This is a genomic window from Furfurilactobacillus rossiae (assembly GCF_013394005.1).
In the GTDB taxonomy this organism is placed as follows: domain Bacteria; phylum Bacillota; class Bacilli; order Lactobacillales; family Lactobacillaceae; genus Furfurilactobacillus; species Furfurilactobacillus rossiae.
On sequence record NZ_CP040586.1, the window covers coordinates 2,016,661 to 2,762,250 of the forward strand.

A 745,590-nucleotide genomic window follows, 5' to 3' on the forward strand; every position below is an offset into this window, starting at 1 on the left:
CATCTCTTCCATGAGGGCTGATCCCAATCCCTCATTCCAATACGACTTCAGGATGGCTACTCCGATTTCGCCAACCGTTTCATTTTTAGCAATGATACTAGCAACACCAATTAGCTGACCGCCATAATCCGCTACCATCAGATGATTTTGTGGTGAACTGATCATCACCCGTATTTGAGCGGCTTCCTCTTTGACAGACAAATGTGCCAAAGCAGGATCAGCAGTGAATGTGGTAGATTCCTTTTTTAAATCTTCCAATAAGGTTAGCAGATCTGCTGCATCATTTTCAGTAACAGGCCGAATGTCTACAGTTGGTTCACTCATCGTATTGTGCCTCCAATTTATCAGTCATTTTTTGATAGTGTTCACCTTGTGGGTCAAACGTTAGGGTGCGTCGATCAATATTACTTTCATCACGGTGCAAATGAATCGTTAACCGTTCGGCCGGCAACTCACCCTTAACAAACTGTGACCACTCAACAACACTGACACCTTGTCCGTTAAAATATTCATCGAGGCCCAAATCATCACCACCGCCATTTTCCAGTCGGTATACGTCCATGTGATACAGTGGCAAACGGCCTTCTTTATACTCACGAATGATGGTAAACGTAGGGCTTTTAACATACCTGTGAATGCCCAAACCGGCTGCCAAGCCCTTAGTCAGGGTCGTCTTACCAGCACCAAGATCGCCATCCAGTAAAATAACATCGCCCGCAGACACCAGCTCTGCAAGATGTCGCCCAATAGCCTGTGTTTCTTCGTCAGTCTTCGTGGTGATTGAAAACATGTGTGATTCACTCCTCAAACGTACTTAACGCGTCATTCTTTGAATAAAAATCGCCATCCCAAAGCAAGTGGAATCGCGATTAATTGTGACCTTATCTAACTACTTAACGGATTGTGCAGCAGTGATGATAGCAACTTTATAAACATCCTCTTCGTTACAGCCACGAGAAAGATCGGATACTGGTTTGTTCAATCCTTGTAAGATTGGGCCGATTGCTTCAAAGCCACCAAAGCGTTGGGCAATCTTGTAGCCAATATTACCAGATTGTAGTTCAGGAAAGACAAACACATTCGCGTGACCAGCAACCTTTGAGCCAGGTGCTTTGGCTGCTCCAACCGTTGGTACAAACGCAGCGTCGAATTGTAATTCACCATCCAATGCCAAATCAGGTGCCTGTTCATTGGCCAACTTAGTAGCCTCTTGAACCTTAGTCACCATGTCGCCCTTAGCAGAGCCCTTGGTTGAGAAGCTCAACATAGCAACCTTTGGATCAATATCAAAAACCTTCGCCGTGTGGGCTGATTCAATGGCAACTTCGGCCATGCCAGCAGCATCTAATTCAATGTTAATGGCACAATCGGCAAAGACATAACGTTCGTCACCCTTTTGCATCACAAACGCACCGGAGATTCGTTTGACACCTGGCTTAGTTTTAATAATTTGAAGTGCCGGGCGAACTGTATCACCAGTTGGGTGAACGGCACCGGAAACCATGCCATCAGCTTGATCCATGTAAACCAGCATTGTGCCGAAGTAGTTAACGTCTTTTAACCAGTCCGCCAACTGTTCACGCGTATTTTTGCCGGCACGACGGTCAGCGAGAGCATCAAGCATGTCCTTTTTCTTATCTTCAGGATATGTTTCTGGATCAATCAATAATACGCCGCTGGCATCCAAGTTGTTGTCAGCTGCAGTCTTTTCGATATCAGCCTCGTGTCCTAAAATAATTGGCTTTACCAAGCCATCCTTGGCCAATCGAATCGCAGCACCCAAGATTCGCGGGTCCTGACCTTCTGGAAAGACAATGGTTTTGTCTTGGCCACCAATTTTATCCTTTAAACTATCAAATAAATCCATGCGTGATTCCTCCAATAATTTAGTCTAATTACCCATTTTTTAAATCCGCCATCGAAACTGAGGCAGGTAGTTGCCAATTAATGGGATTCTCCCCCATCGCAACCAACGCCTCATTCGTTTTCGAAAACGGTTTGGAACCAAAAAAGCCACGATATGCAGAGAGCGGACTCGGATGTGCTGATTGCAACACAATGTTAGTATGCGTATCAATCAGCTTAATCTTATCACGAGCAGCACGACCCCAAAGAATGAAGACAACCGGTGTCTCACGTTCTGACAATCGTTTGATGGCCGTATCGGTCAGGCGCTCCCAGCCTTTTCCAGCATGAGAGAATGCCCTGCCATCCCGAACCGTCAGAACGGAGTTGAGTAGCAGCACGCCCTGTTGAGCCCATGATTTTAGAAAACCATGATTCACTGGGGCAATCCCCAGGTCATCCTGCAATTCCTTATAAATATTTTGAAGCGATGGTGGCACTTGTACACCTGGCATCACGGCAAAACTCAGACCAAATGCCTGATGCGGTCCGTGATACGGATCCTGTCCTAAAATAACCACTTTAACATCTTGAAACGGCGTCCATTCGAAAGCCGTGAAGATGTGGTTCATATCAGGATAAATCGTTTGCGTGCGGTATTCCTGCTTCAAAAAATTGTGTAACTCTTGGTAGTAAGCCTGTTCAAATTCAGGCTGCAAAATATCCCACCAGTCATTATGAATAAACGGTTTCATTCCCAGCACCTCAACGTTTATTGTAGCAGACCTCTAGCGTAAAATACATTATCAACTAACTGTCTTCACCAATCTAAAAGATAGTCGAGAGAAACAACGAGTTTCCCACGGTTCAGAGCGTGGACCGTGTTACAATCAAACGTAGACAACAGTTTACTAAATCACTCGTCCTTATAATGGAGACTAATCATGCGTCAGTTATACATTAGACAAACCCCGGGCGTTTTAAACGGTGTCCGCCCTGTATTAGACGTTCATCGACAAACACTCTACCTAATTACTGGTCAATTTGGCTGGTCACGGGCACAATTAATTGCTTCTTCTGCCTCAGGTGAAGTTCTGGCGGAAGCAAAACAACTCTCTTTAGGTATTATGCCAAAGTTTGCCATCTACTTTAATGGTAAAGAAGTTGGCTCCGTCCGACGCACATTTGGTTTTTGGCGTGAGATTATTTATATTCATGGTCTTAACTGGGTCGTTATGGGCAACCTCATGTCTGGAAAATACAAAATCTACCATGGAACCCATATTATCGCCAACATGCGCCCAGTTGACGGTGCGGACGGTGGCTATGATCAACTCAGCGTGGCTAACCATTCCGCCGAACCTGTCTGCTTGCTAATTGCGGCAATCATGGATCGTTGGTCCAAACAAAATGGGCGGCGGCGCCTCGTTCATAATCAGGCTCTTCGTTTGGGGCAAGAACCAAAAACTCTTGGACCCGAATATCGAGAAAAGGAATAAATTAGTAAAGAAATTCGCTGTGATTATCGTTATTTGACGAGTCACGGCGTTTTTACGTGCGACAAATGCCGTTATATCAACGTTTCAAGGAATAGTTACATGTTTGTAATCAGGCCCATTGCCGTCACTTCGGCAACCCTTCAATAATTTTCGAGTTATAAACATTATCATGTTACAAAATATTTCAAAAGCATCTTTATGTGACAAAACACTCTGATTTTGTAATGTCTACGGTATTTCGTTGTTATTTACACCATGTATAGTAGGCATCGTTGTTTGGAAGAGAACAACACCCCAGCCACGAATCCTCGTGAGGGGTTGCCAAGCGCGTCGCCAATTAAGATGCGACGCCATACACAATATAGGAGTGAAAATTTCTACATGAAGATCAAACAAATTTTGTTAACTACTTTAAGCGCCGGTGCTTTATTAGCCGCCGGAACTGTTGCCGCAAACGCAGACTCAAACGTTACTGTTAAGAGCGGAGACACTGTTTCCGCATTGGCACATGCCAACAACACAAGCATTGATGCAATCATCAACGCTAACCAGTTGCAAAACCAGGGAGACTTAATCTACGTTGGTCAAAACTTGATTATCCCTGACGGCACTTCCAACACTACAACAACTACGACAACACAAACTGCAGCCCCTGTTCAACAAGCTGCCCCAGTTGCACAAACGCAAACTGTTGCTAAGACACAAGCTCCAGTAGCCCAAACAACTACGCAAGCTACTCCTGCACAACAGACTGCCCCTGTTCAACAAGCTTCAACTACACAAAACACACAGGCTGCCTCAACTTCAACAGCTTCATCATCTGACGAAGCTGCCATGGCTTATATCGCTGCCGGTGAATCTGGTGGTAGTTACAGCGCCCGTAACGGTCAGTACATTGGTAAATACCAATTGAGTGCTGACAAGTTGAACGGTGACTACTCTGCTGCTAACCAAGAACGTGTTGCATCAGCTTACGCTGTTTCACGTTACGGTTCATGGTCAGCTGCTGCTGCCCACTGGGCTGCATACCGCGGTTGGTAATCAACTGTTAATCTAACAATTATGCTCTGACTTAAGACCCATCTTCGGATGGGTCTTTTTTTGTGACCTCTTTTAAACTCCTAAAAGTACACAAAAAAAGATCCTGCAATTAGCGCAGAATCGTTTTCTCTTACTTATTCTGTTCATTATTCACTGTCTCTTCTGTCGTTACGCCGACCAGAAACGCCGTTCCCTGGGGACCGGATTCAACCCGCCAAAAACGCGGTTTTCATCCTTGATTATGAGCCGAAAAACACGTCTCATAAGTCATCCCGCCACACTAAGCGGCCAAATTCCTGCCGCCAAGTGTGGCCGACACGGAACTATGTTTCTGGTCAGCTGCACTCCTATAGCTAACGATATTTGACTAGCGGCCGGCAGTCGCAATTGACGCGAGCCAAATACACCAGACACTCTACAGTAGCTGAAGGGCGTCAACAGTGATACCGAGCAGTGTAGGTAACGTTAATTCGAGCGGTTTACTCGAATTTAGGTTACGGACGGTCGCAAAGACTCGGCTTTTCACGAGGCTTGGCGACGAGGTGAAAAACTCCGAATTTTAGGAGGCTTGAACCGGTCCCACGGCGAGCGTGTCACTGTTGACAACCGTAAACGGCAGTAAAGACCCTACAAAAGTAATTATCGTCGACGCGACAATGCGCGATCGATATCGCGTTGTTGATCGCGTTTTTTCAGTGTCTCCCTTTTGTCATAAGAATGCTTCCCTTGTGCCACACCAATCAACACCTTCGCAAAACCATGTTTGATGTAGACCTTCAATGGCACAATGGTCATCCCTTTTTGAGATACTGCCGACTGTAACTTGCTAATTTCTTTTTGATGCAATAACAGCTTTCGTGTACGTAACGGATCGTGGTTAAAACGATTTCCCTGCGTAAACTCGGCAATATTGACATTCATGAGGTAAGCTTCCCCATCTTTAATCGATACAAACCCGTCACCGATCGTGATTCGAGCCGCCCGAACGGATTTAATTTCCGTACCGGTCAGTGAAATACCAGCTTCATATGTGTCGAGAATCGAATATTCATGACGCGCCTTACGATTATTTGCCAGCGCGTCGTTGCCAGTTTGTTTTCGTTTGGCCATGTTCACGCCTGCCTTTCGTTCAGCATTTTGGTCTTAAACTTACTTTTTCCGGTCACCGTGAAAATTGGTCTTACCACTGCGACCAGCCTTATTGCGATTACTTTGATAGTGGTTAAACTTTTTACCACCATTTTTCTCATCACGTTTGGCATTGTTATGGAAGTTGCGATTACCACGGTTACCGTTTCCACGACGGCCACCATTGCCATGATTATCATGGGCAACACGAATGTCTGTCGTTGGCGCAGTCCGTGGATCCACAATGGTAAAGTCCACTGCGGCAGCATCCTTATCGACCTTCTCCAAATGAACCCTGATTGGCTGGCCAATTTGGAAGATGTGATGATGCCGTTCACCGATCAATGCTAAATGGCTTTCATCGTAATCGTAAAAGTCATCCTTCATGTTAGAAATGTGAATAAGTCCTTCAACCGTGTTTGGTAATTCCACAAACATCCCAAACTTCAAAACGGAACTGACAACGGCATCAAAGTCTTCACCAACGTGATCAGCCATGTATTCGGCTTTCTTCATGTCGTCGGTAGCTCGCTCAGTATCGATTGAACGACGCTCGCGTTCAGAGGTATCTTGAGCAATCTGCGGTAGCTTATCTGCGTATTTTGCCTTAGCAGCATTACTATCACCGTTTGCTGCATACCAGCGAATCATCCGGTGAACCATGTCATCTGGATAACGTCGGATTGGTGACGTGAAATGCGTGTAGTATTCAGCGCCAAGACCAAAGTGTCCTAGTGGTTGATCTGAATATTTCGCCTGTTTCATAGAACGAAGCATCATGGTCTGAACCATCTGCTCTTCAGGTGTTCCAGCAACTTCCTTTAACACGGACTGTAACATCTTCGGTTTCAGGTTGTTTGGATCACCCTTGGCATTAATGCCAAAGACATTCAACAAGTCAAAGAAACTCTTTACCCGATCACCATCTGGCGTTTCATGGACACGGTATAAGAACGGTACGTGCATCCGGTCATAATGTTCAGCGACGGTTTCATTAGCAGCCAGCATAAAGGATTCAATCATCCGTTCTGCCAAACCACGTTCACGTAGCTCGATATCGGTTGGATGCCCTTCAGCGTCAACAATGATCTTTGCTTCTGGAGCATCGAAGTCAATTGCACCACGTTGGTGGCGTTTCTTAACCAGGATCTTGTGTAGTTCTGCCATCGTTTCAAACATACCAACAAGGCTGTCATAACGTTCCATGGTTTTGGCATCATGGGCTTCCAAAATCTTATTAACACCCTTATAAGTCATTCGCGCATGACTCTTCATCAAGCTAGGATAAATCTTATGACTAACGACCTTACCAGTGCCATCAATTTCCATGTCACAGGTCATTGATAAACGTTCAACACCCTCGTTCAGTGAACAAATGCCGTTTGATAAACGTTTGGGCAGCATCGGAATAACGCGGTCGGTCAAATAAACAGAAGTTCCACGTTTGTAGGCTTCTTTATCAAGCGCAGAACCTTCCTTCACGTAGTAACTAACGTCGGCAATGGATACGCCCAAATGATAATTACCATTAGGCAACTTCCACGCAACGACCGCGTCATCCAAGTCCTTACTTTCAATACTATCGATGGTAACTAACGGTTGATCGGTAATGTCAACTCGACCAGCCTTGTCAGCTTCCTGCACCGTATCAGGAATGGCATTTGCTTCATCCAGTACCTCCTGCGGAAATTCGGAAGGCACATCATGAGCGTAAACGATTTGCAGAATGTCGATACCCGGTTCGTCAGCGTTCCCAATCACCTTCGTGGCCACACCACTTAGCAACTGTGGATTGAGATCTGTTGGATAACCGGTAACATCGGCCGTGACAACTTCTCCATCCACTGGATGAATGCCGCCGTCGAGCACATCAAACGTATAACTGCCGAGTTTTTTGTCTTTAAGGAGCACTTCACCAATAACACTAGGTAACTTGGCGTCACGTTTGGACCTAAACTCACCAACGATTTGTGTGTAGTGACGCTCAGTTACTTTTGTTACTTCACCTTCAGGCCCCCGATCAGACCCCGGTTTAGACGGTCGTAAAATCTTCATCTCAACCATGTCACCCGTCATTGCGTGTTTGGTATGATCTGGATTGATGTAAGCATCTGGTTGTTCGTCATCATATGCGACGAAACCAAACCCCTTGTCGTTCCCATGGAAAGTTCCTGATAACCCAGCTGCCACTTTAACAATGGCCCACTTACCTGTGTCCGTAACGGCCACTTTGCCGGCACGTTCCAACCCAGCAAGTGCCTGCACGCTCAACGTGAACTCCGCTTCTGGTTGTTTAAGTGCAGTGCCGATTTCGGCCGCTGTAAACGACCCCTCCTGATTGGCGTTTAAAAACGTCAAAATTTGTTGTTGTAAATTGCTTTCTGTCATAATTACCTCATTTTTACTTTCGCGTTAGGTTAAAACAGTCGTTCAAGAAATTCCTCAACGTCTGTTTGCAATTGGTGATGCGCGTTATTTACTGTTAAAACATGGCCTGCGTTCGGATACAGCTTAAACGTGACATCTTTATTTAAACTCTCCATTCGTTCATTAAAAGCCGCCCCACTGCCAGGATCAATCATTTGATCCGCATCACCCTGGGCGATAAAGAATGGCTTATTAATCATTTGTAAATTGGCTGCCACTTGTGTTTGGACAAAGTCTTCAATGTCGCTCAACTGTTCTGGATTGTGCTGAGCTAACCAGTCGAGACTTTGTTGCTTTTCATCCGCCGACATTTGTGTGCGTGAATAAATTTTGTTGCTCAAACTTAAAAAGCTTTGCGGCACGTTCGTTTGGCCCACCCGAATAACTGGCGATGCAAACGTCCCACCGCCGACTAACGTGCTGTCAACTTCCAATAAGCGCGTTGCAAACAGACCGCCCATGGATAGACCAAAGACTGCAATTTGTTGATAGCCATGTGCTTTTAGAAAAGTCACTGCATCTTGGGCGTTCTTCAGCCAAGCGGCCACACCGCCCCTTGTAATAATATCTCTGGGCTCCATGGTGCCATGACCAGCAAACATTGGGGCATATACTGTATAACCATCACGCGCCAATCCGCGCCCAATCATCCCCATGTCATTGCTACTGCCAGAATATGCATGCAGTAACAAGACTGCGTTTGCACCCGCCTCAATAAAAAGTGGTTCTGGTTGACGAAAATGAATTGTCATTCTTTCCATCCTTTCATTGAAAAATTGTATGAAAAAAAGCCGGGACTAAGCCCAGCTTTGTCATACATCAATGAAGATGGCATGAGGCCATCACCAATTTGTAAACGTTAGTCGTCAAAAAACAAGCCTACTTATGCGAGGACAAGTACACTAACGCCAAGGCAATAGCAAAGAACAAAATGCCAAGGATTACTGTAACCCGTTGCATAAAGCCTTCAAAGCCCCGTGACTTTTGTTGAGCAAATAAGTCGTTTGCACCGCCGCCAGACAAGGCACCTAATGCATCATCTGTTTTCGTGGGTTGCATCATGACTGCAATAACGATTAAGATTGCGATCACAATCAGTGCAGTTAACAAAAAATTATACAAAGTGGTTCCTCCCATTCAAACTTCGCGGTATGTCTCAACTAATTTAACATAAAATGGTGGGGATTGCTAGTGCGAGCATACTACTAGGCGCATGCAAACAGGTAATCCTTCAGTCTTCACCGCGCACACTAACTTGCTCTGCCATCCCCGCAATTCGTTCACGAATAAAGGCCCGATTATCGTGTTGTGTTTCCACAATCAGGGTATCACCAGCACGCAAAATCGTATCACCGTGCGGAATAATCTGCCGTTCGCCACGATGAACACCAATCAATAGAGCATTGGCTGGCCATCTAAATTCCCGAACTTGATGGCCAACTAAAAATGAACCATCGAACACGGGCACTTCAATTCGATCCGTAAACCCTGCAGCGCGCTCTGCCGTTGGTGACAACATTCGTCCCAATAAGGATTCGTAAATTGGCGCGCCACCACACACATCTACTGTAATATAGGCAACTAGACAAACCACGGCTAATGGCATTAGGTGTTGTAATGACCCGACCATTTCCGTAATCAACAGAATCGCCGTAAACGGTGCTTTTCCGATTCCGGCAAAATACCCTGCCATCGCAAAAATAACTAAGTTGACCACATAAATACTCGGCAGCAATCCCATCATGACCATCGCACGGCCATAGATTGCACCAATGACAGCACCTAACGTTAAAATCGGTAAGAAAATGCCGCCGGGTAATCCAGAACCATACGCCACCATCGAGAATACGAACCGCACAACAAACAGCCCGATGAGCACCCAGATTCCTGGATGAATGTGCGCCAAATCCAAAATAACACTATTACCGCCACCCAAACTGGATGTCCACCACCAACCAACAGGAACGGTGAGTAACAGTGCCACGACGCCGTCTAAATAACGCGGCAGTCTTAACTTAGCGTACCAACTTGGCAAACGCAGCAGGACGGTTTGATACAACCGCCCTAACAATCCCAAAATAATGCCCAGTACAATCAAATGACCGTAATCACGTAATGGTAATCCGCTGGAATACGGAATATGTAAGACCGGCGTTTGCCCGAAGAACCCCAGCGACACGAAGTTTGCGACGACAGCACTGGTCAACGATGTCAGCCAAACTAACGGTGAAAAGTTATGATAAATTTCTTCCAAAACAAATAGTGTGCTGGCAATCGGTGCATTGAATGCTGCTGACAACCCTGCTGCTGCGCCACTAGCGATTGCAACCCGGCGATTAGTTCCTTGATGACCACGAAGTGTGGCATAACCTTGCCCCACAGCAGCCCCAAGTTGAATCGAAGGACCTTCCCGACCCAACATCAGACCAGAACCAATCGCTGCAATACCGCCAACAAACTTTTTCCAGAGTGTTGGCCACCATGGCTCGTCGAATTCCCCAGCTAATTGACCTTCAACTTGAGGAATCCCTGACCCACTAATTTGTGGACTGGTCTTAACCAGCAGCCCCACTAAAATGCCCAAAACAACCATGCCAAAAAGCCACGGTACAATTAACCAAGGTTGGTGATGCATCGCTACATAGCCAGTTTTGACCAGATTAAGACCATGTTCAATCGCCAGGCGAAACAAACTAACGATAAGACCCGTCATTAATCCAACCGCTAACCCTGTGATGACAGTTCCAACCCGCGTTAGATCGAGCGAAAGTCGACGTTTACTTTTTTTCTTCAAATGATCATCTCTCTTTTTAGGACAGTTTTTATAGGAACGTTCGATTATACTCATTCACAAAATATTCAATAATCAACCGGACAGGCTGATCATCAATTACATTTAACTGCTCAGGTAAAAGCAACTGTGTCTTCTTTAAATTATAGTAATCAGTCAATACTTTCGTGAGATTCAAACTATGGCGCAATAAAAAGTGACGGTCAATTAAGCCGCGCACCATCACGCGATCTTGCAATAATAAAACATCCCACTGATACGTGCGAAAGAGACCACGTTTTACACCGGTCTCGAAATAAATAATTGCTTGCTGCTGTTGCTGATTAAGTGCATCTTGCAAATTTCGATAGTCTGAATCGTTGGCTGATTTCAGATCACTCAAGAATTCATCAGAAATTGTTCGCGAAATTGTCAAAGATTGATCGAATAGCATTTGAAACTGACGAAAAAAGTTTGCCACATCCCCATTAAGCTGAGGAATGTCAAGATCCTCTATGTAGTCTAAGTACAGCTTAACAACGGCGTGCACGATGTCTTCTTTCGAGCTGAAGTATTTATAAGCCGTTCTTCGCGAAACACCCATTACTTTAATCAGGTCATTCATTGTTAGCTGATTAAAGCCTTCCCGCATGAAAACAACGGCCATGCGTTCTAATAGCGCGTGCCGTTTTGCCACCTCATGTTGTGTTGCCATTTAGCTCCCCCGTTTCATTGTTGCCAAAAACATTCAAATTTAGTATAGGTGAACAAAGTAAACACATTAAGGACTTCATGTATATTTCAGTTTTTCTTTTAAATCTTTAGAAATTCATAATCTATCAAAACTTGGCGACAAAAAAACTCCCCACTTCGAAAAGTGAGGAATTTTATTATCATAACAACCTGTTTCAAGACGAAATTACTTGTTGATGATGGCGTTACGAGCTTGTTCACTCAAGTTGTAGAATGAGTGGATGCCCTTGTATTCAGCGGTTGTGCCTAATTGGTCTTCAATCCGCATCAACTGGTTGTACTTAGCGATCCGTTCAGTCCGGCTCATTGAACCAGTCTTGATTTGGCCGGCGTTTGTAGCAACAACCAAGTCAGCAATCGTTGTGTCTTCGGTTTCACCAGAACGGTGAGAAACGATGGCAGTGTAGCCAGCTTCTTTAGCCATTTCGATAGCTTCAACAGTTTCAGTCAAAGTACCGATTTGGTTCAACTTGATCAAGATAGCGTTAGCAACGCCCATCTTGATACCCTTAGCCAAGTAGTCAGTGTTAGTAACAAACAGGTCGTCACCGACAAGTTGTACTTTCTTACCTAACTTAGCAGTTAAAGTTGCCCAGTCATCCCAAGTGTTTTCATCCAGAGGATCTTCGATGGAAACGATTGGGTACTTGTCAACGATACCTTCAAGTAAGTCAGTGAATTCTTCGGCAGTGTAACTCTTACCGTCACCAACTAAGTCATACTTCTTAGTGTCGGTGTTGTAGAATTCTGATGCAGCACAGTCAAAGGCAATTGAAATGTCCTTACCAGGTACATAACCAGCCTTGGTAATAGCTTCAACCAGAATTTCAAATGGTTCTTCATTGTTCTTCAAGTCAGGTGCAAAACCACCTTCGTCACCAACGGCAGTGGAGTAACCACGGTCGTTTAAGATGCTCTTCAAAGCGTGGAATGTTTCTGAGCCATAACGAACGGCTTCTTTAATTGTTGGCGCACCAACAGGCATAATCATGAATTCTTGGAAGTCAACCTTGTTGTTGGCATGCTTCCCACCGTTGATAACGTTCATCATTGGTGTTGGCAGAACGTGCGCATTGAAACCACCTAAGTAGTTGTAAAGTGGAACTTCAAGTTCGTCAGCAGCTGCACGGGCAGCGGCTAATGAAACACCTAAGATGGCGTTCGCGCCTAATTTACCCTTGTTTGGTGTACCATCAAGCTTGATCATTGCTTGGTCGATAGCAACTTGGTCAGTAACATCGTAACCAACAATTTCCTTAGCGATGATGTTATTTACATTATCAACCGCTTTAGTAACACCCTTACCTTGGAACCGGCTCTTGTCGCCGTCACGTAATTCAACAGCTTCGTGTTCACCAGTTGAGGCACCTGAAGGAACGATTCCACGGCCCATTGCACCACTTTCTGTGTACAATTCAACTTCAACAGTTGGGTTACCGCGTGAATCTAAAACTTCGCGTGCATAAATATCTGTAATAATAGACATCTTATTCTCTCCTTATATGGGTAAATGTAGTCGCAATGACTTCCCTACTATTATATGTGTTACGCGTTTCACTATCAAGATTATGAGCAATTATTTTCCGGGATCATTGCTAATAAGTTCCAGAAACGATTCAGGTTGAAGACTCGCATTGCCGACCAAAACCCCATCGACATCCTGTTTCTGCATGATCGTGTTTATATTTGCAGGCTTAACAGAACCGCCATATAATACCCGCACTTCATCAGCAATTTCATCATCGTAAACGTCTGCGACCGTTTGACGAATCAGATAACAGCCTTCCTCAATTTGATCTGGTGATGCAGGTGTGCCAACACCAATCGCCCAGCTTGGCTCATACGCAATAATCGCAGTTCTTGCCTGCTCCTCATCAACACCCTTTAACGCTTCGATCACCTGAGCCACAACCCAGTGAACAGCATCATTAGATTCTCGCTGTCCCATCGTTTCATCACAACAGATGATTGGCCGCATATGGTTCCGAAAAACGGCCTGAACTTTTAAATTAATCATCTCATCGGTTTCACGGAAAATCTTCCGACGCTCCGAATGTCCCAAAATAACAAAATCAACGCCAGCTTTGCTTAACGCATATGGACTGGTTTCACCGGTAAACGGACCGTTATCCTCAAAGTAACAATTTTCTGCGCCAACTTCTAAAGGCATGTCGCGAGTCTGATCAACCATTTGCTCTAAAAACAAAGCAGGTGCACAAATAGCTGTTTCTAACTGCATCGCATTAGGTAAATTGCCTCTAATTCCATTTACAAACGATTCTACTGAGTCCGCAGTCTTATTCATCTTCCAATTTCCAACAATCATTGGAATCCGCATGGGTTAGCCCCCTCTTCATAATGGGTTTTGGCATTACTCTTTTAATCTGTCAAAGCACTCGTTGCCAAGCGAGTGCTCACAACTCTTTCTCCTACACATGCATTGTAGTGAAATCAGTCCTAAAAAGCTAGTTTCACCTTGCCTTGCTAAGCAGTAACAGGTCGTTGCGATGACCGAAGACGCCGTTTCTTGGGGAACGTTTCAGCCCGCTGAAGTACACGGTCTTCAACTCGATTCTGAACCGAAAACCACGTTTCAGAACTCGTCCCACAATACTAAATGGCAAAACTCGCCATCAAGTATTGTCGACACGAAACTCTGTCTTCAGTCATCTCCACTCACATATATGTTAACGATAGTGTAGACAAATTAATTAATCCGATTTCAAATCTTCTTCTAAACTAGATTTTTTGGGCTGATTCAAGGTTATATGAATATGAACTGGATGGCGTCAGCATTGAAATGTAGTCGTGAAAGTGACGTTAATCCGGTGTATTTCCGGATTTAGGTCACAGACGGGCTTGAACCGGTCTCACGACGAAGTTTCGATGTTGACAACCGCAAGCGTCCTTAACCACTCAAAACGCAAAAACGCCCGCCAACCTGTTAAGAAGCAGATTGAAGGACGTTAAGTAGAACGATATTAAACTAAATTACTTGTCACTGATTGCTGCAATCCCAGGTAAAGTCTTACCTTCAAGGTATTCAAGGGAAGCACCACCACCAGTAGAGATGTGGGTCAATTTGTCAGCAACACCCAATTGTTGAACAGCAGCTGTTGAGTCACCACCACCAACAATTGTCGTAGCATCCAAGTCACCTAAGAACTTACCAACAGCCAAGGTACCCTTAGCAAAGTTTGGCATTTCGAAGACACCCATTGGTCCGTTCCAAACAACGGTCTTAGCATCACGCAAAGTGTTTTCAAATAATTCAACAGACTTTGGACCGATGTCAAGAGCCATGTAACCATCAGGAATTGAACCATCAACAGTTTCTGCAGGTGAATCATTCTTGAATTCCTTAGCAACAACAGAGTCGATTGGCAATACAAGCTTATCGCCAGCCTTTTCAATGATTGCTTTGGCTGTGTCGATCTTGTCCTTTTCAAGCAATGAGTTACCAACTGAAAGGCCTTGGGCAGCGAAGAAGGTGTAAGCCATCCCACCACCAACGATAACCTTGTCAGCTTTGCTCAACAAGTTGTCGATGACGCCGATCTTGTCAGAAACCTTAGCACCACCCAAGATAGCAACAAATGGGTGAACAGGGTTATCAACAGCGTTACCTAAGAACTTGATTTCTTTTTCCATTAAGAAACCAGCAGCAACTGACTTGCCGGCCGCCTTCATGGCAGTTGCGATACCAACGTTTGAGGCATGCTCACGGTGAGCAGTACCAAAGGCATCGTTAACGAAAACGTCGCCAAGTGAAGCCCAGTATTGACCCAATTCAGGGTTGTTACCGGATTCCTTCTTGCCATCCAAATCTTCAAAACGAGTGTTTTCGAATAACAGAACTTCGCCGTCTTTCAAGTTGTTGATGGCGTCTTCAAGTTGTGGACCACGGGTAGTAGGTACAAACGTTACAGGTTTGCCCAATAAGTTACTCAAACGTTCTGCAACAGGACGCATGGATAATTCCTTTTTGTCCTCTTCAGTCTTAACACGACCTAAGTGACTGAATAAGATGGCACGACCACCGTGATCCAGAACATAGTTAATCGTAGGTAATGCAGCCACGATTCGGTTGTCGTTACCAATCACGCCGTTTTTAATCGGCACATTAAAGTCAACACGCATTAAAACTTTTTTTCCAGTTAAATCTAAATCAGAAACAGTTAATTTAGCCAAGGTAGTTTCCTCCCAACGATTTTTGCGTACGCATATATTTTAACGATTTTTAATGGTAAAAGCCACTCACAGCCCAATTTTCTGAAAACAAACACGACTATTTGTGAATCATTCCACTAAATCATTCAAAGAAAAAGGCGGGCGGAGTCTTCCTCCTCCCGCCTTTGCCACATCTAATCAAAAACGTAATGATTTAAATTAAGCTTCCAAAGTGGCGAACTTCAACAACGTACGGATCATGTTGCAAGTGAAGCCCCATTCGTTGTCGTACCAAGCAACAGTCTTAACTAATTGGCTGTCACCGGCAGTTGTAACTTCCGTTTGAGTTGGGTCAAATACGGAACCATGTGAATCGTCGATGATATCGCTTGAAACGATTTCGTCGTCGTTGTAACCAAAGGCTTCGTTGCCTTCAGTGTGCTTCTTGATAGCTGCGTTAACTTCGTCAGCAGTAACTTTCTTGTCCAGAACAGTTACTAATTCAGTTAATGAACCGTCAACAACAGCAACACGTTGTGCGTGTCCTTGTAACTTACCGTTCAATTCTGGGATAACCAAGCCAAGGGCCTTAGCAGCACCAGTTGAGTGAGGAATCGTGTTAACAGAAGCAGTACGGTTGTTACGAGGCTTTGAACCACGAGGGCCATCAAGGATTGATTGAGTTGATGTGAAGGCGTGAACCGTCGTCATCGTACCAACCTTGATACCGAATTCTTCGTTCATGAAGTAAGCCAGTGGTGCAAGACAGTTAGTCGTGCATGAACCAGCGGAAACGATCTTGTCATCGTTGCTCAAAACGTCCAAGTTAACACCAGGAACAACAGTTGTGATCTTACCAGCAGGTGCTGAGATCAGAACACGCTTTGCGCCGGCATCCAAGTGGGCTTGTGACTTTTCTGCTGAAGTGTAGAAACCAGTACATTCAAGCACGTAGTCAACACCATCGTTCTTAACCCAAGGAATGTTCTTTGCATCGCGTTCTGCGTATACAGGGATTTCCTTACCGTCAACGACAATGCCCTTGTCCGTTGAACTAACTTCACCAGGGAACTTGCCGTGAGTGGAGTCATACTTGAGTAAGTAAGCCAACATTGAAGGTGTAGTCAAATCATTGATTGCAACAACTTCGATGTCGCTAGTGTTCAATTCGTGGATCCGCTTTAAAGCTAAACGACCGATACGGCCAAATCCGTTGATACCAATTTTAACAGTCATTGGTGAACTTCCTCCCTTAAGGAAAATATATGTTTAACACAGATGTAATTATATGACAATCGGCCAAAACCTGCAAACGTTAGACTTGTTTTCACAAGTGCTTTCATTCGTTTACATTTGATTGTTTCATAAGCGTGACGCGCCTTAGCAGAATATTCTTCCGTTTGCTAAAAGTTCAAATTCTTACCAAACTCTAAGCGTATTTGTGTGCCATCTTGGCGGCCACTGCAGCAGCAATCGCGCCAATGATGTCGTCAATAAAAGTATTGACCTGATCAGTCTTCTCTTCATCCAGCCGTTTGATAACGCCTTCCTTGACCTTATCCACATAACCATAGTTGGTCACACCGATGGTGCCATAAATGTTGGCAATGTTGAGCGCCAGTCCTTTATCGACACCAAACACGCCGGCATCATTTCTGATAATCGATTCCAGCGGCTCCTTCAGTTGATTTTCAGTTGCCAACCGATCCAACTCAAGCGCCACCATCACGTTGTTCATCACTTCGCGTTTGTGGAGCACATCTTCTGTTTCCGTTTCAAACTCACTGAGCGGAACATCTGGTAAATATTCGCGTTGCATGTCCTGCGTAATTGCAGCAATCTCTTTGTAGGTAATATTTTTGGCTGCTAACTGGTCAGTCACCAACTTATAAGCAGCCTGATCTGGGTATTTAAATGATGAGTTATTCATATTTTTATTGTCATTCCTTCCGTAAATCTAAATATGCTGACCGATCAGCTCAGTGAGATGATGGCGATCCCCTGCACACTTACTCTAGCGTACACACATTACCCATAAAAAGCATGTTAGACGGGTTGAAGTTTACCAATTGCAAGCAAAAAAGCGGAACAGGTTTCGATCCGCTCATTTTCGCCTAGTATATTAATTTGGACTAATCACTGGAACATTATTCCCCCATCAACTGCTAAGGATTGTCCAGTAATATAGTTGGCCTGATCAGATACTAAGAAGGATACATAGTTTGCAATATCCTCAGGTTCCTCACCACGACCAAGTAAAATTGAATCGACAAACTTTTGCCGTGTCTCTCCAATAGCCGCACCAGTACGCTCTGCAAAACGCGCATCAATTTCATCCCACATCGGTGTGAGAACAATACCAGGATTGTATGCGTTAACCCTAATCTTATCTGGACCAAGTTCTTTTGCTGCTGCCTGAACTAATCCGCGTGTGGCAAACTTTGTTGAAGAGTACAGGCCCAGCATTTCAAAGCCCTGCATTCCAGCAATTGATGAAGCTAAGATAATGGATCCGCCAGCATCACCATTCTTACGCAATGCCTTTGGTGCCGTTTGTAGAGCCCATACTTGGGATTTGAGGTTGATGTTTAAAATATTGTCAACCTGTTCTTCTGGGGTATCTTCAATGGTGTCCACCCAATCAATCCCAGCGTTAGCAACAAAAGAATCGAGGCGTCCATACTTGTCCAGAGCAAATTGAACTAAATCTGTATTGGTTTTCTTGAATTGAACGTCGCCAGCAAATGCTGAGGCTTCGCCACCGTTAGCTTTGATTTTATCAACAACGGAAGCTAATTTTGACTCAGTTCGACCATTGACAACAACAGCCAATCCATCCTGTGCTAATCGCAAAGCAATTCCGGCGCCAATACCCTGACCGCCACCAGTAACAATTGCAACTTTCTTACTCATAAAAAATACCCCATTTTCTGATTTGTCTTAAGTGACTGAGACACTTTTATTGTAAGCGCCGCCATAACAACTGTCTATTACTTTCGTTTTACACTCACCAGGTAAACTAAAATGAGATTGGAACACAACATTTCAACTTGAATCCTAGTGAAACAGCAACAAGCAATTCTTCTTCAAACGTCAAAGTTTGTGCAGGTGAAAAATTGTCGCAATCGTGAGACATAAAAAATTGTCCCTCTAACAAAAAATGCGATGCTCATGGGATCACCCCATAAACGTCACATTTGTATTATCTGAGAAAGTCAAACCTTGTTAGATTCAGCTTTTAGTCATGCTCAAAATTTTGTGCTTTCACGTTGAACCAACCGCGTACCCAAAACAATCTTCTTAGCTATCGGATGATCGCCTTTAGTAATTTCCTGAGCTAACTGAATTGCCGCTTCACCCATGTGATTAGTCGCGACGTGCACCGCAGTTAATCCTGGAATCGCATAACTGGCGATTGACGTGTCATCAAACGTAACCAGTTGAACACGATCAGGCACGCTTATGTTAGCTTCGTTCAACGCTTTCAACGCTCCAACTGCCATGGCATCATTCGTAATGATAAACCCGTCCGGCAATTGGTCCTGTAAGTCACCAATCAAAGCTTTCATCTGTTGGTAACCCGATTGACGCGAATAATCGCCTTGTGTAACAAACGCCTCATTGTAATCCTGACCCATTGCCATCTGAAAAGGCCTTTTTCGTGGATCCTCAATGACTCGCTGACGATCCGTGGTCATCTCTGTGCCGCAAATCATCCCAATATGGCAAACACCGACGTCAGTTAAGTGATGAACCGCATCGCTTATTGCATATTGAAAATCCGTAACAACCGAATCATAACCTAATCCCATTGCATCGAAATCCACAAATACAATTCGATCCGTAATGCCCGTTAATTTAAGAATTTCAGCTTGAGAATATTTTCCCAGTGCAATGATCACGGATGTATCGTCGTGAATCTGATCCAAGGAACCAGCAAAGACCGTTTGAACGCGAAAACCTGCTGTCATTGCCGCATGCTCAATACTGATGCGAATTGACATATAGTAAAGATCTTCCATTTCCTGCATCTGGGAATACCATTCAACCACCGTGATTTGTTTGACCACGCTAGTTTGATGATTCCGTTTGCGTTTGGAATAATTCAGCGCCTCGGCAGCCTCAAAAATCCGTTGCCGCGTTTCTTTGCTAACCGCCATCGTCGCATCATAGTTCAGCACACGAGAAACAGTCGCAAGTGAAACATTTGCCCGTGTTGCAATATCTTTCAGCGTTGCCACTGTCTCTCACCTTCCCACACATTCAAGATATTATTCGATTGCTTTAATAAACCGAGCTTGTGCTTCACGACCAGCAGCATCCCACTTGAACACGCCAGCATCCTCCAAAACGCGACCAAAGACTTTACCAATCGCATCGTCGACTACTTGTTCAACATTATCACTTGTAATGGTGTTGTTTTGTTTGAGCTCTTCCGCCCAAGTGCGGTGATATTCAGCCATATCGTTTGGCTGATCCAACAAGAATTTTTGAACTTCTTGCATTTCGGTCTTCAAACGAGCAGGCAAAATCGCACGGCCCATAACTTCGATTAAACCAATGTTTTCCTTCTTAATGTGCTGAACATCCTTGTGCGGATGGAAAATGCCATCCGGATAATCGGCGGAAGTTTGATTATCCCGCAACACAATATCGAGAACAAATTGATCCCCATTGCGATAAGCAATTGGCGTAACCGTATGATGACGGGTCTCACCATCATATGCTTTTACAGAAACGGCTGGATCGTCATAGTGATTCCAAACTTCACGGATATGTTCGGCAGCATCGGCGACGTTCTGCTGGTTAGCGCCGGTCAAACGAATTGTCGACATCGCCCATTTCACAACACCACATTTAACGTCTGGATAATCAGCTAATTTAAACGTTGAAGCAATCGGTGCCTTCATCATTGGGAAGTTGTGCCGCCCACCTTGATAATGTTCATGGCTCAACATAGAGCCACCCACGATCGGTAAATCAGCGTTGCTACCAACGAAATACTGTGGAAATTGCGTAATAATCTCAAACAAATTAGTAAATGTTTGCCGATTAATTTTCATCGGGACATGTTGTTGATCGAGGAAAATCGCATGCTCGCCAAAGTATGCATATGGCGAGTACTGGAAGCCCCATGGACGACCGCCAACCGTTAATCGAATGACCCGGTGATTACTTCGCGCAGGATAACCAAGGCAACCTAGGTAGCCTTCATTTTCTAAACATAACTGACAAAGTGGATAGCCACTCGCTGCTGTGTGGGCAGCTGCCGCAATCGCTTTCGGATCCTTTTCCGGTTTGGACAGGTTGATTGTGATTTCCAAGTCGCCAAACGTTGTCGCTGAATTAAAGACAATATTCTTTGCGATTGCCTTTGTCTTGATATAGTTATTGGCTTTACTCAAACCGTAAAAATATTTTGTTGCTGCTTCAGGGCTGGTCTGATAATCTTCCCAGAAACGTTCATTCACTTTACTTGGCCGCGGTGTCGTCAAGTCCATCAACTGCGCATCCAATAGTTCGCGGGCTGTTTGATTATCTTCGATTTTACCGTTTTCCACGGCGGCATTAACCAGCGCCTCACTGATAGCTTCAACACCATCGCCTTCTAAGGCAACAGCCATTTCATCACCAATTAAGGCAAAAATTCGATTTCTCAAATAAACCCGATCCAACGGTTCCGCCGCACCATTCTGCACGGCTAAGCTAATTAAATTCTCTACTGCATCTTCTACCATTAGTGTCACTCCTACGTTTATGCCGTAACTTCGTGAGTCCCATCGGCAATTTCAGCCACGTAAAAGTCTGCTGCATAACCAAAGCGCTTCAGGTACGTGTCGCCAACAACTTCCTTAACGTGATCAACTTGGTCGCGACTAACGATCGCAATTGCACAACCGCCGAAGCCACCGCCAATGATCCGTGCACCAAGAACACCGTCTTGTGCCCAAGCAGTATCAACCAACGTGTCGAGTTCTGGGACACTCACCTCATAATCATACTGCAATGAAATGTGTGATGCGCTAACAAGGTGACCAAACGTCTTTAAATCATGATCATCCAATGCTTGTTTGGCATCAATTGTTCGCTGATTTTCAAACACAGCGTGGCGCGCACGACGAATCAAGGTGGCATCGTTAATTAAGTAAGTTGCTTGGTCGAATTGTTCTTTGGTCAAGTCACCCAATGTCTTAACGTTGACCCCTTGTTGAATGCGGCGTAATGCTTCTTCACACTGTGAGCGACGTTCATTGTACTTCGAACTAGCTAAGTCATGAGACTTGTTACTGTTCATAATCAAAACGACATTGTCACCTAAATCAACTGGATAATACTCATATTTCATGGTGTTAACGTCTAGGAACATGGCTTGATCTTTTTTACCCATGCCAATCGCAAATTGGTCCATGATACCGGAATTCAAGCCAATATAGTCATTTTCAACTTGTTGACCGGCGTAAACTAAGTCCATCTGTTCAACGTCGAGGTTGTAAAGTTTCTTGGCAATGACACCAACCAATAATTCCAAAGATGCTGAGGATGACAAACCAGAGCCGTCAGGCAAGTTACCATGAACGTATAAATCGAAGCCATGGTCAAACTTAGCACCCTTCTTGGCTAGTTCATAAAGCATTCCCTTAGGATAGTTTCCCCAACCAAAACCCTTGTTGAAGGATAAGTCATTTACATCAAAAGTAAGCACGCCATCCTTGGGTAAGTTACCTGAGTACAAACGAACCGTGGTATCCGTCCGTGGTGAAGCAGCGCCGTATGTTCCCAATGTAATCGCACATGGAAATACGTGACCACCATTGTAATCAGTGTGTTCACCGATCAGGTTGATCCGGCCAGGTGAGAAGAAAACAGACTGTGGTGCGACATCAAAAGCATCTTGATATTCTTGTTTAATACTTGCTGCATCCATAATGTATAAACCACCTTTTAACATTTTTTATTGCTGCATTTTAATTACTTAATCTTGGCGATATCTTCTGAATCCGCACCAAGCTTCTTTTCCAATTCCTTAACAACTTCAGCATGTTTAGCTTCGGTCAAGGTAACTTTTGTTAAGTAAACAACAGCGGCAATGACAAGCATCACCATTGGTGCGTAGAAAATATAAGTCTTGAAATGAAGCATTTCGGTAGCCGTAATGCTACTTGGTTTAGCATTACCAATCATCCCCGCGTGAACCGCAGCAAGACCAACAATACCGTTAGCAAATGCACCAGCCAATTTGTCTAACAATGGACGAACCGCTAAAGTAACCGATTCGTTACGGGTTCCTAAACGCAATTGACCATATTCAACACAATCAGTAATTGTCATTAAAGCAGCTAAGAAAATCATTGGGTAAGGGAAGAAAATCAGCGAAATAGCGAGCAATACTAAGAAAAGATTAGTGCCGGCAAACATGAAGACAACGTAGCCAACTAACATGAGGCAAATACCGCCAACATAAATTGCCTTCCGTTTAATCAGTGATTCCAGGAATGGAAACAGGATAACTGAGATGATCCCTAAGATGGCAGTTACTAAACCTTCTAGTGAGAATAATCCAGCCTTTCCCATAACGTACTTGAAGTAGTACAAGAATAATGAACTAGTGATAACGTAACCAAATGCTAGCATAAAGTAAGACAATGCTAACCACATCAATTGGTCATTCTTGAATAACACTTTAAAGATTCCAACAATTCCAACCTTTTCAGTATTTTCACGAATGATGTTATCTTCTTCTTTAGTTCCCAAAGCGGTTGCTAATGCGCCTAAGAATGAAACAGCACCAATCAAAACGGCGAAGCCAACCCAACCAATTTGGGTTTGTTGACCTCTTGCGCCACCGAACCAACCAGATACCAAAGTGACTGTTGGCATAATAACCAAAGCGACACCTTGTGCACCTAAAGTAGAACCGAAACGGGCAATCGTCCCAAAACGAGCACGTTTACCAGAATCAACAGTTAAGGCAGGTAACATTGACCAGAAGGAAATATCTTTAAACGAATAGAAGATATCCAATATCACGAACGCTATTCCAAAGAGAATCAGATATAACGTTGGCTTGTTAACAGTCAAACCGCCAAAATCCGTAAAGATCAAGATAAGCATCAAAGAACTAACAGTCGCACCAATCATTAACCAAGGTTTAAATTTGCCCCATTTAGTGCGCGTGTTATCAACCATCCCACCAATAAGCGGATCAAATGCAATTTCGATAATCCGAATGACCATCATGGTAAGAGTAACAGCACTGATCATCTTGGCATCATTTGCATGATTACCTGAACTAAATAATTGACTAGTAACGAAAATAACAAAATAAGTGCTAAGTGTTGCATAGAATGCGTCGTGACCGAACGCCCCAAGCGCATAGGATAAATATTGTTTAACTTGATTCATTTTCAAGTTCTCCTTTTTCCATTCGACTAATTTAACGTTCGTTTGTCGAATTAGTTATAGCGACGCTCAATGACTTTTTCGAGAATGGCATTACGTTGCTTTTCTTTTGCCATGTCGAATGATGTTTCTTCCAAACCGTTGAAATCTTGCACGAGTAAAACGGATTCAAGGTATAACGTCAATTGACGTTTGATGTACAACTTGTTTTCCTCGCCCTCGCGTTGAGCATTACCGCCCAGCACTGCACGTGCAAACTTATCAGGGTCAATTTTGATTTTCTGATTCTTATCAGCCATCTTGCTAACCTCCAAATAAAATAGTTATGTAAGCGATTTCAAAGTCGATAATAACAGTTTTACTAAAAGTTTCAACAATGTGATTTTGTATACAAATGCTATGCAACCGGTTGTTTTGCCTGCCCAATCAGTTTCATAGCTTATAAATATTTTTACTAAACTTTTTTAGTCTCTTTTTTCAACTGACAAACAAAACGTCCGCTTGATATCAGCTACTGCTGAACATCAAACGGACGTCATTTAACCTAATTAAACTATTTCATTTCCCGATATTGGTAACTGATGCTATACGTCTGTGGCGCATTTGCTGGTAACACAACATCGCCAAAACCATCGTGATGAATGGCATCTGGTAGCCATTGTGCTTCCATCGCCAAGGCCGTATAAGGATGGCTGGCCTGATAAGCCTCATCCTTATCATAAGCTAATGGGTCAGCAGTAAAAATCACCAAGCCATTCCGGCTAGAATACAGGTCCACAGCGCGGCCACTAGCTGGGTCACTAACCGTTGCAATCGGCGTATGTTCATCCCCATTGACACGGTATGCATCATCGAATTCCTTGCCACCGTTTTCTTCTTTCAACTGAGCCAAATGATCCGTCACAGTCCCCGTCTTACTGAAATCATAGGCTGTACCAGTAGCATCACTGAGTTCACCAGTAGGAACCTTTTCGCTGTTCAACAAAACACGTTGCTTGCCGTTAATGTGCAACTGTTGCGTCGTCAATGCTTCGTTATCCGTCACATTAAAGTATGTGTGTAACGTGGGGTTAAACAGTGTCTTGGCTGTTGCTGTACCCGTGATTGACCACGTTGCTCGGTTGGCATTCGTCAAACTATAGGTCACAAGAACATCCATGTCACCAGGAAAATTATCTTCACTACCCTGAACGCTAATCCCTAATGTAACGGAAACAGTGTCGCTCGTCTCTTGGTGGCCAACAACCCGCCAAACACGGTCAGAAAAGCCATGTAGGCCACCGTGTAACGTGTTTTTGTTTTCGTTCTGATCACTGTGATAACTCGTCCCATCAATGTCGTAAGTCGCTTGGCCGATTCGACCAGCTACCCGACCAACTGTCTTACAAACATAAAACGGTGTGGCTTCGTAATCCTTGAGTTGATCGTAGCTGATCAACAAATTCTTACGATTGTTGCCATCGGGCACGTCAAATCCTTGCCACGTTGCTCCTAGCGTCAATACACGTAATGATACTTGATTATCATTACTTAAAATTAATTGGTCGACTGACCGACCATCACTCAATTTACCAAACGGTTGCTGACTAAAATTCATAAAGGATGCCTCCACAATTTTTACTAAACTTTACTAGAGCCATTATAGATTTTGATGGAAGCGGTTTCAAGGACATTTAACTAACTCCTTCTTTCAAACAACCGCCTCGACAGAAAAACATTTCAAAAACTAGCCATATTAGCATCTAGCTTTTGAAATGTTTTTTATTGACCAATCGTTTCACAGAACTCGAACGTAGAAGCGAAGTACGGGAATTAAAGCCGAAGAACGTAACAATAAATCGCTCCCTAGACGAGTGCATATTGATTTTCCAACTACAGCCGACAATCAACATGCACATAACCATCAGCAATTAACGAACGAGTTTGTCCCAAATCACAACCTGGTCTTGAGCTAACGACTTCGGCACGTCAATAATTCGCTGATTTGAACTCCCACGAAATTGCAACGTTAAGTCCTTCTGTGACTCAAGGAACCGCCCATCAACCAAAATGTCAATCAACGACAATAACTCAAGCTTGTCATCAGAGTCCTTCAGCAATTCGTTCCATTTGTAACCAGTCCATGACCAAATATCCTTATCGTGGCCAAACTCCCGACGAATTCGTTTGCACAGCTGAATGCAAACATGTGTGTTGAGAAAGGGTTCACCACCCAGTAGTGTCAAACCTTGGACATAATCCTGACTCAAATCCGTGATAATTTGGTCCTCTAGATCTTGTGTATACGGATGCCCATAATGAAAGTTCTGTGCAGCCACATTGTAACAACCCGGACAATGAAATAAGCAGCCGCTAACGTATAAGCTGCAACGCACCCCTTCCCCGTCAACAAAATTAAACGGTTTGTAGTCCGCCACATAATCTAGACTGTGCTCACTGGCGAGCCATTCTTTGGGTGTCGGATTGTTTGGTCCTTTCGTACGCTGCTGCATGTTTAATCATCTCCGAAGTCATGTTTTTCTTTCGTGACGTAATCTCAATGTGACGACCGTGAACCATTGGGCGTTGCTGTGGGTTGCCCAAATAACCACACGTCCTTTTGACCACGTCACAATATTGTGGATCGTGATTTCCACATTGTGGGCACTCAAAACCCTTGGCTGTCGCCTTGAATTCGCCCTTGAAACCACACTTGAAACACTGGTCAATAGACGTGTTAGTGCCTAGATAGCCGACGTGATCATAGGCCCAGTCCCAAACGGCCTCGAGGGCTTTAGGATTTTGCTTCAAGTTCGGGTACTCACAGTAATGAATAAAACCGCCTGACGCATATTTAGGAAAGACTTCTTCAAACGTCAGTTTTTCAAACGGTGACGGGTGTTTACGAACATCATAGTGAAAACTATTCGTGTAATACTCTTTGTCAGTCACGTCAGCCACCCGACCAAATTTCTCAATGTCATCCTTGGCAAACGTGTCGGTCAGCGATTCAGCCGGGGTGGAATACAGACTATAGTGATACCCGCTTTCCTTTGCCCATTGATTACACTTTTCACGCAGTGCGGCCACAATCTTTTCAGCAAAATCGTGCGCTTCAGGATTCTGTTCCCATTTAGGTCCATAGAAGGTCGTGCATACTTCATAGATACCGATGTAACCAAGTGAAATTGTCGCCCGTTCATTCTTGAACAACTCATCAACGTCGTCATCCACTTTAAGTCGTTTGCCAAACGCACCATACATATAGAGTAACGGTGCGTTCTCCGGCCTAGCTTCTTTCGTTCGCTCAATTCGGTAAGCCAGTGCCGTATGACAAACGGCCATGCGTTCTTCAAAAATATCCCAAAACAGCTTTTTGTCGCCGTGTGCTGACAACGCAATCCGTGGCAAGTTGACAGTCACCACGCCTAAGTTCATGCGGCCAGAGTTAACCTCCACGCCGTTTTCATCTTTCCATCCTTGGAGAAAAGAACGACACCCCATTGGCGTCTTAAAACTGCCAGTGAGCGCTTTGATTTTGTCATACATCAAGAGATCTGGATACATTCGTTTGGTTGAACACTCAATCGCTAATTGCTTAATATCATAATTAGGATCTTGTGGATTCAAGTTGAGCCCGCGTTTAACGGTAAAAATCAGTTTCGGAAAAATTGCGGTCCGGTGTTCTTTACCCAGACCTTTAATCCGAATCTGTAAAATAGCCCGTTGAATTTCGCGCTCGATCCAGCTAGTTCCCAATCCAAAGTTCACCGTTGTAAATGGCGTCTGCCCTTGTGACGAATACAACGTGTTAATTTCGTACTCCAAGGCCTGCATAGCATCGTAAATATCTTTTTGCGTCTTTTGACGCGCGTAATCCTCACGTTTATCTTCGGCGACCCACTGTTCAGCATCTGCCATGTGCTTGTCGTAATTCAGTTGCGCGTAAGGCGCCAGTAGCTGATCGACCCGGTTTGCCGAACACCCACCATACTGAAGTGACGCAACGTTGGCAATGATTTGTGACATTTGAGCGGTCGCTGTTTGAATGGAATGTGGCGATGAAACCCACGCGTTACCAATTTTAAAACCATGTGCCAGCATTTCATCAAAGTCGATTAGGCAACAATTTGTTTCAGGTGTGACTGGTGAATAGTCAAGATCGTGCCAGTGAATGTCACCGCGCAAATGAGCCTTAGCCACAATATCTGGTAGCATTTTTAAACCAATAGCTCGACTCGCCGCACCAGCCTCAAGGTCACGCTGCGTGTTAAAAACATGACTGTCCTTATTCGCGTTTTCATGAACCACGTCCGCATCCCGACTAAACAACCTTTGAATACGAGCCTCAACACTTGTCGCCGCCGCGAATTGATCCTGATCATGCTTAAAATAGGCCTCATAGGCATCAGCGGCTTTCATTTGATCGTGCTTCAATAAGCTATTATGTAAAACCCGATGAATTTCCGCCGTTGGAATAATCTCTAAATCGTGCAGTGCATTCACGAGATCATGTTCAATTTCGTTAATTAAATCTTCGTCATTGACCAATTTGTGGAGGACAAACACAATCTTATAGGGGTAGAATTGAGTCACAGCCCCGCCGCGTTTTTGAACTGGCAATAATTTTAAAATTGCCAAGGGATTCGTAATTTGAACATTCTCCATTCGCTCACAACCTTTTATTGATGATAGTTTTATAATACTGGTTACGAGCTTTAAATCAATATGTAGTATGTGGATATCCTGTGGATAACTATATATAGTGTGCAATTAAATGATTCAAAGACAAAATTGCCTAGATAACGAAATGACAACCTGTTGTGTAGCACAACAGGTTGTCATTTTTTCGCTTTATCGTTTGTTTATTGCGTTTGTGTTACAAAATCCCACCACAACACCTTTAAAATTCTTCGTAAACCGTGGGATCCTGATTGAATGTCCGCCCATCAGGCTTAGTGAGTTGATTTATAGCAGTGATGTCCGCCTGGTCTAAATCAATTGCATCCAAATTCAGGTTTGCCCGTTGACGATCAACGTGTGCTGCCTTAGGTAACGGCACAACATTTAATGATTGTTCCCAGCGTAAAATCACTTGACCAACGCCACACTGATGTTTATCAGCAATTTGTTGCAAAACTGGATCTTTCAACATCGCCGAGGCACGCCCTAGTGGACTCCACGCTTCCGTGATGATGCCATTTACGTAGTCATACCGACGTTGCGCTTCTTGATTAAAGTACGGATGAAGTTCGATCTGATTGACTACCGGCTGAATTCCCGTTTCATTTCGCAAACGATCAATGTATTCGCCAGTGAAATTTGAAACACCGATGTACTTAACATACCCACGACGTTGCGCTTCTATCAGAGACGTCCAAGCTTCCACATACAAATTCTGTTTAGGATTGGGCCAGTGTAATAGAAATAAATCAAAGTAATCTAAGCCACTTCGATACAGGGATTCTTGAACGGCACTAATCGCATCGTCATGATGATAGTCACGGCCGGGCAACTTTGAACTCACAATCAACTGATCACGATCGACATCGCTGGCCTTAATGGCGGCACCCACTGCACCTTCATTTTCATAGCTAATAGCCGTATCGATTAGGCGGTATCCTGTATTAATGGCTTGTTTAATCGTGTTCATACCAGTCTCGCCCGTCAGCTGATACGTACCAAAACCGACTTTAGGTAATTCAAATTTTGTTTGACCCATCTGTGCACCTCTTCTTAGTTTTCACATTCAAACAAGATTATCATAAACCGGATTGCCTACGACCTGTCAAGTCGGCTGAATCCAGCGAAACTCATTGCTAACACAATCTGGAATTAGTAGAATCAAGTTATTAAACTATTATTATGAACACGAGGCTTCTAGTATGGAAATGAAATATGGTCGTAATTCTTTCTTCGATGGTGGTTTACTCGCCTACATCGGTTGGTCAATTTTAGGTTTTCTCGTCACTTTTTTCACCTTAGGCATTTGCTATCCATGGTCGATTACGATGCTCTACGGTTGGCGAATCAATCATACGGTCATTGATGGTCATCGAATGCAATTTACCGGTTCCGCCGTTGGTTTATTTGGAAACTGGATTAAGTGGCTGTTGCTGTCAATTATTACGCTAGGCATTTATAGCTTCTGGGTTCGCATCAAACTAAATGACTGGAAAGCCAAAAATACGCGTTTCATCAACTAGGCCGACTATGCATTTAACGCATGGTCCAAAATTGTATTAATCGTAATAATGATCAAGTAGGCAATTGCCAATTTTGAACTAAACCTTTGGGCGACCAAAACACCTGTGCCGCCAAATAAAACACATTCGGCGATTATTCGACGACTTTCTGTCAGACGTTTGGGAGAAGCTGGCGCCATATACTGCGTCCAAAAAATGACGGCAACAATGGGAATTAAAATGCCAATCACCACTTTACTCACTAAATTGCCTCTGAAACCGCTCCAAACAATCAATAGCAATGTGGCCTGTTCGAATACAAAACGAACACCATCGTTTGCCAGTTTAAGCATTTCCCTCACCTGCCCTTTTCAAGGTTCTTTGAAGCGTAGTTAAGGGTTCGCCATTCATCACCTGTGACTGCAGAGTGTTGGTGATTTTTGCCAACCGCGCAAACAATTCGGCCTTTTCTTTAAAAGATTGTTTTTGTCCGGCAATAAATGAAAGTGTGTCATCGTAGCATGCCGTTGTCACCGGCGTTTTGAAAAGGACCATTATTTGTTTAATCGTCTTAACGTCAACGTCGGCTTTACGAAGATTAATAATCATTTTGACGACATCTAAATCAGTCTGAGCATACTCACGATACCCACTTCCACGGCGAAGTGGTTGAAACAGTTCGGCCCAGTCATAATATCTTAGCGTTTCAACAGTGCAGCCTGCTAACTTAGCAAATTGAGCAATATTCATCTGCTTTCCCTTTCGATTCATCAGCACTAACATTGCGCTCAATATAACATTAGTGTACAGACAAGGGTCAAGCAATTTACGTCAACATTTTTTAGATATTTAACAACAGAAAGCGTTAAAAACATAATTATGAAATTTGATAGTCTTTTCAATGAGCTTACTGACATCAATGCACACTGTCGTTTATAGGGCAGACAAACTGACAAATAGTTGGCCATTCATAAGCAGCTAACTTTCCTTTCAACCGGGAACCAACCAATTCCATTGAAAATCGGTTAAATAGACTTGTGTTTCCGAACCGTTTTCGCTAATATAGTAGGGTACCTGTTTGGTATAAACGGTTTGCGCTTGTAGTGTAATGGATCGCACGTAAGATTCCGGTTCTTGAGATGAGGGTTCGATTCCCCCCAAGCGCATCGGAAGCTTTAATAGAATAAACACAATTAACCGACATTTCAGACTCATTGAAATGTCGGTTTTTGTTTTTAATTTTTTTATGTAGTCCATCTATCACAGTTGCAAAGATAAAAGGCGTAACTGCCTTGAAAACCAGCTAACAAATATTTGTAAACTATGTAATGCATTTTTCTATCTCGACGCTTAATTCCGAGATGTCCTTTTGATCAATCATGACGCTTCTTTGACATCAAAACTTGCTCGAATTATTACTTTAGGTCATATTAGTATTAGATTTATGTGAACATAGGAGCACACCAAAACGCCTTAACCTTTTAAGGAGATTCATAATGAAAAAAACATTGACCTTCAGTATTGTGGTATTAAGTGCACTTATTCTAGCCGGCTGTAGTAATAACACAACTAGCCATCGTACGAATTCTGTTCGCACAAATTCAAGTGCAAAACAAAGTAATAGGGCCGGTTCAGAAAAAGTCTCAAATTCAAATAGCTCGTCTGCTTCCGTTTCCGCAACATCTAATAATTCCAGCTCAAGTAATCAAAACGCCAGCGTAGACTCGAGTATGGAATTAGCTGCTAAACTCAGTGACAATGAGTGGTACGTTCTTGCCTATATTCAGGACTGGAATTATTCATCAAACGATAGTATCAGTGCGACCAATTTAGCGTCGTTTAGTTTAGATACTGACCCTGAAAATCATCAACAAATGCTCTCACAAGGAACAGTAGATTCTAGTTGCAAGTTAATTTCTGTTAATGCTAATTCGGTTACGATTGCACCATCCTCAGGTGAAGGCGCAAGTAGCACCTTTACCAACGAAACTCATTCCAAAAAGGCTCTAGCTGAAGAATGGATTCATTCACAATCGGACATAGATGCACTCGCCCACTTAACTGCTGGTGCTGAAAATCTTGGCGCTCAAGACGCAAAGGAAGAATCCGAACAGGAAAGTAATAGCTCCAGTGAGGATAGCAATAGTCAGAACAGTGACTCCGATAATCAACAGGATAGCACCACTGATTCTAATGACAACGATAACCAGTCCAGCGATAACGACACCAACGATGATCAAGATGATACAGAATCAAACAATCAATCCGATGATAACAACTCGGTCGATACAAATGACGATCACACCCAGGATGACGACTAATCGTTAAACCCATTAAGTTTCTGATTACGATACTTTCTAGTGAATATCTATATTTTTAACTCACAGGCACATAATTACCCCTTCTCAAAAACGCATGCTAAACTCGTACTCATACTTAGCAAACACAAGGAGGAATAACTATGATTACAATTTTCCATAACGAACTTGGCCATCACAGCATTCACTTCCCTAAAGGTAAATACATCACATTTAACCTGATTCACCCGGCTCCAACTGCCGCTTACCGCATTGAAATTCTGGACACTAACTTGGATGGCGTTAAACGCCTGCAATTGCGGTTCAGCCATCTCGGTCAGATTTTCAAACTGCGCGACCAACAACTTAGTTTCCAACTCATCTAGTTGACTCACTCCCCCCTCAATGAGGCATCTAGATGTTGTGGCTCCATAAAATGGGCTTTCACAGCCATTTTATGGAGCCTTTTCTTTGCTCTGACACGGTTTTACCGTTGAAATTCAAAAATTATAGCAAATCGTTTTCATTCATTTTCACAACTTTCATATACAATATATAGATTTTTCAAAAAAGTTTTCACATCATCTTGTGTCCACCACAAAATAGCTCTCAACGCCGCCATTACGGTCTCAAATCACCACGTACCGGTAACCCATGCTACATACAATAAGCGTTTAACAGGCATTTTGTTTTCCACGGTCTGGGTGCTAACATATCTATCAGTGCGTTGCGGGCCTGAATCTTTTACTTCTACCGGGCCACAAATACAAATCATAGAATGGAGATCTTTTCATGCGTCACGTTACCAATTATTTTAAGTTTCTCGGCCACCAGTTAACTGGCTGGCACAAGGCTTCATACTGGCTCTTCGGTTTTTCGTTAGGTGCCCAAGTGATGACCTTAGTTTCAAACCCCTTCAGTTTGGTTAGTCTGATCACGTTCATCGGGACGACACTTGGGGTACTTTGTATCTTAGCCATCAACCAAGCTAAGAGTGTTAATGGTTTGCTTGGTGTATTATCAGCACTTTGCTTTATTTATGTTGGTTTTTCTGCCAAAAACTACCTGTCCATCGGTGAACAGATTGTTTACATGGCCACACTTGACCTGCCAGTTTTGCTAAGCCCAAGCTGGAACAAAAACATGGTCAGCAAAATTCGTTCATTTACATGGCGCAGTACCACAGTTGCTATTATTGCTACATTAGTTGTTTACGGGATCTCCGGTTACGTCATTGGCGCAGTTACCAACGACCCTCGTCCCTGGATTGATGCCATTTCATTCAGTATCTCCGCTTGTGCCGGTGTCATCTGCTTCATGCGGTTCAAACAACAATACATTTGGTGGGTTGCGTCTGGTTTAGCCCAAATGGTTTTGTGGGCCGTTTCCTTCCGTCAAGGTGACGCTACGTTAGCCATGTTTGTTAACAGTTCTGTCTACTTGATGAATGACTTCTTAGCTTTCACTATCTCCCCTTGGTACAACAAAAAGAACCAAGCTGCTGAAGCTAAGAAAGAAACAGCCTACTTCGAACAAATGGAAGCTGTTCACCAGAATTAGTTTTCGTATCAACACATAGATAGAGCAACGCACAGCTAAATTTATCGAACGAACCCCGGCAATTTTGAAGTTGTCGGGGTTTTCTCGTGCCATTTACGGCTATTTCTATAGATTTGGGCATAAGACTTCAGTTTTAATTTGGTGAAATTGCCGCGAGTGTGAAACAAAGCACTGTCCTTTGTTCATCTAACTAAAAAAATACGACGTTCATGAGAAAGCCCCATAAACGTCGCATTTGAATTATCTGAGAAAGCCGGTCGCCCTCTCCTAATATCAATTCTATTTCTCCGTTAAATTAACGGTCATCATCCGTTTGACTGGTGCTTTGCTGCTTAAGGCCACTTCCTGTCCGTCACAGTAAACTGTCACCTGATCACCCTCAATCAGGCTAAAGTGCGCTTGATTACGTGTGATGTGCATTTCAAACTGACTGCCACGATAACGAATCTTGAACGTCAATGCTGACCACTGAACCGGTAAGTGTGGATGAAACTCCAAGCCACGGTCAGCGCGAATCATGCCGGCTACGCCTAACGTCATTTCCATCCAACTAGCACCCATGTTGCCAACATGCACGCCGTCTTGGGAATTGCCCTGACTATTGTTTAAATCAGTTAGGATTGATTCGGCAATATAACGGTACGCTTTGTGATGCGCTAAAATTCGATGAGCCAGAATACTAAAGATTGGTCGCGATAACGATGAATCGTGTGTCGTTAATGGCTCATAGTAATCAAAATCACGTTTGAGCTGTTCAATATCTTGATCAGCCGGGAACAATAAGTCACTCATCAGTGTATCAGCTTGCTTGTTGACTTGATGGCGATACAAACGCATTGGGTGGTAATGAAGTAACAATGGGTAATTATCCCGCGGCGTCTGGTCAAATGGCCAAATCTCTATGTTAAAGGCACCATCATCCTGCATCTTAACACCGAGTTCTTTATCAAACGGCAGGTACATGCTATCTGCAATGTGTGTAAAGGACTGTAATTCCTTTTCGGTCACCCCAAGCTCTTCTAACTTGCTTGGATGACTCTTCTTAAGCTGTTTAGCATAGCTAACGGCTAAACGTAAATTGTGTTGAGCCATCCGGTTGGTGTAATAATTATTATTCACCATTGCCGAATATTCATCGGGTCCAGTCACTTTATTAATCACAAACTTACCGCCCTGAGGCCCATCAATACCGAAACTGCCGAAGCGCTGCCAGAAGCGCGCCGTCTCCAAGATCAGTTCAAATCCCATTTTTACCAAGAAATCCTGATCATCTGTGACCTGCACGTATTCAGCGACCGCATACGCAATATCCGCGTTAATATGCACAGCCGCCAGACCAGCAGGAAAGTAGGGCGACGCTTCCATCCCATTGATTGTTCGCCAAGCAAACATTGCCCCGCCGTCCAAGCCAAAGTCTCGAGCCTGACGCCGTGCCTCGTCCAACGTATGGTAACGATACGTTAGCAACGCCCGGGCCATTTGCGGGTCTGTATAAATGAAGGCCGGTAGCATAAACATTTCGGTATCCCAGAAATAATGCCCTTCATAACCTGCCCCGGTGAGTCCTTTGGCCGGAATGCTGGTCTTCCCATCGTGACCAGCAGACTGATGCAGATGGAAGAGATTAAAGCGAATCCCCTTTTGCGTCTCTGGGTCACCATCAATCCGAATATCCGAATTGTGCCAAAACTCCTGCATCTTGTGGGCAGATTCTGTAAACAAGGTTGAAAACGAATGATGTTCCAGATGTGCGTTTGCGTTTTTCAAGTATTGCGTGTGGTTCATCGCGACATCCATTAGGCTGTGAATCCGCCCAACGGAATAACCGAAGTCAAAGGATTCTGCCAACCCTTGTTGGAGGTCAAGATCCATTACATACTTGGGCATACCGTCCGAACGGTCAAACTTAACCAAGGAGTCTTCGCCCAAATAACGCCACATAAGGACTAGCCCCAATTGACTCCGTTGTGTCGTGATCTGCATGGCCGGAAAGTCCGCATTCAAAAACTGCCGATCCAAAATGTTATTTCGCGACACCGCACGAATATCGCCGTCCCTGGTAAATACCTGGTCAATATAGGGGTGCTGTTTGTACAGCTTTACCGCCCCGCTAAAGTTAATCGGCCGAATGGTGTAGCTGACACAGTAAATGCCATCATCAGCCTGTGACGCAAACGTCGATAAGGATAACTGGAGTATTTTTCCAGAAGGTGTGGTTATCTCAAACAATTCATTGAGTAACCCCGTTTCCATATCAAGGTTTTTATCCACAACTCGAGTGGCAAATGTCGTTTGATCCGATCGTTCTCCATCAACCTCAATGACGAGGTATCGTGGGTCAGGTAACTGAGCGATGGTTTGGTTATTTTCCGGGTAACCCGCGTATGATTCCCCATATGTAATGTGGCTCAAATCATAAAAGCCATTCACAAATAAGCCAGGCATCCCTTCATCTAATCGCAGGTTCCCCTGTAATGGATTGCTGGCACGCACGCCTAGATGTCCGTTTGCCAACGCGTAGATGGTCTCTAAGAATGAAGCATTACGGTTCGTTAAATCCTGTAAGTGAAGTTGAAACGACTGTTTTTGCTCACTTATTGCCATATGAATTACATCTCCAACAAATCAGCGTTATCATCGTGTTTATCATAGTGCAACCGCTTCAATATGCGCAAGATTTTACCTTTAAACTATTGAATAGTGCTGCCGAAGCACTAATCACTGCCGGTTGTCACCGTTGATACGCTTGCCGTGAGACCGGTTCAAGCCTTAAAACCGCAGTCTTTCACCTCGCTGGGAAGCCTCGCAAGATCACGAGTCTTCCCAACCGTCCGTGCTGTAAATTCGACAGAATCATTCGAATTAACACCACCTTCACGACTCGGTATCAACGGTGACGCTCTCACATGCATGTAATAGCAGATTCAATTGCGACCCATTTTCTTATTTTTAGCTTTAAATTTAGCTAAATTTAGTACAACATGAGTGAAGCCGGTCGAGGGCAGAATTGCAGGACGGGCTTGGAAACGTGGTCTTCGGTTCCAAGCCGAGGTTGAAGACCCTCAGGGTTTGAGGGCTGAGATCGGTCCCATGGTATGACGTCCTCGACCTGCAAAACGAAATCAATCCACTCAAATTTTGAGGAATTGATTTTACTGCCATAATTTCAGACGCATCGTCAATTAGATGAGTCCTTGACAATTCATCTAATTGGTATTTAGATAGAAAAGCGTTTTAATATTAAGTTAGAACAAGTCTAAGGAAGGAGTTGTCTATGGCACAGGTTATTGATGAAGCAGCGGTAAAAGTATTAAAGGACAAACATCTGCGGGTTACCCCGCAACGGCAGATTGTGCTCCATTACCTCATGACACACCACAATCATCCTGACGTTGGCACCATGTTTGACGAACTGAAACCCGTTCACCAAGGACTAAGCTTGGCAACGATTTACAATACGTTAAATACGTTAGTCGAAACAGGGATTGTGATTGAGCTAGAAAACGGTGATGCCGGAACACACTATGACTACTTTGGCCGGCCACATTTTCACGCCGTTTGTCAGAACTGTGGGAAGATTACGGACATCTTTTATGATGATTTCGCTAATCTGGAAAGCGCTGCGGTTAAACAGTCTGGTTACATGATTACCGAAGATCACATCGAACTCTATGGTTATTGTCCAGATTGCCAACGCAAACTGGGACTAACACCAGATGTAAAATAAATCAGATATAAATAAAAAATCGTCGCTCACAATTAATGTGAACGACGATTTTTCTTACTCCTACTTCGTTGGTGCCTGTTTACCACGCGGTAAGGTAAACGTTAATGCCAAACCTAAGATTCCGATAATCAGAAATGTTAAGAACGTCATCTGATAGCCAGTCAGTGTGGCCTGATGCAAACCTTGAGCAGCCTTATGCGCATCTGTCACCCGCGTCAAAATAATCGTGGCGGCAGCAACCCCTGCCGATCCCAGAATCTGACGAGCAGTCGTTGTCACAGCTGTTCCGTGAGAAATCAGTTTATCCGGCAATGAGTTTGCCCCCAATGTAACGGCTGGCATCATAACAAATGCATTCCCACCTTCAGTCACAATTGAAGCCAAAATCAAGCTAAACACGTTTAAATGACGTGCAAAGATAGTCAGGTAACCAAACCCGAGCACAATCAAAATCATCCCCGTAAGGACAACATTTCGTGGTCCAACGCGATCCATCAAATGACCGGATAGTGGGTTCAACAGACTGAGACCCACGGCCGCTGGAACCAGCGACAAACCAGAAAATAGTGCTGAAAGACCAAGCACGTTTTGATAATACAACGGTAGCACAATCGTGGTCACAATCAGTGCAATGTAAGAAGCTCCCGTTAGCAACACACCAGTCGTGAACAAACGGCTGTGGAAGACTCGTAATTCCAATAACGGCTGGTCACGGTGCAACTGACGATAACAAAAGCCAATCAACGCCAGAATACTGATAATTAGCAACGCTGTCAGCCACCAATTAGCACCCTTTACCCCAATTTGATTGAGGACGTATAAGACACCGATGAATCCCAGTGAATAAATAATCGATAGCCAGTCCATTGTCGATCGATTGACTGGCATAACATCTTTAATCGTCCAGAAAGACAGAATAAACACAGCGGTAACCAGCACGAAGAACAACACAAACAGACCACGCCAACTGGCAAACGACAGGACAATCCCAGAAACGATTGGCCCGGTTGCTAAGGCAGATCCCATGATTAGTCCTGCCGTGCCCATCGTTGCTCCCCGATGATCTTCAGGCGTAATTGTCAGCAGCACCGTCTGAAACGATGGAAAGATGATGCCAACGCCAAGTGCCTCAATCAAACGACCAATTAGCAATACTGGGTAATTCGTCGCCGTCATACACAGCAATGTCCCAAACGCAAACATGGCGGTCACCCAACGAAATAACGTTGTGAATTTAACGTTATTCAGTAACCACGGGCTCACGGGAATCATGACACTCATCACCAACATAAAACCAGTCGTCATCCACTGCACTTGCGGTGCTCCGATATTAAACGTGCGCATTAAGGTCGGATATGCAGTCGATAAGGACGATTGACTAATGGACATACTAAATGTGCCCGTTAGTAACGTAATGATGAACCATAATCGATTATAAATGTGCCCCCTATTGTCGACACTCGCTGTTGCCTCTTTCTCACTCATACAATGCACTTCTCTCTATGTGTTCGCCGACTCACATAAAAACGGCGTCTGAATTATTCAAGACGCCGCTCATATTAGCCAACGATTAATTTAATTTTGGTTCGTTCGGTTGTTAACATCATCCATGCTTAACAAATGGAACGTTTGTGGGTGGTCTGGATCATAAGCTTCAATCTGGGCCATCATCCCTGTATCCTCGTGTTCCAAAATGTGGCAATGATACATGAAGACCCCAGGCACATCAAACATAACCCGAATTCTAACAGTCTCACCGGCATTAACACCGACAACATCCTTGTAGCCGTGTTCATTTGGATAAGGTGCCTTACCATTCCGTGACAGGACTAAGAAGTGACAGCCATGCATGTGGAACGGATGAATCATGCCACTACCCATGTCATTTGTATTAGTCACATCCCAGTCGACGACATCACCCAACTTCTGTTTGCGGTCAATTCGTTGCATATCAAACAGCTTACCGTCAAGGCGAACTTCGTCGTCCATGCCTGACATAACTGTCTTTTCAACGGGCAAACCTGGCGTTGGTTCCCAATCGGCCAAATCAACCAAGTGATCTGGCAACTGCGTGCTATCTGGTTCAAACTTGCCAATTTCAAACGTCATCAACGGCACATCGTCAGACATCAATTGAACTCTGTCACCTGGTTTGTGATCACCGAAGTCAACGATAACTTCTGCCCGTTCAGCACAGGTCAACATCAACTTAGTCAACTTAACTGGTGCTGGCAAAATGCCACCATCAGAGCCAACCTGAGTGAATTCGTGATCATCACTGAAGTGCAAACGGTATTCACGCCGGTCAGCACCGTTCAAAATTCGTAACCGAACCCGTTGCGTCGTGACCTTAAAGACACCATTAACGGTGCCGTTAACTAACGGCGTGTCACCTAACGTACCGTCCACGTCATAATCGGCATCATAATCCAATTGATTGTCGTGATAACTACGATCTTGCAAGATAACTGGAATGTCATCAACGCCATAATTGCGTGGGAATGGTAGTTTACTCTCTACGTCGTCAGTCACAACAACTGCCGCTGCCAAGCCGTTCCAGACCTGACGAGCAGTGTTCGGACATGGGTGCGGGTGAATCCAGTCCGTTTGGGCCGGTTGATTCAAGGTGAAGTCAATGTCACGAGATTCACCAGGATAAATTGGCGCATGTGGTCCACCGTCTGTGACAGGGCCAGGCACGTTGAGACCATGCCAGTGCAATGTCGTCACTTCAGGTAATTCATTGACGATATGCACGTGATAATGGACACCATCCTTCAACACGACCGTTTGGCCCAGCAAGGATGCATTGTAGCCCCACGTCTTCGTCTTAGCACCGGGTAAAATTTGTGTTTCACCAGCTTGCGCGCGAATGGTGTACCAAACATCATTGCCATCCACTTTGTCCGGTTTTAATACACTCGGAATTGTTAAGGGCTTCTCCGGCACATCCGGTACCTTCAACGGCACATAACCCCCGTCATGCAAATCATAAACAGGTTCATCGTAAAAATAATCGTTGTAAACCTTCTGTTCACTCATGCGAACGCCTCCTATAAATATGTATCATGGTTTTGACTTGCGAAAAGCACACCAGCAATCAATGATGGCTTGCAATAACATCCCCACTGCCATCACTTCCATTGCTAGCATGTTCTTGTTAGCAAATACTAAATAAAACAGAAACGCATACAAAATCACGAAAAAGATCGTGATGGGTTTAGAACCAGTTCCCATAATTCCACCTCCCGAGTACATTGTATTCATTCTAAGTTAAAATGTCATCGCAGAAGGCTGAAAAATTTCAATTTAATTTGGATTACAGATCTAAATCACTTAATCTAAACTCATCGCTTTCCTGGTCTGTCGTCGGAATTGACTGATCAATCACATATTTGTTTTTCTCCAAAAAAGCGCGAACTTTGAAGCTGGAAGCCAATTTAAAACAGGTCTCAGCATTTTTGACATCAATGCCCGTTAACTCAGTTATATGCATCAGTCGATTTCTAAGAGTATTAGGATGAACAAAGAGTGACTTAGCCGTTTGCGTCAAATTGCATGTAGACTCGAGATATACATCTAAGGTTTTGACAAGTTCCGTATGATTCTGTTTATCGTAAACCATGAGCGCCCTTAAAGCCGGATTAATAAAAAACGGTAAAATTTCAATATGATGTACTCGCGCTAACACAAGATCAAAAAATTCGTCTTCGCAAAAAACAACTGTTTCTTCATGATCCCGCAATTTCGAAGTTCGTGTGCAAACCATATTGGCTGCAATGGTGTCCTCCGGTCTAGTGTAATAGTTCGATACAATGAATCGACAACCAGCCTGTTCGGCCACTTTTGTCAATTTATTTTTAAACGAGTCACAGTTATAGGCCTGTAAACCAATGGAGATAAGTGCTAAACACTGATGATGAAAAATTGTAAACAAACATTGTTTAAACAATGGTGTCATCAAATATTTTAACCGTTCCTTAAGTGCGGTCGCTGATTGCCCAGATTCAGGTTCACAACGAATTAATACCATCGCATCTGGCAAGGTTACGTGCTGCTTCGCAAACTGGGCTGGAAATAAACTGCGCTGTTGCTCCGTTAATAACATTGTCAGTAGTTCATCTCGTGGCGAAGACGCTGATAAGGTGACATGTTGTTTAATCATCACTTGGCCTAACACTTCCGCCAGCATCGGCAACATTGTAACTACTTTCGCGTTTAGCGGTGTTTGAACCGTAGCCATAGCAAGATAGCCTAAGGACTGCTCATGATTAGTAATCGATGTTACTAAAACTGGTATTGTTTGTGCAGCAGTAGCTAACCGTCGTAAATGAATCTTCAATCCATAGCTATTAGCCAAATCACGTTGTTGAAATAACCATGATTCGCCATGGATGGGTTTAAATGCACTTTCAAGAGTAGTTGTCATTGACTCATCAGTTGCTATCGTTGAAATAATTTTGCCACTTAAGTCAAATAAAATTAATGGATTTTCCAGCATTTCACTAATTTGACGAATGCAGGTACCAAAATCATCATTTATGGCGTTAATGGCCTGTTTACTAACATTGTGCTGGACAACTGTTTTTAGCATTAATAAATCCGCAATATCGTTAAACAACTGTAGAATGTCCTTATCGTCAACAGCTTGATTTGAACTACGGCGATGGTTGATCTGTCCCAAGACAAAGTCGTCTAGCCTTATAGTTAAAGTCCCGTCGTCATTTTTTACAACACCTAACGTGCCATATTCGTTAGCTTTAACAGAAGCATTAAGCAATTTCACATTCTCAATGCTCTTGTCACTAATTTCTTGCGATACATCAACACTAAGCTCCCAATTCGTAGCGATATGTTTAAGCAATTCTTTTAATTTCATCGTTTCATCCTTTCAATGATCTCTTCAGGGACGACGTGTTTAACGTATTAAAGTCACAAATGATAGCACTTTCATACTTAATCGTACCTAATGTAAGCGCTACCGTAAAGACGTAAAAAGTCATGTAGGATATTGTGTATTTCCTGTAATCATTTAATCTTGTTGATTAAAGCCTAAAAAATTCTGTAAGCTTTTACGGGCAAAGTTATGTTCATTATGAATAACGCCTTGGCTTGAACTGGTAATCAATAAACAATCTGGCATTCATCGTAGCCATCCGGTAGATGAAATTTATCCCATTCAGCCGGTATAGTTAAGGTATCGGCTTGACAAGCGTACAGGCCCAGTCTCTCCGTAAGCATCGAACTGAATGATTGTCCTTTAATGAAATACTTAAAATGTCGTTTGATAAAATTAAAAAACAACAAATGGTTGTCGAGTTTTTAAGCTCAGCAACCATTTGTTTTAAATTGTTTAATTTATCTGAAAGACCGCAGACTAAAGAAAGTCAGTCAACGTCTTGGCGTCATAGCGGTCAGTGTGAAGAATATCCTTGCTCTTATCAGCTTTACCGACAGCAACAGCCATTACCGGAACGAAACGCTTTGGGTCTAACCCGACAGCCGGAATGATCTTTTCGAAATCATATCCAGACCAAGCATTAGCGTCATAGCCATGTGCCCGAGCAATTAACAATAGCTGCATACCCACAACAGAGCCATCAATAGTTGCATCTAAGGTCAGAAAATCACGAGATGCATTTTCATAGAGTGGTAGGAAGGTTCCTAAAATCTGGTCCAAACGTGCTTTATCAATTTTGCCGTCTTTATAAACTTTTGTCCAAACGTCACGATAAACTTCGTGTGACTGCGTGTCACCTGCAATAAAAATAATTGCAGATGAAGAATCAATTTGAGGATAGTTAAATTTCATGGCAGCGGATTTTAACTTTTCTTTTGCTTCCGGCGTGTCAATGACCACAAAATGCCATGATTGCAGATTACATGCCGATGGTGCTGAAGTGGCCTCTGAAATCATTTTTTGCAATTCATCACGTGAAATTTTTACCGATGGATCAAAGTTACGAACTGAATGACGATCGAACATAACATTCGAGAAATCATTGTTAACCAATTTTTTTGTCTCTGTTGCTTCTGACATCATCATTGCCTCTTTCGTTTATAATGTTCGTGCCCAACTAACTAATTAAATAGTAATGGTATCGCTTTCATTTAGCAACCTAAAGCCTAAATCATGTAAGCCGTTGCAGCTGGGTTGATGACACCACGATCATAGTGGCCTGTAATCAAGTATGGCGCCATCTTGTCAGCATCAACTGACTCTAGCTTCAAGGTGTTGTACATGGTCGATGTAGCAAAGTGGAACCATGCAGCACCAAGTGGCTTAAGCACTGGTAATTCGCCAAATGGATCGTCATCAGTGGAGTCAACCTTAATGGACAGGCTCCCTGGTTCAACCCTGTCAGCCAAGTTGCGCATTTGTGTCGAAACTAACTCAACGTTTGTAAAGTGATTTGTCCCATCTTCATGTTGATCCAAGTCGTAGTTAAAGAAGAATGAGCTCATTTCAGCCTCTTTGTTCAGTGCCAATTGACCCGCAAATTGTTTCATGATAGAAGGGTCATTTAATTCACCTGCTGTCCAAGAAAGGTCTAATAGACGTTTGCCATGACGATCAACAACTGCACTGGCAGAATTGTCGTTGCGTCGTAATTCAATATTGTCAGCTAACTTCTTTGGAATGCCGGCACCTTCACGGCCGGCAGTCAGACCAGCCTCAGCACCAGGGCCATGTAGTAATAATTCAAGTGGATAAGCGCCCATCATCTTACCTTGATAACTAACAAGAACAAATAAACTCTGTTCCAAATAGGGTGCACCGAATGTTGGTTTACCCATGTGAACAACGTAACCACAAACAACTGGTGCCATCAATTGCAGTGGTGCAGGAATCAATTTCTTTAAGATTGCCTCGTCAGTTGCATATGCAAACCCAATCCCCTCTTGATCATTCATACTTGGTGACTTCAAAAAGTTTTTTACGTCTTCTTCACTTGCAACAAAACTAGCCATAATTAATCTTCCTTTCATTAACAAAAGTCATTTTAAACAGGTACTTTACGATTACATAATGCCATCCATGACATGAACATCAGGTGCACCGTTGTTAACAATGCGGTTTACCCGGTCGGAAATCAGTGGGTTGTATTCTGGGTGAGTCAAAATGTAGAAGTCGTTGTTTTCAAGTGCCTTAAAGACTGTGTCAGCGATAGTGTCAATTGGCTTACCATTTGTAATTACATACTTGGCAAATTGTTGACCTTTCATGTAAGCTTCACTTGAGTAGTAAGGGTCAGATGGATCACTGTATTGTGCTGGACGGTGATTTTCAGTGTGATAAAGGTCCGTTTGAACAAATCCCGGACACATAACGTGCATTTCAATGTCGGCGTTAATGCGTTGAAGATCATAAGCAGTTGCCTCTGTCATCCCTACAGCGGCAAACTTGCTGGCGTGGTAAGAAGGCATCCCTGGTGTGTCAACGAGTCCGGCAATGGAAGCAACGTTCAGAATGGCAGCGTGTGTCTTTTGCTTCAACATAATTGGAATAATCCGCTTCATTGCATAAACTTGGCTCATCACGTTGATATGCATGATCCATTCCCAATCACGGGTCGGTAACTCCCACATCCGTCCTGGCAATGCGATACCGGCGTTATTGATTAATAAATCAATTTGATTAAACTTAGCCATCGTTTGATCAACTGCATCGTTAACAGCATCCTCTTTGGTGATATCCGCGGTAATCATAATGGCGTCAGCACCAGCATCCGTGACATTCTTGTATGTTTCCTTTAATGCTGGCTCATCGATATCAACTATTGCCAACTTCATGCCCCGACGAGCACCCTCTTCAGCAATAACCTGGCCAAACCCGTGTGCGGCACCAGTAATAAACATAACCTTATCCTTAAAATCCTTCATAACACTGCTCCTCCTAAACGTTTTCACGACGCTCTAGAAATCGTTATTGTTGTGCTTATGAACGTTATGAGTACGTTTTAATATAATAATTTTTGTGAGCTTATTACCAAAAAATCCCCTGGAGATATTCAAACGTTATGTAACTAACTCTTGAATACACCTATATGTTAGCGCTTACACTAAACTTCAATAAGGGACAATCCATACAATAATCTGTAGATAGGACTGTACCTTTTTCACATTGTCGGAATAAAGAGCTGATAATCAAGGAATTATCAACTGTTGAGTAGGAAAACAAAATTAGCTTTATGAGAGTTTGTCGAGTTTCTTCTTTATCAACTGAATAAACTAAAGTATGTCAGTGATGATGCTAATACCCGTTTTCTGCTTCATAGTCGTAACGCGCTTTGACACCCCAGAGACCTGTTCGGCAACAAACCCAATTTTTTCTATTACATTATCGCAAACGCGCTCTCACCCACCGAAGTCTGTGCATAACCCGTTTTCCTGCTTCATAGTCATAACGCGCTTCGACACCCCAGAGACCTGTTCGGCAACAAACCCAATTTTTTCTATTACATTGTCGCAAACGCGCTCTCACCCACTGAAGTCTGTACATAACCCAAATACGCCGCCATAAAGACAAAGTTCGTCTTCATGACGGCGTATTTACGTTATTGCTCGACTTCAAACCGTGGGTGATCACACTCTAAAATAAAAAAACCGCAACCCCATCATTTTCATGACGAGATTGCGGGACTAAATGCTTTTTGATGTACTGAATTAGAGACGATCAGAAAAGCCTACCAACCGAAATTACTTAGCCTTTGGAGCTGCTTCGATCGTGTCAGTCTTACCAGCAGCCCAACGTTGGATTGCGGCAATTTCTTTTTCACGGCGAATACGACGTTGACGTTTAGCAACGGGACGTTGGCCGGCGAATGAGTTCAATGGTTTCTTTTCTGCCATGATGCTTCTCCTCTCAATACTGTGTTTAATAACACGTAATACTATACCAGCTTTAGACAACGTGAGCAAGCCCGGTTTAGTCATCAATGTAATAACCGCACCACAAACGGCCATAATAATTATTTTATTTTGGTCACGACCTCGTTCACACGCTACCGTTTTAACCGGACGTATTACTCTTCCACAGCCGTTGAAGCCGTGACCTGCTTAAAATTTTCTGGCTCCGTTTTTGCAACGTCTTGATGCTTCAAACCGATACCAGTCAAGCCACTTAATATAGAAAATACTGGTGACAATAAGCTAAATAATGCGAATGGTAAGTATTGCATCGTTGGAACACCAAGCGTGTTGGCTGCGAACACGCCGGCAACCCCCCACGGAATCAGGTAGTTAATAACCGTTCCGCCATCTTCAAGTGCCCGTCCTAATGCGACAGGAGCTAATCCGGATTCGTCAAATGTTTTCTTGAATGCCTTACCTGGAAGGATAACGGATAAGAATTGTTCACCGATGAAGATGTTAACGCCAATACTTGAGAGAACGACCGCAATGATCCGTTTGCCATCGGAGTTTAAATGCTTCGCAAACGGCGTCATCACAGCGTCAATCAGTCCAAACTGCATCAACAAACCACCAAGTGATAAGGTCAACACGATCAGTGAGACCGTTCCCATCATGCTTGCAATACCGCCACGTGATAATAATAAATCAACTTCTTTATTACCGGTGTGAGAAACAAATCCTGCTTCAATGATGCTAGCAATTTTGGTTAACTTAGTGCCTGGATGCTCAATCAGTAACATCACCAGCGAAACACCGATGTTTAAAAACAGGGTTGGAATCGCTGGCACTCGCCGCCATGCGCAAATGAACATGCACGCAATCGGCACAATCGCCCATGCTGAAATACTAAAATTGTTGTCTAAAATGTTGATGACATGATTGATGCTCGCTAAACTAGCACCCTTTTCGCCGCTGCCCATAATGGCAAATACAACTAACGCAATAATAAATGCGGGAATGGTGGACCACATCAAGTTCATAATGTGTTTGAATAGATCTGCATCAACAACCGCTGCAGTTAAGTTGGTTGATTCGGATAACGGTGACGATTTATCACCAAAAACTGCGCCGGAGATAATCGCGCCGGCCACTAAAGCTGGGTTAACGTGCATCGTAACGCCCATCCCGAAGAACGCAATGCCGACTGTAGAAATAACAGTAAAAGCACTACCGACGGCGCTACCAACCAGTGCGCAGACGACAAATACGGAAGGAACGAACCACTGAACACTGATTAAATGAAAACCGAAAACCATCAAGGATGGAATGATGCCAGCAGCAATCCATGTACTAATTAACGCACCAACCAGAATGAAAATGAAAATTGGGACAATCCCGGTTTCAATCCCATCCTTGATTCCTTCGTTAATTAACGACCATGGCAAACGGTGAGCAACACCCCATGCCATCAATAATCCCATAACTAACATAACGGGAACTTGGGGCGACAAACCAAATTTAATCACGCCAAATCCCATAATTAACAACATGCCTAGTAAGACAATTAGTGCTTCGTTACGACCAACTTTAAATGTTTGTTTTTCCATGTGAATACCTCATTTTTTGAATGTCCAAATTGTTGTAAACGTTGAGTGTCATTCATTGAGGTTCTATATCGAGGATTGCCCCCACAATTTTCTGTCATTTTCCATTGGCCCCCTTTTCTCTCTTTTTAATGCCGGACTGCGGCACCATTCTCCTAAATGTGCACCTAACTTCTGAATCCAAAGTTATGCAACACTCTAAATACAAAAAATCGTCCCTGCTATGCAATTATGCATAACAGGGACGATTAGTTTACCGTGGTACCACCCAGCTTAATAAAATGAGCCTAACGCCCATTATATTCACTCTCGCTGGGATAACGGTCCAACGGTGCCCGGTCATTTTCGTTTTCAGGTACTTCGATGAGATGATCCTGATCGGTTCGCAGCAACCACCGACTTCCTGACACACAGATCATTCACTACTAGGTTTGAAAACAATGATTAAATGTTGATTAGAAATATACTAGCATTTTAATCGTTTGTCAAATGATTTTCCTGATTTATTCTTCACAACCATGCGCCAATTGCAAACAGGGCAGTGTACCCAATGTAAAACAAAGATGTACTTTTAATCACTTTCATGTACGTTTTCTGCTTGTCTTGAACTGCGTAGAACGGTTTAATTCCTTGCCACATAATCGGCAGCAACACCACGCTTAGCACAGTGATCCACGGTGCCAGTCCCAAAACCAAGTTTACAATTGGCCATAAGCTGCCAACAATCAAGAAAACTTGCATCACTTGGACGGCCCGTTTGCGGCCAATGAAAAAAGCCAGTGTATGACGATTGTTTTTGATATCCTCGTCAAGATCCGCCGTGTTATTTCCTAATTGAACAGTAAAGAACAACAACGTAATTGGTAGACATAATGCAAACGTCGTACCCGCCACGCCCCATGTAAACGGACGCTGGCCGTAAATGCTGATGTAAACACAGACGAGTTCAATTAAATATGTAATGGAAAAAGCAACCACAGTTTCACAAATCGGCATGGCATTTAATGGATAGGGTCCCGCGGTGTAGAAAATACCGATTAGGTAACCAATAACCCCAAACAATAATACCGGCCATCCAGTACGCATGACTAAAACCACGCCAGGGATTGCAGAAATAATGTACAAGGTAACCGCTAGCCACCACACGCCACGCTTAGGCAAATGCAACCGGCCAATTGGATTTGTATGTGCAGCGTATCCTTCACGATCCGCGGCATGTACATAGTCATAGTAATTATCGGATACGTTAACTGCCAGGTCAAAAATGAACACATCCGCCAAACACAAAATAACGTTAAGCCAATTCACCACGCCATAACGATATTGAGCAATGGCAGAACCCAAAATGAACCACATAATATTTAACGGTGCGATATAAATCTCACTTAGCGTGACAAATACCGGCCACGTTAACCATTTTTTATTCATCTCTAACTCTCCTAACCCCTTGATACTCTAAGGCTATCACATTGCACACAACTTTTTATCACATTTTTTCAAACAATCGCACCATTTTGTTTGACCTTTTTTGACCTTTGGGTTAAACTACAATTACGTTGATTAGCAGAGCACCATTACAAGTGCTAAATAACAACGCAAATTACAAGGAGGCCTCAATTATGGCTTTGATTCCAACTGTTATTGAACAGTCCAGCCGTGGCGAACGTGCCTACGACATTTACTCACGACTATTAAAAGACCGGATCATTATGGTTTCCGGACCAATCGAAGATGACATGGCCAACGCCATCATCGCTCAATTGCTCTTCTTGGATGCCCAAGATTCTGATAAAGATATTTACATGTACATTAACTCACCCGGTGGTGTTATCACTTCCGGAATGGCAATCTACGACACCATGAACTTTGTTAAGTCTGATGTTCAAACGATTGTCATGGGAATGGCTGCTTCAATGGCTTCCATTCTGGCAACTTCTGGTGCTAAGGGCAAACGTTTTGCCTTACCACACTCAGAAATCTTGATTCACCAACCTTCTGGTGGTGCTCAAGGTCAACAAACTGAAATCGAAATCGTGGCTGAAGAAATTCTGAAGACACGGAAGATGATTAACAACTTGCTGGCTGAAAAGACTGGTCAAGACATTGAAACTATCAACAAGGATACTGAACGGGATAACTACATGACCGCTGAGCAAGCCTTAGATTATGGTTTGATTGACCACATTATGACTAACTCCAGCGAAATGCAAAAGTAGTCACAACAAGCAAAGACCTTCGTCAAATGACGAGGGTCTTTTTTTGCGTTTACAGTAAACAAAGAGGCCACAGTTAGTTGTTCATTAGCCATTTTAAGCTGTCCTGACGATGGCATTCGGGTGCATCTGTATGACCATCCATCATCAGGTTTTAGTTGAGCTCTTCTAATCGGCCATTGTTCAGTTGGTAGTGACGATCATACTTTGACAATAATTCGTGTGGAATATGATGGTCTACCTCGATCACTGTCAAATTAGTCAACGACAACAGTGTGTCATGAATCTGTCTTACCGTTGCTGAATCAAGGGAAGCTGTCCCCTCATCAATCAACAACACTTGTCGTTTAAATAACAATGCCCGCGCAATTTCAATGCGCTTTAACTGACCGCCTGAAAGATTTTTACCATCTTCGGCTATTTGCTGATTCAGCTTGGATTCTTTGATGACGTCACTGAGTCCAGCCTGTCTGACGGCTACTAAAATCGCACCCTCAGAAAATGGCATCCCTAAAGTCAGGTTATATCGGACAGTCTCGGCAAAGATAATCGGTATTTGTGAGACCTTGCTAAATAGATTTTCTACCTGAGCATCGTCATATTCCTGACCATTGAGTAACAGCTGTCCGTTTGTAACTGGCAACTCCTTTAACATAATCGACAGCAATGTTGATTTGCCCACCCCAGATGGGCCTTGAATCAACACTTTTTCGCCCTTCTGAACTCGCAAGTTAACGACATTTAAAATATCGCGATGTTCACGTTTAAAGCTGATATTTGTCAATCTCAATTCCTGAAACTGTGCCGATTTCATGGGCAACTCCGCTGTTACGCCTTCTTTGGAAATACTTCGACGCAACTGTTGGCGAATAGCCTTGGTACTGCCAATCTGGTTAATACAAGTCAGCATTTGATTGACGCTGTTTAAAATCATGTTGGTTGAATATTGGACTGCAACAAATTCCGGTAACGTTAACATTCCCGAAATAGTCAGGTAGATACCGATGGCAATCGGCGTTTCTGAAAATAGATAAAACAAATACATTAGCAGACTGTTGGCCAGTGCAATTCGATTCTTAAGCGCAGCATTCGCCTCTTCAACACTGCCGACATCCCTGAGTAGCTTAGTTCTGTAACCAGCCGCAGCATGATAGCGACGAATGGTCATTGCCCCATGTAATAGGTCCTTTACGCGTGTTGCCAACTGTGCATTTTTTTGTGACCAAACGGTTGCTTTAGTCGTCGTCCCTTTACTTGCCAAACGCTGAAAGACCGTTGGCACCAACATGAACGCTAAGAAAATCCCGGTTAGTCGAAAACTATTGTGTAACGCATATCCCATGGTAACCAAAATGGTCGTGCCGTATCCTAATAATCGAAACACGTTGCGCCAATAATTATCCTCGAGTAGCTTCAAATCATTCATTAAAAATGATAGACCATTTGCTTCGAAATCCTGCTGGCTGGGATCATCTCGCTCGACCTTTGCTTCTACATAACGGGTTTTTAGACGTAAATTGATAAACGCCACATTTTTATTGACTACCCAGCTTTGCTGGTATGACAAAAGCGAAAAGAATAAATATCCGCCTAGAACGATCGCCAGATAAATCCCAACGCCGGCCAAGTCACGCGTAGTAATCAGTTTAAAAATATAGGCATAGGTAGCCGTGTTAAAAGGAACTTCTAAGCCATTGATCAGCGCCACAACAATAGCGATGCTGAACCAACCGCGATGAATTATTTTGGTCATGCAATCTCCCCCATTCGCTCTTTATTAAAGCGAACCTATCACTGCTTGGGAGGCTACAACAACACCTTATTGTTAATATTTGCGTATATGCAAATTTATTTCTACCCACTAACCAGACTGTTTCTTTCGGCCTGAATTAGTTATTCTGAACCGCCTTCATTAGCATGCGTTGGATTCTTTCAAACGGCACGTCTGCCTCAGTGTACACACCTTGCCGCAAGTTGTCCGTGTGCAGTTTGATCGTCGAAAAAATAATGTTTCTAAGTAGTGAAATATCCACTTGCCGCAATGTTTTGTCAGCCAGCCCTTTAAATAACAACTGCTGTACGGCACTTTGATGAACGATGACATTAATTTGCTCACCAGCCTGCTCGTCAAAGACGTAATCCTCTTTTAACTTTTGAATGATCGTCATACTTTTAGGATAGGTCAAACCATAGTGAAACAGTTGCTCAAGATACTGTTTCATTGCTGTTTCAAACGACAGTGAACGCAAATCTTCCCCGCTGTCCTGAGCATACAAACGCTTCAATTCACGGACATATAGTGTAAGTAACAGTGCCTCACGATTCTTGAAATAAACGTAGATACTAGACTGGGAAATGCCAACTTGCTTAGCAATTTTTGTAGTTGAAACTGCACCGACACTATCGGTAATAATCAGATCGCCAGCAACATCAAGAATGCGATTATATTTTTGGTCGTCTTTTTTCTTCATCCTTCTGATCCCATTTCTTTAAAAGTAATTTATTTTAGTTTACCACTTGATACCGATAAGTCTATCGGTTATAATCTTTACCGATAGAGCTATCATTTATAAAACAAACTTTATCAAATAAATGAAATTTAAAAAGAAGGCACTTATTATGAAAGTTTTTGTTACAGGTGGTAATGGCTTCATTGGTCAGGTTGTTGTTAAAACCCTAATTAAACATGGTCATGAGGTTCTTGCACTGGCTCATTCAGATCATTCGGCTCAACAATTAACTCAGGCAGGCGCCACACCCGTTAAAGGCTCACTGAACGATTTAGATACCTTATCAACGGCCGCAAAGAGCAGTGATGGTGTTATTCACCTCGCTTTTACTAATGATTTTAACCATTATGATGAAGCCGTCGCTAAAGACATGGCTGCTGTCAAAGCGCTTGGCGATGCTTTAGCCAACACCGACAAGCCACTAGTTAATACATCTGGGACCTTAATGGCGGTTGGCATGGGACGCACTGCTACCGAACAGGACCATATGGCACACCCCGTTGGTCGAGCAGCTTCCGAAGCACTGGCGCTCAGTTATGCACAACAGGGCGTTCGCGCCAGCGTTGTTCGTTTAGCACCCACGGTTCATGACGTTCAGCGTCAAGGATTTGGTAGCATTCTGGCTCAAATGGCGGTTAATCAAGGTAAGATTGGCTACGTCGGTGATGGCGCCAATGTTTGGCCATCCGTTCATCGTAACGATGCAGCACAGCTGTTCGTGGCCGCATTAGAAAACGGCGAGGCCGGCGCGACCTATAACGCGGTTGCCGAAGAAGGTGTTCCTGTAAAGACCATTGTTGAAACAATTGGCAACACGTTGCGTGTGCCGGTAGAACACTTTGATGAAGAGACTGCTAAGGCCTACTTTGGCTGGTTTGAACCTACCGTTGTCGGCAGTAATCCCACCAGCAGCACGTGGACTCAAGCGGCGTTGGACTGGCATCCGCGCGAAACAGGTTTGCTTGACGATTTAAAGACATGTTTGAGCAACCCCGCCAATGTCGCCGCACTGCAACAGCCACGCAATTAACTCGAGCATAAATAAAATGACCGGTTTCCCAGTTAAAGGAAATCGGTCATTTTATTTATGCTCACATCAAACTACAAACACGACAACTACGCTGAAATAATGTCATCCTCACGCAGTTTATCAGCGAATTCATTGATTTTCCGCAAACGGTGATTAACGCCAGACTTGGAAATTGGTCCTCCCGGAATCAGGTCACCTAGTTCCTTCAAACTCACTTCACGATTGGCCAATCTAGTCTCGGCCATGGCCTGAAGCTTAGCTGGTAACTGACCTAATCCAACACGCGATTTGATGTACTCGATGTTATCAATTTGGCGAGAACTGGCAGATGCGACTTTCTCCATGTTCGCCGTCTCACAGTTAACAAGCCGATTGACTGAATTACGCATGTCACGCATAATGCGCACATCTTCAAACTTTAGCATGGCATTAGTCGCTCCAATTAAGGTGAGAAAATCAGAAATTTTCTCGCCTTCCTTAAGATAAGTAATGTAGCCACTTCGACGATTGGTCATTCGGGCGTTCAAGTCATACTGATTCATTAACTCACAAATCTGTTGATTCTGTTCTTCATACAAAGAATAAACCTCGAGATGATAACGACTGGTGTCCGGGTTATTAACCGAACCACCTGCCAAAAATGCGCCTCTTAAATACGAGCGAACTTCGCTATCTTCGGTAAGCACATTTTGTGGCACCACCTCTTCGATTCCCATGTCACCTAACACATGAAGATCGTTTAAAACTTGTTGCGTACCGGTCTTTAGCCGCACGACATACATGTTGTTTTTCTTAAGTTTGACGTTTTTACGAACAATCAGTTCTGCTTCCAAACGGTAAAACTGCTTTAATAATGCATAAATTCGTCGAGCAATCGCCGGATTTTCCGTTTGCACGTTTAACACAAACGCGTGGTTAACAATGCTGACCGCGCCGTTCATGCGAATCAAGGCCATTAATTCAGCCTTACCATTCGCCGCGTGCACCTTTAATCCAGTCAGCTCTTTTTTTACGTCACTGGCATAGGACATCGTGCTGCCTCCTTTTTTATCACCTTATCAATCAAGGCAGTTATTGAATATGTTTATGTGCAAGCAACTTCATCAGCTCGGCAACCACTTTGGTCCCGTCATGAAAAGCACCGGCATCCCGTAACTGTAGTAAATTGGCTCGAATTGAGCGGACACCCATCCTGGTCAATGCGTCGGTATCAGATGTCACTTGTGTTGACACCTCGTTCCAGCGTTTCCAATCCATGTAATCCTCTGGAACCCGTTCGGTATTCACAAGGACTGTATCCACGAAATTGGCGCCCAAATGCTTGTTTAATACCTGAACATGATCAGCATCAGTAAAGTGATCCGTTTCACCCTTCTGCGTCATAATGTTACAAATATACACAACTTCCGCAGGAGTATGCATAATTGCCTCGCCCACGTTTGACACCATCAGGTTTGGCAAAATGCTTGTAAATAGACTACCAGGTCCCAACACGATCAAATCGGCGCCTAAAATGGCATCGATTACGGCTGGCATGGCCTTAGCAATCTCATCGTCAGAATCTGGCTGTGGTGTGACCCACACCCGTTTAATCTGTTTGTGGGCAGCCGTGATTTCAGCCTCACCGGCGAGTTGCGTGCCATCGGTAAACTCAGCGTGAAGCACCAACGGTTCATTGGCAACTGGATAAACATGCCCATCTACATGCATCATTTCGGACAGTTCCTGAACAGCGCCAAACACGCCATGCTCCATTTCAGTAAGCGCCGCGATAATTAAATTACCAATCGCATGACCGGAGAAGAAGTTATCGTTAGCTTCAAACCGATACTGAAAAACCTTCAATTCCAATGGTGACAGCCGCGACAAGGCGGCCATGACATTACGAATATCACCAGGTGGCACAACGTTAATATAGTTCCGAATGATTCCCGAAGAACCACCGTCATCTGCGACCGTCACAACGGCAGTTACATCGACGTCCTGCTTATGCAGGGAATTAAGGACAACGGGCAAACCCGTGCCTCCGCCAATGACAACTACGCGTGGCCGCCGCTTCTCCATGATTTCTCTCATGAGCGGTTAACCGTTTCCTTTCGTTTCTCCACGTCACGATGACTGACATGGACGCGATAGTCCTGACTTAAATCTTTGCCTAGTCGCTCTGTGATAGCGACTGACCGATGTTGCCCACCAGTACAACCAATTGCAACGGTCAAACTGGTTTTGCCCTCTTTTTGATAGCCAGGCAAGGTCAGTTTTAAAAGCTCTAAAAACTGCTTGTAAAAGGATTCCGTGGCGGGCTGTTTCATTACGTAATCATACACAGCAGGGTCACGGCCAGTCAGTGATTTTAATTCAGGCACATAATATGGATTTGGTAAAAATCGAACGTCCATCACGATGTCCGCATCAATCGGCAAACCATATTTGTACCCAAATGACAAAATTTCAACATGAAATTCCGACTGTTTATCTTGATTTTCAAATTGTTCAAAAATATCTTCGCGTAGCTGACGTGGCGTCAAATGATCCGTGTTGATGACCAAGTCTGCCCGTTCCTTCATTTCCGACAGCAAGCTTCGCTCCTGATGAATACCATCTAAAACTCGGCCATCCATGGCTAATGGATGTGCCCTCCGAGTTTCCTTGTACCGTGCCACTAATTCGGCATCAGACGCATCGAGAAATAATACCGATGTATCTACCGTGCCAGTGCTTAAGGAAATTGCAATCATTTCCTGTAGGTCATCAAAAAATTCACGTGAACGTAAATCTACGACAAGCGCAACTTTTTTAACATTTCCTGACTGCCTAACCAACTGCCAAAACTTTGGCAATAGTTTGGGTGGCATGTTATCCATAACAAAGTAGCCCAAGTCCTCAAAGCTTTGCATGGCAACCGTTTTGCCAGCACCACTCATCCCTGTAATAATAACCAATTTCAGTTGTTGTGCCACTTCTTTGCCCCCTTACGTCGCCGCTTATTGCTTTTCTTTGCTCAGCTGACGACGTCACTTGTAACAGTATAACATACCGGGTGTGTCTTTTTATTCATCTGCATCTACTTTAGTTACTATTGGCTTTTTTTGTGACTGTTGTGACTGTTGTGACTGTCGATGCCAACGCCAACTAGCTACTGCTGCCGTCATTGGCACCGTAATGAGAACACCGATAAACGATAACAACACCATTAACAATTCCGCAACAAACACCTTGTCATTAAAAACCTCACCAATTGAATAGCGAAGACCGACGAACCATATGAACAACGATAAGAAACCACCAAAAAAGCCGAAGAACAAAGTATTAAACGTGGTCCCAATAATCTGTTTACCGACGTTCAAACCATCGCCAAACAAACGTTTTCCGGTTATTGTAGGCTGTTGCATTTCAATCTCCGATAGACCTGATGAAATGGCCATAGCTGCCTCAGCAATGGCACCTAATGTGCTTAACACAACGGTGCATATTTCGACCTTCAAAAAAGAAATGCCAATATACAGCGACATGCCTTCCAAGTCTTCACTGTCCTCATCCCCGAATCCAGCGACCTGCGCCCAGTGCTCCACAGGCACAATAAACAACAAAAGTAACAACATCACGATAACGGAAGCGTAAAAAGCTGTCGTCGTACTGTTGTCATCATCATTCCCAAAGAAAATCGTCACAGCCAATATAATCGTCCCAGCAACTAATGTGACAGGCAGTGGCGGCAAGTGAAACTGAACTAACACGATGGTTAAAAACAACAACGCAAAGTTAACACCGAGACTGACAAACGCAATTGCCCCCTGTTTACCACCCACAGCCCACATGGCTAAGAAAAGCAACAATGCCAACACACTAAAGGTTGTCATCTGTCATCACCTTCTTCTTCATCAATCGGCTTGCAACGAAACTGGCCACTGGAATGGCTAATACAATTCCTAGACCACTGATTAAACTTTGAATAACCCCCATCGACATATTCATCATGTAAGTATATCCCCAGTTATTACCATTCTTTAAGTACAAGAGTGTCAACGGAAAGGTATCGGCTACAAAGATAAGGAACAGCACGTTGATCAAAGGTCCCATAATGGAGCGACCAACGTTTCGTCCTGATAAAAATAGCTGGTTTCTACTAACATCTGGACGTTCAGCTTGCAGTTCAAACAGTGTTGCCACGATATCTGTTGACTCATCCATCACCGCCCCTAAAGACCCAATCAGTGTCTCTGCTAAAAACAAGGGTCGCGGCAATGTGGTCACATACTGAAGCCCTTCATAGTGCATACCCCGTTCATGGGTAAGCGCGAACACAATCAGGCTGATTAAAATTGCTAACGCCGTCCCGGATAATGTCGCCGTTAGCGTAATGACCGTTTGTCGACTCCAACCTAAAACCAGCCACAGCGTTAAAGCTGCAAAAACAACACTAATTAGACTAAAAATGACAAACACATTGCCATTTTTTAAACTCAAATCGATGTTGATTGCTAAGAAGAACAGCACTGCATTTAGTCCAACGGATAACAATGCCATAAAACCGGCCGAGCGCATAAAGATAAACAGCAAACTGATTACAATCCAGGTCAGTAAAGCGACAACGGTATCTCGCTTTGGTCCTTTAATATTCGACTGTTGACCTCGAGTTAGTTTTGAAATGAATACCTGATTGCCCACGCGATAGGGTTGATCCATTGCCCCGGAACGACTGTATGTATTGCTTAAAGTAATCTTTTGTCCCTTGTGAATTGTGTTAATCAAAACTGCATTGATCCGCTGATGGACTGTTGCATCTTGATTTTCAAACTCATCTTGTTGTTTGACAGGGCGTTCATTACGTACATTAGTAATTTTAGCGATTGGTCGTTGATAAATTGGGGCATCGTAAGCAACGCCTAGTACCAACAGTCCGCCAAACAAGACACAAACTAGGGTTACCCACCAGTTTGCAGAGTGTTTTGGTTTAACATTCATGTGACGATTTCCCCGCTTTCAAAAATAAACGCAAGCACCCTAACCCAACTCGTTTTTTCATAAATCTACGTTTCATTCTACCACCCGCACTAACACGTCTTTCAAAACGTAACTAAAACTAAACTTGCCAACGATTTTTTAACAGTAATTAATAATTGTGAGCAATTTTGTGTCTAAAACGAAAAACTGTCTTGATCGATTGACCAAAACAGTTCCATTGTTGTTTTAAATAGATGGCTAAATTGTGAATCAATATTAAATAACATTGTCCGTGAAGATGGATTAAACCGCTCTTTGCGGACTAATAAGTGCCATTTATGTGATCGCCTAACTAGGTCAGCGGGAGGGCGCCAACATTGATACCGAGCCGTGAAAGTGTTGTTAATTCGAATGCACTTCTCGAATTTACAACACGGACGGTCACGGGGACTCGGAATTTCACGAGGCTCTGTGACGAGGTGAAAGACCGTGAACTTCGGGCTTGAACCGGTCCCACGGCGAGCGTGTCAATGTTGGCAACCGAAAGCGGCATTTTCACCACGCCCACAACCTCCTCTGAGGTTAAATCAATTACATGACATCAATAGAATCATCGTTTTTATAATGCCGTTTCAACCAGTAATAAAGTGGAATTCCTAGTCCAATAATAACCAGTGACGTTGCCGCCCCAACAAAATCGAAGAACAGTTCACTGATAACCACAAAACTAGTTCCGATGATGGCAATAATTGGAACTACTGGATACCCCGGCGTGCTGAACCCAGCCGGTTTGCCACCATTGCGATGACGCAAGATAAAGACACCAACAAACGCAGCAATATAAAAACTGTACATCGCAAAAATACAGAGCTCAGATAGTCGATCAGTATCAACAGTCAGGATCATTAAACTAGTCAATGCCAGTAAAATCGTTGTTGCAACGACCGGCGTTTGTGTGTGACGGTTCAGGCTACTAATTTGTTTGGCAAACGGCAAATGGCGTTTAGCGGCCATCGCATAATAAATCCGTGGAAAGGACATCATTTTACCATTCAACGCACCAATAATTGAGATCATTATCCCAATATTAACGAGTCGTCCACCGAATGCCCCAAACGCATTTAAGGCAAAGTAGGCCGTCGCGTTCTGGCCGAGTTCATTAATTTTAGCTGCACTTAAAGACCGAAAAATACCAAATGTTACCCCGAGGTATAACACAATAACAATGGTAATTCCCAAAATGATGGCTAACGGTAACAACTTTTCGGGCCGTTTGATTTCGCCACCTAGATTAGTCACCAGAATCCAGCCATCATAGGCAAAGATGGTACCTAACACAGCAACGCCAAAGTTACCAACACTCTGGTGAATACTCGTTACCGTCTCACCGAAGCCAGCCTCACGACCAAAGAAGAGCCCGAAAATTACGATTGCCGCAATCGGCAATAGCTTACAAATGGTTGTCACAATCGCAAAGGCGGCACCATAGCGATTTTCCAACATATTCAGCATCGCGATCAGAATAATGGTGCCAATCGCAATTGGTGCCTTCCAAACCGACCCGAGACCAAAGAAGTTAGTGACCAACAAGCCTAAATACCCAGCGATCGAGCCGACAATTGCTGGTGCATAAACGATAACCTGCATCCAGCCTGACATGAAGCCCCAGAATTCACCATAAATATGGGTCATATATTGGTAAAGACCCCCAGTATGCGGAATTTGAGAACCAATTTCAGATAACGTCAGCCCGTCGGCTAGGGTAATTAGTCCCCCTAGCAGCCAAGCCAACATCGCTAAGTTGGTAGAACCAGTCATTTGTAAAACAGATGCTTGCTTAAAAAATATCCCGGAACCAATGACTGTACCGATTACAATCGCTAGTGCAGACCACAGTCCTAGAGAACGTTTCAATTCAACGTGACTCTCTTGCATTGCCTAAACTCACTTTCCTGAATCATCTTTAACAAAATCTTTTGCATGATTGTGTTTAATCTCATAGTAATAAACTGGAATACCAACGACAACCATTCCCAAAGAGAATAAGACACCCGTGAAATCCGAGAAAACTTCACTGATGAGTACAAACAGCGAACCACCAATCGCTACAATCGGGGTTAACGGAAACAGTGGCATCGAAAATGGCCGTTCCTTATGCTGACGACGCAATTTAAATGATCCCAAAAACGCCATGACGTAGAAACAATAAACCGTAAAAATACATAGTTCTGATAGCCGATCTGCGTTTGCAAATAACACCATCAACGCGGCAATTAATAACACTGCAATGGTCGAAAAGATTGGCGTCCTTGTTTTAGGGCTTAAATAGCCCAGCACACGGCTAAATGGCAACTCCCGATCACGTGCCATCGCGTACATAATGCGTGGGAAAGTCATGATTTTGCCGTTGATACAACCGATAATCGAAATAATGACACCGATACTCAACAGCTTACCGCCAATTGCGCCAAAGTCTTTTGTAGCAAGAAACGGAATTGCCCCCGTTCCCAGTCGATGAATCGTTGACGCCGGCAAACTTGCAAAAACACCGTAGGCTACCAATAAATAAATAACCATAACGATACTAATCCCACCGATAATTGCGCGGGGCAATAATTTTTGCGGTTCTTTTATTTCATCGCCCAAATTAGCAACCAGAATCCATCCGTCAAACGCAAATAACGTCGCCAAAATGGCAACACCAAAGTTGCTGCCATGCTGAGTAGCGGTCGACACACTGTTGCCCAGCGCATTGCCATCACCGAAGAATAATCCGAACACAATGATTGCAACGATTGGCAACAATTTACAAATCGTCGTTATAATTGCAAACATTGCACCATATCGATTAGAAAATAAATTGAGTCCACCAACCGCTACTAGTGTACCAAGCGAGACGGCCAATCCCCACCCACCTGACAGGTGAAAAAAGTCAGTCATTAAAATACCTAAGTATGCCGCAAGCGCCGCAATAATTGCTGGACCGTAAATAATAATCTGCATCCAACCAGATAGAAAGCCCCACAGACGGCCATACATTCGTTCCATATAAACATACAAACCGCCAGTATGTGGCATTTGGGAGGCAATTTCAGCAATGGTCAGCCCGGCTGTTAATGTCAGAACCCCACCTGCTAGCCACGCAAACAATGCACCCGTGGTAGAGCCAGCGTCATCAAGTACTGCCGCTTGTCTCACGAATACGCCGGCGCCGATAATAGTCCCGATCACTAAGGACAGAGCTGACCAAATACCTAAGGAACGATTCAGTTCTACCACTGGTGTTTTTTGTTTCATGTCGTCACATTCTTTCTCGCACTCATATTTATTAGATAAGTTTGTGCTAGTTTACCAAATTTTAATCTTGTAGGCCAACCTTAAGCAGAACTTCAATCTCAAAACGGTCGTGTTAAAACAAAAAAAGGCTGATCAAAACGCCTAAAGATTAGGATTTGATCAGCCATATTATTAAATTATTAAAAATTGTAGCGTTGTTATTTTGCCTGTTCAGCAACCTCTTCAGTACGTTTGGTATCTCGTTCCAACACTGGTTTCAGGTACTGACCAGTGTAGCTTTCCTTAACTTCAGCAAGCTCTTCCGGTGTCCCAGTCGCAATGATTTGGCCACCACCGGCACCGCCTTCTGGGCCAAGGTCAATTAAATGATCGGCAGTTTTAATCACATCCAAATTATGTTCAATGATCAAAACCGTGTTGCCATGATCAACCAGTCGCTGCAAGACAACCATCAACCGTTTGATGTCATCAGAATGCAACCCTGTTGTTGGTTCATCTAAGATGTAGAAATTACGCCCATTGGCCTTCTTGTGTAGTTCAGAAGCTAACTTCATTCGCTGAGCTTCACCACCTGAAAGTGTGGTTGCTGACTGACCCAAATGAACATATCCCAGACCGACATCAACAATTGTTTGTAGCTTACGCGTAATCTTAGGAATCGCAGCGAAAAAGTCCAAGGCTTCGGAAACCGTCATGTTCAGAACGTCTGAAATATTCTTACCCTTGTACGTCACTTCAAGTGTTTCTGAATTGTAACGGGAACCATGACAAACTTCACAAGGCACATAGACATCTGGCAGAAAGTTCATCTCAATCTTTAAGATTCCGTCACCATGACAGGCCTCACAGCGACCACCTTTAGTGTTGAATGAGAACCGGCCCTTTTGATATCCACGTAATTTAGCTTCATTCGTTTGAGCAAACAAATCACGAATGTCATCAAACACACCCGTATAAGTAGCGGGGTTTGAACGCGGTGTCCGTCCGATCGGTGACTGATCGATATCCACAATCTTTTCAATGTTGTTCACGCCGGCAATACTCTTGTACTTACCAGGTTTGGCGGAATTGTGATTGAGCTTTTGAGCCAGTACCTTTTCAAGAATACTGTTAACCAATGTGGATTTACCGGATCCTGACACACCAGTCACGACTGTTAACTCACCTAGTGGGAAACGTACATCAACATTCTGTAAATTGTTTTCTGCGGCCCCCTTTAATACGATGGCCTTACCATTCCCCTTACGTCGCTTAAGCGGCACCGGAATGAAGTCTTTCCCAGCTAAATACCGACCAGTTAATGACTTAGTACTGCGCTCAACCTGTTTAGGCGTTCCAGCGGCCATAACCTGGCCACCATTTTCGCCAGCACCAGGGCCAATATCAATTAAGTAGTCGGCCGCCCGCATTGTATCCTCATCATGTTCAACCACAATCAGGGTATTGCCCAAATCTCGCATCTTCTTGAGTGAACTGATCAAACGATCGTTATCACGTTGATGTAACCCAATGGAGGGTTCGTCAAGAATATACAGTACACCCGACAGATTCGAACCGATTTGGGTAGCTAAACGAATTCGCTGCGCCTCACCACCAGACAACGTTCTGGCGGATCGACTCAGTGTAAGATAACCCACGCCGACACTCGTCAAAAATGATAACCGATCGCGAATTTCCTTAACGATTGGTTCCGCAATCACTTTGTTTTGCTCACCCAAAGTTAAGCCCTGGAAGAATGGCAACTCATCATCAATCGCCATTTCAGAAACTTCACCAATATGCCTCCCGTTAATTTTAACGGATAGTGCCTGGCGATTTAGCCGATACCCGTGACAGGTCTGACATGTCAGTTCAGTCATATACTGACGCATTTGATCACGTGTAAAGTCAGAATTAGTTTCCTTGTAGCGACGTGACACATTGTTCATGACACCTTCAAAATCGGCATCGACATCACGAACACCACCAAAGTCATTTTCATAGTGAAAATGGAACTTTTTGCTTGATCCATGAAGGACCATATCGCGTTGCTTCTTAGGTAACTTGTTAAATGGTGTATCCATATCAATCTTGTTTTGTTTAGCAAACTGTTCCAGCATGCTTGGATAATACATGGAACTAATCGGATTCCATGGTTCCAAAGCACCCTCACGAAGTGTCTTACTGGGGTCTGGAACGACAAGATCTTCATCAACTTCCAGTTTGACTCCTAATCCTTCACAATCGGGGCAAGCGCCAAGTGGTGCATTAAACGAAAACAGCCGTGGTTCCAATTCGCCGACCGTAAACCCACAAATGGGACATGAATAATGTTCTGAGAACTGCATCGGTTCACCATCAATGATGTCGGCAGTCGCATACCCATCACTCAAACGAAGGGCAGCTTCAAATGAGTCAAACAAACGACTCCGACTATCACCGTCTGGATGTACAATTACCCGGTCAATGACAATATTGATACTGTGATATTTGTTTTTATCTAGTTCAGGTACCTCATCGATATCATAAGTTTCGCCATCTACTTGAACACGCACAAATCCTTCACGTTTAATCTTGGCAAAGATTTTCGCATGTTGCCCTTTCTTTCGACGCACAATCGGTGACAATACTTGAAGTCGCGTCCGTTCAGGCAGTGCCAGAACCTCATCAACCATCTGCTCAACAGATTGGCTGGTAATAACTGTGCCGTCGTTTGGACAGATTGGTGTTCCAACCCGTGCCCATAGTAACCGCAAATAATCATTGATTTCCGTAACAGTCCCAACAGTCGACCGCGGATTTTTACTGGTTGTCTTCTGATCAATAGAAATCGCCGGGCTCAGACCGTCAATTGAGTCCACATCCGGTTTATCCATCTGTCCAAGAAATTGACGCGCATATGCGGACAAACTTTCGACATACCGTCGCTGTCCCTCCGCATATAACGTATCAAACGCAAGCGAGCTTTTTCCTGAACCAGATAACCCCGTAATGACTACTAGTTTGTCACGTGGAATCGTGACATCAATATTCTTTAAATTATGGGCACGTGCCCCATGTATTACAATTTTGTCGTTATTTGCCATTGGTTACCTTTGCCACCCTTTACTGTTTGGCTTTTAATTCCATGATTGTATCACGCAACGTTGCCGCTTCTTCGAAGTCCAATTTCTTGGCGGCTTCTTGCATTTGCTTGTTCAAACCAGCCAACATTGCGTTCTGATCGGATTTTGACAGATTATCAAAGTCTTCCTCATTAAGTGTTGATTCTTTCTGACCATCACCAGTTGGCGCTGTTACCGTGATGTTATCACGAATTGGCTTAACGATAGTTGTCGGCGTAATGTGATGTTCTTCGTTATATTTTTCCTGAATCTCACGGCGACGTTTGGTCTCATCGATGGCCGCCTGCATAGAACCTGTAATGGTATCCGCATACATAATAACCGCCCCGTGTGAATTACGGGCAGCACGACCAATCGTTTGAATCAATGACCGTTCATTTCTTAGGAATCCTTCTTTATCAGCATCCAAGATTGCAACTAAGGACACCTCAGGCACATCAATTCCTTCACGGAGAAGGTTGATGCCGACCAACACGTCAAATTTGCCCAAACGTAAATCACGGATAATTTGCGTTCGTTCCAAAGTTTTAATGTCACTGTGTAGGTAACGAACCCGGATACCCAGATCTTTCAGGTAATCCGTCAAATCTTCCGCCATTTTCTTGGTCATCGTCGTGACAAACGTCCGCTCATGGGCCTCAATCCGCTTATTGATCTGACCAACGAGATCATCAATTTGACCCATAATTGGTCGAACTTCAATCGTTGGATCGAGTAAACCCGTCGGCCGAATAATCTGTTGAACCACTGTGTCCGTTTGTTCATGCTCGTAGTCACCAGGTGTTGCGGACATGTAAACGACTTGGTTAATGTGCTTTTCAAACTCGTTAATTTTTAGTGGCCGATTATCCAGTGCACTTGGCAAACGGAAGCCATAATCAACCAGCATCTGCTTTCTAGAACGGTCACCTTTATACATACCACGCACTTGTGGCATCGTAACGTGACTTTCATCCACGACTAGTAAAAAGTCTTTCGGGAAGAAGTCTAGAAGCGTAAACGGCGGTTCACCGGGTTTCCGGCCATCCATATGACGGGAATAGTTTTCAATCCCACTCGTATAGCCCATTTCACGCATCATTTCCATGTCGTAAGTTGTCCGTTGCTGTAAACGTTGTGCTTCCAGCAACTTGCCTTGATCCTTCAACACCTTTAGCCGATCTTCCAACTCGTCACCGATCGTCGTAATGGCATGATCCATGATGGCGTCATTAGTCATGAAATGCGTGGCTGGGAAAATTGTGACGTGATCACGATCACCAACTACCTCACCAGTCAGTGCATCGACCTCTCGCATCCGATCAATTTCATCACCGAAAAACTCGATTCGTAGCGCATGTTGATCTTCAGATGCTGGGAACACTTCAACAACATCCCCGTGCACTCGAAAACGGCCACGTTGGAAATCAATATCATTACGCTCAAACTGAATGTCAACCAACTTGCGCATGAAATCATTACGTTCGATTGTCTGACCGACCCGCAAGGAAATGACATGGTCTTTATACTGGTGTGGATCACCTAAACCAAAGATTGATGACACCGAAGCCACGACAATCGTATCATTCCGTTCCAAAAGCGAACTAGTAGCCGCATTACGCAATTTATCAATTTCATCATTGATTGATGAATCTTTTTCAATGTACGTATCAGATGAGGGAACATAGGCTTCCGGTTGGTAATAATCATAGTAGGAAACAAAATATTCAACGGCATTGTTAGGGAAAAACTCCTTAAACTCACCATAGAGCTGTCCTGCCAATGTTTTGTTGTGTGATAGAACCAGTGTCGGTTTGTTAACGTTAGCAATCACATTACTGATTGTGAATGTTTTACCGGTTCCCGTAGCACCCATCAAAATCTGCGCTTTTTTACCGTCTTCAATCCCATCTGTCAACGCTTTGATGGCCTCCGGTTGATCACCAGTTGGCTTATACTTTGAGACTAAATCAAACTTTCGATCTGCTTGACGTTCAATCATGCCAGACGTTACCTCCCCTAGTTCATTTACATGGTCTAATTATTGTGATGGTAAGTGATAAACCATCATCAACACGATTTAAAAAACAGGTTCATGACTGCACTGGTCGGCTCGATTCGCTTGGGTAATTCATTGCGACCATATTGCTGTTCTGAACCCGTCAACTTAGCGTAACTATTCTAGCATACCGAACATACTTTCGCACGAGATATGCACACTTTCGGTTAAAAATATGCATTCACTCACTACAAAAAACGTGTGCACGGTAACGGAATCTCTCATCCCGTCAATCGTGCACACGTTCTTTTTATTCATTGTCGAAATTTGTATCAAGCAAAAACTAATCAGCAACAAAAGCATTGATGTCGTCAGCAAACTTCTTTAATTTGGCGTTTGCTTCATCCAAAGTGGTACCGTTTGTACCGATATAGAACTTGATCTTTGGTTCAGTTCCTGAAGGACGAACAGCAATCCATGTACCATCCGTTAACCAGTACTTCAACACTTCAGCATGTGGCAGGTCCAGTTGTTCAACATGACCATCTGTAAAGGTCTTTGTACCCTTAGCAATGTCATCAACAGCAGTCACATCGTAACCAGCGAAGCTCTTTGGAGCAGCCTGACGGAACTTCTGAATGATTGCTTCGATCTTCTTTGGCCCTTCAATACCTTCAAAGGTTTGTTGAATCGTTTGTTCACGGAAGTAACCATATTGCTTGTACAAGCCTTCCAAGCCATCGTATAACGTCTTTCCTTGTTTACGATAGTACGCAGCAATTTCAGCCAGCAACGTTAAGGCTTGAATAGCATCCTTATCACGAACAAATGGCTTAATCAGATACCCGTAGCTCTCTTCAAAACCAAACATAAACGTGTGGCTGTTTGTATCCTGGAAGTTTTGGATCTGTTCAGCGATAAACTTGAAACCAGTCAGCACATTGATCATGCCAACGTGGTAGCTTTCGGCAATCTTGGTGGCAAACTCAGTTGAGACGATAGACTTAACAGCCACCGCATTAGCAGGCAATGTACCGGCATTTTTGTTTGCTTCCAAAATATAATGCAACATCAATGCGGCGATTTGGTTACCAGTCAATAATTGGTAGTCACCATTTGGCAAACGCACTGCGGTTCCCAAACGATCAGCATCTGGATCTGTTGCAATCAACACGTCCGCATTCTTTTCTTTACCCAATTTAATTGCTAAATCGAAAGCTTCAGAAAATTCTGGGTTAGGGAACTTAACCGTTGGAAAATCGCCGTCTGGTTCAGCTTGTTCTGGTACCGTGATGAAGTTTTTAAAACCAGCATTGCGTAATGCACGTTCACCAGGCATTCGTCCAGTACCGTGAAGTGGCGTGAAGACAAAGGTCATGTCCTTACCTTCTTCAGCGGCCAAATCGTGATCCACTGTGACAGTAGCGACGTTATCCAAGTACGCCTTATCCACGTCTTCACCGATAATCGTTTCCAACCCGTTAGCCTTTAATTCAGCTTCATCGGCAGTTTGGATAGCAAATAGATCAGTGACCTTACGAATGTAACTCGTAATTAAATCAGAATCCTTCGGTGGCATTTGCGCACCATCTTCACCGTAAATCTTGTAACCGTTGAACTGCTTTGGGTTATGACTTGCGGTAATCATGATGCCGGCAAACGTCTTTAAATGACGAACCGTAAAGGACAATTCTGGTGTTGGCCGTAAACCTTCGAACACAAAACTCTTGATGCCATGTTGGCCTAAAACCTTCGCGGCCTCGTGGGCAAACTCAGTTGAATGATGACGAGAATCAAAACTAATGGCAACACCACGTTGTTTCACGTCATCGCCCAAAGTATCCATATATGTAGCTAAACCTTCTGTGGCCTGGCGCACCGTATAGATGTTCATCCGGTTGATCCCAGGTTCCATGACACCACGCATCCCCGCAGTACCAAAACTCATTGGTTGATAGAAAGCATCTTCCAATGCCTCATCATTACCCTTTAACGCTGCTAATTCTTTCTTCAAACCCGTTTCCAGGTTTTCTTGATTATCCCAAACCTGGTAAGTATCTTTCCAATCCACAGTTGCATCTCCATTCATCTAGACCAAAGTCACAAATATACGTTAAGTATACCGCATTCATATTGTTTGCGTCGCCCGTTCATCGGGCTTTATCAATCAAAACAAATAAAAAAAGCGTGCCTTACACAAAAAATTGCAATTTTGCAACCTTCTGTATGCAGCACGCTCCGATTATTCACTTAAAATCAAATATTTAATTAACCGCAGCCTTAGCCTTTAAATCCTCCAAATATTGGAAAACCTGTTGGCCAGCAATACCGCCGTCACCGACAGCAGTGGTAATCTGGCGTAAGTCCTTTTCGCGAACATCGCCAATAGCAAATACACCAGGGACACTGGTCCGCATCTTGTCATCAGTTGGAATCCAACCAACTTCGTTTGTAACGCCAAGACCAGCGAATGGTTCTGTCATCGGCACATTACCGACATAAATGAAGACACCATCGGCAGCCATTGTGCTGGTTTCACCGGTTTGGTTGTTCTTTAATTCAACACCAGTGACTTTCATGTCGTCGCCAACAATTTTAGTTACTTCTGTGTTCCAAACAAAGTCCATCTTCTCGTTAGCAAACGCGCGATCCTGAGCCACTTTCTGGGCACGTAACTGATCGCGACGATGAACAACAGTCACCTTATCGGCCAATTGAGTCAGGTAAATGCCCTCTTCAATGGCACTATCCCCACCGCCAACAACAACGACGTGTTTATTGCGGAAGAAAGCACCATCACATACAGCACAGTAGGAAACACCACGGCCTGAAAATTCAGTTTCCCCCGGCACACCAAGCTTGCGATACTGAGAACCTGTCCCAATAACAACCGCCTTAGCAGTGTATTCATCAGTGTCTGTAGTCACAGTTTTAGTATCGCCATTGTCGACAATCTTTTCCACAGCACCATAACCATACTCAGCACCAAACTGCGTGGCACCTTCATACATGGCGCTAGCTAAATCAGGTCCTTGAATAGATTTAAAACCCGGATAGTTTTCAATTGCGGCAGTATTGTTCATTTGACCGCCATAAATTCCGCGATCCAATAGCAACACTGACAAGTTTGCCCGTGAAGCATACAGTGCTGCAGTCATCCCACCGGGGCCAGCACCGATCACAATCACATCATAGTTTGTTGCCATATCGACTTTCCTCCTACTGCCTAACATTTTTCAATGCTCACAGTCTACTATCTTTTCGTAAGTAATACAAGCTTTTTGCTTATACCCCCTGAGGTAAAAACGTGCTGACCCGATTAATCCGGCGTCAGCACGTTTCTGCATTCATTATTTTGTATTAGCTTTAATTTCGTCAGCCAATTGAAGCACGTAGTCGCGAAGTTCGTCCTTCACGTCCGGGTGACGCAAACCAAATTCAATGTTTGTCTTGATCAAACCAAACTTGTAACCAACATCATAACGGTCACCTTTAAATTCGTGAGCGTAAACATGTTGCTTCTTGTTCAGCAGGTCAATGGCATCTGTTAATTGAAGTTCATCGCCTTTGCCATAAGGTGTTTGTTCCAAAGCTTCAAAAATTTCAGGTGTCAATAAGTAACGACCAATGATGGCCAAGTCAGAAGGAGCGTCTTCAGGTTTAGGCTTTTCAACAAAGCTCTTAACCTGATACAAACCATCAGAAACTTCCTTGGCTGGGTTGATCACACCATACTTGTTCGTTTCTTCATGAGGAACACGCATAACGGCAAGGGTTGAATCACCTGTTTCTTCATAACGGTTAATCAGTTGCTTCGTTAAAGTAACTTTATCTTCCATCAAGTCATCACCAAGTAAAACAACAAATGGTTCATCACCGATAAAGTCTTTTGCAGTTAATACAGCGTCACCTAAACCACGCATGTGGCTTTGGCGGATGAAGTAAAGGTTGCTGTCGTTACTTGATTGGACGGCATGCAACATAGCGTCCTTACCCTTACTTGCCAAATCAGCTTCCAATTCAGGGGCTGAATCAAAGTGGTCTTCAATAGAACGTTTGCCACGTCCTGTTACGACACAGATTTCCTCGATGCCGGCCTTGTGGGCTTCTTCAACAATAAATTGAATCGTTGGTTTATCAACGATCGGCAACATTTCTTTGGCGATTGCCTTAGTTTCTGGTAAAAAACGCGTGCCATAACCCGCTGCAGGGATAATGGCCTTTCTAACTTTTTGCATAACAACAAATTCCTTTCGTTTTTCCCACGATAACGTGGTCTACTTTACCCCAGCCACAACCAACTTGTTAGCCAATTTCAGCGCGACCTTCACGTTGCATCAATCCGGTAATGACTGAGCGAACTTCGGCCCCGTTGTACAGGACGTCATAAATGGCGTCAGTGATTGGCATATCAACATGGCGTTTAATGGCTAGTTCGTGGGCCGCCTTTGTGGTAGCCACACCTTCAATTACCATACCCATGGTATCAATGACTTCTTGTAACGATTTGCCTTGACCCAGTTCATTTCCCGCACGCCAATTGCGTGAATTTGAACTTGTCGCCGTTACAATTAAATCACCAACACCAGAAAGGCCGATAAACGTTAACGGATTAGCACCAAACGATTGACCTAATCGACTTATTTCAGCTAAGCCACGGGTCATTAATGCAGCCTTCGCATTATCGCCATATCCCAGTCCATGTAAAGCACCGGCACCAATAGCAATAATGTTCTTTAAGGCGGCACCAAATTCAGCACCAATCACATCCGTATTAGTATAAACCCTAAAATATGAGTTCATAAAGAGTTTTTGTACTTTTCTCGCCGCATCCTCATTTAATGATGCGGCTGTTATCAACGTAATATCCTTTTTCGCAACATCTTCGGCATGGCTAGGACCGGACAGCACAACAACCGCGTCTCGGTTGGCAGATGGAATCTCTTCCGTTAACATTTCTGAGACCCGTTTATATGTTTCTTGTTCCAATCCCTTGATTGCGTGCACAATCGTTACTTTTTGATGATTAGTAATTAATAATTTAGCAGCCTGAGCGCTGACCTCACGAATTGCCTTCGTTGGTACAACAAACAAGACAACCGACGCGTCCTTGATTGCTTCAGCCATATCATCAGTTACCACCAGGTTATGTTGGTATTCAAAGCCTGGCATATAGGCCTGGTTTGTGTGGTGTTGATTCATTTCTTCCACCTGGCTGGCTTTATGGGACCACAGAGCAACTGTTTGACCATTTTCCGTCAATAAGTTTGCCAGCACACTGCCCCAAGATCCAGCGCCCAGCACTGCAATTTTTGTTGTCATTAGTTTCTCCTCAATTTATTGCGAACGTGAGTTATTTCTTTGTAACCGTCATTCCTGATAAATAAGATGGTACATTATGCTGTCGACGCCGAATAATCAACCACACCCAGGCACCAATAAACAAAACAACGGACAACCATTGTGACACTCGCGCCGGGCCTAACATCAAGCTATCGGTTCGCATGCCTTCCACGAAAAAACGACCAAACGCATACCATGCTACATAAATAAAGAACACCTCGCCACGCAAATACAGCCCCTTAATATGACGCGTGGCTAACAAAAAGACAAAGCCAGCGATGTCCCATACGGATTCATACAAAAATGTAGGCGTACGATAAACGCCACCAATGTCCATCTGCGTAATGATAAACTGTGGCAAATGCAAGGCCTGTAAATGTGCCAATGTGGTTATTTTACCAAAAGCTTCTTGGTTCATAAAGTTCCCCCATCGACCAATCCCTTGCGCCATAATCACGGTCGGTGCTAACACGTCCAGAAACAGAAATGTCGGAATTTTACGCCAGCGGGTAAATAGAATAACCACAATAATGGCACCAATTAGTGAACCATAGATCGCGATCCCACCATCCCAGATGGCAATAATCTGATCTAAATGATGTTGATAATAGGACCATTGAAAGACCACATAATAGATACGCGCAGAAATCAGCGCAACTGGTAGTGCCCAGAGTAAAAAGTCATATAGATCATCGGGATTAATCTGACGTCTGCGGGCTTCACGAATGGACAACCATAACGCAATGAAAACGCCGGTGGTAATAATGACGCCATACCAATGAACCTCAATGGGTCCTAAATGCAGTGCGATTGGGTTCAACGCCCCAACAAGTGAAGTAAACGCCATTCTTTAATCCTTACCCTTAGTGGCCGATGCACTATCATCGGTCGTCTTTGCTTCATTTGCTGCCTCAGCAGCTTCATCACGTTTAGAGTTTTCCTGAATCAAACTATTTAAATTATCGTCGAATGTCTTTGTTGCATCATACCCCATGGATCGAGCACGGAAGTTCATCGCGGCAGATTCAATAATGATGGCTAAGTTACGACCTGTCTTAACGGGAATTGAAATCATCGGTACTTGAACGTCGAAAATTTGGCGCTCATCATCGGCGTTGCCCAGACGATCAAATTGAGCATCAGGGGTCCAGTTTTGCAAGTGGACAATCAGTTGAATCTTGGCCTGACTTCTGACTGCGCCAGCACCAAACAGATTCATCACGTCGATAATACCAATCCCACGGATTTCCATTAGGTGGTTTAAAATCTTTGGCGCCTCACCAACTAATGTTTGTTCATCCTGTTGATAAACATCCACCCGATCATCAGCAATCAGTCGGTGTCCACGACGAATAAGTTCCAGGGCTGTTTCAGATTTACCAACACCTGAGTCACCAGTAATAAGAACCCCAAGTCCATAAATATCAACTAACACACCATGAATCGATTGCCGCTTGGCCAATACGCCGCTTAAGTAAATCGACATATTTGAAAGAATTCGCGATGACGTTTGTTTGGACCCCAACACAGGAATATGTTGTTCCGTTGCCGCCTGAATTAACTCTGCCGGCGGTTCAATTCCGGTTGACACAACAAAACAAGGCGTTTGGGGATCTGCCATTTTCCGCATAATCATGAGTAGCTCCTCATGACTCATCTTTTTAGAAAATGATGTTTCTGTGATCCCCAGTAACTGAATGCGTTCCGGTGGATAATAGTTAAAATAACCGGTCATTTCCAGACCCGGACGAGAAATGTCCGGTGTCGTAATGCGGCGATGGTCCAGATACTCTTCACCATAATAAACGGTTAACCTGGTATTCTTTACCAGCTCCCGTATCGTTACACTATCTGCCACGAATACTCCTCCTTAAATATGTCTCTACGTTGTTGCTCGAACCTTCCCGAGCTTCGGCATCACTCTAAACGTGCACCTTACTTCTGAATCCTGTGCATAAGCTACAAGCCAAAGCATTCGGGAAATCACCGAATCATTCGCCTTGTTTCTTATTGCTCGGATTCAACCCGAAGTAAGGTATCACTCTTTCAAACGTGCACCTGTCGCTCAAGGTCCTGTGCACAACCCAAAGCTGCCATCCTACAAGCAAGGTGCGCTTGCACGCTGTCACCTTTACGTTGTTGCTCGAACCTTCCCGAGCTTCGGCATCACTCTTCTATCATCACTCTTTACTAAAGTACCCAGAAATAACAGCGTTACAGATGGACATAATAATCGCTGCCAACATTGCCATGCCGAAGTTGGCAATGTGGAAATTCTGCGCGCCAACGAAGAAACTTGTCAGTTCCAACATCAGTGCATTTATGACAATTGAAAACAGCCCTAATGTTAAAAACGTTATTGGTAATGATAATACCACCAAGATTGGCTTAATGGCTGCATTCAAAATTGCCAACACCAAACTGGCAACCAAGGCGTACCATACGCTGGAAACCGCAAAACTATTACGGAAAAATCCAGCAATCGCCATAAATAATAGTGCATCGACAATAATCCGTTGCCAAAACTTCATATTTACTGTTTATCCCCTTTATTTTCATGCACGTCACGTTCTTCGGCATGGATTTGTTTTCGCGCTCGTGATCGAGAGGATTGTGAGGCACTCTGACCACTAAATAAGTCACCAAACAAGTTGAAAAATGATGCATCCCTCTGCTGACGGTCATTTGGTAAAAACCACAGTAAAACACCGTACAGAACCACCGCCAACAACGATATCAACCAGTGAGGCGGAATCGCAATAGCCAAAATAATATATGCTATTCGCAAAATTGTTGGATTAATATGCAAGTACTCACCAATACCACCGAATACGCCACCAATCCAACGGTCCGTTGCTGACTTTGTCAATTTTCGTTTGCTCAAGCAGGTTTACCTCGCTTTCTGTTGTGTTAACTGAATGTCCTAATTTTATCGCAAACGACGTACCGTGACCAATTTTTCAAAAGCCTTTAATAAACACTAAAACAGCTTCCCCCTCATTATCGTTTCTTCACGTTCTTTAAAACACGCGAATTCACTCAAAAGTGACAAGCTGCCCTTAATCGATTCATTAATGGTTCAACTATTTATTTTCTGTTCCAGAATCGATATTTCGTGGATTTAATTCAACAATTTTACCCGTCTGAAGATAAACGATCCATTCACAAATATTGGTCACGTAATCGCCAATCCGCTTTAAGAACTGTGCTACAGATAAGTAGTCTGTACTGCCAATTACGACCTCGGGATCTTGCCGCATCTGATCGATACTTTCCATATAAATTAACTGATAATAGTCCGCAGCCTGTGCATCCACTGCAGCAATCTTGCGGGCACGACCATCATCATCTTTGACGTAGGCGTCTAGTACATCTGCGACCATCTGTTGAACAATGGCGCCCATCTCTGAAATATGTTGTTCTGTCGAGGCCACCCGCTTGTTCCCTTTGACTCGAATCGTTGAGTGGGCGATACTGCGTGCGTAGTCTCCCATTCGTTCCAAATCAGAAACAGCCTTCAAAATTGTCACGATTTCCCTTAAGTCGGTTGTCACCGGCTGGTACAAAGCAATCATTTCAAATGACTTCTTTTCCAGTGCAACTTCACGATCATTGATTAGATGATCATCGTCAATCACTGATTGAGCAAGCGTTCGGTCATGATTGACAAACGAAGTCACGGCCTTCCCAATCGCCTCAGAAACAAGCATGCCCATTTCTGTAAAACTAGTATCCAAATCATTCAGTTCATCATCAAACAACCGTCGCATAATGCCAGCTCCTTTTCAATGTTTGCTACAGCGGTTTCGGTTAGCCGAAACGACCGGAAATATAATCTTGTGTTTGCTGTTTCTGAGGATCCATAAACATTTTCTTAGTATCACTTACTTCAATCAGCTCACCTTGAAGAAAAAATGCAGTACGGTCTGCGATTCTGGAGGCCTGCTGAAGATTATGTGTCACCGTAATCACAGTGTAATCATACCGTAATTGCAACAGAGTTTCTTCAATCACGTGACTAGAAACTGGGTCAAGAGCACTGGTCGGCTCATCTAGCAATAAAACCTCTGGTGAAACAGCCAGGACTCTTGCGATACAAACACGTTGCTGTTGTCCACCGGATAATGCCAATGCATTTTTATGCAAATCATCCTTCACTTCATCCCAAATGGCTGCCTGACGTAAACTACGTTCGACCGCTTCATCAAGGACTTGTTTATCACGCACGCCTGCCAATCGCAAGCCATAAATCACATTCTCATAAATGGAAAACGGAAATGGATTAGGCTGTTGAAAAACCATGCCGACCTCCTTGCGAAGAGCCACGATATCTGTATCCGGCGCATAAACATTTTGATTTTTAAACATCACGTTACCCGTAATGGTTACGTCATCAATCAAATCGTTCATTCGATTTAAGCAACGAAGAAAAGTTGATTTACCACAACCTGAGGGACCAATTAGCGCAGTAATCCCTTTTTCTTGGAAATCGAGGTTGATTCCTTTTAATGCTTCTTTTTTTCCGTAAAACAAATGTAAGTTATCCGTAGACATTATCGGTAGTGCCATGACATTAAGCCTCCCCCATTTTAACCAAAGTTACCTGAAATATAGTCATTTGTGATTGCGACTTTGGGACGGGTAAAAATTTTGCGGGCTTCGTCGTATTCAAGCACCTTACCGAGGTGAAAGAAAGCGGTATAGTCGCTAATTCGCGCGGCCTGTTGCATATTGTGTGTCACAATAATGATGGTATATTTTTCTTTGAGTTGTAACAACGTATCCTCAATCTGTGAGGTAGCAACGGGATCTAATGCGCTTGCTGGTTCATCCAGCAACAGAATGTCTGGCTCCATCGCGATTGCGCGCGCAATACATAATCGTTGTTGCTGCCCACCTGATAAAGCAAGCGCACTTTGATGAAGTTCATCTTTGACTTGATCCCACATAGCAGCTTGACGTAACGATGTTTCTACAATTTCATCAAGACGCTGCTTGTTCCTGACACCGCGTTGTTTCAAAGCAAAGGTAATATTGTCGTAAATGGATTTGGCAAACGGATTTGGTCGTTGAAACACCATGCCGATGTGACGACGCATTTCATAAACGTCAATTTGATTACTATTAATGTCCAAATCACGATAACGAATTTCGCCCTCTACTTTTGCGATACCGTCATTCATACGGTTAAGCGAGCGTAAAAAAGTGGATTTGCCAGACCCGGACGCACCAATAAGGGCAGTGATTTTGTACCGTTCGAATTGCAGATCACCCTCTGTTAAAGCCTCATTATCGCCATAAAAAACATGCAAATCATGGGTGGATAACGCAATTTCGTGCGTGGTTTCATCAAAATGATAAATATTACGTAATGGCGCATCTACTGGTGTCGTGCTTTTTTCACTCATACTCATGACTCCCTTCCTGCATGGCTTAGTTGGTGGCGGACGTTAATCGATGGTACAAGCGACGACCGAGCCAGCGTGCCAAGAAGTTAAATAACAGTACTGCCAGAACCAGAACTGCAGAGGACCCAGCGGAGACAGCACTTGCATCCGGCATAATGCCTTCCGAATTAATTTTCCAAATGTGGACTGCTAGCGTTTCAGCTGGACGCATCGGATTTAACGGACTCGAAATATTGAACGGATTCCAGTCGCCAAAGTTTAGTGCTGGTGCCGATTGCCCTGATGTGTAAATTAAAGCCGCCGCTTCACCGAATACACGGCCAGCACTGAGAATAACACCAGTCAGGATGCTGGGAACTGCCGCGGGCAAAATAACGTGGGTAACCGTCTCCCAACGTGACAGGCCCAGTGCCAATCCAGCTTCCCGTTGAAGATTAGGAATGGCAGCTAACGAACCTTCAATGCTTCGGGTCAGCAACGGAAGGTTGAAAAACGTCAACGCCAAGGCGCCTGATAAAATTGAAAAACCCATTTTCATGTGAACAACGAAGAGTAAGAACCCAAACAGACCAACTACTACTGATGGTAAAGAACTTAGAATTTCAATAGCGGTTCGAATGATTGTTGTCAGCCAATTTTGTTTAGCATACTCGTTAAGGTAAATGCCGGCCCCAAGTGCGATTGGAAACGAAATTAGCATAGCCAAAAGCAATAAATAGAATGAATTAAACAATTGAATGCCAATCCCTCCACCAGCCGTAAAGGCTTTAGCTGGTGTCGTCAAAAATTGCCACGTCAGTTTGGGAAAACCTGAAATCAGAATATAACCAAGTAGAAAAGCCAGAATTAAGATGACCGAACCCGCAATGGCGTAAAACACTGCCGTTGCAATTTTATCTGCCGTTTTTGCATTCATTAGCGGAGTTCCCCTTTCCGTCCAATAATCCGAATGATGACGTTAAAGAACAAAGACATAATCAATAGAACTAGTGCTAATGACCACAAAGCGTTGTTTTGCAAACTTCCCATAACCGTATTGCCGATTCCCTCCGTCAGCACGGAAGTCAACGTGGAGGATGGGGAAACTAAGTTATGCGGCAGCAATGTCGCGTTACCGACTACCATCTGAACAGCAAGGGCCTCACCAAACGCCCGGGCCATCCCAAAAACAATCGCTGTTAAAATACCAGGTGTAGCTGCACGGAGAACTACCTTATGAATTGTTTGCCAGCGAGTAGCGCCTAGTGCCAAAGAAGCTTCCCTGTAGTAGCGCGGCACCGATTTGAGTGTATCAGCCGTCATCGAGGTAACAGTAGGCAGAATCATTACGAATAGAACAAAAGTGCCAGACAGAATTCCAAAGCCACTACCACCGAACACGTGGCGAACAAATGGGACAACGACCGATAACCCAATAAACCCGTAAACAACTGACGGGATTCCCACCAGCAGTTCGGTAACAGGTTGCAAAATCTTGGCACCGTTGCGCGGCGCAATTTCGTTCATAAACACGGCCGTTCCAATCGCAAATGGTGTCGCTACTAGCGCCGATAACAACGTAATTAAAAACGACCCGACAATCATTGGTAATGCGCCGACCTCAGGCTTTCCATTAGCGCCTTTGACAGACGGGTCCCACGTTTTACCGCTTAAAAAATCCCATACACTAATATGGTTTTGAAAGAATGTTGCTAATCCCTTAGCCGCCACAAACCAAAAGATGGCAATCACGACCACCAAAATTAAAATTAAAGCTAGGAAACTGATAAAGCGACCTCGTCGTTCACTGCGTGTCGCCTGCGATGTTTGTTGCAACTTCTCTTTTATCTTATCCATGCCGTTTGCTCTCCTTCATTCCAAACTAACGAACCACCGTAACCCGACCCTTTACATCTCGTTCTACATGCATTTGAGAAATACTGATATAACCTAGCTGTCGTACTAATGTTGACTGAATTTTTGGTGATTCAATGTAGTTTAAAAATGATTTTGCGACGCCTTTAGGACGACCATTCGTATACATATGCTCATATGACCAAACTTGCCACTTGTTAGACGTGACGTTTTGATTTGTCGGCGCCACACCGTTAATTGCCACCTTTTGAACTGTTTTATTAGCGTAGGAAAACGCGACATAACTAATGGCCCCAGGTGTCGTACTGACAATGGATCTCACCATACCAGATGAATCCTGCTCTTGTGCTGTCTTCACGCGATGACCGCGTAACGCCCATTTTTCAAACGTTGCCCGTGTACCAGAGCCCTGGGCTCGATTCACAATTGTAATTGGAACGTTTTTGCCACCAAGTTCTCGCCAGTTTGTATACGTACCATCGAAAACTTTTTGTAATTGAGCTGTTGTTAGCGTTTTTAGTCCAACTTCCTTATTGATAATCGGAACAATTCCAACAACGGCAACCCGATGGTCGACTAAATTATGTGAATGAATGCCTGACTGTTCTTCGGCGAAAACATCTGAGTTACCAATTGCGACAGCTCCCTCCTGGATTTGGCTCAATCCGGTTCCTGAACCACCACCTTGGACATTAATAAAAACACCGAGATGATCACCACTAAATTGTTCACCAGCTGCTTCAACCAGTGGTTGCAAAGCAGTGGATCCCACTGTTGTAATTGAACCGCCTGCGGAAGAACGGTTACGTGTTTGGTAACCCAGTCCCAATAGTCCGCCAATGGCAATCAAGAACAAGGCCACACCTGCAATGCGTCGTTTGTTCATGTTGTTCCTCCTAAAATGCCGAACTTCGGCATCACTCTTTTAAAACGTGCACCTGTTGCCCAGAAGCCTGCGCATAACGCTTTTGCATATACCCAGTGTATCGAATTGATGTAAAGGACTCTTGGTCAGCATGTAAAGGTTGTGTAAAGACGTTTACAAAAACAGCGTTTGCCCCAGCACCAGTCTTTTTCAATGACTGTATGCTAGCGCAAACGCTGTTTTCAAATGATTATTTAATGTTAGTTATTTAGGAAAACTAATTGTCATAGTCGTTCCGACATCCAGCTGACTTTTAACGCTCACTTCACCTTTTAATAGAGTCGTCAGCTCCTGGACAATCGCCAATCCCAGACCAGTACCTGGAATACGTTGTTTTGTCCGAGATGGATCACCCCGGTAAAAGCGTTCAAAAATTCGGTTTTGCTGATCTTCCGCAATACCATAACCCGTGTCCTGAATACTGAGCTGCCACCCATGCTGAGAGGTTGCGGTAAACATAATGTGAATATCACCACCAGAACGATTGTATTTAACTGCATTAGAAATCAAATTCTTAATGATTTGTTCTAACTTGGTAACGTCAGTCTCCACCATTGCTTTTTCCGGAACCTGATTAGTGACCCTTAAGGCACTTCGCTGAATAGACTGAGCCTGTAATGTTAGTTGTCGATCAACTAGCTTACGCAAATCAACTTTAGTTAGCGTGGCGGTTTGGCTCACAGGATTTTGCAAACGTGATACAGATAAAACATCTTCGATTAGGTCCATCAATTGATGGGCTTGTTCATCAATGATTTTAAGAAACTCATCCCGCTTTTCCGGATCATCTTTAGCTCCCGCCAACAATGTTTCCGTAAAACCGGCAATGGCTGTTAACGGCGTTTTTAACTCATGTGACGCATTGGAAACAAAGTCTAACTGCATCTGCTCGATTTGAGTAACTTCCGTAAGGTCGTACAGCAAAACGAGCACTTGCTGATGGTTTGGCCGCGGTTCCGTATAGATGGTTGAAACTTCAAGTGTTCTAGGTGATGTCGGCAAGTGTAACGTCAATGTTTGCCTTATATTATTGTGATCACGCATCGTCGTTTCAATTTGAGTCATTAAGTCATACTGCCGCACATCTGCCGTATACAAATGTGCTTGCGGGTCTGTATTGATTTCTAACAACTGCGCTGCCATTGGATTCAATAATTGTGTCATCCGGTGACGGTCGATCACAATGACGCCCACTGGTAGATACTCAAGTAAATTATCAAGCTCATTTTCCTGGCGTTGAAAAACGTGACTCTGATGGCGTAATTCGTCAGCGGCCATGTTGATTGCCTGGGCCAAATCAGCATAAGCATGGTTGTCCGGTAAAATAATCCGTCGTGCATCCTTTGGGGAACTCAACCGTAAGACCTGCGTTGTTAAATCACTGACCACGCGCTGCTGATTAGCAATTAACCATGCAATAATCAATGTTTCCAAAGCCATCGCAGCAAAAACAGTGACCACGACAACCATTTTTAAACGTGATTCTGATACGTGACCAATAACGCTAATCAGCAAAAACAGTAGTCCTAAATTGACGACACCTGCAATAAATATTAAACGTCTGCCTAAAGTTCTCATACGCTATTCACCAAATTGATAGCCGAAGCCACGAACGGTTTTTAAATACTGTGGATGTTTGGGATCGGGTTCAATCTTTTCCCGTAGATGACTAACATGCATGTCAACCATGCGACTATCACCTGCATAGTTGAATCCCCAAACACCATTCAACAACGTGTCACGATCCAGCACTCTCCCCTGGCGTTCAGCAAAATAATCTAACAGTTCAAATTCCTTGGGCGTCAATGCAATCGGTTTATCATCCCGTTTGACCTGCAAACGGTCTTCATCAATAGTTAACGCGCCAACTTGAACCAGTCGATCAGGTTCTTTCTGAGTGACCGCTGTTCGCTCACTACGGCGGGTGACCGCCTTAATACGCGCCAACACTTCGCGTGGTGAAAATGGCTTGGTAATATAATCATCCGCACCAATTTCGAGGCCAAACACCCGGTCAAATTCTTCACCCTTGGCCGTGACAATAATAATCGGTGTTTGAATACCATCTCGACGAACCTGTTTTGTCACTTCAATACCATCTAATTCTGGCAACATTAAATCTAGTAGCACACAAAAGTAACCACCTTCGCGAATCTTTGCTAAGGCTTTAGGACCATCTGTGGCAATCTCAACCGCATATCCTGCTTGTTCGAGATTGTACTGTAGCAACGTTACAATACTCGGTTCATCATCGACCACCAGAACTCGTTTCATGGTTGTTTCCTCTCCAAATTTTCAATGTCTGCGTCAAATGTCAGGTGCAGTATATCATATTAAACTTTGAAGTCGTCTCACAAACACGACGTTTGACAGGCATCACAACAAACGTGTTTGAAATGTGCCTAATCAGGATTTTTCTGTTTCAAATTCCATTGTAAATAAGCATCAATAAACGGATCAAGATCGCCATCGAGCACTGCTTGCGCGTTACCCGTTTCATAATCTGTTCGGTGATCCTTCACCATCGTGTAAGGCTGGAAAACGTAAGAGCGAATTTGCGATCCCCAGCCAATCTCAAGTTGGGTTCCTTCCAGTATTGCCTTTTCCTCGGCCTTCTTTTGCTCCTCACGTTCATACAGCTTGGCCTTCAGCATGGACATCGCAGTCGCTTTGTTTTGGAACTGTGACCGCTGCGCCTGTGAGGAAACAACAATCCCCGTTGGAATATGGATCAAACGCACGGCTGACGACGTCTTATTAATGTGCTGACCACCAGCGCCACTTGAACGGAAAACCTCCATCTTGATGTCGTCAGGACTCAGATCAACTTGAACCGAATCATCCAATTCTGGCATAACGTCAACACTAACAAACGAGGTGTGTCGCCGACCAGCGGAATCAAACGGTGAGATTCGCACAAATCGGTGAACGCCTTTTTCACTCCGCAAATAACCATATGCATTTGTGCCACTAATAAGCAACGTTGCGCTATTTAAGCCGGCAGTGTCACCGGCTTGGTAGTCAACGATGTCAACTTTGAATTGGTGTTGTTCAGCCCACCGTGTGTACATCCGCATGAGGTTTTGACCCCAATCTTGCGATTCCGTACCACCAGCACCAGGATGAATTTCTAAAATGGCATTATTACCGTCGTAAGGCTGGTCCAATAGCTGTGTCAGCCGGTATGACTGTAACTTTTTGGCGGTGTTGGTCATTTCTTCATCTAACTGAGCAGCCATTTCAGGATCATCGTCTTCTTCCAGTAACTCAATCGTCACCGCAAGGTCCTCCACGGCCTGGTCAAGCTCCATAAATGTGTCGTGCTTTGCCTTCAGCGCGTTATTGTCATCAATAACTTGTTGAGCAGCCACGTTATCATCCCAAAAGTGTGGTTCAGCCATTCGTGCCTCGTTTTCAGCAATGCTTTGGTTCAAGGCATCGAGGTCAAAGTGACCCCCTAAAGTTCGTGATTTGTTGTTGCATATCGGCCAAGCGTTGGCGTGCATCTGCTAATTCCATATGCTCACTCCTTATCTTTGTTTAATTAACAATGAAGGACTGTCATACCTGTAAACAAGGTGAGACAGTCCTTCTAAGTGTTGGTACTTATTACCGTTCCATATTTTGACGAATTTCACTCTTCATGAACAGACGGGTTGCATCGTATTCAATATCGGAAATCATTTCTTCAAACATGGTAAACGCATTACTTTGATATTCAATCAACGGGTTCAACTGACCATAACCACGCAACTGAATGGACTGACGTAGTTGATCCAACGTATCGATGTGATCTGTCCAATGAGAGTCCACACAACGCAACACAACCACCTTTTCAAATTCAAGCATTTGACTAGGGTCATAAAGTTGCTTTTGTTTATCCTTGTACACAGTTTCAGCCTGATCCATCAGATACGACTTGATTTCTTCAGCAGACTTGCCTTTTAAATCATCCTCTGAAATCGCATCGTCATTAACCATTGCTGAACGGGCAAAGTCAACAATACTGTCAAGTTCCCACTTCTTTTGGTCACCATTAGTATGCATATCAACAATCCGGTTAACTGTCCGTTGAATCATCGGCATGATTACCCACTTAAGGTCATCCGGCTCGTTGATAACTAACTGCCGTTGCTTATAAATAACTTCACGTTGCTCACGCATAACATCATCATATTGCAGGACATTTTTACGTGAGTCGTAGTTATTCCCTTCAACACGTTTCTGGGCTGATTCGACCTGACGTGTAATGAGTCGACTCTTAATTACCGCATCGTCATCTTCCACGTTCATCCGTTGCAAGATAGCCTTAACTCGATCTGAACCAAACCGTAGCATTAAGTCATCTTCCAATGACAAATAGAATTGTGAAAAACCAGGGTCACCTTGACGACCGGAACGGCCACGAAGCTGATTATCAATCCGTCGTGACTCATGTCGTTCAGTCCCAATAACGGCTAATCCGCCAACTTCTTTAACACCAGGTCCGAGCTTGATATCCGTCCCACGACCAGCCATGTTAGTGGCAATCGTAACGGCACCCTTTTGACCGGCATTCATGATGATTTCGGCCTCACGCGCGTGATTTTTGGCATTCAAAACATTATGAGGAATGCCCAGCTGATCTAATTGATGTGACAAGTATTCAGAGGTTTCAACGGCCACCGTCCCAATTAACATGGGTTGACCCTTTTTGTGAAGTTTAACGATTTCGTTAATAACCGCGTTAAACTTGCTCTTCAAGCTTGGGTACAGTAAATCAGGCTCATCCTTACGAATAACCGGCCGGTTGGTTGGAATTGAAATAACTTCCATGTTGTAAATCTCACGGAATTCTTCCTGTTCCGTCTTGGCTGTCCCAGTCATCCCAGAAAGTTTGTTATACATCCGGAATAAGTTCTGGTACGTGATGTTGGCCATTGTCTTGGTTTCTTCTTGAATGTCCACATGTTCTTTAGCTTCCAGAGCCTGATGCAAACCATCTGAGAAACGACGGCCTTCCATAATTCGACCAGTAAATGAATCCACGATTTGAACTTCACCGTCTTGAACCACATAGTCCTTGTTATTAAACATAATGTAGTTAGCACGTAAAGCTTGATCCAAATGGTGAGTTAAAGCTGTGTTTTCAGTGTCATAAAGGTTGTCCAAGCCGAAGTATTCTTCTGCTTTACGATTCCCTTCATCCGTTAACGAAACCGTCTTGGATTCCAGGTCAACCTTATAATCACTCTTTTCACGTAGCGTTTTGGCAAACCGATCAGCACGTTCGTACAAATTCGTATTACCAGCTGAACCACCTGAAATAATCAGCGGTGTCCGTGACTCATCGATCAAAATGGAGTCAACTTCATCAATAATGGCGAAGTTCAAGCCACGTTGTACTTGGTCCTCTTTGTAAACAACCATGTTGTCACGCAAATAATCGAACCCAATTTCACCATTGGTTGAATAGGTAATATCAGCATTGTAGGCTTCCCGCTTTTCTTCAGCTGACTTCTCAGAGCCGTTAATCCCAACACTCAGACCAAGCCAGTTATACAGTTCACCCATTTCAGTAGCATCACGCTCTGACAGGTATTCGTTAACCGTAACAACGTGAACACCATCACCGGTCAACGCGTTAAGGTAAACAGGCATGGTCGCCGTCAACGTCTTCCCTTCACCGGTTTTCATTTCAGCAATATCCCCATTATGGAGCACGATGCCCCCCATAATTTGAACGCGAAATGGGAACAAACCTAAAACACGTTTGGCCCCTTCACGTGCTACCGCAAATGCTTCAGGTAATAAGTCATCAAGACTTTCACCCTTTTTGTAGCGTTCTTTAAATTCAGGCGTCTTAGCCTGTAAATCTTCATCACTTAATTTTGCGTATTCATCTTCGTAAGCCATCACCTTATCGGCTGTGTGGCCTAAACGCGTAACTTTCCGGGCATCAGATTCAACCCAGCGTTTTAATACATTTGGCATGTTGTAACTTTATCCTTCCCTAAAAACGCGTTAAACGTTGCAACTAGTGCAGTCTATCAGGTATTCATTCTATCATTTAAGTTTCTCATTGCAAACACATTCAGCTTAAACCAATCAGAAAAAAACCAAACAAAACCCACCGTTGCGGACACTGTCCATAACGGTGGGTAAGGTAAAACAAAATTAAATTATTCGATGATTGTGACGGTACTAGTCGTTTGAACCAGCCTGAAGTAAACCATAGCGACCGTCATTACGACGATAAACAACATTTACTTCATCCGTCTCTGCGTCCTGGTAAATGAAGAAGTCGTGTCCCAACAGATCCATCTGAAGAATTGCTTCTTCATTGTCCATTGGTTTCAACTGCAAACTCTTGGTCCGCACAACATCAAACCGAGTTTCTGGCTGGGTCGGTGTTGCTTCTTCATCTGGACGGAAGTCTAAGCCTTTGTAGCCCTTTTCACGGGACTTCCGGTTAACCTTTGTCTTGTACTTCCGAATTTGACGTTCCAGTCGATCTGACATGGTATCAATACTCTTGTACAAGTCATCAGAAGTTTCCTCTGCCCGTAATGTTAAGTAAGGCAATGGAATGGTGACTTCCGCTTTAGCGGTCTTGTTGGGATAAACGCGCAAGTTTGCATGCGCAATAGCGCTAACATTTGGCTCTAAGTAACGGCCAATTTTAGTCACCTTTTTATCTACGTAGTCCCTGAGTGCATCGGTTACAGAGATGTTTTCTCCACGAGTTTGTACATCTAACATAAAACTTCGCTCCCTTCCGAACTAAGTTCCCGCTATGCGGGGGCTTTTAGATTCACATGTGGACGACGCCATCCAAACATGAATTGATTTCGATAGAACCACTCTATCTCTATCTGTAGTTTCATTATAACCAACCCGCTCCAAACTCTCAACGGATATCCCTCTTAAAGACTGTTATCTTGCTAATGTAAGCCCTATCAGCGAAGTGGCTTCAACCGTTTGCAACGCCTGTGCTGCAAAGTGTAGCGTTCGGCCAGTCGTATAGACATCATCGAAGATTAAAATTTTATTGCCTCGTAATTTTTCTACATAGTTAGGATCAATTACGAACGGTTGAGTACGAGTCATCCGGTCTTTTCGTCCTTGCTTAGATTGCTGCTGTTTGTCGCGCGTAACTACTTTTAAGGCAGGACAAACAACTGGATGATGGCGATTCTCCACAATCAATTGCAATAACTCGGCTGATTGATTAAACCCGCGGTGGTCAAACGTTGTGTCTGACACTGGTACTGGTATCACAACATCCACTTGAGCCGCATCAACAGCCAGTTGTACTGCATGTTGGAAAACCTTTGCCAATCTCAAATCACCATTGAATTTATACTGATGCATGTAATCATGCATGGTCGGAGTGTATTGAAATAAACCACGGTTTTTGATCTTTAATGTATTCGGCATTAAGTGCCAACGTTGGCAATCCTGACAAATCTCCTGATTTGCCTGATTTCGACCACATTGAGGACACGCTTTTGATTCGTTAATGACAGTAAAAGCGGCCTTACAGGTCTCACAAATCGTATCAGCCGTCACTTTTCGCCAACTTAATATCTCACGAATGGTCAAGGTCCTGGGTAACCTCTTTTGACACATCAGGCATGACGCCATTCGGGTAACCGCCTTCCCTTTTGGTTCACAACTTGAATCTGACGGATTGCCCGGCGCAGCGTAAGCGTTGTTTGTTCAATCCAATAAATAACTTTCCCGTCCGGTGCCGCTGCGTTTCTGCCCGCACGACCGGCGATTTGCACTAGCGCTGCCGTGGAAAAAACCGCGTCGTCAGCGCCTAGCACCAACACATCAATGTCCGGAAACGTCACTCCCCGTTCCAAAATGGTGGTCGTTACTAAAAAATCCACTTTCTTTTGACGCATTGCAGCCACCTTCTCAACCCGTTCTCCATCTGCCGCATGAACAGTGACAAACGACGCCTTGGGTGCAAAGCGTCTGATCGCCGCGGCAACATCTGGCAATTGTGCCACATGCGGGACAAAAAGCAAAAAGCGTTTGTGCTGACGCAAGCGGGCTGTAATGGCAACTTGCAGAGCTGTCGGTAAGCGTCCACGACGTAATTTTTCACGCCAGTGCCACGCTCCTCGACACTGGATTTCAGGCAGCAGATGACCATGAAATCGTAACGGCAAGTAACTCATCGTTAATTGCCGCCTAGTCACTGCGTGCATCAGTTCAGTCCCCGGTGTGGCGGTTACGTATAGGCAAGCACCATTAGGTTTAATGGCTTGATCAACGGCAAACATTAATTGCTTGTTTTGTGCAAACGGAAAGGCATCAACTTCATCAACCACCAAAATATCAAAAGCATGATAAAATCGAAGCAGTTGATGCGTCGTACACACGGTAAACTGGCAGTATCGATAAGGTTCCGTTTGCTGACCATGGAGCAAAACCATCGACGTGTTTGTAAACGCTTGTTGAAAACGTGGAAACAATTCAATACACACGTCTACTCGCGGTGAGGCAACTGCTACCCGATCACCACGTTTGAGCGCATCTGCCAATCCCAAAAACAGCATCTCAGTTTTGCCCGCCCCCGTAACCGCCCATAACAAATGGCGCTGGCGTTTGACGAAGACACTCTGAACATCCTGCGCACAAATTTGTTGTAATCGCGTCAGTGATCCCGCCCACGTCAGTGTGTTCCTTTGTGGCGGAAATGCATTGGGCTCAGGAATTGTCAGTAACGACTGACGACTCGTAATTCGTCCCAGTGCCAAGCAATCTGGACAATAGTAGCCGCCTGCTGGCAATGCCACATGAGCTTTTTCAAGTTGCTGATGGCATCGTTCACAACGAACCCACCGGCCACTGATCGTCATTGCAGGTCGCGACACGATTCGCGGATCTGTTGGTTCAAAAGTCGGCGGCAATTGTGCGGCCGTTAATTGACGACCAAATAATTCTTCATTCATCGTTCATCCCCGCTTTTTAAGCATTATCTCGTTCATAACCTTACATACGTATTTTTAAACAGATTTATTTGTTGGAGGACAAAAATGTCAGAATTTCCTTTTCTTTCCCTTGCCACCGCTCACGAAGCTGAACAAACCATTAAAAAATCGCGCTTTATCGGTTATGCGGCGCCAATCACAACCGAAACAGATGCAACAAACATTCTGGATCAAGTCCAAGCCCAACACGCTAAGGCTAATCACGCTGCCTACGCCTACGTGGCCGGTGACCACGATGAATTAACTCGCCAAAGTGACGCTGGTGAACCTGTCGGGACGGCCGGATCACCAATTCTAAATGTCATCCAGCAACAGCATCTGCACAACGTTATTATTGTGGTTACCCGATTCTTCGGCGGCATCAAGCTGGGTGCTGGCGGCCTCATTCGTGCGTATGGCAGTTCCGCCAGTTTGGCTATTCAAAATGCGCCAATCGTCGAGCGAAAAGCTTTAACACGATATGAGATTACTTTGGACTACAAACAGGCTGAACCGCTAAATGCTTGGTTGACTGATCGTGTCGACCAAATTGTTGGGACCGACTACGGTGTCGCTGTCACAGTTACAATTCTTGTTGGTGCTGATGATATTCAATTTGCTACTGAACTAACTAGCAAAACGAACGGTCAAGCACAACTCAAGAAAATCAACGAAGAATTCGCAGAAGTTCCTTATGCTGTGTCAAAATAATGCCCGTAAGGCCTCGATTAAAATACATTTAACGACCAAAAACGTTCTCACTTTGCAATCTATGCAGAGTAAGAACGTTTTTAATCTCTAAAAATATACTTTTTAATTCGCTTTTCTAAGCGCCCTTGTGCATGTTGCCATTCACATCACGACTGACATGCATGCTCGTCAGTGGAATGTAGCCAAGCTTTTTAACAAGGTGCTTTTGAATAGCATTGCTCGTCATAAATTTAATAAAGGTCTTTGTGGCGAGGCTAGCCTTACCTTTGGTGTACATGTGTTCATAGGACCAGATCTTCCAGTGGTTATCAGCAACATTCGCATCCGTTGGCTTAACGTGGTCGATACTGAGTGCTTGCATGTCCGGCTTAATGTATGAAAAAGCAAGATAACTAATGGCACCAGGTGTCGTTTTAACAATCTTTTGAACAGTCCCATTAGAGTCTTGTTCTTGACTTTGAGCAGCCTGTTGGCCATCGAGCCCGAATTTTTCAAAAGTTGCACGGGTACCTGATCCCTTAGCACGATTAATAATGACAATTTTTTCGTCCTTACCACCAACTGCTTTCCAGTTGTCGATCTTGCCAGTGAAAATATCCTTCAACTGTTGTTTGGTCACGTTCTTCACATTCGTATCAGGATTTACCACAGGTGCCATCCCGACCACGGCCACACGATGATCGACCATCCCAGCGGTGTTAAGGCCCTTTTGTTCTTCAGCAAACAAATCAGAGTTACCAATGTTAACGGCGCCCTTGGATACCTGACCTAATCCGGCACCGGAACCGCCGCCTTGGACATTAATGGTGACACCTGAATGATCATCCTGAAATGTTTGTCCCGCCTGTTCTACTAAAGGCTGGAGTGCAGTAGATCCAACCGCGACAACCTTGCCGGAAATCTTCTTATCAGCACTCGCAACGTTTGTATGCTTAGCCGACTGACAGCCTGCCAAGGTAAATACCAAGCTCAATCCTAGGACGCTCACTAAAGCTGCTTTTTTCATAATCTAACCCCCACATTTTTTGAGTAACAACCTGCCTTACCCGTTGAACTAAGCATAGCGAATCAACGTAAAAGCCTCATGTTTGTGTTGTATAGGTTGTGTAAAGCTTGCGTAACGTACCTCGACACATGTGCCAATGAAAAAAGATCCTATTCAAATTTCGAATAAGATCTTCACAAAACAAAATTTAGTTAATTACTGTTTCAAATGGTAGTTATACGTGGAGACAATGATGTTTTCACGCGAATTCAGCACTGAGCGCAAACGTAAACTCGTTTGGTTATGCAGAATGTTTTGCCACGGTCGTTTAGGCACGAACTGTGGTACCAATACCGTAGTACTGTAATTTCGTTCGGCCGCCCGTTTGGCAATAACATCACAGAACCTTAGCACAGGCCCAGAAACAGAACGGTAGGATGAATGAATATCCACAAACCGGACATTCGGGAAGTCACGCTTAAATTCAGTAACCGTCTCACGTTCCTTACCCGGGTTCTGGTCAAACGAAACGTGCATCGCAATGACATAATCTCCGATGGACTCAGCGTAATCAATCGCGCTCTTAGTCACCCGCGTGACGTTTGAAACCAGCACGATGACAGTCGCCCCGTCATAGTGGTGTGGCTTCGTCTCAACGTTAGCCGCAACGCGCAATTGTTCTGCAACAGTCATGTAATGTGAATGAATCTTGTGGAACATCCACATTAACAACGCCATCACGATTGGGTAAGGCCAAACGTTACTAAACCGAGTAACAAACAGGAAGATGGCAATGGCAGCTGAGATAAAGGCACCAACAAAGTTGATAAATGCTTTCCCTTGCCAGAAACCTTCACGCTCACGCCGCCAATGAATAATCATCCCTGATTGTGATAGGGCAAACGGCACGAACACACCAACCGCATACAGTGGAATCAATAGCGTTGTTTGCGCATGGAAAATCACAATTAGTGCAATGGCACCCGCTGCTAACGTGATAATCCCGTTTGAATAACCCAACCGATCACCGCGGTCCATGTAAGCATGGGGCAAGTTTTTATCCTTAGCCAAGTTAAAGGCTAAGATTGGGAAGGCGGAAAAACCAGTATTGGCCGCAACCGCCAAAATCATGGCCGTGGACGTTTGGAACAGGTAATACAGTAACCCATGACCGAAGACAGTAACGCCAATCTGAGATAACACCGTTTGAGTCGCCATTGGCTTAATCCCCAACCAGTAGTTGATGAACGTGATGCCGCCAAAGAAGAACGCCAAAATTGTAGCCATGATAGCCAGTGTTCCAGCAGCATTCTTTGTTTTCGGTTTCTTGAAGTTTGGCACCGCATTACTGATGGCTTCAACACCAGTTAACGATGATGACCCAGAACTAAAGGCCTTGATGAACAGTAATACCGTCATCCCTTTAACCGGCGCCCCCACAGCAGCCGTAGCGTGATAAACAATGCGACCTGTAGCAATATTAAAAATCCCCACAGAGATCATTAACAGAATCATCACGACGAAGAAATACACCGGCACGGTCAGGAAATTTGCTGACTCGCTCATCCCACGCAGATTGAGCGCCATAACAAACAACACAATTACAATGGAAATCCCAACTTGATGATTGTACAAGGCTGGAATTGCCGACGTAATCGCTTCAGTCCCTGACGTCACAGAAACTGCCACGGTTAGCATATAGTCAACCAGTAATGACCCACCAGCAACTAATCCAGCAGGACGGCCCCAGTTTTTAGTGGCAACCACGTACGCCCCACCACCAGAAGGATAGGCATGAATAATCTGTTGATACGATAACGTAATCGCCAACAGTAAGATGAGCACAATCCCTGCAATTGGCAGGGAGAACCAGATTGCTGCAGCGGATAATGTTACCAACACCGTGGTAATCTGTTCAGTCCCATACGCCACTGAGGAAAGTGCATCTGATGAAAGCAAGGCCAATGCCTTAAATTTAGTCAGCGATTGTCCGCCTTCATCTAAAGTTTTTAGCGGCTTACCAATTAATAGTCGCTTCAAATAGCGCCACATATTGAAACTCCTTTTAAATGGACAGCTAATGGCAGAACACCGCTAGCTGTCACTCATTATATCGGCTATTTTATAAAAATAGACTTATCATTTATTTAAACGGTCAGCCAATTAACTCAATTGGTTGGCTAAAAACGGCAAAAAAGCCACAACTTGCTTGCGGCTTTCAAGCTCAATCATCTTACACCAGATTGACACAAACACCAAGCTCATATGAAAGTTTGATGAGCAAACGGATAAATGGTTTTCAACCCAGCGCACGCAACACATTATAACCACTTTGATGACTGATTCAAGTCAACCGGGTCGTGTCTTTCAAAACTTTTCTAAGTGGAGTTTTCATCAACAAATTAGCAGTATAATAAACATAAATTTTCAGTTCAACTTTAAGGAAAACCTCATGAAAATAACAATTCGCAACGTTAGACCATCTGATCTGAGTAACATTGTGGCATTCGCCGCGGCAGATCGTGATGATCAATTCAAATACTTTGCAAATAATAATCCCGACTTCACCTTTGTAGCCGTTGATGAAAACGATCATCCCCTTGGTTTTATCACGAGTTGGAAAAACCAAGTGCATCCTCATCACCAAAACATCCGCATTGTGTTGAGTCCACGGTCAATTCCCGCCGACGAGGTTCTTTCTGGTCTAGTATCCAGAGAACAAGCACGGCTTGATGAATTAAGCATTACGTTACCGTTAATTGTCATGTATTGGGAACCTCAAACACGAAAAACTGCCTATTTTGAAAAACAGGGATATCACATCTTCCGTAAAACATGGATGCCTGATTTGTTGCTCGATAAAGTTCCATTAGCAGATACTGCACTCCCTGATAACGTGACCACGTTACGTGAGGTCTGGCAACGACCGACGATGAAGCGCAGTGCACTCACTTTATTGCGCGAACAGTATGAGCGGGTTCACCAAGACAATCCCGCTGCTCACCTAAGCATTGAAAATTGGGCTCGAAACGTGGATGGTGAACTGCCCTATCTTGACTGGTCATTGGCAACACTTGTTGATGGTGAATTTAAAGCCTTGAGTTTCGTTTTTCCTGGTGATGCTGAATCATCCTTGGATGTTGGTTGGCTCACGGATGTCGATGACGATGCACACCATGTTATCGACCTTCTGAAGATTCAACTCCAATTGTTCAAACGAACCCAACTCGTTTCGATTTTTGGAGAATTGGATTCAACCGATCCCGTCGCTATGAAGGTCAAACAATCTTTCTCATGGGAACCGGCGCCGGCTTGGATCAGTTTAATCAAATAGCATCTCAACGATGCAATCGTCGCTGCAATATTTAGTATTACAGTTGATGCCATTTACGTTTGTTTATCGATCTCAACATGCAACTTTTAAATGTGCGAATCACTTGCTGAGGTTAGTGAAGTCAGCCAAAGACAGAGTTTCGTGATAATAATTCTTAGTAGCGATATTTATGCACTTAGAATTGTAGGATGAGCTTGGAAACGTGCACTTCGGTTCCAAGTCGAGGTTAAAGACACGCGGCGTTTGCGGGGCTGAGACCGGTCCCATGAAACGGCGTCTTTGGCTGACGCAACGCTAGTGCAACAGCAGTCATTGTTAATATTTGCTGCAAAACAAAAAGTCAGAATCTACGGAAGTATCGCGTAGGTTCTGACTTTTAAGTTTGCTGTTAACAATCAGCATTGATGTTCAATTAAGCTACATCATACCGCCCATTTGAGCAGCTTGTGCAGCGGCAGCAGCATCGCCACCACCATTATCTTGCTTTGGTTCTTCAGCAACAACGGCTTCAGTCGTCAACAATAATGATGAAACAGAGGCAGCGTTTTGCAAAGCAGAACGGGTAACTTTGGTTGGGTCAACGATTCCGGCATCAACCATGTCAACCCATTCGTCAGTTGCAGCATTGTAACCAATACCTGGCTTTTGTGACTTCAACTTTTCAACGATAACGGAACCTTCACGGCCTGCGTTTTCGGCGATTTGACGAACAGGTTCTTCAAGGGCACGACGAACGATGTTAACACCCGTTTGGACGTCTCCTTCTTCTTTCAGGTCGGCCACAGCACCGATAGCGTTAACCAATGCAGTACCACCACCTGATACAAAGCCTTCTTCAACAGCGGCACGCGTTGCGTTCAAGGCATCTTCAATCCGGTAACGGCGTTCTTTCAATTCGGTTTCAGTAGCAGCACCGACGTTAATCCGTGCAACACCGCCTGATAACTTAGCCAAACGTTCTTGCAACTTTTCCTTGTCGAAGTCAGAAGTTGTTGCTTCTAATTCAGACTTGATGTTTGCAACACGTTCGTCAACAGCAGCCTTGTCGCCAGCACCTTCAACAATGGTTGTGTTGTCCTTAGTGATCGTGATCTTACCAGCTTGACCCAACTGATCAACAGTTGTGTCCTTCAGGTTCAGACCAAGGTCATCAGTGATAACAGTACCACCTGTCAAAGCAGCAATATCTTCAAGTTGTGCCTTACGACGGTCACCAAAACCAGGTGCCTTAACAGCAACAACATTGAATGTCCCACGCATCTTGTTCAAAACAAGCGTTGGTAAAGCTTCACCAGTAATATCATCAGCAATGATAAGTAATGCACGGCCTTGTTCAACAACAGATTGCAACAATGGCAAAATGTCTTGAATGTTGGCAATCTTCTTATCTGTAATCAAGATGTAAGGGTTGTCCAAGTCAGCTTCCATCTTGTCATTGTCAGTAACCATGTATTGACTCATGTATCCACGGTCAAACTGCATCCCTTCAACGACATCAGAAGTTGTTTCAATTCCCTTGGATTCTTCAATGGTAATAACACCATCGTTACCAACCTTTTCCATAGCGTCAGCAATTAACTTACCAACTTCTGGATCAGCGGCTGAAATTGACGCAATTTGTGCAATATCAGACTTAGTCTTAACATCGTGGCTCATCTTGTGCAAAGCATCGACAGCGGCAGACGTTGCTTTTTCAATCCCAGTCCGGATACCAACAGGGTTAGCACCAGCGGTAACGTTCTTCATCCCTTCGTTAACGATGGATTGGGTTAAAACAGTAGCAGTCGTTGTGCCATCACCAGCGATGTCGTTGGTCTTGGAAGCAACTTCAGCAACTAGCTTAGCACCCATATTTTCAAAGTGGTCTGACAATTCAACCGCTTTGGCAATTGTGACACCATCGTTAGTGATGGTAGGTGAACCATAACTTTGTTCCAAAACAACGTTGCGGCCTTTAGGTCCAAGGGTCGTTTTAACTGTGTTTGCTAATTTATCAACACCGGCAAGCATTGCGCTGCGGGCATCTTCAGAAAACTTTAAATCTTTAGCCATTGTGAATTTCCACCTCAACTGTAATTTATTGTGATTTTCTTTTATTGTTCAAACGTACTGTAAACTTTAACTAGTCCACAACTGCGACAATGTCTTTTTCATGGAGAACGAGGTAATCATTGCCCTCGTACGATACTGCTGTGCCGGCGTACTTATCAAACATAACGGTGTCGCCTTCCTTAACAGATGGTGCAACCTTTGTACCATTGTCTAAGACGCGGCCTTCACCAACTGAGATAACCTTCCCAGTGGTTGGCTTTTCTTGAGCGTTGCTGGCAAGCACAATGCCGCCAACAGTTTGTTCTTCTTCTTCAGCAGCCTGTAAAATAACGCGATCTCCTAATGGTTTTAACACGTTAATCCCTCCAATAATTTCGTTGAAATTGAATGCTTTTAGCACTCTTACACGTTAAGTGCTAACAACATGCTCTATAATAACCATGCCCGTTTATGAATGCAAGTGTTTTGGTCAAACTTAGTCAAAAAGTTTGTCAGCTGTCTTAGAAACCGCATCACAAAAGGCGTTTGGAGAATCAGTCAAACCATTTTTGTCTGACTAACACCCAAACGCCTATTCAAGAAGCAATAATTCAGTTTTCTAATTAATCCTGAGACTTTTCGTTCCCGCCTAACAACTCACCATAATTATCAATAAAATAAATTAAGGTTTGAAGCTCATTGGTCAAATCAACATTTTGAACCCGAATGGTATCAGGAACAGACAACCGTCGTGGCGTAAAGTTCAAGATTCCACGTACATCGGCCTTTGCCAGTTCATCAGTGACCTCTTGCGCCGTGTTTTCTGGCACCGTAATAATTGCAATGGCGATCTGTTGATCACGCAATTGTTTACCCATTTCTGACAACGGATAAATCGGGACACCACTTTGAACCGTGTTGACGATATTGTCATTAACATCAAACGCAGCACTGATTCGAACATTACTGTTTTGATGAAAATTAAAGTTGAGCAACGCATGCCCAAGATTACCAACCCCGACCAATGCGACATTAGTCAATTGATCCTGATTGAGAATCTTTTTAAAGAATTCGATCAGTTTAGGCACATCGTACCCATAACCACGTTTGCCCAATGCGCCAAAGTAAGAGAAATCACGGCGAATCGTCGCTGAATCGACTTTAACAGCCTCAGACAGCTCAGTGGACGAAACGCGCGTTTTATCCGCATCCAGTAAAATATTTAAGTAACGGTAATAAATCGGCAGCCTTTTTGCTGTCGCGCGTGGAATTCGTTGTTCAGCCACAGCGGTTCACTCCTTTTAATCCTACATTTGTTTGTGAAAATAAACTATACGTAAATTATAGCATAAGGACGGTTATTGTGAAGCATATTTCATACCAGTCTTCGGGCATTTCACAAACTGGCAAGGGCATTTCGTAAAATGCCGGGGTAAAACTAGCAACTACAGAAGCTTTTATACCTGTTTCAAAAAAGGTAAAACAGGCGGTCTTGTTAGCTTAATCACAACGACGAAAATATCATTCTTCACAATCTGTGGCACTTCTGACCATTTCAAATGTGTGTTTTCTGCTCACTGCCAGCTCAACATAGTGTCGCCGCACCGAACATGCTAAAATAGTGTTTAACTAATTCAAATGAAGGAGTACGCATATGTTAGTTCTTCAGGTTCAACAGGTCGCCCGCCGTTTTGGTGCGGACACATTGTTTGAACATGTTTCCATGACAATTGAAGACCACGGCCGCGTGGGGCTGGTTGGTCGAAATGGCGCCGGCAAGTCCACCTTGCTTAAGATTATCGCTGGTATTAATGATCCCGACGAAGGTACGATATCGGTTGCCAAAGGCATGACCATCGGATATTTGCCACAAGATGCCGGACTCGATTCAGACAACACTGTGTGGGATGAAATGCTGACGGTTTTTGCCACCCAGCAGCAACAAGAACGACAACTGCGCGAATTGGAACAGCAAATTGCCGATCCCACTGCTGATCATCAAAGTGACGCTTACAAACGTTTGCTAAATGCTTACGACCAAACGCAACACGATTTTGAGGCAAACAACGGTTACGGCTACCAAGCCTCAATTCGCGGCGTTTTACACGCTTTTCACTTTGATGAATCCACTTTTCAACGCAATGTCATGAGCTTTTCGGGTGGTCAAAAAACACAACTTGCACTCGCAAAGTACTTGCTACAACAGCCCGATTTACTCATTTTGGATGAACCTACTAACCACCTGGATATTGAAACATTATCATGGTTGGAAGACTACTTGAAAGGTTATCCTGGTGCTGTCTTGATTGTTTCACATGATCGTTACTTTCTCGATCACGTGGTGCAGGATGTGTTTGACATGAATCAGCACACCCTGACCCACTACCACGGCAATTACTCCGCCTACTTAACGCAAAAGGCCGAACGAATCAAAACCGAACAACGGGCGTTTGAAAAACAACAAACACAAATCAATGCGCTTGAGGATTTCGTCAATCGCAACATTGTTCGCGCCTCCACCACTAAACGGGCTCAGTCACGGCGCAAGCAATTGGAGAAGATGGACCGTTTGGAAGCGCCTAAAGATGATGATCAATCCATCCGGATTCGTTTCACACCTGATAGCGAAAGTGGCAAGGAAGTCCTCAATGTCGACAACGTCAGCATTGGCTATGAATCCGATCATCCACTGGCAACTAACGTAAACTTTCACGTTGTCAAACAGCATGTTGTGGGCATTATCGGACCAAACGGGGTTGGAAAATCAACCCTCCTAAAATCAATTCTTCATCAGCTCCCCTTGTTGGCGGGCACGGTTAAGATTGGTGGCAGTGTTACGATTGGCTACTATGATCAGGAACAGGCTGTGCTTCATGATGAGAAAACTGTTTTAAACGAAGTATGGGACGAGCATCCGACTATGCCTGAACGGGATGTGCGCACCCTACTCGGCAGTTTTCTCTTTACTGGTGATGACGTTGCTAAGCCCGTTCATAATTTAAGCGGCGGCGAACGTGCCCGTTTGTCACTAACTAAATTGTCGCTTGATCATGACAACTTTTTAATTCTTGATGAACCGACTAACCATTTAGATATCGATTCACGAGAAGTACTGGAAGAAGCGCTTAACAATTTCATGGGAACCGTTTTATTCGTTTCTCATGACCGTTATTTCATCAACCAAGTCGCCACAGAAATCGTTGAATTGTCTGCCTCAGGTACACAGTGGTTTGAAGGCGATTACGATGATTATCAGGCCGAACTCGCTAAGCGGTCAGCGTCTGTTGATGTCGAGCATCATGAGACTGAATCTAATGGCTCAGCAACTGCCAGTGTATCAAATTATGCCGCTAATAAAGCTGAACAACGCGAGCAAAGAAAGTTGCAACGCGCTGTCGATGAGTTGGAAGCACAAATTGACGACCTTGACCAACAAAGTCATACAATTACTGGGGCGATGCAGGCGCCTGAAAATGCCAGTGACATCGGCAAGTTAACGGACCTGCAACATCAGTTGGACAATCTAGATGCTCAAAGCGACAGCCTGTCAGAAAAGTGGGCAGCAGCTGGTGAGGCGTTGGAAGCCTATAATAATGATCACCACCTACAGTGACTTTAAATATGCAATTGAAAACGGGATCACATCTAACCGGCCATTAGCCGCATTGATGTGATCCCGTTTTCAGTTGTACCTATATTTGCACTTTATGCTTCAACGCCAGTTAGCCAAGGAAACTCCAAGCTCGGATCTGCATTGAGACTCATATCAGCACGATCGCCTTTAGCATAAGCAATATGCGCAGCCGCCCCAATCATTGCCGCGTTATCACCACATAATGCCAGTGGTGCAGCGACAAGCTTCGTTTGTGGTGCAAAGCGTGCCATCTTGGCCTTCAAAGCGTCTCGAAGACCATGATTTGCCGCAACACCGCCAGCCAACACAAGCTGTTTAACTTGGTATCGTTCTAGAGCAGATAATACCTTAGTGACCAAAACGTCCACCACGCTAGCCTGAAAGCTTGCAGCTAAGTCTGCACGATCCAACTGTTCGCCACGCTGGTCTGCATTATGAACCGTATTAATAAACGCACTCTTAAGGCCACTAAAGCTAAAATCGTAGTTAGCTTCGTGGATCATCGCCCGTGGAAAATTAAACGTATCGTGGCCTTCGTGGGCTAGCCGATCAATTTCCTTACCCGCAGGATAGGGAATTCCCAGCACGCGGCCCACCTTATCAAAGGCTTCACCAGCAGCATCATCACGAGTGTCGCCAATAATTTCGAATTCCCCCGCTGCCTTCATCAACACGATCTGCGTATGACCGCCAGACACTAATAACCCGAGCGATGGAAACGTCAAGGGTTCAACGTAACGGGCCGCGTAAATGTGACCCGCCATATGGTTAACGGGCACTAACGGTAAATGATGTGCGAAGGCAAACGTCTTAGCAGCAGTCACACCAATTAGTAACGATCCGACTAAACCTGGTCCGTAGGTAACGGCAACAGCCGTTAATTCTTCAGGCGTTACATCTGCTTCTGTCAAAGCCTTGCGAATGCCAATGGTAATTTCCTCGATATGATGGCGACTGGCCACTTCCGGCACGACACCACCAAATCGTTGGTGACTCTTAATCTGTGTTGCGACAAAGTTACTTAAAATGTGCTCGCCATTTTCTACAACAGCAACACTCGTTTCATCACAACTTGTTTCAAAGGCTAAAATCAATTCCCGTGCTTCTGTCACTGTTTTCTCCTTTTTGGCTCGGACCTTCCCGAGCTTCGGCATCACTCTTCTTAAACGTGCACCTGACTTCTGAATCCTGTGCATAAGCTACAACCCAAAGCATTCGGAAAACCACCGAATACCCCGTGTTGTTTCTTATTGCTCGGATTCAACCGAAGTTAGGCATCACTCTTTTAAAACGTGCACCTGTCGCTCAAGGCCCTGTGCACAACCCAAAGCTGTCATCCCACAAGCAAAGCACGCTTGCATGCTGCCACCTTTACGTTGTTGCTCGGACCTTCCCGAGCTTCGGCATCACTCTATCTTTTTTTGCATAATCCAGGCATCTTCGACGGGACGGTCGTAATAGTCAGGACGGCGCATCAGTTTATGAAAGTCGAGGCTCTCATACAAACCCAACGCAGCCTCGTTATGAACCCGAACTTCTAAGGTCACCACTGTTCCCGCTTCATATCGTTTCAACCAAGTCGTCAATAATTGCTTACCAAGACCATGACCTTGCCATGATCCTACGATACCCAAATTAGTTAGTTCCAATTGATCGATGACCTTGGTTCCGCTAAGAAAGCCCACAGGCTGGCCCGCTACTCGAATTAACCAGTATACACTGGTCGGTGCCTGCATATTCTCTTCAATCACTGGTTCAGACCACGGCGCACCAGTTGGATACGCTTCCTCACCTAATGCTTCAATCAAAGCAGCTCCACGTTGCGGACTTGACGGATGAAACGGTTCACAGATAACTTGTTTATCCATTATTGGTCTCACTTGTTGTGGCCTTGATTAAAGGAACCATCATATCAACGGCATCTTCATGATCGCCGAAATAATAGCCTCGTTTAATTCCCGTTTGACGGAAACCAAGCTTATGATACAAATTTTGCGCCCGCTTATTACTGATCCGAACCTCCAAGGTAACCTGGCGCATCCCCATATGTCGCGCCTTTCGAATCAAGGCACGCATTAAGAATTCGCCAAGCCCATCACCCTGCCAATCTGGTAATACGGCAATATTTGTGATATGCGCATCCTTCCGCTGGATATCAAACGAACACCCAGCAAATGCAATCAACTGATCATTCTTACGAATTACCAAGTATAGCCGATCCTGTTTTCGTTTAAGCTCGTTTGCAAACGCTTGTGCATCCCAAGGTGTCTTGCCATCATAAACTGCTCGTTCAACGCCTACAATTTCCGGAACATCTGGAAATTGTGCCCGACCCAAAAAGTACTGAGTATCGCGAATCATCAACCGATGATTCTTGATGTCCAGATCTTCAGCCTGCTGTTGCCGAACCTCACTGGCAAAGTGACGCCGGTACCATTTTTGAAATGCCTGCTTATACTTCTTCAACATAATTTTTGTGGTCTTCTCCTGGATGAGCTGCTGCCCACTGAGCTTCAGCAGGCGACAGACGTAAATATTGGGGCACGAAAGAGTCAATATCATCAATAGCTTTAAGTGGTGCACCTAATTGCCCGAGCACACCAGCATCAGGTAAATTAGCGTTGCCTTCAGTAAACGTAGCTGGAACATCAAGTGCATCTGCTAAAGCATCGTGATAACGCGTCAACTCACCAATTAACGTTACGGGATGACCAGCTGCATTCAATTGCGCGGTCCAATCCGGGATGTTAGTGTGTTGGTCTGCGATAACAGGGACGGGTTGGCCATCTTTAATTTGATACAAACCAGCATACAGTTGCGTGTTGCGTGCATCAAAAATAGGACTGACAAACGTTCCTTCCGTTTGAACACTGCCTGCCAACACAGCTAAACTTGACACCCCAACCAACTGAATGTGCAGTGTAGCCGCCAGTGTCTTCGCTGTTGTCACAGCAATCCGTAACCCAGTATAAGAACCAGGACCCTGGGCAACAACTACGCGGTCTAAGTCCTCCGGTTGCCACTGCTGGTCGGCCATCAATTCAGTAATGGTCGGCATCAGTTGGACACTGTGATCCAATTGCGTAGCGGTTGTTTTTTTAGCAATAACTTTTTGATCAACCAATAGTGCAACACTCATTGGCTGGTTTGATGTATCTAGCGCGAGAACCTTCATGTAAATCCTGACTTTCCGTTCAGTGTTCTATAGACAGCAATAATATTAACACATCTAACATGGGCGCGTGAACTTCCCGATATGTCACAATCTTTCCACAAACAACAGCTTGTTACCTGTGCTTCTCTTAATATGCCTAAAACTAGGGACAAATGACGCACAGCCTATGTGTTTCTACGTGCTTAGTCACATTACTATTTTTTTAGTTGACCACGAAAAAAACTTCGTTGCACAAACGAAGTTTTTTAACGTAAATCAATTTAACAATAAATCAAAGCAGACTAACGATCTTCATAACCGTTTGGATGACTCTGTGTCCAAGCCCAGGCAGTCTTAATAATGTCATGAACATCATCATATTGCGGCTTCCATCCAAGGATATTACGAGCATCTTCCGATTCAGCAACTAGTGAATCAGGATCTCCAGGGCGCCGTGGTGCGATTTTAGCTGGAATTTCTTTTCCAGTCACTTCGCGGGCTGCTTCAACCATTTGTTTAACAGAAAAACCAGTAGATGAGCCCAAGTTAAACGCACGACTCTCATTGCCTTCATCCAGGTATTTCAATGCCAAAATATGAGCATCAGCTAAGTCCAGAATATGAACATAGTCACGTACATTAGTACCATCTGGCGTATCATAATCGTCACCGTACATATCAATATGATCACGTTCACCAAGTGCCGTTTGCAAAATAATTGGAATTAAATGTGTTTCTGGGTGGTGATCTTCACCGATGGAACCATCAGCCTTAGCACCAGCCGCATTAAAGTAACGAAGTGCAACCCATTTAATGCCGTAAGCAACGTCACACCAATGAATCATGTGTTCCATGATCAGCTTACTTTCACCATAAGGGTTAATTGGCTTTTTCTGATCATCTTCATGAATCGGAATCCGTTCAGGAACACCATATGTAGCAGCAGTCGATGAGAAGATCATCCGTTTGCAACCCTGCTCATGCATCACTTCCAACAACGTAATCATGCCATAAACATTGTTGTCAAAGTACTTTAATGGGTCTTTCATGGACTCTGGCACAATGGAAAATGCGTCCATGTGGATAACACCATCAATGTTTTCTTTTTCGAAAACGTTGGTCAGAAACTCACGGTCACGGGTATCGCCTTGATAAAAGCGCGCCTTTTCATTAATAGCAGCGCGATGACCAGTAGATAAATTATCTACAACAACCACGTCGTAACCTTTTTCAATTAAACGATCCACCATGTGTGAACCGACGTAACCGGCACCACCGGCAACTAAAATTGACATTTTATTTTCCTCCAAATCGTTAACATCGGTACTATCATAGCATAACCTGATTAACCACAACAGCACTGGTCAGCACAGATGCATTAATCCACCGTTGTTGCGGATAATGGCCGCCATGTCAGCGTTGCTTCAGCATATCGCTCATCATTGCCCATAATATGGTGATGGGTAGTCGCCGTACCATCTTCATTATTAACCGGCGCAGTCACTTCACTCTTCACCACGTGTCCATAACGAACTTCATTTTCAAAGCGAATCGCCAGATGGCACAATTCGTGATGAATCAAAAATTCTTCATCTAAGGCATCCATCATCCAATCAAAATAATGTGAGTTGTTTACATGATGATTTGAATCTAAGTCAAAATAACGCACTCGATACGTCTTGGTTGCCGCGACATCTGACTCTTCAAAACTAGCCGGTCGTGATAAGCGAGGAATCCGTTTGACCACCTCAGAATGGTAAGGGGCCACAGCATCATCTGGGATGGCCACCATTTTACGAGCTGCCAGATCCATCACCACACAGATTGTATCTACATGAACCAGCTCGTTGCCCTGATCATCTTCTAAAAAGAATTGGCGATAGGCAAAATAACGATTATTAGAGGTCGCTTCAGTTACCAAACGTACCTTTTCGTGATCGCGAGGCAACCGCTTAATATCTATTTCGTACTGGGCAATGACCCAACCGTAGCCCTTTGAAAGCATATAATCCGTGCCAACGCCAAAGCTATCAGCTTGGTCATATGAAGTTAACACTAGCATGTTGATTAACATGCCTAACGTTACCTTACCCGTTAAATCTGTTTCGTAATACTGAATTTTATGTTCTTCATCATACCGGTTCTGTTGCGTCATTTAATTGTCCTCGTTCAAGTGATGGTAAGTTGCATAAACCTCTTGCTTGCGTAACTGACGGGCTTTGGCGACAGCTTTAATTGCATCATTAGGCTTCTCACCTCTAGCAATCAACGTCTTAACGTGCTCTTCAACCGGCTGACTCAACAGTGGATCCTGCTCTTCAACGGGCGGATTAGTGTTGCCACCAATTAGAATGACAAACTCACCGCGCGGCGGGTTTGTGGCTAACCAATCTAAAACTTCGCTAGCAGTCCCACGAATAAACTCTTCAAACTTTTTAGTTAATTCGCGGCAAAGCACCAATTGTCGGTCCGGACCGACCGCGTTTGCGATCGCAGTTACCGTCTTCACTAATCGGTGCGGTGCCTCGTATACAATCACGGTTTCCGGATGTTTAGCCAGCTCAGCCAGCTCAGTCTTTTGTTCTTTTGTCTTGCGGTCTAAAAAGCCGTAAAAATAAAACGGTTGTGGTACTAAACCGCTCGCAATTAGTGCTGTTAGGCCAGCATTGGCTCCTGGTAGTGGCACTACTGGCAATTGGGCAGCCACAGCAGCAGCAACTAATTCCGTGCCTGGGTCGCTGATTGATGGCATCCCCGCGTCGCTCACCTGGGCTATATTTACACCAGCGCGAAGTTTATCCAGTAATTCCGGAATTCGCTCTTGCGTATTGTGCTCATGAAAACTAATTTGTTTTGTCTCAATATCAAAGTTGTTTAATAATTTCTGCGTGTTGCGCGTGTCCTCAGCCGCAATCAAGTCGACCTGTTTTAGCGTTGCAACCGCCCGGTACGTCATGTCCTGCAAATTACCAATCGGTGTTGGTACTAAAAACAGCGTACCGGATTCATGTGGCGCAAAGCTGCGCTGACTTGTTGCTACCATGACTGTGTCCACTCCTAACTTGCTTTAATCGTTCGATCCCGTTCTCCGTAAATGACGTCTAAACAAAATGCACAGGAGTCATTTTCTTCTCTACGTTGACCATAAAACTCACGGCAAACGTGAAAACCGGTCTCGTACAATCGTTCTAAATTCTGTAGTGATTTAGACAATCGTTGCTGTGCTTCTGTCGTATCCGTATCGGTACCGAGCAGTTCACGTAAATGCTGGTTTTCGACAGTTAATTCAGCATTCTCTTCTGACAATGCCGTAACCTGCTTTTTTAATGCGGCCAACTGATCCAAAATTCCTGTCGTCTGATCTTGCAAGTGCTCAAAATCGTCGAGCATTGTTTGTCGTTTATCCACGATTACACCTCCATCAGTGTCATCATTGCATCGTTTCAAAACTGGCAATCATCATTTAGAAAGAACGTTAAATGCCTTCAACGTCAATGATTCGGCCACATTTTGAAAACTAACGTTGCGTTCGAGCAACTGCTTTGATTGTAACCCTAAATCTGTAACGTCGACGAGTTGCTTTTTAGAATAACGCGTCGTTAATTCCTGTAAATCCTTGCGATGGCTCGGAAAACTCATGACAAATTTTTCCTGATCAATATTTTCTAATAGCATGTCTCGAAATCCAGCCAAAATAATGTCCAAGACAATTCGCTGATGTGGACGATCCTTTGCCAAAGGTACAAGTGTCGTTCCCACCGTGACAAACGCACTCATGTCAGGCTTCAGCAGCTGACTCTCCCACTGCCACACAGCAGCTGCGGTTTGACCCAGCCAGTCATCGACTAACCACTCAGCCGCTTGATCAGGACTATTAGTCAGCCGGCTGGTCAATGCTAATAGGTGCTTTCCGACGCCGGCTGATTCGAGCTGAGACTGAAGTTCATTGACCGCTAATGGTTGCATCTCCATCTCCTGAGTCCGTGAAATGACAGTCGGTAAAAGCAAATTGGGATTGGTCGTCAGCAACAAGGCAGTAATGTTCCCACTAGGTTCTTCAAGGAACTTTAGCAAGCTGTTGGCTGCGCTGGCAGTCATTGTTTCAGCTCCGGCAATGATGAAAACTTTTTTATTACCTTCCATCCCACTTTTGGAAAACTCAGATTTCAGCAAACGAACTTGATCAACTTTAATCGAGTTACCTTCTGGTTCAACAATCAATACATCTGGGTGCTCACGTTGACTGATTCGCTGACATTCCTCACATTTGCCACAAGGCTGACCATCTTGCAGGTTAATACAAAAAAGGCGCATCGCAATCCACATTGCGAGCTCCTCCTTGCCACTGCCGTTTGGTCCGGCAAATAAGTACGCATGGGCCAGTTCATTTTTTTTAATTACATTTTTAAAATGCTGAACCAGCACAGGTTGGCGCTGTTCAGCAATTGTTAAAACATCATTATTTGTTGGCATATTTCCTCGTTAGCAGTGCGGTTAACGACTAAAACTGTTGAAATGCCTCAACTGGCAGTACAAAACAAGTTGCTCCACCAACTGTGACTTCAACTGGATATGAAGCAGTCTGATCCATTGAAACATCCATATTAACTGGCGGTGTCATGAATTGATCCCGAGTATGTGATGTCTCCTTAATGAGATCCATAACTTCCTGAACGCGGTCATCTTCGATCCCAATCAAGAACGTGGTATTTCCCGAACGTAAGAAGCCACCCGTCGTTGACAATTTTGTGGCTCTAATATTTTGTTCGATAAACTGATTACTCAGCCGATTACTATCCTTATCTTGAACAATAGCAATAATCATTTTCATATGCGTAATTCCTCCTGTGAAAAAAGCTCGCGACCGCGATAACGGGGCTCCGTACCATTAAAATAAATTCGGGAACCGTTGAGCAATCACCTTTTTCGTGTCGGTAATCACTTTTTCCAGCGGTTGGTTCGCGTCAATTAGTGTAATGCGTTGTGGTTCGTCTTGCAACAATTTAAGGTAAGCGTGCCGTACACGACGGTGAAATGACAGTTCTTCATTATCCAAACGATTGATTTCATCTGACCGATATTCATGAATTCGTGTTAATCCTACCTCCGATGGCACATCAAAGTAGATTGTTAGGTCTGGTGTAAGTCCCTTCGTAGCAAAAAGATTCATTTCTGCTACAGCAGCCTCACCAATTTCACGGCCAGCGCCTTGGTACGCAATTGAGCTATCAACATATCGATCAGAGAAGACAACTTTGCCTGCATCTAAGGCTGGCAACACCGTTTGGACCAAATGCTGGCGTCGTGCCGCTGCGAACAGTAAAGCTTCTGTCCGCGCATCCATCTCCGTGTTGGCCTTATCCATGATAATCGCACGAATTGCTTCTGAAATCTTATTACCACCCGGCTCACGTGTTGTCAGCAATTTCTCCCCTAGTTGCAATGAATAATCATCGATCAGCGCATTCAGAACACTGGTTTTTCCTGCCCCATCGGGCCCCTCAAAAGTTATAAATGCGCCTGTTTTCACTATTCCAAACTCCCTTATCGTCAATACGTTCATTGTACTTTAGAATAGGGGTCGCTGTCTAACGTAATTACACGGTAGCCGGCAATTCCAATTTGGTTCCGACTGTTAAATGACTTTGAGGCACGTGGTGGTTAACCTTTGCCAATGAGTCTATCGGCAACTTCAAGGCCTTCTCAATCCGATGTAGTGTGTCTCCTGGCTGCACGGTATAATGCGCCATTTGTGGTAACCATAGCCATTGACCTGGATAGATCCACCAACGAATCGGTGTTTGGCTGGCCTGACTGATTTGGCCCATCGAAATACCACTGGCCATGCTAATTCGCCACCAGCTGTCACCCGGTTGAATCACATACCGCCGCAGAGCGTTTTGTTGACAAGGTTGACTAATGCTGTTCGCCGTTTCATTTGAGTTAGGGTCCGCTACTGTTGGATGTTGATCAATGCCTGATTTCCCCTGATCCCATCGGGTTAAATTATTAGCCCGAATGATTTGCATTAGTTCATCCGCATAAGCGGGATCAGTAGCGTAACCATCGCTTTGCAATTTCTGAGCGGCTTGCCATGCATCTCGCTCACCTAAAACATTGTGATACCGACTATTCACGCTCAAAAATTGACCGTGATCCGCAATGCTTTCAACAAACGACGGATAAGCTCGGAAATCTGCCCAGACAGACAATGAATATCCGTTGACAACTTCGCGTGTTGGCATGCGAACCGTTGCCCCGTCAGCATTAGTTCCTTTAATGCCAAACAAATTATGAGCATTGGTGGCTAACTGAGACGTCCCCCAGCCACTTTCCAAAATAGCTTGGGCACCAGTCACCGAGGGCAAAATTCCATAATGATCCCAGTTCTGTTGTGCACCTGACTCCACTTGCATCAAAAAATCTGTTTTACTCATTGCCTTTCCAGTGTCGCATAACCCCAGCACGAGGCCAATTACCGATATTGCTATTGCTAAACGTTTCATTCGAAACTCCTCCGTCTTTTGTGATCTACCTGTTACATACGCAAAAGACTGGAGAAATTAACGCCATCAAAAAACGTTTGCTGGGGTTCAATGTACAATTCTCCAGCAAACGTTTTTCAATTATTGTGTCTAGATGCTAATCGTAATTAATTATCAATCACTGAGGCCTGCAATCGGCCCCGAACTTTCCGTTCTCGTGCCTCACGGAATAACAACATATATTTTTGTCGCGCCAATGCAGTTTGTGCCGAAAGTTCACGGCCGTTGCCTTCATCTACGACTGCTGTTTGCGTCTCTACAGCTCGGTCCCAACTACGTTTTGCTCGATCAATATCATCCAACAGCGCTTCATTATATTGCCCACGCAAGCGTGGACGACGACTAAATAACATTTTGACCTCCCACATCGCTCACGCTGATACAATTTCCATTCACATAAGAGTAGTACCAGCGTCTATCGTCTACATTTCAGTCCGGCCCTCAACAGCTTTAAGTAAGGTTACCTCATCAGCGTAATCAATGTCAGATCCTACTGATAGACCATGAGCTAACCGAGTCACCTTGATGCCCGCTGGCTTAATCAACCGTGATAGGTACATAGCAGTAGCTTCCCCTTCAGGCGTGGCATTTGTTGCCACAATGACTTCTTTCACTTCATCGTGCTCCTGAAGCCGTTTGACCAAGCTGGTGATGTTAATATCTTCAGGACCTTTACCTTCGATTGGTGACAAGACGCCGTGCAAAACATGGTATAAACCATGATATTCACGCATTGATTCCATCGACATAATATCTTTAGGCTCTTCAACCACTAGAATCGTGCTTTGATCACGCGATTTATCAGAACAAATCGCGCACGGATCTTCTTCAGTGATATTGCCACAAATTGAACAGAAGTGTAAGTCACGTTTGGCCGAAATCAAGGACTTAGCAAAACCAGTCACGTCATCACCATCCATATCAATTGTATAAAAGGCTAGCCGTGTGGCAGTTTTTGCACCAATACCCGGTAACTTCATGTAACTTTCAATTAATTGCGCAATTGGTTCTGGATAATCCATTGTCTACCTCGTTTGTACTTACATCCCCAGACCACGGCTGTATTTGCCCATGGTACTGTCCGTTGCAGTGTCAATTTGTGTCATTGCATCATTAACCGCCGCCAAAACCATGTCAGCCAGCATGTCGGGATCATCTGGATCAATCGCATCAGGATTAACGACCAAATCAGTCATCTTGTGGTCTCCTGTAAATGTGGCCTTCACCATATCATCTGGCGCAGAACCAGTGAAAGTTTGTGCTTCCAGTTTCTCTTGGTCTGCCTTCATCTGCTTTTGCATCTTTTGTGCCTGACGCATAATATTTTGCATATTGCCACCCATCATAATCTTCATTCCTCCAAAATTAAGTTATTCATATTTGGTCATCAACTGACCGTTTAATCGTTTTTGATAGTCACGTTATCAGCGCCAAACAGCTGTTGCGCTTTTGTTACCAACTCATTCTCCGGCTCACTGATACCAGCGTCCTCCGATGGCGAGTCAAGCGGGGCTGACGCCGGCTCATCTGAAACCGGCTGTTGCTGCCGAGTAGCAGTAGTCCCGGTCGGGGTCGTCCCCCCCGTTAATTCTTCTTTATGATCCGTCAAAAAGTCCTTACGAATCTGTGGCCACTGATCCTCTGGAACAAACCAAACATCGGTTGTATCGCCAGTCAATCGGTTAAGATTGTTCTCCAATGCTGTTCGCAAACCATCATCAGTGGCTGCCTTATCAAAGAAGAAGGCGTAGCTAAATGAAACAATTACACCTTCATTACTAGCAGCGACAGGCTTTGAAACATGCATCATCGCTTTTTGCGTCACAGGCAGCGTGTCCAATAAGTCGTCCCATACGTCACGCATCGCATCTAAATCATGCTTTGTAGCGGCTCGCAACACTGGATAAATTTTTGCCAAGTTAACGTTGGCACTTGCATGGCTAGCAGTCGCAGTCGTCGTTTTGGCCCGTGCCGGCTTTCCTGTCCGCGTGCCTGTGGTTGATGCTGGCTGATTCGTTGGCGCTGGCGTCGCGCTAGTTGTCGAGGTCGTTTGAGTACCTTGAACACTATGAGACGAAGCTTCTACAGTAGGTGCTGGCTGTTGCGGTTGGGTCGTCGCTGCGCTTAAGCGGCTGACCGTTTGCTTCAACTGTTGAATTTGCGTCTCCAGTTCAGCAACTTCAGACGCATTAGAAGCGCTCCCTGATGTAGGGGCCTTAGTTGTGCCCACATTCGGATATATCTGTGCTAGCTTAACCGTCAACACTTCCAAATAGACATCGGGATGCGTTGTAAATCGCAGCTGTGCAGCTACCTCATTTAAAGCATTGATCATTTGGTAAAAAACGTCAGGATCTGTGTTCTTACTCAATTGTTGAAAAACATCACCGGTGGTATCGCTACCCGTTACCATATCAGGCGCTTCTTTATAAAGAAGCAGGTCACGAACATAACTGATTACGTCCTCCACAAAACGACCGGCATCTTTACCATCGTCTAGGACCTTTTGGAGGGCCGCTAACCCAGCCGTCGTTTCATGAGCAACGACCTGTTTGACATAGTCAGCCAATAAACTTTCGGTCACACTTCCCGTGACTAACAAAGCATTGTCCAATGTTACTTCATTATCACCGAAAGAAATCGTTTGATCCAGAATACTCAAGGCATCACGCATTCCGCCTTCTGCCGCATTAGCAATGACCTTTAAAGCTGGTTCCTCAAAATCAACTTGCTTTTGCTTCAAGATGTAAACCATTCGGTCAAAACTTTCTTGAGCCGTAATTCGTTTGAAATCAAAACGCTGTGTCCGTGAAATAATGGTCGCCGGAATTTTATGCGGTTCCGTGGTGGCCAAAATAAAGATCACATTGGCCGGCGGTTCTTCCAAAGTCTTCAATAAAGCATTAAAGGCACCGGTTGATAACATATGCACTTCATCAATAATGTAAATTTTATAAGTGGCCTGTGTCGGCGCGTACTTGGCTTTATCACGAATGTCACGAATTTCTTCAACACCGTTGTTAGAAGCAGCATCAATTTCAATGACATCGTTTAGCTGACCGGCCGTGATTGCCTTGCAAATATCACAATTATTGCACGGCTCGCCATCCTTCTGATTTGGACAATTAATAGCCTTGGCAAAAATCTTCGCCGCTGATGTCTTACCGGTCCCACGTGGTCCACAAAAAAGGTAAGCATGACTCGTCTGCTGGGTCACAATAGCATTTTTTAATGTTTGCGTAATGACGGTCTGACCAACAATTTCATCAAACCGTTGCGGCCGCCATACCCGATAAAGGGCTTGATAGCTCATGTTAAACTCCTCATATGGATGTTCCTTATCGTGCGAAGGATCCGCACTTCGTTAGCATTCCTCTAAATCAGTATAAAGGTTTTAGACCCGAAAGATAACACCAGTACTTCCAAATCTCAACTTGTATTTAAAAATAAATAAAAAGCGCTCAACCAGTTGTTAAAGCCATTGGTCAAACGCCGTTAATTTCAATAAAACATGAAGCACAAACCGTCGCGGACTTAGTGCTGCTACCTTCCGATCCTGACACAATTCGTGAGGACGACCTTGCCTCATGGCCTTTCGGCAATTAATAATACTACGCTATTTACGTCATAAAAGCTAGTGTTTTGCTTGTCATTTTGTTCGTTGTGAACCCGGTTTTTTTGCACCACGTCCTCGACGGATTGCCCGAAAGAAATTCTGCATAAGTGCGCTGGCTTGATCTGCCATGAGTCCCTCATGAACAATAACTCGATGATTAAAACGTGGGTCTTCCAGCAATTGGTATAAAGAACGCACTGTACCAGCCTTAGGGTCTCGGGCACCAAAATAGACTTCAGGAATCCGAGCGTTGATAATGGCACCACTACACATGGGACATGGCTCGATGGTGACAAACAACTGACAATCTTCTAGTCGCCAGGTGTTAAGTGTATGATTAGCTTCACTGATCGCCATGATCTCCGCATGCAACGTTGCATCTTGTGCATGCTCACGCAGATTATAGCCACGACCCACAATTTTCCCCTGGTGCATGACGACTGCACCGATCGGCACTTCACCAACACTGCCGGCGATCCGTGCTTGCTTCAAAGCCTCGCTCATCCCTGCTTCAGCAATGGTCGGCGTTATATTTTCGTTCATCTCAGCCATTAGCCTGATCACTCGCAATTGATTCCAAGATATAGTAGCCCTTATCTTTTTTGATGATTTCACAATTACCAAAAATTGTCTGCATTAGTTTTTTTGCAGAGGGTGCGCCTTGTTTTTTTTGTAAAACAACGGTTAAACGTCCCTTGGGCAGCAGATGCGTTTGAGCGCCTGAAATCATGCCATCAACAACGGCCTTGCCTGCACGAACAGGTGGGTTGGTAACGATGGCTGCATATTTATTAGTCACCTTCTCGTATTGATTGGACGTATAGATGGTTGCGTTATGAATTTGATTTTGTTCTGCATTCCTCCTGGCTAAGGCTAGTGCCCGCTCATTTACGTCGACTAACTCGACGGCACGATCAGGGTTGTCCAAAGCAATTGCAAGACCAATAGGACCGTACCCGCAACCCATATCTAAAATTGAACCTGACGGAATGTCGTTTAAGTTTACCGCATCCAGTAAAACCCGTGAACCGTAGTCAACAGTGCGTTTTGAGAAGACACCGTTGTCCGTAGTAAACATTATTTCATGACCTAATAGACGAAAATTCCACGTCGCTTCGTCGTGTACAACGTCCGGATTTGGCGTATAATAATGGTTGTTCATCATTTAAGTTAACCTCGTTTCTGTTTTCATCATAGTGGAATCGCGGATAAAAGTAACGAAAAAAATTCGAAATTTTATAAACCCTTTGAGGACACCATATCTTGTGGATGCATTGTATAAATGCCACAAAATATGGTATTTTTTTGTTGCATTTCAATCTCCAGCCACTATACTTAGGTCATCAGCAAAACCAGTTTTTAAGTTCAAATGTGCAGAGAGAGGAAGTGGCCATTATGGCTAAAGTTGTTGTATTTACAAAGGATAATTGCATTCAGTGCAAGATGACAAAGCGTTTTTTGAGCGCACATAACGTTGATTTTGAGGAACGTAATATTAATCAGCATCCAGAACTGATCGACTACTTAAAGGGTCGCGGTTTTCAAGCAATGCCGGTCGTTGATGCAGATGGTGTCGATGCAGTGTCTGGTTTCCGTCCAGATGTTCTGGCAAAGCTGGCTTAATTTTCCATCATTCGATCAATGAACACGGCTCGGGCGTACGCGGAGCGTTGGCGTGCGTCTTTTCTTTTATCAAAAATCAATCAGGGAGTGACAGAAAAATGGCATTAAAAGATTTAAAGGACGTCACGTATTACGACTTGAACAATGAGATTAACATTCCTGTTAACGGGCAAATTCCGTTAAATAAAGATAAGGAAGCCCTCGCCGCTTTCCTAACAGAAAATGTTGAACCCAACACTGTGAAATTTGGCTCACTTCGCGAACGTTTTGATTACCTGCTTGATAACAATTACATCGAACGTGACTTTTTTGAAAAGTATGATTTTTCTTTTGTGGAAAAACTATACGACTATTTGAACGCACAAGATTTTCACTTCAAGACATTCATGGCAGCCTACAAATTTTATGCCCAGTACACACTCCGAACAAACGATAATCAGCAATATTTAGAAAGTTTTATCGACCGCGTTGCAATGAATGCATTGTTCTTCGCAGACGGCGACGAACAACTAGCTATGGATCTAGCCGACGAAATCGTCCACCAACGTTACCAACCAGCCACACCTAGTTTCTTAAACGCTGGCCGAGCTCGTCGTGGTGAATTGGTATCTTGCTTTGTCCTCCAAATGACAGATGACATGAACGCCATTGGTCGCGGTATAAACTCTGCTCTGCAACTGTCACGTATTGGTGGTGGGGTCGGCATTAACCTGTCAAACTTGCGTGAAGCAGGCGCACCAATCAAAGGTATCGCCAATGCCGCATCTGGTGTTGTTCCTGTTATGAAATTGCTTGAGGACTCTTTCTCCTACTCTAATCAATTAGGTCAACGTCAAGGCGCCGGTGTGGTTTACCTATCCGTTTTCCATCCAGATATCATCGGCTTCCTCGGTGCCAAAAAAGAAGCTGCCGACGAAAAGGTACGGGTTAAAACACTCTCGCTTGGTGTTACCGTACCAGATAAGTTTTACCAATTAGTAGCTGCTGACGAAGACATGTACCTATTTTCGCCACAAAGTGTTGAAAAAGAATACGGCAAACCATTTTCATATGTTGACATCACTAAAGAGTATGACAATTTAGTCGCCAACCCGAACATCGCCAAAAAGAAAATTCGCGCACGAACACTAGAAACTGAAATCAGCAAACTTCAGCAGGAATCCGGTTACCCTTACGTCGTTAACATTGACACGGCTAACTTGCATAATCCAATTGCTGGTAAAATCATCATGAGTAACCTTTGCTCAGAAATTTTACAAGTCATGACTCCTTCTAAAATCAATAACAAGCAAGAATACGACGTTCTTGGTAAGGACGTCAGTTGTAACCTTGGCTCAACAAACATTGTTAACTTAATGGCCTCCCCTGACTTCGGCCACTCCGTTGAGGCAATGGTTCGCGCCCTCACTTACGTCACGGACCACAGTAATATCGATGTTGTGCCTAGTGTTCAGTACGGTAACCAACAAAGCCATGCAATCGGTTTAGGTGCCATGGGCTTGCACGCCTACTTTGCAAAGAACCACATGCACTATGGTGACGAAGACTCCCTTGACTTCACGAAGGTTTACTTCATGTTGCTGAATTACTGGTCACTTAAAGCATCAAACGAAATTGCTCGTGAACGCCATGAAACGTTTGCTGGATTCGACAAATCCGATTACGCCAATGGTACCTACTTCGACAAGTACGTGACGAAGGATTGGGGTCCCAGTCGAGACAAAGTAGCTGACCAGTTTAAGGGAATCTTTATCCCCACTAAGGATGACTGGGCGGCATTAAAAGCGGACGTTATGAAAGATGGCTTGTATCACCAAAACCGGATGGCCATCGCGCCAAATGGTTCCATTTCCTACATTAATGACACAACTGCTAGTTTGAATCCAATCGTTAACCGGATCGAAGAACGTCAAGAGAAAAAGATCGGTAAAATCTACTATCCGGCTCCATATTTATCCAATGACACCCTGCCATACTATCAGTCAGCTTATGACACAGACATGCGTAAAGTAATCGACATTTATGCCACCGCGCAAGAACACATCGATCAAGGAATGGCCTTAACTCTGTTTATGCGCTCAACGATGCCTGAAGGCCTCTATGAATGGAAAAATGGTCGCACTGACAAGATGACCACCCGTGATCTTAACATTCTGCGTAACTATGCTTGGAAAAAGGGTTGTAAGTCTGTCTACTACGTTCGTACCTTCACCGATAACAACGGTGAAGTCGGCGCAAACGAATGTGAAAGTTGCAGTATCTAGTAAGGTGAGCGTGACCAGACCGAGGTTGAATCCGAGCAACAACAAGAGATTAGTATTGTACAAGCGGTCTTTGCTTGTACGGTACTAGTCTCAGGTTGTGCACAGGATTCAGGTCTGGGAGCGCGTTATCGCTATATAAAAGGTATGCGATAGATTCTTGAGAATATATTTTTCCAAAATTCGCTAATGACAAACACCCTTTCTCGTTCTACGATAATCATAATTAACTGATAGCATTCAGAAACACCAGACACAGGAGGACAATATGGAAAACGGCAATTATAAAGCCATTAACTGGAATCAAGTTTCAGATGAAATTGATAAAGCAACTTGGGAGAAACTAACTGAGCAGTTCTGGCTCGACACGCGAATTCCTGTTTCAAACGACATGGATGACTGGCGCACCTTGGATGACGATCACAAATGGGTAGTCGGTCACGTTTTCGGTGGTCTAACCTTGCTGGACACGCTTCAATCACAAGACGGCATGGCTGCACTACGTCGCGACGTTCGGACGCAACATGAAACGGCCGTTTTGAACAACATCCAGTTCATGGAATCTGTTCACGCCAAAAGTTATTCGACCATTTTTGAAACGTTGAACACGCCCGATGAAATCGACGAGATTTTCGACTGGAGCGATTCTGAAGATCTACTACAGAATAAGGCCAAACGAATTTATACGTTGTACCACGACGATGAGAACCCACTCAAAAAGAAGATCTCCAGTGTCTTCCTCGAAACATTCCTGTTTTACTCTGGTTTTTACACACCACTTTATTACTTAGGGCATAACAAGCTAAACAACGTTGCTGAGATTATCAAACTGATTTTACGTGATGAATCTGTCCATGGTACTTACATTGGCTACAAGTTCCAACTAGGAATGAAGGAATTAACAGAAAACGAGCAGCAGTCCTTAAAGGATTGGATGTATGACTTCCTTTATTATCTTTACGACAATGAAGAAAAATACACGCACCTTGTTTACGACCGTGTCGGCTGGTCGGACGATGTTTTGAAGTTCATTCGTTACAACGCCAACAAAGCACTGATGAACTTGGGTCAAGAACCCCTCTTCCCAGATACTGCTGAGGACGTTAATCCAGTCGTTATGAACGGAATTTCGACATCTACTTCTAACCACGACTTCTTTAGCCAAGTCGGAAATGGTTACCTACTAGGAAACGTAGAAGCTATGAACGACTCAGACTATGATATTGGTGGTAAGAAGAAAAATTAGTCTCTTATAGTAATACGTGCAGTAAAATAAAAATCATCCTAATTCGAGGGATGGTTTTTTATTTTTGTTCTCATTGCAATCAAACTCGTTTTGGAAATTTGATCCGCCAATTAATCTAATAAACTGCAAATGAGTCATCATTTCGCTTATGGTATACTGGGCACAAGTTAGTATTATGAAACATCGCTTAGTTTGGAGATCGTAATTATGACAAAAATCAATTCACTTTGTGTCTTTTGTGGCTCATTACCAGGCAACCACCCTGAATATTCAGTGCAAGCTGCACTCTTAGGTGGCTATCTGGCCGACCATCATATTCGCCTAATTTACGGTGGTTCCTCTGATGGTTTAATGGGCACAGTAGCAAACGCGACAATCGATGCTGGCGGTCAAGTAACTGGCATTATGCCTCGTTTCCTTAAACGAATCAGTACTGAAAGTAACAACTTAACGGATCTAGTAGAAGTCAGCACCATGGACGAACGTAAAGAAAAAATGCTTGCTATGTCTGATGCATTTATTGTGTTGCCTGGTGGCTTTGGCACCTTCGAAGAACTGGGCACAATGTTGTCTTGGAGCAAAATTGACATTCACACAAAACCCATCGCCCTCTTCAACATTGACCATTTTTACGACTCTTTGTGGCAATGGTTTGTCGACGCAGCGGAATCTGAATTTTTACCACTTAGTGACTTAAAGCTAATGGTTAACGCTAGTTCCATTGATCAAATTTTTGACTACTTTGCGACATTTAAACATGTGACAGCGATGCCACACGCTTAAGGCGACATTTTTGCACAAACAAAGAGGCTACTCAAACTGACAGAAAATTTCTGTCAGTTTGAGTAGCCTCTTTCATTCTATCCGTTTAAATAAAGCCTTTTCTTTAAACGAGCGTCTTATACAAATTTAAAATCGAACGAAATGACGTAACTTTATGGACTAACTTTTAGCATGAAAAATCAGCAATCGCTTCTCTTTCTTGTTTGTCACTCGTTTGGCATTCACAACCATCGTTATTTGCAACATAGTGAAGACCAGTGAATTCCGTCGGCGATAAGCAATATACTTTCCATGCCAACTAGTCACATATTTTTCTTTGTAGTTTCTGAGCCCCTGAAACCCATAAAAACGATAGCCATATTCATAAATTAAATGTGCAATTCGTTCTTCAATAAAACTGAACCGGGAGACACCCACATTTGAAAGTGGCGCCATCCCCATATTAAAGTCCTCAAAACCAGCCTCGGCATTGTGTTGCAACAAATGGATAAACATAACGTCCATCGTTCCAGATGGTGCATTCTTGCCATAACGCATCAGATCAATTGAAGAAATGCCTGAATGTGTGGGCATGTTCGTCGTAAAGGCGAGAATTTTACCTTCCGCGGAACGCATCACATAAATAGATGATTGATCTAAATAGTAATCGTCAAAGAAGCCGAGCGAAAAACCACTTTCGTTTTGACCATCTAGCCACTCATCAGAAATGACTCGCAGTTCGTGTAACGTATCAGCATCAAACGGCGGTTTAAGTTCTTCAAACGTAATCCCGACGCGATCAAACTTACTCATCAGATTGCGATCAGACTTTCGTTTTTTACCCTGCATGCTAAATGAAGGTAGGTTAACGAAACCCTCCTCACCGAACTTGAAAAAGTCATATCCTTTTTCATGAAGACTCATCGTTAAATCTTCATCGATCTCGTAAAACACGATGGAATAGCCTTCTTTGTCGGCGACGTCCATAAAGTTATCAATGGCGGCATCACGATATTGTTGATCACCCACCGGTTCACCCATGACGATTAAACGATCAGCCTTCTTTTGATACATGAAAAACATTTTATCTTCACCATCAACGGTGTAAAAATAAAGAAGTTTGTCACGCAAGTAAGCCAAATGACTGACTTCGTTTCCGCCATAAGTGTCAATAACATGAGCGACACGACCCTCATCGAACGGTACCTTAAAGATTGTCGACTTCCCATTATGCATATACCAGTAGACAATCGCCAATACCACCAACGCAATCGCAATCGCAATTAAACCGCTTAGCCAAACACGCTCGGTCGGAAACAATGCCGCTCTCGGCACATGATGCATCCGCTGATAATTAGGCGTATTGTACACGCCAACAATAATATACGTTACAAAAATACCAACAAAGCTGCTGCCATCAAACAACATGGCACCCCATGAATACTCAAAGTGCTCACGATAAAACTCTTTATGAGACAACCATAGGGCCGCCAGCACTAAGACAAGGAAAACACTCATCTTGATAGACGGGTCCTTCCACATTGTGTTCAGCGCAGCCATAATCAACACAACTGTCGTTGGCCAAAACGCACGCTTAACACGCGAATTAACCCCACGTGCCAAACCAATCAATAAGAAACCCATGATGATGTTGATGGCCTGGTTAGCAAAATAAACAACGTATCCATACAAAGCGCCATAGACTTTGTTGTATTCCTGCAAGTGTGGAAAAGTTGAAACAAGGATAATCATGACACCAGAAAACCACAGGAAAACAGTTAAAAATACGTGCGCAATGCGCTGAAACAGCTGCATCGGTAGCCCTTCAAAGGCGTGGTTGATCTTGCTACCGGTATCTTGAATGAAGAATAAAACACCGACTAAGAATGGCAAAATATAATAAAAGATTCGGTAGAACAATAACCAAACTAGTGCATCGGCCTTACCTACACCAATAAAACCAAGCCCCGTTAGCATAAACGTATCAAACGACCCCAAACCACCGGGGATCATGGAAACAACCCCAGCAACTGAGGCAACAGCAAACATTGGTAAAACAGCTGCAAAATCAACTTTGACACCCATTAATGCACCAATAAAAATAAAGAACAAGGCACAAAACAACCATTCAAAACTAGAACCGGCCATTAATGAGAGTTGCCGTTTAAGTGTTAAGTCATTAAAAAACTCTGAATCCGTGAAGTGGGTAACTAACATCACCGTTGGAAAATATAGTGCGCCGCCGACCATCCAAATCCAATAACGAGCAAACACGCCGCCAATATGCAATACAAAAATTTGAAAGAGAGCAATCCAACAAAGCAGAGATAGACCGGTGACAAGGAATAATGCAATTTTTGAAATTGCAAACAGAATCTGTTTGCGAGTAGCACCTTTACTGTAGAAATTTGCCCGCAAGCTTGCCCCGAGTAAGCCACCAAATCCAGCAATATTAGTGAATGTATTGACCGTCCATCCAGAACGAATAACATACCCTTTTTTAAACTTGCCAGGTAAAAATTTAACAATATTAAAATCGTAATTCAGCATTGGAGTAACCGCAATAAAGCCTACGACTAACATCAGTAACAGACTAGTTGGCGTTTGCTGCGAGAATGTTTCTGCCACTTCTTGCCCACTGATTTGTTGAATGTCTCGTCCCACTTCATGAATCACATACAGAAGCACTGAGAATACAAACAGCAATCTTAGCAGCGTCATGTGGCGATTAATCGCCGCCCACATTTTTCGTAAAGTTTTCATGCCTTACTCCCCTCGAATAAAATCTTCTCTAGTTTACCATGTCAAACGTCAAGTAACGGTGGATTTAGACTTTTTTAAGAGTAGTTTGATGCTCACAAGTCAATCTTGGCCACCATTAGTAGGATATTTGTTTATCATAGTCAACAATTCAATAAAAGTATTGTCTTCATTAGATAATTTATATAATATAAATAAATCAATAGCTTTCAGGAGGAATTATGCAAATATTTTTAATGCTGGTCATCGCAGGAGCGTTCGGTTATGGAACCTACCGACTCTATCGTAAGAAAAGCCTCAAACAATTAGTGAGATGGCCGCTTATACTACTGACCGGTTTTTTGTCACTAATATTTTTAGCCAGCGCATTTACTGGCAATTCGACAAAGTCATCCACTAACAATGCATCAACAAGGAGCAGTGTTCATGCTCATATCAGGCATCACAAAAAAGAAGCTCACAAGTCTTCAAGCAGCTCAGATGACTCATCATCCATAAGTGAATCTCAAAGCATCGCAGATAGCGAATCTCAAAGTACGTCAGAAAGCGAATCAATTTCTGAAAGTCAAAGCAACTCAATTTCTGAAAGCCAGAGCAATTCCATATCTGAAAGCCAGTCTGTTTCTGCCAGTGAAAGTAGTTCTGTCAGTGTAAGCCAATCCATCACAAGTTCTGTAGCAACGTCGATAAGTGCTTCGCAGGCTGCAGATCAATCAAGGTCAGCCGCTGAAGCTGCCGCTGCTGCTCAAAGTTCTCAGCAAACATCTACTGTAGACTCTGCTCAAGGACCTGTGATTGGTGACTCGCGTAGCCATATTTACCATTTGCCTGGACAAAGAACTTATCACATCAGTCCTGCTAACGCAGTTACCTTTAACTCAGAACAAGATGCTGTAAACGCAGGTTATCGAAAATCACTAAGATAGGGTCTTGTTAAATATTGGGAGAAAGAATTGTATGCTTAATTATTTTAAAGTCTCCTACCGCATCTCAGAAAAGTCATCGTTCAAAGTTGATCATAATGTTAAAAAGAACATATTCATATCATAAATAGAACATATTCATATCATAAATAGTAAATTTTTTTGCAATTGCCTTATCGTATTTGTTTGTTCAAAGGACAATAAAAGCGCTGATCCCAGAGGATCAGCGCTTTTATTCAATACACAATGCATTTAATTACTTAACAGTAACTGATGCACCAGCATCTTCAAGCTTAGCCTTCAAGTCGTTGGCGTCGTCTTCTGACAAGCCTTCCTTGACGTTCTTAGGAGCTGCGTCAACTAAGTCCTTAGCATCCTTCAAACCTAAGCCAGTAGCTTCACGAACGGCCTTGATGACCTTGATCTTTGATTGGCCAGCTGAGGTCAATTCAACATCAAATTCAGTCTTGGCTGCGGCGTCACCACCAGCAGCACCGGCAGCAGCAACTGGAGCAGCTGCACTAACACCGAATTCGTCTTCGATTGCTTTAACCAAGTCGTTTAATTCAACGATGGTTGCGTCTTTTAATTGATCAACAATGCTTTGAGTATCTAAAGCCATGATTGTTTTCCTCCAAATATTGGTTTTGCTGGTATTCCAGCGAATTAGTTTTACGAGTTAAGCTACATCTAACATCACAAACGCACCAACAGATGCGTCGTCAACATTAAGCAGCAGGTTCGTCATCCTTGTTGTCAGCAACTTGCTTAACAGCAAATGCAAAGCTGCGAATTGGTGATTGCAATTCGGAAGCAAGCATTGAAAGCAAGTCTTCGCGACTTGGTAACGTTGCGTAAGTGTTGATTTCATCAACAGAAGCAACCTTACCTTCCATCATGCCACCCTTGATTTCAAGGACATCATGATCCTTGGCAAACTTGGCCAAGATTCGTGCTGGGGCGATTGAATCATCACCATTACCGAAAGCCACGGCGGTAGGTCCAACGAATGTATCGTCAAGACCATCAATACCGGCTTTTTCAGCAGCGCGAACTAGAACTTTGTTTTTGATAACTTCCATGGCAACGTCTGAGTCACGTAGTTGCTTACGCAAATCCGTAACTTCTTCAACCGTTAAACCACGGTAGTCAACAATAACAACTGATTTAGCAGCAGACAACTTCTTAGCGACGTCATCAACTACAACAGCTTTTGCTGCAATCGTTTCTTTACTCACGTTTTACACCTCCATGATTGATTTTTTACCCAAAAAAATCCCGTTGTCCTAAGACAACGGGTTCAAAGTCATTCATCACGAATTGCTTTGCCTCGGCAGGATATTAAGATAGCTGAATTAACAACTATCACCTGAGTCTTAGGTAAAATTAATTTACTTAAACACTATAGCAAAGCAGTGGTGCTTCGTCAATGTTTGATTTAGAAGCTTGCCAAATCGACAGCAACTGATGGGCCAAACGTTGAAGCTACTGATAAGTGTTGAACGTATGTGCCACGAACAGCGGCAGGACGTGCACGAACAATAACATCTTCGATAGCTTTAAAGTTACCGACCAATTGGTCAGCACTAAAGGATACCTTACCAATTTGAACGTGAACGTTTCCGTCACGGTCAGTCCGGTAAGTAACTTGACCACCCTTAGCATCCTTAACGGCTTGCGCAACGTTCATCGTTACGGTACCCGTCTTAGGGTTAGGCATCAAGCCTTTAGGTCCTAATTGACGGCCCAAACGACCTACTTTAGCCATCATGTCTGGTGTTGCGATTGCAACATCAAAGTCCAACCAGCCATCAGAGATCTTTTGAACTAAATCGTCGTCACCGACTTCATCAGCACCTGCATCTTTAGCAGCTTGTGCTTGGTCACCACGAGCAAAAACAATTACTCGTTGTGTCTTACCAGTTCCGTTAGGCAAAACCATTGCCCCACGTAACTGTTGGTCTGCTTGCTTGGTGTCCAGGTTAAGCTTGAAAGCAATCTCAACCGTTGCATCGAACTTTGCAAAGTCGATGTCTTTTACCAAGGCAACCGCGTCTTCTACGCTGTAAGCTTTAGTCTTATCAACTTGCTTAAGCGCATCTTGGTACTTCTTGCCCTTTTTGGCCATTGTGTTTTCCTCCTAGCAAATGTGGTATGGCGATGTATCACAGGATGAAACCAGACTATCATATGATAGCCACGCGCATCCCGTGGACATCTTCCACCTGATACATTCAGCTTTCACTGAGTATCCGTACTTGTCCGTTGTTTAGGCTTAGCCTTCTACAGTAAAGCCCATGCTCCGAGCAGTACCTTCAACCATGCGCATTGCGGCTTCAACGTCGGCAGCGTTTAGATCTTGCATCTTAGTTGTGGCAATTTCCTTAACTTGATCCTTGGTTACCGTAGCAACCTTTTTCGTGTTAGGTTCGCCAGAACCGTGTTCAACACCAGCAGCCTTCTTCAATAGAACAGAAGCTGGCGGGGTCTTTGTAACGAAGTCGAATGAACGATCCTCATATACAGTGATGACAACTGGAATCAACAAACCTGCTTGATCAGCAGTGCGGGCATTGAAGTCCTTTGTGAATCCCATGATGTTAATCCCTGCTTGACCTAAAGCAGGACCAACCGGCGGAGCAGGTGTTGCTTTACCGGCAGGAATTTGTAACTTAACAACATTAGCCACTTTTTTAGCCATGTCTAATTCCTCCTTGAGTGTGGTAGTTGATGGCGCGTTAGAATTACGCCTCCCACGATATGCTTAAACGCATACCGTAGTAGTTTACCATGATGGCAAACAGCTGACAAGTCTTACTGAATCTTTTCAACCTGATTGAATTCCAATTCGGCAGAAGTTTCGCGACCAAACATCGTTACATTAACTTTCAACTTTTGTTTTTCGTTATCTACTTCGGTAACCTTCCCGACCATGTCAGAAAAGGCACCATCAGTAATTCGAACGGATTCGCCAACTTCGAGTTCAAAGTCAGCCTTAGCCTTCTTGTCTTCGCCCAAACGGTGAAGAATCAAATCAACTTCGTCAGGCAACAATGGCGTTGGTTTAGAACCACCACCATGTGAGCCCACGAACCCAGTAACGTTCGGGGTGTTACGCACGATGTACCAAGCCTGATCAGTCATGATCATTTCAACAAGCACGTAGCCTGGAAAGTCGTTTTCGATGACAGTCTTTGCCTTGCCATCCTTTACTTGTTGCGTTTCTTCTTCTGGTACAACCACCCGGAAGATGTAATCAGACATCCCCATGGATTGCGCACGTGATTCCAAGTTATCCCGTACTTTGTTCTCATAACCTGAATATGTGTGTAATACGTACCAAAGTTTTTCAGCCGTTTCAGCCATGTTTAAATCCTCCATTTTTTAAAACAGTGCAAAATAAAAAAACTTCGACTTAGCCGACGAAGTTTTTTGATTAAATGCATTATAACAAAGATTTCACTGTCTTGCTACTGTCAATCATTGTGTTACCAGTAGCCACAAACGTTCGCGCTAGGCTAACCAAGTAATCAGAGCCTGTACACCCCAGTCAATAAGTGCAAAAAATAGCGCAAACGCCACGGAAACAGAAATAACAATAGATGAATCTCGTCGATTTTCGCGAGCCGTTGGCCAGCGAACAATCTTCAACTCAGCAAATACGCTCTTTAAAAAACGCCACAAATGCATGATTCAGCCTCCTTATTTTGTTTCTTGGTGCAGTGTGTATTGTCCACAGTGTTTACAAAACTTGTTTACCTCTAGTCGTTTCGTCCGACTAGGGTTTGCTGTGATGGTATAGTTACGTGATCCGCATACTGAACATGCCAGTGCGACTTTTTTTGTGGCCATTACTGGCACCTCCGAAATTTCTTAACAACTACGATTTCACGACTATTGACCAACGACACATCATCAATATCTCTAAGCGTGCCTGAGCCAATAAACAGCTAACAGATTATCACGTCCTCCCCAACGTGTCAATTGCCACTACTGGCTAAAAGCACTGTCACCGCCTTTCCGTGACATCGATTGGCAGCATTACGCACCTTTGTGTACGAACACTGAAAGTGAACTGCTATGTGCTCGATTGTCAGCCCGATGCTTAAACCCCACCAAACCTGCTGCTCGAATTCTGAGAACTGATCGCACAAATAAACGAGCCGATCTTGCAATTCCAAGCGGGTCAGTCCATCCGGTTCAATGCTAGACAAGTTGCAAACATGACTATCTGCCGATTGAACCTCTATTGACTCACTAACCTCCTCGTGGAGTCGTTTCTGTGCCTGTTGCCGACGACGCAAATCGAAGCCGCGGTTGCGCACATTCAGTCGGTAATACGTTGCAAACTCACCAACAGTCCGACCACGATACCGTTCTAGTGTTGTCATTAACACCATCCGACACTCCTGATGCCAATCATCCCGTTCTAACAAACGGCCTTTGAAGTTTAGCTCGCGAAACCACTTGTTAACCAATGGCAGATAACGTTGAAAAAGACTGTCAAATGCCAGTTCGTCGCCTGCAACGGCTGCTGTAATGACGACATCTTCTTCCTCACGACTCCAATAATTCATTATGACCCCCACTTTCCTGCTTGATTACATAATGGTCCAGACCATTTTGCTTAGCAGAGCTACCTTAAGGCCACAACAGTCAATCAGCAACCAAACGAACGTTCGAAAAAGGTCACTTTGTTGTCAATTATTATGATATTCATTTGTTTGACTATAAATAAATGGCTACTTTTAAAATTTTACCAGTACAAGCACCGAATGTAAGCGATTATTACGCCAAACTAAACCACAGAATCTAATAAATTGTTCGTTAGTGATGTAGGTACGAAAAAAGAGCCATTTTAAACGGCTCTTTTGCATAAAAAAATTGAGATTATAAAAATTATTTTTCTAAATAATCGAGTTTATAACGGGTGACGAGAGTTGAATCCAGCGTATATCAATAAAGAAGCTGCTACCGAAGCATTCAAACTTTGCACATGACCGACCATTGGAATGGTCAGCATTTCGTCAACTGTCTTCTTCAATAGCGCCGAAATTCCCTTACCTTCGTTACCTATAACCAAAGCAGTTGGGCCAGTTGCGTCCCACTGCCGGAAGTCCTTGCCTTTCATGTCAGTGCCGAAAATCCACAAGCCACGATCCTTCAACTCTTTAACAGTAGCTACTAGATTGGTCACCCGAGCAACTGGCACATGTTCAATGGCTCCTGTAGACGTTTTCGCCACAACTGATGTTAGTCCGACAGCACGACGTTTGGGGATAATAATACCATGAACACCCGCTGCATCGGCAGTCCGTAAAATCGAGCCCAGGTTATGTGGATCTTCAATAGAATCCAAAATCAAGAAAAACGGTGCTTCCTGAGCTTGCTCGGCCTTAGCAAATAAATCATCAACACTGGCGTAGGCAAACGGTGGAATGGCAAGGACAACCCCCTGGTGGTTTTGACCATTTGTCATAAAGTCGAGTTTCTTCTTGGGAACGGTACTCATCACAAGATGTCGCCCTGTCGCCAGCGATTCAATATTACGAATTGCATCCGCACGCAACCCCTCTTGAATAAAGACTTTATTAATTTGTTGATCAGAAGCCAAAGCCGCCTCGACTGGGTGTCGGCCGATAATAAAGTCCGTCGACGAATCATCATTTTGATCGAGCTTTTGTGTCGCCTTAACGTCACGTTTGTTATGTTCATTATTTTTGCGGCGTTGAGGACGCGACTTGTGATCTTTAAACCGATCATTGCGTTGAACGTTTCGTTGCTGTTTTTCTGCCATATTCCTATCCTTCCGTTCTTCCCGACTCAACTTGATCAATGCACCACTGAGCTAACCAATCCGTGCGTTCCTGCTGAGCAGTGAGCTTAAGATAGCCAAAGATAGCTTCAAAACCAGTCGAAATTCGATACGTCACAATATTAGTATTCTTTGCACTGTGATGAGTGGTCGCGTTACGACCATGCTTAAACATTGTCGTTTCCTCTTCCGTTAATATCTCATCCAGTTGCATCAATTTGATCAATGCGGCTTGTGCCTTGGCCGAAACAAAGTGCGTTGCATGATGATGTAACTTTGTCGGCACCGTGTAACCTTGCTCAATCAAGTGTTGACGAATGTATACTTCATACACTGCATCACCTAAATAAGCTAATGTCATTCCATTTAATTCTCGATAATTAACTGCTTCAGTCATTTGTTTCCTTCCGCCAACGTGTTCCTTGGGGAGTATCCTCAAGAATAATGCCGCGTGCTTTTAGTTCATCACGGATGTCATCACTACGCTGGAAGTCCTTATTTTTTCGTGCGGCTAAACGTTCGTCAATCAATGCCTGAATTTCCTCATCGGCAGTATCTGCATCCGTAAGTTCAATCCCGAACACTGATAGTAGCGTCGACAATAACGTTTTAAGGTTAACGAGTGTCTTTTTAGCAACGGTACTTTCATTAAGGTAAACGTTGATTAACTTGGCTAATTCATACACGGCCGCGATTCCGTTTTGAACGTTAAAATCGTCGTCCATTGCGGTTTCAAAAGCAACTTGCTGTTGTTTAGCTTGTGCCTCAATCGATTCATCTTGACCATCTTTGGCATCGCTCATTCGATAATTTAAATTATTAAATGTCGTTTGCAAACGAGCCAAGTTATTCTTGGCATCTTGTAAGTTACCGCTGGTGTATTGGATTGGTCGCCGATACTGAGTTGTCGCCATAAAGAATCGAACGGCCTGCGGATCTTCACGTTGATTCATTTCATGTAAGGTCACAAAGTTTCCCAGTGACTTACTCATTTTTTCGTTTTCATCACCAACAGTCACAAATCCATTGTGCATCCAGTAACGGGCAAACTTTTTTCCAGTGTGTGCCTCGCTTTGAGCAATTTCATTGGTGTGATGGGGAAAAATTAAATCCTGGCCACCGCCATGAATATCAAACGTATCACCCAAATACTTGGTCGACATTACTGAACACTCAATATGCCAGCCTGGTCGCCCCAGGCCCCATGGTGACTGCCATGAAATTTCGCCTGGCTTAGCTGCCTTCCATAATGCAAAATCAATTGGATCTTCTTTTTTTGCATTATCACCGTCGTCAACACGGTCACTAGCGCCGTTCTCCAAATCATCTAACGATTCGTGAACGAGTTGCGTGTAGTTAGGAAACTTACGTGCTCGATAATACACATCACCAGCAGACTCGTAAGCAAACCCCTTATCTACCAGGTCTGCGACAAAATCGACAATGTCTGAAATGTTTTCTGTCGCCCGTGGATTAACAGTTGCCCGCTCAACGTTCAACGGCTTTGTGTCCTCAAAATAAGCATTGATGAAACGATTACCCAATTCTGGCACGGTAATGCCCTCTTTAGCCGCTTCATTAATCATCTTATCGTCCACATCCGTGAAGTTCGAGACATATTTCACTTGGTAACCCTTGTATTCAAAATACCGCCGAATGGTATCAAACGCTACAACCGAGCGTGCATTACCGATATGAATGTAGTTATACACGGTTGGGCCACAAACGTACATGTTGACCTGGCCTTTATGCAACGGAATAAAGTCTTCTTTTTGCCGCGTAAGTGTATTAAAAATCTGAATCACGGTAACGCTCCCCTTCTCGAAAGATTAAGTTATAGTGATTTTACCATAGTTTAGGTTGTTAACGCGATTACCGTAATTCACTGTGGTTAGCGTTTAATCTGTCCGTTCCGCTGACTGGAGACGCCGTTCCTTGGGGACCGGTCTCAGCCTTCTGAAAATCGAAGTCTTCTACCTCGATTATGAGCTGAAAACCACATCTCATAACTCGTCCCACACCACTAAATGGCCAACCCCATGCCATTAAGTGGTGTTGACACGGAACTATGTCTCCAGTCATCTTCACTCATATAACAGCATCACGTCAGCACTCATTTCAAAGCTATGCAAATCAACCAAGAAACACCGCATTCTGGCAATCACTATGAATATTAGTCGGAGGGCGTCAACAGTGGAACCAAGCCGTGAAAGTGGTGTAAATTCGAGCGCTTTTTCTCGAATTTACACCACGGACTGGCGTCAAGACTCGGGGTTCCACGAGGCTTGACGGCGAGGTGAAAGACGGTGTGCTTCCGGCTTGAACCGGTCCCACGGCGGCGTTCCACTGTTGACAACCGTAGGCGAAGGAAAACACAAAAAAATGCCACCATACGGCAAAATGCACGTATGATGGCATATTTGAATTAAAGTGTTTCGATTGTGGCTTGAATATTCCGTAACGTTGCTTTGCGGCCCAACAATTCCATTGATTCAGGTAATTGTGGTCCGTGCATTTCATGCGTAGCGGCAATTCGAAGTGGCATGTAAAGTGCGCGCCCACGAATTTTGGTATCTTTTTGAATTGACTTAATCGTCTTTTGAATTTGGTAAGCATCAAAGACTGGCAATTTTTCTGCTCGGTTAACAAATTCTGTCAACACCGTCTTCGCCGTTTCGGCTGCCAATTCAGCTTTGGCTTCATCATTAATTTGAGCAGGTTCTTGGAAGAACACGTCTTTACTCATTTCAACAATTTGAGCGGTGTATGACATTTGTTGTTTGTACAGGCTAACCAGCTTACGTACCCATTCCAAATGTAATTGGTTAGGATCCTTTTCAACTAACCCAGCGTTGATCAGTTCTTTCAAACTGCTGTCGAAAATCTCGTCTTCTGGAGCTGCCTTCACGTACTGGTTGTTGATCCATTCCAACTTCTTACCATCAAACTTGGCTGGTGACTTGGACAACCGTTTTTCGTCAAACATCTTAATCAGATCTTGACGAGAGAAGATTTCATCCTCACCAACTGGTGACCATCCCAATAAGGTGATGAAGTTCAACATGGCGTCTGGTAAGTAGCCAAGCTCACGGTATTGTTCAATAAATTGAAGCACCGTTTCATCACGTTTGGACAGTTTCTTACCTGTTTCGGTGTTGATAATCAAAGTCATGTGACCAAAAATTGGTGCTTCCCAGCCAAAGGCTTCATAAATCATCAATTGCTTAGGCGTATTGGCGATATGGTCATCCCCACGCAAGACGTGACTGATTTCCATCATGTGGTCGTCGACAACAACAGCGAAGTTGTAAGTTGGCATGCCATCACGTTTTTGAATGACCCAGTCGCCACCGATGGTATCTGAGTTAATCGAAATCTTGCCCTTAACAATATCATCCCAACCGTACTCGCGGTTCTTAGGAACACGGAAACGAACAACAGGTTCTAAGCCAGCCGCTTCAGCTTTTGCCTGAGCAGCCTTGATTTCATCGTCACTCATGCCTTCATATTCGTACACATAGTGAGGTGCTTCTTTGTTAGCCTTTTGTTTTTCACGGTCAGCAGTTAGTTCAGCTTCCGTTCGGTAAGACTTGTAGGCCAAGCCACGATCCAATAAATCTTGAATCAGCTTAACATAGATATCCTTCCGCTCGGATTGACGATATGGACCGAAATCCCCGGGCTTGTCGGGACCTTCATCCCAGTCAATTCCCAACCATTTTAGATTGTCCAACTGACTTTTTTCACCGTCAGCCACGTTCCGTTTGGTATCCGTATCTTCAATCCGAATCACAAACGTTCCTTTATTGTGCCGTGCAAATAAATAATTAAATAGCGCGGTACGGGCATTACCAATGTGCAAATGTCCAGTTGGTGACGGTGCGTAACGCACCCGAATTTTGTTCTTGGCCAAAATCAGCGCCTCTTTCTATATAAAAAATTGATGTGTCTTAGGTCAATGTTACCGTTTTAGCATCAAACTTTCAAATTCTTTCATTTTATGATGCTTCGTGGAAACCTGTCTTCCCATATTTCGTTTGTCAAACTAAAAAAGTGACCCCACGTTGTTAAACGTTTAGTCACTTTCCTTTTCACAGTCTAATTAACTGACAATCAGTATACCTAGTTTTTCCGTTTCTTAGCTGTTCTATGATTCTTTTTGGCAGGTGTCTTAGTGTCGCGAACCGTCCGATCAACGGTGTTGTCAACAGCACTGGAACTTGCCGGAGCTTTTGCAGAATTACTTGCGGCAGTCTGCGATTGTGTAGAACTGCTCTCGCTGGTTGCCTGATTATTGCCACTTGTCGCTTTATCACTAATACCACGCGTCGAATGCGTTGGTTTTGCAAAAATCATTCGACCAGCATCTGTTTGCAAGGCACTCGTTACAGTCACATCAATGTGGTCGTTAATAAAGTAACGTCCATCTTCGACAACGACCATCGTGCCGTCATCCAGATACGCAACCCCTTGTTGGCGCTCAGTCCCATTTTTAACCACCATAACGTTTAGCAGTTCACCCGGAATTACCCGTGGCTTAAGCGACTTAGCTAAGGCATTAATATTCATAATCTGAACATTTTGGAACTGACTGACCTTATTTAGGTTGTAGTCATTGGTAACAACAACTGCCTGTAACTGCTTAGCCAGTTCAATCAGCTTATCGTCCACTTCAGGAATATCTTCAAAGTCACCTTCGTACATTTCAATCGGCATGAGTTTTTCACTTTGCAATTTATTCAAAATGTCCAAGCCTCGACGTCCACGCACACGCTTGATGCTGTCACTAGAATCAGCAATGTATTGCAATTCATGCAGTACAAAGTTCGGGACTAGTAACGTGCCTTCAAGGAATCCGGTCTTAATGATGTCGTAAATCCGGCCATCAATCAGGATGTTGGTGTCCAAAATTTTATAGTGGTGGAAATTGGGTTCACTTTCGTCCAAAATTTCACCAGTATCCGATGTGCGTTTATTACGACGAAAACCGAGTGCGAATAATCGCCGCCATTCATCCGTTCGTGTAGTCCCAATTCGAAAACCGAGGTAGCCCATTAACAGCATTAAGACAACCGGAATCAAGGTGTTGGTGACAAACCAGCTGGTCCGGAAGAACACCGTCGAAATCAGGATGGCAAATACCAAGCCGACGATAATGCCTAAACTACCAAACAGAATGTAAATCGGACTTTGCTTAGCCAGATACTTTTCTAAGCGATTAACAAGTTTTTCAAGGTACCCGACCAACAAGAACGAAAGAAAATACAGAATAATTGCACCAAGTACGGCGTTGGTCAAAAAGTTATTGATAATGTGATTTTGGGCAAGACCAGTGACTTCCCACAGAACTGGGAAAAATCTGAAGCCTAAGCCGACACCACCAATCACAAATAACAATTGAATCACGAGTCTTTTCGTCATTTTCATCTATCTTCACCTCCTTTCAATGTCGTTATTAAATCCATAAGAGTTCTTGTAATGTTAAGCCAAGGCTAGTTTTAGTGCTTGACTGATCGTTGTCACACCAATCACTTCAATATCAGTTGGCGGTGTCCATCCCTGAAGATTATTCTTTGGTATATAAATTCGTTTGAACCCCAGCTTCTGTGCCTCAGCAACCCGCTGTTCAATCCGGTTAACACGCCGAATTTCACCGGTCAGGCCAACTTCACCTACGAAACTATCACTTGGATTTGTCTCCTTATCACGATAACTTGACGCGATCGCCACAGCAATTGCCAGGTCAATGGCCGGCTCATCGAGCTTCACACCACCAGCCGCTTTTAAATAAGCGTCTTGATTTTGCAACATCAAGTTAGCCCGTTTTTCCAAAACAGCCATAATTAGCGATACCCGATTACGATCCAATCCCTGAGCAGTCCGTTGTGCATTCCCAAAAACTGAGGGTGTAACCAATGCCTGAACTTCCACCAAGATTGGCCTGGTTCCTTCCATCGATACCACGATAGATGAACCAGTAGCACCTGTAAGTCGTTCTTCTAAGAAGATTTCAGACGGGTTAGCCACCTCTCGCAAGCCGTCTTCGCGCATCTCAAAAATTCCTAGTTCATTAGTTGAACCAAACCGATTTTTTACAGCTCGCAGAATCCGGTACGTGTGATGCAAATCGCCTTCAAAGTACAGAACGGTATCCACCATGTGTTCCAAAATCTTTGGTCCCGCGATAGCGCCACCCTTAGTGACATGGCCCACGATAAAAATCGTAATCCGATTTGTTTTCGCAATTTGCATTAACTCGGCCGTCACTTCACGAATCTGAGAAACTGATCCGACTGCTGAGGTAATATCTGGTTCCTGCATGGTTTGGACCGAATCAATGATGACAAATTCTGGATTTAATGTTGTGATTTGTTCACGAATATTACTCATGTCTGTCTCTGGATAGAGATAAAAATCGTCGCCGCCAACACCGAGTCGATCAGCACGCATCTTAATCTGGGTGGCACTTTCTTCACCAGACACGTAAAGGACACGTCCCTTACTGCCCAGCTGACCAGAAACCTGCGTCAATAACGTTGATTTACCAATGCCAGGATCACCACCAATCAAAACTAGTGAGCCAGGCACCACACCACCGCCAAGAACACGGTTAAATTCCTTTAAACTGGTTTTGACACGAGGAACCTCCTCAAGGCTAACATCCTTGATTAATTCGGCCTTAGCTGTTTCGCCGCCAAGACTTACCCGCGACTTACGATTGGGAACTTCATCAGCGATTTTCTCTTCAACCAATGTATTCCATTCACCACAGTTTGGGCAGCGACCCAAATATCGTGGTGAATTATATCCACAGTTTTGACAAACAAATTGTGTTTTAGTTTTTGCCACCTTATGCTCCTTTTACTCTTCGCCGTTGGTCAATCACAGTGATGTTTGACCAATATTAACCAAACGATGTTCACAGTCTAACATACGTTTTTTCAGCTGTCATTGTTTGCCCAGCACTTGATAATTTCTTAATTTATTCGCCTGGCCACGTTAATGATTATTAGCTTACTGGCCAGATGAACCAAATCCACCGTCGCGTTCTGTATCTGGTGTTGTTTCATTGTCAACGGTCAGATAATTCACAAAGATGCCTTGAGCGATGCGATCACCCTTTTTAATTTGAACATCACGTAGACCGTAATTAACCAACTGAACAAAGATCTCGCCATCATTGCTATCGTTTGAATAGTAATCCGCATCAATGACACCAATCCCGTTTGGTAAAATAAGACGGCGTTTTAGCGGTCCAGATGAGCGATTGACCAACATCAATACTTCGTTATAGCGCATATAAGCCTTCACGCCAGTGGGCACTAAATAGGGCTTCAATTCTTTATCAGCGGCTTGCATTAATGGGTCACTTACCGTTTCCTTATGCCGCAAGTGCCACAGTACTTTCAAAAAGTTACGCCGCCAAATGGATGGTAACGTAAAGTCCTCTGACGCTGCTAGGTCGTAACCAGCCGCATATTTTGTTTGTCGTTCCGGCAACGTTACTTTCGTGCCGACCAACCGTTTAACTACTTCAAAACCACGGTCTCTTGCCATTATTCATCACTCGCTTTCTTCGACTTGACCAAGCTTCCGAACACAAATGTTCAAAACTTGGCACCATGTTACCTATTATAATGGAAGCGTGTGCACATTAATAGCATTCGAAACTGACAGTTAGTTTGGACCCACCCTCACTTGAATTATGATAGGATATTAAGGGAACACAGCAACCGTAATGAAAGGAACGCTAATGGATTTTCAACGCGAAGGACAACGTCTTTTTTTAACCGACCAAGACCAGCTCCAGGCCGAAATCACATTTCCAGTCGTGAATGATCAAACTTGGTTAATGGAACATATTTGGGTCAGTGACCGTCCCAATAAGCGGTTAGTGGCACGGTCACTATTCGATGCTGTCATTGAATTAGCGGACGCCGCCCACGTCGACCTTCTCCCGTTAGATCCATTTGCCCGCCACATTTTTGCTACGGATCCAGCTGTTAAAAAATACCAACATCATTGAGGAGTAAATTACATCATGGCAATGACACAAGACGAATTGAAGCAACAAGTTGGCCAACGCGCCGTCGACTTTATCGAAGACGGCATGGTTGTCGGTTTAGGAACTGGTTCAACCGTAAAATACATGGTTGATGCACTTGGCAAACGTGTGAAAGAAGAAGGTCTAAACGTTGTTGGCGTGCCAACATCTGACCGCACTCGGGAACAAGCCCGTTCCCTTGGTATCCCCGTTAAGGGCATTGATGACGTTGACCACATTGACCTAACCATCGACGGTGCCGACGAAATAAGTGATGACTTTCAGGGAATCAAGGGTGGTGGCGCTGCGCACCTTTGGGAAAAGATCGTGGCCACTAACTCCACAAAAAATATGTGGATTGTTGACGAAAGTAAACTTTCGCATCAGCTTGGTAGCTTCCCCTTACCGCTTGAAGTCATTCCTTATGGTTCTTCACAAGTTGTTAAAAAATTGGCGGCCAAGGGTTACAAACCAGAAGTCCGGATGCGCGATGGTCAGCACGTTTTAACCGATTCCAAGAACTATGTTGTTGACCTTCACCTTGGTGAAATCGATCATCCTCACGAACTAGCTAACGAGCTAATTCAAATGGTTGGTGTGGTTGAGCAAGGATTGTTTTTGGATACGGTTAACACCGTTATTGTTGGTCGCCCGGACGGCCCTGAAGTGCTTCAAGCTCGCTAGTTTACTAACAAGCGGTCAAACAGCATTCTAATCACACAAAAGCAAAAAAACGACGTTCATGGATTTTTCCATGAACGTCGTTTTTGTTTTGCCTAAGAAAGCTGGGCCTTGTTATGCCCGCTTCACCTTATATCAATTGGTTAATCCTCAACGCCTCGAGAATTACTGAGAAATTTAACTTGTTTTAACTTCGGTGCCAACCAAACATACAAGTATTCAGCACCCTGCAACCAGGCATACGCTAACAGAACAGCACCAATCGTATCGGTTGCATAATGTGCCTGCAAGTAAACTCGACTAAACATAACTAGCAATACCCAAAGGCACAAGATCGTTTGAATCAATAATCTTTGCAAGTTGTTTTGCATCAGTGGCAAAACAACTAAAAATAAAATTGCGGCAACCATGAACGTGCCCAAAACGTGCCCTGATGGGAAGCTGTAGCCGTCATCACTAGCCATGTGCCCTACTGGACGTTGACGCGCAACAATTTTCTTGATAATGGTACCAAGAACATTGCCACCAAAGCCGTACCCTATTGCCCACAACGCAGGAATTTTGTATTTAAATCCCCAAAGTAACCCGGCAATAATTATCATATATAGTAAATCCAACGTTGGACTTGCTAGCGTAGTAATGAGTTTAAAAACGCCAGTTAGCGCTGTACTATCATGATGAACGTGCGAAATGAGTTCAGAATCAATCAGTGATAAAATTTGGGACTGACGCATTGCGGCAATCGCCAGGAATAAAAATAAGACGGTCGTGACAGCTAAAATTGCACCGCGACCACGTTCCTTTTCAATAAGCATGTGTACCTCCACCCGTCACTCAGGGTATGTATTCGGTCATTAATAACCATCGACAAAGTATAGCACATAAAAATTGCTCTTTTATAAGTTGCTTAATGGTTTTAATCACCCTTAAGCACTTAACCTTTTCTTAATACTTTTAGTCAAAATTAAACAATTTTAAATGGCATCGCTTACAGAACATGATAACAAGGCGTTTGTTATCCTTTCGTGCTAAAGTAATAGCACAGAGGGGTGCTCAAAAGGTAGCACCTAATCAAAGGAGAGCCTTCATGACACAAGTAATTATTATGTTGGCCGTGGGTTTAATTGCCGGTATTGCCGGTGCAATCCTTGGCCTCGGTGGTGGTATTATCATCACCCCTGTACTTACATTGGCAATGGGGATTAACATCAAGTATGCGATTGGTGCCAGTATCATTGCCGTTATCGCGACCAGTTCTGGCGCCACCATTGCCTATTTACGTGATAACGTATTGAACTTACGAGTGGCAATGTTTTTGGAAATTTTTACAACTATTGGTGCCATCCTCGGGGCCATCTTGAATGGTATTTTGAGCCCTGTTGTCTTGTACTTAATTTTTGGATTGTTATTAATTTACTCCGGCTACAACATGATTCGTAAACTGCGGGCTGGCAGTGAGATTCTTCAGCGTGTGCACCCGGATCCAATCGCCGAAAAACTCGAATTAAACAGTAGTTATTATGATAAAGCGGCTGACAAAACGGTAGATTACCAAGTTGAGCATGTGCCTGCTGGGGCCACTGTGATGTTTGGCGCCGGGATTGCCAGCGGTTTGCTGGGTATTGGATCAGGTGCCTTTAAGGTGATGGCCTTGGACACCTTCATGAAGATGCCGCTCAAGCCGTCTACTTCTACGAGTAACCTTATGATGGGTGTTACCGCGGCAGCTTCAGCCACCGTATATTTCTTCAACGGCTCTATTCAACCCCTAATCGCCGTTCCACTGGCGCTAGGTATCTTGGTTGGCGCAACAATGGGATCACGAATCATGCAGATTTTGCCATCACGATGGATTCGCATCATTTTCGTTCCGATTATCTTCTACATTGGTCTCCAAATGTTTCTTAAAGGATTCGGGGTGAACATTTAATGGACAATAAAGACACAAAAAACGCAGAAGAGGAAAAGATTTCTAAAGAAATGGCCCAAGTTGAGATTATGATTGGTCAAATCCTTAGAATAGGAGTTATTATTTCTGCAGTTATCATGCTAATTGGTTTTATTGCTTATGGAATTCAGGGCTCGACTGGTTTACCCAGTCACGGTGCCGTGACGATCACTGCAATTGCCACCGGATTATTGTCATTTAAATCTGGTTCTGTCATGATGCTCGGATTATTCTGTCTGATACTGACCCCTGTATTACGTGTTGTTGTTTCAATTTACGCGTTTTACGTGGAAAAAGATTCCCTGTACGTTTGGATTACCTCTGCCGTGCTCGTGATTCTGTTATTCGCTTTATTTATCGGACACAGCTAACTCGGAGGCTTACATGGATAACAATAATAACGATTCGCGAATGAGTCGAGCGGATCGCCGCACTCAGGGCAATCACTTTACTAATGACGCACCTGCTGGTGATGGCGCAATAAGCAGTGGTCCCAAACGTCCACAGCGACCGCACAAACACCCGATCCGAAACACTTTTTTTGCCATTATTGGTATTATCTTAATTATCGGCGGTGGTTTCGGTTACAAGATGTACAGTAATATCAAACATACCAGTAATGAAATGTTTGATTCTGTCAGTGGCGCAAAAGCGCGAAACGTTAGTAAGTTAATCAAGCAAGGTAAGCCAATTTCCATTCTGTTGATGGGTACTGACGTTGGTGCCCTCGGCCGTGACTCAAAGACTTGGGCTGGCGGACGGACGGACTCGATGATGCTGGTTACAGTCAACCCTAAGACGAAGACAACAACCATGGTCAGCATCCCTCGTGACTCACTGGTTTCCATCACCGGACACGAAGAGGAATTTCCAACAAAGATAAACGCTGCCTACTACTTTGGTCAAACAAAGGCGGCTATCTCAACGACTTCCCGTATGTTTAATGTGCCAATTGACTACTACGCCCTGTTAAACATGGGTGGCCTGGAAAAAGTTATCAATAAAGTCGGCGGTATCGACATTGTGCCACCTTTGACCTTCACGTATGAGAATCAACACTTTACAAAGGGTAAAAAGATGCATGTTAACGGTGCACAAGCGTTGAAATTCACGCGGATGCGTTATCAAGACCCTGAGAGTGACTATGGTCGTACCCTTCGTCAACGAATCGTCATCACTGCCCTCTTAAAAAAGAGTAGTAACTTGACCAACCTGTTAAATCAAGATTTTCTGGATTCCATTGCCAGCCAGTCACGCACTGATTTCACATTCGGTGACATGTTAACTCTAGCTAACACTTACCGGGCCGCAACCAAGCACATTGTTTCTGACCACGTTCAAGGTGCCAGTGACGAGATTGCTGGTCAAAGCTTCGAAGTTTTGCCAACGACTGAAAAACAGCGTGTTACCAACAAGTTGCGCAAACAACTTGGTCTGTCCAAAGCAACCACCGGTAAACGTTTTGCCAACACGGTACCAGAAGCGCTCAGTGTCTACGAACCACCAATTGGCTATGGCGAAACAGCCGATACGAAGTCAACTTGGGGCGCCGATACCAATACCGCTTCCGAATACAGTAAGGCATACAGTAGTGACTCCAGTGCTGCTGATCTCGATCCTAACTATGGTGCTGATAATACGGACTCCACTAGTCAAACAACGGGTGCCAATGCGACAGGCTCTGATGCCGATCAAACTGGCGGTTACACCGGTTATGGCTACTAGAATTTAATGCAACTAAAAAGGAGTTAATCAGGCTCGGCACTTTAAGTGCATTAGCCTGATTAACTTCTTTTATTTTGTTTTTAAAGTGTGCCGTAATCGATACGTTATTCGAACAAGTAATTCAGACAGTAAGAACCCCAGCGCTATCATCCCTGCGATCGCAATAACCTGACCTAAGTAATCTAACGCAATGGTGCCATGACCGGTAACAAGGTTACGAATAACTTGATAGGCCTGCCCACCAGGCACCAATGGCACCAAACTAGGAATATTAAATAAAATTACTGGCATGTGTTTGACGCGAGCCGCCCAGTTACTTAAAACGCCGATTAGTAAACCAGCCGTCAGCATGCCAATTGCCATTTGTGCTAACGGAATCTGCGCGCCAGATCTTAAAACAATTAGTTCATACACTGCCCATCCCGCCGCACCAATCCAGCCGGCAACATTTAGAGCATGACGAGGAATATTCAGAATAATGCCAAAACCGACTGTCGCGGCATAGGCGAGAATCCCTTCAATTATGATATGTATCATTAACAGAATCTCCTAATTGGAAAGTGTTACGTTGCTTGCATTTTTCACCACAGACTTACCATAATCGCGATACCTAGACCAATCGCACATACTGATAAGACGGCCTCAACTGCCCGGGCTGGACCACTTAAATAATTACCCGACATCGTGTCACGAAACGCGTTCATAATAGGCACACCAGGGACTAACGGCATCAATGCACCGATAATGACCGCATCGCCAGCAGCATGCGTAAAGCCAAGCCAACGAATGCCCACATAGGCCACGAAGCCAATTACCAGTGAAGCCAGAAATTCGCTCAAGAAGCGGACACGCAATTCATGATTCACATAGTAGAAAACAGCATACCCGCCCCCACCAGCCAACATTGCAAACAGTAATTTAACAGGCGCATCAATACCAGTGAAGGCCACCATGAGTGTCATACTGACAACGATTGCGGCCAATTCCTGTAACCAAAACGGAAATGTGGGCACGGCGACTTCAATTTGGCGTAATTGTTGATAAAATGTGGGTAAATCAATTTCGTCGCTGGCAAACTGACGTGACAACGTGTTAACCTGGGCCACTTTTTCAAGGTCGATCGTTCGGCTGTGAATCGGTCGCACCTGTGTTGACTCACCGTCTGGTAAGGACATGGTTATGCCGGTCAGCAACACAAAGATGTTTGCATACCGATAACCAGCGTTGTCCGCAATTCGCTGCATTGTATCTTCAACACGTGCAATTTCAGACCCGTTTGCTAGCAATATTTGGCCAGCCAACAACGCTGTATCCATAACTAATTGTGCTTCGTCCACCCATGATCACTTCCTTAACAAATTTTAGAACCTTAAAACATATCATACAAAAAAACGACAGCCGCATCTCGTAAGAGATACAGATGTCGTTTTTCATTCACATCAAAGCGTTAACCCTAGGAGTTAACACCATTATTTGAATTATTAATTAGTTTTTAACAACGTTAGCAGCTTGTGGGCCACGGTCGCTTTCTTCAACGTCGAAGCTAACAGATTGGCCTTCTTCAAGCGTCTTGAAGCCGTCACCTTGGATAGCTGAGAAGTGAACGAATACATCGTCACCACTTTCGCGAGTAATGAAACCAAAGCCTTTGTCGGCGTTAAACCATTTAACAGTACCTTGTTCTGACATGTTAATGAGTCCTCCTGTTGCGTTTGCACGCAGTCTAAGTGTTTTATGTAAATTGGAACTGGTGCAAATGGGGACTGGTAACACCAAAACATGAACCGACCTGACCATCATTCCCTTACCAAAGTACAGTAGTCATTGTATCATATAGACTGCTTTCTTTACCATATTTTATAAACAGAAACACAAAATAACAGACAACTTTTTTGCAAAAAGTCACGCTATCCCCTGTCCCCAGCCCTCTCAGCATCGGCTTTTCACCAAAAGTGCTAGAATAGTTAGTGAACAAACATATGGAGGCTCTCAACATGGCAGAAAACTTAGTCCCTGTTGACGAACTCGATGAATCCGCACAAACAACGGCCCTAACCGATTTCGCCAACTTTTACATCACGCTTTGGCGGCGGAACAACTTGGAATTGATTACACAGTACGACCAACAACACGGGTATATTCAAGACATCAACCGTGAATTAGCAACAAATCGTTCTTTTACACCGGAACGTGAACGCGATACCAGTATTCAATTCAGCAAGAACGATTATATTCGTCTACTTGATGAAATCGGTGTCAAGTTCCATTCCACCGGTAATCCGGAAACTGACTGGTCAACATGGTATGATCAACACTTTGCAGCATTATCTAAATCATAACCCGCATACTTAACAGACAATGGCTCATTTCACTACAAGACATAGTGAAATGAGCCATTGTTGTATCTAAATTTATTTACACTTTATCCTTGTCAACAAACAGCGCGTCAGTCTCACCGTGGTGGACTTCAGGCTGAATGGTTACGTGACAAATGTGATACCGCTCGGTCAACATACTGGAAATCTGGGCAACGGTCTTTTCCACCTCACTCAGTTTGACATCCTTCATATTGACATGTGCTGAAAAGACGATCTTATTTTCATCAATGAGCCACGCGTGAATATGGTGAACCCGTAGCACTCCTGGAATTTCAACAATATCTGCAGCGATTTGATCATAATCTAATTTTGGTGCAGTCTGCATCAAAATTTGAACTGTTTCGTGAATCACCGGCCAGGTTTCATAAATAATGTAAAACGACACCAATAACGTTAATAGCGGGTCAACCCACGTAATATCAAAGAGCACAATTAAGATTCCACCGATGATAACGGCAACAGACGACAATGCATCTGCAAGAACATGCAAATATGTCGCCTTAATATTCAAACTATCCTTTGAACCATGGTGCATCAGCACCGCTGACAATAAATTAGCGGCCAACCCGATAACAGCGACGATCAACATAATATCGCCATTAATTGGTTCTGGCTTGGCAAAACGCCGTGCGGCTTCAACCATTAAAACAATTGAAACACCAATCAGAAAAAGTCCGTTAACGAACGCCGCCAAAATTTCCGCACGTCTGTATCCAAAAGTCCGCTGCCGGTTTTGTGGTTTGCCGCTAATTCGTTGAGCAACGTACCCCAATACGATTGATAGTGAATCCCCGAGGTTATGAAACGCGTCTGACAATAAGGCCAGTGAACCTGATAACAGTCCCCCAACAATTTCTGCCGCGGTAATGAGTAAATTTAGCACTGTCACAAATAAAAATCGCATGCCGGTCATTTGTTCTTCTTGATGATCCATTTACTCATCCCCGTTTCTTTCGCATTCTAGTGGTCGCTGTTTGCTCATTTAAACCGTCTTGTTAACTGAAAAACATTTAGTCATATTATCGCACATCAAGGATAGAAGGGCTACCTGCCCTTAACCTAGACGCCAGTCGCTAATCTGTCACGTGATTTCCAGGGTGAATTTGTACCGTAAACGTCCGATCCACGTCAGCAAACAAACGATATGGTGGCTGAACATCCGCTCCCCAACTATCAATACCGCCAACGCCACGAACCGCTCCATAAACCGACAAAACGGTTCGTCTTGCTAATGGCAGCTCTTCGATGTGCGTTGCGGCCTCAATCTCCATTGCAGTGTATGGTAAACAACTGAACGCAAACGGCTGATCATTCATCTCCACGCTGAGTGAAAATGGCTGTGCATCAACATCGGCATTGTTCAATGTTCGTTGACGGGTCACGGTTAACCATCGTGTTTGCATATGCATGCCCATTTCCTGAGGCACTAAGTACGGTGTCACTGGTAAACCGGCCACATAATACTGTCCCCGACTGCCACCAGCCATGCGGTCCGGGTAAGTTTCGCCGGACAAACCGTCATATTCAAATCCAGTAGCGACAGTCGGCATGATCAATTGAACGCCGAACGCGGGCAGCTCAGGAAGCGCCTCGTTCCCCCGCAGATGGCTCGTGAGTGTCACCTTACCATTGGCAACGATTTGATAATGCATTGTCACCTTTGTTGCTGGCGTTGTGGCTGTTTGAAAATCAAATGTAATGTCAACCCGGTCGGCCATTTCATCGTTTGAAAATTGATTGTTTTGCGGTGCAATTGGTAGCCCCAAGTCCTCACCATCGACTTGCACATCAATGGCCTGACATCGTGTGAAGCAATCCGCACCTAACCACATTGCGGATTCTTCTGAGAAATGATTGCCCCGGTCATTATCAGTTGTTGCCCGCCAAAAAATGGGCCGAATTGGCCGATATAACCACTCCTTGCCGTGACTGACGATTGATTCCAAGCCACCCTTTTCATAACTAAACAAATAATGGACATCATCCGTTGCCACACCTAGCGTGCCATCTCCAAAAATCACGTGAAGCTTAGTTGTCGTATTGGCCATAGTAATAGCGCACCTCCTGCATTGCTGGCTTTGCCTGTCTATTTGCGAACATTAATCCGTCCCCAGAAAATTCACCATCCGTATGACGATCATCAAAATCGCCACCGTAACGCAATACCTGGCGGCCGGTAACTTCATCCGTGACCCACAGTGCCTGATCGATAAAGTCCCAAATAAAACCGCCTTGATAGGACGGAAAATCATCTAGTAATGCCATGTATTCGCCCAAACCACCCAGTGAATTGCCCATGTCATGCATATACTCACAATCTAAAAATGGCTTCATTGGCTGATTACTTAAATACGTGCGAATCTCAGCTGGCGAAGCGTACATTCGACTCTCCACATCAGAAATACTAGTTTCATATTTACGATTGCGGACAACCCCTTCATAATGCGTCAACCGCGACGAATCCATCGTCTTGTAATAAGTGTTCATCGCTTCAATATCGTCGCCGGCGTACGATTCATTACCAAGCGACCAGAATAAGATAGCAGGATGATTTTTAAACGTTTCATAATTGCTACGTGCCCGATCTAAAACGGCTTCGCGCCATTGTGGCAACGAGCCGGGCACATTGTCGGAAGGTTCGACGGCCCCCATCTTTTGCCATGTTCCGTGAGTTTCCAAATTATTTTCGGCCATCATGTACACGCCGGCCTGATCACACATGTAGTACCAGGGAATTTGATCCGGATAATGACAAGTACGGACAGCGTTGATATGGTTTTCAGCAAATGTTTGTAAATCTGCCTTCATGTCAGCCATTGAAACGGTTCGGCCAGTAGCGGCATCCCATTCATGGCGGTTGACACCATTAATAATCAGTCGTTTGCCATTCAGATAGATAACTTGGTTGCGCAACTCCAGCCTTCGAAAACCGATATCATAAGGAACCACTTCAATTGGGTCGGCATCCGCATCTGTAATTGTCACGGTTAAATGATACAAATCTGGATTATGATGCGTCCACAACATGACGTTCTCAAACGGCAGGTGACCAAAACTAATTTGTTTAGCTACGGGCCGTTTTTCATCCACAATGAGTTTGTCGGCTTTATCGAACACCGTTAAATGAACTCGCGCTTTGCTTTCCAGGTCCCCAGTCAGTTTCAAGGTCACATTAAGTTCGCCACTGTCTAAGTCCTCATTAACCACTGGTCGAATGTGCATATCGGCAACGTGAACAGTCGGCAATCCGACTAGCCTAACACTGCGAAAAATACCAGAAAAGCGGAACATATCCTGGTCTTCTAAAAACGATGCCGTACTCCGTTTGAACACTTCCACCGCAAGCACATTTTCACCGTCAACCAAGGCGTCAGTTAAATCAAACTCTGAACGCGAGAAGCTATCTTCAGCATAACCAAGAAAATGACCGTTCAGCCAAACATACATGGCTTCTTCGACGCCATCAAACTGAACGATCACCCGTTGATTTCTCAGGCCGGGAGCCAAACGAAAATGCCTAATGTATGCGCCGACAGAGTTGTCTGGTGCCTCGCTAAACATACCTTCGCCTGTCTGATCAGATCCCATTGTGTAAGCTGGTCGACGATAAATTTTACCTTCCCATGGATACAAGGTATTGATGTACTGAATCTGCGCATAATTGCTCAATTCAATATGTCCCGGCACATGAATCGTCCCAAAATCACTGGTATCGTAGTTGGGTTCATAAAAGCCAATCGGTCGATGTTGCGGACGGTCTGCGAACTTAAACTGCCACTGACCATCCAAGCTTTGTGCAAAACTACTGCTCTTTGAACGCGCCTCATCGGCATCACGATACCAATAGTGATCACTGTGGGCGGGTAATTGTCCGACACGAAAAACTTGTGGATCATCCAACCATTTAATGTCTGCCTGCATGTTCATCCTCCTGTGATAGCGTTTTCATAATAATGTTTATTTTACCGCATTTATTGAAACGGGGGAAATCCGTGCTGTTTTATTCACCCATACCACCTTGTCACAAACGCGTTCTCAGTCCACGAACTTTTTTAGGCTATGTAGTCAAAACGTGCCACTGACGCCTAGAAGTCTGTGCATAAACCTAAAACGACGAGTGCAAAGGAAAATTCACCTTCACACTCGTCGTTTATGTTATAGCTCGACTTGTCGCGGGCTTTGTAATCACTCCAAATAAAAAAAGCACTCCAGATCCCCTAAACTGGAGTGCCCGTGATGAGCAGTTGATTACACCATGAAAAACTTGGGTTGATTTTCATGAAACACATTGTTTTAAATACGATCACTAACCATCCCGAAAGGATGATTCTCGAGCGCATAATGCGCAGTTTAGCGAACCTTTTTAATCAAAAAAGTTTTCCAAAAAACACTCACAACATGAAGCAGTGGCCCAGCCGTAAAGATCGGTCACTTCTTAGGGATTTTTGGGTAATCAACCATTCACCTCACCACAAACCAAGCTTAGCATGACTAGGAGCCTGCAACAAGCAAAGTCCCCTAGATTCAAGCTTTTTTCTGGAGTTCGAACCGGGTCTTGCCATCTCGCAAACGGGCCACAAGTTCATATTGTGGGTCTGGATCAAACAAACCTAAGCTGACGATTTGGCTGCCGTCTTCATCCGTACCGACGCCTTCCAGCCGATTCATCATGACATCTTTTAACAAATGAATAACTTCCCGGTGCTTTTGCATCCGTTTGGTGGCGGCGACCAACGTAAAGCCCTCATCCATATACGCCTTGATTGCACGAACCTTAAACGCAGTATCGTACGTATATTTACGATTTCCTTCATCCTGATTAACAACGTGAATATAGCCTTTATCCGTCCAGTAACGTAGCTGAGCGGTTGAAACATCTGTCGCGCGCGAGAGGTCACCGATACCAATCAATATATCATCACTATTAATAATGCTTCTCAGCCATTCAGGTGAACCCTCAGTTTGGGGTGTTCTTTCCATATAATTAAACCTCTTATTTCTTGAAACCGTTATCACAAAATCTAACGTTGATGTTATGTTTACTGGAACAATTATATATTTTAAAATAACTTTGTCAACTTACTTGACATGATTATCTTAAAGCATTATATTAACTCTCGTACTTTTTTAAGCAAACTAATTAATCAAACGAAAGAAGGACTCCTTATGTCAGAAGCTGTCGACACAAATGGCAAACCTTATAACCGTGGACTGATGGTTATGGTTTTGCTGATTGGTACGTTCTGTACCGTTTTGAACCAGACGATTTTGACGACCGCTTTCCCTACATTAATGAAAGCCTTCGATATTTCGACCTCTACGGTTCAATGGTTAACCACTGGATTTTTAATGGTTAACGGGATCATGATTCCCATTTCTGCTTACTTATCCAACCGATTCAATTCAAAATGGCTCTATATTGGTGCCATGATGATTTTTGAAATCGGCACGATTATGGCCTACATCGCACCTAATTACGGCACCTTACTTGCCGGACGTTTAGTTCAGGCGATTGGTGTTGGGGTTACCATGCCATTATTGCAAACATTAATGTTGACGATTTTTCCAGCCAGTTCTCGTGGCGCTGCCATGGGACTAGCCGGTATCGTTATCGGTGTTGCACCTGCTATTGGACCAACACTTTCTGGGTGGGTCATTGATAAGTTCCAGTGGCGCGACTTGTTTGGCATGATCATTCCAATCGTTGCTCTGGTTATCATCTTAGCGTTCTTCTTTATGAAGTCCGTTATTGAAACCTCTAAACCGAAACTTGATTGGCTATCAGCTAGTTTATCTACCATTGGTTTTGGTTCCCTGCTTTACGGATTCTCCTCCGTCGGTGATGATGGCTGGACATCCACTAAGGTGCTGTCATTCCTCGCAGTCGGTGTTGTTGTCATTGCACTATTCATTTGGCGCCAACTCACTATGAAGAACCCATTCTTACAATTGCGTGTTTTCAAGTCCTTTGAATTCACCATTGCCGCAATTTTGAGTTCCGTTGTTACAATTGCAATGACTGGTGTTGAGCTGGTTCTGCCACTTTACCTGCAAATTGTTCATGGTATGAGTGCTTTCCATTCTGGATTAACACTCCTGCCTGGGGCCTTAATGATGGCTGTTATGAGTCCGATTACTGGTCAAACATTTGACCGGATCGGTGCTCGCCGGATGGCTGTTGCTGGGATGTTCCTTTTAACAGCCGGCACCTTGCCGTTTGTCATGATTACCAAGAGTACACCTGTCATTTATGTTACCTTCTTATATGCAGTCCGGATGTTTGGGATTTCAATGGTTATGATGCCTGTAACAACTGCTGGTATGAACGCCCTGTCCTTTGACATGATCTCCCATGGGACTGCCGTTAACAACACAACGCGTCAGGTTGCCACTTCAATTGGTTCAGCAATCTTAGTTTCCGTTTTGTCAAACGTTACGAAGAACGCTATGCCAGCACATCACGTGTTGACACAAACACCATTAGCATATAAGGTTCGGGCCATCAACGCCACAATGAGTGGTTATCATGCAACATTCTGGGTTGCTGTCGGCTTCTGTATCGTTGGTTTCCTGTTAGCCTTCTTCTTAAAGGGTGCTAATCACTCTAATGCTACCGTTACCAGCGATGATCTAAAAGCTGCTTCAGAACCCGCTAATAATGGAGGTGAAGCCTAATGATTCTAGCTACACTTGTCATTGGTGCCATTGCCCTGTTCATTTGCTTCGTCTACATTAATAACCGGACTTGGCAAATCATCGGTACCTTACTATCAATCATCGTGTTATGTGGCTCACTTTTTATGATCGCAGCCAACGACCACAGTCACTTTGGGATGCATAAAGTCACCACAACGACGACTAAACAGATTTATTCTGCTAGTGGTAGTAACGCTAACGGTGTCAATATGGTCCTCTACCAAAACGTTGGGACTAAAGGCACTGAAAACGTTCAAATTTACGCGACCAAGGCTAACCAAAAGAAGCCCGGTCACACACAGGCCGATGAATTTACTACTAACACAATTAAAAAAGCTAGCGGTAATACGGCAACATTAAAAACATCAGAAACACGCTGGGAATATAAGAGCCACACCGCTAAAGTTTGGTTCGGTATTGCCAAAGAAAACCATAAACTGACAAAACGGACGAATACGTTCTATCTGCCAAGTTCATGGTTGCATCTCTCAACCAGCCAAGCAAAGAAGTTGCAAGGCCAGATGGCAAAGATGCAAACACCTCAGGCCAAGGCTCAAATGAAACAACAAGCTGAAGCCTACGTCAAAGCAAAGATGCAAGCTGCCGTTGCTAAGGATCCCAAGCTTGCAACGGATCAAGCGGCTCAAGCAAAATTGACTAAACAATACACGGCTGAATTTCAATCTCAGTTGATTAAAAAAGCAGTAGCATCAGTTAAGTGATTTTTTGAGAGTAAGTAACTGATATGTATCTAAAACGACTCACGTCCAAACTGGCGTGAGTCGTTTTAGTTGTCATTCATAAAGCAGGATGAGCTTTGAACAACCAACTATATTATCGTGCGGAAACATTCTCGTTAAGTGTATGCAGCCGTGTATTAATTAAGCTGGCATACGTATCAACGACCGTTTCAGGTGTGAAACCAAAGTGCTTGATAACTTCACTCCCCTTGCCGCTTAGACCAAATGTATCGATACCAATCACCTTGCCGTCTAACCCGACATATTTACCCCAATCACTCGTGCTCCCCATCTCGATAGACACGCGATTGCGAACGTCACGCGGCAAAACTTCATCCTTATAGTCTTGCGGTTGAGCATCGAACAAATCCATACTTGGCATCGATACCACGGAAACATCCTCACTACGTTCCCACAGTTTCTGCTGTGCAGTCAAGGCTAGTTGAACTTCTGAACCACTGGCAATTAAAATACCATCTGGTTTGAGGCCTTTTTGTGCGGAAATAACGTAAGCCCCCCGACTTACACCTTCCGGATGTGCTTTGGCGCCTGTCAAAACTGGTAAAGTTTGCCGTGTCATGATCAACACGGTTGGATGATCATGTGCTCCCATCGCTTGTTGCCAAGCAGCAATTGTTTCGTTTGCATCAGCTGGACGAATAACAGATAGCCCTGGCATAGCCCTCATGCTGGCCAGTTGTTCAATCGGTTCATGGGTTGGGCCGTCCTCGCCAACTGCTACAGAATCATGGGTGAATACATACGTAACGGGTAGCTTCTGTAAGGCAGCCAACCGCATGGCACCACGCATATAATCTGAAAAGACCATGAACGTGCTGCCGTATACACGTGAACCACCATGCAGGGCAATGCCGTTCATCGCACAGCCTTCAGCGAACTCACGGACACCAAACCACAAATTCCGGTTAACCGCGCTGTCCACGTCAAAACGCCCATTATCCTTAATGTTCGTTTTGTTTGAAGAGAAGAGGTCGGCTGAACCGCCCCATAGTGAGTGTTCCCGTTTACTCAATGTTTGCAAAACCTTAGCGCTAGTCAAACGGGTGGCTTCGGCATCACCAAGCTCATACTGGTCAGTTAAGTCACTTAAGTCCACACTCTTCATTTGACGAACATCATCTGCAAAGTAAGCTGCAAGCTCAGGATACTGAGTCGCATAACTTTCCATCATGTGATTCCAGTCTTCTTCTGCTTTATGCCCACGGCGTTGAATTGTCCGGTAAAAACGATCATACACTTCGCCAGGAACGTAAAACGGTGCATAAGGCCATTGATAATTTTCCTTGGCAACACGCAAATCTGCCGCACTTAATGGCGCGCCGTGAACTGCATGGGTGCCTTGCTTTGGTGCACCATAGCCAATCGTCGTTTTGACCTCAATAATTGTTGGCTTAGTTTGATCCATCTGCGCGGTTTTAATTGCTTTATCGATGCTGTTCAAATCATTACCGTCGTCAACCCGCCGATAGGACCAACCATAGCTTTCAAACCGTTCCTGAATGTTCTCAGCAAACGCATTGCTCAGTGGACCATCCAAAGACACGTCATTAGAATCATAGAGTACAATCAGTTTACCTAATCTTAAACGACCAGCTAAACTAGCAGCTTCATGGGAAATACCTTCCATGAGATCCCCGTCGCCAACGAGCGTGTATGTATAATGATCAACCACTTTAAATCCGGGGCGGTTATACATTGCGCCTAAATGTCGCTCTGCCATCGCCATCCCAACGGACATTCCTAAGCCTTGGCCTAGTGGGCCAGTTGTGGCTTCAACGCCATCGGTCCAGCCATATTCTGGATGTCCAGGTGTCTTGCTACCCATTTGACGAAAATGCTTAAGGTCTGTGATAGAAACTTGGTAACCGCTCAAATGCAGCAGACTGTATAGCATCGCCGATCCATGACCAGCTGATAGCACAAAGCGATCACGGTTAAACCAATGTGAATCTTTAGGGTTAACCGTCATATTTCGAGTCCACAGTGCATATGCCATCGGAGCTGCGCCCATTGGCAAACCAGGATGGCCAGATTGTGCCTTATCGATTGCATCTAAGCTTAACGTCCGCACACTATTTACTGCTAATTGGTCGATTGAATCAAACATATTTATCATCCTTTTTCATAACTGTTTAATAGACACGTCTGTTTTTCTCTCTTTGGTCTATGTTTGTCACAATACCGATTTCAATTTTAAACGGCAAGAATAAAATGATGATAAAAGTGGCATTTTGATTAAAATACGGTTAATTAGTTACTTGAAAATAATTGATTATCCCAGAAATAATAGGGATTTAAACGATTGGTCTAGATTTTGACATTCGTTTGCATTTTTTAATTATTTTATTGCTTTTCAAGCTCATAAAGTTGCTTAAATTAGTCCTTTTATATAAATTGGTATAGCCGATATGGTCGAAAGCTTTCAGCTTCAATACCTTTGCTTTCATTTTTGGACCTATTTTTGAACAATTCCTTTCATACAAAATAAAAAGCATCCCCCAATTTGAAGGATGCTTTTAGTGCCTAAAGTAAATGCATACAAGTGTATCTCTGTAACCTGATAATCGCTATAGCTTCTGATTTTCATTTTTTTGCTGCGCTTCGATTTCTTGACGATTCTTCTTCGTCAAGAAATAAAACGGAACAGCGACTAATAACGCACCAAGACCCCAAAATAGGTTAATCGGTTTAGCCTGTGCCAGTAACCAGCATGAAACTAAAATCGCAATAACCGGAATCACTGGACCAAACGGTACTTTAAAGGAACGCGGTTGATCTGGTCGAGTCCTCCTGAACACTAGGACAGCAATGATTGTTGGCACATACTGAGCAAACCGTGACACAACAGAAATAGCAGCTAATGTGCTGAATGTTCCTGTCAATGCAAGCGGCAACGCTAAAGCAACTGAAATAATCACGGCTACATAGGGCACACCGCGATGATTAACGCGGCCGACAATCTTTGGCATGACCCCATTATCAGCCATTGCTTGCCCACTACGAGGAACGGTAAAGGACTGGGCAACGGAAATTCCTGTGATAGAAATAATCGTACCCGCACCGATAATGTACTTCCCGACTGGCCCAATAATCTGAGTTAACGCCTCCTGCATCGGCGCCGTCGTTGTTGCTAACTTAGTCCCTAAGACTCCGATTGACACCGTTTGAATGAGAAAGTACAACAGAGCCACTATCCCCATTACCGTGATAATTGCACGCGGGACATCGTGTTGGGGATTTTTCATATCCTCAGCGGCAATCACAATGGCCTCAAAACCTGTAAAGGCGTAAAACATGACGATTGCTGCCTGACCGAATGAGCCTGCTACATAATGGCCGTGTGGGAAAAACGGTGTGAAATTGCCAGCATGAAGGAAGAATAACCCAATGGCAACAAACAATACCAGCGGAATAATTTTTGCGACAGTGACCACATTATTTAGCCATTTCGTCACACTAACACCAAGAATGTTAATCACACCTAACCCGACCAGCAACACCGTAATAATCGTGGCATGCCAAACGGGCTTAGCCAATACAGGCCAAAACGCGCCCAGAGCAGTCGCCAGCCCAGCAGCCATCGTAGCCCACGCAATAATACTAATGACCCAAATAATGAAGCCAACTTCATAGCCAACAAAATCACCAAACGCTGCCTTGGCATAGACGTAGGGTCCACCATTCTGTTTGAATAAACTGGCATCCTCGGCAAAACACAATGCAATACTAACAACCAAAAACATGTCGAAGACAAACACTAGCAGACTAGCCGGCCCAATGAGTTTCATCGCCGTATTAGGCAACAAAAAAATACCTGACCCGACAATGGCGTTGATCCCGAATAAAACAATACTTAAAAAGCCAAAACGACCTTTCATTCACCACTACCTCCTTACGTCAATCAACTAAATATGTAAAAAAGATTAATGCTTATTATAGTACATTCAATACGTACCGTATTGTCCGCTTTAATAAACACCACTTTTTTTATCGACAACACTAATTAATGTACGCCCTTCGAGCTACTGTAAAGCAACGATGAATTTAGGATTTTTAGGCAAAAAAACACCCACAATGAAGTGGGTGTTTGATTATCAAAAATAATTTTCGGCGTCAGCCGGGGTTGTCTACCACCAACCCTGTGACTGCCAAGCGGCTTGGGCGCCAGCCCATGAACCGTATCGTGAAACTGCGTATTGTGTTGCAACAGCTTCTTGGTGTTGTGGTGATAAGTCGCCACCTAATTTGTCCATACTCAATTGGTATTTACCGTAGTATTGACCGTTTTGAGCAGTGTATGAACCACCTGATTCACGGGCAGCAATCCATGCTTGAGCTGATGAGTCACCAGTAGAAGCGGCAGGTGCTGCTGCTTGTTGTTGAACAGGAGCAGCTTGTTGCGCAGGCTGAGCCTGAACAGTTTGCTGTTGTGCAGGTTGTGCTGCTTGTTGTACTGGAGCAGCTTGTTGTGTCTGCTGTGCAGGAGCGGCCTGTTGTGCAGGTTGTGCTGCTTGAGTACTTTGTGTACCGTTAGCACCAGGAATATCTAATGATTGGTCAACAAAGATTAAGTTACCACCGTTTTGTAAGTGGTTAGCGTTAACAATTGCATCAACAGTAGTGTTGTTAGCAGTAGCTAATTTTGAAACAGTGTCACCGCTCTTAACAGTAACAGTGGTGTCGGCATTTGCAACAACAGTACCAATTGAAAGTAACGCACCGGCACTAACAGTAGAAAGCATTAATTGTTTGATCTTCATATAGTAAGTTTCACTCCTAATTTTGTATGGTGAGCTCTTTTTCACTCACGCTGGCTAATAGATAAATCTTACGCGATGATTCGCTTGTGTTGTTTATTAACAACTCAACGATGACTACTATACAGCGTGTAAATAACAGAGAAATACCGTCAGCATTACAAATTTAGGCGTTTTTGTCATAAAACTCGAAATCTGAAATATATTGTAATATTTAAGAATGTTTCTTATTGAGCCATAAAACCGCTTATTTGCAATCCAGCCGTCTCAATCAAACGGACAGTTTGCGCCTAAACAGCCGTGTGTTTGCGAAAAACGAGGTCGGTAAGTCCTAGACAGAGAGCAAGCAAAATCCCCATCAAAACGAAGGTTCCATCTCCCAGCCAGTCAATAACGAATCCAAAAATAAAGTTTCCTAGTGGATGCATGAAGTCTACAGAGATAAACCAAATACCAAACACACGGCCCAAATAAGCCACATCAGTTACATTTTGCACTAGCGTAAACAAACCTACCCCAATTCTTGAGATCAAAAATCCATACAATGCCGTCATCGCCAGCAACACCGGATATGGTCGCCAAAAACCAGCAATCAGCATCACGATGGCCAGTAGATAAATGTCGCGCTCAATCTGAGGTAATGCGCGGGCGCTGCGAGCTCGCACCAAGCTCAGGCCGCCTAGTCCCTCCAATGGCCATTACAGCCATCAAATAACTATAAAGATGCTCATTGCCACCAAAGTAATGTTTCACATCATATGGAAGCAACAAATTGAAGGCTGCATAAAAAATGTTCACGACACTGTCGATGACAACCATTTTGACCAGCACAGGCTTACCCATGACATACTTAAAACCGTCTTGTAGACTAGTCCAAATCGATAGCCGACCACTCTTACTGGGTTGATACCGATACCGGATCCCCAGCAGCAACGCAATCGACAATAGGAATGAAAAAGCATTAATTATTAGAAATTCTCGAAAGTTAATCCATGAAACAGCGAGTAGCGCGCCGCCAAGCAGTGGTGCAAAAATGTCTGCCAAACTAAGTGACGTATTTGAAATGGCATTAAATCGTTGTAACGCCGAATCCTGAATAAGTTCCGGCACCATTGCCTTCGCGGCAGGAAAGTTGAAACCCAATCCAATATCTAAAATAGCCGTTAATAAAACCAGCTGATAGAAGATTGGATGGTTGACATCTACAATCAGAGCCATTAACAAACAAGCAACAAAACTAATAATATCTGACCATAACATGACTCGTTTACGATTCACACTATCGACAAGTGGTCCTGCCAGCACATCGGCAGCAACCAATACGAGGCCACCGATTCCCTGAACAACCCCTAAGATAGATGCCGTTCCAGTTGCTTTCACAATGAACCAGTTCAAGCCAAAAATATAAAGTGCGTCACCCAGCCGTGAAATAAACGGGCTTAAGAAAAGTGGCCAACTAAATTTATGTTTCTGATTAAGTGGTGCGTTTTGTGCCATCGATTCTCTCCCCCGTTTCACAGAATGTCAATCCATCATAACAGATTGCTTCTATAAATAGATAATTATTTCAATAATGGTGCTAAATTTCGTTATTGCCAATCTTTCTGCAAAGAAAAACATCCCAGTCCTTATCGACTAGGATGTTAACCGTATTTTGATTAAAGATGTAATGAGATAGAATATACCGTTACGCTGACCAGAAACGCCGATCCGTGAGGACCAGTCTCAGCCTCTCATGTCATCGAAAGTTTGTCCACTATATCAGCTGGAGGCGGCAACAGTGATACCGAGTCGTGAAGGTGCTGTTAATTCGAGTGGTCCTATCGAATTTACAGCACGGACGTTCGCAGAGACTCAGCTTTTACGAGGCTCTGCGGCGAGGTGAAAGACCGTGAACTTCGGGCTTGAACCGGTCCCACGACGAGCGTGTCACTGTTGCCAACCGTAAGCGCAACGTTAGATTCAGATGCTTAGTACTGACGCAAATAAACGGCATCGATAGCGTGATGCTGACGCTTGTGCAGGATAACATTGGCGCGATTACGAGTAGGTAAGATATATTCGTTTAAATTACGCAAGTCCACAGCATCCCACACCTGACGCGCATACAAAAACGCATCTTCACGGGACCCCGTGGCCAGTTCATGATAATAATTCGTCTTATCGTTGAACGCTGAATCCAGCAAGATGCTGAACCGTTCCAAGAACCAGTGTTCAATTAACTTGGGCTCAGCATCGACGTAAATCGAGAAGTCAAAGAAATCACTAACGAAAATTTCTGCCTGTGAGGGTAACTGCAGAACATTGATTCCTTCAACAATTAAGATATCTGGTTGATCAATCTCATCGTATTCATCAGGAATCACATCATACACTTGATGTGAATACCGTGGTGCTTTGACGTTTGGTCGTGATTGTTTCACGTCGTTTAAAAATTGAATTAATCGCGGCATATCATAGCTGTCTGGAAAGCCCTTATCGTCAATAATGCCCTTTTCTTCCAGCACATTATTGGGATATAAAAAACCATCCGTGGTGATTTGCTGAACCTTCAATTGTGCATACAAATGTTTCAACATCAACGCTAACAAACGTGCTGTAGTTGACTTCCCCACTGCCACAGATCCTGCAATACCAATCAAAAATGGCACATGTCGACGTGGCACTTTCAAAAAGTCACTGCGCGCATTATTGGCCAACTGAAATTCATGGTATTTAAGGAGAATATAGTGCACCAACGGCATGTAAATTTCCTTTACATCCGCTAATGAAATTCGGTCATTAAGAGACCGAATCTGATCTAAATCTGCTTCTGTTAATGGAACTGCCTCTGCATCAAATAAATCCCGCCACCGGTCACGCTCAAAACGATCATAGTTGCCTAATTTGTCTGCCATAACTCATCCACCGTGTTTTCTTGAAAAATCCCTTAAAGTATAGCATAGCTCAATCTTTGATACCGGAATTGAACACAAATACTCCGAGATTTCAGCGAAAACGTTACTATTGCACTTTCATTAACTATTCCCGCACATATAAATTCGAATCCACGTGATCCATCAATGGTGTCAATTCACCGTTTGCCAAAATTGTAAGCTGGTGCATCGCACGTGAACAAATCGTGTACAACAACTGCCGTTCACTTTCATCGTGATAAACTGCTTTCGAAGCATCCCAAACGATGATGGCATCGAATTCAAGTCCCTTAGCCAAGTACGCCGGAATAATCAATGTACCTGGCACTAACCGCTGATTTTCAGTCCGAATTAATGTGGCATGGACACCATCAGCTTTGAGGCGATCAGCCACAGTCTCACACTCAGCCAGTGTTTTGCCGATGATAGCAGTCGTTTCATCTGCCTTATCATTGACCGCTAGTTGTTGTTCCAAACGTTGATACAAGGCTTCTCTGTCATTGGCGACTAATACGGCTGGCTTGTCGCCATTACGATCAAAGGCTGTAATTTGTTCACCATCAACCAAAAGGTCCTTCGTAAAGTCAGTGATTTGTTGTGTGGATCGATACGATTTTGTTAGTTGAACTACCCGCGTTTTTTCCGGATCAAACATCGTAGACAGTTCGCCCAGAAGCGTCCGACTATTTTCTTGCGTAAAGATTGCCTGGTTTAAGTCACCAAGCAAAGTGAACCGTGCACGAGGAAAACTAAACTTTAAAAAGGCCAATTGAAAGGCAGAATAATCTTGAACTTCATCGATAAAGACGAAACGGATTTCCTTTTCACCTTTTTTACCTGTCATTAAATCATACAAGTAAAGGTAAGCTGACGTATCCGCCAATGACAAGCGGTGATCACGATAACCATTCAATGTTGCGTCAACACCGGCCTGCCACTGTTCCGTAGTCACATCGTGTTTGCTAAGCTCAATCAGATTAGGCACATGCCGTAAGAAATGAGCATACTGAGCATTAATGTTTAAGTAACGGCTACGGACGATGGCAAGCTGAACTGGCTTGTAGGCTTGCATCACGATCTGACGAGCCAGGAAACGATACTCCTTATCTTGACTGTCAAACTCACGCGGTTGATCGCCAAACATCGTGTCAACCTGCTCTTTAGTTAAGTTTTGAACGGTTTCTTCAACCCACTTATCGTGCAAAGAAGAACTGATGCGCCGGTTCAACATCTTAATCAACTCTTCCCGCGTTGCAGATAAGCGATTACCTAAATGATAGTTTTCATTAAATGAATAGTAAATTTCGGCAATCTTTTCCTTACTAATAAATACTTGATCCTGAAACTTAATGTCCCGGAACCGCATGTCAGCCTGCTCAAGGTGGTTGGCATAGCGCGTAATCACGTCAAAGTATGCCAAACTGCCTTTCAACGCATTGACCGTCTTAAATTTAGTATCAGTGGTTGCGTCAAAACGTTGTTGCAATGTTTCAACCTGAATTTTTGGTAAACGCCGGTTAGTGTATTGCAGATAAGTCATCTGCACCATGTTTTGTTCGCCCAATTCAGGCAACACCTGATTAATATAGTCGTTAAAAAGTTGGTTTGGTGAGAACAAGACCACTTGTCCAGACGTTAAATTGCCGCGGTATCGATACAATAGCCATGCCACTCGTTGTAAAACAGCAGCCGTTTTACCGGACCCAGCGGCCCCCTGAACAAATAACAAGTCAGATTGAGTATCCCGAATAATTTGGTTTTGTTCCTTCTGAATGGTGGTGACAATGCTTTTCATCTTAGTGTTGGATGAGTTGCCCAATGCTTCCATAAGCATTTGATCGCCGACTACTTCATCTGTATCAAAGACAGTGAGGATAACACCATCTTTGATTTGGAATTGACGTTTTAACTTAACATCAACGGTTTGCGGCCCATCCGGCGTTTGATACGTAATGTCGCCAAGACCACCGTCATAATAGATAGAAGAAATTGGTGCCCGCCAGTCATAAACCAAGAAATGATCTGGTGAGTCGGCAAACGAACCCAACCCGATATAAATTGTCTCAGGACCGCGAGTACCATCTTCCTGAAAATCAATGCGGGCAAAATATGGGGTGCGTTCCAATTTTTGTAACACATCAAGTCGTTGAGTAGCGTGTTGCCAGCTGTTTTGCCGTTCATCAAGCATTTGTTGCTGTGCACGCAACGACATGGCAGTGTCGGTCATCCCTTCGTAACTACCGGTATTGAGGTGAACTTCACCAAACGCCCGCTCAATTTCCTTTGTATCACGCGAGGCAGTTTGAATATCCTGTTTGGCCACAACTTCAGCCTGTTTGACTTTTTTAACGACAGCATCTAAATGTTTTTGCTCTTGCTGCTTTACTGTTTCCGTCAACTGGTTTGCCCCCGTTTTTTGGCCGTTATTATGCGACCATTCTCATCAATAAACTCAAAAATTGTACTAAATATTATAGCGCATTTTCACAGTTGGTGACAAATTCTACTCACCATTCGAGTCATAAAACGACTAATTTCTAGCAAACCTGTATTACATCTGAGTACAAATTCGCTTACTGCCGTTACGCTGATTTGAAACGCCGTTCCCTGGGACCAGGTTCAACTCGCACAAACCGCGATTTTCACCTTTGATTATGAGCCGAAAAACGCGTCTCATAAGTCATCCTGTAACACTAAACGGCCCACCCCGCCGCTAAGTGTTACCGACACGGAACTCTGTTTCCAATCAGCTCCACTCCCGCAGTACCTACAGTAGCCCGTGAAACTTTGCGTAAACTACTACGCACTCAGTCAGATGTCTGAAACTTTGGATAAACTGATACGCATTCGATTAGACGTTTGAAACTTGCCACTCTGTCAGCTGGAGGGCGTCAACAGTGATACCGAGCCGTGAAAGTGGTGCTAATTCGGGATGGTTTAACCGAATTTACACCACGGACGGTCGCAAAGACTCCGATTTTCAGGAGGCTTGGCGGCGAGGTGAAAGACCGTGAACTTCAGGCTTGAACCGGTCCCACGGCGAGCGTGTCAATGTTGACAACCGTAAGTGAAGTAAACAGACCTAACTCATAAGTTTTCTCAAAGCTGAGTGATTAGTTTCGCTATTCACCGTTCAGTTGCTTACACTGTAGGTAAAAATGGGAGGTCGCCTATGGATCAGTTGATTCACATCTTGAGCCATTTACAGGATTATATTCTGCCCTTGTTCTCGTGGATGGGCAACTGGAGCTACGTGACCTTATTTCTGTTGATTTTTGCTGAAACTGGTCTGGTTGTTTTTCCATGGTTGCCAGGTGAATCATTGATTTTTGTGACGAGTGCTATCGCGGCGGCCACCCAATCCAGCTTGGACATCAAAGTGCTAGTCCCCATCTTCTTCTTTGCTGCGGTTCTCGGTGATACTTTGAACTTTCGAATCGGCATGTGGTTAATGCACTTTAAGTTTATTAATCGCCGCCTTCATGGTGGTTTAAAACGCGGCGAAGCATTTTTCAAACGTTATGGTGGCCGAGCAGTGATCTTTGGTCGGTTTGTGCCACTGATTCGAACCTTCGTCCCGCTTTTGGCTGGCACGACGAAAATGAGTGAACGTCGTTTTGCCGTCCTCAATGTTATTGGTGTCGCACTGTGGGTCACAGTCGGTAGCGTTTTGGGTTACTACTTCGGCCGTTTGCCATTCGTAAAATCACACTTTGCCCTCATTTTCCTCGGCGTGGCAGTGATTGGTATCTTGCCAGGATTCGTTGTCGGCGCAACGCGCTACCTCCGCCGCCACAGTAATCATTTTTATGAACCATAACGTGGTCTCATCCCAAACGTTGGTATGCTATGATAGAACCATCATAAATTGTGGAGGTTCTCATGTCATTTAACGTTTACATGGTTCGTCATGGTCAAACTTATTTAAACTTGTATCACCGGATGCAAGGCTGGTCAGACGCACCGCTTACTGAAAAAGGCCAGAATGACGGCAAGCATGCCGGTCAGTTACTGAGCCATGTTAAGTTTGACGCTGCGTACTCTAGTGATCTTGCTCGGGCACAAACTACAGGACGGTTGATTCTTGCCGAAAACCCTAGCACCCTCACCGAACCAGTCGCCCGCAAAGAATTCCGTGAAGAATTCTTCGGTTATTGGGAAGGTTATGACGACATGTTAATGTGGCATCAGATTGGCTCGCCTAAGGGTGGCGATACGTATAATGAACTGGTTGAAAAGTTTGGCTTGCAGGAAACAACAGATTTAGTAGCCAATGCGGATCAGTATCACGACGCCGAAACGTACGCGCAATTGTGGGAGCGAATCCAAGCTGGAATGCAGCTGTTACGGGATAACGCCAAGGACGGCGATAACATTTTGCTAGTCACCCACGGCACGTACCTGCGCCACATCATGGATCATTACTCTGACACAATTGGTGCCTTCCCCGGCCCACGAAATGGTAGTGTTACTAAACTAGTTGTAGACAATGATAGTGTGAAAGTACTGTATACCGATCGATTAGATAATATTGAATAGGTTTAATATAAAAAGCACGATCAACGAAATTTCGTTGATCGTGCTTTTTCGATACGGCTAATATGCAATTATTTGCCTAATAATTCCTTTAATTCCGCAATCCGTTTGTCCAACACGGCAAACGCATCGTCCAGGTACTGTCGAGAGGTGACGTCCACCCCTGCTTGCTTGATCAGCTCAATTGGCGCTTGCGAACCACCGGCTTTGAGGAATGTCTTGTATTGTTCTAATGCACCAGGAACTTTGCGATAGATGCGATCGGCGAGTATCGTCGAAATCGCCATTGAAGTCGCGTACTGGTAAACATAGTAGTTCATGTAAAAATGTGGAATCCCTGCCCACGATGGACTCATTTTACTTGTTGTGGAAAGAGCTGGGCCATTGTATTGACGATCCAATTTGCCATACAATTCGCCTAATCTGTCAGCAGTCAGCGGTTCACCGTCTTCAACAGTTTCGTAACACTGGTGTTCAAATTCGGCATACATAGCTTGCGTGTTAACCGTACCAATAAACGTTTCAATTGAAGTCTGCAATAAGTAGGCTTTCATTGCTTTATTGTCTGCATACTTGTCTAACATATAAGCCATCAGCAGATTTTCATTAGTTGTTGATGCAATTTCGGCTGTAAAAATAGGATAATCTGTATTCTGCACTGCTTGAGATTGGTCTGTAAGGTATGATTGCATAGCGTGGCCTGACTCATGTGCCAGTGTAGTTAAGCCATCATAATTATCTGACCAGTTTAATAACACATATGGGTGAACTCCATACACATCAATCTGGTAGCCGCCAGAATATTTCCCGATATTTTCAGCAGCGTCAATCCATCCCTCGCTAAATTCGTGTTTTAAACCCGTTACATAATCATCACCGAGTATCTTCAAGGCATCCAAAACAATCGACTTAGATTCTGAAAAAGTAAACTTTAACTTGGGCCCTCCTACCAGCGGTACCCGAGTATCGTAACCATACATTTGATTCAAACCCATGACATCTTTGCGTAATTGCATATAACGATGCTGACCGTCCAAATGATTGTGAACGGTTGTCACCAATGTGTCATAAACGCTTTCTGGAATTTCATTTTGGAATAATTCACCTTCACGCGCTGTTTTAAAGTTATGCAATCGGTTTTTGACGACCACCCCATTCATATGTGCCGTCAACGTTGCAGCAAAGGTATGTTGTAAGGTTTTATAAGCGGTTTTGAAATTTTCCGATACCTGTTTACGCAATTCCCTATTTGTCGAATTCATGTATTCTGAATATCTAGCAGGCGTTAACTCAGCTATGTCGCCATTCTCGTCTTTCACTTCACCAAACTTAATATCCGCATCATTTAAATTAGAATATATATTTTCTGAGCTATTGAAGACACTGTTACTTTTAGCGAGAATTTTTTCTTGTTCTGTAGGTAGAATGTGATCACGATTTCGTAAAAAATTGACTTCAATATAACGTTTATATTCTTCTAATCTAGGCTCATCGGATAGTAATTTTTTAAATTCGGCTGACGTGATGCGAGTTACCTCAACATTTAGAAATGCTGTGGCTGCACCGAATGCACTAAAAAGTCCCTGTCCTTCTGTCAACAGCTTGGTTCCCTGTGGATTCGTTGTATCGCTATGGTCACGAGTCATACAGTAAACATAGAGCCTTTTTAGTTCGTTATCTAGTGCAACGCCATCGCTAAAGGTTTTATACAAGCTTTCTGCCGAATCCGTCACATGCCCTTCATGTTTCCCAAAACTCTTTAACTTTTCCTTGAAGGCGGCCGCAGCCTGTTCAAACGCCTCGTCACTCGGATATAAATCTTTCAAATTCCATTTCAATTCATCAGGCACTTCAGCCCGTGTTGCTAATTTTTCTGTCATTTTTATGTATCCCCTTTGCCTTGTATGTTTGTATCCTATCAGCTAGACAAAAGGTGTTGGTGATTTTTTTCATAAGTGAAAAAAATACCAGTTCAAAGTTACTGAACTGGCATTTCAATTAACGATAAGGTTACTTTTCAAGTACTTCTTTTAATTCTGCAATCCGCTTGTCCAACACGGCAAAAGCATCGTCCAGGTACTGTCGAGAGGTGACGTCCACCCCTGCTTGCTTGATCAACTCAATTGGCGCTTGTGAGCCACCGGCTTTGAGAAATGTCTTGTATTGGTCCAACGCACCAGGCACCTTGCGGTAAATTCGGTCCGCAATGGTCGTAGAGATGGCCATCGATGTCGCATATTGGTAAACATAGTAGTTGTAATAGAAGTGTGGCACGCCAGCCCAACTACTGTTGTTTTTATCCGGCAAAGTGACCGCTGGACCATTATATTGAGCTACCAAATCGCCATACATAGTTCCCAAATAATCTGCAGTCAACGTTTCGTCATCTTCCACTTTTTCATAAGCATTATGTTCAAATTCCGCAAACAACGTCTGCAAGTTGACCGTCCCAATAAAGTTCTGAATGGATTGCTGCAATAAATAAGCCTTCACTTCTTTATTATCGGCATACTTTTCTAACATGTAGTCCAACAGCAAGTTTTCATTCGTCGTTGACGCAATTTCGGCCGTAAAAATTGGATAGTCGGCATCTTGCGGCGCCTGCGTGGCATTTGTAAAGTACGACTGCATTGCGTGTCCTGATTCATGGGCCAGCGTAGTCAAGCCATAATAATTGTCAGACCAATTCAATAGAATGTACGGGTGAACACCATACACATCGTTTTCATAACCGCCAGAACGTTTGCCAACATTTTCAGCCGCATCGATCCAACCACCACTGAACTCGGCTTTCAAACCAGCGACATAGTCATCCCCGAGAACTTTCAACGCATCTAAAACAATTGCCTTTGATTCATCAAACGTAAATTTCAGCTTAGGATCACCCAACAATGGTGCAGACCGATCATACGTATACATTGGCTTCAATCCCAAAACATCCTGCCGCAGTTGCATATAGTCGTGTTCACCCTGTAAGTGATCATGCACCGTCTGCACTAAAGTATCGTAAACACTTTCTGGAATTTCATTACTGTACAATTCACCTTCGCGGGCCGTCGCAAAATGATGTGCCTGATTTCGCAGAACCGTCCCTTCTATGTGCGTCGATAACGTCGTAGCAAACGTATGTTGTAAGGCATCGTAGGCCTTTTTAATCAATTGACTGGTTCGTTTACGTAAGTCACGATTGGTAGACTGCATGAACACACTGATCTTGGCATCCGTCAATTCAACCATCTCGCCATTTTCATCCTCAATTTCGCCATACTTCATGTCGCCATCGTGTAGCATTGAAAAAATATTCTCGGCACCCTCAAATACTTTGTCGCTTTTAGCCAGTAGCTGTTCTTCAGCCAACGGCAAAATGTGCCCCTGATTTCGCAGAAAGTTAAGCTCCAAATAGCGCCGATAGTCTTTCAAACGTGGTTCATCTTGCAAAAATTGTGCAAAGGTTGCTTTAGGAAGAGCCGTAATTTCAGTGTGTAAAAAACTAATTGTACTTTGCGTTTGCGCGAACAGTGACTGCGCCTGACCAGCCAGTTTCGTTCCAACCGGGTCCGTGGTGTCACTGTCATTTCTGGCACTGGCGTAAAAGTAAATCCGGTCCAACATACCGGAAAGTTTCACCGCGTCAACGACCACTGCGTATAGTTTCTTTGCACTATCCGTGACATGACCTTCATACTGACCAAATTCACCTAACTGATTTTTGTAAGCCACCACGGCGTCATCAAATGCGTCATCACTTGGATATAAATCCTTCAAATTCCATTTCAATTCATCCGGGACTTCCGCCCGGGTTGCTAACTTTTTTGCCATATATAGATCCCCCTAATATGGTTATTAGTATAACAGTTTTTCACATTTTTCTTTAATCATTTTATTATTTGTTTTACAACTTAACGATTGTTATCAAATGGTAATCGTTTCATTCGAATGATTGTGGTATTAATGGAATAAGTCAATAAATTAGGAGTTCACCATGAAAACGGTCATTAACGACACCACAATTCATTACGAAGTGAATGGTTCCGGCACTCCGATGCTGATTATTCACGGACTGGCGCAAAATATTGCTAGTATGCAGATTCCGCTCATGCCTGTGCTGGCAGCGGCTAACATCCAACAAATATACGTCGAACTGCCTGGCATGGGCGAATCCTCTGCCAACATAGGTGTCGGTAGCAGTGATGCTATTTTGGCATTATTAGAAACTTTCGTTAATCAAATCATCGGTGATCAACCGTTTTATGTTGTTGGTCACTCTTACGGCGGATATCTTGCCTTGGGATTGATCCATGACTGGCCCACCCGCATCCTCGGCGCCTTTCTCACTTGCCCTGTAACCATTGCGGATGCACCGGATCGCCATGTCGCTCATCATTACGTTGCCGTTCAAACGGACTTCCCAGTGAAATATAATCAAGACGCGTTTGCTGCATTTAAGGACATGAACGTTAACCTAAACGCTGATGCCTGGAACGCCTATCAACAACAAGTACTGCCGGGTCTGCAACAAGCTAATCACGATTTTATCGCTTTGCTACGGAAACATTATCAATTTTCGTTTGAAAGTAGCCTTATGCAAACGCCGTTTAAAGGTCCGGTAACATTGTTGCTAGGCCGCCAGGATAGCACGGTCGGGTTCCAAGATCAGCTACCCTTACTCAACAGTTTTTCTCGTTTAACCGTCGGCCTTATTGATCACGCCGGTCATAATTTGCTTCAGGATCAACCACGATTGTTTGACGACTACTGGCGTCACTTTCTTACTTCCATTAATGAATCCGCATTTAAAACTAATCGAGAATAAAATGATGCAAAAAAATTAGCAGTGACGTTTTATCCACGTCGCTGCTAATTTATTTTTATCGATTTTGTTCAGTTGTATAGCGTGGTGCACTGAGCAGTGGCTGCCCACCAACGGATTTACGTTGGCCTGCTTGTGACAAAGCGGATTCTAACGCTGCCAGCTTAGGATCGCGGTGGACATGCGTTAGGTCTTCTGTAGGAGCTTCTTCGCTCCCTTGCACAAAGCGACGTGCAACATTATTAATGCTCGATGTTAATTGCTTAACATCACCATCGCGACGAGATGGTTCAAACGTCACGAGGTCACGTACCATTTTGCCCAGCAACTCATCGTTATCAATGTGTTGCGCCAAGTAAGAAATTACATCATTCATCTGTTTGCACCTCACTTATCAACTAGAATGTGACAAACATCATAAAGCTAACTTGCGCTGATGTCAACGGGTTAACTTATTAAAAATAAGTTATGAATTCAAGCTCAATTGTCCGCCAACTATCATAAAAGTTGAATGCCAGCTTTTTAGTGTCTCACTGCCGTTACGCGTAACTGAAACGCCATTCCCTGGGACCGGGTTCAACCCGCACGAACCACGGTTTTCACCCTCGATTATGAGCTGAAAACCACATCTCATAAGTCGTCCTGCAACACTAAGCGGCTAAGTTCCCGCCGCCAAGTGTTGCCGACACGGAACTCTGTTTCAATTCCACTCCACTCTCTAATGTAAAATTCTCCAGTAGCGACGGCAATCAGGTCTCTTTGAAATTCACCAAATTAAATGCAATGTTGCCAACCACTCCTAATATTAGCTGGAGGGCGACAACAGTGATACCGAGTCGTGAAAGTAACGTTAATTCGGTGGTTTATCCGAATTTAGGTTACGGACGATCGCGGAGACTCGGATTTTCACGAGGCTTTGCGGCGAGGTGAAAGACGGTGCACCTTCCGGCTTGAACCGGTCCCACGACGAGTGTGTCACTGTTGACAACCGCAAGCGGAATCACACCTATCTATTTGAACAAAATCTAAGCGAACCCAAACCAGTTTATCCAACTTCAACGGGCTTTTCGATTATGCGAATAATCTGGTCAAACGCCTGCTCAGTTTCCGGAATTGGCAGCCCGAAGAAATCGTGAACCATATAAGGATACTTAAAGAAATTCAAGTGAATGCCGGCTGCCTTCGCCTTATCACGGAACTTAACAGCATCCGGATACAGAATTTCTCGGGTCCCAACGAATAGTGCGATGTGACCAAGGTTACTGATATCACCATACAAAGGACTGACACGCCAATCCGTGGTGTCCGTATTTCTGGCATAATAATGCCCCATCATCACTTGTAGCGAATAGCGATCCAAGATTGGATCCGCGGCCTCATAGTGACCGATTTCTTCGTTTGTTAACCCTACATCTAGCACCGGCGATAAGGCAATGATATCCTTCGGCTGTGGCAAATCAACCGTCTTTAAATATTCGGCTAACGTTAGCGCGAGACCGCCGCCAGCAGAATTCCCGAGTAAAATGATTTTATCGGGCGCCGTCGTCTCAAGCACTTGACGGTAAACCTTTTCCAACATGTTCAACACGTCTTTAAAATCATGCGCCGGTGCTAGCGGATAAATTGGCATTAACACCGTGGCAGAAATCGTGTCCGCCAGTTTGCGTGCCAAACGGACCTGCATCCCCAGCGGCTGATTCCAGAAGCAACCACCATGCAGGTAAATTACCGTGTACCGTTGATCGCCATATTTGCCGTGTAACTCATAGGTATTATCGTAACTGGTTGGGACCTGAACGTCATATTGACGTGACAATCGCGCGTCCATCGTCCATGGCTGTTCATTTTTGTGCAAATAATAGTCGTAAGTTACGAGGTTTTCCATATGTTTGTATGGACTGAACATTCGTTTAGGCTGTAATCGCAAGAGATTTTCCAACACCTTGCTACTAACGCTCCGTTTTTCAACATACTTAGCCTGCACAGTTACAGCTGCAGCACCCACTAAGCCTGCCGTTGCTAGAATATGTTTCATTTTCATCACGTGTAACCTCCATCGTGTCATTGCCAAACTGCGGCATCACTCTTTTACAATCTTACAACGAAAATGCAGATTTTGCCCCCAAAACGTCATATCCACTTTAAATTAGTCATTAATAAATTTGTTACTAAATTTTGAGGTAGCGTTAAGGTCCCGCCGTTATTCTATTAAACATAGACAACAACAAGTTGCCTATCACCCCTAATAGTACTCAAACAGTACAACTCCTGAATCAAATACCCCGTTGAAACGTCCACCTGTTATGGCTAGCAGAGTGGACGTTTCTTTATTTTCACAAATTCTATTGCACAAAAAACGCATCATTTCCGTAACATAACACCAAGCAATGACGCGTTTAGCTTAACTTACAAAGTTGAAAGTGTTCATTTACTTTTAATAACAATGATTCCACCAACTTAATCAAGTCCTGAGCGCTTGAACTGTATGAGCCGGAGGGCGTCAAAATTGAATGTAAGCCGTGGAGGTGTAGTTGATCTGGCGGTTTGTGCCGGATTTACTACACAGGACGGGCGTAAAGACTCGGATTTTCACGAGGCTTGACGGCGAGGTGAAAGACTTCGAGTTTCAGAAGGCTTGAACCGGTCCCACGGCGGCATTCAATTTTGACAACCGCAGGCAAAAGTCAACACGTGCGACCATGCCACGTTTGCAAAACAAAAAAGTGTCATTACCTAGGCTGTGAAAACAAGGTAATGACACTTTTTAAATTGAAGTCTTAGAGCACATCAAGACCAGCCTTTTCGGCCCGTTCTTGATACATCGCAACTTCATCTTCAGCCGCACGAACAAAGTGGTGTGGGGCGATTTCAACCATTGTTCGTGGTTTATCGTCGCCTTCCATCGTTGGCTCGTACGGAATCTGCTTCCGTGCTCGCTCAACTTCTGGATCAGGAACTGGCACTGCTGATAACAAACTCGTTGTATAGTCATGCAAGGGTTTTGTATAAACTTCATCAGCAGGTCCAATTTCCAACATCCGACCATAGTGCATAACACCAATCCGGTCAGAAATATATTTCACCATTGATAAGTCATGGGCAATGAACAGGTACGTTAAATTGTTCTTGATTTGCAATTCCTTCATCAAGTTAACAACTTGCGCCTGAATCGACACATCCAATGCAGAGATGGGTTCATCAGCGATGATGAACTTCGGATCAACGGCTAACGCACGGGCAATCCCGATTCGTTGACGCTGACCACCTGAAAATTCATGCGGATACCGGCTCGAATGATCTTTGTTCAAACCAACTGTTTCCAGTAAATTTTCAACCATGTCCGTTCGTTCCTGATCATTCTTCGCCAAGTGATGGATGTCGATGCCTTCAGCAACAATATCCTTGACCTTCATCCGAGGATTCAGGGAAGCATAAGGATCCTGGAAAATCATCTGCATTTCTTTACGAAATTCCAACTGGTCTTTACGACCTTTGATTTTTGCAACATCCTTACCGTTGAATAAGACTTCACCGGCAGTTGGTTCGTATAAATGAATGATAGCGCGCCCTGTTGTCGTTTTACCAGAACCAGACTCACCAACTAAGCCAAACGTCTCGCCTTCGTAAATGTCGAAGGAGACGTCGTCGACAGCGCGAACTTCGTCGTTTTTGCCAACATTGAAATACTGTTTCAAGTTTTTAACTTCCAGAATCTTTTTACGATCTGTGTAATCCATGTGCGTCTCCTTTCTCTATTCGCGATCTGAGTCGTCTAAGTTATCAGCCGTGTTCAACGGTGTCGCTGGGCGAACCAGTTCACCATCATCCGTGTGCATCTTAGCCCATTGTGCTTGCCGTTTGGCAATTGCCTCAGGTGGTGTCACCTTTTCGGCGCGGGGATCTAATAACCACGTCGCAGCATAGTGAGTGTCTGAAACCTTAAAGAACGGTGGTTCCTGCTCAGCATCAATCTTCAATGCGTAAGGGTTACGGGCCGCAAACGCATCACCCTTTGGTGGATCCAACAAGTCTGGCGGTGTTCCTGGAATAGCAGACAATTCACCGCTTTGAGTATCCAAGGTTGGCATGGAGTTCAGTAACCCCCATGTATATGGATGTTGTGGATTGTAGAAGATTTCATCCACAGTTCCGTATTCAACAATCTTACCAGCATACATAACGGCAATTCGGTCAGCCATACCGGCAACTACACCAAGGTCATGCGTGATAAAGATAATTGAAGTTTCGATCTTTTCTTGCAATTCTTTCATTAACTTCAGAATTTGAGCTTGAATGGTCACATCCAACGCGGTGGTTGGTTCATCGGCAATCAACACTTCTGGGTAACAAATCAGCGCAATCGCAATCACGATACGTTGACGCATCCCACCTGAAAATTGGTGCGGATAGTCATTGATGCGGTGTTCAGCATCCGTAATGCCGACCAACTTTAACATTTCCAAAGCTTGGGCCATGGCCTGCTTTTTTGAAACATGGTTATGAATAATCAATGGTTCAGCAATCTGACGGCCAATCTTCATCGTTGGATCCAACGAAGTCATTGGGTCCTGGAAGATCATCGCGATATCCTTACCACGAATCTGTTGCATTTCTTTTTCGGACTTCTTCAACACGTCCTCGCCGTGAAACATAATCTGACCGCCAGCAATTTCGGCGTTGTCAGCATTAAGTCCCATTAACGAACGCGTTGTAACAGACTTACCAGAACCTGATTCACCAACGATGGCCAACGTTTCACCCTTTTTCAAATGGAATGAAACGTCGCGAATCGCCTTAACCTTGCCCGCATAGGTATCAAAGTTAATCTTCAGGTTTTTGACTTCAATTAAGTTTTCTGTGTCATTATTTTCCACGATTAACGTCACCTACTCTCTTGAACGTGGGTCAAAGGCATCCCGCAAGCCATCGGCAAACAGGTTGAAACAAATCATGATAACCATCAGGACAACGGCTGGGTACCACATCTGGAATGGCAAGAACTGGAAGTTCTTTTGTCCATCTGAGATCAATGTCCCCAGTGAAGCAGTTGGTGGCTGAATCCCGATCCCGATATATGATAGGAAGGCTTCGAAGAAGATGGCACTTGGAATCGTAAACATCGTTTGAATGATGATCACTGAGCTCATGTTTGGAATTAAGTGTTTCCACGCGATCTTCCATGAACTTTCACCCAACGTCCGTGCCGCCAAGATATATTCTTGGCTCTTCAACGTCAGCGACTCGGCACGAATTAAACGGGCCATCGTCGTCCAACTGGAGATGGCAATCGCTAATGAAATAGACAGTAGCGAACCACGCATCACAACTAACAGTAAAATCATGTAAACCAAGTTAGGAACGGAGGACAAAATTTCAATGATCCGTTGCATGATCATATCCGTTCTGCCTCCACGCCATCCCGAGATCAGGCCATACCCGACCCCGACGGTCAAATCTAGCAGCGTCGCAATCAAGGCAACGGCTAGTGACACCCGGGTACCTGCAATAATCCGTGATAAGAGATCACGACCTAAATAGTCAGTCCCTAAAATCCAGTACTTACCTGACGGAACGTGTTGCTGTTGATAAGCATCAACACGGCCACCGTCCACAGCCTTTGTCCCATCCAGTCCAGGAATGTGAACACCCGGAATTTTTGGTGGCAAGTTCGTGTAGGCAGGCTGTGCGTTGTTTGGTTGGTGTGGTGAAATCAGCGAACCAGCCAGTGAAAGCACCAGAATCGCTAATAAAATCCACATCGAGATGAACGCAATTTTATTTTTCTTTAATCGACGCCATGCATCCTGTGTGAAGGTCAGCGAAGGCGCAGCAATTTTTTCATTATCAAGATGTTCTTCTTTACCAAGTGGTTCGAAGGCATCGTTTGAAACATTCGCGTTTTCAGCCATTAGCTTTGACCTCCTTGCAGACGGATCCGTGGGTCAACGATTCCGTAAACGATATCGGTAATCAATAAGACAACCACGAGCAGTACTGAGTACATCATCGTAATCCCCATGATAGTTGGGTAGTCATTAGTCGTAATCGACTTAACGAATTGTTCCCCAATCCCAGGCACGGCGAAGATGTTTTCAACAACCAGTGAACCGGTCATCAAGTTAACCGTCAGTGGTCCAATCAACGTAATCAGTGGAATCAAGGAGTTCCGCAAAGCATGGTGATAAACCACGCCAGTACTGGTCAGCCCCTTGGCCTTCGCTAATTCAATGTAGTCAGAACTCATGACGTCAACCATTTCGGTTCGGATAAACCGCGCCGTCGTGGCAAACGGAGAACCCGCCAGCGCGATGGTCGGGAGAATCGTATACGAGAAGTTCCCCCAGCCGGCAACCGGAAAGGCACCAGCCTTCAAACCAATGTAGTACTGCAACAGGATGGCAAGCACGAAACTTGGAATCGAGATCATTAAGATAGAAATAATCGTCATCGTGCCGTCGACCCAAGTGTTCCGACGAATTGCCGCAATCCCACCAACGATGATACCTAAAAGCACCCCAACGATCATCGCTTGAATCCCAAGCTGGAATGATGCAGGCATCCGGGTTGCCAAAAGGTATGATACCGGTTGGTTATCAAACTGGAATGACAAACCGAAGTTACCACGAACCATGCCGGCCAGGTAAATTAGGTATTGCTGCCACACGGGCTTATCCAACCCATACGTGTGGTAAATCATTTGAATCTGTGAATGCGAGAGTTTTGACTCGTTGCTTAACGGTGTCCCTGGCAACAGCTTCATCATAAAGAACGTGATGGTCGCAATCAGGAATAACGTTAGAATGAGGTAAAACAGTCGTTTGAGCAGGTATTTTGCCATAAACTTACTTCCTCACAATCTAAACCAGACAAGTAATAAGTGCGAGATTTCCGTTGAATAATGAGAATTCGCTGAAAATCATTAATGTTCATCTTAAAGCAAAACGTGGGGATAAACCAGAATGAAATGGTTTTTCCTCACGTTTCCCTCTAAATTTAATCCGTTACATTAACGTGACTACTTAACTTCAACGTTCTTGTAGTTGAAGTTAACACCAGCTGAGTTGTAAATTACACCCTTAACGTAACTCTTTTGAAGCATAGGACCGGAACCAGAAGCAGTGCCCCAGTACAATGGCACAATTCCAACATCCTTCGTCAGGATCTTTTCAGCGTTAACTAAGTCGTCATAACGTTTTTGCTTGTCATTAGCGTCTTTATTAGCTGAATTCTTGATCAGAGTGTCGTATTCGGAATTCTTCCATTTACCATTATTTTGTGAGTTATCTGATGTGAACAATGATGAGTACGTGTACGGATCGTTGTAATCAGCACCCCAAAGTGTGATAACGGCATCAAAGTCCCCGTTAGAAGACTTGGTTAGACGGTTCTTGAATGGTACGTTTTGAAGAGAAACCTTAACCCCGGGCAACTTTTCAAATTGTGATTGTAAGAATTCTGAGTTTTGCTTAGTACCTGACGTATCGTCAGCAAGCAAGGTGAAGTTCAAGCTAGAAATACCGGCTTCCTTCTCCCCTTCCTTCAACAACTGCTTAGCCTTAGCCAAGTTGTGATCAGTTGTATCAGCAACCTTAGAATCGTTAGCAAAGTCAGCACCTGTCTTAGGGTTCTTTGTTAACTTCGTTGGAATTAAACCAGTTGCGGCTTTTGAACCATCTTCCAGAACATTGTTAACCAATTGCTTGCGATCCAGTGCTAAGGATAATGCTTGACGAATCTTTTGGTTCTTGAATGCAGGTACCTTTTCTTCGTTCAATTCCAGATATGCAGAAGTTGAACCCTGGAAGTACGTGTAGTCTTTATTGTTCTTGTAGTTGGCCACTTGTGAACCTTGTAACTGAGTTCGGTCAATCTTACCGGAGTTGTAGAGGTTAAGTGCAGTGTTGCCTTCCTTAACCACTTGGAAGTTGATGGTGTTCGTCTTAACAGCACTCTTATCCCAGTAACTGTTGTTCTTAACCCACTTCCACTTGGTGTTAGTGCCAGTCCAGCCTTCAACCTTGAAAGGTCCGTTGTAAACTTGCTTGTTAGCCGACATCCCGTACTTAGAACCGTACTTATCAACAACCTTCTGATCTTGTGGGAAGAAGATTGGGAAACCAAGCAATAACTTGAAGTAAGGAATTGGCTTTTCAAGTGTAACTTCCAACTTGTAGTCGCCGACTGCCTTAACACCAAGCGACTTCACGTCAGCTTTCTTATTTTGAATGGCATCTGCGTTCTTCACACCATCAAACAAGTATGCGTATTGTGATGCCGTCTTTGGATCGTTTGTGCGCCGCCATGAATAAACGAAATCTTTAGCAGTGACTTTGTCACCATTTGACCATTTTGTGTTCTTACGCAAGTTAAAGGTCCAGTGTAAACCATCTTTTGATTCAGTCGTCTTTGTTGCCAACGCATTTTCAGGCTTAGAGTCTTTACCAATTCGGTAAATCCCTTCCTGTGTGTTTGACAAGGCTGTCAAAGATGAATTATCCGTAACCTTTGATGTATCCAAACCTGGCATTTCAGCAGTAGTAGACAGGTTCAATACACCCTTGTGTGAAGAAGCACCACTTTTGTTGCCACACGCTGCCAATGTTAAGGCAGAAATGGCCGCGACAGCACCAAGTGCTAATACTCTTCGCAACTTCATATCGCCAACTCCTTTTTAATTTGTTACCCCGGTAACAATTTGTGACCTTCCGCAATAAAATATCTATTCGAAAAGTATGTGTCAAATGATAAATGAGAATTCAATGAATGTCAACGCAGCTTTTCCCATTTGTTGCTTAGAATTTTTAGGTAAACAAAAAAGGTCGGCCTAAAGCCCACCTTGTTAGTATTTGTTAACCATTATTACAATTATGTGTCGAATCATTTTATTTATCTAGACCATTTAGCAGCTAATACGAATTATACATTTAGACAGCATATCCTCATTTTTCTCACGATTATTTCAATTGCAATACTGACGGTTTTAGCCTATTCAGTCATGTCTGCAAATATTTCTGCTACCTCATAAAGAATGTCATTTCCAACATGAGCTATTTTACGCACCGAGCGAATTTCTAAATCAATCGTCGTAATTTGATCCGTCATAATGACTCCCGTTACTTTAGAGACCCGCTTTCCCAATCGAACATGCAGCGGATAGCCTTTATCATGAGATGTTATTGGAAAAATACTCGCAAATCCACTGACCTGCTGACTGGCTCTATTAGTCCAAACGAGTGCAGGGCGATAACCTTTTTGTTCGTGCCCAAGCGAAGGACTGAAATCAACTAAAATAATGTCTCCTCGATCAAATGTCTTAAAAGGCATTTCTCTTTCCCCCCGAAAAAATAATAATTCATTAGTAGCTATCTACCAGAGTTCACGCCCCTTCGGCTCTCCCAAGTCAGCCACGCGATTTTCATCTTGCAAATACTTTTCATAATCAAAATTAGCAAATCGACTCATTATTTTTGATTCGCTCTTAGTTTTCATAATTACCAATTTTCCCTGTTCAACATCCATTGATACTTCAGCATCATCAAGATTAGTAATGCCAATTTCTGACAAAATCGCCTTTGGAATTCGAATGCCTTGAGAATTACCCCACTTCGATATCTTTGCGTTTTGCATGTCAGCACCTCCGTTTTAACTCGCCTAAACGCGAATACATTTTTATGTAGTATATACTCATGTATATACTGTCGTCAAAAAAACAATCCCGACATTTTAAAATGTCGGGATTGTTTAGAAATACATTACTTTACATAAGCGTACTTGTAGTTCCAGTTAATACCAGCTGAATTGTAGATAATCCCTTTGACGTATGGACGTTGCAAGAATGGACCAGAGCCAGAGAAAGAACCAGTGTACAATGGCAGAACACCATAATCCTTAACCAGCGTTTGATCAGCGGTTACTAAGTTCTTGAACCGTGCTTCCTTGTTCAACGCATTCTTGCCAGCGGAGTCTTTAACATTCTGGTCATAAGTGGCATTCTTCCACAAACCATCGTTGTAAGTCCCGTCCGATGTGAACAGAGCAAACGTGTATGGATCACTGTAATCAGCACCCCAAAGCGTGACAACAGCCTGGAAGTTGTGGGCAGCTGAACGGGTTAAACGCGTCTTATAAGGCACGTTTTGAACCGTTACCTTAACACCTGGTAACTTCTGGAATTCGGACTGTAAGAATTCAGCATTCTTCTTACCAGTGTCAGTGTCATCAGCCATCAACGTGAATTTCAAATCGGAAATGCCGGCTTCTTGTTCCCCTTGCTTAAGCAATTGCTTAGCTTTAGTCAGGTTCTGCGTCAAAGCGCCCTTAACTGCGGCTTCTTTGGCAAAGTCCTCGCCAGTCTTTGGATCCTTGGCCAATTTGGAAGGTGTAAACGTTGTTGCAGGTTTGGAACCGTCTTGCAAAATGTTGTTAGTCAATTGTGACCGGCTAACCGCGTATGATAATGCAGCCCGGATCTTTTGGTTCTTGAACGCTGGCACCTTTTCTTCATTCAATTCAAGATAAGCAGCCGATGAACCGGGACGATAAATGTAATTCTTGTTGTTCTTATATTGAGCAACTTGGTCCCCGCTCAACTGAGTCAGGTCAGCCTTCTTAGAATTGTACATATTTAGTTGCGTACTGCTTTCCTTAACAACCTGGAAATTGATCTTGTTTAACTTAACGTTCTTTTTATCCCAGTATGTGTTGTTTTTGGCCCAGTCCCACTTTGCATTGGTTCCTTTGTATCCTTGAACCTTAAATGGTCCGTTGTAAACCTGGGTGGCAGATGTTTGCCCATACTTCTTGCCGTACTTATCAACGGCCTTTTTATCTTGTGGGAAGAAGCTTGGGAAACCAAGTAACAGTTTGAAATATGGAATTGGTTTAGACAACGTAACGGACAGCTTGTACTTGCCATCAGCCTTAATTCCTAGGGCACTGGGTTTCATCTTGCCACTTTGAACGGCATCCGCGTTCTTCACGCCTTCAAACAGATACGCATATTGTGATCCTGTCTTTGGACTGTTTGTGCGTTGCCAGGAATAAACGAAATCTTGAGCAGTAACCGGATCCCCGTTTGACCACTTCGTTCCGTGACGCAAGTCAAATGTCCAGTGAAGCCCATCTTTCGATTCCGTCGTTTTCGTTGCCAACTCATTTTGTGGCTTAGCATCCTTACCAATTCGGTAAATTCCTGAAAATGTGTTCGATAACGCCGTCATTGAAACATCATCTGTCGCAATCGAAGGATCTAGTGTCGGCATTTCGGCAGTTTCCATTAAATTTAACTCGCCCTTATGCCCTGACGCACCCTTGTTACCACACGCAGCTAACGTTAATACGGATAACGTCGCTGTTGCACCCATTGCTAAAATTTTACGAACCTTCATTCAACCACACTCCTTGTGGAATTCACCTTATTGTGGTGATGCATTCCAAGCTATGTACTTTTCGCGGCAACTTATGTTTTGAAAAGTTGTGATGATAATAGATTAAAATAAGATTAAAGCCAACGAGTTTTGCTAATTTTATTTTAATTAATTTCAAAACGGTATAAGTTGCTTATGCACTGTATTAGTCCATTCACAGCAGATGTTTTAGCATGAAATATTTCGTGTATAGAACAATTGGTCTGAATTTTGTCAGTTCCGTTGAAGGTCTGTCATGCTCATGGGACCATTGATTTCAGATATTTTCCGCTAATCCAACTGGCTTCAACGTTCATTCCTAAAACGGATTGCCCTTCACCTCTCGCAAACACCGAACCGGCCAGCGTAACGTGCGAAATGGTATAATTAAGTCATTACAAGTCTCGGCTTAGAAAAGAGGACACACATTTGGACGAAACTGCAATTGCACCAAAAGAAGTTATTATTGCCGGTCTCAACACCGGTGCTGGCAACTTTGAATATTCCATGGAAGAACTTGCCAACCTAGTTGCCGCCAATAATATGATTGTTAAGGAAGAAGTTCGTCAAAAACTTGAACGGCCGCATCCAGGCACTTACTTTGGTAAGGGAAAAATTACCGAACTGGCTGAGATTGTCGCCAGTGAAAACGTGGATACCATCGTGACAAATGACGAGCTTACCGCTTCACAGATTCGTAACATTGAATCTGCTACCAAAGCAAGTGTACTGGACAGAACTGCTTTGATCCTGGATATCTTTGCCAACCGTGCTCAGACACGGGAAGCTAAGTTACAGGTCCAAATTGCTCAACTCCAGTATCAGCTACCACGGTTGCATACCAGTGTTAACCAACGTTTGGACCAACAAACTGGTGCCGGCGGTGGTGGCGGATTCACTAACCGTGGTGCTGGTGAAACACAACAAGAAATGGATCGCCGAACCATCAACAATCAGATCAAGCATCTGAAGGGCGAGCTAACAGACATCACCAAAGCTGCCGACACACAACGTACGCAACGGGAAAAGAACGGTCTCCCTACCGTGGCATTAGTCGGTTATACAAACGCTGGTAAGTCAACCACTATGAACGGCCTTGTTCGCAAATACGGCTTAAACGAAGACAAGCAAGTGTTTGAAAAGAACATGCTGTTTGCAACGCTTGATACCAGTGTTCGACAGATCAACCTGCCGGATCAAAAGCAGTTCTTACTTTCGGACACTGTTGGTTTTGTCAGCAAGCTGCCTCACGGATTAGTCGAAGCATTCCGTTCTACGCTGGCCGAAGCTGCTAACGCCGATTTACTCATTCAGGTCGTAGATTATAGTGACCCGAACAGTGAAAAAATGATGGAAACCACTAATGAGGCACTTAAGGCAATTGGCGTCACTGATATTCCAATGATTGTTGCATTCAACAAAGCCGACAAGACGGAGGCTAAGTACCCGTCACGCGAGGGCATGCAACTCGTTTACTCGGCCCGCGACGACGCTTCATTGGACGAATTGATTACGATGATTCGGGAACAAGTCTTTAAGAACTATCAAACGGTCACGTTGCTGATTCCGTTTGATCAGGGCAATATTTTGAACTTCCTGAATGAAAAAGCACATATTTTGGAAACTGAATATGTTGCCGAAGGTACTAAAATAACCGTCGAGCTGACGGATGAATCAGCGCAACGGTTTGAAAAGTATCGGGTAAACTAATTAAAGCACCAATGAAAACTGCTTTTTCTCTCTTATTCGACCATATCGAATTAAAGGGAAAAAGCTTTTTTATTATTGACCAGTGGATAAACGTCTAAAAAAACTCTTTTTAACACGACTTGAAGGGTAATAAATTCCCTCTTATTCACAGTAACCGACTTATTCTTTGACCTCTAGCAATTGTTTATACAAAGCAAACAAAACAACGTAGTCAAGTGTATTACCTTATCCCATTGTCAGTATAATAAACATGTGTTTCACATCACTAGGATCATATTTCAGAATATGCTCATAAACCAATCGTAATAGTTCCTCATCCCCGCTAACGTTTAGAATTCGGTAAACAGACAATGCATTTTCGCATTGCTGTTTACCTTTTTCTTTTTCACCAGTCACAATATCATACCAACCATGCATAAATAGATTTTGGACTGCAAAACGCACGTCAGAATCATCTTTGTCATGTACAAGATTATCCATAATTTTAAGCACTTCAGCTGCCTCGGTATAATGTTGTTTCCCTATTAAAGCTGAAAATGCATCAAAACATAAATTAAAGCGTGTGTGCTGATCGTCAGCCAACCATTTGTACCAATCCGCTCGATACATTGCCCGTTTGAATAAACGAAATAAATCTGAGGCATCTAGAAAAGAAACCGAAAATATCAGCAAATATATTTCGAATTCACCCCACTGTTCAACACTAGTCAGGTACTTCGTCACTGGTAGTATATCTGACGCCGTTTTGTCCAACCTAAAATGTAGTAAATCCACACTACTATTTATAATCGCCATGACCAGCGAATTCATCTGAGTCGGTTGATCGCTAAAAACCTTTGTAAACTCTTTTTGATAGTTCTCAACTTCCTGCACACCTTTTGGTGGATCGGCCTTATTAACAAGTTCTAGAATTTTCTGCATGGGCAATACTAACTTCCAACTCGGTGACGCATGATCGCTGTTACCAAATAATGGCATCGGGGAAACCGCATACCGGTTCGTTTGCCAATAGAAGAATTCACTAGTCGTCACGTGAATTTGATCCAGAAGATGTAAGAAACGGTCGACACTAAGCATACTAGTGCCATTTTCAAACTTCGAAATCACGGCCACACTAACCTGCTCATCAGCAATCTCTTTAAGCGTTAAGCCTTTACTTTTACGTAACGCTCGAAATGTCTCTCCCAACGCCGGCATTGTACACACCCCCCTAGTCAAAGATCTTTGAATAAATTATCGCTGATGTTTTGTCCTGCATGCTATCATAAATTTTACGATAGAAACGCGAATCTTCAGTTAAATGCAGTGTCTTGCAAAGTTGCAGCACAGTTTTGCACTTATCTTTGCCGACATCTTCTTGTCCCGTCAAGTAAAGATACCACCCGTGTAAAAACAAACTCAGGATTGCAAATTGTGCTTCTACATCATTGTCCTTGCTCATCAAATCATCGAATTTCTCCAACACAAATTTTGCGTCATCAAAAGTCCTATGTGCAACCATAGTCGAAAAGAGCGTAAAACAGACGGAATATCCTAAGTGTCGTAAATCAGTCAAACGAACATAAAAATTGGCTTGCTTCATAAAACGGGAAAACAGCATCATTGAATCTTCGACGTCCATGTAAATTGACGTGGTAATGAAAAGTAATAATTCAAATGCTGTCCATGCTGATACACCGCCTAAATAATCAATAATTGGGAACATTTCTTGATGTGTCGAGACGTGATCTCTCATCTTAGACCGATGCATCTTCAGCGCTGCTTTTGCTAGGGACAATTTCAAACGATTAGCCAAACAAGAATTTTTCTTTAATTCCTGCTCTGTCAATTTGATGAAGGTTTGAAAACTTAAAATCTTTTGTGCCGTACTTTGACTGTCATCACCAGAAATTTGAAATATGTCGTTGAACGGATCCAAAACATCAAAGATTTCAGGCAGTGGCATGCCGTCGTCTGAAATCTCAAGTCCTGCTCTTTGAGCTCGCTCATCTGATTCCCGATAACGATAGAAAAAGTCTGTCGTTGTGACATTGATTTGTTGTAGTAAATGTAAAAAGCGGTCCACGCCCAGCATCGTTTGATCATTCTCAAACTTCGAAATCACCGCCATACTGATTTCGTCATCCGAAACTTCCTTAAGTGTTAGATTCTTACTTTTACGTAGTTCATGAAACGTTTGTCCTAACGATTGCATATTGACCTCTCCTAAGAAATAACGGTGCCGTAATGAAAATCGTGATCATTTGGTGCACTCACGATTTCTGCCGTAAAATCGTCATAAATCCTAAACATACGATCTTCTTTACATAACCTCATCATGGTGGTGGCATCGTTCATCTTGGACTTGCCCAGTGCCTTGTCATCAACACGATATTTGAGCCAACCTTCGCACCACAATATCGTCATCGCAAAATTAGCAGTCAAATCACGACCATCGCGCTTTTTATGTAAAGCTTTCATCTTCGATAAAGTTTCATTGGCTAACGCAAACTGATCCAACGACATAAAATATGAAAAACTACTGACTAAAAATCCGCGATGCATGCCCGCGACATACATAATCGACTCATTCGCCGTCAGTTTACGTTCAGCAATATTAGTAAATAATTCAACATCGGCCAATGGCATGGCGGTCAAAAAGGATTCGAGGACTAAAATTTCATAAATGCCCCAGTCGTCAACCTGCTTTAAATATTCCACAGCATGATCCGAACTGTGCTCAATGCTTTTCCCGGTATGATTGGCCAGCATCATTCGACCATAGTCATATCCCAACACATTATTAACCGTTGGGGATTTTTTTGCGTTTTCTTTCAATACATCGAGCCGCGCGTAAAGTTTTTTCCACTGATGTCGTATCGCCAAACCCGAACTAATCAGGAAAATGTTCGTTAAATCTGTTAGTGCGTTTGCAGCACCCATTTCACGCCATTCCACTGGCATCGGAGAGTTCAGATAACGATCATGCTGCAGGAAGAAATACTCATCAGCAGTCACATTCATTTTCTTAAGCAAATGCATCAGTCGATCGACACTGATTTTCGATTGGCCCTGTTCAAACTTTGAGAGAAAACTGACACTCGCCTGTTCATCTGCAAGTTCTTTTAACGTTAATCCTTTACCCACACGCAACTGATGAAACGTTTCGCCATACGATGCCATGTCATTCCCCTTTCTAGGCCATTAATCGTGAATGATAAAGTAAATGATCATCCTTCGTTTGCCAAATCCGATCACTAAAAGCAGCGTACAAACGCCACAGGCTTTCCTCTTCGCACAATCGCATAATTGTCAGTGCATCCTTCATCTGTGACTGACCCCGTTCCTCACTGTCGCGGCGATAGGTCAGCCATCCCTGACACCACAGAATTAACATTCCGAAATCGCCAGTACTTTGTTGTGGTGATTGTTCTTTGTGCAGACTGTGCATCTGACCAAGCAATTCTTCCGCTATATCGAAATGAGTGCGATTCATAAAAAAGCAAAAACTAGTGACCAAAAAGCCACGGTGCATCCCTGCAATCTCGCTAAGTGGAGCCTGTGAAACCAACTTATGCTTGGCGGACAGGGCTAGTTGTTGTGCGTCAGGCACGCTCATCCCCTGCAGAAAAACGTTAAACACGATCAACTCGTAAATACTCCACTCATCAATTTGTTGTAAGTAAGTGATTGCCCGTTGAACAAACGGATAAGGTTCGGCCTGCTGGTGTTGTGCTAGAAGCAGTTGCGCAAAATCAAAGTTTAGCCAATGACCCATTGTCGGTGTTGAGGAGGCCTGTTCGGCCAAGTGCTGATGCCACCGTGCTAATTTTTCCCATTGCCCGCGATTTGATAATCCGGCGGTGTAATAAAAACTGCTGCCTAATGCTGCCACAGCGTTTGGCACACTCATTTCGGACCATACTTTGGGTACTTGGAGCTCGGTATAACCATCATGTTGGGCAAAGAAATATTCATCAGCAGTCACATTCATCTTATCCAGTAGATGCATCAATCGGTCTACACTAATTTTCGATTGATCCGTTTCAAACTTAGACAAGAAACCAACACTCACCTGTTCGTCGGCCAGTTCCTTTAAAGTCATATTCTTACCGATTCGTAGCTGCCGAAACGTTGCCCCATATGTGGCCATGCAAACTGATCCCCCATTCTGAAAATCACTCGTTGATTAAGTATAGCGCAGAATGTTGTCAATTGTTAGAAAGCGGTGAGAATGCACTAAATTATCTCATAAAAAAATAAGTCAAAAGCACTGTATCAGTGGTTTTGACTTATCGGCATATTTTATCCAGCTCAACTTTTTAGCACCAGCTTACTGTGCAAGCGGGACAAATAATCAATTAAGCACACTTACAAACATTGAACAAAATGTTTAATCGGCTCTCTGTTTTTTTAATACTTCATTTACAAGTCCAAGTTCATTATCCTCTCAGCAATGTTCTGAGAACTCGAAAAAATTCTTAGTACCACAACACGTGCACTTTTTTCCTGAATTTCATAAAGTACAATATTTTTGCCTATCGTCATTAAGTAAAACTCTGAAGCTATCGGAAATCCCTGTTTTCGTGCATTTTTACCCATTCTTGGAAACGAAGCTAAATTATTTATACCATTTAGCAATGTTAAAATCCTTTTTCTGGCAATTACATCCCCAAAGGATTCACGTTTCTGCACAGTTATAAGCTTTAAACTGTGTTCTGCACCCTCTGCAATCTCCAGATCATAGCTCATTCCCCTAAAATTTCCTTTCGAACATCCGAAAACTTATGGGTTTTCTCTTTTTTTGCATTCTCAATTTCTTTGGTCAATTCCTCAGCAATTGACCACTTCTCATACTTTTCATAATCTTCTAAATCAAGCAGAACATATTTACCATAACCATTTTTTGTCAAAATAACAGGGCTGTCTGGTCCCACTTGATTCAACACTTTGTTGTAGGTACGCAATTCTGAAACAGGTCGAATATTTAGATTTTTTTGCGGATTAACCATCACCATCACCTCTCAGCATTAGTATACATATTTTCGTACAAATTTGCAGCAAACCGACCTCACAAAAACTTTCAATCACTAGCCATTATCTCGAAAAGTTAAATCTTCGGCACTTGCATCTGTCCCAAACTGTTCAAAAATGTTTTTCGGCACGTTGACGCCAATTGCATGTGCCGCAGTGATGCCAAATTCACGAGGGAAGAACGCAGTGGAAGTCACAATACCATTATCCGATACAACTGGTTTACGCACCAAATTACGTTTGGGAATGAAACGCTCCTCTTCGTATGCACTTTCGAATAGTCCCGCCACAAACTTGGTGTCGTCCAATAACCCAGCTTTTGCCAGTAGAATGGGTGAAGCCGAAATTGCCGCGATAACTGGTCGTGGCCGCGTTTTAAAACGACTGAGAAAGGCAATGTTCCTTTGATCAGGTAAAACGGTATGATAATTCGCGATTCCTGGCATAACGAGCATCTGGTAGGCCTGAATATTCTGAACATCTTCAAATGTCATTTGTGGCATTACATCGAACCCATCTTCAGTTTGATATGGCTTGTGCTCAGAGGCTACAACATCAATTTGCCAATCTGTTTGACTCCAGGCAAGAATCGAAGTTAACGGACTAATTTCATACATCGAAAAGCCATCATAAATCATCACTAGAATTTTATTCATCGTTATCCCTCCCCGGCAGTAACTTACTCATTTATCATTTTAAACAGCACATATTGCGGGCCAATCTTGCCAACACGCTGAATGCCCGTATCCTGAAAGCCCGTCTTCTGATACAGGTGTTGTGCAGGTATATTACGGTAGTTCACGGCCAAAATAATACGAGTCACATACGGAAAATGAGCTTTAACAAATGCCGGTACCAACTTCATCGCGGCGAACGAAATACCTTGTCCCCTGAAGCGTTCGTCAATCGACAAGGCACGCAATAACACATCCGAGTCAGCACGGCCACCAATTTCCAATGGGCCTTGGTGCAAATGAAGGCAAAAGAAGCCGGCTAACTGGTCATCATTCATAATCATCACTGGCACCTGATCATGATCACGCTTTGCTTTTTCAATCACAGACTGTGGCGAACCTGTGAAGGTTAAATCACTCAATTGATAGTTCTCCACCAACTGTTGACACTGGATCGTATCAACGTATTGTTTTAATTCAATATTCATATAGACCATCTCCAGATCAGGCCACTGTCCCATTGGCCTCATAAAAGTCTCGAATCTGCTCATCTAACCATGCCGATAGCCTTGGCGTAGTCAAACTTTCAAAGCGCAGTTTATAGGCCAATGAAACACACAGGTTAATTAATTTGTTTTTTTGATCAAACTGTAGCGACTGGTCAGCGGTTAAGGCAATAACGCCCCTGACACCTCGCAACCAGTTGAGTAGCTGACTTTCCGTTATGCGATCCTGCGCCAGTAACGCAACAAGACAGTTGTCCAAGCGACTGCCTTCACCTGCCGTAAAACCGTTAGGCAACATGATGCCATGAGAAATACCAGCCAACGCTTGTGGAATAAGCCGCGTCGGAAACTTTGGATGATAACAAACGTAATACAACAGGTCACCATCATGGCCAAATGCATGCGCCCAACCATGCTCGGTCAACCCACGCAAATCTTTTTCTAATTGCAAATACTGCGTTGCGTCTTCAAAAAGATGGGTTCGCATATTTGCTGTCAAGAAGGGCGCCCGTGCATCTCTGGCGACCAAAGACGTCAACAGCAGCGCCGCAAACGTTCTGGTATAAATTGCATCGTTTTGACGTTCATGAATCCCACTGAACAATAAATTCCGTTGCTGAACTTGTCTTAATAACCAGACCGCCCGTTCATTTGAAATCGTGCCGTCGTCAATCCACTGTGCAAACGAACTGTAAATCAGTTGGTCGCGCAATACTGAATTAAGATTGCCGATGTTATCCAGCATCGCTGCTAACAAAGAATCATTAACCGTAGGCGGATTCTCTTTTCGTAACCGCGTTAGTTTTCGTTCTAGTTTCTCATCAGTCAATGTGAGCACCCTCCTTCTTCCCTTAATTTTCTTAATCTTACTCGTTGTCCTAAAAGCTTTGATAACAAAAAGACCTGCAATTTATGCAGATCTTCGTTTACAGCTTTTTCACCGTGTAATACTCACTGGCATCACTTGAATAATCCAGCTTACCGACCTCATTTTAGATGGGATTTCAGTGCTTGATGATTAAATATTTCCAAATGGATTTTATGATTGTCTGTTTCACAATTGAAAAAAGATCTACAAGCTTCACAGATTTTTTCAAAATTATTTTTACAAAAATTTTATTAACTCATTAGAAAATGTATTTGTCACGAGGGTAAAATAAGATTATCTATTCAACCTCAAGGATTAGTAATAGTTATGACAATTATGTATTTACATAACTATTTCCGCTCATATCGTCGAATAGTTCTTATTCACGAAAGCGTTATACTAAATCCTCATCCATTCTGGTTTAAAAATTCCTTTTCCATCCAACGATTCATTGATGGTAACTCTCCACCAACAATTGATAACTGCTCTTTTTCATTAATCACTTTAAAATTTGACAAAACATTCATAAGTAGGCCTCCAAACATTCACAACGGTAACACCTTTACAAAGGGTTCAATCGTAGCAAAAACATTTTTGCAAAAAGATTATATTCTTTAAAAAAATAAAGTAAGTATCCTATCCCTGCTCCCAAGCTTGTAATAGCTTTTGTCCTCGAACTTCACCGCCACCAAAGATTCTTTCCTGTTATCCCGCACACAGACCCTTAAACATACAAATATCAAGATTTGCTGCATTTAATTTATTCATACTGAGTCCTCCTAAAAGCACTAATTGTGTACAGCTTTAAACAGCATTTAATGAATATCCATGTCACAAATCACGATGTGGATTGGTTACTAATCATTCGCCACGGGAAACCCGTCAAGCCTAGCTTGTTTGTAAATATGCTCACCAGCTCCACCATAAACTTTTGATTGATCATTCTTAGAAATAGTTGGAAATACACTAATCTTATTCATAGAAGCACGCTCCTTTAAATAAAAATAAATTCTCACAAAACCATAGACATAAGCAAAGATCTTCAAGTATTAGATTAAAAACGCCGGCGTTGTCTTTCCTCTAATATAATTATTAATATAGTCTCATCATTTTATAATGTCAAAGCTTTTTTATTTTTCTATAACCTTTTTCTTTTCGGCCCATGATTCAAGCATTTAATAATTCGGCGTAATATCCATTTTTACCTCTCAGAGACTGATGCGTTCCATTTTCTATAATTTTTCCATTCTTCATGACTACTATTTGTTCAACCCTTTCAGCAATCGCCAATCTATGAGCTACGAAAATAATTGTTTTATCCTCTAAATTCAAAAGATTCGAAATAACTTTTTTTTCAGTAATTACGTCAAGATTGCTCGTTGATTCATCTAGAATCATAATTGGCGAATCGGCAAGGACCGCTCTTGCAATAGCAATTCTTTGTCGTTGCCCTCCAGACAGTCCTCCACCATCTGAGGTAATCTCAGTTTTTATCTTCAAAGGCATTTTCTCAATATCCTCATATATATCTGCTGTTTTTAAAGCCCGTATCACCGTCTCACTTGTTATTGAGTCTGTCGAATGCCCCAACATCAAGTTGTCTTCAATAGATCCTGTAAAAATATACGGATCTTGTGGTAAATAGTTTACTGTTGCTCTTAACGCCTTTTTACTAATATCCTTTAAATCTTTTTTTCCTAAAAAAACTTGTCCTGTTTCTGGTTCGTAAAATCTTGTAAGAAGCTTTACCAAAGTTGATTTTCCAGAACCGCTTACACCAACCAAAGCAACCTTGCTCCCAGCCGGAATTACTAAACTGATGTCATCTAATGCATAACTCATTAATCCATACCGAAATCTAACATGGCTCAAAAAGATGTCGCTTAACTCCAACTTTTTCACATTGGTCTGAAAAGCGCTTTGTTTCTTGAATTCTGATTTCACTAAGTACACTTCGTTTAGGCGATTGTTTGCTACTCTAGCCGTTTGAAGTTTTGTCTGTAAATTAATAATAGATTCCAACGGTGCTGTAAAGTAAATTAACAATGCATTAAACGTAATTAACGAACCTATTGACATATTTCCTCTCATCACTAAAATCGATCCAAACCACAAAACACAAACGCTTAATAAAAGTTGCAAACAAGACTTTAAACTATTCTGAATAAAGGTCGTTACTTGATAAGAAAATGTTTGGTTTAACAATTTCGTAAACTCGTGTTTTATTTTAGAAAAGGAAGCACCTTCGCTGTTTAAGGATTTAATTGTTTCAATGCCATCCAAATCCTCAATAATCGATGAACTCAGCATTGAATTTGACTGCATTCTTTCATTATTCAGGTGGTTAAAGCATCTAACGAATCCAAAAACAATAAGCATATAAAAGGGAATAGCAACCATCGATATCAAAAACAATTTAATGTTTTGAAAAATTAAAACACTGCCCATTACAACAACGATACCAACATCCAAAATGACTGTCGTTATTGTATTTGCTAAAGCGTCAATAATTTGATTAGCATCTGTAAAGCGAGACACAATTTCACCAATTCTTCTTGTCGCAAAAAAGTTCATTGGTAATTCAAATAGATGTTGTATATATTTCAAAATTATGTCCGTGGAAAGCCTTTTACTCATCAGAGCCATTAAATAATTTTGTAGAAATGATAACAATTGCTGAACTACATAGGCAACTATCAAGCCCATTGAAATAATTTCAAGCAAAGTAAGTTGTTTTCTCGGAATTAATTTATCAATTAAAAATTGTAGGTAATATGATCCGAGAATACTAACTGAAGTAACTAATAGTGAATATAAAATAATTTGTGAAACTAAAATATGTTGTCTGTTTAAGATTGGAACTAGTTCCCATAGTGTATGCTTTTTGTCTCGAATAATTTCATAATCACCACTTTGTTCGAAGAAAACACTGTATCCATCCCACTCTTTTGCAAACTGTTCCTTTCTCATTTTAATCATACCAACAGACGGATTGGGATCACCCACAATCACTTGATTTCCGGAAACCCCAAAAACTGTATAAAAATGTTGAAGGTTTTCATGAACGTTCACATGCGCAATAAATGGATATGGAACATCACTCATATCAAACAATGACATATCTGCTTGTACTGCCGTTGTATTTAGACCGAAGCACCCTGCTGCTGTCGTAATTCCCAGCAAACTTGTACCTTCCATACTAGTCTTAGCCAGATCTCTTAAGTGGGCTATTGAAACATACGATTTAAAATATTTCAATATCATTGAAAGGGCAGCAACACCACAGTCACGTTCGTCTACTTGTGCCACATAAAACTTTTTGTCTTTTAAAAGATCAAGCATGCATTAATACCCCTTTTTCCTAAAAAAAAGCCAGCCCAATCAATTATGATTGAACTGACGTTTAAATAACTATTGTAATCTCAGCAACAGCAAAATAATCACAGCTGATTATTCATTATTTAGGATTTGACGTAGTTGCCCCGAGTTCAGCGTACTGGGTGTTACTGTGTGCGGGATCGTCGGTAAAGTTCTTAATCCGATGGTTAACTGGCGTCCAGTTCAAGCTTTCACTTTCAGGAACGTAGGCAGCTTGCTGGTTCATATATTCTTGCCAATCGTTAAACTGTGTCTTCCGGTATGAATCATTAAATGCTTTCTGATTATTCATATCTTTAATCAATTGCGTGTTCTTCTTGGAAACAAAATGTCCCATATTAAACGGCGCATCCGCAGTGTACATTGTCGGTGTTGGTTCAGTACCAGTTGACCAAGCGGCCTCAAAGAAATCAACATTTTTTGGTGGTTTTGGTGCCTGAACAGCATCGTAAAATGAATTCATTTCCATTGTCTTGCCACCGGTCAATTGTACATCGAGTCCAATTTTATGCCATTGCTGTAGATAATTCTGAATTTCCTGTTCATGCGTTGAACTACTCTTCATAGCAGCAAAATGAAGAACTAACTTCTTGCCGTCAGGTGTTTGACGCCACTTTCCCTTTTTCTTATATCCAGCATCATCAAGGAGTTTATTTGCTTTCTTGATGTTCAATGGGAAGCCCTTAGCCTTTTTATCGTGATATTGACTAAAGCCGGTTGGAATCAAAGTTGTAGCACGCTGACCAAGGCCATTTCCAAATTTCTTTTCAACTGCGTCCACATTCATAGCATAACCAATGGCTTGACGTAAACTCTTGTTAGCAACTTTTGAGTCTTTGTCCATAACGTTCATGCCAGTCTTTGAATCCATGTGGCCAACCATAAATCCTAGGTAACCATAACCAAGTTGTGGTGTCCCAACATTCGTGTAGTCACTCAATTTTTTGACATTTGGATATTGGGAAGCAGCAATTCCTTGGATACCTACAGTAAAGTCGTACTTATGTGACTTGAATGCGGAACCAGCTGCACTGCTAGATACAACATTAATCGTAACGGCCTTAGCATTTGCTTTCTTACCCCAGTAGTAAGGATTGCGAACCCAAGACGTAGATTCTCCAGCCACTAATTTTTTAAGTTTAAAAGGTCCGTAGAATAAAGGATCCTTACGTGTCTCTGGTGCTGATGCCAAATTCTTAATAGGGACATTCTTGATGTGTTCATATGGTTCAGCAGATTCCCATACGAATCCATTACCTGAATGTTTCATTGCGGGATTAACTGCAAGGTAGTGAATAACAACCTTCTTACCTTTTTCACCATTAGGCATTTCAATCCCTGAAATAGTCGAAGCTTTGCCTTCGTGATACTCTTTCAGGCCTTTGATTTCCTCAAGATTTGAAGAAAATTGTTGCGAAGTTGAATCTTTGTTGGCTAAAACTTCATAAGCATATTCAACGTCTTTAGCAGTTACTTGTGCACCATTAGACCATTTAAGATCTTTGCGTAAAGTAATTGTGAGCGTCTTCGCGGACTTATCCATCTTAATATTTGCTGGGCCACCATTTACATAGTTGTAGTTCTTATCAACGTTAAACAAACCTTGGTTACCAGGTCCAAAGACATCTTGGTCTTCAGCATTAGATTGCATGGCTGGATCCGTAATTCCCTTAAATGGGGCGTCGTTAACTTCAGCTAATTTTAATGTAGCGTTTTTATCAATCTTACCAGTGGCGCTATAAGATTTAGGCATCTTAACTGCTGTCTTTGGCTGTGAACTGCTACCTCCATTTGAACAAGCTGCTAATGTTACAACAGATAGAACCGCGGCCCCTGCTAGCGCAATTTTAGACTTTCTCATAGACTCATCCTCCAAAAAATGCAAATCCCTTATGATTTTATAGGCACTTAATAACAACAAAATTAATTGTACCCTTAAATGAGAAATTGTAAAGATATTAATTAAAATAATCTCATTTTAGCCTTTAATCATCACTTAATCTTTGCGATGCATCAGATGCACGCCGAATCACTTGCCCGACATAGCTGATGGAAATCGTTAGAATAATGATTTCAGCGGCTGCAATTAGCCATGTCCACCAATACTGTGTAATATTATTAGGATCATTTGCGTTTGAAATCATCGTCCCAAGAGATGGTGTTCCGTTTGGTAACCCAAAACCTAAGAAACTCAATGTCGTTTCAACACCAATGTTTTCAGCAAAGGAAAGCATAGTATCCACAATAATCAATGACGAAATGTTAGGCATTATTTCTCGGAAAATAATTTTAAAAGTGCTCGTACCAGAAGTTTTAGAAGCGGATACATAATCTTTTTTTGACTCAGACATGGTTCTTGCACGAATCAAACGTGCAGTTCCTAGCCAATAAAATACACTTAAAATCAATGTTAACGTAATTGCATTGTAGCTAGGGATTATCGTAACTACGACAATGATAAATAACAAAATTGGTAGCATCATCATAAAGTCATAGAATCTCATCATGATGTTGTCCACAATTCCACCGAAATAGCCTGAAACTAGTCCAAATACAATACCAAATGTAGAAGAAATAACGGTTAGTCCAATGGCGATACCAATGGAGTTTTTAGAACCCATGATTAATTCCTTAGCAATCGACCGACCACCTTGGTCAGTTCCCAAAATGAATTGGGAAAAAGGTTTGTCATACGAATCCATAATGTTCGTTGACATTGCTTGACTTTGATTAATAAATAAAGAGGCAATCATAACAAATAAAATGAACGCCACGATAATAATTGCCGCAGTTAAAGCAACTTTGTCGGCTTTAAATTCGTTCCAAACAATTCGCAAAGATGAAGGTGCGGCTTCTTGTTCGGCTTCCTTGGAAAGTTTTTCTAAGTCTGCTTTATCAATTGATGATTGATTGTCCAGCTGGTTTTGTGACATTTTGCTCCTCCTCTCTTACTGAACCCTGACGCGAGGATCTACTGCTGTCAAAATAATGTCGGACAACAGCGTACCCAAAAGGTTCAACAGTCCATATAACAATACTAAAGCGGTAATGACCGTATAATCACGATATGAAATAGAGTTCAGGAAGAGAAGTCCCATACCTGGATATGAAAAAACCATTTCAGTAACCACTGAGCCACCTAAGAGACCTGTGATTGAGTATCCGGCGAAAGCCGCAATAGGAAGTAACGAGTTTCTTAGAATATGGTGTCGAAATACATCGGTTGTTGGCACACCTTTTGAACGAGCTGTGCGAACATAATCGGAGTGCTTCGCATCAATAACCTCTGACCTCAAATATTGAACAATATTCACAGTACCCGTTAATGACGCAATAAGACCTGGAAGTAAGATATGTTGTAAACGAGAGAAGACAGTCCCCATTGTTCCACTAGCTGTTGCACTCACAGAACCAGTAGTTGGGAACCAGCCCAACACATACCCAAAAATCCATAGTGAAATTAATAAGATAACAAATGATGGAATTGCCATAGTCACAAACGTATAGACACGGATAATATTGTCACCTAGTTTATTTTGATGGCGGCCAGCATAGAGACCCATTGGAACAGCAATTGCATATGTTAAGACCATTGTAAAAAGTGCTAACCATACCGTGTTAATCGCGCGTTCACCAATAATTCTGGTAACGGGTTCTTGATACTGGAAACTAGTCCCAAGATTCCCATGAAACAAGTGAACAACCCAATTCCAATATTGTTGATACCAAGGATTATATAGCCCAGCTTGTACTTTTAATTGATGTATTTGTGCAGCACTCGTATGTGGGCCAATACTGCCTGTAAATGGATCTCCAGGCATCGCCTTTGCCAGTAAAAACACTAATACACTTAATATAATGACTTCAGGAATCATAATAAGGACACGACGCAAAATTGTTTTCCACATATTATTTGTCCTCCTTATCAATTTCATCTGCCGGTAAGGCAACTTTATGAGTAGCCGTAACATCAACTAATGGCAAAACTTTGCCATCTTTATCATAGTATCGGGACTGATTTTCTTGAAATTCTCGTTCAACCGCTTCACGATGCGCTCTGGCTTCTGCACGACCTTCAACGCTGGTTTCCGGAATCGCAGAGAGTAATCGTTTCGTGTAAATGTGCATTGGGTGATTATAAATATCATCACGTGTCCCAATTTCAACCAATCGGCCACGATGCATAATCGCAATATTGTCACACATGTGGCGAACAACACCAAGATCGTGAGAGATAAATAAGTAGGAAATTCCAAAATCACGCTGAATTCGTTTCATAAAGTTTAGAACTTGCGCCTGAACAGATAAATCAAGCGCTGATACTGGTTCATCGGCCACAATCAGCTTAGGATTAGTGGCAACTGCTCGTGCTACACCAATACGTTGTCTTTGACCACCCGAAAATTGGTGGGGATATTTGTATAATGCGTCAGCGTCCAAACCGACGATATCTAATAATTGCAAAACCCTTAACTTTTCTTGATTTTTATCAAGGTGTTCAAAGTTCCGTATTGGTTCAGCGATAATGTCTTCGATTCGTTTACGTGGATTCAAACTTGAAAGTGAATCCTGAAAAATCATCTGCACATCTTGGTTGTAATCTAATTCCCGACGATTGCTGGATTTGGTAATATCCTTTCCTTTGTATAGAATCTGCCCCTTTGTTGGCTTCTCCAACCCAACAATGGACTTACCAGTCGTTGACTTGCCCGACCCCGACTCCCCAACGAGCCCGTATGTTTCACCGGCTTCAATATCTAAACTAATTCCGTCCACAGCCAGCACTTCATCAGTAACTCGGTTCCAAAACCCAGAACGGATTGGGTAATGAACTTCTAGGTCTTTAACTTCAATTAAACTCATTTACTCTCCCCCATTCTAAGCTTCGTCTTGGAACTTAAAGTCTTTGTAGCAGGTGCAGCGAACGCGGTGTCCCGGTTCAACTTCATGCATCGTTGGGTGCGCTTCATGTTCGCTTGCGGGAACCCATGGAATCCGTGGGGCAAACTTACAACCATCTTGAGGCATCTTCTGTAATGAAGGAACAGAACCTTCAATGACATACAGATCGTCATTTTCACTGTCTTTTTGAGGCATTGAACGTAGCAATGAACGCGTGTAAGGATGTAGCGGATTGTCAAAAATCTGTTTGGCAGAACCCTTTTCAACCACTTGTCCGGCATACATAACCGCAACTTCATCAGCCGTCTCAGCGACAACACCCAAATCATGCGTGATCAAAATGATCCCGGCATGGTTTTCTTTTTGAATATCTTTAAGCAAGTCCAAGATTTGAGCTTGGATGGTAACGTCCAAGGCGGTGGTTGGTTCATCAGCAATCATCAGGTCTGGTTTGCAGGCAATCGCGATGGCGATAACCACACGTTGACGCATCCCACCAGATAATTCATGTGGAAATTGACGAATAACCCGTTCTGGATGAGGAATCCCAACTTGGTTAACCAACTCAAGCACACGGGCCTTCTTTTCAGCCTCAGTCATCTTGGTGTGGTAATCCAAGCCTTCTTGAATTTGATCACCAATTCGTTTCAGTGGGTTTAACGCTGATAACGGGTCCTGGAAAATCATGCCAATTTTGGCACCGCGAATCTCGTTCATCTGGTCTTCATTGAGCGTTAACAGGTCTTGACCCTCAAACTCAATTTTGCCACCAATTTTGGTTTCAGCAGGATCATGCAGGCCCATGATCGTCGTTGCTAAGGTACTTTTACCACATCCGGACTCCCCCACAATGGCAACAATTTCATCATTGTGGATATCTAAAGAGACGTCAGATACAGCCGGGTAGTATTTACCCTGAATTTTAAAAGCTGTACTGACGTCTTCGATTTTTAGAAAATGGTTCTCTTCATCTGCCATGCTACTCCCTCATTTCTTCAACCGCATTCAAGTGCATCAAACATTGCCCGTTATGTATGATGAACACAGTCTTATTCATAAGATTAAAAAGTCATTAGACAGAGTATAACTAATCAAATTCTAATTTACAAGCAGAAATGCATCCCCATTTATTCGCACATCATTAGTAACTAATGGTAAGGAATGCTGATAAACAATGTAGGAGCTTTTCATCGTTGATATGACAGCATTTTATAAGAATTAAAAATCGCTCACTAATTGACTTTTCGACAATCAGTGAGCGATTCAAGTTAAATTTTTTTAATCTTGCAGTATTGGTCAGTTTTCATCAAACCCACATTTTTCTTTTCACCAACGCTTGTATTGATTTCTTCCCCGTTGATGGCGGCTCAGCTCATCAATTTCCAGTTCAGACCAAACACCGCCATTACTGATTAGCTGCATATCTCTCATTTCATCATTCCGCATAAACGTCATCCTTCTTTCAATTGCATTACTATTTGTGTTTAAGTAATTTGTATAACATTATTATAGTGCGTAACAAAGTAATTGCAAGTGGTAACTCAAAAAAATACGGACATTTTTTAATGTCCGCATCCATTTCGTCTATTTTAAAATCTGTCAAAACTGCCAATGCGCCGTTCTTTCTGCATTGCGTGGCGAAAAACGACTAAACCCAGAGCAAACCAGATGACGTTTATGCCAAAATAAATCCCAATTAGATTAAGCGATACTGATTGTCCAAGGAACAAGTGCCTCGTAATTTCAATGCCAGCACCAAACGGCAATAACAACTGGGCACCAAAGTAATTCGGCATCGCAACGTTTGCCACGAATAATATTGCTGACTGAAGAATACTGCTCCAATTACCCACTCGCTTAAATCTCAACGAACCGGCTCCAAATAGCAGCCCAATCCCTAACATGCCGACGTTTGAAATAATGGCGATGACAAATACGAGAACGTCAGCCTTAATTAATTGCAGGACTGGAACAGAAATAACAAATGCTGTGATCACACTCAAAATAAGTAAGTACACAAAGTAATAAATATCAGTGACCCAGCTGCGAACTAGTGCAATGAACCACAACGCAAAGCGAGATTGAATCTCCGTTTCTAGAATACCCGTTCGTGCTCCTGTCTCAATAAACAGCGTCGACTCGTCCATTGCCACCACGCCCATATTCCAAAACATAAAGCCAATTAGGATCATGACAACTCCAAGATTTGTGTGATAAAAAGCGTCCATGCCTTTGACTGCCCCAAAGATCACTACCGCTAAATATGCAAAAGTATAAAGAATAAACTCACTCACAGTCGATGATAAGTATTTGATGTCCGTCTTCATTTGCATCGTTACTTCAACCCAGATCATGGTCCCCAATTCACGTGCGCTCATCGAATCACCGCCTTTTGATAAAGCTGTTCATACATTTGCCGCAATTCCGCTTCCGACAAACTGTGATTAACTGTTTTAATCACAGTCCCCTCATTCACGAATATATACTGTGTGGTCACTTCACTCATTAGTACTGGATCATGGGAAGACAGAATAATCGTATGCTGCGACTTTTTAGCAACAGAGTCGACCAGCTTCATTAAATCGACTTGTGCAGACATATCCAGACCATTTGAAGGTTCGTCCAACAATAACATCGGTGTATCAAACGAAATGGCGACGAGTAATGTCGCCTTTTTCTTTTGACCAGTCGACATTTGATCAAACTCTTTATTCATCAGACTTTCTGCATCGAACAGCTTGGCATTGGCCAGCATTCTGGCCTGTGTATCTCTAAATGGTACACATTGAATAGCACTGAAATAACGTAGATTTTCCAATGGCGTTAATTTATTTCGTAATCCACGATCACCAGCCGGAATATACAGTGAATTGCGCTGAGCCCACTTTTCATAGTGTGAATCATCCTGATTATCAAGTCTCAGTTGTCCACCATTGATGGTCGTAATCCCACTGAGCAACCGCATTAAGGTTGATTTGCCTGCTCCATTTGGTCCAATCAAGCCAATGACATTGCCAGTATCCAACGGCAATGAAAAAGACACCCCATGTAGAACCTCCGTACGGCCATAATCTTTGCGAACCTGATCTAATTGAATCTCCATCCCCGTCACTCCCTTAAGTAAAAATAATATGTACGAATTCTAAAGATTAATTTTCAATTAGAATAGCACTTTTTCCACAAAAGAAATATTTTTTAACTTTTTCTACTTCAACTGTTTACGGTTCAAATCTTTTTTTGGCGAGAGAACAGACTGAACGAAGTGGTAGGCGGTCAGCATTGATACCGAGCCGTGAAGGTGTTGTTAATTCGAATGGTTTTCTCGAATTTACAACACGGACGGTCGACAAGACTCGCGGTCTTCACGAGGCTCGTCGGCGAGGTGAGAGACTCCCGAACTTGGGAGGCTGGAACCGGTCCCACGGCGAGCGTGTCAATGCTGACCACCGGAAGCAATGAGCACAAAAAACCATCAATCACTGTCATAGAACAGTTGATTGATGGCAAAAATGATATTTGAACCGAATTAAGCTAAACGACGGTCGATGTAATTGGCCAAAACAGACAATCCGTAACATACGATAAAGTACATCACAGCAAGTGCTAAGAACATTGGAATAATGTAGTTGGCATTCTGTCCGTAAATAATTTGAGCGTGGTACGTCAAATCTGGTAACACAATGATCGTTGCCAGCGACGTATCCTTGATCAGTGAAATAAACTGACTAACCAACGCAGGAATCATCTTTTTGTAGGCTTGCGGCAGAATAATCTGGAACATGGCCTGCCAGTACGTCAATCCGTTTGCCCGAGCACCTTCCATCTGACCATTTGGAACCGCCTGAATCCCGGATCGAATGATTTCGGCCAACATGGTGGATTCGAAAATGGTCATCGCTAAGATCGTCGCTGGAATAATTTCAGGTTTGAACCCGAAGTTTGGCAACCCGAAGTAAGTGAAGAAGATGATCAGCAGCAGTGGTAAGTTCCGAATAAGGTCGATGATAAAACCGACAATCGCAGAAACATACTTAATTTTTGTGTATCGAATAATTCCTAAAAATGAACCGAGAATAAAGCTTAAAATCACGGATGCAACGGACACTTCAACAGTAATCCACAGCCCTTCGAGGAGGTAACGGAGGTTGATCCATGAATAGGCATCAATAAATGATTTCATCTGTTAACTCCCCTTTCTACGCTAAGCGTTTCTCTAGATAACGCATGTAGTAACTGATTGGCATGGTGATAATCAGGTACAACACCCCGACAACCATATAACTGTTAATCGTATCAAACGTGATGGATGCAATGTTGTTGGCTTGATACATTAAATCAAACCCGGCAACGAAGGCCAACACGGATGAGTTCTTAACCAAGTTAACGAACTGGTTACCAAGTGGTGGAATAACCAAACGGAATGCTTGTGGCAAGATGACGTTTGACATAGCCTGCCAGAACGTCAATCCGTTCGCCCGAGCACCTTCCATTTGGCCTGGGTCAACAGACTGAATCCCCGAACGCACCGTTTCAGCGATGAATGCCGATGTATAAATTGTTAACCCAATCGTCCCAGCAGTAAAGCCGTTAACTTTAACGACATACATTGGAATGACAAGGTAGAAGAAACTTGTAATAACCAGTAATGGAATGTTCCGGAAAATTTCGATATAGATCCGGGCGATTGTGCGTGCCACTTTGCTTTCCGTAACTTCCATGATGGCAAATAATGAACCGATAATCAGACTGAAAATTAACGCCAGGACACTGGATAATAGCGTCCAACCCAGACCGGTCAACAGCTCTTGCCAATGATCAGATAAAATAGTAATCATTATCGCTCCAGCTCCTTGTAGTTAAATCCAGGCACGTTACCGAACCATTTTTTAATTAATTGATTATATTCGCCGTCAGCTTCCATTTCCTTGATAGCCTTGTTGACCTCGTTAGTAAATGGCTTTTGACCTTTATTAACGGCAACCCCATAAGGCTCTCTGGTGAATGTCCCGCCAACAACTTTAAAGCCAGGGTTTTGAACGGCCATCCCATAAAGGATCCCGTTATCAGTAGTTAAAGCAACCCCTTGACCAGCTTTCAGAGACGTCAATGCTTGGGCATAATCTTGAAGTTCCAAGACACGAGCCTTAGGCGCAAACTTCTTAATGTTTTGAACTGAGTTCGCACCGACAACCCCCAGAACGGTTGTCCCAGATTTGTTTAAATCACTGACGTTTTTGATTTTACTGCCGTTTGGAACCAGTAGCGACTGACCGGCATCAAAGTACGAATTCGAGAAGCCAACAACTTTTTCACGTTGTGGCGTAATCGTCATCGTGGCGATAATGGCATCAATATTCCCATTCTTCAACAATGGAATCCGTGACTGTGACGTCACTTGAATAAACTTAGCTTTCCCCTTTTTGCCGAGGATGTGCCGGGTAATGTGCTTAGCCATGTCCACATCAAACCCTTTGATTTGATTATCACGAACATCCATCAAACCAAACAGCTTGGTGTCGGCCTTAACACCCCATGTAATTGTGTTTGCCTTGCGATCATTTTGCAGAACGTCTTGTTGTGACAGTGATTTTCCACAACCACTCAATGTCAGCATCAACGCGCCCAACGCCACTAATAAGGTCGCAAGTCTGAATTGTTTCTTCATGACAGTGCCTCCATAATTGTGTGCCAGAGACTCGGAATGCGGGCCCCGGCAACACTTTCTAAACGTGCACCCAACTCCTGAATCCTGTGCACAACCCGAAAGCTGAAACCGCCCTAGCAAAGACCGCTAGTTCAATTTCACCATTCACGTTGTTGCTCGGATTCACCCGGAATTGGGCAACACTCTTTCCAAATTAGTGGTTAATGATCTTGCTCAGGAACTGACGGGCACGTTCCTCTTTTGGATGATCGAAGAATTCCTTCGTTGCATCATCTTCAAGAATTTGACCGTCCGCCATAAAGATAACCCGGTTAGCAACTTCACGGGCAAAGCCCATTTCGTGAGTCACAACCAGCATTGTCATGCTTGAGTCGTTTGCAATTGTCTTCATAACACCCAGCACATCGTCAATCATTTCTGGATCCAACGCAGATGTTGGCTCGTCAAAAATCAGCGCCTTTGGCTGCATGGCTAATGAACGCGCAATGGCCACACGCTGTGCCTGCCCACCAGAAATTTCGGATGGCATGTTGTTAGCCTTGTCTGCCAAACCAACTTGGTCTAACAGTTGCATGGCTAGCTTCTTATTTTCATCTTCTTTTCTATGTAGCACGATTCGAGGTGCCAACATGATGTTTTCCAGCACAGACTTGTTTTCATACAAGTTAAAGTGCTGGAAAACCATTCCAACATTCTTCCGAATCCGGTTCATATCCGTCTTCGGATTAGCCAAATCCTGCCCATTAACAATTAACTGGCCGCTCTGGATCCGCTCCAAACCATTAATTGTTCGGGATAGTGTACTCTTCCCTGATCCTGACGGTCCGATGAGCACAACCGTTTCTCCTGCTTCCATCGTTAAATTAATGTCTTTTAACGCATGAAAGTCACCGTAATACTTCTGTACGTCGTGAAATTCAATCATTGACATAATCGGTTCCTCACCCTCAAATAATCTCAACCTAAACTGTTGAATTACAAGTTGTGTAATTCTCAAGGTCATTAACTAAGTTTAGACCCTAATAAGAGGGCGTGTCAAAGCTACTGTGCTCCGACACGCCCGTTTTCACGATATTTTCTTATTGATAATCTAATCTCTCAAAATTATCGATTTTCTCGACGATTTTGAGGCGTTTTATTTGACAAACTGTTGTTAACTGAATCTAAATTTTCAGCGGACTTTGCAAAAGACCGCATTGGGTCCTCGGTAGACGTCTGACTTTCAGAAAAGGCAGACGAATTCTGACTCGTCGCATTGGAAGCCGAATTCTTTTCACTGAAAGCAACCTCAACTTTGACCGTGTACGGCAAACGTCTCTCGATGACGCCGGAACGCCCAGCTGATTTAGCTACCCCACCTTGCAAAACAGCGGTGGCTAAAAATAGTTTGAACTGCTCATGTGCTTGCTTAATGTCCGACAAGCCGACCCGTGTTACCCGACCGACTGGCAGTGCCGTCATCTGATTCATCCCCGCATAGACTACAAAATGACCGTCCTGTTCTCGCAGATCAAAATAAGGTAACGGTGTCCCTTCACCAATCGCAAACACTGGCTTATTGGTCTCTTTAGCTTGGTTCAAAACTTCTTGGTCACTATGGCCTTCATAATCTTGAGGTAACAGATTAGCCGCCTGTAACTGTGCGGCAATCTGAGCCAAGTTCTTATGATTGGTACCATTCAGCTCAACTTTAGCAGGAATCACTTGTTTTTCATCATACAGCCCCGTCGCGGGCGCAAAATGATCATACCGATCATGCTCATTGAAACGACTTTCCTGTTCTTTTAAACGTTCATCGCCCAACAAGGCAGCAATCTTTTCGGACGGGTCGAGTACAAACCGACGTTTGAGAAAATAAAAGAAAAAGTTAACCAGTGTAAAGTACATCAGGGCAAAGAAGACCAAGATGAGCAAAGCGCCACGCAGGTAACCCTGGTTTTGAATAAACCGAATCCCAATGTAGAGCAAATACCAATCGCCAAAAAAGCCCAAGATGGTGTAAATGCGTCCCTTTAACGTTGTGTTGACATTAAAATAACCAAGAAAATGGTTTGCCATGTCGAGCAAACTAAGCATGTTGTCACCTACTTACTTATTCATGAGAGTTACTGAGTCAAAAATAACCTTTTATTGACTGCTTGATGTAGTTGTCGCGGTAGACGAGCCTGTATTAGCACCCGTATTGCCCGTTGCAGCACTATTGTTGTTCGTAGAATTGGCTGTCGTAGAAGAACTAGCTGCACTGGATTCAGTGGCCGATGAGCTACTTTGACGGGTTGTGGTACCAACATCATTGCTGTCAGCCGTGCTATTGCTCTTCGTCGTTGTGCTTGGCGTCGACTCATCAGTGGTTTGGCTGCTAGAGCTTTCGTCAGTAGTGCTGTCAGTCTTGGAACTTTCACTATTTGAACTTGAATTATTATCTTTTTTAGAATCATCCGACGATTGAACCGAACTGCCAGATGAATTAGTTACCGTTCTTGTGACCGGCGCCCCTTCAGACGTGTTCGTCACTTTGTTAACCACAATATTAGTTGCGGACAGCGCCAAAATAATCGACACAACAGCAACGGGGGTCACAAACGGCGGAATTCGATGATCCATAGCTAACTCCTTATTTATAAAAGCTTAGTCATTAAAACGAAATCTTTTGTTCATTGGCTGCTAGACCAATTCAACCATATAGTATAGACAAAACCCGTCAGCGTTAAACGTCGGCGGGTTCGATTTACATGGAACTTAAGATTTTCGTTTTGTTTGATTTGGACCAATGTCATTCTGCACCAGCAGCGACACAGTCCGCACACAGGCCATACATTTCAAAACGATGGCCTTCAATTTGTGCGCCTGGCAACTGGTTGGCAAAAAAGTCCATTGGACACATGGTCAATTCGGTCACTTTTCCACAATTACGACAGATAAAGTGATGATGGTGCATATTGGCAAAGTCACACTGGAACTTAATACGCGCTTGGTCACCGTTCACCTGTTGCTCAACCAAGCCGAGGTCTTCAAACTCCTTGACGTTCCGATAAATGGTCGCATGACTCATTCCTGGATAAAAGTCCCGCATATAGGCATCCAAACTCGTCACATCCGTATAATGATCTGGACGTTGGCACAAAAACGATAACATCGTTCGCCGTTGTTTAGTGATTTTCAGATGATGTTTCTGCAAAACTTCAACCGCGGTATTCACATCTTCTGCCATGGTAAGACCTCCAGTACATTGATAACAGTTTTAATCTGTATTGTTATTAAAAAGTAACGATTACTATTAAGTAGTGTAACAGAAAATCCTGCAAAACAGTAGTTTCTAGTTCAAGATTTCAGTGACCAAGGTATCGATCTTTTTCTTTGTTGAATCCAGGTCATCATTTACAATGACATGTGCTACATTCTTTAATTCCGCCGGCAAGGTCAGATCACGCCGATACTCTGGACTATCCAGCCGTTCCTGTAGCATCACCGTGTCATCCCCACGTTTGGTCATTCGATCAATCAAATCTTCATTCTGACTAACAGTTAAGAAAATAATGACCGCTTCATCACCGAGTTCTTTTGCATAAGTGATGGCACCCTTCGTATCTAAGACGATCGTGATGTAAGGATTTTTCTCAAACCCAGCATCGATCCCCTCATGGGAAGAGCCGTAGCGGTAACCTGAATAAGCAACTTGCTCTAAATAATGGTTCTTATCAAACGATGTATCATCTTCAAAATAATAATCGACACCGTTCATTTCGCCCTTTCGGGGTGGGCGCGTTGTATGTGTGATTACCTTAGGCATATGATAATAATCACGCAAATAATCACTGACGGTGGTTTTGCCAGTGCCGGTTGCTCCGGTAATGACAAAGACACGTTTCTTCATGGTTTTCCTCCGTTCAATTTCTCACAGATGTTAAGTTTACACCATCAGCGCAGAGTTTAAAAACGCTCCATAATCGAAACATTAGGTTCATCCGTCGTTTTTGCTTTAAAAATTAACGGTTGACGACGTCTAAAAAAATCGTTATAGTTATGGTCATCAAATGAGAATATTTCTCATACTTCAAGGAGAACGTTTATGACACAATCACTAACTCACAACACATACGCATTCGCGTTTAGTCTGTTTGGCTAGTGCTTGCATCGACTGTTGGATGCAAGCACGGTAAACTTCCGGTTTGCATCCATTCGGCTAACGTTTATTTAAAATGAACTCATACCGTTTGGATGATTGTACCACCTTCGTCCAAACGGTTTTTTTGTGGCAATCTATTTGAGATTGGCATTAATCAACTGGTGTTTTCGGCGAGGGGCTGAAAATACCAGTTTTTTATTAAAAAGGAGAACCGCCATGTCCATATTAGACAAAATGTTAAAGAAAGAATCACTGGATAACTATATTGATGCTGACAGCCGGCTAATCAAATCAATGTCCGCTTGGGATCTTGTTGCACTCGGAATTGGTGCCGTAATTGGTACCGGGATCTTCATTCTGCCTGGAACAGTCGCCGCAACTAAATCCGGCCCGGCCATTATTTTATCTTTCGTGGTCGCCGCCATCGTTTGTGGCCTAGCCGCCATGTGTTACGCTGAATTTTCATCCGCCCTGCCAATCGCTGGCTCGGCCTATTCTTACGGTAATGTGGTCTATGGTCAGTTCATTGGTTGGATTCTCGGCTGGGCGTTAGTTCTAGAATACATGCTGTCTGTGGCTGCCGTGTCCACAGGCTGGGCCGCCTACTTCAACTCGTTGATTTCAGGTTTTGGCATCCACATGCCAACCGCATTGTCCGGTGCGTTTGATCCGGCCCACGGCACTTACATTAACCTTGTCGCCGTCCTCATTGTTCTGTTCGTTGCCTGGCTGCTCAGCAATGGTATGAAAACGTCGACACGCGTTCAAAACATTATGGTTGCCGTTAAAATTGTCATCATCCTAATCTTCGTACTAGTTGGTCTATTCTATGTAAAACCGGCCAACTGGCACCCATTCTTTCCATATAAAGGTGGCGTGCTTGCCGGTGCTTCAGCTGTATTCTTCGCTTTCTTAGGTTTTGACGTGGTCGCTGCATCCGCTGCCGAAGTTAAGAATCCCAAACGAAATATGCCAATCGGTATTATTGGCACGTTAATTGTCGCTTCTATTCTATATATTGCTGTCTCCGTTGTTTTAACTGGTCTAGTTTCTTACAAACGTTTAAACGTTGCTGACCCAGTTGCGTTTGCTCTGCAACAAGTTGGGCAAAACTGGGGTGCTGCCCTCGTTTCAATAGGTGCGCTTGCCGGTATGTTCACGATGATGCTAGCCATGATCTACTCTTCTTCACGGCTCGTTTACTCCATTGGTCGTGATGGCCTTCTGCCCAAATGGCTGGGCAACGTTAACAAAAAAAGTGGTAATCCAACTGCTAGTTTGACAACGGTCACCGTGCTTATCGCAATCATGGCTGGTTTAGTACCACTAGAACAGCTGACAAACTTGGTTAATATCGGAACGCTGATTGCTTTCACCTTTGTCTCATTCGGCGTCATCCCACTTCGTCGCCGAAAGGATATCAATCACACAGACGGCTTCCGTGTCCCTTGGTATCCGGTCTTACCGATTATTTCCGGCTTGGCCTGCATGTTGTTGCTTTTCCGGTTGCCACTGGAAACTTGGGTTGCTTCCTTGATCTGGTTTGCGTTCGGGATGCTCATTTACTTCAGCTACGGGATTCGTCACAGCAAATTAGTGAACAAATAACATAGTCTCAACAGCTTAATGCCGTTACACTGACCGGAAACGCCGTTCCATGAGGACCGGTCTCAACCCGCACAAGTCACGGTTTTCGTCCTTGATTATGAGCCGAAATCCACGTCTCATAAGTCATCCCGCAACACTAAGCGGCCAAATTCTCGCCGCCAAGTGTTGCCCACACGGAACTCTGTTTCCCGTCAGCTCCACTACTTTCACAAATCAGTAAACCATTGTAAACACCGTTTGCCCTTGAATGATATCTTCTTAAACTGGCTGCTATGTGAGCTGGAGGGTGGCAACATTGATACCGAGCCGTGAAGGTAACGTTAATTCGGTGGGTTTCCGAATTTAGGTTACGGACGGTCGCAGGGACTCGCGGTCTTCACGAGGCTTTGCGACGAGGTGCAAGACCATGAACTTCGGGCTTGAGCCGGTCCCACGGCGAGTGTGTCAATGTTGACAACCGTAAGCGCCAGCCATCATCCAAATGTATTCGCCGGTGATAATCAAGCCAGCAAATTACAAAATAAATAAACGACAATTTTTTTATTTATAAAAGCTGATGTAAAGCCATTTAACAAACATTTTTCACATTATTCTGTCATCAATTGGAACGCAGACTTCACCATAGAAGCCTGCGTTTTTGTTTGTCAAAAAACAAATGAAAGCAAATTTAATGACTGTGTTCTCATCAATATCACTTTGTCCCCTCATTTGAAGCGTTCTAAGTTGCTCACTATACTAGCATTACAAAAAAAGTTGATTATTTTGCGCCTCAATTACGTAGTGACACTAATTGGTGGTTCAAAATAGTGATTTCTAATGGTTAAAGAACCATCACAGCAAATCAAACGGAGGATGTATCGATCATGCATAAGGTAACTCTATTCTTCTTTTCAACCCTCGCAGTGCTAACGCTTAGCACTGCCACAGCAAGTGCGGATCGTGGGGCAGACAACAGCCATGGCCCAGGCACTGCCGCAAATAACATCACTAATGTCACGACTGTTGGTCAAGGATTTATTGCTGATGGCATCAGTAATGCTTCGGCCCACTCAACCGCACAATTCGAAGTTAAGCCTGGCGATTTAACGCTTGACCATGTGCCTAACCTAAATTTGTCAACCGCCAAAGTCGCAGACATTATCAATGGTGATGTCACTGTCAACTACACCGATAACACCGTGAACAGTGCCAATAATTTTGATGGTAACAACAACGGTAAACTTGACATTGCCGACTATACTGGCTCAAATAATGGCTGGAAGTTGATGACCTCACTGGGGCAATTCAAAAACACTAAAAGTTCCGACACCATTGCCAATGCAAAACTGGCACTGAATGCAACTAGTTCAAAGGGCGATAGCGACGTTGCCAAACCAGATGCGGTCACACTGACTGCTTCCTCAGCAAATGATAACGGCACTGGCACTCAAGAAACCGCCATTTGGACAGCAGCCAAGAACACTGGTCAGGGATTCAATGAAGCCCTTTACGCAGATACCAAGAGCGCTAGCCTCACCATTAGCAAGCAAACCAATGTTGCAACAGGTGTTTATCAAGGCACTTTATACTGGAATTTGGTTAACGTACCTACTGCCAACGCGCCAAAAGCCTAACCATTCATTTACACTACCTCTTAAACAACTCACCGTGCCCGTTTTGTCCACAGACAAAACGGGTTTCAGTGCAATGCCAACTATATTAAAGGAGTGTTTGTATGTCCGGTTTATCCTCCAATCGAACACATTATTTCGGATTATTACTTGCTTCATTATTCACCGTTCTCATACTATCGCTGCCGTCAGTCAATGCAGCATCTAACAGCAATGGCGCCGGTTTTACCATCCGTGCAGAAATTCCAGACAACCAACTCGACAAAAGTGTCAGCTACTTCGATCTAAAGGTTCACCCATCATTAGAGCAACGGTTGACACTAATTGTCGCTAACACTTCATCGCAAGCACGCACATTAAGTGTCACACCTACAAATGCGTGGACAGGCGATAACGGTCAGATCAGCTACAGTCCTAATAAGAATCGGCAACCCACAGGACATAATAATTTTACGGATTTAATCAGCACTGGTGTCAATGTGGAACTTCACGCACACGAAGCCAAACCAGTAACATTTGTCCTTAAAACACCGGCAAAACAGCTTAAGGGTCAAATCGTCGGCGCCTTTTACGTAACGGACAAGCATGCGCAACACCCATCCAGTGGTAAAAACTTTCGCATTAATAACCGTTACGCCATGACGCTAGGCGTTAATTTGCAACAAACGGACTCGCTGTCACTAGCCCCAGATTTAAAGTTGATCCAAATCAAAACAAGCACAAACCATTATCAATCACAGGTGACCGCCAATGTAGCTAATACGCAGCCAGTTATGTTTGGTGAAATGACTGTCACAGGAAAGGTGTATCGCCGTGGTAATTCGCATTTACTATACGAAACCACAAAGAAACATTATGCAATGGCACCGCTAACAAGTTTTAATTTTGGTGTCCCGGTTACAAAACACCGGTTAAAACCAGGTCACTACACGTTTAAGCTCACCGCTAAATCAGGCAAACACATTTGGCATTTAAGCCGCCACTTCACAGTTACCCGCCAGACAGCGCATCAAGTCAATCAGCATGTGACCGTTCAACACAACTGGACTTGGCTATACATTTTGCTTGGCGTACTGGGCGCGCTCATTCTCATAATTGTTGGCTATCTTGTGGGCAGTCGTCGCCACCCGAAAAAGTAAGGATAAGGACTGTAAATTAACATGAAGTTTAAACGTGTGTGGTTAAGTATCATCATGTTCATATTGGTGTCACTATTGTTCCCCTTTACTGGTCACGCAGACGACAACGTTGTCCCCAAGAGTGCCCCCAGCGCGGATCCATTTTCAGTTGGTAGATTTGTGCTTGTCGGTGGTTTCACGCAACAACCCCTCAGTCTGAACACCGTTTCAGACAAAGACTATCAACTTTCGTTTACAGCCATTAAGTCTCTTTTTGATCCTTGGACCGATAACATAACAGCATCTTGGTATATTAGTGAAGACGGAAAAAACTGGAAAAAAGCACAGGAAGATGGCAACGCGTTGTCAGGCAGCCTTAAAACTCAGCAACACGTTGATCACGTGTCTACATTTTATTATCAAATTTCAGTGACAATTCACGGATTTTTAGCTAATCCGATCTATTGGTCCAAAGTTGCCAAGGTAACAATTTCCCCGCAGGACGTGCATGCTACTGCTTTATCTATTGCCGGCGAAAGCGATACCCTCCCAAACGGTAATTCAGAAAACATTCTGGCAACGCTAACGCCAGCTAATGCAACGGATTCAATCAAATGGTCTGTTGATAATTCACAGTTAGCCACCATCGACGCCACGACTGGTAAGCTAACCGCAACCTCAGATTTGAATCAATATGGCAAGGTAACGGTTACCGCCACCACTTCAAACGGCATTACCGCTAGCACCGTTGTTTACATCGGAGCGTTGCAGGACAAACTTGTTAATGAAGGATCAGACGCTTCTTTCATCATCAAAGGATTTCCTAAATCGGCCTATGTCGTCGGATGGCATCAAATACCGCCTCATGGATCCGACAAGCCCATCACTAACGGACCAAACGCAAGTATTTCAGCATCTCCAGATGGCATGCAAAATGGTATGTTGACGGTCAAAAACACTAGCGCTGCACAGACTCAAACACAGTATTACGCAGTTATCGGGTTCAGTGGAGCTGACCAGCAAACGAATACAAATAAAGCACGTCTGTTTGTGAATCCCGGTGGTCAATTAACGCTAGATGCTATCCCCAACTTTACGTTCAGTAAGACTGATAGCACACCACTCACCGTAAATAACATTGCTCAAGGCGTGACACTAGGATCAGTTAGTAACGTCTCCCAAGGGACATCGTTAACTTATGATGGCAATAATCAACAATTACTATCCATTTATGATCCGCGGGTCCACAGTACTGGTTGGTCGCTCACAGCCGCGATGGCTACTTTTGCAAACACGGCTACACGTCAACCAATCGGCAACAAAGGTGGTATTAGTCTGAATTTGATTAATGACCAAAATAAATCTTTGGCTATTTTAAAGGATGATGACCAACCAGTTTCAGTCATTAATGCCACAACACCGAACACAAACGTTCACAGTTCTTTATCTGGTAGTACACTCACAATTGACCCTACCCACGCGGCTGACAGCGGTCATTATTCTGCCACCATTTCTTGGACACTAGCGGATGTTCCGAAGGCGAATGCTGCTAAATAAATAGTGCCTCGCAAAAAAACAGGCTTGTGGAAAAAAATCCACAAGCCTGTTTCACTTACTTTCTAAACATCTTAAATTGCAAGAACAAATCATTATACGTACCTGTTTCCTTAACACCAAGGTCTTGGTATACCTGTGTATCTTTGATGACACTAGCACTTGGATAAAACTCCTTGTCCTGACGAACATCCGCAGGCAATAACTGTTCCGCTGGTGCATTAGGTGTTGAGTAGCCCACGTACTCTGCATTCTGTTTAGCGTTTTCTGGACGGTTCATAAAATTAATGAAAGCGTAAGCGGCCTTCAAATGTTTGGCCGTCTTCGGAATAACCAGGTTATCGATCCACAGATTGGTACTTGGCTTCGGAATGACGTAATGAAGATGACTATTATTACTGATCATCTCGGCCGCATTGCCAGAATATGTTACGGCAACTGCTGACTCATTTTGCTCCATGTACATCATGATTTCATCATCGAGCACAGCCTTAACATTGGGCGTTAGCTTCGTGAGCTTCTGCTCCGCTTCGTCCAGCTGGGCTTGATCATGCGTATTAGCTGAGTGTCCTTGTGACATCAGTGACAGTCCTAAAATATCACGGGAAGAATCGACTAACATGATGTTGTCCTTAAACTGTGGCTTCCATAAATCGTCCCAGGTCGTCAATTCACCCTTTTTGACAAACTTATCATTGTAAACAATCCCCAGTGTACCCCAGAAATAAGGCACTGAATATTCATTATGAGGATCAAAAGACAGGTTTTTAAACTGCGTCGAAATGTTGTTCATACCCGTTAATCGGTTCTTGTCCAATGGCCTGAGTAAATGATCAGCCTTCATTCGCTGAACCATGTACTCGCTTGGAACCGTCAGATCATATGACGTGCCACCCTGTTTGATTTTTGTGTACATGGATTCATTACTATCAAATGTTTGGTAGGAAACATGATAACCTGTTTCGTGCTCAAACTTCGTTATCAACGCTGGATCGATGTAATCCCCCCAGTTGTATAAGTTTAGCACGTTGTTGCCAGAACCAACGACCCCTTCAACACGCTGTAAATGATGCGCAGTCAGACCAAGTCCCAAACTGACCGCTAAGATAACAACAACCAAACTAACTAATCGCTTCATTTGATCACCGCCTCAACTTGTTGACGGTTCTTGGTTTTGCGGCCCTGATTGTACTGTTCCAGGAAATAGTACCCCGCAATCAGTAGCAGTGAAACTAGGAACCACAGCGCTGACAATGCGTTGATTTCCAGATCGACCCCTTGCCGAGCACGTGAGTAAATTTCCACAGACAACGTTGAGAAACCATTTCCAGTGACAAAGAACGTAACCGCGAAGTCATCCAGCGAATACGTTACAGCCATGAAGAAACCGGAAAAGATACCAGGCATGATTGCTGGCAAAATCACCCGCGTCAACGTTTGCCAAGGATTAGCACCCAGATCAGCCGCGGCATCGATCATAGACGCATTCATTTCATTCAGCTTGGGCAAAACCAACAACACAACGATTGGAATCGAAAAGGCAATATGACTCAGCAACACTGAGATAAAACCCAATCGCAACCCTAACATCGTGAAGAAAATCAGGAAACTGGCCCCGATAATAACGTCAGGCGAAACCATCAGAATGTTATTCAATGAAAGGACAGTCTGGCGGATCGCACGGTGGCGCGTTTCATACACACGCAGCGCACCAGCCGTACCGATGATTGTCGCAAACAGTGAAGACAGCAACGCTACAATCAGTGTGTCTAACACAATTTGAATCAACCGTGGGTCATGGAACAACGTTTGGTAATGGTCAAACGTAAAGCCATGAAAATTGCTCATCGTATTGCCTTTACTAAAGGAATACATGACTAAAAATAAAATTGGCGCATATAAAATGATAAATACAATGATGAGGTAGGCTTTGGACCAGCCAGACAGTTTACTTTGCATGACGTGTCCTCCCCTTCTTTTTGCGTTCGCCGGTTAGCAACATCGTAATCACCATTGCCACAATCAAGATGACCCCGATTGTCGAACCCATTCCCCAGTTCTGTGTCACCAGGAAATGTTGTTCAATGGCGGTCCCCAGGGTAATGACTCGGTTACCACCGATTAGGCGCGTAATCATGAAGAGTGATAACGATGGAATGAAAACGGACTGAACCCCGGATTTCACCCCATCCAGCGTTAATGGAAAGATTACCCGGCTGAACGTTTGCCAGCCACTGGCACCCAAGTCCCGACTAGCGTTGACATAGGACGGGCTCAATTCCGCAATGGCATTATAAATGGGCAGAATCATAAACGGAATCTCAATATAGGTTGCGACAAATAGAAAACTCGCATCGGTAAACAGCAGTTGTTTAGGTCCGATACCGATAAATGTCAAAAAGCTGTCCACTGAGCCACTACGTGATAGTAACCCAATAAAGGCATACGTCTTTAACAGTAAGTTAATCCACGTCGGCAAAATAATTAGCAGTAACCATAATTGCTTATGCTTTAATTGATTCAACAGATACGCCGTTGGATAACTGATCAGTAGCGTAATCGCCGTAATCAAAAACGCATACCAGACAGAATTAAACGTCATCTTCAGATAAACACCTGAATGAAAATACGTCGCGTAGTTGCTTAGGGTGAAGTGCCCCGCAATATTAAAAAATGATTGATAAACAATCAGTACGACTGGTGCAATGACAAACAGTGCAATCCACAAGCCGTACGGAATGTAGTAGAACAGTTTGCCTTGTTTCACCGATCAGATTCCTCCCCTTCATACGTTTCCAAACGGGCATCAAAATCTTCCTCAGATTCGTTAAACCGCATCACATGGATATCCTCAGGATCGAAGAACACACCAACCTGAGCACCCACTTCTGTGCGATGAATGGAGCGAATCCGCCAACTATTACCAGTATCGTCGTGACCCGTGATTTCAAAGAACACACCACGGAACAATTGTGTATCCACTGTCATTGTCAGTGACCCCTTGGCCACCGTTGTGATATCCAAGTCTTCTGGCCGGATAACCACTTCAACCGGTTCGTTTGGTCGCATCCCAGCGTCCACACACTTAAATTCATGCCCAGCAAACGAAACCAGGTAATCAGCAACCATATGGCCACGCACAATATTACTTTCACCAATAAAATCAGCCACAAAATGGTTGATCGGTTCGTCATAAATATCGACCGGTGAGCCAGTTTGCAACACTTGTCCCGCATTCATGACGAAAATTTCATCACTCATGGCTAGTGCTTCTTCCTGATCATGAGTCACAAAAATAAACGTAATCCCTAATCGTTGCTGCAATGCTCTCAATTCGTACTGCATTTCCTTACGCAGCTTCATATCCAAAGCGGATAACGGTTCATCCAGTAGCAATACGTCCGGCTCATTTACAATGGCCCGGGCAATCGCAACCCGTTGTTGTTGACCGCCAGAAATTTCATTAATTTCGCGGTCCTCATAACCGGACAATTGGACCATCTTTAACGCATCTAAAACGCGAGTGCGAATGTCTTTCTTGCTGACCTTCCGTAACGTCAATGGAAACGCAACGTTGTCAAACACATTCATATGTGGAAACAACGCGTAATCCTGAAAGACCGTATTTACCTTCCGTTTGTTGGCTGGCACATTATTAATCCGTTTGCCGTCAAACATCACGTCGCCCTCAGAGGCATCCGTGAATCCTGCAATAATACGTAAAATTGTGGTCTTCCCACATCCAGACGGGCCCAACAAAGTGTAGAACTTACCCTGTTCTATTTGAAAGTTGATACCCTTGAGCACCTCGGTCTCACCGTAACGCTTTACGATGTCCTTAAACTCAATAATGGTTTTCGCCAATCTAACGTCCCTCCATCACCATTAAATCTGCATTCTCATGCGGTTTACATTGGTTTCAATAGTAACCGAAATAACACCAAATAACTAGCAAATTTACCTAGCTTGTGGAAGTGTCACTTGGTTGTAATAAACTACCTATTTTTATTGCGTTCGTTAGGACCGCTTACAATCGTTTCCTCGTTTGGTGGATAAAAGTCCGCTAACGGTTGGCTGCTTTTGAAACCTCCCGTGGGACCGGTTCGAGCCTGAAAACCACAGTCTTTCAGGCCTGAACCGGTCCCACGGAGAGCGTGTCACTGTTGACAACCGTAAGCGAAGACGAAAGCACAAATGCAAACTCCAAGCGACACAAAAAAAAGTGCAACAACGATTCGTAACCGTTATTGCACTTTATAAATCTGCTATTACTTGATCGTCACGTCACGGAAGAACAATCCCGTTCCGTTTGGATCAATGGCTAGTCCCTTAACACTCGGACGTTGCATATAAACGTAGGCACCTTGGAAAACCGGCGCAGTGAACGCGTCCTTCTTAACAATCTGATATTCAGCATCCTTCAAGGCCGCCCAACGCTTGGTTGGGTTTGTCGCATACGTCGAGTTGGCGTCTGCGACATCCTTCAGATACGTTGGATTCTTGTAGTCCGTATTCAAGTGGTAAGCTCCACCATCCGTGATAAATTGATAAGGATCTTGGTAATCAGGACTCCAAATACCGTAGACAATATCAAACTGATAATTGTGACCAAAATTCAAGCGTTGTTTCAATGGTACTTCGCGGACGGAAATCTTCAGCCCCGGCAAGTTCTTTTGATAAGAGCTTTGCATGAACTCAGCGACAGCTTTCGCTTCTGGCGTATCTGCCGATAAGAATTCCAGCGTCAGGCTCTTTTTGCCTAGTTCCTTTAGCCCTTCTTTGAATTCCTTCTGTGCATAGGCACGGTCATACGGAACTAAATTGCCGCTGTACTTGCGGAAATCTTCACCGGTGACCGAGTTTTTAACAAAGTTAGCTGGCACAATCCCGTTCAGTGGTGTTGACCCATCCTGTAAAACATTCTTTGTTAACTGTGTCTTATTGAAACCAGTAGCTAGGGCACGGCGAATGTGAACATTGCCCGTCGCTTCCCGCTTAGTATTGAAGTTTAAGTAGCCAATTGCTGGAATCTTACGAACATGGTAGCCGCCACGACCTTTATACTGCTTAACATATTCATTGTCCAAGTCGATAAAGTCCAACTTACCGGACTGATATAAGTTTGCCGCGGTACTTTCCGACTTAACAGTAGTCAGCGAAATTTTATTAATGTGAACCGACTTAGCGTCCCAGTACTTCGTGTTCTTCACGAAGGCCCACTTATCGTTTGTTCCTGTCCACTCAGTTACCTTAAATGGACCATTGTAAATGGCATGAGCGGCGCTCGTACCGTAGGCCTGTCCTTGCTTCTTAACATAGGCTTCGTCTTGAGGCGCATATGGGGCGGTGGCCAACAATTCGTTCAAGTAAGTGATTGGATTGGCTAATGTAACTTGTAGCGTCGTCTTGTTTAAGGCTTTTACGCCTAAATCAGTGATTGGTTTCTTACCCAAACGGACATCCTGACCATTCTGCAATGGGTCAATATTTTGCGAATTTGGAGAGCCCGTCGTCGGATCAGCAAGCTTCCGCCATGCGTAGACGTAGTTTTGTGCTGTTACAGGATCGCCGTTTGTCCATTTATTTGTCTGCAGTTTAAATGTATATACCTTTTGATCTTTGGACACGGTGACGGACTTTGCTCCAGCCAATACAGGCTTGCCCTTTTGATTGAGCCTATAGAGCCCCTCAATTGCGTTTTGGATGGCTTCACCAGAACTAATGTCGGAGTAACGGCTACTGTTCAACGTCGCTAAGGCGTCAACGGTACCTACGCGAAAATTATTTTTATTAGCGGTGGTCTTTTTATTACCACAGGCAGCTAACGTAATGGCCGTAACTGTCGCAATCGAAACTAACGCAACCGTTCGAAGATAATGTTTAAGGTGTTTCACTTTTATCGCCCCGTTTAATTTAAATTTGACTCCCAATGTATGCTTACTTATTCCATAGCCCGCAAATCCAACATCGCACGTTTGCCACCAACCTTAGCTTATTGACAAAAAAGCGGACCTAACCAACATTGTGGTCAGGTCCGCTGTTATCATCAAAGATTATCGATAACTAGACTTGTTGACTAACCACACGTTGATCCACGACAAAACAAACACACTGTTCTTGTGTGCAACAAACGTGTTCGACTGTTTTTGTCGTGAATGACATGTGATAGCCTCCATCCGTTATTCCTTCTTGATAAACTTACTGAAAATAAGTAGCCTTGTCAACTAAACTTTCTCTTCTAAAGTTTCTCATTTTGCTGCCATTATCGCATGAAAGAAAGCGGTATAATTATTTTTAAATTGTGTTTGAGTTTGCAAATCAAGTGATGCACTCTAAATCGGTTTGCAGACATAAAGGAGTTTATTATGAAAAATAATCAGTTTGCTCGTCTGGATACCGATTTAACAACGGCAATCAGTGAAATGCAGACAATCAACTTTTACGATGCCAGCGTTGCTAACGCCACAAATGGTGTCTTCACATACCGCTTGTTACTGCGCAAAGCCTTTTTGGACGCCACCACTGGTAGTAATTTTGACATCAAACTGGCTAACTACTTAGCGACCCCAGAGACTAACCTAGCCGACTGGTTGGATTTAGAACAACCTGTGACTGCGCCAATTTTCTATCGCGTGGCCTTGCAATTGTTAGACTTCCTGGAAACCGTCGACTACGACTTAACCGATCCATTGGCTGCCATGGCTAAGATTCAACTGCCGGTTTACCACACAGACCATGACGAATGGTCTAAGGATGATGTGTTGGCTGCGTGGTACCTGTTATTAACCACACATACTAAAAACGGGCAAACATATTTAGACAAACTGGCCGTCAATGGCTACTTCACTAGTTTATACGCCCTCCCTGCCAGCAAAAAGCCGTTATTCTTTAACGGGAAAGCACAGCCAGTGTTTGATCAAAACAATCTGATTCGTGAAGTGGTCTATGTCGAAAGTGATGTCGATTCCGATCATGACGGCAAGCTCGATTTATTAAAGGCAGAGATTATCCGGCCACGGGAAACAAACGACGGTTTAAAAGTTCCAGCGCTCTATACGTCGAGCCCCTATAATCAAGGAATTAACGACGAAGCCGGCGAGGCACAAACGCACAGTGTCAACGTGCCATTAACAGCCAAAGAACCCAATCATACTAGCTATGCTGACATTGAATACCACGAAACTGACCAAACTTTGCCGGACAAACGCACCATTGCCGGGGAGACGACAACAACCGAAGAAACATTTGGTCGCGAAGCAAGTTACACATTAAACGACTACTTCCTGGCCCGTGGCTTTGCAGCTGTATACGCGGCGGGCATTGGCACAGTCGATTCCGATGGCGTTCAAACATGTGGTTCCGTTGAACAAACAAAATCGACTGTTGCCATCATCGAGTGGCTTAACGGATCACGGCGCGCCTTCACCAACCGTACTGATAATATTGCCATTAAGGCTTGGTGGTGCAATGGCAATATTGCCATGACAGGTCGCTCCTACCTGGGCACACTAGCTACTGCGGCTGCTACGACTGGTGTCGACGGTCTGAAGACCATTATCTCAGAAGCTGCCATTTCCTCTTGGTACGACTATTATCGTGACAACGGGTTGGTGATTGCTCCAGGTGGCTTCCCTGGTGAGGATGCGGACGTTCTGGCCGTTGAAACATTCAGTCGAATGATGAAACCCGCTGATTACCATGGCATCAAACCATTCTTCGATGCACAAATGAAGTTAATGCAAGAACAAATGGACCGTGAGAGCGGCAATTACAATACATTCTGGGATGAACGAAACTATCGCAAAAACATTAAAAACATTAAAGCCGATATCGTAATGGTTCACGGTTTAAACGACTGGAACGTTAAACCACGCAACGTGGAACGTTTGTGGGACGGATTACGTGACTTACCCGTCACCAAAAAAATTATTCTTCACCAAGGTCAGCACATTTATATCAACGCTTTCCGGTCAATCGACTATACCGACATGATGAATCTTTGGCTCAGTCATGAACTCTACGACGTTGATAACGGCGCTAAGGAACAATTACCAAATGTCGTTATTCAAGACAATGTCACGCCAGAAACCTGGACGGCATACAAAGACTGGTCAGAACCGACGCTGCCAAAAACACGTTACTATTTTGCAAACGATGAACTGGTTGCGACACCTGCTAATCACGGGGCCAAATCGTTTAGCGATCAGCTTCCCGAAGAAACGTTTGACCGATACGCTGCGCATAATGATGTTTGGGAACAAGAACTCTTAACTGCTGATAAAAATGCCTTGAGTAATAATCGACTATTGATGAAATCTGCTCAGTTCGATGATACGAAAATCATTGATGGTAAAGTTATCGTCCACGCCGCAGTCGCTGTTAACCAACCGTTAGGCATGCTGAGTTTTCAGTTGGTTGACTACGGCGAAGCCAAACGCTTCAATGTTTCGCCAACGACGATTGATGCCCACGGTCTGGACCTGGGCTACCACTGGCGTGAAGATAGTTTGCGAGAATTCATGTTGGCCAGTCACAAGACTGCATTTAAGATGATTACCAAGGGCCACATTAACCTGCAAAACCGTGAGCATCCTTGGCAAAACGATGAACTAAAGCCAAATCAATTCTACGAGGTCAGCGTTGAACTCCAGCCAACGTTCCATCGACTGTTAGCCGGTCATCAACTGGGATTGGTTGTTTATGCAACCGACTTTGGGATGACGGTGCGCGGCAATCAAGATTTGCAATACTCCATTAGTTTGGATCACAGTTTTGTGGATGTTCCGTTCAAGGACTAATTCGGTACGGTGTTGTGATTGCGTTGCGCGGGCTGGCAACGCCGTTCCATGGGACCGGTCTCAGCCCCTCAAACCCTGAGTCTTCAACCTCGATTCAGAGCCGCATAACCCGCTCGTCTCTGAAGTCGTCCCGTCATACTAGCTGGTTTCCGCCAGCAAGTATGACTTTCACGGAACTCTGTCACCAGACCACTTCACTCATTTCAGTGGCCTGTGGACAAAAAGCATTCGCAAAAAATAAACGCTACTACAAAATAAAATACATTATCAAAACGATCACACCTGAAGTAAAAATCTTCAAGTGTGATTGTTTTTTCTCTTATATGAATCTAACGCCCATGTTACTGCCGCCGCAATTTAAAACTAGATCATCGGAGTCAGCCCAAGTCGCTTCAAGTCCACTGTTTTCACTTTTGTTTTTCGCAACAATAACCATGCAAAGATAAAGAATGCCGCCGTAATAATCATCAAAGGTAGCACTGACATCTCCAGTTGCATGCCCTGACTGGGACCTGCTATGCCCGGAAAGTCTTGTAACGCATGCGTTACGATGACAAACCAGAGATTTCCTGTTCTCAGGTATATTGCCGCAAGAAGGGCGCCTATAGCTGTCGCAGAAAGCATTTGCTCTGATGTTGCCAGCAATGATTGTTGCGTTAAATTGAAAAGGTGCGTCGAACCAAATAATATACTGCTAACCATTACGCCAAAAAAGATTTGATGTTTTCCAGAAAAAGCCCTGATGGCTAACGGCAATATCATACCGCGAAAAACATATTCTTCAGTGAGGCCGACAAACATCGCTAAAACAAAGGCTCTTAAGATGGCAGTGACACGACCATCTCTGATTGCAATAACGATCACCATGATTGCCAGCAAAGCGCGAAAAATGCCATACCAGTTGATCCACATTAATTTATGCGGCGAAAGAGTCGATGTCAATCCAATCGGTTGATTTATCCACCCTAGATTCAGTAGCAACGGACCAGCTAAAAGGATGACTTCCCACATCGTTTCTCCCATAATCGAGTGTGGGCTTGCCGCAAATTTTGAAATTCCCAACACCAACCAAAGAACTAAAACTGGCGCCAACAATTGAACCCATTTATTTTTGAGCATTGTAAACATCTCCTCACTAAACGCTATTTTCTTATCGTGAGATTAGTTTATGATTGGACACTAAAAAATCCCAGTAATTAATGTTCATTACTGGGCTAAGAATCCTAGACACCCGCTATATCAGCGTTTATCAGGATCAATGGATATTCTTTAATTGGTTTAACGCGATGCTCTGGAGGAAGTTTGACGACGATGACTCGCCGTTATTGCAATCGCAAACGCGCCAATCGTTATCACGACTAAAAGCGATCCAAGCAAAAAGAACGTTTTCGTTCCCACCGAATCATGTGTAATTGCACTCAGTACCTTAATGCCATATGGCGCGAGCAAGGCGCCTGAATTAGTGCCAACCAGCAATACAGCGGCAGTCAACGTTTCGGAGTTTGGCGATGCAATTGTTTTCGAATCATCATTACCGCCCCCTCGGGTTAAAACAGTGCTCAAACGGACATTTGATCCCTCCAGTAATTTCTCAGTTGACTCTTTTATTTAGCGTGTACGATATATAGATCCGCATGAAAATCGAAAGTTCGGTCACGATTATCACCGCGTTCTGCGAATAACTCTGGAATAAAAATCCCGGCATTCATCAATTGACGACCTGAAAATTCGCCATCAACACCATCGACAGTGTACAGAAAATCGGGATTCAGTCCGGCAAATTTCAAACGACGATAGGCTGGGTTAGGCTCGGCCAAAACTTGATAACGCCCTGCAATAGCTGTTTTTTGATCGTCACTGACGACCATCCAAGATGTCACGTTACCATCGCCATCATACGGACTCTGTAAACGGATGAACGTGCCCTGCTGGAATAGTGGCCGGTATTGTTTATAAAACTTGATCTGATCAACCACAGTTGTCTTTTCGGCCGGACTCATTTTACTAATATCCAGTTCATAGCCAAGTACACCAAAGTAAGCGACAGCAGCCCTGGTTGCTAGTGAGGTCACGCGGCGATCCTGATGGTTTGGTACAGCAGAAACGTGGGCTCCCATTGTACTCAACGGATAGATCATTGAAGTACCCCACTGAATTTTGAGTCGTTCAATAGCATCCGTATCATCACTGGTCCACGTTTGCGGCGCATAGTACAACATGCCAGCGTCAAAACGGCCACCACCAGACGAACATGATTCAAACAGAACATCAGGAAATGCGGACGTCAACCGTTCATACAATTGGTAAACTCCCAAAATGTAGCGGTGTGGGAGTTCTTCTTGTTGATCCGCTGACAGTGCCAAACTAAACATTTCAGTAATGTGGCGGTTCATATCCCACTTAATATAGTCAAGGTGTGTTTCACGAATTGCCGCCGCCATTTGGTCAAACAGATAATCAATTACCTCCTGACGGGAGAAGTCCAGCACAAACTGGTTTCGGGCCGGTGTCATTCGCCGATCTGGTACATGAATGGCCCAATCTGGATGAGCCGCATATAGTTTACTTTCCTTAGAAATCATTTCTGGTTCAAACCATAGGCCAAATTGAAGGCCCAAATCGTGAATTTTATTGGCTAACCCACTCAATCCGTTTGGCAACTTGGCTAAGTTGACCTGCCAATCTCCCAACGAGCTATTATCATCATTACGTTTGCCAAACCAACCGTCATCGAGCACAAACAGTTCAATCCCCAGCGACTTCGCTGATTTCGCAATAGCTAATAGTTTTTGCTCATTGAAATCGAAATAGGTTGCCTCCCAATTGTTAATGAGAATTGGCCGTGGTTCTTTGACCCACCGTTTTGAGATCAAATGGTTGGTTAAGAAGCGTTGAAATTGATGACTCATGCCGTTAAAACCGTCACTCGCAAACGTCATCATTACCTCAGGCGTTTGAAATTGCGTATGTGCTTTGAGTTGCCAGCCGAATTCAAACGGATTAATACCCATCGTCATCCGCGTGACGTTATAGGAATCGACTTCGACCTGCGCCAGGAAGTTGCCGCTATACACCAAGTTAAAACCATAAACGTCGCCGTTTTGATCCGTAGTCTGTTTACGGGCAAGTGCTAAAAATGGACTCTGTTGCGCACTGCTGGCATCGCGTGTACTGCTGATTGCTTGCACACCACGCGTCAATGGACGCCGGTACAGATGCCGCTCACGTGCCCACGCACCAGACAGTTGAATCATGTCATACTGATCATCAGAGAAATCGACGCTCGCACTCAATGCAGCGTTGAGTTTAATCTTCGTTTCCCCTTTGTTTTCAAACTTCGTGCTGCGAACAATCACGTCTTCGTCTTCGAATACACTGTAATTTAAGGTCAGCTGCAGGCCGCTTTGTTTTTCAAGCAAATGAATGCGTAGAGTTTGAACGTGTTTGTCGTCCGCATCTGCACTGGCAGAGGGCAATGCACCGAGCTTTGGTTTGCCATCAACAATTTCATAATTCTGATAAACAAATTCAGAAATCCGCGCACCATTATCATAAGTGACCTGATACGCAGGATAACGAAAGTCCCCATGACCATAACTTGGATATTCTTGCTTAATCATACTCATGGTCACTTCAGGTTGTTCCGCCGTTAACGTTGGGGTGATGGAACGGAATTCTCGGTGCCGAAAATCAGCCGTATTGACCTTGTCACCGAGCCGTGGGCCATAATAATATTGACCTATTTCACCGTTTTCAAGCACACCCATCAAATAACTGGTATGCGCTGTTTGTAAATTAAAATCATTTCCTGTCACTGAGATACTCATGGGACAACCTCCTATAAACTTGACTTATTAACAAATTAACAGTCTCATGCCTCAATTTTACACGTTTTGTAATCGCTTACAAAATCGTTTTTTATTATTAGCCTACTATTCCATCATCCCATCGTGGTTGCCGAATGATCAGGTTTGTAGTTTGCGTCAATAATCGATTGTTCACTGCGTTGGTTTCCTTATTTAAGGCTAAAAAAATAGACATCGCAAGGATGTCTATTCCGTTCGTAAAATCACTTTATATCTAGCTAAGATCTCACAATTACGCTTTAATTGGCTGCTGAATAGTGTTTCGCTTAGACTTACGCAGTAAAAATAGTCCTGTCAGTAAGTAAACCAACGCTAATCCAACGCCAGTCAGTGACACCTGTGGGCTTTGGAGACCACCACTACCATAAGAACTGAGAAAATCGTTTAACCCATGCAATAGAATTGGAAACACAAGACTACCGGTTCTCAAATACAATGCAGACAGTAAAATTCCAATTGAAAATGCCGATAACATCTGAAAGCCTGTAATCAACAGCGCCTGATGCAGTAAATTCACCCCGTGTGCCACGCCAAATAATGCACTAGAGACAAGTATACCAACCCATAGTTGATTCTGGACCGAACCCAGCTTGCTGGCAAGCGGCAAGATGACGCCACGGAAAGCGAATTCTTCTGTAATACCCACAAATACCAATACCACACATGATAACCAGAAGTTCCCTTTGCCACCAAAGACAACGGCGATCGCCAGTAATAAAACAACAAGACTCGTCCAATTAATTGGCAGTAACCGCCAAGAACGTTCTGTTGGCCTTAAGAAGATCGGAACATGTAGCCAAAAATGGTTGAGTAGCCACACACTTGTGAACATCACGACTTCAAAAATTACGATAAAACTAATGGTGGAACCCGTTGACCTTTGAATCCAGCCAAATAATAAGGCAACAATAATAACAACAACCCAAGGCACCAACACTTTAAACCATTTGTTTTGCGACATTGACTCCATCCCCTAATAACTGTGATTAGCTAAAATCATAACAGTTTTTATATAAAAGCAGTGAATGATAAGTCCTCGGCTTAATCCGTTTCATACTTGGTTAAACCCTGGGCAACTGCTTTAGCAGATAAGGTGGTCGCTAACTGCTGCCACTCATCCATTGATAAGTAGGCGCCATCAACATTGATGGCATGCCCATTAGTAATTGTAGGAATCATTTCAGGATACAGGTCAATCATGTTGGCCATGTCATCCTTTGATAACTTCATTAAGTTTTGATAGTACTCGGTTTCTAATACATACTTATTCGTTGTTCGCCATTTATCGCCTGGCAACTCGCCTTCACCCGTATGTCGTGCATTACGAATTTGATACCATAATCGACCGTGTTTCGGCATCACGCCCACCTCGATTGTTAAAGCATTTCACCCTAAAACGGGAGTATTCCGCTAGGACCAATTAACTTGCCATCCCAATCGGAATCCTTGTGTTGATCAATCTTTTGAATTAAATCAACGGCAGTTGCGACTGGTGCTCCCTTTCGTGCCGGGTTGCTGGCAATTGGACCGGGAGTCACCGCACGGAAATGAACATTACCTCGCAGTTCATTTTGAAGTAGCACGGTCATCGCGTTAACGCCCATTCGAGAAATTCGTTGACCCAGTCCAGTCGTGGGCGTGCTGGCAGCAAAGTTAGCAAATGTAGCTAATTCATCCGACATGCTAATTACCATGCCATCATTAGCAGCCTCCAGCCACGGCAACATCTGCTGAGTGACCAAGTAAGTCCCCAACACGTTTACATCAAATGTTTGATGAAGGCTTTCCGAATCTTCATGACTGGCCTGGATATCGTGATCGTCAAACACCCCAGCGTTGTTGATCAACAAATCCAGTTTGCCAAACTGCTCACCAATCCACTGACCGGCCTGCATCACACTGCCATGATCCATTAAATCAATCTGTAATAATCGCGCTTGACCACCATTGTCACGTAACTCATCGACAACATCCAAGCCACGATTCAAATCTCGGGTGCCAACGAGCACTAGGTCACCGTCTTCAACATATTTTTGTGCCAGTGCTAGCCCAATGCCACGGGTCGCACCAGTAATTAATACACTTTTACTCATTTAAGTTTGCTCCCAATCATTTTCACTTTGTTATCCAGAACCGACCTTGTTATGTCACTACCCAACAAATGCGGCCCACACAACCAGTACAAGTTCCAGCAAGCCACGTAGAACGTGTGACCGCCAGTTAATCGTGTCATGTTGTTTACGGTCAATCAGATAATATACGGCTGATACCACTACACAGCCCACAAACAATAGTGCCGCGCCTAATAGCCGATTGTCGCTAAATAAAACCTGACAAAGTATAAAAATACCGCCGACAAGCAGCCATAATTGATACTCACGCGCAGGCCGGGTCTTTTTACGTTGCGCCGCGATAATAATCCAAATACCGTATATTGCCACAGCAAATGTTGTGATGAAGCTCAAAACTTTCATTAACATGTTTTATCCTCATTCATTATGTGCTAATCACACTGTTATTTGTCAGATAGTAAGGTGGAACGATAACGCTCAACAGTCGCTAATCGTAGCCCCTGATTCTTAGCCAATAACCAACTGCGAACATTCCCCAACGACTGTTTGCTAACCGTCGTTGCCGTAGCAAAATGCGGCAGTGCTAACGCATTCAGACCATCCCCAGGATAACCGAGTTTGCTAACTAAAATTTCTTGATAATCCATTGTGCTGGGATGCGCATTGATGTAATCCACCGCCTGGTTATAGGCCCTCATGAAGCCTTGCACGGCCGCAGCATGATTCTTCAACATGCTGTTGCCAAACACAATTCCGGTATTAGCTTGATTGGCCGTCGTTTGGGCTAGTGTTCGCGCTCCCTGGCGCCGCAATAAGCTTGCGTTAGGATCCGTCAAACTAACAGCACTCGCAGTATGATTATTAGCGGCGCTCATCAGTTCGGTTTCACTAGCCGTCGTTTTCAACGTAACGTTTTTGTCCGTTAACTTTGCATCTTCAATAAGCAAATCAGTAGCGTATGCCTGCGTTGAATTCGCCAGTGTACCAACCGTTTTATTCTTTAACTGTTTCAGCTTAGTTACGTTATCATCCGTCGTCATCAGCGCAGTATAATTCGTGGCGTTGCCTACCACTTGGCTCGTTGGGTGCGTGCCACTCGTCATCATTAGCTCAGGCAAGCCACTAATGGCGCCTTCAAACTGATGCGTACTGATACCACTGACGCGATCGTCAGCCGCCGCAACATTAGTTAAAGTCACACGCAATTTAGCTTGCGTGAAGTAACCGCGCTCTTCCGCCACATATAGCGGTAAAGCGTCCACCGACTGACCAACAGCAAAATTAATGTTGGTTGGTTTTGTTGCTGGGGCACTGACCCTTTGTGTTGAACGACCACATGCCGAAACGATTACCAATAACGTAGCCAAAGCTGCTAGAGTGACCGTGGTCAGCAACAATCTATGTCGACGCTTAGACATGGTCATCACGATCCTCGGATGCGGCGTTTGATTGCACGCTAGTATCGCTTGTAGCTGCGGACTCACTAGAAGCGACGGTTGATGACTGTGGATAGAACACTTCAACTTGTGCCGCGCTTGTGACAGATTGTGGATAAAAGACCTCTACTGAAGCCTGTGAAGAAGCCGCCGAAGCGCTGACCGTTTGTTCACTTTTATCGCCACTATCGCTACTCTCAGTGTTCGCGGCTGGGCGCCCATCTGCGACTGGATATTTTGTTTGACCATCCTTAGCCGGCAGCAACGACAACAAGAGTAAAATCAAACTACCAACAGAACCTGCCAAGTATAAGAACACCCACCAAGCACTTAATTCTTGATCATGTAGGCGTCGGGCAGTTAGTGAAACGATTGGAAATACAATCAAAAAACCGACTATCAATCCAACCGGAATGATGAAAAGGCCCAATCCGTTCAACACGCTTGGATCAAACGTTGGCGATTGCAGACTTGGATTCAATTGTAGTGTATTCCCACGGTTCATTAATAATGAAACAAAAATACGTACAACGACAATTAAAAAGATAGTCAGCGAAAGCAACGCTCCCGCGAACAAACTGAAAATGCTCCAGGTCACCCTCGCCCATAAATAGTTGCCTCGTGATACCGTGTCGCGAAAATTAAACATATTTCGCCATGTGTACCCAAAAGCATTACTCAAAATGCCACTTACATGACCGCGATGGTTAACCTCTAAACTTGCTGGCCCATTATCGACGCTCATCATGTTGTACCATGGCGCACGTGGGTCTTTTTCAACTTCTGGTAATGCATGCAAAACAATCATGTGCACACCAGGAACCAGCATCAGCCACTGATAGTGACCAGACAAACTTAAACTATGTAACCGCCGAACCGACATACTTAGATATTGTAAAAACTGAGCCAGAAAGAAGAAGTTTTCCAACCAGTGGGCCGGAAGCGCAATTCCGTCACTCAATCCCGTTGCACCTGATAGAATCGTACTAACCACGATACTCGCAATCACCATGCCAATAATGGCGGCCCAGAAATCACGTCGCCGCGTCTTACCGCGATAATTAAAAATTTGTTGCCAACTGGCAATATAGTTTGCCCAAATATTCATGTCAGTTTATCCTCTCTCTTAACCGTGCACTTACTTAGTCATTTGTAAGTCCACTCTCTTAATAAACATTTGCCTATTGCCTTAACGTTCATAAAACACGAAACCACCGGTATTACCCTTAATTTTAACCAATAATAGGTCTGTTTGCACAAATATTCGCCGATTTCGGGACCATTTATTAGTAAATTGATGAACACCATCAGAAACGTGATAAACTAGTGACATTACATGAAGGAGGCTGACCCCATGAAACAAGGAACCACCATCATGACACTCGACAACGGGTATCACTTATGGACTAACACTCAAGGCACGGGCGACATTCACTTACTATGTCTGCACGGTGGCCCTGGTGGCACACACGAATACTGGGAAAACTTTGCTGAAGAACTTGGCAAACAAGGCTTGAACGTGACCGTTCACATGTACGATCAACTGGGTTCATTTTACTCAGACCAACCCGATTACTCAGACAAGGCAACTGCTGACAAGTACCTCACTTATGAATACTTCTTGGATGAAGTTGAAGAAGTTCGCCAAAAGCTTGGCATCGACAACTTCTACCTTATCGGTCAAAGCTGGGGCGGCTTGTTAGTTCAAGAATACGCTGCTAAATACGGCGACCATTTGAAAGGCGCGATTGTTTCATCAATGGTCGATGAAATTGATGAATACGTCACCCACATTAACAAGGTTCGTGAAGAGGCATTACCTGCCGAAGAAGTTAAGTTTATGCAGTCTTGCGAAGCTAAAAATGACTATGACAACGACCGTTACCAAGCTGATGTTGATGTCTTAAACCGTGGCTATGTTGACCGCAAACAGCCACCGGCAATCGCTCATTTAATTTCAACGATGGCAACACCCGTTTACAACGCTTTCCAAGGTGACAACGAATTCGTTATTACCGGTAAGTTGAAAGACTGGCACTTCCGTGATCACCTTAAGGACATCAAGGTTCCAACGCTATTAACGTTTGGTGAGCACGAAACTATGCCATTAGACACAGCGCGGACCATGCAAAAGCTGATCCCTCACGCTCGTCTTGAAACAACACCAGATGGTGGTCACCACCACATGATCGATAACGCGCCCGTTTACTTCGATCACTTGGCCAAGTTCATCAAAGATGTTGAAAGCGGCAACTTTAACGACTAATTTTTAAATTCAATAGTCACAAATAAGCAGGCGGCAAATCCCTTATATCAGGGACTTGTCGCCTGTTTGCTTGTCTAAATTTAATTGTGTATTTTCATCGTTGACCGTGAACATAGGAGTCTGTTTAGATGATAGACCGTAGTCGTTGACTCACGCTTGCGGTTGTCCAAATTGAATACCGCCGTGGGACCAGTTCACGCCTCCTAAAGTTCGGAGTCGTTCACTTCGCCGTGAAGCCGAAAACCACGTCTTCACGACCGTCCCGTGCTGTAAATTGGGCTTGAAAACGCCCAATTAACACCACCTTCACGGCTTGCATTCAATTTTGACGCCCTCCAGCTTACACTGATTTTAAATATTGAACACTCAATCTAACCATTACACTAGTCAATGATTTGGCAGTTAAGTGAAGGCGACCAGCAACAGAGTTCCGTGTCAACACAACTTAATGGCATGGTTTTCGCCATTTAGTTGTGTGGGACGAGCTTTGAGACCTTTTGGGCTCAAAGTCGATGTTGAAGACCGCGATTTTCAGCGGGCTGAAACGTTCCCCACGGAACGGCGTTGTTGGGTGCCGCAACGGAATATACCACACATGTTTTAGGCAGCTGATTGTACGCAAACTTTTAAAAGTGTTTTAACCACTGGTTGAATGATCGCCACAATTACTAATGAAGACGGGGCTTGTTTTCGAATTTGTTCAAAGTCATTTGCTGTGTACACGTTTCCTCAATGAAATGACGATCGTGATCAATCAAAACCATCGTGGGGCGCACCTGCTGAATCAAGGTTTGCAACTGTTCGCGAGCATCAATATCCAAATAGTTGGTCGGCTCATCCCAGATCAATATTCCATGTGGTTCACTCAAGCTCACCGCCAAGGCGGCTTTCTTCATTTCGCCCATGCTCCATTCGCTGGTCGGCGCTTTTAACCTTGGGCGCGAAACGCCTAACTGATGCATTAAATTCCAAACGGTCGTTTCATCATGATGGTCACGCCATCGGTCAAACGAACCGTCCATGATAAAATCAGTAAACTGCTGGGACAGGTAACCGATGTCTTGAGGCAAATCATTCATCAAATAGCCGTCGTAAGCCAATTTTTCTTGCCCTCGTAGCAAGTTCAGAAAACTAGTTTTACCCACACCGTTTGGGCCAATGATTGCCAGGCGGTCACCTCTGTGAAAATCCAATGAAACGGGTTGAAACAGTGGATCATTGCGCCGTTTGACACTGAAGTCTCGCAGACTAAGCAATAGCTGTCCGCCAGCGGTTTGCTGGACGTTGGTTCGCAATCTATTCACCTGATCGACATCGTTCATTAAGCCTTTCCGTTGTTCAATCGCGGCATCTGTTCGGTGTTCAAACACCTTCGCGCGAGACATCAATTTCTTAGCCATTCGTCGACTAGAAGCGTCATTTGACTCACGTTCACGCTTTTCAGCCCACTCGCGTTGAATATTGGCACGGCTCGACAATTGCTTGATACGATGCTGCAAATGCTCGTTTTGCGTGGTCGCCGCATTGTCACGGCGCTCTTTATCAACCTGCCAGTTTTCGACATTGCCCGCTACTAAATCCACAGAGCTCCGATTTAACGACATAACGTGGTCCACGAACAGATTCAAAAAACTCTCATCATGACTGACGCAGATGAAACCCTGTTTTTGTCTCAGATAAGTGCCGACGACCTGACGACCTTCAATATCCAAGTGATTCGTTGGTTCATCAATTAACGGAAAGTCGTTTTCGTTAACGAATCCGCGTGCTAGCAAGACCCGCGTTTGTTCGCCGCCGCTAAGTGTGTCAAACAGACGTTGTTCATAGCTTTCATCTAGTCCAATCCGATCCAACTCCAAACTGGCTTGCCACTCTTCGGCACCAGTTGATGTCATGATTGCCATGACTGTTTGCGACCGATTAATCGCTGCATCGGGAAAATAATTGAACGTCACCGGCCTTTTAATCAATCCATGACCGGACAACTGACCTCGCAATAAATTCATGAAGGTCGTTTTGCCACGACCATTACGGCCAATCAAACCTAATCGCCAAGTTGTATCGAGATTGAGCGATAACTTATCAAATACCGGTGCATCAGCGCCAGGATACCGGAACGTTAATTGGTCAATTTGAATGGTACTCATTCGACCACCTGCTTTTATATCTATTTAGTTTTGTTTTAGATAGTGCGGTTGAATGCACACTATCTTCGAAGGATTAACGCGTGAATATTACCAAACGCGCTTCCACGAAATAAAGTTATTCATTATTAAAATACCAATATTATCACCGTGCTTATATTCTCATTACTTTTTAATTTACCATACATCCCGTACAGAGTGGTAACATTAAACAAGTTATTCAAATGCTGTAGGAGGTATTATATGCTTGCCATTACGATTGCCATCGCTATTGGAATCGCTTTGCCGATGGAAACCGCCATTAATTCACGTTTACAAGGGACACTTAAATCACCCTACTTTGCTTCATTGATGTCATTTTTCATGGGAACCGTCCTTTTAACTGCACTTTTGCTTGCGACTGGACGCAGTTTATTAATTCCCGGAACTTTCTTTACTAGCCATCCCTGGTGGATCTGGCTTGGTGGTGTGCTCGCCGTTGTCTACCTCACTGGGAACATTTTGTTGTTTCCTAAACTAGGTGGTATTCAAACAGTTTTAATGCCCATTTTAGGGGAAATCCTAATGGGTTTGCTAATTGATAACTTTGGTTGGTTTGCCAGTGCTCAACACTCAATCACCTGGTTGCGTGCTTTCGGCGCAATCCTAATGATTGTCGGTATCGTTTTTGCGGTCGTCCTACCAGAACGCGCTCGTAAAAATACGTTTCAAGGTTCTGCGGAAGCTACTGAAACTCATCACGTCCCCCACCGTGGTTTTTGGCAATTGTTGGGTATCTTGTTTGGTGCGTTTGCCGCGGGACAAACTGCGATTAACGGTCACTTGGGGCACTTATTGAAATCGCCTATTCAAGGTGCCTACGTCAGTTTTCTGGTTGGTACCCTCATTTTATTAATTGTGGTGCTGATTCAAAATCACGGTTTACGGTTCCCAGTCGGTGCCATCTCACACAATCCATGGTGGATCTGGTTCGGCGGCTTCATTGGTGCCTTGTTTGTGCTTGGTAATGTTTATCTAGTGCCCATCATCGGAACTGGCTTAACCGTTGTGATCGTGCTTTTTGGTCAGATTATCGGAGGCCTCATTGTCGATCAGTTCGGCTGGTTCGGTGCCAAACGAAATCCTATCGTTCCCCTTAAGATCATTGGCCTGCTGATTATGATTGTTGGTGTATTGTTGATCAAACTGTTCTAAACATAACTTGTAGCGAATAAATCTTTTTTCAAAAATCGTTGACAATGTTCGACTAAGATATCATAATAAACACATTAAAATTTGATGAATAAAACACGCGTTGAAAAGAAAAGTAACCTGCGAAAAGATCATTAAGCGAGCGCCGATTGGTGAAAGGGCGTCGATCAACCACAAGTGAACATCATCTTTGAGCGTTGACTACGACAACAGTAGTCAATGGGTGCTCCCATTACAGAGCTAGAGTATCTGGCGGTAGGCCACGTACTTGAAGAGGCAGGCTCTCGTGAGAGGTCTGTGAACAAAGGTGGTAACACGTGCAAACGTCCTTAGCTGAAGTAATTCGGCTAAGGACGTTTTTTTATCAAAAAAATAGTTTCTCGATGACGTAAATGAAAAGAGGCAATTATATGGAATTACAGGAACACAAATTAACCAAACGTGAATATGCGTTAGTCAGTTCAATGCTGTTCGCACTCTTCTTTGGTGCCGGTAACCTTATCTTTCCGTTGCACCTGGGTCAATTATCTGGCGCCCACTGGCTCAGTGCAGCATTAGGCTTTCTGGTAACTGCGGTATTGCTGCCCTTACTTTCTGTGCTAGCAATTAGTATCACCCGTGCCGGCGGTGTTTACGACGTAGGCCGCCCACTTGGGGTCTGGTTTGCCCTCACCTTTATGGTGTTGATTCACGGTACTATCGGACCGCTGTTTGGTACTCCCCGGACAGCGACCGTTTCATACACTGTCGGTGTCGCTCCGTTAGTGCCTGCACATTTTCAAACCTTAGGACTCGTCATTTTCTCCGCCGTGTTCTTCGGTTTAGCCTACTTCTTTTCTGTTGAACAAAGTAAAATCGTCGCCAATATCGGTAAATTGCTAAACCCAATTTTTCTAATTTTGCTAGCACTGGTCTTCTTCCTCGCCTTTTTGAAACCACTTGGCAATCCTGTCCATCAGGCCGTCACAACAGCCTACCAGCATGATGCCTTTTTCAACGGTTTCCTTCAGGGATATAACACGATGGACGCCTTGGCGGGGCTTGCCTTCGGGGTAACCGTCGTCACTGCAATTCGCTCCCTTGGCAAACGAAATCCTAACGCCATCGCATTAGTTACGGCCCGTGCTGGTTTCTTCTCAATGGGTTTCGAAGCCATCATTTACTTATTACTAATCGTGATTGGTGCCATGTCACTGGGTCAATTCAAACTAGCCGCTAATGGTGGGGTTACGTTTGATCAGCTGGTCAACCACTATCTCGGTGTCGCCGGCCAAGCTATTTTAGCCGTTCTGATCACGGTTACTTGTCTCACGACCGCCATCGGCTTAGTTGCTGCGTTTGCCCAAGATTTCCACAAACATTTCCCAAGCATCAGCTACCGCGTTTGGTTACGGTTCACAACCATCGCATCCTTCTTAACGGCTAACATCGGCCTTAACCTAATCATTTCATGGTCCACGCCAATGTTGATGTTCTTATACCCGCTTGCGATGGTACTGATTCTGTTATCCATCACTTCACCCCTATTCAAACGAGATCCAGTCGTGTACGCTTTCGTCGTGCTGTTCACTTGTGTTCCCGCTGTTTTCGACATGATTGCCGCCTTTCCACCAGTCGTTAGCCAAAGTGCATTTGGTAAAGCCATGACCAGTTTTCAAATGAGCTACCTGCCATTCGCCAAGTACGGTATGGACTGGGTCGTCCCCGCTTTGGTTGGTGCCGTTATCGGCCTGACTTGGCATTTCGTTAAACTTGCTCGGGAGCACACCACGGCCTCGGTTTCAGACAACTAAAAATTGCTGCCAGTCATCTAATTAAAAACGTGATTTGCACGTTGATAACAATGTTGCTAACCTAAATCAGAATAAACAAGCAGGCGATAAATCCCAATATAACGGGATTTATCGCCTGCTTTTTCTCATAAACATGTAAGAGAAACAATGAACTAGTTTTGGTATTCTTAAAAGCGTGGTCGACTCGATTCATCGAGAATCTGGATGAAAGGGGGATGCAACCATGCTTCAATTATTTTTAGCACCACTGATTGTGGGCATGCTTTTAAAGATGTTTGACCACTGGTTGGATGATCGCCACAATCGGCCGTAGTTGACCATAATTCAACCTAAAGTGTCCCGTCTAATTACATATTATTCGAAAAAAGACCCCTTACTAGTCACACCTAGTAAGGGGTCGGATGCTTCCATGCTTCGCTTCGACAATAATATACCACATAGTTGCTACATCGACAAACGATAAGCAGACCTTTTTATCCTACTCACCTTGCCAGTTAACAGCACAACGAAACCGGAAAACTCCTTCATTTATAAATAACATTTAATGGACTTCATTCAACCGTTCGTCCAGCATTCTAGCCAATCTTTGCAACTGTTTATAACTGACCTGAAAGAAATCTGGGTTTCCGGACGCCAGTGCAGTAATCGTATACGGCGGCAAATTCAGCATTTTATTCAAATCAGCCGGCGTTAATCGCAAAGACAGCATATCATGCGTAATCCGTCTTTGAATCATTCTCATCGCCATGGAAGTACCCAAACTGCCTCCGAAGATATTTAATACCCGCACCATTTTAATCCGAGCGAAAAGGCGATCTAATTTCATGACATTCACCTGATTATACTTTTTGCCGCCATTATACACGCAAACAACAAGAGTCAATGCCATCATCAACTCATAATCACCGAGTAACGACAACTTTTCCCATCATGTGACCTGATTCTACTAACGTATGAGCCTGACGTAATGTTGCTGCATCAAATGGTGATAACTGTTTGGTCAACGTGCTTTTCAACGTCCCATCATCAAACATTTTTGCGGCTCGTTCTAAAATATCATGTTGTGTTTGCATATCTGCGGTGTGGAAAAATGATTTTGTGTACATCCACTCCCATGCAAAGTGGCCCCGTTTTTGAGTCAGGCGTTTGAGATCCACTGGCCGATGATTTTCAGTAATTGAGGCAATCCAGCCGCTAGGTTCAATCAGTTCAGCCATTTCACTCCAATGAGCGTCCAGATTATTCAGTTCCAAAATATAATCTACGTAGTGATATCCCAAATTGCGCACTTGCTTAACCAGATCTTCACGGTGATTAACTGTTTCGTCCGCGCCGTGAGCTAGCGTCCAGTCAATTGTTTCTGGCCTCGAAGCGGTCGCAATCACGTGCAAACCGGCCCAATGTGCGAGTTGGGTCGCAATGGACCCAACCCCACCGGCACCATTGATAATCAATAAATTGCGCTTCGCATTGTTTTCTTTGTCATCCGGGTCAATTGGCAATTGTTCAAACAGTGCTTCCCACGCAGCCAGCGTCGTTAACGGCATTGCCGCTGCTTCTGCATCACCTAAATGCTGTGGTGCGTGACCAACAATGCGTTCGTCCACGAGCTGGTAATCACTATCGCTACCCGCCCGTTTAAACGAACCTGCGTAATAAACCCGGTCACCGACATTAAACAACTGTACCTGTCCACCTACGGCAACGACCTCGCCAACTGCATCCCAGCCAATTACACGGGGCTGACTCAAGTGGCCACGACCGCCACGACGCACGCCAATGTCTACTGGATTAACCGAGACCGCGCTAACATGAACTAATAAATCGTGACCCTTGGCAACAGGAACTGCTTCTGTAAAGTCTTGTAAGCTGTGCTCATCTGTAATTGGCAAATGATCAGTAAAACCGATCGCATTCATTGTTTTAGCCATTTTGATAACTCCCTCTCCCTATGACAACTGCTCTAACAACAACTCCATTCTAATATCGACAAAAAACGCTACAATCGTGAAATTTTAATCACCTAGTTACAAATTTTTCACTAGTAACCCCAGTTGACGATGATTTGTTGTTAATTTTAACGTGACTGCTGTATTCTGACACTAATACATACTTTAGTGATAGGAATTTATCGACTTGGAGGTAGTTATGGTACGTCACACTTACGATTGTCAGGATGGCTGTCCAGTTGAAAGCACGCTACAGATTATTTCGGGTAAATGGAAAAGTGTTATTTTATTTCACCTTATCAAAAACGGCACCGAACGCTTTGGGGACCTGCAGCGTCAAATGAAAGACTGCTCTCATCGAATGCTGGCACTGCAATTAAAAGAACTTGAAAACGATGGCGTACTGGTTAAAACCATCTACCCCGTCATGCCACCCAAGACCGAATATCGGCTAACTTCATTCGGTGAAACCCTCGTTCCTGTAATTATCGCCATGGAAAAATGGGGTCGCTACTATAACGCCACCCATCATGAGGAAGAGTCGTCACAGGCTTAGGCTTAGGTTTAGTTTTAATTTATAGAAATCACGTAAAAATGCCACTAACTAAAGTGGCATTTTTGCATATCATCACCTTAACGGGATTTGAGCAAACACATCATTCATCTTTGTCGGCGTAAAATTAAGTATTTTATAATCTGCAATACCTTGCCTAAAGAATGGATCCTCATGGTAAATGTTTTCTAAATCTTTCAAATCGGCTACATTAGCTAAAATGACGCCACCATTGCGTGGATCTTTTCGTCCTGAAAAAATAAAATTCCCCAGTTTATAATTACGATCCAAATACTGATTATGTAAAGGTAAAGCTGCTTCAACAACACTTATTGGCTTCTTATAAGTCAATTCCATAAAAAACATGACCATCATCTCCTGTTATACTTTTAATAATTCAAACAATGATTTTCACATAACATGTTATGTGAGCTTAATAAGTATTGTCCAGAGGTAGGTTAATGTCAATGGAAAAAACAAACAAGCGCGAAAAACAAAAAGCCGCTACGAAGATTGCATTGTTCAAGGCAGCTACGGCTTTAATTAAGAAAAATGGTTTCGATAAAGCTTCAGTTCGCGATATTGCGAATGCAGCTGACGTCACAACAGGGGCATTCTATGTCCATTTCCGATCTAAGGAAGACATCGTATCACAGGTCTTTTATGAGAATCTAAACGACTATATCATGCATAGCATTAGTAGCCTCGACCAGGAACGCATTGATCCTGCAGATCATTTAATCGCAATCTTAATTGCGGAATTTAAATTTGCTAATACTATTGGCGTCGAGTTAACGACACTAGCCTACATCACTAATTTCACGGCCAACATGACTATTCCAGGCAGCCATTTTGAAAAAAGACGGTTTGTTACATCAATTCAACAGGATATTGAGCAACTAGAAGGACAGAAAAGATTGTTAATCCAACCGGCAAATGAAGTGCTGTTTGATCTATCTTCAATGATTCGTGGCATTATGGCCACATGGTGTTTTGCAAACGGTGATTTTGATATCGTCGACCATGGCACAATAACTATCAATCGTCTGATTAAAACACTAATTCGAAAATAACACCTGATTTTTAGTCAGTTCTCCTAGATTACGGTGAACATTGCAAAAATAAGGCAAGACACTAACTCTCACAGTGTCTTGCCTTATTTTATAGTTGATAGTTAAAAGCACTAAAATATCCGGAAACACAATTATTAAATGGATCTTGCGACTACATCAGCTGCAGGGCGTCAACAGTGATACCGAGCCGTGAAAGTAACGTTAATTCGGTGGTTCTCCGAATTTAGGTTACGGACGGTCGAAAAACCTCGCGGGCTTCACGAGGCTTTTCGGCGAGGTGAAAGACTCCGAACTTTGGAGGCTCGAACCGGTCCCACGGTGAGCGTGTCACTGTTGACAACCGGAAGCTTTAGCCAACGATTATTCATACTGAAACCTCCCAAAAATTTGTTTACTGGGCAGCCTCACTTGCGTCAGCTTCGTATTCCTGAATAACGTTAAGGAATGCATCCCCGTACTTATCCAGTTTGTTCTGACCAACACCCTTAATTGACAACATATCCAACGTGCCTTGCGGTAATTCTTCACAAAAGGCTTGCAATGTTTTGTCTGAAAAGATGACATATGGTGGCACATGCTGTTGTTCGGCAAAATTCAAACGTAGTTGACGTAACGATTCGAACAAACCGTCGTCCACTGACACCGTTCGTTTGGCCTTCACTGCGCCACGACGAAGGACTTTTGCCTTCCCCTTCAAGACACTGCCACCCATTTCACTCACATGTAGCGTTGGATACTCACCACCAACTTGTTGCAGATAGCCGCTGCTGGTCAGGAAGTCAATTAAATCTGTAACTTCCTTCTGTGACCGCCCTTTCATCAATCCATAAGTCGACAATTGGTCAAAGTGTTCATCACGAATTCGTTTGACATGCGAACCAGTCAATACTTGCGCAATCAGTGACTTGCCATAACGTTGCCGCATTCGCAAAACACAGGATAAGACCTTTTGGGCGTCGACTGTCACGTTGACCTGATCCCGTTCATCCAAACAATTACCACAGTGACCACACGCCGGTGAAGATTCACCAAAATACTTCAAAATAAATTGTTGCAAACAGCCCTCGGTATTCGCATACTTGGACATTTCCTGTAGTTTCAAATATTCGCGCGTCTTAAATGCTGGTTCCATCTCCGACTGATCGATGAAAAAGTGCTGAATCTGTAAATCTGACGGTTGGTACATCAAAATTGCTTCGCTGGGCAGGCCATCACGACCTGCACGGCCAGCTTCTTGGTAATAGGCTTCAAGATTGCCGGGAACTTGATAATGAATGACGAAGCGCACATTACTTTTATCAATCCCCATCCCAAATGCGTTTGTCGCAACCATTACCTGAACGCGATCGTACAAAAAGTCTTCCTGATTCTTATTTCGCACATCTTCGCTGAGACCGGCGTGATACATTTCAGCCTTAATGCCCTTTTTCTGCAATAATCCCGTTAAGCGTTCAACTTCTTTACGGGTGCTTGCATAAATGATCCCAGCCGCGTTGGCGTTTACCTTAAGGTACTCTAATAAAAAGGCTTCTTTATTCTGGTTTTTAACGACCTGAAAAGACAAATTGTCCCGCGCAAATCCAGTACTGACCTCATTAGCAGGATCAATATTGAGTCGTTGCATAATATCACTAGCAACCTTGCTCGTCGCCGTCGCAGTCAATGCCACTACTACCGGATGAGATGGAAATTGGTGCACCGTCTTCATCAAGTTCAGATAACTGGGCCGAAAATCGTGCCCCCACTGCGAAATACAATGAGCCTCGTCAATCGCCAGTTGAGAGATGTTTAAGTCACTCAGCTCGCTCAAAAAACGTTCATCATCCAACCGTTCGGGCGCCAAATAAATCAGTTTGACCTGATCCATTGCGGCCTGTTGCAAACGATGTTCAATCTCTTGGTAATCCAATGTACTGTTGATAAATGTGGCGGCAATCCCATTTTCAGATAATGCGTCAACCTGATCTTTCATCAGTGAAATCAAGGGCGACACCACCACCGTCAAACCTGGTAGCATTAAGGCCGGAATCTGATAACACAAAGACTTTCCGCCACCCGTTGGCATAACAGCAAGGACGTTTTCGTGATTCATAATTTTATTAATGATTTCATCTTGGCCTGGACGAAAACTATCATAGCCAAATTTGTCCTTTAGTACTTTAAGTGCTGTTTCAGTCATGTGCTCCTCATTTCTTAGTGACTGGGTAACCTGCTGCCTGCCAAGCAAGGGTGCCGCCGTTGACGTTAACACCAGTAATGCCATGTTGTTTCATTTGTTCAATGGCTAGCGATGACCGCCGTCCCGAGCGGCAAATCACCGTGTACGTTGATGTATTCGATAGGTTTGATAACCACTGTTCAATCGTACTTAATGGCAGGTTCGTTGTTTGTTCAACGTGGCCTTCCGCATATTCATCAGGTTCTCGAACATCGATTAAGTGTTCAACATTCGGTAACATTTCGTGCAACGTTTGAACCGTTATTTCAATCATATTTATCCTCTTGTAATGGCAATTTTAACCATTAGTGCGTTATCAATTATACAGGCTTAGTCGCAAACTACAATAACATACGCGTTTTACCGCTGGAAGTAACGTCGCAGATACTAAAAAAGGTGACAATCCACAATCGGATTCTCACCTCTCTTAATAAGCTATTACAGATTATCCCCTGGTTCAAACGTAACCGGTGACAACTCCAATGCCTCTTTAACCAAATGATCCATTAACGTCTTTGTTCGTTTGGTAATTTCAGCAGCAGTGACGTCGTTTTGTTTCGTAAGGTAGCGTGTTGTGTCACTTTGCGATGACGCCTCGGCATCCGCCGCAATCACGCGCGAACGAGCGTAAGCCTGGCAAGCGTCACGGTACTCGTTAACCTCAACAATAAAGTCGTGGTAGTGTGGTTCAACTAACACACCGAGCGATTTGTATAACCAGTAAGCGTTATCCAGTGAAACGGCCTCAGTGGTGTTCTTGTAGTTGGCCGGCGTGTCATTGATGTTCGTAAAGAATGGCACGTATGGACTGTACGCAAAGAAGCCCATCGCCATCCATTCCACAGCAGCATGCGCGGCGTCGACGTTTGGCCGAATCTGTAAGATGTGTGAAATCTGGTTACGATCCAATGCGATTGAACGGAATGTTTTCTTTTGAGCAGGTGTGCCATCGCCAAACGGATCAAACGGTGTTTCCTGATAGTGAGACGTGAGGAAATACTCAACGTCTTCCACCGCTAGTTTGCGGTTAGCATGTTGAATAAACGGAATCTGTTGACTGGTGGGTTCTTGTTCCAAATCCGGTGTAAATAATTTTTCACCATACCAAGCGCGCGGTGTATTGTAATGTGCGTCACTTTCAGTGTGGGTTCCAAAAATCTCACGGAAATTAAACGTGTCTGGTGTTGGGTTCAACTGATTATCGGTCACAAACTCCTGTAAGTCTTTAGCCCACATAAAGTTGTCAGTGTCATTGAAATCAATTGTTTGAATGTTGATTTGGTTTGGTGCAACGGCATAAGCATCGTCTGGCAAACGAACGGCTGCCCAGTGATGACCACCAGCCGTTTCCATGTACCACACTTCATCCTTATCAGAAAAAGCGATCCCGTTACTTTCACCGGTCCCGTAATCTTCGATGAAATCGCCGAGACGTTGAACCCCTTCACGCGCAGAATTGATGTATGGCAACACTAATGTCACCATCGCTTCTTCATCAACACCGTCGTGAACCAAAGGATCGAAACCAAGCACCCGTGGATTAGTAAACGTGGTTTCAGTGGCACTCATCGCCACGTTTTTTTCGTTAATTCCAGCCTCTTCATACAAACCTTCATCTGTTGGCACACTGGGCTCAGCCGTATACCGTAATGCGTCAGCTGGCAAGTCAATTTTAACCCCAGTAGTAACGGATGTGTACGTGTCCGGTTGACCGTGACGAGCCGCATGAACGATGAACTTCTTGGGTCCGATGGCACCATAGCCGTCTTCGTTCCGTGCAATGATTGTCGAGCCGTCCATGGTTGCTTTCTTACCAACTAAAATGGCCGTGCATGAAGAATGATTCGTTTTCATCAAAAAGCCTTCTTTATTTATATTGTAATTCCAGTGTATAAGTCTGATGGATAAATTCCTAGTCCTTGGCGGCAATTAAAAGTGTTGTGTGTACATTCGCGTTTCGATGATTTCACCACATAATGGTTGTAATTGTTCCCGCTCACTAACTTGCGCTTCAAACGTCATGTCCTCAACATAAACAGTTTTGTTAAGCTGCTTCGATAATGCTAATGGCAGCTCTCTGCCACCAATTTTGCACCGTAAATACGTTGCATTAGTATCCAATTTGAACCCGTTGTGTTGATAAAAACGGTTAGCCGGCACATCCTCTTGCGTCCACAGTTCGCAGTAATGAATATCTTGATCCAGCAGTCGTTTGCGCATTGCTTGCCATAAGTCCTTGGCAACACCTTGTCGACGATATTCCGGCAAAACCGCCAAATTCCAAATCATTGCCCCGGATTCTTGTTTGTCCGTCATGCTCTGACTGTTTAATTCCGCATCAATCAGGCCCACAATTTTATTTTCTTGAACAACTATTAATTCAACACTTGGTCGCGCAAACGTTTGCCGGTGCTGTTGGACGTCTTGGAAATAACTGGAATCCATGAAGGATAATACACGGCATTGAAGCCACGACTGCTCGTCTGTAGAATGGTAATCGCGAATTTGCATGAGAAAATCCTTTTTAAATCGTATTTTGGAACTGAAAACTAGATGACCAATTTAATCTCGTCCATTGTGATTGGCCGACTGTTGCTGCAATTTAGTCAGCTTGGCTTTGTTGTTTACTTTTATATAGTCGAAACGCGTTCACACCCCCACGCGCCTGTGCATAACCAAAATGAGGCACAGCACAAGCAAAGTTCGCTTGCACTGTGCCTCATTTCCGTTATTGCTCGGCTCGCAACCAGGGGTGTTCACGCTCTTTAAATTACCAAATGTGCACTCTCTTGTCCGGTGCCAACCACATACCGTCGCCTTCCTTGACATCGAAAGCGGTGTAGAAGTCATCCAGGTTCTGTGCCTGAACATTGGCACGCAACTTATGTGGCGCGTGGACGTCGATGCTCAACAACATTTGTTCATATTCTTGGCTGGCCTTCATGCACCAAACCTTAGCCCAGTTGGTGAAGAATTCCTTGCCAGAGAAACTGTCATCTTCCTTAGCCGCTTCCAACGCACAGCTCAGGCCACCTTGGTCCGCAACGTTTTCAGAAACAACCAATTTACCGTTAACTTTTTGACCTGCAAAATCAAGACCGTTAAATTCGTCGATCATCGCTTGCGTCAAGCCTTGGAAGTGCTTCAAATCGGCTTCGGTCCACCAATTGTGCATGTTCCCGTACTCGTCGAATTGAGCACCATTATTGTCAAAGGCATGTGAAATTTCATGTGCCATAACAGCACCGATCCCACCAAAGTTTTCCGAACTCGTTTGCTTCAAGCTGTAGAATGGCGCTTGCAGGATGGCGGCTGGGAACACGATGATGTTGTTCGATGGGTCGTAATAGGCGTTAACCATTGCTGGATCCATGTAGTTCCACATAGTCCGGTCAACTGGCTTATCGATGTCATCAAAGTTAGCCTGAGCCGCAATCTTTGCAAAGTTCAATGCATTGCTGAATAAGGAGCCACCGTCTGCTTCAGTCTTGACCACAAACTGTGCAAACACTGGATCGATTTTATCAGGAAAACCAACGTTTGGAATCAACGTATTCAGCTTCAAAATAGCCTTGTCACGCGTATCTTTGCTCAACCAGTCGTTGCTAGCCAAACGGTTTTTATAGACGTCAATCATCCGGTGAACCATGTCCATGACATCATTCTTCGCCTTAGTACCGAAATACTTACGAGCGTAATAATCACCAACGACCATGTTGAATTGACTGTAGGCTAAGCGGTAAGCACCCTTTTGTTTGTCAGGTGCTTCCTTAGTTCCCGTCAGCGCACGGTTGTATTCACCGGCAATTACCCGAGCATCGTTGGTTAAGTAGCCAGCCCAGTTGCGGACCACCTTAACTAAGTACCAGCTCTTTACTTCATCAAAATTATCAGCTGTTACAAGACTGTCAAACGCTTCATAGAACTTAGGATCAGCAACGATAACGCGGTTAACCCGGTTATCAAGTGCTTCATCCACGTAAGCCTTTAAGTCCAGCACAGAACTGTGTTTGCCAAACTCTGATAAGTCTTGTGGGTTATACAGCTTTGGATAATCAGCCTTTTCTTCGCTACTCTTTTCGTGTTTAGCGAATTTTGCATCCAAAGCAACGGCCTGATCCAACGTTGTTTTGATCTCGTTATCACTAAAACCGGTAGCCTTGAACAGTTTTGTCATCATTCCACGGAACGCTGCCGTCAATTTAGGCGCAGCTTCATTGCCCTCCGCATAATAGGTTGTATCTGGCAGGATCAAACTTGGTGCGTCAACGTTTACAACACGATGTTTGGTATCCTTCATGTCAGGTTCAACGTCGATTGGAATTAAGGCGCCACTTCCCTGCTTAATGAAAGTCACTAACTGCTTTTGTAAGTCTTCAAAACTAGTTAAATCCTGAACCTGTTTTACCAGTGGCTTTAATGGCTCGAAACCAGCCTTGTCACGGGCTGCATAATCACTGGCTTGATGATAGAAAGCGATGAAGTTAGCCAGTAAAACGTTGTTTGGTTCAACTTTGCCATCCAACATGTCGCCAAAGTCATTCATCAATGTCTTTTCAATGTTTTCAACTAAGTCCGCAAAACCACCAGTAGTGGGTTTGTCAGCTGGAATTTTGGCCGTCTTTAGCCAGTCACCGTTAACGCCTAAATACAAATCATCTTTAACATCTGCAGTACCCTCGTCTGAGCTTGTGGCACCGCCGACTAATGCTGCAATGTGATTATTAACTGTCATATATACTGCCTCGTTTTCAAATCTATTTTTATTATCGTTCAAACACCAATACTATCTCACCGTTGCCAACGTAAAATCAACAACGACGGCCTACCAAATGTGAACTCGTTTTTCGGGTGCCAACCACATCCCGTCACCCTCGTGAACATCAAACGTGGTGTAGAAATCGTCGATATTTTGAGCCTGAACGTTGGCACGTAGTTTGGATGGTGCGTGAACGTCAGTGGCCATAACCCAGTGTAAAAATTCCGTACTAGACTTTTCTCGCCAAATTTTTGCCCAATTTTCAAAGAAATCTTTTGATGAAAAATCACTTTCTTGCTTAGCTGCCTCTAAAGCACAACTCAATCCACCGCCGTCTGCAACATTTTCTGTAACAGTCAACTTACCATTAACTGTTTTACCCACAAATTCAATGCCGTCGAATTCTTGTGCCATTGATTGAGTTAAGTCTTTAAACCGTTTTAAATCGGCCTCAGTCCACCAATTATTTAAATTGCCATGCTCATCAAAGCTTGCGCCGTTATTATCAAATGCGTGAGAAATTTCATGCGCCATCACAGCCCCGATGCCGGCGTAATTTTCGGAACTTGTCTGTTTCAAACTGTAAAATGGCGCTTGTAATATTGCTGCTGGAAAGAAAATACTGTTTTTCATTGGCGTGTAAAATGCATTTACTTCAGCTGGATTAATATCTTCCCATTCTGACCGATCAACGTTGCTTCCAATCAAGTCAAATTGATGTTGATTTTCAATTTCCGAGAATCGCAACTCATTGCTGAAAAAGGAACCGCCCTCGGCAGCCGTTTGAACAACAAATTTTGTATAAATTGGACTGATTTGATTCGGAAAACCAACATTCGGTACCAAAGAATCAAGTTTTAAAATAGCTTTTTCTCGAGTTTCTTCTCCAAGCCATTTATTTTTTGAAAGCCGATCCTTGTATACATTGATCATTCGATGAACCATCTTTAGTACATCTGCTTTCGCAGCTGATCCAAAATACTTTCGTCCGTAGTAATCTCCGACTACCATCGAAAAACGTTTATACGCTTTTCTAAACGCTGCCTTCTCAGCTGTCGGGGCTTCTTCCTGACCATAAAGAGCACGCTTATATGTACCACCAACCACTCTCGACTGATCTGAAAGATAGCCGCTCCAATTGTATAAAGCACTTACTAACAACCAACTTTTGATTTCATCGAAACTATCTTCCGTGACAATTTCATCTAACGCATTATAATATTGCGGATCGATATCAATAATCTTCACCGACTGATTGCCAATTGCCGTTTTCACAAACTTTTTTAAATCTAAGATTTGACTATGTGTGCCAAATGTTTCAAAATTCTCTGGATTATAATAACTTGGTACATCAGCCTTTTGCTCACTAGTTTTACTGTGCTGAGCAATTTTCTTATCAAAGGAAATCGCCTGATCAAGAATTGACTCAACCCTTTGGTCCTCAAAATCGGCTAATTTAAATAAGCTTGTCATCGTTTGTCGAAGCACCGACAGTAACTTTTTACCATCTTTATTTTCTGCCTTGTAATAGTCGACATCTGGCAAAAATGTATCAGGCGCGCCAACTGCTAAAACATAATGTTTCGTATCTTTCATATCAGGGATTGTTCCCATTGGACAAGGAATGTTAATATTCCTTTTACTCAAAGTGAATAAATCATTCTGTAAATCTTTAAAATCTGACAAACTCTCGATTTCTTTCAGCAAGGGCTTAATTGGCTTCATTCCGTCAGCATCACGGTGTTTTAAGTCATTCGCCAATTGGTAGTATTTGACGAAGTTTGCTAATAACACATTATCTGGCTCAACTTTTCCGTCCACCATTGCTTCAAAGTCATGCATTAGTGTCTTTTCAACACCAATATCCAAATCTGTGAATCCGCCGGCTGTCGATCTATCAGCTGGTATTTTTGCTGTCTTCAGCCATTCTCCATTAACACTTAGGTATAGATCGTCCTTAACTGACGCAGTACCTTCAGTTGCACTGCTGGCCCCACCAACTAAAGCCGCGTTCAAATTATGTTTTAAACTCATAAAACATCTCCAATTCTTTCTCTAACATTAGAAAATGGTTAAAACTCTCATTTAGTATAGCAATTCTCTCACCTAAACAAAAGGGATTCAGGAAACTCAGCTGTAAATGTTTGTAATCTTTGTTTATTGTCGCTACACTGCTGTTATTGAAATTATTTCAGTTACAATTTAAGGAGGATTCTTATGAGTTCTGTATTTCTAGTTGGTGCACACGGTCATATTGGTCAACAGATTGTTGCTGACTTAGCTGATAAAGGTGTCACAGTCTTTGCTGGCATTCGTGACCTTGCACAGGCTGACGTATTCCCAGACAGTCCGTTTGTCCACCCAACTGAGTTTGACCTCAACGCTCTACCAGATAAAATGGCTGACCAGTTTAAGGCCACTGGCGCGGACACCATCGTCTTCTCCGCAGGTTCAGGCGGCAAGACTGGTGACGATCAAACCTTAATTGTTGACCTAGACGGTGCCGTTAAAACCATGGAAGGCGCTGAACAGGCTGGCATCAAACGTTATATCATGGTCAGCTCCATCTTCAGCAATCACCGTGAAGCGTGGGACGCAAGTGGCATCAAGCCTTACATGATTGCCAAACGTTACGCGGACGAAATGCTGAAACAAACTAGTCTCGACTACACCATCATTCGCCCTGGATATTTAACTAATGACGCCGGTACTGGTGAAATCACCATTAACCCAGCTGACGAAAAAGGCGTTAAGATTCCGCGCGCCGACGTCGCCGCAACCATTACTGAGTTGATCGATGCACCTGATACAATTCGCCAATCCTACACGATTGGCTCCGGTGACACACCGATTGACCAAGCATTCTAAAAACATTCACATGAGATAACAAAACGACGCGTTGACCCCTTATTAGAGTTGGCGCGTCGTTTTGTGGCTACTGCACCATACGTTCAAGCAAGATATTTTTTAACCGCTTGACGTCGACTGTTGGCAACATCTTGATAGCCTAATTCTTCGAACATCGAAATTCGGTGTTCGATTTTTTGTTTATTTTGACCGATATCTGTTCCCGCACGAATGGCGATTAATTCCAGGAAGATTTCTGCATCAATCTGAAACGACAGACTGTGCGCGGCTTTTCCGTAAAACAAGGACTGGGTCGCATACTGCTTCGATAACCGGTCATCCCCATGATCAAGCGCAATTTCCATTAGATTGTGAAAGAACAGCGCCACTTTAATCTTAAAATCGTGGAAGTGAACACGGCGTCCCTTCGTTACAAACTGATGGGCCAACATTTTGGCAACGTCATATTGGGCCAGAAAAATTGAGTTTGCCAGCAACCGAATTTCGTATTCGTGCCAATTTTGACATCCGAGTAAGTAATCAAAAATTGGTTGATAATCGTTTAAATTCACTGTCTGTGGGTGCAGTTCGAAGTTAACCAGCCCCAGCATATTTAATCGCTTCATACGTAAACGCAGATCGGACTTAGCCACATCATCCGTAAACACCTCGGTGAGGTAACGTTCCAACTCAGGCAACTTCTGTTCCGTCGATAAATGATTCGTGTGCTGAATGTAGGCCCTTCCTAGTTCGTCGGAAACGGCGCCAATCTCCGTTTGAAACTCGGTCAACGTGATATTTAAGCGCCGAAGTAGGCGCAACATTGTATCGTATGCTGGGTAATAATCACCATGTTCCAATTCAGATAGATGAGAACGTGACATAATACCTTTTGCCGCTTCTCTTTGGGTCAGATTCTTATCGATACGTAACTGACGAAGCACTTCACCGACTGTCATTGCGTGGCCTCCTTCATCCCTAACTAACACTTCAAATTATACGCAATGTCGAAATCAGAGACAAAAAATCTTCAATTTCTTCCCGCCGGCTACACTGAGAATTATTAATTCAAGGAGGCGAACGGAAATCATGAAGTCTTTAATTCAAACGGAAACAAGCACTCAGACGCATCATTTTAGTTGGCCGTTGTTAAGCAGTGCCATCATTTCTAAGCTCGGCAGTATTCTTTATACATTTGCGCTAAATTGGTATCTAATCAAGCTCACCGGCAACGCGAGTGCCCTCGGCACAATCAACGCTGTCGCTGGGGTAGCAATGGTGGCAGGAAACCTTTTTTCCGGTCCTGTCGTCGATCGACACAATCGCCAGCGTTTATTGATCTGCTCAGACTTGCTCTCGGCGGTGGCCTGCATCACGGTTGCCCTGTTTATCAATACTCAACGACCACAAATTGTCCTTCTCACTGTCATGTCGGGCATTTTGGCCTTCGTTTTCGCATTTAATTCGCCATCCGTTAAGGCCATCACCCCAGAAATTATTGATAAAGATCACCTACCGCGGTTTAACGCGACCACAAACAGTACGTCTTACTTAATTAAACTCGTTGGGCCAGCCTTAGGCGGTCTGCTAATCGGTTTTAGTTTCATGAACCTCCGCGCCTTTATGTGGCTAAATGGTTGGTCATTTGTGTTCGCGGCAGTACTGGATGCAACATTGAGATACCGGTTTGCCCCAAATCACGAAAAACAAAATTTCATTAACAGTTTGATCACCGGTTTCACCTACCTTAGGCAAACGCCGGCATTGCTGGATATCATAATTATCTGTGCATGGGTCAACTTCTTCTATGCCGGCCTAGATATTCTCCTGCCTTACCTGATTCATCATGTCTATCAACTACCTGCGATCAATTACAGCTGGCTTTTATTTGCCCAGGCGGCCGGTGGTATTTTATGCGGTTTGTGGGTCGGTAAACGAAATCGTGAAGCTAACTTGCGGCAAATGTTTGCCGACCTCGTTGGTGGCAGTGCGATTCTCGGACTTGCTGGATTTTGGACCAATTATTGGTTCCTGTTAGTGATCACATTTGTCTGTGAATTCATCATGGCCCGGTTCAACATCAATTTTTTTGCTTTTGTTCAAACGCATACTAACCGTGAATTTCTTGGTCGTGTTTTCAGCGCTGTCTTTTTAACCGTTTCATGTTTAGCACCACTTGGGAGTTTTCTCTTCGGTCGGATTATTAATCAAATCGGTAATTTCACTTTTTTACTTATCAGTTTAAGCACGATTGTTACGGCACTCATAACGCACTTATTTTTTAGAGAGAAGGAAACAAAATGAATGAAAATTATATACAAGGTTTACGTCAAATCATCGGCCATCAGCCACTTATCCTAGTCTTTGCTGGTGGCATCCTCAGAAATACTGACGGGCCCATCTTATTGCAGCAACGATCAGACTCACAGTTGTGGGGTTTCCCCGGCGGCATGCTTCAGTACGGCGAGTCGACTCGCCACGCTGTCATTCGGGAAATTCAAGAAGAAACGGGGCTCCTAACTAAAGTAACGCGACTGTTAGGCACCACTTCCGATTTCATTGCTCACTATCCCAATGGTGACGTTGCGCAAACAGTTGGCATCATTTTCGAAATGCAGCTAGTATCCGGTCAGCTTAATGCAGACAACGATGAGACCAGCTCATTACGTTGGTTTTCGCTAAAAGATCATCCCCAATTGTTCAACAATCAAGCTAAAATGATTTGGAAACATCTTCAACAATCCGACATTCCGTTTTATGATTAACCTGATTGGTCGACCCATTAAATTTTCCACATTAATTGAACGAAACAGGAGTGTTCGACATGGCAAATTATATTAAAGAGATTCGCTCGCTTACCGGTCATCGCCCATTAATTTTGAATTCTTCAACTGGGTGTTTACTAAACGATCAACAACAAATTTTACTCCAAGAACGCGCAGATACTGGTGGCTGGTGTCTACCAGGCGGTTACTTGGAATTCGGCGAGTCATACAAGGAAGCAATGGTGCGTGAATTTAAAGAAGACACTGGGCTATCGGTTACAGTGAACCAAACACTCGGTGTCTTCGATAAATATTTCTATACCTACCCTAACGGCGATGAAACGCAAATCATTTCTACTTTGTTTGTTGTTAAAGAGGCTGGTGGTCGCCTGTTGGATCAGGTAACCAACGAAACTACCGCGGTGCGCTTCTTCGATTTGGATAGCGCACCAGCATTGTTTTTCAAGCAAAGTCAGGACATGCTCGACTGCCTAAAACAGTGGGTTGCCAAACAATAATTAGCCTTTGTTAGCTTTAAGTACATCGAAATCAGCATTCAGTAAGGTTCGCAACGCTTGCTCCCCATCAGCACCCAACAATTCAATATACTGATCATTCAAAGTCGACCACATTTGCTTCAAGTCCGTTTGCAAATTCAGGCCGGCTTTCTGCTAGCCGCAATAATCATATCAATGACGGCACTCAAAGGCGTCGTAACAGGATCAATCGTTTTAGCAGCCACTCGTTGTGCATATGTCGTAATCGTGACAAAACCCATGGTCAAAATAACATCAGGATCCATCTCACGCAGTTCGCCGTCTTCAACACCCTGCTTTAGCTCTTTGAAGATCTGGTTAAAGTTTAGTTCGGCGTCTTCCTTTGATAGATCTAACGTTGCGAGCACAGGCGACGCATTAAATTGTTGAATAAGTGCCATGTCATCAGGATCTTCGATAGCAAACTGATAAAGTGCCCGCGCAAACAGCGTTAGGTTTTCAATAGCACTGCCCTTTGGTGAATAATGCGTCATTAAATAATCACCAATGAGCTGTTTACGACTTAAAAAGGTTTGCTTGACGATATCTGCCTTGTCCTTAAAGTAGATATAAATATTAGATTGCGAAATGCCTGCCGCTTTCGCTACTTTGGTTAGGGTCACGCCGCTAATACCCTCTGAAATAATCATTTTTGTTGTCACGTCAAGGATATGTTGCCGACGATTTTCATCTTTTTCTCTCATGTTGCCACTATAAAAGAATTTAGATTCCTGGTCAAGATAAAAAGTCTTTTTAAACAAATGATTGACAAAGAATAAAAATTCTCTTATATTAAAACACGTTCAATTGAATCCAGTTACTCATTTATTTTTTTGTTCAATAAAAGAATTTATATTCCTTAAAGGAGATTATTAACATGACTAAACCCGTTGTGATCATTACTGGTGCATCCTCAGGAATGGGTGAATCGGCGGCCAAACAATTTTCTGAAGCTGGTTATAACGTTTACGCCGGCGCTCGCCGCATTGAAAAAATGGCGCACTTGTCCAAATTAGGTATCCACACCCTTCGTTTGGACGTCACTGATCCCCAATCTAACCAGGCCTTTGTCGATCAGGTACTAAAAGACGCTGGCCGGATTGACATCCTAATTAATAACGCTGGCTATGGCTCTTTTGGCGCGCTGGAAGACGTCTCCCCCGAAGAAGCCAAGCAACAATTCGATGTGAATGTTTTTGGGGCCATGAACCTAACCCAACTGGTATTGCCAACGATGCGGGCTCAACATTCTGGCCGGATCATCAACAACTCCTCCATTGTTGGTCAAATTTATGCACCACTTGGCGGCTGGTACTTTGCTTCCAAACACGCTTTTGAGGCACTCAGTGATTCACTTCGTTTGGAGGTCAAACAGTTCGGCATCGACGTTGTCATCACTGAACCCGGCGGTACCAATACTAACTGGCTAAAAATTTCCGCGGACCACCTCATCGCGGCTACACCTGCCAACTCAGCGTATCGCAAGATGGTCGATGCTTTTACCAGTGCAACACCATCTGGTCTAGAAACGGCAGATCAAATCGGCGCTTTAATGCTCAAGGTTGCTCAAATCAAGCATCCTAAAACGCGTTATCAAGCCACAATGCACGACAAGTGGATGGTCATTGCCGCTCGCAAACTTTCCTACCGAATGTTTGACCGCATGGTAAGTGGCGGTCTATAAAACAGGTCTCAAAATGTTGATATTAAAAGATTTATAACTTAATCAAGGCACCATAAAACCCTAACGAAAACGGCACGGAAACCTCATCAAAATTGAGCCATAAAAAAGAGCAGTCGTCTCATCTTTTGGTAAGGTGACGATTGCTCATTTGTCGTTTCCACCACCGCTTTTGCGGATCGGCAGGAGATGTCATTGCCATGATGCTCTCTTAACATTGCAGTTATATCATGTCCGCTAAAAGTTTAGACCCAAAAGCCCATTTACAGTGAAACGGGACGGCCACATATCGTGACTGCCCCGTTTTTTACTCGCTTTATATTTTATAATTTATAAGTCCAAATTATCATGATTTTTCCTCCGCAACCGCAATGTACGCGTCGAATGAATTTAATACCGATTCTCCATCGTAAACGTGACCAAGTTTGCATTAGCCGCATTACGAAAACCAACTGCGGTATAAAACCCAACAGTCTTCGGCTCGTTTTCAGTCAACAAATGAACCTGACCGATATTCTTCAGTCGCTTCATCGCTGTCATCATCAACTGTCGGCCGATCCCCTGTCGTTGGTATTCGGGCAGTATCAAAATATCTTGAATAAAGGCAATCGACACCTCATCAGTCACATAGCGTAGCAACCCCACGAGCTTTTCGTTATCAAACGCCGCAATGTTGACTGAATGCGCAATCGCAGTCATCAATGCTTGCGGGTTTTGCGTATAAGCAATCCATCCGTTCGCTTTGTACAATGTTACAACAGCCTGTTTGTCCATCGTCGAAACGGTTTTAATATTAATCATTTAATTGTCCTCCACTTTGCTTAACATCTCAGCAAAGTGCAGTCTTACGTTTGTCACACCCCATAGATGGTAACCTCCAGATTTCATTTTGATTTCATTATCGGGCAATCATTTTATGCATGTCCACTAATTTAATGGGTCATGTAATGCTAGTAATGTCGCTAATCCCATACGTAGCGCCGTTTGTCGAGCCGAACGGCCCCAATCACGTTTATCATAGGCATCTGTGTGCGCTAAAGAATCAGCCGTAAAGAAAAACTGACCAAAATCGACACCGCGAAACTGGGCGCAAGCGGCCAACGCAGCACATTCCATTTCCACCGTTTGGTAACCTGCGGCGCGATATTGATCAACCAACTTTTCAGTTTCCCGGAAATAACCGTCTGTCGTCCATGTGTTCACGCGGGTAATCGTCTCATGGTGCTGACTGATAGTTGTCTCAATCGCCTGCCGCATTACCGGATTCAATGTTACCGTCGTTTCTGCCGGCAGATAATGGTAGGAAGTACCTTCATCGCGCAACGCATTCATCGGCAACAAGAAGGCGCCCTCAGCGTGATCGGTCAGCACACCACAGCTGCCCATACTGATAATTTGTTTAACACCGTGCCCAATCAAATAATCCAAAATCTGCGTCGCAGCGGGAGCTCCAAGTGGCGCCTGCATCACTGTCAACAGTTGACCCTCAACCTCAATGCGTAAAATCGGAAATTCTCTGGTAATACAGCTAAACGTCCCCACCTCAACCGCATGATATGGTTATAAAAACGTTACCAAGTCTGCGGTTTCGACAAATGCAAATAGACACTTCGTTTCCGCAATGATTTCGGGGTCTTCATGCGGATCGGTGACGCCCACCTGGTTTGTGTCAAAGTTAAATAATGGTGATTCTGTCATCCGTCCTCATCCCCTCATCAAATTTCAATGTTAAGATTACACTTAACTTGATTATTCGTCTACCCCCGTTGCAACCTTTTGATTGCAAGTTTGCAAACGGTCAGTAAACTAAAGACAGAGTGTAGAAATTCAGCAAGCACTCGCCAATCGGAGATTTGAAGAGAGACGGAGGTACGACATGGATTATCGAATTGCGGTGTTATCAGACAGTCATGGCAATGCATCAGCTTTGCGCGCTGCCCTCAGCGACGCGAAAAAGCATGGTGTCGATGAAGTATGGTCACTGGGTGATATTGCGCTTGGCGGCGCGACATCAGCGGAATGCTATGACTTATTGGAACAAGTTGGCGCCACCCAATACCTCATGGGCAACTGGGAAAGTGACTACAACTTTATCATGGGCAAACCGAAAAAAGGTGTGAACTTTGACGATCCCACTGATGTTTACTTCACCATTTTGGCCCAGTATGAGCACGCTCGTTACACACCTCAACGAGAAGCCCAATTAAGAAACCTGCCCATGACCGGCCGAAAAGTTATTGATAATCTTGTTTTCACGATGTCACATAATCTTCCGACTAAGAATCATGGTCACTCGCTATTTCCTACTGAGACCCAAACAAACTTCGACGTTCTCACCGAAAATAACCACGACGCGGATGTGGCCCTTTACGCGCACACGCATACACCCGTTTGGCGATATACATCAAATGGCCAGATGGTGTTGAATCCCGGTTCCATCGGTCAAATCTGGTTTACCCGCGATAAACTGTTAGCTAATCGTGCCGCCAGTTACCTATTGCTCACAATTTCAGAAAAAGGCATTGAAGATGTTGATTTCCGTCGCGTCCCGTATGACATGGACGGCGAACTGCAACGTGCTAAAGACCTACATTTTCCATATATCGATTTATATCAGAAACTGATGTTCACCGGACATGCCTCAACTCATGATGCCGCTACCTTAACTAAGGTCAACGCGAAACATCATTATCGTGAACAAGCCATCGATTTTCTAAACAGTTTACCGATTCCTGAAAGACAGAACAATGCTGATGATATGCCAGGTAAAGGTGACCATTAAACAGATTTAAAACTTTTTTTGATGAAAGGCGGCCACAATTATGAACGATGAAGAACTAATTCAACTTGGCTTATCCGGCAAAGCACCGTTAAAAGTAATTCTGGGCGGTTGGACCGAATCGAACACAGATGGTCAAAAGGTCGGCGTGGTCGGTTTGCTTTATGTCACAACAGACGTTCAACAAGCTCAACAGCAGCTCACTCGCCTTCGCAAACAGAAACCGGATCATTACTATATGGTTTACAGTGTGCCCTATGATACTGATTTATCGACCCTATCCCACTGGCCAACGCTCGAAATTGATCCAGAAGATCTCACTTAGATTGGGCTACAGAGTGCGTTTCATAATCAGATCCCGCTGGACGGAGGAACCAAGTTGGAATACATGGTCGCCGACTGGTTGGAACCCGATTTTATGATAGAACTTGCGAGCCGCGTCATTGTGTTCCCAAACGCCCAGCCAGATTGCCCTTTTGTGCAAGTCTTCCGCATTGGCAATCGCTTGATTGAATAGTTGCGTGCCCAATCCTTTGCGCTTGAACGACGGCAAAATGTAAATCCGCTGTATTTCTAACGCATCCGACCCCATCTTCTCCGTTTGTGCCTCGCCAACATTTAATTTGAGATAACCCGCAACTGCCTGATTCACTTTAATAAAGTAGAACCACGATTCCGGATTATTGATTTCTGTCAACAATTGATCAACTGAGTAAGCGCGGTCAAGATAGTCTTGTAAATCGGTCGTGCTGTTTTCAGAGCCAAATGTATCTTGAAACGTTGCACAACTGACCTCACGTAGCGTTGTTACGTCTTGTGGTGTGACTGCTGTTATTTGTACTGTCATAAATCCTCCATGATTGTTAATAATCTCGTGGGACGCCTGCTTTTACTGACTTCCAGTCTTCGTTAACGTTAATGGTCATCCGTTCTAAAAAGGCCGCCAACTGTTGTGCTTCTTCTCTTGAAAATCCTTGCAGCGCCTTGTCAGTCGAATACGCATTTTCACGTTTGAGTCGTGGATAAATGGCCGTTCCTTTGGCCGTTGGGTAAAGCTCATAGTTTTTAAGGTTCGTTTCGCTGTGTTGACGTGTAATAAAACCGTTATTAACCAGCTTTTTTATCGCCTGTGACACCGTCGTGCGATCCACCATTACGAGTTCCGCCAACCTCCCCTGAATGATGCCGGGATTTTCGCAGATTCTCACAAGATACAAATACTGGCCTTTGGTAAGGTCGATGTTCTGGAAATCAATATTAGAGATCGCATCTAATGCACGTGAAATTTTACCGATTGAACGTAATACATCTTCCATATTTCTCTCCTGTTGACTAGTTTGTTATAAAGATTATACAGTATTTTGTTGTGATTAAAACAAAATACTGTATATTATTTCTTTTTTGCTGCCTTATAATAAAAAATATGGTGGACAGACACATCCAGATTGGAGCAATTAAATGTCACTATCAGAATCAACACAACAGTTAATCACTCATTTTTGCCAAACATACTGTCCTAATGAGACTGAAATTGTCCTAACCGGATCAACTGCCCGTGGTGAAATGAGTGCAAACAGCGACGTTGACCTGCTTGTGTTTAACCAAAATCACGACGAAACACAAATTGATGTCCTGTTTCAAAATCGCCTTTTTCAAGTTAGCTACCTCAAGAAAGTCGACTCATCGCTATCAATCCAATCACCAGATGAAGCATTTGATAACCGCTACTGGCTCGAAAATGTCATTGTTTGCGATAAAAATCTTCGTCTCAACAATTATCAAGAATCGGTTAACAAACGAATTAATCAATTTACCAAGAACGATTATTCGCATGCATTTATAAATACCGACCGTCGCTTACTCAATGTTTTAGCACAGCAACCTGCAAGGTCTTTTTCGGCGTATCAAACCGAATTATGGTTAGTTGGGCAATTAAATATGCAGTTTGCATTCATTAATGGCCATAAACTAGGTAACCAGGCCGTCTTTGACACAGCCACGCATAATCCTGTACTGAATCAGTTAAACCAACTGCTTGGCGCTACTGCCGAAAGATGTTCTAGCCAGCCAATAATCGACGATTTTCAAACGTTACAACACGCTTGCGAGCCAAGATTGGTACAACCATACAACACCAAGACTCAGTTAACACTGTTAGCTGGAAAATTACATCGTTATGAAATCCAGCAAAATTACGCACTGATGCGTTACACGATGTGTGGCGAGATTTTATTTCTCTTTTTTGATTGCTTAAAAGAAGGTCAAACGCTCGATGTCTTTTTAAATCAATTTTCTCAACCAAATTTAACGCTGCTCAATCGAAATCATTTTCAAGCACCTACCAGTGAGCAACTACAAACTTTTAGCAAAGAATACGCTGCAGCACTCACATCACTTCTTTAACAATCTTCCAAAGCAAACAACCGGTCAGTTAGCTCAAATATTCGAGCCAACTGACCAGTTGTTTTATGCACTTTAATTAGTTGAATCAGTCAATGCATGCGGCTTACCCTCTACCTTAAAAGTATCGATAACACTGGCTCGCTCACGCATGCGTGAATCAAACGCCTTTAGCTGTAGCAAAGTTTCAAAACTGTAATTCAATCTGTGAAGCCAGTTTGTCATCACAAATAAATATGGGTCGACTAACGAAAAGTCATTCCCCATTAGCCATTGTCGACCATCCTCAAAGGTGGTTTCGACAAACTGTAATCGTGGTAAGACACGTTGCCAAACCAACGCTTTACTTTCTGCCGTATTCGGTAGCCAATTTCCAGTACGAAACGGGGAAATAAAGTTTTTATGCAATTCAATGGCAAGATAATTCAGCCACTGTCGTTGTTGCCAGTATTGCTTCGAATCATAGTCCGCAATTAGCCGGTGCTCGTGACTAGCAAGATACTCCAAAATAACGGCACATTCTGTTAATCGAGTTCCATCATTCAACTCTAAAACAGGTACATACGATTTCGGGTTAACATCGTTATAATCACCTTTTGACCACGTTTTTTGATCCAAATTAACGCGTCTTAATTCAAAATCCAGCTTCAATTCTCGTAATAAAATATGTGGCGCCATGGAACTTGCTCCAGCAGCATAGAATAATTGCATCATCATTCGCCCTTTCTGTTTCAATTAGTTCGATAATTATCGAACTAATATCCAAAAAATAAAAACGGTAACTACGAAACATCAAAAAAGTGCGGTAAATATTGTTCAAATGTCGTTTCGTTAATGGACAACATCTTTGTTTGTCCAACTTTGCGTGTATTAGTCAAACCGGCCTTTCGTAATGCCTTAAAATGGTAAGACACCGTTGATTTAGCAAGGTTCAGTTGTTCACCAACCTCACCACACGTCATCTCATGACCGTTTTCATGAAGAATCCGGAGAATGCTAATGCGGTGAGGGTCACTCAGCACTTTGAAGATTGTTGCTAGTTTGTCGTCAATTGCTTGTTGTTCGATATTCATAGAACAAAGATACAGCCAAAACAAATTTATTTCAACTAATGATACCGCTATCCCAAAAGACTTTTCTGTTATTGAGAATCAGCTTATTCTATCATTAGGATAGATCAAAAAGGGAGATGTAGACCATGCTAAAACTTTTGCAATATCTCGTATACCCTAAAGAATCCTCACAGACACAAACGCTAAACAATCGCCTATTAAACGGACTATTGTGGGCCGCGGTGTTAAGCCTTCCCTTCACACTAGTCAGTTTGGCGTTAGATTGGCCGGCTGGTAGTCTCAGCCACGGCACTAGTCTCTTAGCTCTGTTAACCATTTTAATCTATACGTTTGGCGGGGGTTCAATTGGAAAACTCATTCGTAGCCAAGATCCAAATGGCACGCTTAAAAATCAAAACACGACACGACGCTGGCTTATTCTCAGGTCGGCGTTTGCCGGGATTGATTTAGCCATCTTCTTTTTCTTATTCACTCTAATTTTCAATCCAATAACTGGCGACACCAGCGTTAGTCGCTTACCCTTCAACGCACTAATAGATTTAGGTACGGGCCTAGCGTTTGCGCTCTTGGCGTATGCTGTTTCCGCATCTATTGCGAGTGACAAACGCCGTCATAATTAAACCTTTACTACTAAATAAGGCATAGAAAACGTTCAATTGTCCGTTTTCTATGCCTTATTTATTGAACGATACAATCACAATTGATTCCAAACAATATCGTCAACACTCGTATACCCACTGTCATCATTAATGCGACTACGCACCTCAGCCATCGTTTCCATCGTTATTAACACTCATCGCGTTAATCTGCCTATAATTTTTCATTTTAATCACCCAACACCATATCTACCGTACGATTAAAAAAACTTAAAATTTAAACTTGTTTCACACTCTATTTTACAATTTTCTAAAAAATCAATCTGTCGGTTTGCAATTACGTGGCAGGCGCTTCTCATAGTGTGACCACGCCGACCAGATTTTGACGATGTGCTCACGTTTACTGACCGTATATACAACACGATGCTGATTATTTATACGACAAGAATAAATTTTTCTGTTGTGAGGAACCATTAATTCCCAACCGTTGAGTTCACGACTATACGGGTTTTCTTTCAAGATTTTAACAATAGCCATGTAGTTTGCAAACAGACCAGCTGCAATAAGCAATGGTTCATCATCATTTTTAACTTTCTTATGAGGAATAACAGTAAATGCCTTCACGGTTAGTAAGCGTTCTTGGGATCAAAATCACTTGGCCCTTCATGATCCATTCTGTCTTTGACAACATCTAAAACACCATTTTCTTTCAGGAAAGCCAACTCTCTGTCTTTCTCGTACTCTTCATACTGAGCCTTGCTAATGATTACCGCACCATTGTTATGAACATGGTTCTTTGACTGGAGCGTTATTTCAACAGGCTGATTGTGAGCAACGACATCATTGACGACCGTGTAAAGCTCTTTGCGTAATTTAGTTGGTGTGTATGTTTTCATTTTTCCACACTCCTCGAATTAATAATAGCACTTTAACGTACGCTATGACGTACGTCAATTTATTTGAATTTTAAATCGTCACTAACTACTCAGAATACCAGTACTTAACTGAGTATTGGTTCTGAAAAAAAGCGCCACATCGCACTCCTTGTGTATGTGACGACTTATTTATTTTACTTTTCTCGGGCCCAAACACCTCAATGAACTCGACTGCCTGGTATTGACTAAAAGTCTGATGACCGATCAACATTCAAGCGTATTTTATTTATCCATTTCTGTTCTAATCTCATCAACAGTGGGCTCAAATAACTCGTCAAGCGTACTATCTAACGCAATGGCAAGCTTTGCACAAAGCAACAAGCTTGGATTGTAATCCCCTTTTTCAATAGCAATGAGTGTTTGTCGCACAATTCCAACTTTGAACGCCAATCCCTTTTGCGTAAGTCCCTGGGCTGTTCGCAACGCTTTGACATTATTCATGAATCTTGACCCGGCCAACAACGTACATTAGTAAGCCAAACAATATTGATTCAATAAGTACCATTAAAATGACTTTACCAATCGGATCAGCAGGAGCAGTAAATGACAGGGAATTGAGGAAAATCATCCAGGCTGTCATAAAAACAAAAAAATACACAGCCTGTCCTAAAGTCCGTAATTGTAAATGATGAATAACTTGCTTTTTATTAAGATCATTGATCACCTCAGATGTAACACTTTCCGCATGCCAAAACCGAATAATATAAATAAGTGAATTTAACATCATTAGCACAGTTATTAGAATTGTCCCACGCGAGACTAATCCATTATCAAAATAAATATCCATGACCAAACTAACCGCCATAATTACCGCAGTTAGATAAAACGACAGTATATATAAACCAGCTAGTCGCTTATTAATATCGGTCATTTGTCGCTCATCTCTCGGTGTTAAGTACCCAACAAACATTCTTTTAATCATATTGACGCCCTCTCTCAATGTAAAATATATCTTACATAGCAATATACGCCTTGTAGACCGAAATGTAAAATATATATTACTTATCCGTTTTGAGTACACTAATTTTAGCAATAAATAAAACATAGCAAACGGACAACTGGTGAACGTTTGCTATGCCTTATTTAGAAAATACGACTCAGCATAAATTGTGACTATCTTTGTTCATCAACATTATACGATCGTCGAAATTATATTTGTTTTGAAAATGAATATAAATTAACTTTTTCGCATTTATAATAATTTGGAATTGTACGACTTTTAACTAAGAATCATGTTTAGCAGCTCACTGATAAAACATTGAAGTTAATCCAAACAAAGTTAATCCAATCAACAAAATCACAAAGTATCCAACATACATTTTTTCATGTCTATTTAACTTATTTTTTGCTTGATAGGCGTTCTGCATGCAGTATAAAAAAACGAGTAAAAAACTGTAACCTGCCAAGCCAAACAACGTATAAGCTGTAATCGTACTTTTGAGCACTTCATTCATTTTTGAGATAAAAGGTAGAATTCCAACTACAAATAAAGCGACAATTGTTGGAACGATGGATATTGTCTTTTTCATCTTAATATCACCTTTGTTCTATAGCCAACGTCAATTTGCACCAATAACTTTAACACTATGATTCGATAACCATATTTTATCTTACACATTTATATCTGTCATTTATCTAGACTTTAAAACTATCATTTCAGCATAACCGCAACGAAAGTTTTCAAAGTCAGACAAAAAAGTCGCTAACCACAATTTACACGTGATTAGCGACTTCATTTTATTTAACTTCAATCTCAAACATCCCAATCAACTGAGCGGCCTGATACTGGCTCACAACCAGTCCGCTAGCTAAGTTGGCGCTCATACTCAACGTGTCAAACTCCGCCTCATGCCAGTCGAAGCCCTTCAACCGTGTTTCGACAAAGTCCGCCCCAGTTAGTCGTGAGCCATCGAACTTAACGGTTTTCTTAGCTCGGACGGCCTGAAACGCACTTTCTAACAGATCGCAATTTAAAAATTTACTGTTTTCCACGCGCATTTCGCTGAAGTTTGCGTATGTTAGTTTGCAGGCATCAAATGTCGCATTCTTCATCACGGATTCGCTAAAGTCACTGCCAGCTAACTGCAAACTCTTCAGGTTGCAATCGAACCAACTCGTCTCACGCCAAGTCGCATTTAAAAACTGACTGTGCGTCCAGGTTACGCGGCTAAAATCGCCGTTATCAAAGTTTGTTTGATCAAACGTGCAGTGGTCAAAGCTCGCATCCATCAGTCGAATCGGCGCATTGGAAACTGTGAAATGACACTTCACATAATGGTGATCTGGTTCTACATCGTCCAACGACAATGTTTGGCCCTCGACTATATTTATGTCTGTCATTTCTGTCTCCTATCTACTTATCTGACTTCCGTAAACTCAGCTTTTCAACGTTCAGTACTTCATCAATCCAGTCGTCGTAAAAGCCTTCCTCATGACTAACCATAATCAGATTGCCCCGGAACTTGTTCAGGGCATCAGCCAAGGCATGCTTGGTTTCATCATCCAAATGGTTGGTCGGTTCATCCATGATTAGGAAGTTTGATGGCGTCAATTCCATGACAGCCAACTTGACCTTCGTTTGTTCACCACCAGAAAGCAGGTTCATCGGCTTCATGACGTTAGCTGCGTTAATCCCAGCCGCACCAAGTTTAGTCCGAATCGTTTTCGGCAGCATCGTCGGGAATTCATCCTGAATGATTTGCAAAGGTGTCTTGCTATCGTCGTCCCACACCAGATCCTGGCTAAAATAGTTCACCTTGGCAGATGGTGAGAACTCGGCTTCACCAGACAATGGTTTTAGCTGACCAAGAATGGACTTGATCAAAGTCGATTTACCGACCCCATTGAACCCGGCAAACGCAATCTTCTGACCAGTACCCAACGTAAACGTCACAGGTGCTAACAGTGGATGCTCATACCCAACAGAGATTTTACGAACCACCAATGCGTTTTGCGAACCTGTGTCCAAATATGGAAAGTCAAATCGTGCCTGCAATGCATCTGACGGTGGATCGATCCGATCCATATGTTTCAGCATCTTCTCACGCGATTTGGCCAAGTTAGAGTGTGAACCAGCCTTAAACTTAGAAATCAGCTTTTCGTTCTTTTCAATCACGACACGCTGTTTCTCGTAAGCCTTTTCTTGCGCCTCACGCTTCTCTTCCTTCTGCTTCATGGCTTTTTTGAAACTACCACGATACTTTGTGATCTGACCAAACGAAACGTCACAGATGGCGTTTGTCACAGCTTCCAAGAAGTCATAGTCATGTGAAATGACCATCGCGGCACCTTCAAAGCCATTCAGATAATCTTCCAACCACTGAATGTGCGACACATCCAAGTAGTTAGTCGGTTCATCCAACAGAATGACATCGGGATTTTCCAGCAACAACTTAGCCAAAATAATCTTTGACCGTTGCCCACCAGACATTTCTGAAACCACGTGGTCCTTGCCGATTTCGTTCAGCCCTAAACCACTGATGACCCGTTCAATTTCAGTTTCAACTTCGTAAAAATTACGTGCTGCCAGTTCGTCTTGAATTCGCCCAGCCTTTTCCAGCAACTTGTCATCCATGGATTCCGCATAATCTGCGTAGTACTTCTGCATTTGCTCATCCATGGCGTACAAATCAGCATAAGCCGTATGCAAAAATTGAATCAGCGTCATCCCTTCTGGAATGTCAGCGTACTGATCCAAGTAACCAATACGAATATTTTTTTGCCACTTAATGCTACCTTCGACAGGTAATACCGTACCCGTTAAAATCTTAATCAATGTTGATTTACCGGCACCATTCTGCCCGACAATCCCGAGATGTTCACCTTTCTCTAATTGAAAGCTGGCATCTTCATATAGGTTTTTATCGGCGAAGCTCATCGATAAACCAGATACTTCTAACAAACTCATTTCGTTACTCTCTTTTTCCCTTAGTCGTGCTGTGTCCGATAGAAAACCGGCATGTCCAAAATGTCCATCCCGGCCCTTTAAATTGCGCTTTTAATTTCATCTAGCAACCGTTTGACACAGTCTTCTTCATATATACAGTATTTAATAATATAACACACTCGTGAGGGCTTTTACCAACGTGGCGTATGCTACAATCGACATAGAATAATTATTGGGAGGCTTCCGCCATGAATGTGCGCACCATCAGTCAGTATCAAATTAACGTTAGCGATCCACAACGTGCTTGGCGTTTTTATCACGAGGTCTTCGACATGCCTGATGATGTCCTACCTGACGGCACTGAAACGGTCACGGTAGCTGGCAAACCACTGACTTTCATTACTGTACCCAAACATGAAGCCCACAAGGATGTTGCCCAGCCAGATTTCATTCTTCACGCCCATGACCGGATCAAGGATGTTGTCAGTCACTTACAAAATTACTGGGTACCCATTATCGCTGGACCGACACCGAATCGCGATCTTCAAGCCATTTATATTAACGATTTTGAAGGCAATTTAATCGAAATTTTGGAGCGCGCCAAGTAGAATTGAGTTAGTAAAGTTGCTGTTCATTGTTCGTCACTCGCGATAAGGAGGAACGTATTTATGAAACCAGTTAAACACGATTACCATCGTTTGTTCAAACCACGCCGCTTCGGTTGGGGATATGATTTCAATACCCGCAGTAAGGGTGGTCGTATGCTAGCTCGTGCAACCACAATTGCTTTTGTACTTTACATGGCCATTAGCATTCGCCACGGTAAGTGGGCTGAAGATCACCAAAAGTAAGTTTGACTGATAGCTGTTATGTTAATCGTCATCGTCAGACCGACAGCTTTGATTCGTGTTTGAATGTTATTACGATTCCTAAAGTAATCCTTTGTGGTAAAATATGTGTGTAGAAAAAAGGCTACCGGTGCTGGTACACCGATAGCCCCTCAGTTGCCGCTTTAAGAGCGGTGGCCCGTTTTCGAAGTTTAATTCAAATAGCACAAATTAAGCCCTGTCTGACTGGTCAAAGTTTCCGAGGGCTTTTTTTTGCGCCATCATTACATAAGTAACGCAATGATTTGGATAATCAAGCCTATCAGCAGTACCACAAACGTAGCAGCTGCTAACATCAGCGTCAATGTATCCTTTTGATGCATAACCATTTTCTTTCCGAGTAGAATTTCGTATGCTAGGTCAGCCATAGAGCATCACCTCAAATCTGAAAACAAACCGCCTCTCTTTTAAACCTCAACTAAGTTTAATTAGTACCGGACCGCTAATGGAGTTGCGACAGTTTTTGTCTATTAATATCTTTGCATTTGCACGTTTAAACGCATTTCGACTAATAAGCGGTTCAAATAAAACATTCTTTAAAATGGTCTACTCAAATGGCTCATTATCCGCTTAACACCTAATCGAATCGCTTTTCTTCTCTGTTTACAAAAAAGCATCAAGACTAAAATGTCTTGATGCTTTTACTATATAAGGAGAGTGAAGGATTTGAACCCCCGCGCCACGAGTGACCTAACATTCAAAAGAACATTTCTCTTCAACCAGACTTGAGTAACTCTCCACAACAGTTAATAACTTATCACAATATTATTATTGTTGCAAAACTTTTTAGCATATAATGGTAAAGTAAATGAACATATAAAGAACCACGGGGGATTACAATGCAGTTCAAACAGGTATCAGCAGATGAATTCATGAAATTTGAGGCAAAGCATCCACAGGGAACTTTTTATCAAACAAAGTATCAAGCGGAAGTTTTGTCTGAGCGAGGCGCGGAAACTGGTTTTGTGGGCGTTACAAACGATGATGGCACGCTCATCGCTGCGGCAATGTACAGTCAACGAAAATTACGCGTAGGCTACTTATTCGAAGTAACCGCTGGCCCATTAATGGATTATGATGACAAAGCGTTAGTTAGCTTCTTTGCCGATCAAATGACTGCGTACTGTAAGGCAAAAAAGGGACTTTTGCTGCGCTGGCTACCCAGAGAATTTGTTAAGCAATTCGCCGATGATGGTCATGTCGTTAAGCAGATGCATGAAAACACGGTGCCAGACTTAAAAGCAGCCGGCTTCTCTTACACGCCGGTTACACCAGTCGGAGACGATGGTCACTTTTCTAAAATCTCGCTGGGCTACCAATTCATTAAACCGCTTAGCGACCTTACGGAAGAAACGTTACGCAAGTCATACCGCAAGCCCGTTAAATCAGCTTTAAAGAAGGCTCCTGCATATGGTGTCAAACTTCGTCAGATTGGTTATGACGAACTTGGTCAATTTCAAAAGTACACGACGGCAACTGCCAAACGACGTGGATTTAAGGACAAGCCGCTAGATTTCTATCAAAAATGTTATAAGACATATGGTGACAACATTAAATTCATCTTTGCCGAACTAAATTTGCCTGACTTCATTCGGGAACAGCAAGACACCATTCGGAAGATCCATGAAAATATTGCCAAGGAAGACGCGGCCCTCGTTGAGTACCCTGACAGTAAGTCGCATAAAACTAAAAAAGCTCAGTTTGAAAAACAAATCGCACCACATGAAAAACACATCAAAATTGCCGAGGACTTACGTGCGCAATATGGTGACGTTGCGGTACCCGCAGGCGCAATGTTTATCATCCAACCTCAAGAAATTGCGTATGACTTTAGCTTTACCAATGAAGATTTCAAGATTTTCTTAGCACCCTATGTGATTCAAGATCACATGTTGACCCTGGGTGTGCAAAAACACATCACAAACTATAATTTCTACAACGTTACCGGTACCTTCGACGGTCACGATGGCGTTCTGCGTTTCAAACAAGGATTTGACGGGTCAACCTTTGAAACAGTCGGCGTTTTTGAGCGACCTGTTCGACCAGTGTTATATAAGTGCATCACTACCCTGCAACACGTTCTTGGTCGAGACTAATACCGCAAAATAAAAAGTCACCAATCACAATTAATTTCGCAAGTATCTTAGCGAAACACTGTGACTGGTGGCTTTTTTGCATTATTTTGTTTCATTTGCAGCGTCAGAGTTGTCGTCATCCGGCGCATCATCCGCCAACTCTTCCGCCTTTGGGGCCCGCACTTTAACAGGGTGTTCCAAATCATTATCCCACCACTGTGCGGCGCCATCTGGTGACACGACGAGTTGCAGGGTGCTACCTGCTGGGTATTCGTAGATGCCAAACACCGCTGGTTGCATCTGTAAAATCAGGTTGAAATCAATCGGTGTCATCTCCGTACTCAACGGATCTGTGTCATTCTCCGCAAAGAATCGCCAGCCGTTATCCGCATCTGCGACAGCGTCTTCACGAATCGCATACTTCAGCGGTCCCTTGCCCTGTAAAATCGTGTTGGATACCAAGCTGGCACCTGCGTTTTTCAATGGTTTCGCAACAATATCATGTTCATTATCTGCCACGTGACTTCCCCCTAAAAATGCGTTTCGACATTACTCTTTCCACCAGTATACGCATTCCACAAGCAAAGTTACAGTGACTTTCAAATGACAGTTTAGTGACCCTTAACGACAGCCACGTCATCACCAGCGTCGACATTCTTCACAGCATCTACCTGAACGTCGTCAACGTGATCCATATTGGTCACGACGACCATTGTCGTAGCGTGTTTGCCAGCATCCCGAATGGCTTGAATATCTGCGTCCAAGACAGGCTGTCCCGCTGTTAATTCATCACCGACCGTTGCCAACACTTCAAATGGTTTGCCATCCAGTTCAACGGTGTTGATGCCTACGTGAACCAGAATCTCCAGACCGCTAGCCGTCGTAACACCAAACGCATGCTTAGTTGGGAAGACCATCGTCAGTTTGCCAGCCACCGGACTAACAATTGTGTTTGCACTTGGCTCAACGGCGTACCCGTCACCCAGTACCTTGCCAGCAAACGTATCATCCGCCACATCGCTCAATTTGACCAACCGGCCCGTCGCAACTGCCGCAAACGTTGTCGTGGTCGTCTCTGCGTCATCCGTTGGTGTAAACACATCGACAGCGTTACCGGCGGTCTCATCCACACCGGCCGTCGCAACCGCTGGCACTTCACCGCGATAGATGGATTCCAGCGCGTCTTCAACAAACTGAACCTCAGTGCCGACGATAATCTGCACATTGTGTTTGTCCAACACATTAACCGCTGGCACCCCAGCAGCTTTAATCGCCGGCTGATCAATCTTGCCAGTGTCGTTTAACTTCCAGCGTAACCGCGTCGTACAATTACCCATCTGTTGAATATTATCTTTACCGCCAACAGCTGCCCAGATGCGGCGGCCTTGACGTAAGTACTTATCGTCTGTGGCACCAGCAACATCAGCTGTGTCATCATCAGCCAACGCAACGTCGTCTTCACGGCCTGGCGTCTTTAAATCAAAGCGTTTAATCGCAAAATCAAAACCAAAGTAGTAAATGCCGGCCATCACAATGCCTTGGACCAGCAACATCAATGGCAGATGCGCTAGCGGCATCCGTGTGCTCAACAAGAAATCCACGAATCCTGCGCTAAAGGAAAAGCCAGCGGTCCAGTGCATTGCCGCCGCAAACGCCAAGGATAGCCCGGTGAAAATAGCGTGCAGCACATACAGCGGCCAAGCGACAAACATAAACGAAAATTCTAATGGTTCACTGACACCAGTGAAGAAGGAAGCAAACGCCCCCGCCAACATCAACGAACCAGTCTTCTTTTTGTTCTGTGGTTTAGCATTCCGATAAATTGCGTAAGCACCGGCTGGCAGGCCGAACATCATGACAGGGAAGAACCCTGCCATGTACATTCCGGTTACCCCTTTAACACCAGTACCTGCGAGCCACTTACCCATGTCGTTGATACCAGCAACGTTAAACCAGAATACAGCGTTCAGCGCATGGTGTAGCCCCGTTGGAATCAGTAACCGATTGAAGAAACCATACAATCCGGCACCGACCCAGCCAAGCTTAGCAATCGATGTCCCAAACAACACGAGTGCGCCATAAACGGCTGGCCATACAAACAGCATCACCAGCGTCACAACCAGCATTGTTACGGCAGCCAGAATCGGAACACACCGTTTGCCTGAGAAGAAGGATAAGGCCATTTGCAACTTAGTTTCATGGAACCGATTATAAAGTGCAGCGGCGATTAGTCCTGCAATAATTCCAATCAACACATTATTGTGAATTGCTGTAAACGCTGGATTTACAGCGCCCACCTTCATGTGTAGTAATGTCGCCAATTGTGTTGGGTTTAACATATAATCTGGCACAATGTAGGCGACCAATCCAGCCACTGCGGCCGCGCCATCTTGTCGTTCCGACATGCCTAGCGCCAGACCAATCGCAAACAGCAACGCCAAATTATCCAAAATTGCGGTTCCACCGTTAACCAAGAACACACCGACAGTTGTTTTACCGCCGATCCAGTTCCCAATCCCAATCAATAGCGCCGCAGCGGGCAGCGTGGCGACCGGCAACATCAATGACCGACCAATTCGCTGAAAGTAATCCTTCATGTTCATCGCACTCCCATATCAATTCTGTATATCTGTTTTATACCAATGTGAATAGTTTACATTTACAGAATTGATATGCAAACGTTCAAGCGCCTGCATTGACCTATACCATTCTTCAAACTTCAACTGTACCAATTGTTTTCAACAACGAAAACTTTTTCAACTTTTTCTTTCAATCCAATTTTGCTTTCATTCCTTCAAGACAGCATACCAATTACGCTTTTCACGTTACTACAATCACTTTTTCAATTTTCATCGACAACTCTAATCAACCAGTGTCCGCCAGTCACGCGCGTAAATGAATCCCATCGCTTTTTCACCGGTGTGGACCCCAATCAATGGCCCAATAATACTACTTTCAAACGTCACTTCGGGGAACTCATCTTTAGCCGTTGTCAGCCACTGTGCCTTCAGTTCAGGATTATTCGCATCCACGATGCTGACACGCATTGGATAGCCTGCATCAGCCACGATTTGCTTAAAATTCGTCCGAATCGTCTGAAAGGCACGCTTCATTTGCCGTTCGCGGCCGGTCGCCACAATCTTACCTTCTGGTGTGAAGGCCAGCATCGGTTTGATCTGCAACATGGTTCCAATCAGCGACTGCCCGTTGGAAATTCGCCCAGTGCGCATCAAGTGGCGCATGTCGTTCACCACAAACATCACCTTTGTCGTTTCACGTAACTTTGCCAGCCGTGAAAAGATCTGAGAGACGCTAAGCCCTTTTTCAGCCAATGCAGCAGCCAGTAGCACCTGATTCCCGGCGCCGGAGCAGGCGATCCGTGAATCCCACACATGCACATCAATGTTTTTAACTGTTGGCGCATACGCCTCTACATTTGAGATAAAGCCCGAGATACCGCTGGATAGACCAACGATAATGGCCGTGTCATAACCGTCAGCCACCACTTGATCCAGCACACGCTGAACTTCACCATTCGAAGCCTGTGACGTCGTCGGTGTGACATGTTCCGTTTTCAACATCGCATAGAACTTGGCCGAATCCAGATCCACGTTTTCGTGATAAACATGGTTACCAAACAACACTGGGTCATTAATAACATAAATGTGATAACGGTCGAGATCGGTCTGACTGATATAAGCCGAACTATCCGTTAGAACTGCAATTTTCATTGTTTCTCCCAACTTTGCACGAAGTATTATCTTTAGTATACTGCAATTCAGTTTTTCAAGTCTTCCAAGTAGTTGTCAGGTGTTAATTCAATTTCACGCCAATCACTGCTACCAACACGCCGCAGATAAGCGAAAGCAAACCGTACCAAACGGCCAGTTTCAAACGCTGGTCGTGAGCTAACAAGACAATTTCATTAGCCATCGTCGAAAACGTGGTGAAGCCGCCAAGCACCCCAGCACCAACAAGAACCTTTATGCCAGTGCTTAAACCACCGCTCATCACCCAGCCCAACATGAAACTGCCACTGACATTGATGATAAATGTCGGCCACGGAAATCGTGAGGGCACGCGACCGCTGTGTTCCAGGCGCCAGTGTGAAATTAGTTGGGACAGTTGCATGACAAGATATCGCCCTGTCGCACCAATCGCCGCACCGCCACCAGCCAGTGCTACTAAAATCCAGCTAAACATTATCATCACCGTCCATTCGGTCGCCTAGCAATCGATCTGCCAGGCGCTGACCACTCCACGCGGCGAACACTCCGCCACCAATGGAAAGGAGGACATAAACAATCGGGATCATCATCTGACCAGCGTCGAGCAGTTTCACGATTTCCAACGAAAAACTCGAAAACGTCGTAAAGGCACCAATCATGCCAGTCCCGAGCCCTAAGATAATCTGGCTAGGCAACGCAAACCGGTTTGCCACCCAAAAGTTGATCATGGCGAGCAAGAATGCCCCGACAATGTTGATACAAATGGTGGTGCCGAACCAATTCGTTGAAAACGGCCACCACAGTTCTAGCATTTCGCGTAAGGCGCCACCAATAAACGCAAATCCGGCAACTGCTAGGATTCGTTTGTACATATCGCACTCATTCCTTTAATTCGAATATCATTTCAGATTACTGATATCTAAGTATTTTAGCAAGCCCATATACACAAGAAAAAGTATAAAAACTCAGTACAAGATTGTTGAAAAATGGCATACAATTGGCATACAATAATTTCACCACATGAAGGAAGGTGTATGCAATGAGCGTAGCAACCAAAGAAGTTAAGGTCCAAGCTAGAGTTGTTCCGTCCGTTCGTGACAAAGCTAATGCTGTATTACAGGCCAGAGGAATTACAATGTCACAATTCATTCGGACTATGGTTACCAGTGTTGCAGAGGGGCAGTTGCCAGAAGATTTCGGTATTCCAAATAAACAAGTGATGAGCTCCTTGTTAGAAATGGCCGATGATTTGAATGGAAGCAAACCACTTCCAGTTGCACATTCACGCCAAGAATTGGAGCGTGAATTAAACGATGAGTGATGTCATTCGAACTTCTCATTTCAAATCGCAATTTAAAAAAGTTAAAAAAGATCCTCGGTGGCGTCCTATATTTCAACAACCACTGAGGATCGTGCCAAGTGAGAATCGATCACCTTGGCAATACATATTGGATTGTTTTTCGACGATGCTCCAATATCCGCTTATTTTTACTCCCACTCCATAACCTTATCTACTGAACAACGTCAAATTATTAAACACCGTCTAAATTTACAGTTATCGCATGATATTGAAATCAAAGGCCTCGATCTACACTTTGATGGACACAATGGCGATCACTTACTGATTTACGCGCGTTCGCAGAATGTTACATTTCTAATTGATATTGGGACTCATAGCACACTATTTTAGTTTTGAATCTATTTTTAACTTCTGTATGTCAAATGAACGACCGTAAATAGCGATGCCAAGTATAGTCTTAGAGCCCTTAAAATTGCTCGCAAATTCGAGACTCTGTCTTTTGTCGAGCCATTAACTACCATAATCGGTGAAAATCATGGTTTTACAGAAGGCTGGAACTCTATTAATACGAAGAATTACCTTCTACAGTCTTGGGCAATTAGCCAATTTACAAATAACATAACTGTCGCCGATGTAATTAAGGAAGACGTTAAAAAATATCACATAGAAATTAATCTCACTGACTTAATTGATGGCCAGTGACTTGAATCGGAACACTAATTGACTCGTTTATCTTTCAGCATGTAATAAACATTTCGACTATCATTTACGTATGTTAAGGCAGTACCCATTTTTCGGGTATTGCCTTTTTTTCCATTTTTTAAAGGAACAGTCGCAAAAACGTTTAGTGGCGGGCGTTTTAAGACGAGATAAAGGAGTTGAATGCTAGTGTTTCACATGCTACGATACAAATGAAAAATTCAGTACACTTTGACTTGTCACCTGAATTTCGAACATTTTTAGACACATTGAATTCCAGAGATCGAATGGAAATTTTATCGAAAATCACGCAAATTGAAAGCATCGGTCTGCAGGTGTCGATTTCGAAGAAATGGGTTAAAAAAATTGGACAGAATTTATATGAAATTCGAATCAGGACTAAGTTTAATTCACAACGGGCACTCTATTTTTACCTCACCAAATCTCAATACATTATTGTAAGTGGTTTTACCAAGAAAACTCAAAAAACACCACGTCGAGAAATAAAACGGGCAAAAAGTATCCGCAACAGCTATACGAAAGGAAAAGATTAAAATGGAGCTCAAGTCAATTGATTCTCTTATTGATGAGGATTTGAAAGAACCTGCAAAAAAAAGACTATTTGAAGAGGCTCAAAAGCGTAACAATGCTGCCGTTGAAATCTATGACTTACGGAACCAAATGAGATTAAGCCGCCGCCAACTTGCTAAAAAATCTGGCGTTTCTAAAAAGGTCATTATTCAAATCGAACAAGGTCAAATGATTCCTAGTGACGAAAGTATGGAAATCATGGAACAAGTTCTGCGAAGCCTTGGTAAAAACAGCAATTCGCCCCTCGCCTATCAAAAATGAGAACTTTTCTCAAAAAACTTATTGACACAGTTTTACTGTTCCTCTACACTAATTTCATAAAGACAGCTTAAGAAAAGGAGTTAGTTGCGATGAGTCAAAACGTTAAGAACCAATTGAATACTTGGCAAAGCCGGTAATCAGATTGCTTAACCACCATCTTGCATGGATGCAATCTGAAGTCAGATCACTTCGATTGTATCTGTGCCGACTAACTTTGATGTGAATTCATCACCGAGAGCGCACGGATTTTATAAAACCTGTGCGGGCTCGGTGTTTTTATTTTTTAGGGCAGCTCGCAATTATTGCGAACTGCCCTTTTTGTATCCGAGCGTGAACAATTTCGGGGTTGAAGTCTAACATCTTTCACATCAAAGTCAGTCACTATCTAGCTAGCACCACATTCTGTTTGAAAAGGGAGTTATTTCTATGAAACGCATGTATGGTCTCATTGCCATTATTCTAGTTTTTCTCGGTGTCGCCTACTTCCAGGAAAGTAAAGAACAAGCGGCCCAACAAAAAGTACCCACAGTCGGGGTATTACAGTTACTTACCCACCCTGCGCTGGACGCCATCAATCACGGAATTGATGATAGCTTAAAGGCTCACGGGTACATCCCCGGCAAAACGATTCACATCGACTTTCAAAATGCCGAGGGTGATCAAAGTAACCTGCAATCCATGAGCGCCCGGTTTGTTCACGAACACGTCAACGCCGCGGTTGGGATCGCGACTCCTTCTGCACAGGCCTTGGCCAATGCCACTAAGAAGACGCCAATTGTCTTGGGTGCCGTTACCGATCCTAAGGGGGCTAAGTTGGTTGCCAACAATAAGCGCCCCGGTGGCAACATCACTGGTGTCTCGGATCAAGCTCCACTGAAACAACAACTCGGTTTGATCAAAAAACTGACACAAAACTTGAAAACACTTGGCATTATCTATACTTCCAGCGATGATTCAGCCACCGCGCAGTACAAGCAGTTTAAAGCACTGTGCAAAAAGGAGAACATCACGCTCAAGGTGTACTCCATCTCTAACACCAATGATTTAAACCAAGTCTCACAGACCATGGCCGGCCAGGTTGATGCCGTTTATGTTCCAACCGACAACACGATTGCCAGCGCCATGCAAACACTGGTTGCCAACACCAATGCGAAGAAGATTCCGGTCTTCCCAGCGGCTGACACGATGGTTAAACAAGGTGGCCTTGCTACTTACGCCATTAACCAATACAAGTTAGGCCGTTTGACTGGTGACATGACTGCATCAATTCTGAAACATAAGTCAAAGCCAGCGACGACGCCAATCAAGTACGTCCGTCACGGCGACTTAACCATCAACCTTAAAACAGCCAAGCAATTGGGCATCACCATTCCAAAGTCCTACATCAAAGAAGCACAACAGAAAGGGGAACTATTCAAATGAGTTTAATCACATCAGCTATCGGACAGGGCCTACTATGGGCCGTCCTGGGGCTTGGCCTCTTTCTTACCTTTAGAATTCTCGACTTCCCTGATATGACCGTTGAAGGCACCTTTCCACTAGGCGCCGCAACAGCCGTCGCCCTTATCTACCGTGGCATGAATCCCCTGTTGGCGACCCTTTGTACGTTTCTAGTTGGGATGGTCGCCGGTTTAATTACGGGATTACTTTACACAAAGGGCCGCATTCCGATTTTGTTAGCCGGGATTTTGGTCATGACGGCCGCCTATTCCGTTAACCTGCGGATTATGGGCCGCGCCAACCTCAGTTTGCTCGGTAAGTCCTCCCTATTTAAAAACGACTTTTTAGCTTCACTACCACAATATTTCGACAGTGTCTTCGTCGGTTTAGTGGTCATCATCGTTGTCACTCTGCTCCTTGTCTTCTTCCTGAACACTAACCTTGGTCAAGCGTTCATCGCGACCGGTGACAATCCGACCATGGCACGGTCCATCGGGATCAAAACAGACCGCATGACGATTATGGGATTGATGATTTCAAACGGCATGATTGCGATGGGCGGCGCCTTAGTTGCCCAAAACAATGGGTACGCAGACGTTAACATGGGCATCGGGATCATCGTTATCGCATTAGCTTCCATCATTATTGGTGAAGTAGCGTTCGGTGACCTTTCCCTCACACAACGTTTGGTCGCGGTCACACTAGGCAGTATCCTCTACCGCTTCGTGTTACTGATCGTCCTCCAGTTAAACTTCTCGGCCAACGACCTCAACTTGCTATCCGCCATTATCTTGGCCATTTGCCTGTTGTTGCCACGGTTCCGCAAGTTCTTCCACTTTGACCGCCTGATTGAAAGGAGTGTTCGCGATGAACGCAACAACTAATGAAACTGCTAATGAAACGATGAACGCTGATACAGCAACCAAAACACCACTATTGGAATTAAAAGACGTCTCCACAGTGGTTAACGCACACACTGCTAACGAAACGAAGATTTTAAACGGCCTGAACCTGACCGTTTACCCCGGCGATTTCATTACCGTCTTGGGCTCTAACGGGGCCGGTAAATCCACCCTATTCAACGTTATCGGCGGCAATTTGAACGCTGACGAAGGTGATGTCTTACTGCATGGCAAGTCAATCAAACGTGAGAGTGAAGAACAACGCACGCGTTTTCTAGCACGGGTGTTCCAGGACCCTAAACTAGGGACCGCACCGCGGATGACCGTCGCCGAAAACCTTCTGTTAGCTAGCAAACGTGGGCAACGCCGTGGACTCGTGCCACGAGGCTTGCGCAAGCATCTCGATGAATACAAAACCATGGCTTCAACCATGAATAACAATCTGGAAAATCGTTTGAACACAGCAACTGGCAGCCTTTCTGGTGGACAACGGCAGGCGCTTAGCTTCTTGATGGCCGTTGAGAGTAAACCGGAACTACTGTTGCTGGATGAACATACCGCAGCACTGGACCCCAAAACGTCCCAACAACTCATGACGGCGACTAACGATAGAATTGCCGCCGATCACCTCACCTGCCTGATGATCACCCACCGGTTGGAGGACGCCTTGAAATACGGTGACCGTCTGATCGTTCTGAACGCCGGTAAGATTACGTTTGACGTTCGTGGCGAGGAAAAGAAACAGCTTACGCGGGAACAGTTATTCAACTTTTTTGAGGATTTATAAAACATCACAAATAAAAGCTACGATGAAAGTGAAAAATTTCATCGTAGCTTTTTTGAACATTGAATGCCTAGTGCTTATCGTCTGGTGTAAATTCGTGTATCCTAGAAGCAAGTTATCACACGAATTTCGCTGATTAATCTGCGAGAATTAAACTAAGGAGCTGAACAAATGCAACCACTTGTCACCATCATCGTGCCCGTTTATAAAGCGGTCGATTACCTCGATCGCTGTGTTGCCAGTCTGTGCAGGCAAACATACGAAAACATGGAAATTTTGCTGGTCGATGATGCATCCCCCGATGAATCTGGCACTTACGCTGACTTTTGGGCTTCCGCCGATGGCCGCGTGCGTGCACTTCACCAGCCGGAAAATCAGGGTGTGTCAGCAGCCCGCAACCGTGGCTTAGACGAGGCCAATGGTGATTACGTCTGTTTCGTTGACAGTGATGATTGGTGTGAACCCGATTATATCAGTCACTTTGTTACTAATATGACTGAGCAAAAAGCGGAATTGGCATGTTGTGGGTACTTTGCCGACGGCGGTTTGATCAAAGCCACCGTCAACAAACCACTGTCTCGTCACCTCACCCAAGGCGAAATGTTGCAAGACATCATCAAACCGGGTGGCGACATTCGTGGCTTTCTGTGGAACAAGTGCTATTCCATGGCAATCATTCGCGAACGCCAATTGCGTTTTGACACTGAACTCTCCGTTATGGAGGATCAGTTATTCAACGTGACTTACATTCGTGATGCCAACGTCTTCTGGTACGATGCGTACCAAACGTACCATTACGTCACCCACGGTACCAGCGCTAGTCACAACCTGTCTGCCAAGACGTTCGCCTCCGAAATGGCCGCACTAGATAAAATTAGCGATGTGATTCAGGAATCAGATTTACGTTTGTCACTACAAAAGTTGTTGGCATCGAACCGAACTTCGTTGAACGACGCATTTAAGAATAAAGAATAACCTGTAAATAGAACATGCCACCTAACCGTTCTGACAACATGATGTCGGCTGGTTAGGTGGCATATTATTTTTTACGAACTCTATGTTAATAAATCATATCAAATCTAGTAATTGTAACGTTCATACAATTTTGTTGCACTGAATCGTTTCAAAAAATTTTATTGCTACAGGAACTTGTCAGTTCTTAGACTTGCCATGTTTGAACCGTCGTGACGCCCCAACAACTGCGCTCAATCCAATCATTCCCAACAGACTCTCGCCAATCAAAGTGGCAGTTGAGGCATCACGCTCACCAGTTCTCGGCAAGGTTGTCTTGAGCGCACGTTGTGGTTGTCGGTTCTTTTGAGGCTGTGTTGCGGCAACCGCATCAATCGTAACGTCATGGGACAATTGCACTTTTTGAGTTGGGACCAACCAATTAATGTTTTGCGTAACGATTGGACCAAATACTGGTGACACATTGCCCTGCGCATTTGGAACTAGTTTAGGTTCAGTAGTCAGTTGTTGAGGTGTTTCATTAACTGGCACTGATGGTTCCTGTTCGACAGTGGGTGTCGATACAACTGGTGTATTAGGCGTCACATTATTCTTCTTCGGGACCGTTGGCGTCGGCGTGTTTCCCGGAGTCTCATCTGGTTGTGGAACAGGATTCGGTTCGTCTGGAGGTGTGACGGGTGGGACAACCTGTGGTTTAGCGGGATTTTTCGCATAGACCACGTTGTAAATTAAATCCTGACTGTTGTTATCAACGCTCTGCGCACTTGTTTGATTCAAATCAGAATTTGGCGCAGTTGTACTAATAACGTGATAGCCGGCTACTGTGGGATTTGAAACTTCTTCAAAGCTAGCAGTTCCTGTTTGCCAACCGTCTCCTACTGGTTTTCCCGTGCCCGGATCAATTTTAGCATCGGCTGCAGATTTTGTTGTTGAATAATAAATTGCATCCGTCTTTGTCGCTGAATCGTAAACTGTTAGGAAATTGAGTGGCGTTGCTTTTTTCTGCGCTGCAACTACATTTCCTTGCAGGTCAACATAGTTAATGGTTTCATCGACTGTTTTACGGGCACTGATCGCATAGTTCGAAGAATAAACATAGGTCACCACTGCAAGCTTTCCATACGTAGGATTATTCAGGAAAATCGTCTTTTCCCAACCACGCCAATCTAATGCAGTATAAGACTGATAACTTTCGTCGCCTGCCTTAAAATGGAAGACTTGTGTCGTTGTTGGCGTTTTTGCATATTGATGATCATCCGTTATCGTCACATCAATATCCCCAGCATCCGTTAATTGAACGAACTTGGCGGTAACGCCATCATCATAGTCCATTGTTCCTGTCCAGCCTTTGCCAAACAACGTTAACTGACCTGTCTGATTTGTCGGCAATTTTGTTTGATCAAGCGTGTACCCGCTAATCGTGGCTGGCGTATCCGTATATGTTTGCCAAGCCAGTCCTTGGGATGTGACTGCCGGTTTAATGGCCGTTCCAGTTTCGTCAACAAAGTTTGTTGTCGCCGTAACTAATTTTGGCACCCACGTATAATGATCTGCCTCAGAGTAGGTACCGTCAGCCCGCCACCGAGCCATATACGTCGTGTAATTCATTTTGTTAAAGTAACTGACGCCGTAGTCTTGGTTTGCGTATTCGAATCCGTATTTTTTTGAAATGACGCGCTGACCCAAACTTAGCGTATAGGTTTCAACAGGCGTGTACGTTTTCGGCATTAATTCATGAATATAGACCGTTCCATCCCCATTACGATTGGTTGATGTCACAATCAAGCCACCATCATTAATCGCAATCTGATCAAACGTATAATGTGTCGGGTCAGGATCTAGCCAAGTGTAAGAACTAAAATAGGCAGGATCAGTGTATTTTGTTATTGTGTCTGCCGCAGTTGATGCTGGCGTCGCCGTAGCATCCACGCGCGTAATTTCTTGTGGTTGTGAAGTTTGGTGATACACATTGGCAGCCGATGATTTTGCCTGTGTTACAACATGATCATCAACGTCGCCAAGATTGGTAACGTTAACTTGTTTGTTAGGATTAGAGGTAGGCGCTACGTTAGCTACACTATCAGTGCTGTCAGCCGTCGACGCAACGCTTACAGCCGCTTTGTCAACTGACGCAGTAGCACTTCGATCATTATTATCATAATTAGACGAAACAAAGCTGGCCACAGATTCAGTCGTTGTATTATTGCTTGCCTGCGTCTTAGGTGCCGAAGAATTACTTGTCAGTAACGTATCAGTTGCGGCGCTACTTGTTAATGGAGCCACATTCGATGCAGCGGATGTGGCCTGACTTGTCGCACTCAATGTCACCTGAGAGTCGGCTAATGATGCTACATTTCCACTACTAACTTCCTGTGTGACCACGCTTGGCACTTCGTCCGCTTTTGCAATAGCAGTTCCCGTTCCAATAACTGCTAGTACTGTCGCCGCCAATGTAGTCCATTGTTTGCCATCTTTGTACATTTTGAAGTGTGTTTTAGTTTCCAAAATAATACCCCCTCATTTTTCAAAAATTGAGTCACTAGATCATGTGCAGTAATATTTTTTCTATCGTTTATTCAGACTCATCGTTGCTGTAATAATGGGTTGAATTAACAATCGTACTTGTAAACGTTGTAAAGTCGTTATGTAGCTGTTTGACACCAACCATCCCCATTGTTTTAATGACATCGCGGGCAACAAACTGAGTGTGATCGTTGACACGTTGCATTAAGTGCTCACCTTTACTCGTCAAATGAATGTAATGCCGACGTCGATCATCACAGTCCGCAACAACTTCAACTAGCCCTTTAGATAACATGCCGGTAACTTGGGTTGAAATTGCCCCTTTGGTGATGTGATTACGTTCAGCCAAATCAGACATTGTTTGTCGCTGACCATTCGAGATTTGAGCCAATAATGAAATACTGCCCCAGTCTTCACCGAATTCTTGAACTGACTCTTTTAGCATCTGTTCAATCGCCCGGAAATTTGTTTGATAATCGTCAGCCAATATCTTAGCAACTCGATCCACTTCTTCCGGCTTTGCCTTCATAGCCCCATCTCCCCAAAGAATATTCCGGAAAATAAATAGCTTTATAAAATCATTAAAATTAGTAATATTAGTGACTTTATGGGTCTTAAATGCCTGACATGACTGGTTTCCTATTAATTCGAAATAGTTTTAGTCTTTCCATTTTTAAATATGTAATTTTCAAAAGCATTGCTCGTCTTTAAATTTAGAAATTAAAAAACGTCATCACATGATGTGACAACGCTTATTAGACCTATACCTTTTGTATAAACACTGTTTTATGTCTTTATATTTCGCAAAGTGATACAATGTACACAATTTAGTAAATCATTATTTTATATGTCATGATTTTTACTAAGAGTCGTGACATTAGTGATAAAAAGCCCGTCAATATTAGGAATCGACACAAAAAGACCGCCAAGAAAAGTTATTTTTTCTTGGCGGTCTTTTAACATTGTTTAGTTATGTTTCAACAAAACATACATATTTCACTTTAACGAATTAACCAGATTCCCCACGCCACATCAACAATCGCAATGACAACAGCAATAGCTAACATAGTTGGCAGGCCCAGGATTAATGACAATAGCAATAAAATCACATCAATTGTCATGATCACGACGAAAGCGGCAGTGGTCAGTCCTTTACGTTGACGCTTGGGTTGGCCCGTCATTTGGGCTGACAAACGCAGATCCTCAGGCATTTTTTCTTCCGATGTGGATGTTTCTGGCGTGTAATCGAAGTGTTCCAACGGATCTTTATCCATAACGGTCACCCTCTTATTTTTGATGCTGTCAGTTTAACCCGAAAACAAAAAAATAAGATGAATCGCGTCCCATTTCACGCATTTTACGCTCTTGTTAACGTGTTGGTAAGTTAAGATAACACGTTTAAATCTCCGTACAAAACTACGCTTCTTCGCCCCACCACAGTTTGACCAACGCTTGCGTGCCGTCGTTACCCAGATGTTGGTCATCAACCAACTGTTCGTAAAGCTGTTTGGCCGCATCAGTTGCTGGCAGGTTCAAGTGCATTTTATCGGCTTCATCCAGCGCAATTCTCAAATCTTTTAAAAAGTGTTTCGCAAAGAAACCAGGCGTGTAGTCATGCTTGAAAATCCGCGGGACATACGTGTCCATCGACCAATTATCCGCACCACCCGCACTCAAGGTTGCCAACACGTCCGGTAAGTTTAGCCCTGCCGCCTTGGCGTAAACTAGCATTTCGGTCAATCCTGTCATTGTGCCCGCAATCATAATCTGGTTGGCCATTTTAGCATGTTGACCAGCGCCCGCCTCGCCAAACCGGTGGACAGACTTACCAACCTGGTTAAACAACGGTAGTACTTTATCAAACGTGGCTTGATCACCACCCACCATAATTGTCAGAGTGGCATTCTGCGCGCCAATATCACCACCAGAAACAGGCGCATCCAGTGCTGTTACATGGTGCGCTGGCGCTGACTCCGCGATACGTTTGGCAAGGGTCGATGTACTCGTCGTCATATCCACAACAATACTGCCAGGTTTAACACCTGCAAAAATCACGTCATCGTCAAAATAAATGGTCTCAACATCTTGTGGGTACCCCACCATGCTAAAAATCACGTCACTTTGTTCGGCAACTGCTTTCGGATTGGACGCCCATGTTGCACCCTTTGCGACCAATTTGTCAGTCTTAGACTTTGTTCGGTTGTAAACCGTTAGCGTATTGCCAGCATCCAGCAGGTGCTCTGCAATCGCGCCGCCCATAACACCTGTCCCAATAAACCCAATTTTCATATTCGTCCTCCTCACATCGTTCGTTTACAGACACAGTATACGTCCTCAAGTCGGGGGTAGGTCAATCAACAGCGTGCGGCTTTTTTCAAAAGAAAAACAACCTACTTCATTTAGTAGATTGCTTATCAAAAATGCTTAACTTCAAACGAATACTTATTTCAACTTGCGTGGAATCAGATTCCGAACGCCACCCTCCGGCACCTTCATATCGCCATAATAACGTGGAATCAAATGAATATGCGCGTGAAACACCGTTTGCCCGGCATCTGCCCCTAGGTTCATCCCAATGTTATAAGCATCGGGTTGGTAACGTTCGTCCAAAATCTGCTTCATTTGAACAACAAGGTCATCGATGGCGTTTTTCTCATCCTTAGTCAATCCCCACCAATTCTCTACGTGGCGACGTGGCACAATCAAAGTGTGACCCGGATTAACCGGTTTGATATCCCAAAACGCTTTAGCGAAGTCGTTTTGCAGAATAATATCCTTATCCGCTTTTTCGCAAAACGGACAACCAGGTAACGTTTCAAACTTTGTTTCCAAAGTGTTCCCCTCCCGTAATGTTTTTTTCATCGTGTGTTTAGGCAACGTGCTTACGGCTCAAACGACGAGCACGGCGGCGACGGTGATTGCTGACCAACAACAGAACCCACAAAATCCCGCTGATAATGATGATAATCGTCGTCCACAGTTGATAACCTTTCACGTGCTCAGCAAAATATTCTAACGTATCGTCGTGGCAATTAGCACTAGCTTGGGTCAACACCTGACTACTAATCAAGTTGACGACAGCATCACTAGCAGCAGTTCCGGCTAATCCAATTGACGACGCTTGCTGATTCACATCATCGCGAACTGCACTTCGCATAGCTGCCGTGTTGAAATCCAAACTTTCACCAGCATACGTTTCCCGTGTACCAGTCTTTAATGTGGCTTTTATCAAATCGTCTGTTGCTAAACTCGTTGGCAAGTTTTTAGCTTGCAATTGACTGGCTATTTCTGCATGCACCCGACTGATGACGGTTGGTGTTTGAATTGCCCCTTCCATAAAGGTGCCGCTTAACACGGTCAAACGGACGATCAGGGCTAACACAAAGATGAGGCCAACCAAAAAGCTCAGGAATCCATGGGGCTTTTTTTGCTTAGTAAATCCCTGTGATACTGGTTGTTGTGGTGATTGCGGTATCGAGCCACGTTGCTTGGCATCATACCGTTGCGTGCGACTCATTGGTTGTTCTTGATTGTTATTTTTCATATTGCTAGTTTAGCACATTCTGCTGAAAATGCCCTTTTCGCAAACGTTAAGAATCGCATAAGGACGGCATTATAAATTTAAAATTATCATATAAGAAAATTTTCAACAGTCCGTTTGAAACCCCCGCTATACTTTAAAGCAATTAGAGAGAGTACTACGAAAGAGGGAATTCATATGCATGAATACAAAACAAATCGGGCATTCCGAACGCTCGTTAACGTTGGCATCATCGATCAAATTGGTAGTGGTTTATACAGCATCGTCTTTTTAATCTACGCCGCCTCGCTACCATTCAAAACACTGGCGGTTTCTGTAGCCTCCATTGCGTGGGTCATACCCGCCTTAGCAAACATCTTTACCGGATATTTAGCCGACCGAACGTTTAATAAACGACACGCAATGTGGTTCTCGTATTTTGTTCAAACCATCTTATTTCTGATCATCGCATCACTGATTGGGCGTTCAACCAAAGAAGGTATTTTCTTCTTTATCATGGCATTGGATATCATAGCCCGCCTACTTGGTGATTACGGCAATAGTTTATCCACGCCACTTATGAAGCACATCGTCGCGCCAGAACACATGAATGAAGCCACTTCAATCGGCACCGCCATTGGTAGTTTGGTTCAGATTGGGGCCTCAGCGCTAGGTGCCACACTAATCGTCGCACTTCACCATCAGTACGATCTGTTCGCCTTACTTGACGCACTCACATTCTTAGTTGCCGGCGTAATCTTCTTTATCGCTCGTCATCAATATGATCAAGCCGAATCTGACGTTCATAAATCTGTTCTGACCGCTAAAGCGTCTCGCTTGGCAGAAAGCAGTGAAGCAAAAGAAGGCTTTGGCACTAGTTTCAAATTGGCAATGCAAGAATTTACGCAAAACCCTTTCTTATTATTTATGATTGTTGCAGGGTTGGCCGTCAACCTACTGGGAACCGCCATCGATCCATTATCAAACTTGATTTTTCTCCACATGAGCAGCTTTTGGTTTATCAACTACGGTTACACCATCGCCCTGCTCGACATCGTCTTTTCCGTTGGTTCTATTGCGGGGGCAGTGTTCGTTAATGACATGCTTAAAAACACGTCAATGGTCACCCTCCTGGCAGCCTCAATGGGACTGTTAGTACTAGTTGCGATTGACATGTTGACCCTCCACAACCTATGGATTCTGCTGGTCCTTTTCTTCGGCACAGCTTACTTACTAGGCAAAATCAATCCACGCTTCAACGCAGTCATTATTAACACTGTGCCAGATGATCACCTGGCAGCTACCGGTGGCGTCATAAGCACTGTCATGATGATTGGTGCCCCCGTTGGTCAATTTGTCTTCCTGACATTAGCAAATGTTATCAGCATTCCTGTATCCCTCATTATTTATGGCATTAGCTCACTGGTTGTTACCATTCTGATCTTAGTCCGTGGCGCTGGTCGTTTGACTAAAAACGATCCCACGACTGCTCGGTACAATGAAGCTCATGTTTAATTTTTCATACTAGGCAACCACGGTGCAACAGGATTATGAATCTGACTTCAAACAACTTTCGCGAACGTCGCAGCTACGCTCAAATATCTTCGCGTGAAACATGCGCATATGCTAGACAAGGAAGTCAACATTGATACCGAGCCGTGAAGGTTACGTTAATTCGGTGCTTTACCCGAATTTAGGTTACGGACGGTCGCAAGTACAACAACCATCAAATTTTCAAACCCGAAACACTTGACCTTTAACCGTAGCGCTTCTATAGTGAATGCTAATTCAATAAAATAACTAACTTGATGAATAACATTAGAAAAGGAGTGGCTGCATGTACACCGTTCAAGAAGTCGCCAAAAAGCTCGGCATGACGACCTATTCAATTCGTTACTACGATGATCATGGCTTGTTGCCTTTTGTTAAACGTGATGAAAACAACAATCGGCTGTTTGACGAGGATGCCATTGAATGGGTCAACTTAGTCCGTTGCTTCCGCTCGACAGGCATGCCGATTGCCGAAGTACACCATTACATCGATCTGATGTTGGCTGGCGATGAGACAATTCCTGAGCGTTATCAAATGATGTTAACGCAGCAGGTTCGTGCCCAAGAACAGTTAGCTGACAAGCAGCGTCAGCTTGCGAAAATCAACACTAAGGTTTCCCATTACGCCAAACTAATGAATAACGATGCTCCCGATGATTACGTTCCTAATCAAGCACAACCTGATGATAATCAGGTTTCTGTGAGCTAAATTAAAGATTAAGTGCCGCACTTTTACGTGCCGTACTTAATCTTTTTTATTATTTCTGATAATTTTTCTGTTATAGTTCATCCCCTGTCACACTTGCTTTCATCCTTATTTTCAATATTCACATAACAAAAAAGTGATAAAAACCATTTGACAGTTATAATAGTTTTGCTTATATTAATCATTAGAGAAACAAATAACATTACACAATTCCATTACTGATTAAGCAAAATTGTGAGACATATACGACCCTAATGTCGTTTGCAAAACACACTCACAATTTCCACACGAGGAGGACCGCACATGCTACACATTTACACGATTGGTTCATCAACTTCATGCCGCCGGGCCGTTAAGTGGCTCAAGGATAAAAAGGTTCCTTTCCAAGAACATCCTATCGACACAACAGATAACTTATCCGTCAAGACCCGTGAAAAACTTTCGACAAGCACGGTTAAACAATTCTTGGCCGCTAGTGAAAATGGTTGCGATGAATTATTAGCCCCTCGCTCATTAACCATGCAGGAATTATCCAAAGTGATGGATCTGACTAGTTTAGGCTTAACGGAAATGATCAACGTCATCGCCCAACATCCAAAGATGCTCCGCTGGCCGATTGCGTTTGACGACCACCGTCAAATCTTACAAGTCGGCTTCAACGATGACGAATTTGGCACATTTATCCCACGTAAACTTAGAAAAATGGAACTTAATAATATCCTCTCCCGTTTGAACGGGTAAGAGAAAAGGAAAGTCGCATTAATTGTGGCTTTCCTTTTTTATTTGCGAATAAGCACAATAAGACATGTGTTATCTTTGCGCTGTGAAAACGTTTCATTAACGGTCAACCCTAGGTATGTAAGCAAGGAGTCTAATAAATGTCCTTACAACAAAAAGCAAAACACATGTCAACACGTCATTATAAATTGTACAAGTCTGGCAAGTTTTGGATCACTGCCAGTGTTGCAGTATTTGCCATCGAAGCTGGCGGCTTAACACAGGCCGATGCAGCGACCACAGTTGCCGCTTCGACAATTGAAATTGCACGATTGGCAACTCAGCCTGCTCCTGACCAATCCTCAACAGCTACTTTGACGACACCAAATCAACAGCAGAGTAGCCAATCACCTCAAAACTCACAGGTGAATAGTCAAACAAGCATGACTACGGCCAGCACAACTACTAGCCAAGCAAAGTCTGGGGCAACTGAATCTTCAGCCACTTCAACAAGTTTGATTACCTCATCAGCCGCCTCTGAGAAAACATCCGCTATCATCTCTGATGAGGCCAAAACACCTGCCATTTCGCCCATTAATAGTGAAGAAACAGGGGCATCGTCTGTTACGGCCACTTCTGAAAACAGTCAGTCATCTTCAACACAAGCAACAAGTGTCACCAGTGCTGCCGAATCAAGTGACACCAATGAATCCACGTCAGTCTCAAATCGAAATGCAACGCTGATGGCGGCTAGCATTCCCGTAACAACAAACGCCCAAATCATGACGACCACAGCAACGATAACCGCTGATTCTACTCATGCGGATTCAGATGTCGTTGACATTGAAGACGCTCAGCTAAAGCAGGCCATGTTGAACGCTTTTCAAGTAACCTCAGGTGAATTAACTTATGGTGACGTGCGCCACATTACGTTTGTCCACAGTAAAAATGAAATTACAATTCTCCTGATACCGACAACTACTGTGAATCCAATCACAAGTTTAAAAGGACTTGAAGTATTACGCGAATTGCCAGAAGGCTGGGGTGTTCAACTGTCGGTGTACCTTAAGCCCGGAGTTTCTTTGGTACCGCTCACAGGACTCCACATGACCTCGGCTTTTGACATTCAACAAGATGGGGCCGGTAATTGGACTGACGCTGATATTGCGGCTTTGAACTCGCTGACGTTTGGGGGACTTGACTATTACTGGGGTATCGAATTCGCTGGGAAAACAACCATGACGAATACCACCGGCTTGCGTGATGACCAAATCCTAAAATTAGATCCAATGTTTACCAAAGCTTCACAGGCAAATCCAGACGGCCTGTTTCTGTCCCTATCTAATCAGCGTCTTTCAGATTTTTCTTACTTTGCCAAATTTTCAAACGTTCGTATTTTTTCAGTGAATAATTATCGTGTCTATACCGATCCAATTCATATCGCTCAAACTGGTGACGACATCAATATCGTGAGCCAGACCATTGGTATCGATGGCAGACCCATTTTAACTGGCTACAAAACTTATAATAGCGATACCCCCATTGTGACGATTGATGGCGATCATTACGTTATCAGTGGCTCAAAACAGTATGCCAACATTGGTTACATCATTATTTCCAATCAGTACGGTGTCAGTGGCTACCCAATGTACACAGCCGTGGAGTACGCCAATGGTAACACCCTGCTTCAAACGGGCATGGAATATTATCGAACGACATGGGGCAACGTCAGCGTTAATTACGTTGATGAAGACGGCAATGTTCTCGCAGACGCACAACACGTTAACGGTGATGTCGGCCGGGCTTATGCCACTACGCCTAAACCAGTAGCTGGCTATAGTGTTAGCCGCATTGACGGCAATGCTAACGGAACCTTTACCACCGAATCACAAACGGTCACGTATGTTTACACCAAAGATATCGTTAAGGGTGCTGATGTTCTGGTCACTTATGTGGACCAGCACGGCAATGAAATTGCCCCATCTGAAAAGTTAACGGGAAATATCGGGGACTCCTTTACGTCGTCGGTTAAGCCCGTTGATGGTTACACATTTGACCACGTTGAAGGTAATGAAACCGGCGTATTTACGGATGAAGATCAAACCATCACGTATGTTTATACCAAAGACGCCGTTCGCGGCGGCGATGTTATCGTTAAGTACGTTGATATAGACGGCAATGAAATCGCCCCAACACAAACGCTATCTGGCAATGTTGGTGACACTTACGAAACGGCCATTAAGCATCTAGATGGCTACACGTTATCAACAATTGACGGTAACGCAAACGGCACATTTACGAATACAGACCAAACAATCACGTACATTTATGTGAAAGAAGATGGGCAAAATCCATCTGACAACAATAATGACGGTGATGGGAATCCAGACGTTGAAGTACCAGATTCCTCAAATGACAACAATAGCGATAACCCAACGATCTCTGAAGTACCAGATTATTCAAGCGATGTGCTTGGCGGCGAAACTGCAAAGTCAGTGACATCGAGCAATTCAACTAGCTTACTCCAGACCTCTGTTAGTTCTTCCTCCGCTACATCTAACTTGTTAAGCTTTGTTTCTTCTCAAAGTCAGCAGTTACCACAATCGGAAACAGCTAACAATGCAAGTCAGACAGCCGATAACCGCAGGCAAGAATTGCCGAATACAGGCATGCACGAGACTCATTTGGCAGCGATGGTAGGTGCCATACTGCTAGGTTTGCTGGGAACAATTCCTTTTTCTAGCAAACATAAACACGATTAATATCCCCAATTGATTGCAAAGCGAACACCCCAGAAGTGAGTTATCAAGACTCATTTCCGGGGTGTTCGCTTTAGTTTCAATTAAGTTATGCCTTATGCATCTTGGCGTGTGGCCGCAATGTCAACTTCACGGATATTAACTTCTTGCGGCATGTCGTACATAAACTTCACAGTTTCAGCGACACGAACGGGATCAAGGGTGATACCACCCATCGTTTCCTTCCAGCTTTCGTAATCTGACAACGCAGACTTGCTGGTCACATGCGTCAACAATTCCGTTTCAGCAGCGCCGGGCGCAACCATCATGACACGCACGTTTTCGGCTGCACTTTCTTCCCGAATGGTTTCTGACAAGCCGTGAACGCCAAACTTGCTGGCAACATACGCCGCATGATTAACGAACGTTTTTTTACCAGCCAACGATGACATGTTCAGAATCGTTCCATGATGACGTTCACGCATATCATTTAAAACAATTTGAGTGCCATTCAGCACGCCCATCACATTGGTATCCAACATCGTTTGCCATTCTTTACGGTCTTGGTTTTGAACGTTGCCAAGCAACATCAATCCGGCATTGTTGACCAACAGGTCGGTCTTGCCGTACTTGTCTTCGGCCTTACGAATGGCTTTTTCAAACTGATCGTAGTCCGTTACGTCGACCGTGTCGATCATGACATTATCCATGTCCTTAGCAACTTCAGCCAATTTTTCTTCGCGACGGCCCAATAGCAACATTGGATAGCCATCGGCAGCAAACTGTTTGGCAATCTCCTCACCAAAGCCAGAACTTGCACCAGTAATAACAACTAATGATTTCATTTTTAATAATCCTCCAAAATTCCTTTTATCAACGTTTGCAAGTATAATGGGCACATTGACAAAAAGGAAGTACGCACCTTAACGTAACTATGAATTGGAAGGATCAACTTAATTATGCAATCACGTCCCACTACGACTCATCCCCGTTACAGAAACGAATTCGACGCCACGATGCAATTGATTCAGGGAAAATGGAAGATTATGATCATGTATGAAATTGCAGAAACGGGTACCAGCCGGTTCGCCGACTTACAGCATCACATTCGCGAAGTTTCCCACAAGACCCTCACGAATCAGTTAAAGGCACTCGCTGATGACGGTCTTATTGAACGCCACGATTTTCAAACAGCCCAGCCACATGTGGAATATACATTAACCGCCAAGGGCCAATCAATCATTCCATTGCTGGACGCCATTTGCGACTGGGGCGACACTCACATCGATCACGCGCAGATCGAACGCTCACTGTGTGACGAATAATCGCTAACGCGGATAATTCGTTTGCGGTGTAAATCGTGCTTGCCACAGGAAGTCCGTAACCGCGCGATCCACATGGGGATTTTGATGAAGCAGGTAATGAATGACGCTAATCCCGCCAACCAAAGTTTCACTTTGATAACCATCTACCCGTCCGGCCAACATTTCACCCAGTTTGTGGTCGCCCTTAACGGAAACGCCCAAATCACCACCGGTGCCAAACAAATCACCGGCAATATTTAACACTTGGATGTGCCGCGGAAAACGATCCGCGGCTTTTTGTTCTGCTTTACTAAACGTCGTCGCAATATTGACGAACTTAGCGGTATCAGGATAATCTTCACGTTTGTCTGCCGCTTTGCCGGTCAAATATTGATAAACAATGTTTGCCCCAGATGAATGACCGACCATGTTGACAGTACTTATATGTTCACGTTGCTTCAGCATTTTCATCACACCAGTTAGCTGCCGTGCCTCACGTGACGCGTGGTGGTTATCCGCAAAGAGCACAAGAATCAGTGGATTCCGTTTACCCAGTGGTCCACGTTTATCAATGGTCGCTTTACCACTCTTAGCGACGTGAATCGTCCACACTGCCTGACCAATATCATAACGTTCAAGGCGCGCATTCATTGGTCCAAACGTCAGCCAGTTACTGTAATCGCCAGAGACAAAAAGCGTCGGTGTCTTACTGTAAGAAACCTGAACATGACCCAGTTGCTTTTGTTCACTCGCTTCCCAGCCCATGACGATGCCAGCTAGTACTAGCACTGCGCACAAAATACCGATCAGCCAGCGAATAAACCGATCCTGTTTGGCTGGCCGCTGCGGCACTGCATGTTTTTGTTCACCCATCGGAAACATTCCCCCATTTAATGGCGTAATTATACCGCACCAACTAAACGAAACTATGAACTGTCGCGGGTGCGCTGCGAATCATTGGTGAAAATTAATATTTTGATTGTTAGTCAGATTATTTTCACTTTAGTGATGCTAGTCAAACATGATAGTTCAGTCGTTGAATGCCGCTTGCGGTTGTCGACCGTGACACGCCGTCGTGGGACCGGTTCAAGCCCGCAGTTCTCGGTCTTTCACGGCTTTGTATCACTGTCGACGCCCTCCAGCTCAGCTCATATAGTAGTCAAGTAGTGTACCCACGCTAATCTGAGTTCATTTCTAACAAATTGACGAGTTTAATGACCTGTCCGACATCAAAATGAACACAATAATCTACAGTAGTGAAGCTGGCGCAAAACAGAGTTCCGTGTCGGTAATACTTGGCGGCCAGGGTTTAGGCCGCCTAGTATTACCGGACGAGTTCAGAGACGAGTGGTTTGTTCGGCTCTGAATCGAGGTAGAAGACTCTGGGCTTCAGGAGGCTGAGACCGGTCCCATGGAACGGCGTTTTGCGCCAGCGTAACGGCATCATAACTAGCAAACCGCTGTTGAAACGAAAAATTGACCTACTCCTTTAAATTAAGGAATAGGTCAATTTTTTCACTCTGAAATGAGATCATAACGCGAAAGCACTACATTTCGGCAATCTTTGAATCGAGGTACCGGCTCAACTTTTCTTTAGGATAATAACCGGACACCTTTTCGACAGCCTTACCGTTCTTGAAAATCACTAAGCTTGGCACGCTCATGACTTTGTACTTTTCCGCAATTGCTTGGTGGTCATCAACATCTAACCGCAAAAAGTTAACCTTGCCATCATAATCGTCTTCTAACTGGCTCAATACTGGCTCTAACATTTTGCAGGGACCACACCATGGTGCCCAAACGTCTAACACGGACAGCCCGCTAGTCGTTGCCGTATCAATTTCCGTTTGCGTTGTTACATTTTGTGCCATGACTTGCCTCCGTAAAAATTCATGAGGCTAGTATACGCAATCGGACCATCCGTTTGCAACTGTCACTGGTTGATTGCACCAACGTTACTTTTTAATAAACCTGACGCCACATCAACTGATTGTGTTTGACTCCATCAATCGTTTTAGTTCCGGCCAACTGCATCGTGATCTGCAATTCGTGGTTGAAGTGCTGCATGACGGAACGAACCCCGGCGACGCCACCAAGATTTAAGCCGTAGAATAACGGGCGAGCAAACGCCACGAGGTCAGCCCCGCTTGCCAGCGCCTTAAAAGCGTGCTCACCGCGACGAATACCAGAGTCAAAAAGAATCGGCACCTCATGGTTAACGGCTTTAGCGATGGCCGGCAACACATCGAAGGATGCTGGACCACCATCCAATTGACGGCCTCCGTGATTGGAAACCCAAATCCCTTTAGCACCAGCGCCGATGGCCAACATGGCATCATCCGGTGACTGAATACCTTTAACAATGACCGGTAATTTTGTATAGCTGGCGATGGCATCAATGTCGGCTAAACTCAGTGTCCGTTTGGCCTTAGCATAAATTTCCATGATGTTTAACCCTTCGCCGCTGTTGTCACTGGCAGAGTAGTCTGCCAAATTCACCATGGGTAACGGGAACGAGAAACCCGTCTTCACATCGGCTTCACGATAACCGCCAAGTGATGCATCAGCTGTTAAAATAATTGCTTTGACACCTGATGCAACTGCCTGATCTAAAATCCAGTGGTTAAAACCATTATCATTACTCATGTATAACTGGAAGAATTGCGGACCACCATGACCAGCCTTAGCAATATCTGCCACCCGCTCATTTGCGTAAGTCGAAATCGACATGATGCTGCCTTCATCAGCCATCGCCTCAGCGGTTTCTGACTCACCGTTAATGTGCAGTAATCCATGTGCAGCGGCTGGCGCATCAATCATTGGCGTATTAAGTTCCATGTCCCACAGCTTGGTATGCAAGTCTGGATTTTCAAGATTGCGAAGTACCCTGGGGACAATCTGGGCGTGGTCAAACGCCGCGGTGTTTTCACGCATCGTCCACTCTGTTTCTGCCCCACCCTGAATGTAGCCAAACGCACCGGGTTCCATGCGTGCCTTTACCAGTGGTTCCAAACTCGCTAAATCATTGATTTCAAGTTCCTTTTCGTCCGTGCTTGCCTGATATTCAGCCATCGTTTTATCCTCCTGACCGTGCTAACCATCATAATTTTCAACATAGTAATGGTAAAACAAAAGGCCATTCACACGGGTGAACAGCCATTTCAAAATCAAATTTATTATTCAGTTTTTCACTCATCGTTTGTTCGGTTAATAGCCTATCCAAAACGTTAGCTGTCGCGCCGCGTTTGCCGAGACAAACGGCGTGATCGTCGTACGTAATGAATGATTAAAGTGATCACAACGGCAATCAGGATAATGAGACCAAACAGCGTTGAAGAAATTTCGATGTTAATGGCCGGAATGGAGATGAATAGCTTAATCGCAATCAACGCAATCAGCACATAAGCCATCGTTTCTAGCTCGGGAATCTTGCGCATCAAGTTCATAATCACTTCAGCAATGCCTCGCATACACAGGATCCCAATTAAACCACCAATTAAAACGATGACAGGATTGTTTGAAACTGCAAGCGACGCAAGCACTGAATCAATCGAGAAGACAATGTCCATGATCTCGATCTGGATGACAACTGACCAGAATACAGAAATATGACCGATGCGCCGCGGTTTAGCGGACGTTGCGTCAGCATTTGCGGATTGGCCAACTGGATGTCGTTTCCGTTTGGTAATCAAGTGATGGAAATAGCGGTAGACCAGATAACATAGGTACACCGCCCCTGCCACCTTGATGATCCAAAACTTGATCAGATACGTCCCAACACCAATAATCAAAAATCGAAATAGATAAGCACCCCAAATTCCATAAAATAACGATTTTTCACGTTCTTTTAGGTTACTCAACGAGGTCGTTTGAGCCGCCAAAACAACAGCATTATCAACTGACAGTAAACACTCAATTAAAACTAATGAACCAATGATCAACCAGTCATTACTACTGGTCAATACCGCCGCCCAGTTATGGCCGTCGAAAAACGGTCCGTATAGTTGGCTTAATAGGTGTAACAACGATAAAGTCCTTCTTTCTTGCTCATAGGAGCGCTGCCGCTATCCAAATCTGCAAAAAGCCTCTGGCAACGGTGCATTAATTGTGACGCGTTTATCACTAAAAGGCAATATCAAACTTAATTTAACCGCGTGCAAAAGCATCCGTTGGTATGAAAAGCTTTCGGCATTCGGTTGATACAACGGATCACCAATAATTGGATGCCCATTACCGGCTAAATGAACCCGCAACTGGTGCGTCCGTCCCGTTTTGAGTGTTAATGACACTAGACTCGCCGTTGACGTAGTATCGAGCACTTCATATTGCGTTAGTGCACTCTGGGCATTTTCTCCATTAATCATTCGTTTGCGCCGGTCTTCAGGATTACGGCCAATCGCATCGGTAAACTCCCCAGTCGCTTGTTCGAAATGACCACTCACCCACGCCTGATAAGTCCGCTGAATGTGCTTATCGCTGATCTGCCGGTCTAGAATCGGGACAACTAATGGCGTTTTAGCCACAATCATCGCGCCGCTCGTCGCCATATCCAAACGGTGAACCATCCAGGGTTGCACCTGTTGAGGCGCCAACTGTGTCGTCAAAAAATTCATCACAGTCCCTGCCTCATCCGTACGATTTGGGTGACTTTTTACACCGCTTGGCTTATTGATTACTAATAATTGATCATTTTCAAACAGAATTGGCAACGTCAGGTGATCATCGGGAAGGTACGTTTGGACCGGTGTTTGCAACTCGTCGGCGCGGACTGTGAGTGTGACCACATCACCAGTGACAACGTGTGTATTGTAGGGACGATAGCTGTTATTAATGCGCACATCTTCGCGCACTCGCAGATAATGTTGCAACCGTTTAGGAATTAACCACAAACGGAGCAACTCACGAATATTCAATCCTGCTTCTTGATCGGTCACAACTAGTTGCGTTATCCATTCATTTTGATTCACCGTTGCCAACAGAAGCACCCTCCTTCTTCAACATTAACTTTCCTGCTGCACCATTAATTGTCAGTCAAATCAATTGTCTGCCGTTATGCTGACCGAAAACGCCGTTCCATGGGACCGGTCTCAGCCTCCTGAAACCCGGAGTCTTTAACCTTGATTATGAGCCGAAGTACACGTCTCATAAGTCATCCCGCAACACTAAGCGGCCAAATTCTCGCCGCCAAGTGTTGCCGACATGGAACTCTGTCTCTGGTCAGCTCCACTACTGTCACAAATAAAGTAATTACTTACACACCCCATGGAGATTTGCGACGTGGAATATGAAACTTGCTACTATATTAGCCGGAGGGCGTCGACATTGATACTGAGCCGTGAAGGTGGTGTTAATTCGGGATGGTGTTACCGAATTTACACCACGGACGGTCGCTAAGACTCGCGGTTCTCACGAGGCTTGGCGGCGAGGTGAAAGACTCCGAACTTGGGTGGCTTGAACCGGTCCCACGGCGAGCGTGTCAATGTCGACAACCGTAGGCGACATTCGATTAATTTTACTAATATCCGATGTTAATAAACCGTTCTTTTAGTCTAACCCAGTTGGAAACAAACCGAGCGTTTAATTTCACTTACTTTTTGTAAGTTTTCGAGTATAAATCTGTGCATTTTTCAAATAGCAGTCTTAACATTCTAAATGAGCACAAGATATTTAATGAATTGGAGATGCACGTTATGGCAAAAATGATTGCTGGGCAAGCATTAGTAAAGGTATTGGAAGACTGGGGTGTTGACCACGTTTACGGAATCCCTGGTGGTTCTATCAACCATACAGTCGAAGGCCTATACCTTGAAAAAGATAAAGTACAGTACATTCAGGTTCGCCATGAAGAAGTCGGCGCCATGGCTGCGGCCGCTGATGCTAAGTTCACCGGCAAGATTGGGGTCGCCTTTGGCTCTGCGGGTCCTGGTGCAACCCACCTCTTCAACGGACTATACGATGCCAAGATGGATCACGTACCTGTTTTGGCCCTCGTTGGGCAAGTTGGTCAACCTGTCATGAACACCAACTACTTCCAAGAAATGGATGAAGACCCAATGTTTGCGGATGTTGCTGTCTTCAACCGCACAGTTACTACAGCAGAACAACTGCCTTATGTTGTAAATCAAGCGATTCGTGAGGCTTACCGAAACAAGGGTGTTGCGGTTGTAACGATTCCTGAGGACTTATCTGCCAAGGAAATCGACTACGAAGCGGTTAAGACACCAGTAACAGTATCTAACACGTATAAACAAGTGATTGATCCAAAGGCTGTGAATGACACTTTGGCGATGATCAAAGATGCCAAACACCCTCTGCTTTACATTGGGACAGGTTTAAAGGGCGCTCGTAAAGAATTGGATGCCGTTTCTGAACGCTTTAATATTCCTGTCATTTCCACTGTACCGGCAACTGGTGTAATGGAAACGGATCACAAGAACTATCTGGGTACTAACGGTCGTTTGGGTGGCAAACCCGGATTTGAAGCCATGCAACACGCTGATTTGGTTCTCTTCATTGGTTCCGAATATCCGTTTGCACGCTTCTGGCCGAAGGACGTCAAAATTGTCCAAGTCAACGATAATTCGTTTGATATTGGGAAAGTTGTTCCAATCGACTACGCTGTGATTGCGGATGGCAAGACCTATCTGCAAGCGCTACTCGACACTGGTGAATCACTGCCTGAAACAGACTGGATCAAGGAAAACCGCATCAACCGTCAAAACTGGTTGAAGTGGTTGGACGATCGCGCCAATGATGACAGCAAGGGTCTTGAACCCGAAGCCGTTATGCGTAAAACACGCGAACTCGCTGGGCCAAACGACACGTATGGTGTTGATACTGGGAATGTTTCTGAATTTGCCGTTCGTGGCGTCAAGATGACAGAAAATCAGAAGTTTGCTATTTCTGGACTGTTTGCCACAATGGGCTATGGCATTCCTGCCGGTTTGGCCGGTGCCTTAAGTGTTCCGGATGGACAAGCATGGAGTTTTTCTGGTGACGGTGGCTTCTCAATGGTCGTTCAAGACCTGATCACTGAAGCCCGTTACGAATTGCCAGTCATCAACATCGTCTTCTCGAACCAGCGTTTCGGATTCATCTGGTATGAACAACAAGAAACTAAGCAACACTTCTACGGTGTCGACTTAACCGATGCTGATTGGGCTAAGGTTGCTGAGGGACTGGGCGCTGTGGGCATGACAGCCACTAATCTTAAGGAACTAGATGCCGCATTTGACCAAATCAAACAATTGAAGGCCGCTGGCAACAAGAAACCAATCGTCCTCAATGCTGTAATCGATCCAAAAGATCCCGTAGCCGCAGCATTTATGCCACTTGATCCAAAGCAATTCGGTCAAGACACAGTTGATGAATTCGCCAAGCACTACGGTATCGACACGAAGGCACAACCTTCTCTCGGTGAGTTACTGCGCGGTGAATAAACCTAGTTTAAAATTTCAATGATAATAATCGTCACGATGTTCGTTGAGACTTGCGAACATCGTGACGTTTTTTAGTATCATTCCTAATTTTCGCGCATTTGTCCTAGAAGCCCTCTTTTATCAATGAAAATCAGAAATTCAGCCCATAAATTCGCGGTTTTGGCCCCACCAGCAAACACAAAATGTTATAGTTAACTGGATATCTTTTTGAGGTGAGTGCATGAGTTACACGATTCACACAATCGAATCTGCCGATTATCAGGCCGCCGCTGAACTTTTAAAGGCGGCTTTTGCATCGTCAAAAAAGACGATCGACTTTGATGACCAGTTAGCCACGCTCCGTTTGGAACGCACTTATCTGCCCACATTTGAGCTTGTCAGCAAAGATGCGTATGACAACATTGTCGGGTATGGCACGATTTCAGATGCCTATATTCAGGGCCAACCAACCGCCAAATTAGCCATTCTGAACCCATTGGGCGTGCTACCTGACTTTCAGAAACAAGGCATCGGCCGACAACTGGTTGATGAGCTTGAACATCGCGCGTTTGTCCGCGGTTACCAAGCAATTCTGACTACAGACTGCCCAGACTACTTTGCCCTTTTTGGCTATGATTTAGCCGACCATTTCGACATTCGTGACGCTCAAACAGCAGCAAGCAAACTGAGTCTTCGCGAGTTGCGGCCTGGAGCGTTGCGGCATACAGCCGGCCTACTGATGTACTCACCGGCTCTCAACCATAAAACTGTTGATGACAAAAACATCGATACTGTTGAATAAAATGATTAATAAAGTAGGGAGTTTTGAACATGGCAAAAGTGACAGTTGAAGAAGTAGCAGACCATTTAAGACAGACCATGGGCCATGTCGCCACCAATGAGAATACGTTATTGCGGACACGAGCGGCTGCCCACATTGGTGCTTACCAGCTAAGCCTGACTCAATTACAAATTCTGCAATTTTTACTTCAGAGTGATGAGGCCGTCACTAACAGCATCTTGGCTGACCACTTTGCCATCTCAAAACCCGCTGTTACAAAAGCGCTCCGTAAGCTCAACAAAGAATTGTTAGTTGATACTAAAGTTAGTGAAACAGATCGTCGGGTCACGACATTAGCGCTCACAGGTGATGGCGTTACCTTAGCTCGTGAATACCAGGAGATTGACCGTGAAATTAATGAAACATACCTTGGCATTGCACAAAAATTCAGCAAGGGAGATCGCAAAACAATCCTCAAATTTCTCGAAACTGTTGAAGGTAGTTTAAACCAGGGACAACCTTTCTAAATCATTGCTCATTCTGATTGAATTCGTCACAAACATTGCTGTCAAACATAAAACATTCAAAAAGATTGCTTAAACAATTCGTTTAGGTAATCTTTTTTGCGGACTCATTATTAAATTGTTCATCTTTTCCCCATCCGTTATGACCAGAATTGTGTTTTTAAGCCCCACTGTCGGCCGATAAAAGATAAAACTTGCCACTATGTGTGATGGATGATGTCATCGCCACTCATTCGAATCTCAATTGTATACAAGCCAGCCCCATGCAATCTATAAGTTTTGGGAATCGAACGTCTAACACAGACTTTATTAGAAAAAGATGATAAAATAAGAATTTGATTAGATATTCTTTTTAAATTCGAGGGCATAACATGCGGTTAATTCAAGCGTTCCTATCATTTTGGCGCAACTATACTAATTTCCGTGGTCGGGCAACGCGGATAGAGTTCTGGGGCTGGCAATTTTGGCAAGTTATTTTTATGCTGCTCTTTTTGATTCCAACGACTTATTCTATCCGCGACTTCTTATCTTCAATCGATGCTAAGCAAAACGGTTTATCATTTGGATTATTAGTAACCGTAGCAACTTCATCCTTGCCACTCCTCCTACTGCTAATTGGCTATGCTGTCATCGCTTTAATTCCTTCTTTAGCCTTATTTGTACGTCGCCTACACGATGCCAATCGCTCTGCAGGTTGGCTGGTTTTAAATGTCGGTGTAGATATCGCTTTGTTAATTACTTACACGATCACGCGTAGCCTGAATGCCGACATGGCACTCATTTTTGCGAGTGCTACGGCGACGATTTTTGTTCTACTTAGTACCGGCTTCATTTACTTGTTACTACTGCCAAGTGAAACAAAGCATAATCGGTTCTTCCCTACCAGCGTCACGCCGCCCACCGCAACACTATCGTTATAAAGGAACTCGTTTGACCGTGCTGTCATTAATTTTATTAAGGTTCATCACGTTCGTGTTTGGACTGTCATACGACCCGCTCACCCGTGGTACAATTTAGAGCAGAGTTTAGCTTGAATTTTCTGGAGGTGGCGATAATGTGGCGCCAATATCTTGAACCAATTCACGTGGCAGTCATTTTGTTCCCACTTTTAGCGATTGCCATGGCCGTACCGCTATTTGCTTACCACTATCATCGTTATGGCGCGATTTCACGTTGGCAGGTCTTTGTAAATTATAGTTTCTATTTTTATTTACTGTGCGCCTACTTTCTCATTATTTTGCCGTTACCATCGCGGGCTTCTGTGGCCGCATTAACGACACCAACACACAACTTTCATCCCCTACTGGTGTACTATACTTTTAAAGCCACCGGGTTCAGCCTTCATAACGCCGCAACTTGGATTCCAACGTTACACACAGCAGGATTTCAACAGCCTTTTTTCAATCTCATGCTGACCATTCCGTTTGGCTTTTATCTCCACTACTATTTCAAACGCGGTTTCTTCACAACCATTATCTTGTCATTTTGTTTAAGCCTGTTCTTTGAAGTCACTCAACTAACTGGTTTGTACGGCTTGTACGTTCGTCCCTACCGTCTATTTGACGTTGACGATTTACTCCTTAATACGACCGGTGGTTTCATTGGCTGGCTGGGTGCCCCATTGTTTTCTTGGTTACTGCCTAGTAAGGAGCGAATTGAAACAGCAAATGCCAAACGTGCGCATCAGGTTGGTTTGTTACGAAGGTTCACAGCTTTCGTCATCGACATGCTGTTCGTCGGTACATTCACCGGCATTTTCATGATTGGTGGCCTCGCCTTTGATCACGATCCAAACATGTGGCTGTTGCTAGTATTGGGGTTGTTGCTCTTTGTGTTCATTCCACAGGGGCTTTTCAAGGGTACTACAATTGGCCTGCGCGCTGTCTACCTGCAAGTTAAGGCAACCAACTGGCGCACCGCATCATGGTTACAGGTGATCATTCGAAATTTGGTTATTTATATTCCGCTTATCTTAATTGGCCTTGGTCTACAGCATATTTTTAATATTCACGGTCAATTAACGTCGTTTGGACTAATTGGTACGTTTACAGTATTGATGATCCTCATCTTCATGGTGGATATCGTTCTTGCAGCACTAATGCCAACGTATCCACTATTATTCGAGCGTCTGAGTCACACGACAACCATATCTTCGTTTGTTACTGATGAGCAACCAACTGCTCCCGTCCGCAAACAATCGACACCTAGTTCACTAAAGAAGAACTACACAACTCGTTCTGAACGCCATCAATCACGTTAAGGAGTTTCCATGTTTTCATTATCGCAAGTGACTAATTTTCTAATTTTCTTTCCAGCACTTATTTTTATTATGGCCGTAACCTTGGCTATCTTTGGTTATCGTCATGATCCCCGACGTCTCTTGAATTCTTGGTATCTCGTCGTCGGAGCCGTTATTTTACTGGGCATGCCAATTATTTTATTGGCATCACTGTCAGACACTCACCATATTGGCTGGCGGATTCTCAGTGGACTCGCTTTCTTGGCCCTCACGCTTGGTTTATTTGATTGGATCATGTTGATCAACTGGCATTTTCGACCATTACGACGTCATTTTCGCGCGTTAACCATTTTTGCGATCATCCTTGGACTTGCGCTGGCTGTCCTCCCTTTTATTCCAGCTCACGTCTGGCCTACCGACTTACTGACACCAATGAAGTACGTCAACACGGCACTCACCCTGTTGGGTGCTTACATGTGTATTACGATTGCTGACTTCCTCGTGGCCACTTGGACTTACCCGCGTCAGACAAAACTACACGGTGAACATTACGTGATCGTCCTTGGCAGTGGATTACATCACGGCGATCAACTGTCTAAACTATTAAAATCACGTGTGGACACGGCGATGCGCGTCGGCAGTATTGCCAAAGACGAGACTGGTGACTGGCCAATTTTGATCATGTCCGGCGGTCAAGGCGCTGATGAATCCGTCAGTGAATCCTCGGCCATGGCTGCCTACGCGAAGGAAAACGGTTATCCCGCCGCGGCTATCCGTTTGGAAGAAAAATCAACCAGTACGTTTGAAAACTTTCAATATTCACTCGATGTCATTCATGAGCCACACCCAACAATCGAATTCGTGACCAATAATTTTCATGTCTTTCGTGCCTCAGTGTTCGCTGCAATGCTCAAGTTAAACAGTCGTGGCATTGCTGCGCCAACACGGTCACATTACTATCATCGCGGTCTCATTCGAGAATATGCAGCCCTGACGTGGTTACACAAAACACGCCATCTATTAGCGCTGATTCTGATTATCGTTCTAACAATTGCGATTCCATGGTTCTATGGATAATGGGACTATAAATGATTTTATTCTGAATTTTTGAGGCAAATTATGCTGACACCAATTGAAATCAATAACAACTTTGAGTGGGTCGATGTCCAGGATGAGACAGCTGCTGAGCACCGGCGCCTCATTCAGAGTTACAAGCTAACCGAAGAAATGTACGGGTACGCAACCGACCCTAGTGAACGCGCCCGCATCGAATTTGACAAGGAAGCAGGCATTTCACTGATGATTTTTAATGTCATCACTGATTTGCCTGATGATTCCCCTGAAGCAGCTACGGCGCCAATTGGTTTTCTATTTAAAGGCAAACGGGTGTATACGTTTACCAGCGGTACCACGAACTATGTGCATAATCTGGTTATCAATTCCAACTCAGCGTTAAAACTGCCACCCATCGAACAGCAACAACCAATCGATGCCATTTTAGGGTTGATGTACAAATTGACAACGACTTATTTGGACAAAATCAATCGGATTGATCGGCGGCGGGCAGAAATTCAACGGAGTTTGAAAACCAATCCTGAACACAGTGCCATTAACGAACTCATGGACCTTGAGACAAGTTTGGTTTACTATCTGACTGCGTTAAAAACCAACACAGACATGCTTAAGGATCTGCAACGGACCCCAGTCGTACCGGTCAATGCAGATCAAAAGGAACATATTACGGATATACTAGTTGAATCTCAACAAGGACTAGAAATGGCACAAATGGCTTCCGATGTGGTTGAACGTGTGTCAAACGCCTATTCAAACCTTATTGATAACAGTCTGAACAACACGATGAAATTTTTGACAGCTTACTCCATCATCATGACTGTGCCGACCATCGTTTCTGGTTTCTTTGGTGAAAATGTTGCGTTGCCGTTTGAACACAATCCCTATGGCTGGCAAATCACCATTCTGATCATGATTGCGCTTGGCGCCGTTGTTTATCTCATTTTGAGACACTACCGTTTTTTTGACCGGTAGATGATACTTTTCGTCGCCACAATAAAGAAGGAGCTGTGACACAAGTCTGGTTTGAGAACGAGCATTAACGTAAAACTGACCTATTCCCGAACTTGGGGAATGGGTCAGTTTTGGGTTAAGCGGCATTCTCAGGACTTTGGAGCGCGATATTACTCATATTATTCGTCCCCAATAAACTTATGTCACAACCTCTTTTTTATATTATTAAATTAATTATTTCTGAACGACAATCTACTTACCATCACACTATCGTACCGATGTCGCTTGCAGTTCATCAGCCACATCGTAAAAGACTGGTTTCTGCCACGCCAACATGTCATCAGTTAGCTGCAGCTTTACAATGCTTTCTCGATTATATGGTTCAAAGTAGTACGTGCGACTCTCGCAAACTGCTGCTGCACGATAGACAGAATACGTTTGCTGATGGTCTGTGTTTCTCGGTACCGCGACACCATCCAATAAGTGCCAACTACTGATAATGGCGTCGTCTTCATTAAATGGTTGATTGGCTCGCTCCTTGAAGTAAGCCGCACGAATAAAGCGTGACGAAGGACTGTATGAACCAGGTGGAATGGACTTACCCGATAAGTTACCGGTAGTGACCTTGGCGGTGTTTAACGGTACCTGCCCCGCCAGAAATTCGGGGGTAAATTCCATGTAGTCAGTTAATCGGTCAATCTGCTTTTCGAAATTGGGTACGTTTGTCAAAATTCCCAGTGGGTCATCGACAATGCGCATTGGCATAATCGTCGGCTCAATCGCTACCATTCGTCCAGTGCGGTCAGCCACTGCAAAATGCAGTTCCGACTGGCCATACTTGCGGTCACTGTATGTGTCAGCCATAAGCTCGACCTCGTCAATATGCGCTTCAATTTCCGCCACAGACCGAAAGTTACCCAGCAGCCAGAAGGCAAACTCATAAGGCGCCAGTTGTACTTTGTCAGCACGTCGCTCAACAGCCCGTTTGGAACCATTGGCAAACGTCAATTTCTGCGCTGTCAGTCCCCATTCATTCACCCCATCTGACATATCGATGCGATGCGACAATTGAAAGGCGCTGCCGACAATCGCATACTGATTTTTATGCACACGATGGTCAAAATCGCTTTGCCACTCGTAATTCCGGGGCACAAAAGCTGGTCTTACATCAAGCGTCGGCCAATCCATCGTCCGTGATAGGACGTGCGTACCATCACAGGCAATTTGAAAAATACTGGTACACATATAAAGTTAAACCTCCAGCTTACTAGTTTGACGTCGATTACGGCTCAGATGCAAGTACGCAATAAAGTGAAACGCAATGCCTGCCAACAGCAAAAGTCCGCCAACCCAATTGGACCAAATTGAGGTGACAATCGCTAGTCCATACAATGCGATTGACCGTAAAGGATCCATTTTAATACCGCGATCAAACACAAAGTGGTTCTTGTCCATCATTTGTTGATGGGTGTACAGATAGCGATACATCAAGTAGTAAACGGAGGAGATGAATAACGCCACTGCTGAATAAATCATAAACGACACGCGGATGTCCGCAGTATTTCGTTCTGCAATGGCTGTTGCTACCAGGCTCATTGGATAATCCAACAATGTGACACTAAACATTGATAACAAATTAATCAGGTTCAAATTTCGATCAATCACTTTCAAGCTTGCGAAGTAATCGTGGTGAAAGAGCCATAACGTCCCAACATAAAAATAGGAAACTGCATACGCCAAAAATTCAGGCCATTGCTTGGCAATTGCCGCTGCTAAATGACCCTGATGATAGTCTGGAACATGAAATTCCAATACAAGAATCGTAATCAAAATGGCGAAAACACCATCACTAAATGCTTCCAAACGTGCTTTAGACATCATCGATCAATTCGCCCCGTTTTCTGATTTTACAACATAATGGACACGATTATCTTCTGTCCTGCGAGCGTACAAACGTTGCGTATGATCTTCATCAAAATAGCCAAGATCAAGCATTGTGTTCCCGTCAATCGTGGCTTGACCATGATACGCATCCAGCAAAAAGCCACGAATATTGAACGCTTCCGCCATCAAGGCATCCGTGCGTTCAACAGAAGCAGCTAGAGTGTAACCCTCATCCAACATCAGTTTGATACCAGACACTTTCAAAAACGTGTCATAGCCATACAAGCGCGATGTATTACCATCTTCACGCTCTTTAGGCTTAATGTATCCCTTTGATTCCCAATAACGAAGTTGACGAGTCGAAACATCTGTCATTTTACTAATCTGGCCAATACCGAAAATCAAATTCGCCGTGCCAAAAATTTTACCATTACTGGTGTCGCGCAAACTTGTTCGCGCCATCCACCCACCTCCTGGTTAATGCGTGTTGCCAAAATTTATTATGGCGTCCGCAGCGACATTACTGTCTTATTCTTCCGGATATAATTCCTTAGTCATCTTACGGTGCCAGATGTTAGCTTCCAAAAATGGTTGACCGTAAGCTTCAAAACTCTGTTTAGCATAAAAACTGATGGCCGTTTCCTGTGCTTCTAGATATAACGTCTTGAAACCATTTTCCTTGGCATCAGCAGTAATCTGATTAATCAGCGCGACGGCGTAACCACGATGCCGTGCCCAATCAATGGTTGCAACCCGTTGAATCTGAAGTAGATCATCATCTAAGGCTTTGACCCGCGCCGTCACGACCGGTGTGCCATGATCGTAACCAACATAATGCGTGGCGTCTTCGTCATGACCGTCCAACTCTAATTCCTTATCAATGCCTTGTTCGTCGACAAAAACGGCTAAACGGACGGACACAGCATCTTCGTAAACTTTGCCATCTGTTCCCTTTAGCTGTTCAATATCAAGTTCTGGCTTTTCTTCTTTCTTCTTACCCCAGTGAAATAAATTCATTAATTGCTCCTTAGTTATTCTTTTATTTATATTGATGTCGTGGCTGCTACATAGCCAAAACGTGTCACTGTCGCCCAGAAGGCTGTGCATAACCCGAAGCTGACGAAAACCAAGCAAAGACCGCTTGATTCTCGGCTGCTTCATAGCCATAACGCGCTCTCAGCCCTAAAGCCTGTGCACAACCGAAACTGACGATTGCGCAGGCAAAAAACGCCTGCACACTCGCCACTTCCTGTTGTTGCTCGGCTTCAAACCCGAGCTGATCACGCTCACTTCTCGTTATACCCCAACACTGTAATCTTCTGATCATCGAGGGCGAGGCGGGTCACACTGCCGTTTTCTGGACGGACGCTGAGATCGTACTTGCCGCCACCGTAACGTTCCATCAGACTGAGCAACGTATTGCCGTGACTGATAACGAGTACATTGTCGCCATCGGAGAGATCGTCGTTTTCACGAATCAAATCGAAACCACGATCGATTCGCTGCCAGTATTCGTCGTTACTTTCGGCATCATGAAACGGATCTGCCTCTTTCATGAGGTCCTTCGCCTTGGCAATCGAATATTTTTCTTCGATTTCTTTAAACCCATTTAATCCATGTGGACGGCCGACTTGGTCCCACACATAATTCATGTTTTCGCCTTCAAACGAACCATAGAACTGTTCGCGGAAAAATGGACTGCTAATCGGCTGTTTGACATTTGAAACATTATTTTCAGTCAAGATTGTTGCCGCCGTTTGTTGCGCCCGTGTTGTGTCAGAACAATAGGCCGCAGCAAACGACACATTAGCTAGCCGTTCACCCGCTGACTTGGCGTCTGCTAGACCCTTGTCGGTCAACGGTGAATTGCTCCACCCTTGCAGTTTGTTATAAATATTAAAATAAGTTTGTCCATGACGGACTAAATACAGTGTCACTGATGCCATGTTAATAACCCCCAAATTTTAATGTTTTCTAGACTCTATTATACACGACGGTACCGTTGTTAAGTAAAATTGACGGGCTTCTTTGCGGAACGTAAACATTCTTTAGCCGGTTAAAGTTTGCGTAAGGTCAATTTGCCAATAGTGAACAGCCATTGGCTGACGTGGTAAACTATGTCATATGCTTTTTGACGAGTAAATTTAAAAAGAGGACTTTGATTCATGCGTAAGCTGCAAGCAAAACTTAACACCCGAATCGGTTTGTTCTGGCTTCTGGTCTTTGTCTTTTGGGCCAAAACAATGTTGGCATACGCGATCGATTTTCACATTTCCATTAGTGATCCCGTTCAAGCCTTTATTGTCGCCATCAATCCGATTGGAACCAGCCTTCTATTATTCGGCCTCGGTTTCTATGCACGGCGGGCGCGGTTCTTTTATCCAATCTTGACGTTAACCTACATTTTAAATACTGTCTTACTTTATCTAAACGTGATTTACTTCCGTGAATTCACCGATTACATGACAGTTTCGACAATGACCGGTTACGATAAAGTCAATCAAGGCTTATCAGGCAGTTCGCTCGCCCTGACCATGCCCCATGATGTCCTTTATTGGCTGGACTTAGTCATTTTAATTCTGCTGTTTGCCTTTCGTTGGTTGAAGTTTGACAAACTAGCACTGCCGAAAAAGACCGGCTTCGCCGTGACTTCGTTTGCTCTTATGTTTATTACATTCAACTTATCTGTCGCTGAAATGGACCGTTCTCAATTAATGACGCGGACGTTTGACCGGACATATGTGGTTAAGTACCTCGGACTAGACTTTTTCACCGCTTACGATGGTGCTAGTGAATGGCACACATCCTCAATGCGGGCCGCGGCCACCAAGTCAGAACTAAAGGATGTCACTGACTTTACGCAGAAACATTATGCCGCGCCAAATAAAACGATGTTTGGTGCCGCTAAGGGCCGCAACGTGATTGTGATTCACCTTGAAAGTTTCCAACAATTTTCGATTGACCAAAAAGTTAATGGTAAGGAAGTCACACCTTTTTTAAACAGCATTTATCACTCTAAGGACACCTATGCGTTTGATAATTTCTTTCATCAAGTGGGTCAAGGGAAAACGTCTGACGCAGAAAACATGCTAGAAGCTGGTACGTACGGTTTGCCACAAGGATCGTTGTTTGCTCAACTGGGCAGCGACGAAACTTTCCAAGCCGCACCAGCGATTCTCGAACAGTCACCCGAAAAGTACACCACTGCCGTTTTCCATGGTAACGTGCCAACATTCTGGAACCGAAATAACGTATATCCAAATTTGGGCTATCAATACTTCTTCTCACAACCGTATTACAATCACAGCGGTGATCGTTCCATGGGTTATGGGTTGAAGGACAAACTGTTATTTGACGACTCTGTGAAGTACCTTCAACATCTGCAACAGCCGTTTTATGTTAAATATCTGACCGTTACGAACCACTTTCCGTTCGAATTAAACAAAGAGGATCAAGATCCAAACTTCAAAACGACTGATACCGATGACTCCGCGGTTAATAACTACTTTGTCACGAACCACTACTTGGACCAATCCGTTGAGGAACTGTTCAACTTCCTGAAGTCCTCGGGACTGTATAACAAGTCAATGATCGTCATCTATGGGGATCATTACGGGATTTCCAATTCAGAAAACAAGAATCTCGCCAGTGTCCTTGGGAAGGATCCAGACAACTGGACCAATTTTGACAACGCCCAACTACAACGTGTGCCATTTATGGTTCATATTCCGGGCAATGGTCATGGTAAGATCGAGCATCAATATGGTGGTGAAATTGACGTTGAACCAACACTGCTCCACTTATTGGGCATCAACTCCAAAAAGTACGTTCAGTTTGGTACCGACCTCTTCTCCAAACACCATGATCAAGTCGTGGCTTTCCGTAACCAAGACTTTGTGACGCCGACTTACACGTCTCTTTCCGGCACCATTTACAACAACAAAACTGGTCAACCTGCTAACCTAACAGCTGCACAGAAGAAACACACAGACGCCGAGCAGGCCAAGGTGACCAAGGAACTAAGCCTGTCTGATTCATTGAATCAAAAGAACCTATTACGATTCTACAAACCAGATGGTTTTACCCCAGTTGATCCTAGTAAATATAAGTACACGAAGGGGTTACAGAAAGCCGAGCAGATCGAACGCGATCGCGGTGTCGGTAGCACCTCGCTGTACAGTCAAAATGGCAATAAATCAATCGAAGGGTTATACCACACGGATGCCCCTGAGGTTGATGACAAGGGTCGTTGATCCATTTCAATACCATAAAAATACCCATCGCAAACGGAAATCATCCATTGCGATGGGCATTTGTTTACCTCTAAATTGTCGGCGACATAACGTTCTTGATGACAACCGTTACGCTGACCGAAAACGCCGTTCCGTGGGGACCGGTCTCAGCCTCCTTAAACCCGGAGTCTTTAACCTTGATTATGAGCCGAAGCCCACGTCTCATAAGTCATCCCGCAACACTAAGCGGCCAAACCCCTGCCGCCAAGTGTTGCCGACACGGAACTATGTCTTCGGTCATCTTCACTCATGTAGTAGATTATTAATCAACAGCCCATTTACTGTTAGATAATGATTTCCGGTTATGTCAGCTGGAGGGCGCCAACATTGACACCGAGCCGTGAAGGTAACTTAAATTCGGTGGTTTGCCCGAATTTAGGTTACGGACGGTCGGAAAGACTCGCGGTCCTCACGAGGCTTTAGGGCGAGGTGAAAGACCGTGAACTTCGGGTTTGAACCGGTCCCACGGCGAGCGTGTCAAGGTTGGCAACCGCAAGCGACGTCCAGCAATGACTCACATCAACCTAAATCGGTAACTAACGGGTCGGAAACGTTTGAAGGGCAACCGAACCGCCGAAAAACAACCCATTCCCAGTAAACTCTGGGAAATTCCGTTTGGCATTGCGGCCCCGCTCACCTGTCAGTAATAAAATGGTGATGGCAATAAAGATAATGGCTAGGATAACAGTCATCCACCAGTCAAACATCCCCGGTTTCCCCATTGTCTGGGTGCCACTACTCATAAACGCAAAGCTATCAACGCTAAAATGGAACAACATCGGCCACCACAAAGCACGTGTGTACAAATACAAAGCGGCTAACAAACAACCGATACTGGCTGCCGACAGCGCCTGTTCAAATGTAGCTGACCAGCTTTGCCCCTGAAGTGCGTTTGGCAAATGAAATAAGCCAAACAAAATACTGGTAACGGCCACAGACCAACCAAACTGATGACGTGAAAACTCAAACGCACGCATCATGAGACTAAGCGTAGCAAAGCGAAGTAGCCATTCTTCCGCGACCCCAGGTTCCACACCGTTTAACATCATCTCGAAGGTCGGTGACTTCATGTGAAAGTCGAATTTCCACAGCGTTCTAAACGATGTTCCTGCATCAAAACTATTAAAAATGACGTAGCCAACACAAAATAATGCCAGTAAAACGATGATCCACCACTGCGCCGTTCTGGAAAACCCAAATCGTGGCAGACGGAATCCCCAAACTTTCATTGCAAAGCCCGTAATAACCACAAAACTAAAAGCACCGACAAAACCAGTGGTTGCCAAGTCTTTTACTACTGGCGCCAATGACTTTTCAAACGCCATGACCGCAATTTCTGGCGCAGCCACGATGACCTCAAACCCAACTGAGAAGAGGACCACAATCCGGCCAACCAATGATTCAATGCGGCCGTATGCAAACACACCGATAGGAATATAAACCAGCAATGACATGATAAAGACTACGATTGCAGCAGCATTAGCGTTAACGTGCAACCGCTTCACACAGATGCCCGCCAATACCATAAGTACCAATGAAACTGTAACCGTCTGAACAAATACTTGACCATAGTGATTGAAACGATACAGAAAACGTTTAAACCAATGACGATTTGCTAATGTTTCCTCGCTTGGAGCCAACAAAATCAATCCTAATAAATTTAATGCCAGCATCACATCCAGTAACACCGCCACCGTAGTTCGATTTTGATGGAGCACGACACACCTCACAATCAAAATAAGCTCTTGAATGATTACCTGCACGAAAAACCAGCGTCGCAATCCTATGTTTGTCGTTAATCCCTGTCTCGCCATATCAGCTCACCTCCGCGTTCAGCAATTTAGTGTTATTCGATGACCGAAGTTTTCCATCATTTATTAAAGTTTTATCGGTCACTTTAATTTCACTGGAATTCTCTTATGATTTTATAATCATATCACTAAAAACATATCAACGTGTTGATGTGAGGCAATCATAATAAGTGATTAAAACCGTGATGATGAGAAGGAATCAATCTACTTTTTTGTGGAACGCATTATTTACCGCCAACAGTTGAAAACAACCGGTCATCTCACAATCCTGTTATGACAGAAGTCAACATTTAAACGATGTGCAAGCTTGCAACTATGTGAGCTGGAGGGCGCCAACATTGACACCGAGCCGTGAAGGTAACTTAAATTCGGTGGTTTGCCCGAATTTAGGTTACGGACGGTCGGAAAGACTCGCGGTCTTCACGAGGCTTTACGGCGAGGTGAAAGACCGTGAACTTCGGGCTTGAACCGGTCCCACGGCGAGTGTGTCAATGTTGGCAACCATAAGCGGTCAGATAATCACCATTTTCCGGCGCACAAAAAAACACCAACACGCTATGAATATCCGCATTGATGTCTTTTTTATTCGAAGGTCGGTAAGGATGCGCCAAGTTGTTCAATTAACTTGATTGCATCATCGATTTTTTCAATTGAAATGGTGTCGCCTAAACTTTCAACTGATTCACGAATTGACTTTTCAATCTTGTGATGCAAACGAACACCCTTATTGGTTAAGAAAACCAATTTGGTCCGGCGATCATCGGCTGTCGTTTTCATTTCAACCTGATCATCCTTTAATAGCTTACCAATTTGCGTCGACACAACACTCATTGAAAATGGCGTTTCCTTGGTAAGCTGCGAAACGGTGATCCCTTTGTTTGCAGCGATTCGTCTCAACAAAACGGCTGTTTGTAAATTAAGACCGAAATGATTAACAAAATTAATTGCCGCACGATTAGCAACATAAACTTCGTTAACGTAGTGATCACACAATACTGCAACCATTGCATCAACATTTTCCTGATTATTCATTGGTTCGGACATTACGAGAACCCCTTTTCTCAAAAATTACTGTAATAAACCCAGTTGTCTTTGATCCACTTATAGCTTTGCCCAAGTGATTAAAGTTAAACTTATGAAATGAATTGTACTTAATTGTAGTTGAGAAACCTAAAAAATACCATAAACTTATTAATATTATACCCATTTAACCAAATTTATTGCATAAAAAGAGGAACAATAATGCCTAAACTTGGCGTTATCGTCCCTTCTTCAACTAAAATAAATTCATTTTACGTTAATTTGCTCATGATGCTCTGACCACGGATAGGCCTTAACGACACCAACAACTTTGCTCTTAGGTACAAATCCATAGTACCGACTGTCGTTTGACACAGCGCGATTATCCCCGAGAACAAAATAACTATCCTTGGGAACTTTAGTGACGCCAGCATTACGCGTCCAGTTTTCATCATAGCTAAGTGTTTTTAGATTAAAGCCTTTGTAGTCGTTACCGTTATGTGGTAAAGCCGTTAGTGTACCAGCCTGTTGTTGCTTTTTAGTGATATAGCTCTGGGAAACAAACTTCCCGTTCACGTATAACTTCCCATCAGCGTGATAATCAATCGTATCCCCAGGCATTCCAATAATCCGCTTAACATACATAACTTTAGTATCAGTCGCCTGTGGGTCCACACCGTAAGCCTTAAACACGATGACCCGATCATGCTTTAATGGCGCCTGCTTAAAGGCCCACACCCGCTCGTCATTCTGAAGGTTAGGCAACATTGAGGGCCCATCGACACGTACGTGCGCAATCAGCAGCCATTTAACTAACATTGCAATGGCAAAACCAATTAAAATTGGCCACACCCAACTCATAACTTTTTTAATGTGAAGCACATCCTTTCACAGGGCTTTTACTATAGATTAAAAAGACATTAGTAGATATTATTATAGCCGTTTTTTGACCGACATAAAGTGATAAAAACAATAATTGTTAAAATATCGTTTTTATCGACTATTCGTTGGGTAAATGAACCGACGTACTGTGCACTGGACCACGATGGTGTGGATCGATAGCAAATGAAGCGGCGTGGACAGCCGTAGCCGCTTCACCAAATCCCGTCGCAATTAAGGCCACTTTACCATCGTAGCTGGCCGTATCACCAGCGGCGTAGATGCCGTCAACACTAGTTTTCATGCTACCATCGACAGCCACTTGTTGCCTGTTTTGATCAAACTGCAGGTCCCAGTTTTCAAACACACTGTGATCTGAGATAAAGCCATAATTCACAACCAGATCATCCACAGTAACCGTTCGATGATTGTCTGTTTTCATTTCTTTTAAGTCAACTGTCACCTGCTTGCTATTTGCCGTCAGTCCACTCACGAGATAAGGCGTAACTGTTTCAACACTGGATTCATTTAGCCTAGTCACACTGTGTGGCAAGGCCCGAAATGAATCACGTCGGTGCATCAAATACACATGATGAGCTACCGGTTCTAACATCAATGCAATATCAATGGCCGCATCTCCACCACCGGCAATCATCACGTCATGATCCTTAAATTGAGCGACCTTCGGCACAAAGTACCAAAGATTACGCCCCTCAAAAGCCTCTGCGTTATCCACAGCCAGTTTGCGCGGCGTAAAAGCGCCATTACCTGTAGTCACTAAAACGGCCTTAGAATGCGTCACATCCTTGTTGGTCGTGATCGTGAAATCACCCAGTTGACCACTCACGTTCGTCACTGTTGTTTCCGTCTTTATCGTAACAGGAAATTCACTCGTTTGTGCCACTAATCTGTCGACTAATTCTTGGGCGGTTACGTGGCTAAAACCGGCCACATCCAAAATCCGTTTTTCCGGGTACAACGTGGTTAATTGGCCACCAACCTGGGGCAAGCTTTCAACAACTTGCGTTTTTAACTCCTGCAAACCTGCGTAAAAAGCGGCAAATAAGCCCACGGGACCACCGCCAATAATTGTTAAATCATACATTGCTTCATCCATTATTAAATCCTGTCATTCCTCTTCAAAAGTGGGTAATTTTAGCTGATGTTGTTGTTCAAACAAACGGCCAATGCGCAACAATGCCAATTCATCACCTTTACGAGCGGTGAACTGAATGCCGATTGGTAATCCTGCGTCAGTCACAAATGTTGGCAAACTGATAGCCGGTTGTCCTGTTAAATTAGCCTGTTGTGTAAATGGCGACAATGTCAGCGCCTGTTCAAAATAATCCCACAACAGTTGCAAACGCTCAGATGATTTCATCCGCATCACATGATCGATCTGGGCATCTATATCTGGATCCACCAAGGGATTGTCCAAACGTGGTGCCGGGTAAGCAGTCGTTGGGGTGAGATACAGATCATACGTATCCAAAAAGTCATTCATCTGTGCACTGGCTTGATCCCATAGACCCATTGCCTGACTATACTGTGCGCCAGTGACACCTAGCCCTGCCTGATAGATCAGCCACGTCAACCGTTCCATATCGTCTGGCCCAACCGAACGTCCTAAGGCCTGATTAACAGAATCAAACATTGCGGCGGTTTCAGCACCGTTCATCATGTAGTAAGACCGCATGAGTGCCGCACCATCCAATGGATTGCTCTTTTCGACCACTTCGTAGCCCTGTTCCCGTAAGAATGTCACAGCGTCTTCAACCGCCTGCACAGCCGCCTTAGAAACAGGCGTGCCAACGGGTGATTTTGTACTGTAAGCAATTCTCAGATGAGCTGGCTGATCCCAGAGTTGCGCAGCGAACCCTTGTAGGTTAACCGGCGTACTAAATGGTGCCTCCGGTTGGTACGTTTGCAACCAGTCTAATAGGGCAGCCGTATCACGAATTGAATGCGTCAACGCAAAGTTAATGGACGCGCCGGCCCAGCCACGCCAGCCATCAGGACCGACAGGCACTCGCCCACGTGTGGGTTTCAATCCAATCAAGCCAGAAAACGAGGCTGGAATGCGGATTGATCCACCACCATCATTACCAGCTGCTAGTGGCACATACCCGGCTGCAACACTTGTCGCTGCGCCACCAGATGAACCACCAGGATAATAGTCGCGATCCCACGCATTTCGCGTTTTACCATACAGCACCGGATCAGTAATGTTTTTGAAGCCAAACTCTGGCGCATTCGTTTGACCGATTATAATAAAACCGGCATCCTGCAATGCGGCAACAAAGTTATCTGTTTTGCCCGCAATCTCCTCTTTGAATAGGCGTGCACTCAGCGTGGCTGGCTCGCCTTTTAAATTTTGTCCGAGATCCTTCAGCAACAATGGTACGCCTAAAAAGGGCTGACCGAGATCCTGCAACTGGCGGGCCTCCGACAGCGCTTTTTCACGGCGCGTGTGAACGACTGCATTCAAGTCATCGTTGGTCGCTTCGATCCGTGCAAAAGCTGCTTCGACCAAGGCCTCACTGGTCACTTCGCCATCGCGAACCCGACGTGCTAATTCCAATGCATCTGCCATGACAATTCGCCTCCAAACGTTTGTTGATTGTTAGCTAAATTATACCGCATTCCATGTTTTGCATGCGATTTTTGAGTGACACATTGAGGATGTCTTAATATGTGGTGAGGTACTTTATCGTGCTTGGCCTGCGCTTACGGTTGGCAACAGTGACACGCTCGCCGTGGGACCGGATCGAGCACGAAGTTCACGGTCTCTCACCTCGTCGCATAGCCCCGTGAAAAACCGGGTCTCTGCGACCGTCCGTGATGTAAATTCGGAAAAACCATCGAATTAACATCACCATCACGGCTCGGTATCACTGTTACCGTCCTCCAGCTCATATCCTAACAAAATACAGACGCACATCAGTTAACAACAACTGATACTAGTCTGCACAGTCATGACATAAATAAAAATAAGGCCAAATGACACGTTTAATATGCATCATTTAACCTTATTTTTATTAATAGCGACAACAATTGTTATCACTCGGCACGCTTACCTATGTAAGCAACCACGTTGAAAAACTAGTTTTCGCCTTCCAACTTCTTTGCATCTGCATCAATCGTGGCAAAACCAGATTCTTTTGATTCTGACTTTGGGTTCTTAGCACGATCTTCTTCGGCCTTTTCGATCAAAGCCTTACGTTCTTCCTTACTCAATTTAGCCATGATATTCGCCTCTTTTAAATGGAAAAGAAACGGGCGCCATTAAGTCCCACGCATTGTGGGGACGGCTCGTTGGTTTCATTGTAGCGCTTTTATCAGATTTTGGTAAACTTTGTTTTATTCAAAATCACCGTTCGGTTCGTTTCAGTTCAAGCTGTAGCTCACCCGTCGTCTCGCGACCCAACATGAAGCCCTGCCCCTTCAAGAGCATGACGCTCTGAACATTGGCTGATTGCACGGTTGCAATAACCTTTTGAAGATTGAGCTCATCAAATGCAAACGACAGCATATGACTCAGCACTTCACTCATGACACCCTGACGCTGAGCAGACGGCAATAGTTCAAACGTAATTGCTGCGTTTTTGCGATCCACTGTAAAAGAATCGAACCCAAACGTCCCTAAAAATTCACCCGTCCGCTTGTCACCAATGCCCCATACCAACGCGTCATTGTTCATAATCTTGCTCATGACACGGTTAACGTGAGCAGCCGTGTCCATGATGGTTGCATCAACATCTCGATTGACCAGCCTTGCTATATTAGAATCATGCCGCAATTCAAAGACTTCCTTCACCTTGAATGTGGTTAGCCAGTCTAACTCATAATGTTTGGTCATGATTGGATGATACTTTTCAAAAATCATGGTTCGCCTTCTTTCTCATGACGCTATTATACAAATTTAGGCTAGTAAAGTCAGAATTAAGGGTTGCTTTACTTTTTATTGCGGGGTCGCATGGTATAATTCTGCTAAGAAATGTGAGGGGAAACATCATGTTAGTCGCGTACAAAAAGTTTTGGCAACAATCATTTCATATTAAGGGTGTTGCGACCCGGGCCGAATTTTGGTGGGCCTTTCTGGTTAACTTCTTTTTTGAAATCCTGTTTCAGGCCATGCAATATCTGCGAGCCTTTGATTTCAATGACCATCCGTCAGCCCGGGTGGGGACTGGAAATCCTCACCTTACCCACTGGCTGTTTGCCGGTGGTGAGAACAGTGTATTCGCCAATACGTTTGTCATTCTTGCCATTATTTTCATGTTGGCAACGCTCATCCCCAAATTCACCATTGCGGTTCGTCGCTCCCACGACTTCAATTGGTCAGCACATTGGTTGATTGGCCTGTGGATAGTCCGTTTGCTACTCTTCTTAACTACCATGTACGAATTGATCTTGTTAGTCGTGAACTACCAGAATGGTCACGTGAACGCTGCCATGGCCAATTTTGAGTGGGGATTTCTGGCATTACTGATATTCTTCATCCTCGAACTCATTGAATGGAGATTGCTAGCCAAGAAGTCCAAACGACCTAACCGTTACTTAGCTGACCCAACGCCTACGACTAATCCCAACGATGATGGTGGCGACTCAAAGACGGTTAACAGTGAAACTGAAAGCACAACTATAACAAACGAAACAACGGGCAAATAAGCCCTTTAGTCCGCCGTTTGGCATGCCAACTTAAATTAACGGTATAAAGAGACCACAATTCTGAAACAAATCGGAATTGTGGTCTTTAAATTATTCAGCTTGTTTACCCGCAGTGTCATCGCGTTAATCGCTACGATCACTGTACTCAAGGACATCAATACTGGCAGGCTTGTTAAACATTTCAATTTGCTGCAAATTATCTAAGGCGAAGATCAAAACATACCGGTATGTTTTAGAAGTAACCCCACAGAAAAATAACAACACTTAAATATGATGGTCACCGCTAACCGTTGTGCTGGTAATAATAATCAACAAAACGGCTTCACAGTGAATAAAAAATCCCCTCACGGGTGACACACGGGTGACAGATGAACTATCATAACTCATCTATCACTCGTGAGGTGATTATTGCCAGAATATGAGATTTATTTTTTATAGACCATGTACTCAAATAACTACATCTTCGTGTGGATTTAAATATCCCTAACTTCAAGCCCAGTGTGATGCCTTATCTACCTTATTTCATTTCGGCTGTCTTTAGTAAATCGTCACGGTGTCCCATCGTAGCGAGCTTACTTAATGCTGCTGATGGCGTGTGGTCAAAAGCCTTTGATCCATTCATTTCGGTACCCCAAACACCAGATGAAAATGGCGTTTTGTAATTGCCCTTAGACATGTTTTTGATAGTAACCGTATATTTGCCATCGTTTTCTTTAACAGTCGCCTTTAGGAACTTTGAAGTCTTTTTGTATTTCAGCTTACCGTCATTTGCTTTGACTGACTTCACAGTGCTTGCGTCCGGAGCCGCAAACAATCCGATTTTATTCGTAATATTTATACTCTTACCATCTTTAAAGTCTGCCTTACTTAATTTGGTTCCATCTGCTGACATTGGGGCAAAATACCAACCCTTTGATCCAGATGCGGCGTGCATAAAGGCAAAATGCAAGTATGTTGAGTCTCCTTTCAACATAGAGACCTTGAATGACACAGACTTACCAGGCAAGGTTGCTCCAACAACCTTCTTGTCCTTACTATTATAGCTTCCAACGATGGCACCGGACGTCTTACTCATATCGTTTCTTTTCATTTCAAACGTCGTGGCATGTGTCGCATCAGCTTTGACATTTGTAGTACCGACAGTTGCTAAAGTCATTGGTAGCACTGCTAAAATTAGGCCCGTTGCAATCTTGTTTTTCATAATAAAAATATCTCCTTGCCTATTAATTATATTTAAATACTTTCAAAACTACTGATAGAAATACAATAGTATTCTCTACCTTCCAACCAAATTATCTTTTTCGAAAATTAGGAATATTTAATTACAATTATTTAATCCCCCCTTGAGTACATATGAGTATTCGCAGCGACTAAGTCCTATAAACGCAATCACCAAATTGATGAGACATTCACGACTTAGGGGCTCATTAAGACCCATAGCATCCCTCCCAAGTGATAAAAGCATATTAGTGAACCTGATTGATATTAAATCCACTAACATTTTTTGGCAAAGAAATGTACTCGATATTCACCTATTTGAACGAATTACACCGAGTCCAAGATTTAGAGACATTGGTTACACAAGGAAAAACTCATAATTCCATGAGGATGACAGAAAAAGAAGCATTTAGTCTCATAAAAAGACCACAATTCTGAAACAAATCGGAATTGTGGTCTTTAAATTATTCAGCTTGTTTATTTACCCGCAGTGTCATCGCGTTAATCGCTACGATCACTGTACTTAGAGACATCAACACTGCCCCGAGCATTGGGCTCAAGATAAAGCCCAACGGTGCCAGGACCCCTGCTGCCAATGGGATGGCTAAAATATTATAACCAGCCCCCCACCAGAGGTTCTCTGTCATCTTACCAGTTGTCTTACGAGCTAAATTCAAGAATTCAACAACATCGTTAGGGTCGCTGCGAACCAACACAACGTCGGCCGAATCAATCGCCACATCTGTGCCCGAGCCAATCGCCACACCAATATCTGCACGCGCTAAACTCGGCGCGTCGTTAACCCCATCACCAATCATCATGACGGAACCATTTTCCTGATACTGACGAACAATTTTCTCCTTATCCTCTGGCATCAATTGCGCTCGCACTTCGTCGATGACCAATTGTTTGGCAACCACTTGAGCCGTTTGTTCGTTATCACCCGTTAACATAACGGGCACGATGTGTTGCTTTTTTAACATACTGATCATGTGTTTGGCAGCTGGTTTAATTTCATCCCCCTGCGCCACAAAACCAGTTAATCGATCATCTACAAGCAAATAACTAACAGAATTGCCTGAACTAGCAAGTTCATCAAACTGCTGGTGGTCGTAAGCTATTCCCTGCTGGTTCAGATATGTGGCCGAGACAATGTCCATCTTATGACCATCTGCCCGGCCCTGCACGCCGACACCGGTAATCTGAGCAATGTCACTCACTTTTACCGCTGTAATTTGGCGGTGTTTGGCCGCGTTCAAAATACCAACTGCTAATGGATGGCTAGACCCATTTTCCAGACCAGCCAACTGGGCCAATACCGCATCATCGCTCACGCCATCAATTAAACTGCCAACAGCATGCACCTCAAAGTTTCCTTCAGTTAGAGTCCCCGTCTTATCCATCAAGGCGTACTTCAATGTCTTGACGCGTTCCATTGCATCACGATTACGGATCAACAAACCATTACGGGCAGCAATAGAAGTGCTTCGGGCAACGACCAGCGGAATTGCTAAACCAAGCGCATGCGGGCAGGCAATCACGAGCACCGTCACTGCCACGGATAGTGCCAGCGCCAAATTACCGATGAATAGCCATGTCACAAAGGCTACAATGGCGACCAATAATGCTGCGTAAAACAGCGTTCCAGCAACTTTATCAGCCATGTTTTCCTGTTCTGACTTCGACTGTTGCGCATTGGCCACCAAATCCATAACTTGCGCTAAATAACCTGAATCGCCGGTTCCGGTAATCGTCATTTCAAACGTGCCATCACCGTTGACTGAACCGCCAATAACTTTATCATCGGCCTTCTTCTCAATCCGTTTGGCCTCACCCGTAACCATGGCTTCGTTAACACTAGTGGTTCCACTTACCAACACACCGTCAGCCGGAATCTGTTCACCCGCTCTTACTGACACATGATCACCCACGGCCAATTCGTTGACTTGAACATCCTGTGTCTGTCCATTGACGATCTTGTGTGCAGTGTTCGGTAAGAGTTTGGCCAGTGAGTCAACCGCTGAACCGGCATTCATCACTGCGTTCATTTCAATCCAGTGACCTAGTAGCATGATGTCGATCAACGTTGCCAATTCCCAAAAGAAATTCATCACCATAGGCTTCACGTCGAACACATTGTTCGCGATTGTGGCATAAATACTGTAAATGTACGCAACAGAAATACCCATAGCAATCAGCGCCATCATCGCTGGCTTGCGCGTTTTCAATTCGTCAACGGCTCCGGAAAAGAATGGTGCCCCACCATAGAAGAACAAAATGGTCCCGATTAACGCCACCACCCAGTCAGAACCTGGAAACGACAACTGGAACGGCAACCGTGCGCCCATCATTGGCGTTAATAAAATGATCGGAATCGTTAAAACTAAGGACACCCAAAACTTCCGTTTGAGATTACCCATGTGCATCATGCCATGACCAGCCATCTGCATATCATCCTGATTCATTTCGTCGTGCTTCATTTCATGATCCATCGACATGTTGTTCATCATGTACCTCCCTTGACGCTTTTGATTTTACGTTTACATTTGTAATCGATAGGTACAGTTTACAATCGTAAACGAAAATCGTCAAGTCATAAGTTTCATAATTTCATGAAAAAAGGAACTGGTTGGCTATTACACCAAACAGTTCCTTTTCGTAAAAAAATTTAATTAAGCTTCCTGCTTCATGGCATCGCAGCCATCTGGCAAACAATCACATGCCACCGTCTCCGGCGCCGTCTTAGCTTTTTCCGCCAATTGAGCTTGCAGGTCAGCAATGTTTGCCTTGCTGAGCGTCAGATCATCAATCAAGTCAGCTAACGTTTGACCGACTTTCATCTGACACAGGTGGCCAAACAAAGCGCGTGTTGCACTATCCATGGCATCTTGTTCAGCAATCAACGGCGTATAAATGAACGCGTTACCGTCTTTTCTCGTTGTGAGCGCCTGCTTCTTAACCAAACGCCCCAGTAGTGTCTTAACTGTGGCTGACTTCCAGCCCATCTTGTCAGCTAAAATTTCGGTAATCTGGCGGCTGTTCGATTCACCTAACGTCCACACAATTCGCATTACTTCCCATTCCGCATCGCTAATTTCAAGTTTTACTGTGGCTTCCATGTTGATAACCACCTTTCGTCATCTTTAACTAGTTCCGATGAGTAAAGTTTACACTTGTAATCGTGTTTTTTCAACGATGTTGTTTTGTTGGTATGAACACATGGGTTTTAATTTTATGATGAATTAAATTCACTTTAGATTGAAAAAGTTGAGTTTTATTTATTCAATGACATCCTTTATACTTGGCAACAAGTAAAAGAGAGGGAGCGACAGTTATGAGTGAATTATTTGCAGATCGTGCCGCCATTGGCACAGAAAGTCGTTTGGCACAGTTATTTGGTGGGCAGTTAGGTCCAGACGGAATTAAATTTTCCGCTGGCAATCCCAACCCTGACCTGTTTCCAACCGCACAAATGCAAAACGCCTTTAACACCGCCATCGATACTGCGGGTAACCACTTATTTGAGTATCAAGAGGTCGCTGGCCCCGTTCACCTTCGTCAACAACTGGCCAATCGCGTTCACCAAACGGCTGGTATCAATGCCACGGCTGATAATGTATTGGTCACCCAAGGCGGCCAACAGGCCATTGATTTAGTAGCCAAGTTGCTGCTCGACACTGGTGATGAAGTCGCTGTCGAAACACCTACTTATGTTGGTGCCCTTGCTTCGTTTGATCAATATGGTCCTACTTACTTAGATGTGCCAATGGAAGACGACGGTATGGATGTTGATGCACTCGCCTCATTGTTGAAAACCCATCCCAATATCAAACTGGTCTACACAGTGCCGGATTTTCATAATCCCACCGGTGTTACGATGTCCGTTGCCAAACGGAAGCGGTTGGTTGAACTAGCTGAAGAATATCACTTCTACATTCTTGAAGATACACCATACCGCGATTTGCGGTACCACGGTCACTCATTGCCGGCTATTAAATCCTTTGACCGCCATGGTCGTGTTATTTTCATCAGCAGCTTCTCAAAAATTTTAATGCCAGGTTTGCGTACCGGTTGGGTGGTCGCGGATGAAATGGTCATCAATAAACTGCGTCAACTGAAAGAAACCAGTGATCTTGAATCACCAGCCATTATGTTGCATGCTGTGTCTGCCTTTTTGGATAACAACGACTTAAACCAACATGTGGCTAACATGCTGACTACCTATCGCAATCGACTAGATGCGATGCTTAACGCACTGACCGAATTCATGCCAGACACAGTTAAATTCACACGCCCTGATGGTGGTTTCTTCGTTTGGCTGACACTGCCAGAAAATGTCGACACACAAGCATTGTTACAGGATGTTGTGATGCCGCAAGCACATATCAGTTACGTTCCCGGTCAAGTCTTCTTCGCTCATCAAAACGTACACAATGGCCTGCGGTTGAACTTTTCCGGTGTTGATGAACAACAAATCACTGCTGGCATTCAACGACTGGCAACTGCACTGACTGAAAATACTGTCAAAGTGCAGTAAGTTTTTCCGCCCTCTCTTTGAATCATTCAAAAAACAGCGTCCAGATTATCAACTTTTTGATAGTCTGGACGCTACTTTTTGTACATAATATTCGTCCGTTACGCCGACCTGCGACGCCGTTTCCGTGAGGACCGGTCTCAACCCGCAAAAGCCGCGGTTTTCAACCTCGATTCTGAGCCACAGTACGTCTCAGAAGTCGTCCCACAATACTAAATGGCCAAGCCCCCGCCATTAAGTATTGTCGACACCGAAACTCTGTCGCCGGTCAGCTCCACTACATAACCAAAGCCCGCTCTAAAGATTTTTAACTATCTCACATATGGGAACAACTCTAGCGTTGTGAAAAATCACAGGAATTTCCACATCTAGACAGCATTACCAGAAACTAGACAATGTCTGAACGTGGTGTTGTCTGTTTTAGTGGTGACGTGGTGATCACTGCTATGTGAGCGAAAGGGCGGCAACATTGACACCAAGCCGTGCATGTGATGTTAATCTGAGTGATTTTGCTCAGATTTACATCACGGACGGACGTCAAGACTCGCGGGCTTCACGAGGCTCGACGGCGAGGTGAAAGACTTCGGTTTTTAGAAGGCTTAAACCGGTCCCACGGCGGCGTGTCAATGTTGCCAACCGGCAGCGAAAGCTGTCACGACAGCCACAATCTACCGTTGCTCACGTGCCAAAGCCAACTGAGCAATTTTTTTGATCAAGTCAACCGGCAGCGGTTTGTCTAGTGGCAGTTGAATAGCACCCTTGCTAGTATGAAAATCACTTAACTCCGTTTGCATCAACGCAATCGGTTCCGCGCCAGGATACAAACCGGTATGGTGCTTCATATTCGCAAAGTGAATAATGTTACGTTGACCATAAAATGTTGGCATACCGTACGAGATTTTCTCTTGTGCATTAGGCAACTCTGCCTTCAACAATACGTATAATTCGTTCAATCGCGCCTGCCGTTCTGCTGGCTGATCCGCGATATATTGTTCGATCACCGTCATCTTTTCCTCGATTCCATGCCTAGGCATTAACGATGTCCGCTTTTAATCCGGCTAACTGACTTGCTGGTCGTTTCTTACCACGACGAGCCCGCAATGCAGAAAGGATCGACACAGTGTCCACGACTTCCTGCAACAAGGCACCAATTAATGCGGGCACAACTCCAGTAGCCGCAATCAACATCAGGCCGACACAAACGAAAATCCCGATCAGCACGGATTCTTTGGCAATTCGCATAGTATCCGCGGCAATGATACGGGCACTCACTACACGACTCAAATCATCCTTCACGATAACAGCATCAGCGGACTCGCTAGCCGCAGTCGACCCGTGGGCTCCCATTGCAATGCCGACATCAGCGGTTGCCAGCGATGGTGCGTCGTTCACGCCATCCCCGACCATAATGACTGGTCGTAAATTTTTCGGCACTTGTTTGAGCGCAGCAATCTTATCCGCTGGCAATAACTCAGCGTGAACGTCATCAACGCCAGCCTGCTTTGCAATGGTCATGGCGCCTTGTCGTTGATCACCCGTCAACATCATAATATGATCCACACCCAAGCGACGCAAGCAATTCATGGTTGCCGGCGCTTCGTCTCGCATGGTATCCATAAACGTAATGGCACCCAAATATTTACCATCGCATGAGACATATACGGCAGTTTGCTGCTGTGGCGATAACTTTTCTTCGGTCACAAAGCTAAGTTTGCCGACCTTAATAAGATGATCATCAACCTGTGCGCTCACGCCGTTTGCTGTAGATTCCGCCACATCGCTAACGGGTACCAAATGTTGTGCACCAACATGTTCAACCAATGATCGGGCCAGAATGTGGCTCGAGCCCTGTTCTACACTAGCCGCTAACTGCAACAACTGATCATTTGTAGTTGCGCCTTCCGGTATCACTTGATCAACGCTTAGAACACCATTCGTGATCGTCCCAGTTTTATCAAACGAAATACTACGCGCATCAGCTAGTTTTTCAAGAGTTGTCCCAGTTTTAACGATGATCCCGTTGCGTGATGCCCGTGACATCCCAGAAATTAGCGCAGTCGGTGCCGCCAAAATCAATGGACATGGCGACGCAACTACTAACACTTGCGCAAAACGAACTGGGTCTTTAGAAATGAACCAGGCAATTCCTGCAATCACATAAGCAATCAATGTAAATGGCACAGCGTAGCGATCCGCCATGCGCACGAAATGCGCCGGCCGTGCTTCCGCTTCACGAACTAATTGAATAATCTTTTGGTATTGGCTATCAGCCGCCAGTTTGTCAACCTGAACCGTGATGGTTTGATCTCCATTCACTGCACCAGACATCACTTCATCTCCAACGCCCTTTTCAACTGGCCGTGCTTCACCGGTCAAAGAAGATTCGTCAAACGTGGACGTCCCAATAACGACATGTGCGTCAGCCCCAACCATTTCGCCGGGCTTGATTAGCAAGCGATCGCCAACCTTTAATGAATCAACGTCGACATCAGTGATGGTGTCATCTGTCACGCGGTGCGCAACTTCGGGTGTTTTATCCAGTAATGCCTGCAACTCACTGTTCGCACGCCGTGATGCAAAATCTTCCAACGCATCACCGCCAGTTAGCATAACTAAAACAACCAACGCGGCCCAGTACTCACCAACAGCAAGTGTGGCAACCACCGCTGTAATTGCAAGGAGGTCGACGCCATATTTACCACTGCGTAGCGTTCGAATCATCCCCATCAACATTCCAAACGCCATTACCGCCCCTACGATTGTAATCAACCACTGAGCAGCAAGCGCTTGATGTGCGATAAATTGCAACACTAATGCAATGACGGCGACCGAAATGATCAAACTCAGTTTTTGCCGGTTTTTCATGGGTATCCTCTCCTTAGTTGTGTGGTGATTGTTAATTTCATTATATTAGAATCATTCTAAATAATCAATAAATAGCCTGTTTTTGTACTCTATTTATTCATAAAATATTTCAACCTCAAATTGGTCTCAATAATTATTAAGAATACGGTTATTTCGACACTGTTGTTTTCAAAAAGAAGCGCAAGAGTGTGCCAAATGCAACTTGTTAACAGCTATGCTACAAGACAGGGGAACAGGTCCCTGTCTTATACGGCGATAATTATCTGCAACATAATAATTATCAAGCAATCATTAATAAGAGACAATTTAAATGCTTATACCGAGACAATCACTCAACAATATAAAAATCGCTTAAAACCAATCGTGACGCCACTTACTTTTTCTCTATCTTCGCCGTCATTTACTTGTTATTTATGCGTAAATGGGCTATAAATGTTGTAACGCACAAAATTAAATTAACGGGTGGAATAAAATGACTCCTATGAAGGAAGACTACCTAAAAATGATTTTTGAATTAGGTGGCGTTTCTGGAAAAGTTTCAAATAAACAATTATCGTTGAGTCTCGACATTGCGGCGGCGTCAGTTACTGAAATGATCAATAAATTAGTGGAAGAACGGTTGGTGTCACACACACCTTATGCTGGGATCTCACTAACTAAGTCTGGTCGTAAGGCAGCTGAGGAACTGGTTCGTAAACACCGTTTATGGGAGTGTTTCCTATTTCAAAAATTAGGCTACACTTTGGCAACAGTGCATCAAGAGGCGGAAAAACTGGAACACAGCTCAAGTGATCATATGATTGATGCACTTGATGCCTTTCTAGATCACCCTGGTCACTGTCCACATGGCGGTGCCATTCCTGATCAGGCTGGTAACTACGAAGTCGGCAGCCGGACAACGCTGGACGAAGTTGCAGATGGCACAAAGATTCGTTTGGCACGGTTCGTGGATAACCACGACTTGCTGGACTACTTGGAAAGCCTCAACTTCTCTATCGAACAAACGTACACGATCAAAAGTCATGCACCGTTTGAAGGCCCGTTGACGTTAGCGAAAGCCGATGGTTCTACTGTTGATGTCAGTTTTAAGGCCGCCAACAATATTTTCGTTGATAAATTATAATTGAATAGTTTTCCAAAAAGGCGATTTCAGCACGCAAAAACGTGGTGAAATCGCCTTTTGAGTTTTGTTTAAAATAAACCGCTACTTAAAATAATAAATAGACCAATGATGATGAACAGACATGGAATCAACCATGTACCAAACCGTTCAATGCCATGAGCGATAGCCTTCGTTTGAACCAAACGGTTACTTAACCATAGCCAAAAAGCCGTCATCACAATAAAGACGAAAACAATTGTGACCATTCGCCACAACGGTTGATGTACAAAAAACGGGATGTAGACGCTTAGATTGTCCCCACCATCACCGACGGTCACACTCCAAACCAATGCCACGGAGAGTTTGCCAGATATTGCGGAAACAGTACTGGCTTCCTCCGCCGTGGCTTCGGTTACGGCTTGTGGCCGTTTGACCCATTTCCAAAGATTGACAACCCCAACAGTCAACGGTAGCAGTCCCAATAAACCGACCCACTTTGTTGGGACTGTCATGAAACCTAAACTAAGTAGCCAACTGGCCGCAACCAGTGACAGAATCCCGGCATACTGACCAACAATGACGATCGTCCGGTCACGGACCGTGCGCACGATTCCCCAAAACAACATTAACAGAATTAAATCATCTGTATTCGTGACCAAAAAAGCCACGACTGCTGACCATATCAACGCCATGCTCATCACATCCGTTTCCGGTCAGCACGGCGTTCGTCACGTCGCGCATGTCGCTTAATCGTTGCCCAGAAGGCCGGTGAACGACGTCCCAAAGTTAAGGTATAACTCAGGCTGGAACTAGCAGACAAGGCCCATAGAACCCACCAACCACCGCCGTGAATTCGTCGAAGTGGAAATAGTTCCTCGATGACGCCCTGAAAAGCTTCCTTAGACACCGCCACAATGGCAAGTTCCTCGTGTTTCAGAATCGCTTCAGCAACCACTTGAATCGCTAAAATCAACGCCCACCCGATGAGGTAGTGAAGCCCACCACGTACTTCCACGCGATCTTCTAAATTTGACTTTTTTATCGGACGAATCGTGGCAAATTGGCCTTGATACACACCTATTACGGTACCAAGTATCAACATCCCCAACGCGATGATAACGTTGACGCCGCTATATTTAAACGTCACGCCAAACATAATTAATGAAAAAATCGGAATTAACCAGTATCGCCAGCGTTTAGGGCGTTCAAACCCAAACTGACCACGGATAAAATAAATTAATAATAGTAAACTCAAAATCACTGTCATCATGATGAATGTCCCACCTTGTCAATTGCCTCTCCATTATTATGGTTTTCGACAAGCGCGTCCATCTTTTTTATTGGCTATGATTATTTTGTTATTTTGTCACAGCGTCATTTTCTAGTTACGTTATTTAGTGTGTTCAAACCACTGAATGGCTTCATTGGCGACTCGCGTGGGTTGTTCTCGTTGGAGAAAGTGTCCTGCTTGCGGCCACAATTCCTGTTTGAATGGGCCATCCATAAACGATGCCATTGAACTAGCTTGGTGATAATCAGTGCAACCATCGGCCCGACCGATTATGTTTAACGTTGGCACTGCAATTCGATCATTTCGTTGTACCCGTTCAGCTAACGGTGCGTAATTCCCATCCGTCGGTGCATACCCCCAGCGAGACCGATACATATCGAGCGTCACCGCTGCCCAATCTGGATTGGCAAATGTTTCTTCAAAATCAGCGTGATCCGCATCAGTTAGTTCATATTGTGGACTCCACGATTGCCACATGTGTTCGGCAAATGTTAATGGATGATTGCACACGTAACGCTCACCCTGTTCCGTTGTCATGAACCACTGATACCAGAAATTTTGAATTTGATCTAGGGATAGGTTTCCAAACGTTTGCCACCCCTCTGCGAGGACTACACTACTGCGAACAATGGCCGTCCCCCATAGGTTGCTCATCATTAACGCTGTAAACGCGCCCCAGTCTTGACCAATCAACCGCACTTGCCCCAATTGCAGTACATCGATCAAATCCTTAATATCTTGAGCCAATGCGAAAAAGCTACCGGTCCGGCGCGTTTGTTCATGTCGAAAGCAAGTGTGGCCAAATCCCCGCAGTGACGGAACAAACGTCTTGTAACCTGCTTGATGTAATATCGGCAGCATTGCATCCCAAGTGTGCCAACTATCCGGCCAGCCGTGGAGTAATATCAATGGCTGGCCATCACTAGGACCACTGATGTTAACGGCCATGTGCAGATTTTGTGTATCAATTATTTTTTCCATTCTAAATTGCCTCCAACTTGTGCAACGTTCTCTTTTTATTTAGTATAAGAACAAATTAGTGTTCATAAAAATTGAACTTTTTAAACTAAACTATTGAAAATATTGAATCACATTAAAAGGACAAAAAAGTGATAGTTCTCTTTCATGTCACCGCTGGAGGCAATACTTATGGATATTCAGTACTTTCGAACATTTAAAATCATTTTGGCGACCGGAAGTTATTCGGCTGCCGCTACCGAACTTAATTACACGCAATCAACAATTACTGCGCAAATGAAACGACTGGCGAGTGTCATCGGCGAACCCCCCTTTCTTTTTCGTGGTAAGACACTACGTTTATCCCCAGCTGGCAAACGACTGGTTCCCCTTGCTGACGCTATTTTAGCGAGCTATCAACAAGTCACCGACTTGGCAACACCACATCAACTGAGTAGCTCACTGCGTTTGTCGGTCCCGGAATCGTTAATGTTGTACGGTTTGAATCCGATCCTGCAAAGTTTTGCCGCACACAATCCCCTCGTTGATCTCACCATTAACAATGCAACCTGTGTTCAAAACCGCAAACTGTTACTATCCGACCAGGCCGACGTTGCCCTAATGCTGTGGCCATTATTTAAGCCAGATCCACAATTATCAGTCATCGACTTAGGCGAACAACGCTGTTCGCTCGTTGCGGCCAGAGATGCGCCGACCACACTGGAAGCTATATTGGCACAACCGCAAGCTCACTTCGTTATCAATGAAAAACAGTGTGGCTACCGACGGGCGTTTGAACAGTATCGCCGTCAACAATATTCCGAGACACATATTCAAACGATGGAAGTCTGGAGTTTGGCAGCCATCAAGCAAACCGTAAGCGCTGGTCTGGGCTTCAGTTTTCTACCAGATTTCGTAATCCAGGACGAATTAGCAAATGGACTGCTAAAACGTTTAACTCCGAACATTCCCACGAAACTACACATTCAGCTATTGTTCCGTAAAAATTGGCACCCTGCCACTGTTGAGCAAATGGTTCAGACCATCAAAAGCCAGCTACCAACCGCTATCCCTGCTACTGATATTGATTAACCTTGTCACTGGTCTATTCGCATTTGGCCTGGACTAACTTAATAAGAAAATGAGAAATGAACGGTAGGACTTGAGTAAGGGCTTTCATTCGTCTATTATTGAGAGTGTAAATAGACACTTTCACAGTGTTAAATCTTATTTTTCGGGGGTTACAAGATGGCTACAAAGAAAATGATTCTTGATTTGGACACTGGTGTTGACGATGCCCTGGCTATTGCTTATGCGGTTGCTTCACCAGAAGTTGATCTGATTGGGATCGTTTCATCATACGGAAACGTACTGGTTGATAAATCAGCTGAAAATTCACTGGACCTATTGGAATTATTGGGTGCCACTGATGTGCCTGTCTTCTTGGGTGAATCACACTCAAGCACCACGGATCACTTTGACGTGATGGAAATCAGTCAAAAGATTCACGGTGTCAACGGAATCGGTGAAGTTAAGGTGCCAAAGGCCAAACGTGCCGTTGAATCTGAAGGCGCGGTTGATTTCATCATCGATGCTGCTCATAAATACGGTGACAACTTAATTTTGGTTCCAACTGGCCCACAAACCAACTTGGATGCAGCCATCACTAAAGACCCTGAAATCGCTAAGTTAATTGGTAACATGACCTTTATGGGTGGTGCTTTGACGGTTCCTGGTAACGTTACAGCCTTCACAGAAGCTAACATTAACCAAGATTCAGCCGCTGCCGACCGTGTCTTCCGTTCACCATTGAAGTCAACCATGGTTGGCTTAGATGTTACCCTGCGGACGCTGTTAACAAAGAAGGAAACACAACAATGGCGTGACTTAGGTACGGTTGCTGGTGAAAAGTATGCCGACATCACCGACTACTACATCGACGCCTACTACAACTTGGACATCGACAAAAACGGTTGTGCCATTCATGACCCATTGGCCGTTGGTGTTGCCATCGATCCTAGCTATGCTAAGTTGATCGATTTGAACATGAAAGTTACCCATGATGACCCAGCTAACCCTGCCGATGTTGGCCGTACAATCGGTGACACTGCACGTTTGAACGACCCAACAACCAACATGAAGGTTGCTGTGGATGTCGACAAGGACCGTTACCTCGCCCACTTCATGGACTTGTTAACCAACTTGTTCGCCAAACACTAAAATTAACTAACATCGCCTTGTGCGATATTAAATATCCGAAACGACTCCCCCTCAATTGGCGGAGTCGTTTTGTCTCACACATCTTCCTGTGAACCTGTAGCTTTAAACAGATCACTGCCCTTACGCCGATTGGAATCGCCGTTCCATGGGACCAGGTTCAACCTGCAAAACCAGCAGTTTTCACCTTCGATTCTGAGCCACAGTTCGTCTCAGAAGTCGTCCCACAACACTAAGCGGCCCAGTTCATGCCGCTAAGTGTTGTCGACACGGAACTCTGTTTTCAATCAGCTTCACTCCACTAGTGAAGCGCTAAAATACCAATGAAATAATGCGTACAAAACATCGTTTGAGAGTAAATGCTGTTCATGCGGAAATTTCGATCACGTTAGACATAGGCGTTAATATTGATACCGAGCCGTGAAAGTAACGTTAATTCGGGAGTGTGCCCGAATTTAGGTTGCGGACGGTCCCACGGCGGAGCGTATCAATATCGACAACCGTTCACACTATCTCGTAGACGGCCGATTCTGAACAAAACTTTTGGCGTGATCAAACGGGATAGCGTAAAATAAAAGTATTAATTTTATCAATACAGGAGAGGTATCATGACACATAAAATTTTAAGTGCCCTCAGTTACCTAAGCATTCTATTTCTACCCGTTTTATTTCCACTAGTCGTTTGGATTGCAGCCGCTGGACAACGCGATGTAACAACACATGCCGCACGTGCCTTCTGGACACAGTTATTGCCAACATTGATGGCTTTCGGAATTTTCTTCTTCGTGGCTGTTTACGGACTAACCATCGGACCAAACGCTGGGATGGGTTGGTTAACACTCCTTTTTATCGGAGCATTTGGTCTTGCGTCATTAGTATTGTGGTTTTATAACATCGTCATGGGCATTCGTGTCCTGCTCGACTAGACTGTTCATCCACGATTGAGGACTAAACTTTTATCCGAGAGGCTAACCATATGAAATCAAGTTCAAGCACAAATACCCGCAACCTTGTGTTGGCTGCGTTGTTTATTGCGATTATCATTGTTCAGGTTTTGGTACCCTTTTTAGGTTACATTCCCTTGGGACTCACTGCACTGGGCATTCAAATTTCAATCATTCAATTTACCGTCGCGATTGCCGCAATTGTCATGGGCCCATGGTGGGGCGGCCTTATCGGTGGCGTCTGGGGTCTAGCGTCACTCATTCAGGCTTGGACGACAGTCTACAACCTTGGTGCCTTCCTATTTCGTAATCCTGTCACCGCGATTTTGCCACGAGTAATGATTGGAATCGTCGTTGGGTACATTTTTCAAGAATTGGCGGTCAAACGACAACATCGTGGTTGGGCATTAACTTTGTCAGGCTTCATGGCTTCATTTACCAATACGGCGTTAGTTGTTATTTTCTCATGGATTACCATCGTAATGTTCCACATCTACTTTCCTGGTATTCCGCACAGTGGCACCTTCACGTGGATTTTATTATCACTGGTTGGCGTCAATGGAATTGCGGAAATGATTGCCGGCATCATTATTGTGCCAATCATCGGTGGAGCCATTTTAGCCGTTCGCCGCTCACGCTAATTAAGAGCTACGTTTGTTTGCTGACTAAACTTAAGCGTATTTTTAAACGTCGGTCGCTGACTTCTCACTAAGGTTTCATTTGAAATATGAACCGGTTTCAGCTAAGATAATTGCGTAATAACATTATATCTGGGGTGCCATTTGGCTGAGATAAAACCCATTGAACCTGATCCGGTTAATACCGGCGAAGGGAGATACGTAACCGGAATCCGTGTAAAAACGGGTTATTTTCAATACGGAAATACGACCTCTCACATCAGGCTCGACGATTGTGAGAGGTCTTTTTTTGCAATCATCGGGTTATTTTGCGGGCAAGCAGCATCCTCAACACGGAGGGAAAGGCAATGCAACAAAAAGCAGCACATTCTAACCGGTGGCATTTACGCGATGTCATTTTGATCACCATTACATCCATTTTTATGGGGATTATTTTCTTTGTCACAGGCTTTCTGTACAACGGACTGACACTAGCCCTAACGCCACTTGGTATGGCGCCGTTTGCAAACGACATTCTGTTGGGCCTGTGGACGATGGCCGGTCCGCTGGCAGCATTCATGTTGCAAAAGGTTGGTGCAGCAACGATTGGCGAGCTTCTCGCCTCAGCCGTTGAAGCCATTATCGGGGGTCAATGGGGCCCAAGTACACTGATTTCTGGTTTTGTTCAAGGTTTCGGGTCGGAACTTGGATTTACGTTCACCCTGTACCGCCGTTATGACATGGCGAGTTTATCGCTATCTGCCCTGACGACCGCGATCGTGACGTTTGCTTGGGACTTGGTCCGTTCCGGTTACGCCGCTTATCACCCGTGGATGATTGTCGCCTTGTTCATCACCCGCTTCATTTCCATGTGGGTCTTCGGCGCCCTGCTGGTTTCTGCAGTCACAAAGTTGCTTGACCGGTCACATTTATTGGACCGTCGTCACGCTTAATAAGCACCGCTAATTCTTAAGAAAAAGAGCTTGTCTGCATGTCAAAGATTAATTTGAACGATGTTACATTTCACTATGAACCCACATTACCGCCTGTCATCGAGCACCAAAACTTAGCGTTTGATGGCGGTACCTTTAACCTGTTGACGGGGCCGTCTGGCACTGGGAAATCCACGCTGCTCAAACTGATTGCCGGATTATATCCCGCATTTATGGGCGAAGCGACCGGAACTATCACGGTTAATGATCAGCCGGTAGTAGATTTGCCAGCTTCCAAACGTGCTCAACTCGTAGCGATGATGTTTCAAAATCCCAGTCAACAATTTGCGATGGAAACGCCACGCAATGAGTTAATTTTTACACTCGAGAATTTGCAAGTTCCCGCTGATAAAATGGACGCTCAGGTTAATGACGCACTGGATTTTGCTGGCGTCACGGATTTCGCTGACCGAAAGTTCACCTCATTATCCGGTGGAGAGCAACAAAAGGTCTCCCTAGCTGTGATTGTTGCGCTGAACGCTGAGGTCATCTTACTAGATGAGCCGTTTGCTAACATTGACCCAGATGCCCGTTTATTTCTGTTAACGCAACTGACCACATTAGTGAAAAAATACCACAAAACAATCATTGTCGCAGATCACGATTTATCCGATTATGAACCACTCATTGATCAACTGTATATTTTTGACGGTGAACGTCACCAAGTCCATCAAGCTGACTCCGGTGAGGCACAGACAAGATTCGCCGCTTTTGAACAACGCCAACATCAGCCTGCGCCCATTGCCCTACCAGCCGCTGAACTATCGCCTGAGTTCACACTAGATGGCTTCACAGTGGGCCACCAAGCACCACTCATTAACGATGCCAGCCTGAACATCCCCCAAGGCAAATTCGTTGTGCTCACTGGCGCAAACGGCACGGGCAAGTCAACACTGTTTGATGCACTGGTAAAATTGCAAACTTACACCGGTTCTCTCCAATGGCAAGGACAGGAAATCAGCAAATTGCGCGCTCGAAAATACGCACAATACGTTGCCCTCGTCTTTCAACAAGCCGCAAGTCAGTTTCTAACCATTACTGTAGCGGAAGAAATTGCGCTCAGCCTTAAATATCAGCAAACCGCAGCTTGGACGCAAAATCGTATTAACGCGACATTGGCTTCACTAGATTTATCTGGTCGCGATGATCAGGTCGTGTACTCATTAAGCGAAGGGCAAAAGAAAAAATTACAGGTCTTACTGATGTTGATTATGGATGTCCCCACACTGTTGTTAGATGAACCGCTGACTGGGCTAGACTTGGTTTCCGCTCACACCATCCTTAAACTATTACGCCATGCTGTAACGGAAGAGCATCATACAGTGTTGATGATTACACATCAACTCACTGATGTCAGTCAATATGCAGACTATCATCTTCATCTGAACAACCATCAACTTAGTTACGAGGCACGCCTATGAATCCAACAATTTTATTATGTCTTGTACTCTTTGTCGGTGTAGAAATCTCCTTCACTTCAGTCATTTGGGCAAACGTCGTTATCATCGCTATTTCTGTTTTGGTCATGTTGTGGCATCGTGCACCGCTTCTCTCTTATGTTCGATTGCTGCTTGTTCCCTTAATTCCAGCAGTCGGCATCTGGTTCTCCATCCGGTACTTTTCAACGGTTCAGAGCGTCCATTTTGCCTGGGTAATGGCAACGCGGATTTATGCGTATGCTTTTCTTGGCGGATTATTCACCCTCTCCACAACAACAGAAAAGACGCTAGCCTCACTTGAGCAAAACGCACACATTCCCACAACGTTTGTCTATGGCATGCTTGGTGCCTTTAACTTTGTGCCAAAGATTCGCAGTGAAGTTAAAATCATCCGTGCCAGCGCACAAATGCGTGGCATCGATCTTCACTTCTGGTCACCACAGTTGCTTTTCAAGTCAATCGTCGCCGCTCTTAACTGGTCGGAGAATCTCGCTGAAGCCATGACGTCACACGGTTTTACCGAGAATGCCCCACGCACACACCGGACCGTTATTCGGATTCCCTGGTGGAATTATGTCGTAACGGTGATTAGTATTGTTGGGTTACAGGCAATTTTATTCAGTCCGCTTAAATAGCATAATCGCTACGAGAAAAGACCACTAAAATCAGTGGTCTTTTCTCATACTTTCGATGTCAATTAGCATAAAATGACATAGATAAAGAAAAGGGAGATTATGAAAAAATTTGATTACGACACACTCAATAACCTCGTTTTAACCCCTGAAATGGTCAATAAAATGAATCAAATTTATGAGCTTCGTGGTCAAATGGCCAACCTTCGTTTAAAGAATCCGGCTGTCCTGACAAGAATGACCAAGGTTGCGAAGATTGAAAGTACGGATGCTTCCAATCGAATTGAAGGCATTTACACCAGTCAAACACGTCTTAAAAAAATAGTATCCCAAACAACGACGCCACAAAATCGATCTGAAGCTGAGATTTCAGGCTATCGAGATGTTTTAAATCTCATTCACACCAATTTTCGAGAAATCAATCTCACTACTTCAAATATCCTTACACTTCATAAACACCTTTTTCGCTTCACTGAAGATTCATGGAGCGGTCATTTCAAAGATATTAATAATCAAGTTCTTGAAACCACTGAAAATGGCGAGACCACTGTCCGTTTCAATCCACCAGCCGCGCATTTGACCCCAAATTTAGTTGATGAATTATGTCAACAATTTTCAGAGGCGGTCGACCGAAGCAAATTGCCCGTCCTATTACTTTGCGCCGCATTTACATTTGATTTCGTGACCATTCATCCATTTCGAGACGGTAATGGTCGAATGTCTCGCCTACTGATGCTATTAACGTTATCGCGAGCTGGTTTTACAGTCGGCCAATTCATCAGTTTGGAAAAATTAATTGAAGAACAAAAAGACGCTTGCTACGCTATCTTGCAAGAGAGGACCGTTGGTTGGTCGGAGAATAGCAATAATTATGGTCCCTTTATCAATTTTTTCCTGAGTGTTGTTCTCCAGACATATCGAGATTTTCACGATCGGCTAACGCCCTTACCAACTGACTTCGAAAAAATCACACCTAAACGCGATTCACGTTCAACCACTAAGCCCAAACGCCTCACGCCACAATTACTAGTGATGAATGCTCTTCAAGAAGCACTCATCCCCATTAACAAGCAGCAAATTATGAATGCAGTCCCTCAATACAGTCAGAAAACGATTGAACGTACACTGAGGCAACTCGTTGATGCTCACTCGGTTAAAATGTCTGGTCGATCCCGTGGGACTAAGTATCAGTTAGCTTAAATGCCTTACTACTTTGAAAACAAAGTGGCCTTTTTCTATGTAAAAAGAGCACCATGAACACCAACTCTCGCTGATGTTCATGGTGCTCAATTTTCGTGAAACCTCACTGTCTTTCAAACTAACAATAAATTTTTGACCGTATCAATAGGCCAGAATAAGAATCGAAAAACAGACGATAATCACAATCTCTCCCAAGAATTCTGCTGTAATCAACGCTTCTGGTTCAATAAAGATACTCTCGGTGGTTATAGTACTTGCAGCTTTACGTAACCTTGTTCTGTTTATCCAGCTGATTACAAAATACGCGATTAGTAATAGATTAATTGATAATCCCCACACCACAAGTACAGACATCGGCGCGTCAAGCAAAAGGAAGCCAACTGCCACTGACAAAACAAGCAAAATCCTTAAAACCTTTGCCAGTCTACTAAACATTGAAAACACTGGTCGAGGAGCAAGCGTCTTTATTTTCTTGTAGTATTCTCGCACAGTTTGTTTTTGAGCTTTGTGTTTACGATTGTGCTGACTGATCAAATGTTGGTCGATGGCTACCCAAAGAAACAGATAGAGTGCCACCACTAGAGCATTAATCACGAGAAAATTAAAATATTCGATTTTATCCCTCTTTTTCTGCGGACATTTTATCTTTTTAAGCCTAAGTTCGTTTAATTCAGGAAATCGACAACTTGGAGTGCAATCAACACTAATGGGGGAAGCAAAAAAAAGATATAAAAGATCATCTCGATCAAAATTTGCTCTGGCTTGACTGTGAAGAAAAAAGTTTTGGAAGCGTTGTTTTCGTGTTGTCTAATGTATTTCACCGCGTGCAAACGATACCCACAATAGATGAGCAAGAAAGCAAACAGGAAAAACACGTCACCAAAAGTGAGCATTGCACGGCCCAGACCCCAAGCAACATTGGTAATCATTAAAATCCAATTGATAGCAATAAAGGCTATGCCGGCAACACCACAAAATACGAAAATAAAGCGTAACCATCTTGAGGTTTTGTCTGGAAGTTTCCTTTTTAGCAACCTGTAATATGCATACGTCGTTTGCCGTTTTAGTCCATGAGTTTCCTCATTTTTTTTGCGCTTTCTTTGTTCTATCAGCTGAGATACCACTAAAGTTAGAATTACGGCCATTTGTATGACAGCTAAAACCATGTGTCAAGACTCCTTCTATCCCACTGCGCAAATGCTTACAAATCGAAAATCAGGGAATCGCTGATTTGAATGATAACTAACGTTTTAACCCGGCCTTGACGTTTTCACGGTTGCCGCGTTAATACGGAATACTCATAAAAAGCAGAAAGATGTCGATGCCCAACGATATTGCTGCCAAAACCGGTAAAATCAATACCCAACCTTTAGAAATCAATTGAGCCGTTTGAGGAACGAATATATCTGGCTCACCACTATGTTGACGATTATATTCCACTTTTGCACGGACGCTTTCCATCTGTATCATCCATTCACAAATGGCGCCAAACATCATTGATACATCAATAATTAACAAACATATTCCAAACCAAAATGGAGAACTGAAGAGAAATGTTGCTGAAATCAATGCAAGTATAAGCACTATAAATATCGATATTAAAAAATAGACAGGCATTTTTTTAACATTAGTGAATATTTTAGATATCGCTTGTCGATCATATTTTTTGTAACTCAATGCGGATGTTAGGTTTTGCATCTTTGCAAATCGAGCAAATTCTATTCTTGTCTTTCGACGGTTCACATAAAAAATAGCATTCCATGTAATAGCAAATGCCATTGCTAATATAAAAAGACTTAAGTATATGTATATCATTAAGATCACTTCCAAATCAAAAGTATGAATGTCGTTAATGACGATTCATCATTTAAACCCAGCACGTACTTTTCAACGGTTAGGCCATGGATTAACTGAAAAAGTATCGCCAACAACCAAATAAAACTGCTAGCCACAAAACATAGAAAACTAATTTGAGCGAGATAAACCTTCCAGTCAATCGATATTCTTTTTCTTCATTTTTTGTATTAAGCTGTTTTACCTTGTAATGAAATTGATACTGATTTGCAAAATAGATACTCAGCATAGTCAATACAGCTATTACGTTTACAGACTGAAGAAAATTGATTAAAAATTGAACGTCAACAAAAGAATTGAAAAAAACAAGCCACACTGAAACCACGAAGCTAATTAAAACTAGAACTACAGACATTGCCGCCAAAATTGCTAGCCTTTTTGATGACCTTGAATCTCTACCTAGTTTTCTCCTGTACGCATTAACCTTTACATTGTAAATTCTCTTTTCATGAAGGAAATTAGCTATTCTATGATTTTCAAGAACTACTTCCAACATGTAGAACGTTAGAAGAAATATCATTAGTAAAATTAAAAACATCATATTAGAAGTTATCATCTAGTTTCAGGCCCTTTCAATCAGCTTCCAAGCGACATTAATAGCAAATCTTGATACTACGTCTGACTTTAAATCCAAAAACTATAATCATCACATTCATGTACTTCAAATGGCAAGATCATCAAGACTTGGCATAGACCCAAGAAGAAAAGTAAATCAATTTGCGAAATCAATGTAAAGTAAAACTAAATCTATTCCAAACAAGAGCCCAGAAAGTCCGGAAAAAATTAAAACCCACCCTCGCTCAATCAGCACATTGGGTTTGCCGACAAATATTGCCTTCTCCTTTGGATGTTCCTGATTGTATTTGATCTTGGCATGTAAACCAGCAAGGTGCAATTTCCAAGCAATAAATGATGTAATTACTATCAGTAAATCAACAATGAGTAGGAGCAAAAAGTATATGTTGGGCGCCTGCCAAAAAAATACAGTTATTATCAGCAAAGTGACAATACTAACGACCAACAGCAAGTAACTTCTAGCAAGTATTTTTTGTGCTTTATTGAAGGTCTTATCAGTAACCGCCTTGTCATATTCAAAGTATGTCAAATCCGACTTCAATTCATTCTCTTGAGAAAAAGAAGCAAAGTCCTTTTTCGTTTTTTTATGATCCAATCTAAAAACAACAAGCCAAATTATTGCTAGGATCATAGAAAACACAAACAAAACTAGATAAAGAAGCATATATCCTCCTAGTAGCAAGAAAAGATGAACAAATCACTTTGTCCATCTCTTTCACTAATGCAATTCTGTTTTAAACAATTATTATGCACTCGCTAAAGCCATCAAAGACCCCATTGCTTTGAGTAACAGTGCGCCAATTTCTGGCGCACTACCAATCAGTATCCCTAACGCGACTGTGCCAATTAATGGCAAATTCCAGTTCTTTTCTTCTAATTCATCGGTTGCATTATTATACGTCACAACCTCCGGCGTTGGAACAGCGACATCAATTGGATGGAAACTAATTGATACCAATACTTCAAAGTCCACCGTAACTTCGTGACCATCTGTATCCTGCTTGGCTTAATTATAAATATCTTAGATTATTGCTAATTAAAACTGATGTGTACACACGAATTAACCTACCAATATCTTGTCGATTCTCCGGGCCTTGTCCATACGTACTCTCTTTTTTGAATGCGAATTTGTTTCGGCGGCATTGTCAAACTGACCGTCAACATAACGATTGCGACAATCACACCATAGATCAATGTGGCAACACTCAGCGCGTAAGGCGTCAGCAACGTACAAGCAGCTATTTGACCGCCTAAGACTCCAATTTGAAGCAGCGTTCGCCAGTCCTTATACCATTTTTTGGTTCTTACCGGCGTCACAATAATTTTTGTCTGAAAGAAAAATTGCGTGTCATGCACGTGATTAATACATAGATCGCATACAAAATAAACAATGGTCAATGTGCAAAAAATCACCGCTACTGCTTGAAAGGCAGTATTTAATCTTGTGACTATTGAAATTGCTAAAAGAGTGATTGGTAACCATAATAAATTTGCTATATACCGGTCTCCAAAACCGCTTGTTGCATAACCATAATACATATAATAATTTCTGGGTGGCAAAATCAACTTATTGCTGTGTACAATCCTTCCAGAAAGGGGTAAGCGAGAACTACAAGCTGGGAATAATAAATACAAAAAATCACTAAAGATACTGACGGCCACGGTTGAACCATCATCCAGATTAAGAACATTCCAAAATCCGAAAAAACGTTGGCCAATGACGGTCCGTATCACATAATCAACATCCAGTTCGTGGTCTCGTATTTTTGCCTTTGTAAACATCCGTTTCTCCATTCCGTTTGCAAAACTTTGTTGAAGCAAATGAGCATCACCATCACGTATGTAATGATAATGCTCATAAAGGCATTTATATATTATTTATGCAACTCTTGCCGCTGACTAATCCGCTAATTCTTACGTATTACTAACTGAGTCTAGTACGATTCACCGGTATAATCTTGCATCAATGATTTGAATTCGTCATCTGATGTATCGAACTTCCACTTATGGTTAACTTTTGTCATTTTGATATCTGAATCATCCGCTTGGCGAATTGGCAACTTAGTTAATAACTCAGGAAATTTTTCATAAACTGCATTTTTTGCGCCAGTCTCTACGTCATCTGGTGAAAGACTTTCGCTATCATCTGCTTCGTCATCGTCCTCATTGCTTTGATCAACTGCATCCTGAGCTGAGCTCTGAACGTTATCAATAACCTCAGACAAAGATGTCAACTTAAGCACGATTGGCGTCACTGTAATCTCCGCACTATTTGGCGTGACTGACTTAATAGCATAAACGGCACGAGCTTTTTTACCATTCACATCTTGAATGTCACTAATCATTTTATTTGACGCATCATCCGCAATTGGGGCATCGAAGGCATCTTCAAGATACTTTCGGGTAGCACTTTGATACTGTTGCTTGTCAGTTTTTGCATTATTAGCAACTAACTTATCATAGTATAAATTCTTTTTATTTAAGAATACTTCTGATATATAAGCCTGTAAAGCTTTTTTGGGCTCAGCCGTCTTATCCTTATACTTCTTCGGCGACATGGCAAGTTTGGTCGTTGACTCCTCTTTGCCGCTATCGGTCGTTGGTGTTAACTCAAGTGTGTATTTCTTACTCTTGTCAACATTAAACACGATATAACCCGTTGTTGTTGCACCATGATGCAACTTTTCAGTACTAATTGTTTCAAAAGAGTCGCCATCGCCAGAACTGGTAACCATTGTGGGCTTAACCTTGTTCTTTTTTGAATCCCGCAAAGCAAAGTCTTCATCACCCATCAACGTTTGCGCTTTGCCATTATTTTTCACCTTTAGCTTCAAAGCGAGATAGGCATGTCCCTTAGTCGGCGCTGAAACGTCACTCGGACGAACATAGGTACCCGATTGAATTGTTACCTCATCACCATGTGATGGTGAACTCTGACCTGATTTCGTTGAGCAAGCCGTTAAGAGTGCTGCCAGCAACACTGCTGGAACAATCAGTAACTGTTTGTGTGTCATAATATTTCCTCCTATTGTGGTATGTGCGAAATCTCTGCTAATATTGTTCAAAATTGACCAATATTATTGGCTTAACGAATCCTTTCTTCTTTGCGTGTCAAAATACCCTCTGCAAATACGATATGTACGAAAGCCAAGTATTATTGTCCGAAAATAAGCAAGATAAACAGTATTATCAGTTTATCGAATTTCCACTTAAGGTACAACATAAATTTTATCGTTAAATTAGATAAATTGTATGCCCAACTTATTGCAACGCGACATACGCACGACATACAGAGGCACAATAAATTAATCAAACCAGATTACACGTCAGGAAAATATTCAAAAGCTAGAAATTTAAATCTATCACGCATCTTAGACTACAAATAAAGATCCTGACCATACGCCATAATTTCACGTAATCAGGATCTTGTTAATTTCAGAAAAGCGTATCTATTCACTTAAAATATCGATTTAAAAACGCTTCTACATGCTGTTGATAAACCGCCGGATCATGTTTAAACGACGCTGCGTGTTTAGCACCCTTAACGACCCACAATTCCTTTGGACCGGCGGCAGCCTTGTAGTTTTGGTAGACCATTCTCGTTGGCACAAATGTATCTTTGCTACCATGAATGAATAGCATCGGTCGCTGATTGCGTTTGACGGCGTTCACTGAACTGGCTTCCGAGTAATTATATCCGGCGCGCACCTGACTGATTGCACTCACGATAGGCACCAGCGGCCATGACGGGATGCCGTACATCGACTTCGCCTGATAGTTAATTTCATCCTTCACGGAAGTGTAACCACAGTCTTCGATATAGGCCTTTACCTGCTTAGGCACGTCGTGTTCGCCACTGACCATCATGGTTGTCGCACCGCCCATAGAAACACCGTCCATCAGTATCTGGCTGTCTTGTCCGTTCTTTTCAATAACTAAATTAATCCACTTCAAATAATCTTTTCGATCCAGCCAACCGTAGCCAATGTATTTACCCTGTGATTGTCCAGCGGCCCGATCATCAGGAATTAAGACATTGAAGCCGAGGTCGTGAAACATCGTCCCATAGGCAGACATCTTTTCTTTGTTGCCACCGAATCCGTGGGCAATAACTACCGTTTTGTTGGTCTTCTGAGCCGCCGGTAAGTAGTTAGCGACTAATTTAAGGTTGCCTGGTTGACCAGTGATGGTCCACCGCTGTTTCTTCTGTTGACGGAACCACTGATCTTTTTGATACAGTGGTTCCGTCTTTTTCATGGGCGCATTATTGATAAAGGCCTTGTGACTGCGCACTTCGGCGACTTGAAAGAAGTATGAGCCAGCGCCAAGTAACCCACCAACAAGCAATAAAACGACTACGATTAGTGTGATCCACAACGCTCGGTGATGTTTTTTAACTGGCTGACCGCTATGACGCATCTGATGTTTAGTCATTAGTTAACCCCCTGCTCTAATTGTCTAACTTTAACACGATTCCCCACCTGACACAACGGGCGTTTGTGCACCAGGACTGGTATAATAGCGGTAACATTGTTGGTAAACGGAGGGATTTCATGAAGTACAAACAGAACTGGAATTTGGAAAACATTTTCCCTGGTGGCTACGATTCACCGCAGGCAAACGCACGTTTAAAGGAATTAAACCAAGATCTTGGCACGCTGGCAACTGAATTGGCCGCCCTTGACCTTGCAAAGGATGTACCAGCATACCACGGTCTGTCCGATTATTTGAAGCACCGGGAGACAGATATCAACGGTTTAATGGAACTCAACGTGTTCTGGACCGCCCACCAGTCCGCGGATTTCAACAATACCGCGATTGGTCCCAAATTGGCACAAGTCAGCGAAGCATTCAGTACGTTTAAGGATCTGGAAATTTCGTTTGGTAAAAAATTGGCCGAGATTAATGACGATGACTTTAAGACACTGATTGCTCTGCCAGACTTCAAGGAGATTGCCTTTAACCTCACCGAGGACCGCAAGTTAGCAGCTGAACAACTGGACGAAAAATCCGAAAGTATTATTAATAAACTGGCAATCGATGGTTTTACTGGTTGGAGCACACATTACGACACCATCGCCTCACAAATCAGCGTACCGTACACCGATGACAATGGTAAAACGCAGACCCTTTCAGCAGGCCAAGCGCTAAATCAGCTGACTGGTGCGCCGGACAACAACACACGTAAGAACATCATGTCTGCTTATGAAAAGGCGTGGGGCAGCCAAGAAGCCGTTGTCGGCGACACCTTGAACCATTTAGCTGGCTTCCGTTTGCAAAACTACAAGCTGCACGGTACCGATGATTTCTTGAAACACCCATTGGAATTGAACCGCATGAGCCGCCAAACATTGAAGGCAATGTGGAATGTTGTTGAAGCTAACAAGGGCATGTTCATCCCCTACATGGATCGTAAGGCAGCCTTGCTGGGCAAACAAACGTATGATTGGCAGGATCAAACCGCACCAATCATGGTCGACGGTTATGAAAGCAAAGCGATTGACTACGATCATGCGGCTGACTTCATCGTCGCTAACTTCCGAAAGTTCAGCCCTAAGATGGCGGATCTTGCCCAAACCGCGTTTGACAACCAATGGATTGAAGTCGAAGACCGCCCTGGCAAACAACCTGGTGGCTACATGGAAGAAATCCCTGAACGCCAAGAATCACGCATTTTCTTAACCTACACTGGCACACCCGATGATGCTTCATCGGTCGCCCACGAAATTGGCCACGCTTTCCATTACAGTGTCGTCAAAGACCTGCCAGAAATGCGCCGCAGTTACGCAATGAACGTTGCCGAAACGGCTTCAACGTTCGCTGAACTGGTTGTGGCCGACGCTAACGTTAAATCTGCCACCAGTGTTGGTGAAAAGATCAACCTGTTAGACACCAAAATGAATAATCCTGTCGCTATGTTCATGAACATCCGCGCCCGCTACCTGTTTGAAACAAACTTCTATAAGGAACGGTTAAACGGACAAGTGACCCCTGAACGGATGGATGCTTTGATGTTAGCCGCTCAAAAGTGGGCCTTCTCCAACCATCTTGGCACTTACCACCCACACTTCTGGGCCAGCAAGTTGCATTTCTACATCGACGAAATACCGTTCTACAACTTCCCTTACACGTTCGGTTACCTCTTCAGTCTTGGTATTTACGCGAAGGCTCAGGCAAGCGGTGGAAACTTTGAGGACCAGTACATCGCCCTCTTACGTGACACGGCCAACATGTCGACGGAAGACCTCGCTAAGAAGCACCTCGGTGTTGATCTTACCAAGCCGGACTTCTGGCAGTCGGGAGCGGATCTGGTTAAGAAAGACATTGACGAGTTCCTCAAACTCTCCGATGATTTGGTTCACTAAATTCAAACAGTTTTATATGCCGTTACGATGTGCTGAGACGCCGTTCCATGTGGACCGGTCTCAACCCCGCTGGGTTTTCGACCTCGATTCTGAGCCACAAACCGTCTCAGAACTCGTCCCACAGTACTAAATGGCCAAAATCTCGCCATTAAGTACTGTTTACACGGAACTCTGTCTCCGCCCATCTCCACTTAAATAACAAGGATTATTGCAAACTGCTATATAAGCCCTTATTAGTCATCTGATTTAAAATACTGGTGACACTGCAATCTTAGCTGAAGTGCGTCAACAGTGATACCGAGCCGTGAAGGTAACGTTAATTCGGTGGTTTGTCCGAATTTAGGTTACGGACGGTCGCCAAGACTCGGATTCTCACGAGGCTTGACGGCGAGGTGAAAGACCGTGAACTTGCGGGCTTGAACCGGTCCCACGGCGAGCGTGTCACTGTTGACAACCGTAAGCGGAATTTCAATTCAAAATCCACATGACTCAAGGAGGTTATCATGTCAGTCACTGCGTTTTCGTTTCCATCCACAGACCGCCGGCACGAACTGGAAGCCCGCATCTGGACGCCAGATGATCGGCAGCCCGTCGGCACCATTCAGATCGTGCACGGTATGGCAGAGCACATCGACCGCTACCAACCGTTTGCGGAATTTCTCAATGCTCACGGTTGGGTCGTGGCTGGCGATAACCATCTGGGTCATGGTCATTCGGTCGGCCATTCACCACTCGGATATTTTGGCAAACAACAGCCGATTGAACATCTCATTAATGATGAGTTTACCCTGACTAAACGACTGCGTCACGACTATCCTGGTCTCCCGCACGTTATCATCGGCCATTCCATGGGTGCCATGATGGTTCAATTATTCTTAACACAATATGGTAGCTGGGTAGACGCAGCCGTTGTGATTGGCTCGGCCGTTGCCCATCCGATTCTAGCCGTCATCAGACCCATAGTGGCCGTTCTCAACAACTTTGCGCCCCGCCAACCTAATCACACGTTGGACAGACTGGCCTTCGGTGCTTATGCCAAACGGTTTCCTGAGGATTCACCCTTTCAGTGGCTGTCGGAAAATCCTGTCAACGTTCATCGTTACAACAATGATCCATTGTCCGGTTTCACCTTCACCAATAACGGCTTCTCCGTGCTGTTTCGAATGACAACTTTGTCAACCAAACGGCAATGGCATCAGGGCATCCCCAAACAACTGCCAATTCTATTCACCAGTGGTAAAGAAGATCCCGTTGGTGGCTTCAGTTTGGGACCACGCCGTCATGTCCGTTCGCTAAAACGAGCTGGTTTTACCGACGTGACACTCAAATTATGGCCGCACATGCGTCACGAAATTCTCAACGAACGCGACCATGAGCGGGTCTATGCGGTACTATTAAAGTGGATCGAAGATCATACAATCTCTGTAGAAAGGAAGTGAGAATATGTTCCCTGAACGTTTACGTGCTATCCGCCGTGGTCGTCACATCACACTGGACCAGTTGGCGGACGCACTGAGTCAGAACCTCTCACCAAACGAAAAGCCGAACACTGCTTCACAAATTGGTAACTGGGAGCGTGGCATTCGGACCCCTTCCTACATTGAAGTGCGCAAACTTTCCGAATTCTTTGACGTCTCGCTGGATTACCTGACTGGAAAAACGGAACTGGATGAATATGATTTAGGCCGCTTATTTCTCTCCGGCAAACGGCTGACGTTTAACGGTGAAACACTTAGCAGCCAAGACCGTTATGAAGTGTACCAATTGATTGAAGGCTATCTTCACGGTCGGCAAACACGCCGTCCAGATGTCCCAATTGATCACCAAGAAGAACTTGATCTTGGTTATGACGACGAAAAAGAATAGAAAGGCAACCGCGTATGAATCCAAAACAACTTCGCAAACTTAAGCGCCAGGTTCAACAGCAACCCAAACGTAAAGCAGCTCCTTCAACGGATGCAAATGGCTTACGACCCGACGCTGGTGCGCACAACGATTATATTGTCGAAATGAACCAATTTCGGGACCAATTTAACGGTTTGGGTGAAGCTGTCTTTCTGATTAATCAGGTGTTGGAAGCTGACCGGTTGTTGTCGCGCGGACTGTTACCGCAGCCGCTTCCAGAACTATTGTTGCCAGACAATTTCCAGGACACCGTTTATCAGCATGTCCTGAAGCAATATCCGATTGGTGACAAACGTGGCGACAAGGTGTGGAATGCATTTTCCAACGCCCTGCCACGTTTGGACGCTGCCCTTCGGAACTTCCGCGACTACCTCGAAGATACGTATGGCATGTGGGCTTACATCTCCGCCCCGTTTGTTAACGACCTGAGTCAATACCTCGATGGTCGCCCAACGCTTGAACTCATGGCCGGTAACGGCTATATCTCAAAGGGATTGCGGGACAAGCAACCTTCACAACAGATTTTCACTACCGACTCCAAGGACTGGACGAAAGAAAACGAAACCGGTAAGCACCCCGTGACCGAGATTGAACAACTCGATGCCCTCAGTGCCATCGAAAAGTACGGTGACCAAGTCGGTGCCATTGTCATGTCCTGGTCCCCAGATGGACAAGATATCGACTGGCAAGTCCTTCAGAAAATTCGTCAGCTGAAAAAACAACCTGAGTTCATTGTCATTGGCGAACAAAATGGTGCCACCGACTCCAAGACATTTTGGCAAAACGCTGATCTGACGGAAAGTGAACCTTTGAATCGCAATTTTAGCCGATTCGACCTCATTCACGATCGGGTATACATCGTCAAATAAGCCATTAAACGAGGTATTTATGAGTAAAACATTACGTGACGCATTGTCCTTTTTGGCTGGTGGTATTTTCCTGTTAGCCTTTGGCATCTGGGATAAGCAATTAGCCAGTGGTGCGTTTGGGTTCGTGTTATTGCTGATTGGTCTGTATAATCTGTACAACTATTGGCATGACAAACAAAACGAAAATAAGTAGCTAAATAATCAGCAGAACTCATTCAAAATTGATATGAGTTCTGCTGATTATTTTTGTTGTCGAGTGTCTGTTTATTGTATTTCACTACTATAAAATCGAAAAAATCCTCTATTGAAAAATAAAGCTTAGTTCGTTTGCGTATGTTGGAAGTAATGACATGTTTAAAACGGAGAATTGCCTGTGAAAAAACAAAAACATACTAAACTATTTAACAGAATAAGAAGAATGACAACTAAAGACAATATTAGAAACAATCATTTCTTTAACCGGGGGTATACTCGTTGATGAATTGGTTTTTAAACATTTTAACGTAGGACACACTTTTGATCTGCTGAATATCCTTTTGCGTCCATTAGTTTCATTAGTTACCATCGTCGGTATCATGATTGCTCTCACCCAACTCAACATCACAAAAAGTTCGTACCAAGACTCACTCAAAAATTCCCAACTAATGCTTAAAGATAAAGAAAACGTGTATACATTGGAAGCCTCGAAATACTACAATCAAGAGCTAAGAGATAGTCTCCTATTTACAATTTCACGATACAAAAGAATTCTCAAAGAATTGCAGTATGATGATGCGAGAGTTAGCGACTCCAAACAGGCGATACGGGAATTTGCAAGTATTAATTCAAATATGAATCTAACGCTTCTCAAGATGAATCACTTTGCATTTTACTTTAAAGCGAATATGATTAATAAGGATTATGTACGAACCGAATGTACTGTAACGTTAACAACATTTTACCAGCTACCAGACATTGAAAAGGTGCTCATTGCTTACAGCGAAAAGACAGGACTAAAAGAATTTAGGCATATACTAACTGATTAGGAATGGTGAACGTGGAGGTCACGATTATGACTCATCAAGAAGAACAAAAACAACTCGATATTAAGAGAATCCTTGAATCTCCAACTGCGCCAAAAGAGTTTAAAGAACAGCTCATAAAACGTGGATTAGACGGCACACTTAAATATTATCAAGAGGAAAATTGGCGACAATTCGAAACAGCTGACATTTTCTCAAATCGCAATGGACGCATTGACGCGTTAATTCATGCACTTAATCGATCCTCTAAATAGTCATTCTTAAATCAAACTCATTAAACCGACCGATGTTTTAAAAACAGTCGAATACTTCCAGAAAATCAAAGACGATGTCAGAAATTGAAGTTAATCACCTTCAATTTCTGACATCGTCTTTTTCGATCATGATTTCTAACTTTTTAACTAATTTTGACGGTACTTTCGGACGCCAATAAAGATAAAGCCGCTTACCATCAAACTAATTCCCGCAATCGCCATCAACATTGAGTCTCGCTCACCAGTGTGTGGTAATGTCACTAGTTTGTCAGTTTCAGAAGCCGATTGAGACTTTTGAACTAGCTGAGTCACTTTAGTTACTGCGTGAACAACAGCTGGTGCAGTCTTTTGCGGCGTTATCGTCTCCGGCATCGCTACTTTAATCGGTGTTGCCACTGACTGTGGTGCACTTGGTTGTTGCGGTTCTGCTGGCTTCGGCTTTTCAGTCGGTACAGCAACTGGTACATAGGTCACCTCAACTTGTGCTGGCTTCCCGGGTATCGTCACCACGGTCACTACTGGCGTATAACCAGGCACTTGTGGCAACTCACTGACTGGAATGTTTTGACCTGGTACCCCTGTAATCTGTTTCACTGGTACATTCGGAAGCGTGTGTCCATGCTGATCAACTGGCACTACAGTCACGTTCTCAACGTAGTAGTAATTGACCGCATCATTCGTCACACCGTAAGTCCCACTGGCATTACTTGGTGTCGCAACCAACGTGTAACCCGCCACATTAGCTGGTACAGCTTGATAACTACTACCAAACGGACCACTTAACGTCACCGAACTCGTAATCGGTGTCGTCGTCCCTTGCAAGTAGTAGTTCACCACGACCGTTTCAGTCTGCGGTGTATACACGACGTTCACATTACCCGGTTTATCCGGCACATTTGGTGTCTTCGTAACGGTGTAACCAGGAATAGTCGGTAGCCCACCATGTGGCGATACCGGTTCACCCGGCGTCCCCGTGCCTGTCGGCGGTGTGACGCCCGTAATTGGCGTACCCGCTGGGGTAACAGGCACGGTCTTGTAATCCACGGTGTAGTAGTAATCCACGGTTGCCCCACTTGCCGCATACGTACCACTGGCATTAGTTGGGGTTGCCTCTAAGGTATAACCAGTTACGGTTGCGGCCTGACTAGTATAACTGCCGCCAACATTTCCATTGAGGGTTTTACTGTCGGTAATCTTAGTCGTGGTCCCTTTCACGTAGTAGTTAACCGTTACGGAACTCGCCACTGCATTTGCTTTGTAGTAGAAAATCACATTTTGGGGTGTGCTCTCATAGGTACCGGAAACTGTCTTATCACTAGTTAACGTATAGCCGCTGATCGTTGGCGCGGTCTCAGAATACTTATCGCCCACGGAACCCGTGGCAGACTGTTTCAACGTGCTTGATCCTGGTACAACCGTTGTCGTGCCTTCAAGATAATACTTAATTGCGATTCCAGACTTGAAGTTGAGGTCCAAAGTTAGACTAGAAGCCGCCTTTTTATCATCCTCGTTGTTTAAAACATCTCCATCAGTCTGCGGATCATCCGTAATAAAGGACAGTGGCAAGGCCCTATTCACGGTGCCCGCCTTCGCATCCGTCTTCAACTTCACCACAATCGATCCGTCAGCCTTAACCGTGATCGAATCAAACCCATCAGGCAAGTCAACTTGCGTACTGGTAAAGGTACGGTCACTCCCATTGGCAAACGTCTTTAACTGATCAACCGTAATGCCTTGATTGTTGCCTTCCTGGACCTGCGTTTTAATGTCAGCAGTTGTGATTGTAAACGACTGAGTCTTGTTGCCCAAGACATCCGCCAAGTTAACTGTTTGTTTCACGGTTTGCCGATTGGCCAATTGTTTGTTGATGGTCAGATGCATGAGGTCCCCATACTGATCTTTCAAGCTGGTGACCTTTCCCAGCTCATCACTCGTCCAGTTGGGATCAAATCCATTCCCATACAACTGTTGTTGCAGGTCATGTTGTTTTGCCGGGTCGGTTGGGTCATACGTCAATTGCTGGGTCTTGGTGTCGTACGTCCAACCATTATCATTCAATGTCTTAGCGTTGGCAGCGTACCAACCGTCCCAATCAAAGATAGCCGAACCCACATTTGTTGCCGGATCAACCTTTGTCTGATCACTGACGGAAGTGGACTGAGCTTTACTCAAGTCAATCACCACCTGCGCATTGCCGCTTTTATCGTAACCTGCGACTGCTGTTACACCGGTCTTGTCATTTTCAACGTTGCTGGCAACGTATTGTACCGTTGTCGTGGTATTCAAAGGTGTCCCTAAATAAGCATCTGGTGCTTGCGTATCATCCGGTGTCTTATTGTCTGCTTTCAATGGGTTCGGTGTGGTCCCTTGGAAGTTTAAACCATCAGTATTTGTCTTTTGAGTAGCGTTGTAAACGCTGCTGACACCGTCTTTTCCAGTCTTAGTATCCGGACTAAAGACAACCCCTTTATGATTCAAATCACTCAAGGCAACTAATGTCTCAGAAATATAGTCTGGTTCAACTGTCGTATTACCCTTGCCGACTTCCGCGGTAGCCGTCATCGTCTTCGTATTGTTAGTTTCAACCAACATATTCAAATTCGTTGCATGTGCCGTTGACGTTGGATCACTGGTTGGCGTCATGTCAGTTGTGGCACTGCCATCGTTATCCACTTCAATACTATTCTGCATGACCGTCTGAAGCCCAGTCTCACTGACGTTCACGGAACCATCCTTGGCATAAGTAATGACCACCGTTGAATTCTTGTACCCCGGTTTCAACTGGTCATTTGGGGTTTCTTGGTTATCAATAGTCACCGTATCGCCAGCAGTCATAACACCAGTATAGTTAGATGCGGATTGCTTGCCATTAATGTCAATTATTGTGTACGTCAGCTTACCCGCGGCATCAATCTGAATCGCTGCCGTGGACTTACCTAGCAACGTAATTGTCTGTGAAACCGTGTTGTAGTCCTTGCCGTACACCGCATTCGGCTTCACTTGCAGGAAGCTTTGATTGCCACCAGCAATCCCATTACCAAAGAAGCCCGCATAGGTCTGGTCAGGTACAACCCGATTCGTCGTATTGTCTGTCGTGTCTTTCACACCGTTGTAGTCAGTCTTTGCGACTCGTTGAACGAGTGTGATCTCACTGACATAGGATTTACGGTAATCCCAACCGGCCTGATAAACATTACCGGCACTGGTGCCGTCTTTAGTCGTCTGATTACCTGCAACAGCAGTCGTAATCACACTTTGTGCATCGCGGATAAACTGGTAACTAAAGGAACCATCACCATTATCAATGACGACTAACTTCGTAAACTTTGATGCATCCTTGGCATTATTATTGATCTGCATACTTGGATAGGTGACTAAAACACCATTACCTAAGGCGTTAGCACCGGTTAGGTTAGTCGTATAATCAACTTTGCCACTACTGTCCTGACCAATGGCAGCCATTGATCCGCCGTCATTAGCGACTTGATTACCGGTCCGGGCATCATCGATTTCGATCTGAACGCTGGTAATCTGTCCCAAATCTGGCGCTTTGGGATTGGCATTTCGTTTAATGGTAATTACCGCATTGGTTGCATCGGCATTACTGTAATGAACTGTCCAAACGGTTGAACCATCCGGATTCGTCGTTGTTAAGACCGGCGTTAATTTGTCGGTCACGGTACTGGTATTTTCATAACGATACGTATCGCTAGTGGGATCGCCTACCGGACTCTCACCAGCTTTAACAATTGGATGTAAGGCTTTTTGCACGGCCGCGTAACCGGCTTCATAAGCTGGAATGGCAACGGCTTCTTCATGCACATACGCATAGTTGACCGTATCTTGAATGACCTTTTGCGCGTTGTTGATTTCACTACTGTCCGTGATACTGCTGCCCAAATCATCACTACTGATCGTGCTTGTCGCATCGACAGCATTTTTTAACAAGGTCGAAGTTGAGACCGGTTTAGTCGTCGCCTGTCCATCTTTGTCTGTGGCTGGCACATCCGTCTCAGAATACGGAATGATATTGCCATCTTTATCAACACCATTGGTCATATCAGCATTCAAGGTAAAGCTTCGCCCATTAGTCCCTGCAATTAGCCCAGCATCTTTTTGACTTTGAGCAGTTTGGATATCCCACGGAATTGGCTTGCCTGCATGTGCATTACCACTTTGGATGACATGTTCGTCGGCTTCTTCAAGCGCCTTGGCGACCATGTTAGTTGGTTTTCCATTTTTATCTAGTAATGGATTACCCTGCTTGTCTAAGAAGAAACTCTTATAGAGAATACTAAAGACTTTGTAGTAAACATATGAGTTCTCTTGGTAGTACGCATACTGTGTATCTGATAGCATTCCGTGATTTGTAGCTGTTGGTAAAATCTGCGACTCCTCAGATAGATCCCCAGTTTCGCCTTTGTTAATCAGCAATTGGACATCACTTAAGAAATCCATCTTCGCTTGATTGGCTGTATCCCAGGCCACTTGATACATATCATTTTGAGCAGCCGTCGCAATCCAGTCCGCATTGGTATCGCTATAACCCTGCGACTGAAAGTCCGTCCCAACGATGGCAGGTTTTGAAGTTCCACCTTCTGTGTTGATGCCATTAGACGCCGTGTTGTACGTGTAGTTCTTACCCGTTAAGACCGAATAAATTGCCAAGTCTAAGGGAGACCACACACCATCACTAGTGCCTACATTTGAAGAATTAACCGGAACGTTACCATTCCCATACTTAAGGAAATCGTAGTCCCTCCCATTTTTGGTTTCAAATCCGGATAAATATGCCTTAGCAGCTTGATAGGAAAATAGATATATTTTAAATTGGTCATCTGTTCCTGCGTATAATTGTGGAACCAAACTCTTTCGTGCTGAATAAACGCTAGACGAATAATCCAAAGCTATCTTTTGTCCATTCAGTGCATCTTGCGTAGCTTGACTAAAAGCCTTATTAACAATATTTTGCCATTCATCATAATATGCTGTGACAACTTCAATAGCCAATGACTTTTCCAAAGTTGTTAAATTATCAAAACTAGGTGTGCTTCCCGAAACAGATGTCGCAAAATTACTATCTGTTTCAAAGACCTTCAGTACATTAGCAAACGTTATAAAACTTGCTTGATTAATGTATGATTTTTCAGCAGTCCCTCCTGGAAGAGTATTCCAGATAACATCTAATCCAACCGGTGCGGTCTTCTGAGCAACAACACCTCTTGCGGCTGCCCCTGCTTCGTCCAACAAAACAGCCCCATTAAAACCACTATCTGCAGTGTTATATCCAATTGCTTTTTCTAGTGTGAGTCCCGCGTCAGTATTACCTGTAAACCACGAAATTGCTGTGGCCTGACCAGCTTCATATGCTTTAATCAAATTAGGATCACTGGAAACGTTTGTTGAAAAACTGTTTAACAGTTTAACTAAGCTTACGAAACGATCTGTAATGTTACCTGATGAGTCCAAAGTGTCATCATTATATCCTTGAGTACCATAAGACAAGCTATCATCCGTATTATCTCGACTCTTTACTAGCCACAAGTAGTACGCTTCACTTGTTAGACTTCCCCTTACGAAGTTTCCTATCGTATCCAGATAGCCCTGCTGTGCCGTGTCATTACTAAGTTTGAGATCCGCATTATTCGAGGCAATATACATATATGCAGTGCTACTAGATATTTGTTTCCAAGTCAACCTGCTTACAATCGCGCTGACCCAATCATTAATGACCGTCTTGACCTGCGAATCCGCGGCATCCTTTTCTTCTACGCTTGCCGAATGCTGAAAAACACTCAATTCAGAATCAAAATTCGGAACTCCAGTTTTTGTCCCAATCCAGTCAGAGAGTGCTCCATCCTGTGTGAATGCCGCACCACTCCAAAATCCAAACTTCAACCCTGAAATTGCAGTTTCTGCTCCTTGCTCATAATTAAGTACGTCTTCTATTACTGAATCGTTTACCGTTATTTGAGCCTTTTTTGTGCCAGCGCCTCGAATTGTTTTCTTAGCTTGTTGAATATCATCGCCAGAGGCTCCCGCTGGCAAATCAACAATCAGTGTTCCATCTGTAGAGATGCTGACTTTTGTGCCTTTAACAAACTTAGTTGGATCAATCTGCCCCAGTGTTTGTAGTGTCTTAACGGCTGGTGCAACTGTCAAAGCTTGGTTGGCCGTTGAAGCTGCTTTGGTTGTGACACTGGCGGGTGTAACAGCAGATAGTTGTGTGACTGATTGACTAGTCGAAGTGCTGGTTGAATCAGTCTTTTTTGTTTGTGCAGAATCCGTTGATGCGGTTGTTTGACTTGCCTGTACGTTACTTTGAACTGTCTCTGATTGTGGGATTGCTGATGAAACGTCTGACGTTTTAGGAGCTGAACTAGCCACTATCAATGGAGCAGCGGTTAGTGACGTGGCATCAGTCTTGGATGCACTCGGCTGTTGGCTACCTGATTGAATACTACTTGCAGTCACAGACTTCGTTTCAGTAGAAGTTGAGGTGGAATCAGTAGTTGAGGAAACAGCATTAGTTGTGTCAGACTTCGATGCAGAATTGGCACTCGTCGCTGAATTGTCAGCGGTTTCATTTTTGACAGTCTTAACCGCTGTGCTGGTGTCCGATTGTGCCTTTGAACTAGTAGCAGTGGACGTCACTTTACTTGGCGCCGTTGATGAACTGGCCGAAGCAGCGGATTGATTGCTGTTCGAAGCCGTCGAGGAACTCGCCAATGCCGCACTTGTTTGGTTAGTCGATGAAGTTGCATCTGAGCTAGATTCAGCAGCGGTTGTTTCAGCTGTCGCTATGCTTGTTTGTGACACAGTTGTAGCCGTGCCAAGACTCAACCCAACAATAGCCGCAAATAACCAAACCTTGCCGGCTTTATACATCTTATAGTGAGGCACTTCACTCATATGTAAAAATTTACTTTGTTTCATATTTCTCTCCTGCCGTCAAAACTGCTTATTTTGCTGTTTCACTGTGACGTTCTGTATCCGAGGTTGAGCTTGCCGCATTGTCAATGAGTTGCGCAACCAACTTCGTGAGCGACAATTTGTGCGTCGTTTTGAGTTCTTCAATCTGTGCCCATTCAGTTGGCGTAATGGTGATATTGAGTCGTTTGTTTTCAGCTTTAATCATTGGAATGACCTCTTTGTTTGTAGTTTACAAAAATAAATTACCATCAGAATAATTAAGTGTAACATTATTAAATTAACCATAATTCTTTTTGGAAACGAAAACAATAGGCACAGCGGACTTCCGTTGCGTTATTTTGCTAAAATAAACTCAAAATGTTTATCCACTTCAATTTGTAATAGTGAAACACCTTTTATCCTCATAATCCTCATCAGGTGGCCCAGATTATGGTATTCTTTTGATAATTAGTTTTTGTAGAAGAGAGGTAGTCTGCTTGATTAACGGCAGCATTATGCGTGATGCACGTAAACGTCAGCATTTGTCTCAAGCTGGGCTGGCAAAGGGAATTACAACTCAAGCAACAATTAGTAAACTTGAAAATGACAGTGTCGCTCCCAACAGTGAAATTATGACAAAGCTCGTTCACCGATTACATCTGTCCATGGACGACATTATAATTGAAGACGAGCAGACACCGGAACAGATATTAAAGCAGGCCGATCAATGGGCAGAGGTTTTTGATTATCAAGAAACTATTGACCTGCTGAATCGCGTTGATCGTGACTCATTTTTTACTGATGAAGATAAGTTACACTATAGTTTCTTGAAAATTAACGCCACGATGTGGTTAACTCACGATTTCGACGCTAGTATTTTTGACTTTAATCGAGTCCTAGATGAAGTCACAAACAAAAAACAGAATATTTATGCGTTACTAGCGGTCTGTCAGCTTGGCACCGCCTACCTTTCTAAAGAACAGCCAAAGCAGGCGGCTTATTATTTTGATCAAGTGGCATCTTTACTCGACGGAATAGATACAGAGAAATATCTTTACTGGACATTATTTATACTAGATAATCTCTCAAACTTTTGGTCGAAACAAAAACAGTTTGATAAAAGCAATGTTTATGCAAACCGTGGTCTAACATTGGCAAAGAAATATCGAACAATTTTATTTATGGAAACACTTAGTTTCACTCTTGGAGAAAACATCGCAGTCGTAAAGGGATGGGATAACAAAGAAGCACGCCAACATCTAATTCAAGGTTGGTCATTTGCTTGTTTTCTTGATGATCAAGTTGTCCTCACTATTATGGAGAAAGTAATGCGAGAACATCACGTTACTGGTGACTGGTAGCTTCCTATAGTACAGTTTGATTTGCGTAAACGAATTTAATGATAGATAAAACGGCGTTACGATTTTGCATATCAGAAATGCAAAGTCGTAACGCCGTTCGTTTAGTCTATATTCGGTTCTAGAAATCTAAAGTTGTGCATTAATTTTAGTTAGTAGCTCCGCTAATAGTTGCTGCTCCCCGGGGGTTAACGACCCAATTGTCCGGTCAGCTACCCCTGCTTCAAATTGATGAATGGTTGGATATAGTGCTGTGGCCTTCTCTGTTGGAAATAACCGCCGAACTTTTTTGTTAACCGCGTCCGGCCGTTTCTCAACGTAACCTTCCACAATTAACTTTTGAACGGCTCGAAAACTAGTCGTGCGGTCCACTGCCATATCAGCTGCCAAAGCATCAAAAAAGAGCCCCGGCCGTTCACAAATCCGCAGTAGATATTGAAAACGATTATTGTTCAGCCCTTGAGATGCGAATTCGTGATTGGCACTCGCCGTAGCACGCCGTGAAAAGGTACCAATTTGTCTTAATTCATCAATCATTTTTAAACTCCTTGTTGCATTTGCAATAAAATAAAACTATACTAAATGCCATTAATAACGAAAGAAGTAACACTATGTGGCAATTAAAACGGTTCTCCGAGCTCACTCCAAATGAATTATACGACATCTTCTATGCACGAATCCAGACCTTTGTGGTCGATCAAAACCGAATTTATCAAGAAGTTGATGAACATGACAAGGCAGCACTACATTTAATGGATTACGAAAATGGTCGTCTTGTTGCATACGCACGAATTTTCACAGAAGAAAAGCACGTGACGTTTGGCCGCGTGCTGTCGATTCCTGAAGTTCGTGGACAAGGTTACGGACGGTTGCTACTCGAACAGATCATGCAAGTATTGAATGATCACTTCAGCGATCTCCCCGTCGAAATTGAAGCCCAAGAACAGGTTCAGGGTTTATATACAAAATTTGATTTTCACGCTGTGGGCGATGTGTTCTTATTCAACCACACACCACACATCAAGATGGTTCACGAACCATTGGCAACTACTCATGCAACTCAATTGGCTGCCCATCAGGGTCGTGAATAAACGTCATTGCCTTCCCAGTGAACTCGTCATGACGAATCGGTTCAGACTTTACACCCAGTTCAGCTAACTCAATCACCGTTTGCGACACATCCTTCACCATAAAGGCAATGTGGCGTAAACCAAGCGCCTCTGGATACGTTAACCGTGCCGGACTGTTTGGACGCACAAAGAGTTCCAACTGAACGTTGCCAGCACAAAGCATGATCACGGTATCATGTTTAATTGGACGGTCATATTCACTGACCATCTGAAAACCAAGCTTCGTGATGTAAAAATCCTTGGCCTTCGTGTAGTTTGAAACGACGATTGCGATGTGATGCAATGTGCTTAATTCCATGTGTGCCCTCCTCTGTGTGCGGCTTAGCGATTACTTGTGCTCAGGTCGCACTCCTTACCTATTAGTGTAGCATACTCGCCAACTTCTCCCTTTTTGAATGCTTAACTCAAGCACTCAAAAAATGGGCAAAAAAAAGCTTCTATCATAAATGATAGAAGTTAGTTTGGCGTGTCTGGTATACCTCCCAGACTTGAGGGGTTCTTCAATCACGAAGAACTGAGTACCGGCACCCAATTAGTAGTCGGTGGGTGGGCCGCCGTGTTCCACAACACGAACGATCAAGCACTCCTTATACGAAGGAAAAACGTGCCCCCGGCTTCGATAGCCACTAGCCTCCGCAGAGGAACGACATTACTGCCGTCTGGCTGATCTCGACTCATCGCATGTAAATACACTAACATCTTATTGAGATGAATGCAAATGTGAGGGACGCAGAAGTCAGAATTTTATGGCTGAAAGTACATATTTAATATCTGTGTGGATTGAGGCTGGCTCATTGAGCTAGCAGCATGTCCGTTACGCCGACCGGCAACGCCGTTCCGTGAGAACCGTTTCAGCCTGCTGAAAATCGCAGTCTTCAACTCGACTTCGAGCCAAAATACGTCTCGAAGCTCGTCCCACACACCTTGATGGGCTAAGACCGCGCCCATTGAGGTGTGTCGACACGGAACTCTGTCGCCGGTCGACTCCACTCATCTAAAAAGTGAGTAGGTGTGTTGATACCAGCAGTCATTATGGCCTGCTGTTAACGTAAAAAACGAGCAGTCGTCGTATACTTTGGGAAGTTGACGAGTGCTCGTTAACGCAACACACCACCGCTTTTGCGGATCGGTAGGATGTCATCTCCAGTGGCATCCTTTTTACGTTGTCATTATAACATGTTCATCCTAAAAAGAGTCAGTACAATTGGATGATTCATGTAAAAACAAATCGTTCAATCGACTGATATAACAACATTTATAGATGCTATCATCTTACTGACTTTCTCATGAAAGCGGCATGGAAACCTCATCTAAATCGAGGGAACCGTCGTGCCTGATTTGCTATAATTTTTGTTACCGAGAAGTGAAGACGGTTTTGAGAGTGCTCACGAAGCGCGGGAGAAAGCGAGCAATAACGTAAACAGACAGACGTGAAGGTGAACTTTGCCTTTACGTCTGTCTGTTTGGGTTATGCACAGCTTTCTGTGCGTCAGTGACACGTTTGGTGATCTTTTTGTCCGAAAGAAGATGGTGCTAATGGGGTAAGAATTTTTTACCGTATTGCCGCAGAATCTGATGGAAAGGAGTTACCTCGTGTCCGTAAAGGATGCACTGCAGCTAGTGTTGGAGTTTGCCATGTTCGTTGTGGCCCTCCTTGCACTGGTCGTTCAGTTAATAGCGGTCATTATGGCCTGCTGTTAACGTAAAAAACGAGCAGTCGTCGTATACTTTGGGAAGTTGACGAGTGCTCGTTTATCGTTCACACCACCGCTTTTGCGGATCGGTAGGATGCCATCACCAGTGGCATCCTTTTTACGTTGTCATTATAACATGTTCATCCTAAAAAGAGTCAGTACAATTGGATGATTCATGTAAAAACAAATCGTTCAATCGACTGATATAACAACATTTATAGATGCTATCATCTTACTGACTTTCTCATGAAAGCGGCATGGAAACCTCATCTAAATCGAGGGAACCGTCTCGCTTGGTTTGCTATAATTTTTGTTACCGAGAAGTGAAGACGGTGGTGACTCTGGCGTATTTATACGTCTGAAAGAAGATGGTGCTAATGGGGTAAGAATTTTTTACCGTATTGCCGCAGAATCTGATGGAAAGGAGTTACCTCGTGTCCGTAAAGGATGCACTGCAGCTAGTGTTGGAGTTTGCCATGTTCGTTGTGGCCCTCCTTGCACTGGTCGTTCAGTTAATAGCAGTCATTATGGATTGCTGTTAACGTAAAAGCGAGCAGTCGTCTCAACTTTGGACAGTTGACGATTGCTCGTTGATCGTTCACACCACCGCTTTTGCGGATCGGTAGGATGCCATCACTAGTGGCATCCTTTTTTACGTTGTCATTATAACATGTTCATCCTAAAAAGGGTCAGTACAAGTGGATGATTCATGTGACAATAAATCATTCACTTGGTCGTTCAGTTAATAGCAGTCATTAAGGCCTGCTGTTAACGTAAAAAAACGAGCAGTCGTCTCAACTTTGGACAGTTGACGATTGCTCGTTGATCATCTAGCGCCACCGCTTTTGCGGATCGGTAGGATGCCATCACCAGTGGCATCCTTTTTACGTTGTCATTATAACACCTCCGTTTAGCAAGATGTCCAACAAAGTTTGCCCACGACGTACCCTCTTTGCTTGGCATTCTAGTCGTTTGCAAGTATAGTAAGACTACTATGACAAACTTCCTGACTTCCACCCGCCTGGCGTGGGTACTTGAATTTATTTTCCATCCACTATCCTTTTTAGTGCCATGGACCAACCAATTTAATTACTGGGGCTATGTGGTGTTATTTACTGTCCTCTTTTTAGAAAGTGCCTACCTGTTATTCTCATTCTTACCAGCGCAGTCGCTGCTGTTTGTCGCCGGAGCAATCTCTGCGAACCGGTCTTCGGTACTCAACATCTACCTCTTGTTGATTGGTTTTGTGGTGATGACACTGGTCGGATCGACCATCAAATACCACACCGGTATTCGCATGAAAGCGCGCGCCGACGCACATATTCAACAAAAGCGCGATGAGGGTAAGTCGCCAAGTAAGACCATGAAGCGACTGTCTCAATCCGAGGTCTACTTTGAGAAGTACGGTGGTAGCTTCCTAATCATTGCACGGTTTGTTCCTATCGTCGGACTTTTCATGCCACTCATTGCCGGTGAAACCAAGATGGATCAACGCCAATTTCATCTATTTAACACAATTGGCGTCGTGGCTTGGATCTTGATCGCCACACTAGCGGGATTTTTCTTTGGCAAAACACAGTTTGTCAAAAACTACTTTACGTTTATCTGCATTGGTATTGCGTTGCTGCCGATTATCCTTCACGAAGTCGTTCGGTTTGTGCGTGAATGGGTCGATGCGATTCGTGACCTTAATTGAGATATTTACTACCTTCACGGACGGCCAATGAACTCATCTTGGATTGATGGTCAGCTATAAATTGACGTACCCAACCCGGATTAGTTTTACTGTAATCACGTAACGACCAGCCAATCGCTTTTTGAATAAAAAATTCGTCGGTCGCTAAATCGGCCAGCATCATCTCACTTAAATACGCTTCATCCGTTAACGTTTTAAAGCCTAACTGCAAGGTAATGCCCACCCGGCGTTGCCAGAAGTCAGGCTTTTCTTTATACCATGAACCAACTTCTGCTAACCAGTCTGGATGACGTTTGACAACGCGGCCAATTACGCCACGAATAGCGTCGACACTATCCCACCAAGGTTTAACCGTAATATAGTCACTCAGCCACGCTAACTCATCCTGTGTCAGCCGAGTGACGTTATGCTGCATCATATCAATGGCAGCATATTGATACTCACGCTCTGGCAGCGCGTATAGTGTCGCAAACTGCCGTCTCAATGCCGATAACGTTAACTGCTTACTATCAACAAGCAGGCTGTGTTCCTGTTGCCTACGTTCTGGTGACTTAACCCCAGCAAACAAAAATTTGTTCTTCATGTATGCGGCCATCCCCTCAGCCGTCTCGGGATCACCCTTTAAAAAAGCTGTTATCATTTTTCAAGCCCACCTTATGTAAACGGCGGGTATCGGTGAAAGACCACTTTTCACTAATACTCGCCGCAATTGAAACCTTTATTTAATTGTGAAAACTAATCCTCGGCTTCTTTTTCAGCATCAGCCGTTTCTAGTTTTTCAACCTGTTCACGAAGCCAGTCAGTAATCTTGGCACTCACGGAATCTGGATCGTCCAAAAACGCCTGAACAGAACTGGCCATATCAATTCGCATCTTGGACACATTGATGGCTGGCGAATCGAAAATCATATACAGATTTACTTCACGTTCATCGTCAGGATCAAGCATCTTATCAATCTCATTCGCATAGGCAAACGGCAAATTGATCAATGAACTTTCTAAACGAACATTCATTTCAACATCGTGGAAGCCGGTGATATCAACCCGTGTTTGAATTAACTTACCAGTTGCGAGTTGTTTCTGTGCAAAGGCAATGCTGTCAGCCATGACGCCTTCTGGATCATCATTCAGTTTGTCAAACGTGGTTGTGGATGAGGTTGCCACATACGTTTCATCTTGCAATGCCTGTAAAAAATCGGCAACTTTTTCTTCCATGGTTATTTTCTCCCGTTCGCTTGTTTATTTGCTTTGCGCTCGACCCAAATGCGGTTGTTTTCCTCGTAGTTGCGACGGAATCGTGCGCCCGCCACAAAGGCTTCGAAGTTGGTAATTAAACCAATTACCGCAAACAGATCGATCATCACGTTTATGAAAACCACCCCGTGGCCCGTAAACGTCTGTACCACCGCTAAGAGTAGCACAGCTGTCAAAATAATCAGAACGAAAGACTGCGGATATACTGAAAACCGCCAGTTAAGTGCAAACATAATGACAGGGATAGCGACGAAGACTAACATGATGCCTTCGTTTGCCAGAAAATGTGGCCACTGCTGGCTCGCACTCTTGCCAAAGCCAAAGTAGACCCCCGCATTCACAATCGTGTAGAAAATCCAGGAAGCAATCGTCAAGCTGACGACACGTACATCTCTCATCTAGACAAAAACCTTTCTATGCCAACAAATCGACCAATTGTTCTTTCGAAATGCCGACGAAGTATTTTGCCAGGTCCACGTCTGCCAAAGCAGATGCTAAATCGTCACGGTCATACTTCACGCCCGTCAGTTTGTCAGCCAGTGCAGAAACATCTTCTGGTCCGAAGAAATCCCCGTAGAACTTGATGTTGTTGATCTTACCATCATCAACGTTCAAACGTGCATCAATCGTCCCGTAATCAAAGTGCTGACGCTTCTTTACCGTAAATTCTGGTGACTTACCGTAAACCCAGTCCCAATTATTGTAATATTGTTCGTACAACTTGTCGATTTCTTTCTGATCATCATCAGTAACCTTGACTTCACGGTCCTTGATGTCAGCGAGGTCGTCAACGTTAAACAATTCTTTCAATAAAATATCACGGAACGTTGGGACATCAATATCTTGATACTCTTTGTCCAAGTATGGACGTAAATTGGTAACCCGTGAACGAACGGACTTGATCCCCTTTGAAGCAATCTTATCTTCTGGCACATTAAGTGCATGCGTCACAACATCAAGATCCACGTTAAGCATCAACGTACCATGTGAGAATGTCTTCCCATTACGGGTGTACATCGCGTTCCCAGAAAACTTCTTGCCATCAACGAGAATGTCGTTACGACCAGAAACTTCAGCGGTTGTCGCACCCATTTTGTGTAAGGCATCTACGATTGGCTTTGTGAAAGATTTGAAATCACCAAATTCTTCACTGTTTGAGTCCACCACGAAGCTGAAACATAAATTACCTAAATCCTGATAAACGGCACCGCCACCAGACAGCCGACGGGTTACCCGAATGTTGTGCTCTTGAACGTACTTCTGGTTAATTTCTTCCTGAGTGTTTTGATTACGACCAACGATGATACATGGTTCCTCATAGTAGAATAGTAATAACGGTTCATCAAACTTCTTGTTGTTCATCAAATATTGCTCGGTGGCTAAGTTCTCGCCAATGTTGTGCGATTTCATCGAAACATAGTACATAACGTTAAATCCCCCTAAGCATCTTTTTTATTGGTGATTCACCCAGTACAGCGGTTTGTATCAACTTATAAATAGATGAATCACGCTTTCACCAATGATGTTAGCACTTTCTGAAAGCGGACACAATCGTTAATTTGACAGTGTTTCGTTTTGTGATTTCACAAACTTTCTGAATGTTGAATATTACCTTTCATTTGACCAGGTCATTAATTATTGGCAACCAAATAAGTTTACATTTAGTGCCCATAAATTAGTAAATCGCTTACATTATGACTGATAAAAGGTATAATAAAGATAAGGCAAAAGCAGTAGAGTTCCTGATTGATAGAAAGGTGGCACACAGCGATGTTACAGCAATACAAAAATATTCTTGCCCCAGTTGATGGTTCGAAAGCCACTGAACCAGTTCTGGAAAAGGCAATTGAGGTTGCCAAACGCAACGATACGCACCTAGACATCCTGAACGTTTTGGAGGTTAACCAATTCTCGGACAGTTATGGTGGCGCTGTAAGTGGCGATGTCATCTACCGGTTGGTTGAAGACGTTCAAAACCGTTTGGAATCTTTGAAACAACAGGCTGAAAAAGCTGGTGTTAAAGATGTCGACATCCATGTTCGTTTTGGTAATCCAAAACCTGTTATTTCGCGTGAATTCCCTCACGACCATGGTAGCGAATTGATCGTCATGGGCACGACCGGCTTGAACGCTGTTGAACGGTTGATGGTTGGTTCTGTTACCAACTATGTCAGCCGCAACGCAGATGTTGATGTACTGATTGTTAAGGTTAACCAGAAGTAAGATAATTAAATTATGATTTTATAAAAAGAGCAGGTGTTCTCAAGTGAGAACTAATCTGCTCTTTTTGTATTTTCGATAAATTAATCGTAATACATAGTCTTTTGACAATTTTTGAACAATAAGCCCTTCTGCACAAGAATATGGGTAGAAGTCTGTATTACCCTATTTTTGAAATTGTTTCTACTGAAAAAGGCAACTAAAACTAAAGAGACTGAAAAAAGAGAAAACTGCTACAGTAGCGTTGTGGAGCCAGTGAGGGACAGAGTTTCGTGAGAGCAATACTTTGTGGATGGTTTTTATCCACTTAGTATTGCAGGACTACTTTTGAGACGTTTTGTGGCTCAAAATCGAGGTTGAAGACGCCGGTTTTAAGGAGGCTGAGACCGGTCCCACGAAACGGCGTCCCTCGTTGGCGCAACAATGCGGCTCCTAGCAATAAAGCATTGGTATACCCGTTTTAAGCTCCCTTTTAGTTTCGCTTAAGTCCCCTTTATGCAAGCAGGTCTATCGTAATCAACAATGTTCAAGCAATTATTAATCACACGTTCTTGTTTGAAACTAAACGATAGGAAGTGACCTTATGCGCAAGTTTGTTAAACGATGGAACTGGTGGTTAGTCGCCATTCTTGTCCTCGCTGCCGGACTCTACGGTTGGAATATCTGGGAGGCCGGCCAGGCCAACGATTTTTACACGGCCGCAATCGTCAGCATGACAAAGAGCTGGAAGGCCTTTTGGTATGCCAGCTTTGATCCGGCTAGTTTTATTACGGTGGATAAACCACCGGTTGCACTCTGGTTCATGGCAATCAGTGCCAAAATATTCGGCGTTCACGGCTGGAGTGTCGTGCTACCGTCCGTCCTGTTTGGAATTGGCTCGGTCGGTCTGATCTACGCCATGGTTAAACCTTACTTTGGGCGTTTGGCAGGTAATTTAGCAGCACTTTTCATGACGATCACACCAATTGTCGTGGCCGATTCGCGGACCAACAACATGGATGCGACGTTAGTCTTCTTCCTATTACTCGCAGGTTTCCTTCTACAACGTGCCGTTGCCAAACGGAAAACGTGGCTCGTAATCCTTTCATTTGCACTTATTGGCGTTGCCTTCAACGTCAAAATGTTGCAGGCGTTTATGCTACTACCCGCGATGTATTTCTTCTACTGGATTGCCAGTACGGTTGGCTGGAAGAAAAAAATAGTCCATCTGGTGATGGCAACGATTGCCTTAGCAGTCTTCACGTTAGCCTGGCCAGTCGCCGTTGACTCAACCAACAAGAGTAGCCGACCCTACATTGGCAGTTCATCAACGAACTCCGTTTTAAACTTAGCCTTTGGTTACAACGGTTCACAACGTTTGCTCGGTCAATCGACCGGAACCGGTAGTCGCTTCCCAGGCATAGGCAGTAGCAGTAAAGGCAAATCTGGTCAGGCGCCAACGGGTACTATGGGCAAAACGGGCACCCCACCCTCAGGATCAAAGACCGGCACTAAAGGCGTGGCGCCAACGGGTAAAAAGTCTGGTGGTCAGATGCCTGGTGGTTCCAAAGGCGGCGCGCCAACTGGCATGACTGGTGGCAAACAAGGAACCGGTGCTGGCGCAGGTGGTGGTGGCGGTGCCTTCAACATCGGTAGCGCAGGCCCATTCCGTTTGTTCCAGCAAGCACTTGGCGGTCAGGTCAGTTGGTTCTTCCCGCTAGCACTTACCGGCTTAGTCGGCGCTTACCTATATGAAGCCGACCGTAAGAAACGCTGGTGGCAAACAACGCGTAATCAACAACAGCTCTGGTACTGGGCTGGTTGGCTCGTACCAGTTGCCGGATTCTTCAGTATCGCTAGTTTCTTCCACCCCTACTACATGATTATGCTCGCACCACCACTTGCCGTTCTGGGTGGAATCGGCATTGCCACGTTTGTAAAATCCGTCAGAGAAGGGCGTCAGCCTTGGCAGCGATACATCTTCGCCTTCGGACTACTCGCCACAGCAGCACTGCAAGCATGGTACGTTTACAGTTACTATCCGTGGTTAAGCTGGCTTATTGCTGGCGGATCTGTCATTACAGCAGCGTTGATTGCTTTCGTATTCACGAGCTGGCGTAAGGTCGCCGTTACCAGTACGTTTGCGATTGCCTTGCTGTCACTGGCGCCAGGATTCTGGTCATTAACACCAACTATTGCTGGTGAATCGGCTGCCATTCCAACAGCTGGCCCCGACTTATTGACGAGTGGTGGTAACAGCGGTGGTATGGGTAACGAATCCGCAAATACCAAACTGATTAAGTATCTCGAAAAACACAATGGCAACGCCAAATATCTGTTTGCCACAATGGATTCAGGTACAGCCGCGCCCTATATTATCAAAACCGGTAAGTCAGTGATGACGATTGGTGGTTTCAACGGTACCGATAATGCAATCTCGCTTGCCAAGTTTAAACAACTAGTCAAGGCCGGTCAGGTCAAATACTTCTACGTCTCCGGCAAGAGTACTAGTGGTAGCATCGTGAACTGGGTTAAGAAACACGGTACCAAGATAAGCGCCAAAACTTACGGCGGTACAAGTGCTAGTTCCATGATGGGTGCCACAAGCACATCAGAAGGCAAAACAATCAGCAGCGCCAGCAAAAAGACGACTAAGCCAACGGGCAGTACTCAAGGTGGCCAACCTGGTGGTCAAATGCCATCTGGCATGAAGAAACCATCAGGAACAAAGAAACCTGGTAGTGCTCAAAAACCATCAGCCACAAAGAAAACGTCTGGAACGGCCAAGAAAATGGCCAAACCGTCGCAAAAACCGTCCAGCAAAACTGGTTCGTCCAAACAGGGTCAGCCAAGTACTGGTGGCATGGGTGGCAACGGCGGTACGTTGTACAAACTGAACTAAGGAGGATGACAACCATGACGAATACTTCAAATCAACTTATTTCTATTGTGATGCCCGTTTTCAACGAAGAAGCGCTCATTATGAAGACGATTCGAACCGTTCAAGGGTTTGTCAGCCAACAACCTGAACGCTACGAAATTATTTTTGTTGATGACGGTTCAAATGACACAACAACGGATAAAATTCGTAAGGCAATCGCCTTCCATCCAGAGATGCGGCTTGTCCGTTTCTCCCGTAACTTTGGTCATCAGCTAGCGATTACAGCAGGTATTCGCTACGCTACTGGTCAGGCCGTCGTGGTCATGGATGCAGACTTGCAGGACCCACCGGCTGTTATTGCCGACATGGTGTCAGCCTGGCATCAAGGGGCTGATGTAGTATATGGCAAACGGCAACAACGCGATGGTGAATCCTGGTTCAAGAAAGTCTCGGCTAAAGCCTTCTATCGCATTCTACACAGCATCACAAACGTTGACATTCCAGTTGACACCGGTGACTTCCGTTTGATGGATCGCAAAGTGGTCAACGTCCTCGAACGCATGAATGAGGATGAACCCTTCGTTCGCGGCATGGTCAGTTGGGTCGGTTTCAAACAAACCGCGGTGGAATACGAACGCCAACCACGCACAGAAGGTGTCTCCAAATACCCGCTTCGCAAGATGATTCGCTTAGCGATGGATGGTATCACATCGTTTTCAAATCTACCCTTGAAGTTTGCAAATTGGACAGGCGGAGTTCTATGTGCGGCTGCTGTCCTCACCTTAATTGCAGCTATCTGGACAGGTTTTACCGGAACGACACTCCTGTTGGCGGTCGACCTGCTGATAGGTGGCCTACTGCTGCTCAGTATCGGCATTCTGGGGCAATATCTCGGCCGCGTGTTCAATCAGTCACGTGAACGTCCTTTGTACGTTGTGGCAGAAACGATGGGTTTTCCCAGCGGTGCTAACAATCAACACAGTGTGGCCCGGACAATCCCAGTTAGTCAGGTCCAAAAGATCAGAAAACAATCCTAACTAAATGATACAAATAAGGGTTCCAAACATCATTAGCAAGTGCTAACGGTGTTTGGAACCCTTTTGAGATTGAATTTTACTTTATTGAGAGGAGTGCGGGCGGCTTCGGCATCACTCTCTCTAAAACGTGCACCTGCCGCCCAGAATCCTGTGCATAACACGTAAGCCAATGCATTCGGAAACCCACCGAATGTCTCGTCTTACCCGTTATTGCTCGGTTTCTCCCGGGCTTCGGCATCACTCTCTCTAAAACGTGCACCTGTCGCCCAGAACCCTGTGCATAACACGTAAGCCAAGTCATTCGCAAGCCCACCGAATGTCTCGTCTTACCCGTTATTGCTCGGTTTCTCCCGGGCTTCGGCATCACTCTGTTATTCTTCTCCCAGTGTTTGCCAGTCTTCGGCCCAGACGAGGCCCATGACTTTTTCGCCAGTATGGACACCGATGGAAGGCCCAATATGAGCAACCTCAAACTGAGGATCTTTGCCACCGTCCGTTTTCAGGTTCTCACTGGTTAAATCACTCATCCAAGTGGCACTGGCATCGGGGTTGTTCCCGTCAATCACGCCAACACGCACCGGATAATCTTCATCGCCCAATGACGCTTCAAAATCACGCTTAACTTTCTGGAAGGCACGTTTGGCCGTTCGTTCCTTCGTTAAGGCCACAATTTTAGCATCTTCAAACGTCAGAATCGGTTTGATCCGCAATAAGTTCCCCACGAAAGCGGAACTGTTCGTAATCCGACCCGTCCGTAACAAGTGACTTAAATCGTCCACCACAAAGTACACATGGGTCGTCTCACGTAAATGTTCAAGCACTGGCAAAATTTCAGCAGCATTCTTGCCAGCCTTAGCCATCTTAGCAGCCAGTAAGGCCAAACAAGCTTCACCTTCACTAGCCATTCGCGAATCAAACGGATAGACTTTGATACCTTTGACAGTTGGTGCATAGGCTTCAAGGTTTTGTAGGAACGTCGTGATACCACTCGACAAGTGAATACAAATCACTTCGTCATAACCTTCTTTAATTAGTTCATCAAACTGCTCCTGCATTTGCATCATTGTCACTTGGGCAGTAGATGGCATCGCCTTTTCTTCGCGCATTCGTTTGTAAAACTGTTCACTGGTAATATCAACATTTTCTAAGTAGGTTTGGGTGCCAAAAATCACCGTAATTGGCACCACTCGGATACCAGCGGCCTTCGCTACTTCAGGATCTAAGTAACTGGCGCTGTCCGTGATCACAGCTGTTTTCATCCCGCTGCCTCGCTTCATTTTTATTGATTGCCACTAAATTTCTCGCAACCATTTGTGTACATTCATCATACCTGACTTGTGACCATTTTTCGAGCGAGCAATCACTTTAGTCGTCAATATCGTTCACGTATTGAACGCCAGCAGGCAATGTCGATGACCGCCCAACGATTGCTGGATAAATTGGCATGGTCGGAAAATCCTTTAAGCTAATCCATTCAAACGTGTGACAACCGATGGTAAAACGTCCGTTTGGCAAGTTTCCTAATTGTGGACTGTCGAGTAAATGAACGAAATTGACCTGTTGCCGGACATCTTTTGACGTACCAAACTGATGCTCCATCACCCATAACAGACGTTTTGGCCTCACATCGATATGCAGCTCTTCCCGATATTCGCGCTCAATCGCCGAAACAGAGGACTCACCAAACTTAACTTTGCCGCCAACTAACGCAAAATACGGCTGACCATCGTCATCAATACTACAATGAAACAACGCTTTGTCCCCTCGGACTAACAGTCCACTCGCGCGCACGTTAAACGTTCGTTTACTACGCCTAAACAACAGATCGTCAGCTTCTTCGGTCATTTAAATTCGCCGTCCGGGTTCTCTAAATAAGTAAGTTCAGACACACTCCGTTTTTCAAAAACATTCAACAGTTTGTCCATGCCATCCGCAATTTCATGCTGAAACATTTCGTCACGGCGCATCCAGCAAACCTTTCCTTCATCAGATGATCGTAGCTCACCTGAATACGAATCCGTTCTGAATAGGGCGACAACATAACGTCCATGTTCAGTCATAAATTCTTTAATCCCACAAAAAACGGGATTATGAATGTCGAGGCCTGTTTCTTCCTTTACTTCTCGAATCGCAGAATCTACAAAACTTTCGCCGGCTTTCACATGACCACCCGGAAATGTGTAACCAGGCCAATCAGGATTTTTGCGATCCTCAACCAAAATCTGGTTGGTTTCGTTATCTGACACCAATACCATGTTAGTCAATTCAACTTCTTCGGTCTTCGCCATGTTACCCTCCTCGTTTGTCTGTGCGTTTTTGACAGCGTGGCTATATTATCTTGCTAATACAGTGGTTTTGCAATCATGAAATTTTGCGAATGAACGTTCTTTTTATCTTCTGCTTTGGTTATAAACACTAAAGCTCCATCAGATTTTTTAAGATTCAAAAACAGAAATGTAGCGGAGTGGAAGGGAGCTAAAACTGAAAGGAAGCCGTGAAGGTGCTGTTAATGAGACGGTTTGAGTCGAATTTACTGCACAGGACTGTCGTGAAGACGTGCCCCTTCGGCTTCACGGCGAGGTGAGAAACTCGCATCTCAGGGGTTCGAACCGGTCCCACGGCTGGAGTTCAGTTTTGGCAATCGAAGACGTCATTCATCCACCATTCTGCGATTGAAAACAAAAAAACAGGGTTCACGCAATCCAAACGGACTGTGTGAACCCTATTCATTTATTGGGGCACCCTGATCCATCTACAACCAGAATCTATGCGACAGTTACCCCAGAAATTAAACAAAATGCCATCTCAAAATTGGACGAATTGGACGCTGAAATTGTCAAATCCAGCCCAAATGATTACCAGCCCAAATTCAAGTAAAGCTAGTAAAGCTCGTTTCACACAAAAAAAACAGGGTTTGCATTGCTCCGAGTGGAGTACGCAAACCCTGTTATATCAATGTTTAGACTACTTAATGTCTTTCCATTGCCATGCATTAACTTCTGGTAAATCAGTACCTTCATCACGGATGTACTGGTTGTGTTTAGCAACCATGTCGTCCATGTGTTGACTGAATTCGCCGGCCTTTTCAGCAAAACTAGTTGCATTGATGGCATCCTTAGCCAAGTGGAAACGGTCCAATTCGTTCAAGACACGCATGTCAAATGGTGTAGTGATGTCCCCATTTTCACGGTAACCGTGGAAGTGGATGTTGTGGTTATGACGGTCGTAAACCAAACCACGCAATGTGTTTTCGAAGCCATGGAAAGCAAAGATAACAGGCTTGTCAGTCGTGAAGTAACTGTCGAATTCTTCGTCAGTCAAACCACGGTTGTCTTGGTCGTCACCCTTCTTACGTAGCTTCAATAGGTCAACAACGTTGATGAAGCGAATCTTCAAGTCAGGGAAGCTGTCGTGCAATAAGGTAATTGCAGCTAAACTTTCCATTGTTGGTTCAGTACCAGCTGCTGCAAAGACAACATCTGGTTCTGCACCATCATCGTTAGAAGCCCAAGGAATGATACCTAAACCGTTGTTAACAAGTTCCGTAGCTTCGTCAATGGAGAACCACTGAGTCCGTGGGTGCTTGGAAGCAACAATCAAGTTGATAACTTCGCGACTTTGCAAAGCCTTGTTCATAACAGCTAATAATGAGTTAGCGTCAGCTGGCAAGTATTCGTTAACCAGTTCGTGACCCTTTTCAGCCATATGACCAATCATACCAGGATCTTGGTGAGTGTAACCATTGTGGTCTTGTTGGAACACAGTGGAAGTGTTGATGATGTTCAATGATGGGTAGTCATGACGCCAGTTTTGTTCTTGCGCCTTACGTAACCACTTGTAGTGTTGAGTCAACATTGAGTCAATAACACGCGTGAATGATTCGTATGAAGCGAAGAAGCCGTGACGACCAGTCAGAACGTAACCTTCAAGCCAACCTTCAGCTTGGTGTTCTGACAATTGTGAGTCAATAACTTGACCAGAATGTGCGACATTTTCGTCGTTTGGTTCGTGAATGTCTTCCATCCATTGACGCTTGGAAGCATCCCATAGACCCCACAAACGGTTTGATTGAGTTTCATCAGGACCAGTGATCCGGAAGCTCGTTGGGTTTTCCTTCATGATGTCACCAGCAAAGTGTGACATAACTTCCATGTCCATCCGTTGCTTGGAGTTATCCTTCAAGTCACTTTCAGGAACGGCAAACTTACGAACATCATCCATCTTCAATGGTTCTGGGTGAATCCCACCGTTAGTGATAGGGTTCATAGCCATACGTTTGTCACCCTTAGGTTCAACTTCTGACAATACTTCTTTAGGAGTACCGTCTTCGTTAAATAATTCTTCAGGCTTGTATGACTTCATCCAGTCAACCAACATGTCTTTGTGTTCCATGTGGTTTGCGTCCACCGGAATTGGAACCTGGTGAGCACGGAATGAGTTTTCAATTGGGTCGCCGTTCAAGTCCTTCTTAGGACCAGTCCAACCTTTAGGTGCACGAAGCACGATCAATGGCCATACAGGTAATGAATCGTCGTTGTTGTCACGGGCATTCTTTTGAATGGCCTTGATTTCTTCAACAGATGCATCGATGGCCTTAGCCATGTCTTGATGAGCCTTCTTGTGGTCTGAACCATCAGTTTCAACGAAACGAGGGTTCCAGCCCATACCTTGATAGTACTTAGTCAAGTCAGCATCGCTCATCCGTGAAAGGATAGTTGGGTTAGAAATCTTAAACCCGTTAACTTGAATAATTGGTAATACAGCACCGTCGTGGATTGGGTTGATGAACTTGCTTGAGAACCATGAAGCAGCCAATGGGCCAGTTTCTGATTCCCCGTCACCAATTTCAACAGCAGCAATAACGTCAGGGTTATCTAAGATAGCACCAACACCGTGTGAAAGAGAGTAACCAAGTTCTCCACCTTCGTGGATAGAACCTGGTGTTTCAGGAGCAGCATGTGAAGCAACCCCACCTGGGAATGAGAATTGCTTGAACAAGCGTTGCATACCTTGTTCGTCACGTGTGATACGTGGGTAACGTTCAGTGTATGAACCGTCAAGGTAAGCGTTTGAAACCATAACTTGACCACCGTGACCTGAACCTTCGATATAGAACATGTTCAAGTCATACTTCAAGATGGCACGGTTTAAATGTGCGTAAATGAAGTTTTGTGGAACGATTGTGCCCCAGTGACCGATTGGCTTAACTTTAACGTCTTCTGCCGTCAAGTCGCCCTTCAATAATGGGTTGTCCTTTAAGAACAACTGACCAACTGAAAGGTAGTTAGCCGCACGCCAGTAAGCGTCAACTTTGTCTAAGTATTCTTGTGAGTCGTAATCAACTGCCATGAATATTTACACTCCTTCGAGATAATTTTTAATAACACGAAATTTGCTGTGAAATCCACCGACTTTTTTACCGGTCAATTTACAGTTACTATAATAGACGCTTTTAAATAAAAGTCAACCTTTTAGAAAATTGGTACGACCCAATTACCGTGATCGAATGTTTCTATTGGTTAGTTTGCCTTTATTTGCATATCAAAAAGCGGCATTATAGGGATCGGTTCCTCGCTAATCCGCCCCAATGCTAACAAATTAAGCCTTAAATTGAACCTAAAAAACACTGAGAACTTAATATTCTTAGTGTTTTCTAATAACTCGTATTTAATTTAGTCTGCATCCAAATCCACAAAGTTGTTGTATTTCATATACTTGTAGTGAATTCGCATGTTTGACACTTCAAATGGGGTCCCATCATCCAAGAAAAAAATCCCGCTCATCACACCGACTGGTTCAGTTGGCTTCAGCGATAGCAATTCCTGATCCTTGTCGTCCGAAGGCTCGGCTTCAACGGTCATGAATGATTTGGTGACTGAGACGTGTTTGTTGTCTTCCAAATAATTAAAAATCGAACCTGATACAACCGTTGTTGACAGTTCTGGCATTATCTTAATTGGAATAAACCCTGTCTCAATCATCACTGGTTGTTGATCAAGTGATCGCAGACGTTTAATTTGATACACAAAATCATCGGCGTTCAAGAATAGATCCTGCTGTAATTCTGGTGTTGCCGGAATCACTTGAAAGTCGAGTAACTTAATGCTCGGCTTCTTGCCATCCACTCTCATTGAATCCGTAACCCCAAGATTCCGTCCTTCGTAACTGAAAACAGCCTGATTTTTAATGTACAATGGGTTCACAAACGTACCAGACCCACGCTTTTTAAAAATAATTCCCTGTTGCGCCAGTACATTAAGTGCTCGCTTAACAGATGAACGGCTCACCTCGTATGATTCACTCAAACTCCGCTCGTCAGGCAGCCGTTTATCTGGAAACTGATTATCGTTAATGCGACGTTTTAAGTCTTGCATTACATTTTTATAAACTAAGTCTGCCATCTCGACGCAAGGTTCCTTTCTCTTGTATACTACTCATTGAGAGTATACCAGAAAAATATTGGTCCGGCCAATTGTGTTTTAGGTTCGTACCAATTTTTAATCTCTTGGAGGTCCAATTTAATGGCTAAGAAAAAAAGAATTCAGAAAACCCTCGTCGAAAAAATCTTAGATAAGGCGAAGATTCCATACAAACAAATAGAGTTTGCCACCCACCAAGCTGGAGACGTTGCTCAACTGGATGTTGATCACGAAGATTATGATGAGCACAATATCTATAAAACACTGGTTCTAACCGGCAACGTGACTGGTTCACTGGTCGGTGTTGTTCCGCTTGACACCCACCTGAGTTATAAAAAGTTGGCGGCAGCTTCTGGTAACAAAAAAGTTGGCATGGTGCCATTGAAAGACTTGCTAAACACCACTGGATATGAACATGGCGCTAATACGCCAATCGGTATCTGGGAAAAATACCAATATCCCATTTACTTCGACACGGTTGCACAAGAGCAAGGTGAAATCGTCGTTTCATCAGGAAAAATTGGCCGTTCTGTTCAGGTCGATGCTACGGCTGTCGCAGAATTAGTTCACGGTACATTTACCGATTTAGAGGAAGAATAGGAATAACTTAATGTCATTTAGCACGTTAGGTCAGCAGATTTTAATCAGTCTGCTGACCATCTTCTTTTACGGGTTAGCACTACCGCTTTTGTTTAGTTGGGTGCTAACACTGATCAATCGAAATACCAAACAACAGCTCGCCACTTACTATGGTATGAACGCTCAAGTCTACCTAGGATTCCTTGGTATCATCGTTCACGAGTCTAGCCATTTAATCATGGCATTATTATTTGGTCATAAAATTACTGGTTTGAGGCTGATTAAATTTGCCCATCCGGACAGACAAGCCACTGATCCAGAAGCGTTAACCCTCGGCTATGTCAATCACCGCTGGAACAGTGGCAACAGTTACCAAACGATGGGAAACTTTTTTATCGGCTTTGCACCAATTATCGGCGTCAGTGCCGTTATTTTCGGACTCACCGCTTGGCTATGGCCAACGATGTTCCACAACTGGGTAATGTTTGCAATGCACCCCAGTCTTAACAATCTGTTTCAACCGGCAACAGCCGATGGTAATCTATTAGTCAACGCGGGACGTTGGCTAATCTGGGCAGTATTAGTAACGAATCTTAGCGTTGGTGGGTTTGATCTCAGCAGTGCTGACTTACGAAATTCCGGTGCAGGCGTCTCGTCCTACATCGTGCTCCTCGGCTTAATTGGCTTAAGTGCAGGCGTCTTAACCAGCACATTTACAGAGTGGTCTCGTGCCCACCTGGTGCCCGTCTTCTTTGCACTTAGTCTGGTTGTTGTGCTTTCAGCAGTCGTAAATTTAGTAACTCGTTGGTTAACTAAAGATAAATAAAATGATTCTTCTACCAAAACTAAAAACACGCTGATTTCCAGAAAATGGAAATCAGCGTGTTTTTAGTCTCTGGTCAGTTACACTTCAAAAGGTTAGGCTTCGCCGTTCCACTCTTGTTTGAATTCACGTAAAAAATCAAGCATCACCCGTTGGCGTTGTTCTGCCATTTTTCTTGCGGTAACCGTATTCATCTGGTCTTTAATAAGCAACAACTTTTCATAGAAGTGGTTAATCGTGGTGCCATCCGCTTTGCGGTATTCTGCCTTGGTCATATCGTGACGAGGTTCAATCTCCGGATCATACAGTACCCGGTCATGATGTCCACCATAGGTCAATGTCCGAGCAATCCCAATCGCACCAATGGCATCCATGCGATCGGCATCTTGAACAATTTGACCAGCCGGACTCAGCGCCTGATGTTGCCCAAGATTTTTGCTGAATGACATGTGATCAATAATTGCAAAAATAGCCGCTACATTGTCCTCATTCACATCCCAGCTTGAAAGTTGTTCTTTCAACGCCGCGTGGGCGGCCTCAGGATCTTCAACAAGCTTATCATCAATAACATCGTGCAAATAGGCCGCTGCTAAAACAATAAAACGTTGTCCTGTTTGTTCGATTAATTCAATTCGATCCGCTAACTTTGCGACCCGTTCTAAATGGAAAAAATCATGTCCCGAACGATCGCTACCAAGTTGCTGACGTGCGTAAGACTCAATTTTATCCAATTGTGTTTGCTCTGCTGGGGTCAGTCCCTCTGCCATACTGTCGCCTACTTTTCGCGAATAAAATCGCGTAATTTTTTGATGGTGCCACGCGAAAAATTCAACTCGTCACCGTTACTCATCGTAACATGCCCCAACGTAAAGTTGACGGTCTGAATATGTTCTGTATTCAGAATATAACTTTGAAAGCCATTAAAAAAATTGTCTGCTGTCAGATGACTAGCTAATTCATGAATACTGCCATTCACCTCGTAACGGTTATTTGTCGTGACGACCGTAACTTTTTTCAACCGACGCACCTTTTCAATATATAACAGATCATCTTGGCGCAACCGAATTAAAAAACCACCGTTCTTGATTTCTAAATAAGCCGGCTGGTTCGGATGGACCTGATTCAAATGATCCTGAATCGTCACTAAAATTTGGCGAAGCTGAGGTTTAAACTTCTCAGCATCAAACATAAATTCCTTGGAAAGAAATCCTGTAGGCATGGTCATCGACGTGATTGTTTCAAACGCACGATCCTCACGAATAGAGACATAGACAATATAGCCTAAGGGGTCCACCTCGCGAATTCGTCGAGCCAGTTCAATACCATCAACCGCCGCATTAAGCTGAATGTCCAAGAAATAAATGTTTGGGCCCGGATGGTCAGTGGACATGACCCAGTCAAGTAAACAGTCGAAATAATATAAATTAACTTGCTTTGCGAACGGTCTGATTCCGATATTCATTCGGAGTCAGGCCGTTTAGTGTTTCTTGCGGACGACCATTGTTATACCAGTCGATCCCAGCGTCGACTAAGGCGACAAGTTCTTTGAACGTGCCGGCCGGTCGTAGATCAAACCATTCATCTTTGATATGACTCCAAAAGGTTTCCATGGCGCCATTATCAATAGGTTTACCACCACGAGACATACTGTGTGTGATGTGATGTTGACGTAATTCTAAGTCATAGATTCGAGCTGTATACGCAGAACCACGGTCAGTATGTAACAGTGGTTCTGCGTCTGGGCAAGTTTCTAAGGCCCGGTGTAATGTGATAGTCACAGCCGCCGCTGTTTCTGTGTCACTAAGATTATAGGCAATGATTGAATGGTCATAGAGGTCTTTAATGGCACTTAGTTTCACTTTGTTAAGGGTATCTATGCCGTACTGTAATTCAGTGCAGTCGGTAACCCATCGTTGGTTTGGTTCGTTAGCGGAAAACTTACGGTCAAGGATGTTTGCGGTAATGACTTCAGCTTTCTGGGACTTACGGTCAACCTTCGCTTTACGAATTGAAGCGGTCATGCCGTGAGCATCCATCAAGCGATACACACGCTTGCGATTAACGTGAAACTCAGTTTCACGGTTAATCAGCCGTGTCATTCGTTGTGAGCCATAGATGCCATAGTCACGAGCTTCACGTTCTTCAATGAACTGCCAAATGACTTCATTATCAAGCTCACGTTGATTAGGCTTTCGGTGTGTCCATTTGTAATAGGCGGCGCGCTTGATACCTGTAAGGGCACAAAGCTGTTCGATGACATAAGGTTTGTGCGTTCGTGGATTAGTTTGTTCAGACAATTCCTGAATCGCCTGATAACGTTCGATTCGGGTTACTGGGTGTAACCAATCTATTGATTCCTCCTTTGAATCTCCCGTAATTTTTTTGCCAAATCTTCACGTGTTTCTAAGAAGTCATTGCGCTCTTCCAGCTCTTTGATGCGCAACTCTAAACGCTCTTTTTCGCTTAGCTCCTCAGGTTCACGATTTAGTCGCTTTCCACGACGATCCTGAAGCGCATTAATCCCATCCTTCTCGTATTTACGTACCCATGTGTAAACCTGTTGATAGGACACGTTAAAATGATTGGCAGTTGTGTGATAATCCTTCTCATGAGCGAGGGCATATTGTGCGATTTCAATACGTTCTTGATAGCTGGTGGTTCGACCTTGTTTCATATGGGTTGTTTGTCCTTTACTAGTGGCTTTGATTTCCTTGCCATTAGTATACTGATTTACCCACCTTCGTAAAACAGAAGTAGAACTAATCTGATACTTTTTAACGATATCTAGTTGAGACAGTCCATTGACTAAGCGATCATGAACTGCGGCATTCTTTGTATCTTGCGAATACCGTTTCCATTCATGACTTGGTTCAAGCGCTTTAAAATCTTCTAATTGTTCAAGGTCAAGCCACTTTTTAAGTGTTACAAATGCGATTCCAAAGTCCTTGGTGAATGCCCTCATGCTTTTGCCTGAGTGTTTGAACTGATAAAGAGTGTCTAGCTTTTGTTCAAGACTATACGAACGTCCTTGTTTTTCCATACAAAAATCCCCTTAGAAATAGATAGACGATTTATTATTTCGTCTGTCTACTCTAAGGGGACAATAACACAGCCAATGTTGCTAACACTTTTTCCGGTCGCCCTTCACTTTCAATCGGAATGTCCATATTTAATTCTTTAAGTTCGTTTTCAAGGCAAGTTGTCAGCCATAGTCGTTCCTTTAAATTATCTTCACAAACGTAAAGAATCATGACGATTTCTCCTTTGTTTACCTTGTTTACATCCCAACAATCGTGCTTACGTTTATCGGGCCTCGTTATTTTTTACGTTGCCAATAAACTCTTAAATCAATATACGTTGTATCGCCACCAACTTGTCTTCATTTTATCAACTGAAAACTATTCATCATTCTAAAAAAGCGAACATTAGTTCAAAAACGTCTAAACTATCGTTGCTCATATCATTTGCCGATACGATTACTGGCCTACTGCGGACCAATGACCTCTAACGCTCTGATCACATCGTCAAGTAAACTTTGTTACTACGATTCTAACGAAAAAGCGTCGCCGCCGAACCGGCACTTGAAGGTAGCTCCTAAAAGACTACTTCCACACGGTCGTGACAACGCAAATAAATTTTCTGATTTGTCATGCTAAATGCTGTCCCGCAATTGATTGTAATGCACCCGCCCGCTCAAATGCGCACGGCAAACCCATTTTAATCAATTTGCGTCCCAAATTATCAGCAGACTGTCAGTTGTTCGTCAATTTAATTAATGAATTTGTATCACACGTCTTTTATTTAAGCTGAGACGGCCGATATTCTGACTATTTTGTCATCTGCAAAATTTTAAAATTGACACCCCCAGAATAGCACTCTACACTGACAGCGACAGGATATTTAACCTGCAAATTGACAAGTCTTCCAACTGCAATTTCATCTGCCTAAAGGGGGCATTGAACCATGCAATTATCCCCAGTAATTCACGTATCTCATCTTCAAAAACGATTTGGTAAATTTCAAGCATTACACGATGTCTCGTTTGACGTACAACCTGGTGAAGTATTTGGGTTTATTGGTCCAAACGGAGCCGGAAAATCAACAACAATTCGCACATTACTTGGTCTATTAAGAGCAACAGGTGGTACGGCCACCATTTTTGGGAAGGACGTTTTTCGCGACGCGGTCAGTATTCATAAAAATATCGCCTATGTTCCTGGCGACGTTTATTTGTGGCCTAATCTTACAGGCGGCGAAATTATCGACCTATTTCTCCGGCTCAGTCGCCAGCAACATTCTAAACGAACGGATGATTTAATTAAGGCGTTTGGACTCGATATCGGTAAGAAAGCACGCACCTATTCCAAGGGGAATCGGCAGAAAGTTGCCCTGATTGCTGCCTTATCGCAAAGGGCCGATTTATATATCTTCGACGAGCCAACATCTGGCCTCGACCCGCTCAATGAGCAGGTTTTCCAGGACGAAGTAAAAGCCTTAAAGGCGGCTGGCAAAGCAATTTTGCTATCTAGCCATATTTTGTCGGAAGTTGAACAAATGTGTGATCGTATTGGTATCATCCGTGAAGGTCAAATTATTGAAACAGGTACGCTCACGGAAATGCAACACTTGACCCGCACGCAGATTTCAGTGACTACTAAAACGCCATTGACCGACTTAAGCAATCAACCTGGTGTTCATCAACTCAAACAAACTAATCCAACTACTGCAATTTTTGCGGCCGATTCAGACGCCATGACTGCAATTACTCAATACTTAGCCGATCATCAAATTCTAGCGTTACGAAGCACCCCGCCAACTTTAGAGGATCTATTTTTACGCTATTATGGTCGTGAAAATGAGCAGCCTGTGAACTCAACGACGGGAGATGGTCCTGATGCCTAAGCAACCGTTCTTTCAAGCAGGCCAAATCTTACGAATCAATCTTCAGCGCGATTGGCTTAAGTTGTTGATTTGGCTGATTGCGCTAGGAGGTTTATTCGCAAGTATTGCAGCCAAGTTCAATAACCTATACGGAAGCAAAATCGCCATTGAAAAAATTACTGCCACGTTAAACACACCGGCAATGATTTCACTTTTTGGGCGTCTCCCCCATGGCCCGTACAGTTCCGCTGATGTCTTTGCCGGCGAGATGACGGTTTTTATGGCCATTTTCGGAGTCATTATGAACTATTCATTAGCCATTGCACTGACACGTGGTGACGAAGATAGCGGTGTGACGGAACTGGTATCAGCGCGCTACGTCGGCCCTTATGCCACTATGATGGCAGCAATTAGTGAATTAGTGGTTGCAAACGGCCTGTTAGCGCTACTTTACGCAGGCGGCCTGCAAATTGCTGGTTTAAATGGCACTAATACGGGTGGCAACCTTGTTCTTGGTGTCAGCCTTGGACTCAGTGGTCTGATGTTTGGTCTGCTTGCTATCGTTTGTGCACAACTAACATCTAGTAGCCGTGCTGCAACAAGTCTTGCTTACCTACTCTTTGGCATTGTCTACCTTGGGCGCATGTTAACCGATGTTTCACATCCCCGCTACACATGGCTTTCTCCACTTGGTTGGGTAGAAAAGTTGCAAACGTACCGCAACAACAATTGGCTTCCGGCCATGTTAATGCTGCTCACTATCGTTGTTTTCATGGTTCTCGCAATCATGCTTCGAGCGCGCCGGGATCTTAACGCAGGTATTTTGGCCACCCGGCCTGGTCGGAGGCATGCCAGCCCTTTTCTTCGCGGGCCAATTTCACTAGTGGGCCGGTTGGAGCGCAATACTATCCTAGCTTGGGTAATCGGTCTCTTTATTTTTGGCGCGATGTACGGTTCCGTTTTTAACACCGTCGCTGACATTCTCAAGTCGAATCCAATTACGGTAAAACTGTTAGCTGATCCTCATACTGCCGCGTTAGCCACTACTCAAGTTTTAAAATCATTTATTGCCCTGCTAATGATCATTTTCACTGTTTGTGCAATCATTCCCGGTCTACAAATTATTTATCGAATCGCCACGGATGAGCAACGGGGAATGCTTGAAATGCTGCATGCCCGGCCCGTTTCCCGTCTCCGGCTTAGCGTGGTTCTCAGTCTTTGGGGCATCGTCATCAGTTTATTAGCGCTTGTGGCAGCTGTCGGTGGTTTGGCCGTTGCAGCGAACATGGTGTTAGACCACCCCTTGGCTAACAAACTATTTATTCATGGCTTGCTCGCCAACATCTCGCCGCTACTCATTTTCTTAGGTGCCGGTGCGTTACTCGTTGGTTGGCTGCCTAAACTACGCAGTCTTGTTTGGCTCTACCTTGGTGCAACCTTTGTGATGAACTACTTCGGTCGCTTATTTGATTTACCTGAGTGGGCAACCAAATTGTCACCATTTGGATTCATTGGTCATGTGCCCGCTTCGTCGCTGAACTGGTCTGTATTCTGGTGGCAAACTGGGATAGCCGCGGTTTTATTTGTTGTTGGACTGATCGGATATCAGTTGCGTGATCTGAACAGTGCCAACTAACTATAAAAAGTTAAAAGCTGCAACTCATTGTTAATAAACCTTCAACTCTATGTTGAACACAAAAACGCTTCATCCCGTCGTCACAACAAAATGACGGGATGAAGCGTTTTAGACTAGCACAATGTCCATATATCTATCGTTAATCAATACCTAGTCAACAATTATTCTTGTGGCAATTGATAGGTCAAATATTGATCGAGAAATTGCTTAACATGCTGTTGATAGGCTGCCGGATTAATCCAAAAGCTTTCAGCGTGCGTTGCATCCTTCACGACCCATTTTTCCTTTGGTCCCTGAGTCGCATCGTAATTAGCCGCCAGCATTTCAGCAGGAACGAAAATATCTTTTTCACCATGAATGAAGAAAATTGGCCGGCGATTACGTTTGAGTTGCTCAGCCGATGAAACCTGCGTCAGGCTAAACCCTTGTTTGCGCTGATTAATCGCGTTCACCGCTGGCAAAAACGGGTATTTTGGTAAATGGAAATTTCGTTTGAGCAAGTACACCAACTCGTCATCAATGCTGGAATAGCCACAATCCGCAATGATACAACGCACTTGCTCTGGGAGGACTTCCCCACTCATCATCTCAACCGTGGCACCGCCCATTGATACACCAAATAAGACGATCCGCGCATCCTGACCAGTGTCTTCGATAACGCGCTGAATCCAATCCAAATAATCCAAGCGGTCCAGCCAGCCAAACGTAATGTAGCGACCAGCAGACCGGCCATGCGCCCGATCATCAGGCAATAATACGTTATAACCTAACTCGTGAAACATTTTCGCGTAGTTGGCCATCGTCTCGCCGTTGCCCTTGTAACCGTGTGAAATGATCACCGTGTCCGTCGTTTGTACATCTGCTGCTAAATAAGTAGCTGCCAATTTATGCGCGGCATCATCCTCGTGCAAATGCCAAACCTGCGTTGGCTGATTACGTAACCAGTCAACATAACCGTAGTAGGCATCCGCGTATTTCTGTTTCTCTTTCGAAGTTTCAGGAACCTTGTTTACGCGGTTGAAGGCATACCGATACAGTTGTTCTGAAATGCCGGCAACACCCGTTGCAATCACAAATGGCGCTGCCAAACTAACCATTGTTCTCTTTTTCACTGTCAATCTCCAATCCCTGAACGCAGCACCATTGTCGTTTGCACACTACTTTGACGAATGCTTGTGCCTGCCGAGCCAGCAGTAACTGATTAATACGGCCAGTACACAGGTAATCACACTACTAAGCCAGCTTGCCAATACCTGATTCCAAGTGCTCCAATAGCCCGCGCTCACTAAACTAAATACTGATATTAATTGCAATTGTTGCGACCAGTCAAACATTAACCGTCCAACAGCAATAAAAATAGTTAACCCAAATGTCGCTGCTAGTGTCCACCACATTGTCGCCATACGGCTTACCTTATAAATACCAATGACCTCATAGATCACCTGGCCACTTAATATCAGTGGGAACAGACCTAACTGCATTCGCCAGTACTGGCGCCACGGGAAGACAATGTTATGTCCTAAAAATAATGTTCCAGTAGTTAGTAATATCACCTGATTAACGACCATCAGTGCTATATCAACACAAAGCGTCATTAAAAAGAGGTTTTGCCAGCGTTGTTTGCCCGTCACATTGCCATTTTTCTTTTTTGCCATGCTAATTAAAATGCCGGATACAACCCATGATAAAAAGAACACAAAAACACGTGTTTGCGCTAATATTGGCACAACTGTTGCGAACTCAACGCCGTGTAATGACGCGAGCCAACCGGTGAGCCCAAGTGGCAATAGGATGTCACAAACGCATAGTAGCCAAACTAAACGATTGCGTTTTAATTGCTTCATCACAGTGGTCATTGTTGTCACAATCTGCCTCCGGCCCTTTTACTAACAATTTATCAGTAAATGGCGTATAATTTTTTGTTGGACTTTAATCATTTTGAATGATTGGTTCAATCTATTTTAGCGCTAACGCACCTGACTGTGCCAACTTCACAATTGACTGAGGCAGTCACTGTCCTCGTTAGCGTCACTTATCTATTTCATTGTCAAAACGATTTTTATGACTGTTTACATAAACGTTGTTCACAAGGAGGCTTTTTCGTGTCCAATTCATCATCCGAATTTAAAGTGGTCGATGCCAATGGCAAACCCTATAACCGTTTGCTTCTCATCATCACAATGCTTATCGGGACGTTTAGCACATTTATCGTGCAGACGACCCTTACCACCGCATTTCCAACTCTAATGCGCACGTTCAATATCGATGCCGATTCCGTTCAATGGTTGACCACTGGATTCATGCTAGCGATGGGCATCACCATCCCTATTTCCGCATTTCTGTTGCAACGTTACAGTTCCAAGGCACTGTACTTAACCGCGATGGCCATTTTCTTTGTCGGTACCTTTATTTGTATGATTGCGCCAACATTTGGCGTGCTTCTAGCCGGCCGTTTGATTGAAGCCGTTGCCGTTGGTATCACCGCGCCAACGTTTCAAACAACAATGCTGACAATCTTCCCGCCTGAACGTCGTGGGTCGGCCATGGGCTTAGCCGGAATTGTTATCGGATTAGCGCCTGCCATCGGACCTACCCTGTCTGGGTGGTTATTGCTCAATTACTCTTGGCGAGCATTGTTCGTCGTCATTTTGCCATTCCCAGTCATCGTCTTCACCCTTGCTATCTTCACCATGCGTAAGATTTTTCCAACAAAGAAAACCAGTGCGGATTGGGTGTCAGTCGCACTGTCCACAATCGGTTTTGGGAGCATGCTTTACGCATTCAGTAGTGTCGGATCCAGCTCGTGGACGGCGCCGAAAGTGTACATCACCTTAATTATCGGCTTTATTTTCGTTGGCTTATTCATTTGGCGGTCACTGACGATCGAAAATCCGCTACTGCAATTACGGGTGTTCAAATCACCAATTTACACCCTGTCCGTCATTGAAGTAGCCGTTGTTAACATGGCCATGATGGGCGCCGAAATGGTGGTGCCGCTCTATATTCAAACAGTTCGCGGTGAATCAGCCTTTCACTCTGGATTGATTCTGTTGCCCGGAGCGTTAATGATGGGTATCATGAGTCCCATTACCGGTCGCATATTCGACCGCATTGGAGCCCGCCGTTTGGCAATCACCGGGATGTTCTTACTGACGATTGGAACAGCATTCTTCGTCACATTGACGGAAACAACCCCGATCATCTTCGTTACCATCCTGTACACCATCCGAATGTTTGGGATCTCAATGGTCATGATGCCAGTGACGACAACCGGGATGAACGCCCTACCGTTAAGCCTCATGAGTCACGGAACCTCTGTTAACAACACTGGACGTCAGGTCTTCTCGTCAATGGGAACGGCCATCCTCATTTCTGTATTAACAAACGTGACCAACTCTAATATGCCAGCTAAATCGTTGCTGCACAGTACACCACTCACCTACGGTACACACGCATTATCCGCAACGCTGGCAGGTTATCATGCAGCCTTCCTCACTGCAACGATCTTTGCATTAATTGGTCTCGTGCTAGCCTTCCGCATCAAACCGGGTAACTTAAGGAGGCGTGGATAATGGTCATTATCGTATTAATTATTGCAACACTTGGGTTATTTTGGGCCGTCGTGCTTCTCAATGGTCATCAATTACGCCGCTGGCTAATTGGCGGTTTTCTGATTTTATTCTTGGGCATGATTGGTTTACTGATAGCAAACGACAATTTTCAGTACGGCATGGTAAAGACTCATCAACGAACGACATCAACGTTGGTCTCCAGTATTCCGAACCAACCCGCTAGTGTGCCTAATGTCCTTCTCTATCAGCCATTAGGAAATGGCACAGAAAAGGTCTATCTGTACCGGACCAACACGTCGCAAGCCAAACCGCAGGCAGTGCCAACTAAGCATGTCAGTTCCAAACTAAAAATAGCGACGAGCGATCAAGCAACTTTAACCGTAACCACCTCTCGTTGGCAATATCGTAACGATTGGCAACATGCGCTGTTTGCATTTTCTGGCGAACAAAACCGTGTTGCCCACCGTGATTACACGTTCCGTTTGCCACAAACGTGGTTAAGTCTTAGCACCACTGAGGCCAAACAACTTGCCAAGATTATGAAATCACCTGTCCGACAACAAGCGATTAAAACAAAGGTTACTGAGCAGGTAGCTAAGGCAGTTAAACAAGATCCTAAAATGTCGGCTTCACAACGTTCTGCATTAATTCAGAAAACGACAATCGTCGTGCTTAAAGCACAACTAAAATAAAAATCATTTAAAAAGAGTGGCGGCTTAGCCTAACTAACGGATTGATAAACTGTTAGTTACGTTAAGTTGCCACTCTTTTCTTATTCTTTTTGGAATCTCTGCGATAAGTTCTGCTGGAAACGACTACAACGTTCCCATAGCCGCTAGTTCCACCAAGTTTTGATCCGGATCACGAACATACAACGATGTCATCGTCCCCCTTGCACCATGGCGAACCACAGGGCCAGTTTCGATAATTAAATGTTGCTGATCTGCCCATGTGACTAAGGTCTTCGGTGTCTTATCCGTCATGAGACAAAAATCACTGCTACCAAACGTCGGGTGCGCAGCTACCGGCAAATGAGGGTGCGCTTGTATCTGGAGATTAATTTTCTGATTTGAAGACAGTCGAATCGCTGTCCGACCGTCTTCAAATTGTTCGGTGGTCAATCCTAACCGATCCCGATAAAATTTCACGCTCCGATCAATACTGGCCACCGTAAGGACAAAATGATCAATTTCAAACGCACTCATTTTTTATCAGCTTTCTTACGGCTACCAGCACTCTTTTTAGTGTTGGAAATATTATCTTTCTTATTGCCAATTTTTCCTTTAGCCCGCAACTGATCAAGATGTTCATACAAAATGCCTTCACGAACCCCATTTTCTGAGAAAATGACGCGGCCGGCATCCAAGAATCGCATAATTGTGACAATTGGCGTAATCCCTGCTGCAATAATATCCGCGCGATCTTTTGAGAGACCAGGAATAGCCTTTCGCTCCGCCAAATTATGTTCAATAATTTCCGCATAAACATTGTCAACTTCGGAAACACTCATGCGAAAACCGTGAATATCCTCAAAATCAGCCACATTCTTTTGCTTTCGCCGAATCTTTGCCAAAGTTCGGTTTGACCCGCCCAATGCGACGAGGGGCAAATTCTGCCCCCGTTGAAGCCACCACAGTCCATTAAACAATCGCTGAACAGCCGTTGACAGTCTAAATAAGTCAACTGCGGCGAGCTGATCCAAGCCGTGCTTTAAAAAGGTTTCTGACAAGTTAACTGATCCGAAAGGCAAACTCACTAAATTTTGTTCTCGTCCATTTTGAACCAAAACCAATTCACAAGAAGCCCCACCAGTATCCATAATGACGCAGTTAGTCACGGGTAACGTATTGATCACCCCTAGGTAGTCATAATGGGCCTCTTCCGTGCCAGAAATCACTTCAATGTTTAATCCATGAACCTCTGAGCGAACCCGATCTAAAAACACTTTCTGGTTGGATGCATTCCGGACTGCCGCCGTTGCCACAGCTTTTAACGTGAGGTTTGGGAGTTGTGAATACTCTTCATAAAAGCCCTTCAGTGCTTCAATAGTTCGATCCATGGGGGCTTGTTGTAATGCGCCAGACTGCCCCATGTCTTCTGACAAACGGACAAACTGTTTGCTCATTTGGCTACGTTTAAAACTACCATCGTCGTTGATTTCCGTAACTGTCATGCGACACGAATTGGAGCCTAGATCAATGACCGCAAAATTTTCCACAATTACCCTCCTTGTCAAACTCGTTCAACGTTTAATCTCAAACTACTCGTCATCAGAATCATCGTCATCTGTGGTGGTTTCATCCAATGGTCGCATCAGCGGCACGAATGGCGTCTGCGGTTGACTGGTTGCTAACTTAGCATCTGCCTGTGATTTGCGAGCAGCCTCTTTGATTAAGCTATCTTGAACATCTAATGGTGCTAAGCCACGTCGATCCACCTTTTGCCACGTACCATCTGCATGCAACACACGCGTTTTGACATTATCATGCCACATTTGATCATAAATGTGACCCACCCGTTCTTTAATGTCATCCTGGAGGATGGGGAAGAGTAGTTCTACCCGACGGCTAATATTACGTGTCATCAGATCAGCTGATGATAAGTACAATTGATGCTCGCCATTCGCATAAAAGTCATAGATACGGCTGTGTTCCAGTAAGCGGCCAACGATAGAATGAACGGTAATGTTATCAGATACACCAGGCACACCAACTTTTAAACATACAATGCCGCGGACAATCAGGCTTATCTTAACGCCAGCGGCCGAGGCGTCATACAATTTCTCAATCATGCCCTTGTCGGACAGTGAATTCATCTTCATCTTGATGGCCGCCGGTAAACCAGCCTTAGCGTTAGCAATTTCATCATCAATGCGATCATACAAAAAGCCACGTAACGTCGTCGGCGCAATGGCCACCCGTTCAAAATGATCAGGCTCACTAAAACCGGACAACATGTTAAAAATATTTGAAGCGTCAATGCCCATCAATGGATCCGCTGTAAACAGCCCCATGTCAGTATACAAGTGCGCCGTCACATCGTTGTAGTTCCCCGTCGCCATGTGCATGTATCGTTTGATGCCATCGGGTTCCTGACGAACGACTAACAGTAACTTGCAGTGCGTCTTTAAACCAACTAGTCCATAAATAACATGACAACCTTCGCGTTCGAGCATTTGCGCCCACTTCACGTTATTTTCTTCATCGAACCGTGCTTTCAATTCCACAAGCACGGTAACTTGTTTCCCATTACGTGCGGCCTGCGCCAAGTACTTAATGATTGGTGATTGTGAAGAAACCCGGTACAGCGTCATTTTAATGGCTAGCGTGTCTGGATCCGTCGCCGCTTCATGCACAAACTTTACGACTGGATCGAAACTATCATACGGATGTTGAACGAAGATATCGCGTTTTTTAATTTCGTCAAACAAGTTATCCTGTCGCAACGCTGGTTGAATATAACCGGTGAACGACGGATACATCAATTCACTGTGCCCTTTCACCTGCTTAACTAGCTTGCTCAAGAAACGTAGATCGATGGGACCTTTAATGTCATAAACGTCCTTTTCTCGCGTCTGCAAATCGTGAATCAGTTGTTTTCTCAACTGTTTGGACATGTCAGCTTCGATTTCCAAACGCATAACTTGTGTATGATCACGGACAGCTAGTTCATGTTCAACTTCCTTTAGCAAGTCGCTGGCATCTTCTTCGGTTACGTCAAAGTCCATATCTCGAATAACTCGGTACGCACGAGCTTCTTTCACTTTAAAGCCAGAAAATAGTTCACCTAAAAAGTGCTTGATGACTTCTTCTAACAAGATAAACTCATTCGTGCCAGGCAAACTGACCACTCGGTTAAATGTATCCGGTACCTGAATCGTCGCAAAACGATGTTCCTTTTTGCCGCTTTCTTCATCTTTAGTGTTCTTAACCAACCGTAAGGCAATGTTTAAGGTATTGTTGCTAATAAACGGAAATGGTCGAGAAACATCCACTGCCATTGGCGTCAGCACTGGGTACAACACTTCACGGAAATACTGCGTCAAGAAACTGACTTGAGCAGAATTCAACTCGTCATACTGACGCAAATGAATGCCAATTGTTTCCATCTGGGGCACGATCGAACGATTTAACGTACTGTATTGTTTCTCAACCAATTGGTGAACCTTTTCACTGATTGCTTCCAGCTGTTCACTAGGTTGCATCCCCGACACATCTGGTTTGGTGTAATTAACATCCTCCATCTTACGCAGTGAGGCTACACGAACCATGAAAAACTCATCCAGGTTACTTTGAGTAATCCCAATAAACCGCGCTCGTTCCAGTAACGGATTGTTTTTATCACGCGCCTCTTCCAATACACGGTCGTCGAAGTCAACCCAACTTAGCTCACGGTTGACATATAAACTTGGATCTGAAAAATCCATCCTTATCCCTCCTGTTGGTTCGACTCTCATACATGCTTGCTTATTTGATTCACACTAAACGCCTGTCGTTTCATCGCTATTAACCAACACCAGTAATCTACACTAAAATCGACCAGTTCTTCTCAAAATCGGCGTCATGCCGTAAACCTCTTCAAAGAATTTACGTTTGCCATTGAAAGTCCAAGTCTCCAACTCAATGTCATCATTAGCGGTGGCATGGATGATAATTTCTGGCTTCTTGATGGAAACGCTGATTTTAGAAATCTTATGCAGGCGACTGTCATCTAGCGCATCTGCCAAACGTAAAATAGCCGCCAACTTAACCATCACTAACCGATTATCCATTGTGATGTTAAAACGGCTCAAATCAGCCGATACCGTTTCAGAACTGTGATACCGGGCAATGGCTGCCACCTCGACCTGTTCATCAGCGCGCAAGCCCAACATTTCGGAGTGATTGATAATGTACTCGGAATGAAAAGCATGTTGCGTACTGTCAATGAATAGACCACTGTCTTGCAAAATAGCGGCCAACTGAAGTAACAGGCGCTCACGGGAACCCAACCCATGAATCTTTTTCAAGCGGTCAAACAACTGAGTTGCAAATAACACGACAGACTGTTGGTGCCGCTCGTCGACGTGAAATCTACGAGCCAACTCATAAGCGGCCCCCAACATAACCTGACTAACTGCATCGGTATTCCGCGGGTGTTTCTTCCGACTCATTTCTTCATCTACGACACAGCCATCGATCACTTTAAAGTCAGTTAAGTGAATAGACTTTGTGTGCAAATGATTGAAGACCTCATCCAGTAATAGAAAGAGTGGTAACACCTCATTAACTTGATCAGCCGGCAGATTGTTTTGATTCAACATGTCCTGTGGTGTCATTTGTACAACTGACTGGAATTGTTTATCAAAATCTTTGCGACTTAACTGAACGTACCGTTTTCCCTTAGGGATGAGATTCTCCAACAAATTCAGCTTGGAACCCATCAAAATCACCTTATCAAACGGCTCATCGGGTAAGTACTGATAGAGACTCACTAGCTTTGAATGCAAATAATCGCTAAGAACTTCCTGATAGGATTCCACTTTATGCTCCAAATTTTGCAACTGGGTCGCAACTTGAAGCGGACCTAGGAACAACTCCCGGGTTAGCGTTAAATGTCCATCAACAAACATCATGAAATGCACCATACTGGCACCAACCTGCATCAACACGGTTCGACCACTAATGAGCTCGTTGAAATTTGGCAACAACTGCGCTGCTTCATAAGAAAACAGCGATTCCTCATTGACCGTCATAAAATGCAAGGTCACGCCCGTCATGATGTAGATGTGATCACGAATGTAATCAATGTTCTCCGCTCTGGTAATTGTATGTGAGGCCACCAGGCGATAATCCGTCACGTTATAGTCCTTCAGCAACTGTAAGAAACGCTGAAGAATCGTAACAACTTCGTCAGACCGTTCCGGGTCAATTCGTTTCCCCGCAAACAAATCGTTGCCTAGATGAATGGGTGCACTGACCCGCTCAATGACTGCCTGTCTCTTAACATCAACAATAATTAGCTGCATGTCCTGCGCGCTAATCACCATTGCGCCATATAAACTTCCTTTGGCCATGACATCCCCCTCTTGCTTATTTCACGCTTTTTTGTCCGTTTGCAAATGATTCAAAATTTCGTGTAACTGTTGCTTTTGCTCGTCGGTAACGGTTGGATATTCTGGCTTTAAGGCCGCCAATCTAGTCGTTAAAATATCCGAAACAACCATCCGTGAATTCCATTTAGAATCTGATGGAATGATGTACCACGGATTTTCCTTTGTAGCCGTGTGATTCAGCATATCTTCATAGGCTTTCTGGTAATCATCCCAAAAGGCACGTTCTTTAATGTCAGCTGCGGAAAATTTCCAGTTCTTATCAGGCACTTCAATGCGTTTTTCAAACCGACGCTTCTGTTCATCGCGCGAGTAATGAAGGAAAAATTTCACCATGATGAAACCATTGTGTTTTAAATATTCTTCATAGTGTGTGATGTCACGAAAACGTTGATTAAAAAAGTCGTCCGTGACGTCGCTAAGCTGATTAATACCAGGCAAATGCTGGCCCAACAGAATTTCCGGATGAACCCGGCTAATCAACACATCTTCATACTGAGAGCGATTGAAAATTTGAATACTGCCGCGACGTGGGAGTGCAGAAGAAATTCGCCATAGATAATCGTGGGCCAACTCATTACTTGTTGGTTGCTTGAAGCTCACAACTGATGTGCCTTCTGGATCTAGACCGCTCATCACGTGACGAATCATGCTGTCCTTGCCGGCTGCATCCATCCCCTGTAACAGCACGACTACACCATAGCTAGACTGTGCATATAAACGAGATTGAAGATCTGCCAGCTTAGTAATGTTATCAGCCAGCTGAGCCTTGATTTTATCCTTATCCGGTACCGGGCTTGGCAAACTGGTTGCTTGATTCTTTAAATGAAGCCGTTCGCTACCATCAAAACGATATTCACTTTCATAATTCATCCTACCCACTCCCAACTTTCTTGCTAAAATTCTGGGCAATTCTCTTGCTAACTTTATTTTACTGGCTTCCCTAACAAAGTTAAATCAAATTAAGCAAAAACACGCCCCTTTTTGGAAATTGACGAAAAACTTGTTCTCGATTGAACAAACTATGCTACCGTTATGATGTAAGTTTGTTTGATTCGTTAGTGTTCGTTTTCCTTACGAATTAGACTGAAAACACGGTGGCATCGTCCACAAATACGGAGGGTTATCATGATTAAAATGGTTGCTTTGGACTTAGACGGCACTCTACTGACGAGTGACAAAAAAATCAGTCCACGTAATGAAAAGATTCTAAAACAACTCCATCAACAAGGCATCAAAGTGGTGCTCTGCACTGGCAGACCAATCAATGCTATTTGGAAATACATTGAACAGTTGGGACTTACTAATGAAGACGACTACACCATCACATTTAATGGCGCATTAGTCATTCAAAATGTCGGTCACCAAAAGCTCTTTCAACAAGGCATTAGAAAGGAAGATTTATCCTTACTCCACGAATATTGTAATGAACACCACTATCCACTCGACGTCTTGGACTTTGAACAAGTTTGGCCACTGGCTGACTTGCCTGACTCCTATTACGAAAAAATGCTCAACGCCGGGTTAACCTTTACTCACCGCGATTTCAAAGACTTACCAGAGGGTGACTACAGCAAGGCTGTCATGTCCTACGACGCAGACGTACTGGATGATGCCGTTGCGAACCTCACACCGGCAATGAATGCTAAATATCACGCAGTTCGCTCACAACCAAAAATTCTTGAATTTTTGGATAAAGACATGGACAAACACGTTGGTCTTAGCGCACTGCTAAAGCACTACAACATGACGTTTGATAACCTGATGTCATTCGGCGACGCTGAAAACGATCTAGGTATGTTGAAGGCGGCCAAAGTTGGCGTAGTTATGGATAATGGCAAACCCGAAATCAAAGCGGCGGGAACCGACGTTACGGGTAACAACGATGACGACGGGGTCGCTCAATTTTTAGAAAAGTTTGCCTTCTAAAATTGCTTGAGCCATCTCCTCGTACACTTAACATACGTAAAAAAATTGGCTATGTTCGTTTGAATTGAACATAACCAATTTTTAATAGGCTGTCACATATCTTTATCTAAAAACATAGGAGGTTTATATGAAAGTATTACTTGGGTTAAAAGGCAGCACGGATCCCGCACAATACCGCAACCGGCTCCAGTATCATCCCGATGTGTTCGAATTTTATTTAGATCAGCATGACTTGACCCCAGAAGGCCGCGCTCATTTGCAGGATGCCATTGATGACGCAAAGGCTGTCACGTCACGGATTGTGATGCACCAACCGATGCGATATGGCAAATGGTTCAACGAAATGGTCACGCCGAAAAAAGAAATGCCGGACTTATACCACTTTCTGCGGTACAGTTCCGACACATTGCTAGATTTAGCCGTTAAAAACGACATTCAGTTATTACTGCACGGTTCTTATTCACGGCAAACGCAGCATTTCATCGACCTGTATCCCAATTTTGAAACAGCTCAACATGTTGTCTTCGAACGTTTGGATGAATACGCCAAACAAGGCGGCAATCACATCATGTTCGAAAACTCTATCTCGCCACTATTTTTCTATGGTGATCCTCACATGGATCAAGTTATTTTCGATCGTAACTACAGGTTGGCGTTTGATACCAGCCATTGTTTCATCAAGAATCACGGCAGCAATGCCGTGTTAGCGGCATCCCTAGCGAAACTGGGTAATCATGTCGTTCACTACCACCTCGTCGATTCAATGGGCCTAACGCACGATAGCCTAACGCTTGGGCTTGGCCGCATTGACTGGGCTCGCGTATTGCCTTTGCTGAATCCTAAAGCATCCAGCATTTTCGAAATTAACCTGGCAGATCCTACCAAGGCTACCGAAATGCTCAACTCATACGACTACCTAAAGCAAATTGCAGCGAATTTAGAGTAGCATCGAAAACATTGCAAACGCATTATTCGCAAAGTGTAAGCCAATGTCGAAGCGGATATCTTTCGTTTGCACATAAGTTGTCGCCAAGATAGCGCCCATAACGAAGTATACCCAAGCATCTGGTGTCCACAAATTTGTATGCAGTTGGGCAAACAGCAGGCCATTCACGATGATTCCTAGAACTTTCACCCACCGTTTGTTCAACTTCATGAAGAAGTAATTAAAGAACAGGCCACGGAAAATGAGTTCTTCCAAGATTGGTGCGCCAAACACACCAAAGTACAAGGTTAGCCACGGCGTTGTCTTAAACATTTGTTCAATGGCCTTCTGATTCTCCGACGACTTGCTGTGAATCAGTCCTTCTGCCACGATCAACGCAATCAGTGCGATCACCATCAAACAAAGCACCAGCCATTTGTGACGACGGGTAGGTTGTTGATCAAAATAACGCGGTTCACGGTTAGCTAATCCATTTTTATAGGCTCTCCATAACGCCCAGAACACTAGAACACTTAATATTGTGGTAATTACGCCCAACGTGATTTGAGCAGTTACACTCGTCAATTTTAGCACGCTGGGTAGTTGTGAAGGCGTTGCCGCCACTTGTTCAAGCAGGAACAGGCCAAACATTGCGCCGGCTCCCATTAGATATCTTCTGATACGGTCTGCTGTCATTTATCGTCACCACTTTTAATCCATTTATTAGGCATATCATAGGCAGTATGTTGCGATGAGTGCAAGGAAAACTGCCTTGACTAATTTTTATATTAGCAAACGTAAACACGCTGGCCTCTCAAAAAACTGAGAAGTCAGCGTGTTTTTTATCATACTGTTTGAAGTTGTACAAACTTTACTACCGCCTGCGGTTGTCAATATTGAAACGCTACCGTGGGATTGATTCGAGCCTGTTGAACCACAGTCTCTCATTTCGCCATGAAGCCGCAACCCACGTCTTCATGACCGTCCGTGCTGTAAATTCGGGAAAACGCCGAATCAACAGCACCTTCACAACTTGGTTTCAATATTGACGCCCTTCGGCTAATCTTCACTAGAAAGGCCATCTACGAATTTTTTTATATTCAATTAGCCGTTTTCTCTTACGTTGTATAACGCTAACTGGCTTACACTATCGCCGGATTGCTGTGCCTCCGTCAATGCCGTTCTCAACAAACGCGTCGGAACGTACGACGATGACGTCGTTGGCTCATAATCGATTTTATAAGCCTTAGCAGTTCCTGAGGACGTTACGGGAGCGACCCAAATACGATAATGACTTCCTGCGCGTAAGCCATCAAAACGAACCATATTTTGTTCTGATGTACCAGACAATGCTGCACTAGACAATCTTAAGGTGATCGGGGCTGACCATCCTGCCGGTGCCTGTCCACTTGCTAAGCCAGACGGCAAGTCAGTCGGCGTTTTTGTCAGCGTGTAGTTGCTAACTGTTTCTGTGCTGATCTTTTTGGCAGGTGCTTTTTTAGGTGTCGTTTTTTTAGTTGAACTCTGTGAAGCCGATTTTGATGAATCTTTCTTGGATGTTGCCTTTGTTGAACTTGACTGCACTTGGCTAGTGGCTGGCCTCGACTCTGCCACCGGTTTAACGGTCAGAGCGCCGACACCAATTGCTGCCAAAGCAACGATTAAAATATAGATATAATTGCGGGGCCGCATAAAAACCTCCTCAGGGGGTTGCTGCTTAAGAACAGAACAATAACTTTAATGCATAATTATCGCCTCAAACGGAAACGGTGTCAAATTTGCACAGTTTGCGCGCAATTTTGCCAAATTCAGAAAATACGGTCAATTGAGTGCGTCAGTAATCTTCGCATTAGTATCAAACTGATATTTTAGACCACTTACTATCGCGACTGGAATACCTGCATCACGCTGTCCCATCTCCAATCCAGCTGCAGCAGCAACCATATCACACAATGTTTCTACGGCGGGTTTTGTTAACATATCTTTGGGACTCGTGGTTTCTCTTAACGGTTTTAATCCATAAACACCAATAGCGATTTGTGTTGCACCCTTTTTGTCAGGTCGTCCATCGCTATCCGTAATGACAACAGAAACGGGCACACCAAACGCCGTCGTGAGTGTCAATGCAATTTTTTGCGCGGAAATATCAGGAAATTCCGGTAGCAAGATGGCCTTTTCATCATCAATTTTATCTACACCTGCACTGGTTAAAAACAATCCGTTGGGTATTTGACCACCAATAAAATTATTTGTCACAGTTAATCGTTCAGCGGTTGTGTCACCCGTTTCGTTTATCATAAGTTGGATTAAGCGAGCATCTTTACGTGGAATCCGTTGATGAATCTTCTGTGCGTCAATCAAGGGCGCAACATTTTTTAACATGATCTCTCTATTTTCAGTAATCGATACAATTTTAGAAGCAACGCAGAAGACGTCATGCTGTTTAACAATAATTTGGTTTTCATGGACTGCTTTTACAATGAGCCGACCAATATTATCTTCGACTCGAACTTGACCTATATCTTTTAAACCAATTACTTCCACCACATTACCGTCCTCCTCAGGCTGTGTTCATTCAATTTCAATATTAAAAAATTCATTGAAAAGACGATAACTAATAAAAGAGAGCAACTAAATTATTTAGCATGTGCAGCGCGATGCTAAATTTAACATTCTTAGTTGTCACATATGTCGTGGCAAAAAGCATCCCCATTACGGTGTAGACCCACATCCCTGGTGAAAACAGTGACGTGTGAACACTGGCAAAAAATAAGCCGTTGGTAATAATGCCTAAACCTCTTATCCATGGGTTGTCCATTCCTTTGAAAAAGAACACAAAAAATAGTCGTCGAAAAAGCAGCTCCTCAATTATTGGTGCTAAAACGACTACACCGTATATATTGAGAATTGGAAATTCCGTAATAGCCTTAACAACCATTTTCTGGTTTTCTGATTCAGGTGTCTTTATAAAATGTTGTACGATAATGAATACGATCAAGATCAGGACCATTATCCCAAACATCAACCATTTATGATTGCGAGTAGGTTGACGTTCAATATATGCATTACCGTAATATCGTCGTGCATCGTCGATCGTATACAATTCCAGCCAAACAAATAAAATTGAAGTAATCGTCACCAAAACAATAAACAGCCATTGGTAATCTCTAGATTCCGATACACCTATTAATTCAGGCATGTGTACTGGAAGCTGTGACGTTTGATACAAAAATAGCATCACCCAAATGGTGATAATACCAATGACATAACGACTAATTCTTGCTTTCATAAATAACACCTGCCTTATATCATCATTTATAATCTTTTTAATTATTTTACAACGAATGCAGTGTTTACACATGAAATGGCACTCAATGAAGTTTGAACAGGATTCTTTGTAGATGATAAAGGTGAAAGTACGAAATCGTTTATTTAATATTGTTGCTGTACTGATCATTACCCTCAGACTAATGAAAGCCTCTGTTTGCTTAAATTTTGCACTTAAGTCCACATGTACATCGCAATCTGAGCTGAAGGGCGTCAAACATGAATGCAAGTCGTGAACGTGGCGTTAATCAGGCGGCTTTTATGCCGGATTTACGCCACAGGACGGTCGTGAAGACGCGAACTTCGGCTTCACGACGAGGTGAAAGACGGTGAACCTCCGGCTTGAACCGGTCCCACGGCGGCGTTCATGTTTGACAACCGCAAACGTCAGCTTAACCATTAACTGACCCCCTGCATTAACAAAATGAGTACAGCAAAAAGTCGCTACCAATCTTTCATCGGTAACGACTTTTTCAAACTTCATTTATTTCAAAGAATACTGAATCTTAGTAAGCACCGCGAGTCTTAGTTTCAACACCCTTACCGTCGTAATCCTCTTCCAAGATTTCCTTCAATTCAGAAATCAGAGGTTCCTTAGGGTTGGCAGTTGTACATTGATCTTCGTAAGCCAATTCTGCTAATTTGTCGACAGTTGCATCGAAATGCTTCTTGTCCACGCCGTTAGCCTTCAAGCTCAATTCAACACCGACACTGTGTGCCAAGTCGATAAATGCTTGAACCAAAGCTTCAACTAATTCTTCAGTTGTGTCACCCTTCAAACCAAGGTAACGAGCAGCTTCAGCGTAGTCTTCGTCAGCACGGTAGTATTCGTACTTAGGCCACATAGCCAACTTAGTAGGCATCTGGGCGTTGTAACGAATCGTGTGTGGCAAAGTGATGGCGATACATAGACCATGAGCTAAGCCGAATTCCCCACCAAGTTTGTGGGCAACAGAGTGGTTAACACCCAAGAATGCGTTGGCAAAGGCCATACCAGCTAAGGTTGAAGCATTGTGCATTTCTTCCTTGGCGTGAGCGTCACCGTTGTATGAAGCGGTCAAGTTGTTGTAAACCAACTTCAATGCTTGTAATGACCATGGCTTTGTGTAGTCTGAGGCCAAGCTTGAAACGTATGATTCAATGGCGTGACAGAAGACATCCAACCCAGAGTAAGCAATCGTCCGCTTTGGCACAGTCATGATGAACTGAGGGTCCACAATGGCAACATCTGGTGTCAAAGCGTAGTCAGCCAATGGGTACTTAACGTGAGTCTTGGAGTCAGTAATAACAGCGAATGGTGTTACTTCTGAACCAGTACCTGAAGTTGTTGGGATAGCAACGAACTTAGCCTTGTTAGGCTTTTCAAACGTGTATGTCCGCTTACGGATATCCAAGTACTTCTGCTTAGCACCGAAGAAGTCTGCATCTGGATGCTCGTAGAACATCCACATGTTCTTAGCGGCATCAAGTGGCGAACCACCACCGATGGCGACAATCGTGTCAGGCTTGAATTCGTTCATCAAACGAACACCGCGGTCAACCGTGTCTGTTGATGGGTCTGGTTCAACCTGGTCAAAGACTTCGATTTGAATACTTGCGGCATTTGGACGTTTGCGAAGACGATCGCGGACGATGTCAACGTAGCCGTTCTTAACCATTGAAGGTGAAGCAACAACGAAGACTTTTTCGACACCTTCCATATCAGTTAAGTAACGAACAGAGTTCTTTTCAAAGTAAACTTTACTTGGAATCTTAATCCATTGCATGTTATTTCTCCGTTTGGCAATCGTTTTAACGTTGATTAAATCAAATGATGAAACGTTGTGCGAAACGGCGTTCTTACCCCATGAACCAGTTCCTAAGGTCAAGGAAGGAATCATGTTGTTGTAGATGTTACCAATCCCACCAACGGCGGAAGGTGTGTTAATCAAGACACGGCTAGCCTTCATGCGAATACCGAATTCGTTCATCAAATCTTGATCTTCACTTTGGAGACCGGCTGTATGGCCAAGACCACCAAAGTCTAGTAATTCTTCACAAGTCTTCAAAGCTGCTTCACGTGTTGCTGCCTTGTAAACGGACAGAACTGGTGATAATTTTTCAGCTGACAATGGGTAATCAGGACCAACACCATCGATTTCAGCTAACAGCACTTTAGTGTCTTCTGGGACTTTGATACCAGCTAACTTAGCAATTTCGAATGCTGACTTACCAGCGATAGGTCCTTTAACACCGTGCGTAACTGGGTTAAACATTGCATCGGCCAACTTCTTCTGGTCAGCTTTCTTGATTACAACTGAGCCCAAACGTTTGAATTCAGCCATTACATCATCGTAAATGTCAGCATCGATAACAGCTGAGTTTTCAGAAGCACAAACCATCCCGTTATCAAACGTCTTAGATAAAGTAATGTCGTTAACGGCACGTTTGATGTTAGCAGACTTTTCAACGTAGACAGGACCGTTACCAGGTCCAACACCTAAGGCAGGCTTACCAGTTGAGTAAGCAGCCTTAACCATGCCAGGACCACCAGTAGCTAACGTTGAGGCAATGCCATCGTTGTTAATCAACAGGTTCGTTGCTTCAATAGATGGTGTTTCGATCCATTGGATCATGCCCTCAGGGGCACCAGCGGCAATCGCAGCATCGCGGACAACCTTACCAGCTGCCACACAAGATTTTTGTGCTTGTGGGTGGAAAGCAAAGATGATTGGGTTCCGTGTCTTAACGGCAATTTCTGCTTTGAAGACAACCGTTGAAGTTGGGTTAGTAACTGGTGTGATACCAGCAATAACACCAAGTGGTTCAGCAACTTCAGTGATTTCTTCAACATCATCTTCACGGATGATGCCAACAGTCTTGTCATCCTTGATCTTGTGCCAAATATTTTCTGAGGCAAAAATGTTTTTAATTGCTTTATCTTCAACAACACCACGGCCTGTTTCTTCAACAGCTAGCTTAGCTAGTTCCATGTGTTGGTCCAAGGCAGCCATGGCCATTTCGTGCACGATGTGGTCAATGCGTTTTTGGTCAAAGTCGTCCATTTTGGCTAATGCTTCATGGCCTTTGTCGACTAACTTCTGAATCGTTTCTGCGATATCAGTTGTGTCTTTTTCAGCCTTCTTATCAGTTTTAACAACCATTGTTTGATTTCCTCCATCAATTTAAAGGTTATTGTTACCTCTTTCACAATTAGTATCATATCACCATGTAAAAACTTTGCAAGTCCTTTTGCTCACAAATTAACAAATAAAATTATGGTAAGCGTTTACATCTTTATTATCAAGGGATTTAGTCCCGTAACATTTTTTCTAATAGCACTTTTTTAAATTTTAAAAGCCATTGTGAATATTTAAACTAGTTATCAAATTCATGTGCGGTACTGCGCTAACTTACATAAATATTGCCGCAGTAGTCGTAAAACATAAATAGTCGCCGTAAAAATCTTAACGATCTTTACGGCGACTATTTATCTCATAACGAATACGATTTACTTCTGAACGGGGCTAGCAAAACAAGGTTCACATTTTAAACTAATATTCTGATGATTCATCTGGTGTCGGCACATCCATCCCTCGATCTACCTTAGAACGACCAGTTGCGTAATCAAACTGAAAATCAGGCTGCACGTTGAAAATGTAAACATTAAAATTCAAACTGCCATCCGTTGAAATCGCCTGTAAATGGACGCCATTAGCCATCTCGTTATCTCCTTGAAAAATGGCCTGGGCCTGATAAATAACCTTCTTATTATCACGCAGTGCGTTGCGCACCTTGCTTTCGTAAATCGTTTGTAGCGTTTGATTGCTAAAAGCCGTTTGGGTGAACAAGTTCTTTGGATTGTTCTGATCGCCCGATTCATTGTTTGGACTGTACTCGCCATCCTGATCGATTCCGCCTGATAGTGAATAGGCAATCAAATGACCGCGATTAATAATGGCTTGACCGTTGACCATCTTTTGATGCCAGCCTGAGGGTTGGACATATTGTCGAACCCTCAGCGAATCGTTAGCCACGTTGCGGGACTCTAAATAGGCTGTGTTAGCCGTTGACGTCCGGTTTTCATTATCCAGTGCACTGTAAATCACATGATTACGTTGCCAATCATTCTTGTTTAGCGTACTGCGATTATGGTTGACTGCAACCACCGCAGGTTTACCCGACGCATAAGTTAGCTTCGCTAAAGCAGCAGCATCCGTAGCTTGAGTACTTCCCTGCTCGGATGTTTGTTCATGACTGGATTGAGTCGTCTGTTGTTGACTTTGATTGACTGGCCCGCTGGCCTGACGACTCAACGTAAACGCCCCAAAGACAATTGCGACAACTACAGCCGCTACTACAGCATATATTACATTCTGGCGATTTCGCATGTTTTCTCCCCGTCTAGTTTAGTTATCTTTGTATTTTATTCTACCTAATAAATGGAATTGACGGGATACATTGTGCAAAAAAGTCTGAAACATAACTGCCCACCTCTTGTTTTCACAAAATGTCAGCAGGTAGTTTCAGCAAGCAGTTTCAGCAAGCAATTTTTCTTCAGCCACAAAAGGTCTTGCAGATGAAAAATTGCTCTAAACGCGAGACATCACACTGACTTTTGCTCATCCAACACAAATAAAACGTTCATGGGAAATCACCCACAAACGCGTTATTTGTGTTACCTGAGAAAACCGAAACGTGTTATGTCCCGCTCTCCTATTTCTGTTCAACTGGCTTGGGCTTCACGATCTCTTTCGTGAGTGCCAGTAACTTCTCTGACTTCATCTTATCTAATACTGCATTAACTGCGATCTTCATCATTTGATCATTCAAATTGGTCGCCGCGTCCGTGCTCAGCGTGCCCTGCAGACCGGCCAGCATAAGGTCAATAAACGTATCATATGCGCGCTTTGGGAATAAGCTTGTAGTAACTTGATCCATCCCCTGGCGAATTGTATCCATCGAATACGTTGGTTTTAGCAAACCTATCAACAAAATATCTGCCACCTGCATCACCTGATACTTCTTCTTGACCGGTGCCAAAATAATGTTGTGTTTAACGTAATTATTGATCATTGCCGGTGTCACCGAATCAACATCCAGTGGCCCCAAGGTGTCATTAACATAAGCGACAACTTGATCCATATAGAGATCAAACTTTGGTAGCTCATCCCACTTAGGTAGTTTAACCTCCGCAAGGTGTTGTTCCCACTTGTGATAGTCATTAAAAGAATCAGCCATGCTCATTGTCCTCCTTAGACACTTTGACTAGTTATGCTCTAAGGATAGAATAACAGCTTCATCTAGTTTTGTAAACTAGATGAAGCTGTTATTTGACTATATTATGGTTCATTCACATCACGAAAGGCAATGTTGATATTGCTAGTTGCTTCAAGTTCATCATAATAAGCAGCCATTGTCGCGTCATAATACGGTGTTACCCACAGTGTTGCAATTCCGAGTGAAATCCCGCATAACAGCCACCAGCCAATAAAGCTTAATTGCATAACAAAGTATTCCCACTTATGTCCGATCATCAACTGACGGCTGAGTGCCAAACTCGTCCAGACCCCCGACCAGATGGACGCTTGTGGATCACTATCGTGTAAATCTTTATAAACATAAACTGATTGTGAAAACATCAAGGCAAAAATAAATCCTGGAATGATTACTAACACAAATCCGATTCCGATTATAAAACTTGCAATTATCCCCATTGCCAGCAAGCCAAAGATAGCTGCTGAGCCGATAACCCGAAAAGCATCAGTCCCGGGATTTACCGTCCGTTTGGGATTACGAATCCAGTCTAAGAACGTATAAGTGACGCCAAGATTAATGCCCCACGCCAGCACACTCAAAATAAATGGCCAAAATGACATATGAACATTCATGTTTGTCATATCAGCATAAAAGTTGGCCTGATGCGTCTGATACGAGCTACTAAACCATGACAAAATCAGTGGAATAATTACCAGCAGAATTGCCCGTCCCCAGTGTCCACGCAACAAGTCCTTTGCATCTTGTTTTAACTCAGCTCTTGTTTTCATTAAAAAAGTACCCCTTTCAAATGACACTGTTGGCATGACGCCAACAAAGTCCCTGAAATAAAGGTACTTGAAAAGTTGCTTAAACACAAATTGTTTGTCGCTATTATTATTTTTATGCGTTTAAGCATGTTATGCAAACTGTTCACGATTTTCAGCAGCCAGTGCAACATAGTAGCCTGTCACTGTTAATTGATAATACGGTGCTAACCAAATGAAACCAACCCCCAAGGTAACAATACTCAACAGAAACCATCCGAGAAAACTCAACTTCAGTTTGAATAGCTCCCATTTATGACCAATCATCATCGACTCACTTAGAGACACGCTGTTGATTACTCCTGACCAGACGTTCATGTTCGGATCTGCTTCGTGTTGATCCTTATAAATATAAACTGACTGCGAAAACATGAGCCAAAAGATAACGCCAGGGACGATTAAGAGACTGCCGATCAAGATAACAAAACTCATAAACAGTGCCTGCACTAATAACGCTAACATTGTATTTATGGATAATCCAAATACGTGAGCTGGTAGTGACTGGTTGATTACATCCTTATCTCTTACCCAATCTAATAGTGTATACATGACCCCGATCGATAACGCTACCGAAACAATGGTAAATGACAAACTGGGCTTATCAACAAAGAAACTATTGCTTGGCCATTTGAAGTTACCATACAGATAACCCCATGAGATCAATCCCAAAATCACTGGCACAATCGTCAGTTTAATTGCACGTTGCCAGTTACCACGCAACGTCTGACGTGCATTTTTCTTCAATTCAGAATTGGTAAGCATGACGATTCCCCCGTTCTGATAGTAAACTTAGCAATACATTATTTTTCTATAATATATTCTTAACCAATCCAAAATAAAAGCAAAACGTCTTGCATAATAGCAACGTTTTGCTTTTATCTTTTTAGCTATACCAATTAGTTAACTTCTCAATTAATCGTTACCCTCAATCAACGTATCCAACACTCGATTAATATCGTCAAACTGATAGCCCTTACCATATAAAGTTCGCTTAGTCCGATTCAATCGTTCCCGATCATCATAGCGACGATTCCGCTGCCAGACCTTCTTAGCTTCATGGGTCAATAAGTCCGTTTCTGTATCTTCGTCACGTGTGAGTTCAATTTGATTCATCACTTGATCAATGGTTTCGCGTTGAAAACCTTTAGTCATCAGTCCTTGAATAACCTTTTGCTTTTGCGTCGAAAACGGCTTTCGAGCGTAATGTTTTGCTAGCTTTTCAGCTACAGCCACGCCATTTTCGACCAATTCGTCGTCCTTAAATTCAACCAATGCGTTATCAATCAGATTTTCGCCGATCCCCTTTTGACGCAAATGTTGACGAATAACGATTGGCCCCTTGTCCGATGTATTGCGCATTGTGCGAACATAAGCACTTGCGTAAGCTTGATCATCCAGAAGATTGAACTCTCGTAACCGCTCCAATGTGGATTCAATGACATCATCATCAATTTCCAGCGTTTTAAGCTTGTCCGTAACTTCTTTTTCAGAGCGCAACTGACCGGATAAGTAGTCTAGCGCTCGATTATAAGCTTTAGCGACATCATCTGCTGCAATAATTTCCGTTTGTAAGTCTTTATCGATGACCATTCCCTTAAAAATTCGGTATTTGATCATGACTGACTCACTGATAGGAAAAGCATATTTACCGTCTAAATAAACGTTGTAACGACCAGCACGTTTCTGCGCTTCAATCATCGTAACTTCGTTTTTAGTCCGACTGGTTCGCGAACTATGCTCAGTCGGCGCCTTCTTGTATTTAGCCAAGAGGTCGGCCGCAATGTCAGCGCCGTTAGTTGAACTCGTATGTGGTTTGGAACGTTTTGATTTTGGTACACCAACATCGCCAATTAAAATTGGTTTATTTTCGTGATCGCTCATTGTGGCCTCCTTGTTTACCAAATTTGATCAAACTTTTTTCTATTATTCACTCCGCAGTATTGGTACTTAACCGTGATACTTCCCGATTCCACCACCACGCAATCCCCAGTAAAAACAAAGCAATGAGAACCATGACGATATCTTGCCAATCACGACAAACCCAAATAACCGCACCAGCAAACATAGCCGCGCACGTTGCGTTGCCGAACAACAAGCGCCAATGTTCGTTTGCACGATGAGAACCATAAGTGGCTAACATCATCGCAGAACCACCTAAGAAAAACCACAGCCCAATCGTCATTAGTAGTGCAAATTGCCAGCCAATCAACTCGTGCTTTAAGTATAACGTCACGACAGCGGCGATTAAATCTAAACCGACAAATACAAAATAGTGAATATTAATGAGCGCAATGCCTGCCGTCCGTTTGTGCCGGTCAATGCCTTGCTGGTAAATCGTAAAGTAGATCCAAAATAGTGACACAATTATGAGGAAAAACGGAATCGACAACCAGTCAAAATGGTGAACATTGACAACTTCCGTAACTGCGATAATTGCTTCACCAAACAGTAGCAGCGTAAACAACGAATACCGTTCCGTCAGATGTTCAAACATCGCTGGAAAGGCGGTCAATCTGCCTTTCATAAAGATTGGCGCAATGTTGGCATAAATCATCGACAAAATATAAACAACCTCACGAACACTGTAGGGCGCCCACGGAATAATCGTAATGGCACCGATGACACTAGTGATAATCAAAATACGCGCCAGGCCGTAAGCCACCTTCAGTTGTCGTGGATCCGTTAAATGACGACTGCGTAATAAGTACTGAACTGCAATGCTAAACAGTAGCAGTGAGGTTGCCCCGGGAAAAGCAATCTGCGTGGATGCAAAATTCGGTGTCAGCGACTGTGACAATACAATCACGATAAACATGTCAAACAGCATGAACACGCTGTGTTGAATGTTCTCTTGAAAAAAACGGTTAACCAACACCGTTTGATACGTCCACACCGTCCAAAACATAAACACCATGACAGCAAATTCGACCAAATACAGTGCAGGAATGATGTCATGGTGTACTAAATGTAGAACCGTCGTGATGCGACTAATCGCATAGGCAAAAATCAAATCGTAAAACAGCTCGATATTACTTACTTCTGAATGTTGACGCAATTCTCTCATGAACTACACCTACTTTTGCGGCTGAACAGCAGATGATTCGCCCATAACTTTCTCTTCGTAAGCAATAACATGAGCAGGATACTCGGGAAAGTCAAAACCAAGTTGATCTGCAACAATTCGCGCTGTTTCAATGAACAGTTGGCTGGCAGTTTGCAACGATTGCCATGTTGCCGCCGTGCTATCCAAACGATATGTTCCAATCAGCTTATCGTAGTCCTCTGTCGGTAATTTATCCTTTAGTCGACTGTCATTCTTACCAACACTGATCTGAAAGTTAGTGTTAACGCCCACTGACCATTCCAACATCTTTAAGAGTTCTGCACGGACTGGCGTTTCCATATATTGGTTGGCATACAACAGCTCACCACGTTTGAGTCCCTTCATGACGTACAAGCTGACCCAGAAAAACTCATTTACACAATTTTGATAGTCCTCTTCCGTTGGTTGAGCAATGTGAAAGTCCCAGTCAGAAGTCTCAGATTGCGCCTGAACCGGATGATCCTTGTCAAAAATCACGGTATTCAAGTGCTCAGCCGCTAAATAAGCTTCCATGTCCCCGACACAAGCAATCTTGAGATCTAGACGATTGCCGTCCGTAAACTGCATTAAATATGGATACCATGGCTGCATCGTGCCACTAAACAGCGCGCCCGTTGGCTTTTGCATCATCAATCGCTCGCCAAACACATTTAGCCAGTCATCATTTTGCCGAAACGGTGTCGGGTCCTTTACAAAATAAGTAATATCAAAGTCTGCAAACTGATCCTGGTGGGCCGCCGGATTGTTACGTGAACCCTCCATGCCAATCGCCCGAATATTATCGTCCTTCTCGGCAACGGACTGAATCAATGTCATCATTTCTTGTGCGCTACGCTGTGTCATGATGTTCCTCCTTACAACCCCAAACTCACGGTTACTCTTATGAGCAATTATAGCGCAGGTTTTGACGCAGGTCTTTGATTAGCCCTAGTTAAACATACGCAAAAAAGTACGTTTGAAACGAAAAAAGATGATTTTATCAGCAGGAAATGTGCTGGTAAAACCATCTGATAAACCATTACCTAGAAAGCATGTTTAAACTAGTTAATTTCAATATTGTGATTACGTTCTTCATTGGCATCCGTCTTAGGCAACTTGATGGTCAATACACCGCCATCGTAATGCGCTTCAATGTTGTCACGATCAACGTTTGGCAAATAGAACGAACGATTTACATTACTGTAACTACGTTCATGGCGAAGTACACGCCCATCATCATCTTTGTCCTCACGGTCGTTTTCATGTTCAGCTTGAATGGTCAACGTATCATTGTTGTATTGCAAGTTAATGCCGTCTTTTTTAAAACCAGGCAACTCGGCACTTACTTCGAAATCCTTGTCATGTTCAACCACATCGGCGCGCATTGAGCCACCGTGACGTGTCATGTCAAACATGTTGCGTGGGAAACCAAAGAAAAAGTCGTCCTGAGGGTCGTTAAAATCATCATTTCTTAAATCGTAACGCATATCAAAAGCCTTCCTTTTCAATAGTCTTAAATGGTTATTCCCATCTACACAGATTATATTAGTCAGTATTGGTCAAACTTTCAAGTGGTTTGACTTATTATTTCAAATTATTGCCGTCCGTGTACAGGCCAGTTCGTTTGCTTGATGCGGTCGCGTTTCGCAGACCGAAAACGCCGTCCCATGAGGAACCGTTTCAGCCTCCTGAGAACCGGAGTCTTCAACCTCGATTCTGAGCCTCAGCCCGTCTCAGAACTCGTTCCACACTACTAAATGGTCAAAGTACGCCCATTAAGTAGTGTCGACATGGGACTCTGTTTCCAGTCTGCTCCACTCGGCTACACAGCGGTTTTCACTGTACTGTTGTGTCTTGCTAACAAATTTTGAAACAATAAAAGACCGCGAACTTTTTATGAATTCGCGGCCTTACTTTCTATACTGTTTAGTAGGTTTCATCTTCAACCAAACCACCGTTTGGCTTCAACTCATTTACGCCCAATTCTTTACCCAAAACAAGTAATGCGTCTTCACGCGTCTTGATTTGATCCATATCCCAAATTGCGGAATGAATGGATGAATCATCGTAATCAAATTGTTCAAAGTAAATATATGGGTCTGAGTTACGGTCTTCTGAAGCTGCGATAATCTTAGTCGAGAAGCCATGCGCCCAATCCCGATCGTCTAATTTCGGAAAGTCCTTTACTGAAATAAAGCCCTTGTCTGCAATAATATCTAGGGCTTTCTTAACGTCGGCATCGTCATATTCAATGTTGGCATCATTATATTGTCCGTTCTCGTCTGCCATCATCAGCATCTCCTCTTTATTTATAAATCCAGCATAGCACTGTGTTTTTTAAATGGTAAGCGAATTCACTCTTTTATGCTGGCCATCCTAATATCTGTCGTTCCAGCAAATAGAGGCGCCGTTTCATGGGACCGGTCTCAGCCCGAAAGGCACGGTCTTCGACCTCGACTTGAAGCCTAACCCCGTCTTCAAGCTCGTCCCGCACTCACTAAGCGGCTCAACCCTTGCCGCTAAGTGGTGCCTTCACGAAATTCTGTCTCCATTTGCCTCCGCTATGTAATGTTTGGTTTCTTTCAACATTTAGATAAAAGTCTAAGCTTATAATTGTCGGTTGCTCGTTACTATAGAAGCGAGAGGGTGTCAACATTGAAACCAAGTCGTGAAAGTAACGTTAATTCGGTGATTTGACCGAATTTAGGTTACGGACGGTCGGAAAGACTCGCGGTCTTCACGAGGCTTTACGGCGAGGTGAAAGACCACGCTTTTCAGGGGGCTTGAGCCGGTCCCACGACGGAGTTTCAATGTTGGCGGCCGTAAGCGACAGCATAAATGACTAAACATAGAAGACAAAACGTATTAGAGCAGTGTTTAAGGTCAATAATGACAACTTAATCGTTACTTATTTGCGAATAAGCGCGTAAAGTGTTTTGTTCTCTATAGCTGGCGCGTTATAATTGTGGCAGACTTTTGAAACAAGAAATGGGGAATATTCCGTTGGATAGTGGTGAAATAATTAGCAACTTAGTCATTATGCTAATTACTTTTGTATTTGCTACCTTTTTCGTGGCGGCTGAATTTGCGCTGGTGCAAACGCGGCCAAGTGTTCTGGAAGAAGAACAGGACAAGCGCGAAAAGACGTCAAAGAAGATCGATGTGGCCACCAGAATGGTCCACAACTTAAATGAATATTTATCAACAACACAGGTTGGTACCACGCTGTGTGGGATCATCCTTGGTTGGATCGGTGAAGAAACAGTAACAACGATGTTGGTTGACCTGTTTGGTATCGTTAACCTCAATTTCAACACAACCTTGGCACATGCTATCGGTTCTGTTGTTGGGATTATCTTGCTAACTTACTTTGAAGTGGTTATCACCGAAATCGTACCAAAGAACATCGCGATTGACCGGCCATTCCAAGTTTTGATGTTGGTTGTTACGCCTTTGCGTTATTTCCATGTCGCTTTCTACCCATTTGTTTGGTTATTAAACACTTCGGCAAACGGCATCGTGAAAATGATGGGGATGAAACCTGCTTCTGAAAGTGACGAAGCCTTCAGTCAGGCTGAAATCCTGAATTTGTCACGAAACGCCGTCTCAGGTGGTGAGCTGGATCAAGAAGATTACGTGTTCATGCAGCGAGCGTTTGAAATGAACGATAAAGTTGCCCGTGACATCATGATTGACCGCACACAGTTGGAAGTCGTTGACGTCACTGACACCGTTAAAGATGCCTTGCAGGTCTACCTGACTGAACAATTCAGTCGCCTTCCTGTCGTTGCTGACGGTGACAAAGATAAAATTCTGGGTTACGTCTTTAACTATGACTTGATTCGTCAAAGTCAGGTCGATGATTCCATCAGTGTTGCGAAAGTGTTGCGGAATATCATCACGGTTCCTGAAACCATGCCAATCCAAGATGTTTTGAAACAAATGATCAACAAGCAAACGCCAATCGTTGTGGTTGTTGATGAATATGGTGGTACTTCTGGGATCGTTACGGATAAGGATATCTACGAAGAACTATTTGGCACTGTTCATGACGAGATCGACGATGTTTCCGACGAATATATCTTCAAGCAAGACGATGGCTCTTACCATGTTTCCGGGAAGATGACGTTGTATGACTTTGAACGTTACTTCCAAACGGATATCAAGAAGTTTGAAGAGTCAGAAGTGGTTACGCTGACGGGTTACATCATTGAAGCAGACCCTGATATCAAGGCTGGCGACAGTTATCAAATTGGTGACTTCCAGTTTACCGCTCTTGATTACGAAAACGCCTATATTAACTGGTTTGAAGTGATTCGTAAGCCCGTTGAAAATGATGAAACAAATAGTGATTCCGAAGCACAAGATACAAATGAAGACTAATTCTTTAAAGTAAAAGACCAATCAAACGTCTGCAAATGACGTTTGCCTGGTCTTTTTTGCATCCAATTTATTTCAAAATCCGTTTCAACATGGCATCGCCGATATGTAAATCTTCGCTATGATAATGCTGTGCACGAATTCGAACCGGATCACCACCATGATAATATTCATACATTAACTGCCGTTGACCAAAACTTTCCCCACTAACATCCCAGCTCAGGTTAAGTAACTTAGCACGATACTCGGCCGACATTAATGTGCTACTCATCATTTCATCCAACACGTGTCCTAACTTTCCATCAAAATCACGGCCGTCCGGCACACCCATCATTGATCCTGCACCAAGTTTTTGAATTGTTGTTAACGCTAATTCGTACATTTTCGGCAACTGAGCACGAATCGCAAGCAACGGTTGCAAGTTTGGGCCAAATACACCTCTGTCATCCATTGAACCGGTTAGTTCTGAATTAACCAACGCGCCGCGAACTAACTCCAAATTAGCCGTTAGGTTGCCCAACATTTCCTGAACGTTTAAATATTTGTCAACACCAAGACGCTGTGCTAGTTCAATGGCCAGGCTCGTCACAAATTCAAGTTTGACCGACCCTCGCGCCTGGTCCTGTAATGTTGTGTGCTGAAATAAGCCACTTTCTGTAAAGAATTGATTTGATTTTTCTACATCCTGAAAAACAAACACATCTGACCAAGGAATAAAGACATCTTCAGATATGATGTAAGCATCAATTTCATCAAAAGCATTACTCAATGGATAGTCAAACTCACTATGATCTGGTCGATTAAAAGGCTTTCTGCAAATAATAGATAATCCATCAGAATTGATTGGCAACCAAAACGCCAGTGCATAATCCTCATCTCCCGGCGCTAACGTTGGTGTGTTAAAGATTAGCAGTTCGTTAGATAGCGGTGCTAAGGTGTTTACCATCTTAGCGCCACTAACGTAAATGCCTTCATTAGTAACTTTGCTGGCTTTCATTCCTGTAGCGCCCTTTGTGACTTCATGCAGTTCTTTTGAACGATCTATCTGCGGGTTTTGCAACGCATGAGATACAAATACATCAGACTGTTTGATCCTGGCACAGTACGAATCAGCATTGGATGAAAAGTTGGCGTATTTATTGCATCCCAAAAACTTTGTGTGCGCAGCAAAAGCTGGTATTCCGGAATCAATAAAATCTGGTGTCCGACCCAACATGCCATATGATTGGATCGCAATGTCTTGATATACGCACCGTTTGGCCGTCAGATCCTGAATCGTATGCGGTGTTTTAAAGACAACGTCGTATTGTTGCCCATCTTCCGCATACATATGCGTCTCTGGATGTGTTTGCTGTAAGCGATAATAAGCATTCACATATGATAACGTCTTAATAAAAATAGGCTCCTTAGACGGGCTATCCAGTTTTTTACCGTTTAAATAGACTGACCGACCATCATCTAAATCTGATGCTAACAACATTGAAAACTCCCCCAGTTTCAATTTTTCTGTGTTCATGCATATGTTTCTGCTATTTGTTCCTTACACGATAGTCCAGTTCAGCCAACTGACCGGCACGTGATACGTTCACTAATTCAAAGGTTTTTGCCTGCTCACCCGGTTGCCAAAGCTTTGGACCAGCACCAAGAAACGTAGGTGCAACAAACAATCTTAGATCATCGATAAGTTCGGCCTGAATTAAGGCACCGACAATCTCACCGCCACCCACAATCCAGATTGCCTTTCCTGATTTTTGACGCAATTGGTCAACGAGTGTCACAACATCTCCCTGATAAGGCTGCACGCCGTCTGCTGCGGCAATATCATGATGAGTGAGAACAATACTGATAAGATTCTTGTAGGGGTATGTATCCGAATGATCAATCACATAGTCATATGTAGTCCGGCCCATGATTAAGGTGTCAATTTCACCCATCAAACGGTCATAACCGGCATCCCCGTCAACAGCCGTATTTGTTAACCATTCTAGTCTCCCATCAAGACTAGTAGCAACGTACAAAATTACAGGTCTCATTTTTCTTGAACCTCCTGCAAGTCTGACGCAGTGATACCGAACATCTTCATCAAGAACTTTGGCACACCATCTTCATCGACGGGAACAGTTGTTGTCGCCGCCTGATCAATCACTACTTGTGGAGAATCAGCCATCGCAACGCTGGTCTGCGCCTCGCTAAACATCGGCGCATCATTGAGCCCATTACCGAACACAATAGTATGCGCAGCGTCGATACGTAACTGTTGTTGCACTGACCTGAGCGCAGTTGCCTTACTGACACCCTTGGGAATTAACTCGATGTTCCACGGATTTGATGCTGACAATGAGAATAAACCAGTCTCGGCAAACGCCTGACGCGCTAACGCCAGCTTGTTGTGGTCGTGTGACACTGCTAGGCCGTTTGTAATTGTATCAGCAATCGTTTTTACATCGGCGATATCGTTCAAGTAAATCGTACCCGTGTCAACGCCGCGGCGTAAGAATCGCATGTGCTCAATCGCCTCGTGTTCAGTAGATGTGTGAAAAGTATCCTTCAAGTTGAACAAACGGAGCGTTAACCCGTAGCGCTCACAAATTTCATACGCAGCGATGGCGGCATCCGAACCAAGCAGCGTTTGATGAATCTGCTTACCTTGCGCAATTACGGCGCCATTAGAACAAATGACGTTCATGTCTGGACTCAGCTGATTGCCAATCGACCGCGCCAATGCAAGCAATCGTCCACTAGCAATATATGTTTCGTGACCATCCGCACGAAGTTTGGCAAACACCGCCTTCGTCAGGGGTGACACAATTTGGCTCTTCGGAATTAACGTGCCATCAATATCTGTAACAATTAAATAATGTGTCATTAACAATTCCTCCGTTAACACCATTTTACGCCTGTTCATGATGCGTCTGGAAGCCAGATTGCGAATCGTCAAGACTGGTTTCAAAAAAATCCTTGCTGTACACTCAACTTAAATCAAAAACGAGGAGCACCTGAGCATGACGACATTAAACATTCGCTACATATCTATTGAAGGAAATACTCGCAGTTTCGTCAGTCACCTTGCTGAACATGCTGACAAAAAGCATGAAGAAAATGCTGACAAACCCACACTGAAGGTTGAAGAAATCTCTGAACAATCAGATTTTATCGATGAAACCGAGCCCTACTTTGCGTTTGTCCCAACCTATCTAGACGGCGGCAACGGCATCGACAACGGCGTTAAAGAGCTAATGACAAATGTCCTTGGTGAATACATTGCCTATCATGATAACCGCAAGCAATGTTTAGGCGTGATTGGTTCTGGTAACCGTAATTTCAACGAACAATATTGTTTAACAGCACGTCGCTATGCCGACAAATATGGCTTCCCGTTTTTAGCCGATTATGAGTTGCGCGGAACGACCCGCGACGTCACCCGCATTTATGATTTAATCGTTAAAACGGCCATTCAAGCAGCCAAATAAAAACATCCTGAACAATGGGCACTTTCTCATGTGCCACACTGTTCAGGATATTTTTCATTTAACGAATCATTATTTCGAAATTTTAGCTTGTTGTTTAACCCGTTCTGAGTGTGCACGCCAATAAACGGCAACCAACGCAATCATCTGTACGCCACCAACCGCCATGAATAAAACGGGGAATGTTGCATAATCTAGCATAAAGCCACCAAATAGCGGACCCAATGCACGGCCAAATGCAATCGCCATGTTTGCAAAGCCCTGATAGCGGCCGGCTTCACTAGCAGGCGCTTTAACTGCAATCCAAGCCGGCAAGGCCGGATGACCAATCATTTCACCAAACGTAAGCACGATCATAGTGATCACAAACATTGCGTAGGTCCGGGCAAAAATTAGCATAAAGAATGACGCTGCGAATAGGGTGATCCCAACAACAATGACGTTTTCAATCTTAAATCGCTCACTCCAGCGCGTAATTACTGGCTGTAACAACACGATAATGACCCCGTTCAAGGTCCACAACAGACTATAATTCAACACAGGAATGCCTAAATTGGTCATGTGAACCGAAATCACACTTTCCCATTGTGAGTATGCCAGGTTAATCGCCAACAACAACACTAAAATCAAGGTAATCAAAACAGTTGGCCGTGAACGCTTTGATGTGACATTGGTCTTAGTATCCTTAGATTGTGACGTTGACCTGTTCGTTTGTGTTTGCGGTTTAACATTAAAGTGTAAGGCCACGACAAGTGTCAACGCTGCGTAACAAATGGCAGCAATGATGAAAACTGTCGTAATACCAAACTTAATGGCATAGCCGACAATCAACGTCCCAATCACAACACCGATATTCATTGACACGTAAAGCATGTTAAACACATGCCGTGTCGAGGTAGACTTCACCCACGTGGCCAGTGAATTCAAAATGGTCATGTTGACGCCGTCGCCGAACCCGACGACTAGCAACAAAATGCCATATATCGGCCAACCATGCCAGAATATCAAGGCGACCACAGCTAAAGTAGCCAATGCTGCTGACAGTACTCCCGTTTGATATGGTTTCCAGTGATCAAATAAATAACCGCCGACTGAATCACCGACAATCATCATCAAGGACATACCTAATAACACCAGTCCCGATAAAGTAAGTGATTCATGAAGATAATTATGTAGATAAATCGTCGTCAGTGGCCATAAGAAACTCGCCCCGCTGTTATTCAACATGGATGCTACAAACAACCAGCTAAATTTAACTTCTGAACGTTGGGATGACAGAAAAATCCACTCCTTTGAGTTCGTTTGTCCTACTTACTTCATTCTATCACGACGCCTATATTAGGTCGCCTATGAACGGCTAATTGATATTTCTTCACAAGAATAGTTATGTAAGTTGCTTACTTTAAATTCGTATATTGCCGTTTTATAAAGTTCGTTTCGTTTACGTTTAAATTAAAAACATGTAAAAAATTTACAAATGCTCATTTATTCACTTTAAATTCAACCGTTTGCCTGCTATGATGTAAACGTAAACAAATAAGGACACATAAAGGAGATTGCTTCATGAAAGCTGCTGTTGTTAGAGAACCAGTCGACGGATTTGTTGACGTTAAAGATGTTACATTACGTGATTTAAAACCTGGTGAAGCTTTAGTAGATGTTGAATACTGCGGCCTTTGTCACACTGACCTTCACGTTGCTGCCGGTGACTTTGGTGAAAAGCCTGGCCGGATTATCGGTCATGAAGGTGTTGGGATCGTTTCTAAGGTTGCTGATGGCGTTGATGCCGTTAAAGTTGGCGACCGTGTATCTATCGCTTGGTTCTTCAAGGGCTGTGGCCACTGTGAATACTGTCTAACTGGCCGTGAAACACTTTGCCGTAACGTTGAAAACTCTGGCTTCACCGTTGACGGTGCGATGGCTGAACAAGTTATCGTTGACGCTAACTACGCCGTTAAGGTTCCAGATGGCTTGGACCCTGTTGAAGCAACTTCCTTAACTTGTGCCGGTGTTACGATGTACAAAGCAATCAAAGTTGCTGATGTAAAGCCTGGCCAATGGGTATCTGTTGTTGGTGCCGGTGGTTTAGGTAACTTGGCTATCCAATACGCTAAACACGTATTTGGTGCCCACGTCGTTGCCGTTGATGGTAACCCTGACAAATTGCAAGCTGCTAAAGATGCCGGTGCTGACTTGCTGATCAACCGTCACGATGGTGATGTTGACAAGCAAATCCAAGAAAAGGTTGGCGGTGTTCACGCTGCCTTGGTTACTGCTGTTACTACTGCAGCCTTCGACCAAGCCGTTGACTCACTCCGTCCTGATGGTAAATTAGTTGCCGTTGCCTTACCACAAGGTGACATGAAGTTGAACATTGCTAAGACGGTTCTTGATGGTATCGTCGTTGCTGGTTCATTGGTTGGTACTCGCCAAGACTTGGCCGAAACATTCCAGTTCGGTGCTGAAGGTTTGGTTCACCCAATCGTTAAGACTCGTAAATTATCAGAAATTAACGACATGATCCAAGAATTAATGGACAACAAGGTTGTTGGCCGTAACGTCGTTGACTTCGTTCATAACAAGTAACCAGTGCGAACAACCGCGGTAGGAAGCGAGCACTAATAGAAAATCGGTTGTTGGCGCATTTTGCCAATGATCGATTTTTGATTAGGCACAGCTTGCTGCGGTGGCGAACGCGACGATGCTAAACCAGTGCGGACAAACCACATTCAGGAAACACAAACAAGATTTTAAAAAATCATATACATCCTTCCTTACAGACAATTCAGGAATATCCCCTTCCAATAAGTGTATTAGTTCGAATTCTCTTTTATGTACATATTTATGTACATAAAAGAGACATGAGTTATAAATACGTCTAAACTATCTAAAGGGGGTCTGTTTCATGACAGTAAATATCTCTGCAACTAGTGTCAGCGATTTTCGAAAAAACTTTAAATCATATGCTGATGACGTTAGTGATCTTAATGAACCGCTGATTATAACGCGCCCTAAGCAAAAGAATGTCATTTTAATCAGCGAACAAGAATATAATTCCCTAAAAGAAACAAACTATTTATTAGCAACATCTGCTAATCGAAAAGCGCTTCAAACTTCTCTAAATCAAATTGATCGCGGTCAAGGACACATTCTGACACCTGAGGAATGGGAGAACCTCCAAAATGATTAAGTTCAATATTGTTTTCTCCCCAATAGCTTGGAATGAATACGTCGCATGGCAACAAGAAGACAAAAAGACACTAAAACGAATCAATAAGCTTATCAATGATATTCAACGTCGGCCTTTTGCTGGTTTGGGAAAACCTGAACCGCTAACATATGAATTATCAGAAACATGGTCGCGGCGAATTGACAAAGAAAATCAAATTGTCTATAGCGTGACCGATACGGCCATAACCATCTTCCAGCTTAAATATCATTACTGATCGTTTAAAATTAACCTATCTTGGCAAAAAATGTGCTACGCCTATCTCGAACATCGTTATAAAAATAGCAATCATCATTGCAGGTGGGAAAACCGTTAATGTAAGTACTAACCCTGTTACTTTAATGGCGATATCAATAATCACAGCCCGGTCCGATAACGTATACAGCAGTCCAAGCGACAGATCGTCGTTTGCCACATTCACTGAATGTGAGATTGCCATGTTACTGAAGGTCACAGCAAGAACGACCACGCCGTAGAATGCTTGCGCCGTGGGATTATCAAAATTGTCCGCGACTAAACTGGTCGTGTATGGAAATAAAGAAGCAAAAAACAACATTAGTAGCGTGTAAATAACCGTTTGAGCATTGATCAATTTTACTTGTTGCCAATTATTGTGATGGGTCATCCACATGAGGCCAATCCAAAAGAATGATAAAGCATAGGCAAAAAAGTTAATGCGTAAGTCCCACAAGCCAGCAGGTGTCACACTTGCTGGCTTTTTTAATTCCAGTACTAGAATGGTCATCACAATTGCAAGAACCGCGTCCGTAAATGCAGCCAATCTATCTTTATCCATAAATACCTCCTACATGGTTGCCTTAAACTGTACTTTAAGGTGTATTGTGCGTTTGTAAATGACCAGCAAAACCGTTTGCTAGAAAGGAAACTCAAACTATATTATGAATCAACAATCCATTATCCTCTATTTCACTAGTTCCGGTACCACCCGTCCAGCGGCAAACAATATTGCGCAGTTGACTGGTGCGAAAGCATTCGCCGTCCAGTCAACACCACCGTATCCCCAAGGATACGATGCCGTTGTTGAAGTTGGCAAACATGAACTGGACGCCCAAATCCATCCCCAGCTAGATTTAACTACTCTTCCAGATATTACATCTTTTAAGAACATTTTTATCGGCTTTCCAACATGGTGGCAACAACCACCAATGATTATCCATTCTTTATTTGATCAGTTGGATTTTAAAAATAAAACTATCATTCCCTTTACTACAAGCATGAGTACGCCTATCACCGACTCAATGCCATATTTGCAAAAAATGGCTGCATCCTTTAGTGGCATCACCGTCGTTGATGGTATTCGCTACACAAATGACAAGGCACTTAGAGACTATCTAAAACAACACGAATTACTTTAATTAACACTAATCGTTCTTTCAAACGGAGGTAAGACAATGAACTTATTAATTTTAGCTGCCAATGGACAGATTGCCAGAATCGTTGAGCATCGTATTTTGACTGAGCCAACCTTTAAAGATATCAATCTGACACTTGGCTTACGCAATGTCAGTCGTTTAAACACTTTATCAAATAATCCGCGAGTTCGGTTAATTGAAGTTAATCTTGATGATACTGATGAAGTGAAAAGTGCCATGGCTAATCAGGACATAGTGTTCTCTGCCGTTGTTGACCACGATAAAAACAATCGACCCACAAAGAACATTATCGCTGCTGCCAAAAAAACGGGCACGAAACGAATTATTTCGACCAGTCTATTGGGCCTGTACAACGAAGTTCCCGGTGAGTTTGGTCAGTGGAATCAACAAATGGTTGCCAGCGGTTTAGTCACGGCAATTAACGCTGACAAACTGTTATCAGAATCAGGCATTACTTACACAACGCTTCGTTTGCCTTGGCTAAACGACCGTGATGAGGTTAATTATCACATTACAACGCGTCATGAACCTTACGTCGGTGTTTCCGGTTCGCGCCAAAGCATCGCTGATGTCGTGTTGAAAATTGTTGCCGATCCCACTTTTGCAGCAAATGATAGCATTGGAATTGCTGATCCAGCCACTCAAGGTGAAAATCGGCCTGTTTACTAAAATAAACATCAAATGAAAATACGGATTGGTTAGCCGTCAAAACGAGGCTAGCCAATCCGTATTTTTGTATCCACACTCTAGATATTAATGAGCTGCTACATATTCATCCAATTCTTTCAGGTAAAGCGCCTTTTGTTCTTTGCTAATCCATGAGCTTTCAAACGAATTCTTAGCCAATTGAACGACCTGTTCCTTCGTTAAATCAAATTTGCTGGCAATTGCATAATAGTTATCGGCAATATACCCACCAAAATAGGCTGGGTCATCCGAGTGAATGGAAACTTTGACACCTTTTGCCAATAATTCAAGTACTTCCTTGCCCTTCATTTCTGGGGAGATAAAGGCATTGGACAGTGGACAAGAGGTCAGCCCAATATTTTGTTTCTTTACAAAGTCGACTAAATCCGGATCCTCAACAATATTCGTGCCGTGGTCTAAACGTTCGACACCAATGATTTCAAGTGCCTGTCGAATATGCTCGATAGAATCCTTTTGATCAATATCCGCGTGAGCAGTTAAATGCAGACCAGCGGCAGCCGCATCAGCGAACTGACGTGCAAACTTAAGGGGCGGATTGTTGTGTTCGTCAGAATCCAAACCGACACCCACCAACTGATCCTTGTACGACAATGCTTCAATCAAAGTCTGTCGAGCAGATTCACTAGTAAAGTCACGCAAGAAACACATGATCAGTGCTGCATCAATATTCAATGCCCGAGCATCAACGATTGCACGATGCAGTCCGTGAAGCACCGTTTCAAACGCAATCCCACGACTTGTATGAGCCTGTGGGTCGAAGAACATTTCCACGTGCCGAACGTTATTAGCGACAGCTCGTTGCAAATATGCAAAAGCTAGGTCATAGAAGTCTTGTTCTTTTTGTAAGACATTCATTGCTGGATAATACACGGTCAAAAACGAGGCCAAATCGTCATAATCATACGTTTTTTGAACTTCTTCCACGGTCTGTTGACCGATATCGATATGATTTCTTTGTGCCAATTTCAACTTCAAATCTGGTTCCAGTGTTCCTTCAATATGTACATGTAGTTCCGCTTTGGGTAAACCACTAGTAAATTCACGGGTAATTGGCATTGCTTGAAATCCTCCTCAAGAATAAGTTCGCGTAATGGTAATGTTAATTATCATATCACAATTTTTTGTCGTGTAAATACCGTAAAATACGAACTATATCATAAAGATAATTATAAGTGTGCATATTTTAAACTAATATTGTTGATTCTTTGTTTGCATATTCTTAAATCATCTCTGAAAATTTCACCTGTATTATTTCACTACCTTTTTACTTCATTACCATACTTATGACATAATAACAGGAACAAATAAATGCCGTCATTACGCGGTTGCGCCCATTAGGTGCTACCCAGTTTCACCAAATCATGCGACACTTTGCTCATTAAGAAAGGAGCACCTTATGGAATTAGCCACTGCATTAAAAGCTGCTCGCCAACGAGCCAATTTATCACAGCAGGCCGTTGCCGATGAGCTTCATATTTCACGTCAATCCATTTCGAAATGGGAAACTGGCAAAACGTTGCCGGATATCGAAAATCTAATTCGGTTAAGCACTCTTTTCGATTTGTCTTTGGACGATTTAATTAAGGGAGATACCACTATGATGACAAAAATTTCGCATGATTCTAAAGTATTTATGATTGTAAAAATAGTGCTAGCAACAATTATCCTGACAATCATCTTTGCATTAACCGTCGCTTTCTCACTCACTCAATTTACGCCTGGAACTGTTCATCCTATTTTAGCCTATGTCCCAGCCTTATTGAGTTTTTTCGTGCCTGTCGGTTCACTTCTTTATATGCTCATTAATATTCGTAAACAGCCCAGTCGCGGTATGAAAGTAGCTCTTATTTTAGCTTTGGCCGGTGTACTTTGCTTATTTGTCTTACGAGTATTGGCCTACTTTTTTCAATTACCGTACGTGATGTCCATCGGTTAAATTTACCTGAACCTTCATTTGATAATCTGGTCTATAATTACCGTAATTGAAACTAACATCGTAATCGTTATCAAACGAAGGAGACGCGTGCTTATGAAAAAGTTGCTATTCATCCTCAGTTTAGGATTTAACGTTTTATTGGTCTTTCAAATGAACTTAGCGCACCAACGGCTTGAAGCATTCCGGCAACAACAGGCCGAGACTGACAGACGAAACGGATTGTCAAACTCGCAAACAAAGGATGGCGAGTAACATGCACGTTTCAGACGATATGATTCGACCTGAATTACAACGGTTTGGCCGCATTGCCCGTCGAGCAGTACCTTATTTGACGCCAACTAAAATTCACGTTATCAATGCCCTTGCAGGCGCACAACGCGGCATTGGTCGCAAATCACTCAATTATGAACAGCACTTTATCGATCGTCCAGATGGTAGCCAACTACGACTCTGTGTGTATACATCGTTGAATCGACCACACAATGTTCCCGGCATTCTCTATTTGCACGGCGGTGGTTACGTTATGGAACGACCCGAAACAGAGGCGTTTGCCATTCAACGGTTTATCAGTGCTACAAACGCAGTCATTGTTGCACCGGATTATCGCTTGGCAAGTGAAGCACCTTATCCGGCCGCTCTAAATGATGCCTACCTTGCCTTAAAATGGTTGCAACAGCACGGTGCTGAGTATGGTATGCGTGACAATCAAATTATGGTAGCTGGGGCTAGCGCCGGTGGTGGCCTGACTGCCGCGTTGACATTGTATAACCGCGATCATGGTAATGTTGGGATTGCCTTTCAAGTGCCACTGTATCCCATGCTTGATGACCGCATGGTAACAGAGTCGTCGCAAAACAACGATGCGCCCGTTTGGAACACATTGTCTAACAAACTGGCCTGGCAGATGTACTTGGCCAATCAGTTCGCACCAAACGAAGTTCCGATCTATGCTGCACCCAGTCGGGCAACTGATTTTCACGACCTGCCTGCTACGTGCACGTTCATCGGCGATGTTGAACCATTTTATGATGAGACAATGCAGTACATACAGAAACTTAAGGATAGCGGTGTCCCAACCTTTAGTAAGGTAATGAAAGGCTGTTTCCACGGTTTTGATATGGTTTGTCCAAACTCGGCATCGGCCCAAGAAGCGGTTCATTTCTTAACTGAAACACTGCAATACGCCACAACTCACTTTTTCCAAAAACAACCTGAATAAAAACGAGTAAACCTCGTGCAATTACTGTTGTTTCAAACAGTGTTGCACGAGGTTTACTCGTTTAATGACTATTTAATTTATTACGCTGGTTCATTCATTGGCGCTTCATCAATAACAGGCGCATTTTGAACCCAGTCATGCGGACGACAATTAACGATCCAGTTCACACCATATTCATCAGTGAACTCGCCTCGTTTGCCGCCAAAATAAGCGTTCGTATATGGTTCAGTCACACGTACTCGACCAGAGTTGGCCACATGCTCGAAGAATTTCTGAGCCTTAACAACGTCTGCGTTATCATCTGCGTTAAATTCCAGTAAAATCGCAATGTTTGTCGCATGTTGTGGCTGGTTCATGAAGTCGTCTGCACATAAAATTTCTGAGCCCATGACTTCAAAGCCACCATGCATCGTTGAGTTATTTAAATCAGTATCAATTAAATCTAAATCCCGCGCTGCGTTCTTTGTTACCGGAATGCGGAATAGATGGTCTGCGCCAAAAACTTCATGGTAATAGGCCATCGCTTCTTTAGCGTTGGGGAAGTGGATATATGGATGTAGTGAAGATGCGATAATCGGTCCCCCATTTCAAATGTAAGGACAGTATAGTGAACAATTCCGCCGCTGTCAATTTGACAAAACGATTATTTATGTTACACACCAAGGTCAACAACATTAAATAAGTATGCTAAAGTGAATATATAAAACACGTTATAAACGTTGATTTATCAAGTGATAACAACGATTCATACCATTATTACATAGATTTTAAGTCACGAAACTTAGGGGACGATTTGATGAAAGTACTTGGTATCTTGGGCTCACATAAACAGCATGGTGTGACCGCCAAGTTGCTCGCCACAACTTTGGCCGCGGTACCCGATTCTACTGAAACGGAAACAATTTATTTGGAGAACTATGATATTCACCCAGATATTAAGGGCCAATCCAATCCGGTTCTGGATGAACTCACTGAGAAATTGCTGGCTAGTGACGTCTGGGTGTTTGCCGCACCAACTTTTTGGGGCGGTTTATCCGGTGTGACAAAGAACTTTTTGGACTGTTTACGTTGGCGTTTGGTTCGCATCGATCATGTCGGTGATGCCCACCCTGCCCGCTTCAAGAACAAACACTACCTATCAATCACTGACTGCTACATCAGCCCAATCAACAACTTTTTCACTGGTATTACTGACGAAACGTTCAAACAGATTGACCGCGTCATGTCTGCCGCCGGGGTGATTAAAATTCATGAAATCGTCTGCCCTAATACATTTAAAAACGGCGACCACATTCCCGAAAGCAAACTTCAACTCTGCCGCAAATGGGGCGCCCGTCTACCACAAAAATCGAAACGAGATGATAATACAATGAAGCGCTACGTTGAACTTTTCTGCATGATTGCCGTGATGTCCTTAATTACGATGGGCATTCAACGTGCTCTCAACGGTGTCCTCACGCAAACTAACTTCTGGATCAACTGGGGGACATTTGTCGTTATTTTCTTCGTTTTGCTAGCCATCATTCTCCACACGGTCACTTTTTTGGTTCACCGCCGGCTGTAAAAATTACAGGTATTTTTATAAACGTTCAGTTAGGGCGTTGTCTTCAAATTATTGAGGACAGCGCCCTAACTGAACGTTTTTTTACTATTTATGAAATTTTGAGTTCTCAAAGTATTGCCATATTCTGAACCACAATCAGCTGAATCTGCGGAAACATTCTCACGTTAACTCATCAATTAATTAAAATTGATAGGACAAATTAACACAGGTGTCTCATTCTTGTGTACAGTGTTCGGCAAGGATGATATACTGTGTCGGTTGCATAAATGAGCACTTAATAAACGTCCGTTTAGGCGCGGATTACATATCAAAAAATGTTGCCCAGGCCAGCTTTTAAAATTGGTCATCGGCATATACCTTGAGGAGGCCTTAACATGCTCGCCAACCTGGCGTCACCACAAAAAAGTGCGGTGCCAATGGTGTTTGAACGCCATGAACAAAAATATGTCATGGATCAGTCCACCTATCAACAATTACTTAAAAAATTAGGCAATCAAATTCGCATGGATCAATATGGTAAACAGACGATTTCTTCCCTGTATTACGATACCGAAGATTACATGTTTGCCCGTCGTCAGCTCGACAACAGTAAGTACCGTGAGAAATTACGTTTGCGTGCTTATGGCGACCCTGTTGATCATCATCAACCTGCCTTTGTGGAATTAAAGAAAAAAGTCAATGGTGTCACTTACAAACGGCGCGTTACCCTGCCTTATAATCAGGCTCATCGCTATCTTGCCAGTCGCAGCGGTAGTATCAGTCGCAATGACGATATGAACGCACGCGAAATTGACCGTTTTACGCACTCCCATGAATTATCACGACAAACAGCAGTTATTTATGAACGCACAGCGTACAGTACGGCTGACGGTCTGCGACTGACGTTTGATGAAAATATTCGTTGGCGCTCCCGCAATGTCAATCTGATTAACCACAATCAGGGCATCCCTTTGCTGGCCTCAGGCATGGTCGTCATGGAAATTAAACTACCACGTGCACTGCCCTTTGAGTGGAGTCAATTATTCGCCTCCCTCAAACTTTATCCACAACCATTTTCAAAATACGGCCTGATCTATAAATACGGCATTCAGGGAGGGCAACAATGCTTATCAGTTATTTAGGACCCAAACACCACCTCGTGACGTTTGAACAGATTTTCATCACGACATTAGTCACATTGATTCTTGGTCTTATCGTCGCCTTTGTTTATATGTACCGGAATCACTATTCCAAACACTTTATTTTCTCGATTGCGTTACTGCCGATTCTAGTCCAATCCATCATCATGATTGTTCACGGCAATCTGGGCGCCGGGATTACTGTAGCTGGGGCCTTCAGCTTGGTTCGTTTCCGATCGGCACCGGGTAATGCTCGGGAAATGGTCACCATTTTCTTTGCCATGACGATTGGGTTGGCAACAGGCCGTGGTTACCTGCTTTATGCGACTTTTTTCACCATCGTCGTCAGCTTAGCGATGTTGTTGTATACGATGCTCGACTTTGGCGCCAGCAATCAAAACGAACGGTTAATGAAAATTACCGTGCCGGAAAATCTCGATTACGAGCATGAATTCGACGCCATCTTTGACCGTTATGCGAAAGAAGTCACCCTCGATAATGTTCGAACGACTAATTTGGGGAGTCTGTTTGAACTACAATATCGACTCGTGCTTAAGAAACCAGATCAACAAAAAGCCTTTATCGACGCCTTACGGGAACGCAACGGCAATCTTGAGATTTCCATGCGGACAGACGTCACCAGTAACAATTCGCTTTAACATTTAGGTTAGGAACCACCGTTTCAAGAGGAAGTACCAAGGAGAACAGTTATGAAAAAAGCACTATCACGGGATTACATTGTCACGGAAGCCTACCACGTTGCTGAACAGGACAGCCTCCAAAAACTATCTCTGCGCGGCATGGCCCGTCATTTAGGTGTGCAACCGCAAACGTTATACCATTACTTTCCAAGTCTGGATGATTTAAAAGCCGGTGTTGCGGATTACGGCCGTCAGCTCGTTGAACATGAGCTCTACACTAAGCTCGTCCCTGTTTCTGGCAAGGATGCACTTAAGGTTTTCGCCATCACACTATTTTCGTTTGCCCAGGATCACCCATCCTTCCAGGAAATGTTAACGACGGAACATCACGGCTTTCGTTCGCCACTCAAACTCGAAGACGCACCAGCTGGCGCAATCGTAAATATCCTGCGCGATATTTTGACACCAATGGTTGCTGACGAGCAGGAACGTGAGCGAATGATGCGGTTCTTTTTGAGTACCCTGTTTGGATACGCCAAACTATCATTTAACGGTTTCTTCCCACAAAGTGTTAACGCAGAAGCAGACCTGAGTGACCTTATTGATATGGTCACTCAGGTCATCCCCAATGGATCGAAATAAATCACGGAGGGTTTTGAACCATGTCTAAAAAAAGCCGCCCACGCGTGGCGCTCATCAGTTTAGTCGGTCTCATTCTAGTCTTGCTGGTGGGTACGTTTACGTGGCTGCATTTTAATTCCACGCGTCAGTTACCGCTGGGTTCACGGCAAAAAGTCGAGCGCTTGCCGCGTGTCAAAATCAAGGGTGCTGTCTCACAAACAGTCGATAAGAACCCCACCGTCCGTTTTTCTTTTAAAGATCGTAAAACGGGTGTTCAAGAAGACGGCTACGCCACCATGAAGTGGCAGGGTCAAAGTTCGCGCCGTTATCCACAGAAAAACTGGAAAATTAAGTTTTATAAAGATAAGTCACTGAAACACAAACTAAAGTGGCGGGCCGCACCGGGGTGGAAAAAGCACAGCAGCTACGTGTTAAAGGCCAACTATATTGACGCCACGCAATCGCGTAACGTCGTTAACTCACAGTTATGGTCAGACATGGTTGCCACCCGGTCTGGTGCTCCAAAACAGTTAGCTGACTCACAAAATAACGGTGCCATCAGTGGCTTCCCTATTGAAATGAAAGTTAACGGTGACCGCTGGGGCCTCTATACACTTAACACGCCTAAAGATGCCAAGCTGTGGGGGCTAGATAAACATGACCCTACCAACATCGCCATCAGCAGTAATGAGTGGGGTAAAGCCGACATGTTTTGGTCCGACAAGGTTCGTTACAACGCGACCGGTTGGACCCCTGATGTGCCTGATTCATTAACTCGTCAGCAAAAGCAAGACTTTGAACGGTTGGTTCACTTCGTCAATACCAGTGATACGCAAACGTTTAGACAACATGCTCCTGAATATTTAGACGTTAATTCCGTCATTGATATGTATTTGTTTGCCAACCTTATTCACGATCAGGACGGCCTTGGACGCAACCTTGAACTGCTCACTTATAACGGCCAGATTTGGCATGCCACCATGTACGACCTCGATTCCACTTGGGGTCTGTACGAAAATGGTCGCCACATTTATCCGTCGGGTGAATCTGTATCCCATAACTATCCGAACCACGGCGATCTCAAAACGGCAGAAGGTAATCGCCTGCTACAACAAGTCGCCCAAGCCTATCCGGAACGCGTTCAGTCGCGTTGGCGTCAGTTACGCAAATCCACACTGACACCAACTAAGGTTAATAATGAATTCACAACGTTCATGACCACAGTTGGTGACCCTAATTATCAGGATAATTTCCAGCGTAATCCTGGGATTCCATCTAAAAAGATCACGAGTTTGATGCAAATTCGCAGTTCAGTAAATCGTCAGTTTAAGGACTGCGACGCACTTTTCAACGACTATACGAGTAACGTCAAACGACTGAACTTCAATTACGTCGCTCCAACGCCGACTGAATCCGAAAAAGCCAGTTCTCGTGCAAAGGCTAGTTCGGCGAAGGCTCAGTCCGAAAACAGCCGCAATGACGATAGTAGTGACGTCAAACTCCCATAGCTAACTCTGCCTGCCTAAGGTGTAAACTATTGTTGAATGAAGTGCTGATTGAATCACTATTTATCGGCATCGTTAAACATGCGGAAGAAGGCACTATTATGCAGTATCAAGGCGCACAATTGGCACATTATGTAGATCGACCCAGTCGCTTTACGTGCAGAGTCGAACGAAACGGCGAAACCATTGAAACTCATTTAAAAAATACCGGTCGCGGTGCTGATCTGCTGATTCCCGGCGCAACTGTTTCAATCGTGCCAGCTAAGAATCCTGAACGAAAAACGCACTGGGATATGGTCTCTGTCATCAAACGCACTGACCATGGTGACTTCTGGGTCAATGTAGATAGTGCCATGCCAAATAAGGTAACTAAGGAAGCGGTAGACGCTGGTCTACTCACCTTCCCTGATTTACCCGGCACAATTACAGAATTTCGTCCTGAAGTGCCGTTTGGCGATTCCCGTGTCGACTTTAAAGGTAAGACGAGTACGGGACAAGAGTTCTTTGTTGAGACTAAGGGCGCAACGTTAGAAAGCCACGGTATCGTCGGCTTTCCGGACGCACCAACGATTCGGGCAGTGAAACACGTTTATAATCTTGAACATGCGATTGACGAAGGCTACATGGCCTATCTTTTCTTCGTCATCCAAATTGATAACATTGACGTGCTCACCCTCAATCATCACATGGCGCCCAAACTTACAGCTGCTATTAAGGCGGCTGTACCGCACGGGGTTAAAATTGCCGCCTACTGTTCAAAAGTTGATGAAAACGGCATGACATTGCACCGACCGGCTGAGTTTCGGATTGATGAACCATTTATTGATCCGCAGGTGGAGATGGGTTTGATTAAATAGACATGAAATAACGCAATCACAAATTAGTGACTGCGTTATTTTTGAACTTTCAGAGCGATTTCATCATTTGCTCGCTATCGACGTCTCTGAATCAAGATTTTTAATTAGCGCAAACTTTCGATCACCAGACATCACGGTAATGAATCCAATGATGCAGAATGCCACAAATATTAGGCTATTTGCCGTCCAATTAATCGTTGAATCCGGCTTGCTCCCAACACCACTAACCAGTGTCACGAAAAAGTCCCATGAAAAATGAAACAGCATCGAATTTAACAAATTACCAGATTTTATATATATTGCACCTAAAATCATACCAAGCCCAATTGTTTGAAGTACTTGGGCTAAAGTACTGTCAAGAGACTGATTATGCAGATTCCCTAAGTGGTACATTCCAAACAAAAGACTGCTAATTGACAACGCCCAGATTGCGCGAAATCGTATTGATCCGGACATATGTTGACCAATGTATGTCAACACCATACCACGCCAAATAAATTCTTCGGGAATTGCCGCAATCAATCCGACTGTCAGAGCTTCCCATGCTCTCGTTGGGTGGTGTAATGCTATCATTAACACCGAAAAAAAGATAATAACGGTCGCCAGAACGATAAGTTTACCAATATTTTCTCGTTTAGACCGTGCAATCATTATATTTGCCTTCAGCAATTTTAGATTCAGCACGAACGCGATAAGAAATTCCAAACCCTTATAAATAACATTTTCAATCCAGAAATGGTGTGTGAATATCATGCCAAACAACGGGCTAGCAATGGCCTCATCGAACAATTCAATAATCAAAATTGTCACAATCATGCGAAGCCAAATGTGATCTTTTAATGCTTGCTTACTTGCTAGTAAAATTTTCTCCATACTGTATCGCCCTGCTTTACATTTAATGGTGATTGTCTTAGAAGTTGGCTTCGCATTGATATAATTTTTATTCCACCAAACAATATATAATCGCCTAGAGCTACCTTACACAAGCTTCGGAATAAAATAAACTTCAACGATGTCTAAGTATCTTAGCACATTTCGAAAGCGCATTAGATCAACAAATGACATGGTTGTTTTTTCGAGCAAAATGAATTTCTTTTAACTCGTCTATTAAATTTTGGATCATAATAATGACCCCCATTTTAACTTAAAAACTGAATTTTTAGCGCAAAAGACCAATAAGCCTAATACTGTAGATTCCAAAACTCAGATCCGCCACAGACAATATAGCGATACAGCCATTCTGCAAACGTTAAATTAAAGTATTCACTGCCCCACTCTGCTGGATAACTCAGATAATGTTGCCCGGCTTTTAGTCTATCAATATTAATGTTAATTAAGCCGATGTCTGTAAGATGGATAACGCCAACAAGTTCGCCTTTGTTCCTGCCCGTGAGTCCCGTTTTTTTCATCAATGAATAGTTCTCGACGATTTCTTGGCAGTTGAGCACATGGGCCCATGTTAATGGACCATATTCCGTTTGCATGTTAAAAAGGTCCAGCCCATTTGTGGCTGACAAAAAATCAATAAGGTCGCCTGGAAGATCAAACTGCCGCAAACTCTGGATATCTTCTTTCGTGGCTCCGGGCCACATTTTAAAACGACAAGCTATTGGTGCTCCTCCTAATGTAGGTACCAAATAGGCGTCCTTGGTATTATTTGTCAACACATTAATCGTGTTGATAACATTTGTCACAGTTTGATCCATTCAAACACCTCAAAATTTAATCTCTGGATTACCGATAATGCTTAATTTATGCAACACATTGTAAAAATTCTAAAATTGCTCAATGCCATCATGGCCCTTATGCGGCTTTTGATAGTATGTATTATCATACAACAACATTTTTTCAGTTTAGCGTTATCGTCCAGTACTTTTGCATCATCTGGCCACTCGCTCGTCGTTAAATATGCGCCATTAACATTTTTAATGATGCCTTGATTAACCGTCGGGAATCACTTCTGATGGAATTCCAACCATTTTGCTGGCACCAATATTTGTTAGCGACCATCCTGAACCCTTGTTAATGCCGTCATGAAACGAATCTCTGATTAAGTAGTATAAAAGACTGCGTTTATGTATTTCAAAAATTCCATTTTTGCCTGCACTCACATTATGAGTATTCTAGCAAAATCAAACTAGGCAACAGAAAAAACAAACAAATAATAAACATCACTATAATATGTTACCCAGTGATTTACATAAAGATCCACTTTAAAGCCCACGTAAAAACGAAAAAACACGTATAATTAAACCTGTAACTCGCAGGATTTAATCGGAGGAAATATGGCAACCCAACTTGATTCAACTTTACTCAAACAGGTGGCTGATGCCTTACCAGACATTCGGTCACGGCAGATTACTGCCACGCTTAACCTATTGAATGATGGCAACACAATTCCGTTTGTCTCACGGTACCGGAAGGAAATGACCGGCAGTCTTGATGAAGTGCAGATTCGCACCGTTCAAGATACTTGGAACCATTTCGAAAAACTGGCTAACCGGAAAACGGAAGTCATCAATAGTATCACTGAACAAAAATCCATGACACCGAAGTTGCAGCAACAAATCACCGCTGCGACAACAGTTCAGGAAGTTGAAGATCTATATCTACCCTACAAACAAAAACGACGTACCAAGGCTACTATCGCTAAAGAAGCCGGTTTAATGCCGTTTGCCAAATGGCTACTCGGCTTTCATAAAGAAGCTGTTGAAACGGAAGCAACTAAATATATCAACCCAGATAAGGATCTCCTTGATGTTGAAGCTGTTCTTGCCGGGGGTCACGAAATCCTGGCGGAAGCCTTTAGCGAGGAAGCCTCATTCCGTGAATTTATCCGTGACTATACGCGTAGTCATGCAAAATTAACGACAACGGTTAAGTCAAAGGGTAAAGAAGCCGATGAAGACGGCGTTTATCAACAATACTATGAATTCGAACAATCCTTCACGAAGATGGCAGCGTACCAAACTTTAGCCATTAATCGTGGTGAAAAAGCTGGTGTGCTACGTGTGAGTCTCGACGTTGATACTGACGCCATCATGAACTTCTTCCACTTTCGGACTGTCGGCCATCGACAAGGCCCGGCAGTTGCGGTGATTGAAGATGCTTACGCGGATACTTACAAACGGTTTATTGGTCCTGCCATTGAACGTGAGCTGCGTAATGAATTGACTGATGCGGCTAACGAACACGCTATCAAAGTGTTTGGTACCAATCTGTATCACTTGTTGATGCAGGCACCAATGAAAGGTAAGATTGTGCTCGGTTTTGACCCTGCCTACCGGACTGGTTGTAAGCTCGCCGTCATGGACGCTAATGGGAAGTACCTCGACAAGCTCGTCATCTACCCACATAAACCTGCTCCTGCCAACAAACGTGCAGCCGCCGCTGGTGAATTCCATGATTTTCTTGAAAAATATCAAGTGGAAATGATTGCCATTGGTAACGGTACGGCCTCACGTGAATCAGAAATCTTTGTCAGCGATGTGTTAAAGGGCATCAAACGCGATGTCGAATACGTCATCGTCAACGAAGCTGGGGCCTCCGTTTATTCTGCCAGCCAAGCTGCTCGTGATGAATTTCCTGACCTACACGTTGAGCAACGAAGTGCCATCAGCATTGGCCGTCGTTTGCAAGATCCGTTGGCTGAACTGGTTAAAATTGACCCGCAAAGTGTTGGTGTTGGTCAGTATCAACACGATGTTCCTAACAAAGAACTGTCTGCTCAACTTGACACTGTCGTCGAAACGGCCGTTAACCAAGTCGGCGTTAACCTCAATACCGCTAGTTCAGAATTACTGGAACACATTTCTGGTCTGAACAAAACGATTGCCAACAACGTGGTCGCCTACCGTAATGAAAATGGGCGCTACACGGATCGTCGTCAGTTGAAGAAGGTGCCTCGTCTTGGACCTAAAGCCTATGAACAGGCCGTTGGTTTCCTGCGCATCATCGGTGGTAAGAATCCTCTGGATAACACAGACGTCCATCCGGAAAGTTACCCTGTCGCTAACGAGATCCTGACACTGACCAATACAGATGTTGATAGCCTGGGCTCCGATGAATTCAAACAGGCTACCGCTAAGCTCGACAAACATGCCATTGCCGCAGAAACCGGTGCTGGTCTAGAAACAGTCACCGATATTCTCGACAGTTTGGCTAAGCCAGGTCGTGACCTGCGTGACGATATGCCTGCCCCACTGTTACGTCATGACGTGCTGACCATCGAAGACTTGAAACCTGGCATGGAACTTCAGGGCACCGTCCGCAACGTCATCGATTTCGGTGCGTTTGTCGATGTTGGTGTGAAGCACGACGGCCTCGTCCACATTTCCAAACTGACGAAACGCTTCGTCAAGAATCCGGCCGAAATCGTCTCCGTCGGTGATATTGTCACCGTTTGGGTCGACTCTGTTGATTTGAATCGGCAACGAATTCAGTTAACGATGCTGAAGCCAAATGAAGAATAGAAGCTAGAAAGGAACCATCAACAGGCTCAGAAAAGCTGTTGATGGTCCCTTTTACGTTAAATGGCGTAATTACTCAGACAGGCATCGGCTTTTGTTACGCCAATGCTCGCCGATTGGCTAGATAAACCAGTACAATCAATGGTAGCGTCAACACCATAACTGGATAGAGCCATTTCCACGGCAAAAAAGCCGTGATTAATCCCGCTAGCATCGGTCCGCCTGACATACCTAGGTCCACACCGATATAGAATGTACTATTCGCTAATCCGCGATCCGAGGCCGGCACCAGCGTCAACGCTTTAGCCTGACAAATTGAAAACATCAGACCATATCCACCAGCAAATCCAAATGTCCCAAGAAACAACATAAATAAATTATTTAAATCGGTCAGCCCGATTAATCCCAGCAAATTCAGTCCTAAACACAGCCAAATAAACCTTTTAAACGGCACGTGATCAAACGCATCACGCAACACCATTCGCATAACTAACAAAATAACGGCGTATGTCGGAAAGAAAAGTCCGGCTGGTACCGCAAAATGGCGATGGGCAATGTAGCTCACAATGTAAGTTTCTGTTGCGAAGTACGGCAACGAAAACAACATTAGAATTACCATCACGGGTACAGCTTTAGGTTGAACGAACTGCATTTTCTTCTTAGTTGGCGTGGTCGTTTGCTTCGTTGGGCTTGGAAGGCCTCGATTGCCTACAAACTGAATGACGAACAACATTAAAACGCTAAACACTGATGCCAACCAGAAAACACTTTGGTAACTATAGTGTTGATATAAATAAACACTAATCGCGGGTCCAATAGCCATCCCCAAAGCACTAGCTAATCCATAAATACCCATTCCAGAACCAATCCGGTCCGCTGGCAGTAGGTCCGCCATCCATGTGGCCATGCATACTGAACATAATGTATAGCCAAGACCATTAATCACTCGAAAAACCATGATCAACGCCACATTAGTAGTAAACGTATAACCTAAACTCGCCAATAAAATGAAGACGCCACCAGCTAAAGTTAAGTAATACTTAGAAACACGATCAGTTAAATTGCCCGCTAGTGGCCGTAATACTAGTGCTGTTAGGTTCATTGCCCCGGCAATCACGCCAGCCAAAATGCTGTTAGCCCCAACATTAGATGCAAAACCAGCAATAATCGGGTTAATCAACATTGGACTCATTAAATAAAAAAAGCTAGCCGCTAAAACTAATTTCACATCTTTTGTATATAGACGCGTTTTCACGCTAAATCATTCCCTTTCCAAGTTGGCATTAGCTCGACGCGCTAATGTTAAAAAACATTGTCGTTCTTCCGGTGTAAACCCAGCAAATAGTTCCTCGCTTGTTTGCCACCCATGTTTATCTAGCTGAGCATATTTAGATGATCCAAGTGGCGTTACCTGCACTAGTTTTGATCGACCATCATTAGGATTGGGTTCCAAAGTGACAATTCCCAAGGTCACCATATGTTTCACAATCACCCGTGCAGTTTGATGCTTAATTCCTTGATAATCTTTGAACATTGCGATTGTCTGATTAGGATTTTCTGCAAAATACTTCAACGCATCACCTTGACCCAGAGTTAAATTCAAATCCTGGATATGTAAATTTCGACGTTGTTTAATTCGCCGGGCCAACTGTAACAGTTGCCGTGAAATCATTTCATCTTCATTCATAAGATCACCTCATGGACGAATTGTACAGCATACTGTATATTTTCGTAAGCACTAATTTATTTTCAAAAAAATTAACTAAGATCATTTTTCGCTAACAATTACTAATACTGCGAAAAAAGCCATCGACTTCTGAAAGTGGTCAAAAACATACTATGATTTACCTATAAAACAAATAGGACTGCCAATGCTCAAAATGAGCTTCTGGCAGTCCTATTTGTTCCTACATATGAAAACGTGCTCGAGAATTACCTATCATCACTAACACTGCAATGACGCACAACATTGTGTATATCATCGTGGCAAATACCCATTCGCCACCGTTTAACGGTAATATAGGTGCGCCGTTTAAATACAAATAAAAAAAGGCAATTATCACCATCTGAATAGCGCGGGTGCTATTTGAAACTAAGCCCAGTACCTGAGCAACTAAGGCAAGTTGAATCCCCCAAATAATTAGTAAGAATGCTGAGTTTGCCGACAACTTGGTCAAAATAGGCAAGATTAAAACAACTGCTAATATCACACCGGCAAGACCTTCTTGAAATAGGGCCTTCGATTTTCCGTTTGGAATCGTGCGTAAGAGACAGTTAACACCGGTTTGCTGTCCTAGAACGCCAAGCTGCGAAAACAGTGGTACAGCCATCAAAAATAATAGCGGTAAATTTCGTTGAGTTGCCTGCATAGCATCGCCACTCCAGCTCAGTAACCAGACAATTAAGATCATTACCAACCAACTACTGTGCGTTGTACCAGTTAGCAACCGAAATTGAGTATAACCTGGCAACTTCATCAGTGCCGTAAATCGATTCTGCGAACGATTAAAACGTAGCGGTTTTGTTCTTTGTTGTGGTCGTCGTTCAATCAACATGCTGGCCAACAGAACCAACAACAAGCTAGCACCAACAAGTATCGCCATATTCAAAACGTCCGTACCCGTTAGTTGAATCGTTGGAAACGTTAAATTAACCTTACCCGTATATTTAGCCGTGGAACTTCCAATCACACGTAGCAATGTTAGTGATTGGCCCGAGGTTTGGGCAATTGCAGTCTTAATATTGCTGACTAAATACTGACTCCCAGACAAATTGAAGATTCGTTGAATATGACTTGGTGTTCCCTGATAACTAGTTCCTGAAGCATAGATCACGGCGATAAGCGCTAATAATCCTGTTGTGCCAAACCAGCCTTTCAGTCCCGGCAGTGTTTCAGTTAATAACGTCAATGCTGCCACGAAACATAAACCTGGAATAATGATTACAAACGGCATCAAAAATTGCCTAATATTAACTGCCGAAAAGCCATACTTCAACCCAGAGCCCAATAGCGTAAAGCACATAACCGTCAGTAAAAAAATCAGTAAAAACGCTAAATTACTCACGAATTTCCCAAAAATATATTTTAATCGGTTGCCTCTCGTCGTCATCATAAGTGTCATGACACCATTCACCCTGTCGAAAGCAATTGTATCTCTGAGAAAAGCAACACCAATCAATGGCAAGAAGAACCCCATGATGAAACTCACACTGACAGGTATCCACGTCGCATTATTTGCTTGTGCATATGTATTGGGATTGATAATAAGTGGTCGCATCGCCCCTGAGCTCTTCGGAAACATGAAGACAACAGAAAAAGCAAGTGCAACACAGATCCCCCAAAATGATGCATGACGGCCTTTCTCGTGGAATGTTGCCGCAATGATTGCCCTCATAGTGGTATCACCCCGTTCAATGCACCTATGTATGCCTCTTCTAGAGTTGGAACAACTAAATGAGCATCTGAGTGGCCAACTTGGGCAGTGATTTGTCTGACATTAATGCCGTCAATTCCTTGAACTAAAGAAACTAGCGAAGCTTCATCATTTGAAACCTGTCCACGCTCAGACATTGGGTATTCCCAAACGTATCCGTCACTCCGCCTCAACAATTCGTTAGGTGAGCCATGATACATAAAATGCCCCTGATTTAAAATGAGCAGGTCATCAGCAATCGCTTCAATATCTGAGACGATATGGGTCGAAATAATAATCAATCGTTCCCTTGCCAGTTCGGCCAATAAATTTCTTAAAGCTACACGTTCTTCGGGATCTAATCCAGTCGAAGGTTCATCAGCTATAATAACCAGCGGATCATTCAGCAATGTTACAGCAATTCCAATCCGTTGCTGCATGCCTCCTGAAAAATCTTTCAATTGTTTATTGCCAGTGTTTGCAAGATTCACTTTTTCCAATAAAGCGTGAATTTGTGTCTGAACATCCCTATGTGACATTCCTTTAATATTCGCAATATATGCCAAGTATTCATTGGCCGTTAAATTAGGGTAAAACGGCACTTGCTGAGGTAAATAGCCTAGTACTTGTCGCATCCGTCCCGGCTTGCGAACAATGCTCTGCCCGTCAAATCGAACATCCCCGCTTGTCGGTTTAACTAACGTCGTCAGTATTTTTATAAGTGTCGACTTTCCGGCACCATTTGGTCCCAACAACCCAATGAGACCACCTGATTTAAGCGTTGCATTCAATCCAGAAAATATTTGTATCTGACCAAATTTCATCCCTAAATTGTCTAATTGAATTTCCACTTGCATCCCCCTAAATATGAAAACAGCCTAGAATAGCAGATTCTAGGTTGTCTATTATCACTTATATAACATGTTTCACTAATAGTACATCAAGCATACCATTGACCTCGTTTGAAAATAAATCAGAAATTTAGTCATTTGCAAGTTCTCTGCGTAACCCTTCGGTCAGCACATGCGATAACACAATGTGCCGTTCTCGAGCTTTATCACGTAAACCTTCAGGAATTGTCACAGTCACCTTCACCTTTTAAATCCGGCACTTTAACGGCGAAAGCGCCGTCCTCTTGATGGTGAAAAATAGCGGGATAAAATACTTCATGAAATGGTAACTGCCGTAATCCGAACATCTACCAACCAGTTTTGAAAATTTTGATATTAATAAAATAATCAATTCTTAACTGTGTCAATACATTTCCCGTTGATTTTAACTTCAATTTTAAACATGCATAATTTGGTAACTATTTTCTTCAGTTAAAAAATTGTCTCTGTTTCCAAAGAACACCCCTCAATACTCACAGTCAATTTAGATGTACGTGACATTGTTTGTACTTTTAATTAAAATAAACCCTTATTAGCTTGTCGTTGCTTATGTGGAATTCATCATGACCTAATTATTTCAAGATTCTAATCGTGATACTACCGTCACATTTTTGCTAAACTAAATAATCATATAACAAACAATGGCACTTTTGAGTATCAATGACGCTTTATAACACCTTCTAATACTCGATGCCGCATAATAACGTACATAACTCCACCTATAATCAACCAAACTAAGTCAACGAATATATCATGTGTCACCGGAACGGAATTATTTACCATTTTGCCAATAGTGGCTCCAAATGGAAAAAGCATACTGAAGTATTTGAGCCAGGCGGGATATAAATTAAGCGATACTAAGTTTCCACAAACAAGTACCATTACTGAGGAAACACCATTAGAAAACAAGTATGGATTTTCCAATCCCCAGGCCGCTACCCAACAAGTTATGCCAACAATGATTCCAGAGATAATTAACGGTATCGAAAGCAGGATTGCTAACAATACCAATTTTATCGGTGCCGATAAAAGCACCAAAATAAGCAAACTTAGGAGTGTTCCAACAAAGCTTACCAAAAAAGCGGTTATGACTTTTGAGTACCAATATTTGAGCGAACGAGATGCATTGGCCAGCACAAATAAATCAATGCCTTGGTTGTTATCTAGAACTAGAAGAGTTGCAACCGTCGAAATTGCCAAACTTACACCATTCACTAAAACCGTAGCGATGGCTACCCGCCAGCGGATTGAATTACTATACTGACTGCTAATTAGGACCATTAACAAGAGATCAGCGAGTGGCAGTAGCAAAAAGTATACCAACCTAGTTCGATTGTTTGTCATGGATGGAAGATTTTGTAATTGTATTCTTATTGATCTCACCTACAGCACACCTTGCTTTCTATACGTTTGAATCAAGCGCCCAGATAATCGCCAAGCAAGAACAATCCAGAGCACACTACTCGTGATGAACTGCACCCATAAAAAGTTACTGCCGTTATTTAACAACCGATTCACAGGAGCAGCTATCGGGATAATCCATTGACCAATTGCTATTAGAGGCCTGAAAATGGCTGGAGTCCCAAATAGCCCAGACAAAACCAGAATTGGAATGGTTACCAAACCTTCATACACCAGTGCATTCCGAGTAAGCACAAAAAAACTGCTGATGAATAAATCCATGATCACGGCACCGCACCACAAACCGACCATATTTCCAACAATGGCCCAGCTTAAATTGCTATGCCCTGTTTGTGTTAATACTGCCATCAAAAAGGCAATTGGAAACGAGAGCAATCCAAAACTTGCTGCAGGCATGACTAGAGCCGCAAGTGATATTCTTTCATCTGTTCTACTATTAACTAAATATTTCAAAGTTCCTTGAAATCGTTGAAAAGTAATACTCCCCGCAGCTGTCGTTGCTGATGACCACAATCCAAAAACACCGCTTCGAAGCCAAATTGTAGTGTCACCAGTTTGATGATTTGCAAAAGCGACAACATATTGCATTAAAAAGATGGAAATCGTACTTGTCACGGTAAGCCAGAAAAAATATTGGTCTTTGGAGTACAGTCGGAGGTGAAACCAAAACAGTCTTAAAAATCTCAAGAATCTTTCCTCCTCAAACTGGGTGCTAATGCCAAATACGACTCTTCAAGAGTGGCAGGACGATCAATATGATGCACATTTGATTTATTAACAATATCAGAAACCGAACCAGTCATTGCTATTTTACCGCCACCAATCAACAGTATTCGTGTTGCCAATTCTTCAACTTCGCTCATTGTATGACTAGTCAGTAATATTGCGTGCCCGAGCTCCTGCAAATGATGAATCGTGTGCCGAATCTCATTGGCGATTTCAACGTCCAAACCACTTGTGGGTTCATCTAGAAGCAAGAGCTTTGGATCGCCAAGCATAGCTCTCGCAATGTGCAATCGCTGCTTCATGCCTTTGGAAAAGGTTCTGACGGCCTTGTTACCCACGTTACTCAATTCTACAATATCAAGAACTCTGGCGATTTCTCTCGTCTGCTCCCGAAAAGGAATTTTTTCAAGATCAGCAAAGAAGTGAAGATTATCATTTGCGGTTGAATTTCCATAAAAGCCTAAATCTCCTCCGAATGAAACTCCTAATTTTGCTTTTCCACGATTGTCTTTTACATTTTGTCCGTCAATATAAATATCGCCAGAAGTAGGCAGTAAAAAGCCACTAATCATCGAAACTGTCGTGGTTTTACCAGCTCCGTTAGGGCCAAGCAGGGCTACGATCTCCCCAGCATTAATTTCAAATGAAACATTGGAAACCGCCTTAAATTCCTTCTTATTTTCTTGATATGTTTTCGATAATTTAACGACCTTTAGAATTGGTTCCACAAACAACTACCCCTTAAACAGTTTATTTTATTTCTGAATACATTTTTTCGGCCTGTGTTTTTTGACCATTTTTGTAAAAGGCGGCAATCAAAAGCTTCTTCACATGCTCACTCTCATGAAATGCTCCATCTGATTCATATTGTGCAATAGCATTTTGATATGAACTTACAGCGGATGCGTATTTATCATTTAAATAGTATAGATATCCTAAAGTAGCCTGTGCCTCAGCCTCATAATTTGGAGAATACTTCTGTACAAATTGAGCGTTTGACTGAAGCAACAACAATGCATCGCTCTTTTTATGCTGCTCAACAAGCAACTGAGCCATATTCATTTCCACCTGACTACGATAGCGATATGCCTCATCCGCCAGCTGATCATTAGGATCATAGCCGTCAATCTTACTTAATTCATCAATAAGTATACCTGCATTAGTCAGTAAGTACTTGGCCGTTACTAATGAATCTTTTGAGTTTTGCATCACGATGTAAAGTGCATACAAATTATCAGCCAGTGCCATATACACATTTTTGCGCCAACCTGATGGTAACTGATCAATTCCACCTAATAATTGGTCAAAACCGACAAGCGAGTTCTTCCAATTTTCCGTTCGCTTAAGTAAATAAGCCTCTTTACGGTGGAGTGCAACAATTCTTTGCTCCACTCGATCAGTATTATTACTAGCTAGATCAAAGAAATCAACGGCATGTGCGTCAGACTCAGCTGCAAAAAGTGAACCTACTAGGATCAAACTACGATAATCAGTTAATTTAAGCAGTTCCGGTATTCGCTTTAATGTTTCTGTATATGCACCATCGAAATCCCCACTGATCAGTACATACATATCCAAATAAATCGAAACTGTGTCTAAATCTATTTTAGGAAAGTCAGCCTGGAGTATGTAATCTAAATTTTCAGGCAGACTATTATGCATTTTTCGTACGTATCTATATGCTTCCAGCGGAGATTCAGCTTTTCTTACTCCCAAGTCATTCAAAATTGCGGGAGCCTTGATGGTTCTAGGCAAATGCACGTTCTGTAGGAATTCTTCGTTAGCTAGATTGATGCGTGCTTGAAAATATTTAGGAGTTTCGTCAAAGTCCGTAACTCCCATAACAGATTGAATAAAATTGTACAATTCTGTTTCACTTAACTTCATAATTCATTTCCTCCAGAAAAAAGAGATAGCTTGCGCTATCTCTTAGCTTTAAAAACCTAGCCATGATTCCAGCCTTCATAAACTGAACCCATGATTACGTGTGCAGGCTTAGCATCAATTCCCTTAACAAATTCTGTTAATTCTTTGTTTTTGGATTCTGCCATAGTTTTCATCTCCTTGAGGGAAATAAATATTGGATAACTAATATTTGATTAATTGTCTAATTAAATTGTAATCCGTTCATTCCGATTATGCAACGATTAAGGGACTTGTGTTATGAAGCGATTTTTTCACAGCTAGTTACTAATTACGTAATTGGATACTGTGTGGAAATCTTGCAGTATTTGATTGCATTAAATTCAAAACGAATTATAGAAATAGGAGAAATGATTTTGATGATCAAGTAAAAATCAAGTCACTATTTCAGGTTATAATGACATTTCTGTATTTTGACATATGTACTTTTCCGCTTATTTTTCAACCTAGAAATGAAGTTGGCATAAATAATCATCTATGAATAATGGCCGTTCTCAAAATGTAAAAAAAGAAGTGATTAGAATCACTTCAACAGTTGCTTGAAACATTTTTATTGAAAATCAGTTGTGTCATTTATGATAAATTCTACATTCGTCGCATGAACACTGTTGACACTTTCCGTTTCTATACCAGATGAAGCATGAGTCGATGCACTCACTGGTGCACTAACAAATGTCAGAGTTAGAACAAGGGATAAAACGAATCCGAATATTTTCTTTTGCATTTTAATTAATACTCCTCTAATTTTATATTATTCATTTTGAATATAATCGTAATCGTCGTACAATGCAATCAAAGGACATCAAAAATATGATAAATAAAAATTTGTTTAAGCAGCTACGAACCAAAAATGGATACACTCAACGCTCACTCGCACAAGGAATTACGACACAAGGAACAATTAGTCAAATTGAAAAGAATGCGGTCGAACCATCACGAAAAATTTTGACTGCTTTGGCAGAAAAACTCAACGTGCAACCAGATTCACTCATAGACGTTTCTCAAAGGCCATCAATTCTCACGGATTTACGGTCTGCAGATACTTTATACAAGAACTACCAGTATCAAGAAGTTCTGAATCTATTGAGCCCCTATGAGAATCAAAATTACGATATCAATTCTATTCAGCTACACCTGATTTTTCTGTTGACCGCATCCCGTGTATGGCTTCATCAAGATTACGATGAAGGAATATTTGGGTTCAACAGAATATTGCAAGATCCTAACTTTTCTATTTACTCTATCCTCGCAACCGTCGAGCTGGCAATCGTCTATTATAAAAAGGAAAACTTTTCGCGTGCTGAATTCTATGCCGATTCCGTTTCCAAAATGTTAGAAAAATTGGAAGAAAATGGTAAGGTTTCTGAACCTGCATGGTATGCCATCATTATGGAAAATATGGCGAAATATTACTTGAGAACAGGCGATTATGAGCAGAGTGTTAAGTATTCAAATACAATCATCTCGTTTTTGAACAGCATTAATTCTTCATATGACATTGACAGCGCTTATTTAACACTTGCCAGTGCAGTCTCAAAGATTGACGGAGATAATGATGTTGCCAAAGGATACTTATTACAAGCATGGGCCTTTGCAAAGAATTCAAAAAATAAACAGGTGCTGTCAAATGTATTAAGAGAAATTAAACGCCTAAACATCAAGGTTTATCAGTAACTAGAAAATAATCGGATTATATATCTACAACACTTAATTGTGAAAGTCGATTATTTCAATTTTTATAGTAATAATCAACTGAGCGATCAAAAAGATTTCAACGAGATAAAACACATGTAAACTCTCAACAGGTTTTTAATTACGCCACTTTACCTTAATTAGTACGAAATGCAGCCCGAGTTTAACAACGGATATATCAATCAGTATCACCTTGCGAATAATACTTGGCCTGTTCAGAATAAAGCTGATGATACAATCCATCATTAGTCATTAGTTCGTCATGAGTGCCGTTTTCAACAATTTTACCTTCGTTTAGCACCAAGATTCTGGAGCTAAACTTTGTAGAACTCATTCTGTGTGATATATATATTGCCGTCTTTCCAGCAACGAGCTCATTAAAATGCTCATAAATTTCCGCTTCAGATATAGCATCTAATGCAGAGGTAGGTTCATCTAATATAACAATTGGCGCGTCCTTGTACCAGGCGCGAGCAATCGCAATTTTTTGCATTTCCCCACCTGACAGTTGGACACCTTCTTTGTCGATCTTAGTGCCAATGCTAGTACTCCCTTTATGATCCAAAGACGAAACCTTATCCCAAACACCAGCCAATTTCATCGAGTGTTCGGCTCGTTTTGTATCCACAATCTGTGCAGCTGACACATTTTCGTCAATTGAAAAGGCTGATAGAGAAAAATCCTGAAAAACAACCGAGAAGAGCTGTCTGTATTCTTCCGAATTTAAATCATTAATATCAACACCATTAATACGAATGCTACCCTTGGTAGGAACAAGTAATCTAATAAGCAATTTAATCAACGTAGTCTTTCCGCTGCCATTTAGTCCAACTAAAGCCAACCGCTCCCCAGCATTTATAGTGATGTTGATATGATCCAAAGCATTTTTTTGACTGCCAGGGTATTTATAAGTTACGTCCTTAAATTCTATTTTATAACCATGAGACGCATCCGGCAGATTTTGATTCCCAAACTGATTGTTATCGTCCCTAAATCGCATGAATTTAATGTACTGATCCATCGTTGTAAATGATGCTTCTCGGTTTCCCCATGCACCAGTGATACTTGATAATGTAGCCATAACTTGCTGTAAGTACCCAACATAGATTACGACGCTGCCTAAAGCAATTGCACCAGTAGCACTCTTCATAGAAATTAATAGATAAAGAAAACCAACCATTGCATAAGTGATAATCGAATTGAAACCAGCTATTTGTGTCGCCTTCACTTGATAATCGGTATCGACTTTTAGTTGTTTATAAACATTCTTTCTGGCATCAGCAAGGGTTTTCCCCTCATCGTCGTACATGCGAAGTGTTTTACCAAAAATCGGTTCTCTAAATAAAATTTCATTATAATAATCGAATAATCGGTTGAACTGTATGTTGAATGCAAAGAACTTCTTCATCACACGGCCTTCAGCCTTGGCAATTGGTGTTGAACTGAATATTGGCAGTAACACCAGGATAATAATTGTGAAAATAAACAATGGTGAGTTCACGAAGGCAGTTATATGATTGTCATTCGCTCCCGTAGAACTAATCATCACAATTAAAGAACCACCAGCAATAATAATTGTTGTAATAAATGATACAAGACCATTAAGAATTGTCGAAATGAAAATTGTAAATCCTCCCGTGTACATGAATCCGGTTTTGACAGAACTGTAGAGTTTTCTAAAGTTAGGATTTATGAAGCTGGAATAATCAATGCATAGGAGCTTTTCAGCCATTTTTTTATTTGCATTTTTTAAAATGAGGTGCGATCCGGATTGCGCCATTATGGAGAGATATTCACTAACAAAATTTAATACTAATAGTGATAGCAACAAATAAATCGTTGTCATCACTGGGCGTTGAAAATCAACACCGTTTTTCAACAACATGTTAATGATTTGACCGATAAAAAAGATATTTACAAAGATGCTGGCCGTAGAAACTATGGAGGACCAGAACTGAATCGCAACAATATGAGGATACAACTGGCTTGAATACTTCGCATACTCAAGGAGTCGTTTTATGGTCTTCTTAGAAGTTGATGTTTTATTCTTCAACATTCTCATCCCCCTCTTTATAGTATTTGCTCTGAACATTATATAAATGGGCGTATTCTGAATTGTTTTGCATTAAAAAACTATGTGTGCCAGAGGCAATCAGAGATCCATCTTTAATAAAAAATACTTTTTTTGCAAACTGAGTGGAAGCAAGCCGATGAGAGATGAACATAGAAATCTTGTTTTTTGTTATTTTATAATAGCGCTCGTATAGTTTACTTTCTGCCAATGCATCCAGTGCCGCAGTTGGTTCATCAAGAATTAATACCTGTGCATCTTTATATAAAGCTCGTGCTAGCATTAAACTCTGTGACTGCCCGCCAGATAGACTAACACCACTGTCATCTACATATTGAGTTAGACCTGTATCAATACCGTCTTTAAGATCAGAGACTTCATTTGTGAGCCCTGCGGTTGTTATTACTTCATCAACAGTTTTTTTTGAAAGATACCCCATGGTAATATTCTGTTTCACTGACTCTGCGAATGTGGCACCCTTCTGAAAAACAGGTGCAAAACAACGTCTGTAACTTTTCATGTCTACACTCTTACTGTCGATATCATTTATCAGTATTGTTCCACTTGTTGGTATCAATAATCCCATAATTAAGGAAACGAGCGTCGTCTTCCCAGCTCCATTGAGCCCCACCAAGGCAACTGTTTCATCCTTGTAAATCGTAAGGTTAATATTTTTTAAAATAATTTTTGGATCATTGGAATAGTGAAAGCTAACATTTTTTAATTGAATCTTGTTAATGGCTCCGTCTAATTTGATATGTTGACTTGAACGTTGTTCGCTATCTAACCTATCGACATAATCTAAATATTCACGGCCTATTGAGACATCAGAGTTAGCTAAAATTAATTGAGAAAATTGTGTTGCCCCTTTTCTGGCGGTTGCACTTAGCGTACCAAGCACTGTAAAAAAGAAGGTAAAGGTTGGCAACGAAATGGCATGCTGAGAGGCTTGTATAACCAGCGGTACATAAACAAGAACTAATTGAAGAAAATCCAAAGTACACACGATTCCGACTGTTTTTATTTTTTGGAAATTTATTTTTTGCTGAGTTGTAAGAACCTTTTGATAAGTTTCATCAATTTTTTCAAGATACTGTTTTTTTAAGTTATAGAGCCGAACATCTTTCGCAGCGTCAATTTTAAACGCCTCCTGATAAAGATAATTCTGAATAAAGTTTGAATCATCAAGACTCGCCTTTAATTTTTTTTGCCGTTCGTTATTCATTAACGAAACAATTCCTGTAAGCAGTGCGGAAAATAGAATCACAATTGGACTCCACCAAGTGATTTTGAGCGTAATTAATATGATTGTGATTACTGAGGCCAGTGTTGCACTAAAATTGACAAAACTTGGCCAAAGCACGTCGACCCCCGTATCATCGTCCTCATATCCATGTTTAGAACTGGTTCGACGTGCTTTTTGCAAAACTGTATTTATCGAATCCTCGTACGGTGACGTCAAAAAACCGGCTCCATCCTCAACAGTAAGCTGCATTCGCAAATTTGCGTTTTCCCATGTCATCCAGGTTTTATATGTGCCACTTACCCACAATAAGCAACCTAACCCAAGACATAAGGCGAGCACCATCAAAGAAAAGAAGGGAAAACTAAATTCTTTCTGCAGTGCCCAAACGATTAACGTTGGCACGCTTCCCGTCGCTACCAGAAGAATTACATTAATCAAAACATTCACAGGCAAGGCATATTTCAGTTTCGGAAATTTAATCTTTGCCTTTTTTAAATACCATTTAATGTTTTGATAAATCGTGAATGATTTTGGATTTATTTGCATTGTGTTTTACCCCACAATCTTAGCTAACTAATAGAATTCTTTCCCAATCGAGACGTGCTGGAGCGTTTAGAGACATTAAAGTTAAAATAATTCCCCCAGAACCATTTAATATCCCAAGATCATCAAAATACTGAGCGTGACTATACTTTTTTTCTTTAAAAACGTAATCGTACTCTTTAAACAAAAGTTTATTATCAAAATTTGCCTTCGATAATAGTCGCAGACCGATCTGTTGCTTAAAGTCGTTTAACACGGTACTGTGTGTTTCCCGTGTCATCGCATTTAAAATTAATAGTAATCCGGAAATACCATGACAAACTGTTGGGGATTCCAACTTAAGCTCACTAAAGTCAAGTTGTTTCAAGGTTGAGAAGTAATCAGTTGCCACCCTTTCCATTGCACTATTGTGTTGTTTTCTCGATGCCATGAACACCGCTCGAGCAATCCCTGGATTGCCGTAACACCAGCCCGATCGCTCGAGGTTCTCAGTTTTAAATTTTTTTTGCTCTATAGCAGAAACAGAAGCTTCACCTGACCAGGGTGCCTCGATACGCTTGTTTTGTTCAAAGATCTCTTCATAAAAGCTGAGACCCCTTTGCAAAGCACCGGTTCGTCCGACAGTGGAAAGTGCAGCAAGTGGACCAGCGAGCCCATGAGAAATTCCCAGATTCACATATCCGTTCTTGTAATAATTCCTACGTGCACTATCAATAATATGATTGCCACTGATTGTTGAATTAGGTATTTTTTGATTGGAGAAATCAAATAACCAATCAAATAGTTGACCTATTCTTCGAACGTTATCTGTATCCTTTTTAGAGTTGCCAAACTGTGTTAAGTATCCCAGACATGATGATAGACCCTGAATTAGATCATAATCTTTCTCGAATAAACCACGTTTTTTTATTCCAAGCTCAGTTTGTTCAATTTGTGCAGCGGTCAACTTTGAATATAAATCATCAAATTGAACCATGAAAGAACCCATTGATTGTAGTACCTTATTAGCCAACTTTAATGAATACGCCACACCCGTTAGACCGTAGCATAGCGATATATTCATTTTTTTTTTGCATTTTCAATACTTCTATTTCTTTTCGAACATACACTTTCAGAGCATCTCTTACTCGTTCATCGTCGTGAAGCTGCAAATATGTGCTTAAAACAATCACTACAGACGGATAACTATCCAAAAACAGTTGTCTTCTTTCATCGTGCGAACCATCGCTAAGGCTCAAGACATCATCAGTAGATACGAGGGTCTCGACAAATTGATGAATACATTTGTTACTTAATGCTGCACTATTTATGCTCAAATTGATCCACCACTCTCTCTGAACAATTTAGTTTTATTTAAAAGATAGGCTAAGAGATACATGATTCGTTCTTCTTGCTTGCGACTGATAAGCAGTCGATTACAATGCATGTGAATGAGACTTAAATATGTCATGTCATTTACTTTCGATTTTTCAATCATTGAATCTTTTGCTTTATCCAAAAATAAATCTCGAGGCAACCGTCCATTCTCAGGGTGATTAGTTCTATCAAGAATGTTCCTGATTAACATCTCACTCTGATCATGCAATTCTTTTCGTGCTTGCTTAAAGAAACGTCGATTAATGGGATTGTCAAATTGTGAGACTAGCTGTTCTTGATGATTAAGATCCAATCCTAAAAAATTAAGATAATCAATAATGGTCATTATTGCCGTAATTGTCTTATTACTAGACACAGGCAAGCTCCGCAATATATCTGTGCTGACTTCACTGTCAACTGTGAAAACATGTTCAATTGCAGGCATGAAGTTTATCCCACCATATCGTTCAATTTCTCTTTGATAAGTGTCAAATTCAATACGATCAATCAAACCACTATCAATGAGAAAATGTGCCCACTTATTAATTTCGGACATTAGTTCAGTTGGCTTCGTTCCAGATTTTGACTTATAACGGATTCGTAAATGAATACCGTCTTCATCTTTGTAGACGAGATAATGATTTTCCGATATTAACCCCCTATTTTTTAGTTCACCAGTAAACTCGTAAAGGTGATTTGAAATAATTTCAGTCAAGTGATTACTAACACCGTAAAGTTTGAAGAATGTCCATTTGTCACCCGGCATAAACATTCTTTGAGGGGAAGTACTGTTTATACTTGTATAATGTCTTTCGGGAACTTTGAGATCCAAATTAACCTGATTAGGATCAAATGAATAGACATATTCACGAGCAAAATTATCAATCGGACGTAAATATTCGGACAAACTGGCCTCCCCATATTTGCGGATACTATCGACTATCTCATTCAGTTGATAATCATTACTTAATCTGATTAACAACCGCGTATCCCCATGTTCCAAATACACACAGTCAGGTACATCCCATTTATTAATAAAGGCGAGGATTGCATTCTTAATATCTGATTCTCGCTGAATATTAGAAAGCGTACTATTATTCAAGTTCCACCTGCGTTTGCTTATCACAATTTGGTTATAACGTAATGCGGGAAAATAAGGATATTGGGTCGAACTATTGATTAAATTTGAAATAAAGAAAGGATTATCAATCCTATACATTGAACATTCCAGTAAGAAACGTCCAATAGGTGAAAAGATTTGATTACTTTCATAATTAATCATGCTTGATGCATAAAACGTTAAACGCTTTCCTGTATTCTTAGATACGAAGAAGAAACACTTTTCATCCTTAATCATCTCAATTCCAACCAAAATGTCATCTAATCGAATTTCTTCTTTTTTATTTGATGCACTGGCTCCAATCACCGTTTCAAAAGGTTTTGCACCGCTATTTTGCGAAACATTCAAAAAATGTGGGTTTTTAAATAGTTCTACTAGTTCGACTGGTAATGCATCTGAGCGTCTTACATGGCTACCATTGTCGTTTGCTTTAAACCTTCCGCCTGCCTTTCCAGTTTGGTCGGAACCTGTATTTGGAAGAATTTCATATAATTCTTCTCCAGTAATACAATCAGCACACTGACGCGTAAAAACTTCAAAACCTCTGTCAAAATTAGAAGAATAGTGTACATGGTGAACGTTTTTTAAGTTCACCATTTTTTTTTGCTGTAAAACGGCTTCTTCCATGATTGATCTCAAAGAGGCAGTCGCGATTTCTTCTTCCCGACTATTCCGATAATTTATGTCTGAGGTACCTTTCACATATGGCGAGCCACAGCCCTGTTCAGGATCCAAAACATCTAATAATGGTACGAGTCGAGCCTCACCATATTTTCTAGCAAATGTGTCTATATAAGCCTTTAATTCAGGAAATCGATTCTGATAGGGAGTCATTGCGATTATGCCATTTATGTCTGATTGAATCTTTTCCAAATCTGGCACCTTTGCATTGGACGCTGCACTGAACAAATCGACTTTCAAGTAATTCTCTGCCTTACAAATTGAAGACATTTCCCTAATTATCCTTTGATAAAGCTGTATCCCTTCTCCAACAGCGGTCGTTTCATATTCCTCAATAAGGCGAGCAACCTTTTTCAGTTGCTCGTTCTCGGAACTCATTTCTGGTATGTTTGATAGCCAATCCATCAATCGATTAAAGTCATTGGTATTTACAATTTCAGGTCGTAAATTCGTCAATAAAAACTCACAGTCTATGAGCTTTTTTAATAACGTGGTTATTTGGCATTCGGATATTGTAGAAAATCTATCTTTCAGAATGTTTAGTGCTTGCATTAGTGTTATTTCTTTTTTGCAAATCTCTTCAATTTGAACAACGATAGGCAATTTCTTTATAAGTGCTTGTTTTGTGCCATTGATATGGCGTTCGTTGCCCCACCCACTCGTGTACTCCAATATAACGTTGTCACCACGGTTAATTGCTAGAGCGTTCCATCTTATTTTTAAATACGGCAGGAGCATCTTCTTATTGCCTAAAAGATTACAGAAACTGGACAACCAGCTATAATCAACTACAACATTTTTATATTGCTTTGGGGAATTTAGATTTTTATTTGAGTTAGTCTTATTTTCAAACGTCACTTTGGCGAATAATCCTAACGGCGTTGCACGTGTGGACATACGATTTATAAATCGAGCCAAGCTAGACATAGTATGTCTAAAACCCTTGCTTTTCCAATTCTCAATTTCTATGTTCTGAAGACTTTTATACAAAGAAGGGCTGCCAATTAACAAAGCCTCTTGAACTATGGAACTTTTTGAAAGCTTAATCAGATGTTGAATCATTTCCTGATTATCATTGCAAAACGTTGACCAAAAGGTGCTTTCCGGCATAATTGGTGTTCGTACCATATATTTTTGCTCAATTGTGTAATGCATTTTCTGCTATTTCCTCTCAATTAAAAAAACCGATAAGCTTTTCTCAAGCTCATCGGCCTCTTGAATAGCCCGACAATCAAAATTTTTTTTGGGGGAACTAAGTATTCGAGTTGTTAAGCTACCTTTTTGTCTACAATCACTTTGCTAATCGCCTGATCTCCAACTGTTAGAACATGTGGTGGACAGCAAGCTGAAGCCGTTACACCATCAGTAATCATTTGGTAATCGGATTGTGCATCGAATGGATGCGTTTCACTAGTATTACAACAGGCAGTTGCAGTTACACCATCAACAACATTACCGGCACCATCGCTATCAAGCTCAATAGTTTGAATGCCTAAATCTAAATCAACACTATCTTTGCTCATAATAGAGACCTCCTTTATTTGTTAAAACAAAGTGAGTAATTTCATTTCGTTTTAATAACTTAATCTTACATCATTTTGCAATCGTTTACACTTTTTTTCAATTATAAATCCAATATTTGTTTTCCATTATCGTGCCAATGATCGTTTTTATACATGTTTTAAGAGAATACTAGAGAGTTTAAAAAACACTTAGCAAAAAATAAACAGACTCATGAATGCGGTTGATAATAGCTAAGAGTTCACATCCTAACCACGAATTAGGAACATAATTTTATTTGATAGCTTAATAACCAGTGGTTTTCTTGGGCTACTTCTTTTCTATCGAGGCATGAAATTCGTGTCCTTTCGAACTGCCAATCTTATTCGCTCACTAAACCCAGTGTTTGTGTTGTTGCACTCGTTGCCCTTCTTCAAAATCAATATATCCCTACCGTTCATACTCGGTGGCTCAATGATTATTCTATCTATCGTTTGGATGTCGTTACCATCAAAAGAAGATCAATAAAAAAGAGTTTGAGACATAACTCAAAATAAATCGACCAGAGAAAAGTGATTTTTGCTTTTCTCTGGTCGATTTCATTATATTTTAAATAGACTATACGCAAATAATGTCGTAAATCAAACTTTTGATTTCCTTTTAGTTGTTTTCAAGTTCTCTGCGTAACCCTTCGGTCAGCACATGCGATAACACAATGTGCCGTTCTCGGGCTTCATCGCGTAAACCTTCAGGAATTGTCACAGTCACCTTCACTTTTTTGGTTTGTTGCTCCCGACTACGATATTCATTGAGATCCAATGGCACAATTACTAGTTGGTCGCCTGGAACGAGTGGAATTTCAGCAACATCAGTTGGTTCTGGATAATGTTTTTCAGAAAACAAATAGCCGCCAATAACGTCTTGGGAACTGTGAAACGCTGTCATCATATCATCGCCATACGTCACCGCACCTTTTAAATCTGGCACTTTAACGGTGAAAGCACCGTCCTCTTGATGGTGAAAAATAGCGGGATAAAATACTTCATCCTTAGACATAATTACCTTCCTCCTTTAAATAAATCTTTTAACCCCGCCTCAGACAAAACCAGCCTAACGTAGCTTTTGGGCAGCTTGCTTGGGCTCATTTTAATAGGGATCTTTGTACGTTGATACTGTTGCGTCATGAAGTGGTGATCACCGTGGTCAGCACCTAACGCATCTTGCCAACCATATTTTTTTAACAGTCTAATCAATTCTCGACCTGTTTGTGGAAATTTAGATATTGATGTCATAATCTAATCTTCTTTCAAATTATACGTACTACACGTTTATTTTTCAATTATTTAAGCACGTATTAGGAATGTTTTCGATTCATATCTAAACATACGTAATTTGATCAACATTTTCATCTGGGCAATAAAAAAATGCTGTCCATTTCTGAACAGCACTCAGCGAACTTTTATTTATGATATTCAATAGAAACTCTCTTTGTACCCTCAGGCACGTGAACCTGTACCGTCCCGCGTTCAGACACACTCACATGCAATCTCTTGGCATCATCCGTTTTTACCACATAATGCTGACTGCCGTAGTTAAAAACCGGTAAGTCTACCCGGTGACCACTTACTGTCTTTGGCAATCGAATGGTCGTTCCATTAGGTTGTGCAGCCATCTTCACATGTGGATGACTAATGGCTTTGCCGCCTTCAAAGACCACTGCCTGATGTGCATAGATAGCTTTCAGATGATGCACACTGCGTTTGGGCGCGTAATCGAAATAATTCGCATCCGTCGCAAACTGTTCATAGCTATTGGCACTCACCTTTGGCGACGATACCCCGGCATAGACGAATCCGGTCACCATCGTGAGTAACAGTGACAATCCTACAATCCAACCCTGCCAGTTGAAACGTAATTGCGTGCGATCAACTAGGATGACAAAGGCGACCAGGACAAAGAAACTGATAAACGTATAGAACCGCCATGGATGCTGAATTAGGTTGATCGGCGTATGTTCCAGAAAACGCCATGGAAAGAGTTTTGTTGTCATCCAGAACAGAACCGTGCTTAAAATCGCCAGTGTTTTGCCAAACCGATCGAGATGACGAAAACCGATCCATAGCGCCACAAGCGCCAACAAGACAATCGTGCCCAAGGTCACGCCGTGCGTCAACAAGCCCGTTTTCGTGACATTGCCAACACCAAAGACGACTGCGACGAAGGGCGAAATCGCCTGTTTTGCCAGCGAACCGATCAACGGTGAGGCCACTGTTACTTGTTTCGTAGTACCAAGCATCCCCAGTAGTTCTGGCAAACTTAGCAGACCGGTTACTACTGCCGTGAGTACTAAATCCAGCCATGTTTGCCATCGATTAAGGTTGCGCCAACCAAGCGCTAGAACAACAACGACCATCCCCGCTGCTAACAAGGCTGACAAGACGTGCGTGTATACAAGCATCGTCGCGCCCAACGTTGTCAGCAACCACCCACGTCGGTGTTCAGTCAGTGTGAGATATAGGCCCAAAAACAAGATGGGATACCACATCATTGACTGTGCTTCGGGCAAGTCGAAACGCACGGTTTCATTAAAGACCATGTAACCAGACAGGTTATACAATATGGCGAATAACCATGCCCCAGAGATTGGCCGCCGTGCTGCTCGCAGTTTTAGAAATACGCGCATACACCAGTATGAAATCCAGCAGCTTGCGACGATATAAAAAGCATTGCCCAAGTATAACGCCATAATCCCTGGTAGCCCGATCAACCTCAATATCGCATACGGATACAGAAAGATATATGGATAAAAGATTTGAATGCCAAGGCCAGACCCACGAAATGTGTATGTGCTAATCGCATTATGCCATACGCCATTTTTTGCGGAGAGATATAACTCTTCGATCCGATTTACGTGGAATTGTTGGTCCCAGCCACCGAACAAGTGATTATTCAATAAAAACGGCAGCTCCACTGCTATGGCGACGAGTACAAACGTTAACCATAACCAGAGTTGCCGGTGTTCTCTGGCCCAACCATAGAAGCCAGCCGTTCGTTGATGCTGACTTCCTTGTGCCATTAATGATTCACGATAGTCCACAATGTTCACCCCAAAATTAAAAATAACGTTGGTATCTTACCATAGTTAAAGTGAAGACAAAATGAACACCGCATGAGAATCCGTTATTGATGTGTAACTTTCTACAACCACGTTTGTTTTATCTTGAAGAAACTACCACGAATTTCACCCGCTAGCTTAGAACGTTGATGAGCAAATTTAAATTTACCTTCCAACTCAGGTGGTACTGGAGCGCCTACTGCTAGCTTGATACCAACAGCACGTTTGGGCTTTTCACCCGTTTTTTCGTACAGCACATTCAATACCATACCGTTTTCAAAGTAAAATTCTGGCCAGTACAGATCATCGTCTTCATAAATGGCGACTTCCAGTATTTTCTCACTGAACGTTAAATCGCGTTCGACCTTGATTAGCTTTTCAAACCAGCCTATTTCTTTCTGCTTTTCACTGGCTGGGTAGGTCACGTATTCAAACTTATATTTGTTCCAGAAATAACGGGCTTCGTTTGCCCGCAAACCTGCCAGTGCATCGGCGACCGGTGAACTTTCCAATCCAACTGGCGAAACTTCTTTAAAATCAACTTTGTATGCCATTTGCATAACCTCATTAACTGATGTTTTTAAACTGAATCATGCTCATAGTTTATCGCCGTTTCGGACTGATTGACAGTTTTATGACCGTCTAATCGTTACTTTAAATAGCTAGTGCTCCGATTTCATGGCATTAATCTTAGAAATGTATATCCCATCTACCACTAACACAAATATAAATACAATAATGCCTGTTATGGCAGGCCAAATCGCGACTGATGGCCATGTGTCATACATACGCGCATGCGTATACATCGATGCCCTTGAAATTGGACCAAAAATAAGACCATTGCCAATCGTCCCAAGTACAAAAACTGTCCCACCATAAAGTGAGGCTTCTACAGACTTTTCCCGTAACAAATCACCAAACGAAAAACCAATTGTTTGTAGTAAATTTGAACTAGCTGACCTTTCAGAGCTAGAAATTATCGTTAGGGAGATCGTGTTCGCTAATATTATAAGAAATGGTGTACCCAAAAACATCACAATGCTTTCGATAATTTCGCTTAAATGCCTTTTATTTGCTACATTAGCTAAATCAAAAATTAAATAGGTAAAAAAAGAACACAGTAAAGAAAAAATGAATAATGGTAGCACTATAGAACGCAAAAAATCTCTCTTTTTAAGTACACTCCAGTATGCTGTTTCAAAGGTCCTAAACGCTTTAAACAATGGATTACTAAATATCAACCGTAGCAGTCTAACTATAAGTGGTAACAAAATAGAGGCCGAACTGTTGATAAAAATTATTAGAAGTATCAAAAACAAAATCAAAGACTGCTGATATGCCTCTACCAGAAACTTACTGCCAAACATTTTCTGAAGGTTTTGTGGATTTCCAAGAAGTGCACTGTATAAATAAATTAAGCCCCCAAAAAAGATTAAACAAAATATTTTGTTAAAGAGTGATAGTCCAAACTTGTTTTTCCTCTTTAGATTTTGTTTTATGTTCATATCGTGAAAAATACGTCTTGCATCAATAAATCCCATCAGTCCAACCACAATACCTAAAGAAATAACTGTCGCCAAAAATGAGCTCAATTGAATCCGCATATTAACAGCTGGAAATTCACGCATTCCTTCCGTGGTCCGAATCCATGCGTACCAAAAATCTACAATAGGGTATGCAAAAACGTACCCCAAAATTCCTCCAAGCATGGCCGAAATACCCATTTGACCGCTTATTAAAACAGAAAGTTGAAAAGGATTAGCGCCTAGCATGGACCATAATTGGTACTCATTACGAAACTTGTTTATAAGAAGTCTTGTAATTCCCCCAAGGATTAAAATCAAAGTTACTAGACCGAATATGACGGGAATCGTAAAGTAAAGTACCGGATTATAAATTCCCTTATCAAGTCCGGCATAAACTGTTGAACCAATACCAATAAGTGTAAATCCTAAAACAAACCCCGCCGTAGTAAACATCACAAGTGATCCTAACCACGTTTTCCAAGAATGACGAAATTGCAAAAAGATAAGTTTAATCATCCCATTTACTTCCTTTCAATTTCTGCAAGAATCTCGGAAGCACTGGAACCCGTCAAAGTCTGCCGAATTTGACCATTCTTCAACACAAGAGCTTTATCCGTCATTGCCGCCAAATCCACATCATGTGTAACCATGATTACACATGCACCTTCATCAGCCAATTTTCTAAGAATATTAAAAATTATTTGCTTAGATTCAGCGTCAACGGCCCCAGTGGGTTCATCGGCAAAAATAATTTGCGGGTGAGTTACAAGCACCCTTGCAATGGCAACTTTCTGTTGTTCTCCTCCAGATAGAGTATCAACAAAGCTTGTTAGTTCTGCATTAAAATTCATTTTTCTCAGCATTTCTTCAACCACTGATTTATCAATAGATTTCCTTGAAAGTCTTAGAGGTAAGCTAATATTTTCAAAAACTGGAAGTGCTGGGACGAGGTTATACGATTGAAAAATAAAGCCAATCTCACTACGCCGCATTTTTGCCAAATGGGACGGTTTTAAACTATAAGGATCAACGGAATTAATCGCTATAGTTCCAGAAGTTGGCTTCAACAGTCCCGACATACATTTAAGCAAAGTGGATTTGCCACTTCCTGACGGGCCCACTATGCTCAGAAATTCATTAGCTTTCGCAGAAAAAGAAATATTATCTAGTATGTCTACAGTCTTTGATCCACCAAGTGAAAAATTCTTTGAGACACTCCCCACCTCTACCCGACCTTTACTCATAAAACAATCCCCCTAATTTATTGTTTAGCATATCAATCAAGTTACTCGTAGGGCTCAATCACTAACTACTATGTGTTTTTAACTCTCACTGTGTTATTTATTTCCTAAATTAATGCCATAAATTTAGTTTCATTAATTTACCCAAGCTTATCATATTCGGAAAATTTGTTTGACTTACATTTTAAAACAAAGGCGATCAGTCTTGCGCAACTTGTGTTAAAACAATTCAATATAGAAATTACCTTCACATAAGATTCTGGTCTAGAAAACCAAAAAAACACTGACTAACTATGCATACGCCAAAGTTGGTCAGTGTTAATAAAGCCTTTCTCCTTTTACTGGTGCCGATCATCTTGTAGCTGACGCATCTGTTTGTCCAGCTTCTTCTGCGCCTTCATGGAGCCACGATCGAGATCGCGTTGGAACTTATAGTCATCGTACTTCTTAAATAATCGTGTCATGTCATACCCTGCCGGATACAAATCGGCCGCTTTACCTAGTCGAGTTAACCGCCGTTCCGGAATCGTTTCAAACTGATTATTGACGTAAACAGTCACCGTCTCGGCTTGCTTGTCTTGAGCATAGACGAGTCCTTGACGACCATCCGTGTTAAGACGCACCCGGTCCCCTTGTGTATAAGTAATTTGCTCACGTTTTTCAACGTGTTGAACGGCTTTCATCTGGTAAATATCTGTCCGATAATCATGGTCGGTTAGATAATGATCTGCTTGCTGGATAATGTTTGGATTCAATTTCAAACGACGGGCCAGCCAAAAGGCATTACTATCGCCAACCTCGTTCATCAATAACTGATATTTCGGCATCAAGGTCGCCTCATCAAACGCCATCGCCGCAGTGGTGAAGGCAGGATGCTGCTGAGCATACCGTTTGATTTCACCATAATGCGTTGTGACAACGACGAGTGCGCCATGCTGATACAGATATTCAATCACCGCAATAGCCAGTGCTGCCCCTTCATTCGGTTCAGTCCCGCTACCAATCTCGTCGAGCAGAACTAAACTGTGTGGTTTAATGGCATTCGTGATGGCCGTTAAATTAGTCAAATGACTCGAGAAGGTGCTCAACGCATTCTCAATGCTCTGATCATCTCCGATATCAGCAAACATCTGCTGCAAGATTGGCAATTCAGTTGTATCGGCGGCTGGCACCTGTAGTCCACATTGGGCCATGATGATAAAGAGGCCAATTGTCTTTAGGACAACCGTTTTTCCACCGGCGTTTGGCCCGGTAATAATCAAACCACGATGGTCATATCCCAACCGGACAGATAGTGGTACCGCATGTTCGCCCAATAGTGGATGACGGCCTTTGTCGATTCTCACTTGATCGCGCTCATTCAGATGTGGGCGCACACCATTGATTGAGGCACTGTATTTGCCGCGAGCCATGATTTCATCTAACGCCGTGATGACGTCTAGATTACGTAAAATTGTGGCTTCATATTCACTAACGCGACCGTTTAAGCCGGCCAAAATTTGATAAACCTCAGCTTCCACGCCACTCGTTACTTCGGTCAGTTCACTATTCAATCTGATGGCAGTTTGCGGTTCAATGTAAATCGTCGATCCCGTCGCAGAACTACCGACAACCGTACCCGGAACCTGATTTTTAAACGTCGCTTGGACGGCTAGCACAAGCTGATCGGCTTTGGTGACTGGCAAACGTTCCTGAAGCATCCGCGCGTATCGCTGACTCGCCTTTTGGACAACCGCCTGGACCTCTGCCTGAACATCGCGTTGGTGCCGCCGTAGCTTTCGCAGATTTCCCGTTGCGTCATCAATGACTTGATTGTTATGAATAATGTTATAAATATCGTCCGCCAATTCGGTCACTGACGTTAAGGCGTCCGCGTAACTGGCTAATGTCGGTGCAATCGTCGCGTTACGTTTGAGCACCGTGGCTACATCAGCATTACCACGCACAAAGTCGGCAACTTGCACGAGTTGTTCGGCCGTCAGCAAATAACCACGGTGCAGCTTAGTTAATAAATTTTGGACAGTATCCAGGCTCAGAAATGGCAAATGTACATTAGCATCAAGTAACTGCCTAGCCTCAACCGTTTCTGTTTGCAATGCTTGAACTTCAGCTAGGTTCGTTAGGATGGTCATGTGTTGCAAACGTGCTTGTGCTGCCTCACTAGTCGCAAGTTTGGCAACCTGCTGGCGAATAACGTTAAAGTCCGTTTTTTGATAAGTTTCTTCATTCATGATGGTTTGATTCTCCTACAATTCCGCATTCGTGCCGGAAAAAAGTGCACAAAAAGACCGTGCTTATTGCGTTTCAGCAACTCACACGGTCTCCATCATGGATTTAACTCCATTTTGTTTGGCGTGCGAGTGTCCTAACCTTTAGTCCAGCACAAACTAACCCTTGTTTCGGGTTCGTTCAAAAACTAGTTACTAAAGATTAATCACACTCATACAGCCCAACCTCGTTTTAATTGATACAAATACGGTAACACACGTCACGTATAACTACAACTGGCATGATCTAGGCTCTCAGTGGTACATTATTATTGAATCATTAATCATACATAATATTCACAGGAGGAATAACTATGCCAACTAACGATAAAGAAACCGTCCTCGGCCTTTTCAGTGAATTCAAACGGGCTGTTGCCACTGCTAACGAGCAAGAGAACAATCGCCAACACTTATTAGAAATCATCGATCAATCCAGTGAAAAGTTGGCTCGTCAACAACAGACGCCACAAAACGAAGCACGCTCTGTCTATCAGAACATCAACACGATGTGCTTGGCTGATCACCTTAAACTAACTGCCGATGAAGGCGCGGCCCTTAAAAAGATCGGTGATGCTGCACAACCTAAATCCGCTTGGCAAGGTTTGAATAATTTTAATACAGCCAACACTTGGCCAAGTAACTAAAAAGTTCGAAACAAATTATTACCCTTATTTTGTTGATCGTAGTAAAACAATGTTCAAATATAATCATTTTGTGCAATTTAACTACTCTCAATGAAACGAGGTCTAATTATGACAAAAAAGGCGCTTGTTTTAAATCTACTCATTTTGGTGACAGCATTAACAACAATCTTCGGCACATTGTTTATCGGAGACAATAGCTTAATCGTCCAGTTATCTTATATCGCCATTCTGGCCGAAATGTTTGGTTACTACACAATCTTTGACGATGGAAATTAATTTTTGTTGCAATAAGACACGCTTTTTTGTTTACAGGTGAATGTTTCGACAGATATACTGAGCGTAAAATGAGTTTACTTGAATGGATCCGCTGAAATGAGGCCCCATTATGGAGACTAAAGATTTCGTTTTACGTTTGCTAGTGCTCTTCACGCTTGTTATTGCACTATTTGGAACTTTTGCAATCGGGTTTGACAACAACATCGTCCAAATCACATACATGGGGTTAAGCCTGGAAGTTCTAGGCTATTACACACTCTATAAGAATAATCACAAAAACTGATTCACTATCATGACCTTAGTCTTAAGCCCTGATAATGAACCAGTTTCTTTTATTTCATAAAATTAGTTTGTTACCTTTTCGCCAGCCTTGGCAACCGCGGCCATTGCAACTGCATTGATCCAGTTTAATGGCTGGTCAAAGTTTGGCTGGAACAGCATGTCAACCATGGATAAGGTTTCAATGGTCATTTCTGTTTGAATAGCCATGGAAATAACGTTGGCTGATTGTGAAACATCGTGATCACTGTAGAAGGCGCCACCGAGAACTCGGTGTGTTTCAGGATCCCACGTTAAGCTACATTGCACCGGTGTGGTACTCAACATGAAGTCTGGGCGGTAGTCCTGTTCAATCGTCACGGAGTCCACATCAACGTTGCGAGCCTTAGCACCCTCAGTTGTTAAACCGGATGCAGCAATTGTCTTGCCAAACAGCTCAACGGCTGATGAAGACTGCGTGCCAAGGTATTTAACCGTTGGCTTCTCGATGTTGTGACCGACTAAGATACCTTGGCGAACCGCGTTAGTAGCTAAAGGAATGTAATCATTCTTGTGCGTTGGGTTGTAGTGAACGGCAGCTGAATCACCGGCAGCAAAGACGTTTGGTAAGCTCGTCTGCATGTATTCGTCGGTCACAATGGCACCGTTTGGTAACATGTCGACCTTGTCCTTCATCAAGCCGGTATTTGGACGGAATCCAGTACATAAAATGGCAATATCGGCAGTGTAACTTCCCTTGTCGGTGGTAACCGTTACTTGATCATCCCCGCTGAAGCCAGTCACCATTTCGCCCAATGCCAGTTTGACACCGTGATCCGTGTATTCTTTTTCCACACGATCCGTGATGTCCTTGTCAAAGTTCTTCGCCAGCACTCGTGGCAAACCATCGATCAAGGTCACTTGCTTTCCCGTCAATGCATATTGTTCTGCCAGTTCTGCACCAATATAGCCAGCGCCAATTACAACGGCGCTCTTGATTTTACCAGCCAAGTTCTTCAGTTCATTGGCGTTCGTCCAGTTCTTACATAAGTAAACATTCTTGTTATCAATCCCGTCGATTGGCGGAATAACGGGCCATGAACCCGTGGTGACAACCAGTTTGTCATAAGCGACCTCGCTGACTTCGCCTGATTCCAAATCCTTAACCGTAACGGTTTGATTATCCGTGTCGATGTCGGTCACATCATGTTTCATTTCCATGTCTGCACCAAGTTTAGCCAAGGCTTCTGGACTTGAATAAAACATCTTGTCTGGGTCTGACACATGACCTCCGACCCACAAAGCAATCCCACAGGACAAGAAGGACAAATTATCGTTTCGTTCGTAAACTGTGACGTCATAATCCGGGTGTTCAGTCAAAATCTGTTGAGCGGCAAACGTACCTGCATGTGTAGCACCAACGATGATTACTTTCATGGTGAAGGCCTCCAAAAAAATTAAAGTTGAATTTATATTGTGTACAATTTAATTTAAACATATCAAAGTCGAATGTCAACGCTTACACACCGTTGCAACGGTTCTTCACAAGTGTCGTCAGCTTACGCAATCACGTTTAAAACAAGTTTGTGAAATTAATTCATGACGTGTTATAAAATCCACCATTGTAGTGAAACTTTTCCAACTACTATTTCGATTTTTTGTCGTATACTAACGCTGAAAATACTACGTCACACCATACCAAAGAGGTCATGGACATGCGAAAACTTCTACAAAAACGAGCAAGTTTCATCACACTAATTATCATCTATGGTTTATTAGCTATTTTTCTGTTATTTAGATCAACTAAACAAACATTACTACCACTAATCGGGGTCTTGGTGATTGGGGCCGCTCTCACAAGTATCGGCGCTATTTGGATGGATAATCATCAAACTAATTTTACAAAGGGATTAGAGGTTCCGACAAATTACACGTTGAGTTTTGATTTATTATTATTAACTTTCGCTATTTGGCCAGGTTTTCTAAAACCAAGTTTAGCAACTGGCATCGGCATACTATTTTTCTTAATTGGCGTAGGAAGTCTATTCGTACCACAAAACCATCTGATGGGCATTCGCATCCCACCAACCTACAGGTCACCTGAAATGTGGCATAAAGTGAATTACTTTGGCGGATGGCTGATTGTGGCGGCTGGCTATACGATTATCATCCTCGGTAACTTTTGGCCGGCTAAGACCGTAACGTTTATGTTGACAACCGTGGTTATCGCACTTGTGCTCACGATTGGTTATGCTTATTTACCGCAACGACCGAAAACGCCGTAATAGTTACACGAAAAAAGCGTACTGTATTCTCACTCTCGAGCATACAGTACGCTTAAATATTGTTAAACATTTTACTTTTACTTGCAGGCACAGATTTTAAAACAACCAATGCAAGTCGCAACTTTTTTATAAAGTGTGACGTTTAAAGATGTGACCATGCTTAGGATCATGTCCTGCATGTGGTTCAGCATCAATAAAAATAATTTCCCCTTGTTCTGGGGAGGCCATTCTTACAATTCCTTTCCAACACGTCTTTCCATGCCAACATTGATTCCAGCCTCTTTCATGCCACCACGAAAGTCCACGTCAGCGTATTTACCATTCAACCAAGGATTTTCATTTGCCAACAGCTTAAACTGAATTACACCATCGCTCCCCTGTGAGAAACTAACTTGATCGCCTTTATGCACATTAATTTCCTTGGGAATCGCAACCACAAGTGAGTGTCCGCTCTGTCGGACTTTAAAAACACCTAGTTCTCTATTTTCCATAATGTGTACCTCCGATTTCAGTCGTTTGAAATCATCAACTCATTTACATAAGTAATTATATACGTAGATACAAGTATCTACATGCATCACTTTTGCCATTCATTAATTTTCTTTGTTGAAGGAAAAATGTCCGAAACTTACAATTTAAAAGCGAAAAATAGGCTACTTAATGTCGTCTGTTCTCTTCGCATTCCAAGTGAACACAAAAAGCGAATGCAACTTCGAATAAGAGTTACACTCGCCTTTTTTCAATCCACATAACATATTTTATTTTTGATCATCATTCAACCGTGACTCCGGCGTTGGATACGTAATCTTCATCACTGCTGGCATGATAATCGGAATCAAAATAACTAGTAACAGAATCCCGACAATCACATCTAGTGCCACTTGAATCAACGTCATCACACCAGACGGAATCAGCGCTGCAAATGTTCCACTCAGGATAATTCCCGCTGAAATAACCACGGTTCCAATAATTGTCGTCGCCTTGAGCATCTTGGCATCGGTAGAAATTGGCTGATGCAGGAACTCACGGTACTTCGCCATGAGGAAGATACTGTAATCAACACCCAGTGAAACCAACATAATGAAGGCAAAGAATGGTGTGTTCCAGGTCAACATGCTTTGACCAAGGAATGCCTTCACCAGCCAGTGTACGATGTTCGTTGCACCACTGTAAGCGATCAACAAGGTTCCCTCAATCGCGATTGGTTGAACCAATGAATGGGTAACAAACATCAACGCAATGAAGATTCCAGCTAACATAATGATGGCGGTACGACTGAAGTCTCCAGCCGCCATTTCATTGATATCATTGGTTTGCGAGGTACTACCACCAAACGCAACCTTGGCATTATTCATCGATGTTCCTTTAAGAGCGCCACGAACGATGCCTTCCAACCGTGGCAAACGTTTCATCGCAGTCTGTGAGCTTGGATCGTCCTTAAGAATGACCGTCATCTTTGTGATCTTGCGATCCGGCGAGAAGTACGTCTTAAGGACCGGGGCAAACGTTTTGCTCTTTAACTGCGCATCTGGAATATAGTAGGTTTCTGCTGCGCTGGCATGTTGCAGACCACTCAAGTACTTATTCGCCTGACCAGACCCTGCGGAAATCTTGCTGAGCCCGTCTGTCGCGGTTCCTAAGCCATTGGACAAACTAGCTGTTTGACCGCCAAGTTGTGACAGTTTCGAAGCCATTTCCTGGTTTCCACTCGCAACTTGGTTAGCGCCACTGACTAGTTGACCAGTATTGCCATTGATCGTACCCATCGCGCTGGCTAACTGATTGGTGCTACTACTCAATTGTGAGAGACCACCGCACAACTGCGTGATTGCTGTCGCAGACGCCGGCAATACTTGATTCGAGGCTGCGTTCAACTGACTAACGGCTTGCTGCAATTGTTGCGTTGACCCTTGCAGGCTCTGTAATTGACTAGCAACGGATTGATCACTGCTACCAATGCTTTGTGCATCAGCACCAATTTTGCTTAATGAACCTGCCAACGTTTGTTGCAAACCAGCACTGGCCTGACTCTGCTGTTTCAGTGCTGCATCAATCGTCGCCGTGACAACTTGTTGTTGCTGAGCGTTTAAGTTAGCACCTTGGCCCTGCATTGCTGCAACTAACTGACCGGCGTTAACATTTGGCGTGCTAATGCCCTTCATCGCATTTTGAATGGCACCTAGTTGACTGCCAATATCACTGGCTGAACTACCGATGCTAGTCAGGGAATTCGTTACGCCACTGGTCGAACCAGTTGAAGCAGCGTTAACCTGATCATTCAAACTGCTGATGGCCTGATTCAATTGTGGTAATGCCGTCGTTAACTGTTGCAATTGCGCCTGTTGACTACCACTAGTACTATTTTGAAGCTGTGCGTTTAATTCATTCACACCTTGAGTCACTTGGTTAATCCCGGAACTCAACGTTGATGTCCCAGCAGCAACCTGTTGTGAGCCAGTTGCTAACTGATTAGCAGAATCAACGCCACCACTGATATTAGCGCCGTCCAACTGCTGTTTTGCTGACCCCAGGCCACTATTAATTTTGTCCAGCCCCTGTTGTGACTTAGTTAAACCACTGGTGACCGTCGCCATCTGGTTGCGAACATACAGTGCCTTAATGGCTGAACCACCAGGCTGTGACGCGGACAAAACCGTTTTAACGCCGGCTGAGTTCTGCAATTGTTTGGTCAAACGATCAATAATTTGGAGCGACTGCTCATTGTTTAAACGATGATCACTCTGAATGTAAATCGTTGTCGGTTCAGCAGTCCCCTTTGAAAAGTGTTTTTGAACCACTTGAAAACCACGTTTAGCAGGGACATTGTCAGCAATTTCAACGGTATTGTCATAATCCAACGTACCGTGGCCCATTAAGGCTAACGGAACCATCACGATCGCCATCACAACTAGTGTCAAAATCGGACGAATCATGGCCGTACTGCCGAGCGCGTGCCACAGCTTGCTGTCACCTTCACCGGCTGACTTACGAACCGGCCAGAACATGTTTGGTCCGAGAACGGTCATAAAGAACGGATTCAGTGTGAGCAAAACTGCTAGCAACACGACGACCCCAACGGCAATGCCGACCGCCGAACGATACAGGGAGAACTTGGCAAACGCCAACACGGACATCCCGATTAATACAGACAAGCCGGAGTAAAGGATAGTCCGACCACCGATTTTGATCGCACTGGCAGTTGCATCATGCGGATTCTTGCCGTGCGCCATTTCCTGCCTAAATTGATTGTATAGGAGAATGTTGTAGTCCGTTCCAATCCCAAACAGCACAATGATAATGAACACTTGCGTAAAGTTTGAAAACGGAAAGTTGAAGTGCTGGACCAAGTTTGTAACCACGCTAATGGATACCAAGCCCGATACTGCGACGGTTAATAAAGAAATAATCGGTGTGATCGGTGAACGGAAGACTAATAGCAACACCACGAAAATGAAAATCGCCGCAATTACCTCAGTCTTTCGCACCCCAGCCTGAGTGGCATCCGAAAAGTCTTGGTTCAAAATATCTGAACCAGTGACATAGGTTTTCACACCGCTCGTTTTAACCGCTTTCGTCAATTGATCACGGATTATACTTCGCGTGTGCGTTTTACTCAACTTAACGTTTAACTGAACCAGCTGCGTTGTCTTGTCTTTGGATACCAACTGTTGTTTAGCGGTAGCACTGTCTTGAGCAGTTGTAATGCCCTTGATCTGATACTTTGACTTATCAGACTTTAGCTTATCAATAGTCCGTTCAATCGCAGCATTCTGTGCGGGTGTCAGTTTATCATCACCATTACTGAACACCGCGACAACTGCCGTCGTATTTTTCTGGTCGCTACCCCACTTTTTCTGCATCTGCGTAGCGCGGACACTTTGATATGTACTAGGAATCTTAATTTGGCCCTTGTCGGCCACCAGCTTCCCCGTATCAGGCGTCATCATGATGGCAGCTACTAAAACGATCAACCACCCTAGTAATCCCCAAACGTGATTTTTAGTCATCCACTTCATGTTCTCTCTAACCTCCTAAAACTTACCGAGCTGCGGCATAACCCGAAAGCCGTTCCATTCGGAAACCCACCGAATGTGACGCCTTCCACGTTATTGCTCAACTTCTCCCTGGGCCTGAGCATCACTCTTCGCTTGCAACCATGGCGTCCAATCGATTGTGATCAGTTTGCCGTCACGATGCGGGCACAACTCATTGAGTGTGGACGCAGCCAACTTGTCGCGATAACTCTTCTCGGCCTCCGCAAAGATTGCCAACGCCTCTTCCTTGGCATCCCCAGGATTATGCCCCTCATCCAAACGTCCCATGTGATAACAAGCATCAAACGACGGATCCTTGGACATACCGAAAACATGATCGGCAAGTCCGGATGAAACCCCGAACGGATCAGTTCCCTCAATCGTGTTAAAAACGTCCAGCATCGTAATTTGATCCGGCTCGCGATTGATCACGAAGCCACCATCTTTCCCAGAAACAGATCGAACTAAACCGGCCCGTGACAGATGCTGAATAACTTTCTTGGTATATGAATCTGATAGTCCCAGCCGTTGTGAAATCAAAGTACTGTGTAATGGTATTTCACGTTTTTGAATCGCCAAGAGCATCAATACACAGATGGCTTGTTCCAAACTTGGTTTAACTTTCATTGCGATATCCTCCAGAAATGCACGTTTATAAACACGACATTCGGTATCCTTTTTATTAACAGGATATATAATATCCCGTTTAAAAATAAATACAAGATTAAATTTTAATTTGGAGTTTGTTCATTACTCATTGATTCGCTATACTGACAGCATTAGTAACCGGTTTCAAAGGCAAAATAAAAACGAGGAAAACTATGGCATTCGTCACTGAACATTACATTTTGGCCGTGGATCAAGGCACCTCTGCATCGCGGGCAATTATCATCAACAAAAATGGCCGACGGGTTACCGCGGCTTCCCAACCATTACCACAAATCAATCGCCATCCAGGATGGGTGGAACACGATCCGAATTTACTGTGGAATTCCGTTCAATCAGTAATTTCGTCTGTCTTGATTAACGCTGGTATCCATCCGGACCAAATTGACGGTGTCGGTATCGTCACACAACGTGAAACGACCATCATTTGGGATCGAACAACTGGTGAGCCAATTGCACCGGCCGTTGGTTGGCAGTCTAAGCAAACGGACGATGTTACCCGGCAACTCATCAAAGATGGTTACGGTGAAATGATCCATCAAAAAACAGGACTCTTTATTAATTCTTACTTCTCAGCCGCCAAAATTCGTTGGCTACTTGATCACGTCGAGGGTGCGCAAGAACGCGCTGAAAAAGGTGAGCTCTGTTTTGGCACGGTTGATTCATGGTTGGCATGGAAATTATCAGGCAGTGCACTTCATGTCACTGATTACTCCAATGCCAGTCGAACAATGCTGTTTAACATTCACACATTGGACTGGGATGATGAAATTCTCAAGCTGATGAATATTCCCCGTGCCATGTTGCCTGAGGTCAAATCATCTTCTGAAGTCTACTGTCACACCCAAAACTATCAATTTTTCGGTGCCGAAGTCCCTATTGCTGCCCTCGCTGGTGACCAACAGGCCGCTTTGTTTGGTCAGATGGGCTTCGATAAGGGTGTCATCAAAAATACGTATGGTGCTGGTGCCTTCATCGTGATGAATACGGGTGATGAGCCGTTGATTTCAAACAACGGGCTGCTCACAACCATCGCCTACGGTCTAAACGGCAGTGTGCAATACGCCCTTGAAGGCTCTATCTTCGTGGCCGGTTCAGCGATTGGCTGGCTTCAAGATGAAATGAAAATGATTCCCGACGAGCCAGCCGCCAAACGAGCCGCGTTAGCCTCAACCGATCACGACGAAGTCTACGTAGTCCCCGCTTTCTCTGGCTTGGGTGCTCCCTATTGGGATGACGCGGCTCGTGGTGCTGTTTATGGAATTACCCGCGGGACAACTCAAAACGATTTTGTTAAGGCCACCTTACAATCGATTGCCTACCAAACACGTGATGTAATCGAAACCATGCGAAAAGATACGCATCTTGCCATCCCCCGTTTGAAGGCCGATGGTGCCTCATCACGAAACACTTATCTTATGCAATTTCAGGCTGATATTCTCGATATGGAAATTGACCGCTCCGCTGATGAGGAAACAACAGCACTTGGTGCAGCCTTTCTAGCAGGCCTCGCCGTGGGCTTTTGGGATAATGTCGATGCCCTCCAAGCTATTTACCAACAGGGCAAGACCTTCTCCCCTAATATGCCCGAGGACCACCGTCAACGTTTATATCAAGGCTGGCAAACAGCGGTCAAAGCAACAGAATTGTTCAAACTATAATTAAACAATGAATTTCAATTTTCTAAACTGTTGGTCCATCTTAATAATGGATTCAGCAGTTTTTTAGTGGCATTTTGCAGAAGAATACTGAACTGTTGACTGATAGCCAGTCGATTGCGCTGTTATATGAGCCGAAGGGCGGCAACATTGACACCGAGCCGTGAAGGTAACGTTAATTCGAGTGATTTGCTCGAATTTAGGTTACGGACGGTCGTGAAGACGTGAACTTCGGCTTTACGACGAGGTGAAAGACGGTGAACTTCCGGCTTGAACTGGTCCCACGGCGAGCGTGTCAATGTTGCCAACCGTAGGCGTCAGCCTCTCACCTAAAGATAATATCGAATCAATCACCAGACCTTGTAGAAAACTTTTTTCACCAATGTTTTCCATAAATGTAAATTTTTTTGAAATTCATTTTGGTGGACCAGACCAATGCTAATCGTTGATATGATAAGTTTTCATAACTAATTCACGGCCTGAACCTAATGAAACCGGTTGCTCACGGTGGTGCATCGCGCTAGATATTGTTATATAATGAACCAGTCAACGACAGAAAGCGGTTACGTTTTCTGTCAATACAACCCTACATTTACAGGCATTTAAGGAGTGAAAACCGTGGCAACAGAATACAGCTCATTGTTTACTTTCTTTGGTGGTACTGGTGACCTTGCCAAACGTAAACTGTACCCATCCCTCTTCAAACTTTACGTTCGCGGAAACTTAGGCGAACATTTTGCCGTTCTCGGAACTGCTCGTGATAGCTGGACCGACGACAAATTCCGTGAAGTCGTAACACAATCCATTAAGGATGACCAACCGGATGCAGATATGCACGCGGCAGAAATTTTCGTGTCACATTTTTACTACATTGCACACGATGTTACGGATAAGGCGCACTACGCTGTGATGAAGGACCTCGTTGAAAAGCTGGACAAACAATACAGCATCAACGGTAACCGGATCTTCTATCTGTCCATGGCACCACGCTTCTTCGGTGAAGTTGCCCTCAACTTGAAGTCAGAAGGTTTGCTCTCTGAAAATGGTTCAAACCGTTTGGTCATTGAAAAACCATTTGGTACCGACTTCACGACTGCTGAAACTTTAAACAGCCAATTATCCGGTGCATTTGACGAAACTCAAATCTACCGAATCGACCACTACCTTGGTAAGGAAATGGTTCAAAACTTTCAGGCTTTGCGTTTCGGCAATACGCTTGTTGAATCTCTGTGGAACAACCGTTACATCGACAACGTTCAAGTGACCTTAAGTGAAAAACTTGGTGTTGAAGACCGCGCCGGTTACTACGATACTGCTGGTGCATTACGTGACATGGTTCAAAACCATATCATGCAAATCGTTTCTCAATTAGCAATGGAACAACCTGTTTCATTCACTGACGCTGATGTTCGTGTTGAAAAGATCAAGGCATTGCGTTCACTCCGGGTTTACAGCCCAGCCGAAGCAGCCAAGAACTTTATCCGCGGTCAATATGGTGCTAACGATACTGAACCTGCCTACCGTGATGAACCAAACGTACCAAAGGATTCACACAACGACACGTTTGTTGCCGGTAAATTATTATTCGACAACTACCGTTGGTCAGGTGTTCCTTTCTACGTCCGGACTGGTAAGCGTTTGGCTGACAAGTTTACACGGATCGACGTTGTCTTCAAGAAGCCTTTGATCGACATCTTCGCCTTCCCACAAAACCGTGATAACTCATTAGCACCAAACGTTTTGACCATCTGCGTTGAACCAAACTCAGGCTTCTCTCTCCAATTGAACGCCAAGACTGCTGGTCAAGGTTTCGAAACGGAACCAATCCATTTGGACTTCCAGCAAGATGTTGCTCAAAAGGAAGAAACTCCAGAACCATACGAACGTTTGCTGCATGACACCTTGAAGGGTGACCAAACTAACTTCGCCTCATGGGATGAAGTTTCATACGCATGGAAGTTCGTTGATGTTATCCAGAAGTTATGGGATTCAGAAACACCAGACTTCCCTAACTACATCTCCGGTTCTATGGGACCAGCTGCATCAGATGAACTGTTGCAACGTGATCACCGGGCTTGGGTATATCGCTTAAACCGTTAATTTAAAACATTAAAAGCCACATCGCAATTTTTTGCAATGTGGCTTTTTGTCAGTTTCAGACTTATTTAACTGAAAAATTAATTCTGCGAATAAATTGCCTTCAAGCCAGCAATATCACCGCTCGTTAATTGTACACGGCCCTGCGTTACTGGGTACATGACCGAATTCGGATCACTGCTATGATCAAGTCCCAATGCGTGGCCCACTTCGTGAATGGCCACAGCATCGTTGTATGAACTCAAATAGGCTGTATTCAGCTTGGCACTTCCATGATTTGTTGCGTTAGCACCACTAAAATTCGTTTGGTAAATTTCTGGACCGCCATGACCTACCTCAACTGCACCATCGCTGGCTGCTTTTGAAACTTCATGATAGGTGCTAAACGTTAACTGGTTTTGTCCACTCCCCGCGTGCCCGGGTTTAAGGGTAACGATACCGGTTGCATTATACGTTTGCACGGCAGTATCAAACGCCAAGCGCACTGCTGGCGAATCGGAGGCCGCGTATTCGTAATAGTACGTCGGTTGCAAATGAACATTGCTGACAATCGATTCAACTGGCGTAGCGTCAGTGGTAGTCGAGTTCGCTGTGGATGCCGCGACATGTGGCGATGGTTTGGTACTAGCCGATGTGGACTGCGAAGCCGTAGAGTTCTGAGCGCCAGCATTGGCGTTCAAAGTGACGGCCGTAAAAAAAGTATTTACTTGATTATGGATTTTTTGAAATGATCGCTGAATGTTAGCTGGACTTACCTGATCAGCCAACTGTTTTTCCAATGGCGGATGATTTTGTAAAAACAGTGCACCGCCAATGATAACAACGACAAGGCCTACAAGTCGTCCCAAATAATTCTTGCGCATAAATAATAACCTCGCGTGAGCCAAACTCACTTTCCAAACGAGACAAATTCCTTAAACTACCCACAAAGTATAAAGGCTAACTACAAAGCCTTTCAATGTTATTGCTATTGATTAACAGATGTTTAAAGAATGAAGTCATCTGATTTGCAAAACGGAGCTTTGACACAAGTCCGGTTTGAGAACGAGCATTAACGAAAAACTGACCCATTCCCAAAGTTCGGGAATAGGTCAGTTTGAGGTTAAGCGGAATTCTCAGGACTTTGGAGCGCGATATTGCTCGCATTATTCGTTCCAAATAAACTTATGTCGCAACTTCGTTTTAGTATTTGATGTTTTTATTAAATCAATTGCCCAACGACTGGTTTATCAGTTAACGTTCTTTTACCGTGCGGAGATTTTTTGATCATTTCCGTGAGGTCTCTGCCGGCCGTCAGACCGTGGTGTTGTCCACCCTGCCAAGCAGCAACATTCGTCAGATCATAAACAGTGCCATCCACAGCCACATAGGCCTTATGACCATCTTTGCCATCAAATTGCTTTAGTTCATCCACAGTGAAATTTTGCATTTGTAAGCGCCTCCTTATGTTTGCATTGAGTATAGCACCTCAATTAACAAACGCGGTAAATTTTGATTAGGTCTTTGTAGATTAAGTGCTGTCGCAAACGCCGTAAGTTGCTGAAAAGAATGTGTCTGCACATGAGGGCGAGGACTTTGCGAGACCAAATTTTTGCTGCTATATTGTCGCAAACGCGTTCACACCCCCAAAAGCCTGTGCATAACACAAAATAACCACCGCAAAGACAAAGTACGTCTTCACGATGGTTATTTTACGTTATTGCTCGGCCTTTACCCGGGGGTGTTCACGCTCTATTCATTTCCCTTTTCCGGATGCCTCTGCAAATAAACAACGTGGGTGTTCAAGAATTCATCCAAACCGTGTTTACCATCAGCACCGCCAACACCGGACTCCTTCCAGCCAGCGTGGAAGCCTTGAATAGCCTCAAAGTTGTAACGGTTGATGTATGTTTCACCGTCTTGCAATTCGTTGGCAGCCTTAGCGGCGTTATCCAAGTTCTCAGTGAAGATAGATGACGTCAAACCTAGGTCGTTATCGTTTGACATCTCAATGGCTTCATCCAACGTCTTAAAGGTGACGATTGGGAGTACTGGTCCAAAGATTTCGTGCTGGATAATCTCAGAATCCTGCTTAACGTTAGTGATAACCGTTGGTAAGTAGTAGAACCCTTTGTCGATGTCGGCTGGGTGACCACCAGTAGTTACTTTGCCGCCAGCCTTGACCGCTCGTTGAACCATACCATCAACGTTATCCAACGCTGCTTTGTTGATCAGTGGACCCATGCCAATGGTTTCATCCTTGTTCGGGTCACCGACCGTGATCTTGCTCATCTTGTCGGTCAGCTTCTTAACGAATTCGTCTGCAACGTCCTCTTGTACATAAACTCGTTCAGCGTTGTTGCAAACTTGCCCATTGTTGTCGACACGTGAATCGATGATGGCTTGGACAGCCAAGTCAATGTCTGCATCCTTGCAAACAATGGCAGGCGCCTTCCCACCTAATTCAAGTGAGACCTTAGCTAAGTGGTCAGCAGCATCGCTCATGACTCGACGACCAGAGTCAACGGACCCAGTCAAACTGATAATGCCAATCTTCTTGTTCTTGGATAATTCACTGCCAACGACTGCCCCAGGACCAGTGACAAAGTTAACAACGCCCTTCGGTAGACCGACCTTGTCACAAATCTTAGCAAACGCCAAAGCGTTGTTTGGTGTATCGGAACTTGGCTTGATCACAATGGTGTTCCCAGTTACCAAAGCTGGTCCCATCTTCCGAGCAATCAGGAAGAACGGAAAGTTCCACGGCAAAATTCCGGCAGCGACACCAATCGGCTGTTTGGCAATCATGATGTTTTCATTAGGGTTGTCAGATTGAAGAACTTCGCCTTCATACATCCGTGCTGCGGCAGCCATGTAGTCAAAATAGTCAGCTGAAAACATGATTTCCGTTTGAGCTAAGGATTTAATCTTCCCTTGTTCTTCCATCAAAATGGAAACTAAATCGTCTTCTTGGTTCCGAATTTCTTCAGCAATCTTGTGCAGATATGCACCACGGGTTGCGGCTGGAACCTCTTTCCATGACTTTTGTGCTTCAAACGCATCATCAATTGCTTCACGCGTTTCTTCAACCGTTGCGCTTGGAACGGTTGAGATTGGTTGTTCATCGGATGGGTTAATGACAGTTAGTGTGTTACCCGATTTCGAGTCAACAAACTGACCATTGATATACATTTGATAATGCTTTAACGCAATTGCTTCAGACATAATGTGCTTCCTTTCTGCCTTGTCGCTTGTGGCAAGGAAACCTGAAAACGTCTTTTGAATGTTGCTCGGTCCTTACCAATCTTCGACCTCACTCTCCTGGCTTATACTGATCATCAATCACCAAAACTGGCTTGATAGTCTTACCGCTACCGGAATCGGCATTGGCCTCGTTAATTTGCTCAAATGGATAGAACTTTTCCGTCTTGTCGAAGTCAAACATGCCCATCTGGTAGAACTTGATCAAACGAGGAATGTCGACTTGTGGAATGGAATCGCCCATGTTGACCCCAATGATTGAGCGATCGTTTGTGCAAAGATCGTTCCATGTATCTAGGTCAATGTGGTTAGCTGTAACAGCAATAGTCGCGGTGGTTCCGCCCTGGGCGAGTGCCTGAATGGAATCTTCCATAACTTTCGTTACACCAGTGGTATCAACGGCGTAGTCGACACCTTTGCCATCCGTCAGCTCCTTGATTTTAGCAACGGCATTTTCGTTCTTGCTATTGATTGTGTCGGTTGCGCCAAGTTCCTTGGCTAATTGCAAACGTGAATCGACAACATCAACGGCAATGACAGTAGTACAGCCAGAAATCTTACCAGCCATCATGGCTGCCAAGCCAACGGCACCAGTCCCGAAGACAGCGATAGTTTCGCCAGGTTTTGGTTTCAATGTGTTCAGAACAGTCCCACTACCAGTTACATAGCCGCAACCTAAAGGTCCAAGACGGCGCAAATCCAAGTTCTTAGGAACCTTAACCGCGTTACGTTCGCGAACAACAGTGGTTGTCGTAAATGATGACTGATCAAACATGTCACTGACACGATGACCATCCTCCGTAAAGTGATCACTACCATCCGGACGAACACCAGATAAATTATTCGCTGCATAATTTAGACAGCGGGTCGGCATCCCCTTCAAACAGTTCTCACAGTTACCACAACCGTAGAATGACAAAACAACGTGATCACCAACCTTGAAGTTCTTAACTTCTGGACCCACTTTTTCAACTATTCCTGAGCCTTCGTGTCCCAAAACAATTGGGTAGCCAATTTCAGCATCACCTTTTCTTAAGGCTTCGTCTGAATGGCAAATGCCACTGGCAACCATGTGAATTTGTAGGTCATCAGCCTGCATTTCGGATAACTCAACATCATCCTTGATCACAAACGGGCCACCCTTTTTTTCAACAACTGCTGCTTTAATTTTCATGATGTTTTTCCTCCAAATGATTATTTGGTGAATTATTGAGCAAATGAGCTCGCCAAGAACAACTTCAATTAAGAGCAACTGTAATAACATCTTTATGTGCTTGTTTATCTTTCCATGCACATCGTTGATATGTAATTATAGCTACTTTGGAACGTTCCACGCCTTCATGGTATTTCGAAATGTAATCGGTTTCAACCCCTACGTGCATAATTCAGTGAAATAAAATCGTTTATTTTAAGTATCTTTGAGAATTACTGAGCAAAACAAATTGATTCTCAAAATCTAATTAAAAATCATGTTTAACACCGATTTACGTCCGTCTTACTGCGCATAACTGTGCCAAGTTTTTAACTATTGAGCAACCAAATAAAAAATCGAATTTTGCAATTGTAAGCTGACCGCACAAACCCTTTTCTTACCAAATTAAAAACGATTGGAGCATAACACTGACATTTGCTAATCTAACATAAAATGGATGTTCACGGGAAAATCACCCATAAACATCCATTTTTCGTTGCCTGAGAAAGCCAAACCGTGTTATGTCGCGCTCTCTGTTTGCATATTTAAAATTTAATCTGCTGCTTCATATAATCTTCATAACTTGTTGGTTTGCGTCCAAGTAACAAGCGTAGGACATTCGAGTTGCCATCGAGTCCCCACTTACTATACGTATCTGCTAGGTGGCGAAAGGCATCTCGTGAATAAACATTTTGAATGCCTGCCTGATTAAGAAACTCTGTCATATCGACACGCTTGGCAACGGCATGCTCGCCTGTTAACCGATTATACAATGCTACTAGATCTACCGGTGAAGCGTAATCCGTACCTACCAATTCATACGTGGCTTTATTATGCTTCTCGGGATTTTGAGCAACTGCTACGACCACATCGCCAACATCTTCCGGTGCCACATAGGAAAGTTTGGTATTGATATCATAAAAGATATTATAGGCACCAGTTTCGTGAACCACGTTTGGATTGAAATTATGCATATAGTGCATCGGTTGCAAAATCGTGTATTGATAATCCTTAACCATCCCGGTATAAATCATGTGCTCTTCCACATCACGTTTCATCAAATGCTGACGTAACGTAGATAGAATTGGATGAGTAACCGAAATAAAGATAAATTGCTTGTGGGCAGCCGCCAACTGGTCCGTCAAATATCGGCCAATATCCGCCTCTTCCGCGACAAACAAGGGGGGAATTTCCACGACACTGTCGACATCCGCAATCAACTTATCAATTTCATCTGCACGGGTTAAATCTGCAACGACCCCTTCACGAATACCCGGCAAATCTTTCACGGCTGGATTAATGTCCGTCGCTTTTACGTCGAATCCAGCGGCCACTAGTTTGTCCACAATCACGCGACCAGTGTGGCCAGCTGCTGAGGTTACTAAAATCATCATGCTTACCTCCTAATGAACTTTATCAATGTCATTTTTCCTAATTAAGGCATCCGCAAAATTGCCTTCACTGTGGTTCCGTTTAATGAGTCTTCAAAGGCCTGATTGACATCTTTTAGGTCGTAAAACTTAACCAGTTTATCAAACGGAAAGTCACCTTGTTGATACAACTGAATCAGTTGGGGAATAAACAACTTAGGCAATGAGAATCCTTGTAACACACCCGTGACTTGACGCGCCGGTACCAGAATGTCATTCATCATGCTCAAGTCAGCATGCGCTGCGCCGCCAATAATTGCAGTGTGCCCGAGAATACCTGTGCTACGGATGGCTTGTTCTGGTAGCCCATTAGCAGGAGCGGAAACAACAGCATAATCTACACCACCATCAGTCATTTCTTGAATCATCGCTGGCACATCATCAACTGTCTTGCTGTTGATGATATCTGTTGCCCCAAGCGCTTTGGCTTCTGCCAGCCGCGTATCAAAGATATCAACAGCGATGATTTTGGCAACGTGCATCGCCCTAGCCGCCATAATGGCTGCATCGCCGACCGTTCCAGTACCGAACACTGCCATTGAACTGCCAACTTCGGGTTTAAGAATATGCATAACGGTACCAGCCCCCGTTTGTAAGCCACATCCCAATGGTCCAAGCAGGCTAACATCAACGTCCTTGGTTACTTTAACAGCGTTTCGTTCCTGAACCTTCGCATAGGTACCAAACGATGATTGCTGGAAAAAAGACGTTACTGGCTGACCGTTCAAGGTAAAACGACTACCACCGTAGTAATCAACGCCGCCAAAATTCAATTCATCTGAGCGTTCACACGCATACGGACGACCGGCCAGACACTGGCGACAGTGACCACAGCTAGCATACGAAATCGCCACATGATCACCAACTTCAAATTCACGTACATCTTCACCGACCTGCTCGACAATGCCGGCACCTTCATGTCCCAAAACAATCGGAAATTCACTGCGTCCCATACCGGTTTTGGCACGCATAATATCTGCGCCACAAACGCCGACCGCAACGATTTTAACTAATAATTGATCACCATGTAACGTGTCATCTAATTCAACGGGTTCAACAACTAAGGATTCACCTTTAGCTGGCGCAACAGCTGCTGTAATTTGCATGATTTGTACTCCTTATCTTTGCTGTGTACACAAATTGACCATCAAATGCTTTGTAAGTTATCTCACATGAGTATCGTAACAATTTTGAGATGAATTTCGCTAGAATCCGTTTTTATTTTGATCATTTATTTGCTCGTGCAAGCATTTTAGTTTGTAAGGTCACTTTACTATCAGCTAATAGGTTCGCATATTGGGCATTTTGCCAACGATTCGGTGTTCCCACCGCGCAAAAAAACACCAGTAGCAAAAGCAACTGATGCCATCAACAATCATTTATTCAATTACTAACAATAACAATCTTAACTACTCGATTTCAATAACTCGTTCTTGATCACCAAGCGTGGTTAGAAACGTGCCATCATTACGACGCGATTCGACAATTCTTCCCTGATAAATCAAACTATCAATGTCGAACTGAAAAAAGCCACTACCCAATTCCAAAGCCGTCATTTTATAATCGCCAAGTTGGTCATCATGATACTGTTTCTTGTTTGTTAATGAAGCCTTTAATTTCTCCACGACTGCTATTTGCCTCCTAAGCACAAAAATGTCTTAACAAAATCATTTCCGTTATTCTAAAGATACAAATTGAAGATTAAAACTGCCTTGCAATAATTCAAAAATTATCGAAAAATTTGAGAACCACACGTTTAGTTTAGTGGGTAAATTAATTAATGGCAACAGTTATTTACGACACTGAGGTGGAATAATGAACAAAGAAGATCTTTTAGAGCCGTTTGAACGGCGACAGATTAGGATTTTGCAGTATCTATACCGTAATAATGGTGAGGCCAAAATTTCGGAAATTGCGAGCGCGTTACCTTTTTCAAGCCGAAATTTATTAATGGACGACCTGCAAGCCATCCAAATGGTGCTGAGACCTTCGCTAACTCAATATGATATTTCCTTTAAATGGAATGACGAAAAAGTTCACTTGCATATCAACGGTCAAATGAGTCTGAAAACGCTCATTTTTTCGTACTATCGCCAGACACCCAAAATTAGTATTATCGAAAATATCGTTCTCAATCCCAATCTAACAAGCATTCAGTTAGCTACGAAACTCAACTTCAGTGTGGCCACTCTTTACCGTAAGATTGCCGAACTCAATGATCTTTTAGCGCCCTTTCACGTCAAAATCAATCAACTGCAACTCACTGGCCCAGATCTCGCTATCCAACATTTAATGTATGAACTGCTGTGGAATGTCTGTCCAAAAGACCAGTACGTTTATCGTCGTTACTTGCAACGCAACAGTCCTTTAGCGGAAACAATGCATCGTTTATTAATCGATGGGTCTAATAAATATCTCGCAGCCGACGGGCCTCGCAAACTGTACACTTGGCTACTGATTATTCGGCTACGTAATCGCCATGCCAACACGACAATGACCTTATCGCCCCTCGCTCGCCAAGTCTATAAGACCATGGTGGGTGCGCCTCATTTTCAACAGTTGTGGCGGCAACTACAGGATTCGATGCCGACGTTTATGCAGCGAATCGAGAAGACAGAACTGGAGCAAAGTTTATTGATTTTTTGTGTTGCTCATGAAGTTTTCCCCATTGACGACGCCTTTTGGCAACCCGCTGTGGATATGGTGAATCCCACCGATTCCTTAGCTAGTACGGCGCAAACCATCCACCAAGAACATGTTCAGCCAATGCTTAATTTAGACACGCCAACCATTACGCGATACAGTGTCGCTACTCTCTATCGTACATTGGTCAACCTGACCGTTTGTGCTGGTCATATCAACGTTATGCGTCCAGATACAACAACGCGTTACTACAAACGCCTTCATAATGAATTAATCATTCGTCAGGCCCACGAACTCACTCGCGTTATCGTTTCATCCATGGCAGACAAATTTCAACTTTCTGTCGATCCAGGATATGTGCAACAGCTTATGGTGCTACTGCGTTTAACGTTGAGACAGCGATTTGCACCGACCTACCGAATTGGCGTCGACCCGGAAATTGGTGAGATGTGGCTTGAACCCTTTATTCAAATTTGCCAAAACTACTTTAATCAGACACTTAGAACAACAGTTGAGGTCTTTGACCCAAATAAACAATATGACCTCTATTTATCTGACCATTGTCCTGATCAGCCTGTCATTCAAGCTACACAAACGTACATTTTGACGGACCTAGGATCCGAAGATGATTTGAATAAAATAACTGAATTACTCCAAACCACCCCAAATAATCGAGGCCTAACTGGGCATCCCCGCGAGCTATCGGCAACAACTCCACCATGCCATCGAACACCCAAGAACGTACTTTAATCGGCACAGAATATCATAAATTCATCATTTTTCTAGGTATATCAATTTTTCGCCAATCGGATTTCTCGTAAAAATCGAACTGACCGTGAAGTTTGAGATATTATCCTCTCATTTCTCTCGTACGCTATTTTCAAGAGTAACTTGAGAGGAAGATAGAATTATGAAAAATTCTCGATTAATAAACTGGCTACTTGTGATGTTCACCGTGATGATCGGCTTCATTTTCAACACTCAGACCGCACAAGCCGCCACATACGGCAACGAATTCATCACTAGTGGAACAATTACAAATGGGCCCAATTTTAGTTATGCCAGTAACGTCAATGTACGCTACGACTGGGCAGTGCCAAACGACGTTCATATCGCTGCTAACGATCAAATGGAGATTCAATTACCTGACGCCCTTCGTGTCTCAAAAGAATCAACTTTTCCGCTGCTTGCAGATGATGGCACGGAGCTGGGAAGTGTCGACATAAAAACCGATGGCACAATGGTGGTTACGTTTAATGAAACTGCAGCAACCCTGACTAACCTTCATGGCACCATTACCTTCTCGACCAAACTCAATGCGGCGACAGTCGGATTAGGTGAACAAAACGTGCCATTTGAGACTAACAATGGCACGTTAACAAGTCCAGTGATTGTCAGTCCATCCACAAATAACTTGTCTAAAAAAGGCAGCTTCACGACTGACAGTAACGGCAATCCAGCAATCAAATGGACTATTTTGGTTAACCGTAACGAATTACCGATGGAAAATGTAAAAGTTTCAGATATCATCACTGATGCCGGTCAACAATTGGTTCCTGACAGCATTACTGTGTCTAATGGACATTGGACAGACCCCACCACACAAGCAAGCTATAAGCGTGATGAAACCCTGACTGCTGGAACAGATTACACAGTATCAGTGACTGGCGACAGTTTTGAAACAACGTTTGCTAAACTCGACTCACAGATGGTTGTCATTGATTACCTAACAACGTTTAAGGATCCGGCAGTTGCCTCAGATGGCAGTTCTATCTTTAAAAACACGGCCACAATGACCTGGGGCGGCAACAACGGTAACGGCGCCAATTCTGAAAAAGCTACCGCCAGCGTGAAACAAACTGCTGGTTCTGGAACAGGCAGTGGTTCAGAGAATAATAACTCTGGCGAAGAATCAAATAGTAGCTCAGATAGCAACAACTCCAATGAGAGTTCTACTAGCGAATCCAGTAATGCCTCTGAAAGTTCGAATAACAGTTCATCAGAAAATAGTGACAGCAGTTCTGTTGAAAGTAATGACCATTCGGACAGTCATCACGTAGATACTAATCACACCAACGAAAGTTCAACGGATAATTCTGTAGTTGCTTCTAACGATTCAAGCGCCAGTCAGCTAAATTCTAGCAATCAATCTTCGACATCTGACAATCGTGACCAAACAGTAATTGCGGGCCCATCAAATTCGTCATCTAACGGTCAATCCGTTTCAACCAAAGGATCTGCAAAACAGAAGGATTCGCTAGCAGAGGGCTTGCCACACACCGATCAGCAAATCAGCATTTCACTAATTATTGTCGGTGTTATTTCGCTCACCGGTCTCATTATTTACCGGCTACGTCAAAACTAAATTAGTGAAAAAGAGTCGATAACAGTCACAATTAGCATAGAAATTAAAAGTCTGAGTCATTTTGCTCAACTTTTATTTCAGCAAAATGGCACCAGGTAGTTTCGGTAAGCAATTTTTCTTCAATCGCAAAAGTTCATGCTGATGAAAAATTGCCGCAAACGCGGGACATAACACTGACTTTTGCTCATCTAACATAAATCCGGCGCTCATGGGAAAACACCCATAAACGCCGGATTTATGTTACCTGAGAAAGCCAAAGCGTGTTATGTCCCGCTCTCTCATACTAAAGGTTTTAATTAACTTCCACAGAAAGCGCAATGCCAAGTCCGCCGCCAATACATAAACCGGCAACGCCTGTATGTTGATCGGCATGCTTCAAGGCATAAATCAGTGTCGTTACGATCCGAACGCCAGTCGCCCCAAGGGGATGACCGATAGCAATCGAACCACCGTTTGGATTCAATTTAGCCGCGGGAATCTTCAGATCACGGGCAACGGCCACACTTGGCGCCGCAAAGGCTTCATTCAGTTCAAACAAGTCGATATCCGACACCGTCTGATGCTGTTTGGTAAGCAACTCACTGACTGCTTTAACCGGTGAGTAGCCCATTGTTTGTGGGTTGACGCCAACTTCTTGATAACCTTTAATAGTCGCCAATGGTTTCAAACCTAACTCGCCAGCCTTGCTTTTACGCATCAAAATCATGGCAGCAGCACCATCGTTCAGTGGCGCCGCATTGCCAGCTGTGACGGTACCTCCCAGTTCAAAGCTCGGTCTAAGTTTAGCCAACTTCTCGAGACTGGTGTCTTCACGAATCGTTTCATCGCGGTCGATAACGGTTTCCCCATGCCGATTTTTAACGCTTAATGGCAGCATTTCATCGGCAAACGCACCATCGTCACTGGCTTTGGCTGCGCGCTGGTGTGAGGCCAAGGCAAAAGCATCCTGTTGTTCGCGACTAACGTGGTACTGCTCTGCAACATTCTCGGCAGTCACACCCATCGGCTGATTTGAAAAGGCATCCGTCAGGCCGTCATGCTCCATGCTATCAACCATTGTTGTATCACCAAACTTAGTCCCCAACCGCATACCATTCGTCAGGTAAGGTGCATTGGTCATGCTTTCCGTGCCAACTACTAAGACCGCATCGGCATCACCCATAACAATGGCTGATTGACCCAATCGAATCGCTTTTAAACCTGATCCACAAACTTCATTCACGGTCATCGCTGGGCTGCTTTCCGGAACGCCAGCGTTGATCCCGATTTGACGACCAACATTTTGCCCCGAGCCAGCCTGTAGGACGTTGCCGACAATCGTTTGGTCAATGATACTGGGATTAACCTTTGCCCGCTTAATTGCAGCCTTAGCCGCTAAGGTTCCTAATTCAACTGCACTAAAGCTGGCCAATACGCCGCCCATTTTTCCTACAGGCGTGCGCACAGCACTGACGATAACAACGTCGTCCATGAGTCTCCCTCTTTCTACTCCGTTTGACTGCTTCTTTTTCACAAGTAAACTCAAGTCTAACCGATGTCGAATATTACGGCAATTATTTAAGAACAATGACAAACGATTGTAACCAAGTTTTATAAACTGTCAGCGTAAATTTATTTCACAACTAATTTCATTAAACGAACCCCTAGCGGTTGAAAAATGTAAGCGTATCAACTACCATAATAGCTGTAATAGTGTTGCTCTTCACAATTGTGGAACATCGTTGACATAATGGGATTGTGCCCATAATGATAATGATTTTCACAATAAAACATAACAAGGAAGGTTTATCATGGCAGATCAAAAAGCACAAATTGGTGTTGTTGGTTTAGCAGTTATGGGTAAGAACTTGGCCCTAAACATTGAAAGTCGCGGTTTCACTGTAGGTGTATACAACCGTTCACGTTCAAAGACCGATGACATGATGAAGGACCACGGCGACAAAAAGTTAGTTCCTAGTTATACGATTGAAGATTTCGTTAAGTCTCTTGAAACACCTCGTCGGATTTTGATGATGGTTAAAGCTGGTGCCCCAACGGACGCCGTTATCCAAGAATTATTACCATTGCTCGACAAGGGTGATGTTTTAATCGATGGTGGGAACACTAACTTCCACGACACCATGGCTCGTAACGCTGAACTGGACAAGTCCGGGATCAACTTTATCGGCATGGGTGTATCCGGTGGTGAATTAGGTGCCCTTCAGGGTCCTTCACTAATGCCTGGTGGCCAAAAAGCCGCTTATGACTTAGTTGCCCCAATCCTTGAACAAATTGCTGCAAAGGCACCTCAAGATGGCAAGCCATGTGTAGCGTACATCGGCCCTAACGGTGCTGGTCACTACGTTAAGATGGTCCACAACGGTATCGAATATGGTGATGAAGAGCTGATCGACGAAAGCTACAACATCATGCGTAACGTTGCCGGCATTTCTGTTGATGAAATGGCTGACATCTTTAAAGAATGGAACAAGGGTGAATTGGACAGTTACTTAATCGAAATCACCGCTGACATCTTGACTCATAAAGATGACTTAGGCGACGACAAGACAAAGCCTATCCTTGACATGATCTTGGACCGTGGTAACAACAAAGGTACTGGTAAGTGGAGTTCAGAAGATGCCTTGAACATCCAAGTACCACAATCTGTTATTACTGAATCCGTTTACGCTCGTTACATCTCAATGATGAAGGACGAACGTGTTAAAGCTTCTAAAGTATTACCAGCAGCTAAGAACCAAGGCAAGGCTGAAATCGGTGACAAGAAAGAATTCATCGAAAAGATTCGTCAAGCTTTGTTCTTCAGTAAGTTAATGAGTTACGCACAAGGTTTCGAACAATTGCGTGTTGCTTCTGAAACTTATGACTGGGACTTACAATTTGGTCAATTAGCACAAATCTGGCGCGCAGGCTGTATCATCCGTGCCGGCTTCCTTCAAAACATCACTGATGCCTTTGACAAGGATCCTAAGCTGACTAACTTGTTGTTCGACGACTACTTCAAGGACATCGCTGCTAAGTACCAAGAATCAGTTCGTGACGTTGTGGCAATGGCTGTTAAGGCTGGGGTTCCAGTTCCTAGCTTCTCAGCTGCCATCACTTACTACGACAGTTTCCGTGCAGAAGTTTTGCCAGCTAACTTGTTGCAAGCACAGCGTGACTACTTCGGTGCTCACACTTACGAACGTACTGACCGTCCTGGTAACTTCCACTACACTTGGTACGAAGAACAATAGACTTCGGATTAAATGTTGTGAGTGATCTATTTGTTTGAATTCATTTAGATTAGACAAAAAATCCTGTTCATAGTTAAGACGTTAAAATCTTAGCTGTGAACAGGATTTTTATTTATTTAAAATTGACCATCAATTATCCTCGAGCTCGTCACTAACAGTCATAGCCGCATGTAAACCAGCATTTCTACCGGAGTAAAATGCATAGCCAACGCAAGTACCTGGCATGTTGGGACCATAAGTATCGCCAACCAGTCCTGTCGCATCATTACCAATTGCATATAGGCCTGCAATCGCTTGACCATTATTATTAAGCACTTCATTATTAGGGTTTACCTGTAAACCACCCATTGTACAGAATGCGCCAACGTTTAAAGAAAAGCCGTAGAAGGGTCCTTCATTGATTGGACGCATGTACTTCGGATCTTTTCCGAACAATGAATCTTGTCCTAACTCACAATCCTGATTGTATTTCGTCATCGTCTGCATTAGTTGTTCAGAGGGAACACCCATCTTTTGTGCCAATTCTTCAATAGTATCTGCTTTGAAAATAAATGGCCTTTCTTCGACTACGGCCTCATCAATTTCATCCTTCAGTTTTGTCATTTTTTGGCCACGTTTAACATAAACGCCTAAACCCATGAAGTTTCCGGATTTGGCCATTTCGTCAATAACTGCTGTATCAAGGATACTAAACACTTTGTTTTGCGTGTAAAGCGCATTCCCGGCAAATGAAAAGTTATAGACTACGGCCTCATCTACAAAGCGTTCACCATTTTCATTCACCCAAAGCAGTGGTTGTTGCCCTGCGGCTGTGTTCATTTCGGAGCTCATAAACTTAAAGGCAGGGACGCTGGGGTCTTTTAGGTATCCACCAAACAACATAGCAGTTCCTGTTCCGTACTTACGTGCACCAAGGTTCCAAGCCATTTGAAGCCCATCCCCAGTACCTTTGCCAGAACTGACTGTAACTAATCGTGATGTATCATAATGAGTCATTTTCGACATCATTTCAGCATTATTCAGATAACCACCCGTTGCCAAAATAACGGATGATGTCTTAACAGACTCACTGAGATTATTGGCTAAATTTTTAATGGTCACTCTAGAAATTTTGCCATTTTCCTGATCAATATTAGTCGCGGCAGTAGAAGTCAGAACTTCAACACCAAGCTTCTTTGCCTGAGGAATTAAGGCGTCGTTAATAACGGCATTTCCCATTCCTTTGTATATATGCCATGTAGCCTCGCCATCACCCATTGCTTGGACGCCTTCATACTCAACGCCTTGTTCGTTCAACCATTTTACAGTATCGGCACTATCATCTACGTAATTGCGCCAAATTCTGGAATCTGCTCGATATTTTGAATAGGCAACTTCCTCTTTTAAAACATCAGTTCCCGAAACAGTGATTCCTTGCTGCTTTTGTAAGTATGAATCAACGGCAAACAGTCCTTCTGTGTAATTACTGCTGCCGCCCGTGTGACGTCCCTTTTCGAGCAGTAAAACACTGGCACCATTTTGTGCAGCGGTCAACGCCGCACTCGTTCCTGCCGCCCCTGTTCCAACAACGACGACATCATAAGCATCTTTTTTGGTAATATTTGGCATGATCAGCCTCCATAGTTGTTTGTTCATTCTTGAGCAATTAGTGCTAAATGATTTATAATGACTTTTTAGCACGCTTGCATTACAACCAAATATTAACTAGTTTTCCCTTAGCATTAAACTGAGGTAATTGTTCGCCAGGTCAACTTTTGGTTCTACTTTAAATTCGGAGGTTTGTTCATGGAAATCGAACGATTAAAAACTTTTTTAAGCGTTGCACAATATGGCAGTTTTCAAAAGGCTGCGCAGGATATTGTTAATAGCTATACAAATACGGTCGCCGAAATTCAACAGGTTAAGCAGTCTAGTCCTGAAGTATTGCGAGTGGGTTATTTTTCCGCTTTTGAACAACAGTTATTGCAAAATGCAATCTTTAAGATGCTTCAAGACAATCCACGAATGCAGGTGATTATCAAAGAAGGTAGTAATGAACACCTGACCCGCATGGTTAAAAATGGTGATCTTGACCTTGCTCTCTCCATTAATTATGGGCAACCGTCAGTGAAATCCACTGCTCAATTACAGACTAAAGCTATCTTTTCTGAAACTATGGTTATGGGTGTTAGTACTCTCAATCCCCTCAGTAAACAGACTGCTCTCGCTTCTGCGGATATAAAGGACGTCCCGATTCTGTATTATAGTTCTGAGAGCTCTACTTTTTTGTTGGAAAGTTTCTTGGCCAGCTTTCCGTTTATCCAAGATTATGAACAAATTCGGCGTGTCGCCAGTGTTGAACAGATGAACATCTTAGTAGCTTTAAACAAAGCGTTCGCTTTTTATCCTGAAGGACTTATCCCTTCAACCCTAAAGAACGACCACATACGTTTTCTACCTTTTGCTGATAAATCAACGCAATCTTACACGATCGACGCCGTGTATAAAAATGTTCACCTGTCTCATACACTAAAGCGGCTACTAACCGAACTATGCAACTGATTTATGGTCAGTTATGTGCTTGTGTTTGACACAGATATGTTCAAATGAAATTTACCCTACCACTTCGCATTTGTTCAAAAACATGATAGACTGTACTCACACTGATAGTTAAATGTAACATATTCGTCAGAACCCCGAAGAGCTGCCACTCTTCGGGGTTCTTTTTTCGAATAATATGTACTTAAACGGACGGGTTAGATTAGTAGTCGATTACCACTTATCATTTCGATCCAACCACTGCTTAAATAAGATAAGCAACACGCCGACAACAAGCGGGCCCACTATAATAGTCATAAACATTTGTAACATATTCGTCCTCCTCTCACCGTTTTTATGCGATGAGCCGGAATCGACTACAATAGAGATTTTACAGGAATACTTGCCTTAATTGGATTAGAAATACAGGTGAGTTTTGAGCGTAATGATTTTATTTCTCTCGATGACATGCTTAGGTTAACTTTAAGTGCAAGATTGGAAATGGACGTCCCTGATTATCCTCAGCATCACGGCTCGCAATGTGAAACCCATTATGCTGATAAAAAGATAATGCATCAGGATTTTGTTCGTTAACATCTACTGTTTGAATGTGTTCCTCATTGATCAAGCGTTCCAAAATTTGCCTTCCGTAGCCCTGATGCAGACAACGAACATCCAGGAAAAGCATTTCAAGTTTGTAATTCTTAGTGCCAGAAAAACCAATTAGTTCTTCGCCATGAAACCATGTCAATAAATTGACTGCATCAAAGTACACTGGCAACATTCGTTGAATCTGGTCAATATCTGCCACCTTCAAAAATTTATGCGTTGTTACAACCGTTTCACGCCACAGTATAGTTAGTGCGTCATAGTCTTCTGGCCTGGCATGATGGGAAATAATAGACATTTTGTTTCTCCATTCAATTCTATTTAACGCTACTAAAATAACCGTTTGGAAATTACTGTGCAACTTGTAATTTTCAAACGGTCATTTTCTTTATCTTTCAAATCTCAACTTTTTAGAAACGTTTGCTACGCCCCAACACTGTCTTAATGGCATTTAAGAGCTTGTAACGCCATGGAATCAACACTTTGGAGAATTCGCCGATCATTTCGTCAGTGTAGCCATTAAAACCTTGTTTGAATTCAAACACACCGTCACTACCATCGAAGAGTCCGGCAACACCCAAGAAGTTGTACGTCGGAATCTTTTGGTCAACAGCGGCCTTCATCATGGCATCTTGCAACATGAACGGGCCTTTGAAAGTCTTGAATTCTTCGTTCGTGTAACTAAATACATAATCGATTTCTTGTGGTTGAATCACAAACATCGCACCGGCAACATTAAACTTGACAGGATAACGTTTTTGAAGATCTTTTGCGACATCAATTTTCTTTTGATGGTTAGCCTTTTGACGTTCAAGATCATCGATTTTGTTCTGTTCATAGCCCTTGTTTTTCGCCCTAAGTGCCGCGATTTTATCATCAGTTGACTTAATCTTTTGTTGATAAGAATCAATGTATTCATTCGAGTCGATTTCAGCTACGACAAAGCGAATTTTATCGCCAAACTCACGGTACACGTTTTGATAGTAATCAAGTGACTTGTCCGGGAAGTGCAATCGTTCAGCAGTCATTGCCGTATCCTTCTTGAATTCTGGCAGTTCATCGAAGGAGATATCTCTTAATTTAACGCCAAATTCTTTGGCCTTTTTGATGTTATAACGCGTTTTCTTATCGAAACTCTTTTCAAGCGTTTGTTCCGTCATGTCACGGACATCTTTTTTGTATTCATAGTGCGTAACATGCGTTGCTTCGTCATAACCCGCAGCGTGATAGTCTTGGTAGTCGTAACCAAGCCCTTTAAACAATGCTGGCAAAGTTTCAAAGTGACTCGCAGTAAGTTCACCCGCGTCGTTGTACGTTTTAACTGGTAAGTTGGGAATTAGACGCAAGAACATCCCGTTTTGTTTGCGAACGTATTCTTCGACTGCTTCAACAAACGCAGACAAGTTAGCTTTTGTTTCAGAACCTGGCATAAACAATGGTCCACCATAGATATCAAACCGATAACCAAAGTGAATCTTCATGCCGACCAATAATCCGGCCACAATGATCTTATCGCCGTCGACAAGACCCATGTAAGTCGCTTTGTGCCCTTCTTTCAACATCAGGTTACCCTGTTCTACAGATTGATAAAACGAGCCGTAAGGGCACTTTTCTTCAAACGCACCAAATTCTTCAGCTGATAATTCGCGTACTTTTTGCACCATTTTCACACCATTCCATTTTTTTGACACTAAAAAGGCATCGACCATCGATGCCTGTGAAGGAGAGTAAAGGATTTGAACCTCTGCGTCATTGCTGACCTCACAACCGAAATCGTGTCCCTTCAACCAGACTTGGGTAACTCTCCATTTTTAAAACTGTTAAATTATGCAACTATATGAGTCCACGTCAACAACACAGGCTTGTCATCAACCGGAACTCACAAAGGAGAGTAAAGGATTTGAACCTCTGCGTCATTACTGACCTCACAACCGAAATTGTGTCCCTTCAACCAGACTTGGGTAACTCTCCATAAGACCTTAAAAATACCGCCATAAAAAAATATAACCCTGTTCCAAAGAAGATTCAAGGTAATTTCACAAACGTCAGACAGTCCTTACTCAGGGTGAGAAAACATCTTCATCTTCGCTCGAGCACAATATGATAGTACCGCACAACTTTTTCAGATGTTTAAGATCGACAACGCCTTTACCAAACTTCAAAGTTTATTTATTATTTTGTTAATGTTGGGTATTCCCCCACACCGCCAAAGTAGAACGTGCGTCAAGGTTTCTGAAGTATTCCGTAAGTCATTATGCAATTGACGGTAAAAACAGCCACGACCTATAATATCAATTAACACTTACATTTCGAACATACTGAAAGACAACAAATAGGACCCAAACAATGATTAATAATCTCGCATCGCAAAAACTAACAAAAACAACCCATGCGCTTGGAACTCGTATTGTGTTAACGGTCATGGGTGAAACGGATGAAAAGGTACTGGATGACAGTATTGCGCTCATTCAGCTGTACGAACAACAGTTAACCGTTAACGCCCCTGTCTCCGAAGTTATGGCAGTCAACAACGCGTCCGGCAAACATGCTGTGCAAGTGTCTCCAAGTACGTTTGCGCTCATCAAAACCGCCGTTGAGCAGAGCCGCCAACATTTTGGCTTCAACGCTTTAATTGGACCACTCGTTAAACTTTGGAAGATTGGCTTTGCTGGGGCAAACGTTCCCAGTGAAACAGATATTTCCAAACGGCTGGCACTGTCTAATGCAGCAAACGTCGTTCTAAATGACGCCGATCAGAGCGTATACCTCACTGAGCCAGGGATGGAACTGGATCTAGGCGGAATTGCCAAAGGCTACATTGCTGATCGAATTCGCGATTTATGGCGTGCCAATGGCGTGCAAGCAGGCATCATCAATCTAGGCGGAAACATTGAATTTGTCGGTACTTCGCCTAAACGCGATAATGGTCAATGGCTAGTTGGTGTTCAGGCTCCAACAAAAGCTCGTGGTGAAGATCTTCTGACTGTGCTGATGCCAGCTGGTTCCGCCGTCACGTCAGGCACCTATGAACGTGTCTTAGTTAAGAACGGTCATCGTTACCACCACTTGTTGAGTCCTGAAACCGGTCATCCCCTGCAAACACACGTCAGCGGTGTCACCATTTTTGCCCGTGACTCAATCACATGTGAAATAGAAACAAAGCGGCTTTTCTTCGCCGGTAAACCAATTCCAGGTTGGGGAGAAGACCGCGACGATATTTACGGAGCAGCTTTCGTTTACGATGATGACACTGTTGATCTAGTGATCGTTCATCATCGTTTAAAATTAATTGAGTAACAAAAGATAATAATAGGGGCAGCATTCACATGATTACTTCACGTGAATGTTGCCCCTATTTGAGTTCTATTTAATTTGCCGCTTCAGCATCCGCCGCCAGCACTTTAGTTAGTGTTGCTTTCAGTGTTTGCTTCATCTCATCAAGCTCTTCAGGCGTTGGCCGATTGTCGTCACTGAACATAACGTTACGATCTAACCACCAAACTGGCCCCGGTGTTGTCGTATCGCCTTCTCGACGAGGAAATAGGTGCCAGTGAACATGGGTATCGCCATTTCCCAATAACTCATAGTTCATCTTTTCAGCATGGAACGCGTCGTAAACGGCCTCCGCTACCAAACTCATCTCGTGCAGAAATTGTTCTTTAAAATCGCGTGGCAAAAAATGTAATTCTGTCTCATGTTGTTTGCATAGAAACAAGGTGTATCCCTTAAAGTGCTGATTGTCGCCAATTACCACATACCCTGTTGATAATTCAGCAACAAAATAGGGATTAGTCCCATCCTTAATCATTTGAATTCGTCTGCAAATTTCACAGTTATCGTGCATCATTTCATCCACCCTCTATATAATGTCGATTCTCTCCCCATGAGACTCGCAGTTATGCCATCAATTACTTTCTCAATCAGTAAATTAGCACATTTTCAAATACTAGGCGAGCTCAAACGAATTTCTTATTCAATTATTAAAATTAAATGAATTAAGCTAAAATTGGACAAATTCCGATCATTAATATAGTATTCAATACTATATTAATTAATTCGATATTGTTTCAAATACGACTAAGAAGGTAAATTCTTGATGACAGAAGAAAAAATTGCTTTGCTCGTAGATTCGGCCTCGGATGTGCCTGAGCATATTTTTACACAGTATGAAAACATCGTCGCTGTACCAATGCAGTTAATGATCGATGGCAAAACATATTCCGACCGTGAAACCATTGAGCCTGATGATTTTTATCGTCTACAATCCGCGGCTAAAGAACTTCCTAAAACTGCCAGTCCCGTGATGGGAGATGTCATTAATCGCCTTGCAGAACTAAAAAGTCGCGGTTTTACCCATGTCATCGGAATTACCATATCTGGTGCACTGTCGGTAACCAACAGTCTCTTCAAACAGGTCGCGGAAACACAAGACAGTGTAAGAATGGTGGTTATTGATACTAAAAACATTGGTGTTGGTAGTGGTCTGTTTGCCGACTACGCAGAATCACTGATTGACCAACAATTGCCATTTGACACGATTATCGACAAGCTCAATGCTTCTGTGCCAAAAAGCTCTGTCTACATTTACATTCCAACATTAAAATATCTAAGGGCTGGTGGTCGAATCGGCCGTGTTGCCGGATTCTTTGGTGCGGCACTTAACATTAAACCAATTATTACTTGTGATTCAGATGGCGTTTATACAGCTATTGCCAAAGCACGCACAGAAAAGAAGGCTGTCCAGAAAATGGTCGAACTGGCTACTCAAAAAATTGCAGCCAACAAAAACGCCCGTGTTGCCGTAGCTCAAGGTCTCAATGAACCGCTATTAAAACAGGTAACAGGGGATTTACAAAACCGCTTTCCATCACTTAATATTGAAACAGGAAACATTTCCCCTGCCCTTGGCGTTCATACTGGTCCCGGACTTGTCGGTATTGCGGTACAGGTGGGTTAATGTCAGAAAGGACACCCCATTAATATGTCAAAGCCACTGAATCAATCATTCGAAAATAATAATTTGATGATTCTGCCACATTGGTCAGACCTGCCTGGATTCGACCTTCATCTTGACCAGCTGATTGAACTCACAAATGGGTATTTAAGGCCCATTACTGGCGATATAGTGACTAAAACAATGATGCATAATTACTTTAAGGCCGACGTTTTAGTCGCACCCGACAAGAAAAGCTATCATAAGATTCATTTGGCAGGTGCTATCATTGTTGGTCTCTTAAAAAACATTTTTTCGCTCGAAGAGCTTAGAGTTGCCCTTCAATACATCATCGACAATGAGTCACCGCAAAAAAGTTACGATCACTTCATAACACTGTTTAATCGAGAAGCTGCTAACGACTCTTTCAAACATTTTCGTCTGGCCGAACAGCAACAGCAAGAAATGTCTGCGGCAGAGGTTATTCGTTATGACGCACTGGAAGCCTTTCTATTTTGGCTTTCCGCTAAAAAGGCTCTGCATCGTGTAATTGATGCTAATCAACAATAAAAACAGACTAACCTTAGTGGCGAGAAATGATTCGACGGAATCGTTTCTCGCCACTTTTAGTTTCTGTTAAAGTGGTGGTGAAGTTGACAAGCCGTGGTAGTTTTTGGCGCTTTGACGTCGTAATAAAAAATGGCAACTTCACCGGTATGATCCAAATTTGTTCTTAGTCTGTTGGCCTTCAGGTCGTGTTTTGAAAATTAAATTGATCATATTAACGTGGAACAACTTCAGAAAGATGGTGAATCAAATGACAGTCGCATTTGGTCTTGATGTTAGTAAGGCTACTTCGGCAGTAGCCATAGTGAATGATGGTGTCACCGTTAAACAATTCAAGATTGATAATAACTGGTTTGGCTTTCAAAACTTACTCAAAGAGATGAAAGAGTACGCAAAACCGCAAATCGTGTTTGAAGCCACAGGTGTATACTCTCGTCGGGTACAGCGATTTCTAGAAGATAATCATTATGCTTATACGCGTTTGAATCCATTGGCTGCCAAAAAGCAGTTAGATAGCCTACGGCCAAATAAGACAGACAATAACGATGCTTTGCATTTAGCTCAAACACAGCTCGTTATAAAGCGTCGATTGGAATATTACCAGAAGCCGGTTTACCACGACTTGATGGACGATAGTCACTTCTATGAACAACTCAATGAAGATGTCGTTCGTGAGAAGAATCGATTACATCGTAGTTTACAATTAACTTTCCCGGAAATAGAATCTTTGCTTAGTAGACCGGATGGCGAACAATACTGGAACATCGTGCAGCGTTATCCACACCCCGATCTGCTTGAAGAACTCAGTCCAGACGGATTAGGAAAAATAATCATGGAAACGACTCCCAAGAATATTTCTCTAAATCGCGCGATCATGGTCGCAAAGAAATTACTCCATCTAGCACAAGCATCGTATCCAGCGGATCGCGTTGAGGCACCGTCGGTGTCGCAGACGCGCTACCACGCTAAACGAGTCAGCGAACTAACCCGTCATAAACAACAGCTGATTAAAGCCATGACAGCGTTAGCTAAGTCCCTTCCAGAGTTTGATATTTTAATGAGTATCCCTGGATTTGCGGAGACAACCACTGTGTTATTAATCGGTGAACTGGGCGATATTCGGCGTTTCAGTAGCTCTAATAAGCTCAATGCCTTTATTGGCATTGACTTACGCCATTATGAATCCGGCGAATTCGTGGCCGCTGACCATATCAGTAAGCGTGGTGACACATTTGCCCGTAAGCTACTATTTCGCACAATCAGTAATATCGCGACGGTCGCTCACTACCATCCGAATCATATTAACGACTTTTATCAACGCAGAAAAAAACAATCTCCTCAGTCAGGGACTAAGAGGATTGCCATCGCTGCGATGGGTCGCCTGTTACGAACGATTTACCATCTCGTGATTACGAATCAGATGTATATATACGGCGTCAAGCGCCAATCATTCTGATTACGTCTATAGTGTACTAGCCTTACTCAAAAAATAAAATGGCTAAGGTCTATTTAGTGTACTCAAAAATCGTATTCCAAACTGTTCAAATCGCAAAGAAACCGTTTTGAATCCCTAAGTTCAAATCAATTCAAAGACATAAATACTGCTAGACCTATATTAATACTTGACTAGAGGTAGAAAAAACTGATTTTCTTCTGTGCTCACGCGAGTTAACGTGTAAGTCATCAAGAAAATCAGTTTTTTATTTATATTTCAATCGGTCGACTGTCATCTAACGCGTAAAGAATTTTGTGCGTTACAGGTAATCCAGTCATGTTTGTCAGCGCAGCGGCGTAAAGGTTCAGTTGACCTCGGTAACGCTCAACTAACTTTTTGAGCCCCTCATCCTGATGCGCAGGATCAATATAATCAGTCTTGTAATCAAATAACGTGACCTCGTCATCCTTGATATAATAACCATCGATAATTCCGTGAATGAGCACTTGCTCTGCCTTCGTCTCATCTTCTGGCTGATGAATACCCTGATATAACTGATAAGCAGGTATTAGCAAAGAAAAGGCCGCTTCACGATGAACCTCATTCGAATGTTCAATCACTTGCTTGCCTAAATCACTGTGAAAGAAGCTTTCAATCTGCGACAAGTTGATTTTCAAAGCCACCGCATCAGTCAACACATGATCTTTAACCAATTGATTAACAAGATTCTGCAAGTCTTCGGGACTTGGTTGACCAGCGCTTATGTCTACTTCCTGCAGAACTAGGTGGGTCGCCGTTCCAATCTCAGTAGGTTTCGGTGCCGCGACCGTTTGCATAAACTGTGGTGTTCTCAATTCGTTGTTAGTGACCCGTGACCGCGCCTTGGCTTGATCGTCTAATTCCAAAGTACCGAACTGATTCTGATCGGGTTCCTCGAACAATCGCTTCAATTCTGAGACAGATTGGTAAGCAGTCGTTTTCGTTGCGGCTTCGTTTGCATAACTAAAAGACAATACCTGCTCTAACGCATCAACGTTAAGGTCGCCAAACTTGGTTTGTTTGGCCGTTTCACGTAATTCATCTAAGTAGGTTTGTTGTTCGTCATCCGCGACTTGTAAAATGCCGGCAGCCTCTAAATCAGCCTTCGTTTTTAAGACAAGTTCAAAGCTGTCCGCTCGCGTTTCGTTCACAACCTCAGACGACAACGGAATCACAAAATCATCCACTCCTAATTGTTTGGCCACTGACGGCAAACGTAAAAGGGCCATCCCAATCCAATCCATGAAGTTCTTAGTTTCCGATCTTAATGTCGTGTTTAATGTTAAGGCCGCATTGTTAGCGGATTTTTGCCAATGCTTTAATAGGTCATCCTGATCTTTATATGTGCCAACCACGAACAAACGTTGTTGTGCCCGTGTTAGAGCAACGTATAGCACCCGCATTTCCTCAGATAAAGTCTTTTTGAGTGACTCGCTGGCAACCAATTTTTTCTGCAGTGTATCTATCTTCAAATGACAACTTTGATCGTACCACGTGATTCCAATGCCAAGATGGTCGTCCAACACCACCGCACTCCGCTGGTCCGATAGATTGAAGCCGTGGGACGCGTCCATGACAAATACCACTGGAAACTCTAACCCCTTGCTACCATGGATTGTCATTACTGAAACTGCGTTGTCATTGCTTGCCGTACTAACCTCAGCCAAATCCTTATCGCGTTTTTGCATTTCCGTAATGAAGTGAACAAACTGGAAAACACCCTTAAAGCTGCTGTTTTCGTAATCAGCTGCCCGTGCGTATAGCGCGTGTAAGTTACTTGCCCGTTGTTGTCCACCTGGCATTCCAGCCACATAGTCAAGGAAGCCAGTATCTTGATAGATGGTCCAGATTAATGTTACCAACTGGTTCTGACGAGCAATATCTCTAAAGTGATCTAACTGCTTTAAAAAGCGGTGCAAACGTTCGTGGACACGCTGACCGAAATCACCAATCTTATCAGGTTCTGATTGGACACGTTGTTCAAAATTCAGCAGAGCTTGGTAGTAATCACCTGTTTTATTTTGAATGCGTAGGTAGGCTAATTCATTTTCATTTAAACCGACAATCGGAGAACGCAAAACAGCTGCTAACGGAATGTCCTGGTAAGGGTTATCAATAATTCGTAAAAGTGCCATCATAATTTGAATTTCAGTTGTTTGAAAATAATTCGCTGTATCGCGGACTTCTAAAGGAACCCCCAGCTTAGCAAATTGCTCTTGAAGTAACAGGTTGTTGTTACGAGTTGGGACCAGTAATGCGACATCACCATACGTCATGTCCCGATTGGTGCCTTGCTGGCGATCAAAAATTTGTGTCTTTTCGACTACCATATCACGAATTTTAGCCGCTACCATCACGATTTGACCTTCTGCGCGATCATTAATGGCCAAAGCATCAGTGACATCCTCTTCGTCATCGGCGCTGTCCGTAGAATCATCGTCAGTGCCGCTCTCGTAAATCATAACCTGCGTTTTTGGAACATCCTTCTCCGGATAATCCTTTGGTCCATATTGCAATTCAGCATCCCCGGCATAATTCATTTCGCCAAGGGATTCATCCATTAACTGTGAAAAAATCAAATTTGTAAAAGCATCAACGTTCTTCATCGAACGAAAATTATCAGCCAGAATAATCCGTTCACCATCGCTGTTCGGCTTTTGGGCCAATTGATCATGAGTATCAAATGTATTATATTTTTTCAAAAATAACGTTGGATCAGCCAAACGAAAGCGATAAATTGACTGCTTCATATCGCCCACCATGAACATGTTTCCATGACCAGTCGTCTGGTTAGCCACTGATTGCAAAATCGATTCTTGCAGCTCATTGATATCTTGGTATTCATCAACGAGTACTTCATGATACTTTTTCGTAATTTCTAGATGAACACTGTCGTCTTGCAAAATTTGATATGCAAAATGTTCTAGGTCGCCAAAATCAACCAAGTGTCGTTGCCGTTTTGCAGCCGCAAAGGCAGACATAAACTGCTTGACCACCTCGGCAAGTTGCGCAACTAATTCGCTTGCATGCTGGTTAACTTCTTTAATGTCAGCTTCGTTTAAAACAAAATAGCGATCAATAAGCTGCTCTAGACGTTTTTTTAAACCGCCCCGTAACGTTTTTAACTGATCATGAACGCGTTGATCATCGGCTTCTAATTTTCTCAATCCAGGTGCCCGACCAGTGTCAACACTAGCCAATTCATCTCGCAATGAATCCCATTTTGTCGCCGTTAATTCATCTTGCAACTTTGTAAACCGATCGGTTAAGGGAGCTAAAACCTTCTGCCACTTGGCAATATAGTCATCACTTGAGAAACCGGCAACAATGTTATTAGCCGTTTGGATATCTGCCAAACACTGTTGAATTGCGCTGACCACACTTGGCTGAATATATTGCTGCGCTAAATCACTTCCCCAAAGACTACCATCTGATAATTTGTACTGATTGACTAAACTCTCCAGCCACGCATCTGGCTTAGCTTTAGCAGTGGCAAACGTGGCGAGTCTAAAGACTAGGTCCTGTAATCCCTCATCATCACGATCGTTAGAAAAATTGCGGGTTAACTCAGCGAATCGACCATTATTATCGTTTGCGTATAAGGTTTCACGCAAATCGCCCCAAACATCTTCTTTTAGTAACTGGGCTTCCGTTTCATCGGCCAGCTGACGAAAAACCGGATCAAGTTTAATGACATAATAGTATTTCTGAACCAGTCGCAAACAAAATGCGTCTAGGGTGCTAATATCGGCGCTGCCAAGAAGATTTAACTGATGCAACAACTGACGGCGACGTTTGTTACTGTCGGCATCCTCGCCGTCAGTTTTATTTATTTCACGCCTTAATGTGGTTTGAATACGGTCACGCATTTCTTTAGCTGCTGCATTAGTAAACGTCACCACTAGTAAATTGGTAATATCTGTATCATTACTCTCATCCAACAATTTGGTAATCACACGTTCGACCAATACCCGCGTTTTCCCAGAACCAGCCGAAGCTGAAACTAAAACATTGTGGCCGGCATGATGGATGGCGGCGTCCTGAGCCGGTGTGAAATTTAACTTAGTTGTTGCCATCTTTATCAGCCTCCTGTTGCTTTGGATCAATCCGATGAAGGACATCTGCTGGTGTTAACTTATCCAACACGTGATAGCGGTTTTCGGGTAGCATTGCGTCAAATCGCATAACCGCGGTGTATGGTGAATACTGCAACCCCGTCTGTTTGCGCGCATTTTGGAATGGATTGAGCTTATCCGATCCGGCGAAAATCTGATTGCCTGCGTTAACAATGAGTTGTTCCTCGTATGACAATAAATCATTCAGTTGTTCAGCAGTAATGACCGTCTTAGCCGTCGCGGACAATGTTTTATCTTTTTTTAGAGCCAGTGGATAAACCTTTGAGTGACCACCATCTGCAATGTCCTGATCTAAATTCGTCAGAATTACAGGATCAGCAACTAGCACACCCTGGTATTTGTGAGCTGACAGCAAGGCATCACTGATAGATGCCAAGTCATTTAGGTCCAAACGCTTACCCTTACCCAGTTTATTTAGCGAAATACCTGCACTTTGAATGTGTAAGTATAAAGCTCCTGCTAACGAGTTTAACTGACTGGGGCTCACTGAATCGGCATCTTGGCGAAGGGCGTCAAGGTACGTCAACATCTGCATTGATAACCCATAATAGGCTTGTTCAAAATCAAATGTACGTCGTCCAGATTTATAATCCACAACACTCAAGTATTCTTTACTGCCAACATTCATCCCATCAACCCGGTCTATTTTCCCACGTACGTTAATGTGGCGATCCCCATGCAGTTTGAATGACAGAGCCGGCATTCCAGAATCCGCCCCAACATGGCCGAACAATACTTCCGTAGCTAATGTTCGCATCGGCGTAATTTGCTGTTGTTGCCCGATAATCGTCGCCATCCGTTTGATGGTTTCAATTAACTGATTGCGAATATATCCCATTCGGTGAGAACTGTTTAAAATGGCAAACTGCGGTTGGTCATTGACCATTGGCATCACTTCACTTACGAGATCATTGATGGCAGATTCACTCAGCTGACTTAAATCTAGTTGCCGACTGACCACTAATTTCATCAGCTGATCCAGCGCCATATGAAAGTACTCTCCAGTGCTAGCGGCAGATAATTCGAATTCATCTCGTTCATTTAAACGTAGCCCAAACTTAAGAAAGTACTCATACTGATTTCTATAGAATGTCTCAAGCTGTGAAATGGAAGTATTTAACTGATCACCATAAAGTCCTTGTACAATATCGGGCCGTAGTGGTTGTGGCGTATTTCGGTAGTCTATTCCCGCTAGTAATTGATCCGTTAACGTCTTAACGGAGGACAATCTCAACCAGCGGTACACGAACACCCATGGCTTTGGCAACGGCAATTGGGTCTCTTTGGCTTGATAACTGACCTTAATCAAATTAGTCAGTGCGAATCGTGGCGACCCAATAAACGGTTGCAGTGCACTAGCTTGTTGCGTTGCCACATTTGGAGTGGCGGTGTAAGTAACAACAGGCAACTGAAAGTGGTTCACAATGCTCGTGACGTAGCGTGATGGTTGAAGACCGTTCTCGTCAGTCCCCCCTTGCGGATAAGATAAGATCAGCTGCTGGCAGCCTGTCAGAAATCCCATGTAGTTAATATATGGATCAAACGTCATTCGTGTACCCGCGCTTAACGTTAAAAATTGATTATCTGCGAGTTTAGGGGCTAATCGATCTCGATCACCATCGGTTAAAATACTGCTTTCAGCAACCTGATCTGGCATAACATCATCAGTGGCCCCGATTAAGAAAACAACCTGATAATCATTTAGTTGGACAATTCCCGTTTCTGAAATTGTCACCTGGTCTAAGGTTGCCGGAATTTGCGTATAATTGGTGCCTTCGAATCCATTCAACAGCAACGCAGCAAATTCATCGATATCAAAATCAGCAGTCTCTCCTAACAGACTTACATACTCGTCCAAAATGCCGGTAAATGTATTCCATGCCTGCTCATTGCGGCTTGCGCGATCTAAATCTCCGGTGTCAGTAGCCGTTACCCGCCAGGAATTCAGGCAGTCGATCACCCCATTATCAGCTAAAAACTGATACAAAATTTTGGCTGCCTCGGTGCCATTAGTGGCCTTATCTAATTGTTTGAAAAATGGCGGCAAGACGGTCCCAATGAAATGGTGAATAACGTTTATTTGACGTTGAACCTCAACGTCTGCTTCCGTTAGGGTCTCATCATCGACATGTTGTAAACGCCAATACGTCCAATCTTCTTTTTCAACCCAACGAGAGCCCTCAATACCGGTTTTCAATACCCAATTTTCCGTTAGCGACAACGCTTGTCGAAAATCTTTGACTGACATTGCCTGCCCCGATGTACGGGGAATTAACAGCTCCGTTTTTAACAACCGCATCACATCTTGATAACGGTAATAATGGGCACGTACGTCAAATAGAGCACTGATTAATTCAATCAGTGGATGCTTGTCCATCGGTTTGTCTGAATCATCGAAATAAGGAATTTCCATCTGATCAAACACTGGACCAACAAAGTTTTCATACGGTGCTAAATGTCGGCTCAACACTAAAAAGTCACGATAATGATACCGTTCAGGCTGTTGGGCAACCATCGTTCGAATTTGGCGGGCAACTTGGTTGAGTTCGTCCAAACGTGTTTCAGCAGTGAACACACGTAAATTCGTTTGTGCCGAGAGTTGATCAACCGGCAGGCGTTTAGCGGGAACACTGGCGACCCAATAGTCGTCTAACTTAGCTAATTCAGTGCTTACCCGCAATTTCTTAGCAGTCGTATCTAGCTGAATCTGAACCTGATTTTCACGAGCTAACTGAACTAGTTTCAAATACGTTAATGACGGTTCATAAAATAGGTCACCCAATTCAGGCGTTTGTTTCGGGGCGTGCTGCATAACCAGCGAAACGGTGACCGAAGCAGCCTGTTTCATCATTACGGTGACTAATTGTTGTTCTTGTGCAGAAAAAGTGGCGTATCCGTCTAAATAAATATGGGCGTGTTTAAGTTCATTGCCTTGCGCCAAAAAATCAGTTAACTGGTTCACTAGGTCAGCATTATCGACATAATTACCGCTTAAGGTCTCTGTATATGCCTCGTATACAATCGCCAAGTCATGTAGTTTGCCGCCTAAATCTGCCTGTTCACTAGTTTCCAAAGAACCAGCAATATGTTGCAAATCCGCCGCGCTAACCTGACCGACCTTTAACTCAGAAAATTGGCGAACCAACTGATTAATAAAACCGGTTTGGTTAAGTTCACCGGCAAAAACGGTTAATTCAGTCTGGTGTTGCGCAATAATGTGATAAATTAGCATACTTAACCCAGCGTTTGATAAGCGTGGTAGTTGATAAGTCGGCGTGTTTTTCATAAAATACCAAGCTAATCGAGTGAACGAAAATACTTGAATTTGGCCATTCGCATAAAGTGACTGTCTTGTCTTATCCGTGGCTTCTTTCAGCGCATTTAAAACGCCAACCTCAGCATTGAACTTAATGTGGTTAGGCACCAAAACGAAGTATTGATCTTTTGGATGTTCAGCCATGGAGACACGCATTTGCTCAATCATTTCCTGACGATGATCAAATTTGGCCTGACCCAAAATAAAGTTTAATGACACGTTTTTTGCCCCTTTCTTCTGCGGAACTAACTTGTTGTGTCCATTTTACCCGAATCTGATTCTCGGTGAAATAGATGGACAAACATTTGTTCGATTTAAATTTTAATATCAAAAATAGTAATTAATGGTAGCGCTTTCATTAAACGTTTGCTATACTTCTAAGTGAGGAAGGAAGTTGGCCTTTAATGAGTTTAAAACACAGTTTGGACTACGCGTCCGAATGGTTGGTGTTAGACATCATGAAGTCACTTCACCGTGAAATGGTATTGTTCTGATAAACATCGTCCAGGGAGCGAACATCCCATTACAATTAGATGCTTAGACGAATGGCCAGTGAGTGAATCATGACCACGAAAAAAAGCGTTGGCCTTAGAAAGATTCCTTCCTAAGAACCACAGGGTCAGTTGGATGAAGTTGTTCATCAGCTGATAACAGGCAGGCGGCAACCTAGAATCCGCCACCAATATACGTGACTCCCGCGGGGTCGCACAATTAAACAGCCGGTGTGTGACCGGCAGTAATCCGTGAGCAAGGATCAACTTGGCAACAGCGTCATGAGATGTTTGCGATGACCGGATGACAGAGAAACCGTCCATCTTAACTGATGGGCGGCTTTTTGTGCTGGTTTAAATTAAGGGCTCAATGCCGGCGCATAATTAGCCACCAAATCAATTGACAGGCACAAACGAAAATAACAACTATCCCTAAGATTACCAGTGAAATAATTCGCAACGCAGGCGTTTGTGTCACACCTGCCCCATCCACCGTACGTGTCATGACGACTGCCACTGCGCATCCAAACAGAAAGTTCCAGATAATAGTCACCAACCACCACAATCGTTTCATCGCTAACCACCCCGAACATCAATGTTAAAAATGATGGTTCTCGGTGATCCTCCTAGTCAAACTAATAACAGCTTGTAACAGCAGCAAAATGCCTGCTGCAAAACAAGCAAATCGCATGCCAAAATTTAAGTCGATCTGCGACTGCCGCGCGGCAATAAGGTTTAGCACACCTATCAGTATCGTTGCAGAAACAAGTCGCGTTCTTCTAATCTTGAATATAAATAACAACATTGCCACAATCACAATCAACCCATCCATCATTCTTAGACCAGCAATTGTGGATAGCTGTGTCATCCGACTAGTTACCAAGATAGTTTCTGCGATTACGATCAAGACTTTTGAGAACTTAGCCGATATCGTTGTCACTGCGGAAACATTCATCAATGCGTCAACAGACGTTTGATAGACGACTGCCGCTTGTTGCAGCAATAAAACATCTGGCAGATTGCGCCCTGTCTCCCAGTTAGAAATAGCCTGACGTGAAACATTTAGTTGTTTAGCAGCCTCAGACTGTGTGAGCCGTAATTGATTACGTGCCCTCTTTAAATTGGCCGAGAGAATTTCACCTTTTGTTTGCATCATCTTCACTCCTAAAAAGTACCAGTAGCTTGCTGCATTGACGAGCAAGGAACGCTTGCATCCGCATTAACACAGTGTTTGTAAACCAACATAAAATCGTAATTGCTAAGTTATACATTAGCATTGATGTGAATAGACTTGTACCAATTTTTTAATCTACGAGTATCTGGTATTTCAAAGAAATTGTCCACTATCTCAGCGACAGAACTGTCAACAGCAAGCGCATTAACTAGATGGCTGCATTTGAAACTTGAACAGAAAACTTTAAACAATACTTTGACACACATAGTAATTGGTGATAAATTATACTCAATCAAACAAACAACTACTGGAGGTGCATTCATGAAACCCGAAATTTCTAAAGACATTATTCGGGGGCACACGACGACCATCATTCTTAATATTCTTAGCCAGGGCGACAGTTACGGTTATGAAATTGCTAAGGCCGTCCGTGAACTGAGCCACGATGCATATGAATTAAACGAAGCCACTTTATACACTGCATTTCGCCGCATGGAACGCAATGGTGATATCGAAAGCTACTGGGGCGACGAGACTCAGGGTGGCCGCCGAAAATATTACAAATTAACTGAACAAGGCACCCGTCTACTCACCAAAAATGTCGCAGACTGGGCGTTTGCCAAAAAGATTATTGATGACCTGATTACTGGGAGGATTGATGACAATGGACACAATTGATACGATGGTTAACCGGCGTTTGGATGAAACGTTTAAGGCTTATCCTGACACGGAAGAAATGCATGAATTACGTGAGGAGTTGGCCGCTGATCTGAGTGAGGCCGCTCATGACAATGAAAAAAAAGGCGCCACCATCACGGACGCCGTCAACAGAGCCTTTGAAGGATTAGGCAATCTCGACGACTTAGTGGATGAAATTAACGCCGAAAAAAATGCCACTGATCAAGATACTCATTCCGACGATGCTAAACAAACGTCACATGAGCATGCCTATAGTCATGGTCATCACATCGATATTGCCGATGGCAAGGTGATCATTGATGGTGGTAAAGTGCTCAGCATCGATGATAACGGTATTAAAGTTAACGGTGGTAAAGCGGTAAATATTGATAGCGATGGCATCAACATCAATAACGGTACGTTTACTGTCACAAACGACGGTATTCGGATGGGTAATCTTGTAATCGACAATCGTGGCATTCACACGGACGGCGGCAAAACAGTTGCCGGTTCGTTTACGGAAAAGAAGCAGCAATCACATAACGACAAGTTCGATCCCCATGCCAATGACGACACATTTTCAAACTTCGACCAGCAATTTAATGAACAAGAACCGGTCGATACCGAAATCTACGTGGACAGTTTAGCACTTGCCAACGAACAACAATTTTCTGCTGATCAAGTTCAGCGAATCGACTTTAAGTATGCTGACAGTAGCGTCCGAATTTTAAGCAATCCCGATGATGAGCACATCATCTTCCGGGAATACATGAACCGTGCTAATGACAGCTATCTCGCACAAACTAAGTTGGAGAATGGTACCCTGTCAATTCATAATGGATCACGGCCTCACCTGTTACCACTGCGGGTTCGTGTTCAACTACTCATTCCAGCATCCTTTGCAGGTGATTTACTGGTTAGCAGTGCCTCAGGTAGCGTTAATTTCAGCCATACCGGCGCTCTAAACCAGGTTCGTTTAGAAGCAAACAGCGGTTCAATTCGCATTAATGGTGCTCACTTTAAGGATTTGGATGTCAACGCATCCTCTGGTTCCGTTCGCATCAAGCAAACCACTGTTGCGGGACTATTACGTGCTCGTGCTCATAGCGGTTCAATTCGTTTGGCTGACACTACGGTTGCTAAGTTCGATGTGGACTCACACTCAGGTTCTGTCCGCGGCACTGACTTGATTGGTGCCGGTGCTTTCAACGCCAATTCAGGTTCAATTAACCTAAGTTTCAGCGATCTCACTGGCAATCTTGATACCACGGCACACTCCAGTTCAATCAAACTAGAATTCGCTAAGGGTATCGAGTATAACTTTGACTTGGACGCCAAAAGTGGTTCTATCACCGGTCCCGATAATGCTATCTACGATCACAATACGACTAACTTCAAAGATGGTGCAGTTGGTAACGACCCACATTTCTATGTCACCGCAGCAACAAAGTCCAGTTCGATCCACGTTTCTTAGTATTATTAACTGGTTAATTGTTTCGATGTCATCCAATCAAAATAACCTAAAACATCGAGAGCGGGACATAACACGTTTTGGCTTTCTCAGGTAACGCGAATAAGGCATTCATGGGTGTTTTTCCCATGAATGCCTTATTCGTGTTAGATGAGCAAAAGTCAGTGTTATGTCCCGCGTTTGCGGCAATTTTTCATCCGCATGACCCTTTGCGGTTGAAGAAAAATTGCCTGTTGACGTTTCATTAGAAATTGAGTTGAGGCGTTATGTCCCAGTTTCGATGTTTTTTGCACTTTATTTAGTTACTTCAGGAACACGCACTAAATCACGTTTGATCAGTTCCTGTGCGATTTGAACCGCATTCAATGCCGCCCCTTTAAGTAGGTTATCGGCAACGACCCACATGTGATAAGCGCCCGTATTTTCCCGGTCTGCTCGCATCCGGCCGACAAACGTTTCGCCATGACCAGCAGCGTTAATCGGTTGCGGATAAATTTGATGCGCCGGGTCATCCTGCAGTACAACACCCTTTGAATGAGCCAGTAGATCCTGCATATCTGATACAGCTGGTGTTTGATGCGTTTCAAAATAAACACTTTCGCCATGGCCAATTGGTACGGGTACGCGGACACAAGTTGCAGACACCTTGAGTTCCGTGTCGTTCATGTCGCCACGCAAAATTTTCTTAGTTTCGTGAATCATTTTCCACTCTTCATGCGTGAAACCATCTTCCTCAAACACATCAATCTGTGGCAACAAGTTAAACGCCAATGGATAGTGCTGTTCAGCACCCTTGACGGGTAAGATGGCAGCCGTCTCTTCTTCGCCTTCATGACGTTGTTGGGCCTCATCGAATAACTCGTTCATTGCCCGTTGACCAGCACCAGACGCCGCTTGATAAGTCGAAACTAGGACTTGATGTAACTTATACTGACGATCAATCGGTGCCAACGCAACAACCATTTGAATAGTACTGCAGTTTGGATTGGCAACAATACCATGATGCTGACTCAACATTTCTGGATTCACTTCAGGCACGACCAATGGTACATCTGGCTCCATCCGAAAGGCACTGGTGTTATCGACACAAACGGCCCCTGCTTTCACCGCTGCTGGTAGCAATGCTTTGGAAACTGAACCGCCAGCTGACGACAAGACGATATCGATACCTTTAAACGAGTCTGTTGTGGCTTCTTCAATCGTATAAGATTGGCCACGAAAGATGCGTGTTTGACCAGCTGAACGTGCTGACGCCAACAGCACCAATCGATCGACCACGATATCAGACTTTTCCAATTGTTGTAACATCCGTGTGCCAACTGCACCAGTAACACCAAGAATTGCGACATTAAATGATTGCATTAAATTGCTTCCTTTCAAGTTTCACTCCACTCGATCATTTAGTTAAGCCGAAACATCAACCGATAATTTGTTGGCACGATAAGCTGCCAGTCGTTTTACGGCTTCCTGAAGTTTGTCCATATCGGCGGCGTATGACAAACGAACGTGGCCTTCACCGCCAGGGCCGAAACAACTACCTGGGACAACAGCAACTTTTGCCTGTTGGGCAACCTTGAGCGCAAAAGCGCGGTCATCTTGTTCCTCATCTGCCGGTATTTTAGCGAACACATAAAAAGCACCGTTTGGTTGAGCCGTTGTAAATCCAAGTTGATTGAGCGCTTGTACCAGAAAATCACGACGTTCGTGATACTGTGCCTTCATGTCCGCCGTGTCTGCCGACCCATGCAGCAAAGCATCAGTGGCCGCCGCCATCATTGGTGTCGGTGCAGCGGTTACCAAAGCGCCATGTAGTTTGGCAATCTGCTGAGTAAGGGCCGCCGGGGCCGCTAGGTAGCCAACCCGGTAACCTGTCATGGCGAACGTCTTGGAAACGCCATTAATCACGATTGTCCGCTCTGGTAATAATGTGGAAATAGATACATGAGGCTGGTCGTAGGCTAATTCACAATAGATTTCATCAGCCAACACGAGCAACTTATGTTTACGAATCACTGCGGCCAATGCTTGCAACTGCGAGTCGGTGTAAGTGACACCAGTTGGATTGGTTGGATAATTCAAAACCAGCATCTTTGCACGCGGATGGGCAGCCAATGTAGCCGTTAGCCGAGCCGGTGTCAATACATAGTCATCTACTGAGGTATCAACTAACACTGGTGTAGCGCCATCGATCTGGGCAGTCGTAATGTACAACGGAAAAATTGGTGTTGGAATAATCACCTCGTCGCCCGCTCCCAAAACGGTGCCCATCGCCGCCGCAATCGCCTCTGTGGCCCCCACTGTCACCAATATTTCCGTTTGGGGATCGTAAGTGACCTGATTCAATTTAGTTAAGTATGTACTAATCGCTTCTCGTAGCTCCGGTAACCCAGCAGCTGGTGCGTAATGAGAGCGATTCTGATTGATTGCATCGATGGTCGCCTGCTTAACATGATCTGGCGCGTTAAAATCTGGTTCACCAAGCGTTAATTTCAGAATGCCAGGAATATCCTTTATTTGATTATCAAACTGACGAATTGCTGATGGCACAATTTGGTCAAACACGGACCGTGTCATCCCCGTTAACTGAGCTTCTAATTCTGGCATATGCATTCTCCTTTGACCGCATCAATTCGCGGTATGACGCTAATCTAAAACCTGTTCCAAACCAACCTTTAATTCCGTTAATGTTGTTACTTTACTCAATGCTAACTTGACGCCGACCATAAATGACTCACAATCATACGTGTCCTGCCGAATCGTCAGCGCTTCGCCCGTTCCGCCAAACAACACTTGTTCATGTGCTAGATAACCAGGCAACCGGACTGCATGAATCGGAACGTTATCGACAATCCCACCGCGCACACCATCCACGCTGCTTTCAGTATGATCGGGATCTGGCTGCTGTTGCCGACCGGCAGCGATTGCATGAGCTGTGGCAACGGCCGTACCGGATGGTGCATCCCGTTTATCAGCATGGTGCATTTCAATAATCTCCGCGTTTGGAAAGTATTTAGCCGCCTGTTTAGCAAACTGAGTTAGTAACACCGCCGACAATCCAAAGTTTGGAACGATCAACCCACCTAGATGAGCCGAGGCAGCTAACGCCTGCAATGATTTTATTTGTGCTGTCGTTAAGCCACTCGTGCCAACCAATGGGACTAACCCGTGTTGCAAGGCTACTTCAACGTTGTGTTCAACCACAGTTGGGGTTGTAAAGTCTAACCAAACATCTGCCTCAGGCAACTCGTTTTCCGTAGTGGCAACGACAACTTGGCTTGGCAAATGTTGTGTGTCATTCCCGTCTGTCAGTGCGGCATGAGGATCAAACACGCCAGTTAATTCAAACCGATCATCGTTTAAAATTGCCTGGCAGCTAGCAGTCCCCATACTGCCACGAAAGCCAGCGACAATAACACGAATCTTTGACTCACTCATTTTCTATACCGCCTCCGTGTTTTCTGCCAACGGAATATCGCTTAGTTGGTGAACGCCTAAGCGTTGTGCCAAAATGGTTTGCTCAGTGTCATTCAGAGGAACGATTGGCAAACGTGGGTTACCAACTGGTAGTCCCTGCGCATTTAAAACGGCCTTGACTGGTGATGGTGATGGATACATGAATAACGCAGCCATCTTTGGCATCAAGTCACGTTGAATATGGCCAGCACGTGCAACATTGCCTTGTTCTAGTGCGTCATATTCCTGTCGCATCGCTGGACCATATATGTGACTGGCAACGGAAATGACGCCAGTCCCACCCAGTGCCTTCACTAATAACGCTTGGGCATCTTCACCACTGTATACAGCAAAATCTGTTGGCGCATCATTAATTAACGCCGCCAAATCTGCATCGCTACCACACTGTTTTACACCGCTGATGTTCGGCACTTGTGCAAGTTGGAGAATCGCTTCGTTAGTCATGTTGACACCAGTTCGGCCAGGAATGTTGTAAATGACGATCGGTTTAGTAGCGGCTTGAGCAACCGCCGTAAAGTGGGCAACCATTCCCCGTTGATTAGGTTTGTTGTAATAAGGGACAACGACCAACGTTGCATCAATCCCGTCAATCGCATCTACTTCCCGATTAAAGGCAATCGTCGCAGCTGTATTATTACTGCCTGTCCCAGCGATAACGACACCTCGACCAGCCACAATCTGTGCAAAACGGGTATAAAGTTCAATCTTTTCTTCGTGCGTTAGCGTCGGCGTCTCACCTGTCGTCCCACCAATGACAAAACCGCGTGAACCAGTTTCAATGAGCATATTTGTTAATCGCGTTAATGCGTCGAAATCAATATGATCATCTTCGGTAAACGGTGTGATAATCGCTGTTAATAAATCATTTTGTTCAAACATTTTAAATTCCTCCTTGTCAATGAGAGCCATCCGGATTCAACCGAATCCGAGCATCACTTTCTTGTCATCCGTTCCTCCAAAAATTCAGTAATGGCGGTGACACCCTTGTTAATAGCGGACTCGTCCGGCGTCATTTTGGCAGAGTGCAACGGCGCGTGACCATCTACGCCTAACCAAAACATCGTGCCAGGAAATTGATGCAGCATATATCCGAAGTCCTCGCCAGTCATGGCCGGCGCCGTTTCAATAAAGTCCACGTCTGGCGCATTTTTCATAAATTGAATAAATGGTACTGTCAGCCGTGGGTCGTTTTCTACCGGCAAGTAACCGCCCTGATTCAGTTCAACATTGACTTCGCACTCGAAACTCGTAGCGATGCCATTGGCGATTGCCTGTAGCCGCTGGTCAATGTGTTCAATCATCGCTTGCGTTAGTCCGCGAATGGTTCCTTCTAACCTGGCACGGCCAGCAATGACGTTGCGAATACTACCAGCATTCAGTTTGCCAAACGTCACCACGCCCCCTTCAATTGGGTCAACGCTTCTAGAGACGACGGTCTGCGCTTGCATGATAAAACTGGCGCAAGCCACTACCATGTCGTTAGCCAAGTGCGGATAAGCCGCGTGCCCGCCTTTGCCAACAAAATCCACGTTAATTTCAGTCGTGCCGGCAAATAGTGTGCCATTGCGGCATCCAATCACGCCTGCAGATAGCTCCGGATTGACATGCAAGCCATAAAACTCATCAGGTCGCCATTCGCCAGTAAAGGCGCCAGCTTCAACGGCCAACTTGCCACCGTTGTCGTTTTCTTCAGCCGGTTGAAAGAAAAATAATAAGTCATCTTTGGGCTGATGATTAGCAAAGTAATTGAGCACCCCTAGGGCCACCGTCATGTGAATATCATGGCCACAAGCATGCATCTTGCCGGGATTTGTCGAGGCATATGGCAATCCTGTCGCCTCTGTAACTGGCAAGGCATCAATATCAGTGCGGTACCCAATACACCGTTGCGGCTTACTTCCTTGAACTTTAACCATCAAAGCAGTTGGCAGACTTGTTATGTGATGAATGGTCAACCATTGCTGAGGCATTATTTCGATGACTTGCCGTAAATATGCGGCTGTTTGAGTTTCGTGCAGTGCCAACTCTGGAATTTGGTGCAAGTGACGGCGAATATGAATTAAATCTAACGTTTCAGACATGCAGTACCAGCTTTCTTTCAGTCAAACGTGCTAGAGCTTTCGTAACGAATCTTGAAGTTTCGTTTTAGCCTGCGTTTTCGCATCGTTAACTTTAATTACCTTAGCTGGAACACCAGCAACAACGGTATTAGCTGGCACATCCTCAGTTACCACAGCGCCAGCACCAACTACCGCGTGTTCCGCAACATGAACGCCCTCAATAACCACTGCATTAGCCCCAATCAACACATCATCATCGATGCGCACGGGTTCTGCAGAAGCTGGTTCGATTACCCCGGCTAGCACCGCGCCGGCACCGATATGACAATGTTTGCCAACGATTGCACGCCCACCAAGCACGGCACCCATATCAATCATTGAATCAGCACCAATCTCTGCGCCGATGTTGATCAACGCACCCATCATAATGACAGCGTGATCACCAATCACCACCTGATCACGAATGATGGCACCCGGTTCAATGCGGGCGTTAATTTCACGTGCATCTAATAACGGAACCGCTGAATTAGTGGCATTAGTTTCCACATGCGTTTGCGCAATCACATCTTGGTGTACTTCAAGAAATGGTTTTACTACCGGCCAGCTGCCAAACAACGTACCAGTATGATCTTCCATAAACGCTTCAATGCCATCTGGAATCGTCAGTTGACGTAAGTGATCGCCACTAACAGTGACCTTGACCGGCGTTTGTTTCTTAGCGGTCGCTATCGTATGAATGATTTGTGTCGCATCTAATTCTGCCATGTGAATCCTCCTCAATGATTGACTTACCGAGCTTCGGCGGCACTCTTTTAAACGTGCACCTAACCTCTGAATCCTGTGCATAGGCTACAAGCCAAAGCATTCGGAAAATCACCGAATACTCCGTCTCGTTTCTTATTGCTCGGATTCAACCGAAGTTAGGCATCACTCTTCCTAAACGTGCACCTGTCGCCCAGAAGCCTGCGCATAACCTGAAAGGCGTTTCATCCGGCAGCCCACCGAATGCTACGCCTTCCACGTTATTGCTCAACTTCTCCCAGGGCTTCGGTGGCACTCTTCTTAAAATCCTCATCTAATGCGAGCATGTCGCGGATAGTTTCGCGTCGGACGACGACGCTGGCTTGTTTGTGATTGATAAAAATGACGGCTGGACGTGGATTACGATTGTAGTTGCTGGCCATCGAGTAACCGTATGCACCGGTGGCTAAGAGTGCAATCACATCGCCTGTTTTCGTAACGGGCAACGTCGCTTCATTTACTAGAATGTCGCCGGACTCACAATATTTACCGACAATATGGATGGTTTCTTTAGAAGAATCTTCAACATGATTAGCCAATACCGGCTCGTATGCCGCCTGATACAACGCTGGTCGAATGTTATCCCCCATGCCGCCATCAACGGCCACGTATGGTAACAAACCGGGGACACGTTTGTTTGCGCCAACCCGATATAAATTGATTCCTGCCGGACCAACTAACGACCGGCCAGGTTCAATCCAAATCTCCGGCATTTCTAGATGATGATTGCCTAACCTAGCCTCAATCGTCGTCAACACAGTATCAAGCTGGTCCTCCGGTGATTGTGGATCGTCACCTTCCACATATTTAATGCCGAACCCGCCGCCTATATTTAGCACCTGGGCGGAATAGCCAAACGCATCATGCCAATGGGTCAGCAATTCAATCAGTTTCTCGGCTGCCATTACAAAGCCGGTACTCTCAAAGATTTGCGATCCAATATGTGCATGAACGCCACGAACCTCTAGATGGTCATCCGCTAAGGCTTCTGTCAGCGCTTGATCCGCTTGACCAGAACCAATGTCGAAACCAAACTTGCTATCGACCTGACCCGTTTGAATGTACTGATGTGTATGGGCACTAACGCCGGGGGTCACTCGAATTTGAATCGCAATGGTTGCGCCCCGTTCTTGTAGCAAACGTTGTAATAAATGAAGCTCAACAAAATTATCAACAATAATCGTGCCAAGATGATGATCCAGTGCCATTGTCAGTTCATCCACAGACTTATTATTCCCGTGAAAACTCAGTCGAGATGCTGGAAAGCCGGCCGCAAACGCCGTTGCCATTTCGCCTGCTGACACAACGTCCGCATGTACGCCAAGTGGCGCCAACAGCTGATAGATTCCCTTCACGCAGAAGGCTTTCGACGCGTAACTCACGATGCCATCAATTCGATGGTTAGCAAACGTCTGTTGAAAGGCCTTCACCTGGCGAACGATATCCTGCGTATCGTAAGCAACCAGCGGTGTGCCAAACTGCTCTGCCAGTTTGACGGTATCCATACCGCCGATCATTAAATGATTTGTCGTTGACTCAACTGTTGTTGTCATTTTTTTGCTCCTTTTAGTTTTTAGAAGTTATGTGTCTGTTCAAACGGTTATGCGCTTTGCCTATACGGCGATCATCTTTGCAAGGTAAACTGAAAGGCGTCAACATTGACAACCGAAAGCACAGACACATAGCACGAAAAAGGGGCTCATTTGCATAGGTGCGTACGCAAAAGAGTCCCGAAAATAAATTCATTTCGTTTCTGAATGTCGTAAGCGCCCCGCGATGAATTTTTCATCACGACAGTTTGCTGATTGTTCATCAACATCCCAGCCAAAGCGATGGTCAATCGTCCAGCTTCGGCAACCGCCCCTTTCATCAGTTTCTATGTCGTGACCCGACTCCGCTGATTACTCTTGTTGGTTGCAACCTCTTTTCACATTTAATTTTAATGAGCATATCGCTCTTTTCATAACCCGTCAAGTCCCCATTTGAATTTTATATTTCCAAGTAAAACGCTGTACCAACGCGTTTACATTTATTTTCATTTAGCTATTGTAATTGAAAACTAATTCGCTATAATTGCCAGTAATCATAGAAGAGGTTGCGAAGATTAAAAGTAACTAAGAGGAAATCGACGAGGTTAACGACGCTTAGTGAAAGGATGATTCGCCGAAACTTTGACTGACTCGTCTCAGTTAGGGTTGGGACTTGGGTTAACAGCCCAAGGACTGTCGCAACTAACAAAAAAGTTGCGGGGCGCTATCTACGACCATACATAACCGGTACTATATCGATTACGTTCGATTAGACTAAGCGCACCCAATGACCTCGTTAAACAAAGTCATTGGGTGCGCTTTTTAAATGTAATCGTGGGTGTGAATGATTTCAGTGTCGATTCCCCTTCTAACATCAAAACAATGGTCAGTTTGGAAAAACGACCGTGGTAAGCGAGGTTAGGATCGATGAAAGTAATTAAGTTTGGTGGCAGTTCTTTGGCAGATGCGACGCATTTTAACGACGTCATACAGATTTTACAAATGGATAGGCAACGCCGCGTGGTGGTCGTTTCAGCACCCGGCAAACGAAATGAGAACGATGAAAAAGTTACCGATTTACTGATTGATTACGCACGTGCGCATGGTAAAACACAGCAGTCAATCGGCCAGCAAATCATCGACCGATATCAAGAAATCGCAACAGCGTTTGATATTTCGGCAGCTCAATTTAAGCCACTGGCAGATCAAATTTTGGCCCTACCAACGACATCATTTCGTGGCCCAGCCTTTAGAATGGCTGCGTTTAAAGCCCATGGGGAAAAGTTAAACGCACAGTTACTAGCGCTGGTGTTAAATACGCAGGGATTAGCCGCTCGCTACGTTGACCCACACGAACTTGGCTTAATTGCCACGCAGGAGCCAAACAACGCGACCATTTTGGCCCAGACATACACACACCTGGCCGTGGCCCGTCAGGAGCTGCTAGCGGAAGATAAACTATGGGTCGTCCCTGGTTTCTTTGCCTATACAACCAGCGGTCAACTTGCAACCTTTTCCCGTGGTGGCTCAGACATCACAGGTGCCATTCTTGCTCGTGGTTTGCATGCAACTGAATACGAGAACTTTACGGATGTCGACTCCATCTACGCCGCGAACCCCAACGTGGTCGCTAACCCAGCCCCAATCACTAAGATGAGCTACGTTGAGATGCGTGAGCTTTCATATGCCGGTTTCTCAGTGTTTCACGATGAGGCAATTATTCCTGCCATTGAAGGTCAGGTACCCATTTGCGTAAAGAATACCAATCATCCCAGTGCGCCAGGAACACTGATTGTACCAACGAATCAGTCACAGCCTAAACGATTAATCACGGGTGTCGCCAGTTCCAAACGGTTCGCAGCGCTCTACCTGCACCGGTATCTGTTGAACCGGGAAGTTGGCTTCACATTAAAGTTGCTCAAGATCCTCTTCCGCTACCACATTAGCTACGAACACATGCCTTCAGGAATTGACGATTTAACGATCATCTTCGATCGCAATCAAATTCCGACAGATGTCCTCCCTCGTTTGCTAGCAGATATCAAAGAAACGTTGCAACCAGACCGCCTGCAGTGGATCGATGATTACGCGATCTTGATGGTGGTTGGTGAAGGTATGCGCAATCAGGTCGGTGTCATTGACCGGATTTTGCACCCGCTAGCCACTCACCACATTGGTGTTCAAATGATCAACCAAGGGGCGTCACGAATTTCCATCATGATTGGTGTTCGCGAAGCGCAGGCTGATGACGCCGTTCGCCTCATCTATAATGACTTCTTTAATCAACCAGTTAGTTTGCCACTTCGTCAACCAGCACAGGAGGTTACCCATGGTTAATTTAATTCGGGTTCATGGTTCTGAAAATAGTTTTTACCTGCTTGATCAACGACAACTTAAACATGCCCTCACCTCAGCTGAACTCAGTCATTTGGCGCAACAAGTCAACGACACAGCACCAGCAGGGCTGGGCAAAGTAGACGGCGTCCTGGTCGTCAGTGACAGTCGTCATCCCAACGCAATTGGCCGAATGCAGGTATTCAATCGCGACGGCAGCCAAGCAAGCATGTGTGGCAACGGCTTACGAACCGTCAGCCGCTATCTTGCAGAACAAACGCATCAAACGGACTTCCAAGTTGAAACAGATGCGGCTGATTTACCAGTTCATCAAGTGACTCCGTTTGCGCCAGATGTGCCCGCGTTTAGTGTCAGCATTCAACCCATCAGTTTCGATGCTGCTTCGATTGGTTTACATCAAATCCCGACAACACCACTTCTAAACGAGAACAACTTGTCGTTTTCAACAAATTCATCGGCAACCTTTTCCGCTGTGGCCGTGCCAAACCCGCATTTGATTAGTCTCACAGACCATAATCATCCCAATGCGTTAACAACCGCCTTTTTGGGCACACTCGGGCAACAATTAAACGGTCAAAACCCGTGGTTTCCTGATGGCGTCAATGTCAGCTTTGGTTGGGAAATCAATGACACTACCCTCTTTGTGCGGACGTTTGAGCGCGGCGTTGGTTTTACAAACGCCTGTGGTACCGGCATGTCGGCCACATCGCTAATTTGGGTACTGACTCATCCAGCCGCTCAGCTTGACCAACTCCTGACCATCTATAATCCAGGTGGCATGGTTCAAACGCGCGTCCATCACCAAAACGCCGCGTACACTATCGACCTAATCGGCAACGCGACCTTCACTGACTATTTGCGTTTGAGCGAAGCTGACTTACACGCCGGCAACCTTGCCAGTGCAGAGGTTGCCGCAACTCAAGAAGAGACCGCCTACCACCAATTCGTGTCCCAGTTACCACATTGGTCATTTGGTGATGTCCGTCCAACTGCAGATGAACATTAAGCTTGCAAAAAAGGGGACCGGTTCCGCAATCTAGCTGCGAAACCAATCCCTTATATTTATTCTCTACAGAATTGGTGACAATAGGCGTGAAAATGTTTGTTTGAACTTACGCCAATACGATTGTTGAGCAAACGTCTCATATGTCGTCAGTTCACTGACGCGCATATCGGCTTCAAATAGCTTAGCCAACTCCGCGGTCACTTTAGGATCATACAGAAAGGCATTGACCTCAAAGTTTAGTTTGAAACTACGGAAATCTAAGTTCGCCGATCCAACAGAGGCAACCCCGTCATCAACGACCATCGTTTTAGAATGGATAAAACCGTTGCGATACTTGAAAATTTTGACGCCGTTTCGAGACAACTGCTTTGCGTAATACTCGGTTGCCCGGTATACAAAGGCATGATCTGGCTTGCTTGGAATCATAATGCGGACATCTACACCACTGCCGGCCGCGACTCGAAGCGCATCTAGAACGGAGTCATCCGGAATTAAGTATGGCGACTGAATCCACAGCCGTTTACGAGCTGAGTTAATCAATCGTAAGTAGCCCATCTTAATCTGCTCTTTATCAGAATCGGGACCAGATGAAACAATCTGCATGTTGGTTTCACCCTTCACCTTGGTGATATGGAAGAAATCGTTGGTAACGTTTAACGGTTTGGTACGACTGGTAGCGTTCCAATCACGAATAAACCGTGACTGAAGTCCGTAAACGCCTGCCCCAACAATGCGAAGATGCGTATCACGCCAGTAACCAAACTTTTCTTTACGGCCAAGATACTGATCGCCGACGTTAAAGCCACCGGTATAGCCAATGGCTCCATCAATCACAACAATCTTACGGTGATCACGGAAGTTCAAACGAAAATCCACTAACGCACTACGCGTTTGCAGGAAGGGATATGCCTCCCCACCCGCGGCTCGCAACGGATCATAGAATTTAGGCCGCACACCCATTGAACCCCATGAATCGTATAGCACCCGCACAGCCACGCCAGCTTCCGCCTTACGAATCAACAAACGCAACAGCTCGTTACCAATGTCGTCATTATAGATCGTATAAAACTCGATATGGATACTCTGTTTAGCCCGTTCGATGTCTTCAAACATCTGGTGGAACAGCACTTTCCCATCAGAAATAATGTGCACTCGATTATTACGAGTTAAAAAGGCTTGATCTGACTCGATAAAAAGATTGACCGTACCTAACGCGGTGGCAGTTACATCATCCGCGTCATTTCGCTCTGATGACAACTCCGCTCGCTGGAGCGCTAGCTGCTCATCAAGCTGTGACTGCTCTTGTTCCTGAATTTGAAATAGTCGATTCTTCGGCAATCGCCGACCGACAAAGGCGTAAGCAATGAAACCGATGATCGGTAAGAACACCAGCACCAGCAGCCAGGCCCAGGTCGCTGAAATATCACGCGGTTCACGAAACACGGTAATGAACGCCAACACCGCGTTTACATAGATAATTGTTTCAAAAATAAAATGTGCCCAGTTCATCTGGATTGGTCCTCCAATACGCGTAAATGCTAATTTCATCTTACTCATCTTTAGGAAGCAACGCGACCCCTTTTTGTGGAAATTTGCTCACAAACAACTTATTGCTTTCTCATAATTTTTGTAATGCGTATAATAAGTCAAACAAAGTAATTTAGGAGGCAACACACATGTGGTCCATTTCAGGCGTCTTTTTGCCTCACGGGATTGGGTATTTCCGTTTGCTTCGACAAGCTTTGGGGCATGATTCGCGGAGTACCATCATTCTGCTCCTCATCATCGTTATCATTGTCGCCATTTATCTTCATCGGCGACATTAAACCTGTGTAAATTGAAGTACAAAATTAGTTCTTTCAAGACTGACCGTTACAGCAAACAGGGACGCCGTTTCATGGGACCGACCCAAGCCCACAAGACGGTCTTGGGTCTCGATTCTGAGCTCATAACCCGATCTCAGAAGTCGCCCTGCAATACTAAGTGGTCCAAGTACGCCCACTAAGTATTGCTACCACGAAACTCTGTCCCTGTTTGCCTCCACTCACATTTCAATAAAAGCTCCGAATAGTAATTTATCTCACACGCAATTCTACACAGTGATAACGTTAATTTGATGCAGAATGTGAGCGAAAGGGCGTCAACATTGAAACGAAGCAGTGAAAGTGGTGTTAATTCGAATGGGCTTCTCGAATTTACAGCACGGACGGTCGCCAAGACTCGCGGTTCTCAGAGGCTTGGCGGCGAGGTGAAAGACGGTGCACTCCCGGCTTGAACCGGTCCCGCAGCGAAGTTTCAATGTTGACAACCGGTAGCATAAGCCCATCACCGAAAAATCAAATTAACAATAGTTCATAGAAAGAAGGTTAATTAACCTTGAAAATTATCCGCGCCAACATAAAACCCTTTGCCTGGGGGATCTTCTGGGCTGTCTTTTCAGCGGCCGTAATGGCTGCCGCCAGTTTGTGGCAACCTAAATTGCTGCAAAACGTGATCAATGCCATCATCGCCAACAATAATCATAAAATACTAACGATTGGGATCACATTAATTGTCATCGCGCTCGTTGGTTTGATTGCCGGTGTGTTGAACACCATCTTCTCCGCTAAAGTAGCCATGGGAATGGCCGCATCGATTCGGGAAATGGCCTATCGCAAAATTCAGGCATTTTCTTTTAGTAACATCGAACGTTTTTCAGCCGGCAGTTTAGTTGTCCGGTTAACTAACGATATCAATCAGGTACAAAACCTAATTATGACCGTCCTCCAAGCGCTGATTCGAGTTCCCATCATGTTTGTCGGTGCGCTGATTCTCGCGTTGAACACGCTGCCACAGCTTTGGTGGATCATCGTGATTCAGATTGTCCTTGTTATGCTTGTCGTTCTTAGTACGTTTGGTCGAATGGGACGCCGCTTTGGTTTAATGCAGACTTTAATCGACCGTGTCAACGAACTGGCTAAGGAAAACTTAACTGGAGTCCGCGTGGTTAAGTCATTCAATCAAGAAAACAATGAACAAAAACGATTCAATACTGTCTCTGACAAACTGAACGACCAAAATATTGGCGTCGGTATTCTCTTTTCATTAATGATTCCCGCCTTTATGTTGATTGGGAACATGGCAGTGGTTGCCGCCATCTACTTCACTGGCGACATTGCCCAAACACATCCAGGTGCCGTTGCTGCCATTGCGTCATTTATTAATTATCTGATGCAAATCATGTTTGCCATTATTAATGGTGGTATGATGCTCACCTTTTCCGCTCGTGCAATGGTGTCCTTAAACCGGTTAAACGAAATCATGAACACTGAGCCAGACATCGTTTATAAGAAGGATGTGCCGGAGCAAGACTTAACCGGATCTGTTAAATTTGACCACGTTTCCTTCACTTATGATGGTGATGATCAACCAACTCTGTCAGATATTTCGTTTGACGTTAAACCCGGCGAAATGATTGGCATCGTTGGTGCTACTGGGGCTGGTAAGTCCACCCTAGCTCAGCTCATCCCCCGTTTGTTTGACCCGCAAAGCGGTACGGTTAGTGTTGGCGGCGTTAACTTGAAAGACGTCAATGAACGTTCACTACGTAAAACAGTCGCCTTTGTACTGCAACGGGCCATCCTATTTTCCGGTACTGTGGCGCATAATCTTCAGCAAGGTCTCAAAAATGCCTCAATTGCTGATATGGATCGAGCCAGCAAGATTTCGCAAGCTGCTGAGTTCATTGACCGTTTGCCAAATCGCTACGATGCTAATATCGAGGAACGTTCCAGCAACTTTTCTGGTGGGCAAAAGCAACGATTATCCATTACGCGAGGCGTGATTGGCCGGCCAAAGATTTTGATTCTGGACGACTCCACATCTGCGCTAGATGCCGAGTCAGAAAAGCTGGTTCAGGAAGCTTTGAACCATGAACTAAAAGGCACAACTACGTTTGTCATTGCAGAAAAAATTTCATCAGTAATCAACGCCAACCGCATTTTAGTCCTCGATAACGGGAAACTTGTAGGTGAAGGCACCCATCAAGAATTAGTTGCTAATAACCACTTCTATCAAGAAATTTATGAGACTCAAAAGGGAAAGGGGGAAGCCTAATGTCAGACGTTGGTCGCTCAATGCGTTTCTTCTATCATTATCTGAAACGTTATAAGATTAGTTTTACGATCGTTATTATTGCTATCATCGTTTCTACCTACTTTCAGGTTAAGGCCCCTATTTACCTGGGAAAGGCCGTCACTGAAGTGAACCCCCGAGATTGGACAACAATCTCGGGGGATTTATTATGACTAAATTTAATTTAGAGTTACGAATTTCTATTGTGACACAATATTTAACGGGTATTAGTTCCATTCAATTGGCCAGAAAATACCATATTGCCAACAATGAAACGATTCTCCTATGGGTTCATCGCTTTAATCGTTTTGGCATTGCAGGATTAAAACCGAGACCTATGAACTTGGAATACTCTAGTGAGTTCAAGATAGAAGTATTAAACTGGAAACAACAGCACCAAGCTTCGCTTTCAGAAACAGCACTACACTTCAATCTCTCTTCACCAAGTACTATCTGGAAATGGCAAAGAAAGTTTGATTTAAAGGGACTCAGTGGCCTAAATAGAGTGAGAGGAGATCCAAAGACTATGGCTAAGCATAAGCATAAAAAAGTAACCAAACCCACAACAGCACAAATTCAAGCACGCCACGATAAAGATGAGTTAAAGCAACTCAAGCAAGAAAATAAGATGTTAAGAATCGAGAATGAATTCCTAAAAAAACTCGATGCCTTAGATCACGAAAAATCAGCTCACGCGAAACCGTGACCTTAATTGATGATCTGAGGCGAGTCTTCAAAACGTCGATTAGTTTTATCCTCAAAGCCGTTAAGATACCACGTAGCACGTACTATTACACTAAGCACAGCCAGGGACGAAAATATGATGATGACCAGGTTATCCAAGCCATTGATGAAATTCGCCAAACAGATGCCAAGTATACTCAAAAATACGGTTACCGTCGCATAACGTTAGTTATGCATGAACAGGGATTTAAAGTTAATCACAAACGCGTCCTCCGAATTATGAAGGAACAAGGCTGGACATGTCAGGCCTTTAATAAGCAAACTCGTAAATATAACTCATACAAAGGAGTTGTTGGTAGAATCGCCAAAAACAAGTTACACCGGCGATTCAAGACAGATCGACCATATCAAAAACTTGTCGCCGACGTTAGTGAATTTCGATACGGTCAGATGAGTCAAAGTGAACGAATCTATTTAGAGCCCATCATGGATTTATTTTCGGGTGAAATTTTGGCATTTAACATTAGCGCACATCCAACTCTTGAGTTTGCGTTGAAGCCACTAAAAGAAGCATTAGATGGACTACCTGAGCTTCCTTATCGAACAACGGTACACACAGATCAAGGATTTCAGTACCAACATAAGCAGTGGCAAAAAACGCTTAAAACTCATCATACCTTTCAGAGTATGTCCCGTAAGGCGACTTGCTTAGATAACGCCGCCATGGAATCATTCTTTCATCTCATGAAAGCAGAGATGATGGATGAACACTTCGAAAATCCAGAGAGTCTCGCGCAAGCGATGACTGAATGGATTGAGTTTTATAATAACCGTAGAATCAGGACCAAGCTAAAAGGCAAGTCACCAGTACAATACCGAGAACTTGCCAATCAGTTAGTAGCTTAATTTAGTTGTCCAAACTTGTGGGTTCACTTCACACCTCGCTGGCTAAATATGTATTTGGCCTAATGCATGGCGTCAGCAATAAAGGTGATTTTGTTCATTTTGTTTGGCTGCTTGGCCTATTCTATTTCATCGGTGTCCTAGGAACATTTGTCATGAACATCGCAATCACCTACATTACGGGCTACTCAACGAACCGCATGCGCCGTGGTTTGTTTGGCAAACTACAACGGATGACGATCCGATTCTTCGATTCCCATCAAGACGGTGACATTCTCAGCCGTTTCACCAGTGATTTGGATAATATTTCCAATGCCCTTAATGAGGCTCTAGGTGAAATCATGGCCAACATCGCGTTGATGATTGGTATTTTGATTATTATGTTCCAGCAGAACGCGCAAATGGCATGGGTCACCATCGCCTCAGCCCCTGTTGCTATCATCCTGGCTACCTTTCTCATTAACCGTACCCGCAAGTATACCGATATTCAGCAAGATGAAGTCGGCAAATTGAACGGGTATATCAATGAACAAATTGCCGGTCAAAAGGTCAACATTACTAACGGTCTGCAACAGGATTCCATCGACGGTTTTCTGCCTCACAACGAAAACGTTCGTAAGGCCACAACACGGGCGCAAACGTACTCAGGCATGCTCTTCCCACTGATGCAAGGCATGTCATTAGTCAACACGGCGATTGTTATCTTCGCCGGTAGTTGGATAACAATGAACTCAGGCATGAGCCGGGCCGCTGCCCTTGGTTTGGTCGTTGTCTTCGTCCAATATTCGCAGCAGTTCTATCAGCCAATCACCCAAATTTCAACACTCTACAGCATGTTCCAATTAGCTGTTACGGGTGCCCGACGTTTGAACCAGATGTTTGATGAACCGGAAGAAATCAGACCAGAAAAAGGCGCCATTATTCCTGCTGGCTCCACCAGCGCCGCACTAAATAATGTCCACTTCAGTTACGATAAGGGTCGTGAAATTCTGCATGGCGTTTCCATTGACGTTGAACCAGGTAAAATGGTCGCTCTTGTCGGTCCTACCGGTTCTGGGAAAACAACGGTTATGAACCTGTTGAATCGGTTCTACGATGTCGATTCAGGGACTGTTTCTATTGATAATAAGGATGTGCGTCAGGTTGACATGACAAACCTGCGTGACCACGTCGGAATCGTCTTACAGGATAGCGTCCTCTTCTCTGGCACCATTGCCTTTAATATCAAGTATGGAAAACCTGATGCCACTGATGAAGAGATGATTGCAGCGGCTAAGCAAGCCAACATTCACGACTTCATCATGTCGCTAGACGATGGCTACGATACCAAGGTCACGGACGAAAATTCCGTCTTCTCGACGGGACAAAAACAACTGCTTAGTATCGCTCGGACCATCCTCACTAACCCATCATTATTGATCCTTGATGAGGCGACTTCAAACGTTGATACCGTCACTGAAGCGCGCATTCAAAAAGCGATGGATGCCGTGGTTCAAGGTCGCACGAGCTTTGTTATCGCTCACCGTTTGAAAACCATTCTTAACGCTGATAAGATTGTGGTGTTGAAAGATGGCAATGTGATTGAGCAAGGAACTCATCAGCAGTTGCTCGATGAGCACGGGTTTTATTCGGAGTTGTATCATAATCAGTTTGTGTTTGAATAAGCTATTTAGATTATCTTCATAAAAAGAACCAGCGAATACAATCGCTGGTTCTTTTTCCATAGTGTAAACATTTTTCGTGACATATGTTTACTCCTCAAACTGAGGGCTTGCCGTATCATGCTGAACATCCCCGGCCCGCACCATTGTCACCGTCAGCGGTTCTTCAAACCCGTTGCCGACAAAGGTTGCTTCACCCACGTTTTGTTGGGCCAATTCTTTCCCAATGTCATTAACAATCGGTAGTTTACTCAATTCGTCAATCGTCGTTACACGGTGAACCAATAAATTGCCAAATTCACCTAACAATTGACTCGGTAGATCGAGCGGGCTCTGCGTTGTTAGCATCAGATACAGTCCTGCTTTACGGCCTTCTCTGGCAACTCGCGATAATCCGTCTTGATCAACCCAACCGACGTGGCTGGCAGCATCGGTCAAATAACGATGCGCCTCATCTACAGTCAGAACAATCGGCACAGTGTGTGGCAAGTTCGTTTTAATCGCCAGCAACGTCGCAGCCAATGTGGATACAACCAGTTTGCCAACTTTAAGATTGCTTCGTAGCGCTGATAAGTCGATCACAAGAAAACGGTGTTGGGATTTCATGGCAGCAAACATCGTCAGTAAATAAACCACATCGTACTGTGTCTTAACTGAAGCGTCCACATGCACTTGTTCTGACCGCCGTTTTGGTCGGGGCAAACGGAACAACCGTTGCATCGTCGGATCAGCCAAGAACTTCCGAACGGCTGCCAGCACTGGTACTAGTTGTCGTTGGCGAGGACGATCGTACTGTTGACCCAGCAAACTGAAATCGGCTTCGGCGTCACTAGCGGGTTGGACGCATTCTTCCAATAATTGGTCAGGTAGCAAGCGAATGTCATATGGTCGGGGGAAATCGTGCAGTCTTTCTAATTGTGCCTCATAGTCCGTCCAGGAAACGCCCACCTTCACGTAAGGTGTCTCCTGGTGTAAGACGTTATAAGCAAGCCGCAGACTCGTCATCGCAGCGCTCAACATGGTCACGACGATGTCGTCATCAATGCCAATGATTTCCGCCAGCTGATCAGCCGATAGTTTGGCAAAATCAATAAAGGCGTTATCGCCTAATTTGCCAACTACCGCATGTGGCAAATGCGCGTATTCGCCCGTGGGGTCCAAAATGATCCCCGTTTGATTCTGGCGCATCAGTGCATTCAGCAAGGCCACTGCCGATGTCGACTTGCCACTGCCCGTTTGTCCCACAATTAACAAGTGTTGGCTAAATAATCGGTTCGCCTCAATCACTACTGGTTCAGCAGAGGGGCGCCGAACGGCAAAACCATCTAAATTGGTTGTTCCTGTCATTTGACTATCCTTTCTGTACCAGAGAGTGTAAATCCGCCCATAAAGCTGGCATCCCACTGCTGTTGATTCTTAACCTTCTTACCAAACTCATCGATCAGCGCATGCAGTTCCTGATATTCGTCCCAGTTCAGTCCAGCGTCCGCTTCCACCAACGTTTGAAAATCACGATATTTTTTTGGCACATCTAGGCCAAGCCAGCCAAAATGACGACGGGCATACGTGTCGGCAATAAATAGCGGTTTATGAAAGCCATACAACATAATGTCATCTGCGGTTTCATTACCGAGACCCTTTACGTTAAGCAGTTCTGCCTGCAACGTCTCTCGATCTAAGGCTTCAATCTCCGCCACGTTGTCATCATGAGTACCAGACCACTCAGCAGCGGCCATGATGTACTTTGCCTTGGTGCGATATAGTCCTGCTGGTTTAATGATGTCGGCCAATTTTTCTGGGGTGCAAGCTCGAATCTTAGCCGGATCATTGTCCGTTGCCGCTAATAAAGCGCGAGCTGCTGCATCCCCATTATTTGCACTGGCATTTTGAATCAGAATGGCTGCCCACATCACCTGAAATGGCGATTGTGCCCACAGTGCTTCCGTCGACATCCAATTTTGACGGCCCATATTTGTTTCTAAAATGTTGTATAGTGGTTTTAAATTCATATCTTATTCCTCTAATGGTATTTTACCTTATTTTGAATTTTGACGAAAAATGGAGTTTTAGTCATGTCAGATCTAATTCGTATCCGCCCCGCCGCAATCGGTGATTATACTGTCCTTGAAAACATCTATTTATTAGACCGCCAGCAGGAGTTTCCCTGGGTCGCCAATCCACAACTGGCAGACTTTGAGCGCGACAGTCATCACGAAATGATTATCGTCGCCACCATTGATGAGCGCGTGGTTGGTTTCTTGTCATTTTATCGTTTAGCCAATTTTATTCATTTGCTTTTCATTGACCCAAATTACCGTCATCAAGGTGTTGCCAGTCAACTCATTGACTACATGCGCACACAAGCAACTGGCCCAATGCAGTTAAAAGTCGTCATCGCCAATCAGCCTGCTCGTGATTTCTACGCACGATTACAATTTCGCGAGGTCAAACGTGATAATCTAGCTACCCCGCCAAACATCACCTTGGAAGATACCCGATTAGACCGTTATCCATTTATCCCTCACAACTAAAAAAGCGTCAATATAAACGGTAAGTCCGCTAACAAACGAAACACCGCGTCAGATCAACGTTAATCTGATGCGGTGCTTTTTTATTTAAACTCTCAGACCCCACTAAAACGCCTAATTTAAACACAATTGTCAACGGTCGAAGACAGATAATTGCGCAAAAGAACGTCGGTGAATAGAATGATTGCATTAAGTGAACGCGTTCAGTGAATCAATCTATTAACTCATTAATCCATGCAAAACAGTCGTTAAATACGCCCTGCCAGATGTTACTAAGTCAAAGTTACCGCGACTATAAGCCCAGGTCGCCATGATTCCCCGCACAGATGTATATAACTGTTGAAATGCCAACTCCGGATCGTGGTTTGCCAATTTTTGTTCATCATTTAGCTGTTGCATTAATTCTCTTAACGTATTAAGCATCTTCCAGTCACGTAATTCGAACTCTTGGTTTAATGTTTCCTGAAAGAATGAGGTAAACACCAACGTGACCACTTGCCAGCCCTGATCCGCAGACAATTGCAACTGAAGCATGCTGAACGCCAAAATACGTTCTTCGACCGTTGCTGACGGATGTTCTGCTACATAAGCGCCATAGTTTTCTCTCACATAGTTGGCCAATTCGTCATAATAACGCTCACGAATAATGTCTTCTTTGGACGTGTAATGGACGTAAAACGTGCCTGAAGACACATTAGCCTCACGTGTTATCTGACGAATCGTGGTCTTCGCGTATCCTTGCTCTTTAATCAATTTTACCGCCGCCTGAAAAAGACGCGTTTTGGTTTGTTGTTTCTGTTGTGCTCGACTCACTTTAGCAGACACGCTATTCATCCCTTTCACTGACCTCGTTCACTAAACATGGTCATTATAGCATGTCATTATTCTCCTGCCTGGTTATCTACGTTGTTAAGGAGCTGATTTTATGAACGAATTTTGGCAAACATTAATTAGCAGACGATCTGACCTGATGAGTGCCATTTGGCAGCATATCCAAATATCGCTGGTATCCTTGCTGATTGCTATGGCAATTGGGATTCCACTCGCTTTATTGGTTGTCCGTCATCACCGCGCGGCTAACGTGCTCACTCAAATCACCGGCGTTTTTCAGACTATTCCGTCGCTGGCCCTACTCGGATTATTAATTCCTATCGTCGGCATCGGCACAGTCCCAGCAGTTATTGCGCTAGTCGTTTACGCCCTGCTACCGATTTTCACGGGCACGTTAACTGGGCTCACGGGCATCGACCCGTCGCTTGAAGAAGCAGCCGATGCGTTTGGCATGACACGAACTGAAAAGTTGATCCGCGTCGAATTTCCACTCGCTATGCCAACCCTTATCGCTGGCATTAGACAAGCGCTGGTCATGATTATTGGCACGGCTACCCTAGCGGCCTTAATTGGCGCTGGTGGCCTAGGGGACTTCATCTTGCTGGGGATTGACCGCAACAACAATAGCATGACCCTTATTGGTGCGATTGCGTCGGCGTTACTGGCAATTGTGTTCAGCGGCATTATTTTCATTTTGCAGAAGAGCAAGTTGCGCTATGCCGTAGCAACCCTTGCCCTGATTATTTTAGTCCCTTCCGGTGTTGGTCTTTATCATGCGGTTCAACCCGCACCGCAGACCATAACGATTGCCGGTAAAATGGGCTCTGAACCGGATATTTTAATTAATATGTACAAAGATATGATCCATCAAGTGGATCCACGCGATAAAGTCGTCCTCAAACCTAACTTTGGTCAAACAGCCTTCTTGTTCAACGCCCTCAAGAGTCAGCAAATTGACATTTACCCTGAATTCACTGGCACTGTGTTGGAAAGTTTGGTCAAACCAACGAAAAATCAAAAAGAAATTGGCACACCGCCTACTCAACTTTACCAGTACGCTAAAAACGATCTTTCTCAACAGTTCCACATGACCTATTTGAAACCGATGGCTTACAACAACACTTATGCCGTTGTAATCAAAAAGAGCTACGCGAACGCGCACAATATTAAAACAATTGCTGATTTACAAAAGGTCGAGGGTAACTTACTTGGCGGTTTTGATCTTGAATTTTTGGATCGCACAGACGGCTATAAAGGTCTGCAAAGCAAATATGGTCTCAACTTCAAAACGCAATCAATGGATCCTGACCTACGATATGAGGCGATTAATAGCGGCAAAATCAATCTGACAGACGGTTACTCCACTGATTCTCAAATTCGCCAGTACCGTTTAGTGGCTTTACAGGACAACCGACAATTATTTCCGACATATCAGGGTGCACCATTAATGAATACGACGTTTGCTAACAAGAATCCTAAAATTATTGCGGCACTCAACAAACTTGCTGGTCACATCAGCGAACGTGACATGCAAGAAATGAACTATGAGGTTAATGTTAAACAACAATCCGCCGCCAGCGTGGCCAAGCACTATCTGACGACTCATCATCTTTTAGGAGGTGCACGATAATGGCAGATACTTTAATTACGTTTGATCACGTCAAAAAAACTTATGGCAACAAGCAAGCGGTCGACGACGTGTCCTTCACAGTCAACCGCGGCGAAATTTTCGTCCTCGTCGGTGCCTCTGGCAGCGGTAAAACAACCACTTTAAGAATGATCAACGAGCTACTGGAACCGACCGATGGCAACATTTATTTTAATGGCCAACGGATCAAGGATTACAACGTGCGTGAACTGCGTTTGCAAACTGGCTATGTCCTGCAACAGATTGCCCTGTTTCCTAACATGTCAGTCGCTCAAAATGTCGCCCTCATCCCCAGCATGAAAAAGCAATCCAAGGCTGACACAAGCACGCTGGTCGATCAGTTACTCAACGATGTCGATTTAGATCCGCAAACGTACCGTGATCGCATGCCAGACGAGTTGTCCGGTGGCGAACAACAGCGGGTCGGCATTCTGCGTGCGTTTGCTGGTCAGCCACAGATTGTCCTGATGGATGAACCATTTAGCGCCCTCGATCCCATTTCGCGAACCCAACTGCAGAATCTAGTCATCGACATTCATCACCGACTAAACAGTACCGTTGTGTTCGTCACCCACGATATGGATGAAGCACTAAAGTTAGGTGACCGCATCGGCGTCATGCGCTTAGGCAAACTGTTGCAGGTTGGTACACCCGACGAAATTGTTCGTCATCCGGCCGATCAATTTGTCCAACGTTTGTTCGAAAATTCGATGGCTCATGATGTGTATCATGTGTTACTCAGCAAACTTGCTGTAATGGGATATTTGCAAGACATTAATGACTCGAGTACGTTGGCAAGTGGCGAGGACCGCGTCACGCTAAATGGTGACCAAACCGTCAGCGACGCGCTCACGCCCTTAGAAAGCAACGAAACTGTGTTAATCCAGTCCGAAGGCGGTCCCACACGATTATTAACCCGTGATCAGTTATTCAAATTTATCGGTGATTATCGCAGTCACTAACACATCGTCAGTTAACCCTGTGATATCGTTTGGAGGTCTTATGATGTTAGCTATGGTTTTGAATCATCCAGGAGATGAACACTCCTTTCACGCAGAAGAACGTGCAATGCCTTTGTCGACATCCACTCATAGTGTGTTGAAAATTATGGCTTTCGGTCTAAACTATGCTGAATTACTCACACGTAACGGTGAGTCGCCAGACGTTAGGTTTCCGCGCGTCATTGGCATCGAAGCAGTTGGCACAGTTTATGACACCAAGGCCGGCAGTGGTTTTCGTGTTGGTCAAACGGTGATGACGCTCATGGGCGGACTCGGTCGTGAGTTTGACGGCAGTTACGAAGAATATGCCCTCATCCCCAACCATCAGCTGTACCCATTGCCAATTAAAGACTCGTGGACACAACTCGCAACCATTCCAGAAAGCTTCTACACCGCCTATGGCTCGCTTAATCGTCTGCGCCTATCCGCCGGTGCTCACTTGTTGATCCGTGGTGGCACCAGCAACGCCGGTATCGCCGCTCTGTTATTAGCAAAAGCGATGGGCTACACCGTTTCAACGACTTCACGGGATTCCGGTAAACTACAGACGTTACAAGACTTGGGTGCCGACGAAACTTTGCTCGACCAGGGGAGCTTGGACACCACAATTTCGTTTGATGGCATTCTGGAATTGGTTGGCACCACAACGCTCCGAGATTCTCTGCAACACCTTGCCACTACGGGCACAGCCGTTGTCACCGGTGGTCTTGGTGGCGCATGGTCATTACCTGATTTCAGTCCGTTTGAAGTACCAGGCTACCTCACCAACTTTCAATCGACAAACGTTGACGCTCAGTTGTTGAGTCAGGCCATCGCGCTCATTAAAAACCATCATCTACAATTGCCTATCGCCCAAACGTTTGAACTAGCAAATATCGCTCAGGCGCATCAGGCCATGATTAATTCTCATAAGATTGGCAAGATTGTCGTTATTGCCAATCATGAGTAATGACAATTCCAAAACATCCAGAACGATAAAAATGACTTCTTCTCGCAATTCCGAGAAGAAGCCATTTTTGATTCATATGCCAAATTTTAAATTGTTATGAGCGTTACTTAATCGCATCTGGATCCGTGAACGTGTTAACCACTTTCCCGTTCGCAAATACATAGTAAGCGCCTGTTTGACCACGTTGTCCATTTTGCATGGCTTGTTTTGAGAAGCCATCAAAGTTATATGCCGTTTGACCATTGATGGTGGATGCCCCGAGGTACTGATAGGCGGTATCTCCATTGTTGGTCCCATATTGGCTGACCAGCGTGTTTAAAGCTTGTGCCTGGCTCGTTATTACGGCCGAGGCTGAACTAGCTGTACCGGCCTGTGCTGCGCCTTGTGATGAGGCAGCCGAACTCTGAGCTGGTTGTTGGCTACTTACAGCTTTTGAGCTGGCAGCAGCACTGCTACTTACGGTAGCGCTACTACTAGCAGCTGCTGTGCTAGACGTTGAAGCGCTGCTATCATCTGTCGTTGAGGAAGCGTTATCGTCCGTTTGACTTGATGTCGAGCTTGCTTGTTGGGCATCACTGGATGAAGAAACTTTCTTTGAGGTAGATGATTGTGTTTTGCTGCTCCGAACTGATGAACTATCCGATGACTTAGATGTTGCTGATGATGAGCAACCGGCCAAAACTAAGGCCGATAAAGCAACCACACCGAATTGAATAACCTTCTTCATAAATAACTCCCTCCAGGATTTCCCTGCGAACTGAACTCATAATGTAGATTATAATTTCAAACCTAGTTCACATGCAAATAAACTTGAGGTAATTCTCATTTTTTAATCTTTTCTTTGTTTCACTAAGCCAATGGATCCCAGCTTGGCAAAATTGTTGGTTCAGTCGTCAATAAGGCCTGCTGATCAGGCGTCAGATACTTTTTATTAACGACCACTTCATAAACGTAATCATTAAACCAGTCAGCACTCATGACGAAGTAGCCATCGGCCCCGTTTTCTTTGCCCCATGAGTTTTCAACTTTCCAACGGCGTGGTTGATCATCGACGACATCGACACCCGTTAAGGTCATCGCATGAGAAACTTCACCCTGCCCCGTGAGCAAACGATTGGCTTTACTCATCTGAGAATCAACGTTAAACAAGGCGTCCGTTTGGAACAGTTTGCTATCCAAATACCCGGTCTTCCGGTCCATTTGTTGTAACACGTCGTTACCAAACCAAACGGTCTCACCATCTTTTAACTGCGCCGTTGCAACCCTATTAAGTTCATCCATCGGCACGTTTAAAAAGTGAATGGGATTGCCACTTTCGATATTGTCTTGGGCCGGCATTGCGTACAGTTTGTTGTATGCCTTATCCGGAGAATTCGTCACCACGACATAGTCGTTAAAGTCGGCCGTGAAGTATTTGCTCAAGAAATCCTTCGGTGTCAAGTCGCGATCAATGTGATATTTTTTGTCGTCATCAGTATATTCAAAGTCAAACTTTACCGGTGGTTCACCAAATGCATAAGCTGCCATGCGGTAGACTTCGCGCAGCATTTGTCGACGGGTCTCTTCAAGTTGTTCCTCACTAGCGCCGTTGCTAACCAGTGTACGTAGTGTAACAGCGTCCTTACGCTCTTTAGTGTTCAATGCTAATTCAATTTCTGAGCTGTCTTCAGTATTGTGCACTTCAGGCATCACATAACTAGGCACGACGCCGTACTTTTGAACTAAACCGGCAGCCATATTCCATTGGCCACCATCGGTACCGGCCATCGACATTAACTGTTGCACTTCACGGTCATCGATTGGCCGTGTGGCGTCCTCAATCATCTTCGTATAGAAAGTATTGGCGCGTTCTACACGATCCCAGAAAAACAAATAGCTCTGGGATAACTCGAAATCCTTAATCTTATATTGCTTGGCCATGCTGTGCCGCAACGTATTGAGCGTTGCAAACAACCAGCAACGACCAGAATGCTTTTGATTGGATACTGCACCCGTATCAACTTCGATTGAAAAAGCGCGGTTCAATCGCGTTGCCGCACGATTATCCCAACTGGCTGCCTTAACGCCATTTTTCGTAACAGCACGTTCTAAGACGGTCGCTTGTGGTTGCTTGGCGTAATCCGCTTGTAAGTCTGCAATCGTGGCCGCGTCTAAAACTGGTCGTGTTAATTCTGCTTCACTCATTTCCGATGCCTCCAAAAATTAGAATAAAATAATTTTACTCCTTAATGAGAAAAAGTCTAATCAACTTTTCACATTTGACTATCCTTACCAAATTAATCGTTGCCTTAAACCAGTTTTTGATTTTTTCAGTTTTCAATGTCAGCGAACAAAATAATAGTAACCGTTTTCTTTATAATCACAACATTGCTTTAATAAATGCGGGTAAAACGTTAAAAACTCGCGTCAACCATTTTCATTACATCATAAGTCAAAAGTTTGTATAGTTCACATTTTGTTCTAAAAGATTTTATAAATATATTTATTTATGAGTTTTTAGTGAAATAAAGCGAACATTATAACACTTGAGACTCGTTTTCAATCGTGTATACTGGTTGTTGGTTAGACATTGCCAATCATTTTCAAAGCACGATTAGTAATGAGTAAACGACGTCAGTACAACAATCTATCGGCGCAGATATTCCTTGTTCACGCTTTCCAATATCTGCTTACTATTCAGTTTACGAAAGGGTGTTTCATTGTGGATGTAAAGTTTCAAAACGTTTCGTTAGCATACGACAACGTAAACAACATTTTAAATAACATTAGTTTTACCATTCCCGAAGGACAGTTGACCTGTTTGCTCGGCCCAAGTGGCTGTGGCAAGTCAACAACCTTGAATTTGATTAGTGGTCTGCTCTCGCCAACCGGTGGTCAAATTTTCTTTGGTGATCAGAACGTTACGAAAAAAGACGCTCTGGCACGCAAAGTGGGAATGGTTTTTCAGAACTATGCACTTTACCCGCACATGACCGTGTTGGACAACATTTGTTTTCCAATGAAAATGGCCAAGGTTAAGAAAGCAGATCGACTCAAACGAGGGCGTGAACTCGCGGCATTGGTCCATGTTGAAACTGAATTATCTAAGAAACCCAACGAACTGTCTGGCGGTCAACAACAGCGAGTAGCAATCGCCCGCGCTCTAGCAAAATCACCAAGCATTTTATTACTGGACGAACCCCTCTCTAACCTCGATGCCCGATTGCGGGTAGAAATGCGTGAAGAGATCCGCCGCATTCAAAAAGAAACTGGCGTGACCACCGTTTTCGTAACCCACGACCAGGAGGAAGCCATTCACATCGCCGACCAAATCATGGTTCTAAACGAAGGCAAAATTCAACAGTTCACTACGCCTAATCGCCTTTACGATCAACCTGACAACCTTTTTGTCGCTAAGTTTATTGGATCGCCAATCATTAACACCATTCCGTTTGCGAACGTTCGTGACGATTTTAAAGCCGTTGTCCCTACTAGTGTCTTTTCGGACGGCGTTACTGTTGCCATTCGTGCTGAAAGCATCGTTCCAGCCACGGATCCACATGACCACTTAACTTTGCTACCGCTTAGCGGCACTCAGGTTCAGTCCAACCGCTTTGGACGTGAAACAAGCCTTTCCCTTAATTATGGCGGTCACACAATTATTGCAGATGGTTTTCGAGAACAGGATTTAGGCCGCAATGGCAAACCGCTACAGTTCGCCTTGAGACCACAAGGCGTATTCGTCTTCAACCAGTCAGGTGAACGTGTTTGGCCAGAAACTATTGCGACAAACGTTTCACCGATCAAACCAACCGAGGTAATTCACGCATGATCAAACAACATCCGACAATTAAGTCAACGTTGATTGCGTTCGCCTACCTTGCGCCAATGCTGATCATTACGTTGGTGTTTAATATTTATCCCATCTTTAAATCTTTTGCGATGAGTTTTTATACAAAATACGACTTCTTTACCGATAAAGTGAGCGCTCTTGGATGGGCCAATTATAAGTTTATTTTTTCGGATCCTGACTTCTATCTGTCTGTTCGTAACACGCTGATTTTTGTCCTCGGGGTCGTGCCATTTTCCGTTCTCTTGTCACTAATTATTGCCCTCTTGCTACACCGCGTTCGTTTTTTGGCTGGCCTATTCAAAACAGCCTATTTTCTACCTTTTGTTACCAGCACAGTTGCCATCTCGTTAGTCTGGCAGTGGATTTATAACGATCAGTACGGCCTGCTCAACGCCTTCTTAAGCCATTTTGGTGTTCATCCTATTGACTGGTTAAATGATCCTCACTGGGCAATGCCTGCGTTAATTATCATGACCATTTGGAAAGGATTGGGATTCAATATCATTCTTTTCCTCGTCGGCTTGAGTAATATCGACAAACGTTACGATCAGGTAGCACAAATTGACGGCGCAAATGCCTGGCAACGTTTCATTCATGTCACTTTGCCACTACTTTCACCCATGACTTTCTTAGTCAGTGTCACCAGCGTCATCAGCGGGTTCAAAGTATTCGACGAAATTTTTGTTCTATTCGGGGGCTCGCCAGGTCCGGGTAAATCGACGCTCACCATCGTTTTTTACCTGTACCAAAAATTTTACTCAGAATGGAAATATGGCATTGCGGCCGCATCAGGCGTCGTCTTATTTTTACTTATTCTAGTCGTCACCATCATTCAATTTTGGTACAGCAGAAAACACGTGCACTATGCGTAGTCGATTGTTCAAAAGGAGCTTCGCATGACAAAAAAGCGAATCAGTCAGGCTTTACTCATAATTATTTTGACGTTGGGCGCCATTACGATGTTAGTGCCCTTCATCTGGATGCTCTCAACTGCTTTAAAAACAGCGCCGGAAACAGTTAAGGTCCCGCCAACTTGGATTCCAAAGCACATGCAGTGGCAAAACTTCGTCACTGCATGGCATGCTGCCCCATTTTTAACATATTTTATCAATAGTCTCATCGTCACCACGGTCACCACGATTGGCCAGTTATTTACCACAATTTTAGCTGCCTTTGCATTCTCCCGGCTTAACTTTTATGGCAAAAACTTTCTATTCGCACTCTTCTTGTCGACCATGATGGTCCCTGGTGAAATGTTGATTATTCCAAACTTCGTTACCTTATCAAAATTTAGTTTGATCAACACCTATGGCGCGTTGATCATCCCCTGGTTAGCCAGTTTCTTTGCCGTTTTCACTTTACGTCAGACGTTCAACGCCATTCCAAACGAACTCTATTACGCTGCCAAGCTAGATGGCTCCTCAGACTGGCACTTTCTCTGGACTATGATGGTGCCACTATCCAAGTCGGCCATCACTGCAATCGGCATCTTGGAAGTCATTGGCAGTTGGAATTCATTCATGTGGCCACTTATTGTGACTAACACGGCTAAAGTACGAACGCTTCCCGTTGGTTTGAATGCCTTCACCAGCGATGCCGGAACACAATTTCAACTCCTCATGGCTGCATCAACATTTGTTATTTTCCCGATGATCATCGTTTATCTGTGCCTACAAAAATACATCATTGCCGGCATTAGCAAATCCGGTCTTAAGGGTTAAACCGCTTTAACAACTTTGCACCGAAAGGGGTGTTGCCATCGAGAATCAGGTGTTTGTATCGGGAATGTCACTTCTGTTTGAGAAAGGATGAAAAAGATCATGAAGACCCATAAAGGTTTGATGCTGCTGGCAACGCTAGCTGCTGCAGCCGGTATTACATTAACGGCGCTGCGACCTGCACATGCCGCCGATACTTCGACAAACCGAACAAAGATTACTTTTTGGAGCGGTTTAACTGGCCCTTATCAAAAGAATCTCAACACAATCGTTAACGACTACAATCAGTCGCAGACTAAGTACCAAGTTGTCGCCACCTCGCAAGGTGACTACACCCAAATGAACCAAAAGGTCATGGCCGCAGCCAAGTCGCACAGCCTGCCCGTTTTGGGCATGACAACCTATACAAACCTACCTGATTATCAGCACCATGGCTTTATCGATAATTTAAACCCAATGTATAAAGGCATGTCGTCAAAGGCGAAAAACGACATCTACCCAGCTTTCCTATCTGGATCAAAGATTGGTAAAACTTACTACTCAACACCGTTTTCGAAGTCAACACGCATTATGTATGTAAACAAAGATATCCTGAAGAAATATCATCTGAGCATTCCTAAGACTTGGGATCAATTGAAACAAGACGGCACCAAACTGAAGAAAGATGGTATTTATGCTTACGGATTCGACAAGAGTTTTGATATGGAATGGGAAGGTATGGCGCATGCAGTTGGTGTCACACCTGTCTCCAGTACCGGCAAAGTTCAGGTAGCCAACAAAAAGTCCATTGCAGCCGCCAATTTTGTTCTAGACATGGTTAAGGATGGCACGGCTAAATCAGCTGGCTCAGATAATTATTGGACTAAAAACTTCGTTAATGGAAAATCAGCTTTCTACATTGGTTCTTCCGCTGGTTTAACCCAAACAAAGTTGCAAGCACCTAAGACGTTGAACTGGACGACTGTGCCTGTACCCTCATATGAAGGTAAGAGTGGCACGGAAGTTGCAGGTAACGACCTAGTTCTATTTAAAGGTGCAAACACCAAGCAAAAACGTGGCGCTTACGACTTCATGAAGTATCTGCTTAAAGCAAAAACGGCTACTAAATGGGCTAAATTAACTGGTTATGTGCCATTATCAAAATCGGCAACTAACTCCGCAGATTACCAAAGCTTTTTAAAACAACACCCTGAAAATAAAGCAGCTGTGGACTCATTACCAAAAGCATTCGCCCAACCTGCCTTTGCTGGTTTCGGTGAATACTACAACGACAAAGGTGACGCATTTAACAGCATGCTCACTAAGAACACATCCGCAAAAGACGCATTAACAAAACTTGCTAAGCAAGCAAAACAAATTACTTCAGCAAACTAATTTTTCCAAACATTATTACATTAAGTACTACTTTTATCCCAAACAGGACGGCGTTTGTGTCAGAACGTCATCCTGTTACATAGAACACTACTTTCCCCCACATATGCCAATATCTGCGTTTATATTAAGAGGCTAATCTATGACTACTGTTCGATTTTTAAACGGTTTATCCACCATTGGCGGCAACATCATGGAAATTGCCACCGAAACGTCCCGTGTCATTATGGACTTCGGTATGACTGAAAATAGCGAAGAAACAGATGCCGAAACGTTGACTGCACAACACAGTTTACCTGCACTTAGTGAGCTGTTTCAGAATAATCAGAAACACGTCTATCAGCATGAAGCCATCTTTATCAGTCATCTGCATTTGGATCACACCGCAGCATTAGCCTACCTGCGTAGTAACATTCCTGTTTATATCTCTCATGAATCGTATCGACTGTATCAAAACCTAGCTGGCTCTGGTCTGGCAATGACTCTCGGAATCAATCTTCACGCATTTGAATATGAACGCCCCATTCAGATTGGTGACCTCTCTGTAACGGGCTTTGCTAGCGACCATGACGCTTTCGGAGCTGCTGCCCTGCTAGTTAGTGACGGCCACCACACCTTTGGTCACTCTGGCGATGTCCGTCTCCATGGTCCTCATGTCGAACGTGTCCATCACTGGATAAATGCTTTTCGCTCAGCTCATCTGGACCTCTTTATGCTCGAAGGCACTAGCTTTAGTTTTGAGCCAAAGCAGAATTTGGAATTCTCCGATCCCGTCAGTGAAGATGACGTTCAACATACTTTTGGACAGCTAATTCAAAATGATGAGCGTCTCCTTGTCATCAATCCGTATCCACGAAACCTTGAGCGCTTATTACGCTTTAATCAAACAGCAAATGCGTACAATCGTCCTGTCGTTTGGGAATTGCCATACGCTCGCTTATTAAGCAGCTTTTATCCTGAAGCATTGATTCACGTTCAAGAAACAGACCGACTTAACAAACAGGACTTTGCAACCTTAATCCCTGTTTCCATGTCCACCATTCAGCATGAGCCAGACCGCTTTTGTCTACAGAATAGTTACGCTAATTTACAAGTATTGTCTCGTTGGCCAAGATTCCTCTATTTGCACAGTAATGGTGAACCACTAGGTGATTACGATCCTCGTTACAGGAAACTACAGGAATTTCTCGCGCAACATCACGCCGAATATCAGTACTTGGGCAGTTCGGGCCATGCTACCCAGAATGCACTCATCGCCATTGCTAAAAACGTTAATGCGCAAACTACAGGTATTTGGCATTCATTTCATCCAGAAGCGGCCGTCGCTGCCATGTCAGAATTAGATACCCACCTTTTTTTACCAAACTATGACGAAACTTACTCGTTTTAAAGGGGTTCTCCATGAAATTAACGATTTTATCTACTAGTGACATTCACGGCTATTTTTACCCAACAGATTTTCGAAACGCCAATCAACAATCTCCATTCGGTCTAGCACGAGCTGCGGCAGTCATTGATTTGGTAAAAAGTCAGTCAGAACCAGAAGATATGGTGTTAACCATTGAAAACGGCGATTTTATTCAAGGTTCACCACTAACCTACTACCTAAATCATTTCGATCAGCCATCCGCACCCTTACTTAGCAAAGTTGCCAATAACGTTAATTACGATGTCGGTATCTTGGGCAACCATGAATTTAATTACGGTCGAGAATATATGGAACATGTGCTTTCAAAACGCAACTACCCGATCTTGTGTGCAAACATTTTGGATGAGCAGGGGCAGCCCTATTTCGGTAATCCCTACAAAATCTTCACTCATAATGGGCTTCGAGTGGCCATTTTAGGGCTTACAACCTCTTACATTAGCCACTGGGAACCACTAGATCACGTGCGCGGTTTATCCTTTGTTTCCGCATTACAAACAGCAAAAAATTACGTGCCTAAGCTTCAGCAATTAGCCGATATTGTCATTGTGGCCTATCACGGCGGCTTTGAACGCGATTTGGAAACAAATCGACCAACTGAACTAGAAACTGGCGAAAACGAAGCTTCAGCGCTTTCTGAAGTTCCTGGCATCGACGCTCTTGTTACGGGACATCAACACCGTGCCATTGCGACTCACGTTAATGGTGTGCCAACAACACAACCAGGATATCGTGGCGCTTACGTTGGTCAAATTGAGCTCACCCTGAGCGATCACGCCATAACTCATAGTGAAGCTTCGCTAATTAAAACTGCTGCAATACAGCCACGGACACAAATTAATGAACCACTGGCGAAGAGCGAAATAGCGACGGAAGAATGGTTAGACACGATTGTTGGCCGTTTAAAAAAAGATGCTCACATTAACAACCCGATGATGGCAAGATTACATGGCCACCCTTACCTCGACTTCATTAACCAGGTTCAGATGGAAGCCGCTGGAACCGACCTTTCCAGCACCGCGCTATTCACCAATGAGGTAGCAGGGTTAGGCCGTGATGTGACAATGCGTGATATTGAGATCAGCTATCCGTATCCAAACACCTTGGCTGTTTTAGAAATTACCGGTGCGGATTTACGTGCAGCTATAGAGCAATGTGCACATTATTGGCAGTGGGACGGTCAACAAGTTAATGTCAGCAAAGATTACACTGATCCAAAAGTCCAGCACTACAATTACGATCTATTTGCCGGCATAAATTACACGATTGACGTAACCCGGCCACTTGATGATCGTATTACTGAACTGAGCTACCATGGTGAATCAGTCAAGAAAACAGACCGTTTACACATTGTTCTCAATCAATATCGTGCAATTGGCGGTGGAGAGTTTCATATGTTCTCTGCTGATAAAATAATTAAAACTGTGCCAATTGACATGGCCGAACTAATTGCTCGTTATTTTTCCAAGCGTCAAATCGTCTCTGTAGTGCCCACTAGCACTTATCGAGTAGTAGCGAATACAAAAGTTTTGTGAGCAACTTAAAAACTCTCCCACCGAAAACTAACGGTGAGAGAGTTTTTTTCTAGCTATCTTTAACTTAGATTTCGCATCATGTTAGCAAAACCACTTTCTTCCATAATTGAACGATCATTAACCATCTTTTTGACAAGAGCAACTTTACGACCCTTCAATTTAATCCGACCTGAATCACCTATCTCTGCAATACCAGTCGTTGGTCCCAGTGAACAAACTGTTCCCAAAGATTTGTAAGTAAAGTCAGATAATGGGGTCCCGTCAATCGATGCCTTAATATTCTGAGCAGTATGAGTAGCTTGCGCAATAGAAATTTGCCCCGTAGTTGGATAGAAGCGTCCACTTGCTGGATCAGGAACCGCACTACTATCACCAATAATAAACACCTCAGGATGATCTTTCATTGTCAGCTGGCTTGTCACTGCCACTCTGTTTCGTTTCTGGTCAAAGTGTGAATCACTGATAACATGGCTACCGCGAACCCCCGTAGTCCAAATAATGGTATTGGCTTCGTAAACGTTATCTCCACTGATGACGCTGTGATCCGTCACTTCGTCAATTGGTGTAGAAGTATGAATTATTGCGCCATGATCCGCTAGAAATTGTACGGCAAAATCAACCAACTTCTGATCGAACATTGGTAAGATTTTTGGCATTGCTTCAAGACAGGTAATTTGAATTTTATCTGCTGGCAAGTGATACTGTTCAACTAGTGACGGCATGCGGTAAACTAATTCTCCCAGCAGTTCGATACTCGTGAATCCAGCACCACACACGATAATGTGTAGGTCACGTTCATCGTGTGAGTCATTGTATGCTGCCAAACGCTCTTCGAGGTGTTTTCTAATCGCTTGGGCACTCTCAATATCTTGAAGTGGTAATCCGTATGTCGCCGCTCCCTTAATGCCAAAGTCCTCTGACTCAAATCCAAGTGCAACAACTAAATAGTCGTACTGTAATGGAGTGGCTTCTTTTTCTAACGTAACCGTTTTATTCTGGGTGTCGATTCGTGTTACATTGTCCTGCTTGAATGTCACATCCTTAGGAATAGCTTTCTGTATATCAAAGGTGATGTGCTCTGCTTCGTTTGTGCCAATTGCCACAGTATGTAAGGCAGTGGCTTCATAGTGATATGAATTTCGATCTACTAATGTTATGTGCACGTTTGATGTGCCACTTAATTCGCGGACTGTTCTTAATCCAGCATATCCAGCGCCTAATACCACAATCTCTGTCATAAATGTGACCTCCCTGTGTTTTTACTTCTCAAGACTATTATAAAAGCAATAGCATTTAATTGTCCTAATTTACGCTCGCCATTTCTGTTTTGCACAATGTAGTTAATCGATAAACTTGAAAAATAAAAAACGCCTCAAAGAAAGAGACGTTTTACGCTGAAAGCTTCAATTAAAAGATGCCGGATAGGTGACTTGAACACCTGACCCTCGGTTTACGATACCGATGCTCTACCAACTGAGCTAATCCGGCAAATAGCACATCTGTTAGTATAACGGACTTTTTCACTAGCTTCAAGGCTTAATCAACGCATGACTATCATTTATTACTGAAAGGCACCGCGCCTTAATGAGGCACCGTTCACGACACAAAAAAACGCCAATCATCAGATTGACGTTTTAGTCGCATGGCGACGACCTACCCTCGCAGGGAGCGATCCCCCAACTACTCTTGGCGCGACGAAGCTTAACTTCCGTGTTCGGCATGGGAACGGGTGTATCCTTCGTGCCATCATCACCACACTCTGAGCGTTATCCACTCAAAACTGAATCATGATCTTCTTTTCTTTAACCGGACCACCACTTCGTGGTTAAGTCCTCGACCGATTAGTACTAGTCCGCTCCATGTGTCGCCACACTTCCACTTCTAGCCTATCTACCTCATCATCTCTGAGGGGTCTTACTTCCATATAGGAATGGGAAATCTCATCTCGAGGCGAGTTTCACACTTAGATGCTTTCAGCGTTTATCTCATCCATACATAGCTACCCAGCGATGCGCCTGGCGGCACAACTGGTACACCAGCGGTATGTCCATCCCGGTCCTCTCGTACTAAGGACAGCTCCTCTCAAATTTCCTGCGCCCGCGACGGATAGGGACCGAACTGTCTCACGACGTTCTGAACCCAGCTCGCGTACCGCTTTAATGGGCGAACAGCCCAACCCTTGGGACCGACTACAGCCCCAGGATGCGATGAGCCGACATCGAGGTGCCAAACCTCCCCGTCGATGTGGACTCTTGGGGGAGATGAGCCTGTTATCCCCAGGGTAGCTTTTATCCGTTGAGCGATGGCCCTTCCATACGGTACCACCGGATCACTAAGCCCGACTTTCGTCCCTGCTCGACCTGTCTGTCTCACAGTCAAGCTCCCTTGTGCCTTTACACTCTACAAATGATTTCCAACCATTTTGAGGGAACCTTTGGGCGCCTCCGTTACCTTTTAGGAGGCGACCGCCCCAGTCAAACTGCCTACCTGACACTGTCTCCCGCCACGCTAAGTGGCGCGGGTTAGAGTGGCCGTATAACAAGGGTAGTATCCCACGGTTGCCTCCTTCGAGACTAGCGTCCCGAGCTCTACGGCTCCTACCTATCCTGTACAAGTTATACAGACACCCAATATCAAGCTACAGTAAAGCTCCATGGGGTCTTTCCGTCCTGTCGCGGGTAACCCGCATCTTCACGGGTAATATAATTTCACCGAGTCTCTCGTTGAGACAGTGCCCAGATCGTTACGCCTTTCATGCGGGTCGGAACTTACCCGACAAGGAATTTCGCTACCTTAGGACCGTTATAGTTACGGCCGCCGTTCACTGGGGCTTCAATTCTGAGCTTCGCTTACGCTAACCCATCCTTTTAACCTTCCAGCACTGGGCAGGCGTCAGCCCCTATACGTCATCTTACGATTTTGCAGAAACCTGTGTTTTTGATAAACAGTCGCCTGGGCCTTTTCACTGCGGCTACACTTGCGTGCAGCACCCCTTATTCCGAAGTTACGGGGTCATTTTGCCGAGTTCCTTAACGAGAGTTCACTCGCTCACCTGAGGATACTCTCCTCGACTACCTGTGTCGGTCTGCGGTACGGGTAATTAAACTCTAACTAGAAGCTTTTCTCGGCAGCGTGACATCAACGACTTCCCTACTTAAATTTCGGTCCTTGTCACAGCTCAATGTTAAAGAAACAAGCATTTAACTCATCTCACACCTCACTGCTTGACCGGACATTTCCAATCGTCCGGATCGTTTAGCCTTCTGCGTCCCTCCATTGTTCAAACAAGTTTAACTAGTACAGGAATCTCAACCTGTTTTCCATCGACTACGCCTTTCGGCCTCGCCTTAGGTCCCGACTAACCCTGGGTGGACGAGCCTTCCCCAGGAAACCTTAGTCATTCGGTGGATCAGATTCTCACTGATCTTTCGCTACTCATACCGGCATTCTCACTTCTATGCGCTCCACCAGTCCTTACGATCTGGCTTCACCGCCCATAGAACGCTCTCCTATCGCGCCACTTACGTGGCACCCACAGTTTCGGTAATATGCTTAGCCCCGGTACATTTTCGGCGCAGAATCACTCGACTAGTGAGCTATTACGCACTCTTTAAATGGTGGCTGCTTCTGAGCCAACATCCTAGTTGTCTGTGCAACTCCACATCCTTTTCCACTTAGCATATATTTAGGGACCTTAACTGGTGATCTGGGCTGTTCCCCTTTCGACGGTGGATCTTATCACTCATCGTCTGACTCCCGGATAACACATCAATGGCATTCGGAGTTTATCTGAATTCAGTAACCCATGACGGGCCCCTAGTTCAAACAGTGCTCTACCTCCATGATGATTCATCCGAGGCTAGCCCTAAAGCTATTTCGGAGAGAACCAGCTATCTCCAAGTTCGTTTGGAATTTCACCGCTACCCACACGTCATCCCAGCCTTTTTCAACAGACACGGGTTCGGCCCTCCGGTGCGTATTACCGCACTTTCAGCCTGCACATGGGTAGGTCACCTGGTTTCGGGTTTACTTCAACATACTTAGTCGCCCATTTCAGACTCGCTTTCGCTACGGCTCCGGTCTTTCCACCTTAACCTTGCATGTTAACGTAACTCGCCGGTTCATTCTACAAAAGGCACGCTATCACCCATTAACGGGCTCTAACTACTTGTAGGCACACGGTTTCAGGAACTATTTCACTCCCCTTCCGGGGTGCTTTTCACCTTTCCCTCACGGTACTGGTCCACTATCGGTCACTAGGGAGTATTTAGCCTTACGGGATGGTCCCCGCAAATTCCGACGGAATTTCACGTGCTCCGCCGTACTCAGGATCCTGAACTGAGGGACTTTGATTTCGTCTACGTGGCTCTCACACCCTATGGCGACGTTTCCCAACGTCTTCGACTATCAAGGTCTTTGGTAACTCAAATGTTCAGTCCTACAACCCCAAACTGCAAGCAGCTTGGTTTGGGCTGTTCCCCGTTCGCTCGCCGCTACTTAGGGAATCGATTTTTCTTTCTGCTCCTGTTGCTACTTAGATGTTTCAGTTCACAACGTCTACCTTCAACTAGAGTATGTATTCCCCTAGTGATAATCAGCGGTTAAACTGATTGGGTTTCCCCATTCGGAAATCTCCGGATCAAAGCTTACTTACAGCTCCCCGAAGCATATCGGTGTTAGTCCCGTCCTTCATCGGCTCCTAGTGCCAAGGCATCCACCGTGCGCCCTCTATAACTTAACCTAACAGTTCATACGAACTGCGGTTATGAGTTTAGCGATAAACAATTTAACTTGTTAAAAAACTCAAAAACGCGGTGTTCTCGGTTTAAATAATAAAAAGAATCATGATTCAGTTTTCAATGTACAACGTTTCAGGTTGGTCACTTGCGTGACCGATTGGAGGATAATGGGCTTGAACCACTGTCATTCATCTGCAAGCAGATGCCGCTCTCCCATCTGAGCTAATCCCCCATGTCATCGTCTGACATGGTGTGAGGTAAACCCCTCAAAACTGAACAACGTTTCCACTAATGTGTAAGGTTCCGATTTGTTTCCTTAGAAAGGAGGTGATCCAGCCGCAGGTTCTCCTACGGCTACCTTGTTACGACTTCACCCTAATCATCTGTCCCACCTTAGGCGGTTGGCTCCCGAAGGTTACCCCACCGACTTTGGGTGTTACAAACTCTCATGGTGTGACGGGCGGTGTGTACAAGACCCGGGAACGTATTCACCGCGGCATGCTGATCCGCGATTACTAGCGATTCCGACTTCGTGTAGGCGAGTTGCAGCCTACAGTCCGAACTGAGAATGGCTTTAAGAGATTTGCTTGGCCTCGCGACTTCGCTGCTCGTTGTACCATCCATTGTAGCACGTGTGTAGCCCAGGACATAAGGGGCATGATGATTTGACGTCGTCCCCACCTTCCTCCGGTTTGTCACCGGCAGTCTCATTAGAGTGCCCAACTTAATGCTGGCAACTAATCATAAGGGTTGCGCTCGTTGCGGGACTTAACCCAACATCTCACGACACGAGCTGACGACAACCATGCACCACCTGTCTTTCTGTCCCCGAAGGGAACGTCCGATCTCTCGGATTAGCAGAAGATGTCAAGCCCTGGTAAGGTTCTTCGCGTAGCTTCGAATTAAACCACATGCTCCACCGCTTGTGCGGGTCCCCGTCAATTCCTTTGAGTTTCAACCTTGCGGTCGTACTCCCCAGGCGGAATACTTATTGCGTTAGCTGCGGCACTAAGGGGCGGAAACCCCCTAACACCTAGTATTCATCGTTTACGGCATGGACTACCAGGGTATCTAATCCTGTTTGCTACCCATGCTTTCGAGCCTCAGCGTCAGTTACAGACTAGGTAGCCGCCTTCGCCACTGGTGTTCTTCCATATATCTACGCATTCCACCGCTACACATGGAGTTCCACTACCCTCTTCTGCACTCAAGTTATCCAGTTTCCGATGCCCTTCTCCGGTTAAGCCGAAGGCTTTCACATCAGACTTAAATAACCGCCTGCACTCCCTTTACGCCCAATAAATCCGGATAACGCTTGCCACCTACGTATTACCGCGGCTGCTGGCACGTAGTTAGCCGTGGCTTTCTGGTTAAATACCGTCACTATCTGAACAGTTACTCTCAGATACGTTCTTCTTTAACAACAGAGTTTTACGAGCCGAAACCCTTCTTCACTCACGCGGCGTTGCTCCATCAGGCTTGCGCCCATTGTGGAAGATTCCCTACTGCTGCCTCCCGTAGGAGTCTGGGCCGTGTCTCAGTCCCAATGTGGCCGATCAGCCTCTCAGCTCGGCTATGCATCATTGCCTTGGTAAGCCGTTACCTTACCAACTAGCTAATGCACCGCGGGTCCATCCTAAAGTGATAGCCGAAACCATCTTTCAAGCGAAAACCATGTGGTTTTCGTTGTTATGCGGTATTAGCATCTGTTTCCAAATGTTATCCCCCACTTTAGGGCAGGTTACCCACGTGTTACTCACCCGTTCGCCACTCACTTCAATGTCTCGTCAATCTGGTGCAAGCACCGTCAATCAAAAACCGAAGTGCGTTCGACTTGCATGTATTAGGCACGCCGCCAGCGTTCATCCTGAGCCAGGATCAAACTCTCAAATTAATGAGTTATTTGAAATAGCTCTTGTTTTGTTGTTACTTGGTTATAAAGTGAATTGACTTCACAATTGTAATTGCTTCGAACTTTCGTTCAAAGACCCTACACATTTGATTCGTCGAAACGTTGTTCAGTTTTCAAAGATCTACATCGCTGTCATGCGACAACTTAATTAGTATAACATGCTGTTTCTAATCGGTCAAGCAAGAAATTAAACATTTTTTTGAAATCCGTTTAGCAACTTGACGACCTCTCGTAGCAGCAAGTAATAATATATCAACAAGTCGAACATCGGTCAAGCGTTTTGTTCAAAAAAATCTTGCTTGAATTCAAACGGACAACTTCTTTCATTATATGTGCGATCAAGTTTCATTCAGATTAATTCAATATCCTCGACATACAGAGGCGACTAAGAGACTAAAAAAGTATTCACCATGCCAAACCGATGGTTTCGCATGGTGAATACTTTTTAAAAACTGAGGCTATTGGGAACACTACTAAGTAAATTCACTTGTCTGCCGTCCACGTTTTGTAAGCCTGATTTATATTAAATCGTTTGCTAGCAGTACTCGTCCAAAATGGGACTTTAACCACACCAGCAACCTTTTTCTGCTGTACAAAACCCCAGTAACGACTGTCATTAGAAACAGAACGATGATCACCCAGTACAAAGTACATCCCCTTCGGAACTGTTGACGACTTTACCTGCCAATCATGCTGCTCGGCCAGCGACGACAAGGTCCAGTTGCCAGTCCCTTGGTTACGTTCGGTTGCACCAATGTAGCTCTGATTGATTTTACGATTGTTAACGTACAGGACACCATTCTTACTTTCAACCGTGTCACCCGGCATGCCAATCACCCGTTTGACATAGTCAATGTGTGAGGTGGCGTTAGGATCCTCACCTTGCGCATCAAAAATAATCACAGAGTTATGACGAATCGGAGCTCGGTTGAACATTGCCACCCGCTCACGATCCTCTAAATTAGGTTGCATCGATGGACCTGCGACATATGCGAACTGAAATAATGTCGCCTTAATCACGAACGCCACAATTACCCCAATCAACAACGCCGTAATAACACTTACAATGCTCTTTAAAGTTTTCATCAATCCTGTACCAACCGTTTGATAGTTTTCGTTTAACTCTCTAGAAATTTATTTTAGTCCACTTGCGGCACAATACAATTCTTAATCTCAAACTTAACTGGACAGGACAATTTTTTTATTCCTAGTCAACGTGCACAAAAATTTTACGCAATCGTTCCCTCAACACTCTCAATATCCGGTTTACCATCGTAAGCAACCATTGCCTCAATTGCGACCGTAATGCCACGCACATCATCCGCCAATGACAACGAAGGCACATTTGGACGGCTCACAACCTGCTCGGGCAAAAACGGAATGTGCATGAATCCCGCCTTCAATGCGGAAAAATACTTGTCCCGCATGTACTGCACCTGATACATGATGTGATTGCAAACGTACGTCCCTGCCGTTGTCGATACTGTACTTGGCACACCGACCTTGCGAATGGCGCGTGCCATTGCCTTAACTGGCAGCTGAGTAAAGTAAGCCGTCGCACCATCACTTTGAATCGTTCGGTTGATCGGTTGAAAACCATCATTGTCCGCAATTCGGCCATCGTCAAAATTAATGGCAACTCGCTCCGGTGTGATAGCGAACCGACCACCAGCCTGCCCAATATTTAAAACATAATCTGGGTGTTCATGCTCGATGGCGTTCCGAACAACTGTTGCACAACGATCAAACACCGTTGGAATTTCTAGCTTCACAATATCGGCGCCCGCAATTTGTGCTGGCAATTGCTTCACTGCTTCAATCGCTGGATTGATTTTATCCGTGCCAAACGGATCAAAGCCTGTCACTAAAATTTTCACACCGATGCATCCCCCTTCGCTTGCCATTATCTTATTTTTTCTGACTGATGGCGTTGTTATGCATCATTCTAATCATCTGCCAACTATTTTCAATAAAAAACGCTAACCTCCAATACAGAGATTAACGTCTCTCACTCTCGTAAAAACTAGTTTATGTTGTTACTTTCTTACGATCGGAGATACCTACGAACACCGAGAAAAATGAATCCTGCCGCCATCATGCCTAACCCGGCAATAACCAGCGCAAACGAACTTTGCTGGCCCGTACGTGGTAAGACCTTTACCTGCGACTTGGCAGCTACGCGCGCAGAGGTATGAACCTCTGGAACCAATTGAATAACCGTCATCTTAACAGTCGTTTGCTGTGCTGAAGTCGTTCGCTCAACCAGTTGAACTGGAACCGGCGTTGTCACATGCACTGGTGGTACAGTCTGTGTGTCCACGGACTGCATCGGCATCGGCCCAGGTGTGGTTATCGGCGTGTAAATCACCTCTACCATGCCTGGTTGACCCGGCACCGCTGGTACAAACGTGACTTTGTAGCCAGGAATTTGAGGGACGTTTGAAATCGGCTGTCCCGGAACCCCAGGCTGTTGCGTCGGCGTCGTGCCAGGGACTGGCTTACCATCCGGCGTTTTGGACACAACCGTCACAATGAGCTCGTAATAGTAGTTCACTGCGCCATTCGTCACACCGTACATGCCGCTGGCGTTGGCAGGCGTAGTAACCAACTTATAGCCGCTAACATTGGCCGGTGTCGACTGATAATCGCTGCCAAACGGTCCAGACAGCGTGACAGAACTTGCGATTGGGGTCGTTGTCCCTTGGATATAGTAATTGACCATAACGGTTTCCGTCAGCGGCGTATAAACGACATTGACCTGTTCCGGCTTATCGGGCACGTTCGGTGTGGTTGTTCTTGTATAGCCCGGAATCGTTGGATATCCACCCGTTGGCGCGACCGGTTGTCCCGGAGTACCTGTGCCTGAAGGAGCTATCACATTTGGAATTTCATTGCCGTTGCCGTCTACCGGAACAATGGTGTAATCGACAGTGTACTCATAATTAACAGTGTTACCAGCGTCTGTATAAGTACCAGCGGCGTTGGTTGGCATTGCGACTAATGTATAGCCCGGAATTTGGGCTGCATTCGTCGAGTACGTCAAACCGACACCCCCGTTTGTTGTCACGGAATTGGCAATCTTGTTTGTAGTTCCAACCACATAATAATTAGCTGTAACAGATGCATTTTGTCGATAAACTACCGTCACAGTTTGTGTACCATCGCCAGTCAAAATGTAGCTAGTTGGTTGACTGCGCTCGATTGTATAGCCCTCAACATCTGGCTGGTCAATCGTTATTGCAGCGCCCTTTTTCTTGTCAGTTATATTGATTGTTTTTTTACCCGTCAATTCATTGCCATTCTGATCGACATACTTAACCGTTACTTTAGGCGTGATTGTCAGTGTACCATCAGTCAACTTGGCTAATGTTGTGGCATCAATCGTAAAGTTTTTGTTTGCCGCGGCTAAATCACTGATTCCCTGAGCGCTCAGTTTAATATTATGGTCACCAACTTCTTCGCTAATGTCGTTGTCTCGTCCAAAATCGTCTTTTGTCCACTTAGGTGCCGTTAACCAGCTCGGTAGTGTCACTGGATATGGCGTGCTAGGATCATCTGCACCATAAACTTTGGTTTGTGACCCGATGCTTCCATTAATCTCGGCCTGGGCGTATTGCCACGTAATCTGGTCAGCAACCGGATCACCCGTTTCAACACCCCAGTCGTAATTAATCGCATATGACGCACTGCCATCAGCATTCGTGGTAATCTGTAACGTTTTATTATTTTGGTCCGTTGCACTCACAACTACATAGCCTGCCACTGCCTGCGATTTAGCAACAAATCGACTGTTTAACGCCTGGTCGGTTTCAGTTGGATAAACGGGTTGTGATTCCTTAGGTAAGTCCGCTGGTAATCCACTAGACTGTTGCTTTAAATCATTAACAAGCGATAATTCCAAATGAATCCCAGAAGCCAAAGGCGAGTCTCCAACAGTACCTAATGTCAATACAGCACCTTTTTGAACATTGCTCTTGGCAACCGCTGTATTTAACGTGGCCACAATATGTGCAAAGGTTCCATCGGCACTCAAACTAATGGTTACGCCGGTAATATTCTTCCAGTTATCAGTGTCAACGTATAAATTACCCTTTTCCAAATCTGATTGTGATGATTCTGAGGTTAATGTTAATGTTTGACCACTTGCTAACAATGCCAACTCTTTCACGCTCAGAACCGTACTTGGAACATCAAACGTATATGTTTTATCACTAGCATCATAACCGTCTCCGCTTTTCGCTACATTAACAGTCGCTTTTTTTGTGAAATCGGCTAGCTTAAGCGGCGCGGTTTTTGTTTTCACATACAGTGCATTATGCATTGCTGGCATTGCGCTACCCTTAAGCGTTTGTGTGTCCGTTAACCAACCATTCATGTCGAAGCCGTCTTGATACGTATTTTGTAGGAAATCCAGATCGTCAGCCACAGTTTTTGGCTTATAGATCACAATTAAACGCTTAGCATCTTTGTTAACTATCACTGTAGTTGTGTAACTTGTAGCTGTGTTTTCATCAGGCTGGAAACTAACTGTTTGCCAATTAAAATCTTTAGCTGCACTGCTTAAATCAATTGTCGCCGTTATTCCGTCAGACGTTGATGCACTTGGTACATCCGTCAACGATGGCGCCGTATTTGTTACATCCCACACACTGCCATAAGTCTTCGCGTAAAGATAGGTACTAGTGTTACCGCCAAACGTCAATTGTACGTCGTTAAAATTAATCGCAGTTGGATTATTCGTTGCAATACCGTTGATCAACTTGTAAGAAGCACCTTGATAGTTTGCCGTGCTAGCGGCGTTAATTGTGGCGGGAACTGTCGCATTGTACGTACTGCCTAAAGCCAATCCGTTTTGAGTCACAGCAGACTGTAACTCCTGCCCCGCCTTAACATAAGCGACATTCACACTGCCATTGCCGTTCTTAACTGTCGTGTCAGCACCACCGGCCGCTGCCTGATATGTAAGTTTCAGATCGGCCTGCATATTCATGTATAACGTCAAATTAGCTAACGGCGTTTTGTTAGTAGCATCCCCAGTATCAGGAACATATTGGCCATTACTATCAACCGTGAATGGCAACACTAACTTAATTACATTTTTGTTCGTCGCCTTATCATAGTTGGCTGTGGCCTTATCTGGATCAAACATCACGGTTACAGATCCATCAGCGTTCAGCGTAATTGACTTAACACCATTAGGTAGAACCATTCCATTCATGGTTCCCTCATAAGTCTTGCCCGTAGTACCAGCAAAATGTTCAATAAACGCAGTCACAAAACCATTCGGATCATTCGACTGAGTGGCATTTACGATGTCAGCATTACTAAAGGTATATTGATGGTCGGCATTAACCTTCGTTGCATCTGATGTATCAACATTGACGGTAAGGCTGTTTTCACTCTTTGTCTGCGCACTAATGACCAGATTCAGGACATCGCCGTACTGGTCAATGAGCGCGGGAGCTGTCGCATCACGAGCATCTGACCAGTTAACGACGTACGTGCCGGCCTTTGCCATTTCGCTAATTAACGCTTTCTTATCAACGACTGTAGTCGGTACATAAGTGAGCGTCTGATTCACAGCATTATAGGTCCACCCTGCAGGCAAATTAGTAACGCCAGCCCACTCAAAAATTTCACTGCCGGCATTGCTAGTCGTTACCTTGCTTGGATCAAACGATGTTGTTGACCGAATATTGCCGTTGGCATCTTTACCAAGAAAGATTGTAACCGTTGGTCCAGCCACTGATGTATTCACCGTCATCGTTGTTTTCGTAGCGGTATTCGACACATTGGTCGCAGTATATTGAATCGTCGCCGTTGAATTTTCGGCTGTTCCGTAGTCTTTAGTATTATCCGTGGATTGTGAATCAGGCACATATCCGTGGTATTTCAACCCATCAGCATTATCTGCGATTACTGTTACAGTACCATCCACATTTTTGCGGTCATACGTACTCTTAATACCGTTGGTGCCAAACTTAGGATCCGCTACGAGTACGACCCCTGCGTGAAGCGCCTTGCCAAGAACCACGATTGTCGTTGATGAAAACGATGGTTCAACGTTTTTTCCTTCTGTTACTATCGCTTCAGCCGTGGATTGGGTGTTTGCCACGTTGAAATCATTAATCATCTTATCCTGAAGGCCGATTTCAGTAATTGTAATAGCATCATTTGCTGTACGCGTAATGACCACCTGTGAGGGCTTCTCGTTAGCCATTGCATCTTGATTCGTGATTATGACTTGGCGATCCTGCGTACCGAGCGTTCCTGATCCGTTTGTTGCAGTAACTTGACCATTAACGTCATAAACGATATAGGTCAAACTGCCATCGCTGTTTATCGTTATGGCCACTTTAGAACCATCAAGATTAGTGACAGTCTTGTTAATAGGATTGTCAGTACCACTCGTATCTGCCACCGTCACGAGTTGAACAGTACTGTTACGAACAACATTGCCATCCTTATCATTACTTTGAAAGAAACCGGCATACGTTTGGTCGTCTGTTAACTTATTATTTTTTCCGCCTACGATGTCATTTTCAAACTTGGGGTCAGCTACTTGTTGAACCAACGTTATTTGACTAATAAACGACTTTTTGTAGTTCCAACCGGCCTGATAGAGTGTTCCGGAATTGGTTCCGTCACTCGTAATTGCTGTACCATCGCCACTTGGTGTTACTGTTATTATATTTAGCACATCACGGACAAACTCATAATCAACTGCCCCAGAATCGTTGACACTAACTGAAATAGTTGTTTGCTTCAAACCATCGTTTATAACATTGGCATTTAATTGAACACTGGTATAACTAACACTATCCTGGGTAGCTTTTTGCATTCCGCTATCGTTCAGAACAGTCCCTTGGTTATCATAAACGGCGACATCCAGTCCCGTCACTGCCCCTTTATCCGGATTCGTTGCATCGGCCGCTCGCTGGATAGTAGCCACCACGCTGGTGCCATCAGCATTACTATAATGAACTTGCCAAACAGTCGAACCATTGGGATTAGTTGTCATCAGCACTGGTGTCAGCACATCCGTTACGGTACTTTTATCTTCAAATTGATAGTTGTCTTTAGTTAGATTGCCTAAGGCCGGTTGGCCCGCGGTTGGTGTGACATTCAGGTTCTTTTGAGCTGCCGCATAACCCGCTTCATATGCCGGAATCGCCACCGTTTCTTCGTGAGCATAAGCGTAATCAAGGCCATTTTGGATGACTTTTTTTGCATTATTCTGATTATCACTGCTAATTTGGTCACTTTTAATCATTGTCGTGGCCGATGGTGTTAGCATTTCAACACCGCTAACAGGCGTGCCATCAGCATTTTCGGAGTAAGATTTTGTATAAGTTACATCAGCATTTAGTGTGATATCACTGTCGTTAACTGTAGCGGTTAGATCAGGATTATTCCTTTGTGCCGCTGTCAAACTTTGTGCGATTGGTTGACCATTATGAGAATCACCACTCTGTTTTACATAAGTATCAGCATCAGCAACGACCTGCGCGATAATGTTAGCAAACTTGCCAGCCTTATCAGTAAAAAAGCTCTTATAAAGTGCACTAAACACTTTGTAATAAACATACGAGTTGGTTTTGTAATAATCATATTGAATCGCGGACAATATACCTTGGCTCATAGCGGTCGGTAAGAAAGTAGCCGCACTGTTCAATTTTGATAAATCACCCGTGTTAACAGCCAATTGAATATCCGCCAAAAAGTCCGTTTTAGCTTGGTTGGCAGCATTCCAAGCCAATTGGTACATATCGTTTTGTGCCGGGCCACTAATCCAATCCTTTGTTGCTCTCGCCTGATATTTCGAATCCACAATCGGGTTATTCGCAGGTGAAATGTTATAGGTATACGTCTTCCCTGTTAATACAGAGTAAATCGCTAAATCTAGTGGTGAGACAACTTGACCCGCAACCGGTGTGGTCGGGAAAACGCCGGCATCGGGAATCGGTGTGTTACCAGCGCCATTATTATTTTCATTAATAGGCTGGTTATTATAGTGCCCGCTTAGGTACGCTTTCGCCAGAATATATGCATTTACAAATAAGGCCAATTGCCCCTTCGTTTTCGTGCCCGGAATGGCTTTGTAAGCGTCTGGTGCTTCCGTTTCAATGGCCGCAGTGGCAACGGCACCGCTAACTGAATTATCCAGGGCTAACGCCTTGCCGGCTAATGCGTCAACGGTAGCCTGTTTGAACCCCTGTGCGACCACATTTTGCCAGTCAGCGTAGTAATCCTTAAACGCTTGGGTGTAAATCTCATTTTCCAGTGATGTTACGTCGACAGCATTACTCAAGGGATTGTTACTAAGCATTGTTTCGACCGGATCGAGAAATATAGCGTCATTATTACTGGTTTTACTAGCTGTCCATGATACCTGAGTCATCCCAGCATTCCCCATGTTAGCTGCGACCTCGTAAATCATTGAATTATCCCAGTTCATCCCCAACTTGGCATCCCCGACAAACCAGTCATAAGCAAAGTCGAACCCTAAATTGTACATATTAGCCTGATTGCCAGAAAGTTGGTTAAGATTCTTAGCGACATTCAGATCATTTTTGAGCTTTACGAACGCCTCCTTAAGGCCTTGTGGCCCAAAATAGCTACTTTGGGTTGAATTATATTCAACTTTAAGTAGCCATAAATAATAGGCTTCCGCCGTTAATTGACCCTTTAAATACGCCTTAATCGTATCGGCATAACCATTTTGCTGGTTAGCCGACGCATTGACGCCCAGTTTAACAATATCGTTGGCGCCATTAACATAGTCCGCACTTTGAGACAGTGTCGTCCAGTTAACCTTTTTCAATTCATCGATAACCCAGGTCTCGACAACCATTTTTGCATCAGCAATCATCGCCGAAGATGCCACACCGTTAGCACTGGCCAGCTGCGACTCTATCGTTGAATAGCTGACATCGCCCAACCAATTCTTGATATCTACCCCGTTATTATCGGTTTCCGGCGCATAGGAAGCGGCAGTTAGCGTGGCCACGGCAGCACTTTCACCAGCTGAATAATCGTCTGTTGTGGCGTCTTGTGCCGTGATTTGAGCCGGATGGATGTGTTGAGCTTCAACATGCCGTTTCGCTGATTGAATGTCTGCACTAGATGCTCCGGCTGACAAGTCAATCTTGACCCCGTTCGAAAACGTTTCAGTCGTTTTTGTTCCAGAAACGACTTGTTTAGCACTCACTGAAACAACGGCTTGGCTGTCGGCCATCTCCTGCCAAATAGCGCTAGTGGATCGCTGTCTAGACACTGATTTAACTACCTGATCGGTGGATACGCCACTGCCCGCATCACCGCTGTTTGTCACCAAACTAGCCTTTGAATTACTGGCAGTAGACATTGTCGCTGGATTGTTAGCGACCTCGTTTCGGCTTCGGACACCGTTTTTCCCTGCAAATGATGAAACACTGCCAGCTGCTATCTTGCTTTCGGCACTAGCGGCTTGGCTAACCGCCATAGAGACACTGGATTGCCCCTTCTTTGCTAAAAAACCATCTGATCGAGCGCTCATCGTTGCGATGGTAGATGTGGTATTTTTGCCTGTATCGCCAACCGATGTGCCACTATCCGCATTACTAGCAGCATTTGCTGAACTTCGCGTTTGAGCAAGTTCACCTGCACTGGAAGCAGATAGTGTCGTAACACTGGCATACGCATTGGGAAGCGCATTCGTTGCAACCCTTTGCGTTAAAATCTGTTTGCTTGTGTTATCGGCCAAGACCGTCTGGCCGGTTATAATCATTGCCGACCCAAAACCGACCGCAATGATGTTAGCGAACAACCACGCCTTACCCGCCTTGTACATTTTGTAGTGTTCTCGCTCTCGCATATGTTGGAATTTGCGTTTTAGCATAAATGCCCCCTGCAGTTTAATCTGCATTTCCTCAAGGTTTCCTTACCCAACTGAAAACTCCCGCTAAACAGCTACCTGGCGCATGGCACGTTCCGAGTCAATTTTGCGTGGCAATCTGGCCAAACCGTGGTCATCGAATTAAATTGACCTTCGTTTATTACTGGTTGAATCTGTGTTGATGGCGACTCTAAAAGGAGGAATGAAGCTAGTTTTACCGGTGTTTCAATTCAGTTACACGGTAGTTCTTCTCAAACATTAATTCAACATCCTGTTGACAATTTATTTATTAAATTATTAATATAAGGAATTTTATACAGATGCTGTTAAATCAGATTTAACAGTGTGTTCCACAATGGGATAAAAATATTTATATTCAAAAGCTGAGATTCTTCTCAATAGACAAAACTTGGCGTTCTTTTGGGGTAATCAATTTTCAAAATACAAAAAAGGCGTTACAAAGTATATCAACCACTTTGTAACGTCACTTTTCAGTTATTTGCGTTAGTCCTCATCGTCATCATCTTCGTCATCTAGACCAGTTCTGGCATCATTGCCTAAATATGCCTGTAAATCAGCGATAGTCTTTCTACTTTCAAAGAGTAGCGTTGTCAAATATTGGGTTAATGCGGGCCGATCCTCTTTTTCCGAAAGCTTAATTGCCCGTGTCACAAATAAATTGTTTGTTTCAAAATCATGAACAAAGTTGTTAACCAACCAAGAGGCTGTTTGATATTTATTTTGACCGGCTTCCTCCAACATCGCATATTCAGTAAACGCTGAAGTCGTGCTTGGCACAATTTCACCCTCAGCCAACAATCTTTCGCCCAGTTCATCACGTTGATTTTGAGTTGTCTTCATCAACAGATTAAATTCTGGCTTTAAGGAAAAGCGTTCAGGTCCCTTAACGTACCATTTTGCCTGTTGTAACTTATTGGCGAGAACCACTAGGTTTGCCACAATGTGACCAGCCATTGCACCGGCCGTTGGCGTGTGATGATCAATGTCTGATTGCTTTAATTCTGCTTGATAACGATCTTCTACTGCTGTTGTCATATTCTCCACCCTCAATTTGACTTATTGTTGAGCAACTTTCACCTTTACGCCCTTAACTTCATAACCTAACTTTGTAACAACGTCGGCCAAAGCATCGGCACTCACAATCTTTTCATCGAAATTCACCTTGACCTTAGCCGCGTTGAACAACACTTTGACATCTTCAACACCCGCTTGTTTGGCCAATGCGCCTTGAATCTTCTGCATACACGATGGGCATGACAACGCGTCTAACTGCATAATTGCTTTACTCATTTGAATAACCTCCATCTTTGTTTGATTACCACCAGTCTAACCGGCTAATAATGATTAATAATTCATGCCCATCAAGTCTGCCCAACTAATTGATTGCGGCTGGCGACTTGATTAGCTTAGCTGGTTTGTTTGACGCCATTATTTGCTTTGGCGTATAGCGAATCAGACGCATTGCGTTAAGAACAACCACTAGAATACTGGCTTCATGAACAAACATGCCACTGGCCATGTAAATGTAGCCGAAAATTAGACCAATCAATAAAAATACTACTGTACCAATTGCAATGATGATATTTTCCCGAGTATTGCGAACCGTCTTTTTTGCCAATCCATACGCGTGAATTAGCTCGCCAAACGACGACTGCATCAAAACGATATCGGATGTTTCAACGGCCACATCAGTTCCACCGCCCATCGCGATGCCAATGTTGGCAGTCGCAATTGACGGGCTATCGTTAATACCATCCCCGACAAACGCCACCGTATGACCATCATCTTGAAGTTGTTTAACAAACGTCACCTTTTCTTCAGGCAACAAGTTTGCATGGATCTCATCCATACCAAGCTGACTGCCAACCGTTTTAGCTGTTAGTTCATTATCACCCGTAAGCATCACTAGCCGTTCAACGCCCATCGCCTTTAACTGGCGTAAATCATCTTTGACACCGTCGCGAATGACATCTGCAATGCCCATAATGGCTTGTAACGCACCATCCACGGCCACTAAAACAGTGGAGCTACCCTGATGTTGAATTGCGATCAATGTTTTCTGCTGAGCATCGTTCAAAATCACGCCTTCAGCATTCATTAGCGTCTGATTGCCAACTGCAACGTCGTGATTCTCTATTTCAGCCGTCATCCCTTGACCTTTAATCGTATTAGTTGCCTTGACGACCAGACTATCACTAGCAAGTTCGTGCTCGGTTACGTAAGCCACGATTGCACGTCCCAAAGGATGATTCGATTCCCGTTCCATCGCTGCCGCATACGCCAACGCGTGGCTATCCCCGTACGTTTGAACACTGGCAACTTCAGTTTTCCCTTTCGTTAACGTGCCCGTTTTATCAAACACCAAGGTGTCAACTTTACTAAACGTATCAACCACTTCGCCACCCTTGATCAAAACGCCATTCTTAGCGCCATTACCAATACCAGCGACGTTTGAAACTGGGGCACCGATTACCAGGGCACCAGGGCATCCCAGAACCAGCACCGTAATCGCCAGTTTGAAGTCGCGGAAGAATATTCCCACAAGTAATGCGAGAATCAAAACAGCAGGTGTGTAATACGTGGAAAAACGGTCAATAAACTTCTCTACATGGGATTTGGTATCTTGAGCATCCTCAACTAATTCAATGATCTTGGCAAACGTAGTATCGTCGCCGACTTTGGTTGCCGTAACTTGAATAGTCCCGTTATCGACCATTGTTCCTGAGTAGACCAATTCACCCGGCCTCTTAGTGACCAATTTTGATTCACCCGTAACACTGGCCTCATTCAGATAGGCACTGCCACTGACGATTTTGCCATCCACTGGCACCTGAGCTCCCGTTTTAACCAACACGACGTCGCCTTCGTCAACAAAATCAACATCCGTTTCGTCTACACTTCCGTCAGGTTGGACAACTTGCGCAGTCGTTGGTGCCATTTCGGTAAGCGACTTGATTGACTTTCGCGTTCGCGCTAACGTTTTTTCTTCCAGGAACGTTCCGAATAAGAATAGAAAGGTCACGATTGCAGATTCATCAAATTCTCGAATAACAAACGCACCGATGACCGCGATGCTCACCAATAATTCAATACTGATTGTTTTAACTCTCAGTGCCTCCCAGGCCCTGATGATAATCGGTGTTGCCGCAATAATTGAAGCGAGAACAAACGCCGTTGTGTCTAACCACGTTTGACCGGTAAAGCGACCGATGAAACCCAGAATAATTAAACCAGCCGTGATCGCCGTGATTTGGTTCGTATGGTGCTGAATCCAGCGTTGAAATTTCATAATGTCTCCCCTTTTCGTTTGATGATGAATTCAGTATAGGTGGAATTTCGTAATAGATAATTGACGACCATCAATAACGACAAAAAAAGACTAAATCCGAAATTAATCGAATTTAGCCTTTTTGGTAACTCATTTTAAAGCTTAGTGTTGCTTGCGACGAAAACCGAACAAGGAGAGCAAACCAGTTAATAATGCTAAACCAGTGCCCATTGCTGCTGTCGTAGCGAGTTCGCCAGTATGTGGCAACTCTGCTACAGCAGATTGATCAGTTTCATCAGTAGTTTTTGTTGTTGGTGCAGATGTTTCTTTAACGATAGTCGCTGGTATACTCTGTTGAGCAACTGGTGCTACAGTTTGTGTCGTTGCTACAGAGGCCACTGTGTTCTGAGTTGCAACCGCGGTTGACGTTTGGTCAACGGTGTTAGCAACTAAATGAACTGTCTGCGGTGTGACATCGTTCAACAAAATCCAGTCACTTTGACCTGGTGCCAAATGATAGCCCGCAGGAATCATGTTGCCAATGTAAACCCAGTTGCCAGTGTAACCCTGAATCTCAGTGGTTGTGATAATTTGACCATTATCATCATCCGTCATAAGCAGTTCGATTGGGTCCCAAGGACGATCTGATGATACAGGTGTCGTCGGTTGGTCAGTGGCCGTTGGCGTCAACACTGGTTGTGTTGGCACGTTTGGCGTTACGTTTGCGACCGTAGCTGGTTGTGTAGGTTCAGTTGGTGTCGTTTGTTCAGCTGGCACATCAGGTGTTTGGGCCGGTGTGGTTGGCTGATCAACTGGCGTTGGTGTTTCAGCAACAGTTGATGGCTGCTCCGGTGTTGTAACAGGCACTTCGGGAGTTGTAGCCGGCCGCTCTGGCGCCGTTGCTGGTGTTTCTGGAGTTGTAGCCGGCTGCTCTGGCGTCGTTACTGGTGTTTTATCACCAGTAACTGGTTGTGCTGGCTTAGTATCTGGGGTTTCAGTGCCTTCACTTGGCTTACTTGGCTTACTTGGCTTACTTGGCGTTGTGACTATAGGACGATCCAAAACTGTAACATACGCCGTAACATAAACTGGGTCACCGTATTCAAATACAACTTTTTGTTTGTCTGACTTGTAATCAGTAGAAATTCTCCCAGAGACTAATTTTAGCATGTCAAACGTCATTTGAGTGTTCTCGGCCGTAGTACCGCCCACGAAATTATCAGATTCAGTCCAAGTGTCCCCAACATAAAGGGTCAAATCTCTCAAATCAATTTCAACAACATGAGTATACACAGTTGTTGACGCCCCATCTTTGGTAGTAATAGTAACCGGATAAATACCTGGTTTGGTGATATCTACCTTGCTGGTATCAACAGACACTGTTTCATATGCAGCATGTTCCAAAGCGACATCGTCAGTTGAACTGGTTTTCCCTTGACTATCCGTAACGGATACAAAATTTTGTTCTCCAGTATAGTCCTTATCGTTAACCATAATATCAACGTCTTGACCAGCAACTACACTTTGACGCACATAATCAAAGGTAATGCCCTGATTTTGTGAATCATTGTATGTGCCTTCCTGCAGATTCTTGCCTTGCAAGACATATTTAACCTTATCAACAGAAATCACTTTCGGCGCAGTTACTGAATAGCTACCAAGAACAGTCCCACCATCGATTTGCGTCTCAAACAAGGATTTTTTATTTTCATCCTCGAAAGTTACTTTAAGAGGTGCTGCTTTCGCCTGGTATGCAACATCATGTGACTGTTGTCCTGTCAGTGTATAAGTGTATGAGCTGGGCGACCCATCGTTAAGTTTAACAAAATCAGAAGCAGTGATGTCTTTTTTATTACTAATTAATTCCTGTTGTAATGAAGGTACGTTAACCGTTACGTTAGACGAAATTTCCGGTCTGATATCACTCTTTACGTAAGTCATAACACCCAAGCTTGCGCTCACATCACTTACTACAGTCTTAGAATCAGAATCAACCTTTTTATTCTCATCAACATTTATTGTCGTGGTCGTACTTTTGGTGGCGGCAGTGTAATTCAACCTGATAGAAGGTGCAACTTCATACGCTACAGGTATCTGGTACGAAGTTTTAGGCAGGTTGGTCCCAGCATCTATATCAGTAAACGACCATGAAAGTGGATGCGCATCAACCGGCACATAACCAGGTATAATTGGAAGGACAATTGGCTTATCCTTCAACCCAAACTGCACTGGTATATTTGCCAACGTTCCCTCGGTATCTAATGATGTTTTCTTTGGATCATTTACATCAAAAGGAATCACAGTATACGTGACTGTGCTTGGAACGTACCAAACTTTGAATGAATTAAGTTGATCTTTCTGTATTGCAAAAGTTGCCGTATTTCCTTGAAGTGAGTAATCATATTCTGCACTTGCGTCCGAATATTTATCCTTATTGGCACTTTGTAACAATGTATAACCTGGAATCTCTGGCACATCTAATGCGTTAGATTGTCCATCCGTAAAAATTTGCTTACCAATGTTAGCAGGACTTTTACCATCTCCGACACTCATTGGAATCACTTGCAGAAATGTTTTGTTAGGAACATTACGTGCGTACACAAACACAATATCAGGATTCAAAACTTTAGCATAGCCAGCTGCGTTTTCCACCGTTTGGTCTTCTGCAATGGTCTTGCCATCATTCAAAACATAATTTCTTTCAACAGTGCGATCATAATGAAAACCCTCAATTTCGGGATTAGAGTACGCATATTGATCGCCAATCGAATAGTGATTTGTTACTTCAGGTAGCAAGTTATTTCCGTCTTCATCCTCATACTTAACGTTAATAGCAGCTTTCGACGTGTACGAAAAGCCTTCATACTTCATCCCTTGAATATTGAAAAAGTTACCGGAAGATGCAGCCATGGCGAATGATAGAGGTTCATACCCACCTTTGCCATCTGATGTCAGCCAAGGTGTAATATCTAAAGTCCACTCTTTCAGCGGTTGATTAGTCGTATCGTTGTCAGCAACCCCTTGAGTACCATACTTCACAGTCATAATATGCTTGAAAACATTGTTTCCGGCCGCATCTACTAATGGATTGCCGTTAGCGTCAAACTGTTGTACAGGTGCGTAATCAATTTCAATTGGCACTTCTTTGCCATTAAGTTGAGTAGGTGTGCGAACTAATAGTGCGCCAGCAGACTGGTCAGTTGTAGTATTCACACCAGTTTTAGGATCAATATATTCACCAGTATCATCTACGTGAGTTGTAGGCGCACCCGCAATGTGTATTCCAAATTTTGCATTTGCTTCATATTCTGGATGATAATCAATCCCCTCAGGCCCACCGTATGTTGCTGCTACACCTGATGCATCAGTATGGACAAATGCACCATAGGCTTCCCCGCCAGATATTTTCTGACCTGTTCTGTCAAGGGTTGGATCCGGCAAAAAGTCAGAATGAACATCTGTATCGTCACCATTAAAGTAAGTATCTACCTTAAACCCAAATGCATTAGGCAAGTCAGCAATACCAAGAGCTCCACCTTTACCACCGACCTGATCGGTGCCGCCAGGATGGAAAATAAATGAAATACCATCTGCATCGGTCACTTGCCCTGGATTATCAGGATCCGGAGCTGGAGAGGTCATACTGATACCACCGATGACCTTAAAACCAGCAGATGGATCAATTTGATTTCTTAGAGTAATATTGCCTGATTGACTTTTACCATCAGTTAATTGAACAACACCACCAATGTAAGTAGCATCCCCGTTGGTTTTGAAATACTTATCAAAATTATCTGAGTGGATGTTAATGGTCTTGCCATCCGTGTCTACAGAATCGTTAGATTTTACATCATCCGAATTGGTTGCATCGGAAGCGTTTGATGATGTTTGATTGCCATTAGTAGCTTTAGTTGAGTCTGTTGGATCAGTAGAAGTAGCGGGATCATTCGCCAAGAAATTTAGCGCCGTAGCCTTTGCAATTGATGCAATTTGCGTTGTCCCCTGAGATTTAGTTGATGACCCATTCACAGATGCACTAGAATCCACTTGCGATTCTTGACTGGCCTGCGATGTAACAGACTGTACACCTTGACTAACTTGTGAAGTCTGTGATGCCTGACTTGCCACAGAGGTTACTGCTTGTGCATCTGATTTTACTGAACTTGAGCCATTTGCTGAGTCTTGAGACTGTTGGTCGCTGACCTTTGCGTCAGATTTAGCAACCGAAGCGGTTGAGGTTGCGCCACTTTCGTCTTCATTTGTCGTGCTTTTGACCGCGCCTGAGTTTGAAGCCACATCGCTTTTAGCAGAACTGGCAACACTTGTAGATTCGCTAGCTGTTGAGGCTTTTTCGCTACCGGCTGATGTTTGTGAAGCCGTAGCACTTGTGGCCTGACTAGCCGGAGCACTAGCAGGCTTTTCAATTGCTGACTGTTCCGCTGCTGGTACATTGTCCGCGTGAACAGTGGTCGTCATTGCGCCCACGCCAAAAAAGGCAAGTGCAACTGCGGCGAATACCCAGTTCTTGCCATCTTTATACATCCGATAATGCAGCTTCGTTTCTGGTTGCATATGTTTATAACTCATTCGTTTAAATACCCCTCAATTTAAAACCTTGTTGTATTTTTACTCACCAATGAATTCTTTGGCGATTAGCTAATCTTGCATGGGAAAGAGGTCTGCGATGGTTGTTTGCAAACGAAGAAAGTCATGCATAATCGATTACATTTATATCATTAAATTGTGTAAGCGTTTTAGTAGCTTAACCTTTTAGTAATCAAATTTATTCTGTGGGTATTTATACCATACAAACGTTGCTTTTAAAAGGCAGTCAGGTTGCGCTTTTTGCCGCTTTTGGAACAACCAATGTTTCAGTTTCCACTTCTGCACTACGGTTAAAGAGTGCTTTCATCGCGTAACAAGTGCAATCGTTTGCCTTTACTAATAATCATTTTTGTAACTATACCAATTTAGTCAAAAAATATTTAAATAGCTAAAACAATTTGCACGTAAAAAAACGATCATGAGTTTCCTCGCAATCGTCTTTCCGCAATACCTATTCGATTAAGCTTCTTGTTTGCGCACATAGTAGGCAAATCCTGCAATAACACTGAGCAGAACTACGCCAAGCATCGCTAGTAATGAAGCTGATTTTTCACCAGTCTCTGGTAATCCAGTCACACCATGTCCTTCTTGCTTAGCAGGTTGACCCGCAGGACGACCGTTGGCAACAAGTTTTTGTGATGCTACAGGAGTAACAGCGACAGCCGCATAAGAACCATTTTGTGCTGATACAATCGGCGTTTCAGGTTTAGCTGGACGCGCTGGTTGATTTGGCATCGTTGGTGTCATTGGCTTGTTTGGTACGTTTGGCATTACTGGTACGTTCGGTACAGTTGGTGTCGTAGGAATATTTGGTACTTCAGGGGTCGTTGGTACATTTGGAATGTTTGGCTGACCCGGAGTTGTTGGTACGTTCGGAATATTCGGCACATTCGGCGTCGTTGGTGTATTCGGAATGTTTGGTACATTCGGTGTCGTCGGTGTGTTGGGAATATTTGGAATGTTTGGTGTCGTTGGTGGTGTAACTGGTGGTACCTGTGTGTCTTGGAACTTAGCCAAAACAGCGACAGGCTTGTCAATTGCATGATCCAGAACGACAACTTTCAACAACTCAGTGCTCAATTGATAACCAGTTGGGGCGACCGTTTCCTTGAAGTAGTAAGTACCAGGCTTCAAGTCAGTAACGGTTAACGTCCCGTTGGCATCCGTCGTCAAGCCTGTCTTAATAACATTCTTGTCGGCATCGAGCAGTTCAAACGTTGCATTGGCCAACACGTGACCATCTTCGGCAGCGACTTTCGTCAGTTTGATACTGCCTTGGTAATCAATCTGTGAAGCAGTTACGTTACTTTGACCACCACGAGTGGTGTCCGCAATAACAAATTTCGTTTCATCAACATTGTCGTTGATCAGGTAACCATCAGGTGCGGTGATTTCCTTCAAGTAGTAAGTGCCAGGTGCTAGACCAGTGATAGTAAAGTTACCATTTGCATCAGTAGTGAGTTGACTAACTTGCTTGCCATCCATTGTGACTTCAACAGTCTTCTTATCACTATCAAGCAATTGGTAAACAGCACCGGCAAGTTTGTCACCCTTACTGTTTGTCTTGGTAAACGTCATTGAACCTTGATAGTTTGTTTGATCACCAGCAAATGTAACAGATTCCACATCACTAGCTGGGCGAATTATAAAGTACAAACGGCTACTGAAGTCACGGTCATCAGGTGCTGAAGTTACATGACCATTTTTGTCAACCACCGCAGAGGTGCCGTCAACACGTGAGAATTCCAATCCTTGTGGTTTGTTGACAAAGTTTGCACTGCCCATACCTTTATTTAGTTCAGGTTGCAGGTCTGGAGTGTCGTCACGCAAAATATAACCGTCGGCGTGGGCAACTTCTTTGAAATAGTAGTTACCAGGTTTCAAACCTTGCAAGAAGATTTGACCATTAACGTTGGTTGTAAATACTGTCGTCCAACCTTTGGTGTCTTCTCCTGCTTTAAAGTAATAAACATTGTGCTCATTACTTGGATCAATACCATATAACTCTTCGCTACCATCATCTACGACATAGTAGAGGGCAAACTTCGTACCCGGCAACATTACCCGTGTACCAACGTTTGTAACGTCTGGTTGACCGTATTTGGTCATCTTAACAGCACCTAACCAGTTCTCAAACGTTCCTTCATCAAGAGCAACATCATGATTGCTCTTTTTAATAGAGAAATGAACCAAGTTTGAATTCAAAATGTAGCCATCTGGGGCTTTCATTTCTCTGAAGTAGTAATCACCAACTGGTAAGAACTTAGTTTTAATCAAACCGTCAGTACCAGTCGTGATTGTCTGCTTCCATACATTATCAGAGTCATAAACATAGAAGACTGCACCAGCTAGTGGTGCTTTCGTATCAGCAGATACTTTCCTCATAAAAGCGTAACCTTGGTAGTCGATTTGGTTAAGAGAAAGTTCGGTCTTTCCGTCAATCAAACCATTTGCATCAACTGTGAAACTAATGACATCTGGGTTAAGCATGTAACCATCAGGGGCTGTGATTTCAGTAATCGTGTAAGCACCAGCAGCTAACCCTGATAAACTAACTTGACCGTTTACAAACGTGAAAGTTGGTTTTTCACCGGTAGTTGTGTTCACCAAAGTATATTCGGCGCCATCTAGGACGTTCCCTACATGAGTACCATACTTAGTGAAGACAAGCTTGTTTTGAACATTAGTTAACGTGGCATTGGCTGAATCGTCTAACCACATAGCATTTTGACCTTTACGATCAGCGACAACGACTTTGATTGGTGTTGCATCAAGAATGTAACCGGACAATGTTTGCTTTTCAACAAAGTAGTATGTGCCAGGTTTCAAATCCTTGGTTGTAATCATACCGTTTGCGTCGGTGATTAAGTTAGCCTGTTCAACAGTCTTTTGATCTCCATCTAACAAGTCAAACTTAACACCCTGCAGAGGACCGTTGGCACCAGTCTTGGTCAACTGCGCATGGCCTTGGTAATCAATCTGGCTTAGGCTTGCGACAGAAACTTGACCATCTTCATTCACAGCAAACGTCATCGAAATACCATTTGTTGCATATCCTGTTGGTGCAGTGATTTCAGCCAGTGTGTAATTGCCAACCGCCAAACCGATCATCGTAAACTGACCATTCAGAGTCGTATACTGTTTTGCTTCTTTTGTGGCGTTGTTCGTCAGTTCATAAACAGCACCATCAAGCAGTTCGTGTTTGACATTGTACTTGGTGAAAATTAACTGGTTTTGAACGTTAGCTAATACCGTTTTGGCTGAATCGTCTAGCCAGGAAGCCGTTTGATTCTTATTGTCCTGAACAACAACTTTTTGCGGTGTAGCATCAAGAATATATCCAGAAGACGTCTTTCTTTCGACAAAGTAATACGTTCCTGGCTTCAAATCTTTAGTTGTAATCACACCGTTTGCATCGGTGATTAAGTTAGCTTGCTCAACGTTTTTTTGATCTGCATCTAATAGGTCAAACGTCACACCTTGCAGAGGACCGTTTACGCCAGTCTTCGTCAACTGTGCATGACCTTGATAGTCAGTTTGGCTTAAACTGGTAACTGAAATATGACCACTGTCGTCAACCATAAATGTCAGTGGCGTACCATTCGTAGCATATCCGAAAGGTGCAGTGAATTCAGACATCGTATAGCTACCGGCCGCCAAACCAGTCATCGTAATTTGACCATGCACGGTCGTGTACTTGGTAACAGCTTTAGTCGTGTTATTTGTTAGCTCATAAACAGCACCATCAAGTAAATCATTTTTTGCATTGTGCTTGGTGAAGACAAGCTTGTTTTGAACATTAGTTAGAGTGGCTTTGGCTAAATCATCTAGCCATGCATCATTTTGACCTTTACGATCATCAATAACTACTTTAATTGGCGTCGTATCAAGAATATAACCGGACAATGTTTGCTTTTCAACAAAGTAGTATGTGCCAGGTTTCAAATCCTTAGTTGTAATCACACCATTTGCGTCGGTGACTAAGTTAGCTTGTTCAACAGTCTTTTGATCTGCATCTAGAAGGTCGAACTTAACATCTTGCAGAGGGCCATTGGCACCAGTCTTGGTCAACTGTGCATGGCCTTGGTAATCAACTTGGCTTAGGCTTGCAACTGAAATGTTGCCATCAGCGTCCACCGTGAACGTTAGTGGTGTGTTATTTGTCGCATAACCCATTGGTGCTACTAGTTCAGTCAGTGTGTAACTGCCTGTCTTCAAACCTGTAAACGTAATTAGTCCGTTTACATCCGTGGTGAATTGTTTTGATTCACCAGCACCATTTAATTCGTAAACTGCATTGGGACCTTTAGTACCTTTGTCAGAATTCAAGAATTTAGTAAACGTTACTTTGTTTTGGTAGTTCTTGTAAGTTGCTGACAAATCATATAACGATTTGTCGTCACTAGTCACATCCGCACTAATCGTAAATTTGTAAACTTTGGTATCACGAATGTAACCATCTAATGACTGAGTTTCAACAACGGTGTAATCACCACTGCTCAAATTCTTAAACGTTGCAATTCCGTTTGCATCAGTCGTCGCAGTTTGTGTACTACCATTTCCAGTTAACGTGTAGGTAACACCACCCAACTTCTTGGAAGTGTCATCCCCATCAACCTTAGTGACCTGAATCTGACCACGATAGTCAGTCATGGTGAAATAAAATGTACTGTCCAGCTTTGCAGAAATAGTAAATTTCTGAATCATGCTGTTCAAAATGTAGCCGGCAGGGGCAGCAACTTCTTGTAGCGTATAGTCGCCGGCCGTCAAATTATCAATGACAATCTGACCGTTACCATCCGTTGTCCAAACATCATTCGATGTCTGTTTGCCGTTGGTATCCGTGGTCAATGTTTTAATAACCTTACCGGAAGCATCTTTCAGAACGAAAGTTGCACCAACTACTTTGCTATTATCGTTACCAACCTTTGTCAGAACAACATGGTCAGTATAGTTGATAACATGGTCCGTTTTGTCTACAGGATTTGTATATTTTACATTATCGAGACCATCTGCGGAGTTCGTGTTAACTGTAAATGAAACAATGTCGGCGTTAGCATCTGGATTGTAGTAACCATTTGGTGAGGTTGCTTCACGAACACAGTATGTCCAGCCAGCATTTAAACCGGTGAAACGAACTAATCCGTTTTCATCAGATTTAGTATTTGTAACATAGACACTGTTTTTCGCTGCATCTAAATAATAGAGATCGAATTTAGCGCCAGCAATCGCTTTGCCATCAGTACCCACCTTGTGTAATTCGAAGGTGCCTTTACTGTTTCTTTGTGTATCAAAGAAAGCAATCTTTTGTTCGTTTCCAAACGGATTATTTCCGTCAGACTTTGGAATGATAATTTCTTTAGTCTGTGGATCTGATTCATTCAAAATGTAATCAGCAGGCGCTTGCGTTTCAACGAAACGGTATTGCGCTGGCAGCAAGCCGTTAACAACGATTTTTCCATCGTTAGCTTTCTCGCCGTCAACACCAGTAACCAAATCGTCGTATACCTTACCCTTAGAATCGGAGTAAGTACCCCACTTACCGTTTTTCAAAACTTCGAGTTTGAAGTGAGCGCCATTCAAAATGTTACCCGCTTCATCCGTCTTAGTTAATGTTGCCTGACCAAGATGGTTCCAAATATTGCCTAAACGATCTTGATCATTTTTGGTACCTGATAGCATCCCGACACTAATTGTCCGCGTGCCATTTCTTAAATCGTCTGGTGTAATGTACTTATCAGAAGGATTAACTTCTTGAATGAAGTATTCAATTGGTGTGACTCCGTCAACATGATAACCAGGAATGTTCTTAAAGGTAACAACACCATTTTCATCAGTCACACCTGTACGCAGCAAAGCACCACGAGCATGATTAGCGTTTTCTTCATATAAGTTGAAGGTAATACCAGCCAGCTTTTGACCATCTGTCGTTTTCTTGGTTAACACTAAGTTATAGAAGTAACCAATCGCCTTAGCTGAACTTTCAGTGACAAAGAAATCGTCATCATCGTGATCACCCGGTTGATTTGGAGTAACGTTATCACCGTTTAAGGTAGCACCGTTTGAGAAACGAACTGTCTGTCCTTGATCGTCCTTGCTGAAGTACAGCTTGGATTGGTATTTCAAAACATAAGCGGTACTAATTGTATGGAGAAATTTAATCGTTAATGTTTCTTGACCAGTTGTAGTGTCATGGGTCAGAACAACGTCATAATCAACGCCCTGTTTCAACTCGTGATTATAGTCAGGCGTGAGTTTCGTTTGTTGTAACAGTCTTTTTCCATCACCATTTGGGTCGATGATAGTATGACCGCCTTTAACGACATTCTCCATAGTATTAAGATCACTCGCCACAACTCCATAAATATGAATCGTTGATGGATCAATACGCTGATTAATTGTTGGTGTATCGGTGAATACCGCATTAGTAATTGCTGATTGGGATCGGTTAATATCCACTGTCCAATTAGCCCGGTTCGAACCACTATCTTGATTGTAGTTACCTGTCTTACTAATGTATGGCTGGCCTTGATACGTTGACGCCTGACCGTGAACAGATAATTTTCCATCATTATCAATTGGATAAGCAGTCAACGCAATGTTGTTATACATATTGTCAACTAGAATGCCTTTAACGTCAGTATCATATTCAACTTGGTAGGCTAACTTAACACGTGAATCAGTGCCCGTAACATCCCCAGGCTTTGGTAACGGTGTTGCATCACTCCCAAAGTCAATCACGATTTCAGTTGTGGCATCTTTATAATCACGCAGATTATAAAGTTCGCTACCTTGATAATTCTGAAAGCCTTGATAAGATGTCGTGCCCGTCATTGGTGTGATTGAACCATCTGCATTAATAATGCCTTCAATAACAAAATCACCAGTGGCCATATCAACATGACCTTTGTAAGCATGAACCGTGTAATACTTCGGATCAGTTTCGCCTGGAATAAAGTATCCCTGTGCAGCGATAGAACCCTGAGTCACTTTGACACTACCAGGAACAAAATTTTGCTTCTGGTAAATCGGGTCAAGCAATTGATAACTCTTGTAATCTTCCGCATTGTAGTTGGAAATCACAGTCCAATGAATCTGTTTTGTTTCAGGATTGTAGACCCCATTTTTACTACCTTGATATGCTTCATCATGCGAAGCTTCGAAGTGATTATCAGCATGGTCTGTCACCGGGTTATTGGTCGTAACGTCTGTCCAAGTTCCCGTTGCGTCGTTAGTAAATTTAAAATTAGTGTTAGGTAACGGTGTCTTGACACGGGCAACATCATAAACAGTCTTGTATTCAACTGTAAATGTGTCACTTGTTGTTGCATAGTCTCCGATTAATTTAAGTACAAACTGAGCATTGTTACTTGTATCGCCTGTAGCAGTCAGTGTGTAATCAGTGCCTTCAATCAATTCCTTATTATTTTTCGTCACATCTTGAACAAGAACTTTAGGTTGAATGGTTGTGTTCGGCATTGTTGCTCGAGGATCAAATGGTTGACTCAATCCAGCTAAAGCAGCTGTATCGGTCAAAACATAATCCTTCATGGTGTAGTTACTTTCATTAATATGGATCTTCCAAGTCGCAACCTTAAGGCCACGATCTGGTCCACCATTTTCAACATCCTTGATTAAGTTGTAACTGTGAGTCGTAACAGGCTTTGGCGTTTGATTATCATAACCGGTAACCTGTGCAGTATTTACAATATCTTTAACATCAGTTGAGATAACTTTTGATCCTTGCGCAATCTGCGTTTGGTATACCATGTTAACTGGAAGATTGAAGCCATCGTTAAACTTAACCGTAAAACCAGAACCATCGGTATTTGGTGTCAACGTGTATAGACTTGGATCAACTTGCTGATTCGTATACTTGAATGGCTGATCAGCATTGTTAGGATCGTATTCCATAACCCACATATGAAATGAATCTTTGACAAACGTTTGAGGCGCGCCAATGACATCGGTATATAAAGCTGTGTTGCCATTTAACGTATCCGTGCCGTGATTGTAGGCAACCGTCCAAGTGTAAATGTGGTGTAGCTTGTCATAATCAGGATCGTTAGGATGATCATTTGTTGCAATTGCTGGATCGTACTTATAGAACAGACCTTCATAATGAGCAATGACACTTGCAGATGCAGGTAAGACATTATCGCCTTGTTCATCGTCACGTTGGTCAACTGTGTTATTTAATGTGGCATCACCCGTTCTAATATTGCCATGAGTATCTTTGGGTTTAGCTGCATCATTAATGCTGGTTGTGTAAATCAATTCATATGGTGTTGTGATTTGCTTTAAGAAAGTAACCTTGCCGGTTGCATCAACCGTATAATCAGTGCCGGCAACTAACTTTTCACCAAGTTTGTCAGAACCATCATCATTTTTGATGACCTTGCCCTTGAGATCAACTTGAATGGCATAAATCTCAACTGGCTTCTTTGCATTGTCATAAGTTACATTTTCATCAAACTTTTCAGTAATTGTAGTGTTGGTCATCGTTTGCATATTTTTGTTCATGTAAACGGACCAAATAATGTTGTTTGGATCTAAGTTTTTATCAGGCCGACCAGTTTTAGAAATACTTTGATCAGTTGCCGGATGAATAACTAAGATATCTTGATCCGTTTGACCAGGTAAATGTAATTTATCACCTTGTTGACCAGGATTAGTAATAACTTGGTCGTTAAACGTTGCCTTGAAGGAAAGCTGTCCTTCAAGTGATTGAACCGGATTGTCGTCCGTTTCATCGTGCGTATGCGGATTAAAAAATGTCAGGGTGATTTTCCCATCTGTCCCTACTGTGTAAGTCCCATACGTTGAATTCTTATCAGACGAATTGGCATTTTGAATGTTGCCCGTCTGACCCGGCTGAGTGTCTACGATTTTGTAACCACTAGGCAATTGATACGTGAACGTGTCACCAGTAACTAAATACTTCCAAACATCATGATCGATTTTAAATGTCATATGACCATCAATACCAGTTGCTAGCGTAATATCTCCTGGCTGAACAGGATGACCATCGTTATCGTGATAAGTTAGGTTAAACGCCGTATTTATTGTGGCTGCCTTTTCATCATTAGTAGCATTATCACCGTCTTTGCCTTGCTCATCGAGGATATATGCGCCTAGGTCGTGTGCACCATCGTTAGGATTCTGATTGGCATCATTGATAGCATTACTGTTTTTTGATGGATCATTCGCGGAGTTATTCTCGCCGTGATAATACTTGTCCGTGTAGAAATCTGTTTTATTAACAGACTCTGGTGTATTTACAGCACTTTCTACGATTGCCTTGTTGTTGTCAGGATTTGCATCCGTGTTATCAAAATAATTGGCTTTATCCACAGTAACTTCAGTACTGTCAACCTTAGTCTGTGACTGTGGCTTTGCCGTTCCTGTGGATGAATCACCCGGACCGCCACCACCAGAACTGGTGTTATCCGTAACTGGTTGCGGTGTCGAACTGCTCTCACTGCTGGCGGAGCTGGTCGAACTATTAGCAGTGTTATCAGTCTTAGGCGTTGTTTGTGTCTGCGGCGTTTCTACAGTGCTGGTATCCGTATTGGTCTTACCCTCAGATGACGTCGTAACACTACTTGAACTTGCATTGCTTGTGCTCGGTGTATCAGTCACAGAAGGCTTGCTAGTGCTTGTTACAGACCCGCTTGAATTGCTAGAAAGAGCAGTAGACTGAGTACTAGAAGTCCCCGAAGCACTACTTGATCCCGTCGAAGAGCTTGCCTGGTTAGTTACAGCCTCTGTCGTATTCTGTTTGGCACTGTTTGCGTCACTAGAAGCCGCGCTCGGTTGACTCCCTGCCGTGCTACTAGCTGCTGCAACCGCCGGCGTCGTATCCGCCTCAGCACTGATTGTTTTGACGGTTGTGACACTGAAAAAGGCACTTGCAATAACTGCCCCCGCTAACGCGTATAGACGTTTCCTCAAAATAATGTTCCCCCACGAGTTATAGTTAAATCATTTAGCATGAATAAAAATACGATTAGTCAATGTTTTTACTGATTATTATTTTAATAGGTAAACTAAAAGTTACAGCGTCATTTATAACATACTTTCCAATGCTTTAAAACCGCGTCACTGTAGGGATTGACGCCCACATTTTCTTTTAATTATTAGACCGTTCCACTTTAGTAATACGTTTTACTTAAAACGTTGTTTACGAAACCCTATTCTAGTGCAATCGTTTGTCTTCACGGCTTATTGTTTTAGTCACTATACCAATTTCTGATTAAAAAAATTCAATCGCTTACATATTATTAATCTTAAACAAAATGTAATGGTTATATTTCCACATTCGTAATATGTAACTAGTTCACTATCTACCAAATTTCGCTTTTATGAACCGGTTAACCTATTTTCAAACAGTATTTCTCCAAAATGGTGTACACTATTATGCAATGTCATCTCTTTATGACTGTTAGGAGGTCGAGCGTAATCGTTAAAAATTCTGCCATTCATAAGTTATCGCCCTTCAAGTCCTTATCCACTGAGCAGGGCAAACTGAAAACGAAAATCGAGGACTTTTGCAACTCGCATATTCAAGCCGAGGATAACAAACCAGCTATCTTTACAATTCATGGCGACGCCGGCACTGGGAAAAGTGTTGTTTTAAGTCAGCTATTCAATGATATTCAGACCGCTGCGCGCACAGATTCAACCAGCCCATTGTTTGATACGACGAATATTTTTCTCGTGAATCATCCAGAAATTCTCAAAGTCTATAAAGAACTAGCCGGTCAACTCCCTAACTTACGGAAAAAGGATTTCGACCGGCCGACTTCGTTTATTAACCGCTCACATAAGAACGGTCACCACAGTGATATCGTTATTATTGATGAAGCTCACTTACTGCTGTCCAAACCGGACAGATACAATAACTTTGATCAGCAAAATCAGCTACTAGAGATCATTAAATTAGCGAAGGTTATTGTCTTAGTGTTTGATACGCATCAAGTCTTAAAAACCAAAAGCTTTTGGAATGAACAACGTTTGCAACACCTGATTGCACCATACCCACATGCTGATTATCAGCTTCACCAACAATTCCGAATGCACGCAAATCAAGCCGTCATCAATTGGATTGATAATTTGACGGCACGCCGACTTACACCTGTGCCAGTAAGTACTAAAGACTTCGAATTGCATATATTCGATGACGCCCAAGCGATGTACGACCGTATCAAACAGGATGATCAACGTGTTGGCCTCTCACGAATCGTCGCAACGTCTGGCTATCCTTCTAGGCTCGATGGTGGCAAACACTATGTAACAGAAGGACACTTCAAATTACCGTGGGATCAATATAATTATCAAGCCACTTCATGGGCAGAAAAACCAGAAACCATCAATGAAGTCGGTTCTATTTACACTGTCCAAGGCTTCGACCTTAACTATGTTGGTGTCATCCTCGGTCCGCCGTTTGATTACGATCCAATCACTCAACAAATGACCGTCAACACGAACCGGGTGACAGATCCCGAGGTCTTCAAACGTCGCGATGATTTAACAGACCCACAGGCAATTCAGCAAATTAAAGAGCAGCTGACGTTAAACGTGCTCAATGTGTTAATGAAGCGTGGTGTATACGGCCTTTATATCTACGCAAGTCAGCCTGCGCTTCGGCAACGATTGTTGAAATTAGCGTCGTCAAAATAAGCTAATCAATCAAAATAGACGTTTTGCACGCAAAAAGTTTGTGCAAAACGTCTATTTTAGTTACATATTGAAAAATTAATGAGCACTTGAATCTAGTCTAGATTGTCTGGCAACTTTGTTACAGCAATTGCATATTCCATACGTTGCCGCGCTGTCAGCCGAAGCATACCGCTAATGGTAGCCACAAGTGCACGCTACACCTTTTAAAAAACTCCGATTCAAGACTTCGCTAATCATCTTGCAAATCTGTCGTGATCTCATTACGGCCACGGCCTTTGGACTGATACAGCATCCGATCTGCTCGATCGTAAAGATGGTCAGCTTCGTCGTCGCCATCTCTCAATTGGGCCAAACCAAACGACATCGTAAATTGAATCCGTGATCGCTGATAAATGACCGTCTTGTTCTCTGCATTAACCTGAATTTCACGGGCTAACATCTGTGCCATTTCCATCGTCATTCCAGTCAGAACCATTTCAAATTCTTCACCGCCCACGCGATAAACAGAAATGTCCTTATCATTGCCAACATATTCATGAAGCATGTTACCGACCGTTGTTAACACACGGTTTCCGCCAAGATGACCGTACGTGTCATTAATTCGTTTGAATCGATCAATGTCCATCGCTATTAAAATCAAAGAATCCTGATCCTGTTTTGATGTCTTGTATGCCTTATTAAAAGTGGTTGCAAACGCAGCGTAATTGGCTAGCCCTGTCAGTTCATCGATAGTTGCTTGATGAACACGTTGCACGTAGGAACGATTATCTCGATCCAAAAAGATAATCGCGAAGTATAACACGATATCCAGCACCCAAAAGATGGCAATTTGCGTGTACATATCGGATAACGTAATCCGCTGTTGGATGGGAAAGTGCATCACGTACACGAGTAACCAGAACAGTGGAACCAACACAATGCTGGTCACGACCACGGTTACCATCCGTGATGTCCATAGTCGATGCCGCGCAACACCCAGTAGCCAAATAATAACAGCGTAAAAAACTAGAAACAGTAGGGAACGTTCCATCTGAGTACCGCCGATTAAAACGATTCTGGTTAGAAACTGAAGAGCTAACACGATGTACGCTGTTTGTTGCCCAATGAAAAAGACAACGTACATCAACAACAACATCCGAATGTTAACAAACGCATAGTTGGGCCCCACATGAATCGTAGCGTATTCGAAATAGATGCCAAGCAGACCAAAGTAGATCACACTGAGCACTTTCAACCGGCCTTGTTGATAATTCAACGAAAATTTAGGATCATGTCCAGGGTGAACCCAAATGCGGCGGACGAGAATTTGGAACAAGAAAATGATTCCCAGTTCAAAGAACAATCCCGTCAACAACGGATTTAGATTCCAGTGCGTCAATGTCATCCCCAGATCTCCTTTCGTTTTAATGCAGCGCTTTTTATCGCGTTATCGTTTCAACAATTATTAGACATCGTATTCCGTCTCTTTAATACCAGCATTCATCATATCGTAAGGATTGTGCATCGTATTATCGTCAAACTCAGCCACCCCGATAACAAGCGACAATTCCATCATTTCTAACGCCTTGGCGCCGTTGGCAGCCTTGGTGAAGTTATCCCGAATCCGCCGAGCAGCGATACGTGCCCCGGCTGCGTCCGTAAACATCAATGTTCCCCATGTTGGCGTCACGGTGTCCAAAATGTACCCAATATCATTATCGCGGGTTGATTGAACGATTGTATCCGACACCAGACGAATCAGTGCATCCATCTGTTCATCGCCCATCATCCGTTCCAGTTCGGAATAATAACGCACGCGGATAATGATTGTCGTCACCGGAATCTTAAAACGAGTGTGCGTCTCAAGGTATACGTTAGCATCCTCGATATAGGAAACTGTGGTGCGCAAGTTTGTTTGGGCATCAAACGCCCCACGTTCAACCATATCAGTCGTCAATTGCTGATTCTTCTGTTGTAGCTGACGTTGCATCGCAGTCATCCCATAAAAGCTCAGTGATAACAGCAATGGCATGAATAGCCAAAAGACTAGCGCCAGGTTAACCGTGTGATGCTGAACCACATTGAGGTATATCATCACCAGTCCCTGAATAAACATAAACACAAGATTTAAGGTGAGGCCGGTGGTTAAGCTAAAGAAGTAGGTCGTCATCACCAGCGCAACACTGATGCCCAAATAGAGTGTATTCAGCAATAGGCTACTCGGCGTTGCACCGAAAAAGACAGCGGTAATCGCAATCAGTCCCAGGAAGGCCAACAAACAAGCATCCGCCATCAAACTAGCGTTATTTGTCTGATGATTGTTTTTCATAAGAACGGCCTCCCTTCCCAATTCGTTGACCGTTCTTGCGGAACATTAGGAACAGCGCATACGCGATGACCACAATCATCAAGAATGCCAAACCAAGGTAAATGGCTAGTGCTGAGTGTTTATGAATCGTTTGTGTAACAGTCGGTTTAGCTTCGGCATTCTTATGCTTCTTAAACCGATAGTTATAGTGATTATTGTCTCGGTCAACCAAAATAGCGTCCCCAGTGTACTGTTGAATGTTGCGTTGGAAATTAATCTGCGTTGAAGCCATTGCCACATCACGACTGTGCGCCGCAGTAACAACCAGCACACCTAACCGTTTGTTCCATGGCGACCGCAAGAGCTGGTTCGTACCAACAGTTTGACCATAAGCCGACTCAATACTGAGTTTCTCGTTCGAAAGGAAACCAGTAAACTTTTTGTTGTATCGGAAGTACAATTTGCTATTCAACGACTTAATAAACTTATTGTTTGCCGGTGTTCCAAACGCAATGACGTGGTGTTCGCGAAGAACAGACTTAGACGGTGTCTTCGTGTAAAACTGAATTGAACCAGTGTTACTTTGAGCAAAATTACCAATCAAATTAAAAATGTTCGTCATGGTAGTAAAGTCACTATCGCTCAGTGTCTTTGGGCGCACGATGGCTAAATTATTGAATGACTGATTTTTAATAAACAGGCTTGGATAATTGCTAAAGAGGATATCTGTCACCGGTTTGGACTTAATGTAAGCCCGCGAGTCCGGTTCCACGAATGCCCATGGTGTCTGCGCATTATCGCTATCACTTTGATCCTTCATTTCGAGATCGAACGCTACCCGAATAACAAAGCTATTACCCAGCGACTGGCCGGTTGGCAGATTAACAGTGAGTTGATCATTATCGGCATTGGCCGCAGTCAATTTTTTACTGCCAATCGGCTTACCGTTCACATAAACAGTAGCCAGTGAGCGTGTGAAATCAAGGTTCTTTGCATACCGGAAGTGCACCCGGATCTTGCTCCCGTCCGCATTCGTCCGGTCCGTCGGCAAATTAACGAAATAAGTGCTCTCCTGATGTTTCGGACCCGTGATTTGATCGCCAGTCGACGTTAATTTACGGCTGCCTTGATACTGCAGATCCGACGTAAATGTTTGGGTAGCTGCGGAGACATTTTTAGTATCTGCGCTGGTTTCCTTCATCAACTCAGCGTTAGCAATGAACCGCGCGGCCTTCTCCAAGTCTTTGCCGGTTGCAGCGGTGACTAAAAGCACATGTTTGTTCCCGTCATAAATCGTTTTAAGCACCGCATGTTTGGCAACATTTTGACGACTCACAGCCGCCTGATATTTCTTGGGCAGATGCTGATAAGTTGCCATGACGATTTGATAGTCAGCTTTCTTAGCCTTGCTCGTATCAAACGTAGTCACGGGAATTTGGTTATTCTCGGTAGTAATTACCCGTGCATAACCGGCTAAGGCGTACATGCTAGCTGTCAACTCATCATTAGTCGCCTGCTTGGGCACTGAAATGACCGAGTTGTGGTTCACAATGGTATCCGGTCCGCTGAAATGGTCGTAGAACGATTTAATGGCCGTTTCTGGATCCTTCAAGACGTAGCGGAAGTTAACGTTTGCACCGCTGTATAACGTGAACCAATTAGCTGGCGTTTGCGCTACCTCCGCCTTGCTACCGTCAGAATTCAAAAATTGGCCGCTGATCTTAATGTTGTTCGTCCCACTAAGCAAACGGGTCGGAATGTCGACACTCTTCGTTTGTAAACCAGACTTATTTTCTGGCCTGAACGAATAAAATTTAACCCCATTAATCGAGACGGTGATGTCAGATGTATCGCCATTAGTTAACTGGCTAACCTGATAGTTTAAATTCAGTGTTGCCTGTTTAACGTCCCAGTAATCCATCTTGATAAAGTACGTATTGGCGGTAATTGAATTGCCGGACAACGTTGTGGTGCTGTTTTGAAACGGCTGCGTGTACGTTTGTTCATCAGCGGCCTTCGCCGGTGTTATTGCGATGACCAAACTAAACGCGAGTGCGAATACCAGCCACAGTAATGAAAATCCTTTACTGGTACCGCTTTGTCTTGTACCATTTCGCTTGTTTATGAAAAACCTGCTCTCTAACATAACCCACCATCCCGTAAGCGGCTACTGCAAGCCACATTTGACTATATGTGATGTACATCAAGATAATTATGAGAACGTTGCTAAAGTTCATCTCGCCCTTCTCCGTTGTGATTGTAATGTACGTACTGGCAACGAAGAGGACAATTGCCAGCAACCATAACGAATTGCTGAACCCCTGTAAGTTTGAATGAACCTTGCCAGCTACCGAAAGGACAAATACGGTATCGGATAAAACTAGCGACGTCATCAGGAGAAAGTAAATGGACAAAAAGTACAATAAATCGAAACGAATTGGCCGGCCGCGTTTAGTAAATAGTAAATGCGTGTTTTTTAGGATGACGTAGATATTTCCCTTAACCCACCGCGTTCGTTGGTGGAACCAGACGGACAATGTTTGTGGTTCCTGCTCCCAGGTAACTGCCTTAGGCTGAAACTTGATGTGGAAGCCCTTCATGTAAATCCGAAAACTAATTTCCGTGTCTTCGGCTAATGCTTTCACATCCCAGCCACCAACATCTTCGAGCAGTGACCGACGAATGACGTAATTTGTGCCCGGAATCGTGCATAAATGAAATAACTGTTGTCGCCCGGCCTGCGCCATCCATTGAAAGGATAGCGTCTCGATGTTAATGAAGCGTGTGAGTAACGTGGCATTACGATTGCGCGTCCGAAACTTGCCAATCACTGCACCCAACGTATCATCAGCCATTAACTCGGCAACCAGAATTCGAAGCGCACCACTTTCTGGCGTGTTATCCGCATCATAAATGGAAATGACATCGCCCTTGGCAGCGGCCAGACCAATATTCAGGGCGTTTGACTTCCCTTTACCACCATTGGTCTTGTCTGTATTGATAACGTGAACCTGGCGATGAGGGTACCGCTTTTGCAAACGACCCAGCAATTCTGCCGAATTATCATCCGAATTGTCATTAATGATGATGATTTCGTAACGATCGTGGGGATAATCGAAGTTTAATAGTGACTCAACTGTCTTCACGATAACAATACCCTCGTTGTGAGCAGGAACCATCACCGATACAAACGGCACTTTTTCCGGCAGTTCACGCGCGGGTGTTTTTACCTGGCGTAGATAATTGACATATCCTGCAATGACCAAAATGATATTTACGATTAAAATGGTCCAAATTGCCAAGATCGCAATAAAGAGAAAAATATCGAGAATGTTAATGATGGTCCCTCCTTTCAAGATGCCAAACTGACTGTGCAAAGTTTGCCGCTACTTCTTTTTAAACATGCGCCAGTACACCTGACGACCAACAATATAAAATGCGAGTAAGACGATTAGCGACACAATCATGAAGAAGAACAGGAAGACACCATCCACGCTAAAGAATGTGTTTAGCGCCCCTGTCGGCGTAACTGGTGTTGGTTTAGTCTGTTTTGGCGGATTGTACGTTGGTACCACCGTTAACCGCCCGTTTAAGTAATAATTGCCATTACGATAGTGAGCCCGCTGGTTGGCAACCGTCGTGGTGCCACTAAACTTGCCAGCGCTTGGATCCAGCCAACTAACCTTGGCAGCACTCACGCGTTTGACTAGCCCCGTCAAGTCCTTTTGGCTATCAGGCATTGTCATGGTAATTGCTGTGGGCGATGAAAATGAGAGATTTGTTTGAGCCAAATTGGTACCGTTGTGGACAGTCTCTAATGACTGCTCTTTGAGTCCATAAAATGTCCGTTTGTACACACCGGCAGTATTATCTGCATCGGCGTTTTTAGTTTCAGAAGGGTTGCCCGTTAGAATGACATTATTGCTATATGACAACGCAGCTGGCCGACAGACCAAGTCTTGATTCCAGTAATTAGGAGTGCTCATCCCAACCGGAAACACCTGCCGGGCAATAAGCCGCCGGATCTGCGTTTGCATCAACTGTGTCAGTTCCGACTGAGTACTGGCCTTGGGATAATATACAACGGGAGTTCGCAAAAAGATGACGCCGCCATGGTTTTCAACCCACTGCAGCTCACTCGTAAATCGTTTGTATGCCGGCAAATCGGTATTAACGGAAATACTGGTTGTACTGATGGCAAACGGAATCCCGTTGTTCTCTAGATCTGTGGCTAGCTTGTGTAGTAAATCCATATTCGTAAATGGCGTCACGTCTGTAATCGTCAGCAATGGCGCATAAGTAGCCGTGTGACCAAAGAAACGGGCAATTAACCGACTGGCAACAACGAAGCTCAGGCCATTTGGTGTCAGATAAGGTAGGTACGCACTGTTTTCATTGATGACGCCGTACGGTACTTTTTGGGCATTTTGACTTTGTGGCACTAAGGTCCCGAATGTCTTCACTGTCGGTGGCGTCTGTGCCGTCACGGCCAAAGACTCACTAAAGGATAATAATTGCCGGGCCGATGACGTATGATCGCTTAACCAGTATTGCTGGTGATAACGCGGACGAAGCGCCAAGCCAAGCGACTGCCGTTCATCCTTTGCCATTGACGGTCCAATGTGGAGTTTTAAACCCGTAAACGCCGCCCGATCATGAGCAAAGTGACTCGTTGTCAACTTGGCCTGTGACCAATTCACCATTGTAATAACAGCTTTAAAATGAAGCCGTTTGATATCACCAGTATGATATTGATCGATGCGAATCGTATGAACTTCTAGGTTCAATGATGTCAGCAATCGCTGCACCGCATCGATTTTTGCTTGATCACCCTTGGCGCGATTTTCGCTATCGTAAGCGAGTAATACACGGGGCGCATGGCTGACTTGACTGGCAGAAACTGTCACCGGTACTGACGATAGCAGTCCCAAAAATGTCAGGGTCAATAGCAGAATGGCACCAAAACGTTTCTTCATCGCTGCCCACCCCGCATTTCAAATACATGCCAGAGGCGGTGATTCAACAAGTCAGATACTAGTAATGCCAGCGACAAGTCCGTACACAACGGCACCATAAACAAGTGCTTTGCTAAGTCCGCATCGCCATCACCAATCACGGATGCAATAAAGGTCATGAAAATAATAGCCATGTTCGCAATGATGAGCGCCAGTCGAACAACCATCTCTGGATCACCATCACGAATGCCATGATAGGCGCCAAACGCATACACCCCGATGAAAGCGAAGGCAATTAGCACATAAAAAGCGAACGTTCGTGGGAAAAATGCGCCCATCATGGTGGAAAAGCCCGTAAAATAATGTGTTTGCGCATATTTTGGCTGACCGGCCGACTTGGTGTAATCACTAACTGCCTTAACCTGCGTCAACTGGCCATCCTTAGCGGCCAAATTCAGCAATGCGCCAAATTCTGACGGATGAGTCAGTTCATACTTCAAAATCCACATGAAGCTGAACTTATCCGTAAAGTGCTTTTGCATGTACTTGCCATTGACGTCAATTGGCGAATATCGATCAAAGTACGTTTGCCCTCGGGTCAACGCAAACTGACTGTCAATGCCACCCTGCATCAGTGCTTTTTCAGGATCCTTGGCCTTTAACAACACACCACGGGTCATCGATTGATATTCGTTAATATTATTAAACGTCTTTGTGATCAGTGCATAGGTTGCTACTCCAGACGCTAAAATCAGCACGGTGCCCAAAATGACGTACAACTTCTCGGCACGTTTGTGAAACACAAACAACAAACTTAGCATCGTCAACGCAAAGCCTAGTGCCAGCGGCGCATTTTGCTGTTTGTTTGTAATCAAGACCACCGTGCTGATAAAGAAGAGTAATACCATCGGCCAGCGCCGTTTGAAACGGTGACGTGCCAATAACAAAATCGAAGAAAACGAATAGAGCATGGCCACAAACATTCCTGGTTCTGCGAAGAAGGAATTAAAGTACAGTGTGTACGATGAATCGGCAAAAACAAACACGACCATTAACGCAATAATATAATTCCGCCACCGCTTCGAAGGAAATGTTAGCGCCTCGGTTAAAAGGTAGATACCTCCTAGAAACAGCACGTAATAAATCAGTCCCATAAATCGAATGTCAAACACTTTGGTACTATAGACCAACATGTTTAAGCCAATCGCCGCCTTAATGAACAACGGCTGTGAAGAAAACAAAGCAGCTGACGACTCGTTAAAGTACTGCATGATGCCATATTTTTGAATCATGTATGTAAAAAAATAATATGGTTTACCAGTTAAGCGATAGAGGCCGTTGACGTAGATGGCACGATCAAAATCGCCGTTGTTAGCGTAGCCGTTAACCGGTGGAATGAATAACAGGTACGCCACGATCAGTGCTGACAAGATCACTGCCAACGCCGCTGGTGAAACATGCGACCGAAACCACAATAGACCTCGTGTCAGGCCATGCCGCAAATGCGCGCCCATTCAATCACCCCTTTCTCTCAAACACCGTTATTAGTGGGTGACGCCATCCATTGCCACCAATGCCATTAGGTTGTTAAACGAATATGCCGTATTGGTACTTTCATCTCCGAACCCGCCTGCTAGTGGTGATGCATCATTTTTAACCTGCATCGCCAACAATTGTTGCTGACCGGCAGCTTGAAGCGCCTTTTGACCGCTTGCGTTACCAATCATCATGACTAATGCGTAATTGGCAGCAGACTGATCAGTTGTTAACGCGTGACCATGCTGGTCATACTGGTTAACCAGTGATTTATGCTTTGTTTGCTGTAACAACCACCGTTCGCTGGACGGTTTCAAACGACCAATTTGAGCGACGTGCAGTAACGTCACTAAGCCTTCTGTGGTGTTAATATTACCAGTCGTATATTTTTGTGTGTGATAATTGTACCTTCGTGCGTAAAATGGCATCTTGCGGCTAATAAAACCGCCTTGAACCAAACGCAACTGCTTTTGATAGGCTTTAGTGTTGCCTTCTAACTGACGCAACGTCAAAAAATCAAAGTATGACAGCGTACCGGTTTGAGGGCGCTTTTTAGACTGCGGATCGTAAAAGTCTGCAACATGTCCTTGTTTCAAGGCCTGTTTTTGCTGATGATGCCACAGTGACTTGATTTCACGCTGATAATGCTTCGTCTTAAAGGTTTTATCGTACTGGATCAGGGCCCCGATAATCCGCAGGTCATCAAGCGTTGCGTTCACATTTGAGCGCTTTTTTGTCCGTGGGTTATACCGATAGCTAAACTGATTGTGAGCGTAAAAGATCGTTTTCGTTTGCTGATAAAACTTAGTAAATGCTTCTCGCTGATTCGTGAGTGCAAGATGTTGCAAATACAACCCGGCTGACTCACTCAATAGTTCATTGCCACTAGCAGTGTCGCCACCCGCATTGACTTGATCATTTACGTTTGTTTTAACACCCTGCTTGGTAACCAGCTTGGTTGTCACAAACTTGGTCAGTGCTTGATGAGCAGATTCCAGCGATTGTGCATCGGTATCCGCTTGAACGTTTAGCAGTGGGCCACTAACCATCAGTAAAACAAGTAAACTAACAAGGGTTAGGTAACGTCGCCATTGAGTCATATTTCTGATGCCGCCTGATCACTGTTCTTTGGTTCTTTCCGGCCACGCTGTTGTTCCTGTGCCACTGCGATTTGAGCTACTTGATTCAAATAGTTAAATGGCTCATCATAATTGGGCTGAAATAACATGTCGACAAATGATAAATCATCAATCGTATTCTTATTCTGAATGCAAACAGACAATGTGTTCGCGGACTGAGCAACTTCATGTTCACACAACAACTGACCACCAAGGATTCGACGAGAATCCCGATCGTAAACTAACGCAATGGTCAGTTTGGCCGTTGATGGCATGTATGCAGGTCGATAATTACCTTCGTAAGTCGCCGTTGCTGCATTAATCCCCTGTTCTTGCGCGTGTGCCAGCGTGCTCCCGGTCGTTGCTAGCGTGCTCCCAAAGATTTCCATTGCCGATGTCGACTGTGTACCCATATATTTCAGGGTTGGTGTTAATAGGTTCAACCCTACTAAGGTTCCCTGGCGAACAGCCGTGGAAGTCAAAGGTGCATACAGATTTTCGTTCGTTGGATTAAAGTGCACCGCACATGCATCCCCGGCTGCAAAAATATGAGGATCAGAACTTTGCATATAGTCATTGGTCAAAATGGCACCATTCGGTAACATGTCAACCTGCCCGCTTAAAAGGCTGGTATTAGGGACAAAGCCAGTGGCAACAATCGCCAAATCGGTGGGATATTGCCCACTTTTCGTCTCCACAAGAATGCCATCACCTGATGGATCAGCGCTAAATCCAGTTACGCGTTCGTGCAAATGTACATCGACTTCGTGGTCAACAAGACGTTGTGTGATATTTTCCGACAACATTTGATCAACTGAATGAACCAAAATCTGTTTATGATTCTGAAATAAGCTGACAACGTGCTCCGTGCTAGCGTAACTTTCCGCTAACTCCACGCCAACATAACCCGCACCCACGATGGTAATGTGTTTGTTTTCCGCAGCTGTTTTATAAATCTGCTTAGCTTGATCATAGTCTTTACACAACAAAACGCGGCTTGAGTCGATTCCCTTCAACGGTGGAACTACCACCGTTGACCCGGTCGTCATAACTAGTCGATCATAGTGAACTGTTTCAACATCTTTACTAATAAGATCTTCGACAACCACCGTTTGCCGTTTTGCATCAATTTTGAGTACATCGTGTTTCACGTGAACGTGGGCGCCTAATTTACGTAGCGCTTCAGGGCTTGAATAAAACATGTCTTCCAAACGTTGAACACGGCCGTCCAAATATAGTGAAATCCCGCACGACAAGAAAGAGATATTGTCATGCCGTTCATAAACCTCAACATCTAAATCCGGATTGGTCACTAGCATCTGACTAATAGCAGCGGTACCTGCGTGTGTACAACCAACAACAATAACTTTCATGAAAGTTCATCCCCAATTTTTAATTAGTAACTTATGACTCTCATAAAGAAAATTACGGTAATGCGGCTATCATAGTCGACTTACCTTAAAATTAACTTTATAAAATGTTTGGTAGCTCTCTTTTTAAGCTGTCAAAACATTGATTAGCTTGATTAAATCAACGATTCTAAACGCTTGACCACAGTTAACCAGCAACTGTACCATAGGTCAAGTAGTTCACCATAATTAACTCAAGTTTGTATTTTCATCATTAACTTGAGCTGCTAATATGTAGGTCTTACGTTTGCAATAAAGGTCGCCTTCGGTTGTCAACATGGAAACACCGGCGTGGGAGCGGTTCAAGCCTCAAAATGCGAGTCTTCGCGACCGTCCCCGTGCTGTACATCAGGAAAACCACCTGATTACAGCACCCTTCACGCCTTAGTTTCCCTGTTGACGCCCTTCGGCTTACATCGCAAACATTTAGGCTGCCGTTAGCTAGAAACGGGTTTGTTAAAAAAGTAACAGCTTATTTCTATAATATAAGTGGAGGCGACTAGAGACAGAGTTCCGTGTCGACAGCACTTAATGGTGCGGGTTTGACCATTTAGTGCTGTGGGACGAGTTCTGAGACGAACTTTGGCTCAGAATCGAGGTGGAAGACTCTGGTTTTCAGGAGGCTGAGACCGGTCCTCATGGAACGGCGTCTCTGGTCGACGCAACGACAATGGTGTCACAAACAAGAACTGCAAGTTCGACCAAATAAAATACAAAGGATGGATGAGCATGTTTCGTTTCTTTATACAACCTCAATTGAATATCGCTACCAATTCAATTATTGGTTATGAAATGCTCTTAAAAGAGCACACGCCAGACGGTTGGCGTGTCCCAACATCTTTTGACAGCATTACACCACAAAACTGGACGGAATTATTTGTGGCCTCGACTAAACTCTTGTCGCTAAAGATTCATTCCGTGTCTGTAAATCTAGATCGCCGTCAGCTGATGAATGACGACATTGCCAAATCAGTTATTGATGCCCAGGAACGTATGCGGCCAATGCGGGTCGTCGTTGAACTGACTGAACGGGTTGGTAAGGTGCCTTTCACAAACGCCGAGTTAATTCCCCAAATTCAGCAATTTACCAATCGTGGCATGGATTTTAGCCTAGATGACGTTGACAGTGGCGACAATCACTACAACAATATTAAAGACCTCCTGCCTTATGCCGATGAAATTAAGTTTGCTCTGCAAAACTTTAAGCAGGGACTAATGTCGCCCAATATTCGGCAGGAATTAGACACTTGGCTTGGCATTACCCATCAGTATAATCAACGTCTAGTATTGGAAGGCATTGAGGATGAAGTTGGCGACGACATCGCCAACGAAATGGGCATTAACATTCGCCAAGGTTATTATTACGGCAAACCACATTTATTAGCTTTAGGTCAGGATAAATCATTCGCCTAGTTTTGTTAATGGGGCAATCAGTTCCGCTGGTCTAACAATACAAAACACACCTATGTGTATTACTTTAAAAAATAAAACGTTATTTTACAAAAATTTAGGCCGATAGCGGTCTAATTCGCATGAATATTTTAAAAAATCGCCTTCCCTAAAATTTTAAGGAAGGCGATTTTTGAAACCGTAATATCATTACTTTACGACAAAAATGTAAATGTCAGCGGGTGACAGTCCAATCGTGAACTTAACACCCTTAGAATAGATTGGATCAATGGAACTGGAACCACTCTTAACGCTCTTTGTTTCCTTACCGAATTGTTTCATCACACTCTTAGAATCCGCACCAACACCGTTTGTTAAAAGTGCAAAACTCGTGCCAAACTGCTTTTGGGTAGCCTTTTGCTTAAATGCCTTGGTCGGTACGATCATCGTTGCGCCGAGAACTTGACCGTTCTGAACGTTCATTCGAATGCGGTAGTCTTTGGTCGAGACAACGTCACTAACGCCATTTGCAGGTGTTTTAACGGGTAACAATTGTCCTTTAGCCTGCTGTTTGGCCGTGGTCATCGCGGCTTGAACATCCTTTTGCAAGGCACCAACTTGAGCAGCAGCCTCTGGGGTTGGTTGTTTCTTCAAACTTGCGGCAGCCTTTTGTAGTGCCATTGCTTTGCCCTGATCAGCTTTGCTTAATTTAGAACCCGTTAGTGCCTGATTGAACGATTTCTGCAAGGCTTGGTAATCAGTCAATGACTTAGCGGCTGAGACATGGATCGTTTTGCGCGAACCATTAACGGTCAACTTAACGGACTGGCGTTTGGTCGTTGTGGGTACCTGAATGACAAACGTCCCATTATGCACAGTTAATGATTCTTTTGTGTGACCGTCGACTTGATAGGTCACCTTATTAGCGTTGGTGTGTCCTTTCACCGCGGCAACCATGCCATCCTGATGATACGTTTCATGCGTGGTTGTCAGTGACGCGCGCCCACAACCAGCCAAGGTGAGGACGGAAGCCGCAGCAACAACGCCTAATATTGTCTTTCGTTGCATTACGATTCCTCCCCTTCGCTCATGCTGATGTTGCCGGCAAACTGACTATTGTAGAGGTCAGCGTAAAATCCATTAGCGGCCATCAACGCATCATGGTTACCTGTTTCAACAACGGATCCGTGGTTCATAACAATGATGTTGTCAGCGTTTCTAATTGTCGATAACCGGTGTGCAACAACGAAACTCGTTCGATTTTGAAGTAACTGTTCCATGGCGTGCTGAATTTGAACTTCAGTCCGCGTGTCAACGGAACTCGTCGCTTCATCAAGAATCAGAATTTCGGGATCCGCGACAAACGCCCGGGCGATCGTTAATAACTGACGTTGCCCCTGAGAAATGTTCGACGCTTCTTCATTCAACACCGTTTTGTACCCTTCTGGTAATTTACGGACAAATTCATCAACGTGAGCCGCTTTAGAGGCGGTCATAATCTCTTCATCCGTAGCGTTTTCACGCCCGTATTTCAAGTTATCCCAGATTGTGCCAGTAAACAGCCAAGTATCTTGAAGCACCATCGCGAAGTGTGAGCGCAAGTCCTCACGCTGAAGATCACGGGTATCCGTACCGTTCAAACGAATTGAACCACCCTTAACGTCATAAAAACGTTCCAATAGGTTGATAATGGTCGTCTTCCCAGCACCGGTTGGTCCAACAATGGCGACCTGTTGACCCTTCTTAACAGCTAAGTTGTAATCAGTCATCAGCAGTTCGTCATCGTAACCAAACTGAACGTGATCAAGGGTCAGCAAATTTGGATCATCAGGCTGTGCGGGCAAGTTTGACTGTGTTTGCTTCATTTCTTCTTCATCAAGCACATCAAAGACCCGTTCAGCTGATGCAATCGTTGACTGAATCGTGTTCAGTAAGTTTGCCAACTGCGAAATTGGTTGTGAGAATTGCTGCGTATATTGGAGGAATGCCTGCACATTACCAAGGGTGACATTCCCGTTAGCAACTTGGATCCCACCGACAATCGCAACAAACACGTAACCAATGTTGTTCAAGAACATCATCAGCGGCATGATGATTCCAGAAATAAACTGCGCTTTCCAAGCCGCTTTATAATACGTTTCGTTCTGTGTCTCGAAGTCCTTGATGGCATCGTCTTCCTTATTGAAGCTCTTGACCACCTCGTGACCTGAGTAGTTTTCTTCAACTTGGTTATTGATCAACCCAAGGCTTTTTTGCTGTTGACCAAAGTAGCGTTGTGACTTCGGTGCCACAACACCAACAACGACCAAACTGAGCGGAATGGTTACCAATGCGATCAACGTTAATTGCCAGCTAATTGTTAACATCATCCACAAGGTGCCGACAAACGTGACCAAACTAGTAATCGCTTGCGTCAGACTCTGTTGCAGCGTGCTGGCGATATTATCCATATCGTTGACCGCACGGCTCATAATGTCCCCGTTGTTATGCGTGTCGTAATACTTGATCGGTACTAAACGCATCTTGCCTTTAAACTCACGGCGTAACTTGTACACAGTCCGCTGAGAGATCCGCGTCATAATGTACTGCTGCAGGAAGTTGAACAAGGCAGAAGCCAAATACATAATCAACACAACAACGATAATATTGAAGACTTTTTCGAAGTTGATCGGGTAGTGACTCATGGCGATGCCGGCCTTTTGATGCGCGACACCCGTCATAATTCCTTTGTAAATTTCGGTTGTTGCTTGACCCAAAATCTTTGGTGTACGAATTTGGAACACAACCGCCGTAATGGCAAATACAAGCACCATAATCATGCCAAACCAACGATCTGACATGTATTTCATTAATCGAATAAACGTGCCGAAGAAGTTGTTAGGCTTTTCAACTAAACCAGGGCCTGATCCCGGACCGTGTCCGTGACCGCCAGTTGGTCGTGGTGTCTGTGTTTTCTTTGCATTATCACTCATTACAGACCCGCCTCCCCTTCACGTAACTGAGACCGCATAATTTCTTGATAAACTTTGTTGGACTGTCGTAATTCTTCATGCGTGCCTTTGCCGACTAGCTTCCCGTTATCAAGCACTAGAATCAAATCCGCATCAGCCACTGTGGCAATCCGTTGCGCGACAATCACAACAATACTCTGTTGAATCCGTTTGTCCTGACGCAGTTGACCACGCAATTTAGCATCAGTCTTAAAGTCCAAAGCGGAGAAGGAATCATCAAACACATATGTGCTGGCGTCCTTCACTAATGCACGGGCAATGGCTAACCGTTGACGTTGACCACCAGAGAAGTTTGCACCACCCTGTTCAACATGGGCGTCCAAGCCACCCTCCTCTTTAACGAAGTCGGTTGATTGGGCAATATCTAACGCTTGCCAGATTTCATCATCTGTCGCGTCCTCTTTACCAAACTTCATGTTGTCGCGAATAGTACCAGTAAACAACGTTGCCTTTTGCGGCACCATCGCAACTTCACCATGAAGTGTCTTAACGTCTTGTTGCCGCACATCAACGCCATTCACATTGACGCTTCCTTTTTCAACATCAAAGAAACGAGGAATTAGATTGACCAGCGTTGTTTTACCAGAACCGGTACCACCGATGATGGCCACCGTTTGGCCAGCTTTGGCACTAAAGTCAATGCCGCTTAAAGCAGGCTGTTCCGCGTGACGATAACGAAATTCAACGTTATCAAACGCCAGTTGTTTGGCTTCGCCAGCGGCTGGAGTAGTAGGCTGCTCTGGATCCTTAATGCTGGAATCCAGTGACAAAACTTCCTGAATCCGCGTTGCCGAAGCGGCAGCACGAGGCAGAAAGGCCATGACCATTGCGAGCATCATGAAACTCATCAAAACTTGCATAGCATACGTCATGAAGGCAATCATGTTCCCGACTTGCATCGCTTGTGAACTGATCAACTGACCACCAAACCAAACAATGGCAACGTTGGTTGCACTCATAATCAGTGTCATCACAGGATAAGCAAATGCCACAATCGTGTTAACCTTAATCGAATTGTCCGTGTAATCCTGGTTGGCTGTTTCGAAACGGTCCTGTTCAAACTGATCCTGACGGAAAGCTCGAATAACGCGAACACCAGTAAGACCTTCACGAAAGACCAAGTTCAAACGGTCTGTTTTCGTTTGCATGGCACGGAACCGTGGAATCGCCAGGCCCATAATCAAACCAATACAAATTAGTAAGACAGGAATTGACACCACGAAAATCCATGACAACTGGTGACTCTTGTTATAGGCCAAGAAACTCGCACCAATCAGCATAATCGGTGCCATAATCATCATTCGTAAAGCAATCATGGCAACGTTTTGAATCTGGACCACATCGTTGGTTGTTCGTGTGATCAATGATGACGTTTCTACCTTGTTAAATTCATCATTGGCAAAGTTCATTACTTTGCTATAGATGTCACTCCGCAAGTTTTGACCTAACTTTTGTGAAGAACGCGCTGCTAACAACACGTTCAACACCGCGGCCGCGACTGACAGTAACGAAAAACCAATCATTTCAAAACCAATTTTCCATATGTAACTAATGTCACCCTTTGCCACCCCGTTATTCACAATATCTGATGTCAAACTGGGTAAGTTTAGGTTGGCTATGACCTGAATAATCATAAAAAATACGGCACCAAGTACCGCCCATAATGAAATTCGGCCCCTAGCTATTTTTAGCATTTAGCACGTTCCTCCTCGTTCATAAGCAAAGATGTGACGATGATTGACACAAAATAAACCTAGCTATTATACGCCAAAGAAAGGCGCATTCTCTAAGTTAATTTACTCAAAATAACTGTAAATTAATTCATTTTTATCAATTGACGTTATATCTGCTATTTCGTCCGTAACAATCTATTTTTCGCACGAAGTAGAGTGAGTATATCACTTATTGTTTCTTATGGAAACTTTTTTAAACTGACTTTTCAGGAATCTTTATTGAAAACAAGATGGTCCGGCTACTGACTGCTCTTGATTTGAGCGCAGTCAGTAGCCGGACCATCTTAATATCCTAAAAAAGCACCAAATGATGCCGTTTACTCAATGCCAACACGTTTGAAAATCTCATCAACATACCGCAGATGACGTTGCACATCAAACACAGCAGTCACTTCGGCCGGCGTCAAATATTGGTTGACGAAAGTACTGGCCATCGCCAATTGCTGAAATGTTTTATCGGTGGTCATTGCCTGTTGCGCCAACTGTTGCACATGGTCGTAAGCTGTTTCACGACTAATGTCTTTGTCAATTAGGGCTAGTAGCAATTGTTGACTGAACACCAGGCCACCACTGGATTCAATGTTGTGAATCATCCGGTCCTCATTGACGACCAAATTCGTCATGATGCGATTAAAACGGTTCAGCATGTAATCTAACAGCTCAGTCGTGTCCGGTAAAATGATTCGTTCGGCTGAAGAGTGCGAAATATCGCGTTCATGCCACAAAGATACATCTTCAAAAGCCGTAATCATATGCCCACGAATTACCCGAGCCAAACCCGTAATGTTTTCTGAGCCAATTGGATTGTGTTTATGAGGCATCGCTGAAGAACCTTTTTGCCCAACGGAAAACGGCTCAGCCACCTCACCAATTTCCGTCCGTTGTAAACCACGAATTTCCGTTGCAAAGTTTTCTAAGCTAGTCGCAATGAGTGCCAATACACTCAAATAGTGTGCGTGAAGATCCCGTGGCAACACCTGACTGGTCACAGGCTGTGGTCTTAGCCCGAGTTGATCACAAACATCCTGTTCCACTTGTGGGGGGATATTTGCAAAAGTTCCCACTGCACCACTCAACTCACCCACAGCCATTTCATCAGTCACTACTTGTAAACGCGTAATGTCACGGTTAATTTCATCTACCCACCGTGCTAATTTAACGCCAAACGACATCGGTTCCGCCTGAATGCCGTGTGTGCGTCCCATCATTACCGTGTGACGATACCGTTTTGCCTGCTGGACCAACGTGTCTTGTAACGTTTGCAGATCTGTCATCAATAAGGCATTAGCGTCTTTTAATTGCAATGCCTGGGCCGTATCCACAACATCCGTGCTCGTCAGACCATAATGAACCCACTTTCGTTCATCGCCCAGCGATTCGGATAACATGCGTGTGAATGCCACCACATCATGATGGGTTTCTGCTTCAATTTCCTGCATTCGATCAACGTTTATGACGGCATGCTCACGCAAGGCATCAACATCTGCCTGTGGGATCTTACCTAAGTTTGCCCACGCCTGACACGCAGCTACCTCGACCTTTAGCCATTGTTGTAACTTATTTTTCTGTGACCAAATTTGGCCCATTTCCGGTCGCACGTAGCGATCAATCATGCCATTTCCTCAACTTTCATATCAGCTTGCCAAACATCTTTCAAAACCATTGTCTGTTTACGATCTGGTCCAACAGATAGCGTTGCTAATGGTAAACCAGTTAATGACATGACACGTTCCACATACTGGCGCGCATTCTTTGGTAAGTCATCCACTGTTTTACAATTTGTGATATCTTCCGTCCAGCCAGGCAGGGTTTCGTACACTGGTTTGCAACGCAACAAAGCTTCCCGTCCAGCAGGATAACGATCAATTGTTTCGCCATCCAGCTCATAAGCGGTACAAATTTTTAACTCTGGCAAACCGGTCAGAACATCTAAACAGTTTAACGCCAAGTAGTTTAAGCCGGATACACGTTTGGCATGTCGCAAAACGACCGTATCCAGCCAACCAATTCGACGAGGCCGCTTCGTGACTGTCCCATATTCGTGGCCAACCTCACGAATGTGGTCACCTTTCTCGTCATGCAATTCCGTTGGAAACGGACCATCACCAACTCGGGACGTATAGGCCTTTGCTGCACCAATGACGGCTGAAATTCTAGTGGGCCCGATACCTCCACCAATAGTGACACCACCAGCGACTGGGTTAGATGAAGTTACATATGGATAGGTTCCATGATCAATATCTAGCATTACCCCTTGAGCACCTTCAAATAGCAACCGTTGGCCATTAGCCAGCGCATCATCAAGCACTTTTGAAGTATCGGTTACATATTTGGCGAGCCTTTCGGCATAACCCTGATAAGCCTTTAGTAATGGTTCAAACGCAATCGGTCCGGCACCATACAATTTGGCCAGTAGCTCATTTTTAGCTACGACATTGCGAGCGAGTAGTGTCTTAAATGTTTCTGGTTCCAATAAATCAGCTACTCGAATGCCAATTCGTGAAGCTTTGTCCATGTAAGCAGGGCCAATACCCTTATTCGTTGTTCCAATCTTACTGCCTTTTTTACTGGCCTCTTCTAATTGATCTTGCAAAATGTGATATGGAAAAATCACGTGAGCACGATCAGAAATTCTTAAGTTATCGGTACTAATGCCACGTTCATGTAAGTAATCAATTTCAGCTAACAATGTTTTGGGATTCAGCACGACGCCGTTGCCAATCAAACATTGTTTATCACTTTCAAAAATTCCCGAAGGCAATAGTTGTAGCTGGTACTTTTCGCCGTTAAAGGTAATGGTGTGTCCCGCATTATCGCCACCTTGGTAACGTGAAATCACGTCAGCCTGCTGACTGACAAAATCGGTAATCTTCCCTTTACCTTCGTCGCCCCATTGACTCCCAACAATCACTACTGCTGTCATTATGTCACCTCAAATTTTATTTATCGAACAACAATGAGAACTATAACAGGTAAAGTTCGGATAATCAACTAAAACTGTATAATCTAATTATCAATAAATTTATTGTTCTTGTTTTAGCGAATTTTAATTTGACAGTGAGATTTAAAACGATTACTGTATCTCGTGTTGACGAACTTTAATCAATAAATGACAGAAAGAGGTTTTCACCTTCATGGAAATATTTGATTATGAAGACGTTCAGTTGATTCCCAATAAATGTTTGATTGAGAGTCGCTCTCAGGCGGATCCAAGTATTACGTTCGGTGGGCATCACTTCAAGCTTCCTGTGGTCCCAGCAAACATGGCAACTGTCATCGATGAACAGTTAGCAACCTGGATGGCCGAACACGATTACTTTTATATCATGCACCGCTTCGATCCAGAAACCAGATTACCTTTTGTTCGGAAAATGGCTAAAAAACATCTCATTAGTTCCATCAGTGTTGGTGTAAAACCGAACGAAAAACAGTTTATCGATGATTTGACCAGTGAAAAGCTAACACCAGACTTCATTACTATTGATGTCGCCCACGGTCATGCCAACAGTGTTATTGAAATGATCCATTACATTAAGAAACGTCTCCCAAAGACATTTGTGATTGCTGGTAACGTGGCAACACCGGATGCCGTTCGTGAGCTTGAAGACGCTGGCGCCGATGCAACAAAAGTTGGTGTTGGCCCTGGTAAAGTCTGCATTACGAAGCTGAAGACTGGTTTTGGTACCGGTGGTTGGCAGCTTGCCGCAGTTCGCTGGTGTGCAAAGGCCGCGCGCAAGCCAATTATTGCGGATGGTGGCATCCGTCACAATGGCGATATTGCTAAATCCATTCGCTTTGGTGCCAGCATGGTTATGATTGGTTCGCTGTTTGCTGGTCATCGTCAGTCACCAGGCCATGACATCATGATTAACCACCGCCACTTTAAGCAATATTATGGTTCAGCCTCTGAAAACCAAAAAGGTGGCCGTAAGAACGTTGAAGGAAAAGATATCTTAGTCGATTATCGTGGTGAAATCAGCGATACCTTAACTGAAATGACAGAGGATCTTCAATCCTCCATTTCATATGCAGGTGGAAGTGACCTTATGGCACTAAAAACCGTTGACTATGTCATCGTGCGCAACACCATTACAAATGGCGATTAATTAAAGCTCAAAAAGGGCGCTGCCAAGTTCTGATTAAATTCAGAATTTGGTAGCGCCCTTTCAATTCAATTTTTTTGATTTCGATATTGAATGTCAAACACGTCAACTAATCCGTGAGACAATACCCTTGTTTCACAAGGTTACTTCTTTGGCTTTGCTGCTGTAGTCTGGTTCTCCGCAGTAACTACCGTTTGTTCCCTTTCCGGTTGTTGATCATGTTCCGGCCGTAAGAGCAGGTTTAAGATAACAGCTGAGAAACTAGCAATCACAATGCCGTTGCTTAAAATAAGTTGAGCCGTTTTTGGCAGGTCTTGGAAAATTGCCGGTTGAACCGTAACACCTAGGCCTAAACCAACAGAAACTGCAGCAACAAGGATGTTTTTATTGTTATGAAAATCAACTTGACCGAGCATCCGTACACCCTGCATTGCAACCATACCGAACATTACAACCATCGCGCCGCCAATAACCGGGGCTGGAATGATCGTGGCTAAAGCACCAATCTTCGGCAATAACCCCAGTGTCATCAGAAAACCAGCTGCATAAAACACTGGTCGACGACTCTTAATTCCAGATAATTGAACCAACCCAACATTTTGGGAGAACGTTGTGTATGGGAACGTGTTGAACAAACCACCAAGGGTAACTGCCAATGCTTCTGCCCGATACCCTTTCTTTAAATCTGTTTCCGAAATCGGCTTGTTCATGATATCCCCTAGCGCAAAGAAAACACCGGTTGATTCGACCATTGACACTAATGAAATCAAAATCATCGTCAGAATCGAAGAAATCTCAAAGTGTGGAACACCAAAATAAAATGGCTGTGGAAAGTGGAACCAGCTGGCCTGCAAAACTGGCTTTAATGACACCATTCCGAACGCTCCGGCCGTCAGTGTACCAACCAGCAAACCAATCAACACTGCAATTTGGCGAATAAATCCACGACCCCAAACGTTAGCAGCAATGATTACGGCCACTGTCAGAAAACCAACCCCAAGGTTCAAAGGTGAACCAAAGGTCTTTGCAGATGCATCCCCACCGCCAAGGTTTAGGAATGCGATGGGTATTAGTGTCAATCCGATAACGGTAATGACTATGCCTGTAACCAATGGCGGAAACAGGTGTCGGAGCTTTGCGAACACACCGGCGATTAGAAAAACAAAGATTCCGGCGGCAATGATGGCACCATACATAGTTCCAATTGAAAAGTGCTGACCAATCAAAATTAATGGTGCTACCGCTTGAACAGCACATCCGAGAACGACTGGTAAGCCGATCCCGAAAACACGATTTGTAAGCAGTTGGAGTAACGTTGCCAACCCACTCATGAAAATATCAATTGAAACCAAATATGTCATTTGAGTTGCATTAAAATGCAAAGCGCCACCAATGAGCAACGGAACTAATACAGCGCCTGAGTACATTGCTAGTAAATGCTGAAGTCCAAGCATGGCAGCTTTGGATTCACGTGCCGTTGTCGTGGATTTACTGGACATTAATTTGCTCCTTTTCATGGCTGAAAACGACGTGACCATTATCAAAACTTGCGATACTTGCCAAGGCGAGCAACGGGATGTGACGCTCCACGATGAACTGATGACCACGTTGGAATCGTTTCTCAATCACCACGCCAACACCACCAACCGTGGCGCCGGCAGCTTCACAGATATCCAGCAGACCGTTAACAGCTTGACCATTTGCGAGAAAATCATCAATAATCAGTACCTTATCATCAGCTGACAAAAATGATTTTGAGATTGAAATTGTATTTTCAGTTTGTTTCGTAAAGGAGTAGACAGTCGCTGTGTATAAATTATCCGTCAGCGTCAGGCTCTTGTGCTTACGTGCAAACACCATCGGAACACTAAGAGAAAGACTAGCCATCAGTGCTGGTGCAATCCCGGATGACTCCACGGTTAGCACTTTAGTGATCCCCATATCGGCAAAGTAGTGAGCAAATTCATCGCCCATAGCCTGCATCAATTCGGGATCTACCTGATGATTTAGGAAACTATCAACTTTTAAAATATCTTCACCGAGGACGCGACCTTCGGCATCAATGCGTTCTTCAAGACGTTTGATAAACTTCTCCTCCATTTTCTGAGAACAAAAAAGCTTCCCTTGCGGATATCGCAAAAGAAGCCGAGGATACATTGACTTAATTTGCTTATAGTCCGGAGTTTAGGGCTCTGGGTAGAGACAACCATCCATATCATGGTTATATATAAGCTTTGTTCGTATGCTAATTAACTTGTGGTTCATAGATTATCACAGGTTTGACAATCGTGCAATCACAGAACTCACTTTTTCATTTCAAGTATCACCTTACGAACGTTTGCGGAACCAGTGAATTGCCCGAAAATCCATCGCCAATGCCATTACGGCAAGAATAATCATGATACCGCCGACAATGTCCATGCCGGATAGCGAAATGCCAAGGAAAATGATGGAAAAGACGGTTGCTGATAATGGCTCAAACGCATCAAGCAAGCTCGCCGTCGTTGGTAAAATATGCTTCAAACTAATCGCAAACAAAATGAATGCCAGCAAGGTTCCAATAACAATAATCACGCTCATCAACAACCAATCTGTCGCCGCCAAATGAACCGGATTCGACCACACTGGACCAAACACGTTTAGCGATAAACCGGCGACCAGTAAACCCCAGCCAGTTGTTGCAAACGAACCGTATTTACGCAATAACGTTCGTGGCAGTAACGTATTGGTGGCTACGCCAATGGCCGACAATCCGCCCCAGAATAGCACAGCGCCGGACACTGCCAATGTATTGAAATGACCGTGGGTAATAATCAGTAATGTCCCACCAAATGCCAGTACCATCCCGATGACTTCAGAACGCGTTGGCAGCTGATGATGAAAGAGGATGTAATAAAAAGCAATCACAAATGGGCCTAAAAATTGCAATATCGTTGCGATTGATGGATTTCCTGCGTGAACCGCGTTGAAATAAAACAATTGAACTGGAATAAGGCCTAAAAGCCCATACATCACTAATTGCAGTGCATCCCGTTTGTTACGCCAAATGGCTACCGATTCCCCCTGTGTCAGACTAACTAAAATCATGATCAGGCCAGCAATCGTCATTCGCACCTGACTCACCCACAGTGGCGTAATCGCGTGATTGCGATGAAATAGCGCGCTGGCGGCCACGCCTGAAATCCCCCAGCAAATTCCTGCCGTACATGCCAAGGCAATGCCCAAGGCCTTTTTTGGACGCGGCGTCACTTTTGCCTCTGTTGAGCCAGCCGTCACTTTTGCATCAACATTCGTTGCTTGTGTTTCCATTCAGACACTCCGTTTCAGTTGTTTTTCCATGTTGTACCAAATCTCATCAGCGTGAACTGAATCAGCCACGCCAACGTTAGTGAAACCATTCTTCTCATAAAACGGAATGCGGTCTTTTAAGCAAGTTAATGCCATGGATGTCCGTCCTGCCTGCGTTGCAACGTTGGCCAAGACCGTCAGTAACTTGCTGCCGATTCCTTGTTCACGAGCAGTCGGCGCCGTCGCAATTGTAAAAACCAGTTGATGACCGCCCTGAGGTAAATTTTGCAGTGTGTCCTCATACATCCAGTCCTCAACAAAACGTTCTTTCACAGCCGGCCCAACAATGAACCCCAACACATCACTGTTGTCAGCACGGGCAACTAAGAAGGTGTCAGCCAAAACAGCCAACCGTTTGCGATACGTTTCCAGTGAAGCAGCTTCAGCCGCATTAAACCCAGCCTGTTCAATTGCCTCAATTTGTTCTAAATCGTTTACTGTTGCAGGCTCAATCTTCATACTCAATCCCCTTTGCTCTCAGCTCAAACGACTATTGATTATCGCTAATCACTTGAGTGCCATACTGCAGTAGCTGAGTGGCATAATCACGCCCACCCTGTTGCTGCCTAATTTGACTTTTTAACGTGCTTAGCTGATCAGTGATAACCCCATCAGCATCCATGTTCATCACTTTTATCATCGAATCACTATCGTTCACAGTCCACGCAAACACTTTTTTGTGCTCCCGATGAGCGCCACTGACAAACCGATCATTCAAGGTCGTGTACTCCATCGTGTAAAAATCTGCTTTTGTCTGCGGCACGCCAATAAAGTTAAACGGCAGAATGTATCCCACCGTCAGCGCTGGCCGTTGAGTCTTCAACTGTTCAACAACACCATAGTCCAATGAATGAATGATGTCATGATGAGCAAGCAGTGAATCCCCGTAACGTTTTATGAACCGGTTAACGAGTTCCCGCCTATTCTGGCCGGCATTCAACTTGATTTCAACTAACAATTTTTGGTGCATTTGTTGCGCAGCATGAAGATAATCATCGAAGGAATCAATCTTTGTCTGATGCCCATTTTCATGAATCGTGGTATTTGTTAAACCGGTTAACGTTTGTTTGTCGACCGGTTTATTTTGACCAGCCAAAGTACTTAAATTCGGGTCGTGCATGACGACAAACTTATGATCACGTGTCTCTTGAATATCCATTTCAACGTACGTCGGGTGTTCCTTGTGCGTTTTCTTTAATGCCTGCACCGTGTTTTGCACGCCATTGCCGTCGTCAACGCCTCGGTGAGATAACGTTTGTGGATCTACGACCAATAATCCGGCAAAATAACTGTAACCATAGCCTGCAAACACAATGGCAACAACTGTGAAGGCAATTGGCACAGCCACCCGCCACCAAGGCTTCGCCTTTACTCGCGGCAAATCTGGCAGGCCATCAAAAGCGTGGACATCATAATCTTTCATCAGTTGCAAACTCAGGTCCAATACCCACACAGTCGTGAGGATTGAAATCGTGTAGTTGACCAGCGTTAACAAATTAAAGTTAACAATCGCAGCGCTCAATGCAGTTGTGTGTCCTTGAGTATCAAACCACCGTTGCCCAAAATAAAAACCGCCTAACATGATGCCATACAGAACCGAAATGCTGGCGATAATGCCAATGATCCTCAATGTGATCCACCAAAAACGGCCCCAAGTTCGTTGCCACGATGCACGAACCGCCCGCCGAACTGTTTGTTGCTCAAACATCAACATTGGAATAACAAGAAATAATCGGTTTCCAAAATAGAAAGCGCCGACATACAGTAGAACCAACGCTGCCACTAACAGTGGTTTGGTCATGATGAACTCAACGATAAAGTCGGGAATTTGAACCTTTGCCAGTAACGGCGTACTGATGAAGTTGCCGCCAAACGGAACAATTAACAAGAAGTACAACAAGAAAAAGCCAAACGTACCGGGTGATAAACGTGGCAATCTATGCCATAACTGAGCAACCAACTGGCGGATAGTTGGTCGTTGATCCTTTCGCCGATAAGCCACCATCAACAGTAAATAAGCAAACTGCAAGTAAATTGCCAAAACAATCAATAACAATAGCAGGAGCAGACTAACCATCGCCCACGGATGGTCCTTTGCTACTGAAACGGCGTTCGTATACGACAAATATGGAATATTACTCCAACGTAAAATGCCAGCACCCAGCCAAGAAAATACCGGAATTAAAATGGCATATACAATAATTGCTGTAAATGAATAATGTTTAAAGAAGTACCAAAAAGCGCCTAAAAAACGCCAAATACTTGTTCGCTTCGTCCCCGTCATAGGTACATCCTCTCTAATGAATTTACTTGTTTCATGATAATCTTTTTTATAGCTGATTTATTATTCGTTTTGTGTGTTAAATACCACTTTACTGCTAATCACACGGTGACAAAAGAAAATTCCTCGTGCAACTAATAAAGTTGCTTGAGGAATTTTTGCTAACCAGTGAATTAGTTTGCTATTTTTTAAATAAATTGAGATACAGTTGTTCTGCAAACGGCTTCACACTGTGTTTCGCACGAAATGAATTACTTAGCATGATCAGACCATTCTGCCCATCCTTTGAAACAATCGACATTCCTTGATAACCGTAGCCCAGCCCGTGATTAACTGCCGCACCATACATGTTGTACGTGCCACCACCGTAAGTACTACGACTACCAGATTCGTATAACTGGTTCACAGAAGTTTTGGAGATTAATTTACCCTGCATAATTTGACTGATCATAACGTACAAATCACGCACCGACATCGCTATGCGTCCGGTTCCCAGCTCGTCATGCCACATTGCGTCCGGCGTTACGACTTCCTTACCATAGTCCACATTGTCAGTTTTAGTGCCCGCGTAAGATACGGCAACATGGGAGTTGTCAGACGGCATAAACACAGTTTGACGCAAATTAAAGCGCCGAATAACCTGCTGATTGAACAAAGCCTCGTAAGACTTTCCCGTCAGTTTAGTCAGTACTCCTGCCAAGATATTGTAGTTCACTTGCGAATAACGCCACTGATTATAAAGCTGTGAATTAAATTTTAAGTGATGTAAATCATAATCCACAATTTGCTTATCCGTTTGTGGCGTAGTCGGGCCTGGTGGTCCAGGCAAAGTCAATCCAGAAGTCATGTCCAACATTTGCCGAATCGTAATTTCGTTGCCGTGTGGAACATCTTTATAAAATTTACTGATGTGGTCAGAAAGTGACAGGTGGTTTTGCTGCACTTGTTGCATGACCAATGCCCCGGTGGCTATTTTCTGAATTGAAGCGATAGCATACGCCGTATCTGCACCATTCTGCCGTTTTCGGGCTGCATTAGCATTTCCATATTGACGTTCAAATACCACTTTCCCGCCACGAACGACAAGAACGGAACCGACAAAATCAATTGATTGCATCTTTTTATCCAACGAATCGGCCTGTGTGTGGTCAATTGCCGTCGGTATTTTAGCACTCTGCCATTTCGCAATTGGCTTAACAGCAGGTTTTCTTTTGTACACTGGATGTGCCACTTTCGTTGATCGTTGCACCTCATGATACAACGTCCCCCACGCTAAGGTGCTGACTAGCAGGACGATGAGGACTACAAACCAAATTCTTTTTTGTTTGAACATTTTCCTCCCCTTTCCTACTACGAATCAACATTTTCCTATCGGTTTATTATATCAACAGTTCACTGTCATGCCATAATTTTCATACTTCGATATGAACTCACTATTAAAAATTTAATTATAAAAAGCATATGTTTTTGCTTATGAACAATTACTTGTTACGATTCAGGTACTATCGACGGGTAGTCATTTTTAATTGATCATGATCGATTCAGAGTGATGCCGAGGCCCCAAAACATGTGGGCGTCAGGTAAACATTTAGCAATGTGTTGCCCACTTGGGCCGCGAAAGGAGACTACGTCATGTCTAAAACAAAAGCGTCAACGCAATCCCCCAAAAAGGTGTCAAAAAAATCACCATCTGAATCTCGAGCTAATTTCAAACGCAACCTGCGTCGGTCCATTTATGTATGCGGTGCCACACTAATGCTACTTAGTGCCTCAGTGCCAAGTGGTGTTGCTTTAGCTGACACCATCAACGAACCACAAACAACCCGTCAGGCTAGAGCTGGCTTAGCTGACGTTAGCTTGCTATCCAATGGTCAAATGACTACTAATAAAGCTAACCCACAAACGAAAAACGCTCAAGGAAATTATGACCTCGACCTTAGTTATACCGGGACAGGGGTCGCCAATGTCGGTTTAGCAACGAAAAAAATCATGGTCTTCGGACTGGCACCTGAACTTCGTGGAAAGGTTGTCGGTGGCGCAAACATTGCCGTAGATGCAGCCTTAACGGACATTAACCTGTCCAAGATTCCAGGCGTTAGTGCCGAAGTTGCCTTGGTTCAAACGGCCCTGTCCCTGTTAGGTACTGGCTCACCTGAATTACTGGCCGTGCAAAATGCATTGAACCGCTTGACCAGTGCACAACCATTAGGTACTTATCATGCCAACGTGGCTGGTACCGTGACAAACGACCGTATCACGGCCGATGTTACAGATGGCTTGGGCAACTACGTTAAGAGTCAAACTGGCTTAATTATCGCTGACGTGCAAAACGCACTGAACGCATTGCCAGCCTCTAACCCGCTAACAGCAACCTTGCGTGGGGCATTGCAAGAACTACTTAACGTATTAAACCCGATTATCGGGGTATCAAGCAACCTGCTGAATAACTTACTGAATGTTAACTTGCTTGGTCACACTACCGCACGTTTGACAACGACTGTAAGTGAACCAACCGCGGCCAACACAAAAGTTTACGGTGTTCTATCCAGTAATGGTGCCGTGGACATTGACCTGCTAAGCAGCGAAGGTGATGCTGTTAACCTCCAATTTGCAGTCACACCCCAAAATCCGCTGGAAAATTATACGGTCGCCACCCCAACGTTGAATCCAGCAACAGCCGGTGATACCAGCGTTTCTGGTAATGCGACACTGACAGAACCAATTCCTGATGGAACCACGTTTAAAGCGATTGCCACACTGCCTGGTGGTAGCACGGTGACAGGCGATGTCGTTGTTGACGGCAATCACGCTTCGTTCAACGTGGATACCGGCAAGTTAACGGCTGGTCAAGAAATATCCGTCAAGTTGCAAGCAGTTAATGGCACCAACACCAAGACCGGTGGCGCAGCGAGCGTGGTCGTCCATGATGTTGACCCGACTAACCCGCTGCAAAATTACACGGTTAATGTACCGAATCTTGACCCTGCTACGGCCGGCGATACCAGTATTTCGGGAAACGTTGACATTTCAGAACCTATTCCGCCTGAGACAACATTTAAAGCCATCGCAACACTGTCTGACGGTGTTGAAAAGGAAGCTAACATCACTATAAATGGCACCACTGGCACGTTTACAATTGACACTGGTGCATTGAACGCTAACGATGTAGTTTCCGTTAAAGTACAAGCCAAAAATGCTGGCTTTAAGAAGGATGGTCTGCCTCGGTCAGTAACCGTTCAAGCGGAAGATCCGTTTAAAGACTACACGGTTGCCGCACCAAGTGTTGACCCAGCAAACGATGGCGATGCAATGATTAAAGGGAACGCTAATTTAAACGAACCTTACCCTTCCGGCACGACGTTTACCGCTATCGCAACACTCCCTGGTGGCATTGAGAAAACAGCAGAGGTTAGTCCAGATGGTAGTTACACAATCAACTCCGGTGGATTAACAGAAGGTGAAGACATTAGCGTTCGTATCCAAGCGAAAAATGGCGCCGCCACTAAGGACAGTACTGGCACTGACATCACCGTCGGCAAGGCCGTGGTCACAAACCCAATTGCTGATTACGACGTTGCGACACCGACATTGACGACGCCTAAGAACGGTGAGACAAGTGTTTCTGGCACAGCCACATTAACGGAACCAATTCCTGCGGGAACAACGTTTAAAGCGGTCGCAACCCTGCCGAGTGGCCGACCAGTCACCGGTGAAGTTACCGTAATTGACGGTCAAGCCACGTTTACCATTGACACCGGTTCACTACGAACAGGGCAAGAAATTTCGGTCAAACTTCAAGCAGTCAACGGCGACAACACGAAGGACGGATCACCAGCAACGACAACTGTTGTGGCTAATGCCTTTGACGACTACACCGTTAATGCACCTGAAGTGAACCCAGCGAAGGCCGGTGACACAACGATTACTGGGAATGCCAACTTGAACACACCTTATCCGGATGGTACGACTTTCACAGCCGTTGCTACCCTTCCTGGTGGTGTTCAACAGACAGCTGAGATCAAACCTGATGGTACCTACACGATCAATTCGGGTGCCTTGACAGCAGGGGAAGCCATTAGCGTCAAGATTCAAGCTAAAAACGGTGACGCAACCAAAGATAGTACACCAACAGATATGACTGTTAGCGAAGCCGAAAATCCATTGGCTGACTACGAAGTGGCAACACCAACATTTATCACACCTAAGAACGGCGATACCAGTGTTTCAGGGTCAGCTGTACTGACAGCGCCGATTCCAGAGGGCACCACGTTTAAAGCCATTCTGACATTACCAGACAACACGACTAAAACGGTTAATGCAAATGTTGATGGCGTCAATGCGACGTTTACAGCTGATACTGGAACATTAATGACCGGCCAAGTGGTATCTGCCAAACTACAGGCAGTTAACGGCGACAACACAAAGGATGGAGCTGAAGCCTCAACAACTGTTGAAGCAACTAATCCGGCCAATCCACTGGACGGTTACACCGTTAATGCACCAACTGTTAACCCAGCCAAGGCCGGTGAAATTACCGTAACTGGTAATGCCAACTTCAATACGCCAATTCCTGATGGGACAACGTTTGAAGCCATCGCTACCCTACCTGGCGGAAGTACAAAAACAGCTACCGTTAACGGTGACGGCTCCTACTCAATTGACACTGGGACGCTAACAGCCGGTCAGCAAATCAACGTGAAGATTCAGGCAACCAACGGCGATAACACCAAAGATAGTTTGCCAACAGGTATCGTTGTTGACCAAGCCGACCCAAGTAATCCACTGGATGGCTATACCGTTAACGTTCCAACTGTTGAACCGGCAGTAGAAGGCAACACGACAATTGATGGGAATGCCAACATCAACACACCATTCCCAGAGGGTACAACATTCAAGGCAGTTGCGACCCTACCTGGTAACATTGAAAAAGAAGCCACTGTTAGCTCAGATGGGTCCTTCTCAATTGACTCCGGCACACTGATTGCAAGAGAAGAAATCAGCGTTCGAATTGTGGCGATGAATGGTGAAAATACCAAGGATAGTTTGCCAGTTACCTTCTTCGTCGGTAAGTCTGATCCGACTTTCGAAGATCCATTAACAAACTACAACGTCACAACACCAACGCTGAATCCGGCGAAAAATGGCGACACCAGCGTCTCTGGATCAGCCACATTAACCACACCAATTCCTGATGGAACCACGTTTAAGGCCATTGCTACTTTACCAGATGGTTCAACCAAAACCGTCGACGCAACGGTTAACGGCGACAAGGCCACATTCACAGTAGACACAGGTGCCTTATCTACTGGCCAAATCGTATCTGTCAAACTGCAAGCTGTAAACGGAGATTATACGAAAGACAGTTCCCCTGCTTCCGTAACTGTTGAAGCCGGTGACCCAACCAACCCAACGAATCCATTGGATGGTTATAACGTTGGCGCCCCAACCGTAAACCCTGCTAAGGGCGGTGACACCAACGTGACTGGGAACGCACACATTACAACACCAGTACCAGACGGCACCACGTTTACTGCGGTCGCAACACTACCAGATGGCTCGACAAAAACTGGTACTGTGAATCCTGATGGTTCCTTTAACATCGACACTGGTGCCCTGACACCTGGTCAAACGGTGAATGTCAAGATTGTCGCTACCAATGGTGACAATACCAAGGATAGTGCACCCGTTTCAATCACTGTTAGTCAGCCAAATGTAACGAATCCACTGGATGATTACAATGTGGGGACACCAACCGTTAATCCAGTTAATACCGGTGACACTGCCGTGACTGGGAATGCCAATGTCACAACACCAGTACCAGATGGGACAACGTTTACCGCAGTGGTGACGTTGCCTGATGGCTCAACCAAAACTGCACCAGTGAATGCAGATGGTACCTTCTCCATTCCAATTGACGGTTTAACTGATGGTCAAACGCTGTCCGTTAAAATTGTGGCTGCTAATGGCGACAACACTAAGGACAGCACACCAGTGAGCGTTACAGTTGGTAGCGGTCAACCCAGCACACCCGGTAACCCAGGCACTGGAAACAGCGATGGGTCAGGTAACGCTGGGGCGGGTAACACCGGCGGCTCTGGAAACACTGGTTCTGGTAGTGCCGGAAACGGAGCTGGTCAAGGCTCTGGCGGACAAACATCCACCGGTAACAGTGGGACAGGCGCAACCGGATCTAATTCCACGGGCCCTGGCACTACTTCTGGTACCACCGGGCAAACGGGTCGTTCAGGATCATCCATGACTGGTCAAGGCGGTTCAGGTTCCGGTAACACTGGCTCAACCGGTTCAGGATCGACTGGTTCAAAAACAACCGGCTCAGGTATGACCGGTACAACTGGTACCAGTGGGGCCGGCTCGAACGGACGCTCTGTAACAAGTGGTACCGTTAATGGACCACGTGCCATTGCTCCTCAATCAGGTAGTGGCACCACCTCAGGCCGTTCAGGGTCTCAAACGACTAATCAGACTCAACGTGATAAATCAGGCGTTCTCCCACTGACAGATCAGCAACGTGCCACAGTTGCTTCAATCCTCGGTGCTGGCTTACTGATTGGCGCAATTGCCGCCGCTTACCGCTTCATCAGAAAACGTTAGCCTCAGACAATAGCGAGCTACAGACATTAATGTATTAATATTCAGAATTTCAAAAGCAAGTCATCTCGGCGTTTAGACCACATCGCTGAAATGACTTGCTTTATTTTGATAACCCCTAGGACTAGATTAAACGTGCTACATTAAAAAATAAGGGAGCAACTCGACATCATGGAAAAAACAGATTGCAAAATGTACGCTTGGGGCAACATCTTCAAACTGACAGTAGAAAATCAGGATAAGGTTTTACCTATCAGTGTTAACGTGCACCCAAGAGTGAATCCAGAAACCGGTGAAGTCACCTTTTTTGTTGACCCGGAGGAATTCGCAAAAATGGCTCAGCACGGATTGCACTAACAGCACCTGCTTAACTAACTCATTGCCAGCGGGTGCTGACCAAAATAATGCTTAATCGTGTTCACTTCATCCACATATTCTGGTTTGATCATGCGACTTTGAACCGTTGGCAACTCAATCAGCACAGCAATATTACGCGTTGCACGTGCCTCAACAACTAACTCATCAAGAATGCTTATCATTTCGTTTAAATATTCCGGTTTCGTCCTAACCAGTACAAATTCCATAGCTTTTTCAATAATATTCTCATCATCAAACATGCTTAACATCCCCTTAGGATTGCTGCAAACTAGGTATTCGCTTTATGACTTCCGTAATCAGCTGTTGACTCAGCAATAACCAACCGCCAGCCAGTAGTACGGAGCCCACAACATCAGTAGCAAAGTGATTGCGCAGATACACACGGGCAATCATTAATATAACCAACCAGATGACCGCAATTATTGTCGCAAATAATTGCGGTTTAAATTTCAAATAATGACCAAAAACCAATAATAGCAACAGAATCAATAATGTACTGGAAAACACATGCCCACTGGGAAAGCTAAAGCCGTTATCTGCAACTAACTCATGTGTCGGGCGCACACGACCAACCATGTACTTAACCAGCAATGCGATTGCATTACCACCGAAATAAATAAGGAAACTGATACCAGCGGCGATTCGCTCTCGTTGCCACCACAACCACAGAATCAATGCGAGTGCAGCAATCGTGGCGACTACTGGACTACCAAATTTAGAGATTAAAACAAACAATGCTGTCTTCGAGGATGTTTGCCAACTGGCGAAGGAGGTTGCAAACCCTTGGTCAACGCCAGTGATAAACCCTGACTGTAGCTTGACGCTCTCTGCTAACACCGCAAAGATAACCAGTAAACTAATTGACGTCCACCAACGCCATTTTGAAGAAGACGATGCTTCTAACAGACCCATTTTTTACAACCCCTACCCACTTTTTAAGTGCTATTTTTGTTCACGTGTAATGTAAACCGGACGTTGCTTCACTTCCAGATAAATCTTAGCAATATACTTTCCAGCAATCCCTAGGCAAAATAGTTGGATGCCACCAATCATTAAAATGATGGATACCAATGATGGCCAGCCAGCAGTCGGATCACCAAATGCCAACGCTCTAATAACGATGAATATCAGTGAAAAAATGGATAACACAAACGATGCCCCGCCAACCACTGACGCAATCGTTAGTGGTTTATCAGAAAAATCCATAATCCCTTCAAAGGAATAACTCACCAGTTGTTTGAAAGACCAGTGTGTTTCACCGGCCACCCGCTCTTGATGGTCAAACGTCAAAACCTTGGTGCGAAAACCAACCCAGTTGAAGATGCCCTTCGAAAAGCGGTTCACCTCTGGCATGGCCAACACAGCGTCCACCACTTTACGATTCATCAAACGATAATCACGGGCACCTTCTGGAATCGGTGTTTGTGAAATACGGTTGATCAGTTTATAAAACATTTTAGAAAAGAACGAACGGACAATTGGTTCGCCCTTTCGTGAATCACGCTTGGTTGCAACCGTGTCGTAGTCGCCACTGTCTAAATACGTGATCATTTGCGGCAACAATTCCGGTGGATCTTGCAGATCGACATCCATCACGCCTACATATTCAGCATCCGCATTTTCCAAACCAGCGTATAATGCCGCTTCTTTTCCAAAATTCCGCGAAAATGATAGAAAGTGAACATGCTCTGGATCACTCACTTGGAGCCGTTCCATTTCAGTCAATGAATCATCTGTCGAACCATCATCAACAAACAACAAATCCCATTGACGACCTGCATATTCGTCTACATAGTTACCAAGAATCTTTTTCAACCGCTGATAAAATAGCGGAATTGCTGCTTGTTCGTTATAACAGGGCACAATAATCGTCATTTGTTTCATATCCAAGACCTCCTATCATTTTGTCCGCACCTTTTCAGGTGTATAAACCGGCCTTATTCAGCCTGCGAACGGGCCTTCAATGTTGTATACAAAACTGGCACCAGCGAAATCACCACGATTGCCAACATAATCAATTCAAAGTTCGCTTTAACCACTGGGATATTACCAAAGAAGTATCCGGCACCAATTGCGACTGTGACCCACGTTGCGCCGCCGATAATGTTGTACTTAGCAAATGTCGGATAGTGCATTTTACCCATTCCTGCCGTAAATGGAATTAAAGTCCGAATGATCGGAATAAACCGGCCTAGGAATATAGCAACGTTACCGTGACGTTCAAAGAATGTTTGTGAACGTTGTAGGTACTTAGGCTTGATCCATCGTTGCATACGTTTGCTACGCATGGCCCAGTGCCCAAAACGTTTGCCAATTTCAAAGTTCACGAGATCACCCAGAATGGCTGCCACGGTCAATATGCCAATCATCAACCATGGGTTCATGGCACCAGCAGCACTGGCTGCCAATGATCCGCACAGGAACAAAATTGAATCACCAGGTAAAAATGGCATTACGACCAAACCAGTTTCAATAAAAATAATCATAAAGAGCGCGACGTATACCAACACACCATGTGCAGCCATCAAACTCGGGATAATTGTATTAATATGCATAATCGATGCTAACAAGGCTGTTATCATAAAAAAACACCTCTCCTTCCCCTGCTATGTTTACAGAATAGCGGGAAATGAGAGGTGCATCTATCTACGGTTCGTGAAGATTAAATGAGTTTTTCTCAGATTGCGTTCGTTTAAGTGATTACTTCCTAAATGTGATGGTAAACGTTGTTCCTTGTGGATGATTATCCGTCACAGCAATTTTGGCATGATTTAATGCAACCAATTGCGAAACAATGGCCAGTCCTAAGCCTGTGCCAGGTATTTTACTTGAGCGTGCCTGATCGACGCGGTAAAAGCGTTCAAACACATGAGCCTTGTCCGCGTCACTAATACCCGTACCTTGGTCGCTGATGCTTAGTGCTGTTGCGTTATCCAGTTCAACAACAGTAATATCAATCGGCCGATCGTCAGGTGAATATTTGACCGCGTTGTCTAAAATGGCCAAAACAATCTGCCGAATACTATCTTCATTGCCCAATGCCTCCGCATGTTTCGGGAGTTTCAATGTGATTTTATGCGCCGTTTGGTGTTGATAATTTGCCACGACTGTTGTTAATAATTCGGTTAAATCAAGTGGTTTTAGATCCAGTTGCAACTGATCATTACGGCTAATCGCCAATAAGTTTTCAACTAAATGTTGCATCCGAAGCGATTCTTCATCCAAATATTTAAGAGAATCTGGAACGATTTCGGGATGCTCCGTCCCACGCCGGCGAATCAAACTAACGTGCCCACGAATCCCAGCTAGCGGTGTTCGCAATTCATGCGAAGCGTCCGATACAAATTGGTGTTCACGCTGCATTCGATCGTTTAGCGATGTTAACAATTGGTTGAAACTAATGGCTAATTGGTTAACTTCAGTAGGTGTCTCCGGCACTGGCAGCGACTGCTGTAGCTGGCCCGTTTCTGCGGCACGCTCTCGTGCTGCTTTAGTCAGGTTGGTCAGCGGTTTAGTGAGACGACGTGACATTAATAAAATCAAGGCAACGCCAACGATTAAGCTTAATCCAGCCACCAGCAAAACAGCTTCAAGGACAACACGAACCATGTGCAAAATGTAATTCATGCTTAACCAGATTTGATAGTAAGCACGATGGGTTAACTTACTGCGGTAATAAAACACGCCATGACCATCAACGATTTTAACCGCCGGAAACGCCGAGATACGTGTTACTTTCGCCTTTAGATACTTTTGAGTATTGGGTGAATAAAATGTGTCTTTAACCTTTCCGCTCTTAGTGATGGTTTGAATTTTAACGTAAGTATCCGACGTATCTTCCTCACTTGTGGCCTCCCAAGCGTCCCAATTTGGTGACTTATGCACAAACGAGTCTTGTAGCGAATCAATCATGTTAACAGCTTCCGCTTCACGATTTCGAATTAACAGCGTACTAACTACGCCCGCTGTCACCATCACATTCAAGAGTGTCGTCACGAGCAGGATGACAATGTATGTGCGAATAATGACCCACGCATTTGAATTACGGTTAATATGCAACCTTGCCAATAACCTTTTCATTCTTCTTCCCTTAGCGTGTATCCCACGCCGCGAATTGTATGAATCAATTCTGGCGTATGATCACGATCCACTTTGTTCCGTAAATACCGAATGTAAACATCGACAATATTGGTCTGCCCAACAAAATCAACGCCCCAAACATTGTCCAATAATTCGTCACGAGTGACAGTCTCCTCTTTATGTTGTAGAAGATACAGCAACAGCGTATATTCGCGCTGTGTCAATTGAACATGACTGTCATCACGGGTGACCTGATGCGACTTTGTATCAAGCTTAAGGTTCGCAATTTCATAAACTGGGGCTACTTGCAACTGCTGGGCCTCGTGTCGAAAAATTACACGCAGCCGCGCCAATAACTCTTCGATTTCAAACGGCTTTGTGATGTAGTCATCCGCGCCATTATCCAAACCGGCTACCTTATCACCAACGTAATCACGTGCCGTCATAAAAATGACTGGTAGCGTGGCTGTTTGTTTGCGAATCCGACGAAGAACTTCCAACCCGTTAAGCTTTGGAATCATCCAGTCCAGTAAGACAACACCCAGAGTATCTTGATGTTCAGTGAACTCTGTCATCGCCTCTTCACCATCAGCTGCCACCAATACATCATAATTTTCAAACGTCAATTCCGTTTTTAAATACGAACTAAGGCTGTCTTCATCTTCAACAATCAATACCTGATTTTCCATGTTCATCCCCACGATCATTAAAATCTATTCTGATGATGCGCTCACAAACGAGCATGGGCAAACGAACACTTTCGCCGCCTGATACTCAAACCCATTGCAAAGACCGTAGCCATTGAAACGAGCACGCTGATTCGTTGTAATGCCGTCCCAGCGTAACCAACGGCCACATTTCCAGAACCCGTGACATTTAGCTCAGTCATACCTGTGCCACTTTCTTTAGTGGCTACAAAGCGGTGATCCAGCGTATTCACCGCCTGCATGCCTTTATAATAAACCAATGGCAGACTTATTTTAGCGTGTCTTTGAGAATCGTGGACAACGTAATGAAATTCAACATGCCCATCAGAACGTGTTTGGATACTTTGACATTCGATTTGATTTTAGTTAAATTAGATCAAAAACAGGAGTTTTTAATCCATGAAAAGCTTTGCACACCATTATAGTAGCGACATCTCTCGTGAACAATTTGAACTAATCCGGACAGATCTAGAAGGCATACGTAAGCGGACTAAGCCAAGAAAGGTTGATTTATATGATATCTTTTGTGCCCTGCTTTATACCTTGAAAAATGGGTGCGTTTGGCGCGATTTACCCAGCGATTTTCCTAAATGGGAAACCGTCTATTATTACTGGTTACTTTGGACTAAAACGCCATCTCCTGCTGGTATCACTCCTCTGGATAAGGTTTTAAAAAAATTGTCAGCCAACATCGGTTGGCTCAGAAGCGTTCAGTTTATACATCGTTCATCATTCTAGATGCTCAAAGTGTCAAGAATACCGATCCTGCTGAAAGTAGTGGCTACGATGGTGGTAAAAAGGTGAGTGGGATTAAGCGCCATCTTGCTGTAGATATCAATGGGCTGCCGATGGCAGTCCATGTGACAACCGCCAATGTTTCTGAGCGTGATGGCGCCAATGCGCTACTGGCGTTAAACAAATCACAGTTTGACCTGGTTCAACGAGTAATGGCCGATGGTGGTTATACTGGTAACAACTTTGCTCAATCAGTTCAGGCAATGATTAACGCTGAAGTCATTATTGCTAAACAGAGTGACCTTAGGCACGGTCAAGTGACCCCGCAACGCTGGGTTATCGAACGCAGTTTTAGCTGGCTAGGAAAATATCGGCGCCTCTGGCGCAATTGTGAGCGAAAGCTGAACACCAGTAAGATGATGATTAGCTTAGCCTTCCTGCGAATACTCTTGAAAAGATTCTAAACACGTTCTCAGACGCTTTGGCCGCTGTAACGGTCACATCTTCGTTATTGTAAACGAGTGTCCGATGTTTGTTAGACAAAATTTTATTGTATGACAACGTCTTAGGCAGGTATTCATGACCAGCGCCAATGTAATATGAATCGATCTTGTTGAAACTACTCTCCGTTTCGACTCGTTGTGGAGATGCGGCCACTGTTTTCATGCCTAATTGCAGGCCTAATAATACAAGGACGCTGATGCTCATTGGCACAATAATGTTGGCGGCTCTCTTAAATGACAGACCATGTTGCAAATCAGACAAATTGTAGCTAACTAATAAACTAATAATCGAAAATAAGCGCCATGGAAATTGCAGCGTATTAAACATTGTGTGATTTAATAAAGCCCACGGGAACACACTAGTGGTCATTACCAACATAGCTACAGCAATAACCGCCAAGCGACGGTTGTGGTGTTGCCTTAGTGCCATTCCTAAACCAACAAAACTGCCGATAAAGATGACTGGTCCAACATTGACAGTGTTGGCGTGAAACACCTGGTTTGTCAGCGAATTTATCACCAGATTTATGGGAGAGACTGCTTCTTTTGAAATGTAAACAAGCGGCGTCGACGTCACTTGAAAAGTTTGCGACATTAACTGTTCGCCAACGGGAATGAGATAGGCTGACAGTAAAAGAATCGCTGTTACGGCGGCAGCGCCAACAGCTAAGAGCGTTCGTTTGGTTACAAACGACTGCCAGTGAGTGAGCGCGTAAACAACACAAAACAACCCCATCATTTCGAGTGATAGCATGTGAGAGTAGCCCACTGCCGTCATGCTAAGTGCAAGCCACAACCATGCCCGTTTGTCGCCGTGATTCAACTTCACTAAGCTCGCCAAAACCAACGGGAAGAAAACCATTGCCATTGCCTCACCCATGTCTTGCCGACTAAATAAATCTTGAAGATGATAAGTACTTAGACCATACAGGAGGGCAAACATAACACTGCGCACACGTGAAAGACCCATTTGGCGACCAGCAAACTCTGTCGTCGCAAATGTTGCCCACAAAATTCCAATCAATGTTCCAAAGTAAACTTGTGCGGAGCTAAAACCAATCAGTCTAAACAGCGCTGGCACATACAAAAACAGGGTCGGATAAAACAAACTCGCCGCATACCCATAACCGCCTGCGAAGTATGTATCAACGCGCGGTAACAAGTCACCATGCTTTAACGCCTCATACAGACTTTCAATTCGGTTTTGATGAAAATGATAATCTCCTGTCGCAAACACCTGGTTTCCATGAACCAGCGCCGCAAACAACATCATGCTTAAGATTACAAAACCCACTTCAACAAGCAACGTTACCTGCCACCCAGATTTTTTAATCATTTCGCTCATCTCTTTTTAAATAGATTTGCCAACTGCGACTTGTATCTAAGCTTAATTTGAGCGCGCCAGGCTTAAAAGTACTTAAACCTGAAAGAAACATGAGAGAATCTCAGAAAAATTTACCAAGAGTATAACTACTTTTATTAATCCTCGCGATTTTTTCATATCGTGCTTGCGTATGTTAGATGTAATCAAATAAATTGACTTAGTGAGTTTTACAAAATATGGTAAAGAGGTAAGACGTAAGATCTGACTAATGGAGGCAGTGCCATGACCAAAAATAATTTTGAGCCCATTACGACGCGACTCTCTAGCAAAGGCCAGGTGGTCATCCCTGCCGAAGTCAGAAAACAACTCGGGTTATCTGTTGGGGATCAGCTTTCTGTCGATATTGACAAAAATAATAATATTGTTTTGAAAAGCCGACCGACCCCTCTCGAGTGGCACGACCTCATCAAAAATATTCCTATTGGGGATGTTGATATTGATAAAGAGGGGCATTATGACCCTCAAAAATCACCACACTTTGATGAATGGATGCGTGAAAAATAATGACTAACATCCATCCAATGCAGCTCTACATTGCAAACGTCCCTTTCGATGAAGGTCATATTTCAAAAGTTCAGCCAGCATTGGTTATTGAGGTAACCGCTCAGCGAGTGATTGTTTTTAAAATCACCAGCCAGTATTCTAATAAGTCAGATCTTATACAACAGTTGTATTATCCAATCAAACAATGACAATTAGCAGGGCTAAACGAGCCATCCTATGTTGATACACATCGGGCTTATGCTTTAACACGTGAACGTGTTTTTGCACATCGTCCAATCGGTGTACTGACCTTGCTGGACGTCGTTAACTTATCTACATTTCTCAAACAGCAACACTTTCTTTAGCGGTTTTATTTCTACCGTAATCAGCTTTACCAATCCTTACGATTTAACTACTTGTATCCGCCAGTAGAAATGCTAGAATTTGGGCACAGTTAACGAACTGCGTTAATTGACACGTTTAAAATTTAGGAGGGTTCCTCAATGGGACTATTAACTGGACTGGCCATCTTACTGATTTTTGGGCGGTTCATCGGCAAGGCTGTTTTCTGGATTTTGGGTACGCTGGTCGTGGTCGCAGGATTTGTTTTCTTCGCCCACATCGCTATCTGGTTAGTGCTCATCTTCTTAGCCATCGGCGGACTGTCGTTTCTTGGCCGCAGTTTCTAACGCAAAACTGATTTGATTTAAAACACAAAATACAACGCCACGGTCTTTGCCAGTCCATATGCTGGTTGAAACCGTGACGTTGTTTTTCGTTAAGATAGATTTCATGCATTTATCGTCCCACCCACGTACAATGAGGGCATTCGATATTATCAAACTGAAATTGGAGAATTAACTTATGATTGAATTTCGCTACGATACACAATGTCTAATTGATGGTCACGACCTTGACGAAGATAAAATCGACGCCTACATTAAGGCTCATTTCAAAGGTGACAGTTTGATTGCCGTTGGCGATAGCAACCTCATTAAAATTCACTTCCACACCAACGAACCATGGGACATTCTAAAGTACTGCGCCTCACTAGGTGAAATTTTCGACATTGTCGTTGAGGATATGGATCGGCAATCACGAGGATTGAAGGGATAACCGTCAGTTTGAACAGTTGAAAATAGCAGTTGCCAGAACTAAAAACTGACAACTGCTATTTTGTGTTTATTCGACCGTCCCTAAACTAACTATTTGTGTGAAGCAAAAACTCGTTTAGCGACTGCGACTGCATTTAACACCTTTGGAAACCCAACGTATGGCAAGCACTGGATGAAACTTTCGACAACTTCCTGCTTAGTCAGCCCAACGTTAAGGCAGCCATTAATGTGCACCGCTAATTGTGCGGCCGTGTCTCCCTGCGTCAATAAACTCGTGACTGTAATCATTTCACGCTGCTTGAGATCGAGCCCTGACCGCGAGCAAATGTCACCAAACGCAAATTCTTCAATGTACGTCGCAATATCTGGCGCCACATCCGCCAATCCTGACATGACATTTGTCGCCGCTTCTGCATCAACCTCCTGCAATTTTGCTTGGCCCCGTTTCAAACGACTATTTTCATTTTCTGGCATCAATATAAGCTCCCTTTCCTTTAAGATTGGGATAAGCCTACTATCTGGAGTTAACTCCATGTCAACTAAAGTTTTACACTTTCTCTATGGTGACAACTGTTCTAGACCAAAATTATCTATAGGTGGGAAAATATGTACAGTATTGGTGAGTTTTCAAAACTAGTCGGGATGCCGATCGATACGTTACGTTATTATGAGAAGCTCGATCTCATCACGCCTGCTCGTTCTCACACCAACAAACGTGAATACTCTGATGCGGATATTCACTGGATGGCGTTTATCAAACGACTTAAAAGCACCGGCATGCCGATGAAACAGATTCAAGCCTACGCTCAGTTGCGTGATATTGGTGACGCCACCATCGATGAACGGCTGGACCTCTTAGCCAAGCAGCGACTACGTTTGAAAGGTGAACAACAGTTGATCCAGCAACATCTCGATTTTTTAGATCAAAAAATCGATAGCTATCACCAACGAAAACAACAGCTCAATCAAAACTAGGTATTAAACAAAAACTCGGGGGAATTACATGCTCATTTTTATGCGCCGTTTGATTGGTATCTATGCACTTATTTATCTCATTTTGCCTTGGTTCAACGTCCGCAAAGGCGGTTGGGCCGGCGCTATTACAACGGTTATCGGTTCACTATTCCTGTTGGCCGCAGTGGGTGATTTCCCCACTAACGCAACGATTCCATTCTTAGTAATCGGCATGGTGTTGATTTCAAGTGGCGCGCTAATGGCGAGTCGGCGGCTATTTGGTGCCGATGTTCATTGGTCACACCATCTAATTCGCCTCGCCATTGAAATAGTCTTGCTTGTCCTGTTTATCATTGCCAGCTAAATACAAAAAAACTTCTAAACTAGCCTGGTTGACTAGCTTAGAAGTTTTTTTGTTCGTTTAAATTAACCAAATCTAAACTTGATTCCATAATCTGTTGATCACTTTGTAATTCAAATCGATTTTGGATAGGTTTGTACGTGATTTTCATGTGCTCATCTAAGTAGACTTCTGTCACATCGGTAAAGTAAACCGGCCCCAGGGACGTTTGAAAATGCTTAGTAAAAGAACTGGGCACCTTCGTCTTTGGGCAAATGAACAACTGATACATTAACCCATTTTCCTTTAAATACGGTGACAGCGGACCAATACCGTCATCCAAATCCAGCAAAAGTGCGTCATCGACTGTCATTTTTTCCGTAAGTTTTGTTTGTGCCTCATCTGAAAATGTAAGATCCATCATTTATCCCTCCGCTTTAATCATTATTAACATTGAATCGCGACCAACGAATCGCGTCTACTGGGCCACTTACCAAATGGATAGCGTTAAGCAAGATCCCTTGCCGTTCAAAATCACAGGCAGCGGCCACCTTTAAACTTGACTGATTATGCATCGCAATTTTCAAATCAATTCTTTTGAGATGCAACTTTTCGAATCCATAACGAGCAAGCCGGTCAACGCAGGCACACATAATGCCATGGCCTTGCGCGTCCTCACTCAGCCAGTACCCAATTTCAGCCGTCCGATTGGCCATGTCTAATTTAACAAAACTAATCCGCCCTACCAACCGGCCTTGACAATAAATGCTAAACTGCTTGGGTTGCTGACGGTCGGCCAATACCGCAGTATGTGTAATACGGTCTTGGTCCGCTAACGTTGTAACTTTTAACGCCCAAGGTAACCACTTGCCAAGATACTGCTGATTTTGTGTGATTAGTTGAAAGTATGCTGGCGCTTCACTTTGCGCTAAAGAACTGAGCTGAAGTTGATCTTTCACACGTAACATCATTACTAATCATCTCTTCGTTAATTTACGATTTTTAAAATTTCCTAGACTAGGCCAGATCATTAAACGCTGAGTTGAAGGCGCTGTTCAAGAAAATTATGACCAGAATCCGTCACCACCAACGCTCGCGCATCTTTGCCACGGACCAAGTACTCATGATCCAACAGAAACGTCAGAATGCCATGACCAACTGCGCCCCCAACGTGATCTTTACGTTCGCTCCAATCCAGGCAAGGTTTACAAAAAGCACGTTTTTTCTTCATCAACTCGTCTAAGTTCAAATTAAAAGTGCTTGATAAGAATGTTCGGCCACTTTGTGTCACGTTAAAATTCGCACTTTCCAAAGCGATGGCGCCATTTTCAATTAGTTTATCAGTAATGGCAACGCCAATTCGACCTGCCACATGGTCATAACATGTTCGGCAATAATATAGTTTTTTATATTTCAGACTCTTGTTTAGAGAAGCGACTTTCTTCTCAGGCGCAACCGGACTCAGCGTTTCAAACAGTGTTGCGACGTCTGATCGAATCAACGTGTAGTAATGAAAGCGCCCGTACTTCTCCATTTTAAGCCAGTTAAGACCGACCATTTTTTGCAAATGATATGTCGCTGTTTGCGGCGTGATCTTAGCAGCCAAGGCCAGTTCATTGACTGTGTGAGCTCGGCCATCCATTAACATATCCACCATTTTAACCCGTGCCGAGTTACTAAAAATTTCCACGATTGCTGCAACATCTGGTGCCTCATTCATATTATCACCGCCGAATTCCATATTTCGAAGATCATCGAGTTGACCTCATGATACATTAAATTTCAGTGAGAAACGACATTTTTCACCAAATTTAGTTAATTCGGAGGTTGATAACCATGAAACCCATTCTTGAAGTTTCTCATTTATCAAAAAAATATGGTTCCTTTACAGCCGTTAATGACATTTCGTTTCAGTTGCAACGCAACCGTTGCATTGCTTTATTAGGCACAAATGGTGCAGGCAAGACAACAACCATGAAAATGATCTACGCAGCAGCATCCATTACTCGGGGTAGGATCACCGTGGATGGCTTCGACGTTAAAAAAGCGCCCTCAAACACAAAAAGGGCGCTTGGCATTGTATCTCAAGAGGACTTATTGGATGGTTCACTTACGGTTTACGAAAACATGATTGCTCACGGCCTGTGCTATGACATCCCCAAACGTGAGCTGAAAAAGCGAACACAGAACCTGCTAACGTTTGCCGGTTTAGCAAATTACGATGACAAACAAATCAGTGATTTGTCTGGTGGCATGCGGCGCCGTTTGGTGCTGGCACGCGCTCTTCTCAACCATCCCAAAGTAATCATTCTTGATGAGCCAACAACCGGACTAGACATTCAGTCACGCCATGTAATTTGGAAAAAATTGGATCAATTAAAAAGTGAAGGCGTTTCTTTGTTGCTCACCTCTCACTACATGGATGAAGTTCAACGGTTAGCTGATCAAGTATTAATTATTCACCGTGGCAAGATTCTCGCTTCTGGTGCCCCAGATACGTTGCCGGCAAAGTACGGTTATCAATCACTAGAAGAAGCCTTTTTGGCACTTACCGATTTTCACGAGGAGGATGATCACATTGTACAAGCTCTCTCTTAGATCCATCAAACACGTCATTCAACGCAATTACATGAGTTTTCGAAAACTCTTCAAAGTATCTGTGTTTCCAAACTTGCTTGATCCAATCCTTTATCTGATTGCAATGGGAATTGGCTTAGCAAACTTTGTTGGCAACGTTGAAGGCATGCCCTACTTTCTGTTTGTCACATCAGGCTTAGTCGCCGCCACCAGCATGAATGCAGCAACCAATGAGGCCACGACAAATGCGTTTATTCAGATGCGGGTTGAAAAGACTTATTACGCCGTTAGCATGACACCTGTTAACCTGCAAGACATCATCATTGGTCAAGCCATCTGGGCCGGTATTCGCGCTACCATTTTCGGCACACTATTTTTGATTATCGCAGGATTTTTAGGTGCTATCCATAGCTGGCTAGTTATCTTTGTCCCATTTCTTTTATTCTTGAATGGCCTCTTGTTCGGGTTACTGGGCCTGATCTTTACATTGCTTGTTCCTAATCGCGACTATCTTAATTACTATGCCATGCTGGTCATTCAACCAATGTACATGTTTTCGGATACATTCTTTCCTGTCGCCAATATGCCACGTTGGCTTCAACCATACTGCTGGCTATCGCCCCTATACCATGCCGTTAAGGTTTGTCGTGGCCTTATGCTGGGCAATCCTACCGGTATTTGGTTTCACTTGGGTTGGCTACTTGTGGTCGTCATACTAATTGCCGGATTACCGATTTATCTCGTGCATAGGCGATTGGTTTACTAAAAGTAATTTCAAACATTTTCACACCTCTGCTTCTTTAAAAACCTAGATAATATATTTTGCAAAAAATCAGTGACACGTCTTGATATTAAAGGATTTATAGTCACACGAAAACATCATGTAGCTGTTATTAAAACGGCATGAAATCCTCATCAAAGTTGAGGATTTCATGCCGTTCGCTTTGCTATAATTTTGATTACCGAGAAGTGAAGACGCTTTTGAGAGTGCTCACGAAGCGCGGGAGAAAGCGAGCAATAACGTAAATAGACAGATGTGAAGGTGAACTTTGCCTTTACATCTGTCTATTTGGGTTATGCACAGCTTTCTGTACGTCAGTGACACGTTTGGTGACTTTTGGTGTATTTTACACCTGAAAGAAGATGGTGCTAATGGGGTAAGAAACTTTTACTGTATTGTCACAGAATCTGATGGAAAGGAGTTACCTCGTGTCCGTAAAGGATGCACTGCAGCTGATGCTAGAGTTCGCCATGTTTGTGGTGGCACTTTTGGCATTGGTCGTTCAGTTAATCGCGGTCATTATGACTTGCTGTTAACATAAAAAACGGGCAGTCGTCTCAACTTTGGCAAGCTGACGATTACTCGTTTGTCGTAAGCACCACCGCTTTTGCGGATCGGTAGGGATGTCATTCGCAGTGACATCCTTTTTTACGTGTTCATTGTATCATCAAAAATACTGTTAAAAGCAATTTTTTTAATCAGTAAATAGTCGGTATAGGCCCTCTCCAAAATAACTCTATAATTTTAGGGATGATTTTAAAAAGTAGAGTTCTTTCCAGAATTGGTACAATTTACCTCATTAAAAAGGTTAACACTTGTCGTGGTCATAACGCCGCTCACGGAAGTGCTAACCTTTTTAAATATTGTTACTTTTTAATCCCCTGAATTACATACGAAGACATCCACGGGCCACTCCACCAACCATTAAAGCCGGCCGACTTGAGCTCAATATCCTTAAGCCCCAAATCTTGTAGCGCAGCTTTATATTCACGGTCATTGTGATTCGTATCAACAATGACGAGCCGGCCACCTGGTTTTAACGTTCTAACTGCTTCACTCAAAGCAATTTTGCGTTGAGCAGCCGGTTTAATGTTATGAAAAGCGAAACTAGAAACAACGAAATCATAAGCGTTGTCGCCCGTTGGCAATTTCGTCATATCACCAGTCAACAACGATGTTCGGTCAGCGACACCTGATGCCACCAAGTTAGCTTGCGTTTGTTCACTGCCATTGTTGGACTGATCACGTTGACGCCACAGATCCACACCAGTCGCATGACCATGCGCACCAAGACGCTGGGCAAACGCAATCAGAACCGCACCATGACCACAACCTAAATCGAGCACTTGAGCATCCTTTGTAATTGACATGTTCGACATGATTTTTTGCCAAATTATGTATTTCCCACGAAGGGTAGTATGAAGAAAGATTAAGCCACCAGCAAACATGATGATTCCTAGGGTTAACGTTACCCATGAAGTTGGATAACTGTGTGAAAATGCCCAGTTAATAAGTATCAGGATACCAGCGATTAAGTACATTATCGGCACAAATGGTGCGTCAATCCCTCTGGTGATGCGTGTATGTGTTGGTTGATTCATGTATTTTCCCCTTCAAGTTCCTTTTCTTCAACAATTTTTACAGTGTAGCATGGATAGTTTACCTTGAGAAGTTTAGGACGCACCAATTTTTGTCTAAAAGCTATAGCCCTTTTTAGACAACGGTAGAAAAGTAATCTGGAGTAGATTGGGATTTTGACATCCGACAAGTCCAATCGATAAAATAATATAAATAATAACTTTTAAATTATAACTAGTGAGAGGTTCCCCTCATGAAAAAGAATGCTTCGCTAAGTGCTTTTGGCTTTTTCACATTAACGGCTGCCATGCTTATGTCCGCCGACGAATATCCAGCCTTTGCTCAGTCGGGACTGATGGCGACCCTATTATTAGTTGTCGCAGGAATTTTTTGGTTTTTACCGGTGGCACTAGCCTCTGCCCAAATGGCGACGATGCCTGGATGGAGTGACGGTGGCGTTTACACCTGGGTTAAGGGCACACTAGGGCAGCGAGCCGGTTTTGTGGCCGTCTTCTTTCAGTGGTTGCAAATCACCGTTAACTTTATCACCATGATTTACTTCATCATCGGGGTAATGGCCTATGCGCTAAACTTGCCGGCCCTTAACACCAATCCTTGGTTAAAGCTCGCCGCTTTTCTCGCGATTTACTGGGTCATGACTGTGATTCAGCTAAAGGGCATCAATGATACCGATCGGTTGGTAAAATGGACGTTTATTCTTGGGATTATTCTGCCGGCACTCATCCTGTTAGTTTTCAGCGGTGTCTACGTTGCCACGGGGCATCCCCTTCAGTTTGCAACAACCTTATCGACTAACAGTTTCACAAGTGGACATCCATTAACGTTAATCGTGCCTTACATTCTTGCGTTTACTGGTATTGAAGCCTCTGCTTCTTACGTTAACAATCTCAAACGACCGCAGCGCAACTATCCGATTATTATGCTGACGCTGGTCGCCTTTGCTATTATCATCGATTCATTTGGTGGCCTATCCGTAGCCGCCGTCGTGCCTTTGAAAGACCTGTCGCTTAACCAAGGTGTTATTCAGGCCATCAATAGTATGGTGGCCATTATCCTCGGACCGACCTTTGCGCCACTGGTAAAAGTCATCGGCTTGCTCATGGCAATCGGTATGCTGGGCGAAATCAGTTCTTGGATTGTTGGCCCTGTTAAATCGTTGCTGGTCACGGCTGAGGACGAAATTCTGCCAACAACGTTTAACAAAGTGAACAAACATCAGGTACCAGTACATCTTGTTCTCTTGCAAGGCATCATCGTGTCCATCATTGCTTTTGTGTTAACGGTTGTTATCGGCGGCAACAACGGTGCGTTTGCCATGGCGATGGCCCTCACTGTTATGCTCTATCTTGTCACGTACTTGCTGCTATTTGCCGGTTTTATCGTGCTCAACGTCACTGGCAAAAGCCGTCAAGCTGCTTTCAAACTTCCCGGTGGCCGCGTTGTCTGTTTGATTATTGGCGTAATTGGGTTCATCACTTCTGCGCTAGTGTTTGGTTCAACATTCTTCCCGACTGCCAACGCACAACTTCCGGCCCTCACTTATACGCTCGTCATGGGTGGTTTTTTCTTGCTCATTCTTGGAATAACTTTGTGGCTTTATTCCCGCAGACGGACTGCCAAGACTCAACGTTCATGGCACATTCGTCATCTTAAACACGATGAGGTACCGCGTTTCACACAAATTCAAGGACGTGGTGAGCACACAATCGATCCATTGGATAAATAGCCCGCCCGCGACACAGATACTTCCCGTTAAACTTTGCAACCCAAAAACTGCCATGCCCAATTCAATCCAGGCGTGGCAGTTTTGTTTATTATTATCTTCAATTGAGTCAATCGTGGGACGGAACAAAGTCGTTTTTGAAATTGAGAGGACACTCACTTCTCTGTCAGTGCGCTGCTTTCCCTGATCATCCCAACTAATTCCTGCGGTTGAACATCACAGTGATTAACATCAATGGTGTTCCAGTGCGTTTTGTTCATATGGTAGCCGGGTTCGACACCCCTAAGTTTACGCGCGAATTCACCGTGTTCAGGACTGAGTTTTAGATTAATCAACAAATGATCATCCTTGATGAATACCATCGCGAGGATTTTTCGATTCCGATGATGGCGAATGATATTCCAATTGATTTTTTCATGACTGCTACCACCATTAAAGGGATGGTCAAGAAAACCACCAGTTTCGTCTATGACAATCTGAATAAGTTCTTTTTCAGTCATGAAATCTAGCCCTCACTTAGTTAATTCATCCGTTGTCACAATGACCTCACCCATCTTGGAATTAGCCATCACATAATCCTGCGCAGCTGCAATATCATCCAGTGTAAACACCTTCGAAATTGGAATACTGATGTGATGCTTCCGAATCAGGCCAAATAGCTCATCGATCATCGCTTGATCAAAGTCATTTGAATCGTATGCCGTTAGATATTTATCAACCATTTCAAACGGCGAAAAGTCTTTCATTTCCCATTCACCGGCCAGCAAGCCAATCACACAACAAATTCCTTGGCTCTTCACGTGTTTGACTGAATCGCGCATCGTAACGGTTCCGACTAAATCAACATTGCCGTCAAACTGCTTGTCCGTTTGTAGCTCACCGTCTTTGTCCAATACGGCTTCATCGGCGCCATTCTCCGTAACGTCAGCCAACCGTTTAGGTTTCCGCGTCGTTGCCGCCACGTTTAGATCCATTGCCTTTGCCAGTTTGATCATCGCTAACCCGACCGCCGTCGTGCCACCACGAACGAGCATCGTATCACCGGCACTCAAATGCAACGATTTAATGGCGCCAAACGCCGTCACGAAGGTTTCCGGATACTGAGCCAAATCAACCCAGGAGCCATCAAAATCAACGGTGTACAGCTGTTTGTTCGGTACCAAAGCATATTCCTGCTCGCTACCATCGAATTCCCTGCCAAAGCCACCGTTCAGTGTGATGACTTTCTGACCAACTGTGAGGCCAGAACCTGGCTTAGTATCAGCAACTTCACCCACTGCCTCAACACCGATGACACGTGGAAATTTAACGCTTGGCGAGCCACCTTCACGCGTCAACACTTCATAGCGATGCACACCAAATGCGTGAACCTTAAGGACTGAGTGTTCTGCATCTGCGACAGGCATTGCCCGGTCAACAATCTTTAACACATCCGCATGGCCCGGTTCGTTAATCACAACTGCTCTCATATTACGTTCCTCCTAAAATTAACCTGTTTCGTTTTGTCGTTTTTCAAACTATAATCAGTGTAAACTGTTACGTAACGTACAGGTCAAGGAATAAGAGGTAATAATGCTAACAATTCGAAAATTTGCGGAACTCGCTGATACAACAAGACGTACACTCCTGTTCTATGACGAGCAAGGCTTATTCAAGCCAGCGATGGTCGCAGAAAATGGATATCGTTACTACAATTATGATCAACTGTATGATTTGACCTTCATTCTGGAACTGCGAAAACTAGGATTATCTGTTCTGCAAATCAAAAACTTACTTAACGCTGGTCAAACACCGAGCTTAGACATTCAGCTACAGACGTTAAATCAAACCATTGACGCTAAAATTCAACGTTTGGACACGCTTAAGCAAACGCTAAATCAACGTTTTGCACCTGAGCCTGCTCGCGAAACGGCCGCTCTCAACAAACCCGTGATCGTTGATCATTCTAACCAGGAATACTGGCGCTCGATTCAATCCGTGACCTGTACCGAAGAAGAAATCAGTCAATTGTATCAAGACTTCTACCAAAAAATCGGCACGCTGAAGCTGATCGACAAACGCGAATCAGGCTTCATGACCACATTGCCTGGCTGCATCGCTGATGACTATAAAACGGCCTCTTTTTGTATTATCAAAGCCGTCAGCCCCGCCGTTCCCAACAATGTCGCAACAGTTAACCGACCAGCTGGCGAATACGTCTCCGTCAAAACATTCAATACGACAGCAGATGTTTGTCACTCACTGAATATCTTACATGACTTCATTCAACTCCACGATCTCAAAATCGACCGGACACTGTGGCAGTTGAATCTCGATGAACAGTTGTCTAGTAAAGCAGGATCGTCATACATGTTGCTTGAGTATCGACTGCTTGCTTGATTGATTTGGGTACATTGGGCAAGAAAGTTACACGTGGAACATAAGCACTCGCATTTAGGAGGTTTTCTCATGTGCACCGCAATCACACTTCAATCCGTAAATGACCACGCGTTTTTCGCACGAACCATGGATCTACCGACTACTACGCCATGGCGGCCAATTTACCTACCTGTTGGATTTTTGTGGCAACCATCTACTGATAATCCTGGTAAACCACTGCCAATGGCGGTTATCGGCGGTGGTCGCTGGACGCCGGGAAATCATTATTTAATGGGTGATGGCATGAACGAAGCTGGCCTTGCCTGCGCTGAACTTTACTTTCCGGTTGAAGCTCACTATGCTTCATCAATGGTCGATGGCAAACTGAACATCACGCCACAGGACTTCATTTACTGGGCGCTAACGCATCATTCAATTGCCGAATTGCGTTTGGACTTGCCAAATATCAATATCGTCGCACAAAAGTGGTATAGCGAGAATAATTGGCGGCCATTTCATTGGTTACTGACTGATGTTGCAGGCAATACGGCTATTTTGGAGCCGCGGGGCCACGGGCTAACGCTGACTGAAGCACCACTTCATGTGCTGACAAACACGCCAAACTATCCGGCGCACATTGTCCGTTTGGCCAAAACCCTTGGCATTGATCCCAAATCCTCGGTTGATGTCTTCAAACAAGCGTGTCGCTCTTTCGATGGCGACTTACACCACACAAATTTACCAACGGACCGTTTCCAACGCACCGTCATTAACTTATGGCGCCAAGATGCTCCGCAAACGACACTTGCCGCTGAACATCAGTTACTCACACTACTCGACGACGTTGTCATCCCCCGAACGCCTGAACGCTTGCGGCGCAGCAACATGGACTACACGCATTATGAGGACGTACTGGACTTGACCGAACGCACCATGACGTTTAAATCCGTGCGGACCGGTGAAATTCATCATCTTCATTTAGACGACATAAAAACGGATAGCCCCCAGCAAGTGGTTGCTTATCCGTTTACGTAGTTATTTGTTAATTAAATATTGTTAATCGCGCAGTAATTCAATGATTTTAGGATCCTTCTGAAACAGTTCAAGGAGGCGACGTGAACTGCCATTAGGTTCAGCCCGACCAATTTCCCAGGCTTCCACAGTTCGTGGCGAAATGCCTAACAAATGGGCCATTGTATTTTGCGTCACATCTAGCCGTTTGCGCAGCTGCTTAACCGTCTTGGCATCAAAACGCGGTGGCACATCGATAGTGACCGTGTGCACTTCAACATTGTTAGGTTCACCTTTGAAATATGCCTCAACTTCGGCCAAGTTCTGCATGATATAACTTTCATCCTTATCCTTACTCATCTGATTCATTTACCTCCCTTATCAGACTAATCATCTTTCGAATCTCTTGTTTTTTTGCATCGCTCAAGGATTCTTGCCGATTCTTTTGATACATTTCTAAAAAGATTACCTGACTACCTGCAACCACGAAATAAATAACTCGGTAGCTACCACTTTGACCTTGATTACTGGCTATTGACGAGAATCTGAGTTTATAGGCACCACCAGTGCCACGAATGATATTACCTGGAAATCTTCTACCATTATTATTCTCGGGACTACTATTAAAGAAGTACGTGATGTTTCTCTCCAGTCGACCTTTATCAAGCAAACTCAAGTTTAACTGCTGCCATCTCTTTATAAAAAGCTTTGGGTAAATAAAGTGAATCTTCTCATGTTCCATCCATACTCCAGTTCATTGCCGAAGTACGATTATAGAATATACGGTTCAATCGTACCTGTCAATTAATAAAATTCACTGATTCACTGCTACTAAAACCAGTTACATTAACATACGCAGTTCAAACCAATATGTTCGTTTGAAATATAATTTCCGTACAAATATTTACGCTTGAATGATGGCCGATATCGGACGAAAAAACCTGCTATCATTTACAAAACAGCATTTAAAAGTAAAGGGTCTCACATGAAGATAATTATTTCACCAGCTAAGAAAATGACCATTGATTCAGACAGTTTCGATATTTCATCCTTGCCACAATTCCTACCAGAAACGCAGGAAATTTTGCAAACGTTGCGATCAATGGGTTATGAAGAACTGCATCAGCTTTGGCACTGTAGCGACAAAATCGCGCAACAAGCCTACCAACAATTACAGCAAATCAATCTCAAACATCAGTTAACACCTGCACTGGTGGCTTACTCTGGCATTCAGTACCAGTACATGGCACCAGGCGTGTTTACGGCGCAAGCATTGCAATACGTGCAGGATCATTTGCGGATTCTATCTGGTTTTTACGGGGTGCTACGTCCGTTTGATGGCGTTGCGCCCTACCGCCTGGAAATGCAGGCGCCCCTCCACGTGACAAGCTACAAGAATCTGTACGACTTTTGGGGTGACAAACCTGAACGTGGTCTGGACCTGCATCATGAACCGTTAATTAACCTCGCCTCACAGGAATACACAAAAACGGTTCAGCGTTATTTAACTCCCGCTGAACCGTTGATCAATGTTGTCTTCGGCCACCTCGTTGACGGCAAACTAAAAACCCGTGCCACATTTGCAAAAATGGCACGGGGTGAAATGGTTCGTTTTTTAGCTGAAAATAATGTTCATGATCTTAGTGATTTGAAACAATTTGACCGGTTGAACTACCGGTTTGATGCCAAACGTTCGGACGAAACGACTTTCGTCTTCTTAAAACAAGACTGATTAATGAGTCATCACGTAAGGCACGTGAGCCGCGGTCGGAACCTGATCCCATGCCACTGGATATCCCGCACCATGGGCACAAAATACAGAATCTGGTGTATTTTCAAGATCACTAACCGGATGATAATCTGCGTCGGCGATCACTTCATCCGCATTATGACATGGACGGTACCCATCAACGACACATTCGAGCTGCCCCAGACCATGCGTATAGGCTTGGACAGTTCGGGCATAATCTTGCATTTCAGATACCGGCGCCACACCGCTTAGAACGGTGTTGGCGCCGTTTGTCATGGTCGTCTCGAACGACCCATGCATCCGCTGAATATCGGTCATCGCACGGCCAACATTATCACCATCAACCGTCAAACGGAACTGGTACCAAGGCTCCAGCAACTGGTCACCATCGTTTGCTAACAGCATCATGAGACCCTGACGGACTGCGCGCCACGTTGCCTCACGAAAATCGCCGCCAACTGAGTGCACGATGCTAGCTTTGCCTGTGATTAACGTAATGTGCATATCCGTCAGCGGTGCACCAGCCAGAACGCCTAGGTGCTCTTTAGCCTGTAGGCTGGTCAACACTTGATGCTGCCAGTTCTTGCCGAGGACATCGACCGGGCAGTCTGTGTCAAACGTCATTCCGCTCCCCGATTTGGCCGGCGTCATCTTTAAATGAACCTCCGCGTAATGACGCAATGGTTCAAAGTGGCCAACGCCCTCAACTGGTTCAGTAATTGTTTCACGATACAAGATGCTGCCTTCACCAAAACTGACGACGAGATTAAAACGAGTCTTTAATTGCTCCTGCAAGACTTCTAACTGAATTGGACCCATGATTTGAACACGAATTTCTTGAACCTGCTCAGACCAAGTCACATGTAATTGTGGGTCCTCGTCCTCAAGTTGGCGCAACGCCGTTAAACAAGTATGGGCATCCACACCATTCAGCTTGACCGCGTAGTTCAAAACCGGTTGTAGCAACGGCGCTGGACTATTTGCGGCAGCACCGAGACCTTGACCTGGCCGCGTATCGGTTAAACCGAGAATGACACCGACGTCACCCGCTGAGATTTCAGAAACCATCTGACTCTTGCCACCATTATAAACACGTAATTGGTTGGCTTTCTGATTCGGTAAGACCTCTGCCTTCGTTTTCAACACGCCGCCGATCACGCGAATCCAAGTTAACCGTTCGCCCTTTTCATCGTGAGAGATTTTGAATGCTCGCGCGCCAAATTCTGCCGCTGGTTCTGACTCAAGCGTCCAACGTGACAGACCATCCAACAATGTATCAATGCCGGTCATCTTAAGACCTGATCCAAAGAAACAGGGAAACACCTCACGTCGCTGAATCATGTGTTGAATCGTTGATGTTGATAATGGTGTCCCGTTTAAGTAATCGTCGAGGATCGTTTCGTTTTGTAATGCAACTGCCTCGGCGGTTTCTTCTGGCATCGAATCGACATCGCCGTCCCAGTCAAATGGCAGACAACCGGGCGCTAATTCCGTTTGTAAATGTTGGAGAATCGCCTCACGGTCCACGCCATCTGCGTCCATCTTATTTACGAAAATTAGTGTTGGCACATGATACCGTTTTAATAAACGCCACAATGTTTGTGTATAACCCTGAACACCATCAGTAGCTGAAACGACCAGGATTGCATAATCAAGGACCGGTAAAATCTGTTCCGTTTGCGCGGCAAAGTCCACGTGGCCGGGACTGTCCAGTAATGTTAATGACAAATCACCATAGTGGAGGTTGGCCTGATGCGAAAAAATAGTGATCCCACGCTGCTTTTCCAACGTGTCTGGATCCAAAAACGCATCCCCATTGTCCACACGACCTAATGTGCGCACGGCACCAGTTTTATAAAGTAACGCCTCCGACAGGGTCGTTTTCCCTGCGTCCACGTGAGCCACGACGCCAGCAACAATGTGTTTCATGTGGTGACCTCCTTGTCAATTGATGCCATACTTCGTTCCTTCAACTATAACTGAACAACGACGTTAAACCAACCGAGCACACCAACGATTCAGAGTGGCCGCACAAACTCAGACTATTCTACTGTTCATTCTTATATCGATCGATCACTTGGTTACATGCAGCAATAATTTCGTCACTCTCAGGCATATCTTTAAAAAAGACCGGTACGTGATCAGGATCGCGTGGTTTAATTTTATTCACGCCATAAACAATACTATTGGCTGGTACATCTTTAGTGACAATCGCACCCATTCCAACGACTGTATTATCACCGATGATGATTGGTCCAACAATTTTGGCACCATCAGCAACAATTACATTTTTGCCTAACACCGGATTGCCTAAATGCTCCCATTTTTGAGTTGCTTTGTTGTAGGTTTGATTAGCACCAATTGTGACATTCTGAAATATGACATCGCCTTCTGAAAGCTTTGAAGCGACCACTGTACAGCCTTTCCCGTTGTGGGCAAACAGAACACTTTCGTCGATCTGAAGGCCATTGATTTCGCAGTTATATTGAAGCTGCAACTGTTCGGCCGCTTGCCGACGAACATCTTTGTCTTGTGAAAAACTATTACGTTTAAACAATGTTTTAAAATCATCCATATTTATACTTCCTTTAATTACCATATTTTTATTTATAAATACAACCTGTATCTATAAATATAGAATACACCATTTTAAGTGATTATCAATCTTTTTTAGTTACCTCATGTAATTAAAATCCATATTTTTGTTATACTGAAACTATCAACTATTGAGGAGCACGTTTATGAGTGACAAAAAAAGAGCACCTCGAAAGACAAACCGAGAGCTCACAGAAAGTATTTTTAAGGCAACCGTGACTATTCTTGACACAGAAGGCTATGAAAATGTCACGTTTAATAACATTGCGCGCCTGTCAGGCACTGGCCGACCGGTGTTATATAGACGATGGCACACACCGTTTGAACTACTGCTAGACGCGGAAAACTACTTTGATGATAGGAACATTACCTCAGAGGCTGATATTGATTTTTCCGGTCGCTCACTAAAAGAAAACATCATTGATAGTTTGGCCCACTTCGACAGTTCACGACAATTTATGAGAGCAGTGTTGATTGAGTTAGGCAAAAACAATCCCGTCGTTAACGAATACTTCGTTAAGTTACACAAGGAACAACTATACATCATGGAAAGAATCCTCAGTCAGGCTGAACTTGACGGTGAAATAAAGCATACTGTTACAGATAACGTTAAACTGTTACCATTTAACCTGTTACTATATCAAGCAATGGTCAACCGGAATCAGTTGTCCCTAAACTACATAACTGACTTGGTGAACACAATTGTTTTGCCAGCAATAATGGCGCAACAAAACTAATTAGGAGAGTTAAATGAACGAAATATTAAAAGCGCAATTCTTCGTCGATGACCTTTCAGACGATCAGAAATCTGTGATTACAAATATCAATAACTACATCAAACAGGGTCTTACCACAAAACCATCTTCCGTTGCCATTATTGAAGGTGCGGCCGGCACCGGTAAATCAGTGGTTCTCATGGAATTGGTTCGCCAATACATGACGGATAATCATTACAAGACATCATTAGTTGTTAACCATCCTGAGTTGTATAAAGCCTATCAGGATATCGCGGAATCGATTCCCAACATGAAGGTCAACACAATTCGCCGACCAACATCACTTATTAATGATGCCCAAAAGCACAACAAGAAGTATGACATCATCTTTGTTGATGAAGCCCACCTTTTATATTCAAAATCCGAGCCCTACGCTCATTACCGCGGTCAAAATCAGCTAACTGACTTGATGAACTTGGCCAAAGTGGTCGTCGTTGTTTATGATTTCGACCAAGTATTCCAATCAAAAATGTATTGGGATCGCGATTTATTACTGAAAACTATCGGTAACCATCCCCACAAAACGTTTGATATGAACTTCCAGTACCGCATGGTCGCTAGCGATGAGCAAGTTGCCTGGATGGACGATTTGACCGAAGAAAAACCGATGAAGCCGTTCCCGATTAACAGTGACTTCAAGTTCAAAGTGTTCGATACCGCCGGTGAGATGTTTGAAACCATTAAGAAACGGAATAAAGAAGTCGGGATGAGCCGGATGGTTGCTACCTCTGGCTTCCCCCGAATCGACGGCCGACACAACGTGGAAATGGATTCCTTTAGTTTGCCATGGGATGAATGGGACCCTCAACGGACACACTGGGCCAAACGTGAAGGATCGATTACCCAAGTGGGTACGATTTATACCCTCCAGGGTTTCGACCTTAATTACGTTGGCATGATTATCGGTCCGTCGTTTGGTTACGACCCCAAAACGGACACAATGACAGTGATTCCTGAAAAATATTCACATAAAGAAGTCTTCAAGAAACGTAAGGACATGAAGTTCTCACGTGACGAGTACAAGAAGTTCATCGCTGACGTGCTGAATGTGCTGATGAAACGCGGGAAGTACGGCTTGTACTTGACCGCGTACGATGATGCGCTGCGGAAACGACTTGTGGATTTGTACGAAAATGGTAAATAGTGATCAGCAAAAAGGGCGGTGCCGATGAGCAATTGATGTTCATCGGTATCGTCTTTTGATTATGTTCAATGTTATTAAATAGTCATTCGACGATAACGTCCGTCAAACTCTTCTCGAGCTTTTTGCGTATAGGTAGTCACAAAGCCTGTTTTGGCCGCTGTATAAGCGCCTCGATTATGTTTGAACTTCTTCTCCAAACTTAATTTGAGCTCGCCATATTGCCTTGCTATCTCAGTGTGGGTACTTAAATAATCACGAAAATAGAGTTCTTCCCAGTCACCAGCTGGCTTGATATGCAAATGAAAAACTTTCTCGGCAAACCCAGCTGGGGTGTACCCCTTGTTAAGGTCGAGTGTCCCCTCGTCGTCATTTTTCGACATTGCATTCCATGATGGTCTTAAAATTCGCGCTATTGCATCTAAAGAATACGGTTGTGCTAGTTCCAATAGAATATCAACTGTCGGTTTGGCAACTAATCCAGGAACCGACGTGCTACCAATATGATTAATTCGATAAATAGGTGCGTCACTTAGATGGTCCAGAAGTATCTTCTTTTCGTCCTCATACCATTGTTTATAGTTGGGGTTAGACTCCTTTAAGATAATTGGAAATTGTTTCCATGAATCGTGTAGGCTCATATTTTCTAAGTTCTTCAACTAACCCATCTCCATACTCATAACTTGCCTTTATGATTACCTTGCAAAACGGTCTAAATTCATTTAGTCGATTTTGTCTTCTTAATCGCTGATTATTTAGACTTGTTACTCATCATTGTTTCCTGACTATCTCGCGTTATATCTACCTTCCCGCCATCAGGTTGTACCATTCCTTCAACTGTTGGCAGCGTAGTCTTATCAGATTCTTGATAATAAACATTGTTTTGGCTGGTGTTGCTCCTTGAAAAATTGGTCGTTCTTTCACAGTTTGAATCGTTAGGCTGATTAGTTTGTAAACTAGTCTGACCGTTATATATTTTAGTAAAGTTAGAGTACTTGTATCGATATTTTTAGCCACTGAAAAATGATACTTTTCATCCTCAACACATTGATTTTACAGGAGGATAATTACCTTGAGACTTTGGCATGAAGCGTTAATCAGTAAACTACCTCGACAGCAACTACTAGGGCAACATCGTGAAATAGCAGCGCTAAGGGGAAATGGCTGGGGCAAAAAACACGCAACCGTCAATTATGTTTTTACTCATTCGCCATACAAGTTATATCAATTCCACATGCTGGTCATGACTGAAATGAAAAGGCGCGGCTACAAACCAGATCCTAAGTGGTGCAATCCTGCATACCGAGGGCAAAACTGTCCTCCCTATAGCAACTTAGAAAAAGTTCCGTTAACATCGCCAATTTATCCTGAACATAATGATGCCTACCTGCGGGAATGTCTAAATAACCTAAAGGGAAAAGGCATTCATTTATAGATTCCAAGTTTGGAGAACCAAACTTTCTAACCAAACATCATCTGAATATCGTTGTGAAGCTTCCGTATTTCATCAGAGCTAGGTAACTGCCCTCCATCAAGAATATATTCAATTGCACCATTAATGACAGAACCCAAAATAACTTGTTCAAAATCTGAAAATGAAAGTTTTAGGCGATGCCGAATCATCTCCAGATTTTCATTTGTAATCTGTTCGGTCAATCTTTTTCGATACTTTGGGATTCGCATCAAAGCTTGTAACGGTGAAAACCATTGAGCTCGGAGCTGGACTAATTGCGGTTGCAAATTCTTAATTGCAATCTCTAAGGTCAAACTATTCGCAATTACTTTTTCACGCAATTGAAAACTTTCATGAAGCCAATCCAGAATCATTGTGCATAATTCATCAGCAACGGCGTATTTATCGACATAATGCGCATAAAAAGTTTTCCGGTTAATCATTGCTCGTTCTGAAATAGCCTGAACTGTCAGCTGTTCAAATCCTTGTTCATTTATCAGGGATACGAAAGCTCGTCTAATCAACTCTCGTGTCCGTCTAATCCGTAAATCTGTCATAAGTGCTCCAATCAATTTGCATCTTTACGTTCCGATAAGTAACATAGTGTCCATTATTGTTTCCTAATTCCCATTATAGCAAACTTTGACCATTCTTTAATGCAGGAAAATTAGTTAAACTATTACTTGCTGAAAGGAATGATTATTATGTTTGAAGTATTTAAGCACAAGCGAATTTGGTCGTATTTACTCGTTATTATTGGCATCATTGCCTTCTTCTCATTTGCACAATTTGGGCCTCGAACCAGCGTGAAAGTTAGACATATCCCAGTTGCAATTGTAGATGAAGACCACTCATTAGCCAGTGAAAAGATTGTGGATAAGCTACAAAATCAAGGGACAAAGAAAAATGCCGCCATACATTGGGTGCATGTCGCCAATGTATCAAAGTTGACACAGGGCTATGCAGACGGAAGATACTTTGGTGCCGTAATCCTGACGAAACATTTTTCAAAAAGCCTGACCAGTCAAACGAACTGGTTCAAGGCCCAAGTAATGGATCAAAATCTCCGGACTATGGCGGCACAAAATAACGCCTTTACTACCACAGATACTTACATTACTCAACGAAATGCAACTAACAATCTATTGGCAATATCACCTCAAAAAGCTGAGATCAAATTAGAAGTGAGTCAAGGCAACAATATGACTGCAGCGAGTCTTTTAACAACTGCACTCCCAAAAATGGCAACAGCATTGAATACCATGACCAGCACCAAGTTCATCGCCATTGCCACTAAAGAAAATGTAAAACTCACACCCACACAATTAACCCAGCTTCAAAAGCCTATCAAATCAACCATGATCGTCAAGAATAGAGTTTCAACCAGTAGTATTTCTGGAATGGCACCATTACTTACAACGATTTTACTTTGGATTGGATCTATGATTGGGAGCCTCTTGATTAGAATTGAACACAAAAAGCGGGACGAACGTTCTACTATGGGCGGTGGTATGCACGCGACTACAATTACAAGTCAATGGATCACCGGCTTACTGTTCAGTGCCACGTCTGCTGGTTCACTATATTTTTTCAGTCACATCTGCTACAAAGTGCCAATCCCACATACTAGTGCTTATCTGCTCACCGCAACAGCAATTGCATTCGTCTTTTTCCTAATTCAAAGCGCTGTCATCAACTGGCTGGGCATTCCAGGTGCGCCACTGATGATTATGACTGTCATGTTGTCAACAGCAGTAGTTACCTACCCGGCAACTATGCTAAGCAACTTTTACCGAACATGGATTTATAGTTGGACCCCAATTAGGTATGCTCAAAATATCTTAATTAACCAATTATATTTGCACGGTAAGGGAACTATGAGTACGTCAATTTTGATTCTTGGCGTCTACGCTACCTGCGGTTTGATGTTAATGTATCTTTCCTCCAAAAAAACAGCTAAACAAAATTAAAACAAAGACAATTGCCGGTGAAAAAGCAATTGTCTTTTTAATTAAGACCGCATCACTTATGATACGGACTACCCGAGTTAATCATAAATGCCCGGTAGATCTGCTCGCTCAGCACTAGACGCATCAGCTGATGTGGCAACGTAAACTTACCAAACGAAATTTGTGCGTTCGCACGCTTCAAAACGGCAGGTGTCAGCCCTAATGAGCCGCCGATAACGAACGTTATGTCAGAATGTCCGTACGTCCCTAAGTCTGCTATCTCCTTGGCAAACGCCTCTGATGTCCGTTCCTTGCCTAAAATAGCCAACGCATAGACATATTCTTTATCTTTAATATGATCCAGGATTCGCTCCCCCTCTTTAGCCATAACCGTATCCATTTCGGACTGGCTTAAAGATTCGGGAGCTTTTTCGTCCGCAACTTCGACAATTTCAAACTTGCAAAACTTAGACAAACGTTTCGCATATTCGGCAATGCCCTGCTTAAAATACTTTTCTTTCAGTTTTCCAACACCAATAATCTTGATATTCACGTGTATATACTCCGTTTCCAAATTTTGTTTTCATCCACAAGCTCATCTGTTATGAAAAAGTTATCCACAGCTTTTACTTTTCCTTAACTTTCTTTACCAAAAATAATCGATTTTGCGACGCTATGTGACGCTGTCATTTTATCCTGTGAATAAAAGTTATCCACAGTTATCCACAAGGTGTCTCTACACGAACACACAGCCTGTAATCATTGATAACAAAGGGTTTTAAAATCGAACAGAGGTTTTTATAGCCACTTATCCACCGCACTTTTTTGACCTGTGGATAACTTTTCCCACTGTTTCGAAATCCTTAGTTTTCGGCATTTATCCCCAATTCACAAACTTATCCACAGTTTTCCACATAGTTATCCACACCTGTGCAAAACAATTTTTTCATTGCATTTTCCGAAACGAACCACTTTATTTTTCATAGCTTAGTTTGTTCGGAAAACGCAATGTTTTTATGGGGCAATTTGCCGAAAATAGGTAATGTCCCAGGAAAACATTCGGTTTTCCAAATTGGACACCAGCTAACTAAACGATAACTACAGAATGCTGTTTACGTGACGGTGATTATTATGCAGAATTAATCCTGCATATTTACACTTTATTCTGTATAAAGACAGTTTATCCACACCACGTTTCGTTGTTTTATCCCACATTCTGTGACTTTCTCGTTTTCAAAAGTATACATTACATTATTCATTTGTGGATTGTTTACCACCTAATTATAGATAAAAAAAGCTTATAAATACACCCATACCAGTCGTTTAGCATAAATAGACAGTAATCAAATTTCCCAGGAAATGATTATCATGATTCAATTTGAGTTTGTGAAATCCCCGAAGACACAAAAAAAGAGCAATTGTTTTCCACAATTACTCTTTAAAAGATCTACTTACTTGAACTGCTTAATTGGCTCGTACTCTCGCTTAACGTTATCGTACCGGTCTTTTGTTGACCATCACGATAGTATTTCACGGAAACTTTATCCCCAATTTTATGGTTATAAAGCACATCACGCAAGTCTGCTTGTGACGTTACCTTGGTACCATCTATCTCGGTAATAACATCGTACTTCTTCAAGCCAGACTTTTCAGCAGCCGAATTATTATAAATTTTAACTAGCACAACACCGCCAGTTACACTGCTTGGCAGCTTCAAAGTATTCTTCTGGCTGGTACTGTCGACATTTGAAAGATCCACAAGTCCGACACCCAACGCTGGACGAATAACCTTACCATTTGTAATTAATTGATTAATGATCGACACAACTTCGTTAGAAGGAATCGCAAATCCAATCCCTTCAACCGACGTACCACTTGAAGATGACGCCAGCTTCATCGAGTTGATGCCGATGACCTGACCAGATAAATTGATCAGAGCTCCACCAGAGTTACCAGGGTTGATTGCTGCGTCCGTTTGAATAACGGTCGCATCTCCAGTTTGATTACCAGATTCATCTTCTACCGGCACCGTTCGTTTCTTAGCAGAGATAATCCCTTCGGTCACTGATGTTGCATACTGTGACCCAAGTGGTGACCCGATGGCTAAAACAGATTGTCCAGCTTGAATCGCAGTGGAATCACCGAATTGAGCAACCGTGTTGATGTACTTGGCATCCACACGGATAACAGCTAAATCGGTCGTTGAGTCCGTGCCAACTAGCTTACCTGAAATCTTCTTCCCGTTGCTGAGAATGATTTCCAGGGCACTGGAACCAGAGACCACGTGATTGTTCGTCACAATGTAGGCATCATTTCCGGATTTCTTATAAACAACCCCGGAACCTTCACTGGCAGTTTCCAAAGACGATTTGCTAGATGAGGAATCCGAATTATTACCATTCGAATTTGATGATGAGCCACCACCAAAGATACCGTACAAACCTTCGCTATCACTTGATGACGACTGCTTCTGCATGTTAACCACCGAAACAACTGCGCCCTTAACCTTGCTAAAGGCCTTCGTAGCATCGGAATTGCTCTTTACAGTGACATTGGCTACCTTAGTCGTCCCATTTTTATATGACGTATCGCCATTATTATTGTTATTTAGGGCAGAGGCACCCCCATAAGCAATACCGCCACCTAATAATCCGGCAACTAAGCCAACAATGCCGACCTTCACTAAACCTGAATTTGATTTGCGTGGACGTTGTGGTCCTTGCCCACCTGTTTGCTTATTCTCGTCATTATAATCCATAGGCTTTTGCGAAAATTCGCTTACCTCCTCTAAAAATTGATTACTCTACAGAGACCATTATACAGTTTCAACTTAAAGCGGGCTTAAACGGATGCCTCGCAAACCCATATTTTTTTCTAATGATGACTATTTGGCTTAATTATTGTTTCATTTGCAAACTGCCAATGACGCCCTCCCGTTGGCAAGTCTAACTTTTCCGTTTTATTTTTAAACATAAGTGGTGTAGCATTCATGCCATAATAAATGAGGAGCAAATTAACACATGAGTGAAGCTGAACCAATTTACAAAAACGGCGTTCAGGCCACACTAGCCGTCATGGGCAATAAATGGAAACCGCTCATTTTATGCCACTTAGGGCACGGGCCCATGCGGACGGCCGATATTCGTCGCAACGTCACCGGCATTTCGCCAAAAGTTCTGACCGAACAACTACGTGAGCTGGAACATGACGGCATCGTCACCCGGAAAGTATTCAACGAAGTGCCGCCGCACGTTGAATATCGCGTGACCGAATACGGTAAAACGCTGAACAACGTGCTCATTGCCATGTCGGAATGGGGCGAAGATCGAATTAAGATTCTTCAATCGCAGGGGCAAAACGCCTCGTTGCTCTTCCCCGATCATGACGGCTATGAAAATTAACGCAAACAACGGTTTGATTCGACGTTTACCACGCGAAATCAAACCGTTGTTTTCTTTTGTCTTTACCCAATTGTCAACTAACCATTACACGGCCATGTTACCAATCATGACACCACCGACCACGACCAATAGCAGACCAACAACCGTCCATATTAAGCCTCGAGGAGTGCGGTGCTCACGTAAAATGAAGATGCCCCCAAGTGTTGCCAACATAACGTTCATTTGTGAAAGTGTGAAACCAGTCGCCACACCATTCCGTTGCGCCGAAATCAGATACGTCAACGCAGCAATGGAAAAAACAACACCATCAATCAAGCTAATCCACGTAACCCGTTCGCTCAAAATGTGCGGGCCAGCCGTCACAAGCGTCAGTACAAGTGCCATCAAGGCCATCCCCAATCCTTGTGGTAAGAATCCTTGCCATCCAGATACGTTTGCCAAACGTGGAAAGGCTGAGTATCCCACATACCCCAGGGTGGATAGCGCAAAGATCAAAATTGTCACCCCAAGAGATGGCCGTTTTTCATCCGTTTGTTTGGCACCATCAACTGTCGTTAGCACAATGCCAACAACAATAACCACTAGCGCAATGAAGCCGATCAATAATTCCACAGATCCTGACCATTCGCCGAATGCCAATACCCCCAGTAACGACGTGCCGACTAATTGCAGCCCCGTAGAAATTGGCATCGCCTTCGAAACGCCGATTCGCTGAAACGCCATGTATTGCAGATACTGTCCAAACGCCCACGAAGCACCAGACAAAACGGTCAACCAAAACTGACCAACGCCAATTTCCGGGCGAATGAACAGCCACGTGATGACAGCCACAATAAAGGTGCCAAACGTCGTGCCAATAATCTGGTTAACGGGCTTCCCACCAATTTTAGTTACCACGATTGGCAAAATGCCCCACGCAATTGCCGGAATCAATCCAATTAAAATACTCACAATCAAAACCTCTCTTCTGTCGATGCGTCAGCCTTACACTGGCCGCATTTTTTATCTCATCTGAATTCCTGAATACTAGCCCTTACCGTTCTGGAATGATGGATACAGCGTCATCCCACCATCAACAAACAAGGTCACACCGGTAACGTAACTAGATTGATCAGACGCCAACCACGCGGCGGCCGCCGCAACATCTTCTGGATCACCGATTCGTTTCATTGGTACCATTTCTAGCGTGTCCTTCATTTGTTGTGGATCAGCAAACTTAGCAGCGTTGATTGGCGTGTTGATGGCTCCAGGGCCAATGGCATTCACACGCACCCCACGATTGGCATATTCCATCGCAATCGTCTCATTGAATAATTTCACGCCACCTTTTGAAGCAGCGTAATGGGCAAAGCCAGGCCACGGAATTTGTTCATGAACAGAGGACATGTTGATAATGTTGCCCTTCTTATCGTTCTTCACGAAATAATCCAGCGCTGCGCGTGAGCCTAAGAAAACACCCGTTAGGTTAATATTCAACACACGTTGCCAATCTGATAGTGGCATTTCGTTTGTCGAAACACGGTTTTCCATCCCCGCGTTGTTAACCCATACATCAAGCGTACCGAAGTTATTTAGCGCAGCATTCAGCAATGCCGTGGCACCGTCTTCTTCGCTAATATCTGCTTGAACGGCTACTGCGTGGCCACCATTTTCTTCAATCAGTTTGACCGCTTCATCGGCACCCGTTTTATCTGACCGATAGTTGATAACAACTGACATGTGCTCTTCGCCAAACCGTTTAGCAATTGCCTGACCAATACCCTTTGAACCGCCTGTTACAACCGCTACTTTATTTTTTAAATCTGAATACATTTCTTCTTCCTCCGAATCTGCTTGTTAATGATCTGAACTCTGTCCGACCATTTAGTTCCTTACATTTTCTTCTCAAAGCCTTCCATCGGTGCGACCGAATTCGTATAGTCCACAACCGGTGTGTGATCATTGCTAAAGTGCATAACTGAGTAAAACGCACCTTTTAAATAGTGCTGCATCGCCACTGGGATACCCAACTCGTCCATTTCAAACGGTGAAATCCGGTAGCGAATACTATCTTCATCATCCCCAGCAACCTTTTCGTACCATTGCGGTTCACGAATCATTTCACGACCGATTGCCGCAAAACTAGCGCCAGCAGCCAACACCTTTTCAGCATCATCAGGCGTTTCAATCGAGCCCACACTGATCAATGGTTTACGGCCATCTAACTGCCGAATTATTTTGTCCAAAATCGGTTCCTTATCTGTTGCGTCATTCAACGAAGTCCGCCATGCAGATCCCATTGAGGTGTGTACGTAGTCAATTGGTGTCTCACTCAGCATTTCGACAAAAGCCATCGTGTCATCCAAACGAATACCCGGCTCGCCGATTTCTTCCGGCGAAATCCGATAACCTAGCAAAAACTTGCCATTCGTTTCCTGGGAAATAACTTCGTGAACGGACTGAATAACGGCTCTTGCAAAGTTCATCCGTTTGTCCCGATTGCCACCCCAACGGTCTTCGCGGCGGTTGGAATGCGGTGAGTAAAATTGTTGCAGTAGATACGTGTTAGCGCCATGGAGTTCAACGCCATCGAAACCTGCTTCAATCGCCCTGTGAGTCGCGTCGGCAAATGCCTGAATGATTGATTCAATTTCCGTTTCAGACAACGCTCGTGGTGTTTCCGCATCTTCAGGACGATTAGGTTTCACCGCACTGGCACTGACTGTTTGCGTACCGCGTAAAATCTGTGAATTTGATTTTCGCCCGGCATGAAAAATCTGTAGCACGGCCTTAGTCCCGTTCCGTTTGATTGCACGAGCCATCTCTGCCAATCCGTCAATGTCGCTATCATCTGCAATCGATAGCTCACCTTCAAATCCCTTCCCACCAGGCACAACATTGGCAACCTCGGCGACTACCATGCCAACACCACCCGCGCGCATTTTATAGTAGTCAATTTCTTCATTAGTCACATGACCATCATAATAACTGGACATTGTGGTGGTTGGTGCCATCACCACGCGGTTTTTAATCGTGACGCCGTTAGCAAACGTATATGGTTGTTCAAATTGATAGTTCATAGCTTTTCTCTCCCTCTGTTTTCTTGAATGATTCATAGTTTAATGGCTGCCATCTAAAACTGAAATAAGGCACTTTTTAGTACCATTAAATTGATCTGTCAGTAGCTGCTTCTCGACGATGTTTCCCCCATTCAGCCATTAATAATAAAAACGGCCGCGTGGATTGACCGGCTTTTGTTAACCGACAGCTTAATCCCCGATGTGTCGTCAACCGGAGTTGAATCAGACCATTTCGCCATAAACTACATAGTTGAAAGACAAACGAACACAAATTACGTTTCGGTAAGTGTTGATATAAATTCAGTAGCGATTGTGGACCATCCAGCAGTGCTGTCACAATCAATGGTCGACATGTGCCAGCTAATACGCTGGTTGTATAACGGAGCCCTTTATCTTCATCACCCATTAGCCATCCTCCAATTCTTCAAGTGAATGACGCTAGTGTACTGACTCTATATGGACAAAAAAAGAAGGCACTTTTGAGTACCTTCCAAAAACCATTTCAATTTAACCAACTTGATTCAAAATATCTGCGTAACCGCTATGATCAGGATTTAAAATTTCAACGGGTTCGCCAGCTTCGTTTAACTGCTCAATCCGCTGTTCACCCCAAACGGACATTTGAACCAGAATACCACCCAGTGTTTTGCCAAACGCCGTTAAGTCATATGTCACACAGAACGGCGCCTTCGTGCCATGAACATGGCGAACAATGATGCCATCGCTTTCCAGCTCACGCAGTTGTTGGGTCAGCACTTTTTGTGTGATGTCAGGAATTTCACGTCGTAACTCACTGCTACGTTGTTGACCCTTGCCTAAATGGCACAAAATAATCGGTTTCCACTTACCACCAATCACTTCTAACGTTGCTTCCACACCAATATTGTATGTCTTTGCCATTCTTAGACCTCCTCAACCGTCATCGGTTGTTCACCAGTCTACAGGCTTCAACTTCACGTGTGAAGTAGGTACTTTTGGGTAACCTAGCCATGAACCTAACTGAAGTGTTCAATTTGCTGGCGACTAGCTGGCTTAAAAAGTTTTTCACTGATGATTACAATCTAACCTAATTAGAAACCTGACAGTGAGTAACGTATACTTATGGTACTGATTGTTTCAAACGAACACTACTGGAGGTTCATATGTATAAAACTTTAATCTATGACTTTGACGGTACAATCGGCGACACATTGCCAATTTGCATCGCTGCTTTCAAAAAAGCGGTAACCCCTTTTTTAGATCGGGATATTTCTAATGAAGAAATTGTCTCAACGTTTGGTCCCAGTGAAGAAGGTACGATTCAGGCTTTAATTCCTGATCACTTCGACGAAGGAATTCACGCCTATTGGCAAGCCTACAAAGAACTGCAATACATGGCTCCTAAAGCATTTGATGGCATTCAGCAATTACTTGATGACACTGCCAGAGCCGGTTTTCAAAACATCCTTGTTACTGGTAAAGCTCGCACCAGCGCCGACATTTCACTTGAACAATATGGACTTACAAAAGATTTCAAAATGATTCTGACAGGTTCTCCAAAAGGACCTAACAAACCTGAAAATATTGTCAAAGCCCTGAAAGAAACTGGCACTGATGCGTCTGATGCTCTCTACGTCGGTGATGCGCCAAGCGATATCACGTCCGCTCACGCAGCTAACATTAAGATTGCAGCCGCACTTTGGGGCAGCATTATCGAACCAGAAAAAGTGGCTGCGTTAAAGCCCGATTATACGTGTCATAGTGTGGCTGAATTCCGGAAAATTGTGTTACCGGAATAAGTGCACTAATTATCGTTTAAATGCACAATCATTTTTTTCAGAAGCGTGAGCAATAATGGAAAACGAATTTCAATTGGTCGATGACCAGCAATTAATTATCGTTCAGCAAATGTATAAACTTGCCTTTAAACAGTTGTTCGAAAAATATCACGATAAATACACTAATCCATACATGGAAACGCTTGAAACCTTGCGAAAAAAGTCCGAGCAACCTAATAGTGCCTACTATCTGTTTCGCTTACACAAAAAGGACGTGGGTATGTTTCGACTCACTACCGATTCTTCCATGTCACTGGGCAGAATTTCACCATTACTTATTCTGCCCGATTTTCAAGGACACGGTTATGCTCAGAAGATGTTGAAAGGTGTTGAATCTCAATTTCCATCTATTCGTCATTGGTCTCTTGATACGATTAAAGAAGAAAAGAAGTTAGTTTCTCTATATCAAAAAGCAGGTTATACAAGATTAACAAACAAAGAAAAAACTATTAGCGGTAGCATGCACATCATTTACTTTACGAAAGACATTTAATAACACAAATAGCGGACTAACCAAATTTATTTTGTTTGGCTAATCCGCTATTTGTTTCACGTGAAACGGTTCATCTTTTATTTACACGACAGTGTTTTTGTCACATTACTCTCGGAAAAAGTTGCAGATTAAAGCAATACTGGCATAATTAAAACTATATCTGAATTATTTCAGTCATTATGGGGGAAAGCATGGATAAAGATAATCATACGGGTTCTACATCTGAGATGCCGCTATCAAAACGGCATCACATGAAAATTCCGTGGAAAGATTTGATTGAAGATAGTGATGTTGAAGCCCGCAACGCCAGTTTGCAAGAACGAGCCTCCATTGTAGGACGAATCGGCATCACAATGCTGTCCTGTGGTACTGGAGCTTGGCGGGTCAGAGAAGCAATGAACACCGTTGCTAGATCTTTAAAACTGACCTGTTCTGCTGACATCAGTTTGATCTCAATTTCGTACACCTGTTTCAGCGATGAGCACAGTTACACACAAGTGTTGTCGTTGCCTAGCACAGGCGTTAACACCGACAAATTAAACATTCTAGAGGAAATGGTCAAGAACTTTAATAATGATTTCTCGTTCTTACCCGTTAAGAAAATTCATCAGTTCATTGATAAGGTTCAACAACGACCGAAACAATATTCACCATTAGTTTCTGGTTTAGCCGCCGCAATTGCCTGTGCGTCATTTATCTTTTTGCTAGGTGGCGGTATTCCTGAAATGATCTGTACCTTCATTGGCGCTGGCCTAGGCAATTTTGTTCGCGCCCTGATGGGTAAACATTCCATCACAGTAATTGCTAGTATTGCGGTTAGTGTCGCCGTCGCTTGTCTAACTTACATGTTTGCTTTCCGAATTTTCGAAATGTATTTCCATGTTTTGGCGCTACACGAAGCCGGCTATATTGGCGCGCTCCTCTTCGTTATTCCAGGATTTCCGTTTATTACCAGCATGCTGGATATTTCTAAGCTAGACATGCGTTCTGGTCTGGAACGGCTAGCCTACGCAATCATGATCACGCTGGTCGCAACATTAGTCGGTTGGTTAGTGGCCACAATCTTTGGATTTAAACCTGCCAACTTCTTGCCCCTTGGATTATCTCCATTAGTGTTAATGCTATTACGTTTGCCAGCCAGTTTTTTCGGGGTCTACGGGTTCTCAATCATGTTTAACAGTTCTCAGAAAATGGCAATCACTGCTGGCCTAATCGGTGCGGTTGCAAACACCCTTCGTCTAGAACTGGTCGAACTGACTAACATTCCACCGGCATCGGCCGCATTCTTTGGTGCACTTGTAGCGGGTTTGATTGCTTCAGTGGTTAATCGGTTCAATGGTTACCCACGAATTTCTTTGACTGTGCCTTCGATTGTTATCATGGTTCCTGGCTTGTACATTTATCGGGCCGTCTTTAATATTGGCAGTAATCAAATTGCAGTTGGCTCCTTATGGCTGACAAAAGCGATTTTGATCATTATGTTCCTGCCATTGGGATTGTTTGTGGCACGAGCCATCCTAGATAAGAGTTGGCGGCATTTCGACTGAAAAACACCTTTATTTTCATCAATCAAAAACAGCTATCAATCTTGGCATACTGACATGCCGAGATTGATAGCTGTTTTACTGTTGTCACTTATTCAAACAAAAACTGTTTCATGTGTAACTTTTACAAAGTCATCAAATTCGTCGCTGAATCAGGATCCGTATCCAAAATACGGAAATCGTGTTCAACACCAAAATCATGTTCTTCCATCATGGACGCAACCGTTAAGTGCGCCAACGTTTTCATGTTGTTTTCTTTACTCAAGTGGCCAAGAAAAATTCGTTTGGTCCGGTTTCCCAACACCTGCATCAAGGCATTAGCACCATCTTCGTTGGACAAGTGACCCGTATCACTCAAAATCCGTTGCTTTAGTGGCCACGGATACCCGCCCATTCGCAACATTTCCATATCGTGATTACATTCAAATAGATAGGCATCCGCGTTTTTAATCACACCAGCCATTCGTTCAGACACGTACCCCGTATCCGTCAAGATAACAAATGACTTCCCATTAGAATGTAATTCGTAAAATTGAGGATCCACAGCGTCGTGTGAAACTGGAAAACTTTGAACATCCAAGTCACCCATTGACTGAATTTCACCAGCCTCAAGATCAAACTTTTGATCCAACGGAATTTTACCAACCTTGCCAGAAATAGCTTCCCACGTTTTTTCGTTTGCATACACGTTAATGCCATATTTTCGCGCCAGAACACCAACACTCTTGGAATGGTCTGTATGTTCGTGCGTCACAAATAAGCTGTCGACATCGTTCAAATCACGCCCAATTTGATGCATTAGTTCATTAATCTTTTTCCCGGAGAGTCCGGCATCGACTAAGACCTTATGCGTGGGCGTTTCGATATATGTTGTGTTGCCAGTACTCCCGCTGGCCAGCACACTAATCTTCATTTCGTCAGTATCTGTAGATACTGCGTTTAAGGAATGCGGATTACTTAAATCAATCACAGAGCCATCTCCATTATTTATGTCCAAATAAAAACTACCACTCATCGTAACATGAAATGCGTGGTAGTTTTAGTGCTGCAATCATATTTTAATTTCCGCTAGTCGCTGTGTCATCTTCATTGTCCACGGTAATGCTTGATGTACTGCTACTTGAGGAACTGCTGCTATTAGTCACTTGAGTTGTTGAATCTGTCGATTTCATAACAGCGCCGGTAAACGCGTTGACTCGTTTGATGACCACGTTATCCGTATTCTTCGACTTCAGGGCAATAAACCAAGTTGGCACGTAAACGTTATTATCCGATACGCGTAGCAAACGTGAGTAAGCTAGTTTAGACCACAACACCTTCGTACTGTTTGGTAACTCATTGTACTGGTATAACCAAATCAATGCCTTTTGTTGGCTGATGGTGGTTGTTTTTTCGCGAAGTGGTTCGGCCTGAATTACATAACTCTGTGTGTAACTGATCACCTGATTTTTAGCACCGATGCGGAAACGTAATTGACCAGAAGGCGCCATAATCGTGCCGGAGGGAACTTTCTGAACATAGACTACTTCGTTGGCAGAAACTTTAGAAAGTTCCGCGCTATAAACATATTCATCTCCAGCGGTGACGTTGGCATTGCTCTTAACAAACCGGTTCAATTGCGTTTGTGGCTTTTTAGGACTAACCGTCAATGTCTGATGCAGATAGCTGGTCATTTCAGTAGCGTTAAAACGGAGATCCTGGTAGGTTAAATTATCAACACCTGCGCGCAAACGTGAGAGGCCAGACTTTGCGGATACATAATAACCTTCCGCCTCTTTAGACGAGGGAGTAGTAAACGTAATGCCATCATTTTTCATTTCACGAAGAATGGTGGTCGCATTATTCGCGTTTCTTTGTGAGGATTCCGTTACGGTTGAATCACTCTTCTGCCAAGTTACAAACAAAAAAGTATTAATGGCTACAAAGGCCACAATAAAAATCCATTGAATTCTGCGAAAATCCATACTGCCCCTCCTTCCTACTGTGTGCCGCCGCCGTTAAGCAAATCCGTATATAATTGCCACTTACCACTCGTGTAAACGTAGTAAGTCGGTTGTAGATCCACAACTTGTTTGGAATCGTAGTTATTTTCCCATTGATAGCCGAGCACAATATCTTTAATTTTGTTTTTCGAAATACCAGCCGCCTCAAGTTGTGCCATCACCGTCGATGTTGCTGGCAACGTCACGTTACTATTAGAATCTGTTGGCAGTGGCACCTGAAGATTGGTCAACGTAAAGTCAATTTCTTCGGTACCAGACTTTTTGTTTTTGACCTGAACAGCTCCAAAATCCGTTTGATTAAAAATTGGGAATCCTTCAACAAACGAACGGTAGGTTACTTCCCGACCATTGTTTTCATTGTCAAAATACCGCACTGAATCTAACGGCATGCCCGTGCTGCTCAATCCAGTAAACGAAGTCTTTAGGTTTCTGCCTAAATCGCGAGAAATCGAATTCTTGGCGTTGTAGTTTTCAAACATGACCGCGCCCGTCTTATCGTTCACAGTCATCCGTTTGTACGCACCGTCAAAATAAATCGTGTGACCATCATGACGCTGGACACTGACGGAAGTGGCCTCTCCAGAATTCAGTAACGACGTAACAAAAAAGTTAGCACTCTGTTCACCAATAAGGTAACTGTACTTAGGAATATGAACCTCATTAGTATAGTAAGTTAGCGTATGATCCTTTGACGTAATTTGCTCAACTGGATAGCGTTTGTCACCCTCGGCAATCACATGACGAACCTTGCTTAATTGCTGTTTGGAAACGCTAATTTTATAAATCGTTAGATCGTTGTCATTTAGCAGGTACAGTTCACCTGGCTTAGTCGTTGAAAACAAAATCCGTGAGAACTTAGCGGTAGGCGACATAAGCAATCGTTGATCATAAGAACTGTTAAAAATGGAGCGGCCAATATTGTCTGCGTAACTTAACTGCACCGTGTTCTTTTGATTCAACAATTTTTGATAGGCATTTTTATCCTTTTGACTAACCTTGCGAAAATTCGTCATGCGCCAATTCTTAACTTCGTTTTTAACGGTGGTGACCAAATTGATTTTGGGATTATAAATTGATTCAGCGTGTCCATGCGAATCCGTCACGATTACCTGCGTTGGCAAGTAAATATCGTCAATGGAACGTGTCGATACTGTTGAATGAGTCGACCGGGTCGATGACGTAGCGGTCCTAGCACGATCAAAGCGGGCCGGATTAATCCAAATTAGTAGTGATAAAACAATACTGAGTCCGATCAGCAACGTTAGTGCGACCGGTAATAAACCATTTCTTAGTCTAGTCCACATCCCAGTCATCCTCCTCAAATTGCTCGAATGGCAGTGAAATATAGAACGTGGAACCCTTGCCTTCGGTACTATCAACCCAGATTCGACCGCCCAGCATCTGAATAACTTCCTTCGAGATGGCTAGTCCCAATCCTGTACCACCTTGAGCACGGGAACGGGCCTTATCAACTCGGTAAAATCTGTCAAAGATGTGGGTCAGATCCTTATGTGGAATACCTAATCCCTGATCGGAAATACTCATAATGACCTGGTTGTGTGTCTCTAGTAAACGACAAGTAATCACACCACCATCTGGTGAGTACTTGATTGCGTTGTTCATGATATTATCGACCACTTGGGTAAATCGATCAGTATCGATTTCAACCCATAAGTCTTTGTCGGTAAAGTCACGCTCGATTCGATAATGCTTTTCGGGATTATCGTCCGTTTTTATCATCATGTCAAAACGATTCAAAATATAGTTGAACAGTTCGTTCAAATTGACCGTTTCCATTTCAAGTTTAGTGGTCCCAGAATCCATTCGGCTAAGGGCTAACAGATCATTGACCATCCGGATCATCCGTTCCGTTTCATCTTGAGCGACCTTCAAAAAACCAGGTGCGACTTTTTTATCTTCCCAAGCGCCATCGACTAAAGCATCGATGTATGAGCGAACGGAGGTTAACGGTGTCCGCAATTCGTGAGACACATTCGAAACAAACTGCTTACGGTCTTCGTCTTCCTTCTGCTGTTCAGTTACATCATGAAGAACACAAACCAGCCCTGAAATGAACCCAGATTCACGTTGAATCAAAGAGAACGTTGCATGCAAGATCAGGTCACGGCCCTCTTCTGACAAATCAAGAGCGACCTCATCCTGGCTTTCCAGCAACTCCCGGAGCGTATACTGATCACGAATATGCAGAATATCTAAGATAGATGTACCTTCTGCTTCTATTTCATCAACGTTCAAGAAATCGCGAGCCGCCGAGTTGATGATATTAATGTTTCCGCGTCGATCAGTGGCGATAACCCCATCACTCATATGTGCCAGCACTGAATCCAACCGGCGTCGTTCAGCTTCTGTGGACTCCTGCGCTTCTTCAACACGCACGGAAAGGTTATTAACCGCACTGGCTAATTGACCCAGCTCGTCAGTTCCATAGACACGAACTTGACCAGAATAGTCACCTTGCGCAATTTGAACCGTTTGTCGTTTCATTTCGTCAATTGGGCGGGTTATTGCCCGGGAAATAACAATCGACATGATCAACCCTAAAATGATAGCGACCGCCGCTGCAGATAGGTAAATCAACGTGATGTTATTAATGTTCTGATAAACACCTTCTAGTGAGGCACGAATGTAAAGCACCCCAACCAGCGTGTTCCCGTTATTACCCGAAGAACTTAACAATGGCACAATCGAAACATAGTATCGATTATTATCGCGGGCATCGTAAACATCACGTTGATAGGAACGGTTGTTGTAAATTGCGTTCTTAACGTTACTATCCGTAGTTTTCTGACCAACAATCGTTTGATCATTGACGTTACTGGTACCACGGACTGTTCCTTTATTATCGATAACGCGAATTTCAGTAATATTTGCGTTATTAACCTCAGATAAAATGCTACGGATTCTCGTATTGGCAGCTGTAGTATTACTGCGCATCAACTGGTCAGATAATGAATTATCAATATAAGCTGACAATTGAATCTGTTGTCTAAACGTACTCAAGTTCTGCTGTTCCAATTGGCGTACGAAAAAAGCCCCGACGACTTCCAACGTAATCAATAGCATCAGGGCAAAAATGAGCGCAATTTTAAAATTAATTGATTGGAAAAAACGAATCTTTTTGTTCACAATCCAAACTGCTCCTAGTTTTTAACTTAATCTGTTTCTGGGTTGCGTAAGTAATAGCCGACACCCCGGCGGGTAACAAGCCATGCCGGGTGACTTGGTGTATCTTCAACCTTTTCACGCAATCGTCTCATCGTAACATCAACAGTCCGGACATCACCAAAGTAGTCATAGCCCCAGACTGTTTGTAACAAGTGTTCACGTGTCATAACCTGACCGATGTGCTGAGCAAGATAGTATAATAACTCAAATTCACGGTGGGTCAGTTCAATGTCATCCCCACGTTTGGACACCATGTAGGCATCTGGATCGATTTTTAGATCGCCAACTTCAATTGAGTTGGATTCATTTTCCGCAGCGGCGGAGTTTTTAACAACTGTATCCTGCCGGCGTAAATTGGCTTTCACACGGGCAACCAGCTCACGGTTTGAGAATGGTTTCGTAACATAATCATCGGCACCCAGTTCCAAGCCCAAAACCTTATCGATTTCAGAATCCTTGGCCGTAACCATAATGATTGGCGTTGTGTACTTAGTCCGAACACGACGGGCAACTTCCAGCCCATCAATTTTAGGCAACATTAAATCAAGCAATATCAAATCTGGCTGTTCATCATCAACTTTGGCAATTGCTTCTTCGCCATCAGCTGCCGTGACAACGTCGTAGCCCTCTTTTTCAAGATTGAATTTGATAATATCAGAGATTGGTTTTTCATCATCAACAACAAGAATTTTACTCATGTAAACATATCCTCCATTGGAGTTAAGTAATTGAATACGAATTTCATGTAAAACGTCGCTCAAGACTATGAGCAACCTCTTCTATTATATCACAGCCACTAAATTGACTAACGACGTACGCGTCGAAGTGGAATTAACCATATGATGACGTTTAAAATCATGGATAACAACGCAAACGGTGGGAAAAAGAACGTAATGATGATCACCAAAACATTAATGATCAAGGACCACTGGTTTCTTCTCTCTGAATCGGCCGATGTGCCCGCTTTAGTAGACAGTTGATTAGCATGTTGAACAGCGTGGTTCAAGATAATAAACGAAATGTTAAAAGGCAAGACAATCAATGCGTATAACATAGCGCTCGGCCTAGCAAAGATGTCCGTCCCATACCACGCCGTTACCGCAGGGATTAAGGACATCCAGAACAGCAAATTCATATTTGCCCACAAAACATGTGCATCCGTTTTTTCGACTGCGGCAAACATCTGATGATGGAAGTTCCAAATTTCGGCAATCATTAAAAAACTAGCGACGTACACGACAAATGGCATTCTCATCTGCCACAACGCGGCCCAAGTGTGTTGTTCAGGCAATTTTAAATCCAAAACTAGAATGGTAATAATGATGGCAACAACGCCATCAGTAAATGCCTCTATTCGTGACTTTGACATGAGTTTACAACCTCCACATCAGAGTTTAACAGATTCAGCGCACTTGTCATTAGTGATCCTGTTGTTGGCGCTGATATTCATGTGGCGTCAGCCCAGCATAGTGTTTAAATACCTTGGCAAAATGACTCTGATCACCAAAATGAAGCCGATAACAGACTTCCGTTACGCTCTGCTGCAGTAACAGCGTTTTAGCTACGGTCACCTTACGCATCAAAATATACTGTTTCAGCGTCCACCCCGTTTGCTGGTGGAAGTGCCGGGTAATGTAATCTGCGGACAATTTCATCCGTTTGGCAACATCCACAACGCGCAGACGGGTCTCTATATGTACATTGATATCTTTCACAATCTGATTCACGAGGTGATCTCCACCGAGACGAGAACTATGAACACGACGCCGCTCAAACGCCACTACCAGTTGTCCTGCCAATTTTGCGCTAGTCATATCATCGTTGCGGACATCCTGCCACCATTTACCGACAAGCTCAGTAAAGTGTCGCAAACGTCCATTTACTGTCAGTTGATGCCCCACAAACAGTCCTGCAATCAATGTTAACCCAATCAGGTGTTGGGGTCTCGGCGTAACTTTGACAAAATGCGTTTTAACAAAGTTGCTTAAAACTTCCCAGTTTTCCTTGGCAATCGCTTGAATCAACGTTTGCGCCGGTTCTACGTGAAACGATTCAAGTCTAGCCTCGCTGAGTTTCGGTACCATCAACGGCGATCTGCCCAGCAAGCCGACATATAAACAGAGCGCACATAAACGTAACTGTTGCTCATCCATATCCGAAAAACCAACACCACAAACGATGACACCTAACTCTGCCTTGAAGCAGAAGGCCTGTCGATGCTTGACTGACGTATGCTTTAACATCGTTATTTCTGTTTGTTGTACTTCTTGAACGGCCGCCTTGATTAAGGCACGATCGAGGATATCAAGGTCATTATCTGTGACATTTCTTTTTATGTGTCCAAGTTCGTCCAATTCAACCAGTTGAATCTTCATTAATTTAGCAATTTCTGATTCCAATAAACGTTGCTTACTAGTCATCTTTTTTGCCTCCATATCCACGACGGATTTCAACCATTAAGTCGTCTTTATCATATCTGAATATAAGCGAACTAATTACACTCTAAACAGTTGGTAAGGGTCAGTAATAGACGTCAGTGATTGATTACATTTAGGGGGCTTTAAAATGTTCAATATTGATGAAGTACGTTTGCAAAAACAAACAAAGCAGGAGGCCGTTAAGCATACGATTGAAACCTATTTTCAGGCATTGGATGGGGGTATGGATGCCGCTACGCTAACAAGTCTGTTCTGTTCAGAATCCTTTTTACGTTTCAAAAGTCATGAGCGTGCTGGTCATGCGGCCATTCTAGAAATGATTCAAACCTTACTAACAAACCCACAACACCTAACCAACATGACGATCGACGTCCCTTCACTAGAATTAGTCGCACTTGTCCACGGTCATGTAGTTATCCAAGGAACTGATAATTATTCAGAACCTTATAGCTTCACGATGACACTCGTATCGGACCGCCTGATCCGCAACCAGGATCACAATCGTTGGTTGATTCATCGATTGAATTATCAACCTGTATAATTTGCACTAAAATTGCCGCTGTAGACGAATCACTACGCCTGCAACGGCTTTGTTTTGTCATAATCTAAACTTTTTCTGAAAAACCTGTTGTCAGGGTTTGGAGCATATGATACTATATAAAAGTTGAATTGATATGGATCGCTAGCTCAGCTGGCAGAGCAACGGACTCTTAATCCGTGGGTCCAGGGTTCGATCCCCTGGCGATCCATCAAAACAATTAACCACCAATCACGCTGGCTCAGCCCGTGATTGGTGGTTTTTTTCTTGTTCTCATAGATTATTGAAAAGTATTGGACAGCATGAAAGTGTTACCAAATTGCCCATGAACGAAATCCTGAAAATCTAAATCTAGGTTCTTTGAGATATAACAGCAGTTTACGTTTGCGAAATCTCCCAAACTGTCCATGATACCGTCATTAGAAAGATAGTGAGTGCTTCCAGCCAGCACTCACTACCCGCGTGGGATAGATGTTATACGATAGGCTAGTCGCTAATTGCGATTAGCCTTTTTTATTATGTCGTAAGCCTTGGCAAACAAAACTACTGAATGCATTCCAAAGATAGTCACATGAATTGCTACTTAACTAAAATCAACGTTAACTAAGCGACTTGATACATCCCATAATTTATTTGACGCTTTTAAATCCATTGCTTGTTTGGCAGGTTTATCTAATTTCGGTTTGCCCCATATTTCCATTAAACCGGTTGGCCCATAAAAGTATCCACCCTTAGCTTTCGGTGACGTAGCTGCAAATAAAGCTGATCTAGCCCCCTGACTGGGAGTCTGAAGAAAACGAAAAATTAATCGAGTATACAACGTTTTTCCTGGACCATTTTCAATTAAGTTAGTTGCAACACCACCGGGATGAACACCAATACTTGTGATTCCCCAACCATTTGCGAGACTATGCTTTTGTAATTCAGAAGAAAACATCAAGCAAGCCAATTTAGATTGAGAATAGGCAACGTCAGGATTATAGCTTTGTTGAGATTGCAAGTCGTCAAAATTTATTCTACCAGATCGGTGTGCCATGCTGCTAACGGTAACAACACGAGCATTTCGGGTTCTGCGCAAAAGAGGAAGTAGGTGCGCGGTCAGAGCAAAATGGCCAAGATAATTCGTACCAAATTGCAGTTCAAACCCATCTTTTGTGACCTGCCTATCCGGTACTGCCATCACGCCAGCATTATTGATTAAGACGTCCAGTTTTTTTAATTTCAAATTGAGTGCTTTGCTAAAACTTGCAACTGAGGATAAATCGGCCAAATCAAGTCGTTGAAACTCAATGTTTGCCTTCGGATATTTAGCCTTGATTTTTTGAACAGCCTTGGATCCTTTACTTACGTTACGACCAGTTATGATGACATTTGCTCCAGCTCCTGCCAAAACTATCGCAGTTTCAAATCCCAGTCCTCCTGTGCCAGTAACTACAACATTCTTGCCCTTTTGAGAACCAATATCTCTTTGTGTCCATCTCTTTTTACCGTTTCTATTCTCTCTCATATAACATTATCCATCCTTTTCACGTTACAGTTGTAACCTCTTGACGTTTGCAATATACTCTGGATATTAAGGCGCTTCAAGCCTATCAGAGTGAAACGTTACAGACTGGAGCGAATTGTAATGCCAAATAAATTTAACGGGCATAGAAACGCAATCACGAAAGAAAGCATTTTTACAGCGTTAATGCAATTGATGGAGAAAAAGGACTTCCATAAAATATCTATTACTGAAACCACCACTAAGGCCGGCGTTTCCAGAATGGCATTTTATCGAAACTATGAAACTTTAGAAGACGTCATAACGGACTATCTTGATGCTTTCTTCAATGAGTACGAGCGACAAATATCCTCGGTGGGCATAGAAAACCCTCACGATATCATATTAATGTTTCTTTCCGATTTTAAATCTGAACAGCAACTGCTGGTGAACTTAATCAAATGCGATTTAACCTTTCTTCTTCTTGATAAATGTAATTCTTTCCTAGAACAAATTTGTGAAAAATCCGTATGCGATAAACTTTATTCTCCAACAAAAGAGGTTTTTACAATTAAATTTTTATGTGGCGGTTTTTTCAACCTATTAATTGAATGGGCGTCACACGACTTCAAGGAAAGTGAAGAATACTTGGCGGATTTGTTCAGTGAATACTGCTAACAGAACGCATCGTTTAACCAGTTTCGGAATAATTGAATAAGTTCGTAACTTCTTATTCGGTGACCCATTTAATTAAACAACACATGTAATTTTAAAAGCGCGTGATCAATTTAAACTGATCACGCGCTTTATTGAAAAATTCTAATAAATCATTCCGTCAAACCACAGTCTATTCGGTATGTCCGATTTTATAACTCAAATTTTGGCTAACATACCTCTGGTTCGTTTGGTATGCCTCATTGTCAGTTGAATCCGTATCTGAATTGCTATCATCAGAGTTATCAGTCGAATCTGAGTCGCTATCCGAAGAATCTGAACTGGAATCGTCGTTATTGCTGGAGTCTGAATCACTATTGGAATCCGAATCATCATCCCCTGGTGCCGACGTATCACTAATTTTCTTGGTAGCATGGATGCTCTTAATCTTGCCAGCGCTACCAGTACCATCAAGTACTGCCACGTACTGGAAAACCTGCGTATGTGAGGCACCACTGTCACCATAAAACTTATATTTCACGTTATAGGTTGCCTTTGTTTCAGCGTTCTTATTAGGCACTACGTGGAAGTCTTGGACAGTGAAGTTTACACTACTGATTTTTTTGTCATTATTGTAGTTCTTGGCCATGCTAACAATATCTTTGTACTGTTGACTCGACGTACCATCGTCAAACAGAGAAGCAAGATCAGAAGGAACATCACCACTAGCCGATAGTAAATCCATATCCGTAAAGACGTCAGAAATTAAATTGTGAGCATCGTCATGAGACATCACTCCTGGGAAACTGACAGATACTTCCTCATCTTCGTCTGAGTCACGAATTTTGCGTTGATTAGACGTAGCCTTCCCACCGTCGCCGCTGTAAACCATCGTTAATTCCATGTCATTAGACCACGGAATGTCCTGAAGATACAGAGAGCCTGTATTATCCAGGTTGCCATATGATTTGTTGTTGATCCTAACCTCAGCGCCAGGATAACCTTTTGCTGTGAAGGAAATCGTCTTTAACTCTAGATAAACATCGCTAGCATTACTTGGCGTAAGCCAATAGTTACCGTCATTTTTCATGTGGTGCCCATGAACATTTCCCTCAGCCGTCAATTCGTACTGCCCAGCAATATACGGACCAAAGCTATGCGAAACGCTCGTCATTGTGGTTTTGTATGCATGTTGACCGTTGACAGTCAATTTGATGTTCGGCTGATTGGTACGTAACTTAGCCGAAAAAGTTTTGGCCTTGATTTTATATCGTGGGAATAATAACCATGCCCGTCCAGAAGGGGTAAATGAATATGCGCCATCTTCGGTCACACCGTTATTTTTGAGTTGTGACTCAAACTGCTCCATCCCTGAGGGTTTATTTTTCAATTCCTTGATCAAGGGTTGCAAACTTTTGTGACTCAGTTGGAATTGTTTATCAGAAACCGCAAAGTTTTTTGCTAAATTCTTATCGTTCTTTTTAACAGAGGTCATTGCGCGCTTCAGTTGATTATCTTGGGAATAGTAGTTTTTGCCAAACATATATCCACCGGCTAAGATAATAAGCACAATGGCGGCCGTAATCCACGGCCATTTTTTTGTTTTTTTAGTTCTTCGCGTTGGTGCTGAACTGACAGCTGACGGTTTAGGCTTAGAGGCAGCCTGTGACTGAACAGGCTTGCTTGCTGCTCTAGTGCCAGTGTAAAGCACACTATTGCTCTGGCTGCCTGACTGATTTGGTTGATTGAAACGATTACCAGACTTGGGAGCAGCTGACGCACTAGCCGGCTGGCTGGCTTGACTTTCGTTACCGGCATTCTTTTTTGACGCTTTATAGTTAGCAATGTTAAATCCACAATTGCCACAGAAAACAGCGCCTGGTTTTAATTTTGCACCACAATTTGGGCAGAACTGTAGTGAATCTTGTTGGGCCATGAGTTGATCCTTTCGAAATATTTAGTTTATATAATTGGTGTCATACAAGCGGTCCACTGCTTGATTGTAACTATCTGTTGTATACACCTTTTTTACATTCTTACTGGATGCCGCTGCATCGAAATCAAATGTAGGCTTATGCTGATTCAGTTTACGAACATGGTCTCCGGAACTGTAAATATAGCGAATAATCTGGTCTCTATTATTAAAGTTTTTCCTTTTCAAATTACGTGAAAAAATCATGTTTACAGTTTGTCCAGTTTCTGTAACACCTTTTGTTGCCTTGTCTGACTCACCGAGCGACTCCATAAGATTAATCTGGTCGTTGTCGTTTTTGGGGTTTCCCTTCTGAATATCTGCAAACTCATTTGGCAAATATAGTTTCCTTAAAAACTGCCCATGCTTATAGTCGATTTGCAGTTGGGAACCTTTTTTAATTAGTGGAAAACGACTGGCTAATAAGAAATGAAGCGCCGGTCGCTCTGACGAAATAGTAATTGTAAATACGTCAACTTCATGATCATTAATCTGGATATACGTCTTGGGATTAAAGTGAAGAGCGTAATTTTCGGGACCATTATCATAATTATGTGGCATTGAGTAAATGTCATAACGATTTCCATAATATTGTTTAGCTCCGAAAACTCCTGCCCCAATAAGCACGATTAGACCAACAATCAATGCGACTAGCTTTCCCCTAGTGAGTTTCCCATGTCGGCGGGGGGTTCTAGTTTGTTTAGTAGCCTGTTGTTGTGTTGCTGATCCTTGACTCATCATTACTTGCTGAACGTCTGTCCCATTATTGCTCGGAGCCGCCTCTACGCTATTTGCTAAACTAGCATATTCACGATTAGCCGCCCCACAATAAGGACAAAACTTTGCCGTTTTAGAAATCTGTTTGCCACAATTTGAACAAAAGACCTTATCATCCATTTATCTATACCCCACTAGAACTGTTTAAGCAGCGACATCAAACTTGATAAGGCAGACTGCGCGGCAATATCGGCAACGATGAAAAGAAGTACATTAATGACAACTGTCGTTAAAATCGCTGTGTAAGCGGAATCAAAACTACCCGTTACACCTTGCTGTGGTGCAACAGACAATAGACAGCCACTCAACAAGATGAAGAGTTGTAAGACGACTAGAATGGCGTAAAAGCCCACGCCATTCGTTGAATTAACAGCAAACGAATCAAGAAATTGAACAACAGCTAAAACTAAAATGCTACTTGTGTAGTGAGCAAGTCTATTCGTGTAGCCTAAGAATGTTTGATCAAGATTGTGCGTAGCATAGTGGCTAAAGCAATAACTCACGCCAACAAAAATGGCATAAATTACCAAGCCAACAAAGATGAATTGCATCCAAAATGACGACTTAACGCCGCTTTGAGTGCTGGCACCAAAGGCTCCTAGCATTGAAGAACCCATTTGTTCAACCCGCTGAATAACGGTGTTGAATGAAAATGCGTTAAGCAAAATAATAATTGCAAAATTGATTAATCCAAAATACTGTCCCGCACTCTTGTCATTATTAAATGGTTTTTTCAACGCATTCCATAACCATTGAAAATAATTCGTTGCATAGCCCTGAACGGCCGCAACAGTTTGGTTAGATTGTGCAGGTGCAGGCGTCGGCGCGGCTTGGGATTGACTTGGTTGCGCTTGTTTAGCAGCCCCACTCTTTTGCCCCTCAACTGGCAAAACGAAACCACACTTGGTACAAAATTTATCATCAGGAGCTATTTCGGCTCCACAATTTGGACAATACTTCATTGTCCATCCCCCCTTTTTTGGCTAAAAATTGGTACATACAAAAGATCTTCGTTAATAACGAGTTGCTATTATTGAATTAAGTTTGCATAATTAGCATAAACTCCAAATTTAATGTCAATATTACATGTACTTTATATAAGATATACCAGCATATGTTTTATGTAAAATATAAATAGTTCATCACTCAATTATAAAAAGCTTCAACGCATCAGCTCTTTGTTATTGTCCCCTTAGAGTAGACAGACGAAATAATAAATCGTCTATCTATTTCTAAGGGGATTTTTGTATGGAAAAACAAGGACGTTCGTATAGTCTTGAACAAAAGCTAGACACTCTTTATCAGTTCAAACACTCAGGCAAAAGCATGAGGGCGTTCACCAAGGACTTTGGAATCGCATTTGTAACACTTAAAAAGTGGCTTGGCCTTGAACAATTAGAAGATTTTAAAGCGCTTGAACCAAGTCATGAATGGAAACGGTATTCGCAAGATACAAAGAATGCCGCAGTTCATGATCGCTTAGTCAATGGACTGTCTCAACTAGATATCGTTAAAAAGTATCAGATTAGTTCTACTTCTGTTTTACGAAGGTGGGTAAATCAGTATACTAATGGCAAGGAAATCAAAGCCACTAGTAAAGGACAAACAACCCATATGAAACAAGGTCGAACCACCAGCTATCAAGAACGTATTGAAATCGCAAAATATGCCCTCGTTCATGAGAAGGATTATCACACAACTGCCAATCATTTTAACGTGTCCTATCAACAGGTTTACACATGGGTACGTAAATACGAGAAGGATGGGATTCATGCGCTTCAGGATCGTCGTGGAAAGCGACTAAATCGTGAACCTGAGGAGCTAAGCGAAAAAGAGCGTTTAGAGTTGCGCATCAAAGAGCTGGAAGAGCGCAATGACTTCTTAGAAACACGTGAAGATTTGGCAAAAAAATTACGGGAGATTCAAAGGAGGAATCAATAGATTGGTTACACCCAGTAACCCGAATCGAACGTTATCAGGCGATTCAGGAATTGTCTGAACAAACTAATCCACGAACGCACAAACCTTATGTCATCGAACAGCTTTGTGCCCTTACAGGTATCAAGCGCGCCGCCTATTACAAATGGACACACCGAAAGCCTAATCAACGTGAGCTTGATAATGAAGTCATTTGGCAGTTCATTGAAGAACGTGAAGCTCGTGACTATGGCATCTATGGCTCACAACGAATGACACGGCTGATTAACCGTGAAACTGAGTTTCACGTTAATCGCAAGCGTGTGTATCGCTTGATGGATGCTCACGGCATGACCGCTTCAATTCGTAAAGCGAAGGTTGACCGTAAGTCCCAGAAAGCTGAAGTCATTACCGCAAACATCCTTGACCGTAAGTTTTCCGCTAACGAACCAAACCAACGATGGGTTACCGACTGCACTGAATTACAGTACGGCATAGATACCCTTAACAAAGTGAAACTAAGTGCCATTAAAGACCTCTATGACCATTCAATCATTGCCTATAATCTTAGTGACACAGAAACAGCGGCGGCTGTGACTATCACATTACACCGGGCCTTAGAAACTTGCCCAGACGCAGAACCACTGTTACATACTGACCGTGGTTCTGCGTCTATAGCTCGAATCTATGACTTAGAATTACGTCAACATCACATCACACACAGTATGTCTCGTGGTGGTAAACCTATTGATAATGGCGCCATGGAAACCTTTTGGAGTCATATCAAAGATGAATGGTTTGATCTACGACCGGCCGGCACGTTCAAAGAACTTGTCGCCTTAGTCGACGCTGGAATCGACTGGTATAACAATGGTCGTCCGCAAGAAACACTAAACGGCCTGACTCCGAATGAATATCGGAATCAGACCGTTCGCAAAGCAAGTTAATTTATATTATTTCGACTGTTTACTTGACTGGGTCATGTCCACTTTGACCGACGTGTTGAAGCTTTTTAACTGAGTTCATTTCACATGTTTTAAAAAGGAAACCATTTAATTAATCTGTTCAGCATACATTGATCACAAAAAGTTTTTAAACATCCATAAATACAATAATTCTAATTTCTAGCCGACCTCACAGAAATTGACATATGACTTTTGCCGTTTGAGCTTCAGTTATATTAAACATTCGTCGGTTCTTTTTGGACCGTGTCAAAATAATTCATTTTTTCCTCAGTCCACTTTTTTTCATCTTCTGCACCAATTTTCCGAATAGTCTTGGCGGGCGTTCCACCAACAATAACATTGTCAGGAACGTCACTCACTACAACTGCCCCAGCCGCAATAATCACGTTATTGCCGATGTTCACACCTGGACAGACTTTCACGCCACCACCAATCCATACGTCATTGCCAATGGTAATGGAATAACCATACTCTAATCCCATATTACGAACATCAGCCGCAATGGGATGCCCGGCAGTGTACAGTTCAACAGACGGACCAAGCATCACATTATCTCCGATATTAATCGGCGCAACATCCAAAAACACTGCATTATAGTTAGCGTAGAATCGACGACCAACATGCATATTCTTGGTGTAATCCATATGCATAGGTGCCTCAATGTATGCATCTCCCGAAGGACAGTCTATCAACGTCTTCAACATCTTATTACGACCATCGTCATCATCCGGATCCGTATTATTATATCGATAAATCATTTTACGTGTTTGATGTCTCATTGCTACCAATTGATCGTTGTCAGCATTATATAAGCGCCCAGACAACATTTTTTCATAATCTGTATCCATAATAAGATCCTCGATTCTTTAAATTAATTTTTGCGTCGATTGACGTTCAATAATTTTAAAAGGCAAGTATTTCATTTTAATCGTCGCATCATTGAGTAAGTAATTTACACCTTCTATGCCCATGTTATAGAAGGACTGCGTAACACTTGTTATGGCCGGTCTTACATAATCAACCAATTCTGTACCGTCAAAACTGATTAGGCTCAAATCATCTGGAACCCTATAGCCTGCATCTTTCACGGAATTCATCATTCCTATAGCAACAACATCGCTCGCGCAAATAGCAGCCGTTATGGGTAATTGATTTTCAAACTTAGTCAATGCATTCGATCCATCCTCGTAGAGGCAATCACCAATTTGAATATGCTTATCGTTGAAGGGTATTTGGTAATCATGTAGACACTGTTCGTAACCACGAATTCGATCACTAATTGAGCCATGCTGCGGAATACCAATGAGGCCAATACTACGATGCCCTTTTTTAATTAAAAATTCGGTGGCTTTATAACCCATTTGGTAGTTATCCGACGTTACATAAGGAAAACGCTGATCTTTAACTGCTGTTGACAAAAAGATACTCGGAATCGTCGTATCGGCTAAAATGCTCTTAACGTGTTCATTTAATTCAAGTGAAACTAAAATAATCCCCTTCACTGCACGTTCAATCACTGTCTTAATGGCACGTGATTGAGAAGACGAATCATTATTGCCTGCATATAGAATAAACACATCAAAATCATTTGCAGCTGCCTGATTTTCAATAGCCGTAATAATACTCGAACTAAAATTTGACTTTGTATCTGAAACAATAACTGCAATTACGTGACTTTGACGTTTAACTAGGTCAACAGCAGCAGTATTTTTAACATACCCAAGTTGTTCAGCAACATTTAATACATGTTTTACGGTATCGCCGTTGTGTTGTCCCTTGCCTGATAAAATTCGCGACACGGTGGCGATTGATAATCCCGTCTCTCTAGCGATGTCTTTAATCGTAATACGATTATCTTCACTCATTTAAACTACCCTTTGCTTAAAATAAAATTTTTAGATCATCTTACCGATGCCAAGTCTCATGTTCTTTTGATTTGGTATCTTTTTTATTTTACTTCACAAATTGTATTTCAGGGGTTGTAAACGTTTACATTTGAATCTACAATACCACTGTAAGCGTTTACATAAAACAAAATGTTTTTAGGAGATGTTCTTTGTGGAAGGAATTACACATAACACTGCTACGAAAGTTGACGTACAACACCCGCAGCAACATCATTCATTACCGAATATATCAATGAAGATTATGTTTGCAATCACCTTTGGCTTTATAGGTGTCAACATGGCCTTCTCCCTGCAAACTTCACAAATGAGTCGAATTTTTCAGACCTTAGGTGCCGACCCAAATAAACTTGGTCTATTTTTCATCTTACCGCCACTTATTGGAATGATTGTTCAACCTATCCTTGGTAAGTTTTCCGACGGTTTTTGGTCACCAAGATTTGGTCGTCGTATGCCAATTTTGATGGTTTCTGCCCCATTTGCAGCAATCGTCCTTGCATTACTGCCAAATGCTGGTTCATTCGGCTTTGGTTATGGTTCAATGGCTGCTCTAATTTTTGGTGCCACAGCCATTCTGTTGATGGATCTCTCAAACAATGCTTGCATGCAACCATTCCGCATGATTATAGGTGATATGGTTAATGAAGATCAAAAGGATCAAGCCTGGTCATGGCAACAAGCTTTCAGCAATATTGGCGGCGTGCTTGCTAATCTGTGTCCCTTCGTCTTAACTGGATTTGGAATCGCTAACGTTGCTAAACGTGGTGTCGTTCCCACATCAGTCAAACTCTCATTTTACTTAGCCGCATTTGTACTATTACTGACATCAATTTATACAATCGTTTCTGTTAAGGAATACGACCCTATTACATACGCTAAGTATCACGACTTTGATTACAAAGAAAAGAAACAAAAGAAATCCTTTATTACTCTGATGAAAGAAGCACCGAAAACATTTTGGGAAGTTGCCTTCATTCAGTTCTTCGCTTACTTTGGCATTCAATATCTATGGACTTATAGTACCGGTACTATCGCTCAAAATGTTTGGCACACCGCCAATGCTACCTCTGCAGGCTTCCAGTCAGCTGGTAACTGGTACGGAATTTTAACATTTGTTCAATCGATTGTTGGTATATTGTACGGCTTCCTCGTGCTGTCTAGAACAAGTCAGTACAAACGCCCCTTCTGGTATCGTATTGGATTACTGGCCGGCGGTTTAGGAATGATTTGGACTGCCCTTACTCACAACCAATATGTTTTAATTTTTGCTTTTGTGTTAATCGGAATTTGTTTCCTGACTATGCATGCAGAACCATTCGCTATTTTCACCACTTCAACTGATGGTCAAGATGATGGCGCCTACATGGGACTGTTCAACATATTCATTTGTCTACCGCAGATTGTGGCATCGCTAGCTAGCTTTGTACTCTTTCCAATGGTTGGACACTCGATGCCCGCAATGACTATCATCGGTGGTATCGCCTGGTTGATTGGTGCTGCACTTATGGGTGTCATTCATGTTGAACATCCAGCAGAAAATTAAAGATTGATGCATTAAGATCAAAATTTTAGGAGTTTTAAACATGGCAAACACTAAACTTACTTTTTCAAATGAAAATCAGATAATCAACATTAAGAACGCAACTGAATCTTTGCAACTGTCCATTTTAACGGACAGCATCATTCGTGTTTTCGAAAATCATAAAAAGGCAACTAATTCCTATGCCATTGAGGGGAATAAGTTTAAGCCAACAGACTACTCTGTCGAGCAGAATGGCAATCACCTTGAAATAACCACAACTAATCTTAAACTAAAAGTTTACAAGAATTTAATGCTAGATGTTTACGATGCTAATGATCAGCCGTTAATTATGGACTACCGCGGCACTCGTCAGCCAATCGATAAGCATATCGATGAAGCTCATAAAAAAATCGTTCGAGCAGAGGGACACGAAGTCTCCGCTGTGAATAGCGCTGAAGATTCCTACTATGAAATTGTGAAAACATTAGCAGATGATGAACAGTTTTATGGGTTAGGTGATAAAACCGGTTATCTCAATAAAAGAGGCTATGAGTACGATAATTGGAACATGGATGAGCCGCGCCCGCACATCGAAACTTTCACTCATCTATATAAATCAATTCCAGCTCTATTCGGTCTAAAGAATGGGCATCCTTATGGAATGTTCTTTGACAACACTTATCGTAGTCATTTCGATCTTGGTAAAGAAAATCAAGGTTACTATTTTTACTCAGCTGTGGATGGCAATATTGACTACTATGTTTTAGGCGGCAAAACTTTAAAAGACGTCATTTCAAACTACACATATTTGACCGGTACGACGCCATTACCTCAACGCTGGATGCTTGGCTATCAGCAGTCACGTTGGGGATATAGTATGAGTCAGGCCAAAGTAGAGGAAATTGTCGATAAGTTTGAAGAATACGATCTTCCCTTAGAAGCAGTCCATTTTGATATCGACTATATGGATGGCTACAGGGTTTTCACTTGGGATAAAAACAAGTACAAGAATCCAAAAAAATTGCTTTCTGATTTACGCAAACGTGGTGTTCGTGTCATTCCAATCCTCGACCCTGGCGTAAAACAAGACGATAATTACAATATCTACCAAGAAGGTGTCAAAAACGGATACTTTGCCAAAGGCACTGATGGCAGTATATATATCAACCGCGTTTGGCCTGGAAAATCAGCATTTCCAGATTTCGGTAATCCCGATGTCCGTCAATGGTGGGCAAAACACTGTAAATTCTTGTTGGACAATGGTGCAGCTGGCATCTGGACAGATATGAATGAGCCAGCAACATTTGATGGCGACATGCCAGAAGATGTTGTAATGACCGACGAAGATAAACCTTCTTCCCTCAAACGAATGAACAATGTTTATGGTCATAACATGGCTAAAGCAACGTTTGAGGGGATCAAAAACGAAACTGGCAAACGTCCATACGTTATCACTCGTGCCGCTTATTCTGGGACCCAAAAATATTCAACTATTTGGACAGGCGACAATCAAAGTATCTGGTCACACTTACAAATGATGATTCCACAAATGAGTAATCTTGGATTAAGTGGTTTTAGTTTTGCAGGTACAGACATAGGTGGCTTTAGTGCTGATACTACGCCTGAGCTGTTAACCCGATGGATTGAGGGTGCCATCTTCTCACCATTGCTTAGGAACCACTGTGTTCTTCAAGTTCGAGATCAGGAGCCATGGGTTTTTGGCGATAAGGTACTAAATATCTATCGTAAATTCTTGCGTTTGCGTTACCATTTCATTCCGTACTTATACGACTGTTTCTCTCTAGAAGCTAAGAATGGATTACCAGTATTTCGTCCATTAGTTCTTAATTACCCAGGTGACCCGAAAGTCCGCAATCTAAATGACGAATATATGGTCGGCAATCAAGTCCTAGTCGCTCCAATCGTTCAACAGGGTCAAACTAATAGATCTGTTTATCTTCCTGAAGGTTCTTGGATTGACTTGTTTACCGGCGTTCAATATACCGGTAATACTAATATTCTTGCAAATGCACAACTTGATCAATTACCTGTCTTTATTAAGACGGGGAGCATCTTACCATGGGGTAAGGCAGTTAATCACCTTGAAGATGCACCAGCAGACGAAATGACCTTTAGATTGTTTGGCGCCCGGGGTAGCTATGTTCACTATCAAGACAATGGTGAAGACTTTAAATATCAAGATGGTGAATATAATTTATATAACATCAAAGTGTCCGACAATGGTCACTGTTGTATTGAATTAACCAAACATGGCTATAAGCCCATTTATCGGACAATCCATGTTGAAGCAAACGGTAAGAATCTTCTGTTTACGTATGACGACACAACAAAAACATATGTAACTAAATAGCTAATTCTAATCATTTCTAAAAACACCTTTTACGCGACCAATCATAGCCGCATAAAGGGTGTTTTTAATCGTGCCAATGACTATTTATGTATACCTCATGACTTCTAGGAAACTCACGTTTAAAGGCCTGTCGCAATATCACCTTACCTTCATGATTATCAAACGAAATGTATTTCGTTTCATTTCGGTACCCCTGCTCAGTCACAGTCAGTAAGTGCTCCGACCGTTCAATCTTTAATGAGCGATCTTTTTTACGCGTTAACAACACAATTGCGATATTTTTGCCAGGTTTGCATACCTGTTTCAGGATATTTTCAGCCTGTTTAACTGGAATTAAACGCATCATCCTCGCTCCTTCAAAAATCTTTCCAATTCGTCAGTGAACGTTCGTTTTTGTAAATCAGTCGATATGAATAGCACAGTTGCTAATTGGTTGTTAACATAAAAGGCCACCCGAGCCGAACCAACCGTGCCCAAATTTAGACGAAACTCATGAATGGAACGCCCGTTAATTCGCTCATGAGCGGCAATTTTAGTTTTGCTCATACCGCTATTGATCTCTTCATCAACAGCTTCTAAAATTTCTGTTTGCATCTGATGCTGCTGGCTTCTGAACTTCTTGAAAAAAGACTTGCAACCCGCCTTGTCAAATACCACTTGCATCTTAAACCACTTCCTTCAGTTAAGGCATATCAGCTCAGGCCCTCCTAGACTATCGAAATTACGTCACTTTTTCATTCACAACAAGTTGATAAAAAGAAAACGCGGAATTCAGATTTTGAAATAAATCGGAATTCCGCGTTTTACATTTATCGATTTTCTAAAAACATTCGCGCACTACAGTTCCTAGTTTACTTCATCTGTCGTCGCTTAATTTCATCCAGTTGATAACTGTACACCTGGTGCGGTTCGTCGATTTTACCATCACGCTGTTCCAAAAAATCTGACGGAATATCGTGATCCGATAAAACTTTAACAACGCGCCGCATATCCCCAGTGAACCACTCGATGTTGTCCTCAACATATGGTTGTGTGCTTAAACCAAATTCATACACGCGCAACGGATTAATCACAACCAGTAACTTTTTCTTGCCCGATTCGGTGATGCGATTAACGTGCCGCAACAATTTTTGTGGAGTCATTCTGTTCACCCTTCCTGTTATCCAGTCTAACAGACATGATGATAATCTTTCTTTGATTTTGCTTGAAAATTCAAACGGTTAACATAAAATTAATGACCATTTATCCTGTCAAACTGACCGTTTGTCAGTAAAGACATGACAGCGACGCAATTTCTGCGTATGGTTAATTCAACAGAAGGGAGTGCTTACGGTGAAAATAAATTTTGAAATCATTTCAACAATTTTAGAACCATTCATCACCATCCACGCCGCTGAGAAAACGCCACAGCTTGTCCAATTAAGTGATGAAATTCAACAATTATCTAATTCGCTAAATCTAACTGGCTACCGCGACACCAAACGTAAAATGATCTCCGTTTTAGAGATTAATCGCATTCAAACCAGCGGCAAACGTGTTATTTGTCAGACACTCGATGGTGAGTACGAACTACACCAACGTATTTATGAGCTCGCCAGTACGCTACCGCATAATTTATTTATTCGAACTTCAAGTAGTGAAATCATTCGCATAGCCTGGATCAAGGAATTTGTTCTAACACCAACCGGGATGTACCAAATCATTTTACGTGACGGTCAACAAACGTACACTTCACGAAGATACACGCGTGAAATTAGAAAGGAGTTGCTCTCATGAAAAAATTAATTAGCTATCTTCTCCGGGGCATAACCATTGGTATTACAACTGGTTTCCTAATCAGCTTAACCTTTGCATTTATTTATCAGAGCAAAGACTACGCGCCTTCCGCGCCCACCTTCATGTCACATTTCTCCTCATCTACCTCAGCCACCGCCGTTTCTGCATTACTTTGGGCCTTGATCGGATGTGTATTCGCAATTTCTAGCTTGGCGTTTGAAGTAGACCAATGGAGCATTACTAAACAAACAATAGTCCACTTTCTAATTACCTATGTAGGTTTCACCCCGCTGGCCATTCTCTGTGGTTGGTTCCCTTTAAACTTCTTCTGGCTTTCGTTTTTCACCCTCATTTTTGTCATCGTTTACTTCATCATTTGGTTGACTTCCATGATTACGGCCCGTCACGAAGTCCGCGCCTTTAACGCAAAATTACATGATTGAAACCTGTAATCACCATAATTCTCCTGTCTAAACAAAACAAATCGGAGCTAACATGCAAAATATCGCATTTACTAATATCGTCTTGGCACTTTTTGCACTATATGCCGTACTCAAACGTCAATTGTCCCCACATCGAATCCAACTCAATTTAACGCTGTATCTTTTCTTGATTTTGTTTGGTGTTGCTTCAGTTGCTGATGCCATCACGCACGATCATTTGATCATTACAGCAGGTGCAGGACTATTCGTTTTAGGATCCTTAATCAGTGCTGTCTTATTTGGTTATCTGCGAACACTTTCTTACCGCCTGTGGATTGATAAAACTGGCACAGTCATGAGACAAGGCAACTGGGTGACGATTGCCTTGTGGATAGTTGGTTTATTCATCCATTCTTTAGCCGGCCTGACTTGGCACGGCAGTAATGCAACCATCTTGTTGTATCTTGGCATCACATTACTGGTTCAACGCGGACTAGTTTGGTTACGTGCTAAAAGACGATATCCAGAAGCAATGGCTAAAACTATGACACTACATGAAAACCGGCACGCAGAACGTGAACAACGCCACCAACGTAAACGTGCGGCACGAATTGCACGTCATCAACAATGACTAAAAAAAGACTTGAGAACTCGACCAATTAGGTCAATTCTTCAAGCCTTTTTAGATGACTAAACTGTATTTCGGTTTCACGTGTAACATTTTTAAGATTTTCAGCTATTAGTGCGCTTCCGTCAGTCAATCTCATCATTTAGAATTCAATTAAGTGATGCTTAATCGCATAACGTACCAAGTCGACATGAACATGAATATCCAGTTTGCGCATAATATTGGCCTTGTGTGCCTCGACAGTTTTTGTCGAGATAAACAGTTTGGTAGCAATTTCCTTATTCGAGTATCCGAGTGCTATCAGCGGCAGGACCTCTTGTTCACGTTTTGACAATGCTTGATAACTTCCAAGCTCCACAGCAGTGGCATCCGGGTTAATTTTATCGATATCCGATGCCGTCATTTTGATATTATTATCGAGATATTTCTTCCCGCTCGCAATAACTGTCAATCCGCGAATAACCTCTGTGTCGGGTGAGCTTTTAAGCACGTATCCCATCGCACCATTTTTGATGGCCTGATTAATATAAGTTCGTTCATCGTGCATTGATAAAATCAGAATTTTAGTCTTGGGAAACGCGGCATGCAAACGTTTCGTTGTCACCAAGCCATTTTCACCGGGCGGCATACTGAGATCCATGACCAATATGTCAATGCCACCCTCTTCTACACGCAAAGATGCTTCAGTTCCAGTTGCGGCCTCGTCAACCACCCTTAACCCCGGCTGTTTATTGATTAAATAAGTCAGGCCAGAGCGTACAACCGCATGATCGTCTGCTACTAAGACACTAAGCATCCGGAAGACTTCCTTCCATCACTTTAATCGGAAACTTGACGGTAATTGTGGTGCCAACGTCAAGTTTTGAGTCAATTTCAAAAACACCGTTTAACGCTTTAATTCGATCTGCCATATCGTGTAACCCTAATGAATGACCGTTAAACGCTTGGTGATCGGCCACTTCAAATCCAACACCATTATCAATAATTTGCAGTGATACATAATGTTGATGTGCCACAAACAAAAGGAGAACTTCAGTCGCCTCAGCATGTTTCAACACATTATTGATGGCTTCTTGAGCAATTCGATATAACGTATTTTGAACCGCTGGGGTTAAATTATCGCCAGTCGCATTGCCAGCCACCGTAATCGTAACACCAGTCGCCGTCTCAATTCGTTCCGCCAGTGTTTTAAACGCTTCGACTAGCCCAAAGGCATCCAACACCGATGGCCGAATGTTGATTGCCATGTCCTTTACTTCACGCAATGTATCACGTAATTGTGCTTCAATGATTCCTGTCCGTTTGTGCATCACGCTGGCACACTCACAACAGCAGGGTTCGTTTAATTTACGCACGCCCATTATAGCGGCGTAGACGCCCTGTGCAATGCTGTCATGGAGATCTGCAGAAATCGTTTTGCGCGCTTGTTCCTGAGCATCATTGATCGCACAATTCTGTTTGCGTCGGTCAGCCAGCATATTCACGCGATCGATGGCACCACAACTTTTAAGTGTCAATGCAAATGTGTTAGAAGCGGCATCAAGCACCGTGTAAGTCATAGCATAATTTGTGAGTTGACTGTCGGTGCACTGAGACAATACAGGCATTGAAAAGTCTGTCGTTGAATTCATCACCTGACAACGTTGACAGCCGCTTCGATCACGATTACGCCATAACGTTGCTTGAACAATTTCAATCAAGTACTGAGGCGAAAAGTTTAACTTATTCTCCAAAGTTTGTGCCAGGGCATTACTGGCAATTAATTCGTCGTCCTGAAAGATCAAAATTGCCTCAGGTGCCTGTTCAAAGTAATTATGAATCAATTGATCTTTATCAAACACAAAATAACCCCCTTCAAACACACATTAAACGACTGTTACCATGCTGTTTCGCACACTAACTAAAATCGCTCAAGAGGAGAGGGCTGAACTCCGATAACATCTAAACCTTTTGATTAGAATAGTTCACTATTTCACAAGAAATGAACTATAATCCCCGAGCACGACCGTCTTTATACGGTCACATTAATATAAAATAGCTTAACATATACAGACTATTTGTAAACGCTTACCGAGAATTAAACTACTCTTTTTATTGGGTTGCGCACAGTTTAAAAAACTCTAGTAATCACAGATGACACCGTCTATGTATCGTTTCTCTAAATAGATACGTGGCCAACAAAAACAGCGATGATCTACTCCAAATCAGAGGTGATCATCGCCGTTTTTATTTGCTGTCTGTTCTGCTAGTTACTACATTGTTGTTTAAATTGGCATTTTAAGGCCGCCAACTTCACCTGAACAACCTCATTGCGGTTAATCCGGGCAAAGGCCAAGGTCTCGTCTAACAATTGCTGAATTTCCGTGGCATCATGCCGCAAGTTAATTGCATTTTGTGCGGCCAGAAATTTAATGCGCGGCAAGTAATATGTCACCCGCTCGTCACAGCAAATTTTCAAACCTGCTTCAATCAGCCAATTACTGCGCCGATAGTTTTGCTGAGCGGCATAAAATTCTGCCGTAAAGAAAATGAGCGTCAGCACCCGAAGATAGTATTGGTTTTCATCTCCCAGTGCCGTGTGTTGATTTAGCCGAATGTACTGATACACCTTGTCAAAGTAAAATGACGCCTGCTTTTGCTGCTGATGACGATCATACATAATGCCCGATCCCAAAAAGGCCAACTGCGTGAAAATCGTTTGATGCTTTTCATCCAAATCATTTAGAATTTGCGAAAAGTCAAAGAGAATGTCATCTGGCTGCCGATTAATCAGGGCATTTACAATACCGCGCAAATAACACAACTGCATCTTACTATTCAGCGCATCAATCTGTTTGGCATCAATTTTGGCGAGATGTTTGAGTACACCCTGATAGTTTTCGACCATCAATTCGCGCTCAATTGCATCTAACTTTGTTTGTAACTCAACCGCGGTCGACTTCCCTTGATATAAGTCGTCTACCGTCATGCCCAAACGAACACACAGTTTACTCAAGATCGACAAGGCCGGCACACGACGATTACTTTCAAACTTACTCAAAGTAGCCTGCGTGCAAATTCCCTGGCACAATTTAACTTGTGAAATTTTAAGGGCTTTGCGCCGCTGAACAAACACTTGTGTCTCCATTTTGGCACCTTTCTGTCATCGTTTAATGTGGGACTTCATTTTGGAAGCGCGTCACACCATTTTATTCATGAATGCCCAATGCCACTTTGGCATAACGGGTCATCATCCCCATGTTCCATGCTGGCTCCCACACGAGGTGAATATCACATTCAGTAACACCGTCAACTGACAGTGCCGCTTCCGTGATGGCATCATCTAACATATTCCCCAGCGGACAACCCATAGTGGTCAGCGTCATGGCGATGTCACAATGACCGTCAACAACTGTTACGTTGTAAATGAGACCTAAATTCACCATGTCGATTCCTAATTCGGGATCAATCACGTCAGCGAGTGCTGTCATAACCGCTGTTTCCGTCTTTGATAATGTCGCTGCTTCTCTTAACATTCGCTGCCCTCATCTTTTCATTTCAATAGTCACAAGTTCCACTAACCAATCGACCCTTCCATTTCGAAACTGATCAAACGGTTTAATTCCACGGCATATTCCATCGGTAACTCTTTAGTAAAGGGCTCAACGAAGCCCATGACGATCATTTCAGTGGCTTTTTCTTCGGAAATACCACGGCTCATCAGATAGTACAATTGTTCTTCAGAGATCTTAGAAACCTTTGCTTCATGTTCCATTGAAACGTTGGCATTATTGATTTCATTGTATGGAATTGTGTCTGATTTCGACTGATCGTCCATGATGATGGTGTCACATTCCACATGCGCTAGAGAACCGTCTGAATGTTTGCCAAACCGCACAGTTCCTCGATAGTTTGTCGCGCCACCTGTCTTTGAAATCGACTTTGAGACGATTGAACTAGAGGTGTTTTTCGCGTTGTGGATCATTCTGGCGCCGGAATCCTGCAAGATGTGATTGCTGGCGACCGCAATGGACAGCATTGTGCCCCGAGCACCTTCACCGTTCAGGTACACACTCGGATATTTCATTGTCACTTTTGAACCGAGGTTACCGTCAACCCATTCCATCGTGGCATTCTCAGCGGCAGCTGCACGTTTCGTCTCAAGACTGTAAACGTTGTCCGACCAGTTCTGAATCGTTGTGTAGCGACAATAGGCGTCTTTTTGTACATTCACCTCGACGACTGCTGCATGCAAACTGTCCGAAGAGTAGTTCGGCGCCGTACAGCCTTCAACGTAATCAACCTTGGCGCCCTCTTCAACGATAATTAAGGTTCGTTCAAACTGCCCGGAGTTCTCCGAATTCAAACGGAAATAGGATTGAATTGGCGTACTTGTTTGCACGCCCTTAGGCACGTAAATGAAAGAGCCACCAGACCAAACCGCGGCATTCAACGCCGCAAATTTATTGTCCGAGGGTGAAACCAGTTTACCGAACCATTTTTTGAATAAATCTGGGTATTCCCGAAGAGCAGTGTCCGTATCCGTAAAGATAATACCTAACTTGGCAAAGTCGTCACGCATATTGTGATAGACCACTTCAGACTCATACTGTGCTGATGAACCGGCTAAGTAATTCCTTTCAGCTTCTGGCACACCCAGTCGGTCAAACGTTTTCTTCAAATCTGCCGGTACGTCATCCCAATCACGATACTTTTTATCCGTCATTTTTTGGTAGTAGTGCATGTTGGCCAAGTCCAATCCCGATAAGTCTGGCCCGTACGTTGGCATCGGCAAGGATTGATAAATTTTGTAGGCCTTCAAACGATAATCAAGCATCCATTGCGGCTCATGTTTGGCCGCCGAAATTTCACGGACCGTGGTCTCAGTTAACCCGCGCCCGGTGGAGTAGGCAGGCTTAATATCATCATGAAAGCCAAACTCGTAGTCTTCATCTTTTACTGGTACTGCAGTCGTTTCTGACATTACGCCTCACCGTCACTTTCTTCTTGTTGATTGCTCAATAACGCTCGCTGTAACGCCCACCAAGACAGCGTTGCACACTTAATTCGAGCTGGAAAACTAACAATACTGGATAAAATTGCTGCATCATCCAATTCGTCTAAATCTGCTTGATCATGCTGTTTGCCCATAACCATATCAGAAAACGTCTTCGCCATTTTAAGCGCTTCATCCTTAGTTTTTCCAAGAACCGCATCGCTCATCATACTAGCCGAGGATTGGCTAATCGTGCAGCCCTCTCCAGTAAAGCCAATATTAGTAATGACATCGTCCTCATTTAAATCAATATCTAAATTAATAACATCGCCACAGGTCGGATTTTTCACAGTCATCGTTGTCGTCGCATCGGTCAGTGCATGTTTGTGATGTGGATGGTCAGCGTGGTCCAAAATGACTTCCCGATATAAACTATTCAGCTTTGATAAGCTCATGACTAAAGAACTCCTTTGTTTCGATCAGTGCGCGAATTAAGCGATCCACATCATCTTGAGTATTGTAGATATACAGGCTAGCGCGGGCCGTTGCCACTAAACCGAGCGTTTCCATCAGTGGCTGTGCACAATGATGACCAGCGCGGACGGCAACACCTTCCATATCCAGTGCTGTGGCAACATCATGAGGATGCAGTCCCTTAATATTGAATGCAATAACGCCAGTATGTCTCGCAGGATCATGTGGACCGTAAACCTCAATCTGACGATCAGCGGTCAACTGAGGTAGCAAACTGTTAACCAATTGATGCTCATGTGCCTGTACATTGGTCATCCCCAAGTTTTCTAAATAATCGATGGCAGCGCCTAATCCCACTGCGCCAGCGATATTTTGAGTGCCAGCTTCAAACTTCCACGGCAATTCATTCCAAGTGCTTTCGTACCTGTGAACAAAATTAATCATCTCACCGCCAAACTGATACGGTGGCATTGCGGCCAACAAATCCCGTTTACCGTACAAAACACCGATTCCGGTTGGCGCCATCATTTTGTGACCAGAGAAAGCGTAAAAATCAACGTCGAGCGCTTGAACGTCAACAGGCATATGTGGCACCGCTTGAGCACCGTCGCAAACCATAATGGCCCCATGTTGATGTGCCATTTTAGTCAGCGCAGCAATGGGATTGACCGTTCCCATTACATTACTGGCGTGAGCCACTGCAACAATTTTTGTTTTATCCGTAATCTTGGTCTCAGCGTCTGTCATGTCCAATTCACCGGTTGGCGTCAGCTCAATGTACTTTAACGTCGCATGTTTGCGCAAAACCAATTGTTGCCACGGAATGAGGTTACTGTGATGTTCCATAATGCTAATCACGATTTCATCGCCAGCCTCAATATTGGCTTCGCCATACGTACTAGCGACCAAATTAAGACTGTCCGTTGCGCCTTTCGTGAAAATTACTTCAGCAGGCTCAGCAGCGTTGATAAAGTGAGTCACTTTATGACGAGCATCTTCATATGCGGCTGTTGCACGTTCTGCCAGCGTATGAACGCCACGATGTACATTGGCATTATCTGTTTGATAAAAGTGTGTCAAAGCGGCCACAACTTGATTAGGCTTCTGGGCCGTTGCCGCATTGTCTAAGTACGTTAATGGTTCATTATTAACCAGCTGATCAAGAATTGGAAAGTCGCCACGTAGATCACTTATATCAGTTTTCATCAGTCAGCTTCCTTTCAATCGTCGTAATTAGTTCCTGCCGAACAGTCTTGGCTGGAATCGCACTCAAAACGACCCCGAGAAAGCCGCGAATGACCAGCCGCTGCGCTTGTTGTCTGTCGATTCCTCGACTCATCAAGTAATACAGTTGCTGTTGATCAACCTGACCTACACTAGCGGCGTGACCCGCCAATACATCATTTTCATCAATGAGTAGAATTGGATTAGCATTTCCGCGCGCTTCGTTTGACATCATCAAAAGCCGGTTTTCTTGCTCAGCCTTAGCCCCTGAAGCACCGTGAATAATGTCACCGATACCATTAAAGACCAACTGTGATTGTCCCAAAAGAACCCCGCGTTGCAGAATATTACCAACTGAATGTTTGCCGCGGTTGGTGACACCATTATTGATGCCCATCTGCGCCGTACCATCTGTTATGGCAATCATTTTCGAGTCAGTTTCTGCGCCTTCGCCTAATAAATTAGTATCAATGTTACCAATGGTATTGCCATCATTGAGTAGCCCCACCGCCCAGTCAATGTTTGCATGAGTGGCAGCCAATCCACGACGTTCAAAGTAAGTCTCCGTTTTAGGGCCAAACGCATCAAGGGAAGAAAAACGAACCCGACTGTCTTCAGCAGCGTCAATTTCAACAAAACAATTTGCAATGTTTTCCGCTTCACCAACCGTTGATAGATGTTGGGTGAAAGCAAACTCACTACCCGCTTCAGCAACAATTAAAACGTGCGAGATCAACGGGTGGTCAGTCTTCATGCTGTCCTGAATGATATGCGTTTCAATTGGTTGGGTCACCACGACCCCACGTGGTACATATACAAAGATACCGCTTGTTAACATTGCCATATGGTAACTCGTCAACTTTGTTTCATTCGTTTTAATAACATTAGTCATTAAATGCTGTTTGACCAACTCTGGATATTCCCGCATGGCATCGAATAGATCCATCACTAGGACACCTTGCTTAGTGAGCTGGGCTGGCAACTTAACTTGTGTGGTTGTTTGACCAACCTGAACGATACTAATTTGTTGATCATCCATTTTTGCGGTAGTTGCATCCAACTCGGATTGAGCCAAACTGGCTGACGATGACTGCCAATGTATTTTCGTAGACGGCATCAGTTGCCAATCCCTGTAATCAAATCGCTGAACCCGTGGCATCTTCAACGTTGGCAGCTGGTCTATTGCTACTCGTCGTTTGTCGGTCATCCATGTGGGTTCATCATGCTTTGTCACCATGTCTTCAACCAGTGGCATTGTTTCTTGACTCATGATCACTGCCTCCTAGTTTTCATCCACAAGGTCAACATCCAGGCCAAATTCATCACGGAGACCAGCATAACCTTCATCTTCAAGTTTCAAGGCCAGGTCTGCACCACCAGTTTTGACAATGCGCCCACCCATCATTACGTGAACAACATCAGGTTTAATGTAGTTTAGCAAACGTTGGTAATGCGTAATGATTAAGGCACCAAAATTGTCGCCACGCATGGAGTTCACACCCTTAGCAACCACCTGCAAGGCATCGATATCCAATCCTGAATCAATTTCATCTAACAGCGCAAACGCTGGTTTGATCATCAATAATTGGAGAATTTCGTTCCGTTTCTTTTCCCCACCGGAAAAACCTTCGTTTAAGTATCGCTCCGTCATTGCTTCATTCATATCAAGGAGGTCAAGATTCTTATCTAATTCCTTTAAAAAACTCATCACTGAAATTTGGTCATCCTTTGGACGGCGGGCATTAATAGCAGCCCTTAGAAATTCAGCGTTAGTAACGCCAGGTATTTCAGCTGGATATTGCATTGCCAAGAACAAGCCTCGACGGGCACGCTCATCGACTGGCATATCAAGGATACTGTTGCCGTCCAATAAAATATCACCTTGTGTCACGTGGTAGGCAGACTGCCCCATGATGGTTTCAGATAAGGTCGACTTCCCCGTTCCGTTTGGTCCCATGATGGCATGAATTTCACCAGTACTCATGGAGAGATTAACACCCTTCAAAATTTCCTTAACGGTACCACTTTCACCGTCTTGTACTTCAACATGCAAATTCTTAACTTCGAGTGTTGACATTCTCTTTGACCTCCATCGGTTGTGTTCTTGTGATTAATTTCATGATCTCAAATATCTAAAACAAGTATATTCTGGAATATTCCTGTCGGTATATTAGGCATCTCCCTAATATTTATGAAAACCCTTTCGTGATAATCTTTAACCATTATCCACACAGAAAGGGCGTTATCTTATGGAAATACAGGTCTCGGTCAATGAACAGTTAACCGTTCATTGCATGGATCACCTTGAAAAACGAATCTCTAGGCAACTTCATCGTCTAGGAATCGAACCAGGTACTGTCCTAACCGTCGTGCGCCGTTATCCATTTCACGGTCCGGTAATCATTGAATTCGATGACCAACGTATCGGTGTTCGGGACGCTGTGTTGCAAACCTTAACGAGGCACTAATGTCATGACAACCGTTGCACTATTAGGTAATCCGAACACTGGCAAATCGACATTTTTCAATCGTTTGACCAACCAATATGCCAATGTTGGCAATTGGGCGGGCGTCACTGTTGACCAGACATTAGGGAATATTCCAAAAACAAACATTAACATTGTCGACCTACCTGGCATTTGCTCACTAACCCCGATAACAAAAGATGAGGCCGTCACCGTAGACTATCTGCTGGACAACAACCCGACTGACGCCATTTTGAACATCGCCAACGCGTGTCAGCTCAAACGAAACCTTCTGTTATCTATCGAGTTGTTAGAACTCGGCAAACCACTAATATTAGTCCTCAACATGATGGACGAGCTTTCACAGAGCAACGTTCACTATGATCTCGACATTTTGTCGCACCGTTTGGGTTGCCCCGTACGCGCGACTGCTGCTCGACAAAACAGTGGTGTCGATGAGGTTCGTGCCTGTTTATCTAACCAAACTACAATAACCACTTCTGATCCGCTGAAATTGGATTATCCTAGAGTCATTTCAGCAGATATTCGCGATGCCACAACACAATTGGTTAAAAAACATCGACTCTCACAAAATTTTGCTCGTTGGTTAACTATTCAATTCATGAGCGACAACGATGCAGTGGTTAAATATGTTGATGAACATCGTCTAGACACATTAACAAAGGGAACCCAAACGTACCGCGAGCATCATTATGCAGACCAAATCTTTCACGTGCGACTTACTTTCATTGAAGACACGCTCGCCGCGGCTACAAGTTTTACTGAAAACCGTCCTCAAAATACCGTTACTACAAAAATTGATCGCTGGGTTACACACCCAATCTTAGGATTGCCTGTTTTCATCGGGATCTTCTGGTTCATGTTTAAACTCTCGTTTGACTGGATTGGAACACCAATGAGCGATTATTTAAACACACTCCTGTCCGGACCACTCTCTGAGGCCACAAATCATTGGCTAACTGTCGTGGGTGCCTTACCCTTTTTAAGATCACTGATTGTCGACGGTATCATTGCTGGTGTCGGCGGCGTGCTTACGTTTATTCCCCAAATTTTTGTCCTGTTTGCCTGCATTACAGTGTTGGAAGATTCAGGTTATATGAGTCGTGCCACCCTAGTCACTGATCGGTTAATGCAGCTCATTGGCTTAAACGGCAAGGCATTCATCCCACTGATCATTGGCTTTGGTTGCAACGTAACCGGCATCATGGCCACGCGAACGATTGAACAACCCCGTGAACGTCTCGTGACGACCTTAATCGCGCCATTTATGAGTTGTTCCGCTCGACTACCGATCTACAGTCTGTTTGTTACCGCCTTCTTCAATCAACACCAAGCTGTAATCGTTTTATCCCTATATTTTCTCGGTATTGTGATTGCGTTAGCCATGGCTAAATTTTATCAACTGGTCTTTAAATTAAAAGACGCGAGCAACTTTGTTGTAACCTTGCCAAATTATCATCGTCCTCGATTAGACCTCGTCATTGCAGGTGCTTGGCAAAAAGGCAAAGGTTTCGTCAAGAAAACAGGAACCGTTATTTTTGCCGGCACAGTGCTTGTTTGGCTGTTGTCTAACATTGGTCCACACGGATACGTTATTAACATTGACGCCAGTTTTTCAGCAATTATTGGTCATTGGTTGCAACCGGCCTTTGCGCCACTTGGCATTACTAATTGGCAAACAATCAGTGCACTGATGACTGGGGTGCTCGCTAAAGAAGTCATTAGTTCCAGTATGATTGTCCTATTTCATTTAAGCGGGCAAACCAGCTTAGTGACAACATTCAGCACACTGTTTACGCCGTTATCCGCATACAGTCTGTTAGTTTTCATTCTGATTTACGCCCCATGTTTCGCGACGCTCGGTGCTATTAAAACCGAAACGGGTTCTGTTAAATGGGCCATCTATTCGTTAATTTCAAGTACTGTTTTGGCCTACGGATTGTCGCTAATTATTTTTCAAGTTGGCTCGTTAGTTTGACAATATTTGAAATAATTCTTATGGGAGGTTAGGTTATGTCCGTTTTGATCAATGTGCTGATTTTCGTCGCTATCGTCCTCATTGCGGTGATCATCGCCGTTCACACCATGCGACAGTCAGCAACCAAACCGCCCTGTGAGAGTTGCGAATATGCCTGCCCGGCAAGAAAATTGATGCAGTACCGCGGACCACGTCATTAACAGTTATACCAACTAAAAGTGATAGAAACTAAATTGCATATGACTTCCATCCAAAACAAATACGATCCTGATTTGCTCAAAGAACAAAATCAGAATCGTATTTTTTAATTATTTAACTTCCTTTTCTTTAGTTAATCTATCCGCCTCGATTGATGGGCGCGCATCCTGTTTTCGCTCTGGGAACCAGCGGAACATTAACTGATTGAAGTAATCAGAAGCATAACCGATTACAAAAATTCCCAGCGCCATTGAAGCGAACAACTCAACCACAAACAACGGCCAATTTTTGATCGTGACGTTTGAAACAATCAACATAAATGTTCCCCACGTGATTAGCCAGGCCGGCACCATTGTGAACTTCATGATCGTGCCCTGTAAGAACAAGACGGCAAAGGTTAGCAGGCCAAACATAATCGCTGTTGGCCAAATCGATGAAATCCAGCTTATTTGGAGCAGGCTAAAGGCCAGCAACCCCCAAACAATGCCACATACAAAGCTTGCCAAAATATTCCAAATCTTGTCTTTTGGAAAACCTGCGCCAAAGAAATACGAAACTGCGACGAATGCGGCTGCACCCATCCACAATGAGCCATAGCTCATGATCAAGCTGTACACTAGCGTAAAGAATCCCACTCCAATGGCATCAAACCATACTTTCCTACTGATTTTCATATGAATTCTCCATTCGTAGTCAATAAAGAGAGCGGGACATAACACGTTTTGGCTTTCTCAGGTAACGCGAATAAGGCGTTTATGAGCGTTTTCCCATGAATGCCTTATTCGCGTTAGATGAGCAAAAGTCAGTGTTATGTCCCGCGTTTGCGGCAATGTTTCATCCGCATGACCTTTTGCGGTTGAAGAAAAATTGCTCGTTGACGTTTCATTAGAAATTGAGTTGAGACGTTATGTTCCAGTTTCCTGTAAAATGAGACTATTAAATTTTACCAGATTTACTGAACTGGGTGTGTCAAACGTGAAGATTCAATTTGAACATCTTCTGGATTGCCTTTAGTGCCTGGTTTCATAACCACTTCACCGGTCGTAATCGCACCAACAGGACAAACTAAGTTACATAGGTGACAACCGACACATTTGCTAGTGTCAATGGATGGACGACGTGTCTTAATATCCCAAGTAATTGCCTGGTGAGCACCATCGAAACAAGAAATATAACAACGGCCACAGCCAATACATTTGTCCCAATCAATCTTCGGATAAACTTTGTAATCACGATCCAAATCTTCGGCAGGGACAATGTTCTTGTTGGCAACACCGATCAATTCGCTTAGATGTTCAACGTGCTGATCTTCCATGTAATGCATCAAACCATTCTTCATATCTTCAACGATTCGATAGCCATATTGCATAACCGAAGTGGTCACTTGCAAAGTTGTTGCGCCCATCAGAATGAATTCAGCCGCATCTTGCCAGGTTTCAATCCCACCAATCCCAGAGATTGGTAATTGTTCCAAACCAGCGGCTGTCCTCAACTGTTGTAGGAAACGAAGTGCAATTGGTTTAACAGCCTTCCCTGAAAATCCGGAGATTGAAGACTTACCATTCACAATTGGCAAACCAACTTTGCGATCCAAATCAATGTTGGCCACAGATTTAACCGTGTTAATCGTGGCAATCCCGTCAGCACCACCGGCCATGCTGGCCTTGGCAGCAGGAACCATGTCCGTAATATTAGGCGTCATTTTAGCCATCATTGGCAGATCTGAACCACGTTTAACCGCTGCACAGTACTTTTTAACCAGTTCAGGGTTAGTCCCAACATCGGAACCCATTTCGTGAGAGGTCATTTGAGGACACGACAGATTCATTTCGATCATGTCCGCCCCAGCCTCAGTTACCAGCTGAGCCAGTGTTTCCCAGTCCTCTTCGTTTGTCCCCATGATGGAGGCAATGACAACCTTGTTCGGGTAGTCATCCTTCAAATAACGTAAATCGTGAAGGTTTTCCTCCAACGAATGCTCAGCGATTTGTTCCATGTTTTTGAATCCAACGAAGGGTGTTCCTTCTTTTGTCAGTTCATCAAACCGTGGTGAGACTTCATTGATTTTAAAGTGTTTCGGACCAATTGTTTTGAAAACAACTCCGCCCCAGCCTTCGTCAAAAGCCTTAGCACACATCTCATAACAGTTGTCGACAGGTGAAGAAGACAGGAGGAACGGGTTCTCAAAATGAACTCCTAAAAATTCCACTGACAGATCTTTGCTAATCATTATTTGTTACCCCCTAATAATGCCTGATCAATTTCTTCGGCAACTTCTTTACCTTTACGAACGGCCCAAACGACGGTCTTGTCACCTTGCGCAATATCACCAGTAAAGAACACTTTTTCGTCATCAGTCTTGTAACCGGCATGCTGAACTTCACCATGATCGGTATCTACACCAAGGTTGTCTGTGTTAACTTGTTGACCAACGGCCAGAATAATCAAGTCGGTCTTAATGGTCATTTCACTGTCTAAATGACGATGCTTAAAGGTGACGGTATTGCCATCTACGTCAGTTGGAACGTAACCGTCCACAATGGTGACACCAGCCTTCTGAGTTGCATCAAGTTCCTTCTTAGAAGCCTTGAATTCATCAAATTCTTCATAAACAAGATCCGTTACGTTTTTAACATCCAACCGCTTTAAAGTCGTCGCAACATCCATCGCAACGTCCCCACCACCGACGACAACTGCGCTGGCAGGAATGTTGTCGATGTCCCCCTTGGCTTCCTTAACACGTGCTAAGAAATCAACGGCAGTTTCAACATATGGATTGCCTTCAAACATTGGTAACATCTTCGCTTCACTAGCACCTACGGCAACAACAACAGCGTCGTGGTCAGCCTTTAAGTCAGCCATCGTGACATCTTTACCAATAGTGACGTTGTACTTGATTTCTGCGCCCAGATTGACGATCCGGTTGATTTCAACATCGACAATTTCATCTGGTAAACGATATTCAGGAATACCATAACGAAGATAACCGCCGGCCTTTTCATTCTTTTCGTAAATGTCGACTGCATAACCTTTTTGAAGCAGCGTTGCCGCCGTTTGTAACCCAGCAGGGCCACTGCCGACGATAGCAATGCTCAACCCATTTGAATCGCCTTTGCGAAGAATGTCCATTTTTTCTTGTTCTTCGTAGTCAGTCACAAAGCGTTGGATACCGCCAATATCAATTGGGCAATCAATCCCAGTCCGCGAACAAGCAAGTTCACAATACTTTTCAGTCGGACAAACGCGAGCACAAATCGCACCCATAGCGTTATTTTCACGAATCGTTTCAGCAGCACCCTTCAGATTTCTGAAACGAACACTACGGATGAAACGTGCTGGATCGGTGCCAGCAGGACATGCTTTAGAACATGGCGCATCATGACAAAGTAAGCACCGCGCAGCTTCTTCCATCACCGTTGTCATTGTGTAACTAGGTGCTTCCTTTTCGTATTTTGTACTCATAAGATGTAACCCTCGCTTATTTATTATTTAAACGTTCACATTGTTCATGCGTTTACATCTTTGAGATTATCATCGGCACTAATAACCGGCAAAAATCTTGGTATACGCTAAGGACTCATCACGGTTAGAGCCCTCTTTTTATATGCTTATGTATATAAGAAAAGTAAGTCTTGGCAGATTTCCCAATACACATTAGTAACTATTAACTGTTATCAGTTGCTTTAGAAACACTGCTGTTACTAGCCTCGTTCGCGTTCATCAACAAAATGACGATTGAATTAAACGGAATTTAATCGGCTAATATCTCTTTTTACCCAGTATTTCTATATATTTTTGGAATAAAATATTAGTTTTATTTTCATTCGTATAAGGAGCTTCTAGCATTGAAAATATAAAAAGGTCACAGAAATAACTAGCCAATTCGCCCTGTTGTCTCTGTGACCTAATTCATATATTCAACCGTTGGATTATCTCGCCAATTACTTTCAGTGAGTTGCTGACGGCATTATTTTACAAACATTGGGATAGGTTGTTGTGTTTTAACATCGAACAATCCTTTATCTGAAATTTTAATCGCTGGTGAAACCAACAACGATAGCGTTGAAAATGACATAATTTCATTACTGTTTTGATATCCCAACTGTCGCATTGCTTGACGAACGGTGGCCAATTTCTCTCCCAATTCATCTATTGGTTCACTGCTTATAATGCCACCAATTGGTAACGATGTGTTGGCAGTAATTAGACCGTTTTCCGCAACAACATAGCCACCGTGGTCATCGACAAGTTGTTGATGAACCGCCAACATTGAAGGAATATCCGTCCCCATAATCATCAAGTTATGATGATCATGAGCCCATGTTGCCCCTATAGCACCACGTCCTTTAACGCCATTTTCGACAAAGCCAAATGCGAGTTCACCATGACCCGAATAACGATTTTGAACCATCAACAGAGATAAATTATGTTCTTGCCATTGCACTTGCCCATTAATGACTGACAATGAAACTTGGCCACGCTTAGTAAAGGTGCCAGTAGCACTAATTTGGACCGTGTTAACCACAACCTCGTCACGTTGCGTAGCCGTTTTAATTAACAAATCTGATTCTGTTAATACTGGCACATGGACAGAATCTGTAATAGTCGAGTCAAATGATGATCCTTCATTTGCATCAGGAGCAACAATATCCGCCACTGCGTTGCCATGCAAAAATACATCCTCAATAACAAAGTTATCTACGTCACTAAGAACAACAAAGTCCGCTATCCGACCTGGCGCAATGGCACCACGATCCCAAAGTCCCATCCGACGAGCTGGTGTATAAGTGGCCAAGTAAATTGCCTCTTCTGGCGCCATACCGAATTTAATTGTTTGCTCAACCAGCCTGTTAAGGTGTCCACTGCGCAAATCGTCAGCCATCACGTCATCTGTTACGAGTGCAACATGTTCATAAAATTGATGTTCAATAATTGTTTTCACTATCTCTGCAGATAATGACTTTTGTTGAATTTCAATGAACATACCGTTAGTTATCTTTTCAATTAAGGATGAAGACGTCTGAAAAGTATGATCGGATGTAATACCACTATTAATAAAATCAGCCAAATCCTTGCCACTCACTTTGGGTGCATGGCCTTCCAATGGCATTGTCGGTCTAATATTACGGCATTTCTTAATGATTTTTCGAATCAGTGACTGGGGCTGTGCTGTAATCCCTTTAAAGTTCATGGCCTCGCCCAAACAGATAATTTTAGGATCGTTTAATAATGTAGCAACCTCGTCCAGTCCAATAATGCCACCAGTTGTTTCCATTGCCGGCGTTGTGGATGGAACTGAAGAAGGAATGGCATAAAAAACTGAAATGCATGAGGGTTGACGCATGAATTCTGACAGGCCATTGATACCAGCAACGTTGGCAATTTCGTGTGCATCTGCAATTACTGTTGTCGTGCCAAACTTAACGGCAGCACGCCCAAAGTTTGTGGGAGTAGCCATTGAGCTCTCAATGTGCATATGAGCGTCAACCAATCCCGGAATAATTGAAAAGCCCTTTAGATCAATCGTCCGCTCGGCCACAATATCAGGTAAATCTACACCGATCCAATAAAAGTTGCCGCCTTTAACGGTGACGTCCACATTGTTAAAAGTCTTTGTATAACTGTTGTAAACTCGGGCATTTTTAATCAGCAAATCAACGTTTGTCATAATGTCTCCTAACCTTATTGTTTATTCATCAATTGATTCCAACGTGTAACCCACTGGGCCAAATGATGATTAACATACGCAAAGTTGAGGCTTTTAGCCCGCTTAGCAACCGTGCCAACCGTTTTATTTTCTGCGTCTTTAACGCTTAATTGAACAGTCTTATTAACCGGCGCGTTGTTTAATGATTGTGGACTGGCAACTTTTTTTTGAACCGTTGCACTTAAACGGGCATCGATGTACCGATAATCTTTTTCGGTATTATGACTACTCTTCAAAATTGAAACCGTATCATAGTTAGCCAATGTTCCTGACGCCGGCACGACATATTTTAATTGTGGGTTTGCCTTTTGGACCATATTGACAGCGTAGTCACCGACAACTGCTGCATCAATTTCTCCCGTTTTAAACATATTGGCAATGTCAGAGGATTGTGAATATGTTTTAGTTACATTAGGTTTCAACTGTGACAACGCCTTAAATGCTGCCTGACCATTATCTTTTTCAACCGCCGTACCAGCGTGCTCGCCAGCAAGATAAATCATCGCGGGGCCAAACGTCGTCGTAATATCAGGAATGGCCAGTTTATCTTTCAGTTTTGATGACCATAGTTGTTTCCACGAGTTAATCGAAATTTTTTGAGGATTATACATAATGCCAACACTGTTCAACGTGTATGGCACACTGTTGGTCTCTTTTGCCAATTTTTGTTGAGCAGGTGTAAGCCGTTTGAAATTCTTTAGCTTGCTGAAATCCAATTTCTTAAATAAGTGTTTTTGATTCCCTGACAACGCGTTATTTTGTGATAATTCAACCACATCTACGCCACTATTGGGATTGTGTTCTAACTGTGTCATTCTAGCGTTGCTGTCACCAAATTGTGTTCGTAGCGTTACGTTATTTGCCTTCGCAAACGGCGTCAACACGTCGCTATTCATCTGTTTTGTAGCTAATCCGAACGTTGAAACGGTCATCGACTCATCTGCTTTCGCCGTTGCATCGAAGAAGCCAACCGTCAATCCACCTAGTAACAACGAAACGGTTATTTTTTGCCATAATTCCTTGTAGTGTGTCATCAAATTCTCCTATTCTGCCAATGCAATGAGTTTGTCGGACGGTAATGTCAGTCGTACTGCGTCTCCTAATTGATGTGTGGCCTCTTCTGAATCTACCTTAATTTGGCCTAAATGGTCTGTCGCTACAACATAGCGATACGTGCGGCCAAGATATGTTTTATCGCAAATAATGCCATTAAGACTGTTCTGTTGAGTATCAGTATCCATACTGGTATCAAGTCGAATATTTTCAGGTCGAATGCACAGACGTACGACTGGTTTAGTTGCCTTTTCGGCCATGTAAAGGTGCGTTTCACCGCTTAAATACTCATTTGAAGTCTCCTGCCGTGTTACGTTGAAGAAGTTTTCAAAGCCGATGAATTTAGCGACAAATGTTGTTGCTGGATGGGCATAGACAATCTGTGCCGACGCAATTTGCTCAATATGACCACCATTCATGACAATGACGCGATCGGAAATTGCAAAGCTTTCCTCTTGATCATGCGTAACGAAAAGTGCTGTTATGCCTAATTTTTGCTGTAGTCGGCGAATTTCCTCTCGTAGGGACAACCGCAGTGCCCTATCTAAATTGCTTAGTGGTTCATCCAGTAACAGTAATGTCGGGTTAACAACTAAGGCTCTCGCTAGTGATACACGTTGTTGCTGACCACCGGAAAGTGCGTGTGGGCGATGATTAGCTAAATCTGTTAGCTCTGTTAGGGACAATATCTCGGTCACACGTTTGCGAATAGCTGTTTTGCCAATACCGCGTTGTTTTAAACCGAATGCAACGTTTTCAAACACACTCAAATGAGGAAATAAAGCGTAGTTTTGGAAGACCATGCTCATATTACGTTTGAAAACGGGGACCGAGTCAATTGACTGCTCATCAATCGCAACATTCCCACTTGTTTGACGCTGCAGTCCCGCAATGATTCTTAAAGTAGTCGTTTTCCCACATCCGCTTGGACCAAGAATCGAAACCAGTTCGCCCGCATTAACTGAAAAATTGATATCTGTCAGCACTTTTTTACCATCCTCATACGACATTGATAAGTGCTTAACTTGCATTGCCTGCATTATTTATTTCTGTCCTTTCTGATTCAGATGTTCGTTAACCTGTGTTAAGCCATTCATCCGCTCCATCAGCCACATCATGAGACCTGTCAACAACATTAAAATCACTGACACTGCTGAAACCGTTGGATCATAGTTGTTTTGCAAGTAATTCAAAATAGCAGTTGGTAACATTGTTAACGATGGGCCGTTCAAAAATAGCGTAATGGGAATGTTATTGAATGAATTAATAAAGCACATGATGAAAATAGCGAGGAGCGTGCCTGAAATATTCGGAATCACTACCCTAAAAAAAGTTTTTATTTTCGATGCTCCGCTTAACCAGCTGGCTTCTTCTATAGTCTGATCAAACAACAATAACCTAGCCGTTAACATTCTAATTACATATGGCACGCTGAGTAAAAAGTGCCCTGTGATAAGAACTGGCAGTAGCGGCAGCTTGATTCCAATAACTAAACTTTGAAATAGTGCAAAGCCGATAACTATCTCTGGAATCAGGGTCGGGGACAGAAAAACTGTCTGAAACCAGTTAGCATGATGAATACCACGGCGTGTTAATGCATAAACCGCTGGCGTTCCAACCACAATTGCTAAGAAACTTGCAGTAACAGCGACTGCAAAACTTGTTTTGAAACCTGTCACAAAGTCAGGTTGTGACAATATGTTGGCGTACCATTTCAAAGTGAAACCCTTTATCGGAAAAGTAATAGCTGCCTGTGAACCAAATGAAGTGACAACAACTAAAACTAGTGGGAGCAACAGTAGTAGCAACATCAAGTAACCATATAACGTCAATAACCAGTGCTTTTTTCTGTCTCAAACTTCGTTACCTCCCGAAATCCGCTTAGTAATGACTTTTGTTATTGATAGACTTGCTAAGGCAATCAATATCAGCGTCAATGCCACAATACTTGCGGCCCGCCAATCCCCCAGTGTCATGGATTGCTGATATAACAACGTCGACAAAACTAAACTACTGTTACCGCCTAGTAATTGTGGCGTCGTATAGGCTGTCATTGCGCCGGCAAAAACTAAGATACTGCCAGTCAGTAGGCTGGTCGTTAACTGCGGCAAGGTAATTTTGAAAAACCGTGTTAACGGACCTGCACCTGACATTGCGGCCGCCTCATCAATTGATTGATCCAGTGATACGATTGGGTCAATCAGCATCGTCACCATGACAGGGAAAAACAAATAAATGAGTCCAATCACAATAGCTGTATTCGTATATAAAATGCGAACTGGTTGGTGGACAATATGCAGATCCATTAACAATGTGTTGACTAGCCCGTTACGTCCAAGGATTAGAATCCAAGCGAAGTTTCTAACGACCGCATTAGTGAGCATTGGAAACAAAATGACAAGCGACAGTAATTTACGAACTTTCATTCTTTGGTGAGCGATCCAAAACGCAAATGGAAATGCTAAAACTAGCAAACCTAAAGTGGTTACAAACGCAATGCCAATCGTTCTGAAAATAATTTGCTGGTTGTATGTAGCCTTTAAAAATGAAAAATATGTTTCATTACTTTTTACTCCGAAAATCACTGGTAACACCAACTGAACAACTGGAAAAATCAAAAACAATATAATCCCAACCAAACTCGGCAGTAACAGTGCCACACTGATTCGTCTATCCTTCACGATGTAAAACCTTCCTCAAAAAATTGATGAAGTCATCTTATCATCAGTAAACGAACGATGTTAGGATAAAAGCGTTCCATTGAACGTGTTTTGTGCCTGGCTATAAAAAAATTAATTGTACTGGAATTCCGCTAACTCGCACTCGACTTAATAGAGAATCGTCTGCTCTGGCCATTTTTAATAAATATATTTAATTGGTTTTACAAATTTGTTTGCTAACCTGCCAGCCGTTTGGTCAGCAATTATTAAACTTTTCATTGACACGTCATGAAAAATAAATTAGTATTCTAATCAATCTTTAATTCAAGGAAGCTTACTAATGATGACAACAACTGTCAAAACTACATATGCGTTTTATTTTTGGTTTTTTGGAAATTCATCCAATTAGCCATTATTTAACGTGGCCATGCGGATGGATAAAGCATCTGCGTGTATGGTCATCAGTTGTTTATCGATGATTTAAGCCCCCAGGTGTTTAACGACACGCTGGGGGCTTTTCTTGTTTTCAATTCAATTATCACTGTCATCGAGCCAAAGTTTAGAAAGGATATTTTATATGCAAACACAACAACGAGATCTCACACAACGTTTAAACACCCAGCTACTAGCTATCAAGCCAGATATGATCCACAGCTTTGACCACGAAGTTAGCGACATACCCAACATCATCAAACTAACATTAGGCGAACCGGACTTTAATGTCCCTGAACACGTCAAACAGGCGGCCATTAAGAGCATTGAGGACAATGATTCCCATTACGCGCCAGTTCCTGGGACCGCAAAGTTACGCGAAGCAGCTGCACATTTTTTAGCAGATCGTTATGGGATTCAGTATGATCCGCAAACAGAAATCGTTGCTACCGTTGGCGCAACTGAGGCTATTTCTGACACACTCCGGGCCGTCACGAATCCTGGCGACAAAGTGTTGCTTCCAGGGCCAACCTTTCCCTTATACGAGCCAATCATCAAACTCAACGGTGCCGAAGTTATCCCCATCAACACAGAACCTAACCAATTTGTCCTCACACCCCAGCAACTGCAAGCTGCTATCAATGAATATGGTGATGACATCAAGGCTATCATGCTAAACTTTCCGTCTAACCCAACGGGCGTCACCTATACTGCCAATCAAATAGAAGCCTTAGCGGATGTGCTTCGAGACACCAATATCATTGTGATTTCCGATGAAATTTATTCTGAATTGACATATGGTCAACCTCACGTTTCGTTTGCACACTACCTGCCGGAACAAACATTAGTCTTAAACGGTGTGTCAAAATCACATGCGATGACAGGATACCGTGTTGGTATTCTCGCAGGCCCGGCAGCTTTAATTGGCAGAATCAATTTAATGCATGCCTTTACGGTAACGTCAGCCTCTAATCCAGCTATGGCAGCAGCTGCTGAAGCGTTGGGAACAGAACAGGGCCGTCATGATACCGAGAATATGAAGGCAGAATACAAACAGCGTCGTGATTTCGTATATCACACCATGACAAGGCTGGGTTTTACCATCCCTAAACCGGCAGGCGCATTCTACATCTTCGCGAAAATCCCCGAACGTTTGCACATGACTGATTACGATTTTTGCCTTTCGTTAGCTCAAACCAGTCAAGTGGCTGTCATTCCAGGAACAGCGTTTGGACCCGGCGGCGAAGGCTACCTGCGCCTTAGTTACGCTGCCTCAATGGCAAACTTAAAGACGGCCATGGCCCGTCTCACAACTTATATGGAAACTCACTAAACCTTAAGGATTAAACGGAGGTCACTCACATGACAAAAATCATTATGTATTCAGTCCGACCAGACGAAATGGCAGCTATCAAGGATCACGCGAAACGTGAACACCTTGAAATTCACACAACGACGGATGCCTTATCTGCGTCAACCGTTGACCAGGCTAACGGTTTTGACGGGATTGTTATCCAACAACGCAATCGCATTGACGATGATCGCGTCTACCAACAATTAGCTGACATGGGGCTTAAACAACTGACGTCCCGAACAGCCGGTGTTGACATGATTAACGTGGCAGCGGCCCATAAGGCCGGATTACTTGTTACCAACGTTCCTGCTTACTCACCACGCAGTGTCGCCGAACACGCCCTCATGCAAATTTTCCGTGTATTACGGAAAGCGCCATTGGTTGATGCTCAGGTCCGCGAAAATAACTACTCTTGGGCTGGTTTACAAGCTAAAGAAATTCACTCAGCTACCATCGGCATTATTGGTGCTGGGCGAATTGGCGGTACTTTAGCTAAACTACTGCACGCTCTTGGTGCAACTGTTTTAGCTTATGATGTGGTTGAACGTGAAGCGTTAAAGCCGCTCGTGACCTACGTTGATAAACAAACCCTATTGGCAAAATCCGATGTCGTCAGTTTGCACGTCGACTTGAATCCAACTTCGGAAGGATTAATCGCCGCAAACGATTTTTCCCTTATGAAACCAACAGCAGGCATTGTAAATGCTAGTCGCGGTTCAGTCATCAATACAAATGACTTAATAACCGCTCTTGAAACCCACCAACTTGCGTTTGCCATGCTCGATACAGTAACTGGTGAAGAGAAGATCTTTAATGCCGACCATCGACAAGACGGGCTCGACTCACAACCTAACATTGCCAAGCTGCATGCCATGAATAACGTGATCATCACGCCGCACATCGCCTTTTTCACTAATATTGCAGTCCAGAACATGGTTGATATCTCATTGAACGATGTTCAGAACATTCTTGCTGGTCGACCAACGGAACACAGCGTTGAATAATCAACCTAACCATTAACTAAGGAACCTGCCGATGAAAATACCCGAAGAAACATCTCCTGCACTTTCAGCAACCGACCTAAAGACCACCATCAAACATGAAATGGCTCAATTCAAACCATTTATTCTCGCCATTTTAAACGGCACTAGTCTGGGAATCATCATTGCCCTTATCCCGGCAGCATTAACCTCTCAAATCATCCCATTGTTTGGAACAAACGGCCTTACCCGTAACCTGTTAATGATGGTCACCGTCATTCAAAGCCTATTGCCCGTCATTGCGGCTCTCGCCGTTGGTCACGCCTTTAAATTTGATGTCCTTGATACTGCTGCACTTGGCTTTGCCACGTTTGTATCTGCCGGCATCCTTAAACCTACAAAAACTGGTCTAACAATAGCTGGTACCGGTGCCATTCTTAATGTTTTGCTTGTACTAACCGTTACAGCAAGTTTTATCTTTGTCATTCATAAACATTTGGGGCAACTACGCTTAATCCTGGAGCCAACCTTAGTCGTCCTTATCTGTGGCTCAATTGGCCTGCTTACCTTGCCTGCTATGGTTGGCATTCAAACAATCATCGGACAGCTGGTCTCTACAGCCACAACACTGACGCCAATATTGATGGGTGCCATGTTGGGCATGATTTTTGCACTCCTCATTGTGTCTCCACTCTCGTCTGTTGGCATTGCAACGGCCATTAGTTTGACCGGAATTGGTTCTGGTGCAGCTAACGCTGGCATTATCGTAACCAGCTTCGCTTTAGCAGCCATGGGGGCGTCCGTAAATTCGTTTGGTGGCACAATTGCTCATTTTGTGGGTTCACCAAAAATTCAGATGGCCAATATGCTAGAGCATCCGGTGATGTTCATTCCAATCCTGCTGGGTTCTGGTATCATGGGCGCCTTGGCAGCGATATTGGGCGTCGGTGGAACTGCGTTTTCCGCTGGCTTTGGGCTCTCCGGATTAATTGGACCCTTGACTGCATTGCAAACTACCGCTGGCACAAATGTCGGCCTGCGCGTACTACTGGCATTCATTATCCTGCCAATCATTTTGGCTTTAGTCTTAAAAGTAATCTTCGTAAATCAACTGCATTTGGTCAAACCGGATTACCTGAAATTACCACTCTGATAATGACTTGAAAAACCACATCCGCAAAATGGATGTGGTTTTTCGTAATATAATTTCGCCTATTCACTATCCTAATGCATTTCTTTGACCATGAAACGATCCGTTAAAATTTTAACAACCTTTGTGACTGGCATTGCGTAGTTATGTTTGACCCACCAATGTAACACCATAAATGTTCCGCCTGAATAATAAGAAAGATCATAGTCCTTTAGATAATTTTCACCGTAATAATCATGGACAAACTTGGTAAAATACGCCGTTTGTTTGTTTAAAATTGGGCCATCTAATCCAGCATGCAACAAATTCTTCATAATCATTGGATGCTGGACAAAGTAAGTTAAATAAACAGTCAATAGATCCGCCAAATTTTCATGCTTATGATCCGTGACATCCTGCATAAATTGCGCATATTCTCGTTGAATAAAACTATCTAAAATCATATCTTTACTCGCGTAGTTACGATAGAACGCTGCCCGTGAAACGCCCGCCGCATCAGTAATCTGGGTGATCGATAAATCGTTATACTGGTGCTGACTCATCAATTCAAATAATGCGGTTTCTACCTGTTGTTGTGTACGTAAACTTTTTTTATTCATTAACACCACTTAACTTTCTATATTGAAAAATGTAACCGCTGTCATTATACTAAAGATAGTTACAAATGTAACGATTATTATATTGAAAACTGATTATTTCATTTTAAGAAAGGGTGGCATTTATGTACTATTCAAACGGGAATTACGAAGCATTTGCACGTCCAAAGAAGCCTGCCAACGTTGACCAAAAATCGGCTTATATCGTTGGTTCCGGACTAGCCGCACTGGCAGCAGCATCGTTCTTAGTTCGTGATGGTCAAATGCCTGGCGACCATATTCACGTATTAGAGGAGTTGGCCCTCCCTGGTGGCAGTATGGATGGTATTTGGAATGAACAACGTGGCTACATCATTCGTGGTGGCCGTGAAATGGAGCCTCACTTTGAAACATTGTGGGACTTATTCCGTTCTATTCCTTCTTTAGAGACTAAAGACGCTTCGGTACTTGATGAATTTTACTGGCTAAATAAAGAAGATCCCAGTTACTCAAAGGCTCGTGTCATCGAGAACCGTGGACACCGTTTAGCAAATGACGGTCAACTCACCCTCTCTCAAAAAGCAATTAAAGAATTGATTGACCTTGCGCTCACTCCTGAAGAAAAACTGCAGGATAAACGAATTGATGAAGTCTTTAGTGATGACTTCTTTAATTCCAATTTCTGGCTTTATTGGTCAACGATGTTTGCGTTTGAAAAATGGGCCAGTGCGCTAGAAATGCGTCGATATGTACTCCGCTTCGTTCATCATGTCGACTCCTTATCAACACTTTCCTCATTGCGATTCACGAAGTACAACCAATACGAATCACTGATTTTGCCACTAGTTAGCTATTTAACAAATCACGGCGTTCACTTCCAATACAATACCGTTGTGAACAACATTTTAGTTAACCGCGTCGGCAACGATAAGGTTGCGACAAAGATTGAAATGACAGTTGATGGCAAACCGCAAGATCAGCAATTGACTGAAAATGACCTTATTTTCGTAACCAACGGATCCATCACTGAGAGCACAACCTATGGCGATAACACGCACCCTGCGCCAAAGGAACATAAGCTTGGTGCTAGCTGGCAATTATGGAAAAACTTGGCTGCCCAAGATCCTGATTTCGGTCATCCAGAAAAGTTCTGCGAAAACATTCCCGCTGCAAACTGGACGATGTCCGCTACGCTAACCTTTAAAGATGATAAAATCGTTCCGTTCATTGAACACGTTAGCCAAAAGGACCCTCACAGCGGTTCCATTGTCACAAGCGGACCAGTCACCATCAAAGATTCCAACTGGATTCTGGGGTATTCAATCAGTCGTCAACCACACTTTAAAAAACAAAAGGGCAACGAATTAATCGTCTGGATTTATGGTTTGATTTCAGGCAAACCGGGGAACTACGTCGACAAGAACATGGAAGACTGTAACGGGATCGAGCTGTGTGAGGAATGGCTTTACCACATGGGTGTTCCTGATGACCAAATCGTGGACATCGCCACAAACTCTTGCAATACCGTGCCAACACACATGCCTTACATCACCACTTACTTCATGCCACGTGCACTAGGTGACCGCCCACTTGTTGTGCCTAAGCACTCCAAAAACCTTGCCTTTATCGGCAATTATGCTGAAACGCCTCGTGACACTGTCTTTACTACTGAATATTCCGTAAGAACCGCCATGGAGGCCGTTTACACATTGCTAAACGTCGATCGTGGTGTTCCAGAGGTATTTGGCTCTGCATTCGATGCCCGTGTACTCATGAATGCTTTGTATTATCTAAACGACAAGAAACCATTAGCAGAAATGGACTTGCCATGGAGTCAGAAGGTAATCGCCAAGGAAGCTGTCAAAAAGGTTAAGGGCACTTATATTGAAGAATTAATGAAAGATGCCAAATTACTTTAATCCCTTATCAATAACAAAGTTTTAATCAGATGACTCGTTTCACGTGGAACGAGTCATCTTTTTTAATCCACCTTTTTCGTTTATTAGTGTATAAATGCTAAATTCCACAATGAATGTTCGTATTTTTAAAGATGATCTCACTACTCGATGATGAAAGTTCGGGTTTCACAGAATCGAAATACAATACATATATTTCCGAACTTTTCAAGCCTGAATCCCACTAATTATTCGTGATAGTATGTATAAAGACTAGTTTTCTTTTTCACATTTATAATCGGGGGTTTTCTTATGCAGCAACACCGCACATTCCGAATTAGTTTAGGTTGGCAAATTGGCATCGGGTTAGTTCTAGGAATTGTCCTTGGCGCACTTTTTTATCATTCAAAACCAGCCATTACCGCATTTACCAATATTGGGGCAATGTTTATTGGTCTAATTCAAATGATTGTTCTGCCAATTGTGATTTCCTGCCTTACAGTCGGCATCGCCAACATGGGTGATATTCGTAAACTTGGTCGTATTGGTGGCAAGACATTGCTTTACTTCGCCAGCATGACAACCTTAGCAATCATTTTAGGTCTAATTATTGGTAACATTACCCGAACTGGCAGTCTTATCAACATTCATGACCTGCCAAAAACGGATATCTCCCAGTACGTCAAAACGGCAAAACACGCGTCTGAAGGCGGCATTTGGGCGACTGTACTTAACATTATCCCCACTAATTTCTTTGCCGCTTTAAGCGAAGGCAACATGATGCCAGTAATCTTCTTCTCCGTATTTTTTGGATTAGGCACGGCCGCAATCGGCGAACCCGGCAAGATCATCGTCGATTTTCTCAACGCCGTGGCCGCCGTTATGTTCAAAGTTACAAACTGGATTATGCATCTCGCACCAATCGGCGTTTGTGCCTTAATTGGTGCCACCGTCGCACAAATGGGATTAACTGCGCTGGCCCCGCTCGGATTGTTCATCTTAGTTACTTATCTGACCATGATATTCTTTGTCGTTGTTGTAATGGGGCTAGTTGCTAAAGGATTCGGGATCAACTTGTTCGAGTTACTCAAAGTGATTAAAAACGAAATTATCCTTGCCTTCACCACAGCTAGTTCTGAATCAGCTCTTCCGAAGACAATGGACAAGCTCGAACACTATGGTGTCAGCAAGGGAATTGTCGCCTTTGTTGTTCCAACCGGCTATACCTTTAACTTAGATGGTTCCGCCATTTACCAATCCTTAGCGGCATTATTCCTAGCTCAGGCTTATCATATCAACTTGTCGATTGGCCAACAAATCACCCTGTTAGTGGTTCTAATGATAACTAGCAAGGGAATGGCCGGTGTGCCTGGCGCTTCGTTCGTCGTGCTACTAGCGACAATCTCAACCATCGGTGTTCCCGTGGCCGGGCTAACATTCATTGCAGGAATTGATCGAATTGTCGATATGGGCCGTACAGCCGTAAACGTGGTCGGAAATTCTTTGGCAACTGTTGTAATTAGTAAGTCTGAAAAGGAATTTGACAGCGAAAAGCATACCGACTATATGGCTAAAATTTCGAATTAACGCTAAAAACACATTATAGATGCTACAAACGTTAGGTTACGTGCTGACTAAAAGCGCATAATCTAACGTTTTTTGTTGTGTTTTTTTAGCCATTTTTAATGCTTCATAAGATTGGTGACATTCCCTTTAAAGTAGCGATGTAAGCGGTTAAAGTTCAGGCCGAGAACGTTTTACTAGCTAAAAATAATTTTTCGTGTTAATACTTACGTACTAAATTGTTTCTTGACTAAATTTATCGTGTATAATACCTGTTATTAGTTCCGAAACTAGCAACATCATGTCGTTTGTACGCATTTTTTATTAATTATGCGTTAGAAAGGTACAGGTACAGATTTCTATGCATCGTCACAACTTTAATCCTCAAGTAACTCATAAAGTTCATTTCAAAATGTTCAAATCAAAGCATGGCTGGTTAGTTGCCGGTGTGACGATGCTATCGTTTGCTACTGCCAACCTTGTCGGCATGAGTCAAGCTAGTGCGGACACCACGTCAACACCAAATAATAATCAGCAAATTACTGAAGTCGTTTCAAACACTGGAAAAAGTACAACTCCCTCTTCAGATACCGCCTCACAAGCAACGTCGTCTACGAGTGAAAATTCACAAAATAGTGCGGCGTCTATTAGTTCACAATCAAACGACTCAAACGTAGTTAATCATTCACTCGCAAACACCAGTACTGAAAACAATCAGTTAAGTAAGACTCAAGCGGTTAATGAAATCACGCTTAATAGTCAGGCCGCTTCTGTAGACACTCAAGCAACTAGCTCAGCGGTGGCTCACGGTACTTCTGCGGATGTCACCACAGCCAAGGCAACAAGCGACTCTAGCGAATCCGCAGTTGACACGCCCAGTGCTGAAAGTATGCCCTCTTCTGCACCAGCACAACAGCCAGCGTTTGTTGCGAACGTTTCACAAGCAACTAACCGTGCAATGAACTTGGAATTCGTCAGTGAGGATCCCAAATCTTCAGACGAAACTGCTAACAATGTCACTGTCACTTTTCAGAATGTAGATGGCTCAACGAAACAGGACACCATCACTAAAGGTGGCACCGCTGACGATATGGCGGACCCTATCATGAACGTGCCAAATGATGGTCGTGGCGGTACTGAACAGTTTGACGGCTGGTTCTACAAAACTTCTGATGGCATCAGTGGCACTAAGTTCGACTTTTCACAGCCCGTATTTAACAATGCCACGATTGTGCCCAAGTTTACGCGACTATTTAATGTCAAATTCAACTATCCAAGAAATAACGGAACGGATACTGAAGGCACCGATGCAACCGAAACAGCAGCGGAAAACACGACTATTTCAGCACCAACAAAAGTCCCAGTAGCCAGCAACGGTCAACGTTTTGTCTACTGGTACGATGCAAATACTGATGCAAATAAAATTCATCTGGCAAAAAAAGAAGCACCGGACGCATACGTGTTCGGTGTCGACAAAGTTACCCATGATTTTGAATTAAATGGTTATTTCGCTGATGTTCACACCGTGACTTTTCATACAGACGGTGCCCCCGTTGATCCACAGTTAGTTCCAACCGGATCCTTAGCTAAGCAACCAACTGTCAGCCGTCCCGGCTACAAGTTCATCGGTTGGACAACTAAAAGCACTGGGGTTAACAGTTCAAACTACACTCAACCTGGCAATGCCTTCGACTTTTCAACAATCATCAATAACGATACCGACTTATACGGCGTCTGGGATCCGCAAGAAGTTCATTACAACATTGTGTACTGGATTGAAAAGCTCGACCAAAATGGTCAACCATATGCCACCCCTGATGACAAAACAACGTACGATGTCATTGGCAAAGTGCAAGCTGATGACATGGCACTGACGGACTCAAAGGTCACTTTGACTGGCTATGAACGAAACGAACATTTCAATCAATTAAAAGCAAAAAGTGATCCAACGGCCGCCATTAATTTTGCAACTTTTTACCCAGTCAGCTCGGCCAATAAGTTTGCCCATGTTGACCAAAACGTTCAGATCCTTGGTAACGGTCAAACCAATATCAATGTTTACTATGCCTTGAACTCTTATACGTTTAACTTTGATTTTAAAAGCAATCACTATACTTTAAATAATCAGTCAAACACTCCCATTTATACAGATGATTTATACGTGGTGCAAAACAATAATACAAACACCAAATCATATGTGCTAACAGCAAAATATGGTCAAGACATCTCTGCCGTCTGGCCGATTGTTAACGGGAATGGACAATATTATCCTTATGGCCCAAGATACAGCAATTATAGTTATGATGCTCACTTTGCTGGCTGGACAGGTGGTGCTGCACGTGTTCTGTGGGTCACAAAACGTGTCGCACTAACTCAAGACATGTTAACCAAAGCTACCACTGGCGATGGTTCCGTCATTAATATGACGCCAGAATTTTTAACTGAAGGAAACTATAACCTTTCCGAAACACATTACTATTTACAGTCCATCGTTCAACAACCAACTTCAACAAACATTTTCTACAATAATAAGTACTATGATTTGCTGACAAATTACGAAGATAATTTCATCATGTCTGGAACTCAATTAAGTTCGAAGCAAATCCCGGGAACACCCGTTATCGCACATCAAGCAGCCATCGAGGGAGTTCCTGACGACAATGGCACCGAGATATTTAACCTGTACTACGATCGTCAATCCTACACGTTGTCTTTCGATGATCAAACACCTGGCGACAAAATTAGCACACACAGCTTTCTGTTTGGTGCGTCAATCTCCTCTGCCAACTTCCCAACGCCTTCACGTGCTGGCTATGTCTTCGATGGCTGGTATGTTGATGCCAACGGGACACAACCGTTTACCCAAAATGGGCAACCAGAATTTTCAACAATGCCCGCTCGTAATGTCACGTTATTCGCCAAATGGACTGAGTCAACTTATCACATCCACTACTATGCCGATTACAATGACATGATTAACGGTAAAGAGCTAACTAGTTTGGCACAAGTTTACGCCCAAAATGACGAAGCCAAGACGCCAGCGACCTATAACGCAAGCACGATTGATCCTGACCGTGGCCGCTTTTTAAACTGGAACTACATGGTTGGTAGCTCTGCTGTTGCTCTTAAAAATGGTCTCTTAATTACCCGTGATTACAACGTTTTTGGGTCCTATGACGCTGTGCATTTCAATATTGCTTATCAAGTCGGTAGCGATCATAAATCTCCAGTTTCTGACAACAGTAAATATGGTTTAGGGACTACCATCCGTTTGGCAGATGAACCAGCTAATTGGTCCGCAAATTCTGACGAGGTCTTTCTCGGATGGTCATACACGGATCAAGATGGCAAAAAGCACAACTACTTACCTGGCGACTTCGTCAAAATCGACCATAACTTAGTTAATGTAAGTGCCGCCTCTGCTGATCAAACGTTAACCTTCACCGAACGGTACGCAACCAAAGAATCAACCATCAGCGTTACCTTTGTACCTAACGACCCAGACAATCAAAGTATGCCTAACCAAGTTATTTCGGCTGAAAAGAACAGCACCGTTCGTGCCTTAACACAAAGTTCACTCAATGTTTTCAACTTGCCATTACTCGGTTGGAGTACTTCTGAAACAACCACTGCTACGACTATGCCAAGCCTTAATGACATTGCCACTGGAACCAATAACGTCACATTATATGGACATTGGCTCAAAGTTACCCTCAGTGGTTCAAAAGTCTATGACGGTAAAACGACCGATGACAATCAACTTGATACTCAATATACTGTGACCTTAAACGATGTCAGTGGTAATGCGACCACATTGATGAATAGTGGTTCCTTAACATCAGCAGACTTCACCCGCACAGCAGGTAAAGATGTTGGGACTTATGTGTTGTCACTAAATCAGTTTGGCTTTGATGCCCTCAGACAAGCAAACCCAACGTACGACTTTAGCAATGTTAATCTGAGTGAACTTCCAACTGGCAGTTTCACTATTGTGCCAAAAAAGGTGCGCGTTACACCGAAACCGGGTTCAAAGGTTTATGGTCAATCTGACCCTAGTGATATCTTCAACGTGAATACACCCGAAGCACTGAACGGTGATCCTAACATCGGTATCGTAATTGGCGATGACAATATTTATCAGGTCAAACGAACCTCGAGCGCTGACGGCAAAGATGGCGTTGGCACTTACACAATTTCTGTGTCTGCTGCAGAAAATCCTAATCCAAATTACATCTTGGTGCCTGGTGATTCTGCGACATTTACGATCACGCCACGGCCAATTCTGGTCACAGCAAACAACGCCACGAAAGTATTTGGAAATGATGATTCAACATTTTCAGCAACAAGTAGCGCAATTGGCGGCAACCCGGTTTCTGGCCTTGTAAACAATGATCAATTGAATTACACAGTTTCACGTGAAACAGGAGAAAAACCTGGCAACTACAGAATTTCTGTTACCAATGGCCTTAATTCTAATTACATGGTAACAACTGCTGATGGAACGCTGACAATTACGCCAGTCGTGACAGTATCTTATGTTGACCAGGACGGCAATCAACTGGCGACTGTGCCTGCTAAGACGGTTAATGACCAACAGGTAGGAAATACCATTTCAATTGACCAGCCCACTGTCGTTGGGTACGAACTTGTACCTAGTCAACCAACTAGTTATACGTTAACGGATCAGGGAAACCAGTCGATAACCGTTAAATACCGTCAAAACACGACTGTCACTGCTAATTATTACGTCAACGGTACAACCACTAAAATTGGTGATTCAATTGTCACGAATGGTGCCGCAGGTTTGAATTATCAAACTTCTGCTGCAAACGTTGATGGCTATACGTTAGTAGCCACACCTGATAATGCCCAAGGCATCTACGCCCCAACGGGAAACACTGTTAATTACTATTACACCGTTAATTACACGGCTTTGCCAGTCGACAGTAAGGGTAATAAAATCGCTAACGGACTGCTTGGCACAGGCACACCTGGTCAATCAATTCAGTCTAGCGTTAACCTACCGGCAATTCCGGGTTATGCATTATCAGAAACAATGCCCACTGTTCCTGATACCCCTGGAGTCACCGTTAACGTAGTCTACACACCACTGTCAGAATCGGTGAACGTTAACTATTACCTTAAAGGCACGACTAACAAGATTAAAGATTCGACAATTATAAGTGGTGATTTCAATGCTCAATACGTGGCCCCTACCGCCCAAATTACTGGATACACACTTGATGAAACGCCGGCAAATGCCACTGGAACGTTTGGTACAACAAACAAAGACGTTGATTACTTCTACACGGCCGATACTGAATCCGTGGAGTCTCGCTATCTTGTTCAAGGTACAGAGACTGCACTCACAGATCCAACTATAGTAAAAGGTGCCTTCAACACTCAGTACGCGGCAGCTTCTAAAGATATCGTCGGTTACAAATTAGTTGGGACGCCAGCAAACGCTACTGGCACATTTGGCATTACTAACGCGCCAGTTATTTATGAGTATGCGCCACTTCCTGAATCAATTAGCGTTAATTACTACCTTAAGGGCACTACGAATAAGGTTGCAGCATCAACGATTGTGAATGGTTTCTTTGATGGCAAGTACTCGGCCGTAGCGGCCAAAGTTGACGGTTATAAATTAGCCATTACGCCTGCAAATGCCAACGGCACGTTTGGTACAAATACTGCTGAAGTTAATTACGAATACGTGCCCCTCCAAGAAACAATTAGTGCTAACTATTACATTTTGGGCACAACCGACAAAATCGCTGCTACAAAGATTATGAGTGGTAATTTTAATAGCCAATACACAACAAGTGCCGCACAAATTGACGGTTACACGCTCAGTGAGAGACCAGCAAATGCTACTGGTCTCTTCGCCACGACTAATGATGATGTAAACTACTATTACACCATCGACTATAAAGCAACGCCAACAATCGGATCATCTTCAAGCTCCTATGATGGCGCCTCAATTTCATCCAAGTATGTGCCGACATTGCAGATTCAACCAGTAAGTACGGCATACAACGGCACTGTCCCAAATGTCACATTAGCCGCAGAAGATTACACCTTTACCAATGAATCTGGCCAAAATGTTGACCCAACAGCCGAAAGCAACGTCGGTCGATACGCATGGCAGCTTACTGCCACTGGCATTCAGTATGTACAAAAGCAGCTTGGAACTGCATTTACACAAACTGATTTAACTAATATTTCAGGTCATTATGAAATTACACCAGCTAATCTAATTGTGACCACTACTAACAATACAAAGGTTTTCGGCGAAAAAGACCCACAACTGACTGCTACAATCACTGGAACAATGGGTAGCGACGTGATTACGGTTTCTACCAGTAGAGATGCTGGTGAATCCGTCGGCACTTACAACGTCTCATCGTCAGTAAACGCAGATTCACAAACCTTGCGTAATTACACTATTACCAATACCGACGGAATCTTTACGATTACACCGGCCGTAGCAACTGTATCGATTGTTAAATTTAGCAAAGTTTATGATGGCACTGCCGAATTACCAACAATCCAATTTCAAAGTGAACAAAATCTTCAAATGCCAACAAATTTAAATCGTGACGACTTTGTTATCACAAGTGTTATAAAAGGCAGTTCTGATCTGATTCAGGCTGGGACTTATCAAGTTCAAATTACTGCGTCAGGCCTGAAAAAGATTCAGGATGCCAATAAAGATTACACTATCAGTAGTGTCCATCCAGGTACGTACTTCATTAACAAAAAGAAGCTTTCTCTCAAAGCCACGGATCAACACAAGGTTGTTGGCGATCAAAACTTGGACCTTTCATTCACTGCCGCTGGGCTCATTTCATCAGATTCAGTGAAAGCTCATGTTGAAATTGCATCCAACCCAACTCCCATTCGAAACGGTCATTATGAGCTACTGGTTATTGTTGATAATGAAGACGAGTTAACCAACAATTATGATGTGGCAACCGATCCTGGATCCTTATATGTGTCAGTTAAGCCGGTATCAACTGCAGATATCAAGATTGGCAACACACAGAAAGTTTATGACGGTCAACCAGCAGTGGTTCCGAATAACCTATTCGCATTAACAATGCCAGCCTTCATGCAACAAGCAGCTTTGACTTCTGATGATTTCGATATCAGCCCAATTACAGGCACTACAGATTTGACTGGGGCAGGCACATATACAATTCAATTGAATAAGATTGGCCTCACTAAATTAAAGACACAAAATATCGACTATTCATTTGATGGCGTTACATCTGGTCTTTATACAATCCAAAAAGCTAAAGTGAACGCCGCTGAGTTCAAACCAGTCGTTGCCGATAAAACGTATAATGCTCAGCCCGTCCCATCAGTTTATACAATCAATGTTCCAAACCTCATCAAAATGCCAGCTAGCTTAACTGCAACTGATTTTACAATTTTAGCGTCGACTGCAAACAACCAAGACGTTGGTCAATATTCCGTTTCACTATCTGAAAGCGGATTGGCAAAATTCCGTGAAGCTAATTCTAATTTGGATATTATTGGTGGCCCGGCTGTTGCAACATTCAAGGTCACACCGGCTCCACTAACTGTGACGATGCATCATGCTGAAAAAACGTTTGGTGACCCAGATAGCTATGCCAGCGATGTTGTTGGGTGGTTAGATTCAAACCCTTACGAGCTCGTTTACACGCGTTCTAATATGAACGAAGACAAAGGAACTTACGATGTTAATGTTGCCGTTAAAAACGCTCAAAATTACACGGTAACGACGCTTGGTGCTCCGCTAACCATCAAGTCATACGCTGATCTCAATGTCACTGATATCACGCTGACACAGGGAGATACTTGGAATCCAAGTATGAATTTCGTCAATGCTAAAAACGATCATGGTGTCCCCGTTGACTGGCAAGAATTCATCATGCAAAACGGGATCGTTAAAAACGCAGATAACGTCAACACATTAAAACCTGGCGTTTATACAGTTATTTACATTTTTGGTGATCCTGTCGTGAAAACGGCGACAGTAACCGTTAAGGGACCGGCAACTAATGTCCCCGAATCGGCCAACGAGAGCCAGCGTTCGCAAGCAAGTCAACAAGACAATATTTCCGTGCAGAGTCAGGCTTCCGCAACAAGTCACCAGGAAAACACTTCATCATCGGTTCATGTGTCACAGCTCAGTCAGGCCGTTCAAGAATCGGCAATGGCATCGCGCGTCTCTGAGCAGCAAAACAATAGCAAAACAACACAATCGCTTGTTCAGCAGAAAGCTCAGACGCTTAAGTCACGTGCGGCTACAGATGCTGTGACCAGCAATGTGAATAGTAAAAGTATTTCTGTAAAAGATCCATCCGTCTCAGAAAGCTCTGTCACATCGAAACCCACGTTGGCTAGTAAAGAAAAAACGACCGAACTCCCGCACACTGGCGAACATGCCAATACTGTAGCAGCAGAAGTTGGTTTAGGCTTATTAGGAACGTTGCTAGCACTTGCAGGACTTAAGCGACGCAAACGTGACGAGGATTCAAATGATTAATTAAAGTTTCCTCAGCCGACTTAAAAAGACATTGCCTTCGCGCATGGTATACAACTGCCAGTGCACGGGACAATGTCTTTTTATATGTGTCTTGTTTTAAACGGATTATTTCCCGGGTAATATTCTTTGTTTGGCATTTTCTAGCCGGCGTCAAATATATTCATCCATCTGTACCGTGAGCCAGAATACTGTGGCAAAGCAAACGTTAAACGGATATCCTAAATTAATCAGCCTTGAAAAACGATCGTAATTTGGCCTAAGCAGTAACGCCCCGTTTGACCAGCGCTGGAATCGTCAGCATCACGATAAAACTAAAGATGTACAATCCCGCCAAGCTCCCCATGACAATTGGCAAGGTAAAGTGTTCCATAAGTAGGCCAATTGCCACCGAGGAGAATCCCCCGATTGCACGGCCTACATTCACAATCACATTATTGGCCGTTGAGCGAATCGTGACCGGATAAAGTTCACTGATTACGGCACCATAACCACCAAACATGCCGTTTGAAAAGAATCCAATCAGCGCACCGGCTGGCAGAATTGTCGCTGTCGTTTTAGCTAGTGTGAAGATATAAACCGAAATTGCTGCCCCAATGAGGAAAATGCCAAACGCCCATCGAGGTCCAATGTTATCTAGTACATTACCAAAGACAAACATCCCCATGACCATGCCGGCAATGGTTGCTATCATCCACATGGCGGATCCTGATACCGATACATGAGCCTGCTTTTGCATAATTGAGGGCAACCAGTTCATCAACCCAAAATAACCAGCAATTTGAACCACTGACATCAACATGAGTCCAACCGTTTGGTATGCCCTGCGTGGACTATTGAACAACACCAGTAGGTTAACCGACTGTGTGTTGGCACTTCGTTTAGCCTTTAAAAATGCGGGTGTTTCGTGCACATGACGCCGAATAATGACGGTCAATGCAACTGGAATTAAGCCAAGGAAAAATAATGCGTGCCAGCCCAATGTTGGTAAAATGACGGCTGCCAGAACGGCCGCCAATGCTGCCCCAATTTGACCGCCGATAGCAGCTACCGAAGTCATCCTGCCAATCTTATTGGCGGCAAACCGTTCCGAAATCAGTGCAATACCCACACCGTACTCACCACCAGCGCCAATGCCCGTTAAAAATCGGAATAAATAGATCCAACCAATCGAGTTTGCAAACGCCATAGCCGTGGTCGCAATGGCAAAAATAAAGACCGTGTACGAAAAGATTTTTACCCTTCCGTACCGGTCACCTAATAATCCAAATAGTAAACCACCTGCCAGCATACCCAGGTTAGTCACTGAAGAAATCATTCCTGCCTGACCTGCTGATAGATGTAGTTCTGTGATAATTGAGCTTAATGCAAATGACAAAAACATCACATCCATATTTTCCAACGCAAAACCGGCACTGGTGGATGCAATAGTCCATTTCTGCTGACTGTCTGTATGGATCGCAGAAGCTACTGGTGCTTGATTCATCACAATTACCTCCAAAATGAATGCTCACTGACATTCGTTATTTTTTCTTGTCGCTTATCATGCCACGTCGAAAAATAATTTGCAAGTGGGCGTTTCATATAACCCGTATCACCTAAAAATTCCCCCTTGCACGCCGATGAAAAAAACAGTATCATAGTCTCCAATTAAACAAGCGCCGCTTTAAACCAATCCTGTGAGGTTGGTAAGCTAGCTCAAATTCAATCCGATATTATGGCGAAGTGTATGCCATTCATGGATCGTCTGAACGGTTAGCCGGGCAGATGATCCATTTTTTTGTGCCCAAGTGGTCGAAAGGAAGTTTTCATGAACGCCAGCGCAAATTCGATTATTGTCGCTCTTGATGTAAGTACGACATCGTCAGTCGATCAATTGCTTGATCAACTATCACAAACGGATGACCGGCCTGCAGTAAAAGTTGGTATGGAACTATTCTACAGTGAAGGAACTGCGATGATTCGCCATATTCAACAATGCGGTTTTGACATCTTCTTAGACTTGAAACTACATGACATTCCAAATACTGTGGAACGGGCTGCTTACCAACTCGGACAACTTGGTATCCAGTACACCACAGTCCATGCGTTAGGTGGTGGGACCATGATTGCTGCAGCCAAACGGGGGCTCCAGCGAGGTGCACAGCAAGCTCACGTGACACCGCCAAAATTATTGGCAGTAACTGAGCTAACATCCATCTCAGAAAAGATGTTAGTTAATGAGCAGCACGTCAGCTTACCAATGACTGATCAGGTTCGCCAACTCGCTCAACTGGCTGACGCGTCCGGCGCAGATGGCGTCATCTGTTCCCCACAAGAAGTCACAACGATCAAACCGTTTGTTAACGATGACTTTCTGCTGGTTACTCCCGGCATTCGGCTAACAACAAACCCCGCAGATGATCAGCAACGTATCATGACACCTCGGCAAGCTGCCAAAGCTGGTAGTTCCGCCATTGTTGTTGGCCGCCCGATAACACAATCTTCACAACCCGCAAACGCTTATATGACAATCAAAAAGGAGTGGCTAATTCATGACTAACGTAGATAACACCTCAAACGCAAATAAAACTGATCTAACTGAAACGATCATCACTGAATTACTGGCTATCAAGGCCGTTAAGGTCTCCCCAAACCAGCCATTTCAATATGCTAGCGGGATGATTTCGCCAGTCTACACAGACTTGCGCATGATGATCAGCTATCCCGAATTGCGTCAGCATATCGCAACAGGTCTCACAGCCTTAATCAAACGCCAATATCCAGATGCAACGGTCATCGCTGGGGTCGCTACTGCCGGTATTCCCCATGCTGCATGGGTAGCCGAGGCACTTTCACTGCCATTGATTTACGTACGGTCTCACCCAAAGGATCACGGGACTGGCAAACAAATTGAAGGGGCATTATCATCCAAAGATCACGTTGTACTTATTGATGATCTCATTTCGACCGGTGGCAGTGTGCTTGGCGCGGCAAAAGCGGTCGGTGCTACTGACGCCAGCGTAGACGGTGTCGTTTCTGTCTTTAGTTACGACCTGCCAGATGCAACAACTAATTTTAAACAGGCGAAAACATCATTGACGCCACTGTTGGACTATCACCTACTACTTGAGCATCTCACCAACCACCATGAGTTAAGTGCGGTAGACTGCAAATTGGCCAAGGCCTGGCATAATGATCCTTGGCACTGGCAGCCAGTATCCATGTAGCTCAATACTTGTTGACAACACAACTCATTATATTCAGGAGGTTAACATGTCTATTACACTTGCAGGTGTGCGTTTGAAAAATCCAGTCATTGCGGCCAGCGGTACAGTCGGTTACGGTCAGGAACTGGCCCAAAAGACTGATCTCAATGCGCTTGGTGCCTTAGTAATTAAATCAACGACCGCTGAACCACGAACAGGCAATCCTTGGCCAACGACAACTAACACAACTGCTGGCTGGCTAAACGCCGTTGGGTTAAAAAATCCCGGCATTAAAAATGTCATGGCCGAAAAACTGCCTTGGCTTGCCACTCATTATCCTGATCTACCAATCGTTGGCAGCGTCGCCGGCGGTAGCATGGACGAGTACGTTGAGGTTGCAAAACAACTAACCACGGCGCCAAACGTTAAATTCATTGAGGTCAACGTTTCCTGCCCTAATGTCGATCATGGCGGCCTCGCATTCGGCACAGATCCGGTAACTGTTCAAACCTTGACCGCCAAAATTGTGGCCGCCGTGGATAAACCAGTGTTTGTTAAACTCACACCGAATGTAACGGATATTGTCCCGATTGCTAAAGCAGCCGAAGCTGGCGGTGCCACAGGTCTCGTCCTCATCAACACTCTACTAGGCATGGAAATTGATCTTGCAACGCAAAAACCGCGTTTGGCACATGGCACTGGTGGCTTATCTGGACAAGCAATTCACCCGCTAGCCGTCTATATGGTGCACCAGGTCCGCCAGGCATCCACACTGCCTATCGTCGGCGTCGGTGGCGTTTCTACCAGTAAAGACGCTGTAGAACTCATGCTAGCTGGTGCAAACGCCGTTCAAGTCGGGGCCGCCACGTTTCATGACCCTGCATCCTGTGCAAACATTGCGGCGAACATTCCGGAAACCCTAGCTGAATACGACTTAACTTGGCCATCAGCAACCTATTGATTTCCTTGACGATACCAGTGTGTGACAACTGTACGCGTAAACATGCCCAATAGAATCAGTACAAGTAACGTTTTAGGAAATATGCCACCAACGACAACGTAACTGACACTAATCCAAAACATCATTTTTGTAGAACGGATCTCTTCTAAATCATGCGTTTTAGGTGTCATATGTGACTCATGTACAACTAGTCTAAACAGTAAATACTGTAATAGGTCCACTAACACTAAGACAGTTGCAAAGGTTATGACAACGATACGATTGAAAAGTTCCCGACTTAACCAAGCAGTCACAAAGGGGATTAACGATATAAGTGCCAGATAGTAAAAGTTCATCACAATCACCCGAACTGAAACTTTTTCCAGGGCGCTAAATAATTCCTGATGTAACATCCAGTATTGTGCAACAATGGCAAAACTAATTAAAAAAATAACGATTTGGCGAAAAGCAATACCGATTAAAAGTTTAGTGGGATGCTCTGGCACCACGACGCCCAACACCATAATGGTGAGCACCACCGCAAATACACCATCTGATATCGCAACGAGACGTGATTTTGAATTTTTAAACATCATTTGCTGAACCCCCTTAGGCCTATTACACCACAAAACAGTGCCACCCACTGATCAATTTTCAGGGTGACACTGTTTCTTTGTACCTATAGTTAGAGGTTTAAAATACTAATGTGTTTCATTCTGATTGAGTGACTATGACTAATTTTTACAGTCACAAAAACGCGGTTCATTAGTCCACTCAATGCTAATTAAGACTAAATCCTCTCTTTACACCTGTTTCCGTTTGTCACCACGATGCATGAACACAATGATGGCTGGCAGAATCGTCAGTGCACTAATCAGCGAGAACCCAGTATCGATCACCGTAATTAGTCCAAACGACTTCAGCACAGGGAAACTGGCAAAGATAATCGCGGAGAAGCCACCAATGACTGTCATACCAGACACGAAGATGGCCTGTCCAACGGATGACACAGCACTGATTGTCGCGTCCACAGTCGACTTACCCCGTTTTTGTTCTTCTCGGTACCTCTCCAGAATCAGAATCGTAAATTCAGTCCCAATCCCGAGAACTAGGGAACTTAGAGAAATCGTCAACGGATTGTATGACGTGCCCATCAACCACAATGTGAGCGGAGACAGTCCTAGCACTAACAGAATCGGTAAAATCGGATACATAGCGAATCGTGGATCGCGATAGATTACAAACAGAACGAGGAAGATAATCGCGATTCCGGCAATAATAATCAACCAGTGATTAGCTGTCATATTATGAATTCCCGTCAGCATCATGACCTCAGCTCCGGCCGGCGCAACGTGAATTCCGTGTGGTGCATCAATATCCTTGGTAATTTTGTTCATCAATTTCAGTTGGTCGGCGCTCGACAAATTCTTGTTGATCTTAAATTGCAGCGTTGCATAATGCTGATTATTACTCATCAACACCTGCTTCATAGAACTAGGTAAACTGGCAATACCGCTATTCAAGGTTCCTTGTTTTGTATCGGTTAATTGTTGTCCGCTTAAATTCAAACTAGTTGGCAGGCTCGTAACGTCGGTCACATCATGATATCGTCGTTGTTCTTGCCGGCCAAACTGATCTGTATACTGCATCACCCGCTTGTCACGAACGTCGTCGGCCCTCACCAAATAGGTAATATAAGTGGTTGAGCCAATTTGTTTTTGCAGATATTTCGTGTCCTTAAGCGCAGTCATCTGTTGTGGAATCATCTTGGTCATGTCAGTTTCGGTGTTGATATTATGTTCCACCGCAAAGCCTGCGCCGCCTAGTAATACGCCAATAATCAGCACAATAACACTGTGTTTGGTCACAAATGCCGCGTAACGCGCTAACACCTTTGCCAAACCAGATGGCTGACTCAGTTTGTGAGGTTCGTCAGCTTTTACAGGTTCGGCATGCCGATCAAAGAATGGTAACAAACTAAACATCAAAATTAGTTCCGTCAGATAGGCGCTGACAACGCCAATAGCCAACGTTAGCCCGAATTGTTGCATCATCGGCGCCTTCGACAAGAACATTGTCAGAAAGCTAAACGTCATGACAATCAACGCAATCCCGACAGCTGGTCCCATCTTGCCAATTCCGGTATTCAAGGCGTCTTGACGATTATGTTGTTGTCTAAATGTCTCTTCATAACGATTTTGAAACTGAACACCAAAGTCAGTCCCCAAACCGATGATAATAGGTAATGTCGCCATCGTAGCCAATGTCAGCGAGATGCCCGTCCAGCCCATGAAACCAAACGTCCAAATCAAACTAACAGCGACAAACAACAGTGGAAACAATCGACGGCGAACGCGGAAAATCAGCGAAAGCACGATCACCATTACAACGACGGCAAGACCAAGCATAATCATCATTGCTCGCGTTACTTGAGTTTGAACCTGACTAGTGATTGCTGGTGAGCCCGCCAAACGCACTTTTACACCATCTTGAAAGTGTGTTTGCTTGATGGCACGATTGATATCTCGCGTCATTTTAACGTACGTACTCATGTCTGTTTTATCGGAAGTATTAACCACTACTAACACGTGGCGGCCACCCTTCGGCAATAATTGTTGCATCTCTGAAGGAACCTTGCCGTTGTTCGAAAAAATCAGCGCATTAAGCATTGGTGTCGACATTTTTTCAACACGAGGCACCTGTGCCATTACTTGACCAGTCAATTGTTGGCGCTGCCCTGCTGTCAGCAAAGACATCATGTAGGTTTGAATCTGCTGTTGTTGCTTTAGATTCAACTGACCGGTCATTTGACTGGCTGCGGCCGGATTTGCCGCCAATGCTTGCTTTTGAGTAGGTGTCAAAATAGTTAACGTATACTGTTGCACTTGCTGTTGCTGCGCTGGCGTCAAGGACTGAGCGAGCGTTGACTGCAACTGTTGTTTTTGTTTCTTAGATAAACTGTTCATCAGTTTTGTCTGCGTTGATTGGCCAGATCCATTTTGATCCGTGCTCTGTACTGATGAGGCGTTGCCGTTCTTCAACGTTGCGTTTAGTACATTCACAACGTTAGTCGTTCCGCGAACGTTATCAATCTTGTTCAAACGTCCATCTAAACTATGGATTTTCTGCATTGTTTCATGTGAAATAAGTTTATCCTGGTGCCCTGATAACAGAATATAAGCAGAATCACCGCCAAAGTTTTTCTGATAGGTCTCTGTATCCTTGTAAACTTGCGATTTCGTGTTCACAAACACATCATTGCCCATATCCATCTGCACCTTAGGCAAACCAAAGCCAAGGAAAACAGTGATGGCTAACATGCCGACAAGCAAGACTACCGTGTGCTTTTGAATGAATTGTCCTAGCTGTTCAAATTTTCTTTCCATACGTCTTGAGGTCCCTTTCTCTCAAAAAAGTGACCTCAGTATAACCAGATAAATTAATTGCGAACAGAAACAAAAAGAACCAAGTATCTCAAAAAAAGACACTTGATTCTTTTTGTTTTAATTACGTTTCTGGAACAATGCAAATTCGGTTTAAACCATCTGTCAGGAAAGTAACAATTTCGTCCTTTGGTGTACTCTGTTCCGTTGTCACCCAACGGATCATTAAATTAACAATGGCACCGGCAATTAAGCTAATCACCAAGTCCGGACGAGGAGAATCCTCAACTTGTTGAATGAGTGGATCATCAGTTTTTTTCTGTTCCGCCAGCTTTTCTTTGAGCGTTTGCTCTGTAGCCGCAGTCAACACGTAGTACATATTTTCATGCGAATTGGCGGTCGTTAAATTCCGAAATACCCGCTGGTTTTCTTGAGCAAAATCGACAATCTGTTCAACAAATTGTCGACTGGGAATCTGGTTATCGGTATCCATCGTTTCACGAACCATCCGAAACTCATCTTGTAGCAAATCATACTTGTCATGATAATACCGATAAAAAGTGCTGCGGTGGTTATGTGATTGTTCGCAAATATCGTTTACGCTAATTTGTTCAAACGGTTTGTGCACCAACAGAACTTGCATTGCGTCGATTAGCTCTTGGCGCGTCTTTTCCTGACGAAAACTTTCTGGTTTGATAGTCATACGTTTGGACCTCCTTGCATTAGTCAGCTAAAGATTATGTTTCACATGAAACGCCCTTTTTACTAACTTTGCAACCCTCGTGATGAAACTAGGCCCTAAAGTATGTTGCAATCGCGTCGGCAATTCTTTCACTTGCATGCCCATCCCCATAAGGATTTTTGGCGCTAGCCATTGCTTCATATTCGGCTTGATTAGTTAATAAATTAGTCATTGCCGTGTAAACATTTTCTTCGTCTGTGCCTACTAACTTCAGTGTGCCCGCTGTAACTCCTTCTGGCCGTTCCGTTGTTTCGCGCAATACCAAAACGGGCTTGCCTAAGGATGGTGCTTCTTCTTGGACACCGCCAGAATCCGTCATGATAAATAAGGCCTTGGCAGCTAGATTATGAAAATCAACCACATCTAGTGGTTCAATCAAGTGAATGCGTTCGTCATCGGCAAACACTTCATGTGCAGCTTCTTGAACGTTAGGACTGAGATGAACAGGATAGACCACGTCTAAATCTTGGCGCTCATCTACAACGCGTTTGATTGCTCGGAAGGTTGCGCGCATAGGTTCGCCCTGATTCTCACGCCGGTGCATCGTCAATAATACAAACTTGTGTCCTGCAGGAATTCTGTCCAAAACTTCATGATGATAATTCTGCGTGACTGTTTCGCCAAGCGCATCAATAGCGGTGTTCCCCGTGACAAAGATCTGACTAGCGGGATGGTTTTCTTTCAATAAGTTGTCGCGACTTGTTGTGGTTGGTGCAAAATAAAGATCACTCAGCACATCAGTCAACTGACGATTCATTTCTTCAGGATACGGAGAATACTTATCCCATGTCCGCAACCCGGCCTCAACGTGTCCAATGGCAACCTGGTGATAGAAGGCGCTCACCGACGCAGCAAACGTAGTTGTGGTATCGCCGTGAACCAAAATCAAGCGCGGTTGCTCCTGCTGAATAATCGTATCCAACTGGCTAATGACGTGAACCGTAATCCAAGTCAAAGTTTGTCCTGCTCGCATAATGTTTAAATCATAATCCGGTTTAATATGAAAAATCGTTAACACCTGATCCAGCATTTCTCGGTGTTGGGCGGTCACGACGACAATTGGCAAAAAACGGTCGTCCTGTTGCAAACGTTGCACTACCGGCGCCATTTTAATTGCTTCTGGCTGAGTTCCAAAAATCAACATTACCTTAATTGGCTGCTGTGCCATATTAAATATCCTCCCAATGACAAACTTTATAGGTTCACCATAACACGTTGGACTTAAAATAAACTTCACGTAATGTTTGATTAGCAGAAAAGTTGAAGGTTGAAGACCTATTTCAAAAATTTCACGATGCAGTCGACCTTTCGTTGTAACGAACTAACGTCAGCGTTTAAGAACCGCTTACCAGAGAGGACAACCACACTACACCTTAGGGCGATGCGAACAATCATCACTGACTGAATGTTTGCGCCATGTTAGTCACTTATTTATAAACCGTGTTGACTTTCATGCAATTAAACATATACTGAAATTGTGAAAGAAGTGAGTGGTCGCTCACCAAATTTAAATTATGCATTCTTCTACAATTATTAGCTTACAGAATACGACTATGTTCGCTATTCTTGAGTTCACTTAATAGCTAATGGCCGTTACTATTTCTTAGCCAGCGCCTGCCTAATTCGTGAGAGCCCTCAACCTATTTAATAGCCACGTTTCATCGTGCTTAATCAATAAACACCAATTGTCAGCATCTATGATAAGATTAACATTACATTAGAAACGAAACCGACTTAAGGGAGGTGAGGCACATTAAACGAGGTCAAACCTACCATGATGTGACTGACGACGTGGTGACGACCAATCACCAAACGAATATTCTGCCTAAAAATTATCGGTGGCATCGTGACCGCTGGTGGGAACGATTATGGTCCCTTGTCTTTCGTGGTGTGGCTAAGACATTTGCTTATGTTTATTGTTACGCTGCCTGGCATTTAACGGTGGTTAACCGGGGTGTCCTGAAACCATTTCGCCATCAAGGCTACTTTATGTATGCAAACCACACCCAACCGGTCAATGATGTGTTTATGCCTTTAATTATCGGTGGTGCTCAACGTTTTCACGCCATTGTCAGCCCCGCAAATTTCACACTTCCAATATTGGGACCTAACCTACCTTATTGTGGTGCCTTGCCAACCGCAACTACGACGAGTCAGACCATTCAGCTCATTAAAGCGGTCAATCAGGTAATGGATCATAATAACTATGTTGTCATTTATCCTGAAGCACACGTTTGGCCCTATTACACAAAGATTCGGCCGTTTTCAGAAACATCATTTAGCTTCCCCGTTAAAACACAGAAACCCGTCTTTTGTATGACGACGACCTATCAAAAACGTAAATTTAGCAAACGACCACGGCTAACTGTTTATATTGACGGTCCGTTTCGACCAACAGCAGGACAGTCAAGAAAAACTCAGCAGCATGAGCTTTGGCAAGATGTGACCCTGACGTTGAAACGGCGAAGTGCCGCCAGCACTTACGAATACATTCACTACAAAAGAGATGATTCATAATGAATATTTTATTCTGTGGCGACCACAGCGTGGAGGATGGCATCCTTATCGCAACATTATCGCTCATCAAACATGTGCGAGAACCCTTGCATATTTATGTGATGACGATGACATTACCATCGTCAAATGAGGCTCAACGTGAGCCTGTTAGTGAGCGATTGCTCACTTGTGTTCGCAACGAGTTACTTCATGCCAACCCACTCAATACCATTGAAGCAATTGATTGCACCACATTATTCAACCAAACACCACCTAGTGCAAACATGACGTCACGGTTCACGCCATATTCCATGCTCCGTTTATATGCCGACCAGATTCCACAACTGCCTAACCGTCTGCTTTACCTCGATGCCGACATTATTTGCCGCCAATCATTTGGGACATTCTATCACCAAGATCTTCACGGCGTTGAGTTTGTAGGCGTGCTTGATCATTACGGAAAATGGTTCTTCCATCATGAACTGAAAGTCTATGATTACGTCAATTCTGGTGTTCTCCTGCTTAACTTGGCCTACATTCGACAAACGCAACTGTTTGCCAAAGCCCGCTACATGTGTGAGACGCAGCAACGCTTCATGCCAGATCAAACTGCATTGAACAAGCTGAGCCGCACCAAACGGATTGCACCAGAACGATTTAACGAACAGCACCGTGTTCAATCCGACACTGTTTTTCAACACTTTACGACGAGTTTCAAGTTCTTCCCGTGGGTGCACACGTTTACGGTGAAACCATGGGAAGTTCAGCGGGTTCACCATGAGTTAGGCCTTCACGATTACGATGATGTCCTCAATAAATACCTTGAACTCAAACAACATCAGTAAGAAAGGAGCGACACACGATGCCTTCAGCAATTATTCCTGTCTTTTACGCCATCAGTGAAGATTTTGCACCCTATGCCGCTGTCTCGATCAAATCATTAACCTCAAATGCTGATTCAAATGATCATTACCAAGTCATTATTTTGCATCAAGGGTTGTCTGATCAAACAAAGGCCAGCCTATCCGCACTTAGTACGCCTAATGTAGCGGTTCGCTTTAAGGCTTTAACACAGTCGTTATCTGCTATTCAAAATCAGCATCAAAATTTTCTCAGAGCCGATTTCTTTACTTTAACCATTTTCTACCGCTTATTTATCGCCGACATGTTTCCGCAGTTTGAAAAAGCTATTTACATTGACAGCGATACGGTCATCCCCGGAAATTTGGCTAATTTATACGAGCTGCCATTGGCTAATAATTTGATTGGGGCCGCCCCAGACCATTCAATTGAACATGTGCCGCCAATGGTCGATTACATCACTAATGCACTTGGTCTACCTGCTAACGAATACATCAACTCCGGTGTATTGCTCCTCAATCTAACAAAATTACGAGAGGAACATTTCAGTCAACGTTTCTTGAAACTGCTGCAAACGTACCAGTTTGACTGTATTGCGCCAGATCAAGATTATCTCAATACAATGTGTCAGGGTCGCATCCGGTACTTAGACGAGGTTTGGGACGCCATGCCAAAAGACCCACAGTATGCGCCAGTGAAGAATCCACAATTGATTCATTACAATCTATTTTATAAGCCGTGGTATTTTGACCACATTATGTACGGTCATTATTTCTGGCAGTATGCGGATCAGACCTCATACAAAGATATGCTCCATCAACAATTAAACGACTATACAACTGCACAGCGAGACGCCGATCGAGCCAAGCTGACCACCTTAATGACTAAAGCTGGCCAGTTACCTGATACACCCACGACGTTTAAAAAAGTGGCCGCCACCGGTGTGCCCATTCGCGTATGATTGTTGCAGATCATCGCGACCAAGTCATTGATAACATTCGACAGGCCATTGCTGCGGGCCGCTTTAACGATAAGGTAGAGGTGGGTGATCCTATCTTATCAACTGAGGCCAAAACGCAAGCCGTCGATAACTACCTCAAACGTAGTCACACATTTCACTTTAAAATTGCCAACTGGATTGCGCGAACGTTTATGGCCATCGCAACCTGGCTGACTAACCGAACGACCACCGTTTCCGGTTGGGAAAATCTTTCCGGTCTAGCTAAACACCAAGGTGCCATCATCACCACTAATCATTTCAATCCCCTTGAAAACACGGTGCCGCGACTACTAGCTCGTCATGAGCACCGGCGCTTATTCATTGTCAGCCAGGACACAAATTTGGCGATGACCGGCGGACTCGGCTATTTAATGAATAACCTAGATATCATTCCCTTGTCCAAACGGTTGGACTATCTCGGTCGCGAACTACCAGCATTGATTCAAAAAACAACTGCCGCTGGTCACTTCGTTTTGATTTATCCCGAACAAGAAATGTGGTTTAATTACCGCAAGCCAAGGCCGCCCAAACGTGGCACGTATTATTACGCCGCCAAAGCAAACGTGCCCATCATTTCCTGCTTTACCGAAATTCGGTCGGAAAAGAAATTAGCAACGCCAGAATTTCATGAAACGAGTTATCATTTACACATTTTGCCGCTCATTTACCCTGATCCTAAACTATCGGCTAACGCAAATGCCACGCGCATGATGAACCAGGATTATGCACAAAAAAAGGCCGCCTATGAGGCAGCCTATCATGAACCATTATCTTATCAGTTTGAACCACAAGATATCGTGGGATGGATTCCGGATCATACCCAGCAATAAAGCCATTATTTCACTATCATTGACGATTGTACGATCCAGACGCAAATGTTAATTAACAATAATACCAAAGAGTGGTCATTACGAAATACTCGCGATGACCACTCTTTTTATAGTTTAAATCGTTACTTCTTCCAAGTATCCGTTAAGACGAATTATCAATTTACTTAACTACTGCGACACCTTAGCGATGCGTCCCTGTTCAATATAGACGGACAAAATCGCAATATCAGCAGGGTTAACACCAGAAATTCGACTCGCCTGAGCCAGCGTTTCCGGTTGAATTTTAGCGAGTTTTTGACGTCCCTCTGTCGCTAAGCCTTCAATGGCCTCATAGTCAATATTTGCCGGAATAGCCTTTGCTTCCATCCGTTTCAGCTTGGCAATCTTCTCTTCAGCCTTTTGAATATAACCAGCATACTTTAGCTCAATTTCAACCTGTTCTACCACACGGTGATCGAGTGGCTCAGCCGGTCCATCAATAAATTGCATCAAATCAGCATAGGTCACTTCTGGACGCCTCAGGAAATCGGCCGCCAGCACACCATCCTTCAATGGCGCATCATTATGTGCTGCCAACCACTCGTTAACTTGTGCATTGGGCTTAACGCGCACAGACTTCAAACGATTTAACTCAGCGGTAATAGCCGCTTTTTTGCTTTCAAACTTAGCGAATTTTTCATCATTAATCAGACCAAGATCGTGACCCATGGCCGTCAAACGCAGATCCGCATTATCGTGCCGCAAAATCAGCCGATATTCAGCACGGCTCGTTAACAAACGGTACGGTTCTTTCGTGCCCTTGGTCACTAAGTCATCAATCATGACGCCAATGTACGCGTCAGACCTCTTTAATGTGAAATCATCCTCGCCTAAAGCACGACGACCTGCATTAATGCCCGCAATCAGACCCTGGCCAGCAGCCTCTTCATAACCAGACGTGCCGTTCATTTGACCAGCAGTATACAAGTTTTTAATCAGCTTTGTTTCTAGCGTGTTACGCAACTGATAAGGTGACACAACATCATACTCAATTGCATAGCCAGGCCGCATCATTTCTGCATCTTCTAAACCCTTGATGGAATGTAAAATATGCTGCTGAATTTCTTCTGGCATTGATGTTGACAGTCCTTGTACATACCATTCATCAGTCCGTCGACCTTCAGGTTCTAAGAACAACTGGTGCCGGCTCTTATCAGCAAAACGTACGATCTTGTCTTCGATGGAAGGACAGTAACGCGGTCCGACCCCTTCGATCACACCTGAAAACATTGGTGCTCGATCCAAGTTTTCACGAATAATTTCATGCGTATGTTCATTGGTATAAGTTAACCAGCAACTAAGTTGATTTTTAACGTCAATGTACTGACTGTCTGGCGTATCAAAGCTGAAATGGTTAGGTTCCTTATCACCAGGTTGCTCTTCCGTTTCATCATAATGAATTGTTCCACCATCTACACGTGGCGGTGTCCCAGTCTTAAACCGTTCCAGGTCAAAACCGAGTTTCTCTAAATCTTCTGACAATTCAATGGACGGTTGTGAGTTGTTGGGGCCAGATGAATACATCAGTTCCCCAATGATAATCTTCCCACGTGAAGCAGTACCAGCGGTTAATACCACAGACTTCGCTTCATAGTGTGCCCCAGTTGCTGTCACAACACCGTGACAAACACCATCGTCGACCAACAAGGAAGTAACGACACCCTGACGCAACGTTAAATTAGGTTCCCGTTCCATCGTGTGCTTCATTTCCTCATGATAGGCATGTTTGTCGGCCTGAGCCCGTAAAGCACGAACAGCAGGACCTTTCCCGGTATTTAGCATCCGCATTTGAACGTATGTCTTATCAATGTTGTGGCCCATTTCACCACCGAGAGCATCAATTTCACGGACCACAATTCCTTTAGCCGGACCACCAACAGACGGATTACATGGCATAAAGGCCACCATTTCCAACGAAATGGTCATTAATAGTGTTTTATTACCCATTCTGGCCGCAGCTAGCGCAGCCTCAGAGCCAGCATGACCAGCGCCGACCACGATTACGTCATACGCTTTTGCCTGGTATGGCTTTCCCTCTGAAATCATTTCATTTTCCTTTCAAGTGCCAACTTATTTATAACTGTAGTTCTGGCAGTATGTTTCACATGAAACATGTTTGGGCAACTATTTGCCCAAACAAAATTGAGAAAATAATTGTGTCAACAGTTCATCCTGCACAGAATCACCGGTTATTTCGCCCAGCAGATCCCATGCACGTGTCATATCGATTTGAACTAAATCAACCGGCATACCCGCTGCGATACCACTCATAACGTCATCCAAGGCTTGTGATGCCTGGTTTAATAAACCAATATGCCGAGCATTAGTCACCATTACCGTCGTCTGACTGTTTTCAATACCGCCAAAGAACAGATTAGCAATCTTATCCTCTAACTGATCCATCCCAGCATTCGTCAGTACCGATGTCGCAATCACTGCGTCATCGCCAACTAACTTTTGCAAATCAGTCAGGTCGACTTGTTGCGGCAAATCAGTTTTGTTCAAAATGACGATTCGTTTGCTATCCGCCGTTGTTTCAATTAACGTGCGGTCCTCATCCGTTAATGGTTCACTGCCATTAATGACCAACAAAACTAAATCAGCAGCAGCCAACGCCAGTTTGGATCGTTCAACACCGATTTTTTCAACTTTATCCGTCGTGTCATGAATCCCGGCCGTATCAACCAGCTTTAACGGCACACCCTTCACGTTCACATATTCTTCAATGACATCGCGGGTCGTACCGGCGACATCCGTCACGATTGCCTTGTCCTCGTGAAGAAGGTGATTCAAGAGACTTGATTTACCGACATTAGGCCGCCCAACAATGGCTGTTGCCAAACCTTCACGCAGTACTTTACCCTGTTGAGCGGTACTGAGAAGATCTGCAATTCTAGCCTTTACATCCTTGGCCTTTTCCAACAATAACCGTGTCGTCATGGTTTCTACATCATCATACTCAGGGTAATCAATGTTCACTTCGACTTGAGCTAAAACATCCAAGATGTCCTGACGCAAATTGCGAATCAAGTGAGCTAAATCACCGTCCAATTGATTTAACGCAACCTTCATTGATTTGTCAGTTTTGGCACGAATTAAATCCATTACGGCTTCAGCCTGTGACAAGTCAATTCGACCATTAAGAAAAGCACGTTTGGTAAACTCACCGGGTTCAGCTAACCGAGCACCATGGCTTAACAGCAACTGTAAAATTCGGTTGGTAGCAACAATCCCACCATGACAGTTAATTTCAATAACGTCTTCACGCGTAAACGTCTTTGGCGCTAACATCACAGAAACCATCACTTCGTCAACTTCTTCGTTAGTATCAGGATCAATAATGTGCCCGTAATTAATGGTGTGACTAGCTACTTTACTTAAATCGCGGCCCTTAAAGACCCTTTCAGCAGTTGCTAGTGCCTCTTCACCACTCAACCGCACAATTGAAATTGCACCCTCACCAGGTGGCGTTGAAATCGCAGCGATGGTATCAAACTCGGTAATCGTTTGTGACATATAAACTCCCTTCTCCGCTGATTAATAAATTGCATAAAAAAAGTGCCACCCCACGCGTAAAAAAACACGTGGGCAAAGCACCTTGACTACTTTAACCAGTAATATCCATATCAAATGTTTAATTAATGTACCCAATATTAAAAGCGTCGGCTCTTTTTGTCAAGCGTTAGCGTGGGGCAACAACAACACCGCGTCGTGGTTCCCTGCCTTGTGAGAAGGTCGTTACATGCGCATTTTTAGCCAGCTGTGTGTGAATAACCTTCCGCTCATAAGCAGGCATGGGATCAAGCAACTCTGGTTCACCGCCCGCAATTACATCACGCGCAGTATTATCGGCCAACCGTCGTAACGTGCTGGCGCGCCGTTCACGATAGCCAGCCACATCAAGCATTAATTCAAAATGTTGCATGCCCTGCCGCAACATGAATGTGTTGCCCAGTACTTGTAGTGCGTTCAACGTGCGACCATGCCGACCAATCAATAATCCTTCTTGTTCGGTCATAAAGGTTATTGTTGCACCATGATGGTATGTATCGGCCTCGGCGTCAGCGCTAATACCAAGTTGTTCCAGCGCATCAAGCAAGTAATTAGCAACTGCTTCCAAATTATCATCCAAGCGTGCTTGATTAGCTTGTTGGCGAGCCTTCAACTCTGCCGGTGTCAATTGAGTGGACGCTGACACTGATGTGACCGAGTCATTCAAGTTGGCAGCCTGCGATTGAGTGCTCGCACCGCTCATCGCGGCAGTTGTTGAAACAGTCGAAGTGGTCTCCACAGATGCAACAACACTGTCGACAACCTCAGACGAGGTTAATGAACTTTTAGCGCGGGGATGGTCTCCCTCACGGCGTCGAACATCAGCAGTGGCATCAACATTTCGTTCAATATCCTCATCACGCTTAGCAGCCACTCGTTGATCACTTGGATGATCAAACGTCGGACTAGTTTTAGCATTTTTAAGTGGTTTACTTTGCGTTGTCCGTGATGAAGTTGCTCCCGTGGGCGCACCAGCCGATACCTTAGCCGATTGCGGCGTTTTTGTAACGGAAACTGGCTTAATCGTAATATCGACGATAGCCTCTTTTTTTAAGCGTCCAAACCAGCCATGTACCGGTTCAGATACAACTGTAATCGCTACTTTGTCACGATCAATTTGAATTTTTTTGAGTCCGTTTTGAATTGCTTCATCCACGGTCTTCCCCTGATATTGCGTCACAGCTATTCCTCCAAATAAATCACGTACCTATATTTTAGCATGGATTGACTAACTTTTTATTGAACATTCACATTCTGGTTACCGACCATTTGTCGCCAAAATGTTAGCAGCTAAAATCATTTCCCGGGTAATAACGTTACAACCCTATCAATAAGTTTTGCCGCAAGCTCAGACTTAGCCATGATTGGTAATTTTTCGGGCTCCTGATTGGGACGCAGGATAACTACTTGGTTGTTGTCAGCATTGAAGCCAATATCTTTTCGGCTCACATCGTTAGCAACCAGCATATCTAATTTCTTATCAGTCAATTTGTGTTGTGCGTTGGCCAATAGATGTTGGGTCTCTGCAGCAAACCCGACCATGATTTGTTTAGTTTTCTGCGTTGCCAATGTTTTTAAGATATCAGGATTCTTTGTAAGTTTGATTATCATCGTATCGTTATCGGCTGTCTTTTTAATTTTCTGGGCAGCCTCTTCAACTGGCCGAAAATCGGCAACAGCCGCCGCCATGATAACAGCATCCTGTTGATCCAAACGTTGTTGCATCTGGTTTAACATTTCTTTAGCACCAGCAACATGGACAATTTCGACACCAGCTGGTGCAGTCAAAGTGGTTGTGCTACTAACTAAAGTGACATCAGCCCCTTCATTAGCAGCCGCGGTTGCAATGGCGTACCCCATTTTTCCTGAGGAATCATTACTGATAAAACGAACTGGATCAATGCGTTCACGTGTTCCACCAGCAGTTACAAGTACATGGCGATGGCGCAAACGTCCCGTTTGTTGGGCCCATTTTTGCTTTACAAAATCTACAATCGTTGCCGGTTCAGGCAATCGGCCACGCCCTGCATACCCTTCCGCTAACATCCCTGTATCTGGTTGCATCACCATCACGCCATCGGCGGTTAGTGTTGCCACATTACGAACGGTCGCTGGTGCTTCCCACATGTGATTATTCATTGCCGGTACAACGATTTTTAATGATGTTGTGGCTAATAGCGTTGTTGAGACAGCATCATCAGCCATCCCCATCGCCATTTTAGCTATAATATTCGCCGTTGCCGGAACAACAACCGTAATATCCGTCCAATCAGCCATCTCGATGTGTGGTACATAGTGACCGGCACCACCATTGTCGTCAAACAAATCCGTCAATACTGGTTGTTTAGTCAGTGCACCAAACGTCAGCGGCGTCACAAACTTTGTTGCGTCTGTTGTCATTGCTACACGAACAATCGCTCCCTGCTTCATCAAACCGCGAACGACTTCAGCCGCCTTGTAAATTGCAATGCCACCGGTGACAAAAACGGCAATGTGCTTATTCTCGAGTCCCATGCTTTTCCTCCCGTTTCTCCACGTAATGATGGTCTTGACGTTGTGCATCATGCCAAGCCCGAATGACGTTAAAACCTGCCAAGAATATCGTAACAAGTAAGCCGCTGATTGGCACAAAGTAGACCAGCACAACGGCCACAATGAGACCACCATACAATGCAGTCGCGTTATACCCATTTAGTTTGCCAACAAACCGAATATGCTCGCCATTAGCTGGATTGGTCCGTTGTAAGTCGCGCGCCATTTTTGTATAAGATAGTGACCATAGCAATTGGACCACCACATATAGCCACTCTGCCAACCGTCTTTCTGGAAATTCCCCGACAAAGGCTGTCACATATGGGAAAAAGCTCAAAAAAAGCAGCCATACAACGTTGTCCCAGTAAACGATAGTCGTTATCCTACCAGAACCGTTAAATAAATCATGATGGTTATACCACACAATCATAATGAACAAGAAACTAATCACATAGGTCGCAAACTTAACACCTTGAGTCAATAAATCATGGACGTGAATACCGGCAGGCACCGCCAACTGTAAAACCAACAATGTCACGATAATAGCGATAATACCATCCGTAAAGGCAATTAATCGCGATTTATTAATATCCTGATGACGATTATTATTTCTCAGTGTTAATACAGCAGATGCCACACCTAACAGAATCTGGCCTATGATGCCGGCAATCGGCCACCATGGTAAAACCAGTAGCACGGCAATAACGATGCCAAAACGCCACAATAAGTTTTCACGAGAATTCCCCAATGCATAAAACTCATGACGTTGATCTGGATTGGCAACACCTAAGCTATATACTAACAACGAATAAGCGCCCATCCATACCAATGTTACTAAAATGAATAGACATTCAGGCCAAAAAGCTAACGGATATCGACCAACCCAAGCGGTAGCTAGAGGAAATAATGACATCACAAAAATCCATAGAGTATTGGCCAAATACACGGGAAATGTCACTCGGTGCGCAACATTAATAATATTATGATGAAAGTACCATGTCGCCATAATTAATAGAAAACTTGCGGTAAAAGCTGCAAATGAACCAGCCTGCTTTAGGACTGCCGCCAGCGTTGCCTGCTCAGGTGGTTCAATCTCAAGAATCAGAATCGTAACTTCAATCGCAATAATCGCGTCAGAAAATCCAGTGAACCGCTCTTTATTCATCGTTCCGGCCATCTCCAAATAGAAACTATTATCAGTTTAAGGTTCTTTATGCATAGACACCACTATAAAGTGCGGCAAACAACAGCCTTAACTAAAAATAGTTGTCCTCGGTAAATTAATTCGACGTGTAGCCAATATTCATCGCAAAACTTATAGCCGATAAATAATGAATGTCCGCAATAGTTTCATTTGTAACGTTATTGTAATCATTGACGGCTTGAACTGTTTACACCACCCGTCTATTCTATACATAGCGCACTCGGCGCACTTGCGCTAAAAACCACATTAAAAGCTATACAGATTGGAGTCATTAAAGTGACACAACAAGCTCAACCTTCGCAGGCTGACATCGCCCGAATGACGACCTTGTTAATTCATGGCCACCTCGCCGATATCTATGCATTACAGAAGGTCAACATGGACGTTGGTAATCTTCCCAAACTGGGTCTACGCGACATTCTACTGGTTACTCAGATTGGTTTAGAACCAGGAATCACATCTTCGAAGCTTAGCCACCTTTTCCGCATGTCGAGTCCGCTACTTTCAACGCGGATTACTGCTCTTATGAAACTCAATTTGGTCCAGCAAGTCGAGGATACAAAGGATCGACGGGTGCACAATTTAAAGCTATTAGCTTCAGGAAAAAAAGTTTATCAGTTTTGGTACAAACGAATTGAAGCACTGGCTATCAACATCCTGATGACTCATTCACTTGAAGACATGAATCAAATGGAAGAGCGCATTGAGTACATTCTAAAAAGTGTTCAGTCCAGCCTAATAAATTAGTTATTTTATAATCTTTTTTGCTTACAACAAGCGTAATTTTTACACGGTTCAAAAAAATCTGCACGCTTCATCAAATTGATGAGACGTGCAGATTTTTCAATCATTTATTGAATTAACGACGTCGTGACCGACGAGCCTTTTTGATTGCTCGCTGCTTGGCTTTCGCTTGATCGCGCTTAGCCGTTTCACGTTCTTCACGCTCACGGTTAATCTTCCAAGGATTCTGAATCAGCAATGTTTGACCAGCCTGGAAGGCGTTTGAAATTACCCAGTATAATGACAGCGCTGTTGGTACGGATACGGCAGTGAAGAAGATGATCACTGGCATCCCCCAAACCATCACGGCATTCATTGAGTTACTTTCTGGCTGACTCTTAACACTCAACCAAGAACTAATGAAAGTGAAGACGGCAGCAAGAATTGGCAAAATGAAGTAAGGATCGCGATCCCCAAGCTGCATCCATAAGAATGAACCCGTCTTCAATGCTGATGTCCGATAAATTGCTTGATACAATGCCCAAATAATTGGCATCTGAACAATCAGTGGCAAACATCCTGAAACTGGGTTATAGCCAACTTCAGCATATAATTTCCGTGTTTCTTCCTGAAGCTTTTGTTGCGTAGCCGTATCACGCGACTTGTATTTCTTTTGCAACGCCGACAACTGTGGCTGAATTTCTTGCATCCGCCGCATTGAACGCGTTTGATAAATCATTAATGGCAAAATGATGATCCGGATGATCAGGGTGATCATAATGATCCCCATCCCATAACCACCGAATACATGACTCAGCCAAATGATGAATTGACTTAAATTATACAGAATCGTGTGATCCCAAAATCCTGTACTACTGCTGGTGATTGGCTTTTTACCACACGCTGCCAAGAATAAACTGGCTGCAGCAATCATGGTCAGCGCTAATCGTCGTCGGCTTTTACGGCCGGAGCGTTTTCCGTTTGACTTCACGATTTTTTCCTCATTTACTTCATTCATTTTGATAATGCCTATGTTGCCCACTTATATTGTGCTGTAACGCTACTCTGCATCCAGCAACTTTGCCAAACGTAACGCATGCGTCAGGTTTTCTTTGATTTCGGCCATTGATAGCCCATCAGCTGAAGGTCGCGCGATAACTAAGAAGTCGACGTCCTGACGAAGCATTGGTTTTAACTCCAACAATGACTGACGAATTCGACGCTTAACCCAGTTACGATGGACAGCGTTGCCAATTTTCTTACCAACAGAAATACCAACACGAAAATGTGGCTGCTCTGGTTTATCCATTGTATAGATAACAAACTGACGGTTGGCAATCGAGTTTCTGGTTTCAAAGACCGTTTGAAATTCGCTTTCTTTTTTGATGCGGTATGACTTTCTCAATGGTCCGAATCTCCTCAACTAAAATGATTCAACGCCACAAAACCAACACTAATGGTCATCGTGGACTAAAAAAATAAAAAAGGTCACTGAAAAATATCAGTGGCCTGTTTTTATGCAGATAATACTTTTCTGCCCTTTTGGCGCCGACGTGCTAACACCTGACGGCCGTTACTTGTGCTCATCCGTTTCCGGAAACCATGGACACGTGATCGATGACGCTTCTTTGGTTGGTAAGTTCTTTTCATGTTGGATTGCACCTCCTTTGGATCGTTACGACACAGATACCTTAGTGGTGACGTGACGACACACTTGGATATCCAGCGTTACATATATGGTTGATTAGCTAAAAGCTAGCGCACGAGAAAACTCATGCAGTTCCTAAATATAATATCATAGACAGAGTTACTTGCAAACAACAAATTGTCGATTCCGGTAATTTGTGGAGCAAAAGTTATCCACAGATTGGCAAAACTAATCCACAGGTTCAGTGGATTTTAGATTTTAAAAAACGTTATTTCCACAGGATTTTAACAACAAAATACACAAATCCACAGCCCTTTGAAAAGTTATCCACACCCCCGATTTTTTCTGTGGAAAACTTTTCGAAAGCTATTGTTCTCAACGTTATTTAATAACAATCATCGGTGGAAAACTTGTTTCACAGAGACTAAATCCCGATTTTTCAACGCTCCTGTGGATAACCTTCACACAATCCTGTGGAACATTCGTAACTTGTTCTGTGGAACCTGTGGAAAACTCTGTTTGTTCATGCTAAAGTTGTCCTTGCAGATTTTGTTATTTTTATTTTCGTCATAAATTATTACTGTTTATGCATAATTCATTCTAGGAGGCTTCATCG

The 745,590-nt window shown here is 43.7% G+C and carries 661 protein-coding genes, 7 tRNA genes, 3 rRNA genes, 1 other RNA gene, 2 pseudogenes, 4 riboswitches and 2 other annotated features (1 of these 680 only partly in view); of the genes and pseudogenes, 213 read left to right on the forward strand and 461 right to left on the reverse strand.

Features of this window, described 5'->3' with window-relative positions; all coding sequences use genetic code 11:
* The 4 genes from LROSL1_RS09810 to LROSL1_RS09825 all read right to left on the reverse strand — a co-directional run.
* Positions 1–324, reverse strand: the 5' portion of a protein-coding gene (locus LROSL1_RS09810) for a GNAT family N-acetyltransferase (RefSeq protein ID WP_178914457.1). 195 nt of this gene lie to the left of the window's left edge; 324 of the gene's 519 nt are visible here — the first part of the coding sequence; its start codon is at positions 322–324; its stop codon lies off the left edge, out of view.
* Entirely contained in the window at positions 317–790 is a 474-nt protein-coding gene (gene tsaE / locus LROSL1_RS09815) for a tRNA (adenosine(37)-N6)-threonylcarbamoyltransferase complex ATPase subunit type 1 TsaE (RefSeq protein ID WP_017262231.1), read from the reverse strand. The genes LROSL1_RS09810 and tsaE overlap by 8 nt, the downstream gene beginning before the upstream one ends.
* A gap of 99 nt (positions 791–889) precedes the next feature.
* Positions 890–1,867 (reverse strand): phosphate acetyltransferase, encoded by a 978-nt coding sequence (gene pta, locus LROSL1_RS09820; RefSeq protein WP_017262230.1) that lies wholly within the window; start codon positions 1,865–1,867, stop codon positions 890–892.
* Positions 1,868–1,895: 28 nt separating this feature from the next.
* Complete coding sequence (locus tag LROSL1_RS09825) at positions 1,896–2,600, reverse strand: uracil-DNA glycosylase (protein ID WP_017262229.1); 705 nt, start codon at positions 2,598–2,600, stop codon at positions 1,896–1,898.
* A 189-nt stretch (positions 2,601–2,789) separates the two neighbouring features.
* On the opposite strand from LROSL1_RS09825, the gene LROSL1_RS09830 reads away from it, so the two are divergent.
* Both LROSL1_RS09830 and apf (LROSL1_RS09835) read left to right on the forward strand, forming a co-directional pair.
* Positions 2,790–3,344, forward strand: coding sequence for an LURP-one-related/scramblase family protein (locus tag LROSL1_RS09830; protein ID WP_017262228.1), 555 nt, complete (start codon positions 2,790–2,792; stop codon positions 3,342–3,344).
* A 381-nt stretch (positions 3,345–3,725) separates the two neighbouring features.
* Positions 3,726–4,385, forward strand: a complete 660-nt coding sequence (apf, locus tag LROSL1_RS09835) for an aggregation-promoting factor (RefSeq protein ID WP_178914458.1) — start codon at positions 3,726–3,728, stop codon at positions 4,383–4,385.
* 639 nt (positions 4,386–5,024) lie between these two features.
* Here the strand turns inward: apf (LROSL1_RS09835) and smpB are convergent.
* From smpB to LROSL1_RS09940, 21 genes are all read right to left on the reverse strand, one after another.
* Positions 5,025–5,495, reverse strand: a complete 471-nt coding sequence (gene smpB, locus LROSL1_RS09840) for an SsrA-binding protein SmpB (protein ID WP_017262226.1) — start codon at positions 5,493–5,495, stop codon at positions 5,025–5,027.
* A gap of 39 nt (positions 5,496–5,534) precedes the next feature.
* Complete coding sequence (gene rnr / locus LROSL1_RS09845; RefSeq protein ID WP_178914459.1) at positions 5,535–7,901, reverse strand: ribonuclease R; 2,367 nt, start codon at positions 7,899–7,901, stop codon at positions 5,535–5,537.
* Between the two features lie 29 nt (positions 7,902–7,930).
* Positions 7,931–8,692, reverse strand: coding sequence for an alpha/beta hydrolase (locus tag LROSL1_RS09850; RefSeq protein WP_178914460.1), 762 nt, complete (start codon positions 8,690–8,692; stop codon positions 7,931–7,933).
* A gap of 127 nt (positions 8,693–8,819) precedes the next feature.
* Positions 8,820–9,062, reverse strand: a complete 243-nt coding sequence (gene secG, locus LROSL1_RS09855) for a preprotein translocase subunit SecG (RefSeq protein ID WP_017262223.1) — start codon at positions 9,060–9,062, stop codon at positions 8,820–8,822.
* Between the two features lie 109 nt (positions 9,063–9,171).
* Positions 9,172–10,734 carry a ClC family H(+)/Cl(-) exchange transporter gene (locus LROSL1_RS09860; RefSeq protein WP_178914461.1) on the reverse strand — a complete coding sequence of 521 codons (1,563 nt, stop codon included), beginning with the start codon at positions 10,732–10,734 and terminating at the stop codon, positions 9,172–9,174.
* A 28-nt stretch (positions 10,735–10,762) separates the two neighbouring features.
* A complete protein-coding gene (locus LROSL1_RS09865; protein WP_017262221.1) occupies positions 10,763–11,425 on the reverse strand; it encodes a TetR/AcrR family transcriptional regulator in 663 nt (220 codons plus the stop codon).
* A gap of 204 nt (positions 11,426–11,629) precedes the next feature.
* The gene (eno, locus tag LROSL1_RS09870) at positions 11,630–12,949 is read right to left on the reverse strand and encodes a phosphopyruvate hydratase (protein ID WP_017262220.1); all 1,320 of its coding nucleotides are present in this window, start codon (positions 12,947–12,949) and stop codon (positions 11,630–11,632) included.
* Between the two features lie 90 nt (positions 12,950–13,039).
* Positions 13,040–13,801, reverse strand: coding sequence for a triose-phosphate isomerase (gene tpiA / locus LROSL1_RS09875; RefSeq protein WP_161001650.1), 762 nt, complete (start codon positions 13,799–13,801; stop codon positions 13,040–13,042).
* A gap of 653 nt (positions 13,802–14,454) precedes the next feature.
* Positions 14,455–15,654, reverse strand: coding sequence for a phosphoglycerate kinase (locus LROSL1_RS09880; RefSeq protein WP_017262218.1), 1,200 nt, complete (start codon positions 15,652–15,654; stop codon positions 14,455–14,457).
* 198 nt (positions 15,655–15,852) lie between these two features.
* A complete protein-coding gene (gene gap, locus LROSL1_RS09885; protein WP_178914462.1) occupies positions 15,853–16,869 on the reverse strand; it encodes a type I glyceraldehyde-3-phosphate dehydrogenase in 1,017 nt (338 codons plus the stop codon).
* Between the two features lie 193 nt (positions 16,870–17,062).
* Complete coding sequence (locus LROSL1_RS09890; RefSeq protein WP_178914463.1) at positions 17,063–17,563, reverse strand: phosphatidylglycerophosphatase A; 501 nt, start codon at positions 17,561–17,563, stop codon at positions 17,063–17,065.
* Positions 17,564–17,769: 206 nt separating this feature from the next.
* Entirely contained in the window at positions 17,770–18,546 is a 777-nt protein-coding gene (locus tag LROSL1_RS09895) for a glucose 1-dehydrogenase (protein WP_178914464.1), read from the reverse strand.
* 335 nt (positions 18,547–18,881) lie between these two features.
* Positions 18,882–19,874, reverse strand: coding sequence for a LacI family DNA-binding transcriptional regulator (locus LROSL1_RS09900; protein WP_178914465.1), 993 nt, complete (start codon positions 19,872–19,874; stop codon positions 18,882–18,884).
* A 30-nt stretch (positions 19,875–19,904) separates the two neighbouring features.
* Entirely contained in the window at positions 19,905–21,371 is a 1,467-nt protein-coding gene (locus LROSL1_RS09905; RefSeq protein WP_178914466.1) for a UDP-glucose--hexose-1-phosphate uridylyltransferase, read from the reverse strand.
* A 17-nt stretch (positions 21,372–21,388) separates the two neighbouring features.
* Positions 21,389–22,558 carry a galactokinase gene (locus LROSL1_RS09910; protein ID WP_178914467.1) on the reverse strand — a complete coding sequence of 390 codons (1,170 nt, stop codon included), beginning with the start codon at positions 22,556–22,558 and terminating at the stop codon, positions 21,389–21,391.
* Positions 22,559–22,602: 44 nt separating this feature from the next.
* The gene (locus tag LROSL1_RS09915; protein WP_178914468.1) at positions 22,603–24,036 is read right to left on the reverse strand and encodes a glycoside-pentoside-hexuronide (GPH):cation symporter; all 1,434 of its coding nucleotides are present in this window, start codon (positions 24,034–24,036) and stop codon (positions 22,603–22,605) included.
* 50 nt (positions 24,037–24,086) lie between these two features.
* Positions 24,087–24,332, reverse strand: coding sequence for a hypothetical protein (locus LROSL1_RS09920; protein ID WP_017262211.1), 246 nt, complete (start codon positions 24,330–24,332; stop codon positions 24,087–24,089).
* A 254-nt stretch (positions 24,333–24,586) separates the two neighbouring features.
* A complete protein-coding gene (locus tag LROSL1_RS09925; protein WP_178914469.1) occupies positions 24,587–25,630 on the reverse strand; it encodes an aldose epimerase family protein in 1,044 nt (347 codons plus the stop codon).
* 313 nt (positions 25,631–25,943) lie between these two features.
* On the reverse strand, positions 25,944–26,525 hold the full coding sequence (nrdG, locus tag LROSL1_RS09930) for an anaerobic ribonucleoside-triphosphate reductase activating protein (RefSeq protein ID WP_017262209.1): 582 nt from the start codon (positions 26,523–26,525) through the stop codon (positions 25,944–25,946).
* Entirely contained in the window at positions 26,467–28,680 is a 2,214-nt protein-coding gene (gene nrdD, locus LROSL1_RS09935; protein ID WP_178914470.1) for an anaerobic ribonucleoside-triphosphate reductase, read from the reverse strand. The genes nrdG and nrdD overlap by 59 nt, the downstream gene beginning before the upstream one ends.
* A 235-nt stretch (positions 28,681–28,915) precedes the next feature.
* Positions 28,916–29,734 (reverse strand): aldo/keto reductase, encoded by an 819-nt coding sequence (locus LROSL1_RS09940; RefSeq protein ID WP_178914471.1) that lies wholly within the window; start codon positions 29,732–29,734, stop codon positions 28,916–28,918.
* A 163-nt stretch (positions 29,735–29,897) separates the two neighbouring features.
* On the opposite strand from LROSL1_RS09940, the gene LROSL1_RS09945 reads away from it, so the two are divergent.
* Entirely contained in the window at positions 29,898–30,218 is a 321-nt protein-coding gene (locus tag LROSL1_RS09945; RefSeq protein WP_161001639.1) for a DUF898 family protein, read from the forward strand.
* Between the two features lie 5 nt (positions 30,219–30,223).
* Here LROSL1_RS09945 and LROSL1_RS09950 read toward each other — a convergent pair whose 3' ends face one another.
* Together LROSL1_RS09950 and LROSL1_RS09955 are read right to left on the reverse strand one after the other, a co-directional pair.
* Entirely contained in the window at positions 30,224–30,550 is a 327-nt protein-coding gene (locus LROSL1_RS09950; RefSeq protein WP_178914472.1) for a YrdB family protein, read from the reverse strand.
* Positions 30,543–30,947 carry a MerR family transcriptional regulator gene (locus LROSL1_RS09955; protein ID WP_178914473.1) on the reverse strand — a complete coding sequence of 135 codons (405 nt, stop codon included), beginning with the start codon at positions 30,945–30,947 and terminating at the stop codon, positions 30,543–30,545. The genes LROSL1_RS09950 and LROSL1_RS09955 overlap by 8 nt, the downstream gene beginning before the upstream one ends.
* A gap of 344 nt (positions 30,948–31,291) precedes the next feature.
* Between LROSL1_RS09955 and LROSL1_RS09960 the strand changes: the two genes are divergently transcribed.
* The 4 genes from LROSL1_RS09960 (at position 31,292) to pnuC (ending at position 34,054) form a co-directional block, all read left to right on the forward strand.
* Positions 31,292–31,363, forward strand: a tRNA-Arg gene (locus LROSL1_RS09960).
* Between the two features lie 330 nt (positions 31,364–31,693).
* Positions 31,694–32,518, forward strand: a complete 825-nt coding sequence (locus LROSL1_RS09965) for a hypothetical protein (RefSeq protein ID WP_178914474.1) — start codon at positions 31,694–31,696, stop codon at positions 32,516–32,518.
* Positions 32,519–32,658: 140 nt separating this feature from the next.
* The gene (locus LROSL1_RS09970; protein WP_017262197.1) at positions 32,659–32,880 is read left to right on the forward strand and encodes a hypothetical protein; all 222 of its coding nucleotides are present in this window, start codon (positions 32,659–32,661) and stop codon (positions 32,878–32,880) included.
* Between the two features lie 406 nt (positions 32,881–33,286).
* Positions 33,287–34,054, forward strand: a complete 768-nt coding sequence (gene pnuC, locus LROSL1_RS09975) for a nicotinamide riboside transporter PnuC (RefSeq protein ID WP_017262196.1) — start codon at positions 33,287–33,289, stop codon at positions 34,052–34,054.
* A 279-nt stretch (positions 34,055–34,333) separates the two neighbouring features.
* On the opposite strand, the gene LROSL1_RS09980 is transcribed toward pnuC, so the two are convergent.
* On the reverse strand, positions 34,334–36,658 hold the full coding sequence (locus LROSL1_RS09980; RefSeq protein WP_178914475.1) for a glycoside hydrolase family 65 protein: 2,325 nt from the start codon (positions 36,656–36,658) through the stop codon (positions 34,334–34,336).
* A gap of 670 nt (positions 36,659–37,328) precedes the next feature.
* Here LROSL1_RS09980 and LROSL1_RS09985 point away from each other — a divergent pair.
* Complete coding sequence (locus tag LROSL1_RS09985; protein WP_026017171.1) at positions 37,329–37,781, forward strand: Fur family transcriptional regulator; 453 nt, start codon at positions 37,329–37,331, stop codon at positions 37,779–37,781.
* A gap of 60 nt (positions 37,782–37,841) precedes the next feature.
* Here the strand turns inward: LROSL1_RS09985 and LROSL1_RS09990 are convergent, their stop codons facing one another.
* The 10 genes from LROSL1_RS09990 to LROSL1_RS10035 all read right to left on the reverse strand — a co-directional run bounded on the left by LROSL1_RS09990 (position 37,842) and on the right by LROSL1_RS10035 (position 49,669).
* The gene (locus tag LROSL1_RS09990) at positions 37,842–39,266 is read right to left on the reverse strand and encodes a DHA2 family efflux MFS transporter permease subunit (RefSeq protein ID WP_178914476.1); all 1,425 of its coding nucleotides are present in this window, start codon (positions 39,264–39,266) and stop codon (positions 37,842–37,844) included.
* A gap of 90 nt (positions 39,267–39,356) precedes the next feature.
* Entirely contained in the window at positions 39,357–40,823 is a 1,467-nt protein-coding gene (locus LROSL1_RS09995; protein WP_178914477.1) for a multicopper oxidase family protein, read from the reverse strand.
* Positions 40,824–40,847: 24 nt separating this feature from the next.
* Positions 40,848–41,018 (reverse strand): hypothetical protein, encoded by a 171-nt coding sequence (locus tag LROSL1_RS10000; protein WP_017262189.1) that lies wholly within the window; start codon positions 41,016–41,018, stop codon positions 40,848–40,850.
* 82 nt (positions 41,019–41,100) lie between these two features.
* Positions 41,101–42,660: a PucR family transcriptional regulator gene (locus LROSL1_RS10005; protein WP_017262188.1), complete on the reverse strand. Its 1,560-nt coding sequence runs from the start codon at positions 42,658–42,660 to the stop codon at positions 41,101–41,103.
* Between the two features lie 498 nt (positions 42,661–43,158).
* Positions 43,159–43,821, reverse strand: coding sequence for a nitroreductase family protein (locus LROSL1_RS10010; RefSeq protein WP_178914478.1), 663 nt, complete (start codon positions 43,819–43,821; stop codon positions 43,159–43,161).
* 86 nt (positions 43,822–43,907) lie between these two features.
* Entirely contained in the window at positions 43,908–44,753 is an 846-nt protein-coding gene (locus tag LROSL1_RS10015) for an acetoacetate decarboxylase family protein (protein WP_178914479.1), read from the reverse strand.
* Between the two features lie 51 nt (positions 44,754–44,804).
* Positions 44,805–45,665, reverse strand: a complete 861-nt coding sequence (locus LROSL1_RS10020; protein WP_178914480.1) for an SDR family NAD(P)-dependent oxidoreductase — start codon at positions 45,663–45,665, stop codon at positions 44,805–44,807.
* 816 nt (positions 45,666–46,481) lie between these two features.
* On the reverse strand, positions 46,482–46,634 hold the full coding sequence (locus tag LROSL1_RS10025) for a hypothetical protein (RefSeq protein WP_017262184.1): 153 nt from the start codon (positions 46,632–46,634) through the stop codon (positions 46,482–46,484).
* 173 nt (positions 46,635–46,807) lie between these two features.
* Complete coding sequence (gene nhaC, locus LROSL1_RS10030) at positions 46,808–48,244, reverse strand: Na+/H+ antiporter NhaC (RefSeq protein WP_178914481.1); 1,437 nt, start codon at positions 48,242–48,244, stop codon at positions 46,808–46,810.
* 507 nt (positions 48,245–48,751) lie between these two features.
* Positions 48,752–49,669 (reverse strand): prenyltransferase, encoded by a 918-nt coding sequence (locus tag LROSL1_RS10035; RefSeq protein WP_178914482.1) that lies wholly within the window; start codon positions 49,667–49,669, stop codon positions 48,752–48,754.
* A 191-nt stretch (positions 49,670–49,860) separates the two neighbouring features.
* On the opposite strand from LROSL1_RS10035, the gene clpP reads away from it, so the two are divergent.
* Positions 49,861–50,457, forward strand: a complete 597-nt coding sequence (clpP, locus tag LROSL1_RS10040; RefSeq protein WP_017262181.1) for an ATP-dependent Clp endopeptidase proteolytic subunit ClpP — start codon at positions 49,861–49,863, stop codon at positions 50,455–50,457.
* A gap of 151 nt (positions 50,458–50,608) precedes the next feature.
* On the opposite strand, the gene LROSL1_RS10045 is transcribed toward clpP, so the two are convergent.
* Together LROSL1_RS10045 and LROSL1_RS10050 are read right to left on the reverse strand one after the other, a co-directional pair.
* The gene (locus LROSL1_RS10045) at positions 50,609–52,207 is read right to left on the reverse strand and encodes an ATP-binding cassette domain-containing protein (protein WP_178914483.1); all 1,599 of its coding nucleotides are present in this window, start codon (positions 52,205–52,207) and stop codon (positions 50,609–50,611) included.
* Between the two features lie 136 nt (positions 52,208–52,343).
* Positions 52,344–52,925 carry a TetR/AcrR family transcriptional regulator gene (locus LROSL1_RS10050; protein ID WP_178914484.1) on the reverse strand — a complete coding sequence of 194 codons (582 nt, stop codon included), beginning with the start codon at positions 52,923–52,925 and terminating at the stop codon, positions 52,344–52,346.
* A 148-nt stretch (positions 52,926–53,073) separates the two neighbouring features.
* Between LROSL1_RS10050 and LROSL1_RS10055 the strand changes: the two genes are divergently transcribed.
* Complete coding sequence (locus LROSL1_RS10055; RefSeq protein ID WP_178914485.1) at positions 53,074–53,994, forward strand: SDR family oxidoreductase; 921 nt, start codon at positions 53,074–53,076, stop codon at positions 53,992–53,994.
* Positions 53,995–54,080: 86 nt separating this feature from the next.
* Here the strand turns inward: LROSL1_RS10055 and whiA are convergent, their stop codons facing one another.
* The 30 genes from whiA to LROSL1_RS10205 all read right to left on the reverse strand — a co-directional run bounded on the left by whiA (position 54,081) and on the right by LROSL1_RS10205 (position 89,795).
* On the reverse strand, positions 54,081–55,025 hold the full coding sequence (gene whiA / locus LROSL1_RS10060) for a DNA-binding protein WhiA (RefSeq protein ID WP_017262177.1): 945 nt from the start codon (positions 55,023–55,025) through the stop codon (positions 54,081–54,083).
* 40 nt (positions 55,026–55,065) lie between these two features.
* Positions 55,066–56,058, reverse strand: coding sequence for a gluconeogenesis factor YvcK family protein (locus LROSL1_RS10065; protein ID WP_225440520.1), 993 nt, complete (start codon positions 56,056–56,058; stop codon positions 55,066–55,068).
* Between the two features lie 8 nt (positions 56,059–56,066).
* Positions 56,067–56,954 carry an RNase adapter RapZ gene (rapZ, locus tag LROSL1_RS10070; protein ID WP_017262175.1) on the reverse strand — a complete coding sequence of 296 codons (888 nt, stop codon included), beginning with the start codon at positions 56,952–56,954 and terminating at the stop codon, positions 56,067–56,069.
* Between the two features lie 90 nt (positions 56,955–57,044).
* Complete coding sequence (locus tag LROSL1_RS10075; protein ID WP_178914487.1) at positions 57,045–57,854, reverse strand: YibE/F family protein; 810 nt, start codon at positions 57,852–57,854, stop codon at positions 57,045–57,047.
* On the reverse strand, positions 57,841–58,959 hold the full coding sequence (locus tag LROSL1_RS10080; RefSeq protein ID WP_178914488.1) for a YibE/F family protein: 1,119 nt from the start codon (positions 58,957–58,959) through the stop codon (positions 57,841–57,843). The genes LROSL1_RS10075 and LROSL1_RS10080 overlap by 14 nt, the downstream gene beginning before the upstream one ends.
* Before the next feature lie 570 nt (positions 58,960–59,529).
* On the reverse strand, positions 59,530–60,873 hold the full coding sequence (locus tag LROSL1_RS10085; protein WP_178914489.1) for an APC family permease: 1,344 nt from the start codon (positions 60,871–60,873) through the stop codon (positions 59,530–59,532).
* Positions 60,874–60,882: 9 nt separating this feature from the next.
* Positions 60,883–62,235: an APC family permease gene (locus tag LROSL1_RS10090; protein ID WP_017262170.1), complete on the reverse strand. Its 1,353-nt coding sequence runs from the start codon at positions 62,233–62,235 to the stop codon at positions 60,883–60,885.
* 197 nt (positions 62,236–62,432) lie between these two features.
* A complete protein-coding gene (gene uvrA, locus LROSL1_RS10095; protein WP_178914490.1) occupies positions 62,433–65,300 on the reverse strand; it encodes an excinuclease ABC subunit UvrA in 2,868 nt (955 codons plus the stop codon).
* A gap of 19 nt (positions 65,301–65,319) precedes the next feature.
* On the reverse strand, positions 65,320–67,320 hold the full coding sequence (uvrB, locus tag LROSL1_RS10100) for an excinuclease ABC subunit UvrB (protein WP_017262168.1): 2,001 nt from the start codon (positions 67,318–67,320) through the stop codon (positions 65,320–65,322).
* 340 nt (positions 67,321–67,660) lie between these two features.
* Positions 67,661–69,388, reverse strand: coding sequence for a phospho-sugar mutase (locus tag LROSL1_RS10105; protein WP_178914491.1), 1,728 nt, complete (start codon positions 69,386–69,388; stop codon positions 67,661–67,663).
* Positions 69,389–69,581: 193 nt separating this feature from the next.
* Positions 69,582–70,523 carry a thioredoxin-disulfide reductase gene (trxB, locus tag LROSL1_RS10110; protein ID WP_017262166.1) on the reverse strand — a complete coding sequence of 314 codons (942 nt, stop codon included), beginning with the start codon at positions 70,521–70,523 and terminating at the stop codon, positions 69,582–69,584.
* A gap of 144 nt (positions 70,524–70,667) precedes the next feature.
* Complete coding sequence (gene galU / locus LROSL1_RS10115; RefSeq protein ID WP_017262165.1) at positions 70,668–71,555, reverse strand: UTP--glucose-1-phosphate uridylyltransferase GalU; 888 nt, start codon at positions 71,553–71,555, stop codon at positions 70,668–70,670.
* 67 nt (positions 71,556–71,622) lie between these two features.
* Entirely contained in the window at positions 71,623–72,639 is a 1,017-nt protein-coding gene (locus LROSL1_RS10120) for an NAD(P)H-dependent glycerol-3-phosphate dehydrogenase (protein WP_178914492.1), read from the reverse strand.
* Positions 72,640–72,670: 31 nt separating this feature from the next.
* Positions 72,671–73,507, reverse strand: coding sequence for a prolipoprotein diacylglyceryl transferase (gene lgt / locus LROSL1_RS10125; protein ID WP_017262163.1), 837 nt, complete (start codon positions 73,505–73,507; stop codon positions 72,671–72,673).
* A gap of 3 nt (positions 73,508–73,510) precedes the next feature.
* Positions 73,511–74,518, reverse strand: coding sequence for an HPr(Ser) kinase/phosphatase (gene hprK, locus LROSL1_RS10130; RefSeq protein ID WP_017262162.1), 1,008 nt, complete (start codon positions 74,516–74,518; stop codon positions 73,511–73,513).
* 322 nt (positions 74,519–74,840) lie between these two features.
* Entirely contained in the window at positions 74,841–75,191 is a 351-nt protein-coding gene (locus LROSL1_RS10135) for a phage holin family protein (protein ID WP_017262161.1), read from the reverse strand.
* 2 nt (positions 75,192–75,193) lie between these two features.
* Positions 75,194–75,544: a PspC domain-containing protein gene (locus LROSL1_RS10140; RefSeq protein ID WP_017262160.1), complete on the reverse strand. Its 351-nt coding sequence runs from the start codon at positions 75,542–75,544 to the stop codon at positions 75,194–75,196.
* A 199-nt stretch (positions 75,545–75,743) separates the two neighbouring features.
* A complete protein-coding gene (gene phoU / locus LROSL1_RS10145; protein ID WP_017262159.1) occupies positions 75,744–76,430 on the reverse strand; it encodes a phosphate signaling complex protein PhoU in 687 nt (228 codons plus the stop codon).
* Positions 76,431–76,470: 40 nt separating this feature from the next.
* Entirely contained in the window at positions 76,471–77,229 is a 759-nt protein-coding gene (gene pstB / locus LROSL1_RS10150) for a phosphate ABC transporter ATP-binding protein PstB (RefSeq protein WP_017262158.1), read from the reverse strand.
* 20 nt (positions 77,230–77,249) lie between these two features.
* Positions 77,250–78,068, reverse strand: a complete 819-nt coding sequence (gene pstB, locus LROSL1_RS10155; RefSeq protein ID WP_017262157.1) for a phosphate ABC transporter ATP-binding protein PstB — start codon at positions 78,066–78,068, stop codon at positions 77,250–77,252.
* A gap of 25 nt (positions 78,069–78,093) precedes the next feature.
* Positions 78,094–78,984 (reverse strand): phosphate ABC transporter permease PstA, encoded by an 891-nt coding sequence (gene pstA / locus LROSL1_RS10160; RefSeq protein ID WP_017262156.1) that lies wholly within the window; start codon positions 78,982–78,984, stop codon positions 78,094–78,096.
* Positions 78,984–79,904, reverse strand: a complete 921-nt coding sequence (gene pstC, locus LROSL1_RS10165; protein ID WP_178914493.1) for a phosphate ABC transporter permease subunit PstC — start codon at positions 79,902–79,904, stop codon at positions 78,984–78,986. Before pstC ends, pstA begins: the two co-directional genes overlap by 1 nt.
* A 25-nt stretch (positions 79,905–79,929) precedes the next feature.
* Positions 79,930–80,808 (reverse strand): phosphate ABC transporter substrate-binding protein PstS family protein, encoded by an 879-nt coding sequence (locus tag LROSL1_RS10170; protein ID WP_178914494.1) that lies wholly within the window; start codon positions 80,806–80,808, stop codon positions 79,930–79,932.
* A gap of 243 nt (positions 80,809–81,051) precedes the next feature.
* Positions 81,052–82,425: a sensor histidine kinase gene (locus LROSL1_RS10175; RefSeq protein WP_178914495.1), complete on the reverse strand. Its 1,374-nt coding sequence runs from the start codon at positions 82,423–82,425 to the stop codon at positions 81,052–81,054.
* Positions 82,426–82,428: 3 nt separating this feature from the next.
* Positions 82,429–83,121 carry a response regulator transcription factor gene (locus tag LROSL1_RS10180; protein ID WP_178914496.1) on the reverse strand — a complete coding sequence of 231 codons (693 nt, stop codon included), beginning with the start codon at positions 83,119–83,121 and terminating at the stop codon, positions 82,429–82,431.
* Between the two features lie 128 nt (positions 83,122–83,249).
* Positions 83,250–84,366, reverse strand: a protein-coding gene (gene prfB / locus LROSL1_RS10185; protein ID WP_178914497.1) for a peptide chain release factor 2 whose coding sequence is annotated in 2 segments (ribosomal slippage) — positions 83,250–84,293 and positions 84,295–84,366 — 1,116 coding nt in all. Because the reading frame shifts where the segments join, the coding sequence is not laid out codon by codon here.
* A gap of 90 nt (positions 84,367–84,456) precedes the next feature.
* Positions 84,457–86,820, reverse strand: coding sequence for a preprotein translocase subunit SecA (secA, locus tag LROSL1_RS10190; protein ID WP_017262150.1), 2,364 nt, complete (start codon positions 86,818–86,820; stop codon positions 84,457–84,459).
* 210 nt (positions 86,821–87,030) lie between these two features.
* Positions 87,031–87,588 carry a ribosome hibernation-promoting factor, HPF/YfiA family gene (gene hpf / locus LROSL1_RS10195; RefSeq protein ID WP_017262149.1) on the reverse strand — a complete coding sequence of 186 codons (558 nt, stop codon included), beginning with the start codon at positions 87,586–87,588 and terminating at the stop codon, positions 87,031–87,033.
* 174 nt (positions 87,589–87,762) lie between these two features.
* Positions 87,763–88,266, reverse strand: a complete 504-nt coding sequence (locus LROSL1_RS10200; RefSeq protein ID WP_162129502.1) for a ComF family protein — start codon at positions 88,264–88,266, stop codon at positions 87,763–87,765.
* A 191-nt stretch (positions 88,267–88,457) separates the two neighbouring features.
* Positions 88,458–89,795, reverse strand: coding sequence for a DEAD/DEAH box helicase (locus tag LROSL1_RS10205; RefSeq protein ID WP_178914498.1), 1,338 nt, complete (start codon positions 89,793–89,795; stop codon positions 88,458–88,460).
* A gap of 84 nt (positions 89,796–89,879) precedes the next feature.
* Between LROSL1_RS10205 and LROSL1_RS10210 the strand changes: the two genes are divergently transcribed.
* Positions 89,880–90,524: a YigZ family protein gene (locus LROSL1_RS10210; RefSeq protein ID WP_178914499.1), complete on the forward strand. Its 645-nt coding sequence runs from the start codon at positions 89,880–89,882 to the stop codon at positions 90,522–90,524.
* Positions 90,525–90,639: 115 nt separating this feature from the next.
* Here LROSL1_RS10210 and LROSL1_RS10215 read toward each other — a convergent pair whose 3' ends face one another.
* Positions 90,640–91,530 carry a phosphate ABC transporter substrate-binding protein PstS family protein gene (locus LROSL1_RS10215; RefSeq protein ID WP_178914500.1) on the reverse strand — a complete coding sequence of 297 codons (891 nt, stop codon included), beginning with the start codon at positions 91,528–91,530 and terminating at the stop codon, positions 90,640–90,642.
* A 195-nt stretch (positions 91,531–91,725) separates the two neighbouring features.
* Entirely contained in the window at positions 91,726–93,561 is a 1,836-nt protein-coding gene (locus LROSL1_RS10220) for an APC family permease (protein WP_161001591.1), read from the reverse strand.
* Between the two features lie 400 nt (positions 93,562–93,961).
* On the opposite strand from LROSL1_RS10220, the gene LROSL1_RS10225 reads away from it, so the two are divergent.
* Positions 93,962–94,843 carry a hypothetical protein gene (locus LROSL1_RS10225; protein WP_017262143.1) on the forward strand — a complete coding sequence of 294 codons (882 nt, stop codon included), beginning with the start codon at positions 93,962–93,964 and terminating at the stop codon, positions 94,841–94,843.
* Positions 94,844–95,260: 417 nt separating this feature from the next.
* Here LROSL1_RS10225 and groL read toward each other — a convergent pair whose 3' ends face one another.
* From groL to LROSL1_RS10240, 3 genes are all read right to left on the reverse strand, one after another.
* The gene (gene groL / locus LROSL1_RS10230) at positions 95,261–96,895 is read right to left on the reverse strand and encodes a chaperonin GroEL (RefSeq protein ID WP_178914501.1); all 1,635 of its coding nucleotides are present in this window, start codon (positions 96,893–96,895) and stop codon (positions 95,261–95,263) included.
* Positions 96,896–96,965: 70 nt separating this feature from the next.
* Positions 96,966–97,250, reverse strand: coding sequence for a co-chaperone GroES (gene groES / locus LROSL1_RS10235; protein WP_017262141.1), 285 nt, complete (start codon positions 97,248–97,250; stop codon positions 96,966–96,968).
* A gap of 247 nt (positions 97,251–97,497) precedes the next feature.
* A complete protein-coding gene (locus LROSL1_RS10240; RefSeq protein ID WP_017262140.1) occupies positions 97,498–98,160 on the reverse strand; it encodes a redox-sensing transcriptional repressor Rex in 663 nt (220 codons plus the stop codon).
* A gap of 368 nt (positions 98,161–98,528) precedes the next feature.
* Here LROSL1_RS10240 and LROSL1_RS10245 point away from each other — a divergent pair, with 368 nt between their 5' ends.
* Positions 98,529–100,487 carry an ABC-F family ATP-binding cassette domain-containing protein gene (locus LROSL1_RS10245; protein WP_178914502.1) on the forward strand — a complete coding sequence of 653 codons (1,959 nt, stop codon included), beginning with the start codon at positions 98,529–98,531 and terminating at the stop codon, positions 100,485–100,487.
* Between the two features lie 92 nt (positions 100,488–100,579).
* Here the strand turns inward: LROSL1_RS10245 and tsaD are convergent, their stop codons facing one another.
* From tsaD to LROSL1_RS10340, 19 genes are all read right to left on the reverse strand, one after another.
* A complete protein-coding gene (gene tsaD / locus LROSL1_RS10250; protein WP_225440521.1) occupies positions 100,580–101,620 on the reverse strand; it encodes a tRNA (adenosine(37)-N6)-threonylcarbamoyltransferase complex transferase subunit TsaD in 1,041 nt (346 codons plus the stop codon).
* A gap of 294 nt (positions 101,621–101,914) precedes the next feature.
* Positions 101,915–102,376, reverse strand: coding sequence for a ribosomal protein S18-alanine N-acetyltransferase (rimI, locus tag LROSL1_RS10255; protein WP_017262136.1), 462 nt, complete (start codon positions 102,374–102,376; stop codon positions 101,915–101,917).
* Positions 102,369–102,977 carry a ribosomal protein S18-alanine N-acetyltransferase gene (gene rimI, locus LROSL1_RS10260; RefSeq protein WP_017262135.1) on the reverse strand — a complete coding sequence of 203 codons (609 nt, stop codon included), beginning with the start codon at positions 102,975–102,977 and terminating at the stop codon, positions 102,369–102,371. Before rimI (LROSL1_RS10260) ends, rimI (LROSL1_RS10255) begins: the two co-directional genes overlap by 8 nt.
* Positions 102,961–103,683, reverse strand: a complete 723-nt coding sequence (tsaB, locus tag LROSL1_RS10265) for a tRNA (adenosine(37)-N6)-threonylcarbamoyltransferase complex dimerization subunit type 1 TsaB (RefSeq protein WP_178914503.1) — start codon at positions 103,681–103,683, stop codon at positions 102,961–102,963. The genes rimI (LROSL1_RS10260) and tsaB overlap by 17 nt, the downstream gene beginning before the upstream one ends.
* Positions 103,684–103,964: 281 nt before the next feature.
* Positions 103,965–104,957 (reverse strand): UDP-glucose 4-epimerase GalE, encoded by a 993-nt coding sequence (gene galE / locus LROSL1_RS10270; RefSeq protein WP_017262133.1) that lies wholly within the window; start codon positions 104,955–104,957, stop codon positions 103,965–103,967.
* An 83-nt stretch (positions 104,958–105,040) separates the two neighbouring features.
* Complete coding sequence (locus tag LROSL1_RS10275; RefSeq protein WP_178914504.1) at positions 105,041–105,817, reverse strand: acyl-[acyl-carrier-protein] thioesterase; 777 nt, start codon at positions 105,815–105,817, stop codon at positions 105,041–105,043.
* Positions 105,818–106,705, reverse strand: a complete 888-nt coding sequence (rsmI, locus tag LROSL1_RS10280) for a 16S rRNA (cytidine(1402)-2'-O)-methyltransferase (RefSeq protein ID WP_178914505.1) — start codon at positions 106,703–106,705, stop codon at positions 105,818–105,820.
* A 14-nt stretch (positions 106,706–106,719) separates the two neighbouring features.
* The gene (locus LROSL1_RS10285; protein WP_017262130.1) at positions 106,720–107,070 is read right to left on the reverse strand and encodes a DNA replication initiation control protein YabA; all 351 of its coding nucleotides are present in this window, start codon (positions 107,068–107,070) and stop codon (positions 106,720–106,722) included.
* A 51-nt stretch (positions 107,071–107,121) separates the two neighbouring features.
* A complete protein-coding gene (gene holB / locus LROSL1_RS10290) occupies positions 107,122–108,135 on the reverse strand; it encodes a DNA polymerase III subunit delta' (RefSeq protein ID WP_161001743.1) in 1,014 nt (337 codons plus the stop codon).
* Between the two features lie 28 nt (positions 108,136–108,163).
* Complete coding sequence (locus tag LROSL1_RS10295) at positions 108,164–108,493, reverse strand: cyclic-di-AMP receptor (protein WP_017262128.1); 330 nt, start codon at positions 108,491–108,493, stop codon at positions 108,164–108,166.
* Positions 108,494–108,550: 57 nt separating this feature from the next.
* Positions 108,551–109,192, reverse strand: a complete 642-nt coding sequence (gene tmk, locus LROSL1_RS10300; protein ID WP_017262127.1) for a dTMP kinase — start codon at positions 109,190–109,192, stop codon at positions 108,551–108,553.
* A gap of 67 nt (positions 109,193–109,259) precedes the next feature.
* Positions 109,260–110,168, reverse strand: a complete 909-nt coding sequence (locus tag LROSL1_RS10305; protein ID WP_178914506.1) for a glucosaminidase domain-containing protein — start codon at positions 110,166–110,168, stop codon at positions 109,260–109,262.
* Positions 110,169–110,314: 146 nt separating this feature from the next.
* Positions 110,315–110,560, reverse strand: coding sequence for a YaaL family protein (locus LROSL1_RS10310; protein WP_161001746.1), 246 nt, complete (start codon positions 110,558–110,560; stop codon positions 110,315–110,317).
* Positions 110,561–110,629: 69 nt separating this feature from the next.
* A complete protein-coding gene (gene recR, locus LROSL1_RS10315; RefSeq protein ID WP_017262124.1) occupies positions 110,630–111,229 on the reverse strand; it encodes a recombination mediator RecR in 600 nt (199 codons plus the stop codon).
* 18 nt (positions 111,230–111,247) lie between these two features.
* Positions 111,248–111,553, reverse strand: a complete 306-nt coding sequence (locus LROSL1_RS10320; protein ID WP_017262123.1) for a YbaB/EbfC family nucleoid-associated protein — start codon at positions 111,551–111,553, stop codon at positions 111,248–111,250.
* 53 nt (positions 111,554–111,606) lie between these two features.
* Positions 111,607–113,520 carry a DNA polymerase III subunit gamma/tau gene (gene dnaX / locus LROSL1_RS10325; RefSeq protein ID WP_178914507.1) on the reverse strand — a complete coding sequence of 638 codons (1,914 nt, stop codon included), beginning with the start codon at positions 113,518–113,520 and terminating at the stop codon, positions 111,607–111,609.
* Between the two features lie 187 nt (positions 113,521–113,707).
* Positions 113,708–113,804: signal recognition particle sRNA small type (ffs, locus tag LROSL1_RS10330), an RNA gene on the reverse strand.
* 52 nt (positions 113,805–113,856) lie between these two features.
* Complete coding sequence (locus tag LROSL1_RS10335) at positions 113,857–114,375, reverse strand: nucleoside deaminase (protein ID WP_178914508.1); 519 nt, start codon at positions 114,373–114,375, stop codon at positions 113,857–113,859.
* Entirely contained in the window at positions 114,368–114,985 is a 618-nt protein-coding gene (locus LROSL1_RS10340) for a class I SAM-dependent methyltransferase (protein ID WP_026017165.1), read from the reverse strand. The genes LROSL1_RS10335 and LROSL1_RS10340 overlap by 8 nt, the downstream gene beginning before the upstream one ends.
* Before the next feature lie 233 nt (positions 114,986–115,218).
* Here LROSL1_RS10340 and nrdH point away from each other — a divergent pair, with 233 nt between their 5' ends.
* The 4 genes from nrdH to LROSL1_RS10360 all read left to right on the forward strand — a co-directional run bounded on the left by nrdH (position 115,219) and on the right by LROSL1_RS10360 (position 119,736).
* On the forward strand, positions 115,219–115,446 hold the full coding sequence (nrdH, locus tag LROSL1_RS10345) for a glutaredoxin-like protein NrdH (protein WP_017262119.1): 228 nt from the start codon (positions 115,219–115,221) through the stop codon (positions 115,444–115,446).
* 98 nt (positions 115,447–115,544) lie between these two features.
* Positions 115,545–117,710, forward strand: a complete 2,166-nt coding sequence (nrdE, locus tag LROSL1_RS10350; protein ID WP_178914509.1) for a class 1b ribonucleoside-diphosphate reductase subunit alpha — start codon at positions 115,545–115,547, stop codon at positions 117,708–117,710.
* 265 nt (positions 117,711–117,975) lie between these two features.
* Entirely contained in the window at positions 117,976–118,953 is a 978-nt protein-coding gene (gene nrdF, locus LROSL1_RS10355; RefSeq protein WP_017262117.1) for a class 1b ribonucleoside-diphosphate reductase subunit beta, read from the forward strand.
* A 207-nt stretch (positions 118,954–119,160) separates the two neighbouring features.
* Entirely contained in the window at positions 119,161–119,736 is a 576-nt protein-coding gene (locus tag LROSL1_RS10360; protein WP_161001751.1) for an LOG family protein, read from the forward strand.
* 159 nt (positions 119,737–119,895) lie between these two features.
* On the opposite strand, the gene mprF is transcribed toward LROSL1_RS10360, so the two are convergent.
* Complete coding sequence (mprF, locus tag LROSL1_RS10365) at positions 119,896–122,478, reverse strand: bifunctional lysylphosphatidylglycerol flippase/synthetase MprF (protein WP_178914510.1); 2,583 nt, start codon at positions 122,476–122,478, stop codon at positions 119,896–119,898.
* 218 nt (positions 122,479–122,696) lie between these two features.
* Between mprF and LROSL1_RS10370 the strand changes: the two genes are divergently transcribed.
* Positions 122,697–123,401: a sunset domain-containing protein gene (locus tag LROSL1_RS10370; RefSeq protein ID WP_178914511.1), complete on the forward strand. Its 705-nt coding sequence runs from the start codon at positions 122,697–122,699 to the stop codon at positions 123,399–123,401.
* Positions 123,402–123,654: 253 nt separating this feature from the next.
* Here the strand turns inward: LROSL1_RS10370 and rplL are convergent, their stop codons facing one another.
* From rplL to LROSL1_RS10445, 15 genes are all read right to left on the reverse strand, one after another.
* Positions 123,655–124,020, reverse strand: coding sequence for a 50S ribosomal protein L7/L12 (gene rplL / locus LROSL1_RS10375; RefSeq protein WP_017262113.1), 366 nt, complete (start codon positions 124,018–124,020; stop codon positions 123,655–123,657).
* Positions 124,021–124,126: 106 nt separating this feature from the next.
* A complete protein-coding gene (gene rplJ, locus LROSL1_RS10380) occupies positions 124,127–124,636 on the reverse strand; it encodes a 50S ribosomal protein L10 (RefSeq protein ID WP_017262112.1) in 510 nt (169 codons plus the stop codon).
* Positions 124,637–124,659: 23 nt separating this feature from the next.
* Positions 124,660–124,797 (reverse strand) — a sequence feature (ribosomal protein L10 leader region).
* A gap of 39 nt (positions 124,798–124,836) precedes the next feature.
* Complete coding sequence (gene rplA / locus LROSL1_RS10385) at positions 124,837–125,526, reverse strand: 50S ribosomal protein L1 (protein WP_017262111.1); 690 nt, start codon at positions 125,524–125,526, stop codon at positions 124,837–124,839.
* Positions 125,527–125,673: 147 nt separating this feature from the next.
* On the reverse strand, positions 125,674–126,099 hold the full coding sequence (gene rplK / locus LROSL1_RS10390) for a 50S ribosomal protein L11 (RefSeq protein WP_017262110.1): 426 nt from the start codon (positions 126,097–126,099) through the stop codon (positions 125,674–125,676).
* Between the two features lie 113 nt (positions 126,100–126,212).
* A complete protein-coding gene (gene nusG, locus LROSL1_RS10395; protein WP_017262109.1) occupies positions 126,213–126,764 on the reverse strand; it encodes a transcription termination/antitermination protein NusG in 552 nt (183 codons plus the stop codon).
* Between the two features lie 147 nt (positions 126,765–126,911).
* The gene (gene secE / locus LROSL1_RS10400) at positions 126,912–127,088 is read right to left on the reverse strand and encodes a preprotein translocase subunit SecE (RefSeq protein ID WP_017262108.1); all 177 of its coding nucleotides are present in this window, start codon (positions 127,086–127,088) and stop codon (positions 126,912–126,914) included.
* A gap of 12 nt (positions 127,089–127,100) precedes the next feature.
* Positions 127,101–127,250: a 50S ribosomal protein L33 gene (rpmG, locus tag LROSL1_RS10405; protein WP_081495858.1), complete on the reverse strand. Its 150-nt coding sequence runs from the start codon at positions 127,248–127,250 to the stop codon at positions 127,101–127,103.
* A 128-nt stretch (positions 127,251–127,378) separates the two neighbouring features.
* Positions 127,379–127,975, reverse strand: a complete 597-nt coding sequence (locus LROSL1_RS10410) for an RNA polymerase sigma factor (RefSeq protein WP_178914512.1) — start codon at positions 127,973–127,975, stop codon at positions 127,379–127,381.
* Between the two features lie 344 nt (positions 127,976–128,319).
* Positions 128,320–129,195 carry a 23S rRNA (guanosine(2251)-2'-O)-methyltransferase RlmB gene (gene rlmB, locus LROSL1_RS10415; protein WP_225440522.1) on the reverse strand — a complete coding sequence of 292 codons (876 nt, stop codon included), beginning with the start codon at positions 129,193–129,195 and terminating at the stop codon, positions 128,320–128,322.
* Positions 129,196–129,199: 4 nt separating this feature from the next.
* Positions 129,200–129,610, reverse strand: coding sequence for a Mini-ribonuclease 3 (locus LROSL1_RS10420; protein WP_017260999.1), 411 nt, complete (start codon positions 129,608–129,610; stop codon positions 129,200–129,202).
* Positions 129,603–131,018: a cysteine--tRNA ligase gene (gene cysS, locus LROSL1_RS10425; protein ID WP_178914513.1), complete on the reverse strand. Its 1,416-nt coding sequence runs from the start codon at positions 131,016–131,018 to the stop codon at positions 129,603–129,605. The genes LROSL1_RS10420 and cysS overlap by 8 nt, the downstream gene beginning before the upstream one ends.
* A gap of 620 nt (positions 131,019–131,638) precedes the next feature.
* A complete protein-coding gene (gltX, locus tag LROSL1_RS10430; RefSeq protein ID WP_017260996.1) occupies positions 131,639–133,126 on the reverse strand; it encodes a glutamate--tRNA ligase in 1,488 nt (495 codons plus the stop codon).
* A 209-nt stretch (positions 133,127–133,335) separates the two neighbouring features.
* A complete protein-coding gene (locus LROSL1_RS10435) occupies positions 133,336–134,640 on the reverse strand; it encodes a PIN/TRAM domain-containing protein (protein WP_178914514.1) in 1,305 nt (434 codons plus the stop codon).
* A gap of 54 nt (positions 134,641–134,694) precedes the next feature.
* Positions 134,695–136,062 (reverse strand): DNA repair protein RadA, encoded by a 1,368-nt coding sequence (radA, locus tag LROSL1_RS10440; protein WP_161004571.1) that lies wholly within the window; start codon positions 136,060–136,062, stop codon positions 134,695–134,697.
* A gap of 165 nt (positions 136,063–136,227) precedes the next feature.
* The gene (locus LROSL1_RS10445; protein WP_178914515.1) at positions 136,228–136,770 is read right to left on the reverse strand and encodes a dCTP deaminase/dUTPase family protein; all 543 of its coding nucleotides are present in this window, start codon (positions 136,768–136,770) and stop codon (positions 136,228–136,230) included.
* Positions 136,771–136,966: 196 nt separating this feature from the next.
* Here LROSL1_RS10445 and LROSL1_RS10450 point away from each other — a divergent pair, with 196 nt between their 5' ends.
* Both LROSL1_RS10450 and rpiA read left to right on the forward strand, forming a co-directional pair.
* Positions 136,967–137,239: an N-acetyltransferase gene (locus LROSL1_RS10450; RefSeq protein WP_017260992.1), complete on the forward strand. Its 273-nt coding sequence runs from the start codon at positions 136,967–136,969 to the stop codon at positions 137,237–137,239.
* Between the two features lie 21 nt (positions 137,240–137,260).
* Positions 137,261–137,941 (forward strand): ribose-5-phosphate isomerase RpiA, encoded by a 681-nt coding sequence (gene rpiA / locus LROSL1_RS10455; protein WP_026017055.1) that lies wholly within the window; start codon positions 137,261–137,263, stop codon positions 137,939–137,941.
* A 140-nt stretch (positions 137,942–138,081) separates the two neighbouring features.
* Here the strand turns inward: rpiA and LROSL1_RS10460 are convergent, their stop codons facing one another.
* Positions 138,082–138,753: a phosphatase PAP2 family protein gene (locus tag LROSL1_RS10460; RefSeq protein WP_178914516.1), complete on the reverse strand. Its 672-nt coding sequence runs from the start codon at positions 138,751–138,753 to the stop codon at positions 138,082–138,084.
* 272 nt (positions 138,754–139,025) lie between these two features.
* Between LROSL1_RS10460 and LROSL1_RS10465 the strand changes: the two genes are divergently transcribed.
* Genes LROSL1_RS10465 through LROSL1_RS10475 form a run of 3 tightly spaced genes read left to right on the forward strand, consistent with a single transcriptional unit; the run spans position 139,026 to position 141,611 of the window.
* A complete protein-coding gene (locus LROSL1_RS10465) occupies positions 139,026–139,868 on the forward strand; it encodes a sulfite exporter TauE/SafE family protein (RefSeq protein WP_178914517.1) in 843 nt (280 codons plus the stop codon).
* Positions 139,868–140,257, forward strand: coding sequence for a DUF1634 domain-containing protein (locus LROSL1_RS10470; RefSeq protein ID WP_178914518.1), 390 nt, complete (start codon positions 139,868–139,870; stop codon positions 140,255–140,257). Before LROSL1_RS10465 ends, LROSL1_RS10470 begins: the two co-directional genes overlap by 1 nt.
* A 13-nt stretch (positions 140,258–140,270) precedes the next feature.
* Positions 140,271–141,611 carry an LCP family protein gene (locus LROSL1_RS10475; protein ID WP_017260987.1) on the forward strand — a complete coding sequence of 447 codons (1,341 nt, stop codon included), beginning with the start codon at positions 140,271–140,273 and terminating at the stop codon, positions 141,609–141,611.
* Positions 141,612–141,680: 69 nt separating this feature from the next.
* Here the strand turns inward: LROSL1_RS10475 and LROSL1_RS10480 are convergent, their stop codons facing one another.
* The 3 genes from LROSL1_RS10480 to LROSL1_RS10490 all read right to left on the reverse strand — a co-directional run bounded on the left by LROSL1_RS10480 (position 141,681) and on the right by LROSL1_RS10490 (position 143,300).
* The gene (locus LROSL1_RS10480; RefSeq protein ID WP_017260986.1) at positions 141,681–142,148 is read right to left on the reverse strand and encodes a threonine/serine exporter family protein; all 468 of its coding nucleotides are present in this window, start codon (positions 142,146–142,148) and stop codon (positions 141,681–141,683) included.
* A gap of 44 nt (positions 142,149–142,192) precedes the next feature.
* The gene (locus LROSL1_RS10485; RefSeq protein ID WP_178914519.1) at positions 142,193–142,948 is read right to left on the reverse strand and encodes a threonine/serine exporter family protein; all 756 of its coding nucleotides are present in this window, start codon (positions 142,946–142,948) and stop codon (positions 142,193–142,195) included.
* 148 nt (positions 142,949–143,096) lie between these two features.
* Complete coding sequence (locus LROSL1_RS10490) at positions 143,097–143,300, reverse strand: cold-shock protein (protein WP_017260984.1); 204 nt, start codon at positions 143,298–143,300, stop codon at positions 143,097–143,099.
* Positions 143,301–143,605: 305 nt separating this feature from the next.
* On the opposite strand from LROSL1_RS10490, the gene LROSL1_RS10495 reads away from it, so the two are divergent.
* Entirely contained in the window at positions 143,606–143,950 is a 345-nt protein-coding gene (locus LROSL1_RS10495; protein ID WP_017260983.1) for a hypothetical protein, read from the forward strand.
* A 76-nt stretch (positions 143,951–144,026) separates the two neighbouring features.
* On the opposite strand, the gene LROSL1_RS10500 is transcribed toward LROSL1_RS10495, so the two are convergent.
* The 4 genes from LROSL1_RS10500 to LROSL1_RS10515 all read right to left on the reverse strand — a co-directional run bounded on the left by LROSL1_RS10500 (position 144,027) and on the right by LROSL1_RS10515 (position 148,969).
* Positions 144,027–144,923, reverse strand: coding sequence for a cation diffusion facilitator family transporter (locus tag LROSL1_RS10500; protein WP_178914520.1), 897 nt, complete (start codon positions 144,921–144,923; stop codon positions 144,027–144,029).
* A 139-nt stretch (positions 144,924–145,062) separates the two neighbouring features.
* The gene (locus LROSL1_RS10505) at positions 145,063–146,037 is read right to left on the reverse strand and encodes a beta-galactosidase small subunit (protein ID WP_178914521.1); all 975 of its coding nucleotides are present in this window, start codon (positions 146,035–146,037) and stop codon (positions 145,063–145,065) included.
* Positions 146,018–147,910, reverse strand: a complete 1,893-nt coding sequence (locus tag LROSL1_RS10510; protein ID WP_017260980.1) for a glycoside hydrolase family 2 — start codon at positions 147,908–147,910, stop codon at positions 146,018–146,020. The genes LROSL1_RS10505 and LROSL1_RS10510 overlap by 20 nt, the downstream gene beginning before the upstream one ends.
* A 603-nt stretch (positions 147,911–148,513) precedes the next feature.
* Entirely contained in the window at positions 148,514–148,969 is a 456-nt protein-coding gene (locus tag LROSL1_RS10515) for a MerR family transcriptional regulator (RefSeq protein ID WP_017260979.1), read from the reverse strand.
* A 186-nt stretch (positions 148,970–149,155) separates the two neighbouring features.
* On the opposite strand from LROSL1_RS10515, the gene LROSL1_RS10520 reads away from it, so the two are divergent.
* Both LROSL1_RS10520 and LROSL1_RS10525 read left to right on the forward strand, forming a co-directional pair.
* Entirely contained in the window at positions 149,156–150,664 is a 1,509-nt protein-coding gene (locus LROSL1_RS10520; protein WP_178914522.1) for an MDR family MFS transporter, read from the forward strand.
* Positions 150,664–151,407 (forward strand): DUF4811 domain-containing protein, encoded by a 744-nt coding sequence (locus LROSL1_RS10525; protein ID WP_178914523.1) that lies wholly within the window; start codon positions 150,664–150,666, stop codon positions 151,405–151,407. Before LROSL1_RS10520 ends, LROSL1_RS10525 begins: the two co-directional genes overlap by 1 nt.
* A gap of 112 nt (positions 151,408–151,519) precedes the next feature.
* On the opposite strand, the gene tkt is transcribed toward LROSL1_RS10525, so the two are convergent.
* The 7 genes from tkt to helD form a co-directional block, all read right to left on the reverse strand.
* On the reverse strand, positions 151,520–153,553 hold the full coding sequence (gene tkt / locus LROSL1_RS10530; RefSeq protein WP_178914524.1) for a transketolase: 2,034 nt from the start codon (positions 153,551–153,553) through the stop codon (positions 151,520–151,522).
* 460 nt (positions 153,554–154,013) lie between these two features.
* A complete protein-coding gene (locus LROSL1_RS10535) occupies positions 154,014–155,324 on the reverse strand; it encodes an APC family permease (protein ID WP_017260975.1) in 1,311 nt (436 codons plus the stop codon).
* Positions 155,325–155,573: 249 nt separating this feature from the next.
* The gene (apf, locus tag LROSL1_RS10540) at positions 155,574–156,206 is read right to left on the reverse strand and encodes an aggregation-promoting factor (protein WP_017260974.1); all 633 of its coding nucleotides are present in this window, start codon (positions 156,204–156,206) and stop codon (positions 155,574–155,576) included.
* A 287-nt stretch (positions 156,207–156,493) separates the two neighbouring features.
* Complete coding sequence (locus tag LROSL1_RS13195; RefSeq protein WP_225440523.1) at positions 156,494–156,868, reverse strand: MFS transporter; 375 nt, start codon at positions 156,866–156,868, stop codon at positions 156,494–156,496.
* A complete protein-coding gene (locus tag LROSL1_RS10545; RefSeq protein WP_225440524.1) occupies positions 156,831–157,700 on the reverse strand; it encodes an MFS transporter in 870 nt (289 codons plus the stop codon). The genes LROSL1_RS13195 and LROSL1_RS10545 overlap by 38 nt, the downstream gene beginning before the upstream one ends.
* A gap of 473 nt (positions 157,701–158,173) precedes the next feature.
* Positions 158,174–159,100, reverse strand: a complete 927-nt coding sequence (gene coaA, locus LROSL1_RS10550) for a type I pantothenate kinase (protein ID WP_017260972.1) — start codon at positions 159,098–159,100, stop codon at positions 158,174–158,176.
* Positions 159,101–159,224: 124 nt separating this feature from the next.
* Positions 159,225–161,516 (reverse strand): RNA polymerase recycling motor HelD, encoded by a 2,292-nt coding sequence (gene helD / locus LROSL1_RS10555; RefSeq protein WP_178914525.1) that lies wholly within the window; start codon positions 161,514–161,516, stop codon positions 159,225–159,227.
* Between the two features lie 774 nt (positions 161,517–162,290).
* Between helD and LROSL1_RS10560 the strand changes: the two genes are divergently transcribed.
* On the forward strand, positions 162,291–162,938 hold the full coding sequence (locus tag LROSL1_RS10560) for a VTT domain-containing protein (protein ID WP_178914526.1): 648 nt from the start codon (positions 162,291–162,293) through the stop codon (positions 162,936–162,938).
* Between the two features lie 62 nt (positions 162,939–163,000).
* Positions 163,001–163,657 carry a histidine phosphatase family protein gene (locus tag LROSL1_RS10565; protein WP_178914527.1) on the forward strand — a complete coding sequence of 219 codons (657 nt, stop codon included), beginning with the start codon at positions 163,001–163,003 and terminating at the stop codon, positions 163,655–163,657.
* 68 nt (positions 163,658–163,725) lie between these two features.
* Here the strand turns inward: LROSL1_RS10565 and pepF (LROSL1_RS10570) are convergent, their stop codons facing one another.
* Together pepF (LROSL1_RS10570) and pepF (LROSL1_RS10575) are read right to left on the reverse strand one after the other, a co-directional pair.
* Positions 163,726–165,534 carry an oligoendopeptidase F gene (pepF, locus tag LROSL1_RS10570; protein ID WP_178914528.1) on the reverse strand — a complete coding sequence of 603 codons (1,809 nt, stop codon included), beginning with the start codon at positions 165,532–165,534 and terminating at the stop codon, positions 163,726–163,728.
* Between the two features lie 130 nt (positions 165,535–165,664).
* Positions 165,665–167,473: an oligoendopeptidase F gene (gene pepF / locus LROSL1_RS10575; RefSeq protein ID WP_178914529.1), complete on the reverse strand. Its 1,809-nt coding sequence runs from the start codon at positions 167,471–167,473 to the stop codon at positions 165,665–165,667.
* A 163-nt stretch (positions 167,474–167,636) separates the two neighbouring features.
* On the opposite strand from pepF (LROSL1_RS10575), the gene LROSL1_RS10580 reads away from it, so the two are divergent.
* Complete coding sequence (locus LROSL1_RS10580) at positions 167,637–168,467, forward strand: alpha/beta fold hydrolase (RefSeq protein ID WP_178914530.1); 831 nt, start codon at positions 167,637–167,639, stop codon at positions 168,465–168,467.
* A gap of 55 nt (positions 168,468–168,522) precedes the next feature.
* Here the strand turns inward: LROSL1_RS10580 and LROSL1_RS10585 are convergent, their stop codons facing one another.
* The 10 genes from LROSL1_RS10585 to LROSL1_RS10630 all read right to left on the reverse strand — a co-directional run bounded on the left by LROSL1_RS10585 (position 168,523) and on the right by LROSL1_RS10630 (position 179,851).
* Positions 168,523–168,840, reverse strand: a complete 318-nt coding sequence (locus LROSL1_RS10585) for a hypothetical protein (RefSeq protein ID WP_178914531.1) — start codon at positions 168,838–168,840, stop codon at positions 168,523–168,525.
* 669 nt (positions 168,841–169,509) lie between these two features.
* Positions 169,510–170,505: an alpha/beta fold hydrolase gene (locus LROSL1_RS10590; protein WP_178914532.1), complete on the reverse strand. Its 996-nt coding sequence runs from the start codon at positions 170,503–170,505 to the stop codon at positions 169,510–169,512.
* A 736-nt stretch (positions 170,506–171,241) separates the two neighbouring features.
* Entirely contained in the window at positions 171,242–172,201 is a 960-nt protein-coding gene (locus LROSL1_RS10595) for an ABC transporter ATP-binding protein (RefSeq protein WP_161001786.1), read from the reverse strand.
* Between the two features lie 15 nt (positions 172,202–172,216).
* Complete coding sequence (locus tag LROSL1_RS10600) at positions 172,217–173,338, reverse strand: ABC transporter ATP-binding protein (protein ID WP_042655269.1); 1,122 nt, start codon at positions 173,336–173,338, stop codon at positions 172,217–172,219.
* A 12-nt stretch (positions 173,339–173,350) separates the two neighbouring features.
* Positions 173,351–174,373: an ABC transporter permease gene (locus tag LROSL1_RS10605; RefSeq protein WP_178914533.1), complete on the reverse strand. Its 1,023-nt coding sequence runs from the start codon at positions 174,371–174,373 to the stop codon at positions 173,351–173,353.
* Complete coding sequence (gene opp3b, locus LROSL1_RS10610) at positions 174,373–175,302, reverse strand: oligopeptide ABC transporter permease (RefSeq protein ID WP_017260956.1); 930 nt, start codon at positions 175,300–175,302, stop codon at positions 174,373–174,375. Before opp3b ends, LROSL1_RS10605 begins: the two co-directional genes overlap by 1 nt.
* A 177-nt stretch (positions 175,303–175,479) precedes the next feature.
* A complete protein-coding gene (locus tag LROSL1_RS10615; RefSeq protein WP_178914534.1) occupies positions 175,480–177,120 on the reverse strand; it encodes a peptide ABC transporter substrate-binding protein in 1,641 nt (546 codons plus the stop codon).
* 329 nt (positions 177,121–177,449) lie between these two features.
* On the reverse strand, positions 177,450–177,788 hold the full coding sequence (locus LROSL1_RS10620; protein ID WP_178914535.1) for a type II toxin-antitoxin system PemK/MazF family toxin: 339 nt from the start codon (positions 177,786–177,788) through the stop codon (positions 177,450–177,452).
* Positions 177,789–177,830: 42 nt separating this feature from the next.
* Complete coding sequence (locus LROSL1_RS10625; RefSeq protein ID WP_017260953.1) at positions 177,831–178,091, reverse strand: AbrB/MazE/SpoVT family DNA-binding domain-containing protein; 261 nt, start codon at positions 178,089–178,091, stop codon at positions 177,831–177,833.
* Between the two features lie 125 nt (positions 178,092–178,216).
* The gene (locus tag LROSL1_RS10630) at positions 178,217–179,851 is read right to left on the reverse strand and encodes a peptide ABC transporter substrate-binding protein (RefSeq protein WP_178914536.1); all 1,635 of its coding nucleotides are present in this window, start codon (positions 179,849–179,851) and stop codon (positions 178,217–178,219) included.
* Positions 179,852–180,298: 447 nt separating this feature from the next.
* On the opposite strand from LROSL1_RS10630, the gene hflX reads away from it, so the two are divergent.
* The gene (gene hflX / locus LROSL1_RS10635) at positions 180,299–181,579 is read left to right on the forward strand and encodes a GTPase HflX (RefSeq protein ID WP_178914537.1); all 1,281 of its coding nucleotides are present in this window, start codon (positions 180,299–180,301) and stop codon (positions 181,577–181,579) included.
* Between the two features lie 225 nt (positions 181,580–181,804).
* Here the strand turns inward: hflX and LROSL1_RS10640 are convergent, their stop codons facing one another.
* From LROSL1_RS10640 to LROSL1_RS10760, 26 genes are all read right to left on the reverse strand, one after another.
* Positions 181,805–182,776 carry a helix-turn-helix domain-containing protein gene (locus LROSL1_RS10640; RefSeq protein ID WP_178914538.1) on the reverse strand — a complete coding sequence of 324 codons (972 nt, stop codon included), beginning with the start codon at positions 182,774–182,776 and terminating at the stop codon, positions 181,805–181,807.
* A gap of 13 nt (positions 182,777–182,789) precedes the next feature.
* A complete protein-coding gene (locus LROSL1_RS10645; RefSeq protein ID WP_178914539.1) occupies positions 182,790–183,773 on the reverse strand; it encodes a helix-turn-helix domain-containing protein in 984 nt (327 codons plus the stop codon).
* An 11-nt stretch (positions 183,774–183,784) separates the two neighbouring features.
* Complete coding sequence (locus tag LROSL1_RS10650) at positions 183,785–184,741, reverse strand: helix-turn-helix domain-containing protein (protein WP_178914540.1); 957 nt, start codon at positions 184,739–184,741, stop codon at positions 183,785–183,787.
* A gap of 13 nt (positions 184,742–184,754) precedes the next feature.
* Positions 184,755–185,711, reverse strand: coding sequence for a helix-turn-helix domain-containing protein (locus LROSL1_RS10655; RefSeq protein ID WP_178914541.1), 957 nt, complete (start codon positions 185,709–185,711; stop codon positions 184,755–184,757).
* 272 nt (positions 185,712–185,983) lie between these two features.
* Complete coding sequence (locus LROSL1_RS10660) at positions 185,984–186,310, reverse strand: type II toxin-antitoxin system RelE/ParE family toxin (protein ID WP_178914542.1); 327 nt, start codon at positions 186,308–186,310, stop codon at positions 185,984–185,986.
* Positions 186,307–186,570, reverse strand: coding sequence for a type II toxin-antitoxin system prevent-host-death family antitoxin (locus tag LROSL1_RS10665; protein ID WP_161003553.1), 264 nt, complete (start codon positions 186,568–186,570; stop codon positions 186,307–186,309). Before LROSL1_RS10665 ends, LROSL1_RS10660 begins: the two co-directional genes overlap by 4 nt.
* 78 nt (positions 186,571–186,648) lie before the next feature.
* A complete protein-coding gene (locus LROSL1_RS10670) occupies positions 186,649–187,248 on the reverse strand; it encodes a DJ-1/PfpI family protein (protein ID WP_178914543.1) in 600 nt (199 codons plus the stop codon).
* 23 nt (positions 187,249–187,271) lie between these two features.
* On the reverse strand, positions 187,272–187,754 hold the full coding sequence (locus LROSL1_RS10675) for a GNAT family N-acetyltransferase (RefSeq protein ID WP_178914544.1): 483 nt from the start codon (positions 187,752–187,754) through the stop codon (positions 187,272–187,274).
* Between the two features lie 16 nt (positions 187,755–187,770).
* Entirely contained in the window at positions 187,771–188,601 is an 831-nt protein-coding gene (locus LROSL1_RS10680) for a DUF2785 domain-containing protein (protein WP_178914545.1), read from the reverse strand.
* Positions 188,602–189,497: 896 nt separating this feature from the next.
* Positions 189,498–189,620, reverse strand: a complete 123-nt coding sequence (locus tag LROSL1_RS13245; RefSeq protein ID WP_263863238.1) for a hypothetical protein — start codon at positions 189,618–189,620, stop codon at positions 189,498–189,500.
* A gap of 187 nt (positions 189,621–189,807) precedes the next feature.
* Complete coding sequence (locus LROSL1_RS10685; protein WP_178914546.1) at positions 189,808–191,982, reverse strand: peptide cleavage/export ABC transporter; 2,175 nt, start codon at positions 191,980–191,982, stop codon at positions 189,808–189,810.
* A gap of 115 nt (positions 191,983–192,097) precedes the next feature.
* On the reverse strand, positions 192,098–193,879 hold the full coding sequence (locus tag LROSL1_RS10690) for an oligopeptide ABC transporter substrate-binding protein (RefSeq protein ID WP_178914547.1): 1,782 nt from the start codon (positions 193,877–193,879) through the stop codon (positions 192,098–192,100).
* A 124-nt stretch (positions 193,880–194,003) separates the two neighbouring features.
* Entirely contained in the window at positions 194,004–194,951 is a 948-nt protein-coding gene (locus tag LROSL1_RS10695) for an ABC transporter permease (RefSeq protein WP_178914548.1), read from the reverse strand.
* A gap of 15 nt (positions 194,952–194,966) precedes the next feature.
* Positions 194,967–195,926, reverse strand: coding sequence for an ABC transporter permease (locus LROSL1_RS10700; RefSeq protein WP_178914549.1), 960 nt, complete (start codon positions 195,924–195,926; stop codon positions 194,967–194,969).
* Position 195,927: 1 nt separating this feature from the next.
* Positions 195,928–196,881, reverse strand: a complete 954-nt coding sequence (locus LROSL1_RS10705) for an ABC transporter ATP-binding protein (protein ID WP_178914550.1) — start codon at positions 196,879–196,881, stop codon at positions 195,928–195,930.
* A gap of 15 nt (positions 196,882–196,896) precedes the next feature.
* The gene (locus LROSL1_RS10710) at positions 196,897–197,898 is read right to left on the reverse strand and encodes an ABC transporter ATP-binding protein (RefSeq protein WP_178914551.1); all 1,002 of its coding nucleotides are present in this window, start codon (positions 197,896–197,898) and stop codon (positions 196,897–196,899) included.
* A 611-nt stretch (positions 197,899–198,509) separates the two neighbouring features.
* Positions 198,510–199,298: a hypothetical protein gene (locus LROSL1_RS10715; RefSeq protein WP_178914552.1), complete on the reverse strand. Its 789-nt coding sequence runs from the start codon at positions 199,296–199,298 to the stop codon at positions 198,510–198,512.
* The gene (locus tag LROSL1_RS10720) at positions 199,295–200,023 is read right to left on the reverse strand and encodes an ATP-binding cassette domain-containing protein (protein WP_178914553.1); all 729 of its coding nucleotides are present in this window, start codon (positions 200,021–200,023) and stop codon (positions 199,295–199,297) included. The genes LROSL1_RS10715 and LROSL1_RS10720 overlap by 4 nt, the downstream gene beginning before the upstream one ends.
* 423 nt (positions 200,024–200,446) lie before the next feature.
* Positions 200,447–201,100 (reverse strand): amino acid ABC transporter permease, encoded by a 654-nt coding sequence (locus tag LROSL1_RS10725; RefSeq protein WP_017261430.1) that lies wholly within the window; start codon positions 201,098–201,100, stop codon positions 200,447–200,449.
* Between the two features lie 16 nt (positions 201,101–201,116).
* A complete protein-coding gene (locus tag LROSL1_RS10730) occupies positions 201,117–201,755 on the reverse strand; it encodes an amino acid ABC transporter permease (protein WP_161003542.1) in 639 nt (212 codons plus the stop codon).
* The gene (locus LROSL1_RS10735) at positions 201,755–202,585 is read right to left on the reverse strand and encodes a glutamate ABC transporter substrate-binding protein (RefSeq protein WP_017261428.1); all 831 of its coding nucleotides are present in this window, start codon (positions 202,583–202,585) and stop codon (positions 201,755–201,757) included. The genes LROSL1_RS10730 and LROSL1_RS10735 overlap by 1 nt, the downstream gene beginning before the upstream one ends.
* 193 nt (positions 202,586–202,778) lie before the next feature.
* Entirely contained in the window at positions 202,779–203,516 is a 738-nt protein-coding gene (locus LROSL1_RS10740) for an amino acid ABC transporter ATP-binding protein (protein WP_017261427.1), read from the reverse strand.
* A 173-nt stretch (positions 203,517–203,689) separates the two neighbouring features.
* Positions 203,690–204,661: a DUF6681 family protein gene (locus tag LROSL1_RS10745; RefSeq protein WP_178914554.1), complete on the reverse strand. Its 972-nt coding sequence runs from the start codon at positions 204,659–204,661 to the stop codon at positions 203,690–203,692.
* A 51-nt stretch (positions 204,662–204,712) separates the two neighbouring features.
* A complete protein-coding gene (locus tag LROSL1_RS10750; protein ID WP_178914555.1) occupies positions 204,713–205,189 on the reverse strand; it encodes a hypothetical protein in 477 nt (158 codons plus the stop codon).
* A gap of 169 nt (positions 205,190–205,358) precedes the next feature.
* Positions 205,359–205,796 carry a Fur family transcriptional regulator gene (locus LROSL1_RS10755; protein WP_017261424.1) on the reverse strand — a complete coding sequence of 146 codons (438 nt, stop codon included), beginning with the start codon at positions 205,794–205,796 and terminating at the stop codon, positions 205,359–205,361.
* A 105-nt stretch (positions 205,797–205,901) separates the two neighbouring features.
* Positions 205,902–206,459, reverse strand: coding sequence for a hypothetical protein (locus tag LROSL1_RS10760; RefSeq protein WP_017261423.1), 558 nt, complete (start codon positions 206,457–206,459; stop codon positions 205,902–205,904).
* 468 nt (positions 206,460–206,927) lie between these two features.
* Between LROSL1_RS10760 and LROSL1_RS10765 the strand changes: the two genes are divergently transcribed.
* The 4 genes from LROSL1_RS10765 to LROSL1_RS10780 all read left to right on the forward strand — a co-directional run bounded on the left by LROSL1_RS10765 (position 206,928) and on the right by LROSL1_RS10780 (position 212,604).
* Positions 206,928–208,319: an APC family permease gene (locus LROSL1_RS10765; protein ID WP_017261422.1), complete on the forward strand. Its 1,392-nt coding sequence runs from the start codon at positions 206,928–206,930 to the stop codon at positions 208,317–208,319.
* Between the two features lie 863 nt (positions 208,320–209,182).
* On the forward strand, positions 209,183–209,932 hold the full coding sequence (locus LROSL1_RS10770; protein ID WP_178914556.1) for a WxL domain-containing protein: 750 nt from the start codon (positions 209,183–209,185) through the stop codon (positions 209,930–209,932).
* Positions 209,933–210,033: 101 nt separating this feature from the next.
* Positions 210,034–211,068: a DUF916 and DUF3324 domain-containing protein gene (locus LROSL1_RS10775; RefSeq protein ID WP_178914557.1), complete on the forward strand. Its 1,035-nt coding sequence runs from the start codon at positions 210,034–210,036 to the stop codon at positions 211,066–211,068.
* Between the two features lie 21 nt (positions 211,069–211,089).
* On the forward strand, positions 211,090–212,604 hold the full coding sequence (locus LROSL1_RS10780; RefSeq protein WP_178914558.1) for an Ig-like domain-containing protein: 1,515 nt from the start codon (positions 211,090–211,092) through the stop codon (positions 212,602–212,604).
* A gap of 55 nt (positions 212,605–212,659) precedes the next feature.
* On the opposite strand, the gene LROSL1_RS10785 is transcribed toward LROSL1_RS10780, so the two are convergent.
* From LROSL1_RS10785 to LROSL1_RS10805, 5 genes are all read right to left on the reverse strand, one after another.
* Entirely contained in the window at positions 212,660–213,739 is a 1,080-nt protein-coding gene (locus LROSL1_RS10785) for an ABC transporter substrate-binding protein (RefSeq protein ID WP_178914559.1), read from the reverse strand.
* Positions 213,736–214,560 carry an ABC transporter permease gene (locus LROSL1_RS10790; protein WP_178914560.1) on the reverse strand — a complete coding sequence of 275 codons (825 nt, stop codon included), beginning with the start codon at positions 214,558–214,560 and terminating at the stop codon, positions 213,736–213,738. Before LROSL1_RS10790 ends, LROSL1_RS10785 begins: the two co-directional genes overlap by 4 nt.
* Entirely contained in the window at positions 214,550–215,368 is an 819-nt protein-coding gene (locus LROSL1_RS10795) for an ABC transporter permease (RefSeq protein WP_027827222.1), read from the reverse strand. The genes LROSL1_RS10790 and LROSL1_RS10795 overlap by 11 nt, the downstream gene beginning before the upstream one ends.
* Entirely contained in the window at positions 215,365–216,465 is a 1,101-nt protein-coding gene (locus LROSL1_RS10800; RefSeq protein WP_017260477.1) for an ABC transporter ATP-binding protein, read from the reverse strand. Before LROSL1_RS10800 ends, LROSL1_RS10795 begins: the two co-directional genes overlap by 4 nt.
* Positions 216,466–216,869: 404 nt before the next feature.
* Positions 216,870–218,495, reverse strand: a complete 1,626-nt coding sequence (locus tag LROSL1_RS10805) for a peptide ABC transporter substrate-binding protein (RefSeq protein WP_178914561.1) — start codon at positions 218,493–218,495, stop codon at positions 216,870–216,872.
* Positions 218,496–218,966: 471 nt separating this feature from the next.
* Here LROSL1_RS10805 and LROSL1_RS10810 point away from each other — a divergent pair, with 471 nt between their 5' ends.
* A complete protein-coding gene (locus tag LROSL1_RS10810) occupies positions 218,967–221,399 on the forward strand; it encodes a Xaa-Pro dipeptidyl-peptidase (protein ID WP_178914562.1) in 2,433 nt (810 codons plus the stop codon).
* 363 nt (positions 221,400–221,762) lie between these two features.
* Here LROSL1_RS10810 and LROSL1_RS10815 read toward each other — a convergent pair whose 3' ends face one another.
* The 9 genes from LROSL1_RS10815 to LROSL1_RS10855 form a co-directional block, all read right to left on the reverse strand.
* Positions 221,763–222,518 carry a CPBP family intramembrane glutamic endopeptidase gene (locus LROSL1_RS10815; RefSeq protein WP_178914563.1) on the reverse strand — a complete coding sequence of 252 codons (756 nt, stop codon included), beginning with the start codon at positions 222,516–222,518 and terminating at the stop codon, positions 221,763–221,765.
* A gap of 159 nt (positions 222,519–222,677) precedes the next feature.
* Positions 222,678–222,962 (reverse strand): hypothetical protein, encoded by a 285-nt coding sequence (locus LROSL1_RS10820; RefSeq protein ID WP_178914564.1) that lies wholly within the window; start codon positions 222,960–222,962, stop codon positions 222,678–222,680.
* Between the two features lie 41 nt (positions 222,963–223,003).
* Positions 223,004–225,226, reverse strand: a complete 2,223-nt coding sequence (locus LROSL1_RS10825; protein ID WP_178914565.1) for an alpha-galactosidase — start codon at positions 225,224–225,226, stop codon at positions 223,004–223,006.
* 271 nt (positions 225,227–225,497) lie between these two features.
* The gene (locus tag LROSL1_RS10830; RefSeq protein WP_017260469.1) at positions 225,498–226,226 is read right to left on the reverse strand and encodes a CPBP family intramembrane glutamic endopeptidase; all 729 of its coding nucleotides are present in this window, start codon (positions 226,224–226,226) and stop codon (positions 225,498–225,500) included.
* Between the two features lie 80 nt (positions 226,227–226,306).
* A complete protein-coding gene (locus LROSL1_RS10835; protein ID WP_178914566.1) occupies positions 226,307–226,624 on the reverse strand; it encodes a hypothetical protein in 318 nt (105 codons plus the stop codon).
* Between the two features lie 32 nt (positions 226,625–226,656).
* Positions 226,657–227,358, reverse strand: coding sequence for an SDR family NAD(P)-dependent oxidoreductase (locus LROSL1_RS10840; RefSeq protein WP_017260468.1), 702 nt, complete (start codon positions 227,356–227,358; stop codon positions 226,657–226,659).
* Between the two features lie 57 nt (positions 227,359–227,415).
* On the reverse strand, positions 227,416–227,745 hold the full coding sequence (locus LROSL1_RS10845) for a hypothetical protein (RefSeq protein ID WP_017260467.1): 330 nt from the start codon (positions 227,743–227,745) through the stop codon (positions 227,416–227,418).
* 35 nt (positions 227,746–227,780) lie between these two features.
* Complete coding sequence (locus LROSL1_RS10850; protein ID WP_178914567.1) at positions 227,781–228,755, reverse strand: ABC transporter substrate-binding protein; 975 nt, start codon at positions 228,753–228,755, stop codon at positions 227,781–227,783.
* Positions 228,748–229,881, reverse strand: coding sequence for a DUF805 domain-containing protein (locus tag LROSL1_RS10855; RefSeq protein WP_178914568.1), 1,134 nt, complete (start codon positions 229,879–229,881; stop codon positions 228,748–228,750). Before LROSL1_RS10855 ends, LROSL1_RS10850 begins: the two co-directional genes overlap by 8 nt.
* A 246-nt stretch (positions 229,882–230,127) precedes the next feature.
* Between LROSL1_RS10855 and LROSL1_RS10860 the strand changes: the two genes are divergently transcribed.
* Complete coding sequence (locus LROSL1_RS10860; RefSeq protein ID WP_017260464.1) at positions 230,128–231,039, forward strand: proline-specific peptidase family protein; 912 nt, start codon at positions 230,128–230,130, stop codon at positions 231,037–231,039.
* A gap of 668 nt (positions 231,040–231,707) precedes the next feature.
* Here LROSL1_RS10860 and LROSL1_RS10865 read toward each other — a convergent pair.
* Complete coding sequence (locus LROSL1_RS10865; protein WP_178914569.1) at positions 231,708–233,186, reverse strand: ATP-binding cassette domain-containing protein; 1,479 nt, start codon at positions 233,184–233,186, stop codon at positions 231,708–231,710.
* A 240-nt stretch (positions 233,187–233,426) separates the two neighbouring features.
* Between LROSL1_RS10865 and LROSL1_RS10870 the strand changes: the two genes are divergently transcribed.
* The 3 genes from LROSL1_RS10870 to LROSL1_RS10880 all read left to right on the forward strand — a co-directional run bounded on the left by LROSL1_RS10870 (position 233,427) and on the right by LROSL1_RS10880 (position 236,480).
* Positions 233,427–234,377, forward strand: a complete 951-nt coding sequence (locus LROSL1_RS10870; RefSeq protein WP_178914570.1) for a DMT family transporter — start codon at positions 233,427–233,429, stop codon at positions 234,375–234,377.
* 91 nt (positions 234,378–234,468) lie between these two features.
* Positions 234,469–234,708: a binding site (T-box leader), on the forward strand.
* A gap of 76 nt (positions 234,709–234,784) precedes the next feature.
* Positions 234,785–236,167 (forward strand): branched-chain amino acid transport system II carrier protein, encoded by a 1,383-nt coding sequence (brnQ, locus tag LROSL1_RS10875; protein WP_178914571.1) that lies wholly within the window; start codon positions 234,785–234,787, stop codon positions 236,165–236,167.
* A gap of 223 nt (positions 236,168–236,390) precedes the next feature.
* Positions 236,391–236,480, forward strand: a complete 90-nt coding sequence (locus LROSL1_RS10880) for a type I toxin-antitoxin system Fst family toxin (RefSeq protein WP_017260460.1) — start codon at positions 236,391–236,393, stop codon at positions 236,478–236,480.
* 228 nt (positions 236,481–236,708) lie between these two features.
* On the opposite strand, the gene LROSL1_RS10885 is transcribed toward LROSL1_RS10880, so the two are convergent.
* Together LROSL1_RS10885 and LROSL1_RS10890 are read right to left on the reverse strand one after the other, a co-directional pair.
* Positions 236,709–236,993 (reverse strand): hypothetical protein, encoded by a 285-nt coding sequence (locus LROSL1_RS10885; protein ID WP_178914572.1) that lies wholly within the window; start codon positions 236,991–236,993, stop codon positions 236,709–236,711.
* A gap of 76 nt (positions 236,994–237,069) precedes the next feature.
* Positions 237,070–238,086: a zinc-binding alcohol dehydrogenase family protein gene (locus LROSL1_RS10890; protein WP_178914958.1), complete on the reverse strand. Its 1,017-nt coding sequence runs from the start codon at positions 238,084–238,086 to the stop codon at positions 237,070–237,072.
* A 229-nt stretch (positions 238,087–238,315) separates the two neighbouring features.
* Between LROSL1_RS10890 and LROSL1_RS10895 the strand changes: the two genes are divergently transcribed.
* The gene (locus tag LROSL1_RS10895; RefSeq protein WP_178914573.1) at positions 238,316–238,672 is read left to right on the forward strand and encodes a winged helix-turn-helix transcriptional regulator; all 357 of its coding nucleotides are present in this window, start codon (positions 238,316–238,318) and stop codon (positions 238,670–238,672) included.
* A gap of 72 nt (positions 238,673–238,744) precedes the next feature.
* Here the strand turns inward: LROSL1_RS10895 and LROSL1_RS10900 are convergent, their stop codons facing one another.
* Positions 238,745–239,035, reverse strand: a complete 291-nt coding sequence (locus LROSL1_RS10900; RefSeq protein ID WP_178914574.1) for a YciI family protein — start codon at positions 239,033–239,035, stop codon at positions 238,745–238,747.
* Between the two features lie 95 nt (positions 239,036–239,130).
* On the opposite strand from LROSL1_RS10900, the gene LROSL1_RS10905 reads away from it, so the two are divergent.
* Positions 239,131–239,742 carry a TetR/AcrR family transcriptional regulator gene (locus tag LROSL1_RS10905; protein ID WP_178914575.1) on the forward strand — a complete coding sequence of 204 codons (612 nt, stop codon included), beginning with the start codon at positions 239,131–239,133 and terminating at the stop codon, positions 239,740–239,742.
* 391 nt (positions 239,743–240,133) lie between these two features.
* Here the strand turns inward: LROSL1_RS10905 and recQ are convergent, their stop codons facing one another.
* From recQ to LROSL1_RS10935, 6 genes are all read right to left on the reverse strand, one after another.
* Positions 240,134–241,921 (reverse strand): DNA helicase RecQ, encoded by a 1,788-nt coding sequence (recQ, locus tag LROSL1_RS10910; protein WP_178914576.1) that lies wholly within the window; start codon positions 241,919–241,921, stop codon positions 240,134–240,136.
* 7 nt (positions 241,922–241,928) lie between these two features.
* Positions 241,929–242,234 (reverse strand): rhodanese-like domain-containing protein, encoded by a 306-nt coding sequence (locus LROSL1_RS10915; protein WP_017260453.1) that lies wholly within the window; start codon positions 242,232–242,234, stop codon positions 241,929–241,931.
* 164 nt (positions 242,235–242,398) lie between these two features.
* Positions 242,399–243,814 (reverse strand): C69 family dipeptidase, encoded by a 1,416-nt coding sequence (locus LROSL1_RS10920; protein WP_178914577.1) that lies wholly within the window; start codon positions 243,812–243,814, stop codon positions 242,399–242,401.
* A gap of 75 nt (positions 243,815–243,889) precedes the next feature.
* Positions 243,890–244,471, reverse strand: a complete 582-nt coding sequence (locus LROSL1_RS10925) for a GNAT family N-acetyltransferase (RefSeq protein ID WP_178914578.1) — start codon at positions 244,469–244,471, stop codon at positions 243,890–243,892.
* Between the two features lie 259 nt (positions 244,472–244,730).
* Positions 244,731–246,695, reverse strand: coding sequence for a M13 family metallopeptidase (locus tag LROSL1_RS10930; RefSeq protein ID WP_225440525.1), 1,965 nt, complete (start codon positions 246,693–246,695; stop codon positions 244,731–244,733).
* A 90-nt stretch (positions 246,696–246,785) separates the two neighbouring features.
* Positions 246,786–248,753: a M13-type metalloendopeptidase gene (locus LROSL1_RS10935; protein ID WP_178914579.1), complete on the reverse strand. Its 1,968-nt coding sequence runs from the start codon at positions 248,751–248,753 to the stop codon at positions 246,786–246,788.
* A 183-nt stretch (positions 248,754–248,936) separates the two neighbouring features.
* Between LROSL1_RS10935 and LROSL1_RS10940 the strand changes: the two genes are divergently transcribed.
* Entirely contained in the window at positions 248,937–249,587 is a 651-nt protein-coding gene (locus LROSL1_RS10940) for an SDR family oxidoreductase (protein ID WP_178914580.1), read from the forward strand.
* An 83-nt stretch (positions 249,588–249,670) separates the two neighbouring features.
* Here the strand turns inward: LROSL1_RS10940 and LROSL1_RS10945 are convergent, their stop codons facing one another.
* On the reverse strand, positions 249,671–250,525 hold the full coding sequence (locus tag LROSL1_RS10945) for a helix-turn-helix domain-containing protein (RefSeq protein WP_178914581.1): 855 nt from the start codon (positions 250,523–250,525) through the stop codon (positions 249,671–249,673).
* Between the two features lie 130 nt (positions 250,526–250,655).
* Between LROSL1_RS10945 and LROSL1_RS10950 the strand changes: the two genes are divergently transcribed.
* The 3 genes from LROSL1_RS10950 to LROSL1_RS10960 are packed head-to-tail and all read left to right on the forward strand — an operon-like array spanning position 250,656 to position 252,849.
* Positions 250,656–251,870, forward strand: a complete 1,215-nt coding sequence (locus LROSL1_RS10950; RefSeq protein ID WP_178914582.1) for an MFS transporter — start codon at positions 250,656–250,658, stop codon at positions 251,868–251,870.
* Positions 251,867–252,331, forward strand: coding sequence for an NUDIX hydrolase (locus tag LROSL1_RS10955; protein ID WP_017260445.1), 465 nt, complete (start codon positions 251,867–251,869; stop codon positions 252,329–252,331). Before LROSL1_RS10950 ends, LROSL1_RS10955 begins: the two co-directional genes overlap by 4 nt.
* Before the next feature lie 59 nt (positions 252,332–252,390).
* Positions 252,391–252,849 (forward strand): NUDIX hydrolase, encoded by a 459-nt coding sequence (locus LROSL1_RS10960; RefSeq protein WP_017260444.1) that lies wholly within the window; start codon positions 252,391–252,393, stop codon positions 252,847–252,849.
* A gap of 137 nt (positions 252,850–252,986) precedes the next feature.
* On the opposite strand, the gene LROSL1_RS10965 is transcribed toward LROSL1_RS10960, so the two are convergent.
* Positions 252,987–253,571 (reverse strand): TetR/AcrR family transcriptional regulator, encoded by a 585-nt coding sequence (locus LROSL1_RS10965; RefSeq protein WP_178914583.1) that lies wholly within the window; start codon positions 253,569–253,571, stop codon positions 252,987–252,989.
* A gap of 173 nt (positions 253,572–253,744) precedes the next feature.
* On the opposite strand from LROSL1_RS10965, the gene LROSL1_RS10970 reads away from it, so the two are divergent.
* Positions 253,745–254,551, forward strand: coding sequence for an oxidoreductase (locus LROSL1_RS10970; protein ID WP_178914584.1), 807 nt, complete (start codon positions 253,745–253,747; stop codon positions 254,549–254,551).
* Between the two features lie 387 nt (positions 254,552–254,938).
* Here the strand turns inward: LROSL1_RS10970 and LROSL1_RS10975 are convergent, their stop codons facing one another.
* The 3 genes from LROSL1_RS10975 to LROSL1_RS10985 all read right to left on the reverse strand — a co-directional run bounded on the left by LROSL1_RS10975 (position 254,939) and on the right by LROSL1_RS10985 (position 256,246).
* Complete coding sequence (locus LROSL1_RS10975; protein WP_178914585.1) at positions 254,939–255,349, reverse strand: GNAT family N-acetyltransferase; 411 nt, start codon at positions 255,347–255,349, stop codon at positions 254,939–254,941.
* Between the two features lie 126 nt (positions 255,350–255,475).
* Positions 255,476–256,090, reverse strand: coding sequence for a nucleoside phosphorylase (locus LROSL1_RS10980; protein ID WP_178914586.1), 615 nt, complete (start codon positions 256,088–256,090; stop codon positions 255,476–255,478).
* Between the two features lie 18 nt (positions 256,091–256,108).
* Positions 256,109–256,246 carry a hypothetical protein gene (locus LROSL1_RS10985; RefSeq protein WP_178914587.1) on the reverse strand — a complete coding sequence of 46 codons (138 nt, stop codon included), beginning with the start codon at positions 256,244–256,246 and terminating at the stop codon, positions 256,109–256,111.
* 178 nt (positions 256,247–256,424) lie between these two features.
* Between LROSL1_RS10985 and LROSL1_RS10990 the strand changes: the two genes are divergently transcribed.
* The gene (locus tag LROSL1_RS10990; RefSeq protein WP_178914588.1) at positions 256,425–257,330 is read left to right on the forward strand and encodes a metallophosphoesterase family protein; all 906 of its coding nucleotides are present in this window, start codon (positions 256,425–256,427) and stop codon (positions 257,328–257,330) included.
* A gap of 40 nt (positions 257,331–257,370) precedes the next feature.
* Complete coding sequence (locus tag LROSL1_RS10995) at positions 257,371–257,652, forward strand: hypothetical protein (RefSeq protein WP_017260437.1); 282 nt, start codon at positions 257,371–257,373, stop codon at positions 257,650–257,652.
* Between the two features lie 6 nt (positions 257,653–257,658).
* On the opposite strand, the gene LROSL1_RS11000 is transcribed toward LROSL1_RS10995, so the two are convergent.
* Positions 257,659–258,174: a GNAT family N-acetyltransferase gene (locus LROSL1_RS11000; RefSeq protein ID WP_178914589.1), complete on the reverse strand. Its 516-nt coding sequence runs from the start codon at positions 258,172–258,174 to the stop codon at positions 257,659–257,661.
* A gap of 16 nt (positions 258,175–258,190) precedes the next feature.
* The gene (locus tag LROSL1_RS11005; RefSeq protein ID WP_178914590.1) at positions 258,191–258,643 is read right to left on the reverse strand and encodes a MarR family winged helix-turn-helix transcriptional regulator; all 453 of its coding nucleotides are present in this window, start codon (positions 258,641–258,643) and stop codon (positions 258,191–258,193) included.
* Positions 258,644–258,785: 142 nt separating this feature from the next.
* Here LROSL1_RS11005 and LROSL1_RS11010 point away from each other — a divergent pair, with 142 nt between their 5' ends.
* Positions 258,786–259,730 (forward strand): nucleotidyltransferase domain-containing protein, encoded by a 945-nt coding sequence (locus LROSL1_RS11010; protein ID WP_178914591.1) that lies wholly within the window; start codon positions 258,786–258,788, stop codon positions 259,728–259,730.
* 72 nt (positions 259,731–259,802) lie between these two features.
* Here LROSL1_RS11010 and LROSL1_RS11015 read toward each other — a convergent pair whose 3' ends face one another.
* Both LROSL1_RS11015 and LROSL1_RS11020 read right to left on the reverse strand, forming a co-directional pair.
* The gene (locus tag LROSL1_RS11015) at positions 259,803–260,441 is read right to left on the reverse strand and encodes a glutathione S-transferase N-terminal domain-containing protein (RefSeq protein WP_178914960.1); all 639 of its coding nucleotides are present in this window, start codon (positions 260,439–260,441) and stop codon (positions 259,803–259,805) included.
* A 68-nt stretch (positions 260,442–260,509) separates the two neighbouring features.
* On the reverse strand, positions 260,510–260,800 hold the full coding sequence (locus LROSL1_RS11020) for an ArsR/SmtB family transcription factor (RefSeq protein WP_017260432.1): 291 nt from the start codon (positions 260,798–260,800) through the stop codon (positions 260,510–260,512).
* Positions 260,801–260,925: 125 nt separating this feature from the next.
* On the opposite strand from LROSL1_RS11020, the gene LROSL1_RS11025 reads away from it, so the two are divergent.
* Positions 260,926–261,420, forward strand: a complete 495-nt coding sequence (locus LROSL1_RS11025; protein ID WP_017260431.1) for a hypothetical protein — start codon at positions 260,926–260,928, stop codon at positions 261,418–261,420.
* Between the two features lie 294 nt (positions 261,421–261,714).
* On the opposite strand, the gene LROSL1_RS11030 is transcribed toward LROSL1_RS11025, so the two are convergent.
* The 7 genes from LROSL1_RS11030 to LROSL1_RS11060 form a co-directional block, all read right to left on the reverse strand.
* Positions 261,715–262,020, reverse strand: a complete 306-nt coding sequence (locus LROSL1_RS11030; protein ID WP_178914592.1) for a type II toxin-antitoxin system RelE/ParE family toxin — start codon at positions 262,018–262,020, stop codon at positions 261,715–261,717.
* A 2-nt stretch (positions 262,021–262,022) separates the two neighbouring features.
* A complete protein-coding gene (locus LROSL1_RS11035; protein WP_178914593.1) occupies positions 262,023–262,292 on the reverse strand; it encodes a type II toxin-antitoxin system Phd/YefM family antitoxin in 270 nt (89 codons plus the stop codon).
* A 261-nt stretch (positions 262,293–262,553) separates the two neighbouring features.
* The gene (locus LROSL1_RS11040) at positions 262,554–262,772 is read right to left on the reverse strand and encodes a helix-turn-helix transcriptional regulator (RefSeq protein WP_178914594.1); all 219 of its coding nucleotides are present in this window, start codon (positions 262,770–262,772) and stop codon (positions 262,554–262,556) included.
* Positions 262,765–263,253 (reverse strand): DUF3278 domain-containing protein, encoded by a 489-nt coding sequence (locus LROSL1_RS11045; RefSeq protein ID WP_178914595.1) that lies wholly within the window; start codon positions 263,251–263,253, stop codon positions 262,765–262,767. Before LROSL1_RS11045 ends, LROSL1_RS11040 begins: the two co-directional genes overlap by 8 nt.
* Positions 263,254–263,575: 322 nt before the next feature.
* Positions 263,576–263,860, reverse strand: coding sequence for a LasU family protein (locus tag LROSL1_RS11050; protein WP_017260430.1), 285 nt, complete (start codon positions 263,858–263,860; stop codon positions 263,576–263,578).
* Between the two features lie 208 nt (positions 263,861–264,068).
* The gene (locus LROSL1_RS11055; RefSeq protein WP_178914596.1) at positions 264,069–264,671 is read right to left on the reverse strand and encodes a pentapeptide repeat-containing protein; all 603 of its coding nucleotides are present in this window, start codon (positions 264,669–264,671) and stop codon (positions 264,069–264,071) included.
* 13 nt (positions 264,672–264,684) lie between these two features.
* Positions 264,685–266,238, reverse strand: coding sequence for an ABC-F family ATP-binding cassette domain-containing protein (locus LROSL1_RS11060; RefSeq protein ID WP_017260428.1), 1,554 nt, complete (start codon positions 266,236–266,238; stop codon positions 264,685–264,687).
* Between the two features lie 227 nt (positions 266,239–266,465).
* Here LROSL1_RS11060 and LROSL1_RS11065 point away from each other — a divergent pair, with 227 nt between their 5' ends.
* Both LROSL1_RS11065 and LROSL1_RS11070 read left to right on the forward strand, forming a co-directional pair.
* Positions 266,466–266,825 (forward strand): VOC family protein, encoded by a 360-nt coding sequence (locus tag LROSL1_RS11065; RefSeq protein ID WP_178914597.1) that lies wholly within the window; start codon positions 266,466–266,468, stop codon positions 266,823–266,825.
* A gap of 60 nt (positions 266,826–266,885) precedes the next feature.
* Entirely contained in the window at positions 266,886–267,068 is a 183-nt protein-coding gene (locus tag LROSL1_RS11070) for a hypothetical protein (RefSeq protein WP_161001849.1), read from the forward strand.
* 260 nt (positions 267,069–267,328) lie between these two features.
* Here LROSL1_RS11070 and LROSL1_RS11075 read toward each other — a convergent pair whose 3' ends face one another.
* The gene (locus LROSL1_RS11075; protein ID WP_017260425.1) at positions 267,329–267,472 is read right to left on the reverse strand and encodes a putative holin-like toxin; all 144 of its coding nucleotides are present in this window, start codon (positions 267,470–267,472) and stop codon (positions 267,329–267,331) included.
* Between the two features lie 283 nt (positions 267,473–267,755).
* Positions 267,756–267,843, reverse strand: a tRNA-Lys gene (locus tag LROSL1_RS11080).
* A gap of 100 nt (positions 267,844–267,943) precedes the next feature.
* Here LROSL1_RS11080 and LROSL1_RS11085 point away from each other — a divergent pair.
* Positions 267,944–269,200 (forward strand): peptidoglycan bridge formation glycyltransferase FemA/FemB family protein, encoded by a 1,257-nt coding sequence (locus LROSL1_RS11085; RefSeq protein WP_178914598.1) that lies wholly within the window; start codon positions 267,944–267,946, stop codon positions 269,198–269,200.
* A gap of 81 nt (positions 269,201–269,281) precedes the next feature.
* Here the strand turns inward: LROSL1_RS11085 and LROSL1_RS11090 are convergent, their stop codons facing one another.
* From LROSL1_RS11090 to LROSL1_RS11110, 5 genes are all read right to left on the reverse strand, one after another.
* Positions 269,282–269,698 carry an immunity protein Imm33 domain-containing protein gene (locus LROSL1_RS11090; RefSeq protein WP_017260423.1) on the reverse strand — a complete coding sequence of 139 codons (417 nt, stop codon included), beginning with the start codon at positions 269,696–269,698 and terminating at the stop codon, positions 269,282–269,284.
* 92 nt (positions 269,699–269,790) lie between these two features.
* Positions 269,791–271,776 (reverse strand): N-acetylglucosamine-specific PTS transporter subunit IIBC, encoded by a 1,986-nt coding sequence (nagE, locus tag LROSL1_RS11095; protein WP_178914599.1) that lies wholly within the window; start codon positions 271,774–271,776, stop codon positions 269,791–269,793.
* A 264-nt stretch (positions 271,777–272,040) separates the two neighbouring features.
* Entirely contained in the window at positions 272,041–272,910 is an 870-nt protein-coding gene (locus LROSL1_RS11100) for a DegV family protein (RefSeq protein WP_178914600.1), read from the reverse strand.
* A gap of 82 nt (positions 272,911–272,992) precedes the next feature.
* Positions 272,993–273,382: a fluoride efflux transporter FluC gene (locus LROSL1_RS11105; protein ID WP_051254427.1), complete on the reverse strand. Its 390-nt coding sequence runs from the start codon at positions 273,380–273,382 to the stop codon at positions 272,993–272,995.
* A complete protein-coding gene (locus tag LROSL1_RS11110) occupies positions 273,375–273,779 on the reverse strand; it encodes a fluoride efflux transporter FluC (protein WP_178914601.1) in 405 nt (134 codons plus the stop codon). Before LROSL1_RS11110 ends, LROSL1_RS11105 begins: the two co-directional genes overlap by 8 nt.
* Before the next feature lie 167 nt (positions 273,780–273,946).
* Between LROSL1_RS11110 and LROSL1_RS11115 the strand changes: the two genes are divergently transcribed.
* The 7 genes from LROSL1_RS11115 to LROSL1_RS11145 all read left to right on the forward strand — a co-directional run bounded on the left by LROSL1_RS11115 (position 273,947) and on the right by LROSL1_RS11145 (position 279,859).
* Complete coding sequence (locus LROSL1_RS11115) at positions 273,947–274,228, forward strand: type II toxin-antitoxin system RelB/DinJ family antitoxin (protein WP_178914602.1); 282 nt, start codon at positions 273,947–273,949, stop codon at positions 274,226–274,228.
* An 890-nt stretch (positions 274,229–275,118) separates the two neighbouring features.
* On the forward strand, positions 275,119–275,460 hold the full coding sequence (locus LROSL1_RS11120) for a type II toxin-antitoxin system RelE/ParE family toxin (RefSeq protein WP_178914961.1): 342 nt from the start codon (positions 275,119–275,121) through the stop codon (positions 275,458–275,460).
* A gap of 1 nt (position 275,461) precedes the next feature.
* Positions 275,462–275,758: a helix-turn-helix domain-containing protein gene (locus LROSL1_RS11125; RefSeq protein ID WP_017261387.1), complete on the forward strand. Its 297-nt coding sequence runs from the start codon at positions 275,462–275,464 to the stop codon at positions 275,756–275,758.
* 426 nt (positions 275,759–276,184) lie between these two features.
* Entirely contained in the window at positions 276,185–277,180 is a 996-nt protein-coding gene (gene trpX, locus LROSL1_RS11130) for a tryptophan ABC transporter substrate-binding protein (protein WP_178914603.1), read from the forward strand.
* Positions 277,177–278,082, forward strand: coding sequence for an ABC transporter permease (locus tag LROSL1_RS11135; protein ID WP_178914604.1), 906 nt, complete (start codon positions 277,177–277,179; stop codon positions 278,080–278,082). Before trpX ends, LROSL1_RS11135 begins: the two co-directional genes overlap by 4 nt.
* A 19-nt stretch (positions 278,083–278,101) precedes the next feature.
* Positions 278,102–278,887 (forward strand): ABC transporter ATP-binding protein, encoded by a 786-nt coding sequence (locus LROSL1_RS11140; protein WP_178914962.1) that lies wholly within the window; start codon positions 278,102–278,104, stop codon positions 278,885–278,887.
* Between the two features lie 168 nt (positions 278,888–279,055).
* Positions 279,056–279,859 (forward strand): glycosyltransferase family 2 protein, encoded by an 804-nt coding sequence (locus tag LROSL1_RS11145; RefSeq protein ID WP_178914605.1) that lies wholly within the window; start codon positions 279,056–279,058, stop codon positions 279,857–279,859.
* A gap of 177 nt (positions 279,860–280,036) precedes the next feature.
* Here the strand turns inward: LROSL1_RS11145 and LROSL1_RS11150 are convergent, their stop codons facing one another.
* The 6 genes from LROSL1_RS11150 to LROSL1_RS11175 all read right to left on the reverse strand — a co-directional run bounded on the left by LROSL1_RS11150 (position 280,037) and on the right by LROSL1_RS11175 (position 285,923).
* Positions 280,037–282,361 (reverse strand): MucBP domain-containing protein, encoded by a 2,325-nt coding sequence (locus LROSL1_RS11150; protein ID WP_178914606.1) that lies wholly within the window; start codon positions 282,359–282,361, stop codon positions 280,037–280,039.
* A gap of 67 nt (positions 282,362–282,428) precedes the next feature.
* Positions 282,429–282,908, reverse strand: coding sequence for a MarR family winged helix-turn-helix transcriptional regulator (locus LROSL1_RS11155; protein WP_178914607.1), 480 nt, complete (start codon positions 282,906–282,908; stop codon positions 282,429–282,431).
* A gap of 472 nt (positions 282,909–283,380) precedes the next feature.
* A complete protein-coding gene (locus tag LROSL1_RS11160) occupies positions 283,381–283,653 on the reverse strand; it encodes a hypothetical protein (RefSeq protein WP_017261441.1) in 273 nt (90 codons plus the stop codon).
* A gap of 142 nt (positions 283,654–283,795) precedes the next feature.
* Positions 283,796–284,668, reverse strand: a complete 873-nt coding sequence (locus tag LROSL1_RS11165) for an NAD(P)-dependent oxidoreductase (protein WP_178914608.1) — start codon at positions 284,666–284,668, stop codon at positions 283,796–283,798.
* Positions 284,669–284,821: 153 nt separating this feature from the next.
* On the reverse strand, positions 284,822–285,211 hold the full coding sequence (locus LROSL1_RS11170) for an HIT family protein (RefSeq protein WP_017261443.1): 390 nt from the start codon (positions 285,209–285,211) through the stop codon (positions 284,822–284,824).
* Positions 285,212–285,248: 37 nt separating this feature from the next.
* On the reverse strand, positions 285,249–285,923 hold the full coding sequence (locus LROSL1_RS11175; RefSeq protein ID WP_178914609.1) for a hypothetical protein: 675 nt from the start codon (positions 285,921–285,923) through the stop codon (positions 285,249–285,251).
* A 174-nt stretch (positions 285,924–286,097) separates the two neighbouring features.
* Here LROSL1_RS11175 and LROSL1_RS11180 point away from each other — a divergent pair, with 174 nt between their 5' ends.
* The 4 genes from LROSL1_RS11180 to LROSL1_RS11195 all read left to right on the forward strand — a co-directional run bounded on the left by LROSL1_RS11180 (position 286,098) and on the right by LROSL1_RS11195 (position 291,635).
* Entirely contained in the window at positions 286,098–287,414 is a 1,317-nt protein-coding gene (locus tag LROSL1_RS11180; protein ID WP_178914610.1) for an MFS transporter, read from the forward strand.
* A gap of 322 nt (positions 287,415–287,736) precedes the next feature.
* Positions 287,737–288,159, forward strand: coding sequence for a MerR family transcriptional regulator (locus LROSL1_RS11185; protein WP_017261446.1), 423 nt, complete (start codon positions 287,737–287,739; stop codon positions 288,157–288,159).
* Between the two features lie 300 nt (positions 288,160–288,459).
* Entirely contained in the window at positions 288,460–288,897 is a 438-nt protein-coding gene (locus LROSL1_RS11190) for an ArsC/Spx/MgsR family protein (protein WP_178914611.1), read from the forward strand.
* A gap of 137 nt (positions 288,898–289,034) precedes the next feature.
* The gene (locus tag LROSL1_RS11195; protein ID WP_178914612.1) at positions 289,035–291,635 is read left to right on the forward strand and encodes a MucBP domain-containing protein; all 2,601 of its coding nucleotides are present in this window, start codon (positions 289,035–289,037) and stop codon (positions 291,633–291,635) included.
* Between the two features lie 92 nt (positions 291,636–291,727).
* Here LROSL1_RS11195 and LROSL1_RS11200 read toward each other — a convergent pair whose 3' ends face one another.
* Entirely contained in the window at positions 291,728–292,456 is a 729-nt protein-coding gene (locus LROSL1_RS11200) for an SDR family oxidoreductase (RefSeq protein ID WP_178914613.1), read from the reverse strand.
* Positions 292,457–292,570: 114 nt separating this feature from the next.
* Between LROSL1_RS11200 and LROSL1_RS11205 the strand changes: the two genes are divergently transcribed.
* A complete protein-coding gene (locus tag LROSL1_RS11205; protein ID WP_178914614.1) occupies positions 292,571–292,936 on the forward strand; it encodes a winged helix-turn-helix transcriptional regulator in 366 nt (121 codons plus the stop codon).
* 3 nt (positions 292,937–292,939) lie between these two features.
* Here LROSL1_RS11205 and LROSL1_RS11210 read toward each other — a convergent pair whose 3' ends face one another.
* From LROSL1_RS11210 to LROSL1_RS11230, 5 genes are all read right to left on the reverse strand, one after another.
* Complete coding sequence (locus tag LROSL1_RS11210; protein WP_017261451.1) at positions 292,940–293,788, reverse strand: alpha/beta hydrolase; 849 nt, start codon at positions 293,786–293,788, stop codon at positions 292,940–292,942.
* Between the two features lie 674 nt (positions 293,789–294,462).
* Positions 294,463–294,786 (reverse strand): thioredoxin, encoded by a 324-nt coding sequence (gene trxA / locus LROSL1_RS11215; RefSeq protein ID WP_178914615.1) that lies wholly within the window; start codon positions 294,784–294,786, stop codon positions 294,463–294,465.
* Positions 294,787–294,877: 91 nt separating this feature from the next.
* Positions 294,878–295,987 (reverse strand): lactate oxidase, encoded by a 1,110-nt coding sequence (locus LROSL1_RS11220; protein WP_178914616.1) that lies wholly within the window; start codon positions 295,985–295,987, stop codon positions 294,878–294,880.
* 155 nt (positions 295,988–296,142) lie between these two features.
* Entirely contained in the window at positions 296,143–296,940 is a 798-nt protein-coding gene (locus LROSL1_RS11225) for a TerC family protein (protein ID WP_178914617.1), read from the reverse strand.
* A 39-nt stretch (positions 296,941–296,979) separates the two neighbouring features.
* The gene (locus LROSL1_RS11230) at positions 296,980–297,882 is read right to left on the reverse strand and encodes an RluA family pseudouridine synthase (RefSeq protein WP_225440582.1); all 903 of its coding nucleotides are present in this window, start codon (positions 297,880–297,882) and stop codon (positions 296,980–296,982) included.
* Positions 297,883–298,605: 723 nt separating this feature from the next.
* Here LROSL1_RS11230 and spxB point away from each other — a divergent pair.
* The 7 genes from spxB to LROSL1_RS11265 all read left to right on the forward strand — a co-directional run bounded on the left by spxB (position 298,606) and on the right by LROSL1_RS11265 (position 305,923).
* Positions 298,606–300,354, forward strand: a complete 1,749-nt coding sequence (gene spxB / locus LROSL1_RS11235; RefSeq protein ID WP_178914618.1) for a pyruvate oxidase — start codon at positions 298,606–298,608, stop codon at positions 300,352–300,354.
* Positions 300,355–300,574: 220 nt separating this feature from the next.
* Positions 300,575–301,135: a GNAT family N-acetyltransferase gene (locus LROSL1_RS11240; RefSeq protein WP_178914619.1), complete on the forward strand. Its 561-nt coding sequence runs from the start codon at positions 300,575–300,577 to the stop codon at positions 301,133–301,135.
* Positions 301,136–301,164: 29 nt separating this feature from the next.
* Positions 301,165–301,641 (forward strand): MarR family winged helix-turn-helix transcriptional regulator, encoded by a 477-nt coding sequence (locus LROSL1_RS11245; RefSeq protein ID WP_017261458.1) that lies wholly within the window; start codon positions 301,165–301,167, stop codon positions 301,639–301,641.
* Positions 301,642–302,009: 368 nt separating this feature from the next.
* Positions 302,010–302,558 (forward strand): DUF805 domain-containing protein, encoded by a 549-nt coding sequence (locus LROSL1_RS11250; protein ID WP_178914620.1) that lies wholly within the window; start codon positions 302,010–302,012, stop codon positions 302,556–302,558.
* A gap of 134 nt (positions 302,559–302,692) precedes the next feature.
* Positions 302,693–303,898 (forward strand): VanZ family protein, encoded by a 1,206-nt coding sequence (locus tag LROSL1_RS11255; RefSeq protein ID WP_178914621.1) that lies wholly within the window; start codon positions 302,693–302,695, stop codon positions 303,896–303,898.
* A 9-nt stretch (positions 303,899–303,907) separates the two neighbouring features.
* Positions 303,908–304,954: a YdcF family protein gene (locus tag LROSL1_RS11260; RefSeq protein WP_178914622.1), complete on the forward strand. Its 1,047-nt coding sequence runs from the start codon at positions 303,908–303,910 to the stop codon at positions 304,952–304,954.
* A gap of 42 nt (positions 304,955–304,996) precedes the next feature.
* Positions 304,997–305,923 carry a magnesium transporter CorA family protein gene (locus LROSL1_RS11265; protein WP_178914623.1) on the forward strand — a complete coding sequence of 309 codons (927 nt, stop codon included), beginning with the start codon at positions 304,997–304,999 and terminating at the stop codon, positions 305,921–305,923.
* A gap of 246 nt (positions 305,924–306,169) precedes the next feature.
* Here the strand turns inward: LROSL1_RS11265 and LROSL1_RS11270 are convergent, their stop codons facing one another.
* From LROSL1_RS11270 to LROSL1_RS11290, 5 genes are all read right to left on the reverse strand, one after another.
* Positions 306,170–307,147 (reverse strand): linear amide C-N hydrolase, encoded by a 978-nt coding sequence (locus LROSL1_RS11270; protein WP_178914624.1) that lies wholly within the window; start codon positions 307,145–307,147, stop codon positions 306,170–306,172.
* A 6-nt stretch (positions 307,148–307,153) separates the two neighbouring features.
* Entirely contained in the window at positions 307,154–307,783 is a 630-nt protein-coding gene (locus LROSL1_RS11275; RefSeq protein ID WP_404825806.1) for a TMEM175 family protein, read from the reverse strand.
* Positions 307,784–307,786: 3 nt separating this feature from the next.
* Positions 307,787–308,248 carry a MerR family transcriptional regulator gene (locus LROSL1_RS11280; protein WP_178914625.1) on the reverse strand — a complete coding sequence of 154 codons (462 nt, stop codon included), beginning with the start codon at positions 308,246–308,248 and terminating at the stop codon, positions 307,787–307,789.
* 66 nt (positions 308,249–308,314) lie between these two features.
* Positions 308,315–308,803, reverse strand: coding sequence for a GNAT family N-acetyltransferase (locus LROSL1_RS11285; RefSeq protein ID WP_178914626.1), 489 nt, complete (start codon positions 308,801–308,803; stop codon positions 308,315–308,317).
* Between the two features lie 269 nt (positions 308,804–309,072).
* Positions 309,073–309,732: a histidine phosphatase family protein gene (locus LROSL1_RS11290; RefSeq protein WP_178914627.1), complete on the reverse strand. Its 660-nt coding sequence runs from the start codon at positions 309,730–309,732 to the stop codon at positions 309,073–309,075.
* Between the two features lie 219 nt (positions 309,733–309,951).
* Between LROSL1_RS11290 and LROSL1_RS11295 the strand changes: the two genes are divergently transcribed.
* The gene (locus LROSL1_RS11295; RefSeq protein ID WP_178914628.1) at positions 309,952–312,039 is read left to right on the forward strand and encodes an LTA synthase family protein; all 2,088 of its coding nucleotides are present in this window, start codon (positions 309,952–309,954) and stop codon (positions 312,037–312,039) included.
* A gap of 575 nt (positions 312,040–312,614) precedes the next feature.
* Here the strand turns inward: LROSL1_RS11295 and LROSL1_RS11300 are convergent.
* The 7 genes from LROSL1_RS11300 to LROSL1_RS11330 form a co-directional block, all read right to left on the reverse strand.
* Positions 312,615–313,892: a CPBP family intramembrane glutamic endopeptidase gene (locus LROSL1_RS11300; RefSeq protein WP_178914629.1), complete on the reverse strand. Its 1,278-nt coding sequence runs from the start codon at positions 313,890–313,892 to the stop codon at positions 312,615–312,617.
* Between the two features lie 579 nt (positions 313,893–314,471).
* Positions 314,472–314,933, reverse strand: coding sequence for a MarR family winged helix-turn-helix transcriptional regulator (locus LROSL1_RS11305; RefSeq protein WP_017261503.1), 462 nt, complete (start codon positions 314,931–314,933; stop codon positions 314,472–314,474).
* A 243-nt stretch (positions 314,934–315,176) separates the two neighbouring features.
* Positions 315,177–315,770 carry a signal peptidase I gene (gene lepB, locus LROSL1_RS11310; RefSeq protein WP_017261504.1) on the reverse strand — a complete coding sequence of 198 codons (594 nt, stop codon included), beginning with the start codon at positions 315,768–315,770 and terminating at the stop codon, positions 315,177–315,179.
* Positions 315,771–315,909: 139 nt separating this feature from the next.
* A complete protein-coding gene (locus tag LROSL1_RS11315; RefSeq protein WP_178914630.1) occupies positions 315,910–316,905 on the reverse strand; it encodes an NAD(P)/FAD-dependent oxidoreductase in 996 nt (331 codons plus the stop codon).
* Positions 316,906–316,917: 12 nt separating this feature from the next.
* On the reverse strand, positions 316,918–318,381 hold the full coding sequence (locus LROSL1_RS11320; protein ID WP_178914631.1) for an amidase: 1,464 nt from the start codon (positions 318,379–318,381) through the stop codon (positions 316,918–316,920).
* Between the two features lie 509 nt (positions 318,382–318,890).
* Complete coding sequence (locus LROSL1_RS11325; protein ID WP_178914632.1) at positions 318,891–319,034, reverse strand: hypothetical protein; 144 nt, start codon at positions 319,032–319,034, stop codon at positions 318,891–318,893.
* Between the two features lie 124 nt (positions 319,035–319,158).
* Positions 319,159–319,674: a GNAT family N-acetyltransferase gene (locus LROSL1_RS11330; protein WP_178914633.1), complete on the reverse strand. Its 516-nt coding sequence runs from the start codon at positions 319,672–319,674 to the stop codon at positions 319,159–319,161.
* A 128-nt stretch (positions 319,675–319,802) separates the two neighbouring features.
* Here LROSL1_RS11330 and LROSL1_RS11335 point away from each other — a divergent pair, with 128 nt between their 5' ends.
* Positions 319,803–320,459 carry a DUF805 domain-containing protein gene (locus tag LROSL1_RS11335; RefSeq protein ID WP_178914634.1) on the forward strand — a complete coding sequence of 219 codons (657 nt, stop codon included), beginning with the start codon at positions 319,803–319,805 and terminating at the stop codon, positions 320,457–320,459.
* Positions 320,460–320,976: 517 nt separating this feature from the next.
* On the opposite strand, the gene LROSL1_RS11340 is transcribed toward LROSL1_RS11335, so the two are convergent.
* The 3 genes from LROSL1_RS11340 to LROSL1_RS11350 all read right to left on the reverse strand — a co-directional run bounded on the left by LROSL1_RS11340 (position 320,977) and on the right by LROSL1_RS11350 (position 324,796).
* The gene (locus tag LROSL1_RS11340; RefSeq protein WP_178914635.1) at positions 320,977–321,660 is read right to left on the reverse strand and encodes a hypothetical protein; all 684 of its coding nucleotides are present in this window, start codon (positions 321,658–321,660) and stop codon (positions 320,977–320,979) included.
* A 481-nt stretch (positions 321,661–322,141) separates the two neighbouring features.
* Positions 322,142–324,184, reverse strand: a complete 2,043-nt coding sequence (locus tag LROSL1_RS11345; protein WP_178914636.1) for a heavy metal translocating P-type ATPase — start codon at positions 324,182–324,184, stop codon at positions 322,142–322,144.
* Between the two features lie 165 nt (positions 324,185–324,349).
* Positions 324,350–324,796 carry a CopY/TcrY family copper transport repressor gene (locus tag LROSL1_RS11350; protein WP_178914637.1) on the reverse strand — a complete coding sequence of 149 codons (447 nt, stop codon included), beginning with the start codon at positions 324,794–324,796 and terminating at the stop codon, positions 324,350–324,352.
* A 215-nt stretch (positions 324,797–325,011) separates the two neighbouring features.
* Between LROSL1_RS11350 and LROSL1_RS11355 the strand changes: the two genes are divergently transcribed.
* A complete protein-coding gene (locus LROSL1_RS11355; protein ID WP_178914638.1) occupies positions 325,012–326,214 on the forward strand; it encodes an aminotransferase-like domain-containing protein in 1,203 nt (400 codons plus the stop codon).
* 665 nt (positions 326,215–326,879) lie between these two features.
* On the opposite strand, the gene LROSL1_RS11360 is transcribed toward LROSL1_RS11355, so the two are convergent.
* Complete coding sequence (locus tag LROSL1_RS11360; RefSeq protein ID WP_404825807.1) at positions 326,880–327,245, reverse strand: iron chaperone; 366 nt, start codon at positions 327,243–327,245, stop codon at positions 326,880–326,882.
* Positions 327,238–329,076: a heavy metal translocating P-type ATPase gene (locus LROSL1_RS11365; RefSeq protein ID WP_178914639.1), complete on the reverse strand. Its 1,839-nt coding sequence runs from the start codon at positions 329,074–329,076 to the stop codon at positions 327,238–327,240. Before LROSL1_RS11365 ends, LROSL1_RS11360 begins: the two co-directional genes overlap by 8 nt.
* Before the next feature lie 472 nt (positions 329,077–329,548).
* On the opposite strand from LROSL1_RS11365, the gene LROSL1_RS11370 reads away from it, so the two are divergent.
* On the forward strand, positions 329,549–330,199 hold the full coding sequence (locus tag LROSL1_RS11370; protein WP_026017100.1) for a metal-dependent transcriptional regulator: 651 nt from the start codon (positions 329,549–329,551) through the stop codon (positions 330,197–330,199).
* A gap of 68 nt (positions 330,200–330,267) precedes the next feature.
* On the opposite strand, the gene LROSL1_RS11375 is transcribed toward LROSL1_RS11370, so the two are convergent.
* The 3 genes from LROSL1_RS11375 to LROSL1_RS11385 form a co-directional block, all read right to left on the reverse strand.
* Positions 330,268–330,870 carry a cadmium resistance transporter gene (locus tag LROSL1_RS11375; RefSeq protein WP_162129498.1) on the reverse strand — a complete coding sequence of 201 codons (603 nt, stop codon included), beginning with the start codon at positions 330,868–330,870 and terminating at the stop codon, positions 330,268–330,270.
* 5 nt (positions 330,871–330,875) lie between these two features.
* The gene (locus LROSL1_RS11380) at positions 330,876–331,448 is read right to left on the reverse strand and encodes a hypothetical protein (protein WP_178914640.1); all 573 of its coding nucleotides are present in this window, start codon (positions 331,446–331,448) and stop codon (positions 330,876–330,878) included.
* Between the two features lie 120 nt (positions 331,449–331,568).
* Entirely contained in the window at positions 331,569–332,450 is an 882-nt protein-coding gene (locus LROSL1_RS11385) for an alpha/beta fold hydrolase (RefSeq protein WP_178914641.1), read from the reverse strand.
* 168 nt (positions 332,451–332,618) lie between these two features.
* Here LROSL1_RS11385 and LROSL1_RS11390 point away from each other — a divergent pair, with 168 nt between their 5' ends.
* The 8 genes from LROSL1_RS11390 (at position 332,619) to LROSL1_RS11425 (ending at position 340,467) form a co-directional block, all read left to right on the forward strand.
* The gene (locus LROSL1_RS11390) at positions 332,619–333,518 is read left to right on the forward strand and encodes a LysR family transcriptional regulator (protein ID WP_178914642.1); all 900 of its coding nucleotides are present in this window, start codon (positions 332,619–332,621) and stop codon (positions 333,516–333,518) included.
* A 156-nt stretch (positions 333,519–333,674) separates the two neighbouring features.
* Complete coding sequence (locus LROSL1_RS11395; protein ID WP_178914643.1) at positions 333,675–334,646, forward strand: nucleoside hydrolase; 972 nt, start codon at positions 333,675–333,677, stop codon at positions 334,644–334,646.
* 605 nt (positions 334,647–335,251) lie between these two features.
* Complete coding sequence (locus LROSL1_RS11400) at positions 335,252–335,569, forward strand: DUF4870 domain-containing protein (protein ID WP_017261522.1); 318 nt, start codon at positions 335,252–335,254, stop codon at positions 335,567–335,569.
* Between the two features lie 50 nt (positions 335,570–335,619).
* Complete coding sequence (locus LROSL1_RS11405) at positions 335,620–336,228, forward strand: ECF transporter S component (RefSeq protein WP_017261523.1); 609 nt, start codon at positions 335,620–335,622, stop codon at positions 336,226–336,228.
* A gap of 120 nt (positions 336,229–336,348) precedes the next feature.
* A riboswitch (TPP riboswitch) is annotated at positions 336,349–336,438 on the forward strand.
* Between the two features lie 134 nt (positions 336,439–336,572).
* Entirely contained in the window at positions 336,573–337,157 is a 585-nt protein-coding gene (locus LROSL1_RS11410) for an ECF transporter S component (RefSeq protein ID WP_161001819.1), read from the forward strand.
* A 38-nt stretch (positions 337,158–337,195) separates the two neighbouring features.
* Complete coding sequence (locus LROSL1_RS11415; RefSeq protein ID WP_178914644.1) at positions 337,196–338,617, forward strand: ABC transporter ATP-binding protein; 1,422 nt, start codon at positions 337,196–337,198, stop codon at positions 338,615–338,617.
* On the forward strand, positions 338,614–339,270 hold the full coding sequence (locus LROSL1_RS11420) for an energy-coupling factor transporter transmembrane component T family protein (protein ID WP_178914645.1): 657 nt from the start codon (positions 338,614–338,616) through the stop codon (positions 339,268–339,270). Before LROSL1_RS11415 ends, LROSL1_RS11420 begins: the two co-directional genes overlap by 4 nt.
* 99 nt (positions 339,271–339,369) lie before the next feature.
* Positions 339,370–340,467, forward strand: coding sequence for a Fic family protein (locus tag LROSL1_RS11425; protein ID WP_178914646.1), 1,098 nt, complete (start codon positions 339,370–339,372; stop codon positions 340,465–340,467).
* A 665-nt stretch (positions 340,468–341,132) separates the two neighbouring features.
* On the opposite strand, the gene LROSL1_RS11430 is transcribed toward LROSL1_RS11425, so the two are convergent.
* The 7 genes from LROSL1_RS11430 to LROSL1_RS11460 all read right to left on the reverse strand — a co-directional run bounded on the left by LROSL1_RS11430 (position 341,133) and on the right by LROSL1_RS11460 (position 347,331).
* Complete coding sequence (locus LROSL1_RS11430) at positions 341,133–341,633, reverse strand: hypothetical protein (protein ID WP_178914647.1); 501 nt, start codon at positions 341,631–341,633, stop codon at positions 341,133–341,135.
* A 118-nt stretch (positions 341,634–341,751) separates the two neighbouring features.
* Positions 341,752–342,282, reverse strand: coding sequence for a hypothetical protein (locus LROSL1_RS11435; RefSeq protein ID WP_178914648.1), 531 nt, complete (start codon positions 342,280–342,282; stop codon positions 341,752–341,754).
* Positions 342,283–343,033: 751 nt separating this feature from the next.
* Entirely contained in the window at positions 343,034–343,561 is a 528-nt protein-coding gene (locus LROSL1_RS11440; RefSeq protein ID WP_178914649.1) for a hypothetical protein, read from the reverse strand.
* Between the two features lie 81 nt (positions 343,562–343,642).
* Positions 343,643–343,870: a hypothetical protein gene (locus tag LROSL1_RS11445; RefSeq protein ID WP_178914650.1), complete on the reverse strand. Its 228-nt coding sequence runs from the start codon at positions 343,868–343,870 to the stop codon at positions 343,643–343,645.
* Positions 343,871–343,962: 92 nt separating this feature from the next.
* The gene (locus LROSL1_RS11450) at positions 343,963–344,679 is read right to left on the reverse strand and encodes a hypothetical protein (RefSeq protein WP_178914651.1); all 717 of its coding nucleotides are present in this window, start codon (positions 344,677–344,679) and stop codon (positions 343,963–343,965) included.
* 152 nt (positions 344,680–344,831) lie between these two features.
* Positions 344,832–345,911, reverse strand: coding sequence for a DUF5105 domain-containing protein (locus LROSL1_RS11455; RefSeq protein ID WP_178914652.1), 1,080 nt, complete (start codon positions 345,909–345,911; stop codon positions 344,832–344,834).
* 439 nt (positions 345,912–346,350) lie between these two features.
* Positions 346,351–347,331: an alpha/beta hydrolase gene (locus LROSL1_RS11460; protein WP_225440526.1), complete on the reverse strand. Its 981-nt coding sequence runs from the start codon at positions 347,329–347,331 to the stop codon at positions 346,351–346,353.
* Between the two features lie 119 nt (positions 347,332–347,450).
* On the opposite strand from LROSL1_RS11460, the gene LROSL1_RS11465 reads away from it, so the two are divergent.
* From LROSL1_RS11465 to LROSL1_RS11490, 6 genes are all read left to right on the forward strand, one after another.
* Complete coding sequence (locus tag LROSL1_RS11465) at positions 347,451–349,262, forward strand: M3 family oligoendopeptidase (protein WP_178914653.1); 1,812 nt, start codon at positions 347,451–347,453, stop codon at positions 349,260–349,262.
* Positions 349,263–349,765: 503 nt separating this feature from the next.
* Positions 349,766–350,701 carry an alpha/beta fold hydrolase gene (locus tag LROSL1_RS11470; protein ID WP_178914654.1) on the forward strand — a complete coding sequence of 312 codons (936 nt, stop codon included), beginning with the start codon at positions 349,766–349,768 and terminating at the stop codon, positions 350,699–350,701.
* Positions 350,702–350,705: 4 nt separating this feature from the next.
* A complete protein-coding gene (locus LROSL1_RS11475; RefSeq protein WP_017261531.1) occupies positions 350,706–351,128 on the forward strand; it encodes a helix-turn-helix domain-containing protein in 423 nt (140 codons plus the stop codon).
* 14 nt (positions 351,129–351,142) lie between these two features.
* Positions 351,143–352,036 (forward strand): SAM-dependent methyltransferase, encoded by an 894-nt coding sequence (locus tag LROSL1_RS11480; RefSeq protein ID WP_178914655.1) that lies wholly within the window; start codon positions 351,143–351,145, stop codon positions 352,034–352,036.
* Positions 352,037–352,055: 19 nt separating this feature from the next.
* Complete coding sequence (locus LROSL1_RS11485) at positions 352,056–352,229, forward strand: hypothetical protein (protein WP_017261533.1); 174 nt, start codon at positions 352,056–352,058, stop codon at positions 352,227–352,229.
* Positions 352,230–353,087: 858 nt separating this feature from the next.
* Complete coding sequence (locus tag LROSL1_RS11490; protein WP_017261535.1) at positions 353,088–353,312, forward strand: hypothetical protein; 225 nt, start codon at positions 353,088–353,090, stop codon at positions 353,310–353,312.
* A 147-nt stretch (positions 353,313–353,459) separates the two neighbouring features.
* On the opposite strand, the gene LROSL1_RS11495 is transcribed toward LROSL1_RS11490, so the two are convergent.
* Both LROSL1_RS11495 and LROSL1_RS11500 read right to left on the reverse strand, forming a co-directional pair.
* Complete coding sequence (locus tag LROSL1_RS11495) at positions 353,460–360,248, reverse strand: MucBP domain-containing protein (RefSeq protein ID WP_178914656.1); 6,789 nt, start codon at positions 360,246–360,248, stop codon at positions 353,460–353,462.
* A gap of 25 nt (positions 360,249–360,273) precedes the next feature.
* Entirely contained in the window at positions 360,274–360,450 is a 177-nt protein-coding gene (locus LROSL1_RS11500) for a hypothetical protein (RefSeq protein ID WP_178914657.1), read from the reverse strand.
* A gap of 271 nt (positions 360,451–360,721) precedes the next feature.
* On the opposite strand from LROSL1_RS11500, the gene LROSL1_RS11505 reads away from it, so the two are divergent.
* Entirely contained in the window at positions 360,722–361,585 is an 864-nt protein-coding gene (locus LROSL1_RS11505) for a helix-turn-helix domain-containing protein (RefSeq protein ID WP_178914658.1), read from the forward strand.
* Positions 361,586–361,711: 126 nt separating this feature from the next.
* Here LROSL1_RS11505 and LROSL1_RS11510 read toward each other — a convergent pair whose 3' ends face one another.
* Complete coding sequence (locus tag LROSL1_RS11510; protein WP_178914659.1) at positions 361,712–362,119, reverse strand: MarR family winged helix-turn-helix transcriptional regulator; 408 nt, start codon at positions 362,117–362,119, stop codon at positions 361,712–361,714.
* Positions 362,120–362,193: 74 nt separating this feature from the next.
* Between LROSL1_RS11510 and LROSL1_RS11515 the strand changes: the two genes are divergently transcribed.
* On the forward strand, positions 362,194–362,673 hold the full coding sequence (locus tag LROSL1_RS11515) for a GNAT family N-acetyltransferase (protein ID WP_178914660.1): 480 nt from the start codon (positions 362,194–362,196) through the stop codon (positions 362,671–362,673).
* On the opposite strand, the gene gloA2 is transcribed toward LROSL1_RS11515, so the two are convergent.
* The gene (gene gloA2 / locus LROSL1_RS11520) at positions 362,630–363,010 is read right to left on the reverse strand and encodes an SMU1112c/YaeR family gloxylase I-like metalloprotein (protein WP_017261540.1); all 381 of its coding nucleotides are present in this window, start codon (positions 363,008–363,010) and stop codon (positions 362,630–362,632) included. The genes LROSL1_RS11515 and gloA2 overlap by 44 nt on opposite strands.
* Before the next feature lie 1,295 nt (positions 363,011–364,305).
* Between gloA2 and LROSL1_RS11525 the strand changes: the two genes are divergently transcribed.
* The 3 genes from LROSL1_RS11525 to LROSL1_RS11535 all read left to right on the forward strand — a co-directional run bounded on the left by LROSL1_RS11525 (position 364,306) and on the right by LROSL1_RS11535 (position 366,102).
* A complete protein-coding gene (locus LROSL1_RS11525) occupies positions 364,306–364,413 on the forward strand; it encodes a putative holin-like toxin (protein ID WP_161002178.1) in 108 nt (35 codons plus the stop codon).
* Positions 364,414–364,822: 409 nt separating this feature from the next.
* On the forward strand, positions 364,823–364,948 hold the full coding sequence (locus tag LROSL1_RS13290; RefSeq protein ID WP_155827240.1) for a putative holin-like toxin: 126 nt from the start codon (positions 364,823–364,825) through the stop codon (positions 364,946–364,948).
* A gap of 452 nt (positions 364,949–365,400) precedes the next feature.
* On the forward strand, positions 365,401–366,102 hold the full coding sequence (locus LROSL1_RS11535) for a VTT domain-containing protein (protein WP_178914661.1): 702 nt from the start codon (positions 365,401–365,403) through the stop codon (positions 366,100–366,102).
* Here LROSL1_RS11535 and LROSL1_RS11540 read toward each other — a convergent pair.
* From LROSL1_RS11540 to LROSL1_RS11555, 4 genes are all read right to left on the reverse strand, one after another.
* Positions 366,095–366,742, reverse strand: coding sequence for a DNA alkylation repair protein (locus LROSL1_RS11540; RefSeq protein ID WP_178914662.1), 648 nt, complete (start codon positions 366,740–366,742; stop codon positions 366,095–366,097). The two genes, LROSL1_RS11535 and LROSL1_RS11540, sit on opposite strands and share 8 nt — an antisense overlap.
* 95 nt (positions 366,743–366,837) lie before the next feature.
* On the reverse strand, positions 366,838–367,317 hold the full coding sequence (locus LROSL1_RS11545; RefSeq protein WP_178914663.1) for a hypothetical protein: 480 nt from the start codon (positions 367,315–367,317) through the stop codon (positions 366,838–366,840).
* A gap of 2 nt (positions 367,318–367,319) precedes the next feature.
* Entirely contained in the window at positions 367,320–367,754 is a 435-nt protein-coding gene (locus tag LROSL1_RS11550; RefSeq protein WP_017261544.1) for a hypothetical protein, read from the reverse strand.
* A gap of 16 nt (positions 367,755–367,770) precedes the next feature.
* Positions 367,771–368,781 (reverse strand): lipoate--protein ligase, encoded by a 1,011-nt coding sequence (locus LROSL1_RS11555; RefSeq protein WP_017261545.1) that lies wholly within the window; start codon positions 368,779–368,781, stop codon positions 367,771–367,773.
* 345 nt (positions 368,782–369,126) lie between these two features.
* On the opposite strand from LROSL1_RS11555, the gene LROSL1_RS11560 reads away from it, so the two are divergent.
* The 3 genes from LROSL1_RS11560 (at position 369,127) to LROSL1_RS11570 (ending at position 373,473) form a co-directional block, all read left to right on the forward strand.
* A complete protein-coding gene (locus LROSL1_RS11560) occupies positions 369,127–369,579 on the forward strand; it encodes a universal stress protein (RefSeq protein WP_017261546.1) in 453 nt (150 codons plus the stop codon).
* Positions 369,580–370,159: 580 nt separating this feature from the next.
* Positions 370,160–372,457 (forward strand): glycosyltransferase family 39 protein, encoded by a 2,298-nt coding sequence (locus tag LROSL1_RS11565; RefSeq protein WP_178914664.1) that lies wholly within the window; start codon positions 370,160–370,162, stop codon positions 372,455–372,457.
* A gap of 14 nt (positions 372,458–372,471) precedes the next feature.
* Positions 372,472–373,473 carry a glycosyltransferase family 2 protein gene (locus tag LROSL1_RS11570; RefSeq protein WP_178914665.1) on the forward strand — a complete coding sequence of 334 codons (1,002 nt, stop codon included), beginning with the start codon at positions 372,472–372,474 and terminating at the stop codon, positions 373,471–373,473.
* A 371-nt stretch (positions 373,474–373,844) separates the two neighbouring features.
* Here LROSL1_RS11570 and LROSL1_RS11575 read toward each other — a convergent pair whose 3' ends face one another.
* From LROSL1_RS11575 to LROSL1_RS11595, 5 genes are all read right to left on the reverse strand, one after another.
* Positions 373,845–374,732 (reverse strand): DegV family protein, encoded by an 888-nt coding sequence (locus tag LROSL1_RS11575; RefSeq protein WP_178914666.1) that lies wholly within the window; start codon positions 374,730–374,732, stop codon positions 373,845–373,847.
* 106 nt (positions 374,733–374,838) lie between these two features.
* A complete protein-coding gene (locus tag LROSL1_RS11580; RefSeq protein ID WP_178914667.1) occupies positions 374,839–375,318 on the reverse strand; it encodes an NUDIX hydrolase in 480 nt (159 codons plus the stop codon).
* Entirely contained in the window at positions 375,315–375,761 is a 447-nt protein-coding gene (locus LROSL1_RS11585; RefSeq protein ID WP_017261552.1) for an 8-oxo-dGTP diphosphatase, read from the reverse strand. Before LROSL1_RS11585 ends, LROSL1_RS11580 begins: the two co-directional genes overlap by 4 nt.
* A 676-nt stretch (positions 375,762–376,437) precedes the next feature.
* On the reverse strand, positions 376,438–378,822 hold the full coding sequence (locus tag LROSL1_RS11590; RefSeq protein WP_017261553.1) for a phosphoketolase family protein: 2,385 nt from the start codon (positions 378,820–378,822) through the stop codon (positions 376,438–376,440).
* 323 nt (positions 378,823–379,145) lie between these two features.
* Positions 379,146–379,874 carry a GntR family transcriptional regulator gene (locus tag LROSL1_RS11595; protein ID WP_017261554.1) on the reverse strand — a complete coding sequence of 243 codons (729 nt, stop codon included), beginning with the start codon at positions 379,872–379,874 and terminating at the stop codon, positions 379,146–379,148.
* 120 nt (positions 379,875–379,994) lie between these two features.
* Here LROSL1_RS11595 and LROSL1_RS11600 point away from each other — a divergent pair, with 120 nt between their 5' ends.
* Both LROSL1_RS11600 and LROSL1_RS11605 read left to right on the forward strand, forming a co-directional pair.
* Positions 379,995–380,492, forward strand: coding sequence for an aminoacyl-tRNA deacylase (locus LROSL1_RS11600; RefSeq protein ID WP_178914668.1), 498 nt, complete (start codon positions 379,995–379,997; stop codon positions 380,490–380,492).
* A 10-nt stretch (positions 380,493–380,502) separates the two neighbouring features.
* On the forward strand, positions 380,503–381,297 hold the full coding sequence (locus tag LROSL1_RS11605) for a hypothetical protein (RefSeq protein ID WP_178914669.1): 795 nt from the start codon (positions 380,503–380,505) through the stop codon (positions 381,295–381,297).
* A 92-nt stretch (positions 381,298–381,389) separates the two neighbouring features.
* Here the strand turns inward: LROSL1_RS11605 and LROSL1_RS11610 are convergent, their stop codons facing one another.
* Genes LROSL1_RS11610 through LROSL1_RS11630 form a run of 5 tightly spaced genes read right to left on the reverse strand, consistent with a single transcriptional unit; the run spans position 381,390 to position 384,545 of the window.
* Positions 381,390–382,061, reverse strand: a complete 672-nt coding sequence (locus LROSL1_RS11610; RefSeq protein WP_017261557.1) for an HD domain-containing protein — start codon at positions 382,059–382,061, stop codon at positions 381,390–381,392.
* A gap of 8 nt (positions 382,062–382,069) precedes the next feature.
* Positions 382,070–382,684, reverse strand: coding sequence for a LytR/AlgR family response regulator transcription factor (locus LROSL1_RS11615; RefSeq protein WP_178914670.1), 615 nt, complete (start codon positions 382,682–382,684; stop codon positions 382,070–382,072).
* Between the two features lie 34 nt (positions 382,685–382,718).
* Positions 382,719–383,591: an IS3 family transposase gene (locus tag LROSL1_RS11620; RefSeq protein WP_017260421.1), complete on the reverse strand. Its 873-nt coding sequence runs from the start codon at positions 383,589–383,591 to the stop codon at positions 382,719–382,721.
* A gap of 50 nt (positions 383,592–383,641) precedes the next feature.
* Positions 383,642–384,334: a helix-turn-helix domain-containing protein gene (locus LROSL1_RS11625; protein WP_152323476.1), complete on the reverse strand. Its 693-nt coding sequence runs from the start codon at positions 384,332–384,334 to the stop codon at positions 383,642–383,644.
* A gap of 52 nt (positions 384,335–384,386) precedes the next feature.
* Positions 384,387–384,545, reverse strand: coding sequence for a hypothetical protein (locus LROSL1_RS11630; RefSeq protein WP_178914671.1), 159 nt, complete (start codon positions 384,543–384,545; stop codon positions 384,387–384,389).
* 712 nt (positions 384,546–385,257) lie between these two features.
* On the opposite strand from LROSL1_RS11630, the gene LROSL1_RS11635 reads away from it, so the two are divergent.
* Together LROSL1_RS11635 and LROSL1_RS11640 are read left to right on the forward strand one after the other, a co-directional pair.
* Complete coding sequence (locus LROSL1_RS11635) at positions 385,258–386,196, forward strand: ABC transporter ATP-binding protein (protein WP_178914672.1); 939 nt, start codon at positions 385,258–385,260, stop codon at positions 386,194–386,196.
* Positions 386,189–387,811 carry an ABC transporter permease gene (locus LROSL1_RS11640; protein WP_178914673.1) on the forward strand — a complete coding sequence of 541 codons (1,623 nt, stop codon included), beginning with the start codon at positions 386,189–386,191 and terminating at the stop codon, positions 387,809–387,811. Before LROSL1_RS11635 ends, LROSL1_RS11640 begins: the two co-directional genes overlap by 8 nt.
* Positions 387,812–387,972: 161 nt before the next feature.
* Here LROSL1_RS11640 and LROSL1_RS11645 read toward each other — a convergent pair whose 3' ends face one another.
* Complete coding sequence (locus LROSL1_RS11645; RefSeq protein WP_225440585.1) at positions 387,973–388,908, reverse strand: alpha/beta hydrolase; 936 nt, start codon at positions 388,906–388,908, stop codon at positions 387,973–387,975.
* Positions 388,909–388,968: 60 nt separating this feature from the next.
* Positions 388,969–389,676 carry a hypothetical protein gene (locus LROSL1_RS11650; RefSeq protein WP_178914675.1) on the reverse strand — a complete coding sequence of 236 codons (708 nt, stop codon included), beginning with the start codon at positions 389,674–389,676 and terminating at the stop codon, positions 388,969–388,971.
* Between the two features lie 237 nt (positions 389,677–389,913).
* Between LROSL1_RS11650 and LROSL1_RS11655 the strand changes: the two genes are divergently transcribed.
* Entirely contained in the window at positions 389,914–391,383 is a 1,470-nt protein-coding gene (locus tag LROSL1_RS11655) for an MDR family MFS transporter (RefSeq protein ID WP_178914676.1), read from the forward strand.
* Positions 391,383–392,075 carry a DUF4811 domain-containing protein gene (locus LROSL1_RS11660; RefSeq protein ID WP_178914677.1) on the forward strand — a complete coding sequence of 231 codons (693 nt, stop codon included), beginning with the start codon at positions 391,383–391,385 and terminating at the stop codon, positions 392,073–392,075. Before LROSL1_RS11655 ends, LROSL1_RS11660 begins: the two co-directional genes overlap by 1 nt.
* A 123-nt stretch (positions 392,076–392,198) precedes the next feature.
* On the opposite strand, the gene LROSL1_RS11665 is transcribed toward LROSL1_RS11660, so the two are convergent.
* From LROSL1_RS11665 to LROSL1_RS11685, 5 genes are all read right to left on the reverse strand, one after another.
* Positions 392,199–392,588 carry a VOC family protein gene (locus tag LROSL1_RS11665; protein WP_178914678.1) on the reverse strand — a complete coding sequence of 130 codons (390 nt, stop codon included), beginning with the start codon at positions 392,586–392,588 and terminating at the stop codon, positions 392,199–392,201.
* Positions 392,585–393,604: a Ppx/GppA family phosphatase gene (locus tag LROSL1_RS11670; protein ID WP_225440586.1), complete on the reverse strand. Its 1,020-nt coding sequence runs from the start codon at positions 393,602–393,604 to the stop codon at positions 392,585–392,587. Before LROSL1_RS11670 ends, LROSL1_RS11665 begins: the two co-directional genes overlap by 4 nt.
* A gap of 39 nt (positions 393,605–393,643) precedes the next feature.
* On the reverse strand, positions 393,644–395,809 hold the full coding sequence (locus tag LROSL1_RS11675; RefSeq protein ID WP_178914680.1) for an RNA degradosome polyphosphate kinase: 2,166 nt from the start codon (positions 395,807–395,809) through the stop codon (positions 393,644–393,646).
* Positions 395,810–395,911: 102 nt separating this feature from the next.
* The gene (locus tag LROSL1_RS11680; protein WP_017261568.1) at positions 395,912–397,438 is read right to left on the reverse strand and encodes a Ppx/GppA phosphatase family protein; all 1,527 of its coding nucleotides are present in this window, start codon (positions 397,436–397,438) and stop codon (positions 395,912–395,914) included.
* Positions 397,439–397,459: 21 nt separating this feature from the next.
* Positions 397,460–398,347, reverse strand: a complete 888-nt coding sequence (locus tag LROSL1_RS11685) for a polyphosphate kinase 2 family protein (RefSeq protein WP_161004436.1) — start codon at positions 398,345–398,347, stop codon at positions 397,460–397,462.
* Between the two features lie 255 nt (positions 398,348–398,602).
* Here LROSL1_RS11685 and LROSL1_RS11690 point away from each other — a divergent pair, with 255 nt between their 5' ends.
* Both LROSL1_RS11690 and LROSL1_RS11695 read left to right on the forward strand, forming a co-directional pair.
* Positions 398,603–399,403, forward strand: a complete 801-nt coding sequence (locus tag LROSL1_RS11690; RefSeq protein ID WP_017261570.1) for a Cof-type HAD-IIB family hydrolase — start codon at positions 398,603–398,605, stop codon at positions 399,401–399,403.
* A gap of 127 nt (positions 399,404–399,530) precedes the next feature.
* On the forward strand, positions 399,531–400,349 hold the full coding sequence (locus tag LROSL1_RS11695; RefSeq protein WP_178914681.1) for a sugar phosphate isomerase/epimerase: 819 nt from the start codon (positions 399,531–399,533) through the stop codon (positions 400,347–400,349).
* On the opposite strand, the gene LROSL1_RS11700 is transcribed toward LROSL1_RS11695, so the two are convergent.
* The 14 genes from LROSL1_RS11700 to LROSL1_RS11765 all read right to left on the reverse strand — a co-directional run bounded on the left by LROSL1_RS11700 (position 400,341) and on the right by LROSL1_RS11765 (position 415,091).
* Positions 400,341–401,024: a CPBP family intramembrane glutamic endopeptidase gene (locus LROSL1_RS11700; RefSeq protein ID WP_178914682.1), complete on the reverse strand. Its 684-nt coding sequence runs from the start codon at positions 401,022–401,024 to the stop codon at positions 400,341–400,343. The genes LROSL1_RS11695 and LROSL1_RS11700 overlap by 9 nt on opposite strands.
* 408 nt (positions 401,025–401,432) lie before the next feature.
* Positions 401,433–402,020 carry a hypothetical protein gene (locus tag LROSL1_RS11705; RefSeq protein WP_178914683.1) on the reverse strand — a complete coding sequence of 196 codons (588 nt, stop codon included), beginning with the start codon at positions 402,018–402,020 and terminating at the stop codon, positions 401,433–401,435.
* A gap of 129 nt (positions 402,021–402,149) precedes the next feature.
* Positions 402,150–402,875: a coenzyme F420-0:L-glutamate ligase gene (locus LROSL1_RS11710; protein WP_178914684.1), complete on the reverse strand. Its 726-nt coding sequence runs from the start codon at positions 402,873–402,875 to the stop codon at positions 402,150–402,152.
* A 67-nt stretch (positions 402,876–402,942) separates the two neighbouring features.
* The gene (locus LROSL1_RS11715) at positions 402,943–403,617 is read right to left on the reverse strand and encodes a CPBP family intramembrane glutamic endopeptidase (protein ID WP_178914685.1); all 675 of its coding nucleotides are present in this window, start codon (positions 403,615–403,617) and stop codon (positions 402,943–402,945) included.
* 544 nt (positions 403,618–404,161) lie between these two features.
* Complete coding sequence (gene adhE, locus LROSL1_RS11720; RefSeq protein ID WP_178914686.1) at positions 404,162–406,798, reverse strand: bifunctional acetaldehyde-CoA/alcohol dehydrogenase; 2,637 nt, start codon at positions 406,796–406,798, stop codon at positions 404,162–404,164.
* Positions 406,799–407,188: 390 nt separating this feature from the next.
* Entirely contained in the window at positions 407,189–408,025 is an 837-nt protein-coding gene (locus LROSL1_RS11725) for a DNA/RNA non-specific endonuclease (protein WP_178914687.1), read from the reverse strand.
* A 325-nt stretch (positions 408,026–408,350) separates the two neighbouring features.
* Positions 408,351–408,875: a DUF1836 domain-containing protein gene (locus LROSL1_RS11730; RefSeq protein ID WP_178914688.1), complete on the reverse strand. Its 525-nt coding sequence runs from the start codon at positions 408,873–408,875 to the stop codon at positions 408,351–408,353.
* A gap of 101 nt (positions 408,876–408,976) precedes the next feature.
* Positions 408,977–409,681 carry a DUF975 family protein gene (locus tag LROSL1_RS11735; protein ID WP_178914689.1) on the reverse strand — a complete coding sequence of 235 codons (705 nt, stop codon included), beginning with the start codon at positions 409,679–409,681 and terminating at the stop codon, positions 408,977–408,979.
* Positions 409,682–409,810: 129 nt separating this feature from the next.
* Positions 409,811–410,479 carry a DUF975 family protein gene (locus LROSL1_RS11740; RefSeq protein WP_178914690.1) on the reverse strand — a complete coding sequence of 223 codons (669 nt, stop codon included), beginning with the start codon at positions 410,477–410,479 and terminating at the stop codon, positions 409,811–409,813.
* A 150-nt stretch (positions 410,480–410,629) separates the two neighbouring features.
* Positions 410,630–411,415, reverse strand: a complete 786-nt coding sequence (recX, locus tag LROSL1_RS11745; protein WP_178914967.1) for a recombination regulator RecX — start codon at positions 411,413–411,415, stop codon at positions 410,630–410,632.
* A gap of 229 nt (positions 411,416–411,644) precedes the next feature.
* Positions 411,645–412,781: a low temperature requirement protein A gene (locus tag LROSL1_RS11750; protein ID WP_178914691.1), complete on the reverse strand. Its 1,137-nt coding sequence runs from the start codon at positions 412,779–412,781 to the stop codon at positions 411,645–411,647.
* 9 nt (positions 412,782–412,790) lie between these two features.
* Entirely contained in the window at positions 412,791–413,663 is an 873-nt protein-coding gene (locus tag LROSL1_RS11755; RefSeq protein WP_178914692.1) for an aminoglycoside 6-adenylyltransferase, read from the reverse strand.
* Positions 413,664–413,860: 197 nt separating this feature from the next.
* Positions 413,861–414,286, reverse strand: coding sequence for an Hsp20/alpha crystallin family protein (locus LROSL1_RS11760; protein ID WP_017261586.1), 426 nt, complete (start codon positions 414,284–414,286; stop codon positions 413,861–413,863).
* 439 nt (positions 414,287–414,725) lie between these two features.
* The gene (locus LROSL1_RS11765) at positions 414,726–415,091 is read right to left on the reverse strand and encodes a hypothetical protein (protein WP_017261587.1); all 366 of its coding nucleotides are present in this window, start codon (positions 415,089–415,091) and stop codon (positions 414,726–414,728) included.
* 711 nt (positions 415,092–415,802) lie between these two features.
* Here LROSL1_RS11765 and LROSL1_RS11770 point away from each other — a divergent pair.
* Positions 415,803–417,182 (forward strand): hemolysin family protein, encoded by a 1,380-nt coding sequence (locus LROSL1_RS11770; protein WP_178914968.1) that lies wholly within the window; start codon positions 415,803–415,805, stop codon positions 417,180–417,182.
* Between the two features lie 67 nt (positions 417,183–417,249).
* Here the strand turns inward: LROSL1_RS11770 and LROSL1_RS11775 are convergent, their stop codons facing one another.
* The 3 genes from LROSL1_RS11775 to LROSL1_RS11785 are packed head-to-tail and all read right to left on the reverse strand — an operon-like array spanning position 417,250 to position 420,045.
* On the reverse strand, positions 417,250–418,659 hold the full coding sequence (locus tag LROSL1_RS11775) for a 4-hydroxyphenylacetate 3-hydroxylase N-terminal domain-containing protein (RefSeq protein ID WP_178914693.1): 1,410 nt from the start codon (positions 418,657–418,659) through the stop codon (positions 417,250–417,252).
* A gap of 49 nt (positions 418,660–418,708) precedes the next feature.
* On the reverse strand, positions 418,709–419,212 hold the full coding sequence (locus LROSL1_RS11780; protein WP_178914694.1) for a dihydrofolate reductase family protein: 504 nt from the start codon (positions 419,210–419,212) through the stop codon (positions 418,709–418,711).
* The gene (locus tag LROSL1_RS11785; RefSeq protein ID WP_017261591.1) at positions 419,209–420,045 is read right to left on the reverse strand and encodes an HAD family hydrolase; all 837 of its coding nucleotides are present in this window, start codon (positions 420,043–420,045) and stop codon (positions 419,209–419,211) included. The genes LROSL1_RS11780 and LROSL1_RS11785 overlap by 4 nt, the downstream gene beginning before the upstream one ends.
* 136 nt (positions 420,046–420,181) lie before the next feature.
* Between LROSL1_RS11785 and nrdI the strand changes: the two genes are divergently transcribed.
* On the forward strand, positions 420,182–420,649 hold the full coding sequence (gene nrdI / locus LROSL1_RS11790) for a class Ib ribonucleoside-diphosphate reductase assembly flavoprotein NrdI (RefSeq protein WP_178914695.1): 468 nt from the start codon (positions 420,182–420,184) through the stop codon (positions 420,647–420,649).
* A 69-nt stretch (positions 420,650–420,718) separates the two neighbouring features.
* On the opposite strand, the gene LROSL1_RS11795 is transcribed toward nrdI, so the two are convergent.
* Complete coding sequence (locus LROSL1_RS11795) at positions 420,719–421,888, reverse strand: MDR family MFS transporter (RefSeq protein WP_263863239.1); 1,170 nt, start codon at positions 421,886–421,888, stop codon at positions 420,719–420,721.
* Between the two features lie 321 nt (positions 421,889–422,209).
* On the opposite strand from LROSL1_RS11795, the gene adhP reads away from it, so the two are divergent.
* The 3 genes from adhP to LROSL1_RS11810 all read left to right on the forward strand — a co-directional run bounded on the left by adhP (position 422,210) and on the right by LROSL1_RS11810 (position 424,092).
* A complete protein-coding gene (gene adhP, locus LROSL1_RS11800) occupies positions 422,210–423,232 on the forward strand; it encodes an alcohol dehydrogenase AdhP (RefSeq protein ID WP_017261594.1) in 1,023 nt (340 codons plus the stop codon).
* Between the two features lie 319 nt (positions 423,233–423,551).
* The gene (locus LROSL1_RS11805; protein WP_178914697.1) at positions 423,552–423,836 is read left to right on the forward strand and encodes a type II toxin-antitoxin system Phd/YefM family antitoxin; all 285 of its coding nucleotides are present in this window, start codon (positions 423,552–423,554) and stop codon (positions 423,834–423,836) included.
* Entirely contained in the window at positions 423,829–424,092 is a 264-nt protein-coding gene (locus tag LROSL1_RS11810; protein WP_017261596.1) for a Txe/YoeB family addiction module toxin, read from the forward strand. Before LROSL1_RS11805 ends, LROSL1_RS11810 begins: the two co-directional genes overlap by 8 nt.
* A gap of 15 nt (positions 424,093–424,107) precedes the next feature.
* Here LROSL1_RS11810 and LROSL1_RS11815 read toward each other — a convergent pair whose 3' ends face one another.
* Complete coding sequence (locus tag LROSL1_RS11815; protein ID WP_178914698.1) at positions 424,108–424,671, reverse strand: TMEM175 family protein; 564 nt, start codon at positions 424,669–424,671, stop codon at positions 424,108–424,110.
* A gap of 103 nt (positions 424,672–424,774) precedes the next feature.
* Between LROSL1_RS11815 and LROSL1_RS11820 the strand changes: the two genes are divergently transcribed.
* Complete coding sequence (locus LROSL1_RS11820; RefSeq protein WP_178914699.1) at positions 424,775–425,251, forward strand: flavodoxin; 477 nt, start codon at positions 424,775–424,777, stop codon at positions 425,249–425,251.
* 36 nt (positions 425,252–425,287) lie between these two features.
* The gene (locus tag LROSL1_RS11825) at positions 425,288–425,938 is read left to right on the forward strand and encodes an NAD(P)H-binding protein (RefSeq protein ID WP_178914700.1); all 651 of its coding nucleotides are present in this window, start codon (positions 425,288–425,290) and stop codon (positions 425,936–425,938) included.
* Positions 425,939–426,022: 84 nt separating this feature from the next.
* Here LROSL1_RS11825 and add read toward each other — a convergent pair whose 3' ends face one another.
* On the reverse strand, positions 426,023–427,033 hold the full coding sequence (add, locus tag LROSL1_RS11830) for an adenosine deaminase (RefSeq protein WP_178914701.1): 1,011 nt from the start codon (positions 427,031–427,033) through the stop codon (positions 426,023–426,025).
* A gap of 340 nt (positions 427,034–427,373) precedes the next feature.
* Here add and LROSL1_RS11835 point away from each other — a divergent pair, with 340 nt between their 5' ends.
* From LROSL1_RS11835 to LROSL1_RS11845, 3 genes are all read left to right on the forward strand, one after another.
* Positions 427,374–427,913: a helix-turn-helix domain-containing protein gene (locus LROSL1_RS11835; protein ID WP_178914702.1), complete on the forward strand. Its 540-nt coding sequence runs from the start codon at positions 427,374–427,376 to the stop codon at positions 427,911–427,913.
* A 93-nt stretch (positions 427,914–428,006) separates the two neighbouring features.
* Complete coding sequence (locus LROSL1_RS11840; protein ID WP_017260930.1) at positions 428,007–428,165, forward strand: hypothetical protein; 159 nt, start codon at positions 428,007–428,009, stop codon at positions 428,163–428,165.
* 1 nt (position 428,166) lies between these two features.
* A complete protein-coding gene (locus LROSL1_RS11845) occupies positions 428,167–429,132 on the forward strand; it encodes an alpha/beta hydrolase (protein WP_178914703.1) in 966 nt (321 codons plus the stop codon).
* 80 nt (positions 429,133–429,212) lie between these two features.
* Here the strand turns inward: LROSL1_RS11845 and LROSL1_RS11850 are convergent, their stop codons facing one another.
* Positions 429,213–429,653: a VOC family protein gene (locus tag LROSL1_RS11850; protein WP_017260928.1), complete on the reverse strand. Its 441-nt coding sequence runs from the start codon at positions 429,651–429,653 to the stop codon at positions 429,213–429,215.
* A gap of 275 nt (positions 429,654–429,928) precedes the next feature.
* On the opposite strand from LROSL1_RS11850, the gene LROSL1_RS11855 reads away from it, so the two are divergent.
* The 6 genes from LROSL1_RS11855 (at position 429,929) to sfsA (ending at position 435,438) form a co-directional block, all read left to right on the forward strand.
* A complete protein-coding gene (locus LROSL1_RS11855) occupies positions 429,929–430,696 on the forward strand; it encodes a flavodoxin family protein (RefSeq protein WP_178914704.1) in 768 nt (255 codons plus the stop codon).
* A gap of 374 nt (positions 430,697–431,070) precedes the next feature.
* Positions 431,071–431,817: a polyphosphate polymerase domain-containing protein gene (locus tag LROSL1_RS11860; RefSeq protein ID WP_178914705.1), complete on the forward strand. Its 747-nt coding sequence runs from the start codon at positions 431,071–431,073 to the stop codon at positions 431,815–431,817.
* The gene (locus LROSL1_RS11865) at positions 431,799–432,473 is read left to right on the forward strand and encodes a DUF4956 domain-containing protein (protein WP_178914706.1); all 675 of its coding nucleotides are present in this window, start codon (positions 431,799–431,801) and stop codon (positions 432,471–432,473) included. The genes LROSL1_RS11860 and LROSL1_RS11865 overlap by 19 nt, the downstream gene beginning before the upstream one ends.
* Positions 432,474–432,524: 51 nt before the next feature.
* The gene (locus tag LROSL1_RS11870) at positions 432,525–433,097 is read left to right on the forward strand and encodes a TetR/AcrR family transcriptional regulator (RefSeq protein WP_178914707.1); all 573 of its coding nucleotides are present in this window, start codon (positions 432,525–432,527) and stop codon (positions 433,095–433,097) included.
* Positions 433,098–433,117: 20 nt separating this feature from the next.
* Positions 433,118–434,584, forward strand: coding sequence for a CotH kinase family protein (locus LROSL1_RS11875; RefSeq protein WP_178914708.1), 1,467 nt, complete (start codon positions 433,118–433,120; stop codon positions 434,582–434,584).
* 29 nt (positions 434,585–434,613) lie between these two features.
* On the forward strand, positions 434,614–435,438 hold the full coding sequence (gene sfsA / locus LROSL1_RS11880) for a DNA/RNA nuclease SfsA (protein ID WP_178914709.1): 825 nt from the start codon (positions 434,614–434,616) through the stop codon (positions 435,436–435,438).
* A 63-nt stretch (positions 435,439–435,501) separates the two neighbouring features.
* Here sfsA and LROSL1_RS11885 read toward each other — a convergent pair whose 3' ends face one another.
* Together LROSL1_RS11885 and LROSL1_RS11890 are read right to left on the reverse strand one after the other, a co-directional pair.
* Positions 435,502–436,311, reverse strand: a complete 810-nt coding sequence (locus LROSL1_RS11885; protein ID WP_178914710.1) for a CPBP family intramembrane glutamic endopeptidase — start codon at positions 436,309–436,311, stop codon at positions 435,502–435,504.
* Between the two features lie 308 nt (positions 436,312–436,619).
* Positions 436,620–437,144 (reverse strand): SMI1/KNR4 family protein, encoded by a 525-nt coding sequence (locus LROSL1_RS11890; protein WP_178914711.1) that lies wholly within the window; start codon positions 437,142–437,144, stop codon positions 436,620–436,622.
* Between the two features lie 579 nt (positions 437,145–437,723).
* Here LROSL1_RS11890 and LROSL1_RS11895 point away from each other — a divergent pair.
* Positions 437,724–439,910: a Tex family protein gene (locus tag LROSL1_RS11895; protein WP_178914712.1), complete on the forward strand. Its 2,187-nt coding sequence runs from the start codon at positions 437,724–437,726 to the stop codon at positions 439,908–439,910.
* Between the two features lie 94 nt (positions 439,911–440,004).
* Here LROSL1_RS11895 and LROSL1_RS11900 read toward each other — a convergent pair whose 3' ends face one another.
* The 5 genes from LROSL1_RS11900 to LROSL1_RS13295 all read right to left on the reverse strand — a co-directional run bounded on the left by LROSL1_RS11900 (position 440,005) and on the right by LROSL1_RS13295 (position 444,415).
* Positions 440,005–441,162 (reverse strand): MFS transporter, encoded by a 1,158-nt coding sequence (locus LROSL1_RS11900; protein ID WP_178914713.1) that lies wholly within the window; start codon positions 441,160–441,162, stop codon positions 440,005–440,007.
* 6 nt (positions 441,163–441,168) lie between these two features.
* Positions 441,169–441,594 carry a MarR family winged helix-turn-helix transcriptional regulator gene (locus tag LROSL1_RS11905; protein ID WP_178914714.1) on the reverse strand — a complete coding sequence of 142 codons (426 nt, stop codon included), beginning with the start codon at positions 441,592–441,594 and terminating at the stop codon, positions 441,169–441,171.
* Between the two features lie 220 nt (positions 441,595–441,814).
* Positions 441,815–443,302, reverse strand: a complete 1,488-nt coding sequence (locus LROSL1_RS11910; protein ID WP_178914715.1) for an ABC transporter permease — start codon at positions 443,300–443,302, stop codon at positions 441,815–441,817.
* A complete protein-coding gene (locus LROSL1_RS11915; RefSeq protein WP_178914716.1) occupies positions 443,299–444,177 on the reverse strand; it encodes an ATP-binding cassette domain-containing protein in 879 nt (292 codons plus the stop codon). Before LROSL1_RS11915 ends, LROSL1_RS11910 begins: the two co-directional genes overlap by 4 nt.
* A 124-nt stretch (positions 444,178–444,301) precedes the next feature.
* Positions 444,302–444,415 carry a hypothetical protein gene (locus LROSL1_RS13295; protein WP_404825808.1) on the reverse strand — a complete coding sequence of 38 codons (114 nt, stop codon included), beginning with the start codon at positions 444,413–444,415 and terminating at the stop codon, positions 444,302–444,304.
* A gap of 579 nt (positions 444,416–444,994) precedes the next feature.
* On the opposite strand from LROSL1_RS13295, the gene LROSL1_RS11920 reads away from it, so the two are divergent.
* Positions 444,995–445,474, forward strand: a complete 480-nt coding sequence (locus LROSL1_RS11920; RefSeq protein ID WP_178914717.1) for a hypothetical protein — start codon at positions 444,995–444,997, stop codon at positions 445,472–445,474.
* 119 nt (positions 445,475–445,593) lie between these two features.
* Here LROSL1_RS11920 and LROSL1_RS11925 read toward each other — a convergent pair whose 3' ends face one another.
* Genes LROSL1_RS11925 through LROSL1_RS11935 form a run of 3 tightly spaced genes read right to left on the reverse strand, consistent with a single transcriptional unit; the run spans position 445,594 to position 448,245 of the window.
* A complete protein-coding gene (locus tag LROSL1_RS11925) occupies positions 445,594–446,319 on the reverse strand; it encodes a multidrug ABC transporter permease (protein ID WP_178914718.1) in 726 nt (241 codons plus the stop codon).
* Positions 446,316–447,086, reverse strand: coding sequence for an ABC transporter ATP-binding protein (locus tag LROSL1_RS11930; RefSeq protein WP_178914719.1), 771 nt, complete (start codon positions 447,084–447,086; stop codon positions 446,316–446,318). The genes LROSL1_RS11925 and LROSL1_RS11930 overlap by 4 nt, the downstream gene beginning before the upstream one ends.
* A gap of 22 nt (positions 447,087–447,108) precedes the next feature.
* Complete coding sequence (locus LROSL1_RS11935) at positions 447,109–448,245, reverse strand: tetratricopeptide repeat protein (RefSeq protein WP_178914720.1); 1,137 nt, start codon at positions 448,243–448,245, stop codon at positions 447,109–447,111.
* A gap of 846 nt (positions 448,246–449,091) precedes the next feature.
* Between LROSL1_RS11935 and LROSL1_RS11940 the strand changes: the two genes are divergently transcribed.
* Positions 449,092–449,955, forward strand: coding sequence for a helix-turn-helix domain-containing protein (locus LROSL1_RS11940; protein ID WP_178914721.1), 864 nt, complete (start codon positions 449,092–449,094; stop codon positions 449,953–449,955).
* Between the two features lie 196 nt (positions 449,956–450,151).
* On the opposite strand, the gene LROSL1_RS11945 is transcribed toward LROSL1_RS11940, so the two are convergent.
* The 5 genes from LROSL1_RS11945 to LROSL1_RS11965 all read right to left on the reverse strand — a co-directional run bounded on the left by LROSL1_RS11945 (position 450,152) and on the right by LROSL1_RS11965 (position 458,513).
* Positions 450,152–452,029, reverse strand: a complete 1,878-nt coding sequence (locus LROSL1_RS11945; protein ID WP_178914722.1) for an ABC transporter ATP-binding protein — start codon at positions 452,027–452,029, stop codon at positions 450,152–450,154.
* Positions 452,016–453,836: an ABC transporter ATP-binding protein gene (locus tag LROSL1_RS11950; RefSeq protein WP_178914723.1), complete on the reverse strand. Its 1,821-nt coding sequence runs from the start codon at positions 453,834–453,836 to the stop codon at positions 452,016–452,018. The genes LROSL1_RS11945 and LROSL1_RS11950 overlap by 14 nt, the downstream gene beginning before the upstream one ends.
* Positions 453,837–453,855: 19 nt before the next feature.
* Entirely contained in the window at positions 453,856–454,896 is a 1,041-nt protein-coding gene (locus tag LROSL1_RS11955) for a lanthionine synthetase LanC family protein (protein WP_225440527.1), read from the reverse strand.
* 249 nt (positions 454,897–455,145) lie between these two features.
* A complete protein-coding gene (locus tag LROSL1_RS11960) occupies positions 455,146–458,145 on the reverse strand; it encodes a lantibiotic dehydratase (protein WP_178914725.1) in 3,000 nt (999 codons plus the stop codon).
* A 113-nt stretch (positions 458,146–458,258) separates the two neighbouring features.
* Positions 458,259–458,513, reverse strand: a complete 255-nt coding sequence (locus LROSL1_RS11965) for a hypothetical protein (protein ID WP_178914726.1) — start codon at positions 458,511–458,513, stop codon at positions 458,259–458,261.
* A gap of 280 nt (positions 458,514–458,793) precedes the next feature.
* Between LROSL1_RS11965 and LROSL1_RS11970 the strand changes: the two are divergent.
* Positions 458,794–459,018 (forward strand): annotated as a pseudogene (locus LROSL1_RS11970) (EamA family transporter); the annotation flags it as partial.
* A gap of 132 nt (positions 459,019–459,150) precedes the next feature.
* On the opposite strand, the gene LROSL1_RS11975 reads toward LROSL1_RS11970, so the two are convergent.
* The 7 genes from LROSL1_RS11975 to LROSL1_RS12005 all read right to left on the reverse strand — a co-directional run bounded on the left by LROSL1_RS11975 (position 459,151) and on the right by LROSL1_RS12005 (position 466,603).
* Positions 459,151–459,546, reverse strand: a complete 396-nt coding sequence (locus LROSL1_RS11975; protein WP_178914728.1) for a type II toxin-antitoxin system HicB family antitoxin — start codon at positions 459,544–459,546, stop codon at positions 459,151–459,153.
* Between the two features lie 2 nt (positions 459,547–459,548).
* Complete coding sequence (locus LROSL1_RS11980) at positions 459,549–459,782, reverse strand: type II toxin-antitoxin system HicA family toxin (RefSeq protein ID WP_178914729.1); 234 nt, start codon at positions 459,780–459,782, stop codon at positions 459,549–459,551.
* Positions 459,783–459,949: 167 nt separating this feature from the next.
* Positions 459,950–461,587: a glycosyltransferase family protein gene (locus tag LROSL1_RS11985; RefSeq protein ID WP_178914730.1), complete on the reverse strand. Its 1,638-nt coding sequence runs from the start codon at positions 461,585–461,587 to the stop codon at positions 459,950–459,952.
* 101 nt (positions 461,588–461,688) lie between these two features.
* Complete coding sequence (locus LROSL1_RS11990) at positions 461,689–462,159, reverse strand: phage tail protein (RefSeq protein ID WP_178914731.1); 471 nt, start codon at positions 462,157–462,159, stop codon at positions 461,689–461,691.
* Between the two features lie 108 nt (positions 462,160–462,267).
* Positions 462,268–463,647: a hypothetical protein gene (locus LROSL1_RS11995; RefSeq protein ID WP_178914732.1), complete on the reverse strand. Its 1,380-nt coding sequence runs from the start codon at positions 463,645–463,647 to the stop codon at positions 462,268–462,270.
* Positions 463,648–463,652: 5 nt separating this feature from the next.
* Complete coding sequence (locus LROSL1_RS12000; protein ID WP_178914733.1) at positions 463,653–464,375, reverse strand: ABC transporter ATP-binding protein; 723 nt, start codon at positions 464,373–464,375, stop codon at positions 463,653–463,655.
* Positions 464,376–464,710: 335 nt separating this feature from the next.
* The gene (locus tag LROSL1_RS12005) at positions 464,711–466,603 is read right to left on the reverse strand and encodes an endonuclease MutS2 (RefSeq protein WP_178914734.1); all 1,893 of its coding nucleotides are present in this window, start codon (positions 466,601–466,603) and stop codon (positions 464,711–464,713) included.
* Positions 466,604–466,953: 350 nt separating this feature from the next.
* On the opposite strand from LROSL1_RS12005, the gene LROSL1_RS12010 reads away from it, so the two are divergent.
* From LROSL1_RS12010 to LROSL1_RS12020, 3 genes are all read left to right on the forward strand, one after another.
* Entirely contained in the window at positions 466,954–467,283 is a 330-nt protein-coding gene (locus tag LROSL1_RS12010; protein WP_178914735.1) for a bacteriocin immunity protein, read from the forward strand.
* A gap of 108 nt (positions 467,284–467,391) precedes the next feature.
* Positions 467,392–467,559 (forward strand): hypothetical protein, encoded by a 168-nt coding sequence (locus LROSL1_RS12015; protein WP_178914736.1) that lies wholly within the window; start codon positions 467,392–467,394, stop codon positions 467,557–467,559.
* A 109-nt stretch (positions 467,560–467,668) separates the two neighbouring features.
* Positions 467,669–467,842 (forward strand): hypothetical protein, encoded by a 174-nt coding sequence (locus LROSL1_RS12020; RefSeq protein WP_178914737.1) that lies wholly within the window; start codon positions 467,669–467,671, stop codon positions 467,840–467,842.
* 62 nt (positions 467,843–467,904) lie between these two features.
* On the opposite strand, the gene LROSL1_RS12025 is transcribed toward LROSL1_RS12020, so the two are convergent.
* Positions 467,905–469,254 carry an FAD-dependent oxidoreductase gene (locus LROSL1_RS12025; protein ID WP_178914738.1) on the reverse strand — a complete coding sequence of 450 codons (1,350 nt, stop codon included), beginning with the start codon at positions 469,252–469,254 and terminating at the stop codon, positions 467,905–467,907.
* 278 nt (positions 469,255–469,532) lie between these two features.
* Here LROSL1_RS12025 and LROSL1_RS12030 point away from each other — a divergent pair, with 278 nt between their 5' ends.
* Positions 469,533–470,102, forward strand: a complete 570-nt coding sequence (locus LROSL1_RS12030) for an SdpI family protein (protein ID WP_178914739.1) — start codon at positions 469,533–469,535, stop codon at positions 470,100–470,102.
* A 230-nt stretch (positions 470,103–470,332) separates the two neighbouring features.
* Here LROSL1_RS12030 and LROSL1_RS12035 read toward each other — a convergent pair whose 3' ends face one another.
* The 3 genes from LROSL1_RS12035 to LROSL1_RS12045 all read right to left on the reverse strand — a co-directional run bounded on the left by LROSL1_RS12035 (position 470,333) and on the right by LROSL1_RS12045 (position 474,763).
* Positions 470,333–470,593 carry an AbrB/MazE/SpoVT family DNA-binding domain-containing protein gene (locus LROSL1_RS12035; protein WP_178914740.1) on the reverse strand — a complete coding sequence of 87 codons (261 nt, stop codon included), beginning with the start codon at positions 470,591–470,593 and terminating at the stop codon, positions 470,333–470,335.
* A 267-nt stretch (positions 470,594–470,860) separates the two neighbouring features.
* A complete protein-coding gene (locus LROSL1_RS12040; RefSeq protein ID WP_178914741.1) occupies positions 470,861–474,118 on the reverse strand; it encodes an MMPL/RND family transporter in 3,258 nt (1,085 codons plus the stop codon).
* A 90-nt stretch (positions 474,119–474,208) separates the two neighbouring features.
* On the reverse strand, positions 474,209–474,763 hold the full coding sequence (locus LROSL1_RS12045; RefSeq protein WP_178914742.1) for an RrF2 family transcriptional regulator: 555 nt from the start codon (positions 474,761–474,763) through the stop codon (positions 474,209–474,211).
* A 194-nt stretch (positions 474,764–474,957) separates the two neighbouring features.
* Here LROSL1_RS12045 and glpK point away from each other — a divergent pair, with 194 nt between their 5' ends.
* Together glpK and zwf are read left to right on the forward strand one after the other, a co-directional pair.
* Positions 474,958–476,463, forward strand: a complete 1,506-nt coding sequence (gene glpK, locus LROSL1_RS12050) for a glycerol kinase GlpK (RefSeq protein WP_178914743.1) — start codon at positions 474,958–474,960, stop codon at positions 476,461–476,463.
* 615 nt (positions 476,464–477,078) lie between these two features.
* The gene (gene zwf, locus LROSL1_RS12055) at positions 477,079–478,560 is read left to right on the forward strand and encodes a glucose-6-phosphate dehydrogenase (RefSeq protein WP_178914744.1); all 1,482 of its coding nucleotides are present in this window, start codon (positions 477,079–477,081) and stop codon (positions 478,558–478,560) included.
* A 77-nt stretch (positions 478,561–478,637) separates the two neighbouring features.
* Here the strand turns inward: zwf and LROSL1_RS12060 are convergent, their stop codons facing one another.
* From LROSL1_RS12060 to LROSL1_RS12090, 7 genes are all read right to left on the reverse strand, one after another.
* A complete protein-coding gene (locus LROSL1_RS12060) occupies positions 478,638–479,420 on the reverse strand; it encodes a matrixin family metalloprotease (protein ID WP_178914745.1) in 783 nt (260 codons plus the stop codon).
* Between the two features lie 338 nt (positions 479,421–479,758).
* Positions 479,759–479,986 carry a cytochrome b5 domain-containing protein gene (locus LROSL1_RS12065; RefSeq protein WP_178914746.1) on the reverse strand — a complete coding sequence of 76 codons (228 nt, stop codon included), beginning with the start codon at positions 479,984–479,986 and terminating at the stop codon, positions 479,759–479,761.
* A 302-nt stretch (positions 479,987–480,288) separates the two neighbouring features.
* Complete coding sequence (gene aldA, locus LROSL1_RS12070; protein ID WP_225440528.1) at positions 480,289–481,761, reverse strand: aldehyde dehydrogenase; 1,473 nt, start codon at positions 481,759–481,761, stop codon at positions 480,289–480,291.
* Between the two features lie 88 nt (positions 481,762–481,849).
* The gene (locus tag LROSL1_RS12075) at positions 481,850–482,971 is read right to left on the reverse strand and encodes an NAD(P)-dependent alcohol dehydrogenase (protein ID WP_178914747.1); all 1,122 of its coding nucleotides are present in this window, start codon (positions 482,969–482,971) and stop codon (positions 481,850–481,852) included.
* 563 nt (positions 482,972–483,534) lie between these two features.
* Complete coding sequence (locus LROSL1_RS12080) at positions 483,535–484,383, reverse strand: SDR family oxidoreductase (RefSeq protein WP_225440529.1); 849 nt, start codon at positions 484,381–484,383, stop codon at positions 483,535–483,537.
* A gap of 41 nt (positions 484,384–484,424) precedes the next feature.
* The gene (locus LROSL1_RS12085; protein ID WP_178914748.1) at positions 484,425–485,525 is read right to left on the reverse strand and encodes an NAD(P)-dependent alcohol dehydrogenase; all 1,101 of its coding nucleotides are present in this window, start codon (positions 485,523–485,525) and stop codon (positions 484,425–484,427) included.
* A gap of 303 nt (positions 485,526–485,828) precedes the next feature.
* Positions 485,829–486,044 carry a hypothetical protein gene (locus LROSL1_RS12090; RefSeq protein ID WP_017260885.1) on the reverse strand — a complete coding sequence of 72 codons (216 nt, stop codon included), beginning with the start codon at positions 486,042–486,044 and terminating at the stop codon, positions 485,829–485,831.
* 190 nt (positions 486,045–486,234) lie between these two features.
* On the opposite strand from LROSL1_RS12090, the gene LROSL1_RS12095 reads away from it, so the two are divergent.
* Together LROSL1_RS12095 and LROSL1_RS12100 are read left to right on the forward strand one after the other, a co-directional pair.
* Positions 486,235–487,812: a helix-turn-helix domain-containing protein gene (locus tag LROSL1_RS12095; RefSeq protein ID WP_178914749.1), complete on the forward strand. Its 1,578-nt coding sequence runs from the start codon at positions 486,235–486,237 to the stop codon at positions 487,810–487,812.
* A gap of 160 nt (positions 487,813–487,972) precedes the next feature.
* Complete coding sequence (locus LROSL1_RS12100; protein ID WP_178914750.1) at positions 487,973–489,427, forward strand: Ig-like domain-containing protein; 1,455 nt, start codon at positions 487,973–487,975, stop codon at positions 489,425–489,427.
* Positions 489,428–489,719: 292 nt separating this feature from the next.
* Here LROSL1_RS12100 and LROSL1_RS12105 read toward each other — a convergent pair whose 3' ends face one another.
* Entirely contained in the window at positions 489,720–490,898 is a 1,179-nt protein-coding gene (locus LROSL1_RS12105) for a thiolase family protein (protein ID WP_178914751.1), read from the reverse strand.
* 319 nt (positions 490,899–491,217) lie between these two features.
* Here LROSL1_RS12105 and gndA point away from each other — a divergent pair, with 319 nt between their 5' ends.
* Positions 491,218–492,660, forward strand: coding sequence for an NADP-dependent phosphogluconate dehydrogenase (gndA, locus tag LROSL1_RS12110; protein ID WP_017260881.1), 1,443 nt, complete (start codon positions 491,218–491,220; stop codon positions 492,658–492,660).
* 129 nt (positions 492,661–492,789) lie between these two features.
* On the opposite strand, the gene LROSL1_RS12115 is transcribed toward gndA, so the two are convergent.
* A complete protein-coding gene (locus LROSL1_RS12115; protein WP_178914752.1) occupies positions 492,790–494,268 on the reverse strand; it encodes an FAD-dependent oxidoreductase in 1,479 nt (492 codons plus the stop codon).
* A 177-nt stretch (positions 494,269–494,445) separates the two neighbouring features.
* Here LROSL1_RS12115 and LROSL1_RS12120 point away from each other — a divergent pair, with 177 nt between their 5' ends.
* Positions 494,446–495,201 (forward strand): substrate-binding domain-containing protein, encoded by a 756-nt coding sequence (locus tag LROSL1_RS12120; protein ID WP_178914753.1) that lies wholly within the window; start codon positions 494,446–494,448, stop codon positions 495,199–495,201.
* 210 nt (positions 495,202–495,411) lie between these two features.
* Here the strand turns inward: LROSL1_RS12120 and LROSL1_RS12125 are convergent, their stop codons facing one another.
* The 5 genes from LROSL1_RS12125 to LROSL1_RS12145 all read right to left on the reverse strand — a co-directional run bounded on the left by LROSL1_RS12125 (position 495,412) and on the right by LROSL1_RS12145 (position 497,757).
* On the reverse strand, positions 495,412–495,510 hold the full coding sequence (locus LROSL1_RS12125; protein ID WP_178914754.1) for a type I toxin-antitoxin system Fst family toxin: 99 nt from the start codon (positions 495,508–495,510) through the stop codon (positions 495,412–495,414).
* A gap of 139 nt (positions 495,511–495,649) precedes the next feature.
* Positions 495,650–496,084, reverse strand: coding sequence for a GNAT family N-acetyltransferase (locus LROSL1_RS12130; protein WP_178914755.1), 435 nt, complete (start codon positions 496,082–496,084; stop codon positions 495,650–495,652).
* A 112-nt stretch (positions 496,085–496,196) separates the two neighbouring features.
* A complete protein-coding gene (locus LROSL1_RS12135) occupies positions 496,197–497,450 on the reverse strand; it encodes a peptidoglycan bridge formation glycyltransferase FemA/FemB family protein (protein ID WP_225440530.1) in 1,254 nt (417 codons plus the stop codon).
* 57 nt (positions 497,451–497,507) lie between these two features.
* Positions 497,508–497,593 (reverse strand) — tRNA-OTHER (locus LROSL1_RS12140).
* Between the two features lie 78 nt (positions 497,594–497,671).
* A tRNA-OTHER gene (locus tag LROSL1_RS12145) sits at positions 497,672–497,757 on the reverse strand.
* 375 nt (positions 497,758–498,132) lie between these two features.
* Between LROSL1_RS12145 and LROSL1_RS12150 the strand changes: the two genes are divergently transcribed.
* On the forward strand, positions 498,133–499,083 hold the full coding sequence (locus tag LROSL1_RS12150; protein ID WP_178914757.1) for an FAD:protein FMN transferase: 951 nt from the start codon (positions 498,133–498,135) through the stop codon (positions 499,081–499,083).
* A 70-nt stretch (positions 499,084–499,153) separates the two neighbouring features.
* On the opposite strand, the gene LROSL1_RS12155 is transcribed toward LROSL1_RS12150, so the two are convergent.
* On the reverse strand, positions 499,154–499,633 hold the full coding sequence (locus LROSL1_RS12155; RefSeq protein ID WP_178914758.1) for an HIT family protein: 480 nt from the start codon (positions 499,631–499,633) through the stop codon (positions 499,154–499,156).
* Between the two features lie 249 nt (positions 499,634–499,882).
* Between LROSL1_RS12155 and LROSL1_RS12160 the strand changes: the two genes are divergently transcribed.
* From LROSL1_RS12160 to LROSL1_RS12170, 3 genes are all read left to right on the forward strand, one after another.
* Positions 499,883–500,743: a DegV family protein gene (locus tag LROSL1_RS12160; protein WP_178914759.1), complete on the forward strand. Its 861-nt coding sequence runs from the start codon at positions 499,883–499,885 to the stop codon at positions 500,741–500,743.
* Positions 500,744–500,767: 24 nt separating this feature from the next.
* Positions 500,768–501,289, forward strand: coding sequence for a DUF1836 domain-containing protein (locus LROSL1_RS12165; protein ID WP_161001911.1), 522 nt, complete (start codon positions 500,768–500,770; stop codon positions 501,287–501,289).
* 247 nt (positions 501,290–501,536) lie between these two features.
* The gene (locus LROSL1_RS12170; RefSeq protein WP_225440509.1) at positions 501,537–502,742 is read left to right on the forward strand and encodes an IS110 family RNA-guided transposase; all 1,206 of its coding nucleotides are present in this window, start codon (positions 501,537–501,539) and stop codon (positions 502,740–502,742) included.
* Between the two features lie 248 nt (positions 502,743–502,990).
* Here the strand turns inward: LROSL1_RS12170 and addA are convergent, their stop codons facing one another.
* From addA to LROSL1_RS12190, 4 genes are all read right to left on the reverse strand, one after another.
* Complete coding sequence (gene addA, locus LROSL1_RS12175; RefSeq protein ID WP_178914760.1) at positions 502,991–506,836, reverse strand: helicase-exonuclease AddAB subunit AddA; 3,846 nt, start codon at positions 506,834–506,836, stop codon at positions 502,991–502,993.
* The gene (locus LROSL1_RS12180) at positions 506,823–510,431 is read right to left on the reverse strand and encodes a PD-(D/E)XK nuclease family protein (RefSeq protein ID WP_178914761.1); all 3,609 of its coding nucleotides are present in this window, start codon (positions 510,429–510,431) and stop codon (positions 506,823–506,825) included. Before LROSL1_RS12180 ends, addA begins: the two co-directional genes overlap by 14 nt.
* Before the next feature lie 639 nt (positions 510,432–511,070).
* On the reverse strand, positions 511,071–511,277 hold the full coding sequence (locus LROSL1_RS12185; protein WP_178914762.1) for a DUF3923 family protein: 207 nt from the start codon (positions 511,275–511,277) through the stop codon (positions 511,071–511,073).
* 24 nt (positions 511,278–511,301) lie between these two features.
* Positions 511,302–511,859 (reverse strand): helix-turn-helix domain-containing protein, encoded by a 558-nt coding sequence (locus LROSL1_RS12190; protein ID WP_225440531.1) that lies wholly within the window; start codon positions 511,857–511,859, stop codon positions 511,302–511,304.
* A gap of 339 nt (positions 511,860–512,198) precedes the next feature.
* Here LROSL1_RS12190 and LROSL1_RS12195 point away from each other — a divergent pair, with 339 nt between their 5' ends.
* The gene (locus tag LROSL1_RS12195; RefSeq protein WP_026017039.1) at positions 512,199–512,555 is read left to right on the forward strand and encodes a PadR family transcriptional regulator; all 357 of its coding nucleotides are present in this window, start codon (positions 512,199–512,201) and stop codon (positions 512,553–512,555) included.
* A complete protein-coding gene (locus tag LROSL1_RS12200) occupies positions 512,542–514,029 on the forward strand; it encodes a DUF4097 family beta strand repeat-containing protein (protein WP_178914763.1) in 1,488 nt (495 codons plus the stop codon). Before LROSL1_RS12195 ends, LROSL1_RS12200 begins: the two co-directional genes overlap by 14 nt.
* A gap of 291 nt (positions 514,030–514,320) precedes the next feature.
* On the opposite strand, the gene LROSL1_RS12205 is transcribed toward LROSL1_RS12200, so the two are convergent.
* The 7 genes from LROSL1_RS12205 to lysA form a co-directional block, all read right to left on the reverse strand.
* Positions 514,321–515,388 (reverse strand): aspartate-semialdehyde dehydrogenase, encoded by a 1,068-nt coding sequence (locus LROSL1_RS12205; RefSeq protein ID WP_178914764.1) that lies wholly within the window; start codon positions 515,386–515,388, stop codon positions 514,321–514,323.
* 42 nt (positions 515,389–515,430) lie between these two features.
* Positions 515,431–516,630 (reverse strand): aminotransferase class I/II-fold pyridoxal phosphate-dependent enzyme, encoded by a 1,200-nt coding sequence (locus LROSL1_RS12210; RefSeq protein WP_178914765.1) that lies wholly within the window; start codon positions 516,628–516,630, stop codon positions 515,431–515,433.
* 39 nt (positions 516,631–516,669) lie between these two features.
* The gene (dapB, locus tag LROSL1_RS12215; protein WP_178914766.1) at positions 516,670–517,461 is read right to left on the reverse strand and encodes a 4-hydroxy-tetrahydrodipicolinate reductase; all 792 of its coding nucleotides are present in this window, start codon (positions 517,459–517,461) and stop codon (positions 516,670–516,672) included.
* Positions 517,462–517,464: 3 nt separating this feature from the next.
* On the reverse strand, positions 517,465–518,379 hold the full coding sequence (dapA, locus tag LROSL1_RS12220; RefSeq protein ID WP_178914767.1) for a 4-hydroxy-tetrahydrodipicolinate synthase: 915 nt from the start codon (positions 518,377–518,379) through the stop codon (positions 517,465–517,467).
* 53 nt (positions 518,380–518,432) lie between these two features.
* The gene (locus LROSL1_RS12225) at positions 518,433–519,581 is read right to left on the reverse strand and encodes an N-acetyldiaminopimelate deacetylase (protein WP_178914768.1); all 1,149 of its coding nucleotides are present in this window, start codon (positions 519,579–519,581) and stop codon (positions 518,433–518,435) included.
* Between the two features lie 30 nt (positions 519,582–519,611).
* Positions 519,612–520,325 carry a 2,3,4,5-tetrahydropyridine-2,6-dicarboxylate N-acetyltransferase gene (gene dapD, locus LROSL1_RS12230; protein ID WP_178914769.1) on the reverse strand — a complete coding sequence of 238 codons (714 nt, stop codon included), beginning with the start codon at positions 520,323–520,325 and terminating at the stop codon, positions 519,612–519,614.
* Positions 520,326–520,582: 257 nt separating this feature from the next.
* Positions 520,583–521,914, reverse strand: a complete 1,332-nt coding sequence (gene lysA / locus LROSL1_RS12235) for a diaminopimelate decarboxylase (RefSeq protein ID WP_178914770.1) — start codon at positions 521,912–521,914, stop codon at positions 520,583–520,585.
* Positions 521,915–522,117: 203 nt separating this feature from the next.
* Positions 522,118–522,295: riboswitch (Lysine riboswitch) on the reverse strand.
* Between the two features lie 147 nt (positions 522,296–522,442).
* Positions 522,443–522,626: riboswitch (Lysine riboswitch) on the forward strand.
* A gap of 191 nt (positions 522,627–522,817) precedes the next feature.
* Here lysA and LROSL1_RS12240 point away from each other — a divergent pair.
* Positions 522,818–524,227 carry an aspartate kinase gene (locus LROSL1_RS12240; protein ID WP_178914771.1) on the forward strand — a complete coding sequence of 470 codons (1,410 nt, stop codon included), beginning with the start codon at positions 522,818–522,820 and terminating at the stop codon, positions 524,225–524,227.
* Positions 524,220–525,251 (forward strand): diaminopimelate epimerase, encoded by a 1,032-nt coding sequence (gene dapF / locus LROSL1_RS12245; RefSeq protein ID WP_178914772.1) that lies wholly within the window; start codon positions 524,220–524,222, stop codon positions 525,249–525,251. The genes LROSL1_RS12240 and dapF overlap by 8 nt, the downstream gene beginning before the upstream one ends.
* Positions 525,252–525,314: 63 nt before the next feature.
* Here the strand turns inward: dapF and cls are convergent, their stop codons facing one another.
* Positions 525,315–526,760: a cardiolipin synthase gene (gene cls / locus LROSL1_RS12250; protein ID WP_178914972.1), complete on the reverse strand. Its 1,446-nt coding sequence runs from the start codon at positions 526,758–526,760 to the stop codon at positions 525,315–525,317.
* Between the two features lie 167 nt (positions 526,761–526,927).
* On the opposite strand from cls, the gene LROSL1_RS12255 reads away from it, so the two are divergent.
* From LROSL1_RS12255 to LROSL1_RS12275, 5 genes and pseudogenes are all read left to right on the forward strand, one after another.
* Positions 526,928–527,077 (forward strand): hypothetical protein, encoded by a 150-nt coding sequence (locus tag LROSL1_RS12255; protein WP_017260849.1) that lies wholly within the window; start codon positions 526,928–526,930, stop codon positions 527,075–527,077.
* Positions 527,078–527,627: 550 nt separating this feature from the next.
* Positions 527,628–529,346 (forward strand): ABC transporter ATP-binding protein, encoded by a 1,719-nt coding sequence (locus LROSL1_RS12260; RefSeq protein WP_017260848.1) that lies wholly within the window; start codon positions 527,628–527,630, stop codon positions 529,344–529,346.
* A gap of 187 nt (positions 529,347–529,533) precedes the next feature.
* Positions 529,534–530,070 (forward strand): helix-turn-helix domain-containing protein, encoded by a 537-nt coding sequence (locus LROSL1_RS12265; RefSeq protein WP_178913386.1) that lies wholly within the window; start codon positions 529,534–529,536, stop codon positions 530,068–530,070.
* Complete coding sequence (locus LROSL1_RS12270) at positions 530,067–530,954, forward strand: IS3 family transposase (RefSeq protein WP_012390893.1); 888 nt, start codon at positions 530,067–530,069, stop codon at positions 530,952–530,954. Before LROSL1_RS12265 ends, LROSL1_RS12270 begins: the two co-directional genes overlap by 4 nt.
* A gap of 11 nt (positions 530,955–530,965) precedes the next feature.
* Positions 530,966–532,615: pseudogene (locus tag LROSL1_RS12275) on the forward strand (ABC transporter ATP-binding protein); the annotation flags it as partial.
* An 87-nt stretch (positions 532,616–532,702) separates the two neighbouring features.
* On the opposite strand, the gene LROSL1_RS12280 reads toward LROSL1_RS12275, so the two are convergent.
* Positions 532,703–533,959: an ATP-binding protein gene (locus LROSL1_RS12280; protein ID WP_178914773.1), complete on the reverse strand. Its 1,257-nt coding sequence runs from the start codon at positions 533,957–533,959 to the stop codon at positions 532,703–532,705.
* Positions 533,956–534,621 carry an endonuclease III domain-containing protein gene (locus LROSL1_RS12285; protein ID WP_017261098.1) on the reverse strand — a complete coding sequence of 222 codons (666 nt, stop codon included), beginning with the start codon at positions 534,619–534,621 and terminating at the stop codon, positions 533,956–533,958. The genes LROSL1_RS12280 and LROSL1_RS12285 overlap by 4 nt, the downstream gene beginning before the upstream one ends.
* Before the next feature lie 63 nt (positions 534,622–534,684).
* Here LROSL1_RS12285 and LROSL1_RS12290 point away from each other — a divergent pair, with 63 nt between their 5' ends.
* A complete protein-coding gene (locus tag LROSL1_RS12290; RefSeq protein ID WP_017261099.1) occupies positions 534,685–535,143 on the forward strand; it encodes a GNAT family N-acetyltransferase in 459 nt (152 codons plus the stop codon).
* A 216-nt stretch (positions 535,144–535,359) separates the two neighbouring features.
* Here LROSL1_RS12290 and LROSL1_RS12295 read toward each other — a convergent pair whose 3' ends face one another.
* On the reverse strand, positions 535,360–535,974 hold the full coding sequence (locus LROSL1_RS12295) for a TetR/AcrR family transcriptional regulator (RefSeq protein WP_178914774.1): 615 nt from the start codon (positions 535,972–535,974) through the stop codon (positions 535,360–535,362).
* 91 nt (positions 535,975–536,065) lie between these two features.
* Between LROSL1_RS12295 and LROSL1_RS12300 the strand changes: the two genes are divergently transcribed.
* The 3 genes from LROSL1_RS12300 to LROSL1_RS12310 are packed head-to-tail and all read left to right on the forward strand — an operon-like array spanning position 536,066 to position 539,569.
* Positions 536,066–537,601 carry an ABC transporter permease/substrate-binding protein gene (locus tag LROSL1_RS12300; RefSeq protein ID WP_178914775.1) on the forward strand — a complete coding sequence of 512 codons (1,536 nt, stop codon included), beginning with the start codon at positions 536,066–536,068 and terminating at the stop codon, positions 537,599–537,601.
* Positions 537,601–538,581: an ABC transporter ATP-binding protein gene (locus LROSL1_RS12305; RefSeq protein WP_017261102.1), complete on the forward strand. Its 981-nt coding sequence runs from the start codon at positions 537,601–537,603 to the stop codon at positions 538,579–538,581. Before LROSL1_RS12300 ends, LROSL1_RS12305 begins: the two co-directional genes overlap by 1 nt.
* A 40-nt stretch (positions 538,582–538,621) precedes the next feature.
* On the forward strand, positions 538,622–539,569 hold the full coding sequence (locus tag LROSL1_RS12310) for a zinc-binding dehydrogenase (protein WP_225440532.1): 948 nt from the start codon (positions 538,622–538,624) through the stop codon (positions 539,567–539,569).
* A 103-nt stretch (positions 539,570–539,672) separates the two neighbouring features.
* Here the strand turns inward: LROSL1_RS12310 and LROSL1_RS12315 are convergent, their stop codons facing one another.
* Both LROSL1_RS12315 and LROSL1_RS12320 read right to left on the reverse strand, forming a co-directional pair.
* Positions 539,673–540,296, reverse strand: a complete 624-nt coding sequence (locus tag LROSL1_RS12315; RefSeq protein WP_178914776.1) for a hypothetical protein — start codon at positions 540,294–540,296, stop codon at positions 539,673–539,675.
* 122 nt (positions 540,297–540,418) lie between these two features.
* Positions 540,419–541,753 (reverse strand): C1 family peptidase, encoded by a 1,335-nt coding sequence (locus LROSL1_RS12320; protein WP_178914777.1) that lies wholly within the window; start codon positions 541,751–541,753, stop codon positions 540,419–540,421.
* 517 nt (positions 541,754–542,270) lie between these two features.
* On the opposite strand from LROSL1_RS12320, the gene LROSL1_RS12325 reads away from it, so the two are divergent.
* From LROSL1_RS12325 to LROSL1_RS12350, 6 genes are all read left to right on the forward strand, one after another.
* Complete coding sequence (locus LROSL1_RS12325; RefSeq protein WP_178914974.1) at positions 542,271–543,380, forward strand: ABC transporter ATP-binding protein; 1,110 nt, start codon at positions 542,271–542,273, stop codon at positions 543,378–543,380.
* Entirely contained in the window at positions 543,377–544,273 is an 897-nt protein-coding gene (locus LROSL1_RS12330) for a carbohydrate ABC transporter permease (protein ID WP_017261107.1), read from the forward strand. The genes LROSL1_RS12325 and LROSL1_RS12330 overlap by 4 nt, the downstream gene beginning before the upstream one ends.
* A 24-nt stretch (positions 544,274–544,297) precedes the next feature.
* The gene (locus tag LROSL1_RS12335) at positions 544,298–545,122 is read left to right on the forward strand and encodes a carbohydrate ABC transporter permease (protein ID WP_178914778.1); all 825 of its coding nucleotides are present in this window, start codon (positions 544,298–544,300) and stop codon (positions 545,120–545,122) included.
* Between the two features lie 99 nt (positions 545,123–545,221).
* Positions 545,222–546,493: an ABC transporter substrate-binding protein gene (locus LROSL1_RS12340; RefSeq protein ID WP_178914779.1), complete on the forward strand. Its 1,272-nt coding sequence runs from the start codon at positions 545,222–545,224 to the stop codon at positions 546,491–546,493.
* 139 nt (positions 546,494–546,632) lie between these two features.
* A complete protein-coding gene (locus tag LROSL1_RS12345) occupies positions 546,633–547,880 on the forward strand; it encodes an MBL fold metallo-hydrolase (RefSeq protein WP_178914780.1) in 1,248 nt (415 codons plus the stop codon).
* Between the two features lie 11 nt (positions 547,881–547,891).
* Entirely contained in the window at positions 547,892–549,451 is a 1,560-nt protein-coding gene (locus LROSL1_RS12350) for a bifunctional metallophosphatase/5'-nucleotidase (protein WP_178914781.1), read from the forward strand.
* Between the two features lie 59 nt (positions 549,452–549,510).
* Here LROSL1_RS12350 and LROSL1_RS12355 read toward each other — a convergent pair whose 3' ends face one another.
* The 14 genes from LROSL1_RS12355 to LROSL1_RS12420 form a co-directional block, all read right to left on the reverse strand.
* Positions 549,511–550,689, reverse strand: a complete 1,179-nt coding sequence (locus LROSL1_RS12355) for an NAD(P)/FAD-dependent oxidoreductase (RefSeq protein WP_178914782.1) — start codon at positions 550,687–550,689, stop codon at positions 549,511–549,513.
* 177 nt (positions 550,690–550,866) lie between these two features.
* Positions 550,867–550,939 (reverse strand) — tRNA-Thr (locus LROSL1_RS12360).
* Between the two features lie 152 nt (positions 550,940–551,091).
* Positions 551,092–551,208 (reverse strand): 5S ribosomal RNA (gene rrf, locus LROSL1_RS12365).
* A gap of 64 nt (positions 551,209–551,272) precedes the next feature.
* Positions 551,273–554,192, reverse strand: a 23S ribosomal RNA gene (locus tag LROSL1_RS12370).
* A 156-nt stretch (positions 554,193–554,348) separates the two neighbouring features.
* Positions 554,349–554,422: transfer RNA gene (locus LROSL1_RS12375), tRNA-Lys, on the reverse strand.
* Positions 554,423–554,510: 88 nt separating this feature from the next.
* Positions 554,511–556,084 (reverse strand): 16S ribosomal RNA (locus LROSL1_RS12380).
* Together the 16S, 23S and 5S rRNA genes with 2 tRNA genes alongside form the textbook arrangement of a ribosomal RNA operon.
* 501 nt (positions 556,085–556,585) lie before the next feature.
* Positions 556,586–557,188 (reverse strand): signal peptidase I, encoded by a 603-nt coding sequence (gene lepB, locus LROSL1_RS12385; protein WP_017262583.1) that lies wholly within the window; start codon positions 557,186–557,188, stop codon positions 556,586–556,588.
* 143 nt (positions 557,189–557,331) lie between these two features.
* Entirely contained in the window at positions 557,332–557,979 is a 648-nt protein-coding gene (gene pcp / locus LROSL1_RS12390; RefSeq protein ID WP_178914783.1) for a pyroglutamyl-peptidase I, read from the reverse strand.
* A gap of 167 nt (positions 557,980–558,146) precedes the next feature.
* Positions 558,147–565,982 (reverse strand): MucBP domain-containing protein, encoded by a 7,836-nt coding sequence (locus tag LROSL1_RS12395; RefSeq protein ID WP_178914784.1) that lies wholly within the window; start codon positions 565,980–565,982, stop codon positions 558,147–558,149.
* Between the two features lie 501 nt (positions 565,983–566,483).
* Positions 566,484–567,035, reverse strand: a complete 552-nt coding sequence (locus tag LROSL1_RS12400) for a ferritin-like domain-containing protein (RefSeq protein ID WP_178914785.1) — start codon at positions 567,033–567,035, stop codon at positions 566,484–566,486.
* Positions 567,036–567,056: 21 nt separating this feature from the next.
* Positions 567,057–567,290, reverse strand: coding sequence for a heavy-metal-associated domain-containing protein (locus tag LROSL1_RS12405; RefSeq protein WP_017262579.1), 234 nt, complete (start codon positions 567,288–567,290; stop codon positions 567,057–567,059).
* Between the two features lie 85 nt (positions 567,291–567,375).
* On the reverse strand, positions 567,376–569,289 hold the full coding sequence (locus tag LROSL1_RS12410; protein WP_178914786.1) for a heavy metal translocating P-type ATPase: 1,914 nt from the start codon (positions 569,287–569,289) through the stop codon (positions 567,376–567,378).
* A gap of 141 nt (positions 569,290–569,430) precedes the next feature.
* Positions 569,431–573,855: a lectin-like domain-containing protein gene (locus tag LROSL1_RS12415; protein WP_178914787.1), complete on the reverse strand. Its 4,425-nt coding sequence runs from the start codon at positions 573,853–573,855 to the stop codon at positions 569,431–569,433.
* A 477-nt stretch (positions 573,856–574,332) separates the two neighbouring features.
* Positions 574,333–583,827, reverse strand: coding sequence for a SpaA isopeptide-forming pilin-related protein (locus tag LROSL1_RS12420; RefSeq protein ID WP_178914788.1), 9,495 nt, complete (start codon positions 583,825–583,827; stop codon positions 574,333–574,335).
* A gap of 465 nt (positions 583,828–584,292) precedes the next feature.
* On the opposite strand from LROSL1_RS12420, the gene LROSL1_RS12425 reads away from it, so the two are divergent.
* Entirely contained in the window at positions 584,293–585,555 is a 1,263-nt protein-coding gene (locus LROSL1_RS12425) for a DUF2075 domain-containing protein (protein ID WP_225440533.1), read from the forward strand.
* A gap of 229 nt (positions 585,556–585,784) precedes the next feature.
* Here LROSL1_RS12425 and LROSL1_RS12430 read toward each other — a convergent pair whose 3' ends face one another.
* The 8 genes from LROSL1_RS12430 to LROSL1_RS12465 are packed head-to-tail and all read right to left on the reverse strand — an operon-like array spanning position 585,785 to position 596,824.
* Positions 585,785–586,939: a GGDEF domain-containing protein gene (locus LROSL1_RS12430; protein WP_178914789.1), complete on the reverse strand. Its 1,155-nt coding sequence runs from the start codon at positions 586,937–586,939 to the stop codon at positions 585,785–585,787.
* Positions 586,940–586,999: 60 nt separating this feature from the next.
* Positions 587,000–587,863 carry a GGDEF domain-containing protein gene (locus tag LROSL1_RS12435; protein ID WP_178914790.1) on the reverse strand — a complete coding sequence of 288 codons (864 nt, stop codon included), beginning with the start codon at positions 587,861–587,863 and terminating at the stop codon, positions 587,000–587,002.
* Positions 587,838–589,988 carry a cellulose biosynthesis cyclic di-GMP-binding regulatory protein BcsB gene (locus LROSL1_RS12440; RefSeq protein ID WP_178914791.1) on the reverse strand — a complete coding sequence of 717 codons (2,151 nt, stop codon included), beginning with the start codon at positions 589,986–589,988 and terminating at the stop codon, positions 587,838–587,840. Before LROSL1_RS12440 ends, LROSL1_RS12435 begins: the two co-directional genes overlap by 26 nt.
* Positions 589,927–591,180, reverse strand: coding sequence for a glycosyltransferase family 2 protein (locus LROSL1_RS12445; protein WP_178914976.1), 1,254 nt, complete (start codon positions 591,178–591,180; stop codon positions 589,927–589,929). Before LROSL1_RS12445 ends, LROSL1_RS12440 begins: the two co-directional genes overlap by 62 nt.
* 48 nt (positions 591,181–591,228) lie before the next feature.
* Positions 591,229–592,818 (reverse strand): hypothetical protein, encoded by a 1,590-nt coding sequence (locus tag LROSL1_RS12450; RefSeq protein ID WP_178914792.1) that lies wholly within the window; start codon positions 592,816–592,818, stop codon positions 591,229–591,231.
* A complete protein-coding gene (wsfD, locus tag LROSL1_RS12455; protein WP_017262569.1) occupies positions 592,815–594,311 on the reverse strand; it encodes a glycan biosynthesis hexose transferase WsfD in 1,497 nt (498 codons plus the stop codon). Before wsfD ends, LROSL1_RS12450 begins: the two co-directional genes overlap by 4 nt.
* A 30-nt stretch (positions 594,312–594,341) precedes the next feature.
* Positions 594,342–595,433 carry a glycosyl hydrolase family 8 gene (locus tag LROSL1_RS12460; RefSeq protein WP_178914793.1) on the reverse strand — a complete coding sequence of 364 codons (1,092 nt, stop codon included), beginning with the start codon at positions 595,431–595,433 and terminating at the stop codon, positions 594,342–594,344.
* Entirely contained in the window at positions 595,430–596,824 is a 1,395-nt protein-coding gene (locus LROSL1_RS12465) for an FAD-dependent oxidoreductase (protein ID WP_178914794.1), read from the reverse strand. Before LROSL1_RS12465 ends, LROSL1_RS12460 begins: the two co-directional genes overlap by 4 nt.
* Positions 596,825–597,589: 765 nt before the next feature.
* Between LROSL1_RS12465 and LROSL1_RS12470 the strand changes: the two genes are divergently transcribed.
* Complete coding sequence (locus tag LROSL1_RS12470; RefSeq protein ID WP_017262566.1) at positions 597,590–598,273, forward strand: EAL domain-containing protein; 684 nt, start codon at positions 597,590–597,592, stop codon at positions 598,271–598,273.
* A 186-nt stretch (positions 598,274–598,459) separates the two neighbouring features.
* Here the strand turns inward: LROSL1_RS12470 and LROSL1_RS12475 are convergent, their stop codons facing one another.
* From LROSL1_RS12475 to LROSL1_RS12495, 5 genes are all read right to left on the reverse strand, one after another.
* Positions 598,460–599,317, reverse strand: a complete 858-nt coding sequence (locus LROSL1_RS12475; RefSeq protein WP_178914795.1) for a hypothetical protein — start codon at positions 599,315–599,317, stop codon at positions 598,460–598,462.
* Positions 599,317–601,221 (reverse strand): ABC transporter ATP-binding protein, encoded by a 1,905-nt coding sequence (locus tag LROSL1_RS12480; protein WP_178914796.1) that lies wholly within the window; start codon positions 601,219–601,221, stop codon positions 599,317–599,319. Before LROSL1_RS12480 ends, LROSL1_RS12475 begins: the two co-directional genes overlap by 1 nt.
* Positions 601,221–602,954 carry an ABC transporter ATP-binding protein gene (locus LROSL1_RS12485; protein WP_178914797.1) on the reverse strand — a complete coding sequence of 578 codons (1,734 nt, stop codon included), beginning with the start codon at positions 602,952–602,954 and terminating at the stop codon, positions 601,221–601,223. Before LROSL1_RS12485 ends, LROSL1_RS12480 begins: the two co-directional genes overlap by 1 nt.
* Positions 602,955–603,310: 356 nt before the next feature.
* Positions 603,311–604,606 (reverse strand): adenylosuccinate lyase, encoded by a 1,296-nt coding sequence (gene purB / locus LROSL1_RS12490; protein WP_178914798.1) that lies wholly within the window; start codon positions 604,604–604,606, stop codon positions 603,311–603,313.
* Positions 604,603–605,916 carry an adenylosuccinate synthase gene (locus LROSL1_RS12495; protein ID WP_178914799.1) on the reverse strand — a complete coding sequence of 438 codons (1,314 nt, stop codon included), beginning with the start codon at positions 605,914–605,916 and terminating at the stop codon, positions 604,603–604,605. Before LROSL1_RS12495 ends, purB begins: the two co-directional genes overlap by 4 nt.
* 211 nt (positions 605,917–606,127) lie before the next feature.
* On the opposite strand from LROSL1_RS12495, the gene LROSL1_RS12500 reads away from it, so the two are divergent.
* Positions 606,128–607,099, forward strand: a complete 972-nt coding sequence (locus LROSL1_RS12500) for a GMP reductase (protein WP_178914800.1) — start codon at positions 606,128–606,130, stop codon at positions 607,097–607,099.
* Positions 607,100–607,239: 140 nt separating this feature from the next.
* Here the strand turns inward: LROSL1_RS12500 and LROSL1_RS12505 are convergent, their stop codons facing one another.
* The 6 genes from LROSL1_RS12505 to LROSL1_RS12530 form a co-directional block, all read right to left on the reverse strand.
* Entirely contained in the window at positions 607,240–608,595 is a 1,356-nt protein-coding gene (locus LROSL1_RS12505; RefSeq protein WP_178914801.1) for a nucleobase:cation symporter-2 family protein, read from the reverse strand.
* Positions 608,585–609,181 carry a xanthine phosphoribosyltransferase gene (locus LROSL1_RS12510; RefSeq protein WP_026017209.1) on the reverse strand — a complete coding sequence of 199 codons (597 nt, stop codon included), beginning with the start codon at positions 609,179–609,181 and terminating at the stop codon, positions 608,585–608,587. Before LROSL1_RS12510 ends, LROSL1_RS12505 begins: the two co-directional genes overlap by 11 nt.
* A gap of 68 nt (positions 609,182–609,249) precedes the next feature.
* Positions 609,250–609,347: riboswitch (purine riboswitch) on the reverse strand.
* Positions 609,348–609,424: 77 nt separating this feature from the next.
* Positions 609,425–610,405, reverse strand: a complete 981-nt coding sequence (locus tag LROSL1_RS12515; protein WP_225440534.1) for a DMT family transporter — start codon at positions 610,403–610,405, stop codon at positions 609,425–609,427.
* Complete coding sequence (locus tag LROSL1_RS12520) at positions 610,406–610,903, reverse strand: GNAT family N-acetyltransferase (RefSeq protein WP_178914802.1); 498 nt, start codon at positions 610,901–610,903, stop codon at positions 610,406–610,408. It abuts the gene before it with no gap.
* Positions 610,904–610,934: 31 nt separating this feature from the next.
* Positions 610,935–612,728 carry a glycerophosphoryl diester phosphodiesterase membrane domain-containing protein gene (locus LROSL1_RS12525; RefSeq protein WP_178914803.1) on the reverse strand — a complete coding sequence of 598 codons (1,794 nt, stop codon included), beginning with the start codon at positions 612,726–612,728 and terminating at the stop codon, positions 610,935–610,937.
* A gap of 178 nt (positions 612,729–612,906) precedes the next feature.
* A complete protein-coding gene (locus LROSL1_RS12530; protein ID WP_178914804.1) occupies positions 612,907–614,058 on the reverse strand; it encodes a serine hydrolase domain-containing protein in 1,152 nt (383 codons plus the stop codon).
* 299 nt (positions 614,059–614,357) lie between these two features.
* On the opposite strand from LROSL1_RS12530, the gene LROSL1_RS12535 reads away from it, so the two are divergent.
* Together LROSL1_RS12535 and LROSL1_RS12540 are read left to right on the forward strand one after the other, a co-directional pair.
* Positions 614,358–619,337: an adhesive domain-containing protein gene (locus LROSL1_RS12535; RefSeq protein ID WP_178914805.1), complete on the forward strand. Its 4,980-nt coding sequence runs from the start codon at positions 614,358–614,360 to the stop codon at positions 619,335–619,337.
* Between the two features lie 168 nt (positions 619,338–619,505).
* Positions 619,506–619,691: a hypothetical protein gene (locus tag LROSL1_RS12540; RefSeq protein ID WP_178914806.1), complete on the forward strand. Its 186-nt coding sequence runs from the start codon at positions 619,506–619,508 to the stop codon at positions 619,689–619,691.
* A 14-nt stretch (positions 619,692–619,705) separates the two neighbouring features.
* Here the strand turns inward: LROSL1_RS12540 and LROSL1_RS12545 are convergent, their stop codons facing one another.
* The 7 genes from LROSL1_RS12545 to LROSL1_RS12575 all read right to left on the reverse strand — a co-directional run bounded on the left by LROSL1_RS12545 (position 619,706) and on the right by LROSL1_RS12575 (position 624,759).
* Positions 619,706–619,951, reverse strand: coding sequence for a hypothetical protein (locus LROSL1_RS12545; RefSeq protein ID WP_017262548.1), 246 nt, complete (start codon positions 619,949–619,951; stop codon positions 619,706–619,708).
* A 13-nt stretch (positions 619,952–619,964) separates the two neighbouring features.
* Positions 619,965–620,624 carry a phosphatase PAP2 family protein gene (locus LROSL1_RS12550; RefSeq protein ID WP_178914807.1) on the reverse strand — a complete coding sequence of 220 codons (660 nt, stop codon included), beginning with the start codon at positions 620,622–620,624 and terminating at the stop codon, positions 619,965–619,967.
* A 30-nt stretch (positions 620,625–620,654) separates the two neighbouring features.
* The gene (locus LROSL1_RS12555; protein WP_178914808.1) at positions 620,655–621,596 is read right to left on the reverse strand and encodes a glycosyltransferase family 2 protein; all 942 of its coding nucleotides are present in this window, start codon (positions 621,594–621,596) and stop codon (positions 620,655–620,657) included.
* 53 nt (positions 621,597–621,649) lie between these two features.
* Positions 621,650–622,294: a VTT domain-containing protein gene (locus LROSL1_RS12560; protein ID WP_178914809.1), complete on the reverse strand. Its 645-nt coding sequence runs from the start codon at positions 622,292–622,294 to the stop codon at positions 621,650–621,652.
* 118 nt (positions 622,295–622,412) lie between these two features.
* Positions 622,413–623,792 (reverse strand): HAMP domain-containing sensor histidine kinase, encoded by a 1,380-nt coding sequence (locus LROSL1_RS12565; protein WP_178914810.1) that lies wholly within the window; start codon positions 623,790–623,792, stop codon positions 622,413–622,415.
* Positions 623,789–624,481, reverse strand: coding sequence for a response regulator transcription factor (locus tag LROSL1_RS12570; RefSeq protein ID WP_178914811.1), 693 nt, complete (start codon positions 624,479–624,481; stop codon positions 623,789–623,791). Before LROSL1_RS12570 ends, LROSL1_RS12565 begins: the two co-directional genes overlap by 4 nt.
* Before the next feature lie 41 nt (positions 624,482–624,522).
* Complete coding sequence (locus tag LROSL1_RS12575) at positions 624,523–624,759, reverse strand: hypothetical protein (RefSeq protein WP_178914812.1); 237 nt, start codon at positions 624,757–624,759, stop codon at positions 624,523–624,525.
* A 139-nt stretch (positions 624,760–624,898) separates the two neighbouring features.
* On the opposite strand from LROSL1_RS12575, the gene LROSL1_RS12580 reads away from it, so the two are divergent.
* Positions 624,899–625,698 (forward strand): IS5 family transposase gene (locus tag LROSL1_RS12580; RefSeq protein ID WP_088899809.1). Its coding sequence is split into 2 segments (ribosomal slippage): positions 624,899–625,169 and positions 625,169–625,698, totalling 801 coding nucleotides; the frame shifts between segments, so codons are not numbered across the junction.
* Here LROSL1_RS12580 and LROSL1_RS12585 read toward each other — a convergent pair.
* Entirely contained in the window at positions 625,658–627,073 is a 1,416-nt protein-coding gene (locus LROSL1_RS12585) for a hypothetical protein (RefSeq protein WP_178914813.1), read from the reverse strand. The genes LROSL1_RS12580 and LROSL1_RS12585 overlap by 41 nt on opposite strands.
* Before the next feature lie 270 nt (positions 627,074–627,343).
* On the opposite strand from LROSL1_RS12585, the gene LROSL1_RS12590 reads away from it, so the two are divergent.
* The 4 genes from LROSL1_RS12590 (at position 627,344) to LROSL1_RS12605 (ending at position 628,720) form a co-directional block, all read left to right on the forward strand.
* The gene (locus LROSL1_RS12590; protein WP_178914814.1) at positions 627,344–627,625 is read left to right on the forward strand and encodes an AbrB/MazE/SpoVT family DNA-binding domain-containing protein; all 282 of its coding nucleotides are present in this window, start codon (positions 627,344–627,346) and stop codon (positions 627,623–627,625) included.
* A complete protein-coding gene (locus LROSL1_RS13200; RefSeq protein ID WP_225440535.1) occupies positions 627,625–627,813 on the forward strand; it encodes a hypothetical protein in 189 nt (62 codons plus the stop codon). Before LROSL1_RS12590 ends, LROSL1_RS13200 begins: the two co-directional genes overlap by 1 nt.
* Before the next feature lie 294 nt (positions 627,814–628,107).
* The gene (locus LROSL1_RS12600) at positions 628,108–628,293 is read left to right on the forward strand and encodes a hypothetical protein (protein WP_178914815.1); all 186 of its coding nucleotides are present in this window, start codon (positions 628,108–628,110) and stop codon (positions 628,291–628,293) included.
* Positions 628,294–628,468: 175 nt separating this feature from the next.
* Positions 628,469–628,720, forward strand: coding sequence for a hypothetical protein (locus tag LROSL1_RS12605; protein ID WP_017262540.1), 252 nt, complete (start codon positions 628,469–628,471; stop codon positions 628,718–628,720).
* A gap of 89 nt (positions 628,721–628,809) precedes the next feature.
* On the opposite strand, the gene LROSL1_RS12610 is transcribed toward LROSL1_RS12605, so the two are convergent.
* Positions 628,810–629,193 carry a carboxymuconolactone decarboxylase family protein gene (locus tag LROSL1_RS12610; RefSeq protein ID WP_178914816.1) on the reverse strand — a complete coding sequence of 128 codons (384 nt, stop codon included), beginning with the start codon at positions 629,191–629,193 and terminating at the stop codon, positions 628,810–628,812.
* Between the two features lie 132 nt (positions 629,194–629,325).
* On the opposite strand from LROSL1_RS12610, the gene LROSL1_RS12615 reads away from it, so the two are divergent.
* Entirely contained in the window at positions 629,326–629,694 is a 369-nt protein-coding gene (locus LROSL1_RS12615; RefSeq protein WP_178914817.1) for a MerR family transcriptional regulator, read from the forward strand.
* 28 nt (positions 629,695–629,722) lie between these two features.
* On the forward strand, positions 629,723–630,037 hold the full coding sequence (locus LROSL1_RS12620; protein WP_178914818.1) for a hypothetical protein: 315 nt from the start codon (positions 629,723–629,725) through the stop codon (positions 630,035–630,037).
* A gap of 37 nt (positions 630,038–630,074) precedes the next feature.
* Here LROSL1_RS12620 and LROSL1_RS12625 read toward each other — a convergent pair whose 3' ends face one another.
* From LROSL1_RS12625 to LROSL1_RS12635, 3 genes are read right to left on the reverse strand one after another with little or no spacing between them, the layout of a single operon-like run.
* Positions 630,075–630,437 carry an iron-sulfur cluster biosynthesis family protein gene (locus LROSL1_RS12625; RefSeq protein WP_178914819.1) on the reverse strand — a complete coding sequence of 121 codons (363 nt, stop codon included), beginning with the start codon at positions 630,435–630,437 and terminating at the stop codon, positions 630,075–630,077.
* Positions 630,438–630,450: 13 nt separating this feature from the next.
* Positions 630,451–630,984, reverse strand: coding sequence for a GNAT family N-acetyltransferase (locus LROSL1_RS12630; protein WP_178914820.1), 534 nt, complete (start codon positions 630,982–630,984; stop codon positions 630,451–630,453).
* Between the two features lie 59 nt (positions 630,985–631,043).
* Entirely contained in the window at positions 631,044–631,733 is a 690-nt protein-coding gene (locus LROSL1_RS12635) for an ArsR/SmtB family transcription factor (RefSeq protein WP_178914821.1), read from the reverse strand.
* A 116-nt stretch (positions 631,734–631,849) separates the two neighbouring features.
* Between LROSL1_RS12635 and LROSL1_RS12640 the strand changes: the two genes are divergently transcribed.
* From LROSL1_RS12640 to LROSL1_RS13310, 3 genes are all read left to right on the forward strand, one after another.
* A complete protein-coding gene (locus tag LROSL1_RS12640) occupies positions 631,850–632,611 on the forward strand; it encodes an ABC transporter ATP-binding protein (RefSeq protein WP_178914822.1) in 762 nt (253 codons plus the stop codon).
* The gene (locus LROSL1_RS12645; protein ID WP_178914823.1) at positions 632,592–633,356 is read left to right on the forward strand and encodes an ABC transporter permease; all 765 of its coding nucleotides are present in this window, start codon (positions 632,592–632,594) and stop codon (positions 633,354–633,356) included. The genes LROSL1_RS12640 and LROSL1_RS12645 overlap by 20 nt, the downstream gene beginning before the upstream one ends.
* A gap of 283 nt (positions 633,357–633,639) precedes the next feature.
* Complete coding sequence (locus tag LROSL1_RS13310) at positions 633,640–633,912, forward strand: hypothetical protein (RefSeq protein WP_236402343.1); 273 nt, start codon at positions 633,640–633,642, stop codon at positions 633,910–633,912.
* 325 nt (positions 633,913–634,237) lie between these two features.
* On the opposite strand, the gene LROSL1_RS12655 is transcribed toward LROSL1_RS13310, so the two are convergent.
* Positions 634,238–634,972 (reverse strand): class I SAM-dependent methyltransferase, encoded by a 735-nt coding sequence (locus LROSL1_RS12655; RefSeq protein WP_178914824.1) that lies wholly within the window; start codon positions 634,970–634,972, stop codon positions 634,238–634,240.
* 230 nt (positions 634,973–635,202) lie between these two features.
* Here LROSL1_RS12655 and LROSL1_RS12660 point away from each other — a divergent pair, with 230 nt between their 5' ends.
* Positions 635,203–636,696, forward strand: coding sequence for an amino acid permease (locus tag LROSL1_RS12660; protein ID WP_178914825.1), 1,494 nt, complete (start codon positions 635,203–635,205; stop codon positions 636,694–636,696).
* A gap of 152 nt (positions 636,697–636,848) precedes the next feature.
* Here the strand turns inward: LROSL1_RS12660 and LROSL1_RS12665 are convergent, their stop codons facing one another.
* Positions 636,849–637,193 (reverse strand): MmcQ/YjbR family DNA-binding protein, encoded by a 345-nt coding sequence (locus tag LROSL1_RS12665; protein ID WP_017262529.1) that lies wholly within the window; start codon positions 637,191–637,193, stop codon positions 636,849–636,851.
* A 12-nt stretch (positions 637,194–637,205) separates the two neighbouring features.
* Positions 637,206–638,162: a zinc-binding dehydrogenase gene (locus tag LROSL1_RS12670; RefSeq protein WP_178914826.1), complete on the reverse strand. Its 957-nt coding sequence runs from the start codon at positions 638,160–638,162 to the stop codon at positions 637,206–637,208.
* A 103-nt stretch (positions 638,163–638,265) separates the two neighbouring features.
* Here LROSL1_RS12670 and LROSL1_RS12675 point away from each other — a divergent pair, with 103 nt between their 5' ends.
* Positions 638,266–639,072, forward strand: a complete 807-nt coding sequence (locus tag LROSL1_RS12675; RefSeq protein WP_178914827.1) for a MerR family transcriptional regulator — start codon at positions 638,266–638,268, stop codon at positions 639,070–639,072.
* A 69-nt stretch (positions 639,073–639,141) separates the two neighbouring features.
* Positions 639,142–640,086 (forward strand): linear amide C-N hydrolase, encoded by a 945-nt coding sequence (locus tag LROSL1_RS12680; protein ID WP_178914828.1) that lies wholly within the window; start codon positions 639,142–639,144, stop codon positions 640,084–640,086.
* Between the two features lie 21 nt (positions 640,087–640,107).
* Here LROSL1_RS12680 and LROSL1_RS12685 read toward each other — a convergent pair whose 3' ends face one another.
* Together LROSL1_RS12685 and LROSL1_RS12690 are read right to left on the reverse strand one after the other, a co-directional pair.
* A complete protein-coding gene (locus LROSL1_RS12685; protein ID WP_178914829.1) occupies positions 640,108–640,422 on the reverse strand; it encodes a helix-turn-helix domain-containing protein in 315 nt (104 codons plus the stop codon).
* Entirely contained in the window at positions 640,415–640,804 is a 390-nt protein-coding gene (locus tag LROSL1_RS12690) for a type II toxin-antitoxin system RelE/ParE family toxin (protein WP_178914830.1), read from the reverse strand. The genes LROSL1_RS12685 and LROSL1_RS12690 overlap by 8 nt, the downstream gene beginning before the upstream one ends.
* Positions 640,805–641,047: 243 nt before the next feature.
* Between LROSL1_RS12690 and yaaA the strand changes: the two genes are divergently transcribed.
* Positions 641,048–641,794: a peroxide stress protein YaaA gene (gene yaaA, locus LROSL1_RS12695; RefSeq protein WP_178914831.1), complete on the forward strand. Its 747-nt coding sequence runs from the start codon at positions 641,048–641,050 to the stop codon at positions 641,792–641,794.
* On the opposite strand, the gene LROSL1_RS12700 is transcribed toward yaaA, so the two are convergent.
* Both LROSL1_RS12700 and LROSL1_RS12705 read right to left on the reverse strand, forming a co-directional pair.
* On the reverse strand, positions 641,795–643,741 hold the full coding sequence (locus LROSL1_RS12700) for a GTP-binding protein (RefSeq protein WP_178914832.1): 1,947 nt from the start codon (positions 643,739–643,741) through the stop codon (positions 641,795–641,797). It lies immediately after the preceding gene.
* Positions 643,742–643,859: 118 nt separating this feature from the next.
* The gene (locus tag LROSL1_RS12705) at positions 643,860–644,387 is read right to left on the reverse strand and encodes an LbetaH domain-containing protein (RefSeq protein WP_178914833.1); all 528 of its coding nucleotides are present in this window, start codon (positions 644,385–644,387) and stop codon (positions 643,860–643,862) included.
* 166 nt (positions 644,388–644,553) lie between these two features.
* Here LROSL1_RS12705 and LROSL1_RS12710 point away from each other — a divergent pair, with 166 nt between their 5' ends.
* Together LROSL1_RS12710 and LROSL1_RS12715 are read left to right on the forward strand one after the other, a co-directional pair.
* Positions 644,554–645,144: a TetR/AcrR family transcriptional regulator gene (locus LROSL1_RS12710; protein WP_017262520.1), complete on the forward strand. Its 591-nt coding sequence runs from the start codon at positions 644,554–644,556 to the stop codon at positions 645,142–645,144.
* 13 nt (positions 645,145–645,157) lie between these two features.
* On the forward strand, positions 645,158–646,327 hold the full coding sequence (locus tag LROSL1_RS12715) for a DUF2075 domain-containing protein (RefSeq protein ID WP_178914834.1): 1,170 nt from the start codon (positions 645,158–645,160) through the stop codon (positions 646,325–646,327).
* A gap of 74 nt (positions 646,328–646,401) precedes the next feature.
* On the opposite strand, the gene LROSL1_RS12720 is transcribed toward LROSL1_RS12715, so the two are convergent.
* On the reverse strand, positions 646,402–646,983 hold the full coding sequence (locus LROSL1_RS12720; protein ID WP_225440536.1) for a GrpB family protein: 582 nt from the start codon (positions 646,981–646,983) through the stop codon (positions 646,402–646,404).
* 413 nt (positions 646,984–647,396) lie between these two features.
* Between LROSL1_RS12720 and LROSL1_RS12725 the strand changes: the two genes are divergently transcribed.
* Complete coding sequence (locus LROSL1_RS12725; protein WP_178914835.1) at positions 647,397–647,759, forward strand: TIGR02328 family protein; 363 nt, start codon at positions 647,397–647,399, stop codon at positions 647,757–647,759.
* Between the two features lie 26 nt (positions 647,760–647,785).
* Here the strand turns inward: LROSL1_RS12725 and LROSL1_RS12730 are convergent, their stop codons facing one another.
* Positions 647,786–648,334 (reverse strand): TetR/AcrR family transcriptional regulator, encoded by a 549-nt coding sequence (locus LROSL1_RS12730; protein ID WP_017262514.1) that lies wholly within the window; start codon positions 648,332–648,334, stop codon positions 647,786–647,788.
* A gap of 147 nt (positions 648,335–648,481) precedes the next feature.
* Between LROSL1_RS12730 and LROSL1_RS12735 the strand changes: the two genes are divergently transcribed.
* Positions 648,482–649,747: a YhgE/Pip domain-containing protein gene (locus LROSL1_RS12735; RefSeq protein ID WP_178914836.1), complete on the forward strand. Its 1,266-nt coding sequence runs from the start codon at positions 648,482–648,484 to the stop codon at positions 649,745–649,747.
* A gap of 52 nt (positions 649,748–649,799) precedes the next feature.
* Here the strand turns inward: LROSL1_RS12735 and rlmH are convergent, their stop codons facing one another.
* Positions 649,800–650,279 carry a 23S rRNA (pseudouridine(1915)-N(3))-methyltransferase RlmH gene (gene rlmH / locus LROSL1_RS12740; RefSeq protein WP_017262512.1) on the reverse strand — a complete coding sequence of 160 codons (480 nt, stop codon included), beginning with the start codon at positions 650,277–650,279 and terminating at the stop codon, positions 649,800–649,802.
* 894 nt (positions 650,280–651,173) lie between these two features.
* A complete protein-coding gene (locus LROSL1_RS12745; RefSeq protein WP_017262511.1) occupies positions 651,174–652,484 on the reverse strand; it encodes a S1C family serine protease in 1,311 nt (436 codons plus the stop codon).
* Between the two features lie 262 nt (positions 652,485–652,746).
* Here LROSL1_RS12745 and LROSL1_RS12750 point away from each other — a divergent pair, with 262 nt between their 5' ends.
* A complete protein-coding gene (locus LROSL1_RS12750) occupies positions 652,747–653,127 on the forward strand; it encodes a winged helix-turn-helix transcriptional regulator (protein WP_178914837.1) in 381 nt (126 codons plus the stop codon).
* Positions 653,128–653,211: 84 nt separating this feature from the next.
* Here the strand turns inward: LROSL1_RS12750 and LROSL1_RS12755 are convergent, their stop codons facing one another.
* The 5 genes from LROSL1_RS12755 to LROSL1_RS12775 form a co-directional block, all read right to left on the reverse strand.
* Complete coding sequence (locus LROSL1_RS12755; RefSeq protein ID WP_178914838.1) at positions 653,212–654,078, reverse strand: GRP family sugar transporter; 867 nt, start codon at positions 654,076–654,078, stop codon at positions 653,212–653,214.
* A 75-nt stretch (positions 654,079–654,153) separates the two neighbouring features.
* Entirely contained in the window at positions 654,154–654,939 is a 786-nt protein-coding gene (locus LROSL1_RS12760) for a glucose-1-dehydrogenase (protein WP_178914839.1), read from the reverse strand.
* A gap of 59 nt (positions 654,940–654,998) precedes the next feature.
* On the reverse strand, positions 654,999–656,186 hold the full coding sequence (locus LROSL1_RS12765) for an NADH-dependent flavin oxidoreductase (RefSeq protein WP_178914840.1): 1,188 nt from the start codon (positions 656,184–656,186) through the stop codon (positions 654,999–655,001).
* Between the two features lie 85 nt (positions 656,187–656,271).
* Complete coding sequence (locus LROSL1_RS12770) at positions 656,272–656,592, reverse strand: winged helix-turn-helix transcriptional regulator (RefSeq protein ID WP_178914841.1); 321 nt, start codon at positions 656,590–656,592, stop codon at positions 656,272–656,274.
* A gap of 101 nt (positions 656,593–656,693) precedes the next feature.
* A complete protein-coding gene (locus LROSL1_RS12775) occupies positions 656,694–657,086 on the reverse strand; it encodes a winged helix-turn-helix transcriptional regulator (protein ID WP_178914842.1) in 393 nt (130 codons plus the stop codon).
* A gap of 242 nt (positions 657,087–657,328) precedes the next feature.
* Between LROSL1_RS12775 and LROSL1_RS12780 the strand changes: the two genes are divergently transcribed.
* From LROSL1_RS12780 to LROSL1_RS12790, 3 genes are all read left to right on the forward strand, one after another.
* A complete protein-coding gene (locus LROSL1_RS12780) occupies positions 657,329–657,964 on the forward strand; it encodes an HAD family hydrolase (RefSeq protein ID WP_178914843.1) in 636 nt (211 codons plus the stop codon).
* A 55-nt stretch (positions 657,965–658,019) separates the two neighbouring features.
* Complete coding sequence (locus LROSL1_RS12785; RefSeq protein ID WP_178914844.1) at positions 658,020–658,496, forward strand: GNAT family N-acetyltransferase; 477 nt, start codon at positions 658,020–658,022, stop codon at positions 658,494–658,496.
* A gap of 191 nt (positions 658,497–658,687) precedes the next feature.
* A complete protein-coding gene (locus tag LROSL1_RS12790) occupies positions 658,688–660,043 on the forward strand; it encodes a threonine/serine exporter family protein (RefSeq protein WP_178914845.1) in 1,356 nt (451 codons plus the stop codon).
* A 121-nt stretch (positions 660,044–660,164) separates the two neighbouring features.
* Here LROSL1_RS12790 and LROSL1_RS12795 read toward each other — a convergent pair whose 3' ends face one another.
* The 7 genes from LROSL1_RS12795 to LROSL1_RS12825 all read right to left on the reverse strand — a co-directional run bounded on the left by LROSL1_RS12795 (position 660,165) and on the right by LROSL1_RS12825 (position 667,649).
* Positions 660,165–660,953, reverse strand: a complete 789-nt coding sequence (locus LROSL1_RS12795; RefSeq protein WP_178914979.1) for an MBL fold metallo-hydrolase — start codon at positions 660,951–660,953, stop codon at positions 660,165–660,167.
* Between the two features lie 145 nt (positions 660,954–661,098).
* Entirely contained in the window at positions 661,099–662,004 is a 906-nt protein-coding gene (locus LROSL1_RS12800) for a two-component system regulatory protein YycI (protein ID WP_017262499.1), read from the reverse strand.
* Between the two features lie 14 nt (positions 662,005–662,018).
* Positions 662,019–663,347, reverse strand: a complete 1,329-nt coding sequence (locus tag LROSL1_RS12805) for a YycH family regulatory protein (RefSeq protein ID WP_178914846.1) — start codon at positions 663,345–663,347, stop codon at positions 662,019–662,021.
* Positions 663,337–665,190 carry a cell wall metabolism sensor histidine kinase WalK gene (gene walK / locus LROSL1_RS12810; protein ID WP_017262497.1) on the reverse strand — a complete coding sequence of 618 codons (1,854 nt, stop codon included), beginning with the start codon at positions 665,188–665,190 and terminating at the stop codon, positions 663,337–663,339. Before walK ends, LROSL1_RS12805 begins: the two co-directional genes overlap by 11 nt.
* 26 nt (positions 665,191–665,216) lie before the next feature.
* Positions 665,217–665,927 carry a response regulator YycF gene (yycF, locus tag LROSL1_RS12815; protein ID WP_017262496.1) on the reverse strand — a complete coding sequence of 237 codons (711 nt, stop codon included), beginning with the start codon at positions 665,925–665,927 and terminating at the stop codon, positions 665,217–665,219.
* Between the two features lie 107 nt (positions 665,928–666,034).
* Positions 666,035–666,598, reverse strand: coding sequence for a TMEM175 family protein (locus tag LROSL1_RS12820; RefSeq protein WP_017262495.1), 564 nt, complete (start codon positions 666,596–666,598; stop codon positions 666,035–666,037).
* Between the two features lie 49 nt (positions 666,599–666,647).
* Positions 666,648–667,649, reverse strand: coding sequence for a helix-turn-helix transcriptional regulator (locus LROSL1_RS12825; RefSeq protein ID WP_178914847.1), 1,002 nt, complete (start codon positions 667,647–667,649; stop codon positions 666,648–666,650).
* A gap of 145 nt (positions 667,650–667,794) precedes the next feature.
* Here LROSL1_RS12825 and LROSL1_RS12830 point away from each other — a divergent pair, with 145 nt between their 5' ends.
* The gene (locus LROSL1_RS12830) at positions 667,795–668,208 is read left to right on the forward strand and encodes a nuclear transport factor 2 family protein (RefSeq protein WP_178914848.1); all 414 of its coding nucleotides are present in this window, start codon (positions 667,795–667,797) and stop codon (positions 668,206–668,208) included.
* A 135-nt stretch (positions 668,209–668,343) separates the two neighbouring features.
* A tRNA-Lys gene (locus tag LROSL1_RS12835) sits at positions 668,344–668,416 on the forward strand.
* Positions 668,417–668,788: 372 nt separating this feature from the next.
* On the opposite strand, the gene LROSL1_RS12840 is transcribed toward LROSL1_RS12835, so the two are convergent.
* Complete coding sequence (locus LROSL1_RS12840) at positions 668,789–669,712, reverse strand: oxidoreductase (RefSeq protein WP_178914849.1); 924 nt, start codon at positions 669,710–669,712, stop codon at positions 668,789–668,791.
* 120 nt (positions 669,713–669,832) lie between these two features.
* Between LROSL1_RS12840 and LROSL1_RS12845 the strand changes: the two genes are divergently transcribed.
* On the forward strand, positions 669,833–670,366 hold the full coding sequence (locus tag LROSL1_RS12845; RefSeq protein ID WP_178914850.1) for a TetR/AcrR family transcriptional regulator: 534 nt from the start codon (positions 669,833–669,835) through the stop codon (positions 670,364–670,366).
* A gap of 169 nt (positions 670,367–670,535) precedes the next feature.
* On the opposite strand, the gene LROSL1_RS12850 is transcribed toward LROSL1_RS12845, so the two are convergent.
* Genes LROSL1_RS12850 through LROSL1_RS12860 form a run of 3 tightly spaced genes read right to left on the reverse strand, consistent with a single transcriptional unit; the run spans position 670,536 to position 674,053 of the window.
* The gene (locus tag LROSL1_RS12850; protein WP_178914851.1) at positions 670,536–672,278 is read right to left on the reverse strand and encodes a zinc ribbon domain-containing protein; all 1,743 of its coding nucleotides are present in this window, start codon (positions 672,276–672,278) and stop codon (positions 670,536–670,538) included.
* Between the two features lie 21 nt (positions 672,279–672,299).
* The gene (locus LROSL1_RS12855) at positions 672,300–673,211 is read right to left on the reverse strand and encodes a zinc ribbon domain-containing protein (protein ID WP_178914852.1); all 912 of its coding nucleotides are present in this window, start codon (positions 673,209–673,211) and stop codon (positions 672,300–672,302) included.
* Between the two features lie 14 nt (positions 673,212–673,225).
* Complete coding sequence (locus LROSL1_RS12860) at positions 673,226–674,053, reverse strand: zinc ribbon domain-containing protein (protein ID WP_178914853.1); 828 nt, start codon at positions 674,051–674,053, stop codon at positions 673,226–673,228.
* A gap of 286 nt (positions 674,054–674,339) precedes the next feature.
* On the opposite strand from LROSL1_RS12860, the gene LROSL1_RS12865 reads away from it, so the two are divergent.
* Together LROSL1_RS12865 and LROSL1_RS12870 are read left to right on the forward strand one after the other, a co-directional pair.
* Positions 674,340–675,032: a helix-turn-helix domain-containing protein gene (locus tag LROSL1_RS12865; RefSeq protein WP_178913378.1), complete on the forward strand. Its 693-nt coding sequence runs from the start codon at positions 674,340–674,342 to the stop codon at positions 675,030–675,032.
* Positions 675,033–675,082: 50 nt separating this feature from the next.
* Positions 675,083–675,955: an IS3 family transposase gene (locus tag LROSL1_RS12870; RefSeq protein WP_178914854.1), complete on the forward strand. Its 873-nt coding sequence runs from the start codon at positions 675,083–675,085 to the stop codon at positions 675,953–675,955.
* A 233-nt stretch (positions 675,956–676,188) separates the two neighbouring features.
* Here the strand turns inward: LROSL1_RS12870 and LROSL1_RS12875 are convergent, their stop codons facing one another.
* Positions 676,189–676,821, reverse strand: a complete 633-nt coding sequence (locus LROSL1_RS12875) for a sugar O-acetyltransferase (RefSeq protein WP_178914855.1) — start codon at positions 676,819–676,821, stop codon at positions 676,189–676,191.
* 18 nt (positions 676,822–676,839) lie between these two features.
* Complete coding sequence (locus tag LROSL1_RS12880) at positions 676,840–677,838, reverse strand: LacI family DNA-binding transcriptional regulator (protein ID WP_178914856.1); 999 nt, start codon at positions 677,836–677,838, stop codon at positions 676,840–676,842.
* Positions 677,839–678,112: 274 nt separating this feature from the next.
* On the opposite strand from LROSL1_RS12880, the gene LROSL1_RS12885 reads away from it, so the two are divergent.
* Positions 678,113–679,420 carry an SLC45 family MFS transporter gene (locus LROSL1_RS12885; protein WP_225440587.1) on the forward strand — a complete coding sequence of 436 codons (1,308 nt, stop codon included), beginning with the start codon at positions 678,113–678,115 and terminating at the stop codon, positions 679,418–679,420.
* A 40-nt stretch (positions 679,421–679,460) separates the two neighbouring features.
* Positions 679,461–681,770 carry a glycoside hydrolase family 31 protein gene (locus tag LROSL1_RS12890; RefSeq protein ID WP_178914858.1) on the forward strand — a complete coding sequence of 770 codons (2,310 nt, stop codon included), beginning with the start codon at positions 679,461–679,463 and terminating at the stop codon, positions 681,768–681,770.
* 64 nt (positions 681,771–681,834) lie between these two features.
* Here LROSL1_RS12890 and LROSL1_RS12895 read toward each other — a convergent pair whose 3' ends face one another.
* The 3 genes from LROSL1_RS12895 to LROSL1_RS12905 form a co-directional block, all read right to left on the reverse strand.
* Entirely contained in the window at positions 681,835–682,116 is a 282-nt protein-coding gene (locus LROSL1_RS12895) for a hypothetical protein (protein ID WP_225351477.1), read from the reverse strand.
* Entirely contained in the window at positions 682,113–682,433 is a 321-nt protein-coding gene (locus tag LROSL1_RS12900) for a hypothetical protein (RefSeq protein ID WP_178914859.1), read from the reverse strand. The genes LROSL1_RS12895 and LROSL1_RS12900 overlap by 4 nt, the downstream gene beginning before the upstream one ends.
* A 188-nt stretch (positions 682,434–682,621) precedes the next feature.
* A complete protein-coding gene (locus tag LROSL1_RS12905) occupies positions 682,622–682,912 on the reverse strand; it encodes a hypothetical protein (RefSeq protein WP_017262477.1) in 291 nt (96 codons plus the stop codon).
* A 190-nt stretch (positions 682,913–683,102) separates the two neighbouring features.
* Here LROSL1_RS12905 and LROSL1_RS12910 point away from each other — a divergent pair, with 190 nt between their 5' ends.
* From LROSL1_RS12910 to LROSL1_RS12920, 3 genes are read left to right on the forward strand one after another with little or no spacing between them, the layout of a single operon-like run.
* On the forward strand, positions 683,103–683,546 hold the full coding sequence (locus tag LROSL1_RS12910; protein ID WP_178914860.1) for a LytTR family DNA-binding domain-containing protein: 444 nt from the start codon (positions 683,103–683,105) through the stop codon (positions 683,544–683,546).
* Complete coding sequence (locus tag LROSL1_RS12915; RefSeq protein WP_017262475.1) at positions 683,543–683,989, forward strand: DUF3021 domain-containing protein; 447 nt, start codon at positions 683,543–683,545, stop codon at positions 683,987–683,989. The genes LROSL1_RS12910 and LROSL1_RS12915 overlap by 4 nt, the downstream gene beginning before the upstream one ends.
* Before the next feature lie 52 nt (positions 683,990–684,041).
* A complete protein-coding gene (locus LROSL1_RS12920) occupies positions 684,042–684,599 on the forward strand; it encodes a hypothetical protein (RefSeq protein ID WP_178914861.1) in 558 nt (185 codons plus the stop codon).
* Positions 684,600–684,738: 139 nt separating this feature from the next.
* Here LROSL1_RS12920 and LROSL1_RS12925 read toward each other — a convergent pair whose 3' ends face one another.
* From LROSL1_RS12925 to sufC, 9 genes are all read right to left on the reverse strand, one after another.
* On the reverse strand, positions 684,739–685,392 hold the full coding sequence (locus tag LROSL1_RS12925; RefSeq protein WP_178914862.1) for a response regulator: 654 nt from the start codon (positions 685,390–685,392) through the stop codon (positions 684,739–684,741).
* Entirely contained in the window at positions 685,385–686,437 is a 1,053-nt protein-coding gene (locus tag LROSL1_RS12930) for a sensor histidine kinase (protein WP_178914863.1), read from the reverse strand. Before LROSL1_RS12930 ends, LROSL1_RS12925 begins: the two co-directional genes overlap by 8 nt.
* Positions 686,438–686,841: 404 nt before the next feature.
* Complete coding sequence (locus tag LROSL1_RS12935; protein ID WP_178914864.1) at positions 686,842–687,723, reverse strand: helix-turn-helix domain-containing protein; 882 nt, start codon at positions 687,721–687,723, stop codon at positions 686,842–686,844.
* A 61-nt stretch (positions 687,724–687,784) separates the two neighbouring features.
* Positions 687,785–688,111, reverse strand: a complete 327-nt coding sequence (locus LROSL1_RS12940) for a metal-sulfur cluster assembly factor (protein ID WP_178914865.1) — start codon at positions 688,109–688,111, stop codon at positions 687,785–687,787.
* A gap of 41 nt (positions 688,112–688,152) precedes the next feature.
* A complete protein-coding gene (gene sufB, locus LROSL1_RS12945; protein WP_178914866.1) occupies positions 688,153–689,559 on the reverse strand; it encodes a Fe-S cluster assembly protein SufB in 1,407 nt (468 codons plus the stop codon).
* Positions 689,559–690,026: a Fe-S cluster assembly sulfur transfer protein SufU gene (sufU, locus tag LROSL1_RS12950; protein ID WP_178914867.1), complete on the reverse strand. Its 468-nt coding sequence runs from the start codon at positions 690,024–690,026 to the stop codon at positions 689,559–689,561. The genes sufB and sufU overlap by 1 nt, the downstream gene beginning before the upstream one ends.
* A complete protein-coding gene (locus tag LROSL1_RS12955; RefSeq protein WP_178914868.1) occupies positions 690,004–691,251 on the reverse strand; it encodes a cysteine desulfurase in 1,248 nt (415 codons plus the stop codon). Before LROSL1_RS12955 ends, sufU begins: the two co-directional genes overlap by 23 nt.
* A complete protein-coding gene (gene sufD / locus LROSL1_RS12960; protein ID WP_178914869.1) occupies positions 691,241–692,539 on the reverse strand; it encodes a Fe-S cluster assembly protein SufD in 1,299 nt (432 codons plus the stop codon). The genes LROSL1_RS12955 and sufD overlap by 11 nt, the downstream gene beginning before the upstream one ends.
* Positions 692,540–692,551: 12 nt before the next feature.
* The gene (sufC, locus tag LROSL1_RS12965; RefSeq protein WP_178914870.1) at positions 692,552–693,346 is read right to left on the reverse strand and encodes a Fe-S cluster assembly ATPase SufC; all 795 of its coding nucleotides are present in this window, start codon (positions 693,344–693,346) and stop codon (positions 692,552–692,554) included.
* Between the two features lie 172 nt (positions 693,347–693,518).
* Between sufC and LROSL1_RS12970 the strand changes: the two genes are divergently transcribed.
* The 3 genes from LROSL1_RS12970 to LROSL1_RS12980 are packed head-to-tail and all read left to right on the forward strand — an operon-like array spanning position 693,519 to position 695,933.
* The gene (locus LROSL1_RS12970) at positions 693,519–693,737 is read left to right on the forward strand and encodes a FeoA family protein (protein WP_178914871.1); all 219 of its coding nucleotides are present in this window, start codon (positions 693,519–693,521) and stop codon (positions 693,735–693,737) included.
* Between the two features lie 4 nt (positions 693,738–693,741).
* The gene (gene feoB / locus LROSL1_RS12975) at positions 693,742–695,733 is read left to right on the forward strand and encodes a ferrous iron transport protein B (protein WP_178914872.1); all 1,992 of its coding nucleotides are present in this window, start codon (positions 693,742–693,744) and stop codon (positions 695,731–695,733) included.
* Positions 695,734–695,768: 35 nt separating this feature from the next.
* Positions 695,769–695,933 (forward strand): FeoB-associated Cys-rich membrane protein, encoded by a 165-nt coding sequence (locus LROSL1_RS12980; protein WP_178914873.1) that lies wholly within the window; start codon positions 695,769–695,771, stop codon positions 695,931–695,933.
* Positions 695,934–696,041: 108 nt separating this feature from the next.
* Here LROSL1_RS12980 and LROSL1_RS12985 read toward each other — a convergent pair whose 3' ends face one another.
* The 8 genes from LROSL1_RS12985 to LROSL1_RS13020 all read right to left on the reverse strand — a co-directional run bounded on the left by LROSL1_RS12985 (position 696,042) and on the right by LROSL1_RS13020 (position 705,372).
* On the reverse strand, positions 696,042–696,605 hold the full coding sequence (locus tag LROSL1_RS12985; protein ID WP_178914874.1) for a DUF1097 domain-containing protein: 564 nt from the start codon (positions 696,603–696,605) through the stop codon (positions 696,042–696,044).
* Between the two features lie 278 nt (positions 696,606–696,883).
* Positions 696,884–698,161: an NAD-dependent dihydropyrimidine dehydrogenase subunit PreA gene (preA, locus tag LROSL1_RS12990; protein WP_178914875.1), complete on the reverse strand. Its 1,278-nt coding sequence runs from the start codon at positions 698,159–698,161 to the stop codon at positions 696,884–696,886.
* The gene (locus tag LROSL1_RS12995) at positions 698,161–699,393 is read right to left on the reverse strand and encodes an FAD-dependent oxidoreductase (protein ID WP_178914876.1); all 1,233 of its coding nucleotides are present in this window, start codon (positions 699,391–699,393) and stop codon (positions 698,161–698,163) included. The genes preA and LROSL1_RS12995 overlap by 1 nt, the downstream gene beginning before the upstream one ends.
* A 505-nt stretch (positions 699,394–699,898) precedes the next feature.
* Positions 699,899–701,599: an adenine deaminase C-terminal domain-containing protein gene (locus tag LROSL1_RS13000; protein ID WP_178914877.1), complete on the reverse strand. Its 1,701-nt coding sequence runs from the start codon at positions 701,597–701,599 to the stop codon at positions 699,899–699,901.
* Between the two features lie 14 nt (positions 701,600–701,613).
* Positions 701,614–702,672: an ABC transporter substrate-binding protein gene (locus LROSL1_RS13005; RefSeq protein WP_178914878.1), complete on the reverse strand. Its 1,059-nt coding sequence runs from the start codon at positions 702,670–702,672 to the stop codon at positions 701,614–701,616.
* A gap of 9 nt (positions 702,673–702,681) precedes the next feature.
* A complete protein-coding gene (locus tag LROSL1_RS13010) occupies positions 702,682–703,731 on the reverse strand; it encodes an ABC transporter ATP-binding protein (protein WP_178914879.1) in 1,050 nt (349 codons plus the stop codon).
* A 3-nt stretch (positions 703,732–703,734) separates the two neighbouring features.
* Positions 703,735–704,502: an ABC transporter permease gene (locus LROSL1_RS13015; protein ID WP_178914980.1), complete on the reverse strand. Its 768-nt coding sequence runs from the start codon at positions 704,500–704,502 to the stop codon at positions 703,735–703,737.
* A 42-nt stretch (positions 704,503–704,544) separates the two neighbouring features.
* Positions 704,545–705,372, reverse strand: coding sequence for an ABC transporter permease (locus LROSL1_RS13020; RefSeq protein ID WP_017262455.1), 828 nt, complete (start codon positions 705,370–705,372; stop codon positions 704,545–704,547).
* A gap of 556 nt (positions 705,373–705,928) precedes the next feature.
* Between LROSL1_RS13020 and LROSL1_RS13025 the strand changes: the two genes are divergently transcribed.
* Genes LROSL1_RS13025 through LROSL1_RS13035 form a run of 3 tightly spaced genes read left to right on the forward strand, consistent with a single transcriptional unit; the run spans position 705,929 to position 709,270 of the window.
* Positions 705,929–707,116 carry an aminotransferase class I/II-fold pyridoxal phosphate-dependent enzyme gene (locus LROSL1_RS13025; protein ID WP_017262454.1) on the forward strand — a complete coding sequence of 396 codons (1,188 nt, stop codon included), beginning with the start codon at positions 705,929–705,931 and terminating at the stop codon, positions 707,114–707,116.
* 29 nt (positions 707,117–707,145) lie between these two features.
* On the forward strand, positions 707,146–708,141 hold the full coding sequence (locus tag LROSL1_RS13030) for an NAD(P)-dependent oxidoreductase (protein WP_178914880.1): 996 nt from the start codon (positions 707,146–707,148) through the stop codon (positions 708,139–708,141).
* A gap of 31 nt (positions 708,142–708,172) precedes the next feature.
* The gene (locus LROSL1_RS13035) at positions 708,173–709,270 is read left to right on the forward strand and encodes a PTS sugar transporter subunit IIC (RefSeq protein WP_178914881.1); all 1,098 of its coding nucleotides are present in this window, start codon (positions 708,173–708,175) and stop codon (positions 709,268–709,270) included.
* 71 nt (positions 709,271–709,341) lie between these two features.
* Here the strand turns inward: LROSL1_RS13035 and LROSL1_RS13040 are convergent, their stop codons facing one another.
* A complete protein-coding gene (locus LROSL1_RS13040; RefSeq protein ID WP_178914882.1) occupies positions 709,342–709,866 on the reverse strand; it encodes a TetR/AcrR family transcriptional regulator in 525 nt (174 codons plus the stop codon).
* A 122-nt stretch (positions 709,867–709,988) separates the two neighbouring features.
* Here LROSL1_RS13040 and LROSL1_RS13045 point away from each other — a divergent pair, with 122 nt between their 5' ends.
* From LROSL1_RS13045 to LROSL1_RS13055, 3 genes are all read left to right on the forward strand, one after another.
* Positions 709,989–711,761, forward strand: coding sequence for an oleate hydratase (locus LROSL1_RS13045; RefSeq protein ID WP_178914883.1), 1,773 nt, complete (start codon positions 709,989–709,991; stop codon positions 711,759–711,761).
* Between the two features lie 288 nt (positions 711,762–712,049).
* The gene (locus LROSL1_RS13050; protein ID WP_017262451.1) at positions 712,050–713,324 is read left to right on the forward strand and encodes a dicarboxylate/amino acid:cation symporter; all 1,275 of its coding nucleotides are present in this window, start codon (positions 712,050–712,052) and stop codon (positions 713,322–713,324) included.
* 337 nt (positions 713,325–713,661) lie between these two features.
* Entirely contained in the window at positions 713,662–721,839 is an 8,178-nt protein-coding gene (locus LROSL1_RS13055; protein WP_263863240.1) for an MBG domain-containing protein, read from the forward strand.
* Between the two features lie 256 nt (positions 721,840–722,095).
* Here LROSL1_RS13055 and LROSL1_RS13060 read toward each other — a convergent pair whose 3' ends face one another.
* Positions 722,096–723,322, reverse strand: a complete 1,227-nt coding sequence (locus tag LROSL1_RS13060) for an MFS transporter (RefSeq protein WP_178914885.1) — start codon at positions 723,320–723,322, stop codon at positions 722,096–722,098.
* A gap of 324 nt (positions 723,323–723,646) precedes the next feature.
* Between LROSL1_RS13060 and pyrF the strand changes: the two genes are divergently transcribed.
* From pyrF to LROSL1_RS13075, 3 genes are read left to right on the forward strand one after another with little or no spacing between them, the layout of a single operon-like run.
* Entirely contained in the window at positions 723,647–724,378 is a 732-nt protein-coding gene (pyrF, locus tag LROSL1_RS13065; protein ID WP_178914886.1) for an orotidine-5'-phosphate decarboxylase, read from the forward strand.
* The gene (gene pyrE / locus LROSL1_RS13070; RefSeq protein WP_178914887.1) at positions 724,371–725,045 is read left to right on the forward strand and encodes an orotate phosphoribosyltransferase; all 675 of its coding nucleotides are present in this window, start codon (positions 724,371–724,373) and stop codon (positions 725,043–725,045) included. Before pyrF ends, pyrE begins: the two co-directional genes overlap by 8 nt.
* 46 nt (positions 725,046–725,091) lie before the next feature.
* Positions 725,092–725,985 carry a dihydroorotate dehydrogenase gene (locus LROSL1_RS13075; protein ID WP_017262446.1) on the forward strand — a complete coding sequence of 298 codons (894 nt, stop codon included), beginning with the start codon at positions 725,092–725,094 and terminating at the stop codon, positions 725,983–725,985.
* On the opposite strand, the gene LROSL1_RS13080 is transcribed toward LROSL1_RS13075, so the two are convergent.
* From LROSL1_RS13080 to wecB, 4 genes are all read right to left on the reverse strand, one after another.
* A complete protein-coding gene (locus LROSL1_RS13080) occupies positions 725,979–726,560 on the reverse strand; it encodes a TMEM175 family protein (protein ID WP_017262445.1) in 582 nt (193 codons plus the stop codon). The two genes, LROSL1_RS13075 and LROSL1_RS13080, sit on opposite strands and share 7 nt — an antisense overlap.
* Before the next feature lie 207 nt (positions 726,561–726,767).
* The gene (locus LROSL1_RS13085) at positions 726,768–729,350 is read right to left on the reverse strand and encodes an efflux RND transporter permease subunit (RefSeq protein WP_178914888.1); all 2,583 of its coding nucleotides are present in this window, start codon (positions 729,348–729,350) and stop codon (positions 726,768–726,770) included.
* A 121-nt stretch (positions 729,351–729,471) separates the two neighbouring features.
* Positions 729,472–730,050: a TetR/AcrR family transcriptional regulator gene (locus tag LROSL1_RS13090; RefSeq protein ID WP_017262443.1), complete on the reverse strand. Its 579-nt coding sequence runs from the start codon at positions 730,048–730,050 to the stop codon at positions 729,472–729,474.
* Between the two features lie 88 nt (positions 730,051–730,138).
* Positions 730,139–731,257 carry a non-hydrolyzing UDP-N-acetylglucosamine 2-epimerase gene (wecB, locus tag LROSL1_RS13095; protein WP_178914889.1) on the reverse strand — a complete coding sequence of 373 codons (1,119 nt, stop codon included), beginning with the start codon at positions 731,255–731,257 and terminating at the stop codon, positions 730,139–730,141.
* A 575-nt stretch (positions 731,258–731,832) separates the two neighbouring features.
* Between wecB and LROSL1_RS13100 the strand changes: the two genes are divergently transcribed.
* Genes LROSL1_RS13100 through LROSL1_RS13115 form a run of 4 tightly spaced genes read left to right on the forward strand, consistent with a single transcriptional unit; the run spans position 731,833 to position 735,276 of the window.
* A complete protein-coding gene (locus tag LROSL1_RS13100; protein ID WP_225440537.1) occupies positions 731,833–732,606 on the forward strand; it encodes a lysophospholipid acyltransferase family protein in 774 nt (257 codons plus the stop codon).
* Positions 732,606–733,430, forward strand: a complete 825-nt coding sequence (locus tag LROSL1_RS13105) for a glycosyltransferase (RefSeq protein ID WP_017262440.1) — start codon at positions 732,606–732,608, stop codon at positions 733,428–733,430. The genes LROSL1_RS13100 and LROSL1_RS13105 overlap by 1 nt, the downstream gene beginning before the upstream one ends.
* Before the next feature lie 17 nt (positions 733,431–733,447).
* Entirely contained in the window at positions 733,448–734,407 is a 960-nt protein-coding gene (locus LROSL1_RS13110) for a glycosyltransferase family 8 protein (RefSeq protein WP_178914890.1), read from the forward strand.
* On the forward strand, positions 734,404–735,276 hold the full coding sequence (locus LROSL1_RS13115) for a 1-acyl-sn-glycerol-3-phosphate acyltransferase (protein ID WP_178914891.1): 873 nt from the start codon (positions 734,404–734,406) through the stop codon (positions 735,274–735,276). The genes LROSL1_RS13110 and LROSL1_RS13115 overlap by 4 nt, the downstream gene beginning before the upstream one ends.
* Positions 735,277–735,444: 168 nt before the next feature.
* On the opposite strand, the gene mnmG is transcribed toward LROSL1_RS13115, so the two are convergent.
* The 5 genes from mnmG to LROSL1_RS13140 form a co-directional block, all read right to left on the reverse strand.
* The gene (mnmG, locus tag LROSL1_RS13120) at positions 735,445–737,361 is read right to left on the reverse strand and encodes a tRNA uridine-5-carboxymethylaminomethyl(34) synthesis enzyme MnmG (RefSeq protein WP_161002022.1); all 1,917 of its coding nucleotides are present in this window, start codon (positions 737,359–737,361) and stop codon (positions 735,445–735,447) included.
* Positions 737,362–737,439: 78 nt separating this feature from the next.
* Positions 737,440–738,831: a tRNA uridine-5-carboxymethylaminomethyl(34) synthesis GTPase MnmE gene (gene mnmE, locus LROSL1_RS13125; protein ID WP_178914892.1), complete on the reverse strand. Its 1,392-nt coding sequence runs from the start codon at positions 738,829–738,831 to the stop codon at positions 737,440–737,442.
* Positions 738,832–738,997: 166 nt separating this feature from the next.
* Positions 738,998–740,047 (reverse strand): RNA-binding cell elongation regulator Jag/EloR, encoded by a 1,050-nt coding sequence (jag, locus tag LROSL1_RS13130; RefSeq protein ID WP_178914893.1) that lies wholly within the window; start codon positions 740,045–740,047, stop codon positions 738,998–739,000.
* Between the two features lie 116 nt (positions 740,048–740,163).
* A complete protein-coding gene (gene coaBC / locus LROSL1_RS13135; RefSeq protein ID WP_178914894.1) occupies positions 740,164–741,381 on the reverse strand; it encodes a bifunctional phosphopantothenoylcysteine decarboxylase/phosphopantothenate--cysteine ligase CoaBC in 1,218 nt (405 codons plus the stop codon).
* Complete coding sequence (locus LROSL1_RS13140; protein WP_178914895.1) at positions 741,365–742,564, reverse strand: TMEM175 family protein; 1,200 nt, start codon at positions 742,562–742,564, stop codon at positions 741,365–741,367. The genes coaBC and LROSL1_RS13140 overlap by 17 nt, the downstream gene beginning before the upstream one ends.
* Positions 742,565–742,879: 315 nt before the next feature.
* Between LROSL1_RS13140 and LROSL1_RS13145 the strand changes: the two genes are divergently transcribed.
* Complete coding sequence (locus tag LROSL1_RS13145; RefSeq protein ID WP_017262432.1) at positions 742,880–743,350, forward strand: helix-turn-helix domain-containing protein; 471 nt, start codon at positions 742,880–742,882, stop codon at positions 743,348–743,350.
* A 112-nt stretch (positions 743,351–743,462) separates the two neighbouring features.
* Here LROSL1_RS13145 and yidC read toward each other — a convergent pair whose 3' ends face one another.
* The 3 genes from yidC to rpmH form a co-directional block, all read right to left on the reverse strand.
* Positions 743,463–744,344 (reverse strand): membrane protein insertase YidC, encoded by an 882-nt coding sequence (yidC, locus tag LROSL1_RS13150; RefSeq protein ID WP_404825811.1) that lies wholly within the window; start codon positions 744,342–744,344, stop codon positions 743,463–743,465.
* A 42-nt stretch (positions 744,345–744,386) separates the two neighbouring features.
* The gene (rnpA, locus tag LROSL1_RS13155; RefSeq protein ID WP_017262430.1) at positions 744,387–744,731 is read right to left on the reverse strand and encodes a ribonuclease P protein component; all 345 of its coding nucleotides are present in this window, start codon (positions 744,729–744,731) and stop codon (positions 744,387–744,389) included.
* A 110-nt stretch (positions 744,732–744,841) separates the two neighbouring features.
* Positions 744,842–744,976, reverse strand: a complete 135-nt coding sequence (rpmH, locus tag LROSL1_RS13160; RefSeq protein ID WP_011668979.1) for a 50S ribosomal protein L34 — start codon at positions 744,974–744,976, stop codon at positions 744,842–744,844.
* Between the last annotated feature and the right edge of the window lie 614 nt (positions 744,977–745,590).

Bases quoted from the DNA above. Each gene is read 5' to 3' on its own strand.
- tsaE (WP_017262231.1), bottom strand. From the start codon at position 790: ATGTTTTCAATCACCACGAAGACTGACGAAGAAACACAGGCTATTGGG.
- pta (WP_017262230.1), bottom strand. From the start codon at position 1,867: ATGGATTTATTTGATAGTTTAAAGGATAAAATTGGTGGCCAAGACAAA.
- LROSL1_RS09825 (WP_017262229.1), bottom strand. From the start codon at position 2,600: ATGAAACCGTTTATTCATAATGACTGGTGGGATATTTTGCAGCCTGAA.
- LROSL1_RS09830 (WP_017262228.1), top strand. From the start codon at position 2,790: ATGCGTCAGTTATACATTAGACAAACCCCGGGCGTTTTAAACGGTGTC.
- apf (WP_178914458.1), top strand. From the start codon at position 3,726: ATGAAGATCAAACAAATTTTGTTAACTACTTTAAGCGCCGGTGCTTTA.
- smpB (WP_017262226.1), bottom strand. From the start codon at position 5,495: ATGGCCAAACGAAAACAAACTGGCAACGACGCGCTGGCAAATAATCGT.
- rnr (WP_178914459.1), bottom strand. From the start codon at position 7,901: ATGACAGAAAGCAATTTACAACAACAAATTTTGACGTTTTTAAACGCC.
- LROSL1_RS09850 (WP_178914460.1), bottom strand. From the start codon at position 8,692: ATGACAATTCATTTTCGTCAACCAGAACCACTTTTTATTGAGGCGGGT.
- LROSL1_RS09865 (WP_017262221.1), bottom strand. From the start codon at position 11,425: ATGGCAACACAACATGAGGTGGCAAAACGGCACGCGCTATTAGAACGC.
- eno (WP_017262220.1), bottom strand. From the start codon at position 12,949: ATGTCTATTATTACAGATATTTATGCACGCGAAGTTTTAGATTCACGC.
- tpiA (WP_161001650.1), bottom strand. From the start codon at position 13,801: ATGCGGATTCCAATGATTGTTGGAAATTGGAAGATGAATAAGACTGCG.
- gap (WP_178914462.1), bottom strand. From the start codon at position 16,869: ATGACTGTTAAAATTGGTATCAACGGATTTGGCCGTATCGGTCGTTTA.
- LROSL1_RS09890 (WP_178914463.1), bottom strand. From the start codon at position 17,563: ATGAATAACTCATCATTTAAATACCCAGATCAGGCTGCTTATAAGTTG.
- LROSL1_RS09895 (WP_178914464.1), bottom strand. From the start codon at position 18,546: ATGAGTAAGAAAGTTGCAATTGTTACTGGTGGCGGTCAGGGTATTGGC.
- LROSL1_RS09905 (WP_178914466.1), bottom strand. From the start codon at position 21,371: ATGGTAGAAGATGCAGTAGAGAATTTAATTAGCTTAGCCGTGCAGAAT.
- LROSL1_RS09910 (WP_178914467.1), bottom strand. From the start codon at position 22,558: ATGGATGCAGCAAGTATTAAACAAGAATATCAAGATGCTTTTGATGTC.
- LROSL1_RS09915 (WP_178914468.1), bottom strand. From the start codon at position 24,036: ATGAATCAAGTTAAACAATATTTATCCTATGCGCTTGGGGCGTTCGGT.
- LROSL1_RS09920 (WP_017262211.1), bottom strand. From the start codon at position 24,332: ATGGCTGATAAGAATCAGAAAATCAAAATTGACCCTGATAAGTTTGCA.
- LROSL1_RS09925 (WP_178914469.1), bottom strand. From the start codon at position 25,630: ATGAATTTTAGTCAGCAACCGTTTGGTAAATTGAGTGATGGTCGGTCA.
- nrdG (WP_017262209.1), bottom strand. From the start codon at position 26,525: ATGCAGCAGCGTACGAAAGGACCAAACAATCCGACACCCAAAGAATGG.
- nrdD (WP_178914470.1), bottom strand. From the start codon at position 28,680: ATGGAGAATGTTCAAATTACGAATCCCTTGGCAATTTTAAAATTATTG.
- LROSL1_RS09940 (WP_178914471.1), bottom strand. From the start codon at position 29,734: ATGGGTCAAACAAAATTTGAATTACCTAAAGTCGGTTTTGGTACGTAT.
- LROSL1_RS09945 (WP_161001639.1), top strand. From the start codon at position 29,898: ATGGAAATGAAATATGGTCGTAATTCTTTCTTCGATGGTGGTTTACTC.
- LROSL1_RS09950 (WP_178914472.1), bottom strand. From the start codon at position 30,550: ATGCTTAAACTGGCAAACGATGGTGTTCGTTTTGTATTCGAACAGGCC.
- LROSL1_RS09955 (WP_178914473.1), bottom strand. From the start codon at position 30,947: ATGAATATTGCTCAATTTGCTAAGTTAGCAGGCTGCACTGTTGAAACG.
- LROSL1_RS09965 (WP_178914474.1), top strand. From the start codon at position 31,694: ATGAAAAAAACATTGACCTTCAGTATTGTGGTATTAAGTGCACTTATT.
- LROSL1_RS09970 (WP_017262197.1), top strand. From the start codon at position 32,659: ATGATTACAATTTTCCATAACGAACTTGGCCATCACAGCATTCACTTC.
- pnuC (WP_017262196.1), top strand. From the start codon at position 33,287: ATGCGTCACGTTACCAATTATTTTAAGTTTCTCGGCCACCAGTTAACT.
- LROSL1_RS09980 (WP_178914475.1), bottom strand. From the start codon at position 36,658: ATGGCAATAAGTGAGCAAAAACAGTCGTTTCAACTTCACTTACAGGAT.
- LROSL1_RS09985 (WP_026017171.1), top strand. From the start codon at position 37,329: ATGGCACAGGTTATTGATGAAGCAGCGGTAAAAGTATTAAAGGACAAA.
- LROSL1_RS09990 (WP_178914476.1), bottom strand. From the start codon at position 39,266: ATGAGTGAGAAAGAGGCAACAGCGAGTGTCGACAATAGGGGGCACATT.
- LROSL1_RS09995 (WP_178914477.1), bottom strand. From the start codon at position 40,823: ATGAGTGAACAGAAGGTTTACAACGATTATTTTTACGATGAACCTGTT.
- LROSL1_RS10000 (WP_017262189.1), bottom strand. From the start codon at position 41,018: ATGGGAACTGGTTCTAAACCCATCACGATCTTTTTCGTGATTTTGTAT.
- LROSL1_RS10005 (WP_017262188.1), bottom strand. From the start codon at position 42,660: ATGAAATTAAAAGAATTGCTTAAACATATCGCTACGAATTGGGAGCTT.
- LROSL1_RS10010 (WP_178914478.1), bottom strand. From the start codon at position 43,821: ATGTCAGAAGCAACAGAGACAAAAAAATTGGTTAACAATGATTTCTCG.
- LROSL1_RS10015 (WP_178914479.1), bottom strand. From the start codon at position 44,753: ATGGCTAGTTTTGTTGCAAGTGAAGAAGACGTAAAAAACTTTTTGAAG.
- LROSL1_RS10020 (WP_178914480.1), bottom strand. From the start codon at position 45,665: ATGAAGGATTTTAAGGATAAGGTTATGTTTATTACTGGTGCCGCACAC.
- LROSL1_RS10025 (WP_017262184.1), bottom strand. From the start codon at position 46,634: ATGGCAGAAAAGAAACCATTGAACTCATTCGCCGGCCAACGTCCCGTT.
- nhaC (WP_178914481.1), bottom strand. From the start codon at position 48,244: ATGGAAAAACAAACATTTAAAGTTGGTCGTAACGAAGCACTAATTGTC.
- LROSL1_RS10035 (WP_178914482.1), bottom strand. From the start codon at position 49,669: ATGAATAAAAAATGGTTAACGTGGCCGGTATTTGTCACGCTAAGTGAG.
- clpP (WP_017262181.1), top strand. From the start codon at position 49,861: ATGGCTTTGATTCCAACTGTTATTGAACAGTCCAGCCGTGGCGAACGT.
- LROSL1_RS10045 (WP_178914483.1), bottom strand. From the start codon at position 52,207: ATGACCAAAATAATTCATCGCGGTTGGTTCAGCATCGCTATTGTTGTG.
- LROSL1_RS10050 (WP_178914484.1), bottom strand. From the start codon at position 52,925: ATGAAGAAAAAAGACGACCAAAAATATAATCGCATTCTTGATGTTGCT.
- LROSL1_RS10055 (WP_178914485.1), top strand. From the start codon at position 53,074: ATGAAAGTTTTTGTTACAGGTGGTAATGGCTTCATTGGTCAGGTTGTT.
- whiA (WP_017262177.1), bottom strand. From the start codon at position 55,025: ATGTCCTATGCCAGTGACGTAAAAAAAGAGCTGACTGGATTAAAGGTG.
- LROSL1_RS10065 (WP_225440520.1), bottom strand. From the start codon at position 56,058: ATGGAGAAGCGGCGGCCACGCGTAGTTGTCATTGGCGGAGGCACGGGT.
- LROSL1_RS10075 (WP_178914487.1), bottom strand. From the start codon at position 57,854: ATGACAACCTTTAGTGTGTTGGCATTGTTGCTTTTCTTAGCCATGTGG.
- LROSL1_RS10080 (WP_178914488.1), bottom strand. From the start codon at position 58,959: ATGAATGTTAAACCAAAACACTCTGCAAACTGGTGGGTAACCCTAGTT.
- LROSL1_RS10085 (WP_178914489.1), bottom strand. From the start codon at position 60,873: ATGCAAGAGAGTCACGTTGAATTGAAACGTTCTCTAGGACTGTGGTCT.
- LROSL1_RS10090 (WP_017262170.1), bottom strand. From the start codon at position 62,235: ATGAAACAAAAAACACCAGTGGTAGAACTGAATCGTTCCTTAGGTATT.
- uvrA (WP_178914490.1), bottom strand. From the start codon at position 65,300: ATGGCAAATAACGACAAAATTGTAATACATGGGGCACGTGCCCATAAT.
- uvrB (WP_017262168.1), bottom strand. From the start codon at position 67,320: ATGATTGAACGTCAAGCAGATCGAAAGTTTGATTTAGTCTCAAAGTAT.
- trxB (WP_017262166.1), bottom strand. From the start codon at position 70,523: ATGGCAACAAACTATGATGTGATTGTGATCGGTGCTGGCCCCGGTGGG.
- galU (WP_017262165.1), bottom strand. From the start codon at position 71,555: ATGCAAAAAGTTAGAAAGGCCATTATCCCTGCAGCGGGTTATGGCACG.
- LROSL1_RS10120 (WP_178914492.1), bottom strand. From the start codon at position 72,639: ATGACAACAAAAATTGCAGTGCTGGGCGCTGGATCTTGGGGCAGTGTG.
- lgt (WP_017262163.1), bottom strand. From the start codon at position 73,507: ATGGCGTTTACTTCACTTGTTGGGGCGTTGAACCCAATCGCACTGCAT.
- LROSL1_RS10135 (WP_017262161.1), bottom strand. From the start codon at position 75,191: ATGAAGTTTTGGCAACGGATTATTGTCGATGCACTATTATTTATGGCG.
- phoU (WP_017262159.1), bottom strand. From the start codon at position 76,430: ATGCGACGGTTGTTTGATGATGAACTGAATGATTTGGATACTAGTTTT.
- pstB (WP_017262158.1), bottom strand. From the start codon at position 77,229: ATGGCACTACCGATAATGTCTACGGATAACTTACATTTGTTTTACGGA.
- pstB (WP_017262157.1), bottom strand. From the start codon at position 78,068: ATGAGTGAAAAAAGCACGACACCAGTAGATGCGCCATTACGTAATATT.
- pstA (WP_017262156.1), bottom strand. From the start codon at position 78,984: ATGAATGCAAAAACGGCAGATAAAATTGCAACGGCAGTGTTTTACGCC.
- pstC (WP_178914493.1), bottom strand. From the start codon at position 79,904: ATGGATAAGATAAAAGAGAAGTTGCAACAAACATCGCAGGCGACACGC.
- LROSL1_RS10170 (WP_178914494.1), bottom strand. From the start codon at position 80,808: ATGAACAAACGACGCATTGCAGGTGTGGCCTTGTTCTTGATTGCCATT.
- LROSL1_RS10175 (WP_178914495.1), bottom strand. From the start codon at position 82,425: ATGAGAACTTTAGGCAGACGTTTAATATTTATTGCAGGTGTCGTCAAT.
- LROSL1_RS10180 (WP_178914496.1), bottom strand. From the start codon at position 83,121: ATGAAACGAGTTCTGGTGGTCGATGATGAACCGAGTATTGTAACGTTG.
- secA (WP_017262150.1), bottom strand. From the start codon at position 86,820: ATGCCAAATGTATTAAAACGCTGGGTTGAATCTGATGCCCGGAAAGTT.
- hpf (WP_017262149.1), bottom strand. From the start codon at position 87,588: ATGTTAGATGTACAAACTCGTGGAGAAAACATCTCTGTAACCGATGCA.
- LROSL1_RS10200 (WP_162129502.1), bottom strand. From the start codon at position 88,266: ATGCCGAATACATTAAAGATCAAAAACCGTGGTTTATTTCAATACACT.
- LROSL1_RS10205 (WP_178914498.1), bottom strand. From the start codon at position 89,795: ATGAATGAAGAATTATTTGGTCGTCAATTAACGGCCGCACAATTGCCG.
- LROSL1_RS10210 (WP_178914499.1), top strand. From the start codon at position 89,880: ATGTCAGAATTTCCTTTTCTTTCCCTTGCCACCGCTCACGAAGCTGAA.
- LROSL1_RS10215 (WP_178914500.1), bottom strand. From the start codon at position 91,530: ATGAAAAAAGCAGCTTTAGTGAGCGTCCTAGGATTGAGCTTGGTATTT.
- LROSL1_RS10220 (WP_161001591.1), bottom strand. From the start codon at position 93,561: ATGTGGCGCTATTTGAAGCGACTATTAATTGGTAAGCCGCTAAAAACT.
- LROSL1_RS10225 (WP_017262143.1), top strand. From the start codon at position 93,962: ATGAAAATAACAATTCGCAACGTTAGACCATCTGATCTGAGTAACATT.
- groL (WP_178914501.1), bottom strand. From the start codon at position 96,895: ATGGCTAAAGATTTAAAGTTTTCTGAAGATGCCCGCAGCGCAATGCTT.
- LROSL1_RS10245 (WP_178914502.1), top strand. From the start codon at position 98,529: ATGTTAGTTCTTCAGGTTCAACAGGTCGCCCGCCGTTTTGGTGCGGAC.
- rimI (WP_017262136.1), bottom strand. From the start codon at position 102,376: ATGGATAAACAAGTTATCTGTGAACCGTTTCATCCGTCAAGTCCGCAA.
- rimI (WP_017262135.1), bottom strand. From the start codon at position 102,977: ATGTTGAAGAAGTATAAGCAGGCATTTCAAAAATGGTACCGGCGTCAC.
- tsaB (WP_178914503.1), bottom strand. From the start codon at position 103,683: ATGAAGGTTCTCGCGCTAGATACATCAAACCAGCCAATGAGTGTTGCA.
- galE (WP_017262133.1), bottom strand. From the start codon at position 104,957: ATGTCAATTTTAGTTGCCGGTGGTGCCGGTTACGTCGGTTCACACATG.
- LROSL1_RS10275 (WP_178914504.1), bottom strand. From the start codon at position 105,817: ATGACGCAACAGAACCGGTATGATGAAGAACATAAAATTCAGTATTAC.
- rsmI (WP_178914505.1), bottom strand. From the start codon at position 106,705: ATGGTAGCAACAAGTCAGCGCAGCTTTGCGCCACATGAATCCGGTACG.
- holB (WP_161001743.1), bottom strand. From the start codon at position 108,135: ATGCCAACAAATAATGATGTTTTAACAATTGCTGAACAGCGCCAACCT.
- LROSL1_RS10295 (WP_017262128.1), bottom strand. From the start codon at position 108,493: ATGAAAATGATTATTGCTATTGTTCAAGATAAGGATAGTAATCGGCTG.
- LROSL1_RS10305 (WP_178914506.1), bottom strand. From the start codon at position 110,168: ATGAAACGTTTAGCAATAGCAATATCGGTAATTGGCCTCGTGCTGGGG.
- LROSL1_RS10310 (WP_161001746.1), bottom strand. From the start codon at position 110,560: ATGTTATTTAGTCGTCGTCCACGCTTGCGTGGGCAATATAATGAAGCG.
- recR (WP_017262124.1), bottom strand. From the start codon at position 111,229: ATGGATTATCCAGAACCAATTGCGCAATTAATTGAAAGTTACATGAAG.
- LROSL1_RS10320 (WP_017262123.1), bottom strand. From the start codon at position 111,553: ATGATGGGTGGCAATATGCAAAATATTATGCGTCAGGCACAAAAGATG.
- dnaX (WP_178914507.1), bottom strand. From the start codon at position 113,520: ATGAGCTATCAAGCCCTTTATCGGGTATGGCGGCCGCAACGGTTTGAT.
- LROSL1_RS10335 (WP_178914508.1), bottom strand. From the start codon at position 114,375: ATGGCTGAGATGAACGAAAATATAACGCCGACCATTGCTGAAGCAGGG.
- LROSL1_RS10340 (WP_026017165.1), bottom strand. From the start codon at position 114,985: ATGAACAACCATTATTATACGCCAAATCCGGACGTTGTACACGACGAA.
- nrdH (WP_017262119.1), top strand. From the start codon at position 115,219: ATGGCTAAAGTTGTTGTATTTACAAAGGATAATTGCATTCAGTGCAAG.
- nrdE (WP_178914509.1), top strand. From the start codon at position 115,545: ATGGCATTAAAAGATTTAAAGGACGTCACGTATTACGACTTGAACAAT.
- nrdF (WP_017262117.1), top strand. From the start codon at position 117,976: ATGGAAAACGGCAATTATAAAGCCATTAACTGGAATCAAGTTTCAGAT.
- LROSL1_RS10360 (WP_161001751.1), top strand. From the start codon at position 119,161: ATGACAAAAATCAATTCACTTTGTGTCTTTTGTGGCTCATTACCAGGC.
- mprF (WP_178914510.1), bottom strand. From the start codon at position 122,478: ATGAAAACTTTACGAAAAATGTGGGCGGCGATTAATCGCCACATGACG.
- LROSL1_RS10370 (WP_178914511.1), top strand. From the start codon at position 122,697: ATGCAAATATTTTTAATGCTGGTCATCGCAGGAGCGTTCGGTTATGGA.
- rplL (WP_017262113.1), bottom strand. From the start codon at position 124,020: ATGGCTTTAGATACTCAAAGCATTGTTGATCAATTAAAAGACGCAACC.
- rplA (WP_017262111.1), bottom strand. From the start codon at position 125,526: ATGGCCAAAAAGGGCAAGAAGTACCAAGATGCGCTTAAGCAAGTTGAT.
- rplK (WP_017262110.1), bottom strand. From the start codon at position 126,099: ATGGCTAAAAAAGTGGCTAATGTTGTTAAGTTACAAATTCCTGCCGGT.
- nusG (WP_017262109.1), bottom strand. From the start codon at position 126,764: ATGGCTGAAACGGCTGAAAAACTTTGGTACGTATTACACACATATTCA.
- secE (WP_017262108.1), bottom strand. From the start codon at position 127,088: ATGCATTTGTGGCGTTTTTTAAAGAGCGTATTTGCTGAGTTGAAGATT.
- rpmG (WP_081495858.1), bottom strand. From the start codon at position 127,250: ATGGCCACAAAAAAAGTCGCACTGGCATGTTCAGTATGCGGATCACGT.
- LROSL1_RS10410 (WP_178914512.1), bottom strand. From the start codon at position 127,975: ATGAATTATTGGAGTCGTGAGGAAGAAGATGTCGTCATTACAGCAGCC.
- rlmB (WP_225440522.1), bottom strand. From the start codon at position 129,195: ATGGCAGAAAAACAGCAACGAAACGTTCAACGCAATGATCGGTTTAAA.
- LROSL1_RS10420 (WP_017260999.1), bottom strand. From the start codon at position 129,610: ATGACTGAAGCAGTTAATTATCGAGAATTAAATGGAATGACATTAGCT.
- LROSL1_RS10435 (WP_178914514.1), bottom strand. From the start codon at position 134,640: ATGAAAATGACGAAAAGACTCGTGATTCAATTGTTATTTGTGATTGGT.
- LROSL1_RS10445 (WP_178914515.1), bottom strand. From the start codon at position 136,770: ATGGCAAGAGACCGTGGTTTTGAAGTAGTTAAACGGTTGGTCGGCACG.
- LROSL1_RS10450 (WP_017260992.1), top strand. From the start codon at position 136,967: ATGGATTTTCAACGCGAAGGACAACGTCTTTTTTTAACCGACCAAGAC.
- rpiA (WP_026017055.1), top strand. From the start codon at position 137,261: ATGACACAAGACGAATTGAAGCAACAAGTTGGCCAACGCGCCGTCGAC.
- LROSL1_RS10460 (WP_178914516.1), bottom strand. From the start codon at position 138,753: ATGCTTATTGAAAAGGAACGTGGTCGCGGTGCAATTTTAGCTGTCACG.
- LROSL1_RS10465 (WP_178914517.1), top strand. From the start codon at position 139,026: ATGACACAAGTAATTATTATGTTGGCCGTGGGTTTAATTGCCGGTATT.
- LROSL1_RS10470 (WP_178914518.1), top strand. From the start codon at position 139,868: ATGGACAATAAAGACACAAAAAACGCAGAAGAGGAAAAGATTTCTAAA.
- LROSL1_RS10475 (WP_017260987.1), top strand. From the start codon at position 140,271: ATGGATAACAATAATAACGATTCGCGAATGAGTCGAGCGGATCGCCGC.
- LROSL1_RS10480 (WP_017260986.1), bottom strand. From the start codon at position 142,148: ATGATACATATCATAATTGAAGGGATTCTCGCCTATGCCGCGACAGTC.
- LROSL1_RS10490 (WP_017260984.1), bottom strand. From the start codon at position 143,300: ATGTCAGAACAAGGTACTGTTAAATGGTTTAACGCCGACAAAGGCTTT.
- LROSL1_RS10495 (WP_017260983.1), top strand. From the start codon at position 143,606: ATGGCAGAAAACTTAGTCCCTGTTGACGAACTCGATGAATCCGCACAA.
- LROSL1_RS10500 (WP_178914520.1), bottom strand. From the start codon at position 144,923: ATGGATCATCAAGAAGAACAAATGACCGGCATGCGATTTTTATTTGTG.
- LROSL1_RS10505 (WP_178914521.1), bottom strand. From the start codon at position 146,037: ATGGCCAATACGACAACTAAGCTTCACGTGATTTTTGGAGATGGCACG.
- LROSL1_RS10510 (WP_017260980.1), bottom strand. From the start codon at position 147,910: ATGCAGGCAGACATTAAATGGTTGGATGATCCACAAGTTTTTCGTGTC.
- LROSL1_RS10515 (WP_017260979.1), bottom strand. From the start codon at position 148,969: ATGGAAAGAACACCCCAAACTGAGGGTTCACCTGAATGGCTGAGAAGC.
- LROSL1_RS10520 (WP_178914522.1), top strand. From the start codon at position 149,156: ATGTCAGAAGCTGTCGACACAAATGGCAAACCTTATAACCGTGGACTG.
- LROSL1_RS10525 (WP_178914523.1), top strand. From the start codon at position 150,664: ATGATTCTAGCTACACTTGTCATTGGTGCCATTGCCCTGTTCATTTGC.
- tkt (WP_178914524.1), bottom strand. From the start codon at position 153,553: ATGTTTGATTCAATCGACCAATTAGCAGTAAATAGTGTGCGGACGTTA.
- LROSL1_RS10535 (WP_017260975.1), bottom strand. From the start codon at position 155,324: ATGAAAGGTCGTTTTGGCTTTTTAAGTATTGTTTTATTCGGGATCAAC.
- apf (WP_017260974.1), bottom strand. From the start codon at position 156,206: ATGAAGATCAAACAATTAATGCTTTCTACTGTTAGTGCCGGTGCGTTA.
- LROSL1_RS10545 (WP_225440524.1), bottom strand. From the start codon at position 157,700: ATGGCACAAAACGCACCACTTAATCAGAAACATAAATTTAGTTGGCCA.
- coaA (WP_017260972.1), bottom strand. From the start codon at position 159,100: ATGGCAGACAAATTAGGCAACTATGATCGTTTTGAGCGTGACCGGTGG.
- LROSL1_RS10560 (WP_178914526.1), top strand. From the start codon at position 162,291: ATGGATCAGTTGATTCACATCTTGAGCCATTTACAGGATTATATTCTG.
- LROSL1_RS10565 (WP_178914527.1), top strand. From the start codon at position 163,001: ATGTCATTTAACGTTTACATGGTTCGTCATGGTCAAACTTATTTAAAC.
- pepF (WP_178914528.1), bottom strand. From the start codon at position 165,534: ATGACAGAAAAATTAGCAACACGGGCTGAAGTGCCTGATGAATTGAAA.
- pepF (WP_178914529.1), bottom strand. From the start codon at position 167,473: ATGGCAAAAAAGTTAGCAACCCGGGCGGAAGTCCCGGATGAATTGAAA.
- LROSL1_RS10580 (WP_178914530.1), top strand. From the start codon at position 167,637: ATGAAAACGGTCATTAACGACACCACAATTCATTACGAAGTGAATGGT.
- LROSL1_RS10585 (WP_178914531.1), bottom strand. From the start codon at position 168,840: ATGAATGATGTAATTTCTTACTTGGCGCAACACATTGATAACGATGAG.
- LROSL1_RS10590 (WP_178914532.1), bottom strand. From the start codon at position 170,505: ATGAAAATGAAACATATTCTAGCAACGGCAGGCTTAGTGGGTGCTGCA.
- LROSL1_RS10595 (WP_161001786.1), bottom strand. From the start codon at position 172,201: ATGGATTACACAGATCGTAAAAAGATTCTGGAAGTTAAAAACTTGAAA.
- LROSL1_RS10605 (WP_178914533.1), bottom strand. From the start codon at position 174,373: ATGGCTGAAAACGCGAATGTTTCAAACGATGCCTTCGAACCACTTGGT.
- opp3b (WP_017260956.1), bottom strand. From the start codon at position 175,302: ATGGCAAAATACCTGCTCAAACGACTGTTTTACCTCATTCTAACGTTA.
- LROSL1_RS10615 (WP_178914534.1), bottom strand. From the start codon at position 177,120: ATGAAGTTGCGAAGAGTATTAGCACTTGGTGCTGTCGCGGCCATTTCT.
- LROSL1_RS10620 (WP_178914535.1), bottom strand. From the start codon at position 177,788: ATGCCTTTTAAGACATTTGATCGAGGAGACATTATTTTAGTTGATTTC.
- LROSL1_RS10625 (WP_017260953.1), bottom strand. From the start codon at position 178,091: ATGCAAAACGCAAAGATATCGAAGTGGGGTAATTCTCAAGGCATTCGA.
- LROSL1_RS10630 (WP_178914536.1), bottom strand. From the start codon at position 179,851: ATGAAGGTTCGTAAAATTTTAGCAATGGGTGCAACAGCGACGTTATCC.
- LROSL1_RS10640 (WP_178914538.1), bottom strand. From the start codon at position 182,776: ATGCCGGCGTTGGGAGAGACATTTCGAGCGTTACGTAAAAGTAAAGGC.
- LROSL1_RS10645 (WP_178914539.1), bottom strand. From the start codon at position 183,773: ATGCAATCGTTAGGACAAACGTTTCATGAACTACGTAAAAGTAAGAAT.
- LROSL1_RS10650 (WP_178914540.1), bottom strand. From the start codon at position 184,741: ATGGCATCGTATGGCGAAACGTTTCATCAGTTGCGTGTGGGTAAAGGA.
- LROSL1_RS10655 (WP_178914541.1), bottom strand. From the start codon at position 185,711: ATGGCCACATATGGGGCAACGTTTCGGCAGCTACGAATCGGTAAGAAT.
- LROSL1_RS10660 (WP_178914542.1), bottom strand. From the start codon at position 186,310: ATGAGCTATGATCTGGAGATTGCAGAGGGTGCAGAACACAGTTTAAAG.
- LROSL1_RS10665 (WP_161003553.1), bottom strand. From the start codon at position 186,570: ATGGTTAATCCGCAAAAAAATCTAAATATTCGACCTGTTTCAGAATTG.
- LROSL1_RS10670 (WP_178914543.1), bottom strand. From the start codon at position 187,248: ATGAATAAAATTCTAGTGATGATTTATGATGGCTTTTCGATGTATGAA.
- LROSL1_RS10675 (WP_178914544.1), bottom strand. From the start codon at position 187,754: ATGAATATTGAATTAAAACAATACGTTGATACGATCCAGTGTCAACAG.
- LROSL1_RS13245 (WP_263863238.1), bottom strand. From the start codon at position 189,620: ATGAATAAGATTAGTGTATTTCCAACTATTTCTAAGAATGATCAATCA.
- LROSL1_RS10685 (WP_178914546.1), bottom strand. From the start codon at position 191,982: ATGCTTGATCTTTTAAAAGACAAAAAGTTTTATGTGGCACAAGTAGAC.
- LROSL1_RS10690 (WP_178914547.1), bottom strand. From the start codon at position 193,879: ATGAGAAAGTCTAAAATTGCGCTAGCAGGGGCCGCGGTTCTATCTGTT.
- LROSL1_RS10695 (WP_178914548.1), bottom strand. From the start codon at position 194,951: ATGTCACAAAACCAGCTGGACAATCAATCATCAATTGATAAAGCAGAC.
- LROSL1_RS10700 (WP_178914549.1), bottom strand. From the start codon at position 195,926: ATGTGGAAAACAATTTTGCGTCGTGTCCTTATTATGATTCCTGAAGTC.
- LROSL1_RS10705 (WP_178914550.1), bottom strand. From the start codon at position 196,881: ATGAGTTTAATTGAAGTTAAAGACCTAGAAGTTCATTACCCAATCCGT.
- LROSL1_RS10710 (WP_178914551.1), bottom strand. From the start codon at position 197,898: ATGGCAGATGAAGAGAACCATTTTCTAAAAATCGAAGACGTCAGTACA.
- LROSL1_RS10715 (WP_178914552.1), bottom strand. From the start codon at position 199,298: ATGAGCGCACGTGAATTGGGGACCATGATCTGGGTTGAAGTAACGATG.
- LROSL1_RS10720 (WP_178914553.1), bottom strand. From the start codon at position 200,023: ATGGAGATTCAATTAGATCAGGTTCGCAAAGATTATGGCCGTACGGAG.
- LROSL1_RS10725 (WP_017261430.1), bottom strand. From the start codon at position 201,100: ATGAAATCATTTATTGATGCCTATTCATGGATCAACCTCCGTTACCTC.
- LROSL1_RS10730 (WP_161003542.1), bottom strand. From the start codon at position 201,755: ATGATTACTATTTTATCTGATCATTGGCAAGAGCTGTTGACCGGTCTG.
- LROSL1_RS10735 (WP_017261428.1), bottom strand. From the start codon at position 202,585: ATGAAGAAACAATTCAGACTTGCGACCTTATTAGTGGCGTTGGGCGCG.
- LROSL1_RS10740 (WP_017261427.1), bottom strand. From the start codon at position 203,516: ATGTCAATGATTGAATTTCACGACGTACAGAAGTATTACGGTGACTTT.
- LROSL1_RS10745 (WP_178914554.1), bottom strand. From the start codon at position 204,661: ATGCTTAGTTTGCTCGACATGGCAAACCATTTTCTTGGTTATTTTAAT.
- LROSL1_RS10750 (WP_178914555.1), bottom strand. From the start codon at position 205,189: ATGGATCATCGAATTCCGCCGTTTGTGACCCCCGTTGCTGTTGTGTCG.
- LROSL1_RS10755 (WP_017261424.1), bottom strand. From the start codon at position 205,796: ATGGCAGAAGATGTGAATACCGCGGTTGAAGTTTTGCAGAAACATCAT.
- LROSL1_RS10760 (WP_017261423.1), bottom strand. From the start codon at position 206,459: ATGAAGAAACGTGTCTTTGTCATTACCGGAGCAACCGGCACTGGCAAA.
- LROSL1_RS10765 (WP_017261422.1), top strand. From the start codon at position 206,928: ATGTCCATATTAGACAAAATGTTAAAGAAAGAATCACTGGATAACTAT.
- LROSL1_RS10770 (WP_178914556.1), top strand. From the start codon at position 209,183: ATGCATAAGGTAACTCTATTCTTCTTTTCAACCCTCGCAGTGCTAACG.
- LROSL1_RS10775 (WP_178914557.1), top strand. From the start codon at position 210,034: ATGTCCGGTTTATCCTCCAATCGAACACATTATTTCGGATTATTACTT.
- LROSL1_RS10780 (WP_178914558.1), top strand. From the start codon at position 211,090: ATGAAGTTTAAACGTGTGTGGTTAAGTATCATCATGTTCATATTGGTG.
- LROSL1_RS10785 (WP_178914559.1), bottom strand. From the start codon at position 213,739: ATGAAGCGATTAGTTAGTTTGGTTGTTGTTATCTTAGCGGTCAGTTTG.
- LROSL1_RS10790 (WP_178914560.1), bottom strand. From the start codon at position 214,560: ATGCAAAGTAAACTGTCTGGCTGGTCCAAAGCCTACCTCATCATTGTA.
- LROSL1_RS10810 (WP_178914562.1), top strand. From the start codon at position 218,967: ATGAAAAATAATCAGTTTGCTCGTCTGGATACCGATTTAACAACGGCA.
- LROSL1_RS10815 (WP_178914563.1), bottom strand. From the start codon at position 222,518: ATGCTCAAAAATAAATGGGTTCAATTGTTGGCGCCAGTTTTAGTTCTT.
- LROSL1_RS10825 (WP_178914565.1), bottom strand. From the start codon at position 225,226: ATGAGTATCTCAGTGACAGGAAATGATTTTAATTTACAAACAGCGCAT.
- LROSL1_RS10830 (WP_017260469.1), bottom strand. From the start codon at position 226,226: ATGTCGCAAAACAAATGGTTTAAAGTGTTGGTGCCTTGGGTTGTTGTT.
- LROSL1_RS10835 (WP_178914566.1), bottom strand. From the start codon at position 226,624: ATGCCGAAACACGGTCGATTATGGTATCAAATTCGTAATGCACGACAT.
- LROSL1_RS10840 (WP_017260468.1), bottom strand. From the start codon at position 227,358: ATGAGTAAAAGTGTATTAATTACTGGTGCGACCCGTGGCATTGGGCTA.
- LROSL1_RS10845 (WP_017260467.1), bottom strand. From the start codon at position 227,745: ATGTTAATGAAAGTTTTGAGCTTCATCACAACATTTGCTGTGGCAATA.
- LROSL1_RS10850 (WP_178914567.1), bottom strand. From the start codon at position 228,755: ATGTCTAAGCGTCGACATAGATTGTTGCTGACCACGGTCACTCTAGCA.
- LROSL1_RS10855 (WP_178914568.1), bottom strand. From the start codon at position 229,881: ATGAATATTTGGGCAAACTATATTGCCAGTTGGCAACAAATTTTTAAT.
- LROSL1_RS10860 (WP_017260464.1), top strand. From the start codon at position 230,128: ATGAAACAAGGAACCACCATCATGACACTCGACAACGGGTATCACTTA.
- LROSL1_RS10865 (WP_178914569.1), bottom strand. From the start codon at position 233,186: ATGAGTACCATTCAAATTGACCAATTAACGTTCCGGTATCCTGGCGCT.
- LROSL1_RS10870 (WP_178914570.1), top strand. From the start codon at position 233,427: ATGCTTGCCATTACGATTGCCATCGCTATTGGAATCGCTTTGCCGATG.
- brnQ (WP_178914571.1), top strand. From the start codon at position 234,785: ATGGAATTACAGGAACACAAATTAACCAAACGTGAATATGCGTTAGTC.
- LROSL1_RS10880 (WP_017260460.1), top strand. From the start codon at position 236,391: ATGCTTCAATTATTTTTAGCACCACTGATTGTGGGCATGCTTTTAAAG.
- LROSL1_RS10885 (WP_178914572.1), bottom strand. From the start codon at position 236,993: ATGAAATTAGATCGCCTTTTCGCTCGGATTAAAATGGTGCGGGTATTA.
- LROSL1_RS10890 (WP_178914958.1), bottom strand. From the start codon at position 238,086: ATGAATGCGATCGGTTTTACTGATCATTTGCCAATTACAGATGAGCAC.
- LROSL1_RS10895 (WP_178914573.1), top strand. From the start codon at position 238,316: ATGGTACGTCACACTTACGATTGTCAGGATGGCTGTCCAGTTGAAAGC.
- LROSL1_RS10900 (WP_178914574.1), bottom strand. From the start codon at position 239,035: ATGTTTTTTATGGAATTGACTTATAAGAAGCCAATAAGTGTTGTTGAA.
- LROSL1_RS10905 (WP_178914575.1), top strand. From the start codon at position 239,131: ATGTCAATGGAAAAAACAAACAAGCGCGAAAAACAAAAAGCCGCTACG.
- recQ (WP_178914576.1), bottom strand. From the start codon at position 241,921: ATGACTGAAACAGCACTTAAAGTACTAAAGGACAAATTTGGCTATGAT.
- LROSL1_RS10915 (WP_017260453.1), bottom strand. From the start codon at position 242,234: ATGATTGAAATAACGGTTCAAACGTTGCACGAAATGTTACCGAATGTT.
- LROSL1_RS10920 (WP_178914577.1), bottom strand. From the start codon at position 243,814: ATGAAAACGAATCATTCTTCATGCACGGCCATTTTAGTTGGTAAGAAA.
- LROSL1_RS10925 (WP_178914578.1), bottom strand. From the start codon at position 244,471: ATGCAAATTCGCGATTACCATTCTACAGACGAGCAGTCGTGGCTTCAA.
- LROSL1_RS10930 (WP_225440525.1), bottom strand. From the start codon at position 246,695: ATGACAGTTAATAATCACATTGCAGCATTAGTCGGCGGTGCCACAAGC.
- LROSL1_RS10935 (WP_178914579.1), bottom strand. From the start codon at position 248,753: ATGAGTTTAAAACATAATTTGAACGCGGCTTTAGTTGGTGGGGCCAGC.
- LROSL1_RS10940 (WP_178914580.1), top strand. From the start codon at position 248,937: ATGAGTTCTGTATTTCTAGTTGGTGCACACGGTCATATTGGTCAACAG.
- LROSL1_RS10945 (WP_178914581.1), bottom strand. From the start codon at position 250,525: ATGACAGTCGGTGAAGTGCTTCGTCAGTTACGTATCGATAAGAATCTG.
- LROSL1_RS10950 (WP_178914582.1), top strand. From the start codon at position 250,656: ATGAAGTCTTTAATTCAAACGGAAACAAGCACTCAGACGCATCATTTT.
- LROSL1_RS10955 (WP_017260445.1), top strand. From the start codon at position 251,867: ATGAATGAAAATTATATACAAGGTTTACGTCAAATCATCGGCCATCAG.
- LROSL1_RS10960 (WP_017260444.1), top strand. From the start codon at position 252,391: ATGGCAAATTATATTAAAGAGATTCGCTCGCTTACCGGTCATCGCCCA.
- LROSL1_RS10965 (WP_178914583.1), bottom strand. From the start codon at position 253,571: ATGAGAGAAAAAGATGAAAATCGTCGGCAACATATCCTTGACGTGACA.
- LROSL1_RS10970 (WP_178914584.1), top strand. From the start codon at position 253,745: ATGACTAAACCCGTTGTGATCATTACTGGTGCATCCTCAGGAATGGGT.
- LROSL1_RS10975 (WP_178914585.1), bottom strand. From the start codon at position 255,349: ATGATTAATATTAAAACCGTTTCGACGATGGACAAACAGGCTGTTGTA.
- LROSL1_RS10985 (WP_178914587.1), bottom strand. From the start codon at position 256,246: ATGACAGAATCACCATTATTTAACTTTGACACAAACCAGGTGGGCGTC.
- LROSL1_RS10990 (WP_178914588.1), top strand. From the start codon at position 256,425: ATGGATTATCGAATTGCGGTGTTATCAGACAGTCATGGCAATGCATCA.
- LROSL1_RS10995 (WP_017260437.1), top strand. From the start codon at position 257,371: ATGAACGATGAAGAACTAATTCAACTTGGCTTATCCGGCAAAGCACCG.
- LROSL1_RS11000 (WP_178914589.1), bottom strand. From the start codon at position 258,174: ATGACAGTACAAATAACAGCAGTCACACCACAAGACGTAACAACGCTA.
- LROSL1_RS11005 (WP_178914590.1), bottom strand. From the start codon at position 258,643: ATGGAAGATGTATTACGTTCAATCGGTAAAATTTCACGTGCATTAGAT.
- LROSL1_RS11010 (WP_178914591.1), top strand. From the start codon at position 258,786: ATGTCACTATCAGAATCAACACAACAGTTAATCACTCATTTTTGCCAA.
- LROSL1_RS11015 (WP_178914960.1), bottom strand. From the start codon at position 260,441: ATGATGCAATTATTCTATGCTGCTGGAGCAAGTTCCATGGCGCCACAT.
- LROSL1_RS11020 (WP_017260432.1), bottom strand. From the start codon at position 260,800: ATGAATATCGAACAACAAGCAATTGACGACAAACTAGCAACAATCTTC.
- LROSL1_RS11025 (WP_017260431.1), top strand. From the start codon at position 260,926: ATGCTAAAACTTTTGCAATATCTCGTATACCCTAAAGAATCCTCACAG.
- LROSL1_RS11035 (WP_178914593.1), bottom strand. From the start codon at position 262,292: ATGAAAACATACACACCAACTAAATTACGCAAAGAGCTTTACACGGTC.
- LROSL1_RS11040 (WP_178914594.1), bottom strand. From the start codon at position 262,772: ATGAATAATGTCAAAGCGTTGCGAACAGCCCAGGGACTTACGCAAAAG.
- LROSL1_RS11045 (WP_178914595.1), bottom strand. From the start codon at position 263,253: ATGATTAAAAGAATGTTTGTTGGGTACTTAACACCGAGAGATGAGCGA.
- LROSL1_RS11050 (WP_017260430.1), bottom strand. From the start codon at position 263,860: ATGAAAAAGACAATATCCATCGTTCCAACAATTGTCGCTTTATTTGTA.
- LROSL1_RS11055 (WP_178914596.1), bottom strand. From the start codon at position 264,671: ATGACAGACATAAATATAGTCGAGGGCCAAACATTGTCGTTGGACGAT.
- LROSL1_RS11060 (WP_017260428.1), bottom strand. From the start codon at position 266,238: ATGAGTTTGTTAGAAGTATCTGGTTTATCGATGAGCTTCGCCGATAAA.
- LROSL1_RS11065 (WP_178914597.1), top strand. From the start codon at position 266,466: ATGAATGTGCGCACCATCAGTCAGTATCAAATTAACGTTAGCGATCCA.
- LROSL1_RS11070 (WP_161001849.1), top strand. From the start codon at position 266,886: ATGAAACCAGTTAAACACGATTACCATCGTTTGTTCAAACCACGCCGC.
- LROSL1_RS11075 (WP_017260425.1), bottom strand. From the start codon at position 267,472: ATGGCTGACCTAGCATACGAAATTCTACTCGGAAAGAAAATGGTTATG.
- LROSL1_RS11085 (WP_178914598.1), top strand. From the start codon at position 267,944: ATGCAGTTCAAACAGGTATCAGCAGATGAATTCATGAAATTTGAGGCA.
- nagE (WP_178914599.1), bottom strand. From the start codon at position 271,776: ATGAAGGATTACTTTCAGCGAATTGGTCGGTCATTGATGTTGCCGGTC.
- LROSL1_RS11100 (WP_178914600.1), bottom strand. From the start codon at position 272,910: ATGAAAATTGCAGTTCTAACGGATAGTTCGGCTTATATCAGTCAGACC.
- LROSL1_RS11105 (WP_051254427.1), bottom strand. From the start codon at position 273,382: ATGTTTAGCTGGATTTTAGTAGCACTGGCTGGTGGCGGTGCGGCGATT.
- LROSL1_RS11110 (WP_178914601.1), bottom strand. From the start codon at position 273,779: ATGTACAAACGAATCCTAGCAGTTGCCGGATTTGCGTTTATTGGTGGC.
- LROSL1_RS11115 (WP_178914602.1), top strand. From the start codon at position 273,947: ATGAGCGTAGCAACCAAAGAAGTTAAGGTCCAAGCTAGAGTTGTTCCG.
- LROSL1_RS11120 (WP_178914961.1), top strand. From the start codon at position 275,119: ATGAAAAATTCAGTACACTTTGACTTGTCACCTGAATTTCGAACATTT.
- LROSL1_RS11125 (WP_017261387.1), top strand. From the start codon at position 275,462: ATGGAGCTCAAGTCAATTGATTCTCTTATTGATGAGGATTTGAAAGAA.
- trpX (WP_178914603.1), top strand. From the start codon at position 276,185: ATGAAACGCATGTATGGTCTCATTGCCATTATTCTAGTTTTTCTCGGT.
- LROSL1_RS11135 (WP_178914604.1), top strand. From the start codon at position 277,177: ATGAGTTTAATCACATCAGCTATCGGACAGGGCCTACTATGGGCCGTC.
- LROSL1_RS11140 (WP_178914962.1), top strand. From the start codon at position 278,102: ATGAACGCTGATACAGCAACCAAAACACCACTATTGGAATTAAAAGAC.
- LROSL1_RS11145 (WP_178914605.1), top strand. From the start codon at position 279,056: ATGCAACCACTTGTCACCATCATCGTGCCCGTTTATAAAGCGGTCGAT.
- LROSL1_RS11155 (WP_178914607.1), bottom strand. From the start codon at position 282,908: ATGAAGGCAAAGCCGGAAGAAGTGGATCGAGTTGCTAAGATATTGGCT.
- LROSL1_RS11160 (WP_017261441.1), bottom strand. From the start codon at position 283,653: ATGGATAAAGATCCGTTGGAACACTTCGATTACACGCCAGAAACATCC.
- LROSL1_RS11165 (WP_178914608.1), bottom strand. From the start codon at position 284,668: ATGAAAATTGGGTTTATTGGGACAGGTGTTATGGGCGGCGCGATTGCA.
- LROSL1_RS11175 (WP_178914609.1), bottom strand. From the start codon at position 285,923: ATGAAAAATAACAATCAAGAACAACCAATGAGTCGCACGCAACGGTAT.
- LROSL1_RS11180 (WP_178914610.1), top strand. From the start codon at position 286,098: ATGCATGAATACAAAACAAATCGGGCATTCCGAACGCTCGTTAACGTT.
- LROSL1_RS11185 (WP_017261446.1), top strand. From the start codon at position 287,737: ATGTACACCGTTCAAGAAGTCGCCAAAAAGCTCGGCATGACGACCTAT.
- LROSL1_RS11190 (WP_178914611.1), top strand. From the start codon at position 288,460: ATGCTACACATTTACACGATTGGTTCATCAACTTCATGCCGCCGGGCC.
- LROSL1_RS11195 (WP_178914612.1), top strand. From the start codon at position 289,035: ATGTCCTTACAACAAAAAGCAAAACACATGTCAACACGTCATTATAAA.
- LROSL1_RS11200 (WP_178914613.1), bottom strand. From the start codon at position 292,456: ATGAAATCATTAGTTGTTATTACTGGTGCAAGTTCTGGCTTTGGTGAG.
- LROSL1_RS11205 (WP_178914614.1), top strand. From the start codon at position 292,571: ATGCAATCACGTCCCACTACGACTCATCCCCGTTACAGAAACGAATTC.
- LROSL1_RS11210 (WP_017261451.1), bottom strand. From the start codon at position 293,788: ATGGGTGAACAAAAACATGCAGTGCCGCAGCGGCCAGCCAAACAGGAT.
- trxA (WP_178914615.1), bottom strand. From the start codon at position 294,786: ATGGCACAAAATGTAACAACGCAAACGGAAATTGATACGGCAACGACT.
- LROSL1_RS11220 (WP_178914616.1), bottom strand. From the start codon at position 295,987: ATGGCTGAATATCAGGCAAGCACGGACGAAAAGGAACTTGAAATCAAT.
- spxB (WP_178914618.1), top strand. From the start codon at position 298,606: ATGGCAAAAATGATTGCTGGGCAAGCATTAGTAAAGGTATTGGAAGAC.
- LROSL1_RS11240 (WP_178914619.1), top strand. From the start codon at position 300,575: ATGAGTTACACGATTCACACAATCGAATCTGCCGATTATCAGGCCGCC.
- LROSL1_RS11245 (WP_017261458.1), top strand. From the start codon at position 301,165: ATGGCAAAAGTGACAGTTGAAGAAGTAGCAGACCATTTAAGACAGACC.
- LROSL1_RS11250 (WP_178914620.1), top strand. From the start codon at position 302,010: ATGCGGTTAATTCAAGCGTTCCTATCATTTTGGCGCAACTATACTAAT.
- LROSL1_RS11255 (WP_178914621.1), top strand. From the start codon at position 302,693: ATGTGGCGCCAATATCTTGAACCAATTCACGTGGCAGTCATTTTGTTC.
- LROSL1_RS11260 (WP_178914622.1), top strand. From the start codon at position 303,908: ATGTTTTCATTATCGCAAGTGACTAATTTTCTAATTTTCTTTCCAGCA.
- LROSL1_RS11265 (WP_178914623.1), top strand. From the start codon at position 304,997: ATGCTGACACCAATTGAAATCAATAACAACTTTGAGTGGGTCGATGTC.
- LROSL1_RS11270 (WP_178914624.1), bottom strand. From the start codon at position 307,147: ATGTGTACCAGTATTTTTCAAATTGCCTGTGATGGTACGCACGTCCTA.
- LROSL1_RS11275 (WP_404825806.1), bottom strand. From the start codon at position 307,783: ATGATGTCTAAAGCACGTTTGGAAGCATTTAGTGATGGTGTTTTCGCC.
- LROSL1_RS11280 (WP_178914625.1), bottom strand. From the start codon at position 308,248: ATGGCGCGAACAAGTTTGCGCGACACCAGTAATGGTAAAATTTTTGGC.
- LROSL1_RS11285 (WP_178914626.1), bottom strand. From the start codon at position 308,803: ATGAATTTATTTCACTGGGGTAAGAAGAAAGAAGAAAAGCCAGAACTT.
- LROSL1_RS11290 (WP_178914627.1), bottom strand. From the start codon at position 309,732: ATGGCATCAGTGACACTGTATTTAGTCCGTCATGGACAAACTTATTTT.
- LROSL1_RS11295 (WP_178914628.1), top strand. From the start codon at position 309,952: ATGCGTAAGCTGCAAGCAAAACTTAACACCCGAATCGGTTTGTTCTGG.
- LROSL1_RS11300 (WP_178914629.1), bottom strand. From the start codon at position 313,892: ATGGCGAGACAGGGATTAACGACAAACATAGGATTGCGACGCTGGTTT.
- LROSL1_RS11305 (WP_017261503.1), bottom strand. From the start codon at position 314,933: ATGTCCGAACCAATGAATAATCAGGAAAATGTTGATGCAATGGTTGCA.
- lepB (WP_017261504.1), bottom strand. From the start codon at position 315,770: ATGAGTTGGGTGTGGCCAATTTTAATTGGTTTTGCCATTGCAATGTTA.
- LROSL1_RS11315 (WP_178914630.1), bottom strand. From the start codon at position 316,905: ATGGATGAAGCAATGTATGATTTAACAATTATTGGCGGTGGTCCCGTG.
- LROSL1_RS11320 (WP_178914631.1), bottom strand. From the start codon at position 318,381: ATGGCAGATGCATTGGAATTAGCACGTCGGGTTCGCGATGGCGAAGTG.
- LROSL1_RS11325 (WP_178914632.1), bottom strand. From the start codon at position 319,034: ATGGCTAAATTGAGTAAGGAAGAACGTAAGGCTTTGATCGAAAAGGCC.
- LROSL1_RS11330 (WP_178914633.1), bottom strand. From the start codon at position 319,674: ATGATTTTTGAAAAGTATCATCCAATCATGACCAAACATTATGAGTTA.
- LROSL1_RS11335 (WP_178914634.1), top strand. From the start codon at position 319,803: ATGTTAGTCGCGTACAAAAAGTTTTGGCAACAATCATTTCATATTAAG.
- LROSL1_RS11340 (WP_178914635.1), bottom strand. From the start codon at position 321,660: ATGAAAAACAAGATTGCAACGGGCCTAATTTTAGCAGTGCTACCAATG.
- LROSL1_RS11345 (WP_178914636.1), bottom strand. From the start codon at position 324,184: ATGAACAACATGTCGATGGATCATGAAATGAAGCACGACGAAATGAAT.
- LROSL1_RS11350 (WP_178914637.1), bottom strand. From the start codon at position 324,796: ATGGAAGCCACAGTAAAACTTGAAATTAGCGATGCGGAATGGGAAGTA.
- LROSL1_RS11355 (WP_178914638.1), top strand. From the start codon at position 325,012: ATGAGTGAATTATTTGCAGATCGTGCCGCCATTGGCACAGAAAGTCGT.
- LROSL1_RS11360 (WP_404825807.1), bottom strand. From the start codon at position 327,245: ATGCCTAGGCATGGAATCGAGGAAAAGATGACGGTGATCGAACAATAT.
- LROSL1_RS11365 (WP_178914639.1), bottom strand. From the start codon at position 329,076: ATGAAAAACCGGCAAAAACTGAGTTTGATCATTTCGGTCGCCGTCATT.
- LROSL1_RS11370 (WP_026017100.1), top strand. From the start codon at position 329,549: ATGACTCCTATGAAGGAAGACTACCTAAAAATGATTTTTGAATTAGGT.
- LROSL1_RS11375 (WP_162129498.1), bottom strand. From the start codon at position 330,870: ATGGCGTTGATATGGTCAGCAGTCGTGGCTTTTTTGGTCACGAATACA.
- LROSL1_RS11380 (WP_178914640.1), bottom strand. From the start codon at position 331,448: ATGATGACAGTGATTTTGAGTTTACTATTATTAATTTATTTTATCCGT.
- LROSL1_RS11385 (WP_178914641.1), bottom strand. From the start codon at position 332,450: ATGGAAAAAATAATTGATACACAAAATCTGCACATGGCCGTTAACATC.
- LROSL1_RS11390 (WP_178914642.1), top strand. From the start codon at position 332,619: ATGGATATTCAGTACTTTCGAACATTTAAAATCATTTTGGCGACCGGA.
- LROSL1_RS11395 (WP_178914643.1), top strand. From the start codon at position 333,675: ATGGCTACAAAGAAAATGATTCTTGATTTGGACACTGGTGTTGACGAT.
- LROSL1_RS11400 (WP_017261522.1), top strand. From the start codon at position 335,252: ATGACACATAAAATTTTAAGTGCCCTCAGTTACCTAAGCATTCTATTT.
- LROSL1_RS11405 (WP_017261523.1), top strand. From the start codon at position 335,620: ATGAAATCAAGTTCAAGCACAAATACCCGCAACCTTGTGTTGGCTGCG.
- LROSL1_RS11410 (WP_161001819.1), top strand. From the start codon at position 336,573: ATGCAACAAAAAGCAGCACATTCTAACCGGTGGCATTTACGCGATGTC.
- LROSL1_RS11415 (WP_178914644.1), top strand. From the start codon at position 337,196: ATGTCAAAGATTAATTTGAACGATGTTACATTTCACTATGAACCCACA.
- LROSL1_RS11420 (WP_178914645.1), top strand. From the start codon at position 338,614: ATGAATCCAACAATTTTATTATGTCTTGTACTCTTTGTCGGTGTAGAA.
- LROSL1_RS11425 (WP_178914646.1), top strand. From the start codon at position 339,370: ATGAAAAAATTTGATTACGACACACTCAATAACCTCGTTTTAACCCCT.
- LROSL1_RS11430 (WP_178914647.1), bottom strand. From the start codon at position 341,633: ATGGTTTTAGCTGTCATACAAATGGCCGTAATTCTAACTTTAGTGGTA.
- LROSL1_RS11435 (WP_178914648.1), bottom strand. From the start codon at position 342,282: ATGATATACATATACTTAAGTCTTTTTATATTAGCAATGGCATTTGCT.
- LROSL1_RS11440 (WP_178914649.1), bottom strand. From the start codon at position 343,561: ATGCTTCTTTATCTAGTTTTGTTTGTGTTTTCTATGATCCTAGCAATA.
- LROSL1_RS11450 (WP_178914651.1), bottom strand. From the start codon at position 344,679: ATGTTTACAAAGGCAAAAATACGAGACCACGAACTGGATGTTGATTAT.
- LROSL1_RS11455 (WP_178914652.1), bottom strand. From the start codon at position 345,911: ATGACACACAAACAGTTACTGATTGTTCCAGCAGTGTTGCTGGCAGCA.
- LROSL1_RS11460 (WP_225440526.1), bottom strand. From the start codon at position 347,331: ATGACTAAACATCAGATGCGTCATAGCGGTCAGCCAGTTAAAAAACAT.
- LROSL1_RS11465 (WP_178914653.1), top strand. From the start codon at position 347,451: ATGAAGTACAAACAGAACTGGAATTTGGAAAACATTTTCCCTGGTGGC.
- LROSL1_RS11470 (WP_178914654.1), top strand. From the start codon at position 349,766: ATGTCAGTCACTGCGTTTTCGTTTCCATCCACAGACCGCCGGCACGAA.
- LROSL1_RS11475 (WP_017261531.1), top strand. From the start codon at position 350,706: ATGTTCCCTGAACGTTTACGTGCTATCCGCCGTGGTCGTCACATCACA.
- LROSL1_RS11480 (WP_178914655.1), top strand. From the start codon at position 351,143: ATGAATCCAAAACAACTTCGCAAACTTAAGCGCCAGGTTCAACAGCAA.
- LROSL1_RS11485 (WP_017261533.1), top strand. From the start codon at position 352,056: ATGAGTAAAACATTACGTGACGCATTGTCCTTTTTGGCTGGTGGTATT.
- LROSL1_RS11490 (WP_017261535.1), top strand. From the start codon at position 353,088: ATGACTCATCAAGAAGAACAAAAACAACTCGATATTAAGAGAATCCTT.
- LROSL1_RS11495 (WP_178914656.1), bottom strand. From the start codon at position 360,248: ATGAAACAAAGTAAATTTTTACATATGAGTGAAGTGCCTCACTATAAG.
- LROSL1_RS11500 (WP_178914657.1), bottom strand. From the start codon at position 360,450: ATGATTAAAGCTGAAAACAAACGACTCAATATCACCATTACGCCAACT.
- LROSL1_RS11510 (WP_178914659.1), bottom strand. From the start codon at position 362,119: ATGATTGATGAATTAAGACAAATTGGTACCTTTTCACGGCGTGCTACG.
- LROSL1_RS11515 (WP_178914660.1), top strand. From the start codon at position 362,194: ATGTGGCAATTAAAACGGTTCTCCGAGCTCACTCCAAATGAATTATAC.
- gloA2 (WP_017261540.1), bottom strand. From the start codon at position 363,010: ATGGAATTAAGCACATTGCATCACATCGCAATCGTCGTTTCAAACTAC.
- LROSL1_RS13290 (WP_155827240.1), top strand. From the start codon at position 364,823: ATGGAAAGGAGTTACCTCGTGTCCGTAAAGGATGCACTGCAGCTAGTG.
- LROSL1_RS11535 (WP_178914661.1), top strand. From the start codon at position 365,401: ATGACAAACTTCCTGACTTCCACCCGCCTGGCGTGGGTACTTGAATTT.
- LROSL1_RS11540 (WP_178914662.1), bottom strand. From the start codon at position 366,742: ATGATAACAGCTTTTTTAAAGGGTGATCCCGAGACGGCTGAGGGGATG.
- LROSL1_RS11545 (WP_178914663.1), bottom strand. From the start codon at position 367,317: ATGGAAGAAAAAGTTGCCGATTTTTTACAGGCATTGCAAGATGAAACG.
- LROSL1_RS11550 (WP_017261544.1), bottom strand. From the start codon at position 367,754: ATGAGAGATGTACGTGTCGTCAGCTTGACGATTGCTTCCTGGATTTTC.
- LROSL1_RS11555 (WP_017261545.1), bottom strand. From the start codon at position 368,781: ATGTACTATGTTTCGATGAAATCGCACAACATTGGCGAGAACTTAGCC.
- LROSL1_RS11560 (WP_017261546.1), top strand. From the start codon at position 369,127: ATGTTACAGCAATACAAAAATATTCTTGCCCCAGTTGATGGTTCGAAA.
- LROSL1_RS11565 (WP_178914664.1), top strand. From the start codon at position 370,160: ATGCGCAAGTTTGTTAAACGATGGAACTGGTGGTTAGTCGCCATTCTT.
- LROSL1_RS11570 (WP_178914665.1), top strand. From the start codon at position 372,472: ATGACGAATACTTCAAATCAACTTATTTCTATTGTGATGCCCGTTTTC.
- LROSL1_RS11575 (WP_178914666.1), bottom strand. From the start codon at position 374,732: ATGAAAACAGCTGTGATCACGGACAGCGCCAGTTACTTAGATCCTGAA.
- LROSL1_RS11580 (WP_178914667.1), bottom strand. From the start codon at position 375,318: ATGACCGAAGAAGCTGACGATCTGTTGTTTAGGCGTAGTAAACGAACG.
- LROSL1_RS11585 (WP_017261552.1), bottom strand. From the start codon at position 375,761: ATGGCGAAGACCGAAGAAGTTGAATTGACTAACATGGTATTGGTGTCA.
- LROSL1_RS11590 (WP_017261553.1), bottom strand. From the start codon at position 378,822: ATGGCAGTTGATTACGACTCACAAGAATACTTAGACAAAGTTGACGCT.
- LROSL1_RS11595 (WP_017261554.1), bottom strand. From the start codon at position 379,874: ATGGCAGACTTAGTTTATAAAAATGTAATGCAAGACTTAAAACGTCGC.
- LROSL1_RS11600 (WP_178914668.1), top strand. From the start codon at position 379,995: ATGGCTAAGAAAAAAAGAATTCAGAAAACCCTCGTCGAAAAAATCTTA.
- LROSL1_RS11605 (WP_178914669.1), top strand. From the start codon at position 380,503: ATGTCATTTAGCACGTTAGGTCAGCAGATTTTAATCAGTCTGCTGACC.
- LROSL1_RS11610 (WP_017261557.1), bottom strand. From the start codon at position 382,061: ATGGCAGAGGGACTGACCCCAGCAGAGCAAACACAATTGGATAAAATT.
- LROSL1_RS11615 (WP_178914670.1), bottom strand. From the start codon at position 382,684: ATGTCCACTGACCATCCGGGCCCAAACATTTATTTCTTGGACATTCAG.
- LROSL1_RS11625 (WP_152323476.1), bottom strand. From the start codon at position 384,334: ATGGAAAAACAAGGACGTTCGTATAGTCTTGAACAAAAGCTAGACACT.
- LROSL1_RS11630 (WP_178914671.1), bottom strand. From the start codon at position 384,545: ATGATTCTTTACGTTTGTGAAGATAATTTAAAGGAACGACTATGGCTG.
- LROSL1_RS11635 (WP_178914672.1), top strand. From the start codon at position 385,258: ATGCAATTATCCCCAGTAATTCACGTATCTCATCTTCAAAAACGATTT.
- LROSL1_RS11640 (WP_178914673.1), top strand. From the start codon at position 386,189: ATGCCTAAGCAACCGTTCTTTCAAGCAGGCCAAATCTTACGAATCAAT.
- LROSL1_RS11645 (WP_225440585.1), bottom strand. From the start codon at position 388,908: ATGGTTAGTTTGGCAGCGCCATTTGTGATTGCAACGGGTGTTGCCGGC.
- LROSL1_RS11660 (WP_178914677.1), top strand. From the start codon at position 391,383: ATGGTCATTATCGTATTAATTATTGCAACACTTGGGTTATTTTGGGCC.
- LROSL1_RS11665 (WP_178914678.1), bottom strand. From the start codon at position 392,588: ATGAGTGCGTTTGAAATTGATCATTTTGTCCTTACGGTGGCCAGTATT.
- LROSL1_RS11675 (WP_178914680.1), bottom strand. From the start codon at position 395,809: ATGGATTTTTCAGATCCAAGTTTATATGTCAACCGTGAGCTAAGTTGG.
- LROSL1_RS11680 (WP_017261568.1), bottom strand. From the start codon at position 397,438: ATGGCCAAAGGAAGTTTATATGGCGCAATGGTGATTAGCGCGCAGGAC.
- LROSL1_RS11685 (WP_161004436.1), bottom strand. From the start codon at position 398,347: ATGAATTATGAAAGTGAATATCGTTTTGATGGTAGCGAACGGCTTCAT.
- LROSL1_RS11690 (WP_017261570.1), top strand. From the start codon at position 398,603: ATGATTAAAATGGTTGCTTTGGACTTAGACGGCACTCTACTGACGAGT.
- LROSL1_RS11695 (WP_178914681.1), top strand. From the start codon at position 399,531: ATGAAAGTATTACTTGGGTTAAAAGGCAGCACGGATCCCGCACAATAC.
- LROSL1_RS11700 (WP_178914682.1), bottom strand. From the start codon at position 401,024: ATGACAGCAGACCGTATCAGAAGATATCTAATGGGAGCCGGCGCAATG.
- LROSL1_RS11705 (WP_178914683.1), bottom strand. From the start codon at position 402,020: ATGCGGCCCCGCAATTATATCTATATTTTAATCGTTGCTTTGGCAGCA.
- LROSL1_RS11715 (WP_178914685.1), bottom strand. From the start codon at position 403,617: ATGAAAGCAAGAATTAGTCGTTATGTCATTGGTATTATCACCATTTGG.
- adhE (WP_178914686.1), bottom strand. From the start codon at position 406,798: ATGGTTGTTAAAACTGATAAGAAGGCTGAAAAAGACACAACTGATATC.
- LROSL1_RS11725 (WP_178914687.1), bottom strand. From the start codon at position 408,025: ATGCGAAATCGCCAGAATGTAATATATGCTGTAGTAGCGGCTGTAGTT.
- LROSL1_RS11730 (WP_178914688.1), bottom strand. From the start codon at position 408,875: ATGGCTGATTCTTTTAATGACTATCACAAGTGGGAACAACACCTTGCG.
- LROSL1_RS11735 (WP_178914689.1), bottom strand. From the start codon at position 409,681: ATGAAAACAAGAGCTGAGTTAAAACAAGATGCAAAGGACTTGTTGCGT.
- LROSL1_RS11740 (WP_178914690.1), bottom strand. From the start codon at position 410,479: ATGCTTACCAATTCTGAATTGAAGAAAAATGCACGTCAGACGTTGCGT.
- recX (WP_178914967.1), bottom strand. From the start codon at position 411,415: ATGATTGAAGCGCAGAAACGTGCTGGTCGTTACAACGTTTATTTAGAC.
- LROSL1_RS11750 (WP_178914691.1), bottom strand. From the start codon at position 412,781: ATGAGAGAATTGCGTCAACATTCAGAAGTAAGTAATATCGAGCTGTTT.
- LROSL1_RS11755 (WP_178914692.1), bottom strand. From the start codon at position 413,663: ATGACACAGCGTAGCGCACAAGAAATGATGACATTGATTCAGTCCGTT.
- LROSL1_RS11760 (WP_017261586.1), bottom strand. From the start codon at position 414,286: ATGCGTTACGATTTAAGAAATGATGATTTTAACGACCCTCAGGACGAC.
- LROSL1_RS11765 (WP_017261587.1), bottom strand. From the start codon at position 415,091: ATGATGGCAGACGAGAACGGACAATATAATGATGCCAACATTGAATAT.
- LROSL1_RS11775 (WP_178914693.1), bottom strand. From the start codon at position 418,659: ATGTTGTTAGCATCAGATTTAGATGATGGTCGGTCAGTCTATTTAAAC.
- LROSL1_RS11780 (WP_178914694.1), bottom strand. From the start codon at position 419,212: ATGAGACCTGTAATTTTGTACGTTGCTACTAGTCTTGATGGGAGACTA.
- LROSL1_RS11785 (WP_017261591.1), bottom strand. From the start codon at position 420,045: ATGACACATTATTTAATTGTTACAGATATTGATGGCACGTTAATTCCG.
- nrdI (WP_178914695.1), top strand. From the start codon at position 420,182: ATGACGACATTAAACATTCGCTACATATCTATTGAAGGAAATACTCGC.
- adhP (WP_017261594.1), top strand. From the start codon at position 422,210: ATGAAAGCTGCTGTTGTTAGAGAACCAGTCGACGGATTTGTTGACGTT.
- LROSL1_RS11805 (WP_178914697.1), top strand. From the start codon at position 423,552: ATGACAGTAAATATCTCTGCAACTAGTGTCAGCGATTTTCGAAAAAAC.
- LROSL1_RS11810 (WP_017261596.1), top strand. From the start codon at position 423,829: ATGATTAAGTTCAATATTGTTTTCTCCCCAATAGCTTGGAATGAATAC.
- LROSL1_RS11815 (WP_178914698.1), bottom strand. From the start codon at position 424,671: ATGGATAAAGATAGATTGGCTGCATTTACGGACGCGGTTCTTGCAATT.
- LROSL1_RS11820 (WP_178914699.1), top strand. From the start codon at position 424,775: ATGAATCAACAATCCATTATCCTCTATTTCACTAGTTCCGGTACCACC.
- LROSL1_RS11825 (WP_178914700.1), top strand. From the start codon at position 425,288: ATGAACTTATTAATTTTAGCTGCCAATGGACAGATTGCCAGAATCGTT.
- add (WP_178914701.1), bottom strand. From the start codon at position 427,033: ATGCCAATTACCCGTGAATTTACTAGTGGTTTACCCAAAGCGGAACTA.
- LROSL1_RS11835 (WP_178914702.1), top strand. From the start codon at position 427,374: ATGGAATTAGCCACTGCATTAAAAGCTGCTCGCCAACGAGCCAATTTA.
- LROSL1_RS11840 (WP_017260930.1), top strand. From the start codon at position 428,007: ATGAAAAAGTTGCTATTCATCCTCAGTTTAGGATTTAACGTTTTATTG.
- LROSL1_RS11845 (WP_178914703.1), top strand. From the start codon at position 428,167: ATGCACGTTTCAGACGATATGATTCGACCTGAATTACAACGGTTTGGC.
- LROSL1_RS11850 (WP_017260928.1), bottom strand. From the start codon at position 429,653: ATGGCCTATTACCATGAAGTTTTTGGCGCAGACCATCTATTCCGCATT.
- LROSL1_RS11855 (WP_178914704.1), top strand. From the start codon at position 429,929: ATGAAAGTACTTGGTATCTTGGGCTCACATAAACAGCATGGTGTGACC.
- LROSL1_RS11860 (WP_178914705.1), top strand. From the start codon at position 431,071: ATGCTCGCCAACCTGGCGTCACCACAAAAAAGTGCGGTGCCAATGGTG.
- LROSL1_RS11865 (WP_178914706.1), top strand. From the start codon at position 431,799: ATGCTTATCAGTTATTTAGGACCCAAACACCACCTCGTGACGTTTGAA.
- LROSL1_RS11870 (WP_178914707.1), top strand. From the start codon at position 432,525: ATGAAAAAAGCACTATCACGGGATTACATTGTCACGGAAGCCTACCAC.
- LROSL1_RS11875 (WP_178914708.1), top strand. From the start codon at position 433,118: ATGTCTAAAAAAAGCCGCCCACGCGTGGCGCTCATCAGTTTAGTCGGT.
- LROSL1_RS11885 (WP_178914710.1), bottom strand. From the start codon at position 436,311: ATGGAGAAAATTTTACTAGCAAGTAAGCAAGCATTAAAAGATCACATT.
- LROSL1_RS11890 (WP_178914711.1), bottom strand. From the start codon at position 437,144: ATGGATCAAACTGTGACAAATGTTATCAACACGATTAATGTGTTGACA.
- LROSL1_RS11895 (WP_178914712.1), top strand. From the start codon at position 437,724: ATGGCAACCCAACTTGATTCAACTTTACTCAAACAGGTGGCTGATGCC.
- LROSL1_RS11905 (WP_178914714.1), bottom strand. From the start codon at position 441,594: ATGAATGAAGATGAAATGATTTCACGGCAACTGTTACAGTTGGCCCGG.
- LROSL1_RS11910 (WP_178914715.1), bottom strand. From the start codon at position 443,302: ATGAGGGCAATCATTGCGGCAACATTCCACGAGAAAGGCCGTCATGCA.
- LROSL1_RS11915 (WP_178914716.1), bottom strand. From the start codon at position 444,177: ATGCAAGTGGAAATTCAATTAGACAATTTAGGGATGAAATTTGGTCAG.
- LROSL1_RS11935 (WP_178914720.1), bottom strand. From the start codon at position 448,245: ATGAAGTTAAGTGAAACAGAATTGTACAATTTTATTCAATCTGTTATG.
- LROSL1_RS11940 (WP_178914721.1), top strand. From the start codon at position 449,092: ATGATAAATAAAAATTTGTTTAAGCAGCTACGAACCAAAAATGGATAC.
- LROSL1_RS11945 (WP_178914722.1), bottom strand. From the start codon at position 452,029: ATGTTGAAGAATAAAACATCAACTTCTAAGAAGACCATAAAACGACTC.
- LROSL1_RS11950 (WP_178914723.1), bottom strand. From the start codon at position 453,836: ATGCAAATAAATCCAAAATCATTCACGATTTATCAAAACATTAAATGG.
- LROSL1_RS11955 (WP_225440527.1), bottom strand. From the start codon at position 454,896: ATGAATATATCGCTATGCTACGGTCTAACGGGTGTGGCGTATTCATTA.
- LROSL1_RS11960 (WP_178914725.1), bottom strand. From the start codon at position 458,145: ATGCATTACACAATTGAGCAAAAATATATGGTACGAACACCAATTATG.
- LROSL1_RS11965 (WP_178914726.1), bottom strand. From the start codon at position 458,513: ATGAGCAAAGATAGTGTTGATTTAGATTTAGGCATTCAAACTATTGAG.
- LROSL1_RS11975 (WP_178914728.1), bottom strand. From the start codon at position 459,546: ATGTCTAAGGATGAAGTATTTTATCCCGCTATTTTTCACCATCAAGAG.
- LROSL1_RS11980 (WP_178914729.1), bottom strand. From the start codon at position 459,782: ATGACATCAATATCTAAATTTCCACAAACAGGTCGAGAATTGATTAGA.
- LROSL1_RS11990 (WP_178914731.1), bottom strand. From the start codon at position 462,159: ATGGCATACAAAGTTGATTTTAAAGAAGTTTCGCCAGTTGGATTGGAA.
- LROSL1_RS11995 (WP_178914732.1), bottom strand. From the start codon at position 463,647: ATGATTAAACTTATCTTTTTGCAATTTCGTCATTCTTGGAAAACGTGG.
- LROSL1_RS12000 (WP_178914733.1), bottom strand. From the start codon at position 464,375: ATGAGTAAAGGTCGGGTAGAGGTGGGGAGTGTCTCAAAGAATTTTTCA.
- LROSL1_RS12005 (WP_178914734.1), bottom strand. From the start codon at position 466,603: ATGAATGAAGAAACTTATCAAAAAACGGACTTTAACGTTATTCGCCAG.
- LROSL1_RS12010 (WP_178914735.1), top strand. From the start codon at position 466,954: ATGCCAACTAACGATAAAGAAACCGTCCTCGGCCTTTTCAGTGAATTC.
- LROSL1_RS12015 (WP_178914736.1), top strand. From the start codon at position 467,392: ATGACAAAAAAGGCGCTTGTTTTAAATCTACTCATTTTGGTGACAGCA.
- LROSL1_RS12020 (WP_178914737.1), top strand. From the start codon at position 467,669: ATGGAGACTAAAGATTTCGTTTTACGTTTGCTAGTGCTCTTCACGCTT.
- LROSL1_RS12025 (WP_178914738.1), bottom strand. From the start codon at position 469,254: ATGAAAGTAATCATCGTTGGTGCTACACATGCAGGTACGTTTGCCGCT.
- LROSL1_RS12030 (WP_178914739.1), top strand. From the start codon at position 469,533: ATGCGAAAACTTCTACAAAAACGAGCAAGTTTCATCACACTAATTATC.
- LROSL1_RS12035 (WP_178914740.1), bottom strand. From the start codon at position 470,593: ATGGAAAATAGAGAACTAGGTGTTTTTAAAGTCCGACAGAGCGGACAC.
- LROSL1_RS12040 (WP_178914741.1), bottom strand. From the start codon at position 474,118: ATGAAGTGGATGACTAAAAATCACGTTTGGGGATTACTAGGGTGGTTG.
- LROSL1_RS12045 (WP_178914742.1), bottom strand. From the start codon at position 474,763: ATGAAAGTTAAACCAAGTTTGGAACAAGCCATCTGTGTATTGATGCTC.
- glpK (WP_178914743.1), top strand. From the start codon at position 474,958: ATGGCATTCGTCACTGAACATTACATTTTGGCCGTGGATCAAGGCACC.
- LROSL1_RS12060 (WP_178914745.1), bottom strand. From the start codon at position 479,420: ATGCGCAAGAATTATTTGGGACGACTTGTAGGCCTTGTCGTTGTTATC.
- LROSL1_RS12065 (WP_178914746.1), bottom strand. From the start codon at position 479,986: ATGCAAAATTTCACTGTGGATGAACTAAAGCAATTTGATGGCAAAGAT.
- aldA (WP_225440528.1), bottom strand. From the start codon at position 481,761: ATGTCTGAAGCAATTGCGTTAAAGCATTATCAAATGTATATCAATGGT.
- LROSL1_RS12075 (WP_178914747.1), bottom strand. From the start codon at position 482,971: ATGAAAATTAAAGCAGCAGTTGTTGAAAAAAAGGGTGGCCCGTTTGTG.
- LROSL1_RS12080 (WP_225440529.1), bottom strand. From the start codon at position 484,383: ATGATGATTTTAGTAACCTCAGCAGCTGGCCACACTGGTCGCGTGATT.
- LROSL1_RS12085 (WP_178914748.1), bottom strand. From the start codon at position 485,525: ATGCAAATTACAGCAGCTGTTGCGCCAGCTAAAGGTGAATCCTTAGTT.
- LROSL1_RS12095 (WP_178914749.1), top strand. From the start codon at position 486,235: ATGAACAAAGAAGATCTTTTAGAGCCGTTTGAACGGCGACAGATTAGG.
- LROSL1_RS12100 (WP_178914750.1), top strand. From the start codon at position 487,973: ATGAAAAATTCTCGATTAATAAACTGGCTACTTGTGATGTTCACCGTG.
- LROSL1_RS12105 (WP_178914751.1), bottom strand. From the start codon at position 490,898: ATGGACGACGTTGTTATCGTCAGTGCTGTGCGCACGCCTGTAGGAAAA.
- gndA (WP_017260881.1), top strand. From the start codon at position 491,218: ATGGCAGATCAAAAAGCACAAATTGGTGTTGTTGGTTTAGCAGTTATG.
- LROSL1_RS12115 (WP_178914752.1), bottom strand. From the start codon at position 494,268: ATGCCAAATATTACCAAAAAAGATGCTTATGATGTCGTCGTTGTTGGA.
- LROSL1_RS12120 (WP_178914753.1), top strand. From the start codon at position 494,446: ATGGAAATCGAACGATTAAAAACTTTTTTAAGCGTTGCACAATATGGC.
- LROSL1_RS12125 (WP_178914754.1), bottom strand. From the start codon at position 495,510: ATGTTACAAATGTTTATGACTATTATAGTGGGCCCGCTTGTTGTCGGC.
- LROSL1_RS12130 (WP_178914755.1), bottom strand. From the start codon at position 496,084: ATGTCTATTATTTCCCATCATGCCAGGCCAGAAGACTATGACGCACTA.
- LROSL1_RS12135 (WP_225440530.1), bottom strand. From the start codon at position 497,450: ATGGTGCAAAAAGTACGCGAATTATCAGCTGAAGAATTTGGTGCGTTT.
- LROSL1_RS12150 (WP_178914757.1), top strand. From the start codon at position 498,133: ATGATTAATAATCTCGCATCGCAAAAACTAACAAAAACAACCCATGCG.
- LROSL1_RS12155 (WP_178914758.1), bottom strand. From the start codon at position 499,633: ATGATGCACGATAACTGTGAAATTTGCAGACGAATTCAAATGATTAAG.
- LROSL1_RS12160 (WP_178914759.1), top strand. From the start codon at position 499,883: ATGACAGAAGAAAAAATTGCTTTGCTCGTAGATTCGGCCTCGGATGTG.
- LROSL1_RS12165 (WP_161001911.1), top strand. From the start codon at position 500,768: ATGTCAAAGCCACTGAATCAATCATTCGAAAATAATAATTTGATGATT.
- LROSL1_RS12170 (WP_225440509.1), top strand. From the start codon at position 501,537: ATGACAGTCGCATTTGGTCTTGATGTTAGTAAGGCTACTTCGGCAGTA.
- addA (WP_178914760.1), bottom strand. From the start codon at position 506,836: ATGGCAACAACTAAGTTAAATTTCACACCGGCTCAGGACGCCGCCATC.
- LROSL1_RS12185 (WP_178914762.1), bottom strand. From the start codon at position 511,277: ATGAAACGATTGTGGTGGTTGGTGACTATTATCTGGAACTTTCTGTTT.
- LROSL1_RS12190 (WP_225440531.1), bottom strand. From the start codon at position 511,859: ATGATGCAAACAAAAGGTGAAATTCTCTCGGCCAATTTAAAGAGGGCA.
- LROSL1_RS12195 (WP_026017039.1), top strand. From the start codon at position 512,199: ATGAAACCCGAAATTTCTAAAGACATTATTCGGGGGCACACGACGACC.
- LROSL1_RS12200 (WP_178914763.1), top strand. From the start codon at position 512,542: ATGGACACAATTGATACGATGGTTAACCGGCGTTTGGATGAAACGTTT.
- LROSL1_RS12205 (WP_178914764.1), bottom strand. From the start codon at position 515,388: ATGCAATCATTTAATGTCGCAATTCTTGGTGTTACTGGTGCAGTTGGC.
- LROSL1_RS12210 (WP_178914765.1), bottom strand. From the start codon at position 516,630: ATGCCAGAATTAGAAGCTCAGTTAACGGGGATGACACGGTCCGTGTTT.
- dapB (WP_178914766.1), bottom strand. From the start codon at position 517,461: ATGAGTGAGTCAAAGATTCGTGTTATTGTCGCTGGCTTTCGTGGCAGT.
- dapA (WP_178914767.1), bottom strand. From the start codon at position 518,379: ATGTTTGAACAAAATGATTTATTAACAGCGATTATCACACCGTTTACC.
- LROSL1_RS12225 (WP_178914768.1), bottom strand. From the start codon at position 519,581: ATGTCTGAAACGTTAGATTTAATTCATATTCGCCGTCACTTGCACCAA.
- dapD (WP_178914769.1), bottom strand. From the start codon at position 520,325: ATGGCAGAATTAGATGCGACACAAATCATTCATACGATAGCGACCGCT.
- lysA (WP_178914770.1), bottom strand. From the start codon at position 521,914: ATGACAACAACAGTTGAGTCAACGACAAATCATTTAATGATCGGCGGT.
- LROSL1_RS12240 (WP_178914771.1), top strand. From the start codon at position 522,818: ATGAAAGTAATTAAGTTTGGTGGCAGTTCTTTGGCAGATGCGACGCAT.
- dapF (WP_178914772.1), top strand. From the start codon at position 524,220: ATGGTTAATTTAATTCGGGTTCATGGTTCTGAAAATAGTTTTTACCTG.
- cls (WP_178914972.1), bottom strand. From the start codon at position 526,760: ATGAACTGGGCACATTTTATTTTTGAAACAATTATCTATGTAAACGCG.
- LROSL1_RS12255 (WP_017260849.1), top strand. From the start codon at position 526,928: ATGTGGTCCATTTCAGGCGTCTTTTTGCCTCACGGGATTGGGTATTTC.
- LROSL1_RS12265 (WP_178913386.1), top strand. From the start codon at position 529,534: ATGACTAAATTTAATTTAGAGTTACGAATTTCTATTGTGACACAATAT.
- LROSL1_RS12280 (WP_178914773.1), bottom strand. From the start codon at position 533,959: ATGACAGGAACAACCAATTTAGATGGTTTTGCCGTTCGGCGCCCCTCT.
- LROSL1_RS12285 (WP_017261098.1), bottom strand. From the start codon at position 534,621: ATGAATTTAAAACCACTATACAACATTTTAGAAACAAATATGGGCCGT.
- LROSL1_RS12290 (WP_017261099.1), top strand. From the start codon at position 534,685: ATGTCAGATCTAATTCGTATCCGCCCCGCCGCAATCGGTGATTATACT.
- LROSL1_RS12295 (WP_178914774.1), bottom strand. From the start codon at position 535,974: ATGAATAGCGTGTCTGCTAAAGTGAGTCGAGCACAACAGAAACAACAA.
- LROSL1_RS12300 (WP_178914775.1), top strand. From the start codon at position 536,066: ATGAACGAATTTTGGCAAACATTAATTAGCAGACGATCTGACCTGATG.
- LROSL1_RS12305 (WP_017261102.1), top strand. From the start codon at position 537,601: ATGGCAGATACTTTAATTACGTTTGATCACGTCAAAAAAACTTATGGC.
- LROSL1_RS12310 (WP_225440532.1), top strand. From the start codon at position 538,622: ATGATGTTAGCTATGGTTTTGAATCATCCAGGAGATGAACACTCCTTT.
- LROSL1_RS12315 (WP_178914776.1), bottom strand. From the start codon at position 540,296: ATGAAGAAGGTTATTCAATTCGGTGTGGTTGCTTTATCGGCCTTAGTT.
- LROSL1_RS12320 (WP_178914777.1), bottom strand. From the start codon at position 541,753: ATGAGTGAAGCAGAATTAACACGACCAGTTTTAGACGCGGCCACGATT.
- LROSL1_RS12330 (WP_017261107.1), top strand. From the start codon at position 543,377: ATGATCAAACAACATCCGACAATTAAGTCAACGTTGATTGCGTTCGCC.
- LROSL1_RS12335 (WP_178914778.1), top strand. From the start codon at position 544,298: ATGACAAAAAAGCGAATCAGTCAGGCTTTACTCATAATTATTTTGACG.
- LROSL1_RS12340 (WP_178914779.1), top strand. From the start codon at position 545,222: ATGAAGACCCATAAAGGTTTGATGCTGCTGGCAACGCTAGCTGCTGCA.
- LROSL1_RS12345 (WP_178914780.1), top strand. From the start codon at position 546,633: ATGACTACTGTTCGATTTTTAAACGGTTTATCCACCATTGGCGGCAAC.
- LROSL1_RS12350 (WP_178914781.1), top strand. From the start codon at position 547,892: ATGAAATTAACGATTTTATCTACTAGTGACATTCACGGCTATTTTTAC.
- LROSL1_RS12355 (WP_178914782.1), bottom strand. From the start codon at position 550,689: ATGACAGAGATTGTGGTATTAGGCGCTGGATATGCTGGATTAAGAACA.
- lepB (WP_017262583.1), bottom strand. From the start codon at position 557,188: ATGAAAACTTTAAAGAGCATTGTAAGTGTTATTACGGCGTTGTTGATT.
- LROSL1_RS12395 (WP_178914784.1), bottom strand. From the start codon at position 565,982: ATGCTAAAACGCAAATTCCAACATATGCGAGAGCGAGAACACTACAAA.
- LROSL1_RS12400 (WP_178914785.1), bottom strand. From the start codon at position 567,035: ATGACAACAGCAGTAGAAGATCGTTATCAAGCAGAATTAAAGCAATCA.
- LROSL1_RS12405 (WP_017262579.1), bottom strand. From the start codon at position 567,290: ATGAGTAAAGCAATTATGCAGTTAGACGCGTTGTCATGCCCATCGTGT.
- LROSL1_RS12410 (WP_178914786.1), bottom strand. From the start codon at position 569,289: ATGAAATTTCAACGCTGGATTCAGCACCATACGAACCAAATCACGGCG.
- LROSL1_RS12415 (WP_178914787.1), bottom strand. From the start codon at position 573,855: ATGAGTTATAAACATATGCAACCAGAAACGAAGCTGCATTATCGGATG.
- LROSL1_RS12425 (WP_225440533.1), top strand. From the start codon at position 584,293: ATGCAATGTCATCTCTTTATGACTGTTAGGAGGTCGAGCGTAATCGTT.
- LROSL1_RS12430 (WP_178914789.1), bottom strand. From the start codon at position 586,939: ATGACATTGACGCACTGGAATCTAAATCCGTTGTTGACGGGATTGTTC.
- LROSL1_RS12435 (WP_178914790.1), bottom strand. From the start codon at position 587,863: ATGAAAAACAATCATCAGACAAATAACGCTAGTTTGATGGCGGATGCT.
- LROSL1_RS12440 (WP_178914791.1), bottom strand. From the start codon at position 589,988: ATGTTAGAGAGCAGGTTTTTCATAAACAAGCGAAATGGTACAAGACAA.
- LROSL1_RS12450 (WP_178914792.1), bottom strand. From the start codon at position 592,818: ATGAAGAAACGTTTTGGTGCCATTCTGCTATTGACCCTGACATTTTTG.
- wsfD (WP_017262569.1), bottom strand. From the start codon at position 594,311: ATGGGCGCGCATTTGCGGCATGGCCTGACACGAGGTCTATTGTGGTTT.
- LROSL1_RS12460 (WP_178914793.1), bottom strand. From the start codon at position 595,433: ATGACTCAATGGCGACGTTACCTAACCCTTGTTAGTTTACTTGTTTTA.
- LROSL1_RS12465 (WP_178914794.1), bottom strand. From the start codon at position 596,824: ATGAAAGTTATTGTTGTTGGTTGTACACACGCAGGTACCGCTGCTATT.
- LROSL1_RS12470 (WP_017262566.1), top strand. From the start codon at position 597,590: ATGTTTCGTTTCTTTATACAACCTCAATTGAATATCGCTACCAATTCA.
- LROSL1_RS12475 (WP_178914795.1), bottom strand. From the start codon at position 599,317: ATGCAACGAAAGACAATATTAGGCGTTGTTGCTGCGGCTTCCGTCCTC.
- LROSL1_RS12480 (WP_178914796.1), bottom strand. From the start codon at position 601,221: ATGAGTGATAATGCAAAGAAAACACAGACACCACGACCAACTGGCGGT.
- LROSL1_RS12485 (WP_178914797.1), bottom strand. From the start codon at position 602,954: ATGCTAAAAATAGCTAGGGGCCGAATTTCATTATGGGCGGTACTTGGT.
- purB (WP_178914798.1), bottom strand. From the start codon at position 604,606: ATGATTGATCGCTACGTGCGACCGGAAATGGGCCAAATTTGGTCACAG.
- LROSL1_RS12495 (WP_178914799.1), bottom strand. From the start codon at position 605,916: ATGACAGCAGTAGTGATTGTTGGGAGTCAATGGGGCGACGAAGGTAAA.
- LROSL1_RS12500 (WP_178914800.1), top strand. From the start codon at position 606,128: ATGGAAATATTTGATTATGAAGACGTTCAGTTGATTCCCAATAAATGT.
- LROSL1_RS12505 (WP_178914801.1), bottom strand. From the start codon at position 608,595: ATGTCCAGTAAATCCACGACAACGGCACGTGAATCCAAAGCTGCCATG.
- LROSL1_RS12515 (WP_225440534.1), bottom strand. From the start codon at position 610,405: ATGGAAACACAAGCAACGAATGTTGATGCAAAAGTGACGGCTGGCTCA.
- LROSL1_RS12520 (WP_178914802.1), bottom strand. From the start codon at position 610,903: ATGAAGATTGAGCCTGCAACAGTAAACGATTTAGAACAAATTGAGGCA.
- LROSL1_RS12525 (WP_178914803.1), bottom strand. From the start codon at position 612,728: ATGACGGGGACGAAGCGAACAAGTATTTGGCGTTTTTTAGGCGCTTTT.
- LROSL1_RS12530 (WP_178914804.1), bottom strand. From the start codon at position 614,058: ATGTTCAAACAAAAAAGAATTTGGTTTGTAGTCCTCATCGTCCTGCTA.
- LROSL1_RS12535 (WP_178914805.1), top strand. From the start codon at position 614,358: ATGTCTAAAACAAAAGCGTCAACGCAATCCCCCAAAAAGGTGTCAAAA.
- LROSL1_RS12540 (WP_178914806.1), top strand. From the start codon at position 619,506: ATGGAAAAAACAGATTGCAAAATGTACGCTTGGGGCAACATCTTCAAA.
- LROSL1_RS12545 (WP_017262548.1), bottom strand. From the start codon at position 619,951: ATGTTTGATGATGAGAATATTATTGAAAAAGCTATGGAATTTGTACTG.
- LROSL1_RS12550 (WP_178914807.1), bottom strand. From the start codon at position 620,624: ATGGGTCTGTTAGAAGCATCGTCTTCTTCAAAATGGCGTTGGTGGACG.
- LROSL1_RS12555 (WP_178914808.1), bottom strand. From the start codon at position 621,596: ATGAAACAAATGACGATTATTGTGCCCTGTTATAACGAACAAGCAGCA.
- LROSL1_RS12560 (WP_178914809.1), bottom strand. From the start codon at position 622,294: ATGATAACAGCCTTGTTAGCATCGATTATGCATATTAATACAATTATC.
- LROSL1_RS12565 (WP_178914810.1), bottom strand. From the start codon at position 623,792: ATGAAAAGGTTATTGGCAAGGTTGCATATTAACCGTAATTCAAATGCG.
- LROSL1_RS12570 (WP_178914811.1), bottom strand. From the start codon at position 624,481: ATGGAAAATCAGGTATTGATTGTTGAAGATGAAGACAGCCTTAGTTCG.
- LROSL1_RS12585 (WP_178914813.1), bottom strand. From the start codon at position 627,073: ATGATTAAAAAATCTGGGTGGCAGGTAACGTTGCTTGTTGAAGTGGGT.
- LROSL1_RS12590 (WP_178914814.1), top strand. From the start codon at position 627,344: ATGACCAAAAATAATTTTGAGCCCATTACGACGCGACTCTCTAGCAAA.
- LROSL1_RS13200 (WP_225440535.1), top strand. From the start codon at position 627,625: ATGACTAACATCCATCCAATGCAGCTCTACATTGCAAACGTCCCTTTC.
- LROSL1_RS12600 (WP_178914815.1), top strand. From the start codon at position 628,108: ATGGGACTATTAACTGGACTGGCCATCTTACTGATTTTTGGGCGGTTC.
- LROSL1_RS12605 (WP_017262540.1), top strand. From the start codon at position 628,469: ATGATTGAATTTCGCTACGATACACAATGTCTAATTGATGGTCACGAC.
- LROSL1_RS12610 (WP_178914816.1), bottom strand. From the start codon at position 629,193: ATGCCAGAAAATGAAAATAGTCGTTTGAAACGGGGCCAAGCAAAATTG.
- LROSL1_RS12615 (WP_178914817.1), top strand. From the start codon at position 629,326: ATGTACAGTATTGGTGAGTTTTCAAAACTAGTCGGGATGCCGATCGAT.
- LROSL1_RS12620 (WP_178914818.1), top strand. From the start codon at position 629,723: ATGCTCATTTTTATGCGCCGTTTGATTGGTATCTATGCACTTATTTAT.
- LROSL1_RS12625 (WP_178914819.1), bottom strand. From the start codon at position 630,437: ATGATGGATCTTACATTTTCAGATGAGGCACAAACAAAACTTACGGAA.
- LROSL1_RS12630 (WP_178914820.1), bottom strand. From the start codon at position 630,984: ATGATGTTACGTGTGAAAGATCAACTTCAGCTCAGTTCTTTAGCGCAA.
- LROSL1_RS12635 (WP_178914821.1), bottom strand. From the start codon at position 631,733: ATGAATGAGGCACCAGATGTTGCAGCAATCGTGGAAATTTTTAGTAAC.
- LROSL1_RS12640 (WP_178914822.1), top strand. From the start codon at position 631,850: ATGAAACCCATTCTTGAAGTTTCTCATTTATCAAAAAAATATGGTTCC.
- LROSL1_RS12655 (WP_178914824.1), bottom strand. From the start codon at position 634,972: ATGAATCAACCAACACATACACGCATCACCAGAGGGATTGACGCACCA.
- LROSL1_RS12660 (WP_178914825.1), top strand. From the start codon at position 635,203: ATGAAAAAGAATGCTTCGCTAAGTGCTTTTGGCTTTTTCACATTAACG.
- LROSL1_RS12665 (WP_017262529.1), bottom strand. From the start codon at position 637,193: ATGACTGAAAAAGAACTTATTCAGATTGTCATAGACGAAACTGGTGGT.
- LROSL1_RS12670 (WP_178914826.1), bottom strand. From the start codon at position 638,162: ATGAGAGCAGTTGTGATTAACGAACCGGGCCATGCGGATGTGTTAAAG.
- LROSL1_RS12675 (WP_178914827.1), top strand. From the start codon at position 638,266: ATGCTAACAATTCGAAAATTTGCGGAACTCGCTGATACAACAAGACGT.
- LROSL1_RS12680 (WP_178914828.1), top strand. From the start codon at position 639,142: ATGTGCACCGCAATCACACTTCAATCCGTAAATGACCACGCGTTTTTC.
- LROSL1_RS12685 (WP_178914829.1), bottom strand. From the start codon at position 640,422: ATGAGTAAGGATAAGGATGAAAGTTATATCATGCAGAACTTGGCCGAA.
- LROSL1_RS12690 (WP_178914830.1), bottom strand. From the start codon at position 640,804: ATGGAACATGAGAAGATTCACTTTATTTACCCAAAGCTTTTTATAAAG.
- yaaA (WP_178914831.1), top strand. From the start codon at position 641,048: ATGAAGATAATTATTTCACCAGCTAAGAAAATGACCATTGATTCAGAC.
- LROSL1_RS12700 (WP_178914832.1), bottom strand. From the start codon at position 643,741: ATGAAACACATTGTTGCTGGCGTCGTGGCTCACGTGGACGCAGGGAAA.
- LROSL1_RS12705 (WP_178914833.1), bottom strand. From the start codon at position 644,387: ATGGATGATTTTAAAACATTGTTTAAACGTAATAGTTTTTCACAAGAC.
- LROSL1_RS12710 (WP_017262520.1), top strand. From the start codon at position 644,554: ATGAGTGACAAAAAAAGAGCACCTCGAAAGACAAACCGAGAGCTCACA.
- LROSL1_RS12715 (WP_178914834.1), top strand. From the start codon at position 645,158: ATGAACGAAATATTAAAAGCGCAATTCTTCGTCGATGACCTTTCAGAC.
- LROSL1_RS12730 (WP_017262514.1), bottom strand. From the start codon at position 648,334: ATGACAGATTTACGGATTAGACGGACACGAGAGTTGATTAGACGAGCT.
- LROSL1_RS12735 (WP_178914836.1), top strand. From the start codon at position 648,482: ATGTTTGAAGTATTTAAGCACAAGCGAATTTGGTCGTATTTACTCGTT.
- LROSL1_RS12745 (WP_017262511.1), bottom strand. From the start codon at position 652,484: ATGGATTATAATGACGAGAATAAGCAAACAGGTGGGCAAGGACCACAA.
- LROSL1_RS12750 (WP_178914837.1), top strand. From the start codon at position 652,747: ATGAGTGAAGCTGAACCAATTTACAAAAACGGCGTTCAGGCCACACTA.
- LROSL1_RS12760 (WP_178914839.1), bottom strand. From the start codon at position 654,939: ATGTATTCAGATTTAAAAAATAAAGTAGCGGTTGTAACAGGCGGTTCA.
- LROSL1_RS12765 (WP_178914840.1), bottom strand. From the start codon at position 656,186: ATGAACTATCAATTTGAACAACCATATACGTTTGCTAACGGCGTCACG.
- LROSL1_RS12770 (WP_178914841.1), bottom strand. From the start codon at position 656,592: ATGGGTGATGAAGATAAAGGGCTCCGTTATACAACCAGCGTATTAGCT.
- LROSL1_RS12775 (WP_178914842.1), bottom strand. From the start codon at position 657,086: ATGGCAAAGACATACAATATTGGTGTGGAAGCAACGTTAGAAGTGATT.
- LROSL1_RS12780 (WP_178914843.1), top strand. From the start codon at position 657,329: ATGTATAAAACTTTAATCTATGACTTTGACGGTACAATCGGCGACACA.
- LROSL1_RS12785 (WP_178914844.1), top strand. From the start codon at position 658,020: ATGGAAAACGAATTTCAATTGGTCGATGACCAGCAATTAATTATCGTT.
- LROSL1_RS12790 (WP_178914845.1), top strand. From the start codon at position 658,688: ATGGATAAAGATAATCATACGGGTTCTACATCTGAGATGCCGCTATCA.
- LROSL1_RS12795 (WP_178914979.1), bottom strand. From the start codon at position 660,953: ATGAAGATTAGTGTGCTGGCCAGCGGGAGTACTGGCAACACAACATAT.
- LROSL1_RS12800 (WP_017262499.1), bottom strand. From the start codon at position 662,004: ATGGATTTTCGCAGAATTCAATGGATTTTTATTGTGGCCTTTGTAGCC.
- LROSL1_RS12805 (WP_178914846.1), bottom strand. From the start codon at position 663,347: ATGTGGACTAGACTAAGAAATGGTTTATTACCGGTCGCACTAACGTTG.
- yycF (WP_017262496.1), bottom strand. From the start codon at position 665,927: ATGAGTAAAATTCTTGTTGTTGATGATGAAAAACCAATCTCTGATATT.
- LROSL1_RS12820 (WP_017262495.1), bottom strand. From the start codon at position 666,598: ATGTCAAAGTCACGAATAGAGGCATTTACTGATGGCGTTGTTGCCATC.
- LROSL1_RS12825 (WP_178914847.1), bottom strand. From the start codon at position 667,649: ATGACTAGTAAGCAACGTTTATTGGAATCAGAAATTGCTAAATTAATG.
- LROSL1_RS12830 (WP_178914848.1), top strand. From the start codon at position 667,795: ATGTTCAATATTGATGAAGTACGTTTGCAAAAACAAACAAAGCAGGAG.
- LROSL1_RS12840 (WP_178914849.1), bottom strand. From the start codon at position 669,712: ATGAGAGAGAATAGAAACGGTAAAAAGAGATGGACACAAAGAGATATT.
- LROSL1_RS12845 (WP_178914850.1), top strand. From the start codon at position 669,833: ATGCCAAATAAATTTAACGGGCATAGAAACGCAATCACGAAAGAAAGC.
- LROSL1_RS12850 (WP_178914851.1), bottom strand. From the start codon at position 672,278: ATGGCCCAACAAGATTCACTACAGTTCTGCCCAAATTGTGGTGCAAAA.
- LROSL1_RS12855 (WP_178914852.1), bottom strand. From the start codon at position 673,211: ATGGATGATAAGGTCTTTTGTTCAAATTGTGGCAAACAGATTTCTAAA.
- LROSL1_RS12860 (WP_178914853.1), bottom strand. From the start codon at position 674,053: ATGAAGTATTGTCCAAATTGTGGAGCCGAAATAGCTCCTGATGATAAA.
- LROSL1_RS12865 (WP_178913378.1), top strand. From the start codon at position 674,340: ATGGAAAAACAAGGACGTTCGTATAGTCTTGAACAAAAGCTAGACACT.
- LROSL1_RS12875 (WP_178914855.1), bottom strand. From the start codon at position 676,821: ATGGATACAGATTATGAAAAAATGTTGTCTGGGCGCTTATATAATGCT.
- LROSL1_RS12880 (WP_178914856.1), bottom strand. From the start codon at position 677,838: ATGAGTGAAGATAATCGTATTACGATTAAAGACATCGCTAGAGAGACG.
- LROSL1_RS12885 (WP_225440587.1), top strand. From the start codon at position 678,113: ATGAAGATTATGTTTGCAATCACCTTTGGCTTTATAGGTGTCAACATG.
- LROSL1_RS12890 (WP_178914858.1), top strand. From the start codon at position 679,461: ATGGCAAACACTAAACTTACTTTTTCAAATGAAAATCAGATAATCAAC.
- LROSL1_RS12895 (WP_225351477.1), bottom strand. From the start codon at position 682,116: ATGATGCGTTTAATTCCAGTTAAACAGGCTGAAAATATCCTGAAACAG.
- LROSL1_RS12900 (WP_178914859.1), bottom strand. From the start codon at position 682,433: ATGCAAGTGGTATTTGACAAGGCGGGTTGCAAGTCTTTTTTCAAGAAG.
- LROSL1_RS12905 (WP_017262477.1), bottom strand. From the start codon at position 682,912: ATGACTCCACAAAAATTGTTGCGGCACGTTAATCGCATCACCGAATCG.
- LROSL1_RS12915 (WP_017262475.1), top strand. From the start codon at position 683,543: ATGAAAAAATTAATTAGCTATCTTCTCCGGGGCATAACCATTGGTATT.
- LROSL1_RS12920 (WP_178914861.1), top strand. From the start codon at position 684,042: ATGCAAAATATCGCATTTACTAATATCGTCTTGGCACTTTTTGCACTA.
- LROSL1_RS12925 (WP_178914862.1), bottom strand. From the start codon at position 685,392: ATGCTTAGTGTCTTAGTAGCAGACGATCATGCGGTTGTACGCTCTGGC.
- LROSL1_RS12935 (WP_178914864.1), bottom strand. From the start codon at position 687,723: ATGGAGACACAAGTGTTTGTTCAGCGGCGCAAAGCCCTTAAAATTTCA.
- LROSL1_RS12940 (WP_178914865.1), bottom strand. From the start codon at position 688,111: ATGTTAAGAGAAGCAGCGACATTATCAAAGACGGAAACAGCGGTTATG.
- sufB (WP_178914866.1), bottom strand. From the start codon at position 689,559: ATGTCAGAAACGACTGCAGTACCAGTAAAAGATGAAGACTACGAGTTT.
- sufU (WP_178914867.1), bottom strand. From the start codon at position 690,026: ATGAGCTTATCAAAGCTGAATAGTTTATATCGGGAAGTCATTTTGGAC.
- LROSL1_RS12955 (WP_178914868.1), bottom strand. From the start codon at position 691,251: ATGAAAACTGATATAAGTGATCTACGTGGCGACTTTCCAATTCTTGAT.
- sufD (WP_178914869.1), bottom strand. From the start codon at position 692,539: ATGAGTCAAGAAACAATGCCACTGGTTGAAGACATGGTGACAAAGCAT.
- sufC (WP_178914870.1), bottom strand. From the start codon at position 693,346: ATGTCAACACTCGAAGTTAAGAATTTGCATGTTGAAGTACAAGACGGT.
- LROSL1_RS12970 (WP_178914871.1), top strand. From the start codon at position 693,519: ATGGAAATACAGGTCTCGGTCAATGAACAGTTAACCGTTCATTGCATG.
- feoB (WP_178914872.1), top strand. From the start codon at position 693,742: ATGACAACCGTTGCACTATTAGGTAATCCGAACACTGGCAAATCGACA.
- LROSL1_RS12980 (WP_178914873.1), top strand. From the start codon at position 695,769: ATGTCCGTTTTGATCAATGTGCTGATTTTCGTCGCTATCGTCCTCATT.
- LROSL1_RS12985 (WP_178914874.1), bottom strand. From the start codon at position 696,605: ATGAAAATCAGTAGGAAAGTATGGTTTGATGCCATTGGAGTGGGATTC.
- preA (WP_178914875.1), bottom strand. From the start codon at position 698,161: ATGATTAGCAAAGATCTGTCAGTGGAATTTTTAGGAGTTCATTTTGAG.
- LROSL1_RS12995 (WP_178914876.1), bottom strand. From the start codon at position 699,393: ATGAGTACAAAATACGAAAAGGAAGCACCTAGTTACACAATGACAACG.
- LROSL1_RS13000 (WP_178914877.1), bottom strand. From the start codon at position 701,599: ATGACAAACGTTGATTTGCTGATTAAAAATGCCCGAGTTTACAACAGT.
- LROSL1_RS13005 (WP_178914878.1), bottom strand. From the start codon at position 702,672: ATGACACACTACAAGGAATTATGGCAAAAAATAACCGTTTCGTTGTTA.
- LROSL1_RS13010 (WP_178914879.1), bottom strand. From the start codon at position 703,731: ATGCAGGCAATGCAAGTTAAGCACTTATCAATGTCGTATGAGGATGGT.
- LROSL1_RS13015 (WP_178914980.1), bottom strand. From the start codon at position 704,502: ATGTTGCTACTACTGTTGCTCCCACTAGTTTTAGTTGTTGTCACTTCA.
- LROSL1_RS13025 (WP_017262454.1), top strand. From the start codon at position 705,929: ATGCAAACACAACAACGAGATCTCACACAACGTTTAAACACCCAGCTA.
- LROSL1_RS13030 (WP_178914880.1), top strand. From the start codon at position 707,146: ATGACAAAAATCATTATGTATTCAGTCCGACCAGACGAAATGGCAGCT.
- LROSL1_RS13035 (WP_178914881.1), top strand. From the start codon at position 708,173: ATGAAAATACCCGAAGAAACATCTCCTGCACTTTCAGCAACCGACCTA.
- LROSL1_RS13040 (WP_178914882.1), bottom strand. From the start codon at position 709,866: ATGAATAAAAAAAGTTTACGTACACAACAACAGGTAGAAACCGCATTA.
- LROSL1_RS13045 (WP_178914883.1), top strand. From the start codon at position 709,989: ATGTACTATTCAAACGGGAATTACGAAGCATTTGCACGTCCAAAGAAG.
- LROSL1_RS13050 (WP_017262451.1), top strand. From the start codon at position 712,050: ATGCAGCAACACCGCACATTCCGAATTAGTTTAGGTTGGCAAATTGGC.
- LROSL1_RS13055 (WP_263863240.1), top strand. From the start codon at position 713,662: ATGCATCGTCACAACTTTAATCCTCAAGTAACTCATAAAGTTCATTTC.
- LROSL1_RS13060 (WP_178914885.1), bottom strand. From the start codon at position 723,322: ATGAATCAAGCACCAGTAGCTTCTGCGATCCATACAGACAGTCAGCAG.
- pyrF (WP_178914886.1), top strand. From the start codon at position 723,647: ATGAACGCCAGCGCAAATTCGATTATTGTCGCTCTTGATGTAAGTACG.
- pyrE (WP_178914887.1), top strand. From the start codon at position 724,371: ATGACTAACGTAGATAACACCTCAAACGCAAATAAAACTGATCTAACT.
- LROSL1_RS13075 (WP_017262446.1), top strand. From the start codon at position 725,092: ATGTCTATTACACTTGCAGGTGTGCGTTTGAAAAATCCAGTCATTGCG.
- LROSL1_RS13080 (WP_017262445.1), bottom strand. From the start codon at position 726,560: ATGATGTTTAAAAATTCAAAATCACGTCTCGTTGCGATATCAGATGGT.
- LROSL1_RS13085 (WP_178914888.1), bottom strand. From the start codon at position 729,350: ATGGAAAGAAAATTTGAACAGCTAGGACAATTCATTCAAAAGCACACG.
- LROSL1_RS13090 (WP_017262443.1), bottom strand. From the start codon at position 730,050: ATGACTATCAAACCAGAAAGTTTTCGTCAGGAAAAGACGCGCCAAGAG.
- wecB (WP_178914889.1), bottom strand. From the start codon at position 731,257: ATGGCACAGCAGCCAATTAAGGTAATGTTGATTTTTGGAACTCAGCCA.
- LROSL1_RS13105 (WP_017262440.1), top strand. From the start codon at position 732,606: ATGAATATTTTATTCTGTGGCGACCACAGCGTGGAGGATGGCATCCTT.
- LROSL1_RS13110 (WP_178914890.1), top strand. From the start codon at position 733,448: ATGCCTTCAGCAATTATTCCTGTCTTTTACGCCATCAGTGAAGATTTT.
- LROSL1_RS13115 (WP_178914891.1), top strand. From the start codon at position 734,404: ATGATTGTTGCAGATCATCGCGACCAAGTCATTGATAACATTCGACAG.
- mnmG (WP_161002022.1), bottom strand. From the start codon at position 737,361: ATGATTTCAGAGGGAAAGCCATACCAGGCAAAAGCGTATGACGTAATC.
- mnmE (WP_178914892.1), bottom strand. From the start codon at position 738,831: ATGTCACAAACGATTACCGAGTTTGATACCATCGCTGCGATTTCAACG.
- coaBC (WP_178914894.1), bottom strand. From the start codon at position 741,381: ATGGGACTCGAGAATAAGCACATTGCCGTTTTTGTCACCGGTGGCATT.
- LROSL1_RS13140 (WP_178914895.1), bottom strand. From the start codon at position 742,564: ATGAATAAAGAGCGGTTCACTGGATTTTCTGACGCGATTATTGCGATT.
- yidC (WP_404825811.1), bottom strand. From the start codon at position 744,344: ATGAATGAAGTAAATGAGGAAAAAATCGTGAAGTCAAACGGAAAACGC.
- rpmH (WP_011668979.1), bottom strand. From the start codon at position 744,976: ATGAAAAGAACTTACCAACCAAAGAAGCGTCATCGATCACGTGTCCAT.